Source organism: Serratia sp. Sp408 (genome assembly GCF_057180665.1).
Genome location: NZ_JBXUFT010000001.1, coordinates 1,541,899 through 2,255,793 on the forward strand (window position 1 = coordinate 1,541,899; position 713,895 = coordinate 2,255,793).

At 56.0% G+C, this 713,895-nt stretch carries 689 protein-coding genes, 9 tRNA genes, 4 other RNA genes, 6 pseudogenes, 1 riboswitch and 1 other annotated feature (1 of these 710 only partly in view); of the genes and pseudogenes, 336 read left to right on the forward strand and 372 right to left on the reverse strand.

Annotated features, from left to right (window positions below):
* From AC2AXP_RS07235 to pspA, 6 genes are all read right to left on the reverse strand, one after another.
* A protein-coding gene (locus AC2AXP_RS07235; protein WP_484381527.1) for a TIGR01620 family protein crosses the window boundary here: on the reverse strand, positions 1-1,047 show its 5' portion. It extends 15 nt beyond the left edge of the window; only the first 1,047 of its 1,062 coding nucleotides appear in the window; the start codon lies at positions 1,045-1,047; its stop codon lies beyond the left edge, outside the window.
* Complete coding sequence (locus tag AC2AXP_RS07240; protein WP_004962618.1) at positions 1,044-2,441, reverse strand: YcjX family GTP-binding protein; 1,398 nt, start codon at positions 2,439-2,441, stop codon at positions 1,044-1,046. The genes AC2AXP_RS07235 and AC2AXP_RS07240 overlap by 4 nt, the downstream gene beginning before the upstream one ends.
* Positions 2,442-2,520: 79 nt before the next feature.
* Positions 2,521-2,763 (reverse strand): phage shock protein PspD, encoded by a 243-nt coding sequence (pspD, locus tag AC2AXP_RS07245; RefSeq protein ID WP_004962616.1) that lies wholly within the window; start codon positions 2,761-2,763, stop codon positions 2,521-2,523.
* Between the two features lie 90 nt (positions 2,764-2,853).
* A complete protein-coding gene (pspC, locus tag AC2AXP_RS07250; protein ID WP_004962613.1) occupies positions 2,854-3,213 on the reverse strand; it encodes an envelope stress response membrane protein PspC in 360 nt (119 codons plus the stop codon).
* Complete coding sequence (pspB, locus tag AC2AXP_RS07255; RefSeq protein WP_039992081.1) at positions 3,213-3,440, reverse strand: envelope stress response membrane protein PspB; 228 nt, start codon at positions 3,438-3,440, stop codon at positions 3,213-3,215. The genes pspC and pspB overlap by 1 nt, the downstream gene beginning before the upstream one ends.
* Before the next feature lie 60 nt (positions 3,441-3,500).
* Positions 3,501-4,166 carry a phage shock protein PspA gene (pspA, locus tag AC2AXP_RS07260; RefSeq protein ID WP_004962608.1) on the reverse strand — a complete coding sequence of 222 codons (666 nt, stop codon included), beginning with the start codon at positions 4,164-4,166 and terminating at the stop codon, positions 3,501-3,503.
* Positions 4,167-4,350: 184 nt separating this feature from the next.
* Between pspA and pspF the strand changes: the two genes are divergently transcribed.
* A complete protein-coding gene (pspF, locus tag AC2AXP_RS07265) occupies positions 4,351-5,385 on the forward strand; it encodes a phage shock protein operon transcriptional activator (protein WP_198773042.1) in 1,035 nt (344 codons plus the stop codon).
* 105 nt (positions 5,386-5,490) lie between these two features.
* On the opposite strand, the gene wbaP is transcribed toward pspF, so the two are convergent.
* The 3 genes from wbaP to folE2 all read right to left on the reverse strand — a co-directional run bounded on the left by wbaP (position 5,491) and on the right by folE2 (position 8,889).
* Complete coding sequence (gene wbaP / locus AC2AXP_RS07270; RefSeq protein ID WP_371901635.1) at positions 5,491-6,924, reverse strand: undecaprenyl-phosphate galactose phosphotransferase WbaP; 1,434 nt, start codon at positions 6,922-6,924, stop codon at positions 5,491-5,493.
* Between the two features lie 485 nt (positions 6,925-7,409).
* Entirely contained in the window at positions 7,410-7,970 is a 561-nt protein-coding gene (locus AC2AXP_RS07275; RefSeq protein ID WP_039992079.1) for an LbetaH domain-containing protein, read from the reverse strand.
* Positions 7,960-8,889 (reverse strand): GTP cyclohydrolase FolE2, encoded by a 930-nt coding sequence (gene folE2, locus AC2AXP_RS07280; protein ID WP_004962604.1) that lies wholly within the window; start codon positions 8,887-8,889, stop codon positions 7,960-7,962. Before folE2 ends, AC2AXP_RS07275 begins: the two co-directional genes overlap by 11 nt.
* A gap of 217 nt (positions 8,890-9,106) precedes the next feature.
* Between folE2 and sapA the strand changes: the two genes are divergently transcribed.
* The 7 genes from sapA (at position 9,107) to AC2AXP_RS07315 (ending at position 16,667) form a co-directional block, all read left to right on the forward strand.
* Entirely contained in the window at positions 9,107-10,762 is a 1,656-nt protein-coding gene (sapA, locus tag AC2AXP_RS07285) for an ABC transporter substrate-binding protein SapA (protein ID WP_004962599.1), read from the forward strand.
* Positions 10,759-11,724 carry a putrescine export ABC transporter permease SapB gene (sapB, locus tag AC2AXP_RS07290; protein ID WP_004962597.1) on the forward strand — a complete coding sequence of 322 codons (966 nt, stop codon included), beginning with the start codon at positions 10,759-10,761 and terminating at the stop codon, positions 11,722-11,724. Before sapA ends, sapB begins: the two co-directional genes overlap by 4 nt.
* Positions 11,711-12,601 (forward strand): putrescine export ABC transporter permease SapC, encoded by an 891-nt coding sequence (sapC, locus tag AC2AXP_RS07295; RefSeq protein WP_004962594.1) that lies wholly within the window; start codon positions 11,711-11,713, stop codon positions 12,599-12,601. Before sapB ends, sapC begins: the two co-directional genes overlap by 14 nt.
* Positions 12,601-13,593 carry a putrescine export ABC transporter ATP-binding protein SapD gene (gene sapD / locus AC2AXP_RS07300; protein WP_004962587.1) on the forward strand — a complete coding sequence of 331 codons (993 nt, stop codon included), beginning with the start codon at positions 12,601-12,603 and terminating at the stop codon, positions 13,591-13,593. Before sapC ends, sapD begins: the two co-directional genes overlap by 1 nt.
* Before the next feature lies 1 nt (position 13,594).
* Positions 13,595-14,407, forward strand: coding sequence for a putrescine export ABC transporter ATP-binding protein SapF (gene sapF, locus AC2AXP_RS07305; protein ID WP_004962583.1), 813 nt, complete (start codon positions 13,595-13,597; stop codon positions 14,405-14,407).
* A gap of 42 nt (positions 14,408-14,449) precedes the next feature.
* On the forward strand, positions 14,450-15,238 hold the full coding sequence (gene fabI, locus AC2AXP_RS07310; RefSeq protein ID WP_004962579.1) for an enoyl-ACP reductase FabI: 789 nt from the start codon (positions 14,450-14,452) through the stop codon (positions 15,236-15,238).
* A 226-nt stretch (positions 15,239-15,464) separates the two neighbouring features.
* The gene (locus tag AC2AXP_RS07315) at positions 15,465-16,667 is read left to right on the forward strand and encodes a CMD domain-containing protein (protein ID WP_004962577.1); all 1,203 of its coding nucleotides are present in this window, start codon (positions 15,465-15,467) and stop codon (positions 16,665-16,667) included.
* Here the strand turns inward: AC2AXP_RS07315 and AC2AXP_RS07320 are convergent.
* Positions 16,659-17,555, reverse strand: coding sequence for a LysR family transcriptional regulator (locus AC2AXP_RS07320; protein WP_004962576.1), 897 nt, complete (start codon positions 17,553-17,555; stop codon positions 16,659-16,661). The genes AC2AXP_RS07315 and AC2AXP_RS07320 overlap by 9 nt on opposite strands.
* A gap of 63 nt (positions 17,556-17,618) precedes the next feature.
* Positions 17,619-18,788: a serine-type D-Ala-D-Ala carboxypeptidase DacD gene (gene dacD / locus AC2AXP_RS07325; RefSeq protein WP_039992078.1), complete on the reverse strand. Its 1,170-nt coding sequence runs from the start codon at positions 18,786-18,788 to the stop codon at positions 17,619-17,621.
* A 261-nt stretch (positions 18,789-19,049) separates the two neighbouring features.
* On the opposite strand from dacD, the gene AC2AXP_RS07330 reads away from it, so the two are divergent.
* From AC2AXP_RS07330 to AC2AXP_RS07340, 3 genes are all read left to right on the forward strand, one after another.
* Positions 19,050-21,356 (forward strand): FdhF/YdeP family oxidoreductase, encoded by a 2,307-nt coding sequence (locus AC2AXP_RS07330; protein WP_039992077.1) that lies wholly within the window; start codon positions 19,050-19,052, stop codon positions 21,354-21,356.
* A gap of 135 nt (positions 21,357-21,491) precedes the next feature.
* On the forward strand, positions 21,492-23,426 hold the full coding sequence (locus tag AC2AXP_RS07335) for an exoribonuclease II (RefSeq protein ID WP_004962570.1): 1,935 nt from the start codon (positions 21,492-21,494) through the stop codon (positions 23,424-23,426).
* Positions 23,427-23,676: 250 nt separating this feature from the next.
* Positions 23,677-25,743, forward strand: a complete 2,067-nt coding sequence (locus AC2AXP_RS07340) for a carbon starvation CstA family protein (protein WP_039992075.1) — start codon at positions 23,677-23,679, stop codon at positions 25,741-25,743.
* Positions 25,744-25,781: 38 nt separating this feature from the next.
* Here the strand turns inward: AC2AXP_RS07340 and kdgT are convergent, their stop codons facing one another.
* Positions 25,782-26,765 carry a 2-keto-3-deoxygluconate transporter gene (kdgT, locus tag AC2AXP_RS07345; RefSeq protein ID WP_004962557.1) on the reverse strand — a complete coding sequence of 328 codons (984 nt, stop codon included), beginning with the start codon at positions 26,763-26,765 and terminating at the stop codon, positions 25,782-25,784.
* Positions 26,766-26,998: 233 nt separating this feature from the next.
* Positions 26,999-27,664 carry a fructose-6-phosphate aldolase gene (fsa, locus tag AC2AXP_RS07350; protein WP_004962555.1) on the reverse strand — a complete coding sequence of 222 codons (666 nt, stop codon included), beginning with the start codon at positions 27,662-27,664 and terminating at the stop codon, positions 26,999-27,001.
* 335 nt (positions 27,665-27,999) lie between these two features.
* Here fsa and AC2AXP_RS07355 point away from each other — a divergent pair, with 335 nt between their 5' ends.
* On the forward strand, positions 28,000-28,746 hold the full coding sequence (locus tag AC2AXP_RS07355; RefSeq protein ID WP_004962546.1) for a DeoR/GlpR family DNA-binding transcription regulator: 747 nt from the start codon (positions 28,000-28,002) through the stop codon (positions 28,744-28,746).
* A gap of 41 nt (positions 28,747-28,787) precedes the next feature.
* Here the strand turns inward: AC2AXP_RS07355 and araD are convergent, their stop codons facing one another.
* On the reverse strand, positions 28,788-29,483 hold the full coding sequence (gene araD / locus AC2AXP_RS07360; RefSeq protein WP_039992074.1) for an L-ribulose-5-phosphate 4-epimerase: 696 nt from the start codon (positions 29,481-29,483) through the stop codon (positions 28,788-28,790).
* Positions 29,484-29,882: 399 nt separating this feature from the next.
* Here araD and osmB point away from each other — a divergent pair, with 399 nt between their 5' ends.
* Positions 29,883-30,101: an osmotically-inducible lipoprotein OsmB gene (gene osmB, locus AC2AXP_RS07365; protein WP_004962538.1), complete on the forward strand. Its 219-nt coding sequence runs from the start codon at positions 29,883-29,885 to the stop codon at positions 30,099-30,101.
* Positions 30,102-30,289: 188 nt separating this feature from the next.
* On the opposite strand, the gene yciH is transcribed toward osmB, so the two are convergent.
* Both yciH and pyrF read right to left on the reverse strand, forming a co-directional pair.
* Positions 30,290-30,616, reverse strand: a complete 327-nt coding sequence (gene yciH / locus AC2AXP_RS07370; RefSeq protein WP_484381528.1) for a stress response translation initiation inhibitor YciH — start codon at positions 30,614-30,616, stop codon at positions 30,290-30,292.
* An 11-nt stretch (positions 30,617-30,627) separates the two neighbouring features.
* Positions 30,628-31,356: an orotidine-5'-phosphate decarboxylase gene (gene pyrF, locus AC2AXP_RS07375; protein WP_182646443.1), complete on the reverse strand. Its 729-nt coding sequence runs from the start codon at positions 31,354-31,356 to the stop codon at positions 30,628-30,630.
* A gap of 326 nt (positions 31,357-31,682) precedes the next feature.
* On the opposite strand from pyrF, the gene bhsA reads away from it, so the two are divergent.
* Together bhsA and AC2AXP_RS07385 are read left to right on the forward strand one after the other, a co-directional pair.
* Complete coding sequence (gene bhsA, locus AC2AXP_RS07380; RefSeq protein ID WP_004962530.1) at positions 31,683-31,943, forward strand: multiple stress resistance protein BhsA; 261 nt, start codon at positions 31,683-31,685, stop codon at positions 31,941-31,943.
* A gap of 162 nt (positions 31,944-32,105) precedes the next feature.
* The gene (locus AC2AXP_RS07385) at positions 32,106-32,402 is read left to right on the forward strand and encodes an Arc family DNA-binding protein (protein ID WP_088499702.1); all 297 of its coding nucleotides are present in this window, start codon (positions 32,106-32,108) and stop codon (positions 32,400-32,402) included.
* 39 nt (positions 32,403-32,441) lie between these two features.
* Here the strand turns inward: AC2AXP_RS07385 and lapB are convergent, their stop codons facing one another.
* From lapB to AC2AXP_RS07440, 11 genes are all read right to left on the reverse strand, one after another.
* Positions 32,442-33,614 (reverse strand): lipopolysaccharide assembly protein LapB, encoded by a 1,173-nt coding sequence (gene lapB / locus AC2AXP_RS07390; RefSeq protein ID WP_004962525.1) that lies wholly within the window; start codon positions 33,612-33,614, stop codon positions 32,442-32,444.
* Between the two features lie 6 nt (positions 33,615-33,620).
* Complete coding sequence (locus tag AC2AXP_RS07395) at positions 33,621-33,923, reverse strand: LapA family protein (RefSeq protein WP_004962523.1); 303 nt, start codon at positions 33,921-33,923, stop codon at positions 33,621-33,623.
* A gap of 280 nt (positions 33,924-34,203) precedes the next feature.
* Positions 34,204-35,001: a glucose 1-dehydrogenase gene (locus tag AC2AXP_RS07400; protein ID WP_198773035.1), complete on the reverse strand. Its 798-nt coding sequence runs from the start codon at positions 34,999-35,001 to the stop codon at positions 34,204-34,206.
* On the reverse strand, positions 34,998-36,515 hold the full coding sequence (locus AC2AXP_RS07405) for an FGGY family carbohydrate kinase (protein WP_004962519.1): 1,518 nt from the start codon (positions 36,513-36,515) through the stop codon (positions 34,998-35,000). Before AC2AXP_RS07405 ends, AC2AXP_RS07400 begins: the two co-directional genes overlap by 4 nt.
* Positions 36,508-37,572, reverse strand: coding sequence for an ABC transporter permease (locus AC2AXP_RS07410; RefSeq protein ID WP_004962517.1), 1,065 nt, complete (start codon positions 37,570-37,572; stop codon positions 36,508-36,510). The genes AC2AXP_RS07405 and AC2AXP_RS07410 overlap by 8 nt, the downstream gene beginning before the upstream one ends.
* 10 nt (positions 37,573-37,582) lie before the next feature.
* A complete protein-coding gene (locus AC2AXP_RS07415; RefSeq protein ID WP_430299104.1) occupies positions 37,583-39,082 on the reverse strand; it encodes a sugar ABC transporter ATP-binding protein in 1,500 nt (499 codons plus the stop codon).
* Positions 39,079-39,708 carry a DUF2291 family protein gene (locus AC2AXP_RS07420; RefSeq protein ID WP_004962513.1) on the reverse strand — a complete coding sequence of 210 codons (630 nt, stop codon included), beginning with the start codon at positions 39,706-39,708 and terminating at the stop codon, positions 39,079-39,081. The genes AC2AXP_RS07415 and AC2AXP_RS07420 overlap by 4 nt, the downstream gene beginning before the upstream one ends.
* A 62-nt stretch (positions 39,709-39,770) precedes the next feature.
* Positions 39,771-40,703, reverse strand: coding sequence for a D-ribose ABC transporter substrate-binding protein (locus AC2AXP_RS07425; protein WP_004962510.1), 933 nt, complete (start codon positions 40,701-40,703; stop codon positions 39,771-39,773).
* A gap of 62 nt (positions 40,704-40,765) precedes the next feature.
* Positions 40,766-41,566, reverse strand: coding sequence for a GolD/DthD family dehydrogenase (locus AC2AXP_RS07430; RefSeq protein WP_430299105.1), 801 nt, complete (start codon positions 41,564-41,566; stop codon positions 40,766-40,768).
* A 10-nt stretch (positions 41,567-41,576) separates the two neighbouring features.
* Positions 41,577-42,485 carry a transketolase family protein gene (locus tag AC2AXP_RS07435; protein WP_198773031.1) on the reverse strand — a complete coding sequence of 303 codons (909 nt, stop codon included), beginning with the start codon at positions 42,483-42,485 and terminating at the stop codon, positions 41,577-41,579.
* A gap of 2 nt (positions 42,486-42,487) precedes the next feature.
* Entirely contained in the window at positions 42,488-43,291 is an 804-nt protein-coding gene (locus AC2AXP_RS07440) for a transketolase (RefSeq protein WP_039992715.1), read from the reverse strand.
* Between the two features lie 408 nt (positions 43,292-43,699).
* On the opposite strand from AC2AXP_RS07440, the gene AC2AXP_RS07445 reads away from it, so the two are divergent.
* Positions 43,700-44,494 (forward strand): DeoR/GlpR family DNA-binding transcription regulator, encoded by a 795-nt coding sequence (locus tag AC2AXP_RS07445; RefSeq protein ID WP_039992071.1) that lies wholly within the window; start codon positions 43,700-43,702, stop codon positions 44,492-44,494.
* A gap of 18 nt (positions 44,495-44,512) precedes the next feature.
* On the opposite strand, the gene pgpB is transcribed toward AC2AXP_RS07445, so the two are convergent.
* Complete coding sequence (gene pgpB, locus AC2AXP_RS07450; RefSeq protein ID WP_004962491.1) at positions 44,513-45,277, reverse strand: phosphatidylglycerophosphatase B; 765 nt, start codon at positions 45,275-45,277, stop codon at positions 44,513-44,515.
* A gap of 266 nt (positions 45,278-45,543) precedes the next feature.
* On the opposite strand from pgpB, the gene ribA reads away from it, so the two are divergent.
* On the forward strand, positions 45,544-46,137 hold the full coding sequence (ribA, locus tag AC2AXP_RS07455) for a GTP cyclohydrolase II (protein ID WP_004962489.1): 594 nt from the start codon (positions 45,544-45,546) through the stop codon (positions 46,135-46,137).
* Positions 46,138-46,185: 48 nt separating this feature from the next.
* On the opposite strand, the gene acnA is transcribed toward ribA, so the two are convergent.
* Positions 46,186-48,858 (reverse strand): aconitate hydratase AcnA, encoded by a 2,673-nt coding sequence (acnA, locus tag AC2AXP_RS07460; protein WP_039992070.1) that lies wholly within the window; start codon positions 48,856-48,858, stop codon positions 46,186-46,188.
* 232 nt (positions 48,859-49,090) lie between these two features.
* Complete coding sequence (locus AC2AXP_RS07465; RefSeq protein WP_004962481.1) at positions 49,091-49,435, reverse strand: winged helix-turn-helix transcriptional regulator; 345 nt, start codon at positions 49,433-49,435, stop codon at positions 49,091-49,093.
* Positions 49,436-49,544: 109 nt separating this feature from the next.
* On the opposite strand from AC2AXP_RS07465, the gene gstA reads away from it, so the two are divergent.
* Positions 49,545-50,177 carry a glutathione transferase GstA gene (gene gstA / locus AC2AXP_RS07470; protein WP_371901643.1) on the forward strand — a complete coding sequence of 211 codons (633 nt, stop codon included), beginning with the start codon at positions 49,545-49,547 and terminating at the stop codon, positions 50,175-50,177.
* A 253-nt stretch (positions 50,178-50,430) separates the two neighbouring features.
* Here gstA and cysB read toward each other — a convergent pair whose 3' ends face one another.
* Together cysB and topA are read right to left on the reverse strand one after the other, a co-directional pair.
* Positions 50,431-51,405 carry an HTH-type transcriptional regulator CysB gene (cysB, locus tag AC2AXP_RS07475; RefSeq protein WP_004962477.1) on the reverse strand — a complete coding sequence of 325 codons (975 nt, stop codon included), beginning with the start codon at positions 51,403-51,405 and terminating at the stop codon, positions 50,431-50,433.
* A gap of 365 nt (positions 51,406-51,770) precedes the next feature.
* Entirely contained in the window at positions 51,771-54,368 is a 2,598-nt protein-coding gene (topA, locus tag AC2AXP_RS07480; RefSeq protein ID WP_088499704.1) for a type I DNA topoisomerase, read from the reverse strand.
* A gap of 425 nt (positions 54,369-54,793) precedes the next feature.
* On the opposite strand from topA, the gene AC2AXP_RS07485 reads away from it, so the two are divergent.
* Positions 54,794-55,045, forward strand: coding sequence for a YciN family protein (locus AC2AXP_RS07485; protein ID WP_198773985.1), 252 nt, complete (start codon positions 54,794-54,796; stop codon positions 55,043-55,045).
* A gap of 34 nt (positions 55,046-55,079) precedes the next feature.
* On the opposite strand, the gene sohB is transcribed toward AC2AXP_RS07485, so the two are convergent.
* Positions 55,080-56,126 carry a protease SohB gene (sohB, locus tag AC2AXP_RS07490; protein ID WP_004962466.1) on the reverse strand — a complete coding sequence of 349 codons (1,047 nt, stop codon included), beginning with the start codon at positions 56,124-56,126 and terminating at the stop codon, positions 55,080-55,082.
* A 392-nt stretch (positions 56,127-56,518) separates the two neighbouring features.
* On the opposite strand from sohB, the gene AC2AXP_RS07495 reads away from it, so the two are divergent.
* Entirely contained in the window at positions 56,519-57,280 is a 762-nt protein-coding gene (locus tag AC2AXP_RS07495) for a YciK family oxidoreductase (protein ID WP_039992065.1), read from the forward strand.
* 12 nt (positions 57,281-57,292) lie between these two features.
* Complete coding sequence (gene cobO / locus AC2AXP_RS07500; protein ID WP_004962459.1) at positions 57,293-57,883, forward strand: cob(I)yrinic acid a,c-diamide adenosyltransferase; 591 nt, start codon at positions 57,293-57,295, stop codon at positions 57,881-57,883.
* Positions 57,884-57,920: 37 nt separating this feature from the next.
* Here the strand turns inward: cobO and rluB are convergent, their stop codons facing one another.
* The 4 genes from rluB to rnm all read right to left on the reverse strand — a co-directional run bounded on the left by rluB (position 57,921) and on the right by rnm (position 61,253).
* Positions 57,921-58,814, reverse strand: coding sequence for a 23S rRNA pseudouridine(2605) synthase RluB (gene rluB, locus AC2AXP_RS07505; RefSeq protein ID WP_004962458.1), 894 nt, complete (start codon positions 58,812-58,814; stop codon positions 57,921-57,923).
* 401 nt (positions 58,815-59,215) lie between these two features.
* Positions 59,216-59,575 carry a Rap1a/Tai family immunity protein gene (locus tag AC2AXP_RS07510; protein WP_039992063.1) on the reverse strand — a complete coding sequence of 120 codons (360 nt, stop codon included), beginning with the start codon at positions 59,573-59,575 and terminating at the stop codon, positions 59,216-59,218.
* A 112-nt stretch (positions 59,576-59,687) separates the two neighbouring features.
* On the reverse strand, positions 59,688-60,308 hold the full coding sequence (locus tag AC2AXP_RS07515) for an L-threonylcarbamoyladenylate synthase (RefSeq protein ID WP_004962449.1): 621 nt from the start codon (positions 60,306-60,308) through the stop codon (positions 59,688-59,690).
* A 72-nt stretch (positions 60,309-60,380) separates the two neighbouring features.
* Positions 60,381-61,253 carry an RNase RNM gene (gene rnm / locus AC2AXP_RS07520; protein WP_273868382.1) on the reverse strand — a complete coding sequence of 291 codons (873 nt, stop codon included), beginning with the start codon at positions 61,251-61,253 and terminating at the stop codon, positions 60,381-60,383.
* Between the two features lie 264 nt (positions 61,254-61,517).
* Positions 61,518-61,618: a sequence feature (Trp leader region), on the forward strand.
* A gap of 28 nt (positions 61,619-61,646) precedes the next feature.
* Between rnm and AC2AXP_RS07525 the strand changes: the two genes are divergently transcribed.
* From AC2AXP_RS07525 to AC2AXP_RS07550, 6 genes and pseudogenes are all read left to right on the forward strand, one after another.
* The gene (locus tag AC2AXP_RS07525; protein WP_004962428.1) at positions 61,647-63,203 is read left to right on the forward strand and encodes an anthranilate synthase component 1; all 1,557 of its coding nucleotides are present in this window, start codon (positions 61,647-61,649) and stop codon (positions 63,201-63,203) included.
* Positions 63,203-64,798 (forward strand): annotated as a pseudogene (gene trpD, locus AC2AXP_RS07530) (bifunctional anthranilate synthase glutamate amidotransferase component TrpG/anthranilate phosphoribosyltransferase TrpD). Before AC2AXP_RS07525 ends, trpD begins: the two are co-directional and overlap by 1 nt.
* A gap of 3 nt (positions 64,799-64,801) precedes the next feature.
* A complete protein-coding gene (gene trpCF, locus AC2AXP_RS07535; RefSeq protein ID WP_198773986.1) occupies positions 64,802-66,163 on the forward strand; it encodes a bifunctional indole-3-glycerol-phosphate synthase TrpC/phosphoribosylanthranilate isomerase TrpF in 1,362 nt (453 codons plus the stop codon).
* A gap of 34 nt (positions 66,164-66,197) precedes the next feature.
* Positions 66,198-67,391, forward strand: a complete 1,194-nt coding sequence (trpB, locus tag AC2AXP_RS07540; protein ID WP_088499925.1) for a tryptophan synthase subunit beta — start codon at positions 66,198-66,200, stop codon at positions 67,389-67,391.
* A complete protein-coding gene (gene trpA / locus AC2AXP_RS07545) occupies positions 67,391-68,197 on the forward strand; it encodes a tryptophan synthase subunit alpha (RefSeq protein ID WP_004962419.1) in 807 nt (268 codons plus the stop codon). The genes trpB and trpA overlap by 1 nt, the downstream gene beginning before the upstream one ends.
* Before the next feature lie 101 nt (positions 68,198-68,298).
* On the forward strand, positions 68,299-68,613 hold the full coding sequence (locus AC2AXP_RS07550) for a BON domain-containing protein (RefSeq protein ID WP_004962417.1): 315 nt from the start codon (positions 68,299-68,301) through the stop codon (positions 68,611-68,613).
* A 51-nt stretch (positions 68,614-68,664) separates the two neighbouring features.
* On the opposite strand, the gene ompW is transcribed toward AC2AXP_RS07550, so the two are convergent.
* Entirely contained in the window at positions 68,665-69,309 is a 645-nt protein-coding gene (gene ompW / locus AC2AXP_RS07555) for an outer membrane protein OmpW (protein WP_088499705.1), read from the reverse strand.
* 285 nt (positions 69,310-69,594) lie between these two features.
* Between ompW and AC2AXP_RS07560 the strand changes: the two genes are divergently transcribed.
* The 4 genes from AC2AXP_RS07560 (at position 69,595) to yciA (ending at position 72,256) form a co-directional block, all read left to right on the forward strand.
* Complete coding sequence (locus AC2AXP_RS07560; protein ID WP_004962412.1) at positions 69,595-70,035, forward strand: YkgJ family cysteine cluster protein; 441 nt, start codon at positions 69,595-69,597, stop codon at positions 70,033-70,035.
* Positions 70,036-70,067: 32 nt separating this feature from the next.
* Positions 70,068-70,820, forward strand: coding sequence for a YciC family protein (locus AC2AXP_RS07565; RefSeq protein WP_004962411.1), 753 nt, complete (start codon positions 70,068-70,070; stop codon positions 70,818-70,820).
* 392 nt (positions 70,821-71,212) lie between these two features.
* Positions 71,213-71,752 carry a septation protein A gene (locus AC2AXP_RS07570; RefSeq protein WP_102991013.1) on the forward strand — a complete coding sequence of 180 codons (540 nt, stop codon included), beginning with the start codon at positions 71,213-71,215 and terminating at the stop codon, positions 71,750-71,752.
* Between the two features lie 75 nt (positions 71,753-71,827).
* Entirely contained in the window at positions 71,828-72,256 is a 429-nt protein-coding gene (gene yciA, locus AC2AXP_RS07575; protein WP_039992056.1) for an acyl-CoA thioester hydrolase YciA, read from the forward strand.
* Positions 72,257-72,322: 66 nt separating this feature from the next.
* Here yciA and tonB read toward each other — a convergent pair whose 3' ends face one another.
* Together tonB and AC2AXP_RS07585 are read right to left on the reverse strand one after the other, a co-directional pair.
* Positions 72,323-73,075: a TonB system transport protein TonB gene (gene tonB, locus AC2AXP_RS07580; protein WP_004962407.1), complete on the reverse strand. Its 753-nt coding sequence runs from the start codon at positions 73,073-73,075 to the stop codon at positions 72,323-72,325.
* Positions 73,076-73,315: 240 nt separating this feature from the next.
* Positions 73,316-73,969, reverse strand: coding sequence for an epoxyqueuosine reductase QueH (locus AC2AXP_RS07585; protein WP_039992054.1), 654 nt, complete (start codon positions 73,967-73,969; stop codon positions 73,316-73,318).
* A 167-nt stretch (positions 73,970-74,136) separates the two neighbouring features.
* On the opposite strand from AC2AXP_RS07585, the gene AC2AXP_RS07590 reads away from it, so the two are divergent.
* The gene (locus AC2AXP_RS07590; protein ID WP_004962405.1) at positions 74,137-74,433 is read left to right on the forward strand and encodes a YciI family protein; all 297 of its coding nucleotides are present in this window, start codon (positions 74,137-74,139) and stop codon (positions 74,431-74,433) included.
* A 125-nt stretch (positions 74,434-74,558) separates the two neighbouring features.
* Here AC2AXP_RS07590 and AC2AXP_RS07595 read toward each other — a convergent pair whose 3' ends face one another.
* On the reverse strand, positions 74,559-75,110 hold the full coding sequence (locus tag AC2AXP_RS07595) for a TetR/AcrR family transcriptional regulator (protein WP_004962404.1): 552 nt from the start codon (positions 75,108-75,110) through the stop codon (positions 74,559-74,561).
* A gap of 126 nt (positions 75,111-75,236) precedes the next feature.
* On the opposite strand from AC2AXP_RS07595, the gene AC2AXP_RS07600 reads away from it, so the two are divergent.
* Complete coding sequence (locus AC2AXP_RS07600) at positions 75,237-76,709, forward strand: MFS transporter (protein ID WP_004962396.1); 1,473 nt, start codon at positions 75,237-75,239, stop codon at positions 76,707-76,709.
* Between the two features lie 35 nt (positions 76,710-76,744).
* On the opposite strand, the gene AC2AXP_RS07605 is transcribed toward AC2AXP_RS07600, so the two are convergent.
* Complete coding sequence (locus tag AC2AXP_RS07605) at positions 76,745-76,921, reverse strand: YciY family protein (protein WP_071586710.1); 177 nt, start codon at positions 76,919-76,921, stop codon at positions 76,745-76,747.
* Between the two features lie 245 nt (positions 76,922-77,166).
* Here AC2AXP_RS07605 and cls point away from each other — a divergent pair, with 245 nt between their 5' ends.
* Positions 77,167-78,627, forward strand: coding sequence for a cardiolipin synthase (gene cls, locus AC2AXP_RS07610; protein ID WP_004962391.1), 1,461 nt, complete (start codon positions 77,167-77,169; stop codon positions 78,625-78,627).
* Positions 78,628-78,683: 56 nt separating this feature from the next.
* Positions 78,684-79,007, forward strand: a complete 324-nt coding sequence (locus tag AC2AXP_RS07615; RefSeq protein WP_004962388.1) for an HI1450 family dsDNA-mimic protein — start codon at positions 78,684-78,686, stop codon at positions 79,005-79,007.
* Positions 79,008-79,066: 59 nt separating this feature from the next.
* Here the strand turns inward: AC2AXP_RS07615 and oppF are convergent, their stop codons facing one another.
* The 7 genes from oppF to AC2AXP_RS07650 form a co-directional block, all read right to left on the reverse strand.
* Entirely contained in the window at positions 79,067-80,068 is a 1,002-nt protein-coding gene (gene oppF, locus AC2AXP_RS07620; RefSeq protein ID WP_004962386.1) for a murein tripeptide/oligopeptide ABC transporter ATP binding protein OppF, read from the reverse strand.
* Entirely contained in the window at positions 80,065-81,081 is a 1,017-nt protein-coding gene (gene oppD, locus AC2AXP_RS07625) for an ABC transporter ATP-binding protein (RefSeq protein WP_004962382.1), read from the reverse strand. The genes oppF and oppD overlap by 4 nt, the downstream gene beginning before the upstream one ends.
* 11 nt (positions 81,082-81,092) lie before the next feature.
* Positions 81,093-82,001 carry an oligopeptide ABC transporter permease OppC gene (oppC, locus tag AC2AXP_RS07630; protein WP_004962380.1) on the reverse strand — a complete coding sequence of 303 codons (909 nt, stop codon included), beginning with the start codon at positions 81,999-82,001 and terminating at the stop codon, positions 81,093-81,095.
* Positions 82,002-82,015: 14 nt separating this feature from the next.
* On the reverse strand, positions 82,016-82,936 hold the full coding sequence (gene oppB / locus AC2AXP_RS07635; protein WP_004962376.1) for an oligopeptide ABC transporter permease OppB: 921 nt from the start codon (positions 82,934-82,936) through the stop codon (positions 82,016-82,018).
* An 81-nt stretch (positions 82,937-83,017) separates the two neighbouring features.
* Entirely contained in the window at positions 83,018-84,655 is a 1,638-nt protein-coding gene (oppA, locus tag AC2AXP_RS07640; RefSeq protein WP_198773981.1) for an oligopeptide ABC transporter substrate-binding protein OppA, read from the reverse strand.
* A gap of 146 nt (positions 84,656-84,801) precedes the next feature.
* Positions 84,802-86,436 carry an ABC transporter substrate-binding protein gene (locus tag AC2AXP_RS07645; protein ID WP_004962370.1) on the reverse strand — a complete coding sequence of 545 codons (1,635 nt, stop codon included), beginning with the start codon at positions 86,434-86,436 and terminating at the stop codon, positions 84,802-84,804.
* 785 nt (positions 86,437-87,221) lie between these two features.
* Positions 87,222-87,866, reverse strand: a complete 645-nt coding sequence (locus AC2AXP_RS07650) for a YchE family NAAT transporter (protein ID WP_004962365.1) — start codon at positions 87,864-87,866, stop codon at positions 87,222-87,224.
* A 502-nt stretch (positions 87,867-88,368) separates the two neighbouring features.
* Between AC2AXP_RS07650 and adhE the strand changes: the two genes are divergently transcribed.
* On the forward strand, positions 88,369-91,041 hold the full coding sequence (gene adhE / locus AC2AXP_RS07655; RefSeq protein ID WP_004962358.1) for a bifunctional acetaldehyde-CoA/alcohol dehydrogenase: 2,673 nt from the start codon (positions 88,369-88,371) through the stop codon (positions 91,039-91,041).
* Positions 91,042-91,291: 250 nt separating this feature from the next.
* On the opposite strand, the gene AC2AXP_RS07660 is transcribed toward adhE, so the two are convergent.
* Positions 91,292-91,876 (reverse strand): thymidine kinase, encoded by a 585-nt coding sequence (locus tag AC2AXP_RS07660; RefSeq protein ID WP_039992053.1) that lies wholly within the window; start codon positions 91,874-91,876, stop codon positions 91,292-91,294.
* Positions 91,877-92,575: 699 nt separating this feature from the next.
* On the opposite strand from AC2AXP_RS07660, the gene hns reads away from it, so the two are divergent.
* Positions 92,576-92,983 (forward strand): histone-like nucleoid-structuring protein H-NS, encoded by a 408-nt coding sequence (hns, locus tag AC2AXP_RS07665; RefSeq protein WP_004962351.1) that lies wholly within the window; start codon positions 92,576-92,578, stop codon positions 92,981-92,983.
* A 120-nt stretch (positions 92,984-93,103) separates the two neighbouring features.
* On the opposite strand, the gene AC2AXP_RS07670 is transcribed toward hns, so the two are convergent.
* From AC2AXP_RS07670 to rssA, 5 genes are all read right to left on the reverse strand, one after another.
* Positions 93,104-94,114: an NAD-dependent epimerase gene (locus AC2AXP_RS07670; protein ID WP_004962349.1), complete on the reverse strand. Its 1,011-nt coding sequence runs from the start codon at positions 94,112-94,114 to the stop codon at positions 93,104-93,106.
* A gap of 9 nt (positions 94,115-94,123) precedes the next feature.
* A complete protein-coding gene (locus tag AC2AXP_RS07675; protein ID WP_430299107.1) occupies positions 94,124-95,467 on the reverse strand; it encodes a UDP-glucose dehydrogenase family protein in 1,344 nt (447 codons plus the stop codon).
* A gap of 40 nt (positions 95,468-95,507) precedes the next feature.
* Positions 95,508-96,425 carry a UTP--glucose-1-phosphate uridylyltransferase GalU gene (gene galU, locus AC2AXP_RS07680; protein WP_430299108.1) on the reverse strand — a complete coding sequence of 306 codons (918 nt, stop codon included), beginning with the start codon at positions 96,423-96,425 and terminating at the stop codon, positions 95,508-95,510.
* 201 nt (positions 96,426-96,626) lie between these two features.
* Complete coding sequence (rssB, locus tag AC2AXP_RS07685) at positions 96,627-97,640, reverse strand: two-component system response regulator RssB (protein WP_198773979.1); 1,014 nt, start codon at positions 97,638-97,640, stop codon at positions 96,627-96,629.
* A gap of 105 nt (positions 97,641-97,745) precedes the next feature.
* Positions 97,746-98,642 carry a patatin-like phospholipase RssA gene (gene rssA / locus AC2AXP_RS07690; RefSeq protein WP_484381529.1) on the reverse strand — a complete coding sequence of 299 codons (897 nt, stop codon included), beginning with the start codon at positions 98,640-98,642 and terminating at the stop codon, positions 97,746-97,748.
* 146 nt (positions 98,643-98,788) lie between these two features.
* On the opposite strand from rssA, the gene AC2AXP_RS07695 reads away from it, so the two are divergent.
* The 9 genes from AC2AXP_RS07695 (at position 98,789) to AC2AXP_RS07735 (ending at position 103,128) form a co-directional block, all read left to right on the forward strand.
* Complete coding sequence (locus AC2AXP_RS07695) at positions 98,789-99,253, forward strand: YchJ family protein (protein WP_039992049.1); 465 nt, start codon at positions 98,789-98,791, stop codon at positions 99,251-99,253.
* A gap of 69 nt (positions 99,254-99,322) precedes the next feature.
* Complete coding sequence (gene purU / locus AC2AXP_RS07700; RefSeq protein ID WP_004962336.1) at positions 99,323-100,171, forward strand: formyltetrahydrofolate deformylase; 849 nt, start codon at positions 99,323-99,325, stop codon at positions 100,169-100,171.
* A 213-nt stretch (positions 100,172-100,384) separates the two neighbouring features.
* A tRNA-Tyr gene (locus AC2AXP_RS07705) sits at positions 100,385-100,469 on the forward strand.
* 104 nt (positions 100,470-100,573) lie between these two features.
* Positions 100,574-100,658, forward strand: a tRNA-Tyr gene (locus AC2AXP_RS07710).
* Positions 100,659-100,704: 46 nt separating this feature from the next.
* Positions 100,705-100,830: non-coding RNA, RtT sRNA (locus tag AC2AXP_RS07715), on the forward strand.
* A gap of 46 nt (positions 100,831-100,876) precedes the next feature.
* Positions 100,877-101,002, forward strand: a non-coding RNA gene (locus AC2AXP_RS07720) — RtT sRNA.
* 196 nt (positions 101,003-101,198) lie between these two features.
* The gene (locus AC2AXP_RS07725; protein WP_102991014.1) at positions 101,199-101,771 is read left to right on the forward strand and encodes an LOG family protein; all 573 of its coding nucleotides are present in this window, start codon (positions 101,199-101,201) and stop codon (positions 101,769-101,771) included.
* Positions 101,772-101,873: 102 nt separating this feature from the next.
* Positions 101,874-102,680 (forward strand): exodeoxyribonuclease III, encoded by an 807-nt coding sequence (gene xthA, locus AC2AXP_RS07730; protein WP_004962330.1) that lies wholly within the window; start codon positions 101,874-101,876, stop codon positions 102,678-102,680.
* 43 nt (positions 102,681-102,723) lie between these two features.
* The gene (locus AC2AXP_RS07735; protein ID WP_004962327.1) at positions 102,724-103,128 is read left to right on the forward strand and encodes a pyrimidine (deoxy)nucleoside triphosphate diphosphatase; all 405 of its coding nucleotides are present in this window, start codon (positions 102,724-102,726) and stop codon (positions 103,126-103,128) included.
* A 39-nt stretch (positions 103,129-103,167) separates the two neighbouring features.
* Here AC2AXP_RS07735 and AC2AXP_RS07740 read toward each other — a convergent pair whose 3' ends face one another.
* The 5 genes from AC2AXP_RS07740 to AC2AXP_RS07760 form a co-directional block, all read right to left on the reverse strand.
* Positions 103,168-103,452, reverse strand: coding sequence for a DUF1496 domain-containing protein (locus AC2AXP_RS07740; protein WP_198773978.1), 285 nt, complete (start codon positions 103,450-103,452; stop codon positions 103,168-103,170).
* Positions 103,449-105,371, reverse strand: a complete 1,923-nt coding sequence (locus tag AC2AXP_RS07745; RefSeq protein ID WP_164844310.1) for a DNA topoisomerase III — start codon at positions 105,369-105,371, stop codon at positions 103,449-103,451. The genes AC2AXP_RS07740 and AC2AXP_RS07745 overlap by 4 nt, the downstream gene beginning before the upstream one ends.
* Positions 105,371-106,489, reverse strand: a complete 1,119-nt coding sequence (mnmH, locus tag AC2AXP_RS07750; RefSeq protein ID WP_004962318.1) for a tRNA 2-selenouridine(34) synthase MnmH — start codon at positions 106,487-106,489, stop codon at positions 105,371-105,373. Before mnmH ends, AC2AXP_RS07745 begins: the two co-directional genes overlap by 1 nt.
* A complete protein-coding gene (gene selD / locus AC2AXP_RS07755; RefSeq protein WP_004962315.1) occupies positions 106,489-107,532 on the reverse strand; it encodes a selenide, water dikinase SelD in 1,044 nt (347 codons plus the stop codon). Before selD ends, mnmH begins: the two co-directional genes overlap by 1 nt.
* Before the next feature lie 279 nt (positions 107,533-107,811).
* The gene (locus tag AC2AXP_RS07760; RefSeq protein WP_004962312.1) at positions 107,812-108,363 is read right to left on the reverse strand and encodes an NAD(P)H nitroreductase; all 552 of its coding nucleotides are present in this window, start codon (positions 108,361-108,363) and stop codon (positions 107,812-107,814) included.
* 161 nt (positions 108,364-108,524) lie between these two features.
* Here AC2AXP_RS07760 and sppA point away from each other — a divergent pair, with 161 nt between their 5' ends.
* The 3 genes from sppA (at position 108,525) to pncA (ending at position 112,134) form a co-directional block, all read left to right on the forward strand.
* Entirely contained in the window at positions 108,525-110,378 is a 1,854-nt protein-coding gene (gene sppA, locus AC2AXP_RS07765; protein ID WP_430299120.1) for a signal peptide peptidase SppA, read from the forward strand.
* Between the two features lie 93 nt (positions 110,379-110,471).
* A complete protein-coding gene (ansA, locus tag AC2AXP_RS07770) occupies positions 110,472-111,488 on the forward strand; it encodes an asparaginase (protein WP_004962307.1) in 1,017 nt (338 codons plus the stop codon).
* Positions 111,489-111,504: 16 nt separating this feature from the next.
* The gene (gene pncA / locus AC2AXP_RS07775; protein ID WP_004962304.1) at positions 111,505-112,134 is read left to right on the forward strand and encodes a bifunctional nicotinamidase/pyrazinamidase; all 630 of its coding nucleotides are present in this window, start codon (positions 111,505-111,507) and stop codon (positions 112,132-112,134) included.
* Between the two features lie 35 nt (positions 112,135-112,169).
* Here pncA and AC2AXP_RS07780 read toward each other — a convergent pair whose 3' ends face one another.
* Entirely contained in the window at positions 112,170-112,442 is a 273-nt protein-coding gene (locus AC2AXP_RS07780; protein WP_004962302.1) for a YeaC family protein, read from the reverse strand.
* Positions 112,443-112,502: 60 nt separating this feature from the next.
* Positions 112,503-112,916: a peptide-methionine (R)-S-oxide reductase MsrB gene (msrB, locus tag AC2AXP_RS07785; protein ID WP_004962300.1), complete on the reverse strand. Its 414-nt coding sequence runs from the start codon at positions 112,914-112,916 to the stop codon at positions 112,503-112,505.
* A 347-nt stretch (positions 112,917-113,263) separates the two neighbouring features.
* Here msrB and gapA point away from each other — a divergent pair, with 347 nt between their 5' ends.
* Positions 113,264-114,259: a glyceraldehyde-3-phosphate dehydrogenase gene (gene gapA / locus AC2AXP_RS07790; RefSeq protein WP_004962296.1), complete on the forward strand. Its 996-nt coding sequence runs from the start codon at positions 113,264-113,266 to the stop codon at positions 114,257-114,259.
* A gap of 103 nt (positions 114,260-114,362) precedes the next feature.
* Entirely contained in the window at positions 114,363-115,241 is an 879-nt protein-coding gene (locus AC2AXP_RS07795) for a D-hexose-6-phosphate mutarotase (protein ID WP_004962295.1), read from the forward strand.
* A 102-nt stretch (positions 115,242-115,343) separates the two neighbouring features.
* Here AC2AXP_RS07795 and AC2AXP_RS07800 read toward each other — a convergent pair whose 3' ends face one another.
* Positions 115,344-116,048 carry a MipA/OmpV family protein gene (locus AC2AXP_RS07800; RefSeq protein ID WP_039992713.1) on the reverse strand — a complete coding sequence of 235 codons (705 nt, stop codon included), beginning with the start codon at positions 116,046-116,048 and terminating at the stop codon, positions 115,344-115,346.
* Positions 116,049-116,537: 489 nt separating this feature from the next.
* Between AC2AXP_RS07800 and yeaG the strand changes: the two genes are divergently transcribed.
* Together yeaG and AC2AXP_RS07810 are read left to right on the forward strand one after the other, a co-directional pair.
* Positions 116,538-118,472, forward strand: a complete 1,935-nt coding sequence (gene yeaG / locus AC2AXP_RS07805; protein WP_039992045.1) for a protein kinase YeaG — start codon at positions 116,538-116,540, stop codon at positions 118,470-118,472.
* A 107-nt stretch (positions 118,473-118,579) separates the two neighbouring features.
* Positions 118,580-119,848 carry a YeaH/YhbH family protein gene (locus tag AC2AXP_RS07810; RefSeq protein ID WP_004962288.1) on the forward strand — a complete coding sequence of 423 codons (1,269 nt, stop codon included), beginning with the start codon at positions 118,580-118,582 and terminating at the stop codon, positions 119,846-119,848.
* Between the two features lie 310 nt (positions 119,849-120,158).
* On the opposite strand, the gene AC2AXP_RS07815 is transcribed toward AC2AXP_RS07810, so the two are convergent.
* Positions 120,159-120,320, reverse strand: coding sequence for a YqaE/Pmp3 family membrane protein (locus AC2AXP_RS07815; RefSeq protein ID WP_004962285.1), 162 nt, complete (start codon positions 120,318-120,320; stop codon positions 120,159-120,161).
* A 528-nt stretch (positions 120,321-120,848) separates the two neighbouring features.
* Here AC2AXP_RS07815 and AC2AXP_RS07820 point away from each other — a divergent pair.
* A complete protein-coding gene (locus tag AC2AXP_RS07820) occupies positions 120,849-121,025 on the forward strand; it encodes a GhoT/OrtT family toxin (protein WP_004962283.1) in 177 nt (58 codons plus the stop codon).
* A gap of 59 nt (positions 121,026-121,084) precedes the next feature.
* Here AC2AXP_RS07820 and AC2AXP_RS07825 read toward each other — a convergent pair whose 3' ends face one another.
* Positions 121,085-123,202, reverse strand: coding sequence for a TonB-dependent siderophore receptor (locus AC2AXP_RS07825; protein ID WP_430299121.1), 2,118 nt, complete (start codon positions 123,200-123,202; stop codon positions 121,085-121,087).
* A 273-nt stretch (positions 123,203-123,475) separates the two neighbouring features.
* Positions 123,476-123,763 carry a hypothetical protein gene (locus tag AC2AXP_RS07830; protein ID WP_004962280.1) on the reverse strand — a complete coding sequence of 96 codons (288 nt, stop codon included), beginning with the start codon at positions 123,761-123,763 and terminating at the stop codon, positions 123,476-123,478.
* 343 nt (positions 123,764-124,106) lie between these two features.
* Here AC2AXP_RS07830 and AC2AXP_RS07835 point away from each other — a divergent pair, with 343 nt between their 5' ends.
* From AC2AXP_RS07835 to AC2AXP_RS07865, 7 genes are all read left to right on the forward strand, one after another.
* Positions 124,107-124,418, forward strand: coding sequence for a hypothetical protein (locus tag AC2AXP_RS07835; protein ID WP_233092447.1), 312 nt, complete (start codon positions 124,107-124,109; stop codon positions 124,416-124,418).
* Between the two features lie 319 nt (positions 124,419-124,737).
* On the forward strand, positions 124,738-125,553 hold the full coding sequence (locus AC2AXP_RS07840) for an ATP-binding cassette domain-containing protein (RefSeq protein WP_004962270.1): 816 nt from the start codon (positions 124,738-124,740) through the stop codon (positions 125,551-125,553).
* Between the two features lie 2 nt (positions 125,554-125,555).
* Positions 125,556-126,341: an ABC transporter ATP-binding protein gene (locus AC2AXP_RS07845; RefSeq protein WP_198773976.1), complete on the forward strand. Its 786-nt coding sequence runs from the start codon at positions 125,556-125,558 to the stop codon at positions 126,339-126,341.
* The gene (locus tag AC2AXP_RS07850) at positions 126,341-127,849 is read left to right on the forward strand and encodes an ABC transporter substrate-binding protein (RefSeq protein WP_430299122.1); all 1,509 of its coding nucleotides are present in this window, start codon (positions 126,341-126,343) and stop codon (positions 127,847-127,849) included. Before AC2AXP_RS07845 ends, AC2AXP_RS07850 begins: the two co-directional genes overlap by 1 nt.
* Positions 127,846-129,600 (forward strand): ABC transporter permease subunit, encoded by a 1,755-nt coding sequence (locus tag AC2AXP_RS07855; RefSeq protein ID WP_430299123.1) that lies wholly within the window; start codon positions 127,846-127,848, stop codon positions 129,598-129,600. Before AC2AXP_RS07850 ends, AC2AXP_RS07855 begins: the two co-directional genes overlap by 4 nt.
* A 29-nt stretch (positions 129,601-129,629) precedes the next feature.
* A complete protein-coding gene (locus AC2AXP_RS07860; protein WP_004962256.1) occupies positions 129,630-130,199 on the forward strand; it encodes a 3'-5' exonuclease in 570 nt (189 codons plus the stop codon).
* A gap of 120 nt (positions 130,200-130,319) precedes the next feature.
* The gene (locus AC2AXP_RS07865; protein WP_273869754.1) at positions 130,320-131,513 is read left to right on the forward strand and encodes a Bcr/CflA family efflux MFS transporter; all 1,194 of its coding nucleotides are present in this window, start codon (positions 130,320-130,322) and stop codon (positions 131,511-131,513) included.
* Here AC2AXP_RS07865 and dadX read toward each other — a convergent pair.
* Positions 131,510-132,580, reverse strand: coding sequence for a catabolic alanine racemase DadX (gene dadX, locus AC2AXP_RS07870; protein WP_430299124.1), 1,071 nt, complete (start codon positions 132,578-132,580; stop codon positions 131,510-131,512). The two genes, AC2AXP_RS07865 and dadX, sit on opposite strands and share 4 nt — an antisense overlap.
* Before the next feature lie 62 nt (positions 132,581-132,642).
* On the reverse strand, positions 132,643-133,947 hold the full coding sequence (locus AC2AXP_RS07875) for a D-amino acid dehydrogenase (protein WP_004962245.1): 1,305 nt from the start codon (positions 133,945-133,947) through the stop codon (positions 132,643-132,645).
* Positions 133,948-134,473: 526 nt separating this feature from the next.
* Between AC2AXP_RS07875 and AC2AXP_RS07880 the strand changes: the two genes are divergently transcribed.
* Positions 134,474-136,009, forward strand: coding sequence for a SpoVR family protein (locus tag AC2AXP_RS07880; protein ID WP_004962236.1), 1,536 nt, complete (start codon positions 134,474-134,476; stop codon positions 136,007-136,009).
* A gap of 59 nt (positions 136,010-136,068) precedes the next feature.
* Here the strand turns inward: AC2AXP_RS07880 and fadR are convergent, their stop codons facing one another.
* A complete protein-coding gene (gene fadR / locus AC2AXP_RS07885) occupies positions 136,069-136,788 on the reverse strand; it encodes a fatty acid metabolism transcriptional regulator FadR (protein ID WP_004962234.1) in 720 nt (239 codons plus the stop codon).
* Between the two features lie 241 nt (positions 136,789-137,029).
* Here fadR and nhaB point away from each other — a divergent pair, with 241 nt between their 5' ends.
* The gene (nhaB, locus tag AC2AXP_RS07890; RefSeq protein WP_004962231.1) at positions 137,030-138,592 is read left to right on the forward strand and encodes a sodium/proton antiporter NhaB; all 1,563 of its coding nucleotides are present in this window, start codon (positions 137,030-137,032) and stop codon (positions 138,590-138,592) included.
* Between the two features lie 101 nt (positions 138,593-138,693).
* On the opposite strand, the gene AC2AXP_RS07895 is transcribed toward nhaB, so the two are convergent.
* Together AC2AXP_RS07895 and AC2AXP_RS07900 are read right to left on the reverse strand one after the other, a co-directional pair.
* Positions 138,694-139,623 carry a DMT family transporter gene (locus tag AC2AXP_RS07895; RefSeq protein WP_004962226.1) on the reverse strand — a complete coding sequence of 310 codons (930 nt, stop codon included), beginning with the start codon at positions 139,621-139,623 and terminating at the stop codon, positions 138,694-138,696.
* 329 nt (positions 139,624-139,952) lie between these two features.
* Complete coding sequence (locus AC2AXP_RS07900) at positions 139,953-140,090, reverse strand: hypothetical protein (RefSeq protein WP_004962223.1); 138 nt, start codon at positions 140,088-140,090, stop codon at positions 139,953-139,955.
* An 84-nt stretch (positions 140,091-140,174) separates the two neighbouring features.
* Between AC2AXP_RS07900 and dsbB the strand changes: the two genes are divergently transcribed.
* A complete protein-coding gene (gene dsbB, locus AC2AXP_RS07905) occupies positions 140,175-140,705 on the forward strand; it encodes a disulfide bond formation protein DsbB (RefSeq protein ID WP_039992705.1) in 531 nt (176 codons plus the stop codon).
* 275 nt (positions 140,706-140,980) lie between these two features.
* Here the strand turns inward: dsbB and AC2AXP_RS07910 are convergent, their stop codons facing one another.
* The 4 genes from AC2AXP_RS07910 to AC2AXP_RS07925 form a co-directional block, all read right to left on the reverse strand.
* Positions 140,981-141,427 carry a YcgN family cysteine cluster protein gene (locus AC2AXP_RS07910; RefSeq protein WP_004962217.1) on the reverse strand — a complete coding sequence of 149 codons (447 nt, stop codon included), beginning with the start codon at positions 141,425-141,427 and terminating at the stop codon, positions 140,981-140,983.
* Between the two features lie 199 nt (positions 141,428-141,626).
* Positions 141,627-142,283, reverse strand: a complete 657-nt coding sequence (locus tag AC2AXP_RS07915) for a fumarylacetoacetate hydrolase family protein (protein WP_004962215.1) — start codon at positions 142,281-142,283, stop codon at positions 141,627-141,629.
* Positions 142,284-142,341: 58 nt separating this feature from the next.
* On the reverse strand, positions 142,342-143,466 hold the full coding sequence (locus tag AC2AXP_RS07920) for a lytic murein transglycosylase (RefSeq protein WP_430299197.1): 1,125 nt from the start codon (positions 143,464-143,466) through the stop codon (positions 142,342-142,344).
* Between the two features lie 82 nt (positions 143,467-143,548).
* On the reverse strand, positions 143,549-143,818 hold the full coding sequence (locus tag AC2AXP_RS07925) for a YcgL domain-containing protein (protein WP_039992039.1): 270 nt from the start codon (positions 143,816-143,818) through the stop codon (positions 143,549-143,551).
* A 136-nt stretch (positions 143,819-143,954) separates the two neighbouring features.
* On the opposite strand from AC2AXP_RS07925, the gene minC reads away from it, so the two are divergent.
* Genes minC through minE form a run of 3 tightly spaced genes read left to right on the forward strand, consistent with a single transcriptional unit; the run spans position 143,955 to position 145,761 of the window.
* Positions 143,955-144,650: a septum site-determining protein MinC gene (gene minC / locus AC2AXP_RS07930; protein ID WP_004962202.1), complete on the forward strand. Its 696-nt coding sequence runs from the start codon at positions 143,955-143,957 to the stop codon at positions 144,648-144,650.
* A 25-nt stretch (positions 144,651-144,675) separates the two neighbouring features.
* A complete protein-coding gene (gene minD / locus AC2AXP_RS07935) occupies positions 144,676-145,488 on the forward strand; it encodes a septum site-determining protein MinD (RefSeq protein WP_004962198.1) in 813 nt (270 codons plus the stop codon).
* 3 nt (positions 145,489-145,491) lie between these two features.
* A complete protein-coding gene (gene minE, locus AC2AXP_RS07940; RefSeq protein ID WP_088499709.1) occupies positions 145,492-145,761 on the forward strand; it encodes a cell division topological specificity factor MinE in 270 nt (89 codons plus the stop codon).
* 238 nt (positions 145,762-145,999) lie between these two features.
* Here the strand turns inward: minE and rnd are convergent, their stop codons facing one another.
* From rnd to yoaA, 5 genes are all read right to left on the reverse strand, one after another.
* On the reverse strand, positions 146,000-147,121 hold the full coding sequence (gene rnd, locus AC2AXP_RS07945) for a ribonuclease D (protein WP_004962192.1): 1,122 nt from the start codon (positions 147,119-147,121) through the stop codon (positions 146,000-146,002).
* Positions 147,122-147,202: 81 nt separating this feature from the next.
* A complete protein-coding gene (gene fadD, locus AC2AXP_RS07950; RefSeq protein WP_039992038.1) occupies positions 147,203-148,891 on the reverse strand; it encodes a long-chain-fatty-acid--CoA ligase FadD in 1,689 nt (562 codons plus the stop codon).
* 208 nt (positions 148,892-149,099) lie between these two features.
* Positions 149,100-149,690, reverse strand: coding sequence for a Slp family lipoprotein (locus AC2AXP_RS07955; RefSeq protein WP_004962186.1), 591 nt, complete (start codon positions 149,688-149,690; stop codon positions 149,100-149,102).
* A gap of 99 nt (positions 149,691-149,789) precedes the next feature.
* Positions 149,790-150,491 carry a tRNA (adenosine(37)-N6)-threonylcarbamoyltransferase complex dimerization subunit type 1 TsaB gene (gene tsaB, locus AC2AXP_RS07960; RefSeq protein ID WP_430299198.1) on the reverse strand — a complete coding sequence of 234 codons (702 nt, stop codon included), beginning with the start codon at positions 150,489-150,491 and terminating at the stop codon, positions 149,790-149,792.
* A 58-nt stretch (positions 150,492-150,549) separates the two neighbouring features.
* The gene (gene yoaA / locus AC2AXP_RS07965) at positions 150,550-152,451 is read right to left on the reverse strand and encodes a DNA repair helicase YoaA (RefSeq protein WP_430299199.1); all 1,902 of its coding nucleotides are present in this window, start codon (positions 152,449-152,451) and stop codon (positions 150,550-150,552) included.
* A 123-nt stretch (positions 152,452-152,574) separates the two neighbouring features.
* On the opposite strand from yoaA, the gene AC2AXP_RS07970 reads away from it, so the two are divergent.
* Positions 152,575-152,919 carry a RidA family protein gene (locus AC2AXP_RS07970; RefSeq protein WP_004962179.1) on the forward strand — a complete coding sequence of 115 codons (345 nt, stop codon included), beginning with the start codon at positions 152,575-152,577 and terminating at the stop codon, positions 152,917-152,919.
* A gap of 61 nt (positions 152,920-152,980) precedes the next feature.
* Here AC2AXP_RS07970 and mdtI read toward each other — a convergent pair whose 3' ends face one another.
* The 11 genes from mdtI to zwf form a co-directional block, all read right to left on the reverse strand.
* On the reverse strand, positions 152,981-153,310 hold the full coding sequence (mdtI, locus tag AC2AXP_RS07975) for a multidrug/spermidine efflux SMR transporter subunit MdtI (RefSeq protein WP_004962177.1): 330 nt from the start codon (positions 153,308-153,310) through the stop codon (positions 152,981-152,983).
* Positions 153,297-153,665, reverse strand: coding sequence for a multidrug/spermidine efflux SMR transporter subunit MdtJ (gene mdtJ, locus AC2AXP_RS07980; RefSeq protein ID WP_004962175.1), 369 nt, complete (start codon positions 153,663-153,665; stop codon positions 153,297-153,299). Before mdtJ ends, mdtI begins: the two co-directional genes overlap by 14 nt.
* 562 nt (positions 153,666-154,227) lie before the next feature.
* Positions 154,228-154,974, reverse strand: coding sequence for a 2-dehydro-3-deoxy-phosphogluconate aldolase (gene dagF / locus AC2AXP_RS07985; protein WP_004962172.1), 747 nt, complete (start codon positions 154,972-154,974; stop codon positions 154,228-154,230).
* Complete coding sequence (gene dgaE / locus AC2AXP_RS07990) at positions 154,961-156,088, reverse strand: D-glucosaminate-6-phosphate ammonia lyase (RefSeq protein WP_198772861.1); 1,128 nt, start codon at positions 156,086-156,088, stop codon at positions 154,961-154,963. The genes dagF and dgaE overlap by 14 nt, the downstream gene beginning before the upstream one ends.
* Positions 156,089-156,095: 7 nt before the next feature.
* On the reverse strand, positions 156,096-156,956 hold the full coding sequence (locus AC2AXP_RS07995) for a PTS system mannose/fructose/sorbose family transporter subunit IID (RefSeq protein ID WP_164844336.1): 861 nt from the start codon (positions 156,954-156,956) through the stop codon (positions 156,096-156,098).
* The gene (locus AC2AXP_RS08000) at positions 156,956-157,702 is read right to left on the reverse strand and encodes a PTS mannose/fructose/sorbose/N-acetylgalactosamine transporter subunit IIC (RefSeq protein ID WP_004962165.1); all 747 of its coding nucleotides are present in this window, start codon (positions 157,700-157,702) and stop codon (positions 156,956-156,958) included. Before AC2AXP_RS08000 ends, AC2AXP_RS07995 begins: the two co-directional genes overlap by 1 nt.
* A gap of 32 nt (positions 157,703-157,734) precedes the next feature.
* On the reverse strand, positions 157,735-158,220 hold the full coding sequence (locus AC2AXP_RS08005; RefSeq protein ID WP_004962163.1) for a PTS sugar transporter subunit IIB: 486 nt from the start codon (positions 158,218-158,220) through the stop codon (positions 157,735-157,737).
* A gap of 2 nt (positions 158,221-158,222) precedes the next feature.
* Positions 158,223-158,642, reverse strand: a complete 420-nt coding sequence (locus tag AC2AXP_RS08010; protein ID WP_233092240.1) for a PTS sugar transporter subunit IIA — start codon at positions 158,640-158,642, stop codon at positions 158,223-158,225.
* Positions 158,643-158,791: 149 nt separating this feature from the next.
* A complete protein-coding gene (dagR, locus tag AC2AXP_RS08015) occupies positions 158,792-161,602 on the reverse strand; it encodes a transcriptional regulator DagR (RefSeq protein WP_484381530.1) in 2,811 nt (936 codons plus the stop codon).
* A gap of 292 nt (positions 161,603-161,894) precedes the next feature.
* A complete protein-coding gene (locus tag AC2AXP_RS08020; RefSeq protein ID WP_039992704.1) occupies positions 161,895-162,536 on the reverse strand; it encodes a bifunctional 4-hydroxy-2-oxoglutarate aldolase/2-dehydro-3-deoxy-phosphogluconate aldolase in 642 nt (213 codons plus the stop codon).
* A gap of 145 nt (positions 162,537-162,681) precedes the next feature.
* The gene (zwf, locus tag AC2AXP_RS08025; RefSeq protein ID WP_039992033.1) at positions 162,682-164,157 is read right to left on the reverse strand and encodes a glucose-6-phosphate dehydrogenase; all 1,476 of its coding nucleotides are present in this window, start codon (positions 164,155-164,157) and stop codon (positions 162,682-162,684) included.
* Positions 164,158-164,537: 380 nt separating this feature from the next.
* Here zwf and AC2AXP_RS08030 point away from each other — a divergent pair, with 380 nt between their 5' ends.
* The 3 genes from AC2AXP_RS08030 to AC2AXP_RS08040 all read left to right on the forward strand — a co-directional run bounded on the left by AC2AXP_RS08030 (position 164,538) and on the right by AC2AXP_RS08040 (position 168,019).
* Positions 164,538-165,410: a MurR/RpiR family transcriptional regulator gene (locus AC2AXP_RS08030; RefSeq protein WP_004962143.1), complete on the forward strand. Its 873-nt coding sequence runs from the start codon at positions 164,538-164,540 to the stop codon at positions 165,408-165,410.
* 186 nt (positions 165,411-165,596) lie between these two features.
* A complete protein-coding gene (pyk, locus tag AC2AXP_RS08035; RefSeq protein WP_004962140.1) occupies positions 165,597-167,039 on the forward strand; it encodes a pyruvate kinase in 1,443 nt (480 codons plus the stop codon).
* A gap of 89 nt (positions 167,040-167,128) precedes the next feature.
* Positions 167,129-168,019, forward strand: a complete 891-nt coding sequence (locus AC2AXP_RS08040) for a leucine-rich repeat domain-containing protein (RefSeq protein WP_004962137.1) — start codon at positions 167,129-167,131, stop codon at positions 168,017-168,019.
* A 55-nt stretch (positions 168,020-168,074) separates the two neighbouring features.
* Here AC2AXP_RS08040 and lpxM read toward each other — a convergent pair whose 3' ends face one another.
* From lpxM to znuA, 3 genes are all read right to left on the reverse strand, one after another.
* Complete coding sequence (gene lpxM, locus AC2AXP_RS08045) at positions 168,075-169,043, reverse strand: lauroyl-Kdo(2)-lipid IV(A) myristoyltransferase (protein WP_004962135.1); 969 nt, start codon at positions 169,041-169,043, stop codon at positions 168,075-168,077.
* A 159-nt stretch (positions 169,044-169,202) separates the two neighbouring features.
* Positions 169,203-170,525: a murein DD-endopeptidase MepM gene (gene mepM / locus AC2AXP_RS08050; protein WP_039992031.1), complete on the reverse strand. Its 1,323-nt coding sequence runs from the start codon at positions 170,523-170,525 to the stop codon at positions 169,203-169,205.
* A 21-nt stretch (positions 170,526-170,546) separates the two neighbouring features.
* Entirely contained in the window at positions 170,547-171,503 is a 957-nt protein-coding gene (gene znuA / locus AC2AXP_RS08055; RefSeq protein WP_004962127.1) for a zinc ABC transporter substrate-binding protein ZnuA, read from the reverse strand.
* A 78-nt stretch (positions 171,504-171,581) separates the two neighbouring features.
* On the opposite strand from znuA, the gene znuC reads away from it, so the two are divergent.
* A complete protein-coding gene (znuC, locus tag AC2AXP_RS08060) occupies positions 171,582-172,340 on the forward strand; it encodes a zinc ABC transporter ATP-binding protein ZnuC (RefSeq protein ID WP_004962124.1) in 759 nt (252 codons plus the stop codon).
* Positions 172,337-173,122, forward strand: a complete 786-nt coding sequence (gene znuB, locus AC2AXP_RS08065; RefSeq protein ID WP_004962121.1) for a zinc ABC transporter permease subunit ZnuB — start codon at positions 172,337-172,339, stop codon at positions 173,120-173,122. The genes znuC and znuB overlap by 4 nt, the downstream gene beginning before the upstream one ends.
* 54 nt (positions 173,123-173,176) lie before the next feature.
* Here znuB and ruvB read toward each other — a convergent pair whose 3' ends face one another.
* The 6 genes from ruvB to aspS all read right to left on the reverse strand — a co-directional run bounded on the left by ruvB (position 173,177) and on the right by aspS (position 178,508).
* Positions 173,177-174,181 (reverse strand): Holliday junction branch migration DNA helicase RuvB, encoded by a 1,005-nt coding sequence (ruvB, locus tag AC2AXP_RS08070; protein WP_484381531.1) that lies wholly within the window; start codon positions 174,179-174,181, stop codon positions 173,177-173,179.
* Positions 174,182-174,201: 20 nt separating this feature from the next.
* Positions 174,202-174,816: a Holliday junction branch migration protein RuvA gene (gene ruvA, locus AC2AXP_RS08075; protein ID WP_088499710.1), complete on the reverse strand. Its 615-nt coding sequence runs from the start codon at positions 174,814-174,816 to the stop codon at positions 174,202-174,204.
* A gap of 112 nt (positions 174,817-174,928) precedes the next feature.
* Positions 174,929-175,450: a crossover junction endodeoxyribonuclease RuvC gene (ruvC, locus tag AC2AXP_RS08080; RefSeq protein WP_004962113.1), complete on the reverse strand. Its 522-nt coding sequence runs from the start codon at positions 175,448-175,450 to the stop codon at positions 174,929-174,931.
* A 61-nt stretch (positions 175,451-175,511) separates the two neighbouring features.
* On the reverse strand, positions 175,512-176,255 hold the full coding sequence (locus AC2AXP_RS08085; RefSeq protein ID WP_004962110.1) for a YebC/PmpR family DNA-binding transcriptional regulator: 744 nt from the start codon (positions 176,253-176,255) through the stop codon (positions 175,512-175,514).
* A 22-nt stretch (positions 176,256-176,277) separates the two neighbouring features.
* Positions 176,278-176,724 carry a dihydroneopterin triphosphate diphosphatase gene (gene nudB / locus AC2AXP_RS08090; RefSeq protein ID WP_004962103.1) on the reverse strand — a complete coding sequence of 149 codons (447 nt, stop codon included), beginning with the start codon at positions 176,722-176,724 and terminating at the stop codon, positions 176,278-176,280.
* Complete coding sequence (aspS, locus tag AC2AXP_RS08095) at positions 176,724-178,508, reverse strand: aspartate--tRNA ligase (protein ID WP_004962101.1); 1,785 nt, start codon at positions 178,506-178,508, stop codon at positions 176,724-176,726. Before aspS ends, nudB begins: the two co-directional genes overlap by 1 nt.
* A 397-nt stretch (positions 178,509-178,905) precedes the next feature.
* Here aspS and AC2AXP_RS08100 point away from each other — a divergent pair, with 397 nt between their 5' ends.
* The 5 genes from AC2AXP_RS08100 to cmoB all read left to right on the forward strand — a co-directional run bounded on the left by AC2AXP_RS08100 (position 178,906) and on the right by cmoB (position 182,780).
* Positions 178,906-179,490, forward strand: a complete 585-nt coding sequence (locus AC2AXP_RS08100; RefSeq protein ID WP_198772862.1) for a hydrolase — start codon at positions 178,906-178,908, stop codon at positions 179,488-179,490.
* Between the two features lie 59 nt (positions 179,491-179,549).
* Entirely contained in the window at positions 179,550-180,365 is an 816-nt protein-coding gene (locus AC2AXP_RS08105) for a DUF72 domain-containing protein (protein ID WP_164844309.1), read from the forward strand.
* Between the two features lie 102 nt (positions 180,366-180,467).
* Positions 180,468-180,863: an MAPEG family protein gene (locus AC2AXP_RS08110; protein ID WP_004962088.1), complete on the forward strand. Its 396-nt coding sequence runs from the start codon at positions 180,468-180,470 to the stop codon at positions 180,861-180,863.
* A gap of 205 nt (positions 180,864-181,068) precedes the next feature.
* Entirely contained in the window at positions 181,069-181,812 is a 744-nt protein-coding gene (cmoA, locus tag AC2AXP_RS08115; protein WP_004962084.1) for a carboxy-S-adenosyl-L-methionine synthase CmoA, read from the forward strand.
* On the forward strand, positions 181,809-182,780 hold the full coding sequence (gene cmoB / locus AC2AXP_RS08120; RefSeq protein ID WP_004962081.1) for a tRNA 5-methoxyuridine(34)/uridine 5-oxyacetic acid(34) synthase CmoB: 972 nt from the start codon (positions 181,809-181,811) through the stop codon (positions 182,778-182,780). The genes cmoA and cmoB overlap by 4 nt, the downstream gene beginning before the upstream one ends.
* A gap of 52 nt (positions 182,781-182,832) precedes the next feature.
* On the opposite strand, the gene AC2AXP_RS08125 is transcribed toward cmoB, so the two are convergent.
* Together AC2AXP_RS08125 and cutC are read right to left on the reverse strand one after the other, a co-directional pair.
* The gene (locus AC2AXP_RS08125; protein WP_004962079.1) at positions 182,833-183,546 is read right to left on the reverse strand and encodes an HPP family protein; all 714 of its coding nucleotides are present in this window, start codon (positions 183,544-183,546) and stop codon (positions 182,833-182,835) included.
* Positions 183,547-183,733: 187 nt separating this feature from the next.
* Positions 183,734-184,492, reverse strand: a complete 759-nt coding sequence (gene cutC / locus AC2AXP_RS08130) for a copper homeostasis protein CutC (protein ID WP_004962076.1) — start codon at positions 184,490-184,492, stop codon at positions 183,734-183,736.
* A gap of 101 nt (positions 184,493-184,593) precedes the next feature.
* Between cutC and AC2AXP_RS08135 the strand changes: the two genes are divergently transcribed.
* On the forward strand, positions 184,594-185,742 hold the full coding sequence (locus AC2AXP_RS08135) for a MalY/PatB family protein (RefSeq protein ID WP_004962074.1): 1,149 nt from the start codon (positions 184,594-184,596) through the stop codon (positions 185,740-185,742).
* Here AC2AXP_RS08135 and AC2AXP_RS08140 read toward each other — a convergent pair.
* Positions 185,739-186,302: a VOC family protein gene (locus AC2AXP_RS08140; protein WP_004962071.1), complete on the reverse strand. Its 564-nt coding sequence runs from the start codon at positions 186,300-186,302 to the stop codon at positions 185,739-185,741. The two genes, AC2AXP_RS08135 and AC2AXP_RS08140, sit on opposite strands and share 4 nt — an antisense overlap.
* Before the next feature lie 828 nt (positions 186,303-187,130).
* Here AC2AXP_RS08140 and argS point away from each other — a divergent pair.
* The gene (gene argS, locus AC2AXP_RS08145; RefSeq protein WP_004962068.1) at positions 187,131-188,861 is read left to right on the forward strand and encodes an arginine--tRNA ligase; all 1,731 of its coding nucleotides are present in this window, start codon (positions 187,131-187,133) and stop codon (positions 188,859-188,861) included.
* 61 nt (positions 188,862-188,922) lie between these two features.
* Here argS and murJ read toward each other — a convergent pair whose 3' ends face one another.
* From murJ to rimJ, 4 genes are all read right to left on the reverse strand, one after another.
* On the reverse strand, positions 188,923-190,458 hold the full coding sequence (gene murJ / locus AC2AXP_RS08150) for a murein biosynthesis integral membrane protein MurJ (protein WP_484381532.1): 1,536 nt from the start codon (positions 190,456-190,458) through the stop codon (positions 188,923-188,925).
* A gap of 123 nt (positions 190,459-190,581) precedes the next feature.
* Positions 190,582-191,502, reverse strand: a complete 921-nt coding sequence (locus tag AC2AXP_RS08155; RefSeq protein WP_004962062.1) for a Gfo/Idh/MocA family protein — start codon at positions 191,500-191,502, stop codon at positions 190,582-190,584.
* Positions 191,495-192,139, reverse strand: coding sequence for a DUF480 domain-containing protein (locus tag AC2AXP_RS08160; protein WP_198772863.1), 645 nt, complete (start codon positions 192,137-192,139; stop codon positions 191,495-191,497). Before AC2AXP_RS08160 ends, AC2AXP_RS08155 begins: the two co-directional genes overlap by 8 nt.
* A gap of 9 nt (positions 192,140-192,148) precedes the next feature.
* On the reverse strand, positions 192,149-192,733 hold the full coding sequence (gene rimJ, locus AC2AXP_RS08165) for a ribosomal protein S5-alanine N-acetyltransferase (RefSeq protein WP_039992030.1): 585 nt from the start codon (positions 192,731-192,733) through the stop codon (positions 192,149-192,151).
* 393 nt (positions 192,734-193,126) lie between these two features.
* Between rimJ and AC2AXP_RS08170 the strand changes: the two genes are divergently transcribed.
* From AC2AXP_RS08170 to AC2AXP_RS08185, 4 genes are all read left to right on the forward strand, one after another.
* Positions 193,127-193,372, forward strand: coding sequence for a hypothetical protein (locus tag AC2AXP_RS08170; RefSeq protein WP_004962051.1), 246 nt, complete (start codon positions 193,127-193,129; stop codon positions 193,370-193,372).
* Between the two features lie 126 nt (positions 193,373-193,498).
* Entirely contained in the window at positions 193,499-194,146 is a 648-nt protein-coding gene (grxB, locus tag AC2AXP_RS08175) for a glutaredoxin 2 (RefSeq protein ID WP_484381533.1), read from the forward strand.
* 31 nt (positions 194,147-194,177) lie between these two features.
* The gene (locus tag AC2AXP_RS08180) at positions 194,178-195,821 is read left to right on the forward strand and encodes an ABC1 kinase family protein (RefSeq protein ID WP_430299203.1); all 1,644 of its coding nucleotides are present in this window, start codon (positions 194,178-194,180) and stop codon (positions 195,819-195,821) included.
* Positions 195,822-195,975: 154 nt separating this feature from the next.
* Positions 195,976-196,539, forward strand: a complete 564-nt coding sequence (locus AC2AXP_RS08185) for a lipoprotein (protein WP_004962044.1) — start codon at positions 195,976-195,978, stop codon at positions 196,537-196,539.
* Positions 196,540-196,577: 38 nt separating this feature from the next.
* On the opposite strand, the gene AC2AXP_RS08190 is transcribed toward AC2AXP_RS08185, so the two are convergent.
* From AC2AXP_RS08190 to AC2AXP_RS08205, 4 genes are all read right to left on the reverse strand, one after another.
* Positions 196,578-197,156: a TorD/DmsD family molecular chaperone gene (locus tag AC2AXP_RS08190; protein ID WP_004962041.1), complete on the reverse strand. Its 579-nt coding sequence runs from the start codon at positions 197,154-197,156 to the stop codon at positions 196,578-196,580.
* 42 nt (positions 197,157-197,198) lie between these two features.
* A complete protein-coding gene (locus AC2AXP_RS08195; RefSeq protein WP_039992029.1) occupies positions 197,199-197,936 on the reverse strand; it encodes a phosphatase in 738 nt (245 codons plus the stop codon).
* Positions 197,937-198,026: 90 nt separating this feature from the next.
* Positions 198,027-198,968, reverse strand: a complete 942-nt coding sequence (gene ghrA / locus AC2AXP_RS08200) for a glyoxylate/hydroxypyruvate reductase GhrA (protein ID WP_004962035.1) — start codon at positions 198,966-198,968, stop codon at positions 198,027-198,029.
* Positions 198,969-199,102: 134 nt separating this feature from the next.
* On the reverse strand, positions 199,103-200,566 hold the full coding sequence (locus AC2AXP_RS08205) for a peptide MFS transporter (protein WP_182646444.1): 1,464 nt from the start codon (positions 200,564-200,566) through the stop codon (positions 199,103-199,105).
* Between the two features lie 449 nt (positions 200,567-201,015).
* Here AC2AXP_RS08205 and AC2AXP_RS08210 point away from each other — a divergent pair.
* The 5 genes from AC2AXP_RS08210 to dauA all read left to right on the forward strand — a co-directional run bounded on the left by AC2AXP_RS08210 (position 201,016) and on the right by dauA (position 204,171).
* Positions 201,016-201,105 (forward strand) — tRNA-Ser (locus AC2AXP_RS08210).
* 46 nt (positions 201,106-201,151) lie between these two features.
* Positions 201,152-201,273, forward strand: a non-coding RNA gene (locus AC2AXP_RS08215) — RtT sRNA.
* 426 nt (positions 201,274-201,699) lie between these two features.
* A tRNA-Ser gene (locus AC2AXP_RS08220) sits at positions 201,700-201,789 on the forward strand.
* 46 nt (positions 201,790-201,835) lie between these two features.
* A non-coding RNA gene (locus tag AC2AXP_RS08225) (RtT sRNA) lies at positions 201,836-201,957 on the forward strand.
* 522 nt (positions 201,958-202,479) lie between these two features.
* Complete coding sequence (gene dauA, locus AC2AXP_RS08230) at positions 202,480-204,171, forward strand: C4-dicarboxylic acid transporter DauA (protein ID WP_004962030.1); 1,692 nt, start codon at positions 202,480-202,482, stop codon at positions 204,169-204,171.
* 54 nt (positions 204,172-204,225) lie between these two features.
* Here the strand turns inward: dauA and kdsA are convergent, their stop codons facing one another.
* Genes kdsA through hemA form a run of 6 tightly spaced genes read right to left on the reverse strand, consistent with a single transcriptional unit; the run spans position 204,226 to position 209,567 of the window.
* The gene (gene kdsA / locus AC2AXP_RS08235) at positions 204,226-205,080 is read right to left on the reverse strand and encodes a 3-deoxy-8-phosphooctulonate synthase (RefSeq protein ID WP_004962026.1); all 855 of its coding nucleotides are present in this window, start codon (positions 205,078-205,080) and stop codon (positions 204,226-204,228) included.
* Between the two features lie 33 nt (positions 205,081-205,113).
* Entirely contained in the window at positions 205,114-205,923 is an 810-nt protein-coding gene (gene sirB1 / locus AC2AXP_RS08240; protein ID WP_004962025.1) for an invasion regulator SirB1, read from the reverse strand.
* On the reverse strand, positions 205,920-206,318 hold the full coding sequence (locus AC2AXP_RS08245; protein WP_004962022.1) for a SirB2 family protein: 399 nt from the start codon (positions 206,316-206,318) through the stop codon (positions 205,920-205,922). The genes sirB1 and AC2AXP_RS08245 overlap by 4 nt, the downstream gene beginning before the upstream one ends.
* Before the next feature lie 38 nt (positions 206,319-206,356).
* Positions 206,357-207,187, reverse strand: a complete 831-nt coding sequence (gene prmC, locus AC2AXP_RS08250) for a peptide chain release factor N(5)-glutamine methyltransferase (RefSeq protein WP_004962020.1) — start codon at positions 207,185-207,187, stop codon at positions 206,357-206,359.
* A complete protein-coding gene (prfA, locus tag AC2AXP_RS08255) occupies positions 207,187-208,272 on the reverse strand; it encodes a peptide chain release factor 1 (protein ID WP_004962017.1) in 1,086 nt (361 codons plus the stop codon). The genes prmC and prfA overlap by 1 nt, the downstream gene beginning before the upstream one ends.
* Positions 208,273-208,304: 32 nt before the next feature.
* Positions 208,305-209,567, reverse strand: a complete 1,263-nt coding sequence (hemA, locus tag AC2AXP_RS08260; RefSeq protein WP_004962014.1) for a glutamyl-tRNA reductase — start codon at positions 209,565-209,567, stop codon at positions 208,305-208,307.
* A gap of 418 nt (positions 209,568-209,985) precedes the next feature.
* On the opposite strand from hemA, the gene lolB reads away from it, so the two are divergent.
* From lolB to prs, 3 genes are all read left to right on the forward strand, one after another.
* A complete protein-coding gene (lolB, locus tag AC2AXP_RS08265) occupies positions 209,986-210,609 on the forward strand; it encodes a lipoprotein insertase outer membrane protein LolB (RefSeq protein WP_039992028.1) in 624 nt (207 codons plus the stop codon).
* Complete coding sequence (gene ispE / locus AC2AXP_RS08270) at positions 210,606-211,472, forward strand: 4-(cytidine 5'-diphospho)-2-C-methyl-D-erythritol kinase (RefSeq protein WP_004962008.1); 867 nt, start codon at positions 210,606-210,608, stop codon at positions 211,470-211,472. The genes lolB and ispE overlap by 4 nt, the downstream gene beginning before the upstream one ends.
* Positions 211,473-211,644: 172 nt before the next feature.
* Positions 211,645-212,592: a ribose-phosphate diphosphokinase gene (gene prs / locus AC2AXP_RS08275; protein WP_039992027.1), complete on the forward strand. Its 948-nt coding sequence runs from the start codon at positions 211,645-211,647 to the stop codon at positions 212,590-212,592.
* A 172-nt stretch (positions 212,593-212,764) separates the two neighbouring features.
* Here the strand turns inward: prs and ychH are convergent, their stop codons facing one another.
* Positions 212,765-213,043, reverse strand: a complete 279-nt coding sequence (gene ychH, locus AC2AXP_RS08280) for a stress-induced protein YchH (protein WP_004962002.1) — start codon at positions 213,041-213,043, stop codon at positions 212,765-212,767.
* A 312-nt stretch (positions 213,044-213,355) separates the two neighbouring features.
* Between ychH and pth the strand changes: the two genes are divergently transcribed.
* Positions 213,356-213,946, forward strand: coding sequence for an aminoacyl-tRNA hydrolase (pth, locus tag AC2AXP_RS08285; RefSeq protein WP_198772868.1), 591 nt, complete (start codon positions 213,356-213,358; stop codon positions 213,944-213,946).
* Positions 213,947-214,073: 127 nt separating this feature from the next.
* Here the strand turns inward: pth and AC2AXP_RS08290 are convergent, their stop codons facing one another.
* Positions 214,074-215,549, reverse strand: a complete 1,476-nt coding sequence (locus tag AC2AXP_RS08290; protein WP_273869863.1) for a SulP family inorganic anion transporter — start codon at positions 215,547-215,549, stop codon at positions 214,074-214,076.
* 372 nt (positions 215,550-215,921) lie between these two features.
* Between AC2AXP_RS08290 and ychF the strand changes: the two genes are divergently transcribed.
* Both ychF and AC2AXP_RS08300 read left to right on the forward strand, forming a co-directional pair.
* The gene (gene ychF, locus AC2AXP_RS08295; protein ID WP_004961991.1) at positions 215,922-217,013 is read left to right on the forward strand and encodes a redox-regulated ATPase YchF; all 1,092 of its coding nucleotides are present in this window, start codon (positions 215,922-215,924) and stop codon (positions 217,011-217,013) included.
* Positions 217,014-217,377: 364 nt separating this feature from the next.
* Complete coding sequence (locus tag AC2AXP_RS08300; protein ID WP_484381534.1) at positions 217,378-218,976, forward strand: mechanosensitive ion channel family protein; 1,599 nt, start codon at positions 217,378-217,380, stop codon at positions 218,974-218,976.
* A 26-nt stretch (positions 218,977-219,002) separates the two neighbouring features.
* Here AC2AXP_RS08300 and AC2AXP_RS08305 read toward each other — a convergent pair whose 3' ends face one another.
* Positions 219,003-220,139 carry a GGDEF domain-containing protein gene (locus AC2AXP_RS08305; protein ID WP_273869866.1) on the reverse strand — a complete coding sequence of 379 codons (1,137 nt, stop codon included), beginning with the start codon at positions 220,137-220,139 and terminating at the stop codon, positions 219,003-219,005.
* A gap of 242 nt (positions 220,140-220,381) precedes the next feature.
* Between AC2AXP_RS08305 and AC2AXP_RS08310 the strand changes: the two genes are divergently transcribed.
* Complete coding sequence (locus tag AC2AXP_RS08310; RefSeq protein ID WP_039992026.1) at positions 220,382-220,795, forward strand: hypothetical protein; 414 nt, start codon at positions 220,382-220,384, stop codon at positions 220,793-220,795.
* Positions 220,796-220,896: 101 nt separating this feature from the next.
* Here AC2AXP_RS08310 and AC2AXP_RS08315 read toward each other — a convergent pair whose 3' ends face one another.
* The 6 genes from AC2AXP_RS08315 to AC2AXP_RS08340 all read right to left on the reverse strand — a co-directional run bounded on the left by AC2AXP_RS08315 (position 220,897) and on the right by AC2AXP_RS08340 (position 226,998).
* Positions 220,897-221,439 carry a YfaZ family outer membrane protein gene (locus AC2AXP_RS08315; RefSeq protein WP_004961977.1) on the reverse strand — a complete coding sequence of 181 codons (543 nt, stop codon included), beginning with the start codon at positions 221,437-221,439 and terminating at the stop codon, positions 220,897-220,899.
* Positions 221,440-221,535: 96 nt separating this feature from the next.
* Positions 221,536-222,594: a porin OmpA gene (gene ompA / locus AC2AXP_RS08320; RefSeq protein WP_484381535.1), complete on the reverse strand. Its 1,059-nt coding sequence runs from the start codon at positions 222,592-222,594 to the stop codon at positions 221,536-221,538.
* Between the two features lie 175 nt (positions 222,595-222,769).
* Complete coding sequence (locus AC2AXP_RS08325) at positions 222,770-223,396, reverse strand: helix-turn-helix domain-containing protein (RefSeq protein ID WP_004961971.1); 627 nt, start codon at positions 223,394-223,396, stop codon at positions 222,770-222,772.
* A 268-nt stretch (positions 223,397-223,664) separates the two neighbouring features.
* A complete protein-coding gene (locus AC2AXP_RS08330; RefSeq protein ID WP_004961966.1) occupies positions 223,665-224,435 on the reverse strand; it encodes an Lnb N-terminal periplasmic domain-containing protein in 771 nt (256 codons plus the stop codon).
* Positions 224,435-225,829 (reverse strand): HdeD family acid-resistance protein, encoded by a 1,395-nt coding sequence (locus AC2AXP_RS08335; protein WP_004961963.1) that lies wholly within the window; start codon positions 225,827-225,829, stop codon positions 224,435-224,437. Before AC2AXP_RS08335 ends, AC2AXP_RS08330 begins: the two co-directional genes overlap by 1 nt.
* Before the next feature lie 41 nt (positions 225,830-225,870).
* Positions 225,871-226,998, reverse strand: coding sequence for an MFS transporter (locus AC2AXP_RS08340; protein ID WP_371901796.1), 1,128 nt, complete (start codon positions 226,996-226,998; stop codon positions 225,871-225,873).
* A 384-nt stretch (positions 226,999-227,382) separates the two neighbouring features.
* Between AC2AXP_RS08340 and AC2AXP_RS08345 the strand changes: the two genes are divergently transcribed.
* The 5 genes from AC2AXP_RS08345 to lhgO all read left to right on the forward strand — a co-directional run bounded on the left by AC2AXP_RS08345 (position 227,383) and on the right by lhgO (position 232,844).
* Positions 227,383-227,706 (forward strand): cupin domain-containing protein, encoded by a 324-nt coding sequence (locus tag AC2AXP_RS08345; protein WP_004961957.1) that lies wholly within the window; start codon positions 227,383-227,385, stop codon positions 227,704-227,706.
* 214 nt (positions 227,707-227,920) lie between these two features.
* Complete coding sequence (locus AC2AXP_RS08350) at positions 227,921-228,973, forward strand: TAXI family TRAP transporter solute-binding subunit (protein ID WP_371901795.1); 1,053 nt, start codon at positions 227,921-227,923, stop codon at positions 228,971-228,973.
* Positions 228,970-230,937 (forward strand): TRAP transporter permease, encoded by a 1,968-nt coding sequence (locus tag AC2AXP_RS08355; RefSeq protein ID WP_004961951.1) that lies wholly within the window; start codon positions 228,970-228,972, stop codon positions 230,935-230,937. The genes AC2AXP_RS08350 and AC2AXP_RS08355 overlap by 4 nt, the downstream gene beginning before the upstream one ends.
* Positions 230,934-231,650 (forward strand): FadR/GntR family transcriptional regulator, encoded by a 717-nt coding sequence (locus tag AC2AXP_RS08360; RefSeq protein WP_371901793.1) that lies wholly within the window; start codon positions 230,934-230,936, stop codon positions 231,648-231,650. The genes AC2AXP_RS08355 and AC2AXP_RS08360 overlap by 4 nt, the downstream gene beginning before the upstream one ends.
* 3 nt (positions 231,651-231,653) lie before the next feature.
* Positions 231,654-232,844, forward strand: coding sequence for an L-2-hydroxyglutarate oxidase (gene lhgO / locus AC2AXP_RS08365; RefSeq protein WP_004961947.1), 1,191 nt, complete (start codon positions 231,654-231,656; stop codon positions 232,842-232,844).
* A 92-nt stretch (positions 232,845-232,936) separates the two neighbouring features.
* On the opposite strand, the gene AC2AXP_RS08370 is transcribed toward lhgO, so the two are convergent.
* The 4 genes from AC2AXP_RS08370 to AC2AXP_RS08385 form a co-directional block, all read right to left on the reverse strand.
* Positions 232,937-233,854 (reverse strand): sugar ABC transporter substrate-binding protein, encoded by a 918-nt coding sequence (locus AC2AXP_RS08370; protein WP_004961945.1) that lies wholly within the window; start codon positions 233,852-233,854, stop codon positions 232,937-232,939.
* A 64-nt stretch (positions 233,855-233,918) separates the two neighbouring features.
* Positions 233,919-234,959, reverse strand: coding sequence for an ABC transporter permease (locus AC2AXP_RS08375; protein ID WP_004961942.1), 1,041 nt, complete (start codon positions 234,957-234,959; stop codon positions 233,919-233,921).
* A gap of 16 nt (positions 234,960-234,975) precedes the next feature.
* Complete coding sequence (locus AC2AXP_RS08380) at positions 234,976-236,460, reverse strand: sugar ABC transporter ATP-binding protein (RefSeq protein WP_004961938.1); 1,485 nt, start codon at positions 236,458-236,460, stop codon at positions 234,976-234,978.
* Positions 236,461-236,535: 75 nt separating this feature from the next.
* Complete coding sequence (locus AC2AXP_RS08385) at positions 236,536-237,465, reverse strand: sugar ABC transporter substrate-binding protein (RefSeq protein ID WP_004961936.1); 930 nt, start codon at positions 237,463-237,465, stop codon at positions 236,536-236,538.
* A 453-nt stretch (positions 237,466-237,918) separates the two neighbouring features.
* Here AC2AXP_RS08385 and AC2AXP_RS08390 point away from each other — a divergent pair, with 453 nt between their 5' ends.
* The 6 genes from AC2AXP_RS08390 (at position 237,919) to AC2AXP_RS08415 (ending at position 243,913) form a co-directional block, all read left to right on the forward strand.
* The gene (locus AC2AXP_RS08390) at positions 237,919-238,761 is read left to right on the forward strand and encodes a class I fructose-bisphosphate aldolase (RefSeq protein ID WP_004961929.1); all 843 of its coding nucleotides are present in this window, start codon (positions 237,919-237,921) and stop codon (positions 238,759-238,761) included.
* Positions 238,762-238,888: 127 nt separating this feature from the next.
* A complete protein-coding gene (locus AC2AXP_RS08395; protein WP_004961927.1) occupies positions 238,889-240,490 on the forward strand; it encodes a sensor histidine kinase in 1,602 nt (533 codons plus the stop codon).
* 4 nt (positions 240,491-240,494) lie between these two features.
* Entirely contained in the window at positions 240,495-241,211 is a 717-nt protein-coding gene (dcuR, locus tag AC2AXP_RS08400; protein ID WP_004961924.1) for a two-component system response regulator DcuR, read from the forward strand.
* Between the two features lie 425 nt (positions 241,212-241,636).
* Entirely contained in the window at positions 241,637-242,104 is a 468-nt protein-coding gene (locus AC2AXP_RS08405) for a hypothetical protein (protein WP_004961921.1), read from the forward strand.
* Between the two features lie 140 nt (positions 242,105-242,244).
* Positions 242,245-243,084, forward strand: coding sequence for an alpha/beta fold hydrolase (locus tag AC2AXP_RS08410; protein WP_004961918.1), 840 nt, complete (start codon positions 242,245-242,247; stop codon positions 243,082-243,084).
* A 145-nt stretch (positions 243,085-243,229) separates the two neighbouring features.
* The gene (locus AC2AXP_RS08415) at positions 243,230-243,913 is read left to right on the forward strand and encodes an alpha/beta hydrolase (protein WP_102991016.1); all 684 of its coding nucleotides are present in this window, start codon (positions 243,230-243,232) and stop codon (positions 243,911-243,913) included.
* A gap of 40 nt (positions 243,914-243,953) precedes the next feature.
* Here the strand turns inward: AC2AXP_RS08415 and AC2AXP_RS08420 are convergent, their stop codons facing one another.
* Positions 243,954-244,826 carry a LysR family transcriptional regulator gene (locus tag AC2AXP_RS08420; protein ID WP_004961910.1) on the reverse strand — a complete coding sequence of 291 codons (873 nt, stop codon included), beginning with the start codon at positions 244,824-244,826 and terminating at the stop codon, positions 243,954-243,956.
* Between the two features lie 226 nt (positions 244,827-245,052).
* Between AC2AXP_RS08420 and ampC the strand changes: the two genes are divergently transcribed.
* Complete coding sequence (gene ampC / locus AC2AXP_RS08425) at positions 245,053-246,186, forward strand: class C beta-lactamase (protein WP_198772878.1); 1,134 nt, start codon at positions 245,053-245,055, stop codon at positions 246,184-246,186.
* Between the two features lie 47 nt (positions 246,187-246,233).
* Here ampC and AC2AXP_RS08430 read toward each other — a convergent pair whose 3' ends face one another.
* The 4 genes from AC2AXP_RS08430 to AC2AXP_RS08445 all read right to left on the reverse strand — a co-directional run bounded on the left by AC2AXP_RS08430 (position 246,234) and on the right by AC2AXP_RS08445 (position 248,260).
* Positions 246,234-246,434, reverse strand: coding sequence for a hypothetical protein (locus tag AC2AXP_RS08430; RefSeq protein WP_198772879.1), 201 nt, complete (start codon positions 246,432-246,434; stop codon positions 246,234-246,236).
* Between the two features lie 346 nt (positions 246,435-246,780).
* The gene (locus AC2AXP_RS08435; RefSeq protein WP_484381645.1) at positions 246,781-246,945 is read right to left on the reverse strand and encodes a YdcA family protein; all 165 of its coding nucleotides are present in this window, start codon (positions 246,943-246,945) and stop codon (positions 246,781-246,783) included.
* A 67-nt stretch (positions 246,946-247,012) separates the two neighbouring features.
* Positions 247,013-247,387, reverse strand: coding sequence for a hypothetical protein (locus tag AC2AXP_RS08440; protein ID WP_484381536.1), 375 nt, complete (start codon positions 247,385-247,387; stop codon positions 247,013-247,015).
* 27 nt (positions 247,388-247,414) lie between these two features.
* The gene (locus AC2AXP_RS08445) at positions 247,415-248,260 is read right to left on the reverse strand and encodes a phage repressor protein CI (protein ID WP_484381537.1); all 846 of its coding nucleotides are present in this window, start codon (positions 248,258-248,260) and stop codon (positions 247,415-247,417) included.
* Between the two features lie 113 nt (positions 248,261-248,373).
* Between AC2AXP_RS08445 and AC2AXP_RS08450 the strand changes: the two genes are divergently transcribed.
* The 14 genes from AC2AXP_RS08450 to AC2AXP_RS08515 all read left to right on the forward strand — a co-directional run bounded on the left by AC2AXP_RS08450 (position 248,374) and on the right by AC2AXP_RS08515 (position 259,252).
* Positions 248,374-248,766 (forward strand): hypothetical protein, encoded by a 393-nt coding sequence (locus AC2AXP_RS08450; RefSeq protein WP_484381538.1) that lies wholly within the window; start codon positions 248,374-248,376, stop codon positions 248,764-248,766.
* Between the two features lie 31 nt (positions 248,767-248,797).
* Positions 248,798-249,307 carry a phage regulatory CII family protein gene (locus AC2AXP_RS08455; RefSeq protein ID WP_060430006.1) on the forward strand — a complete coding sequence of 170 codons (510 nt, stop codon included), beginning with the start codon at positions 248,798-248,800 and terminating at the stop codon, positions 249,305-249,307.
* Positions 249,308-249,317: 10 nt separating this feature from the next.
* Positions 249,318-249,527 carry a phage filamentation protein Fil family protein gene (locus AC2AXP_RS08460; protein WP_174353470.1) on the forward strand — a complete coding sequence of 70 codons (210 nt, stop codon included), beginning with the start codon at positions 249,318-249,320 and terminating at the stop codon, positions 249,525-249,527.
* Positions 249,491-249,844 carry a DUF5347 family protein gene (locus AC2AXP_RS08465; RefSeq protein ID WP_484381539.1) on the forward strand — a complete coding sequence of 118 codons (354 nt, stop codon included), beginning with the start codon at positions 249,491-249,493 and terminating at the stop codon, positions 249,842-249,844. Before AC2AXP_RS08460 ends, AC2AXP_RS08465 begins: the two co-directional genes overlap by 37 nt.
* 66 nt (positions 249,845-249,910) lie before the next feature.
* Positions 249,911-250,183 (forward strand): DUF2732 family protein, encoded by a 273-nt coding sequence (locus tag AC2AXP_RS08470; RefSeq protein WP_484381540.1) that lies wholly within the window; start codon positions 249,911-249,913, stop codon positions 250,181-250,183.
* The gene (locus AC2AXP_RS08475; RefSeq protein ID WP_484381541.1) at positions 250,183-250,401 is read left to right on the forward strand and encodes a TraR/DksA family transcriptional regulator; all 219 of its coding nucleotides are present in this window, start codon (positions 250,183-250,185) and stop codon (positions 250,399-250,401) included. The genes AC2AXP_RS08470 and AC2AXP_RS08475 overlap by 1 nt, the downstream gene beginning before the upstream one ends.
* 2 nt (positions 250,402-250,403) lie before the next feature.
* Positions 250,404-251,228 (forward strand): DNA adenine methylase, encoded by an 825-nt coding sequence (locus AC2AXP_RS08480; RefSeq protein ID WP_484381542.1) that lies wholly within the window; start codon positions 250,404-250,406, stop codon positions 251,226-251,228.
* The gene (locus AC2AXP_RS08485; protein ID WP_484381543.1) at positions 251,222-251,440 is read left to right on the forward strand and encodes a hypothetical protein; all 219 of its coding nucleotides are present in this window, start codon (positions 251,222-251,224) and stop codon (positions 251,438-251,440) included. Before AC2AXP_RS08480 ends, AC2AXP_RS08485 begins: the two co-directional genes overlap by 7 nt.
* Positions 251,437-251,577 carry a hypothetical protein gene (locus AC2AXP_RS08490; RefSeq protein WP_484381544.1) on the forward strand — a complete coding sequence of 47 codons (141 nt, stop codon included), beginning with the start codon at positions 251,437-251,439 and terminating at the stop codon, positions 251,575-251,577. Before AC2AXP_RS08485 ends, AC2AXP_RS08490 begins: the two co-directional genes overlap by 4 nt.
* A gap of 2 nt (positions 251,578-251,579) precedes the next feature.
* Entirely contained in the window at positions 251,580-254,054 is a 2,475-nt protein-coding gene (locus AC2AXP_RS08495; RefSeq protein WP_484381545.1) for a replication endonuclease, read from the forward strand.
* A 382-nt stretch (positions 254,055-254,436) separates the two neighbouring features.
* A complete protein-coding gene (locus AC2AXP_RS08500) occupies positions 254,437-254,622 on the forward strand; it encodes a hypothetical protein (RefSeq protein WP_484381546.1) in 186 nt (61 codons plus the stop codon).
* 348 nt (positions 254,623-254,970) lie between these two features.
* Complete coding sequence (locus AC2AXP_RS08505; RefSeq protein WP_319877004.1) at positions 254,971-256,053, forward strand: AAA family ATPase; 1,083 nt, start codon at positions 254,971-254,973, stop codon at positions 256,051-256,053.
* Positions 256,046-258,238 carry a S8 family peptidase gene (locus AC2AXP_RS08510; protein ID WP_484381547.1) on the forward strand — a complete coding sequence of 731 codons (2,193 nt, stop codon included), beginning with the start codon at positions 256,046-256,048 and terminating at the stop codon, positions 258,236-258,238. The genes AC2AXP_RS08505 and AC2AXP_RS08510 overlap by 8 nt, the downstream gene beginning before the upstream one ends.
* 111 nt (positions 258,239-258,349) lie before the next feature.
* Complete coding sequence (locus AC2AXP_RS08515) at positions 258,350-259,252, forward strand: hypothetical protein (RefSeq protein ID WP_484381548.1); 903 nt, start codon at positions 258,350-258,352, stop codon at positions 259,250-259,252.
* Positions 259,253-259,306: 54 nt separating this feature from the next.
* Here the strand turns inward: AC2AXP_RS08515 and AC2AXP_RS08520 are convergent, their stop codons facing one another.
* Both AC2AXP_RS08520 and AC2AXP_RS08525 read right to left on the reverse strand, forming a co-directional pair.
* Positions 259,307-260,347: a phage portal protein gene (locus AC2AXP_RS08520; RefSeq protein ID WP_484381549.1), complete on the reverse strand. Its 1,041-nt coding sequence runs from the start codon at positions 260,345-260,347 to the stop codon at positions 259,307-259,309.
* Positions 260,348-262,114, reverse strand: coding sequence for a terminase ATPase subunit family protein (locus AC2AXP_RS08525; RefSeq protein ID WP_484381550.1), 1,767 nt, complete (start codon positions 262,112-262,114; stop codon positions 260,348-260,350).
* Between the two features lie 157 nt (positions 262,115-262,271).
* On the opposite strand from AC2AXP_RS08525, the gene AC2AXP_RS08530 reads away from it, so the two are divergent.
* From AC2AXP_RS08530 to AC2AXP_RS08585, 12 genes are all read left to right on the forward strand, one after another.
* Complete coding sequence (locus tag AC2AXP_RS08530) at positions 262,272-263,105, forward strand: GPO family capsid scaffolding protein (protein WP_484381551.1); 834 nt, start codon at positions 262,272-262,274, stop codon at positions 263,103-263,105.
* A 60-nt stretch (positions 263,106-263,165) separates the two neighbouring features.
* The gene (locus AC2AXP_RS08535; RefSeq protein ID WP_484381552.1) at positions 263,166-264,230 is read left to right on the forward strand and encodes a phage major capsid protein, P2 family; all 1,065 of its coding nucleotides are present in this window, start codon (positions 263,166-263,168) and stop codon (positions 264,228-264,230) included.
* A gap of 11 nt (positions 264,231-264,241) precedes the next feature.
* Complete coding sequence (locus tag AC2AXP_RS08540; protein ID WP_241686401.1) at positions 264,242-264,904, forward strand: phage terminase small subunit; 663 nt, start codon at positions 264,242-264,244, stop codon at positions 264,902-264,904.
* A 98-nt stretch (positions 264,905-265,002) separates the two neighbouring features.
* On the forward strand, positions 265,003-265,467 hold the full coding sequence (locus AC2AXP_RS08545; protein WP_368460526.1) for a head completion/stabilization protein: 465 nt from the start codon (positions 265,003-265,005) through the stop codon (positions 265,465-265,467).
* The gene (locus AC2AXP_RS08550) at positions 265,467-265,670 is read left to right on the forward strand and encodes a tail protein X (protein ID WP_046373880.1); all 204 of its coding nucleotides are present in this window, start codon (positions 265,467-265,469) and stop codon (positions 265,668-265,670) included. Before AC2AXP_RS08545 ends, AC2AXP_RS08550 begins: the two co-directional genes overlap by 1 nt.
* Before the next feature lie 4 nt (positions 265,671-265,674).
* Positions 265,675-266,043: a putative holin gene (locus AC2AXP_RS08555; RefSeq protein WP_329906153.1), complete on the forward strand. Its 369-nt coding sequence runs from the start codon at positions 265,675-265,677 to the stop codon at positions 266,041-266,043.
* Between the two features lie 2 nt (positions 266,044-266,045).
* Positions 266,046-266,375, forward strand: a complete 330-nt coding sequence (locus AC2AXP_RS08560) for a phage holin family protein (RefSeq protein ID WP_484381553.1) — start codon at positions 266,046-266,048, stop codon at positions 266,373-266,375.
* Entirely contained in the window at positions 266,350-266,847 is a 498-nt protein-coding gene (locus AC2AXP_RS08565; RefSeq protein WP_484381554.1) for a glycoside hydrolase family 24 protein, read from the forward strand. The genes AC2AXP_RS08560 and AC2AXP_RS08565 overlap by 26 nt, the downstream gene beginning before the upstream one ends.
* Positions 266,844-267,302 (forward strand): Rz-like lysis system protein LysB, encoded by a 459-nt coding sequence (lysB, locus tag AC2AXP_RS08570; RefSeq protein WP_061323328.1) that lies wholly within the window; start codon positions 266,844-266,846, stop codon positions 267,300-267,302. The genes AC2AXP_RS08565 and lysB overlap by 4 nt, the downstream gene beginning before the upstream one ends.
* Positions 267,205-267,447, forward strand: a complete 243-nt coding sequence (lysC, locus tag AC2AXP_RS08575; RefSeq protein ID WP_099050031.1) for an Rz1-like lysis system protein LysC — start codon at positions 267,205-267,207, stop codon at positions 267,445-267,447. The genes lysB and lysC overlap by 98 nt, the downstream gene beginning before the upstream one ends.
* The gene (locus AC2AXP_RS08580) at positions 267,407-267,841 is read left to right on the forward strand and encodes a phage tail protein (RefSeq protein ID WP_484381555.1); all 435 of its coding nucleotides are present in this window, start codon (positions 267,407-267,409) and stop codon (positions 267,839-267,841) included. The genes lysC and AC2AXP_RS08580 overlap by 41 nt, the downstream gene beginning before the upstream one ends.
* Positions 267,834-268,280 carry a phage virion morphogenesis protein gene (locus tag AC2AXP_RS08585; protein WP_484381556.1) on the forward strand — a complete coding sequence of 149 codons (447 nt, stop codon included), beginning with the start codon at positions 267,834-267,836 and terminating at the stop codon, positions 268,278-268,280. The genes AC2AXP_RS08580 and AC2AXP_RS08585 overlap by 8 nt, the downstream gene beginning before the upstream one ends.
* Positions 268,281-268,308: 28 nt before the next feature.
* Here AC2AXP_RS08585 and AC2AXP_RS08590 read toward each other — a convergent pair whose 3' ends face one another.
* Entirely contained in the window at positions 268,309-269,241 is a 933-nt protein-coding gene (locus AC2AXP_RS08590) for a hypothetical protein (protein ID WP_484381557.1), read from the reverse strand.
* 146 nt (positions 269,242-269,387) lie between these two features.
* Here AC2AXP_RS08590 and AC2AXP_RS08595 point away from each other — a divergent pair, with 146 nt between their 5' ends.
* The 16 genes and pseudogenes from AC2AXP_RS08595 to AC2AXP_RS08670 all read left to right on the forward strand — a co-directional run bounded on the left by AC2AXP_RS08595 (position 269,388) and on the right by AC2AXP_RS08670 (position 284,150).
* Positions 269,388-269,981, forward strand: a complete 594-nt coding sequence (locus AC2AXP_RS08595; RefSeq protein WP_484381558.1) for a phage baseplate assembly protein V — start codon at positions 269,388-269,390, stop codon at positions 269,979-269,981.
* Positions 269,978-270,328, forward strand: a complete 351-nt coding sequence (locus AC2AXP_RS08600; RefSeq protein WP_484381559.1) for a GPW/gp25 family protein — start codon at positions 269,978-269,980, stop codon at positions 270,326-270,328. Before AC2AXP_RS08595 ends, AC2AXP_RS08600 begins: the two co-directional genes overlap by 4 nt.
* On the forward strand, positions 270,325-271,233 hold the full coding sequence (locus AC2AXP_RS08605; RefSeq protein WP_484381560.1) for a baseplate assembly protein: 909 nt from the start codon (positions 270,325-270,327) through the stop codon (positions 271,231-271,233). Before AC2AXP_RS08600 ends, AC2AXP_RS08605 begins: the two co-directional genes overlap by 4 nt.
* On the forward strand, positions 271,226-271,837 hold the full coding sequence (locus tag AC2AXP_RS08610; RefSeq protein ID WP_484381561.1) for a phage tail protein I: 612 nt from the start codon (positions 271,226-271,228) through the stop codon (positions 271,835-271,837). The genes AC2AXP_RS08605 and AC2AXP_RS08610 overlap by 8 nt, the downstream gene beginning before the upstream one ends.
* The gene (locus AC2AXP_RS08615; RefSeq protein ID WP_484381562.1) at positions 271,830-274,160 is read left to right on the forward strand and encodes a hypothetical protein; all 2,331 of its coding nucleotides are present in this window, start codon (positions 271,830-271,832) and stop codon (positions 274,158-274,160) included. The genes AC2AXP_RS08610 and AC2AXP_RS08615 overlap by 8 nt, the downstream gene beginning before the upstream one ends.
* A gap of 2 nt (positions 274,161-274,162) precedes the next feature.
* A complete protein-coding gene (locus AC2AXP_RS08620; protein ID WP_484381563.1) occupies positions 274,163-275,074 on the forward strand; it encodes a hypothetical protein in 912 nt (303 codons plus the stop codon).
* A gap of 9 nt (positions 275,075-275,083) precedes the next feature.
* The gene (locus AC2AXP_RS08625; RefSeq protein ID WP_484381564.1) at positions 275,084-276,175 is read left to right on the forward strand and encodes a phage tail protein; all 1,092 of its coding nucleotides are present in this window, start codon (positions 275,084-275,086) and stop codon (positions 276,173-276,175) included.
* 197 nt (positions 276,176-276,372) lie between these two features.
* Complete coding sequence (locus AC2AXP_RS08630; protein WP_484381565.1) at positions 276,373-277,548, forward strand: phage tail sheath protein; 1,176 nt, start codon at positions 276,373-276,375, stop codon at positions 277,546-277,548.
* Positions 277,549-277,558: 10 nt separating this feature from the next.
* Positions 277,559-278,074, forward strand: coding sequence for a phage major tail tube protein (locus AC2AXP_RS08635; RefSeq protein ID WP_484381566.1), 516 nt, complete (start codon positions 277,559-277,561; stop codon positions 278,072-278,074).
* A gap of 60 nt (positions 278,075-278,134) precedes the next feature.
* Entirely contained in the window at positions 278,135-278,425 is a 291-nt protein-coding gene (locus AC2AXP_RS08640) for a phage tail assembly protein (protein ID WP_484381567.1), read from the forward strand.
* A 14-nt stretch (positions 278,426-278,439) separates the two neighbouring features.
* A complete protein-coding gene (locus tag AC2AXP_RS08645) occupies positions 278,440-278,559 on the forward strand; it encodes a GpE family phage tail protein (protein WP_071844561.1) in 120 nt (39 codons plus the stop codon).
* Positions 278,552-280,405, forward strand: a pseudogene (locus tag AC2AXP_RS08650) (phage tail tape measure protein); the annotation flags it as partial. The gene AC2AXP_RS08645 and the pseudogene AC2AXP_RS08650, both read left to right, overlap by 8 nt.
* Positions 280,406-281,091: 686 nt before the next feature.
* On the forward strand, positions 281,092-281,556 hold the full coding sequence (locus AC2AXP_RS08655; RefSeq protein WP_046373895.1) for a phage tail protein: 465 nt from the start codon (positions 281,092-281,094) through the stop codon (positions 281,554-281,556).
* Positions 281,553-282,650: a phage late control D family protein gene (locus tag AC2AXP_RS08660; RefSeq protein WP_484381568.1), complete on the forward strand. Its 1,098-nt coding sequence runs from the start codon at positions 281,553-281,555 to the stop codon at positions 282,648-282,650. Before AC2AXP_RS08655 ends, AC2AXP_RS08660 begins: the two co-directional genes overlap by 4 nt.
* Before the next feature lie 73 nt (positions 282,651-282,723).
* Positions 282,724-282,942 carry an ogr/Delta-like zinc finger family protein gene (locus tag AC2AXP_RS08665; RefSeq protein ID WP_071844562.1) on the forward strand — a complete coding sequence of 73 codons (219 nt, stop codon included), beginning with the start codon at positions 282,724-282,726 and terminating at the stop codon, positions 282,940-282,942.
* Between the two features lie 119 nt (positions 282,943-283,061).
* Positions 283,062-284,150, forward strand: a complete 1,089-nt coding sequence (locus AC2AXP_RS08670; RefSeq protein WP_427671025.1) for a phage integrase — start codon at positions 283,062-283,064, stop codon at positions 284,148-284,150.
* 283 nt (positions 284,151-284,433) lie between these two features.
* On the opposite strand, the gene AC2AXP_RS08675 is transcribed toward AC2AXP_RS08670, so the two are convergent.
* The 4 genes from AC2AXP_RS08675 to ftnA all read right to left on the reverse strand — a co-directional run bounded on the left by AC2AXP_RS08675 (position 284,434) and on the right by ftnA (position 286,853).
* The gene (locus tag AC2AXP_RS08675; protein ID WP_004961891.1) at positions 284,434-284,775 is read right to left on the reverse strand and encodes a YebY family protein; all 342 of its coding nucleotides are present in this window, start codon (positions 284,773-284,775) and stop codon (positions 284,434-284,436) included.
* 69 nt (positions 284,776-284,844) lie between these two features.
* Positions 284,845-285,726: a copper homeostasis membrane protein CopD gene (gene copD / locus AC2AXP_RS08680; protein ID WP_004961888.1), complete on the reverse strand. Its 882-nt coding sequence runs from the start codon at positions 285,724-285,726 to the stop codon at positions 284,845-284,847.
* 3 nt (positions 285,727-285,729) lie between these two features.
* Positions 285,730-286,113, reverse strand: coding sequence for a CopC domain-containing protein YobA (gene yobA, locus AC2AXP_RS08685; protein ID WP_004961886.1), 384 nt, complete (start codon positions 286,111-286,113; stop codon positions 285,730-285,732).
* 221 nt (positions 286,114-286,334) lie between these two features.
* Entirely contained in the window at positions 286,335-286,853 is a 519-nt protein-coding gene (ftnA, locus tag AC2AXP_RS08690; protein ID WP_004961883.1) for a non-heme ferritin, read from the reverse strand.
* A gap of 365 nt (positions 286,854-287,218) precedes the next feature.
* Between ftnA and AC2AXP_RS08695 the strand changes: the two genes are divergently transcribed.
* Entirely contained in the window at positions 287,219-287,449 is a 231-nt protein-coding gene (locus AC2AXP_RS08695) for a DNA polymerase III subunit theta (RefSeq protein WP_039992023.1), read from the forward strand.
* Between the two features lie 57 nt (positions 287,450-287,506).
* Here AC2AXP_RS08695 and pip read toward each other — a convergent pair whose 3' ends face one another.
* On the reverse strand, positions 287,507-288,460 hold the full coding sequence (gene pip, locus AC2AXP_RS08700; RefSeq protein ID WP_198772884.1) for a prolyl aminopeptidase: 954 nt from the start codon (positions 288,458-288,460) through the stop codon (positions 287,507-287,509).
* 232 nt (positions 288,461-288,692) lie between these two features.
* Between pip and exoX the strand changes: the two genes are divergently transcribed.
* Positions 288,693-289,361: an exodeoxyribonuclease X gene (gene exoX / locus AC2AXP_RS08705; protein ID WP_004961874.1), complete on the forward strand. Its 669-nt coding sequence runs from the start codon at positions 288,693-288,695 to the stop codon at positions 289,359-289,361.
* Between the two features lie 33 nt (positions 289,362-289,394).
* Here the strand turns inward: exoX and AC2AXP_RS08710 are convergent, their stop codons facing one another.
* From AC2AXP_RS08710 to cspE (AC2AXP_RS08740), 7 genes are all read right to left on the reverse strand, one after another.
* Complete coding sequence (locus AC2AXP_RS08710; RefSeq protein WP_004961871.1) at positions 289,395-291,428, reverse strand: S9 family peptidase; 2,034 nt, start codon at positions 291,426-291,428, stop codon at positions 289,395-289,397.
* Between the two features lie 70 nt (positions 291,429-291,498).
* On the reverse strand, positions 291,499-292,152 hold the full coding sequence (locus AC2AXP_RS08715; protein WP_004961868.1) for a tellurite resistance TerB family protein: 654 nt from the start codon (positions 292,150-292,152) through the stop codon (positions 291,499-291,501).
* Between the two features lie 214 nt (positions 292,153-292,366).
* The gene (yebF, locus tag AC2AXP_RS08720) at positions 292,367-292,726 is read right to left on the reverse strand and encodes a protein YebF (RefSeq protein WP_004961866.1); all 360 of its coding nucleotides are present in this window, start codon (positions 292,724-292,726) and stop codon (positions 292,367-292,369) included.
* 69 nt (positions 292,727-292,795) lie between these two features.
* Positions 292,796-293,104: a N(4)-acetylcytidine aminohydrolase gene (gene yqfB, locus AC2AXP_RS08725; protein WP_004961863.1), complete on the reverse strand. Its 309-nt coding sequence runs from the start codon at positions 293,102-293,104 to the stop codon at positions 292,796-292,798.
* 39 nt (positions 293,105-293,143) lie between these two features.
* Positions 293,144-293,467, reverse strand: a complete 324-nt coding sequence (locus tag AC2AXP_RS08730) for a YebG family protein (protein ID WP_004961861.1) — start codon at positions 293,465-293,467, stop codon at positions 293,144-293,146.
* Positions 293,468-293,553: 86 nt separating this feature from the next.
* Entirely contained in the window at positions 293,554-294,936 is a 1,383-nt protein-coding gene (gene dbpA / locus AC2AXP_RS08735) for an ATP-dependent RNA helicase DbpA (RefSeq protein WP_039992022.1), read from the reverse strand.
* Positions 294,937-295,086: 150 nt separating this feature from the next.
* Entirely contained in the window at positions 295,087-295,296 is a 210-nt protein-coding gene (gene cspE, locus AC2AXP_RS08740; RefSeq protein ID WP_004961856.1) for a transcription antiterminator/RNA stability regulator CspE, read from the reverse strand.
* Between the two features lie 269 nt (positions 295,297-295,565).
* On the opposite strand from cspE (AC2AXP_RS08740), the gene purT reads away from it, so the two are divergent.
* Complete coding sequence (gene purT / locus AC2AXP_RS08745) at positions 295,566-296,744, forward strand: formate-dependent phosphoribosylglycinamide formyltransferase (RefSeq protein WP_484381569.1); 1,179 nt, start codon at positions 295,566-295,568, stop codon at positions 296,742-296,744.
* A 73-nt stretch (positions 296,745-296,817) separates the two neighbouring features.
* Here the strand turns inward: purT and AC2AXP_RS08750 are convergent, their stop codons facing one another.
* Positions 296,818-297,057: a YoaH family protein gene (locus tag AC2AXP_RS08750; RefSeq protein ID WP_004961849.1), complete on the reverse strand. Its 240-nt coding sequence runs from the start codon at positions 297,055-297,057 to the stop codon at positions 296,818-296,820.
* A gap of 72 nt (positions 297,058-297,129) precedes the next feature.
* Complete coding sequence (locus tag AC2AXP_RS08755) at positions 297,130-298,137, reverse strand: glycosyltransferase (protein WP_039992020.1); 1,008 nt, start codon at positions 298,135-298,137, stop codon at positions 297,130-297,132.
* Positions 298,138-298,434: 297 nt separating this feature from the next.
* Between AC2AXP_RS08755 and pabB the strand changes: the two genes are divergently transcribed.
* The 4 genes from pabB (at position 298,435) to AC2AXP_RS08775 (ending at position 304,006) form a co-directional block, all read left to right on the forward strand.
* A complete protein-coding gene (pabB, locus tag AC2AXP_RS08760; protein WP_273869929.1) occupies positions 298,435-299,808 on the forward strand; it encodes an aminodeoxychorismate synthase component 1 in 1,374 nt (457 codons plus the stop codon).
* Positions 299,805-300,383: a CoA pyrophosphatase gene (locus AC2AXP_RS08765; protein WP_004961842.1), complete on the forward strand. Its 579-nt coding sequence runs from the start codon at positions 299,805-299,807 to the stop codon at positions 300,381-300,383. Before pabB ends, AC2AXP_RS08765 begins: the two co-directional genes overlap by 4 nt.
* 371 nt (positions 300,384-300,754) lie before the next feature.
* Complete coding sequence (gene sdaA / locus AC2AXP_RS08770; RefSeq protein ID WP_039992017.1) at positions 300,755-302,119, forward strand: L-serine ammonia-lyase; 1,365 nt, start codon at positions 300,755-300,757, stop codon at positions 302,117-302,119.
* A 273-nt stretch (positions 302,120-302,392) separates the two neighbouring features.
* Positions 302,393-304,006, forward strand: a complete 1,614-nt coding sequence (locus AC2AXP_RS08775) for an EAL domain-containing protein (RefSeq protein WP_484381570.1) — start codon at positions 302,393-302,395, stop codon at positions 304,004-304,006.
* 16 nt (positions 304,007-304,022) lie between these two features.
* Here AC2AXP_RS08775 and AC2AXP_RS08780 read toward each other — a convergent pair whose 3' ends face one another.
* Positions 304,023-305,570 (reverse strand): TerC family protein, encoded by a 1,548-nt coding sequence (locus tag AC2AXP_RS08780; RefSeq protein WP_004961831.1) that lies wholly within the window; start codon positions 305,568-305,570, stop codon positions 304,023-304,025.
* Between the two features lie 571 nt (positions 305,571-306,141).
* Between AC2AXP_RS08780 and manX the strand changes: the two genes are divergently transcribed.
* The 5 genes from manX to mntP all read left to right on the forward strand — a co-directional run bounded on the left by manX (position 306,142) and on the right by mntP (position 310,324).
* Positions 306,142-307,110 (forward strand): PTS mannose transporter subunit IIAB, encoded by a 969-nt coding sequence (manX, locus tag AC2AXP_RS08785; protein WP_198772888.1) that lies wholly within the window; start codon positions 306,142-306,144, stop codon positions 307,108-307,110.
* Between the two features lie 55 nt (positions 307,111-307,165).
* Positions 307,166-307,966, forward strand: a complete 801-nt coding sequence (locus AC2AXP_RS08790; protein WP_004961823.1) for a PTS mannose/fructose/sorbose transporter subunit IIC — start codon at positions 307,166-307,168, stop codon at positions 307,964-307,966.
* A gap of 15 nt (positions 307,967-307,981) precedes the next feature.
* Positions 307,982-308,827, forward strand: coding sequence for a PTS mannose transporter subunit IID (locus tag AC2AXP_RS08795; protein ID WP_004961819.1), 846 nt, complete (start codon positions 307,982-307,984; stop codon positions 308,825-308,827).
* 54 nt (positions 308,828-308,881) lie between these two features.
* Positions 308,882-309,352, forward strand: a complete 471-nt coding sequence (locus AC2AXP_RS08800) for a DUF986 family protein (protein WP_004961817.1) — start codon at positions 308,882-308,884, stop codon at positions 309,350-309,352.
* 208 nt (positions 309,353-309,560) lie between these two features.
* Positions 309,561-309,743: riboswitch (yybP-ykoY riboswitch) on the forward strand.
* Between the two features lie 11 nt (positions 309,744-309,754).
* Entirely contained in the window at positions 309,755-310,324 is a 570-nt protein-coding gene (gene mntP, locus AC2AXP_RS08805) for a manganese efflux pump MntP (RefSeq protein WP_004961814.1), read from the forward strand.
* A 47-nt stretch (positions 310,325-310,371) separates the two neighbouring features.
* Here mntP and rlmA read toward each other — a convergent pair whose 3' ends face one another.
* Entirely contained in the window at positions 310,372-311,190 is an 819-nt protein-coding gene (rlmA, locus tag AC2AXP_RS08810) for a 23S rRNA (guanine(745)-N(1))-methyltransferase (RefSeq protein ID WP_004961812.1), read from the reverse strand.
* A gap of 218 nt (positions 311,191-311,408) precedes the next feature.
* Here rlmA and AC2AXP_RS08815 point away from each other — a divergent pair, with 218 nt between their 5' ends.
* On the forward strand, positions 311,409-312,122 hold the full coding sequence (locus AC2AXP_RS08815) for a purine nucleoside phosphorylase YfiH/LACC1 family protein (protein ID WP_198772890.1): 714 nt from the start codon (positions 311,409-311,411) through the stop codon (positions 312,120-312,122).
* Between the two features lie 53 nt (positions 312,123-312,175).
* On the opposite strand, the gene cspE (AC2AXP_RS08820) is transcribed toward AC2AXP_RS08815, so the two are convergent.
* From cspE (AC2AXP_RS08820) to AC2AXP_RS08830, 3 genes are all read right to left on the reverse strand, one after another.
* Entirely contained in the window at positions 312,176-312,385 is a 210-nt protein-coding gene (gene cspE / locus AC2AXP_RS08820; protein ID WP_002221949.1) for a transcription antiterminator/RNA stability regulator CspE, read from the reverse strand.
* 41 nt (positions 312,386-312,426) lie between these two features.
* Entirely contained in the window at positions 312,427-312,543 is a 117-nt protein-coding gene (locus tag AC2AXP_RS08825; protein ID WP_002211058.1) for a DUF2627 domain-containing protein, read from the reverse strand.
* Positions 312,544-313,315: 772 nt separating this feature from the next.
* A complete protein-coding gene (locus tag AC2AXP_RS08830; protein WP_273869944.1) occupies positions 313,316-314,311 on the reverse strand; it encodes an MBL fold metallo-hydrolase in 996 nt (331 codons plus the stop codon).
* Between the two features lie 208 nt (positions 314,312-314,519).
* Here AC2AXP_RS08830 and AC2AXP_RS08835 point away from each other — a divergent pair, with 208 nt between their 5' ends.
* The gene (locus tag AC2AXP_RS08835; RefSeq protein WP_039991997.1) at positions 314,520-314,810 is read left to right on the forward strand and encodes a hypothetical protein; all 291 of its coding nucleotides are present in this window, start codon (positions 314,520-314,522) and stop codon (positions 314,808-314,810) included.
* Between the two features lie 38 nt (positions 314,811-314,848).
* On the opposite strand, the gene AC2AXP_RS08840 is transcribed toward AC2AXP_RS08835, so the two are convergent.
* The 3 genes from AC2AXP_RS08840 to AC2AXP_RS08850 form a co-directional block, all read right to left on the reverse strand.
* Entirely contained in the window at positions 314,849-316,225 is a 1,377-nt protein-coding gene (locus AC2AXP_RS08840; protein ID WP_004961799.1) for an amino acid permease, read from the reverse strand.
* Between the two features lie 172 nt (positions 316,226-316,397).
* Positions 316,398-316,637: a DUF4060 family protein gene (locus AC2AXP_RS08845; RefSeq protein ID WP_004961798.1), complete on the reverse strand. Its 240-nt coding sequence runs from the start codon at positions 316,635-316,637 to the stop codon at positions 316,398-316,400.
* Between the two features lie 72 nt (positions 316,638-316,709).
* Positions 316,710-317,024: a phage protein NinX family protein gene (locus tag AC2AXP_RS08850; protein ID WP_004961794.1), complete on the reverse strand. Its 315-nt coding sequence runs from the start codon at positions 317,022-317,024 to the stop codon at positions 316,710-316,712.
* A 167-nt stretch (positions 317,025-317,191) separates the two neighbouring features.
* Between AC2AXP_RS08850 and fos the strand changes: the two genes are divergently transcribed.
* The gene (fos, locus tag AC2AXP_RS08855) at positions 317,192-317,611 is read left to right on the forward strand and encodes a fosfomycin resistance glutathione transferase (RefSeq protein WP_273869952.1); all 420 of its coding nucleotides are present in this window, start codon (positions 317,192-317,194) and stop codon (positions 317,609-317,611) included.
* Between the two features lie 58 nt (positions 317,612-317,669).
* Here fos and AC2AXP_RS08860 read toward each other — a convergent pair whose 3' ends face one another.
* On the reverse strand, positions 317,670-317,948 hold the full coding sequence (locus tag AC2AXP_RS08860; RefSeq protein WP_004961789.1) for a YebO family protein: 279 nt from the start codon (positions 317,946-317,948) through the stop codon (positions 317,670-317,672).
* Positions 317,949-318,041: 93 nt separating this feature from the next.
* A complete protein-coding gene (gene mgrB / locus AC2AXP_RS08865) occupies positions 318,042-318,185 on the reverse strand; it encodes a PhoP/PhoQ regulatory lipoprotein MgrB (protein WP_039991996.1) in 144 nt (47 codons plus the stop codon).
* 177 nt (positions 318,186-318,362) lie between these two features.
* Between mgrB and AC2AXP_RS08870 the strand changes: the two genes are divergently transcribed.
* Entirely contained in the window at positions 318,363-318,596 is a 234-nt protein-coding gene (locus tag AC2AXP_RS08870; protein WP_004961775.1) for a YobH family protein, read from the forward strand.
* 38 nt (positions 318,597-318,634) lie between these two features.
* Here the strand turns inward: AC2AXP_RS08870 and AC2AXP_RS08875 are convergent, their stop codons facing one another.
* On the reverse strand, positions 318,635-318,874 hold the full coding sequence (locus AC2AXP_RS08875) for a DUF2766 family protein (protein ID WP_039991995.1): 240 nt from the start codon (positions 318,872-318,874) through the stop codon (positions 318,635-318,637).
* A gap of 177 nt (positions 318,875-319,051) precedes the next feature.
* On the opposite strand from AC2AXP_RS08875, the gene AC2AXP_RS08880 reads away from it, so the two are divergent.
* Positions 319,052-319,264 (forward strand): YccJ family protein, encoded by a 213-nt coding sequence (locus AC2AXP_RS08880; protein ID WP_004961770.1) that lies wholly within the window; start codon positions 319,052-319,054, stop codon positions 319,262-319,264.
* Between the two features lie 413 nt (positions 319,265-319,677).
* A complete protein-coding gene (locus AC2AXP_RS08885) occupies positions 319,678-320,064 on the forward strand; it encodes a helix-turn-helix domain-containing protein (protein WP_004961768.1) in 387 nt (128 codons plus the stop codon).
* Positions 320,065-320,088: 24 nt separating this feature from the next.
* On the opposite strand, the gene AC2AXP_RS08890 is transcribed toward AC2AXP_RS08885, so the two are convergent.
* The 5 genes from AC2AXP_RS08890 to lysM all read right to left on the reverse strand — a co-directional run bounded on the left by AC2AXP_RS08890 (position 320,089) and on the right by lysM (position 322,949).
* Complete coding sequence (locus AC2AXP_RS08890; RefSeq protein WP_227745728.1) at positions 320,089-320,436, reverse strand: DUF1304 domain-containing protein; 348 nt, start codon at positions 320,434-320,436, stop codon at positions 320,089-320,091.
* A gap of 435 nt (positions 320,437-320,871) precedes the next feature.
* Positions 320,872-321,801 carry a pirin family protein gene (locus tag AC2AXP_RS08895; RefSeq protein WP_484381571.1) on the reverse strand — a complete coding sequence of 310 codons (930 nt, stop codon included), beginning with the start codon at positions 321,799-321,801 and terminating at the stop codon, positions 320,872-320,874.
* 94 nt (positions 321,802-321,895) lie between these two features.
* Positions 321,896-322,060, reverse strand: a complete 165-nt coding sequence (locus AC2AXP_RS08900; RefSeq protein ID WP_004961762.1) for a hypothetical protein — start codon at positions 322,058-322,060, stop codon at positions 321,896-321,898.
* Between the two features lie 22 nt (positions 322,061-322,082).
* Positions 322,083-322,223, reverse strand: coding sequence for a hypothetical protein (locus AC2AXP_RS08905; RefSeq protein WP_004961758.1), 141 nt, complete (start codon positions 322,221-322,223; stop codon positions 322,083-322,085).
* Between the two features lie 279 nt (positions 322,224-322,502).
* Entirely contained in the window at positions 322,503-322,949 is a 447-nt protein-coding gene (gene lysM / locus AC2AXP_RS08910) for a peptidoglycan-binding protein LysM (RefSeq protein WP_004961750.1), read from the reverse strand.
* 235 nt (positions 322,950-323,184) lie between these two features.
* On the opposite strand from lysM, the gene AC2AXP_RS08915 reads away from it, so the two are divergent.
* Positions 323,185-323,376 carry a YdfD/YebW family protein gene (locus tag AC2AXP_RS08915; RefSeq protein WP_039992698.1) on the forward strand — a complete coding sequence of 64 codons (192 nt, stop codon included), beginning with the start codon at positions 323,185-323,187 and terminating at the stop codon, positions 323,374-323,376.
* Between the two features lie 115 nt (positions 323,377-323,491).
* On the opposite strand, the gene AC2AXP_RS08920 is transcribed toward AC2AXP_RS08915, so the two are convergent.
* The 7 genes from AC2AXP_RS08920 to AC2AXP_RS08950 all read right to left on the reverse strand — a co-directional run bounded on the left by AC2AXP_RS08920 (position 323,492) and on the right by AC2AXP_RS08950 (position 333,590).
* Positions 323,492-324,571 carry a porin OmpC gene (locus AC2AXP_RS08920; RefSeq protein WP_004961740.1) on the reverse strand — a complete coding sequence of 360 codons (1,080 nt, stop codon included), beginning with the start codon at positions 324,569-324,571 and terminating at the stop codon, positions 323,492-323,494.
* Positions 324,572-325,162: 591 nt separating this feature from the next.
* Positions 325,163-326,143, reverse strand: a complete 981-nt coding sequence (astE, locus tag AC2AXP_RS08925; protein ID WP_004961739.1) for a succinylglutamate desuccinylase — start codon at positions 326,141-326,143, stop codon at positions 325,163-325,165.
* A gap of 14 nt (positions 326,144-326,157) precedes the next feature.
* Positions 326,158-327,498, reverse strand: coding sequence for an N-succinylarginine dihydrolase (gene astB / locus AC2AXP_RS08930; protein ID WP_449145181.1), 1,341 nt, complete (start codon positions 327,496-327,498; stop codon positions 326,158-326,160).
* Positions 327,499-327,535: 37 nt separating this feature from the next.
* Positions 327,536-329,008, reverse strand: coding sequence for a succinylglutamate-semialdehyde dehydrogenase (gene astD, locus AC2AXP_RS08935; RefSeq protein WP_004961732.1), 1,473 nt, complete (start codon positions 329,006-329,008; stop codon positions 327,536-327,538).
* On the reverse strand, positions 329,008-330,042 hold the full coding sequence (astA, locus tag AC2AXP_RS08940) for an arginine N-succinyltransferase (protein WP_039991991.1): 1,035 nt from the start codon (positions 330,040-330,042) through the stop codon (positions 329,008-329,010). Before astA ends, astD begins: the two co-directional genes overlap by 1 nt.
* 52 nt (positions 330,043-330,094) lie before the next feature.
* Complete coding sequence (locus AC2AXP_RS08945) at positions 330,095-331,309, reverse strand: aspartate aminotransferase family protein (RefSeq protein WP_004961727.1); 1,215 nt, start codon at positions 331,307-331,309, stop codon at positions 330,095-330,097.
* Between the two features lie 850 nt (positions 331,310-332,159).
* Positions 332,160-333,590, reverse strand: a complete 1,431-nt coding sequence (locus tag AC2AXP_RS08950) for an aminotransferase-like domain-containing protein (RefSeq protein ID WP_004961720.1) — start codon at positions 333,588-333,590, stop codon at positions 332,160-332,162.
* A 152-nt stretch (positions 333,591-333,742) separates the two neighbouring features.
* On the opposite strand from AC2AXP_RS08950, the gene AC2AXP_RS08955 reads away from it, so the two are divergent.
* From AC2AXP_RS08955 to AC2AXP_RS08965, 3 genes are read left to right on the forward strand one after another with little or no spacing between them, the layout of a single operon-like run.
* Entirely contained in the window at positions 333,743-335,146 is a 1,404-nt protein-coding gene (locus AC2AXP_RS08955; protein ID WP_088499714.1) for a cytochrome ubiquinol oxidase subunit I, read from the forward strand.
* A 2-nt stretch (positions 335,147-335,148) separates the two neighbouring features.
* Positions 335,149-336,156 carry a cytochrome d ubiquinol oxidase subunit II gene (cydB, locus tag AC2AXP_RS08960; RefSeq protein WP_004961716.1) on the forward strand — a complete coding sequence of 336 codons (1,008 nt, stop codon included), beginning with the start codon at positions 335,149-335,151 and terminating at the stop codon, positions 336,154-336,156.
* Positions 336,156-336,314: a DUF2474 domain-containing protein gene (locus AC2AXP_RS08965; RefSeq protein ID WP_004961713.1), complete on the forward strand. Its 159-nt coding sequence runs from the start codon at positions 336,156-336,158 to the stop codon at positions 336,312-336,314. Before cydB ends, AC2AXP_RS08965 begins: the two co-directional genes overlap by 1 nt.
* Positions 336,315-336,339: 25 nt before the next feature.
* Here the strand turns inward: AC2AXP_RS08965 and AC2AXP_RS08970 are convergent, their stop codons facing one another.
* The 18 genes from AC2AXP_RS08970 to AC2AXP_RS09055 all read right to left on the reverse strand — a co-directional run bounded on the left by AC2AXP_RS08970 (position 336,340) and on the right by AC2AXP_RS09055 (position 359,400).
* Positions 336,340-336,609 (reverse strand): hypothetical protein, encoded by a 270-nt coding sequence (locus AC2AXP_RS08970; protein WP_198772898.1) that lies wholly within the window; start codon positions 336,607-336,609, stop codon positions 336,340-336,342.
* Positions 336,609-336,833, reverse strand: a complete 225-nt coding sequence (locus AC2AXP_RS08975) for a hypothetical protein (RefSeq protein ID WP_198772899.1) — start codon at positions 336,831-336,833, stop codon at positions 336,609-336,611. Before AC2AXP_RS08975 ends, AC2AXP_RS08970 begins: the two co-directional genes overlap by 1 nt.
* A 187-nt stretch (positions 336,834-337,020) precedes the next feature.
* A complete protein-coding gene (gene narI, locus AC2AXP_RS08980) occupies positions 337,021-337,698 on the reverse strand; it encodes a respiratory nitrate reductase subunit gamma (RefSeq protein ID WP_004961707.1) in 678 nt (225 codons plus the stop codon).
* A 2-nt stretch (positions 337,699-337,700) separates the two neighbouring features.
* Positions 337,701-338,420, reverse strand: a complete 720-nt coding sequence (gene narJ / locus AC2AXP_RS08985; RefSeq protein ID WP_004961704.1) for a nitrate reductase molybdenum cofactor assembly chaperone — start codon at positions 338,418-338,420, stop codon at positions 337,701-337,703.
* Complete coding sequence (gene narH / locus AC2AXP_RS08990; RefSeq protein WP_004961700.1) at positions 338,420-339,961, reverse strand: nitrate reductase subunit beta; 1,542 nt, start codon at positions 339,959-339,961, stop codon at positions 338,420-338,422. Before narH ends, narJ begins: the two co-directional genes overlap by 1 nt.
* Entirely contained in the window at positions 339,958-343,719 is a 3,762-nt protein-coding gene (locus AC2AXP_RS08995) for a nitrate reductase subunit alpha (RefSeq protein WP_484381572.1), read from the reverse strand. Before AC2AXP_RS08995 ends, narH begins: the two co-directional genes overlap by 4 nt.
* A 338-nt stretch (positions 343,720-344,057) precedes the next feature.
* Positions 344,058-345,923, reverse strand: coding sequence for a carbohydrate-binding protein CenC (locus AC2AXP_RS09000; protein WP_484381573.1), 1,866 nt, complete (start codon positions 345,921-345,923; stop codon positions 344,058-344,060).
* Positions 345,920-346,663 (reverse strand): glycosyltransferase family 2 protein, encoded by a 744-nt coding sequence (locus AC2AXP_RS09005; protein WP_004961681.1) that lies wholly within the window; start codon positions 346,661-346,663, stop codon positions 345,920-345,922. The genes AC2AXP_RS09000 and AC2AXP_RS09005 overlap by 4 nt, the downstream gene beginning before the upstream one ends.
* A gap of 7 nt (positions 346,664-346,670) precedes the next feature.
* A complete protein-coding gene (locus AC2AXP_RS09010) occupies positions 346,671-347,726 on the reverse strand; it encodes a glycosyltransferase family 4 protein (protein ID WP_004961679.1) in 1,056 nt (351 codons plus the stop codon).
* 1 nt (position 347,727) lies between these two features.
* Positions 347,728-348,633 carry a glycosyltransferase family 2 protein gene (locus tag AC2AXP_RS09015; protein ID WP_004961675.1) on the reverse strand — a complete coding sequence of 302 codons (906 nt, stop codon included), beginning with the start codon at positions 348,631-348,633 and terminating at the stop codon, positions 347,728-347,730.
* 3 nt (positions 348,634-348,636) lie between these two features.
* Positions 348,637-349,788, reverse strand: coding sequence for a hypothetical protein (locus AC2AXP_RS09020; RefSeq protein ID WP_088499718.1), 1,152 nt, complete (start codon positions 349,786-349,788; stop codon positions 348,637-348,639).
* A 5-nt stretch (positions 349,789-349,793) separates the two neighbouring features.
* The gene (locus AC2AXP_RS09025) at positions 349,794-350,642 is read right to left on the reverse strand and encodes an ATP-grasp fold amidoligase family protein (RefSeq protein WP_273869997.1); all 849 of its coding nucleotides are present in this window, start codon (positions 350,640-350,642) and stop codon (positions 349,794-349,796) included.
* A complete protein-coding gene (locus tag AC2AXP_RS09030) occupies positions 350,623-351,921 on the reverse strand; it encodes a flippase (protein WP_004961666.1) in 1,299 nt (432 codons plus the stop codon). Before AC2AXP_RS09030 ends, AC2AXP_RS09025 begins: the two co-directional genes overlap by 20 nt.
* A gap of 4 nt (positions 351,922-351,925) precedes the next feature.
* Positions 351,926-354,109, reverse strand: coding sequence for a polysaccharide biosynthesis tyrosine autokinase (locus AC2AXP_RS09035; protein WP_198772903.1), 2,184 nt, complete (start codon positions 354,107-354,109; stop codon positions 351,926-351,928).
* A 51-nt stretch (positions 354,110-354,160) separates the two neighbouring features.
* The gene (wecA, locus tag AC2AXP_RS09040) at positions 354,161-355,210 is read right to left on the reverse strand and encodes a UDP-N-acetylglucosamine--undecaprenyl-phosphate N-acetylglucosaminephosphotransferase (protein ID WP_484381574.1); all 1,050 of its coding nucleotides are present in this window, start codon (positions 355,208-355,210) and stop codon (positions 354,161-354,163) included.
* 172 nt (positions 355,211-355,382) lie between these two features.
* Complete coding sequence (locus AC2AXP_RS09045) at positions 355,383-356,345, reverse strand: NAD-dependent epimerase/dehydratase family protein (RefSeq protein ID WP_484381575.1); 963 nt, start codon at positions 356,343-356,345, stop codon at positions 355,383-355,385.
* Between the two features lie 177 nt (positions 356,346-356,522).
* Positions 356,523-357,428 (reverse strand): winged helix-turn-helix domain-containing protein, encoded by a 906-nt coding sequence (locus AC2AXP_RS09050; RefSeq protein WP_273870006.1) that lies wholly within the window; start codon positions 357,426-357,428, stop codon positions 356,523-356,525.
* Between the two features lie 577 nt (positions 357,429-358,005).
* Entirely contained in the window at positions 358,006-359,400 is a 1,395-nt protein-coding gene (locus AC2AXP_RS09055; RefSeq protein WP_088499720.1) for a NarK family nitrate/nitrite MFS transporter, read from the reverse strand.
* Between the two features lie 352 nt (positions 359,401-359,752).
* Here AC2AXP_RS09055 and narX point away from each other — a divergent pair, with 352 nt between their 5' ends.
* The gene (narX, locus tag AC2AXP_RS09060) at positions 359,753-361,531 is read left to right on the forward strand and encodes a nitrate/nitrite two-component system sensor histidine kinase NarX (protein ID WP_484381576.1); all 1,779 of its coding nucleotides are present in this window, start codon (positions 359,753-359,755) and stop codon (positions 361,529-361,531) included.
* Between the two features lie 11 nt (positions 361,532-361,542).
* On the forward strand, positions 361,543-362,193 hold the full coding sequence (gene narL, locus AC2AXP_RS09065) for a two-component system response regulator NarL (protein WP_004961638.1): 651 nt from the start codon (positions 361,543-361,545) through the stop codon (positions 362,191-362,193).
* Here narL and AC2AXP_RS09070 read toward each other — a convergent pair.
* Positions 362,190-363,686 (reverse strand): YchO/YchP family invasin, encoded by a 1,497-nt coding sequence (locus tag AC2AXP_RS09070; protein WP_484381646.1) that lies wholly within the window; start codon positions 363,684-363,686, stop codon positions 362,190-362,192. The two genes, narL and AC2AXP_RS09070, sit on opposite strands and share 4 nt — an antisense overlap.
* Positions 363,687-364,072: 386 nt before the next feature.
* Between AC2AXP_RS09070 and AC2AXP_RS09075 the strand changes: the two genes are divergently transcribed.
* Entirely contained in the window at positions 364,073-364,732 is a 660-nt protein-coding gene (locus AC2AXP_RS09075) for a prepilin peptidase (protein WP_233092242.1), read from the forward strand.
* Between the two features lie 45 nt (positions 364,733-364,777).
* On the opposite strand, the gene AC2AXP_RS09080 is transcribed toward AC2AXP_RS09075, so the two are convergent.
* Positions 364,778-365,221 carry a hypothetical protein gene (locus AC2AXP_RS09080; protein ID WP_039991988.1) on the reverse strand — a complete coding sequence of 148 codons (444 nt, stop codon included), beginning with the start codon at positions 365,219-365,221 and terminating at the stop codon, positions 364,778-364,780.
* Between the two features lie 42 nt (positions 365,222-365,263).
* Positions 365,264-365,539, reverse strand: coding sequence for a hypothetical protein (locus AC2AXP_RS09085; protein ID WP_004961628.1), 276 nt, complete (start codon positions 365,537-365,539; stop codon positions 365,264-365,266).
* A gap of 180 nt (positions 365,540-365,719) precedes the next feature.
* Between AC2AXP_RS09085 and AC2AXP_RS09090 the strand changes: the two genes are divergently transcribed.
* From AC2AXP_RS09090 to AC2AXP_RS09100, 3 genes are read left to right on the forward strand one after another with little or no spacing between them, the layout of a single operon-like run.
* The gene (locus AC2AXP_RS09090; protein WP_004961625.1) at positions 365,720-366,970 is read left to right on the forward strand and encodes an MASE1 domain-containing protein; all 1,251 of its coding nucleotides are present in this window, start codon (positions 365,720-365,722) and stop codon (positions 366,968-366,970) included.
* A gap of 36 nt (positions 366,971-367,006) precedes the next feature.
* Positions 367,007-367,615 carry a response regulator gene (locus AC2AXP_RS09095; RefSeq protein WP_371901769.1) on the forward strand — a complete coding sequence of 203 codons (609 nt, stop codon included), beginning with the start codon at positions 367,007-367,009 and terminating at the stop codon, positions 367,613-367,615.
* Positions 367,612-370,326 carry an ATP-binding protein gene (locus AC2AXP_RS09100; protein WP_484381577.1) on the forward strand — a complete coding sequence of 905 codons (2,715 nt, stop codon included), beginning with the start codon at positions 367,612-367,614 and terminating at the stop codon, positions 370,324-370,326. The genes AC2AXP_RS09095 and AC2AXP_RS09100 overlap by 4 nt, the downstream gene beginning before the upstream one ends.
* Here AC2AXP_RS09100 and cobA read toward each other — a convergent pair.
* The 10 genes from cobA to efeU all read right to left on the reverse strand — a co-directional run bounded on the left by cobA (position 370,323) and on the right by efeU (position 386,003).
* Positions 370,323-371,138 carry a uroporphyrinogen-III C-methyltransferase gene (cobA, locus tag AC2AXP_RS09105; protein ID WP_004961615.1) on the reverse strand — a complete coding sequence of 272 codons (816 nt, stop codon included), beginning with the start codon at positions 371,136-371,138 and terminating at the stop codon, positions 370,323-370,325. The genes AC2AXP_RS09100 and cobA overlap by 4 nt on opposite strands.
* A gap of 14 nt (positions 371,139-371,152) precedes the next feature.
* Positions 371,153-373,801 carry a nitrate reductase gene (locus AC2AXP_RS09110; protein ID WP_198772914.1) on the reverse strand — a complete coding sequence of 883 codons (2,649 nt, stop codon included), beginning with the start codon at positions 373,799-373,801 and terminating at the stop codon, positions 371,153-371,155.
* Positions 373,798-377,943, reverse strand: a complete 4,146-nt coding sequence (gene nirB / locus AC2AXP_RS09115) for a nitrite reductase large subunit NirB (protein WP_449145186.1) — start codon at positions 377,941-377,943, stop codon at positions 373,798-373,800. Before nirB ends, AC2AXP_RS09110 begins: the two co-directional genes overlap by 4 nt.
* 34 nt (positions 377,944-377,977) lie before the next feature.
* Complete coding sequence (locus AC2AXP_RS09120; protein WP_004961607.1) at positions 377,978-378,766, reverse strand: ABC transporter ATP-binding protein; 789 nt, start codon at positions 378,764-378,766, stop codon at positions 377,978-377,980.
* 10 nt (positions 378,767-378,776) lie between these two features.
* Positions 378,777-379,676: a nitrate ABC transporter permease gene (gene ntrB, locus AC2AXP_RS09125; RefSeq protein ID WP_004961604.1), complete on the reverse strand. Its 900-nt coding sequence runs from the start codon at positions 379,674-379,676 to the stop codon at positions 378,777-378,779.
* Between the two features lie 10 nt (positions 379,677-379,686).
* On the reverse strand, positions 379,687-380,946 hold the full coding sequence (locus AC2AXP_RS09130) for a CmpA/NrtA family ABC transporter substrate-binding protein (RefSeq protein ID WP_039991985.1): 1,260 nt from the start codon (positions 380,944-380,946) through the stop codon (positions 379,687-379,689).
* A 314-nt stretch (positions 380,947-381,260) separates the two neighbouring features.
* Positions 381,261-382,529, reverse strand: coding sequence for a nitrate- and nitrite sensing domain-containing protein (locus AC2AXP_RS09135; protein ID WP_484381578.1), 1,269 nt, complete (start codon positions 382,527-382,529; stop codon positions 381,261-381,263).
* A 162-nt stretch (positions 382,530-382,691) separates the two neighbouring features.
* Positions 382,692-383,996: an iron uptake transporter deferrochelatase/peroxidase subunit gene (efeB, locus tag AC2AXP_RS09140; protein WP_484381579.1), complete on the reverse strand. Its 1,305-nt coding sequence runs from the start codon at positions 383,994-383,996 to the stop codon at positions 382,692-382,694.
* A gap of 11 nt (positions 383,997-384,007) precedes the next feature.
* Entirely contained in the window at positions 384,008-385,138 is a 1,131-nt protein-coding gene (gene efeO / locus AC2AXP_RS09145) for an iron uptake system protein EfeO (RefSeq protein WP_004961587.1), read from the reverse strand.
* A gap of 19 nt (positions 385,139-385,157) precedes the next feature.
* Positions 385,158-386,003 carry an iron uptake transporter permease EfeU gene (gene efeU, locus AC2AXP_RS09150; protein WP_004961582.1) on the reverse strand — a complete coding sequence of 282 codons (846 nt, stop codon included), beginning with the start codon at positions 386,001-386,003 and terminating at the stop codon, positions 385,158-385,160.
* 174 nt (positions 386,004-386,177) lie between these two features.
* Between efeU and AC2AXP_RS09155 the strand changes: the two genes are divergently transcribed.
* Complete coding sequence (locus tag AC2AXP_RS09155) at positions 386,178-386,375, forward strand: hypothetical protein (protein WP_420542993.1); 198 nt, start codon at positions 386,178-386,180, stop codon at positions 386,373-386,375.
* A gap of 86 nt (positions 386,376-386,461) precedes the next feature.
* Here the strand turns inward: AC2AXP_RS09155 and putP are convergent, their stop codons facing one another.
* Positions 386,462-387,946: a sodium/proline symporter PutP gene (gene putP / locus AC2AXP_RS09160; RefSeq protein ID WP_198772917.1), complete on the reverse strand. Its 1,485-nt coding sequence runs from the start codon at positions 387,944-387,946 to the stop codon at positions 386,462-386,464.
* Between the two features lie 550 nt (positions 387,947-388,496).
* Here putP and putA point away from each other — a divergent pair.
* Complete coding sequence (putA, locus tag AC2AXP_RS09165) at positions 388,497-392,468, forward strand: trifunctional transcriptional regulator/proline dehydrogenase/L-glutamate gamma-semialdehyde dehydrogenase (protein WP_198772918.1); 3,972 nt, start codon at positions 388,497-388,499, stop codon at positions 392,466-392,468.
* Between the two features lie 231 nt (positions 392,469-392,699).
* Here the strand turns inward: putA and tcyN are convergent, their stop codons facing one another.
* The 7 genes from tcyN to AC2AXP_RS09200 all read right to left on the reverse strand — a co-directional run bounded on the left by tcyN (position 392,700) and on the right by AC2AXP_RS09200 (position 398,870).
* Positions 392,700-393,452, reverse strand: coding sequence for an L-cystine ABC transporter ATP-binding protein TcyN (gene tcyN / locus AC2AXP_RS09170; RefSeq protein WP_004961572.1), 753 nt, complete (start codon positions 393,450-393,452; stop codon positions 392,700-392,702).
* A gap of 3 nt (positions 393,453-393,455) precedes the next feature.
* Complete coding sequence (gene tcyL / locus AC2AXP_RS09175) at positions 393,456-394,118, reverse strand: cystine ABC transporter permease (RefSeq protein WP_004961568.1); 663 nt, start codon at positions 394,116-394,118, stop codon at positions 393,456-393,458.
* Positions 394,118-394,918 carry a cystine ABC transporter substrate-binding protein gene (gene tcyJ, locus AC2AXP_RS09180; RefSeq protein ID WP_088499723.1) on the reverse strand — a complete coding sequence of 267 codons (801 nt, stop codon included), beginning with the start codon at positions 394,916-394,918 and terminating at the stop codon, positions 394,118-394,120. Before tcyJ ends, tcyL begins: the two co-directional genes overlap by 1 nt.
* Before the next feature lie 112 nt (positions 394,919-395,030).
* Complete coding sequence (locus tag AC2AXP_RS09185) at positions 395,031-396,017, reverse strand: D-cysteine desulfhydrase (RefSeq protein ID WP_004961560.1); 987 nt, start codon at positions 396,015-396,017, stop codon at positions 395,031-395,033.
* A gap of 122 nt (positions 396,018-396,139) precedes the next feature.
* Positions 396,140-396,649: a flagella biosynthesis regulatory protein FliZ gene (gene fliZ / locus AC2AXP_RS09190; RefSeq protein WP_039991982.1), complete on the reverse strand. Its 510-nt coding sequence runs from the start codon at positions 396,647-396,649 to the stop codon at positions 396,140-396,142.
* A 34-nt stretch (positions 396,650-396,683) separates the two neighbouring features.
* Entirely contained in the window at positions 396,684-397,406 is a 723-nt protein-coding gene (locus tag AC2AXP_RS09195; RefSeq protein WP_004961554.1) for an RNA polymerase sigma factor FliA, read from the reverse strand.
* Between the two features lie 195 nt (positions 397,407-397,601).
* Positions 397,602-398,870: a FliC/FljB family flagellin gene (locus AC2AXP_RS09200; RefSeq protein ID WP_004961551.1), complete on the reverse strand. Its 1,269-nt coding sequence runs from the start codon at positions 398,868-398,870 to the stop codon at positions 397,602-397,604.
* A 288-nt stretch (positions 398,871-399,158) separates the two neighbouring features.
* On the opposite strand from AC2AXP_RS09200, the gene fliD reads away from it, so the two are divergent.
* From fliD to AC2AXP_RS09235, 7 genes are all read left to right on the forward strand, one after another.
* On the forward strand, positions 399,159-400,559 hold the full coding sequence (fliD, locus tag AC2AXP_RS09205; RefSeq protein WP_004961547.1) for a flagellar filament capping protein FliD: 1,401 nt from the start codon (positions 399,159-399,161) through the stop codon (positions 400,557-400,559).
* A 28-nt stretch (positions 400,560-400,587) separates the two neighbouring features.
* Positions 400,588-400,998, forward strand: a complete 411-nt coding sequence (gene fliS, locus AC2AXP_RS09210; protein ID WP_004961544.1) for a flagellar export chaperone FliS — start codon at positions 400,588-400,590, stop codon at positions 400,996-400,998.
* On the forward strand, positions 400,998-401,366 hold the full coding sequence (gene fliT, locus AC2AXP_RS09215) for a flagella biosynthesis regulatory protein FliT (RefSeq protein ID WP_004961541.1): 369 nt from the start codon (positions 400,998-401,000) through the stop codon (positions 401,364-401,366). The genes fliS and fliT overlap by 1 nt, the downstream gene beginning before the upstream one ends.
* Positions 401,367-401,654: 288 nt before the next feature.
* Positions 401,655-402,470 (forward strand): helix-turn-helix transcriptional regulator, encoded by an 816-nt coding sequence (locus AC2AXP_RS09220; RefSeq protein ID WP_004961538.1) that lies wholly within the window; start codon positions 401,655-401,657, stop codon positions 402,468-402,470.
* Between the two features lie 174 nt (positions 402,471-402,644).
* On the forward strand, positions 402,645-403,007 hold the full coding sequence (locus tag AC2AXP_RS09225) for a GtrA family protein (protein ID WP_004961535.1): 363 nt from the start codon (positions 402,645-402,647) through the stop codon (positions 403,005-403,007).
* A complete protein-coding gene (locus AC2AXP_RS09230; protein ID WP_004961533.1) occupies positions 403,004-403,933 on the forward strand; it encodes a glycosyltransferase family 2 protein in 930 nt (309 codons plus the stop codon). The genes AC2AXP_RS09225 and AC2AXP_RS09230 overlap by 4 nt, the downstream gene beginning before the upstream one ends.
* The gene (locus AC2AXP_RS09235) at positions 403,933-405,387 is read left to right on the forward strand and encodes a hypothetical protein (RefSeq protein WP_484381580.1); all 1,455 of its coding nucleotides are present in this window, start codon (positions 403,933-403,935) and stop codon (positions 405,385-405,387) included. Before AC2AXP_RS09230 ends, AC2AXP_RS09235 begins: the two co-directional genes overlap by 1 nt.
* Before the next feature lie 37 nt (positions 405,388-405,424).
* Here AC2AXP_RS09235 and fliE read toward each other — a convergent pair whose 3' ends face one another.
* Positions 405,425-405,739, reverse strand: a complete 315-nt coding sequence (gene fliE, locus AC2AXP_RS09240; RefSeq protein WP_004961527.1) for a flagellar hook-basal body complex protein FliE — start codon at positions 405,737-405,739, stop codon at positions 405,425-405,427.
* Positions 405,740-406,079: 340 nt separating this feature from the next.
* Between fliE and fliF the strand changes: the two genes are divergently transcribed.
* The 13 genes from fliF (at position 406,080) to fliR (ending at position 416,853) form a co-directional block, all read left to right on the forward strand.
* Positions 406,080-407,801: a flagellar basal-body MS-ring/collar protein FliF gene (fliF, locus tag AC2AXP_RS09245; protein WP_484381581.1), complete on the forward strand. Its 1,722-nt coding sequence runs from the start codon at positions 406,080-406,082 to the stop codon at positions 407,799-407,801.
* On the forward strand, positions 407,798-408,790 hold the full coding sequence (gene fliG, locus AC2AXP_RS09250; protein ID WP_004961521.1) for a flagellar motor switch protein FliG: 993 nt from the start codon (positions 407,798-407,800) through the stop codon (positions 408,788-408,790). The genes fliF and fliG overlap by 4 nt, the downstream gene beginning before the upstream one ends.
* On the forward strand, positions 408,783-409,487 hold the full coding sequence (gene fliH, locus AC2AXP_RS09255; protein ID WP_198772925.1) for a flagellar assembly protein FliH: 705 nt from the start codon (positions 408,783-408,785) through the stop codon (positions 409,485-409,487). Before fliG ends, fliH begins: the two co-directional genes overlap by 8 nt.
* Positions 409,487-410,848 carry a flagellar protein export ATPase FliI gene (gene fliI / locus AC2AXP_RS09260; protein ID WP_004961517.1) on the forward strand — a complete coding sequence of 454 codons (1,362 nt, stop codon included), beginning with the start codon at positions 409,487-409,489 and terminating at the stop codon, positions 410,846-410,848. The genes fliH and fliI overlap by 1 nt, the downstream gene beginning before the upstream one ends.
* 16 nt (positions 410,849-410,864) lie before the next feature.
* Positions 410,865-411,311: a flagellar export protein FliJ gene (gene fliJ / locus AC2AXP_RS09265; protein ID WP_004961513.1), complete on the forward strand. Its 447-nt coding sequence runs from the start codon at positions 410,865-410,867 to the stop codon at positions 411,309-411,311.
* Entirely contained in the window at positions 411,308-412,501 is a 1,194-nt protein-coding gene (locus AC2AXP_RS09270) for a flagellar hook-length control protein FliK (protein WP_484381582.1), read from the forward strand. The genes fliJ and AC2AXP_RS09270 overlap by 4 nt, the downstream gene beginning before the upstream one ends.
* Before the next feature lie 191 nt (positions 412,502-412,692).
* The gene (gene fliL / locus AC2AXP_RS09275) at positions 412,693-413,178 is read left to right on the forward strand and encodes a flagellar basal body-associated protein FliL (RefSeq protein WP_004961507.1); all 486 of its coding nucleotides are present in this window, start codon (positions 412,693-412,695) and stop codon (positions 413,176-413,178) included.
* 6 nt (positions 413,179-413,184) lie between these two features.
* A complete protein-coding gene (gene fliM / locus AC2AXP_RS09280; protein WP_004961504.1) occupies positions 413,185-414,189 on the forward strand; it encodes a flagellar motor switch protein FliM in 1,005 nt (334 codons plus the stop codon).
* Positions 414,182-414,598, forward strand: a complete 417-nt coding sequence (gene fliN / locus AC2AXP_RS09285) for a flagellar motor switch protein FliN (RefSeq protein WP_004961501.1) — start codon at positions 414,182-414,184, stop codon at positions 414,596-414,598. Before fliM ends, fliN begins: the two co-directional genes overlap by 8 nt.
* On the forward strand, positions 414,598-415,011 hold the full coding sequence (gene fliO / locus AC2AXP_RS09290; RefSeq protein ID WP_371901759.1) for a flagellar biosynthetic protein FliO: 414 nt from the start codon (positions 414,598-414,600) through the stop codon (positions 415,009-415,011). Before fliN ends, fliO begins: the two co-directional genes overlap by 1 nt.
* The gene (gene fliP, locus AC2AXP_RS09295; RefSeq protein ID WP_484381583.1) at positions 415,008-415,787 is read left to right on the forward strand and encodes a flagellar type III secretion system pore protein FliP; all 780 of its coding nucleotides are present in this window, start codon (positions 415,008-415,010) and stop codon (positions 415,785-415,787) included. Before fliO ends, fliP begins: the two co-directional genes overlap by 4 nt.
* Positions 415,788-415,798: 11 nt before the next feature.
* Entirely contained in the window at positions 415,799-416,068 is a 270-nt protein-coding gene (gene fliQ, locus AC2AXP_RS09300) for a flagellar biosynthesis protein FliQ (RefSeq protein WP_039991980.1), read from the forward strand.
* 2 nt (positions 416,069-416,070) lie between these two features.
* Positions 416,071-416,853 (forward strand): flagellar biosynthetic protein FliR, encoded by a 783-nt coding sequence (gene fliR, locus AC2AXP_RS09305; RefSeq protein WP_004961492.1) that lies wholly within the window; start codon positions 416,071-416,073, stop codon positions 416,851-416,853.
* Between the two features lie 471 nt (positions 416,854-417,324).
* On the opposite strand, the gene flgL is transcribed toward fliR, so the two are convergent.
* From flgL to flgB, 11 genes are all read right to left on the reverse strand, one after another.
* Positions 417,325-418,290 carry a flagellar hook-associated protein FlgL gene (gene flgL / locus AC2AXP_RS09310; protein WP_004961487.1) on the reverse strand — a complete coding sequence of 322 codons (966 nt, stop codon included), beginning with the start codon at positions 418,288-418,290 and terminating at the stop codon, positions 417,325-417,327.
* Between the two features lie 20 nt (positions 418,291-418,310).
* On the reverse strand, positions 418,311-419,960 hold the full coding sequence (gene flgK, locus AC2AXP_RS09315) for a flagellar hook-associated protein FlgK (protein ID WP_004961485.1): 1,650 nt from the start codon (positions 419,958-419,960) through the stop codon (positions 418,311-418,313).
* A gap of 109 nt (positions 419,961-420,069) precedes the next feature.
* Positions 420,070-421,038: a flagellar assembly peptidoglycan hydrolase FlgJ gene (gene flgJ, locus AC2AXP_RS09320; protein WP_449145196.1), complete on the reverse strand. Its 969-nt coding sequence runs from the start codon at positions 421,036-421,038 to the stop codon at positions 420,070-420,072.
* The gene (locus tag AC2AXP_RS09325) at positions 421,038-422,138 is read right to left on the reverse strand and encodes a flagellar basal body P-ring protein FlgI (RefSeq protein WP_004961481.1); all 1,101 of its coding nucleotides are present in this window, start codon (positions 422,136-422,138) and stop codon (positions 421,038-421,040) included. Before AC2AXP_RS09325 ends, flgJ begins: the two co-directional genes overlap by 1 nt.
* 10 nt (positions 422,139-422,148) lie before the next feature.
* Positions 422,149-422,808, reverse strand: coding sequence for a flagellar basal body L-ring protein FlgH (flgH, locus tag AC2AXP_RS09330; RefSeq protein WP_004961477.1), 660 nt, complete (start codon positions 422,806-422,808; stop codon positions 422,149-422,151).
* 138 nt (positions 422,809-422,946) lie between these two features.
* Complete coding sequence (flgG, locus tag AC2AXP_RS09335; protein WP_004961475.1) at positions 422,947-423,729, reverse strand: flagellar basal-body rod protein FlgG; 783 nt, start codon at positions 423,727-423,729, stop codon at positions 422,947-422,949.
* 32 nt (positions 423,730-423,761) lie between these two features.
* Positions 423,762-424,517, reverse strand: coding sequence for a flagellar basal body rod protein FlgF (locus tag AC2AXP_RS09340; RefSeq protein WP_004961472.1), 756 nt, complete (start codon positions 424,515-424,517; stop codon positions 423,762-423,764).
* 19 nt (positions 424,518-424,536) lie between these two features.
* Positions 424,537-425,772, reverse strand: a complete 1,236-nt coding sequence (gene flgE / locus AC2AXP_RS09345) for a flagellar hook protein FlgE (RefSeq protein WP_004961468.1) — start codon at positions 425,770-425,772, stop codon at positions 424,537-424,539.
* 76 nt (positions 425,773-425,848) lie between these two features.
* Complete coding sequence (gene flgD / locus AC2AXP_RS09350) at positions 425,849-426,538, reverse strand: flagellar hook assembly protein FlgD (protein WP_484381584.1); 690 nt, start codon at positions 426,536-426,538, stop codon at positions 425,849-425,851.
* Positions 426,539-426,550: 12 nt separating this feature from the next.
* Positions 426,551-426,955, reverse strand: a complete 405-nt coding sequence (gene flgC, locus AC2AXP_RS09355) for a flagellar basal body rod protein FlgC (RefSeq protein ID WP_004961463.1) — start codon at positions 426,953-426,955, stop codon at positions 426,551-426,553.
* Positions 426,956-426,960: 5 nt separating this feature from the next.
* Positions 426,961-427,374 carry a flagellar basal body rod protein FlgB gene (gene flgB, locus AC2AXP_RS09360; protein WP_004961462.1) on the reverse strand — a complete coding sequence of 138 codons (414 nt, stop codon included), beginning with the start codon at positions 427,372-427,374 and terminating at the stop codon, positions 426,961-426,963.
* A gap of 195 nt (positions 427,375-427,569) precedes the next feature.
* Between flgB and flgA the strand changes: the two genes are divergently transcribed.
* The 3 genes from flgA (at position 427,570) to AC2AXP_RS09375 (ending at position 429,127) form a co-directional block, all read left to right on the forward strand.
* On the forward strand, positions 427,570-428,223 hold the full coding sequence (flgA, locus tag AC2AXP_RS09365) for a flagellar basal body P-ring formation chaperone FlgA (RefSeq protein WP_004961458.1): 654 nt from the start codon (positions 427,570-427,572) through the stop codon (positions 428,221-428,223).
* A 116-nt stretch (positions 428,224-428,339) separates the two neighbouring features.
* Complete coding sequence (gene flgM, locus AC2AXP_RS09370; RefSeq protein ID WP_004961452.1) at positions 428,340-428,651, forward strand: flagellar biosynthesis anti-sigma factor FlgM; 312 nt, start codon at positions 428,340-428,342, stop codon at positions 428,649-428,651.
* Positions 428,652-428,692: 41 nt separating this feature from the next.
* Positions 428,693-429,127: a flagella synthesis protein FlgN gene (locus AC2AXP_RS09375; protein ID WP_198772929.1), complete on the forward strand. Its 435-nt coding sequence runs from the start codon at positions 428,693-428,695 to the stop codon at positions 429,125-429,127.
* Between the two features lie 82 nt (positions 429,128-429,209).
* Here AC2AXP_RS09375 and AC2AXP_RS09380 read toward each other — a convergent pair whose 3' ends face one another.
* The 15 genes from AC2AXP_RS09380 to flhD form a co-directional block, all read right to left on the reverse strand.
* Positions 429,210-429,614: a flagellar protein FlhE gene (locus tag AC2AXP_RS09380; protein WP_102991017.1), complete on the reverse strand. Its 405-nt coding sequence runs from the start codon at positions 429,612-429,614 to the stop codon at positions 429,210-429,212.
* Positions 429,614-431,692, reverse strand: a complete 2,079-nt coding sequence (flhA, locus tag AC2AXP_RS09385; RefSeq protein ID WP_484381585.1) for a flagellar biosynthesis protein FlhA — start codon at positions 431,690-431,692, stop codon at positions 429,614-429,616. Before flhA ends, AC2AXP_RS09380 begins: the two co-directional genes overlap by 1 nt.
* Positions 431,685-432,836, reverse strand: coding sequence for a flagellar biosynthesis protein FlhB (flhB, locus tag AC2AXP_RS09390; protein WP_484381586.1), 1,152 nt, complete (start codon positions 432,834-432,836; stop codon positions 431,685-431,687). The genes flhA and flhB overlap by 8 nt, the downstream gene beginning before the upstream one ends.
* A 231-nt stretch (positions 432,837-433,067) precedes the next feature.
* Entirely contained in the window at positions 433,068-433,712 is a 645-nt protein-coding gene (gene cheZ, locus AC2AXP_RS09395) for a protein phosphatase CheZ (RefSeq protein ID WP_004961441.1), read from the reverse strand.
* Between the two features lie 12 nt (positions 433,713-433,724).
* Positions 433,725-434,114, reverse strand: a complete 390-nt coding sequence (cheY, locus tag AC2AXP_RS09400) for a chemotaxis response regulator CheY (RefSeq protein WP_004961437.1) — start codon at positions 434,112-434,114, stop codon at positions 433,725-433,727.
* A 58-nt stretch (positions 434,115-434,172) separates the two neighbouring features.
* A complete protein-coding gene (locus AC2AXP_RS09405) occupies positions 434,173-435,222 on the reverse strand; it encodes a protein-glutamate methylesterase/protein-glutamine glutaminase (protein ID WP_484381587.1) in 1,050 nt (349 codons plus the stop codon).
* Complete coding sequence (cheR, locus tag AC2AXP_RS09410; RefSeq protein ID WP_273871402.1) at positions 435,222-436,079, reverse strand: protein-glutamate O-methyltransferase CheR; 858 nt, start codon at positions 436,077-436,079, stop codon at positions 435,222-435,224. The genes AC2AXP_RS09405 and cheR overlap by 1 nt, the downstream gene beginning before the upstream one ends.
* A 25-nt stretch (positions 436,080-436,104) precedes the next feature.
* On the reverse strand, positions 436,105-437,730 hold the full coding sequence (locus AC2AXP_RS09415) for a methyl-accepting chemotaxis protein (RefSeq protein WP_039991973.1): 1,626 nt from the start codon (positions 437,728-437,730) through the stop codon (positions 436,105-436,107).
* A gap of 109 nt (positions 437,731-437,839) precedes the next feature.
* The gene (tsr, locus tag AC2AXP_RS09420) at positions 437,840-439,507 is read right to left on the reverse strand and encodes a methyl-accepting chemotaxis protein (RefSeq protein ID WP_039991971.1); all 1,668 of its coding nucleotides are present in this window, start codon (positions 439,505-439,507) and stop codon (positions 437,840-437,842) included.
* 157 nt (positions 439,508-439,664) lie between these two features.
* Positions 439,665-440,165, reverse strand: a complete 501-nt coding sequence (cheW, locus tag AC2AXP_RS09425) for a chemotaxis protein CheW (protein WP_004961423.1) — start codon at positions 440,163-440,165, stop codon at positions 439,665-439,667.
* A 31-nt stretch (positions 440,166-440,196) separates the two neighbouring features.
* Complete coding sequence (gene cheA, locus AC2AXP_RS09430) at positions 440,197-442,158, reverse strand: chemotaxis protein CheA (protein WP_371901756.1); 1,962 nt, start codon at positions 442,156-442,158, stop codon at positions 440,197-440,199.
* A 5-nt stretch (positions 442,159-442,163) separates the two neighbouring features.
* Positions 442,164-443,156, reverse strand: a complete 993-nt coding sequence (gene motB / locus AC2AXP_RS09435) for a flagellar motor protein MotB (RefSeq protein ID WP_004961416.1) — start codon at positions 443,154-443,156, stop codon at positions 442,164-442,166.
* A complete protein-coding gene (motA, locus tag AC2AXP_RS09440; protein ID WP_484381588.1) occupies positions 443,153-444,043 on the reverse strand; it encodes a flagellar motor stator protein MotA in 891 nt (296 codons plus the stop codon). Before motA ends, motB begins: the two co-directional genes overlap by 4 nt.
* A 152-nt stretch (positions 444,044-444,195) precedes the next feature.
* Positions 444,196-444,777 (reverse strand): flagellar transcriptional regulator FlhC, encoded by a 582-nt coding sequence (flhC, locus tag AC2AXP_RS09445; protein ID WP_004961410.1) that lies wholly within the window; start codon positions 444,775-444,777, stop codon positions 444,196-444,198.
* Positions 444,778-444,779: 2 nt separating this feature from the next.
* Positions 444,780-445,130, reverse strand: a complete 351-nt coding sequence (flhD, locus tag AC2AXP_RS09450) for a flagellar transcriptional regulator FlhD (RefSeq protein WP_039991968.1) — start codon at positions 445,128-445,130, stop codon at positions 444,780-444,782.
* Between the two features lie 1,346 nt (positions 445,131-446,476).
* Here flhD and ydgT point away from each other — a divergent pair.
* The 29 genes from ydgT (at position 446,477) to AC2AXP_RS09595 (ending at position 480,713) form a co-directional block, all read left to right on the forward strand.
* Complete coding sequence (gene ydgT / locus AC2AXP_RS09455; protein ID WP_004961406.1) at positions 446,477-446,692, forward strand: transcription modulator YdgT; 216 nt, start codon at positions 446,477-446,479, stop codon at positions 446,690-446,692.
* A 149-nt stretch (positions 446,693-446,841) separates the two neighbouring features.
* On the forward strand, positions 446,842-447,261 hold the full coding sequence (uspC, locus tag AC2AXP_RS09460) for a universal stress protein UspC (protein WP_004961402.1): 420 nt from the start codon (positions 446,842-446,844) through the stop codon (positions 447,259-447,261).
* A gap of 93 nt (positions 447,262-447,354) precedes the next feature.
* The gene (locus tag AC2AXP_RS09465) at positions 447,355-448,389 is read left to right on the forward strand and encodes an NADP-dependent oxidoreductase (protein ID WP_484381589.1); all 1,035 of its coding nucleotides are present in this window, start codon (positions 447,355-447,357) and stop codon (positions 448,387-448,389) included.
* Positions 448,390-450,052: 1,663 nt separating this feature from the next.
* On the forward strand, positions 450,053-450,553 hold the full coding sequence (tagV, locus tag AC2AXP_RS09470; RefSeq protein ID WP_081445078.1) for a type VI secretion system accessory protein TagV: 501 nt from the start codon (positions 450,053-450,055) through the stop codon (positions 450,551-450,553).
* Positions 450,554-450,579: 26 nt separating this feature from the next.
* Positions 450,580-451,110, forward strand: a complete 531-nt coding sequence (gene tssJ, locus AC2AXP_RS09475; protein WP_004961392.1) for a type VI secretion system lipoprotein TssJ — start codon at positions 450,580-450,582, stop codon at positions 451,108-451,110.
* Between the two features lie 40 nt (positions 451,111-451,150).
* On the forward strand, positions 451,151-452,497 hold the full coding sequence (gene tssK / locus AC2AXP_RS09480; protein WP_039992681.1) for a type VI secretion system baseplate subunit TssK: 1,347 nt from the start codon (positions 451,151-451,153) through the stop codon (positions 452,495-452,497).
* Between the two features lie 3 nt (positions 452,498-452,500).
* A complete protein-coding gene (locus AC2AXP_RS09485) occupies positions 452,501-453,721 on the forward strand; it encodes a DotU family type VI secretion system protein (protein ID WP_004961388.1) in 1,221 nt (406 codons plus the stop codon).
* Complete coding sequence (gene tssM / locus AC2AXP_RS09490) at positions 453,721-457,356, forward strand: type VI secretion system membrane subunit TssM (protein ID WP_004961386.1); 3,636 nt, start codon at positions 453,721-453,723, stop codon at positions 457,354-457,356. Before AC2AXP_RS09485 ends, tssM begins: the two co-directional genes overlap by 1 nt.
* A 22-nt stretch (positions 457,357-457,378) precedes the next feature.
* On the forward strand, positions 457,379-458,098 hold the full coding sequence (gene tagF / locus AC2AXP_RS09495; protein WP_004961384.1) for a type VI secretion system-associated protein TagF: 720 nt from the start codon (positions 457,379-457,381) through the stop codon (positions 458,096-458,098).
* 25 nt (positions 458,099-458,123) lie between these two features.
* Positions 458,124-459,149: a type VI secretion system protein TssA gene (gene tssA, locus AC2AXP_RS09500; protein ID WP_004961382.1), complete on the forward strand. Its 1,026-nt coding sequence runs from the start codon at positions 458,124-458,126 to the stop codon at positions 459,147-459,149.
* Positions 459,150-459,270: 121 nt separating this feature from the next.
* A complete protein-coding gene (gene tssB, locus AC2AXP_RS09505; protein WP_004961380.1) occupies positions 459,271-459,807 on the forward strand; it encodes a type VI secretion system contractile sheath small subunit in 537 nt (178 codons plus the stop codon).
* 3 nt (positions 459,808-459,810) lie between these two features.
* Positions 459,811-461,316 (forward strand): type VI secretion system contractile sheath large subunit, encoded by a 1,506-nt coding sequence (gene tssC / locus AC2AXP_RS09510; protein ID WP_004961378.1) that lies wholly within the window; start codon positions 459,811-459,813, stop codon positions 461,314-461,316.
* Between the two features lie 59 nt (positions 461,317-461,375).
* Positions 461,376-461,882: a type VI secretion system amidase effector protein Tae4 gene (locus tag AC2AXP_RS09515; RefSeq protein WP_004961376.1), complete on the forward strand. Its 507-nt coding sequence runs from the start codon at positions 461,376-461,378 to the stop codon at positions 461,880-461,882.
* Positions 461,879-462,319 (forward strand): T6SS amidase immunity protein Tai4 family protein, encoded by a 441-nt coding sequence (locus AC2AXP_RS09520; protein ID WP_004961374.1) that lies wholly within the window; start codon positions 461,879-461,881, stop codon positions 462,317-462,319. The genes AC2AXP_RS09515 and AC2AXP_RS09520 overlap by 4 nt, the downstream gene beginning before the upstream one ends.
* A 196-nt stretch (positions 462,320-462,515) precedes the next feature.
* On the forward strand, positions 462,516-462,998 hold the full coding sequence (locus AC2AXP_RS09525; RefSeq protein WP_004961372.1) for an Hcp family type VI secretion system effector: 483 nt from the start codon (positions 462,516-462,518) through the stop codon (positions 462,996-462,998).
* Between the two features lie 241 nt (positions 462,999-463,239).
* Positions 463,240-465,054 carry a type VI secretion system-associated FHA domain protein TagH gene (gene tagH, locus AC2AXP_RS09530; protein ID WP_484381590.1) on the forward strand — a complete coding sequence of 605 codons (1,815 nt, stop codon included), beginning with the start codon at positions 463,240-463,242 and terminating at the stop codon, positions 465,052-465,054.
* A gap of 32 nt (positions 465,055-465,086) precedes the next feature.
* Positions 465,087-465,860, forward strand: coding sequence for a PP2C family protein-serine/threonine phosphatase (locus tag AC2AXP_RS09535; protein ID WP_004961366.1), 774 nt, complete (start codon positions 465,087-465,089; stop codon positions 465,858-465,860).
* A gap of 35 nt (positions 465,861-465,895) precedes the next feature.
* Positions 465,896-466,870 (forward strand): type VI secretion system-associated protein, encoded by a 975-nt coding sequence (locus AC2AXP_RS09540; protein WP_484381591.1) that lies wholly within the window; start codon positions 465,896-465,898, stop codon positions 466,868-466,870.
* A gap of 16 nt (positions 466,871-466,886) precedes the next feature.
* On the forward strand, positions 466,887-467,708 hold the full coding sequence (locus AC2AXP_RS09545; protein ID WP_265332330.1) for a type VI secretion system accessory protein TagJ: 822 nt from the start codon (positions 466,887-466,889) through the stop codon (positions 467,706-467,708).
* Positions 467,709-467,710: 2 nt separating this feature from the next.
* Entirely contained in the window at positions 467,711-468,289 is a 579-nt protein-coding gene (locus AC2AXP_RS09550; RefSeq protein WP_039992680.1) for a type VI secretion system baseplate subunit TssE, read from the forward strand.
* 4 nt (positions 468,290-468,293) lie between these two features.
* Positions 468,294-470,180: a type VI secretion system baseplate subunit TssF gene (tssF, locus tag AC2AXP_RS09555; RefSeq protein ID WP_004961358.1), complete on the forward strand. Its 1,887-nt coding sequence runs from the start codon at positions 468,294-468,296 to the stop codon at positions 470,178-470,180.
* Positions 470,177-471,250 (forward strand): type VI secretion system baseplate subunit TssG, encoded by a 1,074-nt coding sequence (gene tssG, locus AC2AXP_RS09560; RefSeq protein WP_198772940.1) that lies wholly within the window; start codon positions 470,177-470,179, stop codon positions 471,248-471,250. Before tssF ends, tssG begins: the two co-directional genes overlap by 4 nt.
* 18 nt (positions 471,251-471,268) lie before the next feature.
* On the forward strand, positions 471,269-473,977 hold the full coding sequence (tssH, locus tag AC2AXP_RS09565; protein ID WP_273871455.1) for a type VI secretion system ATPase TssH: 2,709 nt from the start codon (positions 471,269-471,271) through the stop codon (positions 473,975-473,977).
* A 49-nt stretch (positions 473,978-474,026) separates the two neighbouring features.
* Positions 474,027-475,466, forward strand: coding sequence for a serine/threonine protein kinase (locus AC2AXP_RS09570; RefSeq protein WP_371901745.1), 1,440 nt, complete (start codon positions 474,027-474,029; stop codon positions 475,464-475,466).
* A 210-nt stretch (positions 475,467-475,676) separates the two neighbouring features.
* Positions 475,677-477,620 carry a type VI secretion system Vgr family protein gene (locus AC2AXP_RS09575; protein WP_039991961.1) on the forward strand — a complete coding sequence of 648 codons (1,944 nt, stop codon included), beginning with the start codon at positions 475,677-475,679 and terminating at the stop codon, positions 477,618-477,620.
* A 3-nt stretch (positions 477,621-477,623) separates the two neighbouring features.
* A complete protein-coding gene (locus tag AC2AXP_RS09580; RefSeq protein ID WP_273871460.1) occupies positions 477,624-478,424 on the forward strand; it encodes a DcrB-related protein in 801 nt (266 codons plus the stop codon).
* A gap of 3 nt (positions 478,425-478,427) precedes the next feature.
* Positions 478,428-479,663, forward strand: coding sequence for a polymorphic toxin type 46 domain-containing protein (locus AC2AXP_RS09585; protein WP_484381592.1), 1,236 nt, complete (start codon positions 478,428-478,430; stop codon positions 479,661-479,663).
* Entirely contained in the window at positions 479,663-480,001 is a 339-nt protein-coding gene (locus AC2AXP_RS09590) for an immunity protein Tsi6 family protein (protein ID WP_004961346.1), read from the forward strand. The genes AC2AXP_RS09585 and AC2AXP_RS09590 overlap by 1 nt, the downstream gene beginning before the upstream one ends.
* 445 nt (positions 480,002-480,446) lie before the next feature.
* Positions 480,447-480,713 (forward strand): hypothetical protein, encoded by a 267-nt coding sequence (locus AC2AXP_RS09595; protein WP_484381593.1) that lies wholly within the window; start codon positions 480,447-480,449, stop codon positions 480,711-480,713.
* Between the two features lie 341 nt (positions 480,714-481,054).
* On the opposite strand, the gene umuC is transcribed toward AC2AXP_RS09595, so the two are convergent.
* The 5 genes from umuC to AC2AXP_RS09620 all read right to left on the reverse strand — a co-directional run bounded on the left by umuC (position 481,055) and on the right by AC2AXP_RS09620 (position 485,228).
* Positions 481,055-482,317, reverse strand: a complete 1,263-nt coding sequence (umuC, locus tag AC2AXP_RS09600; RefSeq protein ID WP_198772945.1) for a translesion error-prone DNA polymerase V subunit UmuC — start codon at positions 482,315-482,317, stop codon at positions 481,055-481,057.
* A 169-nt stretch (positions 482,318-482,486) separates the two neighbouring features.
* A complete protein-coding gene (gene umuD, locus AC2AXP_RS09605) occupies positions 482,487-482,906 on the reverse strand; it encodes a translesion error-prone DNA polymerase V autoproteolytic subunit (RefSeq protein ID WP_004961337.1) in 420 nt (139 codons plus the stop codon).
* Between the two features lie 162 nt (positions 482,907-483,068).
* Entirely contained in the window at positions 483,069-483,494 is a 426-nt protein-coding gene (gene arsC, locus AC2AXP_RS09610) for a glutaredoxin-dependent arsenate reductase (RefSeq protein ID WP_004961335.1), read from the reverse strand.
* Between the two features lie 24 nt (positions 483,495-483,518).
* The gene (locus AC2AXP_RS09615; protein WP_004961333.1) at positions 483,519-484,808 is read right to left on the reverse strand and encodes an arsenic transporter; all 1,290 of its coding nucleotides are present in this window, start codon (positions 484,806-484,808) and stop codon (positions 483,519-483,521) included.
* 66 nt (positions 484,809-484,874) lie between these two features.
* Entirely contained in the window at positions 484,875-485,228 is a 354-nt protein-coding gene (locus AC2AXP_RS09620; RefSeq protein WP_484381594.1) for a metalloregulator ArsR/SmtB family transcription factor, read from the reverse strand.
* A gap of 164 nt (positions 485,229-485,392) precedes the next feature.
* On the opposite strand from AC2AXP_RS09620, the gene AC2AXP_RS09625 reads away from it, so the two are divergent.
* The 3 genes from AC2AXP_RS09625 (at position 485,393) to AC2AXP_RS09635 (ending at position 487,046) form a co-directional block, all read left to right on the forward strand.
* The gene (locus tag AC2AXP_RS09625; RefSeq protein WP_004961330.1) at positions 485,393-485,911 is read left to right on the forward strand and encodes a hypothetical protein; all 519 of its coding nucleotides are present in this window, start codon (positions 485,393-485,395) and stop codon (positions 485,909-485,911) included.
* A gap of 9 nt (positions 485,912-485,920) precedes the next feature.
* Positions 485,921-486,370 (forward strand): DUF421 domain-containing protein, encoded by a 450-nt coding sequence (locus AC2AXP_RS09630; protein WP_004961329.1) that lies wholly within the window; start codon positions 485,921-485,923, stop codon positions 486,368-486,370.
* A 184-nt stretch (positions 486,371-486,554) separates the two neighbouring features.
* Positions 486,555-487,046 carry a YciE/YciF ferroxidase family protein gene (locus AC2AXP_RS09635; RefSeq protein WP_004961327.1) on the forward strand — a complete coding sequence of 164 codons (492 nt, stop codon included), beginning with the start codon at positions 486,555-486,557 and terminating at the stop codon, positions 487,044-487,046.
* A gap of 242 nt (positions 487,047-487,288) precedes the next feature.
* Here AC2AXP_RS09635 and AC2AXP_RS09640 read toward each other — a convergent pair whose 3' ends face one another.
* The 4 genes from AC2AXP_RS09640 to AC2AXP_RS09655 form a co-directional block, all read right to left on the reverse strand.
* Entirely contained in the window at positions 487,289-487,981 is a 693-nt protein-coding gene (locus AC2AXP_RS09640) for a DUF421 domain-containing protein (RefSeq protein WP_004961325.1), read from the reverse strand.
* Positions 487,982-488,078: 97 nt separating this feature from the next.
* Positions 488,079-488,933 carry an SDR family oxidoreductase gene (locus AC2AXP_RS09645; protein ID WP_004961323.1) on the reverse strand — a complete coding sequence of 285 codons (855 nt, stop codon included), beginning with the start codon at positions 488,931-488,933 and terminating at the stop codon, positions 488,079-488,081.
* A 36-nt stretch (positions 488,934-488,969) separates the two neighbouring features.
* Positions 488,970-489,263, reverse strand: coding sequence for a hypothetical protein (locus AC2AXP_RS09650; RefSeq protein WP_004961321.1), 294 nt, complete (start codon positions 489,261-489,263; stop codon positions 488,970-488,972).
* Between the two features lie 82 nt (positions 489,264-489,345).
* Positions 489,346-489,828: a ferritin-like domain-containing protein gene (locus AC2AXP_RS09655; RefSeq protein WP_039991960.1), complete on the reverse strand. Its 483-nt coding sequence runs from the start codon at positions 489,826-489,828 to the stop codon at positions 489,346-489,348.
* A 234-nt stretch (positions 489,829-490,062) separates the two neighbouring features.
* On the opposite strand from AC2AXP_RS09655, the gene AC2AXP_RS09660 reads away from it, so the two are divergent.
* Positions 490,063-490,575 carry a host-nuclease inhibitor Gam family protein gene (locus AC2AXP_RS09660; protein ID WP_004961316.1) on the forward strand — a complete coding sequence of 171 codons (513 nt, stop codon included), beginning with the start codon at positions 490,063-490,065 and terminating at the stop codon, positions 490,573-490,575.
* A gap of 47 nt (positions 490,576-490,622) precedes the next feature.
* Here the strand turns inward: AC2AXP_RS09660 and katE are convergent, their stop codons facing one another.
* Positions 490,623-492,896, reverse strand: a complete 2,274-nt coding sequence (gene katE, locus AC2AXP_RS09665; RefSeq protein ID WP_198772948.1) for a catalase HPII — start codon at positions 492,894-492,896, stop codon at positions 490,623-490,625.
* Between the two features lie 254 nt (positions 492,897-493,150).
* Here katE and AC2AXP_RS09670 point away from each other — a divergent pair, with 254 nt between their 5' ends.
* A complete protein-coding gene (locus AC2AXP_RS09670; protein ID WP_004961312.1) occupies positions 493,151-494,260 on the forward strand; it encodes a YbdK family carboxylate-amine ligase in 1,110 nt (369 codons plus the stop codon).
* Positions 494,261-494,367: 107 nt separating this feature from the next.
* On the forward strand, positions 494,368-494,544 hold the full coding sequence (locus tag AC2AXP_RS09675) for a hypothetical protein (RefSeq protein ID WP_004961310.1): 177 nt from the start codon (positions 494,368-494,370) through the stop codon (positions 494,542-494,544).
* Between the two features lie 11 nt (positions 494,545-494,555).
* Here the strand turns inward: AC2AXP_RS09675 and AC2AXP_RS09680 are convergent, their stop codons facing one another.
* On the reverse strand, positions 494,556-495,443 hold the full coding sequence (locus AC2AXP_RS09680; protein WP_004961308.1) for an AraC family transcriptional regulator: 888 nt from the start codon (positions 495,441-495,443) through the stop codon (positions 494,556-494,558).
* Positions 495,444-495,556: 113 nt separating this feature from the next.
* Between AC2AXP_RS09680 and AC2AXP_RS09685 the strand changes: the two genes are divergently transcribed.
* The 3 genes from AC2AXP_RS09685 (at position 495,557) to AC2AXP_RS09695 (ending at position 497,942) form a co-directional block, all read left to right on the forward strand.
* Complete coding sequence (locus AC2AXP_RS09685) at positions 495,557-496,381, forward strand: oxidoreductase (RefSeq protein ID WP_004961306.1); 825 nt, start codon at positions 495,557-495,559, stop codon at positions 496,379-496,381.
* A gap of 191 nt (positions 496,382-496,572) precedes the next feature.
* Positions 496,573-497,166, forward strand: a complete 594-nt coding sequence (locus AC2AXP_RS09690; protein WP_004961304.1) for a hypothetical protein — start codon at positions 496,573-496,575, stop codon at positions 497,164-497,166.
* Positions 497,167-497,168: 2 nt separating this feature from the next.
* Positions 497,169-497,942 (forward strand): DUF3307 domain-containing protein, encoded by a 774-nt coding sequence (locus AC2AXP_RS09695; RefSeq protein ID WP_088499728.1) that lies wholly within the window; start codon positions 497,169-497,171, stop codon positions 497,940-497,942.
* Between the two features lie 29 nt (positions 497,943-497,971).
* Here the strand turns inward: AC2AXP_RS09695 and mgtA are convergent, their stop codons facing one another.
* On the reverse strand, positions 497,972-500,671 hold the full coding sequence (gene mgtA / locus AC2AXP_RS09700; RefSeq protein WP_484381595.1) for a magnesium-translocating P-type ATPase: 2,700 nt from the start codon (positions 500,669-500,671) through the stop codon (positions 497,972-497,974).
* 678 nt (positions 500,672-501,349) lie between these two features.
* On the opposite strand from mgtA, the gene AC2AXP_RS09705 reads away from it, so the two are divergent.
* Complete coding sequence (locus tag AC2AXP_RS09705) at positions 501,350-502,735, forward strand: CoA transferase (protein WP_198772949.1); 1,386 nt, start codon at positions 501,350-501,352, stop codon at positions 502,733-502,735.
* Position 502,736: 1 nt separating this feature from the next.
* Here the strand turns inward: AC2AXP_RS09705 and AC2AXP_RS09710 are convergent, their stop codons facing one another.
* Positions 502,737-503,708 (reverse strand): LysR substrate-binding domain-containing protein, encoded by a 972-nt coding sequence (locus tag AC2AXP_RS09710; protein WP_004961296.1) that lies wholly within the window; start codon positions 503,706-503,708, stop codon positions 502,737-502,739.
* On the opposite strand from AC2AXP_RS09710, the gene AC2AXP_RS09715 reads away from it, so the two are divergent.
* Positions 503,707-505,122 carry a pyridoxal phosphate-dependent decarboxylase family protein gene (locus AC2AXP_RS09715; protein ID WP_449145209.1) on the forward strand — a complete coding sequence of 472 codons (1,416 nt, stop codon included), beginning with the start codon at positions 503,707-503,709 and terminating at the stop codon, positions 505,120-505,122. The two genes, AC2AXP_RS09710 and AC2AXP_RS09715, sit on opposite strands and share 2 nt — an antisense overlap.
* On the opposite strand, the gene AC2AXP_RS09720 is transcribed toward AC2AXP_RS09715, so the two are convergent.
* Together AC2AXP_RS09720 and AC2AXP_RS09725 are read right to left on the reverse strand one after the other, a co-directional pair.
* Positions 505,119-505,970 carry an AraC family transcriptional regulator gene (locus AC2AXP_RS09720; RefSeq protein WP_198772951.1) on the reverse strand — a complete coding sequence of 284 codons (852 nt, stop codon included), beginning with the start codon at positions 505,968-505,970 and terminating at the stop codon, positions 505,119-505,121. The two genes, AC2AXP_RS09715 and AC2AXP_RS09720, sit on opposite strands and share 4 nt — an antisense overlap.
* A complete protein-coding gene (locus AC2AXP_RS09725; RefSeq protein ID WP_484381596.1) occupies positions 505,934-506,197 on the reverse strand; it encodes a hypothetical protein in 264 nt (87 codons plus the stop codon). The genes AC2AXP_RS09720 and AC2AXP_RS09725 overlap by 37 nt, the downstream gene beginning before the upstream one ends.
* Between AC2AXP_RS09725 and AC2AXP_RS09730 the strand changes: the two genes are divergently transcribed.
* The 4 genes from AC2AXP_RS09730 to rcsA all read left to right on the forward strand — a co-directional run bounded on the left by AC2AXP_RS09730 (position 506,192) and on the right by rcsA (position 511,889).
* Entirely contained in the window at positions 506,192-508,021 is a 1,830-nt protein-coding gene (locus AC2AXP_RS09730) for a DUF2264 domain-containing protein (RefSeq protein WP_484381597.1), read from the forward strand. The two genes, AC2AXP_RS09725 and AC2AXP_RS09730, sit on opposite strands and share 6 nt — an antisense overlap.
* Before the next feature lie 35 nt (positions 508,022-508,056).
* Complete coding sequence (locus AC2AXP_RS09735) at positions 508,057-509,337, forward strand: oligosaccharide MFS transporter (protein WP_004961286.1); 1,281 nt, start codon at positions 508,057-508,059, stop codon at positions 509,335-509,337.
* Positions 509,338-509,360: 23 nt separating this feature from the next.
* The gene (locus AC2AXP_RS09740; protein ID WP_484381598.1) at positions 509,361-510,551 is read left to right on the forward strand and encodes a glycoside hydrolase family 88 protein; all 1,191 of its coding nucleotides are present in this window, start codon (positions 509,361-509,363) and stop codon (positions 510,549-510,551) included.
* A gap of 708 nt (positions 510,552-511,259) precedes the next feature.
* Entirely contained in the window at positions 511,260-511,889 is a 630-nt protein-coding gene (gene rcsA / locus AC2AXP_RS09745; RefSeq protein ID WP_004961281.1) for a transcriptional regulator RcsA, read from the forward strand.
* Between the two features lie 262 nt (positions 511,890-512,151).
* On the opposite strand, the gene dsrB is transcribed toward rcsA, so the two are convergent.
* Both dsrB and cspE (AC2AXP_RS09755) read right to left on the reverse strand, forming a co-directional pair.
* Positions 512,152-512,352, reverse strand: coding sequence for a protein DsrB (dsrB, locus tag AC2AXP_RS09750; protein WP_039991956.1), 201 nt, complete (start codon positions 512,350-512,352; stop codon positions 512,152-512,154).
* Between the two features lie 320 nt (positions 512,353-512,672).
* Positions 512,673-512,885, reverse strand: coding sequence for a transcription antiterminator/RNA stability regulator CspE (gene cspE / locus AC2AXP_RS09755; protein ID WP_004946278.1), 213 nt, complete (start codon positions 512,883-512,885; stop codon positions 512,673-512,675).
* Between the two features lie 869 nt (positions 512,886-513,754).
* Here cspE (AC2AXP_RS09755) and AC2AXP_RS09760 point away from each other — a divergent pair.
* A complete protein-coding gene (locus AC2AXP_RS09760) occupies positions 513,755-513,964 on the forward strand; it encodes a hypothetical protein (protein WP_004961277.1) in 210 nt (69 codons plus the stop codon).
* Positions 513,965-514,285: 321 nt separating this feature from the next.
* Positions 514,286-515,290, forward strand: coding sequence for an NAD(P)H-quinone oxidoreductase (locus tag AC2AXP_RS09765; protein ID WP_198772953.1), 1,005 nt, complete (start codon positions 514,286-514,288; stop codon positions 515,288-515,290).
* 37 nt (positions 515,291-515,327) lie between these two features.
* Here AC2AXP_RS09765 and AC2AXP_RS09770 read toward each other — a convergent pair whose 3' ends face one another.
* Both AC2AXP_RS09770 and AC2AXP_RS09775 read right to left on the reverse strand, forming a co-directional pair.
* On the reverse strand, positions 515,328-516,410 hold the full coding sequence (locus AC2AXP_RS09770) for an endonuclease/exonuclease/phosphatase family protein (protein WP_039992676.1): 1,083 nt from the start codon (positions 516,408-516,410) through the stop codon (positions 515,328-515,330).
* Between the two features lie 114 nt (positions 516,411-516,524).
* Entirely contained in the window at positions 516,525-517,577 is a 1,053-nt protein-coding gene (locus AC2AXP_RS09775) for an SDR family oxidoreductase (RefSeq protein WP_484381599.1), read from the reverse strand.
* 110 nt (positions 517,578-517,687) lie between these two features.
* On the opposite strand from AC2AXP_RS09775, the gene AC2AXP_RS09780 reads away from it, so the two are divergent.
* Entirely contained in the window at positions 517,688-518,620 is a 933-nt protein-coding gene (locus AC2AXP_RS09780; RefSeq protein WP_484381600.1) for a LysR family transcriptional regulator, read from the forward strand.
* Positions 518,621-518,623: 3 nt separating this feature from the next.
* On the opposite strand, the gene AC2AXP_RS09785 is transcribed toward AC2AXP_RS09780, so the two are convergent.
* The 5 genes from AC2AXP_RS09785 to AC2AXP_RS09805 all read right to left on the reverse strand — a co-directional run bounded on the left by AC2AXP_RS09785 (position 518,624) and on the right by AC2AXP_RS09805 (position 521,843).
* The gene (locus AC2AXP_RS09785) at positions 518,624-519,028 is read right to left on the reverse strand and encodes a YidB family protein (protein WP_004961265.1); all 405 of its coding nucleotides are present in this window, start codon (positions 519,026-519,028) and stop codon (positions 518,624-518,626) included.
* A gap of 100 nt (positions 519,029-519,128) precedes the next feature.
* The gene (locus tag AC2AXP_RS09790; RefSeq protein ID WP_004961263.1) at positions 519,129-519,377 is read right to left on the reverse strand and encodes a GlsB/YeaQ/YmgE family stress response membrane protein; all 249 of its coding nucleotides are present in this window, start codon (positions 519,375-519,377) and stop codon (positions 519,129-519,131) included.
* 15 nt (positions 519,378-519,392) lie between these two features.
* Entirely contained in the window at positions 519,393-519,590 is a 198-nt protein-coding gene (locus AC2AXP_RS09795; RefSeq protein ID WP_004961261.1) for a glycine zipper domain-containing protein, read from the reverse strand.
* A 521-nt stretch (positions 519,591-520,111) separates the two neighbouring features.
* Entirely contained in the window at positions 520,112-521,014 is a 903-nt protein-coding gene (locus AC2AXP_RS09800; protein ID WP_198773027.1) for a LysR family transcriptional regulator, read from the reverse strand.
* Positions 521,015-521,069: 55 nt separating this feature from the next.
* The gene (locus AC2AXP_RS09805) at positions 521,070-521,843 is read right to left on the reverse strand and encodes an SDR family oxidoreductase (RefSeq protein ID WP_004961256.1); all 774 of its coding nucleotides are present in this window, start codon (positions 521,841-521,843) and stop codon (positions 521,070-521,072) included.
* A 252-nt stretch (positions 521,844-522,095) separates the two neighbouring features.
* Here AC2AXP_RS09805 and AC2AXP_RS09810 point away from each other — a divergent pair, with 252 nt between their 5' ends.
* Together AC2AXP_RS09810 and AC2AXP_RS09815 are read left to right on the forward strand one after the other, a co-directional pair.
* Entirely contained in the window at positions 522,096-522,515 is a 420-nt protein-coding gene (locus tag AC2AXP_RS09810; RefSeq protein WP_039991942.1) for a VOC family protein, read from the forward strand.
* A gap of 155 nt (positions 522,516-522,670) precedes the next feature.
* Positions 522,671-524,215: a sensor domain-containing diguanylate cyclase gene (locus AC2AXP_RS09815; RefSeq protein ID WP_050763118.1), complete on the forward strand. Its 1,545-nt coding sequence runs from the start codon at positions 522,671-522,673 to the stop codon at positions 524,213-524,215.
* 18 nt (positions 524,216-524,233) lie between these two features.
* On the opposite strand, the gene AC2AXP_RS09820 is transcribed toward AC2AXP_RS09815, so the two are convergent.
* Entirely contained in the window at positions 524,234-525,331 is a 1,098-nt protein-coding gene (locus AC2AXP_RS09820; RefSeq protein WP_039992673.1) for an AAA family ATPase, read from the reverse strand.
* A gap of 143 nt (positions 525,332-525,474) precedes the next feature.
* On the reverse strand, positions 525,475-527,547 hold the full coding sequence (paaZ, locus tag AC2AXP_RS09825) for a phenylacetic acid degradation bifunctional protein PaaZ (protein ID WP_430299236.1): 2,073 nt from the start codon (positions 527,545-527,547) through the stop codon (positions 525,475-525,477).
* Between the two features lie 317 nt (positions 527,548-527,864).
* Here paaZ and paaA point away from each other — a divergent pair, with 317 nt between their 5' ends.
* The 13 genes from paaA (at position 527,865) to paaY (ending at position 539,247) form a co-directional block, all read left to right on the forward strand.
* The gene (gene paaA, locus AC2AXP_RS09830) at positions 527,865-528,800 is read left to right on the forward strand and encodes a 1,2-phenylacetyl-CoA epoxidase subunit PaaA (protein WP_198772958.1); all 936 of its coding nucleotides are present in this window, start codon (positions 527,865-527,867) and stop codon (positions 528,798-528,800) included.
* Between the two features lie 23 nt (positions 528,801-528,823).
* Positions 528,824-529,111 carry a 1,2-phenylacetyl-CoA epoxidase subunit PaaB gene (paaB, locus tag AC2AXP_RS09835; RefSeq protein WP_039991941.1) on the forward strand — a complete coding sequence of 96 codons (288 nt, stop codon included), beginning with the start codon at positions 528,824-528,826 and terminating at the stop codon, positions 529,109-529,111.
* 8 nt (positions 529,112-529,119) lie between these two features.
* Positions 529,120-529,878, forward strand: a complete 759-nt coding sequence (gene paaC / locus AC2AXP_RS09840) for a 1,2-phenylacetyl-CoA epoxidase subunit PaaC (protein WP_039991939.1) — start codon at positions 529,120-529,122, stop codon at positions 529,876-529,878.
* An 8-nt stretch (positions 529,879-529,886) separates the two neighbouring features.
* A complete protein-coding gene (paaD, locus tag AC2AXP_RS09845; RefSeq protein ID WP_004961238.1) occupies positions 529,887-530,384 on the forward strand; it encodes a 1,2-phenylacetyl-CoA epoxidase subunit PaaD in 498 nt (165 codons plus the stop codon).
* 70 nt (positions 530,385-530,454) lie between these two features.
* Entirely contained in the window at positions 530,455-531,513 is a 1,059-nt protein-coding gene (gene paaE, locus AC2AXP_RS09850) for a 1,2-phenylacetyl-CoA epoxidase subunit PaaE (protein WP_430299237.1), read from the forward strand.
* A gap of 9 nt (positions 531,514-531,522) precedes the next feature.
* Complete coding sequence (gene paaF / locus AC2AXP_RS09855) at positions 531,523-532,296, forward strand: 2,3-dehydroadipyl-CoA hydratase PaaF (protein ID WP_004961234.1); 774 nt, start codon at positions 531,523-531,525, stop codon at positions 532,294-532,296.
* 3 nt (positions 532,297-532,299) lie between these two features.
* The gene (gene paaG / locus AC2AXP_RS09860; RefSeq protein WP_004961232.1) at positions 532,300-533,091 is read left to right on the forward strand and encodes a 2-(1,2-epoxy-1,2-dihydrophenyl)acetyl-CoA isomerase PaaG; all 792 of its coding nucleotides are present in this window, start codon (positions 532,300-532,302) and stop codon (positions 533,089-533,091) included.
* A gap of 2 nt (positions 533,092-533,093) precedes the next feature.
* Entirely contained in the window at positions 533,094-534,629 is a 1,536-nt protein-coding gene (locus tag AC2AXP_RS09865) for a 3-hydroxyacyl-CoA dehydrogenase (protein ID WP_484381601.1), read from the forward strand.
* Entirely contained in the window at positions 534,626-535,066 is a 441-nt protein-coding gene (paaI, locus tag AC2AXP_RS09870) for a hydroxyphenylacetyl-CoA thioesterase PaaI (RefSeq protein WP_004961228.1), read from the forward strand. Before AC2AXP_RS09865 ends, paaI begins: the two co-directional genes overlap by 4 nt.
* On the forward strand, positions 535,063-536,268 hold the full coding sequence (gene pcaF, locus AC2AXP_RS09875; RefSeq protein ID WP_004961225.1) for a 3-oxoadipyl-CoA thiolase: 1,206 nt from the start codon (positions 535,063-535,065) through the stop codon (positions 536,266-536,268). The genes paaI and pcaF overlap by 4 nt, the downstream gene beginning before the upstream one ends.
* 17 nt (positions 536,269-536,285) lie before the next feature.
* A complete protein-coding gene (paaK, locus tag AC2AXP_RS09880) occupies positions 536,286-537,593 on the forward strand; it encodes a phenylacetate--CoA ligase PaaK (RefSeq protein WP_004961223.1) in 1,308 nt (435 codons plus the stop codon).
* 103 nt (positions 537,594-537,696) lie between these two features.
* Complete coding sequence (gene paaX / locus AC2AXP_RS09885) at positions 537,697-538,638, forward strand: phenylacetic acid degradation operon negative regulatory protein PaaX (RefSeq protein ID WP_198772963.1); 942 nt, start codon at positions 537,697-537,699, stop codon at positions 538,636-538,638.
* A gap of 12 nt (positions 538,639-538,650) precedes the next feature.
* A complete protein-coding gene (paaY, locus tag AC2AXP_RS09890) occupies positions 538,651-539,247 on the forward strand; it encodes a phenylacetic acid degradation protein PaaY (protein ID WP_004961218.1) in 597 nt (198 codons plus the stop codon).
* Between the two features lie 57 nt (positions 539,248-539,304).
* On the opposite strand, the gene AC2AXP_RS09895 is transcribed toward paaY, so the two are convergent.
* Positions 539,305-540,201: a LysR family transcriptional regulator gene (locus AC2AXP_RS09895; protein WP_273872294.1), complete on the reverse strand. Its 897-nt coding sequence runs from the start codon at positions 540,199-540,201 to the stop codon at positions 539,305-539,307.
* A gap of 99 nt (positions 540,202-540,300) precedes the next feature.
* Here AC2AXP_RS09895 and AC2AXP_RS09900 point away from each other — a divergent pair, with 99 nt between their 5' ends.
* The 3 genes from AC2AXP_RS09900 to AC2AXP_RS09910 all read left to right on the forward strand — a co-directional run bounded on the left by AC2AXP_RS09900 (position 540,301) and on the right by AC2AXP_RS09910 (position 542,650).
* Positions 540,301-540,918, forward strand: a complete 618-nt coding sequence (locus AC2AXP_RS09900; protein WP_198772965.1) for a glutathione S-transferase — start codon at positions 540,301-540,303, stop codon at positions 540,916-540,918.
* 5 nt (positions 540,919-540,923) lie between these two features.
* Positions 540,924-541,835 (forward strand): PNPOx family protein, encoded by a 912-nt coding sequence (locus tag AC2AXP_RS09905; RefSeq protein ID WP_198772966.1) that lies wholly within the window; start codon positions 540,924-540,926, stop codon positions 541,833-541,835.
* Between the two features lie 119 nt (positions 541,836-541,954).
* Complete coding sequence (locus AC2AXP_RS09910; RefSeq protein WP_484381602.1) at positions 541,955-542,650, forward strand: class I SAM-dependent methyltransferase; 696 nt, start codon at positions 541,955-541,957, stop codon at positions 542,648-542,650.
* 131 nt (positions 542,651-542,781) lie between these two features.
* On the opposite strand, the gene AC2AXP_RS09915 is transcribed toward AC2AXP_RS09910, so the two are convergent.
* Positions 542,782-543,651 (reverse strand): hypothetical protein, encoded by an 870-nt coding sequence (locus AC2AXP_RS09915; RefSeq protein WP_227745692.1) that lies wholly within the window; start codon positions 543,649-543,651, stop codon positions 542,782-542,784.
* Between the two features lie 651 nt (positions 543,652-544,302).
* Positions 544,303-544,392: transfer RNA gene (locus AC2AXP_RS09920), tRNA-Ser, on the reverse strand.
* A 92-nt stretch (positions 544,393-544,484) separates the two neighbouring features.
* Here AC2AXP_RS09920 and mtfA point away from each other — a divergent pair.
* The 3 genes from mtfA (at position 544,485) to AC2AXP_RS09935 (ending at position 546,872) form a co-directional block, all read left to right on the forward strand.
* Positions 544,485-545,273 (forward strand): DgsA anti-repressor MtfA, encoded by a 789-nt coding sequence (gene mtfA / locus AC2AXP_RS09925; protein ID WP_004961206.1) that lies wholly within the window; start codon positions 544,485-544,487, stop codon positions 545,271-545,273.
* Positions 545,274-545,375: 102 nt separating this feature from the next.
* Positions 545,376-545,451 (forward strand) — tRNA-Asn (locus AC2AXP_RS09930).
* 161 nt (positions 545,452-545,612) lie between these two features.
* On the forward strand, positions 545,613-546,872 hold the full coding sequence (locus AC2AXP_RS09935) for a tyrosine-type recombinase/integrase (RefSeq protein WP_484381603.1): 1,260 nt from the start codon (positions 545,613-545,615) through the stop codon (positions 546,870-546,872).
* A 517-nt stretch (positions 546,873-547,389) separates the two neighbouring features.
* Here AC2AXP_RS09935 and AC2AXP_RS09940 read toward each other — a convergent pair.
* Together AC2AXP_RS09940 and AC2AXP_RS09945 are read right to left on the reverse strand one after the other, a co-directional pair.
* Positions 547,390-548,649 carry a cation:dicarboxylate symporter family transporter gene (locus AC2AXP_RS09940; RefSeq protein ID WP_261429529.1) on the reverse strand — a complete coding sequence of 420 codons (1,260 nt, stop codon included), beginning with the start codon at positions 548,647-548,649 and terminating at the stop codon, positions 547,390-547,392.
* Between the two features lie 111 nt (positions 548,650-548,760).
* Complete coding sequence (locus tag AC2AXP_RS09945) at positions 548,761-549,186, reverse strand: VOC family protein (RefSeq protein WP_197665072.1); 426 nt, start codon at positions 549,184-549,186, stop codon at positions 548,761-548,763.
* Positions 549,187-549,388: 202 nt separating this feature from the next.
* Here AC2AXP_RS09945 and AC2AXP_RS09950 point away from each other — a divergent pair, with 202 nt between their 5' ends.
* Complete coding sequence (locus tag AC2AXP_RS09950; RefSeq protein WP_198774009.1) at positions 549,389-550,279, forward strand: LysR family transcriptional regulator; 891 nt, start codon at positions 549,389-549,391, stop codon at positions 550,277-550,279.
* Positions 550,280-550,309: 30 nt separating this feature from the next.
* Here AC2AXP_RS09950 and AC2AXP_RS09955 read toward each other — a convergent pair whose 3' ends face one another.
* From AC2AXP_RS09955 to AC2AXP_RS09985, 7 genes are all read right to left on the reverse strand, one after another.
* A complete protein-coding gene (locus AC2AXP_RS09955; protein WP_198774008.1) occupies positions 550,310-550,918 on the reverse strand; it encodes a flavin reductase family protein in 609 nt (202 codons plus the stop codon).
* A gap of 20 nt (positions 550,919-550,938) precedes the next feature.
* Positions 550,939-551,379, reverse strand: a complete 441-nt coding sequence (locus AC2AXP_RS09960; RefSeq protein ID WP_050158508.1) for an SRPBCC family protein — start codon at positions 551,377-551,379, stop codon at positions 550,939-550,941.
* A gap of 11 nt (positions 551,380-551,390) precedes the next feature.
* On the reverse strand, positions 551,391-552,053 hold the full coding sequence (locus AC2AXP_RS09965) for a Rossmann-fold NAD(P)-binding domain-containing protein (RefSeq protein WP_484381604.1): 663 nt from the start codon (positions 552,051-552,053) through the stop codon (positions 551,391-551,393).
* 1 nt (position 552,054) lies between these two features.
* Positions 552,055-552,714 (reverse strand): SDR family oxidoreductase, encoded by a 660-nt coding sequence (locus AC2AXP_RS09970; protein ID WP_458968725.1) that lies wholly within the window; start codon positions 552,712-552,714, stop codon positions 552,055-552,057.
* Between the two features lie 46 nt (positions 552,715-552,760).
* On the reverse strand, positions 552,761-553,147 hold the full coding sequence (locus tag AC2AXP_RS09975) for a nuclear transport factor 2 family protein (RefSeq protein ID WP_266061905.1): 387 nt from the start codon (positions 553,145-553,147) through the stop codon (positions 552,761-552,763).
* 67 nt (positions 553,148-553,214) lie between these two features.
* Positions 553,215-553,598 (reverse strand): nuclear transport factor 2 family protein, encoded by a 384-nt coding sequence (locus AC2AXP_RS09980; RefSeq protein ID WP_050158515.1) that lies wholly within the window; start codon positions 553,596-553,598, stop codon positions 553,215-553,217.
* Positions 553,599-553,633: 35 nt separating this feature from the next.
* Complete coding sequence (locus AC2AXP_RS09985) at positions 553,634-554,248, reverse strand: TVP38/TMEM64 family protein (protein WP_484381605.1); 615 nt, start codon at positions 554,246-554,248, stop codon at positions 553,634-553,636.
* Between the two features lie 95 nt (positions 554,249-554,343).
* Here AC2AXP_RS09985 and AC2AXP_RS09990 point away from each other — a divergent pair, with 95 nt between their 5' ends.
* The 4 genes from AC2AXP_RS09990 (at position 554,344) to AC2AXP_RS10005 (ending at position 557,582) form a co-directional block, all read left to right on the forward strand.
* Complete coding sequence (locus AC2AXP_RS09990) at positions 554,344-554,976, forward strand: TetR/AcrR family transcriptional regulator (RefSeq protein WP_484381606.1); 633 nt, start codon at positions 554,344-554,346, stop codon at positions 554,974-554,976.
* A 64-nt stretch (positions 554,977-555,040) separates the two neighbouring features.
* A complete protein-coding gene (locus AC2AXP_RS09995; protein WP_484381607.1) occupies positions 555,041-555,622 on the forward strand; it encodes a TetR/AcrR family transcriptional regulator in 582 nt (193 codons plus the stop codon).
* Positions 555,623-555,676: 54 nt separating this feature from the next.
* Positions 555,677-556,780 carry an alkene reductase gene (locus tag AC2AXP_RS10000; protein WP_484381608.1) on the forward strand — a complete coding sequence of 368 codons (1,104 nt, stop codon included), beginning with the start codon at positions 555,677-555,679 and terminating at the stop codon, positions 556,778-556,780.
* 58 nt (positions 556,781-556,838) lie between these two features.
* A complete protein-coding gene (locus tag AC2AXP_RS10005) occupies positions 556,839-557,582 on the forward strand; it encodes an SDR family oxidoreductase (protein ID WP_484381609.1) in 744 nt (247 codons plus the stop codon).
* Between the two features lie 96 nt (positions 557,583-557,678).
* Here the strand turns inward: AC2AXP_RS10005 and AC2AXP_RS10010 are convergent, their stop codons facing one another.
* The gene (locus AC2AXP_RS10010; protein WP_197665083.1) at positions 557,679-558,626 is read right to left on the reverse strand and encodes a quinone oxidoreductase family protein; all 948 of its coding nucleotides are present in this window, start codon (positions 558,624-558,626) and stop codon (positions 557,679-557,681) included.
* Positions 558,627-559,003: 377 nt separating this feature from the next.
* Here AC2AXP_RS10010 and AC2AXP_RS10015 point away from each other — a divergent pair, with 377 nt between their 5' ends.
* Together AC2AXP_RS10015 and AC2AXP_RS10020 are read left to right on the forward strand one after the other, a co-directional pair.
* On the forward strand, positions 559,004-559,762 hold the full coding sequence (locus tag AC2AXP_RS10015) for a hypothetical protein (RefSeq protein WP_076943457.1): 759 nt from the start codon (positions 559,004-559,006) through the stop codon (positions 559,760-559,762).
* Positions 559,763-560,030: 268 nt separating this feature from the next.
* Positions 560,031-561,152: a hypothetical protein gene (locus AC2AXP_RS10020; protein ID WP_484381610.1), complete on the forward strand. Its 1,122-nt coding sequence runs from the start codon at positions 560,031-560,033 to the stop codon at positions 561,150-561,152.
* A 212-nt stretch (positions 561,153-561,364) separates the two neighbouring features.
* Here AC2AXP_RS10020 and AC2AXP_RS10025 read toward each other — a convergent pair whose 3' ends face one another.
* Positions 561,365-562,252 (reverse strand): LysR substrate-binding domain-containing protein, encoded by an 888-nt coding sequence (locus AC2AXP_RS10025; protein ID WP_371901659.1) that lies wholly within the window; start codon positions 562,250-562,252, stop codon positions 561,365-561,367.
* Positions 562,253-562,335: 83 nt separating this feature from the next.
* Here AC2AXP_RS10025 and AC2AXP_RS10030 point away from each other — a divergent pair, with 83 nt between their 5' ends.
* On the forward strand, positions 562,336-563,229 hold the full coding sequence (locus AC2AXP_RS10030; protein ID WP_371901521.1) for a DMT family transporter: 894 nt from the start codon (positions 562,336-562,338) through the stop codon (positions 563,227-563,229).
* A gap of 151 nt (positions 563,230-563,380) precedes the next feature.
* Here AC2AXP_RS10030 and AC2AXP_RS10035 read toward each other — a convergent pair whose 3' ends face one another.
* Positions 563,381-564,340, reverse strand: a complete 960-nt coding sequence (locus tag AC2AXP_RS10035) for a quinone oxidoreductase family protein (RefSeq protein WP_336369437.1) — start codon at positions 564,338-564,340, stop codon at positions 563,381-563,383.
* A gap of 150 nt (positions 564,341-564,490) precedes the next feature.
* Entirely contained in the window at positions 564,491-564,880 is a 390-nt protein-coding gene (locus AC2AXP_RS10040; RefSeq protein ID WP_336369438.1) for a RidA family protein, read from the reverse strand.
* A 141-nt stretch (positions 564,881-565,021) separates the two neighbouring features.
* On the opposite strand from AC2AXP_RS10040, the gene AC2AXP_RS10045 reads away from it, so the two are divergent.
* Positions 565,022-565,942, forward strand: coding sequence for a LysR family transcriptional regulator (locus tag AC2AXP_RS10045; RefSeq protein WP_484381611.1), 921 nt, complete (start codon positions 565,022-565,024; stop codon positions 565,940-565,942).
* A gap of 298 nt (positions 565,943-566,240) precedes the next feature.
* On the opposite strand, the gene AC2AXP_RS10050 is transcribed toward AC2AXP_RS10045, so the two are convergent.
* From AC2AXP_RS10050 to AC2AXP_RS10060, 3 genes are read right to left on the reverse strand one after another with little or no spacing between them, the layout of a single operon-like run.
* Positions 566,241-567,197: an ABC transporter substrate-binding protein gene (locus AC2AXP_RS10050; protein ID WP_198772968.1), complete on the reverse strand. Its 957-nt coding sequence runs from the start codon at positions 567,195-567,197 to the stop codon at positions 566,241-566,243.
* Positions 567,198-567,242: 45 nt separating this feature from the next.
* The gene (locus AC2AXP_RS10055) at positions 567,243-568,823 is read right to left on the reverse strand and encodes a rhodanese homology domain-containing protein (RefSeq protein WP_198772969.1); all 1,581 of its coding nucleotides are present in this window, start codon (positions 568,821-568,823) and stop codon (positions 567,243-567,245) included.
* Positions 568,824-568,825: 2 nt separating this feature from the next.
* Positions 568,826-569,425, reverse strand: a complete 600-nt coding sequence (locus AC2AXP_RS10060; protein WP_198772970.1) for a cysteine dioxygenase family protein — start codon at positions 569,423-569,425, stop codon at positions 568,826-568,828.
* 110 nt (positions 569,426-569,535) lie between these two features.
* Between AC2AXP_RS10060 and AC2AXP_RS10065 the strand changes: the two genes are divergently transcribed.
* The 8 genes from AC2AXP_RS10065 (at position 569,536) to AC2AXP_RS10100 (ending at position 577,516) form a co-directional block, all read left to right on the forward strand.
* A complete protein-coding gene (locus tag AC2AXP_RS10065; RefSeq protein WP_004961184.1) occupies positions 569,536-570,435 on the forward strand; it encodes a LysR family transcriptional regulator in 900 nt (299 codons plus the stop codon).
* Positions 570,436-570,595: 160 nt separating this feature from the next.
* Positions 570,596-571,678: an LLM class flavin-dependent oxidoreductase gene (locus tag AC2AXP_RS10070; RefSeq protein ID WP_004961181.1), complete on the forward strand. Its 1,083-nt coding sequence runs from the start codon at positions 570,596-570,598 to the stop codon at positions 571,676-571,678.
* A 24-nt stretch (positions 571,679-571,702) separates the two neighbouring features.
* The gene (locus AC2AXP_RS10075) at positions 571,703-572,869 is read left to right on the forward strand and encodes an acyl-CoA dehydrogenase family protein (RefSeq protein WP_484381612.1); all 1,167 of its coding nucleotides are present in this window, start codon (positions 571,703-571,705) and stop codon (positions 572,867-572,869) included.
* A 13-nt stretch (positions 572,870-572,882) separates the two neighbouring features.
* Positions 572,883-573,857: an ABC transporter substrate-binding protein gene (locus AC2AXP_RS10080; protein WP_004961177.1), complete on the forward strand. Its 975-nt coding sequence runs from the start codon at positions 572,883-572,885 to the stop codon at positions 573,855-573,857.
* Positions 573,854-574,903 (forward strand): ABC transporter substrate-binding protein, encoded by a 1,050-nt coding sequence (locus AC2AXP_RS10085; protein ID WP_484381613.1) that lies wholly within the window; start codon positions 573,854-573,856, stop codon positions 574,901-574,903. The genes AC2AXP_RS10080 and AC2AXP_RS10085 overlap by 4 nt, the downstream gene beginning before the upstream one ends.
* Entirely contained in the window at positions 574,884-575,882 is a 999-nt protein-coding gene (locus tag AC2AXP_RS10090; RefSeq protein ID WP_004961174.1) for an ABC transporter permease, read from the forward strand. Before AC2AXP_RS10085 ends, AC2AXP_RS10090 begins: the two co-directional genes overlap by 20 nt.
* Entirely contained in the window at positions 575,876-576,664 is a 789-nt protein-coding gene (locus tag AC2AXP_RS10095) for an ABC transporter ATP-binding protein (RefSeq protein WP_198772972.1), read from the forward strand. Before AC2AXP_RS10090 ends, AC2AXP_RS10095 begins: the two co-directional genes overlap by 7 nt.
* Before the next feature lie 54 nt (positions 576,665-576,718).
* Positions 576,719-577,516, forward strand: a complete 798-nt coding sequence (locus AC2AXP_RS10100; protein ID WP_484381614.1) for a class II aldolase/adducin family protein — start codon at positions 576,719-576,721, stop codon at positions 577,514-577,516.
* 460 nt (positions 577,517-577,976) lie between these two features.
* On the opposite strand, the gene AC2AXP_RS10105 is transcribed toward AC2AXP_RS10100, so the two are convergent.
* A complete protein-coding gene (locus AC2AXP_RS10105; RefSeq protein ID WP_198772973.1) occupies positions 577,977-579,191 on the reverse strand; it encodes a mechanosensitive ion channel family protein in 1,215 nt (404 codons plus the stop codon).
* 226 nt (positions 579,192-579,417) lie between these two features.
* On the opposite strand from AC2AXP_RS10105, the gene AC2AXP_RS10110 reads away from it, so the two are divergent.
* Positions 579,418-580,116 carry an RluA family pseudouridine synthase gene (locus tag AC2AXP_RS10110; RefSeq protein ID WP_039991933.1) on the forward strand — a complete coding sequence of 233 codons (699 nt, stop codon included), beginning with the start codon at positions 579,418-579,420 and terminating at the stop codon, positions 580,114-580,116.
* A gap of 85 nt (positions 580,117-580,201) precedes the next feature.
* Here the strand turns inward: AC2AXP_RS10110 and AC2AXP_RS10115 are convergent, their stop codons facing one another.
* From AC2AXP_RS10115 to gcvA, 4 genes are all read right to left on the reverse strand, one after another.
* Positions 580,202-580,741: a DUF2058 domain-containing protein gene (locus AC2AXP_RS10115; protein WP_039992668.1), complete on the reverse strand. Its 540-nt coding sequence runs from the start codon at positions 580,739-580,741 to the stop codon at positions 580,202-580,204.
* 142 nt (positions 580,742-580,883) lie between these two features.
* Positions 580,884-581,774: an oxidoreductase gene (locus AC2AXP_RS10120; RefSeq protein WP_004961162.1), complete on the reverse strand. Its 891-nt coding sequence runs from the start codon at positions 581,772-581,774 to the stop codon at positions 580,884-580,886.
* Between the two features lie 20 nt (positions 581,775-581,794).
* Entirely contained in the window at positions 581,795-582,622 is an 828-nt protein-coding gene (locus tag AC2AXP_RS10125) for a DMT family transporter (RefSeq protein ID WP_004961160.1), read from the reverse strand.
* 75 nt (positions 582,623-582,697) lie between these two features.
* A complete protein-coding gene (gene gcvA, locus AC2AXP_RS10130; RefSeq protein ID WP_484381615.1) occupies positions 582,698-583,603 on the reverse strand; it encodes a transcriptional regulator GcvA in 906 nt (301 codons plus the stop codon).
* Positions 583,604-583,910: 307 nt separating this feature from the next.
* On the opposite strand from gcvA, the gene AC2AXP_RS10135 reads away from it, so the two are divergent.
* Positions 583,911-584,702: an MBL fold metallo-hydrolase gene (locus tag AC2AXP_RS10135; RefSeq protein ID WP_198772974.1), complete on the forward strand. Its 792-nt coding sequence runs from the start codon at positions 583,911-583,913 to the stop codon at positions 584,700-584,702.
* Between the two features lie 123 nt (positions 584,703-584,825).
* Here the strand turns inward: AC2AXP_RS10135 and AC2AXP_RS10140 are convergent, their stop codons facing one another.
* Positions 584,826-585,749 carry a LysR family transcriptional regulator gene (locus AC2AXP_RS10140; protein ID WP_449145221.1) on the reverse strand — a complete coding sequence of 308 codons (924 nt, stop codon included), beginning with the start codon at positions 585,747-585,749 and terminating at the stop codon, positions 584,826-584,828.
* Between the two features lie 92 nt (positions 585,750-585,841).
* On the opposite strand from AC2AXP_RS10140, the gene AC2AXP_RS10145 reads away from it, so the two are divergent.
* Positions 585,842-586,318: a GNAT family N-acetyltransferase gene (locus AC2AXP_RS10145; RefSeq protein ID WP_004961152.1), complete on the forward strand. Its 477-nt coding sequence runs from the start codon at positions 585,842-585,844 to the stop codon at positions 586,316-586,318.
* 175 nt (positions 586,319-586,493) lie between these two features.
* On the opposite strand, the gene AC2AXP_RS10150 is transcribed toward AC2AXP_RS10145, so the two are convergent.
* The 5 genes from AC2AXP_RS10150 to AC2AXP_RS10170 all read right to left on the reverse strand — a co-directional run bounded on the left by AC2AXP_RS10150 (position 586,494) and on the right by AC2AXP_RS10170 (position 592,448).
* Positions 586,494-587,729, reverse strand: a complete 1,236-nt coding sequence (locus AC2AXP_RS10150; protein WP_004961150.1) for a hypothetical protein — start codon at positions 587,727-587,729, stop codon at positions 586,494-586,496.
* 55 nt (positions 587,730-587,784) lie between these two features.
* Positions 587,785-590,259: a CS1-pili formation C-terminal domain-containing protein gene (locus AC2AXP_RS10155; RefSeq protein WP_484381616.1), complete on the reverse strand. Its 2,475-nt coding sequence runs from the start codon at positions 590,257-590,259 to the stop codon at positions 587,785-587,787.
* An 81-nt stretch (positions 590,260-590,340) separates the two neighbouring features.
* The gene (locus tag AC2AXP_RS10160; RefSeq protein WP_233092248.1) at positions 590,341-590,850 is read right to left on the reverse strand and encodes a CS1 type fimbrial major subunit; all 510 of its coding nucleotides are present in this window, start codon (positions 590,848-590,850) and stop codon (positions 590,341-590,343) included.
* A gap of 41 nt (positions 590,851-590,891) precedes the next feature.
* A complete protein-coding gene (locus tag AC2AXP_RS10165) occupies positions 590,892-591,632 on the reverse strand; it encodes a hypothetical protein (protein WP_484381617.1) in 741 nt (246 codons plus the stop codon).
* 114 nt (positions 591,633-591,746) lie between these two features.
* Entirely contained in the window at positions 591,747-592,448 is a 702-nt protein-coding gene (locus AC2AXP_RS10170; protein ID WP_484381618.1) for a LuxR C-terminal-related transcriptional regulator, read from the reverse strand.
* A 387-nt stretch (positions 592,449-592,835) separates the two neighbouring features.
* On the opposite strand from AC2AXP_RS10170, the gene AC2AXP_RS10175 reads away from it, so the two are divergent.
* The 4 genes from AC2AXP_RS10175 (at position 592,836) to AC2AXP_RS10190 (ending at position 596,687) form a co-directional block, all read left to right on the forward strand.
* A complete protein-coding gene (locus AC2AXP_RS10175) occupies positions 592,836-593,615 on the forward strand; it encodes a winged helix-turn-helix domain-containing protein (protein WP_484381619.1) in 780 nt (259 codons plus the stop codon).
* Positions 593,612-594,079, forward strand: coding sequence for a hypothetical protein (locus tag AC2AXP_RS10180; RefSeq protein ID WP_004961136.1), 468 nt, complete (start codon positions 593,612-593,614; stop codon positions 594,077-594,079). The genes AC2AXP_RS10175 and AC2AXP_RS10180 overlap by 4 nt, the downstream gene beginning before the upstream one ends.
* 490 nt (positions 594,080-594,569) lie before the next feature.
* On the forward strand, positions 594,570-595,865 hold the full coding sequence (gene tcuC, locus AC2AXP_RS10185) for an MFS transporter (protein WP_039991929.1): 1,296 nt from the start codon (positions 594,570-594,572) through the stop codon (positions 595,863-595,865).
* 15 nt (positions 595,866-595,880) lie between these two features.
* Positions 595,881-596,687 carry a substrate-binding domain-containing protein gene (locus AC2AXP_RS10190; protein WP_449145224.1) on the forward strand — a complete coding sequence of 269 codons (807 nt, stop codon included), beginning with the start codon at positions 595,881-595,883 and terminating at the stop codon, positions 596,685-596,687.
* Here AC2AXP_RS10190 and psrA read toward each other — a convergent pair.
* The 3 genes from psrA to AC2AXP_RS10205 form a co-directional block, all read right to left on the reverse strand.
* Positions 596,662-597,561, reverse strand: a complete 900-nt coding sequence (gene psrA, locus AC2AXP_RS10195) for an L-proline-binding transcription factor PsrA (protein ID WP_004961125.1) — start codon at positions 597,559-597,561, stop codon at positions 596,662-596,664. The genes AC2AXP_RS10190 and psrA overlap by 26 nt on opposite strands.
* 79 nt (positions 597,562-597,640) lie before the next feature.
* A complete protein-coding gene (locus AC2AXP_RS10200; protein WP_004961124.1) occupies positions 597,641-598,045 on the reverse strand; it encodes a YybH family protein in 405 nt (134 codons plus the stop codon).
* Between the two features lie 131 nt (positions 598,046-598,176).
* The gene (locus AC2AXP_RS10205) at positions 598,177-599,064 is read right to left on the reverse strand and encodes a LysR family transcriptional regulator (protein WP_004961122.1); all 888 of its coding nucleotides are present in this window, start codon (positions 599,062-599,064) and stop codon (positions 598,177-598,179) included.
* A 95-nt stretch (positions 599,065-599,159) separates the two neighbouring features.
* Between AC2AXP_RS10205 and AC2AXP_RS10210 the strand changes: the two genes are divergently transcribed.
* Positions 599,160-600,218, forward strand: coding sequence for an NAD(P)H-dependent flavin oxidoreductase (locus AC2AXP_RS10210; protein ID WP_484381620.1), 1,059 nt, complete (start codon positions 599,160-599,162; stop codon positions 600,216-600,218).
* 54 nt (positions 600,219-600,272) lie between these two features.
* Here the strand turns inward: AC2AXP_RS10210 and nac are convergent, their stop codons facing one another.
* Complete coding sequence (nac, locus tag AC2AXP_RS10215) at positions 600,273-601,196, reverse strand: nitrogen assimilation transcriptional regulator NAC (protein WP_039991928.1); 924 nt, start codon at positions 601,194-601,196, stop codon at positions 600,273-600,275.
* Positions 601,197-601,534: 338 nt separating this feature from the next.
* On the opposite strand from nac, the gene AC2AXP_RS10220 reads away from it, so the two are divergent.
* A tRNA-Asn gene (locus AC2AXP_RS10220) sits at positions 601,535-601,610 on the forward strand.
* 169 nt (positions 601,611-601,779) lie between these two features.
* Here the strand turns inward: AC2AXP_RS10220 and AC2AXP_RS10225 are convergent.
* From AC2AXP_RS10225 to AC2AXP_RS10250, 6 genes are all read right to left on the reverse strand, one after another.
* Entirely contained in the window at positions 601,780-602,367 is a 588-nt protein-coding gene (locus AC2AXP_RS10225) for a flavin reductase family protein (protein WP_039991927.1), read from the reverse strand.
* A gap of 139 nt (positions 602,368-602,506) precedes the next feature.
* Positions 602,507-603,163, reverse strand: a complete 657-nt coding sequence (locus AC2AXP_RS10230; protein ID WP_273872200.1) for an NAD(P)H-binding protein — start codon at positions 603,161-603,163, stop codon at positions 602,507-602,509.
* 154 nt (positions 603,164-603,317) lie between these two features.
* Positions 603,318-603,608 (reverse strand): nuclear transport factor 2 family protein, encoded by a 291-nt coding sequence (locus AC2AXP_RS10235; RefSeq protein ID WP_273872197.1) that lies wholly within the window; start codon positions 603,606-603,608, stop codon positions 603,318-603,320.
* Positions 603,562-603,690: a hypothetical protein gene (locus tag AC2AXP_RS10240; protein WP_277872502.1), complete on the reverse strand. Its 129-nt coding sequence runs from the start codon at positions 603,688-603,690 to the stop codon at positions 603,562-603,564. The genes AC2AXP_RS10235 and AC2AXP_RS10240 overlap by 47 nt, the downstream gene beginning before the upstream one ends.
* A gap of 53 nt (positions 603,691-603,743) precedes the next feature.
* Positions 603,744-604,847, reverse strand: coding sequence for an alkene reductase (locus AC2AXP_RS10245; protein WP_371901728.1), 1,104 nt, complete (start codon positions 604,845-604,847; stop codon positions 603,744-603,746).
* Positions 604,848-604,939: 92 nt separating this feature from the next.
* Positions 604,940-605,518 (reverse strand): TetR/AcrR family transcriptional regulator, encoded by a 579-nt coding sequence (locus tag AC2AXP_RS10250; RefSeq protein WP_039991926.1) that lies wholly within the window; start codon positions 605,516-605,518, stop codon positions 604,940-604,942.
* Positions 605,519-605,691: 173 nt separating this feature from the next.
* Here AC2AXP_RS10250 and AC2AXP_RS10255 point away from each other — a divergent pair, with 173 nt between their 5' ends.
* On the forward strand, positions 605,692-606,558 hold the full coding sequence (locus tag AC2AXP_RS10255; protein ID WP_004961111.1) for a MurR/RpiR family transcriptional regulator: 867 nt from the start codon (positions 605,692-605,694) through the stop codon (positions 606,556-606,558).
* On the opposite strand, the gene AC2AXP_RS10260 is transcribed toward AC2AXP_RS10255, so the two are convergent.
* The 5 genes from AC2AXP_RS10260 to AC2AXP_RS10280 form a co-directional block, all read right to left on the reverse strand.
* Positions 606,555-607,151, reverse strand: a complete 597-nt coding sequence (locus tag AC2AXP_RS10260; RefSeq protein WP_004961110.1) for a 2-dehydro-3-deoxy-6-phosphogalactonate aldolase — start codon at positions 607,149-607,151, stop codon at positions 606,555-606,557. The genes AC2AXP_RS10255 and AC2AXP_RS10260 overlap by 4 nt on opposite strands.
* Positions 607,138-608,010, reverse strand: a complete 873-nt coding sequence (locus AC2AXP_RS10265) for a 2-dehydro-3-deoxygalactonokinase (protein WP_332874796.1) — start codon at positions 608,008-608,010, stop codon at positions 607,138-607,140. The genes AC2AXP_RS10260 and AC2AXP_RS10265 overlap by 14 nt, the downstream gene beginning before the upstream one ends.
* A 7-nt stretch (positions 608,011-608,017) precedes the next feature.
* On the reverse strand, positions 608,018-609,499 hold the full coding sequence (locus AC2AXP_RS10270; RefSeq protein ID WP_198772987.1) for a sodium:solute symporter family protein: 1,482 nt from the start codon (positions 609,497-609,499) through the stop codon (positions 608,018-608,020).
* A 100-nt stretch (positions 609,500-609,599) separates the two neighbouring features.
* On the reverse strand, positions 609,600-609,992 hold the full coding sequence (locus AC2AXP_RS10275) for a RidA family protein (protein ID WP_039991925.1): 393 nt from the start codon (positions 609,990-609,992) through the stop codon (positions 609,600-609,602).
* Between the two features lie 2 nt (positions 609,993-609,994).
* Positions 609,995-611,446, reverse strand: a complete 1,452-nt coding sequence (locus tag AC2AXP_RS10280; protein ID WP_484381621.1) for an N-acyl-D-amino-acid deacylase family protein — start codon at positions 611,444-611,446, stop codon at positions 609,995-609,997.
* A 201-nt stretch (positions 611,447-611,647) separates the two neighbouring features.
* Here AC2AXP_RS10280 and AC2AXP_RS10285 point away from each other — a divergent pair, with 201 nt between their 5' ends.
* The gene (locus AC2AXP_RS10285) at positions 611,648-612,868 is read left to right on the forward strand and encodes an amino acid deaminase (protein WP_004961102.1); all 1,221 of its coding nucleotides are present in this window, start codon (positions 611,648-611,650) and stop codon (positions 612,866-612,868) included.
* 173 nt (positions 612,869-613,041) lie between these two features.
* Here AC2AXP_RS10285 and AC2AXP_RS10290 read toward each other — a convergent pair whose 3' ends face one another.
* Together AC2AXP_RS10290 and AC2AXP_RS10295 are read right to left on the reverse strand one after the other, a co-directional pair.
* On the reverse strand, positions 613,042-614,307 hold the full coding sequence (locus tag AC2AXP_RS10290; protein WP_088499733.1) for an MFS transporter: 1,266 nt from the start codon (positions 614,305-614,307) through the stop codon (positions 613,042-613,044).
* Positions 614,308-614,359: 52 nt separating this feature from the next.
* Complete coding sequence (locus AC2AXP_RS10295) at positions 614,360-617,482, reverse strand: beta-galactosidase (RefSeq protein WP_004961098.1); 3,123 nt, start codon at positions 617,480-617,482, stop codon at positions 614,360-614,362.
* 236 nt (positions 617,483-617,718) lie between these two features.
* On the opposite strand from AC2AXP_RS10295, the gene AC2AXP_RS10300 reads away from it, so the two are divergent.
* Entirely contained in the window at positions 617,719-618,783 is a 1,065-nt protein-coding gene (locus AC2AXP_RS10300) for a LacI family DNA-binding transcriptional regulator (protein ID WP_004961092.1), read from the forward strand.
* A 52-nt stretch (positions 618,784-618,835) separates the two neighbouring features.
* Here AC2AXP_RS10300 and AC2AXP_RS10305 read toward each other — a convergent pair whose 3' ends face one another.
* The 13 genes from AC2AXP_RS10305 to AC2AXP_RS10365 all read right to left on the reverse strand — a co-directional run bounded on the left by AC2AXP_RS10305 (position 618,836) and on the right by AC2AXP_RS10365 (position 633,855).
* Positions 618,836-619,786: a hypothetical protein gene (locus AC2AXP_RS10305; RefSeq protein WP_484381622.1), complete on the reverse strand. Its 951-nt coding sequence runs from the start codon at positions 619,784-619,786 to the stop codon at positions 618,836-618,838.
* 237 nt (positions 619,787-620,023) lie between these two features.
* Positions 620,024-621,616 carry a PTS transporter subunit EIIC gene (locus tag AC2AXP_RS10310; protein ID WP_004961088.1) on the reverse strand — a complete coding sequence of 531 codons (1,593 nt, stop codon included), beginning with the start codon at positions 621,614-621,616 and terminating at the stop codon, positions 620,024-620,026.
* Positions 621,617-621,767: 151 nt separating this feature from the next.
* Positions 621,768-622,688, reverse strand: coding sequence for a LacI family DNA-binding transcriptional regulator (locus AC2AXP_RS10315; RefSeq protein WP_004961085.1), 921 nt, complete (start codon positions 622,686-622,688; stop codon positions 621,768-621,770).
* A gap of 180 nt (positions 622,689-622,868) precedes the next feature.
* Positions 622,869-623,186 (reverse strand): PTS lactose/cellobiose transporter subunit IIA, encoded by a 318-nt coding sequence (locus AC2AXP_RS10320; protein ID WP_039992661.1) that lies wholly within the window; start codon positions 623,184-623,186, stop codon positions 622,869-622,871.
* A complete protein-coding gene (locus tag AC2AXP_RS10325) occupies positions 623,186-624,577 on the reverse strand; it encodes a glycoside hydrolase family 1 protein (RefSeq protein ID WP_484381623.1) in 1,392 nt (463 codons plus the stop codon). Before AC2AXP_RS10325 ends, AC2AXP_RS10320 begins: the two co-directional genes overlap by 1 nt.
* A 13-nt stretch (positions 624,578-624,590) precedes the next feature.
* Positions 624,591-625,916 (reverse strand): PTS cellobiose transporter subunit IIC, encoded by a 1,326-nt coding sequence (locus tag AC2AXP_RS10330; protein WP_004961079.1) that lies wholly within the window; start codon positions 625,914-625,916, stop codon positions 624,591-624,593.
* Positions 625,913-626,236: a PTS sugar transporter subunit IIB gene (locus tag AC2AXP_RS10335; RefSeq protein WP_004961078.1), complete on the reverse strand. Its 324-nt coding sequence runs from the start codon at positions 626,234-626,236 to the stop codon at positions 625,913-625,915. Before AC2AXP_RS10335 ends, AC2AXP_RS10330 begins: the two co-directional genes overlap by 4 nt.
* A gap of 383 nt (positions 626,237-626,619) precedes the next feature.
* Positions 626,620-627,732 (reverse strand): alkylhydroperoxidase domain protein, encoded by a 1,113-nt coding sequence (locus AC2AXP_RS10340; protein WP_273872174.1) that lies wholly within the window; start codon positions 627,730-627,732, stop codon positions 626,620-626,622.
* Positions 627,729-628,772, reverse strand: coding sequence for a putative FMN-dependent luciferase-like monooxygenase (locus tag AC2AXP_RS10345; protein WP_088499734.1), 1,044 nt, complete (start codon positions 628,770-628,772; stop codon positions 627,729-627,731). The genes AC2AXP_RS10340 and AC2AXP_RS10345 overlap by 4 nt, the downstream gene beginning before the upstream one ends.
* Positions 628,769-630,427, reverse strand: a complete 1,659-nt coding sequence (locus tag AC2AXP_RS10350) for a dipeptide ABC transporter ATP-binding protein (RefSeq protein WP_484381624.1) — start codon at positions 630,425-630,427, stop codon at positions 628,769-628,771. Before AC2AXP_RS10350 ends, AC2AXP_RS10345 begins: the two co-directional genes overlap by 4 nt.
* A complete protein-coding gene (locus AC2AXP_RS10355) occupies positions 630,424-631,314 on the reverse strand; it encodes an ABC transporter permease (protein ID WP_198772993.1) in 891 nt (296 codons plus the stop codon). Before AC2AXP_RS10355 ends, AC2AXP_RS10350 begins: the two co-directional genes overlap by 4 nt.
* Positions 631,311-632,255 carry an ABC transporter permease gene (locus AC2AXP_RS10360; protein WP_004961069.1) on the reverse strand — a complete coding sequence of 315 codons (945 nt, stop codon included), beginning with the start codon at positions 632,253-632,255 and terminating at the stop codon, positions 631,311-631,313. The genes AC2AXP_RS10355 and AC2AXP_RS10360 overlap by 4 nt, the downstream gene beginning before the upstream one ends.
* Before the next feature lie 10 nt (positions 632,256-632,265).
* The gene (locus AC2AXP_RS10365; protein ID WP_004961068.1) at positions 632,266-633,855 is read right to left on the reverse strand and encodes a TIGR04028 family ABC transporter substrate-binding protein; all 1,590 of its coding nucleotides are present in this window, start codon (positions 633,853-633,855) and stop codon (positions 632,266-632,268) included.
* Positions 633,856-634,208: 353 nt separating this feature from the next.
* Between AC2AXP_RS10365 and AC2AXP_RS10370 the strand changes: the two genes are divergently transcribed.
* The 3 genes from AC2AXP_RS10370 (at position 634,209) to AC2AXP_RS10380 (ending at position 637,909) form a co-directional block, all read left to right on the forward strand.
* On the forward strand, positions 634,209-635,108 hold the full coding sequence (locus AC2AXP_RS10370; RefSeq protein ID WP_484381625.1) for a glycyl-radical enzyme activating protein: 900 nt from the start codon (positions 634,209-634,211) through the stop codon (positions 635,106-635,108).
* 4 nt (positions 635,109-635,112) lie between these two features.
* Positions 635,113-637,545 (forward strand): formate C-acetyltransferase/glycerol dehydratase family glycyl radical enzyme, encoded by a 2,433-nt coding sequence (locus tag AC2AXP_RS10375; RefSeq protein ID WP_004961066.1) that lies wholly within the window; start codon positions 635,113-635,115, stop codon positions 637,543-637,545.
* Positions 637,546-637,660: 115 nt separating this feature from the next.
* Positions 637,661-637,909, forward strand: coding sequence for a hypothetical protein (locus tag AC2AXP_RS10380; RefSeq protein WP_198772997.1), 249 nt, complete (start codon positions 637,661-637,663; stop codon positions 637,907-637,909).
* A gap of 15 nt (positions 637,910-637,924) precedes the next feature.
* Here the strand turns inward: AC2AXP_RS10380 and AC2AXP_RS10385 are convergent, their stop codons facing one another.
* The gene (locus tag AC2AXP_RS10385) at positions 637,925-638,554 is read right to left on the reverse strand and encodes an alanyl-tRNA editing protein (protein ID WP_004961064.1); all 630 of its coding nucleotides are present in this window, start codon (positions 638,552-638,554) and stop codon (positions 637,925-637,927) included.
* Positions 638,555-638,625: 71 nt separating this feature from the next.
* On the opposite strand from AC2AXP_RS10385, the gene AC2AXP_RS10390 reads away from it, so the two are divergent.
* Positions 638,626-639,582, forward strand: a complete 957-nt coding sequence (locus tag AC2AXP_RS10390; RefSeq protein ID WP_449145233.1) for a LysR family transcriptional regulator — start codon at positions 638,626-638,628, stop codon at positions 639,580-639,582.
* Here AC2AXP_RS10390 and alkB read toward each other — a convergent pair.
* The 3 genes from alkB to agp all read right to left on the reverse strand — a co-directional run bounded on the left by alkB (position 639,560) and on the right by agp (position 642,306).
* Complete coding sequence (alkB, locus tag AC2AXP_RS10395; RefSeq protein ID WP_004961060.1) at positions 639,560-640,207, reverse strand: DNA oxidative demethylase AlkB; 648 nt, start codon at positions 640,205-640,207, stop codon at positions 639,560-639,562. The genes AC2AXP_RS10390 and alkB overlap by 23 nt on opposite strands.
* 101 nt (positions 640,208-640,308) lie before the next feature.
* Positions 640,309-641,004, reverse strand: a complete 696-nt coding sequence (locus tag AC2AXP_RS10400) for a 4'-phosphopantetheinyl transferase family protein (protein WP_004961058.1) — start codon at positions 641,002-641,004, stop codon at positions 640,309-640,311.
* A 72-nt stretch (positions 641,005-641,076) separates the two neighbouring features.
* Positions 641,077-642,306, reverse strand: coding sequence for a bifunctional glucose-1-phosphatase/inositol phosphatase (agp, locus tag AC2AXP_RS10405; protein WP_004961056.1), 1,230 nt, complete (start codon positions 642,304-642,306; stop codon positions 641,077-641,079).
* A gap of 328 nt (positions 642,307-642,634) precedes the next feature.
* On the opposite strand from agp, the gene AC2AXP_RS10410 reads away from it, so the two are divergent.
* The 5 genes and pseudogenes from AC2AXP_RS10410 to AC2AXP_RS10430 all read left to right on the forward strand — a co-directional run bounded on the left by AC2AXP_RS10410 (position 642,635) and on the right by AC2AXP_RS10430 (position 647,680).
* A tRNA-Asn gene (locus tag AC2AXP_RS10410) sits at positions 642,635-642,710 on the forward strand.
* Positions 642,711-642,871: 161 nt separating this feature from the next.
* Positions 642,872-642,964 (forward strand): annotated as a pseudogene (locus tag AC2AXP_RS10415) (Arm DNA-binding domain-containing protein); the annotation flags it as partial.
* 531 nt (positions 642,965-643,495) lie between these two features.
* Positions 643,496-644,980 carry an efflux transporter outer membrane subunit gene (locus AC2AXP_RS10420; RefSeq protein WP_198772999.1) on the forward strand — a complete coding sequence of 495 codons (1,485 nt, stop codon included), beginning with the start codon at positions 643,496-643,498 and terminating at the stop codon, positions 644,978-644,980.
* A gap of 2 nt (positions 644,981-644,982) precedes the next feature.
* Positions 644,983-646,101, forward strand: coding sequence for an HlyD family secretion protein (locus tag AC2AXP_RS10425; RefSeq protein ID WP_004961052.1), 1,119 nt, complete (start codon positions 644,983-644,985; stop codon positions 646,099-646,101).
* On the forward strand, positions 646,094-647,680 hold the full coding sequence (locus AC2AXP_RS10430) for a DHA2 family efflux MFS transporter permease subunit (RefSeq protein ID WP_198773000.1): 1,587 nt from the start codon (positions 646,094-646,096) through the stop codon (positions 647,678-647,680). The genes AC2AXP_RS10425 and AC2AXP_RS10430 overlap by 8 nt, the downstream gene beginning before the upstream one ends.
* Before the next feature lie 3 nt (positions 647,681-647,683).
* Here AC2AXP_RS10430 and AC2AXP_RS10435 read toward each other — a convergent pair whose 3' ends face one another.
* Together AC2AXP_RS10435 and AC2AXP_RS10440 are read right to left on the reverse strand one after the other, a co-directional pair.
* Positions 647,684-648,451 (reverse strand): AraC family transcriptional regulator, encoded by a 768-nt coding sequence (locus AC2AXP_RS10435; protein WP_039991922.1) that lies wholly within the window; start codon positions 648,449-648,451, stop codon positions 647,684-647,686.
* A gap of 115 nt (positions 648,452-648,566) precedes the next feature.
* Entirely contained in the window at positions 648,567-649,472 is a 906-nt protein-coding gene (locus tag AC2AXP_RS10440; protein ID WP_198773028.1) for a LysR family transcriptional regulator, read from the reverse strand.
* 124 nt (positions 649,473-649,596) lie between these two features.
* Here AC2AXP_RS10440 and AC2AXP_RS10445 point away from each other — a divergent pair, with 124 nt between their 5' ends.
* Both AC2AXP_RS10445 and AC2AXP_RS10450 read left to right on the forward strand, forming a co-directional pair.
* On the forward strand, positions 649,597-650,007 hold the full coding sequence (locus AC2AXP_RS10445; protein WP_198773001.1) for a DoxX family protein: 411 nt from the start codon (positions 649,597-649,599) through the stop codon (positions 650,005-650,007).
* A 45-nt stretch (positions 650,008-650,052) separates the two neighbouring features.
* Positions 650,053-650,925 (forward strand): NmrA family NAD(P)-binding protein, encoded by an 873-nt coding sequence (locus AC2AXP_RS10450; protein WP_484381626.1) that lies wholly within the window; start codon positions 650,053-650,055, stop codon positions 650,923-650,925.
* 192 nt (positions 650,926-651,117) lie between these two features.
* On the opposite strand, the pseudogene AC2AXP_RS10455 reads toward AC2AXP_RS10450, so the two are convergent.
* A pseudogene (locus tag AC2AXP_RS10455) lies at positions 651,118-651,189 on the reverse strand (hypothetical protein); the annotation flags it as partial.
* A gap of 21 nt (positions 651,190-651,210) precedes the next feature.
* On the opposite strand from AC2AXP_RS10455, the pseudogene AC2AXP_RS10460 reads away from it, so the two are divergent.
* From AC2AXP_RS10460 to AC2AXP_RS10480, 5 genes and pseudogenes are all read left to right on the forward strand, one after another.
* Positions 651,211-651,464, forward strand: a pseudogene (locus tag AC2AXP_RS10460) (Arm DNA-binding domain-containing protein); the annotation flags it as partial.
* Positions 651,465-651,797: 333 nt separating this feature from the next.
* Positions 651,798-653,003: a ribokinase gene (gene rbsK, locus AC2AXP_RS10465; RefSeq protein WP_004961041.1), complete on the forward strand. Its 1,206-nt coding sequence runs from the start codon at positions 651,798-651,800 to the stop codon at positions 653,001-653,003.
* Positions 653,004-653,040: 37 nt separating this feature from the next.
* Positions 653,041-653,961, forward strand: a complete 921-nt coding sequence (locus AC2AXP_RS10470) for a dihydrodipicolinate synthase family protein (protein ID WP_004961040.1) — start codon at positions 653,041-653,043, stop codon at positions 653,959-653,961.
* Between the two features lie 68 nt (positions 653,962-654,029).
* The gene (locus tag AC2AXP_RS10475) at positions 654,030-655,361 is read left to right on the forward strand and encodes an MFS transporter (RefSeq protein ID WP_198773003.1); all 1,332 of its coding nucleotides are present in this window, start codon (positions 654,030-654,032) and stop codon (positions 655,359-655,361) included.
* Entirely contained in the window at positions 655,342-656,337 is a 996-nt protein-coding gene (locus AC2AXP_RS10480) for a phosphoglycerate dehydrogenase (RefSeq protein WP_198773004.1), read from the forward strand. Before AC2AXP_RS10475 ends, AC2AXP_RS10480 begins: the two co-directional genes overlap by 20 nt.
* A gap of 358 nt (positions 656,338-656,695) precedes the next feature.
* On the opposite strand, the gene AC2AXP_RS10485 is transcribed toward AC2AXP_RS10480, so the two are convergent.
* Positions 656,696-657,745, reverse strand: coding sequence for an NAD(P)-dependent alcohol dehydrogenase (locus AC2AXP_RS10485; RefSeq protein WP_198773005.1), 1,050 nt, complete (start codon positions 657,743-657,745; stop codon positions 656,696-656,698).
* 112 nt (positions 657,746-657,857) lie between these two features.
* Between AC2AXP_RS10485 and AC2AXP_RS10490 the strand changes: the two genes are divergently transcribed.
* Positions 657,858-658,244: a winged helix-turn-helix transcriptional regulator gene (locus AC2AXP_RS10490; RefSeq protein ID WP_039991921.1), complete on the forward strand. Its 387-nt coding sequence runs from the start codon at positions 657,858-657,860 to the stop codon at positions 658,242-658,244.
* A 164-nt stretch (positions 658,245-658,408) separates the two neighbouring features.
* On the opposite strand, the gene AC2AXP_RS10495 is transcribed toward AC2AXP_RS10490, so the two are convergent.
* The 11 genes from AC2AXP_RS10495 to AC2AXP_RS10545 all read right to left on the reverse strand — a co-directional run bounded on the left by AC2AXP_RS10495 (position 658,409) and on the right by AC2AXP_RS10545 (position 670,014).
* Entirely contained in the window at positions 658,409-660,517 is a 2,109-nt protein-coding gene (locus AC2AXP_RS10495; protein WP_484381627.1) for a PTS sugar transporter subunit IIA, read from the reverse strand.
* A gap of 52 nt (positions 660,518-660,569) precedes the next feature.
* Positions 660,570-661,637: an L-ascorbate 6-phosphate lactonase gene (gene ulaG / locus AC2AXP_RS10500; RefSeq protein ID WP_198773008.1), complete on the reverse strand. Its 1,068-nt coding sequence runs from the start codon at positions 661,635-661,637 to the stop codon at positions 660,570-660,572.
* 15 nt (positions 661,638-661,652) lie between these two features.
* The gene (locus tag AC2AXP_RS10505) at positions 661,653-662,285 is read right to left on the reverse strand and encodes an orotidine 5'-phosphate decarboxylase / HUMPS family protein (protein WP_484381628.1); all 633 of its coding nucleotides are present in this window, start codon (positions 662,283-662,285) and stop codon (positions 661,653-661,655) included.
* Between the two features lie 17 nt (positions 662,286-662,302).
* Positions 662,303-663,604, reverse strand: coding sequence for a PTS ascorbate transporter subunit IIC (locus AC2AXP_RS10510; RefSeq protein ID WP_484381629.1), 1,302 nt, complete (start codon positions 663,602-663,604; stop codon positions 662,303-662,305).
* A 23-nt stretch (positions 663,605-663,627) separates the two neighbouring features.
* Positions 663,628-663,906: a PTS sugar transporter subunit IIB gene (locus tag AC2AXP_RS10515; protein WP_198773011.1), complete on the reverse strand. Its 279-nt coding sequence runs from the start codon at positions 663,904-663,906 to the stop codon at positions 663,628-663,630.
* A gap of 2 nt (positions 663,907-663,908) precedes the next feature.
* Positions 663,909-664,364, reverse strand: a complete 456-nt coding sequence (locus AC2AXP_RS10520; protein ID WP_198773012.1) for a PTS sugar transporter subunit IIA — start codon at positions 664,362-664,364, stop codon at positions 663,909-663,911.
* Between the two features lie 525 nt (positions 664,365-664,889).
* Complete coding sequence (locus AC2AXP_RS10525) at positions 664,890-665,882, reverse strand: zinc-dependent alcohol dehydrogenase family protein (protein ID WP_198773013.1); 993 nt, start codon at positions 665,880-665,882, stop codon at positions 664,890-664,892.
* 121 nt (positions 665,883-666,003) lie between these two features.
* Entirely contained in the window at positions 666,004-666,933 is a 930-nt protein-coding gene (locus tag AC2AXP_RS10530; protein ID WP_004961030.1) for a LysR family transcriptional regulator, read from the reverse strand.
* A gap of 419 nt (positions 666,934-667,352) precedes the next feature.
* The gene (locus AC2AXP_RS10535; RefSeq protein WP_484381630.1) at positions 667,353-668,093 is read right to left on the reverse strand and encodes a GIY-YIG nuclease family protein; all 741 of its coding nucleotides are present in this window, start codon (positions 668,091-668,093) and stop codon (positions 667,353-667,355) included.
* Positions 668,094-668,349: 256 nt separating this feature from the next.
* A complete protein-coding gene (locus tag AC2AXP_RS10540) occupies positions 668,350-669,090 on the reverse strand; it encodes an SDR family NAD(P)-dependent oxidoreductase (RefSeq protein ID WP_004961022.1) in 741 nt (246 codons plus the stop codon).
* Between the two features lie 3 nt (positions 669,091-669,093).
* Positions 669,094-670,014, reverse strand: coding sequence for an NAD-dependent epimerase/dehydratase family protein (locus tag AC2AXP_RS10545; RefSeq protein ID WP_004961020.1), 921 nt, complete (start codon positions 670,012-670,014; stop codon positions 669,094-669,096).
* An 89-nt stretch (positions 670,015-670,103) separates the two neighbouring features.
* Here AC2AXP_RS10545 and AC2AXP_RS10550 point away from each other — a divergent pair, with 89 nt between their 5' ends.
* Positions 670,104-670,988: a LysR family transcriptional regulator gene (locus tag AC2AXP_RS10550; RefSeq protein ID WP_430299260.1), complete on the forward strand. Its 885-nt coding sequence runs from the start codon at positions 670,104-670,106 to the stop codon at positions 670,986-670,988.
* A 503-nt stretch (positions 670,989-671,491) separates the two neighbouring features.
* On the opposite strand, the gene AC2AXP_RS10555 is transcribed toward AC2AXP_RS10550, so the two are convergent.
* From AC2AXP_RS10555 to AC2AXP_RS10575, 5 genes are all read right to left on the reverse strand, one after another.
* Entirely contained in the window at positions 671,492-671,845 is a 354-nt protein-coding gene (locus AC2AXP_RS10555; protein WP_198773018.1) for a nuclear transport factor 2 family protein, read from the reverse strand.
* Positions 671,846-672,167: 322 nt separating this feature from the next.
* Positions 672,168-672,680, reverse strand: coding sequence for a GrpB family protein (locus tag AC2AXP_RS10560; RefSeq protein ID WP_039991919.1), 513 nt, complete (start codon positions 672,678-672,680; stop codon positions 672,168-672,170).
* Between the two features lie 233 nt (positions 672,681-672,913).
* Positions 672,914-673,138 (reverse strand): LysR substrate-binding domain-containing protein, encoded by a 225-nt coding sequence (locus tag AC2AXP_RS10565; protein ID WP_449145577.1) that lies wholly within the window; start codon positions 673,136-673,138, stop codon positions 672,914-672,916.
* 165 nt (positions 673,139-673,303) lie between these two features.
* A complete protein-coding gene (locus AC2AXP_RS10570) occupies positions 673,304-673,810 on the reverse strand; it encodes an SRPBCC domain-containing protein (RefSeq protein ID WP_004961006.1) in 507 nt (168 codons plus the stop codon).
* A gap of 2 nt (positions 673,811-673,812) precedes the next feature.
* Complete coding sequence (locus tag AC2AXP_RS10575) at positions 673,813-673,959, reverse strand: hypothetical protein (protein WP_004961004.1); 147 nt, start codon at positions 673,957-673,959, stop codon at positions 673,813-673,815.
* A gap of 128 nt (positions 673,960-674,087) precedes the next feature.
* On the opposite strand from AC2AXP_RS10575, the gene AC2AXP_RS10580 reads away from it, so the two are divergent.
* On the forward strand, positions 674,088-674,999 hold the full coding sequence (locus tag AC2AXP_RS10580) for a LysR family transcriptional regulator (protein ID WP_004961003.1): 912 nt from the start codon (positions 674,088-674,090) through the stop codon (positions 674,997-674,999).
* Between the two features lie 15 nt (positions 675,000-675,014).
* Here the strand turns inward: AC2AXP_RS10580 and AC2AXP_RS10585 are convergent, their stop codons facing one another.
* Positions 675,015-675,818 (reverse strand): DeoR family transcriptional regulator, encoded by an 804-nt coding sequence (locus AC2AXP_RS10585; protein WP_004960999.1) that lies wholly within the window; start codon positions 675,816-675,818, stop codon positions 675,015-675,017.
* A gap of 367 nt (positions 675,819-676,185) precedes the next feature.
* Between AC2AXP_RS10585 and AC2AXP_RS10590 the strand changes: the two genes are divergently transcribed.
* The 7 genes from AC2AXP_RS10590 (at position 676,186) to AC2AXP_RS10620 (ending at position 683,973) form a co-directional block, all read left to right on the forward strand.
* Positions 676,186-677,460, forward strand: coding sequence for a D-tagatose-bisphosphate aldolase, class II, non-catalytic subunit (locus AC2AXP_RS10590; protein WP_004960997.1), 1,275 nt, complete (start codon positions 676,186-676,188; stop codon positions 677,458-677,460).
* 22 nt (positions 677,461-677,482) lie between these two features.
* Positions 677,483-678,628 carry an SIS domain-containing protein gene (locus tag AC2AXP_RS10595; RefSeq protein WP_039991917.1) on the forward strand — a complete coding sequence of 382 codons (1,146 nt, stop codon included), beginning with the start codon at positions 677,483-677,485 and terminating at the stop codon, positions 678,626-678,628.
* Positions 678,629-678,648: 20 nt separating this feature from the next.
* Positions 678,649-679,521: a tagatose bisphosphate family class II aldolase gene (locus AC2AXP_RS10600; RefSeq protein ID WP_004960993.1), complete on the forward strand. Its 873-nt coding sequence runs from the start codon at positions 678,649-678,651 to the stop codon at positions 679,519-679,521.
* A complete protein-coding gene (locus AC2AXP_RS10605; RefSeq protein WP_484381631.1) occupies positions 679,518-680,498 on the forward strand; it encodes an N-acetylglucosamine kinase in 981 nt (326 codons plus the stop codon). The genes AC2AXP_RS10600 and AC2AXP_RS10605 overlap by 4 nt, the downstream gene beginning before the upstream one ends.
* Positions 680,488-681,396, forward strand: coding sequence for a DMT family transporter (locus AC2AXP_RS10610; RefSeq protein ID WP_004960989.1), 909 nt, complete (start codon positions 680,488-680,490; stop codon positions 681,394-681,396). The genes AC2AXP_RS10605 and AC2AXP_RS10610 overlap by 11 nt, the downstream gene beginning before the upstream one ends.
* Positions 681,397-681,575: 179 nt before the next feature.
* Positions 681,576-682,838, forward strand: a complete 1,263-nt coding sequence (locus AC2AXP_RS10615; RefSeq protein WP_484381632.1) for a glycoside hydrolase family 27 protein — start codon at positions 681,576-681,578, stop codon at positions 682,836-682,838.
* A 130-nt stretch (positions 682,839-682,968) separates the two neighbouring features.
* The gene (locus tag AC2AXP_RS10620; protein ID WP_004960985.1) at positions 682,969-683,973 is read left to right on the forward strand and encodes an OmpG family monomeric porin; all 1,005 of its coding nucleotides are present in this window, start codon (positions 682,969-682,971) and stop codon (positions 683,971-683,973) included.
* 20 nt (positions 683,974-683,993) lie between these two features.
* Here AC2AXP_RS10620 and AC2AXP_RS10625 read toward each other — a convergent pair whose 3' ends face one another.
* The 8 genes from AC2AXP_RS10625 to AC2AXP_RS10660 all read right to left on the reverse strand — a co-directional run bounded on the left by AC2AXP_RS10625 (position 683,994) and on the right by AC2AXP_RS10660 (position 691,685).
* Positions 683,994-684,479, reverse strand: a complete 486-nt coding sequence (locus AC2AXP_RS10625; RefSeq protein ID WP_004960983.1) for a hypothetical protein — start codon at positions 684,477-684,479, stop codon at positions 683,994-683,996.
* 114 nt (positions 684,480-684,593) lie between these two features.
* A complete protein-coding gene (locus tag AC2AXP_RS10630) occupies positions 684,594-685,373 on the reverse strand; it encodes an AraC family transcriptional regulator (RefSeq protein WP_004960981.1) in 780 nt (259 codons plus the stop codon).
* Positions 685,374-685,389: 16 nt separating this feature from the next.
* Complete coding sequence (locus tag AC2AXP_RS10635; RefSeq protein ID WP_484381633.1) at positions 685,390-686,757, reverse strand: MFS transporter; 1,368 nt, start codon at positions 686,755-686,757, stop codon at positions 685,390-685,392.
* Between the two features lie 14 nt (positions 686,758-686,771).
* On the reverse strand, positions 686,772-687,668 hold the full coding sequence (locus AC2AXP_RS10640; RefSeq protein ID WP_004960978.1) for a diiron oxygenase: 897 nt from the start codon (positions 687,666-687,668) through the stop codon (positions 686,772-686,774).
* Positions 687,669-687,681: 13 nt separating this feature from the next.
* Positions 687,682-688,590 carry a TauD/TfdA family dioxygenase gene (locus AC2AXP_RS10645; RefSeq protein ID WP_484381634.1) on the reverse strand — a complete coding sequence of 303 codons (909 nt, stop codon included), beginning with the start codon at positions 688,588-688,590 and terminating at the stop codon, positions 687,682-687,684.
* Positions 688,587-690,152, reverse strand: a complete 1,566-nt coding sequence (locus AC2AXP_RS10650; RefSeq protein WP_484381635.1) for an AMP-binding protein — start codon at positions 690,150-690,152, stop codon at positions 688,587-688,589. Before AC2AXP_RS10650 ends, AC2AXP_RS10645 begins: the two co-directional genes overlap by 4 nt.
* Positions 690,149-690,832, reverse strand: coding sequence for a thermostable hemolysin (locus tag AC2AXP_RS10655; RefSeq protein ID WP_484381636.1), 684 nt, complete (start codon positions 690,830-690,832; stop codon positions 690,149-690,151). The genes AC2AXP_RS10650 and AC2AXP_RS10655 overlap by 4 nt, the downstream gene beginning before the upstream one ends.
* A gap of 265 nt (positions 690,833-691,097) precedes the next feature.
* A complete protein-coding gene (locus AC2AXP_RS10660; protein ID WP_050763116.1) occupies positions 691,098-691,685 on the reverse strand; it encodes a hypothetical protein in 588 nt (195 codons plus the stop codon).
* A 132-nt stretch (positions 691,686-691,817) separates the two neighbouring features.
* Between AC2AXP_RS10660 and AC2AXP_RS10665 the strand changes: the two genes are divergently transcribed.
* Positions 691,818-692,708: a LysR substrate-binding domain-containing protein gene (locus AC2AXP_RS10665; RefSeq protein WP_004960966.1), complete on the forward strand. Its 891-nt coding sequence runs from the start codon at positions 691,818-691,820 to the stop codon at positions 692,706-692,708.
* 113 nt (positions 692,709-692,821) lie between these two features.
* On the opposite strand, the gene AC2AXP_RS10670 is transcribed toward AC2AXP_RS10665, so the two are convergent.
* The 5 genes from AC2AXP_RS10670 to AC2AXP_RS10690 form a co-directional block, all read right to left on the reverse strand.
* Positions 692,822-693,466 (reverse strand): RpiB/LacA/LacB family sugar-phosphate isomerase, encoded by a 645-nt coding sequence (locus tag AC2AXP_RS10670; protein WP_198774016.1) that lies wholly within the window; start codon positions 693,464-693,466, stop codon positions 692,822-692,824.
* Positions 693,467-693,504: 38 nt separating this feature from the next.
* Positions 693,505-694,266 carry a 2-dehydro-3-deoxy-D-gluconate 5-dehydrogenase KduD gene (gene kduD / locus AC2AXP_RS10675; protein ID WP_004960959.1) on the reverse strand — a complete coding sequence of 254 codons (762 nt, stop codon included), beginning with the start codon at positions 694,264-694,266 and terminating at the stop codon, positions 693,505-693,507.
* Positions 694,267-694,485: 219 nt separating this feature from the next.
* Entirely contained in the window at positions 694,486-695,166 is a 681-nt protein-coding gene (locus tag AC2AXP_RS10680) for an oligogalacturonate-specific porin KdgM family protein (RefSeq protein ID WP_004960953.1), read from the reverse strand.
* 73 nt (positions 695,167-695,239) lie between these two features.
* Entirely contained in the window at positions 695,240-697,300 is a 2,061-nt protein-coding gene (locus tag AC2AXP_RS10685; protein ID WP_039991915.1) for a right-handed parallel beta-helix repeat-containing protein, read from the reverse strand.
* Positions 697,301-697,373: 73 nt separating this feature from the next.
* Positions 697,374-698,942, reverse strand: coding sequence for an MFS transporter (locus AC2AXP_RS10690; protein ID WP_004960949.1), 1,569 nt, complete (start codon positions 698,940-698,942; stop codon positions 697,374-697,376).
* 306 nt (positions 698,943-699,248) lie between these two features.
* Here AC2AXP_RS10690 and AC2AXP_RS10695 point away from each other — a divergent pair, with 306 nt between their 5' ends.
* Positions 699,249-700,415, forward strand: coding sequence for an oligogalacturonate lyase family protein (locus tag AC2AXP_RS10695; protein WP_088499742.1), 1,167 nt, complete (start codon positions 699,249-699,251; stop codon positions 700,413-700,415).
* Positions 700,416-700,448: 33 nt separating this feature from the next.
* On the opposite strand, the gene AC2AXP_RS10700 is transcribed toward AC2AXP_RS10695, so the two are convergent.
* From AC2AXP_RS10700 to AC2AXP_RS10710, 3 genes are all read right to left on the reverse strand, one after another.
* Complete coding sequence (locus tag AC2AXP_RS10700; RefSeq protein ID WP_004960942.1) at positions 700,449-701,864, reverse strand: EmmdR/YeeO family multidrug/toxin efflux MATE transporter; 1,416 nt, start codon at positions 701,862-701,864, stop codon at positions 700,449-700,451.
* 117 nt (positions 701,865-701,981) lie between these two features.
* Complete coding sequence (locus tag AC2AXP_RS10705; protein ID WP_484381637.1) at positions 701,982-703,391, reverse strand: heavy metal sensor histidine kinase; 1,410 nt, start codon at positions 703,389-703,391, stop codon at positions 701,982-701,984.
* Positions 703,388-704,059: a heavy metal response regulator transcription factor gene (locus AC2AXP_RS10710; protein WP_039991912.1), complete on the reverse strand. Its 672-nt coding sequence runs from the start codon at positions 704,057-704,059 to the stop codon at positions 703,388-703,390. Before AC2AXP_RS10710 ends, AC2AXP_RS10705 begins: the two co-directional genes overlap by 4 nt.
* Before the next feature lie 139 nt (positions 704,060-704,198).
* Between AC2AXP_RS10710 and AC2AXP_RS10715 the strand changes: the two genes are divergently transcribed.
* Genes AC2AXP_RS10715 through AC2AXP_RS10725 form a run of 3 tightly spaced genes read left to right on the forward strand, consistent with a single transcriptional unit; the run spans position 704,199 to position 706,196 of the window.
* The gene (locus tag AC2AXP_RS10715) at positions 704,199-704,822 is read left to right on the forward strand and encodes a hypothetical protein (protein WP_198774013.1); all 624 of its coding nucleotides are present in this window, start codon (positions 704,199-704,201) and stop codon (positions 704,820-704,822) included.
* A gap of 14 nt (positions 704,823-704,836) precedes the next feature.
* Entirely contained in the window at positions 704,837-705,445 is a 609-nt protein-coding gene (locus AC2AXP_RS10720) for a cytochrome b/b6 domain-containing protein (RefSeq protein WP_004960934.1), read from the forward strand.
* Entirely contained in the window at positions 705,435-706,196 is a 762-nt protein-coding gene (locus tag AC2AXP_RS10725) for a molybdopterin-dependent oxidoreductase (protein ID WP_004960933.1), read from the forward strand. Before AC2AXP_RS10720 ends, AC2AXP_RS10725 begins: the two co-directional genes overlap by 11 nt.
* A gap of 13 nt (positions 706,197-706,209) precedes the next feature.
* On the opposite strand, the gene AC2AXP_RS10730 is transcribed toward AC2AXP_RS10725, so the two are convergent.
* Positions 706,210-707,076 (reverse strand): aldo/keto reductase family oxidoreductase, encoded by an 867-nt coding sequence (locus tag AC2AXP_RS10730; RefSeq protein WP_004960931.1) that lies wholly within the window; start codon positions 707,074-707,076, stop codon positions 706,210-706,212.
* Positions 707,077-707,181: 105 nt separating this feature from the next.
* On the opposite strand from AC2AXP_RS10730, the gene AC2AXP_RS10735 reads away from it, so the two are divergent.
* Entirely contained in the window at positions 707,182-708,114 is a 933-nt protein-coding gene (locus AC2AXP_RS10735; RefSeq protein WP_484381638.1) for a LysR family transcriptional regulator, read from the forward strand.
* Positions 708,115-708,218: 104 nt separating this feature from the next.
* Entirely contained in the window at positions 708,219-709,679 is a 1,461-nt protein-coding gene (locus tag AC2AXP_RS10740) for an AMP nucleosidase (RefSeq protein ID WP_004960927.1), read from the forward strand.
* Between the two features lie 46 nt (positions 709,680-709,725).
* On the opposite strand, the gene AC2AXP_RS10745 is transcribed toward AC2AXP_RS10740, so the two are convergent.
* Complete coding sequence (locus AC2AXP_RS10745) at positions 709,726-710,913, reverse strand: sugar transporter (protein WP_004960924.1); 1,188 nt, start codon at positions 710,911-710,913, stop codon at positions 709,726-709,728.
* Between the two features lie 322 nt (positions 710,914-711,235).
* Here AC2AXP_RS10745 and AC2AXP_RS10750 point away from each other — a divergent pair.
* The 3 genes from AC2AXP_RS10750 (at position 711,236) to AC2AXP_RS10760 (ending at position 713,417) form a co-directional block, all read left to right on the forward strand.
* Positions 711,236-711,311, forward strand: a tRNA-Asn gene (locus AC2AXP_RS10750).
* 287 nt (positions 711,312-711,598) lie between these two features.
* Complete coding sequence (locus AC2AXP_RS10755; RefSeq protein ID WP_484381647.1) at positions 711,599-712,222, forward strand: DsbA family protein; 624 nt, start codon at positions 711,599-711,601, stop codon at positions 712,220-712,222.
* A gap of 214 nt (positions 712,223-712,436) precedes the next feature.
* Positions 712,437-713,417 (forward strand): NAD(P)H-dependent flavin oxidoreductase, encoded by a 981-nt coding sequence (locus AC2AXP_RS10760; protein ID WP_484381639.1) that lies wholly within the window; start codon positions 712,437-712,439, stop codon positions 713,415-713,417.
* A 196-nt stretch (positions 713,418-713,613) separates the two neighbouring features.
* Here the strand turns inward: AC2AXP_RS10760 and AC2AXP_RS10765 are convergent.
* Both AC2AXP_RS10765 and AC2AXP_RS10770 read right to left on the reverse strand, forming a co-directional pair.
* Positions 713,614-713,763 (reverse strand): annotated as a pseudogene (locus tag AC2AXP_RS10765) (DinB family protein); the annotation flags it as partial.
* Positions 713,764-713,798: 35 nt separating this feature from the next.
* Positions 713,799-713,895, reverse strand: a 97-nt coding sequence (locus AC2AXP_RS10770) for an IS3 family transposase (protein WP_071890408.1), incomplete at its 5' end; no start/stop codon positions are given.

Genomic DNA, 713,895 nt, shown 5'->3' on the forward strand with positions numbered 1-713,895 from the left:
GCTGTTGTTCTTCATGGTGTCCTTCAACTGATTGATCAGTTGTCCGCGAAAATCCCCAAGTTTTGGCTTATCCCCCTCCAGCCAGGGAAGCGGTCGACACAGTTCCATAGCCTTGATGCCGAGACGTGCGGTCAACAAACCAGCGCCAATGCCCTGCGCCGCTCGCGCTGAAAGCCGCGCCGCCAAATCTTGCGACATCCAGTCCATACCCACTTCGCGCACCAGTTCCGACGCGCCGGCAAAGGCGATGTTCAACAATACCAGTCTGAACAGACGTAAACGGCTAAAGTAGCCCAGTTCGATGCCATACAGCGCCGCAATGCGGTTGATCAGCCGGATATTACGCCAGGCGATAAACGCCATGTCCACCAGCGCCAGCGGACTGACGGCAATCATCAGCGTTGATTCCGCCGCCGAACGGCTGATTTCCCTGCGCGCCTGATTATCCAGTACCGGCTGCACCAGTTTGGCATATAACGCCACCACTTCCCGGTCGTTCTGCGTTTCATGCAGCGACGCCTGCCAGCGCTGCAACGCCGGGTGCCCCTGATCCAGCCCCGCCTGACGTGCCAGCTTTTCGCAAAATTCGCGCCCTTTGCCCAGACCATGGCTGTGTAGCAGATCGCGCGCGACGTCGCGTTCTTCCGCACGCTGGCGCAAGCGGTATAACCGGCGCCACTCGGTCAATACCGAGCCAACGCCGGCGCAGACAATCAACCCACCCGCTACGCCGCCACCGAGGGCAATCCAGTCTTGCTGCAGCCAGGCGTCGTGCAGCCACTGCACGCCCTGCGCCACCACGCTGACGCCAAACAACGCCAGTCCGGCGCTCACCATTTTGCGCCACAGGCTGCGCTTTGGTTTCAACGCTGCATTGACGATGCCTTCCGCTCGCCCTTCTTCTTCGCTCGCATCCAACTGCTCCGCGATCGGCAGGAAGTTTTCCGCCTGGCGTTGATCAAAGGCCATCCCGGCACGCAGCACCGGCTCTTGCGGTGCTTGCAACGGTTGTTCAAAATTGATACGCGGTTTTAACGGTTCGCTCATCGCAATTTATCTCCCAGCAAAAACTCCATCACCGCATCCAGACGAATATGCGGTAACGGGCTGTCCACGCTCATCGCCTGTGGACGAAACTCATCAAAGTGGAACCCCTGGTTATGCCAAAAGGCCGGGCCGGGTAAACGCGCTGGCACTTCGCCGGGGAACACCGTCAGCGGCGCACCGTCTGCCAGGCGACTGCCCTTCAGCGCCGGGATGCGCTGCCCCTGGTGATCGACGATACCGCTTTCGGTTGCCTGCACCGAGGCCAGCCCGACGCAGTCCATGCTGATGCCTTCAAACGCAGCGTTCTGCCACGCCTCCTGCACCAACTGCTGCAACAGCGATACCAGATTGGCGTGCTGATCGGCAGTGATATGGTCGGCCTTGGTGGCTGCGAACATCAGTTTATCGATGGTAGGGGAAAACAGCCGACGGTACAGCGTACGCTTGCCATAGTGGAAACTTTGCATCAGTTGCGTCAGCGCCAGCCGCATATCGTTGAAGGCCTGTGGCCCGCTGTTCAGCGGTTGCAGACAGTCCACCAATACGATCTGGCGATCGAAGCGGGAAAAATGCTCTTTATAAAAGTTTTTGACGATCGACTGGCAGTAATAGTTAAAGCGCGTACGCAGCATGCCAATATTGGTGTGTTTGTCAGCCTGCGCCAGCCGGGATTCGCCGCTGGCATCGACTTTCGGCCACGGGAAAAATTGCAACGCCGGCGCGCCGGCCATATCGCCCGGCAGCACAAAGCGGCCCGGCTGAATAAAATGCAGCCCTTCGGTCTTGCAACGCAGCAGATAATCAGTGTAGGCCTGCGCAATCGCCGCCAGCCGGTTTTCATCCGCCGGTGCCAAAGGATCGAGGGTGTCACACAGCGCCAGCCACGGCTTGGCCCATTCGGCGCGGTCGCCTTGCAACAGGCCGGTCATTTGCCGCGACCAGGCCAGATAATCCTGTTCCAGCATCGGTAAATCGAGTAACCATTCACCCGGATAATCCACGATTTCCAGATACAGGGTCGAGGTCTCTTTAAAATGGCGCAGCAGCGAATCGTTGGAGCGGTAGCGTAATGCCAGACGAATTTCGCTGACGCCACGCGTCGGCGTCGGCCAGCTCGGTGGTGTGCCATACAGCTGTGCCAGTCCTTCGTCATAGGTAAAGCGCTGAATACCCAGATCGCGCTGAGGAATGCGTTTCACCCCCAGCAGCCGTTCTTCACGCACCGGCGAAAACAGCGGCATGCGGGCGCCGCTGTGCACATGAAGCAATTGATTGACGAAAGCCGTGATGAACGCCGTTTTGCCGCTGCGGCTCAAGCCGGTCACCGCCAGACGCAGATGACGATCGATACCGCGATTGACCAGCGAGGTTAACTCATTTTGCAAACGTTTCATTCTTCTCCTTGGCAGATACCTTTTACCTTGCAAAGCGCAGCATTACCGGTTGGCCGGCGCACCGGGTTAGCGCTTGCCGTTAGCGGGTATAACGCCCGAACAGCGTGTTTAGCCCTTTGCGCAACAACGGTTCCAATACCACCGCCAATAGCAGGCGCAGCGGTTTGCGGCTGACGGTCTTCAGCAACCATGAGGTTGCCCCCGCCGGCCCGTAACTCATTAACCCTATGATGATGACTTTAGACAATGTCTTCAACATTGCAGCTGCTCCTTGCTTGAACGTGGAGGTTTTAGCGCCATTAATAGCTGAAGTTTTGTTCATGGAATGCCCTCCGGCAAGAGAATCAAGGGGAACAGACGATATGCCCGACCTGCGCTACGCAGATCGGTGCGGAAAGGAACGCGTAACAGGTTACAGCTTGCGAAAACGGCTTTGCACGCCGAAGGTGTCTGAAGTGACGTAGCGCTCAACCTGACGCAAGCGTTGTTCACCGCTGCCCAGTTCATATTCCAGCCGGTCAAGCAACTGGCGCGGCGTGCGTTGATGTTCGCCATCGAAGCGGCTGGCCGGCGCGTCTTCCAGCAGAAAGGCCAGCGTAAAATAGGCGATAAGCGTCAGGAAGAACAGACCGAAAATCATCGACAGCACCACGATAACGCGGATCAGGCGTACCGGCACGTCGAAATAATGCGCCAGGCCGGCGCAGACGCCCTTCACCATGCCTTCTTCCGGCACGCGATACAGCTTTTTACTGCCCAGCGTATTGTTCATCAAGACTGTCTCCAGTTCGGGTGTTCGGCATCAAGGATCTCTTCCAGCGCTTGAATACGTTCGCGCATGCGTTTGGCATCGTCGGTCAACTGCGCCAGACGCTGCATTTCCTGATGGCTGAGCTGAATGCCGCTTTGCTGCCGATTGCTGTAATGCAGCCAAAGCCAAATCGGTGCGACAAACAGCACAAAAATCGTCAACGGAATGGCAAGGAGTAAAGCACTCATTTTTTTTCCTTCTTATGTCGTCTTTCATCGGCGGCCGCCATACCGGCGGCCGCTGGAGCATTACTCTGAACGGTTCATTTTCGCTTTCAGCGCCGCCAGCTGCTCGCTGATGGCATCATCCGCCTTCAGTTCGGCGAACTCCTGATCAAGCGATTTCTTTTTACCGATGCTGATGCTTTCGGCTTCCGCTTCCATGTGGTCAATACGGCGTTCGAACTGCTCGAAACGCGCCATCGCCTCATCCAGTTTACCGCTGTCCAACTGGCGACGCACTTCACGCGAGGATGATGCCGCCTGATGACGCAATGTCAGCGCCTGCTGACGTGCACGTGTTTCGGTCAGTTTGTTTTCCAATTCGCCGATTTCGCTTTTCATACGCGTCAGCGTTTCTTCAACGGTGGCAACTTCCTGCGTCAAGGTGGCGATCAAATCGGCAACCTTCTGTTTTTCGATCAGTGCCGCACGAGCCAGATCTTCTTTGTCCTTACGCAGCGCCAGTTCGGCTTTTTCCTGCCAGTCGCTCAGTTGGGTTTCGCCCTGCTCGATGCGACGCAGCAACTGCTTTTTCTCCGCCAGCGCACGCGCCGAGGTGGAACGCACTTCTACCAGAGTGTCTTCCATCTCCTGAATCATCAGTCGCACCAGTTTTTGCGGATCTTCTGCCTTATCCAGCAGCGTATTGATGTTGGCGTTCACGATGTCGGCAAAACGAGAAAAAATGCCCATAATTTACTTCCTCTTGGTGTCGATGGCGTCTCAAGCGCCACGTTAGGGGTAACGGCTTACACAGAGATATAATCAAAACCCGTGCCAACTTTTATATCATTGAAAAACAATAATTATTTATTTTTGACTCAACGCCAGCATCCTGTAAAGTGATTATCCTCACCAACTATTGGCGAATTTCATCATGAGCGAGCAGATCGAAAACCTGTTAGGCGAAGCGAATGCCTTTATTGAAGTATTGGAACAAGTTTCACAACTGGCAAAGTTGAACAAACCGGTATTGGTGATAGGTGAACGCGGCACGGGCAAGGAGCTGATCGCCCATCGTCTGCATTATCTTTCCAACCGCTGGCAAGGGCCGTTCATTTCGCTCAATTGCGCGGCGTTAAACGAAAACCTGCTGGATTCTGAATTGTTTGGTCATGAGGCAGGCGCCTTTACCGGCGCGCAAAAACGTCATCTCGGGCGTTTTGAACGCGCCGACGGCGGTACGCTGTTTCTGGACGAATTAGCCACGGCGCCGATGCTGGTGCAGGAAAAGCTGCTGCGGGTGATTGAGTACGGTCACCTGGAGCGCGTCGGCGGCAGCCAGCCGCTGCAGGTTGACGTACGGCTGGTGTGCGCCACCAACGACGATTTGCCGGCGTTGGCGGCGGCGGGCAAATTCCGCGCCGATCTGCTCGATCGGCTGGCGTTCGATGTGGTGCAACTGCCACCGCTGCGCCAGCGTCAGCAGGACATCATGCTGCTGGCTGAGCATTTTGCCATTCAGATGTGCAGAGAGTTGTCGTTGCCGCTGTTCCCCGGCTTTACCGAGCGCGCCCGTGACACGTTGCTGAGTTACGCCTGGCCGGGTAACGTGCGCGAACTCAAAAACGTGGTTGAACGTTCAGTGTATCGCCATGGCACCAGCAGCAGCGCGCTGGATGAGATCATCATCAATCCCTTTGCCCGCCACGTCGCCAGCGCAGCAACCGCGCACCAACCGCACGGCGACGCGCTGCCCGCACTGCCACTGGATATGAAGAGCTGGCAGAATCAGCAGGAGAAAAAGCTGCTGGAGTCAGCCTTGCAGCAAGGTCGTTTCAATCAGCGCAAGGCTGCGCAACTGCTGGGACTGAGCTACCATCAACTGCGCGGCATGCTAAAAAAGCACGCGCTGCTGCAAAACGATCGGCCCGAAGAAGCACATTCCACCTCGGCGGCAGAGGGCGAATAGCCGCCTGAATGCGGCAGCACGCCGATTATAGGCCGCTATAATCAGCGCTGGCTTTTCATATCGCGGCCTTTCCCGGCGAGGCCTGTGGCAACATCAGGCATTCGATTAATATGCACCGTCCCTTTTTAACACCACATTGATGGTTTTAAACAGAATCGCGATGTCGTTCCACAGCGACCAGTTTTTTACATACCAGGCATCAAAATATACGCGGGTGTCATAATCAACGTCATTGCGACCACTGACCTGCCACAGTCCGGTCATCCCTGGTTTTGCCATAAAGTAATAATCGACGTCACCCGCATAACGCTCCAGCTCTTTTTCGATTACCGGGCGGGGCCCCACCAGGCTCATCTCCCCTTTTAATACGTTAAACAGTTGCGGTAATTCATCCAGACTGGTTTTACGAATAAAACGGCCAATGCGAGTAATACGTGGATCGTTTTTAAGTTTGAAATCCTTTTCCCATTCTGCACGCGCGTCGGCATCCCGTTCGAGCAACTCCTGCAACACCTGTTGCGAATTCACCACCATTGAGCGGAATTTCAGACAATTAAATTTTTTACCGTCTCGGCCGACCCGTTGGTGCCCATAAATTGCGCTACCGCCATCTTTCGATACCAAATAGCACAGTAGGAGCAATGCCGGCGCCAGTAATAGAATAATGATCGCCGAGCCAATAATATCAAAAGTCCTTTTTAGACATCGCGAGGATCTTTTTGCCAAATTATTGCTCACCCGCAGGATCATCACTTCGTGGCTAAAAATGAATGACATGTCTGTGCCATAAAGCGGCACGCCGCGCAACGTCGGGATCACCGAAACCGAACGACAATGATGTTTTGCCAGCGTTTTAAGCCATCGATCACGCAACGCATGCTGGTCAAACTCCAGCGCCACCACAAACTGAGTCAATTGTGGATCGCACTGCGACCACAGTTGCTGTTCATCATCAATGATTGGAATGCCCATTAATTGTCTGGCACCGGTTTGGTCGCTTGAAAAAAACGCGCAGATAGCAAAACCCAGAATTTCTTCACTTTGCAATGCGGCATAGGCATCACAGGCATTTTTCCCGCTGCCGATAATCACCGTATGTTTTTTCCACAGACCAAACGCATCCAGTATCCGTTTGACTATTGCGCGCGCCAGAGGCACCAGCACCAGCGCCGACAACCAGGTAAGCCCCCAGACATAGCGTGAAAAATGCCACATCGAAAACGCCACCATGGCGAGATCGAAGACGGCAAAGATCAGCAAAGTACGCACCACTTCCTTGAGCTCAAACCAAAACGGTTTGCGATAGCTGTAATGACGCAATCTCACCCAGAACCATCCCACGCATAATACTGCCAACATGACATGCGTCATAAAACGCGCGCTCATTTCCGATTCGGGAATAAAATCACGGATATTACCACCAAACAGATCGACCAGATAAACGGCGATTAACAGCGATAATACAAAAAAGAGAAAATCAGAGAGTGCGAGAGATAACTTAACCAGAGTGGTCTTGCTTGAATAATTAAGCACGTTCATGTCGTTTCATCCCTTTGCTACCAGGTTGCCAACACGCAATGCTAGCCAAAGAGCTTCGCTCACCGTGTAATTAATCTTTACCGCCACGGGCGCGACTATAAATATAAACATGTAATGACCTGACACGCGATGGGATTGCTTTTACATGTTGTGAGTATCCGTGGAAATTTTCAACTCGACAAGCAAGTGGCCCGATTTTGCGCAGAATAGGAATAATCCGGCGTCAGCGGCGTTCGGGGGGAATTGGGGGGGCGGTCAGCAGACCTTGGCGATAGGCAAAAAAAAAGCCAGCACCCGAGCTGGCTTAAGAAACACTGGAAGCAATGTGAGCAATGTCGTGCCTTCCACATCGGGCCACAAGGCGAGGCCTTCCGTGAACTGCCAATCGATGATAATGGTTCTCAGTATCATCTGTAAAGTACTTTGTTGAGAAATTTTCTCATTACCACAGCAATATTGTGCAATTAGCCATCAGTCCGTGCAGGTCAAAATTCATTACGTAATGCCTGATAGCCCCGTACCAGCGCAATATTGGTGGCCGCCACCTCTTCGGAAAATTGCAACGCATCACGATCCACCGCCGCATAACGCGATAAATCACTGTCGACACCGACGCGCTCAGTTGAGGGGATATAGCGGTTTTCCGGCAGCGTCACCCCGTCTACCACCGCGTTGTAACGCACCACGCAGCCGCTGCGCACATGGCAATTGAACAACACGCTGTTGAAACCGATAAATACCCGATCGTCTATACGGCAGGGACCATGCACAATGGCGCGATGGGCGATCGAGCTATAGCTACCGATGGTAACCGCCGCCCCGCCCTTGGAATGAATCACCACCCCGTCCTGAATGTTGGAATGGGCACCAATGACGATCGGTTCCAACTCGCCGTCGGGGTTAAGCTCATCGGCACGGATCACCGCGTAAGGGCCAACATAAACATAATCACCTATCATCACCCGTCCGCAAATAATGGCGGTCGGATCGATATAAGCCTTTGGTGACACCTGCGGCAAATGGCCGCTGGGATTTTTACGCAACATCGTCATCCTCCTGCCAGCTCAGTTGCGCCACCGCATTGTGAGCATGCAGACTCTCCTGATGTTCAACCACCACCTGGCCTGCACGATAACGGCAGGATGCTTGCAGCGCGTTATACAACCGGCGCGCAGCATCTTCACAAAACATCAGGTTTTGGCCATTGACCAGGGCGAAAGCCTGCTCGTCCAGCCGCTTGACCAGCGTTTGTACCGGCGTGCCCAACGCGTGTTCAATGCGCTCAATCAGCGTCATCACCGGTACGGTCTGCTCATCGGGCGACAGCTCGACCGTTACCCAGGCCCAGCTGCGTTGGCTGTGCGGCGTTGCCGGCATACCGTGCAAACCCAACCATTCAGCCACTCGCTGGCGGCTAAGGCTGGTTGACTCCGCGTCAAAATCAACCAGAAATTGTTGTTGTGCAGCCTGACGACTGAGCGCGGCAGAACTGGGACAGGTTGATGAATATGCCACTCCGACTTTCAGCGTTAACCTGGGCACCGTGGCCAGCTGTGCCTCAATACACAGCGGGTAACTTTTCCAGCCGCGTTGCGCGCTGACCAACGCCGGGCGTGACAATAGCAAATCGCCACTGATGGTTAACTGCGCGCGATCGCTATGCGCTGGCTGCGAGTGTAAAAAATCGTTCAGGGTGGTAATGATACGCCGAGGCGTTAGCTCCCCCTGGGTCAAGCCATCCAGCGCGGCGTAAAGGCGCGACATATGAATACCGCGCGCGCCGTCTCGGCTGCCACGCAGGTTGATGCTGGCATTGATCTGCGCCGCCAGCGGTCGCCCGGCCAGTTCCAACGGCAATGCTATGCCCTGCATCCCGACCCAATCCAGGTCAATCACGCCTCTCTCTGTGCGCCAGGCCTGCGCATCCGGCAATGGCGGCAGGTTGGACGATACTGTTTTTTCCATGTTTCCTCTGACTCATTAATGTGGATTTAACGAAAATGCAATACGATATTGTTATGTTATAACATAACTATCATTGCTGTTTAGGTCAACGCCACCTTTGCAAAGCAGCGAAGCGCTTAATCCATCAGCAAAAAATACGGTCATTGCATGCAAGGAATTGGGCAGATCGCCAGAGTACGGTACACTAACGCTATTGCTTATTAACCCATGAGCTTCTATGCGTGGTTTACCCCTTTGGATATTGACGTTATGCCTTGGCGGCTCGGCCATTGCGGCCGTTCCACCGGCACCAACGACCGCCGCCGCCGCGGCACTGCCGGACATTCGGCAACATGGTTTTGTCTATTGCGTCAGCGGCATACTGAACACCTTCAACCCGCAGATGGCCAGCAGCGGCCTGACGGTCGATACCCTGGCCGCCCAGCTGTACGATCGCTTGCTGGACGTTGATCCATACACTTATCGTCTGATCCCCGAACTGGCGCAAAGCTGGGAGGTGCTGGATAACGGCGCAACCTACCGTTTTCACCTGCGCAAGGATGTGCCGTTCCAGACCACCGACTGGTTTACCCCGACGCGCCGACTGAATGCCGACGACGTGGTGTTCAGCTTCCAACGGGTCTTCAACCAGAAGCACCCTTATCATGATGTCAACGGTGGCGAATACCCTTACTTTGACAGCCTGCAATTTGGCGATTCGGTGCAGAGCGTAAAAAAACTCGATAACTACACCGTCGAAATACGCCTGCAGGCGCCGGATGCCTCCTTCCTGTGGCACCTGGCAACCCACTATGCCCCGGTGCTGTCGGCAGAATATGCCGATAAGCTGTCGCAGGCCGGCAAACAGGAAATGATCGACCGCGAGCCGGTCGGCACTGGCCCCTTCCTGCTCAATGAATACCGCTCCGGCCAGTACATCCGGCTGGCACGCAATGACGCCTACTGGAAGGGCAAGCCACGCATGGCGCAGGTGGTGATCGACATGAGCGCCGGCGGTACCGGTCGGTTGTCGAAACTGCTGACCGGCGAGTGCGACGTGCTGGCCTATCCGGCGGCCAGCCAGTTGTCTATCCTGCGTGACGATCCACGCCTGCGCCTGACGCTGCGCCCGGGCATGAACATCGCCTATCTGGCGTTCAACACCCGCAAGCCGCCGTTCGACGATCTGAAGGTACGGCAGGCGATTTCACTGGCGATCAACAACCAGCGACTGATGCAGTCGATTTACTACGGTACCGCCGAAACCGCCGCCTCGATTTTGCCGCGTGCGTCATGGGCCTACGATAACGAAGCGCACATCACCGAATACAACCCGGCCAAATCGCGACAAATGCTCAAGCAGGCAGGCATTGAGAACCTGAACCTCAAACTGTGGGTGCCGACCGCATCGCAGTCTTACAACCCAAGCCCGCTGAAAACTGCCGAACTGATCCAGGCCGATCTGGCGCAGGTGGGGGTTAACGTCACCATCGTGCCGGTAGAGGGCCGTTTCCAGGAAGCGCGGCTAATGGAAATGAACCACGACCTTACCCTGACGGGCTGGGCTACCGACAGTAACGATCCGGACAGTTTCTTCCGGCCACTGCTGAGCTGCGCGGCAATCCGCTCGCAAACCAACTATGCTCACTGGTGTGATCCGGGCTTCGACGAGGTGTTGCAAAATGCCCTGCTTTCCCAGCAGTTGGCACAACGCATCGAAAACTATCAAAAGGCGCAAAAAATTCTGGAACAACAGTTGCCGGTGCTGCCGTTGGCATCCTCACTCCGCCTGCAGGCCTACCGTTATGATATCAAGGGGTTGGTATTGAGCCCGTTCGGTAATGCGTCGTTTGCCGGCGTGTACCGCGAAGCCGCAGAGGGAGCGAAAAAGTGATTATTTTTACCCTACGCCGCTTTTTACTGCTGATCATCACGCTGTTCCTGCTGACGCTGGTCAGCTTCAGCCTGAGCTATTTTACCCCGCGTGCGCCGCTCAACGGCGCCGGCCTGTGGGACGCCTATCAATTCTACTTCGTCAGCCTGCTGCACTGGGATTTCGGCGTATCCAGCATTAACGGTCAGGCGATCAGTGAACAGCTCAGCGAAGTCTTCCCCGCCACCATGGAACTGTGCATTCTGGCGTTTACCCTGGCATTGTTGGTGGGCATTCCGCTGGGCATCATCGCTGGCGTGCTGCGTGGTAAATGGCAAGACACCGCCATCAGCACTTTTGCGCTGCTGGGCTTTTCCATGCCGGTGTTCTGGCTGGCGCTGCTGATGATGCTGTTCTTCTCACTGCACCTGGGCTGGCTGCCGGTATCCGGCCGTTTTGATCTGCTGTACCCGGTGAAACACGTCACCGGCTTTGCGCTGATCGACGCCTGGTTGTCTGATTCTCCCTATCGTGCGGAGATGATCGCCAGCGCCCTGCGCCATATGGTATTGCCCATCGCGGCACTGGCGGTTGCGCCAACCACCGAAGTGGTGCGCCTGATGCGCATCAGCACCGACGATGTCTTCAGCCAGAACTACATCAAGGCGGCGGCGACGCGCGGCCTGTCGCGCTTTACCATCATTCGTCGCCACGTGCTGCACAATGCGCTGCCGCCAATCATACCCAAGCTCGGGTTGCAGTTCTCCACCATGCTGACGCTGGCGATGATCACCGAAATGGTGTTCAGCTGGCCCGGACTGGGGCGCTGGTTGATCAACGCCATCCGCCAGCAGGACTACGCGGCGATTTCTGCCGGGGTGATGGTGGTCGGTACGCTGGTCATCACCATCAACGTCCTGGCCGATATCCTCGGTGCGGCAACCAACCCACTGAAACATAAGGAATGGTATGCCCTTCGATAACGTATACCGTGAAAAGAAAATGCCCAGCCCGCTGCGTTACACCTGGCGGATTTTTTATGGCGATGCGCTGGCGATGATCGGGTTCTACGGTGTGATTGCGCTGATCCTGCTGTCGCTGTTCGGTAGCCTGCTGGCGCCTTATGCGCTTGACCAGCAATTCCTTGGTTACCAGCTATTGCCGCCCTCATGGTCTCGCTACGGCAACGTATCGTTTTTCCTTGGTACCGACGACCTGGGCCGCGACATTCTCAGTCGTCTGCTCACCGGCACCGCCGCCACCTATGGCTCGGCGCTGCTGGTAACCCTCGCCGCTGCCGTTATCGGTGTGATCCTCGGCGTGTTCGCCGGCGTGACACACGGCCTGCGCTCGGCGGTGCTGAATCATATTCTCGACACCCTGCTGTCAATCCCGTCGCTGCTGCTGGCTATCGTGGTGGTGGCATTTATCGGGCCGAAGCTCGAGCACGCGATGCTGGCGGTGTGGCTGGCGTTGTTGCCACGTATGGTGCGCACCATTTACAGCGCGGTGCACGACGAGTTGGAAAAAGAATACGTTGTGGCAGCGCGCCTTGATGGCGCCACGACGCTGCAGATTTTATGGTTCGCGGTGATGCCGAATATCGCTGCGGTGCTAGTAACCGAATTTACCCGTGCGCTGTCGATGGCGATCCTGGATATCGCCGCGCTGGGTTTCCTCGATCTTGGTGCGCAGTTGCCCTCGCCTGAATGGGGCGCGATGCTCGGCGATTCCTTGGAACTGGTGTATGTCGCGCCCTGGACGGTAATGTTGCCGGGGGCGGCGATCATGCTGAGCGTGTTGCTGACCAATCTATTGGGCGACGGCATGCGCCGCGCAATCAATGCGGGAGTGGAATAATGCCGTTACTCGATATCCGCAATCTGACGATTGAATTTATGACCGCCGACGGGCCGGTCAAGGCGGTGGATCGCGTTAGCATGACGCTGAGCGAAGGTGAAATCCGTGGCCTGGTGGGTGAGTCAGGATCAGGTAAGAGCCTGATAGCCAAGGCGATTTGTGGCGTCACCAAAGATAACTGGCGCGTCACCGCCGATCGTTTCCGCTTTGACGATATCGACCTGTTGCAATTAACGCCACGTGAGCGACGCCGACTGGTCGGCCACAACGTATCGATTATTTTTCAGGAGCCGCAGTCCTGTCTTGATCCGTCCGAAAGCATCGGACGTCAGCTGGCGCAGGCGATCCCCGGCTGGACCTTCAAGGGGCGTTGGTGGCAACGCGTCAACTGGCGCAAGCGCCGCGCCATCGAGCTGCTGCACCGCGTCGGCATCAAGGATCATGATGATATCATGGGCAGTTTCCCCTACGAGTTGACCGAAGGTGAATGCCAGAAAGTGATGATTGCCATCGCGCTGGCCAACCAGCCACGGTTATTGATAGCCGACGAACCCACCAACGCCATGGAGCCCACCACCCAGGCACAGATTTTCCGCCTGTTGTCGCGGCTTAATCAAAACAACAACACCACCATTTTGCTGATCAGCCATGACTTGCAGATGATGAGCAAATGGGCCGACCGGGTAAATGTACTGTACTGCGGTCAAACGGTGGAAAGTGCGCAATGCGAAGATTTGCTGGCGACGCCGCACCACCCTTATACCCAGGCGCTGATCCGCGCGATGCCTGACTTTGGCCGTTCGCTGCCGCACAAAAGCAGATTGAACACGCTGCCGGGAGCGATTCCCTCACTGGAGCACCTGCCAATCGGCTGCCGTTTGGGGCCGCGCTGCCCTTATGCACAAAAGAAATGCATCGAAACCCCACGCCTGCGTCCGGTGAAAAACCATCTGTTTGCCTGCCACTTCCCGCTGAACATGGAGGAGCAATAACATGGAAACGTTGCTGGAAGTGCGTAACCTGAGCAAGACCTACCGCTATCGCACCGGGCTGTTCCGTCGTCAGCACGTCGAGGCGGTTAAATCGGTCAGCTTTACCCTGCGTGAAGGCCAGACGTTGGCCATCATCGGCGAAAACGGTTCCGGCAAGTCAACGCTGGCGAAAATGCTGTCTGGCATGGTGGAGCCGAGCGCCGGAGAATTGCTGATCGACGATCATCCGCTGGCTTTTGGCGATTACCGCTATCGCAGTCAGCGCATCCGCATGATTTTCCAGGATCCCAGCACCTCGCTCAATCCGCGTCAGCGCATCGGCCAGCTGCTCGACGCCCCGCTGCGCCTGAATACCGATCTGGAAGCCTCGGAGCGTGAGCAACGCATTAACCAGACGCTGCGCCAAGTGGGCATGCTGCCGGATCACGCCTATTATTATCCGCATATGCTGGCCTCTGGCCAGAAGCAGCGAGTCGCGCTGGCGCGTGCACTGATCCTGCAACCGAAAGTGATCGTCGCCGACGAAGCGCTGGCGTCACTGGATATGTCGATGCGTTCGCAAATCATCAACCTGATGCTCGAACTGCAGGAAAAACACGGTATCGCCTACATTTATGTGACCCAGCATCTGGGCATGATGAAACACATCAGCGATCAGGTGATGGTGATGCACGAAGGTGAAATCGTTGAGCGCGGCAGTACTGCCGAAGTGCTGGCTGCCCCGCTGCACGACCTCACCCGCCGCCTGATCGCCAGCCATTTTGGCGAAGCGCTGACCGCCGATGCCTGGCGGCGTGACGGCGGTAAATTCTAGCCGCGTACGCTGCCTGTCTCTACCACCAGGAGGATCATTGTTATGGGATTTCTCAACGGCAAACGCATACTGATTACCGGCGTGGCCAGCAAACTGTCGATCGCCTATGGCATTGCGCAAGCGATGCAGCGTGAAGGCGCGCAACTGGCCTTCACCTATCAGAATGACAAACTGAAGCCGCGCGTGGTGGAGTTCGCTGCCGCATTGGGCTCGACGCGGGTGCTGGAATGCGATGTCGGGCAGGATGCCAGCATTGACGCACTGTTCACCACGCTGGCGGCCGATTGGCCGACCTTTGACGGATTGGTGCATTCCATCGGCTTTGCTCCCGCCGAACAGCTGGACGGCGACTACCTCAACGCCGTCAACCGCGAGGGCTTCCGCATTGCCCACGATATCAGCAGTTACAGTTTTGTCGCGTTGGCCAAAGCCTGCCGCGGCATGCTCAACCCCGGCTCGGCGCTGCTGACGCTGTCTTATCTCGGCGCTGAGCGCGCCATCCCCAATTATAACGTCATGGGCCTGGCCAAGGCTTCGCTGGAGGCCAACGTGCGGTATATGGCCAACGCCATGGGGCCGGACGGCGTACGGGTCAATGGTATCTCCGCTGGGCCAATCCGTACGCTGGCGGCATCGGGCATCAAGGATTTCCGCAAGATGCTGGCGCATTGCGAAGCGGTTACGCCGATCCGCCGCACCGTCACCATTGAAGACGTCGGCAACACCGCCGCCTTTTTATGCTCGGACCTGGCCGCCGGCATCTGTGGTGAAATTGTTCATGTCGACGGCGGTTTCAATATTGCGGCGATGAATGAACTCGAATTGAAATGACCGTCCGCCACGGGCGGCGGGCCGGGACCACGGCCCGCCGGCGCTGCGTTAGTCAATAATCGCAAATACTAATTACATTTTTGCGCAGTAAAATTATATTTTATTCTTTTCAGTTATGGATTAGCACGTAACATTATTTTATCTCGCCAATCGAATCGGTGAGGATATCCCCTACGTTGAGCAGATCAAACGACAGGATATCGCACTGATGAGCAACCCCAGCCCAATGGAAGCGCTGCGCCGCCCTCACCACAACCAGTGGTATCACGAAACCCAGAGCAGCGTACGCGGCGATTCGCCGCTGCAACCGCAAGCAGCCGGTGTGCGCGATCGCTTTTTACTTGGCCTTGGCGAGTTTGCCGACGCCGCACTCAATAACGCCCTGATTGCCCGCGCACCGGTATTTAGCGCCTCGCTCGACAGTTGCCGAGTATTGTTTCCGGAGCGGGTGACGCTGTCGCGCTACGTGACGCTGTCACCTTACGATCGCCTGTGTACCGCCTTGACCGTCGCTCAGGTGACCGGCGTTCAGGCATTGTGTAGCCACTATGCCGCCCGCCTTGCCCCGCTCGACAGCCCCGACGCCTCCCGTGAAAGCAATATTCGTTTAGCGCAGATTACCCAGTACGCCCGCCAACTCGCCACCCATCCCACGCTGATCTGCCATAAAGCTGTGCAGCAACTGTCCGAGGTTGGCCTCAGCACCGCCGATATAATCTCATTCACACAGATTATTGGGTTTGTCAGCTATCAGGCGCGGGTCGTGGCCGGCGTGGCGGCGCTGGCCGGCAGACCGACGGCGTTGGTGCCTGGTTTCCCAAGCATCAACGATGCCTCGGCTGCGGAGTTCAGCCTCGAGTCGTTAAGCTGGCAGCCCCGCTTACCGCTGGTCGATGTCGCCGTAGCCAATGCCGAGCAACTGGACGTGCTGGACCAAAGCCACCCGAATGCACGTGGCGAGCCCTATTACCGACTGCTGGCACACGACGCCGCCGCGCTGCGCGAGCGCAACGGGGTGTTCAATACCATCAGCCAATCTGGTTATGGACTTTCGCCACGGTTGAAGGCACTCAGCGCGCTGGTCACCTCGCGCATCAACGGTAGCCGCTATTGCGCCGCCAAGGCGGCAGCAGAGGTGGCGCAACCGCAGCTGGTCCGGGCGTTGTTTGACGATATCGCCCAGGCGCAGCAACAGCTGGACGATCGGTTGAGTGCAGCACTGATACAGGTCAGCGCCGATCTGACGCGCTCACCGGAAAAATTTACTCCGCAAAACGTGCAACCGTTATTCAACCTGGGTTTGAGTCAGGCGCAGGCGCTGGAAGCGATCCTGACCAGCGCGCTGTATGCCTGGGAAAACCGCCTGCGCTACAGCCTCGGCGACACGCTGACGGCACAGCAGTGTCCGACACCCGTGCCGCTAGTCTAACAGCCAGCCCTGCGCCGCGTCGAAGAAGTGCTGCGCCAGCGGCGTGGCACGCCCCGGCTCGGCAATCACCACTGCCGCGTGACGTGACATCGGCGTAATGTCGATGGGTCGACGCAGCAGCTGCGGCGTCATTTCCGGCAGCAGATTGCCATGTGGGAACAGTCCGCAACCCAGGCCGACAAAAATGCACTGCAACAGTTGAAAGATTGAGGTGGTTTCCACCCGCGCTTGCAGCGACAGCCCCGCCTCACGGAAGTTCTGATCGAGATAGCGGCGGAAATAGCGGGTCGGTTCTGCCAGACACAGCGGTAACGCAGCCACGTCTGCCAGCGTCAGCGGTGCATCGTCGACCAACTGCGGAAAATGCTGCGGATGGAACACCAGTTCCACCCCGCTGTCGGCCAACGGTTGTGATTGAAAATGCAACTCTTTTAGCGTCGGTAACTCAAAGAAACCGATGCCGATATCCACCGTATGGGCGGTGAGCGCCTCCAGCAGCTGATCGGCGCTGAGCACTGCCACCCGGTAATCCAGCTGCGGGTACTTTTCACTCACCGCCTTGAGCATTTGCGCCAGGGTAATGCTGCATTGCGGCACCACGCCAATACGCAAGGTGCCGTTCAGACCATGCTTAAGTGCCTCCACCTCCAGCTTCAGCCCCTGATAGACCGAGACAATCTCGCGCGCCCAGGCCAGTACCCGCTCGCCTTCGGCGGTAAATCCCTCAAAGTTGTTGCCGCGGTTGATCAACGCCACGCCAAGCTCTTTCTCAAGATTTTTCAAGCGCATCGACAGCGTCGGCTGACTGACGAAACTGGCCTCCGCTGCCCGACCGAAATGCCTTTCGCGCTCAAGATTACACAGGTAGATCAGCTGCTTAATATCCATGTATTGGCTCAAATAATGATTACTACGCGGAGTATATCATTACCAACGCATCGGATGCCGCTATCAGACTTTCAGCCGCAGATAATCCATCAGGCGTGAAAATACGCTGCCAGCCGCCGTCGGCTGCAGGGTGACCAGCGGCAGCGTTGCCAACAGTTTGCCATTGTCGCTGACGCGCACTTCCCCCACGGTTTGCCCCTGTGGCAACGGCGCCTCAAGGCGTGGGACGTTGAGCACATATTGCGCCTTCAGCTTGCTCGCTTCGCCTTTTGGCAGCGTCAGGTAACGATCCTGCGCTACGCCGACCGCGATCCGCGACCGGTCGCCGTACCACACCGCCTCGTTGCCCAATGGCTGACCGGCCTTGAATACACGCACGCTGTCAAAATCACGCAGCCCCCAGCTCAACAGCTTACGCGCCTGTTCTTCGCGCCCTTTAGGGCTTTTCCCCCCCATCACTACCGCGATCAGCCGACGATCGCCCTCGGTGGCGGAAGCAATGATATTGAAACCGGCCGATTCGGTGTGGCCCGTCTTCAAGCCGTCGACGTGCAGCGTTTTGTCCCACAGCAGCCCATTGCGGTTCTGCTGGGTAATACCATTCCAGGTCAGCGACCTTTCGCTGTACATATGGTATTCCGCCGGTTCGCTCATGATGATGGCGCGTGAAATCACCGCCAGATCGCCGGCCGTGGTGTATTGCCCCGGAGCATCGAGGCCATGAACGGTTTCAAAATGGGTATTTTTCAATCCCAGCTGCGCTGCTTTGTTGTTCATCAGGTCGACAAACGCCGTCTGGCTGCCGGCGACGTAGTCAGCCATTGCCACGCAGGCATCGTTGCCGGAATCAATAATGATACCGCGGCTCAGGTCGCGAACCGTGACCCTGTCACCTGGCTTTAAAAACATCAGCGACGATCCCTTGAACACCGGATTGCCTGCTGCCCAGGCATCCTTGCCCACCGTCACCACATCGTCCAGGCTGATTTTGTGCTGATCCAGCGCATGGTCAATCACCAACCCGGTCATCAATTTGGTCAGGCTGGCCGGGTTACGCCGCTGGTCGGCGTGGTTTTGCGCCATAATCTGGCCACTGGCGTAATCCATTAATACATACGATGCCGCATCAATTGGCGGCGGCGTTAGCGAGGGAAAATCGCCTGCCGTGTCTGCCGCCTGCGCTGCCAGCGGCAACAAAATCCCGATTACCACAGCCGATACTGAACGCTTCACTCACTCTTCCTCAAATATTGCAATATAAATCCGTGACATAGACTGCACTAAAGCATCGTCTGGCGGAATCGTTAGACTTTTGCAGCGGATAACATAATGCAACCATTTGTATGTCAGCTGGGTGCGATAAACCCGCTCTATGCCATCATTGCCCTATTCGATTAGACGCTTGCGTCGCGCGCCCCTAGACTTGTGACATAAAGACTCAAAACGCTTAATAAAGCGTTCACTTTCTGACAACAATCACCTGCGAAGACCACAATGAAATTTAAACCGTCTATCAAACCGTATACCGGTGCGGCGGGCGGCTGGGGCTCATTGGAAGCCACCACCCGCTACGTGCTGGACAGCAAGCAAGCATTGAAAAACCTGCGCAATCTGATGCGCGTTAATAAAGTACGCGGCTTCGACTGTCCCGGCTGCGCCTGGGGCGATGACAATCACAGTACCTTCAGCTTTTGCGAAAACGGCGCCAAGGCCGTCAGTTGGGAAGCCACCCGCCATGCGGTTACAGCAGAGTTTTTTGCCGCCCACAGCGTGAGTACGCTGCTGCAACAGAGCGATTATTTCCTTGAGTATCAGGGCCGCCTTACTCAACCAATGCGCTACCATGCCGACAGCGATCGTTATCAGCCCATCAGCTGGCCGGATGCGCTGGCGCTGATTGCCCAGCACGTCAAGCGGATGGACAATCCCAATCAAATCGAACTCTATACCTCCGGCCGCGCCAGTAACGAAGCCTCCTATCTGTATCAGCTGTTCGGGCGCATGCTCGGCACCAGCAACTTCCCCGACTGTTCCAATATGTGTCATGAAGCCAGCGGCATCGGCCTGAAACAGAGCATTGGCGTCGGCAAAGGCACCATCCGCATGGATGATTTCGAGCGGGCCGACGCGATTTTCGTGTTTGGTCAAAACCCCGGCACCAACCATCCGCGCATGTTGCACAGCCTGAAACATGCCGCCCGCCGCGGCGCGCGCATCGTCAGCTTCAACACCCTGCGCGAACGCGGACTTGAGCGCTTTGCCGATCCGCAAAACCCGATTCAGATGCTGACACCCAGCTCATCGCCGATCAGTTCCGCCTATTATCAGCCCAACCTCGGCGGTGATATGGCGGCGGTACGCGGGATGGTCAAGGCATTGCTGGAAAGCCACCGACAGCAGCAGGCTGCCGGCCAGGTCGGCCTGTTCGATTTGCCGTTTATCGAGCAGCACTGCGTCGGAGTCGACGCCTATCTGGCGCAGGTTGACGCCACCAGTTGGGCGAAGATCACCCAGCAGTCGGGACTGAGCGAAACGCAGCTGCGCGAAGCGGCCGAGATTTACCGCTCGGCACCGCGGGTGATTTGCACCTGGGCAATGGGCGTCACCCAGCATAAGCACTCGGTGGCCACGGTGCGTGAAATCACCAATCTGCAACTGCTGTTCGGCCAATTGGGCAAGCCGGGCGCCGGTCTGTGTCCGGTGCGTGGCCATAGTAACGTGCAGGGCAACCGCACCATGGGCATTGATGAAAAAGCGCCGACGGCGCTGCTTGACAGTCTGGCCAGGCACTTCAATTTTTCGCCACGTCGTGAGCCGGGCCACAATACGGTAGAAGCGATCGAAGCGATGCTGCGCGGCGAGGTCAAGGTGTTGATTGCGCTTGGCGGCAATCTGGCGGCAGCAGCGCCGGACAGCGAACGCACCGCACAGGCGCTGCGTAACTGCGGGTTGACGGTACACATCAGCACCAAATTGAATCGCAGCCATCTGATCACCGGTAAAGACGCGCTGATCCTGCCAACGCTCGGCCGCACCGAACAGGATATGCAGGCCAGCGGAGCGCAGTTTATTACCGTCGAGGACTCATTCAGCATGGTGCACGCCTCGGAAGGCATCGGCAAACCGCTATCGGACAGTCAGCGCTCGGAAACAGCGATCGTCTGCGGCATCGCCGATGCGGTGCTGGGTAATCAGTCGCTCGACTGGCTGGCGCTGGCGGACGACTATTCGCTGATCCGCGATCACATCGCCGCCACCATAGCCGGTTTCGACGATTTTAACCCGCGTTGCGAATTGCCGGGCGGCTTTTATCTCGGCAACGCTGCCGCCGAACTGCGCTTCGCCACGCCAAGCGGCAAGGCGGAATTTGGTGCCGCAGCGCTACCCGACAGCCTGTTCCCACAGTTGGCCGGGCAGACGGCGCCGTTCACTCTGCAAACCCTGCGTTCCCACGATCAGTACAACACCACGATTTATGGGCTCGACGATCGCTATCGCGGCGTTTACGGCCAACGCGAGGTGTTGTTTATCAATCCAGACGATCTTGCCGCACTGGGGATGCAGGACGGCGAGCGGGTCGAGATTGAAACCCTGTGGAATGACGGCGTAACGCGCAAGGTCAGTGGCTTCAAACTGGTGAGCTATGCTATTCCACGCGGCAACCTGGCGGCCTACTACCCGGAAACCAACCCGCTGGTGCCGCTGGCCAGCTTTGGCGACGGTACCGGCACGCCAACCTCCAAATCGATCCCGGTGGCGATACGTCGTGAGCCTGCGTCAGTCACGCTGCGCATTGCCTGAGTAAGCAGGCCTGATATCGCTAAAAAACGCGCTGCGGGTGTGGAAAAGCGTGATATCAGGCTTGCCCGCAGCGGGTGATTCGCGTAAAACTGTCAGCCGCAAATCTTGCCACTCACAACCCATTCACTGGACGATATGTTTCAAGATAACCCGCTGCTGGCGCAGCTTAAACAGCAACTTCACTCTCAAACCCCGCGTGTTGAAGGCGTAGTAAAAGGGACTGAGAAAGGCTTTGGCTTTTTAGAGGTCGATGGCCAAAAGAGCTATTTTATCCCGCCGCCGTACATGAAAAAAGTCATGCATGGCGACCGCATCGTCGCCACCGTCCACACCGAGAAAGAACGTGAAATCGCCGAGCCGGAAACCCTGGTCGAGCCATTCTTGTCACGCTTTGTCGGTCGGGTACAGAAGAAAGACGATCGCCTGTCAATCGTGCCGGATCACCCGTTGCTGAAAGATGCGATTCAATGTCGTCCAGGGCGTGAACTGACACATGACTTCCAGGCCGGCGATTGGGCGGTGGCGGAAATGCGTCGACACCCGCTGAAAGGTGACCGTAGCTTCCATGCCGAGCTGACTGATTTCATTACCAACGCCGACGATCACTTTGCGCCATGGTGGGTCACGCTGGCACGACATAATCTCGAAAAGGAAGCGCCAGAAATGGCGGCTACCCATCAGCCGACCGCCACTCTGGCGCGTGAAGATCTGACCGGTCTGGATTTTGTCACCATCGACAGCGCCAGCACCGAAGATATGGATGATGCGCTGTTTGTTCAGGAGAACGCCGACGGTACCCTGCAACTGACCATCGCTATCGCCGACCCGACCGCCTTCGTCGATCAGGGCAGCGCGCTGGATGACATTGCCCGCAAACGCGCCTTTACCAACTACCTGCCGGGTTTCAACATCCCGATGTTGCCGCGCGACCTGTCCGACAATCTGTGCTCGCTGCGCGCCAATGAGCGTCGCCCGGTACTGGCTTGCCGCGTGACCATCGCCGCTGACGGCGCGTTGGGCAGCGATATCCATTTCTTCGCCGCCGAAATCGAATCGAAAGCCAAACTGGTGTATGACGAAGTCTCCGACTGGCTGGACGGCATTGCCGGCTGGCAACCGCCAAGCGAGGCTATCGCCCAGCAGATTACCCTGCTCAAGCGGGTCTGTGATGCGCGCAACGGCTGGCGTCACCAGCATGCGCTGGTGTTCAAGGATCGGCCGGACTATCGCTTTGTCCTCGGCGAGAAAGGCGACGTGCTGGACATCATCACCGAGCAACGTCGTACCGCCAACCGCATCGTTGAAGAGTGCATGATTGCCGCCAACGTCTGCGCCGCCGTGGTGCTGCGCGATCGTCTGGGGTTCGGCATCTACAACGTGCACACCGGCTTCGACCCGGCGCTGGTGGAACAGGCAGTCAGCGTACTGCAGGCCAACGGGGTACAAGCCGAGGCCGAAAAACTGCTGACGCTGGAAGGCTTTTGCGAGCTGCGCCGTCACCTTGACGCACAGCCGACGCAATTCCTCGACAGCCGTATTCGCCGTTTCCAGACCTTCGCCGAAATCAGCACCGAGCCGGGCCCGCACTTTGGCCTCGGGCTGGAAGCTTACGCCACCTGGACGTCACCCATCCGTAAATACGGCGATATGGTCAACCACCGCCTGCTGAAAGCCATTATCAGCGAACAGGCCGCGCAGAAACCGCAGGAAGCGATCACCGTCCAATTGGCGGAGCGTCGCCGTCTGAACCGGATGGCGGAACGCGACGTCGGCGATTGGCTGTATGCCCGTTTTCTGCAAGACAAGGCCGGCACCAATACCCGCTTCAAGGCGGAAATCATCGACGTCACCCGCGGTGGACTGCGTGTCCGTTTGCTGGAAAATGGCGCCGTGGCGTTCATCCCTGCTCCATTCATCCACGCGGTGCGCGACGAGCTGGTGTGTAGCCAGGATACCGGCACCGTGCAGGTGAAAGGCGACGTGGTTTATCGCCAGAGCGACAGCCTGCAAGTCACCATCGCCGAAGTGCGGATGGAAACCCGCAGCGTGATCGCCCGCCCGGCACCATAACCGCCCACCCACTACGCTGCTTGTCGGGCGCCTTTATGGCGCCCGATTTTTTCCGTGGCATCCGTCACGCGCCCCGCCGGCCAAGGTGACCTCATCATCTTGTTTTTTCACTAATACTCGCCTGAGCTCACATTTCTTATCCGTGCGGTTTCTCTTCGTGCGTAAACCTCCTATTTTTAACTTGGTGTTTACCTTCATAACAACATTGATGACCTCTCTCACTACTCTGCACACCAAGGAGTTGTTAACCATGAAGAACGTCAAGTCCGGAATAATCTGGCTAGCGGTGGCGTTGGTCGGGGCGTTTGCCTTCGCGATGCTGGCACTCAGCCGCGGCGAGCATGTCAACGCGGTCTGGCTGGTGGTGGCGTCCGTTGCCTGTTACAGCATTGCCTATCGGTTTTATAGCCTGTTTATCGCCAAAAACGTCTTCGAACTGGACGATCGACGGCTGACGCCGGCAGAGCGCCGCAACGACGGGCTGGATTACGTCCCGACCAATAAATGGGTACTGTTCGGCCACCACTTCGCCGCCATTGCCGGTGCCGGTCCGCTGGTAGGCCCCATTCTGGCGGCGCAGATGGGTTTTCTGCCAGGCACCATCTGGATCCTGGTTGGCGTGATGATGGCCGGTGCGGTGCAGGACTTCCTGATCCTGTTCATTTCCACTCGGCGTGATGGCCGCTCGCTGGGCGAAATGGCCAAGCAGGAACTTGGCGCCTTCGCCGGCGTGATCACCATGCTCGGCGCGCTTGGCGTGATGATCATCATCCTGTCGGCACTGGCACTGGTAGTGGTCAAAGCACTGGCCGACAGCCCATGGGGCCTGTTCACCATCGCCGCTACTATCCCGATCGCACTGTTTATGGGCATCTACATGCGCTTTATCCGCCCGGGGAAAATCGCGGAAATTTCGGTGATTGGCTTCGTGCTGATGTTGCTGGCGATTATTTACGGCGGCAACGTGGCGCAGCACCCCTACTGGGGACCGTTCTTTACCCTGCACGGCACTACGCTGACCTGGGTTCTGGTGATTTACGGTTTTGTCGCGTCGGTACTGCCGGTGTGGTTGCTGCTGGCGCCGCGCGATTACCTGTCCACCTTTATGAAAATCGGCGTGATCATCGGTCTGGCGCTGGGGATCGTGTTTGCCATGCCGGAGCTGAAGATGCCGGCGGTATCACGCTTTATTGACGGTACCGGACCGGTATTCGCCGGTGCCCTGTTCCCGTTCCTGTTCATTACCATCGCCTGCGGCGCGATTTCCGGCTTCCATGCGCTGGTCTCCAGCGGCACCACGCCGAAACTGGTTGAACGCGAAAGTCACATCCGCTTTATCGGTTACGGCGCCATGCTGATGGAGTCCTTCGTGGCCATCATGGCGCTGATTTGCGCCTCGGTGCTCGATCCTGGCGTGTATTTTGCCATGAACTCACCGGCGGCGCTGATCGGCACCACGGTGGAAAACGCCTCGCAGGTGATTAACGGCTGGGGCTTTATCGTGACCCCGGAAACACTGGCGCTGATCGCCAAAGACGTCGGCGAAAATTCGGTGCTGTCACGCGCCGGTGGCGCGCCGACGTTTGCCGTCGGCATGGCGCATATCATCAGCGAGGTATTCAACAGCCGTGGGATGATGGCGTTCTGGTATCACTTCGCCATTCTGTTCGAAGCGCTGTTTATCCTGACTGCCGTCGACGCCGGGACCCGCGCCTGCCGTTTTATGGTGCAGGATCTGGTCGGCGTGGCGGTGCCGCGCCTGGCCAACAACCGTTCCTGGTTCGGCAACCTGGCTGGCACCACGGTGGCGGTCGCCGGCTGGGGGTTCTTCGTCTATCAGGGAGTGGTCGATCCGCTGGGCGGGATTAATACCCTGTGGCCGCTGTTCGGCATCGGTAACCAGATGCTGGCGTCAATGGCACTGATCCTCGGTACCGTGGTGTTGTTCAAAATGAAGAAGCAGCGCTACGCCTGGGTGACCATTGTGCCGACGGTGTGGTTGTTCATCACCTCGATGACCGCCGGCTGGCAGAAGATTTTCCATGAGAAACCGAGCATCGGTTTCCTGGCACAGGCGAACAAGTTCTCGGCCGGCATTGAGCAAGGCACCCTTATCGCACCGGCCAAAACGCTGAAAGATATGGAAACCATTGTGTTCAGCAATCAGATTAATGCCGCGCTGTGCGCTTTCTTTATGCTGGTGGCGGTAACGATGCTGGTTTCTGCCTTCTTCGTGATACGCAGAGCATTGAACTCCAGTATCCCGACGGTGAAGGAATCGGAGGTGACGCTGCGCGAACAAACCGGACGCCTTTGAGCTGCGGCATTAACAAGGGCGCCTTCGGCGCCCTTGCTTTATTTAACCATTGCCATCTGTTCGCGCATCGCCGCCCTGGCCTTGACCCGCCGAGACCACATGGCGGTGATGATTGGCACCAGCACCGAGGTGACGATCACCGAGGTGGCCACCAAGGCGGTGGCTGCCGGCGCAACCGCCTTGAACTGCGGCACCATTTCAGCAATCAATACCGGCGTTGCCACCGCCGCGCCGGCCGAGCTGGATGCCGCCACCCCGGCGGTACCGTCCCCACCGCCGATCAGTTTGTCAGCAATAATCAACGGGATACCGGTAATGATAATCACCGATACCCCCAGCAACACCCCCAATAGGCCGGTTTGCGCGATGACGCTCAGATCGATGGTGTTACCCAGCGCGAAAGCGAAGAACGGTATCAGGGCTTGCACCGCCTTGCCGAAAAATTCGCGCAGTTCCGGATCGAGATTGCCCAAGGCAAAGCCCACCAGGAACGGCAACACGGCGCCAACGAACACCTGTGGTTCGAACGAGGCGATGCCGGCAGTGCCCAGTATGATCATGGTCATCAGCGGGCCGGATTCCAGCGACATCAGCACAAAGGCGCCGGCTTCCTCTTTGCTGCCGTATTGCTGCATGATCGAGGCGTACAGGCCACCGTTGGTCATATCCATCGCCGCGACCAGGGCCAGCGTTGACAGTCCGGCAAAGAAGCCGATCTCTACGCCGTTCTCTGGCAACAAACGCGACGCTACCGCTGCCACCAGCCAGGCTACGGCGATTTTGGTGACCACCAGCGTGCCCGACTTGCGCAATACGGTGCCGGTGGCGCTCAACTTGATCGAGGCGCCCATGCAGAAGAACCATACCGCCAGAATCGGCACGGTGCCGGAAATCAATCCGTTGGTGAACGAGCCGAAATACTTGCCCGCCCCCGGCGCGAAGGTGTGACACACCGCGCCAATGAACAGCGGCACCAGCATCATGCCGCCTGGGATCTTGTCTATCGCACGTTTGATCTGCATTACCTACTCCACTTTAATTTGAACGGGTTACAGCAACGCATCGCCGACAGCCACCGACTTGGGCAGACTTCGTTGATGATTTCGTTGCGCAGATTAACTGTTCAATTGCTGAATTAAAGTGATCGGACGCATAATATCAAAACGCAGTTTCAATATTTAAGGTTAATCGTTTTAAAATAAAGACCAGCGACAATAAAGGCGGCAAGAGCCGCCTGTAGCTATCCTCTCACCCCTTAGCCAAGCAGATGGGTACCAAACGCGTTCTGCCAATCCTGTTCAAAGGTCGCAACCGCGGCGTCCACCGCCGGCGTGGCAAGCAACTGCTCCGCCACCCCGACAGGCAACGTCAGCGACTGGCAGCCGGCCAGCATGCATTCCAGTGCCTGACGTGGCGTTTTGAAACTGGCGGCCAGCACCTTGGCATGCGGAGCATGCAACGTCAGCAACTGCTGCAGTTCGCGTACCATGACGATACCGTCTCCCCCCTGGGCGTCGACGCGGTTAACGTAAGGTGCTACATATTCGGCGCCGGCCAACGCCGACAACAGCCCCTGTGCCGCGCCGTAAACGGCGGTCCCCAACGTCGGGATCGACATGCTCTTCAGCTTCTTGATTGCCGCAAGCCCCTCGGCGGTGGCCGGAACCTTGACGATCAAACCCGGTACGCGCTGGTGCAACAGCACCGCATCCGCCACCATGCGTTCGGCATCGCCGGCCATCACCTGGGCGAACAATTTGCCGGTTCCGCCCAGCGCGTCGCGCAACGCCGGCAACACCTCCCAAATCGGTTTTCCTGCTTGTGCCACAATGCTTGGATTGGTGGTCACACCGTGCAGTGGCAGCACGCGCGCCAGACGTTTCACCGCGCTAACATCGGCGGTATCAAGGTAAAGCTCCATTTAAGCCTCCTGAATCGTAATGGGTTTATCCGTGTTCACACCATCATAAGCGATAGTGGCGCGCACGCGCTGATTAATGCGCTGGCACTCGCTGCCGCCAACGCCGAACGGCGCGGCATCGACGGGCTATACCGGCGTGCGGCCAGTCGACCCTAAACCGGCTATGGGCAACTTCTTGACCCATATCATAATTTAGTGATACGCATGGCTGGAAATTCGCTTATCTTTACCGCATTATCCCTTAATGCGTCGATACCGTTATCGCGTGAACAAAACTGATTATTTATACTTTTATCTTTGCGGCCGCCCGTTGGCAATCGCACCATCAGGTCATTATGAATTCAAGACAACAAACCATTTTACAGTTGGTCAACGATCGTCGGCGGATTAGCGTCGGCGAGTTGGCTCGCGCGGCTGGCGTCTCCGAGGTCACCATCCGCCAGGATCTGACCCTGCTGGAAAAGCGCAGCTATCTGAAACGCGTACACGGTTCGGCACTGGCGCTCGAAAGCGACGATGTCGATGCGCGCATGATGTCCAACTTCATCCTCAAGCAAAAGCTGGCGCAATATGCCGCCACGCAGATCAATGACGGCGAGACGGTTTTTATCGAAAGCGGCAGCGCCAACGCCCTGCTGGCACGCTATCTGGCCGAGCGCAAGCACGTCACGCTGATCACCGTCAGCCATTACATTGCCAATCTGCTCAAGGAGACCGAGTGCGAGGTGATCGTACTCGGCGGTATCTACCAGAAAAAAAGCGAAACCGTGGTTGGTCCGCTAACCCGCATGTGTATTCAGCAGGTGCATTTCAACAAGGCGTTTATTGGCATTGACGGCTACCATGCAGAAACCGGCTTCACCGGTCGCGATATGATGCGTGCTGACGTGGTAAATGCAGTGCTGGAGAAAGGGGTGGAAAACATCATCCTGACCGATTCGTCCAAATTTGGTCAGATTCAAGCCAATCCTTTAAGGCCGTTGGCCAAAATCGGACGCGTGATCACCGACTCACGCCTGTCGCTGGATTATCAGCATCAGTTAAAGCGCAGCGGTATTGCCTTCGATCTGGTCAACGAATAACGACTTCGGGCATAGCCTATGCCCGAGGTCACTGAGGCTGTTTACTGGCCATAGTAGGCGTTTTTACCGTGCTTGCGCAGGTAATGTTTATCCAGCAGGATTTGCTGCATCTGTGGCAAACCGGGCACCAGCTGGCGCGAAAAAATCCCCATATAGGCTATTTCTTCCAGCACCACCGCATTATGCACCGCTGTGTCAGCGTCTTTTCCCCAGGCAAACGGGCCGTGAGAATGCACCAGCACCGCCGGTACCGCTGCCGCATCCAACTGACGCTGGTTGAAGGTTTCAATAATCACCCGGCCGGTTTCCCATTCGTAACGACCGTCGATTTCGTCGTCGTACATCAGACGGGTACAGGGAATGTCGCCATAGAAATAATCGGCATGGGTGGTGCCCCAGGCGGGAATGTCCAGTCCGGCCTGCGCCCAGATGGTGGCATGACGAGAATGGGTATGCACAATGCCGCCAATCGATGCGAAGTCGAGATACAGTGCGCGATGGGTGTCAGTATCGGAAGAGGGTTTTTTACTGCCCTCCACCACCTTGCCGCTTTCCAGTTCAACCACCACCATGTCATTGAGCGTCATTGCCGGGTATTCAACGCCGGAGGGTTTTATCACCATCAGGCCCGACTGGCGGTCGACGCCGCTGACGTTGCCCCAGGTAAAGGTGACCAGATTATGGCGCGGCAATGCCAGGTTGGCCTCCAGCACCTGTTGTTTTAGTTCGTTAAGCATCGGCTGTTCCTCAATCGCGTATTCTTGACCTATTGTCAAAGGCGACGGCGGTGGCAGGTATGGCAAAATTAGCTAAAGACCGCGCAGATTTCTGCTGGAAAAGCGTTTCTGCGCACTCGATGCCCCTAGCCTGCTTCCTCCGGTGACGGATTGCCGATAAAAAGCACAAATCACGCGCAGTTAATAAGGAATTTAAGACTTTTTACCTGTGAATATTTGTGTAGGTATTTATACTAATTAACGGCGGCAACACTGCCGTCAGGTTTTATTTATTTGGCTTTTAGCAAAAAATGCCAAGTTTTATTTCGATACTGTATGGGTGTTAGTAGCAGGCTTATTTGATGGATCACGCCTATACTTATTAAGGCACTTCCATATAGCCAATGCTAAGGAGAAGTCATGATGATTATCACTAAACGTTTTGCCACAGCCGCTCTGGCTATTACCCTGGCGTTTTCATTGAGCGCCTGTTCCAACATGTCCAAACGCGACCGTAACACCGCAATCGGTGCCGGTGCCGGTGCAGTCGGCGGTGCAGTGCTGACCGATGGTAGCGCATTGGGGACGTTGGGGGGTGCCGCAGTCGGTGGGATCATCGGTCATCAGGTCGGCAAATAAGCCGCTGATGGATGAGACCACTGCCGCAAAGGCGGGCAAAAGCGATAACGCTTTGACGCATTAACGAGCAATAACAATTTCAGGTCTGTCTACATTTTGTCTGCGGTGTCTTGCTGCAGACTCGGGTTAACGCCCAAGCAACACCCAATGCCATGCCGCAGTGATGTACTGCGGCATGGCCACAGCGCTTAACCGCCTGCCAGTTTGACTTTCATGCCCTTGGCTTCAAGCAGCTGTTTGAGCAGATCGCGTTTATCACCCTGGATTTCGATCACACCGTCTTTAAGCGAACCGCCGCAACCACACTTTTTCTTCAGCTCCGCCGCCAATTTTTCCAATCCGCCGTCATCCAGATCGACGCCGGAAATCAGACAAACGCCCTTGCCCTTACGGCCGCTGGTTTGACGCTGGATGCGTACCACACCGTCACCTTTGGCGCGCTGCGGCTGCGGTTCCGCTTCCTTGATGCATCCGCCGTCGGTGGAGTATACCAGTCGGCTATTGTTATCATTCATCGCACGCTCCTTTACGCCAATGAGGCGCGAATGGCGGCCAGCGTCGCGGCCGGATCGGCTGATTGGGTGATTGGCCGGCCAATCACCATGTAATCGACACCGGCAGCCAACGCCTGTTGCGGCGTCATCACCCGGCGTTGATCGCCGGCGGCACTGCCTGCCGGGCGGATGCCCGGCGTCACCAGCTGAAATTCGCGACCACAGGCGGCCTTCAGTCGTTCAGCCTCCTGCGCGGAACAGACTACGCCATCCAGACCGCAATCGCGCGTCAGGCGAGCCAGACGCTCCGCCTGCGCCGCCGGCTCGAGATCGATACCGACGCCGCGCAGATCGTCGGCCTCCATGCTGGTCAGCACGGTGACCGCAATCAGCAACGGCGCGTCGGCGCCATAAGCTTGCAACGCCTCTTTGGCGGCGGTCATCATGCGCGCACCGCCGCTGGCATGCACGTTGACCATCCACACACCCAGTTCGGCGGCGGCAGCCACCGCGCGCGCGGTGGTATTGGGAATGTCATGGAATTTCAAATCCAGAAAGACGTCAAAGCCACGCTGATGCAGGTCGTTGACCAACTGTGGCCCGAACAGCGTAAACATCTCTTTGCCCACTTTTAACCGACAGTGTTGCGGGTCAATGCGATCGGCAAAGGCCAGCGCCGCATTTTTATCGGCGTAATCCAGCGCAACGATAATCGGCGACGATTTTAAGCCCTTGTTATTGGTTTTATTTTCCGACTTCATTTGTTCACCCTTCTGTAAAATGGACATGGATGGTCATCACCCGTAAAAACCGACCGCCGCATTCTACATGCCAGCCCGTCGAAATCCCAGCCGCAACCGTGCTGACGATAAAGGTAATCTTACGCCACTTTCCGTCATTGCCGGTCAGGAAGCGTTTTTAGCTAGCTCACCCGCTGTAAAGCAGCGTCAAGATGGGTAAATTTTCAATCAAATTATTTGATAAAGATGCTCAGCAATATCCGGTTTTATTCTTTATTGGCTGCTATATCATTTAACTCATCGGAAGAAAGTCGCTTCCCAACTGAAAAATACATCTGGAGCCAATTATGAAAAACATCAAATATTTTGCAGCAGCTGCCGTTATCGCCATGACTTCGTTTGCTTCCGTTGCCGCCGAGCCGGTTGATATGACTCAGGCAGAAAACCTGACCGCCGCAGGCGTCGTCTCTGCTGGCCACGCGTCGACCCTCAGCGGTCTGGAGGCCAAGCTGGCCGCCAAGGCGCAAGCCCAGGGAGCCAGCGGCTACCGCATTACCTCAACCACCGGTAACAACCTGATGCACGGTACCGCAGTTATCTATAAATAATATCTGTTGGTATAGGGCCCGAGTCGCTGGGCCCTACCTGATTCGCCCTCGCCGTTCCCCGCCCCGCCAAATGTTACATATATATTAAATTTTTATTACACACTAGACAGTGAAAGGTTACTGGCTTAGCTTGAGATCTTCTAATCGCAGAAAGGCTTCAAAATGAGCGAGATATCGACACTGACTATTAAAATTCCTCTGGAATTAAAAGAAAAAATCAAAGCTGCGGCTCTGGAGAGTCAACTCTCGTTAAGTGCCGAAGTATGTCAACGCCTGGAAGACAGCTTTGCAGTAGCAGTCACTGCCGATGCGGCCAGCAAAAAAGCAGGCGCGCTGCACCACGGCGAAATTGATAATCAAGAAACCGAAGAAGCCATCGAACAGCCGTTAAGCCAGAAAGAACTCAAGAAGTTGCGCCAACTGTTAAAAACCGGCGTGAAGAACAGCAAGAAGAAATAAGCAAAGAAGATAAAACGGGGCGAAGATTCGCCCCGTTTTTTATTGACCATCCAGACCGCGGATCGGTTTCACCGACGCCCAGGCGCGGCACGATGGACAATGCCAATATAGCGAGTGGGCGGTAAAGCCGCATTTGTGGCAGCGATAACGTGGTTTGGTGCGGATCTGTTCGCCAACCATATCGCGCAGCAGCAACAGACTCTCTTTGGCGCGCCCGTCCTCGGCATCCGCCAGGTGGTAATCCATCAGGTGATAGAACACCCGCATGGTGGGGTGACGTTGCAGCTGTCGATTGATATAGACCTGCACCACCTCGCGCCCTTCATGCTGTTCGATGATTTCGGCCAGCATCAGTTCGGCAGTGGCACCGGTGTTCTCTTCCACGCAACGTTTGAGGAATTCAGCCCATGCGCCCTGCAACTGCGGCAACTGCTCATAGCATTCGTGCAGCATCGGCAGCGTTTCGCTGACCAGTTCCTTGTCCTGATCCAGCACGCGCTTGAGTGATTCTACCGCTTTACCGAACTCTCCCTGCGCCATATAGATACGGCCGAACATGATCGAAACGCGTGCGCACTGCTTGTCCGCCGACGCGGCGCGCTTCAACAGGCTCATCGCCTTGTCGAGATCGTCGCTGCCCATCGCCTGCAACGCCAGTTCGCAGTAGAAGTGCGCAATTTCAATGCGTTGTTTGTCTTTACCCAGTTTGACCAGCCTTTCCGCCACGTCAATCGCCTTCTGCCAGTCGCTGGTCGCCTGATGGATGACCAGCAGCTGTTGCAGTGCGGAAATACGGAAGTCGGTTTCGTCGGTCAGTTGGCTGAACATATCCTCAGCGCGATCGTACAGCCCGGCGGCCATATAATCGCGACCGAGCTGCTGCACCGCCAGCAAACGCTGTTCGAAGGTCAATGAGGCGCTTTCCATCAAAGCCTGATGGATACGAATGGCGCGATCGACTTCGCCGCGCGAACGGAACAGGTTACCCAACGTCAGGTGAGCCTCGACGGTGTTACTGTCCTCTTTCAACATATCGAGAAACAGATCGACCGCTTTGTCCTGCTGGTTGGAAAGCAAGAAGTTGACCCCGGCGACGTATTCGCGCGACAGTCGGTTGGCCTCTTGCTGTTTATCCTGCTGAGCGCTTCTGCGGCCCATATACCAGCCATAGGCGGCGGCGACGGGCAGCAACAGAAACAGCAGCTCTGACATAGAAGATTATTCCTTGCTGACAACGGGCTGAGCCGCTGGGTCAGCAGGCGATTCAAGCTGCAGTTCCAGCCTTTTGATCTTGCGTTCGGCGCGGCCCAGCGCAATGCGCGTACGCAGATAAAACAGGCCGCAAATAATCCAGCCGAGCACAAACCCGGTACCGAACAACGCAGCCAGCAGCGTAGAGACGCGATAATCGCCCTGCGCAACCAAATAGTTAAACGTCACGACCTGGTCGTTATGCGCACCCAATGTGACGGAAATCACGAAGATCACCAGAACTAGCAAAAAAATAAGCAAATATTTCACATTCTTTCCCGCGATGCCGAGTTAATCGGATGAATTATGCCCATACGTGGCGTCCCTAACCATTAAGTTAGCATTTCCCATCGCGGCAGGGAAACCCTGGCGTGCGATAAATCCTTGGCGATGGTGGCATATTCAGCAATAAATAACCCTCCCGTATAAATTAATGAGAAAGCTTCTCAAAAGGCGGGGTTTATCAATAATAGATGGGGGCGAAAAGACAGATTGCAACCGAGGGATACCGCAACGCCGATGACGTCGCGGTTTTTGTGACGTGGTCACGTCATGACATGATTAATCCGCCGTCAACGTTGATGGTCTGACCGGTGATATAGGCCGCGTCATCGGAGGCCAGGAAGGCCACCAGCCCGGCAACGTCCTGTGGCTGTCCGGCGCGCTTGAGCGGGATATTCTTGACCCATTCGGCCATCAGCTCTCCTTTACCGTAGCGCTTTTCCGCCGTGCCGAGAATTTCGCCCCACACGCGATCGTTATAGTCCCACATTTCACTCTCGATGATGCCCGGACAAAAGGCATTTACCGTGATGTGATGAGCCGCCAGTTCCAGCGCCAGGCTTTGCGTAATGCCAATCACCCCCATTTTGCTGGCCGCGTAGTGTGGCGTATAGATAAATCCTTGCCGCCCCTGGCCGGACGAGGTGTTGATCAGCCTGCCCCCCTGCTGTTTCACCATATATTTCGCCGCTTCACGACAACACAACCATACGGCGGTGGTGTTCACCGCCAGCACTTTTTCAAAGTCGCTTTTCGGCATTTGATCAAAACGATCGATGGTAATCACTCCGGCATTCTGTATCGAGACATCGATGCTGCCAAAGGTCTCCCACGCCTGTCGATAAAGATCGCCAACCTGTGCTTCGTCGGTCACATCGGCGTTGAGCGCCAGAATGTTCGCCGCATACTGCTGGCGTAACCGCTCGGCGGTAGCGTGCACCCGATCGGCATTAGACGTCATCACCAGATTGGCGCCCTGCTCGGCAAATCGTTGCGCAATGCCGGCGCCAATCCCGCGACAGGCGCCGGTGATCACCACGGTTTTCCCACTAAAATCACGTTTCATCTCGCTTGTTCTCCAGAAGATAACGCCGTTTCGGGCTGCCATAACGTGCGCAGCACCGCCTGCTGCCACCCCAGATAGCTGTGTTGCAGTTGCCGATGGCGCTGCATATCCGGGGTGAATTCATCGTGTTGCGGCAACATGGCCTGCAATCGCTGTCGATCCCAGCCCCATAACTGTCGCATCGCCAACAGCGCCGCCCCCAATGCGGACAGTTCCGCCGTGTTGCTGCGCACCACCGGGCAACCGAGCAGATCGGCTTGAAACTGCATCAGCCAGTCGTTGCGGCTAGGCCCGCCGTCGGCCATCAACTGCCGCAGGTTAAAGCCCGGCTGACTGCGCAGTACCGCGATCACATCGGCTATCTGGTAGGCCACCGACTCCAGCGCGGCGCGAATCAGATGCGCCCGTTGACTGCTGCGACTCAGTCCGCAAATCACGCCACGCGCCCGGTCATCCCACCATGGGGCGCCGGTTCCGGTGAGCGCCGGCACAAAATAAACGCCGTCGGTATCCGCTACGCTGTCCGGCAACTGGTTCAGCAACTGTGCTTCAACATCGCCGGTAATCGACAGCATCCACGCCAGCGCATCGCCGGTATGGGGAATGTTGCCTTCCAGCGCATACTGCAAACGCTTGCCGTCATGCCAGGCGATGGTGGTTGCCAGCGCGGTCATCCCCTGAACGACATCTTCAACGGGGGCCATTACCGACGATCCGGTACCGTAGGTGGCCTTGACCCGCCCGGTCTGCCCCAGCGCATGGCCATACAATGCCGCATGGGAATCGCCAATCATCGCGCAGATCGGAATGCCGTCGGCGATGCCGTCAATGCCTTGAGTAATCCCAAACCGGTGGCTCGACGGACAAACCTGTGGCAGTGCCGTGCGCGGGATGCCGAATAACGCCAGCATTTCGTCATCCCAGTCGCCGCTCGCCAAATTCAGCAATTGCGTTCGCGCCGCGTTGGATTGATCGCAGCAGAAGGACTGGCCACCGGTGAGTTGCCATAGCAACCAGGCATCGATGGTACCCAGACAGAGTTCGCCATTGGCAGCCAGTTGCTGCCCATCAGGCGTGTTATCCAGCAGCCAGCGCATTTTGCTCGCGGAAAACAGCGGCGCCAGCGGCAAGCCGGTGATCTGGCGGATCGGCTGTTCCTGCCGATCGCGCCGCAGCTGTTGGCAAAACGCTGCCGTACGTGAGCATTGCCAGCTCAGCGCCGGTCCAATCGGCTGGCCGCTGGCGCGCAACCAGCCAATCACGGTTTCCCGCTGGTTGCTGATGGCGATGGCGGCGATACGCTGATCGCCTACCGCCGCCATCGCTTCGCGTAATACCGCCAGCGACGCCGCCAGCAGATCCTCGCCACGCTGTTCTACCCATCCGGCCTGTGGCGTCTGCAACTGCAGCGCGCGGCTGGCCTTGGCAATCGCCTGACCCTGTGCATTCACCACCACCGCTTTGGCATTGCTGGTACCTTCATCCAGCGCGATAATGCAATCCCTGCTAGCCATGGCTCACCTCGGTTAATGGTTGTGCTGTCTTTTTTTCGTGACGTTGCATCAGCGTGACTTTGCTCTGCAAACGCTGCTGGAATTGGTCAATCACCACCGCCGTGACGATCACCAGCCCTTTGATTACCATCTGCCAGAACTCGCTGACGCCCATCATCACCAGACCATCGGCCAGAAAAACGATGACAAACGCGCCGATGATCGAGCCAAATACCCGTCCACGACCGCCACTCAAGGCGGTGCCTCCCAGCACCGTGGCGCCGATGGCATCCATCTCGAACATGTTGCCGGTCATCGGGTGGGCGGTTTGCAACTGTGAGGCAATCACCAGCCCGACCAGCGCGGCGCACATGCCAGAGAAGGCATAAACGAACAGCTTTACCTTGACGATCGGCACGCCGGACAGCCGTGCCGCCGGCTCATTGCCGCCGATGGCATAGATATAACGACCAAGCGGCGTTTTCTTGGTGATATAGATGCCCAGCACGACCACCGCCATCATCAGCCAGATCGGATTGTAAATACCGAACAGCGAGCCCGATCCCAGCGTGGCAAAGCCGGTGTTGCCGAGCGCCTCCATGCCCACCAGATTGGGGTAGGTTTTACCGTCGGCGGTCAGCAGCGCCGCGCCGCGCGCCACGTACATGGCGCCCAGGGTACAGATAAACGGCGCAACCCCCAGTTTGGTAATCAGCGTGCCGTTTATCAGACCGAACAGCAGTCCCAGTAATACCACCACGCCGCACACTTCAAACACGTTAAGAAACAGCAGATTGTCGCCCCATAGCGGCACGCCGACCGTCAGCAGCGCGCCTGCGATCATGCCACATACGCCAGCCACCGCCCCGACCGACAGATCGATGCCGCCGGTGAGGATCACCAGTGTCATACCCACCGCCAGCAGACCGGTAATCGCGACATGCTGCGTCATGATCAACAGGTTGGATACCGTCAGGAAGTTAGGCACCATACTGCTGAAGAACAGCACCACCAGCAGCAATGCAATAAAGGTGCGCGCCTGTAGCAAATACATATACAGTCGATATTTGGTTTGCATCTCGTGATCCTTATGCGTGCGGAGTTGAGGCGCGAATCAGCGTTTCTCGATCGGCCTGTTCACGCGGCAAATCGGCGGTCAATCGGCCGTCAGCCATTACCATTACCCGATCCGCCAGCGACACCACCTCATCCAGTTCCGAAGAGGAAAACATCACCGCCAGTCCTTGCCGTGCCATGGCGCCAATCAGGTGGTAGACATCGGTCTTGGCGCCAACGTCGATACCGCGCGTCGGCTCATCCAGAAACACCACCTGCGGCCCGGTCAACAGTGCCTTGCCAAGCACCACTTTCTGCTGGTTACCGCCGCTGAGCGAGGTGACGGGCAGGTCTGCATCGCTGACTTTTATCGCCAGTTTTTCGATCATGCCGTTCAGCGCCGCCGCTTCGGCAGTGCGGCGAATCGGCGCAATGGCATTCCAGCCGTGGCTGGCCAGCGTCATGTTGGCGCCAATCGACATCATCTGCACCAACCCTTCCGCCTGACGATCTTCGGGCACCATCACCATGCCGTCGGCCATTCTCTGGCGGAAGCTCAGGCGCTCGACCGTTTTGCCATTGAGAAAAATACGCCCGTCACTGTGGCTCATCACGCCGTTGATCACCTTGAACAGTTCAGTGCGCCCTGCGCCCAACAGGCCATAAATGCCGATCACTTCCCCTTTACGCAGCGAAAAGCTGACGTCATTAAGCCGGTAGCCGCCGTTTTCATGCGGCAGGGTCAGATGTTCGACCCGCAAAACTTCCTCGCCCTGGGGTGCAGGCTGGTAATCGAACTGCTTTTTCTTTTCGCCGACCATTTTTTCAATGATCCAGGGAATGCTGACGTTGGCCACCGGTTCGCTAGCGACAAAGCGGCCATCGCGAAACACCGTAATGTGATCGCCGATCTCCATCAGTTCCTCCAGTCGGTGGGAGATATAAATCAACGTCACGCCGCGTTTCTTCAAGTCCGCAATCACGCTGAACAAGGTGCGGACTTCCGCCTGGCTGAGCGCCGAGGTCGGTTCATCCATGATCAACACCCGGGTGTCCTTGGCCAACGCGCGGGCGATCTCCACCAACTGCTGATGGCCAATCGCCAGATTGCCAAGCGGCATATGCGGATCGATGTCCAGTTCCAGCCTCGCCAGTAGCGCCTTCGCCAGCTGATATTGGTACTCGACGTTGATACGCCCGCGTTGAAAGAACTCGTTGGCCATAAAGATGTTGTCCATCACCGACAGGTTGGGAAACAGGTTCAACTCCTGAAAAATGATGCTGATGCCGTGTTTTTCCGCCTGCTGGGTAGACGACAGTTCGAGGCGCTGCCCGTCCAGTTCGATGATGCCGGACGACGGCCGTTCAACGCCGGCCAACAGTTTCATCATGGTGGACTTACCGGCGCCGTTTTCACCAATCAGTACGTTGACCTGATTACGCAACACCCGATAATTGACGTTATCCAGCGCGGTAACGCCAGGATAGAGCCGCGAGACGTTATGGGTTTCAATGATGACCGGACTGTTCATAGTCCCCCCTGCGGTTGGATGCGCACCGGCGTCAGCAGCAAGGGTTCGGCAGGCATCTGCCAACTGCTGAACACGCCATACACGGTAATTTTTTCACCGACCGTTGGCTTGAAGCCGCCCAGTCCCTCAATCGACGCCTGATTGATCGCCTTGCCAAATTCGCCAAACAACGTTTGATCGTTGAAATCGCCGTAGTTCAAGCCGCGATAGCCGTCACGCAATACGGTGCCGCGATACACCGGGCCAATCTGCACCTCCACGGCACCCAACGGCGCACCGTCCGGCTTGATGGTTACCCGCCCGCTGCGCGAACGGCTATTAATGGCGACGATCTCACCGCTGACCACGGTAGTGAAGTGGCAAGGAAATTCCGGCTGGGCGCGATAGCCCAACTGCTGGCAGGCGCCGTCGAAATCTTTCGCCTGTTCAATCCGCTTCATCAGCTCGGCCAATGGCAACGCGCTGTTGACCACCTGCGGCGCAATCTGCTGGCGATAGATCTCGCCCGCCTGCGCCAGATGGGGATTGACCGGCGCTTGCAACTCCGCCAACTTTTGTTGTGAAACGATACGGCAGCCGCTGAGCGTCAGCATGACCGCGGCCGCCAGCGCAATGCGCATGGACATAACAACCCCTCCCGTCGCACCCCGCCGCCTGGGCGGGGCGTTGAAACAGACATCGCTGTGGTTTATGGCGTGAAGTTGAAGTCTTTCACCTTCTGCGCATTGCTTTTGTCGATCGGAATGCCACGGAACATAATGCGTTCCTTGCCGCTGTAGCTGCCGGAAGTGAAGTAAGCGTCAAGGATTTCCACCCCCTGGCTGGCAATCGCCTGCGCCTGCAACATCACGCTGGCGTAGAGATCGCCGTTAACTATCGCATCACGCTCATCATTGCTGCCGTCAATACCAACCACCGTGACATCCTGACGTCCAGCGGCCTTTAACGACGCCACTACCCCCAGAGCCACCGGCCCGTTGCCGCAGATCACGCCCTTGACGTCCGGGTGCGCCTGCAAGATGCTATCCATGATGCGCTTACCTTCCAACAGGTTGCCCTTGGCATCCTGACGCGCCACGCTGACCATCTGCGGATATTGGTCAATCACATTGTGGAACGATTTGGATCGCGTAACGCAATTGTTGTCCGCCAGGTTGCAGGTCAGTTCGGCATATTTTCCGCTCTCCCCCATTTTTTCGACGAACTGGTTAGCCACGTCAGAGCCAGCCTGGAAGTTGTTGTGAGTGATTTGTGCCAACGCCACGCCATCAACCGGGATCTCGCGGTTGATCAGCACCACGGGAATACCGGCATTTTTAGCCTGTTGCACTGCGGCGACGCTAGCCTGTGAATCGGCGTTGTCCAACAGAATGCCCTGCACTTTACGGCCAATAACCAGGCTTATCAGTTCCCCCTGGCGCTTGACGTCCTCGCCGTGCGACAGCACCAGGGTCTGATAGCCAAGCGCCTTGGCTTTGTTTGCCGCCCCTTTGGCTTCGGCGGAGTAATACGGGTTATCGAGCGAATTGACCAGAATGGCGATGGTGCCCTTTTCCGCCGCTTGCGCGGACAACGCGGCAACACCGGCGAATAACGTCAGGATCGTTGCTATCTTTCTCATGATGTCGTTCTCTTATCGTTGTGTTGAACATCTTCTGGTGTTTGCAATCTGCGGGGTGCCGCTTACCAAATGGTAAATCCGCCGTCGATCATCAGGTCTGCGCCGGTGATCATGTCGCTGCCGTTGCTGGCAAAGAACAGGATCGCCGCCGCGATTTCATCGGTATAGGCGAAGCGCCCCAGAGGGATCAGTTTCTTCATCGCTTCACCTTTTTCGCCGCGCCAGGCCTTTTCGCCCATCGGGGTCAACACCACCGTCGGCGACAGGGTATTGACGGTAATGCCGAACGGCGCCCACTCCTTGGCCATCACTTTGGTCATGCCCAGCAACCCGGCTTTGGCCGAGGTGTAGGCGCAGTGATGGTCAATGGCGATCGATGCCGCCTGCGAGGCGATATTAACGATCTTGCCGCCGTGTCCGCCGGCGATCGCTCGACGCGCCATTTCCTGCGCGCACAGAAACGGCCCGGTCAGATTGACGGCAATATGCTGCTGCCACTCCACCAGCGTAATTTCCGTCGCCGGTTGCAGATTGACGTAGCCGGCGCAGTTGACCAGAATATCAATCTGACCAAAGCGCAACTGCGCGGCGGAAAAGGCACTATGCACCGACGTCGGATCGGTAACGTCGCACGACTGGTACGCCACCTGTGCGTCCCCCAGTTGCTGCCGAGCTTCTGCCAGCCGGTGCTGTTCGAATTCCGGGTACATCAGCACCAGTTGAGCGCCCTTTTCCAGCAGCATGTGGTTGGTCGCCATCGCAATGCCGCCCAGGCCACCGGTAATCACCGCCGTTTTGCCGACCAGTGACATCTGACTGTCGACACCGTAGCGTAAATTTACGTCGTATTCGTTGTGGCTCATCCGATTCCCCTTAGTGGTTCAAATGCTGGTGCAGTCCTGCTGCGTCGATGTCATATTGCCGACGCAACGCGGCGCGGCTGCTGCTGTGGGTGAATTGATACGCTGGAACGCCAAGCGTGGTCAGCGATTGCGCCAACTGATACTTCAGCATGATCTCGCCGATAATGGTGCCCAACCCGCCGCTCAGCACATGCTCTTCCATGGTGATCACCCGCTGATGCTCGCGGATCAGCGCCATTACCGACAGTTCGTCCAACGGCCACAGCGACGGCAGCGATACCACGGTCGGGTTATCGCCCTGTGCCACCGCGTGCAACGCCTCGTGTGCCAGGGTGCCCAGACAGAACACCAGGGCACCGCTGCCCTGATGCAGTACCTCCGGCTGGCCGGGGCGGAAACGGTAATCCTGGTCATGCAGCAACGGCAGCTTGTCGCTGTCCATGCGAATATACGCCGGCCCTCGGTGGGCAATGACATGGCGTACAATCGCCGCGGCCTGGCGTGCGTCGGCAGGTGCATAAATCGCCAGATTGCCCAGGGTACGGGCAATGGCAATATCATTCATGCAATGGTGCGTCGCCCCCAGCGCACCGTAGCCAAACCCGGCGTTCAGGCCAAGCATCTTCACGTTGGTTTCCGAATAGCAGACGTCATTTTTCATCTGCTCATTGGAACGGGCGAACAGAAACGGCGCCGCGTTGGCGGTAAATACCGTGCGACCGCTCAATGCCATACCGGCGGCCATGCCGACCATATTTTGCTCGGCAATCCCCACGTTGATCACCCGTTCGGGGAACGCGCTTTCGAACGGCGCGATTTTGGAGGTTGACGTCGAATCGGCGACCATCACACTGAGCTCCGCGCCGGCCTGCTGTTGTTCGATCAGCGTCGCGACCACTGCGTCACGTAAATCTTGCATGTTCAGTTCTCCAGTTCCGCCAGCGCCTGCGCCAGCTGTTGATCGTCAGGTACCGCGTGATGCCAGGCGGCAACGTTCGCCATAAACGACACGCCATGCCCCTTTTCGGTGTTCGCCAGAATCACCCGCGGCTGGTCTTGGCCAGCACGGGTCATCGCCTCAACCAGCGACGCCGGGTCATGGCCGTCGCATTCAATCACTTCAAAACCGAATGCTCGCCATTTTTCTGCCAATGGCTCCAGCGGCATGATGGCTTCGGTTTTGCCGGCCAGTTGCAGCCGATTGCGATCGACGATGGCGATCAGGTTGTCCAACTTGAACTTGCTGGCAGCCATCGCGGCTTCCCAGTTGGAGCCTTCCGCCAGCTCACCATCCCCCAACAGCACGAAGGCGCGCCGGTGCGCGCGGCCAGCCAGCTTGTTGCCCAACGCCAACCCAACGGCGATCGGCAAACCGTGCCCCAGCCCGCCGGAGTTGATTTCGATAAGCTCCGGTAGCTTCTGATGCACCGGATGCCCGGCCAGCAATGTGTCATCGCCCATAAACTGATCCAGTACTGCCGGATCGAGTAGCCCCATCGCTGCGCAGCTGCAATAGAAGCCGCCCGCCCCGTGTCCCTTGGACAAAATGAAGCGGTCCTGATCCGGGCGTGCCTGGCTGCGATCCATCACCGCCATATACAGGGTGCAGATGATATCGATTTCTGACAGATCGGCGCCGGTGTGGCCCTTGCCCGCTTTATGGTTCATGGTCACGACGTAGCGGCGCGCCTGCCGCGCCGTGTTTTTAATCGCCTGAAAGTCCATCATCACCTCGTCTTGGCTGGGTATGATTGCCGTTTTAACTGCTAGACGGCGTAAAAAATCATCATTTGGTTTTCGAATGAAATCATATATGGCAATATCGATAATTATTGAGCGCCAGATCAAAGTTTAAACAAAAATGAATCGATAATTAACTTGTGTTAAACGTATAGCCAACTGGCGATAGCCGGTCGATAATGGGTAAATCAACTGAATAACGGTCTAAAAACCGCCAGGCGGCGATCGCTCACTCAACAATGGCTTTCATATGAAAACCAAAGATGACCCGCGGTTTATCAATGGCTTTATCACTATTGGCAAGCTAGAATTCAGCGGTATTGCTCGGGATTGACGTGTCAGAAGCCGTGACGGGAGGCAGAAAGTGCCTTAACGGCAAAAGGAGTATTTCGATTGAAAAGCAAAAGTGAACAGTTGGTGGAAATGCAACAACGGCGCGAGAAGATCCTCGACATGATCCGTGAAGACGGCTCGGCGACGGTCAAAATGCTTACCGACGCCTTTAACCTGACCGAGGCGACCATCCGTACCGATTTGCGTGTGTTACAGCAGCAAGGCTACGTGCAGCGTTTTCACGGCGGCGCCACGCTGGTCGACGGCAAGCAGAATACCCATGCACTGATGCTCGAGCGGCAAACCCAACTGGCGGAAAAAGACAGCATCGGCAAACTGGCCGCCAGTTTTATCGAACCGGGCGATACCATCATTCTCGATTCCGGCACCACCACCACTGCCATTGCCAATCATCTCAGCCATATCAAGAAACTGTCGGTTACCACCACCGCCGTCAACATCGCATTGCAACTCGGTGGCGAGCCCGGGGTGAACATTCTATTGACCGGCGGCACCTTTAAATTCCCCACCTTGTCGACCTCCGGTGACAAGGCGGCCAGCTTCTTCGAAAACGTACTGGCGCAAAAGCTGTTTCTGGCAACCGCCTGTATCTCGCCGCGGCTGGGGTTGAGCTACCCGAGCGAAACCGATATCAAGGTAAAAATGGCGATGATCAACGCGGCCAATACCGTGTATGTGGTGGCCGACTCCAGCAAGATTGATAAAGTGTCAATGTTTGCGCTGCCGTGCGATTGGCAGCATATCCACTATCTGATCACCGATAAGGGCATCAGCAAGGCAGCGATTGAGGCGTTCGAAAAACTTGGCGTGAAAGTACTGATCGCGGACGCCTGAGAGGCGCCCGCAAGGTTATCAATGGCGGGGGGTTCGCTGGGTTATTTCCCGTTGCTCTTCTGGCGGCGGCGTCAATGGTCCGAACCAGCGCTGTGCCAACCAACAGGCGATGGTCACCAATAGCCAGGCGATGGCGGTTGCCATCACCAGATCGCGTGGCCAATGCATGCCCAGCAACAACCTGCTACCCATGACGCCGGTAGCCCACAGCATCAGCACCGCTACGGTTTTATAGTGACGACGAGGCCACAGCAAACCAACGCCGAGCAGCGCCCAACTGGCGGCAAACATGGTATGGCCGGACGGGAAGGCAAAACCGGTTTCAAATTGCCAATGCTTGCGCAGCCATGCCGGCACCAGCGTCTGTTCTGCCAGTTGCTCCTTTACCAAGGCCCCACGCGCGTTACGGTGCAGCGAGTAAAAATACTTTTCATCAATGCCGTGCGCCTGTTCCAGCCACACCACAAAGGGCCGCGGTTCCTGCACTCGCTCCTTGATCAGCGACTTAACGCCCTGGCCGACCAGAATCGCCGCGCTGAGCAGCACAAACAGCCCGATCGCCGGCTTGAGGCGAAAGCGCAGGCACCACAGGAACCAGGCGGAAAGTAGCACGCTGGTAATGAGGCCCCAGGGGGAAGTTACCGTTTCTGTCAGCCAGAACATCGCTTTTAGCAGCGTATCATTACCGCCCGGCTGCCAGAGCCAGCCGGAAAACCACACCGCCAGCGGCATCAACAGCAGCACGATTGCCCCACCCGCCGTGCGTTTTGCTATCTCAAACATGCATTGTCCCTCTTATCAGCCCAACTGGCAGTGTAACAATCTTGTAATCTCAATAATACGCGAAAAATTAAGTGCATAAGATCGACGATGGCAATGATAGCCACGGATGCTGCTTTGCTGAGCACCACCGGGCAAGAAGTTATGGCAAAATAGCCGATAATAACGACATGTGAATCGCGAGCGCGGATTTTAGTGCTGGTCAGGCGGTCACGCCGGACGTACCATGCGGCGCAGCGATTTAATCGAACAGGTTTGTGGAGAGTAACATGCAGCTTAAACGGGTGGCAGAGGCTAAACTGCCGACACCTTGGGGCGATTTCCTGATGGTGGGATTCGAAGAATTGGCCACCGGGCACGATCATCTGGCGCTGGTTTTCGGTGATATTACCGGCGACACGCCGGTACTGTCGCGCGTGCATTCAGAATGCCTGACCGGCGATGCGCTGTTCAGTCTGCGCTGTGACTGCGGTTTCCAACTGGAAGCGGCGCTGGAACACATCGCCGAAGAAGGCCGCGGCATTCTGCTGTATCACCGCCAGGAAGGCCGCAACATCGGCCTGCTGAACAAAATCCGTGCCTATGCCCTGCAAGACAAGGGCGCGGATACCGTTGAGGCCAACCATCAGCTCGGTTTCGCCGCCGACGAGCGCGACTTTACCCTGTGCGCCGACATGTTCAAACTGTTGGGCGTCGATGCGGTACGCTTGCTGACCAATAACCCGAAGAAGGTCGAAATCCTGACCGAGGCGGGTATCAATATTATCGAACGGGTACCGCTGATCGTCGGCCGCAACCCAAAGAACGAGCGTTACCTGGCGACCAAGGCCGCCAAAATGGGTCACCTGCTGGACCAGAAATAGTCAGCCGGAGGCCAAAACAATCAGGGCACCTTGCGGTGCCCTGTTGCTTTACAGCATTTTCCTGATGACGTAATGCAAAATGCCATCATTCTTGTAGTAGGTTAATTCGGTATTGGTATCAATGCGGCAGCGGGTATTCACCACCTCTTCCCGACCATCGGCATAGGTGATGTGCACCGGTACCGTCTGGCCCGGCTGCAAGTCTTGCAAACCGCTGACGCTGATCAGCTCATCCCCGGTCAATCCCAGCGTTTTGCGTGTCACACCCTGCGGAAACTCCAGCGGTAAGATCCCCATACCAATCAGGTTCGAACGGTGAATTCGCTCGAACGACTCGGTGATCACCACCCGAACGCCCAACAATCGCGGCCCCTTCGCCGCCCAGTCACGGCTGGATCCCGAGCCGTATTCCTTGCCAGCGATCACCGCCAACGGCACCTGTTCCTGCTGATACTGCATTGCGGCATCGTAAATCGACATCTGATTCTGCGACGGCAGATGACGGGTATAGCCGCCTTCAACCCCCGGTACCATTTCGTTGCGGATACGAATATTGGCAAAAGTACCGCGCATCATCACCTCGTAGTTACCGCGGCGTGAACCGTAGGAGTTGAAATCGATGGCTTCCACCCCACGATCGCTGAGGTAATGTCCCGCTGGACTGTCGCGCTTGATATTACCGGCCGGCGAAATATGGTCGGTGGTCACCGAGTCGGCCAGGATCGCCAGGATACGCGCCGATTTGATGTCCTGTACCGCATCCGGCAACGCCTGCATGGTGCTGAAGAACGGCGAATGGCGTATATAAGTGGAATCCTCCTGCCAAGGATAGGTTGCCGAGCCAGCGACCTGAATCGACTGCCAGATCTCGTCGCCGTCAAACACTTCGCCATACTCTTTATGGAACATATCGGTGCGAACTTCCTCCACCGCATGGGCGATGTCGGTATTACTTGGCCAGATATCCTTCAGATAGACCGGCTTGCCGTCGCGGCCGATACCCAGCGGATCGCTGGCAAGATTCACCTTCATGCTGCCGGCCAGCGCATAGGCCACCACCAGCGGCGGCGACGCCAGCCAGTTGGTTTTCACCAACGGATGGATGCGCCCTTCAAAGTTGCGGTTGCCGGAAAGCACCGCGCCGACCGTCAAATCCCCGGTGCGAATTGCCTGTTCGATCGGATCCGGTAGCGGGCCGGAGTTACCAATACAGGTAGTACACCCGTAGCCCACCAGGTTGTAGCCCAGTTCTTCCAGGTAAGGGGTCAGTTTTGCGCTATCAAAATAGTCGGTAACCACTTTGGAGCCGGGTGCCAGCGAGGTCTTCACCCAGGGTTTGACCCGCAGGCCCTTCTTCACCGCGTTTTTCGCCAGCAAACCCGCCGCCATCATGACGCTGGGGTTCGAGGTGTTGGTACAAGAGGTGATCGCCGCAATCACCACCGCGCCGTTATGCAGTTCGTGCGTCTGCCCATCGAGGGTAAAAGGCACCGACTCGGCCTTTTTCTTCTGCGTGCTGATTTCCAGTTCGGTGGCGGCGGCAAACGCCTGCGGCACGCCGGACAGCACCACCCGATCCTGTGGCCGTTTCGGCCCGGCCAGGCTGGCTTCTACCGTTGCCATATCCAACGCCAGCGAGCTGGTAAACACTGGCTCATCGCCCGGGTAACGCCACATGCCCTGCGCCTTGGCGTAGGCTTCCACCAGCGCGATTTGCTCTTCGCTACGGCCGCTCAACTTCAGGTAGCCCAGCGTCACTTCATCCACCGGGAAGAAACCGCAGGTCGCACCATATTCTGGCGCCATATTGGCGATAGTGGCGCGATCCGCCAACGGTAATTGCGCCAGACCGTCACCGTAAAATTCCACAAACTTGCCCACTACGCCGTGCTTGCGCAGCATTTGCGTAACGGTCAATACCAGGTCGGTGGCGGTGATGCCTTCACTCAGCTTGCCGGTAAGCTTGAAACCGACCACGTCGGGGATCAGCATCGATACCGGCTGACCCAGCATGGCCGCTTCGGCCTCGATACCGCCGACGCCCCAGCCAAGGATACCCAGGCCGTTAATCATGGTGGTATGGGAGTCGGTACCGACCAACGTGTCCGGATAAGCGATTTGTTTACCCTGCTCTTCGGTATGCCACACCGTTTGCCCCAGATATTCGAGGTTTACCTGATGGCAGATACCGGTACCAGGCGGCACCACGCGAAAGCGATTGAAGGCTTTTTGCCCCCAGCGCAGGAAAGTGTAACGCTCGTTGTTGCGCTCCATTTCGATACGGACGTTCTCATCAAACGCCTGGTCGTCGCCGAATTCGTCGACGGTAACCGAGTGGTCAATCACCAGATCGACCGGCGACAGCGGGTTCACCTGTTCGACATCGCCCCCCAGACGCTGTACCGCTTCACGCATCGCCGCCAGATCGACCACCGCCGGTACGCCGGTAAAGTCCTGCATCAGCACGCGTGCGGGTCGGTAGGCAATTTCACGATCGGCATGACCGGTTTGCAGCCAGTCGACCAGCGCTTGCAGATCCTGTTCCAGTACCGTTTCACCATCAATATGACGCAGCAGGTTTTCCAACAGCACCTTCATCGACTTTGGCAGCCGATCAATGTCACCTAAGGTTCTTGCCGCCAGCGGCAAGCTGTAATAGTGATACTTACTATTCAGCGCAACCAGCGTATCCATACTCGTTTCACGAAGATCGGACGACATAGCTCCTCCATTTTTATTATGTCTAAAACAGGGTAATCACTGAGGTCTTGTTTAAAGATAACACATACAGACCGTAACGTTTTGATAACAACACGATTTGATCACAGTGATAGGCAACAGCAATTAACGGCGTAGATCTTCAGGAAAGATAATGGCTTAGACGCTCAAGTCGCCGCAGCTAATACCAGCGGCAATGGTGCTGCAACAGCGGGCGAGTCAATATAACCCTAATCTAATCATGGTGTTCTGAGTGGGTCGCTGCCGGCCTTGCTTTCAGCCACAATCCCAGTTCCTTCACCGCGTCAACCACTTTTTCCAACCGTCGTCCCTCGAGCGTCAGACTGTAGACCACCCGCACCGGCACTTCAGGATATACCGTACGCAGCACGATACCGGCAGACTCCAGCGCCCGCAGATCCATCGTCAACATACGCTGGGAAATTGACGGGATATCACGTCGTAGTTCGCTAAAGCGCTTTGGCCGTTCGAACAGGTAGGAAACGATCAGCAAACGCCAGCGTCCGCCAATCAGATTCATCGCCTCTTCGATTGAACAACCGGAAATTACCTGTTTCATGTTTTTCACCAAGTATACTTTTTGTACTTACACTACAATAATGTGCCTTCTTCCCAATAACAACCGGCATTGCTAAGCTGGCGTCACGCTATACGGATAAGGAAGATACATGAAGCTCTACATTGCCCCTGGAAGTTGCTCGCTGTCCCCACACATTGCACTACGCGAAGCCGGTCTGGCATTTACTCTGGTACCGGTAGATACCAAAACCCATACCTATGATGGTGGCAAGGATTATTATCAAATCAATCCGCTGGGCTACGTGCCGGCATTGGAATTGGCAAACGGCGAGGTGTTCAGAGAAGGCGTGACGCTGATTCAATATATTGCCGATCTGGCGCCAGCGTCTGGCCTGGCTCCGGCCAATGGCACCATCGAACGCTATCGGTTACTTGAATGGCTGAATTTTCTTACCAGCGAGATCCATAAGGGGTTTGTGCCCATTTTCCATGGTGCCAACGCGGGCGGCTATTTTTCCATCGCACAACAGAAACTGTTCAACCATTTCAAGTGGCTAGACGGTCAACTGGCGCAGCAGGAATTTCTGGCCACCGACCGTTTCAGCATTGCCGATGGTTACCTGTTTGCCCTGACCAACTGGGCGAAGGCCGATTGGATGGTATCGGTATATGGGCTGGAGGTGGACTTGTCCTCCCTTGGGCATCTGGCAGCCTGGCACAGCAGAATCATGTGCCGACCGACGGTACAAGCGGCAATCAAGGCGGAAGGATTGACGTTGTGAGAGGTCGGTCGCGGCCGACGTGGCGATGACTTTCTGGTAGCAAGCCGCTTTAGCGTCGCCGTGCTACAGGGGTCAGCCGAAGGGATTCTTAACAGGGATCGCGGCGTCAACAAGGGGGTTAGGTAATGCTAAAGCAGGTGACAACGGGAGAGTGAACGCCTCTCCCGTTGAATCCAGCTCGATCTGTGTCCAAATCAAGCGGCTGAGCGCACGCCAGATGATTGAAACAGCATGCGGCTGCTAATTTGGCGGTTTATTTTTCCGGCAGCAAAATATCCTTGAACATCGCCTCGATGTCTTCGTTCGAACGTAATGCTACGGCGGTATCAACCACGTCGCGGGTCAAATGCGGGGCAAAACGCTGAATGAAGTCATACATGTAGCTACGCAGGAAAGTGCTGCGGCGGAAGCCGATTTTGGTGGTGCTATAGGTAAAGATATCACGGGCATCAACGGTGACCAGGTCCGGATCCTGAACCGGATCCACCGCCATGCTGGCGATCACCCCAACTCCCAGTCCCAGGCGCACGTAAGTCTTGATAACATCGGCATCGGTGGCGGTAAAAACGATACGCGGCGTGAGGCCGGCGCGGTTAAAGGCGGTATCCAGCTCAGAACGACCGGTAAAACCGAAGGTGTAGGTGACAATCGGATATTCAGCCAGCTCTTCGATGGTAATCTGGCTTTTGCCGGCCAGTGGATGATCGGGTTTCACTACCACTGCGCGGTTCCAGTGGTAGCACGGCAGCATGATCAGATCGTCATACAGGTGCAGCGCTTCGGTGGCGATGGCAAAATCCGCGGTGCCCTTGGACACCGCTTCGGCGATCTGCGTCGGTGAGCCCTGATGCATGTGCAGCGATACCCGTGGGTAGCGTTCGATAAAGCCTTTGATGACGTTCGGCAACGCATAACGTGCCTGCGTATGGGTGGTAGCAACGTACAACGAACCTTTGTCCGGGTAGGTATGCTCGCCGGCCACGGCTTTAATCGCTTCTACCTTGGACAGCACTTCACGCGCGATGCGTATGATTTCCTGGCCGGCAGGCGTCACCTGGGTCAGATGCTTGCCGCTACGGGCAAAAATCTGAATGCCCAGCTCGTCCTCCAACATCCGCACCTGCTTACTGATACCGGGTTGCGAGGTATAAAGCCCTTCTGCTGTCGAAGACACATTCAGGTTGTGATTAACCACTTCCACAATGTAACGAAGCTGCTGCAATTTCATATCTTATACCATCCTAGGTTAAACACTGCGGCCTGGCCGCAATCAGATATATCGGTGTTTCCCGGTATGCTGAAGGCTGATGAGTTTACGCGCTATAAACACAGTGTTTACCCAGATGCTGAAGAAAACGCCGTTGTTAATAAGCTTTAATCATAAGAAATCTTTTTATATAACCACTATATCATGCTACAGCTTCAAGTATAGATCCCCGTCACACAATGATAACGATTATTCCGCATGGTTATCAACGCGCAATCTGCCGACCAGGCACCAAAACCAACCGGGCTATACCCTGGCCGTTCTTTTCAGGGCAAAAAAAACCAGCCACTCGGGCTGGTTTTTAAGATTGTTGCCATCAACAACGCTTACTTCTTGGTTTCAACCCACTTGCCGTCGATGAAGAACGCGGTCCAGCCGGTAGCCTTACCGTCTTTCTCGGCAGACACATACTGCTGCTTGGTCTTACGGCTAAAGCGCACCAGCGTCTTGTTACCTTCCGGATCGGCAACCGGCGCATCCGCCAGGTAGCGCAGTTTTTCAGGCAGGCGATCCTTGAAGCGCTGCAACTCTTCCACCAGCGGCGCACGGGTTTCGCGCGATTTTGGGAAGGTATTGGCAGCCAGGAACACACCGGCCGCGCCATCACGCAACACGAAATAGGCGTCAGACTTTTCGCACGGCAACTCCGGCAACGGAACCGGATCTTCCTTCGGCGGCGCGACATCACCGTTGCGCAGGATCTTGCGGGTGTTTTTACACTCGTCGTTGGTGCAGCCCATGTACTTGCCGAAACGCCCCATTTTCAGGTGCATCTCAGAGCCACACTTTTCGCATTCCACAACCGGGCCATCGTAGCCTTTGATGCGGAACTCACCCTCTTCAATCTCATAACCGTCACACGCCGGATTATTACCACAGACGTGCAGCTTGCGCTGGTTATCAATCAGATAGCTATCCATTGCCGTACCGCATTTCTGGCAGCGGCGACGGGCACGCAAGGCATTGGTTTCCGCATCGTCCCCTTCGAGAACGTTGAGCACTTCCGTTTCGGGAACCAGATTGATGGTGGTCTTGCAGCGCTCCTTCGGCGATAGCGCGTAGCCAGAGCAACCGAGGAACACACCGGTGCTGGCGGTACGAATCCCCATCTGACGACCACAGGTCGGGCAGGCGATGCTGGTCAGCACCATCTGGTTTGGCCGCATGCCGCCTTCTTCCGGATCTTTTTCTGCCCTTTCCAGCTGTTCGCTGAATTCGGCAAAGAACTCATCCAGTACCGCTTTCCATTCGGCGTGATTGTTCGCCACCTGATCCAGGCCGTCTTCCATGCGCGCGGTGAAGTCGTAATTCATCAGTTCGCGGAAGTTTTCCTCCAGCCGATCGGTGACGATTTCGCCCATTTTCTCGGCGTAAAAACGGCGGTTTTCCACCCGCACGTAACCACGATCCTGAATGGTCGAAATGATCGACGCGTAGGTCGACGGACGGCCGATACCTCGTTTTTCCAACTCTTTGACCAGCGACGCTTCGCTGTAACGCGCCGGCGGCTTGGTGAAGTGCTGGCTTGGGAGCAGCTGTTGCAGATCCAGCTCGCTACCGATTTCAACGTACGGCAAGGTGCGATCTTCATCGCCTTTGCGCAGAGCCGGCATCACTTTGGTCCAACCGTCGAAACGCAGCGTACGGCCCTTGGCGCGCAGCTGATAGTCGCCGGCCTGTACCGTCAGAGTGGTGGAATCGTATTGCGCCGGCGTCATCTGACAGGCCACGAACTGCCGCCAGATCAGCTGATACAGCTTCTGCGCGTCCGCTTCCATGTCTTTGAGCTGCTCCGCCACCACGCTGACGTCGGAAGGACGAATCGCTTCGTGCGCTTCCTGCGAGTTTTCTTTGCTGCTGTAGTGGTTAGGCGCTTTCGGCAGGTATTTATCGCCGAAGTTATCGCCAATGTAACCACGCACCATGTTCAGCGCATCCTGGCTCAGGTTGGTAGAGTCGGTACGCATGTAGGTGATGTGGCCAGCTTCATAAAGCCGTTGCGCCATCATCATGGTTTTCTTCACGCCGAAGCTCAGACGCGTACTGGCGGCCTGCTGTAGCGTCGAGGTAATGAACGGCGCGCCCGGTTTGCTGCTGGTCGGCTTGTCTTCACGATCGAGCACCGTATAACGGGCTTTTTCCAGCAGGTTGAGCGCCGCATGGGTCTGATCGCGATTGACCGGTTTGAACGGCTTACCGCCGGCATGGGTCACTTCCATCCGCAGCGCGGTATCATCCTTCGCCAGCAGGTCGGCGTGCAGTTCCCAGAACTCTTCCGGCACGAAGGCCTTGATATCGCGCTCGCGCTCTACCACCAACCGCACCGCAACGGATTGCACACGTCCGGCGGACAGGCCGCGGGCGATTTTCTTCCACAGCAGCGGCGAAACCATATAGCCCACCACGCGGTCCATAAAGCGACGCGCCTGCTGCGCATTGACACGATCGATATTCAACTCACCCGGCGCTTTAAAGGCCTGCTGGATGGCGTTTTTGGTAATTTCGTTAAATACCACGCGGCTAAAACGCGTATCGTCTCCGCCGATCACTTCCCGCAGGTGCCAGGCAATGGCTTCCCCTTCGCGGTCCAAGTCAGTTGCGAGGTAGATGTGGTCGGCGTTTTCCGCCAGATTTTTTAACTCGGCAACAACTTTCTCTTTACCCGGCAGAATTTCATAATGTGCTTTCCAGCCATGATACGGGTCAACGCCCATTCGATTAACCAGCGCCGCCGTTGCGTCTTTTTTAACTTTTTTCTTGGCTTTGTTTTCTGTTGAGTCAGCGCTCTTTTTGCTGGCTGAGCCACTGGTCGGCAAATCACGGATATGACCCACGCTGGACTTCACCACGTAGTCATTTCCTAAATATTTATTAATAGTTTTGGCTTTTGCCGGGGACTCAACTATTACGAGAGCTTTACCCATATTTACCTTTACCTAATTTATTTCTTCTAAAAAGAAGCCTTTTAACTTGCCGTATCGCAGCAATTCACATCTCTTTTTTATATTGCGGCAGTCTGGCTGGAGATCAACATATTTTTTCCCGTTGGCTGCTTAACTGCTCAACCTAAAGGCAAGTTGCTGAAAGTCCTTGCATTCCGCCCACGCCCCAGAGGTATGAACGACGCTGGCTCATTGGCAGCGTAAACAAAATCTTCCACCCGATACCACAAAATCCCACACTGTACCTGATAAAAAACGCCACGCAACCTAATTAGCACGGAAAGGATGATTTCGCCAATCGGCAACAACAACTGGCCATCCAGATGGCAAATAAACCCGACTCGGTTTGCGGCCAAACGTCAACCGGCGTTAGAATATGTGCAGAGTATATGTCTGGAGTGTAATAAATGCGCACTAATACATCCCCAATCACCCGTCAATGTCTGCTGTCAGAAGCAAATAACATCATTCGCCAACATGAAGATTATCTTCACGGTATGGTAGCCACCGAGGTGGAACAAAAAAGCGGAGTTTTAGTTTTTCGCGGCGAATTCTTTTTAGATCCGGACGGCTTGCCAACCGCAAAAACGACGGCGGTGTTTAATATGTTTAAACATCTGGCGCACCTGCTCTCAGATAAATATCATCTGGTCGATTAGAAAAAAACAGGGGGCCGAAAGCCCCCCGTTTGCCTTACAATAACGGTTTTTCCCCACGCTGCCACCAGCGCAGCAACAGGCGGTCGGCGCTTTCCGCCGCGCTGCCGGTGAACCGATCCACCCACCGCTTGCGTCGGCTATAACGTACCCCGACCACTTCATGATTTTCCATCTCGGCGATCAGCAAATCATCGCTGGTGCCCACCGCATCAATCAGCCCCTTTTCCTTCGCCTGGGTACCAAACCAATGCTCGCCGGTCGCCACGCTGTCAATATCCAGCGACGGGCGTTGCTGATGGACAAACTGCTTGAACAGCTCATGGGTTTCGTTCAGGTCTTCGCGAAACTTGTCGCGCCCCTGCTCGGTGTTTTCACCAAACAGCGTCAGCGTACGCTTGAATTGGCCGGCGGTATGCAGTTCAACATCGATATCGTTCTTTTTCAGCAGGCGATGGAAGTTGGGGATTTGCGCCACCACGCCGATCGAGCCGATGATGGCGAAAGGCGCCGCCACGATACGGTCGGCCACGCAGGCCATCATGTAACCACCACTGGCAGCCACCTTGTCCACCGCGACCGTCAGACGGATGCCGCCCTTGCGCAAGCGTTCCAACTGCGACGCGGCTAAACCATAACCGTGTACCACGCCTCCCGGACTTTCCAGCCGTAGCAGCACTTCGTCTTCCGCCGTGGCCACCGCCAGCACTGCCGAAATCTCTTCCCGCAACGACGTCACTTCATGCGCATCCATGCTGCCTTTGAAATCCAGCACATACAGGCAAGGTTTGCTCGCTTGCGCCGCCCCCGATTTCGCACGCTGCTTTTTGAGCTTATCGTCGGCCTTGGTCTGCTTCTTGAACTGTTTACTCCACATCTTTTGTTCTGCCGCGCCCATCCGCGCCAGACGCATTTCACGCTGCATTTCTCGATATTGCTCACCGAGATCGGTGAGTTGCAGCTCCCCTTTTTGCTGGCTTTTACGTTGCCCCAGGCTCACCGCTAACAGCGCCAGCGCGGCGATGGCAATCACCACCGTGGCAACCTTGGCCAAAAACAGGCCGTAAACAGATATAAACTCCACAGATTCCGCCTTTTTTACAGGTTGTTAGTATACTCCGCTCATTCTAGCCAACCGACGTTGCGGCTGTCGCGGCCAAATGAAAATTACATGCATCAGGATGCCACGCGCCAACAACGTCAAACGGGCGAGCATCTGAGGTTATGGGGGCGTTTTATGCACAACCAAGCTGAGATTGTTCCGTTTTTGTTACAAAAGAATGCCGTTTCTGCCGGCTAATCATTGAAAATGCGATCCATTTCAGGCATATAACACGCATTATTCATCAAATTGATGAGACAAATTCGCTGCGGGGCCAGCCTGGCGGTCGAGCCTTTGCTCCCCTTGCCTGGCCTCCTCACCCACTGCTTTTCCCCAGGCAACGCGGGAAAGCGATCTCGGCGCGAGGAATTATTGTGCACTACAACCCCAAACATGACCTGCTCGATCAACGCATCATTCTCGTCACCGGCGCCGGAGACGGCATCGGCCGCGAGGCCGCTCTGACCTACGCCCGTTTCGGCGCGCAACTGGTGCTGCTGGGACGCACCGAAAGCAAACTGCAGGCGGTGCAACACGAAATAGCCGCCCTCGGCGGCCGGCCGGCGTCTACCATCACGCTGGATCTGCTTCATGCCACACCAGAGCAGTGCCAACAGCTTGCTGACGATCTGGCAGCCCAGGTGCCACGCCTCGACGGCGTGCTGCATAACGCCGGTCTGCTGGGCGACATTGTGCCGATGGCCGACATAACCATGGAGATGTGGAATGAGGTGATGCAGGTCAACGTCAACGCCACCTTTATGCTGACCCAGGCATTGCTGCCGCTGTTGCTGAAATCCAGCGCCGGTTCTCTGGTGTTCACCAGCTCAAGCGTCGGTCGAACGGGCCGCGCCAACTGGGGCGCCTACGCAGTTTCCAAATTCGCCACCGAGGGCATGATGCAGGTGTTGGCGGAAGAATATAAAAGTCGTAATTTGCGGGTAAACTGCATCAATCCGGGGGGAACGCGCACCAATATGCGGGCAAATGCCTTCCCGGACGAGGACCGCAACAAGCTCAAGACCCCGGCTGATATCATGCCGCTTTACCTGTATTTGATGGGCGATGACAGCCGCCGTAAAACCGGCATGAGCTTTGATGCCCAACCCAATCGCAAACCCGGCGCTGCCGAATAGGAGAAAGCCTGCATGACCGAAGATCGTCACCAGCAACGGCAACAACGTCTGAAGGAACAGGTCGATGCCCGTATCGCCAGCGCGCAGGACGAACGCGGTTTAGTGCTGGTATTCACCGGCAACGGTAAAGGCAAGACCACCGCCGCGTTTGGCACGGTTACGCGCGCGGTCGGCCACGGCATGCGTGCCGGGGTGATCCAGTTTATCAAGGGCGAATGGCCAAACGGCGAGAAAAATCTGCTCCAGCAACACGGCGTGGAATTTCAGGTCATGGCCACCGGCTTTACCTGGGAGACACAGAACAAAGACACCGACAGCGCCGCCTGCCAGGCGGTATGGCAACATGGCAAGCGAATGCTGGCCGACAGCGCACTGGATCTGGTGCTGTTGGATGAGGTGACCTATATGGTCAGCTACGGCTATCTGGCACTGGAAGAACTGTTGACGGCGTTGGCGCAACGCCCTGCCCATCAAACGGTGATGATTACCGGACGAGGTTGTCATCGGGATGTGCTGGAACTGGCGGATACCGTGACCGAAATGCGGCCGGTAAAGCATGCGTTTGATGCCGGCATCAAAGCGCAACAGGGAATTGATTGGTGATAAAGCGTAGCCGCGCGTGGCGGCTACGTAGCAACGCTTAGTTACGCTTGCTTGGCTTGCCTGGTTTGCCGCCCGCGGCGCTACGACGGCCGGTTGACACCTGGCTATGGCGCTTGACCGCGCGGCGGATCTGGTTCGCCTTGACACGGCGACGCTCGCGTTCCACCGGCAGTTTGCTGACGGTTTCCGGTTGCAGATCGACCAGTTCACGCAGGTAGTTGATGGCCGGCAGATCCAGTTCGGTCCAACCACCACGTGGAATACCCTTCGGCAAGTTGATGTCGCCATAGCGCACGCGGATCAGACGACTGACCTGCACGCCTACCGCTTCCCACAGGCGACGGACTTCGCGGTTGCGCCCTTCGGTCAGGGTCACGTTATACCACTGATTGAGGCCTTCGCCGCCCTGGAAGCTGATGGTACGAAACGCCGCCGGGCCATCTTCCAGCTGTACGCCACGGCTAAGCTGCTTCACTTTGTCGTCGTCAATCTGGCCAAACACGCGCACCGCATATTCCCGCTCGACTTCGCGACTCGGGTGCATCAAGCGGTTGGCCAGCTCACCGTCGGTGGTGAACAGCAACAGACCCGAGGTGTTTACGTCCAGGCGGCCAACGGCCACCCAACGTGACCCACGCAGTTTAGGCAGACGATCGAATACCGTTGGTCGGCCTTCCGGATCGCTACGGGTGCAGAGTTCGCCTTCTGGTTTGTAGTAGGCCAATACGCGACAAACCGCTTCTTCGGATTCCTTGATCGAAACAACGTGCCCGTCCAAGCGGATCTTCATTCCTTGAACGACTTCGACACGATCGCCCAGCTTGGCGATTTTACCGTCAACGCTGACGCGCCCGGCTTCAATCATGGTTTCGATTTCGCGGCGCGAACCGTGACCGGCACGCGCTAAAACTTTCTGTAACTTTTCGCTCATTGAGCAACCTCTAGTGTCGCCTTCACAGGCGTCGTATATAATAGCGTCATCAACAAGTTAGCTTTAAAAAAACGCTAACCTGCCGGATTGTAAGATTTTTTAAAGAAAAGCACGCCAAAGGGCGTCACGGCAGATGCCACGCCCGATGCTCAGGGGTCAGACATACTACACGAATTTTAAGCTAAAGGGTTCTAATAAATCGAAATGGATGCCCTGACAATTAGCCAGGTTCGTCGGGTATTGTCAGTGAACAAACGCTGTCATATTCCCCCACTATCTCGAACGGTTCAAGATGATTGTCGGCGGTAACATGACAGCGTTAGGACAGTTAACCTATTGAATAACGAGCGGGAACCGGTAAAGCGCATCGAATGGAACAATCAGCACAAAACGCACCGGTATCAGTGCCGTTCACACGGGAAAGCGGATGACAGCGCCAGCATGATCACCGAAGGCGCCGAATAATGAAGTTGCTCTGGGTGTTCGTTCAGGTATTGCATCACCGCATCCGACGCCATACCAACGCTCATGCCGGTATCGGGGCAAATGTTGCGGTTACCCTGCATCGAGTAAGTATCAAATACGCCAGCGACATAGCCCATGAACATGCCGCCATCCAGCGCTTGTGCAACGGTTGCCGTGCCGTTTTTGTTTTTTACGTAACCTTCGCTTTCGGAGAGCAACGCGCTACCGGAGTAAAAACCGGCGTTTGCCGCAAACGAAACCAGTAATACCACCGCCATAAAAGCCTGTTTAATCATCGCCACGCATCCTGCCATTATCAGTTTTGTCCTTGTAGAATAGCGCTTTTCACGGCGCTTGCCGCCGTGAGGCGCTATTTTTCAGAATTTGTTGATGGCACCGCGGGGGTTTTCAGCGAAATGGCGTCGGATCGCCTGCCCCTTCACGCACCACTTCCGGCGAAGATTCAGTCAGATCAATTACCGTGGTCGGCTGTTGCCCGAGAAATCCGCCGTGAATCACCAGTTCGACCTGTTTACCCAAATGATCGCTGATTTCTTCTGGATCGGATTCGGCAAAATCATTGCCCGGCAGCATCAGGGTGGTCGACATCATCGGCTCGTTGAGCTCTTCCAGCAACGCCAGAGCGATCGGATTGGACGGCACACGCAACCCGATGGTCTTGCGCTTGTCGTTCATCAGTCGACGTGGCACTTCCTTGGTCGCCTTGAGAATAAACGTGTAATGACCTGGCGTGTTGTTTTTGATCAGGCGAAACGCGCTGTTATCCACATAGGCATAGGTGGACAGCTCGGAAAGATCGCGACACATCAGGGTAAAATTATGATTGCCGTCCAACTGACGGATGCGGCAGATTCGTTCCATTGCGGCTTTTTCTTCCAGCTTGCAGCCTAACGCATAGCCTGAATCGGTCGGGTAGACGATGACTCCGCCTTTGCGCAGTACTTCCACGGCCTGGTTAATCAAACGTGGCTGAGGATTGTCTGGATGAATATAAAAAAGCTGGCTCATGTATTGCTCCTAAAATGGTACACGCGGACGGCCCCGCCCACGTTGTTCGCCTGAGGTGTTACGTCAGGATCGCTACTGCGCCTGCGGCCAATCACGCCAGACTGGCTCCACGCCACCTGGCAACCACAGCTTGCGACCAAGTTCAATCCACGAACAGGGCTGATGGAAATCCGACCCTTGTGATGCCAGCAGTTGGAAATCCTGCGCATACGCGGCCAATTGGCTGCGTTCGTTCGGCGCCTGCTGGCATTGGGCGACCTCCATCGCATCACCGTGCTGTTCGGCAAAGTGTGCCAACAGACGTTTCAGCCACTTGGCGGTCAAATCGTAACGCCCAGGGTGAGCCATCACCGCCTGTCCACCGGATTGATGAATCACATCAATAGCTTGTTCTATTGTACACCACTGCGGTGGAACGTAGCCGGTTTTCCCTTTCGCCAGGTATTTCTTGAATACCTGCGCCATGTTGTCCGCTACGCCTTTCTGCACCAGATAGCGGGCAAAATGGCCACGGGTCACCGCACCGCCGTCAGCCAGACGCTGAGCGCCTTCATAGGCGCCTTCGATGCGCGCCTTGGCCAGCCGCAGGCCAATTTCCTGCGCGCGCAGCGTGCGTCGTTCACTTTGTTCGGCCAGCAGTTGCACCATCGCCGGGTGCGTGACGTCAATGTTCAGGCCGACGATGTGAATTTCATGGTTTTCCCACAGCGTGGAGATTTCAACGCCGTTGACCAATTGCAGCGGCAGCGCCAGCTGTGCGATAGCCGCAGCAGCTTCGGCCAGGCCGGCAGTGGTGTCATGGTCAGTGATGGCCAATACGCCTACCCGCATCTCCACCGCCCTTTGCACCAGTTGCGTTGGCGTCAGGTAGCCATCGGAGGCGGTGGTATGGCTATGAAGGTCGTACAGCGTAAATGCGGAGGGCAGAGGGTTACTGTCAGTCAAAAGAAATATCCGGCTATGGCTTGGGCCGTCATCATAGCCTCTATTGCCGGTTGGACGGAAATCTATTCTGTACCCACGCCGGCAGGCTACACCGGCGGTGGAAGGGAAAAAACCCGATGGCGCTAACACATTGTGCAAAAAGAGGGTTGACATCGCCACCTCGAACCAGTTAACTAGTACACAAGTTCACGGCAATGGCCGTGTTGAATATCCCGTTGGATGATAACCAGAGAGAGCATAAAAATGAGCAAACAGACTTCTCTTCTTCGTTGGTGGCGTACCTCCCTTTCGCGGGCGGTGTAATCGCATACCTGTCATCTGACACTGCAGATTCTCCAAGCCCGCCGTTACGCGGGCTTTTTTATGGACAGAATTTAACTGGAACTACCGATAATGACCAAACCACAACTGACATTGCTGAAGGCCGAAGCCAGTTATCGCGGCGATCCGACCACCATTTTCCACCAGCTGTGCGGCGCACGTCCGGCCACCCTGCTGTTGGAATCCGCGGAAATCAACAGCAAGCAAAACCTGCAGAGCCTGCTGGTGATCGACAGTGCGTTGCGCATCACCGCGCTGGGTCGTCAGGTCAGCGTGCAAGCCCTGACCGCCAACGGCGCGGCCCTGCTGCCGTTGCTGGACGAGGCGTTACCGGCAGAAGTGCATAATGAAGCGCGGCCAAATGGCCGTGAGCTGTCCTTCCCGCGCATTGACGCGGTGCAGGACGAAGATGCGCGTCTGCGTTCCTTGTCGGTGTTCGACGCATTGCGTACGCTGCTGAAGGTGGTCGACTCGCCGGCCGACGAGCGTGAAGCCATGATGCTTGGCGGCCTGTTTGCCTACGATCTGGTCGCCGGCTTCGAAGACTTGCCTGAGCTGCGCCATGACCAGCGTTGCCCGGATTTCTGTTTCTATCTGGCGGAAACCCTGTTGGTACTCGACCACCAGCATGGCGTTGCCCGCCTGCAAGCCAGCGTGTTCACCGGTGACAATACCGAGCGGCAACGCCTGCAACAACGGCTACAACAGGTTCAGCAACAGCTGAAGAAGACACCGCAGCCCATCCCGCATCAAACGCTGGCAGACATGCAGTTGAGCTGCAACCAGAGCGATGAAGAATACAGCGCAGTGGTCAGCCACATGCAACAGGCCATCCGTCAGGGTGAGATTTTCCAGGTAGTGCCGTCCCGCCGCTTTTCGCTGCCGTGCCCGGCACCGTTGGCAGCCTACCAAACGTTGAAGGACAGCAATCCAAGCCCTTACATGTTCTTCATGCAGGACAACGACTTCACGCTGTTCGGCGCCTCGCCGGAAAGCGCGCTGAAATATGACGCCAGCAACCGTCAGATCGAGATCTACCCGATCGCCGGCACCCGTCCGCGCGGCCGGCGTCAGGACGGCGCGCTCGATCTGGATCTCGACAGCCGCATTGAACTGGAAATGCGCACCGACCATAAAGAACTGGCGGAGCACCTGATGCTGGTTGACCTGGCGCGCAACGATCTGGCGCGTATTTGTACCGCCGGCAGCCGTTACGTCGCCGACCTGACCAAAGTCGACCGCTATTCTTTCGTCATGCATCTGGTGTCTCGAGTGGTCGGCAGCCTGCGTAGCGATCTTGACGTGCTGCATGCCTATCAGGCCTGCATGAATATGGGCACCCTGAGCGGCGCTCCCAAAGTTCGCGCCATGCAACTGATTGCCGCCTCCGAAGGCAGCCGTCGTGGTAGCTACGGCGGCGCTGTAGGCTACTTCACCGCCACCGGCGATCTCGATACCTGTATCGTTATTCGTTCGGCCTATGTCGAAGACGGCATTGCCACCGTACAGGCCGGCGCCGGCGTGGTGCTGGACTCGGTCCCCCAGGCGGAAGCCGATGAAACCCGTAATAAAGCCCGTGCCGTGCTGCGTGCCATCGCCACCGCGCATCATGCCAAGGAGGTATTCTGATGGCCGATATCCTGCTGCTCGACAACGTCGATTCCTTTACCTACAACCTGGTCGATCAACTGCGCTCCAGCGGCCATCAGGTGGTGATTTACCGTAATCAGGTGGCTGCCGAAGCGATCATTGACCGTTTACAGCAGATGACACAGCCGGTGCTGATGCTGTCGCCCGGCCCCGGAACCCCAGCCGACGCCGGCTGTATGCCGACACTGCTGCAACGCCTGCGGGGCCGGTTGCCGATAATCGGTATCTGCCTCGGTCACCAGGCGATTGTCGAAGCCTACGGCGGCCATGTCGGCCAGGCCGGCGAGATCCTGCACGGCAAGGCGTCCGCCATTAGCCACGACGGCGAAGCGATGTTCAGCGACATGGCCAACCCGCTGCCGGTCGCACGCTACCACTCGCTGGTCGGCAGCAATATCCCGGCCGAACTGACGGTCAACGCACAGTTCGGGGAAATGGTGATGGCGGTACGGCACGATGCCGATCGCGTATGTGGTTTCCAGTTCCATCCTGAATCTATTCTGACCACCCAGGGTGCACGTTTGCTGGAGCAAACTCTGGCCTGGGCGCTGGCGAAGTAAGCAGAGGACACATTGATGCAATCTATTCTTGAGAAACTGTACCGTTCAGAATCAATGGACCAGCAGGAAAGCCAGCAGTTGTTCAGCGCCATCGTGCGCGGTGAGCTGGAACCAAGCCAGTTAGCCGCCGCTCTGATCAGTATGAAGATCCGCGGCGAACGCCCGGCAGAAATCGCTGGCGCAGCGCAGGCCTTATTGGCGGATGCCCAACCGTTCCCTCGGCCGGACTATGCGTTTGCCGATATCGTCGGCACCGGCGGCGACGGCACCAACAGCATTAATATTTCCACCGCCAGCGCATTTGTGGCGGCGGCCTGCGGCGCCAAGATTGCCAAACACGGCAATCGCAGCGTTTCCAGCCGTTCGGGCTCCTCCGACCTGCTGGCGGCATTTGGCATTCGCCTGGATCTGCCGGCAGAGCAAGCGCGCAAGGCACTGGATGAACTCGGCGTATGTTTTCTGTTTGCACCGCAGTATCACACCGGATTCCGCCACGCGATGCCGGTGCGCCAGCAGTTGAAAACCCGGACGGTGTTCAACGTGCTAGGCCCGTTGATTAATCCGGCACGCCCACCGCTGGCGCTGATTGGCGTTTACAGCCCGGAACTGGTGCTGCCGATTGCCGAAACTCTGCGCGTGCTGGGCTATCAGCGCGCTGCGGTGGTGCACGGCGGCGGTATGGACGAGGTGGCCATCCACACCACCACCCAGGTGGCCGAACTGAACAACGGTGAAATTGACAGCTACAGTCTGACGCCGGCCTCCTTTGGTCTGGACAGCTATCCGCTGGCATCGCTGCTGGGCGGTTCGCCGGAAGAAAACCGTGACATTCTGGCACGGTTGTTACAAGGTAAAGGTGACCCGGCACACGCCGCAGCGGTCGCGGCTAACGTCGCGTTGCTGCTGAAGTTATTCGGACAGGAAGACCTGCGCCACAATGCGCAGCAGGCATTGGACATGATTCATAGCGGACAGGCCTATGAGCGAGTGACCGCTCTGGCAGCAAGAGGATAAATGATGCAGGAAACCGTGCTCAACAAGATTGTTCGTGACAAGGCGCAATGGGTCGCAGCACGACAGCAACAACAGCCGCTGGCCAGCTTCCAACAGGATATCGCCCCCAGCACACGCAGCTTCTACCATGCGCTGCAAGGCACCAGAACGGCGTTTATTCTTGAATGCAAGAAAGCGTCGCCCTCCAAGGGGCTGATTCGCGAAAACTTCGATCCGCTGGAGATTGCCGGGGTGTACCGGGATTATGCATCGGCAATTTCGGTGCTGACCGATGAAAAATACTTCCAGGGCAGCTTCGACTTCCTGCCACTGGTCAGCAAAACCGTGACCCAACCGGTGCTGTGCAAAGACTTTATTATCGATCCGTACCAAATCTACCTGGCGCGCTACTATCAGGCCGACGCCATACTGCTGATGCTGTCGGTTCTCGACGATCAACAGTACCGCCAGTTGGCGGCGGTGGCGCACAGCCTCGACATGGGCGTGCTGACCGAAGTGATCAGCGAAGAGGAATTACAGCGTGCGATTGCGCTGGAGGCCAAAGTGGTCGGCATCAATAATCGTGACCTGCGCGATCTGAGCATCGATCTCGATCGCACTCGCAGGCTGGCGCCGCGCGTGCCGCACGGCGTGACGGTGATCAGCGAATCCGGCATCAACAATTACGGTCAGATCCGCGAGCTTAGCCGCTTCGCCAACGGTTTTCTGATCGGCAGTGCGTTGATGTCGGAAAGCAATCTGCGCTGCGCAGTGCGTCGCGTGCTGCTGGGCGACAACAAGGTCTGCGGGCTGACGCGTGCGCAAGACGCTGCGGCGGCCTATCAGGCCGGTGCCAACTATGGCGGATTGATCTTCGTCGGCCGTTCACCGCGTTATGTGGACATCAGCCGCGCGCGGGAAGTGATTTCCGGCGCACCGCTCAACTATGTCGGCGTGTTCTGTGATGCGCAGGTGGATACCGTGGCGCAAACCGTTGAGCGCCTGGGTCTGAAGGCCGTGCAGTTGCACGGCGCGGAGGATCAGGCCTACATCACCACGCTGCGCGCCAAACTGCCATCCTCATGCCAAATCTGGAAAGCGCTAAGCGTGAAAGACCGTGTACCGGCTCGTGAGCTGCAACAGGTTGACCGCTATCTGCTGGACAACGGCGCCGGCGGCACCGGCCAACGCTTCGACTGGAGTGTGCTGCACGGAGAGGATCTCGACAACGTGATGCTGGCCGGCGGCCTGAGCGCCGACAACTGCGTCGAAGCCGCGCAACTCGGCTGTGCCGGCCTGGATTTCAATTCCGGCGTTGAAAGCACGCCTGGCATCAAGGATGCCGATCGTATCGCCGCGGTGTTCCAGACGCTGCGTGCCTACTGATGACGATATTTAACCAAGATAATTGACGGGAAACATAATGACGCTGCTTAACCCCTACTTCGGTGAATTTGGTGGTATGTACGTACCGCAAATTCTGATGCCGGCCCTGAATCAATTGGAAGAAGCCTTCGTCAGCGCCCAGCGCGACCCTGAATTCCAGGCTGAATTTATCGATCTGCTGAAAAACTACGCTGGGCGCCCAACGGCGCTGACGCTGTGCAAAAACCTGACCGCTGGCACCAACACCAAGTTGTATCTAAAGCGCGAAGACTTGCTGCACGGCGGCGCGCATAAAACCAACCAGGTGCTGGGACAGGCGCTGCTGGCCAAACGGATGGGCAAAACGGAAATCATCGCCGAAACCGGCGCCGGTCAGCACGGTGTAGCCTCGGCGCTGGCCAGCGCCCTGCTCGGTTTGAAGTGCCGCGTATACATGGGCGCCAAGGACGTCGAACGCCAATCGCCAAACGTGTTCCGCATGCGGCTGATGGGCGCCGAGGTCATCCCGGTACACAGCGGTTCTTCTACGCTGAAAGACGCCTGCAACGAAGCGTTGCGCGACTGGTCCGGCAGCTACGACACCGCGCACTACATGCTCGGCACCGCCGCCGGTCCGCACCCGTATCCCACCATCGTGCGTGAATTCCAGCGGATGATCGGCGAAGAGACCAAAGCACAGGTGTTAGAACGCGAAGGACGTCTGCCCGATGCGGTTCTGGCCTGCGTCGGCGGCGGTTCCAATGCCATCGGCATGTTCGCCGACTTTATCGACGAAACCAGCGTCGGCCTGATCGGCGTAGAACCGGCGGGTCTCGGGATCGAAACCGGTCAGCATGGCGCGCCACTGAAGCATGGCCACGTTGGCATCTATTTCGGCATGAAGGCACCGATGATGCAAACCGCCGAAGGACAGATCGAAGAGTCGTACTCGATTTCCGCCGGGCTGGATTTCCCTTCCGTCGGGCCGCAACATGCCTATCTTAATAGCATCGGCCGTGCGGAGTACGTTTCAATCACCGACGACGAAGCGCTTGATGCGTTCAAGGCGCTCTCCCGTCATGAAGGCATCATTCCGGCCCTGGAATCTTCCCACGCGCTGGCCCACGCGCTGAAAATGATCCGTGAAACGCCGCAAAAAGAGCAGATTCTGGTGGTTAACCTGTCTGGCCGCGGCGACAAGGACATATTTACCGTTCACGATATTTTGAAAGCACGGGGAGAAATCTGATGGAACGTTACCAGCAACTGTTCAAGCGCCTGGAAAGCCAACGTGAAGGTGCTTTCGTGCCCTTCGTCACGCTGGGCGATCCCAATCCGACGCTGTCGCTGCAAATTATCGATACCCTGATCGAAAACGGCGCGGATGCGCTGGAACTGGGCATCCCGTTTTCCGATCCGCTGGCCGATGGCCCGACGATTCAAAGCGCCGCGCTGCGGGCATTTGCCGCCGGCGTAACGCCAACCCAGTGCTTTGAAATGCTGGCGACCATTCGCCAAAAACACCCGGAGATACCGATTGGTTTGCTGATGTACGCCAATCTGGTGTTCCATAAAGGGATTGATGCGTTTTATCAGCGCTGCGCGCAAGTCGGCGTCGATTCGGTGCTGATCGCCGATGTACCGTTTGAAGAGTCTGCGCCATTCCGCGCTGCGGCGTTGCGACATGATATCGCGCCAATCTTTATCTGCCCGCCGAACGCCAATGACGATCTGCTGCGGGAAATTTCCTCGCACGGCCGTGGCTATACCTACCTGCTGTCGCGTGCCGGGGTGACCGGTACCGAAAGCCGCGCCCAGTTGCCGCTACACCATTTGGTCAACACGCTGCGTGAATACCGCGCTGCACCACCGCTGCAGGGGTTCGGCATTTCCGAACCGTCACAGGTGCGTGATGCATTACAGGCCGGTGCCGCCGGCGCGATTTCCGGGTCTGCAATAGTTAAAATCATTGAACAGCACCAGCAACAACCGGCCGAGATGCTCGCCAGACTGGGCGCGTTCGTCAGTGAAATGAAGGCAGCTACCCGCAGCTAAGTGCAAAAAACACGGCGCGCATTTGAACTCATTCGCGTCTTGTCACACAATAGATTGTGTCCGTAGTTTCAACAAAAATAACATTGCATGGAGAGTAATTTATGAAGCTATTCAAAACCCTTTCAGCCCTGTGTGCGGCGGCGGTGATGGCGATGGCGGTAAGCGCCTGTGCGCCGACGGCAACCTCTGAAGGGACTGGCGGGTATATTGATGACACGGTTGTGACGACAAAAGTAAAATCAGCGCTGCTGGCAGACAAATCGATCAAGTCGACTGAAATCAGCGTAGAAACCTTCAAGGGGCGAGTGCAGTTGAGCGGCTTCGTAAGCTCTAGCGCCGATGCCAACCGCGCTGTGCAGGTAACGCGCGGCGTGGCCGGTGTGAAATCGGTTGAAAACGTTATGCAGGTCAAGTAACGATGCCGACAGGGGAGCCGGACGGCTCCCCTGTTTCAGGCATCACGGTTATCAGAAGCGATAACCGGCACCGAACATGAACACCCACGGATCAAGACGCGTATCAATGCTGTGATGCTCACCGGCGGCATCATCAAAGCGAACTTTTGTTTCGATATTCATCCACCATACCGACATGTTCAACATCCAGTGCTCGTCCAGGTTGTAATCCAGACCGGCCTGAGCCGCCACGCCCCACGAGTCTTTCAGGCTCAGATTGCTCAACCCGGCGCCCTTGCCATTGTCATTGAACTTTTCGTCAAAGAAAGTGGTGTAGTTGACACCTACCCCGAGATACGGACGCAGTTTATCCTGCCGATCGCCAAAATAGTATTGCGCCATCAAGGTTGGCGGCAGTTGATGCACCGTGGCGATGTCACCGTTGACGGCTTTGCCGTTCAGCGACACCTTATGGCGAAACGGCGTGGCTGCCAGCAGCTCGATACCGATATTGTCGGTGGCCATATAGCCGAAGGTCAGGCCTAACTGGGTATTATTATCCGCCTTGAACGATCCCTGCCCCAGCACGTCATCCGAACCGGTTGTCGGACGCACCGTTGCGGTACCCGCACGGAACAGGAAATCACCCGCTTGATGCGCACTTGCCACCATCGGGGCCATCATAGCCGCCAATACCACCAGAGTTGTCTTTTTCATTATCCATTCCATTAGTGTGGTTTACAGACTCGACGAATATACCTACTACAGGGTATTTATGATCCAATCGAGATCACATCTTATGTGTAAATAAATTAATTCCTACCAAAAACAAGGTTACTTAACTGGTTAATAAATCAAGAATTGATCTGAATCAAAAAACGCAGAGAGCCGCCAACAGAGTGAAACGCAAAATTTCAGTTGCCAAAAATCAGGCGACTGGGTAGTTTCTTCGCTTCATGTTGGTTTTGGTTGGTGGCCGTAAGGAGTCGGTGGGCAATCAAGATGAGCGAAATACTCAATCCCTGTGTCAGTTGTGGCGCCTGCTGCGCCTATTTTCGAGTGTCATTCTACTGGGCTGAAGCCGATGACGGCGGCGGCATCGTCCCTTCACCACTTACCGAGCCGTTAACCCCGTTCCTGCGTTGCATGCAGGGGACCAATAGCAAGTCCCCACGATGTACCGCGCTGGATGGCGAGATCGGCACCGCAGTGTCCTGTTCCATCTATCTTAATCGGCCTTCGCCCTGTCGGGAGTTTGATCAATCCGGAGAAAACGGTATCCGCAACGAAGCCTGCGATCGGGCTCGCGCACGTTATGGCCTGCCGCCGCTGCCGGTTGCCATGCCGTTATCGCTGCCGCAAACCACAATCGTCGAAGAAATCAGCGTCATGTCACTTGCGGGGTGCCACAGTGAGCCGGAACAAGGTACAATCGCCCACTGATTTGTCTCTGTTCTCGACGCCAAGGAGTCTGCATGCCTATCACGGCTAACACATTGTACCGTGACAGTTTTAACTTTTTCCGTAATCAGCTGGCCAGCATCTTGCTGATGGCACTGCTGACCGCGTTCATTTCGGTATTGCTTAATCAGGTTTTCAGCCCTGATGCCGAGCAGTTGAAGATTTTGACCGCAACGGAAAGCGATTTTGCCACATCCGCAGGGATGGGTATTCAGGACATCATTCAGCAAATGACGCCTGAACAACAAATGGTGTTGCTGAAAGTATCGGCTGCCGCCACCATCTCGGCATTGGTCGGCAATGTGCTGTTGGTTGGCGGTATGCTGACGCTGATTCGCCTGGTGTCACAAGGCCAGCCGGTCAGTGCTCTACGTGCCATCGGCGCGGCAGCACCGGAATTACCGCGACTGTTGCTGCTGCTGTTCATCTGTACCCTGGTGATCCAGCTTGGCCTGACGCTGTTCGTGGTGCCGGGAGTGATTCTGGCCATCGCATTTTCTTTGGCGCCGGTGATAAGCTCTGCCGACAAGAAAGGCGTGTTCGCTTCGTTGAAACTGAGCGCCAAGCTGGCCTTCGCCAATGCACGGGTGATCGTGCCGGCGATGATGCTGTGGCTGGCGGCCAAATTGCTGGTGCTGTTCCTGGTCAGTCATCTGTCGGTGCTGACCCCGAACGTCGCCAGCGTAGTGCTGACCGCACTGAGCAACCTGGTTTCTGCACTGTTGCTGATTTACCTGTTCCGTTTGTATATGCTGCTGCGCGGCTGATAAACAACAGAGTTGTACCAGGGCACGCCACGGCGTGCCCTTTTTATTTATTGCGCCAGATTGCACCCCATAGCACAACAACGGCGCTCGCCCTGCCCGCTCTCCGGCCAGGTTGCCTGCACATACACCATTGGTAACGACGGACGCCGGCATTGAAGCAGTGTCGGAAAATGCCATTGCGTAACCGATGCTGTCACGCCGCACGCTCCGACTATGATTACGCGTATCATGCGGCCGGTATCATCGGCGGCGACGCTAGGTAAATTCATGCAAATTCTTGCCAAACCGGCAGAAATTCTGCCGCCAAACGCCGATAATCGACAGTTTGCCGTGGTACACAGATCTGACCGAATCCGGTATAGTCGACCGATGAATAGATGATGGATTGATTTATGAAGCAGTTTCTTGATTTCCTCCCGCTGATTGTTTTTTTTGCTTTTTACAAGCTCTACGATATTTATGTCGCCTCCGGGGCGCTGATCGTCGCCACCGCGCTGGCGCTGGTCTTCACCTGGGTTAAATACCGCAAGGTCGAGAAGATGACGCTGATCACCTTCGTGATGGTGGCGGTGTTCGGCACCCTGACGCTGGTATTCCATAACGATTTGTTTATTAAATGGAAGGTCACGGTCATTTATGCACTGTTCGCACTGGCATTGCTGGTAAGCCAACTGGTGCTGAAGAAGCCGCTGATCCAGCGCATGCTGGGTAAAGAGCTGACGCTGCCACAAGGGGTGTGGAACAGCCTCAATCTGGCTTGGGCGCTGTTCTTCCTGGCCTGCGGTCTGGCCAATATTTACGTCGCCTTTTGGCTGCCGCAAAGCGTCTGGGTCAATTTCAAAGTGTTTGGCCTGACCGCATTGACGCTGGTGTTCACCTTGCTGAGCGGCGTCTATATTTATAAGCACATGCCAGAAGAACAGAAAAAATAGTTACAAATTTGTTAATGCCCGTCGCCGTTGCTGCGGGCAGTATAATGTGATCCATTTCTCAAAAAGCAGACAGCTATGACACAACAACGACCTTTACCCAGTGGAGAACTGGTACTGCGCACGCTGGCGATGCCGGCGGATACCAACGCCAACGGCGATATTTTTGGTGGCTGGCTGATGTCGCAGATGGATATCGGTGGTGCCATTCAGGCGAAAGAGATTGCCGAGGGCCGGGTGGTTACGGTTCGCGTTGATGGTATGACCTTCCTCAAGCCCGTCGCCGTCGGGGACGTGGTGTGCTGTTACGCGCAATGCATCCGCACCGGTCGCAGTTCCATTACCATTAACGTCGAAGTCTGGGTAAAGAAGGTTTCTTCCGCGCCGATCGGTCAACGCTATCGCGCTACCGAAGCGGTATTTACCTATGTTGCGGTCGATGACGAAGGTAACTCGCGCGCATTGCCGGATGGGAAGCGCAACTTCCGCGTCGGTTTTGCCGAATAACCTGACTGCCGTCAGCAAAAAGGGTCGCGATAATCGCGACCCTTTTTTATTGCGGCTGAGCAAGAATCAGTCGAGTGAAGCGCTGCCATCCAGTTTAAACTGAATGTTGACGATAAGATCCTTGCCCTCTTTGGCTTCATAGCGCCATCTGCGCATCGCCTGCTTCACTTCCCGCTCAAACATGTTGCGCGGTTGCGCTGACAAAATGCGCACGTTGCTGAGACGGCCATCGCTGTCTACGTCAAACTGCACTCTGACCCGCCCTTCTATCTGCAACGCTTGCGCGCGCGCTGGGTATAACGGTGCAACACGGTTCAACGGTTTCGGCCCCAGATTGCGCGAGTTGCCGGTCACCGGTGCGGTTGGAGCCTGTTTCACCGGCGCTTTGGCAACAGGTTTGGCCGGCGCATCGTTTTCAAACGGCGATGGTTCACGCGGTTCTGCCTTCTTCGGTTCGCGCTTTAGCGGTTTTTCGACCTTTGGCTTGGGTTTTGGTTTCGGCTTGGGCTTCACCGGCTCCGGTTTTGGAATCGCCTTGGGTAGCGGTGGCGGTTCGGGAATCGGCTCTGGTTCTGGCTCAGGTTCTGGCTGTACCTCCGGCTCCGGTTCCGGCTGTGCGGGAGCCGGCGGCGGCGGTTCGGCCAACGCGGCGGTGTTGACCATCATGACGCTGATAGGCGCGTCCTCCGGTTTCGGCAAATCCATCACTTCCTTGACCGACGCATAGAGCAACGCGGCAACCAAGGCACTGTGCAAGCCAACGGAAAGGACAATCGGCACTGACAAACGGCGAATAAGGAACATCTTTTTTAGCGGCATAATGATTCTGTTTCCTCTGGTTCGCCAAGTTTAAATGCAAATAGCAATCATATTCAATAACGAAAGACAAACTATCGCTTCAATCGGCATGTTTCGGCGTTTTGCGTCGCATCGGCCCCAAAAACATTAACTTTTCATTCGCTTTTTTTGCTAGCAATACACCTGTTTTTAACCTTGATGACGCGGATTCAACACGATAAAAAACCCGCCGCAGCGGGTTGTTCTACCAGTTCGTTCGGCTTATTCATCATCGCCGTAATACAACACGCCAAGCTTGATCAATGGCCGTCCCTGCGCCTTGCGATGCAGGTTGGTATCACGCAGGGAATAAACGCAGCCGCAGTATTCCTGCTGGTAGAACCGCTCGCGTTTGCTGATCTCGATCATCCGTGAGGCGCCGCCCTTTTTACGCCAGTTATAGTCCCAATACACCAGTTCGGGATACGGCGCAGCCGCGCGAATACCGCAGTCGGTGATTTGCTGCATGTTCTTCCAGCGGGATATGCCGAGCGAACTGGAAATGGTGTCATAACCGTGTTCATGGGCATACAGCGCCGTGCGCTCAAAGCGCATGTCAAAACACATGGTGCAGCGGATACCGCGTTCCGGTTCGTTTTCCATGCCCTTGGCACGGGCAAACCAATTGTCGGTATCATAGTCAGCATCAATAATCGGCACCCCATGCTGCTGAGCGAAACGAATGTTTTCCTCTTTACGCAGCAGATACTCTTTCTGCGGATGAATATTCGGGTTATAGAAGAAAATGGCGTAATCGATGCCGGATGCCTGTATCGCTTCCATCACTTCACCCGAGCACGGCGCGCAGCAGGAATGCAGCAGCAGTTTACGCTTGCCTGCTGGCAGGTGAAGTTGTTCTCTGACCCGTTCCGTCATTTCTCTACCTTTTGGTTAATGGTATCTATCATGCGCTCGGCACTATACGAATAAAGGTTAGTCGCTTCAAGGCATCAGCACCGACTGCGGCAAAAACGGTTTCCTTGACGGCCGTTTTGCGCTACTTTGTTTTTACCGTTGTATGGCAATGATTTTAAAGGTGAAAAATGCTTTATCTGATCTACGCACAAGACGTACCGGACTCGCTGAAAAACCGCCTGTCGGTTCGCCCGGCCCATCTTGCCCGACTGCAGGCACTGCGTGACGAAGGCCGTTTGCTGGTGGCGGGCCCCCATCCGGCGATCGACAGCAACGATCCCGGCGCTGCGGGCTTCACCGGTTCAACGGTGATTGCCGAATTCGCCTCGCTGGCAGCCGCCCAGGCCTGGGCTGAGCAAGATCCCTACGTCGCCGCAGGCGTGTATGGCGAGGTGGTGGTCAAACCGTTCAAACAGGTATTTTAAGCAAAAAAAAGCCAGCGCGGAGGTCGCTGGCCAAGGTCTTCGAGGGAATATTTTGTCCGATTACCTTAGCCGACAGCCATTTCCTTCGCCAGCTATCAGTGCGATAGGCAGGCGCTGGCGTTGAGTTATTCTTCCGTGGCCGCAAGGAGATAGCGCTGTATATCGGCAAACATCGCCTCCCACTGTTGCTGGTCGATCTCCATCAGGCCAAAAAATCTCAGCATAAACGCCCCTTCGGTGGCCAGGAAAGCCAGACGGGCGCGTTTGCCCTGCTCGCTGGTGACATCCAACGACTCAATCCGCCCACGGTACCATTCGCGGGTGCTATCAAGATGTTGCGGTGTTTGTATCAGCGTAGCCATCAGCCCGGCGGCTTTGGCGCTCGAGGTCTGATCTGAACTGCGCGTCGCCTGCATATGCGCCTGCACCCGGGTCAGCGGCGAGGGGTCGCTGCCGGCTATCTGGGTGAAAACCTCATCATACGCCTTGCCCCAACGTTCAAACATGGCATCAATCAGGGCGTCCTTATTGCCAAAACAGTACTGTACCCCGCCCTTGGAAATCCCCATTGCTTTGGCAACCGAGTCAATGGTTAACCCGGCAGCCCCCTGGCTGGCCACGATCTCTTCAGCAGCATCCAGCACCCGGTCGCGATCGATGCTTCGTTGACGTCCCATTGAGGAATACCTCTTTTCAATACATACGTATGGATTTATATTATAGCCATTACCCGTGGTCGATGGCCATCGGTCAGCTCCCAGCGACGAGAGGGTTCTCGCTGTTTCTGTCAGTAGGACGTTATTATGCATGCAAATAATCGCTGGTTGATCCTGGCGATGGTCTCCACCGCACTTTTTTTGATCATTATCGACATGACGGTACTGTATACCGCCTTGCCGCGCTTAACGCAGGCGCTCGATGCCAGCGCCTCTGAAAAATTATGGATCGTCAACGCTTATCCGCTGGTGGTTGCCGGTCTGTTGCCGGGCGCCGGTATGCTCAGCGACCGCATTGGCCATAAAAAAATGTTTATCGCCGGCTTGCCCGTGTTTGCCCTGGCTTCGCTGTGCGCCGCCTTTTCTGGTCGCGCCGAGGGGTTGATCGCCGCCCGCGCCTTTTTGGCCGTTGGTGCGGCAATGATGATGCCTGCCACCTTATCTATCGTCCGTCACGTGTTTAGCGAACCACGCGAGCGCGCCCTGGCAATCGGCATCTGGGCTGCGGTGGCATCCGGCGGTGCGGCGGTCGGTCCGGTAGTTGGCGGCATGTTGCTGGAGTATTTCTGGTGGGGGTCTGTGTTCCTGATCAATGTACCGGTGGTGTTAACGGTATTGCCCTTCGCCTGGTGGCTGATCCCGCACTGCGGCGGTGGCAATAAACGCCCCTATGACATCATTGGCTCACTGCAAATCATGCTCGGTCTGGTTGGCGCCATTTACGCGCTGAAAGAGCTCAGTAAAAGCCAACCGTCCCTGTTCGCCCTGGCCTGTGCCGGCGCGCTGGGCATACTGTTCCTGACGCTGTTCGTGCGACGTCAACGGCGAGCCGAATATCCAATGATCGACTTCACGCTGTTTCATAACCGGTTGTTCGCCGGTGGCGTGTCGGTGGCTATTCTGTCGATGGTGGCCCTGGTCGGCGTCGAACTGGTGTTAAGCCAACGTTTACAGCTGGTCAACGGCCTGACGCCGTTGCAGGCCGGGCTGTTTATTTTGCCGATCCCACTGGCATCGGCGTTGGCCGGACCGCTGGCGGGTCTGCTGCTGCCGCGCTACGGTGAGCCACACCTGATTCTGAGCGGGTGTGTCATGACCACCGTCGCCTTTGTCGGCCTGGTGTTGTGCTATCAGTCATCGCCGCTGTGGCAACTGGCTTGGCTGTTTGTTGCCGGTTTTGGTCTGGGGGGCGCGATTACCGCCGCGTCAACCGCCATCATGCTCAACGCCCCGGAAGATAAATCCGGCATGGCGGCGTCGATTGAAGACGTTGCCTACGAATTGGGCGGCGTATTGGGTGTGACGTTACTGGGGGGAATGATGACGGCAATCTATAGTCACAGTCTGCAGTTGCCGAACGACATGCCGGTATCCAGTCTGGCGTATGACAGTCTGGATGAAGCACTGCGTCTGGCATCGGCGTTGAGCTCGCAACAGGCCACTCAACTGGTCGACCTGGCGCGTGCCGCCTTCGATCGGGCCTTTGTTGCCGTGTTGACGGCAGCCGCGCTGTTGATGGCGCTGGGAAGCGCAGCACTCAGCTACATGATGCGCAAATAAATTGGCAAACAGTCCCCGCAGGGACTGTTTTAGTCTTACCATTCGCAGGATACGGTAAACAGTAACGCCCGGCGGTGCTGATCGTCCAATCGCCGCCGCACGCGAATAATATGCCGGTAATGACATGACTGACGCTCCAGCCAGCGGTGCCTACGGCGTTGACTCTGTCGCAACATGCGCCAACGACCTACTTCATTTCTACTGCGTCTCATAATTACTTCGCCACTTCTGCTTTCGATACCAACCGCCGGCATTATAGACCTTTCTGTCGACGATCCAAGTCGGACGTCGCTCAGTCTCGCCGTTGCCAATAGAAACAAAAGTAACGTTTTTGCTTTCGCCAAGTGCCTTAAGGCAATCACATTTATGTCACTTAACCGTTGGGAAAAGGTTTCCCCTTTTCCGTTCTGTGCGTACACTCATCGTTGGTGGTTTGCGAACGGGATTTTTCGCCTTTATGACAACATTTTATACCGTAATCAGTTGGCTCATGGTATTCGGCTACTGGCTGCTCATTGCCGGTGTCACGCTGCGTATTTTGATGAAGCGTCGCGCGGTGCCTTCTGCCATGGCGTGGTTGCTGATTATCTACATTCTGCCGTTGGTCGGCATCGTCGCTTATTTATCGTTTGGTGAATTACACCTGGGTAAACGGCGGGCCGAGCGCGCCAAGGCCATGTGGCCATCGACCGCCCGCTGGCTTAATGAATTAAAAGAAAGTCGGCGAATTTTCGCCACCGAATACAGCGAAGTGGCACGTCCACTGTTTCAACTCTGCGATCGCCGCCAGGGCATCGACGGCGTCAAGGGCAATCAGTTGCAGTTACTGACCACCACCGACTCCACGTTGAAGGCGCTGATCCGTGATATCGAACTGGCTCGTCACAACATCGAAATGGTGTTCTACATCTGGCAACCGGGCGGTCTGGTCGATCAGGTCGCCGAATCCTTGATGGCCGCTGCGCGCCGTGGGGTTCATTGTCGTGTGTTGCTGGACTCCGCCGGCAGCGTGCAGTTCTTCCGTAGCCCCTATCCCGGCATGATGCGCAACGCCGGCATTGAGGTGGTCGAAGCGCTGAAGGTCAACCTGCTGCGCGTTTTCCTGCGTCGTATGGATTTACGCCAGCACCGTAAAGTGGTGCTGATTGACAACTATATTGCCTATACCGGCAGTATGAATATGGTCGATCCGCGTTACTTCAAACAGGATGCCGGCGTTGGCCAATGGATTGATCTGATGGCGCGTATGGAAGGCCCGGTAGCCACCACCATGGGAATTGTCTACGCCTGCGATTGGGAGATTGAAACCGGCCGGCGCATTCTACCGCCGCCGCCGGACATGAACATCATGCCGTTTGAGCAGGAAAGCGGCCACACCATTCAGGTGATCGCCTCCGGACCAGGTTTCCCGGAGGAAATGATCCATCAGGCGTTGCTGACCGCGGTGTACTCCGCCCGTGAGCAGTTGATCATGACCACCCCCTATTTCGTCCCGAGCGATGACTTGCTGCACGCCATATGCACCGCCGCGCTGCGCGGCGTCGAGGTCAGCATTATCGTGCCGCGCGACAATGATTCGATGATGGTACGCTGGGCCAGCCGCGCGTTCTTTTCCGAGTTGCTCGAAGCCGGGGTAAAGATTTACCAATTCGAAGGCGGCCTGCTGCATACCAAAAGCGTGCTGGTCGACGGCCAACTGAGCCTGGTCGGCACGGTGAACCTCGATATGCGCAGCCTGTGGCTGAATTTTGAAATCACCCTGGTGATTGACGATGACGGTTTCGGCAGCGATCTGGCTTGCGTACAGGATGATTACATCGCCCGCTCCAGGCTGCTGGAAGCCCGGCAGTGGCTCAAGCGGCCGTTTTGGCATCGTATTGTCGAACGACTGTTTTACTTTTTCAGTCCGCTGCTGTAAATGGCATGGCGGGCGTGGTTTAATAACGCCAAATCATTTGTTATCGGGATTTTTTTATGGATTTGAATAACCGCCTTACTGAAGACGAAACGCTGGAACAGGCATATGACATATTCCTGGAGCTGGCCGGCGACAATCTGGATCCGGCGGATATTCTGCTGTTCAATCTACAGTTTGAAGAACGCGGCGGTGCAGAACTGTACGACCCGGCTGAAGACTGGCAGGAACACGTCGATTACGATCTGAATCCGGATTTCTTTGCCGAAGTGGTTATCGGCCTGGCTGACGCCGACGGCGAACCGATCAACGATGTGTACGCCCGCGTATTGATCTGCCGTGAAAAAGATCACAAGCTGTGTCACATTCTGTGGAAAGAATGATCGCCGCTGGCGCATAAAAAAACCTGCCGATGGGCAGGTTTTTTGTTTTTAGCTGCGGGTTACAGCGGATCGACCTTCAGGCACGACACCGCATGCCGGAAGCTACCCTCCAGCAGCGGCCGCGTTTTGGCGCACTCCGGCCCGGCAATCGGACAACGGGTGCGGAATACACAGCCGGACGGCGGATTGATCGGTGACGGCAACTCCCCCTCCAGCAGTTGGATCTGCTTGACCTGCTCCTTGTCCGGATCGGGGATCGGCACCGCCGACATCAGCGCCTTGGTGTAAGGATGTTGCGGGTTCTGATATACCTCATCGTAGGTGCCCAGTTCCACCGCGTGGCCAAGATACATCACCAGCACCCGGTCGGAAATATGCTTCACCACCGCCAGGTCATGAGCGATAAAGATCAATGACAGACCCATTTCACGCTGCAGCTGCTGCAACAGATTCACCACCTGCGCCTGGATCGATACATCGAGGGCAGAAACCGGCTCATCGCAAATCACCAGTTTCGGTTCCAGTATCAAGGCTCGCGCGATGCCAATACGCTGGCACTGGCCACCGGAGAACTCATGCGGATAACGGTTGATCAGGTTCGGCAACAGCCCGACCTTTAACATCATCGCCTTGACCTTGTCCTTTACTTCCTGGCGCGGCATCTTCGGATAGTAGGTACGCAACGGCTCGGCGATGATTTCGCCAATGGTCATCCGCGGATTGAGCGATGCCAGCGGATCCTGAAAAATCATCTGAATATCGCTGCGGGTTTTACGCCAGTCAGCGTCGTTCATCCCGAGCAGATCCTTGCCCAGCCATGCCACCTTGCCGCTGGTGGCTTTTACCAGGCCGATCAGCGCACGGGCGAACGTTGACTTGCCGCAACCGGATTCCCCCACCACGCCCAGCGTTTCCCCTTCGAACAGGCGCAGCGTCACGCCGTCAACTGCCTTTAGCGTTTTCGGCGGCTGCCAGAACCACTGTTTGTCATCATGAATGTCGAAGTGCACCTTCAGATCGGCGACCTCAAGCAGAACTTTCTTGTCGGTTGCAGTATTCATACCAACGCCTCCCGCGGTTTGAAGCAGGCGCGCAAGCGCCCTTCGCCAAATTGCTCCAACGGCGGAGCACTGGCGCACTGTTCCATGGCATACGGACAACGCGGCTGGAACGGGCAACCTTTCGGCAAGCGCAGCAGATTGGGCGGATTACCGGGAATGGTCATCAAGGATTCGCCTTCCGCATCCAGGCGCGGCACCGCATTAAGCAGCCCAATCGAGTACGGATGGCTCGGGTGATAAAACACATCGCGCGCGCTGCCGTACTCCATGGTACGACCGGCATACATCACCAGAACCTTGTTACAGATACCGGCCACCACGCCCAGATCGTGGGTGATCATGATAATGGCGGTGTTGAATTCACGTTTCAGATCGTTTAGCAACGTCATGATCTGCGCCTGCACCGTAACGTCCAATGCGGTGGTCGGTTCATCGGCAATCAGCAGTTTTGGCCGGCACAGCAACGCCATGGCAATCATTACACGCTGACGCATACCACCGGAAAACTCGTGTGGATACATACGCATGCGCTTACGCGCCTCCGGCATTTTCACCGCATCAAGCATTCGTACCGACTCTTCGAACGCTGCGCTTTTGCTCATGTTCTTATGCAACATCAGCACTTCCATCAGCTGTTCGCCGACGCGCATGTACGGATTGAGCGAAGTCATCGGATCCTGAAAGATCATCGAGATTTCTTCTGCCCGCAGCTTGTTGAGCTGGTTTTCCGGCAGATTGAGTATTTCACGGCCGTTGAACCTGGCGGAGCCGTCGATGCGGCCATTGCTGGCCAACAATCCCATCAGCGCGAATGCCGTCTGTGATTTGCCGGAGCCGGATTCACCGACGATACCCAGCGTTTCGCCGGCGCGCAGATCAAAGTTCAGGTCGTTGACCGCCGTCACATCGCCGTCCGGTGTGGCGAAGGTGACGCGCAGATCCTGCACATCCAGCAGCAGCGGAGTTGCCGCCGTGTCCCGGGTTTGCAGTTGCGGGTTTTCAATGGTGCTCATGGTGGCACTCCTTAACGATCTTTCGGGTCGAGGGCATCACGCAGACCATCGCCGATAAAGTTGAAACAAAACAGAGTGACAACCAGGAAGCCGGCCGGGAACATCAGCAACCACGGTGAAACTTCCATCGAGTTGGCGCCGTCGCTCAATAACGCCCCCCAGCTGCTCAGCGGTTCCTGCGTGCCCAGCCCCAGGAAGCTGAGAAACGATTCGAACAGGATCATGCTTGGCACCAGCAGCGACGCATACACCACCACTACCCCCAGTACGTTCGGCACGATATGGCGCAGCACGATATTACGGGTTGATACCCCGCCCACCAGCGCCGCTTCAATAAATTCCTTACGCTTGAGGCTCAGCGTTTGTCCGCGCACGATACGCGCCATGTCCAGCCACGACACCATACCGATCGCCACGAAGATCAACAGGATATTCTGGCCAAAAAAGGTCACCAGCAGGATGACGAAGAACATGAACGGGAAGGAGTTGAGGATCTCGAGCAAACGCATCATCACCGAGTCGGTCTTGCCGCCCAGGTAGCCGGAAAGCGAGCCGTACAGCGTGCCGACGATCACGGCCACCATCGCCGCGGCTACCCCGACCATCAACGAAATGCGCCCGCCGATTGCCACTCGCACCAACAGGTCACGGCCAGAGGAGTCGGTACCGAAATAGTGGCCAGACTCGATGCTCGGCGCAGCCGACATCATCGCCCAATCGGTATCGTCATAGGTAAATTGTGACAGCCAGGGCGCCACGATCACGAATAGCGTGATCAGTGCCAGCACGAACAGGCTGCCGACCGCCGCCCGGTTGTGTATGAAACGACGACGTGCGTCTTGCCATAGGCTACGCCCTTCCACTTCCAGCTTTTCGCTGAAATGCTCCAGAGCTTCGCTGTTCTTTTTAGTCAACATCATTGGCGTGCTCCAGCTTAATAACGAATTTTCGGATCGATAACGGCATATAGCACGTCAACGATCGCATTGAACAAAATGGTCAGGCCGCCGACCAGAATGGTCAGGCTCAGCACCAGCGAGTAATCGCGGTTCAATGCGCCATTAACGAACAGCTGGCCGATGCCCGGCAGACCATATATGGTTTCAATCACCATCGAACCAGTGATAATGCCGACAAACGCCGGCCCCATATAAGACAGCACCGGCAGCAGCGCCGGTTTCAGCGCGTGGCGGAAGATAATGCGGTGCATTGGCAGGCCTTTGGCGCGCGCGGTACGGATAAAGTTCGAATGCAGCACTTCAATCATCGAGCCGCGGGTGATACGCGCGATGCTGGCGATATACGCCAACGACAGCGCCACCATTGGCAGGATCATGAATTTCAGCGCCCCACCGTTCCAACCACCGCCCGGCAACCATTTCAAGGTGATGGCGAACACCAGCACCAATAGCGGCGCCACCACAAAGCTGGGTATTACCACCCCGGTCATGGCAAACCCCATCACCGTATAATCCCATTTGGTATTCTGCTTGAGCGCGGCAATAACCCCGGCGCTCACGCCAAACAACACTGCCAAAATAAACGCCGCTGCCCCCAGTTTGGCCGAGACCGGGAATGAACTGGCAACCAGATCGTTGACCGAATAATCTTTGTATTTAAATGACGGGCCAAAGTCACCCTGCGAAAGCTGCAATAAATAATGGCCGTACTGTTTCCAGATCGGGTCATTCAAGTGATATTTCGCTTCAATGTTTGCCAACACTTCCGGCGGTAATGCGCGCTCACCGGTGAACGGGCTGCCGGGAGCCAGACGCATCATGAAGAATGAAATGGTAATAAGGATAAATAACGTCGGGATCGCCTCTAACAGGCGTCGAAGTATAAATTTCAGCATTGCCCTAACCCTGTGCTCCAGCCTGATGACGGCTTATTATTTTGACTGGACCGCAGACAATCGCCCGCGGCCCTCACCGTATCAATGCTTAATGATGTACAGATTTTTGTCGTACACGTTGTCCAACGGATCCTTACCGGTATAGCCGCCCACGTAAGGCTTCACCAGACGGGCGTTGACGTAGTAGTAGACCGGTACGATAGCCGAATCCTTGTCCAGTTGAACTTCGGCCTTCTGGTACAGCGCGGCGCGTTCTTCTTTGGTTTTCGCCGTCAGCACGTCGGTCATCAAGCGGTCAAAGGTTTCGCTCTTGTAATGTGGGGTATTACTGCTGCTGTCCGACAGCATCATGTTCAGGAAGGTGCTCGGCTCATTGTAATCGGCACACCAGCCGGCACGCGAAACGTCGTAATTACCCTGATGTCGGGTATCCAGGAAGGTTTTCCACTCCTGATTGACCAGTTTGACGTTGACGCCCAGGTTCTTCTTCCAGATTGACGCTGCGGCAATCGCCAGCTTCTTGTGCAGATCGGAGGTGTTATACAGCAGATTGAAGGTCAGCGGCTTGTCCGGGCCATAGCCGGCTTCCGCCAGCAGTTTCTTCGCTTCTTCGTTACGTTTTTCCTGCGTCCAGCCGAACCATTCCGGCGGCGTCAGCTTGGCGCCATCGGTGTACGGCGGGGTAAAGCTGTAGGCTGGCAGATCGCCCTGATTTTTCACCTTGTGGACGATAATGTCGCGATCCAGCCCCAGTTTCAGCGCTTCGCGCACTCGCGCATCGGTAAATGGCGCTTTCTGGTTGTTAATCTCGTAGTAGTAAGTGCACAGGTACGGATCCACATGCACTTCCTGCGGAATGTCTTTTTTCAGCTTCTGGAACAGTTCAATCGGCATGTTGTTATAGGTCATGTCGATTTCGCCAGTGCGGTAGCGGTTAACATCGGTAACTTCCGATGAAATAGGCAGGAACGTGACTTTATTAATGATGGTTTTCGCGTTATCCCAATATTCCGGGTTACGTTCCAGGACGATGCGTTCGTTGACGACCCAATCTTTTAATTTATACGCGCCATTGCTGACGTAGTTCTGCGGCAGAGTCCATTTTTCGCCAAATTTTTCTACCGCGTCTTTGTTCACCGGTTTCATCGCGTAGTGCGGCGTCATTTCAACCAGATACGGCACCGGCTCGGTCAGCGTAACCTGGAAGGTGTGATCGTCAATCGCCTTGACGCCCAGCGTCGATTTGTCTTTTTTGCCGGCGATAATGTCATCAACGTTTTCTACATGGGCATATTGCAGGTAACTGGCGTATGGCGATGCGGTTTTCGGATCAACCACGCGCTGCCAGCTGTAGACGAAGTCTTGCGCCGTCACCGGTTGGCCATTTGACCATTTGGCATCTTTGCGCAGGTGGAAGGTCCACACTTTGTAATCTTTATTATCCCAGCTTTCCGCCACGCCAGGTTCGACTTCACCGTTTACGCCGTTGTTGGCCAAACCTTCAATCAAATCGCGGGTGACGTTATTTTCCGGTACCCCTTCGATTTTGTGCGGATCCAGCGATTGCACTTCCGAGCCGTTATTCTTGACGATCTCTTGCTTCTCTGCCAGTTGTACCCCTGCCGGCACCACCGCGGCAAACGCACTGCCGGCGGTGGTGATGCCCAGCGCGGCCATAATGCCGGCAGCCAGTAGTGTTTTTCTCGTGATGTTGGTCATTGATCTACTCCAGTTTATTATTATCACAGGCCAATCGGTGCACCCGCGTTGCCCATTTGTCAGGCCTGTTGATCCGTCGCCGCGGAACGAATGCGGCATCCGGCCTTCCCCGTATTACTCACGTTGTTGTCGTGGCGTAATACCCCTTACTGCTTGATGATGTACAGATTCTTCACATCGGTGTAGTCCAGCGGATCCTTACCGGTAAAGCCGCCGACCGAGGGCTTAATCAAACGCGCGCTGACGCGGTAATACACCGGAATCAACGCCGAATCCTTATCCAGCTGGTTTTCCGCCTGTTGATAAATCAGCGCCCGCGCCGCCGCATCCGGTGCCTGCAAACTGGCAGCCATCAGCGCATCGAAATGGGCATTTTTATAAAACAGCGTGTTATTGCTGCTATCGGATAGCGCCAGATTCAGGAAAGCGCTGGGCTCGTTATAATCACCGCACCAGGTGGCGCGTGCCACGTCGAATTGCCCCTGATGGCGGCTTTCCAGCGAGGTTTTCCATTCCTGATTTTGCAGTGTGACATCGGCGCCAAGGTTTTTTTGCCACATCGAGGCGGCGGCAATCGCCTGCTGCTTGTTTTGATCGGAGGTGTTGTACAGCAACCTGAACTTGAGCGGCTTATCGGCGCCGAACCCGGCTTCAGCCAGCAGCTGTTTCGCGCGCTGGTTACGTTGCTGCTGTGTCCAGCCCGCCCACTCGGGCGGCGTGAAGCGCCCCCCGTCGGTGAAACTCGGGGTAAAGGCGTAGGCCGGGATTTGCCCTTGTCCCATTATCTTGTTGGCGATAATGTCGCGATCGAGCGTCAATTTTACCGCTTCCCGCACCCGAGCGTCGGTAAACGGCGCACGCTGGTTGTTGATTTCGTAATAGAAGGTGCATAGGTAGGGATTAACGTGCAGTTGATCGGGAACCTCGCGTTTCATCTTGCCGAACAGCGTTGGTGGAATGGCGCTGTTGGTAATATCGATCTCGCCGCTGCGATAGCGGTTTACATCACTGACTTCCGAGGCAATCGGCAAGAAGGTCGCCTGTGAAATCACCGTCGCCTTGTTGTTCCAATAGTTTGCGTTGCGCTCCAGCACGATGCGTTCGTTTACCACCCACTGTTTCAGGCGGTAGGCGCCATTGCCGACATAATGTTGCGGCAGGGTCCATTTTTCGCCATATTTCTCGACCACCGACTGTTTGACCGGTTTCATTGAGGTATGGGTCAACATGCTGAGCAGGTACGGCACCGGTTCGCTCAATGTCAGTTGCAAGGTATGCTCATCAATCGCCTTGACGCCCAGCGTTTTCGGCGCTTGCTTGCCATTCAGAATGGCATCCGCATTTTCAATCTTGGCGTACTGCAAATAACTGGCGTAAGGCGAGCCGGTTTTGGGATCGGCCAAACGACGCCAGCTGTAAACGAAATCCTGCGCGGTCACCGGCGAACCATCACTCCACACCGCCGCCGGGCGCAAATGGAAGGTCCATACCTTGAAATCGCGCTGTTCCCAACGCTCGGCAACCGCCGCCGTCACGTGACCGTTGGCGTCGGTGCTGACCAGACCCTCCAGCAGATTAAGAATGATATTGCTTTCCGGATTGCCTTCGACTTTATGCGGATCCAATGAAGCAACTTCCAAACCGTTATTGATCACGATGTTCTGCTGCGCGGCCAGTTCAACGCCGGCCGGAACTTCCGCCGCCTGCACGGTATGCAGCGCCGCCATGCTCAATAGTGTAATGACACAAGACAACGGCGTGCGCTTCAAGATTTGCTGCATAGTCGAGGCTCCTTTTCGCCCAACACCGGGGCTTAACGATTTGTACGAAATATTTATAGGAATTCGAGATTAACCAACCCCAGCAAAATTCGTTCCTACTTTGCTCGCTGCGCCACAAATTATCGTCAGGAAAGTTGCTCGGAAATTAGCAGATGCAAAAATCCTTAGCCAATAATTTTTACGAAAATGTTAAGCAATTCTCTTTTATTAGCCGAAGCGCGGATTGGGACATGGGAGTAAAACCCCAAGAAACAATCCTCAATCCATTGATATAAAACAATAAATAAAATAAAAACCGGTGCGACTCATCGGTAAAACCGGCGCGCCGACAAGAAACAAACATTCAGTTAACAAACATGCTGTTCAAAGAACAAACACCTGCCGATAGGGAATTAATCACTAATAACACCTGGATAGCAGTCAGACAAGCCCTACAGAATGATGTGACTAAATTAACAGCAAAATGGCACTAAAGCCGCGGATAAAGGGCAAATATGCGGCTATTAAAGGCGCTAAAATAACGCTCATGGCTTTTGATTGGCTGCAAAGTGGAATTTATGCCACAAAATAGTGCATTTGCTGAATAAATACTCACAATTTGCACCTATTTAATGCGCGAAGATAAATAAGTTTAAACGTTAAAAATAATTTTAGGAATGAGCGGCATTTCACCGTCGATTTGCGGTTCGCCGAGCAGGCATGACAAGGCGATCCCCGGACGCTGCTCGCTCGAACGGCCGGGGTTGTCAAACAGGAAATAACCGGGAGGATGACGAATAAGATGCTTACAGCAGACCGGGGAAAATGGCCTTGATGCCGGTGACGATAAATTCGATACCTAACGCCATCAATAACAGTCCCATAATGCGCGTGATAACGTTAATACCCGTTTGCCCCAGCAAACGGACCAACAAAGGTGCCGCTCGAAACAACAGCCAACAACAGAAGGCAAACAGTGCGATCGCCAGCGTAAAACCAAGCAGGTTTTGCCAACTGTGGTAACGCGAACTCCAGACGATGGTGGAACTGATCGCCCCCGGCCCGGCCATCAATGGTAATGCCAGCGGCACCACGCCGATGCTCTCGCGGATGGCGCTCTCTGATTTTTCCTGTTTGTTCTGTTTGTCCTCGCCCAGTTTACCGCTGATCATCGACATGGCGATGGTGACCACCAGGATTCCGCCGGCAATGCGGAATGAATCAATCGAGATACCAAACAGGTGCAAGATCCCCTCACCGAGGAACAGCGAGGTCCACAAGATGATCGCCACCGACAGGTTGGCCGTCAGGTTGGTTTTATTGCGCCCCGCTTCCGCCTGATAGCTGGTCATACTGATGAACACCGGCAGGATCCCCACCGGGTTGACCAACGCAAACAGACCGACAAAGAATTTTATATAGCCGGAAAAATCCAGCAAAGATTGGCCCACAAACCACTCCGCATTAATAGCTGTAAAAAGAGACGTCGCCCACGCGCGCTAATGTAATAGAAATACCCAGGGTAATCCATCCGCCGCGACAGCATTTTTCTGCAGATGCAGCAATGATAATTAAATGTTTAATCAAGGTTAAATTAACGAAGCATCAAGGTGATTTATTGTTGCATAAAACACCTCTTGGCACATAAATGAGAAACACTCTCAACAAAGCCATGCTGAATGGTGTCAGCCAACACTTTTTATGATTTAAATCACAAAATGACTACTCAGGAATAGTTAAGCTCTTAGTCGTAGCCAGGGAGTAGGACAGTTTTAGCGAACAGGTCATTATCGCCGGCTCCGGCCCTGGAAAAGCTCTTTAAGCAAATCAGCAGCAAGTGAGGCTAACCAACGGAAATACTTTGCTTTTGGCAAACGTCTTCCGAACATTGACTATACTGGTTGCTCGCACGGCTTATTTACTGAAAGAGTTTAACATTATCAGGAGAGCACTATGGCTGTAACAAACGTTGCTGAATTGAACGAGCTTGTAGCGCGTGTCAAAAAAGCCCAGCGCGAATATGCCAACTTTACCCAAGAGCAAGTTGACAAGATCTTCCGCGCTGCTGCCCTCGCCGCCGCCGATGCACGTATCCCTCTGGCTAAAATGGCCGTCGAAGAATCCGGTATGGGTATCGTTGAAGACAAGGTCATCAAAAACCACTTCGCTTCCGAATATATTTATAACGCCTATAAAGATGAAAAAACCTGCGGCGTGCTGTCCGAGGACGACACGTTCGGTACCATTACCATCGCCGAACCGATTGGCTTGATCTGCGGCATCGTCCCGACAACCAACCCGACTTCCACCGCAATCTTCAAGGCACTCATCAGCCTGAAGACCCGTAACGGCATCATCTTCTCCCCGCATCCACGTGCCAAAAACGCCACTAACAAAGCGGCAGATATCGTGTTGCAAGCGGCTATCGCTGCGGGCGCGCCAAAAGATATCATCGGCTGGATCGATCAACCTTCCGTCGAGCTGTCCAATCAGCTGATGCACCACCCGGATTTGAACCTGATTCTGGCTACCGGCGGCCCTGGTATGGTGAAAGCCGCCTACAGTTCCGGCAAACCGGCCATCGGCGTGGGCGCCGGTAATACTCCGGTAGTGGTTGACGAAACCGCCGACATCAAACGCGTCGTGGCGTCGATTCTGATGTCGAAGACCTTCGACAGCGGCGTTATCTGCGCCTCAGAGCAGTCGGTTATCGTGGTGGACTCGGTTTACGATGCGGTACGCGAGCGCTTCGCTACCCACGGCGGTTACCTGCTGCAAGGCAAGGAGCTGAAGGCCGTACAGGACATCATTTTGAAAAATGGCGGGCTTAACGCCGCTATCGTCGGTCAATCGGCGGTAAAAATTGCGGAAATGGCCGGTATTACCGTTCCAGCCAGCACCAAGGTGCTGATTGGCGAAGTGAAACTGGTTGATGAATCCGAGCCGTTCGCACACGAAAAACTGTCACCTACGCTGGCCATGTACCGTGCCAAGAACTTTGAAGACGCCGTCGACAAAGCAGAAAAACTGGTGGCAATGGGCGGTATCGGCCACACCTCCTGCCTGTATACCGACCAGGACAACCAGCAGGAACGCATCGCCTACTTCGGCGACAAGATGAAAACCGCACGTATTCTGATCAACACCCCGGCATCACAAGGCGGGATCGGCGATCTGTACAACTTCAAACTGGCGCCATCGCTGACGCTGGGCTGCGGCTCGTGGGGGGGTAACTCCATTTCCGAGAACGTCGGTCCAAAACACTTGATCAACAAGAAAACTGTAGCGAAGCGAGCAGAAAACATGTTGTGGCATAAACTTCCGAAATCTATCTACTTCCGTCGTGGCTCCCTGCCAATCGCACTGGAAGAAGTGGCTACCGACGGTGCCAAACGCGCATTCATCGTGACCGACCGTTTCTTGTTCAACAACGGTTATGCCGACCAGATCACCAACGTGCTGAAGTCGCATGGCATCGAAACCGAAGTGTTCTTTGAAGTTGAAGCGGATCCAACCCTGAGCATCGTGCGCAAAGGCGCCGAGCAGATGCACTCCTTCAAGCCAGACGTGATTATCGCGTTGGGCGGCGGTTCGCCGATGGATGCCGCCAAAATCATGTGGGTGTTGTACGAGCATCCTGAAACCCATTTCGAAGATCTGGCGCTGCGCTTTATGGATATCCGTAAACGCATCTACAAATTCCCGAAAATGGGCGTGAAGGCAAAAATGATTGCTATCACCACAACCTCCGGTACCGGTTCTGAAGTCACGCCGTTTGCCGTGGTCACCGACGATGAAACCGGTCAGAAGTATCCACTGGCAGACTATGCCCTGACGCCGGATATGGCGATTGTCGATGCCAACCTGGTGATGAACATGCCGAAATCGCTGTGCGCCTTTGGCGGCCTGGATGCAGTAACACACGCCCTCGAAGCCTATGTTTCGGTACTGGCCAATGAATACTCCGACGGCCAGGCACTGCAAGCGTTGAAACTGCTGAAGGAATATCTCCCAGCCAGCTACAAAGAAGGCGCGAAGAACCCGGTAGCACGTGAGCGCGTTCACAATGCCGCCACCATTGCCGGTATCGCCTTTGCCAACGCCTTCCTGGGGGTTTGTCACTCGATGGCCCACAAACTGGGCTCCGAGTTCCACATTCCGCACGGTTTGGCCAATGCGATGCTGATTTCCAACGTTATTCGCTATAACGCCAACGATAACCCGACCAAACAGACGGCATTTAGCCAGTACGATCGTCCGCAGGCACGCCGCCGCTACGCTGAAATCGCCGATCACCTCGGCCTGAGCGCACCAGGCGACCGTACCGCCCAGAAAATCGAGAAACTGCTCGGCTGGTTGGACGAAATCAAAACCGAACTCGGTATCCCAGCCTCTATTCGCGAAGCTGGCGTGCAGGAAGCCGATTTCCTGGCAAAAGTCGACAAGCTGTCTGAGGATGCGTTTGACGACCAATGTACCGGCGCCAACCCACGTTATCCGCTGATTGCCGAATTGAAACAAATCATGCTGGATACCTTCTACGGCCGCAAATTCAGCGAGTTCGAAGACGTTGAGGAAGCGGCTGCACCGGTCGCTAGCAAAGCAGCAAAGAAGCTCAAAAAGTAACGCTATGCTGATATGAACAAACCCGCCGAAAGGCGGGTTTTTTTATGTCTGACACACGCCGACAGCCAGCAGAACCGACGGTAGCGGCGTCAAGCGCCTGGACCGCCTGCTACCATTGTCCTGACGCCTGATGCCCACCCTGGCCCTCAGCAACGCCAGGCTCGGCTACCCCACACGAGTGCCAAGCTTGCTATCAACAGAAAACCCGCCATCAGGCGGGTTTGTGGGGAGAGTCGATAACCTGGTTTACCTAATCGAGCGCATGCATCGCTTCTTTATAGTGGCGGCGGCAGACCGAAACGTAACTCTCGTTACCGCCAATAACCACCTGTTCCCCTGCCTGCATTGCCTGGCCGTTTTCGTCAAGACGCAGCACCCGGTTCGCTTTGCGACCGCAATGACAGATGGTCTTCAACTCCACCAGCTTGTCCGCCCAGGCCAGCAGATATTGGCTGCCAATAAACAGTTCGCCAAGAAAGTCAGTACGTAATCCATAACACAACACCGGGATATCCAACTGGTCGACAACATCACACAATTGCTCAATCTGCGCCTTGGTCAGGAACTGGCTTTCGTCCAGTAACACGCAGTGTACCGGCTGTTGTTGGTGTTCCTGGTTAATCATGGCGAACAGCGCTGTCTCATTATTATAAAGCTGCGCCTGGGACGACAGACCGATTCGTGAACTGACCTTGCCCACGCCAAAACGGTGGTCGATCTCGGCGGTGAACACCAGCGTACGCATACCACGTTCTTGATAATTATATGAAGATTGCAACAAGGCGGTGGATTTTCCTGCATTCATTGCAGAGTAATAAAAATAGAGTTGAGCCATAGCCAGTAATTCCAATGGGATAAGAAACATCCAGGTGGGCGATTCAGCGAGTAAGTGTACCATAGGCTTACTCGACGCTCAGCATCCCGACGGCAATAATCTTAGTGCAGATTGACAACCGTCGGATGAAACATATAGCGCCATAATCAGGGTCCCAACGCTATTTCCACTCTCCCCGCGCGCAGTATCATTAATTAACGCTAATGATTTAGCCTGATGATTAAAGATATCCTTTATCCTCCCCCGCGGCTAAAGCGCAGCGCTGAATAGCCTGTGGGTCGATAACCGCTGTTTAAATCAATTATCATCGGCAAAGGTGATTTTTATCGACACGCTGCCGCCATGCCGCTTTTGCGGTTATCTTTACCAATATACCCCTATTGTTTACAATGTTTGCATGTTGATATACGTGATTAACCCCACAGATTTCAGTCGAACAAACCATATAAAACACAATTATATCTTTGCGATGAAAGCCTTTTAAGCAAAAAAAATGCCGAGCCGTGCTGTTGAAAATTTGACTTAACAGCCCAACGGTAAAAACTCGGCGGAGTAGATGTTATTACCCGGACAGTTCTGATTAAGGCATTTTTAAATGGTAAATTTGAGTATCCATCTCAATTTGGCTATTGCAGAAAGGAAAAGAGCACTCTATTATTATCGAGACGCCCCCCACCAATATAATTTGAGAGTAGGACAATGAGCGAAGCATTAAAGATTTTGAACAACATCCGTACTCTGCGCGCACAGGCAAGAGAATGCAGCCTGGAGACGCTGGAAGAGATGCTTGAAAAACTGGAAGTTGTAGTGAACGAACGTCGCGAAGAAGATAGCCAGGCTCAAGCGGAAATCGAAGAGCGTACGCGTAAACTGCAACAATATCGCGAAATGCTGATTGCAGACGGTATTGATCCTAACGAACTGCTGCAAACCATGGCAGCAAATAAAGCCGCGGGTAAAGCCAAGCGTGCAGCGCGCCCGGCTAAATACCAATATAAAGATGAAAACGGCGAGATGAAAACCTGGACTGGCCAAGGCCGTACGCCAGCGGTAATTAAGAAAGCTATCGAAGAGCAAGGTAAATCGCTGGACGATTTCCTGCTGTAATAGCGTTTCTGCCGTGCATCTTAAAGGCTCCCATTGGGAGCCTTTTTGTTTGCAGCCACGGAAGGTGATGTGAATAAAAAAGGGGCATAAGCCCCTTTATATTGCCATCAGATTGTACATTTACTGCACTTTATAAAATGCCTTATACCAGTCGACGAAGTGTTTGACCCCTTGCTCAACGCTGGTCGCCGGCTTAAAGCCAATGTCGCGGTACAGCTCGGCAGTATCCGCACTGGTATCCAACACGTCGCCTGGTTGCATCGGCAGCATATTTTTACGTGCCGTGACGCCTAAAGCATTTTCCAGCGCCTGGATATATTCCATCAGTTTTACCGGGCTACTGTTGCCGATATTATAAACATGATACGGCGCGGAACTGGTCGCTGGCGACCCCTGCTCCACGTTCCAATCGGCATTCGCTTGCGGGATCACGTCCTGTAAGCGAACAATCGCCTCGGCAATATCATCAATGTAAGTAAAATCACGTTGCATCTCGCCGTGGTTATATACATCGATGCTGTCGCCGGCCAAAATGGCCTTGGTGAATTTAAACAGCGCCATATCCGGGCGCCCCCACGGACCATAGACGGTAAAGAAACGCAGCCCGGTGGTTGGCAAACCATATAAATGCGAATAACTGTGCGACATCAGTTCATTGGCCTTTTTGGTCGCCGCATACAGCGACACCGGATGGTCAACAGAATCTTCCGTCGAAAAAGGCAGCTTGCGATTTAAGCCATAAACCGAACTGGACGAGGCATACAGCAGATGTTCAACCTTATTATGCCGGCAGCCTTCCAACACGTTCAAATGACCAATCAGGTTGGAATCGGCATACGCCATCGGGTTTTCCAACGAGTAACGCACCCCGGCCTGCGCGGCGAGATGAATGACCCGTTGGAATTGTTGCTCGGCAAATAATGTGGCCATGCCATCGCGGTCAGCCAGATCCAGCGCGATAAATTGAAAGGCCGGTTTCCCGGCCAATAAATCAAGACGCGCAGTTTTCAGGCTGACATCATAATAGTCATTCATGTTGTCGATACCGACAACATGATGCCCGGCCGCCAACAAACGCTCGGCAACGTGATACCCAATAAACCCTGCGACGCCGGTAACCAGGAATTTCATGCTCACCTCTTAGATAACCGGCTGCACCGAAGCGCCGCGGCCAATTGCATAATAGGTGAAACCGCGGCTTTCCAGACGCTCCGGATCGTACAGGTTACGACCATCGAAGATCACCGGCTGCTTCAGGGTGGATTTGATGACATCAAAGTCCGGCGCGCGGAAGTTTTGCCATTCGGTACAGATAACCAACGCATCGGCACCCTGCAACGCGGCTTCTTTGGTGCCCATCAGCTTCAGATCGTCACGATGGCCATAAATGCGCTGCGCTTCGTTCATCGCTTCCGGATCGTAGGCCTGCACCTTGGCACCGGCTTCCCACAGCGTTTCCATCAATACCCGTGCTGATGCTTCACGCATGTCATCGGTATTCGGTTTGAATGCCAGGCCCCACAGAGCAAAGGTTTTGCCCGCCAGATCCTCACCGAAATAGTGTTTGATAAAGGTGGTCAACTTGTATTTCTGCTGATAGTTCACCTGCTCGACCGCCTGCAGCAGCTTCGGCTGATAACCGATGTGCTCGGAGGTACGGATCAGCGCTTGAACGTCTTTCGGGAAGCATGAGCCGCCGTAACCGCAGCCTGGATAAATAAAGTGATAACCGATGCGCGAATCGGAGCCGATACCCTGACGCACCTTTTCGATGTCTGCCCCCAGCATTTCGGCCAGGTTGGAAATCTCGTTCATAAAGCTGATTTTTGTCGCCAGCATGCAGTTGGCGGCGTATTTGGTCAGCTCTGCACTGCGAATATCCATCAGGATCATGCGATCGTGATTACGGTTGAACGGTTCATACAGTTCACGAATCGGTTCAATCACCTCTTTGTTATCGGTACCGATAACAATACGCTCAGGACGCATACAGTCGGCAACTGCTGCGCCTTCTTTCAGGAACTCCGGGTTGGAAACCACGTCAAACGGTACCTTGCTGCCGCGTTTCTCCAGGGTCTCGGTCATCACCTGACGCACCTTGTCAGCGGTGCCGACCGGTACGGTAGACTTGTCGATCACCACTTTATGGTCGGTCATGTGCTCAGCAATGGTGCGCGCCACGGCGGTAACGTACTTCAGATCGGCGGAGCCGTCTTCATCCGGCGGCGTACCGACCGCAATGAACTGAATGGTGCCGTGTGCCACGCCAGCCTGAGCATCGGTAGTAAAATGCAGACGACCGGCTTCAAAATTCTGCTGCACCAGCGGCGTCAGACCCGGTTCAAAAATAGGGATATTCCCTTTTTTCAGGTTTTCGACTTTACGCTCGTCAACGTCAATACACATAACGTCATGGCCAACCTCAGCCAACACCGCAGCCTGCACCAGGCCAACGTAGCCAATACCAAAAACTGTTACTTTCATGGGAAAATCCTAGTTTTTCAAATTAATACGGAAAAGAAACTTATTTTTGTTCAGTGGCTGTCAACTGTTGCAGCCACTGAGAAAAATCCTTGCCCAGGCTGGCATGGCGCATGCCATACTCGACGAAGGCCTGCATATAGCCGAGCTTGTTACCACAGTCATGGCTGACACCCTTCAGGTGATAAGCCTCGACCGGTTCCTTTTGCATCAGCATATCAATCGCATCGGTCAGCTGGATCTCGTCACCGGCCCCGGGCGGCGTCTTCGCCAGCAACGCCCAGATATCGGCCGACAACACATAACGGCCGACAATAGCCAGATTGGACGGCGCCTGGTCCGGCGAGGGTTTTTCGACCACGCTCACCATCGGCGCGCTTTCACCCGGCTGTAACTGATGGCCCTGACAGTCTGCTACACCATAGTTGCCGACGTCTTTTTGCGGCACCGGCTCCACCATAATCTGACTGACGCCGGTTTGTTCAAAACGCGCCAACATCTCATGCAGGTTGTCTTTGCTCAGATCGGCGCTGTACTCGTCGATGATAACGTCCGGCAGTACTACCGCCACAGGCTCATCGCCCACCATTGGATAGGCGCACATGATCGCATGACCGAGGCCTTTTGCCATGCCTTGGCGAACCTGCATCACCGTTACGCCTTTCGGGCAAATGGATTGGACTTCATCCAGCAACTGGCGCTTTACGCGTTTTTCCAGCATCGCTTCCAGCTCAAAACTGGTGTCAAAATGGTTTTCGATGGAATTCTTAGAGGAGTGCGTCACTAAAACGATTTCACTGATTCCAGCCGCAATGCATTCATTGACCACGTACTGAATCAGGGGCTTGTCAACCAGCGGCAGCATTTCTTTGGGAATGGCTTTCGTCGCTGGCAGCATCCGTGTGCCCAAGCCCGCAACCGGGATGACCGCTTTCCTGACTTTACGATTTAACGCTGACATTATTTCCTCTCTTGATGCGCGCTCAAATTATGAACGTCACTCGCTATACAAACTCCCGGAGTATACCAGCTAAATACCGCGGAGCATTACACTGCGATCAAATAGAACCACTTTAAGACAATTACCTAATCGAGGGTTTTCGGACAGGAATAATATTTTCAACCGGCTCAATTGCCGTTAATAGTTGCTTACAATAAGCCGCTATTCTGCGCTGAGCATCAGGCGCAATCGCCCGCCAGTGCCCCAGACCTGGCATTGCCACGCCGAGCAGCGCTGGCTGATTTGATTCATATAGGTGGCGCCCAGCGTCCCCAACGGCACTCCGTTGCTAAGCTGAATTTGATTGTCGCCGGTATTCACATTGGCATGTAAGCCAGCGGAAACCAGGATCAGGTTTTTATATTCGGCGTGATAATAGCCAACCAACAACGGGAATTGCCCTTCCAACTTGCCTTGGCGTAATAATTGATTAACTTGTTTTAACAATGTGGACATTTGCGGCAGACGATGCTGTTGATTAGCTAAATGGTCCTGTAGCAAACCATTAAATAACGCCCGTAATAATAAGGCCGCCAATACGCCATTATCGCCGGCGCGAGTGACATCCAGACAATAGAAGGCCAGATCTTTTTCTGATAATGCAGCAATATCCAGCACCAGCCCTGGGTTTTCGTCGGTAGTCAATTGGCGGTAGTTAATCCGGCAATGGGCAATCGACTGCTGTACCGGCGGCTGCAACTGCTTGAGCAACCTGGCAGCTTCCGACGGATTTTTGCTTAGCGCGTCCCAATCCTGCAGCAATTCAACCTCTTCGATTGCCGGTGAGGTGAACATGTTCGGGTACAGGCAGGCCAATGCCGCCTCGCGCAGACGATTGAGATCGCTTAACGGTTTGAGCAGCACATCCTGCACGCCCAATCGCAACACCTTGGCGATATCCGCCATCTTATCGGTAGCCGAGATAACCAATACCGGGATTTTTACTCCCTGCAGGCGCAGATGCTCAACAAACTCAATGCCGCCCATTTCAGGCATTGCCAGATCGCACAGGATCAAATCCGGGCCGATATCATCAACAGCACTCAACGCCTGCAAGCCATTGGTCGCTTCATGGGTAACTGCGCCTAATGATTGCAGGTAGCCAACAAGCACCGAACGAAATACCTGTTCGTCCTCAACAATCAGAATGCGCTTGTCTGTCAGTGGTAATGCCATTGGCCGGACCTCTTCCCTTGTCATGATGTAATAGTGGCTCAAAATGGCCAGTTATGCCTGCCGGAAATTGACATGAAAATGCTCCCTGCCATTGGCGACGCGTAACTAGCTGTTTTTTACCAGCGGCAGCAGCATGTCGCGCTGTTTCTCTACCGCCAGCCGCCCCGCCTCGATAGCTTCTTCCGCACGATGAAAATCCAGCGTGGAGATCTGCGGGCAATAGGGTTGAATCAACACGTCAGGGGGATCCCCCGCCATGCGGTTACGCTTTAGCCGGTTTTCCAACACCTGGATCGAGGTGCTCATGATTTCCATTGCCGTGGGGGTAATGTTCGGTTTTTTTACCGTCATCTTGCCGATCCGCTCACGCAGTCGCCCCCGCCAGTTACGCGCCACTGGCGCTTCGTCCGGTTCGCTACGCACTGAAAACAGATCCTGTTGCATCAGATGTGCGTCATGCTGCAAATCCACTGCAATAACGATATCGGCACCCATGGCGCGGGTTAACGAAATCGGCACCGGATTGACCACCGCACCGTCCACCAGCCAATAGCCGTCAAACCAGACCGGCGCCAGTAATCCGGGCATACTGCACGACGCGCGTATCGCCTGGTGTATATCGCCCTTGGTCAGCCACAGTTCACGGCCGGTGCTCAAATTGGTCGCAACCGCACCAAACTTCAGCGAACATTGCGCAATATCGTTAATGTTTAATAGTTGGTCGACCGCATTGAATACCCGCTCACCGCGCAGCAAACCACCGCGTTGCCAGGACAGATCCATCAGGCGGATCACATCCCAATAGCTGAACGAGCGCACCCACTTTTCCATCGCCGGCAACCGATGGCTGGCATATGCGGCACCCACCAGCGAGCCGACAGAGCAACCGGCAACTATATCGGCCTCAATGCCCATTTTCTTGAGCGCGTTGATGACGCCAATATGCGCCCAGCCTTTGGCCGAACCTGCCCCCAGCGCCAGCCCAACTTTTATTTGTCGCATTATAGCTTGCCTCTATCATCGGTGAATTGTGTCAAGTGTAACCTCAGGGTACATTGTCACCATCGAACCGGGTTAGGTAACCTATGCGCTACATTTCCCCTGGCCTCGAACAGTATTCATATCGTTCGCTCTTTTGAGGAGTTAATTTGTCTGAATTATGCCCTTGCGGCAGCGGGCTGGAGTATAACGCATGCTGCGAACCGTATATCAACGGTGTCCAAACGCCCGCCACGCCAGGCCTGCTGATGCGTTCCCGCTTCAGCGCCTATGTTAAACAGCATGTGGATTATCTGATCGCCAGCTGGCATCCGGATTGCCACGCCAACGAGTGGCGCAAAGCGATTGTCGACAGCTTTCAAGATACCCAATGGCTGGGTTTAACGGTCATTGAAGAAAAAGCCGGCATCGGGCCTGACGAAGGCTTCGTTGAGTTTATCGCCCGCTTTGTCGATGGCGCCAGTGGCGACGTCAAGGCGATGCATGAACGTTCACGCTTTCTTCGCCTTGACCAACGCTGGTATTATATTGACGGAGTCAAGCCACAGCCGGGCAGAAACGCGGTTTGCCCCTGCGGCTCAGGCAAAAAATATAAAAAATGCTGCGGGCAATAAGCCCTCGGCCTGAAGCACGTTATCGCCTGCGGTGTCAGGCGTTCAGTATCTGACAGGATTAGCATTGCCATGCCACATCAAAATGTACAACGAAAAGTATTACGCACTATCTGCCCTGACGCCAAAGGGCTGATCGCCAAAATCACCAACATTTGCTACAAACATCAACTTAATATTGTGCAGAACAATGAATTTGTCGATCACCGTACCGGGCGCTTCTTTATGCGCACCGAACTGGAAGGCATTTTCAACGATACCACCCTGTTGGCCGATCTGGATGGCGCACTGCCAGAGGGTTCAGTGCGCGAACTGCACAGCGCCGGGCGACGCCGCATTGTGGTTCTGGTGACCAAAGAAGCCCATTGCCTGGGTGACTTATTGATGAAAAGCGCCTACGGCGGCCTGGATGTAGAAATTGCCGCGGTAATTGGCAACCACGACACGTTGAAAACGCTGGTTGAACGCTTCGATATTCCATTCCACCTGGTGAGTCATGAAGGCCTGACGCGCGAACAGCACGATCAGCAGTTGATTGCGCAAATCGATCAGTATCAACCGGACTACGTCGTGCTGGCCAAATATATGCGGGTACTGACGCCGGCGTTTGTTCAGCACTATCCGAACCAGGTGATTAATATTCACCATTCATTCCTGCCGGCCTTTATTGGTGCGCGGCCCTATCATCAGGCCTACGAGCGCGGGGTGAAGATCATCGGCGCGACCGCGCACTACGTTAATGACAGCCTGGATGAAGGGCCAATCATCATGCAGGACGTGATCCACGTTGATCATACCTATTCCGCTGACGATATGATGCGCGCCGGCCGTGACGTCGAGAAGAATGTGCTCAGCCGCGCGTTGTATCGCGTACTGGCGCAGCGGGTATTTGTCTACGGCAACCGCACCGTGATCCTGTAATCACCCTTGCTGGCGGTGCATTCTGCTTACAGATGCACCGCCGCGCATAAAAAAACGGCAAACGATTCATTTTCTGCATTTCAATGCTTTACACTCCCGCTTCATTTGATATGATGCGCCCCGCTTACCGAGACAGCGCTTACGCAGTCACGCTAGCCAGAAAGCCGGTCAGCTTTCTGCGTGTTAAAATTCGTTAAATCCACGAATTATCGTGGTGGGGTTCCCGAGCGGCCAAAGGGAGCAGACTGTAAATCTGCCGTCACAGACTTCGAAGGTTCGAATCCTTCCCCCACCACCATCTTAATCTTGGCAACAAGGTTAAACCGCAAGACGAGTCAACATGAGCGCCGCGCGGGGAAGGTAACAATCTTCAATCACAATCAGAAAATCCATGAATACCATGGTGGGGTTCCCGAGCGGCCAAAGGGAGCAGACTGTAAATCTGCCGTCACAGACTTCGAAGGTTCGAATCCTTCCCCCACCACCATCCTTGCAAAGCACTCCCAATCGTCAAACAACATCCAAAACCCATGGCTACTGCACGCTGGGGAAGGATGAGAAGCTTCGACAGGTTCGAGTTGAGCGTAGCGAAACAACGCGCTTTAGCGCGGCCCGCAGGGCGAGTCGCCACGCGACGAGTTATCCTTCCCCCACCACCATCCTTGCAAAGCACTCCCAACCGTAACACAACATCCAAAACCCAAGGCTACTGCACGCTGGGGAAGGATGAGAAGCTTCGACAGGTTCGAGTTGAGCGTAGCGAAACAACGCGCTTTAGCGCGGCCCGCAGGGCGAGTCGCCACGCGACGAGTTATCCTTCCCCCACCACCATCCTTGCAAAGCACGCCCAATCGTCACACAACATCCAGGCTTGCTACACGCCATGCCTCGGGAAAGACGCTGAAGCCCCAACGGCGCCGAGTTTTGCCATCGCGCACAGGTTTAGCTTTTCATCGCTCACCAAACTTGAACTACAATGCACAATTCGCTATACCACTGGCTTCTTTGATGCAGTAAGGAAAAGTGCATGCGTAATAATATTTGCGTTTTTTGCGGCGCCAGCGAAGGCGTGACGCCCGATTATGCCGAAAATGCCCGTAAACTGGGGCACGCATTGGCCACTCAAGGGCGTCGTTTAATCTACGGCGGTGGTAAAAAGGGCCTGATGGGTATTGTGGCAGATGCAGTGCTGGAGGCCGGAGGCGAAGCGGTCGGCATTATTCCGCAACGTTTGGTGGAAGCAGAAACCGCACACCGTGGTCTGACCCAACTGGAAGTGGTGCCGGACATGCACACCCGCAAAGCACGTATGGCGGCACTGGCCGACGGATTTATTGCGCTGCCCGGCGGCATAGGCACGCTGGAAGAACTGTTTGAAATCTGGACCTGGGGTCAGATCGGTTATCACAATAAACCGGTCGGCCTGTTGGACGTCAATGGTTACTACCGGCCATTGAACACCTTCTTGCAACACGTCGCCGATCAGGGGTTTATGCGTCACGACTATCTTGGCACCCTGCACCTGAGCGATTCGCCACTCACGTTGCTGCAACAGTTCGACGACTACCAACCAAAAAACTACGATCGCTGGGCAAAATAATCCGCCATCTGCCGGCGGCCTGAGGCCGCTGGTCTGCGTTACATTTCCGGCCAAACTCTGCTACTATCTCAACACATTTTTCTCGTAAAAACGGCACCGCTCATGAAGTTTGTCTCTTTTAATATCAATGGACTGCGCGCGCGACCGCATCAGTTGGCCGCCATCATCGAACAGCACCAGCCTGACGTTATCGGCCTGCAAGAAACCAAAGTTCATGATGACATGTTCCCACTGGAAGAGGTCAGCAAGCACGGCTACCACGTGTTCTATCACGGGCAAAAAGGCCATTATGGCGTTGCCCTGCTGACCAAAGAGGCACCCATTGCCGTGCGCCGTGGGTTCCCAACCGACGATGACGACGCACAGCGCCGCATCATCATGGCCGATCTGGAAACGCCGCAGGGCATGCTGACGGTGATTAACGGCTATTTTCCGCAGGGAGAAAGCCGTGACCACCCGGTCAAGTTCCCGGCAAAAACCCGTTTCTATCAGGACTTGCAAGATTACCTGGAACAGCAGCTATCGGTAGAAAACCCGGTGCTGATCATGGGCGATATGAATATCAGCCCATCGGATTACGATATCGGTATCGGTGAAGAAAATCGCAAGCGCTGGCTGCGCACCGGCAAATGTTCGTTCCTGCCGGAAGAACGTGAATGGATGGGGCGGCTGCTCAACTGGGGGCTGGTAGACACCTACCGTCAAGCCAATCCGGAGCGTAACGACCAGTTTTCGTGGTTCGACTATCGTTCTAAAGGATTCGATGACAACCGCGGCTTACGTATCGATCTGTTACTGGCCAGCACGCCGCTGGCGGCACGCTGTGTGGCTACCGGCATTGACTACCAAACCCGCAGTATGGAAAAACCCTCCGACCACGCCCCGGTATGGGCCGAGTTCGATATCTGATTGCCCACCCCGGCCTGGCCGGGGTTTTCAATAAGTGCACGGTATGAAAATTATCGATGTAGTCGCCGCGATCATTGAACGCGACGGGAAAATTCTGTTGGCTCAACGGGATGCCGACAGCGATCAGGCCGGGCTTTGGGAATTTCCAGGCGGCAAAGTCGAAGCAGGCGAAAGCCAGCCCCAGGCACTGGCGCGAGAACTGGCCGAAGAGTTGGCTATCAAGGCGCAAATCGACGATTATGTTGCCAGTAATCAATGGCAACTGGGCGAAAAAATCATTCGCCTGCATGCCTGGCGAGTAACGCATTTCAGTGGCGAGTTACACCTGCGCTGCCACGCACAACTTGTCTGGGTAACGCCAGCGCAGGCCAGCGAGTATCCACTGGCACCCGCCGACGTTCCCTTGCTGTCATGCTATCTCAAGCAGCAATCAATCATGACAAAATAGCTGATTATTAAAGGGGTTATCAACGATAGCGTTACGCGGTCACTTTTTCAGCCGTACCCAGATCGGTGAAGCGCTACCGACCACCGTAGGGTCGCGAGTGCATTGCAACAACTCCCCCTCTACCTTCAGCAGCGCGCCTTGTGAATAATTCTGATCTTGGTATACACAGCATTGCGCGCACGGTTGCGGCGCTGGCGCGCTTTTTGCGGTGCCCCAGATTTCCGGCGAAACCGGTAACAGTACATCCACATCACCACGATGCGCGTGGACCGAGGCGGAACACAGCAATACCCCCGCCGCCAACGCCAGCATCAGCTGTTTCATTCACTCTTCTCCCGCGCCTTGCCGGCGCTTTTTTTGCGCTTTTTTGCCCCGGCGTTCGGTGCAGGTAAACCGCGGAACGCCATACTCGCCCGACTCTGCTTGGCCTGATAAATCAGCTGTTGCAAGGTGCCTACCAGTGGCTGCATAAAATCCTGATAACGACAGGACTTTTCACTGATTTGCGTCAACGTGGCTTCCCAGTGAGCGGTCATATCAGGACGTGCCGCGATATCAGGCAGCGAATGAATCAGCGCCCGACCGGTTTCGCTGGAATGGATATAGCGCCCTTTTTTGTACAGGAACGACCGTTTGAACAACAATTCAATGATTCCCGCTCGCGTAGCCTCGGTACCTAAACCATCGGTCGCTCGCAGGATTTTCTTTAATGATTTATCTTGCACGAAGCGCGCAATCCCGGTCATGGCGGAAAGCAGGCTGGCATCGGTGAAGGGGCGCGGCGGCTGAGTCTGACGTGCCACCACTTCGCCACGCTCACACAACAGCCGATCGTCCTTGGCAACTACCGGCAGTGGCGCGCCTTCATTCTCCTCGTCGCGCTCTTTACTGCCAAGCAGCGTGCGCCAACCGGCTTCCGCCAGAAAACGCGCCTTGGCGACGAATTTACCACCGGCGATATCCAGTTCGATCACGCATTTGCGGAACACCGCATCCGGACAGAACTGCATCAGATACTGCCGCGCCACCAAGCCATACACCTTCAATTCATCGGCGGTCAAATTGACTTTGCTGGCACGAGCGGTAGGAATAATGGCATGGTGGGCATCGACTTTTTTATCATCCCAGCAACGGTTACGGCGATCGCTGTCGATCACCGGTTGAGGGTACAGATCCGGCTGATGTGCACTGATGGCATTCAGTACCGCATGGCGGCCGGCAAAGTGTTCTTCCGGCAGGTAGCGGCAATCGGAACGCGGATAGGTGATCAGCTTGTGTGTTTCATACAACCGCTGACAGATGTCGAGCACCTGTTGCGCGCTGAGATTAAACCGTTTGGCGGCCTCAATCTGCAAGGTCGATAACGAAAACGGCAGCGGTGCGGTATCTGATTCCCGTTTATCATTATAGGAGGTGACGAGGGCCGGTTGACCCTCAATGCGCGCCACCACATGCTCGGCCAGCGGCCGATGCAGCAGCCGCCCCTCTTCGTCCTGATACGGCTCACACGAATCGCTCGGTTGCCACAGCGCCACGAAGCGCTCGTCTTTCGGCGTAACGATATGCGCCTTGACCTCAAAAAAATCCTTCGGCACGAAGTTTTCAATCTCTTCGTCACGGCGCACCACCAGGCCCAGCACGGGCGTTTGCACCCGGCCAACCGACAGCACGCCATCGTAACCGGCATTACGGCCTAACAGCGTATAGGCACGGGTCATATTAATGCCATACAGCCAGTCGGCACGAGAACGCGCCAGGGCAGAAACGCACAGTGGTATAAACTCCCGGTTATCACGCAAGCGGCCAACCGCCCGCTCTACCGCCTGGGGGTTGAGATCGTTGATCAGACAACGCCGTACCGCCTGCCGCTTTTCCGGCGTCAACGACAAATAATCCAGCACCTCGTCCACCAGCAGTTGCCCTTCGCGATCCGGGTCACCGGCGTGTACCACCTCATCGGCTTCCAACAGCAATTTTTTAATCGCATTCAATTGCTTGCTGACGGAAGGACGTGGCTGTAGCTGCCATTTTTCGGGAATGATCGGCAAGTCCGCCAGCGACCAGCGCGCATAGCGGTTGTCGTAGGCGTCAGGCTGAGCCTGCTCCAACAGGTGACCTACGCACCAGGTCACCACATCGTTGTTGCCGCAGGCGATGAACCCATCGCCACGACGATGCGGTTTGGGTAAAACATCAGCAATGGCGCGTGCCAAACTCGGTTTTTCGGCTATAAACAGTCGCATTATTCACCGTTATTATGGCTATACGTCATCAGGAATTCTCTTACTTCTGCATAGTTCCCGCGGTATACGATCCGCTGGGCTTTCTTCGTTAATTGATAGTGATACATCGGGTCGTAATAATGCTGCAACAGCGGCACCAGCCACTCCTGATGCGCATCGCTGTTGCCGCTGGCGCGCTGGTATTGCAACGCCCACTCCAGCCGCTGTGTCAGCTGTTGGAAACGCTCCATACCCAAACGACGCCGAATGGCGAACAGCCCGTGATGCAGATATTCGTCATAGCGTTGCCAACCGGCGTCTTCACCGTATGCCTCGGCAAACGCCAGCCGCATATGATCGATATACTCAGCCTGCAGGCGCGCCACGCGCACCTCAAACGGATCGTCAATCACCACCACCGGCGCCTGCTGCATGCGGTTGAAAATCGGCAACGGCAGGTTATTGGAACCAATGATCCGCCCTTCGTCTTCCAGGATCCAATGGCGGCAGCCACCATGCTGTTTTTTAAGCAATAACACAGCCAGACGATTCTCAAAATCGATCTGCGCGCTCTGGCCGGCCAAGGTTTGGCCAAACGACGAACCGCGATGGCGTGCCACGCCTTCCAGATCGACGCCGGCAGGCAGTTGATTGATCAAAATGGTTTTGCCGCAGCCGGTATTGCCACCGACCACCACCATCGGCATTTCCGCACTGTACTCCAGCACGTTCAATAAATAATGTCGCAACGCCTTGTAGCCGCCCGCCACACGCGGGTAATCTACGCCGGCCTCGCGCAGCCATTGCTGCACCAGTTGGGAACGCAAGCCGCCGCGGAAGCAATAGATATAACCTTCAGGCTGACGGGCGCAGGCGGCCAGCCAGGCTTCGGTACGCTGCTGACGCAGCTTGCCGCCAACCAGTTTGTGTCCCAAGGCAATCGCCGCCTGCTGCCCCTGCTGTTTATAGCAGGTACCCACCGCCTGGCGTTCGCTGTCGTTCATCAGCGGCAAATTGATGGCATGCGGAAAAGCACCGGTTTTAAATTCAACGGGTGCGCGCACGTCAATCAACGGCACATCATGCAGAAAAATATGTCGGTAGTCGTTGGTGTCTACCCGCTGTCGCGACGTTGTCACTACACAACCTCGATCATCGGTTTCCCGGCTATCGGCGATCGAAGTTCACCAATAGCGTCCAGTTCAATGCCATGCCGCGCGGCAATGGCCTGCAGCTCAGCCTCGCCTTCCGGCAACACGGCCAACAGCAAGCCGCCAGAGGTTTGCGGATCGCACAATAATTGACGCTGTACATCACTCATTGCGCCGATCAGCGTGCCGTAACTGTCAAAGTTACGCCCAGTGCCGCCGGGAACGCAACCGTCGGCGATATAACGTTCGACGTCCGGCAATTTTGGCACCTTGTCGAACCACACCGTCGCCTGCAGCCCGGCCCCCTGACACATTTCGCTCAGATGGCCCAGCAGGCCAAATCCGGTCACGTCGGTCATCGCCGTTACGCCGGCAAGATCGGCAAATTCCGCACCCGGCGTATTCAACCGGCACATCACTTCGGTAGCCAGGCCCGCGTGCTCCGGCCGTAACAGGCTCTTCTTCTCGGCGGTGGTCAGCACGCCGATACCGAGCGGTTTGGTGAGAAACAGTCGGGTTCCCGGCTGTGCCGCGCTGTTTTTCTTGACGCGATCGGTGCTGACCATGCCAGTTACCGCCAGACCGAAGATCGGCTCCGGCGCATCGATCGAATGGCCGCCCGCCAAGGCAATACCGGCCTGTTGACAGGCGTAACGCCCACCGTCGATCACCTGCTGCGCCACTTCCGGTGCCAGTTTGGCTATCGGCCAGCCCAAAATGGCAATCGCCATGATTGGTTTGCCGCCCATGGCGTACACATCACTAATGGCATTGGCAGCGGCAATACGGCCGAAGTCGAAGGGATCGTCAACAATCGGCATGAAGAAATCGGTGGTACTGATGATGCCAATGCCGTTGCCGATGTCATACACCGCTGCATCGTCACGGGTTTCATTACCGACCAGCAACCGCGGGTCGACAAACTTCGCCTGTTCGCTGTGCAGGATGGTTTCGAGAACGTGCGGTGAGATTTTGCAACCGCAGCCAGCGCCATGGCTGTACTGGGTCAAACGGATTGTTGGCGATGTCATGATCCACTTCCTTCGGTTAACGGCCTTCAAGATAACATATCCCGGTGATAGCCGGGGTTGTCTGCACATTGGCGGCGTTGGGTGCCGAGCCGCCGGCAATCAGCCGGCGATGCGGGATGCGTTAGCCTGCCGTGACAACGCACCACCCGCTATGTGGGCTATAGGGTAGCGCTTAGTGGAGGGATTGATAAGAGCGAGCCGACTTTCTGCGAACGGCCTGCTCATAAACAGTACAGATCTGCGGGTTATCGCGCATTTTTTGACGAAAACCCGCGGGGATCAGAAGTGACTGACGAACGGGTCACTGTCGGGGGCAATAACTTTGGTGGCCGCTTTTAACTGTGGGGTCCCCAGATAGAGGAAACCGACAATTTCGTCCTGCTCGCGGCAGCCGAAGGCGCTGCGCACCATTGGATGTTCGGTCCACGCGCCAGTACGCCAGATGCCGTTAAAACCTTGCGCCAGCGCCGCCATCTGCATCGCCTGTACCGCACAACCGGCGGAAACCACCTGCTCCCAACGCGGAACCTTGGGGTTTTCGCTGCAATGCGCCACGACGGTAATGATCAGCGGTGCACGAAACGGCGCCTGTCTGGCTTTGTCAATCGCCGCGTCGTCGAGGTTATCCTGTTTAGCCGCAGTTTGTAACAGTTGACTGAAGCGCTCCAACCCCTGCTCTTCAATCATCACAAAACGCCATGGTTGCAACGCGCCGTGATCCGGCGCGCGTAAGCCGGCATTGATGATATTCTGCCGGACTTCGCCCGTTGGCGCCGGAGCCGTCAAACGTGAGGCCGAACGGCGATTCAATAATAGTTCCAGTGCATCCATAGTAAACTCCTGATAACAATTTTCATTACGATCACGGTAACATAGCTAAACAACGAGTTACAGCCTGGACAATTACGGCTGTGACCGGTGATTTAAAGCTGACATTTCGTTGGCTGCTCATTAGGATAGCGTGACATCCTCGGCTCATGTTTGGAGAGAACATGCATATATTGTGGCGTACCATTGCCGGTATTTTCAGGTGGACATGGCGTCTGCTGAATTTCATCAGGGAACTGATTCTTAACCTGTTTCTGATCCTGCTGATTTTGGTTGGTGTCGGCATTTATTTTTCCTTCCAGGGCAGCGCGCCTGCTGAGACGCCACGTGGCGCCTTGCTGGTCAACTTGAGCGGCGTGGTGGTTGATCAACCTAGCATGAAGAACCGTCTGCTCCAACGCAGCCGCGAGTTCCTTGGCGCCTCCGCCAGTGAACTGCAGGAAAACTCGCTGTTTGACGTCGTCGACAGCATCCGTAGCGCCAAAGATGATAAAAACATTACCGGCATGGTATTGCAGTTGAACGATTTCGCCGGTGCCGACCAGCCTTCTCTGCAATATATCGGCAAGGCTCTGCGTGAATTCCGCGACAGCGGCAAACCGATCTATGCCATTGGCGATAGCTATAACCAAACGCAATACTATTTAGCCAGCTTCGCGAACAAGATTTATCTGTCACCGCAGGGCAACGTCGATCTGCACGGCTTCGCCACCAACAATTTGTACTATAAGTCGCTGCTCGACAAGCTGAAGGTCTCCACCAATATCTTCCGCGTTGGCACTTACAAGTCGGCGGTTGAGCCAATGATCCGCGACGATATGTCACCGGCGGCACGTGAAGCGGACAGCCGCTGGATCGGCAACCTGTGGCAAAACTACCTCACCACGGTGGCGGCCAACCGCCAAATCACCACCGCGCAATTGTTCCCGGGAGCCGCCGGCGTGCTGAGCGGCCTGCAAGCGGCCGGCGGCGATACGGCGAAATACGCACTTGACGGCAAGCTGGTGGATGAGCTGGCTTCGCGTACCGTGATGGAAAACCAGTTGATCAAGACCTTTGGCTGGGATAAGCAAAACAACGATTTCAACGCCGTCAGTATTTATGACTACCAGCCGGCACCGGCAGCGGATCAGGGCGGCCAAATTGCCGTGGTGTTCGCTAATGGCGCAATCATGGACGGTCCGCAAACGCCGGGAACGGTTGGCGGTGACACCACCGCGGCACAGCTGCGTCAGGCCCGTCTGGATCCTAAAATCAAAGCGGTGGTACTGCGAGTTAACAGCCCGGGCGGCAGCGTTAGCGCGTCTGAGGTGATCCGCTCCGAACTGGCTGCGGTGCGTGCTGCCGGCAAACCGGTGGTGGTTTCCATGGGGGGTATGGCGGCTTCCGGTGGCTACTGGATTTCTACTCCTGCCAACTATATCGTTGCCAGCCCAAGCACCCTTACCGGTTCTATCGGCATTTTCGGCGTGATCAACACCTATCAGGATACGCTTGACAGCGTTGGCGTTCACACCGACGGCGTCGCGACCTCGCCGCTGGCCGATTTGGCGGTGACCAAAGCGCTGCCGCCCGAGTTTGCCCAGATGATGCAGTTGAACATCGAGAATGGCTACAAGAACTTTATCGATCTGGTGGCTGGCGCGCGCAAGATGTCGCCAGAACAGGTTGATAAAATTGCTCAGGGTCACGTCTGGACCGGCGGTGACGCCAAGAACAACGGGTTGGTCGACCAACTGGGTGACTTTGATGACGCGGTGCAGAAAGCCGCCGAATTGGCGAAGCTGAAACAGTGGCATTTGAACTGGTTCGTCGATTCACCGAGCCTGGCAGACATGGTGCTCAGCCAGTTTGGCGTGTCGATCCACGCCATGCTGCCGGCAGCCCTGCAATCGATGTTGCCTGCGCCGCTGGCCTCGGTAGCCATGGCGATGAAAGAGCAACCGGGTTTATTCAATAATCTGAACGATCCGCAAAACCGCTACGCCATCTGTCTGAACTGCGGTGACGTACGCTAACAAATTAATCTTCAGCCCGGCACTCGCTGGGCTTTTTTTCTGCGCTAATCACCCTATAATTCAGCCCATCTTATCATTAGCAGAAACCCTACAATGCAAAAGAAATCTATCTACGTCGCTTACACCGGCGGTACCATCGGCATGCAACGCTCCGAACACGGTTACATTCCGGTGTCCGGCCACCTGCAACGGCAACTGGCGCTGATGCCGGAGTTCCACCGCCCGGAAATGCCCAACTTCACCATTCATGAATACGCCCCGCTGATCGACTCCTCCGATATGACGCCGGAAGATTGGCAACACATTGCCGATGACATCAAGAAAAACTACGATCAATATGATGGCTTCGTCATCCTGCACGGCACTGATACCATGGCATTCACCGCTTCTGCGCTGTCGTTCATGCTGGAAAATCTCGCCAAGCCAGTCATCGTGACGGGGTCACAAATCCCGCTGGCGGAGTTGCGCTCCGACGGCCAGACCAACCTGCTGAACGCGCTATATCTGGCGGCCAACCATCCGGTCAACGAAGTCAGCCTGTTCTTCAACAATAAACTGTTCCGCGGTAACCGCACCACCAAAGCGCACGCCGACGGTTTTGACGCCTTTGCCTCGCCCAACCTGCCGCCGCTGCTGGAAGCCGGCATTCATATTCGCCGTCAAAACGGCATTGCCTCGCCGGCATGTCATGGTGAATTGCAGGTACACAACATAACGCCGCAACCGATCGGCGTGGTGACCATCTACCCGGGAATTTCCGGCGCGGTGGTGCGCAACTTCCTGCTGCAACCGGTCAAGGCGTTGATCTTGCGCTCTTATGGCGTCGGCAACGCGCCGCAAAAAGCCGAACTGGTTGACGAACTGCGCGATGCATCCGAGCGTGGCATTGTGGTGGTCAACCTGACCCAGTGCATTTCCGGGCGAGTCAATATGGAAGGTTACGCCACCGGCAATGCGCTGGCGCATGCCGGCGTGATCAGCGGTTTCGACATGACGGTGGAAGCCGCATTGACCAAACTGCACTACTTGCTGAGCCAGCCACTGTCGCCGGCGCAAATCCGCCAACAGATGCAGCTGGATCTGCGCGGCGAATTAAGCACCGTCGGTTAATTCATCAGGAGGTTCCATGCGCGTTGCCCTGTTATTGATCGATTTGCAAAATGACTTCTGTCCCGGCGGCGCGCTGGCGGTTGTCGATGGTGACGCCACCATCGCGGTGGCCAATCAGGCCATCGCCGCCTGTCTGGCGCGTGGCGTGCCGGTGATCGCCAGTCAAGACTGGCATCCGGCCGATCACCGAAGCTTTGCGGTTAACTCTGCTGCCAAGGTCGGTGAACTGGGCGAACTTGATGGTTTGCCGCAGGTGTGGTGGCCGGTACACTGTGTGCAAGGCAGCGATGGGGCCGAACTGCACCGCCAATTGCATCGTCAGGGAATAGCCGCAATTTTCCGCAAGGGGCAGGATCCGTCCATCGACAGCTACAGCGCGTTCTTCGACAATGGACACCGGGCAAAAACCGATCTTGACGACTGGCTGCGCGATCGGGGTGTGACTGAATTGACGGTAATGGGATTAGCCACTGATTATTGTGTGAAATTTACCGTGCTTGACGCCCTGGCCCTGGGATATCGGACCACGGTCATCACCGACGGCTGTCGCGGGGTCAACCTGCAAGCCAATGACAGCATACAGGCATTACAGGCCATGCAGCAGGCCGGTGCCAAGCTAGTGACGCTGTCACAATACCTCAGCTAGGCCAAAGCGGGCGCCTCGGCGCCCTTTCCTATCGCTTACTGCGGCTTCAACTTGATCAGCGGTTCGGCAGCGAACTGTTGCTTCAGCTCCTGCTTGCTCTTCATAACGATCTGACCATCCTTGCCGATACTCATATGCTGCGGATCGTCATTATGCAGCGCCTGCCAGAGCATGACCGCCTGCAAGCTGTTTTCCTTCTGTTCCGGCGTCAGCGCAACACCGTCCGGCCACTTACCCAACTCCACGGCTTGCACCAGGCGCTGATAAATTTCGGGCGTCATCGCCGCAATCAAATCCTTCACGTCCATCCGCTCGTTCCTCGCTCATATGAATAATAGCTGAATCGATTTTGTTATTTTTCTTACCGCTTAACCGGCGGTATTTTCGCCGCTTTCGCTATCGGTAAAACTGAGCGATGCCGAGTTAACGCAAAAACGTTCGCCTGTGGGCTGTGGACCATCAGGGAAAACGTGACCAAGATGGGCATCACACTGGCCACAACGTATCTCAACGCGGTGCATATTGTGTGAGTTATCATCCAGATAGCGGATAGCATCGTCCGAAACCGGTTGATAGAAGCTAGGCCAGCCGCAGCCGGCGTCAAACTTGGTATCCGAATAGAACAGTGGCGCATTGCAACACAGGCAATGATAAACACCGTCGCGAGTATTATGCAGCAATTTGCCGGTGTACGGTGCTTCTGTGCCGCGCTGTTGAGTCACATAGCGTTGTATTTCATTCAGTTCCGTGACCGGCTGGTTGGGGGTGTGCTCTTTAGCCATTTGTGCGATTCCCAAATTATGGATAATGTCAACGAAAACAATGATTAATGATAACAAAAAATTAACAGCGTTGCAGGCATTTTTGACCTAAACTGTACGCCATAAAGTTCAGGTCACGACTATATGTGATGCCGATCACATATATTGTTGCGACGCTCTTTAAACTTAGCGGTTTGACCCCATATCTTAATGAGGCCGAACGCAAACGGAACGTGCAATAAGCGTGCAAACCCAGGCCTCTGCTTTGACTTGCCGCAATAATTGACACGATTCCGCTTGACGCTTGGTAAGGTTTTTGTAATTTTACAACCAACCTTTTATTCACTAACAAATAGCTGGTGGAATATATGACTATCAAAGTAGGTATCAACGGTTTTGGCCGTATCGGTCGCATTGTTTTCCGTGCTGCTCAGGAACGTTCCGACATTGAAATCGTTGCAATCAACGATCTGTTGGACGCTGAATACATGGCTTACATGCTGAAATATGACTCTACGCACGGCCGTTTCAACGGTAGCGTAGAAGTTAAAGACGGCCATCTGGTTGTTAACGGCAAAACCATCCGTGTTACCGCAGAGAAAGACCCGGCTAACCTGAAGTGGAACGAAGTGGGCGTTGACGTGGTTGCTGAAGCAACCGGTATCTTCCTGACCGACGAAACCGCACGTAAACACATCGCAGCTGGCGCCAAGAAAGTTGTTCTGACTGGCCCATCCAAAGATGACACCCCAATGTTCGTTATGGGTGTGAACCACAAGTCCTACGCGGGTCAGGAAATCGTTTCCAACGCTTCTTGCACCACTAACTGCCTGGCTCCACTGGCTAAAGTCATCAACGACAAATTCGGTATCGTTGAAGCGCTGATGACCACCGTTCACGCGACTACCGCTACCCAGAAAACCGTTGACGGCCCGTCTCACAAAGACTGGCGCGGCGGCCGCGGCGCATCTCAGAACATCATCCCTTCTTCTACCGGTGCTGCCAAGGCAGTAGGTAAAGTTATTCCTGAGCTGAACGGCAAACTGACTGGTATGGCGTTCCGCGTTCCAACGCCAAACGTGTCTGTGGTTGACCTGACCGCGCGTCTGGAAAAACCTGCGTCTTACAAAGAAGTCTGTGCGGCGATCAAGGAAGCGGCTGAAGGCGAGCTGAAAGGCGTGCTGGGCTACACCGAAGACGACGTTGTTTCTACCGATTTCAACGGTGAGAAACTGACTTCCGTGTTCGATGCCAAAGCAGGTATCGCACTGAACGACAACTTTGTGAAACTGGTTTCCTGGTACGACAACGAAACCGGCTACTCTAACAAGGTTCTGGATCTGATCGCTCACATCTCCAAGTAATGGAATGATGTACTGCTGATCATGAGGGCGACATTTTTGTCGCCCTTTTTTGCTTTCTGTATAGCCGATAACCTGACGGGTATGGCAAATATAAGGCAACGCGATGAACGATAAACTGTTTACCCTCCCAATAGCGGAACAAATTTCCCCTTACATCAGCCAACGTCAGCTGGATGCGCTGCCGGTGATCGTCGTTTCGCACCCAAAAGTGCGCGCTGCGGTTACACTGCAAGGCGCCCATCTGGTGGCCTGGCAACCCAGCGGTGAACAACCGGTGGTATGGCTTAGCAAAAATACGCCTTTCACGCCGGGCAATGCCATTCGCGGCGGCGTGCCGATCTGCTGGCCATGGTTTGGCCCGGCGGGTAAACCTTCGCATGGTTTTGCACGTAATATGCCGTGGTCGCTGACAGCGCACGACGAAGACCAGGACGGCGTGATCCTGACCTTTACCCTGCAAGACAATGAACAGACCCGCAAGCTGTGGCCGCATCCGTTCACGCTGATCGCCCGCTTCAAACTGGGGGAAGAGTGTGAAATCGAGCTGGAATCGCACGGGGATTACCAGGCGACTGCCGCACTGCATACCTATTTCCAGGTCGGCGATATCGAAACGATTAAAGTGGCCGGGCTGGGTGAGCATTATCTGGATAAAGTGGCCAATGGCGCCGCAGCGCGTCAGGTTGGCGACGTGGTGTTTGTCGGGCAAACCGATCGTGTCTACACCCAGCCAGAGCCTTATAGCGTGATAAAAGACCCCACCCTGCAACGCAGTATTGAAGTGCATCATCACCATATGAGCGATGTGATTGCCTGGAATCCGGGCGTTGAACTGTCTTGCAGCATGGCCGATATGGCTAACGACGGTTATAAAACCATGGTTTGTGTGGAAACCGGTCGTATCAGCAAGCCGTTGATTGCCAGTGGCGAACAGCCGGCACGGCTCGGTGTGACCTTGCGTTGCCGCAAAAACGGCGTATAAACGCCGCAGCGGCACACCGCCGCTTTCTCGGTGACAGATAGGCAAAAGGGGCGCCAGCGCCCCTTTTTAATGCCTGTAACGCACGAAAATCGTGCGAAAAGCTTAGAAACTGTAACTGACGCCGGTCCACAGCATGCCGGTGTAGGATTTATCTACCATCGGGCTGTCTTTGACCTCATCAGACAATTGCACATAGCGGCCCATAAAGAAGGCGTTCCATGCTTCATTAATCTGGTAGTTGGCGCTCAGCTCAACATACGGCGTCCAGCTGTCGTTCGGCGTGTAGCTGTTCAAACCGCTGCGACGCGATTCACCCTCGCTGACGCCATAATAGTATTTGTTCTGATTCTTGCTGTTCCAGGTCACGCCAACGCCCGGCGTCAGCGTCCAGGCATCCAGTTGGAACTTGTACAGGTAGGCCAGATCGCCGATCATGCCGTTACTGTAATCCAGGGTATCGCCGGCAAAGGTGGTGCGAATGGTGCCCCACTCTGCGTTATGCGAATACGCAACCCCCGCCATCAACGTCGCCCGGCGCTTGTTCAGCTGTTTCATGCGATCGTCATCGCTGTCGCCTGGCTTATAGTGCAATGGCGAATAGAACGCCATTACGCTCAACTGGTTTTCCTGATCTTTCCACAGGTAGTAACCAGCCGTCAGCGTACGGAAGTAGAAGTCATCGGCTTCATAGTTGATAACCGGTACCGGATAAACGCGAGTCTGATTACCGCGATAAGGATCCGGGCTCACCAACGCAGATGCACCGAGCGACCAGGTTCCCGCCTGAGCACTCTGTGCACACACCATAGCAGACGCGATAACCGCTAGCGTTTTGAATTGAAATATCTTCACTGGTTCTCTTCCATAAATGACAGATTAATAGCGGCGATAGTGTATGTGAAATTTCGGTTACGCGCTTTAAATTTACATTTGAAAATTAGCAAGATCCGTTAAGTTAATTCTGAAATATGTATAAAGAATGTCAGAAGCATGACGTTTTAGCGCGCAGCCCACGCCCGACAAGGCCCCCCGCAAACCCTGCAATAACTGAGTCATTGATATGACTTAAAAAAAGCTTTTTCGTTGACAGGAAATTTTCCGCTATGCCAACTAAGCTTAAATCAGAAGGTGAAATTACCCTGAGCCCAGTGGCAATACAGCGCAACTCGCGATAATAAGCGCAACAAGTTGGCATACGGGTTGCTGTACTCAGGTATTAACTTCTTCTTTCGGGGGCCAGAAGACTATGAAACGCTCCCTTTAACCTGTGCTAATAACGAAAGGACGGGCATCGCCATGAACATATTTGACCACTATCGCCAGCGCTACGAAGCTGCCAAGGACGAAGAGTTCACACTGCAGGAATTTCTTACCATTTGCCGGCAAGATCGCAGTGCCTACGCCAATGCCGCGGAACGTCTGCTCATGGCTATCGGTGAACCGGTCATGGTCGACACCGCGCTTGAGTCACGCATGTCTCGCCTGTTCTCCAACCGCGTGATCGCACGCTATCCGGCCTTCGAGGAATTCTACGGCATGGAAGAAGCTATCGAGCAGATAGTCTCTTACCTGAAACACGCCGCACAGGGTCTCGAAGAGAAAAAACAAATCCTTTACCTGCTGGGCCCGGTGGGCGGCGGTAAGTCCTCATTGGCAGAACGCCTGAAGGCGTTGATGCAACTGGTGCCGATTTATACCCTCAGCGCCAACGGCGAACGCAGCCCGGTCAACGACCATCCGCTGTGCCTGTTCAACCCGCAGGAAGACGCCAATATTCTGGAAAAAGAGTACAACATTCCGCGTCGCTACCTCGGCACCATCATGTCACCATGGGCAGCGAAGCGTTTGCACGAGTTTGGTGGCGATATCACCAAGTTCAAGGTGGTAAAAGTGCGCCCTTCCATTCTGGAGCAGATCGCGATTGCCAAGACCGAGCCGGGTGATGAGAACAACCAGGATATTTCAGCACTGGTCGGCAAGGTCGACATCCGTAAATTGGAAAACCATGCGCAGAACGATCCGGACGCCTATGGCTACTCCGGTGCGCTGTGCCGGGCCAACCAGGGGATTATGGAATTCGTCGAGATGTTCAAGGCGCCGATCAAAGTGTTGCACCCGCTGCTGACCGCCACTCAGGAAGGTAACTATAACGGTACCGAGGGTATTTCCGCCCTGCCGTTCAACGGCATTATCCTGGCGCACTCCAACGAATCGGAGTGGGTCACCTTCCGCAACAACAAAAACAACGAAGCCTTCCTCGACCGCGTCTATATCGTCAAGGTGCCCTACTGCCTGCGAGTGTCAGAGGAGATCAAGATTTATGACAAGCTGCTGGATCACAGCGAACTGTCCCATGCGCCATGCGCGCCGGGCACGCTGGAAACCCTGGCGCGCTTCACCGTCCTGTCGCGATTGAAGGAGCCGGAAAACTCCAGCACCTATTCAAAAATGCGGGTCTACGATGGTGAAAGCCTGAAAGATACCGATCCGAAGGCAAAATCGTATCAGGAGTATCGTGATTACGCCGGGGTGGACGAAGGCATGAACGGTCTTTCAACCCGTTTTGCCTTCAAGATACTGTCACGGGTGTTCAACTTCGACCACACCGAAGTGGCAGCCAACCCGGTTCATCTGTTCTACGTACTGGAACAGCAGATCGAGCGTGAACAATTCCCGCAGGATCTGGCGGAAAAATATCTTGAGCATCTGAAAGGCTATCTGATCCCGAAATACGCTGAATTCATTGGCAAAGAGATCCAGACCGCCTATCTGGAATCCTATTCTGAATACGGTCAGAACATTTTTGACCGCTACGTGACCTACGCCGACTTCTGGATCCAGGATCAAGAGTACCGTGACCCTGATACCGGTCAACTGTTTGACCGGGAATCACTTAACGCCGAACTGGAGAAAATTGAAAAACCGGCCGGCATCAGCAACCCGAAGGATTTCCGCAATGAAATCGTCAACTTCGTGCTGCGCGCCCGTGCCAACAACAATGGCCGTAACCCGAACTGGACCAGTTATGAGAAGCTGCGTACGGTGATCGAGAAGAAAATGTTCTCGAACACCGAAGAGTTGCTGCCGGTAATTTCGTTTAACGCCAAGACCTCAACGGACGAGCAGAAAAAACACGACGATTTTGTCGATCGCATGATGGAAAAAGGCTATACCCGCAAGCAGGTTCGCCTGCTGTGTGAATGGTATTTACGGGTAAGGAAATCATCATAACGTCTGTGTCGATATAACTATTCTCAGCCTGTTTCAGACTGCCGCGCGTTAACCGGCGGCAGTTTGCAAGCGTGAGGAAAAAGTTGGCAACGTCGTCTGGGGGAACTATGGCTTACTTTATTGACCGACGGCTTAACGGCAAAAACAAGAGCATGGTTAACCGCCAACGTTTCTTGCGCCGTTACAAGTCACAAATAAAACAGTCGATTGCCGAAGCCATCAACAAGCGTTCGGTCACCGACGTAGACAGTGGCGAATCGGTATCGATTCCGACTGACGATATAAACGAACCGATGTTCCATCAGGGTCGCGGTGGCACACGCCATCGCGTTCACCCCGGCAATGACCACTTTGTGCAGAACGATCGCGTCGAACGTCCGCAAGGCGGCGGCGGCGGCGGTAGCGGCCAAGGCAATGCCAGTCAGGACGGCGAAGGTCAGGACGAGTTCATCTTCCAGATATCCAAGGACGAATATCTCGATCTGCTGTTTGAGGATCTGGCACTGCCGAACCTGAAGAAAAATCAGTACAAGCAGTTGACCGAATTCAAAACGCATCGTGCGGGCTATACCGCCAACGGGGTGCCAGCCAACATCAGCGTGGTGCGTTCGCTGCAAAATTCGTTGGCCCGTCGCACCGCCATGACCGCCGGTAAACGACGAGAACTGCAGCAACTGGAACAGCAACTGACCGATCTGGAAAATACCGAACCGGTTCAACTGCTGGAGGAGGAGCGGCTGCGCAAGGAGATTGCCGAGCTGCGCCAGAAGATCAAAAAGGTGCCGTTTATCGACACCTTTGACTTACGCTACAAAAACTACGAACGTCGCCCTGAACCCTCCAGCCAGGCGGTGATGTTCTGCCTGATGGACGTTTCCGGCTCAATGGATCAGGCCACCAAAGACATGGCCAAGCGCTTCTACATCCTGCTCTACCTGTTCCTCAGCCGAACCTATAAAAACGTCGAGGTGGTTTATATTCGCCACCACACCCAGGCGAAGGAAGTCGACGAACAGGAATTCTTCTATTCGCAGGAAACCGGCGGCACCATTGTATCCAGTGCGCTGAAACTGATGCATGAAGTGGTGGAGGAACGCTACAACCCGGCTCAATGGAACATCTATGCGGCGCAGGCCTCGGATGGCGATAACTGGGCTGACGACTCACCGCTGTGCCATGAGCTGCTGACCAAGAAACTGCTGCCAATGGTACGTTACTACAGCTATATCGAAATCACCCGCCGCGCCCATCAGACGCTATGGCGGGAATATGAAGATTTGCAGGCCAGATTTGATAACTTCGCCATGCAACATATCCGCGAGCCGGATGACATTTATCCGGTATTCCGCGAACTGTTCCGCACGCAAACCGCGTAAAACCATGCCGCGGTCATCAACCGGCCCCCGTGGCCGGTTTTTTTATGCCGCTAACGACACGGCTCACGCGCATTTTTAACTAGGAATTTTACCCATACAGATCTAGAATCTGCCGTAAAAACAACAACAAATGTTTTAGCGGCCCAGAGAAAGGATTTCGTCTGTGAAGGAAATGCTGTGCATTCTTGTTACGACCGGCGCGTTGGCGGTTGTTTTGGCGTGGTTATTTGTTCAAATGCTGCATATTTAACGCTGTATGGCGGCTATGAAGCCCGGCGCGGCGCGGCCGGGACTCAATGGCTCGCAAGGATCAGGATTGCTTGGTTTGCACCCAGAAAGCGTGAATCAGACCCGGGAAGTACCCCAGCAGCGTCAGGATGATATTAAGGATAAACGCGCCACCGATGCCTTTATCCAGCAGCACACCCAGCGGGGGTAAAATAATGGTAAAAACAATACGCCAAAAACCCATGATAACTCCTTAACTTGCTGATGAGTTACCAACATATTATATCCATTTAACAATTTCAATCAGTGATCAATACTGTCGGTGACGACACTGACGCGATCATTGTCGGCTAGGTGTATTTTTTGCATAAAAGCCTTGAGCAACGCCGGCGCTTTTATCATTGACTGCCACCAGCAGCGGGTAACCTTTCACTGACCACGGCGGCTGTGGTGGCCCTTCCCCGGCCAACCCAACGGCAAAGACATCCGCCAGGCTTGCAATAACCGAAGATGCCATCACCTGGTGTTAAACATACTTATAACCAATAAATAAACGTTCTTTGCCATCATGTGGGCATTGTAATAACAACGTTGCGATAATGTTATTATATGGAGGTGTTTTATTAATGCAGATTGGTACGTTATTGCGGCTCGCCAAGGTGATATTACCTCAGGAAATAAAGATACGGCGTCTTAGCATGCAGCAACCGTTGATTCGACGAGGGGAAACTCCTAGAATGCGCGGCTAAATTAAGTCATTGGAATCGGTTTCATGTCGTCGCTGTGGGTTGCTACACAATATTTTTATTTGTTTGGCCTGTTATTTTCTATGGTATTTACCTATCTGGTTAGCCGGGACACGGTTAAAATTCGCTGTATCAGCGCACTCACCATCGGCCTGACCTGGCCATTAAGTCTGCCGGTAGTATTGTTGTTTTCGCTGTTTTAAGCCGGAATCACCCCGCCTGCACTGCGACGGGGTGTTAATGGTTTACCCTGGCATGGCGATCAGAAATCGTAACCCACGGTAGCAACGACGCTACGCTCCTGCCCCCAATAGCAATAACCGGTGCCATAACAGGCAGCGACGTATTTCCTGTCGGTCAGGTTATTGACGTTCAACTGCACATAGGCTCCTTTCAACGACGGCGCCAACTGATCCATCTTCATTCTCACCGATGCATCCAGTAAGGTCACCGAAGGAATACGCAAAGTATTTTCGTTATCAGCCCATTGTTTTCCGATGTAACGCACCCCTGCCCCCAGGTTAACGCCATAGCCTGCGTCATATTGCCCCCACAGGGATGCCGTTTGATCCGGTGCCAAATAAGGCGTATTGCCGTCATTGCCATCAACCGCATCTTTGAACTTCACTTTATTGTAACTATAGCCGGCGATCAGGCTCAGACGGTCGGACAGCCTGGTACGCGCCTCCAATTCAATCCCCTGCGAATGAACCTTGCCCGCCGGGACGTAATAGCTTTGCTGCACCACCCGATTTGCCACGTTTTTCTGCGTCAGGTCGTACAACGCCACACTGTACAGCGAGCTGCTGCCGGGCGGTTGGTACTTGAGGCCGACCTCATACTGCTCGCTGGTACTCGGCTTGAGCATATGCCCGTCCTGATCCGCCAACGCTTCCGGCGTTACCGCAGAGCTGTAACTGGCGTAAGGGGACAGCCCATTGTCGAAGTTGTACAGCAGCGAGGCACGGCCGCTGAAGTGGTGATCGTTGCGCGCATCGGAAGTACCAGCCGTCAGGTTGTCGTTCTTGCTTTCCAGGCGATCGTAGCGGCCCGACAAATTGAGATACCAGTTATACAGGCTGATTTCATCCTGCAAATACACGCCGGTCTGTTCATAGTGGCGTCGTGAATCGGTGCGTGCCAGGTTACTGAGCACCGGCTGCTGCGCGGCGCCGGTATAGGGGTTCAAATCGGTTGCCTGCGCAGTTTCATCCCACAGGTTGTTGCGAAAACGCTGATAATCGAGCCCCAGCATCACCTTATGCTCCACCGGACCGGTAGCAAAATCGGCTTCCAGTTGGTTATCCACCGCATAGGCATCCAGGGAGGTATTGGAGCCGCTGTAGTAGCGGTGCAACATACTGTGATCGTCATTCCAGCCAATCTGATACACCTGTTCCAACGCTACGTTGGAATGGGTGTAGCTGCCGTTTTGCCGGAAAGTCCACACGTCGTTAAAGCTGTGGGAAAATGCGTAGCTGTAGATTTGCTCCCAGCGCTTGAAGACGTTATGACCGCTGTCGCCGTCGAAGAAACCGCGACCCAGCTTATCGCCCTGGCTGGAATACAGGCTGCCGTCGGCAGGCACTGCGCTGTGGTAGCCGCCGGAAGGATCTTTTTGCAGGTACGCCTTCAGCAGCAGCGAGGTATTGGCCGTCGGTTGCCACAGCAACGAAGGAGCGATTGCGTAGCGTTCTTCACGCTGGTGATCGTACATGGTTTCACTGCTACGGGTCATGCCGGTCAAACGATAGGCCCACTGCTCGGATAACGGCCCGGTAACGTCAAAAGCGCCGCCTTTGGTGGCGTTGTTACCCCCCATCACGTTGACATGCCCTTCGCTGGCGAAACGCGGCTGTTTACTGGTCAACGCCACCAGCCCGCCGGGAATACTCTGACCATACATTACCGAGGATGGCCCTTTGATCACGTCAATGCGTTCGAGGAACCAGGGATCGACCTGCAACGCGTTGTAGCTGCCGCTGTCACTCAGCAGACGGAGTCCGTCCAGAAAGGTATTGTTGACATCACCGCCGTGAAATCCGCGCAGTGCAATGGTGTCGTAGCGCGTGGCGCCACCGGCAAAGTTAGTGAAGACGCCAGGTGTATACTTCAGCGCATCATTAACGGTGAGCGCATTCTGATCGGTCATTTGTTGACGCGTGATAACCGAAACCGACTGTGCGGTTAAAATCAACGGCGTATCGGTTTTTGTCGCCCCACGGCTGGTGGCGGCGGTGTAGCCGTGGGTTGCTGAATCCGCCGTATCGGCCGGCGCTGCGCTGACCACCAGCGTATCTTCGGCCCACGAGGCCAGTGGCATAAACAACGCGATGGAGCAAAACACCGCACTGCGTTTGGTGAGTAAATTCCCAGACATAGTTAATTCCTGTAGAAGCGATAAAAAATCACCGCATGCTCCTGCCGGCAGCAACGCTGGCTGCCGCATCCGCAAAAAGGTTCCCCAAGCATCGGTGCAAAAAACAAACGATAAAACGAATGGCAATGATAATTATTATCTTTATGATGGTTTAAGTTCAAGCAGCGTTGCATTTTTTGTCGAGGCTATCAGATTTTCCTGTCAAGCTGGGCTTGACAGTAAGCTTGAAAATACTGTGGGTATTACCTGTCGGCATCAGACAAAACTGCCCGCTTAACGAGGGTTAAAAAATGAAATCAGGCGGGAAATAAGCAACATGCAGCCAAAAATTACCACGTTCAACGCCAACCATAGCGCCAGTAGATATAAAAAAGGCTGATAGGCTGGAATACCGCGAGCAGCGGAGAACGGGTTGTAATGCCAGAATTTAATAATGGCAAAAGGATTAAGATTAAGCTGAAGGAAGTAATAGGTGGTTAATGCCGGCGGCAGAATCAAATACACCAGCAGCATCATCGCCATGGCCAGCTGGGTAAAAATACTGTTACTAAAATCTTTCATATCAAAAAGTTACCATATTTTTACTGGTTAACCAACGCAATAAAGACACCGTTATCAACAGACAAAATGAACGTTGTAGAGTTCCTTGCCGACTAAAAAATAAATCCGCCGGGATGTTTAGTTTCCATTTAGTTATGCGATGTTAAAAACGGAGCAACTCAAGGAGGGCACCATGCAATCAGACGATGATTCAAACATCGCCAACGCAAGAAAAAGAAAAATAATTTACGGTTGGTATATTTATACAATCTACGTGCTGTTGATATTTAATATTTATATGGCAGTTTATAACACCTGCGTGCGACATCCGATCGAAATGCCCCTGGTTTCTGTAGCACATAGTTTGTTCATTGCCTGCCTATTGCATCAGATCCTGAAGAAACGGACGCGCTTCACCTGGGTGATGCTGGTTTACTTTATCATTATGCGCCTGTATTACGCCAATGTGCTGCACGTCGAGTTCGGCCTGTTCGGCTGTGCTTTGGTATTGCTGATCATCACCCTGTTGCTGACCGGCACCGTGGTGATCGGACAAATGGCGACGCCGCCGGTAAAACAGGACTGGCTGGCGGCCTTGGGGTGGAAACAGGCCGTAGCGCTGATCGCCATTGCAGCGCTGGTGACCAGATTGATTACCATTGATTATTTGTCGTGAGACGGCCGCAGTTCGCTGGGGATATGTGGCTCAGATACATCAACCATACGACAAACTTTGCTGTAACTGCTGGATTGCTCACAGATCTTGTCGGTGACGTACGCACCGAGGTATCCCAATAGCAGCAGATAGATCAACATACATAAAATAAAGATCAGCGTTCTCACCAATAACAACCACTGTGGTAGCAAAACAGCGCCTATCATAGCGTGATTTTGTAGCGACCGCATGCCGCTCCGCTGATGAATAACGGTGGTCATCGCCAGATTAATAATGTTATGTTATCACATATCATAAACTTCTCTGCGTAGACGGTGACATGGAACAACCCCACCCGCCGGTTTTGGCCGTACAACAATTAAACATCACGCTCGATGGCGAACGCAAAATACAGGATTTGAACTTCGTGCTGCATGCCGGCGAGCGCGTCTGTTTGCTCGGCGCTTCCGGCGCCGGTAAATCGCTGACCGCTGCAGCGCTGCTTGGTACGCTGGCGTCCAATGCGGAGGTTGATGGCAGCATCAGCCTGCATGGCATCCCCTTGGCAGGCGTGCGTCTGCAACAACGTGGCCGTCTGCCGATAGCGGCGATTTTCCAGGATCCGTTCACCGCACTGAACCCATTGGTCACGGTTGGCCAGCAATTGACGATGGCGCTACGCTATCAACGCTCACTTTCCCGCCGCCAGGCCAACCACTGCGCCAGCGATATGCTGCAGGCGCTCGGTTTGTCACCGCAGCAGACGCTGGCACGCTATCCCGGCCAACTGTCTGGTGGACAATGCCAGCGCATCTGTACCGCTCTGGCGCTGGCAGGCCAGCCGTCGCTGCTGATTGCCGATGAACCCACCAGCGCATTGGATATGGTCAGCCAGCACCAATTGCTCGAGGTATTGCGCAGCCATCATCGGCCGCACGCCGCCCCCGCACTGCTGTTTATTACTCACGATATCGCGCTTGCCGCAGGGCTGTGCCAGCGCGCGCTGGTGCTGTCGCATGGCCGTCTGGTTGAGCAAGGCCCGTTGGACCAGTTACTGCAACAACCAAAACATCCCTATAGCCAACGGTTGGTGGCGGCGATGCAGATGCAGACGCCGCCACCAGGTGACAGTCCGCATTTGCGTCAGGCAGGTTAACCATGTTTGAGTCATTTATCAGTTTGCAAAACGTCAGCCGACTTTATGATGGACACAAAACCGGCCTTTGGCCCTGCAATATTAATCTGCGCGCTGATGAATGCGTCGGATTGGTCGGCTGCTCCGGTGCCGGTAAAACAACCCTGCTGAAGCTGCTGCTGGCACTCGATGCCTGCGATGGTGGACGCATCGTCTGCCAGGGGCAGCCGATCGCTGCGGCAACGGGCAGTAAGCTGCGCTGGTATCGGCGATTGGTACAATACGTACCGCAGGACGCTGTGGCATCGCTTAACCCACGCCATAACGTCGCACAGCTGATTGCCGAACCGCTGCGTCAACTGACCGATGCTGGCAATGTGGCATCACGCGTTGCCCAGGCGTTGCGCCAGGTGGAGCTTGATGATCGACTGATGCAAGCCCGGCCAGGCGAACTGTCTGGCGGCCAGGCCCAGCGGGTGGCGCTGGCACGCGCCATGGTCGTGCAGCCACGATTTTTATTGGCCGATGAACCAGTGAGCGGGCTTGATCTGCCCCTGCGGCGGCAGATTATTACCCTGCTGGCGAGCCTCGCCCAACGGCAAAAAATGGGTATGCTGATTGTTTCGCATGATATTTCGCTGGTCAGCGCCTTGTGCCAACGCACACTGGTCATGGATCAGGGTCGGATCGTCGAAGACCGCCCGACCGCCGAGCTGTTGCAGGCACCACGTCACACCGCCACCCAGGCGCTGATCGCCGCGATCCCGCCGGTTCCTTGTCCCCCTGCTGAAATACCATGGAGCTGTTGATGCCATACCTGCGCTTACCAAACCCGATCGGCTGTGTGCTGACCGGCAGCTTATTGCTAAGCGGCTGTTTCGATCCACCGCAACAACCCAAAAACCACGACGGCGAGCAACGCCTGCGGGTAGCCATGCTGCAACCACCGCGATCCGGCCTGACCCCGTTGAGCGATGACGCCTTTAAACTGTCACGCTGGAGCAATGCCGAAACGCTGGTAACGTTAAATGCTAACGGTGATGCCACGCCGGCACTGGCGGAAAAATGGCAGCAGATTGACGCACACCGCTGGCGTTTTCAGTTGCGTCAGGGCGTCAGATTTCACGATGGCACGCTGTTTAACGCCCTCAGCGTAGTGCGTTCTCTGACTGCCGCCATGCAGGCTGCGCCCAAACCGCGCATCCTTGACGGCGTACAGCTCAACGTCAAGGCTGACGATGAGTATACGGTCATGGTCAGCACCGCGACGCCCGATCCGTTGCTGCCCCAGCGGCTGTCGAGTCCGCAATTGGCGATACTGGCCGAGCGCGCCTATGGCGCCAACGGCGTGGTCAATCCGCTGCGTGCCGGCACCGGGGCGTTTGTACTGACCGCAGTCAACGGCACCAGCAGCGCCAAGCTGGATCGCTTTGACGGCTATTGGGGGCAGCGCGCCGCCGCACCGGGAATTGACGTCAGTTTCGTGCCTGACGGCAGCGCTCGCGCCGCCGCGCTGCGCACCGGCGAAGCCGATGTGGTCGAAGCCGTGCCGGTGGCACAGGTGGCGCTGATCGATCCGCCCCGGGTACATCAAGTTCCGATGCCGCGCACCAATACGCTGTATCTCAATACGCAGTACGGCACGTTTAGCGACCCGGCGCTGCGTGCGCTGGCGGCGACGGCGATTCAACGCCAGCCGCTGGTGGAAAACGTGTACGAAGGACGGGCAGACATCGCCGCTGGCCTGCTTGGCCCGGCGTTGCCCTGGGCGGCTGCGCTGCGACAGCCGCAACCGCCCATCACGCCTCCAGCGTCGGCCAACGGAGCCGTTATCACTCTGGCAACCTTCAGCGATCGTGCAGAACTGCCTGAAGTAGCAGTATATCTGGCACAGCAACTCGCCGCCGCCGGCTTTGTGGTCAAACAGGAAGTCCGCGAATACGCGCATATTGAAGCCGATGCGCTGGCGGGCAAGTTCGACGCATTCATCCTGTCACGCGCCACCGTGCTGGACTCCGGCGATCCGGTCGCTTATCTGTACAGCGACTTTGCCTGTCAGGGTTCGTTTAACCTCGCGCAACTGTGCGACAGTCAGGTAGATGCCGCACTAGGCCACGCTGCCGCCCTGCCTGCCGGCGTCGAACGGCGGCAGGCCATCATCGCGGCAGAAAGCCGCATACTGGCAACCCATGCGGCCATTCCACTGCTGCATGAACGGGTGATTCAAGGCGAGGCCGCCGGCGTGCAACAGGTGGCGCGCGATCCGCGTGAGCGCCTGCTGATCACGCCGGCATCGCGAGTGGTGCAGCCGCAATGAGGCATATAGTGCAATCGGCGTTGCCCTGGGGTTCACGTTTACTGGCATTGGCGAGTACGGTGATGCTAATCGGATTACTGCCGTGGCTGTCGGGACGCGATCCGGCACTGAGCCTGCTGCGCGCGCGCTCCGGGGATCAGATCGCCACGCCTGAAGCATTGGACGCCATACGCCAGCGTTACGGGCTGGAAGACGGCCCCTTGGCTCTGTTGGGGCATTGGTTGTCAGGATTGCTGCACGGCGATGCCGGCAACTCGTGGATTTCCGGCCAACCGGTACTGCCTGGCATGCTACGCGCCACCGGCGTTTCATTAAGCTTGATGGCCTACGCGCTAGCGGTTGCGCTGGCCATCGCCCTGTTGCTGGCAGTACCAACCCTATGGCGCGGCTTGCGCGGCGTTAACCGCCCCTCCGTCGGCATTATCGCCACCAGCCTGACCGCTCTGCCAGAGTTTCTGTTGGCGACGCTGTTATTGATCGTCGGCGCGGTCTGGTTAGGCTGGCTGCCGCCGTTTGGCTGGCAAGGTTGGCAACACGCGGTTTTACCTGCATTGGCGCTGGGCTTGCCCGCCGGCGGACTGCTCGGCCTGTTGCTCAACGACGGACTGGCGCTAACCTTCAGCGAGCGCTGGTTATTAAACTGGTGCCTGGCCGGCATTCCCTGGCATCAGCGCCTGCTGGCGGTGTTTCGGCGCACCCTGCCGGCGTTATTGCCGCAGTTGGGGCTGGTACTGGTCGGCCTCACCGGCGGAGCGGTGGCGGTAGAAAAGATCTTTGCCATTCCGGGCCTCGGGCGTGCCACGCTGGGCGCTGCCGTCGCGCAGGATTTACCGGCGTTGCAGTGTGGCGTGTTATTGCTGTTGGCCATCGCATTTGCCGCCGGCCTGTTGGCACACACGTTACACTACCTGCTACTGAGACGTAGCGGCATCACGCTGCCCAATACCCGCCCGGCGGAAGCCGTGCACCACGGCGGTTATCTGGTTGTTGGCATTACCGCGGTCATTCTGTGCCTGCTGATATTGAGCGGTTTGTTACGCGATCCGCTGGCATCGCTGCATTTACGCCTGCAACCGCCCAGTCTGGCGTTGCCGCTCGGTGCCGACGCCACCGGCCGCGATATCCTGGCGCGGGTGGCTTACGGCGCGTGGCATACCAGCCTGCTGGCACTGGCGGTCAGCGTCTGTGCGCTGTTGTTGGGATTATTGCTTGGCCTGATGCCACGGCTGCTGTGCGGCATCATCGAAACCGCCAACGCTACGCCGCCGATTATCGCCGGATTGATGGTTGTCGCCGTCACCGGTCCCTCATCCTACGGCGCAGCCTGCGCGGTGTTGCTGGTCAGTTGGGCGCCACTGGCCGCGCACTGTGCCGCGTTGCTGCACGAAACCCGCCGACAGCCCTATATTCGCATGTTGCCGATACTGGGCGTCGGTCCGCTGCGTAGACTGACGCATTATCTGCTGCCGGCGGTGATCGGCCCGCTATCGCGTCATGCCATGTTACGGCTGCCGGGTATTGCGCTGGCGCTGGCCGCCTTGAGTTTTCTTGGCCTGGGGCCGCAACCGCCCAGCGCCGAATGGGGATTGGTGCTGGCCGAAGGCATGCCGTATCTCGAGCGCGCGCCGTGGACGGTATTGGCACCGGCCTGCGCGCTGTTGCTATTGTCGTTACTGGCGGTGTCATTGGCCGGAGCGCTGGGGAGCAATCATGGTCGAGCACGCAGTCATCCCGCGCTTGTAGTACCATAGTGGCAAGTTATTAATCTTGGGATCTGCCAATGCATCATTTGATGTTGGATATTGAAACGCTGGATATCAAACCGAGTGCCGTTATTCTGGTCGTCGCCGGGGTATTCTTTGATCCACGTACCGGTCAGTTGGGCGCCGAGTTCGAAACCGCCGTCAGCAGCCAGAAGGCACAGCCGGGGCGCACCATCAGCCTGGATACCGTCGCCTGGTGGGCCAGACAGTCGGATGAAGCACGCAAACTGGCGTTTGCCGGCAGCGACAGCCTCAAGCGGGTGCTGACCAGCTTCAGCCGGTTTATCCACATCAACAGCAGCGACAGCGTCAAAGTCTGGGGCAATGGCAAAGAGTTTGATTGTGCCATCCTCGAACATGCCTACCAGCAGTTGGACATGCCCTGTCCGTGGAAATTCTGGGATACCCAGGATGTCCGCACGGTAATTACGCTGGCTGAACTGCACGGTTTCAACCCGAAAAAAGACCGGCCGTTTGAAGGCACGCCACACCGGGCACTGGACGATGCCAAGCATCAGGCACGTTACATCGCCGATGCGGTTTCAGCATTGTATTACCGCAAAGGTCCATCGCTTCCGACAGCGTAACCCCCTTTGCTCGATGCTCTCCGGCCTGACTGGCCGCACGCCAGCCATGGCGGCTCTTTCCATTTGCCGCCAGACCCACTACTCTAGCCCTCTTTGTCACTTGGATGTGCTGTTTTTGTTATGCAAAAATTTCTGTTACTGCTTCTCAGTCTGGTGTTGCTTGGCCCATTGGGCATCGATCTTTATCTGCCGACCATTCCGGCGATTGCCGTCGGCCTGAACAGCAGCGAGGCGCTGATCCAATCGACGATTTCGCTGTTTATCCTGGTGCTCGGACTCGGCCAGATCATCGCCGGACCGCTGGTGGATAACTATGGCCGCAAGCCGGTCGCGTTGGCCGGGGTGGTTATCTATATGATCGGCGCGGCGATGGCGGCGTTGGCAACCACTCCTGGCTGGTTTATCGCTTCGCGGCTGTTGCAGGGCGTTGCCGTGTGCTGTACCGCCGTAGTGGCATTTAGCGGCGTGCGGGATCGCATGAACGGCGACGATGCCGCCCGCGCCTTTGGTTTTCTGAATGGCACGCTCAATATTATTCCGGCGCTCGCCCCATTGCTCGGCGGCCTGCTGGCGGAAGCCCTTGGCTGGCGCGCGCCGTTCTGGTTCCTGGTCGGCTATGCGCTGCTGGTATTGATACTGATCGCCCTGCGCCTGCCGGAAACCCGCCCGGCCGATACGCTGCCGGTTAAAAGCTTGCCGCTGCGCCAGTATGCCGGTATTTTGCGCCAACGGCGTTTTCTGTCGTTTTCGCTGGTGAACGCCGGCGCAATGGGTATGGCGCTGACCTACGTTTCGTTGGCGCCCAATGTGCTGATGGGCACTGCCGGGCTAACGCCGTTGCAGTTTTCGCTGGTATTCGGCGCCAACGGCTTCTGGATCATGCTGGTGAGTTTTTTCGCCAACCGGTTGATTCGCAAGGTCGGGCGGCCGTTCTGTCTGGCCACCGGCGGTCTGTTGATGGGGCTTGGCTGTCTCGGCCTGCTGCTCGGCGTGGCGGTATTGCCGCCGGCGGCACAAACCCACTGGCTGGTATATATGCTGCCGGTCGCCAGCGCCTGCGCCGGTTTGGCATTTATGATGGGGCCGGCGACCAGCTATGCGCTGGAGCCGTATTCCAACGAGGCCGGTGTCGCATCGGCGCTGGTCGGTTTTGTGCAGATGGCCGGCGGCGCCGCGCTGGGCTTGTTGGCCATGGCGCTGCCGTTGCAGCCCAAGCTGGCGCTGGCGCTGGTGATGCTGGCAGGATGTGCTCTGGCGCTGCACGCGCGCCAGCGCAGCAAGCAGATCAAAGGTCAGTTGAACAAGATCGGTTAACCGCTTACCACCGGCACCCGCTGAGCCAACGCCGTCAGCAGCTCGTACCCCAGCGTACCGGCTGCGGCGGCCACCTCATCCACCGGCAGATGACGTCCCCATAGTTCCACCGGCGTACCGATGCTGGCCTGCGGGCAGGAGGTTAAATCAACCGCCAGCATATCCATCGAAACCGTCCCTACGGTGCGCGTCAACACCCCATCCACCCATACCGGCGTACCGCTGGGGGCATGGCGCGGATAGCCATCGGCATAACCGCAGGCCACGATGCCGATGCGCTGTACGGCAGATGCGGCGTAGCGCCAGCCGTAGCCGACGCGATCGCCGGGCTGAAGCGTTTGCAGCGCGATGATTTCACTGCGCAGCGACATCGTCGGCTGAAGACCGGTCTCGGCGATATCACGCCACTGGCCGCTCGGCGATGCGCCATAGAGTACAATACCTGGCCGCACCCAACTACCGTGCGTCGCCGGGTGCCACAGCGTCGCGGCGGAATTGGCCAGACAACGCGGCAAAGGTAGCGCTGCTGCCGCGGCATCGATGGTCGCCATCTGCTGCGTCACGCCCTGCGGGCCATCGGCGGTGGCAAAATGGCTCATCAACGTGATCGCCGCAATATTGCGGATCTGTTGCGCCTGCTGCCAGACCTGCGGCAGTCGTGCCGGCGCAAACCCCAGACGGTTCATGCCGCTGTTGATTTTTAGGTAAACCGCCAGCGGGGCCGACAGTTGCGCCTCGGCAATGGCCGCCAACTGCCAGTCACTGTGCACGGCGGTTGTCAGACGATAACGGTCAATCAGCGCCAGGTCTTGCGCCTGGAAAAACCCCTCCAGCAGCAGTATCGGCCCTTGCCAGCCGGCCTCACGCAGCATCACCGCTTCGGCGAGATCCAGCAGGGCGAAACCGTCGGTGTTCGCCAGGCTTTGCCATACCCGGTCAATCCCATGGCCATAGGCATTGGCCTTGACCACCGACCAGATTTTGGCGGTTGGCGCAAAGCGGCGGATCACCTGCAGGTTATTGTCAAACGCGGCAAGATGCAGCGTAGCGCTAATCGGGCGGGGCATGGGCTCTCCTTCGGGCCGGATTTATGGGCCGCTGGCGGGAACCAGCGGCAATAATGCGAGGATTAACGTACTGGGTGCACGCCTTTCAACGGAACGCTACGTGAGTTGCGAAACCCCGCACTGTAACGCGCCACCGATAAATCATCGGAGGGTATTGCCGGGGTGGTCCCTGAGATCAGATCGGCAAGCAACTGGCCGGAACCGCAGGCCATGGTCCATCCCAGCGTGCCATGACCGGTGTTCAGGTAGAGGTTTTTCACCGAGGTGCGACCGACTATCGGCGTGCCGTCCGGCGTCATCGGGCGTAGCCCGGTCCAGAAGGTCGCCTGTTCGACGTTGCCGCCGTTCGGATACAGATCGCGCACCACCATCTCCAGCGTTGCGCGGCGCTTTTGCTCCAACTCGGTATTGAACCCGACGATCTCGGCCATGCCGCCAACGCGGATACGCTGGTCGAAGCGGGTAATGGCGATTTTGTAGGTTTCATCCAGCACGGTCGAAAACGGTGCCGCCGAGGCGTCGGTAATCGGAATAGTCAGCGAATAGCCTTTCAACGGATATACCGGTATCGACACCAGCCCACGCAGCAGCGCGGTGGAATAGGAACCGAAGGCAACCACATAGCTGTCGGCGGTCAATAGCTGGTCGCCACATTGCACACCGCTAATTTTGTCCCCCTCCACCAGCAGGCGATCCACGCTGTGGTTGTACAGAAAGGTTACGCCCGCCTGTTGCGCCATCGCCGCCAATTGCTGGGTAAACAGCTGACAATCACCGGTTTCGTCATTCGGCAACTGCAAGCCACCGGTCAGTTTATGCGCAACCTGAGCCAGCGCCGGTTCAGCGCTTGCCAGTTGGCCTGCATCGAGCAATTTATACGGGACACCGGCATCTTCCAATACTGCGATGTCCTTCGCGGCGTTTTCATACTGCTGCTGGGTACGGAACAGTTGCAAGGTACCGCCCTGGCGACCTTCGTATTGAATGCCGGTTTCCTGGCGCAGTGCTTTGATGCAGTCACGGCTGTATTCGGCCAACCGCACCATGCGCCCTTTGTTGGTCATGTAATGGGAGACATTGCAGTTTTTCAGCATCTGCCACATCCAGTTGAGCTGGAAGCTGCTGCCGTCCAGGCGAATCGCTAATGGCGCATGGCGTTGGAACATCCATTTAATTGCTTTCAACGGCACGCCGGGAGCGGCCCAGGGCGCGGCGTAACCGGGGGAGATCTGGCCGGCATTGGCGGCGCTGGTTTCCATCGCCGGGCCCGATTGACGGTCGATCACCGTAACCTCATGACCGGCCTTCGCCAAATACCAGGCACTGGCTACGCCGACTACCCCACTACCTAAAATTAACACTCGCATCGTTGACTCCGGCCCCAGGCATGATAAAGCATAATATTCTGCTCACAGGAAATTAACTCAGAGGAAAAAACCATCCAACAAATTAATCATCAAACGTGACTGATTTCACAATTAATTTATCGTTCAACTGAGATTGTTTTGCAATAGACGGCAACAAATAGCGATAACCTGTGGCAAAAGCCGCTATAACCGGCCAATTACCGTCTTTTTTGCTAGCATTGACAGCATTGTCATCATCGTAAATTGGCCTAGCGTGCAACATGCCATTAACAGAATATAAAAATATCGCCACCATTAACCGCAGAATAATAATCCATAAAACAGCCTATTTATCGCAATATCATTTGCCAGGGAGCGCACTCGGCGTCAGCATAAAAATTCGCTCATAAATCGGACGACCTTGACCGATGAGCCAGTGCGTTGAATTTTTAGGTTTTATAACCCATCCCCCCTGCCCGGTTTTGAGCTACGATTGTTACAGGGCCGCCGCTATGAGCCGGGCCCGTTAATAACGAGGGGTGCGCTGATGTCTACTTCAACACATGATCACATTACGGATGAAAAACGTCTGAGCGATGGACCGGACTGGACGTTCGAGCTGCTGCAAGTGTATCTGGATCATATCGATCGCGTAGCCAAGCATTACCGACTGGACACCTATCCGCATCAAATCGAAGTGATTACCTCCGAACAGATGATGGATGCCTATTCCAGCGTCGGTATGCCGATCAACTATACCCATTGGTCATTCGGCAAAAAATTCATCGAGACCGAGCAGCGCTACAAGCATGGACAGCAAGGGTTGGCCTATGAAATCGTTATCAACTCCAATCCCTGCATTGCCTATCTGATGGAAGAAAATACCATCACCATGCAAGCGCTGGTGATGGCGCATGCCTGTTATGGACATAATTCATTTTTCAAGAACAACTATCTGTTCCGCAGTTGGACCGATGCCAGTTCGATCGTCGATTATCTGCTGTTCGCCCGCCACTACATCAGCGAATGCGAAGAGCGCTACGGGGTGGTCGAAGTGGAAAAACTGCTCGACTCCTGCCATGCATTGATGAGTTACGGCGTCGATCGCTATAAACGCCCACAGAAAATTTCATTGCAGGAGGAAAAGGCTCGGCAAAAAAGCCGGGAAGAATACCTGCAAAGCCAGGTCAATTCGCTGTGGAAAACCCTGCCGCGCGTCGAGCGGGAAGAAGCGCCGGAACAGGCTCACCGCTATCCCGCCGAGCCGCAGGAAAATATTCTCTATTTTATGGAGAAGAACGCACCGCTGCTGGAACCGTGGCAGCGCGAAGTGCTGCGCATCGTACGCAAGGTGAGTCAGTATTTCTATCCGCAGAAGCAGACGCAGGTGATGAACGAAGGCTGGGCGACCTTCTGGCATTACACCATTCTCAATCACCTGTACGACGAAGGCCGGGTGAGCGATCGCTTTATGCTCGAGTTCCTGCACAGCCATACCAACGTGGTATACCAACCGCCGTACAACAGCCCTTATTACAATGGCATCAACCCGTATGCCCTCGGGTTCGCCATGTTCCAGGATATCAAACGTATCTGCCAGTCGCCGACGGAAGAAGATCGCTACTGGTTCCCGGATATCGCCGGCAAAGACTGGCTGGACACCCTGCATTTCGCCATGCGGGACTTCAAGGACGAAAGTTTTATCAGCCAGTTTCTGTCGCCGAAGGTGATGCGTGACTTCCGGTTGTTTACCGTGCTGGATGACGATCGCAACAATTATCTGGAGATCGCGGCAATCCATGACGAAGCCGGCTATCGGGCGATTCGCCAGGAATTGTCAGCCCAGTACAACCTGAGCAATCACGAACCGAACATCCAAATCTGGAACGTTGACCTGCGCGGCGACCGTTCACTGACCATGCGCTATGTACCGCAAGAGCGTGCGCCGCTGGACAAAAGCCGCCGCGAGGTCATGAAGCACCTGCACCGCCTGTGGGGGTTCGACGTGATTTTGGAACAGCAAAACGAAGATGGCAGCATTGAACTGCTGGAGCGTTGCCCGCCGCGCCCCAACACGCTGTAATTGAACGCAACAAAAAAGGGGCGCCAGTCAGTGCGCCCCTTTCGATTGCCAATCCTGCCCTAGCGACGAGCTTCCGTCAGATCGCTTGGCATGGTGCCCTGCATACTGTGCCAGATGGCGCCGCTTTCCTTGCCATAATTACGCACCGTATCCATCACCTGATCGTACATTTTCTCGTGGCACAGCATCGACAGCTTGCTGTAGAAGTTCAACGCCAGCTTGCGCGCTTCCGGATTGGAGAAATAGTAGCGACCCACGCGGGTGTACAGGCCTTTGAGACCGTTGAAGATCAAACCGTAAATGGGATTGCCGGAAACAAACGCCAGCCCACGGAAGATTTCGTAATCCAGCTTGTTGAACGCTTCAGCCTGGTCTTCCACCTCGGTGGCTTTTGCCAGCACTTCCTGCGCCTGTTCCGGATGGTTGCGTACCGCCGCCCGGATAAAGATCGATGCAATATTGGTGCGCACCGACAACAGATTGTCGATCAGCTGCGGCACGCTGTTATGATCGAGGCGCGCCAGCGTTTCCAGAATATTAAGACCGGACGTTTCCCAAAAGTTGTTCACTTTGGTCGGTTTGCCATGCTGAATGGTAAGCCAGCCGTCACGGGCCAAACGTTGCAAAACCTCTCGTAACGTGGTGCGCGTGACCCCAATCAGTTCAGAAAGCTCACGCTCCGCGGGCAAAATAGAGCCAGGGGGGAAGCGATTATTCCAAATACTTTCGATAATGTATTCTTCCGCGAAACCGGCAGGACTCTGCGCCTTAATGACCATGTTTTTGACGTTCCGTAGCGACGATAATCAGAATTAGTAGTCTGCTGATCATACCAGATCGCTCCGGCATGACATAGCATGAGCGAAAAACAATAAACGAAAGTGTGCATAACCTGGCAAAAAATAGGCAAAAAAAGCAAAGCGTGCCAATTTTCGTCGGTATTTTCCGTCTCGGTTGCATCACGGCAAGTGGCATTGGTAGGGTAGCAGTTACTATTTGGTAAAGGGTTGTAGAAGCAGCATGGACATGACAACGCGCAGTGCGCTAGTAAAAAATTTTCTTGGCCAGTCGCCCGACTGGTACAAACTGACCATTATTGCCTTTTTATTGATCAATCCATTGGTCTTTTTCCTGGTCAGCCCGTTCGCTGCCGGCTGGCTGCTGGTGGTGGAGTTTATCTTTACCCTGGCGATGGCACTCAAGTGTTACCCGTTGCAGCCCGGCGGTTTGCTGGCCATTGAAGCCGTAGCTATCGGCATGACCAGCCCAGCTCACGTTGGCGAGGAGATCGCCAATAATCTGGACGTCCTGCTGCTGCTGATCTTTATGGTCGCCGGCATTTATTTCATGAAGCAGTTGCTGCTGTACGTCTTCACTAAACTGCTGCTGAATATTCGTTCAAAAATGCGCCTGTCGCTGGCCTTCTGTCTGGCGGCGGCCGTACTTTCCGCGTTTCTGGATGCGCTGACGGTGGTTGCGGTAGTGATCAGTGTCGCCACCGGGTTTTACTCGATTTATCACAATGTGGCCTCCAATCAACCCGACGGTAAGCATGACGTTGGTGACGACAGTAATATTGACGGTGAAGACCGCAAGCAAACGCTGGAGCAGTTCCGCGCCTTCCTGCGCAGCCTGTTGATGCATGCCGGCGTCGGTACCGCACTGGGCGGCGTCATGACCATGGTGGGCGAGCCGCAAAACCTGATCATCGCCAAGAGCGCCGGTTGGGCCTTCGGCGATTTCTTTTTGCGCATGGCACCGGTTACGCTACCGGTTTTCGTCTGCGGTTTACTGGTGTGCCTGCTGGTTGAGCGCTTTGGCGTCTTTGGCTACGGCGCAACGTTGCCGGAACGCGTGCGTGAGGTGCTGAAAGACTATGACATCAAAGCGACCGAAAAACGCAGTCGCCAGGACAAGGTCAAACTGGTGATCCAGGCGTTGATCGGCGTTTGGCTGGTTCTGGCGCTGGCGCTGCACCTGGCCGAAGTTGGTCTGATCGGCCTGTCGGTGATTATCCTCGCCACCTCGTTATGCGGCGTGACCGACGAACACGCCATCGGCAAGGCATTCCAGGAAGCGTTGCCGTTTACCGCCCTGCTGACGGTGTTCTTCACCGTGGTGGCGGTCATTATTGAACAACATCTGTTTACGCCGGTCATCACCTTCGTGCTGCAGGCCGAACCGTCGGCGCAGCTGGTGTTGTTCTACCTGTTCAACGGTCTGCTTTCTTCGGTATCCGACAATGTTTTTGTCGGCACCGTGTACATCAACGAAGCCCATGCCGCCCTGACCAACGGCGCCATTTCCCTCAAACAGTTCGAAATGCTGGCGGTGGCGATCAACACAGGTACCAACCTGCCCTCGGTTGCCACGCCCAATGGCCAGGCGGCGTTCCTGTTCCTGTTGACCTCGGCTCTCGCCCCGCTGGTGCGCCTGTCTTATGGCCGCATGGTATGGATGGCATTGCCGTACACGCTGGTGCTGACCATTACCGGCCTGCTGTGCGTTGAATATACCCTGGCACCGATGACCGACCTGTTAACCCAATGGCACTGGATCAGCCAGCCGGTACACCTGGGCTAACGGGCTCTGACTGCCGCCTGAGATAGCGACAGCGGTCTTGCACCGGCTTATATCGCCGGTGCGGCCGCTATCGGCATCAAGGTCACGCGATCTGACAAACATTAATCTGCCGAGTGCGCGGACTGCGCCGATGGGTCAGCCGCCCTTTTTTGGGTCCCAGAACATAACGCAATGCCCAAGGTAATCAGCAGCGCGCTGACCAGATGAAATGCATGCAACGGCACCTGCAGGAATAAAATGCTCAATACGCCACCGCTTAATGGAATCAGGTGGGAATAGATTTCTCCGCGGGTAGCACCGATAGCCAGAATACCTTTGTTCCACAGCAAATAGGCCAGCCATGAAGGGAAAACGATCAGGTAGGCCAGGCCTGCCAGGAATCCTGGTTGCAGGTAAACCGCCAAATTCAGCTGACCCGGCTGCCAAACTCTGAACGCCAGTATCGGTAATAGCATCACCGCGCCAATCAACGCACTGACGGCAACAAAGGCATTGCCGGTAATTTCCCGTGGTTTTATGCGCAAGAATGCACAGTAAAGCGCCCAACTGATGGCAGAGCCCATGGTCCAGACGTCACCACGATTTAAATTCTTCAAGCTATCAACGTGCAGCAAATCGCCCTGCAACACCAGGTACACCACGCCAAGTGAACTGAGCAGAACGCCATAAATATTGCGCGATGAAATACGTTCCTTGAAAATCAACTTGTTGATTAGCAATACTAACGCCGGCGTGGTCGACAGGTAGATCGCCGCATTCAATGAGGAGGTGTACTGTAAACCGATATAAAGTGTCAGAGGGAATAGCACCTGTCCGCACAGGGCTAAAAACAGGATGGTGCCCTTGGCTTTTCTCATCACTGCCCATTGTTGCCTGACCTGATTACAGTAAAGCGTCATCAGTAGTAGCGCCGTGAGTAACCAACGCGCGGTGGACAAGATGATCGGATCGGCTTGTGCAACCAGTAGATGGCCCACCACGTAATTGCCTCCCCAAAAACAGGCGGCGAAAGTTAACAGGAAATAAGGCATGGCTCCTCCAGGCGATAGCAACGGTCAATACCGATTGATATCCCTCATACGGCTGGTGGTAAAAGTTGCTGGTCACGTTATCACAGCGCCACGATGGGAGTTATTGCGTTAAATCATTTTTTAATTTTTATAAAAATATTTTACTTCAGAGCAAAAAACAGCCATCCCGACTTATCGCCCCATAGGTCGATATCCCATGGGCAAGGTCACCGCAGCGGTTGCCTTATCCTGCCGATGAAACCCGCGCTGAGGGGATTGCCGCCCCTCGACGTATAGCCAGGAGACCGGTGCCAGCGCCCTGCCGATTGATGGCCGATGCCCGTAAGGCATCAGGTGCCGATCTCCTGTCGGCGGCCGGATATCATCGGCACCTGCAGGATTAAATCCAGTTCTTTCACCATGGTATAGCGCGACAGTGCAGGCGCCTCCAGAGCGACGGACGCTTGCTGCGGCGATTTATTTTGCATCGATTTAGCTATGAGATGCTGGCAGCCGGTTTGAATTGGTTTACACTGCCGGTTCAACTGCTTACTGCATGGAAGAACAAAGATATGTTGCAATTTTTTAACCGTTGCTCGCAGGGGCGCGGTGCTTGGCTACTGATGGCGCTGACGGCGCTGGTGCTTGAGCTGGTTGCGCTCTATTTTCAGCATGTGATGCTGCTGCAACCCTGCGTCATGTGCATCTATGAACGTTGCGCGCTGTTTGGCATCCTTGGCGCTTCACTGGTTGGCGCGATCGCGCCGAAAACGCCGCTGCGCTACGCCGCCATCCTGCTGTGGATTTACAGTGCCTGGGAAGGCGTGCAACTGGCCTGGAAACACACCATGATCCAGCTACACCCGTCGCCGTTCAATACCTGTGATTTCTTCGTCAGCTTCCCTTCATGGCTGCCGCTGGACAAATGGCTGCCGGCAGTATTCCACGCGTCGGGTGACTGTTCTGTGCGTCAGTGGCAATTTCTGAGCCTGGAGATGCCGCAGTGGCTGGTTGGCATTTTCGCCGCTTATCTGGTCATAGCCGTCATTGTGCTGATCGCCCAGTTTGTGCGCCCGCGTCGCCGTGACCTGTTCGGCCGCTAAGCCCATCGCAATAAAAAAGGCGCCGCCATGGCGCCTTTTTTGTTGGCAAAACCCGCTGTTTTATACATAACAACGCGTCAGAAGTGGGTAAGGTAGTAAACGAGCACAATCAGCGCTCCAGCAATGGCAAACAGCCGCACCATCTTCATATTTTTTACTCTGAACCGAGCTTAGGGTGCCGCCAAACTACCGGACATTGCTGAAAATATGAAGCCTACGGCGCATCGCAGAGGCTTAATTTACATAACCTTAAGCAAGGCTGTCGTTGGTGTCGCTCAACGCGCCCAACTGGGCTTGTTCAATATGTGATCCTGCCAGTCCACCACTTCACTTTCGCGCACCGCAATATGGCGTACCGTAATGCGTTCGCCGTGCATCGCCGCCTTGGAACCGCTGATCAGCGGATGCCACGGGAACAACGGTTTGCCTTCTCCGATCAGGCGATAGGCGCAGGTCGGCGGCAGCCAGTCAAAGGTGACCAGATTTTCCCGCGTCAGTTTGATGCAGTCTTCTTCCAGCTCGAAACGGCGTTCATAGTTACGACACTGGCAAGATTTGATGTTCAGTTGGTTGCAGGCGACATTGGTAAAATAAATTTCGTCGGTATCTTCGTCGATCAGCTTATTCAAACAGCATTGCCCACAACCGTCGCACAGCGATTCCCATTCTTTTTCCGACATTTCAGCCAGCGTTTTGGTTTGCCAAAAAGGGAGTTGTGACATGTTGACGTCCGGTATAGGTAATTGAACTTCTGCCTGAGAACAGGCGGCGAGTGTATATCTTATTATACGTGCAAATCACGATGGCATCATCCCTTGATTAGCGCTGGGTGATGACGCTGATGGACTGGCGCGTCAATGCCGCCAGAAACGGCGCGTGACGCGCGCTGAACGCATAATGCCGCCGCGGCGGCATCGGCGATTAAATGACGCGGGTGTTGAGCGTTTTACCGTTCAGCGACACGTTGAGCATGTCGCCGGATGTCATCGGACCCACGCCTTGCGGGGTGCCGGTCAGAATAATATCGCCGGCTCGCAGGGTAAAGAAACGGCTCATATAGGCGATCAACGGCAAGATCGGCGTAATCATATCGCGGGTGTTACCCTGCTGACGTACGTCATCGTTCACCGTCAGTTTCAGTTCGGCATTCTGCGGATCGCCAAACTCGGCTACCGGGATAAACCCCGAAATCGGACAGGAACCGTCAAAACCCTTGGCCTTTTCCCACGGCTGCCCGGCTTTTTTGAAGCCGGCCTGCAAATCGCGCAGCGTCAGATCCAGCGCCACGCCGTAGCCGGCAATTGCCCGGGCCACGCGGTCTTCATTGGCCTGTTTGAGCGGCGTGCCGATCAATACCGCCAGTTCAACTTCATGATGTACGGCACCTAATTCCTTCGGGATGGCTACCGGTTGGCGCATATCGCACAGCGCGGTTTCCGGCTTGATGAAAATTACCGGTTCTGCCGATTTGGCGCTGCCCATCTCCTTGATGTGATCGGCATAGTTGCTGCCCACGCAGACCACTTTGTTAACCGGAAAATCGAGTAACGCGCCCTGCCAGTCTCTATGTTGGTACATACCTGACTCCTGACAAAAATGCCCCGGCAATCTGGTGGCCAAGGCCTGATAAGCTGAATTATTGTCCGACAGCGTCGGCCATCATACCCACGCTGATGGCAAAATAATATGAACGATTCCAATGCATAATAGTACGGAAATTATCATAAACCATGAATGCGCGCCCCTGCGCATCATCCGGCGTAATTATCCAGCTGCGCAGAGTAGCGCTCGGCAGCGCTGAACCGTCCGCCTGCCTGATGCCCATCGCCGCCCACTGGTTGACGCTGCGCGCCTGGCCGTTTTTCAGCCCCAGATGGCCACTGCCGAAGCCCGACGGCAGTGTCACTTCACGCCCCCAGCCAATCCCCGGCTTCCAGCCTTCGGTTGCCAGGTAGTTGGCGGTTGAAGCAAAGACATCATCAAGGTTATGCCAGATATCGATACGCCCATCGCCATCGCCGTCGGCACCGTAGCTCAGGAACGAGCTGGGCATAAATTGGCACTGGCCCATGGCACCGGCCCAGGATCCGGTTAACTGCTCAGCCGGAACATGCCCCTGCTGAATAATCTGCAATGCCGCCATCAGCTGTTTACTAAAGAAGGCTTCTCGTCGCCCTTCAAAGGCCAGCGTCGACAGTGCCGACACCACGTCTTCCTTGCCCTGTATTTTGCCGTAATGGCTTTCCATTGCCCACAACGCCACGATATAGCGCTCCGGTACCCCATAACGTGCAGTCGCTCGCGCCAGCTGCGGTTGGTACTGTCGCAGCATCTGCCGCCCCTGCTGAATTTTCGTCGGCGACAGAACGCGTTGCAGATAAACATCCAGCGTTATTTTTTTCTCGAGCTGGTTGCGGTCGGCCTTGATCACCCGATCAACGAAATGCACATTGGCAAACGCGCTGTCGACGGTTTGCCGATCGATGCCCTGAGCCACGGCCTGGCGCTTGAGCGCTTCGACATACGCGGGAAACTCCGCCGGATCGCGCCCCGTCTGCGCCAGCGTAGTGTCCGCCGGTGCGGTCGGTGGCTTCAGCATGCCGTTCGATGAGACTGACGGCTTCAGCATCCCGCCGGTTGAGGCCGGGGCCACATCAGCCGTTGACGCCGTTGCTGGCGCAGACGCCGCGATATTGTCTTTGCTGGCGCAGCCTGCCAGCACCAGGGTGGTGATCATCAGAGCGGGAGCCGACAATTTCATCGCAATATTCCTTCTCGAAGCAAACCGGGCCCGTCACCTGTTGGCAACCGTCGCCCGGCCGGGGGCAGACAACCGGCGAATATTACTCCCCGCCGGTCAGATGCTGATTTAATAAATTTTCTACCGGCGGCGGGAATTGCAGATAAAACCCTTCTTCCTGCAAGGCCTCTTTCACTTTTTCAATATCCGCATTGGCTAATCTTTTACGCCCTTCAAGATTAAGCAGCATGGCAAACTGCGGCGTACCGAAACTTTTCAGCAAATCTTCCGGTACGCGAGAAAAATCGTCTTTTTTTTCGACATAAAGATAAGTTTGGTCACGTTTTGGGCTTCTATAGATCACACAAAGCATTTTTTTAACTCTATTTAATTGGGGCAGTATCTTGCCTGGATATAACTCTGACTATAACATGCTTCTAGTACATCGGAATATCGCACCCCGAGTGGTATTCCGGGGATTTAAAGTTGCTGAGACTGAGTCAGGATAGATGTCACAATCGCCAATTGAGCTAAAAGGCAGCAGTTTTACCCTATCGGTTGTTCATTTGCATAATTCGCAACCCGAGGTAATTCGCCAGGCGTTACAGGAAAAAGTCGAGCAAGCGCCCGCTTTTCTCAAAAACGCCCCTGTTGTTATCAACGTTGCTACGCTTAACGGCGATGCGAACTGGAAAGAACTCCAACAGGCCGTTACGGCTGCAGGCTTGCGCGTGGTGGGCATCAGCGGTTGTAAAGATGAGCGGCAAAAACGGGCTATTGCCCGTGCCGGCTTGCCGTTGATGAGCGAGGGCAAAGGCCAGAAAGTGGCCGTTGACGCACCGCCGGCCGTAGCGCCGGTAGCGGAAAATGCCCCGGCCAAAACGCGCACCATCAGCACGCCTGTCCGTTCCGGCCAACAAATTTATGCCCGCAACTGCGATTTAATCGTGACCAGCAGCGTCAGTGCCGGTGCCGAATTGATTGCCGACGGCAACATTCATATCTACGGTTCGATGCGCGGTCGTGCGCTGGCGGGCGCTTCAGGTGATACGCAATGTCAGATTTTTTGCACGCACCTGGGCGCTGAGCTAGTCTCTATCGCAGGGCAGTACTGGTTGAGCGACCAAATCCCGTCCGAATATTCCGGGCAGGCAGTGCGACTCAGCCTGTTGGATAACGCTTTAACCATACAACCTTTAAATTAAGCCCTTTTGACAAGGAATCCATTTCATGGCACGCATTATTGTTGTTACATCGGGTAAAGGGGGCGTTGGCAAGACCACTTCGAGCGCGGCCATTGCGACCGGCTTGGCCCAAAAAGGCAAGAAAACCGTGGTTATCGATTTCGACATCGGCCTGCGTAACCTTGACCTTATCATGGGCTGCGAACGCCGCGTGGTTTACGATTTCGTTAACGTGATCCAGGGTGACGCCACGCTCAACCAGGCGCTCATCAAGGATAAACGCACCGAAAACCTGTTCATTCTGCCCGCATCACAAACGCGCGACAAAGACGCGCTGACCCGTGAAGGCGTTGAAAAAGTGCTCAACGAACTGGGCGAGATGGATTTCGATTTTGTGGTCTGTGACTCACCGGCAGGTATCGAAACCGGCGCGCTGATGGCGCTGTACTTCGCCGATGAAGCCATTATTACCACCAACCCGGAAGTGTCGTCAGTACGCGACTCGGACCGCATTCTGGGTATCCTGTCGTCCAAATCGCGCCGTGCGGAACAGGGGAAGGAAGCCATCAAGGAACACCTGCTGCTCACCCGTTACAATCCGGGCCGCGTTAGCCGTGGCGACATGCTGAGCATGGAAGACGTGCTGGAAATCCTGCGTATTCCACTGGTCGGCGTGATACCGGAAGATCAATCGGTGCTGCGCGCCTCCAACCAGGGTGAACCCGTCATCCTGGACCACGAGTCTGACGCCGGCAAGGCCTACGACGACACCGTTAACCGCTTGTTAGGAGAAGAACGCCCATTCCGCTTCATCGAAGAAGAGAAGAAGGGCTTCCTGAAACGCCTTTTTGGGGGATAAACCATGGCTTTGTTAGACTTTTTTCTGTCCCGCAAAAAATCGACAGCCAGTGTAGCCAAGGAACGGCTGCAGATTATCGTTGCAGAACGTCGTCGCGGGGACAGTGAGCCCCCGTATCTGCCTGATTTGAAACGCGACATTCTGGCGGTAATCTGCAAATACATTCAGATCGACCCTGAAATGCTCCACGTTCAGTTTGAGCAGAAAGGGGACGATATTTCGGTACTTGAACTTAACGTGACGTTGCCGGAATCGGAAGAAGCAGCTAAATGATTGCGACGCATTAATTACCCCCTGTATATTTTTTGCAGGGGGTAACTGTATATGCATCCAGATAAATCGTATTTTGACAGTAATTTCCACGCGTTTATTGTTTGAGATTAATCCCAATTAATTTCGCGTCAACTTTCTTTAAAGTTGAGAATGGTCCAAAAATATCCGGTCAGATTATCCAGCAACAAATGTACGGAGCAAAGACTGTTTCCCCTGCCCCGTTACTTTTATCGTTTAATTAATAATTCTTCAGAATAGCCTGCAAAGGTTCGGCTAATAATTCCGCACGCCAACCACTGATTAATTCCGGCAGACCGTCGCCGTTTTTCAATTTCCAGTGCCAATTGAGCAACTGGTTGATCTGACGTCGCGATGCCAACAGCTCGCTGCTGAGACCGCTTTGTTCGCTGACGGTAACGATCGCCGCCTTGATATCCTTGAACACTTTCTTGTAACCAGGCTGGTCGATCAGGCTCGCGACCGGTGGCGGCAACGCGCTCTCGTCCATCTGGTTGGCTTCCTCGACCAGCGCCAGCAGGGTTTTACCGTGATAGCGAATTTCCGGACCACTCAGGCCAAGGGCATCCAGCTCCCCCAACGACCCCGGCATATGACGCGCTACCGCCCACAGATTTTCTTCACGCACCACAAAATTAACCGCCAGATCGCGTTCACGCGCCTGACGCAACCGCCACTCCGCCAGCTTTTGCAGACAGCCCAACTGACGCGCGCGCAGCTGCCAGGCGTTGGTGATTTCACGGTAGGCCAGTTCCGGCGCCAGCGTTTCGCTGCGGCGTTGGCACAACAGCAGGCACTCGCTGCTGGCGGCAGCGGTCCAGCCGGCCTGTTCGGTTTCCTGCACCAACTGCCTGGCCATCGGCAACAGATAAAACACGTCGGCGGCGGCATACACGCACTGGCGTTCGGTCAATGGACGCGCCAGCCAGTCGGTACGCGATTCGCTTTTATCCAGTTCGACCTGCATGTATTGCGCCACCAGAGTGGCAAAACCGCACGACAGCGGCTTGCCGGTAAAGGCGGCCAGGATCTGCGTATCGACCAGCGGAGTGGGCAACGTATTGAAGGCGTTCAAAAACACCTCCAGATCTTCGCTACCGGCGTGCAAGAACTTGACCACTGCACTGTCGGCCAGCAGATCGACAAACGGCTGCCATTGTTTGATTGGCAGTGGATCAATCAGGGAGAGTTGTTCACCATCGTATAACTGGATCAGGCCTAACTGCGGATAGTAGGTACGCGTTCTGACAAATTCGGTGTCGAGCGCAATCTGCGCATGTTTTCTTGCCTGTTCGCAGACCTGCTGCAATCCGGCGTCGGTAGTGATCAACGTATAATTCAAAACATCATTCTCTTATTTCGGTTCAAACACAACAACGCCGGCATTCACCGGCGTTGTTGATGCAAAGGGACAAGCAAGGCGTCAGGCGGCATCAGCGGCCTTTGGCTTGTTCTGCTCGTCACGCAGTTCTCGCCGCAAGATCTTGCCAACGTTGGACTTTGGCAATTCGTCGCGGAACTCAACAATTTTAGGCACTTTATACCCGGTCAGATGCCGACGGCAATGCGTCAGCAGCTCATCAGCGGTCAGTGAGGCATCCTTCTTCACTACGCACACCTTCACCGCCTCACCGGAAACGTCGCTCGGCACGCCAATCGCCGCGCACTCCAGCACTTTGGCATGCTGACTGACCACCTCTTCGATTTCGTTCGGATATACGTTGAAGCCTGACACCAGGATCATGTCCTTCTTGCGATCGACAATGCGGATAAACCCGTCATTATCGACCGTAACGATATCGCCGGTCGCCAGCCAACCGTCCTTCAACACTTCATCCGTTGCTTCCGGGCGCTGCCAATAGCCTAACATAACTTGCGGCCCTTTGACCCACAGTTCACCCGGTTCGCCCGGCGCAACATCATTGCCGTGCTCATCCACCAGGCGCACGTCGGTCGACGGCACTGGCAAACCGATGCTGCCGCTGTAATGTTTCAGATCGTAGGGGTTGCCAGCCACCAGCGGCGCGCACTCGGTCAGGCCATAGCCTTCCAGCAAATGTTTGCCGGTGGTTTTTTCCCATTTGTCCGCCACCGATTTCTGCACCGACATGCCGCCGCCGACCGAGAAACGCAGGGTCGAGAAATCGAGTTTGTGGAAGTCGTCGTTATTCAGCAGCGCATTAAACAAGGTATTTACCCCACTCATGGCGGTGAACGGGTATTTGGCCAGTTCTTTTACCAGACCGGGAATATCACGCGGGTTGGTGATCAGCAGGTTGCGACCACCCAGATCGATGAATAACAGGCAGTTCACCGTTAGTGCAAAAATGTGATACAGCGGTAACGCCGTCACCACCAGCTCCTGACCGTCACGGAACAGCGGCGCATAGGCCGCCTTGGCCTGCTCCAGATTGGCCTGCATGTTGCGGTGGGTCAGCATCGCGCCCTTGGCAACCCCGGTGGTGCCACCGGTGTATTGCAAGAACGCCAGATCGGAATTAATGATGTCCGGTTTTACATATTGCAGCCGGCGACCGCGTTGCAGCGCGGCGCGAAACGAGATGGCATCCGGCAGGTGATACTTGGGCACCAACCGTTTGATGTACTTCACCACAAAATTGACCAGCGTGCCTTTGGCGGCGGAAAGCTGATCGCCCATCCGCGTCAGGATTACGTGCTTGATCTGGGTTTTGAATACCACTTTTTCCAGCGTATGGGCAAAGTTGGATACGATGACGATCGCCGCCGCCCCGCTGTCGTTCAACTGGTGTTCCAACTCGCGCGGCGTATAAAGCGGATTGACGTTGACCACCACCATGCCGGCGCGCAAGACGCCAAACAGCGCAATCGGGTATTGCAACAGGTTGGGCATCATCAACGCCACACGGTCGCCCTTCTGCAAACCGAGTTCATTTTGCAAATAGGCGGCGAAAGCCCGGCTGCGCTCTTCCAGCTTGCGGAAAGTCATGACCTCGCCCATGTTGATAAAGGCTGGCTGATCTGCGTAGCGCAGCGCCGCGCTTTCGAACATTTCAACCAAAGACGAATGGCGATCGGCGTCGATTTCTGCCGGAACATCTGCCGGGTAACGTTTTAACCAGACCTTGTCCAAGGTATTACTCCTGAAATCATTACTAATAATCATCGCAGCCCCCAAACACGCAGCCGAACTTTAACAATATTTTAACTCAGCGTACCAGTTTGCGTTTTAAACAATATTCAGGTTGCGATGTAGGTCACTAATTGCCGGCGGATCCTGGTGCCAAAAGAAAAGGGCGGCATCTAAGCCGCCCTCATCACAATAAAAATCTTCGCGTAACTTACTCGGTAACGATAGTCTGCACCTGTGCTGGCCCTGGATTGTACCAGCCATAGCCTGCGCCCCAACCCGGTCCCCACGGCCCGCTACGCCATCCCCATGGCCCCATCGGCGCCGGCGGCATGACGATCTGCTGCGTCAGGTGCCAGCGTTTGTAACCGCTGGCATTCATGGTAATGAATTTATACGGCGTGGCGCCAATTTTTCCGGGGCGCACACCGGTAATCGGCCCAACCACGGTGACCAGTTGCCCTTTGAAATCCGTCGGCTCCAGGAAACCGTTCACCGTTGCCAGCAGCCGCCCCTGAGAAGGTTCGCCCAACGTCGGTCGAGCGCCGTTGTCCAGAGGTACCGCCGCAATCTCCAGCACCGTTTTGCCCTGCTCGTTGTGCACGCTGATGACGTTACCGCCAAAACGCGCTTCAGCACCGGTAAACAGGCTTGGTGCGTTTTGCACCGATGCCAAATCCGTCACCGGCGTCGGCGAGCTCCCCTTGATCGCATCCGGAACCGTTACACAGCCGGATAACAGCAGCGCGCCGCAGGCCATGGCCAGCAGCGACAGTTTATTGGTAGCAGTACGGATTATCATGTCGCAATCTCCTGAAATTTCTGTAACTTCGACTGCGCTTTTGGCAGCAAGTTGCAGACAATTTCATCCTTGATTCAAGGTTGGCGCAATAACAGGCAATTATTCACGGCCCGGTAGTTTTTTCCATGTCACTTCATTACGCAAATAGGTCGGCTCGGCGTTTTCCACGCTGCACGCCAGCCCCTGCTGCCAGGCAAGCAGCGCCAGCGGTAACATGTCTTCGGCCTGCGGCAATAGCATTTGCCCGTCGCGCAGCGTAACTGGCGTGCCGGCCAGCAGATCGGGATAGGTTTGCCAGCCGGTGCCGACCTGCGCCCACTCCCCTTGCAGCCGTTGTGCACGTTCCAGCACCTGCTGCGGCGACAGCACCGCTTCGGGCTGGCTGTCATGCCAGCTGCCATCGAGTTGGCGTTCAAAACCGCCCCAATACACCTCGCCCATCCGAGCGTCGATCGCCGCCAGCACGCGCTCGGCGCCGGTCATGCGCCAGGCACCCTGCGCCATGGTTTGCAAGGTCGAAATGCCGAGCATCGGCAGATCGGCGCCCAATGCCAGCCCTTGCGCGATGCCAATGCCGATACGCACGCCGGTGAAGCTACCAGGGCCACGGCCAAAGGCCAGCGCATCAAGCTGGGACAGCGCCAAACCGGATTGCGCCAATATCTGTTGTACCAGCGGTAATATGCGTTGCGTATGCTCGCGTGGGCAGAGTTCGAACAAGGCGTGGGTTTCACCTTGATTCCACAGGGCGACGGAACAGGCTTCCGTCGCCGTATCAATCGCTAAAATTCGCGGGGACATACCAACCTCAGGCGGGAGAAAACAGGGCGCGCATTGTAGCACAGCACAAAAGTCACGACTATTGCGCCTTGAGGAAGGCGATAGCCTGCGCCAGATCGCGGGTGCGCGGCGTTGGCGGCAAACTGTTGAGAAATACCTCGCCGTACGGGCGCATCACCAGACGGTTGTCGCAAATCACCAACACACCACGATCGTCGGTGTCGCGGATCAAACGGCCAACGCCCTGCTTGAGGGTAATCACCGCATCCGGCAACTGTACGTCATTGAATGGATCGCCGCCGCGCAGGCGACAATCCTCGATACGCGCCTTGAGCAATGGATCGTCCGGCGAGGTAAACGGCAGTTTATCGATAATCACGCACGACAGCGCATCACCGCGCACGTCAACCCCTTCCCAGAAACTGCTGGTCGCCACCAATATCGCATTGCCGGCCTCGACAAACTGCGCCAGTAATTGGCCCTTGCTGGTTTCACCCTGCAGCAATACCGGCAGCGTCATCGTGGCGCGAAACTCTTCGGCCAGTTCGCGCATCATCTGGTGCGAGGTGCATAAAAAGAAGCATCGCCCCTGGTTGGCTTCAATCATCGGCCGCAGCATACGCGCCAACTGACGCGCCCCGCCGGGCTGATTGGGCGAAGGCAGATTGCGCGGCACACACAGCAACGCCTGATTGGCATAATCAAACGGGCTGGGCAACAGCAGCGTTTTGGCCTTGTTCAAGCCAAGCCGGTCGGTAAAGTGGCTCATCTGTTCGTTTACCGACAGCGTGGCCGAGGTAAAAATCCAGGTCCCCGGCTTGTCGTCCAGCAATTCGCGAAAGCGTTCGGCGACCGTCAGCGGCGTCAACGCCAAAACAAAATGACGCGAATTACATTCATACCAATAACTGAAGCCCGGTTCGTCGACATTTTTCAAGCGCTTGAGGCGAGCCCGGTATTGGGTGGCACGTTCGAACGCCGCGTCCAACAGCGCCGAGCGGCCAAGGGACAGTTTGACCACGTCATAGCACAGCTCCAGCGCATCATCGAGCAGTACCAAGGCGCGCTGCACGTTGGGCTGGTTCAATACCTCACGCAGATTGCCGCGAAAACCCGGTTCCCCCAGCGCCAAGCGGAAATCCTGGGTACTCTGGTTCAGGCGGTCGGCGCTTTTTTGCAATTGGGCCGAATCGCGTACCTCAGTGCGATAAGCGATAGTAATGTCTTTGGCTAAATCCATTAACTGACGACTGGTGAGCTGCTTGCCGAAATATTGGCTGGCAATGTCCGGGATCTGATGGGCCTCATCGAAAATCATCACTTCCGCTTCGGGGATCAGTTCCGCAAAGCCGCTTTCCTTTACCACCATGTCGGCCAGAAAAAGATGATGATTGACCACCACCACGTCGGCATCCATCGCCCGGCGGCGTGCCTTGACCACGAAGCAGTCTTTGTACAGCGGGCAGTCGCTGCCCAGGCAGTTGTCGTTGGTGCTGGTCACCAGCGGCCAGACAAAACTGTCTTCCGCCACGTCGCTGCAGGTGCTGATATCGCCTTCTACCGTTTGCGAAGACCAGCCGCGCAACCGCACCAGGTCAATCAACGTCTGACCGGCCAGCTCTCCGCCGGCCATCGACTGCTGCTCCAGCCGCTCCAGGCACAAATAGTTGGAGCGCCCTTTCAACAGCGCCAGCTTGCCTTTGAATTTCAGCGCTTTGGCCATGGTGGGTAAATCACGTGTATACAGCTGATCCTGTAACGCTTTGGAACCGGTAGAAATGATCACTTTGCGCTTGGCGCGCAGCGCCGGTGCCAGATACGCGAAGGTTTTACCGGTGCCGGTGCCCGCCTCCACCACCAGTTCCTGCTTGAATGTAATCGCTTCGGTAACCGCTTCGGCCATCAGCCGCTGCGCTTCACGCGGTTTAAAGCCGCTGATTGCCTGCGCCAGGGCGCCGTCTGTTGCGAAATCGTCTGCCACACTATCTCTCTGCCGGGAAAATTCAACTGTGATTATATACACATTCGGCGCCGCCGTGCAGGGTGCAGCAACCCGCGCCGTGCTGTGTTACCCTAGGCGCGATGATGATATGGAGATAACCGAATGAATATTGAACGAATTGATCCTGAACAGCGCTGGTCGGAAGCGGTCATCCACAACGGCACCGTCTATTACACCAGCGTACCGGAGAATCTGGACGACGACGCCACGGCGCAGACCGCCAATGCGCTGGCGGCAATAGACGTGCTGCTGGCCCGCGTCGGTTCCGACAAAAGCCGCATTCTCGACGCCACCATTTTCCTGGCTGACGGCGCCGACTTTGCCGCCATGAACGCGGCGTGGGATGCCTGGGTGGTTCCCGGCAGCGCCCCGGTTCGCTGCACGGTGCAAGCCAAATTAATGAACCCGAAGTACAGGGTTGAAATCAAAATCATTGCGGCCCAATAAAAAAACCGCGGACAGCATCCCCCGTCCGCGGCCATATTACAGCGCCCTGGTGGCGCTTTTATCATGCCAGTTTGATAATCACCATGCCGGCCAGCAACAGCGCCAGGCCAAACCAGCCCTTGGCATTCAGCCGTTGACCAAACAGGATCCAGCCGGCGGCGATCGTCGCGGCGATACCAAAGCCACCCCACAGCGCATAGGCCACCGACAGATCGATACCTTTCACCGCCTGCGCCAGCGCGCTAAACGCCCCTAACACCGACAGCAATGACAGCAGTCCCAGCCAGATTTTACGAAAACCGTCAGACATTTTCAGGAAGATATTGGCGACAATTTCCAGCACGATGGCCAACGCCAGGAATCCAATGTGATACCACTCAAGCTGTTGCATGATGGTCACCTCGCGCGTTCGCCGAGTCAGTCGCCTTGCGGGTACCTGACTTTACCAGCAGAATGCCGACAATCAGTATCGCCAGCCCTGCCACCTTCAGTGCAGAGATCGGCTCATCGAACCACATAACGCTGAACAGGGTAATAAACAGGATGCCAATGCCTTCCCACAGCGCATAGGCCACGCCCAGCGCCACCCGCTTGATGGCTAATGACAGCAGCACATATGAGGTGGTGATCATCACATACATCACCAGGTGACCAGTGATACTGTCGGTTACACTGGCATATTTCATCGACAGCGTACCAATGATTTCAGCCACAATGGCCATGCCTAAAAAAATCCAATAAATCATAAAAAATCTCCCAAACGGCGAATAACGCACGCAAAGGCGTATTTATCCCGATTTATCTCGTACAAGCGGCACAAGGCACGCAGAGATCCCTGGGGATAAACTGACCCAAACGTAATAAAATGGTTTGCCCGGCCATGCCCATTGACGTGTGACAGGTTGCCACGTCAGCGGTACCGGTTAAGGGAGAAAGGCGCTATAGCTCGCTACACCAGTGATGTTCACTGGCAAGAATGGCAGACAGGAAAAGCTGACAAGGAGAAGTTTTTAGGGTGGTTCGATTAAGTATCATCATAATGTTGTTCTCTATCTTCAGCCGCACACTAACGGGTAACACCACGTGCGATTTGCCCAATATCCTCATCAAGGTAAATTATTTAACCTGAATAGTTGTACCATAGCAAAATTAATAAATCAAACCGACATTTTGACATTTAGATAAAAAAAACAGTTTATAAATAAGAAAGTTAATGTTTTCAAAAATAAAAAAAGACTCAGATTTACATCTGAGCCTTGCAATACATTCGGCAATCGCCAACTGCAGCGACAGCCTGCACCCCGAGCCTTAGCGCAGCATCTGCTTGATGCTGTCCAGCAACCACGCCACCTCTTCGGTTCGGGTTTCTCCGCTGTGCGGATCGATGATCGAACTGTAAACGTGAGGCATCACCTTTTCGACTCCGGCATCAAGACAGGTTGCCAATATCGGCCGGAAGTTTTGCGTATCAATCCCGCCTGTCGGTTCGATCATGGTCATGCCATGGCGTACGCAACTTTCAGCCAAGGCGCGTAGTTCTGCCAAAGACGATAACCCTGCCATGGGGAAGAACTTGGCCGCATGCCCTCCCAGGTCTAGGATCATCGCCACCGCGCTGTCGCAGCTCACCACGGCAGGCTCGCCCTGGCTGCTGTGAACGCCGGTGGAAATGATCACCTTGCCTGGCGTACCGGTTGGCGAGATCAGAGCATTAATGCAGGTATTGCTGATGCCTCGCGCCGCCAGTGCTCCAGCGGCAAAACCACAGCCGGTGAAGGTTTGGTTGACGTGTGCCGGCGCCGTGGCTGCGGCAATCATGGCCGCCTTATAAAACTGTGCCGCCGATCCGGCCCCCAGACCAACGGAAATCGCCGGGATATGCGCCATCCAGCGCTTCACCTCCGCCACGCCCTGTTCAACGTCAGTGAACTGCGCCGAGATTACCCCCACTGCCGCATGCCCTTCGGCGGCATGGTGTACCTGTAGCGCATTGGGAATGTCCTTCGCCAGCACGTTGATAGCCACCCGCCCCCGGTAAAAATCAAGCTGTTGCATATTGCCCCCTGGCCTGTTGCACTATTTCCTGCAGACGCGCCACGATCAACGGCCAGTCATCATCCCGCACCCCTCGAGGATCGAGGCTGAAGATACCTTGATTCAGCCAGTAATGGCGGGTATAGATAGCCACTTCACCAGTACGCAGTTGCTGTTCTACCTGATAGGCAGTTAAACCCAGGGTGGAAGCGTCCACACTCACCCGCAGGCGATAAATCGCCCGCCCGGCCTCATCTTGTTCGATCTCCGCCTGCAGGCCCGACAACGCTGAAATCTGTTGTGCCAATTCATTCAGCGCGGGTAATTGGCGGCTCCAGTCCGGCTGATGTTGCTGATAATGATCCAGCGCCATCACCAGTCCTACCATGTTCTCTTTACCAATCTTCATCGCACGGGCAATACCGTTATGCTGGGCCTTGCAGCAGGCGATCCACTGCCGGTCGCCGGTAACAAAACCCGAGGTAGGCGCATCCAGCGCTTTCGCTCCGCTATACACCACCATGTCGGCGCCAGCAGCCACGTAAGCTCGCAGATCCTCTTCGGCTGCCGCATCGACAATCAGCGGCACTCCGGCCTCACGGGCCAGCGCGACAAAATCGCTCAGCGCAACCATACCTTTTTGTACACAGTGATGTGACTTGACGTAAAACAGCGCCGCCGTCTGCGCCGTAATCGCCTTTGCCAGTTGCCAGCGGGCCGCCAGATTGCTTTGCCCCACCTCAACCACCCTGCCGCCCCCTAACCGGATAGCGGTGGTGATCGGCGCACCGTAGTCAATATTGTGACCACGCAGCATAACGATTTCATTGGCCAAACCTTCACTGCACGGCATCTGCGCCACCCGATCCGGCTCTCCCCGGGTAATGGCTGCCGCGACGGCAATAGCCACTCCGGCAGAGGCGCAGGACGTCACATAGCTATCTTGCGCGCCGGTATGCCGAGAAATGAGTTCGCCAACCCGATCCACCAGCGCATCAATTTCCACAAAGGCTGATGCCGCTTCGGCCGTCGCCGCCATTACCTCGCTTGGCACCGAAGAAACCCCAAGGATGGTCATCTTGCCGCTGGCATTGATCACCCGTTTCAGCCCGAGCCGTTGATAAATGTTCATCATTGCTCCGTTACAAAATGCCCAGCAAGGAACACACCACGCTCAGTACCACCACCGAAAGCAGGATAGTGGTATAGCGGGGACCTTTTTTGACCAGATAAAAGTAGATAGAAAACACCGCGGCCAGCGGTAACAGGCCGGGGGCGATGGAATCCAGGATCTGCTGCACCACCACCTCGGAGCCTTCCAGCGCGCTGATTTTCAGCGGCGAGGTGATCTTGACGTAGCTGGCAGACAGTGCCCCCATCATGATCAACCCGAGTACGTTGGCCCCGTAGATCAACTCTTTTATCTTGCCCCCTTGCAGCAGACCAATGATCGACTCCCTGCCCAGCGTGTAGCCTTTGTGGGCCAGGCCATAGCTGATCGCCAGAGTAATGGCGGTATACAGCACCACCGGCATAATGCCGCCCATAGCGCTGCCGTTGGCCGCAAAGGGAATGAAAATGGCGATCAGCAACGGCATAATCGCCGCCCAGACCACCGAGTCGCCAATCCCGGCCAGCGGCCCCATCAGACCGGTTTTGATGCCGGTGATAGACGAATCTGAAATCGGCTCACCGTGGGTCTTCTGCTCCTCCATGGCGATGGCCACCCCCTGGATCACCGCACCGAAAGTCTGTTCGCTGTTAAAAAAGTTCAGGTGGCGTTTCAGCGCTTCAACCTGCTCTTCCTTCTGTGGATAGAGCTTTTTAATAATTGGCGTCATGGAGGCGCAGAAAATCAGGCTCTGTAAACGCTCGTAAGAATTGGAAACTTCGGCGCCCAGCCAGTATATAAACCAGGCTTTGGTGATGTCCCGCTTGGTCAGGACGTTGGTTTGCCGCGCCCTTTCCACCAGTTCGTGTTGCATGATGTCGCTGCTCATGATCAGGCCTCCTCACCTTTAGCCATGTTTTTAACCAGGAATGCCGCGCAGGTACCGAAGATGGCCATCGCCATGATGTCGACCTTGAGGTACAGCACCGCGAAGAACCCGGCAATGAAGTAAGGCAGCAGGCTCTTCTTGCCAATAACCATGATGGTGATCGCAAAGCCCAGCGCAGGCAGGATACCGCCCATGATTTCGAACGAGTGGGTCAGCCAATGTGGCATCAGTGCCAGGAATTTCTCGACCACGCCCTGGCCAAAATAGTTGGCGGCGAACACTACCGGGAAGCGGATCACCAGGCCAAGCAGGGCCGGATAAAGGAAGGCGCAACGCATGATCCCGCCGATATTGGCCTCTTCCGCATGCTTATCGGCCATATGCACCCAGACGGCGTTCACGGTACGGCGTAACTGGTCAACAAACACGCCAATCACCCCAAATGGAATTGCCAACGCGATCGCCAGATTGGGATCCATCCCCGCTTTCACGGCGATCGGCAGGGCGATACACGCCGCCAACGCCGGATCTGAAGGGACGTTGCCCCCCGGTGTCGAGGTGACGCCCAGATACACCAACTGCATCCCGGCGCCGATAATCATCGCCGTTTTCATATCCCCCAGCAGGAAGCCGACGAATACCGCAATGGCGATGGGCTGCACCAGCATCCCCGAGAGGGTGTAGCCCAGACGCAGGCGGGCAAACCAGTAATACAGCCCCATACAGATGGCAACGGTCAAGTTATCCATGTTATTGCTCCTAATCGATCAGATGCCGAATATCAGAACTTCTTCAAAATATCTGCCAGTGCCTGTGGCTTGTCTTCCGGGATGGTCTGGAAGAACACCGTCACGCCGCGTTGCTGTAAATCACGCAGGATCGCCACATCCGCCTCATCCAGGGTAATGTTCTGGAACACCGCTTTACGATTCGGCCCACCGCCCAGACCACCTACCTGAATATTTTTCACCTCAAACCCGTCGACCACCGCCTGTTGCACCGTCGCCAGGTTAGGGAACAGCACCAATACGTTGCCCTCTCCCAGTTGGTTCTCCTGCCACGCCGCTGCAAAGCTCCGGTTGCCATAGCAATCCACTTTCACATTCGGCGGCGCAGCCATCAGGTAAATACTTTTCATAAACGGATCGGCTTCCAGCTCATCGCTGACTACCGCGATACGGTTAGCCTGTGATTGCCCAACCCACTTGGTGACGACCTGACCGTGGATCAGACGGCTGTCAATACGGCATAAAACGATGTTGGCCATAATTATTTTTCCCCTGATGTTATTGATTTAATTTGTTTAACTACGTCGAGGCAGCTGTTGCGCCCCAGTTCAACCAGCTCATCGAGATGGTTGAGAAGATTGCCCTGTTCGCGTAAATCGATGGCGGCCAGCAGCAAGGTGGCGTTCAGACCGGAAATCACGCCGATGGCGTAGTCCCGGCTCAGGCGAGCCGCCACGTTTGAGGTAGTGCCACCGATAAAGTCGGTGAGGATCAATGAGCCCTCCGGCATGGTTTTCACCTGCTGTTCAACGCGCTGTTGGAACTCTGCCAGTGTGTCGACCGGCATCAGCGCGATAGCGAATACCCCGTGGGTTTCGCCAATCACCATGCGGACGCTTTCACTCAGTTGTTGGCCCCAGCCGCCGTGGGTCAGTAGTAAAATCTGTGGTAATGCAGCCAAAATGGCCTCCTGGCAATCGATTGAAAGTCATTGAGAATTTCTGTTCGCTACGCGATTCATTAAAGACATAGCAATGCCTGTGCCAATTTTGTGGCACATCGGAGGGCGGTCAGAGGAAAGCGGGCCATCAAGGCCCGTCATCGGGGGATTTAGCGGTAGAGGAGCTCGTAGATATAAAAATATTCTGCATCGGACAGGCGGATAAAATAGGCGCGCTCAATCGGCGAAAACGCGTCTTTAATGACAGAAAACGCCTGTTGGTCGATATCCTGCTGGGCATCCAGGGCAATCTGTAACGGTTTGTGGCTTAAAACGATACGCTCCACCATGCAACAGCAGTGGATCAGAAAGCGAAGTGTCACCTGCCTAGAAGGCTGCAGATCCAGCGAGCGGCAAATCTGGTGCAACACCGCTTCAATCTCTTGCAGAATACGTTGCGGATTGAGCACGGAAATATGGTTGATGATGCTCTCCAGCGTCAGCGCGCTGATAAAGCGCATTGAACAACGCTCAACCTGCAACTGGCGTTCTGCACTGCCAAGTTCCGGGTTCAATAGACTGAGCACCAGCTCCGGCCCCTGCTCGGAGAACAGCTCTTCCAGCGCGATAAACGGGATATCCGGCAAGCCGGGCTGGAAGGTGCCCACGATGCCCACCAGGCGTTCGTTACCGCCTATCGCCTGGCGCAAGCGCTCAAGGCTGCGCACTTCGTTGTAATCCACCAGCACCATGCGGGTGTCTTCCGCCATCAGTTCACCAAAACTTTCCTCCAGCACTTTCTTGATCTTCACCGCCGTGCCCATCCCGGTAATACAGGAGATTGCCAACACCTTGCCGGTGTCATCTTCACGCTGATCGTATAGCTGATGGTCAATCCCTTTGCTGGCCATCAGTTCCATCAAGGGGGCAAAATCACTGGTTTCATAGGTCAGGTCCAGGCCAATCTCCAGCAACGCCCCCATGGTGATGTTCTGGATCAGCAGCACGTCGATGTGGAACAGTTTGCTGACGGTGCTGGCAAAGTGCACCAAAGAGCCGATATCCACAATCAGAATCAGGCGTTGATAGCGCTTTTCCCGCAGCGTGGCGATCAGTAATTCCAATGTGTCATGCACCGACTGTTCAAACGGCATATCGATGGCGGTAAACAGCTCGCATTCCAGAACTCGATTGACATAGTGCGCCATACTGCTGGCCGTGGTGGTGCCGTGGCCGATCAGCATGGCGCCACAGTCTGGGCTAACCTGTTTGCGCTGGCGGAAACTGCGACACTCTTTCAAAAACAGGCACAGGTAGACGATTTCCGTTGATGGGCATTGGATATGGAAGATTTCATTGATTTTGCGGCATAGCTGATTGGCGTTGTCGTATTCATCCTTGCAGTAATCCAGTATCAGGCTCGAGGAATACAGATTGGGGATCAGGCCTTTCTGTACATAGGAAAGCAGCGCCAGCAGATGTTTACGCAGATGGCCTGCCATATTCTGCGGCAGCGGGAAACCCAACACCTGTTCGATGCAACTGCTCAACAAGATGATGCGTTGCTCGACCTGGCCGCCATAATACCGCTCTTCGCTTTCCCCGCCGGTGCGGCTATACAACCCATATTCAAAAATGGTGCGTAACTTGTTCTTCAGGATCGACAGGGTTTCCTGCGGCGGCACGTTGCTGTTGCGCAGGTTGACGTATTCACGTGTCAGATAGGTATAAAACAGATCGCTGTCCTGCTCGTTGCTTAGCGCACTCAGATGCTGCTTGAGCTGCTCCAGCGGCTGCGAACTGATATCCAGATATTCCTGCTGACCAAATAGCGCATCGACCAACAGGCGGCTACTGGCGCTGGCGGAGTGCGGCACATCCATCAGTCGCTTATCCAGCAACAATCTTGGGCTGTTGTGGCCCATGCCGCTAGCCCAGGCCTGGGCGCAGAGAAACTGGATATCACTCTTGAGTTGGCCGATATTGCCGCTCAGTGGTTTCTTCAGCAGATACAGCAATAACCCTTTATCCAGGCGAATAATGCGGCCAATCTTGCGGCTCTCAAGCTGTAAGAAACCGGTAATGATTTCTACCTGCTCCTCCAGTGAACGTTCGCGCAGCGCCGGTATGGCAATCGACACCTGAATACGTCGCAGAAAAGTGCGTAGCAGCGTTGAGTCCGGACTTTCGGTGGTGGCACAAATCAGCCGTACGCTGATAGGCCGGGCCTTGTCGCTGGAACCCAGCGGCCGGTATTCGCCTTTATCAAGGATCGAAAACAGTTTCTCCTGTCCTTCGTAGGGCAGACGGTGCACTTCATCGAGTAACAGAAAGCCACCGTCAGCCTGTTCGATCAGGCCACGTTTACTTTCGATCGCGCCGGTAAACGCGCCCTGCTTGTGGCCAAAAAGATGGGATGAAAGCAGCTCCGGGTTATGGGCATACTCGGCACAGTTGAAATACACCAGCGGGATCTGGCGCTGCGGCTGTTGCGCCATGGCGAACTGGTGCATCACCTCGGCAAAAAAGGTTTTCCCCACCCCGGAAGGCCCGGTGAGCAGCACATGCAATCCACCAGGATACAGCACCGCCGCCTTCCCCTTTTCTACCGACAGCCGCAGGCTGCGATCGTAACCAATCACCGTATCAAAAGGGTCATCACTGGCTGACTGCGACAGGGTTTTGGCGGGTAATAGCGCCAGCAAATCCCTGGCCTCCAAGCGGTCATCCGACAGTGGTTGCTCAATCAACTGCTCGCAGACAGCCCGGTGCAAAAACAGTACCGGACGGGATTTAATCTTGATAACCAACCGCTCTGCGTGCAGCTGGTTGAGATCTTTACTGACGGAGTTACGCGCTAACCCCAGGTTGAAAGCAATAGTCTCGGCGGCGAAACCGCCGGCGCTGAGTTCAAGGTTTTCCCGGTTAAGCGTAAGGGTAAGACGTTCCAGCTCCTGGCGAACCGCATCTTTACGTTTCATTTTAACCCGTTGTTATTATTAATTATAAACAAGAAAGAGCAGGCAACTGACAAGCTGACAATCGACCTGAGAAAAAGTCATCCTAATACAGGAAGATGGAAAACAACCACCGCTAAGTGTCAGGTTGTAGCAGAGACAGGTAAAAAAAGCCGAGCTCTGCCGATAGCCGGCAACGCCCTGTATGGTGGGATTTGCTCGTTTCCAACCGACTCACAGAGCACAAATCGGCGGAATGACAGACATAAAAAATGCCAATCACAGAGGATTGGCATCGGTTGCAGCAACGGCAGATTTAGGCGGACGCGCCGCTGACCGCTTCGCGCGCCAGTTCGGTGATACGTGCGTAGTCGCCTTTTTCCAGCGCCTCCGCCGGCACCAGCCACGAACCGCCAATGCACAGTACGCTTTTCAGCGCCAGGTAATCACGGTAATTGCTCGGCGAAATACCGCCCGTCGGGCAGAAACGCACCTGCGGGAACGGACCGCCGATCGCCTGCAGCGCCTTCACGCCGCCGTTGGCTTCCGCCGGGAAAAACTTGAACTCACGCAGACCATGATCCATACCCAACATCAGTTCCGACACGGTGCTGATACCTGGAATCAGCGGTATCGAACCGGCGGTTGCCGCCTGCAGCAGGTCAGCGGTCAGGCCCGGACTGATGGCGAACTGTGCACCAGCCTCGGTCACCTCTTGCAACTGCCGGGCGTTCAGCACCGTGCCGGCACCGATAATCGCTTCCGGCACCTGTTTGGCGATCGCCCGTATGGCATCCATCGCGCAGTCGGTGCGCAACGTCACTTCCAGTACGCGTACGCCGCCGGCAACCAGTGCTTGGGCCATCGGCACCGCCTGTTCCAGTTTGTTGATCACAATCACGGGTACCACCGGGCCGGCGGTCAGGATCTGTTCTGCACTGGTTTTCCAATTGGTCATCATCGTTATCTCCACTCTGTGAGGTGTAATGTATGGCACGTCCCTGCCACGGGATGTTGCGACATCGGTCGCAAGCCTCCGGCCGTACCCTCAAGCCACATACTGCAGGCAAAAAAAACCGGCAGACCAGCTGCCGGCGGATGGTTTATTCGAACTCGTTCCAGGAACGGCCGTCGCGGGTAATCATCGCTACCGAAGCAACCGGCCCCCAGGTACCTGACTGATATGGCTTCGGCGCTTCGTTGTCGGCTTTCCACGCGTCCATGATGGAGTCGACCCACTTCCAGGCTTCCTCAACCTCGTCACGGCGCACGAACAGTGCCTGAATACCGCGCATGGTTTCCAGCAGCAGGCGCTCGTAGGCGTCCGCCACGTGCTCCTGGTTGAAGGTCTCAGAGAAGCTCAGATCCAGTTTGGTAGTTTGCAGACGGTGTTTGTGATCCAGACCCGGCACCTTGTTCAATACCTGGATTTCGATCCCTTCGTCCGGCTGCAGGCGAATGGTCAACTTGTTCTGCGGCAGTTGCTGATAGGAGTCGCTGAACAGGTTGAGCGGTGGGTTCTTGAAGTATACTACCACTTCGGAACATTTGGTCGGCAGGCGCTTGCCAGTACGCAGATAGAACGGTACGCCAGCCCACTGCCAGTTATCGATATCAACCCGAATGGAAACGAAGGTTTCAGTATTGCTGCTTTTGTTGGCTCCCTCTTCTTCCAGGTAGCCCGGCACTTTTTTGCCTTGCACAAAGCCCGCAGTGTACTGACCACGCACCGTGGTTTCACGCACGTTGGTCTGATCGATGCGGCGCAACGAACGCAGCACCTTGACCTTTTCGTCGCGAATACGGTCGGTGGTCAGATCCGCCGGCGGCGACATGGCGATCATGGTCAATACCTGCAGCAGGTGGTTCTGGATCATGTCGCGCATCTGTCCGGCCTGGTCGAAATAGCCCCAGCGCCCCTCAATGCCCACTTCTTCCGCCACGGTGATCTGCACGTGATCGATAGTGCGATTATCCCAGTTAGAGGCAAATAGCGAGTTGGCGAAACGCAGCGCCAACAGGTTCAGCACCGTCTCTTTACCGAGATAATGGTCGATGCGGTACACCTGGCATTCGTTGAAGTACTCCGCCACCTGATCGTTAATCACCCGTGATGAAGCCAGATCGGTACCCAGCGGTTTTTCCATCACCACTCGCGCCGGCTCGGCGTTCAACTTGGCTTCACCCAACCCTTTGCAGATTGCGCCAAAGGTGCTGGGCGGCATGGCAAAATAGTTGATGGTGGCACGATTTTTCTGGTCCAGCATTTTGCCGAGCTTGGAGAAATTCTTGCTGTCGTTAACGTCAAGATTGCAGAAATCCAGACGTGCGCTCAGCGTGGCCCAGAGTTCTTCGTTCAATTCTTCTTTCATAAAGGTGGCGAGCGCTTCTTTAACCACCTTGACGTAGGTATCTTTATCCCACTCGGCGCGGCCCACCCCGATAATGCGGGTATCCGGGTGGATATGGCCGGCTTTTTCTAATTGGTACAGGGAAGGCAGCAGCTTACGACGCGCCAGATCGCCTTTCGCGCCGAAAATAACCAGGTCACACGCCTGGGCTGTAGAGGTTACCGCCATGTTCATCTCCTCGTTGCAGGATATTTGTAATTTTCTTACATTACTAATGTACTCTCTTTGCCTACGGCCAGTAAACCCGGATCAAAAGCAGAAAAAAAGACGGATAAACCCGAGGGTTAAGCATTAGGCGGCGCGGTGGCCGCGCATGATGACACAAACTGTAATTTTCTGTCTTTTTTGACACTCTTTTACCATTATGAAAGTTAGACACAGCTCATATTCTGGTGAAAAATTCCAGCAAACGCTCTGTCGCTACTGCCAACGGTTACCAGCACGTAGTATATTTTCATTAAACCGGCATTGATGTCTCCTTTGATTGAAATCGTTACCACCAATCGATCTCATCTCTGGGGCAAAAAACCATGAGTGACTCCCGTTATATGAATACGCTGGAAAAAATCCAGAGCCATCTGGACATCCTGAGCAAGTCTGAAAGGAAAGTCGCCGAGGTCATCCTCGCATCGCCACAAACGGCAATACATTCCAGCATCGCCACCTTGGCACGCATGGCCGATGTCAGTGAACCTACCGTCAATCGCTTTTGTCGCCGGCTGGATACCAAAGGGTTTCCCGATTTCAAACTGCATTTGGCGCAAAGCCTGGCGAACGGTACGCCATATGTAAACCGCAACGTTGAAGAAGACGACAGCGTCGACGCTTACACCAACAAAATCTTTGAATCAGTGATGGCCAGTCTGGATACTGTAAAGGCAAGTCTGGATGTTGCCGCCATCAATCGTGCGGTCGACCTGCTTACCCAGGCTAAAAAGATCTCTTTCTTTGGCCTTGGCGCCTCTGCCGCGGTGGCGCATGACGCCATGAACAAGTTTTTTCGTTTCAATATCCCAGTGGTCTACTTTGACGACATCGTGATGCAACGCATGAGTTGCATGAATTCCAGCGAAGGCGACGTCGTGGTGCTGATCTCCCATACCGGCCGTACCAAAAACCTGGTGGAAATGGCGCAACTGGCGCGAGATAATGACGCCACCGTCATCGCCATCACCTCACACGATACGCCATTGGCGCACGCAGCCACGCTCGCCCTGCTGCTCGACGTACCGGAAGACACCGACGTTTATATGCCCATGGTATCGCGGATCGCGCAATTAACGCTCATTGACGTGCTGGCAACCGGATTTACCTTGCGTCGAGGGGATAAATTCAGAGATAACTTGAAGCGGGTCAAGGAAGCGCTGAAAGAATCGCGCTTTGATAAGGGCGCGGTTATCCCAAACAATTTCGATGCGTAATCGAAACCAAAACCTGTTGAAAGCAGGACCAATGCCGACTATTTGATCGGCAGCATTATAGTCTGTAACGTACCAATACGCTCATGCGGGTAACATCAGTGTAGTTAAATTAGCGTTCACACCTGGCTTTGTTATCCGATGTTTATCGCAACACCTTATTTGCTTCACCAGTCAACGGAGTAAGACATGTCCAGACGGCTCAGAAGAACCAAAATTGTTACCACACTGGGTCCGGCTACTGACCGCGACAATAATCTGGAAAAGATCATTGCTGCCGGCGCCAACGTAGTTCGGCTCAACTTTTCCCACGGCACTGCGGAAGATCACCAGGCTCGTGCGGACAAGGTGCGTGAAATTGCCGCCAAACTTGGGCGTCACGTGGCTATCCTCGGCGATCTTCAAGGGCCAAAAATCCGTGTCTCCACCTTCAAGGAAGGCAAGATCTTCCTGAACATCGGCGATAAATTCCTGCTCGATGCCAACATGGCGAAAGGCGAAGGCGATAAAGAAAAAGTCGGTATCGACTATAAAGGCCTGCCTGCCGACGTGGTGCCGGGCGACGTGCTGCTGCTGGATGACGGCCGCGTTCAGCTAAAAGTGCTGGAAGTGCAAGGCATGAAAGTATTCACCGAAGTGACCGTCGGTGGCCCGTTGTCAAACAACAAGGGCATCAACAAGCTGGGCGGCGGTCTGTCTGCCGAAGCGTTGACGGACAAAGACAAGGCCGACATCGTCACCGCCGCCAAAATCGGCGTCGACTACCTGGCAGTATCCTTCCCGCGTACCGGCGAAGATCTGAACTATGCTCGCCGTCTGGCGCGTGATGCCGGCTGCAACGCCAAAATCGTCTCCAAAGTCGAACGCGCAGAAGCCGTCTGCACCGACGAAGCGATGGACGATATCATTCTGGCATCCGATGTGGTGATGGTAGCCCGCGGCGATCTGGGCGTAGAAATCGGCGATCCCGAACTGGTCGGCATCCAAAAGAAACTGATCCGTCGTGCCCGTACGCTGAACCGCGTCGTGATCACCGCCACCCAGATGATGGAGTCGATGATCACCAACCCGATGCCAACCCGCGCCGAAGTGATGGACGTGGCGAACGCGGTGCTGGATGGCACCGACGCCGTAATGCTGTCTGCGGAAACCGCCGCCGGCCAATACCCGGCAGAAACGGTAGCGGCAATGGCGCGAGTCTGCCTGGGCGCAGAGAAAATCCCAAGCATTAACGTCTCCAAACACCGTCTCGAGGTGCAGTTCGACAATATCGAAGAAGCGATTGCCATGTCTTCGATGTATGCCGCCAACCACCTGAAAGGCGTCACCGCCATCATTGCCATGACCGAGTCTGGCCGCACCGCGCTGATGATGTCACGTATCAGCTCCGGGCTGCCCATCTTCGCCATGTCTCGCCATGAGCACACCCTGAACCTGACCGCCTTGTATCGCGGCGTGACGCCGGTGTACTTCGACAGTCACACCGATGGCGTAGCGGCGGCCAATGACGCCATCAATCGTCTGCGTGACAAAGGCTATCTGTTGTCCGGCGATCTGGTGATCGTCACCCAGGGTGACGTGATGAGTACCGTCGGTACCACCAATACCAGCCGCATCCTGCGCGTTGAGTAGTTCGCTGTTTAATGCCGGTCACTGACCGGCATTTTCCTCACTGTTGTTCCACACTATCATTGCCTCACTCCATACAGAGAGCAGCGCGTATGCTTCATCAACATACCCCAAGCACCGAGAACGCCTCGTCAGCGCATCTTGACCGTGACGGACAGGCACTGACGCATATCGATCCACTGGCACTGCAGGGATCGCAGCTGCGTAAAATCAGCCTGTATGACAACCGCCTCACGATATTCCCGCAGCAAATATTCGATCACACAAATTTGCAGGTGCTGAATATTTCATGCAATCAACTGACGCAGTTGCCGCAGCAGATCGGGCTATTACGCCAGTTGGAAATGCTGGATTTCGGCCACAACCAGGCGACACAGATCCCCGATGAGATCGGTCAGTTAACCCAGCTACGGTATCTCTACCTGAGCGATAACCATTTTAGTGATTTACCCCACACCCTCGGCCAGCTAGGCGAGTTGCGCTACCTGAACGTCACCGATAACCGTTTGGCCGCAGTGCCGACGGCGGTGTGGCAATTGGGCAATCTGCAGGAGCTGCGGCTGTACAACAATGCCATCACCAGCCTGCCCGCTGCGATCGGCCGGTTAACCAGGCTGCGCGAACTGCACCTGATGAAAAACCGCCTGAGTGAGCTGCCGGCAACCATTGCCGAGTTAACCGCGCTAAACGTGCTTGATGTTGCAAACAATGCCATTGAGCGACTGCCCGATTCGTTTGGCCAGTTAAGCCAACTGCGTGAGCTGAATTTACGCTTTAATGCGCTAACGCATTTACCCGAAGCGTTTTGCCAACTTGGCGCGTTGCAATCGCTGGACTTGCGCGCCAATCGCCTCAGCACGCTGCCTGCCGGTATGGCAGAGATGAAAAATCTGCGCAGGCTGGATTTACGCTGGAACGACTTCACACAGTATCCCGCGGTGCTCGACAGCCTGATTGCACAAGGCTGTCTGGTACACGTTTGAAATCACCCGGCAAAAAAAAGGCGCCACTGGCGCCCTTTATCACGCTTCTCAGCGATCAACGGTATAAATCGTCACGGGAATAGGGCTCGATCTCCCCTTCTTTGCGCGTCTTCAGCAGTTTGAGGATCCAGGTGTATTGCTCTGGATTCGGCCCCACCAGATTCTCTACTTCCTCGTTCATGCGGCGGGCAATCTGATGGTCGTCGGCCTGTGCCAAATCATCCATCGGTGGACGGATATAAATATCCAGCATGCTGGTCTTGCCGTTGTAGACCGGGAACAGCGGCACAATGGCTGCACGGCAGACTTTCATCAGTCGCCCGACCGCCGGCAGGGTTGCCTTGTAGGTGGCGAAGAAATCGACGAATTCGCTGTGCTCGGCGCCGTGGTCCTGATCGGGCAAATAATAACCCCAGTAACCCTGACGCACCGAGCTGATAAACGGTTTGATACCGTCATTACGCGCGTGCATGCGGCCGCCAAATTTGCGACGTACCGCATTCCACAGGTAATCCACCAGTTGGTTGCGCTGGTTGTGGAACATCGCAGCCATCGGTTGGCCACGTGCCGCCATCAGCATCGCCGGAACGTCCACTGCCCAGCCATGGGGCACCAGAAAGATCACATTGCGCCCTTCGGCACGGATGTTATCCAGCACCTCTTCACCATGCCAACGCACGCGTTTCAGCACCCGTTGCGGATCGGTACACGCCAGTTCCGCCATCAGCACCATCGACTGCGGCGCGGTAGCGAACATTTCGTCAATGATATGCTCGCGATCGCTTTCCGAGACTTCCGGCAAACAGTACAGCAAATTTATCCGTGCACGGCGACGCGCGCCCTTGGCCACCTTGCCGGCCAGTTTACCCACGGCGCCCAGCACCGGGTCGCGCATGCGCGCCGGGATCAGCGATACGCCGGCCATCAGACCGGTTCCCAACCAAACGCCCCAGTAGCGTGGATGGAAGAAGGCTTTCTGAAATTGCGGGATGAACTCTACGTTCGATTTTTTATCGTTTTGCATGCACCAACTCTTAATTTAGCGGTTCGGCTAATAATAATTGCAGATGATGAATTTGCAATTAACCGTGGCGAAGCGCCAAAGAAAAACATCGGCCTGACAAGCAACTCAGGCCGATGAATGAAGATTTAGACCTCTGTCCTTACGGCGGGCACCTGCGGATTAATCCAGTTGCAACTGCGGTACCACTTCGCGCACCTGCGCCAGATAATCACTGCGATCCTTACCGCTCAGCCCTTCGGAGCGTGGCAGTTTGGCTGTCAACGGGTTCACCGCCTGCTTGCCAACCCAGAACTCGAAGTGCAGATGTGGCCCGGTTGAACGGCCGGTATTGCCAGACAGCGCGATGCGATCGCCACGTTTGACCTTCTGGCCCGGCTTGACCAGCAGTTTTTTCAGGTGCATATAACGCGTGGTGTATTGGCGACCATGGCGGATTGCCACGTAATTGCCCGCCGCACCGCTGCGCTTGGCGATAACCACTTCACCGTCACCGATGGCCAGCACCGGCGTACCGACCGGCATGGCGAAGTCAACGCCCTTGTGCGGCGCAACGCGACCGGTGACCGGGTTAATACGGCGCGGATTGAAATTGGAGGAAATACGGAACTGTTTCATGGTCGGGAAACGCATGAAGCCACGCGCCAGGCCGGAACCCTGACGGTCATAGAACTTGCCGTCTTCAGCGCGAATGGCATAGTAATCCTTGCCGCCGGAACGCAGGCGTACGCCAAGCAATTGGCTCTGTTCGCTCTTGCCTTCAAACTGCTCGCGCGACATCAACACCGAGAACTGATCGCCCTTGCGCAGCTTGCGGAAATCCAGCTGCCATTGCAGCGCCTTGATCACCGCGTTGATTTCGCTGCGGCTGAGGCCCGCTGCCGACGCGCTGCTGACGAAACTGCCCTTCAGGCTGCCGGCCAATACCTGGTTGCGCCATTCGCCCTTCTGGGTTTCTCTGCTTTCCTTGAAGTTGTTGCCAACACGATCGTACGTGCGGGTTTCACGGCGGGAGACTTCCCAGGTCAGTCGCTGCAGATCGCCGGCCTCGTTCACCGTCCACGACAGTTGCTGACCGATTTTCAGATTGCGCAGCTCGCGGTTTTGCGACGCCAACTGGGCGACGTCCGACATGTCGATGCCGTACTGAGTCAGGATGCTGCTGAGGGTATCACCGGTAGAAACCACATATTCATGCACGCCTTCCTCGCCGGCGACCTTTTGGTCCAGCTCATCCTGGGGGATGTCATCATCGGGAGTGGGTTGGTCGGCATCAATCGGCTCACTGGCCTCTGGCAATAGCGATCGTACCTGGCTTGCTTCCAGGACGACGTTCTTTACGATGGGATCCTGTTCTGGGTGATAAACAAAAGGCCGCCAAACGGCAACGGCCAAGGTAACCACTGTCAACGACCCCAGCATGACGCGGTGGGGTCGAGGCAGGTTGTTATACGCCAGAGCGATAGTTCGGACTATCTGCTGCACTCGATATTATCCTCATAATCTTTACTTCAGGCAGCTCACGTATTGGTTAGACAGCGCTGTCAGGAAGTTCCCGTAGCTGCCCTTCCCCAATGCGATGCCGCTGCCCAGCGGGTCCAGCGTTCCAGAACGCACCTTGGTACCCTTGGCAACGGCAGTGATTACGGCCGGCCTGAATTGTGGCTCAGCAAAAACGCATTCCGCTTTTTGCTCAACCAACTGTGTTCGAATTTGGTGTAAGCGCTGTGCTCCCGGCTGGATTTCCGGGTTAACGGTGAAATGGCCCAACGGGCTCAAACCGAAATGTTTCTCAAAGTAGCCGTAAGCATCATGAAAAACAAAATAACCCTTACCTTGCACAGGCGTAAGCATCTTAACAACATTTTTGTCAGTTTGCGCTAGCTGATCCTCGAACCGGCGCAGGTTTGCGTCTAATTTGTCCTTATTTTGCGGCATAAGTTCCAATAATCTGTCGTGAATCGCGATCGCAGTCACTTTTGCGATTTCTGGCGACAGCCAGACGTGCATATTGTATTCGCCATGATCGTGATGGTGCTGGTCATCACCGTGCTCATCGGCATGGTCATGCGCTGCATGATTATGCGTCTCTTGCGCATGGTCATGATGGTCCTCGCCTTTCAGCAGCAGCGGTTTTACCGCCGGCAATTCGGCAATGGCGATCTGCTTGTTGGCTGCAACCGGCTGCAACGCCTTGGAGAGAAAGGCTTCCATATCCGGCCCTACCCATACCACCAAATCGGCAGCGCGCAGGCGTTGCAAATCGGAAGGACGCAGCGCGAAATCATGCGGTGAGGCACCATCCGGCAGCAAAATTTCGGTGTCGGTCACGCCGTCGGCTATTTCCGACGCAATAAAGCCCAACGGGCGCACTGTGGTTACCACTGCCGCATAGGCGCTGCCCGCCATCATCAACGCACTGGCCAACAGCGTGCGCTGCAGCCATTTATTTTTCTGTGTCATAGTCGATTATCCCCATCGTGTTAATCCGCGAGGCGTGATATTATAACATCCGGTAAGTTCTGCAAAATGTAATCAGACATGTCTACACTGACAACGCTTAAAAATATCTCCGTTTCTTTTGGCAGCCGTAATGTGCTGTCGAATATTTCACTCAGCCTGCAACCAGGTCGAATTCTGACGCTGCTCGGTCCGAACGGCGCGGGTAAATCAACGCTGGTGCGCGTGGTACTGGGGCTGATCGCGCCGACCAAAGGCGAGGTTGAACGTCAGCCGAATCTGCGTATCGGTTATGTCCCGCAAAAGTTGCACCTCGATGCTACCCTGCCGCTGACCGTCAGCCGCTTTATGCGCCTGAAGCCCGGCGTCAAGAAGGTCGATATCCTGCCAGCCTTGAAGCGCGTGCATGCCGCTCATCTGCTTGATCAACCGATGCAAAAGCTGTCCGGCGGTGAAAACCAGCGCGTCCTGCTGGCACGCGCGCTGCTCAACAGGCCGCAATTGCTGGTGCTTGACGAGCCGACGCAGGGGGTCGACGTCAATGGCCAGTTGGCGCTGTACGACCTGATCGATCAGTTGCGTAAAGAGCTCGGCTGCGCAGTGTTGATGGTGTCTCACGATCTGCACCTGGTGATGGCCAAAACGGACGAAGTGCTGTGCCTCAATCAGCATATTTGCTGTTCCGGTACGCCGGAGGTGGTGTCGATGCACCCGGAATTCATCGCCATGTTTGGCAACCGCGGCGCAGAGCAGTTGGCGATTTACCGCCATCACCATAATCATCGCCACGATCTGCAAGGACGAATTGTGTTAAAGAAAACCGGGGGCCGTGAGGCATGATCGAATTGTTGTTGCCCGGCTGGCTGGCCGGGATTTTGCTGGCCGCCGCCGCCGGCCCATTGGGATCTTTTGTGGTCTGGCGCCGCATGTCCTATTTTGGCGATACGCTGGCACATGCGTCGTTGCTCGGGGTCGCGTTCGGCCTGTTGCTCGATATCAATCCGTTTTATGCGGTGATTGCCGTTACGCTGCTGCTGGCGCTGGTACTGGTGTGGCTGGAGCGTCGCCCGCAGCTTTCCGTCGATACCCTGCTTGGCATCATGGCGCACAGCGCTCTGTCTTTGGGTCTGGTGGTGGTGGCACTGATGTCCAACGTGCGGGTCGATCTGATGGCCTACCTGTTTGGCGATCTGCTGTCAGTCACCATCAGCGATATCGGTATGATTGCCATTGGCGTGGCGATTGTACTGCTGGTGCTATGGTGGCAATGGCGCGATTTGCTGTCAATGACCATCAGCCCGGAAATGGCGCACGTTGACGGCGTCAATCTGGCTCGGGCGCGTACCGTGTTAATGCTGGTGACGGCGTTGACTATCGGCCTGGCGATGAAGTTTGTTGGCGCGTTAATCATTACTTCGCTGCTGATTATCCCAGCGGCCACCGCGCGGCGGTTTGCCCGTACGCCGGAGCAGATGGCGGGATATGCGGTAATCATCGGTATGCTGGCGGTGAGCGGCGGGTTGACCTTCTCGGCGTTTTACGACACCCCGGCCGGTCCGTCGGTGGTGCTGAGTGCGGCAATACTGTTCGTGCTCAGCCTGGCGAAAAAGCAGCAGGCGTAAACGCCGTCATCAGGATGACAAAATAATCGGGCGCAATCTGTTGCGCCCTTTTTATTACTCTTCGCGTTCGATACCGAAATGCTTATAGGCATGCAGCGTGGCCATCCGCCCGCGCGGCGTGCGTTGGATAAAGCCTTGCTGGATCAGGAACGGTTCAATCACATCTTCGATGGTTTCCCGCTCTTCGCCAATCGCCGCCGCCAGGTTATCCAGCCCCACCGGCCCGCCGGTGAACTTATCGATAATTGCCAGCAACAGTTTGCGGTCCATATAGTCAAAGCCTTCGGCGTCGACGTTGAGCATGTTCAACGCCTGTGCGGCCACTTCGCCGCTGATCTGGCCGTTGGCTCGCACTTCGGCAAAGTCACGCACCCGTCGCAGCAGGCGGTTGGCAATACGCGGCGTGCCGCGCGCGCGTCGGGCGATTTCATGCGAACCTTCCGTCGACAGGCTCAGACCAAGGCAATGGGCACTACGTAACACAATGTGCTCCAGATCCGCTACCTGATAAAACTCCAGCCGCTGAACGATGCCAAAACGGTCGCGCAGCGGTGAGGTCAGCGAGCCGGCGCGCGTGGTGGCGCCAATCAGGGTAAACGGCGGCAGGTCGAGCTTGATCGAGCGTGCCGCCGGCCCTTCGCCGATCATGATGTCCAGCTGATAGTCTTCCATCGCCGGATACAACACCTCTTCGACCACCGGCGACAGACGGTGGATTTCATCGATAAACAGCACATCGTGGGGTTCGAGGTTGGTCAGCATCGCCGCCAGATCGCCGGCTTTCTCCAGTACCGGGCCAGACGTAGTACGTAAATTGACGCCCATTTCGTTGGCAACGATGTTCGCCAGGGTGGTTTTACCCAATCCAGGCGGGCCGAATATCAGCAGATGATCCAATGCGTCACTGCGCTGCTTCGCCGCCTGTATGAAGATTTCCATCTGTTCACGAACGTGCGGCTGACCGACGTATTCCGTCAACAGCTTGGGACGAATCGCGCGGTCGATAACCTCTTCTTCGGTAATCGGCTCGGCAGAGATCAGGCGGTCAGCTTCAATCATGTTTTATCCCTTCGCAACGGTTACAGTGCGGCGCGCAACGCGTCGCGGATCAGGGTTTCGCAATCCGCACCCGGCTTGGCGATCTTGCTGACCATGCGGCTGGCTTCCTGTGGCTTGTAACCCAGGGCCACCAGGGCGGAAGCGGCTTCAGCCTCGGCGTCGGCTTCCGGTGTCTGAGTCGCGCTGGCCGGCAGGCTGATTTCGCTGCTGTTGTTGAACAGATCGCCGTTCAGCCCCTTGAAGCGGTCCTTCATTTCCACCACCAGGCGTTCGGCGGTTTTTTTACCAACCCCCGGCAGTTTCACCAGGGCGGTGATTTCTTCGCGTTCTACCGCGCTGACAAATTGCTGCGCCGACATGCCAGACAGGATAGCCAGCGCCAGTTTTGGCCCAACGCCGTTCACCTTGATCAACTCACGGAACAGTGCGCGTTCCTGCTTGTCATTGAAGCCGTATAATAATTGCGCATCTTCACGCACCACAAAATGGGTAAATACGATCGCTTCCTGCCCCAGTTCCGGCAGTTCATAGAAGCAGGTCATCGGCATATGCACTTCGTAACCGACGCCATTCGCTTCCAGCAACACCAGCGGCGGCTGCTTTTCCAGGATATTACCTCTGAGACGACCTATCATTTACCCTCCTGCTTGGATTCCGATCACGGCCTGCGGCCATGCAATGCTGCTAAGCTTATACCATAAAAAAGGCTGGATGAATATCCAGCCCGTGTTGTTGCAGCGCGCGTTTTCAGCGTAGCCGACCTCGCGCCAGATTCAATCGCCCTTCACTCATACGCAGCACGTTTTGGCTAAGGTGGCAATGGGTGATGGCAATCGCCAGGGCGTCGGCGGCATCCGCCTGCGGATTGGCAGAGAGCTTGAGCAACGAGCGCACCATATGCTGCACCTGGCTCTTTTCCGCCGCGCCGGTGCCAACCACCGTCTGCTTGACCTGACGTGCCGCATACTCGAACACCTCAAGGTTCTGGTTGACGGCAGCGACGATCGCCACACCGCGCGCCTGCCCAAGCTTCAGCGCCGAGTCCGGGTTTTTCGCCATAAACACCTGTTCGATGGCAAAAAAATCCGGCTGGAACTGGGTGATGATTTCGCTGACACCGGCATAGATCAGTTTCAAACGCGTCGGCATATCATCTACTACCGTGCGAATGCAGCCGCTGGCGATGTAGCTCAACTGACGGCCCTGCTGACGGATCAGGCCATAACCGGTGATGCGTGAACCTGGATCGATACCAAGAATGATCGCCATTGTCAGAGCCGCTCCGTGTGAACAACCAACATTGCCCTGCGCTGTCGCGCATTCGCACGCATTACAGCGTCGCCGCCACCTCGTCGGAGATTTCACCGTTATGGTAAACCTCCTGCACGTCGTCACAGTCTTCCAGCATATCGATCAGACGCAGCAGCTTCGGCGCGGTTTCTTCGTCCATATCGGCTTTGGTCGACGGGATCATCGACACTTCGGCCGCCTCGGCGGTGAAACCGGCGGCGGTCAGTGCGTCTTTCACTTCGCCCAGATTTTCCCATGCGGTGTAGACGTCGATCGCGCCGTCGTCATAGGTCACGATATCTTCAGCGCCGGCTTCCAGCGCCGCTTCCATCAGCGTGTCTTCGTCCAGACCTGGTGCATAGGTGATAACGCCTTTCTTGGTGAACAGGTAAGCCACCGAGCCGTCGGTCCCCAGGTTGCCGCCACACTTGGTGAAAGCATGGCGCACTTCCGCCACGGTACGGTTACGGTTGTCGCTCAGGCATTCGATCATGATGGCGGTGCCGCCCGGGCCGTAGCCTTCGTAAATGATGGTTTCCATGTTGCTGTCGTCGTCGCCGCCGACGCCGCGCGCAATGGCACGGTTCATGGTATCGCGCGTCATGTTGTTGGACAGCGCCTTGTCCATCGCCGCGCGCAGGCGCGGGTTGGAATCCGGATCGCCGCCGCCCAGTTTGGCCGCCGTCACCAGCTCACGGATAATTTTGGTGAAAATCTTACCGCGTTTGGCATCTTGTGCCGCTTTGCGGTGCTTTGTGTTGGCCCACTTACTGTGACCTGCCATAAAATATCTCCAAAAATAAAGACTACTGGACTGAATTAATCACAAACTCTTCAATCGCCTGCTGGTTGCTCCATGACTTGGTCAATTTGACGGCGTCGGCCGCCTCAAGCCATTGGTAGGCGTGATGCTCGGTAATCACCGGCTCGCGCTCTTCGGGCAACGCCAGGCAGAACCAATGCTCTTTATTACGCGTGGTTCCCGGCGCATAGCGATGTCGCAAATGGACAAAGAGTTCAAACTCCACACAGCGCTGACAATCGAATAACGGCAGTTTCTCTGCGTCGATATCGATGCCGATTTCTTCCATGACCTCACGCCGTGCGGCACACGGCGGCGACTCATCCAACTCCAGGCTGCCGGTGACCGACTGCCAGAACTCGGTATCATCGCGCCGCTGTAACATCAGCACCCGACCACTGGATCGCGCGTAAATCACTACCAGAATAGACTCGGGACGCTTGTAGTTCATCACTCGCTCTCTTGCTCGGTAGCAGCTTTCTTCACCACGCTGATGGCGAGTTCCTGCAACGCCGCCGGATTGGCAAAGCTTGGCGCATCGGTCATCAGACAGGCCGCAGCGGTGGTTTTCGGGAAGGCGATCACGTCACGGATATTGTCGGTACCGGTCAACAGCATCACCAGGCGGTCCAGACCGAAGGCCAGGCCGGCATGCGGCGGCGTACCGTACTTCAGCGCATCCAGCAGGAAGCCGAACTTTTCGCGTTGCTCATGTTCATTAATGCCAAGAATGCCAAATACCGTCTGTTGCATCTCGCTACGGTGAATACGCACTGAACCGCCACCGACTTCATAGCCGTTCACCACCATGTCATAGGCGTTGGCGATGGCACTGGTAGGATCGTTTGCCAGCGCTTCCGGTGCCATATCACGCGGCGCGGTGAACGGGTGGTGCATCGCCGCCAGACCGCCTTCACCGTCGTCTTCAAACATTGGGAAGTCGACAACCCACAGCGGCGCCCATGCGTCCAGTCTGGTCAGTTGCAAATCGCGGCCCAGCTTCAAACGCAGCGCGCCCATGGCGTCGGTCACGATCTTGTGGCTGTCGGCGCCGAAGAACAGAATGTCGCCGGTTTGCGCTTCGCTGCGCGCCAGCACCGCTTCCAGCACCTCGGCGTTGAGGAATTTGGCGATCGGGCTCTGTACCCCCTCAAGACCGGCGGCGCGGTCGTTGACCTTCAGCCATGCCAGGCCTTTGGCGCCATAGATATTGACGAACGCACCGTACTCGTCGATCTGCTTGCGGGTCAGCTGGGCGCCGCCCGGTACGCGGATCGCCGCTACGCGGCCCTTGGCATCGTTAGCCGGACCGGAGAACACTTTGAACTCGACGTCCTTCACCAGATCGGCCACGTCCACCAGCTCCAGCGGGTTACGCAGGTCCGGTTTGTCAGAACCGTAACGGCGCATTGCTTCGGCGAAGGTCATGATCGGGAAATCGCCGAGATCGACGCCCTTCACTTCTTGCCACAGCTCGCGCACCAGTTGCTCCATGACTTCACGCACCTGATCGGCGGTCATAAAGGAGGTTTCCACGTCGATCTGGGTAAATTCAGGCTGACGGTCGGCACGCAGATCTTCGTCGCGGAAGCACTTGACGATCTGGTAGTAACGGTCGAAGCCGGACATCATCAGCAGCTGCTTGAACAGCTGCGGCGACTGCGGCAATGCGTAAAACTTGCCCTTGTGCACCCGGCTTGGCACCAGATAGTCGCGTGCGCCTTCCGGCGTGGCTTTGGTCAGCATTGGGGTTTCGATGTCGAGGAAGCCGTGCTGATCCATAAAGCGGCGCACGAAGCTGGTGATTTTGGCTCGGGCTTTCAGACGGTCGGCCATTTCCGGGCGACGCAGATCCAGATAGCGGTATTTCAGGCGCGCTTCTTCACTGTTAGTCTGGTTGGAGTCCAGCGGCAGCGGCTCCGAGCGGTTAATGATCTCCAATCCGTGGGCGAATACTTCTACTTCGCCGGTGGCCATGTCTTTGTTGATCTGGCTGTCTGGACGGGCGCGTACGGTGCCGACGATCTGAATACAGAACTCGTTGCGCAACTCGAACGCCTTATCGAACGCCGTTTTCTGGTCCGGATCGAAGAACACCTGTACGATGCCTTCGCGGTCACGCATATCAATAAAGATCAGGCCGCCCAAATCGCGACGACGATTGACCCAACCGCACAAAGTCACTTCCTGGCCCACGTGGGACAGATTCAACTGCCCGCAATATTCAGTACGCATACGCTATCCTTTTACTCAGCCGATGCCGCGCCAGAGAAATTGCTGCTCTGCACGCTGCGGTTATCCGATGAACGCTTATTACCTGTTTTGAATCGCCTCGCGCGACGCCGGTCGGCGGCGCAGACACATTCGTAAATCGGCATAGGTCGTGGGATTAAAGAGTGTTGAAAAAAGGCGGTCATTATAAAGGAAATTCATCCGTCCGATAAGTGCGAACACAGCATTGTTCAACGGCTAAATGGCGCGTTTTTACCCGAATCAACACATTGATTAACAAAATTCCCGTTAACCCGGCGCAGAATTTTCACGTAGCCTGAAACAAGCCGCTGTAACGCACCGGGTTACGCGTGCCGGTTACAGCGGTGATTTAATCCATTTACACCATGAGAAAATCGCCATGTTAAACATTGACGCCCAAACCACCGCGCTAGTGGTTATCGATTTGCAAAACGGTATTCTGCCCTACGCCGGCGGCCCGCACAGTGCGGAACAGGTGGTAACGCACGCCGCCCACCTCGCTGGACGTTTCCGCGCGCTTGGCGCACCGGTGATGATGGTACGCGTCGGCTGGTCCGATACCTTTGCCGAAGCGTTGAAACAGCCGGTCGATCGGCCAACGCCGGCACCGGTTGGCGGCTTGCCCGCTGATTGGTGGACCTTCCCGGAGGCACTGGCGGTCGACGACAGCGATATTTTGATCGTCAAACGCCAATGGGGAGCGTTCTACGGCACCGATCTGGAAATGCAGCTGCGCCGTCGCGGCATAACAACCCTGGTGCTGGGCGGCATTGCCACCAACATCGGCGTTGAGTCCACCGCCCGCGCCGCATGGGAACGAGGCTTTGAACTGATTATCGCCGAAGACATGTGCAGCGCGCCGAACGCCGAGATGCACCGTTTTGCCTTTGAGAACATTTTTCCACGCCTGGCGCGAGTGCGCAGCACCGGTGAAATTCTTGCCGCGCTTCAGGTTGCACGCTAACGTAGGCATTATTTTTTGCGCTGCCCTGCCGGGGCAGCCGATGCATGACGAAGGCGCTGATGTATATCGGATTACCACAATGGCAACACCCGGCCTGGCAGCGTATCGGGCTGCGCGACCTGGCTGACTACAGCCGCTACTTTAACTGTGTGGAAGGCAATACCACCTTTTATGCGCTGCCGAAGCTGGAGATCGTTCAGCGCTGGCACGCCATGACCGATGACAACTTTCGCTTCTGCTTCAAGTTCCCCTCCGCTATCAGCCATAAGGCAGCATTGCGCAATTGCAGCTCGGATATTCAGGCTTTCTATCAGTGTCTGACGCCGATACAGCCACGCATCGGCCAACTGTGGCTGCAATTGCCGGCAGCCTTCGGCCCGGCCGAGCTGCCGACAATGTGGGCGTTTTTCGACACGCTGCCCAAGGCGTTTACCTACGGGGTGGAGGTGCGTCACCCGGCGTTTTTCGCCAAGGGCGAAGAAGAACGCCTGCTGAATCAGGGATTACATCAGCGCGGTATCAACCGGGTGATCCTCGACAGTCGACCGGTGCATCACGCCGCCGCCAACAGTGCCGCCGTACGCGACGCCCAGCAAAAAAAACCGATGCTGCCGGTGCACGCGCTGATTACCGCCAATAATCCGCTGGTGCGCTTCATCGGCGGCGATGTGCTGGAAGATAATCTGCGCTGGTTTGCCCCCTGGCAACAGAAACTGCCCGATTGGCAACGGCGGCACAATCCTTACCTTTTTATTCACACCCCGGATAACGGAGATTCACCACAACAGGCGCAAAAAATCTGGCAACAGCTGCGGCGGGTTATCCCCTCATTGCCCGCGCCACCGGACTGGCCAGAACAGAACTCACTGTTTTAACCAATTAATCGGACGTATTACATCAGATTTTTCTCCGCGACAGCCGGACTAATGGCAGTTATCATGCTGCTGCCAGTTTTGGTTAGGGAATGGAGTTAAATAATGGTAAGCGCGCTTTATGTAGTGCTCGGCGCATTGTTGTTGATCAAACTCTCTTACGACGTAGTCAAACTCAGAACACAGTATCGCGTCGCCTATGGCGACGGTGGCTTTTATGAACTGCAAACCGCCATTCGTGTCCACGGCAACGCCGTTGAATACATCCCGATTGCCGCCGTGCTGCTGGTAATGATGGAGATGAACGGTGCTGGAGTATGGATGATTCACGTGTGCGGCCTGATGCTGATGGCCGGTCGGCTGGTGCATTATTACGGTCTGCGCAACCGTGAAGTCAGCTGGCGTCGTTCTGGCATGTCCGCCACCTACATTGCCCTGGTGCTGATGGTGTTGGCAAATATCATCTACCTGCCATGGGATCTGATCTTCAGTCTGTACTGATGTTGCCGGTTCAAGGCGGCTTTGCCGCCTGTTCCCGAATCAGAGACTTGAATCCACGCGCCCGCCATTCTCCGCGCGCTGCCAACGGCCAACGCCAGCGAGTGCAAATCGCTGTCGCACGGTCGCACCGCGATGCAACTCGAATTATTTAGGCTAAATCTGCTAGAATACGCCCCTCCGAATTCTGAGCTGATTTTTTGCCGCTATGCCAAACCGCGATACTCTATTTTCCGCCCCGATAGCCAAACTGGGCGACTGGACCTTCGACGAACGCGTCGCTGAAGTGTTTCCCGACATGATCCAGCGCTCCGTTCCCGGCTATTCCAATATCATTTCCATGATTGGCATGCTGGCCGAGCGTTTCGTACAGCCGAACAGTCAGGTGTACGATCTGGGCTGTTCGCTGGGCGCGGCGACGCTGTCGATGCGGCGAAACATCAAGGTTGACGGCTGCAAAATCCTGGCCATCGACAATTCCCCGGCGATGGTCGAACGTTGCCGTCGCCATATTGATGCCTTCCGCGCCGATACGCCGGTTGAGGTGATCGAGGCCGACATTCTCGATATCAACATCGAGAATGCATCAATGGTGGTACTGAATTTTACGCTGCAATTCCTCGAGCCCGCCGATCGTTTGCGCCTGTTGCAGCATGTATATCGTGGTCTACGCCCGGGCGGCGCACTGGTGTTGTCCGAAAAATTCAGCTTTGAAGACGGCGACATCGGCGAACTGCTGTTCAATATGCATCACGATTTCAAACGCGCCAACGGCTACAGCGAACTGGAGATCAGCCAGAAACGCAGCATGCTGGAAAACGTCATGCTGACCGACTCGGTAGAGGCCCATAAGGCACGGTTGAAGCAGGCCGGCTTTGAGCATGCTGAAGTGTGGTTCCAATGCTTCAACTTCGGCTCACTGATCGCCTTGAAGTCAGGAGAAACGGCATGATTGAGTTCGGTGATTTTTATCGGCATATTGCCAAAAGCCCACTCAGCCACTGGCTGGATACCCTGCCGGCGCAAATCTCCGCCTGGCAGCGCGAATCGCTGCACGGTAAATTCAAACAATGGTTCAATTCGGTAGAACACCTGCCGTCGTTGACCCCTACCCGACTTGACCTGCTCCACGGCGTACACGCCGAGCTGGATCAGCCGCTGTCGGCCGGCCAGCGTGAAGGCATCGAAAAAATGCTGCGCACCCTGATGCCATGGCGTAAAGGGCCGTTCTCGCTGTACGGTATCGATATCGAAACCGAATGGCATTCCGACTGGAAGTGGGAGCGGGTATTACCGCATATTTCTCCCTTGGCCGGCCGAACGGTGCTGGATGTCGGCTGCGGCAGCGGTTATCACATGTGGCGCATGATCGGCGCCGGGGCGCAGTTTGTGGTTGGCATCGACCCGATGCAGCTGTTCCTGTGCCAGTTCGAAGCGGTACGCAAACTGCTGGGCGGCGATCAGCGTGCCCATCTGTTGCCGTTGGGGATTGAGCAACTGCCGGAACTGGCGGCGTTCGACAGCGTATTTTCCATGGGCGTGCTGTATCACCGTCGTTCGCCGCTGGATCACCTGTATCAGCTGAAGAATCAGCTGGTGCGTGAAGGTGAACTGGTGCTGGAAACGTTGGTAGTAGAAGGCGATCGCCATCAGGTCCTGGTGCCGGGTGACCGCTACGCGCAAATGCGCAACGTCTATTTTATCCCGTCGACCGAAGCGCTGAAATGCTGGCTGGAAAAATGTGGTTTCGTTGATGTAACCGTGGCAGATATCAGCGTCACCAGCACTGAAGAACAGCGTCGCACCGACTGGATGACCAGCGAGTCGCTGGCGGATTTCCTTGACCCGAACGATCGCAGCAAAACCATTGAAGGCTATCCCGCACCACGTCGCGCGGTGCTGATCGCCAGAAAACCTTAAAAAAGCTCGCCAGGTTGCCAAACGGCCGCCGACGCGGCCGTTTGGTTAGCGTTTAAGGTCGCATGGCCAATCGCTGTTGGGCAGCGCGTTCCGCCCGCTGCAATATTTCCTGCAGGTCGTCTTCGTCAATATCGAGAAACTCGCCGTCCATCAGCGCGACATGCAGATCTGCGCGGGTGATCGGTACGTCAATCGGTAGCGGTTCCGGTTTGGCCTCCGTGTCGGCCAACGCATGCGGATAGCGTCGACCCGCCAGATTGTTGAACACCAGTGCCAGCAGCGCCAGCAACACGGAATTGAGCAACACCGGGGTCAACACAAAGCCGTAGCCCAACTGATGCACCGTCGGCCCGCCGAGGATCGCCGTCAACGCCACTGCCCCGCTCGGCGGATGCAAACAGCGCAGTTTGAACATCAGCACAATGGCGATGCCCACTGCAACGCCGCAGGCGATACCGGGATCGGCGATCGGCACGCCGACGCTGACCCCCACCGTCGCCGCCACCAGGTTGCCACCAACGATTGACCACGGCTGAGCCAATGGACTACCCGGCACGCCAAACAGCAATACCGCAGAGGCGCCCATCGGCGCGATAAACCATAAGTTGGCCTCCCCCAGCATCCAATGGCTGATCCAGCCGGTAATCATTAATCCTAAACCGGCGCCGCAACCGGAGATCAGCATCTCCTTTTTTCCTACGCCCAACGGGTGCGGCCATAGGCGCGCGCATCCAATCTTCAACTGCTTAACTAACGGGTTAATCATGCTACCTGACAATAATAAAATTAACGTTTCGGCAGCAAATATATCACACGACCGTGGCGGGTTGCTCTCTTGCCTGCCATGCCAGGGCTGAATGCGCAAAAAAGCCCCGACCAGAAGGTCGGGGCTGATGTATGGAGACACGGACGAAAGGAGATTTTAACGAGCCAGAAGAGCAACCACCGACGCACTAGGCGCTTTGCGCCATCGGATCAACCAGCGCCAGCGCATTCTTCATCGCCTCGACCATCTCGCCATCCACGCAATAATGGCTGAATTCGTCAAATTCATTATCGGCGCACATGGTCACCCCCGCCTTGCGGTAGCGCATGGTCGACGGCACGGTATGGCCAGACGAACTGTGCAGTTCCCGAATGCCGATATCGACAAACTTGTGCAGATTGCTCAATCGCACCCCGGCACCGGCCATAATCACCGGCCCCTGACTGGCCTGCTGCAAATCACGCAGCAGCGGCAACCCCAGTTCGGCATTTTGTTGCTGGCCAGAGGTCAGAATACGCGCAATACCAAGATCGGTAAGTTGCGCCAGTGCGGTCATCGGGTTCTGGCACATGTCGAAGGCACGGTGGAAGGTCACCGCCATATCACCGCTCAGCGACACGATCTCCTGCATCCGCCGCAGATCGATATGCCCTTCTTCGTCGAGCATCCCCACCACCACGCCGGCGAATCCCATGTCACGCATCAATGAGATATCGCTTTTCATCACGGCAAAGTCTACCGCGCCGTAGCAGAAATCGCCTGCGCGCGGACGAACGATCGGATGTACCGGAATACTCAGCCGTTCACGCGCCAACAACAGGGAACCGTAGCTTGGCGTCAGACCGCCCTCGCTCTGACTGGCACAGAGTTCAATACGATCGGCGCCTGCCCGTTCAGCCGTCAGTGCGCAATCTACGCTATAGCAACAAACTTCCAGTTTAATCATTGTCACCCCCAGATGACGGCCAAATAACACAACGGTTGTTAAGCACCAGACTTCTCGCCTAGGCTCAAAGCATCAATATTGAAACGGTTCAGGAGATAACTATGGCATTCAATTTTGATCAATGGGTAGACCGCAGTCACAGTGAAAGCGTTAAGTGGGACAGATATCACGATCGCGACATTATTCCGCTGTGGGTTGCCGACAGTGATTTTCGCTCCCCGCCGGCGGTGATCGACGCGCTGCAACAGCGGGTCGCCCACGGCGTATTCGGCTACAGCCATCCTTCCCCTGTTCTTATTGAGGTTTTTATCCGGCGCATGGTAGAGCGCTATAGCTGGCACATCAAGCCCGAATGGCTGATTTTTTTGCCCGGTCTGGTGTGTGGGCTGAACCTGTGCGTACGTGCCTTTACCGATGCAGACGCCGGCACGCTGGCTCCGGCGCCAATTTATCCACCGTTTCGCAAAGCGGCGGCATTTGCCGGCTGCCGCCAACTCTCCATCCCCATGCAACTGCGCGCGCAGCGCTGGCTACCGGATTTGTCCTCCGCAGCCAGTCAATTGAACGGGCGGGAAAAGCTCTTGTTGCTGTGTAATCCGCACAACCCCGGCGGCACGGTTTATCGCCGCAATGAGCTACTGGCGCAGCAGCAATTTGCACAAGCGCACCAGTTGATCGTCTGCTCCGACGAAATCCATTGCGATCTGTTGCTCGAGCCCGGCTTGCAGCACATCCCCTTTGCCACGCTGAATGAGGATGCGGCGCAGCGCAGCATAACCCTGATGTCACCGTCTAAAACCTTCAATATCGCCGGGCTGGGGGCGTCAATGGCCATCGTGCCCAATAGCGAGTTACGGCGCGCGCTGTGTCGTGAACGTCGCGGCATTGTGCCGGAGGTCGACGTGCTGGCACTGGTGGCGGCCCAGGCGGCCTATTGCCACGGCCAGCCATGGCTAGACGCCCAGCTAGACTATCTGCGTGGTAACCGTGATTTGGTGATGGCGTGCATCACTGCCCTGCCCGGTTTGCAGTTGCAGCCGGTGGAAGCGACCTATCTGGCCTGGATCGATTGCAGCGGGCTGCCGGTCGACAACCCGCATGCATTTTTTGAACAGGCCGGCGTCGGCTTGAGCCCCGGCCTGGAGTTTGGCGATCGACGATTTGTGCGGCTCAATTTCGCCTGCCAGCGTGCCTTGCTGCAACGCGCGTTGCAGCGTATGTCCAACGCCGTGCAAGCGCTGATGGGCTAGGCACCTTCGCTGGCGACAATCTCACGCAACGTATAAGGATGGAATTTGATGGTTACGCTGCCATCGGTGATCGCCAACGTTGGATTTGGCAAGCGTTCGCCTTGGCCTTTTGGCGAACTCTGCTTGAGTTTGATGCCCGGTGCCAACAGCGCCTGATCCGGCAACAGCGCCAGCGCGCGCGCGTACAGCGTCTGCGGATCGCCGCCAAGCGCCAGTTCCACATGTTCCCAGCCTTCATGCGGGTAACGCTTCTCACCGGGATACGGCAACTCGATGCAGTCAATGCGCCACGGCCCCACCGACAGCGGTTCTGCCAGACTGAACAGGCAGATCGGTCGGCCATTAATCATCGCCTCGGAGATCAGAGTGCCGCATTGCAGCAATCCCCGCCGCCAGCGTTCGGCGGTGGCCTGCTGGTGGCAACGTAGCGAAATATGATCGGCAGTAAACTGCGACAGATCGAGATGCAGTTTTTCGGCAAATTGCGCCAGCGCCTGCTCAAAACGCGGCAGATCCAGCACCAGGTCGCCCAGCTCGGCGATAGCGGATAAATTGGTCATAAAGCTCCTGCGACAACACAACCACATTGCAAACGGCATAATTTACACTGGCAGCGCGCCGACCGCCACGTTCGGCCATATTAAATTCATCATTGTATGATGAGATAAAAGAACAGACTCGATATGCTATATGGCTAATCAATTTCAGTAACGTTAAACTTTTGTGCGTTAATTTGTTTTTTAGGATTTTTCGCATGCCAATAATTTCCCCAAACCAAAAATTAAGATCATAAGTTAATAACCAAATGACGTGTAATTCTGCCATTAGCGAGTGACTGCAACACAAAAAAACAATGATGCATTAACAATGCGCATTACCAACAACGCAACAGATGGAATAATAAGCAAATCATTATCCATGTCATTGTTTTAAATCAGCCTTCAAGGCCAGTCACCTGAGACTTATCTTAAATAAATTGTCACGAATTGCTTCATGCAAATAATTAAGCTATTTTGGGAAAATGTTATAACAGAGATAAATTATCATGTTCCTTTTAACGTTATCCGCAATATTGATTGTTATTGCCGCTTACGCCATTTATCGCCATTTTAAAACACGTCGCACCAGCAGCCTGGATGCGAATCGTCGCAATAAAAAGCATTAACCCCTCCATTCGTTTTTTGTTTTACCCTCCCCTACTTTGCTTACTTAATCTCCGTTCGCCCACTCGCCAAAGCCGTGGGTAACGCCTTGCGGCTGTGCATCAGGTTTTCCTCGGCTTCAATCCGCGCCAACTGCTGACGCGGCGCCTGCAATCGGGTACAATTACAGGCTGTTTTCCGGAGGGGCGCAGTGCGCGACCCTCGTTCGTCATTTAAGGTATCCCGGTGAATATTCAGGCTCTTCTCTCAGAAAAAGTCAGCCAGGCGCTGATTGCCGCAGGCGCACCCGCCGATTGCGAAGCTCAGGTTCGTCAGTCCGCCAAGGCGCAGTTTGGTGATTATCAGGCTAACGGCGTCATGTCCGTGGCGAAAAAACTCGGCATGCCCCCGCGACAACTGGCAGAAAAAGTGGTGCAACTGCTGGATCTTGGCGATATCGCCACTAAAGTAGAAATCGCCGGCCCGGGCTTTATCAATATCTTCCTGACCCCAGCCTGGGTGGCACAACATGCCGACGCCGCATTGCGTGCGCCGAAACTGGGCATTGCGCCGGTCGAGCCACAAACCATCGTCATCGACTACTCGGCGCCAAACGTCGCCAAAGAGATGCATGTCGGCCACGTGCGCTCCACTATCATTGGTGACGCGGCTGCTCGTACCCAGGAGTTCCTCGGACACAAGGTGATCCGGGCAAATCACGTCGGCGACTGGGGCACCCAGTTCGGCATGCTGATTGCCTACCTGGAAAAAATGCAGAACGAAAACGCCAGCGAAATGGGCCTGTCCGATCTGGAACAGTTTTATCGTGAAGCAAAGAAACACTACGACGAAGATGCACAGTTCGCCGAACGCGCCCGTGGCTACGTGGTCAAGCTGCAAGGCGGCGATCAATACTGCCTCGGCATGTGGCGCAAGCTGGTCAACATCACCATGGCGCAGAACCAACTGGTCTACAACCGTCTTAACGTTACCCTGACCGAAGACGACGTAATGGGCGAAAGCCTGTACAACGCCATGCTGCCTGGCATCGTTGAGGATTTGAAAGCCAAAGGGCTGGCGGTGGAAAGCGAAGGCGCGACCGTGGTGTTCCTGGACGAATACAAAAACAAGGATGGCGAGCCGATGGGCGTCATCATCCAGAAGAAAGACGGCGGTTACCTGTATACCACCACCGATATCGCCTGCGCCAAATACCGTTATGAGACACTGGGTGCCGATCGGGTGCTCTACTACATCGACTCCCGCCAGCATCAGCATCTGATGCAGGCCTGGACCATCGTACGCAAGGCCGGATACGTGCCGGACTCCGTCTCGCTGGAACACCATATGTTCGGCATGATGCTGGGCAAGGACGGCAAGCCGTTCAAGACCCGCTCAGGCGGCACCATCAAGCTGTCCGACCTGCTGGATGAAGCCATTGAGCGCGCGGCGAAGCTGATCGCCGAAAAGAACCCGGACATGCCTGCCGACGAACTGAACAAGGTCGTCAATGCCGTCGGCATCGGCGCGGTGAAATATGCCGACCTGTCAAAAAGTCGCACCACCGACTATATCTTTGACTGGGATAACATGCTGTCGTTCGAAGGTAACACCGCCCCTTACATGCAGTACGCCTATACCCGCGTGGCTTCGGTGTTCAAACGTGCCGGCGTCGATGAAAACGCGCTGACGCTGCCACTGGTGATGACCGAAGAGCGTGAAATTGCGCTGGCAACCCGTCTGCTGCAGTTTGAGGAAACCCTCACCGTGGTGGCGCGCGAAGGCACACCTCACGTGATGTGTAGCTATCTGTACGATGTTGCCGGCCTGTTCTCCAGCTTCTATGAACATTGCCAGATTTTGAACGCCGACAGCGAAGCAGCGCGTCAGAGCCGTTTGAAGCTGGCGTTGCTCACTGCCAAGACGCTGAAAACCGGCCTGGATACGCTGGGTATCGACACCGTCGAACGCATGTAACGCCGCCCATCGGCAATAAAAAAGGGTCGCCAAGGCGACCCTTTTTGCATCTGCTGCCCCGTTACGCCGCTTTGCGGGCAAAGTCACCTGGACGGAAGCCCAACCCAGCCAGTACGCCGAAGTAAGCCACCACGCCGGCCACTACCACCACCGCCAGCCGTAATAGGCGTTCCAGCATATTGCCGTGATCCCAGGCCGGCATGAACCACATCACGCCCACCAGCACCGCCGACATGACCAGGACCGCCACCAGCAGCTTGGCAAGGAACACCGCCCAGCCTGGCTGCGGCTGGAAGATATCCTGTTTGCGCAGCTGCCAGTACAGCAAAGAGGCATTCAGGCAGGCAGCCAGACCGATGGACAAGGACAGGCCGGCATGTTTCAACGGCCCGATAAACGCCAGGTTCATCACCTGCGTCATGATCAGCGTAATAATGGCGATTTTCACCGGCGTTTTGATGTTTTGCCGCGAATAGAAGCCCGGTGCCAGCACTTTCACCACGATCAACCCCATCAGACCGACCGAATAGGCAACCAGCGCACGCTGCGTCATCGCCGCGTCGAACGCGGTAAATTTACCATACTGGAACAAGGAGACCGTCAGCGGTTTGGCCAGAATGCCCAGCGCCACCGCGCTAGGCAACGCCAGCAGGAAGCACAGGCGCAGTCCCCAGTCCATCAGACGTGAATATTCATCATGGTTGCCGCTGGAGAAGCTTTTAGCCAGTGACGGCAACAGAATGGTACCCAACGCCACACCCAGCACGCCGGAAGGGAACTCCATCAGGCGGTCGGCATAATACATCCATGACACCGAACCGGACACCAGAAACGAGGCAAAGATGGTGTTAATAATCAGCGAAATCTGACTCACCGACACCCCAAGGATCGCCGGCCCCATCTGACGCATAACGCGCCAAACGCCAGCATCACGCCACTTGATACGCGGCAAGACCAACATGCCGATTTTCTTCAGATGTGGCAGTTGGTAACCCAGTTGCAGCACACCGCCAACCACCACCGCCCACGCCAGCGCCAGCACCGGCGGGTTAAAATACGGGGCGGCAAACAGGGCGAACCCGATCATGCTGACGTTAAGCAACGTCGGCGCAAACGCCGGTATCGAGAAGCGGTTCCAGGTATTCAGGATGGCCCCAACCAGCGACGCCAGTGAGATCAGCAGAATGTAGGGGAAGGTAATACGCAGCAACGCCGAGGTCAGCGCGAACTTGTCCGGCGTGTCGGTAAAGCCCGGCGCGGTGACAAAAATGACCCAGGGCGCGGCCAGCATCCCCGCCAGCGTCACGATGGCCAACACCAGCGTCAACAGACCGGAAACGTAGGCAATAAAGGTGCGCGTCGCTTCTTCGCCCTGTTGACTCTTGTATTCTGCCAAAATCGGCACGAAAGCCTGCGAAAAAGCCCCCTCGGCAAAGATGCGCCGCAGCAGGTTGGGCAACTTGAACGCCACGAAAAAGGCGTCCGTTGCCATGCCTGCCCCAAAAACGCGTGCCACGATGGCATCACGCGCGAAGCCCAGCACCCGAGAGAACATCGTCATCGAGCTGACGGCTGCCAGTGATTTTAGTAGGTTCATGTGGTTTTGAATAATACCGTAAAATATCAACGCCTGCGGCAGCAGGCGTTGGTGTCAATAAAGTGGCTTCAGTTTACGCATCCATCAAAGAATAGCTACCGCCAACTGTTACATGGGATTACCTTACGCCGCCGCGTCGCGCAGCAGGCGCTCGATAACGCGTTGGGCACGGATCCCCTGCTCGCCGGCAGTTTCCGGCACGCTCTGGTTGCCTACCGCCTCGATAAAGTGACGCACCGCACCGTCAAAGCCGCGTTGCGCCAGGGTGGACTGCCAGCCCGGCACCGGCTGCTCGACGATGCCACGGGCGTCTTCTCGCAGCCACTGACGCATATCATGCAACTGATAGCACGCACCGTCGGTTACCGCCTGTACGCTTTCGCGCTGGCTGCCCGCCCGGCGGTGCATACTGGTGGTGATCAACATCTCACCACACTGGAAGTGGTGCTCGGCGTACAGCATTTCGCCGGCGGCGGTGGCCTGCAAATGGCCGCTTTGCAATACCGCCTGTTCGCCGCCCAGCCAGAGCGCGGTGTCAACCACGTGCAAATAGTCGTCCAGCAGGGTAAAGCGCATATCCTGCGGCCCAACGCTGTCGCTGCGGTGTTTATCCATGCGCAGCGAGGTCGGCTGCTGCATTTGTTGTTTCAACTGGCGATACAACGGGGCGAAACGGCGGTTAAAACCCACCATCAGCGTCTTGCCACGCGCCTGGGCAAGTTCGATCAGCTGTTCACCTTGCGCCACCGTTTCTGCCAACGGCTTATCAACATAAACGTGTACCCCCTGCTGCAACAGCTGTTGCACCACGGCAAAATGGCTGGCGGTGCTGCTATGAACAAACACCGCATCACACTGTTCGGCCAGCGCATCCAGGCGTGAAAAACAACGCATGCGATAGCTGTCGCATACCGTCTGCGCTTTCTGCTGATTGGGTGAAAAACCGCCCACCAGCTGCCATTCCGCCGCCTGGCTCAGGATCGGCAAATAGGCCTTTTGCGCGATCCCACCCAGCCCGACCATGCCAATACGCAATTTACTCATTTTCGCTCCGCGCCATCAGTTGTTGCAGTTGCTGTTTCAACAGCGCCACCTGTTCTTCCAGTGCCGCGACCCGTTCGCCCAGCATGCTGTCATCCACGCTTTCCTGCACCTCCTCGACCGGTGTAATCTCGCCGCTGAACAGGTGCATAAAACGGCTTTCGCGCTTGCCCGGCTCACGTGCCAACCGCACCACCAACGGCCCGTCTTCACGGCTCGTCAACTGCTGTAACAGCTGTTCAACCTCGCCGACGTCGCTGAAATCGTGCATGCGCGCGGTTCGGGTCCGCAATTCGCCCGGCGTTTGCGCTCCGCGCAATAGCAGTGTGGCCACCACCGCCACCTCGGCCGGGGACAGTTTAAGCTGGCCGAACTCCGAATTGCAGAAACGCTGCTCGTATTTGACGACCCGATTGCCAAAGCCATTTTGCGTACGTAAAAAATGCCGTTTTACCAGCAGATCGAGCAGTTGCTGGACTTCGCTTTCAGTCAGATCCATCACCGGATCGCGATTGGTTTTTTGATTGCAGGCCAGCGTGATGGCATTGAGAGACAGTGGATATTGATCCGGGGTGGTGACCTGCTTTTCCAGCAGACAACCAATAACCCGGGCTTCTTTGGCGCTTAATTGATATTTCATTTTCTGGCCTCAGCGTGGCGGTAGCCATTCTTTGTTGGTCAATGCGGTCAACACGTGATCCTGCCACTGCCCATCGATCAGCAGATAATCCTTGGCATAGCCTTCACGTTCGAAACCGAGCCGGGTGAGCAATGCGCCGCTGCGGTGGTTGTGCGGCATATAGTTGGCCATGATGCGATGCATGCGTTGCTGGCGCAGCATATAGCGGATCGCCGTCTGCAATGCTTCATGCATCAGCCCTTGCCCCTGCCATTTTTCCCCGAGCGAATAGCCGAGGAAACAGGCGTGAAACGAGCCGCGCAGCACATTGCTGAAATTCGCCACGCCGCGCACCTCGGTTTCATCCGGATCGAGCAGGATGAAATAGTAGGCGCTGCCCTGCTTTTGCATTTCGGTGATCATGCCAAGACGCGCCTGCCAGCCGGAAGGATAGCAATGGCTGTCGTCCCGTACCGGTTCCCACGGTTTTAGAAACGCGCGGTTTTCGGCGTAATACTCCGCCAACCGGTAGGCATCGCGTTCATGAACCAGGCGGACAACCAGCCGGTCGGTGGTAAGACGTACTTTTGGTGATGCAGAGCGATAGCCGAACATCATTTCCCCCGCGGTCAGGACGGTTCTGATAAGAGTGTTGATGGGCGCGCATGCGAATGCCAATATCCAGAATTGTTGCTCGCGCTATTTTCATTGGCCGGCGCAGAACCGCACTTGCCCTTGATTAATATAACCTTAGCCTGCCCCATAGGTAAAATCTCGCCCGCTCAGTAAATAACCGTTCACGCGGTTTTTTGGCGCTTTACGCCGATTTCCGCCGTTTTTGTCGGTCAGCGCAGGTTATTCTGCCGCTGCCGCCGGCAGAAAATGCCATTATCAGAGCGGCACTTTTAATCATTTCATGCCCTGCCGGGTGCTAAGTCACCAGAAAATCTGCCGAATTTACCATAGCTGCTATTCTGATAGTAAAAATATGACCCAGGAGTCGTTGGCATGTCCGAAACTAACTTACCGCAATTGTTAGAACACATGGTTCTGAACCTACGCATGATTTATGCGCGATCTACGCTGATAGAAAAAACGCTGGCACACATCCTCGCCGCGGATCCGCCGTTGAAAAGCGAGGTGATCAAGCAGCTACAGCTGGTCAGCGCCAGCAGCGAACGCGACAAGATCGATTTGGAGCAGGCCCGCCTGCACTTGATTGAAGTGCTGAATGCCGTTCCAGCCAAAAAATAATCGCTGACGGCCCGGGTTTTCTACGCGGGCCAGGTCACATTACGCACCTTGCAACAAGAATCTCGTGCGACAGTCTCAGTATGCTGTGATAACTATTGCAGTAAAACCAGAGAACCGGGAGCAAGCATGAAACTGTTTATTTATGACCATTGCCCATTCTGCGTAAAGGCGCGCATGATATTCGGCCTGAAAAACCTGCCGGTACGCTTGATCACGCTACTCAACGACGACGAGCTGACACCCACCAATATGATTGGCAAAAAGATGGCGCCGATTCTGCAAAAAGATGATGGCAGTTATCTACCGGAGAGCATGGATATCGTGCACTACGTCGATCAATTTGACGGGCAGCCGTTGCTGAGCGGAAAAACCAACCCGGCGATTGGCGAATGGTTGCAACAGGTTGCCGACTATAGCGCCGAGCTGCTGTTGCCACGCTTTGCCCAGGCGGATTTTGAAGAGTTTGCCACCGACAGCGCCCGCGAATACTTCACGCATAAGAAACAGGCGGCGATCGGCGACTTTAGCGCCCACCTGGCCAACAGCGCCGACCTGATCCGCCGCCTGGAACGCGATCTGCAAACCCTGTCGCCGCTGATCGTTGCGCCTAATGCGGTAAATGGCCAACTGTCGGAAGACGATATTCACCTGTTCCCGCTGTTGCGCTCGCTGTCGATCGTCGCTGGCGTATCGCTGCCAGACAACGTCGAAGCGTACCGTAACCGCATGGCCGCCCGCAGCGACGTTCCGCTGTTGCTGGACATGGAAAACTGACCGCCATTCGCGATAATGGAGTAGCGCGCAAATGTTGAAAATGGTGTTGGTTACCGCGCGCGATCGCGCTCGACTGGCAGAGATTTCGGCGGTACTTATCCGCTACGGCTTGCAGGATGTGGTAAGTCTGCTGGGGCTCAATAGCCTGTTGGGCGCGGCAGTCGGCAACCGTCGCGATGACGGTAGCCAGCAGTCGCTGCCCGAGCGCCTGCGTGCCGCACTGGAAGCGCTGGGGCCTACCTTCGTCAAATTCGGTCAGATCCTGGCGACCCGCTCCGACCTGCTTGAGCAAAACTGGACCGATGAACTTGACCGGCTGCACAGCCAGGCGGCGGTGCTGCCCTGGGAGGCGTTGGAAGGCCAGATACGCGCCGATCTGGGCGCCGACCCGCAGCAGGTGTTTGCCGAATTTGACACCCAGCCGCTGGCCGCCGCGTCGATGGCGCAGATTTACCGCGCCCGGCTGCACAGCGGCGAAGCGGTGGTGGTCAAGGTGTTACGCCCAGGGCTGGCGAAGACTATTCAAGCCGATTTGCGCTTGCTGGCCTACCTGGCTGAGGTGGTGGAACAGCAAAGCCCGGCGCTGGCTCGCTATCGGCCACGCCAGATGATACGCGCACTGGCAACCGCCCTGAGTCATGAACTGGATCTGACGCACGAAGGCAATAATTGCGATCGGGTCGCGCAACAGTTTGCCGCACACCCCGAGGTGGTGGTACCCCGAATTTACTGGCAGTGGTCGTCTAAACGGCTATTGGTTCAGGAATTTTTACCCGGCGTCGCGCCGGAAAGCCCGCAGCAACTGGCCCATGCCGGTTTCGACGGCCCGCTGTTGGCACAGCGTGGCGCGCAGGCATTTATGCGTATGGTGCTGGAACACCGCGTCTATCACGCCGATCCCCATCCCGGCAACGTGATGGCGCTCAGCGATAACCGCGTTGGTTTTATCGATTTCGGCATGGTCGGGCAACTTTCCCAGCGGCGGCGTAATCAGCTACTGCGGGTATTACAGGCCATTGCCGAGCGGCAAAGCGACGGCATCGTTAATACGCTGATCGCCTGGTCAGACGGGCATCAGCTTGATGTGCTGGATCTGGAGCTGGCTGCACAGAACTTTCTCGACAAGCAGGCCTCTGCCACGCTAACGCTGGGAAAGGCGTTAACCGATTTACTGGTTATGGCGCGTGAGCATCAGTTGGCGTTACCGCCGGATCTGGTGTTGCTGTTCAAGGCATTGATCACCGCCGATGGCGTATTGCATCGACTGGATCCGCAATTCGATATCATCGCCACGCTAAAACCGATGCTGCAGCAGGTGATGCTGCAACGCCATACGCCGGAGGCGTTGCGCGAACGTATGCTGGCGCTGGGTGCGGAGGCGCTGGATGCCGGCGACGAACTGCCGCAAACCGTTCGGCTGTTGCTGAAACGGTTAAAACACGGGCGAATCGGCGCTGATATCAGCGTTAATAATATTGGCGATCTCAGCAAGTCATTAGAACGCGCGGCGGTCACTCTGGCGATTGCCATTGTCACCGCCGCGTTCGCGCTTGGGCTGGCGCCGTATCTGATGCAGTCGACCTTACGCCTGTGGGGACTGCCGCTGTTCCCCACGCTCGGCGGGCTACTGTGTCTCGCCGGGGTGGTGTTACTGCTACTGCGTCTGCGCCGCTGAACAGTTTCAGCGTTATCCGATAGGCGGTTTCGCGTTTCACACGCACTATCGTTGCGCATCGCGTTTAAACCTTGGGTTCAATGCAGCTGAATGTTTATAATGAAAATCAATCGATTGACTGCCGTTGTTCCGTTGGCGGTATTATGAGGCATGTATGAAAAAAATTTTTATGGGCGTCGCCGCCCTGGTGTTCGCCGGCGTGATTGCCGGCTGCAATCAACTGACGCAATACACGCTCAGCGAGCAGGAAGTGAACGATTACCTGCAAAAACATAATGATTACCAGAAGCAGCTTGGCGTACCAGGACTGGTGGATGCGCATATCGTACTCACCCAGCTACAGAGCCAGATTGGCCGCAGCGAGCCGGGCAAGGTGACGCTGACCGGTAATGCCAAAGTCGATATCACCTCCATCCTCGGTCCGCAAAAAGCCGACATGCAGCTGACGCTAAAGGCGCAGCCGGTATATGACCGCGAGAAAGGCGCGATTTTCCTCAAGGATATGGAGCTGACGGATTATAAAATTCAGCCCGAGAAAATGGACACGGTAATGAAGGCGTTAACGCCTTACCTGAATCAGTCGCTGAAGAGCTATTTCGATCAGAAACCGGCCTACGTGTTGAACCCGGAAAACAGCAAAACGGAAGCCATGGCGCGCAAACTGGCGAAAGGGCTGGAAGTTAAACCAGGGCAATTGGTCATTCCCTTTACCGACTAATCCACCGTTGGCGCAGCACAGGCTGCGCCTTTTACCCTTTACTGTTCGTCTTGCGCGTCATCATCGCTGTCTTCATATTCCGCCAATTCGTCACGCATAGCCTGTAAGGCATCACGTGTAATCAGCGCCAGGGTACGATAAAAACCGCTGGTAGCATGTGCCTCCACCTTGCCAAGAAAACGACCACACCACGGCAACAGATACTCATCAAACAACGTAATCTGCGCCTGCGCTTCATCTTCCTGCGACTGGTCTTCCAGCCATGAGGCCGCCAACAATAAAGAACCGAAGTGATCGGCCGGTGCGTCACTCAGCGGCATGCCACGCTGTTGCAGAAACGCCCGAACGTCACTTTCTGTCGCACCTTCGACATAGGTCGAGCGGAACGGCGATACGCTGCATTCGTTACCCACGAACAGCGCATTAAAATCGGCGGCCAGCAAATGCGGCTCGCAGCCCTGCTGCAAACGCGTCAGCAGCTCATCTTGTTCAAGCGGCCAATGCTGTTGCAGCTTCCCCTCCTGAATCAGCGCAAACAGCGGCACCAGCAACGGATCTTGTGGTTGGCGGTAAAACAGCGTACCCAACACGCGACAGACGATGGAAAACTCATTCATGATTAAACCTTATGCAAAACGGTAAATTTTGCCGTGACGATGTCACAAATCCGCCAATTCCGCAATCGCCGGCTTGCCACGCTGCTCAAGAAAATTCAACAGACGTCGTGGACTGACGTTAAGAATGCGCTCCTGTGGGAATTCCACCTCGGCAAGGATGCGCTCACAATGCTCGAAGTTGCCCAGCGACATGGCAATGTGCGAATCGGAGCCCAACGCCAGCCAGCCGCCGGCGTCACGTACCGCAGCGGCGATACGCCGACAATTGGCTTCGCTACCTTTTCGAGAGTGGGTAAACGAGGAGTTATTCAACTCCAATGCGACGTTATAGCGTGCCGCCGCGGCAGCCACCTCGGCAATGTCAATCGGATAACGCGGGTTTCCCGGATGGCTGATGATATGCACATCCCCCTGCGCCATGGCGGCAATCATCGCCTGGGTGTGCGTTGCCTGATCCTGCGGCGCGAATACCGGTTCGTGGAAGCCGGCAATGATTACGTCAATGGCCGTGAGCATCGGACCGGTACAATCAATGTCGCCATCGCGGTTTTTGATATTGGCCTCAATACCGCGCAGGATACCGACACCGTCAACCAGGCGCGGCCATACGTGCATATTCATAAAGTGCCAATAATGTGGCGCATCGGCCATATCCGGTCCGTGATCGGTAATGGCGAACAGTTTGATGCCTTTCTGCCTGGCTTCGGCAATATAATCATGCAACGTGCTGTAGGCGTGGGTACTGGCGACGGTATGCATATGTAGATCAACGGGATACATTGGTTCTCCTTCTTGATTGCCTGTGCTTGCCACCAGCCACAGGCTCAGTCTCTGTTTAGCATAGCAGCTTACGCCGGCCATCTGCTGGCATTAATAGCCGCGGGCCAGGTCCACCACTCCGCTCGGCGTCCGCCCGGCCTCTATCGCCTGAATATTGGTTGCGATCATGTCCATCGCCTGCTGCGGCAAGGTAATCGCAGCAATATGCGGGGTTATGGTGACACGCGGATGACACCAGAACGGATGTTCAGCCGGCAACGGTTCGCGGGCAAAAACGTCCAGCGTCGCTGCGGCAATCTGCCCCTGCTCCAGCGCCGCCAGCAGATCGTCCTCCACCAAATGCGCGCCACGCGCCAGGTTGATCAGATAGGCGCCCGGAAGGAGATGGGCGAACAGTTCGCGGTTAAGCACGCCGGCGGTTTCCGGCGTATTGGGCAACAGATTGATAATCAGTCGGCTGCCGTCAAGAAACGCCGCGCGCTGGCCTTCGCCGGCAAAACTGGTGACGCCTGGGATCTGCTTGGCGCTGCGGCTCCAGCAACGTACCTCGAAGCCAAACTCCACCAGTTTTTGCGCCACGCTTTTTCCCAACACCCCGGCACCGAGAATGCCGATGGTGAAGTTTTCCTGCTGGTGCGGTGCCAACGGTTGCCACTGTTTTTGCTGCTGCAACAGTTGATACTCATCGAAACGCCGGAAATAGCGCAATACATAGCTTAACGCGTACTCCTGCATCTGTTGTGCCATGCCGGTATCTTCCAAACGCACCAATGGCACGCCAGCCGGTAGCGTTCCGGGTCGTAACCGCTCCTGCTGCAAGATGGCGTCGACGCCGGCGCCGAGGGCAAAAATCCCCTTCAGACGCTGCCGGTTGGCCAGCATTTCGAATGGCGGTTGCCACGCCAGCGCATAGTCCGCCGGCTGGTCGTCCCCCGGTAGCCATTGACGTATGCTGGCCTGCGGCAGGCGTTGCCGCAGGCCGTCGAGCCATGGCTGCACGTCAAAAAAAGGATGATAGAAAATGATGTTCATCGACGTTGCTCCGTTGTTTTCGTTTTGCTCCAGACTTCCGTGATTCGGCGGCAGATGCAAGGATTAAACGCACAAAAGAAAACAGCCCCGACCAGTGGGGCTGTAGAACGCAATCAGTCCCCTTTACTGCGACACTAGGCGGCGTTGGCTTCGCGGCGAATCAGGCGGCGCAGCAAAGGGATCAATACCAGCAGTACTACCGCTATCGCTACCGCCCCCCAGCCCAGCAAACCAAAGATGTGGCTGTAACCGGGGTTGGTCTGTAATGGCGTACTGCCACTGTTTTCCGGCATCAGACCCGAGACATATCCCGCCAACACCGACGCTACGCCGGTCACCATCATCCAGCATCCCATCATTATCCCTTGATAACGTGGCGGCGCCAGTTTGCCAATCATCGCGTAACCAATCGGCGAAATCAGCAACTCACCGATACTTTGCAATAGATAGCTGATGACAATCCATTTGAACGCCACCATGCCATCGCCGCCGGCCATGCTGATGCCCAAAGGCAAAACCAGCATGCCAAGGCCGATACAGAATAGTGAGGCGGCAAACTGCAAGGGTATGTCAATGCTGCAGCCGCGTGCGCGCAGACGATTGAACCACCAGGCCAGCAGCGGCCCGCCAACGACAATCACCAGCGTATTGATATTCTGAATCCACTGCGGTGCCACCCGCATGCCATAGACGTTCAGATCGATATTGTGTTCGGAAAAAAGCATCAGCCCCATCGGCGCCAACTGATACAGCATCCAGAATACCAGCGAACCCAGCGCCAGAATCAGGTAGGCAAGCATACGGCGACGCTCATCGCGTGGAGAATGGCGCAATGTTATCAGGCACAGCAGCAGAAAAATCAGCAGGCCGAGCACAATGACAAAGTGCCCGCTAAACTCGGCGTGCGTCAGCATCAGCCGAATGATCGGCACCAGGGCAACCAGTACCACCAGACCGATCAGCATACGTTGGCGATATTGCCCAGGCGTAGCCTCATGCAACGGAGTATTGATATCGGCCAGAATGCGCCAGCGGGTAGCGGCCACCACAATGGCGGCCGCATTGCCCAGCGTGGCGAACAGGAACAGCGCGCGATAATTTTCGGTCAACTGAAAATAGCCGGCAACCGAGAACCCGACGAAAAACCCAAGATTCATGCCGGCATAATTCCACAGGAATGCCGATTCACGGCGATCGTCTTCTGGGTGGAATCTTTGCGTCAGCATCATATTGATGCAGGTAACATTCAGCCCACTACCGGTGAGGAACATCGCCAGCCCCCAGTACAGCCCCGCAACGCCAGCAACGGCAATCAGCGCGCAGCCAATCACCTGCAACACCATTCCCAGCACGAACAGATTGCGATTGCTGAGGAAGCGCCCGCCGAGGTAGCCGCCGAACATGTGGAGACCGTAATTGAAGGCACCAAACACCCCCATCATGGTATTGGCGCTGCTTTCACTGAATCCCAATCGTTTGGTGGCGTACAGCACCAGGGTCGAATACAGCACGGCAAATCCGAGCGTGGCGAAAATCTGGATAAAAAACAGCGCGCCCGCGCCGGGAGGGATGGCATGACGCTGCTGCGCTGCCGGAATGGAGTCTGATAAAGTCAAAGCAACCTCTACTGCATTATTATTTAATCGATCGGTTCCTGCCTGCTGGTCGTTACGACCGGCACGGCCGCCTGAGCGACGTTATAAATTCCTTGCCAAAGTCGCCGCACCAGCCCGAGCATTTAGCGACACATCTGACTAATAATCCAGTATTAATGCATACAACAGCAAAACAATCGCATTAAATGCTGGCGAATTACTCCACCGAACCTCAGATTGCTCAAATATCGGCCTACCCACAATCCTGCGCAAAACACGGTAAAACAAGCTCCGGCAAGCGAGGAAATACAGCGCGTATCGTTCGTGAAATCAGCAAATTGCTGCAAGTTTGGCTAAACGATCGCAGAGTGCTCACAAGGGTATTGACGCTGGAATCAGTTTCTCCTACATTAGCGCCCGTCGACAGCGCAAAGCGTTGCCGACGACAATATGGTGAGGTGTCTGAGTGGCTGAAGGAGCACGCCTGGAAAGTGTGTATACGCGAAAGTGTATCGAGGGTTCGAACCCCTCCCTCACCGCCATATTCCAAGAGAAAGCCTGGACTCACGTTCAGGCTTTTTTGCTTTATGCCCCACCGCACAGAGAGGGGTGAGAACCCTCGACCGGGTTCGACAAAACGCATTGCGTTTTGGACAGCCGCAGGCTGCCCGTAGGGTGAGCGCAGCGAATCAACCCCTCCCTCACCGCCATATTTCAAGAGAAAGCCTGGACTCACGTTCAGGCTTTTTTGCTTTATATTCCGTAACAGGGAGCGGTGAGAACCCTCGACCGGGTTCGACAAAACGCATTGCGTTTTGGACAGCCGCAGGCTGCCCGTAGGGTGAGCGCAGCGAATCAACCCCTCCCTCACCGCCATATCTCAAGAGAAAGCCTGGACTCGCGTTCAGGCTTTTTTGCATTCCCGCCCTGCCACCGCGCGTCCAGCCTCTGCGCGGGTATTTCCTCCGCCAACGGCGCGTGGATTGACGCACAACCGCTTATTTCGCTTGAGTTTCCACCAATGCGAACAGGAGTTAGCCAGCCGTGATAAAAGTAATAAAATAAGCTTGACCCAATGGCCGCCACTCCCTATAGTAGCGCCCCGTTGCACCGACGAGTTCGGCGTAACAAAAAACGGTGAGGTGTCTGAGTGGCTGAAGGAGCACGCCTGGAAAGTGTGTATACGCGAAAGTGTATCGAGGGTTCGAACCCCTCTCTCACCGCCATATTCCAAGAGAAAGCCTGAACTTATGTTCAGGCTTTTTTGCTATATGCCCTACCGCACAGAGAGGGGTGAGAACCCTCGACTGGGTTCGACAAAACGCATTGCGTTTTGGACAGCCGCAGGCTGCCCGTAGGGTGAGCGCAGCGAATCAACCCCTCTCTCACCGCCATATTCCAAGAGAAAGCCTGAACTTATGTTCAGGCTTTTTTGCTATATGCCCCACCGCACAGAGAGGGGTGAGAACCCTCGACTGGGTTCGACAAAACGCATTGCGTTTTGGACAGCCGCAGGCTGCCCGTAGGGTGAGCGCAGCGAATCCCCCCCTCTCTCACCGCCATATTTCAAGAGAAAGCCTGGACTCACGTTCAGGCTTTTTTGCTTTATAGTCCGGCGTTAATGCCACGACGCCCAGACAGTCGCCACGGCTTTTTAGCGCTTAACCGCAACCACATCCTCATAACCGGCAAAAATCCACCTTCTGCCTGCAGTCAATCCTGTCCATACCGCAACAGTACTGTTCTGGTGAATAAAAACGCCCCGACAAAACCACACGCTGCGCCTTTGCAGCTTACCATTGACCCATATCTAGGAAACGCTGCAGCGGAAGGCGTATGCTGTGTTACAGCTTTTCGAGACGGACCTCATCTGGCCCGCCATTCCTTTCTTTTCTCAAAGTTGGTTTGCACCTTAGATGAAAACGCACGAAATTAACGGCATTCGGCCGTTCAGCGCACTGATTGACGCCTGTTGGCGAGAACCTTATAGCTTGCAACGCCTGCTGAAAGACGCCATTGCCGGCGTCACCGTCGGCATTATCGCCATCCCGCTGGCGATGGCGCTGGCCATTGCCAGCGGCGTACCACCGCAATACGGCCTGTATACCTCTGCCATCGCCGGGATCGTCATCGCCATCAGCGGTGGTTCGCGTTACAGCGTCTCCGGCCCCACCGCCGCCTTCGTGGTCATTCTGTACCCGGTTTCGCAACAATTTGGTTTGTCTGGCCTGCTGATCGCCACGCTGCTGTCCGGGATTTTTCTGGTCATGATGGGCTTGGCACGTTTTGGCCGCTTGATTGAATATATTCCGCTGTCGGTCACGCTCGGTTTTACCTCCGGCATCGCCATCACCATCGCGACGCTACAAATCAACGATTTCTTCGGTCTGCATATCGCCGATATGCCAGCGCATTACCTCGGTAAAATTTATGCTTTGCTACAGGCAATGCCAACGCTGAATATCGGCGACACGCTGATTGGCGCACTCACGCTGCTCACGCTGATTTACTGGCCGAAGCTTGGCCTGCGCGTTCCTGGCCATCTGCCGGCGCTGCTGGTCGGCACCGCGGTGATGGCATTGCTGAATGCGTTTGATCATCCGGTCGCCACCATCGGCTCACGCTTTGGCTATCTGCTGGCGGACGGTAGCCAAGGCCATGGCATACCGCCGATTCTGCCGCAGTGGGTATTGCCATGGCAGCTACCGGCAATCGACGGCAAACGGATGGTATTAAATTGGCAGACGCTGACCGCCCTGCTGCCGGCGGCGTTTTCCATGGCCATGCTGGGGGCCATTGAGTCCCTGCTTTGCGCTGTGGTACTGGATGGCATGACGGGCAAAAAGCACAATGCCAATAGCGAACTGATCGGCCAGGGAGCGGGTAATATCATCGCCCCCTTCTTTGGCGGCATCACCGCTACCGCCGCCATTGCGCGCTCGGCGGCTAACGTGCGGGCCGGTGCCACATCGCCGGTTTCCGCCATCATCCACGCCCTGCTGGTGCTATTGGCATTACTGGTGCTGGCGCCCTGGCTGTCCTATCTGCCGCTGGCGGCGATGGCATCGCTGTTATTGCTGGTGGCCTGGAATATGAGCGAAGCACATAAGGTGGTGTATCTGCTGCGCCGTGCGCCCAAAGACGACGTGGTGGTCATGCTACTGTGCATGTCGCTGACGGTACTGTTTGACATGGTAATCGCCATTACCGTCGGCATCGTATTGGCATCGCTGCTGTTTATGCGCCGTATCGCACGCATGACCAGACTGACTGAACTGAGCCGCGATAACGGGCGTCTGGTACTGCGGGTCAATGGACCGCTGTTTTTCGCCGCCGCCGAGCGCATCTTTAGCGACTTATTGACCGACAGCGAACCTTATCAGGACATCGTGCTGCAATGGGATGCCGTACCGGTGCTGGATGCCGGCGGCTTAAACGCCCTGCAACGTTTCATCGATGCCTTGCCGCAGGGAAAACGACTGATCGTCAGCGATATTCCCTTCCAACCGTTAAAAACGCTGGCCCGAGCGCGCGTGCAACCGATCGCCGGCCGGCTGCTGTTCTATTCGACACTGCCTGAAGCTCTGGCAGCGCTGGATGCGCAATAAAAAAAGCCCGACATGATGTCGGGCTAGCTTTGACCTGCCGGTGGGCTGGCAGGCTCAGTTGCTGGTATCCAGCTCCGGGAAGCTCTTGACCAGATCGTCAATCGCTTTCATTTGCACCAGGAACGGCTCCAGCTTATCCAGCGGCAACGCCGACGGGCCGTCGCATTTGGCGCTGTTTGGCTCCGGGTGCGCTTCGATAAACAGACCGGCCAGACCAACCGCCATGCCGGCACGCGCCAACTCGGCGACCTGTGCGCGACGGCCGCCGGAAGCAGCACCGAACGGATCGCGGGTTTGCAGGGCATGCGTGACGTCGAAAATCACCGGATGACCGCCGGTAACATTTTTCATCACGTTGATGCCCAGCATGTCGACCACCAGATTGTCATAGCCAAAGTTGCTGCCGCGATCGCACAAAATAACCTGATCGTTGCCGCCTTCCTTGAACTTATCGACAATGTTACCCATCTGGCCCGGGCTGACGAACTGCGGCTTCTTGACGTTGATCACCGCGCCGGTTTTGGCCATCGCTTCGACCAGATCGGTCTGACGCGCCAGGAAGGCTGGCAACTGAATGACATCAACCACTTCAGAAACCGGCTGCGCCTGAGCTGATTCATGCACATCGGTGATGATTTTTACGCCGAAGGTTTTTTTGATCTCTTCGAAAATGCGCATCCCTTCTTCCAAACCCGGCCCGCGGTACGAATGAATTGAAGAGCGATTGGCTTTATCAAAAGAAGCTTTGAAAACGTAGGGAATGCCCAGTTTTTGCGTCACGGTGACGTAGTGTTCGCAAATGCTCATCGCCAAATCGCGTGATTCCAGCACGTTCATGCCGCCGAACAGCACAAACGGCAGATCGTTCGCTACCTTGATGTCGCCAATGCTAACCACTTTCTGTTTCATGCTTACGCCTTTGTTAGTGATAAATCGAAGAAATTAATGCAGCGTAACCTGCTTCGGTTCAATCGCGTGGATCTGTACCTTGATCACTTCGCTGACCGGATCTTCAGGACACTGCTCGACAAAATAGTTCAGATCGGAAATGGCAATATGATTACATTCCAACTGTGCATAAATCAGCCCGCGATCGCGGATCTCGTACGGATCGTCGGGATCAAAGCACAGTACGGTCTCGCTGGCCCGCAGCGCCAGTTCCATCTGATTTTCCTCCATCAGCGAAGCCTTCAGCGTATCGAGCATTTTGCGTACCACCATGACATTTTCCGACTCTTCCAGATCGTCATCTTCCAATTCTGCGCCCAGGCCGAGATTGCCTTTGATCCACACTTCCAGCGTGTGTTCGTTCAACGTTTCACCATTGAGCGGATTAATCAGCCACATCTCTTCATCCATCCAGTCGGCCCGCAGAATCAACTGGGTCGGGAAAATCACCGGCATCAGCGGCAAATTCAACTGATGGGCGATATGCAAGAAAATGGTGCCAAGAGACACTGGCGTACCCTGACGGCCTTCCAGCACTTTATCCAGCCAGATAGCGTCGGACAGTCGGTAAATGCCGCTGGCGCCGCCGAATCCCCAGGTTTTATAGAACAGCTCAATCAGCGCCTCCAATTGCTGTTCCTGGCTGATATCACTCGGCACCGCCGCACGCGCTTCTTCGGTCAGTTGCTGCAACTGACGCGCCACGTCGGCGGCGGGATAATCACGGCGTACCGCCTGTGATACCAGCATCACGCCTTCGCTCAATGGCGAGGTGTTAAATTCAAACTCGGCAATACTACTCATAAATATCCCATCAAAAACGGTATTTTCGTCGTGGCAAGTTTAATTATCAGGTAGAGACAACCGAGCGCCAGAACAAATGCCAACGTGCGCAGGTTCCGGCTGCGGGTTTTCTTGCCCAATGCGACGTAGCCCAGCAGGATATAGATAATAACGCCAAACAGCTTCTCGGTCAGCCAAGAGTCCATACCCAGCAGTGGATAAAACTTGAACATCACCACCAGGGCAATCCCACTGAGAAACAGCACCGTATCATTAATGTGCGGCGCGATCTTCACCCAACGCCTGTGCATCATCGGCGAATGGCGCCAATGCCAGAAAAAACGCAGGATGAACAACGTAATACTGATAGCGACCGTCAGTAGATGCAAATGCTTTAATGCGGCGTAGGCTGCCATACCGGTTCCCTTGTCCTGTCTGTGTCGTTATTTTTATGTCAAAGATATTGGCCGAGCGTCACGCGTAGATTGCCGCCATAATCGCGGCAACTCTCTATCGCGCTGAAGCCGGCCGCCGCCAGCATGGCGCGCACGCTTTCAGCCTGTTGCCAGCCGTGTTCCAGCAATAACCAGCCTTGCGGTTGCAAATAGCGCGGCGCCTGCTGCACGATGGCGCGTAAATCCGCCAGCCCATGCTCCTGTGCCACCAGCGCACTGCCGGGTTCAAAACGTACATCGCCCTGTGATAAATGCACATCGTCGCCGTCAATGTACGGCGGGTTGCTGGCGATCAGATCAAAACGACGACCGGCAACCGGCGTAAACCAGTCGCCCTGATGAAATTGCACATTGCCAATTGCCAGCTTTTGCGCATTATGCTGCGCCAGGGCGACCGCTTGCGGCTGTAAATCCACGCCGGTCACCATACAATCCGCGCGCTCGCTGGCCAATGCCAAGGCAATCGCCCCGGTGCCGGTACCCAAATCGAGGATCTCGCAGCGGTGTGCCGGCAGACGCGCCAACGCCTGTTCCACCAGGCATTCGGTGTCAGGACGCGGGATCAGCGTAGCGGGAGATACCGACAGCGGCAATGACCAGAACTCGCGTTCGCCAATCAGATAGGCCACCGGCTCGCCGCGTTCACGGCGCATCAGCAGTTGTTCCAGTTGTGCGCTTTCCTGCGTCGTCAGCAGGGTTTCGCCAAACGCCAGCAAAAAGGTTCTTGCACGGCCGGTGACAAACCCCAGCAGGATTTCCGCATCCCGCTTGGCGCTGTCACTGTGCGTCAAGCGCGCGGTCGCGGCCGCCAGCCAGCTGCAATAATCCATTACTCTTGCTCGGCAGACAGCGCGGCCAGCTGATCGGCCTGGTATTCCTGCACTATCGGCTGGATCAGCATATCCAGTTTACCTTCCATCACTTCGTCCAGACGGTACAGCGTCAGGTTGATGCGGTGATCGGTCACGCGCCCCTGTGGGAAGTTATAGGTACGGTTACGGTCAGAACGATCGCCGCTGCCCAACAGATTGCGACGGGTGGAGGCTTCCGCCTGCTGACGCTTGGCCATTTCTGCAGCGCGAATGCGCGCGCCAAGCACCGACATCGCCTTGGCCTTGTTTTTGTGCTGCGAACGTTCGTCCTGGCATTCCACCACGATGCCGGTCGGCAAGTGGGTAATACGAATCGCCGAGTCGGTGGTGTTGACGTGCTGGCCACCGGCGCCTGAGGAACGGAAGGTGTCGATCTTCAAATCCCCTGCATTAATCTCGGGGAGTTCGGCCTCCGGCACTTCCGGCATCACCGCCACGGTACAGGCTGAGGTGTGAATACGTCCTTGCGATTCGGTCTCCGGCACCCGCTGTACGCGATGCCCGCCGGATTCGAATTTGAGCTGGCCATACACCCCGTCGCCGGAAACCTTGGCGATCACTTCCTTGTAGCCGCCGTGCTCGCCTTCATTGGCGCTCATGACTTCTACCCGCCAGCGTCGCGCTTCGGCGTAGCGGCTGTACATACGGAACAGATCGCCGGCAAAAATCGCAGCCTCATCGCCGCCGGTGCCGGCACGCACTTCAAGGAAGCAGCTACGCTCGTCGTCCGGGTCTTTCGGCAACAGCAGCAACTGTAACTGCTGCTCCAGCGTTTCGGTGGTTTCTCTGGCCTGCTTTAGCTCTTCCTGCGCCATTTCGCGCATTTCCGGGTCGTCCAGCATCATCTCGGCGGTGGCAACATCATCTTGCACCTGGCGCCATTCCAGGAAACAACGGCTAACGTCGGTCAGCTGCGCATATTCGCGCGACAACGCGCGGAACCGATCCTGATCGGCAATAACGCCGGCATCGCCGAGCAGCGCCTGAACTTCTTCATGGCGCTCTTGTAACGCTTCCAGTTTGGCAACAATAGAAGGCTTCATGCGTGGTTATAAACCCTGTTAATAAGAGAAAACTAGTGCTGATCCAGCCCGAGGCTGTCGCGTAATATTTGCAACCGCTCCACGTCGCCGTCGCCGGCTGCCTGCTGGAGGGATTTGGTAGGGGCATGAATAAGGCGGTTGGTCAATTTGTGGGCCAGGTCGTGAATAACCTGCTCCACGTTGGCGCCCTGGGCTATGGCCGCCAAGGCTTTGGCTTCCATATCGGCACGGATTTGATCGGCCTGCGAACGGTAGTCGCGAATGGTTTCCACCGCCCCCTGCGAACGCAGCCAGGCCATAAAGTTGGTGCTTTCCTGCTGAACGATGGTTTCAGCCTGTACCGCTGCCGCCTTACGCTGCGCCAGATTGTGCTGGATAATCGCCTGCAGGTCGTCAACGCTGTACAGATAGGCGTTGGCCAACTTGCCGACTTCCGGTTCGATATCGCGCGGAACGGCGATATCCACCAGCAGCATAGGCTGATTGCGGCGCGCTTTCAGCGCCCGCTCCACCATCCCTTTACCGATGATCGGCAAGGGGCTGGCGGTAGAACTGATAATGATATCGGCATCTGCCAGACGCGCGTCGATCTCCGGCAGGGTGATCACCTCGGCACCGACTTCCTCCGCCAACAGCTGCGCGCGCTCGCGGGTGCGGTTGGCGATGATCATGTGTTTGACATTGTGTTCGCGCAGATGGCGTGCCACCAGCTCGATGGTTTCACCGGCGCCCACCAGCAGAACGTTCAGATCCGCCAGCGACTCAAAGATCTGGCGTGCCAGCGTACAGGCGGCGAAGGCCACCGAAACCGCGCTGGCGCCGATGTCGGTTTCGGTACGCACGCGTTTGGCGACGGAGAAGGATTTTTGGAACAGACGCTCAAGCTCGCCCGACAACGATTGGCCGCGTTGCGATTCGGCAAAGGCTTTCTTCACCTGGCCAAGGATCTGCGGTTCACCCAGCACCAGCGAATCCAGACCGCTGGCCACACGCATCAGATGGCTGACGGCGTCGTTGTCATGGTGCCAGTACAGGCTTTTGCTGACGTCTTCCGGGCGCAGCTTGTGGTATTCGCACAGCCAGGCGACCAGCTGTTCGTGAATATGTTCCTGTTGTTCAACGCTGAGATACAGCTCGGTGCGGTTACAGGTGGACAACACGACACCGCCCTGCACCAGCGGTTGCTGGAGCAAGCTGTTCAGCGCCTGATCGATTGACTCAGGGGAAAAAGTGACTTTTTCCCGCAAGGAAACCGGAGCGGTTTTGTGATTGATACCTAACGCCAGCAGGGTCATTGCTTCGAGTAATACTTATATTGGTACGGGTTCTCGTTGAACGGCATTCTACTTGATGCGCGGGATCAATAAAAGTAACAACCGCATCTTCCGTCCAATCGCTGTTATAGACGTTATAAATTGAGCAAAAAGTTCAATAAATGGCTAATATCATGATTAGACGACAAAAATACCGCAATAGCTCAACAATCACGCCGCCCATCTCTAACAGTCTAGTGGGTTTATCCGCCAATTGGGCACCGCGTGGCGATTATTGCGCATTTGCCTGGGGAAAGCGCCCGCGGTCTGGCCGCGTCTCCCGCATCGTCGGCCAACCGAACACCTACCCTCGCCTATTGACGCTACGCCATTCGCCCGCTAGCGTGGTGGCAGAATGGGTTGCATCACGTTAGCCCGCAAGGACAAAAGGACAAAAGTTATGCCAATCCGCAAAGTCAGTCTGCTCCGTCTGATTCCCCTGGCCAGCCTGGTATTGGCGGCCTGTACCACCACCCGACCTACCGGCCCGGCGACCAGTCCTACCTCGCCGCAGTGGCGCGCCCATGAACAGGCGGTCCAGCAGTTGAGTCAGTATCAGACCCGTGGCGCCTTTGCCTATATTTCCGATCGCAAGAAAGTCTACGCCCGCTTCTTCTGGCAACAGTATTCACCCGAACGTTACCGTCTGCTGCTGACCAATCCGCTGGGCAGTACCGAACTGGAACTGAACGTGCAGCAAAATGTGGTGCAACTGACGGATAACCAGGGTAAACGCTACGTCAGCGATAACGCCGAAGAGATGATCCGCAAATTGACCGGCATGTCGATCCCGCTGGATAACCTGCGTCAATGGATGCTTGGCCTGCCGGGTGAAGCCAGCGATTTTACGCTTGATGACCAGTATCGCCTGAGCAAGCTCAGCTATCAGCAAGGCGGCCAGAGTTGGAACGTCGACTATCAGGATTACAATAGCGACCTGAAACCTCAGTTGCCAAGCCGTCTGGAACTGCAACAGGGTGAGCAGCGCATCAAGTTGAAAATGGATAACTGGACGCTCAAATGATTCACCCGTGGCCCTCCCCGGCAAAACTCAACCTGTTTTTATATATCACCGGCCGTCGCCCCGACGGCTATCATCAATTACAGACGCTGTTCCAGTTTCTCGATTACGGCGACAGCCTGACCATCGTGCCGCGTCAGGATCAGCAGATCCGCTTGCTAACGCCGGTCGACGGCGTGCCGGATGAACAGAATCTGATCGTGCGTGCAGCACGTCTGCTGCAAGATTATTGCACCGAACAGGCGATTGACAGCGCACCGCGCGGCGCTGACATCAGCATCGATAAGGTATTGCCGATGGGGGGTGGGCTCGGCGGCGGCTCCTCCAACGCCGCCACGGTGCTGGTGGCGCTCAACAGCCTGTGGCAATGCGGCCTCAGCGATGAGCGTCTGGCGACGCTGGGTCTGACCCTGGGGGCCGATGTGCCGGTGTTCGTGCGGGGTCACGCCGCCTTCGCCGAGGGCATCGGCGAACGTTTGCAGCCGGCTGAACCGCAGGAAAAATGGTATCTGGTGGCGCATCCGGGGGTCAGTATTGCTACGCCGCTGATTTTTGGCGATGCCGAATTAAAAAGAGATACCCCGGTTCGCCCACTGGACGTACTATTACGGGCGCCGTACGCAAATGATTGCGAACCGATCGCAAGAAAACGTTTTCGCGAGGTTGAACAGCTTCTTTCATGGCTGTTACAATACGCGCCGTCACGCCTGACTGGCACCGGAGCTTGTGTGTTTGCCGAATTCGACACAGAGATCGCCGCCCGTCAGGTGTTAAGTCAAGCCCCGGAGTGGTTGCGTGGTTTTGTAGCGCGTGGCGTTAACGTCTCTCCACTACATCGTCGCCGTTCCGGGCAGTTTGAGTCGTAGCTCAACGTTTTGCTGTGCAGGGTCAGCCACACCTGACCCTGTCATCCCAGCGCTACCTACGCCTCATTGAGTTTTACACACCCGTATGTATATTGCGTCGGCGTCGCCAATTGCCCCTTGGCGAAGGCCGAATGACAATATCTTCTCTGGACGCAAGCCTGAGGTTCTTCTCGTGCCTGATATGAAGCTTTTTGCTGGTAACGCCACCCCGGAACTAGCACAACGTATTGCCAACCGTTTGTACACCAGCCTTGGTGACGCCGCTGTAGGTCGTTTTAGCGACGGCGAAGTGAGCGTGCAAATCAACGAAAATGTACGCGGTGGTGATATTTTCATCATCCAGTCCACCTGTGCTCCCACCAACGACAACCTGATGGAACTGGTTGTTATGGTCGATGCCCTGCGTCGCGCCTCCGCAGGTCGTATCACTGCCGTTATCCCCTATTTCGGTTACGCTCGTCAGGATCGCCGCGTGCGTTCTGCACGTGTTCCGATCACTGCCAAAGTTGTTGCCGATTTCCTCTCCAGCGTAGGGGTTGACCGCGTATTGACAGTGGATCTGCATGCTGAACAGATTCAAGGCTTCTTTGATGTCCCGGTAGATAACGTGTTCGGTAGCCCGATCCTGCTGGAAGACATGTTGCAACAGAACCTGGTAAACCCAATCGTGGTTTCACCGGATATCGGTGGTGTAGTACGCGCCCGTGCTATCGCCAAACTGCTCAACGATACCGACATGGCTATCATCGACAAACGTCGCCCACGCGCCAACGTTTCTCAGGTGATGCATATTATTGGTGACGTCGCAGGCCGTGACTGTGTGCTGGTTGACGATATGATTGATACCGGTGGTACCTTGTGTAAAGCGGCTGAAGCGTTGAAAGAACGCGGTGCCAAGCGCGTATTTGCCTACGCGACGCACCCGATCTTCTCCGGTAATGCCGTGGACAACATCAAGAACTCGGTCATCGATGAAGTGATCGTCTGCGACACCATCCCGCTGTCGCCGGAAATCAAGGCACTGAAAAACGTCCGCACGCTTACGCTGTCCGGCATGTTGGCAGAAGCCATCCGCCGCATCAGCAACGAAGAATCAATTTCGGCCATGTTCGAACATTGATTCCTGGCTGGCACGCAACCCCCCGCGTGCCAGTATTGGCGTTGACGCATAGCAGTAAAAGAAAAACCCGTTGAAGCGCAAGCGACAACGGGTTTTCTATTTAATGACGGACATGGCTCACAACCTGATTACACGGCATGATTCCCTTGCCGAACAAGCGCTTCCCTTTAAATTAATGTGAAGAACGGTGCTGATTACCGCGGCAGCGTTTATCAAAGTGCTTTACCCACCAGTAGCGATCCGCTACCTGTTCACGCCCGCCGACGCGTGCGCCAACCAGCCACAGCAGTGCGCCGACAAAGATGCTGAAGATTGCGCCGTGGGCAAAAAACTGCGGCAGATTCCAGCTCGATACTTCAGCCACAATGGAGTATCCAACCCCGCCGATCATCACTACCAGCCCCAGGCCCATCAGAACGTTGCTCATCAGCTGTGCATTTTTACGTTTCATATGTCACCTCCTCCATGCCAGAAAACCAAACGGGAGTAACAGATAAATTGTTAACCCTCTTTGATAAGTCAAGTATAGACACTACGCCAGCAAGGGTATTGAGTTGACGATCACAAATGAGCAATTAAGTCTGACAATTCTTTACTTTAAGGTAACTATTAGCGCTCAAATTGAATGATTACTCTAATGTATTATTCACTATTATAGGTAAATCAACCTGACGGGGCCGCTGGCAGCGCGCATTTTGTCATTCGGCGCGGCGGAAGGTAGACTAATGCCCTTTCCACTATTCTGAGCATAGCGAATCACTCCGTGAGCAGTATCAAATTGATTGTTGGCCTGGCGAACCCAGGCGCCGAGTACGCCCAAACGCGCCACAACGCCGGGGCGTGGTATGTAGACCTGCTGGCGCAGCGCCATAACCAGCCGTTGAAGGAAGAAAGCAAATTCTTTGGTTATACCGCGCGTCTGAATCTGGCTGGCCATGACGTCCGCCTGCTGGTACCCACCACCTTTATGAATCTCAGCGGCAAAGCGGTAGCGGCGATGGCGACCTTTTATCGTATCCAGGCCGATGAAATTCTGGTAGCGCATGACGAGCTGGATCTGCCGCCGGGCGTGGCCAAGCTGAAGCTGGGGGGCAGCAACGGCGGGCATAACGGCCTGAAAGACATTCAAAGCAAAATGGCCAACAACCCCAATTTTTACCGCCTGCGCATCGGCATTGGCCACCCGGGCGATCGTAATAAAGTGGTGGGCTTCGTGCTCGGTAAGCCGCCTGCCAGCGAGCAGACGCTGATCGATGACGCCATTGACGAATCGCTGCGCTGTACCGAACTGTTGTTAAAAGAAGGCATGACCAAAGCCATGAACCGCCTGCACGCCTTCAAGGCCGGCAGCTGATTGCTGCCCTTACCTGTCCGCCAGTCGGCAGGCCATGATATGGCGTGGCGAAGACTGCCCCATCACCGCCGCACGGCTGAAATTAAGTAACCGTTGCCCCGCCGACGCGGGGCATTGTTCAGGCCACTTAATCCGCAGCGACGCGGTAGGTCGGATCGTCCAGCTCGTGCACGCAGAACGGCCCGGCCTGGCGCAGCAGGCTGACGCAATCCTCGCTCAAATGGCGTAACCGCACCGTTTTGCCAGCGGCCAGATAGCGCGCCGTCAACTTGTCAATGGCTTCAACGCCGCTGGAATCCATAACCCGCGTCTGGGCAAAATCCAGTACGATCGATTGCGGGTCGCTGTTCGGCTGGAACAATTCGCCGAAGGCTGCCGCCGAACCAAAGAACAGTGGCCCTTCCAGAGAGTAGATAACCGTGTCGGATTCCGTTTTTTTATCACGGATGGTGATACGAGCATGCTGCCAGGCAAACACCAGCGCCGATATGATCACACCGCTGATTACCGCCACCGCCAAATCGGCGAAAACGGTAATCAAGGTAACGGTCAGCAAGACAAAGGCGTCTTCTTTCGGCATACGCTTCAAACGACGCAATGAGCTCCATTCAAAGGTATTGTAACAAACCACCAACATGATACCCGCCAGCGCGGCGACCGGAATAACGCCAATATATGACGACAGGCTAACCACGAACAGAATCAGCAGCAACGCCCCCACCACGCCGGAAATGCGGCCACGGCCGCCTGAGGTGAAGTTGATGATCGACTGGCCAATCATCGCGCAGCCGGCGAAGCAGCCAAACAGACCACAGATGGCGTTGCCCGCGCCCTGCGCCAGGCTTTCACGGTTGCCGTTGCCTTTTTTACCGCCCATTTCATCCAGCACCGTCATGGTCAGCAGCGATTCAATCAGGCCTACCAGGGCAATAATCAGCGCATACGGCAGCACCACTTTGAGCATCTCCAGGGTAAACGGCGCCATCGGCAGGCTGAAATGCGGCAGGCTGCCGGAGATGTCTGCCAGATCGCCTACGCGCAGCGTGTCGAGATTCAAGCCGACGGCCAGCGCCGATACCACCAGCAATGCCGCCAGCGATGCCGGAATGGCTCGGGTCAAACGCGGGAAAAACACCACCACCAGAATCGCCAGCAACACCAGCCCATACATCAATACCCCATGGCCGGCGATCATGTGCAACTGCGCCAGCATGATGACAATCGCCAGCCCGTTGACAAAACCGTGGATTGCCGGCAGCGGCACCAGCCGGATGAATTTGCCCAATCGGAACAGGCCGATCAGGATTTGAATAATCCCGGCGAATATCGTTGCCCAGAGTACATAGTCCATGCCGTGCTGAGCGGCAAGGCTCATCAATACCACAACAATCGATCCCGCCGCGCCGGAGACCATGCCCGGCTTGCCGCCGAACAGCGCGGTGGTCAAACCGATGATAAAGGCGGTATGCAGGCCGACAATCGGCGACAGGCCGCCCACCAGCGAAAAGCCGACCGCTTCCGGGATCATCGATACCGCCACAACAAAACCGGCCAGAACCTCATTCTTGACGTCCGCCAGCCTGAAATTGCTCAGGTTGAACATAAATTTTCCAGATAGTCTGATTTTGATAACTAACACGAATGCCCGATATGGGCAGCAGAAAACACCAACGCTGACGAGACGTCAGTGATGTAATAGGCAATTTAGTTGGCGGGAACACTCAGGGTGGACTAGGCAAGAAATACATCCGACACGTTTCCTGTTGGTTAACTATAACCACAAGTATGTTGAAATGTGAGCAGGATCTCAACACAAACCTTTGTCAGCCGCGTGCGCGTCGCGCAGTCAGCCCCGACAACACGGCGGGATCGAGATAAATGTGCATTACGTGTATAATGGCGGCATTATTTTGCCCTTTATGCGGCCAGTTAAAGTTAACTGGCTGATAGTTAAGATATTTAAGGTGATAACAACATGGGATTCAAATGCGGTATCGTCGGTCTGCCAAACGTCGGCAAATCCACCCTGTTCAACGCGTTGACCAAAGCGGGCATCGAAGCAGCCAACTTCCCGTTCTGCACCATTGAACCGAACACCGGTGTGGTGCCGATGCCCGATCCGCGTCTGGATCAACTGGCCGAGATCGTGAAACCACAGCGCATCTTGCCGACCACCATGGAATTCGTTGATATCGCGGGCCTGGTAAAGGGTGCATCCAAAGGGGAAGGCCTGGGTAACCAGTTCCTGACCAACATCCGCGAAACCGAAGCCATTGGTCACGTGGTACGCTGCTTTGAAAACGACAACATCATTCACGTCAACAACAAGGTCGATCCTGCCGAAGACATTGATGTTATCAATACTGAGCTGGCGCTGTCGGATCTCGATACCTGTGAGCGCGCCATTCACCGCGTGCAGAAGAAAGCCAAAGGCGGTGACAAAGACGCCAAAGCCGAACTGGCTGCGCTGGAAAAATGCCTGCCGCATCTGGAAAACGCCGGTATGCTGCGCGCGCTGGATCTGAGCGACGAAGACAAGGCGGCCATCCGTTACCTGAGCTTCCTGACGCTGAAACCGACCATGTACATCGCCAACGTCAACGAAGACGGCTTTGAAAACAACCCGTACCTCGACACCGTGCGCGCAATCGCCGCGGGCGAAGGTTCGGTAGTGGTGGCAGTATGCGCAGCGGTTGAATCCGACATTGCCGAACTGGAAGACGAAGACCGCGACGAATTCATGGCCGAACTGGGTCTGGAAGAGCCAGGTCTGAACCGCGTGATCCGTGCCGGTTACCAGTTGCTGAATCTGCAAACCTACTTCACCGCTGGCGTGAAGGAAGTTCGTGCCTGGACTATCCCGGTTGGCGCAACCGCACCGCAGGCAGCCGGTAAAATCCATACCGATTTCGAAAAAGGCTTTATCCGTGCCCAGACCATCGCCTTTGACGACTTCATCACCTATAAAGGTGAGCAAGGCGCCAAGGAAGCCGGCAAGATGCGTTCAGAAGGCAAAGACTACGTGGTCAAAGACGGCGACGTGATGAACTTCCTGTTCAACGTCTAACGCAGCATGCCACAGCGCTAATGGCGCAACATTGGCGCACCACCATTATCAGCCCACGTTCCCACGTGGGTTTTTTATTGCCCGCAGATCGCTCGTTGATGCCCGACCATCGCTCGGCGCGGGTCAACATAACGGCATTGATCGCCGATTGCAGCTGCACACTCGTGCCGCAATAACCTCGTCGCTTGCAGGCAACTAAAATTTTCACTCGCCGCATATCGCAACTGCCAACTCTCGCTACACTGTAAAAGGCGCGTGGTGCAAAAGCCGTCTCCCGATGCCGCTGAACCACGCGAATTATCACAACGCTCGTGGGTTGTGATGACAAAGTATCAATCGTTCCATACGGATGGTGCGGATAGCGATGAACAAACCACTTTCATGCCTGCTGTGTTATCTCCTGTTGTGTTATTCAAGCCTGTTGTGGAGCGCTGAACCACGCCAGACGCCCAGCGCGGCGGAGCAGGCGCGTACCCTGACGCTGCTCAACCAGCCGGTAGTGATGCTGCAGGCCAGGTTTGGCCTGACAACGCCGGAAGAACGGGTGCAACGCATCGTGCGCAACCTGCGCGCGCTCAACCAACAGGATCTGCAACAGCCGGTTGAGATCGTTACCATCACCCGCTACCAGCAGCAGGCAGTGGTATTTTCGGTCAATAAGAAACCGTTTATGCTATTGGCGCAAGGCGATCTGGATGAGGGTGACGATCTCAACCTGGCGCAGGCCAGCCAGTTGGTACTGCAACGGCTGGAAAACCTTCGCCACGCATTAATCGAACAGTATTCCCCGCACTATCTCCTGCTGTCCGCGCTGAAAAGCGTGGCGGGAGCCGCCGTGTTAGGGGCGGTGTGCTGGTTCGCCTACCGCTCTCTGGGGTATGTAAGACGGTATTACGCCGCCAGAAAACAACAAAACAAACCCGGTCTATTCCCACAGCTGCGCAGTTTCCTCGGCCAGTTTGAGGTACGACTCTACGCCTGGCTGATGGGTATCCTGTGCGTGCTGGGGTTTTATCTATGGATTAGCTGGGTATTGCGGCTGTTTCCATATACGCGGATATGGGGGATGGAGTTGGGTGAATACACCCTGCAACTGTTCCAGCGCATTGGCCTGGTGATCCTGTCTGCCCTGCCCGGCCTATGCGTGGTGATCGCCATTTTTGTTATCACCGGTTTTATTGTCAAACTGATTAAAGTGGTATTGCTGCGGGTGGAACGCGGCACGCTGCATATTCCCGGCCTGCATCCACAAACCGTCGGCGTCACGCGGAAATTGATCAGCGTAGCGGTGTGGCTGTTTGCACTGTCCGCGGCCTATCCGTTTTTACCCGGCGCCAATTCGCTGGCCTTCAAAGGCATCAGCGTGTTTTTTGGCCTGATGTTGACACTCGGTTCAGCCGGCGTCATGAATCACGCCATGAGTGGCCTGGTACTGACCTATTCACGCGCGTTGCGTAAAGGCGACATTATTCGCGTTGCCGATAATGAAGGGGTGGTCAGCGAGGTCGGCATGCTGGCCACCAAGATCGTCACACGGGAAAACTACGAGGTCACCGTCCCCAATGCGGTGGTAGTCAGCGGCAGAATCATCAATCTCAGCACCCACGACGGTAACCCCGGCGTCAACATGACCACCAGCGTCACCATCGGTTACGATACGCCGTGGCGCCAGGTACATGCGATGCTGGAACTGGCCGCCAGTCGTACCCACGGACTGAATAACAGCCAGCCGCCGATCGTGCGCCAGCTCAGCCTGATGGACTGGTATATTGCCTATGAGCTTCAGGTCAGACTGCAGGCCGGACAATCGCTGGCCGGAGTACGCAGCGAACTGCACGCGCATATTCAGGATGTGTTCAACGAGTTTGACGTACAGATTATGTCACCAAACTTTGTCAACCAGCCTGAACTGCCGGTACTGGTGAAAAAGGAACGCTGGTACAGCCCGCCGGCACAGCCCTGACGGGTCGGCATGCTCCTGCTGTCGGGTTAGACTTGCCAACGGTCACGGCCGCCCTGTTTGGCGCGGTACAGCGCTGCATCGGCTTCTGCCAGCAGTTGCGCGTCGCTTTTATTCCCGCTCGAGGCGGCAAGCCCCATGCTGACGCTCACCACTTCGCCCACCTCCGACGCAGCGTGCGGCACGCCCTGACGGCGGATATTCTGCTGAATGCGCTCGGCCACCACCTTTGCACCGGCCAGCGACGCATCGAACAGCAACAGCAAGAACTCTTCACCGCCGTAACGCGCAACCACGTCCTCCGGTGAACGCACCGACGATTTCAAGATCGCGGCAATGTCACGCAAGCAGCGGTCACCTGCGGGGTGGCCGTAATGATCGTTGTAACGCTTGAAAAAGTCGACGTCGATCATGATCAGCGCAAAGGGGCGCTGGCGCTCGGCGGCAACGGCAAGATGGTGTTCCATTGCACGTCGATTGGCGGTTTCAGTCAACGCATCCTGATTGGCCATGGTTTCCAGACGGGAAATCAACAGTCGGTTATCCTGATATCGCTGCCAGTTTTCATTAAACCAATGCAGTAGAATGTAACGTCCGTACAGCAAAATGAACGCCAGCAACAGCCAGATAATCACAAAGCGCATATTCAGCCCGGCGTTGAGCTTTACGCTGGCCATCAGGCAGGTCAGCCAGATCGGCAGCAAAAACAGCAACAATCCCTTGGGGTAAAAATACAGCGCGCCGAGCGCCGTCAGCATTAAAATAATGGTCAATGGATAAGAAAACGGCAGTCGCCACACGGTGACGAAGTAAAAACAGCAAAAAGACCACAGACAGCTCAACGCAAACAGCAACAGCGCCAGTAACGTTTGCCAGGCGGGCGATAAGCGGGCTTCGGCGCGCATCAGGCTGCTCAGCATGCCCAGCGACATCACCACGATCGCCAGCATCAACGCATCGATCTCGTGCAGCATGTCGCTGCGCGTCGCCAGCGTTTGGTCAAAATGATCGAACAGCACATTACGAAACACGATAATCAGCGCAAAACTGATATTGACGAAGGCAAACCACGGTATGCTGCGCGCAAGCGCCTGGCTGACCATTTCTGCCCTGCTGCCCCAGACGGGCAGTGTTGAAGCGCTCGCTTTGCGTTGTTCGCGGGACATGGCTGACGGTTCCTTTTGCTACTGATAAGATATACAGCCGTATTATCAATCGGCTACGGCCATCGCAGCATGTACCAGAGGCGTAGTGGTTGCAAGCGTTCAACCGGGCAAACGTCGCCGCGACGGCAGCGATGTGTATGCCAGAGATGGCGTAAAATTTATAAATAAACAGTTTTATGCTGGCAGCGCGGCTGACTGTAAGGGTAAGTTTCCCGCAGTTTTACTTTACGGATACTTTCCTCATGTTCGCAGTCGTTAATACCCATCATGTCAAAAAAGTGCTGATTGCCACGCTGTTGCTGGCAGGATGCGCCAGCAACGCTAATCCGGTGGTCAGTGAAGTCAATGCCATCGCCTTTCCGGTGAACCTTGCGGCTAGCGGCAACAACGGCGACGCTGCCAGCTTGCAACCGCTGTACCGCGACAACAAACGCATCATTGACCAATTCAGCACTCAAATAAGAAAAACCTGTATCGACCCGATTAGCCAGGCGGAAGTATTGAATATACGCAGCCAGGCACGCCCGGCCTTCGACGCGCTGACCAAACTTGAACAGTTCGGCGAGTTGAACGAGATGTACCTTAAACAGCAGAATAAAGACGGTCTGATGCAAATCAATACGGCATTAAAACCGCTGATCCTCCCCCTTTCGTGATCTGCAAGGATCCCCGGGCACCCAGCGTTGGGGCCGGGGGATCGTCGTGATGCATAATCCGAGCGCCTGCCTGTCGGTATGCGCCGGAATAAAATCCCGGTTTAGAACACCAGACTCACCGAGGTGTAAATGCCATCCGCCACGGTATTATTGCGATGACCGTCTTTACCTTTCATGTCGATATAACGATACCCAGCCTCTACCGCCATCAATGGGATCACCTGCCAACGCACGCCGGCATTGCCTTCGACATACTCCTCCACGCCGCTGGACAATGAATCCGGGGAATAGTAGGCATCGCCGAAGACGGTAACGTGCTCACCCAGCGGCAGTTGTGCACCGCCGCCCACCGCCAGCGCATAGCCTTCATCGCCATCGTCGGGGTTAAGGTACAATGCTTTACCACCCATGGTGAACAACACCGGCCCCAAGGGTAAATTCAGCCCCATTGCCAGCCCGGCGACGTCGCCGTCATCATCGCTGTGCGCCCAATTCGCACTGAAGGCCAGCCCGGGATCGCGAGTACCGAAATCAACGCCAACGTCAGTCCAGTTTTCACCGGCCCCGCCGTGCACGCCAACCGCCAAGGCCGACGCCGACATTAACATGCCCCCCAGTAAACACCCGGTTTTTATCCATTTCATAATTATTCTCACCGTTGGCAAAATGCCTGTTACGAACGCAAAAAAAGCCCGACGGACAGCTCGGGCAATAATCAATAGTTTTATCTGACGTGTGGCTTAGGCCTGAGGTGCGTGCTGCCCGGCGATTTCAACCACTACCCGGCGGTCTGGCGCCAGGCAGTCGATGCGTTGGCTGCGCGCGCTGATACCATCACACTGGGTGCCCGTTACCGATTCGCTGGCACCACGCCCCTGAGCTTGCACATTGGCCGCCGGCATGCCCAAATCAATCAGTTCATCGGCCACCGCCTGAGCCCGACGGGACGACAGTTGCTGGTTATAGTCGGCGGACCCGATGCGATCGCTGTAGCCAATCACCATGGTGGTCTGGTTTTTGGCAGACTGGATTTCCGGACGGTTATAGAGATCTCGTACCGCGGCCTGCCCCTGCGGCGACAGTTCGGCAGAGTTATAGCCGAACATCACGTCCGACTTCAGATTGAAACGCTGTGGTTCAGCCGGGCCGGCCACCGGCGCGGCGACAACCGCGGCGACCGGTGTCGCATGTTGACCGAAGCGATACACCACGCCCGCGGTCAGAGAACTGACGTCGGCGCTGACGCCAATCTGATTGACGTTGCCAACGTTGCTTACCCATTGATATTCGACGCGGCCTGCCCAGTTATCGTTAAAGGCATATTCCGTGCCCACCGCAGCCAACGGCCGAACGCCGGTTTCGAACGCGCTGTGGCCGGCATGCTCGGTTTCTGCCCGGTAGGCCATGGCCCCGGCACGACCATAAAGATCCCAGTTATCGGTCAGGCCGTAACTGGCTTTCATTGACAATTGCAGCCCCTGGCTGGCCAGTTTTGCGCCGGCAACGCCGTTATTGCCGTTGATCTGCATGTTACCGAGATAATCATAGCCACCTTCAACAGCCAACCATGAATTAATCTGGTAACCGGCAAATACGCCGCCGGTGGTGTTGTCTTTGTTAAAATCAAAGTCGGTGGCATGATCCAGATTATCGCTAAAGTCTTTATCCGCGCTGGCATCAAAATAATGTGACCAGCCAAGTTTCGCGCCACCGTACCAGGTGCCGGTATCCGCGGCGGCAAAAGCTGGAGTCACGGCGCAAGCATTTAATACAATGAGCGCGACAAGTGTTTTTTTCATAATATTTCCTGACTATAATTACGCTCGCCATCGATGAAATATTTACGGCGAGGTGGATTGTTAGCGGAAATAATAAAACACGCCCTGGAATGCCTCTATTATTTTATTGTTTAATTTTAAATTATCGGGAAAGAATAAACAGAAAATCACCTGAGCCCTGTGCAATAATGACCGCTCAACACCGGTCTGGCAACGTGTTCATATTCAACAGGTAGCCACCGCGCTTTATCTCGATGTGATGGTTGTTTTTCAGCTCTGTAATTACGTTCAATATACTGCTGCGCGAAAGCAACGTTCTGTCCTGCATATATTCTAATATCGAAATTCTCAAGCGCGTATCCAACGGCAACGTGATCAGTTCAAGCAGATGATCGCGAATGATCGAATAGGTACGCTGCTGCACCAGCAACGCATCGCGGTAAAACAGGTAGCTGGTGTAATAGGAAAGCAACACCGTGGCGTCCTGCCAGAGACCTTGCTCGGCAAATAATGCCTTGGCGTCATTGGCATTCAAGCGCAACAGGGTTGACGGCGTTTCCACCCGCAGAATGTGGCAGCGCAACGGCTGAATACTTTCCGCCAGGCCAAACAGCGTTTGTTCATAGGCCGTGGCGATCAGCAAACCGTCTGACGCCCGCAGTATCGACAGCTCACCACTCTTGAAGATGTAAAACTGTGACTCGCCCTTGTATTCCCAGTTCAGGCGCTTACGCGGCATCACGTTCATTGGCTTGGCCAGGGGTTCCAACGCGTCAAGCAAACGCTGGATCGACGCTTCGGGCCGAACAGGTTGCGTAATCATCACGGCTCCTCAGAAATATTGGGTTTAGTCTGCTTATCATGATTAAATTTATTGCTCACCGTTGTCCAGCGCTTTCGTTTGATCTTTAATCAGCTGGAATTTAATTTTAAACAATTTAACGCTGGCGCTGCGGGTTAATTGTATTTTGCTCTTGGTTATTACCGTCCTGGAGTTGGCGCTATGGCGGTCGGCAAAAATGCAGACCGAACGCCCCCCAAGAATGCCTGCAGGTAATTTCGGCGATAACCTGTGCGTACTGCCAGCCTCCTCAGGCCGTAACGCGGCGGATCTGGCGTGAAAAGTCTGCGTCAATCACCGCCTCAGGCGGGCGCACGATCAGGCTACGCTGCTTGAGTTGCTCAAACGGCAGCTCATTGTCCAACAGGCCAAGATCGTAGACGTAGCGATCGGCATAGCCGCTGACCAACACCCGCCAGTGGTAACGAATGGCCGGGGAAACGGCAGCGGCATGCCGCAGGATATTGCTGGTGCAATTGTTGGACAGCGTGTGATAAAACTCCGGCCGCTGGCTGAGTTGATCGATACGCCGCAGATACTCCAGCAACAGCTGACGCACGGTTGGCGCCGCGATCTGCACCGGGTAGAGATACACCTGTTCACGGCGCACGTCGGTTCTCACGCCGATCAGGTCGCGTTCATCGGCGACCACATATGTCAGCATGTAATAGTTGAAAAAGCCGCGCCAGGTGGAAAAATACTGGCCACGGCTACGGCGGGTTTCGATGGAGATCGCCAGATGGCGACCATCCTGAAAGCCAAAGCTCAAAAAAAGGTGGGCAATTGATTTTCCCGACCAATAGGATGCGATGACATCCACGGTGGCCGCCTGATTGAGATCGTATTCAGCGTCATACCAATCCGGCGAATAATCATCACGGGTGCGATAGGTGAAGTTACGCACGTTACGCAACGTCACCTTGCCCTGCTCCCCCCACTCCACCGTCGGCAATCTGGCATATTCCGTCAGCCAGTCGCGCGCGTTGCTTGGCTCTGCCGCCGGCCAGCGCCACAACGCCATTATTCCGCTCCCCCTTTACCGTCAGTCACCGGCTGCGCAGCAGTGGCATCGGGCTTCTCATCCCGCCATTGCTTGCGCAGCGAGAAGATTTTTCGCACCGCACGCTGCGCCGTGGTCAACCAGCCGGTAGGCCGCGGATCCGCCAGCATGCTGAGTGCGCGGGCATAATCCAGCGTCAGTCCTGGCGTCCAGGCCATGGTTTTTGCCCGCTTGCGGATCTGCACTGCTACCCAGAGTTCGGGGGTTGTCAGGATTTTGGTCAATGCGCGCCAATGCCTCTGCTGCCCCCAGATCTTGCCGACAACCCCTTCAAGTGCGGCCTCCAACCCGTTCGCCACGCTGCTAGAGCAGTTGCGGTGCGTCAGGTTATAGGTCTTGTCCTGGCGGTACACTTCCCAGAAGCGTTGCAGGCGGGCGGCGTCGTAATTGCGAATACGCACTCGCACCGTTGACGGACACCAGGCGCTGGACTCGGTCGGGTAATCCGGTTGGAACACCCCGGCGACGTTATTTTCCTCGGTGGCGCGCAACAGGCGGGTAAACTGCTCTGGAGAACGGTCAATGTCCTCGGCCGGGTACAGGCTGATATACACCCCTTCAGGCGCTTCCAGCGCGGCGTGTCCGGTGGAGATCACCCCGTCTTTATCTACTGCGGCAATATATCGGTCGATCACCGGGTGCGGGACCGTGGCGTTCTTTGACGAACCCACCGGCGTCCAGACGTGTACCGTCAGCGCCGGTTCATCATCGGCTGGCGGCCCATCCCAGGTGGTCAACTGCGGCCGGGTATTCGCACTGCTGGACTGTTCCGCCGCGTCATTGCCCTGTACCGCCGGGTTGATGTCCATGCGCCTGACGCGCATCGCCAACATCAGCATGTTCCAGCCGCCAAAAATCAGCCCCAGTCCGAGGCAATAGGGCACGGTGCCGACGTAATGCGTCGGATACGGCTGGTAGAAAAAGATTGCCAGCGCAATCTCTATCAAACCGCCCACTACCGCCAACTTCCAGTTTTTGTAACGCACCACCGTGGCGCTGATGGTCTGTAACAGGCCGTCGGCCAAAAACAGCGTGCCAAAGATCATCGACAGCACAAAATGGCCATGATGATGACCGGCCAGAATCAACACCGCCGCCAGCACAAAGGCTCCCCCCTTGACGTAGCGCAGCGTGCGCTGCCCGCCAATGCCGGTATGTGCCACCATCAGCGTGGCAATCCCCTCCAGCAGCAGCAGCCAGGCGAACGGGTTGAGCGGAAAATAGAGCGCATCGTCCAGCGCGTCGATGAAGATCACCATACCGGCCAGTATTCCCAGCCAGCCGATCACCATCAGACCGCGCCAGCGCGCACGTAGATAATCAACCCCCAACAGAATCATCACCAACTGAACCATCGCCCAGCATCCTCCACGTTAAAATGATCGTTAGCGCTGCGTTAAACGCCGCGACGCATATTTTTGAGGGCAAACAGCGTGAACACTGCACACATCAAGGCCGCCATCAACGGCAGGCCGTGGGTATTGAAGGCCATCGCTACGCCACCCAGCGTCGGACCAAGCAGCGCGCCCAGCCCCCAGGCCACCGACAGCAGCGAATAAATCCCCACCAGCTCGCCGCCGCTGAAACGTTCGCCAACCAGGGTAATCATCACGGTGTAAATCCCCACAAACACCCCGCCCCAGACGAACAGCAGCGTATAAGCCAGCCACGGATAGTTGAGCGACATCGGCCACAGCAACGCGCCCAGCGTTGACAACGCCGCCATTACCACGATCAACCGCTGGCGGTTGAAGCGGTCGGCCAACCAGCCAATCGGCAATTGCAGCAGGATGGCACCAATCATCAACACCGAAATCAGCGAGGTGGCGGATTGTTCATTCCAGCCCAAATTCATCGCATAAACAGAAAGCAGGTTCATGCCGGCCGACTCCAGGCCGGCATTCAATACCGTCGCCGCAACGGCAAGCGGCGCCAGGCGCAGATACATCATCGCCGGCTTGGACTGATGGGATTCTGCCGGTAAGGGTTTGATCGCCGAACAGGCCACCACGCTCGCCGCCAGCAGCGCAATCACCGCGCCAATAAAGAAGGCGATGGCACCATTGCTGCCCACGCTGGCCAAAATCAACGGCCCCAGCGCAAAACCACAGGATAGACTGGCGGTATAGGCGGCAAGCACCCGTGCACGTACCGCCTCTTCTGCCATAAAGTTCAGCCAGGTTTCGGTCACCACCAGCATGATTTCGCTCATTGCCCCCAGCAATAGCCGCAGCAAAAACCAGACGGCAATCGGCGTATAGGGAAACAGACACAGCACCAGCGCTGATATCAGCAACGCGCTCAGCATTAACGCCTTGGCGGAGTAGCGCCGACACAGCCGGGGCAGCAGTGGCGCGACAATAAACACCCCTACCGCATGCAGTGCCGCATTGATGCCGATAAAGGCTTCGCTGTAATTCATGTTCGCCAGTTTGATGGCGATCAGCGGCGCGCTCAGGCCATAGGTCAAACCAAAAATCATCGCCGCGAGCAGCACGCCGATTTTATTGCGAAGAAATGACACGGTGATTAACCCCTTGGCGTTTTTATGGTCGGAAACCCGCTGGCAGACGACGGATAACACGCGGGGTGAACGGCATTGGCCCCGCAGTAACGCACGGTGAGTCGCAGCAAATATCTTGCCCGGCGAAATCAGGTGAATTCAGCTAAAAATTAGCAGCTAATCCGTAATTTACCAGAAATCCGAGGCACGTTTTTGCGGGCACGCGTTCGGCAAGAACGCCGCCTGGCGAACCGTCGGCAAAATTGGCGCAATACATTACAACGGCTGCAGGGCTTGCTGGCGGGTTTATAGCGCTCGACAAATGCGGCCAACGACATTATATTCCCATATAAATAAAACAATGTTTCATTTTATCATTCAGCTCGAACACTACGAGGATTCAGCATGTTCACGTTCAAACAAGATACCCGGCTGGAGGATCTCGGCGGCGGCGTGTCACGGCGCATTCTGGCCCACGGCGGCACCATGATGGCGGTTGAGGTCAACTTCAGCGCCGGGGCGATCGGACCACTGCATAGCCACCCGCACGAACAGCTCACCTATGTGCTGTCCGGCCGTTTTGAATTCACCATCGGTGACCAAACCCATCAGGTAGCGGCAGGCGACACCCTGTATAAAAAACCCGACGTGGTACACGGTTGCGTCTGCCTGGAACCCGGTACCCTGCTGGATACTTTCACCCCACAGCGCGAAGACTTTCTGCCTTAGTTTGACCTCGGCGCCCTCCGCTATTTTCTCCGCGGCAGCAACGCCGCGGCTGATGCATTTGTTTTAACCTTCGTCACATTCCACAACAATTTTCGACCATTTTTTGCCCAACCCGATCACAAATCCCGTTGCCGCCAGTAGGCCAAAGAATCTGCCATGTTGTATACAAGTTGCAGCAAATGTTATCCATTTGTTTCAACCTCTGGTACTTACTATGAAAAATAGAAAAATCAAATTGTTAGCAGGTATCACTGCGGCCATCGCCGTAGTGGCGCTGGCTATCGCCGGCAAGGCGGAGAATGTCGACAAGACCTTTTTGTCAGTGGCTACCGCCTCTACCGGCGGCACCTACTACCCAATGGGCGTCGGACTGGCTAACGTCTGGAGCAACCGGCTGAAGCAGGACGGTATCCAGGTCACCGGACAGTCCTCGGCCGGCTCAATCGAAAACATCGATTTGTTGCAGAAAGATGAGGCGCAGTTGGCGATTCTGCAAAGCCTGATTGCCACCGAAGCCTATGAAGGCGTGCGTAATTTTGACCAGCGAGCCTACAAAGATCTGCGTTCCATTTCGATGCTGTGGCCCAACGTGGAACACTTCGTGATGCTGGAAAGCAAGGTGAAAGACGGCACCCTAAACGACATTGCCGGCAGCCGTTTTTCGGTGGGCCCACAGGCCAGCGGCACCGAGCAGTCCACGGTGGTGATCCTGCAAGGCATCAAGCTGAGCAAAAAATCCATTTCGCCTGAATACCTCGGCTATGGCGATACCGTTTCGGCGATGCGTGATGGCCGACTCGACGGCGGTGCATTGCCTGCCGGCGTACCGGCCGCCGCGGTCACCGACATGTACGCCAGCGGCGTTCCGTCGCGCATTCTGGACGTCACCGACCAGCAGTTGGCCAGTATCAATGCCATTGCCAATGCCTGGTTCCGCTTTGAAATAAAGCCGGACACCTATCCGCGGCAAAACAAGGCGGTCGCCACCATCGCCCAGCCGAACATTCTGGTTTCTATCCGGCAGATTGATGAAAAGATCGTTTATGACCTGACCAAAACCATGTTCGAAAACCTGCCTGAAGTGCATCAGGTGCACAGTTCTGCCAAATACATCTCGCTGGAAAATGCGCTAAAAGGCGTTTCCGTGCCGCTGCATCTGGGCGCCTATCGCTATTTCCGCGAAGTCGGCGTCAACATACCTGATTATCTGGTGCCGCCTGAAGCGGCAACCGCAGGCGATGCGTCTAAAAATACGGAGGCGTTATGAACGCTGAAAAACTGACACCCCCACCGGTGGTCGATCTGGATAAAGAAGCCGGCGCGGGCAGCCGACCGCTGGCTGGTATCGCCCTGCGACTGGCTACGCTGCTGGCGATAGCCATTTCGCTGTATGCCATTTATTCCAACGCGTTGGCCAATACCCAGGAATTCTATCGTAACACCACCTTTCTGAGTGGGATCCTGATCCTTGGCTTCATCCTGTTCCCGTTCTCCAAAAATCACGCCACCAGCGCGTTCAACCGCTGGGATTATCTGTTCATCACGCTAACGTTGGTGAGTTACGGCTATTTCTACTTTAACTATTTCGACCTGCACGTCGTGCGCAAAAGCATACCCAATACCACCGATTACCTGATGGCGGCACTGGGCATTGCGGTCTTATTCGAAGCCGCGCGGCGGACGACCGGCTATTTCATCCCCGGTCTGGCGACCTTTGCCATCGTCTATGCGCTGTTCGGGCAATATTTCATGGGCATATTCGGCCACGGCGGTTTTTCGGTGGAACGTTTGCTGTACCGGCTGTTTATGACCAGCGAAGGAATATTCGGCATTACCCTGTCCACCGCCTCAACCGCCATCGTGGTATTTATCCTGTTCGGCGCATTTCTCAGCGTCAGCGGCGCCACCCAGCTGTTTAACGATCTGGCACTGGCGATGGCCGGACGTCGCCGCGGCGGCCCGGCGCAGGTGGCGGTGATCTCATCGGCGCTGACCGGTTCGCTGAGCGGTAGCGCAGTGGCCAACGTCGCCACTACCGGCACTTTCACCATCCCCCTGATGAAAAGCATCGGTCTGTCACCGCGTTTCGCCGGCGCGGTTGAAGCCACCGCGTCGACCGGTGGCATGATCATGCCGCCGATTATGGGCGCAGCCGCGTTCATCATGGCCGGTTTCCTTGGCATCTCTTATACCACCATCGTGATTGCAGCCATCGTGCCGGCGTTGCTGTACTACGCGGCGCTGATCATGGCCATCGATCTGGAAGCGAAAAAACAGGGCCTGAAAGGTCTCAGCAAAGAGCATATTCCGCAGGTCAAAGCGGTGCTGAAGGCGCGCGGATTGTTGCTGCTGCCGCTGGTGATCGTCATCGGCACCCTGCTGATGGGTAAAACGCCGATTTATGCCGGCTTCCTGGGCATTGTTTCCATTATTGTCGCCAGTTGGATCACGCCGGACAGCACGGTGCGCATGACGCCGAAGAAAATCGCCGAAGCGCTGAACGAAGCGGCACGCGGTTCGATTCAGGTGACCATCGCCTGCGCCGCCATTGGCGTTATCATCTGCGTGGTGACCATGACCGGTATCGGTTCTACGCTGGCGTTCAATATCGTTTCAATGACCAATAACACCTTGTGGATGATACTGCTGGTGGTCATGCTGGTATGCATCGTGCTGAGCATGGGGCTGCCCTCAACCGCGCTGTATATCGTGGTGGCGGTTACCGTGTCGCCGATCCTGATCAAGGCCGGAGTGATGCCGCTGGCGGCACACTTCTTCGTGTTCTGGTTTGGCGCGCTGTCGAACATTACCCCGCCGGTGGCGCTGGCAAGCTATACCGCAGCCAGCATCGCCCGCGCCGATCCGATGCAAACCTCGTGGGATGCGGTGCGGCTGGCGCTGCCGGGCTTTATCATTCCGTTCATTCTGGTTTACAACCCGGCGCTGCTGATGCAGGGCGAGGATGTGGGCGTCTTTTCCATCATTCACATGATCGTCACCGCGCTGGTTGGCATTTATGCGCTGTCAATTGCCAGCGCCAACTTCTGGCTGATGAAAACCCATTGGCTGGAACGGCTGCTGTTTATCATTGCCGCCATCATGCTGATCAAGCCCGGCCTGTTGACCGACCTGGCCGGTGCAGCACTGATCGTCAGCGCTGGCGTGATGCACCTGCTGCGTTATAAACAACGTGCCCCGCTGGCCGCCAATTTACCGGAGAGCAATGAATGATTCACAAGGTTACCCGCCAGAAAGCATCGCATCAGGTTTTGGCTCAGTTAAAAGCCGGTATTAGTGACGGTACTTTTCCGGTGGGCGAAAAATTGCCCTCGGAAAATATCCTGGCCGACGCCTTTGGCGTCAGTCGGGTGCCGGTACGCGAAGCCCTCGGCGTGCTGGAAGTCAGCGGCATTATCTCCTCACGCCAGGGCGGTGGGCATCGGGTTGAGCAGCATTCGCTGCTGAGCAAGTACGAACCGTTAATGATGGAGATAGCCAACCGCGACGAAGTCGAAGCGCTGCTGGAAATGCGGGAAGTCATCGAGCAACAGGCGGCCGGCATGGCCGCCGAGCGTCGCAGCGCAGAGGAATTGCAGGCCATCGAACAGGCATTTACCGCGTTTCGTGACGCCACGCTGCACGAAGAGCAGATCGGTTACCAGCAGGACTATCTGTTTCACCGCGCCATCATGCAGGCGTCACATAATCCGTTTTTCGTGCAGATACTCGACAACATGCATGAACTGTATCTGGGCGTGCTGGTTTATTCACTCAGCAAAAACCGTGGTCGCCTGGCGGAACGGCAACGGGTCATCGAGGAGCATCACCAGGTGTTGTTGGCGATCAAGGCCAGCGATCCGGCTGCGGCCATTCGCTGCATGCAACGTCACCTGAGCAACGTACGCGGCAAACTGCGCCGACTTGAAAATGAGAATATGGAATAAATCATGTATGACGTTATCGTGATTGGCGCCGGTCTGGTTGGGCTCGGCGTGGCCAATGCGCTGCAGGAAAGCAACCCGCAGCGGCGCATTCTGATTATTGACAAAGAAGCCGGCCCGGCAGCGCATCAAAGCGGCCACAACAGTAATGTAGTGCACTCCGGTATTTACTATACCCCAGGCAGCCTGAAGGCTCGGTTGGCTAAACAGGGCAATAAAACCCTGTTCGACTTCTGTCGCCAACACGACCTGTATCACGACCAGTGTGGCAAAGTGATTGTCGCCACCCAGTTGAACGAACTGGATGCACTGGAAAACATTTATCGGCGCGGACTGGAAAACGGCCTGGCGGTATCACGCCTGAGTCAGGCGGAACTCAAGCAGCGCGAGCCATACGTTAACGGCTTGGAAGCGCTGCTGGTGCCGGACGCTGGCATCGTCAACTATGCACAGGTGGCCGCCAAACTGGCGGAAATCATTCAGCAGCGCGGCGCAGAGATCGTCTACCGCCAGCGGGTCGAGGCCATCGAGGAATACAGCGACAGGGTCGAGGTGCGCACACCGAACGCCAGCTACCAAGGGAAATGGCTGGTAAACTGCGCCGGTTTGTTCAGCGACCGCATCGCCAAACTGGCGGGCTACCACACCGGTATGAAAATCGTGCCGTTTCGCGGCGAGTATTACGTGTTGAACAGCGACAAAAACCACCTGGTCAACCATCTGGTGTATCCGGTGCCCAACCCGGACTTTCCGTTCCTCGGAGTGCACTTTACCCGCATGTATAACGGCAAACGTGATGTTGGCCCCAATGCGGTACTGGCGTTCAAACGCGAAGGTTATCGCAAACGTGACATCAATCTGAAAGACCTGGCTGAGGTGTTGAGCTACCGCGGCTTTTGGAAGATTGCCGGCAATTATCTCGGCGAGGGGGTGGCGGAGATCCGCCGCTCGCTGTCGCGCCGGCTGTTTACCGAAAACGCGCAGCGCCTGATCCCGGCGTTGCAGGCAAGTGACCTGCGCCCCGGGCCGGCCGGCGTACGCGCCCAGGCGCTGACCGTCGACGGCAAGTTGGTGGATGACTTCCATTTTGTCAAAGGCAGTCGTTCGCTGCATGTGTGCAACGCCCCCTCCCCGGCGGCAACCGCGTCGCTGGAGATCGGCCGCGAAATCGTGCGCCAGCACCTGTCGGCACTGTAACGGCGAACGGCATCGCCGAAGCCACCGCCATGCAATGCCATTCGCTGCTGCCGAATGGCATTTTCATCGTCAACGTTTATCCGCGGCCGTCATTACTTCACCACGTACTGCTGCCGATTGGCCGGGGTCACCAGTTCAAACGGGATCCAGTAATAAGGCTCCGGTTTCTCGCCCTTGATCATACGCTGCGCTACCGCCACCGCCGCCTTACCCTGGCCGATGGCGTCCTGGAACACCGTCACCTGCATTTTGCCGGACGCCATGGCTTGCAGACCGTCCGGGGTGGCATCGATGCCGCCAATCAACAGCTTGGCGTCCTTTTTACCGGCCTGCTGCAGCGCCATAATGGCGCCAATGGCCATTTCATCATTATTGGCCGCCACGATGTCGATCGACTCGCCGTTGGTTAGCCAGTTCATCATCAGATCCATACCTTCGCTGCGTGAATAGTTGGCGCTCTGTTTCTGCACGATTTTCATCTTTGGATACTTGGCCACCACCCGCTCGACGTCGCGAGTGCGTTGTAGCGCGCCGGCATCCGTCAGGTTGCCGATCATCACCGCCACATTGCCCTGGTAATTGGCCAATCGCGCCAGTTCCTCCATCTGCAAGGTGCCGGACTCTTTTTCATCCGAGCCGACAAACACCACACCGGGCGGTAACTGGCTGTCACCGGGAGTACGGTTGACATACACCAAGGGTATTGCCGCACGCGTCACCATTTTGCTGATCGCCGGGGTGCTGGCAGAATTGACCGGATCGACGATAATCGCATCAACGCCGGCGCTGATGAAGTTCTGCACCTGATCGGTCTGACGCCCGACGTCACCGCGCGCGTCTTCGAATTGCACGGTGATGCCGCGCGCCTTGGCCTCTTTATCAATCGAATGGCGAATAATGGTCAGGAAATTCTGGTCAAAATAGGCCATCGAAACGCCGATGGTTTCCGCCAGCAGCGGCGTAGAACAGCCCAATGCGGCAACCAGCAACAGGGTTTGCAATGATTTCATGATGGTTTCCCCACGCTAAAAAAAACCGCCGGCCAGACGGCATCGGCGGAAATTCACGGCAAAATCAGCTTTTCTTGCGATTACGGCGCATATCGATCGCCACTGCGGCAACGATAATGATGCCCTTGATAATGTCCTGGATGTAGGAGTCGACGCCGATAAAGGTGAAACCGCTCTTGATCAGCCCCAGGATCACCGCGCCAATCAGCGTGCCGGTGATCCGGCCGACGCCGCCCATCAGGCTGCTGCCACCGATAACCGCCGCGGCGATGGCGTCCAGTTCGTAAGACATCCCCATGCTCGACTGGCCGCTGCTGACACGCGCCGCCAATACCACGCCCGCCAATCCCGCCAGGCCACCGGCAATGGTATAGACGATCACCAGGTATTTATTGACGTTGATGCCGGACACTTTTGCCGACACCATGTTGCCGCCAATGGCATAGACATATTTACCGTAGCGGGTGTGCTTGAGCGCAATGTGGAACACCGCCGCAATCACCAGAAAGATAATCACCGGCATCGCGCCCTGACCGATGGCGGTAAAATCATCCGACAGGAAACTGATCGGATTGCCTTTGGTGTAATACTGTGCCAGGCCGCGTGCCGATACCATCATGCCCAGGGTGGCAATAAACGGCGGGATACCGGTGCGCGTAATCAAGAAGCCGTTGATAAACCCGCACAGTATGCCAATGCCGATCCCGGCACCGATCGGCACCGCCGCCGGCAAGTCCAGCAGCCCGGGATACATTGGCGAAATACTGTCGGCAGTTTGCGCCAGGCTGGCGGCCACCACCGCGCTCAGTGCGATCAGCGAACCGGAAGACAGATCGATGCCGGTAGTAATAATTACCTGAGTGACGCCAACGGCGATAATGCCGATGATAGCCACCTGCAACACGATCAGCAGCAGGCGGCTCGGGTTCATCAGAAACGACTGATCGCGGATATACCAGCCAAGCAGTTCAAAGATCAATGCAATGCCCAGCATGACGATGAAAATTCCCACGTCTTTGGGCATCTTGCCACTCAGGCTGGAAAACAGCGAGCCTTTGCGCGCCTGCTCGCCACTGAGCGTCTTTTCAATTTTTACGTTACTCATTGGGTTCACCTTTGCGTTATTCAGAGGCCAGCGCCATGATTTTTTCCTGATCGGCGTCGTCTTTATCCAGAATGCCGGTGATGCGCCCACCGTGCATCACCATTACCCGGTCGCTCATTCCGAGAATTTCCGGTAATTCCGAGGACACTAAAATGATGGCCACACCACGGTTGGCCAGTTCGCTAATCAAACGGTAGATCTCCGCCTTGGCGCCGACATCTATGCCGCGCGTTGGCTCATCGAGGATCAATATTTTTGGCTGTGCCAGCAGCCAGCGGGCAATTAATACTTTTTGCTGATTGCCGCCGCTAAGATTATTAATAATCTGATCCATGGTTGGCGTTTTGATGTTCAGCTTTTTGATTTGCTCCATACAGTCCTTGGCCATTTGCACATGACTGACGAAACCGTTTTTGCCGATGTAATTGGTGAGATTGACAATGCTCATGTTCTCCACCACCGACAACACCAGGAACAAACCGGATTTCTTGCGATCTTCGGTTAAAAAAGCCAGACCATGCTCAATCGCTCTGGAGGGGGAGTCGACCCGCACCGGCAGACCTTCGACATAGATTTCACCGCCATCAGCCGGGTGCATGCCGAACAGGCTTTCCATCACCTCACTGCGTCCGGCGCCCACCAGCCCGGCGACCCCGAGAATTTCACCGCGTTTTACGCTGAATGAAATGTCATCAAACCAGCCCTCGCGACGCAACCCGGCGACGCGCAGCACTTCCTCGCCGATATTGTTATTGAACTTGGGAAACATCTGCGTCAGTTCACGCCCGACCATCATGGTGATCAACGACTGTTTGGTCAGGTTGCTGGTGTTGTCGCTGGCGATAAACTTGCCGTCGCGGAAAATACTCACCTCATCGGTAATGGAAAATATTTCATCCATTTTATGGCTGATATAAATAATACCTTTACCCTGGTCACGCAGTTCACGAATAATGGCGAACAGGTGGCCCACCTCGCCTTCGGTCAATGCCGATGTGGGTTCGTCCATAATCAGCACGTCGGCGTTGTAAGACACCGCCTTGGCAATTTCTACCATTTGCTGGCTGGCGATACTTAATTCCCCGACCATCATGCCCGGTTGCAATTTGATATTGAGTCGCGTTAACAAGGCCTGGGTTTGTTTATTCAGTTCATCGTGATTAACGAACCCCAGCCGGGCCGGTTCACGCCCCAACCAGATATTTTCCGCGACCGTCATATGCGGTACCAGATTCAACTCCTGGTGTATCATCGAAATACCGGCATGCAACGCTTCGAGCGTATCGCCGAAGCTCACCGGCTGGCCTTTGATTTTTATCGAGCCCTGATCCGGGTGGTAGATGCCTATCAGGCATTTCATCAGGGTTGACTTGCCGGCGCCGTTTTCCCCCATCAAGGCGTGTACGCTGCCCGGCCTGATTTTAATCGACACGTTATCCAGCGCTTTGACGCCGGGGAACTGCTTGCTGATGCCTTCGGCCTCAAGAACATAGGGATACATACTGATAACCTCCGCTGCCGTCCTGCGGCCTGACGCCGGCGTATGCACGACGTCAGGCGAGCGATGACGCTGTGTTTACTTTTTGTTCTTATCGGCAAACTGCTGATAGTTATCCTTGGTAATCAACTGGTAAGGGATCAGCACGCTGCTGTCGACCTTTTCCCCCTTCACCAACTGAATCGCCGTCTGTACCGCACCTTCTCCTTGCCCCTTGGCATCCTGGAACACGCTGACGCTCAAATCGCCCTTTTTGATGAACTCCAGCGCGTCCGGCGTACCGTCAATGCCCGCCACCAGCACCCCGCTTTTCTTCGATTGTTTCAGCGCCAGGATCGCGCCAATCGCCATTTCATCGTTATTGGAGGCGATGGCATCGATTTGCTGGCCGGACAGGATCCAGTCGGTGGTGACGTCAACCGCTTCCTTGCGGAAGAACTTGGCGGTTTGCTTGTCGATAATCTTGATATCCGGATATTTGGCTGCAACCTCTTCCACTCCACGGGTACGGTCACGCGTCGCCTCGCTGGACAACTCGCCCATCAGGATCATCACGTTGCCTTTGCCGTTCATCAGCTTGGCCAGCTCTTCCATTTGCAGTTTGCCAGCCAGCTTGGAATCTGAACCGACGTAAGCCATGCCGGCCGGCAACGTCACTTCCGGTCGACGGTTAACAAACACCAGCGGGATCTTGGCGTTTTCCGCCAGCTTGATCATCGGCTTGACACCCTGGGTATCGACCGGGTTAAGGATGATGGCATCCACGCCCTGGCTGACGAAGTTTTCAACCTGTTGTACCTGTTGCGCGATATCCCCTTTGGCGTCTTCGAACTGGCCGCTGACGTTGCCGTCCTGTTTCATTTTGTTCTGCATCGACTGGCGGAGGATAGTGAGGAAGTTGTCATCAAAGTAAGCCATGGAAACGCCGATTTTTATGTCCTTGGCCAGCGCACTGGCCGGCAACATGCACACTAACAGCGACGAGACGATCAGTTTCTTCAGCTTCATGTTCTGTACCCTTTAATCGTTAGAATGAAGAGGCCTGTTGATTTGACAGCTAATGAAAAATATTTTTTACATTCAAACAACAATCCGTCCGGTGTTATTCCTTTGAAACCACTGAATTACTGTTTTTCGGACAGTATTTCTGGGTGTTAAAAAGATTGATCAAAGTCTCAAAATAGAGATAAAACAACGCATTGAAATAAACCCTCGCTTTGCGGTCCAAATGAGCATGGCAATTATTAAATGTTTATTTCAAAATTTAGATTATTGAAACTTTTACATCCAAACAAGCGGAACATGCATTTTGGAATGACGGATTAACAGAAACATGACACGGATCTAACAAATGGCGAAAAATACGCCAAAACACCAGCACGTTTCGTGCGGCGTTTCGCCTTGTTGCCCCGCCCATCGTCGCTAATACTGTTAGGGTAACTTTCTGACGGGAGCGACGGCATGCACAACAGCGCCAAAGTACGGATGAACCGATTGTTTAACCACGGCAAATGCCTGGACGTGGCCATCGATCACGGCATCGCCAATGAGCCGGATTTTCTGCACGGGCTGGAAGATATCGAACGGGTGATGCACAACCTTATCGATGCGCACCCGGACGCCATCCAGGTCAATTATGGTCAGGCCGACCTGCTGCAACGAAGCACGCAACGCGACAAACCTGCGCTGGTGATGCGCACCGACGTCGGCAATGCCTACAATGCCGAGCGTCATCGCGAAATGTGGGCGCTGCTGCATAATCCGCAGGCGCCGATCCTCGGAGCATTGCAGATGGACGCCGCCGCGGTGGTGGTGAATCTGTATATGATCCCGAACGAACCCGGTATTTTTCGTCAGTGCGTGGATAACATCGGTCGCTTGCGCCACGCCTGCGATAAATACGCCATGCCGTTGATGATTGAGCCGCTGGTGATGGCACCAGCCGGACAAGGCGTGGCCTACGGTTCGTTGGGAGACGTGGAAAAAATGGTGCCGCTGGTGCGGCTGGCGCGTGAGCTGGGTGCGGATATCATCAAGGCCGATCCCACCGAACATATTGACGATTTCCACCGTATCGTAGAAGCCGCACGTTGCCCGACCCTGGTACGCGGCGGCGGCAAAGGTGAACTTGGCGCCGTGCTGGAAAAATCAGCCGCGCTGATGGCGCAAGGTGCCAGCGGTATGGTGTATGGGCGTAACGTTTATCAGCATGCCAATCCGTCACGGGTGGTCAGCGCATTGATGGCAATTATTCATGCTGGCGCCAGCGGCGAACAGGCGCTGGCGATTTATCAGCAGGAGTAAACCGGGCTTTTGTAACTAAAGTAAGCCGCAAAACCGGCGGCGGCCTGTGGTAATCTGCTGCCGGTGCCCCACCCCCGAGTTCCTCGTTCGACTAGCGCGTCACCCTAACACCATCCGGAGAACCCTCATGCCCAGACAACGGCTGCCGCTGAAGCTCAGCACTTCGCTTATCCTGATGGTTTCCGCCATCATCGCCTCGGTGTTGCTGGTGGTTTACGCGCTATTTTTCGTGCAGATGAACCACGAGGGGCAGGATCAGCTGCGGCAAAAAGCCATGGCGATTGCCGAGACGCTGGCACTGTCAAACACGGTGATCGACGGTTTGCAGCAGCAGGATCGCAGCGGGGTGATCCAGCACTTTGCCGAACGGGTACGCAGTAAAAACGAACTGCTGTTCGTGGTGGTGCTGGATATGAAAGGTATTCGTTATTCCCATCCCAAGCCGTGGCTGATCGGTAAACATTTTATCGGCACCGATCTGGCGCCGGCATTGCTGGGCAAAACGAACAGCGCGATTAATCGCGGCGCGCTGGCACCTGCGCTGCGAGTGTTTGTGCCAGTGTACGATGCGCAACGGCAACAGATCGGCGTCGTCGCGCTGGGTATAGCACTGGATACCGTGCAACGGGTAATTGGCGAAAGCCGCTGGATTATTTACTGGACGCTGGCCTTTGCCGCGCTGGTCGGCACGCTGGGAACCTTCTTCCTGGTGAAGGCGCTCAAACGTATCATGCTCGGCTTTGAGCCTTATGAAATTTCCAACCTGTTTGAACAGCGCAACGCCATGCTGCAATCGATCAAGGAAGGAGTGATCGCCGTTGACCACCAATCACGCATTACCATCGTCAATGACGAAGCGAAGCGCCTGCTGCGGCAAAGCGGGCCATTTGAAAATCTGTTGCAGGATGCCGCCAGCAAGCATTGGCCGGCACAGCTGCATCTGGCCGACGTGCTGGCCAGCGGCAAACCGCTGCGCGACCGGCAAATTACCTTCAACGGCAGTGAACTGCTGACCAACACCGTACCGGTGATCGTCAACGGCCAGGTGATTGGCGCGATCGCTACTTTTCGTGACAAGACCGAAGTCAGCCGCCTGCTGCAGCGCTTGAGCGGAATGGCGCAATATGCCGACGCGCTACGGGTACAGTCGCATGAGTTTATGAACAAACTGCACGTGATCCTGGGCATGCTGCACATGAAGGCTTACCAACAGTTGGAAAACTACGTCATCAATACCGCCAGCAACTATCAGGAAGAAATCGGCACGCTGCTGCGAATGATTAAATCCCCCGAAGTGGCCGGTTTTTTCATTGCCAAAATTAACCGCGCACACGAGGCTGGCATTGAATTGACGCTCGACGAAACCAGCATGCTGCCAGAAACCGACGATGCCGAAGCCATCCACGTGTTGATCAGCGTACTGGGCAATTTGATAGAAAATGCCTTCGATGCCATCGACGGCGCCGAAGGACATGAAATTACCCTAAGCTTTCATCATCATGATAATCACTTACACTGTATCGTCAGCGATGACGGCCCCGGTATCGATCCTGCGATCGGTACGCGGATATTCGAACAGGGATTTTCAACCAAAGGGCCAGGCCGTGGTATTGGGCTGGCGCTGATCCGCAGTCGCCTGGAAAAACTCGGCGGCAGCATTGATTTTGACTCTGAACCGGGTGAAATGACCCAGTTTTATGTACGCATTCCCTATCAGGCCAAGAGCTGAACACATGATTAACGTATTGATTGTCGATGACGACCCGATGGTGGCAGAACTCAATAAATATTACCTGAGCCAGGTAAGCGGGTTTCATTGCCAGGCCACGGTGGCCACGCTGGCGCAGGCGCGCGCGTTGCTGACTGACGCCAGCACCAGCATTGATCTGGTGCTGCTGGACATCTATATGCAGCAGGAAAACGGACTTGATTTACTGCCGGCCCTGCGTGAATTGGGCGAAAAAACCGACGTCATCATCATCTCCTCCGCCAGCGACGTCGATACGGTGCAAAAAGCGCTGCATTACGGCGTGGTGGATTACCTGATTAAACCTTTTCAATTTACCCGTTTCAAACAGGCACTGAGCAATTATCAGCAGCAATCGCAGATTTTGGCGCAGCGTGAATTCTGTGCCCAGGCGGATGTCGATAATCTGCTGCGCCGCCAACCAGGCAGCGTTGAAAGCAAGAAATTGCCGAAGGGGTTGACCAACATCACCCTCAGCACGGTATGTGAATGGATCGATCAACAGCACGACGGCGAGTTTTCCACCGACAACCTGGCCAATGCCATTGGCATCTCACGAGTTTCATGCCGCAAGTATCTGATTTATCTAGCAGAAAGTGGCATCCTTGCTACACGTATTCTCTACGGTACCACCGGACGTCCGGTGTATTTATATCAGCTTAAAGCGGATGCCCGCGCGCTGCTGCAAGCCTATTGTCGTTAGTTGCTTTCCCGGTCGGCAAAGCGTCTTCTTTGCCGACACCTGCCTCCCACCATCACGGGTAACCCTGCCCAAAGGCGATATTCCCAGCCATAAGTAGCGTCATGGCAACAAATTCCAGAACTTATGACCATTTAATTTTTTTGTCATAATTAATTAGTTTTTTAACACTAATAACTGCATGTATATAGAAGTAATCCTAAAAAAATCACTCATCGGACAAGTCTCAAATCAATATATTTTGTTGATTTAAATAAACTAAATTTAAAAATGCTTTATTACCCTCTATGTGTGCGTGGTTTTGATACTTAATTAAACTTTGATTATAACCGTGATCAGGTTCTAACTTTATTGGCGAAGGATGAACCTCTTGGGCTGGGAAGCACACTCTGTAACTTCAACAATCTGGCAAGATTTCAGGAGTAAATATGGCTAATAATATCGTGAAAGACGTAGTGGGCAGCGTGAGCGATTTTGTCGATTCCACCGTAGACAGCGGCACTGAAGCAATCGGCGGCGTCGTTGACGCAGTGACTTCCGGTACCGGCGGCTTTTGGGGTGTATTGACCGGCATTGCGGGCAGCGTCGGCGATCTGGCTGGCGATCTGGCCAAGTCGGTACTGGGCCTGGTCAGTGATATTAGCGGCACCGTTGGCGATCTGGCCGGTAACGTCACCGATTTTGTCACCGGCGTACTGGACAAAATCGGCGACGTAACCGATGTCGTTGACCATGTCACCGATAGCGCAACCGACACCGTGACCGACGCCACCGATGCGTTGATCGCAGCCCTGCAACATACCGGCGGCGACACTCAGGCAGCCGCAGCACCCGTGGCGGTGGAAGTCAACGGCGTTGCCGGCGCTGCCGATGCTGCAGTACACCACGTTGCTTAATGCCAATTAAATAATACCTCCCTGCTAGCCTGGCTAGCAGTAATAAAACTATTGGATAGCAACAGAATATCTTCGCCAGGGATTCGCTTTGCCATGTTTGTTAGTCAGCGTTATTTACTGTGTTTTTATGGGGGTGGGAAATGAAACCGGAAACAGAAATTGTTCGCGTCGGTGAATGGCAGGTTTACGTAGAACGTTATATTTACCCTGGCGTAACCGAGTCGGTAATCTGCGTCAACGGCGCATTATCGACAACGCTAGCCTTTCGTAACTGCGTAAAGAACTTTAAGAACCGCGTCAACGTTATCTTGTTTGACTTGCCGTTCATCGGTAAATCAAGACCGCATAACCGACTGAGCCGTCCTTTGCCAAAAAGCGAAGAGGTGGTGATCTTGCACACCCTGATCGAACAATATCAGCCATCGTATATTCTTTCGGTCTCCTGGGGTGGCCTGGCCGCGCTGATGGCGCTGTCAGCACGCCCTTCGTCAATCCGCAAAGCGGTCGTCGCTTCTTTCTCAACCCGCATTACGCCAGCAATGCAGAATTATATCGAGCGAGCCAAAATGCTCCTTGATGAAGGACGCAATCACGACGTCGCCACCTTGCTCAATGACGAAGTCGGCAAATATTTGCCTGGTTTGCTCAAGCAAGCCAACCATGAACATATCAAAAACCTCGATCATGAAACCTATCGTCAGGCCAGTTTCCATATAGGGCAAATTTCCTCATTGCGTCATGAAGATTACGTTGAAATTTTCCGTAAGATAGAAACACCGATCATGTTTGTTAATGGCGAACGCGATGAATACACCACCGCGCAGGATATTCGCGAAATCGGCAATTATATTCGCGATTGCGACTTTATTACCGTGCCAGAAGCCGGCCACTTCCTTGATATGGAAAGCCGCCCGGCGGCACAATGCGTCAGCAACGTGCTGAACGACTATTTCTTTGTAGAAAAAGCGCTGGCCTCCTGACGTCAGTCCCCCATAGCACTCGCCGGTCGCCCCCGCGGCCGGCTGTTTGCCCCACTCACCGGCTCCATACGTCATTCCCGCTATACTTGGCATGTCCGTGCGCGTTACAGCATGGATTTCACGCCTATTCACTATGGAGAGCAAAATGAACAAGCCAAATATCGTATTGGTTCATGGGGCCTGGGGCGACGGCTCGCATTGGCGTCAGGTGATTGCCAAACTGCAGGCCAAAGGCTATCCGGTGATTGCAGTGCAAAATCCGCTGACGTCATTGGAAGACGATATCCGGCGCACCGTGCAAGTGGCCGGCGATCTGAAAGGCCCAACACTGCTGGTCGGACATTCCTACGGCGGCATGGTGATCACCGGGGCCGGCAATGTGGAGAACGTGATTGGGCTGGTATACATCGCCGCCTTTGCGCCAGACGAAGGCGAAGACCCGGCCGGATTGTTCGCTCTGCGTGAGCCGCCATCGGGCGCGGCGGCAATTCACCCCGATGGTCATGGTTTCCTGTGGCTGGATAACGCGCTGTACCATGAAGCCTTTTGCCAGGATCTGGACAAACAGGAATCCGCAATTTTGGCCGCAACGCAAAAACCAATCGCCGCACGCTGCTTTACCGATCAATCCGGCCCCGCCGCGTGGAAAAACAAACCCAGCTGGTATCAGATTTCTACCCAGGATCGCATGATCCCGCCGGAGACCCAGCGCTGGTTTGCCGAACGCATGCAACCGAAGAAAACCCTGGTGCTGGACGCCAGCCATGCCTCATTGGCCAGCCACGCCGATGACATCGTGACGCTGATTGACGAAGCCGCCAATTATTGATCGCCATGCTGCAAGAAGGCTGCGCGACGGGCAAGCAACGCTAAGCTCTGCCACCGCTTTCTTGCAGCAGCCAGTGTTCAAACGCTTTCATCGCCGGCGTTATCGCGCGCGACTTCAGGCTGGTGAGCCAATAAGCGCCAAGATTTACTTCAATGTCAAACGGACGCACCAGCCGTGCCTCCCGCAACGCCTGGCTAAACATCGCCGCCGGTGCCAACGCCACGCCGCCGCCGTTTATCGCGGCTTCCACCATTAACTGCGACGAATCAAACACCGGGCCATTGATGCGCCAAGGTGTCACTCCTGCCACCGCCAGCCAACGGTCCCATTCATCGCGGCGGTAAGAACGTAGCAAGCGCTGATGACGCAACGATGCCGGCGTGGTGAGCCGTGCTGCCAACTGCGGTGGGCACAACGCCGTTAGCGGCGCGTCCAGCAGTTTGACGCTGCGCGTGGCAGGCCAGGCGCCGTCGCCGAAACAGATGGCGAAATCCAGCCCTTCTGCTGCCAGATTGATCACATTGTTGTGGGTCATCACCCGTAAATCGATAAACGGATACTTGCGCTGGAATTCGCCCAGACGCGGCATCAGCCAACCGACAGCAAAGGTTCCCACCGCCGCCACCGTCAATACTTCGTGAAAATGCCCGCCGTCAAACTGCTGCAACACCGATTCAATACGATCAAACGACTCGGTCAGCACCGGCAGTAAGGCCAGCCCTTCGTCGGTGAGATCCAGCCCGCGTGGTAGTCGCTTGAACAGCTGAATATTTAACCGCTCCTCCAGCATGCGTACCTGCTGACTGACCGCCGCCTGCGTGACGTTCAGTTCGCGCGCTGCACGGGTAAAATTAAGGTGGCGAGCGGAAGATTCAAACGCCCGCAGCGCGTTGAGGGGTAACCAGTCACGCATTGATTTCAGCCATTAGTTTTTCTTTATGCTCGATGAAAAATTTATCGATTGTCAGTACAAGTATAATAACGATAAATTGCGCATCTGAATTGTATGAAAGCAAAAAAACCGCCGCATGAGGTTAAGTTCAGGGATGATGATATTTTCGCTCGTGCCCTCATCCCCTAATAAAACTGTTGTCAAATTCCATAATTACCCCTAACGATGCTAACCGGATGAGATATGTATGTTAATTAAACGCCTGGCTTTACTTTCGCTGTGCCTGACTACGCTACCCGCTTTTGCTGATGCCAGCGACACTCAGGCAGTCGACCAAATCGTGCAGCCCTTGATGCAAAAATATGCCGTGCCGGGAATGGCGATCGCCGTATCGGTTGACGGCAAAACGCATTTTTATAACTATGGCGTAGCCTCAAAACAGAACAAGCAGCCCATTACCAACCAGACGCTATTCGAGATCGGCTCATTGAGCAAGACGTTCACCGCCACGCTGGCGGCCTATGCGCAAAACGCCGGCAAATTCACGCTGGCCGATCCCGCCAGCCGCTATTTGCCACAGCTACGCGGCAGCGCATTTGATCGGGTGACATTGCAAAATTTGGCGACCCACACCTCCGGCCTGCCGCTGTTTGTTCCGGACAACGTCACCAATACTGCACAGCTGATGGATTATTACAAAAACTGGACGCCGACGCAGACGGTAGGCAGTTACCGCATCTATTCCAACCTGGGTATCGGCATGCTGGGTATGATCGCCGCCAACAGCCTCAACCAGCCGTTTGCCGATGCGATGGAGCAACGCCTGCTGGCCGGATTGGGCATGAAGCACAGCTTTGTCAACGTGCCACCGCGCGCGATGGCGGATTACGCCCAGGGTTATAACAAAGAAGACCAGCCGGTGCGCGTGACCCCCGGCCCGCTTGACGCCGAGTCATACGGCTTGAAGTCCAGCTCTGGCGATCTGATCCGCTATCTGAATGCCAACATGGGGTTGGGTAAGGTCGACCCGAGCTGGCAGCAGGCGCTTAACGACAGCCACAAAGGCTATTACCACGCCAGCGAGTTCACACAGAACATGATGTGGGAAAGTTACCCCTACCCGGTCACGCTGGAAAAACTGCTGGCTGGCAATGATGGCAAGGTGATCCTGAACGGCGTGCCGGCAAAGGCGATTACCCCACCGCAGCCGCCGGTACAGCAGGCCTGGTATAACAAAACCGGTTCCACCAACGGCTTCTCGACCTATGCGGTATTTATTCCCGCGCAGAAGATTGCGGTGGTGATGCTGGCCAACAAATCATTCCCCAACGACCAACGCGTGACCGCGGTATATAACATTGTACAAACGCTGAAAAAATAATTGCTTGGCAGCATCAGTAACAAGCCCACTGCGCTGGGCTTGTTCGCCTAGCGCTGCCTTTCGGCACGCTTAATCATGCGGTCATTCGGCGATTGCGTTTTGACCGACAAAGGGGCAACGAACTCTTTCCACTGTTTATCGGCCGACGTGTCGGCAGCAGACGCGTCATCCAGCGTATAGTTATCGTCATGGCTACCACAGCCGGCAAGCGCAATCACGCTAAGGGCAATCAATAGTGTCTTTGGCATCGCTATATCCTTATAGGCAGTAATTGGCCAAATGATAACAAATCTCGCTTACTACGCCAAAGGCCGTAGCCGGCATTATAGGATACGTTGAGCCGGGGCGGAGCAACGGACAGCTTTCGCCTGGAGAACGGCACCTAAACCACAAAAGTCAGGCCAGTGCGGCTGGAAGAAATTGAGGGCTAACATTGGTAACGCGGATAAGGAATTCACTTATAAATCAACAAGACAAAAAAAGACCGAATACTATTCAATTGAAAAATAACCATTTAAAATCATGCACATAATTTAGTGTTGAACGTAAATTGGCGACAAAATGACTACGGATTTTATCGCCTAGAATTCGCGGCTACTTCTTGCGAGTGGATCCTGTGCACATGCTTTTTGATTTGCTGGTAGATCCATCGTTACACACAAATTTTCCGTCGGTAGTGCAATGAGAAACACCGCCTTTACTTTTGGAGCAAGGGTAATTTTTTGCCTGCGCCGGGGAAGTGGCAAAAGAGAGGGCCATAGCTGTAAAAACTGCAATACCGATTATCTTTTTCATAAATCATCCTTAACGTAGTGAAATTTAATCTCTATGGGTACTGGCTCATGTGTTCGGTCAAAAACTTTTCATTTTCACCGTCGTTTAGATCACCATATTTGTCACAATCACTTCCATTCATTTTGAATGTATAACTTTGCACCTCCCACTGGTTCATAACGTCCACCTTCTGAATGGCATCAGATGGCCATTTCTCTCCATCATTCCAGCGCGTCGCACACACACTCCAAATTGTGCTACGGGCAAGTGGTTCCGTTACCCTATCAAAATTAAAAATGACTTTTAGATTAGGATATTCATAGCGGTATTCTTTAATGTTAAGGCCGCGCATCGCCTTGTCTATGAACGCAGGTACTTTCCCCTCGCTGGCCAAGGTGGGCAATGTGGTTAACAGTAAATAAGCCACGGTTAATGCTCTTATCACGTTAAGTCCTCAGCTGTTAATTATGGTTTTTCTAATTTCACCGACACATTCTACATCATCAACTGAACACTCGAAGTTTGTGGTTAAAGTTGAGACTTTTATTTTGTTTCCGGGAATACGTGTCACCGAATAAATGTTATGCACTCCATCAATATTCAAAAGCCAAGACCCATTACCGATAAGCTTTTTATCAAAGTCTATCAGCCATGAGTCATTGCCCCGCTCAACCAATCGGATAGATTTGGCGTCCGCAGGTATGAATGATGGATCACATATCCAAGAGCCGGAATCTATCAGCGCACCGGAAGAAATAGACATCCGTGGAATGGTTGTAAAAATCGGTTCGTGGGAGGCCGCATCTGGATTTCCTGGGGAGCCTTGGCCGGTAGCCAGCCACAAAAGAGAAACACCAGTATCTAACGTACACGCAACAACCGCATCGCCTGGGAAATATTCACGCCTAACCCATGTGCTGATAGTTGCCGTTGATATGTCTAGGAAATCTCCAAGTTCCTTCTGCGTGCGGAATCCATATGCATCCAGCATGCGCCGCAAAACTGGCTTGCCCCCTGATGCTTGGATTTGCTCATAAAGGGCTCTACCAGACATTTTGGATTTGCCTGCTTCAAAATTCGAATTTTCAAATTTCCCAGTCATTAACCAACGCAAATCAGCGCCAGTATCGAGCGCACACTTAATAACAGCGCTTCCGGGAACGCTGTTGCGTTGAACCCACGAACTCACGTTGTTTGGCGGCACATCAAGGCTGCTGGCCAGCGCTCGTTGTGATGTGACCCCATAGGACGAAGTAAGGCGCTCAATAATAGCGGCTGAATCTTCAAATTTATCAGTCATATGCAAAACAACCCACGCAAATGCATTTACATTGAACACAATTGCGATCTATAGTGAATACACACCACATGTAACACCGTAGAACACAAACCACTAACCGGAGATATTGCGTTATGTCTCATGATATTGCAAACCCCCAGGCCGCCCATGCTGCACCATTCTCACCTGCGCAGATTGCAAACATGCTTCTGCCAGGCCTGAGTGGCGCCATTCTGGAAGCAGTGCAGCGCGCAGTTGCTATGCACACCTCCCCGACCATGTCCAAAGAGGACTTCATTGCCGTTAACGGTATCAGCGCATCCGTGCTGGAGAAGTGGATCGCTAACGGCGTTGTGCTGCTGGCGCCAACCCCTACAACTACCGTGAAGCAAAACCGAAAGAACCGGAAGACCGGCGAGATCGAAGAGGTCACGATGACCAAGCACGGTAACGCCCTGATCAACCTTGAAGCGTGGCGTGAGAAAAACCGCCAGGTTGCGATCAAATGCCGCTACATCCGCGGTTAATTCGATTATTCGAATTTTGAAGGGCTAAACCATGTTTGATTATCAAGTCTCTAAACAGGCGCACTACGAAGAAGCCTGTCGCCGCTTCGCAACAAAACACAACATCAAGCAGTTGAGCGCTGATGCTGGCATGTCGGCGCAGGTACTGCGTAACAAGTTAAATCCAGACCAGCCGCACCGTCTGACGGTTGAGGAATTGCTGACACTGACCGACCTCACCGAAGACCCGACGCTGATCGATGGGATGCTGGCGCAGCTGCACTGCCAGCCGTGCGTACCAATCAATGAGCTCTCCAGCGGCAAGGTCGCGGCGTATGTGCTCAATGCCACCTCAGAAATCGGTAAGGTCGCGGCCGAGGCCGTTGCAGATGGCGCAATGACCGCCGCGCGTCGCGGTGCAATACGCGAAAGCGTTAATGCCGGCATTCGTTACATGACGCTGGCAGGCCTCGCGATTCAGTCCCGCATCCATGCCAACCCGACAATGGCCTCCACCGTTGATGCCATCACCGCCGTTGGCGCATCACTGGGAATGAGCTGAGGTGAACATGATGCCAATTTCTATTGCTCCCCTACTCAAGCAGCAAAGCCAATCTCGCCACTTTGGCCACGGTTGGATCCAACTGCAGAACGGCCGGCGTTGGTGCCCGGCACAAGACCAGAAAGAACTGCTGGCTCAACTGACCACCGCCCCGCGGCTGTCAATCGCCAGTAAGGCGGCAAAATGGCTTTTACTGAAACTACGCGTACTGTGCCGCTGACACCGGGCCAGCGTGCTGACGGTTTACAGCACATCGCCGAATTGCGCCGGGATGTTTTCAAGTGCGACAGCACCGCGGAAATAAACCGCTTTTTGGCAGACGTGCGCAATGGGAGCGATCCACAACACAAGGAAAACATCCGGGCTCTGAGCGCCATTTTCTTTTTGGCAGGTATCAAGAAAGAGCGCCACGGGCTGGATTTCAATGAACTGACGAGTGAGGAGAAAAAAGCATTGGTCGATGCAATGAATAAATTCCGCGCAGTCGTGAGTTTATTCCCGAAGCATTTAAGCATGCCGGTAGAAATAACTTTTTAACCTGACCAGAAATTAATTGGCGTAAACCCGCCGGGCTTTTTATTACCTGAAGAAAGGAAAAACACCATGAGAAATATGCAAAAACTGCCAATCACCATCGGGATCGATTTAGCCGCTGGCAACGATGTTTCCGTTGTGCACCAGACCGCCTACCAGTTGGAAGAAATGCTGAAACGCGCCCGTATGGATGAACGTAAGAACCAGGCCGCGGTGATGTCCACCAAGCTGGAAAATCTGGCCAATTCCATCATCGCCAAAGATCTCAGTCTGCGCGATGCCGTGGAGCTCCTGCGTCACGAGGCTGAATACATCCAGAACCAGGCTATGGAGCTGCACTAATGGCCGACGCAATGGACATTGAGCAGGAGCGCCAGCAGCTGATATTGGCCGCTCAAATCGAACAGGCGCGCCGGAAACCGGCCGCCCCTTCCGCCTTTCTTTGTGAAGAGTGCGACACGCAGATCCCAGAAGCACGCCGCCTTGCCGTTCCAGGTGCAGCCCGCTGCGCCAGTTGCCAGGAACTTCACGAAGCAAAATCACGCCACTACCGGGGGTAACTATGCTGAATTCCGCGTTGAAATGGGTGGGCGGCAAGCGCCGCATAATGGACACCCTGCGCCAACACCTACCAACCGCACCAGGCCGCCGCCTGGTGGAGCCGTTTGTGGGCTCCGCTACCGTTTTCCTGAACACCGACTTCGATTCCTATCTGCTGGCCGACATCAATGGCGACCTGATCAACTTCCACAACGTGGCCAAAGAGCACCCGGAAGAATTGATCGGGCTTGGCCAATTGATGTTTGCCAATCACAAGGGCCAGGAAGGCTATTTAGCAGTCCGTGCCAGTTTCAATCTCCGCATCGAAGTCAGCAATATCATGCGCGCGGCGAAGTTCCTCTATCTGAATCGCCATGGCTACAACGGCATGTGCCGTTACAACCGCCGCGGGGAATTCAATATTCCATTCGGCAAGGTGGACGCACCTTACTTCCCAGAGAAAGAGATCCGCGCCTTCGCCGAGAAAGCGAAAAGCGCTGTTTTCCTGTGCTGTGACTTCACCGAAAGCATTGAGATGGCGGTGCCAGGCGATGTCATTTACTGCGATCCGCCATACATGCCTAAGACGAAGACCACCGGCTTTACCGATTACCACACGGAAGGCTTTAGCGAATTGCATCAGTACAACCTGATGTACTCGCTGCGTGCCGCCGCCGCGCGAGGTTGTCACGTTGTGGCCTCAAATAGCGATGTCGCCGCAGCGCTGCAGTGTTATGGCGAGTTTGAGATCCACCACATCACCGCCCCGCGTTCTGTGAGCTGCAAAGGTGATGGGCGTGGGCGTGTCGGCGAAATCATCGCAACAATGGGGGCCGCCGCATGCTGATCGATTTTCTCTGCTGGCTTGTCGGCTCCTGTATCACTTTCTGCCTGCTTTGCCTCGGCATTAAAAACGGGCGCATCTACCGCGTCACCACGGCCGCCGGCGTCCTAATCCTGTCAGTCATTTGGCCTATCACCGCCACGCTGGTTCTCGGCGGGTTCATCTACGGGCTGGCAATTCTCGTCTATAGCCACATCACCGGGAGGAAATCATGAGAGCAGCAGAGCAGCGTGCAGAACGCCTTGACGCAATGCTGAGTAAATCAGTCCAAGCGCTGAAATCGGCAGAGCGAAGAATCGCCGAGTTGGGTGAAGTAACTTTTCCAGCAAACATTGAATCAACGGCAGCATAAGGATGACGCAAGCCGCCAGAGGCCGCCAAGCCCCCACACCACCGCAGCCCTATCCTGGCAGCGGCGAGCCTGCTTTCGAGTGGGCTTATTCATGGAACGCGCCGCGAGAAGCTGTAGGCTCTCCCTTTGTCAGTGCGGAAGAGCAGAAAAAGCGGGATCGCATTAATGCCGATCTCGCGTCTGCCTTTGAACATTTGAATAAGCAACCTGAGCAGGTAAAGCGCCAAGTTAACTCCCACTTCTTCAAGCTTGAGCAATCGCAAGGGATCCAGCGAGCACATGCGTACTTGACACTGAATTTTGTTAAGCGCGCATTACCGCGCCTGGAACTGGTCAATAAGCAGTACCGGATATCAAAAATGACGGCAGACAACGCCAGATATATGTCGCGCTTTAACCACCTTGCTGATATGTCCCGCAGTGATGTTGAAGCGCTAGCCGAGGATATCGCCGCTTTTATCGCGCAGGAGCTGAGTCTTGTCGCCGAGGAGCGTGTCGACTGCAGTGATTTGAAGGCAATCTGGTTTCTGTATCGCCGAGCCGGGAGAATCACGCGCGATTTTTGCCAATCACCGCCGCTGTGGGAAAAGCTGAATAAACGCTTTTTTAGCGAAGAGGATGCTGGCCCTGCCGTATCCCGGATGTTGTCGCCGAAATGGTGGCTAAACCGTTTGCGCCGCACCTCTGCAGAATGGCGCGAGCACTTAAACATTGCGCTAGCTAACGTCAGTAAAAAAACCACCCCATACGCTAGCAAAACGGCGATCGCAGAATGGCGCGAGCAGAAACGACGCACCCGCGAGTTTTTAAAAGGGATGGAGCTCGAAGACGAAGCCGGAAACCGTATCAGCCTGATCGATAAATATGATGGCAGCGTTGCGAATCCTGCGATCCGCCGTAGTGAATTGATGGTGCGCATCCGCGGCTTCGAAAATATCTGTAACGATCTGGGCTACGTCGGCGAGTTCTACACAATCACTGCCCCTTCAAAATTTCATGCCACCAACAAACACGGCCACCGCAACCGGAAGTGGAACGGCGCCAGCCCGGCCGAGACGCAGGGTTATCTGAGATCGGTTTGGTCAAAGATTCGCGCGAAACTTCACCGCGAAAATTTACGCGTTTTCGGGATCAGAGTTGCCGAGCCTCACCACGACGGCACGCCACACTGGCACATGCTGATGTTTATGCAGCCTGAAGATGTTGACCAGGTGCGTGAAATCATGCGCGATTACGCAACGCAGGAAGATGCGCGGGAATTGAGCTCTGCTAAGGCCCGCAAGGCACGCTTCCACGCTGAAGAAATCGATCCTGACCAAGGTAGCGCCACCGGCTATGTTGCGAAGTACATCAGCAAAAATATCGACGGCTATCAGTTGGATGGTGAGCTGGATGACGAAAGCGGAAAGCCACTCAAGGAAACCGCCGCCGCCGTGTCTGCCTGGGCCGCTCGCTGGCGTGTTCGTCAGTTCCAATTCATTGGTGGCGCTCCGGTTACCGTATACCGCGAACTGCGCCGGATGGCAGACCATGAGGCCGCGATTGGCCTTAGCGTAGAGTTTGCAGCAGTCCACGACGCCGCCGACGTCGGCAATTGGGCGGAATATATCAACGCCCAAGGCGGGCCGTTTGTTAAGCGCGATGATCTGGTTGTCCGTACCTATTACGAGGCTGCGGAGGAAACCAACGGATACGGAGAAGACGTGATCCGCGTGCGTGGTGTTTTCTCCCCGCCAGTTGGCCAGGATGTGCCAATTATCACCCGCGTAACCCAGTGGAAAATTGTGCCGAAGAAAGCGCCGGTTTTGGGTGTTGACCTTCAGGGCGCGCCTGCGCCCTCTCGGAGTTCTGTCAATAACTGTACGGGGGATCCTGGTGGGAGTATGGCCCCGCCGGATATAGGCGAAGCCGACTATGCCAGCTGTGATGTCGATTTTGGCGAGTTATCTGCCAAGGAACGGCGGAAGGTACTGGCAAGAATCAGGGACGAAACCCCAAAAACAAGAATAAGCAGACCACAGGCCGCAAATGCTCCAGCCGGCGCAGCTGGCGCTATGGAGAAAATCCGGGGCCGAGTAGAGGAAATTGCCGGAATTCTCCTCAGTGATTCTGAGTGCCAACTTTTGGCCAAAGGCGTGACGATGAAAATTGCCGGCAATCACTACTACGGCAACAGCCGCGGTGATGTCTTCACGGCACGCGCGCCGGTACGGGCGGGTGCACTGATGCAGCGCTTCAATCAGTTACGGAAAAAAGTGACCGGGCAATCCGGAGAGCGCGATCAACTGCTTAAAAAAATTGAAAAAGAAAACAATAAGCAGCGAGAAAAAATAGCGCAGGAGCTGAGAGCCGTCGGCAGGCAGGCGCCAGCCATTGAAGAGATTGACCACTTGCTTCTTGGCGGAACGATGAAGATCGGTGCGTTCTACTTCAAAGCGGGGGCAGACGGTCGGCTTTATGTGCGCCGCGGGAAATGACATCGATCATAGATGCCTGCATCTGTGTGGTACCGGCATGGGAACGGCATACAGTGGCGCCATTGCTGGTAAAAATTATACTGACCGACAGCGCATAAAGCGGAAAGTTGAAAGGTGGCTAAATAATTACCGGCAATTACCGCCACAAGAGCAAACAGCCATCTTGGCTGAGCTCATAGCCTCACATGCCAAATAGTCCAGCACCAGCCTCTGCCAAAAATGCCGGGGCTTTTTATTAGAGCCTGGCACAACGGGTACAAAATAGCTAAGTGATGGAAATGCATGCGAATGAAATAAATTCATTAATAATGAGTCTTGACGAGGTTCCGGAAAGCGTTCACCATAATACTGTATATGCATACAGCACCATCTGGAGGCAGTGATGGAATCACTTGAAAAACAAAAACAAACTTTGACGCGCGTTCGGTTTATCGCAGAGCTTTCCCTTATCGCCCCGCGACATGCTTCTGATTTAAAACTCGCCTTGGGCATGATCATCGATCTGTCTAGCGAGGTTCTACCTGAAAAAGACTACGACGGGATTTTTTACAACGCTGACGGGGGCTAAATTATGGCGCGGCGTGGCGACGAGGCTTGTGCATGTCTATGCTGCATGAATCCGCAGGATCAAAAAAGGATCTAAAACAACCGGGCGCACCAGTAATGGCGCGCCCTTCTGCTATTCGGGCGCCTGCATGAAAACCCATACAAAAAGCGGGCAGGCGTGGCGGGGCTACGATTGCGCGCGGAAGGTGGAGCCAAGTGTTGTATCGACAAGCCTCAATGCAATTAAGTGGTACAAAACACAACCAAAATGGCTCAAAAAAGATAAAAAAATGGATAATTAAAGTGAGAAAGCCTGAATTATGGTGTACGATATTCTCAGTTTGGTTCAATTGGTTTGCAAGGTGGTAAAATGGTTAACCTGTCTAATGATGTGTTCATCGATGTCATTAATGACGCGCTTTCAGGGAGAAAAGATAGCCTTGTAATGCGTTTGCGTATAATGTCTAAAAAATTAAAAAAAGAGTCTCCAGACTTAGCAAGCAAACTAGAGAACATGCTTATACAATCTGAGGCTGGAATTTCTGCAGCAAGAGCTCAGCCTGTAGCGCCAAGGGTAACTCCTGTTGATGCAGATACAAGACAAAAGCTACTAGTAGAAACCTACCCAGTTGTCATGGATGTGGAGCCGGTTTGGCCATCTAAAACAGCTATATCTCTTAATAGATTTGTATCTGAATGGGAGATGAAAGAACGCCTGCATAAGGAAGGATTGAATCCATCACGCTCCCTTTTGATGGGAGGCCCTCCAGGAGTGGGGAAAACCTTAGCAGCAAAATGGTTAGCTTCAAAACTTGAAATGCCATTATTAACACTTGACCTCGCAAGTGTGATGAGCAGTTATTTAGGCAAAACAGGTAATAATATTAGAGCTGTTCTCAATTATGCATCTTCATTTCCATGCGTATTATTACTTGATGAATTTGATGCTATAGCTAAGAAAAGAGATGATGCCACCGATGTTGGTGAACTTAAGAGGCTTGTCACTGTACTTTTGCAAGCCATAGATGAATGGCCAAGCACGTCGATTCTTATAGCAGCCACTAATCATGCGGACCTCTTAGACCCTGCTGCATGGCGACGCTTTGACAGAGTCGTAAGTTTTGAATACCCTACTACGGAGCTGCTCAAAACTTTTCTTCTTTCTAAAGACATACCAGAAAGCCTAGCTTCATATATAGCTGAAAAGTTAGATAAAGTATCATATGCAGTGATAGAAAGAGCAATTCACCAAGCTAAGAGAAACTCTATCATTGAGCAAATACCTTTGAGCATTTCATTGATTGAAGAAATGATTCCAGATGAAACAATTGAAAATGTAATTATATCATTAATAGATAGTGGTGTTTCACAAAGAAAAATCTCATCTGATTTGGAATTACCTAGATCACAGATTAGGAAGTTTAACAAAGTAGAAGGTGAAGACAATGAATGATAAAAACATGCTTCTGGGGTATGGAGAGACACTAACTGCAGCTGTTGAACTTAAAAAGGGTGGAGGCGGAAAAAATAAGCCTTACACATATAATGAAAATAAACCTGTCATCATGCAGGAACTTGCAACTCTTATAGCTCAAGTTGACACAATACCTCCAGCAGCTTTGGCTGATGGAAAAGCTGTTGCCAAATTCGTGCTACATCCAAGTTTCTTAGCAAAAAGTTACTTCCCTGTCGGTCTATTGAATAAATTCTCACTATCAAGTATTGGTAGTAAAGCAGTTAAGATAAAACCAAGAAAAGACATTAAAAAAAGAGGAAGAAAAGAAGAATATACAACGGCTTGTATTTATGTTTCTGGTGAAAAGAAGAACTTCAAGTCTTTCTTAACAGCATTAGAAACTGATACTTTAAATAAAGGCCAAAAAGATGATTTTATTACATTGGAAAGTATAACTCTATTTAACACTGCTGATAAAATCAAAAAATTAGATGGCGACAAAACAAGAAGTATTGAAGTTGCACTACATACACCTGATGATGACTTAAATGTTATCGAATCTTTTGTTCGCTTTGCGACATCGCAAGGCGCTCATGTTGAGAAAGAAAGAAGCATCAAAGTTAAAGGGTTAACCTTTCTTCCAATTATTGCAACAAAAAAAGTAGCTGAAGAGGTTGCGCAGTTTTCATTTTTAAGAACGTTAAGAGATCTACCGCAGCTTAGAGTCAGCGAACCTGTACTGCGACAAATATTAAAAACTAATTTTCCCCTAGCATTACCTCCAGAAAATGCCATTAATCAGAATTTGAAAGTGGCTATATTTGATGGTGGCCTTGGGATTGATGACTTCAACAAATGGGTAACCGAATTTACATTTAATGAAAAGGGAACGACTAGCGCTCAATTATTATCCCATGGACAGGATGTAACATCGACAATATTATTTGGCGCACTAACTTCTGACAATAAGAATTTGAATATACCTTATTGTAATGTAGATCATTACAGAGTATTAGATTCAACGATAAGCAATGCAGACGTTGATCTTTTTGATGTTCTAATTAGAATAAAAAGTGTACTTGACAGCCAACATTATGACTATATTAACTTAAGTCTTGGGCCAAGGTTGCCTGTTGATGACGACGACGTTCATGTATGGACATCTACTCTTGAAGAAATTCTTTCCAATGGAAAAACATTATGCACTATAGCAGTAGGGAATGATGGTGAATTACCGGAAGGTCTTAATCGAATCCAACCCCCAGCTGACTTAGTCAATGGATTATCCATAGGGGCCGCTACTTCTACTTCAGATGATTGGGAAAAGTGCCACTATAGCTGTATAGGGCCTGGAAGAAGTCCCGGGTTTGTTAAACCAGATGGGGTAGCTTTTGGTGGTAGCGAAGACGAACCGTTTAAGGTGTTTAGCCCAGTAAATGGTGGGTTAGCTGCTACTGCTGGCACGAGCTTTTCTGCGCCTCTAGTTTTGAGACAGGCCATAGCTTTAAGCTCAACGTTGCAATACGATATAACTCCACTAACAGCAAAAGCACTTCTTATTCATCATGCCGAAAGTAGTGATTATGATAGGGCTCATGTAGGCTGGGGGCGCTTCCCAAATGAAATATCAGATGTCATCTACTGCAGTGATAGCGAAGTAAAAGTAATTTATCAGGGGACCCTTAAACCATCGCAATATATGCGAGCACCTATCCCATTCCCTGATATAGAAATACCTGGAGAAGTAAAACTCCGTGCAACTTTTTGCTTTTCAACTCCGGTTGACGCTGAGCATCCGTTAAATTATACACGGAGTGGATTAGAAGTAATCATGCGTAAAGGGACAGCGGATGGAACCGGTATGACCTTCCCTCTTTTTAATTTAAAAAATGTATATGCGGATGAGGGAGAACAGCGCAGTGACGCTCACAAATGGGAGACAACATTGCGGAGTGAACATACGTTCAAAAAAGATGAGCTGACGTCTCCATGCTTCGATGTAATATATTATGGTCGTGATTGCGGTATGCCTGTCGAAACTGACGACCTTGAAGACTTGCCTTATGTATTAATAGTTTCCCTTTCTGCTGAAGAAATGCCTGACTTATATAATGAAATTAGGCAAAAGTATCAAACATTGCAGCCAATCCAGGTTCAGCAACAAATTATTCTTCGTACTTGATAAAATTACAGGTGGTTTAAATACTACCTGTAAAAAATAGCAAGAATGCTTTACTGATTTTATCGATAATTTTGAGAACAAGAATAAGTATTTATCATAGAGAGATTAATTATGTTCGATGAAAAAAAATTCATGTCGGATTTTGACGATTTGGAAGATGATGAAATTGACTACATAAATGCTAAAATGGAAGAAGAGTCCAATAGACAATACACTCTTTTCAAAGAATCATACTTACGCGATGAATGCTACTTATGTGGTAAAGATTTTAAAACAATAAGCAAAGAAAACCCTTGCTTGCACTGGTTATTACGCAGGTGTAAGTTTAAGACAAAAGATTTTCATTTCATTTACAAAAAATATGGGTACACAAACATAGCTGCTTTTTTAAGATGGTGTGCAAATATGGAGAAACCAATAGTCAATATAAATGATATGACTATTGAAGAAAAGAAAGAAAAAATCATATCGAATACTATTAAGTGGAAAAATGTAGAGTGGACATTTGACTGTTCGGAGTCAGATTTTAAAGGTCATTCTGGTAAAGAAGCGGACTTCCCTCATTATCATTTTCAAATGCGTATTGATGGGTTTCAATTCATAAACTTCAACAGTTATCACTTGCCTCTACATAATGACGATATCTTTGCCATAACTATGTCGAGAGCTCATCCAGAAAAATTCCACTATAATTTTGGTGATCAGGGTAGTGGAATGAATTTTGCCATGGAATTAATAAGCGATGATCCAGAGGTTGCTTTCGAACACATGACTAGAGCAGATAATGAAGAGGAAGCAGTTTATCACATGTCTACCACTGTCATGGCGAATGAAGGTGAAACAATTTCAGGTGATCTAATTGCTGACTTAATAGATATATCAAAGAAGACTGGTGAGCCACTCGGTAGCTTATTATATAAAAACATGTCACCATCTATAAAAGTTCAAACAATTGTGTCACCTAGTGATCAAACTCCGGAAATTGCAGTCAGAACTGAACACAAGAAGAGATAGCTGGCTTTATAAAGAACAACCATCTCATAAAACGTGAGATGGTTGTTCTGTTTATCAAAAATTTCCCAGTGAGTATTTTTCAAAGGTAATTACATCTTGCCCTAACCACTCATTTATTTCTTTCATTCGCTCCTGAAGCGGTATCAACTCATTGCGAACAAACACCTCGCTCGCTTCCTTCACGTTGCCAAATCCGCCAGCGTTCTCTGGCACGATACACATTAGTTGCGGCGGTACACGGTGCGCGTGCAGCTGGTCATCACGAGTGACGTTTTTAATATTCCAGAACTCATCCTTCGCTGCCACCTCGCTCAGCGGGATGATCTGAATGCCGTCCTTCTTACCGTTCGGCGAATACATGAACAGATTGCGGAAGTTGCCAGGCCCGCGCGCACCTTTCATAGCGTTGCGGATATTATCCACGTCAGTCTGGCTGGCGGCGGCGTCGCTCATGTACATGATGAAGCCAGCGTGACTGCCGTTCTGGTAATACTTGCGGCGGAACAGAGTGGCAGATTCATTGAGCCATGCCGAGTTAAGCGCCGACAGATATTCTGGCAAGCCGTAGATCTCCTGGTTGATATCAGGCTCCAGAAGATGAAACACGCTATCGGTGTCGAATTGGTAAGGGTCAACGCCCAGGCCATACTGCACAAACCAGTAGGTATCCAGATCCACGCCCCGGCGCGTATATTTCGCCAGGGAGGGTCTAAGTTCCATCGGGCCGCCGAGGCGGTTGGTCCGCAACTCCAGGTAGGCATTGCCGAACACCAGATAATCCTGCACGAAACGGCTGAAGGCCTGCTGACTCAGCAGGCGATGTGGCTTAAATGTGCTGGTCAAGATATTACGCTTCACATATAGCGGCGAGCTATGGTGCACCGTGGCCCGGAACGTCCTGGCCAAGCCATCGAAACTGATCGGCGGCTCATACCATTTATCCATGCGCACGCACTCGACGTAATCAAGCAGTTCCCGACGGTCGAGCACCGGGACGGGATCGCCAAAGGTGAATGCTTCAACCCCTGCCGCGCCGGCAGCTTGTTTATGGGCGTGAACTGGCGGTAATGCGCGTTTTTTATGACGCTTGCTCATTTAAAAAATCTCCACAATGTTGCTGTTGCCCGCCGTGACGCCTTCGAGCGGTTCATTGAACAGTGCATGCATAGTTGCCCATGCCAGATCGGCATGGCTGGCTTCTTCGCTGCGGCTGGCTTCATACGTTGGTCGGCTACCGCTGGCGGTCAGCGCCTTGCGGATGGCCATAAAGGATTGGGTGATGTCGGTGTGTCCGGCGTCATACTCCAGGCGCCGGTGAGTGATGATGTCTTTGGCTTTCAGCACCAGGGCGTTTTTCACCTCTGGGCGATAGACAAACTCCCGCACCGCTGGGAAGAACTGCTTTACAAGCTGATAGACGCCGTGACCAACGCCAGTGGAGTCGATGCCGATGTATTGGACGTTGTAGCACTCGGTCAAAAGCTTGATGCTTTTCGCCTGGGCGGCAAAGTCCATGCCGCGCCACTGGTGGCGCTCCAAAATGCGGAATTTCCCGCCCGGCACCATTGGCGGCGCCACAACCACGCAACCGGCGCTATCGCCGGACGCAGAGCCTTTGGCCGGGTCATAACCGATCCACACCGGCCGATACCCGAAAGGCCTGATGGCCAGCGCTTCGAAATCGTCCCACTGTTCCCAGCTATCGACCATGCACCCCTGCATTTCAGTGAGTGGGAACACCGACGCCATATCGTCGATAAACTCACACATCAGCAGGTTCTGATAATCCTCCGGGCCGTATTCAAGCCGCAGCTGATCCAGGTCAAACAGGTTGCACCCGCCGTTAACTGCATCTTCAACGGTGATGATTTGGCGATACTGGCCATCCGGGCAGAGAACGCCGCGCGCCAGGTTGGCATGGGTGAGATCGATATCAACCCGATCAGCCTTGGCGCGGCCTTTGTTGTACAGGGCACCGGACCAGAATGGGTAGGCGCTATGGGTAAGGCTCGACGGCGTTGAAAAGTACGTCTGGCGCCATTTCTTGTGCAGCGCCATGCCGGAGGCAACTTTGCGCAGCTCCTGGAAGCGAGGGATCCAAAAATATTCATCCAGGTACAGGTTGCCGTGATAACTCTGCGCTGTGCGAGCATTTGTGCCGAGGAAGTAGAGACACGCGCCGTTGCCGAGGGTCATCGGGTCGCCCTTCAACTCAACATCCACTTCGCGGGCAAACTCGATGATGTACTGCTTGAAAACGTGCGCCTGCGCCTTACTCGCTGACAGGAAGATTTGGTTTCGGCCTGTAGTGATGGCATCGATCAGGGCTTCGCGCGCAAAGTAGAAAGTCGCGCCGATCTGGCGGGACTTCAGCAGGTTGCGAATGCGGTGTTTGGCGCCGGCTTCAAACCAGTTGCGTTGATATTTGAACAGAGAATCATGGAAAATTTCGGTCAGTTTTTCCGTCTGTTCATCGCTGAAAACATTCTTCTCGGGCGCCTTGCGCGGGCCGCTGTTGCGGTTGGCCACGTTCGGGTTTAAGTCGGCTTCATTGCCGCCGCTATTGAATTTCCCGATCCTGGCAAGCCGCTCCCCCTGGCGGGCGATCAGGTCGATTTCCTTGAAGTCTTTCCCTTCTTTGTGCTCCTTCATCACCAGCTGGCAATAGCGCGCTGTTGTGGTAAGTTGCATTTGCTCAAGCGGGCCAATGCTCCCCCACTTGTCGCGTTTCTTCCAGCTGTGTACTGTTGCAGCCTTCTCTCCCAGCATTTCAGCAATGCGGGATATGCGTAACCCCTGAAAGTACAGGAACATCGCCTGTCTGCGGGGATCAAGATCGGTGTTGAGCGTCGTCGTTGTCATGGCGCCAGACTACCGACCGGCCGCGCCGCCATCCTTTCCCGGCCATTGTGCCAAACACCACACAATGCCCTTTCGTTGTCTCCCCTCCCTATTCGCCGCAACCATAAGCCTGACCGATTACCGATTACCGATTACCGACACTGACCGGAACAGACTAATGACACTTAAATCAAAGCGTTTTCGTATTGCCGTAGAGGGTGCGACAACCGACGGCCGCAACATTAGCCGCGAATGGCTGACGCAGATGGCCAAGAACTACAACCCATCCGTTTATGGCGCGCGGGTAAATCTGGAACACATCAAGGGATATCATCCCGATAGCTCCTTCCGTCGTTTCGGTGATGTAACCGGCCTGACAGCGGAGGAAATTACCGAGGGTCCACTGGCCGGGAAGATGGCGCTTTATGGCGACATCGCACCAACCGCGGACCTGGTCGAAATGGTTAAGCAGGCGCAGAAGGTTTACACCTCGATCGAGGTAAACCCGAAATTTGCCGATACCGGCGAAGCCTACCTGATCGGCCTGGCCGTAACCGACGACCCGGCCAGCCTGGGTACCGAATACCTCGCGTTCAGTGCGTCCGCATCAGCAAACCCATTGGCTAACCGCAAGCAGCATAAAGACAACCTCTTTACCGCAGCAGAAGAAGCCCTGATCGAATTTGTGGAGCAGGAAGACCAAAAACCCGGCCTGCTGTCCCGCATCACGGCGATGTTCGCCAAGCGAAACGCCAATGACGACGCGCGCTTTTCTGACGTGAATCAGGCTGTGGAACTGGTCGCCGGCGAAGTACAGAGCCTCGGCGATAGCGTCTCCAAGCTCAACACCACTGCTGAAAAAGTGCCGGCGCTGGAAACCCAGATCACCGCACTGAGCAAGCAACTTAACGACCTGCAGACCAACCTGAGCAAGCAGGAGCGCAATCCGAAGTTTCGCCCGTTAACACCTGGCGGCGGCGGTGAAAGCAACGGAGAAAAAACCGACTGCTAAACGCAGTGCCACGGCATACCCCATAGGGCATAGAAAACTGATTACGGAGAGTTACCGATTATGCGCAATGAAACGCGATTTAAATTTAACGCCTACCTGACCACCCTGGGTGAGTTGAACGGTGTAGCCGTCGAATTCAGCACTAAATTTGCGGTAGAGCCTTCTATCGCACAAAAGCTGGAAAATAAAATCCAGGAAAGCGCCGCATTCCTGCAGTTGATCAATATTGTCCAGGTGACAGAGCAATCAGGTCAACGTTTGGGGCTGGGTGTGGGCACAACGATTGCCAGCACCACTGACACCTCAACCAAAGAGCGTGAAACCACGGATCCAAGCGGCCTGGACTCCATCGAGTACAAGTGCGAACAAACCAACTTCGACACTTCGATCAATTACGGGAAATTGGACCTGTGGGCCAAGTTCCAGGATTTCCAGAAACGCATCCGTGACGCCATCGTGTTACGCCAGGCACTGGACCGCATCATGATCGGCTTTAACGGCGTGAAGCGTGAAAAGACGTCGAACCGCACCGCCAACCCATTGCTGCAGGACATTAATATTGGCTGGCTGCAGAAATACCGCACCGACGCCCCGGTACGCGTGATGGATAAAATCGTGGATGACGAAGGCGCTGTAGTTTCGCCTGTGATCCGCGTGGGTGAGAACGGCGACTTCGCCAACCTGGATGCCGTTGTGATGGACGCCGTGAACAACCTGATCGATCCGTGGTTCCAGGATGATACGGATCTGGTGGTGATTTGCGGCCGCGGCCTGCTGGCGGATAAATACTTCCCGTTGGTGAACCAGTCGCAGCCAAACACCGAAGCGCTGGCCGCTGATCTGATTATCAGCCAGAAACGCATGGGCGGCCTGCAGGCTGTTCGCGCACCCTTCTTCCCGGCCAACGCCATGCTGATTACCCGCCTGGATAACCTGTCCATCTACTGGCAGGAAGACACCCGCCGCCGGCTGATTATCGACAACCCAAGACGCGACCGCATCGAAAACTTCGAGTCGGTTAACGAGGCCTATGTGGTTGAAGATTACGGCTGTGGTTGCCTGATCGAAAACATCAAACTCGGCAAGTTTGCGGCGCCAGCGCCGGAAGCACCGGCGGGCGAATAAGGGGCTAACTGATGGCCCTGAGCCCAGCGCAGCGCCATATGGTCTATGTGCAAGCAAAAGAGGCCGCCCGCCAGGGCGGCGCTCTAAGCCGCCATGCCAATGGCTATGAAATGATGCTCCTGAAAATTGAAGAGGACAGCCGCCGACTGAAGCGGGTGCAATCTCAGGAGAAAAAAGCCGAAGTTAAGCGCGAAATTCTCCCTCATTACTCCCCGTGGGTAGCAGGAGTGCTGCAGACCGGTATGGGCGCGCAAGATGACGTAATCATGCATGTGATGGTCTGGCGCATCGACGCCGGCGACTACAACGGCGCCATCGACATCGCGGAGTACGCGCTCAAGCATGGGCTGGTCATGCCAAGCCGATATGCACGCCAAACCGCCTGCGCAGTAGCCGAAGAGATCGCGGATAGCGCCCTGAAAGCCTACGACGCCAAGCAGCCGGTAAATCTCTCCATCCTGACGCGCCTCATGGATCTTATCGAAGACCACGACATGCCGGACGAAGTGCGCGCCAAGCTGCACAAAGTCATGGGCTACGGGTTACGGGATAACGAACAGCCTGAGTTAGCGCTCAACCAGTTAAACCGCGCCTTCCAGTTGCATGAGCGGGTTGGTGTGAAAAAAGACATTGAACGACTCGAACGCGAGTTGAAGAAAGCCGAGAACGGCTAAACCGAACGTGCCCACGCGCGGGGCGGCACGGGCGTTGCGACAGGTTTTATACCGCATCAATACGCCCGTCCACCGCCCACCCATTGAGAGCCTTGATCATGAAATTTGTGGCACCAGGCCAGACCGGCGAGGAAAAGCAGGTAATCAAGAACACGCAATTTTGGCCGGATGTAGATCTGTCCGATTTGCAGGAGTCCATCAAGACTGATGGCACATTCACCCCGCAGCGCCTGCGCCATGCAGCGCTGAATGCCATTGCGGAAGTGAATGGGGAATTGACCGAGTGGAGGCAGAAACAGCAGGCCGCTGGCTTTACCGCTCTGGAAAATGTGCCGGCAGAAGAGTTGGACGACGAAAGCGTTTTGCTTCAGCACTATAGCCGCGCGGTGTACTGCGTCACCAAGGCCAATTTAAACGAACGGTATCGCGATTTTGATGCCACCGGGGCCGGAGGGAAGCGAGCCGACGAAATGGACGAATCCATTGATGAGCTCTGGCGGGATGCTCGCTGGGCCATGCGGCTGATCCAAGGCGAAAAACACATGACTGTAGAGCTGATCTGATGAAAGTGATAGCCCACCAAAACGACACTGTTGATGAGCTGTGCTGGCGCCACTATGGCCGCACCGCCGGGCTATCCGAAGTCGTCTTATTGGCTAACCCTGGCCTGGCAGAAATCGGGCCATTTATTCCGCACGGCACGCCGGTAGAAATGCCGGATATTGCGCCGACACCCACACAGCAAATTATTCAACTTTGGGATTGATGTCATGGGCGAACCAGTAACAAGCGGCACAACTTTATTCGCGTTTGGCGGGATTACGCTTCTCTCCGTCTTGTCTGGCGACGCCGCGCCGATTGTACTCGGCGCCTTTGGTGGCGCCTCATTGTTCGTGCTGGCATCGCAGGAGCTGACACTGAGGCGCCGCGGCGCACTCTGGATCAGTAGCTTTATTGCCGGCTGTCTATTCGCGCCGATGGCCGCCGCACTACTGAAGAGGGCCACCGGGCTGGATGTTGAGGTGAAGCTGGGTGCCGGCGCGTTCGTTGCTGCAGGCGTGGCCATCAAAATCCTGCTGGTTGCGCTTCAGAAACTGGACGGGGATAGCCCGATTTTCCGCATATTCAGGGGGAAATAACCATGCACTGGATAACGTCGATCATCTGTTTGCTCATTGCCGGCCGCCTGCTGGCTTTCCAGCGCAGAGGGGCAACGCATAAACCGTGGGCCAGCGGCGTCGCATACGTCGTGATCATGATTTGCGCCACCGTGCCAATTTTTTCCGCGTTCGGTCGCTTCCCGCAGTCGGGGCCGCTGACTGCCCTTTTCAGTTTCATGATCCTGATGGCAGTCACCCGTTCCCGCGGGAACATCATGGCGATCATCCCATCACCGCCCGCGGCGAAAGAACGGGCGCCAGCCAAGCAAAAAGCCAGGGGGAAAAATGGCCCGCATCGTCACCACTCCTAACATTAACGCCTATCTGGACACGCTGCGATTCAGCGAAATTGGCGCCACGCTTTTGGCCAGGTCAGACGACGGATACAACGTGATCGTGACCGGTGTCGACGGCAAAGCAGAAACCTTTTCCAGCTACCGAGATCACCCGTTCGCCAGCGGCCGCCCCGGCAAGGTGTTTAACAGTCGCGGGCAGCGCAGCACGGCATCAGGCGGCTACCAGTTTTTGATCAGGGATTGGGACCATTACCGCATCGCACTGAAATTGCCAGACTTTGGGCCGGAATCACAGGACAGGTGGGCCATTCAACTAATCCGCGAGCGTGGCGCCCTCGCTGACATCAATGCCGGCCGGATAGAGTTGGCGTTGAAAAAGTGCCGCAATATATGGGCGAGCCTGCCGGGCGCCGGATATGGCCAGCCCGAGCACAAGCTTGAAACCCTGCTGAAAAAATACGTCAGTTATGGCGGGGCGCTGGCATGACCGCCGTCATTCCACGCAGTTGGTTGATCGTGGCCGCCATCGTCCTGGCGCTCGCCGCGGCGTTAGGGTGGAAAAGTTGGAGGTTGGGCGCCTATGAAAAAGCCGTCAGTGATCAGCAAGTAACCATCAAAGCCCAGGGAAAAACCATCGAAGGAATGGAGGCGCAGCTATCAGCTAAAAATGCCGAGCTGATAACCCTGGGCTTGATCGCCAGCAATAACAACCGGGCGCAAGCCGAGTTGCGTCAGCAGATGACCAACACGGCCGCCCTTCTTTCACAACGTGAAAATCTGATTGCGAGGTTATACCGTGAAAATGCAGAGCTTAAGGCCTGGGCTGACGGCCGCTTGCCTCCTGATGTTGTGCGCCTGCACGCCCGCCCGGCAGTTACCGGAGGTGCAGCTTATCGCGCCTGGTTGTCCGAGGTTGATCGCCTGCCAGCTGCCGGCCAGTAACCCGCTCACCAACGGGGACCTGGAGCGGGAAAAGAGCCGCGTAGAGGCTGCTTGGGCGATGTGTGCCGATCAGGTCGATACCATTATTCAATGCCAGGAAAAAAATGATGAACAAGCCGGAATCATTGAGAAAGGCCCTCTCTGACGGGATAGAATATCTGGGGAAAAACCCAGACAAACTGCACATTTTTGTTGATGAGGGTGCAGTTGTTTCCAGCCTGGCGCCAACCATTTCATTCGAATACCAGTACACACTCAACCTGGTGATAACCGACTTTTCAGCAGACCAAAACCTGCTGAACGCAGTGATCTTGTATTGGCTTCGCCGCAACCAGCCAGACATCATGGCTAACCCAGACAGCAGAGATAAGGGATTCACATTTGAGGTGGATATTCTGAATAACACCACCTGCGACATCAGCATAAACCTGAAGCTAACAGAGCGCGTGATCGTGAAAGAGACAGGCGGCCAAATGGTTGTAGAGGCCGTCCCTGAGCCGGAACCACCTTACGCCGATCAGTGGGCACCCAATGAGTGATTTTATTCAGATTGAAGACTGGCTAGCCGCCCTCGCCTCACAGCTAACCCCAGCAGCGAGGAAAAAGCTAACTCGCCAGTGGGCTAATGAATTGCGCCGTCGCCAGCGCCTGCAGATCAGCCAGCAACGCAACCCGGACGGCACCCCCTACGCCGGGCGGAAACCGCAAGGCCGCAGCAAAAAGGGGCGGATACGCAGGAAAATGTTCAGCAAGCTGCAGACCACTCGCTTTATGAAAACAGCAACTACGGCAGACGAGGCCGCCGTTTACTTTGCCGGCAGTGTGATGCGCATTGCGCGCGTGCACCATTACGGCCTGCGCGACAAAGTGAGCAAGCGGGGCCCAACCGTGAAATACGACGCCCGCCAATTATTTGGACTGAATGCCCCTGCCATCACCGCCGTCGGCGATATTCTGATAAATTATCTAAGTAAATAGCTTTGCATCCAAACCACTGCTTATTATTTTAATTTTTATTTAATAATTTACCAAACAAATACTCATGTCGTATATGACTCCCAGAAGACACCATCTTTCTTAATCTTTCCTGATATGCTAAACTAGAACGACGTCCATCCTTCACAAACCCAGTTAACTTTATAATCTCAAATATATTCTCAAGAGAAAACCCTTGTTCGGAAGATATGGTTTTTGCGAACTCATCGGAAAGATACCAAAACTCAGAAATAGCATTAAGAACAACTTCTTCTATACTCAAGCCATTATCCAAACCTAATATCATGCCATTATCCAGCTTAAGTGTAACTCTGTGACGCAACGCTCCTGAGCTATGGGCTGGCATCATTAAATATGTCCAAACCAATACAAATCTAAAATCACCTCTAACAAAACTGCGTATATTTAATATATTATCATCATGCGAGGCATTTAATGACGCAGATCCAACAAAAACAGAAACTAAAAGAGTCGAGTTATTTACATCCCAATGACCTAAGCTTTCCTCTACACTTGCTTTGGATAAATTCTTGGTATTATAACGTTCGGGTGTCAGAATGGGGACTCGCCGACTGTATACCTGAACGAATCCTGATTTATTTTTTATAACTGGTGTTACCACTCTACTATCTATCAATTCACCGTTATTCATCTCATACGTGTGTTTAATTACATTGATTTTTTTTGGGCTTTTCAAACTTCGATGAAACGAGTATCGCTGCTGTTTAATACCTTTCCCATGATATTCAGCTGTCCCTTTCTCCCTATAAAATCCAGCATGTTTCAAAATCATAATCACATCACCATTAGGTTTTAATTCGAACCTCATGATAGTTTTCTTTATACCATCAACATCAATGGTTACTTCGGTTTTTTTTACATTACAATCAAGACTATTTTCTTTAGTAATTACATAAGGATTTTTTTTTAAAATTTCAGTCATAAATTATTCCTCACAATGTTATCTACCTATAATGGAAAATAAACGATTAGTTTTTCATTCTAAAATAGTTATGAGTGACATTGTGCCAGACACCACACAATGCCCGCAACATGCAGCCCGCACCGCGCGCATGGCAGGCTGTGCCAATGAATACACAACTTTCTGAACTCCTGCGCCTGCTGACAAATCTGATCCGAATCGGAACCATCTCCGAGGTCGATACAGAGAACGGCCTATGCCGTGTGCAAACGGGCGGACTTGAAACCACTCCGCTCAAATGGCTGACCATGCGCGCAGGCAGCGCACGCACATGGTGGGCACCGTCAATCGGGGAGCAGGTGCTGATCTTGAGCATGGCCGGTGAACTGACAACCGCCTTTGTCCTGCCGGCCATTTTTTCGGACGCCCACCCAGCCCCCTCGGATTCAAAGGGCGCCTTGGTTACGGAGTTCCCCGACGGTGCCAGGTTCAGTTATGACCCCGAAGTAGGCGCCATGACCGTGGAAGGCGTGAAAACGGCAATATTCAGGGCGGTGACAGGGATCAGGCTGGAAACACCAAAAGTTACCTGCACTCAACTGCTGGAAACGGCACAGCTATCAGTCACTGATGGCGGGACGATGACGGGCAACATCACCCACAGCGGCGGACGCTTCACATCTAATGATGTCGTCGTTGATGTGCATAAGCACAGTGGCGTAGAGACAGGCGGCGGAACATCGGGAGGACCGGTCAAATGATGTATCAAGGCATGAACACCAACAGCGGCCACGCCGTCGAAGATATTGATCATATTCGTCAGTCAATCAGCAAGATTTTGCTGACCCCAATCGGCAGCAGGATCACCCGGCGCCCATTCGGCTCGCTGATGTCCGAGCTGATCGACCAGCCTCAAAACGATACAACCAGATTGCAGTTGATGGCCGCGGCATACAGCGCCATCAACCGCTGGGAGCCGCGCGTATCACTAACAGCAGTCACTGTAACCACACAGATCGGCGGCCAAATGATAGTGGACGTCTCCGGCAGCAGGAACGACACCACGGCGAGCATCAATATTTCAATTCCTTACGGGGGCTCATCATGAGTGTGATCGACCTTTCGCAACTGCCGCCACCCCAGGTGGTTGAAACCCTGAGCTTTGAAGACCTGCTTGAGGACAGAAAGGCGCGCTTGCTTGAGCTATATCCTGACGATCAGCGCGAGGCCATAGCGCGCACTCTGGAGCTGGAATCCGAGCCGATCGTGATGCTGCTGCAGGAAAATGCCTATAGGGAAATGCTGTTGCGCCAGCGCATCAACGAGGCTGCACAGGCCGTCATGGTGGCGTATGCCATCGGTAGCGACCTCGACCAGCTTGGCGCCAACAACAACACACCGCGACTGGTGATCACCCAAGCCGACAGCGAAGCCATCCCGCCTGTTGAGGCGGTGATGGAATCAGATGCAGATTTTCGCCAGCGTATCCCGGCAGCGTTTGAGGGAATGAGCGTCGCCGGACCAACCGGCGCCTATGAGTTCCACGCACTAAGCGCCGATGGCAAAGTTGCCGACGCATCAGCAATTAGCCCAGCGCCAGCACTGGTCACTGTCACCATTCTTTCACGCGACGGGGACGGAACGGCATCCGCTGAACTGCTGGCGAAAGTTGACGCCGCACTTAACGATCGAGAGGTGCGGCCCGTAGCTGATCGCCTTACGGTGCAGTCTGCCAGCATCATCAACTATGAGATTGACGCCGTGCTTTATGTCTATCCAGGGCCAGCACAAGAGCCAATCCTTGCCGACGCACAAAAACGACTGAGCGCCTACATCAACGAGCAGCGGCGCCTTGGTCGCGACATTCGCTTAACGGCAATCTATGCAGCACTGCACACCCAGGGCGTGCAGCGCGTCGAGCTGCGCAACCCGCTCGCTGATGTTGTGCTGGATAAAAGCCAGGCTGCCAACTGCACAAATGCCAGCGTTGTGATCGGTGGTTCAGATGAATAGCTTGCTACCGCCAGGTTCCTCGCCGCTTGAGCGGCACGCAGCGGAGGCCTGCGCTGCAGTTGGCGATCTAAATGTGCCACTCCGTGACCTGTGGAACCCGGATAAATGTCCGATTGTTTTTCTGCCCTACCTGGCCTGGGCGTTTTCGGTCGATCGGTGGGATGAAAAATGGCCGGCAACAGAGAAGCGCAAAGCCGTTAAGGACGCATTTTACATACACCGCCGAAAAGGAACTGTAGCCGCTATCCGCCGTGTTATCGAGAACATGGGGTACTGGATGAGCATTGAGGAATGGTGGCAAGTAGCCGATCCAGCAGGAACGTTCCGCCTTGTGATCGACGTGAACGACGTGGGGATCACAGACGAAACCGTTAATGAACTGGAACGCTTGGTGGGTGATGCCAAGCCTGTGAGTCGGCACATTTCACAATTGAATATTAGGACGGTAACCCGCGGGGAAATTTATGGTGCTGTCGCCAGTTATTGCGGGGAGATCTTGACGGTATACCCGAGAGGGGCCCCCCCAGAAATGCATATTTATTACGACGGAAAGATTAAACATAGCGGCCATTATTTCTACACCGGAAACGCGAATAATGAATAAATTGAACGAGCAGTCTAAATGGGAAGAATTAATCAATCAGATTGAAGATGGAGATGCGGTAAAGGGGGGTGAAAGTGGTGCAGTTAATATTCAGGCAACGCAAATTGCCGCCCGCACCCGATATTTGCGCAATCTGCTTGATTCATTGATGGCCGTGATTAACCTCGGAGAGGGAATGTATAAAACCCTACCTGAGGCCCAGCGTGACATCGATAACGGTAAATTACCTGCCGATACCCTGTTTAACGTTCGTTCGACAGATGATAAACGCTGGATGGATGAATATCAGAATATCAATGGACTCGCCACGCCAACCGGGCGCTTTTTGGCATCTGGGAATTATCTAGCGGACATTCTCACGCAGTTGGTTTCCACCATGCTCACAGTGGGAACGCTGGAAAACCGGATTAAATCCCTTCGCACCTACCAGTCAGACGCTTACCCGATCGTATTTCACGCAGAAGGTGGCCCGAATGAAAGCTACGGTGCATTTGATAATCAATCGGGTCTGTGGCTGGGCGGCTTAGAGGCTGCTGTTCAGGATTATTTATTGGGTATTTTGCCTAAAAATAAAACTAATCGTTACCCAGGGCTTGCTTATTTCTTTGCTGCCGAGAATGGGGACGACGCCTACGGCATTATCGAGAAAAGTGGAGCCTGGCGTATCCCCTGGATGGACGATATTTTGCAAGAGCGCCTGGATGCTCTGCTGTCGACAAAAATCACGCGTCGCATCCACGGATGGCACTCTTTGCTTGTATCGAAAGACGCCGATCCCAGCATTATTTATGGCCTGCGCGCCGCCGACGCTGGGTTAATACTGGCCGGCCTCGGCACCACTGCTGTGCAGGATTATATTTCGGCCAACATCCGCCCAGCCGCTGGAAAATTAGCGCTGCATATTGGTGAACAGTTGCTGTGGAACGATCACCCCGTCCTGTCGGCAAATAACCTTGGTGCTGACGCTGTGCTATTCAGCTATTTGCCCGCCGGAGAAACCACGCCACGTTATGCGGTGATGTTTATCAAATCAAAGCGTGAAATGGTGCCAGGCGGCGAGATGCACAGCACCGCAGAAGATGGCCAGTCTTTGGCGGGATCATTTGATGACCCGAATGGGGCGAACATTAACCTGATGAATTATGACCCGCGATACCGTGGCTACGCATTGGCGCTAGCGAACGGCAGGCCGGAAGGTGGCGGTTTGCGTGCTGTGAGCGATGAAGATCGGGACAACGCTAACGACTTGCAGTATCCCGCCGCCGGATGGAGACAGGGGCAATCTCTGCCGCGCACCTACTTCCTGCTGGACAAATTGGCGGAAGCCGGCCAGCAATGGCCGGTGTTCTTCCACGCCCCCGCAGCGGCGGGAGGTCGCTCATTCGCGCAAATCTGGCCCGGTACGGTACCGTATCAAAACGGCCTCGACATGATAACCAGAGCAAAACAGATTGCCGATGCTGTAGGGAAAAAACACCTCGTTGTTGCCCTGCTCTTTGAGCACGGCGAAACAGACAACGACAACGGCGACAATCTGTTACCTGGCGATTACCTGGCGAAAGAAGAAGCCTATTTCCCGCGCCGCGTCGCGGACTACAAAGCGATCACCGGGCAAACCGAAGATATCGTGATCGTGATCGGTCAAGTGGGTAGCCGCATCAACAGCAAAAACCAGACTGTTGACGAGCAAGGGAATCCGATCGGCGAGGCTATCATCACTCAGCCTTACTCGATTTCTGCCGTCGACCAGCGCGAATACGTTCGCCGGCATAAAAATGCTATCTGCTACGGTCCGAAATACCCGCTTAACTGGCTATTTAGTGATGGCTCGCTCAGTCACCTGAATGCCGCCGGCAAAGTGCTACAGGGCGAGTATCAAGCCCAGGCGATCTACTGGCATCTGTACGATGAAGAGAAAAAAGGCACCTGGACAGACACCACTATCGAATCCATTACAGTGCTCGATAACATCATCAATGCGCGCTGCAAAATGCCCTACCCGCCATTGGTTATCGATAACACATTCATTGGCGATGTAAAAAACCTTGGTCTTTCTCTTGAACTGAAATCAGCCGACATCCAGAGCGTTGACATTATCGACGGGACGACGCTGCGCATTACCTGCGATAAAGCGCCATCTGCCGCAGATCACCTCCTTTTTGGTTTCAACAACACCAAAAAACACGCCAATGGAAAAATTTACCCACTGACGTGCCTGCGTGATTCCTCCCCCGTCGTCAGCAAGAAAATTGTGCACAACGGCGAACCCTTCCCAATGTATAACTGGCTGACGCTCGATCGTCTGCCTTTGACCGGAGCATAATTATGACCCTCGGATTTAACAGCGGCATCCCTTACCCAGTCGGCGGCCGTCCGTCACTCAAACTGGCAGCATACGTATTTGATGATCAGACCCTTTTCAACACGCACAAGGCGCGAGTGCTGGCCGATGGCGGGATTATTCCGGACGAAGCGGGTTGCCTGGCCCGCATTACCTGGCTACTCGATAACGGGATTTACAGCAAGGTTGAAAGCGCCATCAATCCGGCATTTGGCGTCAAAATGAATGCCAATAAAGAAGTCAGCAAATTGTATTCCCTGTTTCCAAATGACGATTATGTCAGCGTGTTGCAGGGCGTAGGTGAGCCGGTACGGTATGATGACAGCGGCGATGCACCCGGCGTGACAATCAAGATCACCTCCAATGGCGGCGGTTATTTGAAATCGGAGAAAAATCGGCGTGTACAGCGCGGGCGACAATACGCTATCGGCGGCCGGATGGCGGACAAAGACCGCGCGGACTCGCTGGGGATCATGGCGGGCATCAGCATCAGCGGTCTGCCAATGGCTTACCTGCGCACCCAAATCACCAATCAACAGAAAGATATTGAGGCCTGGCGATACGGCACCCGTGACAGTACCTGGACAGGTTCAGGCGTGAACGGTCAAGCCGTCGGTGCAGCAAGAACGCCTTATGCCGACTATGTGCCGTCTGCTGCCTTGTTTGACGTTGATGGCGGCGTTATTCGTGGTTACGAGTCAGGGGGGCTTAAAGTTACAGAGTATTCCACTACGGGAAAACTCGCCGATCTGACCTCGTTCCCAGCTATCATCTACATCGGGCAGACCTTCGCAAATGGCAATGTAAATCCGTGCTATGGCTCGTTACAGGACATCTTTTTCCTGCACACCGCCGACGATAGCGACGCGCTGGCGCTATCGCGCCTGGGCATGTAAGGGGGAACCATGCCGGAATTCTTCAGTATCCTGACAAATATCGGCGCTGAAAAGCTGGCACTGGCTGCACAAACCGGGCAGCCAATGGCTATCAGCACCATGGCTGTGGGTGACGGTGCCGGGGCTACGCCGACACCCTCGCCAGAGCAAACTGCGCTGGCTGGCGAGCAGTACCGCGCCGATCTCAACTCGTTAACCATCACCAGCGAAACGGCCAACGTAATCAGCGCGGAAATGATTATCCCTCCAGAGTTCGGCGGATTCTGGATCAGGGAGGTCGGTCTTTACTCTGACGATGGTGCGTTGATCGCCGTTGGTAACCTGCCAGATACCTACAAACCACACCTGGTTGAAGGTTCGAGCCGTAACTCAGTGATCCGCGTAGAGTTAGCGGTCAGTAACACACGAGATGTGCAATTGCTGGTCGATCCTAACGTTGTGATCGCTACCACGGGTTTTGTTGAGGAGCTATTTCGCAGCGCCTTGAACCGAGCTAATGACGCTTATGCATTGGCCGAGAGCAAATTAACGTTTGATGATGCTTACCCCATTGGAGAAACGAAGTTCTTCGCGACGGCATTTAATCCCAACGAAAAGTGGCCGGGTACACATTGGATCCAATTAGCAGAAAACAAAACAATCCGCACGGCAAATGCCGAAGGCACGAATGTGATGGAAACGGGCGGGAATGACAGCATAAGTATTGCCCGCGCCAACTTACCCGCAGAAGAAATTGTTGTTACGGGTGGCACTAGTGAACATGACACCGGCCCGTTAACTACAGAGTCTTATCATTTTGGCCGTAAGGAAACATCAGCAAAAGGAAGGCATAAGCATCAAGGCGGAATGGGTGCGCCGGGGGAGGCCTGGGATCCTGACTATATTGTCGGCTCTGACAATGATAGCCACCGCACCAGAAATTATACAAGTGAGGCTGACGATCATGTTCATGAAGTGGAATTGGAAGACCACGAACATACAATTAAGGCGATCAAACACAAGCACACCATAACCGCAAAAACGGATGCTCTGGGCGAAGGGGACGAAATCAATATTGTTAATAGTTATCTCGTTCTGGCAGGTTGGTATCGCGCAGCATAATTAACGCCCTGCATTGCGGGGCTTTATTTCTTCCTGCAGCACAGCCATCATTAACTGTGTTGGCCATACCGGCAGACATAGACACCCACAGCAAGACATCTGGCCATTGTGCCAGCTGCCACACAATGCCCAGCGCATGCACTCTACGTCATCAGAGAACACCATAGCGGAGAAACCTTAACCCGGAGATCCGCCCGATGGCTGACGATTATCATCATGGCGCTCGTGTCCTCGAAATTAACGAGGGCACCCGCACAATCACAACAGTAAGCACCGCAATTGTGGGGATGGTCTGCACCGCCGACGATGCCGATGCTGCGGCCTTCCCACTCAACACCCCCGTATTGTTGACCGACGTCCTGGCCGCCAGCGGCAAGGCTGGCGAAACCGGCACTCTCGCTCGCTCCCTGGACGCCATCGCCGACCAGGCAAAACCAGTTACCGTTGTTGTCCGCGTTGAACAAGGCGACACGGAGGCGGAAACCACAACCAACATCATCGGTGGCGTCGACGCAACCACCGGCAAGAAAACGGGCATGAAAGCCCTGCTGGCAGCGCAAAGCCTGTTAGGCGTGAAGCCGCGCATTCTGGGTGTTCCTGGTCACGACAGTAAGGCCGTCGCCACTGAATTGCTGTCAGTGGCACAAAGCCTGCGCGCATTCGCCTACCTGAGCGCCTATGGCTGCAAGACAGTTTCCGAAGCTATCGCGTATCGCGAGAACTTCAGCCAGCGCGAGGCCATGCTGATCTGGCCAGATTTCCTGAGCTGGGACTCTGTGTCCAATACAGACGCGACGGCGTTCGCTACCGCCCGCGCATTGGGGTTGCGCGCCAAAATTGACCAGCAGACCGGTTGGCATAAAACGCTATCAAACGTCGGCGTTAATGGCGTAACCGGCATCAGTGCAGATGTGTTTTGGGACCTGCAGGACAGCGCCACCGATGCCAATCTGCTGAACAAGAACGACGTCACCACGCTGATCCGCAAGGATGGCTATAAGTTCTGGGGCTCCCGCACCTGCTCCGATGATCCATTGTTCCAGTTTGAAAACTACACCCGCACTGCGCAGGTGTTGGCGGACACAATGGCAGAGGCGCACATGTGGGCCGTTGACATGCCACTGCACCCGTCACTGGCCAAAGATATCCTGGAAGGCATCAAGGCCAAATTCCGTGAACTGAAATCTGCCGGCTACATCATTGACGGCAATGCGTGGATCGATGATGCAGCGAACGACAAAGACACGCTGAAAGCCGGGAAGTTGGTCATTGACTACGACTATACGCCGGTCCCGCCGCTGGAAAACCTGTTGTTACGCCAGCGCATCACTGATCAGTACCTGGTCAACTTCACCCAGAACGTGAACAGCTAAGGGGCACGCAATGGCATTACCACGCAAATTGAAATATCTGAACCTCTTCAATGAGGGGAACAACTGGCAAGGGATCGTTGAGTCCCTGACGCTGCCAAAGCTGACTCGCAAGCTTGAGAACTACCGCGGCGGCGGCATGAGCGGTAGCGCCAAAGTCGATCTGGGGCTGGATGACGACGCGCTTGATGTTGAATGGACAATTGGCGGCATCGAAGCCTTGCCGATTAAGCAGATGGGCGCCGCCAAACTGGACGGCGTCATGTTGCGCTATACAGGCTCAATTCAGCGCGACGACACCGGCGAAGTGCAAGCGGTTGAAGCGGTGATCCGCGGGCGCCATAAAGAGTTGGATTTTGGCGAGCACAAACAGGGTGAAAACTCGACCACCAAAATTTCTACCGCGGTGACCTACTTCAAATTGACCATCGCCGGCGAAGAAATTTGCGAGATCGACACGGTGAACATGATCGAAAGCTTTGGCGGCGTCGACCGCCTGGCTGAGCACCGCCAGGCCATCGGCCTGTAATACCTTCGGCGCCGGAACACAGGCGCCCTCTTCTTTCTGAAAATCGTGGAGCACAACCAAATGACCGAACCGACCAAAGTGCCGCTGGACACACCAATCCAGCGCGGCCAGACCGAAATCACCGAGATCACTCTAACAAAGCCGCAGTCCGGCGCGTTGCGCGGTGTGAAGCTGGCCGATTTGCTGGAAATGGATTATTCCGCAGTGGCAACCGTTTTGCCCCGCGTTTCGTCGCCGTCACTGACGCCGCAGGAAATCAGTGAAATGGATCCGGCTGACTTTACACAATTGGCCGGCGGCATCGTCAGTTTTTTGTTGCCGAAATCGGCGCTGGAATCCCGGCCGGTTTAACCGTTGAAGACCTGATGGCGGATATTGCCGCCATCTTCCACTGGCCGCCGTCGGAAATGTACCCGTTCACCTTAACCGAACTTTGGGACTGGCGGCACCGGGCACTGATTCGAAGCGGAGAAAGTGATGAGTGACCGCAATCTAAGACTGCAGGTTATCCTGAACGCGGTGGACAAAATCACCCGCCCCTTTAAGACCATGCAGGCCAGCAATAAAGCGCTGGCCGCTGCCGTCAAAAATTCCCGTGATGAACTGAAGCGACTGGGCGCCGCCGGCGACCAGGTGAACACCTTCAATTCGTTGCAGGCGTCCATTAAGAAAACAGCCGACGAGCTGGCCGGTGCCAAGCTGAAAGCCCAGATGATGACGCGTGAAATGGGTGCGCTTGAGAACCCCACCAAAAAGCAGACAAAAGCCCTAGAGGATCAGTGGCGCGCGGTAGACCGACTGGAGCAAAGGCAAAAAAGCGAAGTCGCTCAAATGGGCCGGGTGCGCTCCGAGCTTTACCGCATGGGGATATCTGCCACCGATGGCGCCGGTGCTACAAACAGAATCGCCAACGAAACAGCCCGCTATAACCGGCTGCTGCAGGAGCAGGAGCGCCAACTAAAACGCGCTGGCGAGCAACAGCGCAGAATGAACGACGCAAAAGCGCAATATGAAAAAACCAGAGAGCTGAGAAACAACATCGCGGGAACGGGGGCGGCAACTATTGCATCAGGGGTGGCTATGGGTGCCCCTGTTTTAGCGGCAGTGAAAAGCTATAGCTCTATTGAAGACGCGATGAAAGGCGTGGCTAAACAGGTTAACCCATTATTGGACGATAACGGTAAACGCACAGCCAAATACCACGAAATGCAGCAAGCAATAAAGGCGGCATCAGAGCAACTCCCAATGGAAAACGGTGCTGCAGATTTCGCTGCATTAGTGGAGGGCGGTGCTCGAATGGGGGTATCGAGCGATAAGGATCCATGGCAAAAACAGAAAGCTGATTTACTTTCTTTCGCCGCAACGTCTGCCAAGGCTGCAAAGGCTTTCGAATTACCCGCCGATCAACTTGCCGATGATTTGGGGAAAATAGCATTCCTCTATCATGTGCCAACTCAAAGGATCGAAGAACTCGGCGACGCCCTGAACTACTTAGACGACAACGCACAATCAAAAGGCGCTGATATTATTAACGTTCTTCAGCGCATGGGCGATGTTGCCGATAAGTTGAATTATAAACAAGCCGCTGCACTGGCTTCGACGTTCCTCTCCCTAGGGACACAACCAGAAGTGGCGGCATCAGCCAGTAAGGCAATGGTGCGTGAGTTGGGCATTGCTTCAATGCAAGGCAAGCGTTTCATTCAGGGAATGAGCCTATTAGGGCTAAATGCCAAGGACTTGGAAAAAGGCATAGCGACGAATGCAATAGGCACAATTAGAGATGTCCTATCACGCATCAAGAAACTGCCGGCCTCGCAACACTTAAGCGCAATGACAATGCTTTTTGGCAAAGAGTTTGGCGACGACGCTGCCAAGTTAGCAAATAACATTGGCGAATTAGATCGCCAGTTGGCGTTGGTCGAGGGTGGCCAGGCCAAGGGGTCTATGCAGAGGGAATCGAATATCGATAAAGATTCTTTGTCCTCCCAATTTCTTCTGCTCAAGACCACCGCAAAAAACATGTTTAGTGATCTGGGCGAGCCTTTGCGTAAGCCACTGATGGACGTGAACGACTGGTTTAAACGTGGAATTGGATGGGCTCGGAAATTTATTGAAGCCCACCCAAAGCTGGCTGCAGCGTTTGTTAAGACGGCGGCGGTTGTTACGCTGGTTACGGTTGCACTTGGTGGGATGATGATTGGAGTTGCAGCAATCCTTGGGCCATTCGCCCTGCTGCGGTTTTCTCTGACAATGTTGGGGATTAAGGGGCCATCGGTGATGGGCATGTTGGCCAGGTCCATAAAAGGCGTGGGTACTGCCATTATCTGGGTAGGCCGAATGATGTTAGCAAACCCCATCCTTGCTGTGGCTGCAGCCATCGCAGCAGCAGCACTCTACATCTGGATGAATTGGGACACATTGGGCCCGAAAATCAAAAAGCTATGGGACAACATCAGTGCATATACCAGCGAGAAATGGCAGGCCATCAAGGATTACATTTCGGGTGTTTGGACCAGCATAAGCGCCAAAGCCAGCGAAACTTGGGAAGAAATAAAACGGGCGGCCAGTAGCGCAGCTGAGAAAATTGGTATTGGCCTGAAGCGAGGATTGGACGTCATTACCGCCCCGCTGCGCGCCGTCATGGATGGCTTTAAATGGCTGCTTGAAAAGCTGGACCTGTTGCCGCAAAAAAACGAGGCATTAGCCCAAACGAATGAGCTACTGAAAAATAACCCCATAGCCAAGAAATATGGCTCGGTCGGAGAGCCGGCGCCAACAGGTTACACGGCCAATGATATGGCTATTCGTTTTACTGGCTCCAGTATGAAGCCAGTTAAGGCACCAAGCGGCAGCAACTTTTACTACCAGCCGAAGATCGATCTCAGTGTTGACGCCAGGAACAGCCAGAACGGCAAAGCCGTTGCAACAGATGCAGTGAAAGCGCTCCGGGAGCACATGCAAAAAGACGCGGCCAAGGCGCGCAGTAATTTTTCTGATCGAGAGCTGGGGTGGGAATTATGATGATGGCACTCGGGTTATACGTCTTTATGCTTGAAACGGTCCCCTATCAGGAGCTGCAGCATCAAATGGCCTGGCGCTATCCGACCAACAACCGCGTTGGGAAACGGCCGTCAGCGCAATATGTGGGCCCAGAAAACGACACCATTACACTAAGTGGTGTGCTGCTGCCGGAGATCACCGGCGGCCGCCTGTCATTGTTGGCCCTGCAAACAATCGCCGATCTCGGCAAGGCGTGGTCTTTGCTGGATGGCAGTGGGACCATTTACGGGATGTTTGTCATTGAAGGGCTAGATCTTAACAAGTCCGTATTCTTCAAGGATGGCGGCGCCAGGCGCATTGAGTTCACTCTTAAGTTGAAGCGCGTAGATGATGACCTGGGCACCATGCTCGGCGACCTGCAGGAGCAACTGAGCATCATGAAAGATCAGGCGGCAACAGCTATTGGAGGGCTTCTTTCATGAACACTCCAGACTGGTTAAGCGGCCGGGATAGCACGCCCGCGTTCAAGATCACTCTTAATGGCAAGGATATAACCACAAGACTTGAAAGCCGGCTGATATCCCTCACGTTGACAGACAACCGCGGATTCGAGGCGGATCAGCTTGATATCGAACTTGACGATGCCGATGGCGCTGTTGATCTGCCTTCGCGCGGTGTCCAATTGGAGCTGCAATTGGGCTGGAAAGGCGAACCAATGATCAATAAAGGCGCCTTCACCATTGACGAGATTGGCCATTCCGGCGCGCCTGACAAGGTGACACTGCGCGGCAGAAGCGCCGACTTCAGGAACACGCTTAATATCAAGCGTGAAAAGTCATATTCAAAAACCACCATCGGCGAGATCGTTAAACAATTTGCAGCCCGCCATAAACTGGAGCAGGCCATCAGTCCGCAAATGGCCGCCATGACTATCGACCACATCGACCAAACGAATGAATCAGATGGCAGCTTCCTGATGCGCCTGGCGCGCCGCGTAGGTGCGATTGCTGCAGTAAAATATGGAAGGCTGCTATTCATCAAGCAGGGCCAAGGCGTGAACGCCAGCGGCAAGCCGTTGCCGGCAATGACAATCGTGCGCGCTGACGGCGATGAGCACCAATTCACCCTGGCCGACAGAGATGCCTATACCGGCGTTTCAGCCAGTTGGCTCGACACAAAAACGGCAAAACCACAAACGGTAAAGGTAAAGAGGAAGCGCAAGCGTAAGACGACCACCGCAAAAGTGCCAGCCCAAGATAAACAGGGAGAATACCTGGTAGGCACCGACGATAACGTTTATGTATTGAGTCGGACCTACGCAAATGCGTCCAACGCTCGCCGGGCAGCCAAGGCAAACTGGGAACGAATCCAACGCGGCGCCGCGCAATTCTCAATTACGTTGGCCAAGGGCCGGGCAGAGCTTTACCCGGAAGTACCGGTATCAGTAAAGGGCTTCAAGCCCCAGATCGACGCTGCAAACTGGACGATTACAACGGTAACGCACACAGTGGCAGATGGCGGATTTACCACGGCACTGGAGCTTGAAGTGAAGATAACCGATCTCGATATGGAGTGATTTGCAAGTTTAATATTCGCTTTTTCAAACATCGTGCTATTGTATGTATATCGATACAGTAGAGGCTAATATCATGATGCGATGCCCTTTGTGTGGCCATGCAGCGCACACCCGCAGTAGTAACGAAGTGACAGCAACAACAAAAGAGCGTTACAACCAATGCACAAACGTGAATTGCAGTCATGTCTTTATCACGATGGAAACTTTTGTGCGCTCCATTGTTAAGCCCGGTCAGGTTGACCCGGCGCCACCGCACCCATCCAAGTCTGGCCAAACCGCCCTGCACTTCTAACCATAAGCCCGCCGCCGGCGGGTTTTTTGATCCATGTTTGAACCAGCCGCACACAAACATTGAATACTGTTATTATATACAGTATTCAATATGTAATTTGGTTCACTGGATCTACGAGTATGACCGTAAGAAAATTGAGCACCGGCAAGTGGCTGTGCGAGTTCTATCACAACGGGAGAGGCGGCAAGCGTACCCGTAAGCAATTCGCCACCAAGGGGGAGGCGCTCGCCTTCGAGAGCTATCAGCTAGACCAGGCGAAGGCCAAGCCTTGGCTGGGCGATAAGGAAGACAAGCGAAAACTTAGCGAGTTGATCGATCTGTGGTACAGGCTGCATGGCTGCTCGCTAAATGACAAAAAAGGCCGACTTGGCAAATTGGTCATTATCTGTAACGGCATGGGTGATCCGGTAGCGTCGGAGATTACCCCACGGGATTGGGCCCATTATCGCGATCAGCGGTTGCGCGGAGAAATCGATAACGGCTATAGCACCAGTCTTGAAACAAGGAAGGTCAGCACGGGAACGGTTAACTGTGAACAAGCTTTTTTGCGGGCTGTATTCAACGAATTAAAAAGATTGGGGGAATGGTCTTTGCCGAACCCCCTGGAAAATATCAGGGAGTTCGATCAACCAGAAAAGGAAATGGCATGGCTGAACAATGAGAAAATAAAAGCACTGATAAACGCCTGCCATACTCATGGCAACCCAGAGCTAACACTCATCGTAAAGATATGCCTCTCAACTGGCGCCAGATGGAATGAGGCCGCAAAACTAAGGCCATCGCAGATATCAAAATATAAAATCACGTATACCAACACCAAAGGGAAGAAAAACAGAACGGTCCCCATCTCGAAAGAATTATATGACGAGCTCACAATACTGGATGAAAAGGAGTTTGACCCTTGCTACAAGCAATTTTATCGAGTTCTGCGACTGGCGAATATAACCTTGCCAGAAGGACAAATGACGCATGTGCTCCGCCATACCTTTGCTAGCCACTTCATGATGGGTGGGGGGAATATCATAGTCTTGCAGCGCATCCTTGGGCATTCAGATATCAGGGTAACGATGCGCTACGCCCATTTCGCGCCAGACCATTTAGAGGAGGCAATAGCGCTCAACCCACTGACACAGACGTACAAGGACAGTGGCGGCAAAGTGGCGACAGAGGAAGAAAAAGGGTGTAATACGGTAGAACAGGAGGCGTGATAAGTGGTTGTTTTGTTTGTAAGTTACTGTTTTAAAATGATAAACAAAAAAAGACCGAATACGATTCCTATATTCGGTCTAGGGAAATGGCTCTTGGGAGAGAGCCGTGCGCTAAAAGTTGGCATTTAATGCAGGGCTTATTCAGCCATGCACTTTAAGAGTAGCTTACAGCGCTATTTTTGCCAGCCATGCACACGGCAAGTGATAGTTCACCGCAGAAACCATTTCTGTGCCTGCTGCCCCCCGGGGTTAACCTATTGATAAGATGGCAGCCGCAGGCGAATCAACGGGCGCAAAGCGTTTCAGCGCGAGCACGAAAAGGCGCGACGCTCATCTTGTGACCAGGGTTGGCGGCGTCATCCAGCAATATCACCTCCAGCGGCTGTGCGCGTTGCTGGCCTGATTTCACCTGCGCCTCTGCCACATCGTTGAGTGGATACTGCATCAACGTGCTGTTGTTGAGTACAAACAGCGCCCCGCCCTTGCGGCACTGCAATGTCACCTCTTCTTTGGTAAACGCCCACTGTTTGCCGAACTCCAGCTTGGTGACGTTTTCCAGCCCTTCCGACGCCAGCGCGCCAGTAACGCTGCTCAGCAGCATGATGCCAAGTAATGCACGTTTCATAATATGACCCTAAGGTGATGCTTTGAGGCAATTTTCCCGCAATTCGGGGGCCTGCCGCAAGCGACAATCTCAACTCGGCGCATAGGTTGCAAACAAACTGACCAGCCACAGCACCATGCCACCCAAGACAATCTCGCTCCAGCAGGCCAGTAGCAAACCGCGTTGCGCCAGCTTCGGCACGCGACTCATCGCCGGCACCACCGCATAGCGGTTGGCCAGCGCGACCACCACCATCAGCGCCACCAGCGCAATTTTAAACAGCAGCAGGCGCTGATACGGCGATGCCAGATCCAGCGGCCAACCGCCAAGAATAATCAGGCTGTTGATCACGCCGGTGACGATCACCACAATCACCGCGAGGTGCCCCCAGCGGGAGAAGCGAATCAGGGTGACAATGGCGTCCACCCGCCATTGTGGTTGTTGCAGATAACGCAGGCACAGCAAGAGCGGCAGCAGGCTGCCGAACCAATAGCCGGCTGCCAATAAATGCAGTACGTGATTGAAACGATGCAATAGCCCTAGCGCACCGTCGTGCATCGCGGCGTGGCCAATCAACGCCATGCTGGCCAGCAGCAACACACTGAGAACGCTACAGGCCGTATTGCGCCGCCTGACCGGCAGCCACAGCGCCGCCAGCGCCAGCAATGCCAAACCGATATGCCAGCGCCATACATCGCCGAAGGTGGTGCCAAGCACCGCTAACCAGACATCGGGCCGGTAGGTATCTGCCCAACCGTCGCCCATCTGCCCGGCCTGCACCGCCACCATCGCCAGCGCCGAAAGCGCGGCAGTGAGCGTCGAGACGATCAACAGTGGGCGTACATCGCGGGAAAGTAATGGAGCAAGGCGCTGCGGCGACAACAAGGCGGTGAATAGGCTGATACCAAACATCAGCATCACCGCCACAAAGTGCACCAAGCGACACAGGACAAACAGAGTCGCTAATGTCATCGGTTATTTTACGGTGAAGCTGTATTGACCTTTGGTTTTGTGACCATCAACCGACACCACGTGCCAGCTGACCTGATATTTCCCGGCCGACAGCTGGCCTTCGATTGGCACGTTGAGCTGGGTGTTATTGTTGGGGTCAAGACTCAGCTTACCGGTTTTCACTTCACCGTTATCTGGCCCGGTGATTTTCACACCGCTAAAGTTGGGTTCAATGCCCTCAGAGAAACTGAGGGTCAGCGCCTGTGGCGCCGGGCTGACGGCGGCGTCTGCGGCCGGCGTTTGCACTTTCAGATGCGCATGAGCCAATGCCTGCTGCGATGACAAACCGACAAACAGCACCAACAATGTGGAAAGCAGGCGATAAGAGGAGCGAATTTTACCGATCATAACGGCGTCCTTAATGTAAATGATAAGGTAATCAGGGTCAGAACCGAGGCCATCCCTGTAACATAGCGGGACAAATGATAACCATGCCCCCGCGGCAAGTCGAGCGCATCACTGCCATTTTGCGATCGCGTAGCACGTATCGCTGGGTAACCCGGCTAAATGCAGGGTATAAAAAAACCGCGTTCTGCAAACAGAAACGCGGTTTTTGACGGGCTGACCAATCAGCCCTGGCCGTGATTGCCTTCAGCCGCCGCGCCCATTTTCTTCAGGTCTTTATCGATGAAGAACAGCGCCTTGCCACTGTTACCCACCAGAGCCAGTTTATCCAGCACCGATTTGAACAGTTTCTCTTCTTCGTGCTGTTCGGCGACATACCATTGCAGGAAGTTGAAGGTAGAGTAATCGCGGGTGGTCATTGCCACGTGCGCCAGTTCATTGATCTGACGGGTGATCAGCTGTTCGTGCTCATAGGTTTGCTGGAATACATCGGCCAGCGATGCAAACTCAATCGGTGGCGCCGCAATGGTGCCCAGCAATGGCAGCGAACCGGTATCGCTCAGGTAATCAAACAGACGCTGCATATGCTGCATCTCTTCCTGAGAATGCTCCTTCAAAAAGGCCGCTGCACCTTCGAAGCCTTTGTCGCTGCACCATGCGCTCATTTGCAAATACAGGTTGGCAGAATAAAACTCCAGATTGAGTTGTTCATTTAACTGTTTTGCCATCTCTTGCGTCAGCATAAGTTTTCCTTTTAATTTTTGCAGGCCATTATTTAAATTTTCCGCATTATGCCCCGGGAAGAACAAAATAAAAACAGTTGATTTACATCTCAGGACAATTAATTTTTAAATACTTAAATATCAATAACATAAAATAAAAATTCTGACAGCCATGAAAATAAATATGATAAGCATTTACATCTCTAGAAATAATTAAAAGCGAATCATTCTTATTTAAATTAATAAATACATTCCGGTAATCCGATGACAAGAATAACGGCAGTGTATGAATGCCGTGACTCTCCATGGTTTTCGAGGCTTGCCAAGCGCCCTGGAGTGGATTACCTTCTGCGCTGTTTGCATGCGGTAACGGTAAGGAGAACAGCGTGGGATACAATCTGGCAGAGCTTTCCAAAGATGAAATGGATAAGGTGAACGTGGATTTGGCCGCCTCTGGCGTGGCATTTAAAGAACGCTACAATATGCCGGTGATCCCTGAGGTGGTGGAACGCGAGCAGCCGGCACATTTGCGTGATTACTTCCGCGAGCGCGTGGCGCACTACCGTATGGAGTCACACAAGTTTTCTCGTCTGCCCTATGAACCGAAAATGAAATAGCGGCAAATGACGGGCGCGTTATACGCCGCCCGTTGCTTCACCGCCGGTGGCCAGGCATTACGTGCCGGCAAAGTTGTCGGTTGCCAGCATCAACTGATGCAATATGCCTGGCTCATCAAATGAGTGACCCGCTCCTTCGACAATATGCAGTTGCGCCTCTGGCCAGGCTTTGGCCAGGTCCCAGGCGTTTTGTACCTGACAGGCCATATCATAGCGCCCGTGGACAATCACCGCCGGAATATGGCGAATCAATGACACGTCGCGCAATAGCTGATCGTCACTGTCGAGGAAACCAAGATGGGTGAAATAGTGATTTTCGATGCGTGCAAATGCCAACGCGAAATCGTCCTCGCCAAACGACGCGGATTCTTTGCTTGGCAGCAGAGTAACGGTTTCCCCTTCCCATACGCTCCACAGCTTGGCGGCTTCCAGCTGCACCTCAGGATCCGATGAGGTCAACCGTTGACGGTAGGCGGCGATCACGTCCTTGCGCTCTTCCTCGGACAAGATCGACAGCACTCGCTCCCATTTTTCCGGGAAGAAACGTGACGCCCCGTCCTGGTAGTACCACAGCAGCTCTTGGCGACGCAGCGTGAAGATGCCGCGCAGCACCATTTCGCTGACGCGCTGCGGATGCCGTTGGGCATAGGCCAGCGCCAGGGTTGAGCCCCATGAACCGCCGAACACCAGCCACTGCTCCACGCCGGCCATTTCACGCAGACGCTCGATATCTGCCACCAGGTGCCAGGTGGTGTTGTTGTCCAGGCTAGCATGAGGACGGGAACGGCCGCAGCCACGCTGATCGAACAACAGCACTTTATAACGTTGCGGATCGAACAGCTGACGATGATGGGGAGAAATGCCACCGCCCGGGCCGCCGTGGATAAACACTGCCGGCTTGCCGTTGGGATTACCGCTTAATTCCCAGTAGATCCGGTGGCCATCCCCAGTATCCAGCCAACCGCTGTCATACGCTGCCAACGGTGGGTACAAACCTCGTAATTGTTCCATGGCGCTTCCGTCTCTTGGTGAGTTATGACTCCATCAAAGCCCAAGCGCTGCATCAGGTCAACGGCAAAACCCGAAAACTCCCACCGTTACCGGGTCCGGCGCGTTCGATTGCTTAAAATCAATACGACTTGCTTTACTTTACGCCACTGAGTGACGCTCCGACGCGGTAAAAGGTGATTGGCAGCGCTGCTGGCTGCCGTTAAGCTAGTGGGGATAATTTCGCGAGGACAGCATGACGTTACGAGTAATAGATACCGAAACCTGCGGGTTGGACGGCGGTATTGTCGAGGTGGCCTCGATAGATATCATCGATGGCCAGCTCGCCAATCCGATGAGCGATCTGGTGTGCCCAGACCGGCCAATCGGCATCGAAGCGATGGCGATTCACCATATCACCGAAGCGATGGTGGAAGGCAAGCCACGTATCGCCGTCGCTATCGGCCGTTATATGGGGAGCGAATATTACGTGGCGCATAATGCCGCCTTCGATCGCGGCGTTTTGCCGGAAATGAACGGCCGCTGGATCTGTACCGTCAAGCTGGCGCGTGCGCTCTACCCCGGTATCAAATACGGTAATCAATATTTGCGTTATGCACTGAATCTCGAGGTACAGCTGCCGCAGGACACCACGCTGTATCCGCATCGCGCACTGTATGACTGCTACGTCACCGCCGCACTGTTGCAGCGCATCATCAAGGATTCAGGCTGGTCAGCGGAAGAAATGGCCAATATTACCGAACAGCCGGTGCTGTTAAAAACCTTCAAGTTCGGTAAGTATCGCGGCCAGCCGATCGATCGCATCGCCCAGGAAGATCCTGGCTATCTGCGCTGGATGCTGAAGTCGATTACCGACCTCAGCCCAGACATGAAGCACACGCTGAAGTACTATCTGGTAGGATAACTATGCGGGCAACCCTTGCTGCCCGCATTGACGTTACTCCGCCAGCGACAGGATAAAAGCATACTCCAGCGCAATGTCTTCGTAGGCTTTGAAACGGCCGGATTTCCCACCATGCCCGGAATCCATATCGGTGTGCAGCAATAGCTGGCGGTCATCGGTTTTCAGATCGCGCAGTTTTGCCACCCACTTGGCCGGCTCCCAATACTGCACCTGTGAATCATGCAAACCGGTGGTGACCAGCATATGCGGGTAATCCTGCGCGCTGACGCGATCGTAGGGGCTGTACTGTTTAATGTAATCGTAATACGGCTTTTGGTTGGGGTTGCCCCATTCGTCGTATTCACCGGTGGTCAGTGGAATGGATTCATCAAGCATGGTGGTCACCACGTCGACGAAGGGAACCTGCGCCACGATACCATGGTATAGCGTCGGTGCCTGATTGATCACCGCGCCCATCAGCAGACCACCGGCGCTGCCGCCCATGGCAAATACCCGCTTGGCATCACCATAACCCTGCTCTATCAGGCTGTGGGTGACGTCAATAAAATCATTGAAGGTGTTCTGCTTGTTGAACAGCTTGCCATCTTCATACCACAGTTGCCCCAATTCACCGCCGCCGCGAATGTGCGCCAGCGCAAAGACAAAACCGCGATCCAGCAGGCTCAGGCGACTGCCGCTGAACGCCGGATCCATGCTGCTGCCGTACGAGCCGTAGCCGTAAACCAGCAGCGGATTGCCAGCACGGGCAAATTTGTCAGCGCGATACACCAGCGATACCGGCACCTCAACCCCGTCACGCGCCGTTACCCACACCCGCTCGCTGCGGTAATTTTCCGGCGTGAAGTTCTTCACTTCCTGCTGTTTGAGCATCACCCGTTCGCCGCTGTCGAGATCCAGTTGATACAAGGTCGTCGGCGTGGTCATCGACGAATAGCCATAACGCAGCAGCGCGGTTTCCGGCTCCGGATTATAAGCCAGCCAGGTGACATAAGTGGGATCGTCGAACGCAATGCGTTTTTCTTCGCCGCTGTTCCAATGAATCTGTCGCAGTTGGGTCAAGCCAGCCGCTCGCTCCTCCACCACCAGCCAGTCGCGGAACAGGTTAAAGCCCTCCAGCATCACCTCGCTGCGCGGCGCGATCAGCGTTTGCCACTGCGCTTCGTCGGGCTGGATGCTTTGATACAGGCCGAAGTTCTTGCCGTCCTTATTGGAACGAATATAGAAATGCTGGTGATAGTGATCGAGACCGTATTCATGATCCTTGCGACGCGGTACAAACAGCTGCGGCATCGTTTCGGCGCTGTCGGCGTCCAGCAGCAGAATCTCTGATGTGGTAGTACTGCTGAGGTGGATCAGGATATAGCGTTCGGAAGTGGTCTTTTCCAGGCTGACGTAGAAAGTGTCGTCGGTTTCTTCGTAAACCAGCACGTCCAGCAACGGGTCGCTGCCGATCACATGGCGGTAAACCTGATATGGCAGCAGCGTCTTGGCATGCTTGCGTACATAATAGACGCTGGCAGAATCGTTGGCCCATTCAAAGCTGCCAGAGGTGTTTTCCAACACCTCTTCGGCCCAACGCTGCTCTTGCAGGTATTTGAATCGAATATCATATTGCCGGCGTGACAAAAAGTCCTCCGCCAACGCCATGACTTGATTGTTCGGGCTGACTTCCAGCCCACCCAGGGTATAAAACTCGCGCCCTTCTGCTCGCTGGTTGCAATCCAACAGCGTCTCCCACTGCTCGGTTTCAGCCGCCGGCTGGCGCATGTACAGCGCATATTCGTTACCCGGCTCGTAACGGGTCTGGTAACGATAGCCATGGCGTACGTGCGGCACCGAATGCTCCTGCTGCGGGATCCGTGCCACCATTTCTTCGTATAGCGCTTCACGCAACGCCTGCTGCGGTTGTAACGTGGCCTCGGTGAATGCATTCTCCGCCTGCAGGTAGTCCAGCACCTGCGGATCGGTGCGTTCGTCGTCGCGTAGCCAATAGTAGTCGTCAACACGGGTATCGCCGTGCGTGGTGATAGGATACGGCCGTTTCTCGGCTTTTGGAGGTGTCATCATTACTAAATCATCCGCTTACAAACATTACTGTAAGGGTGGCACGTTTTCTTCAGGATAAAAAGCGGTACGGTTAGGCCAATTCGCGCTTTTTCTGGTTCACGTCGCTTTCGATGCCCTGCTTGACGTCCGCCGGGATTTTCAGCGACTGCGCCAGCGCATCCAGATAGCCGCGCTCCATAAAATGATCGACGTCGATAACCATGCAACTCAGGTAGTACACTTCCAACGCTTCATCTTCGTTTTTGACGCTTTGAGCGATCAGATCCGGATTCAGCGGTTGGTCGATCGCCTGTTGCACCCAGGTCTGCGCTTCTTCCCCTACCTGCAGCTGTTCCAGGCTATGGTCGATGGCGCGGCGTTCTTCAGCATCAATATGGCCATCGCTCTTGGCGGCGAACACCAATGCCTGCACCAGGCGCTTGGCACGTTGGTCAACCGGAGTAATCTGGTTGCCGAACTGCGGCTCATCCTGGTGGGTTTCCTTGACTCGCGCCTTGTATTTGTTCCAAATCACCGCGCCCACCGCGGCGCTCCCCCCGATAATCAGCGCGTTTTTGCCAAACTTGCCCACCAGTTTGCGTGACGACTTGTTAGCCAGCAGTACGCCAACCAAACCGCCCAGCGCGGTAGGTGCCAGCAGCTTGCCGATGCCTTCACTTCCGCCAGCGGCCCCGGCTTTCTGCCCCAACATCGATTGAATCTGCTGCATCCAGTTGTTTTTCATTGTCGCTCCTCACCAGTATGTCGACGCGCAACGGCATTGCCAGGCCGCGCGCAGTTAGCCACCAGATTAGGGGATCTTTTGTCAACTTACGTATGGGGATGAAAACTTGTGTTGAGCAGCCGGAGATTGGCTCGGTTAACTCGAGGGTAAAGTGCGGTCATCATTAGGGCGCACATGGCGCCCTTGGCAGAGCGGTTACGATAACCGGAGGAAGTTACTCCGCGACGCTGTAAGCGATTTCGCCCTGGTTGCAGTTGAGCGTTACGTTGTAGATTTTGTCCGTCTTGCTGCCACGCACCGTCAGCGGCACCTGCCAGACATTATCTTTGCCGACGATGGCGTCCGGACTGACCCAGACAATCGGCGTTGCGGTGCCCAGTTGCTTCTTGTCAGCATCCCAGCGCGTAATGCGGTTTTGCAAGAAATCGCGTTTTACCTGCGCCGCTACGTCCGCCGCCTGCAGGCCGCTGCATTGCGCAACCTTGGCGCTACGCAGTTGTTGCGCCTGTGCCGTACCGGTCAATCCAGCTACCGCCACCAGTGCGACCACCCATGACCATCCCGTTTTGTTCATATGTCCTCCCGTTGTGGTTATCACTATCCGGGGGGCAGCCCCGCTGCGAACAACGGGTCGGGCCGTGGGCTAGCGTTTGATAAAGGCAATCACAAACAGTTCGTCCAACCCCGGATAGATTTCCTTGATAACCTGCTTCAGCTCGCCAAGCGGCATGTTTTCCTGTTTGGCGTGTTGTTCGGTCAACGCCTCCAGACGGATTGGCGTCACCGACAGCACTTCAATCAGGCAGAAAAACACGCCGTCCTCATGACGGCTGACGCGCAAGACATCCCCGGGCTGGAAGTGTGACTCACTGGCGTCCCGTAGAGTAATGGTTTTGCGCCCAGCCAGGATATCCGGCTCAAAGCGGCTGAAGAAAGTTATTCCGCGGCTCATTCTAGACCCTTTTTCATTACAATGCTGCAACATAAACCGCTACGCCGCCTGCTTTTCTGCCTGCGACTGGGGATTTTTGCTCGCGGCCGGCTTGTCGCCCTTGGCCTTGGCCGGTTTTTGGCTCACCGCCTGCGGCGCTGCACCACGCAGAATTTGCGTCAGCGCCTCTTTATGTTCTGCCAGATAGAAGCTCAGGGCTTCGCGTTGCTCTTCCTCCAGCGTTAGTGGCGCCTGTTGTAGCCACTCGCCAAGACTGTCGGCCAGATCGAGCATTTTGTCGTAGGCATCGGCTTCTTTCTTGCTTGCGAACGTCATTTTTTCCTCACCGTTTCTGACCACCAGGTATTTTACTTCAACTGCCATCTGTGTATTCCTCAAAGGTTGAAACACTGTACTTATATACAGTATAAGGCGTTATAGTGCGGGGGTTCAAGCGCCCCCGCCTGTTATTATTTCAGCAGCCGCGCCTTGCAGCTTTTGCCTTTGATCTTGCCCTGCTGCAATTGTTGCAACGCCTTGCGCGCGCTGGCCTTGCGGATAGCCACGTAGGCGTGCACCGGGAACATATCGATTTTACCGACCTCGGCCGCGGTCAGACCCGCCTCTCCGGTCAACGCCCCGAGAATATCGCCGGGGCGAATCTTCGCCTTGCGGCCGCCGTCAATGCACAGCGTGGCCATTTCCGCTTCCAGCGGTGCCGTTGACGCACCGCTCAATTCACTGACTGACGCCCATTGCAACTTGCAGTCCAGATACTCTTCCAGCGCGTGGGCGCGTGTCATTTCCTGCGGCGCACACAGGCTAATGGCCAGCCCGCTCATGCCGGCACGGCCGGTACGGCCAATGCGGTGCACATGCACTTCCGGGTCGAACGACAGTTCGTAATTGACCACCAGTTCAAGATCCTTGATATCCAGACCGCGTGCGGCGACGTCGGTCGCTACCAGCACGCGACAGCTGCGGTTGGCAAAACGCACCAGCACCTGATCGCGATCGCGCTGCTCCAGATCGCCATGCAGTGCCAGCACGCTGATGCCGCGTGCCTCCAATGCTTCAAACACGCTCTGACAATCGCGTTTGGTATTGCAGAACACCACGCAAGACGTTGGCTGAAAATGGCGAATGGCGGCCACCAACAACGCCGGACGCTGATCGCGGGTGGTTTCGTAAAAGCGCTGAGCGATGGTGGTTGGCGCGTCGCCGTCGTCGACTTCCACGCTCAACGGCGCGCGTTGCACCCGGTCGCTGATGCGCTCGATGCCCGCGGGATAGGTCGCGGAAAACAGCAGCGTTTGGCGCTGCGGCGGCGTGTAGCTGATTACCTGGTCAATGTCGTCGGCAAAGCCCATGTCGAGCATGCGGTCGGCTTCGTCCAGCACCAGCACTTTCACCTCATCCAGCACCAGAGTCTTCTTACGCAGGTGTTCCTGGATACGGCCCGGCGTTCCCACCACGATATGCGGCGCATGCACCAGCGAATCCAGCTGAGCGCCCATCGGCTGACCGCCACACAGGGTAAGGATTTTGATGTTTTGCGTGAAACGCGCCAAGCGGCGCAGCTCTTTGCTGACCTGATCGGCCAGCTCACGCGTTGGACACAAAATCAGCGCCTGGGTCGCCACCTGGCTGACGTTGATTTTGTCCAGCAGGCCAATACCGAACGCCGCCGTCTTGCCGCTGCCGGTTTTTGCCTTGGCGCGCACGTCTTGCCCGTTGAGGATGGCAGGCAGCGCGGCAGCCTGTACCGGTGTCATTTCGGCATACCCCAGTTCATTGAGGTTGGCCAACTGTTCGGCTGGCAGCGGCAGGGAAGAAAAGGAAACTGTGCTCACGGCGATAACTCTTATATGGCAGATGGAAAGGCGGCGCGACCGGCTGGCCAGCACCGTAATAAGGTGTGATGATAACAGAGATAGCGAACTTTCTGGATTGCAGCCATAAAAAAACCCGCCGGAAGCGGGTTTTTTGGCAGCGACGTTGCGTTAGATGGCAACAACGTTGGCTGCGGCTGGGCCACGTTGGCTGTCCTGGATGGAGAATTCAACCTGCTGACCTTCTGCCAGAGTTTTGAAACCATCGCTGACGATAGCGGAAAAATGCACGAAAACATCTTTCGAGCCATCGGCTGGAGTGATAAAGCCGAAGCCTTTGCTTTCGTTGAACCATTTTACGTGACCGGTAATCTTAGTCATTTGACTTTCCTTTACTTGATAAACCTGCCTTGACGGCACTTACGGCGCGAAGGCCCTGCGTTCTGTAGGTCTTCTTTCGCCGCCAGTTATTAACGCATAATCGTCGTGACAGGGCAAATTTTTTCGTTCCTTATTAAAACAGCAGGTTACAGGACTAATTTTGCAAAATGGCCTGCGCGCTTCCGCCGGAAGGATGTCGGCGCAATCGTTTTCGTATATACTGCGCGCCTGTTTTTAGCCCCGTCAATTTTCACATCAGGGACCAGACTATGTTTACTATTGGAACCGCACTGTGCCCCTCCGCCACCCGTGTCATGCTGCTCGGCTCCGGCGAACTGGGTAAAGAGGTGGCAATCGAATGCCAGCGTCTTGGGTTGGAAGTGATTGCCGTCGATCGCTATGCCAATGCCCCGGCAATGCACGTCGCGCATCGCAGCCACGTGATTAACATGCTGGACGGCCAGGCGTTGAAGACGCTGATCGAGCAGGAACGTCCTGACTACATCGTACCGGAAATTGAAGCCATCGCCACCGACATGCTGGTGCAACTGGAGCAACAGGGCCACCGTGTCGTGCCCTGCGCCGAAGCGACTCGCCTGACCATGAACCGCGAAGGCATTCGCCGTCTGGCGGCAGAGAATCTTGCCCTGCCGACCTCCAGCTACCGCTTTGCCGATAGCCAGGACGCCTTTTATCAGGCGGTCGACGACATAGGCTACCCCTGTATTATCAAACCGGTGATGAGCTCATCCGGCAAAGGCCAGAGCCTGATCCGTGACGCCTCGCAGTTGGCGGCAGCCTGGGAATATGCGCAACAGGGCGGTCGCGCCGGCGGTGGACGGGTGATTGTCGAAGGACTGGTCAAGTTTGATGTTGAAATTACCTTGCTGACCATCAGCGCGGTGGACGGCGTACATTTTTGCGCGCCGATCGGTCACCGTCAGGAAGATGGCGATTACCGTGAATCCTGGCAGCCGCAATGCATATCGCCGCTAGCGTTGCAACGCGCCCAGGCGATAGCCGAGCGGGTGGTCACTGCGCTGGGTGGTTACGGGTTGTTTGGCGTTGAGCTATTCGTTTGCGGCGATGAGGTCATTTTCAGCGAAGTCTCCCCTCGCCCGCACGATACTGGCATGGTGACGCTGATTTCACAGGATCTGTCGGAGTTTGCCCTGCACGTTCGCGCTTTCCTGGGTCTGCCGATCGGCGCTATTCGCCAGTTCGGTCCGGCGGCATCGGCGGTTATCCTGCCGGAGCTGACCAGCAGCGACCTGCGCTTTGGCGGATTGGATCAGGCATTGCAGGGGCACAACCAGCTGCGGCTGTTCGCCAAGCCTGACATCAGCGGCAAACGCCGTCTGGGCGTGGCGCTGGCCTGTGCACCGACCACCGAGCAGGCGGTTGAAATCGCCACTCAGGCTGCCGCGGCGGTAATGGTGCAAGGGTGATGGACAGGTAAAATAGCCAAAGCCCGGGTTACCCGGGCTTTGGTTTGATGAACAGGCGGAACCTGTTCAACGCTTAATAATCGTCTTCGTCTTCGTCATCTTGCGGCTCGGCATCCGGTTGCATACCCGGCGCATCCTCGTCTTCCTCGTCAAACATGACGGCAACCCGGGCACCCTGATGCTGTTCGCGGATCTGCTGCGCAACCACGGCAATCGCTTCACCGCTGCTCATGCCCTGCTCCATCAATTGACGGATGCGATCCGCAGCTTCCTGCTGCTCCAGATGATTCAGTGACGGCATACCTGCAAGCATGTGTTTATCTCCAGCTGATTGGAGGGGGATTATACCCTGCCTACGTTACGCCGCAACCGCGTCACCCGGTTATTATTGTGCGGCCGGTTTGGTACTGTGCCCATCAAAGCGCCACTGTTTCAGCCGCGAGCGCCATAACAAGACGTGCCAGGCCTGTTTCAGGCCGCGCGCGTTGGCGGTCATCAATCGGTCGATGCCGCGACGGTAGAACTCGCGGGTAATCTGCTGTTGCGCCACCGACTCCGGCTCACGGCGAATACTGTGGCAAATACCCAGCGCTTCACGGGCGATCTGCCAATGAAACGCCGGTCGCAGCCTAATCTTGTCGGCATAGCGGCGGTTAAGCGCCACCAGCATCTCGACGATCTTCATATAATGACGCTGATATTCGACGTTGGCCGCGCCGGTGCGACGCCGATTGCTGATCGAGCGGTCATGCACCCGCTGCCGATACAACGGCGTACTGAGATATTGTACCCGTTGGGCATTAAACATCACTTCGGTGGTCCAGGGAATATCCTGATGGTGCAGACCGGGTTCAAAATAGAGCCGATGCTGCTTAATAAAATCAAGCCGATATATTGCCAGCCACACCACATGAATAAATTTTCGCGTTTTCAAGGCACGCTCAAACCATTGCACGCCGCTAATTACCCCGGTCGATGACAGACGCGCAGCAGGAATAATTTCTTTTAATTCATTCTGCTGGGTGAAATAACGTTCACCGTTGCACTGCATGACATCCAACTGATTATTTTCAGCCATTTCGATCAACGTGGAATACATTTCCGGCGCCAGCAGATCGTCGGCGTCGGGAAAGGCGACATATTTGCCGCTCGCCACCGCCAGACCGGCGTTGCGGGCGACCGAAACGCCGGCATTAATCTGGTCGATAATCGTAATATGCGAATAACGCTCAGCGTAACGGCGAGCTATCTCAGCTGACCCATCGGTCGAACCGTCATTAATAATAATCACTTCCAACCGGCGTTCATCTTGTGCCAGCAGCGATTGTAAAAACGGTTCCAATAATTCGCCCGCATTGTGCATTGGGACGATCACGCTCAACATTAAAGACATAATCTACGTTTTCCTTACCTGTCGCCAGGAAAAGAATGTTTAAAAAAATGGCGCATGTTGCTAACCAGCGAAACGCCGGAATAATGACGGCCGAAAGCCCACGACGATCGCGTTTAACAAGGTTGCGCAAAAGAAAACTAATTTTTGCATGTTTGTATGCAACGAACGTCGCAAAAAATGCTTAGCTCGCTTATTATTGACTTGCCACATGAAGCGAGTTCGCATGCGCCGCCGCACGGAATATGGCAGAATATCCCTCAGGAACAGCCGCCCCGTAAGCCAGGTTTATTGCAATCCATGACTCAATCCGTACCAAACCTCAAATCGTTGCCGTACCATCGCCACGCCGTGCTGGAGCAGTTTGCTCCGCTGGCGTCTCAACCCTGGGCCATGCTGCTGCATTCGGGGTTCGCCGAGCATTCGCACAATCGATTCGATATTTTGGTCGCCGATCCACGCGTCACGCTGACCACCCGCGGCGAACGTACGCAGATTATCGCAGCTTCCAGCGTCGTTGAGTCGCCGGACGATCCCTTTACCTTACTGCAACGGCAGCTGGCCGCGCTGACGTTTGCCCCCACGGCGCGAGCCGATCTGCCGTTTCAAGGCGGCGCGCTGGGCCTGTTTGGCTACGATCTGGGTCGTCGGGTGGAGACCCTGCCGCAGGTGGCGCAGGCCGATATCGCCCTGCCGGACATGGCGGTAGGAATTTATGACTGGGCGCTGATTGCCGACCACCATCTGCAAACCTTGACCTTGCTGAGCCATGATGATGTAGAGCAGCGCTGGCAGTGGCTAACGCAGCAATCATCGCCGGCAGCCAGACCGTTTACCCTGACCAGTCACTGGCAAGCCAACATGACCCGGGCGCAGTACGGTGAAAAGTTTCGCCAGATCCAGCATTACCTGCGCAGCGGGGATTGCTATCAAATCAATTTGGCTCAGCGCTTTTCGGCTTCGTATCAAGGTGATGAATGGCAAGCGTTCCTGCAACTGAGCGCCAGCAATCGCGCGCCATTTTCCGCCTTCCTGCGGCTGCCGGACAACGCGGTATTGAGCGTTTCACCCGAGCGTTTCCTCTGGTTGGAAAATCAACAGATTCAAACCCGGCCGATCAAAGGCACGCTGCCGCGACTGGCCGATGCCGAACAGGACGCCGCTCAGGCACAACGGCTGTCAACCTCGGCGAAAGATCGAGCCGAAAACCTGATGATCGTCGATTTGCTGCGTAACGATATCGGCCGCGTGGCTCACCCCGGCAGCGTACGGGTGCCGGAACTGTTCGTGGTCGAACCCTTTCCGGCAGTGCATCATCTGGTCAGTACCGTGACCGCAACGCTGCCCAGCACGACGCCGGCCAGCGCGCTGCTGCGTGCCTGTTTCCCCGGCGGTTCGATCACCGGCGCTCCCAAGGTGCGGGCGATGCAGATTATTGAAGAACTTGAACCGCAGCGACGTAATGCCTACTGCGGCAGCATCGGCTATCTCAGCGCCTGCGGCACCATGGATACCAACATCACCATCCGCACACTGATCGCCGAACAGGGTCGCCTGTATTGTTCGGCCGGCGGCGGCATCGTCGCCGACAGCCAGGAACAGGCGGAATATCAGGAAACCTTTGATAAGCTGGGGCGCATCTTGCCACAACTGGGGGAGTTTACCGTTTCGTGAGCCAACCGACCTACCCGGCCTCGCTGGCTGACTTTATCAGCCGCTTCCAATTGCAGTTGCCACAGGCATCGCGGATCTCACATAACGTGCGGCCAGCGGCGGTATTAGTTCCGATTATCTGTCGGCCAGAACCGACGCTGCTGTTGACGCGCCGTGCCGATACGTTGCGCAAACATGCCGGCCAGGTGGCCTTTCCCGGTGGTAAAACCGATGCCAGCGACGCTTCAGCCACCTTCACCGCGCTGCGCGAGGCGCAAGAAGAAGTTGCCATCCCGCCGGCGGCGGTCACCGTACTTGGCCAGATGGCTCCGCTCGACAGCAGCACCGGCTTCCAGGTCACGCCGATCGTTGGCCTGATCGCGCCGGATGTGCAGTTCCATGCCAATGAAGACGAAGTGGCAGACGTGTTCGAAATGCCGTTACATGAAGCATTGACGCTGTCGCGCTACTACCCGCTGGATATTCACCGCGCCGGACATGCGCATCGGGTCTATCTGTCCTGGTATCAGAGCCAGTTTGTCTGGGGCCTCACCGCCGCCATCATCCGCCGTCTGGCGCAACAGGTGAGCCTCTGACGCCACCAACCAGTGACCGCGGTCACATCCTGTCGGGGTTATTTTGCGACTTTCGACGGTAAAGCGATCGCCATCACTTCATCAGTTTGCTTTTTCGACTACCTTCCACGCTATCGGGCTTTTAAAAAAACTGTAAACCCGCTCTTCAACCTTACGAAATAACTGTAAAATACGCTTGCCTGGTATAAACCACTGTAAAAGCAGGGTCAGCGCCAACGGCAATTGGTAGCAAAAAAAGTAACACCAAGGATTATTTTATTTCATGCGAAAAAGGCAACCGAACCCGTACGGCCCTTTTACAATATCGCTGTTCCCTGCGTGGTTTTTAACCGCCGCAGCCATAACAATATGCCTCTTTAAGGAGTTTTAGCGTGATTAGCGTTTTCGACATGTTTAAGATCGGCATCGGCCCGTCCAGCTCTCATACGGTTGGACCGATGAAAGCCGGCAAACAGTTTGTCGACGATCTGGTAAATAAAGGCCTGATGCCTTCTATCACGCGTGTTGCCGTAGACGTTTACGGCTCACTCTCATTAACCGGTAAGGGCCACCATACCGATATCGCCATTATCCTCGGCCTGGCCGGCAATATGCCGGATACCGTGGATATCGACAGCATTCCCGGATTTATTCGCGATGTAGAACAACGTCAACGCCTGATGCTGGCCAGCGGCATGCATGAGGTCGATTTCCCGCGTGACGGCGGCATGGTGTTTCGCAGCGACAACCTGCCACTGCATGAAAACGGCATGCAAATTCACGCCTATGCCGGTGAAAAGCCGGTGTACAGCAAAACCTATTACTCGATCGGCGGCGGCTTTATCGTCGACGAAGAACACTTCGGCAAGGCTGACGCCAACGAAGTCACCGTACCGTATCCATTCCATTCCGCCCGCGAAATGCTCGATCACTGCCGTGACACCGGCATGTCATTGTCCGGTATGGTGATGCAAAATGAACTGGCATTGCATAGCAAACAAGAGATCGATACCTATTTTGGCGATATCTGGCAGACCATGCGCGCCTGTATCGATCGGGGTCTGAATACCGAAGGCGTACTGCCGGGTCCGTTGCGCGTACCACGCCGTGCTTCCGCGCTGCGACGCATGCTGGTGTCTTCCGACAAGCTGTCCAGCGATCCGATGAACGTGATTGACTGGGTGAACATGTTCGCGCTGGCGGTCAACGAAGAAAACGCCGCCGGTGGCCGCGTGGTCACCGCACCAACCAATGGCGCCTGCGGCATCGTGCCGGCAGTGCTGGCCTATTACGATCACTTTATCGAATCGGTCAGCCCGGATATCTACATTCGTTACTTCCTGGCGTCAGGTGCCATCGGCACACTGTACAAGATGAACGCGTCGATTTCCGGCGCGGAAGTCGGCTGTCAGGGCGAAGTCGGCGTGGCCTGTTCAATGGCGGCAGCCGGTCTGGCGGAGCTGCTGGGTGGCAGCCCGGAACAGGTATGCGTGGCGGCGGAAATCGGCATGGAACACAATCTGGGTCTGACCTGCGATCCGGTCGCTGGCCAGGTTCAGGTGCCGTGCATCGAACGCAACGCCATTGCTTCGGTCAAGGCGATCAACTCCGCTCGTATGGCGCTGCGCCGCACCAGTGAACCACGCGTATCGCTGGATAAGGTCATTGAGACCATGTACGAAACCGGCAAGGACATGAATGCCAAATACCGCGAAACCTCGCGCGGCGGACTGGCCATCAAGGTACAGTGCGACTGATCCTCAACCCCGCCACACGGCGGGGTTTTTTATTTCAAAATCAATAAAATAACCCACGCATTAGTGACACCGTCACTTATCACCTAACCGTTTTGGCCGCGCTTTATCCGTCATTAAACCGCAGAAATACCCTTCTGTTCCGGTAAACTGAAATATATTATTGCGTTATCATCAATTGTTGACCCGTGACAGGCTAGAATTAGCCAAGAATCATTAAGGGGAATAGAGTCTGATGGTGGCATCGGGCTGGCTTAGCGAACAAGGATTTAGCCGATGTTGATGTCCCAACTTGCCGTCACGAAATATCGCCATTACCGCTGGCTGCTCGCCGGTGCGGTTGGGTTGGCGGTGCTGATGGTGTCGCTGTGCATTCGCTATTATCAACAGGTTAAAAGCATCGAGCGTGATCAACAGGTCTTTGCCGCCCGCATTGTCAACAAACTGGATAACCTGCTGAACCCCGCAACGCAACAGGCGCTGCGTATTATGCCGCTGATTGGCCAGACCTGTGAAAAATCGATCCCCACGCTACGTTATCGCATGGCGCAAAACCAGGCGTTGCGCTCATTGCTGCTGGTGCAAAACGGCAATATCTACTGTTCCAGCCTGTTTGGCCAACGCAATTACCAGTTCAGCGCCATTTTCCCGCATATTGATGCCCATGCCGGCCCGCAACTGGCTTTACGCCCTTCGATCGCCGTTTCGCGCGGACTGCCGTCGCTGGTACTGTGGTTGCCGCAGCCTGACAGCCAGGTCAGCGGCGTATTGTACGTCTACAATATCGAAATGCTGGCCAGTTTCCTGCTGGAGCCACAGACGCCTTATGCCCAACGGGTGGTGCTGAACGTCAATGGCAACAGTCTGGGCTACGGCGACCGCGAAATCTTGCGTAGCGAAACGCTGACCCAGGACCTGCGCTATACCGCCACCTCAGGCCGCTATCCGTACTCCATTTCGCTGTATAGCCCTGACAGCGCTTCGCTGGCATTAGCCGCCCTACCGGGCCACGTGCCGTTGGCATTGCTGATAAGCCTGTTGGCCGCCTATGTCGTGTATCTGATGACCGCCAACCGCATGAGCCTGGCGTATCACATCAGCCATGCCATCACCCATCGCGAATTCCGCGTGTATTGCCAGCCGATCATCAACGGGGAAACCGGGCGCTGCGTGGGTGTTGAAACCCTGCTGCGCTGGAAGAACAAACGGCAAGGCTGGGTATCGCCGGACGTGTTTATTCCGCTGGCGGAACAGCATGGTCTGATCGTTACGCTGACCCGATTTTTAATGACCACGGTGGTCGATAACCTGCGGCTGTTCCCGCCGCGTCCCTCGTTTTACATCAGCATTAACGTCGCTGCCGAGCATTTCAATTCGCAATGCATTATTGATGATATCCGGCGCATATGGCTACCGGCCAATCCAATGCCTTCCCTGATGCTCGAACTCACGGAGCGCTCGGCGCTGTCTGACATTCAAGACGATCAGATCAAGGCGTTGAAAGCCTTGGGCATCATGCTGGCGATCGATGATTTCGGCACCGGGCACAGCTCGTTGAGTTATCTGAAAACCCTTAGTCCCGATGTGCTGAAAATCGATCGCGGTTTCACCGCCGCCATTGGTACCGATGCGATTAACGCCACCGTGACTGATACGATAATTACGCTGGCGCATCGTCTGAAGCTGAAACTGGTGGCCGAAGGGGTAGAAAGCGCCGAACAGGCGGCCTATCTGTGCTCGCGCCAGGTGAACGCCATGCAGGGGTATTACTTTGCCAAACCAATGCCGATAAACGTTTTTCCGCTATGGTTAGCGCGTTATGAGACACGTCAGCGAGTATTGCATCAGCGGGAGGAACGACAGAAAAGGAGTAATAAGCCGGAGGCATGAGCCCCCGGCTGTGGCGTTACTGTTGTTGTTCGAAGGAGGTGGGGACTTTACTGATGCGCACCAGCTCGATGCGATAATCCGTCGCTTCGAGAATTTCAAAACGCAGATGATTGAGTTCCACCACGGCACCCACCGGTGGCATCTGGCCGTAATGGGCCAGCAGGAATCCCGCCAGCGAGGCGTAGTCCGCCGTTGGGCTCACCAGATCGTCACAGTTCAGCGCCTGCTCCAGCGAGTGTACGTCGGCGCCGCCCTGCACTAACCAGCTGTCGCCCTCCGCCACGATATCTGGCGTTTCATCTTCGTCGGGGAATTCACCGGCAATCGCTTCCAGCACATCCAGTGGCGTAACCAGCCCCTGGACCACGCCGAACTCGTTGGACACCACCACCAGACGACCTTTGGCCCGGCGCAGCACCGACAGCAGATTGATCACGTCCATGGTGTCCGGCACCACGATCGGCGGCGTGCGCGCAGCAAACTCGGCGATGTCCTCGCCCTGCTCCAGCGCGATCAACAGGTCTTTGGCACGCACTACGCCAACGATTTCATCCAACTCGTCACGGCAAACCGGGAACAGGCTGTGCGGCGTGTCCAGCAACTGGGCGCGCACCTCCTCTAACGAGCGATCGCAATCGACCCACGAGATCTCGGTACGCGGCGTCATCACGCTGCGAATCGAACGCGATGCCAGCGTCAATACGCCGCTGATCATATAGCGCTCTTCCTCGGCAAAGGTTTCATCCACCGGTTGCGGCGCATCTTCCGCCGTCTGTTGCTGCGCACGCTGCTGGCCCATCAGGCGCATGATCGCCTCTGCAGTACGTTCACGCATCGGACGTCGCGCCTGGTGCTTGATAAAATTGCGTCGTGCAATCTGGTTAAACAGCTCGATCAGGATCGAGAAGCCAATCGCCGCATACAGGTAACCTTTAGGAATGTGCAGACCAAATCCTTCGGCAATCAGGCTCAGGCCGATCATCAGCAGGAAGCTCAGGCACAGCACCACAATGGTCGGGTGGGCATTGACGAAGTTGGTTAGCGGCTTGGATGCCAGCAGCATTACCAGCATGGCAATCACGACCGCTGTCATCATTACCGGCAGATCGTTCACCATGCCAACGGCGGTAATCACCGCGTCAAGCGAGAACACCGCATCAAGGATGACAATCTGCACCACTACCGCCCAGAACTTGGCATAGCCGCGGTTGCCGCCATCCTGGTGGGTTTGCCCTTCCAGGCGTTCATGCAGCTCCATGGTGGCCTTGAACAGCAGGAACACGCCACCAAACAGCAAGATCAGGTCGCGTCCCGAAAAACTGAATTCCCCCACGCTGAACAGCGGCGTGGTCAGCGTCACCATCCACGAGATCACTGACAACAGGCCCAGGCGCATGATCAGCGCCAGCGACAGACCGAGAATGCGCGCTTTGTCACGCTGCTTCGGCGGCAGTTTATCGGCCAGGATGGCGATAAACACCAGGTTGTCGATGCCCAACACGATTTCCAAAACGACTAACGTCAGTAACCCAGCCCAGATTGAGGGGTCCATTAAAAATTCCATTATCAGACTCCGGAAAAAAGACAGGTTCGCTGAGCCGCACGCAGGCGCAACGCATCGCACGCAGGGCGTGAGATAACAAACACAGCAAGAGATCGGGATGGTACTACCGGGAGATGGCCGAGCGGCCGCGAGAAAGCATTAACGCCAACCGGTGGCGGGTAAAGCCGTGGAAAACAGTAACTTCGGTGACAGTCCATAGGGTGGGCTGAGGCCCTTCACTCCTTGGTTATAAAAGAAGAAATTACTTTATCAGGAATTTTATTACCGTCAACGCGCTTTTTTTACCAGCACGTCGCGCTGTCATACGGTTGCTGTTTAATTCCTCAAACGCGTATTGAGTGAACGTTTAACGCGTAATAGCTGAGCGACGTCACATAATTTATTTTTTCACTCACTAAAATAAATGGCGAAAACGTGCATTGCCGCATCCAGGCTTTTGATACTGCGTGACAAAGGTTCCGGGTGCGTTGGTTAATTTCTACCATAATGGATCTGAACATCGAGGGTGACTGCCAGGAAGGTAGCAAACAATGACACATTCCGTGTCAGAGGTTTAATGAGGAGGTAGCGAGTGGCAATAGCTATTATCATCGGCACACACGGGAGCGCGGCGGAGCAGCTGCTGAAAACCGCGGAAATGCTATTGGGCGAACAGGATAACGTCGCCTTTATCGATTTCGTTCCCGGAGAAAACGCCGAAACATTAATTGAGAAATATAAATTAAAAATCAGTGAATTAGACACCAGCGGCGGCGTCCTGTTCCTGGTCGATACCTGGGGTGGCAGCCCGTTCAATGCGGCAAGTCGCCTGGCGCTCGACAAGGCGGATTATGAAGTGATCACCGGCGTCAACATTCCAATGCTGGTTGAGACTTTCATGGCACGTGATGATGACCCCGGTTTTGCCGAGCTGGTCGCACTGGCGCTGGAAACCGGCCGCGAAGGCGTCAGAGCGCTGAACAAACCCGACGAAGAACCCGTCAAGCCCGCGGCCAAAAGTGCCCCAGCGCCGGCTGCCGCAGCGCCACAGGCGCCCCTTGGCCCAGACGATCACATGAAGATCGGCCTGGCGCGTATCGATGACCGCCTGATTCATGGCCAGGTCGCCACTCGCTGGACCAAGGAAACCAACGTCAGCCGCATCATCGTCATCAGTGACGAAGTTGCAGCCGATAACCTGCGTAAGACTCTGTTGACACAGGTTGCGCCACCGGGTGTTACAGCCCACGTGGTTGACGTCGCCAAGGCGATTCGCGTGTGGAACAACCCCAAGTATGCCAATGACCGCGTCATGCTGCTGTTTACCAATCCAACCGATGTCTGGCGTCTGGTGGAAGCCGGCGTGGATATCACCTCGGTGAATATCGGCGGCATGGCGTTCCGACAGGGTAAAACCCAGGTCAATAACGCGGTTTCCGTTGATGAAAAAGACATCGAAGCGTTTAAGAAATTAAACGATCGCGGTATCGAATTGGAAGTTCGCAAAGTCTCATCCGACAGCCGTTTAAAAATGATGGACCTGATAAACAAACTTAATTAATGGCGATTGCCAATAATTATTCTTACTCAGAGCTCTTGGTCATAGGAGAAGTACAATGGAGATTACCACTCTTCAGATTGTGCTGATATTTATCGTCGCATGTATTGCCGGGATGGGTTCCGTTCTGGACGAGTTCCAGTTCCACCGCCCGTTGGTCGCCTGTACGCTGATCGGCTTTATCCTCGGTGATATCAAGACCGGCATCATTATCGGCGGTACGCTGGAAATGATCGCCCTCGGCTGGATGAATATCGGTGCTGCCGTTGCGCCAGACGCCGCGCTGGCGTCGATAATTTCCACCATTCTGGTGGTGGCCGGCGGCCAAAGCGTCGGTGCCGGGATCGCACTGGCCATACCGTTGGCCGCAGCCGGTCAGGTACTGACCATTATCGTTCGTACCCTGACCGTGGCCTTCCAGCACGCGGCAGACAGCGCGGCCGAACGTGGCAGCCTGCGCGCCATCACCTGGCTGCACGTTTCCGCCCTGCTGTTGCAGGCGATGCGTATTGCCATTCCAGCGGTTATCGTTGCCGTTTCGGTGGGTACCGCCGGCGTACACGCGTTGTTGAATTCCATTCCTGAAGTGGTCACCACCGGTCTGAACATCGCCGGCGGCATGATCGTGGTGGTCGGTTACGCGATGGTCATCAACATGATGCGTGCCGGTTACCTGATGCCGTTCTTCTATGCCGGTTTCGTTACCGCCGCCTTCACCAACTTCAACCTGGTGGCATTGGGGGTGATTGGCGTCGTCATGGCCGTGCTGTACATCCAGCTCAGCCCGAAATACAACAAGCCGCAGGTTGTTCAGGGTGGCCCTGCTCAGCCGAACGATCTTGATAACGAACTGGACTAGGAATAGGTGAGAGAAATGGTTGATACAACTGCTGCTCAAAAGAAACTGACGCCGGCGGATATCCGCGGTGTGTTCCTGCGATCGAACCTGTTCCAGGGTTCCTGGAACTTCGAACGTATGCAGGCGCTGGGTTTCTGTTTTTCGATGGTACCGGCGATCCGTCGCCTGTATCCGGAAAACAACGACGATCGCAAACAGGCGATCAAGCGCCATCTGGAATTCTTCAATACCCACCCTTATGTCGCCGCGCCAATCCTTGGCGTCACCCTGGCGATGGAAGAACAACGTGCCAACGGCGCGCCGATTGACGATGCGGCGATCAACGGCATCAAGGTCGGCCTGATGGGGCCACTGGCCGGCGTGGGCGACCCGATCTTCTGGGGCACCATGCGCCCGGTATTTGCCGCGCTGGGTGCCGGCATCGCCTTGACCGGCAGCCTGCTCGGGCCGATTCTGTTCTTTGTGCTGTTTAACCTGGTGCGTCTGCTGGTGCGCTACTATGGCGTGGCCTATGGCTATCGCAAAGGGGCCGATATCGTCAACGATATGGGCGGTGGCTTCCTGCAAAAACTGACGGAAGGGGCGTCGATTCTCGGCCTGTTTGTCATGGGGGCGCTGGTTAACAAGTGGACCCACGTCAACATCCCGTTGGTGGTGTCGAAAATTACCGACCAGACCGGCCATACCACGGTTACGACGGTGCAAACCATCCTTGACCAGTTGATGCCGGGGCTGATCCCGCTGTTGCTGACCTTCGGCTGTATGTGGCTGTTGCGGCGTAAGGTCAACGCGCTGTGGATCATTCTGGGCTTCTTCGTGATCGGTATTTTTGGTTACTGGATTGGCCTGCTGGGCGTGTAACGCCGTTTGACCGCCGGGGGCTCCCCCGGCTTTTTTTATCTGTGGAGCTGTAAGATGTCGCTGACGGACCTTGCCATCATGGTATTTATCGTACTGTTGCTGCTGTATGCGCTGTATGACGAGTTCGGCATGGATAAAATGCGCGGCGCGACGCTGCTCAAGGTGCAACTCAAGCGTAGCAACCGCATCGACTGTCTGATTTTTGTGGTCCTGCTGGGCATTCTGGTGTACCGAAATATTGCTGACCACGGTGCACCACTGACAACATGGTTATTAATATCTCTGGCGTTAGTCGCGGTTTATATTTCTTATATTCGCTGGCCAAAATTGTTATTCAAAGCGCAGGGTTTTTATTATGCCAACGCCTTTATTGAATACCGGCGAATTAACGCCATGAATTTGTCCGAGGATGGCGTTTTAGCCATCGATTTGGAGAAGCGACGCTTATTGATACAGGTTACCCAGTTAGATGACCTGGAGCGTATTTACCATTTTTTTGTTGAAAATCAGTCAATAAAAACCTGACCCATTGCAACGCAACCTTCCTGACGGTAGCATGGTGGTTTAATCCATCAGTAACGCTGCCGTTTTTTTGTTTATTATTTCCACAATAACATTGTCACTACCGCTTATATTTCTGGCGCAACAACACTAATGAAAACAATTCTCAATTTCATTAAACCAGTGCATTGCAATTAATGGTTGTATCCGGGAAAAATAATATGCTAAGGTTGCGCCCGTCATTGGGGAGTAGCCGGTTTCTGGATAATATTGACCAGAAACGCCCGTATCAACATACTCGTTTTGCAGTCTGAAACGTGGTGCGGGCAGCCAGGTAAGGTTGGCGAGACCATAGACACGTAACTCCGTCGTTTGGTTGGGGGTGGGTTACGTGTATATGGAGCCGCCCGGCCGAGGCTATTTCACATGAATCTTTCCGCAACACTCATTCTGGCTTTTGGCATGTCCATGGACGCGTTTGCTGCGTCAATCGGCAAAGGTGCCAGCCTGCATCAACCGCGTTTTCGCGAAGCACTCCGCACCGGACTCATTTTTGGCGTTATCGAAGCCATTACCCCGCTTATCGGCTGGTCGCTGGGTCTGTTTGCCAGTCAGTACATCATGGAATGGGATCACTGGGTTGCCTTCAGCCTGCTGTTTATTCTCGGCATGCGCATGATTATTGAGGGAGTGCGTAACCGTCAACAGGAAACCGTCAAGGTGAAGCAGCACGGTTTCTGGCTACTGGTTGCCACCGCCATTGCCACCAGCCTGGACGCGATGGCCATCGGCGTAGGCCTGGCCTTCCTGCAGGTGAATATCGTTCATACCGCCATGGCGATTGGCTGTGCAACGATGATCATGGCCACCCTCGGCATGATGCTTGGTCGCTTTATCGGTCCACTGCTCGGCAAACGCGCGGAGATTATCGGCGGCGTGGTGCTGATTGGCATCGGCGGCAATATTCTGCTGGAGCACCTTGGTTACCTCGCCTAGTCGGCGTTGGGGACAAAAAAACCTGCCGCTGGCAGGTTTTTTTTGTCTCAACCATGACGGCGATACACGCGGATGGCAAAGTCGGTCTCACAGGCGAAACTGGCGCTGGCCGTCAGTTGCCGTTGCGTCTCTGCCGAGGCTCGCCAGGCAAAAGGCGTCATTTGCAGCAGATTTGCCGCCTGTTCCCCCGATAACTGCAGCGGATAGGCCAGTGATTCACTCCGCGCCGTCTCAAAACCAGGCAATTGCTCATCCTGTTCAGCATGTAACTGAACTTCTTGATAAATAAGTTCTTTTAGCTGATATAAATGACGCGGCCCTGGTGACACTGTCACAACAACCCCACCTGGCCTCACTACCCTGGCCAATTCCTGCCCCTTGCAAGGCGCATAGATGCGCAATACCGCGTCCAGCGACGCGTCGGCGAAAGGTAGCCGATGGCTGGATGCCACGCAGAACGATACCGCCGGATAGCGTTTGGCAGCATAACGGACCGCCACCTTGGCCACGTCCAGACCATAGATACGCATTTCTCGCGCCTGATTGAGCCTCTGCGCCACCGCAGCGGTGTAATAGCCCTCACCACAGCCGATATCCAGCAAGGCCTGTGCATCACTGTCGAGCGCGTTATCCAGCAGTTCGGCGACCCGCTGCTGCAATGGCTGATAAAAACCACCGTCGAGAAACGCACGGCGCGCCTGCATCATTTCAACGCTGTCGCCGGGCTGTTTCGAGCGTTTATGCTGCACCGGCAGTAGATTGACGTAACCTTCCCTTGCACAATCGAACTGATGGTTATTCTCACAGCGCCACTGCGGGGCGGTGAAGTGGAGATGCTGATGGCATAAGGGGCAAACATAAGACATGTGTTGAATTCCAGAGAGATGCGGCGCGGCTAGTCTAAATAAGCCGGCGGGCCGATGCAAGGCGCATCCCCAGCGCCTACCTGCGCGACGACGGCGATGCTGGCAGTATGGCATCGACCAAGACGAATTCATCATCCAATTACCGGCAAGAGCCGTGTCAGCGGCAATGGCAGGGTATACACTGTCAGCTTCGCCCCAACACAGGTTAATCATCGGTTATGACTGACTATTCTGCCTTACTCAGCACCATTCCTGCCATTCGGCACGGTTTTGGCAATAAAAGCGCCTTGCTACCGACGGACTTACAACACTACCGGGACACTCAGCCGGAAAAAAAACAGGTGCATGGCACACGCATCGTTGATGTTAGCCACCCTGCCCAGCCCTGCGGCGACGCCGACGGCGTGTATACCACTCAACCTGGCATTCTGCTCAGCGTACTTACCGCCGATTGCCTGCCGGTGATCTTCAGCCGGCGCGACGGTAGCGCCATTGCTGCCGTACATGCCGGTTGGCGAGGATTGCTGGACGGTATGCTCGAACGCATGGCGGCGCGTATCGAGCAGGACGATTCGACCGCCAACTGGGTGGCGGCGATTGGCCCGGCGGCAGGCGCCTGTTGTTATCAAGTCAATCAAGAGCTGGTTGAGCTATTTCAGCAGCGCTTGTCGTTGCCGGCAGAGTTGATCAGCCCACATACGCGCCACCTTGATTTAACGGCAATAGCCAAAGGTCAACTGCACAACCTTGGGTTTGCCGCGGTCGACGACGCCGGCAGTTGCACCATCTGTACGTTAAATCGCGATCCTCAGCAGCCTCAGCGCTTCAAATACACCAGTTTTCGCCGCAATAGCCAACGTAGAGCGCAGGATCCGGCGCATCCTGGTATCAAAGGGCGCAATCAATACGCCGGGATTATCATTACCGGCTGAGCGGAAACGAAAAAGCCCGCACGAAGGCGGGCTTTTTGTACAGCTGACGCTGATTAGATAGCAGTAACGTTTACTGCTGATGGGCCTTTCTGGCCATCTTGGATTTCGAACTCAACGTTCTGGCCTTCAGCCAGGGTTTTGAAGCCGTTACCCTGGATTGCAGAGAAGTGTACGAACACGTCTTTGCTGCCGTCAGCCGGGGTGATGAAACCGAAACCTTTAGACTCGTTGAACCACTTAACTTGACCTTTGATCTTTGCCATCTTGAGTATTTCCTTTGGATTGTTTAAACCGCCCGTAGGCGTTACATAGACAAACTAGAGTCGTTACTGCTTGAGGCACTAAGATAAGGATCGGCAGAGAAGCGGTATTCAACGCTAACGTCTTTACTCAGAACTTCTTTACTGAAAATGCCACACATATACAGAACTGTACCTCGTTTTACCCAGATGCGTTATCACATACTCTGTATTCGATGGCAAGCCATTTTTAATCACCGGTGGACGTGTCGCACATAATTGAAACGGTCGAGAGCAACAAGCGCATAAATAGACTAAAATCTGTTGAAGCTCTCTCTATTTTCTGCTTTGTAAAGACGCCGCGCTACACTCCGCGCCCTGCCTGAAATTTAACAAAACTTTCAACCGCTCGACGCCGATCCGCAGTGACATATAGCGTCTTTCTGCGCGTGAACCGTTAAAATTTTTGAATCTTTATGAAATTTGATATGCATCATTTGTATAACGATGAACGGGTAAAGAAAATCATCGCCGCACAGCCGACTGACTATCACATTGATGCTACATGCGTGTTGCATCGCCATGACGGCCGGTGAGCCTGCGCCTTGTTCGCTGCATTGTAGTGCAGGCGACGGCCGCTCGATGAAAAATTGCACCATCAACGCGCAGGCAAGCTCGAATTAAGGCAACGCAGCGCAACGGCTAATTTAATTAGCCCCTTTGGTGAGTGATAATATATTTCCGCTTATCCTTTAATAAAAATAATATTATTAATACGCGGCGCATCCAATGGTCGCGCTATATTATCCAGGCCGGGTCCCAATCAACGCGGCTGCCCACTGCATGCGTCGATACAGACGATTGATGCGCCACACCACCTGTCGCGCACTGACAGTGAAAGCCCCGGTTACCGGGGGTGCCTGTTGACAAGCGCCCGGTTTCACCGCGAGCTGATTAATCGCCCAATTCGATACGTTGGCCAATCTTGAGCGGCTCAAATTGGTGCTGCCGTATTCCGGCCTGGCTCAAGGCCAATGCCAGCTGCTGTGGAGGATCATCCAGCGATTCATCGGCTAATTCAAATACGCCCCAATGAATGGGAATAACCCGAGGCTGTTTTAATTGTTGATACAGTTTTACCGATTGTTGTGGATCCATATGTTGCTCTTGCATGAACCAACGTGGTGCATAGGCGCCAATCGGCAGCGCGGCGACATCGAACGGCCCTAACCGGTCACCGATCTCTGCCAACCGCTCTGAATAGCCGCTGTCGCCAGAGAAATAAAACCGCAGTGACGGATGATGGATCACCCAGCCGCACCACAATGAGCGGTTACGATCCCACAGCGAACGCATGCTCCAATGGCGGGCTGGCGTCGCATGAAATGTCATTTCGCCCACCGACAGGCTATCCCACCAATCCAGCTCCTCTACCCGCGCAAAACGATAGCGGCGAAACCAGTTTTTCAGCCCCAACGGCACAATGAAGGTTGCCTGTGGAAAACGTCGTGCCAGCTGACGCACCGTGCGGCGGTCCAGGTGGTCATAGTGGTTATGCGATATCAGCACCACATCCACCGCGGGCAATTGTCTCACCGTCAACGGCGGCGGGGTACGGCGTTTGGGTCCATAGAAGCTCAGCGGTGAAGCACGCGGTGACAGCACCGGATCGATCAGCACATAGCGCCCGTCCAGACGCAACAATATGCTGGCATGCCCCAACCACCAGATACAATCCTGTTCGCCACCGAGATCGGCTTGCTGCCACCAGTTGGCAGTGAACTGCTGATAGCCGTCGCTCGGTGGCTTTGGCAGACCCTGTTTTTTGCGCTCATCCTGCCAGCGGCGCAGATCGCCCTCCTGACGCTGCGACGGCTCCGGATTGCGAAACCCCTGCGGCGTATGGTGCGCCTTGCTAGCATCATAATAACGATTGGTGTTTTTGTTCATGCTGTTTGAGCAACCTCACACGGAAACCATTCTCACCCTATCAAGTTAGACGTTTTGACGCGTGGAAAACAGTGCTCAGCCGAGCTGACCTTTTCGATTATCGCGTTGTCTGAGTCTCTGTGGGAAAGCAACGGCCGCTAAGAGCCCGTTAAGCATCTCTTAAGAACTTTATGTTTTACTTGTCAGGACAATCAATAAAGGAGGAGTTATGGGCCGTTCTACATCACGCAAATCGCGCGTCCGTTTGGGTCGTATTCGCAGCGCGATGCTGGCGCAAGTCCAGTATTGGAAAATGTACGCGACGATGAAGCTGCGTCGTCTGCGCGTACCGGCGCCATTGGCGGTACTGTTCGCAGCGATGGTGAGTTTTTTTGTTCTGGGGTTGCTGATGCTCAGCGTGGTGGCCATTGACATCGTCACCACCCTGTTCCTGCTGTGCAGGAAGATGCTGGGCCGCGATCGAGCGGACAGCGGCAACGCCTTTATGCCGCGCGGCTAGACCAACAAGGAGGCGCAAGCGCGCCTCCCCATACCGATTTAACGCCTACGCTGCAGCCGATTGCCGGTTTTGCGCCGCGTCAGCGTGAACCCGAGCCACAACAGCCCGATCCATACCGGGATCAGCAACACCGAAATACGGATACCGTCGGTGAGATACATGATGACCAGTATCATCGCCAGAAACGCCAGGCACAGGTAGTTGCCGAAGGGGTACCAAAAAGCCTTGAAATGCGGGATAACGCCCTGCCGATTCTTTGCCGCACGGAACTTCAGGTGCGCCAGACAGATCATCACCCAATTGATCACCAGCGTTGAAACCACCAGCGCCATCAGCAATTCAAACGCCTTGCCGGGCATCACATAGTTGATCAGCACGCCAATCGAGGTCACCAGCGCCGATAACGCGATTGACAATACCGGTACGCCGCGTGGGTTGACGCGCGTCAGCACCTTTGGCGCATTGCCTTGCGTCGCCAGGCCAAACAGCATACGGCTATTGGCATACACCCCGCTGTTATAGACCGACAGGGCCGCCGTCAGCACGACCACATTAAGCAGGGTAGCCACCAGGTTGCTGTTCAGCGCGTGGAAAATCATCACGAACGGGCTGCCGCCCTCCACCACTTTGCCCCAGGGATACAACGACAGCAGCACGGTCAGCGAGCCAATATAGAAAATCAGTATGCGATACACCACCTGATTGGTGGCCTTGGGAATGCTATGGCGCGGATCGGCAGCTTCAGCAGCGGTAATGCCCACCATTTCCAACCCGCCGAACGAAAACATGATCACGGCCATCGCCATGACCAATCCCATGACCCCATGCGGGAAAAACCCACCCTGCGCCCACAGATTGCTGATATCGGCTTCCGGACCACCGCTGCCGCTGGCCAGCAGATAGGCGCCGAACACAATCATGCCCATGATGGCCGCCACCTTGATTATGGCAAACCAGAATTCGGTTTCACCATAGATGCGCACGTTGACCAGATTGATCAGATTGATCAGCACGAAGAACGCTGCGGCCGACGCCCAGGTTGGAATTTCCGGCCACCAGTACTGAATATAGATGCCTACCGCCGTCAGCTCCGCCATACCGACCAGGATAAACATCGCCCAGTAGTTCCAGCCGGACAGGAACCCGGCGAAGTCACCCCAGTATTTATAGGCAAAGTGGCTGAATGAACCGGCAACCGGCTCTTCCACCACCATCTCCCCCAACTGACGCATGATCAAAAAGGCAATAAAGCCGCCAATAGCATAACCCAGCAATACCGAAGGTCCCGCCATTTTAATGGTCTGGGCAATGCCGAGAAATAGCCCGGTGCCAATGGCGCCTCCCAGGGCGATAAGTTGTATATGTCTGTTTTTCAAGCCGCGTTTTAGCGGGGTATCCTGCTGCTGGTCGCCCATCTTGTCCTCGTATGGCAAAAGGCCTTGCCATTACTGCACAAGATTTCGCCAATCAAAAAATGTATCTGCGGGCGGCTTTTTAACACTTAACCCCGCGAGCATCAAGGATTAGCACCGGGCAGGCTATGCTCCCGGCGCAGGCATGGGCAGGAATTGCTGAAACGTTGGGCGGCTATCGACCAGGCAGGTCGCACAGTTTACTCAGATTACGGGCACCGATCATCAGGGTTGCCACATAAGACTGGCGGCGGGTCACCACTTCAACCGCCACTCGGTCATTTTGATATTTGACCAGATAGGTCGAGGGCCAGCCCTGACGGCGCTGACCGAAACTTTCGGCGTGACGGTCAATTGCCGCATGGGCAACCACCAGATGAGACAGGTTTTTATCACCTTTGATAATGCGCTTCATAAACAGGCTCCGCCAAAGACAGTTCCGTTGTCAGATTATGGAAAACATTAATCGATCATCAGTAATGGAGACTTAACGCGAGGTTTCCTGATTTTGCTGACTGAGCAGAAAACAGATCATCGCCGCACGCAACGGACTGCTGCTGTCGGCCAGCCATTCACCACGCGGAGAGGAGATCCGCGCTTGCCATTGCGGGCTGTCGCCGTGGCTATCGGGGTTCAGACTGATTTTATTGGCGCAGATAATCGGCCAGGCATCGGAGGGATTCTTGCAATAATCTTTACCCTTAACGCCGCCGTACGGGTACCATTTGTCCGGATTTTCTCCGGTAATCAGGGCAATACTGCGGTTCACTTCGGCGTCGCTTTCTTCATACCATTTAATCATCAGCTCTATCCATCTTTCGTTATGTTCGCGCTACATTACGATGCCAATACGACAGTTTTATGACGGCCAGAGCGGTTTTTGTATTATCTTCACTAATGTTTTATCGCGTTACCTTTACCCATCGTTCGATTACACTGCGTCTTTATGGTTGCCATTCTGGAGTCCCCATGCTTAGCGGTCTTAATCATCTGACGCTCGCGGTGCGCGACGTGGAACGCAGTCTCGAATTTTACCGGCAAACGTTGGGCTTTCACCTGCATGCGCGCTGGCAGCAAGGTGCCTATCTCACGCTGGGGGAGCTATGGTTGTGCCTGTCGCTAGATGATACGCGTGCAGCCTGCGCGCCGCGCGACTACACCCATTATGCGTTCAGCATTACTTCGGCAGACTTTCCTGCGATGGTCGAACGCCTGCAACAGGCCGGCGTTCGCCAGTGGAAAAGCAACCGTAGCGAAGGTGAATCACTGTATTTTCTCGATCCGGACGGACACCAACTGGAAATTCATAGCGGCGATTTGGCCAGCCGCCTGGCGGCCTGCCGAGCCGCGCCGTATCAGGGAATGGCGTTTTCTGAAGACCTGAAGTGAGAAGCCGCACGCGCGATAACCTGCCAATCCGTGGCTCTCTCACGGTAGCGGAACCTGATTAGCGTTCGGGAATAAATCCTTTGAAATCCAACGCCGGGTTGAGATCGTCATCATCGTCCAACGGCGTCTGGTCACCGCGAGCGTTGCCAACCAGGCGTTGCAGCAATGCGGTTTGCTGGCGCTGCTGATCGGCGATTTCCTGCAACAGGCGCACCTGTTCGTTGGCACGCACGCTGGCGCGATTGATCAAAAACCATACCCACAGCCCCACCAGCAGCGCAATCGGCACCATCACCAGTGCCAGCAGCCCCGACGAGCCAAAAACTGAATCTAACATGAACTATCCTACTCACTGCCAAAACGGGTATCCATCTTAACACTGCAAAGATGGGCGCGAACATCCTTGTCTCTGATTGCGCCATCTTCTACGTCACCACGGAACAAAGCGCGTGATCGAACAGATCCCCAACGCAAAGCTCTCGCCCTGATCGCAATAACTGTCGAGAGCAAGCAGATAAAAAATCAGGCATGCCACCACGGTCGCAACGATCACCAGGATTTTGTTTCGCAACAAACTTAGCAGCCTCATTGTTACCTTGTTAACCGAACCACAGATTATCACACGAAACTTAAACAAACTTTAACCGGTCGTTTAGATTTCTGTCCGCGACGTCGTTTTCAGAATAATGGCGTTGCTCAGGGTGACGCATCATGGCTAGAGTGCAGCAACAGGATGCTACGAGGGAATAGAATGGGTAAGTTAATCAAATTGGTAGTGGCGGTCGCCGTGGCGTATGGCGTGCTGCTTTTTTCAGGTTACGGCGTATTGATTGGCAGTAATCAAAACGTTGGCGGGTTGGGATTGCAGTGCCAATATCTGACGGCACGCAACGTGGTGACGGCGCAGTATATTCATGGTGACAATGGCGTTATCGGTGTTTCTGACTGCCCGCTGTTCAAAAAGATTGAAACGGTGGTGGATTAACCGCACCACCGTCTGGCCGCCGGCGACGGCGGCCTCGCTTAATCGCGGCTGAACTTCAGCTCGATCAGCGCTATCGCTTTTTCAATTGCCCGCTTGGTGATCGGATCGGCACCCGCAGGATGCGTTGAAAAATCAATATTCTTCAGTTGGCTGGCCATTTTGTCTCGCACCTCGGTCGGCGCAATTACATCAATAACATCCAGAATCTGTTTTATCACCAGTTGGCAGGCCACCAGATCGGAAACCAGTTCCTGATCGTTGCTTAATGCATTGGACATAATCATTTCCTCTTTATTCAAACGCCGCACAGAATATCACGCCGTCAGACGCTTTGCCGCTTGCTAACGGCGATCGCGCTGAATTTACGGCGCTATTGGGCATGGGAGGTTAAAACCAGCAGCACATTTGGCCTATACTGGTGTTAACCCCAGCCAAAACCGCACAGGAGATGAGTTATGGCCAATCACAACGTTAAATCTTGGGCGACGGTACGTGAAACCTCCGTCGAGATAGCCGAGGCGATTTTTGAACTTGCCGGGAACGATGAAGCGCTGGCGCAGAAAATCTGGGAGGAAGGCAGTGACGAAGCGCTGCAAATGGCCTTTGCCAAAACCGAGGCCGACCGGCTGTATTGGGGCGAAGAAATGGTAGAACGCAAAAACGTCTAAGCAGCAGGACAACAAAAAGCCCGGGTACCAAACCCTGGCTTTTTCGCCGATGCTTCAATGCGCAATGGATACCGCTCTCACTGGTCTTCACCTCCCGCACTTTCCGCGTTATTCACCCTCATCGCCGGGACGGCCATAAACACGGCAACCCCCACGACGACAACCAGAGTAATAATCACTGTCATTAACATGCGATCACCTCATCAACGTCAAGTTGCTACGGCGGATTCTCGGTCGTTTGTGTGTTGTACGGCTTGAATGCCCTGATGTTAGCGGCAGTATGCAGATTAGCCGTTTTGACCTGCGGCTGACAAGCTGCCTGATAGATTAAAATTCACAGCCGCGCGGTGGTTTTTGTCGAAGACGGCAAGTTGTGTATACTTCGCTTATGTCGTTCTCACACAGATGCACTGATGATACAACAACATCACCTCTCATTGGTCTGCGCCCTCAGCAAATGGGTTGAAACTCATCTCGGACGCGTGATCCATCTGGAAGAGCTGGCCGAGTATTCCGGTTACTCCCTCTGGCACATGCAGAAGTTATTCAAGGAAGCGACAGGGATCTCGCTCGGCAAATACATTCGCGAACGCCGGCTGGCGGGCGCGGTTTACCAATTGCGCAGTAGCGATGCCACGATTTTTGACATCGCACTGGATTTTGGCTTTGGCTCGCAGTCCCACTTTACTTATATGTTCCGCAAGCGTTTCAACATAACGCCTTATGATTTCCGCCAGGATCTAAGCGTAGATTTGCATATCGACCCGCCGCTGCACGTCATCCATCAAAAGCTGGCCTAGTCACTCCCTATAGCCGTGGACGGCTCAATGCGCGGCCAGCACCGCCAGCATGGCAATCAACGCCGGCAGGCCCTGCACCCACAGGATTTTGCGGTTGGCGGTCAGCCCACCATACAGCCCGGCGATCAGCACACACCCCAGGAAAAACAGCTGCCATACCGGCTGCGACAGCCACCAACTCCAGGTCAGCCCGGCGGCGAGAAAGCCGTTATACAGCCCCTGGTTGGCCGCCAGCGTACGCGTTGCGCTGGCAAATTCCCGCGTAGTACCAAACGCGCGCATACCGACAGGATGCTGCCAGAGGAACATTTCCAGCAGCAGAATATAAATATGCAGCGCAGCGACGGCGAGCAGCAAGATATCAGCGATAATTACCATTATTTTTTATGTGGCTAATAGCAATGAAAGGTAATTAAGTATATACCGTAACCGACATTGGCCAATTACGCGGTATAAAAAAACCCGCGATGCGGGTTTTTAGAGTGGCCTAGGTTTAAGGTTAGATGAAAGCAACGAACAACAGGGCTGCTATTGAGACCCAAAACGCCGCCGTTGCAATAACAACATGGGATAATCTTGCACGATAGAGTATTTGGCTCATGATGACCTCTCTTGCTTCTTACTAACGGGAGTTGCAGTATTCCTATAGGAAAGATATTAACTTTTACCTGCCATTAATAATTTGCTTTGGATCACTTTTTTTTATTGAAGCTATATTCGATCAAAAACATGGAATTTTGATCACATTAATTAAACCTTGATAGAGCAATTTTTATAAAAAAGGACAAATGATATAGCCTTCAGGTATCAATCTACCCGCCAGGGCAGGTCTGGCGCGGTCATCCGCGGCCCGGCATAGCCTTTGACCTGCGGAAAACGCGCGTTTCCTTGTTGCCAATCTCGCTGTGCCGCCGCGATCTCCTGCTTGCTATGAGCAACAAAATTCCACCAGATGGTTATCGGTTGTTTAATCGGCTCGCCGCCAATCAATAACGCCTTACTGCCCTTTTCCGCCGTTAAGCGCAGCTTGTTAAGATTCATTCCCAAATAGGCAAATTCACCCGATGAAATTTTTTCATCATTAACCTCAAATGCACCAATAAGGGGCAAAAGACCTGTTTCAAAATCGCTGCGTAATGGTAATTCCAAATGACCGTCGGCGTCCCATTGTAAGTCCAGTGCGATAAGCGGTGAGACGGTAAATACCGGCGAACGATATTGCTCAAATTGGCCAATGAGTAATGTCTGGGTTACCGCGCCCTTTTTCCAACGCGGCAGATCGGGGTAATGGTCAAAACGCGGAGCCATTTGCGCATGTTCTGCCGGTAAAGCAATCCATAACTGCGCAGCGTGCAATTGGCGAGGGTGACCGGTGGTCTGTTCGGTATGGGCAATGCCATGGCCGGCGGTCATCAGATTAACCTGGCCAGGGCGGATAATCTGCTCGCTGCCGAGGCTATCGCGATGCAGCACTTCGCCTTCGATCATCCAGGTGAACGTTTGCAGGCCAATATGCGGGTGTGGCCCGACATCCATACCTTCAGAGGAGCCATTGAACACCGCCGGCCCGGCATGATCGAGAAAACACCAGGCACCGACCGTACGACGTTCGCGGGTCGGCAAGGCGCGTTGAATGGCAATGCCGCCAACGTCGGCATGACGCACCGCAATGCGTTGCATCGAATGGCGACCGGAACACGCAGAGGAAGAGCTATCGAACGAATCAGGATCATGCATACAAACGCCTCCAGACGATGAATTTAACCCACCTGTGCCCAGCTTAGCACAGCAGCGGCAAGGGGGTTCATCGCCACGAAGGCGGAGCGTCGCGCTAAGGCGTCTTGAAGTAGCAGTTTTTGGTATCGACGGGATCGTTGGCGTGTTTGAGATCGGAAAGATAGGTTACGCCAAACAGTACCGATACCACCAGCAACGCCGAAACCAGCAGGCCGATGATGGCAATCAGTTTGGTTTCATGGTGGAGATTATGCTCCATTGTCTCTCCTGTTGTTAAAGGGTCACATCAGCCACAACGTGACCGCAAGCGTAAAGAATAGCAACGAACCTGACGCGATCGCCAACACCAAAATGGCGAACTGTGCATCACCGAGGGTTTCACGGTATTTTTTATCGTGCGAGGTATTACGCTGTTCTTTCACAAAATCTGTCTTAGTTCATCAGGTCTGAAAGTTGCCGTACTGGATGATTACCGCCGTGGCGCAACGGACTGAAGATTCTGCAGAAACAACCATTCAAACCTCGAATGTCGCTGACGCTATCAACTTTCACACATAGGGTCAACATCAGGCTGGCCGGAGAACCGGTGCCAGTATAAAACATTCATAAGTATTATGAAAAACAAACTGAAATTAGCATGACTTATATTCGACAATAAAAAAGGCCCGGTAACACACCGGGCCTCCGTCAGAAAGGGGACATTACTGCGGTATACGCAATACCTGCCCTGGGTAGATTTTATCCGGGCTGGACAGCATCGGCTTGTTAGCCTCGAAAATCTTGTTGTACTGATTGGCGTCGCCATACACTTGTTTGGAAATGGCGCTCAGCGTATCGCCCTTTTTCACGGTATGGAATTTGCTCTCGGTACCGCCCTGTGCGACGGTGACTTTATCTTCAACGCCGCTGATGCCGGCAACGTTGCCGACCGCGACCAGAATCTTCTCTTTCAGCTCCTGGCTGATGCCGTCGCCAGTGACGACCGCTTTGCCGTCAACCACCTGCACATCCACTTTATCGGTGTCTGGCAAACCGCTGTTGTTGAGGTGCTCTTTCAATTTGGCGCTTTGCTCGGCAGCATTCGCATTGCCAGCCACTGCGTCCCACAGTTTTTCGCCCGCTTCTTTGACGAAGTTAAACAATCCCATATTCACTCCCGTTTGATGCTTGTCTATGAAAGGTAACCACTTGTGTTGATAAGTCCTGTTAAGCTTAGCAGCGTCAGACAGATATTCAATTGGTCAGCACAATTGAGTCGTTACCGTCTGGCAAAACTGTCACGCTCGCTTGCCGCTGCGCAGCCAAAAGAAGATTAACGCGGAAAATCGTGCCAGAATGGTTACACTGAGCGGGCAAGCAATGGCCGTGGAGGATGCTGATTTTATGTATGCACTGGTGATGTTTGTTTGTTATCTGGACGGAGGCTGCGTCGATATCATGGTGGACATCCTGCGCGATGAACAACAATGTCTGGTGGCGATGAAGGAACAGAATCTCCGTCACGCCGGTTGCTATCCGGTAGAAGATTTTATCGATGGTTTCTGGCTCCCTGCCAGTGAATATGCGCCGTTCTGATACCGTCAGGGCGCTAATACGCTGCTGTTCGCCGGTGATAACAAACAGGCAGGGCTCGCGCCCTGCCTGGTGCTCCCTCTTCCCGACACAGGACAGAGAGTAATCGACCCGTCGATTAGAAACGGTAGGTCAGGCTGACGGCCACGATGTCGTCATTGCTCAGTTTCAGCTTGTTATCGTCGCTCAACTGGTTGATCTGATAATCAACATAGGTGTACATGTTTTTATTGAAGTAATAGGTGGCGCCGATATCAACGTATTTCACCAGATCGGCATCGCCGATACCTTCGATATCTTTACCCTTCGACTGTACATACCCCAATGACGGACGCAGACCGTTTTCGAACTGATACTGCGCAACCAGCTCAAAGTTCTGCGTTTTATTGGCAAAACCTTTCACGCTGTCGACGGTGATTGGCGTCATGTTGCGCGTTTCGGCGTACATGGCGGCCAGATAAACCTGGTTCGCATCGTATTTAACCGCGGTGGTCCAGGCGCTGGCACTGTCGCCTTTGCCATAGGTAGCCTGCTTTTGAGCGCTGGTACGGTTGGAATCAGAATACGCCGCAGCGAAGCCAATGCCGCTACCGCCGATGTCCTGATAGTCCAGTGACAGACCGTAACCGTCGCCGTTCTGACGCGTCAGCTCGCGGCCTTCGTTTTTGCCCTGATACTGAATTGCAATATTCAGCCCCTCAACCAGACCAAAGAAGTCACGGTTGCGGTAAGTCGCCAAACCGGTGGAACGGCCGGTCATAAAGTTGTCGGTGTTGCTGTAAGAGTCACCGCCGAATTCCGGCAGCATATCGGTATAGGCTTCCGCGTCGTAGACCACACCGTAGTTGCGGCCATAGTCAAAGGAGCCGTAATCGCCAAATTTCAGGCCGGCAAAGCCCAGGCGCGTTTTGGTGTTCGCCGTTGCATCTGCGCCTTCCGAGTTGTTTGCCTGAATGTTGTACTCCCACTGGCCAAACCCGGTCAGGCTATCGTTGATCTGGGTTTCCCCTTTGAAGCCTAAACGCACGTAGGATTTGTCGCCGTCGGACGTGCTGTTGTGGACAAAGTAATGTTTGGCATTCACTCGGCCATAAAGATCGAGTTTATTGCCATCCTTATTATAAATTTCTGCCGCGTTGGCAAAAGAGGAGATTGCGCCAAGCGCTACCGCCAAAGCTAATACACTGCGTTTCATCATTTATTTTCCTAGATATTTTAATTAAAGCCTGCCCATCACGCCCAATTTATCTTTTGGGCTGTGACCTTTATCATTTAATGTTTATGAGCGCCCCTAATAAAGGGCCATGTGACATTAGCATCATGAATCCAAAGTGCAAATAAAAAAGTTCAGAAAACAACGTGGAGAATCCATGCTTAATTGTAACAAAATGATTCAGAAAAACACCCACACAACCCATTGATTTGGTTTATCTTATAAGGAAATTCTTATCACCAATAAGGTGCATTGCACCAAACAAGTGCAATGGAATTCTTTATCGTCGATTTATTGAGCAGTTGAAAGTTAACATGAAAATTAGCATGGTTATTAATAACGTTATTTATTTCACATTTTTAACTTACTAAAGTGATTTACCTGCTTTGGTGGGCCAAAGATGAATTGTTACGCTTATTAGCGGCAGATCCACACTGGAAGTATTGATAAAATAAAATATAAGGCGTCGTTTTATCGATAATAAAAATGCTTTAACGATAAACAGCGCTATTGGTTTTACCCTGGAGTCAGGCAGGCTGAACCGCCGCGGCAATATCGGCGGTTACAGAGAACAGATTAAAATAAACAATCGCGGGGAACTTCGCTCAGCAGCATACCGGCACGCAGGCCAACGGCTACCTGGGGGTTGGGGAATAATATCCATTGCTGCGCATGTTGCACACGGTATTGCTCCCCCGCCTGTTCACACACCAGCGTTCCCTGCGGCAAAACGGTAAAATTGGCGGTATCGTCAGCCAAATGCAGCCGGAAATCTTCGCTGCGTTTGATCAGCGATTTTTCAACCTGGAAAATACGCATTGCCGCACCGCTGCGCGCAGGCAACGCTTCACCGCTGACCAGACTCTGCAAGGCGCGGTTAATGGCGGAAAACTGCTGTAAATCGTTGTCGCCAAACGGCCGTGCCTTGCCCAGCTCCAGCGTGCAACTGGCCGCCGTCGCCTGTTCGCTGGAAAAGTGGCTGAAGGTGCCGCCCGGCGCCCGGTGTATCACCAGTGCATCCAGTTCGGCGGCGTCCAGCAGCGCCAACTGCGACGGGTCGTATGGCCGCTGCTGAAACGGCAGAATGCCAAAGCGCGGCAAGCATGACTCGCGTATGGCGGTATGCAGATCGTAATGAGCGCGCGCTGCCGATTCCTGCTCGAAGAACTCGACCACCCGTTGCTCCAGTTGCAAGGCGCGTGCCGTTTCGCCACTGGCCGGGAAGTCACGATGACGGCCGCCGAACATGCGGTTCATATCGCTGTGCAGATAACGTTTGCCGGCGCGCATCGCCGCCGGATTCCCCAGGATCACCAAAAGTCGGACTGCCAGACGGCGGCTGCCGGCCAGCAGATCGACAACCAGCTGATTGAGCAGCTCAATCGGTGCCGTTTCATTACCATGAATACCGGCTGACAGCACCACCGCGCGTTGGTAGCCCTGCTGCGGCGTTATTTCCAGCAATCCTTCTCCCAGCCAGCGCCAGCGCAACTGCGCGTTTTCACCCTGCTGGTTGGCGGGCACCTGTCCCGCCAGCGTCAGTGCCAATAGATCCACCCTGCCATCCTCTATTATTGCTGGAACGGGTAAATAGACCCCAGCCCCATGATTGACGTCAATGCATCCAGCGCTTCGCGCCCTTCGCGCAGCAGTTGCGGATCGGCCAAATCGTCGGCGGTCAACCGATCGCGATAGAAGCGATCGACCCAGGCGTTTAACGAGGTGAACAGCGTATCGTTCATCATCACCCGTGGGTTGACTGCCCGCAGCTCATCGCCGTTCAGCGCCACTCGCAGCCGCAAACAGGCCGGGCCACCGCCGTTGCGCATGCTTTCACGCAGATCGAACACCTTGATTTCGTCGATCGGCCCGCCGCCAGCGACCATTTCGTTCAGATATCCCCATACTCCGGGGTGCTGGCGCGACTCTTCCGGCACTACAATCATCATTTTGCCATCGGGTTTAGTCAGTATCTGACTGTTGAATAAATAGGTCGCGACAGCATCCGCCACCGAAACACGTGCCGAGGGCACTTCTATCGCCACCAGCTCCGCGTCCAGCCTGGCCATTTTGCGCCGCAGCTCATCCAATGCCTGCTGCTGATGCAAAAAGGCTTGTTGATGATGGAACAACACCTGCTGATTGCTTACCGCAATCACGTCATTATGGAACACCCCCTGATCGATCACCGCCGGGTGCTGCTGGATGAACACCGTGTGGCGCTCATCCAGTTGATGCAGCCGGGCGATGGCTTCGCTGGCTTCGCGCGTCTGGCGTGCTGGATAGCGCGACGGGCCGACCTCACCGCCGAACTCCTGACGCCCGTATACGAACACCTGCACGCTGCGCTTGCCATAATCGCCCCCCAGTCGGTTATGGTTGGCCGCGCCTTCATCGCCAAACAGCGCCACCTGCGGCAAGGCCGGGTGGTGCATAAAATGGCGATCGTCGTTGAAGATCGCCTGCAGTGCGGCGCGAGTGGTCGGCGCCTCAATGGCGCGGTGGAATTTATTGTTCAGATTGGCGGCGGTGAAATGCACCTTGCCGTCAGCGCTGTCTGCCGACGGTGAAACGGTCGCCGCATTGGCAGTCCACATTGACGAAGCAGAACCCAATGCAGACAGCAGCCGCGGTGAAGTACGCCGTACCTGAGCCAGTACCGCTTCGTCGCTGCCGCTAAACCCCAACCGCCGCAGCGTTGGCAAATGCGGCCGCTCTTGCGGTGGCAACACGCCCTGCTGGAAGCCAAGATCCGCCAGCGCCTTCATTTTCAACAACCCCTGTTTGGCCGCCAGTTTCGGGTTGGATACACGATTCTGATACAGCGTAGAGGCTTCATTACCAAACGATAAACCGGCGTAATGGTGGGTTAACCCCACCAGTCCGTCAAAATTGACTTCATATCCCGCCATGCGGTTCTCCCGGCCGGCAGCAAGCCGGCCCTGACGATTAATTGAACGACAATCCCGGCGACAGACTGGCCGGCAGCGTCAGGCTTTCGCTTTCCAGCGACGCCATCGGCCAGGCGCAGTAATCCGCTGCGTAATAGGCGCTTGGACGATGGTTACCCGAGGCACCGACGCCGCCAAACGGTGCCGCGCTCGACGCCCCGGTCAGCGGCTTGTTCCAGTTGACAATACCGGCACGCGCTTCCAGCAACAGTCGCTCGAACTGCGCCCGCTGCGGTGACACCAGCCCTACCGACAGGCCGTAGCGCGTCTGGTTGGCGATCTGCAATGCCTGATCGAAATCGTCATAGCGAATAAGGGTGGTCAAAGGACCAAAGTACTCTTCGTCGGGTACTCCCGCCACGCCGGTGACATCGATAATGCCGGGGCTAAGCAGCGCACTGCCGCTTTCCAGCTGCCGCATGGTCAGCAGGGCCTTGCCACCCAGTGCGAGCAGCTTCTGCTGCGCCGCCAGCATGTTTTGCGCCGCCGCCGACGAGATCACCCCTCCCATAAACGGCTGGGGTTCGGCATCCCAGCGGCCAATGCGCAATGCGCCAGCCACCTGTACCAACCGTTCGATAAACGCATCGCCCTGCTGACCGCGCTTGACCAGAATACGGCGCGCGCAGGTACAGCGCTGGCCAGCGGAGATAAATGCCGACTGGATCGCCAGATTGACCGCCGCGTCGCGATCGTCGATCTGTTCGACGATCAGCGCGTTATTACCGCCCATCTCCAGCGCCAGTATTTTCTCTGGCTGGCCGGCCAATTGGCGATGCAACTGTTCACCGGTAGCGGCGCTGCCGGTGAACAGCAGACCATCAATGCCCTGACTGGCTGCCAGCGCCTCGCCGGTGGCCCGTCCGCCCTGAACCAGATTGATCACGCCGTTCGGCAGTCCGGCATCGAGCCACAGCCGCAGCGTGACCTCCGCCGTCAATGGCGTCAGTTCGCTCGGTTTGAAGACCACGCTATTGCCCGCCAACAGCGCCGGCACGATATGGCCGTTTGGCAAATGGCCGGGGAAGTTATACGGTCCGAACACCGCCAGTACGCCATGCGGGCGGTGACGCAACGCTGAAGCGCCGTCGGCCATGACGCTTCGACTCTCGCCGGTACGTGCCTGATAGGCCTGTAGCGAAATGGCCACTTTACCGATCATCGCCTGCACCTCGGTCAGCGTTTCCCAACGAGGTTTGCCGGTTTCGCGACTGATGGTTTCTGCCAGACGTGCTTTATTTTCTTCCAACAACGCGGCAAAACGCCGCACCAGCTGTTCACGCTCGGCGAACGGCGTGCGCGCCCAGTCAGGGAAAGCGCTGCGCGCGGCGTCACAGGCATCGGCCACATCCTGGCGGTCAGCGGCGTTGGCCTGCCACAGCGGCTGGCTGTCAATCGGATCGTATTTGCTGAATGCAGCGCCGCGGCCCGGCCGCCATGCGCCATTAATAAGCAGTGCAGGATGTGACATCAGGCGTTCTCCTGTCCAATAAGAGGGGTAACTCGCACCGGGCTGCCTTGTTCGACGCCAAGCGCCGCCGCGGTATCGGCATCAAGATGCAAGCGGCCGTCATACAGATCGGCGGGCATCAGTAGTGCACGGTAATGTTGATAGTTATCGTTGGCCACCAGATACAGCGGCGCATCGGCGCGCATCGGCGTGGTATCAAGCACCACTTTGACCAGTTGGCTGCGTTTGATGGCGCGGATCTCGTCGATCTCCGCCTCCAGCGTCGGCCCGCCGTCGAAAATGTCGACGTAACCCTGATAGCGCAATCCTTCTGCTTCCAGCAGACGCCGCGCCGGCGCGGTCTGCGGATGCACTTCACCAATCACTTTCTGCGCGTCTTCCGCCAGAAAGTCGACGTACAGCGGGTGTTTGGGCATCAGTTCGGCGATAAATGCTTTCTGGCCCGTGCCGCTCAGGTAGTCGGCCTTGGCGAACTCAATCGAAAAGAAGTGCCGGCCAACGCTTTCCCAAAACGGCGAACGGCCGTTTTCATCCGAAAAACCGCGCATTTCGGCGATCACCTTGCGGGAAAAATGCTCACGGAAAGCGGCGATGAACAAAAAGCGCACCTTGGAGAGCAGCTTGCCGTTTTCACCATGCCGGTAATCCGGGTCGAGAAACAGCGTACACAGTTCGGAATGGCCGGTGTGATCGTTACTGAGGAACAGCGTCGGCACAGACTTGTACACCCCAAGCTGCTTCGAGGCATGCACCTGCGTGCCAACGCGAAAGCTGTACCATGGCTCTGTCAGGCCAACCGCCACTTCAATGGCGCTGACGCCGACCACCTGCTGGCGCTCGCTGTCCTCCAGCACAAACAGATAACACTGGTCGCTCGGTGGAAGTTCGCCTTGCCAGGTTTTCAGCGCCCGCTCAATGCGTGCCGACAAGGTGTCTTCATTTTGCGGCAAGGAGGTGAGGCCTATGCCGGATTTACCGGCAAGCGTCAGTAAATCGGCCAGATCGCGACGCTCTATCGGGCGAATAATCATCATAATGCGAACCTCTATGTCATCCGGCGGCGCCCTTGCGAGCGCCACCGTGGTATCAGCTGCAAATACGCGCCACCGCTCGCGCGAAACGCGCCAGCCCCTCGTTGATATCCGCTTCAGGAATGATCAGGGAAGGCGTGAAGCGCACCACATTTGGCCCGGCGATCAACGCGATAACCCCTTCTTCGTTGGCATATTGAGTGATTTGTTTGGCCTTGCCGGCGAAATCCTGGTTGAGTACGCAACCAATCAACAGGCCGCCACCGCGGATCTCCGAGAAAATCGGATAGCGCTGGTTGATGGCATTCAATTGCTCGATAAACCATAAATGGCGCTGCTTGACACCGTTGAGCACCTCGGGCGTATTGATCAGCGACAATACCGCCCCCGCCACCGCAGTTGCCAACGGGTTGCCGCCGTAAGTGGTGCCATGGGTACCGACGCCCAGCGTGCTGGCCAGCGCATCGGTGGTCAGCATTGCGCCAATCGGGAAACCGCCGCCCAGCGCTTTGGCGGTGGTCAGCACGTCGGGCACCACGCCGTATTGCATGTAGGCATACAGATCGCCAGTGCGCCCGACGCCGGTCTGCACTTCGTCGAAGATCAGCAACGCGTTATGGCGGTCACACAGATCTCGCAGCCCCTGCAGGAATGCGCCATCCGCCGGCAGCACGCCGCCCTCCCCTTGAATCGGCTCTACAATCACCGCACAGGTTTGGTCATTGATCGCCTCTGCGGCAGCCGCAAGGTCGTTGTAGGCGGTATGCATAATGCCGCCTGGCAACGGCGCAAAATCCTGAGAATACTTTGGCTGCCCGCCGGCAGAAACGGTGAACAGCGTGCGGCCGTGGAAGGCATTGTTGAACGCCACGATGCGATTTTTTTCGCTACCGTAGTTATCCATCGCATGTTTGCGTGCCAGCTTCAGCGCCGCTTCGTTGGCTTCGGCACCGGAATTACAGAAAAACACCTTTTCTGCAAAGGTGGCGTCGATCAGCTGTTTTGCCAAACGCAGCACCGGTTCGTTGGTATAGCCGTTACCGAGATGCCACAATTTGCCGGCCTGCTCGACCAGCGCTGCCTTCACCACCGGGTGAGCATGCCCCAGCGCATTCACCGCGATACCGCCGGCAAAATCGATATACTGTTTCCCCTGCTGATCCCAGACGTGTGAGCCTTCACCGCGCACCAAAATAAAATCAGCGGGAGCATAAACCGGGATCATCCAGTCATCAAAAGACTGGCGGGTAACTGCGATTGGCTGTTCCATAGTGACCTCATCACTTCAGCAAAGGCTGAATTTTGACTGTAAGGACCGCTCCTGCGCCGTAACGGCGACAATCAGACAAAAAACCGCGTTGCGATCCGCATCGATACACCGATGATAATTCTCCTTACCCACCGGCATTTAGACACAAATCTGTTACATAAATGCGCTTTTCCGCTATATCTGCCGCCTGACAGCCCCAGAGACGGGGAATAAATGTTAACGGGTAGTTAAAATACATGCCGTTTGATAAAGAGTGTAGAGCAGCTATCGTGCCAACGCGGGATTTGGGAGCCATTTCTCATTTTTTTTCGTTAAAACAACAAGTTATATTGCATAAGTATTCATTTTTTATGCATTCATAATGAATAAACGCAAAAATAGCGCCTAAAATCATCATTGGCGGCGAAATACTATTCATTGACAGAAAGATTCGTTTTTTCTGATCGCGCTCGCAAAAAATAATTCGCTTCGCCCGGTAAAAATCATACTTTTGCTCCACCTCGGTGCAGCCGCGCGCTATTGCAGTGCGCAACGACGTTTGTCCGACGCGCGCATCCTTCGTCTATATGTGCACAGCGTGCCGATACCCGGCTGTTGGCGCCTGCCAGCGACCCTTGAGGGAGGAAACGATGTCCAAACAAGCGCTGCCAGTACAGGCTCACGTCGACCGCGAGGTGGCGGCCTTTTTACAAACCCTGCATGACGGCAGCGTCAGGCCCATTGACCCTCTCAAGCCAAAAGAGGCAAGTAACTCGCTGGAGGAACTGCAAAAAGCGTCGAGGCTCCGCAACGCCTGGAGGAAATCAGTGAAAAAACGCAGCAGGCCACCGGAGAGGCATGGGAATTTTATCTACGCTGAGCTGGCTGACTGCGGTTTCAATGCGCGGATCAGCGAGGCCAGCGTAGCGATCGCCGCATCCAGCCTGTCGTTCCATTCGAACGAGGCGTTAAGACGAAAACAGTGGTTAAAGTGGTTGCCGGTAGTAAACATTCGCCCAGGCGCGATGCTGACGCCCAACGCCAACGCCCGCTGATACAGTTCCATCGCCGACAGCGAAGGCTCCAGCTCCAACCAGAGAAAATAGCCGCCGTCCGGCTGGCTGACTTTGACCGTCGGCGGAAAATGCTGGGCGATGGCCTGCCGCATGGCGCTTTGACGCTGCGCCAGCAGCCGACGCAGGCGCCGCAGATGGGTATCGTAGCCCCCATGCAGCAGATAGTCGGCGATGGCCAACTGGGTCGGCACGCTGGCCGACACGGTGCTCATCAGTTGCAAGCGCTGAATCTGCGGCGCGTGCTGCCCCGCAGCAACCCAGCCCACGCGGAACCCTGGCGCCAGGCATTTGGAAAACGACGAACAGTGTAAAATGTGCCCGTCGCTATCCAGCGCCTTGGCCGGCAATGGCCGTTCGGCGCTGAAATACAGTTCGCCGTAGACGTCGTCCTCAATCAGTGCAATCTGCCGCTGGCGCAGCATGGTCACCAGTCGCTGTTTGTTGACTTCCGGCATACTGGCGCCCTGCGGATTCTGGAAATGGGTCATCAACCAACAAGCCTTGATCGGGTATTGCGTCAACGCCTGCTCAAGCGAGGCCAAATCAATGCCGTACTGCGGATGCGTGGCAATCGCCACCGCCTTCAGCCGCAGCCGTTCCAGCGCCTGCAGCGCGCCGTAGAACGCCGGCGACTCGATCGCCACATAATCGCCCGGCTGCGTCACCGCCTGCAAACTGAGGCTCAGCGACTCCATGGCACCGGCGGTAATCACGATTTCGTCCGGCGCTACCTGCATACCGCTCAAGGCATAGCGCTGAGCGATATTGCGCCGCAGCGCATCATTGCCCGGCGGCAGGTTGGCCAGCGAGCTGTGCGGGGTAAACTTGCGCGCAACGCTGCTCAACGCGCGCGCCAGTTTGGGTTGTACAAACAGCGTGGCGTCGGGGAAAGCCGAACCGAATGGCACGATATCAGGATCCTTGCACGCCTGCAGCACGTCGAAAATAAAGGCGTTGATATCAACCTGTTCACTCAACAGCAGTTTTTCGCCACGTTCGGCCTGCGGCAACGGCTGTGGTCGCGCTGCCACATAATAGCCCGACTGCGGTCGCGCCACGATCCATCCCTGACTTTCCAGTAGTTGATAAGACTGTACTACCGTCATCAAACTCAGACCGGCACGTTTACCACTCTCACGCAACGACGGCAATTTGTCACCGGCGCGCCATACCCGATTCTGGATCTGCTCGCGGATCTGCTGCGCCAGTTGTTCATATCTTGTCATATCGCGCCACTCACTAACTGTTATAGGGAAAAGTGAAATAACTGTCACTATTATAGTTACTGTACTCCATGCTTAACTTGGCGCCAAGCTTTCCCCATTAGAATTAACGCTATACTGAAGAGGTCAAATTATGTCCAAACCAAGGGGGCGCCATGCTGGGTCTTGATGCACTAGAGCTTGCCAGAATACAGTTCGCCTTTACCGTGTCGTTCCATATTCTGTTCCCGGCCATCACCATTGGATTAGCCAGTTATCTGGCGGTGCTGGAAGGGTTATGGCTGAAGACGCATAACGAAGCCTATCGCGATCTGTATCATTTCTGGTCGAAAATCTTCGCCGTCAACTTTGGCATGGGCGTTGTTTCAGGACTGGTCATGGCCTATCAGTTCGGCACCAACTGGAGCTTTTTCTCCGAATTTGCCGGCAGTATCACCGGGCCGCTTCTGACCTATGAAGTCCTGACCGCCTTTTTCCTCGAAGCCGGCTTCCTTGGCGTTATGCTGTTTGGCTGGAACCGCGTCGGCCCTGGCCTGCACTTTTTCGCTACCTGTATGGTGGCGCTCGGCACGCTGATTTCCACCTTCTGGATCCTGGCCTCCAATAGCTGGATGCAAACGCCACAAGGGCACGAAATCATTAATGGTCAGGTGGTACCGGTTGACTGGCTGAAAGTGATATTTAACCCTTCGTTTCCTTACCGTTTGCTGCATATGTCTACCGCCGCGTTCCTGTCATCGGCGTTCTTTGTCGGTGCCTCCGCCGCCTGGCACCTGTTGCGTGGCCGCGATACGCCGGCAATGCGCACCATGCTGTCAATGGCGATGTGGATGGCGCTGATTGTCGCCCCGATCCAGGCGTTTATCGGCGACGCCCACGGTCTGAACACCCTCAAACACCAACCGGCAAAAATCGCGGCGATCGAGGGGCACTGGGAGAATCCTCCGGGAGAAGCTACGCCGCTGATCCTGGTGGGCTGGCCGGATATGCAGCGGGAAGAAACCCGTTACAAACTGGAAATACCGGTACTCGGCAGCCTGATCCTGACGCATAGCCTGACCGAGCAAATTCCGGCGCTGAAGTCCTTCCCGCCGGAAGACCGGCCCAACTCCACCATCGTGTTCTGGACCTTCCGCATCATGGTCGGCATGGGCATGCTGATGATCCTGGCCGGCGTCTGGAGCCTGTGGCTACGCTGGCGCGGCGGGTTGTATCATTCCAGACCCTTCCTGCACTTCATCTTGTGGATGGGGCCATCAGGTCTGATCGCCCTGCTTGCGGGTTGGTTCACCACTGAAATAGGCCGCCAACCCTGGGTGGTTTACGGATTGTTGCGGACCAAGGATGCGGTCTCCGCCCACGGCGAACTGCATATGAGCATCAGCCTGTTGGCATTTATCGTGGTGTATTGCTCGGTGTTCGGCGTCGGTTACGTTTATATGATGAGGCTGATCCGCAAGGGGCCACAAACCCACGAGGGGCATCAGCCCGACGACACCGACGGTCGACCGGCGCGCCCGCTGTCCGCCGTAAAAGAAAATCTGGACGACAGGAGCTGAACATGGGTATCGATCTTCCGCTTATCTGGTTTTTGATCATCGTGTTCAGCATCATGATGTACGTGGTGATGGACGGTTTCGATTTGGGTATCGGCATCCTGTTCCCCTGGGTAAAGGCCAGCCGCGATCGCGATGTAATGATGAACACCGTCGCACCGGTATGGGATGGCAACGAAACCTGGCTGGTGCTGGGCGGTGCCGGACTGTTTGGCGCTTTCCCGCTGGCCTACGCGGTGATCCTCGACGCCTTGGCAATCCCGCTGACCCTGATGCTGATCGGCCTGATTTTCCGCGGCGTGGCGTTCGAGTTTCGCTTCAAGGCCAGCGAAAATCGCCGGCATATCTGGGACAAGGCGTTTATCGGCGGTTCGTTGCTGGCGACGTTCTGTCAGGGGATCGTCGTTGGCGCGATACTTAACGGTTTCCCGGTGGAAAACCGGGGCTACGCCGGCGGTGCGCTCGACTGGCTGACGCCGTTCGCCTTGTTTTGCGGTCTGGGGCTGGTGGTGGCTTACGCCCTGCTCGGCTGCACCTGGCTGGTGATGAAGACCGCCGGCGAACTGCAGGCGCGCATGTATCAGCTGGCAGTCCCGCTGCTGCTGACCCTATTGGCGATCCTGGCTGGCGTCAGCATCTGGACGCCCATCGCCCATGAGGAAATTGCCCAGCGCTGGTTCAGTCTGCCAAACCTGTTCTGGCTGCTGCCGGTGCCGCTGCTGGTATTGCTCAGCGCCTGGGGGATCCGCCGCGGCGTACAGCGTAACGCCCACTATTCGCCGTTTATGCTGACGCTACTGTTGGTGTTCCTCGGTTTGAGCGGGTTGGGCATCAGCATCTGGCCGCTGCTGATCCCGCCGTCAATCAGCCTGTGGGAAGCGGCTTCACCGCCGCAAAGCCTGGGCTTTATGCTGATTGGCGCGCTGTTTATCATCCCGATTATTCTGGTTTACACCTTCTGGAGCTACTACGTGTTCCGCGGCAAGGTCAGCCATGAACACGGCTATCACTGATGAAGGAGGCCACCATGAAGGATAATAACAACGCCACCCCGTGGTGGAAACGACTCGGCTGGCTGGTAATTATCTGGAGCGCCAGCGTCTTGGGTCTGTTCGTTGTCGCCTCGCTGTTCCGCCTGCTGATGGGCGCTGCGGGCATGAAATCGCACTGATCGCCTGCCTGTTGCGCCGCCGGCATTATCTGTCGGCGGCGCCGTTCGGGAAATAGAACGACACTACCAGCGTCACCAAAGGCAAAGCACCAATGCGCAGCAGTTCGAACACCTGCCGCAGCGGCTGATTGTCGTCCCAATAGGCATGAGCGGCGAACACGCCGACGCAAATGACAAACAGACCGCCCAGTACCTGTCTGGCCAGACGTAACCGTTCCATTTCGTCAAACGTGGCACTGGTGTCGCAGTATAACTCGCTAACGTTCACCAGTTTTTCCTGGCGTTTCACGCGCATTAAAACAATCCCTGTACCTTGCCGATCACCTCAAGCTCACCGCCCTCGGTGTCGCGCACCACGGCAAGCGTCGTGCCATCCTGTCTCAGCCAATGGTGATCGGCCAACGCCAGTAACGAAAACGCCTTCACGATCACCTCCGTTTTAGCGATGCCATGACGTGCGGCCATGGCATTTAAACTGTCATCAATCTCGTTGGAAATCAGTAAGGGCAAACGACGCATGATCCACCTCCTGTGGCCTTGACTAAGCTGGCTAGACTGTAGCGCCATCGCCGCAGCGGTTCAATTAGCGAACTGCGTAACGCTTCGCAAATTCAGCAGGTTTTTAGCGTGAAATCAAATACAAGAGAAAAGAAGAAAAGAAAATCCGCGCTGCCTGGCAGCCTTGCAGCCAGCGCGGAGAGCAGGACTAACGGCGATTGCGCACCAGTTGATAGCGACGCGTCAGGTACTCCACCGGCGCGCTCCAGATATGCACCAGGCGGCAGAACGGAAACAGCACAAACAGCGTCATGCCTAACACCATGTGCAGTTTGAAGATCGGCGCCACCCCGACCAGGTGCTGCGATGCCCCTGCGTGGAAGGTCACCACCGCCTGCGCCCAAGCCACCAGCTTCATCATCTCGCTGCCGTCCATATGCTGAGCCGAGAACGGAATCGTCAGCAAACCCAGACAGACTTGTATCACCAGCAGCGTCAGGATCAGAATATCGCCGGTACTGCTGGTGGCACGCACCCGCGGATTGGTCAGCCGACGTTTCAGCAACAGTCCGCCACCGATCAGCGTCATCACGCCGCAGGCTCCGCCGGCGATCATCGCCAGTTTCTGTTTCACATCAATTGGCAAGAAAGACGCGTACATCCAGTGCGGCGTCAGCATGCCCAACAGGTGTCCGGCAAAGATGCCGATAATGCCAATGTGAAACAGGTTGGACGCCAGCCGCATCCCCTTCTTGTCCAGCATCTGGCTGGAGCCGGCACGCCAGCTGTATTGACCATAATCGTAACGCAACCAACTGCCGATCAGGAAAACCGCCCCTGCCAGATACGGGTAAATATCAAAGAAAAACTGATTCAAATATTGCATGGTTATCTTCCTTTGCTTGCCGTTGCCGCCAGATCGAGATATTGCGGCGCTACCGCACCGGCGAAACGCCGCTGGTGCGCGCTCTGCTGTTCGGAGCCACAGCCTGGCTGTTCGCCAAGGAAGCGGATTTGCTCCTCTTCCCATACCGCATCCAACGCCTGCGGCGTGTCGTCGCGCGCTTCTTGCGCCACCTGCGTTGTCAGCGCCTGGGTTTGCACGTCGCTGCCGGACAGTGCCAGCAGCACATCGAACAACACGCCATAAGGGCTTTGCCGCTGGTGCAAACGGGCACCAAGCAGTGCCAGAATCGGCGCAATATCCAACAGGCCATCGCGCGCCGGACTGTTATCCCGGCCGGACAGGTATTCAAGGTACAGCGGCAGGAAATCCGGCAGTTCGCGGCTGTCGATTTCCAGCCCCTCGGCGCGGTATTGCGCCATCAGGTCAACCATCGCCTGGCCACGATCGCGCGACTCGCCGTGCACGTGCTCAAACAGCAGCAGCGAGGTGGCGCGACCGCGATCGAACAACTCACAATATTCCGCCTGCACATCAAGCAATGGCCGCGAACAGAAAGCGTGGATAAAGCCAATCAGCTGGGCGCTATGGTGCAAATCCAGTTCGTTGGCCGACTCCAGCGCCGCCAGCAGTTCCGGATGATGATCCCAGAGTTGACGGTCCGGATAATCCAGCAGGCGCGCAATTATGCGTAGAGCAATCATCACACCTCCTCCCTGCGGATCGTTTTCTGGCTGATATCGATAGCGTCAATACGACGGCTGTTGAACAGGTTGAACTTGCCGTCGCTGCCGTGGCAGCCGTCACCGAAACTGAAACCGCAGCCCTTGCTTTCCGGGAAGGCTTCGCGTGCCAACTCACGGTGACTGGAGGGCACCACGAAGCGGTCTTCGTAGTTGGCAATCGCCAGATAGCGGTACATTTCCTGCGCCTGCGCTTCGCTCAGACCGACCTGTTCCAGTGCACGGGTATCCACCACGCCGTCGACGGTTTCAGCACGTTTGTAGTGGCGCATGGCCAGCATGCGCTTGAGCGCCAGCAGCACCGGCGCGGTGTCGCCGGCGGTCAGCAGATTGGCCAGATACTGCACCGGAATACGCAGACTTTCGACCTCTGGCAGCACGCCGCTGTGCGCCAGCTCGCCGGCATCCGCCGCCGACTGAATCGGCGACAATGGCGGCACATACCACACCATTGGCAAGGTACGGTATTCCGGGTGCAGCGGCAGCGCCAGCTTCCAGTCCATTGCCATCTTGTAGACCGGCGATTGCTGCGCCGCGTCGATGACGCTTTGCGGTATACCGTCCGCCAACGCCTGGGCAATCACCGCCGGATCGTTTGGATCGAGGAAGATATCCAACTGTCGCTGGTACAGATCCTGCTCGTTTTCCGCTGCCGCCGCCTGTTCAATGCGGTCGGCGTCATACAGCAGCACGCCGAGATAGCGAATGCGGCCAACGCAGGTTTCAGAACAGACGGTCGGCTGCCCCGCTTCAATGCGCGGATAGCAGAAAATGCATTTTTCAGACTTGCCGCTCTTCCAGTTGAAATAGATTTTCTTGTACGGACAGCCGGTCAGACACATGCGCCACCCCCGGCATTTGTCTTGATCGATCAGCACAATGCCGTCCTCGCCGCGCTTATAGATAGCGCCGCTTGGACAGGTCGCCACGCACGCCGGATTGAGGCAGTGTTCGCACAGACGCGGTAAATACATCATGAAGGTGTTTTCGAACTGGCCGTACATCGCCTTTTGCATATTGTCGAAGTTTTTATCCTTCGAACGTTTGTCGAACTCACCGCCGAGGATCTCTTCCCAGTTCGGGCCGTTTTCGATCTTTTTCATCCGCTGACCGGTAATCAGCGAACGCGGGCGGGCGATCGGCTGATGCTTGCCCTGCGGCGCGCTATGCAGATTCTGATAGTCGTAGTCAAACGGCTCATAGTAGTCGTCCAGCGCCGGTACGTCCGGGTTGGCGAAGATCTTCGACAACAGTCCCACCCGGCCGCCCATGCGCGGCTCCAGTTTGCCGTTGATTTTTCGGATCCAGCCGCCACGCCATTTTTCCTGATCTTCCCAGGCATGCGGATAACCGACGCCCGGCTTGCTTTCGACGTTGTTGAACCAGGCATACTCCACGCCTTCCCGGCTGGTCCAGACATTTTTACAAGTCACCGAACAGGTGTGGCAGCCGATGCATTTGTCGAGGTTCAGCACCATGCCGACTTGCGAACGTATTTTCATTGGTTTTTCTCCTGCTGGCTGCCCTGCATATCGTCGTTACCTTCCCCGTCCAGCCAATCGATGCGGTTCATTTTACGCACTACCACAAACTCATCGCGGTTGGAGCCGACGGTGCCGTAATAGTTGAAGCCGTAGCTCAGCTGCGCGTAGCCACCGATCATATGGGTCGGTTTCGGGCAAACGCGGGTCACCGAGTTGTGAATGCCGCCGCGCTGACTGGTGATTTCCGAGCCCGGAATATTCACGATGCGTTCCTGCGCGTGATACATCATGGTCATGCCGGCCGGAATACGTTGACTGACCACCGCACGCGCGGTCAGCGCGCCGTTGGCGTTGAACGCTTCGATCCAGTCGTTGTCGGCAATGCCCAGATCTTTGGCGTCATCCTCGCTCAGCCAGACAATCGGCCCACCGCGCGACAGCGTCAGCATCAACAGGTTGTCGCTGTAGGTGGAGTGAATACCCCACTTCTGGTGCGGCGTCAGGAAGTTGAGCGCCTTCTCTTTATTGCCGTTCGGCTTGCGGTTCAGCAGCGGCTGCGCAGCCCGGGTGTTGATCGGCGGGCGGTAAACCAACAGGCTCTCGCCGAAGGCGCGCATCCATTCGTGATCCTGATAAATCTGCTGGCGACCGCTCAGCGTGCGCCAGGGGATCAGCTCGTGTACGTTGGTGTAGCAGGCGTTGTACGACACGTGTTCATCTTCCAGCCCAGACCAGGTCGGGCTGGAAATAATCTTGCGCGGCTGGGCCTGAATATCGCGAAAGCGAATCTTTTCGTCTTCCTTGTTCAGCGCCAGGTGGCTATGGTCACGGCCGGTAACCTTGCTCAGCGCCTGCCAGGCCTTGACCGCAACCTGACCATTGGTTTCCGGCGCCAGCGACAGGATCACCTCGGCGGCGTCAATGGCGCTTTCGATCTTCGGCCGACCGATAGCCGGGCCGTCGGTCTTGACGTAATTGAGTTTTTTCAGGAAATCGACTTCGGTCTGGGTATTCCAGCCGATGCCTTTACCGCCGTTGCCGAGCCGATCCAGCAACGGGCCAAGCGAGGTAAAACGCTGGTAGGTGGCCGGATAGTCACGCTCCACCAGCATGATGTGCGGCGCGGTTTTCCCCGGGATCAGATCGCATTCACCGCGTTTCCAGTCCTGTACGCCAAATGGCTGTGCCAATTCGGCGGCGGAATCGTGCTGGATAGGCAAGGTCACCACGTCGGTTTCCTGTCCCAGATGGCCGACGCACACCTCGGAGAAGGTTTTGGCGATGCCTTTGTAAATCTCCCAGTCGCTTTTCGATTCCCAGGCTGGATCGACCGCCGCCGACAGCGGGTGAATAAACGGATGCATATCCGAAGTATTCATGTCGTCCTTTTCATACCAGGTGGCGGTTGGCAAGACGATATCGGAATACAGGCAGGTGCTGGACATGCGGAAGTCGAGCGTCACCACCAGATCCAGTTTGCCTTCGCCGCCGTTATCCTGCCATTCCACCTCTTGCGGCTTCACCCCGCCCTGTTGGCCCAGATCCTGGCCCTGAATGCCATTCTCGGTTCCCAGCAGGTACTTCAGCATGTATTCGTGGCCCTTGCCGGAAGAGCCCAGCAGGTTAGAACGCCAGACAAACAGGTTACGCGGGAAGTTCTGCGGATTGTCCGGCTGTTCGGCGGCAAAGCGCAACGTCCCCTGTTTAAGGCTGTCAACGGTGTAATCCAGCGGCGACTGGCCGGCGGCCTTGGCCTGCGCGGCGATATGCAGCGGGTTGACGTCCAGCTGCGGTGCCGACGGTAGCCACCCCATGCGCTCGGCGCGCACGTTAAGGTCAATCAGACTGCCACCGAAGCGTGATTTATCCGCCAGCGGCGACAGCAGTTCTTCGGTACCGACGGTTTCGTAGCGCCACTGACTGGAGTGGTTATAGAAGAACGAGGTACCGTTCATCTGGCGCGGCGGTCGCTGCCAGTCCAGGCCGAACGCCAGCGGTAACCAGCCGGTCTGTGGCCGCAGTTTTTCCTGACCGACGTAGTGCGCCCAGCCGCCACCGCTCTGGCCGACACAGCCGCAGAAGATCAGCATATTGATCAGCCCACGGTAGTTCATGTCCATGTGATACCAGTGGTTCATACCGGCACCGACGATGATCATCGAACGACCGTGGGTTTTTTCGGCGTTCTCGGCAAACTCGCGCGCAATGCGGATGATGTTCTGGCGCGAAACGCCGGTGATTTGCTCCGCCCAGGCGGGAGAATAGGCCTTGATATCGTCGTAGTTCGCCGCACAGTTGTCGTCGTTCAGCCCACGTTCAAGACCGTAGTTGGCCAGCGTCAGATCGTATACGCTGGTAACCAGCGCCTCGCTGCCGTCCGCCAGTTGCAGACGCTTGACCGGCAGCTTATGCAGCAGGATCTGTTGCAGCGCCACGCTGTTGAAATGTTCGCTTTCCACGCCGCCGAAATACGGGAAACCGACCTCGACTACCTCATCATGCGCATCCAGCAGGCTCAGTTGCAGCTCAACCTCCTGCTGATGCTGACCTTCGCGCTGTTCAAGATTCCATTTGCCCTGCTCGCCCCAACGGAAACCGATAGAGCCTTGCGGCGCTACCAGTTGGCCGGTGTGCCGATCGAGCGCAATGGTTTTCCATTCAGGGTTGTTGTCCTGCCCCAGGGCGTCGACCAGGTCGCTGGCACGCAGCATACGGCCGGCGGCATAGTGGCCGGCTTCGCGCGGCTCCAGCAGCACCAGCATCGGCATATCGGTATAGCGGCGCAGGTAATCGCGGAAATAACCGACCTGACGATCGAGGTGGAACTCCTTGAGCATCACGTGGCCCATCGCCAGTGCCATGGCGCTGTCCGTGCCCTGCTTCGGATTCAGCCAGTGGTCGCACAGCTTGGCAACCTCCGCATAATCTGGCGTGACCGCCACGGTTTTGGTGCCTTTGTAACGCACTTCGGTAAAGAAGTGCGCATCCGGGGTACGCGTCTGTGGCACGTTGGAACCCCAGGCAATGATGTATGACGAATTGTACCAGTCAGCGGATTCCGGGACGTCGGTCTGTTCACCCCAGGTCATCGGCGAGGCCGGTGGCAAATCGCAGTACCAATCGTAGAAACTCAGACAGGTACCGCCAATCAGCGACAGATAACGCGCCCCGGCGGCATATGACACCATCGACATTGCCGGAATCGGCGAAAAACCGATAATCCGGTCCGGGCCAAAAGTTTTGGCGGTGTACACGTTAGACGCGGCGATCAGTTCGTTAACCTCTTGCCAGCTGGAGCGCACAAAACCACCGCGACCGCGCGCCACTTTGTAGCTTTTGGCTTTTTCCGGGTCGGCAACGATCGAGCCCCAGGCATCGACCGGATCGCTGTGCTGCGCTTTGGCCTCGCGCCACAGTTTCATCAGGCGTTTGCGCATCAGCGGATATTTCAGGCGGTTGGCACTGTACAGATACCACGAATAACTGGCGCCACGCGGGCAGCCACGCGGTTCGTGGTTGGGCAGATCGGGACGGGTACGCGGATAATCGGTCTGCTGGGTTTCCCAGGTGACCAGGCCATTCTTCACGTAAATTTTCCAGCTGCACGAGCCGGTACAGTTTACCCCGTGGGTGGAACGCACCACTTTATCGTGTTGCCAGCGGCTGCGATAGCCGTCTTCCCAGTCGCGGTTGGCGTTCAGCGTCTGACCATGCTCGCCGGAAAACGGCTCGGCCAACTGCTTGAAATAGCGGAACCGGTCTAAAAACTTGCTCATCCGGAGTTCTCCTGAAGGCTCTCTCGTTGTAGGTATACCCGGGCGCTCAACCAATGTCTGACAGGGTGCAAACGACGGGTATCGACATTGCTCACTCTGCGGCCAGCCTACTTTTGCCTCAGCGCCAACAATTTGATTGTGATCAAGGGAATACCGGGGAAACGGCGACGGAAAACAGAAAATACCACCAAAGGATTAACGCCAAAAAACAGCATTACTCATTGATTAATAACATAATTATAAAAACATCCTTGCCAGGCGACGGGTATCCTGAGGGGGAGGGATATTTGGAGGTAGACGCGCGATGCGCCGGCGGCATCGCGCATCGGAATGCTTGCTTAGCGGTTCAGCCACAGGCTACGGGAACCGACCGCCGGCAGCGACAGGGTCAGCGTCGTCGCCCCCTGATGATGCCAGCCTGCCGGTAATTGCAGCCGCAGCGTCACCGGGCGATAAAACGGGTTGGTCACCAACAGCAAGGCGCGCCGCTGGTCGGCAAAGATGCGCGCCGGGATCGCCGGGTTGCTGCCGATCGGCGTTAAACGCCGGCCGCTAAGCAGATACGGGGTAAAGCTCTTGATCTGCAACGCCACCGCCGCCACGCCGCGCCAGCTGTCGGCCTGCGCCTGCGGATAGAGACGCCCCTGCTGGCGCCGATAGAACAGATCGGTATAGGAGTAAAACAGCAGGCCATTGGCACCGCCGATCAGCGCCTGCCAGGCCTGACTGCGGATCTCGTCTTCATTCGGTTGGTGTGGCCGACGGCGGGGATCATAGGCGGCGTGATCCATGATTTGAATCACCACCCAGGCCCCCTTGACCCGCCTGGCAGCCTGCACCGTCAACGCGGTATAACGCGTGGTGCGGGTCAGATCGTCATCCACGCCCACCGGGTACGGATCGGTCGCCAGAATATCTGCGCCATGGTAATAGGCGTCCAGATCCGCGGTCTTGTTCAACACCTGGAAGGTCGGATGGTCGCGGTCCAGACGACGGATTTGCCGCTGCCTGGCGACAATCTGCCCAAGGTATTCCGGCCCCAGCTCATCGTTGATATACCAGGCCAGCAGATTGGGCTGGCCTTTCAGCCGCATCACCTGCCAGGCGGCCAATGCCGGATAGCCCGAGCGCGTCGGCGGTGCGAAACGGCTACCGGGATACAGGTCTTTCAGCGAATAGATCACCTGCAATCCCTGGCGCTGTGCACGACGGAAAAAACCATAGGGATCTTTGCCGTTGCCATAGTTGTAATTCAGCACGCTGTTGAACCCGGCGGCGGCGATACGCGCCAGATGCCGCTCGCTGGTTATGTCGGCATAAATGCCCAACGGGAAAATGCGCTGCCCGGCCTTGCGGGTAAACCCGTCGGCGTCGATGCTCACCGCCGCCGCTGGCAGGCCCAGTTCAAGCGGTACTTCGCTGCTTGGCCCCTGCGGCGCCATCGTCGCCGTGACTTGCTGACGCAGACGATATTCCCCGGCCGGCAGCGCCGGCGGCAGGTCAAACTGCAACCGATGGCGTTTGTCTATCTGCAACCGCTGCGAGCTGCTTTTGATGGTACGCCCCTGGCGGTCAAGCAGGCGACTGTCCACCTGTACGCGCTGTGCAGACGCGACCTCGATCAGCGTCTGCGCGTTGCCGTTTTGCCCGACACCCAGCGGATACAACGCCGGCTGTGGCGGCCGCACGCAGGCGTACAGATCGTCAAACCACGCCTCGCCGCTGCTATAACGGCGCAGGTAGACCCCCAGCGTAACCCGGGCCGCCTGCGCCGGCACGGTATATCGGGCGCGGATAGACTGCCAGTCGGCGCTACCGCTAACGCCCCGCGGGTAGCTGCCCTCCAGAAACCGCCCTTGTGCATCGAAGCTTTGCAGGTAGACGCTGGCACCGTTGTCGCCCGTGGCTCCGCGCACATTATGCACGCGGATCCAGGCGCCAAAGTCGATCGTCTGCCCCGGTTGCACCGACAGCCGCTGACTGAAGGTGTGGTAACCCTCGGCAGGCGAAGGCCGATAATACAGCGCCGCGCCACCACCGCGCCCCGCGGCCACAACCCGCGCCCCTGCGCTGCGCCAGGCTTGCGCCCCCTGTTCAAAGCCGGGATTGATCAGCAGGTTCGGCGCACAGACGTTTGCCTGCGCCCCCGCGGCCAGCCAGCAGCTGGCCAGCAGCAGCGCACGATACGGATTGCCGGTGCTCATTGTCTTTTCATCGCCGCGTTGAACAGATAGGCAAAGAACAGCAGGCAGGATTTTTGATACGACAGGCCCAGATGATTGCGATAGATTTTCCACTGCCAGTCCGCCGCCTTGATTTTATTGCCTGACAGCGACTGACCGGAAAGCCGATAAAATGCCAGCGGTTCGGGAATGCAGTAAGCCAGGCTGTTGCGCGCCTTACGCAGGATCGCCAGCCACATCAGATAATCTTCGTGCCCCAGATTTTGCTGATACACCTTACCGGTACGGCGCTGGTTATAGATGCCGGTCAGGTTGCCGATCCAGTTGCTCTTCAACATATCCTGATAGCCGATGATCTCTTCTGCGCCACGGTAATTCTTGACGCACTGCGGATCGTTTTCAAAGGTGTAGTAATGCGAACACACCACGTCATAACGCTCGGATTGCAGTATTTCAACCTGACGCGCCAGTTTGCTGTGGTGCCAGACATCGTCACTGTCGCAAAAGGCCAGATAGTCGCCGCGTGCCGCTTCTATGCCGATATTACGCGTCTCCGCTACCCCGTAGTTCTGCCGATTGCGAATATAGGTCAGCCGATCGTGAATGTACGGTTTGACCATCTCGGCGGTGTTGTCGCTAGAGGCATCATCAATCACGTACAGGTGATAGTCGCTGAAACGCTGGTTGAGCACGCCGAGTATCGACGCATTGATCGAGGCCGCGGCATTGTAGGCCGGCATGATGATTGACACTTTTTCCATGTTTTCCTCACGTAATGATGTGCTGCCATTGGGGATAAATGCGTTCTGGCGCAAAACGCTGCGCCTTGGCCAGCGACGCGGCGGAAAAACGCCGGCGCAGTGGTTCATCGTCGATCAGCGTCAGCACGCATTGGCAAAACTGCTGCCGATCGCCCTCCGGCACCAGATAGCCGTTAACGTCGGGCTCGATCAGCTGCGCCGGCCCGGTCAGACAGTCATAGGCCACCAGCGGCAAGCCGAAGCTCATCGATTCAATCAGTACCATCGGCAGCCCTTCATAGCGGGAGGTCATCAGCGTCAGGCTGGCACGGCGGTAATACGCCGTTACATCCCGGGTTGCCGGCAGCAGGCGCACCTGCCGTTGCAGGCCGCATTCGATAATCTGCCGTTGCAGCGCGGCGCGATCCGGCCCGTCGCCGACAATCAGCAACTGCCAGTCCGGTGCCTGCTGCGCCACGCTGCGCCAGATGTCGATCAGCCGATCGAAGCCCTTCTGCGGGCTGAGCCGGCCCATCGCCAACGCCACCTTGCCTCGTTGCCCGAGATCTGGCGGCTGCGCCGCAAACGGCGACACATTCTCGATCACCTGGCATTTGTTGCCGCCGATGCGCCGGGCGATAACGTCGCGGTCTTGCCGGGTCAGCAAAACCACCTGGTCGCTCAGGCGGTAAACCAACAGCTTCAGCCACTTCATCGGCCAGGGGTACTGGTGGAAACTGACGTGCTCACTCAGCACCAACCGACTATGCGGGCACAGCAGGCGCAGGTACGGCACGCTAATCGCCGACAGTCGGCCCATGGAAACGATGATGATGGCGTCAAAACGCCCGCGCCGCAGCGTCCAGGCAAGCCGCCACGGCCAGAGCGGCGTGCGGCCGGCCAAAAAGCGCAGCAAGACCGCATCCTCCAACGGAAAAAAGGTGCGATCGCCGCTGATGGAAAACAGCGTTACTCGCTGTCCGGCCTGGCGCGCCAACGCATTGGCCAGCCCGCTGGCAACCCGTTCGGTGCCGCCCTTGCCCGCCATGTTTTCAATCACTATGGCAATGTTTCGTTGCGGCATATCACCTCCTGAAACCGTTGCGCGCATTGCGCAGCAGTCGACCGCCGATCGGGAACAGCCCCAGCCGCGCCAGCCAGTCGCCATACAGTTTTATCACCTTGAATTTGCCGCTCAGGGTGTGGCGCACGATACGCGATGAGTAATAGGTGAAGGCCTGCTGATTTTCGCTGTACAGTGACGCCAACAGGTGCTTGCAGGCAAAGCCGCTGATGTGGCGATCGCTGGGGCGTAAAAAGGTGTCGATAAAACGGTCGCTGGCGTCCAGGTTCAACGTGCCGGTCATGCGTCCACTGCGTCCGACGTCGAGAAAGACACCGCTGCCGGCATCGTGCACCACGTTGGCGCCAAGGTTGGTGGCGTTGACCAGAAATCCCCAGTCCTGATGCTTATAAAGGAACTCCGGGAACAGGAAACGCCGGTCGCCGTGTTTGCGCATGCTGATGGTCGAAGAACGGATATCGCCCATTTCCAGAAACAGAAAATCTTCTCCGGCCGAGCCGCTTTTATACTGGTAGGCGTAGTCGCGTACCGACTCGCCGCGCACTTCGGCATAGTTGCCAAAAATGATGTCGATGCTGACATCCTCATGACGCTTGAGGCGGCGAATAATATAGTTGGTGGTGAAATAATCATCCGAGTCGAGGAAAAACACCACCTCGGCCTGCGCCAGCTGCGCCCCCAGATTGCGCGAAACCGCGGCATTACTTTTTTGCGTCTTTTCGTGCAGCATCACCTGACTGTTGGCCGCCGCCAGTTGCCGCACCTGTGCAATATCTTCGGCATCCGAGCAGTCATCCACCAATACAATCTGGTAATCGAACCCCTGGCAGGCGTTAAAAATCCGCGTCAGCGTGGTCGGTAAATAACCTGCGCTGTTATAGATGGGAATAACAATTGAGAAGTCCATTTCTTACCTCAACGTTAAGGGGGAAAAGTCTTTTTTCGCCCGGTACAGCAGTAACAGGGAAATATTGAATACCGGGACCAAAAAATAGGTTTCAGTAAAGGTGGTCAATAAAAACACCGCGACCACCCAGCGCATAAAACGGCTCAGAAAAGCCAAATTAGCCAACAGACGGCAGTAAACCCACAGCAGCCACAGCGACGCGAGAGCGCCGGCGGAATAAAACAGCGCAAAATAGAAAAAGTCGACCGGCTTGTAGGCGTCAATATTCTGACCAAATAGCGGATTGGGCAGCCCCAGCGCCTGGAACATCTGCCAGGAAAACCAGATGCGCCCGGTCAATGCCTGATTCAGCAGCGCATCCAGCGCCGGGTTGGCTCCCCAGCGCAGCACGCTGACAAACTGGATCAGCAACAGCGTCAACAGCAATACGCTGCAGAACTTGCGGCCAGGCGCCAGGCGCCACAGCGGCGCCAGCCAGAACAGCGCCACCAGCAACAGCGCCAGCAGCAAATAGGTGCGCGAATAGGAGTACATCAGGATCGGCAACAGCATCACCGCCAGCAACAAGGCGGCCAGGTTCTTGATGCCACGGCTGAGCGCGGCGCGATCCAGCAGGCATAACAGCATCGCCAACAACGCGAACAGGTAATACGCCAGCGTATTGGGATTATCAAACCCCAGCGTCAGGCGATTGCCGTAGCGTTCGTCCAGATAAACGAAGCTGTCGGTGTATAGCAGGTACGGCAACGCCACCAGCGCCGCGCTGCTGACGTAGGCGATGACAAAAATGGCCCCGGCGCGTGGCAGATCGACCCGCGACAGAATCAGAAAGGCAATGCTGAACACCACGCCAAACAGATAATCCCCGTGCCCGGTTGCCATATTCAACATGAACAGCAGTATAAAACCGCCCAGCAGGCCCTTTTCCCGGCGCGTGGCGACGGTAAACGCATAGCCGACGTACAGCAGCATGATGCCGTTCAGCACCTTCACCGCCTGCGCGATCGGCGCATTATCAAACGCGCCGGAGGTTAAAAAGGTTTTAAAAAAGAAGATCAGCAAAAAGGTCAACATCACCGTCTGGTCGATAACCCGTTGCGATCCCCCTGCCTGGTCGGCGCATTGCCGTGGTACGGCGGAAATTGGTTTGTGCATCGGCTTCACTCGGTGAAATAACTGCCCCATTCCTGTTCGATATTTTTTGGCATCAGCCGACTGAGTCCAGCCCCCGGGGTAAACGTCAACTCACCGAAGTACACCCGCTGGCCAACCTGATACATATCCACCCGCAGATAGGAAAACTGCTGCACGGTCAGCCGGGCCAGGCGTAGCATGTCGTCGAGCTGGCTCGGCCGTGCCGCCGGCTGCTCGGCATTGGGCAGACAAATGCGGATTTCGGTGCGATTCCAGCGTTCATCAAACAGATCACGCCGGTGCTGGCCAAAGCGCTGATAATCCACCTGAATGAATATGCGTATTTCGCCGTCGCGATTAAAACAGTGAAACTTGAGATCGTTCGGTACCGCACCGTTATCCAACAACAGCCGCTCCGCCATGATGCGCGGTTCGATGTCCTGATAGTGCCTTTCGCGGCTTTGTTGATAAAAGTTGCTGCGCAGCCAACGGCGGGACAAATCGTACAGTTCGGCGTAGCTGACCCGTTGCTTGTCAAACACCAGTCGGTTATAGCCGCTGCCGTGATTGGCCTTGAGGACAAACGCCTGCGGCAGCCGTTGGAACATGTCATAGCTCAGCTCACGCCCTTCGGCATACAGTTCGATCAGGTAATCCTCGCCCCACAGCCCGGCAATGAACTCGCGCACCCTGTATTTATCCGACAGCGTGCTGTAGATGCTGCGTGGGTATACCTTGCGCCGCATGATCTTTTCGCTGAACCCGCGCGGCTGAGCCAAATGAGGCAACCTTTTGAAATACATGGCATATTTTATTTGATGATGCCAGGCATCCGGCAAACGACGGGAAATTCCCTTAATCAGAGCGTTTAACATGCTGTCTCCTTAGCGTGCTGATAAACCGTGGCGCCGCCTGGAAGCAACTGAGCTGCAAACGGGTGATTTTTCCGCCACGGAAAAAACGGTTCAAGACAAAGAATGAGAAGAATTCGGCCAACAGCGTCGATAGCGCGGCACCGACCAGCCCGAAGCGAGGTATCAGCAGCAGGTTCATCGCCACGTTGGCCAACGCCACCAACGGCATTTTTATTGCGATAAAGCGATAGCCGGCCAACAGCACGATGCTGCGGTACGACACCGTGCCCAGCACCGAAAACAGCGAGGTCAGGCCACACAGGCCAAGCACGGTGGCCGCGGGGTGAAACGCCGCGCCATACAGCCAGTCGATCAGCGGTGTCGAAAACAGGTACAGCACCAGCAGCACCGGCAGCGCCATCGTCAACACCGCCAGGTACAGCAGGCGAATGCGGTACTCCTGTTCCACCAGCGTGCGGCAGCCGGCGATGCCCGGCATCAGCGAAGTGATCAGCGCCAACGGCACAAATAGCCATCCCTGGCTCAACGTTGTTGCGGCGCTGTACCAGCCCACCGCCTGCTCGCCAATCAGCGCAGCCAGCATGATCTGATCGATGCGGGTATAGATAACAATCGACAGGCTGGCGAACGCCAACGGCATGCCGACCCGCAACAGATAACGGTCATAGCGACGTGATGGCCGCAATGCCACCTGCGACAACCGATGCAACTCACGGTGAAACAGCAGCCGACGCACGCCATACGGCAAAGCGCTGCTGACGATATACGGCAAGGCAAACCACGCCAGTGGCAGCGCTGCACTCACCAACGCCAACCGCATACCGATCGACAGCAGCAGCGCCAGGTTGTTGATCAGCGTGTTGCGCTTCGATCGCAGCCGCGCGTCGTAGTAAATCTTGTAGACGTCCTGCACCGAAAAATAGGCGCTCACCAGCAATAACAGCGTCATCAGCCGTTGTGCCGGCGGCTGGCCGAACTGACTCCAGACCAGCAGTGGCAACGCCACCAGCAGAAACAGCCGCCGCCGTAATCGTCGCGATGCCATCATCAGCCGTATGCCACTGACCTGCCGGCGCGCGAGACGATTGAAGATCACGCTGTCTGCGCCAAGCTGCGCCAGCGGCACCACGATGGCGATGGTTGCCAACAGGTAATTCAGCGTGCCGAACTGCGCCGGCCCCAGATAGCGCGCCACGTATATCGAGACAAAAATCCCTGACAGGCTCAGCGACACGCGTTCCAACATCAACCATAGCGCGTTGGCCACAATGGCTTTCATCAGCTCAGTTACCCGCCGCCGTTGCCGTATCGTCCCGATGACTCGGGTAGGCAAACGCGTAATAGCCGGCGGCGTCGGCGGTTTTCTTCACCACGCCGTTGAGTATCACGCCTTTGATCGCCACGCCGTTCTGTTCAAAGCGACGCAGGCTGGTTTCAATCTGCTTGACGGTGTTGACCTCAAAACGCACCACCATCAGCGCCGTTCCCGCATGATGACCGACGATCGCCGCATCGGTTACCGCCAGTATCGGCGGGGTATCGATCAATATCAGGTCGTAGCGCGGCGCGGCCCAGTGCAGGAAATCGGCCAACCGCGGGTGCATCAATAATTCGGAGGGGTTGGGTGGCACCTGTCCGCGCGGAACGAAGTCCAGCTTGGCAATGGCGGTCGATTTCACCGCCTGCGCCGGCGCTATCTTGCCGGCCAGCATATCCGACAACCCCTGATACGGACTGTCGCTCAGCCAGCGGTGCAAAAAGCCCTTGCGCATATCGGCGTCGATCAACAGTACGCGCTGGCCGGCCTGCGCAATCACTACCGCCAGGTTGGAACTGGTGAAGCTCTTGCCACTGGCCGGGCTGGCGCCGGAAACCATCAGGATGTTGTTTTTCGCCGCCATCATGGCGAAATGCAGGCTGGTGCGCAGACTGCGGATCGCTTCAATCGACAGATCTTCCGGCTGCGCCTGCGCCAGGATCGGCAGCCGTGCCGCAGCTGTTTTCGCCAATTGCTGCCGCTGCCCACGGTTATGCTTGAGCTGCCATGGCGACAGCGGCACCGTGGCGTAAACGCTGATGCCGCGTTTTTCCAGCACATCGGTATTGCTGACGCCACGATGAAAGGCAGCGCGCAACAGCACCACCGAGCAAGACAGCACCCCGCCCATCAGCACCGCCAGGATAACGATCAGCATTTTTTGCGGTTTTACCGGTTTTAACCCGGTTTCCGCTGCGTCGATAATACGAATATTGCCCACCGTGCCGGCCTTGCTGATGCTCAGTTCCTGCTGTTTGTTCATCAGTTGGATATAAACCTGCTGATCCACCTGCACGTCACGGGTCAGACGCAAGATTTCCTGCTGGGTTTTCGGCAACGCCTGTACCTGTTTACCCAGGCGCGCCTTCTCCTCCTCCAACGTGGCGCGTTTTTCCAGCAGTGCGCGGTAGGCCGGATGGGCGCGAGTGTAGAGCTTGGAAATTTCCGACTCTTTAAACGTCAGCTCGTTGAGCTGCGCCTCCAGTTGCACCTGCGTATCCAACACCGATTTGGCCTCCAGCGACAGATCCACCGAGTCGTTTTGCTGACGAAACTGATTGAGCTGGTTTTCGGCGTTGGTCAACGCGGCCTGGGTCTGTGGCAATTGCTCAGCGAGAAACGCCAGCATCCGCTGCGCCTCTTCGGTTTTGCGATCGACGTTCTGTTGCAGGTAGTTTTCGCTGATGCTGCGTAATACGCGCTGGGCACGCAGGGGATCCTCGCTTTCCAGTCGGAAGGTCATGATGCCGCTGTCCTTGCCGGCCAGCGCAACGTTCAGGCTGTCGCGCAAATCGTCGACCGCCTGCTGCCGCGCCAGCTTGCTGACGGTGAAACGGGTGCCTACCGGGGCGTCCAGCGCGCCGATCCGCAGGCTCCACACGCCGTTGCGCAGCGGTTGGTCGATCGCCCCCGTCAACACGGTCTGCTGGCCATCGTGCAAGCTGACGCGCCGGTTCTCCAGCACGCTGAGGGTCAGCGACTCCCCCAACATCACCTCTGGTACCGTCAGCTCGGTAACGGTTACGCTGGGAACGCTTGCGCCACGCAAACGGGCGAGCCCTTTGCCCAGCAACGGAAAATAGTCGGCGCTGACGCGCACCGTCAGCTGCTGGTCATCGACCGTTTTCCCCAGCACCTGACGCGAATTGACCAACGCAACCTCATCTTGGCTGGCGGAGTTCTGGCCAATGGAACTTTCCAGCGTTTCCTGCAGCAACGACGCCCCGGAGCTTGGCTGTTCTACCTGGATCAGGGTCGAAGCCTGATACACCGGCGTCGCCAGCAGCGCATAGCCGATGCCCAACGCCGCGGCCAGGCCGGTGACCAGCAGGATACGCCAACGGTTGTCCCACAGCGGGCCGATCAGCCGCTCCCAGTCGAGGTTTTCATCCCGATCGGCCAGCACGGCTGGCAATGCATGATTGTTCATTGTCTGTCCTTGATTCCCTGCGGGCGATGGCCGGTTACGGCCTGTTGAAGGTTAACGATCGGCAGAGGGCGAGTCGGCCAGCGCCGCGGGCTCACACGGTTGACGCAGCAGCAGCAGGTAACCGCCAAAACACAGGGCAAAAGCCAGCAGCATCAGGTTTTCCGGTAGCCACAGCACCTCGCCGAACACGCCAATGCAGGCCAGCGTCACCGCCAGCAGGCTGCTCATGCCCAGCGCCTGACGCGCATTCAAACCGCGACGCATCAGAATGTGATGCAGATGGTCACGCCCGGCGCGAAACGGATTTTGGCCGCGTACCACCCGACTCGCCATCACCGACACCATGTCCATCAACGGAATGGCGATCAGCCACAACGCGGTCACCGGCCGCATAACCGGCGCGACGCCCTGGGACGCGCTCAGCAGCAGCCATAGCACGCTGAAGCCAATTACCATGCTGCCGGCATCGCCCATAAAGATTTTGTTGCGCCATCCGAAGGCGCCAAGATTGAATAGCAGATAGGCGGCCAGCGTCGCGATCAGACTCAGGCACCACAGCGCGGTGCTAACGCGGCCACCAAGGGTAAACAGCAGCGCCAGCGCGGCAAAGGTGACGCAGGAAAGCACCCCCAGTTGGCCGTCGATACCGTCGATCATGTTGTAGGCATTGATTGCCGCCCATACCGCCAGTGGCGTCAACCACAGCGCACCGCCGCCCAGCAGCAGCGCATCCTGTCCCCATAGCTGGCCCAGTGAGGCAAGCTGCAGGTCCGCCGCCAACATCATTGCCAGTGCAACCGCGCCCTGCACCACCACCCGCGGCGTCACCGGCAAGTCGAAGCGATCGTCCATCACCCCCAACAACAGTAACGCCGTCACGCAGGCCAAATAGATGTCACCCTGCGGCAGCAAATCCGGACGCCAGTAAAACAACAGCGCCAGGGTCAGATAAATGGCAATACCGCCGACCAGCGGAATATGCCCGTGGTGACGTTTACGCGAGCTGGGTTTATCCACCAGCCCGATAGTCAACGCCAAACGCCGGCTAACCCCCAGTAACACCAGCGCTAAAATAAATATCACGCTCAGTTGATATAACATGATTCCTCCAGCGATTAAGCGCGCTACCGCCCTTGAGTTACAGCTGCCAATGCGCGATTGACAAAAATAAAATCTATGCTTCCGGGATATAAATCAGCATGGGTTATTCCTGCTTATTGTCGATTCGGCGGTCTGGCCGACAGCAGGCAAAGCGTATTACCGCCGGCGCTGGTCAACGGCCGGTAAATTCATGCCGAATGGTTTTCTCGATTGCCGAGTTAAGGTCAACCGGCGCAATGAAATCGCCTTGCTGGTTGGATTTAAATTGTGTTCTGGCACAAAACTTTTGTATCCGTATTCGGCTGATGGGGAATTTACGGCGGGTTATTTTAGCCAGCAGGTCCAATACGCTCGCGGCGCACACCCCAACGACATAGGGGATGCGCACGGTCATATTATTGTGTCCCAACGAAGAGGAAATAACGTCGACCAGTTGGTTCATGGTAAAATCCGGTTTATCGACGTAGTTGCTGACCTGGTAATGTAATTGCTGATCCAGCGCGTGCTCGAGCCTGGCGGCAATATTTTCGACATAGGCCATCGACTTCATGTTATTGCCGCTGCCGATCATCACGAAACGGCCGCTGGCAATTTGCCGAAACAGATTATAGACGTTGCCGCGGTTGCCTTCGCCGAATACCACCGTCGGGCGGATAATGGTCAGCCGGTTGGCCTGGTCTGCCTTGTGCCAGGCTTCATAAACATATTCCGCTTCCAGCTTGGATTTTCCGTAATGATTGAACGGCGCAAAGGCCCCGTCTTCGCCGGTTTCCTGTTTGACGAAGCCATAGACCGCCACCGAAGAGGTAAACACCAGTTGGCGGATATCGAGCATCGACGCGAGCTTGCACAGGTTGCGCGCCCCCTCGACGTTAACCTGGTAATACCGCGCAATCGGCTCAACATTATCCTGATGCTCGGCCGCCAGATTAATCACCGCATCGCAGCCGGCCAAGGCCGACTGTAAGCTCTGCGGCTCGGTGACGTCGCCGTACTGATAAAGTTCGGCAAACGCCTCGCTCGGCCGCTTGTCGATAATGGTCAACGCCAGATCGCTGCGGGAACACAGACGTTTAACCAATCGCGTGCCAATAAAACCCGAGCCGCCAATAATCGCTACTTTACGCTTGTCCATAATTTGTCACTCAGCCTGTTTCCATTATTCCTGCCGCATCAGCGAACGGTCGCAAAATACGCGTTAGGTGATGGTTAACAGACTGGACAAATGATTGTGACTATTCAAATAACAAATAATGAAATAGTAATATTCGCAGCATGTGAAATTATGAACGATATGAAATTTCAGATGACGCTAATTTTTAACATCATACGCCACCCGATATTCCAGATTACTATCCGGCAAGATAAGTTTGAGTGAACCGCCATCAAATGCATTTTCGGCGTCATAGTTCACCGGCTGGCGAAACTGCCCGCGCTTGGGGTCGATGCATTCCAGCGTTGCCTGCGTCTGTGCCTGATGCTCTCCCTGATACAGGCACAACAAGGTCTGTGGCACTTTGGCGCGCGGATCGTTTAGCGTCAGGGCCAGCATCACACGGGTGTTGTTTTGTATGTCATTGACGATCGGCGGCCGCACCTGGTTTCCCAGCAAAAACGAAAGATGTGAAATAACCAGCAATGATGCCAGCACCGACAGATAGGTCACCACTCTCGCCGTCGGCAGAGAAAAAAAACCACGGCTGCCCCTGTTTTTTTCCGCTGAATCGCTATTCCCCCGCAATGGCCTGGCCGTTATTGTTGCGGTCTGTTCCATGCTATCAGCTGCGGCGCTGATTTTATCCTGGCTGACTGGCGGCAAGGAGGTTTCTTTTTCAGATATTTCCGCTTGAATATTATCATTGTTCGTCAATTCTTCATGGGAAATATCATCTCCACCGTTATCGACTTCTTCACTGATAAAATGGAACACCTCACTATTTTCCACTTTATAACCCAGGCGAGGAATGGTTCTGATAAGCATATGCTCCCCATCGCCGATTTTCTGCCTAATGGATTTAATGGTTTGATTTATCGTTGAATCCGAGCAATAGGTGCCTTTCCAAATATTTTCTATAATTTCCGTACGGGTAACCAATTCTGGCGAACGGGCAACCAGCAGTGAAAGTATCTGATACTCTTTCCAGCGCAGGCGAGATTTTTTCCTGGAAGGGATTAAAACATCCAGATTCCTAATCTTTATTCTTTTATCAAGATTCACTTTTAATTTCCTTAACGTGCCTGTCCTGCACACTTTGTATAGAAATATGAAAAAATGTTCAAGAAATTAAATGTAAACTCAATAGACTGTTATATTTGCGAAAGATAAATATAAAAAAATCCCGATTTCATTTTTTAAAATACGACATATTTTACCCCATCAGGGCGCCAATCACCGATTAACCCTTGAGCAGCAAGGGTTTTATCAATTGTTAAAGATGACGAAAAAACACCAGCAACCAACTGAAATATAAGTACAAAATCAATTTGTTAGCGGGTTGTTATATTTATAAACTTGTGAAATTTCCCCTTCATCGGCGCATGGCAAACGACTTTCCGTTTAATCCTATTGCAAAAAAACATAAAGAGCGCGGCGACCAATAATGAGATTTTTCTTATTCGATTGTTTTGCAGATATAAGCGCCATTAACGCTTCAGTTATCACTATCGGCGTTGGCAATAGCAAGCGTAATGGGATAATCGCCGGCAACGGCGGGAAGTGAAATGATGAAAATAATGCCAGGCAGTAAATATAAATGGCGGGTATCTCTGATTGGAAAGATACCCGCAAATAACGATCAGCGAGCCTTACGGCCGTACACCAGCCAGGTAATGGCAACGCAAACAATATAAAACACCAGGAACAGCTTCATCGCGCCAGCCGGCGATCCGGTCATCGCCAGTGAGGTACCGAACGCTTTTGGGATAAAGAAGCCACCAATGGCACCAATGGCAGAAATAAAGCCCAACGCCGCAGCAGAGTCGGTCACCGCTTCGCGTTGCGCCAACCGATCCGAACCGCCCTGCGCCATGACCCGTTCGATGGTGATTTTACGGAAAATCACCGCAATCATCTGGAAGGTCGAGCCGCTGCCCAGCCCGGCAGTCAGGAACAGCAGCATAAAGACGCTGTAAAAGGCGATGAATGACCCTTGCGAGCCTTCTCCCGGCAAGGTCAGGAACAGCAGACCGGCAAACACCGCCATCAGCACGAAGTTGATCAGCGTGACACGGATGCCGCCAAAGCGGTCGGACAATGCCCCGCCGGCTGGGCGCGCCAACGCACCAAGGAACGGACCAAAGAAGGCATAGTGCAGAATCACCACGTCCGGGAATTGGGTTTTGGACAGCATGGCGAAGCCGGCGGAAAAGCCGATAAACGAACCGAAGGTCGCCAGATACAGCAGGCTGAGGATCCATAAATGGCCGCGTTTCAACACCGGCAGTTGCTGGCTGAGCGACGCCTTGGATGCCGCCAGATCGTTCATGCCGAACCAGGCCGCCAGCGTACCGATGATCAAAAACGGCACCCAGATCCAGGCGGCATTTTCCAACCACAGTTGGCTGCCGTCCGGCTGTGGGTGTCCGTTGCCGCCAAAGATACCAAACATGCCGATGGCAATCGCCAGCGGCGCAATCAGCTGCATCACGCTCACGCCCAGATTGCCGAGCCCGCCGTTAATGCCCAGCGCCCCGCCCTGTTTGGCCTTGGGGAAGAAAAAACTGATATTGGCCATGCTGGAAGCAAAGTTGGCGCCGGCAAAACCGCACAGCAGCGAGATGATGATGAAGGTATTGAAGGTGGTGCTGGTATCCTGTACCGCATATCCCAACCACAGGCAGGGAACGATCAGCAAGCCGGTGCTGATCGCCGTCCAGCGCCGGCCACCGAATATCGGGATCACGAACGAATACGGCACGCGTAAAATCGCACCGGAAACCGAAGGTAATGCGGTGAGCAGGAACAGTTGGTCGGTTGAAAAATCAAAACCGACTTTATTGAGATTCACGGCAACGGCGCTGAACAGCATCCAGACGCAGAAAGCCAATAAAAGGCAGGGAACGGAGATCCACAGATTGCGACTGGCGATACGGTGGCCCCGGCGTTGCCAGAATTCAGTATTCTCGGGTTGCCAATCCTGAATAACCGCGCCCGTTTTTTTCTTTAATGATGGCGTTACAGTTTGCGACATAAAAACCTCTGACACACGGTGATAACTTCGCCCACCCTAGTGATCCCACCGCACGCCAAAGTTGATGCAAATCAACGCAGCCGCAGGTAGCAATACGGCCAAAACAACCTTACATCCCCTAAGGAGTAAGCCAACGCATTAAATAAAAAACTTATAAATCAAAAGGCTGACAGCGAGGTTATCCGCAGTCACGACGGCATGCCGGCATGCTGGAAACTAATGGGTACTTCGTTAGGGGTATGGGGTTATGCCTGGGGATAATGAAAAATAAGGCTGAATCGTTATTGGAACCACCTGCTCACGCCCCGTGTTTCTTGCTGCCAACGTGTTATACCTTCAGGGATTTGCCTTTATGAAACGGTTACTGGCCCCGCTGTCGATCGTTAATCAGGTTGCCGTGCTGATGCTGCTGCTGGGCCTGTTGGGGATTGCCGGCATGAGTACCTCGGCCTGGATGTCGCAAAGCATTCAGGGTAATGCGCATGCCATTAACAAAGCCGGTTCGCTGCGCATGCAAAGTTACCGCCTGTTGGCGCAGGTGCCGCTCAGTGAGCAAAGCGAGGCGCTGATCGACGAACTGGCCGCCGATGAAAACAGCCGCGATTTACAGCGCGCGGTCGAACAGGAAGGATTGACGCCACAGTTTCAGGCGCTGCGCGCCTACTGGCAGCAGACGCTGCAACCCCAGTTGCGACAGGCGCAACGGCCGGCCGACGCCGCGCCGCAGGTGGCGCATTTCGTCAATCTGCTGGACAAACTGGTCTCCGACATCGATCGCCATACCGAACGACGCCTGTTGATGGTGATGCTGGTGCAATGGGTGTTCATTGCGCTGACGCTATTGCTGCTGATCGGCACCATTTGCTACCTGCGCCGCCGTTTGCTGCACCCATGGCGCCAGTTGGTGGCAATGGCGCAGGCGGTCGGGCACGGTGATTTCAGTCGGCGTTTCGCCCAGCGTGGACATCAGGATGAAATGGCCTCGCTCGGTGGCGCGCTGAACACCATGTCGGACGAACTGTCCGCCACGTACCACGGACTGGAACAGCGGGTAGCGGAAAAAACCGCCGATCTGCAACAAAAAAACCAGGTATTGGGTTTTCTGTACCACACCAGCCGCCAATTGCACACCAGCGAACCGTTGTGCAGCCGCCTGACGCCGGTGCTGAGCCAGTTACAGGCTCTCACCCCACTGCGGGCGATCCAGCTGCGGCTGTATGAAAACAACAGCCAGGAACAGTTTTTGCTGTTGAGCAACAATCAGCCGTTACGGCCGGAATATTGCAATAACGCGGCGTGCAGCGCCTGTCTGAACGAAGAACCGTACCCGGCGCATCAGCACCCGTCGCTAAGCTGGAGTCTGAGCGATAAACTGGGCAACTACGGCGTACTGGTGGCGCAGTATCACCAGCCGCTGAACGACGATCATCATCAACTGATCGCTACCCTGGTCGAACAGCTGACCAGCGTGCTGGCCATCGAGCGCCAGGTAGACCATCAGCAGCAGTTGATGCTGATGGAAGAGCGCGCGGCCATTGCCCGTGAACTGCATGACTCCATCGCCCAATCGCTGTCATGTCTGAAGATGCAGGCCAGTTGCCTGCAAATGCAGGGCGATGCGCTGCCGGCCGCCAGCCTGGCGCTGGTACGGCAAATGCGCGAAGAACTTAACACCGCCTATCGACAGCTCCGCGAACTGCTGACCACCTTCCGGCTGCGATTAAGCGAGCCGGGGCTGTTGGCGGCATTGCAGTCGACGGTGCAGGAATTCAATGCCCGACTGGGGATCGCCATTGAGCTGGATTATCAATTGGGGCCACGCACCGTCCCGGCCTATCAGGCCATCCATCTGTTGCAGATTAGCCGCGAGGCCTTGAGCAATATCCATAAACACGCTCAGGCCAGCCAGGTACGGATTCAGGTGACCAATCAGCAGGGCGAAATCACCCTGTCGGTCAGCGATAACGGCCGTGGCCTGCCTGAACACGGTGAGCGGCCAGATCATTACGGCCTGATTATCATGCGCGACCGCGCAAACAGTCTGCATGGCCGCTGCGATATCACCCCACGCAGCGGCGGCGGCACCGAAGTCCGGGTGGTCTTCCGCCCGGATAACCACGCCATCGATTAATAGGAGACAGTATGACTACCGAAGAGGCCGCCACTATTTTGCTGATTGACGATCATCCGATGCTGCGCAACGGCGTGAAACAGTTGATTAGCATGGATTCACGGCTGCAGGTGATTGCCGAAGCCAGCAATGGCGAGCGTGGTGTTGAACTGGCGGAACAGCTCGATCCCGACTTGATCCTGCTCGATCTCAATATGCCGGGCATGAACGGTCTGGAAACGCTCGACCGCCTGCGTTTGACCGCGCTGTCGGGGCGAGTGGTGGTCTTCAGCGTTTCCAATCACGAAGACGATGTGGTGAGCGCGCTCAAACGCGGCGCCGACGGCTATTTACTGAAGGATATGGAACCGGAAGAACTGCTGAAGGCCCTGCATCAGGCCGCCGCAGGACAAATGGTGCTCAGCGAGACGCTGACGCCAATACTGGCGGCCAGCCTGCGGGAAAATCGCCCGGCCACCGAGCGCGACATCCAGCAGTTGACGCCGCGCGAACGCGATATCCTCAAACTGATTGCCCAGGGACTGCCGAATAAACTGATCGCCCGCAAGCTGACGATCACCGAAAGTACGGTAAAAGTGCACGTCAAGCATCTGTTGAAGAAGCTGAAACTGAAATCACGTGTCGAAGCCGCCGTCTGGGTGCTGCAAGGCAAGAACGGCTAACCGCCAAACGGTCCGGTAGCGGCCGGTACCGTCGGGGTTTGCAGCGTCTGGGCTGCCGGCATCGAGGGTTGCTCGCCGCCCGACAACGACAGCGGCGGCGTCACCTGCAGCGTGATCCAGTTCGAGGTCACCCGCTGCTGCTGGTCATCTTCCAGCGTTACCGACAGTCGGTAGCGATTTTCCGCCCCGGGGTTGCTATCCCATGCCGGCATGATCACGCTCCAACCATGCGGATCGTTGTTATTGTGCGGCGGCGTCAGACTCAGCGCCTGGGTATCGCCTTGCCAACTGACGCGAGTGATTTTATTGCCGGTTTTGATTTCCAGCACCAGCGGCAGGGTTTCGCCGGCGTGCAGACTCCACGGCGGCGTCGCCAGGAACACCTGCAATGTCTTGCGTTGCTGGAATTCCAGCACCGGTACGTTCCTGCGCTCAATGTTATCGTAGCGGCTGCCGCGCAGCGACTTGGCCTGCGCGACGTACTCCGGCGAAATCTGCTTCACCAACGGTACGCCCAGACGGTAGCTCAACCCCAGTTCTACCGTATCTTGCGTTTCGCCGCCCTCGCCCAGTTTATGCTGCGCCTTCAGCGTTACCAGCGGCACCGGGGTATAGCTCAACCCCAGTTGCATGGCACGCGGATCGTCCTGCTTGTTGCCACTGCCGAACAGATCCACATCGTTGCCACGGTATTGTTCAAAGCTCAATGAAGCGCCCAACTGGCGGTAAAACGGCAAATAGCCTTGCGTGCTGATGTCATAGCCGCGCGCCGGACGGCTGCGGAACACCGCACCGTCTTGCCGCGCCGACATGGCCGACAGTGGATGGTAGTAGTTGGCAGAAAAGCGCAGATAATCGCCCCAGGCTTCCGCGCCAATACTGCCACGGTTACGCTGATTGCCGATGTCGCTGTCGAACACCGTGTTGTAGCCCAACAGCCAGTCGCCCGCGATCCAGCGCTGCCCCAGCCCCAGATTGGCCAACGAACTGTCGGTCTGTTGCAGCACGCTGACCTGGCTATAGGTCAGCAGGCCGTCGACATCATACAGCGGGCTGAATAACTGGCCGCGGCTGCCGGAAAAGTCGCCTTCCGGCGATACCGCCAACGACAGCGTGGCGGTGCCCAGCGGCGACAGCAGATCTTGCGCCTGCTGTTGCAACAGATGGGTTGCCTGACCGATAACGTAGCTCTCGGCGCGGGTACGCACCTGTTGGCCAGAGACCTCATTCAGGTTACGTTCGCCAAGTTGCTTGGCCATGGTGGCCCACTCTTTTTCGCGCTGTTGATCGTTCACCGCACTGCTGCCGAGGTCGGGCAATGCGTTGGCACCGTCTGGCGCCGAGCTGACCAGCGACTCCGGCGCCGGCGGAGATTCCGCCTGGGCCGCAAATGCCAGGGCTAACGGCCACAGCAGCAACGGCCAGCGCTGCCAAGCTGTTTTAGCCGTTTGAACGGTTAGTCTACTGCGGATAATTCGACTCACTTCTGTCATCAGACTGGCGCCCTGACCCCATCCGCGGGACACGACCTACCACCTTTTTCTGCTGCAGCCACTCCCGACGACAGACAACCTCACTTGCGCTCACTATAGCACAGCGCTGCTGTCCATCATTCCCCACCGCGATCCCGCGCACACTCAGCGCAGCCGCGTTAACCAGGCATCCTAGATTATTTATCAGACTAAACAATCAGATAAACCTCAAAAAACGAAGTGACGACGTCACAATATGTCGTATCAGGCGATTTCCAGCGTACGTGGAGCGCCAGTATCTGTCCTGCGCAGCCGGTCGCAAGTTTGCCAACGTAGGCTAAAAACCGCTCGGCGAACCTGATATGAGGCGTTATCTTCGGCGCAGGCAGGGCGTGGGAGAAAAGCGGATGGATGACGCAGGTTTACTGCTGTTATGGCTGTCGGTATTACCGGCATCGTGGCTGGTGCAACAGCTGGTGTGGCGGTCGCCGGCACTGCTGCGTTGGCGTTGGCATGATGCACGCACCGCAAAGGCACCGCCGGTAAAGTGGGCGGTCATGGTAAGCTGTTGTAGCTGCGCCGCCCTGCTGATTGCGCTGGGTCCGGCGGCCGATGCTCGGCGGCTGGTATTGATGGCAATGGCAACCGTGCTGATCGCACTCGCTTTTATTGACTGCCGCACCCTCTGGCTACCAGACAGTTTAACCCTGCCGCTGCTGTGGGCCGGTTTACTGGTCAATTTGCACGGGGCGCTAGTCCCCCTGGCCGACAGCGTGTTGGGCGCGGTGGCGGGCTATCTGCTGTTGTGGGGTACCAATCGACTATATGTGATTTACCGCCAACGTCAGGGGATCGGTCAGGGTGACTTCAAACTGCTGGCAGCGCTGGGGGCCTGGGGCGGCTGGCCGTTGCTACCCGCTATGCTGTTACTGGCCTCGCTGTGCGCTCTGGCGGTCTGGTTGCCCCGCTCTGGCGCACAACGCTCAAGCCGGCAAACGCCGATGCCGTTCGGCTGCTTTCTGGCGCTGGCGGGCGGACTGACGCTGGCGCTGTCAGCGGGGGGATAGCCCCCATGACCACGCCAGCAGGCGGCGAAAAATCACTCACTTCAGTTAACCGCCGAGGTTGGGGTTCAAATCCGGATTATCCTCCGGACCGACCAGCGCACCGACGCCATGCGGCCCTTGATAGTTGCCCTCGGCATCAAAGTTCGGGTTGCCCTGGCGGTCGAAGGCCGGTGTTTTATCCAGAATTTCTTCGGCGGCACGGTGGATCACCACCACGGTATTGCTGCTATTGTGCCTGTCGTTTTGCCGCGCGTTTTTCCGCTCTTCCAGCGCCATGCGCTGCTGCCACTGTGCATTTTCAGCCGCGACCATTTCATCACGATGAATATCGATTTTTTGCATGCATTGGGCAAATTCGACGCTATCGGCTTTAAAACCGTAACCGCTGCACTGCGCCCGATCCATCGCCGCCTGTTGTTCAGGAGAGACACAGCCGCTCAACAGGCAGACCAGGCCTAATACCGCACTGGAAAGTATCACTAATTTCATTTTTATATCCTCGCGTTTAATCAACTGGAAGGTCGCCTGACATCAGGCAAAATAGCCGCTGTCGATCAGATGTTGCATACCGCCGTGCAATTTGCCGCCCGCCTGCTGAAACAGGCCGCGCGCATGTTGGTATTGGCCGTCAAGCTGACGGTTTTGTTGCATCGATGCATTCAGCGCGAACAATACCGTTCCTTCTTTCATCACCATTACCGGCCCACTGAGACGTGCGCTATGGCCGACCGAGTCCAGGGAGCAGAACAGCAGCAACGCCGTTGCGAAAACCACACCAATGCCGCCAAGCAATTTACCGTTTTTCATTTTGTACCGACCTCGCTAATCAAGTAATAATCCGTTGGGATTCGGCGGTTGCCGTAATGTGGGAAGGAGTATAAGAAACGCACACGCGGACAGATATTTGACTAGTCAGAAAAGCAACCCTCTGCTAATCGCAGAAGATTGCTATCATTATTCATCACGGTAGCGGCAAGGGAGAAACACATGGATGCCGGGCGTACATCTCTTCGTTACGGCCTATTACATTGGCTGATCTTTATCGCGCTTTACTTTCTGCTCGCGACCATCAGCCTCGAAACGCGCGACCCCTGGAGCCTGTCCAGCACCGTCTGGCTGCCGGCCGGCCTGCTGCTGGGCATCTTGTGCACCCGGCAACCGGCCCAATGGCCGATGTGGGTGATCAGCGCCGGCGTGATGCATTTCTCGGTCAGTGTGCTGCACGATCGGCCGGTGGATATCGCGCTGGCGTTCGCGCTGGTCGATCCACTGATACTGTGCCCGCTCGCCCTGATCTGGAACAGCGTGCATCGCTATGCAACCGACCTGTCCTACCGTGGAGAAACCCTGCTGCTGCTGGGCGGGGTCTATCTTGGCAGCGCCGTCGGCGGGTTAATCAGCGACCTGCTGCTCAAGGCCCTTGGTTACCCGACGGTGGTCTCGCATTTCGTTAGCTGGAGCATCTCCAACGCTACCGGCTGCCTGGCGATCGCCCCGCTGTTTATCATCCACCGGCTGAATCGCGGCCGCTGGCTAAACCGACAACAGGGCTATACCGCCGTCTGGGTATTACCGCTGGTGGCGGCGATATTTTGCCTGCCGGCCCCCCTGTTGCAGCACCCGTTGCTGAATCATGCCTTGCTGTATATGGCGCTGGCATTGTCCTTGCTGTTGGCGGCGCTGTGGCCGCTGCTGCCGCTGGCGCTGTACTTTATCCTGTTGACGCTGCTGGTCAGCCTGGCGACGCTTTACGGTTACGGCCCTTTTTCCGCCGCACTGGCAGGCACCCAGGCCGTCGAAGCGTCGCAGCTGTACTTGTTGGCGGTTATTTCACTCGGGCTACTGGTCGCCACGCGTGAACAGCAGCACCGCGCCCGCAACCAGCAGCACCAGCAGCGCTTGCAGCTGTTGGGCTACCTGTTACAGGCGCGCCAACCGGCCTTTTTTTGCCTGACGCCCGGGGCGGAAAGTCTCGACTGGCAGCCGCATGAAGCGATTTTCGGCATGCCGCCGCGTCAGTTGGCCAACCTGACGCTGCTGCTGGCGCATGTACATCCCGACGATCGCGAGCCGTTGGCCAGCCTGTTGCGTCATCCGGCCGCCTCAGCGCAGCAGCCCTCCTGCTGCGCCTTGCGGTTGCTGTTGCCCGATGCGGTTTATCATCAGGTTGAATGCCGGTTATTACCGCATCCACACCACGGGGTAAACGGCGTACTGGCATTGGTCACGGCCCATTAATCCTGCCGTATTTATTGTTGTTTCAAGGAGCGTTGAGTGCAAAAAACCGTGGTAATAGCCGACGATCATCCGGTGTTCCTGATTGGGTTACGCACCGTGGTCACTACCAGCTTCGGCGATGATTTTGTCATCAGCGGCGAAGCGCAAACGGTAGATCAATTGCTGGCGCTGCTGGCGGAAAAACAGCCGGATGTACTGCTTACCGACTTCAACATGCCCGGCGATCGGCAAAGCGATGGCTTGAGACTGATTGAAACGCTGCGGCGTAAATACCCGCAGTTGCCGATCGTCGTGATCACCATGATGACCAACCCCGGATTGGTGAAGACCATTCTGGCCGCCGGCGCGCGGGCGGTGATCAACAAGCAGAGCCTGACCAGCGAACTGACCACCTGCCTGAAAGCATTACAGCAAGGGCGACGTCCCGCTAACGTCAGCGCGATGCCGGTCACCGTGGCAGCCATGAGTCCGCGAGAACTGGAGGTGGTGCGCCTGCTGGCGCAGGGACATAGCGTTAATCACATCGCCGCCATGCTTAGCCGTACCAAGCAGACCATCAGCGCACAGAAAAAAAGCGCCATGATGAAAATCGGCGTCGGCTCCGACGCTGAACTGTTTGAATATCTGCGCGAAGCCGGACTATGAACCTTATGCGCTGGCTGCTGCCATTGCTGCTGTTGCCGGCCTGGGGTTGGTCGGCAGAACCGCTACAGATCGGCCTGTTGCGCGATCGCCTGCCCTATAGCGATCTGGATGCGCAGCGCCAACCACAGGGCGCCGCCAGCGATCTGCTGAGCGCGCTGTCGACCCAAAGCGGGTTGCACTTCAGCGCCCAGGCGGCCTCCAACCGCGACCAACTGGCGCAAATGCTCAGCCAGCAGCGTATCCAGCTGGCCCTGCCGCCGCCGCAGAGTTCACCGCCACCGACCGGCATCCTGCTTTCCAAACCGCTGTGGCAGCAGCGTTGGGCGTTGGTTGTGCGGCGGGATAGCCTACCGTTGCAGCATCAACTGATGCCGGATTTGCGTCATCAGCGCTTGCTGTCCTTGCGACACAGCCCGGTACAGGCCGCCTTGCTGACGACCTACCCCGGCGTGGCGCTCGGTGAAGCGGCAACCCTGCATGAAGCGCTCAGACTGTTGAATGCCGGCGCTGCTCAGGGCATCGTTTGCGACGCCACCCAGGCGGCGCTGCTGGCCAGCAATCTGTATCCGGGCAGATTGCTGGTGCGCCCATTGCCGGCCATCGTCAGCACCCAGCGCCTATGGCTGGCCGCCGATCAGCACGCGTTGCTCGACCGCATCAATCAGGCGATCGATGCCCTGCCTGACGGCATGGCGCAGTCGATCAACCAGCGCTGGCTACTCAACGCGGCGCTCAACGGCATGCTGCCCGCGCCTTCCACTGCCCGCCATTGGCTGACGCCGCTGGCGGGGATCAGCGCTGCGCTGTCGCTGTTTCTGATAGGCTTTCTGCTTAGCGAGATCTTCCGCCGGCGCCGCGCCGAGCGTGGACTGCGCGATGCGCTCAAATATTGGCAAACCTTGCTGAACAGCATTCCCACCCCGCTGCTGGTGTGCGACCCGCTCGGCAAGATTACCCATTGCAATCAGGCATTGTTAACGTCGCTGGCGCTGTCCCACCAGCAGGTCATTGGCAGTACGCTGGAACACTTCACCGCGCACCATCCCATCGCCCCACCGATCGGCCACCAGGAACGCATTGCCGCCATCGGCAGCATGCAGCCGCAGTTTTCCGACCGCACCATGGTAATACGCGGCGAGCAGCGGGAAATCGCCCAGTGGCTGGCGGCCTACAGCGACAGCCGCATGACGCCGCAGGGCCTGCTGCTAGGCTGGTATGACATCAGCCAACGCAAGCGGCTGGAGCGCGATCTGGCCGACGCGTTGCAGCAAGCCACCGACGCCAGCCGCGAAAAAAGTGATTTTCTGGCGCGCATGAGCCATGAGATCCGCTCACCGATGAACGCCATCCTCGGCATTCTGGAACTGGAAAGCCAGCGTCCAGACGCGGCAGACTCGTCGCTGCCGATTGCCTATGCCGCCTCACGCCAGCTGTTGCAAATCGTCGGCGACGTGTTGGACATCTCGAAAATCGAAGCCGGAGAACTGCATCTGCAACCGCAGCCCACCGCGCTGTACCCCTTGCTGACGCAGCTGCTGGAAACCTACGCCACGCTGGCGGCGCAAAAAGCGCTGCGACTGGACAGCGACATCGAAGCCGCCTGGCAGTGTGACTATCTGTTGGATGGCACAAAGCTGACGCAGGTGCTCAATAACCTGCTGAGCAACGCCATCAAATATACCGAACGCGGTTTTGTAGCGCTGCAGGTCAGCGTTCAGTCGCAGGATACGCAATACGACCGCGTCACGTTCAGCATCACCGACAGCGGCATCGGTATTGCTCCGCAAATGCAGCAAAAAATATTGCAGCCGTATGTCCAGGCCGATCCCAATACGCCGGCCAGCACCGGGCTTGGCCTGGCAATCTGTACCCAGTTGGTACAATTGCTGGGGGGAGAGTTACAGATTGATTCAGCGCCGCAGCACGGCTCGCGTTTTTCCTTTACGCTGAGCCTGCCACGCAGCACCGTCCATAGCGAATCCCAGACCTCATCGGCACCCAGCGCGCTGGACCCCGCGCTGCATATCCTGGTAGTAGACGATCTGCCAGCCAATCTGACGGTGATGAAGCTGCAACTGGAAAAGCTCGGCCATCACGTTACCACCTGTGATAACGGCATGCAGGCGTTACAGTGGCTGGAACGGCAACACGCCGATCTGGTGTTGACCGATTGTCAGATGCCGACCCTCAGCGGCTATCAGTTGGCACAGACCCAGCGCGAACGCGAGCGCGGTCAGCGACGCTACCAGCCGATCGTCGGCTGCACCGCCAATGCCTTTAACGATGAGCAACGCCGTTGTCTGGCCGCCGGTATGGATGCGGTATTGATCAAACCGCTAACGCAAAAAGACTTGCGCAACCTGCTGCAGGAACAGCGGGCAATTGGTTTGAACATGCAGGAAATACGGGCGATGAGCGACGGGCAGCCTCAGGTGCTGTCAACGCTAATCGATGAACTGCAACGCAGCAGTGAAGCCGACCGACAGCAACTGCTTGCCAACGCCGGGCAACCGGAGGCGTTCGCCGCGGTGCTGCACCGGCAGAAAGGCAGTTTTGCGCTGGCAGGCTACCAAAGCGCGGTCACCGTTTGCCAGCAGTTGGAACAAGAGCCACCGACCAGCGCAGAACCGACGGTGGCACTGCTGCGGCTGAACGCGCTGACGCTGCGATTTATCGCCCTGTTGGAACTGCAGCGCCCGTCGGCAACTTAAACCGCCACCGCCGGCGTAACCTGCTGCGCCTGCCAATGGCCGGCGCGGTACAGACCGACCACGCTGCCAATCACCAATAAACCGGGTGACTGTGGGCGTTCGCGAGTCAGCAGCGCGGGCAATTCGACCAGCGTGGCGGTGAGCACCCGCTGCTGCGGCTGAGTGCCTCGTTCGATAATCGCCAACGGCGTCTCGGCGCTCATGCCGTGGCGCATCAACTGCTCGGCAATGCTCGCACCGAGCGCCAGGCCCATATAAAACACCAGCGTCTGCCCGTCGCTGACCAGCGCGCGCCAATCCAGCTTCAGTCCGCCATCACGGCAATGACCGGTAACAAAGCGCACCGACTGCGCATGGTCACGGTGGGTCAACGGAATGCCGGTCGCGGCGGCACAGCCGCTGGCGGCAGTGATGCCCGGCACGATATGACAGGGGATGCCATGGCGCTGCAACGCCACCATTTCCTCACCGCCGCGGCCAAAGATAAACGGATCGCCGCCCTTCAGCCGCACGACGCGATTACCGGCCTGCGCCAGTTCCACCAGCAACTGGTTGATCTCCGGCTGCGACAGCGTGTGGCAACGGGGGGATTTGCCCACGTCGATGCGCAGCGCCTGCTTCGGCACCAGCGCCATCACCGCTGGCGACACCAGACGATCGAACACCAGCACCTCGGCCTGACTGATGGCCCGCAACGCCTTGATGGTCAACAGTTCGGCATCGCCCGGCCCGGCACCGACCAGCCACACCTCGCCGCCGACCACCGGCTGGCGTTGCTGCGCACACGCGATCAACATATCAATCGCTTTCATCGACCTACCCTCCGCTATGCCACCCGCTGGGTCGCATGCTGTTGAATCAGTTTTTTCAGTTCCGGCAGGCAGGAACCGCAGTTGGTACCGCATTGCAGTTGCTCCCCCAGCGTCGCCGCGCTGTGGCAGCCTTGGCGTATCGCCGCAATGATGCGATTTTCACCCACGCCGAAGCAACTGCACACCGTGGCTCCGGGCGCCGTCTGCCCTGGGGCGCTGCGGCCGCCTAGCAACGCCAGACGCTGCGGACCGGTGTGCGGCGCATGGTCAAACGCCGCAAGGATCGCGCTGCGATCCAGCGTCGGCGCGTAGCGTCGGCTGTAAAAGGCCAGTTGCACTTCGCCCTGACGCCAACCGATCGCATGGAAGCCACGCTGTGCAAGTTCGGCGATTTGCAGCGTCAGGCCATCCAGCCCAAAGTGCTGTTGCAACCAGGCTGGCCAGTCGTCGATCTGCTGTTGGCCAGCCATGATGAAATGGTTGACCGACTGCTGCGTCACGCGGCTCCAATACACTCCACGCGGCGGCGCGGCGGTGTGGCGCAAGAAAATCTCCGCCTGCCAGCGGCTGTGCCAGCGACTGACACGCACCGGCGCATGCTTGCTTTCCGGCTGGCCGGAATCGGCGTCGACCACCGGCGGGATCAGGCTGTCCACCCGCCCCTGCGCGGTGAACTGCGCGTTCCAGTGCATCGGCACAAACAGGCTGCCGCGCCGTTGGCCTGCGCTGAGCTGCGCGCGCGCGATCATCCAGCCGTGTGGCGAGCTCAGGCGCACCAGATGGCCGTCATCAATACCCAACGGCACAGCATCCTGCGGATGGATCTCGCAAAACGGTTCGCTGATGTGACGCATCAACCGCGCGGCCTTGCCGGTGCGGGTCATGGTGTGCCACTGGTCGCGAATGCGCCCGGTGTTGAGCACCAGTGGATACTGTGCTGACGGCGCAGAATGCGGCAACCGCGGGGTAATCGGCAATAAGCGCGCCTTGCCGTCCGCATGCAAAAAGCGGCCATCGGCAAACAACCGTCGACAGCCCTGCGGGTGCTGCCTGTTGATCGGCCACTGCATGGGAGGCATCTGATACCACTGCTGGCGGCTGTACGCGGCCAATCCGCTGATATCAAAAGCGCGGCTACCGTGGTTTTCAAAGCCGGACAGCGCCGCATGCTCGCGGAAAATATCGGCCGGATGCTGGTAGGCAAACGCGTCGGCAAACCCCATGCGCGCCGCAACCTGACTGATGATCCACCAGTCTGCTTTTGCTTCGCCAGGCGCAGGTAAAAAAGCGCGCTGGCGTGAAATGCAGCGCTCTGAATTACTGACGCTGCCTTCTTTTTCCCCCCAGGCCAACGCCGGCAGGCGAATATGCGCCAGCGCGGCGGTATCGGTGGCGGCCATAACGTCAGAAACCACCACCAGCGGGCAGTCTTTTAACGCCTGCCGCACTACGTCGGCGTCCGGCAGCGATACCACCGGATTGGTGCCCATGATCCACACCGCCTTCACCTGTCCGGCGGCCACCGCGCGGAACAACGCTACCGCGTTCAAGCCGGGCTGGCGCGCCATCTGCGGCGAGCGCCAAAAACGCTGTAGCCGGTCAGTGTCTGCTGCGCTGAATCCCATATGCGCCGCCAACTGGTTGGCCAGCCCGCCCACCTCGCGGCCTCCCATCGCATTCGGCTGACCGGTAATCGAAAACGGCCCACAGCCCGGCTTGCCGATGCGCCCACCCGCCAGATGCAGGTTGATAATGGCGTTGCATTTATCCGCCCCGCTAGAGGACTGATTAATGCCCATCGAATACAGCGTCAGCCAGTTTTCCGTTCCGGCCAGCAGGCGGTAAAATGCCATCACCGCGTTGAGCGGCAAACCGCAGAACTCGGCCACCCGTGCTGGCGTCCATGATGCAGCGGCAGCCAGCGTAGCGGATGCACCGAGGGTATGACGCTGCAGGAAATCCTGATCCAGCCGCTGCTGCTGCGCCAGCCAGTGCAGCGCCCCGTTGAACAATGCGGCGTCGCTGCCGGGGCGCAGCGGCAGATGCAAATCGGCACCGTCGCAGGTCGCGGTTTCACGCGGGTCGATCACCACCACTTTCATCTGCGGCCGCCGACGGCGCGCCGCGCTCAGCCGCTGGTAGGCCACCGGGTGCGCCCAGGCGGTATTCGATCCGCACAGGATCACCAGATCCGCCAATTCGATATCCTGATAGCTGCACGGCACCGCGTCGCCGCCAAACGCCCGCTTATAACCCACCACCGCCGACGCCATGCACAGGCGGGAATTGGTGTCGATGTTGGCCGCGCCGATATAGCCTTTCATCAGCTTGTTGGCGACGTAGTAATCCTCGGTCAGCAACTGGCCGGAGGCATAAAACGCCACCGCCTGCGGGCCATGCTGCGCGATGATGCGGCTAAATCGCTCGGCTACCGCGTCCAGCGCCTGTGACCAACCGACGTTCTGGCCGTCTAGCTGCGGGTGCAGCAGGCGGCCATCAAGATCGAGCGTTTCCGCCAGCGCGCTGCCCTTGACGCACAGCCGCCCCTGATTGGCCGGATGGTTGGGGTCGCCGGCGACGCTGAACGTGCCGTTCTGCTCGGCAATCGCCACGCCGCAACCCACGCCACAGTACGGGCAGGTGGTACAGTGCGCCGCGTTCACGATGTCGCTCCCGCCGTTTCCGGCTCGACAATAGCCGCCTGCATCGGCTGGCTGTATACCCGCACCCGCCCTTGTTCCACCCGCACCGGCCAGGCGGTAAGCCGCAATGAGGCATCATCGACGCTCACTCCGTCACGCAGGCGGAAACGCTGCTTGTACAACGGTGAAATCACCACCGGCTCGCCCGCCACGTCCCCCAACAGGCCGCGCGCCAGCACGTTGGCGTCGCTGCCCGGCTCACGGTTGGCCAGCGCATAGACGCCGCTGCCCGGCAGATGGAACAGGGCAATCTGCTGGCCGTCGATCCGCGCGGCCATACCGCTGTGCGGCGGAATGTCGTCCAGCGAACAAATGTCTTCCCACCGCCCCTCGCGCGGCCGTGCCGGCTGCACCTCGAACGCCTGGCCGCGTTCTTCTGCGCCGGCCGGGCGGCGTTGCCCACGTTCCGCTTGCCAGACCACCGCCTCGTCCGGCTGCTCGCTGTTAACAAAGGCGCGGAACAGCTGCAAACGTTCCGGACTTGCCAGGGTGGTTTGCCATTCACACTGGTAACTGGTTACCACCGCCTGCATCTCGCTTTCCAGTTCGGCGGCGATGCCGAGACTGTCTGCCAATACCACCTCACGCAGGTAATCCAACCCGCCTTCAAGGTTATCCATCCAGGTGCTGGTACGTTGCAGCCGATCGGCGGTGCGAATATAAAACATCAGGAAACGATCGACGGTGCGGATCAGCGTTTCCGTATCCAGATCGCTGGCGAACAGATCGGCGTGACGCGGCTTCATACCGCCGTTGCCGCACAGATACAGGTTCCAGCCTTTGTCGGTGGCGATCACGCCGACGTCCTTGCTTTGCGCTTCGGCGCATTCACGCGTGCAGCCGGAAACCGCCATTTTGATTTTGTGCGGCGAACGCAGGCCTTTGTAGCGATTCTCCAGCGCAATGGCCAAAGCGGTGGAGTCCTGAACGCCGTAGCGGCACCAGTTGGAGCCGACGCAGGATTTCACCGTGCGCAGCGATTTGCCGTAGGCATGGCCGGTTTCAAACCCGGCGTCCACCAGCTGTTGCCAGATTTCCGGCAGCTGTTCCAGGCGGGCGCCGAACATGTCCACCCGCTGACCGCCGGTTATTTTGGTGTACAGCTGATAACGTTGCGCAATCTGGCCGATGGCGATCAGCCCCTGCGGCGTGATTTCTCCTGCCGGCACCCGCGGCACCACCGAATAGGTACCGTCTTTTTGAATATTGGCGAAGAATCGGTCGTTGGTGTCCTGCAGGGGCAAATGCTGCGGTTTGAGCAGATATTCGTTCCAGCACGATGCCAGAATCGAGCCAATCAGCGGCTTGCACACTTCGCAGCCGTGACCGTGGCCGTGTCTGGCCAACAGCTGTTCGAACGTGCGAATATCGCCGACCCGCACCAGGTGATACAGCTCCTGACGCGAATAGGCAAAGTGCTCGCAAAGGTCTTTTTTCACCGTCGCGCCACGCGCGACCAGTTCATGCTCCATCACCTGCTTCACCAACGCCGCGCAGCCGCCGCAGCCGGTTGCCGCCCGGGTGCAGGACTTCACTGCCGCCAGATCGGCGCAGCCTTGCTCTACCGCCGTACTGATGTCGCCCTTGCTGACGTTATGGCAGGAGCAAATCTGTGCGCTGGCCGGCAAGGCGGCCACGCCAAGCGCTTTCGGCGCTGCGCCGCCGGTGGCCGGCAGGATCAGGCTTTCCGGTGCGGACGGCAGCGGCAGCGCGTTCAGCATCAGTTGCAACAGCGTACTGTATTCGGCGCTGTCGCCCACCAGCACCGCCCCCAGCAGACGTTTGCCGTCGCCGGACACCACCAGCTTTTTATACACCTCGGCCGGGCCGTCGACCCAGCTGTAGCTTTGGCTGTCGGCGGTGCGGCCATGCGCGTCACCGATCGAAGCCACCTCCACGCCCAGCAGTTTCAGTTTGGTGCTCATATCCGCACCGCAGAACGCGCTATCGCGTCCGGCCAGCGTATCCGCCAGCGTGCGTGCCATCTGGTAGCCCGGCGCCACCAGGCCAAAAATCTGTCCGTTCCACAAGGCGCATTCGCCGATGGCAAAAATGGCGTCGTCGCTGGTACGGCACCGATCGTCGATCACGATACCGCCACGAGGCCCCAGCGTCAGCTCGGCGTCGCGCGCCAGGTTATCGCGCGGCCGAATGCCGGCGGAAAACAGGACCAAATCGGCCTCCAACCGCTCACCGTCAGCAAAATCAAGACTGTGACGGTGTAACAAACCGTCATTTATCGCCCGCGTTTCCTTGCCGGTGTGCACGCTGACGCCCAACGCTTCGATCTTTTTACGCAGCATGGCGGCACCGCCGTCATCCAGTTGCACCCCCATCAGCCGCGGTGCAAACTCCACCACGTGGGTCTTCAGCCCCAGCTGCTGCAAGGCATTGGCGGCTTCCAACCCCAGTAAACCCCCGCCGATCACCACGCCCACCTGCGCGTTTTTGGCGCTGTCGGCGATGGCCGCCAGGTCGTCCAGCGTACGGTAAACCAGACAGCCTGATCGTTGATTGCCAGCGATCGGCGGTACAAACGGGTAAGAACCGGTAGCCAGCACCAACTGGTCATAGGCGGTTTCGCGGCCAGCGGCGTCAATTACGCACTTGCGTTGCCGATCGATGGCGCACAGCTGCTGGCCAAGCCGCAGTTCAATACCACTACGCTCGAAGAAACCCTCCTCCACCATCGACAAGGACTGCGCGCTTCGCCCGGAGAAAAATTCAGACAGGTGGACGCGGTCATACGCCGCCACCGATTCTTCGCCAAACACCACAATGTGGTAGCGCAGGTGCAGTTGGCGTGCCACCAGCTGTTCCAGAAAATGATGGCCAACCATGCCGTGACCGGCAACCAGCAAAACGGGCTTGTGCATTTCGGATGTCCTCTCGCTCACCGCCTGTGCGGCTTCGGGTTCGGTATTGCCAAACAGCAGCGCCGCCGGGTCGTTGACCGGCTGGCCCAACTGCCGCAAATAAAATTGACTGTCGCTGACGTCGCCATACAGCAGCACACCGTCAAGGATGCCGTCGCGCACCAGCAGACGGCGGTAATGTTGTGCCTGCGGATCCTCGGCATAATGAATCTCGGCCCCGTTGTTCGGTTCAATCTCGCCAGCGCACAGCATGTCGATGCCGCTGACCTTGAGACGGGTGTGCAACGGTGCGGGCCGGTACGGCGCCACCGTCTGCCCGGCCAGCCGCTGAGCCAGTAACGCCGCCTGTTGCCAGCATGGCGCCACCAGGCCAAAGGTGGTGTCACCCAGTTGACTGCATTCGCCGACGGCGTAAATCGCCGCATCGCTGGTGCGCATGGCCGGGTCGACAATAATGCCGCGCTGGCAGGTCAGCCCGGCCTCGCGCGCCAGCCGCACCGCTGGCTGTACCCCGGCGGCCACCACCACCAGATCGCAGGCCAATTGCTCACCGGTGCTCAGCGTGGCGGCCTGGACCTGCGCCGCGCCATGGAAGGCGCTGACCTGGCAATCGACCTGACAATCGATGCCGCGCGTCGCCAGATTGCGCTGCAACATCAGCGCCGCCCTGGCGTCCAGCTGACGCTCCATCAGGTAATGACCACGGTGCACCACCGTGCAGCGCATACCGCGCACCGCCAGCGCTGCCGCCGCCTCAATGCCCAGCACCCCGCCGCCGACCACCAGCGCCCGGCCGTCGGGACGGCAGTGGCCAAGCATCGCCTGTACGTCGTCCAGGTTACGAAAACCGTATATGCCGGGCAGCGCGATCCCCGGCGTCGGCGGCAGCCAGGGGTGCGAACCGGTGGCCAGCACCAGCAGGTCATAGGCTACGCAGCGCCGCGCGGTGGTCACCCGTTTCGCCTGCCGGTCAATCGCCAACGCCGCTTCCCCGGCCAGCAGCCGTACCCCCTGCTCGGCATACCAGGACAGGGGGTGCAGCACGGTATCGTCAAACGCCTTCTCGCCCGACAGCACCGGCGAAAGCAGGATGCGGTTATAGTTGCCGCGCGGCTCTGCGCCGATCACCGTGATGGCGTAACGCTGCGGCGCCAGTTGGCAGAGGGTTTCCACCAGCCGCATGCCTGCCATACCATTGCCTATCACCACTAATCGTTGTTGCCTCATCGTGCCGCTCCTCTGTACGCCAACGCAGCGTGGCTTATGCCGCCTTGGCGTGTTTTTCGTACAGGAACGTCAACACCTGCTGGCGGTAATGGTGATAGGCCGCATCGTCCGCCAATGCCACGCGCGAACGAGGACGCGGCAGTTCCACCGACAGGATTTCACCGACGGTGGCCGCCGGACCGTTGGTCATCATCATCACCCGGTCGGACAACAGCACCGCTTCGTCAACGTCATGGGTAATCAGCACGATGGTGGTATGCAGTCGCTGTTGAATTTCCATCACCGCGTCCTGCAAATGCGCGCGGGTCAAGGCGTCCAGCGCGCCAAACGGTTCGTCCATCAGCAGCACTTTCGGCTTCATCGCCAGCGCGCGGGCAATACCGACACGCTGTTTCATGCCGCCGGAAATTTCGTTCGGCCGTTTATGCAACGCATGCCCCATGTGCACCAGTTCGAGGTTATGTTCGATCCAGTCACGCATTTCGCTTTTGTTCATCTGCTGGCGGAACACCTGATGCACCGCCAGCGCCACGTTTTCATAGGTAGTCAGCCACGGCAGCAGCGAATGGTTCTGAAACACCACGCCGCGCTCGGGACCGGGGCCGACGATCTGCTGGTTGTCGCACAGCAACACGCCGTCGCTCGGCAGCGTCAGGCCAGCGATCAGGTTGAGCAACGTCGATTTGCCGCAGCCGGAATGGCCAATCAGGCTGACGGTTTCCCCCGGCTGAATATCAAAACTCACCTGCTGCAACGCGATAAATTCACCCTGCGGGGTATTGAACCGCTGGCTGACGTTCTGCACCTGGATAATCGGTTTCATGGCGCACTCCTTAATGGTTTTGATAGCTAAAACGTTTGGCCAGCAGCATCAGTCCCTGCTCGAGCAATAGCCCGACCACGCCAATCACTACAATGGCGATGATGATGTTTTCCACGTTGAGGTTGTTCCACTCGTTCCAGATCCAAAAGCCGATGCCAACGCCGCCGGTCAGCATTTCTGCCGCCACAATCACCAGCCAGGCAATGCCGATCGACAGACGCACGCCGGTTAACACAAACGGCAGCACCGCCGGGAACAGGATCTTGCGCATCACCGTCCACTCCGACAGCTTCAGCACCCGCGCCACGTTAAGGTAATCTTGCGGAATGCGCGTCACACCTTCGGCGGTGTTGAGGATCATCGGCCAGATCGAACAGATGAAGATGGTCCAGGTCGACGCCGGTTCGGCACGCTGAAACAGCAGCAGGCCGATAGGCAGCCAGGCCAGCGGGCTAACCGGACGTAACAGGGAAATGATCGGATTCAGCATCTGCGCCAGAAACGCGAAGCGCCCCAGCAGAAAACCGGCGGGAATGCCAACCAATGCCGCCAGGCCAAAGCCGGTCGCCACCCGCTGCAACGAGGCCAGCACGTTCCAGCCGATACCCTGATCGTTTGGCCCGGCCGAATAAAACGGATCGGCAAACAGCGTCAGCGCCGCCTGCCAGGTGGCCAGCGGCGTTGGAAAGCCCTGGCTGTTGAGCGCGGCTATCTGCCACACCGCCAGCACCAGCACCATGCCCAACGCCGCTGGCACCACACGGCGAAACGCCTGCTGCCAGCGCAGGCTGCTGCGCGGTTTGCCGACCGGGGCCGAGGCAGGCAGCGCCACGGGCCTGGCCTCCTTCAGCGGGACAATCTGTGCGCTTACCGGCTGCGCGGGTTCAATTCGTTGTGCCAGATTCTTCATTGCCTACCTCTCAACGTTTAACAGCAAAACTGTTGGCATAGGCCGCCGGGTTGCTGCCGTCCCAGCGCTTGCCGTCGATCAGGGTGCTGGCGCGCATTTCGCTGGCCGGCAGATTGACGCCGCCAACGGCGGTTGCCGCCTGGCGATACACGTCGATACGGTTGATCTGCTTCGCCACCGCCAGATAGTCCGGTTCGGCGCTCAACAGCCCCCAGCGTTGCTGCTGGGTCAGGAACCACATGCCATCGGACAGATACGGGAAGCTGACTTCGCCATCGTGGAAAAAGCGCATGCCATGCGCGTCCTGCCAGCTGTTGCCCAGGCCGTTGTCATACTTGCCGAGCATGCGGCCGGTGATGATCTCGGGTCGGGTGTTGATATAGGCGCGCCCCGCCACCACCTGCGCGGTTTGCTGGCGGTTGGCGTCGGAACTGTCGATCCAGCGGGCGGCATCCAGCACCGCCGCGGTCAACGCCCTGGCGCTGTTCGGGTTGTCGCTGACCCAGGCAGCGCGGGTGCCCAGCACTTTTTCCGGATGATCCGGCCAAATCTGCTGTGTGGTGACCGCGGTGAAACCGATGTCTTCGGCAATCGCCCGCTGGTTCCACGGTTCGCCAACGCAGAAGCCGCTCATGTTGCCGATCTTCATGTTCATCACCATTTGCGGCGGCGGCACCACCACGTTGCGCACATCGTTGAACGGGTGAATGCCGGCGTTGGCCAGCCAGTAATACAGCCACATGGCGTGAGTGCCGGTCGGGAAGGTTTGCGCGAAGGTATAGGTGCCCTTGGCGCTGGCATCGAGGTGTTTTTTCAGCGTGGCCGCATCGGTAACGCCGGCCTGCTTGAACTGATTGGATAAGGTGATCGCCTGGCCGTTATTGTTGAGCGTCATCAGCACCGCCATATCATGCTGCGGCCCGGCAGCCCCCAGTTGCAGCCCATAAATCATGCCGTACAGCGCGTGCGCGGCGTCCAGCTCGCCGGACAGCAGCTTGTCGCGCACCGCTGCCCAACTGGCCTCTTTGCTCGGGATGATTTTGATGCCGTATTTTTCATCAAACTTGTTCACCGCCGCCATAACCACCGAGGCGCAATCGGTGAGCGGGATGAAGCCGACGCGGATCTCTTTTTTCTCCGGCGCGTCGGAACCCGCCGCCCAGGCTGTATTCATCAGGCCCGGCAGCAACATGCCGCCGCCCAGCGCTGCGCTGCCGACCAGAAAACGGCGGCGCGACAGTTTCATCCCGGAGTGTTTGGTGTGCGTCATCAGCAAATCCTTCACGCGTTGCGATAAAAAACAAAAAGGCGTCCCATCAGCACATTCCACCGTTGGGGTGAACGTACTGAAAGGACGCCTTTATCCAATCTACCTGCGGCCCGTTGGCCGTTGGGTATCGTTGTTGCTCACTGAACCGCCATTGGCCCAGAGACAATCTGAGTAATGCAGCTTGCGTGCCAGATTTGCAACTGGCGGACTGGTGCGGGTTTTCTCTGCCTCGGCGCGGCTCTGCGGCCAGCGCGTGCACAATCCGGAGGCATTAGCTGCACTGGCGGTGTGCATATACTCCCTAGGGAGTAAGGCTATTTTCCCGGCAGGATATCCGCTACCGCCAGCATGGCGCGGGCTATATCGATCAGCCGTTTGTTCTGATCCATCGCCATTTTGCGCAGCAGCTGGTGCGCGCCGTCTTCCGTCATGCCGCGATGCTGAATCAGCAGCCCCTTGGCGCGTTCGATTTCGCCACGCTCCTGCAAGGTGGCGCGGGTTGCCGCCAATTCTTGCGACAGCGCCTGCAGTCGCTGGGATTGCTGGCGGATCATCTCGACCATCGAGCGTCCCAGGCGCGGATTGATGCCGTCGCTGAGCATCGGTTCGCCCTGCGAGGCGGCGATAAACACCGTGTAGCCGTCAGCCTGCGGTTGCAACCGGCTTTGCAGCCCGCCAGCGTCTTGCGTCAGCGCGTCGCTGGCAGCGCTCAGCGCGGCGCGACAACCGGTCATCAGCGCCTCTTCCAGCCGATCCTCAATCTGCTTCATCAGATCGATACGCGCGGTGGTGATGTCGAACCAGCGCAGGCTGGTGTCGTTGCCATCGCCTGGCCGCGTCTGGGTGCAGGCAATGCGCCGCAGCCGTTCAAACTCCCGATCGTCCTGTTGCTGCATGCGCTGCCACTGGGCCAGCGACAACGGATCGGCAAATTCGCTAAAACTCTGAAAACAGCGTTCCTGACCGTCGATCAGCTGCAATAACTGCCGGTGTGCCTCGACGCTGAATTGCTGCGCGGCAAACCCGGCGGCGCCGATGGCGCGCTCCTGCCCCGCCAGCTCTTTGCCCTGCATAAAACTGAACATGGCGATCAACCGGCGCGCAATCGCCGGATCGACGCAGGCGTCGGCGGCTTCAAACACCAGCGCCAACAGGCTGCGGATAATCTCGTTGAAGGTATGCATGGCATCCGGCTGGGCCAACTGCTGCAACTGGATCTGACGGCGCAGCGTCGGCAGCGTGGTGAGGTTATGCAGCGCGCAGGCGATGCTGCTGAACAGCCGGCTGGCACCGGCCAAAGATGCGGCGTTGGCGTCCAGTTGCGCCAGTTGGCGCTGCACCGCCAATTCGGCCTGTTCGACGTCGCGGGTGCGTGCCGGCAACCGTTCGCCAAACAGCCCGCCGTGGGAACACAGATAGATATTTACCGTACCGCGCTCGCGTTGCAGCACGTGGATCAGTTGACTTATCCGTCCGACCAGTTGCCCCATTTGCAACAACTGTCGCAGCACGGTGATTTCACAGCGTTTCGAAGCCAGCAGAAAATCGCTGGCGCTGGGCGGAAAAGCAGGATTACGGCTCATGATGCAATTTCCGATTGGGGATAATACAGCGGATCCTGCAAAACCCGTGCCGTCGCAGCGCAGGCAACGCCAAAGGCCACCGTCGGGGGCAGTGGCAGCGTGCTACGGCTGCCGGTCGGCATCAGCGACCGGCAGCCCATCACTCACCGCACATTGCCGCCATCAACTTGACAGCAGAGCGCTGCCGAGGGAGTCCTGACGGTCCTTGACGCCTGGCAAAACAAAGAAATAGCCGCCGCCAATCGGCTTGACGTACTCTTCCAGCGCCTCGCCGTTGAGGCGTTTTTGCACCGTCAAAAAACCCTTTTCCAAATCCGCCTGATAGCACACAAACAGCAGCCCCATTTCCAACTGCCCGGCATTGGACACCCCGAGCGAATAGCTATAGCCACGACGCAACATCAGGTTGCTCTGGCTTGCCGGCGTGCGCGGGTTGGCCAGTCGAATATGCGCATCCATCGGGATGATCTCGCCGTGCGGGTCGTTGGCGTAATCGGGTTCGTCATGCTCGTGTTGCATGCCCAGCGGCGCACCGCTGTGCTTGTCGCGGCCAAAGATGGTCTGTTGTTCCTGCAACGGCGTACGGTCCCAAAACTCGACGTGGAAGCGGATAATACGCGCCGCCTGGTAACTGCCACCCACTGCCCAGGCGGGTTCTCCAGCGTCGTCGCCCACCCACACCACTTTGTCCATCAATGGCGTGTCGCTGGTTTTGGGATTGGCGGTGCCGTCCTTGAAGCCCAGCAGATTGATCGGCGTTTCCTTGCCTTTGCTGCACGCCGCATGGGTGGAAATAAAGCCCTCGCGCTTCCAGCGTACGCTGAGCAGATCCGGCGCATGCTTGATAATATCGCGCAACGCGTGGATCACCGTTTCATGGGTATTGGCGCAAATCTGCAACAGCAGATCGCCATGACACAGACTGGCATCGAGCGAATCGTTGGGGAAACGCGTCATGCGCTGCAAACGCAGCGGTTTTTGCGCCGCCAGCCCGAAACGCGCATCAAACAGCGAGGCGCCGACCGATACCGTAATGGTCAGGTTATCCGGGTAAATCTCCGGCCCCATGATGCCGGAATCCAGCGGCGGCAGCTTGGCGTCCACCTCCGGCGCCTTGCCGCCATGGGTCAGAAACGCAATGCGGTCGGTCAGCAACCGGAATAACCGCGCCAGATCCTGGCGGTTGGTGGCCAGCACGTCGAACGCCACCAGCATCATTGCCGCCTGCTGCGGCGTCACTACTCCGGCCTGATGCTGGCCGTAAAACGGCTGCGTTTGCCAGCGTTCATCCCGGGGTTCGACGCTGGCGGCAGCACGATCGGCGGCACGCGCCAGCGGGTTGCCCCCCAGCGCCAAGGCGCCGCTCACCATGCCCATCCCCAGCAGCAAACGGCGACGCGATGGCGACGCGGCCTCCTGCGGTTGCGAATGCGGCCCGTCCTGCGGGCCGACGATTTGCTTGCTCATCGCCCGTTGCCTCAATCCAGTCCCAACACGCCGCGCAACTGCGACAAATCTTCCGCCAGCGCGGTGATTGGTCCCTTCAACGCGTTGCGATCGGCATCGGTCAGTTTTTCATAAGAGGCGTAGCCGTCCCCGATTTTGTATTTCGCCAGCACGCCGTCGACGGTTTTGAAGTTGGCGTCAATTTTGGCCAGCAGCGCTCCATTGGCCTTGATCAGCAATGGGCGCAACAGGTTGACTATCTTCTGCGCGCCATCGACATTGGCCTGGAAATCCCACAGATCGGTGCGGCTGTAACGGTCCTCTTCGCCACTGATTTTACTGGCGGCCACTTCCTCGATCAGACCCGCTGCGCCGCCCACCACCTTGCTCGGTGGGAACGTCAGACCGGTAATGCGTTTTTGCAGTTCGACGGTGTCTCGGTACAGGCGATCGGCGTAATCGTTCATGCCGTTGGTGGTGTTATCGGCGAACAGCGCCTTTTCCAAACGGTGGAAGCCGGTGAAGTTGGGATCTTCGGCCTTTTTCTCGTAATCGTCTTCACGGGCGTCGATACTGCCGTCCAGATCGGAGAACAGTTCGGCGATCGGTTCGATACGCTCATAATGCTGCCGCGTCGGCGCATACAGCGTGCGCGCTTCTGCCAGATTGCCGGCCTTGACCGCATCGGTAAACCGTTTGGTCTGTTTGACCAGGCCATCGACCTCTTGGCTGACGTAGACCTTGTATTCGGCAATCGGCCCCACCAGATCCAGCACGCTCGGCTTGCCGTCACCGGCGGTGGCGGCCGCAGTCACCGTCAGTTTGCCCTTCGGATTGCTGAGCAGACCACAGGTCATGTCATACTCGCCGGGCTCGAGGTTGGCGGTCATTTTTTGCGTGAACCCCGGCGCAATATTTTCGCGCTCTTCCACCACCATCACGCCTTTGAGAATTTCCCATTCCAGGTTTTTCTGGCTGGCATTATGCACCACGAACTGGGTTTTGCCGGCCGACACGCTCAGTTGCATCGGCTCGCACTGCTTGTCGTTAACGCTAATCTTCACCTGCGGCACATCGGCCGCCGAGGCACCGACGCTGAACGCCAACGCCGGTGCGGCCAGTAATGCGGCATGTAATGCCTTACGGCGGAATTGAGTCGTCATGCAAGATTCCCTGTTAAAGTTAATGGTTGATTTTACGTTGTGCCGCCACCGTGGCCGCGGCCGCACGCGGCGGCAGCAAAAAGCACACCAGTGCCGGGATCAGGTAGAGGAAATACACCGCCACTTCGCTGACCGACGGCGCTTCCTGATAGCCGAACATGCCCTCAAGCAGCGTGCCAAACAGCGAATGGGTGGAAAGCGTGGCGCTGAGATCGAATGCCACGGCCTGAAAGTGGTTCCACAGTCCCGCTTCGTGGAAGGCGCGGATCGCACCGGCCGCCAGACCGGCGGCGACAAACAGAATCAACAGGCTGGTCCATTTGAAGAATTTCGCCAGGTGCAGCTTGACCCCGCCCCAGTAAATCATCATGCCCAGCGCCATGGCGCAGACCAGGCCGAGTACCGCGCCGATCGGCGCGCCGATGCCCACATCCTGCTGGAACGCCGCCAGCAGGAAGAACACCGACTCCAGCCCTTCGCGCGCCACCGCAAAGAACACCATGGCAATCAATGCCCAACTCTGTCCCCTGCCAGACGCCAGCGCGTTGTCGATAGCCCCTTCCAGATGCACTTTCACCGAGCGGGATACCTTGCGCATCCAAAACACCATATAGGTCAGGATCAGCACCGCCACCACTGCCACCAGCCCCTCAAACAGCTCCTGCTGTTTCTGCGGGAATTCGCCGGTGGTTTCATTGATGAAGATCCCCAGCGCCAGGCACAGCGCGGCAGCGGCGATCACCCCAACCCACATGGCACCAAGCCATTGCCCGCGCTGGGTGCGCTTGAGGTAGCTGGCGATCAGACTGACGATCAGCGCGGCCTCAAGGCCCTCACGGAACATGATAAGAAAGGGTACAAACATAGGTTAACAACCTCTGAGATGACGACGATCGTCGATTGGCCGGCGAGAAATTCGGCGGTCGTTAATGTAAAGAAAAGTAAACCAGAACGATAGTGATTATCATTCTCTCAAGCAGAAATACAAGTGTGCGAAGGGTGATTTTTTCTTATCAAATTGTCGCCAGTTGTAACCATCGTGGATGAACCACCTTGCGCCAGGCTGACGCAGTCCATGCGGGTCACCGCCTGGAACCTGGCGATCGCCGGCGGCGGCATCATTGGCGATGTACTGTTGGATCGCCTTGGCGTCGGCGCGTTTTCGCCCGCATTGCTGGTGCTGCTGACGCGGGTATGGACCCGTGGTCAACACGCCTTTCCTGCCGTTCGCCGCTGAGCGCAACGGCGTTGCATCCCTAACCGTGGGCCAAAACGAAAAACGGCTCCATCAAGGAGCCGTTTCAATTTCGAGTAGAGCGCAGCTTAAACGGTTTTGAACTCCGCTTCCGCCTGGTCGAAACGTTCGGTGATGGTGGCGGACGGCTTACGCCCCATCAGGCTAACCAGCACGATAGCGATGCTGGCGAACAGGAAGCCAGGAATGATTTCGTACAGATCCAGCCAGGCATACTGCTTCCAGACCAGCACCGTCACCGCGCCCACCAGCATACCGGCCAACGCGCCGTTGCGCGTCATGCGCGACCACATCACCGAAATCAGCACCACTGGACCGAATGCCGCGCCAAAACCGGCCCAGGCGTAGCTCACCAGACCCAGTACACGGTTGTCCGGGTTGGCCGCCAGCGCGATGGCGATCAACGCCACCACCAGCACCATCAGACGCCCGACCCACACCAGCTCACGCTGGCTGGCCCCCTTGCGCAGGAAAGCCTTGTACAGGTCTTCGGTAATCGCGCTGGAACACACCAGCAGCTGGCAGCTCAGGGTACTCATTACCGCAGCCAGAATGGCCGACAGTAGAATACCGGCCACCCACGGGTTGAACAGCAGTCTCGCCAGTTCAATGAACACCCGCTCACCGTTCTGCGACACGTTGCCGGCCTGATCCGGGTTGTTGGCAAAATAGGCAATGCCGAAGAAACCGACCGCCACGGTACCAACCAGACACAGGATCATCCAGGCCATACTGATGCGACGGGCGCTGCGAATGGTACGGTGCGAATCCGCCGCCATAAAGCGCGCCAGAATGTGCGGCTGACCGAAATAGCCCAGCCCCCAGCCCAGCAGCGACAGGATGGCTACCAGATTCAGCCCCTTGAACATGTCGATATTGGCCGGGTTCTTGGCCTCGATCACCATCATGGAGGTGTCAATGCCGCCCACCGCCAGGATCACAAACACCGGCGTCAGGATCAGCGCAAAGATCATCAGGCTGGCCTGTACGGTATCGGTCCAGCTAACCGCCAGGAAACCACCGATAAAGGTATACAGAATGGTGGCTGCGGCGCCGGCCCACAGCGCCGTTTCATAACTCATGCCGAAGGTGCTTTCAAACAGGCGCGCGCCGGCCACAATGCCGGAAGCACAGTAGATGGTGAAGAACACCAGAATAACGATGGCGGAAATCACCCGCAGCAGTTTGCTGTTGTCTTCAAAACGGCTGGTGAAGTAATCCGGTAGCGTCAAGGCATTGTTGTTGGCTTCGGTGTGTACCCGCAGGCGCCCCGCCACCAGTTTCCAGTTCAGATAGGCGCCTATGGTCAGACCGATGGCGATCCAGCTTTCGGAAATGCCAGACAGGAAAATCGCCCCGGGCAGTCCCATCAGCAACCAGCCGCTCATGTCGGAGGCGCCGGCAGACAACGCGGTCACCACGCTGCCCAGACTGCGGCCACCGAGGATATAGTCGTCAAAGTTATTGGTTGCCCGGTAGGCAAGCAGGCCGATCAGTACCATCCCGAATATGTACACCAGGAAGGTCACCAGCATAGGTGTGCTCATTGTCATAAACTCTCCACTCATTATTATTCGCTCTACGCTTTTTGCGCAGAATCGCGATGTATCATCATTTGCCCAACCGCCGGAACGAGGCGGAATGCGCATGTGCTGCGGGTAAAATAGTTTCAGCCCGGGAATATGAAACCGTTGGCTATCCTAGTTGACCCTTTCCAAAATCAACAACACTTTTAACAACAAAGTTACACAAAGTTTACCCTGCGTCACATTTAACCGCCTTATGGGTTGCACTCGCATCCTGCCAAAACGGTAGCACCTCTGCTGTTAGCAGCTATATCACTACCGCTGACGGTTGTACTGGCTGGCGCCTGATTTATGCAGCAAGAATCGTGCCGTGCTGCGATGTTAAAAAATCGAGTTGACTCACATTTCCCTCACTGGCCTGATTTAACAAGGTTGCACAAAGTTGCAACATGCAGGATATTGTCAGCATTCAAGACACACACAACACATCTCACGAACCTATCCCAACAGGCTAAGCTGGCCCGGTAATTGAATAGCCTGATGGGATAGGTTCTAAACACACAGGAGTTGGATTGGCATGGGCACTACCACAATGGGCGTGAAACTTGACGAGGCAACACGCGATCGCATTAAAAGCGCGGCACAGCGTATCGATCGCACGCCTCACTGGCTGATCAAGCAAGCCATTTTTAATTATCTTGAACGCCTTGAGAGCGGCTCCGATATTCCCGAAATTCCAGCACTGACTGTCGCCAACCAAAGTGACGCGGACGACATTATGCCGCAACCGCAGGAAGAGTCACACCAGCCGTTCCTTGATTTTGCAGAACAAATTCTGCCGCAGTCGGTCAACCGCGCGGCGATTACCGCCGCCTATCGACGCCCGGAGAGCGAAGTGGTGCCGATGTTACTCGAACAGGCGCGTTTACCCGCCGATCTTGCACAGGCCACGCATAAGATGGCCTATGGCATCGCCGAGAAGCTGCGCAACCAAAAGAGTGCACACGGGCGCGCCGGTATGGTGCAAGGCCTGCTGCAAGAGTTCTCGCTGTCGTCGCAGGAAGGCGTGGCGTTGATGTGTCTGGCGGAAGCGTTGTTGCGTATTCCCGACAAGCCGACCCGCGACGCGCTGATCCGTGACAAAATCAGCAACGGTAACTGGCATTCGCACCTGGGTCGCAGCCCTTCGCTGTTCGTTAACGCTGCCACCTGGGGCCTGCTGTTCACCGGCAAGCTGGTTTCCACGCATAACGAAGCCAATCTGTCACGCTCGCTGAATCGCATTATCGGCAAGAGCGGCGAACCGCTGATCCGCAAAGGCGTGGATATGGCGATGCGCCTGATGGGCGAGCAGTTCGTTACCGGCGAAACCATCGCCGAAGCGCTGGCCAACGCGCGCAAGCTGGAAGACAAGGGTTTCCGCTACTCTTACGACATGCTGGGAGAGGCCGCGCTGACCGAAGCCGACGCGCAGGCCTACCTGGTGTCCTATCAGCAGGCCATTCACGCTATCGGCAAAGCCTCCAACGGCCGTGGCATCTATGAAGGCCCCGGCATTTCCATCAAGCTGTCCGCGCTGCACCCACGTTACAGCCGCGCGCAGTACGATCGGGTGATGGAAGAGCTTTATCCTCGCCTGCTGTCACTGACGCTGCAAGCGCGCCAATATGACATCGGCATCAATATTGACGCCGAAGAAGCGGATCGTCTGGAAATCTCGCTCGATCTGCTGGAAAAACTGTGCTTCGAACCGCAGCTGGCCGGCTGGAACGGCATCGGTTTCGTGATCCAGGCCTATCAGAAGCGTTGTCCGTTCGCCATTGACGCGGTCATCGATATGGCGCAGCGCAGCCGTCGCCGCCTGATGATCCGTCTGGTGAAAGGCGCCTACTGGGACAGCGAAATCAAACGTGCGCAGGTTGACGGGCTGGAAGGCTATCCGGTGTACACCCGCAAAGTGTACACCGACGTCTCGTATCTGGCCTGCGCGCGCAAACTGCTGTCGGTGCCAAACCTGATTTACCCGCAGTTCGCCACTCACAACGCCCACACCCTGAGCGCCATCTACCATATGGCGGGCAATAACTATTACCCGGGACAATACGAGTTCCAGTGCCTGCACGGCATGGGCGAGCCGCTGTACGAACAGGTGGTGGGTAAAGTGGCAGACGGTAAACTGAACCGCCCATGCCGCATTTACGCTCCGGTCGGCACCCACGAAACGCTGCTGGCCTATCTGGTGCGCCGCCTGCTGGAAAACGGCGCCAATACCTCGTTCGTCAACCGCATCGCCGACGCCACGCTGCCGCTGGATGAACTGGTGGCCGACCCGGTGCTGGCGGTCGAAGCGCTGGCGGCAACCGAAGGCCAGCTTGGCCTGCCGCATCCGCGTATTCCGCTGCCGCGCGAGCTGTACGGTGACAAGCGCGTCAACTCCAGCGGTTTGGATCTGTCAAACGAGCAGCGTCTGGCGTCGCTTTCCAGCGCCCTGCTCACCAGCGCGGTGCAACAGTGGCGCGCCGAACCGATCATTGATGCCGAGCTGGATCAGGGCGTCGAACAGCCGGTGATCAACCCGGCCGAGCCGAGCGACATCGTCGGTTATGTGCGCGAAACCACCGAAGACGAAGTCAGCCGTGCCCTGGACGCCGCCGCTGCCGCCGGGCCTATCTGGTTCGCGACCCCGCCGGAACAGCGCGCTGCGGTGCTGGAACGCGCAGCCGAACTGATGGAAAGTCAGTTGCAAAGCCTGCTGGGCATACTGGTGCGCGAAGCCGGCAAAACCTTTAATAACGCCATTGCCGAAGTGCGCGAAGCGGTTGACTTCCTGCATTACTATGCCGGCCAGGTGCGCGACGACTTTGCCAACGACAGCCATCGCCCGCTCGGCCCGGTAGTGTGCATCAGCCCATGGAACTTCCCACTGGCGATTTTCACCGGTCAGATTGCCGCTGCGCTGGCAGCCGGTAACAGCGTGCTGGCGAAACCGGCGGAACAGACTCCGCTGGTCGCCGCTCAGGCGGTGCGTATTCTGCTGGAAGCCGGCATTCCGCAAGGGGTGCTGCAATTGCTGCCCGGTCAGGGCGAATCGGTTGGCGCACGGCTGGTCAACGATGCGCGGGTGCGTGGCGTAATGTTCACCGGCTCGACCGACGTGGCAGGCATTCTGCAACGCAGTATCGCCGGTCGCCTGGATCCGCAGGGTCGCCCAACGCCGCTGATCGCCGAAACCGGTGGTCTGAACGCCATGATCGTCGACTCGTCGGCGCTGACCGAGCAGGTAGTGACCGACGTGGTGGCGTCGGCCTTTGACAGCGCCGGCCAGCGCTGCTCCGCGCTGCGTATCCTGTGCATTCAGGAAGACGTGGCGGAACACACCCTGCAAATGCTGCGTGGCGCAATGGCCGAATGCCGCATGGGCAACCCGGAGCGTCTGTCGACCGACATTGGCCCGGTGATCGATGCCGATGCCAAAACCGGCATTGAACGTCATATTCAGGCAATGCGTGCCAAGGGTCGCAAGGTGTATCAGGCTGCACAAAGCAACGCGCAGGACGAAAAGGAGTGGCCACGCGGCACCTTTATCAAACCAACGCTGATCGAACTGGAGAGCTTCGACGAGCTGCAAAAAGAGATCTTTGGCCCGGTGCTGCACGTGGTGCGCTTCCAGCGCGCCAACCTGGAAGCGCTGGTCGATCAGATCAACGCCGCCGGCTATGGCCTGACGTTGGGTATCCACACCCGTATCGACGAAACCATTGCGCGGGTTACCGAACGGGCCAAAGTGGGTAACCTGTACGTGAACCGCAATATGGTCGGTGCGGTGGTCGGCGTGCAGCCGTTCGGTGGCGAAGGCCTGTCCGGCACCGGACCCAAGGCCGGCGGTCCGCTGTATCTCTACCGCCTGCTGGCACACCGTCCAGAGGATGCGGTTCAGCGTACGCTGAACCGTCAGGACGCCGAACGCCCGCTGGAGGCCACCGCGCGCCCGGCGTTGCTGATGCCGCATCAGGCGCTGGAAAAATGGGCCACGGCGGAAAACCTGCGCGATCTGGCAACGCTGGCGCAACGCTATGCCGAGCTTGGCCAGGGCGGTACGGTACGTCCGCTGCCAGGCCCGACCGGCGAGCGCAATACCTACGCCCTGCTGCCGCGTGAACGCGTGCTGTGCCTGGCCGACAATGAAGCCGATGCGCTGACGCAGTTGGCAGCAGTGCTGGCGGTAGGCAGCCAGGCGCTGTGGGTCGATACCGAACTGCAACGCACGCTGTATCGCCGCCTGCCGGCCGACGTCCAGGCATGTATCCGCTTTAGCAAGGACTGGCAGAACGACAAGCTGGAGTTTGACGCGGCCATCTATCACGGAGACGCCGATCAGTTGCGCACCCTGTGTGAACAAATTGCCCAGCGCGGCGGTGCCATTGTCTCGGTGCAGGGCTTCGCGCACGGCGAAACCAATATCCTGCTGGAACGTCTGCTGGTCGAACGCTCGTTGAGCGTCAATACCGCCGCTGCCGGTGGCAACGCCAGCCTGATGTCAATCGGCTAACCTGCGTTTGCAGCCCAGGCTGCGATGATGGCGCATTAAACCCCATGCCGCCCGGTTAATCCCGGGCGGCATTTTTATTGGCAACGCTGGTAATGTTCGGTGTGACGCCATGGCGCGGCAGCGCGAGCGATGGTCTGACAACCTCACGGGCCGTTAACGTCGATAGGCGCGTGTGGTGTTCAGCGTCGGGGGCAAGCCAGGCGGCATCCCCCCTTGTCGGCTAAGCCGTCATCACTGGTTGAGGAACTTGTCGAGGAACTGCTGGGTGCGTTGATGCTGCGGATGGGTAAACAGCTCTTTGGCCGGTCCCTGCTCGACGATACGACCGTGATCCATAAAAATCGCCCGATCGGCGACGTCGCGGGCAAAGCTCATTTCATGGGTGACAATCACCATGGTGCGCTTCTCTTCCGCCAGCGCCCGGATGGTATTCAGCACCTCACCAACCAGTTCCGGGTCGAGAGCCGAGGTCGGTTCATCAAACAGAATCACTTCCGGCTGCATCGCCAGCGCGCGCGCGATCGCCACCCGCTGCTGCTGCCCGCCGGACAGACGCTTCGGATAGGCCGCCTCCTTGCCGTTCAACCCGACCTTCGCCAACAATGCGCGGGCACGTTGTTCCGCCGCGCCACGCGCTTCACCCTTGACGATCACCGGCCCCTCAATGATGTTTTCCAGTACCGAACGGTGCGGGAACAGGTTAAAGCTCTGGAAGACAAAGCCCACCTGCTGACGCAGCTCGCGCACCTGGTTTTTTTGCTTGCCCAGCGAGCGCGAACCGTCAATCTGGATATTGCCGACGCGAATGGTACCGGCATCCGGTACCTCCAACAGGTTGATGCTGCGCAATAGCGTGGTTTTGCCCGAACCGCTCGGCCCGATAATCGCCACCACTTCGCCAGAATTCACTTCAAGGTCAATACCGTGCAGTACCGTCTGGCCGTTAAACTGTTTGACCAGGCCTTTCACTTCGATGGCACTCATGCGTTATTCCTTATCCTGACGGTTTACATGCGCTTCCAGGCGGTTTTGCAGCGCGGACAGCAGCGTCGCCATCACCCAGTAAATCAGCGAAGCCGCCAGATACATGGTGAAAACCTCCAACGTACGCGAAGTGATCAGCTGTGCCTGACGGAACAGCTCCGGCACCTGAATGGTGGCCGCCAGCGAGGTGTCCTTCACCAGGCCGATAAAACTGTTACCCAACGGTGGCAATGCGGTGCGCGCCGCCTGCGGCAGGATCACCCGGCGCAGGGTTTGCCACGGCGTCATGCCGATGCTGGCGGCAGCTTCCCACTGCCCTTTGTCGATCGAGGCAATTGCCGCACGCAGCGTTTCAGAGGTGTAGGCCGCAGTGTTGAGCGACAGGCCGATCAGCGCCGCCGGAAACGGATCCAGTTCGATGCCGAACTGTGGCAGACCGTAGTAGATCATGAACAGTTGGGCTATCAGCGGCGTACCGCGAAACAGCGACACGTAGATACGTGACAGCCATGACAGCGGCCAAAAACGCGAAAGGCGCATCAGCGCCAATACGAAGCCCAACACCAGCCCCAACGCCATCCCCCCCAGACTGAGCTGGAGGGTAAGGATGGCGCCTTTCAATAAAAATGGCGCTGAATCCAGCGCCAGTTGAATACTTTCTTGCATTATTTAGTTACGTCCGCACCAAACCACTTATCAGAAATTTTTGCCAAAGTACCATCCTGTTGCATGTTGGCAATCGCCTGATCGATAGCCTTCAGCAACTCAGGGTTGTTTTTACGCAGCGCGACGCCCGACTCCTGCCGCGAGAACGCCGGGCCGGCTACCGCCAGCGTATCACCGGTTTTCTTCACCAGATCCAGCGCCGCCAGTCGATCGACCAGAATGGCATTGATACGGCCAACGCGCAGATCCTGATATTTGGTCGGATCGTCATCGTAGGTGCGCACGTCAACGCCCTGCACGTTTTCGCGCAGCCATTGCTCGTAGTTGGTCCCCAGACCGACGCCGACCTTTTTACCTTTCAGGTCTTCCGGCTTGGTGATACTGGCTTCGTTGCCTTTTTTCACCAGCGCCTGAATGCCGGAAACGGTATAGGGTGTAGAGAAATCGTATTTTTTCTTACGCTCATCGGAAATGGTCACCTGGTTGATCACCACGTCGATGCGCTTGGATTCCAACGAGGCCAGCATGCCGTCCCATTTGGTCGGGTTCAGCTTGGCTTTCACGCCCAGATGCTGCGCCAGAGCGTTGGCGAAGTCGACTTCGAAACCGGTCAGTTTGCCGTCTTCACCCTGGAAACTGAACGGCGGATAGGTTCCTTCCAAACCGACAATCAGCGTACCGCGCTGTTTGACCTGATCCAGCAGGTTTTCTGCGGCGAAGGTTTGCGCATTGATACCGGCGGTGAGCGTTACCGCCATTACACCCAGAAGCAATTGGCGTCGAACTTTGGAAAACATCATAAATACCCCGTATTTGGTGTTATCTTTTTTGATATCAGCACACTAACAACTCGGCTGACTTCTTGAAGGAATATTACCTAATAAATATAGTTCAAAAAGTTATATAACATAACTAGACGCACGGGTGATACGCAAACAGCGCCGGCGCCCCACCGGTATGCACGAACAGAATCGGACCTGCATGACGGTAGCGTTGCTGCGCAATGCCGTCGATCAGTCCGGCCATCGCCTTGCCGGTATACACCGGATCAAGCAAAATCCCCTCCTGCTGCGCCAGCAGTTGCACCGCCGCCGTGCCTTCATCGTTCGGCATACCGTACTGCGGGGCAAAATAGTCATCCCATAGCACGATCGACGCGGGTTCCCCCACGTGCAATAGCGCGCTCAATTCCTGCTGGATCTGCTCAACCTTGGGCAATTGCTGTTGCGCCGTGCGTGATACGGTGACCCCGATCAGCTCACATTCAGGCAGCAGCTGTTGCAGGCCCACGGCCAGACCGGCATGGGTACCGGCGCTGCCAGAGGCCACCACCACCGAACCGAACGCTACCTCGCGAGCCTGCTCGGCAATTTCCAGTGCGCATTGTACATAACCCAGCGCCCCGAGGGCATTGGAGCCGCCGACCGGCACCACATAAGGGCGAAACCCCTGCGCTTCCAGCCGCGTCGCGACATCGGCCAATTGTCGTTGCGGATCGTCCAACGCGTCGCACATCTGCACCTCGACATTGAACAGATTCAGCAATAAGCGGTTACCGTTAGTCAGGTAGTTTTCCGCCTGGGTGGCGATCGGGTTTTCCAGCAGGGCAACGCAATGCAAACCGAGTTTTGCCGCCACGGCGGCAGTTTGCCGGACGTGATTGGACTGAATGGCGCCGGCGGTAACCAGCGTATCCGCCCCCTGACGCAAGGCATCTGCGGCTAAAAATTCGAGTTTTCTCAGTTTGTTACCGCCCATCGCCATCGGTGTGACGTCGTCACGTTTAATGTAGATTTCGCGGCCAAGGTAGTCAGAAAGGCGAGACAGCTTTTCAAGCGGGGTGGCGGGGCCAACAAAGTCGAGGCGCGGAAACTGCGCCAATTGCTGTTGTAGATTCACAGCGTCTCCCTGGGAGTGAATAGCAACGTATAAACGTTAGATTTAGCAGATGTGGCTGCAATATTCACCTTTATTAACGATAGGGAAAAGCGTTTTGCCCCGGCCGAGACCGGGGCCACAGGCTAGTAGCGGTTTTGCCAGGCGAGGTACTGATCGTATTTGCGCAGCGCGATACGATAATTGTTATGCGCCGCACTGGGCAAATCGTCAATGATACGCTGGGGACTGACGCCGTTGGCGAACTGCTCAGCCGGGTAGTTGCGCGCCACCAGCATTTCATCCAACCGCCGCAGACGCACCACGTATTCGCGCACCGTGCTGTGGCTCATTTCGGTCTGCTCGAACAGATATTGCTTGAACGACATGATGTCGAAATAGCTCGGCTGGCTGTTACAGGAGATCTCGCTGCAAAAACGGCACAGCGCCGTCAGTTCGGTTTGCACGGTTTGCCATACCTGATCGTCGATCGGCTGGTCCATGCGCGCTATCGCTTCTTTATTGATTATCTTGCCGCGAAATACCAGCGCCATGCGATCCAACTGCTTGCCGCATTGCGAGCAATGGCTCTGGCTGTGTTTGAAATCTTTCAGATAACGGCTTAACGGCCGCTTTTTAATCATGGTTGCTGACATAGTACGGGTCCGGTTCTCAACATCGGGTTAAACATCAGGCATTGTTCGCCAGACGGGCGCGCAAACGCTTGATGGCCTGGCTGTGTAATTGGCTGACGCGCGACTCGCCTACCTCCAGAACCGCGCCAATCTCCTTCAGATTCAACTCTTCCTGGTAATACAACGTCAGTACCAACTTTTCTCGTTCCGGCAGGGCTTCGATAGCGTCGATCACCCGCTGGCGCAGACTTCCCTCCAGCAACTGATGCAGCGGATTGGCCTCTGCGTGCCCTTCCAGCAGCGGCTCGGCGCTTTCCCCCTGCTCTTCGCGCCATTCGTCATAGGAAAACAGCTGGCTGTTGTTGGTATCCATCAGGATCTGGCGATAGTCTGCGAGTGACATGTTCATCGCCTGCGCCACTTCCAGTTCGCCGGCCGGACGCCCCAACTGCTGCTCAAGCCGTTGCATGGCCTGCGCCACGTCACGGGCGTGACGCCGTACGCTGCGCGGTACCCAGTCACGGCTGCGCAGTTCGTCCAGCATCGCGCCGCGAATGCGCTGCACGGCATAGGTGGTGAAGGCGGTTCCCTGCAGGGCGTCGTAGCGTTCAACCGCGTTCAGCAACCCGATACCCCCGGCTTGCAGCAGATCGTCAAGCTCCACGCTGGCGGGTAACCTGACCTGCAGGCGCAACGCTTCATGGCGCACCAGCGGCACATAACGCAACCAGAGAGAATGTTTGTCCATCACGCCGTCGGCGGTATACAAATCGCTCACTATGTCTAAAACCTGCGGATAAGGGAGTCAGCGCTATTATCCGTAGGGGGACAAATGCCAATCGACAGAACAGCCGTACAAAACGGGTCTTATTTGCGTCATGTCGCCGTTTGGCGCGGAGCGCCTGACGGCACGCATAAAAAACCCCGCCAATGGCGGGGTTCTTTATGCAACAGATTAATCGGAGAGAGTCGATTAACGCAGCAGTGACAGCACGTTCTGGGTCGACTGGTTAGCCTGTGCCAGCACGGAAGTACCAGCCTGTTGCAGGATGTTGGCACGGCTCATGTTGGACACTTCGGTCGCGTAGTCGGCATCCTGAATGCGTGACTGAGAAGCAGACAGGTTGTTCACGGTGCTGTTCAGGTTGTTGATGACAGAGTCGAAACGGTTCTGCACCGCACCCAGGGAAGAACGCAGGGAATCAACCTGTGACAGCGCCTTGTCGAGCGTTGCCAGCGGATCGGCCGTTTTTGGTTCGGTAGATTGCTGTGCGCCCTTGGTCACTTTACCGGTCGCATCAACGGAAGCCTTGAAGAAAGCGTCGTTGCCATCAGCATCTTTGCCTTTGACCACATAACCGGCTTTGCCGGCTGGATCGGTGTAAGAACGCAGTTCTTCGCCGGTGCCCAGACCGCTAACGGTGGTGGAACCAACCTTAACCTGGCTAGTTTCGGTCAGGCCGGCAGGCTTGGTCGCTACCACGTTGGCTGCGGTGCCGGAGTCGAAGGTGAACTCGCCGGTGCCGCTTACGCTACCTTTAACCCACTCGCTGGCGCCAGTCTGGATGTAAGAATTGGTACCGTCGGAATAAACTTTACCGTCGGTGGAGGTTTTCGGTGCGGCGGTGTTGGTATCGGCAGCAATGGTCGGTGCAGCCATTTTGTCAATGGCGGTCAGCGCGGTGGTACCTACTTTGGTGGTGTCCAGCGCGTCGGCAACGCTGAATTTCTCCAGGCCCAGCGTTTTGGCGTTGATATCTTTCAGTTCGATATCGATGGTTTCGTTGTCGTTGGCACCAACCTGAATGGTCAGTTTCTGATCGCTGCTCAGCACTTTAACGCCGTTGAAATCAGTCTGCTCGGAGATGCGGTTGATTTCAGACAGACGCTGGGAGATCTCGTCCTGGATGGATTGCAGATCGCTGGAGGAGTTGGAGCCGTTTTGCGACTGAACGGTCAGACGACGAATATTTTGCAGGTTGTCGTTCACTTCGTTCAGCGCGCCTTCGGTGGTCTGCGCCAGAGAGATGCCGTCGTTGGCATTACGAGAAGCCTGAGTCAGGCCCTTGATGTTGGCGGTGAAGCGGTTGGAGATCGCCTGACCCGCAGCGTCATCCTTGGCGCTGTTGATACGCAGACCGGAAGACAGACGCTCAATCGCGGTACCCAAAGAAGACTGAGATTTGTTCAGGTTGTTCTGCGCCATCAGCGACAGGCTGTTGGTATTAATTACTTGTGCCATAGTGTGCTTTCCTTACGAATCAGTACGAAGTTGCGACATTCGCATTCACAATTAAAGGTTCGGGCATTTGCCCACGGCGTCAACCACCGTCCCCTCAGGTATCGGCTCTGCCCCAGCAACCTTTAGCAATTTTTTATTTATTTTTCTGCTGGTCGCCAATGCGCTAAACAACGCATGATTTCCCTCTTCTATTACGCCATCGTTTTTTTGTTTTTCTCGTAAACTTTTTCCTCACCTGGCCGATAACGCGTAAAGCGAATAAAGTCATTGACCTTAGGAGAATTACGAATGGCATCGATCAGTTCATTAGGCATCGGCTCAGGACTTGACCTCAACGCCTTGCTGGACAAGTTGAGCAAAGCGGAACAGCAGCGCCTGACGCCGTATACCAGCCAGCAGACCAGCTACAACGCCAAACTGACGGCCTACGGTACGTTAAAGGGCGCACTGGAGAAGTTTGACAATCTGAGCAAGGATCTGGCCAAACCGGCGTTTTTCAACAACACCACGGCAAGCACGCACGACCAGTTCGCCGTCACCACCAACGCCAAAACGGTGCCCGGCAACTACACCATTACCGTCGATAAACTGGCACAGCCGCAAACGCTGACCACCCAGGCCAGCATTGCCGATCAGACTAGCCAGCTCGGTACCCGCGGCGCCACCGATCGCTCAATGTCGATCACCGCCGGCAACCCGCCGAAACAGGTGAACATACCGCTCGGTGACGATCAAACCTCGCTGGTGGAAATGCGTGATGCGATCAACGGCGCCAAAGCCGGCGTCAACGCCAGCATCATGCGCGTTGGCGACAACGAGTACAAACTGGCCATCAGCTCCACCACCACCGGTGAAAACAATAAGGTGAGCGTGACGGTCAACAATGACGCCAAGCTCGCGGGCATCCTCAATTACGATTCCACCAGCAACACCGGCGCGATGAAAGAGACGGTAGCCGGCCAGGACGCTGAAATCACCGTCAACGGCACCAAAATCAAACGCAGCACCAACTCGATCGCCGACGCGTTACAGGGCGTCACGCTGGATCTGAAAACCACCACCAAACCCGGCGAACCACAAAACCTGGTGATCAGCACCGATAAAAGCGGCTCCACCGAAAAAATCAAAGCCTGGGTCGACAGCTATAACTCGCTGCTGGATACCTTTACATCGCTAAGCAAATACACCCCGGTAAAAAGCGGTGAAGAACAATCGGCGAAAAACGGTGCGCTGCTGGGCGACAATACCCTGCGCGGCGTACAGTCTTCGATTAAAAGCGCGTTAAGCGCGGCGCAGGATAACCCGGAATTAAAAGGCCTTGGCAACCTGGGCATTACCACCAATGTCAAAACCGGCAAGCTGGAAATCGATGATGAAAAGCTGAAAAAAGCGGTGGATGAAAAGCCGGAACAGGTGGCGAACTTCTTTGCCGGCAACGGTAAAGATACCGGTATGGCCACCGAGATCCATAATGAAATCCAGACCTATATCAAGGCCGGTGGCGTAATAGAAAATTCCACCAAAAGCATTAATACCAATCTCGATCGCCTGAACACGCAAATTACCCGGGTGACGGAAAGTATTCAGGACACTATCGATCGATATAAACAACAGTTCGTCCAGCTCGACACCATGATGTCGAAACTGAACGGCACCAGTACATATTTAACCCAACAGTTCTCATCCTAATAAATAGGTTTTCACCAGGTAAAACAGCATGTACAACCGTAGCGGAACGCAGGCCTACGCACAGGTCAGTTTGGAAAGTGGCGTAATGAGTGCCAGCCCGCATCAGTTAATCGTAATGCTATTCGACGGGGCGCAAAGCGCCCTGTCTCGCGCACGAATTCTGATGGACCAGGGCGATATTGCCGGCAAGGGTCAGGCTATCTCCAAGGCAATCAATATTATCGACAATGGTCTGAAAAACAGTCTCGATCACCAGCGGGGCGGCGAGGTAGCGGACAATCTTGCCGCGCTGTATGACTATATGAAACGTCGCTTGTTGCAGGCTAATCTGCATAACGATCAACAGGCTATCGAAGAGGTAGTCAAGCTGCTGGATAATATTGCCGACGCCTGGCGCCAGATTGGCCCCAACTATCAACCTTCTCAGGACGCCGTTTAATGGAACGCCAACAGCAACTGCTATCCGCCTATCAGCAAATATATACCCTGAGCAGCCAAATGATCGCACTGGCTAAAACCGGCCATTGGGATCAGTTGGTGGAACTGGAATTGACCTATGTGACCTCGGTGGAAAAAACCGCCGACTTCGCCGGCGTGATGGAATCGTCACTAGCCTTGCAAGAATTGTTGCGCAATAAATTGCAGCAGATCCTGGATAACGAAACGCAATTGCGCGCCTTGCTGCAGGCGCGCATGGATGAACTACGCGAATTGATCGGCCAGTCGACGCGGCAAAATGTGGTTAACAGCACCTACGGGCAATTTCACGATCGCGCATTGCTGCTGGGCGAGCCGCAGATCCGCTGATGCCTACTCCGTAGACTCATTGGCTTGATGGCGACATCATCATCCGCGAGAGGTTTATATCATTAGCATTTGAATTATTCCCACACGGCGTAATTAATCGAGATGCGCGTATTGACGTATATTTTAGGGATATTTATTCCTTCGACACGGACGTTTTCTGTTCAGCAGGAAATTGATTTTTGACCATTGACACACCGCGTTGTTCTGCCCAACGCATGGAAAATAGTTGCTCCAACGCACCGCAACGCGTAAAGATATTCTTAGAGACTGGCAGCGAAACGAATATCGATGGAACGCACAATTAATCTTTGCCCTGGAATCGGCGCTTCAGCGCACCTTATTCAGCATACTGAATTATTATTTTCTTCGGTATATTTCGAACAACCACATCTATATCTGATACAACAAGGCCATAAACGCATCCGCTGGCAACAGCAGGAGCTGGTGGCATACCCTGGGGAGCTGATGATGATAGACGGAGGGCAAACCGTTGATATCATTAATGGTCTTTCGGATGACGGCGTGTTCAGCTGCCAGTTGCTGACCTGCGATCCGCTGCTGTTCGCTGCCGCCAGACCGCTCAGTCCGACGGTGTCGGACCCTGCCTTCGCCGGCGTGCAAACTCTGCGCAACCTCCCCTGTGGTTTTATCCACAGTTTTGAAACCACTCACCTGGCGCTGGCGCTGAACAACAGTTTTCCGACGGCGATCACCCGACATAAAGTGCTGGAGATCCTGTTATGGCTGACGCAGTTTGGCATCAAGTTCGTGCACAATGAGGTGAAGGATCTGACCCAGCGCGTACGCCGTTGCCTGGCAACCGATCCCCACAGCATATGGACCGCCGCCAAAGTCGCCGAAAGTCTGTCGATGAGTGAAGTGATGCTGCGGCGCAAACTGTCGGCGGAAAATACCGCGTTGCGCAATCTGATGATTGACGTGCGTATGAACAGCGCACTGGCATTGCTGCAATCCACCGACTGGCCGATTTCGATCATCGCGCAACACGTCGGCTATGAAAGTTCCTCACGTTTTGCCGAGCGTTTTCGCAAGCGCTTTGGCTTTGTCCCCACCGCCATTCGCGGCCATCAGCGCCCCGAATAAACCGCCAGCGCCAGCGCGCAAGGTAATCAAGCGAGATAATGACCAGCGTATACCGGTGTTCACTGGCGTAACGCGAACACCGGTATGCAGGTTCGACCACAAAAGTGTTGGCCCTGGTTGCCATAATGCGGGCAGGTGGTAGGATCTGCCCCTGGAGTTTTTGGGGTTAATCTTATGGACAAGTCCTTTTTCAAATACGTCGCTATCGGCGTGGTTAACACAGCAATACATTGGGCAATATTTTTCGCCATGCTCTGGGTGGTCAAGGCCGATCAGGCACTGAGTAATTTTGTGGCTTTTTGCGTGGCTGTGAGCTTTTCGTTTTTCGCCAATAGCGCGCTGACGTTTAAAGCGACGGCGACCACGACCAGATATGTCATGTACGTCGCCTTTATGGGATTTTTGAGCATTGCTACCGGGGCCGTCGCCGATAGGCTCACCATTATCCCCTGGGTAACGCTGATTGCGTTTTCTGGCATCAGTCTGTTTTGCGGCTATATCTACGCCAAACATATCGTTTTCAAGGAAAGAAAATGAAAATATCTCTGGTAGTTCCAGTATTCAATGAGCAGGAAGCGGTACCGATTTTCTATCGTTCGGTACGGGCCCATACAGCATTAAGCCAGCAACAGGTAGAAATTATTTTCATTAATGATGGCAGCAAAGATGCTACCGAAACCACCATTGTCAATCTTGCCGCCGACGATCCCCAGGTTAAAGTCATCTCGTTTACCAGAAACTTCGGCAAAGAGGCGGCGCTGTTCGCCGGACTGGAGGCGGCTTCCGGCGAGGTAATCATCCCTATTGACGTCGATCTGCAAGACCCGATCGACGTCATTCCCTTAATGGTGGAAAAATGGCAGCGCGGCGCTGACGTGGTGTTGGCAAAGCGCAGCGATCGATCCTGCGATGGCCGGATGAAACGGAAAACGGCGGAATGGTTTTATCGACTGCACAATAAAATCAGCACCCCAAAAATAGAAGAAAACGTCGGTGATTTCCGACTGATGTCGCGCGAAACGGTGGAAAATATAAAGCTGTTGCCGGAACGCAACTTATTTATGAAAGGCGTATTATCCTGGGTAGGCGGCAAGGTTGCCATTGTTGAATACACCCGGGCCGATCGCATTGCCGGCACCACTAAATTCAACGGTTGGAAACTGTGGAATCTGGCATTGGAAGGCATAACCTCTTTTTCGACCTTTCCGTTGCGCATCTGGTCTTATATCGGCTTTGTCATCGCCGGTATCTCATTTTTTTACGGCGCATGGATGATGCTCGATACCCTGGCATTTGGTAATCCGGTGCGAGGCTACCCCTCATTATTGATATCGATCCTGTTCCTCGGCGGCGTTCAGCTGATTGGCATCGGCATACTGGGCGAATATATCGGCAGGATTTACACCGAAGCAAAACAAAGACCGCGATATATAAAGAAAACGTTTAAGGAAGAAAAACCGTAATGATTAAAAAGCCCGCATTATATCTCGCTTTATTTCTACTGCTTTGCTTTATATATCTGCAGATTACCGCCGGGATTATTGCCAGCTCCGATGGCGCATCGGGTCTGTTAGAGGGGCGGGATCTGGCCGCCGGCAACATTCTGCTCAGCGGCTGGAGCCTGTCTACCGTTTCGTTTTATTTCACCGATCTCATCTGGTATGCGGCAGCCACGTTGCTGGCAGGTTATGGTGCCTGGCAATCCGCGCTGCTGCCATCAATGATGCTGGCGTTGTTGAGCGTATTTTCACTTTATCTGTCAGTAAAAGACGGCAAAAAAAATCTGTGGCCGATCGTTATCGGCTTCGCCGCCCCTGGCGCATTTGCCGCATTAAACACCCTGATGCCGGTGATACATATCGGAACCTATATCTACATACTCGGTTGCTTTATGCTTGCCGACAGATATGCCAATCGCGGTGGCGTCAGTTGCCTGATTGCGTTGGGCCTGCTGCTTGCCATTACTTTGTTCAGCGATAATATCAGCAGCTATCTGGCGGTCGTGCCACTGTGTCTATCCTACGGCTATGCGGCGTACCAGCAAAAATCAGCAAAGCATGCCGGCGTCGTCGTCATGGTTATTCTGTCCTCTCTGTTGGCCAAACTGATTGCTGCCGGGTTTGATGCGCTGGGAGGATTTTATCTTCCCGGTATTCCCTCTCCCACCTTCGTCAACTTTGATGATATCGGCAACAACCTGTACCTGTTCACCAAGGGGCTAATTCTTTATTTCAATGCGGATATCTTTGGCAAGGCGCCGACCAGCAGGCAAACCCTGTTTTACCTGATCAATCTGTTTGGCATGCTGATGTTCTTCTTGTACCTTGCGCGGGCTGCAAAGAAAATCAAGAGCCTTTCCCCGTTGGATATCACCCTGGGATTGGCGGCACTGATCATGATCCCGGCCTACCTGATCAGCAACAGGCCCATCGACGTATATGCCGTGCGCTATCTGGTACCGGTATTTATCTTTGGCGCCATCTTTATTGCCAGAAACATAGAGATGAACGCGAAGGTGTCATATTTGCTGACGGCGGTGTTTATTATTGCCGCCGCCGGGAGCTGGCGTGCTGAGCCGCTGCGCAACAATCCGGACGAAATTATCAATCAGTTGAAAGACGCGATCAGAAATAACCACCTGCAACGGGGCTATGCCAGCTTTTGGTATGCTTCCTCAGTGTCTATAGACGGTGATATTTCCATTGCGCCAATCGAGATAGACCAGAATACGCATAAAATCTCTGCCAGCAGATGGTTGTCTGACGCTCGGTGGTATACACGCGGCGGCGACTTTTTTATCGCGGATACCCCGGCGATGGCCGAGTTGATCAAGCGCCATTATGGCGATCCCGTCAGGGTGATTGCCGTTAATGAAAAAAGCCTGTTGGTTTACACGCGGAATATTGTGATTGATTAACCGCGGCGGGGATCGCTCCCATCCCCGCCCTGGCGTACTACACCTGCATATTCATTACGTCTTGATAGGCCGCAACCAGCTTGTTGCGGACCTGAATCCCCATTTGCAGCGATACCGACGATTTTTGCAGATCCACCATAACGTCGTTGAGGCTGATGCCCGGCACGCCCATTTCAAAATTCTGCGCCTGCTGGCGCGCGGTTTGCTGGATGTTGCTAATTTTGCCGATCGCCGCCTTCAGTTCGCTGGCGAAACTGGCTCCCTGCGCCGGAGGGGCATTGGTGATGCCACCGGCCTGGAGAGCCGTTGCCTGTAATTGTTGTAATACCCCTTCGATGCCTTGAATCGCCACGCGTCCCCCGGTTGGTTTTTTGTCGGGCAGCGTTGTACCCGAGACAATTCCGATGGTGCACACCCTAACACACCCCAATAGCGCTAAAGCGGCTAATTAACTGCAAAAAACACGGCTTATCGAGCCATCAAACTTGGCGTTAAATGCAAATATGGCATCCGAAAATGGGGACGCTATCTACCCAATGGATTTCGAGTTGTATCTCTGCGGCAACGCGCAACCAACAACCAAACAGCTGAAAGACAAAGGGCGTAGTCCGTTAAGTTATGTGCATCAGGGAGCCAGTTTTGTCACCACACAACGCTAACCATATCGTTCATCTGCCAGGCAAGGGGCAAGCATGAGCGCGTCACTCTCCGCCGGCGAAAACCGTGAAAATGGCCTTCAGGCCCAGTGGAATCGCCTGCGCGCCAACCCCAAAATCCCGTTGCTGGTGGCGGCCTCGGCGGCGATAGCCATCGTTGTCGCATTGTTGTTATGGGCAAAAAGCCCGGATTATCGCGTGCTGTACAGCAATCTTAACGACCGCGACGGCGGCGCCATCGTCACCCAACTGACGCAGATGAATATCCCCTACCGTTTTGCCGAAAACGGCGCAGCGCTGATGATCCCGGCAGAAAAAGTGCACGAAACCCGCTTGCGTCTGGCGCAACAAGGCTTGCCGAAAGGCGGCGCAGTCGGATTTGAACTGCTGGATCAGGAAAAGTTCGGTATCAGCCAGTTCAGTGAGCAGATCAATTATCAGCGCGCCCTGGAAGGCGAACTGTCGCGCACCATCGAATCACTCGGCCCGGTGCAGAACGCCCGCGTGCATCTGGCGCTGCCAAAGCCGTCGCTGTTCGTGCGTGAACAAAAATCCCCTTCCGCTTCGGTGACCCTGAACCTGCAGCCAGGGCGCGCGCTCGATGACGGCCAAATCAACGCTATCGTGTATATGGTTGCCAGCAGCGTCGCCGGTTTGCCGCCCGGCAACGTTACGGTGGTCGATCAGGCCGGTCGTTTACTGACCCAGTCCGACGGCAGCGGACGCGATCTCAACGCCAGTCAGTTGAAATACACCAGTGAAGTCGAAAATCGCTATCAACGCCGTATTGAAGCAATACTGGCGCCAATCGTCGGCAGCGCCAACGTGCGGGCGCAGGTCACCGCGCAGATAGATTTTTCCATCCGTGAACAGACCGACGAACAGTACCAACCGAACCCAACGCCGGAAAAGGCCGCGATTCGTTCACGACAGCTGAGCCAGAGCGATCAACTTGGCGGCCAGCCGGTCGGCGGCGTGCCGGGGGCTTTGTCCAACCAGCCGAGCGCAGCGCCCACCGCGCCGATTGAAACGCCCGCGGCCGACGCCACGGCGAATACCAATACCACCGCCAACAACGCCCCCCCTGCCGCGCGGCAAACCAGCAACACAGCCACCGGCAACGGCAACGGCAACGGCCAGCCGCAAAACAGTCGCCGCGATGAAACCACCAACTATGAAGTGGATCGCACCATTCGCCATACCCAGCATAAATCCGGGGCGGTGCAACGCCTGTCGGTTGCGGTAGTGCTGAACACGCTCGGCAGCGACAAGGACGGCAAGCCGCTACCGATGAGCAAACAGCAGCTGGCGCAGATTGAATCGCTGGTGCGCGAAGCGATGGGCTATTCCGGCACCCGCGGTGACACGCTGAACGTGGTCAATTCACCGTTTACCGAAACTGAAATGACCGCTGGCGAACTGCCGTTCTGGCAAACGCAGTCGTTTATCGACTCGTTGCTGAACGCTGGCCGTTATCTGCTGATCCTGCTGGTGGCCTGGCTGCTGTGGCGCAAACTGGTTCGCCCTCAGCTGCAACAGCGCCAGGCGCAGCAACAGGCCGCCATTGCCGCCGCCAACGCCCCTGCCGCCCGCCCTGCCGACGCCGGTAAGCCGAGCAATGACGAACTGGTACAGCACAAGCGTTCGCAGCAGCGCGTCAGCGCCGAAGTCCAGAGCCAGCGGATCCGCGATCTGGCGGACAAGGATCCCCGCGTGGTCGCCCTGGTAATCCGCCAATGGATGAGTAACGAGATATGAGTCTGACAGGTACAGAAAAGAGCGCCATTCTGCTGATGACGCTGGGAGAGGACCGCGCCGCCGAGGTGTTCAAACACCTTTCTTCACGTGAGGTTCAGCAACTGAGTGGCACCATGGCCAGCATGCGCCAGGTGTCGCACAAGCAACTGAGTGAGATACTGCGCGAGTTCGAAGACGACGCCGAGCAGTACGCGGCGCTCAGCGTCAATGCCAGCGACTACTTGCGATCGGTACTGGTCAAGGCGCTGGGAGAAGAACGCGCCGCCAGCCTGCTGGAGGATATTCTCGAGTCGCGCGAAACCACTACCGGTATGGAAACGCTCAACTTTATGGAGCCACAGAGCGCCGCCGATCTGATCCGCGACGAACACCCGCAGATCATCGCCACCATTCTGGTTCACCTGAAACGTGGGCAGGCGGCGGATATTCTGGCGCAGTTCGACGAACGGCTGCGCAACGATGTGATGTTGCGTATTGCCACCTTCGGCGGCGTACAGCCGGCTGCACTGGCCGAGTTGACCGAGGTGCTCAATAACCTGCTTGACGGCCAAAACCTCAAGCGCAGCAAAATGGGTGGCGTACGCACCGCCGCCGAGATCATCAATCTGATGAAAACCCAGCAGGAAGAAGCGGTCATTGACGCAATGCGTGAATACGACGGCGAACTGGCGCAGAAGATCATCGACGAGATGTTCCTGTTCGAAAATCTGGTCGAGGTCGACGATCGCAGCATCCAGCGCCTGTTGCAGGAAGTGGAAGGCGAGTCGCTGCTGATCGCGCTGAAAGGAGCCGAACAGCCGCTGCGCGAGAAGTTCCTGCGCAATATGTCGCAACGCGCCGCCGATATTCTGCGCGACGATTTGGCCAATCGCGGCCCGGTGCGCATGTCGCAGGTGGAAAACGAACAGAAGGCCATTTTGCTGATCGTGCGCCGTTTGGCGGAAAGCGGCGAAATGATCATCGGCGGTGGTGAGGACACCTATGTCTGATCGCATCAACAGCCTGGCCTGGCAACCGTGGTCGCTCAATGACCTGGCGGAACAGCCCCCGGTGGCACCATCACCGCTGCTGGCGACGCCGGACCAGGAACCGTTGCCGCTTGACGCGCCTATTGACCCGCAACAACAGTTGGAAACGCTGCGTTTGCAGGCGCAACAGCAGGGACAGCAATTGGGCTATGCCGACGGTCAGCAAAAAGGTTACCAGGCCGGTTTCCAGACCGGACTGGAAGAAGGCCGCCAGCAGGGTATCTTGCAAGGACAGCAGCAGCAACAGCCGCTGACCGAGCACTGGCAAAATCTGGTGAACGAGTTCCAGCATACGTTGGACGCGCTGGACAGCGTGATCGCTTCACGCCTGATGCAGCTGGCGCTGACCGCTGCCAGGCAGGTGCTTGGCCAACCGCCGGTGTGCGACGGCACCGCTCTGCTGGCGCAAATTCAGCAATTGATCCAACAAGAGCCGATGTTCAGCGGCAAGCCGCAGTTGCGCGTGCATCCGGACGACTATGAGCGTGTCGAACAGCAGCTTGGCGTCACGTTGAGCCTGCACGGTTGGCGATTGCTGGCTGACGGACAGCTGCACCCGGGCGGTTGCAAGGTCAGCGCACAAGACGGCGACCTCGATGCCACGCTGGCTACCCGCTGGCATGAACTGTGCCGTTTGGCCGCGCCGGGAGAGCTGTAATGACTCAGCGCCTCAACCGCTGGCTAACCAGCCTGGATACGCTGGAACAGCGTATCGCGCAGGCACCGACGGTGCGCCGTTACGGTCGCCTGACCCGCGCCACCGGCCTGGTGCTGGAAGCTACCGGGTTGCAACTGCCGCTCGGCGCCACCTGCCTGATCGAACGGCACCACGCCGGCGAGGTGCAGGAGGTGGAAAGCGAAGTGGTCGGTTTTAACGGCCAGCATCTGTTTTTGATGCCGCTGGAAGATGTCGAAGGCATTGTGCCCGGCGCGCGCGTCTACGCCCGCGTTGCCCCCGAAGGCCAACATGCCGGCAAACAGCTGCCACTGGGGCCGGCGCTGCTCGGGCGCGTATTGGACGGCAGCGCCAAGCCGCTCGACGGCCTGCCTGCCCCCGATACCGGCTACCGCGCACCGCTTTTCACCGCGCCGTTCAACCCGTTGCAGCGTACCCCGATCGCGCAGGTGCTGGACGTTGGCGTACGCACCATCAACGGCTTGCTCACCGTCGGCCGCGGCCAGCGGATGGGGCTGTTCGCCGGTTCCGGCGTTGGCAAAAGCGTACTGCTCGGCATGATGGCCCGTTATACCCAGGCCGACGTGATCGTGGTCGGTCTAATCGGCGAACGCGGTCGCGAAGTCAAAGACTTTATTGAAAACATTCTCGGTGCCGCGGGTCGCGCGCGTTCGGTGGTGATCGCCGCGCCGGCCGACGTGTCGCCGCTGTTGCGCATGCAGGGCGCCGCCTATGCCACACGCATCGCCGAAGACTTCCGCGATCGCGGCCAGCACGTGCTGCTGATTATGGACTCCCTCACCCGCTATGCCATGGCGCAGCGCGAAATCGCTCTGGCGATCGGCGAACCGCCGGCCACCAAAGGCTACCCGCCGTCGGTATTCGCCAAACTGCCGGCGCTGGTGGAGCGCGCCGGCAACGGCATCAGCGGCGGCGGCTCGATCACCGCATTTTATACCGTATTGACCGAAGGCGACGATCAGCAGGATCCGATCGCCGATTCGGCACGCGCCATTCTGGACGGCCACGTGGTGCTGTCACGCCGCCTGGCCGAGGCCGGCCACTATCCGGCGATAGATATCGAAGCGTCGATCAGCCGTGCGATGACCGCCCTGATCGATGATGAGCATTATCGGCGCGTGCGCAATTTCAAGCAGATGCTGGCCAGCTATCAGCGCAACCGCGATCTGATCAGCGTTGGCGCCTATGCCGCTGGCAGCGACCCGTTGCTCGACAAGGCGATGACGCTCTACCCGCAGATGGAGGCCTATCTGCAACAGGGCATTTTTGAACGCAGCGGCTATGACGACGCGTGCGATCAATTGCGGCAGTTGATGGTTTAACCCGGCGGAGAACACCATGAAAACATCATCACCGCTGATTACGTTGCGCAATTTGGCGCAAGATGCCGTGGAACAGGCGGCTCGGCAGCTCGGTCAGCTACGCCAGGCGCAGCAGGCTGCGGAGCAGCAGCTGTCGATGCTGCTCAATTATCAGGACGAATATCGCCACACCTTGAACAGCACGCTGAGCGATGGCATGGGTGCCGCCAGTTGGCAAAATTATCAGCAATTTATCGGCACCCTGGAACAGGCGATTAGCCAACATCGACAACAATTGCTGCAATGGAGTCAAAAAGTGGACCAGGCCGTCAAGCAGTGGCAGGACAAACAGCAGCGATTAAACGCCTTCGAAACGCTGCACACCCGCGCGCTTGATGCCGAACGGCTGCTGGATAACAAACGTGACCAAAAATTGATGGATGAGTTCGCTCAACGTTGCTCACATAGGAATACCACCCCATGAATCTGACCCTGTTGGCCGGCCTGTCACCGGCCGTTGATAGCGCCACGCCCGATCGGGCGGCGCTGCCGCTGGACGCCGCGCAATGGTCTGCGGGTTTCGCTCAACTGCTCGGCGCACGGGTGCTGCCGACGGCGAACCGCGGCGGCCTCTTGACCACCGAGCATCTGTCCGCCGAACAGCAACCCGTGTCGCCTCTGACCCGTCAGTCGCTTGAGGCGCTGTTGTCGGCGCTGACGCAGCCGGACGCTGACCCAAGCCTGACTGGCGTCTCCCGCTTGCCCGATGACGTATTGCCGGCATCGCACCACGGCGACAGCACGCCGCTGAAGGGGCTAACAGAACTGGATGACGCCACCCTGCAAGCGCTGTTCGCCATGCTGCCGGCCAGTCCATCGTCGCCGTTGACCAGCCCAACGCCGCCCGACCACGCCAGCGCTACGCTTGCGCCGGTGACCACCGCCGAGCGCGCATTGCCTTCCCTGCGCCCCGCCGTGACGCCGCACCCGTCCGGCCAGGCCAACGCACCGACCGGTCGCCAGCCTGAGCCGCCATTGAGCGCTGCGGTGACGCAGACGGATACGGCGTTAGTCGCCGATAGCGAGGCGGCCAACGTCGCTGGACATCGCATGCCGACCGACGGCGCCTCCCCATCCCACAGCCCGTCGTCGCCGGCCATGATGCCGCCCGTGTCCAGCCCGATCGCAACCAACGCCCACTCCAGCGCACAGCTCACCGCTGCGACGCCGCCGCAGTTGAACGCACAGCTCGGCAGTCCGGAATGGCAGCAGGCGCTGAGTCAGCAGGTACTGATGTTCCACCGCAACGGCCAGCAAAGTGCGGAACTGCGTTTGCATCCACAAGAGCTGGGCGCATTGCAGATTACCCTGAAGCTTGACGATAACCAGGCGCAGTTGCATATCGCCTCGGCACACGGCCAGGTACGCGCAGCGGTGGAAGCGTCGATGCCGCAACTGCGTCATGCGCTGGCGGAAAGCGGTATCAACCTGGGTCAGAGCAGCGTCGGTAGCGAATCAATGCCGCAACCGCAGCAGCAGGCGTCCAATGGCAGCGGTCAGTCGTCTTATCAGCCGCAGCACGGCGACAGCGATGCGCCGCTTGACGCCGTGGTGGCACCGGCCGGTCTGCAGGCCATGGCTCGGGCGGTGGACGGCGTCGATATTTTCGCCTGAGTCACGGCTAACGCTGAAGCTGGGAGGCTTTTCCCCGTCTATTCAGGCCATTGCACGCCCGAATTGACGGGATAATAAGGCCATCGTTTCCCCTTACGGTTTGGGGGTCATACCCACCATGATGCGCGTTAACCATGGCGGGTATTCACGGGTGACGTTCCCCGTGTCAATAACAGGAATTTGATTAGCTAATGTCCCAAAATACTCTACCAACCGCAGCGAAAAAGCGCTCGCTACTGGTTATATTGCTGCTGTTGATCACCGTCGCTGCCTGTGGCGCCGCGGGTTACAGCTGGTGGCTATTGCAGCAGAAGAACGACGGCGCTCCGGTCGCCGCCAAGCCGCAGCCGCCTACGGCGCCGGTATTCATGCCGCTCGATACCTTTACCGTCAATCTGCTGACGCCGGACAACAATCCGGATCGGGTGCTGTACATCGGTTTGACGCTGCGCCTGCCGGACGAGGCGACCCGCCGTCAGTTGAACGATTTCCTGCCGGAGGTCCGCAGTCGTCTGCTGATGCTGCTGTCCCGCCAGGAAGCCGCGCAACTGGCGAACGAGCAAGGAAAACAGCAACTGGTGGCGCAGATCAAGGACGTACTCAGTCCACCGCTGGTTAAAGGCCAACCGAAGCAGGTGGTCAGCGATGTGCTGTTCACCGCGTTCATACTGCGGTAATTACCCATGGGCGACAGTATTCTTTCACAGGCAGAGATCGATGCCTTGCTCAACGGCGAAGCCGAAGGCGATGAGCCTGCGGCAACTGTCGGCAACGACAGCGACGTCAAGCCTTACGATCCCACCACCCAGCGCCGCGTGGTGCGCGAGCGTCTGCACGCGCTGGAAATCATCAACGAACGTTTTGCCCGGCAGTTCCGCATGGGGCTGTTCAACCTGCTGCGCCGCAGTCCGGATATCACCGTCGGGCCGATCAGGATCCAGCCATACCATGAGTTTGCCCGCAATCTGCCGGTGCCAACCAACCTGAACCTGGTGCATCTCAACCCATTGCGCGGCACCGCACTGTTCGTATTTGCGCCCAGCCTGGTATTTATTGCGGTCGACAACCTGTTCGGCGGCGACGGCCGGTTCCCGACCAAAGTGGAAGGCCGTGAGTTCACCCCGACCGAACAGCGCGTGATCAAGCGCATGCTACGTTTGGCGCTGGATGCTTACGGCGATGCCTGGAGCGCCATTTACCAGATTGACGTGGAATACGTGCGCGCCGAAATGCAGGTGAAATTCACCAATATCACCACCTCACCGAACGATATCGTGGTCACCACGCCATTCCAGGTGGAAATCGGCGCGCTGAGTGGCGAATTCAATATCTGCATCCCGTTCGCCATGATCGAACCGCTGCGCGAACTGCTGACCAACCCACCGCTGGAAAACTCCCGCCAGGAAGACAGCCGTTGGCGGGAAACGCTGGTGAAACAGGTTCAGCACTCCGAGCTGGAGCTGATAGCCAATTTTGTCGATATCCCGATGCGGCTGTCGAAAGTGCTGAAACTGCAACCGGGCGACGTGTTACCGATCGATAAGCCGGAACGCCTGATCGCCCACGTCGACGGCGTGCCGGTGCTGACCAGCCAATACGGCACCCTGAACGGGCAATATGCCCTGCGTGTTGAACATTTGATTAACCCTATCTTGAATGCTCTGAGTGAGGAACAGCCCAATGAGTGATCCTAAGCAACCGTCTGGCGAAGGAAAGGAATCCGTAGACGATCTGTGGGCTGACGCGTTTAACGAACAGCAGTCGTCCGAGAAGACCAGCGCCGCCACCGAGGGCGTGTTTAAAACGCTGGAAGCACAGGACGCCATCGGCAGCCTGCAAGATATCGATCTGATCCTGGATATTCCGGTCAAGCTGACGGTAGAACTTGGCCGCACCAAAATGACCATCAAAGAGCTGTTGCGTCTATCGCAAGGTTCGGTGGTCGCGCTCGACGGGCTGGCCGGCGAACCGCTGGATATCCTGATTAACGGTTACCTGATCGCACAGGGTGAAGTGGTGGTGGTCGCCGACAAGTTCGGCGTACGCATCACCGACATCATCACGCCGTCCGAACGTATGCGCCGCCTGAGCCGCTAATGAACGCCAATGCCAATGCCAATGCCAACGTGCAGGCGCACACCGTTCAACCGGCAGCCAGCCCGGCGCTGCCGGCCGGTTCGGTATTGACCCAGGTGGGCAGCGCGCTCGGCGCGATCCTGCTGCTGATCCTGCTGGCCGGCTGGCTGTTTCGCCGGCTGGGGTTCGCCCCGCAGGCGCGCAACGCCGCGCTGCTTAACCTGCGCGCCAGCTGTCAGGTCGGCCAGCGCGAGCGGGTGGTGGTGGTCGAAGTGGATAACACCTGGCTGGTGCTGGGTGTTACCGCGCAAAGTATCACGCCGTTGCATACGCTAAGCACGCCGCCGTCCGCCCCCGCTGCGACCAAAGCCGCGCCGGCGGACTTTCGCCAATTGATGCACAAAATTCTGCAACGCCCGGAAAAATCGGCATGAACCACACTCGGTCTCTCTCAGCGGCTGCGCTGCTGCGTTGCCGCGCTCTCGCCCCGCTGCTAACTCTGGCTTTGTTGGCGTTAAGCCCGTCGGCCATAGCGCAGTTGCCGGGGCTGATCAGCCAGCCGCTGGCCGGCGGTGGCCAAAGCTGGACGTTGCCGGTGCAAACGCTGGTGCTGCTGACCTCCCTCAGTTTCCTGCCAGCGATGCTGCTGATGATGACCAGCTTCACGCGTATCATCATCGTGCTCGGCCTGCTGCGCAACGCGCTGGGCACGCCAACTGCGCCCCCCAATCAGGTGATGCTGGGACTGGCGCTGTTTCTAACCTTCTTCATTATGGCGCCGGTGTTCGACAAGGTGTATCAGGACGCGTATCTGCCGTTTAGCCAGGACAAAATCAGCATGGAGACGGCAATCGACCAGGGCGCGCAGCCGCTGCGCGAGTTCATGCTGCGTCAGACACGTGAAGCCGACCTGGCGCTCTACGCTCGCCTGGCCAACCTGCCGCCGCTGGCCGGGCCGGAGGCGGTGCCGATGCGCATTTTACTGCCCGCCTACGTCACCAGCGAACTGAAGACCGCCTTCCAGATTGGTTTCACGGTTTTTATCCCGTTCTTGATTATCGACCTGGTGGTTGCCAGCGTACTGATGGCGCTGGGGATGATGATGGTACCGCCGGCCACCATTTCCTTGCCGTTCAAACTGATGCTGTTCGTGCTGGTGGATGGCTGGCAACTGCTGCTCGGCTCACTGGCACAGAGTTTTTATGCGTAACGGAGAGCGCAATGACACCTGAATCCGTAATGGCGCTCGGCACCGAAGCAATGAAAGTTGCGCTGGCGCTGGCCGCACCGCTGCTGTTGGCGGCGTTGATCAGCGGTTTGGTGGTCAGCCTGTTGCAGGCCGCCACCCAGATCAACGAAATGACGCTGTCTTTCATTCCCAAAATTCTGGCGGTAGTCGCCACTATCATCATCGCCGGGCCATGGATGCTTAATTTGCTGCTGGATTACATGCGCATGCTGTTCAGCAACCTGCCCAACCTGATTGGCTGAGTATGCTGACCTTCGACAGCGGGCAAATCGGCGTCTGGCTCAGCCAGTATTTCTGGCCGTTGCTGCGCGTGTTGGCGCTGATCGCCAGCGCGCCGGTGTTCAGCGAAAAACAAATCAGCAAAAAAGTGAAGATCGGCCTCGGCGGCCTGATCGTGCTGCTGGTGGCGCCGAGCCTACCCGCCAATAACATAGCGATTTTTTCCGCCAGCGGCCTGTGGCTGGCCATGCAGCAGATACTGATTGGTGTCGCGCTCGGGCTGACCATGCAATTCGCCTTCGCCGCGGTCCGGACCGCCGGTGAGGTAATCGGCATGCAGATGGGGCTGTCGTTCGCCACCTTCTTCGACCCGTCCGGCGGACCGAATATGCCGGTGCTGGCGCGCTTGCTCAACCTGTTGGCGCTGCTGCTGTTTCTGGCCTTTGACGGCCATTTATGGCTGATTTCGCTGCTGGCGGACAGCTTCCATACGTTGCCGATCCAGGCACAACCGTTGAACGGTAACGGTTTTCTGGCGCTGACCCAGGCCGGCTCGCTGATTTTCATCAATGGCCTGATGCTGGCGTTGCCGCTGATCTGTCTGCTGCTGACGCTCAACCTGTCACTGGGCCTGCTTAACCGCGTAACGCCGCAGCTGTCGGTGTTTGTCATTGGCTTCCCGGTAACCATGACCATCGGCATTCTCACCCTGGGCCTGATGATGCCGATGCTGGCGCCGTTCTGCGAACACCTGTTCGGTGACGTGTTTGATCGGTTGGCAACGGTGATTAGCGGCATGGCCAACTGATCCGACAGCAACGCCCCCTTTCGTCTAAAACAAAATGGCAGTTAAAACGTTTTATTGACACAAGAGCCTGATAAACGTCATTTATCCGGATTAAGATTCAAATGTCTCCACTGGCTTGAATAAATGCTGCCGGCTGACGGGCGCAATATCCGCCTTTGTTAACCACAGGAGCAACATCATGATTAAAGCGAAAAGCAACCGCTAGGCACGTCGTTTAAGTGATGAAGCGAATGGCCTATGGATACCGGGATAACGCTGACTTCTTTCTGAACATCAAAGCTGCGCTCCTCGGTAAAACGCGATGAACCCCAAAAAAAAGCCCGTCACTCAAACCTTAGTGGGAGAAAGAACGACGGGCCAAACAGCGCGCCCGGTTTAAGAATCCCCCGCACGGCGCGTTGGCCGGCAACGTCTTCTCAGCGCGCCAAAAGGGGCCTGCCGCGACGCGAAGTCACGGCAAGATAGAACGGGTTAACGATTCATCTGGAACAGCGACATACCCTGCATATCGCTGAAGGTTTTATAGGAGGCTTGCAGCGCGGCCTGCTGCATAAAGTAGGACGAGATCGCCTCGACCATATCCACATCCACCAGCGCGCTTAATTGCGCCTGATTGGTCATATCACGATCTTTGCCAATGCTGTCCAGCGTATCCATTTCCTGCAGTTGCGTGCCCAGTTCGGCGCGCACGCTCAACACGTTGTTGTAAGAGTTGTCCAGACCGCGGTTGGCCTTGTCCAACGCTACGCTGACTTTTTCGCGGGTGGCGTCATCCGCACCCTGCAACGGCGTTTTCAACGCCTCCAGCGCCGTGTCGATACTGTCAAATACGTTGGCGACCGGCGCACTGCCGTCTGGCTCCGGCTTCGGATTGCTGGTCAGCGTCATGAAAATGGCATCTCCGGTATGGCCAACGGTCATGGTGCGATTGGCATCCACCTTTTGTTCGATCGGCGTCGAACCGCCCTGGTAACGGATCGAGCCATCGGCCTGCTGCACAAACGGCGGCTGGTCGTTTTTAAATCCGGCAAACATGTAGCGGCCATTGCCGTCGGTGCTGTTGGCCTGGCTCAGCAACTGATCTTTCATCCCCTGCAACTGGGTCGCCAGCGAAGCGCGGTCGTTATCGCTCAGCGTGCCGTCGCCGGCGTTGACGATCAGCGCCTTCATGTCCTTGATGCCGCTGGTGACGTTCGACAGTACGGTTTCTTCCATCGACACGCTCTGCCGTGCGAAGGTACGCGCCAGGGCGTACTGGCCGTTTTCCGCTTGCGCCTGCGACACCATAATCGCCTGCGAGGCCGCCAGAGGATCGTCCGACGGCGTCAGCACTTTTTTACCGCTGGATAATTGCTGCGCCGATTTCATCCACAGCGATTGGTTATCGGTAAGGCCGCTCATGTTTTGTTGATACATCATGCTGGTGCTCATGCGCATGGTGTGGATTCCTTCTGCTATCAGCGAATGGACAGGATGGCGTCGAACAGCGAACTGGCGGTTTGGATCACCTGGGCGTTAGCCATGTAATACTGCTGGAAACGCAGCAGTTCGCCGTATTCTTCGTCCAGGTTGACGCCGGACACCGACTGTTGCTGAACCGTCAACTGCTTGACGATGTTGCCCTGCGCCGCACTGTTGCTTTTGGCGGTGGCGGTCTGGTTGCCGACGTTGCTCACCAGACTGGCGTAAGCACCGGTCAGCGTCGCCTTGCCATCCACCAGTTTCCGGGTTTGCAGGTCGAGCAGTTTTTTGGCGTTGTCGTTATCGCCACGCCCGCCATCATCGGCACCGGCGGCGGCAATTTTGCCGGCATCGCTGATGGCCACCTTCAGGCTGCCCGCCACGTCGCTGACCGGCTTCACGGTAAAGCTGTCATTCTTTTGCGCGTTACCGTCAATGCTGACCTGCAACCCTTCAAATGCCAGCGTCGGCGTGCCGCTGGCGTCGGTACCGGCGCTGGCGGTAATCGGGGTGTTGTCGGACAGGCGCGTGACCTGCCAGTTATTGCCGTCGAACTCCACGCGGTAATCGCTGGCCTGTACTTTGCCGGTGTCGGTATAGGACACGCCGAGGGTGGCGTCGCCAACGTTGCGGGTGTTTTCCACCACCCGGCCGCCGCTAAAGCTGAAGAAATCGCCGCCGGCGTCGCCATTGATGTCAAAACCAGCCCGGTGTTGCTGGTTAAAATTGTCCGCCATCGCCAGAGCAATCTGCCCAAGCTGGTTACGCGCGCTGTCCAGCGCTTCGCTGCGGAACTTCAACACGCCGCTGACGCTGCCGCTGACGATCTGCCCTTGTGGAATTTCGCTGGCGCCCGAGCCGCGGTTATAGCCCAGCGTCAAACGCGACGGATCCTGGCTGGATGGCATCGCCTCTACCTGATAGGCGTTGTTGCCCTGCACCAGCGTCAGGCCATTGGCAAAAGAGACGCTATACGCATCGCCGTCCTGCTGGGTCACCTGCACGCCGACTATCTGATTCAGTTCGCTCACCAACTGGTCGCGCTGATCGAGCAATGCGTTCGGCTCACCGCCGCCGCTGCCGCGCAAGCGCGTGATGTCCTGGTTCAGTTTGGCAATCTGCTGGCTGTAGTTGTTGATTTGTACCGCGCTGTCGCTCAGTTGCTGATTGACGCCGCTTTCCATATCGCGCAGATATTTATCGGTGTTGTTAAACTGGTTCACCAAGCCGTTGGCCTTGCCCAGCACGGTATTGCGCGACGCGTCGTCGCCGGCGTTGCTGACCAGGTTTTGCAGATTGCTGAAGAAGTCCTGCATGCTGCTGGACAAGGTATTGGTTTTATCCGCCAGCAGATTATCGATTTGCGACACTTTCTCGAAATACGCATCGTGCGCGCCTGCCTGGCTTTGCGCGCCACGCAGCTGATTGGTGATGAACTGATTGTATTCACGGTTGACGCTGGTCACGGTGACGCCGTTGCCGATAAAGCCGGACATGGTGCCCATTCCGCCGTTCTGCGCCAGAATCGCCGTCTGCCGGTTGTAGCCGGCAACGTTGTAATTGGAAATATTGTTGCTGACGGTGCTGAGCGCCACCTGCGCCGCATTCAGACCACTCATCGCGGTGTTGATTAAGCTATTAGACATTGGGGTTCCTTGTCACTGGCCCACAGGGTTTAATCGTGCTGCTGAACCTCTGCGCTCAGCCTGCCTGGGTTATCGGCCGCCAAGCGCAGAACTTGAGAGCAAAATGCGCCTAAAACAGTTCTTGCAGATCGTGGCTATAGGCCTTTGCCACCTGTTCCCCGGCGTTCTTCATTTGCTGGATCACGCTGACCAGCTTTTTGGCGTACTGCGGGTCGGTGGCGTAACCGGCCTGTTGCAGCGCATAGGCCGCCTGTTCCGGACTGCGCGCGGCGGCAACGTTGGCGTAACGCGGGTTGCCGGTCAACAGTTTGACGTAATCGGCAATCGCTTCGACGTAAGAGCCGTACACCCGGAAACGCGCCTTGATCGTCTTCGCCGTACCCTGCTCGAATTCAGTGGTAGCGATCTCCGTTACCGGCCCGTTCCAGCTGCTGCCGGCCTTGATACCAAACAGGTTGTAGCTTGGAGAACCGTCGGCGGTCGGGATCTCGCGCTGGCCCCAGCCGGATTCCAACGCTGCCTGCGCGACGATCAGCTGATGCGGGATACCGCTTTGCTGACTGGCCAGCCGTGCCGGAATCGACAGTCGAGCCACAAAGTTGCCGTTGGTCAACGACGGCAGCGGCGGCGGCGTTTGCGGCATGGCGCGCCGCACCAGTTGCTCCAGCGTCTGGTTCGGCAAACTTTGCAGCCTCTGCCTGTCAAACGTCAGCTGCGCCGGCGTGAGGTTGTCCAGCGCCATCGGCCGCGTACCGGCGGTTTCGCTCGGTCGCGCGCCGGCACTGCCCAGCTGTTTCACCATCATTTCCGCCAGCCCCAACCCTTTTTGCGACATCTGCTGAGCAATTTGCTGATCGTACAGCGAGGTGTACAGCCGGGTCTGATCGCTGCTCAGCGCGCCGTCCTGCGGCAGCGCGGCACGCATGCTCTTCAGCATCATCTGCACGAACATTCCTTCCACCTGCTGGGCAACCTGCTTCAGATTGCCGTGCGGATCGGCAGCGGCGGCGGTTTTTAGCCCGTTCAGCGCCTGAGCGTCGTACGCCGCTCCGGACAGGCTCATCAGATCGCGACTCATCAGATAATGTCCAATTTGGCGCGCAGACAGCCGGCGCTCTGCATCGCCTGCAAAATCGACATCAGATCGATCGGCGTTGCCCCGAGCGCGTTCAGCGCGCGGATCACATTGTTGAGATTGGCGCTGGCGTTGATTTTTTGCAGCGAACCGCCCTGCTGCTGCATGGAAATCTGGGTATTGGGCGTCACCACCGTTTGCCCACCGCCAAACGGCGTATTCGGCTGGCTGACCGTATTCTGCCGATCGACCACCACCGACAGATTGCCCTGTGCCACCGCACAGGAGTCCAGTATCACTTCACGGTTCATCACCACCGAGCCGGTACGTGAATTGATGATTACCTTGGCGTCCATTGCGCTGACGTTAACGTTGATATTCTGAATATCCGCCAGGAAACGCACCTGCGAACTATTACCCTGTGGCACCAGCACCTTGACGGTTCGCGCATCCAGCGGCGTGGCAGTGCCATAGCCGCGCTGACGGTTGATGGCGTCGCTGATCTGCTGGGCCAGCGTAAAGTCTTCATCATTCAACTGCAGATTGATTTCACCCCCCTGGCCAAAGGTGCTTGGCAATTCACGCTCGATCACCGCCCCGTTGCTGATGCGCCCGCCGTTGAGCTGATTCACCTGCACGCTGCTGCCGCCGGCCGCCGCGCCAGCGCCGCCCACCAGCACGTTACCCTGCGCCAGCGCATAGACCTGGTTATCTGCGCCCTTTAGCGGCGTCATCAGCAGCGTGCCGCCGCGCAGGCTTTTGGCGTTGCCCATTGAGGACACCACCACGTCAATGTTCTGTCCGCTGCGGGCAAACGGCGGCAGCTTGGCGGTCACCATCACTGCGGCAACGTTTTTCAGTTGCATATTGGTACCCGGCGGCACGGTGATCCCCAACTGCGACAGCATGTTGCTCAGGCTCTGGGTGGTGAACGGCGTCTGCATGGTCTGGTCGCCGGAACCGTCCAGCCCCACTACCAGCCCATAGCCGATTAATGCGTTGTCGCGAACGCCCTGCACCGTGACCAGATCGCGAATGCGTTCCGCCGCCACCGGCAGGCTGATTGTCGCCGCCAGCAGCGCCATGAGTAAATTTTTCAGCATCGTGCGATCCTTAATACGGTGACAGGTTCAGGAAGAAGCGTTGTAACCACCCCATGGTCTGCGCTTCATTGATATAGCCGTTGCCGACGTATTCAATGCGAGCGTCCGCCACCTGGGTCGAGGTCACCGAGTTGTTGCCGCTGATGGTGCGCGGGTTGACCACGCCGGAGAAGCGGATAAATTCCGTGCCCTGATTGATGGCGATCTGTTTTTCCCCCACCACGTGCAGGTTGCCGTTGGCCAATACCTGATTGACGGTGACGGTAATGGTGCCATTGAAGGTATTGTTGGCATTGGCGCCGCCCTTGCCACCAAAGGTGTTGTCGCCGGACATTTCCATGTCGGCGCGCGCGTTGCCAAACAGGCCGTCGAGGTAGCGCGGGGCGGTGGCAACGCCGAACTTGCTGCTGCCGTTGCGGCTGGCATTGGCCGAAGAACTTTTGCTGGCGCTGACATTTTCTTGCAGCACGATAGTCAGGGTATCGCCGATGTTACGTGGCCGGCGATCCTCGAACAGCGGCTGATAGCCGTAGTTCATCGGCTGCACGGACTGGAAAATCGAACCGTTGGGCATCGGTGCGCTGGCCGGCGCCGGCTGTGCGCTGGTTGAACCGTCGACCAGCGGTTTATGCGGAATATAGGCGCAGCCGCCGATAGTCAACATCAGCATCGCTGCCAAAACGCGTGTTGTCTGCGGCGGCAGTTTAGCCGTCAAAAGTGTGGTGCCCACAAATATCGCCTTTGTTTACCAGGGGTGTGACATCGGGCACAGCATGCTGCGCCCCCAGGCCGCAAGTGCCTGCGCCGCTTACAGCTGCGTCAGTTTCTGCAGCATCTGATCGGAGGTGGAAACCGCCTTGCTGTTGATTTCATACGCACGCTGCACCTGGATCATATTGACCAACTCTTCCGCCACGTTGACGTTGGAGGTTTCAACATACCCCTGATACAGCAGTCCGGCGCCGTTGAGACCCGGGGTGCTTTCATTCGGCGCGCCGGAGCTCTCGGTTTCCTGATACAGATTCTCGCCAACGCTTTCCAGGCCGCTGTCGTTGATAAAGGTGGTCAGCGTCAGTTGACCCACCTGCTGTGCCGCCGTCTGGCCCTGCTGGGTGACGCTGACGATACCGTCACGCCCAACGGTAATGCTCAGGGCATTGGCGGGAATGGTGATCGCCGGTTGCACCTGAAAACCGCTGGCGGTGACCAACTGGCCGTTCTGATCGATCTGGAACGACCCGTCGCGGGTATAGGCCTGACTGCCGTCCGGCAACATCACCTGAAAATAGCCCTGCCCTTTGATCGCCACGTCTTTGCTGTTATTGGTCTGCGACAGGTTGCCCTGGCTGTGCAACCGCTCGGTGGCCACCGGACGCACGCCGGTGCCGATCTGCAAGCCGGACGGCAAGGTGGTTTGCTCGGAGGACTGTGCCCCTGGCTGGCGCATGGTTTGATACAGCAAATCTTCAAATACCGCGCGCTGACGCTTGAAGCCGTTGGTGCTGACGTTCGCCAGATTATTGGCAATCACGTCCATATTGGTCTGCTGCGCATCCAGACCGGTTTTGGCAATCCATAATGATGGGATCATTCTGCTCTCCTGGAGCGGGTCATTCAGCTGGCTCAGCTCATTGACAACAATGAGTTGGCGCGTTGTTCATTCTCATCCACGCTGTGGATGACCTTCATCTGCATTTCGAAACGTCGGGCGTTGGCGATCATGTCGACCATGGTTTCCATCGGCTTGACGTTGCTGCCCTCAATCACCCCCGGCATCACCTGCACCAGCGGATCGTTTTGCAACTGATTGCCGCGTTGCTCGCGGGTGGCCGGCGTCAGATGGAATAGACCGTCATCGCCGCGCATCACTTCCCTGGCGTCGGCCTTGACCAGCTTCAGCCGGCCGATTTGCGCGATGGTGTTAGGTGGATCACCGGGGTTGAGCGCCGAAATGGTGCCGTCGGCGGCGATGGTGATTTCAGCCTGCGGTGGCACCTCAATCGGGCCGCCGTCCCCCATCAACGGCAGTCCCTGCACCGTCAGTTGCCCGGTGGACGAGATCTGGATATTGCCGTTGCGGGTATAGGCTTCGCTGCCGTCCGCCTGCTGCAAGGCCAGGAAACCATCCTGTTGCAGCGCCACGTCCAGCGGGCGTCCGGTGTAGTTCAGCGCCCCCTGACTCATGTCGGCGCCCGGCGTCGAGGCGGTAACCAGCGTGCGCGTTTGCAGACTCGGGCCGTCCACCGGCACCGCACGCAGCGCCGCCAGCTGCGCGCGGAAACCCGGCGTCGAGGCGTTGGCCAGGTTATTGGCGGTAATCGCCTGCTGGTCTAACGTCTGCCGCGCCGCGCCCATGGCGGTATAAATCGCGTGGTCCATTGCTTACCCCTTAACGCGATTAACGCAGGCTGACCAGCGTTTGCAGGATCGAATCCTGGGTTTTGATGGTTTGCGCGTTCGACTGATAGTTACGCTGCGCGACGATCATGTTGACCAGTTCCTGACTCAGATCGACGTTGGAGGCTTCCAGCGCACCGCTGGTGAGGTTACCGAACCCGCCGCCGCCTGCAGTGCCGACCCGTGGCTGCCCGGACGCCCCGGTTTCCTGCCACACGTTATCGCCCTTCGACGCCAGGCCTTCCGGGTTGGAGAAGTTGGCCAGCACGATTTGACCCAGTACCTGTTTCTGTTGGTTAGAGTAAATGCCAACCACGGTACCGTCTTTTTCGATCTGGAAGTTGTTGTATTCTCCGGCGGTATAGCCGTTCTGCGCCACTTTGCTCACCGAGTCGCTGCCAACGTTCTGCTGCATGCTGCCGGCAAAGCTGAGCGTGAAGTTCTGCGCTGGCGCACCGTCCTTGGCAGACATCGGGATGGTCAGATTGAAATCGGCGGTAGCCACGCCGCTGGCGTCCAGCGTTTCGGTCAGCGCGCCACTTGCATTGAAGTTCAGGCTACCGGCCTTGGCCGCCGGGGCACCGGTGACGCTGCCGTCCTGGGTATAGACATCCCATTTGTTATCGGCGGTTTTGACAAAGTAGGCGTTCACGTTGTGCGCGTTGCCCAGTGAGTCGTAGGTGGTAATGGTATTTACATAGTTGTAAGAATCCGATTTGTTCGGATCGAAGGTGCCGTTGGCGGGCACGCTATGGGTAGATTTCAGGTTGGCGACCATGCTGCCGGAGGTGGTCGACTTGGCATTCATCATGCCTTCCGGAATGCTCAGCGGCACCGGATCCGCGCCCTGCTGAATGGTCGGCGGCGTGCCGGCCGCCGGATAGCCGGTCAGGTTCAGTCCCTGCATGTTGACCAGGTTACGGTTTTCATCCAGTTTGAACTGGCCGTTGCGGCTGTAGAAAATGCCGCCGTCGCTGTCCTGCATGCGGAAGAAGCCGTTTTCGGTGATGGCAACGTCCAGTGCGCGATTGGTGCTGGTGGTGGTGCCACCGTTGAAGTTCTGGGTGATGCCAGCCACTTTGACGCCCAACCCGACCTGTGAACCGGCAAACATGTCGGCGAAGGACACGCTGCCCGACTTAAAACCGGCGGTCGCCGAGTTGGCAATATTGTTACCGATCACGTCCAGATTAGTGGCCGCCGCATTTAAGCCGCTGACCGCCTGAGAAAAGGCCATGTGTAGTCTCCAAAACGAATATCAATTGAAATAGCCGAAGCTGAAATACTGCGTGTCGAGGCTGAGTGCCGCCCCTTTACAAGATTTGTCGCACGTCTTCGAGCGACGCGCTGCCCGCCAGACCAAGATCCAGCAAGGCGCCGTCGCCGTTGCGGGTAACGCCGTTCACCATCGCAAAGCGCAACGGGTTTGCCACCAGCTGTTCGCCGTTGCTCTTGGCATTCAGCGCTACGGTATAGGCGCCGTCCGGCGCGTTGCTGCCGTCTTCCAGCGTGCCGTCCCAGGTAAAAGCATGCACGCCGGCGGTCAGTCCGCCGATGTCGATGGTGCGCACCACCTTGCCGCTGGCGTCACTGAGGGTGGCCGTGACGCTATCCGCCGCCCGCTCCAGTTCGACGCCAAACGGCGTGGTGCTGACGTTGCCCTCTTTGCTGCCGACCAGAATGTCTTTCCCCGGCACCATCACCCCGTGGCCGATCAGCGCGCTGGCCTGCAGCGACTGGTTGCTGTTGATCTGGCCGGAAATGGCGCCGAGCGTGGTATTGAGTTTTTCGATGCCGCTGACGGTATTGATCTGCGCCAATTGCGAGGTCAGCTCATTGTTCTGCATCGGGTTGGTGGGATCCTGGTTTTTCAACTGCGCCACCAGCAGCGTCAGGAAGCTGTTGTGCAGATCCTGGCTGGTGTTGCCGCCGACGCTGCGATTGGCGTTAACGCCGGCGACGGTGTTATCCAGTGGTTCATTGGTGGTTGCGGCAATGCCCATGGGGAGCTCCGGTTATTGACCCAGCGTCAGGGTTTTCATCATCATCGATTTGGTGGTGTTGAGGACTTCAACGTTGGCCTGATAGCTGCGCGAGGCGGAAATGGTGTTGACCATTTCGCCCACCACGTCGACGTTTGGCATGCGCACGTAACCTTTGGCATCCGCCAGCGGGTTGCCCGGCTGAAACACCAGGCGTTCCGGCGCGGGATCGTCGACGATGCTTGCCACGCGCACGCCGCCGGTTGGCTGGCCGGGCGCGGCGGCCACCTCAAACACCACCTGCTTGGCGCGGTAGGGTTGACCATCCGGCCCGCTGACGCTGTCGGCGTTGGCCATGTTGCTGGCGCTGACGTTCAGACGCTGCGATTGCGCAGACAGCGCCGAGCCGGAAATATCAAAAATATTGAGTAACGACATAGGTCTTATCCTGATTGCAACACTGACATCATTCCCTTGATCTGGCCGTTGAGCAGCGTCAGATCGGTTTGGTATTTCAGGCTGTTATCGGCGAAATTGGTCCGTTCGCGATCCATATCCACCGTATTGCCGTCGATCGATGGCTGATCCGGCACGCGGAACAGCAAATCCAGCTGCGGCGGCTGCAGGTTTTGCGCCGGAATGTGCCGCGCCGAGGTCAGGCTAAGCGCCACGCCGCTACCGCTGGCGCGCCCTTGCGCCATCACCTTGTTCAACTGGCTGGCAAAATCGATATCCCGCGCCTGATAGCCGGGGGTGTCTGCGTTGGCAATATTGCCCGCCAGAATTTCCTGCCGCTGGGCGCGCAGGTTCAGCGCCTCTTGACCAAAACGCAGAGCAGCGTCCAGTTTGTCGAGCATGCTCCCTCACGAGGTTGGAATTTGGAGTCGACAGCATAAACGCCCCCCTTGCCACGCTATCGCAGGAATAAGGGCAAAATGCGTCGCTATTTGTCTGCTTAGCCGGCCAACACTCAGGGTACACTTGGCGCGGAGACCATCGACCGGGCTTGGGGCATCGCCACACGCCACGGTCATCAACGCCGAGGAGCCGGGATGAAGAGAGGATATCTGTTGCTGATGACGCTGCTGTTTAGCCTTAACGCACGCGCCGACGATCTGGCAGCGCAGATCGACCGCTTTATCAAGGCGCAGTTCAGCGCGAGTCCGGTCGCGGTGACGGTACGGGTTCGCACCCCAGCCGCGCAATGGCCGCCCTGCCAACGTCCGCAGTTGGCTTTGGCCAGCAACGCGCGCCGCTGGGGTAATATCAGCATTTCAGCCCGTTGCGGGCAGCAGCGCAGCTTTATACAAACCCAGGTGCAGGTGGTCGGCCGTTATCTGGTGTCGGCGCGCAGTATCAGCGCCGGCAGCATCCTGACCGCTGCCGACGTGACGCTGAAAACCGGCCGCCTGGATACGCTGCCGCCGCGCATGCTGGTTGACAGCCGCCGTGCGCTAGGTGCGGTCAGCCTGCGCAATCTCGGCCCCGGCCAGCCGTTGACGCTGTCGATGCTGCGGCGCGCCTGGGTAATCAAGGCCGGTCAACCGGTCCAGGTGACCGCACAGGGCGAAGGCTTTAGCATCAGCGGCGCAGGCAAGGCGATGAACAATGCCGCCGCCGACGATCGCGTACGCGTGCGCATGTCCTCGGGGCAAATCGTCAGCGGTATCGCCGGCGACGATGGCGCCATCCGCGTGACGTTATAAAAAGGTAAAGGTTTGCCAAACCGTGCCGATACTAAAACCATAACACCCAGTTAACGCCTACTCGGGCAACAAACGCCATAACCGCCGACCTGGGGTCATGGTGATGGAGATTGAACATGAGTATCGATCGCACTCAACGGTTACAACCCGTTCCGGCGGTACAGCCACGCGACACCGCGGCGGAAAACGGCCTTAAACCGCAAAAAAATGCGCGCTCGGAAACTGGCGTCAGCGCTACCCAAGTCAAACTGAGCGATGCGCAAGCGCGTCTGATGCAACCGGGCAGCCAGGATATCGATATGGGCCGGGTGGAAGCCATCAAACAGGCCATCCGCAACGGCGAGTTGAAAATGGATGCCGGCAAAATTGCCGACGCGCTGCTGCAAGAAATGCAAAACGACAACCAGGGTGCTTCCGGCCGCGGCTGAGCGGTCTGAACCCGGTGAGTAACAGAAGGTAATCAATCAATATGGAAAGCCTGGCGCAGCACCTGGATACACTGCTGGAAACCCTCGGTGCGCTGGACAGCGTGCTGGCGGAAGAACATAACCTGCTTTGCGCCGGGCCGTTGCCGGGCGTGGCGTTGCAACGTATCACCGACGGTAAGAGCCAACTGCTGGCCACGGTGAATTACCTGGAACAACAGCGACTGGAGCTGGAGCGCGTTAACCGCCTGCAGGCGCCCTATACCGGCATAGCGACGCTGGCAGCGCGTTGGCAGCAGATCCAGCAGATTGGCCAGCGCCTGCGCGACAGCAATCAGCATAATGGTCTACTGCTCAGCCGCCATATCGAGCACAACGCCGCCGCGCTGACGGTGCTGAACAAACACAATAAAACCCTGTACGGCCCCGACGGCCAATCGCGTTCCGGCAGCGTGCTGGGGCGCAAAATCGGCGTATAGTCACGGCACATCTGCGGCATTCAGCCGTCGGACGTCGTTGCCTATTTGGCGATACGTCGCGTTGGCGATCCTCGGCTGAACGCTATTGGTAATTGACAATCAGCTGATTACTCAGCACCCGCAGCGGTGGGAACACCGCACCGCGCGTTTGAATCGAGTAAACAAAGTAAAATTCGCCGTTGGCAAGCTCCCCCCGCAACGCCTCGCTACGCCCGCTGCCCCCCTCTAGCGCCATGCAGCGCGCCGGCATGCATAATTCAACCTGCAGCCCGGCTGGCGCGCTCGATGCCAACCGATAACGCCAGCTGATGCTGGTAATGCGCGCGTTGGCATCGGGCAATGCATTCGGCGGGCGTAGCGACGGCGATGTCAAACGCACCCCGCCGTGGCCGAGCGAAACGCCCACGCTGTCGGCCACCCAGGAACCGGAAACCGCCTGCGCCGCCCCGGCGGCCAAGCCCCAGAACACCATCAGGACACGCCACATCATGCTGCACCGATAGTGGCGGTCATGCGAATTTGCCGCTCGTCGTTGATTTCCAGATTCGACAGCACCACGATTTGCGGCAGACTGCGGCGCAAAAAGCGCGCCAGTAATGCGCGCAAGGCGTGGTTAACCAGCAGCACCGGCGGCGCGCTGAGCATCTCTTGCCGTTGCAGTGCCTGTCGCGCCTGATCCAGCAACCGATCCGCCAGCCCCGGCTCCAGACCACCGCCGCCCTGCAGCGCCTGCAACAGCAAGCGCTCAAGCTGGGTATCCAACCCGATAACCTGTATTTCGCCCTGCCCCGGGAACCACTGCTGGGTAATGGCACGTCCGAGCGCCACCCGCACCACGGTAGTCAATTCGTACGGGTCGCTCTGCGTCGGCGCATGCTCCGCCAGCGTTTCAATGATGGTGCGCATATCACGAATCGATACCCGCTCCGCCAGCAGATTCTGCAGCACTTTATGCAGCGTGGTCAGCGACACGACTGCGGGGATAAAGTCTTCGGTCAGCTTTGGCATCTCTTGCGCGACGCGATCGAGCAACTGCTGCGCCTCCTGACGGCCAAACAGTTCACTGGCAAACTGGCCAATCAGGTGATTCAAATGCGTCGCCACCACCGTACTGGCTTCCACCACGGTAAAGCCCTGGATCTGCGCCTGTTCGCGCAGCGCGCTGTCAATCCACACCGCCTCCAGACCAAAGGCCGGATCGACGGTTTTCTCTCCCGCCAGCGTACCGGCGGCATTGCCCGGGTTAATCGCCAGCCAACGCCCCGGATGCGCTTCGCCGCGGCCGATCTCTACCCCTTTCATCAGAATACGGTAGCTGGCCGGCGGCAGTTCCAGGTTATCGCGAATGTGCACCACCGGCGGCAAATAGCCCATTTCCTGGGCAAACTTCTTGCGTATGCTGCGAATGCGACCGAGCAGTTCGCCATCCTGCTGAAAGTCGACCATCGGGATCAGCCGATAGCCGACCTCCATGCCGAGCGGGTCTTCCAGCTGTACGTCAGACCAACTGGCCTCCACCGCCTGTGGGTTGTCTTGCGCTATCGTCGGTTCAGGCGTCTGCACCGGCTGCCGTTCACGGCCGCGCAGCCACCAGGCCAGACCGAGCAAAGCGGCGGTAAACAGCAGAAACACCAGGTTGGGCATGCCCGGCACCATGCCAAGCAACCCCAGCACCCCGGCGCTGAGCAGCATGACACGCGGATTGTTGAACAATTGGCCGACCATCTGTTCGCCGACGTCCTGATCGGTCGCCACGCGGGTGACGATCACCCCGGCCGCCGTCGAGATCACCAGCGCCGGGATCTGCGCCACCAGGCCGTCACCGATGGTCAGCAAGGTGTAGCTTTCAGCGGCGCTGCCGAGCGACATGCCATGCTGAATAACGCCGACCAGTAGACCACCAACCACGTTAATCACCATGATCATCAGACCGGCAACCGCGTCGCCGCGCACAAACTTGCTGGCACCGTCCATCGAGCCGTAAAAGTCCGCTTCCTGTGTGACTTCGGCACGACGCTTTTTCGCTTCGTCTTCGCCAATCAGGCCAGCGTTGAGATCGGCATCGATCGCCATCTGCTTGCCCGGCATACCGTCCAGCACAAAACGCGCGCCAACTTCGGCAATGCGCCCGGCGCCCTTGGTGATCACCATAAAGTTGATCAGCACCAGAATGATAAACACCACGATGCCGATGGCGAAGTTACCGCCCACCAGAAAATGGCCGAAGGCTTCGACGACCCGTCCTGCGGCGGCGGAGCCGGTATGTCCTTCCATCAGGATGATGCGCGTCGACGCCACGTTCAGCGACAGACGCAGCAAGGTGGAAAACAGCAATATGGTCGGGAACGCGGCGAACTCCAGCGTCCGCTGGGTGAACATCGCCACCAGCAGTACCATGATCGACAGGGCAATATTGAAGGTAAACAGCAGATCGAGGATAAAGGCCGGCAATGGCAACACCATCATCGACAATATCAGCAGGATCAGGATCGGGCCGGCCAAAACCTGCCACTGCGTATCTTTAAAATTACCCGGCAAACGAAGCAGGGAGGCCAAATTAGCCATCAGCGTTACTTTCTCCAGCAAAATCCAGTGCTTCCGGCACCGGTAAACGTTCAGGTTTTTTCGGGATCAACCCCCCTTCGTGCTGCCAACGGCGCAGTTGATAGACCCAGGCCAGAACTTCGGCTACGGCAGCGTACAGGGTGGTGGGAATATGTTGTCCGATCTCGCTATGGCGATACAGCGCACGTGCCAACGGCGGCGCCTCGAGCGTCGGTATACGGTGCTGCGCCGCCATTTCGCGTATGCGCAACGCGATCTCGCCGGCCCCCTTGGCCAGCACCCTTGGCGCACTCATCTGCTTGTCGTTGTATTGCAATGCCACCGCGTAATGAGTCGGGTTGGTGACGATCACATCAGCCTTTGGCACGTCGGACATCATGCGGCGGCGGGCAATCGCCTGCTGTTGCTGTCGAATACGGCCCTTAACGTGCGGATCGCCCTCCTGTTCCTTGAATTCATCACGAATGTCCTGCTTGGTCATCTTCAGCTTTTTAATGTGGCTCCACAGCTGATAAAACACATCGAACGCCACCATCGGCACCAGCCCGAGGACCACCAGCAAACCGCAGAAAACCACCATTTGCAGCGCATTGGCTAACGCGTCCAGCGGCTGTTGCGTCACCAGGTGCAACATCGCCGCCCAGTTGTGCCACAGAAACAACCCGGTCACCCAGCCGACCAGCAAGGCTTTCAGAACGCCCTTCAGCAATTCCGCTAACACCTGACTGGAAAATATGCGCTTCAGACCGGAAAGCGGATTCAGACGTTTCAGATCGAACTTGAGGGATTTGCCGCTAAACAGAATGCCGCCCAGCAACATCGGCGCGGTCAAGGCCACCAGCACCAGACCGGCCATCACCGGCAGCAGCGCCCATACCGCCTGGCGCAATAGCATGCCAAGCTGATGCAGCATTTGCCGGTCGTTGTTGACCATGCCGTGATCAAAGTGCAGCCCGTCGGTCAGCATCTGCGCCAGCTGTCGCGCCAGGTTGCTGCCGCCGACCCACAGGATGGCCAGTCCGGCTATCAGCATCAGGATCGAGGTCAGTTCGCGTGAACGCGGGATCTGGCCTTCTTCGCGCGCTTTTTCCACCCGGTGAGGGGTGGGCGCTTCGCTTTTTTCCAGATCGCTGTCTTCAGCCACGGTGGCACCCTGTATGGGGAACAAATAAAATTGCCGCCAGCATGCCAAAAAACGCCCGAATTCATTGATGGAACAGCGGGGAAAAAGGTGGGTTATTTAAAGGATGACCAAACAGGCATCAGCGTACGCCAGGCGTTGCCGTGCGGCGGCGACGGTCACTGTCTACCGGCAGTACGTGACGCGGCGTGGCAAGACGCTGCGGGCGCGGCGCGATGTCGCGCCCGCAGTCGTTTAGAATCCGAGGCTGTCGAGCAGGTCATCCACCTGATCCTGACTGGCCACCACGCCGGCGGCAGAGGCGTCCAGTTGAGGTCCGTTTAGCAATGCTTCATTGGCGCGTTTGGCGCGCGCTTCCGGTTCAGGGATATTTTCCATCAACACCATCAGCAGCTGCTTTTCAATTTCCTGCACCACATCCATCATGCGTTTGATCACCTGACCGGTCAGATCCTGAAAGTCCTGCGCCATCATGATTTCCAGCAGTTGTGCGTTGGTAAACGCGGTATGCTCCGGCACCCGCTCCAGATACTGGCGGGTATCGGTTACCAACGAACGCGCGTCCGACAGTTCTATCGGGTTGGCAAACCAGTCATCCCAGCGCCCTTTCAGCGTTTTGGCCTGTGACTCCAGCTCTGCCTGGCGCGGCTGAGCCGCCTCTACGCAGTTCAGCGCACGTTCCGCTGCCTGCGCCGTCATGGTAACCACATAATCCAGACGGTCGCGCGCATCCGGGATCGCTTCTGCCGCCTGGGCAATCGCCTGATCGAGTCCCAGTTCGCGCATGCTGTCGCGCAACATACGCGTCAACTGGCCGATGCGCGAGATGATCTCTCCGGCGGTCGCTGCATCGCTGGCAGGCATTGGAATATCTCTCATTGCCCGTTCTCCTTACATGCCCAGTTTTTCAAAGATCTTATTCAGCTTCTCTTCCAGCGTTGCCGCCGTAAAAGGTTTCACCACATAACCACTGGCACCGGCCTGCGCGGCGGCAATGATATTTTCCTTTTTGGCTTCCGCCGTTACCATCAGCACCGGTAACGCCGCCAACTGAGCGTCGGCGCGGATGGTTTGCAACAGCGCCAACCCGTCCATGTTCGGCATGTTCCAGTCGGATACCACAAAATCAAAACCGCCGGCGCGCAGTTTGTTCAACGCATCGGCGCCGTCTTCGGCTTCTTCCACGTTGTTGAAGCCCAGCTCTTTTAATAGATTTCTGACGATGCGACGCATGGTTGAGAAATCGTCCACCACCAAAAATCTGAGATTTGTATCCGCCATTGTGACTCCTAAGGTTGTTACTTTTACATGACGGCAGCCGAACCCCGGCCGCCTAAAATTAAATCCGCAGCGCCTGGCCGCCGGCGATTTGCGCCAGCATGCGCTGGCTGATGCGCTCCAGCTCCACCACCTCATTGACGCCGCCGCTGGCTATCGCCTCACGCGGCATGCCGAACACCACGCAGCTGGCTTCGCTCTGCGCCAGGGTATAGGCCCCGGCACGGTGCATTTCCAACATCCCCGCGGCGCCGTCGTTGCCCATGCCGGTAAGGATCACCCCCAACGCATTGCGGCCGGCAAACTGTGCGACCGAACGGAACAGCACGTCCACCGACGGACGGTGGCGATTGACCGGCGGGCCGTCTTGCAGCTTCACCTGATAGTTGGCGCCGCTGCGCGCCAGTTCCAGGTGCCGGTCACCCGGCGCAATGTAGGCGTGGCCCGGCAGTACCCGTTCGCCGTCTTCGGCTTCCTTTACCGTGATCTGGCACAGCTTGTTCAGCCGTTCGGCAAACGAACGGGTAAAGCCCGGCGGCATATGTTGGGTAATCAGCAGCGCCGGGCTGGTGGCCGGCAGCGGTTGCAGCACCTGACGGATCGCTTCCGTGCCGCCGGTCGATGCGCCGATGGCGATCAGTTTTTCACTGCTCAACAGCAGCGTATGGCTGAGAATGGCCGGCGTCGGTGCAGTGGAGCGTTGCGGCAACCGCGCTTTGGCGGCGGTGCGGATCTTCTCGGCGATCAGTTCGCTGTAGGCCAGCATTCCTTCGCGAATACCCAACTGCGGTTTGGTGACGAAGTCCACCGCCCCCAGCTCCAGCGCGCGCAAGGTAATTTCCGAGCCCTTACCGGTCAGCGAGGACACCATCACCACCGGCATCGGCCGCAAGCGCATCAGTTTCTCGAGGAAATCCAGCCCGTCCATGCGCGGCATTTCAACGTCCAGCGTCAATACCTGCGGGTTGAATTTTTTGATCAGGTCGCGCGCCACCAAGGGGTCAGGCGCGGTCGCCACCATCTCCATATCGGGGTGGCTGTTGACAATTTCGGTCATCAGTTGTCGCATCAATGCCGAATCATCTACGCTTAATACGCTGATTTTATTCATTACCTCTCCCTGGTCAGGCCATATACGGTCTGGCCACGCAAGTAGAAATCGCGGCTGATCTGGCTGAAGTTTTCGGAATGACCGGCAAACATCAACCCTCCCGGCTTCAGCAGGGGTACAAACCGCCGCAGGATGCGTTCCTGGGTTGCCTTATCGAAATAGATCATCACGTTGCGACAGAAAATGGCGTCAAACTGCCCCGGCAGCGTCCATTCCGGCGCCAGCAGATTCAGCGGTTGAAAGCTCACCCGCGCCGCCAGTTCCGGTCGTACCCTTACCAGTCCCTGGTGCGGTCCGGTGCCGCGCAGGAAATAGCGCTGCATCTGACCTGGCGTCAGGGTTCGCAAATCTTCCTGCCGGTAGACGCCCGCTTCGGCTTTCTCCAGCACCTGGGTATCAATGTCGCTGGCCCATACCTGGCAACTGGCGGCGCGCTGCCCCAGTGCTTCGCTCAACGTAATGGCGATCGAATAGGGTTCTTCGCCGGTCGATGCGGCAGTGCTCCAGACGCGGTAGCCGTTTGGCCGTGCGCGTGCATGTTCCGCCAAAATCGGGAAGTGATGCGCCTCGCGGAAAAAGGCCGTCAGGTTGGTGGTCAGCGCATTGATGAACGCCTGCCATTCGGCGCTGTTCGGATCGCTTTCCAACAGCGCCAGATAGTCGCCAAAGTCATGCAGCCCCAACAGACGCAGGCGGCGTACCAGGCGGTTGTAGACCATCTCGCGCTTGTGGGCCGCCAGCACGATGCCGGCACGCTGATAGATCAGCTGGCTGATACGGCGAAAATGAACGTCCGACAGCGGCAGTCGCTGCGCCATCTGGAGCAATAATGGGCTTTGCGGAGACGATGATGTCATATCGCCCCACCCGATCGTTTCAGTCTCATGCTTGTTGACAATCTGCGTGTTCCTTTACCTCAACGGCAACGCTTTGCTGATGGCTGTCTGCTACGCTGAAGTTGTCGTCCGCCAGGCGGAAAACCGCAACCGCATCCGCCAGCGTGATCGCCTGCTCCTCCAGCGCGGCGGCGGCTGAAGCGGCCTCCTCCACCAGAGCGGCGTTCTGCTGCGTTACCTGATCCATCTGGGTTACCGCCTGCGTAACCTGCTCAATACCACGGCTTTGCTCATCCGACGCGGAGGCGATTTCGCCCATGATATCGGTCACCCGTGTTACCGAATGCACGATGTCCTGCATCGTCGAGCCGGAGTTTTCAACCAGCGTCGATCCCTGCTTGACCCGACTGACCGATTCATCGATCAGGCTTTTTATTTCTTTTGCCGCCTGTGCGCTACGCTGCGCCAGATTGCGCACCTCGCCGGCCACCACCGCAAAGCCACGCCCCTGCTCGCCGGCGCGCGCCGCCTCCACCGCCGCATTGAGCGCCAGAATATTGGTCTGGAAGGCAATACCGTCGATTACGCTGGTAATGGCGCCAATCTTCTGCGAACTGCTGGCGATATCATGCATGGTGGTCACCACGTCGCTGGCCAGTTCACCGCCCTTGGCGGCGGTGGCGGACGCCTCGCGCGCCAGCTGTGAAGCCTGGCGGGCATTGTCGGCATTCTGTTTTACCGTGGCGGTCAGCTGTTCCATGCTGGCGGCGGTTTGTTCCAGCGAGGCGGCCTGCTGTTCGGTGCGCGACGACAGATCGTTGTTACCCTCCGAAATTTCCTGCAAGCCAATCAGGATCGACTCCGCGCCTTCACGCACCGCCCCCACCGTACCGATAAGCGACTGCTGCATCGTTTGCAGACTGCCAAACAGCAGGCTGATTTCATTGCGTCCATAAACCTGGATCGGCGCGGCCAGATCGCCGCTGGCGATGCGTTCAAAGTGGGCACGCATGATCTCCAGCGGCTGCACCAGCATGCGGCGCAGCCACCACATTGCGCTGCCGGTGACCGCGATCAGCATCAGCACCGCGCCCACCACCAGCCAGATCGCATAGGCGTACGAGCGCTGGTTGGCCTCTCTGGCCTGCTCGATGCTGTCATTAACCCCTTGCAGATATTGCACGAACTCGGCTTCGAACAGGTCCTGGGTCTTTTGCGTCGGCTGATCCATAAAGGCTTGCAGGTTGTTATTCTCAAGGAAACCGATCAGCTCACGCAGCGCGCTGCGTAATTGGTCATAGCTGGCTTGGGTATGTTCAGTCAGTTGCCGCTCCCGATCGCTGACGCGCGGCACCGCCAGAAACTGATTGAAATAGAGATCGGCCTTTTGCAACGAGCTGCGCGCATTGCCCATCAACAGGTTGACCTGCTCTTGCGGCACCTTCAGCGCCGCGCGGGTTCCGGCGCGGTTCAGGGTATTGCGCGCCTGCAACAGGGCAACCCAGCTCAGGCTGAGCGCATCGCGCTGCTGGCTGCCCAGGGTAATGATAGTGAGATTCTGGTTATCGGAACGGAAAGCGCTATACGACAGGCCGGTGCTGATCAACTGCATCACGCAAAAAGTCAGCAGCAACAGGAACAGACTGGTAGAGATACGGATTCGGTTGAACACAGTAAACCTCCTTGCAGCCGGCCGCAGCCAGCACGGAAAAAGGGGCGACCCCGGCTCCACGTCCTTCGTTTGATCAACGAAGCGCAGACAGGGTCACCCAATACCGGTTTTAGAACGTTTCCCAGTTATCTTGCAGATCGCTGGCGTTCGCTTTCTTATGGTTAGTGCCTGGGGGAACGATTTTGCCGGCGACAGGGGTTTTGAACTCCTCCTGTCCGGTTGGCTGTAGACGGAACACCGCCACCGACTGCGTCAACAGGCTGGCCTGTTCTTCCAGTGCCGCAGCGGCGGAGGCGGATTCCTCAACCAGCGAGGCGTTCTGCTGGGTTACGCGGTCCATTTCGGCCACCGCCTGACCGACCTGATCGATGCCACGGCTCTGTTCATCGGACGCCGAGGCGATTTCCCCCATGATATCGGTGACACGCGTTACCGCATTGACAATGTCACCCATGGTTTCACCGGCGCTTTCCACCAGAACCGACCCCATGTCAACGCGGCTGACGGAGTCTTCGATCAGGCCTTTGATTTCTTTCGCCGCCTGCGCGCTGCGCTGCGCCAGGTTACGCACTTCACCGGCCACCACCGCGAAGCCGCGACCCTGTTCACCGGCGCGCGCCGCTTCTACCGCCGCGTTGAGCGCCAGAATATTGGTTTGGAAGGCAATACCGTCAATTACACCGGTAATGTCGGCGATTTTCTGCGAACTTCCGGCAATGTCATGCATGGTTTGCACCACGTTTGCCACCACCTTGCCACCTTTCTGCGCGGTTTCCGACGCGCTCAGCGCCAGTTGGCTGGCCTGACGGGCATTTTCGGCGTTCTGTTTTACCGTGGCGGTCAGCTGTTCCATGCTGGCGGCGGTTTCTTCCAGCGACGCAGCCTGCTGTTCGGTGCGTGACGACAGATCGTTGTTACCGGCGGCAATTTCCGACGCGCCGCTATAGATGGCATCTGCCCCCTGACGCACGCCGCTGACGGTGTCCGCCAATTCGCTCTGCATGTGTTTCAGACTGGCGGCCAGCACGCCCATTTCATTACGGCTGGTGACGTCGATGCTGTGCGTCAAATCACCGGCGGCAATAAACCTGATGTGCTCGATAATGCGATTCAGCGGACGCACCAGAATGTGATGGATGCCGCTCCACACCAGAACGATCGCCGCCAGCACCACCAGCAACACCACCGCCAGGGTCCAACTGGCCGAGGTAAAGGAACGGTTGCTGTCTTCTACCGCGCTTTGATACAGCGTGTCGTTCTGCGTGAGGTAGGTTTTATAGACCTGCTCGAAACCGTCCTGATAGCGCTGCGTCGGCTGGTCAAAGAAGGCGTTGATTTTGCCCTGCTCCAACAGTTGGATCAGTTCCGCCAACGCGCCGTGCAGGATCGCGTACTGCTGTTTGAGCTGCTCGGCGGATTGCGCATCCTGTCGCGCGTCGCGCGGGATTTTTTCATACGCGGCGTAGCGCTGCTCCGCCACCGCCAGAGCACCTTTGGCGAAGGTCAGCAGTTCTGTTACCGTCGAGCCGCTGCCGATCTTGTTGGCATCCATCATGTAGCGAATACCCGCGCGGTTCAGGGTATTACGGGTCTGCAGCAGCGAAACCCAGCTACCATTCAGCTCCGACTGCTGCTGACGAATGGTCTGCAGCACGGTAAAGTTTTCCTTGTCACTCTTGAGCGAGGAAAAAAAGAGCCCGCCTGAAATCAGTTGCAAGGCGCCAAATAACACCAACACCAGCAGCAGGCTGGTGACCACCTTCATACGATTAAACATGTTTTCCCTTCTTGTAAGCCCGCACGGACAGGCTCTGAGTTCGTTGACTGTCAACGTTATCGGCGCAACGGAAGAGAACTTTATGGTTGGCGGCAACTATTTTGGCGGCAGCGGGCCGGAAATGACGGGCGCACAGCACTGCGCCCGTGAGGGAGAGTCAGAGGTTTTTCGCCACGCTGTCCACCAGAGACATCTCTTCGCTGCTGAGCAGTTTTTCGATGTCGACCAGGATCAGCATGCGTTCACCCAACGACCCCAGACCGGTGAGATATTCGGTCGCCAGCGTAACGGCGAATTCCGGTGCCGGGCGAATCTGGTCTGCGGTCAGCGACAGCACGTCAGACACGCCATCCACTACAATGCCCACCACCCGCTGACCAAAGTTGAGCACGATGACCACGGTGTTTTCGTCGTAGCTGACGCCCTGCTGCGCGAACTTTACCCGCAGATCGATAATCGGCACGATCACGCCGCGCAGATTGGTTACGCCCTTGATAAACGCCGGTGTGTTGGCGATGCGCGTCACCTGATCGTAACCACGGATTTCCTGCACTTTGAGAATATCGATGCCATATTCTTCATTGCCGAGCGTAAAGATCAGAAATTCCTGTCCTACCGTTTCGCCAGCCAGTTTGCTGACGGTTGCCAATCCTGCCATGTTGTATGCCTCTAATTCAGTCAATCAATCGTTAAGCAGCGGTGTCCGCCAACAGCTTTTCGCGGTTAAGGGTCTGCAGCGCCGATACGTCGACAATCAGCGCCACGCTGCCGTCGCCCAAAATGGTGGCGGCGGAAATGCCCGGCACTTTGCGGTAATTGCTTTCCAGGTTTTTCACCACCACCTGATGTTGGCCGATCAACTGATCCACCAATAGCGCATAACGGCGTCCCGCGCTTTGCAAGATCACCACGATGCCCTGAGTGGCTTCGGTTTTCGCCCCGGCCACGTCAAACACCCGATACAGTTCCACCAGCGGCAGGTACTCGCCGCGCACCTGCAATACCCGCTCGCCGCCGGCCATCGGGTGCAGATCCTCGGCCTGCGGCTGCAACGATTCCATCACCGCGTTCAGCGGCAAAATAAACACTTCGTCGTTCACCTTGACCGACATGCCGTCAAGGATCGCCAGCGTCAGCGGCAACAGAATGCGGATCGCCGTGCCCTTGCCCGCTTGTGAATGAATTTCAACGTGGCCACCCATTTCCTGAATGTTTCGCTTCACCACGTCCATACCGACGCCGCGACCTGAGACGTCGGTAACCTGTTCGGCAGTAGAAAAACCGGGCGCGAAGATCAGCATGCCGACCTCTTCGTCGCTCATGTTGTCGTTGACCAGCAGCCCCTGTGATGCGGCCTTGGCCAGAATCTTCTGCCGATTGAGGCCGGCACCGTCATCGGTCACTTCGATACAGATGTTGCCGCCCTGATGTTCCGCCGACAGCACCAGATTACCGACCGCCGACTTGCCCGCCGCCTCGCGCGTTGCCGGATCCTCAATGCCATGGTCCAGACTGTTACGCACCAGGTGAGTCAACGGATCGATAATCCGCTCGATCAGGCTTTTATCCAGTTCGGTAGAGCTGCCCTGCAGGGTCAGTTCCACCTGTTTATCCAGCTTGCCGGCCAGATCGCGCACCAGGCGCGGGAAACGGCTGAACACATATTCCATCGGCATCATGCGGATCGACATCACCGACTCCTGCAAGTCACGCGCATTGCGTTCCAACTGGCTCATGCTGTTTAGCAGATCGCCATGGGCAACCGGATCCAGAGTGTCGGAGCGTTGCGCCAGCATTGACTGGGTGATCACCAGCTCACCGACCAGGTTGATCAGTTGATCGACCTTTTCGACCGCCACGCGGATACTGGTGGACTCACTGGCTTTGGCCCGCGCTTTTGGCGCTTCGACGACGGCCGGGGCGCTCGGTTTTATCAGCGGCGCCGGTTCTGGCGCGGCATTCGGCGCCGGTGGTCGCTCGGTAGCTGCCGGGTTAAAGGCAATCTGCTCCGGTTCCAGCACGAAGCACAGCACGGCGCTGATGTCATCTGCGCTGGCGGAAGTCAACAGCGTGACCGCCAGGCTGTTCTCACCCGGCTGCGAGTGTTTCACCTCCCCCAGATTGCCAAGCTCTTCCAGCATTAGCGGTATTTCGTTTGGCTTCAGGCCGCTCAAGACGATGCGCAGGCCGCCCTCAACGGCCGCAGGCGCCGCTGCCGCCAGCGCTTCGCCAACCGATGCCGTGGTGGGCGCCTGTTGCTGCGCGTCTAACGCCAGCTGCCGCAGCGCCTGGCAAATGTATTCAAAGCTGTCGGTGTCAGGTTGTTGCGACGTTTTATAGGCGTCCAGTTGCTCCTGCATAATGTCTTTGGTTTCCAGAAACAGGTTGATAATGTCGGTGCTCAGGTCCATTTCCTGACGCCGCGCGCTGTCCAGCAGGTTCTCCAGCAGATGCGTGGTTTCCTGCAATACCGCAAAGCCGAAGGTCGCCGCCCCGCCCTTGATCGAATGCGCAGCGCGGAAAATGGCGTTCAACGGTTCGATGTCCGGCGCAAGCGGATCCAGCTCCAGCAGATGTTGCTCCATATCGGCCAGCAGCTCGTCTGCCTCATCAAAAAAAGTCTGATAAAACGCGCTAATATCCATGCTCACGGGGGTTACCTCTGCGGTGAGTCGCTGTTAGTCGAAGGCATCGCTGCCGGCGCGGCAGGAATGGCGGCGGTTGGCGCAACCGTTGCGGCCGGGGCGACGCTGGCCGGCGCGATGACAGCCGGTTTCAGCTGTTTCAGCGCTTCCGGGGCGCCAATGTCGGTGGCGTTGCTTTCCGCATTTTCATGTTCAATGCCCTGCTGGGTTTGCTTGTTCAAGACCAGGATGGTAATGCGACGATTAATCGCGTCATCCGCGCCGTGCTGTTTCAAACTCATGGTCGCAGCCATGCCTACCACGCGCAGCACCTTGCCCTCCGACAGCCCGCCGGCAATCAGCTCACGCCGTGACGCATTGGCGCGGTCCGCCGACAGTTCCCAGTTGCTGTAATAGCGTTCGCCGGTGGCATAGGGCAGATCGTCGGTATGACCGGACAGGCTGATTTTGTTCGGCAAGTCGTTGAGGATCGGCGCTATCGCCCGCAGAATGTCACGCATGTAACTTTCCACCTGCGCACTGCCGGTGGTAAACATTGGCCGATTCTGGCTATCTATAATCTGAATGCGCAGCCCTTCATCCATCATGTTGATCAGTAAATGCGGGCGCAGCGCCTTGAGACGCGGATCCGATTCAATCAGCTCATCGAGACGTTCGCGCAGCTTGTTGAGACGCAGTTCTTCGGCCTGTTTTTCCGGCGAGTCGAGCTGTTTTCTCACCAACCCCTCCAACTGCGTCGGGTCGTCGCCGCCGCCGGGGATCGGGCTACTTTCAGAGCTGCTTTTATTGCCGGTGGTCAATGCAACCTTGAGCGGGGTGCGAAAATATTCGGCGATCTGCGTCAACTCCTGCGGGCTGGCTATCGCCAGCAACCACATCACCAGAAAAAAGGCCATCATCGCCGTCATAAAATCGGCATAGGCGATTTTCCACGATCCGCCGTGATGAGCCACCTGATGCGCCTTGCGTTTACGCACCAAAATGACCGGGTGATTCTGCTTCATGCCTGCTCTTCTTCCGCGGCCGTTTGCGCCGGCGCTTTCACCCGGCGAACATGCTCTTCCAGTTCGACAAAGGAAGGCCGCTCGGTGGTATAAAGCGTTTTACGGCCAAATTCGACGGCGATTTGCGGCGCATAACCGTTCAGGCTGGACAGCAGAGTAACCTTGATGCACTGCATCATCTTGACGTTTTCCGCGCTCTTTTGCCGCAGCAGCGTCGCCAACGGCGAAATAAACCCGTAGGCCAGCAGAATCCCCAGGAACGTGCCCACCATCGCATTGGCGATCAGCGCGCCCAGTTCCGCCGCCGGTCGGTCGGCGGAAGCCAGCGCATGCACCACGCCCATCACCGCCGCCACAATGCCAAACGCCGGCAATGAATCGCCGACCATCGCCAGACTGCCTGCCGGCACCTCACTTTCCTGTTCGAAAGTTTCGATCTCTTCATCCATCAGCGCTTCGATTTCGAATGCGTTCATGTTGCCGCTCACCATCAGCCGTAAGTAGTCGGTAATAAATTCCACCAGATGGTTATCGGCAAGAATGCGCGGATAATTAGAAAAAATTTCACTTTCCTGCGGGTTATCGATATCGAACTCCAACGACAGCATGCCCTGCTGACGCGATTTGGCCAGCAAACGGAACAGCAAGGCCATCAGATCCATATACAATTCTTTGCTGTATTTGGAGCGACGCATCAGTTTTGGCAAGGCACGCAGCGTGGACTTGATGGCTTTGCCGTTATTGCCGACGATGAACGCCCCAACGCCGGCACCGCCGATAATCAGAAATTCAGCCGGCTGATAAAGCGCCCCAAGGTGGCCGCCGACGATCATATAGCCGCCAAATACCGCACCCAATACCACCAGATAACCCAAAATAACTAACACACGCATTCCTTAAATTGACAATGTGGATGGAAGGTGGGGTAAACGCACGACGCAAGCGTAACGGCGCAGCAGGCTGCGCCTCGGTGGATCGGTTGGCCGATCCCTACGATTGAAGAGCGTTGTTGTTGCTGTCAGCCAGGACTGCGCCTGGCCTAGATCGCGCGTTTAACCTGTTCGTCCAGCTGTTGTGGAGTACTATCGGCCGGTTGCGGCAAAAGTTTACGTCTTTTTACTGCGCGGGATGGGGGCTGGCACAAACTGCAGACAAAACTGTTCAGCGGTTGATGCGCATGGGTGATAAACGTACCGCCGCAGCAACTGCAGGCAGACAGTTGCAGCATGCCGCTGTCGACAAAGCGAACCAGCGTCCAGGCACGGGTCAGCGCCAGCAGCGGCGCTTCGCCCGGCTGTTCCGGGCACTGTTCCAGATACAGCCGATACGCCTTGATCACCGCCTCGACGCCGGTGCACTGGCCGCTTTTCAGCAAAAACAGATAGGCGTTGTAAAACATGGAGGAATGAATGTTTTGTTCCCACGTCATAAACCAGTCGGTGGAAAACGGCAGCATGCCTTTTGGTGGCGGACTGCCACGCAACTCCTTGTAAAGTTTGATCAAACGCCCGCGACTGAGCTGCGTTTCGCTTTCCAGCATTTGCAAACGCGCACCCAGGGTGATCAGCTCCATGGCAAGCTGTATGTCTTTGGCTTCCTGAACAATACTTTTCTCTACCATTATCAGGCTCTTTTCTTCGTCGCGCTTGCGTCTTTGCCGGACAGCTCTTGCAGTAAATGGCTTGATAACAAAATCCCGGTGTGGATTTGTTGCAGGTCGTCCACGCGCGACTCTTTGGTGAGGTGCGCGATGGTATTGTGATCGTTGAAACGGAAGTGGCAAACCAGTTGATTGGTTTCCGCCAGTTTGACCATTTGCGGTAAGGTCAGCTGCGACAGAGCATCCGCCATGGTCTCGTCGATCCCCAGGCGGAACATTGCCGATGCTTTTTCGTCATTAATCAAACGCTGTGCTAAAAGTAAATATGACAGGTTGATGTCATAAATATGCTTAAGTAATTCAGACGTACCCATATTCCCCATCCCGACAGACTATGTTTAAAAACATACGCTGGGTGATAAATTTATCGCCCGTGACCTGGGAGTGTTCCCAAAGTTGGCAAATGAATCCCTGATTGCCGGCCAAGAAACTCTTTGCCGTTTTAACTTATTCGGACCGTCATTCAGTAATTGATACGTACATAAGCAACGTGTACGGATGTACAGCATTGTGCTTCGATAGTGTTTATTCACCATGAAACTATTTTTACAAAATTAATAAGATTATTCCTAAAGCAGCGCAACTCTACCCCCGAACCATTAGCACATACAATGTAACTAGCAGGCAATTTTAAATACAATGTGACACTGATCACAAAAATAAAAAATATTTAAGCCAAATATCGGCAATATTGCGTGATTTTTACGCTGAATTACGTCTAAAAATTGGCCACAGGTAAAAAAACGTCTTAAAAACAACGTTTATAAGCCCAAAAATTATCGTTTTTAGATCAATTCGAACAAAAGCATTACCAAACCAAAATCACAGAACAAAAATCTGCGAATATCGCACAATGACAGGATAAATAACCAGTTAGCTAACAATAATATCGCAATTAAGAAAAATAACACACAGAAACTATAAGCATTTGAAATATTCGGACAGCGGCAGAAATGGCTGGAAGCTGTGTTTTAAATTTCATCGCAGGGCGTTATCCGGTTAACCAGGTAGCGATTAGGTCACCAACAAGAAAACAGAGGTAACGAGTTGTGTCAGCGCAAAAAAACGCAAGTTGGTTATTTGCGGATAAAAAGTCGGCTAAAACGGATTATCGGCAAATTTATTTAGAACTTTAATTTTTGTCAGCACTTTTTGTTTACCGGCGGCAGTGAGAATATTTATGGGTAAAATTCCGATACCGTTGCTCATTTGTTCGTCAAATAAAACACAGTTTCGCTTTGCTTATACTTTGGCGTAAATCAGCCCGCTCTCACCCTGGCTAATTGCGGTTAATCGCCAACGACCGGCGGTGACAGCGAACGGCGTAACATTCACCTAATGTCAGCACCATCGGTGATAATCTCCGCATCAACTGCCTCAACGTCGCTATTGCACCGAGTACCATTGCCGCGATGAGCGGCTCGCTTTCGACATCGGACTTTCCCGAATTTGGTGGCAGACGGCGGGAGTAGCATTGCTGATAACGCACTTGCAGATTATTATTTTCAGGTTAGTCGCAGGGGCAGAGCCTATTTTCACTCCAGCGCGGCACTTTTTTAAATACCGTTCTTACGTCGTCATCACCTGGCGAACAGCGCGACGGCTGCGCCAGAGGTGATGTTTTTATTTGGCCCTTCCCTTAATAGGCTATATTTCACTCATGACCAATACCGCTGATTATCTCATGACCTTCCGCAAGTGCTCGACGCTGGACAGCCTGGAAAAAGTCTATGATAAACTTAACTATTCTATTAATAACGATCTGGAAATGAGCAACATGTACCGCGCTGCCGACCACCGTCGCGCTGAATTGGTTGCTGGCAAATTGTTCGATTTGGGGAAAGTGCCAAAAACGCTGTGGGCACAAGTGCTCTAATAGAGACGATTACGCGCGAAAATAACGTTAACCTTACTGGCTATATCTGCCTTGTTGCGGGAAATTATTGCCGCGCGTGATGCAACACACATTTATTCGTACCGCCACGTTCTACCCTTTTGACAGGATAAACGGAATGGAGGTGATACATGACCTATCACAACGTCCTGGTCGCGGTCGCCGTTGCCGCCGACAGTCATCGTTTGGTGGAAAAAGCCGTTGCTATCGTTCGCCCCTACCACGGAAAAATCACGCTGCTGAGCATGATCGCCAACCCGGAAATCTACAACAGTTTTGCCGGCCCGATGCTGGGCGATTTGCGCAGCCTGATGGAAGAGGAAACGCAGCTGTTTATGGAAACGCTGCGCAATCAAGCCGATTACCCGATTGCCGACACCTTGATTTTACAAGGCGAGCTCGGCGATAGCCTGCAGTACGCCAGCCAACGGCACCCTTTTGACCTGGTGATTTGCGGTAACCACAGCGACAGCATAATGAACAAAATCGCCTGTTCTGCGGCGCGCTTTGTCGATACCAGCCAGATAGACGTCCTGATCGTTCCGCTGTAACCGACGCCATGACGTTTGAGCATCTTACGCGCCCTATTGAACGGCGGTATTGACTAGACTGAGAGTTACACATCCTCAGTCCAGGAGCATCAGATGTCTCAACAGTCCCAGTATAACCGCCGTATCGTTTTGGCTTCTCGTCCCCACGGCGAACCCACCCCCGAGAACCTGCGGCTGGAAACGGTAGAGATACCGCAACCGGCAGAGGGACAGGTTTTGCTGCGCACGGTATACCTGTCGCTCGATCCCTATATGCGCGGCCGCATGAGCGACGCCCCATCCTATGCATCGCCTGTCGAGGTTGGCGAAGTGATGGTAGCCGGCGCAGTGTCGCGCGTGGTGAGTTCCAAACATGCCGACTTTGCCGTCGGCGACTGGGTACTGGGCGCTACCGGTTGGCAAGATTATGCCCTGACCGACGGCAAGGACGTGCGCAACCTTGGCGCTCGGTTATCCCACCCTTCGCGCATGCTGGGCGTATTGGGCATGCCGGGTTTTACCGCCTATATGGGGCTGCTGGATATCGGTCAGCCTCAAACGGGGGAAACCGTGGTCGTTGCCGCAGCCAGCGGCGCGGTAGGCTCGGTTGTCGGTCAGGTGGCGAAGCTGAAAGGCTGCCGCGTGGTTGGCATTGCCGGCGGAGCAGAAAAGTGCCGCTACGTACGTGAAGAATTAGGATTTGATGACTGTATCGACCACCGTGCCGACGACTTCGCCGATCGGTTGGCGAAAGCTTGCCACCAGGGCATTGACGTTTATTACGAAAACGTCGGCGGCGCGGTTTTTGACGCCGTGATGCCGCTACTGAACGCCAAGGCGCGCATTCCGGTCTGCGGGATTATCGCGCAGTACAACGCTACCGGCCTGCCGGATGGACCGGACCGGCTCCCCATGCTGCAAGCGCTGATCCTGCGTAAACGGATCCGCATGCAGGGTTTTATCATCTTCGACGACTACGCCCCGCGCTATGGTGAATTCCTGCAACAGATGGCTCCCTGGGTCGAACAGGGCAAAATCAAATTCCGTGAAGATATCGTCGACGGGCTGGAAAATGCGCCGCAAGCCTTTATTGGCTTATTAAAAGGTAAAAACTTCGGCAAGTTGGTGATCCGCGTAGCGCAAGAGTAATCGCCCCTCCTTACCCTCACAGGGCGCAGCCTGCTGCGTCCTGTCCCTGCCTCTCGCCGCTTTGCGTGCCCCGGCCCCGGTTGATAAAAGATACCGCTCGGATTTCGCCTCAAATCCATTAACAATAATGATCGTTACATTCAGCTTCGAGCCGGCATGCGGCGTACGCAATTTCCGCCATCCCCGTCCGGTCAGTGTCACAAAAAATCAGCACTCCAATAAGAATCCTCCTAATTCATATTCATATAATTCATCTATATGTTTTCATTCACACAATGAATGGTAAGGACAAAAAAAAGCCAGCCACTTAATTTTCGTTAAAAAATAGTTTTTATTTAAGTAGCTTAGCCGATGTTCATCATTCATATGAATTGGTATTACCATTTTCATTTACCATACACGTAGTTATTAAGTGGATATTTAACTCACTGTTTATATTGCTTAAAAAAATAAAATTACTTACCTTAGCCATAACATAACGAAAAAGTGACGCAGGTTTTGCAATTGCGGACGGCTATTGTAGACTGCTGCCAAACCTCTACATGTGTAAACTTTGTTAAATATTTAGTCAGCCACTGTCTGTTTTTATGTCAGATACGCCCTCGGGATCGTGCGTCAATCTCGTGCGGTAGCCATGGCTAAAACCAAGAGATAGTATGAAATTCCTTAACATTGTTGCCTGCGGAGGGTGTGATCATAGCGCGACAGCCATTGCCTCTGATGTCACGGAATATCACGACAGCCTACCGGTAATCGTCACCAAACAGTTAAGCTGGCGTAATGACACTGACACACAACTTTGCTGAGACAACAACGCATCCCCACCAGCGTCACTGCTGAGCGGATTGATCCCGGGTTCGGCGGGAGGCCGCAGGCGTGATAATGCGGTTCCCCACTATTCGGTAGTGGTTTTTTGCAATTTTTCGCCGTTTTGGTTTCATTTCGGGAAGGTGCCCTCACCGCCCTTTACCGGCAGCCTCGCCGCCGGTCGTATTCATCTGCTGTGACGTAGCCTGATATCTATTAAAGCGAAAAACGGGATTGTTTTTGAGCGGTACAGCGTGTCTGTTCGCGGGTATCCACAGGAAGCCTTACACACACAATGAAAGTCGTAAAACCGTTGCGCCTGAACGTGCGCCCACGTCCTGCCGGTCGGCAAGGACCTTACCCTCTGAGATTCTCTGTTTTGGCTCCGACCACTACGGAGGTTGCCCCGCGCCTGCACTCCGCGCTCGCGCAGTGTCATTACGCCGCCGATGGCATACACACCCCCACCTTTGCCACTCTATGCACGGAACGCGTCGTTCAGCATCACCCGTTACCCCAGCGTCAACACGCCAATCCCCCCCACACGACGAAAACCCACCGCAATATGCCAGCAAATGTCGTTGGCGACCGCCGTTGGCGGCGTGTGCTGCCAGCACCTGCGGTTTGCCCAGCCCTGATGTCTTTGCACTGGTGTCCTACCGGCGGCTGTTTACGCGCCAACGACACCAGTCCAAAGGCATTGACTCACGGCAACGCCGATCGCCAGCCAGATAAACAACCACTGCGCTTTCGTCCGCCAGGCGCGCCGCACTGATGTGCCTACAAGCGTCAGCGGCAAGCCCTCGACACACAGCGATTTTTGTCAAAAACAAAACAGATAGAGGATAAGGACATTGTGAAAACCCGGATTACGATGACACTGCTTTCCGCCCTGGTATTGGCCGGCTGTTCCACCCCACCGCCACCACCACCGGTGATCAACAATGACACTCTGGTCACCAGCGAAGTCAACGGCGTGCAGCTGCAACACCGTGTAGCCGTCAGCGCGCCAAAACAGTTCACGCCAATCAATGAGGAATACCGCAGCCTGTACGGTGCCAGCGTCATGAGCCAACCGGGTTATAACGGTGAAATCGTCAGCCAGCTCGATAACGCAGCGCCGTTTTATGTGCTGGGCGCGGTGGAAGGTGACTGGCTGGCCATTTCCGCCATCCGCGGCGGCAATCTGATCGGCTACATCCAGCGCAATGCCGGCGTGCCCGAGAAAAAGTACAAATCTACGTTGCGTAAGGATTTGCCGCGCCGCGCTCGCGCCGCCAAACAGGATTGCGTCAAGGTCGGCGGCGATAGCAAGGCCTGCAAGGATGCCAACTCGGCCACCTGGATTATCCAGTAACCCGCCGCCGAGCCTAGAGAACCCGAATGATGAAACCACTCAACGCCCCACACCGCTGGGGCCTGGCGCTGTTGATGCTGTGTACCCTGGCACTTGGCGGTTGCATGTCATCCGCCAAAAGCGTGCCTTCACGCTACAACCTGGCATTTGATGCGGATCGGCAGGTCAATACCGCCGCAGGGCAGCGCCCGGCGCCGATCAAGGTACGGGTGCTGCTGCTACGCTCCAGCGCAGAATTTATGGATGCCGACTTCTTCAGCCTGCAAAACGATGCCAAAGGCGTGCTCGGCAACAGCCTGCTGGACAGCGATCAGTTCTTCCTGACGCCGGGCCAGATCGGCAAAAAGCTCGCGGGCCAGGCAACGCTGGACGCACGTTACATCGGCATCATCGCCGAATATCAAAGTCTGGATGGCAAGGCGTGGCGCATTACCCTGCCGCTGCCGGAGCCGACCGAAACCAATTTCTACAAAGTATGGCAATTCTCGCCGGATGAGCTGGAAGCGCACATCGTCGCCGGAATCAACGGCCTGCGCACCGTCAACGACGAAGACTGACAATTCGCTTTGCTGAGGCGAAGCTCCATTAGGTGTGATGATGAAAAATGCTCATAAAGTGGTCTGGACCGAGGGAATGTTTTTGCGTCCCCATCATTTCCAGCAGGCGGAAAATTACCTTGAAAGTTACATGCGTAACTGGGGACAGGCGCTTAACGGCTGTTTCTGGGGTTTTCTGACGCTGGAACTGGATCAGTCATTGCTGCGTCAGGGCAAGATCGCGCTGACCGCCGCCAGCGGCATCATGCCGGACGGCACCCCGTTCCGCTTCAACGGCGCCGACCAGGCGCCAGCACCGCTGGCGATTGCCGAAAACAACACCGGCGAAAACGTGGTGCTGGCCTTGCCAACCTACCGCGCCGGGCGCGAGGACGTCATCTTCCAGGAAAAATCGGACGCGCTGGCGCGTTATCTGGCGTATGAAACCGACGTCGACGATCTGAACGCGGTATCGGTCGGCAGCGCAGCATTGCAGTTTGGCAAATTACGTCTGCGGCTGATGCTGGAAAGCGAACTCAATGCCGAATGGACCGCCATGACGATCGGCAACGTGGTGGAAAAACGTGGCGACAACAGTCTGCGTCTGGCGTCTGAGCTGATCCCGCCAATGTTGAACTGCCAGGGCAGTCCGGTACTGAAAACCTTTATCAATGACGTGCAGGGGCTGTTACAGCAGCGTAGCCAGCAGATGAGTCAGCGACTGTTACAGCCGGGCCGCGGCGGCAGTTCGGAAATGGTCGATTTTATGCTGTTGCAGCTGATCAACCGCCATCTTGGCCAGGTGAGCCACGCCTGGCACCTGGATCACCTGCATCCTGAACGCCTGTTCGCCGAATGGCTGCAGTTCGCCACCGAGCTGGCCAGTTTTTCTGCGCAGCGCACGCCGGAGTCGCGTCTGCCGGTGTACGACCACGACAATCTGGCGCTGTGCTTCGGCAAGTTACTGCTGTTGCTGCGTCAGGGTCTGTCGGTGGTACTGGAGGACAACGCCATTCAATTGACGCTGGTGGAGCGCTCGCACGGGCTGAACGTCGCCACGGTGCAGGACGCAAAAATGATGCGCGACTTCGGCTTTGTGCTGGCAGTGCGTGCCGATGTGGCCGCAGAAGTGCTGCTGACCCACTTCCCGGCGCAGATGAAAATCGCGCCGGTGACGCGCATCCGCGATCTGGTGCAACTGCAACTGCCGGGCATTGGTCTGCGCACCATGCCGTCCGCGCCGCGCCAAATCCCCTATCACGCCGGTTATACCTATTTCGAACTGGAGAAAGGCGGCGAGCTGTGGAAGCAGATGGAGAAATCCAGCGCCTTTGCTCTGCACCTGGCCGGGGAGTTCCCCGGTCTGGATATGGAATTCTGGGCCATTCGCAGCCATACGGATCGGTAACTTATGACAGACAACATCCAGGCCGCGCAGTGGGACAACCCGTTGGTGGCCGCCGCCAACCCGCTGCTCAACGCGATTTCGCAGATCCGCCAGTCGGCCACCCACGCCAATCCGGCCCAGCTGCGCCAGCAGTTGATCGACGAGGTGCGCCGTTTCGAAGTGCGCGGGCAACGCGCCAATCTGCCGTATGAAGTGATCATTGGCGCGCGTTACTGCCTGTGCACCGCGCTGGATGAGGCGGCAGCTCTGACGCCTTGGGGCAGCAACAGCGTCTGGTCCGGCAGCGGACTACTGGTGACATTCCATAACGAAACCTGGGGCGGCGAGAAATTCTTCCAACTGCTGGCCAAACTGTCGCAAAGCCCGCGTGAGCATATCAACCTGCTGGAGCTGGTCAATTATTGCCTGCTGCTCGGCTTTGAAGGCCGCTACCGGGTAATGGAAAACGGCCGTTCGCAGTTGGAAACCATGAAGCAGCGCCTGCTGCAACTGATCCGCTCGGTACGCGGCGGCTATGCCCCGCCGCTGTCGCCCAACGCGGTGGATCTGCCGGTACAGCAAAAACGGTGGCGACCGTTGGTGCCGCTGTGGGCCTGCGCCGCATTGACCGGTTTTCTGGCTTCGCTGTTGTTCATTATCCTCAACTGGCGGCTGGGTGATGGCACCGCCCCGGTGCTGGCATCGATTTATCAGACCAATCTGCCGCAGGTGACGATCGGCAATCCGGCGCCGGCCGCGCCGGCGATGCTGAATCTGAAAACCTTCCTGCGTAAGGAAATTGCCGAAGGGCTGGTGGTGGTGCGGGACGAAGCGCAGCAAAGCGTGGTGATCCTCAAGGGCGACGGACTGTTCGACTCCGCCGCGACCACGGTTCGCCCGGCTTATATCCCGGTGATCGACCGCATCGCCAAGGCGATGAACGGCGTCAGCGGTAAAATCCTGGTTACCGGCTACAGCGACAACCTGCCGATCCGCAGCGCCCGCTTCCCATCCAACTGGGAACTGTCGCTGGCGCGGGCCGAAGCGGTCAGCGAACGCCTGCAAAAACAGCTTGATAACCCGCAGCGGGTAAAAGCGGAAGGCCGTGGCGACAGCAACCCGGTGGCACCGAACGATAGCAAAGAGAACCGTGCATTGAACCGCCGGGTTGAAATTACGCTGTTGGTTGCGCCTGAAAATACCCAGGCGGAAATCAACGGATTGCAGCAAGGAAACGGAAAGTAATGCTTAGCACGTTATTCTCCATCATCACCAGCCGCCTGCTTTGGGGCTTCTTCGGCATCACCGCGCTGGCTTTCGTCATCTGGACCATCGGTCCGTTGGTGGCCATCGGTGATTACCGGCCGCTGGAACCGGAACTGAATCGCCTGATCGCCATCGGCGTCATCTATGGAATTTGGCTACTGTGCCGCATCATCCCGCGCCTCTACAGCGCCTGGCTTAACCGTAAACTGCTGAGCAATCTGCGGGCGGCAGAGGAAACGCCGGCCGCCGACGCCAAGTCCGAGCCGCAGCAGGATCAGGTGCTGGCGCAGCGGTTTGACGAAGCCACCCAATTGCTGAAAAAAGCGCGCTTTGCGCCGGGCCAGGGCGACAAACACCGCTGGATGACCCGCTTTAGCCGCCAATATCTCTACCAGTTGCCGTGGTACGTCATTATCGGCGCGCCAGGCGCGGGTAAAACCACCGCCCTGGTCAATTCCGGGCTGCACTTCCCGCTGGCCGATCGCTTCGGCAAGTCGGCGCTGCGCGGCGTCGGCGGCACGCGCAATTGCGACTGGTGGTTTACCAACGACGCGGTGCTGCTGGATACCGCCGGCCGCTACACCACGCAGGAAAGCCAGCGTGAAGAAGACGCCGGCGAATGGAAAAGCTTTGTCGGCCTGCTGAAGAAATACCGCACCCGTCAGCCAATCAACGGCGTGGTGGTGACGGTCAGCGTTGCCGACCTGCTGAGCGAAAGCGCCGACGCACGCGCCGCACAGGCCAGCGCGCTGCGCAAGCGCCTGATCGAGCTGCACGAGCAGTTGGGCATCCATTTCCCGGTTTACGTGATGGTCACCAAAACCGACCTGCTGAACGGCTTTATGGCCTATTTCAGCGGTTTCGACAAAGCGCAGCGTGACCAGATCTGGGGCTTTACCTTCCCGTACGAAAAATCGCGCCAGCCGGACTTTTCGCTTGGCGATGCTTTTGAACAGCAATATGACCTGTTGCAGCAGCGGCTGGATGCCGGGTTGCCGGATACCCTGCTGGTGGAACACGATGCCCGCCAGCGCGCCGAAAGTTACCTGTTCCCTCAGGAGTTCGCGGCGCTGCGCCCGCTATTGGCCCAGTACCTCGACGCGGTGTTTGCCACCTCCAGCTTTGAAACCCGCTTTACGCCACGCGGAATCTATTTCACCAGCGGTACCCAGGAGGGCCTGCCGTTCGACCGCGTGATGGGCGAACTGAACCGCTACCTGCAACTGCCTGCGGCCAACGGCGGCAACAATGCCAGTTCCAGCTGGGATGGCGTCAGCAACGAAACCCCCATTCCGGCGGGCAAAGGCCAGAGCTTCTTCCTGAAGGAGGTGCTGGAAACGGTGATCTTCCAGGAGTCCGGGCTGGCCGGCAGCAACCGCTGGTGGGAATACCGCAACCGCGCCCTGCACTGGGCCGGTTACATCGCGCTGGCGCTGATTTTGCTGGTATTGGGCATTTTCTGGTTCACCAGCTACGGCAACAACAAGGCGTATCTGCAAGAGGTCGCCGCCAAGGTACCGTCGGTGGAACGACAGGGACAGGGACTAACCCAGCTGGACTCCGGCGATATGCTGGCGCTGCTGCCGTTTCTCAATAGCGTGCTGCATCTGCCGGAAAGCCGCAGTTTCTCGCTGGAGGATCCGCCGTTTACCTATCGCATGGGGCTGTACCGCGGCGATCAGGTCAGCGACGCCAGCAACGCGCTGTACCAGAAAACGCTGAAGGAGCTGCTGCTGCCGCAGGTTGCCCAGCAGATTGCCACCACGCTGCGCAACGACAATCACGGCGATGCCGATTTCAGCTACGAGGCGTTGAAAGCTTATCAAATGCTGTATCTCCCCAAGCAGTACGACGGCAAGTTCCTGCGCGCCTGGGTGATGCTCAATCTGCAACGTAACCTGCCACAAGGCAGTACGCAAAAGCAGCTACAGCAAATTGAATGGCATCTGAGCCAGTTGCTGGATACGCAGATTCAGTCTTCGCCGTATGCCAAAGACGACGCGCTGATCGAACAGGCGCAGGCGGCGATTAACCGCGCACCGCTGTCGCAACGGGTTTACGGTCGACTCAAGCGCCTGCTGTTGAAGCAGACCGAGATCAAGCCGGTCGGGCTGGTGGATCTGGCCGGGCCGCAAACCGAACTGGCCTTTTCGCGCAAGAGCGGCAAGCCGGTTACCGACGGCGTGCCGGGTCTGTTTACGCCGAAGGGGTATTGGCAGGCATTCGACAGCAATATCGATCGCGTCACCGATACCCTGCGTCAGGAGGACGTTTGGGTGTTGAACACCAAAACCCCCGAGCAGAAAAGCGCCGACCTGACCAAAACCGTTCGCCAGCTGTATATGCAGGATTTTATTGCCGTATGGGATGAACTGCTCGGCGATATCCAATTGGCCAATATCAGCAACCTTGGCCAACGCATCAGTAGCGCGCGTCTGCTCTCCGGCACCCCGTCGCCGATGCGCAATCTGCTGGTCAACGTCAGTAAAAACGTCACGCTGCGCGAGGAAAAAAGCGCAGCAGAACAGCGTTCGCTGGCGGACAAAGCCGGCGAGTCGCTCAACCAGAGCGCCAACCGCACGCTAGAGGCGCTGTTCACCAACCGCCCCGCCAATGCCGACGGCGACGTATCAGCCCAGCCAGAACAGGTAGTAATGGCGCACTTTGCGCCGCTGCTGGAACTGGCGCAAAGCCAGGGCGAAGGCAATAAGGCGATCCCGTTCGACAGCGTGCTGAAACAGGTGGACGAGCTGTACAGCTATCTGACGGCGGTGCAGGGTGCGGCCAACAGTGGCATGTCCGCGCCGCCAAGCGACGTGATCCCGCGGCTGCAGGCTGAATCCGGCCGACTGCCGGTACCGTTCAAGCAGATGCTGTTATCGCTGGCGATTGGTGCCAGCAGCGATACCCAGCGCAAGGAAATGGAAAACGTCAAAAAGCGCATCAGCTTTGAAGTCGGCAGCTTCTGCCGCCAGGCGATCGCCGGACGCTATCCCCTCTCCTCGCGCGCGCAAAGAGAGGTTACACCGGACGATCTGGCGCGCATGTTTGCGCCAAACAGCGGACTGATGGACAGCTTCTTTCGCGAAAACCTGCAAGGCAAAGTGGATACCACGCGCGCCAACTGGCGCTTTACGCCGGGCGTAGACGGCAAGACCCTGCCAGGCGGCGAAGGCATTCTGCGATCGTTCCAGCAGGCACAGCGTATCCGCGATGCGTTTTTTGCCAACGGCACGGCAACCCCCTCATACCGCGTGACGGTACGTCCGGTGCGCATGGATAACGATATTCTGAACATGACGCTGGATATCGACGGGCAATTGTTCAAATACAGCCATGGCCCGCAGGTTCCACTGGTAGTCAGTTGGCCGGGCACCCGCAACACCAATCAGGTGCACCTGCAACTGGCGCTGGCCAACGGCACCACCGCCAGCCTGGTCACCAGCGGCCCCTGGGCGCTGAACCGCCTGGTGGATATGGCGCAGAGCGCAGCCGGCAGCAGCAGCCTGGGCCGTCAGGCCACGTTTAATCTCGACGGCCACCGCGTCACGCTGGAGTTCACGCCGAACAGTATCCGCAATCCGTTCCAGCTACCGGCATTCTCGTGCCCGTAGCCCCGAAAGGACATTCATTACCATGAACAATGACCAGAGCCCGACAGCGAGCATCGGCTGGTATGGCAAGATCCCTACCGCCGGTGATTTTTTACAGCGCCGCCTGCCCGACTTAGTGGTCAATAACTGGGCCCATTGGTTCCATAATGGCTTGGTCAATTTGCAGCGTAATCTGCCGGGCGATGCCGGGCATCCGTTCAGCAATGCGCCGGTATGGAACTTCGTCATTCCTGCTACGCTCGGCAGCCAACATGTGCAGATGGGATGTTTGCTGCCGGCGCGCGACCGCGTCGGTCGCCACTATCCGATTTGCGCCATTCGGCTGTTTACCCCGGAAGAGTGGCGCAGCCAGCAGTTAAACATGGCGGCGGAATGGTATCGCCAACTGGGGCATACGCTGCTCAACGGCGTGCGCAACGGGTTTTCGGCCGAACAGATTGACCGTTCCCTGCTGTCGATCCCGGCGCTGGCGATCCCGCCGGAAGAGAGTGAGTCCGAGATTCTGTCGATTATCGGCTTTCGCCATCCGGACGTGCCGGGGCTGGGCTGGCAGCAGGCCGCCGATTGTTTCGATCCGGCACAGTACACCAGCTTCTGGTGGACCAATCAGGCTGACGGCCACCCACTTTATACCCACGTCCACAGCGGCAACCTGACGGTGCAGCTGTTTTCGCTGCTGTTTGAACCCAACGGTTGGGCCAGGCCCGGCCGCGGCGGCCAGTATCCGCAAATGTTTGATTAAACGTAGTTTACTATAGAGAAACTGTATGGTTATCGAAACCCTGCTGGCACCGGTTGACGCCGAGCGTCCTTGTGGCGACAACCTGGAATACGACGCCGATTTTCTGGCGATGGAACAGGCCTCGGCAGGCAAGGCCGAGCAACAGTTTGGCAGCACTATTATCCCGGCTGAAGCGCCGGACTGGATGCAGGTTGAACGTTTGGCCACCGCCCTGTTGTCGCGGACCAAGGATTTACGCGTGATGTTGCGTCTGACTCACGCCTGGGCGCAGTTGCGCGGCCTGCAAGGTTATGCCGACGGCCTGGCGCTGACTCATCAGGCGCTGGAACGCTACTGGGAGCCGCTGCTGCCGCCATTGGAGTTTGACGGCGAAGCCGATCCGCTGTTTCGCATCAACGTGCTGGCCGACCTTGGCGACAAGGCAGCGCTGACCAGTTGCGTGCGCAACGCAACCTTGCTGAAGGGGGCCGCCGGCGAGATTTCCCTGCGTGATGCCTGCGCCCTGCTCGATGGCAGCAAGCTGGAATGTGCCACTTTCCCCGGCGGCCGCGCGCGCTTGCAGGATGAGCTGGCGCAGCCGGAGCAGCCGGCAGCGGAATGGGTGCAAAACATCATTCATCAACTCAACGCCATCCGCGAGGTGGTTACCCGGCATCTGGGCGAAAGCGCTCTGCCGGAAATGAACGCCCTGATGAAGATGTTCAACACCCTGGCGCAGGCGTGCCATAGCGCAGCGCCGGCGGCAGAAGAACCGCAAGACAACCACCACGATGACGCCAGCGTCAGCCCGGCAGCCGCGCCTGGCGCTGCGCTAACGCTCAACTGGCGCAGCGCACAAATCCAGTCGCGCGATGACGCTCAGTTGATGCTGGACAAGGTGAAAAACTATTTTCAGCGGCATGAGCCAAGCCACCCGGCTCCGCTGATGATCGATCGGGTACAGCGGCTGATTGCCCTGGACTTCCTGCAAATCGTCCGCGATCTGGCGCCTGATGGTCTCAATCAACTGGAGACCATCCTTGGTCGCCCGGATAACGAGGAGAACAACTGACCTTAAAATGCGTTGTTTTCTTCACACATTTTCGTCGCCTGTGCAATGCGCGTCAGGCCAGAATTTGAACGCGCTTATGCCCACGTAAGTCGTTCTTAATCATCATCAGATGGAGTAACTCATGGCAAACTCGAAATCCCGCAGCGGACAGAAGTTCATCGCCCGCAACCGCGCACCGCGCGTACAGATTGAATACGATGTCGAAATCTATGGTGCAGAACGCAAAATCCAGCTGCCGTTCGTGATGGGGGTGATGGCGGATCTGGTCGGTAAACCGGTCGACCCGTTGCCAAGCGTTGATGAGCGTAAATTCCTCGACATCGATATCGACAACTTCGACGAACGCATGAAATCGCTGAAGCCGCGCGTCGCCTACCAGGTCGACAACACGCTGACCGGCGAAGGCAAGCTGAATATCGATCTGTCGTTTGAAAGCATGGAAGACTTCTCCCCTGCCGCCATCGCACGCAAGGTGGATTCGCTGGATAACCTGCTGGAAGCCCGCACCCAGCTGTCCAACCTGCTGTCCTATATGGACGGCAAGAACGGTGCCGAAGAGCTGATCTCCAAGATCCTGCAAAACCCCGAGCTGCTGAAGTCCCTGACCAACGCGCCAAAGCCGGCGTCTACCGACGACAACACCGAGAAGGAGGACTGATTGATGAGCAACCTGCCTCAGCAACAGAATGCGTTGCAGACCACCGAAACCTTCTCCAGCGACGAATTCAGCGCGCTGCTGAACAAAGAGTTCCGTCCAAAGACCGATCAGGCCAAAGAAGCGGTTGAAAATGCGGTGAAAACCCTGGCGCAGCAGGCACTGGAAAACACCGTTACCGTGTCTTCCGACGCCTACCGCACCATTCAGGCACTGATCGCCGAAATCGACGAAAAAATGTCGCAGCAGATCAACCAGATCATTCACCACGAAGACTTCCAGAAGCTGGAAGGCGCCTGGCACGGCCTGCATTATCTGGTGAACAATTCCGAAACCGACGAAATGCTGAAGATCCGCTTTATGAGCATTTCCAAGCAGGAACTCGGCCGCACGCTGAAGCGCCACAAGGGCGTGGGCTGGGACCAGAGCCCGATCTTCAAGAAAGTGTACGAAGAAGAGTATGGCCAGTTCGGCGGCGAACCGTTCGGTTGCCTGGTGGGCGACTATTACTTTGACCACAGCCCGCAGGACGTTGAGCTGCTGGGTGAAATGGCGAAAATCGGTGCCGCGTCGCACTGTCCATTCATCGCTGGCACCGCGCCGAGCGTGATGCAGATGGAGTCCTGGCAGGAACTGGCCAACCCGCGCGATCTGACCAAAATCTTCCAGAATACCGAGTACGCCGCCTGGCGCAGCCTGCGTGAATCCGAGGACGCACGCTATCTTGGCCTGGTAATGCCACGTTTCCTGGCGCGTTTGCCTTACGGTATCCGCACCAACCCGGTTGACGAGTTCGACTTCGAAGAAGAAACCGACGGCGCAACTCACGGCAACTACACCTGGACCAATGCCGCTTACGCGATGGCCGCCAACATCAACCGGTCGTTCAAAGAGTTTGGCTGGTGTACGGCAATCCGCGGTGTAGAATCCGGCGGCGCGGTGGAAAACCTGCCATGCCATACCTTCCCGAGTGACGACGGCGGCGTGGACATGAAGTGCCCAACCGAAATCGCCATCAGCGACCGCCGCGAAGCGGAGTTGGCCAAAAACGGCTTTATGCCGCTGGTACACCGTAAAAATTCCGACTTCGCTGCCTTTATCGGCGCGCAATCGCTGCAGAAACCGGCGGAATACTACGATGCCGACGCCTCGGCCAACGCCCAGCTGTCCGCGCGTCTGCCGTATCTGTTTGCCTGCTGCCGCTTCGCCCACTACCTGAAGTGCATCGTCCGTGACAAGATCGGTTCCTTCCGTGAGCGTGACGATATGGAACGCTGGCTGAACGACTGGATCATGAACTATGTCGATGGCGATCCCGCCAACTCGTCACAGGAAACCAAATCGCGTAAGCCGTTGGCAGCCGCAGAGGTTCAGGTCGAAGAGATCGAGGACAACCCGGGTTACTACAGCGCCAAGTTCTTCCTGCGTCCGCATTACCAGCTGGAAGGTTTGACCGTTTCGCTGCGTCTGGTTTCCAAACTGCCGTCGCTGAAACAGAACGACGCCTCTTGATAACCCCGTTATCAGGCTGCGGCAACGCAGCCTGAGCAAGCAGAAAATGGAGACGCTGTATGGGAGCAAGACCCCGCTTTCTGGCCGCCTGGACGGCGGCCAGAAATATTTACGACCCGAACGATGCTTTGGTAAAAGTTAAAAACACCATTGGTGGGGCGGTAAAACGTAATTTCGAGATACCCGCCAGCGCAGGGGGTTGGGAGAACAGTTGTGCGGTAAGAATGAGCTATGTGCTCAATTACACCGGGCACCCGGTTCCCCGTATAAGCCAACTGACGGTCTCCGGTGCCGACAAGAAATGGTACTTTTTCCGCGTGCGCGACCTGGTGGTCTATTTGACCAAAACCTGGGGCAAACCTGATTTGGTGGTTAATTATCCTCAATTGCCGGTGTCCCAGTTGGCGAATAAAAAGGGATTGATCTTGTTTGAGGTTTCGGGTTGGGATAACGCCGGTGGACACGCCACGTTCTGGAACGGCAGCCAGTGTTCCGATCACTGTTATTTTAATCAACCAGGAACCAATTACTCGACGCCTCGAGCCAATTTTTGGGAGTTGCCATGAAGACGTTGTTCACGGTCGGTCTGGTGTCAACCTTGTTGGCGATGTCGCAACAAACGCTGGCCAAAGATGCTTTGGATCCGGTGGCATTTATCAAACAGATGCCTTACAGCCAGGTGGTTAAAGAACTGGCATTGGCACGTTGTCTGGCGCAGGTTTCCGAAGCGGACAATACATTTTCTGTTGATGCTGCCAGAACGGCAAACGCCATGAGGGAGTGGATGCCCTTTGATATCGAATCAGGCGATGCGAAGATCAATGCGCTGATCGATAAATTCAAATCCAACCACAATGCGTCCCACAGCGAAGCAAAAACCCAGAGTCAAGGCGTTACGTTAAACTGCCTGCGGCTGTATCACAGCGCCGAGCTGGACGCCCTGTCACGCGAAGTTATCGTCGGCGATGCGAATCATTCCTGGAACCAGGATAACCCGCAATAATTAAAACTTGAGCCATTGGCACGATTAATAATGGCTCGGTAATCAATACCGTTAAACCCGGTATTTCACAAGGTGCATGGCACAAGGATATTGATTGGTAGTGCATTACCGCATTTTGACTTCCTGCTGCTATAACCTGAATTTTTCAACGCAACGTTAATACTACTGTTAACCCTTAATAAAGAGTGAATGAGCTATGGCTATTGATATGTTCCTGAAAGTCGAAGGTGCCAGCGGCGAATCTAAAGATTCAAACCACAAAGGCTGGACCGACATTACTTCTTTCTCCTGGGGCGCTTCCCAACCCGGTAACATGGGCGTGGGCGGCGGCGGCGGTGCCGGTAAAGTCTGCTTTAACGATCTGCATGTCAATGCGCTGGTCGATAAATCAACCCCTGCGCTGCTGAAGCACTGTTCCAGCGGTAAACACCTGACCAAGGTAGAGCTGTCCGTCTGCAAGGCCGGCGGTACCCAGGTTGAATATGTGAAGATCACCCTCGACGACGTGCTGGTTACCGCGGTGCAATACACCGGTGCCGGTGGCGAAGATACCGTTGGCGTGACTTATTCCTTCCAGGCGGCGAAAGTCAAACAGCAATACTGGGAGCAGAGTGACAAAGGCGGTAAAGGTGCAGAAAGCAGCGCCGGTTGGAATATCAAGGAAAACCGCGAAGCGTAATCTGTGTCTATTATGCCCCTCAATAAGAGGGGCATTCATATATCGATGACAATAATAAAGATGCCCTTCACTGCCATATGCGTAACCACATATGGTTTATGTCCGCGTAATCATTTTCATTGCTTGTCAGCATCAGGCCTACGCGTTAACCACGTTAATTCCCCTCACCCCAGCCCTTTCCTGCCCAAGGGCTGGGGTGAGGGTATTGTAATATTTAAAACCTAATCAGCAGGAATGCCTTATGCGATTTACCATTGTACAAAACAAAAATGGCCAGTTGCCGCCACAAAGCAGCTGCGATTTTCTGCCGCCGGGCGGCACTATTGGCCGTAGCGTGGATAACAATCTGGTATTACCGGATGAAGAGCGCGCCATTTCCCGCTTGCAGGCCATTGTGCATATTTCTGCTGATGGCGAATGCCGCATCACCAACCGTGGCAACGTGACCCGCGTACTGCTGAACGATATCCCGTTGGAGCGTGGTCGTCAGGTGGAACTGCAAGACGGCGATATCCTCGGTATCGACGATTATCAGATTCAGGTCAGTGCCCTGCACCAGCAGGCAGCGCCGGTTCAGCAGGCACAGCCGGTGGTCGCCAACGCGGTCGATGCCGCACCGGCCGCCAAAACGCAGCCTGGCGCCGCTCCAATCCCCAACGAAATCTGGGACAGCCTGGTGGAAGAGTTCACGCCGGTCGGCGGCACGGCACAACCCGCGCCGGCCCCCCCCGCTCACGGCGGTCATAACCCGCTGTTGGAAAAACCGCGCACCGAGCTGAACCCGGCGGATCCACTGAGCCAATTGGACGGCAACGTCGATCTGCATCAGTTACAGCAAAAACAGACCGATCCCAGCGCGCTGTTCAACACCGATAGCACCTTCGAACGTGACAATATTCTGACCGACACCACGCCGAGCGCGCTGCTGGCGGAAAATCGCCCACAGGCGCCGCAGCAACCGGCGGTCAAGGTCACCAGTGCGGCACCAACCGCAACAAACGCCAAACAGCCGAGCGAAGAACTCGACCCACTGGCACTGTTTGGCGCATCGTCGGCGCCCGCCGCGCCGGACGCACTGAACGGCAATGACCCGTTGGGCTTGCTGATGGGCGGAGCCGTACCGCTGACCCAGATGGACGCCGAGCCGTCCACGGCGCCACGGCAAGCGCAACCGTCACCGCAAGCGCAGCAGCTGAAGCCTGCGCCGATCGAACCGACGCCGCCGCCGTCCGTTGCGCAGCCAGTGCCGCCGGTGGCAGCAAAAGAAGAACCACGCATGCCGCCTGCGCCAGAGCCGCAATTTGCCCAACCTGCCGCAGCAGAACCTGAATTCAGCCAGCCACCGCAGCACCGGCCTCGCACTGGCAACCGTCTGGGAATCGATCCGGTGGCCTATCAGTCACCCCGCACGCAAAACGCCGGCACGGCGAACGGCGATCTGCTGGAAGGGCCTTTGCTGAACGCGCTGCTGCAGGGCATCGGGCTGGACGATCTGCAGCCGCAGCCGCATTTCGACGAGCAACAGGTACGCCAGGTTGGCCGTTTGCTGAGCCTGTTTTCACAAGGTACCGTTGCCCTGCTCTCCTCGCGCTCAATTCTCAAACGCGGTGTGAAGGCGGAAATGACCATGATCCTCGACGAGGCCAATAACCCGTTCAAGCTGCTGCCATCCGGGAAAACCGTGCTGATGCAGATGTTCGGCAGCCAGATGCCGGGCTTTATGCCACCGGAACAGGCGGTGCGCGACGCGTTGATCGATTTGCAGGCTCACCAGTTGGGGATGATTGCCGGTATCCGCGCCATCATCGCCGCGATGTTGCAGTCGTTTAATCCGGACCGTCTGGAAGAAGAAGCGCGCAAGGAAGGTTCGGCGCCGCGCCTGGCGCTGCCGTCCAACCGCAAGGCCGCGCTGTGGGACTACTTTGTCAAAAATTATCAGCAAACCGCAGGCGAAATCGAAGATGACTTCCATACGCTGTTTGGCGAAGCCTTCCTGCACGCCTATGACGTTGAAGTGAATCAATATAAAGACTCACAAACCCAGGGCCTGTCTTGATAGGCGCAATTTTGGCTCAACCCGGACGCGTAATGAATATCACTATAGCCTCTACCTCTAATCAAGGTGGCCGCGATTCCAATCAGGATCAAACCGGTGAAGTGGTTGGCAACCGCGCCGCCTGCTTCGTGGTGTGCGACGGCATCGCCGGCTTTCCCGGTGGCGATATCGCCGCAAAGCTGGCGCGCGACACCATTCTGCATAATTTCGACGGTGAAAAGCACCTGAATGCACAGAGCATTCGCCAGCACATCTCGCAGGCCAACGCCGCCATCCACCAGCAACAGAACCAGTCGGACGAGCTCAGCAAGATGGGCACCACGCTGGTCAGCCTGTTTATCGATCGCGATTATCAGTTGGCCTACTGGGCGCATGCCGGCGACAGCCGCCTGTACCTGTTCCGCCGCGGTTATCTGCATGCCGTGACCACCGATCACAGCCTGATCCAGCAAATGCAGGACGCCGGCTATCAAACTAGCGGCATCAACAGCAACCTGCTGTACTTTGCGCTCGGCCTTAGCGAAGAGCGTGACGCCACCTACAGCGATGTGCTGCAACTGGAAGACGGCGACGTTTTCCTGCTGTGCACCGACGGCTTCTGGCACAGCTTTACCCAGTCGGAACTGGAGCAGTCGCTGCACATGGTCAATTCGCCAAGTGAGTGGATCGCTCTGATGCAACAGGCATGGAAGAAAAATAATAACAGCGATAACTACAGCGCTATCGCCGTATGGATTGGCTCGCCGCAAGAAACCACGCTGCTGCATTCGCTGGCGGATGCCGAACGTTTCCTTTCGCGCGATTGAGTCGCTTAACACAGCCCACGTTAGCAAGGTTAACGATGAAATATTGGATGCCCGGTGTTATCGCCCTGATGGCGATGCCTGCCGTTCACGCGGCAAATTATCGGTTGGTGTATTCCCCCAGCCAAAAACTCGAAGTATTCATCGACGACGTCAAGAACAACAAGCCTGCCAGCTGGTGTGCGAAAAGCATTCCGCTGCGCATTGTGTCTGCCAAAAGTCGCGACGCCGCGGTGCTGAATGACTTTCTGCCACGCGTTGGCAATTTGCTGGAAAAGCAATGCGCCAAAGCCACGCAACTGCCCTGGACGCTGACCGATAAAAGCGGCGCGACCCTGGCTAGCGGCAACGCCAGCAAAAACCGCAAATGGCAGCCGGAAATAGCGGCAAACGCGGCGGCACAGTCGACAGAACCGGCGCCAGCACCGGCGGTGGCGGTCAACTCCGCGCCGGCCGACGCGTCCCCGGCACAGGTATTCACCCTGCCCCAAGGCTGCAAGTTCCGCACCTATTGGGGCCAGGGCAATGCCGGCAGCGCGCTGTTCATCCCCAGCGGCGATGCCTTGCAGTGCGTCGACGGCTGGCTGAACGGCAGCAGCGCCGTCACGCTGCAACAAGGCGGGAAAACGCTGACGCCGTCCGTCAGTTTTTACCAGGGCTATCCGCTGATGAACATTGACGTGGCCACCCGGCCACTGAAGGTGGTCAGCGCCAACGCGCAACGGCTGGTGCTCGCCAATCCGCAGGCGGCCGGCAGTTATCTGCTGCTGCCGTTTGATGCCAAACAGCACGCCTGGATCTTTAACGGCGCGCTTATCGCCGAATTGCCGCGTCTGGAGGCCGCCGACGCCGAACGCGTCAAGCAACGCGTCGCCGAGGTGCAGGCCGCCTGGCAACCGTTGCTGAGCGAGCGCAACGCGACGCTCACGGTACGTCTGGTGGATAAACTGGTTGCCGACCGCGCCGATCCCGCCAGCGGCAGTTATCTGTCCGTCAACAACGTTGCCCACTGAATCAAGAGGAAGTGCTGTGAAATCATTAACTGAAATGTTGCAAGGTGGCTCCATCGGTGACGCAACGCTGGCGGTAGAATCTGAAATCAAGGCTCGACCGGCGGACGCCGATCTGCGTGCCGCCCTGGTGCAACTGCTGTGCCTGAGCGGCAACTGGCAGCGAGCCAAGGCGCAATTAAAATCATGGCAAGCGCTGAAACCCATCGCGCAACCCACCACCTTGCTGCTGATGCAGTCGGTTGACGCCGAGCTGCAACGCCAGGCGGTGTTCGCCGGTCAGGCCGCACCTGCGTTACTGAAACAGGACCCGCAGTGGCTGGCGCTGATGATCCAGGCACTGCAACAGGACATCAACGGCGAGCATCAGGCAGCGCAAGCCTCGCGCGATAGTGCATTGGAACAGGCACCGGCGGTGAGCGGGCAATTGACGCAGGCCGACGCCAACGGCGATAACACCCTCAGCTTCGACTGGCTGATGGACGGCGATGGCCGTCTCGGCCCGATCTGCGAACTGGCGCTGAACGGCGTGTATTACTGGCTGCCGTTCTGCGACATCGCCGACATTCAGTTTCAGGCGCCGCAAAGCGCCATCGATCTGGTGTGGAGCCACGCGCTGGTGCGCCTGACCGACGGCCGCGAGCAGGTGTGTCAATTGCCGGCGCGCTATCCGTTGGCGGCAGGCAGCGACGATGCGCTGCTGCTCGGCAAACGTACCGAATGGCAGCCGCTGGGCGACAGCCCGCATTATGCCGGTTTCGGTCTGAAAACCTGGCTGAGCGACAGCGACGAGCTGCCGTTGCACGGTCTGCGCCAGCTGAGTTTTAACCAGGACGCCTGATGATGAACGCCAAACGCCCGGCCGCGCCCCCCAGCGACGGCGATCTGCGTCGTCAGGGTTATCGCCAGCGTCAGGACAGCGATCGCCTGACCTCGCGCGACAAAATGCAACCGGTACTGCTGGATCTGCTGACCGATGACGAACCGCAGAAAAAACAGGAAGCGCAAACGCGCAACCTGGTGTCACACAGTGAACTGCGCCGCCGGGTGTTGCGCGATCTGCAATGGCTGTTCAACTGCGTCAACAGCGAATCGAATCTCGACCTCGCCGATCTGCCGCAGGTACGTCGCTCAACCCTCAATTACGGCATTGCCTCGCTGGCCGGCAAACGCATGTCGGATATCGAATGGCTGGATATTCAACGCGCGCTCACCGAATCGATCCTCAATTTCGAGCCGCGCATCCTGCCCGACGGCCTGCAGGTGCGCTGTATTTCCGATACCGGTTCGCTGGAGTTACACAACGTGCTGTCGATTGAGATCAAGGGCCGCCTATGGTGCGTACCCTACCCGCTGGAGTTTCTGTTCCGTACCGACGTAGACCTGGAAAACGGCCATTTCGATCTGAAAGACATAGGGTAAGGCGATGGACAGTAAACTTTTAGAGTATTACAACCGCGAACTGGCCTATCTGCGCGAGATGGGCGCCGAGTTTGCCGAACAGTATCCCAAGGTCGCCGGGCGTCTTGGCATGCGTGGCATTGACGTGGCAGACCCGTACATTGAGCGCCTGATGGAGGGCTTCGCCTTCCTCACCTCACGCGTACAGCTGAAGATGGACGCAGAGTTCCCGCGATTTTCCCAGCGGCTGCTGGAAATCATTTATCCGAATTATTTATCACCCACCCCGTCGATGGCGATTGCCGAGCTACAGCCGGACAGCCATAAGGGCGATATCAGCAACGGCTTCGTGGTACCGCGCGGCACCATGATGGACAGCCAGACGCTGAAGAAAAACGGCATTACCTGCAGTTACACCACCGCGCATGACGTCACGCTGCAACCGGTACGGCTGAAAAACGTCGAACTGGGCGGCATTCCGGCCGATATTCCACTGGCATCGCTCGGCTTGCAGCACAGTGGCTGCGTCAGCGCGCTGCGCATCACGCTGGAATGCTACGACACCGTCACGCTGAACAACCTGAATCTCGATCGGCTGATGTTCTACCTGGCCGGCCCGGATCTGCAAGCACAGCAACTGCTGGAACTGCTGATGCAGCATACCGTCGGCCTGCTGTGCCAAACCGTCGATGCACAGCCGCAGCGCCGGGTACTGGCAGAGGACGCGCTGCGCCAGGAGGGATTCGACGCCGAGCAGGCGTTATTACCCAACGATCTGCGCAACTTTGACGGCTATCGCCTGTTGCAGGAATACTTCGCTTTCCCGGCGCGCTTTCAGTTCTTCAGCATCGGTGGCTTACAGCCGCTGCTGCACGGGGTTCGCGAAGGCAAAAAACCGCTGCGTCAGTTCGACATCGTGGTGTTGCTCGACAAGCAGGATGCCGCGCTGGAGCGCGTAATCGACGTCAGCCATCTGGCGCTGCACTGCACGCCGGTGATCAACCTGTTCCCGAAAGTCGCCGAACGCATCACGGTCAACGAGAAAAACCATGAATATCACCTGGTGGTCGACAACATACGCCCGCTGGATTATGAGGTGTTTTCGGTGCAACGGCTGGGAGGCAGCGCCAGCGAAAAACGCTACGAGCAGGAGTTTCGTCCGTTTTACAGCACCCTGAGCGAGGATGACGGCAATTACGGTGCCTATTTCTCACTACGCCGCGAACAGCGCACGCTGTCTGAACATGCACGTCGCTACGGCACACGCACCGGCTATCTCGGTTCCGAGGTGTTCGTGTCGCTGGTGGACGAACGCCAGTCACCGTGGCACAGCGATCTGAAATACCTGACCGCCGACGTACTGTGCACCAGCCGCGATTTGCCGTTGATGCTGCTGCAACAGGATCAGGGCAACTTCGTGATGCCGGATTCCATTCCGATCAAACAGGTCACGCTGAGAAAAGGGCCTACGCCCCCGCGCCCGGCGCTGGCGGACGGCATGATCACCTGGCGACTGATCAGCCAGTTGCAACTCAACTACCTGAGCATGATGGACGGCGATCCGGAACAAGGCGCAGCCAGCCTGCGACAACTGCTCGGCCTGTACGGCAACCTGAGCGAACCGGCGGTCGCCAAGCAGATCCAGGGGGTGCGTCACTGTCATCTGCGACCGGTCTACCGCCGGGTGCCGGAGCCAGGGCCGATCGTGTTCGCGCGCGGCATTGCCATTGATCTTACCGTTGACGATCAGGCGTTTTCCGGCAGCAGCCCCTACCTGCTGGGCAGCGTGCTGGAGCGGCTGTTCGCCCGACTGGTGGCGATGAACACCTTTACCGAAATGACGCTGTCCAGCCAGCAACGCGGTGAGATCGCCCACTGGCAGGCACGCATGGGCAAAAGGACGTTGATATGAGCGACAGCGTCACCGAACGGCCGGTCAGCGACAGGCCGCAGATCAACGCGCTTTACCGCCTGCCGGAGGATTTCTGGCAACGGCTGCGCGCCGCGCCGTATCAATACGATCTGTTCCAGCTGTTGCGCCGCCTCGACGCACAAGGCGGACAGCCTTATCTGCTGGGCCGTGCGCCGCTGCCGCGCCATGAAATGCTGCGACTTGGCCAGGAGCCGTCGCTGTCGTTCGCGCCATCAACGCTGGCGCGAGTCAGCCCGCGTGACGGCAGTCCGCTGCATGACGTGTCGATCTTCAGCTTCGGCCTGTTCGGACCCAATGGGCCGCTGCCGCTGCATTTGACCGAATACGTGCGCGAACGGATCCATCACCATCAGGACACCACCCTGATGGCCTTTGCCAATCTGTTCCATCACCGCCTGACGCTGCTGTTCTACCGCGCCTGGGCCGATGCGCAACCGACGGTGTCGCTCGATCGCGCCGATAACGGCCGTTTCGATGACTATCTGGCCAGCCTGATTGGCAACGGCCAGCCGGCGCAGCGCCGGCGTGACGCGATCAATGCCCACGCCAAGCATTTTATGGCCGGTCATCTGATTCGCCACAGTCGCGATCCGGAGGGCCTGAGCAAGATTCTGCGACAATATTTTCAGGTACCGGTGCGCATCGTGGAAAACGTCCCGCACTGGCTACGGGTGGAGCCGCGTGAACAGGCGCGGCTGAAGGCTGGCCGCAATGCGCCACGCCTCGGGGAGTCCGCCTTTCTTGGCGTGGCGGTGCGTGATGTACAGCATAAGTTTCGTATCGAGCTGGGGCCGATGTCTCAACGCGATTACGACCGATTTCTGCCCGGCGCAGCGCTGTGCGTACAGCTCCGCGACTGGGTACGACAGTATCTTGGTATTGAATTCGTCTGGGAAGTGCGGCTGATTCTGGCAAAAGAACAGCTGGTCGGCACTCAACTTGGCGGTGTTCAGCGTCTCGGGCTCAGCAGTTGGATGGCCGCGGCGCAACGACGCCACGACGTCGGCGATCTGATCTTCAGCCCGGAACCGCTGGAAAATCCATTTTAACGAGACTTGAGGAACACCATGTCTGAAATCAGCCGCTCGGTATTATTTGGCAAACTGGACAGTTTATTATTCACCTCGCTGGAAAGCGCAACCGCCTTCTGCAAGCTGCGCGGCAACCCCTACGTCGAACTGGCGCACTGGCTGCACCAGTTAATGCAGGCTCAAGACGGCGATCTGCAACAGATTTTCCGCCACTTTGCCGTTGACGAAGCGCAGTTGGCGCGCGATATCGTCGAGGCGCTGGATCGCCTGCCGCGCGGCGCCAGCGCTATTTCCGATCTCTCGGAACACATCGACAACGCGGTGGAGCGCGCCTGGGTATATGGCTCGCTGAAGTTCGGTGCCCAGACCATTCGCGGCGGTCATTTGCTGCTCGGCATTCAGAAAACCTACAGTCTGCGCCACCAGTTGAAGGCCATTTCCGGCCAGTTCGAGCGCATCAACAGCGATATTTTAATGGCGCAGTTTGCCGACATCACCGCCCATTCTGCCGAAAATGCACTGGCACAGTCCGCAGCGCCGGTTGTCGACGGTAACGCCGCCACTGCCAGCCAAAGCGGCGGTAGCGTGCTGGCACAATATGCGCAGGACATGACCGCCCGTGCGCGCAACGGCGAGATCGACCCTGTCACCGGCCGTGACGAAGAAATTCGCCAGATTATTGATATCCTGATGCGCCGCCGCCAGAACAACCCGCTGCTGACCGGCGAGGCCGGCGTCGGTAAAACCGCCGTGGTCGAAGGCCTGGCACTGCGCATTGTCGCCGACGATGTACCGCCACAGCTGCGTGGCGTACAGCTGATGCTGCTGGATATCGGCATGCTGCAAGCCGGCGCCGGGGTGAAAGGCGAGTTCGAAAAACGCCTGCAGGCGGTGATCGATGAAGTCCAGTCCAGCCCGACGCCGATCGTTTTGTTCATTGATGAAATTCACACGCTGATCGGCGCTGGCGGCGCCCAGGGCACCGGCGATGCCGCCAACCTGCTGAAACCGGCGCTGGCACGCGGTCAACTGCGTACCGTCGGCGCCACCACCTGGTCCGAGTACAAAAAATACATCGAAAAGGATCCGGCGCTGACCCGCCGCTTCCAGGTGGTGCAGGTGCATGAACCCAGCGAGGACAAAGCGCTGCTGATGCTGCGCAGTACCGTCAGTCCACTGGAACAGCACCACCGCGTGCTGCTGCTGGATGAGGCGGTCGATGCGGCGGTGCGCCTGTCGCACCGTTATATTCCGGCGCGCCAGTTACCGGACAAGGCGGTGGCGCTGCTGGATACCGCCTGCGCGCGCGTGGCGGTCAGCCAGCATGCCGAACCGGCGCAGGTGGAAGATTGCCGTCACCGTATCGAGGCACTGCAAATCGAGTTGGAGATTGCCCGCCGCGAGAGCAAAGTCGGCATTGGCAACCTGCAACGTCCTGAAGAAATCGAAGCTCAACTGGCCACGCTGCAACAACAGTTGGCGCAGTTGACCCAGCGTTGGCAACAAGAACTGGTGCTGATTCAGCAGATTATCGATCTGCGCAGCCAGCTGCATCAGCAGGAAACGCCGCACGACAACGATGGCCACAGCGCCAGCGAACCCGCGCCGCCCCACCACGCCGAGGATCCCTCGCCGACTGAAGCGCCGCTCAGCGCCGATGCGCTGCGCGAGCAACTGAGCGATCTGCAACAGCAACTCAATGCGTTGCAGGGCGAGGCGCCGCTGATCTTCGCCGCGGTGGACGCCAACGTCGTCGCGGCGGTCGTAGCCGACTGGACCGGCATCCCGTTGGGCCGCATGGTCAAAAACGAAATCGACGCGGTATTGCAGCTGTCCGATACCCTGAACCAGCGGGTGATCGGCCAGCGTCACGCGCTGGATCTGATCGCCCGTCGCGTACGCACCTCTCGCGCCCGGCTGGACGATCCGAACAAACCGGTGGGGGTATTCCTGCTGGCCGGTCCGTCCGGCGTCGGTAAAACCGAAACGGCATTGGCACTGGCGGAAACGCTGTATGGCGGAGAACAGAACGTCATCACCATCAACATGAGCGAATTCCAGGAGTCGCACACCGTCTCCACGCTGAAAGGTGCACCGCCGGGTTACGTTGGTTACGGCGAAGGCGGCGTATTGACCGAAGCGGTACGACGCCGCCCTTACAGCGTGGTACTGCTGGACGAGATCGAAAAAGCGCACCCGGACGTGCATGAGATTTTCTTCCAGGTCTTTGACAAGGGCTGGATGGAAGATGGCGAAGGTCGTCACATCGACTTCCGCAATACCATCATTATCCTGACCTCCAACGTCGGCACCGATCTGATCGCCGGTCTGTGCAGCGATCCGGAGTTAATGCCGGAACCTGAGGCGCTTAGCGCGGCGCTACGCCAGCCGCTGCTGTCGGTGTTCCCGGCGGCGCTGCTGGGCCGTCTGCTGGTGGCGCCGTACTACCCGCTGACCGACGCCACGCTCGGCAATATCGTACGTTTGCAGCTTGGCCGCATACAGCGCCGTATGGCAGAAAACCATGCCATCACCACCACCTTCGACGATGCGGTGATCTCGCTTATCGTCAGCCGCTGTACCGAAGTGGAGTCCGGCGGTCGCATGGTCGACGCGATCCTGACCAATACCCTGCTGCCGCAGATCAGCCATACCCTGCTGTCGGCCAGCGCCAACGATCAACGTTACCGTCAGCTGCATATCACGCTGCAAGACCACGAGTTTGTTTGTCAATTTCAGGCTTAATGCCAAGGTCGCCCCGGCGGCGACCGTTTGAACACAGAGAGTAGCCATTATGTCGGGAACCGGGATAAAAAAACCGAACTCAAACAGCCTGCCGATCGGCCATCGGTTCAATGAGTTCGAAATCAGGGAAGTGATTGGCGAAGGCGGCTTCGGCATCGTTTATCGCGCTTATGACCACCAGCTCGAACGCACTATTGCCATCAAGGAATACATGCCAACCCAGCTGGCGCGGCGCAATGACGATCTGACGCTCAGCCTGCGCGGTGAACGCTTCAGCAAGACGTTCCAGGCCGGATTGAACAGTTTCATTCAGGAAGCACGGCTGCTGGCCCGTTTTTCTCATCCCGGCTTGCTGCACGTGCTGCGTTTCTGGGAAGAGAACGGCACCGCCTATATGGGCACCCAGTTCTACAGCGGCACCACGCTGAAAAATCTCAAGGCACAGCAGCCGGAGATCGTTGACGAAGCGTGGATCCGCAGGCTGTTGCCACCGCTGTTCAGCGCCATCAACACCATTCATCAGGAAGGTTACCTGCACCGCGATATTTCGCTGGATAATATCCAGATTCAGGAAAACCAGTTGCCGGTGCTGCTGGACTTCGGTTCGGCACGCAAAGAGATCGGCAACCTGTCCGACGAAACGGAAATCATGCTCAAGCCGGGCTTTGCGCCGATCGAACAATACACCGAAAACAGCGACGGCGAGCAAGGTCCCTGGACCGATATCTACGCGCTCGGTGCGGTACTGCATACGCTGATTGTCGGCAGCCCGCCGCCGGTGAGCGTGGTGCGCAGCATTGAAGACAGTTATCAACCGCTGACCGCGCGTCGCCCAGAGGGCTATTCACAGGAACTGCTGCGGGTGATCGACCAGTCGCTGGCGCTGCGACCGGAAGATCGCCCACAAACCATTGACGAGATGGCCGAGCTGCTGCACCTGACGGTCGCTGACGAAGCGGAGATCGTCAGTACCCCGGCCGCGACGCCAGAGCCGCCGTTGATCGCCACCAATCCGGCGGCCAGCGCAGCCGCAGCCGGCACCGCCACCGCTGGCAGTCTCAAGCTATCCCGCCCGATGATGATTGGCGCCGGCGTCGCCGCCCTGCTGGTTATCGGCGCCATCAGCTGGATCACCAGCAGCCCGGAAGAGAGCCAACCCGCCACCGCCGTCGTTGAGAACGCCAATACGCCGCCGGCGGAGAAAACGCTGAGCGCGCAGCAGAGCGCACCACAGCAGGCAGCGCCGGCTGAAGCGGCTCCGGTACCGGCTCCGGTAGCGTTGGTGTATTTCAAATTGCAGCCGGGTGAAAACGTGACCCTGGATGGCAAGGCGCAGCAGCTGCACCCCGATAGCAACGGCAACGCCCGCCTGAATCTGGCACCGGGCAGCTATCGGTTAGAGATCCGCCACAATGACAGCCTGCGACGTCAGCAATTGACCATCGACAGCGCCGGCACCTGGCTGGTCAACCCGGCAAGCGCCGGCTAAACCCTCCCCCACCGCGCGTCGGGCTTCCGGCGCCGTTGTTATCTTATTTCATGGGATTGGCATCATTACCCCAACGGTTGGCATTGACTCAGGACGGCAAGCGGGCAGACTCCGCGGCGCTTACGCGGTAAGTGACGCGGCTGACAGCCCGCAGCCCATGCAGGGACAGCGTCAAATTGACCGGGGATGTCATTTACCGAGGATGTTCTCATGTTCGACCGCATTATCGCGCATACCCCGCTGGGCCAGGAGCAGTTGCTGTTCCGCTCATTGGAAGGGAGCGAAGCCCTTTCCACCCCGTTTGATTTCACCGTTGAATTGCTGAGCAAAGACGCGCGACTGGATCGCAAGGCGCTACTCGGCCAACCGCTGACGCTGGAAATCCCGACCTCGGGCCTGATCGGCCCAACGCGTTACCTGAATGGCAAAATCACCGCCATTGCCGTCAGCAGCGAAGAAATCAGCGGCACCCGATATTCGGTGTATTCGCTGCGTATGCAGCCCGATCTGTGGCCGATGACCAAAGACCGCAACTTCCGTATTTTCCAGGAACAGACCGTTCCGCAGATCGTCAAAACGCTGCTCGGCGAGCACAATGTCCAACTGGAGGATCAGCTGACCGGCAGCTATCGCCAGTGGGGTTACTGCGTGCAGTACAGCGAATCGACCTTTAACTTCATCAGCCGTCTGATGGAGCTGGAAGGGATTTACTATTACTTCAAGCACGAAAAAGACAAGCACACGCTGGTGCTGGCCGACGCACCACATCATCATCAGCCGTTCCCCGGCTATGAAATGATCCCCTATCACCTGACGCCGTCCGGTGGCAGCACCAGCGAAGAAGGCATCAGCCAGTGGACGCTGGCGGATCGGGTAACGCCGGGCATTTACAGCGTCGATGATTACGACTTCCGCAAACCTAACGCCTGGCTATTCCAGGCACGGCAAAACCCGGTTTCGCCGTCACCGGGCCAGATCGACGTTTATGACTGGCCGGGCCGCTACACCGAACACCAGCAGGGTGAGTTTTACGCTCGCGTACGTCAGGAAGCGTGGCAGGCCGAGCACCAACAGATCAGCGCTACCGCTACCGCGCTGGGCATCGCCCCCGGTTGTACGTTCACGCTGTATAACGCGCCCTACCTTGCCGACAACGGTGAATACCTGACGCTGGCCGCCACCTATAGGCTGCAAGAGAACCGCTACGCCAGCGGCGACGACCAATCCAGCGAACATCGTATCGACTTTACCGTTATCCCGGCGGACGTGCCATGGCGGCCGGCGCAGCGTGCCGAATGGCCCAAAACCCACGGGCCGCAGACCGCCCGGGTGGTCGGCCCGAAAGGTGAATCCATCTGGACCGACAAATATGGCCGCATCAAGGTGAAGTTCCACTGGGATCGATTGGCCAAAGGCGATGACACCAGTTCGTGCTGGGTGCGCGTTTCCAGCGCCTGGGCCGGTCAGGGTTACGGCGGCGTACAGATCCCGCGGGTCAATGACGAAGTGGTGGTGGACTTTATCAACGGCGATCCGGACCGGCCGATCGTTACCGGCCGCGTCTACAACGAAGCCAGCATGCCGCCGTGGGCGCTGCCGGCCGCCGCGACCCAGATGGGCTTTATGAGCCGCTCGAAAGACGGTACGCCGGACAATGCCAACGCCCTGCGCTTTGAGGACAAGGCGGGCTCCGAGCAGGTGTGGTTACATGCCGAGCGCAATATGGACATCGACGTGGAGAACGACGAAACCCATACCATTGATAAAAACCATACCCACTTTGTCGGCGGCAAAGAAGAACAACGCGTGGTCGAAACCCAGACCATTTGCGTCAAGGGCGACTCCACCATGTTGACCGCACAAAAGCGTACCGATAACGCGCTTGGCGCCTTCATTATCGGCTCTGGTGAGTCAATTCGCCTGGAGTGTGGGGAAAGCGTTTTGGAACTGACCAAAGAAGGCAATATCAATATCAAAGGGGTGAACTTCAATATCACCGTGGATAAGGCCGGTGAGATCAACACCTCCGGTGGCAAGCTCAACCTCAACCCATCCAGCGGCAGTAAAAAGACCGATGCGCCAGGCGCCGGCCATAAAGATGCGATCAATTCCCAAATTCAAAGCTTCTTTCCCGAAGGAAACGGTAAAGGATAAGCCATGACGCACTATGTAACGCAAGAGGCAAAATTTGAATTGCCCGATGCATTTAAAGACAGAACGATGAATCTCTTCACGTTAAGTGAAAATAATGCCAGCGAGTTTACTTTTGTCGTCTCGCGCGCCACGGCTACGCCTGACGATACGTTGCACAAAGTCGCGGCTCGTCTGGCCAAAGAGCTGGAAAACACCGTGCAGGGATTCCAACTGGCGTCATCGACGCCGGGAAGTATTGACGGACAACCGTCCATTGAACTGTCTTATCAGTTCATCTCCGGTGACGCACGCATCTGGCAAAAACAGCAGATAGTTATTTTAGACGAGCGGCCGCAGGGGCGGAAAATCGTCTGTTATATCGGTACATGCCAAAACGGCTTTGATGAATACTACCAACGCCAATATGAACAGATTATTGCCAGTATCGCCTTCACCCGGCAGGAAACCTTTGCCGCTGAAATGCTGCCGGCAGACTCCAGCGGCAAATTTTTTGTCTTCGACAACGATAATAAGCAACTTTCCGTCTTCACCAGCATTACCGCGCTTTATCAGCATATCGATTTGCAGCGGGCGCTGAGCGGCAGTTACCTGTTCTACCACACGCAGGGGGAACCGTTGCAGATCGCGCCGGTGGTGGGCAGCAATCCACAGGAGCCCACGCGCTATGCGCTGTGGACCTCCTCAGCCAGCAGCACGCAAAATTTAGCCTCGATCCTGTTACTCTGCCGTTCGGTGAATGGCCCGGAGGAGCTCAACGATCCTGAACGCATTGCGGAGTATCTGCGGCTGAGTAAGGAGTCGTAGCCCATGGCGGATCTCGCTGCTGCACGCGAACTGGATGAAATTGCCCATACCGCCTCGCAGGGATGGATGATAGCCGGCCTGGTTGGCGGCGCGATCATCGGTGCCGCCATCATCGCCGTGACGGGCGGAACCGCTGCCGTCGCCGTGGCCGCCGTTGCGGCCGGTGCCTCTGCCGGTGGTGGGCTGGGCGAGGTATTGGGTAGTATGTCCTGGGCCCCACGCCACGTAACCGGCGTGCTGGTGGACGGTTCGCCAAACGTTTATATCAATGGCCGCGCGGCCATTCGTGCACACCTTTCCTTTGGTGAATGCGCCGAGGATGGGCCAGCCAAAAAGGTGGTGGCTCAAGGCTCTGCCAAGGTGTATATCAACGACCTGCCGGCGGCACGCATTAATGATTTGCTGGCCTGTAGCGCAGAAATTCACAGCGGCTCGCCCAACGTGATTATCGGCGGCGATACCGAACAGACCGATGAGATTGAACCCGAAATTCCGGCCTGGGTTAACTGGACGCTGCTGGCCGTTGGCGCCGGCGCTGCGGCAGTATTGGCCTCGCCTGCGATAGCCATTCTGGGGACGCTGGGTGGCCTGGGTGGCGGATTTGTCGGCAGCCTGCTCGGGGGCGCACGGTTCGGCGAAGGCAGCGATGGCCAAAAATGGTCCATGCTGGCCGGCGGCTTTGCCGGTGGGTTTCTCGGGGGTAAAGGCGGCGCCAAGTTTGATGCGTTTAATCGTACTAAAGCAATCAGTGCGCGACGTGCCTATTTGAATGAAAAATTTGGGCGTACCGGTGATTTAAACAAAGATATAACAATCCGAGGAAATAAAGAAAGTGCAAGGGACTTCCTTGAATCCAAAGGGTTTACATCGCAGCAAATAAAAGACTTTGACAATGGGATTGATTATACACAAAGAGTATCGGTTGAGACCTTGAACAGAAACAAAGTGCTCTATCAAAATCAGGTACCTAATGGTAGGCAAGGTAATTGGTATGCTCTGAGTGAAAAAGTAGAACCAACAGAGCTGGGGATTAATCCTAAAGGTACTATTTACGGCACAGATAAAATTGTCGATAAAGTAGCCATGCCTTATGTAACTCAAGAAAAAGTGCAAGTATTAAGAAGCACTTCCCTTCCTGCACTTGATACATGGTCCGTAAAAGATGTACCCTTCCAGACTAAAGGTGGAGCAATACAGTTGCTCTCAAGTGAAAAAGATTTATTTAAGGTAAAACCGTAATGTCTATGACAGCCATTGATTATGTGAATGCAGCCTTAGCTGTGGTAAAAGAAAGACAAAACACGTTGCCTAGCTTCCCATTATACCAATCTGCCCTTAATCAAATTCAATATATCAAAGACATATTGGAGGGCAACAACAATGACAAAAGCAAACTGCATACCATTACTTTAGGCGCATATGCCTCCAAAGAGTTCGCTACCACAGATCCAGAGCTTGCTCAACATTTATCCAATGTGAATTATATTGCATCTCAAATGGCATCAGGACTTAAAGTAATACTTCCCCATGAAGAAGATCCTGAATATATAAAGCGTCAAAAAAGATATAAAAAATGACCTGTCAAATGGTAACTTGCATCTGAAATTAGCAAGTATAAAAATAACCGAGTTGCCATTGTAATAAATTAATGCGATGGACTTTGCGCACTTCCGCACAGTATTTTTGCATTAGGGAACCGTAGACAATAACGGTATTACAATGGTCAATTTCCAGGACACACCATGATCAACCTACATGAAGAAAAAGACGTTCTTACTCGAAGCATCCGTTCCTGTCTTTGCAGACAGGATATTCAGTGCATAATTCATTGATTATCAAATGAGAAAAGGATTAAAAATAAAACCACCGCATAAACTAGATATTGATTATTCCGAAAAGAAACGAGAGTTACGATTAAGCTTTCCAAATCATTTTTATTTTCAACCCAATGACTGCTTGGAAACAAGTTATCTGCAGGCGAACGCGAAATAACCACAAGTGAATTCATAACCGGGAAATTTTATGGATAACGCCATTTTAATGTACACAAGCAAAGGTGATTATGCAATAATCAAGGTTAATAATACTTATGTGATTAACGTATTATTCCCTAACTTCTATCCTAATTCTCATTTCGATGTAAGCAAGAGTTTCCTTTTGGATATATCAAGACTTGTTGAAAACAAAGAATTAACAAAAACAAAAGAACTAGCCGAATCAATCAGGAAAGACTATGAAAAATATAAAGCCTATGAGATTAGGCCAGTAATAACAACCAAAAAAACGTGACGCATTTAACTAAAAAACCATACTATATTAATTTAACTCCTCGTCCTTTTCAAAACCACTTGCAAATGCCACATCCCAGACAGAAATTACCACCATATTTCTGTAGGTTAAGCAAATTCCTGTAATAAGCGTAGTTTGAATAGGCAAAGCTGCTCCTTATTTCATCATAACTCATCATATTCATTGCTATTTACCTCTTCCCGGAATCAAACGCACACCGTTATTATCTAAAACGCCAACTTTCACCCCAGGGTACCTACACTCGAATTGTTTAACAACGCCCAGGCAACTGTCGCAGGCAGCTTTTTCGGTGAAGTTAGGTCAAAACATCCCTAAGCGCGCTATTTAACACGCAGCAAATCTGAATAGCGCGTGGTATACGCCGGCGATAGCATGTCGCGCTTCATCTGCCACGGTTTGACAATCCCCTGCCCGGCAAACCATACTCGCCCTCGCCCTTCCTGGTTCAATTTATCCAGCGTCGCCATCAATTGGCCGCTATTGCGGCGTGGCGGGTGCTCGTCAAACAGGTCGATTTGCGCCATCGCCGATTCGCTGAAATCCCCCAGCATCACCCCGCCCTTCAGATAGCGACATCCCTCCCGCCAGATTTCATCCAACGCCCGTACCGCCATCGCGATGATATCGCGGCTGTCATTGCTCGGCATCGTCAGTCGTGTGGTCGCCAGGTTACTGTAATAACCTTCGCCGGCGGCATGCGGGCTGGTTTTGATAAATACCGACACGTTGCGGCAAAAGCGCTTTTCGCCACGCAGCTTTTCCGCAGCGCGTTCTGCATAGCTGCAAATCGCCTCACGCATATGCTGATAGTTCGTCAGGCGATGGCCAAACGAACGGGAACAGACAATCTGCTGTTTGGTCGGTGCGACATCCTCCCAATGCAAACAGGATTCGCCGCGCAGTTCACGCACCGTACGTTCCAATACCACGCTAAACGTTTTGCGGATCAGTTGTGTATCGCAGTCCGCCAATTGCAGCGCATTTTCAATACCCATGGTCTGCAACTGCCGCGTCAGGCGACGGCCAACGCCCCACACTTCGCTCACCGGTAATAACGCCAGCAGCTTACGCTGGCGCAACGGATCGGAAAGATCCACCACCCCTTTGGTTTGCTCCCATGTTTTAGCCGCATGATTAGCCAGTTTGGCCAGCGTTTTCGATGGCGCAATGCCCACGCCCACCGTCAGGTGAGTTTCTCGCTTGATCCTATCGCGCACCGCCCGGCCAAAATCTGCCAGCGATACGCCGTTGCTCATGCCGTCCAGCTTTAGGAAAGCCTCGTCCAGTGAATAGATTTCTACCGCCGGCGCCATCGCCTCCAGGGTATCCATCACTCGCGCCGACATATCGGCATACAATGCATAGTTGGAAGAAAATACCGCCACATTCAGCCGCTGCGTTTCCTGCCTGATTTTGAAATACGGCGCGCCCATCGGGATACCCAACGCTTTGGCTTCGGCGCTGCGGGCGATCACACAGCCGTCGTTATTGGAAAGCACGATCACCGGCCGCCCTCGTAAATCCGGGCGGAAGATGGTTTCACAAGATGCATAAAACGAATTCACATCCACCAAAGCAAACATGATGATACTCACAATAAAAACTGTATATAAATACAGTATAAAAATATCACAAGCGCGATCAACTCATCTGTTCAAAATGACGAGAAATGCCGATGCTCAAGACCTGCTCCGCCCAAGCAGTAAGCGGCAATAGGATGTTTGCGCCATCAATCACGCCCATGGTCACGGATCACCGCGCGGCATAGACGATAAACGTCACCACGCCAAAGATTTCCAGCGTTGCATCTTCGGCCAGAATAATCGGCGCATAGGCCGGGTTCATGGCTACCAATTGCCGCGTGGGATGTAACTGTAATCGCTTGACGGTGAATTCGCCGTCGATAGCGGCAATCACGATGTTGCCATGCTCAGCATTGAGTGCGCTGTCGACCACCAACAGGTCGCCGTCATGAATATTGGCATCAATCATCGAATTGCCGCTGGCGCGTACAAAATAAGTGGCGTTAGGATGCCGCACCAGCAGCTTGCCGATATCCAACCGCGACTCGACATAGTCCTGCGCCGGAGAAGGAAACCCACAGGGGACACGCTCGGCAAACAGAGGGAAAGCAGGTTCTGCTGCTTTTTCATCTGGTTGGAAAAATATCATCTGGCACCTCTTTTACTGTTTTTATATACAGTATTTGAGGTGCCAGTCAGGATCAAGCGGCAGATGGGGAAAAGCCACTATCAGGCTGATGGCGCAGGGAATTTAATTTCAACACGGGTTTGCCTCTGTGCAAACCCTTGCCTTGCCATACCGCAGCGCGGTTTACTTCACCCGTCGCCCTTGTGCGTCAATCACTTCTTCGCCGTCTTCTTTGCTGAACGGTCCTAACTGTGCATCCGGTAAAATATCCAGTACCGCCTCTGACGGACGGCATAAGCGGGTACCCAGCGGAGTGACCACAATCGGGCGATTAATCAGGATCGGGTGTTGCAACATACAGTCGATCAGCCGTTGGTCGCTCCAGCTATCCTGCGCCAAATCCAGTTGCTGATAAGGCTCGACGTTTTTACGCAGCAAATCGCGCACCGATATGCCCATTTCGCTAATCAACCCGATCAGTTCATCACGGCTCGGCGGCGTTTCCAGGTACAATATGACCGTCGGCTCTACGCCGCTGTTGCGGATCAGCGCCAGCGTATTGCGTGACGTACCGCAGTCCGGATTATGATAAATCGTTATATTGCTCATAAAACGCTCCCACCTCTTCCTCTGTTATAGCGCAACGGACAGGCGCAGCGCCAATGCGGCCAGCGTGACGAACAGCACCGGCAATGTCATCACTACCCCCACGCGGAAATAGTATCCCCAGGTGATGTTGATATTTTTACGAGACAGCACGTGCAGCCACAGTAACGTCGCCAGGCTGCCTATCGGCGTGATTTTCGGCCCCAGATCGCTGCCAATCACGTTAGCGTAAATCATGGCTTGCTTAACTACGCCGCCGGCGGTACTGCCGTCGATCGACAGCGCACCAATCAACACCGTAGGTAGGTTATTCATCACCGACGACAGGAAGGCGGTAATAAATCCGGTACCGAGCGTCGCAGCCCACAGGCCACTTTCTGCCAGACGATTGAGCACCATAGAAAGCAGGTCGGTCAGCCCCGCATTACGCAGACCGTAGACCACCAGATACATCCCCAACGAGAAAATGACGATTTGCCATGGAGCGCCGCGCAGCACTTTGCCGGTATTGATCGCCTGGCCTTTTTTCGCGACCAACAATAAAATCAATGCGCCCACCGCGGCAACCAGGCTAACCGGAACGCCATGCGGCTCCAGAGCGAAGAAACCGACCAGTAGCAACAGCAACACGCCCCAACCGGCGCGGAACGTCGGCAGACAGCGGATCGCCTGCGCTGGTGCCTTCAGTCGCGCGACGTCATAACGGGCCGGAATGTCCTTGCGGAAAAACCAGTGCAGCATAATCAGCGTCGCTGCAATGGCCACCATATTCACCGGTACCATCACCGAGGCATAGTCATTAAAACCCAGCTTGAAGAAGTCGGCCGAGACGATGTTAACCAGGTTGGAGACGATAAGCGGCAGACTGGCGGTGTCGGCAATAAAACCGGCCGCCATCACAAAGGCTAACGTCGCCGCCGGGCTAAAGCCCAGCGCCAGCAACATGGCGATAACGATCGGCGTCAGGATCAGCGCTGCGCCGTCATTGGCAAACAGCGCAGCAACCGCCGCCCCCAACAGAATAATATACGTAAACAGCCAGCGCCCTTTACCGCCCCCCCAGCGTGCGACATGCAGCGCCGCCCATTCAAAAAAGCCGGACTCATCCAGCAACAGGCTGATGATAATCACCGCAATAAACGTGGCAGTGGCATTCCAGACGACGTGCCACACCACCGGTATGTCACCCACCTGCACCACACCGCTCAGCAGGGCCAGGGCCGCTCCCAATAAAGCACTCCAACCAATGCCCAGTCCTTTGGGCTGCCAAATCACCAACACAATGGTCAGAATAAAAATTGCGCCTGCCAGCCACATGGGGCCTCCTCGTGACATGCTGAAAATATATGGGATACCATATGTTATTATTTAAAATCCGGATCGTTACAGACAGACTGCGCGGCTATCAGCTAACGCACAACTGGCGGCCAGTTGCCCGGCAAGCTGCGTCACCCTCTCCTGTTGGCTAAGGTAAGCCTGCTCGATAATATGTGCCGCCCACGCTGGCATATGCGGCGAAACTCGATAGTAGATCCACTTGCCTTCCCGCCGATCCTTCAGTAGCCCACTGGCGCGCAACATCGCCAAATGGCGGGAGATCTTCGGTTGGGATTCGCTCAATGCGGCGGAAAGCTCACATACGCACAGCTCCCCGGCATGTCGTAACAGCAGCACCATGCTCAGTCGCGTATCGTCTGAAAGATTTTTGAACAGCTGTAAAGGTATCAGCGTTGTCATAATGGCCTCAGGTTGTTGCCCGCGCTAATCATAGGCCGGCAGTGCAACAAGTCAAATAATATATGAAAAAACGAATGTGTATTCTCAGCTGGCGGCGAGGACGAGGTTACCGCTGCGTAATTACGCTAAACTTGTTATTCCATGCAGTCGCGCCTGGAGGTTGAATGACGCTCCCGATACAAAGCGAAAAGCAAAGCCGACAAACGCCGGTAACAGAAGATATACCGCTGTTGCGTTTGTCATGGCTACTGGAAAAGCTGGGTTATGTGCTGATGTTTTCGGTGGTAATTGCCGCTCTGGCCGGGGTGTTTGCCGACGGCATCTTGAGCGACACCCGGCAGCAAAACGTTAACGGTACTCTCACCGTGGATTATCAGCGTTTCGCACGCCAGGGCGCGCAAAGCCAGTGGCGGGTAAAAATCAAGGATGACGGCGACGGTCCGCTCACCTTGATGGTATCGGACAGCCTGACAGCAAGCTATCTGATCGAAAATATCCAACCGCAATCGGTACAGGTCACGCAGCGCGGCAATGAAATCTTGTTCAGCGTGCCGGATGACGACCGACAGCAGTGGCACACCTTCAATCTCACCTTACGCGCCCAGGATTGGGGACGGTTCAGCGCCAGCCTCGCCGATGGCGAGACTCCCCCTATCGTTATTCACCAATGGATCTATCCGTGAGGAATCGCCATGGACATTGTCTTCCGCGCTACGGCTATCTATCTGATACTGTTTATCGTATTGAAAATCGCCGGTAGCCGCACCTTGTTGCAAATGACTTCTTTTGATTTCATTTTATTGCTCATTATCAGTGAGGCCACGCAACAGGCCATGTTGCCGGACGATTTTTCGGTGACGGCAGCTTTTATTACCATTGTCACCTTATTTACCATCGATATTGTTTTCTCATTAATAAAAACCTATATCCCTTTAGCTGATAAATTTCTGGATGGCTCACCGGTAATTCTGGTAGAGAACGGCAAGATATTGCGCTGGCGGCTGACCAAACTGCATTTAACCACCGACGACATCCTGGAAGTGGCGCGTAACAAACAGGGAATAGAAGACATTGGGCAGATTAAATTTGCCATTATGGAAAAAAACGGTGATATATCTATCATCCCGCAACAACAAAAATAAAATTGCCAATAAAACAATTAACAAAAAAATAACATCAAGATTAATCCCAAAACCACAGGAACACGAAAACACACGACATCCATTGCAGCGAGAATGCCGCTTATCGGCTAAACTTTATTATTGAGCATGTGATTAATATTCACAACGTAGCATCACACCGAAATAACCAAATAGGAGTGTCACTATGTCAATCAAAACGTTGAACGATTTATTCATTCATGCACTCTCGGATGTATACAGCGCCGAAAAACAAATCACAAAAGCCCTACCTAAATTAGCGCGTGCTGCAACGACGGAAGAATTGGCCAATGCGTTTAAAACACACCTGGAAGAAACGCAGGGGCAAATTGAGCGGCTGGACAAACTGGTGGAAAGCACGCCAGAAGTACGCATAAAGCGCATCAAATGCCTGGCAATGGAAGGGTTGATCGAAGAGGGCCAGGAAGTGATTGATAGCGTTGAGGCAGGCCCGGTACGCGATGCCGGCCTGATTGCTGCGGCACAGAAAGTTGAACATTATGAGATTGCCACCTATGGCACTCTGTGTGCGCTGGCAGAAAAACTGGGCTATACCACGGCGAAAAAACTGTTAGGCGAAACGCTGGAAGAAGAGAAATCAACCGACAGCAAGCTGACCCTGCTGGCAGAAAAGAAAGTAAATCAGAAAGCCGCCTGAACAGGCGTCCTTTCCGGTGGGAAACAGGCCGGTATTTGCCGGCCTTTTTGCATTTTCGACGGTGACACTCTTATTGGAGGTAAACCATGCGAAACCAACAATCTGAAACAGCCAGGGAAAAATCCTCAAAAACCGGTATGAAAGGGCCTCGCCCATACTATGCTTATATTATTGGCGCTATTGTGGTCATCCTGGCTATTATATATAGCATAATGTATTGGTAATCCTCCCTGACAGGGACGTCAGGTAATACGTTTTTCTTGACTGGCAACGGTCCATTTTTCGGATTGGCAGCGTGGGCAGTTAAAATCATCGCCCTTCTGCAAAAAACAGGTGTAACTACAGCAGGTACATGAATAATAGCCCTCAGATTCGATAGTATTGCAACATTCCACCATGGAAAATGGCAATACCGACAAACCTGGTTTAACATCTTCATCCTTATAAAAATAGACGCTAAGGTTGCCATCTATCTCCAAGATCGCCAGTCTGACCTGTCCAAGATGGTCAATGCCTTTTTCCCTCAACTCCATAATAAACTCTTCATAGGCAAAACTTTGCTTCTTGGTATTTTCCCAGTGCAACACCCCTTCTTTAACCAATAAAATCGGCTTGCCCTCCAATTTAATCTGCAAGCGCGTGCTTTTATTAATCAAGGTGGTGAAAAACCGATACAGGCCGGTAATGGTAATAAAGGTGATTATCACTGGCAGTAGCGGTGAGTCCTGGTTAAGCGCAACATCGCCGGCCGCCGACCCCAGGGTCAGAATGATGATCAATTCGAACAGGGTCATTTGCTTGACGCCACGTCGCCCCACCCAGCGCAGGAAAATATAGGCCAGGAAAAAGGTAAACACCGAACGAAACGCCACTTCAAGCAGGTAGGTATACGGATAATCATTGATTGCAATTCTATTGAAATCAAAAACTTTCATACGCTAGCCCCTTGCTACATAACGGTTATGGTGGAAAGCGTCGTTTTCGAGCACAAAAAAGCCCGGTTTCGGGCGAAGACCGGGCCGATAGAGGCAATTAGCCGTTAAGGATCATCCCGCCGTTGATGTGCAGCGTTTGTCCCGTCATGTACGACGAATCGCTGCTTGCCAGATACACATAGGCCGCAGCCAGCTCCGAAGGCTGTCCAGGGCGTTTCATCGGCGTATCTTTACCGAACTGGGCTACTTTATCCGCCCCGAATGAAGCTGGAATAAGCGGTGTCCAGATTGGCCCCGGGGCAACTGAATTAACGCGGATACCCCGCTGGCACAGCTTCAGCGCCAGCGAGCGGGTAAAGGCGGTGATCGCGCCCTTGGTTGCCGAATAGTCAATCAGATCGGGATTGCCGTGATAGGCCGTCACCGACGAGGTGTTGATGATCACCCCGTCCTTGGGCAGATATTCCAATGCCGTCTGGGTAAGTTTCACCATGCTGAAGAAATTGGTGGCAAAGGTTTTTTCCAATTGTTCTTCGGTGATCATCTCCGGTTGATCGACCGGGTGCTGTTCACCGGCGTTATTAACCAGAATATCCAGCTTGCCGAAATTGGCGATGGTTTTCGCCACGATTTGCTTCACGAAGCCGTTATCTCGCAGGTCGCCCTTCAGCAGCAGGATTTCCCCGCCGTACTTCGCCGCGCAACGCTTGGTTTCCTTAGCGTCTTCATCTTCATCCAGATAAACCACCGTGACCTTTGCCCCTTCTTTCACATAGGCAATGGTTGCAGCCCGCCCAATCCCGCTATCACCACCGGTAATGATCGCCACCTTCCCTTCCAGTTTACCGCCGGCGCGGTATGCCGGGTCGTCATAGACCGGTTCAGGCAGCATTTCATTCTCGAAGCCCGGCTGTTCATCTTGATGCTGTGCAGGTTGGTTTCTCTGTTCCATGTCGCCTCCGTTGTATCGTTAGCCAATGACATTGGGTTACTTTTCCTGTTGATAGGGGATCTCAGCGTCGCTTTGCCTTTTGTCAGATTTCAGGGCAATGATATTTCTTTCCCGGTCAAATTTTTCAACCTGACACAGCGTTTTCTCGCCGTTAATCTCCAATTCTATTTCGTCCCATTCACCTAATGAGCTCAACATTTTGGCAATTTCCGGCGACTGCTCGCAGTGGATAAGAATACTGCCCTTGCAACTGCCGTCCATGGGATGCGGCGGTGGTAATATCTCAGCACCTAAGATGATCTTATTTTGATATCTCACAACATCAGCCATGATATTTCCTCGCTATTTGTCGATTAAATATCTAAGGACGCATTAAGCATTCCTTTGCTGCCGTTCTGGATAGGGGAAAGGTTTATTTCTGATTTAAATAAGCCTTTGTGATAGATGGCATATTCTCCAGCAACCAGTCGGCCATCGCCTGTTCCTGCTTGAGGATCTTTTCCAGTACCATTTGGGTTTCATAGTCACCCACCAGTTCGGCAGCGGCGATCAGCGTGGTATAGGAGGCGATCTCCATATGTTCGAAGACATAAGAGCTCATTGAACCCTTGACGATCTCATCCTCGACAAAGAAGCCGCTCAGCGTCTGGCCAAGCGCTACCGCCTTACCCGCCAGATCCTTCATGCTGGAGGTGGAAGTATCCAGACGTTCGATACAGCTCTTCAGCTGTTGCTGCTGCTGTTTGGTTTCTTCCAGATGCTGAATCACGCGGTTATGTAGCTGTGGGTAATCCTTTACGCGATCCTTCATGCCGTTGAGCATGGTTTCCGCCTGTTCCTCCATGGCGTGCGCATCGCGCAGCCAGTCGATGAAGTGGTCTTTTAAATCGCTCATTATATTCTCCCGTGCATTTAGGATGAAAAGCAGAATTATTTTCACCTCACCCAAATAACTTTAGTAAAACGTGCTAAATATGCCAGCAAGGTTAATAAAAATTACAATTTACACATCTTTAAACAACTCAGATAAATAACAAATATCGATTTAGGATTATTCTTATAAAAATAAACCAACGCATGTTCACAGTGATTATCATGGTCACTTTTTTGTCACAAGGGAAATACCGCCATGCGTAACCACAGTGAAACATTCAATTTGCAAGACAAACCGAGAAACCGCGATGATATCGCCGAGGCGATTAAACGACTTGGCGAACTCGATCGAGAAATGAGCGCCCTGGAAAACGAGCTCAATGAAAAAATAAGCCAGTTGACCGACCGCTATATGACCAGCATTAAACAGAGCAAATCCCAGTATCAGAAGCTCTATCAGGATATCGCCATCTGGTGTGAGGCCAATAAGGAACGGCTGTTGACAGACGATGGCAAAAAGTCCGTCAATCTCATCACCGGTGAAGTGAAGTGGCGTATCCGCCCCCCGGCGGTGATTGTCAACGATCCACAGCAGGCGTTGGCCGCTTTGAAACGCTTTGGCCTCAATCAATTCATCCGTACTCGGGAAACGATTAACAAGGAGGCGATTTTGCATCAGCCGGAACAGATTAAAGGCATTGCGGGTATTGCCATACTCGAAGGTCAGGAAGATGTCATTGTCACCCCTTATGAAAAGGCGCTCGATTAACCCTCGGGCAGCATAGCGTCACGCGCCGTGCTGCCCGCCAGGAAACGCTACGCGGGGATCGCCGCCGCTTTGGCACTGCGGCTCCATACCCGGTGTGCGGCCAGCGCCTGAATAAAGCGCTCCATCATCTCGCCTTTCACCGCCCTGGCCTCGATGACGCCCTCTTCTGCCTGCTCATTCCCATGCCACAGCGACTTCAATTGCAGCGCATCACCGCTCAGACCAATGACCTTGAGGTGCTTGTAAGCCTCCAGCAGATAATGCTGGGCATCACCGCTGCCTAGCAATGCAGCGGCCGCACCGTCAGGCACCAGTACCGCATCAACGGTAATGGAAGGTGCACCGGCGAAGGTGGCATCGATATGAATCTGCGAACCGTCGCTGCCCTGCAACACGCCCTGCGTAGCCGCCAGCAATTTAGCGTGCACGCCGCGTTTTTTCAGCTCTTTGAGCATGCTCAGCAGGTCATTGGATACCACACCCGCCCCCAACAACACGGCGACAACACGGCCTTTAACGCTACCGCCCGGCATGGCATACAGACTCAACGCCGGATCTTTTTGCAGGCCGTTGACCGGTTTCGGCGCTGGCGTTTTCAATACGCTGGCCGACAGGGTAATGCCCAGATTGAACGCCACCTTTTTCGCCAATGTGGTATCGATATGCGCCAGTTTTTCCACCACGCGCTGACGGATATAGGCGCGTGCCACTTTGCCCAGTTCAAACGAGAACGCATCAATGATGTGCTGCTGTTCTACCGGCGTCTGACTCAGCCAGAACAGCCGCGGCTGCGCATAATATTCCTGGAACGACTCGCTCCTTTCACGAATTTTATGCGCATCAATCCGCTCGGCGTAACTGGCAAAACCGCCGCCGCTAGCCGAGGGCGGCGTTTCTCGTGGCCAGTTATTGTTGATTGAATTCGGGCTGTAGTTGGCCGGATTGGTGTCGATATCCATCCGGTGCATGCCGTCGCGTTGCAAATTGTGATACGGGCAGGTCGGTCGGTTAATCGGTATTTCGTGGAAGTTCGGCCCACCCAGACGGCTAATCTGCGTATCGGTGTAGGAAAACAGGCGCCCTTGCAACAGCGGATCGTTAGTGAAATCAATCCCCGGCACAATATGCCCTGGGTGGAATGCCACCTGTTCGGTTTCGGCGAAGAAATTGTCAGGGTTGCGATCCAGCACCATTTTGCCGACCAGCTCTACCGGTACCAGTTCCTCCGGGATCAGCTTGGTGGCGTCCAGCAGATCAAAATCGAACTTGAACTCGTCTTCTTCCGGGATCAACTGTACTCCCAGCTGATATTCCGGGTAATCGCCGGCTTCGATAGCCTCCCACAGATCGCGGCGATGAAAATCGGCGTCCTTGCCCGCCAGTTTTTGCGCTTCGTCCCACAGTAGCGACGCTTTACCCGCCACTGGCTTCCAGTGGAAACGCACAAACGTGGCTTTGCCCTGAGCGTTAACCAAGCGGAAGGTATGAATACCAAAACCTTCCATCGTCCGATAGCTGCGCGGAATACCGCGATCCGACATCGCCCAGATCACGTTATGCAGCGTTTCCGGCTGGAGCGAAACAAAATCCCAAAAACTGTCGTGGGCGCTGGCGCCCTGCGGGATTTCATTATGCGGTTCCGGTTTCACCGCATGCACGAAATCAGGAAACTTGATTGCGTCCTGAATGAAGAACACCGGCGTATTGTTGCCAACCAGATCGAATATGCCTTCCTGAGTATAAAACTTGGTGGCGAAACCGCGGATATCGCGCACCGTATCCGCCGAGCCGCGAGAGCCCTGCACCGTTGAGAAACGTACGTAAACCGGCGTTTTTTGCCCTTCATGTTGCAGGAAATCCGCTTTGCTCAGGTGCGCCAGGCTTTTATATAACTCAAAATAGCCATGCGCCGCCGAACCACGCGCATGCACAATGCGTTCTGGAATACGTTCATGGTCAAAATGCGTGATCTTCTCGCGCATGATGAAGTCTTCCAGCAGCGTCGGCCCACGCGCGCCAGCCTTCAGCGAGTTTTGATCGTCACCGATACGCGTCCCCTGGTTAGTGGTCAGCGGCTGTCGATCGTCATATTTGCGATTGATCTCTAACGCCTTGATTTTGGCACTGGCCGGCCCGGTTTTTTTCTTGCTGCCGGGCGCAGTCGGCTCTTTGCCTGGCGCGGTCGGTTTTGGGCTAGGTAAATGTGAATTATCTACCGGCGCGGTATCCCCCAAATGAATCTCATCTGCAGGATTGCCTGCCGATACTTTTTTCATTTTGGTGGTTTTATCCTGCGGTTTTGCAATAGGTTTTTTCGACATTGTTTCACCTTATCCAAACGTTGAGAAATAAAAGCCAACGCGGTTATATTCAGCCTTAAAGGGTAGACCAATATCCGTATGCACTCCAATCGGATAACGTAACGGAAAATAACGCTAACAGCACCATCACCTGACGAATAAAAAACATAAAACACCGCCACTTAGCGGCTAGGCTTCGCTATTTACCCAACTAACTGGTAATAGGCTGAAAGCACATTATAATTATTAAAAGCGCATTCATTGCGGAGGTGAAAATGCCTCGTAAATTCAAGCCATCCACGCCTCTCAGCATTGGCACGGAAATAGAACTCCAACTGATTGATATTAAAACCCTCAACCTGTCTGACAAGGCGGCGTTGATTGTCGCGGATATCAATGATAAAAAACACATTAAGCACGAATTAACGCGTTCAATGCTGGAAATCAACAGTTCGGTACATCTTCAGCTGACTGAGTTAAAACAGGAACTGGCAGCCCAGGTGCAACGTGTACGCGCCACCGCCCAGCGGCATCAGTGCGACGTCACCGGCGGCGGGCGCCACCTGTGCAATGACTGGAAAGATCAGCTGATTACCAATGCACAACGCTATAAAAAATTGGCGACGCGCTTCGGTTATATCAGCAAAATGGCCTGTGTGTTCGGCCAGCATATCCATATCGGCGTGAGCAACGGTGATGAATCGATATATTTATGCCACGCGCTAACGCCCTATTTCCCGCAACTTCTGGCACTTAGTGCATCTTCACCTTATTATCAGGGCGAAGATACGCTATTCGCCAGCTCTCGCTTCAGCGCGCAAAATTCCTTTCCCAACTATGGATGTATTGAAAAAATATATTCATGGCAGGAGTTTACTGAATATTACGACACGCTAACCTCTGCCGGCGTTATCGAAAGTATCAAGGACATCTATTGGGATGCGCGACCAAAACCGGAGCTTGGTACGGTAGAAATAAGAGTCTGTGACACGCCATTACATATTAGCCACGCGGCAAACCTGGTGGGATATTGTCGTTTAATTGCCCGTTATCTATTGAAAAATCGGCATGAAATCATCCCGGAATATAACGCGTTCTCCATGTACAACAAATTGAATGCCTGCCGTCATGGATTGCAGGCCGATTACGTCGATGCCCAAACGTTACAACGTTGCAGCCTGGCCGAACATATCCTGACGACGCTGACCCGACTCCACCCAGAGGCCGTTGATGATGAGGAGCGCCAGTTGCTGCAAACGCTTGAACGTTTTGTCCGGCGTGGGGCCAATGATGCCGATAACATTCGCCGCTTGCTGGACAGTGGTTTAACACAGCCGGAGACCATCAAACGCATGTGCGACGCCCTGCTGGTGCCAATGAGTTAACTTTCGGCTATCGATTCCATACGCCAAAGCGTCTGTTCATTATGTGCGCTTTCCCTACAATATAGCTGAATGAAAAAACCGCACTTAACCATTACCGGGGGCACTTTATGTACAACTTTTCGCGCTATCAGGCCAAAGAACTGGCTTTGGCTTATATGAGCGGTAAACGGCATGATCTATCGCCGCAAGAATTCCTGCAACAGCTGAAAAACACCGAAAAATCATTTGACCATCTGCTCAAACACGGCTGTGAACCACGCGAGGTGCTGGTAAAAAGTTTTTAACCCGGCCAGCGCTACGCTGAATAACGGCCTGCTTTTCGCAACTCGCTAGCGTCTTTCGCCGGCGGCATGCCAAACAGCCGTGCGTATTCCCGGCTGAACTGCGACGGACTTTCATAACCCACGCTGAACGCTATGCTACCAACATCCCGCTGTTGCGCCACCAGCATATGGCGCGCCTGTTGCAGACGAATGCGCTTTTGATATTGCAATGGGCTGACACCGGTTACCGCTTTGAAGTGCCGGTGCAATGAGGATGGACTCATACCACAATCAGCCGCTAACTCAGCAATTTCAAACGGTTGTGCATAATGTTGATTGATCCATTGCGCCGCTCGATGCACCTGCCCCAATCGGCTGTCAGGTACGGCAATTTGTCGCAACATCGCGCTCTGCTCGCCTTGCAACAGGCGGTAGAGGATTTCGCGTTCAATCAGCGGTGCCAGGGTCGAAACATCCTGTGGATGATCCAGTAACCGTAGCAGGCGTACGATCGGATCCAGCAAATCGGTGTTCAGGCTATGTACGGCGATTGCCGCGTTGGGACTTACGCCGACCGGGGCCGGCATGCCAATCGCCAGTGACGCTAATTGTGCACAATCCAATTCCAGTCCAAGGGCCAGATAGGGTTCGGTTTTGGTGGCGCAACACACCGCACCGCTCAGCGGCAGCGCCACAGAGGTAATCAGGTAATTTGCCGGATTATACTCAAACACCTTTTCCCCCAGCGAAGCGCGTTTCGCCCCTTGCGCCACAATGCAGACCATCGGCTGGTAAACCGCCGGGATTGCTGCGGTCAGACAATCGGATCGGGACAACATCACGCGAGGGATCGCCGTAATGTCGATCATCCCACGACAGTGCCTGTCGATTAAATCACCCAATTCATCAAGCTGCTGCATCTTTCTCTCCACTACGATTTGCCAGTTTTAGGCAAGAATCAGCCAGTAATTGGCACTGCCAGCCAGACGATGCCGCGCATACTGGACTCTGACTTTACAGAGAGGAACAACGTATGAGCAAGACATGGTTTATTACCGGCGCTTCCCGCGGGATCGGTGCCGAAATTGTCAAAGCGGCCCTGACGGCAGGCGATAACGTGGTGGCAGCAATGCGTAACCCCTCGCCGTCGCCCCCTGATGGCGAGCAACTGCTGACGGTCAGACTGGACGTCAGTCAGCCCGAGCAGATTACCCAGGCGCTGGCCGCCGCTAGCGCACGTTTTGGCAGGATTGATATATTAGTCAACAACGCCGGCTACGGTGAACTGGGGTTGTTCGAAGAAATTCCACCGCAGATGGCCGAGCAGCAGTTTGCCACCAATGTGTTCGGCCTGTTTAACGTCACGCGTGCCGTATTGCCACTGATGCGCGCCCAACGTGGCGGGATGATTTTTAATCTCTCGTCCATTGGCGGCATGGTCGGCGGTGCTGGCGCATCGCTGTACTGCAGCAGTAAATTTGCCGTGGAGGGATTTTCCGAATCGCTGGCGGCCGAAGTGGCGCAGTTCAACATTGCCGTTACGCTGATCGAGCCGGGCTATTTTCGCACCGACTTTCTTGATGATCGGTCGGTGCGCTTTGCCGCAGCCAGCATTGATGATTACCGTGCCCTGTCACAACAGTTCACCGACGGCATGCAACAGCGCAGCCATCGGCAAGCCGGCGACCCGAAGAAACTCGCTGATGCCATACTGCAACTCGCGGCAAGCGAACGCCCCCCGATACGCTTTCTCGCCGGCAGTGACGCGGTCGAGGTCGCGGAAAACAAAATCGCCACGCTGAGCCAGGAGCTGGCCGCCTACCGCCAGCTTTCCATCAGCACCGATGGCGAATTCTAAACGCCCCCTGCCCACCGCCTTGCGGGGCGGTGCGGCGGTTCCCCGCACAGGCTCCTGCGCGGCCAGCATCCATCGGGAAATGTTCGCCTCTGGATACGAATGTGCTTTAAATTCGCCTCTAGATACGAATTATTGACAAATTCGCCTCCAGGTGCGAATTTATTGTTCTCTGTCCCCTTGGTTCAACGCCTATGAAAGCACAACTTAGCGTTATTACCGGTGACCTGGTCAACTCGCGCCACGTCGATACCGCGCATTACATTGCGCAGTTACGCCATCTGCTCAACAAACTCCAGCAGGAAAACTGGCTACAGCATTTTGATATTTTCCGCGGTGATGCCTTCCAGGCGGAGTGTAAACCGGAACATGGCTTGCTGTTGGCGGTCTATCTGCGTGTCTCGCTAAAGGCCGGCAATGCCGAATGGGATGCGCGCATCGCCGTCGGACTCGGCAGCCGCAACGCAAGGCGCGCGGGTTATGGCAGTGCCTTCCTTAATTCTGGTAACGCCATGGACCAGATGACAAAAAGTTGCAAGCTGGCTCTGAAAATTGACAACCAGCGCGCCAACGCCATTGTCAACGATCTGCTGCCGATGCTAGATCATACCCTCAGCCGTTTGTCGCAGGCCGAAGCGCACGTCATGCAGGCACGCATGTTTGCCGACAGCAATGCGCAGGTAGCAAAAAAACTGCAAAAAGCAGCGTCCACCGTTTCTGCTACGCTAAAACGCGCGGCTTATGAAGAAACCATACGGTTCGTCGAGGCGATTAACAGGATCATTTAAGTATGGAAATCACCTACGCTCCTTTGTTGCTGTGGTTGTTGGTGGGCCATGTGATAGCCGACTTTCCGCTGCAACCGCTCAGTTGGGTGCAAGACAAGGCCAGGCATCGTGCCCGTTCGCGCTTATTGGTGTTACATGCGCTGATCCATGGCGCCGTGGCAGCATGGGTGGTCGCCGCCTTTGGCGGGATCTACGGCGGCATAACGGCCGTCGGGGTGCTGGCGGCACTGATTTTTATCAGTATTAGCCACTATTTGATTGATTTAATAAAGGTCACGCTATTGAGGCAGCTTCAGCACGTCGGCGGTTTTCTGCTCGATCAGGGCCTGCACCTGTTGATGCTGCTATTGCTATGGCTGTTTGTCACGCCAAATGCCTACATGCTTACCGCCATTGCGGCGCTGCCAGTGACCGGTTGGCATATTGGGCTGTTGGCATTGGCCTATTTGCTGATTTATATGCCGATGGGGATTCTGATTGGCCAGTTTCTGGCACGCTGGACTCCACAGATGCCACCGTCGGCCAAGGCAGACGACGACTCACTGTTACGCGCCGGCAAGCAGATCGGTTATTTGGAAAGGACGCTGATCCTGACTTTTGTGCTGATCGGCCAACTACCGGCCATCGGTTTTTTACTGGCGGCCAAATCAATCTTTCGCTTTGGTGATTTACGCCAAAGTGATGACAAAATGCGTACCGAGTACGTAATGCTCGGTACGCTGTTCTCATTTACCCTGACCATCATGCTCGGGCTGTTGATCAAGGCATTATGGTAGCCGTCGGGTAACGTTCGCGGCCCTCACCGTTAGAGCCATTCGCCGAAGCGGCGAATATAAAAACGCTTCATCAACTGCGCAACAACGCAGTAGCTGACCAGCGTGGCGACCAGCCATGGGAAGTATTCCCACGGCAGCGGCTGCAGGCCAACCCAGGCGCCCAATGGCGAAAAGGGAATATAAATACCGATCGCCATCACCAATCCGGTCATCAGCAGCACCGGCAATGCTGCGGTGCTCTGGATGAACGGAATTTTCTGAGTGCGCAGCATATGCACCACCAGCGTTTGCGACAACAGCCCTTCAATGAACCAGCCGGACTGGAACAGCGCCTGATGCTCAACGCTGTTGGCAGCAAACACGAACCACATCAAGGCGTAGGTGGTGATATCGAAAATCGACGAGGTCGGCCCAATCCATAGCATAAAACGACCAATGTTCTTGGCGTCCCACTTGCGTGGCTTGCGCAGAAATTCTTTATCCATCTTGTCCCATGGCAAAGACAGCTGCGAGATGTCGTACATCAGATTTTGAATCAGCAAATGAATCGCCAGCATCGGTAAAAATGGAATAAACGCGCTGGCAACCAACACCGAGAACACATTGCCAAAATTGGAACTGGCGGTCATGTTGAGATACTTGATGATATTGCCGAAGGTTTCGCGGCCCTTGATAACGCCCTGTTCCAGTACCATCAGGTTTTTTTCCAGCAGGATGATATCCGCCGACTCTTTGGCGATATCGGTAGCGGTATCCACCGAAATACCCACATCGGCATCACGCAGCGCCGGGGCGTCGTTAATACCATCGCCCAGAAAACCGACGGTGTGGCCATTTTCCTGCAACATTTTCAATACGCGTGATTTTTGCAACGGTGTCAGCTTGGTGAACAGGGTGCGCAACTCGACTTCATGCGCCAACTGACGATCGTCCATTTGCTCGATTTCCGCCCCGGAAAGCGGCGTCCCCGGCTCCAGCCCCACATCGCGACAGATTTTGCTGGTAATCACCGGGTTGTCGCCGGTTAATACTTTCACCGCCACGCCGTTTTCCTGCAACGCCGCTATCGCCTGCTGAGCACTCTCCTTTGGCGGGTCGAGGAACGTCAGCAGTCCTTCGATCACCATATCGCACTCATCGGCTACGCTAAGCGGCAATTTACCGCCTGTTTCTCCCAGTTCGCGCGTCGCCAGCATCAAAACGCGAAAGCCGTCTTCATTATACCGAGTGGCCAGCGCCATCAGCGCCGCACGCCGCTCGTCGTCCAACGGCAAAGTCTGCTCACCGTCCCTCACCCAGGTGGCGATCTGCAACATTTCTTCTACCGCGCCTTTGCAGATCAACAGCGGCTGCCGGTTTTCCTCGCTGACCACGATCGACAGACGACGACGAATGAAATCAAACGGCAGTTCATCCAGCTTCCGGTAACGCCCTAATGCCTCAATGCCGGGTTTGTCGCGGCCAAAACGGATCACCGCCTGATCCATCAAATTTTTCATGCCACTCTGATGGACGCTGTTCAACCAGGCCAGTTGCAGCACCTGGCCATTGCTCGCTCCCGTCGTATCCAGGTGGTGTTCCAGAATGATGCGATCTTGCGTTAGCGTACCGGTTTTGTCGGTGCATAATACGTCCATCGCACCGAAGTTCTGAATGGCGTTCAGCCGCTTGACCACTACTTTGCGCCGCGACATGGCTATGGCGCCTTTCGCCAGGTTGGAACTGACAATCATCGGTAACATTTCCGGCGTCAGGCCAACCGCAACCGCCAAGGCAAACAGTGCCGCTTCGCCCCAGTCACCTTTGGTAAACCCGTTGATCAACAGCACTACCGGCACCATCACCAGCATAAAGCGGATCAGCAGCATGCTGACGCTGTTCACCCCACGGTCAAACGCGGTTTGCGAGCGGCTGCCGACGATCGACTTCGCCAGGGAGCCAAAATAGGTTTTGCCCCCGGTTGCCACGACCACCGCCGTGGCCGTGCCGCTGGCGACGTTGGTGCCCATCAGGCAGACGTTGGCCAGTTCCAGCAATTGACTTTCGTTGGTAACGTCGGTATCGCAGGACTTTTGGCTGACGCAGCCGAGAACGTCGTACTTTTCAATCGGGATCGCTTCGCCGGTCAGGATCGCCTGGCTGATAAACAGATCGCGAGACGTCAGCAAACGTACGTCTGCGGGTACCATATCGCCGGCTGACAGCTGAATGATATCGCCCGGCACCAGTTCACGGATCGGAACCTCCATGGTCAGCGGCTGACTGCTGAAGCTGCTGCGACGCAGCACCGTCGCAGTGGTGCGCACCAGGGATTTCAGCGTCTCGGCGGCCTTGTTGGTACGGTATTCCTGCCAGAAGCGCAGCAGGCCACTGAGGGTTACCATGATCAGAATGATGATTACGCCAGTGAGATCGGTTTCTTCACCGTGCCGGGCGGGCAACCAGTAGTCGGTAAAGAAACCGATCGCCGCCAACGCCATCAGTACAAAAATAAACGGATTGTTGAATGCGCTGACCAGTTGCACCAAGGCGTGCGGCGCTTTTTCATGCGCGACCTGGTTGGCACCAAAATACCCCAACCGTTCTTGCGCATCCTCTTGCGTCAGACCGATGCGATTGCAATTTAAATTGGCCAGGGTTTGATCAAGGCTGTTTGACGCCTCTTGAGCGATGACGTAGGGCTCGCGGCCTTTATTATTACGACGAGTCTTGTGATTAATATAGGACATAACGCTATTCTCTTTATTTATTACGCGCGCAGGCTCACCCCGCCCGAATAATAGGTGTCTTACACAGAAATTGATTTTTCTTTCGCGTTATTAGCAGCGAAATTACACGCTAAAAAAACGAATTAATAACGGTTCTGGGATGATCGTCCATGACGCCTCCTTATCACCGGCTACGGTGAATAAAGCAAGATCGGCTACTCGGCAGCCTCTGCCTGGCGCTGCCGCCATTACGCCGAGCAAAACTCAGCGTCGAGGCGCAGGCTGGCCTGGAGGGAAAAGACTAAAGCGGAACAGTGCCATAATAACGTCCGAATTGGATCTCCCAATACCGCGAGGCACTGGGCAGAATGAAAATACTCGGGGATGCACGACTCAGAAAACAGGGAGGGTGCCGCCCGCCGGTTAGGCAAGCAGCAAAATCAGAAGAGATTGGTCAGCTTGCCTTATTGATGTTATCGCAACTAAAACTGTCCAATTGATTTCTCCTGTGAAATTTTGAGCGAATTATAATGACGTAAGCCAATACTGTAAAGCGTAAATTATTAAACGAAATATAAACCCGAAAAATAATTTAGCGAACTATTCCGACCACCGTAAATAATAGCGCAAAGCATAGCAGCCACTGTCGTCGTGGACTACGCTATGCGCATACCTTTTTTTCACCCTTGGGAGCATCCGATGAATACCCTGACGCATACGCTGCTTAGTGATATCTGGCAGAGCCTAGGCCATACAGAAACGCCGTTCGGGCAAGTGACCGTTACGGGCGTTGGCGAGCTAAGCTCGGAGTTTCCGGTGACCGAACTCGCCACCGCCAGTTGGGCCGCTGCTGGGCTGAGTTGCGCTCGTCTGCTGCAACAGCGTTACGCCAACGTGCCACAGGTATCTGTCGATCGGCGTTTGGCGTCATTGTGGTTTGGCTGGACCCTGCGCCCCGTCGGCTGGACGCTACCGGCTGCCTGGGATCCGTTGGCCGGCGACTATGCGACCTGCGATGGCTGGATCCGCCTACATACCAATGCCCCACGGCATCGTAAGGCAGTGGAGCAGGTTTTGGGCGAGCATCCCGACAAAGGATCACTGGCAGCAAGCGTGCAAAGTTGGCAGAAGTCCTCGCTGGAGCAGGCGATCGTTGAAGCCGGCGGCTGCGCGGCGGAAATGCGCACCACCGAACAATGGCGGCAACACATACAGGGCAAAAGCGTGGCCATGGAACCACTGATCCATCAGTCGCTGCAAGCGGAAGTCGGCGCAGCGGATTGGCCGCTACCGACCGCACGGCCGTTGCAGGGGGTGCGCGTGCTGGATCTGACGCGCATTATCGCCGGCCCGGTCGCGACCCGCTTTCTCGCCGGCCTCGGAGCCGACGTTTTACGCATCGATCCCTACGGCTGGGACGAACCCGGCGCGGAGCACGAAGTGACGCTCGGCAAGCGCTGCGCCCGCTTGAATCTGCACAATACGCACGATCGAACGACCTTCGAGCAGTTGTTAAGCCAGGCCGACGTGCTGGTACACGGCTATCGCGCCGGCGCGTTGGAAAAGCTGGGCTACGACACGGAACAACGGCGCACACTGTCTCCCGGGCTGATAGATGTCTGCCTGAATGCCTATGGCTGGAGCGGCCCCTGGCGCAGCCGTCGCGGCTTCGACAGCCTGGTGCAAATGAGTTGCGGACTGGCGGCGGAAGGCATGGTCTGGAGTACCTGCGATATGCCACTGCCACTGCCGGTACAGGCATTGGATCACGCCACCGGTTATATGATGGCCGCCGCGGTGCTGGAGGGAATGTGCCAGCGGCTGGCGCGGGGCACCGGCTACAGCGCCCGGCTGTCACTGGCGAGAACCGCGCAACTGCTGTTTGACAATCCGCATCCGCAGCATCACGTGCTTTCCCCGCTGCAACCGGCACGGCTGGAGGATGAAAATCCCGAGATCGAACTGACGACGTGGGGGGCAGCGCAGCGCTTGCAGGCTCCGCTACGGTTGGATGGCACCGCGCTACAGTGGGCGCGGCCGGCGAATGCACTGGGCAGCGCAAAGGCCGAATGGCTGCGCCGCTGAATCAGCGCACCTGCTGCTGTAACCACAGCAACAGGGTCTGTACCGCCGGATTGTCGGCGGCTGATTGCGACCAGACAAAATAGAAGTCGCTGTCCTGCGGTTGCCACGCGGCGCCCAGCGCCACCAGTCGCCCCGCCGCCAGCGCGTCTTGTACCAACAGGCTTTTCACCAGCGCGATGCCAAATCCCTGCTCGGCGGCACGGATCAACAGACCGGCGTCGTTGAACGACGCCAGCGCGGGGCCTGGCTCGGCCAACCCCTGCGCCTGAAACCAGCCGCGCCACGGCGTGACATCGTGTTCCAACAGCGGCAGCGTTTCCGCCCCCTGCTGCAAAGCCGATTGCCATTGTTGCGCCAGTAGCGGGGTCGCCACCGGCAGCACTTCACCGGCGGCAATCCACTGCGCGTGGACTCCCGGCCACTGCCCTTTGCCGATGCGGATCGCACCGTCAAAACCCTGCTGCGCCAGATCCTGTACCACCAGCGACGCATCGATATCCAGCACAATATCCGCATGCGTCTGGCGGAAAACATGCAGGCGCGGCAACAGCCAGTAATGCGCAAACGACGGCAGCACGCTGATACGTAACGTTTGGCTGGCGGCAATGCGCCGCACCCGCGTGACGCCGTGTTGCAGAGCCTGCAACGCCGGTTCCGCAATCGCCAGCAGCTCTCGGCCGGCGGCGTTCAGCCGTATGCCGCGCCCAAGGCGGTCAAACAGCGGACAGCCCAACGCGTGCTCAAGTTGCTGGATCTGCTGGCTGACCGCGCCGTGCGTCAAATGAATCTGTTGCGCCGTAGCGCGCAGGTTTTCCAGCCGAGCGGCAATAACGAACGTCGGCAGCAGGTGCAACGGTAATCGCTCATTCACATTGGTTAGCCTTTCTATCCAAAACAGGTATTTTTTATCGATTATCGACGGCTGGCAATAGCGATAAGCTCTTTCTATCATTTTTATCAGGAGAAACGCCATGCACCCGGTTTTGCAACAGGATTTAACCCAGTTACCGCTGATACTTGAACGTACCCGCCAGTGGTCGGAAGATTTTCTGTCCAGTCTGAGCGAACGCTCAGTCTGCCCGCCAATGGCGAGCCAGCAGGTAAACAATGACGATCGGCTTCTGGCAGAAGATGGCGACGGCGCGCTCGCCGCTCTGGAGCACTTTTGGCACCATTATGCCGACGGCATTTCCGCCAGCGCCGGGCCGCGCTATTTCGGTTTTGTCACCGGCGGCGGGACGCCGGCCGCATTGGCCGCCGACTGGTTGGTTAGCGTTATCGACCAGAATAGCCTGCTCAGCCATGACACCGTTGCGGCAGCGATAGAACTGGCAACGGTGGAACAATTAAAATCACTGCTCGGCCTGCCGGCAGCATTCAATGGCAGTTTTGTCAGCGGCGCCACCATGGCCAATTTTACCGGCCTGGCCATCGGCCGCCAATGGCTCGGTTTACAACGCGGCATCGACGTCGCCGAACAGGGCGTAGCAGCTCTGGGACCGATCCGCGTGCTGTCAGCCAACCCGCATTCCAGCAGCGTGAAAGCACTCAGCATGCTGGGCATCGGCCGAGAAGCGCTGAAAATCGTCGGCACGTTGCCGAACGCCGAAGCCATCGACGTTGATGCGCTGGCCCGCTGCCTGGCCGAACAGCCTGATATGCCGACGCTGGTGTTGGCCAGTGCCGGCACGGTGAACACCGTCGCCTACGATAACCTGCCGCAGTTGCTGGCGCTGCGTGAACGTTATCCGTTCTGGCTGCACGTGGATGCGGCCTTCGGCGGCGTGGCGGCCTGTTCTCCCGAATTTGCCCCGTTGCTGGAGGGCTGGCAGCAGGCAGACTCCATTACCGTAGATGCCCATAAGTGGCTTAACGTGCCGTATGACAGCGCCATTCAATTTACCCGCCATCTGGCATTGCAGATGCAGGTGTTTCAAAACCATTCATCGTATCTGGAAGCGCCAACCTTGCGCCCGGACAATTACCTGCATCTAACGCCAGAAAACTCACGCCGCTTTCGCGCCCTGCCGCTGTGGATGGCGTTGAAGGCCTACGGCCGCAGCGGCATGCGCGATATGGTGGAACGCAACGTGAAGCTGGCACGGCAGTTGGGTGCCGAACTGGCGGCCAGCGAAGGGTTCCGCCTGCTGGCGCCGGTAAATCTTAACGTGGTGTGTTTTGCACTCGAGGGCGTCAACGGCGACGCGCTAGCGGCCCGAGATGGTTTTCTTGAACGTCTGGATCAGCAGGGCGTGGTGCGCTGTACCCCGACCCTGTTTGACGGTCAGGCCGGGATACGCGCCGCGCTGGTCAACTGGATGACGCAAGAACAGGATATTACGCTCGCGCTGAACTCGCTGCGTGCCTGTCGACAGGAAGCCGGTTAATCACCCAGGCCAGTCGCCCCCTTGCGATACTGCAACGGCGTCTGGCCAAGCATTTTCTTAAAACAGCTGATGAAGTACGGTGCATCGGCAAACCCCACCGCAGCGGCGATTTGACCGATGGCAAGATCGCTGCTGCGCAACAGTTCGCAGGCCCGCTTGACGCGACGCGTCAACAGATATTCCTGAATGGTGCTGCCGGTTTCACGGCTGAACAACCGCGACAGGTAGCTTTTTGAGCGCCCCAGATCTGCCGCCAGACGCGCCAGAGAAAACTTATGCTGATAGTTTTCTTCCACCCACTGCATGATACGCGCCGGACTTCCCTGAGAGATTTTCAGCGCTTCGCCTTCTTTTTCCGGCAGAAACGCCATCATTTCCAGCGCCAGGAATGCCACATCCTCCAACTGATGGCTGCCCGTCAGGTAGCGCTGATTAAAGCGATCCAGAACGGTTTCCACCTGCAGCTGGCAATCAGCCAGATCGCAGATAAATGCATTACTCTGGCTGTAGCACAACCGCTGGAACTGCGCGCGCCGCTGGGGAAAAGGCTGCAAGAAGTGTTCGATCACCGTGTGCTCGAGATGTAGCGTGGTACGGTGATAGTGATTAGCGTCGTTTTGCTCGACAAACACCTTATGCAGTTTGAACGGCGGGAAGATAAACAGCCGCCCAGGCCGCAGCGTGTACTGCTGGTTATCGACGATCGCAATGCCGTATCCCCGGCTGACAAACAGCATTTCCAGACACTGATGCCAATGAAAATAGTTGGCGCTACCGCTGTTCATGCGGTTAAAGCTGATAAAGCGTTCGTTCAGCGCAATGCGCTCCAGATAGTTTTGCCCAGCCATATGCCCCACCACAACCGTTTAATATTTTCCCCGCGTTTTTTGCAATTTAAGGCCTTTTTCGCCGTTTTTTTCAACGTTGGTTTTAAATAAAAGGCAATTTTGTGACCGCCATAACAATTGAAACGCAGTTTTAATTTATATTTCTTCCGCAAGTCAGTTCGCAAAAAAATGCGGTCATCGCCGATTAACCCACTGATACACCAATGGATTTGGAGAATATCATGCATCACAGATCCGATCATTGTCCTAACCCGCTGGCAACGCGTAGCGATATGCAACGCGCGGCGAAGCAACTGCTGGCTGCGGTAATGCCCTACTGTTCAGCGGGGCAAAGCGGCATTGCACTGGGTAACTTTACCGCGCATTACGGTGCCAAAGTGGCGGAAATGGAGGGACTGTCACGCATGCTGTGGGGCATTTTCCCTCTGTTGGCCGGTGGCGATGAACTGGATGATTGGGAATTTTATCGCAGCGCGATGATTAACGGCAGTGACCCACAGCACGCGGCTTATTGGGGCGATATCGCCGAGTTCGACCAGCGGGTGGTGGAAATGGCGGCGTTTGGCGTCGGGTTGGCGTTGATGAAAGGCCGGCTGTTGTCTCAGTTCAACAGCCCCCAGCAACAGAACCTGATCGCCTGGTTGCAGCAAAGCGCGACGGCGATAATTCCGAACAACAACTGGAACTACTTCCCCATTATGGTGCAAATGGGCTTTAAGCAAGCCGGTTTGCCCTACGATGCCACGCTGATCGCTGCCCAGTTCGACAAAATGGAAGCGTATTATCTTGGCGGTGGCTGGTATGCCGACGGACCGGGACGCCCGCGCGATTATTATATTTCGATGGCATTCCATTACTACGGCTTGCTGTATGCCGCGCTGATGGCCGATGTCGATCCACAGCGCGCCCAGTGTCTGCGTGAGCGCGCGCGTTGCTTTGCCGAGGACTTTATTTACCTGTTTGCCGCCGACGGCTCTGCGGTGCCGTTCGGCCGCAGCCTGACCTACCGTTTTGCCGAGGCGGCCTTCTGGAGTGCGGTGGCATTTGCCGAACTTGACGTTTTCGACATGGGAACGGTGAAGGGGCTGATTCTACGCCATCTGCGCTGGTGGCTGGCACAGCCTATTTTTGATCGCGACGGCGTACTGAGCGTCGGTTATGCCTATCCCAATCTGGCCATGGCCGAGGACTACAACGCGCCGGGATCGCCATACTGGGCCTGCAAACTGTTTCTGGTGCTGGCACTGCCAGCACAGCACGCCTTTTGGCAAGCCACAGAGCGGCCATTGCCCCGGCTGGCACGCCAGCGCAGCATTCCACAGGCCGCCCAGATCCTGGTACACGACGCCGAGGCAGAACACGTTTACATGCTGACCTCCGGCCAGCTGGAGCTGAACAATTACGTCAATACCGAAGCCAAGTACACCAAGTTTGCCTATTCCAACCTGTTTGGCTTCACCATTGAACGCGGCCGTTACGCGCTCAACCACGCGGCCGGCGATTCCATGTTGCTGCTGGCAGAACAGGACGGCTACTACCGTGGTCGACGAGAGTGCAGCGCGGTAGCAACCCATGCGGATTACATCGTCAGCCACTGGAGGCCGTGGCACGACGTCGCCATTACCACCTGGCTGGTTGCCTGTGGTGACTGGCACCTGCGGGTTCACCACATCAACAGCGCGCGCACGCTGCACAGCGCAGAAGGCGGCTTTGCCGTGCCCTATCGCCGCACGACGCCGTGCCACTGCGCCGACGGCATCAGCAGCATCGACGACGTTGATGGGTTCAGTACGCTGCACGATCTCGGCCCGCTGGGGCATCGAACCGCCACCACCGTCATCACACCGCCCAACAGTAATATTCTGTTCGCCGAAACCGCAGCCATTCCGACGCTGGTTCATACGCTGATGCCGGGCGAACACTGGCTGGTTTGCGCCGCCGCCGCCCATCGCCACGCCGCCCGGCTGCGCGATGCGCAACCGGGTTGCCATATTGATGAAACCCAGATCGTCGTAACCACGCCACAACGCACGCTGACCATAGCGCGTTAACCATAACAATACACATCTGCTCTACAGGAGTTGATATGAATGCCCTCACCACGCCGACCAAATCGGCTTATTACAAGATGAGCAGTTTTATTTTCCTGTATTTTTTCACCTGGTCGGCCAGCTTCGGACTGTATGCGCTGTGGCTGGCTCAAAAAGCCGGACTGGACAGCGTTACCATCGGCAGCGTGTTTGCCGTCAACGGCATTTTTGCGGTGATCATGAAGCCGGTTTACGGCTACATCATGGATAAAATCGGCATGAGTAAAAATCTGCTGTATTTCGTGGTGTTGACCTCGGTCTTGATGGCGCCGTTTTTCATTTATGTCTATCAACCGCTGCTCGCCAGCCACACGCCGATCGGTATCATCATCGGTGCGTTGTATCTCAGCCTCGGCTGGTACGCCGGGGTGGCGGCATCGGAATCCTACGCCGATCGCTTCAGCCGGCTGTATGGGCTGGAGTTCGGCCAGATACGCATGTGGGGATCGCTGGGCTGGGCATTGGCCGCATCGTTTTCCGGTCTGCTGTTCAATATCTCGCCGGCGATGAATTTCATGCTCAGCAGCGCGACCTCGCTGCTGATGCTGGCGGTGCTGCTCAGTTTGCGTATCGGCGAAGCGCAATTGCGCAATAACGATGTCATCGCGCAAGAAAAAATCGTCTTTGCCGACGTCATCATGCTGCTGAAGAACCGCAAGTTCTGGATGTTCAGTCTGTACGTCGCCGGCGTCGCCTGGATGATGTTTATCGCCGAACAACAGTTTCCGCGCTATTTCGTTTCTTTCTTTGACAGCCAGGCGCAGGGCAATGCCATGTACGGCTATCTGAGCACCGTACAGTCCGGCCTCGAATTCCTGATGATGATGGCAATCCCGTTTCTGGTTAACCATTTCGGCGCCAAAAAAGGATTGCTGTTTACCGGTGTGCTGGTCGGCGCACGCCTGATCGCCTCCGGCCTGACCAGCGATCCGATCGTGATTTCGATTATCAAACCGTTTTACGGCATGGAAATTTCGATGCTGCTGATTTCGGTATTCAAATACATTGCCGAACACTTCAGCAAGCGCGTCAATGCCACCATGTACCTGCTGGGCTATCAGGCGATGATCTACGTCGGTTCGATCGTCATCGCACCGCCAGCCGGCTATCTGTATGACCGCATCGGTTTTGAGCACACCTATCTGATCATGGGCTGTATCGCCCTGCTGTTCACCGGCGTTTCAGCGTTTACGCTGTCCAGTTGCCAAAGCAAACGGCCGGTACGTGCAGCGCCGTCGCTGGCGAAGAACGCCGATCTCACCACATTGAAACGATAATCTGCCGTAAAAGGAAAACCAGCATGTCCGTATCCGTCACTCACGAAAAGTTGCGTCCCATTGAACTGCATCAACTTGACCGCGCCGCGCTAACACAGCGCTTAAATGCGGCTCGGCACCGCGTGCTGAACAAAATCGATCGCAATATGGCGCGTTTTGGCGAACGTTTTCCCGGAGAAACCTGTATCGATGGCCGTTATCCGCTGACGGAAAACGTCGAATGGACCACCAGCTTCTGGACTGGTCAGCTATGGCTGGCGTTCGAACTGACCGGCGATGACAAATATCGCCGTGCCGCCGAGGTTAACGTGCTGTCGTTTGGCGAACGCATCACCCGCCGTCAGGATACCGCTACTCACGATCTGGGATTTCTGTATACGTTGTCGTGCGTCAGCGCCTGGCGGCTGACCGGTAACCGCCCGGCCCGCGGCTTTTCGCTACTGGCCGCAGAAGCCTTGCTGGAACGCTACAATCCTCAGGCCGGCATTATCCAGGCCTGGGGCGACCTGCACGATCCCGAACAGGCCGGACGCATGATCATCGACTGCAATATGAACCTGCCGCTGCTGTACTGGGCGAGCGAGCAGACCGGCGATCCACGCTTTGCCGATGCCGCCCGTCGCCATGCAGCCCAGGCGGCGCGTTACATCGTGCGGCCGGATGCCTCCACCTATCACACCTACTATATGGATACCGTCACCGGGGAGCCGCGTTACGGTAATACCCACCAGGGCTACGCCGATAATTCCTGTTGGTCACGCGGCCAGGCCTGGGGGATTTACGGTTTCCTGCTGAGCTTCGCCTACAGCGGTGAACGCCAGATGGTCGATCTGGCCAAGCGGCTGGCAAATTACTTCATCAACCGCTTACCGCAAGATGAGGTGTGTCATTGGGATCTGGCACTGCTGGGCACCGATCAGCCGCGCGACAGTTCGGCGGCGGCCATTGCAGTGTGCGGCCTGCTGGAACTGGTCAGTCAGTTACCGCTGCTGGACGCCGAGCGCGCCAGCTATGAAGAAATGGCGTTGCGCATCATGGCATCACTGACCGAGAACTATCTGGCACAGGACGACGAACCCATCGACGGGCTGCTGAAGCATTCGGTATACCATATGGCCAGCGGCAAAGGCGTTGATGAGTGCTGCAGCTGGGGGGACTACTTCTATCTGGAAGCCCTGACGCGGCTGACGCAGAGCTGGAAACGCTATTGGTAGCCGAGCCTGCCCCTGAACGCATCATGCACGCTAGCCGGCCGGTATCCTTCTTGCTGAGGGATACCGGCAACCCGCTACGACAACAGTTCAGAAAAACCAATTAATCCACAGGTTCCGCGCGGCTGACACCGCACGCTGACGGCGAAAAAAGGCTATCCGCCCGTTACACTTTAATGATATGTAACGTCACCAAGGCGAAATGTTACGCAGGTGTGTTACGAAAGAAACATTAATGATAACAAAGGAAAAGGTTATCATTATCATGCACAAATCATATCGTCATTAATTTAATGATATATAAGACTTTTCTGGTAGCACCTGGATAAACCCCACCCTAAATCGCTGGAAAAACCACCAAAAAAGCGATAAAAAAACAACACATGAATTTTTTTTAAGAATTTTCTTAGCAATCTGAAATTTAATTTCGTGACATGATAAACAGAATCAATGAGAGAGCGAGTGCGTGTCGATCGCTCAAGCCTGGATTGTCGGTCTTTATGCCAGGCCAAGGCCGCAGCAGGTTTGACTGACTTAAGCCAAACTTATGGATCATGCTGATTGATAAGCTAAGTCAGAAAATGTCATTGAGCCGTTTCGCTTTTGTTGATAGAACATTCTTAATTAGTACATTTTGTTTTTTTTGCCTTTTGGCTTTTAGGCTTTTACTCATTATTACCGCGGTAAAACGGATTTAAGTGGGGGTGCGATATGCCAACGATCATCATGGACTCATGCAGCTATACGCGGCTGGGTCTTACCGACTACCTGACGACGCATGGAGTCAAGAAACGTCATATAAACGCTATTACGGACATAGCCAGCCTGCATGAAAAATGCAGCCGGCTGAAACCCAGCCTGGTGTTTATTAACGAAGACTGTTTCATCCATGAAGCCAACGCCACAGAACGAATAAAGCGGGTGATTTCTCTTAACCCCGATACGTTATTCTTCATCTTTATGGCCATTACCAACGTACATTTTGACGATTATTTATATGTTCGTAAAAATGTCATCATTTCGTCAAAATCGATCAAGCCAGAGACCATGAATCAGCTGCTGGGTCACTATCTTGAACGCAAGGCACCACGGGCAGAGAAGGTCAACCTCGACCAGACGCCGGTTACCCTTAGCCAAACGGAATCAAATATGTTGCGTATGTGGATGTCCGGACAGGGGACCATCCAGATATCCGACCAGATGCAAATTAAAGCAAAAACGGTGTCATCCCATAAAGGAAATATCAAAAGGAAGATAAAAACGCACAACAAGCAGATTATTTATCACGTTGTTCGTTTAACTGACACGCTGACCAGTGGAATATTTGTAAATAGCCGCTAACATGCGGATAAATATCATGGTCATCCACATCCGGCGGAGTTATTAGCCGCCTCTAGCGCGACGGGCCCTATTTATCCCGTGCCAATCAGTTTATCCGCTGCAACATAAATGATGCAGCGGATAAACGGTGCCTGACGTTAAACCACCGTTATCGGATAAACCAGCGGGAATATGCGGTTAAGCGCAGTGATGGTCACGGGTTAACATTATTACCCGGAAAAATCATTTACCCCCCCTGCAACTGGCTACGCCTGCCGAGAGATTATTGATTCGCTGCGCTACGCGGTTCAACAAAGGTACCGTCACGGCTGTCAATCTCGTTAAAGAACCAGACGCCGGTCGGATACTCCTCCAGCGCCACCAGATACATGGTGCCTTCATTAAACGCTTCTACCGCCAGGATAACCCCTTCACGCCGTGGCCCGCCGTCGGTTTTAACCGTCACCAAATCGTTTACTTTCATCGTTGACCTCATCATGTGTTTCTCTAGTCAGTGTATTACACAACGTGACAACAAACACGGTGCGACGCCTCTCCCACTGCGGCCAACGGCCACAGCCCCCAATCGCCGGCACTTTTTCGCTTCCTTAACGTTTTGCCCGCAGAATCCTGCACACCTAACGGTTAGTCTATTCACAGATGGTCCCCCCCCAGAGGAACATCTGCAAATGAAGTAACAAGGAACTTTCGCCCGCAGACATGCGGGCTTTTTTTTGCTTTTGCCAAATTACAGGCACAAAAAAACCCGCCTTAGCGGGTTTTTATCAATCAGCAAAAAGCCGATTAGATAGCGGTAACGTTAGCCGCTGATGGACCTTTAGCGCCGTTCTCGATAGAGAACTGAACGTTCTGGCCTTCAGCCAGGGTCTTGAAGCCTTGATCCTGGATAGCAGAGAAGTGTACGAACACGTCTTTGCTGCCGTCAGCAGGAGTGATGAAACCAAAACCTTTAGACTCGTTGAACCACTTCACTTGACCTTTGATCATGTTAGACATGTCTATTTCCTTCAATATTAAATGTAAGCCACCATGGGCATGTTATAGCCGGTCATCAGTTACTTATGGAGGCACTAGAAAGGAAATTCGTCATAGAAGGGTTATCAGGGATAACGCTTTAAATTTGAACTACTTTACTCAAAATGTCGTGCATAAATAGGTCTGTACCACAGGCCGGGAATCATTAACTCATGACGGGCGATCAATAGCAACTGTTTTCGTCGCTAAAAACGCTAAATGGGGATAAACGCTCACGTTTCAGCCCTGCGCGCCGCTTTTATCACCGATGTGCCGATATTTCACTCTCCGCCCGCACCGCCATTTGCCAGCGTGTATCATCTCAGACAGGAGAGCCGACAGCGGCTTTAGGAGTTCGCCTATATTCCCTGCCGCTCGGCGTTCTTACAATTACTGCCAGTTCACCACTCCTCCTGGTGCTGGACTCTACAAGCTGTGTTGCATATTTAGGCGCCTTTATCGGCGCTTTTTTTATCGCTGCAGATCGCACCATAGCCAACGCAACGGCAGTTACAGAATGCTCTCATTGCGATGGGATGTGATAACTGTCACAACTATGCCGCTCAAACCCGTCCTAACGGAGGTACTCCCATGGCGAGCACTTATTTATTGGTTTTGGCCATACTGGCTGCCGTTTCTGGATATGCGCTGTATAAGCACTTCAAATCCGTCAAAAAAAGCAAGCTGATTCGTCCGGACGTCTGATCGCGTCCACCGGTGCCGGGGGCTTCCCCGGCTATCTGCGTTGCCCTTTTCGCCCGCACTGTCACTTTTCTATCACAAAAATGTCACAATATGGCCATATGATGGTCGGCGGTTATCCTCACTGGCTTACACCAAGGATTTCGCCCATGACAACCATTAAAGCGGTAAATCACCAGGAAGCGGAAAGGCTAATCCGCGCAGGGACAGCAAAAAAAATAGAATTAGCCTATGACATCGGTAGCGACGACTTTTTTAAACTCGCCAGCTTATGGTGTGATAAAGGGGCAAAAATCTCCAAAGGCAAAGAACACTTTATCGTCTCTCTGAAAGGTTTTCGCATTCCCCCGAACGACTAATCCCCGTGCCGCCCTTTGCGGCGGCTCCTCTTTACGCCCTTTGTCCGCTGGCGTCTTATTCTGTCTGTCTCACCAAACCTGCACCGATCGCCCTGGCATGCGTATGTAACCGTTCCGCTCTCTGTTGCATCACCAAACCTGCACCGATCGCCCTGGCATGCGTATGTGACCGTTCCACTCTCTGTTGCATCACCAAACCTACACCGATCGCCCTTTCAGTCATATGCGCGCTTTGCAATTTCTGTAGCATAACCAATGGGATTTATACGGTCGCTTACCTACACTGGTAGAGATGATCGAGCATTTGATGAGGAGAAGCGCATGCCCGCAATGACACTACCGAAGCACATGAAAGCAATTGAAATTGCCCAGCCCGGCGAGCCGGAGGTGCTGGTGGTAACGCAACGACCGCTGCCGGAACTGGCGCAGGGCGAAATTCTGGTCAAGGTCGCGGCAGCCGGGGTAAATCGCCCGGACGTATTGCAGCGTCGAGGTCAATACGCACCGCCTCCGGGTGCATCGGATATTCCGGGGCTGGAAATTGCCGGCGAAGTGGTCGCCGTCGGTGCCGGGGTGCAGCATTACGCCATTGGTGACCGCGTTTGCGCGCTGATCGCCGGCGGTGGTTATGCCGAATACTGCAAGGTACACGAAAGCAATGCCCTGCCGGTCCCCAAGGGTTTCAGCCTGGTAGAGGCCGCCGCCATACCGGAAACGTTCTTCACCGTGTGGGTTAACGTATTCCAGCGCGGCCATCTGAAAGCCGGCGAAACGGTGCTGATCCACGGCGGCACCTCCGGTATCGGCACCGTTGCCACCCTGCTGGCCAAGGCATTCTGCGCACGGGTCATCACCACCGTCGGTTCCGAGGAAAAACGTCAAGCCAGCCTGGCGCTCGGTGCAGACGTTGCAATCAACTACCGTACGGAAGATTTTGTCGAACAAACCCTGCAGGCCACTAATGGCAAAGGCGCCGAGGTGATTGTCGACCTGATTGCCGGTGATTACCTGGCCAAAAACTATCAGGCCGCCGCCATGGATGGGCGCATCGTGCAGATCGGCACGCAGAACGGCGTGGTGAAGGAATTGAATTTGATGCCGATGTTGATCAAGCGCCTGACGCATACCGGCTCGACGCTACGCGCGCGCAGCGTCGAAGATAAAGCGCAGATCGCCGCCGATTTGCAGCAGAAGGTCTGGCCGTTGCTGGAGCGCGGAGCGCTCAAGCCACAAATATTCAAAACCTTCCCGCTGGAACAGGCGGCCGCTGCGCACGCGCTGATGGAGTCCAGCGCGCACATCGGCAAAATCATGCTGACGCAATAAATCTGCCTTGCCCCGCCGCAACGGCGGGGCTTAGCCGCTAGGCGGCCGGCGCATGCACGTCGTCCGGATCGCTGTCGGTGCTGGCCAGCTTTTCTTGCGCCAGCGCCTCATCCTGACCGTCTTTTTCCAGACTTTCCTGCTGCGCGCCCTGCTTCGGCGCATACACCAGTTCCGCCATGATCGGGAAGTGGTCAGAGCCGATATCCGGCAAACGCCGCAGGCTGCCCAAAATAAAGTCATCGCTGTGAAACACGTGATCCAGCGGCCAGCGCAGGAACGGATAGCCTGAATGGAAGGTACTGAACATCCCGCGACCGCGGCGCGGATCCAGCAGGCCGCTGACCTTCAGAAACAGCCGGGTGGTGGTCGACCATGCCACGTCATTCAAGTCACCGGTCACGATCACCGGCAGCTTGGCATCTACCACGCTTTTACCGACCAACACCAGTTCAGCGTCACGATCTTCCGATTCGTCATTTTCCGTCGGGCTCGGCGGCATCGGGTGCACGCAATGCAAGCGCACTGCCGGGCCATCAGGCAGTTGTACCAGCATGTGCATCGATGGGATCTCTTTGTCCACCAGATACTGGATTTCGGCATCGCTGAGCGGCAGACGAGAATAAACGTGCATGCCGTACAGATTGTCCTGCGGGCAGGCCAGTCGGTACGGGTAATCCCGTTCCAGCGGTGCCAGCTGCGTTTCCCACCAGGCGTCAGTTTCCACTGCCACCAGCACGTCGGGACGCTCCGCTGCCACCAATGCCAGCAGTTTGTCCGCATGGCGGTTTGGCGTCAGCACGTTGGACACCAGGATCCGCAGACGCGGCTTGGACTGATAGCCGGTATAATCCAGCACTTGCGGCTTACTCAGCGCGGTGTAGGGGTAAATCCACACGGCCTGGTAAATCACGCAGGCGAGGTTAACCGCCATCAGCGTCCACACCAACGGTGACGACAAGGGCAAGAACAGCAGATTGGCCAGCAGCACCAGTAACGACAGCGCCAGTATCTGCAAGCGCGGAAAATCCCATACCCGAATCCACCAGGCAGGGTGCTTTGACATCGGCGCAACGGTTACCAGCGCCAATAATAGCGTCAGTGTGGCGGTAATCCCTATCACATAACGGTCCTCATGGATGGTTCGGCGCAGAGCCAGTCCCCCCTGCTCTGGCCGCCGCATAACGTAGCGGCAGCCAAAGATTGCCATAAAACCCGCCCTGGCTGCCAGCAACCGTTATGGAATTATCTTACGGCGCCGAAATTCATCGAACAACGCAAAGAACATGCTGTCGGTTGCAACAAATTGATGAAACCCCAAACGCCGTGCCTTGCTGCCATCGGCGAACATGTCGTAGTCCCAGGAAAACACGAAATCGACAAACGGCCAACTCGCCACCTGCCGATAATCCGTCTCGGCCAACTGATGCTGAAGCGCCATATCGCCCCACAACGTTGCCTTGTCCGCCATCATCTGCGTTAACGGCATCGGCAGTGGCGGCGCGACCGGCAGCGCAAAATAGTCGGCAATTTTCGGCCACATTTCGCTCCAGCGGAACAGATCGCCGTTATTGATATTGAACGCCTGGTTCGCCGCCTGCGGTTCGGTGGCCGCCCACCGCGTCGCGTTGGCCAGCAATCCGGCGTCGGTCATTTCCAACAGGCTATGATAGGCGCCCGGCTTGCCGGGAAAACGTAGCGGCAGGTTCAGCGCTTTGCTGATCGAGGCATACACCGCAATCGACAGCGCCAGATTCATCGGATTACCCAGGGAAAAACCGCCCACAACGCTCGGGCGAATCGCCGACCACTGCCAACGTTTGCCCTGCTGTCGCTGCTGCAGATAATACTGTTGATCGAGATTAAACTCCGGCGGCATGTGGCCGGCATCGCTTTCCCGCGCCGGGGTTTTAAACGGCCCCAGATGCGCGCCGTATACCTTGTAGCCCTGCATCAGGCTGATGTGCTGCAAGCCTGTGGCGCCAGGCTCTACTGCCTCCACCACGTTCTGCAACATGGCCAGATTCGGCGCCACCAGGCTGGCCCAATCCGGCGCGTCCTGGTAAGCGGCATAAAAGATATGCGTCACCTGCGTCAACGGCTGCAAGGCCTGGCGCGTCGCCTGCGCATCCAGTAAATCCACCGCCAGATAGCGCACGCCGGGACGCGCCTGTCCACCGCGACGCGAAACGCCGATCACCTGCCAGCGCTGCTGTGCCAGGTGTTCAATCAATTTGGCGCCGATAACGCCATTGGCGCCTATTACTAATGCCAGCCGTTGGTTTTGCATATTGCTTCTCCGCCATCAAAGTGAAGCCTCAGCATGATTGATGCAGAAATATTGCGGTAGAGGGGGAAAGGCACTAACACTTATAAGAAAATACTATTAATGGAAATCAGATGGACAAACTGAACGCCATGTACACCTTTGTGCGGGTGGTAGAACTCGGCAGCCTGTCAGCGGCGGCACGCAGCCTGCAACTGTCGCAACCGGCGGTCAGCCAGCAGATCGTCAGCCTGGAGCAGCAGCTCGGCACGCTACTGCTGTTTCGGACCACCCGCAGCGTCACTGCGACCGAGGCCGGCCAGCGTTATTATCAACAGATAAAGCCGATTCTGGCTGCGGTAGTTGAGGTCGAAGACGCGCTGCACGGCCTGAACCAACGGCTGCAGGGCAATCTGCGCGTGCATGCGCCAAGCGGTTTTGGTCAGGCGCATATCGCACCATTGGCGGTGGCGTTTCAACAGCTGCATCCCGAATTGCGCATTGAACTGCTGCTGGATGACCGGCTGGCAGACGTCAGCGCTGAGGGCATCGACGTTGCAATCCGCTTTGGCGAGCTGCATGCACCGGGTACGGTGGCGCGCCGTTTGGGCTCCATGCAGCGTATGCTGGTTGCCACGCCGCGTTATCTCGCCACGCAGGGTACGCCGCAATCGCCACAGGAACTCAGCCAGCATCCGCACGTTCGATTCAGTGGGGCGGCCATTGACGACACGCTGACGTTGATCGGTCCGCAGGGTGCGACGCTGATCCCGCTGCGCCCGGTATTCCGCGCCAATAACTCGTTTGCCTTGTTGGCCGCCCTCGAAGGTGGACTGGGCATCGGCGGCGCGCAACGGCCGCTGATTGGTCGGCAACTGGCGCAGGGTAGCCTGGTGCGAGTTCTGGAGGAGTATCATTATCCGCCGATGGCGCTGCACGCGGTCTACCCGGCGGCACGTTTTATTCCGGCCAAAGTGCGTGCCTGGGTGGATTATCTGGCACGATCGCTGGAGAGTGTCGACGGGATTGAGGTCGGTAATGCCTCCGGCGATAAACCGGAGGCATAAGGCTTAGCTGAACAGTTTGCCTACGTAATTGGCCAGTTCGTCCTGCTTGACTTCACCGTTTGGCGAAGCTTTGTCGGTCAGCGCCGGCAGCAGTTGCGCAAGGGTATCGGAAGCCTGGGTCTGATCAACCCCCAGCTTCTCCGCCAGTTGCGCGATCGCATCGCTGCCCAACGCCTGCTGCACGTGATCGCCACTGATCGACTGGTTGTCACCGTTGCCGAGCCACGAACCGACAATGTCGCCCAACTGTCCCTGTTGCAGTTTAGTCACGATCGCCTGCAGACCGCCCTGTTGCTCGACCCATTGCAGAATGGCGGCGATATCGATGCCGCCCTTACCGCCATTACCCAGCGCGCCGCCAAGAACATTGCCCAGCACGCCGCCTAATGCGCCATCTAATAACCCCATGGTATTCCCCTTTTCCGATCGTCGATGCTCAGCGCACGATCGTCACCTGTGTTTAAACGAAAAAGGGCCGCCGCGGCGACCCTCGTTGATCAGCCCCTGATTAGCTTCTGATCTTTCTGTAGACAAAAAGCACCACCAAGGCACCGATTACAGCCACAACGAAGCTGCCCAGGTTAAAGCCATCGACGCGTCCCATACCGAACAGGGTACTGATCCAACCGCCGACAACCGCACCAATAACCCCGAGGATGACGGTCATGATAAAGCCGCCACCGTCCTTGCCCGGCATGATCCACTTAGCCAGGATACCGGCGATTAAACCAAAAATGATCCAGGAAATGATGCCCATTTGTACTCTCCCTATTTACTTTTTGCCTAAAAGAAAACCTATCACCAAGCCGACAACGGCTCCGGCGCCAACCCCAGCCCACGGGTTGTCCTTAATATAACTACAGGACTGATCGGCAGCATCCTTCAGGCTGGCGCGCACTTCACACGCGCTACCCCTGGCGCTGTCGCGTACAGAGTCTACCCGATCTTTTACGTCATTTTTAGCAAACATTTCAGTTCCTTATATTACGCAGTCTGAAAAGTTCAGGTTAAGCCTTACCGGTTTATCTGCGCTAAAACGCATTTGCACTCTATTACTATAGTCAAAAATCAGCGGTTTACCCATGCCAACCGGCTGATTTTCACCGCATTGAACCCCGGGGAAGATCGCGGCGACCAGCGTGGGCATAACAGGAAAGAATCGCGAGCAAAGGGTGGATTATAGTATGAGTCAACAAATCCCCTATGGAGATAATTTTACCTAACGTCAGGAAAATAAACATAAATGCGCTTAAGCCCTACTTTTGAGCGCCCGCTGTTGCACCCACGTTCCCGGCTGCTTTGGATCGGACCCGGCATGCTTTACCTGCTGGCATGACGCCCTTCCCCCTATTTATCGCCTTGATCCTGGGATGGGCTGGATTGCCCTGCACTTTCATGCGCCGCCGGGTAAACATCGCGCGACGCAATGTCTCGCGATGCTTGCGCGAGATGTCCGCAGCCGAGCGCGAAACGCCGCTATATTGACGGCCATCAGCCTTCACAAAACGGTGTGATCAAACCGCTGAACCAGTCGGCAAAGGCGCTAAAACGCGCCGTACGCTGGCGGCGATGCGGGTACAACAACGAAATGCGCATCGCCGGCGCGCGCGCCTGCGGCAGCACTTCCACCAGGCTACCGTCATCCAGGAAATGCTGAATATCAAAACGCGGGATCTGGATCAGCCCCATGCCGACCAGACAACTGCCAATGTAATTTTCCACATTGTTGACCGTGACCTTGCTGCGCAGAGTATGTTCAACGGTTTCACCATTGTGCCGCCACTGCCAGCAATTGGCCGACAGCAGGCTCGGTTGCGCATACCCCACCACCCAATGATCTGCCAGTTGGCGGTTATCCTGCGGCGTGCCGTGCCGTTGCAAATACGTCGGGCTGGCGCAGTTGACCATGCTCAACTGCCCTAGCGTGTGGCTTATCAGGCTGCTGTCGCTCAGACTGCCGACGCGCACCACGCAATCCATGCCTTCCTGCACCAGATCGATCGTCCGATCGCTGGAGCTGAGAAACAGTTCAATATCAGGATACTGCAAGAAGAAATCCGGCAGCGCCGGCACGATGATACGCCGCGCAATGCGGCTGGGTACGTCCACCGCCAGCCGCCCACCGATCGGCGAGCCCGCCGGCTGGAACAGATTGTCCAGCGCCGCCACGTCGTCAAGCAAACTGCGGGCGTGTTCCAATAAGCGCTCTCCGTCGCCGGTCAGTTGCACCCGACGCGTCGTGCGGTGGAACAGCCGCGCCCCCATTTCGTTTTCCAACTGTTGAATGGCGGCGGAAACCGTGGTTTTCGGCATCAACAACAGCTCCGATGCGCGAACAAAACTGCCAACATCGGCCACTTGAATAAATACCCGCAATCTCCCTATCTTATCCACCGCTGCCTCATGCTGATAAAAGCGCTGCGGTCGAACGCCGCAGCGGGTAGAACGATTACCGGGTAGTATAGCCGCCATTGGCAAACAGCGTCTGGCCGGTGATCCACCAACCATCGGTGACCAGGAACTTGACGATCGGCGCAATGTCTTCGATATCGGTCAGGCCGGTTTTCGAGAATTTGCTCAGCGCGGCGGCGCTGCTGTGATAAGCCACCGCCTCTTTACTTTCCTGCCCATAGAAGAACGGCGTATCCATCGGCCCTGGCCCGATGGCGTTCACGCTGATGCCACGTTCGCCAAACTCTTTCGACGCCGCACGGGTAAAGTGCTCTACCGGCGCCTTACTGCCTGGGTACACCGCATAGAACGGCGTGTAGGCGGCCAACAGGGAACTGACGATGGTCACAATGCGGCCATTGTCCGCCAAATGCTTGCCCGCCTGCTGGATAAAGAAGAACGCCGCCTTGGCATTGACGTCAAAGCTGCTGTCATAATCCGCTTCGGTCACCTCGGCAATCGGCTTTTTAATCACCAAACCTGCAGTATTGATGGCAATATCCACTTTGCCAAACGCCTGTACCGCTTCGCTAAACAGGCGTGCCACGTTGTCCGGTTTGGACAAATCGCCCTGCACGGTAATCGCCTTGGCTCCCGCAGCCTGTACCGCCGCCAGCGTCTCTTCTGCCGCTGCCCGGCTGGTGTCGCTGTTATAGTGCACCACCACCGCCGCGGCGCCGTTTTGCGCCAGATCTCGTGCCACCAGGCCGCCGAGGTTCTTCGCACCACCAGCGATTAATACCACTTTTCCGCTTAAAGATTGATTACCCATTGCAATAACTCCTTTTGTGAAGGTGTTGTCAGTATAGGAACAGTTATCGAACAGATAATCTGCGCGAAACGGGATGCACTATCCCATTTTTTCGTTCAATGAGAATAAATAGCGCTAGCGTGAGCGCTCGCCCGGTAATCACGCTGAACCGGACTACACTGATAGGTTACCTGCGGTGACTATCGCCGCCGGAAACTATTGTGCCAGTCCCTGATACAGCGGGGGTGGCAAGCCACTAGCGAGGTCAACGTCATGCAGATTCAACCTTATCTTTTTTTTGATGGCTGTTGCCAACAGGCGGTTGATTTTTATGTCCAGCAGTTGGGTGCGGAAGTGGAAATGACAATGCGTTACAAAGATATGCCCGAAGAGGCCAAACAACAGGGCGGAGCGGAAATGGATCCGGAATCCATCATGCATACCTGCCTGCGTATCGGCGACAGCCGACTGATGGCCTCGGACGGCTGCCCGCAAGAAGGCGACGCTGCGGTGACGCACAAGGGCTATTCCCTGTCGCTGAACCCGGACGATGTCGAGCAGGGCCGCGAACTGTTCCACAAGCTGGCGCAGGACGGTAATATTACCATGCCATACCAACCCACGTTCTGGGCCAAGGGATTCGGCATGTTGACCGACAAGTTTGGCGTAAACTGGATGGTCAACGTCGAATAACGGCAAACAGTGCCGCGTAGCGCCGTGGCACTGCTTCCAATAGCCCTGGGGCGATAATATTTCCCGGCTGGCGGCGCTCGGCACGGCAAAATCGTTTAACTGCGTTTAAGATTGTTGTTATCCGCCAGCTATTTTGCGCTATGCACAAGGATGACATGATACCAACGCCGCAATCACCGACGCCGGAGCGGAACAAAAACTCACCGCTATTATTGCAAGCCGCCGTTTTCGTTATTATCGTCGCCGTTACGCTGATCGTGCTTAACACCTGGCAAATATGGCATGCGCGGCAGATAGATCTGAAAACGGCAGAAAATACCTCTTCCAACCTGGCGCGTTCCCTGGCACAACATGCCGATGACACCTTCAAGCAGGTGGATAACAATCTGCTTGAGTTGACCGAACGTCTCGACCATGACGGGCGCGGTCCAGCCCAGCGGTCACGGCTGCACAAGGTGATGCAGGCACAGGTGGAAAACGCCCCGCAGTTGCACGGCAGCTTTATCTATGATGCGCAGGGACGCTGGATCGCCACTTCGTTTGGCAATGTCCCGACCCTGGCCAATAACAGCGATCGCGCCTACTTCCAATACCATCAAACCCATGATGACGACCAACCCTATATTGGCCAGGTGATTCGTAGCCGTACCACCGGTGATTTGGTGATCCCGATTTCGCGCCGACTGAAAAACCCCGACGGCAGTTTTGGCGGCGTGGTATTGGCAACCTTGTACGTCGACTACTTCCGCCAGTTTTATGACGACTTCGCGCTGGATAACGACGCATCGCTCAGTCTGCTGCTGGCGGACGGCACCATTCTGTATCGCCGCCCTTATTCCCCGAGCTCGATCGGCAAGAATATTTCCCATGGCATTTTGTTCAGCAGGATCCTGCCGCATTCGACCTTTGGCAACGCCACCCTGACCTCGCGTTACGACAAGGTGGAACGCATTTACGGTTATTCCCGCGTCGAGCGTTATCCGCTGGTGATCGCCGCCGGGCTGTCGCGAAACGATGCGTTGGCAGGCTGGCGCAGCGATACCACGCTGTTTGTGTTGGGCGGCCTGGTGCTGTTAGGAATTCTACTGGTGCTGGGCCTGGTGTTGATTCGCCAGATCAATCATAGCGTGCAAACCGAAGCCGAACTGGTGCGTACCCGTGACCAGCTCACCCTGATGAATCAGACGCTGGAAGAGATGGCGCTATTGGACAGTCTGACCGGGCTGGCCAACCGACGGCAGTTTGATATGGCATTGAAAAGCGAAATTACCCGTTCGGCGCGTAATGCGCGCAGCGTGGCGCTATTGATGCTGGATATTGATTACTTCAAGCAGTACAACGACATCTATGGCCACGTGGCCGGCGACCGTTGCCTGCAGCAGTTGGGGCAACTGCTGCAAAACCTGTCCACGCGCACCGGCGATGTCATAGCGCGTTATGGTGGGGAAGAGCTGGCGATTATCCTGCCAGATACCGACAACGCTGGCGCGTTGGCCGTTGCCGAACGCCTGCTGACGCAGGTGCGGCAATTACACATCCCCCACTCGGGCAGCCCATTGGGGATGATCACCGTCAGCATCGGCCTGTGCGCCAAAGTGCCGCAAAGATACGGCGACACGCCCATCAGTCTGGTCAATCAGGCCGATGGCGCGTTGTACGAAGCAAAAGAGAACGGCAAAAACCGGGTATGCAGCGGCTGAAAAGAGACGGCATCGCCACTAGCTGGCATCGGTTAACACCGTTTCCCCCTGCCGTTGCGCCAAACGGTAGTGCGTCACCTCACTGTGCCGGGCAATCATCGCCGCCAGCGCCGGCGAATGGCTGGTAACCCAAAGCTGACTGTAGCGGCTGGCTTCGGCAATCAACTGCGCCAGCGCGGGCAGTAAATCCGGATGCAGACTGTTTTCCGGCTCATTCAGGGCAATGAAAGCCGGCGGACGCGGGCTCAACAGTGCAACCGCCAGGCACAGAAAGCGCAGCGTGCCGTCGGACAACTCCGCCACATCCAGCGCGCGCAAGATGCCCTCTCGATAGGTCAGCAGATGGAACAGCCCCTGCGGTGCCTCGACGTCGAACACCGTGTCCGGGAACGCCTGCATCAGAATCTCTTTCAGCAGCGCCCCATTACCGATTTCACGGATGGTCTGGAAGGCCGCCACCATATTGCTGCCGTCGTGCGCCAATACCGGTGAGCGGATGCCGACCTGCGGTGCGCGCAGAGGCGAACCTGGCCAGACGGCGAATTCATGATAAAAACGCCATTGCAGCAGGTTTTCACGCACCTGCGAGACTTCCGGATAAAGATGCGGCTCCGCCAATTGCCCAAACACCGATTCTTCGGCATGCAGACTGACGGGATAACTGATGCGCTCACCGTCGATATTGGTCAGGAACGCGGTCTGGTTGCGGCGTTCCAAAATGCGCGTCGAGGCGCGCCGCCCGTGGCCGCTCAGCCATAACGATTCCTGCTTGACCAACGGATCGAGGGTAAACAGACTGCTGCTCGGTTCCGGGAAGCCCAGTTGCAGTTCATAGTCGAAGTCATCCATCGTCGCCGACAGCACCATGCGTCGGGCGTCGCCGCGCCGCTCGCCCGGCCGCAGCCCACCGGCCCACATCGCCTTGGGAATGCCTCCCTCCTCGGCCAGCGCCGTCGACAACCTGCCGGCGGCAGCCTGATGGATCAAGCGCACCGCCTTGTACAGGTTGGACTTGCCGCAGCCGTTCGGGCCGCTGATCACGTTCAGCCTGCCAAGATCGAGCTGCATATCGCGAATCGAGCGAAAGCCCTTGAGATTTAACCGTTGGATAGTCATAGACAGATTAGCAATGAGGACCATGGCGCAGTGTAACATGGCACGGCGTCAGGCAATGCCGCGGGCTTGCGCCAGGCGGCAAAAGCCGACAGCCTGGCGCTCGACGCAGCAATAGGCGTGGCGCCCTCAGTGCGCGCACGGCCTTACTGCCCGGCAGCAATATCTCCCTGCTGGCGAACCACCAGCGTCAGAATACTGTACAGCGCCACCGCCTGCTGGTGCTGGTTCAGCACCTGAACATCCCATACCACCACGCCGTGCGGGCGATCTTCGGCGCTTTTTTGCGGTTTGCGGATCTTCTTCTTGCAGGTCAGCCGAACCTGCAAGGTATCCCCGATTTTCACCGGCTCGATAAAACGCAGGTTTTCCATGCCGTAGTTGGCGATCACCGGCCCGACGCCCGCATCAACAAACAGCCCGGCGGCGGCAGACACCACAAAGTAACCGTGCGCCACCCGCTCGCCGAACAGCGATTCCGCGGCGCCAATCTTGTCCATATGCGCATAGAAATGATCGCCGCTCAGGCAGGCGAAATTGACGATATCGGCTTCGGTCACCGTACGCCGCGCGGTCAGCAGGCTCTCGCCAATCTGCAGCTGTTCAAAGTATTTACGGAACGGGTGGATCGGTTGCTCAACCACCTCGGCGCCGCGCACCCACTCATTGCCAATCGCAGCCAGCATCGTCGGGCTGCCCTGGATCGCGCTGCGTTGCATGTAGTGCTTGACCGCCCGCAGGCCACCCAGCTCCTCCCCGCCGCCGGCACGCCCCGGCCCGCCATGCAGCAACATTGGCAACGGCGAGCCGTGGCCGGTGGATTCCGTCGCCGACGCGCTGTCGAGCACCAATAGGCGACCATGCGCGCAGGCCGCCGCCCGGACGAATCGCCTGGCCAGTGACGGATCGGCGGTGACCAGCGAACCGGCCAAACTGCCGCGCCCCAGCAGCGCCAAATCAATCGCCTGTTCGCTGGTCTGATACGGCATCAAGGTGGCCACCGGGCCGAACGCCTCGGTTTCATGCACCGCCGTATGGCTGAACGGTTCGGCGCAGTACAGCAGGGTCGGCGGATAAAACGCCCCTTTGCCACCGCCATTGCCCAACGCTTCAACGCCCTGGAAGGTGCCGCCGCACAGCGGTTCGCAGCCGTTATGCAGCAGCAGATCCACTTTTTGCTGGACGTCATCGCGCTGTGCCAGATCGATCAACGCCCCCATGCGCACCTGCTCCAGCCGCGGATCGCCCACCGTCACGCGCGTCAGACGCTGCAACAAAGCCTGCTGCACCGCCGCAACCTGCCAGGCCGGCACCATAATGCGCCGAATTGCAGTACATTTTTGCCCCGCCTTGCTGGTGATTTCACGGCACACTTCTTTAATGAACAAGCCGAACTCCGGCATCTCCGGCGTGACGTCCTCCCCCAGCACACAACAGTTGAGCGAGTCCGCCTCCATGGTGAAGGCAATGGATTTCTCCAGCAAACGCGGATGCGAACGCAGCCGTTGGCCGGTTTGCGCCGAGCCGGTAAAGGTAACCACGTCCTGATAGTCCAGATGGGCAAACATGTCACCAATGCCACCGCAAATCAGCTGTAAGGCGCCTTCCGGCAACAGGCCGCTGTCAATCATCAGCTTGACCATCGCCTGCGTCACCTGCGCGCTGGCGGTCGCGGGTTTGATAATGGCCGGCATACCGGCCAGCCAGGTTGGCGCCAATTTTTCCAGCATCCCCCAACAGGGGAAATTGAACGCGTTAATGTGCAGTGCAACGCCAGGACGCGACGTGAGCACATGGCGCGCGGCAAACTGCCCCTGTTTCGACAGCGGGATCGGTTCATCCTCCGGCCACAAGGTATCGTCAGGCAGTTCGCGGCCAGCCAGCCCGGCGTATGAAAACAGCGTGGCGATGCCGCCTTCGATGTCGACCCAGCTGTCGTTGCGCGTCGCTCCGGTCTGATAAGCGATGTCATACAGCGTTTCTTTATGGGCCAACAGATGCTTTGCCAGCGCTTTCATCATTTGCGCGCGCTGCTGGAAGGTCATGCGCGCCAGCGCCGTCCCGCCTTTTTGGCGCGCATAGTCCAGACTGTCAGCCAGCGGTAAGCCGTCCGAGCACACCTGATACAAGGGTTCGCCGGTCACGGCATCAGCGATCTGGCGCGTTTTCCCCTGACCGAACAGCCACTGGCCGGTAAGGTAACTGGTTAACTGCTGCATCTGCCTCTCCTGAGTTCATAAAATCACAACAACAATGATAATTACGTATCATATATTTGCCAATCAACGCCAAGATTATATTTAACAAAAAACAAACAAAGCCAGCGTAACGCTTCAATTACAGCGGTCGCGCTTTTAAATTACCTTATTTAATTTGATTAAAAACAATAAGATAACAATTAACCTTGTGATGGGTATCGCAAAACCATAATAATCCCGTTTGATCTTTTTGTTATCGGATTGTAGCTTTACGGTTACTTTAAATGATTCATATTTTTATCATCATATAAAATTAACGAACCATATTGAGGTTTGGCATGGCAACAAAAGCCCAACATGAAGCGCTGTTCGACGACAAGATCGCGGCAGATATTTCCATCGAAGCGAAAGACTGGATGCCAGATGCCTACCGCCAGAACCTGATCCGCCAGATAGGCCAACACGCCCACTCGGAAGTTATCGGCATGCTGCCGGAAGCCAACTGGCTGACGCGCGCCCCCACCCTGCGCCGTAAAGCGGTGCTGCTGGCAAAGGTGCAAGATGAGGCCGGTCATGGACTGTACCTGTACAGCGCGGCTGAAACCCTCGGCTGTTCACGCCAGGATATTTACCAGAAGATGCTGGATGGCAAGATGAAATATTCGTCGATTTTCAATTACCCCACCCTCAACTGGGCTGACGTCGGCGTTATCGGCTGGCTGGTGGATGGCGCAGCCATCGTCAACCAGGTGGCGCTGTGCCGCGCCTCCTATGGCCCCTACGCCCGCGCAATGGTGAAGATTTGCAAAGAGGAAAGTTTTCACCAGCGGCAGGGTTACGAAGCGGTGATGGCGCTGGCCAACGGCAGCAGCGCGCAAAGGGCCATGCTGCAGGACGCCATCAACCGTTTCTGGTGGCCGGTACTGATGATGTTTGGCCCGAGCGATAGCGACTCGCCGCACAGTGCGCAAAGCATGGCCTGGAAGATTAAGCGCCACAGCAACGACGAGCTGCGCCAAAAATTTGTCGACAACACCGTGCCGCAACTGGAGGCATTGGGCATGAGCGCGCCGGATACCGATCTGCGCTGGGATGAAGCCACCGGCCATTATCGCTTTGGCGACATCGACTGGAACGAACTGTTTCAGGTGATCAAGGGTCAGGGCCAATGCAACCACGAACGCCTTGCAGCCAAACGTCACGCCTGGCAGCAAGGCGACTGGGTGCGCGAAGGCGCCATGGCCCACGCGGCAAAAGGCAATCAGGCAGCATGACGCCCCTGGATGAGGAGATCCCGATGACCCACGCTGAATGGCCGTTATACGAAGTGTTTATTCGCAGCAAACAAGGTCTGGCGCACCGCCACGTCGGCAGCCTGCACGCCGCTGATGACCAGATGGCGTTGGAAAACGCCCGCGACGCCTATACCCGCCGCAACGAAGGCTGTTCGATCTGGGTGGTGCAATCTTGCCATCTGATCGCCTCACAGCCGGAAGATCGCGCGGCGTTTTTCGATCCGTCAGATGACAAGATCTATCGACACCCGACGTTCTATACCATTCCCGACGGCATCAAAAACATGTGAGGCTCTTCATGACGCAACGCGATCCACGCATTACCTACATTTTGCGCCAGGGCGATACGCCGCTGATTCTGGCACAGCGTCTGTGCGCCTGGTGCGGTCATGCGCCAGAGCTGGAGATCGATCTGGCATTGGCCAATGTGGGGCTCGACCTGCTGGGGCAGGCGCGCAACTTCCTCGGTTATGCCGCCGAATTACTGGGGCCGCCGCACAGTGAAGACACGCTGGCGTTTGGCCGCGACGAACGTGAATTTCATAATCTGCTGCTGGCGGAACAGCCGAACGGCGGTTTTAACGACACGCTGGTGCGCCAGTTCCTGCTAGATGCCTATCACCTGCTGCTGCATCGCGAGCTGAGCCGCAGTCGCGACCCACGGTTGGCGGCAATCGGCGCAAAATCGTTGAAAGAAGCGGAATACCACCTGCGCTTTAGTCGTGGCTGGATGGTTCGCCTGGGTGATGGCAGCGAAACCAGTCATCAGAAGATCCAGCAGTCGCTGGACGCGCTGTGGCGCTTCACCGCCGAACTGTTTCACGCCGATGACAACGAAATCGAACTGGCCGAACGGGGCATTGCCGTCGATCCGCGCCAGTTGCAGCAGCCGTGGCAGGCGTTGGTCAGCGAAACGCTGCAACAGGCTACGCTAACCCTGCCACAGCAACCGGCCTTTCGTTTCGGCGGCAAACAGGGACAGCACACCGAGCACCTCGGGTTCATGCTGGCGGAAATGCAGTTTCTGCAACGCGCCTATCCAGATAGCCGCTGGTAGACACGCCGATGACCATGAATCGTTTGCAACCGGCTGAAATTCCAAAAATCTGGCATTGCCTGCAACAGATCAGCGATCCGGAGTTGCCGGTGCTGTCGATCACCGATCTGGGCATGGTGCGCAGCGTGGAAGCCGAGGGTACCGGCTGGCGCGTCACCTTTACGCCAACCTATTCCGGCTGCCCGGCGACTGAATTTCTGCTCGAGGCGATCGAACGCCAGCTGTTCGAGGCCGGTTTCAGCCCGGTAAGGGTTGAGGTACGCCTCGATCCCGCCTGGACCACCGACTGGATGAACGCCGAAGCGCGCGCCCGGCTGCGGCAATACGGCGTGGCGCCGCCGCAGGGTCACAGCTGCGACCGACCGCTCAGCCACGGCCCGGTACCCTGCCCGCGCTGCGGCAGTGAACACACCGAGAAAATCAGCGAGTTCGGTTCCACCGCCTGCAAAGCGCTGTATCGCTGCCGCGCCTGTCGCGAACCGTTCGATTATTTCAAATGCATCTAAAGACCTCCCGCAATGCGCCATCAGCCAGACTGGCGGCGGCAAATATCGAAGGACAGGAGCGCAGAACACCATGACGACCTTTTATCGCCTGAGCGTCGCGGCCATTGAGCGCGAAACCGCGGATGCCGTAGCCATCACCCTGCGCGTGCCCGAGGAACTCAAAGGCCACTACCGTTATACCCCCGGTCAGCACCTGACGTTAAAGGCTCAGGTGAATGGCGAAGAGTTACGCCGTTGCTATTCGATCTGCAGCGCGCCGCAGGAGGGGCTGCTGCAAATCGGCGTCAAGGCCGTGGAACAGGGGCGTTTTTCCTCGTTCGTCAATCAGGCGTTGCAGGTCGGCGATGCGTTGGAGGTGATGCTGCCGCAGGGGCGCTTCGGCTACCAGCCGCAGCCAGAGCGACACGGTAATTACCTGGCTATCGCCGCCGGCTCGGGCATTACCCCGATGCTGTCGATCATCAAGGCCACGTTACAGGCGGAAGCGCACAGCCGCTTTACCCTGCTGTACGGCAACCGCAGCAGCCGTTCGGTGATGTTCAAGGAAGCGCTGTCCGACCTGAAAAACCGCTATCCGCAACGCTTTCAGCCGCTGTACCTGTTCAGCCAGGAAAGCCAGGACAGTCCGCTGCTCAACGGGCGCATCGACGGTGAACGTCTGCTGGCGCTGGGCCGCACGCTGCTCGATTACCGCGATTACCACCACGCCTTTATCTGCGGACCGCAGGCGATGATGGACCAGGCCCATAGCGTACTGGAACAGGCCGGCATGCCAGCCGAACATATCCACAGCGAACGTTTCAACACCGGTGGCCGCAGCGTGCGGCCGCAACGCGACGCCGGGCGCGACGCCACGCGGGTAGAGATCCTGCTCGATGGCCGCCGGTTGAACATCGACGTCACCGCCCAGGATGACAGCATCCTCGACGCCGCGCTGCGCCAGGGCGCGGATCTGCCGTACGCCTGCAAAGGAGGCGTGTGCGCCACCTGTAAATGCAGGCTGACGTCCGGCGAAGTGGAAATGGGTGTCAACTACAGCCTGGAAGCGGATCAGCTCGCCGCCGGCTATGTACTCAGTTGCCAGTCGTGGCCAAAGGGCGACGGCGTGGTGCTGGATTTCGACGTATAGGAGTCTTGGATGGAAACCCCCTGGATACAGCGCCAACAACGCCAGCGCGTGGTCACCCTGACCTTGCAGCGTCCGCAAGCCCGTAACGCGCTCAGCACCCCGTGCCTGGAACAGCTGGTCTACCTGCTGGGACAGGCCGATGCCGACGCCGAGGTTGGCGCGGTGGTGATTGCTGGTTCGGCGCGTTACTTCGCCGCCGGTGCCGATTTACACGAGTTGCAACAGCAAGACCTACCGGCGGCACTGGCCGACCACCGACCGCAGCTATGGCAACGTCTCGCCCAGTTCAGCAAGCCGCTGCTAGCGGCGGTCAACGGTTACGCACTCGGCGCAGGCTGCGAACTGGCACTGGCGTGCGACATCATTATCTGCGGTGAAAGCGCGCGCTTCGGCCTGCCGGAAATCACCCTCGGCCTGATGCCGGGCGCTGGCGGCACCCAGCGCTTGATGCGCTGCGTCGGCAAATCTCGTGCCAGCCAGATGGTGCTGAGCGGCGAAGCCATCGATGCCCGCCTGGCGCTGCAAAGCGGGCTGGTAAGCGAAGTCTGCCTCGACGCATTGACGCTGGAACGTGCTGAACAGATCGCCTCCCGCATCAGCCAACAGGCGCCGCTGGCGTTACGCGCCGCCAAGCAGGCGTTGAAACAGGCGGAAGAAACCGGCCTGAGCGCCGGGTTGGCCATTGAACGCCAGCAGTTCGTTACGCTGGCGGCCACTGAAGATCGTCACGAAGGCATCGCCGCCTTCTTCGAAAAACGTACTCCGCACTACAAGGGGCGCTGATTTATGGATAACGCACTGATTTTAAGCCAGCTCGACGCCGGGGTGTTGACCATTACCCTGAACCGCGCGGATCGGCTGAACAGCTTCAATGATGAAATGCACCACCAACTGGCGGAAGCACTGACCGTCGCCGAGCGCGATGATACGGTGCGCTGCGTGGTGATTACCGGCGCCGGCCGCGGTTTCTGCGCCGGGCAGGATCTGAACGATCGCACGGTGAGCGCCGATCGGCAGGCACCGGATCTCGGCCTGTCGGTCGAGCGCTTTTACAACCCGTTGATCCGCCGGCTGACCAGCTTGCCCAAGCCGGTGATCTGTGGTGTCAACGGCGTGGCGGCCGGTGCCGGTGCTGCACTGGCGATGGCCTGCGACATCGTGATCGCCGCCGACAATGCCAGTTTTATCCAGTCATTCTGCAAACTGGGGCTGGTGCCGGATTCCGGCGCTAGCTGGTTCCTGCCACGGCTGGCCGGCCATGCGCGCGCCATGGGCATGGCGCTGCTGGGCGACAGGATTGACGCGCGCCAGGCGCTGGAATGGGGCTTGATCTGGCAGGTGGTGGACGGCGCAGAATTGGCCGAACGCACGCAAACGCTGGCACGACACCTGGCGAGCCAGCCGACCTATGGGCTGGGCCTGATCAAAAAGGCCATTTACAGCGCAGCGACCAATACGCTCGATCAGCAGCTCGATCTGGAGCGCGATCTGCAACGCCTCGGCGGTCGTAGCGACGACTATCGTGAAGGCGTCAGCGCCTTTTTCGCCAAACGCCCACCTTCGTTCAGCGGGAAATAAATATGAACGCTCCCCTGTTTCACGGCTCGCTGGCGGTGATTGGCGCCGGTACCATGGGCATCGGTATCGCCCAACTGGCCGCTGCCGCCGGGCACCCGGTCAAACTGTTTGATATTTCCCAACCCGCGGCGGTGCGGGCGCTGGAGACCTTAGGGCAACGCCTGCGTCGTCGAGTGGAGGCCGGCAAGGCGCAACGCGGCGACGCTGAACGGCTGCTGGCGAATATCAGCATTGCCGCGTCGCTGGAGCAACTGGCCGACTGCGGATTGGTGATCGAAGCAGTGGCGGAAAAGCGGGAGATCAAGCAGAGCCTGTTCCGCGATCTGGAGGCGATCTGCGCCCACGACACGCTATTTGCCAGTAATACCTCGTCGTTGTCCATCACCGCCATCGCCAGCGTATTACGCCATCCACAACGCATGGCCGGCATGCATTTCTTCAACCCGGCGCCGCTGATGAAACTGGTGGAAATCGTCGCCGGTCTGGACACCGATGCCACTACCCTGCGCCGGCTCGACGCGCTGGCGCGGCTCTGGGGCAAACAGCCGGTACAGTGCCGCTCGACGCCGGGGTTTATCGTCAATCGCGTCGCCCGGCCATTTTATGCCGAAACGCTGCGGGCGCTGGAGGAACAGATCGCCGACGTAGCGACGCTGGACGCGGCCATGCGTGACGCCGGCGGCTTTGCCATGGGGCCGTTGCAACTCACCGATCTGATTGGCCAGGACGTCAACTTTGCCGTCACCCAGTCGGTGTTTCAGGCCTTTTTTCATGACGACCGTTTCCGCCCTTCGCTGCTGCAGCAGGAGCGGGTCAGCGCCGGACATCTGGGGCGTAAAAGCGGGCGCGGTTTTTACCGTTACGATGATGAAAGCCTCAATCCGGCAGCACGCTACGCCGAGCCGGTAGGCGCCGCGTCGCTGCCCAGGGTTACGCTGCACGGTGACTGGACATCGCTGCCGGAGCTGGCCGCCCTGCTGCAGGAAAATGCGGGCGCGGTCAAACAACCTGGCCAGACCAGCCCGTTTGCCACGGTTGATGAAGTTACATTTATGTTAACAAATGGTAAAACTGCGAGCCAGATGGCGCAGCAGCTCGGCACGCCAGTGGTGTTGTTCGATCTGTCCGCCAATTACCAGCGCGCGCCGACCCTCGTCCTGGCCTGCGCATCCCAGAACCGTCCGCAGGACAGCGCCAAAGTGATTCATCTGCTGCAAACGCTCGGCAAGCGCGTTATTGAACTGCCGGATTACCCCGGATTACTGGTGATGCGCACCGTCGCCATGCTGGTCAACGAAGCACTCGACGTGGTGAACAAAGGCGTGGCCAGCGCCGCCGATACCGACAACGCCATGCTGTTCGGCGTCAATTATCCACGCGGCCCGCTAGCCTGGGGTGCGGCGCTCGGCTGGTCGCAGATACTGACGACGCTGGAAAATCTGCACCGTTGCTATCGTGAACCGCGCTACCGGCCGATGCCGTTGCTGCGCCACCGTGCCACTCAATACGCCGCCCTGCCGTCAGGAGAACACCGATGAACGCCATGACTCCCCGCGACCTGGCACAACGCTGTGCCGAACAGCTGTACCAACAGGATACCTGTGCGCAAGCGATGGGCATGACGCTAGACGCCGTTGATTGCGGTTTTGCGCAGGTCAGTATGGTGGTCGGCCCGCAGATGCTCAACGGCCATCAGACCTGTCACGGCGGACAGCTGTTCAGCCTGGCCGATACCGCATTTGCCTACGCCTGCAACAGCCAGGGACTGGCGGCGGTCGCCGCCGGTTGCAGCATTGACTTTATCCGCCCGGCGCTGGCCGGCGACCGGCTGACCGCCAGCGCCGAAGTGCGTCATCAAGGCCAAACCGGCGGCCTGTACGACGTGCAGATCGTCAACCAGCGCGGGAAAACCGTCGCCTGGTTCCGCGGCCGCGCACATCGTCTTGGTCATCGCATTCTGGAGGAGCAACCATGAGTCAGGCGTTTATCTGTGACGGCGTGCGCACGCCGATTGGCCGCTATGGTGGCGCGTTGGCGACGGTGCGCACCGACGATCTGGCCGCGTTGCCGCTGCGTGCCTTGATGGAACGCCACCCCCAACTGGACTGGGCGCGGGTTGACGACGTGATCCTCGGCTGCGCCAATCAGGCTGGCGAAGACAACCGCAATCTGGCGCGCATGGCGGCACTGCTGGCCGGGTTGCCGCAAAGCGTTTCCGGCACCACCGTCAACCGCCTGTGCGGCTCCGGGCTGGATGCGCTGGCGATGGCGGCACGCAGTATCAAAGCCGGCGAAGCCGGACTGGTAGTGGCCGGCGGCGCAGAATCGATGACCCGTGCACCGCTGGTGATGGGCAAGGCCGACAGCGCCTTCAGCCGCCAGGCACAGCTGTATGACACCACGCTCGGCTGGCGTTTCGTCAACCCGCTGATGCAGCAGCGGTTCGGCACCGACTCGATGCCGGAAACCGCCGAAAACGTCGCGGCGCAGTTCTCCATCAGCCGTGCCGATCAGGATGCCTTTGCGTTGCGCAGCCAGCAGCGCACCGCGCACGCACAGGCCGCCGGCATACTGGCACAGCAAATCGTTCCGGTGAGCATCAGTGACAAAAAAGGCGCGCTGCGCGTCTTTGACCAGGATCAGCACCCACGCGCAGATACGACTCTGGCGCAGCTACAGGCGCTGAAAACACCGTTCCGCCAGCCTGGCAGCGTGACCGCCGGCAACGCCTCTGGCCTTAATGACGGCGCGGCGGCACTGCTGGTGGCCTCCGAGACCATCGCCATGCAGCAGGGGCTGACGCCGCGGGCGCGCATTGTCGCCACCGCCACCTGCGGCGTCGAACCACGCTTGATGGGCATCGGCCCGCTGCCGGCGACGCGCAGGGTATTGGAAATCGCCGGGCTGAGCCTGGCGCAAATGGACGTCATTGAACTCAACGAAGCGTTCGCCGCTCAGGCCTTGGCGGTACTGCGCCAGCTCGGCCTGCCGGACGACGCCGAGCAGGTAAACCCCAACGGCGGCGCCATCGCCCTCGGCCATCCGTTGGGCATGAGCGGCGCGCGTCTGGCGCTGGCTGCGATGTTTGAACTGGAACGGCGAGCCGGTCGCTACGCGTTGTGCACCATGTGCATCGGCGTAGGCCAGGGCATCGCCATGATTATTGAGCGTGTCTAAAGATTGAGGCAACAACAATGACAATCAATCCACAGCCCCTGGACGCCATCGAGTTCGCCTCGCGCGATGAGATCGAAGCGCTACAGCTGCAACGTCTGAAGTGGACCTTGCATCACGCCTATGAAAACGTGCCGATGTATCGACGCAAGTTCGATCAGGCCGGCGTCCACCCGAACGATCTGCAACAGCTTGGCGATATTGCGCTGTTCCCTTACACCACCAAGCAGGATCTGCGCGACAACTATCCGTTCGATACCTTTGCGGTGCCGATGGAACAAATAGTACGCATTCACGCATCCTCGGGCACCACCGGCCGACCAACGGTGGTTGGCTATACCCAGCGCGATATCGACAACTGGGCCGATATTGTCGCTCGCAGCCTGCGGGCGGCGGGCGCCACGGCGAAGGACAAAGTGCACGTCGCCTACGGCTACGGGCTGTTCACCGGCGGCCTGGGGGCGCATTACGGCGCCGAACGCCTGGGTGCCACGGTGATCCCGATGTCCGGCGGCCAGACTGAAAAACAGGCGCAGCTGATCCTGGATTTCAAACCCGACGTGATCATGGTAACGCCATCCTATTGCCTGACGCTGATTGACGAACTGGAGCGCAAGCTGGGCGGCGATGCTCGGGGTTGTTCGCTGCGCATCGGCATATTCGGCGCCGAACCCTGGACCGAATCACTGCGCCATGAAATTGAAAGCCGGCTGGGGATCAAAGCGCTGGATATCTACGGCCTGTCCGAAGTGATGGGGCCGGGTGTGGCAATGGAATGTGCCGAAAGCGGCGGCGGCCCAACCATTTGGGAAGATCACTTTCTGCCGGAAATCATCGATCCGGATAATGGCAACTGCCTGACAGACGGCCAGCACGGCGAACTGGTGTTCACCACCCTGAGCAAAGAGGCGTTACCGGTGATCCGCTATCGCACCCGCGATCTTACCCGCCTGATGCCGGGTGATGCCCGCCAGATGCGGCGCATGGGCAAGATTACCGGCCGCTCGGACGACATGCTGATTATTCGTGGCGTAAACGTGTTTCCGTCACAGGTGGAAGAACAGATTATGCAGTTCGAACAGCTGTCACCGCATTACCAGTTGCAGGTGAGCCGCGCCGGGCACCTTGATACGCTGGCGGTGCGGGTCGAGCTGAAAGAAGCGGCGCTCAGCCTGAACCATCAGCAACGCTGCGATATCTGCCACCAGCTGCGCCACCACATCAAGTCGATTATCGGCGTCAGCACCGATGTCAGCATCGCCAACTGCGGGGATATTCCGCGTTCGGAAGGCAAAGCCCAGCGGGTGGTCGACCTGCGACCACGCTAATAGGCCGCGTCCCTTTGCCGCCGTTGTGGCAAGGGGACACGGTTGCCGCGACTCGGCTTTATGCTAATGTTGTGCTTCACCGTTGGTTAACCTATGGGAAAATATGGAACATAAACTGGATGAATTCATCCATCAGGCGCTCGACGCCCAACCCATCAGCGGCACCTCACTGATTATTTCATTATATGGCGATGCGCTCAGCCACCGCGGCGGCGAACTGTGGCTGGGCAGCCTGAGTGCGCTGCTGGAATCGCTGGGTTTCGGCGATCGCTTTGTGCGCACCTCGGTGTTTCGCCTGCAAAAAGAGGGCTGGCTGGATGTGGAAAAGATTGGCCGGCGCAGCTATTACCGCGTTACCGATCAGGGTATGCGCCAGTTTCGTCACGCCGAATCAAAAATATACCTGAGCGAACAACCCGAGTGGGACGGGAAATGGGAGCTGCTGTTATTGGAAACGGTAGATAAAAACGAACGCGCACGGCTGCGCAAGGCGCTGAGCTGGTTGGGTTTTGGCCAGATTGCCAACAACCTGATGGCCGCCCCTACCCACGCACAAACCGATGTCCCGGCGCTGCTTGGCGAACTGAACGCCAGCGAACGGGTGATTTACTTCCGCGCCGATTACCCCTATGACCGTTCAGCGCACCAGCTGCGCCAACTGGTGGCCGACTGCTGGTCGCTGGACGCGGTGGCGGGCCATTATCATGAGTTTATCGTCTCTTTCCGACCGCTGATGGCGCTGTTGCGCGACGCCGACGATAGCGTACTGACGCCGCAGCGATGCTTTCAGATTAAGCTATTATTGATTCATTTCTTCCGCCGCGTGGTGCTGAAAGATCCGCTGCTGCCCGATGCGTTACTGCCAACCCAGTGGGAAGGCCAAATCGCCCGCAATCTGTGCATCAATATTTATCAGCGTGTCGACCGCGCCGCCACCGACTATGTCAGCGCACTGGCGGAAACCACCATCGGCGCCCTGCCGGCCCCCGGCGCAGGCTATTACCGTCGCTTTGGCGGCTTGGCGCGCGATCACGCTACGTTTTAAGGAGCTTTAGCCATGCCTGTGTATCAAATTGACGGTTTGACGCCGGTAGTCGATCCCAGCAGTTATGTTCACCCTACGGCGGTGCTGATTGGCGACGTGATGGTCGGCAAAAACGTCTACATTGGCCCCAATGCCAGCCTGCGCGGCGATTTTGGCCGTATCGTGGTGCACGACGGTGCCAATATTCAGGACAACTGCGTAATGCACGGTTTTCCGCAACAGGATACGGTGGTGGAACAGGACGGTCATATCGGTCATGGCGCCATCCTGCATGGCTGTCGCGTCGGGCGCAACGCGATGGTCGGCATGAATGCGGTGGTGATGGACGGCGCGATAGTGGGTGAAAACACCATCGTCGGCGCCTGTTCCTTTATCAAGGCGGCTGCGGACATCGCCGCCAATAAACTGGTGCTGGGCAGCCCGGCGCGCGTTGTGCGCGAGTTGACCGAGCAAGAACTGAGCTGGAAACGCACCGGTACGCTGGAATATCAGGATCTGGTCGTCCGCTGCAAGCAGTCGCTGAGAGAAGTCGCCCCGCTCAGTGCCGCAGAACCGGACCGTCAGCGCCTGACCTTTGGCGATCGCCTGGTGCCAAAGAGCCAGCTGTAATCCCGTCGGCTGGCAGAGCCAATTCGCGCAGCGCCAGCTATAAACGTTCTGACGCCGCTATGACGCGAGTTGCCTGAGCTGGCTAAGCTGCGCAAAAGCGAAATCCCAGAATGTGCGCACTTTTAACGGCATTTGCTGTACCTGATTCGCCACCAGTTGAACCGGCAGCGCCTGCGGTTCAAAAGATGTCAATACGCGCACCAGGCTGCCGGCGGCCAGATCGTCCGCCACCTGATACGACAATAGTCGGGCAATGCCCTGGCCGGCACGCGCCGCCAGCAACTGGCTTTCGACGTCGTTAAGCATCAAACGCGGCGTCAGGCGTACACGTTCATGGTTTTCCTGCGGGCCAAACCGCCATTCTCGCAGCGCCCCGTGCTGGGTACCGATAATGGTGTGGTGATCGGTCAACTGCGCCGGGTTCAGCGGCTCGCCACAGCGCGCCAGATAGGCCGGGCTGGCGACCGTCACGCGCCGCACCCAGCCCAGACGACGCGCTACCCGGCTGGAATCGTGCTGATGGCCAATCCGCACCGCGATGTCCAACCCTTCGTCTATCAGATCCAGATTGCGATCGTTGAGCTGCATCTCAATGTCGATTTGCGGATACTGTTCCAGAAATGCCATCACGATCGGTGCAACGAACTTACGGCCAAACTGTACCGGCGCGGTAATGCGCAACAGACCGCTCACCTGGGTTGGCGCGGTATCCAGCACCGCCTGCTGATAATCACCAAGCACGGCACGCGCCCGTTCAGCCAGACGCAAACCGGCTTCGGTCGGCGCCAGTCGCCGCGTGGTTCGCTCCACCAGCCGTGCGCCAACCCGCTGCTCCAGCGATGCAACGGCGCGGGTAACCGCAGGCGCGGAACGTCGCAGCTTGCGCGCCGCGGCCGCCAGACTGCCCTGTTGCACCACCGCCACAAAGATCGCCAATTCATCCAAACGGTCCATTGATTATTCCAGCTATTGAAATTATCAATTTCTACATTGCCGTATTTCCTTCACACAGCGCAAGAGTATTCTGAAGGCTCTCTATCTGGGAGTCTGCATATGCCAACGCTAAAACTGTACGGTACGCCGCTTTCCGGCCACGTTCACCGCGTCGCACTGCTGTTGAAGATGCTTGACGTAAACTATGAATTTATCGAAGCGCCCGCCGCGCTACGCCAGAGCGAAACCTACCGCCGGCTAAACCCCTTTGGCCAGATCCCATTGCTGGTCGACGGCGATTTTGCACTGCCGGACAGCAATGCCATCATGACATACCTGGTCAAACGCTATGCGCCGGACAGCCATTGGCTACCGGAACAGCCGCAGGCGGCGGCGCAGGTGCAGGTATGGCTGTCGCACGCCGCTGGCGAAGTACGTTACGGGCCGGCCTCCTGCCGGTTGATCAGCCAGTTTTCCGCGCCGGAAGACTATGACTCGGCGCGGTCCATCAGTCTGCGTTTTCTACCGCAGGTCGAGCAACACCTTGAACAACGCGATTTTTTAGCCACCGACCAGCCTACCATCGCCGATCTGGCCTGTTACAGCTATCTGGCGGTGGCGCCAGAAGGTGGCGTTTCGCTGGCCGACTACCCGGCCATACGCCGCTGGATCGCGCGCATTCAGGCTCTGCCCGGCTTTTTTGCCATGCCGGCGCTGCCGATACCGGCGGCGAGGTAACTAGCATGACGGCTCCGTTGTTCCACCCCGGCGAACTGCGCGCGCAGCGGTTGGCGCATGTTGACGGCGTGCGCGCCGGCATCTACCCGGCGATGCCGGCTCAGCACCGCGAATTCTACGCCGCGCTGCGCTATCTGTTTGTGGCAACGGTGGATGCGCACGGCTGGCCGCTGGCGACGCTGTTCAGCGGCCCGGCAGGATTTTTGCGCACCCCGGACGACCGCCATCTGCGCATCAGTGCGCCACGTCGCGATGACGATCCGGCGCAGGCAGCGTTGCACCCCGGTCAACCGGTCGGTGCGCTGGGGCTGGACTTCAGTAACCGGCGGCGTAACCGTGTCAACGGCACGCTCAGCCGCATGGATAAAAACCGGCTGGAAATCGAGGTGCATCAGTGTTTCGGCAACTGCCCGCAGTATATCCAGCGGCGTCAGCTGATTGCCCAGCAAAACGCCCCCCAGGCGATTGAATATCTGCCTGAACTGGACGATGCAGCGCGGCGTCTGATCCGCCAGGCGGACACCTGCTTTGTCGCCAGTTACGCCCATCTGGATCTGGCACAGGGTGGCGTTGATATTTCGCACCGCGGCGGCCTGCCTGGTTTTATCCATCTTGAGCAACAAAGCCTGTGGATACCCGACTTTCGCGGCAATCGTTATATGAATACCCTCGGCAACCTGCTGGCGGAGCCGCGTGCGGCGCTGCTGCTGCCGGATTTCGCCAACGGCGATCTGCTGCATTTACAGGGCGTGACGCAGATCGTCTGGCAGTCGCAACCGTTACCGAACATCCCCGCGGCAGAACGCTACTGGCGTTTTGAGCTACAGCGAGCCTGGCGCTTTGCCGACGCGTTGCCGTGGCGCGGCGGCGAGGTGGAATATGCGCCAACCACGCTGCAAACCCGCGCGGGGCGATAATCAACGCGACGACCGAACGTCGCCGAGCCGGCGCCATTGAGGCAATACCCGTGTCGCTGCGGGTCTGGTAGGATAGCTGCAAATATAACCGGAGTGAAACTATCAAAAGGGATTTATTGATGAGCGCGGATAGTGCAAAAAGCGCGGTGGTATATACGCCGCTAACGCTAAAACTTTATGATTGGTGGGTGCTGAGCATCTCCAACCGTTATGCCTGGCGCTGCCCGACCGACACGGTATTGTTGCCGCATTTCCAGCGTCACATGGGAATAAGGCATTTGGATATCGGCGTCGGCACCGGTTATTACCTCGCCAATACGCCGCAAGGCTCGCGGCAGATCACGCTGCTCGATCTGAATGACAATAGCCTGCACGCCGCCAGCGCACGCGTCGGCGCACAGCGTATTACCGAACGCCTGCGGCACGATATTTTCCAGCCGCTGCCCGAACGACTGCATGGCCATTTCGACTCACTGTCGCTGTTTTATCTTTTGCACTGTCTGCCGGGGAGCATGGCCGAAAAACAACGCGTTATCCACCATGCCGCCAGCGCACTGACGCCCGACGGAGTACTGTGTGGCGCCACCATCCTTGGTCATGGCGTCGAACATAATGCCTTTGGTCGCAAACTGATGGCGGTTTATAACAAAAAAGGCATCTTCGGCAATCAGGCAGATTCACGGCAACAGCTGCATGACGCCCTCGCCAGGCAATTTATGCAGGTTGAGGTGCAATTGCATGGCACCGTCGCGGTGTTCACGGCCAGACAGAAAAAGCCCTCTGACGACGGTTTGGCAAACGCGATAACCGATTAACAATGCCCGCGTTGGGACGGCAGCCATGACAATGCGCCGTAAATCCACGCCAGGATAACGGGGATTTACGGCGCGGTTTCCACCGGGCGCTATGGCCATTTACCGCATATCAGCAGCGAGAGCCGATGGTGTTATTTTTCGACCAGCTGATCTTTTGGTTCATAGCTAAAGAGCGCATCTGTCGCATGTTGCACGCTGATGCCTTGAGGGAGTTCAACTTTAACGATAGGTAAAAATTTCCCTGTTGCCTTTTTGTAGCTACGCTGGTCCTGCTGCGCGTTTATCAACCCCGCGCCATTCAGGTAAAACAGGGCTTCAACCGGGATGGCTTGCGGATTATTTTCGTCCCAGGGCTTAACGATAATTTCGTTATAATATAATCCATTTCCATGATATGGCATCGCGAGTAATGTCTGGTAAAACGCATCAGCCGGTTTTTTTGCCGTAGGTCTGACGTCAAAGGCACATACGCCCCAGGCGGTTCTTCTGACAATCGCTTTATTTAACTGATGAGCGGTAAATACGCCAAAATCCTGACATGACTGCCCTTTCTCCGGAGTCGGCGGTGAACCGCAGTAGTTTCCCTGCCTTCCCCAGGTATTGGCATCCAGGGCATAAGAGCATAATACCGAAACCTGTTCACTTTCTGCCGGCGTCATTTTTCCCGGATAAAGAATAAACCCGTTGGCACTGGCAAATGTATTGTTGAATTTGGCATCCTTACGCAAATAAGAAAATGACACCCCCTTGTTTTTTATTGATGATGGATTGAGCTTCCAGAAATCAACGCCCGGTCTGGTCCCTCGCATTAACACACCGGAACAAAGAAATGCTGGGGACTGCTCATCGCCACAGTCCTTGACCGTGCTATGGTATTGTTCAGTCAGTATATCAGCGATATCCTTTTTTACCGCTGAACTGACTTCCGATTCTGCCGCAGCAAATACATTGGCCGAAAAAACCGCCACGCCAACAAATGAAATAACGGTAGCTCGTTTCATAAAGCCTCTCTTGAGATCAAATTCGGATTGAAATTTCACCCTCATATTTCATTGTCATGAGTGTGATTTGGCCTGAACTTCAATATGAATTCTCCACCGATATTATCATGACGCAACTGTCAAAAAGGATAGTTGTCAGCCTCTGGTTATACACTAGACTGCTAAATAACGATCGTTCACCGATTAAATAATAGGTATAGATTAAGTTGAGTGATATTACTTTCACTCGCATTCTTCTTTCACCATTATTGATAACACCCACAGGCTTGTTCAGTCGCTAAAATAATCTGCAGAGGTTGAGTGGCCTTATTTATTCGCCACGAAGAAGTGGGCGCCAGGCAATTAAAAAATACCCGGCCAGGATCAACGCCGTACTTTTACGGGTAAAACAGCTTACGGGAACTTCAGGCGCCAAAAGCCAAAGGCATGACTGATGATGACGGCAACAGCACAGTTAAACAGATACTCGACGGGCATAGAAGCGAAGCACGGGTTGTTTGATACGATTGAAAAAGCAGAATTGCTCCGACGATGGCCAACCCAATGATGAAGAAATCATCAAAAAACCGTGGGTTTGTTAGTGGCCAATGCGACCTCTGTGCTAGGTGAGGAGTTGATCACAGACAGCAAGCGCTCTAAGTGATTGAATAATGGCGGAGAGAGGGGGATTTGAACCCCCGGTAGAGTTGCCCCTACTCCGGTTTTCGAGACCGGTCCGTTCAGCCGCTCCGGCATCTCTCCGTGAAGTGCTTGCTATCATGCCCCTTTTTGCGGCATTTTTACAGTGTTAGCCTCCAGCCGAATGTTCAAGTGACGAGTTTACGAGCAACCTGATGATTAAATGGCCGTGGAAAGCGAATCCCCCTCAGGCAGACACGCAGGATCGGTGGCAAGATGCGCTGGCGATCCCGCTGTTATCCCCGCTGGACCAACATGAGCAACGGCGCCTGGTGGCCGTTGCGACACAGTTAATGCAGCAAAAGCGCATCGTACCGCTGCAAGGTCTGGTGCTAACCTCACAAATGCAGGCACGCATTGCACTGCTATTTGCCTTGCCGGTATTGGAGCTGGGGGCAGAATGTCTGGACGGGTTCAATGAAATCCTGCTTTATCCTTCACCTTTCGTGGTGGAAGACGAATGGCAGGACGATATTGGCCTGGTGCATTCCGGGCCGGTGGTGCAATCCGGCCAAAGTTGGGAACAGGGGCCGATCGTCCTCAACTGGCAAGACGTGCAAGACTCGTTCGATATGTCCGGTTTCAACCTGATCGTGCATGAAGCGGTACATAAGCTGGATATGCGCAATGGCGGTATTGCAACCGGCGTGCCGCCGATCCCGCTGCGCGAGGTGGCCACCTGGGAGCACGACCTGCATGCCGCGATGGACAGCATTCAGGATGAAATCGATATGGTAGGCGAAGACGCCGCCAGCATTGATGCCTACGCTGCCAGCGATCCGGCCGAATGTTTTGCCGTGTTGTCGGAATATTTCTTCAGCGCCCCCGAACTGCTCGCCAACCGCTTCCCTGCGCTCTACCAGCATTTCTGCACGTTTTACCGCCAGGATCCGCTGGCGCGATTGCAGCGCTGGCAGGCGGCCAACGACGGCGGCAGCGACTAAAACCAGCGCTTTTGCTCAGTTGGTGAGCAGTCACGCCAAAAGCGTCATTTTAGCGTTGACACACCCTGAGCCGCTGGATATGATGCGCCCCGTTCACACGATTCCTCTGTAGTTCAGTCGGTAGAACGGCGGACTGTTAATCCGTATGTCACTGGTTCGAGTCCAGTCAGAGGAGCCAAATTTATGTTTTCATGCATCTTCACGAATCTTTATACGATTTAGATTCAACAAGTTAGTGTGAAAAGTCTTCCCGATGAATTTTCATTTCCCCCTCCGCATCGGGCAAGATTGGTGGTCTGATTTGGGGTCATTTCAGTTCGATTATGGAGTGACCACCCTATGTCTCTGAACGACACTAAAATCCGCAGCTTAAAACCATCCGCTAAACCTTTCAAAGTTTCCGATTCTCATGGCCTGTACCTTTTAGTCAATCCAGGCGGTTCACGTCTCTGGTATCTCAAATATCGTTTCAATGGTAAAGAATCCCGCCTCGGCTTAGGTGCCTATCCCGATGTTTCTCTGGCTTACGCCCGACAGCAACGTGATGGCATACGCAAGCTGCTGACGCAGAATATCAATCCATCACAGCAACGTATCGCAGAGAAAGCTGCCCGCTCACCGGAAAAAACATTTAAGCACGTTGCATTGAGCTGGCATAAAAACAACAGAACATGGTCAGAGAACCACGCCTCCCGTCTGCTTGCCAGCATGAACAATCATATATTTCCTGTGATTGGACACTTGCCAGTAGCTGAACTGAAACCTCGTCACTTTATCGACCTGCTGAAAGGCATTGAGCAAAAAGGTCTGCTGGAAGTCGCAGCACGTACCCGGCAGCATATGTGCAACATCATGCGTCATGCCGTACATCAGGGAATGATTGAGAGCAATCCGGCGTCGAATCTCGAAGGTATCATCGTAGCACCAGTTAAACGACACTACCCGGCCCTTGCCCTTGAACGACTACCCGAACTATTGAGTCGAATTGATGGCTATCGTCAGGGACGCGAATTAACCCGGCTGGCAGTATCACTCACCCTGCACCTTTTTATCCGCTCTAGCGAACTGCGTTTCGCACGTTGGTCTGAGATCGATATCAGAAACAAAATCTGGACCATTCCAGCCACACGCGAAGCTATCCCTGGTGTCCGCTATTCTGGGCGTGGTGCAAAAATGCGCACTCCACATATCGTTCCACTCTCCCGTCAGTCCATCACTATTCTTAAACAAATACGGGAAATATCCGGGCATCAGGAGCTGATTTTTCCAAGTGACCATAATCCGTATAAACCAATGTGTGAAAATACCGTCAACAAGGCGTTGCGTCTGATGGGTTATGACACGAAAAATGAAATCTGCGGCCACGGATTTCGAGCGATTGCCTGTAGTGCTCTGATGGAATCAGGACTGTGGGTGCAGGATGCCGTGGAACGTCAGATGAGCCATCAGGAACACAATAGCGTTCGAGCAGCTTACATCCATAAAGCGGAATATCTTGATGCCCGTAAAGCGATGATGCAGTGGTGGTCGGATTATCTGGATGCATGCCGGGATGCTTTTCTGCCTCCTTATGTATGGAGCGGATTGCAGAAAAGATAAATATCCTAATTAGGAATATCAGTAATTGACCAATACAATAAAAGCAGAGCTGGTCATTTAGTGTTCTGCTTTTTATATTAACATAATGTTTTAAACAGGCCTTCTCACATTGCTCAAAACAAATTAGATCGTAACGTTGACTTAGTGTTGGTGGATTCTTTGTCTTTGAGTCTGCGGATGGAAAAGATTGATGTGGTTTGTCCCCGCTGTTCAGAAACGAATAGTGGAACCTGAAACGGTCATTCCAGTACCGGTTTATCTATCAGGTGAAACTCGACCAGTACATTTCCATTTGCTCCGCCATCGGGAACGCGCTTCCCTGCGCCATGGCACTCACTGCCAGCGTCCCTTTCATTTCTCGATTCAGCCGACTTTTGCCGCGATCCAGTGAACCAAGCTCATGCAGGCCGGCGGCGCTGATATTAACAGCATCGGCAAAAAGATAACGGTCCAGTAAACACCTATATAAGCCTTCTAAATGCTGAAGGGAACAGACAACGTTCCCTTTACTGACATATCAGTGCTTGTTTAATTCGGCGTGTGCGCCGGTAACCGGCTCGGTTGCTTTTTCCCACCGGTTAATGACCAGCGGGGCCACAATATTTCCCAGCACGTTTAGCGTTGTGGTTCCGCTGTCGATAATGCGGAAAATACCAGCTATCAGAGCAACAGCATCAAGCGGAAGCCCTGCAGAGGCTAGTGTGGCAGAAAGAATGAGGATGGCAAAACCCGGTACGCCTGCGGCCCCCTTTGAGGTCAGCACCATGGTGACAACCAGGATAATCTGCTGCATCAGCGTCAGATCGATACCGTAAAGCTGCGCGACAAATATGGTTGCTACACCGAGAAATATCGATGCCCCGTCCAGATTAAAGGCATAACCAACCGGCACGACAAAACTGACGATGCGGCCCGGCACGCCGTAGCGCTCCAGCTTATACATCAGCTGAGGCATAACGGCTGCTGAAGCGGCGCTTGAAAAGGCCAGTACCAGCTCCTGACGGAAATGTTTCGCCAGTTTAAAGACGTTCTCACCGATGAGAGCACAGATACCACCCAGCACGATCAGGGCAAATAATATCAGGCCCAGATACACCGTGCCGACAAGCTTGAGGAGCGGCAGAAGCGAGGCAAAGCCGAAAGTCGAAACGGTAGCGCCAATCATGCCGAATACGCCAACCGGGGCGTAGGCCATGACGATAGCAACCACCCGAAACATGCCGTCTGACACACTCTGCAGGACGCTGAGGATCGGGGCCGTTTTCTCGCGTGGAAGGCCATTGAGCGCAAGACCAAACAGAACAGCAAAAAACAGCACCGACAGCAGTTTGCCCTCTGAGAGCGCCACGAACAGATTATCCGGAACAATGTTCTGCAGGATCACCAGCGCACCGCGTGCCGGCTCCATCTTCATGTGCCCTTCACCGTGTGCCATTCCCTGTATACTGGTTCCTTCTCCCGGTGCAATCAGGTTGGCCAGCACCAGTCCGAAAACGATTGCTATCCCGGTGACCGTAAAGAAATATCCCAGCGATTTCACACCCATCCTGCCAAAGGATTTATTATCGCCACTTCCGGTAATACCCAGGATCATGCAACAGAAGACAATTGGCACCACGACCATTTTCATCATCTTGATAAAAATATCGCCGAGCGGCTTGAGAATTTCGTGACTGACCCACTGCTGATATTCGGGATGCGTGTTGAAATACCATCCCACCACGATCCCCAGTAAAAGGCCGATAACTATCTGCCAAACCAGTGTTATTTTTTTCATGTCCAGCCCTCAGATTAAACTGGGCAACCTCTGCCAGAAAGCGGCAGAAGTCACGCGAGATACATTCGGGTGAAAAAAGAGGTGGCACGACCTGAAGCCGTGCTCAGAGTATTATTTTGCGAAAAGCTGACTGATATCTTTGAACGCCTTAAATTCCAGCGCGTTACCGCAGGGATCAAACAGGAACATCGTGGCCTGTTCCCCGACCTGCCCCTTAAAGCGGATGTAGGGCTCAATAACAAATTGGGTGCCGAACGATTTTAGCCGTTCAGCCAGCGCCTCCCATTCGTCCCACTTCAGCACAATGCCAAAATGCGGCACCGGCACGTCATGGCCGTCAACGGGATTTGAATGCACGCTTTCCTGAGACGCCGTTTTAGGATGCTCATGGATCACCAACTGGTGACCATAGAAATCAAAATCTACCCACTGCTCGCTCGAACGCCCTTCGTTCAGTCCGAACACCTCACCGTAAAAATGGCGTGTTGCCTTCAGGTCATACACAGGAATTGCCAGATGAAAGGGAGAAAGGCTCATTAATACATCCTCATAAGAAAGTCGCGGCCTTCTGGCTGCGGAAAATCTGATTGATATTGAGTAATGCAACGCGCTGAGCCAGAACGGCGTCTGGTGTGACATTAACATTACCGTCACAAAGGAGATTATAAATAATTTTCTTTGATTAAAATCAATATTTATCATTGTATAATACAAATTATATTTGTGTATTAGGTGGCTTATGATCCGTGAACTGAAGACGTTTTTGGTGGTGGCAAAAGAGGGAACCTTCGCGGCGGCGGGGAATAAAATCGGTCTCACGCAGGCTGCTGTCAGCGCCCAGATGCAGCGTCTTGAAGCGGACTTAAACTTTCCGCTGTTTGACCGCTCAGGGAGAAATGCACGCCTCAACCAGAAAGGACTGCAGCTCATCACCCAGGCGCAGGAACTGCTGACGCTGTATGACGGTCTGGGCGAGAGGCTGACCCGGGCTATTCCCGGCAAAATCGTGACGATTGGCGCCATTGCTTCCGTACAGCGCACCCTGCTTCCGGACGCGCTGACGTTGTTCAGTAAGCAGAGTTCCGGGTGTCGCACCCGCGTGATACCGGGGCTGTCGATGGATCTCATCAATCTCGTTGACGCCGGCGAAATAGACATGGCCGCCGTCCTGAAACCGCCTTTCGCCCTGCCGCAAGGCCTGCAGTGGAGCGCGCTGGCTCATGAGCCTTTTCATCTCATCGTGCCGAAAGGTGTCGCGGGCGATGATATCGCGGGGCTAATCAGAGAACAGCCATTTATTCGCTACGATCGTTCTTCCTTCGGCGGACGCCTGGTGGATCGTTTTCTGAGAGAGATGGACATAACGGTCACTGAAATCTGTGAAGTCGACGAACTGGAGGCCATCCTTAAGCTGGTCAGTAACGGTGTGGGTGTCGCCCTTTTGCCCCAGATTGCCGCCTGGCACCGCTGGCCATCATCGGTCAGGGCGCTCAGTCTGGGGCAGAAGATTTTTTATCGGGATGTGGGGCTGATTCACCGGCCGCTTGAGCGCCTTGATGATGACGTCAGGCGCATTTCTGAGCTGATTATCATGCAGGCAAGGCGGGACAGCCTGCGCAAGCCCCGTTAAATCATGTCACGGACGTTCATGCTTTTAACATCAGCCCTGCGGAGCCCCGGGGGTTGTCGCCGGCGCGCCGGCGATGTTGACCGCATCTCCGGTCGTGTAGAAGTGACCGCCAGCAATATAGTGCAGGCTGCGCCAGTCTGCCGGCAGTTGCTCAAACTGCCAGTGGCCGTCGCGGAAGACGCGGCTGTCAGCCCATGCCGCCTTTATCTCGCCAATAAACAGATCGTAGGTTTGCTGATTATGCGCCTCGGGGATAAGCTCGCAGTATAGCCACGCGGCGCATCCTGATACCAACGGCACGTCAGTGCCGGGCAGGTTAAACAGAGAAGCGCCTGACCGCGGGATCTTATCCGCTTCGCTGTGCAGGGATTGTGAGCCAAGGTGATAAACCAACTCCGCCTGAGACGCGAGCGGTACCTGGATCACAAATGACCGGCTCTGCTCGATAAGGCTGCGGGTAAAGGCCGTCTTATCCAGTACGACGGTAAGACGGGCGGGTTGGTAATCCAGCGCACACACCCAGGATGCCGCCATGACGTCTTCGATACCGTCATGACGGGCAGACACAAGGGTGACCGGGCCGTGATTTATCAGGCGGTATGCCTTTGCCAGCTCTACCGCTTTTATAAACTCATTCATCTTGCTGCTCCGCTGAAGTTTTAACGGCCTTCAATAAAGTCAGCCAGGCTCCGGTGCCCTGACATAATCAGTTCCTGGACGATGGCCGTCATCTCCGGCGCTTTCTCGCGTGCGCGCGCCTCAAAGCTGGCCTGCCAGACAATGACCGTTTCGTCCCGTCCGGTCAGGGGAATAAGGCTGACGGTCGCCACATAGTCATCAACAGGCAGCGGCGATTCGATAAAGCGGTAAGAAAAAGCCTGACGCGTTTCATCAACCATCAGCAGTTGCTCACGAAGAATGTCCCCGTTCTCCAGCACCAGCCTGCGCTTGCAGCCCGGCAGCCCGTCCGGCTGATGGTCCTCAATTTCACTGCTGCGGATCGCCGGGTGCCATTCACTGATGCGGCCAAACTGGCGGAGCGTTTGCCATACCCGGTTCGCATCAGCGGCGACGGTGGCGTTAAATTTTACGACTGACATAGCGGTGCCTTTTATTGTGTTGCGCGTTTTCCGGCCATGTCGGCCGCGCGAATGATGGAAATGCCCGGCTGCGGATTCAGCGCGGACTGTATAAGGCGGGCGGCGATTTCTGCTGCCGGGTTGAGACGCCAGCGGGGCGGTAGAAACGGTGCGAAAACCCTAAGGGCGAGTTTCAGGGCCATTTCCCCCGGGCGCACCTCTTTCCTGGCCCCCCCGATAACGCCGGGCCGGACGAAGGTCAGCGAACGGAAATTCGCCTGCAAGAGCGCCTGCTCAAGCTCTCCTTTTACGCGGTTATAAAAAAAGCGTGAATCCGGATCTGCCCCGGCAGCCGAGGTCAGGGCAAAGGTTGAGGCGCCCAGGCTCTGCGCCAGGCGGGCAAATGCCAGCGGATAGTCGTAATCAACCTGCCGGAAGGCGTCCCGGCTTCCGGCTTTGTGCATCGTGGTGCCAAGTGCGCAGATCGCCGCGTCCACCGTTCCTTCCTGCACGCAGGTGCGCAGATCCTCAAAACTGATTTGGGGATTGATAAGCGTCTTTCCGCCGGCAGCGTACGGAGGAAGTGGCTTTCGCGTGGGGGCGATAATGACACTGACGGCGGGATTGGCCAGCGCCTGGCGAAGGACATGGCCGCCCACCAGCCCGGTTGCACCCAGCAGCAACAGGCGGCTCACTTTACCGGCCCGCCATTTTCTGCAGGGCTTCCCGAACCGGAACCTCGCCGGCAGTCAGCTCGATAATGATGCGACTGACGCCAGGCTGTTCAATGATTTCAGCCAGAGTGGCCGCCACATCATCACGGGGAACATCCCCATAAGGAATAGCGAGGCCCGCATGGACAAGGCCCGTGCCGGGCTCGTCCCGCAGCGTGCCAGGTCGTAATATCACCCAGTCGAGAGCGCTTTGCGCCAGCGCCACGTCGGCCATTTTTTTGACGCGCATATAGTTCTCGAACGTGTCAGACACCGACTGACCCCGTGCGGCCTCCGGGAATGCGGAAACCAGCAGAAAGCGCGACACCCGGGCCTTCAGGGCAGCGGCAACGGCGGTTTTCAGCCCCTCGCCATCTACCGCATTGGTCATTTCCTGGCCGCCCTTGCCGCCGGCGCCGGCCGTAAATACCACCACCTCACTGCCTGTCAGGTATGCAGCCAGCGCATCCTCATCCAGCTCGGTCAGGCTTCCTCTGACCGGCTCAGCCCCCTGCTGACGTAATAACGTTTCCTGCTCTGGTTTGCGGCACAGCGCCCGGACATCATGTCCGTTATCCGAAAGGATTCTGCTCAGGCGCCTGCCTATCTGGCCTGCGCCACCAATAATGAAAACACGGGTCATTAGGTTCTCCTTGCCCTGTCATGAGGCGGCGGTAATCGCCGCGTTATCAACCTTCAAACTGATGGTACACTTTGGCGATCACCTGCCAGCGTCCGTCAATCTTAATCAGTGTCAGATAATCGTTATAGTCCGCACCTATAGCGTCATTTTCCATATCAACCCGCACTACTGCGGTCGTCGGCGTGATAGCCAGCACATCGAGGCGGGTTACGATATCCGGCGCGCTGCCGTTCTCGCGAACAAAGGCGTACAGGTTCTCCACCGGCCCGCCCAGCAGCCTGCCGTTGGTAAAGCCGTACATCACCGCATCGTTATGAAAGGCTTGCGCCACCGTTTCAGCTTCACCGGTGCGCAGTCCATCAACGTATCTCTCAGCCGTTTCCGTGACAGCCCGGTAATCGGCAGTGGGTACCGCTTTGATATTTTTACTCATCTTACTTTTCTCTTTTTGGCAGCATGCAGGAACTGCACGCTGCATCAGTCAACGGGCCGGGCCGTTATCAGGGTGCGACGTGGGTGTGGTAAATCTTGCTGACCACGGTCCAGCGACCGTTCACCTTCAGAAGATTGAAAAAGTCGGTGAAGCGAAAGCCCGAAATGTCGTCAGTGTCGATGCGGGCACTGGCCGCCGTACCCACGATATCTACACGCACAATGGCCGCTTTGGCTTCGGGTGAAGGACGGAAGGCGGTATCGATGGTGTCAAACAGCCCCTGAATCGGACCTCCGCTGAGATGGCCGTTCCCGTCAACGCCGAAAATAGTCGCCTTATCGCTAAAGGCGGGCTTCATCAGTTCGCTCTTCGCCTGCTTACCGCCTTCATTGTACTGATTAAGCACGTCCACGATGGCGTTATAGTCCTGCACGTAGGTTGTGTCGCTCATGTTTATGTCTCCGTTTTAATAAACCGGGTATCCGTTCAGATACCCATTTTTCGTCTGATGCACCGTTGCAGCAGATAAAGCAATACCAGGCCCAGCGCGGCGACCGCCGCACCGGTTAACACACCGGTGTTCTGCATCATTTCCAGGGGTGAAAAATCCCCCCGCGCAAGCCCCCCCACGTCTGATACGGTGGCACCCGCACTGGCGTAGATAAAGGTTCCCGGAATAAGGCCGGGCATCGTGGCAGCCAGATATTTTTTAAAATGCATGCCGCTCGCCCCCAGCCCGTAGTTCAGGGGCGCAAACGGCACCACTGAGCTCAGACGGAGCAGCAGAACAAGCACAATGCCATTGTGCTGCGCCAGAGAAAGCACCCTGCTCAGGTTGGTGCTCCTGACGGCCACCTTCGCAACATGCGGAAAGAGGCGGCTCCTGGCCAGCCCGAAAGCCAGCAATGAAGAGGTGATACCGGCCAGCAGGGCTATCAGCGTTCCGCCCGTGGCACCAAACAGCCATCCCGACAGTGCAGTCAGTAATGAGGCCGGGAAAAACAGTAGCGTGGCCGCGACAAAAACGGCGAAAAACAGCACCGTCCCCACCCCGCCGACAGCCTGAAGATAGAGACTCAGAGATGAGATAAGGTTCGCCATCAATTTCCTGCATTTTGTAGTGATCGCTATGTAATGTTATTATTGTATAGTGATCACTACGTAAACTGTCAAGCGAATCATTGAGACCTCCCTGCATGAAAAATCGTGATTTACCCGAAGCCGTGGAAAAACCTAAAGGCAGGCCGCGCAGCTTTGACCGTGACAAGGCGCTGCTCAAGGCTCTGGATCTGTTCTGGCGTAAAGGCTTTGAGCCGGCGTCGGTTGCCGAACTCTGTGCCGCGATGGAAATCAATCCGCCCAGCCTGTATGCAGCCTTCGGCAATAAGGCAAAACTGTTCCTTGAGGCGGTAAATTACTACGAGCGGGTATACTGGAAAGCGACCTGGGAGCGGCTCGAACAGACGCCGGACATCACTCAGGCCATTGATCAGTTCTTCAGCGAAGCGGCAGAGATACTGCTCTCACCCTCAGCACCCTGTGGCTGCATGGTGGTACTTGCGGCGATTAATGTCTCAGCGGACTCGACCGATGTCATCAGGGCGGTCAGCGTTCTCCGGCAGGAGGGGAAAGACCTGTTTGAAAAACGGCTGGGCAGAGCGGTGCGGGAAAATCAGCTGCCTGCGGGAACAAATACCGCTGCCCTGGCTACCGTTCTGAATACGTTGCTTGAAGGGATGTCAATTGAAGCGAAAGACGGCGCCACGCCCGAAAGCCTGAAGCTGACCGGACAGCACGCCATCAGGCTGCTGCCGCCGCTGAATGCCTGAACGCACGAAATGCCACACAACATGACTAGACGACCGGTCAGTTTTTTACTAGAGTACCCGGACTATGAAAAAACACGCGACAGACATACGCCAGCACATCATTGATGTGGCGAGGGCAATTATTACGCACAAAGGTTACAGCGCCGTCGGAATTGCTGAGATTGTCCAGGCCGCCGGCATCCCTAAAGGCTCGTTTTATTATTACTTTAAGTCTAAAGAAGATTTTGCCGAAGCGCTGCTGGAGCACTATTTCAGCCACTATCTGGGTGAGGTAGACATTCAGCTTAATGGCCGCGGGCCAGCCCGTGAGCGTTTGCTGCGCTACTTCACTTTCTGGAAAACGACCCAGGGCGCAGACCTGCCCGAAAGTAAATGCCTCGTGGTCAAGCTGGGCGCAGAAGTCTGCGATCAGTACGACAGCATGCGACACGTTCTGGCAAAAGGGACGCACGATATCGTGCAGAAAATTGCTCAGTGTATCCGTGAGGGCCAGGAAGACCGCTCTCTTCCGGCGGTTGCGGATGCCGGGGAACTCGCCGAAGAACTCTATCAGCTCTGGCTTGGTGCTTCCCTGATGGCAAAAATTCATGATCCTGATAAAGCGTTTGATAAAGCGTTGAACGCCACTCTGCGGCTGCTCGGGTAGCCGTATTTTTTTTACCTTAAAACTAGACGACCGGTCAACTATTATGGAGTTTATATGACTGACAACAGTACCCGTACCGATTTATTTTCACCCGTTACGATGGGGACGCTTCAGCTGGCTAACCGCATCGTGATGGCCCCGGTGACCCGCAGCCGTTACGGTGAGGACGGCGTGCCTGATGAACTGCATGCGACCTATTACGCACAGCGCGCCGGCGCGGGCCTGATTATTTCAGAAGCCACCAACATCTCAGCGCAGGGCCGCGGCTATGCGGCCACCCCGGGGATCTGGAGCGAAGAGCAGGTGACTGGCTGGAAAAAGGTGACTGACGCCGTCCACGCTGAGGGCGGGAAAATCGTCTGCCAGCTCTGGCACGTGGGCCGTTTTTCAAGCGTTGAGCTGCAGCCCAACGGAGAACGCCCGGTGGCACCTTCCGCAATCAAAGCAGAGGGGCAGACCTATACCGTCAACGGTTTCGTGCCGGTTTCCACCCCGCGTGCGCTCGAAACAGAGGAAATCCCCGGCATCATTGAGCAGTACAAACGTGCGGCAGAAAACGCCCTGCGTGCCGGCTTTGATGGCGTAGAAGTGCACTCAGCCAACAGCTACCTGCTCGATCAGTTCCTGCGTGACTCCACCAATCACCGCACTGACGCCTATGGCGGCTCAATTGAAAACCGGGCTCGCCTCACGCTTGAAGTGACAGAAGCCATCGTCGGCATCTGGGGCAATGACAGAGTGGGCATTCGCCTCTCGCCGGTGACCCCTGATGCGGGTAATACCCCGCCGGACAGCAACGTCATGGCGATGTACGGTTACCTCATTCAGCAACTGAACCGGTTTAACCTGGCGTACCTGCACTTTGTTGAGGGGGCGACAGCCACTTCCCGCGACGTGCCTGCCGACGTGGATATGGATGCGCTGAGCGCGCAGTTCGACGGGCCGTTTATCGGCAACAACAACTATGACCTTGAGATGGCCATCAGCCGCCGGAACGCAGGAATTATTGATGCCGTTGCCTTTGGTCGCCTGTTTATTTCCAACCCGGACCTGGTGAAACGTCTGCGTTACGGTGCCGAACTGACGATTGCGCCGAAAGAGGCGTATTACGGCGGCGGGGCTAAAGGCTACACCGACTGGCCGGAAGGCCATTACTGATATACCAAACCGGCGGGGATCCCCCCGCCTCCTGTACCTGATAAAGAAGGACAATAAAATGAATCACCTGCAGAAAAAAACGGCTGTCATTACCGGCGCGTCATCGGGCATTGGCGCAGCAACCGCGCTGGAACTTGCACGGCACGGCGTGAATATCGTGGCGGCCGCGCTGGATCAGGACGGCCTCGACAGGTTAGTGAAGAGCATCAAAGCAGAAGGCGGTGAGGCAGTTGGCCTGGTGACCGACGTGACTCGTCTGGAAGACACACAAGCGCTGGCAAAATACGCCACTGAGACCTTCGGTTCGGTCGATATCCTGATCAACAATGCCGGCCTGATGCTCTTCTCCAGCTGGAGCGATGTGGTGTGGGAAGACTGGAACAAAATGGTGGACGTCAACATTAAGGGTTACCTGAACGCCATTGCGGCCGTGCTTCCGGGAATGCTGGAGAAAAAAGACGGACAAATCCTGAACATGGCGTCCGTGGCGGGCCATCAGGTTGATGCAGGCGCGGGCGTTTACAGCGCGACCAAGTTTTTTGTGCATGCGATGACCGAGTCGATGCGCAAAGATTTAGGCGTGAATAAAGGTATTCGCGTGAACACCATCAGCCCGGGTGTCATTAATACAGGCTGGGCGGATAAGGTAAGCGATCCTGAAGGCCGCAAGATCGCTCAGGAACTGACTAAAATTGCTATCAGCCCGCAGGATGTGGCCAGTGCTGTGGTGTATGCGCTTAATCAGCCGCAAAACGTGACGGTCAATGACCTGATTATTTCGCCAACCCGACAGAACTGGTAATAAGGCGATGGCAGCCTGGGAGGCTGCCATCGGGTTTTAACGATTTTTCACCTGCACGTTAACAGGAAAAACATGTCTCTTTCCTGCCCTGAAACGTCAGGGGATCAGCACTACCCTCTCCTCCCCCGTATCCTCATTCCAAATCTGGCTGACATCTGAGAGTGCGCAGGTTCTTACCGGCGTATCGAATCCCCCTTCCGGGATCGCAGCCAGCAGCTGACCTGCCCCGGCTATCAGCTCATGAACGGAAAGGCTGCCGATGCCGCTTCCCAAAATTTCAAGACCTGAGCTGCGAAGCGAGGCGGCAGAGACGTTGATAGTTTCCCCGGCCACAGAACCCAGCTGCACGAACCGCTGGCGTGGCTCTCCAAGCCGTGAACCGCGATCCGCCGTGGCCTGTCTGATAATCCGGCCTGCCGACTCTCCCCAGAGATAATCCAGAACAACGTCAACCGGCCCTGAAAAAGCCTGCTTCAGCGCCTCGTCTGCAGAATCATCCAGCACGATTTTTTCAACATCCGACGGCAACTGTGCCAGCTTCTCCCGGTTGCGTCCGGTGGCGATGATCCTGCCCGCACCAAGCCAGGCTGCTATCTGCACGGCCAGTCCGCCTGCAGATCCGGTAGCGCCGTTGATGAGTACCGATTCACCGCGTGTAAATTTCGCCCTCTGCATCAGCGCGACCCAGGAGGAAAGCCCCGCCGTCACGACCGCCGCTGCCCGTGCATCACCGACACTCTCCGGTACAGGCACGGTTAAATCAGCCGACACCAGAACCTGTGCGGCCATTGAGCCAAACGGGGGTTTGGGAAACAGGAAGTAGACCCGTTTGCCGTCCGGAGTCATCCCCACACCGTCAATACCCGGCACGAAATTTACGTCACGGGTGCCCGAATAATGTCTCCCGGCGGCGAGGCTTTTCACAATAGGACTCAGCGGGGCTGCCAGCACGCGCAGCACCCGTTCGCCTTCACCGGCTACCGGTTCAGGAAAGTCGCCATACGAGGGGGGAACATCAAAAAGTGAAACAACGGCAGCACGCATAGGGACTCCTTAGGTGATCGATTTACGCTGAGGAAGCGTTTGACCCGTGTGGCGAAGGCGGCTGAGCTTAAAGCCGTCGCGTATGTTTAATCCGATCAACGTCAGATTTACTGCGCCGGCGACGAGCCGCTTTCAGTAAAACCTTGGGCAGTTATGAGCGAGGAGCGGACTGTGATTGAACGTCTTCTAGACTAGTACGCCGTTAAAAATCAGATCCGCGGCTTCGAACCATTACATTTCACGGATCCATCTCGCCATAAAGAGTCTATCCATATGATTTCAATAGATATATATTGATTGTTGATTTTTTATTTTAATCATGCAAGTCTAGTCTATTGATTGACAGTGTATGGTTTTTTAGTATTTAGGAATGGTCAATGCTTACAGAAAAGCAATTATTTGAACTTATTAAGGCATTGCAGTCGTCCAATTTCTCGACAGCAGAAATTATTTGTTTAAGTCTCGCCGTCATTGTCGCAGCATTAATTATGAGTTTTCTGGTTTCTATTGTTACTGAAAAGGCTAAAATCTCAGCAACTAATTCCAACTATGAAACACTGCGGGAACAGTTATCTATAAACACCACTACTATTAAAGACATAGAGAAAAAGATAACTTCCGAATTATGGATTTCTCAGCAGGTCTGGCAAAAAAAATATGATATGTATGAATTTGTCTATGCACAATTACTCGCGATTAAAAAATGGGCAGATAATGAGTTTAATATAATTGAGCTTCATATGACTCCTGGGTGGATAGAAAATAGTTACCAGCCATATTTTAATGAGGCGCAAGAAAAGCAATTTTATAAAGAAATCCAACAGGCTCAAGATGATATTGATAAGGCATTGAATGATAAGGATATTCAGAGTAAAAACAGAGAGCTACAACAAAAACTAAGCATGGCAATGACATCGCTAACTGAAATTTTAATAACTAAAGCAATTCTTTTGAATGATGATGTAACTGTAATCTTAGAGAGATTAATTGAAAATATTGGTTTTGATCCTTCCCCATTGGATTATGAAGAGCCAGATGATTATGGCATTAGAATAAAATTAGCTATTGATACGGCCTTGAAAGAAATAAGAGCGACAGCAATCTCTGATCTAGAAATTAAGCATCAGGACTGTTAGCAGCCCGTCAGGGTCAGGTAATGGAGGTTTAAATCCTCTCGTACAGGAATAAATTCATATAAGTAATAGTATTATAGATTATATATATGCCAGGATGTTGCACAGGGAGAGCATGAGGAATAACAGCCCCATTTATCGTGTTTTCTCTTGGTAAAGCTCATTTGTAACTGCTAATATGGAGTTTATAGAACTACAGGCTTTGACCGTTACATGGTGCTGCTGAAAGGTAAGAAAAATAATAAGCTTTGTTAAATCACCGAGAAAATATATGAGCGAAATTAACATTCCAATTTTGATCGCGAATTTCAAACCATTCAGGCTAATATCTCGTGATGATTCTGATGTATGGAGTCCTAGCTTAGAGGAGATAAATAACTCCACATATGACTATGTGAAACTTCACAGAACAAGTAGGTTCTTTAATGCACATTTACCTAAACCAATGCCAGCATGTTTTGGATTCGATGGGAGCTTAATATTTCCATTTATTAAAGAATTTAAAAATGATAATTTAGTTGTTGAAGAGGTTAATAGAATTCTAGCCTCTATATTTATCGGTGGGGTTTATGTCGAATCAATCGTGCCTTTAGATGTGTCAAGGGGAATAATGAATATTACAGGTTACTACCGTCATTCTTCCACTCACAGCAGTAATTCTAATTTCCATCGTGCAATTGGAGAGTGTGATGCAGGCTCATTGGCTTCTATCAGATTGCTCGAACCTGAGATTATAAATGCTGATAAGATCATATCAGCATATAACTATGGACATAAGGTTTTGTCTAAACTACCAACGTTATCTCCCTCGCTATTTATAGGTGCATTTACATATTATAAACAACATCAATTGTGCGAGGCATTAGCGCACGCTTGGATTAGCATAGAGCAAATATTAGAGTTTATTTGGAAAGAAACAATAGTCGAGGATGCAAAGTCTGTTAATATTCATAAGAGACGAAAATTTATTGAGTCACAACAATGGAATTCAGCCCATAAAATTGAAATGCTTTTTCAAAACAAATTTTTATGTGAGGAGAGTTATTCATTTTTAAGTAAGGCGCGGTTTGCCAGGAATGACTTTATCCATAAGGGATTAACGCCCTCATATGAAGAATCTCACTCGGCGTTAATGTCGCTAATTTTACTTGTGGAAGTTGCTTCAAAAATAAATGAAGTTGATTTTGATCGGGCTAACTTAGATAAGAATCTGTCAGATAATACAAAACATTGCATTCCTCAAACTTTTACTCCTAAAAAAAATGAAAAAAATACTCTTAATGTAAAATATTGGCGAGAAATGAAAAAGATTCCAGGCGATAAAGGCTGGGAAGGAGAGTTTGAATCATACCCAGATATTACTTTATCAGCGATTGGTGCAAGTGAAGATTAAAGAGTTATATATTCCGACAGAAACGTCCGCTTCTGGCACAAACCAGACCTACTGACGGACAGGTGATTATTTCCCTGAACCAGCTGTCAGCAGGTAATCTCTTTTACCCCCGGGGAGAGGGCTTTACGGGGCCTTATCTTGCTGCTGACACTTAGGGGGATATTCTTCAGTTATTTCAGCGAAACCAGGGAACTTAACAACCGTAGCTTGTATCAACGGCAGTCCGTTAAGGAACGATAGAGAAAGTTGTACAGACAATCTGTTGCAGAACCACTTTCTCCTGACTTCCGTAAGATACTCACTTCCAGATCGTTCAGTGGAGGCAGACCTTCATTGACGCCAATAATGCACAGGGATGGCGGTACACTGCACTTAGCCAGACCGGCCACTGCAAGCCCCGCCTGAACAACAGCTACAAGACCAAGCAAGCTGGCACTCGAATAAGCATTCCGGTATGTATAGCCGTTTTCAGATAGAGCACGAATGACATTGGTACGTGCAGCACTCCCGGGAGCAAATAGTGCTACCGGGACAGGATCACTTTTCCAGGCGACATGTGTTGGTGATGCAACCCAGACAAAAGGCTCTTTTCGTATCACTTCAACCGGTTGCTCCTCCACCCGGGTAACAATGGCCAGGTCAATTTTTCCATCCGCAATAGCTTTTGTAAGGGAAAGAGAGGGCTCACATATCAGTTCTACTGTCACCAGGGGATGTTCCGCCGAGAATTGTTCAAGCGCCGGAGGTAATAAAAAAGCGGCATAGTCATCAGGTACCCCCAGGCGAACACAGCCAGTTTCTTCTGGGCGTGTCACACTTGTCCAGGCCTCATCTGACAGTTTTAAAATTTGCCTGGCATGAACCAAGAAATCAGCACCAACGGAGTTGAGGGCAACAGCCTTTGTCCCTCGATGTAAAAGGCGCTTACCGATGGACTGCTCAAGACGTTTGATCTGCATACTCACAGCAGACTGGCTTCTCCCGATACGTTCGCCCGCACGGGAAAAACTGCCCGTTTCGACAACAGCAACAAAGGCACGCAGCAAATCAATATCTAAAAGGTTAGCCATAGTGCTATTAACATAACAAATAGAAGCCATCAAATCTATTCACTGGCTTAATTTAACCACAAAAAATATAGTTGCTTCATTGTTCATTTTAGAGCCTGGGAAGGGATAGAAAAATGTCTGACAAACAGCTACCTGCGGTTAAACTTGCTGTCGGAATGGCGATGTTAGGAACGGTTGGTGCTTTTGCCGTGGAGTCCGGACTTTCGCCAGTATCGGTAGTGTTCTGGCGCTGCGTTTTTGGCACTCTCTTTCTTGGTTTATGGTGCATCATCAGGGGTTACCTGCCGGACAGGTCTCTTTCCCTTAAACGTCTTACTTATGCCTCACTCGCAGGGCTCTGTATGGTGCTTAGCTGGATAGCTTTTTTTGCCGGATTCACACTTACCTCAATAGCCACAACAACTATTGTCTACCACATACAACCTTTCTTTGTTGTACTGATTAGCGCGGTGTTTCTTAGGGAGCAGATCTCACTTAACCAGGTCCTATGGATAGCAGGAGCATTTACAGGTGTCATTTTGGCTAGTGGGCTTATCGCTCCCTTCAGTGTCATTAATATTCGCTGGGTTCTGGGAGTCGCGCTTACTCTGGTTGCCGCCTTGCTGTACGCGATATCAACAGTAGTGGGGAAAGGACTGGGACAGCAACGGCCCGAAATTACCACATTATGCCAGACGATAGTTGGAATTATTCTGCTAGCCCCTTTTACCGATTCGTTTCGTTCAGTTCCTCCTGAGTCGTGGGGGTGGTTAATTGGCATAGGTATACTGCACACCGGTGTCGCCTACGTCCTGATGTACTCGGCTTATCCAAAGTTAACCACCCCGGTAATTGGAGTGCTGACTTTTATCTACCCACTGGTTGCTATCATTGTAGACTGGGTGTTTTATGGCCATCAACCTGGGGTCATTCAGATGACAGGAATGATACTGATCGCACTATGCACACTTGGTGTAAAACTGGGCTGGTCTTTCCCAGTAGGGCTAAAACGGAAGATAAGTTTATAAGGCCATAGCGACAGATAATCTTCACAGGTTCAGCGTCCGCTCTTGGCACAGAGCGGACATTTCAGCTTTGCCCTACCCCTGACATCTGAACTTAGCCTTGATACCAGAACCCAGTAATTAGCCCAGCGCACTCATACTGGTCAAACGCGCCTCATGGCTTCATAACGATGCGGCCAAGCGGTTTCGCTGTCTCGGCGAATTCGTGGGCCGCGGTAGCGTTGGCCAGGGGGAATATGCGGTCAATGACAACCCTGATGCGCCCTGCGGCTACAGCCTGCAACATGTCGTCCACACTTGCCCAAACTCCGGGCTTTTCAAAAAGGGGTCCCATGAATACCCCCATGAGTGTCTGGTTAGACTGCATTGGCGGCCACAAGTCGACAGTCAGGCTGCCACCGCCCGCATTACCGACGAAGACGAGACGACCTTGCGGAGCGAGTGCAGAAAGCGAAGCAGGCAACGTCGTCCCCACCGGATCGATGACGAGGTCAACACCGGTGCCATGGGTGTACTGTCGGACACTGTCCACGACGTTATTCTCTGCACGATCCACGACATGATCGGCACCAAGTTCAAGCAACCGGCTTCTTCGCTGCGTTCCGCTTGCCACGGCGATGACCGTCGCGCCTGCTTGTGATGCAAGCTGAACGGCAGCGAGCCCCACGCCACCCGCTGCTGCCTGAATAAGGACGGTTTCCCCGTGCCGGAGCATGCCTCGTGTGAAAAGACAATGATGCGCGGTTCCAAAAGAAATCGGTAACACCGCCGCTTCTACCGTATCCACCCCATCGGGTATAAGCCAGGTTCGTTCCGCGGGCACAGCCCAACGTTCCGCATGTGATCCCTGCATGTTAAAAGCGGCGACTCTGTCCCCAACCCTACGGCTACTGACTTTCGATCCGACGGCAATAACTGTGCCCGCGGCCGCGTAGCCGACGATCCATGAAGGATGAGGCGGCGGAGTTGAACGGCGGTTGATCAGATCCCCACCTTCAATCGAGATAGCCTCGACGGAAATCAGGATGTCGTCAGGCCCTGTTACCGGATCTGGGATATCGACATATTTCAGGACGCCGGGAGCGCCTTCCACGTCATAAACCGCTGCTTTCATAAATTTTCCTCTGCCTCATCAGTAAATCCAGACCCGGTCCGGAAAACCATCTCGATCCGGCCTATAGCACGACAGAAATCTCTCTGTTCCCTCTGCAGGCAGTGCGGGCTGCCCTGTAGAATTTTCGACGGGCGGAAAGACCCGTAACGTTTAGGGCAGCCTGGCAATCACCTTAATCTCAAACTTGAATCCGTAAAGCCACGTCACGCCGATCCCGGTCAATGTAGGGTAAGGCGCTTCCCCCCAATATTCTGGCAGGATACTCCAGATAGCGTCGAGGTTTGACTCGGGATCGACGACAAAGAGGGTAACGTCAACCACGTCACCGAACGTGCAGCCCGCAGCCGTGAGAACAGCATTAAGGTTATCGAATGCCAGCCTGATCTGCTCTTTAAGATCCTGTTCAGGCGAACCATCCTCCCGGCTACCCACCTGCCCCGAAACAAACAAGAAGCCGTTAGATTTGATGGCCGCTGAATACCGATTGTGCTCATAGAGCGCCTGTCGCCCGAAGGGAAAAACTGCTTCGCGTGTTGTCATGTTTGTACCTTTGCAATGGGGCGAAATCTGCCCAATGAATATAAAGACACTTTACAGGTGCCAGTTCGGGTGGATAAACAAGCGACTTTGTTCATCATTGTTTGTAAAATCCAAACAATCGGTGAAAAGAAAGGGTAAGGAATGGATCGTTTCGATGCGATGCGCGCCTTTGCTCGTGTGGTGGAGGCAGGTAGCTTCACAAAGGCTGCCCAAACACTTCATATGAGCAAAACCACGGTGACACAACTCATTCAGCAGTTGGAAGCGCGGCTGCGCGTCAAGTTACTCCATCGCACCACCCGCAAGCTTGGTGTCACTCCTGATGGAGCGGCTTACTACGAGCGCGTCATCCGCCTGCTGGCGGACATGGATGATGCTGAAAACAGCCTTTCAAGTAGGGCGATTACGCCCAGAGGACGGCTACGGGTGGATGTGCCCAGTCCGCTGGCCCGCCTTGTGCTGGTGCCGGCGCTACCGGCTTTCCACGCGCGCTACCCTGATATCCAATTCGACATGGGTGTGAGTGACCGGGTGGTGGATCTGATCGGCGACAATATGGATTGCGTCCTGCGCGGTGGCGAAATCAACGACCAGTCCCTGATCGCACGCCATGTCGGCGATTTGCAATTCGGCGTCTACGTCGCCCCCAGTTATGTGGAACGCCTTGGCGCCCCTGCGCACCCGCGAGAGCTGGAAAACACTGACCATCGCATAGTGGGATTCTTGTCCTCACGCACCGGCAGGATTGATTCTCTGGTACTGCACTGTGAGAGTGAACATATCGAAATCAAGAGCAGCTATGTGCTTGCAGTGGATGATGGCAATGCTTACCTCGAAGCTGGGCTGGCTGGGTTAGGCGTGATTGCAATGCCAGTCTATATGGCGGCAGCACATCAGGCTTGTGGCGCCTTGATTCCGCTATTTGAACATTGGCGTATTAATCCAATGCCCTTGTACCTGGCATTTCCGCCGAACCGCCATGTCAACGCCAAACTGCGAGTTTTTAGTGATTGGGTCGTTGAATTGATGCAGCAGCATGTCCCCAATTCCAACAATAAGTAACAACATCCCGGCCCCCTGATTCGCTCATCAGCGTCGATTGGTGGTCATTCTGGTGGTCTTGACAGAAAGGGAATTCAGGTTTAGCTTATTTATTAGCCACTTGTTGGCAAAGGCGATCCCAGTCAGAGGAGCCATATTTAGAGAAGCCCGCTTAAGGAAACTTAAGCGGGCTTTTTGCTTTTGATGCGAACCGTCACTCAAACCCGAGCCGCGAACGCTTGCCTGAGACTCCGGTCAACTTTCCAATAGCGCCACGATGGCGGGTAAGGACATGCCAGCCTCGGCATCCGTGCAGTATTTATTCCTTTAAGTCAAAACTCTTATCAATCAAATTGTTAACATCAACCTGCCTGGGCAATATCTTTAACTGATAAAACAAATCAGCTACCGGTTGCAGCACTTTGACGTCCTGTTGATTGACGCTATGCGCGCCCTTTGAGGTCCGACCCGCAATCTGTCGAGCGGTTTCCAGTGGCAAACGCGTCAGTTGAGCGTAAACCCTGGCGTATTCCTGCGGATGATCGATCGCCCACTGCCGCGCTCTGGCGACGCGTTCGGCAAAGTCTTTGATGGCAGCTCGCTTGTCCGGATCGGCCAATGAGCGCGTAGTGGCGGTCAAGAAACCGAGCGACGGGGTTAATCCCTGACCATCGCGCAGCAGGCGCGCGCCGCTTTGCTCCGCAACCCCCAAATAGGGATCAAAAACCGCCCAGGCCGCCACTCTGCCAGTGCTAAACGCCGCGCTGGCATCGGTAGGCATGACGAACTGAATCTTCACATCTTCCCGTTTCAGCCCCGCCTCCTGCAACGCCGCATACAGCAGGTTTTGCGAGATGCTGCCACGCGCCGAGGAAACTACCACCGTTTGCCCTTGCAACTGCCGAACGCTGTGCAACGGTGAATCCTGCGGCACGACAATCCCATTAGACTGACCATAGCCGACGTTGGTCTGAATCAGCTTAAAATCCACCCCGCCTGCCGCCGCCATTAACACCGGCAGATCCCCGGCATAGGACGTATCAACCGCTGCTGCGCGCTGCGCCTCAAACAACGGCGCCGCCCCCTGGAAATTGGCCCACCGATACTGATAAGGCGCATCCTTCATCACGCCAGCGGCTTCCACCAGGCTACGCAACCCGCGGGCTTGATCGCCCAGCACCAACTGGGCATCGCCTATCGCCCCCTGTGCCAACGATGCCGTTAATAACGAGGCGCTCAGCCCCACGGCCCTAAGTAAAACAGAAAACTGCGTCATACTTTTCCTCTTTGCCGCTGATGGTTATGCGTATTGTCTGGTGATTCAAAGCACGGTAAAGCCATGGGTTGCATCACGCGCCAGTTGTTCCACCAATCCGAACTCCCAGTCCAGATACGCTTGCATCGCTTCGCGCGGATTGTCCGTGCCTTCGTACGGGCGGCGATAACGGTCTATGCGCGGCACCGCCAACCGCCCTTCGCCCTTTTCCAACGGCCGGTTTTCAGCGATCCATGCCTGGGTACCGCCGGCGAGCAGTTGTACCGGCTTGCCGGTCAGCGCGGCTACTTCCGGCACCGCATAGCGCGCCAGTTGGCTGCTGCCGCAGGTCAGCACATAGCGCTTGGCCGGCGGCAGGTTTTCCAGCGCCAACGGCAACTGCGAACGGATGACCCAATGGGCGCCGGGAATATGGCGCGCCACATAGTTGGCGCTGGTGGTGAAATCCAGCAACACCGTGCCTTCCTGCGCCAGCAGTGCGACCAACTGCTCAGGCGTGATTTCATCCACCGCGGGCGGTGGCGGCACCTGCGCCGCCGGATCGCCCTGCTCGGTAAAGTCGGCGGCGGTCAGACCGTCCACTACCGCCACCTCCCAGCCCATCTGCGCCAGCCAGGAGGCGCTCATGTTGGCACGCACGCCGTTATCATCCACCAGCGCCACGCGGGCGCCGCGCACGCTGGCATGGTGATCCGTTTCCTGTACCAGTTGGCCACCTGGCACCCCATAGCTGCCCGGCAGATGCCCGGCGTAATACTCCTCGGGGCTGCGCACGTCAAACAGATAGGTGGTGCGTGCCGTATCCTGCCACCACAACCCCAGCGTCTCACGATCGATGCGCCGTACCCCGGCCTCGTCCGCCACCCGCCGTGCCTGCTGCTGCGCCTGCGGCAGATTATCCACGCCGTCCGGGTAGCGACGTTGCCGTTGACTTTCCAGCTCAAACCCCGCCAGCCCCCAGCCGATCGTCCCATTGCGCAGCGCTGCCACCGGATTGCTGATGCCGGCGTTGATTAGCGATTGGGTACCGATAATGCTGCGTGTGCGCCCGGCGCAGTTGACTATCACCTGCGTGTTGGCATCCGGTGCCAGCGCGTTGATCCGCAGCACCAGCTCCGCCCCAGGCACGCTGGTGCTGGTGGGGATACTCATGGTTTGGTATTCATCAAAACGGCGCGCATCGACGATCACCACATCGGCCTGCCTATCGATCAGCGCCTTCACCTGCTGCGCAGTCAGCGATGGCGTATGCCTGCGGCTTTCCACCAGTTCGCCAAAGGCCTTGCTCGGGGTATTTACGTCCTGGAAAAGCTCGCCACCGGCGGCTTGCCAACCTGCCAGGCCGCCGGTCAGCAGAGCGACATCCCCATAGCCCAACTGCTGTAGCCGCCTTGCCGCCTGTTCAGCACGCCCATCGCCGTTGTCATACACGGTGATGGGCGTGCTACGGCGCGGAATGCGTCGGTAGGTTTCCAGCTCCAATTTGCTCAGCGGAATGTTCACGGCAAACAGCGGGTGGCTTTGCGCAAATTCGGCTTCTTCACGCACATCGATCAGCGCCAATTCCTGGCGAGCCAGTAACGCGGCACGCAGGGTGGAAAAATCACGGTAAACAAAGGCAGGCATAGTTATACGTCCTTAGAAAGATCCCAAATATTAGGCAGTTGAGTGTTGGAATAACCGGAGATAAAGGGCTTCACCGCGCCACTTTCGCCGTATACCGCACGCTTGACGGCGCCGATGTTGCCGCCATACACATGAATGCTGATTGACACACGATCGTTAAACGCATTGCTAACCTGGTGAATGTCGCCGTCCTGTTCCGACAGTTTCGCTACCTGCCCGGCTGTTAACCGCTCGGTGCCGCCTGCAGGCTGGGGCACGCCCTGACCGTCAAGCAGGTAACGCTGATTGATTTCAGCGCCGCGCAGCATGCCAATCAGCCCCCATACGCGGTGATCGTGGATCGGCGTGACCTGCCCTGGCCCCCAAACGAAGCTGACGATGGAAAAGCGCTGGGCGGAATCAACATGCAGCAGATACTGCTGGTAATGTTCAGGATGTGGGCGGGCGTATTCTTCGGCCAGCCAGTCATCCTGCTTGACCAGCTCGGACAGCGATTGCGCCGCCTGTTCCAGCCGCGCCGTATCGTCCAGCGGCTGTTGATGCAGTTGGGCCAATTGTTGGATGAAGCCGCGTAAACGGTCTAAGCGTAATGGCATTGTCATAGAGCCTTCCTGTCTGAAGCGGTGCCTATCACGCTAACAAAGAACTTTTTATTATTTAAATGCATTTTTGTAATAAACTAAAATGCAGAATACACATAAAGAGAGTCTCCATGCGTACAGACGACATTGACGCACTGCTGGCGGTGGTGCAATTTGCTTCGCTTAACCAGGCCGCGGAATACCTTGGCATTAGCCAATCTGCCATAACCCGCCGCCTGCAAAGCTTTGAACAGAGCCTAGGCGCCACGCTACTGGATCGCCAAACCAAACCACTTAAACTGACGGCCGTCGGCCATCGCGTCTACGAACAGTGTCTGACGATCAAACGCGAAACCAAGCGGCTGGAAAGTTTGCTTAATCAGGATGCGGAACCGAGCGGCCCGCTGCGCCTGGGGATCCCGCAAAGCCTGAGTGAAATCGCCTTGCGGCCAGCGCTGGTTGCCCTCGGTGAGCATTACCCGCAACTGCGCCCGCAGGTGGTCTGCGGTTGGGGCGGGCAGTTGATAAAACGGCTGGAAAACGTTGAGCTGGACAGCCTGCTTGCCATGGGGCCGACGCAGCAAACCTTCGATGACAGCCTGGTGACAAAAGCGTTGTGCCCATTGGAAGTTGTCGTGATCGCCAGCAAAAATCTTCGCCTCGACACCGCCCGCCTCAGCGGTTGCGCCCATTATGGCTGGGTATTAAACCCTGATGGCTGCGGCCTGCGCGCCGGATTAAACCGCGATCTGCTGGCACACGGGCTGCGGCTGAAAGTCAATGTTGAAACCGCCGGCGCCCAGTTGCAAATCAGTCTGGTGGCTCAGGGGCTCGGGCTCGGACTGGTGCCGAAGGCGGCGTTAACCCACAGTCCGCATCAAAACGATATCACGATTGTCGAGCTGAACGACTTCCGACCGAAAGTCCAACTGTGGCAGGTCAGCAGCCCGGGATTGGGCAATTTGCAACGACCCACCACCTTTTTTGCCGAAAAGATCGTTCAGGAACTTCGCGGCCAATTGCATGAATAATAAGCGATTAGTTATATAATTAACTTTATGCATATTAACATATGATAAAAATGCATTTAAATCATTAGAACATCACGTATAGGGTATAAACACCGTGCTGCTGATTGCCAAACCTTGGCCAGCAGCCAGACCCTATCACGATTCCTGACAAGGAGTTCTAATGAGCGTTCAATTTTTAGGCATGATCGGCCACCGTCTGTCTTCGGAAATCATCCCTCCGGCTGGCCCGATATTTGATCGAGATTACATTGTGCGCTTTGCGCAAACTCACGAAGCCGCCGGTTTTGACCGCCTGCTGGTCGGCCATTGGTCCGATCAACCCGACGGATTTCTAGTCACGGCGCTGGCCGGGCTATCCACGCAAAAAATCAACTTTTTACTGGCTCACCGGCCGGGCTTCGTCTCACCGACCTTGGCGGCGCGCAAATTCGCCACGCTGGAACATCTGCTGAACGGCCGCCTGGCGGTGCATATCATCAGCGGCGGCAACGACGCCGAGCAGCGCCGCGACGGCGACTATCTCGATCACGATCGGCGCTATGCCCGCACCGAGGCGTTTTTGGAGATCGTACGCCAGGTCTGGACCCAGGAGCGGCCGTTCGACGCCCATAATGATTTCTATCAGGTCGACCAGGCCTTTTCGGCAATTAAGCCGTTGCAACAGCCCCATATTCCGATTTTCTTCGGCGGCTCATCCGACGCGGCCATCGCCGTGGCCGGTAAGCACGCCAATGTGTTTGCCCTGTGGGGCGAATCGCTGGCGCAAACCAGGGAAACCATCCAGCGCGTGCGGGCCGAAGCGGCCAAACACCAGCGCCAAATCGACTTTAGCGTCTCCTTCCGGCCGATTATTGCCGCCACCGAAACGCAGGCCTGGGAAAAAGCCAGACAGATCCTGCATGTCGCCACTGAACATGCCGCACAAGCCGGCGCGAGCCATAAGAACAAGCCCAACAGCGTCGGCGCTCAACGTCTGCTGCAAACCGTGGCGCAAGGCGATGTGGTGGATAAACGCCTGTGGACCGGCATCGCCAGATTGGTCGGTGGCGGGCACAACTCCACGGCGCTGGTGGGTACGCCGGAACAAGTGGCCGATGCCCTGCTTGATTACTACGATCTGGGCGTGCGCAACTTCCTGATCCGCGGCTTTGATCCCCTCAACGACGCTCAGGAATACGGTAAAGAACTGTTGCCGATCGCCCGTGAAAAAATTGCCCAGCGCGACGCCAAACAAAGCGCCTGATGGTCAACGGGAGAGGCACTACGTATGAGTTCTGTCCAGTCTACCCGCCTGTTTACGCGGCGACAGCATATCCAGCCGCCGCTTGAGCAGATCACCGAACAACTGGCGCAGCAGGCCGCGGTGCTGGATCGCAGCGGCGAGTTTCCACACACCAATCTGACCTTGCTGCATGAATATGGGCTATTGGGCCTGGCCTGTGAGCAGCGTTACGGCGGCGCCGAAGCCAATCTGTCTACTTTGCAGCAGGTGGTCAGCGCCATCGCACAGGGCGAACCGTCAACGGCGCTGATCGTCTGCATGCAGTATCTGCACCACCTGCGCCTGGCCGCCAACCCCAGTTGGCCAGAAGCGTTGCGCGGTACAGTCAGCCTCAGCGCCGTGCAACGCGGGGCGCTAATCAACAGCCTGCGGGTAGAGCCGGAACTGGGTTCCCCGGCGCGCGGCGGTCTGCCCCACACCGTAGCGGCTCGCACCTCTGCCGGCTGGCGGCTCAACGGTCATAAGCTTTATACCACCGGGATTGAAGGGCTGAGCTGGCTGGCAATCTGGGCTCGCAGTGATGATGCCAACCCACAGGTGGGCACCTGGCTGGTTCCGCGCGACAGCCCGGGCATCACCCTTAAACGCAGTTGGGATCATCTGGGGATGCGCGCCACCGGCAGCCATGAGGTGATACTGCGCGATGTCATAGTACCGCTGACCCACGCGGTGGATGTTTACCCGGCCGATCGGCCGCCGCCGCCGGATACCGCGCAGCTTCAGGCTGCCGCCAATGCGCACACCGCTCTGCTGCCAGCCATCTATGACGGCATTGCGCAGGCGGCACGCCGCTGGCTGATCGCCTGGTTGCAGCAACGGGTGCCGGCCAGTCTGGGTGCCCCATTAGCCAGCCTGGCCCGCGTGCAGGAAGCCGTCGGACAAATCGATGGCTTGCTGTTGGTCAATCAGAGCCTGCTGCGCCAGGCGGCAGCGCAGGCATTCAGCACCGAACAGGCCAACCTGGCAAAAGTGACCATCACCGAAAATGCGATAGCGGCAGTGGAAAAGGCGCTAACGCAGAGCGGTAACCACGGTTTGACGCGCCATAACCCGCTGGAGCGCCACTACCGTAACGTACTCTGCGGCCGGATACATACCCCACAAAACGACAGCGCATGGATCAACGCCGGCAAAGCTTCGTTAACACCATAGGACGAAAATCACCATGTTACGTATTAAACACACCTTGGGCGCCCTATTGCTGCTCGGTCTGGCAGGCCTGCCACCGTTCGCCGATGCACGTATCACCCTGCATATTGCCGACCAAAAAGGCGGTATGCGTTCACAAATGGAAGCGGCCAATGCGCTTGACAAGCTGCCTTACGACATCAAATGGGCCGAGTTCCCCGCCGCCGCCCCGCTTGCCGAAGCATTGAACGCCGGCGCAGTTGATGTCGGCATTATTGGCGATGCCCCGTTATTGTTTGCCCTTGCGCAGGGTGCACCGGTGAAAGCGGTAGCGGTGGATAAAAGCAACCCGGCGGGCACCGCACTACTGGTGAGTGAAAACTCACCGCTGAAAAGCGGTCAGGATCTGAAAGGTAAGCGCATCGCCACCGGCAAAGGTTCGATCGGCCATTTTGTGGCGTTAAAGGCGCTGGAACAAGCCGGTCTGAGCGCGACGGACGTACAGTGGGTCTTTTTGGGGCCGGTGGATGCCAAGGTTGCGCTGCTTAGCGGCTCGGTCGACGCCTGGGGCGCCTGGGAGCCTTATACCACTCAACTGGTTAAAACCGGACAAGGCCATGTGCTGGTCAGCGGCAGCGGCCTACTGCCGGGAAATACCTTCCTGGCGGCCACGGATGCAACGCTCGCCGATAGCGCTAAACGCCAGGCACTGCAGGATTACCTGAACCGCCTGGCAAAAGCGGAACGCTGGGCCTATGCCAATCTCGACAGCTACGGGAACACGCTGGGGAAAATCATTAAATTCCCGCCCGAAATCGCGCGCGAACAGTTCGCCAGCCGCCAGCTGCGTTGGCAGCAGATTGACGAGACAACCGTGCGTCAACAGCAGGCCACGGCGGATTTTTATCAGGCTAACGGTCTGATCCGGCAGCCCCTCGACGTTACCCACACTTTTGATAAAGGTTTTAGCGTGCCGCCGTTGGCGCAGACACAACAGGAAGGTCAGCCATGAATCCCCTAGCCCAGTATTCACGCCGTAGATTCCTCCGACTGGGTGGCAGCCTGCTGGCAGCCCCGGCGTTGGCCGGCATATCACCAAAGCTGTTCGCCCATGATATGGCAACCATGCATCAGGATGGCAGTAACGCCCTGCGCCTGCCTGAACCCTACAAGTTGAAACTCGCTATCAACCAGAGCGCGGTGTGTATTGCTCCCGTCACCGTAGCGGAACAGCAGCGCTTCTTCAGCAAATACAATTTGGACGTTGAATTTGTCAACTTCGGCAACTCGACCGATCTGCTGTTGGAGGCGATCGCCACCGGCAAAGCCGATGCCGGCATCGGCATGGCCCTGCGCTGGTTGAAGGCGCTGGAGCAAGGCTTTGACGTAAAGCTCACCGCCGGTACCCACGGCGGCTGCCTGAATTTGCTGACCGCCAAAAATGCCCCCTTTACCAGCCTGGACAAACTGAAAGGGCAAACCATCGGTGTGACCGATATGGCAGGCCCTGACAAGAACTTTTTTGCCATTCTGCTCAAACGCCATGGCGTAGATCCGATCGCCGATGTGCAATGGAAGGTTTATCCCGCCGATTTATTAAGCGTGGCGTTGGATAAACAGGAAATTGCCGCCATCAGCGGCAGTGAACCCTTTAGCTACCGCTTATTGGAAAGCGGCAAATACCAACTGCTGGCCAGCAATATGACCGGCGAATACGCCAACCTCAGTTGCTGCGTGGTTGGCGTCAGTGGGTCGCTGGCCCGTGAACACAGAGCCGCAGCGGCGGCGTTGACCCAGGCTCTGCTTGATGCACACAGCTACGCGGCAGAGCACCCGGAAAGCGTTGCCGAAGCCTTTATGGCCCACGCGTTAAACACCAACGTCAAGGAAGTGGCCGGCATTATCCATGGTCAGGCTCATGGACATCATGCCGTTGGGCAAGCTTTCGTCAAAGAACTTACCCAATACGTCAGCGATTTACAGCTGGTACAGGTGATTAAACCCACGACCGACGCCCACCAATTTGCGGAGAGCATTTATGCCGACGTATTTGCTTGATAGCACCATAAAAGGCGAAAAAACCGCCAGAGGAAGGATCTGGCTCACCGGCCTGCTTGCCGCAGCTGCGTGGCTGGCGGCCGGGCTTATCACTCTCTATTGGCCTAACGCCATCCGCCAGTGGCCCTATAGCCAGGCCTGGGCTTATCTGCAACTGGCACTGGCGGTGGCGTTGCTGGCTCTGACGCTGAGCTATCGGCGCTGGAACGGGAGTTTGCTGCGTTTGCAACGCGCCGGGCAATGGCTGATCGCGCTGCCGCTGTTTTTCAGCCTGTGGCAACTGCTCACGGCGAAAACCGGGGTGCTGCCGGTACCGTTTTTCGCTCCGCCGCAGGCGCTGATTGAGGTTTACCTTACCGACTGGCCGCGCCTGCTGACCAGCCTGTATCACTCGCTGTCGTTATTGTTGCTGGGGGTAGCGATTGGAACCCTGAGCGGCTTTGTCAGCGGCGTGGCGATCGGCTGGTCGCAGCGCATTGGCTATTGGGTGCACCCGATACTGCGCATTCTCGGGCCGGTGCCGTCGACCGCCTTGCTACCGCTGTGCCTGTTCATCTTCCCGAGCAGCTTTGGCGCCAGCGTGTTTCTGATCGCTCTGGCGACCTGGTTCCCGGTTACCGTTCTCACCTGGTCGGGCGTCGCCAACATCGATAAAGCCTATTACGACGTAGCGCGCACCCTGGGCGCCAGTCAGCGCTTTTTGATTTTCCACGTGGCGATCCCCGCCGCCCTGCCCAGCGTGTTTGTCGGCCTGTTTATGGGATTGGGAGCGTCTTTCTCCGTACTGATCGTCGCGGAGATGGTTGGGGTTAAAGCCGGTATCGGCTTTTATCTGCAATGGGCGCAGGGCTGGGCTGCCTATCCCAATATGTACGCGGCGCTGATTGTAATGGCCTGTCTGTGTTCCGGGCTGATCAGCCTGCTGTTTTTGCTGCGCGATCGACTGCTCGGTTGGCAAAAAGGAGTGATGAAATGGTAGCGCAAGCCGCACAGGCTCAGAGTAAAGCCACAGGCACAGCGATTGACGTACGCAACGTCAGCCACCGTTTCGCCCTGGGTAAACGGGAAATCGCCGTGCTGGATAACATCAGCCTGAGCATTGCCCCCGGTGAAAGCGTCGCACTACTCGGACCTTCCGGCTGTGGGAAATCCACGCTGCTGCGCCTGCTGGCCGGACTGGAGCCGTTACAGACCGGTCAGTTGCTTGCCGACGGCCGGCCGCTCGGCGCCCCCAGCCCCGAACGCATTCTGGTTTTCCAGGATCCCACGCTCTACCCATGGCGGACGGTGCGGCAAAACGTGCTGCTCGGGCCGCAGGCGCAGGGGCTAAGTGGCCAGGAACATCAGGCCGACAGCCTGATTGACCGTATCGGCCTCAACGAGTTCGCCAACGCCTACCCGAAGCAGCTATCCGGCGGCATGGCCCAGCGCGCCGCATTGGCGCGCGCGCTACTCAACGAGCCGCGCCTGCTGTTGCTCGATGAGCCACTGGGAAAACTGGACTCGCTGACGCGTATCAGTATGCAGCGCGAATTGATTAACCTCTGGCAAAGCCAGGGCTACACCAGCCTGCTGGTGACGCACGACATTGAAGAAGCGCTGCTATTGTGCGATCGGGTAATGGTGCTGTCGCCGCGTCCGAGCCGAATTCTGGCGCAATTTGCCGTGCCGCTCGCCTACCCGCGTCACCGCGACGCCCCGCTGCTGATTCAACACCGACAGGACATTTTGAAAATTCTGGGTCAAGAGAGCGATTGGTAACTTCACTGCCCATCGCTGCCAATATTTGTCAAACCACCATTAACGGGAGTTGTTATGTCTTTGGTGTCTATCCCTACCGCCAACAGCGGCGCAGTAAAAAACGACGTCAGCCAGGAGGAGTGGCAAGAACGCGTCAAACTGGCTGCCGCTTATCAATTGGCGGCCCTGTATAACTGGACCGATCATATTTATACCCATTTCTCGGCGCGCGTGCCGGGCGCGGAAGAACATTTCCTGATTAACGCCTACGGCCTGCTATTCAGTGAAATCACCGCCTCCAACCTGGTGAAAATCGATTTGGACGGCAATATTATTGCCGATCCCAGCGGGCTTGGCATTAATCAGGCCGGCTTTGTGATCCACAGCGCCATACACCGCGCCCGACCCGATCTGAAAGCCGTGCTGCATACCCACACCAAAGACGGTGCGGCAGTATCGGCGCAAAAAGACGGTTTGTTGCCGCTGTCACAACATGCGCTGGCTTACTATTCGCGCATTACCTATCACGAATATGAAGGCGTAGCGCTCGATCTGGATGAGCAGGAACGGTTGGTTAACGATCTGGGCCACGGCAACGTGATGATTTTGCGCAACCACGGGCTGCTGGCCGGCGGCGTGAGTATCGAGCACGCGTTCCGGGAACTGCACGGTTTGGAGCGCGCCTGTAACATTCAGGTGGCGGCGCTCGCCGGCGGGCGAGACAATCTGCACTATGCGCCGCCGGCCGCGATCGAAAAGGTCAAGGCGCAGTCCATGCGGTTTCGCAGCGGCACGGATGAGATCACGCAAAAGCACTGGGCGGCAGCCATCCGCCAGTTGGAGGCCAGTGGTTTATCCAGCTTTAATCGATAATCTGTTAAGCGATGTGCCTGCTGCCATGAGACATCGCGGTGGCTGGTACCATTTCGTCACATTCCCGCATGGCATGCCGGTGATGATATGAGACTCTCCCAGGTGAGATGATGAAGAGCGTCATGATTCAGCGCAACGCTGACGAAACCAGACAAAACAGCTGATTTCGGCAAAAAATGTGCCGACTGAAGGCGACTATATCTCCTTTAGCGAAAATAAAATCTGCGCGTTAACCGGCGTGGCTCGCACGGCGTTATCAGGTTTATTTTGGCGTCGATTCACTCGACGAAATAGCCGAACATCTGACACCGTATCGTCTTATGTTCTGGGGCGCAATTTTAGCGCTGCATCACAATGACAAAGAAGGTTACAGCTTAAAATCGGTAACTGACTTTATTCATTCACACCGTTCTCGCCCCTGCATTATGCGGGGGATGTCTGCTTGTGCATCGCTGAACGATTATTTCGGCAACATGTTGCTGACATCGGTTCCCGAGGGTTTTTGATAAATCCCCAAAGAAAAGTAACGAGCCGTCGCATACATATACTCGAAAATTTCCGACTGTGTTTCTTCATAGTTTTCCCAGAAGACATTTGAGCTGAAACAGTATATTTCAATCGGCAATCCTTCTGATGTCGGACTAAGTTGCCGCACCACCAGATACATATCCTTTCTAATATCTTCCCGCCCCTTCAAATACTCCAGTAAGTATTTTCTAAACAATCCAAGATTGGTAATCCCATGGTGGCTCAGCTGTTCATCCGACAGCGTTGCCATTTTTTTACTGAGATATTCTTTCAGTCCAACATATTTTTCTGGCGATAACGCTGTTAACCTCTCAAGTAACGCGGTATCGGCAAAGGTGACGCTAGATTGATCAACAAAGAAACTGCGCTTAATGCGACGTCCGCCCGAGGAGAACATCGGTTGCCAGTTGGTATAGGTTTCTGTGATCAGGTTCTTGGTCGGTACCCGCGACAGGGTATTGTCCCAGTTACGAATAGTGATGGTATGTAGCGCAATATCAACAACTTCGCCGCTGATCTCTCCATGAGCAATCTCTATCCAGTCGCCGGTTTGAATAACGTTAGAGGACGATACCTGGATATTTGCCACCAGTGATGTCAGCGTATGTTGAAATACCAGCATGAGCACGGCTGCCACCGCCCCCAGACTAGAGATAATGATTACCGGTGACTTATTGGACAATGTGGCAATCACTAAAATAGTCGCAATGGATGACACAATAATCTTGCCGATCTGCACATATCCTTTAATCGAATGCGCTTTTTCACCGTGTCTGCGAATATAGGTGGTATTGGTGATATCCAGAAGTTCGTTGATCAGCATGGTGGCATTAATAATAAATAACACCCCGCAAATGGTACTGATGGCTTCCAGTAGCCCCGGAGGCAATCCCGGAATAAGACGTGACAGAAAGTAGAACGTGACGACGGGAATAATGTTCGTCAAACGCCGAGCGACCCGCATGTCCTTGTCCAGAGGATCGTGCTTATGCGAGTGGAGGATGAACCGCCTCACCAGACCCAGCAGGAAAAGCTTACAGATAATCGCTGTCACAAAAGCGGTAAATAGCATAAAAACAACCGCTAGCAGGGAAAAGGCGAATGGGCTCGACTTAAGCCAGTCCCAGATAAACAACAGCGTTTGCATCAACTCAACCCCTCAACAAAGAAAAACTAATCCATAGTAGCCAACTTTAAACTATTTTCTTTGCTAAATATGGGATTGCTGGATTCATTCATCGGTAATCCGGCTCAACGCCTAAATCTGAGCGGGCTTTTTGCTTATCGGGGTTTTAGCCAATGATGATGCGCGGGATCGCCAGACGGCTGAAAATTGGTTATCATCCGCCCCCACTCTCCGTTCAGGCAAGCTGATGTCTACCATTGTCGATAGCTTTATTGCCCCGCCGTGTCTTGACAGGATAGAGATCCTCTATCAGGACGAGCAGTTGGTACTGATCGATAAACCCGCCGGGCTGCTCAGCCTGTCGGGGAAAAATGCGCAAAATATCGATTCGGTGCACCATCGGCTGGTGCAGATTTTTCCTGGCTGCACGCTGGTTCACCGCCTGGATTTCGGCACCTCCGGGCTGATGCTGATTGCCCGCAATAAGGCGATTAATGCCGCCCTCTGCCAGCAGTTCAGTCAACGTACGGTCAGCAAGGAGTACCACGCGCTACTGTGTGGGCATCTGGAGCACAACGAAGGGGTGATAGACGCGGCGATAGCCAAAGACCCGGCACTGTTCCCGCTGATGTCGATTTGCTCAATCCACGGCAAGCCCGCCCGCTCCCGCTATCAGGTCGTTGAGCGCGGTTATCACGCCGTGGCAGAGCAGCGGCCAGTGCCGGTGACGCGGGTACGGTTAACGCCGGAGACCGGGCGCACCCACCAGTTACGTATCCACTGCCAGCAGTTGGGTCACCCTATTTTGGGTTGCGATCTGTACGGCGGCCGCCTGTTGCCAGGCACCGAGCAGACGCCGCGGCTGATGCTGCACGCCAGCGAGTTACAGTTTGTTCATCCCGTCAGTCAACGGCGAATCACCGCCCGCCAAGCAAGCCCGTTCTAAGCGCAAAAATGGTGTTGCCGCTCGCTATGGCTGCAAAGCAGCGGCGCCAGGGTTGAGGATCCAACCCATGGCCTGTAACCGCTGATTACCACATCAAATCATCAGGCACTTTAAAGTCGGCATACGGATCTTCTTCATCCTGCTCTTCCTGACTCAGCGCACTGTTCAAGACAATACTGCTGGCATCTCGCTGGGCAATTTTGTCGGCAACGCTGGCGGGGATAATGGCGTATTCTTTCTCGGCGCCGTTATCAACCACCAACGCCGCGATGGCAAGCCGACCGCTAATCAGCTGGGCCTGGGTGGTCTTGTCGACATAGATTTTTTTAATCACATTGCTATCGGTGAAGTTAAAGCCGATATCACCTTTTGCAATGACGATTTTGTTCATTTCAATCAGCTGCTTGACCTGCGCTTTATACTCTTTGGATAACGCCGCCTGTTTTTGTTGTTCGCTCAGCTGTTTGTCGCGCTCAAGTTGCGCTTTTTTGTTTTCTTCTACCGCTTCTCTGGCCTCACGCGCCTGCACGCGTGATTTTTTAGCCGTTCTCTGGACTTTGGCCATTTTTTTGCTGGTTACCAAGCCCGCTTTGAGCATCTGCTCTTGTAAGGTGAGTTTTGTCATCGTCATTTCTAAACCGGTTGAATAATGACGGCGATTATACCCATTATTTTTGTGGCTGCACCAGGTTGCATCCACCACTGACCGGGTGGCAAACGCTAGCCGGCTGTCAGCGTTGAACAACAGCCACCCACCATTAGCTGCGTTAACCTGGCCCCTCACTGCCCGCCGCCAACAGCGGAACCAGCACGTCGCCGATCGGCGTGGGGATCCCCTGCAAGCGCCCGTAACGCTGTATTACGCCGTTGCGAATATCCCACTCCAGTGGCCGATTGGCCTGGCGATCGGCTAGTATCGAGGTGCCTAAATCCGCCGGGGCGCGATGGAAACCGTCGACGATCTCCTGCGGCACGTTGTCGTCAAGTTTAGCCCCCTGCGTACGCGCCACCGCCAGACACTCATGCAGATAAGCCAGAGCCAGTGCGGTAATGTCCGGCCGGGCAAACATCCCGGTACGGCGATTGGCCAACACCATCAGCCCCGCCACCGCATTCTGCAACAGCTTGCGCCAGGCGATAGTCAGAAAGTCGGCTGACAGCTCCACCGTACAGCCGCTGCCGCCGAGCGCATCGGTGACCCGTGTTGCCGACGGCACCGCCGGCAGCGTCAGGCGTGGTTTGGCACGCAGCCAGACAGACGCGTCTGGTTCACGCTGAGCCGGGAACCACACTACCGAAGGCAGCACCGTTGCGCCATTGACGTAGGGTGCCAACTGGGTTTGCTGTTCGACGCCGTTCTGCAAGGCGCAAACCACGGTGTTTTCGTTACACAGCGCGGCCAGCCAGTCGGCGCTGTCGGTTATCTGGGTGGTTTTCACCGCCACAAACACCAGATCGAACGGCTGGCGGATCGCCGCCGGATTGCTCAATACCGGGCCAGGTACCACAACTTCACCGCCATCATGACGCAGAATCAGCTGCGGATAGGCGGTGCGCCCGCAGAGCACTGGCGTACGGCCAACTTGATGCAATACTGCCGCAATGGTGGTGCCGATGGCCCCCGGACCAATAAGCGCTATCGAAGGATGCTTTGACATAGTGTGTTGTCCTGTGTTGATTAACCCATGATCACAATACCGCTGACAATCACCGTGCATGCCAGCATTTTTCCCAGCGTCAGTGTTTCGCCAAGAAACAGATAGCCCAGCAGCGCGGCAAACAGTACGCTGGTTTCACGCAGCGCCGAGACTGCGCCCATCGGGGCTGCCGCCATGGCATAGATAATGATGCCGTAAGCCAGTAGCGAAACCACGCCACCGGTGGCCGCGCGCCCTACGCCGGCGCGCCAACGCAGCAGACTTTTACCGTCACGCAGCGCGATATACAGCGCTGGCATCAAGATTCCCCATAAAGCGCTCATCCAGACGGTATAGGACAGCGCATTGCCGGACAGGCGCACGCCGATACCATCCACCACGCTATACGCGGCGATAAACACGCCGGTCGCCAGTGCGTATTGCACCGTCGGCCTCGTCAGCTTGCGCCCCCGGAAGGCGAGCAACAGGATCCCCACGCATACCAGCGCAATACCGCCCAGGGTGTTGAGCTCGATCTGTTCCCCGGCCAGGAGGGCCGCCGCGCAGGTGACCAGCAGTGGCGCAGAGCCGCGTGCAATCGGGTAGGTTTGCCCGAGTTCCCCGCTGTGATAACTGCGTATCAGGCACAGGTTATAACCAACGTGCAGCAGGGCCGACAGCAGCGCGTACCTCCAGCTGGCGCTGGCCGGCAGTGGCAAAAACGGCATCGCCAGCGCGCAGCTCACGGCGATGGCGAGGCACATGATGGTCATCGACCATAGCCGGTCGGTGCCGCCACGCAATAAGGTATTCCAACTGGCATGCAGCAGCGCGGCGAATAGCGTAAGCAGAATAATATGATTGGGCATCTGCTGATGCTAAACAGCCGGTGCGCCAATGAACAGTGAAGTGTCGTCATCATGTCATGAGTAAATACTCATGACTTAACGGTAGCTGCACTGCGCCTGCTGCGACTCTGCCTGTAGCCAGCTGCGGAATTTGACAATATGCGGCCGTGTTTCGATGCCCTGCGGGCAGACAAAATAATAGGCGGCCGGTGACGGAAAAGGCACCGCAAACAGCCGCACCAGCGTGCCTTCGCCGAGCTCTTTTTCCACGTGCCCACTGCGCGCCAGCGCAATGCCTTGCCCCAGCAGCGCCGCTTCAATCGTCATATTGGTATCGGCGAAGCGCACGCTTTCGTGCAACACTTCGGTATTTATGCCAACCAGCTTGAACCAGACGTCCCATTTCGGCACCAGATCGGCGCCGTCACGCGTCAGTAGCGGGTAGCGCAACAGTTCGGCAGGTTCACGCAGGGTACCAAAGCGCTGTAACAGTGCCGGACTTGCCACCGGGAACAGCTGCTCGCGGAACATAAACTCGGTGTGTAGCGCGGGGTAATTGCCGTGGCCGAAGCGGATCGCCACGTCGGCATCGGTGCTGGCGAAGTTGATCGCCTGATCGGTGCTTTCCAGAGTCACCAGAATTTCCGGATGCAAACGCGCCAACTCCGGCAGGCGTGGCAGCAACCACTTTAATGCAAAAGAATAGGTGGTATTGACGCGCAGTCGCACCCGGCCCTTTTGCTCTCGCAGATCGGCCAGCGTGGTTTCCAACTTGCTGAAAAATTCACGCACCAGCGGGGCCAGTGCCGCGCCGGCCGGCGTCAGACTGAGATTTTTACCGCGCTGAAAAAGCTGCAGACCCCAGATTTCTTCCAGCTTTTTCAATTGATGGCTAACCGCACTTTGGGTGATAAACAGCTCTGCGGCCGCCGAGGTGAAGGTGGTGTGACGGGTGGCAACTTCAAACGCGCGTAGCGTAGCGGTAGGAGGAAGGTCACGCATGATTCTGTTCCTGTGAATGAGCTAATGCTCATAACACCATACGCCGGGTGCCCGGCAAAATATACGCGCATCGGGCAAAGCGACCGCAGCACCAGCGTTACCGGTATACGCCCTGCGAGCGGCTGTTCTACGGGGGCATACTCCGCTTGATAGCGGTGTCTTTTGTCGCGCCATGGCGCATCCGGCCAGCGTTCTTGTAAAAAGAACTCTCGTTGTCTACCGCCTATTCGCCTCTCTGGCGGAGGGTAAGCTAGTGTTACTGGAGAGATATCAGCCAATCAGCCTGACGAGAAGCATGGAGGACGTGATGATAACGCTATGTAAAGCCTGCGGAACATCCTATGAGACGGCCGACGCTCATCCGCAACGGTGCCAAATCTGCCTGGATGAACGCCAGTACGTACCGGTAACGGGACAACAATGGATTGACTTCGATACCCTGGTTGCCTCACACACCAACAAGTGGAAACAGCATCAGGAAAACCTGTTTAGCATCCGCACCGTGCCTGATTTTGCCATTAACCAGCGTGCTTTTATTCTGCGAACCGCGCAGGGCAATATTCTGTGGGACTGCATCGCCACGCTCGATGACGCCACCAAAACGCTGGTTAATTCTCTGGGCGGACTGAAGGCTATTGCCATCTCGCACCCGCATTACTACACCACCATGCAGCAATGGGCCGACCAATTTGATGCCGAAATTTACCTGCATGCCCGCGATCGCCAGTGGATCATGCGCGATAGCCCGCGGATCACCCTTTGGCAAGGTGACAGCCTGGCGCTAACCACAGATGTCAACCTGCTACGTCTCGGGGGACACTTCGCCGGCGGTAGCGTGCTTCACTGGGCGACGGGTGATGGCATATTGCTGTGCGGGGACATCCTGCAGGTGACGCCAGGCGCCAACGGCGTATCGTTCATGTGGAGTTATCCCAACATGCTGCCGCTGCCGGCGGCGACGGTTAGCGATATGGTGCACCGCCTGAACGGCGTGAGTTTCAACACCCTTTACGGCGCGTTTGAAGGCAAGGATATAATGGCGAATGCCGATCGGCTGGTGCAGCGTAGTGGGGAAAAATACATTGCCTGTCTTGATTAAACAGCGTGAGCGGAATGTATCGACAGGAAAATCCGCCCTGCGCTGGCAGACGGTGGCTGCGCTGACGGTTTGCCGTGACATCAAGCGGCTCGGCGCCTAAAGGCGGTTATCTACGCGCAGCGGCTAATTCATCTCTTTTGCCAGCATTTGCAGTTGGCTCTTCAGCCAGTTGGTCGCGCCCCGCTGGCCACTGCGTTTATGTGAATAAATCTTCACCTCAAACCGGCGGATGGCGAACGGTAAGGCAAATAGCTTGATATCGGCTGCCGGCATCAGCTTTTCGGCGGCAAAACGGGGGATCGCCATCAGCAGATCGCTTTGTGCAACAATAAACGGCGCACTGAGCATCGACGGTGTTTTGATTGCTATCTGCCGCGTATACCCCATCTGTTCCAGCTGTAAATCCACAACGCCCTGCTTTTCATTCCACGGTGTTACAACCAGGTGCCGGGCGGCGAGATAATCCTCCAGCGTCAGCCGCGTACGCTGGGGGTTGCTGATAACGACATACTCATCTTCAAACCAGCTGATTTCATCCAGTTCCGGATAGCGGATATCTTCCGGCGTGCTGAATCCCAGCGCCAGATCCACTTCGCCTGCCAGCAGTTCCGTCAGCGCCGGGCTGTGCGGCAAATAGAGTAACTCAAAGCGCAGGCCGGGGGCATGATGCTGCAGTGTGTGCATCAGGGAAGGGAAAATGCAGAAGGCGGTAAAATCGGTAATCGCAATCTGTAACCGCTCGCTACTGGTAGCAGCATCAAACTCCGGCTGTGGCGTCAGCTGCCGATTGAGGAAAGCCAGTGACGATGCAATGGCCGGCGCCAACTGGCTGGCATACACGCTGGGGCACATACGGTGGCCTTGCCGGTAAAATAGCGGATCGTTCAGGCTGTCACGCAGTCGCGACAGCGCATGGCTCAGCGCCGATGTACTCATCGCCAGTTCATCCGCCGCCAGACGAACCGAGCGGTGACGATAAATTGCGTCAAAAACCGGCAGCAGATTTAAGTCAAGGCGCCTCAGCGCCGGATGCATAATATTCATCATTTAGTGATTTCATTGCACTTAATTCTTCTGACAATACCCCTTATGCTGGTTATCAACAATATCGACAACATGCAGCAACCATAGGAAAACCGATGAGCATCACGATTCGCCAGGCACGCCCGGAAGACGCAACGGCAATATACGCCATGATCTATGAACTGGCGGTGTACGAAAAAGCCCCGCAGCAGGTGGTCACCACGCCGGAGGAGATCCGCGCAACGTTGTTTGGTGCAGGCAGCAACACCGAAGCGTTGATCGCTGAAAGTGAGGGTAAAACCATAGGCTATGCCGTTTTCTTTACCAGTTATTCCACATGGCTCGGACGTAACGGTATTTATATGGAGGATTTGTACGTTTCCCCTGATTATCGCGCTAAAGGCGCGGGAAGAGCCTTGCTGAAAAAGATTGCGCAATGTGCAGTGCAACGGCAGTGCGGCCGCCTGGAATGGAGCGTGCTGGACTGGAACCAGCCCGCCATTGATTTTTACCTGAGCATTGGCGCGTTGCCGCAGTCTGAATGGGTACGCTATCGCCTTGATGGCGACGCGTTGCTGAAATTTGCCGAATAACCACGCCGTCATAGTAATAAAACCCCGACAACCGGGGTTTTGCATTGCCACCGTTATCCCGCCGCTGCGTTATTGCCGCGCTCACTTCAAACCGCCATTTTAACTGTCCCCTGACATTCGTCCTCTCGGTGGTTATCAGGATACCGCCCCTGCAAAACAGCGCGTTGCCGGCGCATCACTCCACCTCGGAGTCAAATATCAGGGTAACCACGCCCCGCCATGCCGACCCCGGCGTTTGTACCATCTGCTCCACCCCCGCTCTCTTCACCTGAAAATCCAGCGTCGAGCGGCGGTTAAAGATTGGCACCTGCGGCGGATTGATTTTTTGTCCGTTACGGTTAGTCGTAAGCAACTGCCTGGATACCGGGCCGCCGTCGCTGCTAAAGCCCGGCAGGCTTATCAACACCTCCACCGGTACGGTGTCGTCAGTCAGGGTACTCTTCAGCCCGCAGGTTGGCCCCTGCTGATGTTCACACAGCATCGTTACCTTAAAGCCGGTGGATGAAGATAGTATAAACGGCACCTGTTTCTGCAGCTGATCGGGGATGCGCCCGCCATTAATCCACTGACTCCAGCCCCCTTTTGCCGCCAGTTTGACCCGCTCGCTACCTGGCGGGAAACGAAGTTCAAATACGTGTTCCACCGTCGCCTTGATAACAATGCGGATCACTTCCTCGCCGTTGTAATCATCCGCTCCCAAGCCGATGTAGCCGGGGGCATTCATCACGTCGCCGACGCGGTATTCAATCACCCCTTCATACTCGCCGGCCCTGATGCCCATCGGTGACGGCGTGGTCAAGGTATAACCGATGCTCAGATTGTCAATCTTGACCGTACCCTGATAGCTATGGTTGCTGTTCAGCATCTTGTAGCAAACGATCAGGCGCTCAGGCACCCCCCAACCGTGATTATATATGCTGGCATGTCCTGACCCTATCCGGCCTGAACAGCCGCCCTCAGGATAAACGCCGGTACCCGACATTGCAGCAGACAAGTCTCCATCCTGGGCGTTGATTCTGCTATGCCTGACGCCAAAGAATGCCCAGCGGAAGTCCGCCGTCATCTGGTTGGCCGGATTATTGACGTCGGTCAGGGTTACCGGCTTGGTCGTCCCATCCAGGGAGATAAAGGTATGTCTGTTGAGATCCCCGGAGCTGCTGTCGAACTGCTTATAGGCGGTAAAGCCGGGCACCAGAACGCTGAACTCACCGTCACGACAATATGCCGAGAACGAACCACAAAATCCCGACACCGGCGTGGTGTTCTCAAACTGATTGTGGGTCGGCCGCGTGGCGTCGGCTTTAAACAGGGTGGTGATCACCACCTCCGCCGCCAGGGCGGACTGTGCCAGTAGTAATGCCGCCGGCAGCGCCAGGGCGCTCAGCGAACGCGTTAAGTTAAACTTCTTCATGAATAGTGACTCCGGAATCTCGGTGGTTGCTTTTTGCTGCGCAAAAGTTGTGTCATCAGCCGTCCTGCAGAGTGGAACGGGTGTTGCTGTCTGCCAGCGGCAGCCCGTCGCAGGTCAGGTTGCCGGCAAAAATCATGTCTTCCTGCTTCTGGCTGCCGGGGTTCAGGCGGATTTCGCACTGCGCGCCGGAAGGGTGTTCCACGGTGACCACCGGATTTTTCTCATGCAGTTCCAGCGTAAACACTCCGTCGGACTCGGTGACCGTGCGTCCGGCGTGGTTGATCACCTGCGCGCCCCCCAGCGCCAGCCCCTCTCGGTTCACCAGCCGGCCCATCACCGTGACGGTCTTCATCACCCGGACCTGATGGGTGCTGACGCCGCCGCGGATGTGGTGATAGTCGAGGTATTCAGGCTGAATTTTCAGCGCCGGTGCCTCGGTGCCCGGGAAGTCGAGCTGCACCGTGCCGGGTTTCCAGGCTTCCACTGGGATGAAGTTGCGTCCCGGCTTCAGCGTGATGCCCCCCGACTGATGCAGGGCCACCAGTTCGGCGCTGTCGTCATCGGAAACTACATCGACAATCATGCCGCCGCCCTGATGATGAGCCACCTGCTGCGTCATCACCGCCTTGCCCTTCCCGAAGGCCAGCGTGCTACCGGTGTTGAGGCCGCCCGAAAGCCCGCCGTCAACGCTGGATCGTTGCCCCCAGAAGCTCCCTTCGGCTACCGACGTATTGAAGCTGTTATAGGTGCTGAGGCTGGCGCCGTGGCGGTCGGCGGTCAGGGTGCCGCTGGTTTCTCGGATAATGCTGTTGTCTCCCCACTGCTGGCTGACCGACGCCGAAGCGTACAGGTCACGGGTGCCGGTGGTATCCGTCCGGCTACCGACGCTGACGCTACCGCTGCGCCCTTCGCCGCCGAGCGGGAAGCTCAGGCTGAGGCTAACGCCACGATTACGCAGGGCGCTGCTGTCCTGATAGGGGCGATCAAACCCCGACAGCCGCCAGTTCACCGAAGTGCCCGCCACGCGGGTCCGCGAACTGTAGCCCACATCTACGCCCGGCCCGCGCCCCCGGCTATGGTGGGTGATCCGGGCGTTGACGTTGTTCTCGCTGTTAAAGCGCCAGGTTGCCGACAGCACGCTGTTGTGCTCGGCCTGCGGCGAGGAGGTACGCTGCGCACCAAACCCTTCCGCAGGACGGAACCAGCTGCGGCTGTGTCCGAACGCCACGTTGCCGCGGCGGTGGCTAAGCACCGCCTGGGAATCGAAACCGTAGCCGGTGGCCGAACTGTTCCACAGGTTGCCGTAAAACTGCAGCGCGTCCGCCGGTTGAAAATCCAGCGAGCTGCCAATCTGCGTCTCCTTGCCGATTTTCTGCCACGCCAAACCGAGGGTAGCGCGGGGATGCAGTAAATAATTGAGGCTGGCACCGGCTGCCGGCTCGCCGGTGCCTAGGGTGCTGTCGCTGTTGAACAGCGTGCGCTGCTGGCCGGCAAACAGGTTGTAGCGCAAACGCTGCCCGGTATTACGCCAACGCATCGGCTTGTTGATGGTTTCCGTCACCCGGCTACTTTCACGACCATCTTCAAGTACGCGGATTTCAACGTCGTAAATGCCCGCCGGTAAAACCGTGGTATCCAGCATCTGCATGCCAGGTGCGACCGGTTGCGCGTTAATCAGGGAACCATCGCGATAAACTTCGGCCACCCCCTCGCGGTTGGCGGTGACGTAAACCGGATACAGGCTGGCGAATCCCGCGTCTTTCAACAGCGTCTCGCTGCTCCCCGCCATGGCACCCACCAGGGTACTGACGCCACCGCCGCGTGAGTAAGGCTGATGCAGCAGCCCTTGGCTGTCAGGGGTAAACAGACCGGCGCGGACAAAATGCTGCTGAAACTCACGTTGGGAGTACAGCGACGTCACCGCGTGGCGGGTCTCGTTAGCTGACCCGCTGCTGCGGTCCAGTTGATACTGGCTGACGGTGGTCCAGCTCCCGGTCGCGGCTTCGGCACCGCCGGTCCAGCCCAGCGCCGTCTGCTCGCGGCTGCCGCTGATGCTCAACTGGTTGTTCAGCAACAGCCCCGAACTGCCCGATTCAGGCAGGCTGAACCAGCGATCCGCCGCGCCGCTTTCCGACGCCGGCGTGATAAGGACCAGCCTGGCATCGCTGAGGTTATAATCAACGGCCATCAGGCCATGCGGGCAACGGCCATCACACTGGCCAAGCGGCAGCGCTGACGAGAAGGCTTGCAACCAGCGCTGGCGCTCTGACTCGGGGTACGAGCTCTCTGCCGGATCGGTAAACTGTATAATCTGCGCCCGATCATCTTCCGTCAGCACTATCATTGCATCACCCAATACCTTGCCATCGAGGACTACCCGGGCGGATATCGGGGCATTAAAAAAGTGCTCACGGAATTCTGCTGGCATATCTGCCGCCTGACTGGCAAGAGACTGGGACGCCTGAGCTACAGCGGAAAGGCTCAGGGTAATGGCGAATGCAATTGCGGTGACAAGTTGGAGAAATGGCATGATTAACTCATTACTCTCTGAATTGGGGCAAAAAAAGGGAGAGGTTGCCCTCTCCCGAAGCAGTGAAACGGCAATAACGGCTTATGGGGTTACTACCGGGACCGTATCGAAGATCATGGTGACCGGGCCCATGTAAGTGCCTGCCGCCGGACGTGCACTGAGGGTGCTGCTCTGGCTGATCGCCATGGTAGCGGTCTGCTCGGTTGCCGCCGCCGTGGAGTTATACAGCTCAACTGCGGTTGCCGAAGTCACCGGCAGCGTCTTACCCGCCAGGCTGACCGTAAGAGGAATCGCGTCGGTGCCTGCGCCCGAGGTCAGGGTCGGAGCACCGTCGAGGTATGCCTTGATGCCGCCGGCGGTATTTTTCATCTTCAGCTGCTTGCCCGGATCGGCTTCAACTACCGACATGCTCGGCTCATCCCAGCGCATTTTCTGCGACTGTGCATCCCAACCGTTGACCGGGGTAACGTAGAAACTGTTGTCAGGGATCACCGCTTCCACGGTAAAGTCCACCTGCGGCGTAGCCGCATTGGCAGCAAAGCCGCAGGCCAACAGGGAAGCCGCCAGGCCGATTTTTTTCAGGTTCATCATTTTGAATTTCTCCAGGTTATTTAATTGTCCGGGCAGTAACATTACTTACCGGTATTCAGGTTTTTTTTCTGACCGCCTTCGATCAGGGTGTATTGCCAGACTCGGTCTGGCGCGGCAGTACGTTTGAGCGTTTTGCCGGGTCTTAACTGGACAATCACGCCGCTGTCGCAGTTTTTTAACGCTTTGTCGCAGGACTTCAGTCCGTCAATCACCACGGAGGCATTACCGTGGTTAACAATGTTCAACTGGTTCCCCCCACCGCTGATGCGCGAGTCAAAGCGCGCGTTGTCCGGATGGACGGTGACGATGGTGCCGAATCCAGACATCACCGTGACGCCTGCATTGATTTCGTCCTGGTATTGCTTTGCATCCGCGCTGCTGATGCCGAACTCTTTGCTGCTGTCGGGCACCACCGGGATGTAGCGCACGCGGTAATAACGCTCTTTCTCCCGCGAACCGGTAAACACCAGACGGTTGGTCTGCATACCGCCAGCGGGAATAATCAACCGGGGCGGCGTGGAGAGCAGGCCGGTGCCTTTTCCGCTAACCATGGCGTCGGCGTCCAGGTTTTTCTCTACCGTCTCACCTTTGTTATCGAACAAAATTTCATAAATATTGATGCGTACGAAGGCCGTGGCGTCGCCAGTGTTATGAATACGCTTGGCCAGCGTGCTTTTACCGCTTTGCATATATTCATTCAGGGAACCAACGTTAATAACCGGGCCAGCCAGCGTCGGCAGCGCCACCATTAATGCGGCAGCGGTGAAAATACCTTTAAACATATAACTCTCTTAATCAAACTATTAAGCAATATCGGCGTACACCTGATTTAAAAACCCCATACACCCAAGTGCAATGGCTTTTTAAATAGGGTTCGCGGAGTGCGACCTGAAATATCATTGTTTGGGCAGATGCCCGTAGCGTTTTAAAAGCTCCATCTGATTGCTGACACCCAGTTTTTTCATTGCTGCCTGTTTGTGACTGCTAATCGTTTTGATGCTGCGCTTCTTTTGCACTGCAATTTCTGACACCGTCAGACCATTCATGTAATTAAAAATGACCGCGTGCTCGGCCTGGGTTAATAGCAAAATTGCTTTTTCCTCAACCGTAAGGCGCCGCTGTGTATCCAGCGAGACGATTTTTTGGTAATACTGATCAATATGTGATTCCAGCCAGTATCCTCCCCGCCTGACTTTACCCACGGCTTCAATAAAGCAGGACAGAGGAGCGCAGCGCCATATATAAGCCTTCGCGCCTGACAGCATATATTCCACGACTTCGGCAGCATCGTTACCAGAAGAGGTAATAATAACCGACACGCCTGCATACTGCGAAATACGGGCGACCGAGAAACACACCATTTGCTGACACGAGAAAAAGTCGGCATCGATAACCACTACGCTGATATTTTCACGTTCAACAAAACCCTTATCAACCGCGCTCTCATTTTTAAACAAGTGCACCTGATTAAACCTGCGAGTCTCCAACAAGGTCGAATAGAAACCCTTGCTCATTATCTCGCATGACGAGACAACGGCGACACCGCTACTTTGTGTCAGGCGGCGCATAAAGCGCTGAGCCAGAGAATGTGCACTCACAATGCCTTCCTGTTATTTAATAATTTTCACCACGTTCTATAACCTGAACCGTAGTCAACCTGCTATTTATTCAGGTGGTGAAGCACGCTTGATTACATCCACTTTTATTATCGCCGCCATGGTAATCAAAGGGTATCCGTGACTTGCGATGGGTGCATTTGAACACCGGAACACTCTTAGCTCAACACCCTAAGCCAAAATGGAACGCAAATGTAACCGTTACAAAATATTCACATAAAAAACAACAAGTTAAATCGTTATTTTTGCGTTACTTTAAGGAAGATCCGCTTTTGATAGCCGCAATACCAGCGCCGAACCTGCGGTTAAAGGATGTATTTCGGATTAGACACGGATTATAATGATGACTTTCGCATGTAAGGAAAACGCATGGACATTCTTTTTTATTACCAGGTTGGGGTACTGAAAAACGGTACACGCTCGCTTGAGCTGAGTAAGCAAAACAAGCTCGGGCTGGCGCTCTTTTGCAAAAAAGAAGGGCTACTGGTGACAAAGGAGGAGTTCGTGCAGGAGTGCTGGGAAAGCAAGGGCGTTATTGTCTCCGATAACACCGTAAGACAGACCTTATTCCGACTGCGTTCCGCACTGGCTGACATTGGCGCACCGGAAGATACGCTTATTACCCAGGGGCGAAATGGCTATGTGCTTAAGCCAGGGGTTATTAAGGTTATTGACAGTGATAATGTTTATGATGCGGCGATTAATACCAACGCCGAGCCACATCATGTTTCCGTCAAACCATCCGCAACGGCAGACGAGGCGACAACGGCGCCAGAAAAAAGCCAACGATGGCCAGTGTCCGGTCAATATGCATTATTAGCACTGGCAGTAATGCTATTGTTTTGTGGCGGAGTTTTTTTGCGATATCTCTTTTTTACCCACGAGCTTTCCTTTACCCACTATAAAGATGAAGGTGGCCGATCATTTTTCTTCTCTGACAATATACGCAAAGATAAAAATAAAGAGGATTCGGTGCGCAGGATTATCTACTGGTTAGACAAGAACAATCGCAAGCCCGCCGACGGGCCGCTGATCTATGTGAGTGCAGACTGGCGAGACACGCTTTCATTCCTTTCCTGTAAAAAAGACATTACTTTGCCATCGGGTGATTGCCTGACCATCAATGTGATTGGAGGTAATAAAAAATGAAATGGCTGCTTCTTGCCTGCCCAATTTCTCTGTTTGCAGGATGGTTGGCATTTCCGCTGGTGGCCCAATTTTATGTCGGTGAATGTACCACGCGGTCGTTATTAATTTATGATGAGCCCCATAAGACCGTCATCAGCGACGCCATATGGGATACGCTGCGTGGTGGCAAGCAACATTATTACACCAGCAAATTACGCCTGATACCGGATAACGGCCCGGAGGAAAACTATTATATTGAGAGAACGCTCAAGACGTCGGTTAACTATCATATGGATTCAGCGGAGATAACCAGCGTGGCGGCGTTCAGGATAGCAGGACCTGATACCTCGGATCCGCACGTTGGGCGTTATATTGATCCCCTCTCAGAACAGGGTTTCACCGCAAGGGTGTATTTCTTCCGCGTGGGAGAACGTATTCTGTCTGGATTTCGCGACCGGCCCTTGGTGTCTTGTCAGAAAAGGTAAAGCAATGACGTTGGTTCGCCTCCTTGAACCGCTGTTATCGCGGAGCTGAGCATTATCTCTACCTCTGGGGCGTGGGAAACGCCCTCTGTCCGGCCTTGCTGCAGATGTTCTGCTCCCCCTCTTTCACAAGCTGCGCCAGCCCGCCCCGTCAAGGCCCATTTTTATATACAGTCCCGTCGGGTTGACGGCCGCAGCGCCGCTGACCGGAAGCGCGATGGTCTCCCTGCCCTTGACGAAGCACATCTCCCCCCTGCGCCCGATATGAACCCTGTCACAAAACGCGCATTACTTTTTTTGCTGCCGATGCCACAGGTTGTAGCGAACAAGTTGGTTAATAGCCCGTTACAACCTATCGCATCTAATTGTTAAATTTTATTCATGCGTGATACGCATCAATCCATGAGTTTATTGCGCTTATCTGGTTTATTTTCCTGATCCAGTCTGCAGCAACGGGCGCGGTAAAAACGCCAATGACCAACTGGAGATAACGATGCATTCCTCTAAGCTACCCATGACAACTCGGGCAAAAACCAGCGCGATACTGCGTGTAACCTCGGGCAATTTCCTCGAGCAATTTGATTTTTTCCTGTTCGGATTTTATGCCACCTACATCGCCCATACCTTCTTCCCTGCCAGCAGTGAGTTTGCCTCGCTGATGATGACCTTCGCGGTGTTTGGCGCGGGCTTTCTGATGCGACCGTTCGGCGCTATCGTACTGGGTGCATACATTGATAAAGTCGGCAGACGTAAAGGGCTGATTGTCACCCTGTCGATCATGGCCGCCGGGACCTTCCTGATTGTCCTTATTCCCTCCTATCAAACCATTGGCCTCTGGGCGCCGTTGCTGGTGCTGGCGGGGCGTTTATTACAAGGTTTCTCGGCGGGCGCAGAGCTGGGCGGCGTGTCCGTTTATCTGGCCGAAATTGCTACCCCGGGCCGTAAGGGTTTTTATACCAGCTGGCAGTCTGGTAGCCAGCAAGTGGCCATTATGGTGGCGGCAGCCATGGGCTTCGCCCTGAACGCCGCGTTGGAAGAAAGCGCCATTCGCGACTGGGGCTGGCGGCTGCCTTTCCTGTTCGGCTGTCTGATTGTGCCCTTCATCTTTTTCCTGCGCCGCAAACTGCAAGAAACCGAGGCGTTCACCGCCCGCCGCAACCATCTGGCAATGCGCGAGGTGTTTAAAACCCTGTTAGCGAACTGGCAGGTGGTTATCGCCGGCATGTTGATGGTCGCCATGACCACCACCGCGTTTTATCTGATCACCGTCTATGCCCCGACCTTCGGCAAGAAAGTGCTGATGCTCAGCGCCTCGGACAGTCTGCTGGTCACCTTGCTGGTGGCGATATCCAATTTTCTCTGGCTGCCGGTAGGCGGCGCCCTGTCAGACCGTTTTGGCCGCAAACCGGTGTTGGTTACCATGGCGCTGCTGGCGCTGGTCACCGCCTATCCGGCGCTGAGCCTGCTTGCTGAAGCCCCCAGCTTTTCCATGATGCTGACGGTGCTACTGTGGCTATCCTTCCTTTACGGCCTCTACAATGGCGCCATGATCCCGGCGTTAACCGAGATCATGCCGATGGAGGTGCGGGTCGCCGGCTTCTCGTTGGCCTACAGTCTGGCAACCGCTGTTTTTGGCGGCTTTACGCCGGTTATTTCTACCGCCCTGATCGAGTACACCGGCGACAAAGCCTCGCCCGGCTACTGGATGAGCTTTGCCGCGGTATGTGCATTATTGGCAACGCTTTATTTATACCGTCGCAACAGCTTATCGCTGCAAACCGCCGCTTGAATCAGGGATTACACCATGCAAAACATTTATCGTTCACTGCTCGCCATACTGCTATTTTCGGCTGTCAGCACCCCGGTGCTGGCCAAAGAAGTGACCGTCATGATTTCAGGTGGCTTTAAAGCCGCACTGGAAAAACTGGCACCGCAATTTACCGCCAATAGCGGCGACACTGTCGTTTTGGTGTCTGGTCCCTCCATGGGTAACACCCCTCAGGCGATCCCGGCACGCCTGGCGCGCGGAGAACAGGCCGACGTGGTGATTATGGTCGGTGATGCGCTGAACAACCTGGATCAGGGTAACTGGCTGCAGCCGGGTTCGCGTGTCGAAATAGCCGACTCGCCGATTGGTATGGTGGTCAGGCAAGGTGAGCCCAAGCCCGATATCAAACGGGCGGCAGATCTGCGCAGCACCCTGTTGCATGCCACATCCGTGGCTTATTCGGACAGCGCCAGCGGCCGCTATATCAGCGGCCAGCTGTTCAAAAAACTGTCTATCGAAGCGCAGATGAAAGAGAAGGCGCATAAGGTTGAACGCATTCCGGTGGCATCCGAAGTGGCAAAAGGGAAATATGCGCTAGGTTTCCAGCAGGTGAGCGAACTGCTTCCGGTGCCGGGCGTCACCTTTATTGGCGAACTGCCGGAAGAACTGCAGCACATTACCCGCTTTGCCGGCGCGGTCACCGCCAACGCACAGCACCGTCAGGCAGGCAAAGCGCTGCTGGATTTCCTCTCTTCCGCCGAAGTGCAAAACACCATTCGCGCCACCGGCATGAGATCGGTGCAGGCCGAACGACCGGTTAAACCGCGTGATACTGTTCAGTGATCAAGGTTTCCAACTCACCAGCCAGGTAAGACTGCATGCGTCCGCTGCGCCTGATCAGGCCCACCGTGCGCTTCACCACCGGATCGGTCAGCGGCAGGTGAGTCAATACCGAATGTGCTGAGCTCGGCATCGACATAGCAGGCACGGCGGCAATGCCGACGCCCGCTTCAACCATGCCCAGCAGGGTCGTCACATGGCGGGTTTCGCAGAGGCTGGGACGCTCGGGAATAATGTGTCCCAGCATCTGATCGAGCAGATGGCGGTTACCGGAGGTCTGATCCAGCCCCACGTAATCCTGCTGATAAAACTCGCGCCAACTGAGGCTTTTTTTACGGGCGAGAGGATGATCGCGCCGGCAGGCAGCCACGTAGACATCCCCCACCAACGGTACAAATTCGATATTGGGTTGCAGGTTTCTCGCAAAACAGATGCCGAAGTCAGCCTGACCACTGGCAACCGCTTCAATGACATTCCCTGCACTGCTATCAATAAGCTTGACCCGCACCCGCGGATAGCGGGCCTGGAAACGGCGGATCACGTCAGGCATAAAATAGTAGGCTGCCGAGGGCACCGTGGCGACGGTGACCAGCCCCATGCGGTCCTGACTCACCTTATTGATATCCGCCAACACCGACTCAACGTTGGCCAATAGCTGGTCCGAACGTTCGGCAAAGGTCTGGCCATACAGCGTCAGCGTGACGCGCCGGGTGGTTCTGTCGAACAGCTTGATACCCAGCGCGGATTCAAGCTTTTCTATTCTGCGGCTCAATGCTGACTGTGACAGGCAGATGGACTCCGCGGCAAGCCGAAAATTGCCGTATTCAACCAGCGCACGGAAGGCATAGAGATCGTTAAGATCAAAATTCACGGGCATAGCAACAGACGATCCTTTTTCAGTAGCAGCAAGGGGTTAAGGGAAAGATGATAGCCGCATCTTGCTCAACCGCCATCTTTTAGGCGCTGTCCCGATCCAAAAGCGCCGTGCCGTAAGAATTATCAACGGTGCAAAGCCAGCGGCCGTCGTCTTCCTGCCGAAAAACATAGGTTGCCCGCCGGGTTATCTCAACCATCACGCCCTGTTGATCGGGAAAGCGCAGCAGGGTTTCCATGATAACCAGCGCATTTCCGCCGCCTTCAACGATCTGCATTTCCCCCTGCTCCACCACCAGCCGATGCTGAAAGTAATCGGAAATGGCGATAAAGGCGTTGCGGATATTGTCTTTTCCCATGGCGATGGTGCCTGGCTTCACCACCAGAGCGGCATCGGGTGCATAGTGCTCCATCAGCGCGTCAAAATTCCTGGCTGAAATAGCGCTGTCGCAGAACGCAATGATCTGCCGAATCGGATGCGAATTCATCTAGCTGCTCCTGTAAGGGTGTTCAGTTATATGTACCATAACCTCGCTTGGCGTCCGCTATTTATCAAGGCAAGACGTCATTTTCATCAGAGTGAAGCCGTATGCCGCAGACCCGCGGCGCTGCCTGGCGATCATCGCTCAACGTTCGACGTCGCGGCCAGCGCCCGACGCAGGCTGTCCAGCGCTGGCGAACGCGCATCGGCGCGCCAGATAAAATGCGTGGTTGCCGATCCGGCGGCAACCAGAGTGACCCCAGCGGGCAGTTGCAGCAACTCGAGCACGCTTGCGGGTAACAGGCACAGGTAGTTGCCGGCGGCGACGCAGGCGAGCATCGCATGGTAAGAGCCGACCTCCTGCACCGCCGGTTGCTGGTTCGCAGGCAGTCGACGCGCCATCAGGCCAATGGCAAGCTCGCGGTAGCGACACCCCTGCCTGAATGCGGCAAGTTTGAGCGCACCGGCGTCATTGCCGCTTTTTGCCTGGTCAAACCCCACCGGCAGCACCAGGGTCATTTGCTCGACAAATAAGGGTTGAGAGGATAAACCGTCGGGACATATAACGTTACCGTCACGGCCTTCAGGCAGCGCGACCAGCGCACAATCCAGTTGCGCGTTATACACTTTTTCCGTCAGTTGTCGCGTCGGCAAGGTGGCCAAGGTCAACCGCACCTGCGGGCAAGCCTGGCGAAAATGACTCAACGGCATGGACAGCCGGCTGGCGGCGGCACATTCCATCGCGCCCAGCGCCAGCGTGCCGCTTGGCTGTTGAGGGTGCAAAGACTGGCGCGCCTCCTGCGCCAGGCTGAGAATGCGCTGCGCATAGCCGAGGAACTTGCGCCCCTGCGACGTCAGAGCCAAACGTCTGTTTTCGCGAGAAAACAGCTGAACACCCAGTTCCTGTTCAAGCTGTTGGATGCGCGTCGTAATGTTGGATTGCACCCGTCCCAGGCGCGTAGCCGCTTTGATGATGCTGAGCTCCTCGGCGACCACCGTGAAGATTTCCAGTGAAGTATGGTTCATCTTTCATTCTCATTTTGAAAACGACATTGATTTTTACGTCTCTGCACGAGATTTTATAGTTGACCTTACATGACGCTCAAGCAGGTATAAACACCATGAAAACCGCTTTGTGTACCGCTGTTAACCTACAGTACCCGCTGGTACAGGCGCCGATGGCCGGCGTGTCTACCCCTGAACTCGCTGCTGCCGTCAGCAACGCCGGGGCGCTTGGTTCGATCAGCGTCGGGGCTTCAACGCCAGAACAGGCGGAGGCAATGATAGCCAAGACCCAGTCGCTGACCTCTCGCCCGATCAATGTCAATGTGTTCTGCCACCCGCCGGTGCAACGCGATCAACGGCTTGAACTGGCCTGGATACGGCGATTCGAGACGCTGTTCGACCAGTACGCGGCAACGCCTCCCGCACAACTGAGCGAAATCTACCAAACGTTTCATGACAACCCGCCGATGCTGGAGGTCTTGTTGGCACGCCGGCCCAGCGTGGTGAGTTTTCATTTCGGCATTCCGTCGGCCGCCGTTATCGACCAGCTAAAAGCGCACGGCATCGTCACCTTTGCCACCGCAACCAGCCCGGACGAAGCACGTCAGATAGCCGCGAGCGACATTGATTTTATTGTGGCGCAGGGCATCGAGGCCGGCGGCCATCGCGGCCAGCTTGACCCACGGCAGGATGACGGTCAGCTAAGTACCTTTACGCTATTGCAGGCCATCAAGGCGGTCACGCCGGTGCCGGTTATTGCCGCCGGCGGCGTGATGGATGGCGCGGGCATTGCCGCGATGCGCCGTCTGGGCGCGACCGGCGTGCAAATGGGGACGGCGTTTATTCTGTGTCCGGAATCTGCCGCCAATCAGGCCTATCGCCACGCATTGAAGAGCCCGCAGGCGGCCACCACGGTGATGACGTCGGCGATTTCCGGCCGACCGGCCAGGTGTATCGACAATGCCTTTTGTCAGTTTACCCGCCGTATCGCCGAGGACGCCATTCCCCCCTATCCGCTGACCTATGCGCTCGGTAAAGCGCTCGCCGTTGCGGCAGCGGCGAAAGGCGAACACGGTTTTGGCGCCCAGTGGGCCGGACAGGGAGTGTCGCTGATTCGGGAAATGCCCGCCGATAGACTGGTGCAGACGCTGGTGGAGGAATGGCAGGCGGTATAACGCCGTTTTCCGGCGGGGTTGGCGAGACCGGGGGCGCTGCTGCCCCCCGTAACCTTATTGCACCAATACCAGCGCGCGTTTTTCCTGACTGCGCTCGGCAACGATCGACAACAGCAGCTCCTTAACCGCCAGCGCCGGGGCAGACAGCGGTTGCTGGCTGGAGACGCACAGCGTCATCGGCACCGCCAGTGCAGGGCTGATGATGCGCGCCATCCAGGCCTTGGCTGGGCCGATCATCGCTCGCGCGGCCGATTCAGGCAAAATGGTGGCACCCAGACCGCCGGCAATCGCCGCACTGAGGGTGGATGGCGACTCAATCTCGCCAATCACGTTCGCCGCCAGTCGGCGCACCGCCATCGCTTCATCTACCTGATTACGCACCACGTCACCCTCGCGCGGCAAAAACAGGTTCAATCGTGATACGTCCATCAGGTCGACGCTGTTGCCGGGGCTTGGTACCGCCCGCGTTGCCACCAGATATAACTCTTCTTTCGCCAGCAGGGTGGCGGTCAGTCCCGGCGGCGTTTTGGCACCGTACAGCACCGCCATGTCCAGACGGTAATTCTCGATTTGGCCAGGCAGTTCGGCCCCTGCGTGTTCATGCAAACTCAGCAGAATGCCGGGATGCCGCTCGCGCACCGCCTGCAATAGCGGCAAGGCCAGCTGCGCCGCCGCGCTGCCGGACGCCAGTCCGACTGCAACCTGTCCGCTCATCGCCTGCCCTGCGCTGCACACCGCGCTTTGTGCCTGTTCGCACTGGCGTAAAATGGTCTGCGCATGGGCATAGAGAATATTGCCGGCTTCGGTCGGCATCACGCCGCGCTTGGAGCGAATCAGCAGCTGTTGATTGAGTTCGCCCTCCAGCGTCGCCAACTGCTGGCTGAGCGCTGGTTGAGCGATATGCAACACTTCTGCTGCCTGGGTCAGACTGCCGATATCGACAATTTTTACGAAATACTTGAGTCGTCTGAGATTCATGGTGCCCCCGTGATGCCGGTTAACAGCGAAATAAAAACCAAACATCAGGCAGCAAGATCCAGGCCATAATGTCACGAGAGCGCATTTGCCATGCTAAGGTGTGGATTAACAGGCTAAAAAACGCAGGTTCGCCCCGTTCGGTTAACCACTGCCCCCGCAAGGCGGCGCGATTTTGCACCACAATGGGGCGGTTGCCGTGCGCATTGCCCGCCACCATGCCACCAATTCATTCAATAATGCAGCAGTTTGCATACTCTTACAGCAAACGCACCAAAACGCGTTTTTTGATGCTTTACAAGCCCCTGGCACCCCGCTATGATTCGCCTCGTTCAAACGATTCCTCTGTAGTTCAGTCGGTAGAACGGCGGACTGTTAATCCGTATGTCACTGGTTCGAGTCCAGTCAGAGGAGCCACATTTAGAGAAGCCCGCTTAAGGAAACTTAAGCGGGCTTTTTGCTTGCCGACGCCGGTATTAATCAGCCAGGTAAATAACACGCGCCGTGTATCAACAGCGAGGGGCCCCCCTCGCTGTCTCGTCGCTAAGCGGCCATTGTGCCCGTGGTATTGACCGGCGGATTGGCGTTACTCAGCGCCAGGTTGAGCCACGGTCAGCGCATCGCCGATGGTGTAATAGTGGCCGCCGGCGATGTAATGCAGGCTGCGCAGCGCGGGATCGGCGGTTTCGAAATGCCAGTGCCCGTCGCTGAATATACGGGTATCCGACCAGGCGCCGACGATCTCGCCAATAAACAGATCGTGCGCCGCCTGATTGTGAGGTTCGGCTATCAGCCGACACGCCAGCCAGGCACTGCACCCCGCAACAAACGGCATATCATGGCCATCAATGTCTAACAGTTGCACCCCGCTGTTGGTCAGTTTTTGACTATCCGTCAACAGGCTGTGCGTGCCCAGATAGTGGGTTAATGGCAGCTGTGCCGCGGTGGGCACCTGGACCACAAAAGTGCCGCTGCGTTCGATTAGCTGGCGCGTTTTGGCTACCTTGTCCAACACCACGTTGAGCTTGGGCGGCGAAAAATCCATCGCACAGGCCCAGGCAACGGTCATGATATCGTCACAGTCGCCATCACGCGCCGAGACCAGAACCGTAGGGCCATGGTTAATCAAGCGGTAGGCTTTTTCCAGCGCCACCGGGGCGATATGGCTTTCCATAGGCATCTCAATTTCTCTCTTTAACTTGCTGACATGCGCCGTCCGGCTAACCGGTCAGCCCACTTTTCTTGCCACCGCCACATCTGCCACGGCCCGTTGACTGCACGCCGAGGCAAGAGCCGTTGCAATGATACGCAGATCAATGTGCCAGGCGACGCACCGCCTGTTCTACCGGGAGATCGCCCTGCGTCAACTCGATGATCACCCGGTTGACTTCGGGCTGTTCAATCAATGCGACCAGCGTCGCCGCTACGTCGTCCCGCGACACATCACCATAAGGGATGGCGACGTCGGCTCGAACCTTGCCGGTGCCCACGTCATCGCGCAACGTTCCCGGACGCAGAATGATCCAATCCAGCTCGCTTTCAACCAGTTGCACGTCTGCGCGTTTTTTTACTGCCATATAATGTTCGAACTGCTCGGAAGCCTTGCCACCGCGCAGCGCGTCGGGGAAAGCGGAAACCAGCAGGAAGCGGCGGATCCCGGCCAGTTTGGCGGCCGCAATCGCGGTGGTCAGTCCGTCACCGTCAATCGCCTGGGTCATTGCCGGGCCGCCCTTGCCGCCAGCGCCGGCAGTAAAAATGACCACCTCGCTGCCGGTCATTAACCTGGCTAGCGCGGGCGCATCCAGCGCCAACAGATTACCGGCAACGGGAATGGCGCCCAAGGCGCTGAGTTCACCGGCCTGTTCTGCATGGCGATGCAGCGCGTACGGCTGCAGGCCACGGCTGGCCAGACGCGGGATCAAACGGCGGCCGATCTTGCCGGCGGCCCCAATAATAAACACATGACTCATTTTCACTCCTTATATCGACTGCATAGCAGCATGGTGTCGCGGCGCGCCCCTCAACGGCAGACGTTACTGCCCTCAAACCGGCAAAGTGCGGGCATCAGGGCTGGTATGGCGATGATGCGGTGCCGGGGCACGCGGCGTTGAACAGGCCGAACGGTCAGGCGGCGGTATGGGTATGATAAATTTTGCTGACCACCCGCCACTGGCCTTCAACCTTCAGCAGGTTAAAGAAATCGGTAAAGCGGAAACCGGAAATGTCATCCGTATCGATCCGCGCGCTGGCGGCGGTTCCGACGATATCAATGTGCACGATGGCCGCTTTGGCTTCCGGCAAGGGGCGAAAGGCGCTATCAATGATGTCGAACAGGCCTTGAATCGGGCCGCCGGTCAATTTGCAGTCGTCATCCACGCCAAAGATAGTGGCACGCTCGCTGAATGCCGGTTTCATCAGCGTACTGGCCACCGGCATTGTATTGGTTTAGCACATCAACGATGGCGTTGTATTCCTGTACATAGGTGATATTGCTCATCTTGCCGTTCCTTATTTAACTGAGTGATGGTTCTAGGCAAATCGACGCCAGATTCAATAATTGCCGTTTGGCCAGTCGGTATACCCCTTGGCACCGCCGCCGTAATAGGCTTCGCGCGCAGCGATGGTCAGCTCTGCCCCCTTGCGCAGGCGTTCAACCAGATCAGGGTTGGAGATAAACAGCCGGCCAAAAGCCACCGCATCGATGATCCCTTCGGCCCGCCGGGCAATTGCCATTTCCAGGTCATAGTTATTGTTACCAATAAATGGCCCGTTGAACTGGCCGCTCAAGGCGTCCAGGTCGACGCCTGGCGGCACCGAGCGTGATGTCGCCGTCGCGCCCTCGACAAAGTGCAGATAGGCCAGATTGAGGGAGTTCAACTGCCCGATCAGATACCCGTAGGTCGCCATCACGTTGCTGTCTGGCGGCGTATTTCCGGCATCCGGCGTCACCGGCGAAAGTCGGATACCCACGCGATCGCTCCCCCAAACCCCGATCACCGCTTTCGTGACTTCCAGCGTCAGACGGCTACGGTTTTCAATCGAACCGCCATAACCATCGCTGCGCTGATTGGTCGAATCACGCAGGAACTGATCGAGTAAGTAACTGTTTGCCGAGTGAACTTCCACACCGTCAAAACCGGCACGTTTGGCGTTTTCTGCTGCGCGCCGGTACTGTTCAATAATCCCGGGTATTTCATCCGTTTCGAGTGCGCGGGGCATCGAGACCGGCACAAACCCCTCAACGGTATAGGTATTGCCTTCGGCAATGATGACAGAAGGTGCTACCGGCGATGCTCCGCCGGGCTGCAACGCGGTGCTGGAAAAGCGCCCCACGTGCCACAGCTGGCTGACGATTTTGCCACCGGCGGCGTGTACCGCGTCGGTGACTTTTTTCCATCCGGCAACCTGCTCGTCATTCCAGATCCCCGGGGTAGCGGCATAGCCTCGCCCCTGCGGCGAAATATTGGTGGCTTCCGCCACAATCAGGCCGGCACCGGCACGCTGCGCGTAATAGGTGGCATGCAGTTGATGCGGAATACCGTCTTCGCCGTAACGGCTGCGGGTCACCGGTGCCATCACGATACGATTGGCAAGTTCAAGTGCGCCAAATGTGGTTGGAAAGAACAGATCGGTGCGAGTGCTGTTATCAGTCATGGTAAATCTCTTTTATAGTTGACCAGTCGTCTAGTAAGTAAGTAAAAAAATGCAGCTACCGTAGCAGCTGCCTATTGATGCCATCAGCGACGCTAGATCAGCCGTACCGTCATTGACATGGCGCTGGCAAAAGCATCGTCGGTTTTGTGCAACTTGCCCAGTAATGAAGCCCCCAGCCACAGTTGGTAAAGCGATTCCGCCAAGGTGCGCGGCGCCATGTCCGTGACGATCGATTTATCGCCCTGTCCGGCTTCGATAGCGGCGGCGATGCGATCGATAATGGCGACGGTGCCAGTTTGCAGCACTTGCCGCATCCCCTCGGACAGATCGCAAACTTCAGGGCCGAGTTTCACCACCAGGCATTTACCTTCCGGCAAATCTGTCCCCTGAGTATCAGACCAATATCGAAAATAGCCCAATAGCCGGTCACGCCCGGTGCCGGTTGCCGACAACAGACGATCGATGGTGGCTAAATATTCCCTGAAATATTCTTCGAGTAATGCCTGCCCGAAATCTTCCTTGGATTTGAAATAGTAGTAAAATGATCCTTTCGGCACGCCGGCCGAGGCCACCAGTTCGGCCAACCCTACGGCAGTGTAGCCTTTGGTCGTCATCAGGGTTCTGGCCACGTCCAGAATGTGTTGGCGTATTTCGCAAGCTGGTTTTTTCATAGTGCGCATAGCATAGTCAAAAAACTGACCGGTCGTCTAGTAATTTTGTCAGGCTATTCGTCCATCGGCTGGATGCGCAGAACCCAGCCTGGCTGTTGACCCGATGCTTAGTTGCATTAAATACCCCACATGATAAAAAGGATCGTAGCTTCCCACTACGTTGATACCGTCTAATGACCTACAGCATCGACATAATCTCCTGCATCACCGAGCGTTTCATGGCACTGACAGCAACAGAAAAACGCATTGCGCGCTTTATTCTGGACGATGTTGCCACTGCCGCCGAGCTGCCTATCGCCAGCCTGGCGCACCACACCGACACCAGTCAGGCCTCAATCACCCGTTTCGCCAGAACCCTGGGCTGCAAGGATTTTCGCGAACTCAAGATGCGCCTGGCCCAGTCGCTGGCGGTGGGACAGCGCTTTATTCTGGATGTACCGGATCTTGAGGGCGTACAGGGCATTTACGAATCTATCATCAGCGTGCTGGAAACCAACCGACGCGCCCTGGATACCGAAGCGTTGCAGCTGGCGGTGAACTGGCTGAGCCAGGCTCGGCAAATCCTGGCAATTGGCATGGGCGGCGGCTCCACCATTTGTGCTCAAGAGTTACAGCACCGTCTCTTTCGCCTCGGACTGCCGGTCGTCCATCAGAATGATGGCCTGCTGGTGCGGATGATGTGTGCGGCGGTGGCGCCGAAGGACGTGGTGATTGCCCTTTCGCTCGGCGGCCATGCCAGTGAACTGACTAACAGCGCGGCCATTGCCCGGCAATATGGGGCCAAGGTGATCGCCATCACCCCGCCGGATACGCCGCTGGCCGAGCAGGCCGATCTGGTGTTGCCGCTGGTGGTGCGTGAAAACGACTATATCTTTAAACCCAGCACGTCACGCTATGCGATGCTGGCGATGGTGGATGTGCTGGCAACCGAACTGGCGATGGCAAACAAGGCGCAGGCAAAAGACCGCTTGCGCCGCATCAAGCTGGCGCTGGACAGTCACCGTGAAAACCACGATGACCGCCAGCCGCTAGGAGATTAACCGCAGGCGGCAATAAATCGTCGGGCCTGTGCTGCGGTTTGCTGTACGCTTTGCCCGGCACGATACAGATCGCTACCCAACCCGGCGCCACAGCAGCCCGCCTGCAGGTAATCGACAATATTGTCCGGCGTTACACCGCCGACAGCCAACACCGATACCTCAGGCGGCAGTACCGCTTTCAGTGCGCTAATGTACGCCGGCCCAAAAGCGGCTGAGGGAAAGATTTTCAGGCACTGCGCGCCGGCCTCAAGCGCAGTAAACGCTTCGCTGGCGGTGGCACAGCCGGCACACACCAGCATGTCATGCTCCAGCGCCCGGCGAATGACAGCGGGTTGCGTATTGGGCGTGACAATCAGTCTTGCTCCAACCTTGGCCAGCCAGTCCACCTGCTCGATATTCAGCACCGTTCCGGCGCCGATCGTCGCCTGCTGACCATACTGGCGTATCATCTGCGGTATGCTTTGTTGCCAACCGGGGGAGTTGAGCGGAATTTCGATGTAGCGTAAACCCGCGTCAATCAAGGCCGCAACATGGTCGGCAGCCTCTTCTGGCCTGACACCGCGCAAGATGGCAATCAGCTTAATATCCATCATTGATTATCCTCTTTATACCCTGCAAAAATGCGCTGTCGCCCGAACATTGGCTTACCGTTATTCCCAGCAGATCGAAGGCTGCCTGGTAGCGCATCAGTAATGGTTCTGCACCAACCAGCGTGACCGATGACGGTTGCCGCTGCCCCGTCTGCGTTGCCAGCTCGGCACCGATCAGCAAGCCCGACAGATAGTCGCTGACCGATTCCTTTTTCAGCGCCCCCAACAGCCAGCGGGCGCGGGTTTCAAACAGCTTTGGCAGCAAGGCGGGAGAATCCACACCGGTTGCCAGCCCCTGGCGGAACGCCGCGGCATCCTCCTGCTGTTCCGGCAGCGCGTGGCCGATCAATGAATGGCTCAATAATAAATGGTGCAGTTCCCCCGTCATCACCGTGGTGAAATCCTCAATGCTGGCCTGCGGTGACCACACCCATTTGCAGTGCGTACCCGGCAGTACGTAACAGCTGGCAGGCGACAGCTGTGCTGCGCCAAGCAGCTGCGTTTCCTCACCGCGCATCACGTTGCAGGCGCCATCGCGCACGGTTTTCAGCCCCGGCACAATCCAGACATTCTCATCAACACGCTGGCATTGTGAGCCGATATCCTCAAGTCGTACGGGACAATCGAGATAGGGCACTGTCTGCCAGCCCGCCTCACTGCCGATCATCCCCGCCATCATGACCGGTATGTTCCGATTGCCGCGCCAGGGGGCGATGTAGCGCTGGAAGATGTCGCGCGGTGCCTGCCCTTTCAGACGGCTTACCCCCGCCGGGAGGTTGAGTGAATGGATACAGTCGCCGTGCTGCACGTGCCAGGCGCGCAGTTGGGTCGACCCCCAGTCAATGGCAATATAATCGTCGATCATGCCCTTACCCCGCATTGCCTGATGCCTTGTCGGTAACGACCACCACGCTCTGGTCTTCACGTTCCCGGGTGATCATCGCCAGAGCGTCTTCCCGACTCAAGGTGCTGGCAGGCGTCATCAGCGTAACAAACAGCGAGCTGACAAAGCTCACCACCACCGACGGAATGCACGGATTCCCCCAGAAGGCCAGCCAGTCGGCCTTCGCCAGAATGACGATCGAGGTCAGCATGCCGGCGATCAGCGCGGTAAGCGCGCCCTGCCAGTTAAAGCGCAGCCAGAAGTGACCGAGCAGCGAGCAGACAAACAGCCCGGACATCAGCATCGAAATCATTTTGGTGATATAGCTGATGATGTCGTTGGAGGTCAGCGCGCAGATCAACGCCAGGCCGATCACCCCGGCCAGCATGATGCGCGACAGCAGAATGGCCTTGTTTTCCGGCGGCATTCTGCCGGTCACCATGGTGTAAACATCGCGCATCATAATGGCGACGGCGGCGATGGCATCGGAACTGGCGGAAGACATGGTGGCCGACAAACCGGCAATCAGCACCACCATGCCGAGAATGGCGGGCAGGAAACCGGTGGCGAACAGGAAAGCATAGTTACTGTTGGTCAGGTGCGGGTTCATGGTGAAGGCCGCCATGCCGATAATCGCCGGCAGAATGGAGAAAAACAGATACAACACGCCGGTATAGACAAACGAGCGGCGCACCGAGGACACGTTTTTACCCGAGTAGATGCGCTGGCGATACGATGGGGTAGCCAGCACGCCGACACCGATCACCGTCGCCAGCGACAACGCCGGCACCAGGCCCAGTTTGTCAATCGCAAACAGGCTCAGAGCTTGCGGATCCATCGCCTGCTCAATCGCCTGCCAGCCGCCGACGTGAATCACCGCCAGAATCGCCATCAGAATAAAACCAAAGAACAGGATCAGCGCCTGAATCGTATCGGTCCAGACCACCGCCGAATAGCCGCCGATAATCACATAAATTGCAAAAGCCAGCGCGATAATCAATTTGGCTACGGTCAGGTCAATACCGGTAGCCCACGACAAATAGAGACTGCCGCCGAGAATATGCGCCCCCAGCCAACCAATTGAGGCAATAAATATCATCAGCCCGACGATATTTTTAATCAGATGACTGCCGCCGGTATAATAAGACAATTCTTCACTCATGGTCATAAAACGTAATTTACGCAACGGAGCAAATAGCCAGGCGACCAGCAAAATCCCGATAGCGCCGCCGACACCGTAGAGCATGCCCGCCCAGCCGTTGCTGTAGCCGAAGCCGACGGCCCCCATGCTGGAACCGGTGCCAACCATGGTGGCGACCGTCGATCCGAGGGTTAAAAACAGCGGTAGCGAGCGCCCGCCGAGCAGAAAGTCTTCTCCACTTTTCTGGTTCCGGGATACGTACCAGCCAAGCCAGATCATGGCGATGGCATAAACAATAAATCCGACTAAAAAGACATGACTATTCATTATTCACATCCTGCCAGTTAATGAGTGTAAGGTAGAGAGAAGCCTGAGCGCTGAATAATTTCAGCACTCAATGAGCAAATGAGATTGTATTTTTATTTAATTACGCGCGTGACGCGTTATAACAGGTAATATCAACTTCAACTTTACAATCAACCACCAAATCCGCCACACAGCAAATACGTGCCGGAGGATTGGCGCCAAAGATTTCGCTGAATACTTTATTGAACGACTGGAAATAGCGTGCATCCGTCAGGATCACCTTGACATGTACCACATCTGCCAGGGTATAACCCGCCTCATCCATGATATCCAGGCAGTTCTGAATCGCCAGACGGGATTGATCGACAATACCGCCTTCGACCACTTCGCCATTTTTCATCGGTGTCTGGCCGGACACGTACAGCCAGCCCCCCGCTGCCACCGCACGGGCAAACGGCAGATGCTGCCCGCCGGTTCCCGTTGCGCCGTCGATCCCGTAACGTGTAATACTCATTATCATGCCCCTTCTTGCTGACGTTGACGACGCAGGAAACGCCCTGCTCGCCCGATAACCTGCTGTTGTGGCCCATAGCTCATCACGCCGTTCACCATCACCCGCTCAATGCCGACGGCCGGCTGTCTGGGGTCAGAAAAACTGGCGATATCGCGTACCGTTTGCGGATCGAATAACACCAAATCGGCATAGTAGCCCACTTTTACCAGCCCCCGCTGCGGCAGACGGAAACGCGCGGCGGACAGGCCGGTCATTTTGTGGATCGCCACGGTGAGCGGGAACAGTTTTTCATCACGGCAGTAATGCCCCAGCACGCGGGGGAACGCGCCCCACAGGCGCGGATGCGGCATCGGATCATTAGGCAGTCCGTCTGAACCCACCATCGTCACCGGGTAGCTCAGCACCCGGCGTACATCCCGCTCATCCATGTTGTAATAAATCGCACCGGCCGGCATCAGGCGCTTCGCCGCGTCATGCAGGCTCAGCTGCCAGTCAGTGGCAATCTGTTGCAGCGTTTTCCCTGCCTGTTCCGCGTGGGGGTGCGACCAGGTAATCACGATGTCAAACTCGTCGGTCACCTGCTTGAGATCGAGGGTAGAAGAGCTGGCGGAATACGGATAACAGTCGCAGCCAATCTCCTGTCGTTGACGCATGCGGTCAAACAAGGCCAGCGTCTCGACGGTGCGCCCCCAGTTGTTGGCCCCGGCGCATTTGTGGTGCGACACAACCACCGGCACCTTGGCGTGACGACCGATACGGAAAGCCTCATCCAGCGCCTCGAGGATCGGCTCGAACTCGGAACGCAGGTGCGTGGTGTAAATCCCCTGCTCGCCGGCCAGCTCCTCCGCCAGCGCCATCACTTCCTCGGTGCTGGCGTTAAAGGCGCTGGCATAGGCAAGCCCGGTACTTAACCCCAATGCCCCCTGTTGCAACCCTTCACGTAACTGGAGGCGCATCGCGGCAATTTCTGCGGCCGTCGCCGAGCGAAAAAGATCGTCCATATGATTGTTGCGCAAGGTGGTGTGGCCAATCAGCGTTGCCACATTCACCGCCGGCCTGGCGGCCTCGACCCCGTGCGCATAGGCCTCCACGCTAGGGTAGATAAAATGCGCCTTCTCACCCAGCAGGTTCATCGGATCCGGCACCTCGCCCTTGATGGTCGCCAGCGCGGCACCGATCCCGCAGTTGCCAACGATCACCGTCGTCACCCCCTGGCTTATCTTTGGCAGATAGGCCGGCATGCGGATGACGTTGGTATCATCGTGGGTATGAACATCAATAAAACCCGGAGCAAGCACCCGTCCCTCACCCTCAATGGTCTGCAGCGCTGTGACCGCGAGCGACGGTGCAATATCCACAATGCGATCGCCCGCCACTGCCACATCAGCGCGGTATTGCTCACCCCCGCTGCCATCAACCACCGTGACATTCCTGAATAACCAGTCAACTTTCATTGTCTTCAGCTCCCTATGCATTCTGTGCAGCAGTAAACCATTTACACACGCTGAAAACAGTGAAAAACCACACAAAATCGCCATGAAATTGTGGTACTTTAATTCAATAAAAATAAATAAAAACTAAATAATCAAATAAATTCAATAGATTAAGTTTAGTTACCCAATCCGATCGCCATAAAAAATCAAAGGAGTCATGTTATGAAATACCAATCCGAGATGCTGGTACCCCACAAATCTGCGCTGATGAACCCATGCGCCAACGTGCTCAACGAAGACGTGTGTCTGCCTGCGGCGGTGATTAAAAAAGCCGCCTTGATGAACAACATCGACTGGATGCAGCGTTATGCCAATGCGCGCGGAGTTTCGTTGATACCGCACGGTAAAACCACCATGACGCCCGCGATTTTTCAGTGGCAGCAACGGGCTGGCGCCTGGGCTATCGGCGTTGGCAGCGCCTGGCAGGCAAATGCAGCCATGGCGAGCGGTATCCAGCGCGTGCTGATGGCTAACCAATTGGTGGGTAAAGCCAACATGCAGCTGATCTCGCGCCTGAAGTCGCATTATGCCGAGGTTGATTTCATTTGCTGTATCGACAGTCTGGCGAATGCACGGACGCTTTCCGCCTTCTTCCGTCAGCAAAATCAGGTATTGGATGTACTGGTGGAACTGGGGGTGGTCGGCGGGCGCTGTGGCTGTCGCAGCACTGACAGCGCGCTGGCACTGGCTGCGGAAATCGCCAACTTACCGGGGTTACGTCTACGCGGGCTGGAATTATATGAAGGCGTCTTGCATGGCGATAACCCGCAACCTCAGGTGGAGGCGCTGCTGCGTGACGCCGCCACCCTTGCCTGCCAGATGGCGGCTTACGTGGACGGCGAGTTTATCCTCACCGGAGCCGGTTCCGTGTGGTATGACGTGGTGTGCAATAGCTGGCTTGCGGCCGAAAAACCGGCGCAGTGCCGCATTGCGATCCGCCCCGGCTGTTATATCACCCACGACCAGGGGATTTATCACCAGGCTCAGCAACGGCTAATCGAGCGTGACCCCATCGCCTGCGAGTTGGCAGGCGACCTGGTCTCCGCCCTGGAACTGGTGGCGATGGTGCAATCGGTGCCGGAAAACCATCGTGCGGTGGTGAACTTCGGCAAACGTGACTGCGCGTTTGATGCCGGCTTGCCGCAGCCTGTCGCCCATTATCGCCATGGAACGGCACTCCCGCTGCCAGCGGGGGCGATAAGCAGCATCGGCATCATGGATCAACACTGCATGCTCAGCCTGACTCCCGGCTACGACTTACAGCCCGGCGATATTCTGGTATTTGGCACCTCCCACCCGTGTCTGACATTCGATAAGTGGAAAACGCTGCTGTTGGTTGATGATGGCTACCAGGTCGAACAACAGCTGGAAACCTTATTCTGATGGCACGGCTCACCGCAGCGGCTCAATCGGCACCGTAAAAGCCTGCCACCATAGCGAGGCATTGACGGTCATTGACTGGCAATGTTAACCCCGTTCACCGGCGTTATGATAAGAAAAGCCCGCTCAGGGAAACCCGAGCGGGCCTGTCGCTTCGCCGTGGGCCAGCGCGAAGGTTAGCGCGGGGCGGGATTCGCTTCTACCGCTGACGACAGGCTGCGCCCCGTCAGGGTGAAATAGGAGATAATGGTAAACACGCTGGTGATCAGGCCCAGGATCAGATAGGCCTGATGGAACCCTACCGAGTCATACATTCTTCCCACCCAGGCAGACAGCACCACGCCTGAAAGCTGTTTCGACAGGTTAAATCCTATCAGGAACAGCGTCGCCGACACCCGTGGATCGAACACCGAAGAAATGTATTTGAAGGTGCCGACCAGCAGGAATGGCAGCTCGAACATATGCAGCGTTTTCAGCACAATGACCTCAATGCCGCTGCTGGCAAATGACGAGCCGATGATCCTCAGCGACATGATGGCACCGGCCACCAGTAATGCGTTTTTGGCACCGATACGGTTAATGATAAACGGGGCACAGAACATAATGCAGGCATTCAACAACTCCCCGCCGGTGGTCACAAAACCAAAAATCTCGGTGCCGCGCTGGGGCGATGAAAAGAAGCCTTTGAAGAAGTTGGCGAATTGCTGGTCAAACACGTCATAAATACTGGCAACGCCAACCACGTATAATAAAAAGGCCCAGAAACGCGGCATTTTTAACAGTTCCAGCGCCATCGTCAGCGAAAACTCGCGCTGATTGGCGCCCAGCTTATCCAGCACCTGCGCGGTCTGGTGTGGCTGCGGGCGGGAAACAATCAGCAGAATGGCCAATACTATGCCAAAGCCCGAGGCGATCCAGAAGGTGATATTGGGATTGATGCTGAACAATAACCCGGTAATCGACGCGCAAATCGCCCAGCCCACGCAGCCCGAAACCCGCACCTTGCCGTATTCAAAGCGATTGGTGCGGCTGACGCGTTCGATATAGGCCTCTACCGCGCCGGCACCGCCGGAGAACACAAACCCCAGGTATAATCCTCCGGCCAACGCGCCGGCATAAATATTGTATTGCAACAACGGGGCAAGCACGTAAATAAAGAAAGGGGCAAACAGAATCAAAAGAATAACGATGGCCCATAGCAGATGTTTACGCAGGCCCAATTTGTCGGAGATCAACCCGAAAGCCACCTGAAATATAATGGCAAACAGGGCAATAAATGAAAAAACCAACCCGGTTTCAGTCTTGGTCAGATGATTGACATCCGCCAGCCATATCGGGAAAAAAGGAAAGTACGCCGACATGATGAAATAGTAAAAAAAGAAAAACAGCATAAAATAAATAAAATTATGCCGTTCTTGCGCCGAGAGTTGAGTCAGTTTCATAGTGTCACCTGGATTATTATTTTGTAATGGGGGGGCTCGCCCCCCTCCACGCTTACCGATGTTTGATAGTGACCTGATAACGCCATTGCGAGTCCTGCAACAACCACGCGTCATGCACGCTCGGCGTCCAGGAATCGTCGCCGCCGACGCCCATGTGCTGGGCATCCAGCGTGATCCAGATACCCGCTTCGGCACGCAGCAGATGCCAATGGTCGACCTCCATTAACTGTTTGCTGCCGTAAGGCATGATGGAAAAATGGAATAATCCGTCGATGTGCCAACCGGCCCAGTTGAGCTCGCGGGTGTCGCAGCGCAGGCCATTTTCCGTCGGGAAGACATACGGGGTGACCATTTCACTCAGCGGCAGACGCCAGCGTGAAAAACAGGCGCTCTGCCGGCGATCGGGATAGTTCTCATGCGGCCCCAGTCCTAGCCACTCGACCTCGGCGGCATCCGGTGTGGCCTGGAAAACCATACCGATACGCGCCAGCGCGGGCAGATGTTCGGCGCGCTGCCCTTCGACGCTGATGGTTAACGCGCCCTGGCCGTCAATCACCATCTGCCAGCGGCTGACGATCAGGATTTCCTCACCATAGCGGTAATGGAAGGTACTGCAGATCTCCACCCGATCCGCGTAAGCCTGCGCCGTGCAGTGAGCGCAAACCCGCTGCAAATCATAAAGTCCGGCCTTTTTCCAACGTTCAACCCAGGCGTTGGGATCGCAGCGCTCCACCTCGCTGACGCCAATGTCATTATCCAGCGGTGCGCGCACGAACTGGTCGGTAAACGGCGAAATCAGTTTATCCACGCCCGCCACCGTCCATTGGCTTAACAGACCGCTGGCGCGGTCGACCCGCCACTGCTGCTCGCCGTGCGAAACCCGATACCCGTCCTCATGCTGTTGCAGTTGCGGGCAACCGGCCGCTTTGACAACGTCTGGCAATACCAGCGCCGTCGGCAAGCGGAACTGCTGCCATGCGACACGGTGCCCTGCCGGCGACCAGGCGGTGGCCTGCGGTTGGATAACCTCGACGATCAGGTAGAGATCGCGGGCGTTCGCTGGCAAATCGCCCGCTTCAGCCAGGACAATCACGCTACTCCCCTGTGGCGCAATGGCCAGCGGCAGCTCACCGGACCGCCATTCGCGCCCGTCCTGTTCAATGCGCCAATGCAACCGCTCGTTGTCACTAGGGCGGAAAAGGTATTCGCTGCTGACGGCCAGTTCGAGCGGCGCCGTGCTCAGCAACGAAAACTGAAAGAACTGCTGCGCCTGTTTGGCTTCGTGCAGCGACGGGTGCGGCGTGCGGTCGGCAAACACCAGGCCGTTCATGCAGAACTGGCGATCGTTCGGCGTATCGTTGAAGTCACCGCCATAGGCCGGCGCCGGTACGCCATTCAGGTCGTTCTTGAGCAGCGATTGGTCGGCCCAGTCCCAGACAAACCCGCCCTGCAAGCGGGGATACTGACGAAATGCGCGCCAGTACTCGTCAAAATTGCCGAGGCTGTTACCCATCGCGTGGGCGTATTCGCACAGGATCAGCGGACGCTGTTCGCCCGGCATGCCGATCCATTTCTTTATCGACCATTTGGGTACCGCCGGGATCTGCTGATCCTCGTCCACCCGAGCATACATCGGGCAAATGATATCCGTCGCCGCGCTGTTGGCGCCGCCGCCTTCATACTGCACCGGACGGCTAGGATCGCTACTTTTGAGCCAGCGATACAGCGCGTCATGCAGACTGCCATGCCCCGATTCATTGCCCAGCGACCAGATGATGATTGAGGGATGATTGCGGTTACACTGCACCATTCTGGTGACTCGGGCGCTGTAGGCCGGGAACCAGGCCGGATCGTCGCTGAGCCGTCCCATCGGCACCATGCCGTGCGTCTCGATATTGGCCTCGTCCACCACATACAGCCCATAACGATCGCAAAGCTCATACCAACGGGGATTATTGGGATAATGTGAACAACGCACCGCATTAAAGTTGTTCTGCTTTATCAGCAGAATATCCTGCAGCATATCCTCTTCGCTGATGGCCTGACCGCGTTGCGGATGATGCTCGTGTCGGTTGACGCCACGGATCAGCAGCGGCTGGCCGTTGAGTTTCAGCAGTCCGTCGACGATCTCGACGCGGCGAAAACCGGTGTCCGCCGCCTCGGCTTCAATCAGTTGTCCATCGGCGTCATACAGGGCAATAACGGCGCGATAGCAATGCGGCAATTCCGCGCTCCATAAATCCGGTGCCGCCACCGGCAGCCCAAACGTCACCCGTTCGGCATAACCACCGCGCTCATCAACCGCCGCGCTGCCGAGCGGCTGGCGTTGACCGGCAATCTTTTCATCACCGCGCCATAGCGACAGGTCAACCTGTAACCCGCTCAACGTCGCCTTACCCACCGCCACCTGGACAGAAGCCTGCAGCGTGCCGTGGCGATATTCGCTATCCAGCCCGGCAGTCAGCTGAAAATCCGCCAGATGAGCGTCCGGTTTATGCAGCAGCGAGACCGAACGGTAGATGCCGCTCATGCGCCACATATCCTGATCTTCCAGCCAGGTTCCCGCGCTCCATCGCATCACCATCACGCAGAGGCGATTGCCGCCACCGGCATGCAGCGCGTCGGTTAAATCAAACTCGGCCGGCAGACGACTGTCCTGCGAATAGCCAATCCAGCGGCCATTGCAAAAAAGGTGAAACGCCGAATTAACGCCGTTGAAGATGATGCGGGTGCTGCCGCTGCTCAACCAGTCAGCGGGAATGTCGATCTCGCGCGAATAGCAGCCGGTGGGATTATCCTCCGGCACCAACGGCGGTCTGGTGGCTATCGGATAACGGACGTTGGTGTAGATCGGCGCATCATAGCCGTCCATTTGCCAGTTGGAAGGTACGCTGACGGGCCGACTTTCCGGGCTATCCTCAACCAGCCAGCGAGGATCGGCCGCTTCTGGCCGCGCCAGGTAGGCAAAACGCCATTCGCCATCCAGCGACGCCCGCTGTTCGGAGCGCCGGTTATCCCTGGCCGGTTCAAGTGCACGCCAACTGCGAAACTGCGGATGGGCCGGCAAGCGGTTGAGATGGCAGATCGCCGGATTTTGCCAGTCCTGTCGGGCAATGACCTGCTGGAGGACACTGTCCGGTGACACCGCGTTTACCGCATAAATATGATGCTTCATAACCGTCCTTTCCTGCTGTCTGTGGAATGTATAGCGCTATACATTTTTAAACGAGTAAATACGATTATTATCCTTACCAGCAATCAAATAAGTGATTATCTTTGAGTTAAATCACGCTATTTATCGGTTGTTTCACATAATGTATTACGCACGACATAAAATGTTTTTTTTAGACATTTTCCGACAGTACGGCTTATCACAGACGCCAAGCGTGCCGTTAAGAAGAGAGCGAATCGATGACCAGACGTCAGGCAACCCTGGAAGATGTGGCAATAGAAGCGGGCGTATCGCAGCAAACCGTGTCACGAGTATTGAACAACCCGGCTATCGTCGCTGAACGCACGCGCAAAAAAGTACTGGCCGCGATGAATACGCTCAATTATGTGCCCAACCGCTCGGCGCAGATCCTGGCTGGCAAGGCGTTGCCGACCTTTGGCTTGATCACCACCTCGCTGGCGCTGCATGCCCCGTCGCAAATCGCCTCATCATTCAAGCATCATGCGGAACTGGCCGGCTACCAGGTGGCGATCTCGATGTTGAAAACCGGCCAGTTGCCGAGCCTGCAATCGGCGTTGAACGAATTCCGCGCGCAAAAGATCAACAGCGTGGTCATGAGCCTGCCGCTGGAAAAAGCCGATGCCGAAACCCTGACCAGAGATAATCCCGACATCCGGCTGCTGTTTCTCGACGTTCCCCCCGCCGCACAGGTGTGCCACCTCGGTTTTCTGCACAGCGACGGCACCGCCAGCAGCGTCAATCTGCTGCTCGACCTGGGACACAGAAAATTCGGTTTGCTGGCCGGTCCGGAAAGCTCCATTTCGGCCCGCCTGCGTCTCGCCTGTTGGCGCGACACGCTGTATCAGGCGGGCATCACCGAAGTCGATACCGAATACGGCGACTGGAGCGCCAACAGCGGCTGGATAAAAACCGTGGAACTGTTCAGCCGGCACCCGGATATCACCGCGATGCTGGTGGCCAGCGATCAGATGGCGCTGGGGGTGATGAGCGCCTTACGGCAAATCAATAAGCGCATACCGCAGGATGTTTCGGTGATTGGCTATGACGATACCCCCGACAGTCAGTATTTCCATCCGGCGCTGACCACGGTGAGGCAGGATTTTGATCTGATCGGCAAGCGTGCGGTCGATCATCTGGTGGGGATGAAGGATCGACCGCACCAGGCGTTTAACGATCTGTTGCCGACGACCCTGGTGGTCAGGCAGTCCACCGCGGCCCCTTACGCGTCAAACGCGGAAAATCCGCTGATCCGGCAACTGCAGGCGCTGGTACAGCAACTGTAGGCCGACTGCCAACGCGGGCCGCCCCGGCCTGCGCCAACAGACTGACACGGCGTTAGAACTCCGCTGCCAGCCCGATGCTCCAGCCTGTTACGCCGTCGCCAAGGATGCCAGAGCCCCGCAGGCTGACGCCGCCAATACCAGGGATCACGTCGCTGTCGACCAGCTCGATGCCGGCGCCAAGTTCCACGAAAGAGTTGAAACCGATGTCACCCTTGATCTGTGGCATATAGGTACCGCTGGCAAAGCCAATCCAGCGCAACGGCTGACCGAACAGCGTCTGATCGGTCGGGCCATTCAGTTCAGCCCCGGCGGTCATCACGCTGTAATCGTCACGCCCTTCCAGCGCCGGATCGCTGGCACTGTAACTGTCATCTACCAGGTAGTTGTAACGCAGGTTGGCGGTCAGATTCACATCGTTTTGCCAGCGGTGATTCTGTTCGATTTCGAGCGCGCCACCGTACAGCAGGCTGTTGATTTTAAAATCAAACAGCAGGCCGCGCCCGGCGCTGTGGAACTGGTCGCCAAAATTGCCGGAAGACGTGGTGTCATTGGAGGAACGCGAATAGCCGAATAACGCCATCGGCCGCAGAATGGTGCCGCTGGCAATGTCAAATTCAGCCCCGGCGCCACCGAGCACCGACAGGGTTTTGGTCTTCAGTTTCAGGTGATTGGCGGTGGAATCAAAATCGCCTAAATCCAGAGACTGATCGCTTTTGACATAACCGAAAGTGCCTTCAATATACGGTCTGAAGCCGTCGATGCCGACGTCAAACGCATGCGACGGCGAGAGTTTGTAGGAGTCGATCTCCAACGGATCGGTGTCATCGTGGGTCAGACGAAAATTCGCCGCGCTGATACCCGGCGTGGTGCCGATAATGGACAATACCTGATAGAGATCCCTTAATCCCCCGCCATCCTCGTGTACGATGGCGTGCAATTCTTGCGGGCTGATTGGCAATGGATCGGCCAGCGCGTCGCCGGCCGAGAACAACATGGTCGTCAATATAACACAGCGATTTCTCATCATATTTATCAGCCATATTTTGATAATCGGTAATCAACTGCACTATATCCGTCATTATCAAGCCACACCCTGGCAGTAATTGCCGACCAAGCTGCTTTAATTATTTAGGATATAAATAAATACCAAAGGAAAATTAAGCATAAGCCATCCTCGATCGTCCGCAATTTTTTAAGATATTACGTAGCCAGGCCGACACGGGCAATCGCGCTGCCGCCTTTACGCCAGCGCCTGCTTGACCTGATTGGCGATCTTCTCGACCTGCAAACCGTAAATAACCTGAATATCCTCGTCGCTGGCGCGTTTGATACCGCTGGCACCGCTGGCCATCAGCGCCTCGTCGTCGATGTCATCCATGTTCACCACCTTGACCCGCAGGCGGGTAAAGCAGCAATCCACCAGTTGAATGTTCTCTTTACCGCCCAGGCCGACGATAATGCGCGCCACCTGCTCGTTGGGTGCCACCACCACCTCGGGCGGCGATGCGCTGTCGTCGTCCTCGCGACCAGGGGTTTTGACCTGCATACGCGTAATGACCAAGCGGAAGGTGAAGTAATACAGCGGGAAATAGATCGCGCCCAGCAACAGCGGATACCACCATGCGGTCTGGCTGCCCCCCAACACGCCGAAGACCAGAAAATCGATCGCACCGCCCTGTACGTTGCCAATCATCACGCCAAACAGCTGCATCAGCGCAAAGGAAAGGCCGCTCATTATCGCATGGAAGACGAACAACAGCGGTGACACGAAGATAAAGGTGAATTCCAGCGGTTCGGTAATGCCAGTGGTAAAGGACGCCAACGCGCCGGCCATCATCAGCGCCTTAACGCGTTTTTTATGTTCTGGCCGCGCACAGTGATAAATCGCCAACGCCGCTGCCGGCATACCGAACATCATCACCGGGATTTTGCCCTGCGCCAGAAAACGGGTGGCGCCACGCACCACCTGATCGGTAAAGGCGCCGGGATTGGCCAGTGCGGTATTGAAAATGTTCAGCGCGCCGACGATGCTTTCACCATGAAACGGCGGCGAAACCCCGCCAATCGGCGTGAAACGCACGGTTTCATTGAGGATGTGATGCAGACCGGTGGGGATCAGAATTCGTTCGGTGAAGGCATAGACAAAGGTGCCATAAATGCCGGAATGGCCAATCAACCGACCAATCCAGGCAATGCCGGCACCGATGGTTGGCCAAATCAGCGACAGCGCAATCCCCACCAGCGGCATCACCAGTACGGTAACGATCGGCACAAAGCGCCGCCCACCGAAGAAGTTAATCGCCGTCGGCAGCACGATGGTGTAATAGCGGTTATGCAAAAACGCGGTGATCAGACCGGCAATCACCCCGCCCAGCACGCTCATCTGGTAAGAAAATATGCCCAGCGTTGCACTAAATTCGGCGGAGTACATCAACGCCTCGGTGCGCCCCATGCCGTGCGCGGTCAGGTAGGCCGGCGTGGTGGTTTGCGCGGTAATCCCCTGGCTCAACAGACTGTAGCTGATGCCCATATGCATGGTCAGGAAGCCAATCACCGCGGCGAACGCAGCGGTGGGCTTTTCGTCTTTGGCCAGGGCAATGGCGGCGGCAACGGCAAAGAACAGCGGCAGGTTGGCAAACAACGCGCCAGCAATGTTGCGGATAAACCCAATCACCAGCTGCGGCAGCGCCATCTGGCTAAACGACTCGCCGACCACCGCCGGGTTTTGCATCGCCGCGGCCACGCCAAGAAAAATGCCCGCGGCGGCAATCACCGAAATGGGCATCATCAATCCTTTGCCAAAATCATGAAGCCTGGCACCAAACTTAGCCATAAGTTGCACCTCACTGTCGCGTTCTGGTGATGATAGTGTGGAAAAATGGCGATAAAAGCGGGCAACCGCAGCACTTTTTCACCATTCGCGTAAAAAGTGTAATGCGGTTGATTATAGACAATGCGCGTGCGAGCGCTGGGGGGGAGGCAAGTCAGCGCGCCATCAGGCTGCCGCGAATCAGGCTGTGGTCTTCGTCGCTGGTCAGCAACGCCAGCGCACGCTGCGCCAACGCCTCCAGCGAATATTCAATCGACGGCACCGCCGGTGCGCCGGGCCACTGCAATGACCCGTCCAGGCTGAACACCGTCACCTGTCCCGGCACCTGCCGTTGATACTGCCGCAGAACGTCGATCGCTTCCTGCGCCTGACAGTCATCGGTGACCAGCAGCGCATTAAACGGCATATGGCGATTGAACAGGCTTTGCAACGCGATACGCACCGACGCCTCGCCCTCCACCACCAGTTGCCGGTTATAGGGGATCAGGTGCGTCTCCAGCGCGCTGCAATACCCCTGCAAGACCTGCTGCGCGGCGTCGCCACCGGCAAAGTTGACCAGCGCAATCTGCCGCCGCTGCTGGCTGGCGAGATAATGCACCGCGGTTTCGGTTGCAAACTGATGATCGAAGCCGATGCTTTTACTGGTGGTGGCCGACAGGCAATCGAGACACATTACGCTGTCTGGCAGCGGCGGCAGGCTAAAGCGCGCACCGACCACAATCAGCGCGTCACACCAGCCATTGCTCAGCTCCGCCACCGCGGCCGCCAGCGTCGGTGCATCGTTGGCGAAGCGCAACAGCAAATGCTTGCGCTGTTGACTCAGCTGTTTTTCCAGCGCCTGCAAATAGCCGGTGGACTGCTGGATATGTTCGGTAGCGCACACCACGCCGATGCAGCCGGTCGATTGACTGGTCAGCGACTGCGCCACGGCATTCGGCCGATAATTGAGCGTTTCCACCGCCCGCAACACCGCCAGGCGGCTTTCTTCCTTTACCCCGCGACTGCCGCTCAGCACCCGGGATACCGTGGCTTTCGACACCTGCGCCAGACGGGAAACATCGTTGATATTGGCCATAACTGCGGGTCTTCCTGCTGATGTTGAAAAACGGGCCAAAGGCCCGTCAGACTGCTGACAAAGTCAGATATTAGGGAGAGCGTTGGGGCGTAGCGGCGTGAGCCGCCGAAGCGCCTCGAGGTGCGCCAGGCCCGAGTCTCTCACCGAGAACTTTGTCATCTATCTCGTTACTGATTATCCTTAACTCGCCGCCTGCTGTCGTTGATAAAGTTCGACCATTTCAGCGATCAGCTCGCGAGCGAGAATAGCATTCATCAGATGATCCTGTGCATGCACCATGATCAACGTCATCGGCGTCTTGCCCTCACCGGCGTCATGTTCAATCAACTGGGTCTGCACCCGATGCGCCGCGCGCGAATACTCGTCCGCCTCGCGCAAACGCGCCTGTGCCTGAGTGAAATCACCGTCGCGCGCCGCCTGCAACGCTTCAAAACACAGGCTGCGCGTCTGCCCGGCATTGACGATGATTTCCATCACCGTGCTTTCCAAATCGTCCATCATTCTGCTCCCTCAAACCCCTTGGCTTCGGCGACGGCAGCAAACCACTCGCCACTTTTTTTGATGCTGCGTTTCTGCGTAGCCAAATCCAGCTGCACAAAACCATAGCGATTTTTATAGGCGTTGCACCATGACCAGTTATCGATAAAGGTCCACATATGGTAACCCAGGCAGTTGCTACCCTCCTGAATACCGCGATGTACCCAGCGCAAATGGTCGCGAACAAACGCAATGCGATAGTCGTCCTGGATCTGGCCATTCTGGTCAAAGCGCTGCTCGTTTTCCACCCCCATGCCGTTTTCGGAAATAAAGCAGCGCGGGTTGCCGTAGTTGGTGCGCAGATTGGTCAGAATATCGTAAACGCCCTTTTCGTAGATTTCCCAGCCGCGATACGGGTTCATTTTACGCCCCGGCATCTCATAGCTGCTGAAGAACCATTCCGGCATAAAGAGGCTGTCGGGGTTAACCAGGCTGTCGCGACACTGAATGCGGCGCGGCTGGTAATAATTGATCCCCAGCAGATCGACCACGCCCTGTTGTAGCAGTTGCGCGTCTCCCGGCTGGCAATGCGGCAGTTGACCGTGCTGTTGCAGCAACGCCACCAGCTCCTGCGGATATTCACCGCGCAGCGCTGGATCGAGGAAACTGCGGTTGAACATCAGATCGGCAATATGGGCCGCCTTGACGTCTGCCGGGTTGTCGGAACGCGGATAGGACGGCGTCAGGTTAAGAATGATGCCAATCTCCCCACCCTGTTGCCGCGCGCGGTACTTTTTCACCGCCTGGGCATGGGCCAGCATGGTGTGGTACGCCACGGTGGCGGCGCGTTTGAAGTCCACCACGTTCGGGTAATGGAAATCATACAGATAGCCGCCCTCCACCGGCACGATCGGCTCGTTGAAGGTAAACCAGTGCTTCACCCGATCGCCAAACAGACGGAAGCAGTTATCGGCAAACTCGGCATAGGCATCGATCACCTCGCGGCTTTCCCAGCCGCCGAGCTGTTGCATCGCCATCGGCATGTCAAAATGAAACAGGTTGATAAATGGTGTAATGCCCTGCGCCAGCATTTCATCGATCACCTGATTATAAAACGCCACCGCCTGCTGATTGACGCTGCCGCGCCCCATCGGCATCAGCCGCGCCCAGGAGATCGAGGTGCGGAAGCTGTTGTGATTCAACTGCTTGAGTAGCGCAATGTCTTCGCGCCAGTGGCGATAAAAACCGGAGGTGTCCTGCGGCCCGACCTGCTGGTGAAAACGCCCCGGCTGCTGCGAAAACCATTCATCCCAGACGGTAGCGCTCTTGCCAAAATTCAGGCTTTCCCCTTCGGTTTGCGGTGCCGAGCTGGCGCTGCCCCACCAAAAATCTTGCGGGAACGAATATTTCATTATGGCTCCTTGTTCAGGAATTCACGGCGGTTGCGGCACCGCCTTGTGGTTGATTATTTTCCTGCTCTTGCTTGAGCAGGGTGCGTTCGTAGGCCTTCAGGAACGGGTAATACATCAGTGCCGACAACACCATGCAGAACAGGCACATCAACAGCGGACTGATCGCCCAGTTGGCGGCCCAGGAAGCCCCGATCGGTGCCGGTGTGGTCCATGGCGTCAGCGACACCACCTGCGCGACCCAACCCAGCTTGGTGGCGATATAGGCGAAGGTGGCATTGATCATCGGCACCAGAATGAACGGCAGGAAGAACACCGGGTTCATGATGATCGGCGCACCGAACAGAATCGGCTCGTTGATATTGAACATGCTCGGCACCACGCCCATCTTGCCGATGGTACGCAGATGCACGGCCCGACTGCGCAGCAGCAGGAACGCCAGCGGCAACGTGGAACCGACGCCGCCGATCAGCAGATAGTGGTCCCAGAACCCTTGCAGATAGATATGCGGTAATGGCGCACCGGCGGCGAGCGCGGTCTGGTTCAGCGCCAGGTTGGTCATCCAGAACGGGTTCATGATGCCGGTGACGATCAGCGCGCCGTGAATACCGGCAAACCACAGGATCTGACAGATAAACACCGAAATCAGGATCGCCGGCAGCGAATCCGACGCCGAAACCAGCGGCTCCAGCAGGTGCATGATGGCCTGCGGAATGATCATGCCGGTGTAACTCTGCACCAGCAGGTTAAGCGGGTGCAGCGTTGCCACGATCACCACCACCGGGATCAGGATTTCGAACGATCGCGCCACGCCGGTCGGCACCTCTTTCGGCAAGCGGATGGTGATATTGTGGCGTTTGAGCCAGGCATACAGCTCACCGGCGTACAGCGCGGTAATGATGGCGGTGAAAATACCCTGTCCGGAGAAATACTGGGTGTCGATCACTCCGTCGCGGTACGGCGCCGCCACCAGCAGGAAGGCCATAAACGCCAGCAGACCGGTCATGATCGGATCCAGCTTGTAGTGCCGCCCAAGGCTGGCGCCGATCCCGACCGAAATAAAGAAGGTCATTACCCCCATGCTGAGATGAAACGGCAGCATCAGTTGCTCACGGTATTTGAGTGAAAAATTCAGCCAGCCGCGCGCAAAGCCCCAACTGCTGTCGGCGGCAAACGGCGGGAAGATGAACACCAGCATGAACGAACCGATAATCATAAACGGCAGCGCCGACACGAAGCCGTCGCGAATGGCGATCACGTGCCGCTGCTGGCCGACGCTACCGGCCAACGGCGTGACCTTTTGTTCAATAACGTTGACCATCGCCTGATAGAGGGAACTCATGCGCGCGCTCCCTGTTGTTCAATCAGCGCCAGCGCGAAGTCCAGCACTTTGTCGCCACGCTGCATGCCGTAATCCATCATGTCGATGGCGGCCACCGGCACGCCCTTTTCCGCCGCGCGGGCCGACAGCGCCGGCAGCATATATTTGACCTGCGGCCCCAGCAGCACCACCTGGTAGTTCGGGAACTGCTGATCGAACTCGCTGGCGCTGAACGCTGCAATCTCCACCGGCAGCTGACGACTGGCGGCTTCGGCATTCATTTTATTGACTAACAGACTGGTCGACATCCCCGCAGAACAACAAAGCATTATTTTCTTCATTATGATTACCCCAGTGATGATTGGTGGTCTTTGAGGCCCCCATTGGAAACAAAATGGAAACCGGTTTCCAATGGAGAAATGACGAAATGAGAGGGCTCTCATGCATTAAAATCAAAATACTGGCAACCTCGTGATTCCGGTCACAATTTCAACAACCACCGAGTCTGGTTGGCAGGTAAATTTCCGGGGAACTGCTATGGCGGAAGAGGCGTACCGCTCAAGCGCCAGTCGCGCGGTTAACCGCGACATGGCGCTTGCCAGCACATAAGTGACGACGTCACATAACTATAAATAGACATATTTCAAGTAATTAAGAACAATTTCCGCAATGAGTGCAACGGGTGGCTAATGCCAAAAAACGCCGCACCGGCAGGCGCTACCCTCTATGGCTCAAACGGTTCTCCCAGCGTCAGCATCAGCCGGTTGGCCCAGGCGAAAAACGCCGTCGACTGCACCAAATCCAGTAGTTCAAGTGGGGTTAGACCCTGACTGCGCAATAGCGCCAATTGATCGGGATTGGCCCGCGGCGGCGTGGCGGACAGTGCGGCAGCAAAATCGATCTGCGCGCGCCAGGCGTCCTGCTGCCCTTCACTCAGCGCCCCACCCGGCGGTACCTCTAACAGTTGCTGCACCGCATCCCCCTGTTTGGACAACTGCGCGGCCTTGCGCGCGTGTACCGACGCGCAATAGATGCAGCCGTTCACTTTGCTGGCGACGGTGGCTGCCAGTTCGCGCTCCGCCCGCGCCAGCCCGCCGGAGGTATAGAAAATCGCCCGATCGGCCAGGGTGCGTTGTTCCAGCAGCGGGTGGTTGCGCGCCAGCAGGCGGAAATAGTCCGAATCCGTATGGCCAAAACGCGCCAGCAGCGCCAGCCCTGCGGCATCAAATTCGGCCAGCGGTTTGGCGGCAATCCAGGGTTCCCACTCCAACTCCTGGCGGGTAAAGGCCAGCGGCGCCTGACGGCCGCCATGGGTACGGCGCTCGGTGCGCCATGCTGCGGCACGCACCGGCGCCCCGCCGACGGCGTTCACCGCCTTTCCCGCCAACAACCGGTAGCCGTACAGCAAACGACTTTGGAAACTGACGAAGGCGATCAACTGCGACAGCGTGACGATCGCCGCCAGCGACCAGCCAGCCTGTTGCAACCCCTGCAGGTGCTGAGGTTCGGCCTGCGCCGGCGTGAATGCCAGCCGCTCGGCGTGATCCAGCGCGGCACGCAGCCGTTCGGCATTTTCCTGCGGGCGTTGCGCCGTCTGCCGCAATGCATCGCCATAGTGCGCCGCCAGCGCGTGGACGCCGTGCCATTCGCTGACGCGCTGTGCCAGCAATAATCGCTCGGCGCGTGGGAATTCGTCATCCGCTGCGGCATGGAACAGCGCGTGATAACTGGATTGAATCGCCTCGCCGGCGGCCTGACGCGTCGCACGTGCCTGCGCCAGTGCCGAGTCGCTGTCGATATCAGCCAGCGTAGCCAGCAGATCATGGGTGTCGGTCATACATTTTCCTCTGCGTGATGGTGAGCGGCCGCGGCCGGGTGACGCGGTTGCCAGCCGAGTGCCGGTGCGACATGGCGCGCGATCAACTCGATCGAACGCAAAATATACGGGTGTGGCGGATCGATGGAGTGCACCTGAAACGCCAAATCGGTGACGCGGGCCAGCGCGCTGTCCTGTTGCAACGAGTCAATCACCTGCTGCGGCGTGCCCAGATGCACGTCAAACGCGCGGATCAACCCGTCCAGCGTTTCATCGGCCGGTTGATGGCCGGCGGCGCGCAGGCGTTCCAGCCCGCGGCTCAGCCCCTGGGCGGCAAAATCGCGCGCCCGGGCGCTGTCGTCACAGACAAATACGCTGCGCGACCCCATGATGCGCGGCGTCACCCCCGCGGGCAACGCCGCCAGATAGGCGTCGATAATCGGGTTTTGCAGCGCATCCAGCGGCAGATCCAGCGCATCGGCCGGCCGTGGCTGGGTGCGCGACAGCATCAACCCATGGCCGGCCTTGCCAGCACGCTCGCCGCCGGCCACCGAAAAGGTGGCCTGCCACACGCGCTGCGCCAACTGCGGCGCTGCCGGGTAAAGGCGATTGTCGTCGCTGCCCAATGGGGCGCCGCGCCACGCCTGCAACAGGCTGTGCAAATTGGCGGCAAACGCCGCGTTGCGCTGTTCGGCCTCCAGGCCAAACGCCGCAAACGAGGTCGGCGTGCCCCCCGCCGCAACGCCAACCTCCAGCCGGCCGTCGGACAACAGATCCAGCACGGCGGTGTCTTCCGCCACGCGGATCGCCGACTCCATCGGCAGAGTGATTACGCCAGTACCAAGCCGGATGTGGCGCGTTTTTGCCGCCAGCTGCGCCAGAAACACCAGCGGCGACGGCAGTCCGCCCTCATCCTGGTGAAAATGGTGTTGCGCCACCCAGGCGCTGTCGAATCCGGCACGCTCGGCATGCACGATCTGTTCGGTTGCCAGACGGTAACGCTGCTGCGCGCTGCCCTGATCGAGCAAACGGGTGAAGAATCCCAGTCTTTTACTGCTCATGACACATCCTTAATCTGCTGCGGTAGCTGAAAACGTTGACCGGGAATGGCGTCGATCAACCGGCGGGTATAGTCGCTGCCCGGCATGGCGAACAGCTCGGCGGTAGCGCCGCAATCCACCTGTCGGCCACGGTGCAACACCGAAACGCCGTGTGATATCTGGCGTACCGCCGCCAAATCGTGGGAAATAAACAGATAGGTCAGGCCAAGCTCCTGCTGCAACTGCTGTAACAGACGCAGGATTTGCGCCTGCACCGTCACGTCCAGCGCCGACGTGGCCTCATCCAGCACCAGCACGCGCGGCTGCAATACCAGCGCACGGGCAATGGCCACCCGCTGGCGCTGGCCGCCGGACAGTTCATGCGGCCGGCGGCTCAGCAGATCGTCCGGCAACGCTACCCTGGCAAACAGATCGCGCACCCGGCGATAACGCTCGGCTTTGGCCATCGGTTGGAAATTCAGCAACGGCTCTTCGACCACCTGATACAGCGTCTGGGCAGGATCGAGCGAACCGAACGGATTCTGATACACCAGTTGAATGCGTTGGCGAAACTGGCGCAGCGCCTCCCCCTTCAACTGCGTCATGTCCACCCCGTCGATAACGATCTGCCCGGCATCGGGCCGTTGGAAGCCCAGCAGACAGCGCGCCAGGGTGGTTTTTCCCGAACCGGATTCGCCCACCAGCGCGTGGGTGGCTCCTTGGGCAACGCGAAACGACACGTTATCCAGCGCGCGAAACACCTCGCCGCCGCGCCCGGCGAAACGGAAGTCTTTTACCAGGCCCTTAACCTCGATTGCCGTTGCCGCCTGGCCAATCACGCTCGGCGCAGCGGCGCCCCCCAGCGACGGCAAATCGGCAAACAACTGACGGGTATAGTCGCTGCGCGGATTAGCCAACACCTCGGCGGTCGCTCCCTGCTCCTGCACCCGCCCGTCACGGAACACCAGCAATCGGTCGGCACGCTCGGCGGCCACGCCCAGATCGTGGGTAACCAGCAGTACCGCCGTGCCGAACTCCTGACGCAGCTGGTCAATCAAATCGAGGATGCGTTTTTGCACCGTAACGTCGAGCGCGCTGGTCGGCTCGTCGGCCACAATCAGCGCCGGTTGCAACGCGATGGCGATCGCAATCAACACCCGCTGCTTCATGCCGCCGGACAACTCATGCGGATACTGATGCAGCCGTTGCGCCGGATGCGACAGACCGACGCGGGTCAGCAACTCCACTACCCGCTGTTGCAGCTGTCGTCGCGGTAGGCGGCGATGAATATTGATGATCTCCGCCACCTGGGCACCGATGGTTTTCACCGGATTGAGCGAGCTGGACGGATCCTGTGGGATCAGACTGATTTGCGCGCCACGCAGCGCATCAAGGCGCGACGAGGGCCAGCGGCTGATATCCACGCCGTTCAGGCGGATGGCACCCTGTTCAAGCTGCCCGTTGTCGGCCAGCAGGCCGATAATCGCCTGCGCGGTGGTGGTTTTGCCGGAGCCTGACTCCCCCACCAGCGCCACCACCTCCCCCGGCCGAATGGCGAACGAGACGTTATGCACCACCCGCCGGCTGTCGCCGTGCCGCTGATAGGCAATCGAGACGTTATCCAGTTCCAGCACCGGCGGTACCGCCGTACGCTGTAATGCTCCTTGCAGACTCATAGGCGTCTTCTCCCCAATGCGTGACTGATACGGTTGGCGGCCAGTACTACCGCTATCACCACCAGTCCCGGGAACGTGGTCAGCCACCAGGCGGTGGCGAGATAGTTGCGTCCTTCGGCGATCAGCAGTCCCCATTCCGGCGTTGGCGGCGGCGTGCCATACCCCAGAAAGCTCAGCGTGGCGATCGCCAGAATGGCGCTGCCGAACTGCAACGCCGACAGCGCAATCACCGGTCCCAGCGAGTTCGGCAAGATATGCCGCCACAGCACCGCCCAGAAGCCGCCACCGCTGCCATACGCCGCTTCGACATAATCGCTGTGACGCACCCGCATCACTTCCGCCCGCGCCAGCCGGGCAAAGTTCGCCACCGAGGTAATGCCCACCGCGATCGCCGCGTTTACCGTGCCAAACCCCAGCAGCATAATCACACTGAGCGCCAGCAACAGGCCGGGGATCGACAGCAGTACGTCTACCAGCCGCATCAGCGCAGTATCAACCACCCCGCCCAGCGTCCCGGAGCATACGCCGAGCGCGGTACCGGCCACGCCGCCCAGCGCCACCGCCACCAGCGCACCGGTCAGGGTTTGCGAGGCGCCGTAGACGATGCGCGCGTACAGATCGCGGCCCAGCGGATCGGTTCCCAGCCAGTGTTCGGCGCTCGGTGCCAGCCGCTGTGCCCCGGCAATGCCGTCGGTCCCGCTGTAGGCGGTAAACAGGCCCGGCGCCAACGCCCACAGCGCCACCAGCGCCAGTACCGCCCAGGCCAGCACCAGCGTCAGCGGAAGGCGTCGCGAACGTGAACGGCGCATCGGCAACGTGCCTTCGCTTTCAACCACCGTCAGATCGCGTTCCGGCACCACCTCTTTTTCAAATGAAATACTGCTCATGCGGTCACTCCTGCGTGAGATTTCAAGCGTGGATCCAGCAGCGGGAACAACAGATCCACCAACAGGTTGATGGTGACGAACGCCGCGGCCGAAAGCAGTACCATCGCCTGCAATACCGCAACGTCCTGATTTTCCACCGCCTGTTGCGTCAACTGCCCAAGGCCGCTGCGACCAAATACCGTTTCAGTGATGAGCGCGCCGGCGATCAGCTCGCCAAACAACATGCCGGCGATGGTCAGCGCCGGCAGCATGGCGTTGCGCGCCACATGGTGCAGCAATACCCGCTGCCGACTGGCCCCTTTGGCGCGGGCCACGGCGATGAACGGCTGCGTTTGTACACTGTCGATGCTGCGGATCAGGATCTGCGCCAGCGGCGCGCTAATCGGTATCGCCAGCGTTACCACCGGCAGGATCAGTCCCTGCCATTGCGTGGGATTGATCACTGGTATCAGTTTGAAATGGAAAGAAAACAATTGAATCAGCGCGATACCGAGCCAGAAGGTCGGCACCGAGACAAACAGCGCCGGCAGCGAACGCAGCAGTGCCGCCAGCCGGGACGCGCCGGGCAGATGGGAAACAAAGGCCAGCATCAGCGCCACCAGCAGCGCCAAGGCAAAGCCGATTACCGCCAGTTGCAGCGTGGCTGGCAAGTTGGCGGCCAGCAGCGCGGTGACCGGCACCCCGGCCTGCATCGAATAACCCAGATCGCCATGCAGCACGTTACCGAGGGTATGCAGGTACTGCTGCCACAGCGGTACGTCGGCGCCATACGCCGCCCGCATGTCGGCGATCTGCGCCGGGCTAAGGCCCATATCCGGATTCTGGAACTTGATCAGCACAGCGTCGCCCGGCAACACCTGCAGCAACAGAAAAGACAGGGTAAATGCCGCCCACAGCACCAACAGCGCCTGTCCAACCCGACTACCGAGATATCTGATCATCGTCGCCTCCCTAGTGCTTTTCCAGCCATGCGCCGTAGAAGCTTGGCCGGCCTACCGCCTCGAAACTGACGCCCTTCAGGTACGGTGCACCGGCAAACACCTGCGGCTCTTCAAAAATCGGAATGACGTACGCCTGATCCAGCAGGTAACGCTGGGCATCGCCGGCGATTTGCAGGCGTTTTGCCGCATCGACTTCGGCAGCAATGCCAAGTAGCAATGCGTTCAGCCGATCGTCGCTGAAACGGCTGTGCTTGCCGCTGCCGCCCTGTTGCAGCAGGCCGTCGCGGTTGCTGGGATAAAACTGGCTCTTGATCACGTCCGGATCGGCGCGGCCCACCTCAATCACCGCCAGCGGCGTTTTTTGCGGGTCAAGGTTGTCCGCCACTTTGCTACCGGCGTCGCCGGCCAGAATATTCAGACTGGCGCCAACGTTGCGCCACTGCTGCGAAACCAGCTGCAGCACCGCTTTGTTCTGCGGCTGCGGCAAGGATTCGTACACCGTCAGTCGCAGCTTTTTGCCGTCTTTTTCGCGCAGGCCATCGGCGCCCTTTTGCCAGCCGGCCTGATCCAGCAGCCGGTTGGCCAGCGCCGGATCGAAATTAAGCCGATCGGACAGATCGACAAAACCGGCAGCGGACGAGGCTACCACCGAGCGGGCCTGCGGGTAGTTGGGCGAAAATAGCGTCTCGACGATCTGTTTGGCGTCAGTGGCATGCAGCAGCGCCTGGCGTACCCGCAGGTCGCTGACCAACGGGTTATCCGGACGGAAGGCCAGACTGTCGTTGACGCCGCGCGTTGGGGCGGCGTAAATGATAAAACCGCGATCGCGGGTGGGCTTTTCGTCGTAGGCCTGGATCTGGCGAATAAAATCCGCCTGTCCGGCCTGTAGCGCGCCGATACGAACGCTGTCCTCAGCGGTGACAATCACTTTGATGCCATCCAGATTGGCGCGCCCCTGCTGCGCCAGTGTGACCGGTCCCCAGCGATAATCCTTGCGCACGCTAAGGTTCACTTCCCGCCCCAGCTTCTCATCGCTGACCACAAAGGGGCCGGAACCGATAATATTGCGGGCGTCGCCCAGTTGGTCATAGCTGCGCGCCAGCGTGCTGAGCGCCACCAGGCCGGAGCCGATGGTGGCGGTGCCCTGCAGAAAGCCCGGCGACGGCCGTTTGAAATAGAACTTCACCGTCAGTGGGTCGATCACTTCGCTGTGGTCATAGTTGTTGATCACTTCCGACACCGGCAGCTTTTGCCGTTTGTTACCCAAGCCATAGGTGTCGAAATTTCTGGCGACCGCGTTAGCGTCCAGCGGCGTACCGTCGGAAAAACTGACGCCGGGACGCAATTTGAAGGTGTATTCGGTTTTATCGGCGTTACTGCTCCAGGATTGCGCGATCCAGGGTTCGATCTCCAGCGTTTGCGGGTTCTGATAGGTCAGTTTGTCGGTGATTTGATTGAGGATACCGCCGTTAGGATAAAAACCGCCGGAAGGCGGATAAAGCGTGGTATGCGCCTGCTGTTCCAGGTAAATCAGGGTGCCGCCCTGCACTGCCGCCCAGGCTGGGCTGGCGCTGAGCGTCACCCCCAAAGCCACCGCCATTCCACTGGTTAAGCTGTTGAAAGAAAAATTAAACATGCTCGCCACGCCCTTATATATTTCTGGAAGTTATGGGTTAGATAACAAACCAAATCGACAGGGAATTGAACGAACAAATCCGGCAATGCTTTGTTAGAAAATGCACAAGGTGACCAGCCAAAACAGCCTCGGTGACAATCAAGCCTCAGAGGGGTGGCCGGCAGGGATTAAAAGACGAGAGTGACGGGTCCTCAAAGTGTGAGATTCAGCATGGTTTAAAACTCGCACGCAGCAACCTGTCACCAAGTTGATAAAAGTCAAACTAGATTTCAATAGAAAGTTATTTAATCTTCATATGAAACTCGTGGGAGTGAATTATGATTTTTAATATTCAGCGTTATTCCACCCATGACGGCCCTGGCATCCGCACGGTGGTGTTTATGAAAGGCTGCTCGCTGGGCTGCCGCTGGTGTCAAAACCCGGAAAGCCGCGCCCACGAAGCGGAGCTGCTGTATGACGCCCGTCTGTGTCTTGCTGGCTGCGATCTCTGCCAACAGGCGGCGCCGGAGGTTATCGTGCGGACGCTGGAGGGGCTGGTGATCCAGCGTAAAAAACTCGCCCCCGCGCAGCTGAACGCGCTGACCGACTGCTGCCCCACTCAGGCTCTGACCGTCTGCGGCGAAATGAAAAGCGCCGATGAAATCATGGCTACCGTCCTGCGCGATAAACCCTTTTATGACCGCAGTGGCGGCGGTATGACACTCTCCGGTGGCGAACCGTTTATGACCCCGGATCTGACACTGCGCTTGCTAAAAGCCAGCCGCCAACATGCTATTCACACTGCCGTAGAAACCTGTCTGCACGTGCCGTGGAAATACATCGAACCGGCACTGCCGTGGATCGATCTGTTCCTTGCCGATCTGAAGCACGTTGATGCGGCGAAATTCCTGCACTGGACCGAGGGCTCCGCCAAGCGCGTACTGGATAATCTGCGGCGCGTTGCCGACGCAGGAAAACAGATCACCCTGCGCGTCCCGCTGATCCCCGGTTTTAACGCCGACCGGGAATCAATTGAAGCGATCGTCGATTTTGCAGCCAATGTGCTGCACGTTCGCGACATTCATTTTTTGCCCTACCACACGCTCGGTATGAACAAGTACACCCTGCTTAGCCTGCCCTATCTCGCTCCTGATAAACCGCTTGCCGATCCGGCTCTGCTGGCGCTCGCCCAACGCATCGCGGGTGATAAAGGGCTGATCGCGACCCTACGAGGATAATACAATGACAACTTTACAGCTCGACACCCTGACGGACCGCATCAAGGCGCATAAAAACGCGCTGGTACATATCGTTAAACCGCCGGTCTGCACCGAGCGAGCGCAGCATTACACCAGCGCTTATCAGCAGAATATGGACAAGCCGATGCCACTTCGTCGCGCGCTGGCGCTGGCGCATCACCTGGCGCAGCGCACTATCTGGATCAAGCACGACGAGTTGATTGTCGGCAACCAGGCCAGTGAAGTCCGCGCCGCCCCCATTTTCCCGGAATACACCGTCAGTTGGATTGAAAAGGAAATAGACGATCTGGCCGACAGGCCCGGTGCCGGCTTTGCCGTCAGCGAAGAGAACAAGCGCGTGCTGCACCAGATTTGCCCATGGTGGCGGGGGCAGACGGTACAGGACAAATGCTATGGCATGTTCACCGACGAACAAAAGGCGCTGCTGGCCACCGGCATTATTAAAGCCGAAGGCAATATGACCTCCGGCGACGCGCATCTGGCGGTTAACTTCGCGCTGCTGCTGGAACAAGGCCTCGACGGCCTGCGTGAAAAAGTGACCGAACGTCGCACGCGCATCAATCTGACGGTGTTGGACGATCTGCATGGCGACCAATTTCTCAAAGGGATTGATATCGTTCTGCAAGCGGTCAGCCAGCATATCCAGCGTTTTGCCACGCTGGCCCGCAGCATGGCGACGCAAGAAAGCCGTGCCAAGCGCCGCGACGAACTGCTGGCGATCGCCGAAAACTGCGACATTATCGCGCACCAGCCGCCGAACACCTTCTGGCAGGCGCTGCAGCTGTGCTACTTCATCCAGTTGATACTGCAAATTGAGTCCAACGGGCATTCGGTCTCCTTTGGCCGCATGGATCAGTATCTCTACCCGTACTATCGCCGCGACGTGGAACTTGAGCATGCCCTTGAGCGTGAGCAGGCCATCGAGCTGCTGCACAGCTGCTGGCTGAAGCTGCTAGAGGTCAATAAAATTCGCTCTGGCTCCCACTCAAAGGCCTCGGCCGGCAGCCCGTTGTATCAGAACGTCACCATCGGCGGCCAGAAGCTGGTCAACGACCAGGCTATCGATGCGGTCAACCCGCTTTCTTACGCTATTCTCGAGTCCTGCGGTCGGCTGCGCTCCACTCAACCCAATCTGAGCGTGCGCTATCACGCCGGCATCAGTAACGACTTCCTCGACGCCTGCGTGCAGGTGATCCGCTGCGGTTTTGGCATGCCGGCGTTCAATAACGACGAAATCGTTATCCCGGAATTTATCAAACTGGGCATCGAGAAGCAGGATGCTTACGACTATGCCGCTATTGGCTGCATCGAAACCGCGGTCGGTGGTAAATGGGGCTACCGCTGTACCGGTATGAGCTTTATCAACTTCGCCCGGGTGATGCTGGCTGCGATGGAGGGGGGGCGCGACGCCACCAGTGGCGAGGTATTCCTGCCGCAGGAGAAGGCGCTTTCCAGAGGCAACTTCGTTAATTTTGACCAGGTTCTCACGGCCTGGGATAACCAGATCCGCTACTACACCCGCAAATCAATCGAAATTGAGTATGTGGTCGACACCATGCTCGAAGAAAACGTGCATGACATCCTCTGTTCCGCGCTGGTGGACGACTGCATTGAGCGTGCGAAGAGCATCAAACAGGGCGGCGCCAAGTACGACTGGGTATCGGGCTTGCAGGTCGGCATCGCCAACCTCGGCAACAGCCTGGCAGCGGTGAAAAAACTGGTCTTCGAGCAGGGCGCGATTGGACAGCAGCAGTTGGCAACCGCACTGGCGCAAGATTTCGACGGACTGAGCCACGAGCAGCTGCGCCAGCGTCTGATTAACGGCGCGCCAAAATACGGCAATGACGAAGACAGCGTTGACGCCCTGCTGGTTCGCGCCTACCAGACGTATATCGATGAGTTAAAGCAGTACCACAATCCGCGTTATGGGCGCGGCCCGATCGGCGGCAATTATTACGCAGGCACCTCTTCCATTTCCGCCAACGTGCCGTTTGGCGCCGCCACCATGGCCACGCCGGATGGACGCAAGGCGCATACGCCGCTGGCGGAAGGTGCAAGCCCGGCGTCAGGCACCGACCATCTCGGCCCCACCGCCGTGATTGGCTCGGTGGGCAAACTGCAAACGGGATCTATTCTTGGCGGGGTATTGCTGAATCAGAAGCTGAATCCGGCGACGCTGGATAACCACAGCGATCGCCAGAAGTTGATGGCGCTGCTGCGCACCTTCTTTGAGGTACATAAAGGCTGGCATATTCAATATAACATCGTCTCGCGTGATACTCTGCTGGACGCAAAGCAGCACCCGGACCAGTATCGTGACCTGGTGGTGCGCGTGGCAGGCTACTCGGCGTTCTTTACCGCGCTGTCACCAGACGCCCAGGACGATATCATCGCCCGTACCGAACATATGCTGTAAGCGTTTTCTCTCTCGCCCGGCCCCCTGCCGACATGCAAGCGGGGCTGGAACCGCGGGATGGCTTGGCAGGCGGATTATTTTGTTATAATGTATCAAAAAAACCGAGGGACAGACGATGAAACCACAGCTAAGCGCATTGCTGTTAACCCTGCTGGCCGGTAAGGCGATGGCCTTTCAGGCGCAGGTTGCCGCGCCGCAGCCGGCGCAAACCAACTCGGCTGAAAACGCCTTTGAAGGCCGGTTTTACGGTTTTCACGCCATGGATATGCAAGCGGTCAGCATGGGCAGCTGTAGCACACAGCCGGTTGCCGGCTGTCAATGCGGCTTCTGCACCCTGCTACGCCATGCCGGGTCGGCTAAATAACCCCATCGCGGCTGTTCAGACAAGATGATACTGCACCACCAGTTGGCCTTTCTTCATTTTTACCGCCGTAATCTGCACCTGCCCCAGCTCCGCCAACGAAGCCACATGGGTGCCGCCGCAGCCATAGGCCGGCAATTCGCCAAACCCCACCTTACGCATGCCATTTTCCGCCTGCTGCACGCGCGGCAGATCCCGCGCAATCAACTGCGCCAGTTCGGCTTGCAGCCACGCCGGTTCCACGGTTTTTGCACCGCTACCGGGTGCAAAGGTGATACGCCCCTCTCCCGGCCAATGGTGAGCCTTGACCGGTTGCCACCCCTGCCGCTCCCCCAGCCCGCCAATCAGATGACCGGCGGAATGCCAGCGCGCATGCAACGCGCGCTGCGCTGGGTCGATAGTCAGCGTGACCGGCCCCAACGGTAGCGGCCGGTCGATCACATGCAGCACCTGCTCATCCTGTTGCTGCAATCGCAACAGCGGCACGCCGTTCAGCCAGCCGCTGTCCGACGGTTGCCCTCCGCCCTGCGGGTGGAACAGGGTCGCATCCAGCACCACGGCGTAATTGCCGTCATCCAGCGCGTTACAGGCCAGCAGTTGCGCGGTCAACTGCAGATCATCACTGTAGTAATAGCGTCGTTCGGTCATTGGTTTCTCCTTCTTCACGATACCGCTATTATATTCATGTCATAATTAACTGATAATCCGTCGTCAACTGAATGGACTTTTGCGCTGTGATCACAAATCAAACCTCACCGCTGCTGGCCGAAATGGCAGTGTTTGCTCAGGTGGTGGAAAGCGGCAGTTTTTCCGCCGCCGCCCGCCGACTGGGCGCCACGCCGTCGGCCATCAGCCGCAGCGTCAGCAAACTGGAACAGGCGTTGAACCTGCGTTTGCTGCATCGCACCACCCGCAAACTGCGCCTCAGCGAACAGGGCGAGGCGGTTTTTCAACATTGCCAGCAGATGCTGGCGGCCGCCAATGCCGCCATGACGGTCTGCGGGCAAGGCAGCGCAGAACCGGAAGGTCTGGTCAGCGTCAGCGTGCCGAAGGCGGTTGGCCACTTTGTGCTGCACCCACACATGCCGGAATTTCTGCGACGTTATCCGCAGGTCGACGTGCGTCTGCGACTGGAAGACCGCTATATGGATTTGATTGACGACCGGGTCGACCTGGCACTGCGCATTACCGATCGACCCTCGCCGGGCCTGATTGGCCGCCAGTTGATGACCGTCGATCACCTGCTGTGCGCCACGCCGCATTATCTGGCACAGCACGGCACGCCGCAGCAACCACAGGATCTGGCGCAGCACAGCTGTATTTACCTGGGAGAAACGCCGAACGACGCCCGCTGGAAGTTCCGCCGCGCCGGTAAAACGGTAACGGTCAAGGTGGGCGGCCGCTATGCCGCCAATCACACCGGGGTGCGACTGGACGCAGTGCGCCAGCATATCGGCATTGGCAGCCTGCCGTACTTTACCGCACGACAGGCGCTGGCCAAGGGCGAGGTGGTTCAGGTGCTGGCGGATTGGGATTTTCTTAGCAGTTATCAGGGGGGCTTGTGGCTACTGTACGCGCCGACCCAACACCTGCCGGCAAAATTGCGGGTGTTTATCGATTATATCGTCAGCTGCCTGGCAGCGGAGCCGCAGCTTAAAGCGCCTTGCGCAAAGTGATGTTGATGCGGTGCGGCCCCACCAGCGAGTGGTAGCCCTCTTTTACCGGCATAATGCCATGAAAACACAGCCGCGACGGACCGCCCCACACCACCACGTCGCCATGCGCCAACGGAATACGCCGGGTTTTATCGCTGCGCTGCAAGCCGCCGAACTGGAATACCGCCGGTAGCCCCAACGACACCGAGACGATGGGCGAACCAAAATCATGCTCGTCCTTATCCTGGTGCAATGACAGTTTGCTGCCGGGATCGTAACGGTTCATCAGACAGGAATCCGGCACGTAATGGCCAAAACCGGCCTGCAACGCGGCTTCGTCGGCCAGCGCCATCAGGATGTCGGGGATCGGCGGCCAGCGTTTGCCGCTGCGCGAGTCGCGCGCGGAATAACGATAGCCACGGCTGTCACTGGTCCAGCCGTTGCCGCACCAGCTCATGGCCACCGACATGGTATAGCCGCCGGGGGTGGTCATGTGCCGCCATGGTACCTGTGCCACCACGCTCTGCACCGCCGCCAGCAGTTCGGGGCCGTGGTCACGGACAAACCCATGCAGCACTACCGCGCCGGGCGCAATCTCTTCACGCCACGGTGGCGGCAGCGCATCTTCAAAAAGATCGAGCGTCATTGCCAAACACCTGTTTATATATCCAGTGCTTATTTTAGCGCTAAAAATACCGTTGTCCAGTCTCGAACACACCAGGTAAAAAAATCACATATCAATTTGAATTATAAGTGAATAAACGTAGTTACAGTGTCACCATCAAGCAAGAATTGTCCGCTAAATCGTCGCCCCGCCGGACAATGCGCCGTCAGCGTCGTCAGCAATTCCAGCTCCAGCGTTTGCGCCTGCCAGTCAACCGCCACCGTACGCGCATCAAGAAAATCAAAGTAACGCTGCACCTGCGGATACAGCGCCTTAAACAGGCTTTCCTTGGCGGAGAACACCAGCGTCAGCAAATGAGGAAAGGCTACCGGCTGGCGTTGTAGCCAGGCATGCTCTTGCGTCGAGACTATCGCTTGCCACAGTTGCGCTGCGCGCTGTTGCGACATCAGCGTTTCGACATCTAGCCCGACGCCGCCAAGACCATGTTCCCGCTGTACCGCACACAGCACCGTGTCAACATTGTGGCTTAGCGCACCGGCGATACCCGACGGCCAGACCGGGGCACGATGGTCACCGGTAGTGACGATAACGCCGTGATGATCCAACTGCGCCAATGCCTGCCGTGCCAGACAGCGTCCGGCCAGATACTCCGCCCGCCGCTTGGCCACTGCCGCAGACAGATGTGCCGGAAACGGCACCGCAAAGTGGGAAAACAGGGAGTCGTGGTACTCGGCCACGCTGAAACGGCCGCGGATCGCGTGGCCGGGGTAATCGCTGAAGTTCAGCCATTGAATATCGTTAAGGAAACAGGCAGACACGTAGAAACCAGATGAACGGGCAATGCCCCCAGTGTAATGCCCCCGTCCCGCTGGGGAAAGGGGCAGGCAGCGTTACAACATCTCTTGCATGGTTTTCTTGAAGTCGCTCCAGGCGCAATAACCCTGTTTATCGATAGGGCAGCCTTCCAGTGCCAGCGTCACGCGCTGCGGCGGGTGCTCCAGCGTCAGTTTGTCGGCGTTACGCAGCTGTTCGGTGGATTGATAGACGTACTCGATTTTCAGCAAATCCCGATCCTGTTTGGCATCATGCCAACGCTGGAACACCAGTTTACCGCCGATTGGCGTTTTCTCATATTGGTTCGGTAACTGATACGGCTTGAACTTCATCGCCGACAGCAGTGAAGCAATGTTGGAATCGTGGCCGACCAATACGGTCAATTTCGGCGAATGGGCTTTATCGGTGCCATTCAGCGCCGAATCAATGTAAGTCAGCAGCGGTTTGGCGACGTTCTGTGCCACTACCGATGAGGTGAACAGCGAATCCTGATAACCGTCTTTCAGCTGTGCCAGTTGGCGCCACTGCTCAGGCGTGGTCACTTTACCCCACGCCACCTGCGTCAGCGGGAAACCTTCGTAATATTGCAGCATAAAGGCATCAACCAGCGAATTGCCCACCTTTAACGGCCCCGCTACCCCCGGCTCCTTGCCCGGCACCGCGCTCATCTTGCTCGCTTCGGCGGTCAAATCGCACTGGCGGTCGGTTTTGCAGGCATTAGAATCCTGATAATCGATAATGCTCGCCAACTGACGATAGGCGGCGTCCAACTGCAATGAGTCCAGTTTGGCGTTCATCGCTTTTAGCGCCTGCTGGTTAAACTTTTCACTGTTATCGGTGATGATCGGGTTAAAGGTCGGGTCCATTTCGCCCATTTTCGCCTGATGATGCACCGCCACGTCACAGCCGGGGAACGCACCGTTGGTAAAGAACTGCGCGGTCGCTACCGTGCGTTGCAGGCTGTTGGCATAAACGTATACGCTGTCTTGCGCCGGGCAGCCCTCCGCTGGCAGCAGGCCGGTTTGCTTGAGCCAGGCGTTAAAATAATGGCCCATATACACTTCCAGCACCCCGCCCTTGGTGGTCAGCAGGCCTCCGGGCGTATCCCACGCTGGCCAGGCCTGCGGCGTGGCGTTCGCCAGTACGCTGCCGTTGTTGGCCAACGGTGCGCGCAGGTTGTGGCGGCTCATCACCAATACCTGTTCCAGTTGATAGCCTTCTGTCTCGGCCAGCGCCGAGGCGCTGAACAGCATAGGCAAGCACAGCAGTAACGTTTTTCTTTTCATCCCGCCTGTCCCTATTATGTGTATTTTTAGTGAGTTAGCTTGAACTGGCTATCATGGCGGGGTTGCGCGAGCAAATGTGTGATGCAACTCACGGGCAGACAAACCCGCCCACGCCGAGAGAAGCGCGACGGGCGCTGCGCGACTGCAACTGACCGGCGATCATTGCGGCAGCCGCACGCCGATCGCTGCCGCCCTATCCGCCAAAGAGCCAATAAATCTGCAAAAAACTCAAGCAATTGCGCATTCTGTAAGCAAACAGTCACAGAATGCGTAATCGCCCTTTGACATGCTCCCGGCAGGTCGTTATGATTCCGGCCGTTCACACGATTCCTCTGTAGTTCAGTCGGTAGAACGGCGGACTGTTAATCCGTATGTCACTGGTTCGAGTCCAGTCAGAGGAGCCATATTTATGTTTTCATGCATCTTCACGAATCTTTATACGATTTAGATTCAACAAGTTAGCGTGAAAAGTCTCCCCAATGCATTTTCTTTCTCCCCTCCGCATCGGGCAAGATTGATAGTCTGATTTGGGGTCATTTCAGTTCGATTATGGAGTGGCCACCCTATGTCTCTGAACGACACTAAAATCCGCAGCTTAAAACCATCCGCTAAACCTTCCAAAGTTTCCGATTCTCATGGCCTGTACCTGTTGGTCAATCTATCTAACGTTTTCATGTCAAGGTCCCTCAGCGCCCTTGGTGTTTACCTTAAATAAAAAACTCATCATCAAGTCTTGTTAAAGAGTAAGCTCTCTTTTTAAATCTCAACTACATTCAATAATTAAGCTATCACGACCTCACCAAGACGATTTACTTTTTTATGGTCACTGAGAATAATCGTAATCAATCGTCTTATTGAGGCTAGCACTTATTCTGCCTGCAATTACCATGATGTTAGTGCCAAAAATCACTACGCCTTTAAGCTCTCTTTTGTTGCCACCGGCTCCAGTCCGCCTAAAGCGAAATGACTACCCGTGCTTCGGTCGCTGTACATGGCAGCCTGGCAGGCTTGTCAGCTCTGAAGCAGTACTTATGCCAGGGACGGGCGACGACCAAAAATCATCGTTAAATATATCGCTGATTTGTTTACGCTGAAAATGACCATTTTGCGATAACAAAAGTCAATTCCTCGACATAAAGACAAATTAACAATGGGTAATCTAGTCGCATTCTCATTAAGAGTGTGACACATGTTAATAATCAGAAGGCTAACCATTGTCTTAATTCCGTTGTTATCTGCCGGTTGCGCTGTGGGACCAGATCGGCCTCCCCTCACGACTTTACCCATAACATCAACTCTGTCTGACAATTCCCCCACACCTGATCAGTGGTGGGCTTTGTATCAGGATCCTGCGTTAAATCATGCCGTCGGGGAAGCATTGCGCAATAATCGCGATCTTCGTGTCGCAGCAGCCAACCTTCTCGCAGTCCGTGCGCTTCAACGCGAAACCGATGCGCAAAAACTGCCCGACACAAGCTTAACTGCCGACGGGGGATATGGCAGTTCGCTGGACGATCAGATTGAAGCGGCGTTAGGCCAGAGCGACAATATCCGTACCGGCAGCCGCTATAGCGCAGGCATGAGCCTGCAGTGGGAGCTCGACCTGTTTGGCCGCCTGCGCTCACAGTCCAGCGCGGCACAGGCACACGCCGAATCTGTTCAGGCCGAAGAAGACGGCGTCCGGGTGTGGGTTGCCGCCGAAACAACCCGGGCCTGGCTCAGCGCTTGTAGCTATGGTCAACGGATCGGTATTGCTCAACAGACTTTGGCGCTGGTTGTGCAAGAGCAGCAGATTACCGAAGCGCTGCATAAATCCGGGGCCGGTGCCATGCCGGGTGTGGTTCGAGCTCAGGGTTTGGTCTACCAGACCCGCACCGAACTGCCAGTGTTGAAAGCCAAACGACAGCGTGTACTTGCTGAACTCGCGGTTTTAATGGGCCGTCTACCTTCCAGTCCTCCCGAACAAGCGCTTGTCTGCCAAAAACCGCCAACGCTGGCGTACCGCGGGTTGCCGGACAGCGAAGGTTTAGCCCTGTTACGCCGTCGCCCCGATGTGCGCGAGGCACAACAACAGCTTACCGCCGCAACGGCCAACATCCGCGTGGCGACCGCCGATCTCTATCCGCAGATTTCACTGGGGGCCAGCATGCTCAGCTCCGCTCACCAGCCTGAAGATTGGGGAAAGGAAGGTGCCACGGTCTGGAGCATCGGACCGCTGATCTCATGGTCCTTCCCTAACATCACTGCGGCCCGGGCGCGTATCGCTCAGGCCGGAGCCAAAGAGAGTGCGGCACTCGCGCATTTTGACGGCACGATTTTGACGGCGCTGAAAGAGGTACAGGTGAGCCTGACAGGCTATGACTCTGCCCTGCAGCAACAAAAACTCCTTCAACAGGCTGCCGAAAACAGTCGACACGCGCTGAGGCTATCGACGCTTGCCTATCAGGACGGTGCGACAACCGCTCTCGACTATCTCGACAGTCAACGTAACGACGTCGCCGTTCAGAGTGAGTTGGCGCGCGCAAATACGCGGCTTATTGATGCTCAGGTGACTTTATTTAAAGCCCTGGGTGGCGGGTGGCAGCAGGCTCCCTCGGTGGTGATCCCGGCACCTCAGCGGTCAAAAATCGTTTCCAGCATTTTATTTCCTCCTGTTTTTAAAAGAGAATCATAGTAATGACCGAAAATACTTCGTCTGCTAAACAGCCAGTTTTTGCTGTCCGACGTGCAAAACCCCGGCCCCGCACGCTGGCCGGCATCCTGTTGTTCACCCTGTTGATACTGGCCTGGGGAATTTACTGGTGGACCACCGGCCGCTGGATGATCGAGACCGATGATGCCTATGCACGCGCCGACATTGTCACGCTGGCGCCCCGCATTAACGGCTATTTAGTTGCGGTGGCGGTTCAGGACAATCAACCGGTGAAAGCCGGTCAGCTACTGGCCCGAATCGATCCCCGTGATTTTCAGGCCAAAGTTGAACTTGCCGAAGCCGCCGTCGCGGCGGCGGTTGCCGAAAATGACGTGAAACAGGCCCGTATCGCCAATCTGGCCGCCCGCCAACAACAGCAGATAAGTCTGATTGCAGAAGCGCAAGCCGCCGTCCGCGCCGCCGCTGCAGAATCAAATCGCGCGGCACTGGAGGACCGGCGCCAGCATCGCCTGGCCCGGCAAAACATCAGTAGCGCCCAGCAGGTAGAATCGTCTGACGCGGATGCCCGTAAAACCGTCGCACAACTGGCGCAGGCCCAGGCGCGGCTCGCCAGTCAGCAGCAGGCGCTGTCCGTACTCGCTAGCAGCCAACAGGCTACCGAGGCCGAGCGGGACAAGGCGAAAGCCATGCTGACGCAAGCGCAGGCCATACTGACGATCGCACGCATTAATCTGGCGAGCACCCGGATTGTCAGTCCGATCAACGGCACTGTGGGCGAGCATGCGTTGCGGGCTGGTCAATATGCCGAAACGGGTTCCCCGCTGCTTTCCGTGGTTCCCGGTAATACTTACGTGGTTGCCAACTTTAAGGAAACGCAAATTGACCATATGCAGGTTGACCAACCTGCCGAGGTACAGGTAGATGCGTTTGGTGGACAGGTTTTCAAGGGTAAGGTCGAAAGCTTTTCCCCTGCGTCCGGAGCTCAATTTGCGCTGCTTCCCCCGGATAACGCCACCGGAAACTTTACCAAAATAGTCCAGCGGATGCCGGTGCGGATCCGCCTTGATGCCGGTCAGACAAGAGTGGAGCAGGTTCGCCCCGGAATGTCGGTGATGGTCACGGTGGACACTCGTCATGAGTAGCCATATATCAAGCGAGGCGACTGTTCTGCCCGGCACAGACAAAATCTCGTTACGCACTTGGGTGGCCGTATTGGGCAGCGTCGTCGGCTGTTTTATGGCAGGCATGAATGTACATGTCACCAACGCCTCATTACCCGATGTACGGGGTTCGCTGGGTGCCACCTTTGAAGAGGGCTCCTGGATCACCACCGCCTATCTGGTGGCCGAAATCATCATCATCCCGATAACCGGTTGGTTAGTCTCGATATTTTCCATGCGCCGCGTCCTGATGGCAGGGACATCCGGATTCATACTCTTTTCCATGGCCTGCTCGCTGGCCCCCAATATTCAGACCATGATCCTCGCACGTGCATTGCAGGGCGCGTTTGGCGGCGTGCTGATCCCCTTGTCATTTCAGCTTATCGTCGGCGAATTGCCCTCCCACAAGCATTCTCTCGGCATGGCGCTGTTTGCGGTGGCTAACAATGTCGCCCAGGCGGCAGGCCCTTCACTGGGCGGCTGGTTAACCGATGCCTATTCATGGCGCTGGATATTTTATCTGCAAGTGCCCCCTGGGATATTGCTGCTGGCCGCCATTGGCTGGTCGGTCAAACCGCAGCCGATGAGGCTTGAGAAACTCAAACAGGGAGACTGGTGGGGAATTATCACCATGGCGGTTGGCCTTTCCTCGTTGCAAATCATGCTGGAGGAAGGCGGGCGCGCGGACTGGTTTGCTTCGTCTTTTATCGTCAATTGCACCTTGCTGGCCGTAACAGGTATTGCTGGTTTTATTTACGCGGAGCTTAAGAGCAAGACGCCGTTTATTAATTTGCGCTTACTGGGCCGTTATAATTTCGGTCTCGCCAGCCTGATGCAGTTTTGCTTCGGCGCAGTGGTGTTTGGCGTGGTGTTTCTGGTGCCTAACTATTTCGCCGAAGTTCACGGTTACAACGCCAGCCAGATCGGGGCAATGATGATCCCTTATGGCATCATTCAATTTATCATGTCGTTCGCTACGCCCCGGCTGATGCGCTGGACCAGCGCCCGCACCGCGATCGTGGCCGGATTCCTGATTACCGGCCTCGGCTGTCTGATGAACATTCACCTCAATCCCGATGCGGCTTATAACGTCATTGTTCCTTCGTTGATCGTGCGCGGCATCGGGCAATCGTTAGTGGTGGTGGCATTGGGAGTGATGGCAATTCAGGGCCTGGAAAAGGATCAGGTGGGCTCGGCATCGGGGCTTTTTTCGATGGTGCGCAACATAGGCGGAGCCATCGGTATCGCCCTTTCCAGCCAGATCGTGGTTGAGCGTGAAAAACTGCATGCGCAGCGCATTGGCGAATCGGTTACCTCTTTTGCTCAGGCAACGCAGGAACGGCTGGTCGAGACAGTCAACATGCTCTCACACGTTCATCTCGATCACGCCACCGCTCTGTATAGCGCGGGGGCGGCAAGATTGCGCCAGCAGGCTTTGGGGTTGATTGATCAGATCGTGCGTCGTGACGCCCTGCTGCTGGCCTACAGTGATGCTTTTTACATTGCCGGCCTGGCAATGCTGATCTGCGTGCTGGCTGGGTTCTTTTTGCGCAAAACCTGATTGTTAGCGATAAAACTCAGAAGGCCGCAATCCAAACTGGCGTTTAAAGGCAGCGGCAAAAGCGCTTTGGCTTTCGTAACCGTGCTGCAGAGCCACCTGTACAATCGGCATGCCTTGAGCCAGGCTTTCGAGTGACAAAAGCAGGCGTGCCTGCTGCCGCCAGCGCCCGAACGTGATGCCGGTTTGCCGCTGAAACTGACGATGAAATGTCTTGGCGCTCATCGCTAAATCTGCGGCCCAGTCATCGGCGGCGCGGCTATTGGCGGGATCGTCGGACAATGTCTGGCAGACACGCAATATGCGCGCATCCGTTGGCCAGGGAAGATTGAAAGGCAACACCGGCAAAGAACATAACTCATCGAGGATAAAACGCATCAAACGCCCGTCCCGGCTTTCCAAATCGTAATGGCCTATGACCTGAGTTGCAGCAAGGATCAATTCACGTAACAGAGGTGAAATCTCGATAACGCAGTCAACGTCAGGTAATCCGGGAATAGCATCTTGATCGACGAAAATACTGCGCATTCGTGCCACACCGCGCATCCGCACGGTGTGACTGACGCCCGCTATCAGCCACACGCCCCGGCTCGGAGGGACAACCCAACGGCCAACATCCGTTTCAATAACGAGCACCCCTTCAACCGCATAGACCAGTTGCGAACGCTGATGACTATGCGCAGGGATCATATGACCGCTGGGATAATCGACAGCAACGCCAGTAACAGGTGTTGCCGTGGGGGTGTTTTCGTGTTCTGACACTAATTCAACCATTGCACACCTTATTCGAGCCCCTGGAATCGTGCTTATATTTAAACATTGTCTGTCCTTGAGGGCAGCGAGTGATTCAACATTTTTATGTCCGGATCCGGACAAAGTGTTCGTTTTCCTATTCCAGGTAAGGCTTCAGTATCTCTTCCATCCACTTCATGAATACGCGCACCCGGCGCGACAGGTTGCCCCGATGTGCAACGATGAGAGACACCGGAAGCGCCCGGCGACGAAAATCAGGCATGATCTCCACAAGCGCACCACTCGTAAAGTATTGTCCAATCCCCAGGAGTGGTGCCTGAATCAAACCAAGACCGGCAAGGGCAGCGGCATCATATGTCTGCGCGCTGTTGACGTGTAGCGCACCTGGCAACTGTAATGTCGCGAAACTGTCACCGTCCGGATATTCCCATCCGTAAGGCCTTGAGCCCAGCATTGTCGAAAAATGAACTGTCCGATGTTCCTGACGCCGCAGGTCTTCCAGCGATCGCGGGATGCCATAGCGCGCCAGATAAGCAGGACTCGCAGCATTGACCATCCGTAACAGGCCCAGGGGGCGTGCAACCAGCGTTTCGTCCCTGACAGGTCCAAGCCGCAAGACACAGTCGAACCCCTCTTGAACCAAATCGACTTGTCGATCCGTACTTGACATTTCCAGCTCCAGATAAGGATGAGCTGCCATGAAGTCAGGCAAGGCCGGCACGATCGTTGTGCGCGCTACCTCGGTGGGAAGGTCGACCCGTAAACGCCCGCGGAGTGCCACGCGGTCACCAGCAAACATTGAGTGCAGGTCATCGACTTCAGCAAGCAGATCACGGGCACGGGAATGAAATACGCGCCCGTCCTCCGTCAACTGCACGCTGCGCGTAGTCCGATGAAGAAGCCTGACACCGACCTCTTCTTCCAGCTTCCGGACTACCGTGGAGGCCCTTCCCTTTTGAATACCCAAACTATCGGCCGCGCGGGTGAAGCTCCCCATCTCAGCTACCGTTATGAATATGAGGACAGGCTCGAGGTTTTGCATTTTCACGCCTTTTATTGTTTCACCATGAAATAACAGTGTGTTCATTTTGGCAGTATTTATTGTGCCTGACAGACACAGTAACCTCCAGCACATGAGATTTTCCGGCAGAGAAAGTGAAGAAACCATGAAACTAAAACAGGTGTTTAAAGCGATGACTTTGCATCCCGCCCTGTGGGCTGGCCGGATAATGAGCGGGTTTGTTGTTATCGCTCTTGCGGCAGACGGCACCATTCAGCTTTTTGCGCCCGCGCAGATCGCAAACATGTTGCAGGAAACCGGGTTCACGATGGATATAACTCATGCCGTGGGACCCATCACCCTTGCCTGCGCCTTCCTTTACGCCGTCCCGGCGACGGCTGTCCTCGGCGCGATCTTTGTGACGGGTTTTTTGGGTGGCGCGATCTGCGCCCATATCCGCATCGGTGAGCTGGGGTCACCGCCGGAAATTATTTCGCTGCTTCTGGGCGCGTTAACCTGGGGCGGCCTTTGTCTGCGAGTCCCCCAGGTCCGAACCCTTTTACCACTCATCCATTGAACCAAATGGGGCAATGCTCTGCCTCTCAACATCAGGAGAAGACGTATGTTTTTAGTCATGGGAATCACGGGAAATGTAGGCGGCGCGACAGCAAGGCATTTGCTGGCTCAAGGTAAGAAGGTACGTGCGCTGGTCCGCGATCGCGAGAAGGCGGTTAACTGGGAGAACCAAGGCGTGGAACTGGTTGACGGCGACTGGAATGATTCGGGATCTATCGAACAAGCGCTCAAAGGTGTCGAAGGCACGTTTGTTATGTTGCCTCCGGTTTGGGCGCCGTCGCCCGATTACAAAGAAGCAAAGCGCGTGATTGCAAATTATGTCGAGGCACTCTCCAGAGTAGCGCCACCAAGAGTAGTGGCACTTTCATCAATGGGGGCGAACAAAAACACCGGGCACGGGGTGATCATGGCTTTGTCGCTGTTAGAGCAAGGTTTTCGCGAACTCCTATCCCCCGTCACGTTTGTACGTGCAGGCGGATTCTTCGAAAACTTTCTTTTCGGTTTACAAGCCGCTCAGGGCGGAAAGTTACCGGTCTTTTACAATCCGACAAACCGAAAATCAACCATGGTCGCAACGAACGACATTGGTGCAGAGTTCGCAACCCTTTTGACCGGCCCGGCGTGGTCAGGGCAGCGCATCGTCGAGATTGGCTCGATGGTCAGTGCGGATGAAGTCGCAGAGCAGTTGGGCGAAGTCCTGAATCTCGACGTGAAAGCCTTTGCAATCCCGCGGACAGGGTGGGCTGAAGCGTTAGAGCAATTCGGTATCCCGGCGGGTCACAGCGGACCAGCGGAAGACATGTACGATGCCGTGAATGCGGGATGGATGGACCTCGGCGTCGAAGGAACGGAGCACATAGCCGGAACCACGCCGGCACGCGACGTCTTCGCCGCGGCTCAAAAAGCGATGAAGGTATAATCCATGATAATAAACGAGGGTCACGTTCGACTCCCGTGCTCCGTATATGCAACAGCTATCCCTTCTGGTTTACACCCGTAAGCCAGATATCAACTGCTTCTGGCAAGCCTGAGGACACTCCGGAGCTTAAGTCGGGTGATAATTCGAAGGTGGTTGACCGGTAACGCGGCGGCACATGGTAGAGAAGGATTAACCATTGTCATATCCCAGTAACAACGCCACTTCTTTAACGGACGTTCCTGTTATCAGCAATGCCAGCGCGCTTGATCTCTTCCCTTTGTTCAGTACCTTTTGGTCAATCCAGGCGGTTCACGTCTCAGGCATCTCAAATATCGTATCAATGGTTAAGAATCTTGCCTCGGCTTAGGTGCCTGTCCCGAGGTATCTTTAGCCGACGCTCATCAGCCGCGTGACAATATCCATAAATTGCTGACGCAGAATATCAACCTAGCACAACATCAATCGACTGAACGAACCACGTCCTCACCAGAAAAAACCTTCACGTCTGGGCACTGAGTTGGCATAAAAGCAACAGAACATAGTCACAGACCACTCCGTCCGTCTACCTGCTATTTATTCTGATTTTTGCGTTATTCTTAAGTATTTATATCTTTGTTTTATTTATTACTTAACCTTTAATTTTAATTTATGTTGTTTTTATCAAATAATTAACTGAACATATTAATATTTTCCCCTCGCGTGCCATTTCTTTTTTGGTTTTACTGATAATCTTATAACTAACAAATGGTTACATGATTTCTTTGTTGTTTTATTTTTGTTTATTTTTGTTTTTTTGATTGTTACACGATATTCATCACTTTTTAGCCAGTGCCGCTCCCCTATTCTTCAGTAAGCAACGGGGGGAGGTGAATATGTTTATGGACGAGAGAAGGAGTAATGTTCTCAATTTTCTGGATAAACATAATAGTGCAACGGTCAAACATCTGGCTCAGTATTTCAGCGTAACGAAAGAAACAATACGCAGCGATCTGCGAATACTGGCTCAGCAGGGGTATATTCAGCGCTGTCATGGCGGAGCCATGATTATACGTAAAAGCCTGCAATCAAAACTAATTTCCGAAACCGACAATGACTTTGAAGTTTTGTTGAAACATATCCGGAAGGGGAAGTATGAGAAAGGTTCAGTGGGCAATATGAAAAATAAAGTCTGTATTCTCGGTTCTTTTAACGTTGATATCGTGGCTAAAGTGGCGCGGTTCCCGAAAGGGGGCGAGTCGCTGATGGCGCTGGGCAGCTCCCTCGGGCCGGGCGGTAAGGGCGCAAACCAGGCACAGGCAGCAAGCCGTGCCGGGGCGAAAGTGCATTTTGTTTCTAAAGTAGGGAAAGATCAGTTCAGTCAGTTTGCCCTGGACCATCTCTCTTCCTCTGATATTTATTCCTTTAAACTTTATCAGTCTGAAGAAGAACCAACGGGCAGCGCAATTATTTATGTTTCACAGGAAAATGGCGAAAATATGATCGCCATCTACTCCGGTGCAAATAAAAACATTAGTGAAAAAGAAATTGCTGAACTGAAAGAAGAGTTGGAAGACGCTAGCGTGCTGCTGCTGCAACTTGAGAATAACTTCTCCGCCACGCTGAATGCCATGAAACTGGCAAAAGCGCTGGGGGTAAAGGTCATTATGAACCCCGCTCCTTATTCCGCCGATATTATCCCAGCGCTGGAATATATGGATGTTATTACCCCGAATGAAACGGAAGCCTCACTGCTTTCCGGCATTGAGGTGACTAATCTGGAGAGCGCCCGTCGTGCCGCCACCGCCATCGCTGAACTGGGGGCGCGCTGCATCATCATCACGATGGGATCCCGTGGCGCGCTGCTGTATGAGAACCAGCAGTTCCAACATATTCCCGCTTTCCCTGCCATCAGCATTGATACCACTGGCGCGGGTGATGCCTTTAACGGGGCGTTGGCTGCTTCCATTGCTGACGGTCAGTCGCTGGTACAGGCAGCAACCTTTGCCTCTGCCTTTGCTTCGCTGGCCGTTGAACGTGAAGGCGCATCGAACATGCCGGAGCGCAAGCAGGCGCTTAACCGACTGAAAAGCAAAATTTAATCGTTTTCTGGCCGCCCTGTGGCCGCAAGGAGAAAAAATGAAAGAGATTAACGGTGTTGTACCGGTCATGCTGACCCCATTCAACGAACAGAACGAGATTGACTGGCCGGGGCTGGAACGCCTGATTGAGTGGTACGTTCAGAAGGGCGTTGATGCGCTGTTTGCAGTGTGCCAGTCCAGTGAAATGCAGTTTTTATCGCTGCAAGAGCGCGTACAGTTGGGGCGCTTTGTGGTGGAGAAAACCGCAGGCCGCGTGCCGGTGATTGTTTCCGGGCATATTAGCGACGATATCGACGGTCAGCGCGAAGAATTGCTGGCGATGGCCGATACCGGGGCCGATGCATTGGTGCTGGTCACCAATCACCTCGATCCGAAAAACCAGGGCAGCGAGGTGTTCTACGCCACGCTGCAAAACCTGCTGGATGCGCTGCCGCAAAGCCTGCCGCTGGGGCTGTACGAGTGCCCGGCACCCTATCGCCGCCTGTTGACGGATGATGAGTTCTCCTGGTGCGCCCGCAGCGGACGTTTCGTGGTACTGAAGGACGTAAGCTGCGATCTGGACACGGTAAAACGCCGCGTGGCGCTGGCCGAAGGTACGCCGCTCAACATAATCAATGCCAACGCCGCTATCGCCTGGCCCGCCATGCAGGCCGGTTCAAAAGGCTTCAGCGGGGTGTTTACCAATTTCCATCCTGAGCTGTATGTCTGGCTTTATCACCACCATACGAAAGATCCGGCTCTGGCCAGTGAGCTGGCGACGTTCCTTTCCCTCGCCGCCGTATCGGAAACGCTGGGTTATCCGAAGAACGCAAAAATCTATCACCAACGCCTGGGCACCTTTGAGAGCGAAGCCTGCCGGGTAAATAAAGACAACGTGCTGGAGAAATTCTGGGGGCTGGGGGTAATCCTCGACCAGATCCGCAGCGGAACAGAATTCTATAACAATAAAATCGGCTGATTTATCTACCCTGTACCGGCACCAGAGACTATGCATCTCTCTGGTGCCCAAAAATGAAGGTGCATTCAATGAGTGAGCAAGCCATAAACGATAGCGTATTAGTTCGTGCGGTAAATAAAGCAAAATGGCGGATTATTCCCTGCCTGATCGTTATGTATCTGATGTCCTACCTTGACCGGGTAAACGTCAGCTTTGCCAAATCGGCTTATCAGGCGTCTACCGGTATCTCCGATGCGGCCTTTGCCTTCGGTGCCGGGATCTTCTTTCTCTCCTACGCGCTGTTTGAATTACCCAGCAACCTGCTGATGCACCGGGTCGGCCCGCGTGCGTGGCTGGTGCGTATTATGGTCACCTGGGGTCTCGTTTCCGCTGCAATGAGCTTTGCCTGGAACGAGCAGACCTTTTATTTCCTGCGCGTGCTACTGGGTATTGTTGAAGCCGGATTCTTCCCGACGGCAATCTACTTTATTGCACAGTGGTTCCCCTCCCGTTTTCGCGCACACATTATGGGGATCTTCTATTTTGGTTCCCCGATTGCGCTGATCATCGGCGGCCCGCTTTCTGGCCTGCTGCTGGATCTGCACGGCTTTGGCGGCTGGGAAGGCTGGCAGATTATGTTTGCAGTAGAAGGCCTGGCGGCTTCGGTGCTGGGTGTGGTGCTGTGGTTCTTCCTGCATAACTCGCCGAAGGACGTGAAGTGGCTGACGGTGGAGGAAAAACAGGCGCTGACCGCTGCACTGGATGAAGAGAAAGCCGACAAGGCCCGCGCCGGGCATACCCGCTTTATCGACGCGATTAAAAGCCCGGTACTGCTGCACTTCGCTGCTATCTACTTCCTGATTCAAATCACCGGTCTGGGCGTGGCATTTTATCTGCCAACTCAGGTTGCTGCACTGCTGGGCGTAAACATTGGCCTGATGGTCGGTTTGGTTACCGCTATTCCGTGGCTGTGCGCGCTGGTTGCCGGAGCTACCTGGCCGGGGCTGGCCGCTCGTCTGGGGCGCGCCCGTCTGTTTGGTACTATTTCGCTGTGCTGCATTGCGCTCGGTCTGGTCTCCTCTGCTCATGGTTCACCGCTGTTCGCCATTGCGGCACTCAGCTTCGTCACTATGGGCATTATGACCGCCCAGCCAATCTTCTGGACCTGGCCTACCCGCTATTACGGTGGCGCGGCGGCGGCGGCTAGCTTCGCTCTGATCAACAGCTGCGGCGCAGTAGGTGGCTTTGTTGCCCCGAACCTGCGTACCTGGGCTGAAATCTACTTCCACACCCCGACTGCCGGCCTCTATGCACTGGCGATTGCCGCAGTAATTGCCGTCGTTCTGTTTATTTTACTGCCTTCAGAAGATAAAAAAATCATTTATATCAAAGGAAAGAGTTATGAACGCAACAACGCCTGAAAAAATCCTGGTGTTAACTGAACAGTTTAAAAACAGTGATTCGATCTTCGATCCGCTACGTCAGGCTGGCTACGAGGTTGAGGTAAATGAAACCTTCAGGCTGCCCAACGAGCAGGAACTGATTAGCAAGCTTCAGCAGAACGTGGTGGCGACCATTGCCGGGGGCGAGCCTTACACCGAAAACGTGTTTGCTCAGGCGGCAAACCTGAAAATCGTTGCCCGCTGGGGCGTTGGCTACGACAAGGTAAACGTTCCGGCGGCTACCGCAGCCGGGGTACCGATTGCTATGGCGTTTGGTGCCAACCATGAAAGCGTCGCTGAGTTTGCCTATGCAATGGCGCTGACCCTGGCCTGCCGCCTGCCGCAGCGTGATGCAATGGTAAAACGCGGCGAGTGGCACTTTGACGGCTTCCACCCTGGTCTGTGGGGCCGCACCGCGGGTGTTATTGGCTTAGGCCGCATTGGCTATGCCATGGCACGCCGCTGCCATGCAGCAGAGATGCGCATTCTGGTGTGCGATCCGTGGGCCAGCGACGAGCTGCTGGCCAGCCTGAATGCTGAACGGGTCGATCTGGAAACTCTGCTGCGTAATGCCGATCTGGTATCGGTGCATGCACCGTCCACCCCGGAAAGTCGCCATACCATTAACGCCGATACCCTGGCAATGATGAAACCCGGCGCAATCCTGGTGAATACCTCTCGCGGCCCGCTGATTAATGAAGAAGCGCTGGTTGAGGCGCTGAAAAGTGGCCACCTCAGCGGTGTGGGGCTGGACGTCTACGAAGTGGAGCCGCTACCGGCCAGCTCACCGCTGCGCCAGTTTGACAATGTTCTGCTTTCGCCGCACGTTTCCGGTATGGACCGCATGGCCGAAAGACTGGTCACCGAGCGTTGTATCAACAACATCCTTAACTATCTGAAAGGAGAAAAAGACGCCCTGAAACCCTACGTTATCAATCCCGATACCCTGAAGTAACGGCCATGCCGCACCGGTGAAAGCCGGTGCGGCATGCGCCAGCACCAGTGAACGCGTACCCTACATAACATTATAAAACGGTCATCCTATGAACCGTAAAACTCGTTATATCGCAGCGTTATCACTATTCTCTACCCTCTCCGCCTCTGCCTTTGCGACTACTCGTCGGCGGCAACCAGAAGCACGAATAAACGTCCCCATAAGGCTCAGCGATATCGCCTCATTTTGAACACGATTCTGCCACGAAAAAGCAGCTCCGCCGAGCTTCAGCCCAGAGCCTCTGCCAGCTGCGTAGTACGAGGCGGCCTGAAACGGCCGCCCAGAACGACATAAGCATGACGCTCCGCTGCACGCTTCGTTACCAGCGCGTAGCCTGCATATCGATCACAAAGCGGTACTTAACGTCGCCCTTAAGCATACGGGCAAAAGCAGCCTCGATATCTTCGCCACCGATCATTTCAATTTCGGCGGTAATATTGTGCTCGCCGCAGAAGTTCAGCATCTCCTGGGTTTCCCGCATGCTGCCAATCGACGAACCGCTGATGCTTAAACGTCGAAACACCATCGGCGTAATATTCGGCGAATGGTGTGGCTGGTCCGGAATGCCTACCAACACCAGGCGGCCATTGGTTTTCAGCGCGGCCAGATAAGGATCCAGATCGTGCGGTGCTGCTACACAGTCAATAATAAAATCCAGCGAGGTTTGGCAGGCGGCCATTTGCGCGGCATCGCGCGACACCACCACCTGTTTAGCCCCCAAACGACGGGCATCTTCGCCCTTCTCTGGGGAGGTCGTAAACAGCGTCACCTCCGCCCCCATCGCACTGGCCAGCTTCACGGCCATATGGCCTAACCCCCCCAGCCCGACAACACCGACACGATCGCCGGCCTTGACGTTGAAATGGCGCAGCGGCGACCATACGGTCACGCCCGCACACAGCAACGGTGCAACCCCGGCGAGCGACAGGTTTCGTGGTACAGAAACCACAAAATGCTGATCAACAATCACGCTTTGCGCATAGCCGCCCCAGGTACTGTCGCCGGTGTATTTATCAATGCCGTTGTAGGTAGCAGTAAACCCTGCTTCACAGTACTGTTCTTCCTGTTGTTTGCAGAAATGGCACTCGCGGCAGGAGTCGACCATCACGCCCACACCGACGATATCACCGGGTTTAAAATGGCTGGCCTGGTCGCCAACCTCTACCACTCGCCCGACAATCTCATGCCCAGGCACCAGTGGATATCGGCTAACCGCCCATTCGTTACGCGCCATATGCAGATCGGAGTGGCACACGCCGCAATAGAGGATCTCGATTTTGACATCCTGCTTTTGTAACGGACGCAGCGAAACCTGGCCTGATGTTAAAGGTTGTGCCGCGTCATGTGCGACTAATGCATTGATTTTCATAGTGCCTCAAGAATGTGCTGGTTTTGGCTAATTCAAGGGGGCAGACTATAGGTAATAAGGTTCTATATTGATAGTAGTCACCATTTGGTGACCATAAACAGAGGACAGCACAGTGCCAGCCTGGGTTGAAGGTAAACTCTTTTTCTATGCGGACTCACCGCCGCGCCGCCTGATGGAACTTTTTTCAGTTAAATGGAGCACTATGGTGCTGCATGCGCTGTATCACTGGCCGGATGAACGCGCACGTACCGGCGAACTACAACGTAGCTTGCAGGGAATTTCCAAGAAAATGCTGTTCCAGACGCTGAAAGAGTTGGAGTCGCGAGGATTGATTGCTCGCCATGTGTATGACGTGATCCCACCTAAAGTCGATTACCGCCTGACGCCGCTTGGCAGAACCTTTGCCGAACCCATTGAGCAAATGTACCAATGGGGGCTGGAAAATCAGTCCGCACTGGATGAAATGGAAGCCTGTTATCAGGCGGCGGCGCCCAACTAACTGCGTTTGCAATACCAGCATGCGGTCACCAGCAACAAGCCGATCTCGGTTTTCCATCTGACTCAGGTAAGGTTTTTCTTTTTATAGAAGGAGTAGTATTAAGAAAACGCGCACGGAACCCGGCACTCCTTGAGTTCGACACAACCTTGCTGCAAATTTCACCCTCAGAAAACAGCGCTGTCATTAATACAACGCTCTAACTCATAAAGTGAATTTGCATTCAACAGGTGCTGCATAACTTTATCGTTACTGATTAAAGAATTAAGCGCTTCCAGTAAAGGAATATGCGAAAGACTGTTGGTCGGAACCAGGATCACGATAATCGTCGGCGTAAGGGTAACGCCTCGCAAATCAAAATGCAGTGGATGTTTTAGTTTCAGCAATGAGAGCGCCCCCTCGGTAACCCCGGCAGGAGGCGCGTCATGCAACAACAAAATATCCGGGGTCAGATAGGTAGTAATACCCTGACGCTCAATCTGCCTGACGATATTGCGAACATAGTGCGCATCAATAATACCTCGCTCTCTGAGCGGTTGCGCAGCCTTGCGAATAAGCTGATGCCAGGGTGCCTGGCTGGATGTAAAGCTTACAAAGCTGAGTCGTTCGTTTGATCGTGGAGAAGAGATCAATGCACGATGCTGCTGTTTCTTAATGAACTGGTTAATGATATTGCTGAATTCCTGATGCAGCTGCTCTTTTTGTGGTGGAGAAAATCGGCTCGCGCAGGCGACTAAAGCCTCAACCAGTGCATCGATCCCCGTCGCGTCGATATTGTGCCCCAGCATCAGGCGTAACTGCTGTTTCTCACCTTCGCTCAGCATGTGCTGAGTCTGAATAAAACCCACGTTCGCAGGGATCGGACAGCTCAGCGCAACGGTACTGACGACCAACCGGATATGTCTTCCAATCCCTTGTTGCACTAGCTGGCTGACTGACACGCGTTCAATTTGCACAGGTAACACGGTCAGGTTACGAAGCTGATTTTCAAGTATCGCCGTTGAAGAGAGCCCGCCCTCGGTGACCATTAAAATGTGCTGTTCTGCAGTCTCTGGTCGCCTGTCCATCCAGGCGGCAAAACTTATCACAATATAGCTCAGCTCATCGTCACCAAAAGCGACCTGATACTCCTGTTCAAAGCAGACAATAATCTGCCGACATAGCCTGAAAAGCAGCGGGTAGCGCAGGAAAATTTCGTCTCTTAAGGCATTTTCGCTGCCCATGCCAAATAGACAGCGATAAATCGCCGGCCCCAGATGCGAAAAAAGACGAGACTCCAGCAGCGCCACGTCCTGAAAGTAAACACCCGATAAGGCCTGAAATTGCTGAATCAGCTGCTTTACGACAGCCATCAGACGGATGTCTTCCTCAACGGAGATTTGATGAGGTGTTACTTTTTTACTGGCAGCAAACAGAAGCGAGAAAAAAAGCGTATTGTTTAATATCTGAGGTACTTCCAGCGTGCGAACCAATACGGCATTCAGGCTCGCAGCGACTTCACAGCTCACCTGCCCCCGCAGAAAACGTGTTTGTTCAAAGGTAAAATGCGGGATATGCCCTTTAAGGGTATCCACCAGGCTGAACATGATCATGTAGCGCAATAAACGTTTATCTTTGTCAGAGAACGCTTCACCAATATGCCTTTCCGCCTGCGACAGCTGTTCCTCGATGGTTTTATCAACACCAGCAGCCTCCACCCCCGCCGCCTGCAAATGACTGAACAACGTCTTTGTTATCCGGTTTTCAGCCTGCTGGTCAGCGTATTTTAAGGTGTGCTGGAACATCTGCTGCACGGTCAAACGTAGGGCCAGATCGCAACCTGCGATGCAATACCCCCGCTTCTTGTCGATCAACAAATTCAATTTTTGCTGCCACAGATACCCTTTTAATCGCTTTAGATCGCCAAGCGTGGTGTTGCGGCTAACACCATTGAGTTTGCTGAGGTGCTGAGTGAAGGTTGGATGCATCCGACAAGCAAGATGAAGCAGGAGATTGTCGCGTCGCTCCTCTGCGCTGAGCCTGTAATGTCGGGTATGGATTACCCCGAGTTTCGCTAATACGTCTTCCGCATCAGCGTCACTTAAGCGCACGCCGCGATGAGAATCGCACTGTAAGGGTGAAAACCCTTCGGCAACCAGCCAGTCATTAAGCCGCGCACGCCGATAATAAAAATTACGCTGAGGCAAACCAATACGCTGACAGAGCATCTTCAGCGGGATGCCGGGTTGCGTCGCAACTTTTTTCAGTATCTCCACGGCCAGGTGATCGAGTTGCATATCCTCTCCTGGAATACTGGCACCGACGGTGCCAGCTATCTTTGTCAGCAACTTACAGGAATGACGGGAAAGGCAGGTCCGTTTCCGCTGCGAAAATATCCGCGAAGCCGCGCGGGTGTTGGTAAACGCGACGATTGCGATCCTGTGGATAGATAAACTTACCGCCAGGCTGCCAGATGAAGGGTACAAACTGGTATTGCAGGCGGTGACGGCGCATTTCAAACAGCGTCAGGATTTCGTTGGTGTCCGCCATCATATTGCACCAGATATCATGGTGGAATGGGATTATCACATTTGTGCGCAACGCCTCACCCATGCGCAAAATGTCCACGGAGGTCATTTTATCGGTAATGCCGATGGGATTCTCACCAAACGACCCCAGCGCTACGTCGATATTATGCTGCTTGCCATGCTGAGCATACAGATTGGAATAGTGAGAGTCGCCTGAATGGTAAATGTTGCCACCTGGCGTTTTCAGCAGATAGTTCACTGAGCGCAAATCCATATCCGGCAAAGCCGCACCTTCATCAGCCAGCGGCTTTGGCGGTTCGGTGATAAGAATGGTACGGTCTGACGACTCCAGCACCACGATCTGCATATCCTTGATTTTTATAGTATCGCCCGGTTTCACTACCCGGCAACGCCGCGCGGGGACGCCCCATTGCATCCACAAATCGACGCACGCCTGCGGACCAATAAACGGTACCTCTGGAGAGCCGTTTTCCAGCACTGCCGCAGCGACGTTAATATCGATATGATCGGCATGGTAATGCGTTGCCAATACCGCGTCGATCTGTTTGATTGCAAACGGATCGAGAACAAACACGGTGTTACGCAGGTTCGGCTGCGCGATACGCGCACCACTCATACGAGCCATCTGGTGGCTCGGCTTCATGTTCGGCAGATTCTTTTTACGCTTGCCCGTGCCACACCAAAAATCAATACAGATATTCGCACTATCAGGGGTTTTCACCCACAGACCCACGCAGCCGAGCCACCACATTGCCACTGAATTCGGCGCGACGCTTTCAGCGCTGATTTCATCATTCAGCCAGGTGCCCCATTCCGGAAAAGTATTCTGCAGCCAGGATTCGCGGGTAATCTTGTTTATATGACTCATATTTTCTCCTTGCACTTAGCTGGAATGAGCAATGTTCCGGCAGGCAATAGCCGCTTCGCGACGGTCAGCCGCATTAAGAATGGCGCCACCAATAATGGCGACCGCCGGATTAAGTCGTTTTTTAATTATCGGCAGGGTGTGAAGATCGATGCCCCCAGCTAAAGAGAGGGGCAGCTCAGTCACTTTCCGCACGTCGAGAAACTCGCGGAATGCGTCTTCCAGCTTGTCACCGCAATCGGCATTCTTATGCACACAGAGATGCGTCGCCCCCAGTGCTTTGAGCTGTTGCGCACGCTGAACCGGATTAGGTACAGACTGCAAATCAAAGACGACAATGGCGTTATTTTCTTTGGCGATTGCCAGCACCTTTTTCACCGCCGTGTCGCTGGCAACAGCCAGCATGGAGTAATTTTCCGGCGTGCATTGTGCCATCAGTGTCGCTTCACGTTCCGGGCCATCAATGATTTTCATATCGAGAAATAGCGGCTTATCCGGACAGATTGCACGAATATCTTGCGCGATCTGAATGCCGCACAGTTTCAGCAATGAGGTCCCCACTTCGATAATATCGACATACCGCCCTGCCGCACGCACCACATCAAGTGCCTGATGACGATCGAGTAAATCGAGCGCCAATTGAATTTTCATTGCTACCTCCATGTCAGTTATGGCACCAGGCCAAACGCGGTGCCAACAAGTTTCAGCAGATACAACAACGGCAGCCAGACGAGGGTGAAGTCGATATTGGAGAACATCAGTCCGGAACCAAACAAAGACCCCATCATTGGGTAGAGCAGAATAATACCGGCATGAGCGATGATGCTGGTGACCAAGCCTGCCGCCAGCGCACCTTTGCAACCCCCGTACTTATTGCCAAATACCCCCATGGTGCAGCCATCAAAAAACATGATGATCGGACTGGGAAAAACAATAATCGAACACTTGAAAAGAATGGTGGCTGCCATCACCAGCAGCGCGCCAGCAACCGATGCGATAAAACCAAGCATTGCGCCTGTCGGTGAATAAGGAAACATCGCAGGACAATCCAGGGCAGGTACCGCATCCGGCAGCAGTCGGTCAGAAATCCCCTTGAACGCCGGAACGATAGAGCCAATAAACATCCGCACACCGACCAGCAGGATCACCACGCCAGCGGTAAAAGTCAGCCCTTCCATTATCAACCAGACAACCCAGTTGGTTTTGCCGCTCAGTTGAGCAATGCCATCGGCACCGACGGCCAGACCAATACCGAGAAAAATCAGCGGCATCAAGAAAGAGAGAGAAATGGTGTTATCACGGAACACCGCCAGGAATCCGGGCAGCTTCATCTCTTCTGCATTCTGCTGTGGATCGCCACAGACCTTTGCGATACGGCTTGCCAGCCATGCCCCCACCTGCTGGTGATGACCCAGTGTCAGATCATCGCCAACGAAGTGCTGGGCGAGCACACGGGTAATCGCCGGGGTAATCGTCCAGTACAGCGCACAGAGCACCGCGCCAGTGATAATCAGAGGAAAGCCTGACAATCCCAATACCCCGGGCAGAGATACCACCATAAAGGTTGCCAGAAAGAGCTGGATATGAACCGTCAGATAAACGTTTTTGCAGAGTTTGAACGGGATTATCCAGACGAAGAATAGATGGATCAGAAAGCCAAGAATGAACGTCATGGTAACGTCATTGGCCAAGTGCAACATCGCCACGCCAAATGCCGCCTCGTTAGCGGGTAACACGCCCTGAATACCGAGCGTACTGTTCAGCTTTCCCATAATGGGGCTCAGCGTTTTCAACAACGTGCCTGACCCGATGGTGAGCACCAACAGGCCAATGATGGTTTTTATCGTGCCATCAACGACTTCGTTGGTTTTTTTTCCCTGAAGTATCAGCCCGACCAGCGCAATAATACCGAGAAATAACGGTGCTTTATCGAGCAACTGAAAAATAATAAAATCGATAATATCTTTCATCGTGGTTCCCCTCTATGCGGTCTTTACGCCAGATTTTTGAGGTAATCGCCGATGCTGCTTTCAATTTCAACTTTGCGCACAAAGTTAGTCAGCACAATGGTTTTGCTCTGTACCTCGGCAGGCATGCTGGCCGCCAACTCACAGGTTGTGACATACAGATCGGCAGGCACACTGCGCACACTTCCCAAATCGCAGGTATCTACGGTGGCGGAAAGCGCCATTTTCTTCAGCACTTGTTCGATGTTCATTTTGGCAATCACACTTGACCCAAGCCCCATGCCGCATACGCAGACAATTTTCATCTTCAGATTCCTTCTTCAAGGCGATTAATGGCGAGCCAGACGTCGCCGCTGTCCGTACAACGCTTTAAGAATTCGATGTTTTCGTCGTTATCCAGAAATTGCACCAACCGCGAAATAATCTGGATGTGACTGTTGCTGTCGGTCGCACAGAGGCCGAACACCAGTTCAACCGGATCGTTCTCCTCGCTACCGAAGTTGATAGGCCCCACCAGTGTCACAAGACTTAGGCCGGTTTTAATCACACTGGGAGCGGGTCGAGAATGTGCCAGCGCGATCCCCGGCGCCACCACGATATACGGACCGAGAGTCTCTACCGCATGGATCATCTCGTTGGTGTAATCTTCGGTTGTGTAACCATTTTCAGTCAGCAAACCACCGACAAGCTGAATGGCGTGACGCCAGTTTTGTGCCCTGGCTTTCAACTCAATATTTGCCTTGGAAATAATGTCGTTCGTCATCGCTGGTGTCCTATGCATTCGTCTGAGCACAGGCTATTACGGTTAAACGACGATAAAAAAACCATTTTGCGGTACGGGGAATGTCAAAAAATTGGACCCACCCAGGCTGAAGAAAGGTTTTTTGGCAGGACGAGTCACAACTTTTCAGGTCAAACACCCCGAAACCTGCCGTTTTACGGGCAAAAAAGGCCTTAAATAATGAATAGAAGTTTGAAGGGAATCAGAAAATTGAAGGTTATATAAGGTTCATCACCTATTGGCCTTAAGTCAAAAAACCGCCACGTGGTTCAGAAACGCTCAGGCTTTTTGCTGTTCGGCATCTTTCCCCTAAATGCTTAAGACGTGGCTAACATGGCCGAATTTAAATTAACGGGGAGCAGAGCATAACCAAACCGTGGAATACCCAATATTTAAAAAAACGGCGCATAAAAATCATGTGCCGTTGTCACCCAACGCCATGTGCTCAAGCAACCGCATACTAAAGCGAGCTACCCATCCTCATGTCAATGGAGCATGGCGAGTGTTTTATCCAACAGTCACAATTATTTTACCGACCTGGCCATTGGCCTCCATATAGCGATGCGCATCTGCGATATCTTCGAGCCTGAAGGTTTTATCGATTACCGGCTTCAGATTGCCGGAACGCAAACCTTGTGAGACGAAGGATTTCGCTCGCGCCATTTTTTCCGCGTCGGTGGTGATTTCGAACAGCTCATAGCCTCGTAGCGTAAGATGTTTACCGAGAATGTCGAATACAGGCACAAGCAGGTCGCGACTGTCGAGCGCGCCATACTGGAAGAACATACCTTGCGGTGCCATCACCTGAGTCAGTTTTGCCACGTCCGGACCGCCGACGGGATCAAAAACAATGTGGGCACCCACGCCATCTGTTGCACGCGTGATTTCAGCCACCATATCCTGCTCGGCAGTGGCAATAACAGCGGCGGCACCGGCTTTCAGCAGCATATCGCTTTTTTCGGCGGTGCGCGTAAGCGCGATGGGTTTTGCACCCAGCATATTAGCTATCTGGATGGCAGCCAGGCCCACGCTGCTTGATGCTGCGCGGATCACCACATTCTGACCAGCCTGAAGATTGCCATATTCAACCAGCGCGCCATAAGCGGTGACATACATCATCCAGCTTGCCGCAGCTTCCTCGAAAGAAAGATTTTCAGGATGTTTCACAACAGCGTGCACCGGCGCATTCACCAGTTCGCCGTACATGCCGTATTCATTAAACATAAATGAAGGGATCACGCTGACCAAATCCCCTGTGGCAAACCCTTCAACATTTTCACCGACAGCCTGAACGACGCCAGCGGCTTCATAACCAAGACGTGCCGGAAATTCCGGCTCAATAACATACTGGCCGTTGCGGTACATGATTTCTGCACGGTTAAGGCCAATCGCATGTACGCGGATTTGGATTTCCCCGGCCGCAGGCTCCGGCACCGCCACATCAACAACCTCAAGAACCTCCGGGCCACCGGTGCGGTTAAACGTAACAACTTTCGACATATACAGACCTCGTCAGTTAGCGATATACCTAATAGATAGCGTGAAAGGCATATCCGATGAATCTGCGAACAATCTACGTGGTTGTCACCTGGGTAAAAATAGCTGCGGAGGAACTTCAGTGTTATTCATTCGGTAACAATCCGTCGGTTTCAGCCGTTCTGCTGGCAAAAATTTCGCTAAACCAGTCGATAAAGACACGTACCTGAGGGGAAAGATAGCGCCTGTCCGGATACATCACTGACACAGGCTTGGAAACTGAAGGATACTGCGTCAGGATTTCTTCAAGCTCACCGGAAGCAATATGCGCGGCAAGGGCGTCACTGGAAGCCTGGATAATCCCCAGACCGGCCAAGGCACAGGACAACAGAATATCAGAGTTATCTACCAGCATGCTGCTGGCAGGGCGCAGTGAAACAACCACCCCATGTTCAATAAACTTCCACTCCATCACCTCACGACTGTGATCGCTGAAGAAGTTAACTGCCTGGTGCTGTTCCAGTTCTGTCAGCGTTGCCGGCTTCCCATACCGTTGCAAATAGGCGGGGGCAGCGCAGGTGACCATCCTGATTTCCCCAAGACGTCTGGAAATAAAGCTTGAATCTTGCAGCTCCCCCAGGCGGACCACACAGTCCACGCCTTCGGCGATCAGATCGGTTTTTTTATCCGATGAAACCAACACCACGTCAATATCGGGATATAGCGACTTGAACTGCGCCAGATGGGGAATAAGGAGGGTATGAGCCAGCGCCAGCGGAACATCAAGCTTGAGCCGTCCACGCGGTGGCAAGGTTGATGAGTAATTGGCCATCATGCCATCAACTTCAGCCAGAAGGTGTTTGGCACGCTGGTAAAACTCGTCGCCTTTCGTCGTAACACTCAGCTTGCGGGTGGTACGATGGATGAGTTTTACTCCAAGTTCGTCCTCTAGCTGCTGTATCGCTTTACTCACTGCGGGCCGGTGCAGCTGCAGAATATCAGCAGCTTTGGTGAAGCTGCCCTGCTCAACCACCTGTATAAAAATGCTAATATATTCAATTATGTTAGAACGCATATCACTACCGTAGCCCCCTCCTCTACGAACCAAGCCAGGCCGTTTTATCATTCAGATTCACTTGCCTCGGCATCTGAAAGCTTATGTCGGCAGGAAATTAATCATTGTTCTCACTTTGTGAATTCTAACCCATATCCTTCAGAACTGATCCAAAGAACACTCAAGGGCAAAGTGAGCCAAGCATACCTGTGTTCACAAGTCTGCTTCCGACCTGTTGTGCTGCGCTTCCAAGTCCGCTTCTGGCACGGAGCAAACTTGAAAGCAAAGCCATAAGGTCTGCTGCGAGCGAGGAGCGGAAGTTCGCTGTTTACTACTACCGGATGTGCTTTGATAATATCTGCGTATTTAATTAACGGCGAGCAGGTCACCCAGCGGAACGTTTCAGGTTGATACGACCGTAAGAAGGAAGAAACACTCTTTCATTTTAGCTTCATCATGTTTTGTGTGATCACCTCGAAAGGTGCAACGTCACCAATTGTGTAATTGAGTTGAAAATACTGTCTAAGCTCAACGCCCCCCATAATGCGAGGTGAACCAGACTGATTGGCAGTTCGGTTAATCATTGCAGTGATGGAAGACATGCCATCACGAAGAACAATCTTGATGTTCTCACCGTCTTTACCAAACTTTTGAGAACTTACTACCGGCACATTGAAGAATCCTCTACGCCAGTACGTATCTGTCATGTTGAAAGTGAATTGTTTAATACTACTGTGTGTGATGATTTCAGCTTCAGTTGATATTACTTCTTCACTCCTCAGTTCTGGCCTCTGAATTCCATTCCATTCAGGACTAATGGCACTAATGATTGAATCCTCAAGACCAGCAGCAAGATTCAAGTGAAATTGCCCGTAGTGCATCAGTCCTGAATCTGGAAGCACTAAGATATCAACGGCAACTTTATTAGATAGCATCTCAATGATGTTAACGTTATTTTTTATATTCGTAGATTGGGAAGGGCCTGGACGTGTATAATGGTACATCCTGTTACGTAGTCGACGAGTGGTTTTACCAACGTATTTTACTTCACCATCACAAACAAATGCATAGAGGTTGTTCTTAACATCTGTGAATCGGTCATCAAGATGGTACTTCAGGCTGCCGTCTATAATCTGCCAGAATCCTACCTTGATAAAACCAATCTCAGTCAAACGATTCATGTTAGGGTTCCATATGGGGAGAGTAAAAGCATTATACATGCTGAACTCCTCACCGTAGCTTAAGTTTGATGTCAGTAACGTCCGTTCCTGGCACAAAGCGGACGTGCTTGAAAGGCCATGGGGTCCGCTGTGAGCGAGAAGCGGACATTAGCGCTTTCAGCTAATAGCCACAACATTGGCTTTTTAGATATCTGGCGTTGCCAATTAAACCTCATGACGCTGGCATGGGCCGAGCTAGATTACAGGCGCTACCTTTTCACAGCCGCATCAGGCCACCGTCAACCACCAGAGTTTGTCCCGTAACAAAACGCGCATCTTCACTGGTGAGGAAAGCGACCGGCCCGGCGATATCGGCTGGCGTGCCGAGCCGCTTAATCGCCTGCATCATGTAGACCTGTGCCTTCTGCTCGTTCGGCATGCTACTCGCACCTTCCGTGTCGGTAATCCCCGGATGGACTGCGTTGACGATGATGTTATCAGCCGCAAGCTCATTGGCGAGAGCGCGGACCAAACCGACCCCACCCATCTTAGACGTAATGTAATGGGAAAAGCCCATTCCGGGCGGTGTCACCATGCCGACTGCGTTAGAACCAACGGCGACGATCGCCCCACCACCAGCCTTGCGCATCAGCGGTACAATCGCTCGGGCGCCGATCACGTGTGCATCGAGGTTCACTGCCATGACACGATGCCATTCATCCTGCGTCATCTGGTCAAGCCCGGCGATCGGGTAAATGCCAGCCGCATGCACCAAGATGTCGGCACGGCCGAATTTCTGCTCTACCTCGGTGGCAACCCGCCGCCAATCTGCCTCATTCGTCACGTCAGCGGCGATGGCAATCGCGCCGTTGCCAATCTGGGCTGCTTCCTCCCTAGCATCCTGGCGATTGACGAGGATGATTTGCGCGCCGCGCTGCGCCAAAAGATTGGCAATGCCGCGCCCGATGCCCTGCTTACCGCCGGTGATAATAGCGACCTTGTTTGCATGTGTCTTCATGGGTTATTTCCTCGGTTGTAGATTTGCAAGCGCACGCAGTCGTGGCTCGCCCACCTGTGACAGAAAATCGAATTGGTTTGGCCGCCAGCCCAGTTCGGCTCGTGTCCGCGGATCGCGCGAGCGGCTGCATGCTGACAGCAGTAGAGCTCCAAATGGGCCAAATACCTCGGTCGCCTCCCCCATCGTCAGGCTGCGCGTGTTAACCCCCAGGTCACGTGCCACGGCCTCGGCAATCCAGCGGTATGGAATTTCCCCGGCTGCGGCGTGGTACAGCGCGCCAGCCTGTCCGCGTTCGACGCCAAGGGAAAATAGCTGGGCCAGATCGGCGCTGTACACATGGGTATAAGTGGCAAGTCCGGAGCCGATGTAACAGGCAGCGCCGGTGGCGGCAACGGAGCGGTACACGCTCGCTACAGGGCCATTGTCGTCTGGCCCCCAAATCACCGGGGGACGGATTACCATGCTTCGCAGACCCTGCTCGACAGCAGCGCGGACGATGCCCTCTGCCTCTACCCGGGGAAGTGCCAGTGGCTCCGGCAAAAAAGGATCGTCTTCGGCAAAGCTATCGGGGCTCCACGCCCCGCCCGTGCGTTGCATGAAAACGCCGCTACCCGACAAGAAAATAAACGTCTTGCCACTTCCCGCAAGTGCACCGCACAGCGTCCGAATAATGGCCGGCTCGTGCTCGAAGGCAACCTGGGCGGCGTAGATTGTGACTTCCGCCGAGCGTGCCGCAGCGAGCACGGGAGCGACATTGACCTCAAGATCACCGCGAACCACAGCGATACCCATAGTTTTGAGAGTGGCCGCAGTGCGATCGGTTCGCGCCAAACCGACCACTCGTTGCCCATCCGCCAGGAAATGTTTTGCTAATGTGCCGCCGACAAATCCGGATGCGCCAATGATGAATATATTTTGTGACATGAATGGCTCCTTTGCTTGTAGCCTAGGACCTATCGATATCTCTGAAAAGCCTATATTATTAGATACGAACCATATAAGGAGTAGATACTTTGCTGAACGGCATTTCCCTGGACTACTTGCGGACTTTCGTCGCTGCCGCAGACCACGGCAGCTTTTCAGCGGCTGGCCGAGTGATCGGGCGGGCGCAGTCGGTGGTAAGTCAAACCATCGCCAGTCTAGAGGGGCAGCTCGGCGTAACATTATTTGAGAGGGTTGGCCGTTACCCCAAGTTGACGGTTCAGGGAACAAACCTGTTGGCTGATGCGCGCCGCGTTGTCATGGGAGCTGACGCACTGACAGCCAAAGCACGTAGCTTCTCCGCTGGCCTGGAGTCCGAACTGTCAATCGTCGTCGATGTCATGTTTCCGCACCGCTGCCTTACCGATGCTCTCGGCAGCTTCAAGGCGCATTTCCCTTCTACTCCGCTTAGACTCCATGTCGAGGCTTTGGGCCGCGTTGCGGAGCTGGTGATCAAGGGACAGTGCAGCCTCGGCATTACAGGAACACTGCCGTTCCTACCACCGGGGCTTGCGGCCGAACGACTATTCAACGAAGAAATGATAACGGTTGCGGCACCGGGATCACCCTTGGCCGGTAGAAATGGCCCTATTGCATTTCGGGAACTGTTGGATGAAACACAGCTCGTGTTGACCGACCGTTCTTCGCTGACCAACGGGGTGGACTACGGCGTACAAGGCAAGAACATCTGGCGACTAGCTGACCTTGGTTCAAAACATGCTTTCTTGCGCGCTGGTCTTGGGTGGGGGCATATGCCGCGCTGGCTGATCGGTGAAGATTTAAAGGAAGGCCGTCTTGTACGCATCGAGTTGGAAGGACCATCGGCAGGCCTATTACCTTTTCAAGCTATCTATCCAAGCGATCGGTTACCTGGCCCCGCAGGTAGGTGGTTATTAGAGCGATTTCAACCGGCTTAGCCGTGTAAGGGACCTCGATTGGCTCACTGACCTGCCCCCTATTTATTAACGTTCCAGGCTGTAAGTTACGTCTGACTCGAAGCAGCGGTCTGAGGAAGCATCAGAGCTGCTATGAGCGAAAAACGGACACATTTATCAGACATTCCAGAAATCACATTAAACGATGGTGTAAAGATTCCACAGATTGGTTTCGGTACCAGGGATCTTGCTCCTCGCGACAATACCCTACAAAGCATGAGGTTATCAGCGTTAAAGATATCCGTATTAATTGCCTTAACATTAGAACTAATAAAAATGGTGCGAATACTAACTCAGTGCTTAATTTATATAAAAATCATTCAGAACAATATTTTGAAAGTATTTAACACATTAATTTTTAATTGAATAGGCTATGTTTTAATACAGTATTGATATTATAAATTTTTTTAAGGGAAGTTATTGCGCTTCCCTTAATGCACGCTTTAATAAATTTGAAAAATATTCATGCAAGGTATATATGCATTTTATTCAATAGGCAAATTGTGCTGTTTTAAGAAAGATAGCTTATCCCAATAGCCTCTTTGAAATATAATTTTATCATTTACTATTTGAAAAAAACCGCAACCTCTCAAACCTAATGGGGCACGCCACTCTAAAATTGCCCATTGTCCATCTTCGAAAATGTTTTCAACGATACAAACCATTTCTGGAATAGAAAAGTCTTGTTCAAACATTTTCTTTATAGCCTCTTTCCCAATAACTGGCTCATTGGCTACCTGATGGTTTATTGCATTATCATCATATAATTGTGAAATAGTTTCTACATCTGCATTATTAAATGCGTCAACCCATTGGCAAATTATTTCTTTTGGCTTCATATAAATTACCTCCAGACCTGTAAAATATTTCCTTCCAATAGCATAACATCAAAATCTTATCAAGCTCAAAATTTATTTAAAGCACAGGGAAACTCTTAAAGTGCAATAATAACTCTGACCTGCTCCCCACAAATTGATGCAGATAGATGTTAGCAACGTCCGCTCCTGGCGCGAAGCGGAAGTGCTTGAAAGGCCATTGGGTCCGCTGTGAGCGAGGAGCGGGCGTTTCATAGCGCATATAGGCAGAGTTGGCGGGCAAGTTACTCCCTAAAATAGGGCATTTGCATTATGTTAAACAAAACATCAGTGACAAACTCAATATCTATCGTTCCAGATCAATCAGCGCAAGTTGCAGATGACGCTCTATAAAGTTCGTTTTTAATGCGCTATAACGATGCGCATCGTTCTTACATAGCAATGCTGCTGTACGCTTTATCTCAGCGTAATCACTGGCAATATCACTGTTTTTCCTCAGATAATCGCGGAAAGAAAGATGTTTTAGTATCTGAATGTCCCCTACTGAAAACGCATGCACTTGATGGCTACGCTGATCTCCCCCCTTAATGAAGTACCGGCGTCCTGCAATGCCGTTTTCACCGCGAGCAACGTATCCGGCGTCGACCATTGCAGAGTTGCATTTATCCAGTTGGTTGATATCGACAACTTCCAGAAGTATATCAATCACTGGCTTTGCTGAGAGGCCTGGCACTGACGTACTGCCAATATGATGAACCTTCCTAGCCACGTCACCAAGCAATGCTTGTAGCAGAAAATTTTCAGCGTTAAACATAGCAGGCCATTTTTCATCGTATGGCTCCACAACGATTTCCCGCATGAATGCCTCCTTCTTTTCCGTCAAATTATTAGCATAAGAGTAGCTAAAGTATATTGAGGCGACAACGTCCGCTCCTGGCACAACGCCGCCAGCGACACGGAGCACCAGAGATCGACAGAGTGCTATGAGCGAGGAGCGGAAGCCCGCAGTTTGCACGACATTAAACAGGGTATGACTTGAATCCACTCGGGACTGTAGTGGCTTACTGAGTAGGGTTACCTTATCAGGGATATTTATAAATTCTTTACTCTGAGAAAAGCGATCAATTCTGTCATTGCCGGACTCAGTGAATCCGGTGTTTTATAGCAAATGCAGATTCGTCGCCGTGCCCATTGGTCGGTTAGCGGCAATACAGGGTAATGAAATTTTTTACTGAAGCGTTCAGCTACGGATACAGGAAGAACTGCTACGCCAATACCGCTACTGACCATCTCGCAAATCCCTTCAAAACTGCTCATTCTGATGCGGCACGCGCCAGCCCTTCAGCGATGGCTCGGCCAATGCCTGCGGTGGAGCCACTAACGATAGCCTTTTTGCCATTCAATTCGATTTTCATCTCCGTTTCTCCAACGTCGGTACCGGGGCAATCTGCCTGACCAACCGGCCAGGCAGCGTGAGCCTCGCTATGCGCGTTGCTGCTCGGCAACCCGCGCTTCTGCCGCCTGGGCCAAGCGTTCAACCCATTCCTGGTGATAACGGTACAGCGCACCAGGGTGTTTGCGACCGAGCGTTTCCAGGAAGAACTCCCCTTGCTGCGTCTCTTCGGTCAGCAGATGACAGCCGTCCGGCGTTGGCGTGATAACCCAGCCGTGATAGGCACTGGAGTGCGTGCTGTCACCGTCGACGGTTGCCGACCAGGCGATCCTGCGGCCCGGCACATACTCCGTTACCACCAGGCTCATCGGAAAGCCCACCGTCACGCGGTGGAATGTCGTGCCGGCCTGGAGCTCGCTGTCGCCGGAGAGGATTTTTACCCGATCTTCCGGCGGGAAATAGCTGGCCCAGTTTTCAGCGTTGACCAACAGCGCCCACACCACCTCTGGCGGGGCTTTGATATCAATATCATTGAGCGCATAGATAGGCGAGATTCTTGGATCGAACTGCTCTGGCCAAATTACATGGTCGTACATGGTTAGCTTTCCTTTTTGAAAAGGTCTTGAAAAATAAGCGGTGCCCACCGTTGTTCTCTTGCCTGCACCAGCACTCCGCCTTCGGCAATCTTGCCAAGACTGACCGGCGCGTAGCCGAGCCGTTGCACCAGCGCGGCCACGGTCTCCACTGCGGCATCATCATCCCCTGCCAGGGGGATCGCGCGCCGCCAAAGAAAATCCTAATGATTGCCAATACATCTGAGAAGACGGTAAATTGAGATACCAACCATCGTTATTTGAGATGTAGGAACGGCTAATGCTTGATGGCGTCTCTCTCGATCAGCTCAGAACTTTCATTACCGCCGCGGATGAAGGCAGTTTTTCGGCGGCGGCGCGGAAACTCAACCGGGTGCAGTCGGCGGTCAGCGGCTGGGTCAGCAGTCTGGAAGATCAGATCGGCGTGATGCTGTTTGATCGCTCGGCCAAGTTTCCCAAGCTGACGCCGGCAGGCGTGCTGTTACTGGCGGATGCGCGCAATATCGTCGCCGGCGTCGACACGCTCAAGGCGCGGGCCAGGCAGATGACCTCCGGGGTTGAGGCCGAACTGTCGGTGGTGGTTGACGTGTGTTTTCCAACTTCGGTGGTCAGCGCGGTGGCCAAAGCGTTTGCCGTTCGCTTCCCGTTGACGCCGCTGCGCCTGTTCGTCGAAGCCCTGGGCGCGGCCTATCAACCGGTGCTGGATGGCCGTTGCAGCCTGGGTATCCTACCGCCGTTGCCGCAAACCTTCCCTTCGCTGCTCAGCGAACGGCTGGGAGAGGTGCCGTTGGTCGCGGTGGCGTCGGCCAGTCATCCGCTGGCCCGTTTCGCGCGCCGCATCCCGCGCAGCGAACTCAGCAAGCACCGGCAACTGGTGCTCTCGGACCGTTCGGAACTGACCACTGGTCGAGATTTCGCCGTCGCATCGCCCACGACCTGGCGTCTGGCCGATCTGTCAACCAAACATGCCTTTCTTAAAGACAACGTCGGCTGGGGAGGCATGCCCTTGCATATGGTGGAAAAAGACATCGCCGAAGGTACGTTGGTGGTGCTGGATGTGGATGATATGCCGCGCACCGGATTCGTATTGACCATGTCGGCATTTCACCGCCCGTCGCAGCCGCCCGGTCCGGCCGGGGTCTGGTTTATCAATCAGTTAAAGGCCGAATGGCGACAGCCCTATCTGGTTTAGCCTGCCCGCTGCCGGTTAGTCGTGTTCAACCAGCAGCAGCTCCACGCCCAGGGCCTCCAGCCCTCTGCGCATCTCGTCGGAGATGGCGGTGTCGGTGATCAGCACGTCGATACGCGCGGTGTCGATAATACGATGCAGCCCGACGCGATTGAACTTGCTGGAATCGGCTACCGCGATGATGCGTTTGGACACCTCGCACATCCGGCGATTGAGGCGCGCTTCATTCTCTTGATGAGTGGTAACGCCCTGACTCAGGCTCAGGCCGTCAACCCCGAGAAAAAGCATGTCAAAATGGTAATTGTCCAGTGACAGTTCGGCCTGTGAACCATAGAACGACTGGGAACTGCGGCGCAGATGCCCACCGGTGACCAGCAGTTCGACTTCCGTGGCATCCAGCAGCGCATTGGCAACGTTCATACCGTTGGTCATGACGATAATTTCTTTTTTGTCCCGTAGCTGCTGCGCAATTTCGTAGGTCGTGGTGCCGGAATCAAGAATGATGCTGCTACCGGTAACCACCATTTCGGCGGCCTTGCGGGCAATGCGCTGCTTTACCGCCAGGTGTTCGGTTTGCTTGGCCTCAATGCTGCGTTCGCTGGCCATCACCGGCGGTTCACAAATCAGCGCGCCGCCGTAGGCCCGGGTGGCAATCCCCCGCTTTTCCAGAAACGCCAGATCGCCACGGATGGTGACGGTTGACACGTTAAACTGCGCCGCCAGCTCGCTCACCTGCACCGCTCCCTGCTGTTTCAGCAAGGAAATTATTTTTTCCCGCCGCTCACTGGTACCACGAACGCTTTTTTTATCACTCATGCTCATCGTCTGAAATGACCCATTACACCGTCAGGGTGGTTGAAGATAAATCACTGGGTAAAAACGGCCGTCGCGCAATGCTATGCCAACCGTACGGCCCCCCTTCCCTTACGAACCCTACCATATTCGCCGCCAAACGACGATATTGCTCAATGCTTTTGCTTTGTTTTCTTTTCCTTTCCGGGTAATAACCGGCATAAACCCTTCGTTACCTTTTCACTACCGTCTCATCAAAAACAAAACCGCGATCACAATACTTACACTTTCTTTTCATTGCGACACTGACCCTATTGATCTTTCTTTTCGTTTTTACTAACGTCGCTTTTAGTTTACTAAACGCCAAAAAGAAACAAAACGAAAGAAATGAGGATATATGACACGCTTAACCGAGCTGATTGCAAGGCATAAACAAGGCGAACATATCGGGATTACCTCGGTCTGTTCCGCTCACCCCTGGGTGCTGGAGGCAGCAATGCTGCATGCACGTCAGCAGCAGATGCCGTTGCTGATTGAAGCCACCTCGAATCAGGTTGATCAGCATGGCGGCTACACCGGCATGACACCGCAGATGTTTCAACAGCAGTTACGATCGCTGGCGGAAAAACTGGATCTCGATCCGGCCCAACTGGTGCTGGGTGGCGATCATCTTGGCCCCAACCGCTGGCAACATCTGCCAGCCAGTCAGGCGATGGCGCAGGCGGCGGTGCTGGTTGAGCACTACGTTGCCGCCGGCTTTCAGAAAATTCACCTCGATTGCAGCATGTCCTGCGCCGACGATCCGCAGCCGCTCAGCGATCGGACGGTTGCCGAGCGCGCGGCACAGCTGGCTTACGTTTGCGAACAAACCAGCCTGAAGCTGTTTGGCAAAAGCGAGGTGGTATATGTGATCGGCACCGAAGTTCCGGTGCCCGGCGGTGCGCAAGAGGCCTTGGATACGCTCGCCGTCACCCAGGTTGCCGCGGTGGAGCATACGCTGGCGGCACACCGGCAGGCCTTTGCACGCCAAGGGCTGGCGGATATCTGGCCACGGGTTATCGGGCTGGTGGTGCAACCGGGCGTCGAGTTTTCGCACCATGGCGTGGTGGATTTCCAACCCGAACCAGCGGCGGCGCTGAGTCGCTACGTCGCTGAGCAACCTCACCTGGTATTTGAAGCCCACTCCACCGATTACCAGTTGCCACAGGCCTACCGCAGTCTGGTACAGGGGCACTTCGCCATCCTCAAGGTCGGCCCGGCGCTGACCTTCGCGCTGCGCGAAGCCTTGTACGCGTTGGAGAACATGGAACGCGAACTGCTACCGGCGGCGCAATGCAGCGATCTGCGCGCCCAGCTTGAGCGGGTGATGTGCCAGCGGCCGGACGCCTGGGAAAAATATTATCACGGCAACGAACGGCAACGGTATTTCGCGCGGCATTTCAGCTATTCGGATCGTCTGCGTTACTACTGGCCCGATAGCACGGTGCAAGCGGCGGTTGAACGCCTGCTGGACAACCTTGCTCACCAGCCCTTGCCGCTGCCGCTGCTGAGCCAATACCTGCCGCTGCAGTATCACCGCGTGCGCGCCGGACAACTGCCGGCCGATGCCCGCAGTCTGGCGCTGGATTGCATTACCGATGTTCTGCGCGCTTACGCCGCAGCCTGCCAGTGAGATGGCTATTCAGGAGAATTATATGTATCAACAACCCACCGCTGCCTGCTGGACCGAGCGGGAAATTCGTCAGCAACCCGAGGTGTGGCTGGCCACCGTCGACGCCATCGAGCGGCAACGCCAGGCGCTGGAGAGCTTTCTGACTCCATTGCTGGCGCGCCCCGGCCTGCGGGTGATACTGACCGGCGCGGGATCGTCCGCATTTATCGGCGATACGCTGGCGCCGATGCTGGCTCGCACCCTCAACGCGCCGGTGCAGTCGGTCTCTACTACCGACATTGTCAGCGATCCGGCCGGTTTTTTGCCCGCCGATAGGCCGCTGCTGCTGGTGTCGTTTGCCCGTTCGGGATCCAGCCCCGAGAGCCTGGCTGCGGTGGCGCTGGCCAACCAGCATAACGCCGACAGCCACCACCTGCTGATCACCTGCAACGCCGAAGGCGATTTATACCGCCGTCATCATGACCAGCCACGGGTATTGGCGTTAGCACTGCCCGCCAATACCTGCGATCGCGGCTTCGCCATGACCAGCAGCATGAGCAGCATGATTCTGGCCTGCCTGTGTGCCTTTAACGTTGCTGGCATCGACCCGGTCGCAGTACAGGCGCTGGCGCAAAGCGTGGCCGCCTTGCTGGAAGCAACGCGTGACGTGACGCGCTCGCCGTTACAGACCGCCGATGCGCAACGGGTTATCTGGCTGGGCAGCGGCGCACTGCGTGGTATCGCCCACGAAAGCGCGTTGAAACTGCTGGAACTGACCGCCGGGCAGACGGCGGCGTTCTATGAGTCACCGCTGGGCTTCCGCCACGGTCCCAAGTCTCTGATTAATCGGCAAACGCAGGTTATCGTCCTGATGTCCAACGACCCTTACACCCGCCGTTATGACGAAGACCTGCTCAATGAGCTGCGTAACGACGGCGTGGCCTGTCGGATTGTGGCGCTGGCCGGCAGGCCGTCGGCGGAGATCGAACGGGGTGAGCATATCTACCTGCCCAATGCGCAAGGCTTCAACGATGGCCAACTGGCATTGGGGTTGCTGGTATTCGCCCAGCTTTATGCCTTGGCGCAATCGGTGCATTTCGGCATGACGCCGGACAACCCTTCACCGGAAGGGCGAGTCAACCGGGTGGTACAAGGGGTCACTATCTACCCTTGGCACGCGCAACCATAGCCTCAGGAGTGAACAACACCATGGCGATTATCTCAACCAAATACTTATTGGCACAGGCGCGTAAACAGGGCTGGGCGGTCCCGGCGTTCAACATTCACAACGCAGAAACCATTCAGGCGGTACTGGAAGCCTGCCGGGAACGGCAATCGCCGGCGATCCTGGCCGGGACGCCGGGCACCTTCCGCCATATCGGCTGTCAGGAAATGCTGGCGCTGGCCGCAACCTACGCAACCCGTTATCAACTGCCGGTGATTTTGCACCTCGATCATCATGAGACCTTTGAGGATATCGCTGGCAAGGTCGACGTCGGGGTGAGAAGCGCCATGATTGACGGCAGCCATCTCCCTTTTGAACAAAATATCCAACTCGCCGCTCGGGTAGTGGCATATTGCCACCAGCGGGACTGCAGCGTGGAAGCGGAGCTCGGACGGCTGGGCGGGATCGAAGACGATCAGGACGTTGACGAAGCGCAGGCATTTTTGACCGATCCGGCGCAGGCGCTCAGTTTTGTCGAGCGCACCGGCATCGACAGTCTGGCGGTGGCGATCGGTACCGCGCACGGCATGTATGCCCAGCGGCCGAACATCGACTTTGCCCGTTTGCAGGAGATCGGCGCACGGGTGGCGATCCCGCTGGTGCTGCACGGTGGCAGTGGCGTGCCGGACAACGACGTCAGGCAGGCGATTGGTCTGGGCATTGCCAAGGTCAACGTCGGCACCGAATTGAAGATTGCCTTCGCCGACGCGGTGAAACGCTACTTTGCGGCGCACCCCGATGCCAGCGATCCCCGTTACTACATGCGTGAAGGGATGGATGCCATGAAACGCGTTATCCATGAAAAAATCACCCTGTGCGGTGCTGAGGGGCGACTGAATGCGGGAGGTGAACGGTGATTTACCTGGGGGTTGACGGTGGCGGCACCAAAACCGCCTTCGTGTTGATCAATGACGCCGGCGATGTGCTGGCCCGCCATGAGGCGGCAACCAGCTACTACCTGAGCGTCGGCATGGATGCCGCGCGCAGCGTGGTGCTCAACGGCATTGGCGAAATCTGTCATCGTGCGGGCATCGCCCCCGCCGATATCAGCTTTACCTTTCTTGGCCTGCCGGCCTACGGCGAAGTGTCGGCCGACGTGGAGCGGCTGGATGCGATAGCGCAGTCGCTGCTGAACCGCGAACGCTATCGCTGCGATAACGACATGATCTGCGGCTGGGCCGCCAGCCTGGGCTGTCGCGACGGCATCAACGTGGTGTCCGGCACCGGTTCAATCGCCTATGGCGAATACCAGGGGCGTAGCGCGCGCTGCGGCGGCTGGGGCGAGCTGTTCAGCGACGAAGGCAGCGCCTACTGGATCGGCTGTCAGGCGTTGAACCTGTTTTCGCGCATGGCCGACGGACGATTGCAGAAAGATCTGTTCTACGATCTGATGCGCGAAAAATACCCCTGCCGCAACGATCTGGACATCTGCGATCTGGTGTTCAACCAGTGGAAAGGCGACCGCGGCAAGATTGCCTCGCTGGCGCCGATCGCCTGTGAAGCGGCGGTCGCCGGCGACAAGCAAAGTCGCGCCATATTCTTTCTGGCGGCCAAAGAGCTGGCGCTGATGGTGGATACGCTGCGTGAAACCCTGCGTTGGCACGCCGATGAAAGCGTACGCGTGTCCTATTCCGGCGGCGTATTCAAATGCGGCGACGTGATTCTGGAGGCCTTTGCCTATGAACTCGCGAAATTGAACGGCAATTATCATATCTGTCTGCCTGAATATCACCCCACACTCGGCGCGGCGATCTATGCCGCGAAACTAAACGGTACGCCGCTCTCTGGGCAGGCGTTGGGCAAACTGTCACTCGGTGAATACAATGGTCAATAACACATCCTGGATCGTTTATACCTTTCTGGTGGTCATTACCTGGGGAGTCTGGGGGGCGTTCAGCGCCTGGCCAACCACCCACTATGGCTATCCCGACCAGTGGATCTACATCATCTGGTCATTAACCATGCTAATTCCCTGCTATTTCGCGCTACGCGGTCAGCGCTTCGATACCTCCGGCACCGCGATTCTGTATGGCTGTCTGATCGGCTTTACCGGCGCCGGCGGGCAACTGCTGCTGTTCAAAACACTGGCGATGGGCGCCCCCGCCTATCTGGTATTCCCAATCATTTCCATCTCTCCTGCCATCACGGTGCTGATGTCGCTGGCGCTGCTGAAGGAACGGGTAAACCGGCTGGGCGGCCTGGGGGTACTGCTGGCGCTGTTGTCGATCGTCATGTTCAGTATCAGCAGCGGTGACGGCGATCGCGACGGCGGCCTGCTGTGGCTGTTGTATTCGGTGGTGATTTGCGTCGCATGGGGAGTACAGGCGTTCTTTATGAAACGCGCCTCCAACCTGGGCGTTGCCGACAGTTCGCTGTTTGGTTATATGACGCTGACCGGGATCCTGCTGGCGCCGGTTGCCTGGCTGATGCTGGCGGACAAGGGCGCCAGTTATCCGTTGATGGCCACGCTGGCTACCGCGTGCATTCAAGTATTGAACGCCGTTGGCGCACTTTGCCTGGTCATGGCGCTGTCGCGCGGTAAGGCCACCATCATCGCCCCCTGCACCAATGCGCTGGCGCCGGTATTGACCGCGGTGATTTCCCTGATCATTTACCAGTCTATGCCGAGCAGCTGGGCAATCGTCGGTATTGTGCTGGCGATTTCAGGTTCGACGATGATGGTCTATTCCGAAGAAAAGCAAAATGCCGCCAAGCTGAGCACCGCCCTATAACACAGCTGGCATGATTAATACCGATCGCGCCATTATTACCGCAGCCGGTTATTTTATTAATGCAGCAAGCGTAAGTTCAGACGTCATTTTTAGATAAAAGGTATTTCAGGATAAACATCGATTCCCTGCGCTGGCGCAGCGAACCGCTACGCCCGTTATCTTACCGGAGCCTTTAATTAATGAAACGCTTACTTTCCGTCCTCTGTTCCATATTACTCAGCGGCGCCGTGCATGCCGCAACCGCAGACCCCACCAGCGCCGAGGCGACCGCCGAACGGGTAACCACGCTGGCGCAAACGCCGCCGATGGGTTGGTCAAGCTGGAACTATTATGGCGACAGAATCAATGAAAAAATTATTATAGACACTATCGATAAAATGGTTGCCAGTGGTTTGCGCGACGCCGGTTATATTTATGTCAATATTGATGACGGCTGGCAAAAATATAAAGGCTCGCGCGCCGACCATCCATTAACCTATGACGAAAAAAAGTTTCCCCGTGGTATTAAATACCTCGCCGACTACGCTCACCAAAAGGGCATGAAACTGGGCATTTACAGCGGGCCGGGGAATTCCACCTGTGCAGGCTACGTCGGTTCCGAAGGGCATGAAAAGCAGGATGCCGCCATGTTCGCCTCATGGGGGGTCGACCATTTGAAATACGACTCCTGCTGCAGCCACCAACAGGCGAGTCAGGCGGTGCTAAAAACGGTGTTTGGCGATATGTCCAAGGCGCTGCAGGCTACCGGCCGGCCGATTGTCTATCATGCCTGCCACTGCGGCTGGCAGAACATTTGGCAATGGGGTAACAGCGTTGGCGCAAACCAGTGGCGCATCGGTCAAGACATCAGCGACGACTTCAATTATCCGGGCAACCGCGAAGGTTACTACTTTGACGTGCTGGATATGATCGACCGTGGCGTTGGCCTGGAAGCCTACAGCGGCAAAGGGCATTGGAACGACTACGACATGCTGGTCATCGGGCTGCATGGCCATTCAAAAGAGCTGGTCGGCACCGGCGCGTCAGACACCGAATACCGCACCCACTTCAGCATGTGGGCGATCCTCAGTTCACCGCTGCTGATTGGCGCCAGCCTCGACGATCTGAACGCCGCGGATATGGTTACCTTGAAAAACAAGGAAATCATTGCGCTGAACCAGGATCCGCTGGGGTTGCAAGCCAAACGTTATGTCAATAACGGCGATCAGCAGATCTTTGCCAAACCGCTCGCCGACGGCTCCTGGGCGGTAGCGTTACTCAACCGTTCGGGACAGACCGCCACCATGACCCTCAATCTCCACCAGGATTTGGATCTGCCCTGGAAAAAAACGCTGGTGCGCGATCTGTGGGCACACCGCGACGTGGCAACCGTGACCGACAGTTACAGCAGCGAAGTGCAATCGCACGAAGCCAAAATGCTGGTTATCCGCAGCGGCTGGTAAACCGCGCACATCGTGGGCCCCCCATTGCGGGTCCACGATGTGCGCCGCTAGATAGACACAGCCCAGGCGCAGGCACGCAGCTGCCTGCAACCTCGACAATAATAAACCGCCTCGCTAGCTGACGAGAATAATGATGAACCAGATAAAGGTCCTCGCCTCGAGCCTGCTCGTATGGGCCGGCACCACCTGCGCCCAGCAGGCTGACGCTGAACACGCCGACAGCAAACACGATCGGCCGCCGCGGCTTGCCGCCCCGGCAACGTCGCCAGCCGCAGAAAAAACCTGGCATATAACCACCGGCCTGTTGATTGAAACGGAAAACGTCGAAGGCCAATCGGATAATAAAGGCTTTTGGGAACCCACCCTGTATCTGGAGGCGGCGCGCGGCAACTGGAGTATCTACGGTTCCTTTTATCAAGAGAACCATAATGGCGCGCACTATTACGGTACTCAGGGACGCAGCGACTGGTTTAATCAGTACGAGATCAATTTACGCTATCTGATCGCCAGCCATGCCGTCTACGACCTCGGCCTGATGGCCGGCGTACGCCATTACCAGTGGCAATATAAACAGCAAGACGGCATAACCCGCTACCAGACGCAGCGCTATACCGTGCAACCCGACTGGGAAATCCGGCTTGGCGACCAGAGCCGTTTTAGCGGCTGGCTGGCGCTGTATCAATATATCAATCATGTAAGGCAGAACGCGCTGACCGACAAGGAACTGGAGGGCGAAACCGGCTTTGGCTACCAGGTCAACGACCTGCTCAGCTTCAAACTCAATTATTATATCGATCGCGGCTGGAATAGCGGCAGCGATCGGCTGGCGGAATTTTCTCAGCAGGAGCTGCGCCTGTATATGCCGTTGACGCTAGCGCTGTGGCACACGCCGCTGACCGTGACCCCTTATCTGCGCCATTCGCTGGACACCGATTACTATAACGTTGAACAACAGCGCAACGACGGCGAAACCGACACCCGCATCGGCCTGTTGCTGGAACAGACGTTGCCGCAGGGCATTGCGCTGAGCCTGGAGTATGCCTATGAACTGCAGCGCCATCACGGCACCGCTGACGATGCGGGCAGCAACGGCAAATATCACTATACCGGCGTAGGTCTTTCCTACGCATTTTAAGCCGATTGGCAGTTGACGGGTTAGCTAACCCACGGCCATAGCGACAGCGTCAACAGGTTGATGCGTAACTGGCTGTGCAACAGCATCACCAGCAGTATCAGCGCTGTGCATGCCATCTGCGCGATCACCGCCTTGTGCAGCCGGGCAGCGTTTTCCGCCCACCCCTCCTGCCCTGGCTGCAACTGCGCCAATGCCGTGGTGGCAGGATCGCGCCAACGCTTTTCCGCCAGCGAATCAATCACGAAAATCGCCACGCTAAGCACAAACCACAGCTGGAACGCCCGGTGCCAGTCTTGCAGCCAGAACAGCGCGATGCCGCTGAGCATTAAGCCCCAGCCGGCAATATTGTAAAACCGATCGGTGGCAGCCAGGCCGTTAAGCAACACGGTTTTATTCTCCGCCGGACTAACGGCCAGACGGGCAGACAACCAGGGGGCAAACAGCAGCGGTCCGGTTGCCGCTACCGCGGCCAAGGCGTGGACTAGTTTGATGATGTCGTAATTCAATGCCGGTTCCTCAATTCATTCAGTAATGAAAGCTAGGGTACGCAACGGCATCGATGGTGAGAATGTTCAATAAGCACAGATTATCGAACGAAACGGACAAACCGGCAGAGCGCTTTAGGCGCTATTATTCAGCCGATAGTCTTGCAGATAGCGACGGATTTCCCCCGGGCATTTACCGGCGACCCGGCGAAACCAGTGGCCGAACGAATCGCCGGAAGATAATCCCAGCATCACCGAAAGCTGCTCATTGGATGCACCCTCCGCCAGCCCTTGCCAGGCGACGGCCAGCAGCAGCCGGTTGTGCCATTCGGTGTAGCGTAACCCGGTATCCTTGCGAAACAGCCGCGCCAGCGTGCGCTCGGTGGCGCCCACCTGCCGGCCCCATTCGGCCAGGCTGCGATGCTGGGCGGGATCGTCGATCAGGCTGTCGGTTACCTTCTTCAACCGGCTGTCGTGCGGCAAAGGCAAGGTAAAGTTACTGGCGGGTTTTTCTTCGATTTCTTCAAACAGCAGCTGCAACATGCTATTGCGGCGCGTTTCCGTCAGCGGCAACGTGGCATCGGCCAGCCGTTCGCACAGCGCCGAGATCAGCATAGAGGCGTCAATCAACTTGATATGCGGGGTGACGGTGCGGCAAAGTTCGGGAGAGATATACAGCACGGTGAGATCGACACGGTTATAGGCCTGCCCCCAATGCAGGGTATCAGGCGGTATCCATACCGCCATGCCCGGCTTCATCAACCAGTGCTGTTCCGAGGTATGCCCGTACAGCACCCCCTGCTTGACCAGCACGAACTGCCCCAACGGATGGCGATGGGGCTCGTTTTCCCCTGCCGCCACCCGATCGAGCACCCGCTCGATAATCAGCGCATCATCCAATGTTGTCGATACCATGCATTCCACATTACCGTTAACTGACCGGGTAAGCGCGAGGCATCAGCAGCGTAAAGCATAGCCCCACCAGCATACTCAGCCCAAGAAGAATAAAACAGCTCTGAAACGCGTCGCTGCCGGCCTGGCGAAGCTGTACCGTCGCCAGCGTATTTACCCCCAGCGCCGCCCCCAGATTACGCAAAAACTGCACGGTTGCCGTCCAGCTAGCCAGGCGATCGGCCGGTGCGCTGTTCTGGGCAAACACCAGCGTGGTGGTGGCGGTAAAACCCATGCCCAGACCGATCAGCAGCAGAGCGCCGGCAATCATCGGCAACTGATGCTGTCCAACCGTCAACGCCATCAGGAATGCCCCACCGGCCAGCATCAACATGCCGAACAGCGCCATGCGCCGATAACCGACCGAGGCCAGTTTGTTACCGCAAAATGCCGCGCCAACTACCCAGCCGAGCGCCGCCAGCATAATCAGCATACCGCTCGACATCAGGCTGCCGGCCTGCTGGCTGAGCGCCAACGGCAACAGCGTCACCGATGAATACAGGCCGGCGCTGGAAAGCAGCACCAAAATGATAACGGAAAACAACGCCCCTCGCCGGAAGAATTGTAACGGTATCGGACTGCTGGTCGGCCGCTGGCGCACACGCAGCATCAACAGTGCCAACGCCGCCAGCGTCACCGCCCACAGGGCGTATTCGGCGCCTCTCAGCGCAGCGGGACTGTCAATCAGCAACAGCAGGCCGCAGGCCAGTACCATCAGCAAAAGCTGCGCCGGCAGATCAAGAGCTGCCTTGCCGTTGCCTTTGCCTACCGGCGGTGTCACAAACAGCAACAACAACGCCAGTGCCCCCACCGGCAGATTGAACCAGAAAATGGCGCGCCAGCCGAAGCTGCTGGCCAGCACGCTGCCCAGTAGCGGTCCCAAAATGGCCGACAACCCCCACACGCCGCTCAACATGCCCTGCATTTTTCCGCGTTTCTCCGTGTCGAACAGCGACGCCAACAGGGAATAAGAGAGCACGATAATGCCACCGGCACCGATGCCTTGCAGCGCTCGCGCCGCAATCAGCAGCCCCATGCCGGGGCTGACGGCGGCCAGCGCCGACGCCGCCAGAAACAGCAGCAGACAGGCCTTGAGCGTAGCGGATACGCCCAGCCGGTCACCGCAAGCGCCGGCCAGCGGCGCCACCAGCGCCACCGGTAACAGAAAGGCGGACATCACCCAGGGATAGAGCGCCGGGTGACCGAGCCGACCGCCGATCACCGGCAATACGGTACTGACGATGGTACTGTCAACCGCCGCCAGGAAAAGCGCGCTGACCACCGCCACTAGCCCCAGGCCCGTTTTTTTTTGCGGCATTGCCGACGCCGCTAATGCATCTTGTTTCATGATTTTCCTGCTGATTAAGCGGCGTGAACCCGCGAGGCCTGAGAAAACTGCTGTACGATCGCCGCCGTTTCATCATCCAGATGCTCATCCACCTTACGGATCATATCGCCAGACTGGACGATCTCGCGGAAACGCAGGGTCATGTCCAACTGGGTTTTCGCCGCCTGGTTGCCCTCGGTGTAGTCGATATCGAACGCCGCCTTTACCGTTTCCGCGCTGGCCAGCGCCAACTGCGTATTCAACGCTTCGGTGTCCTGAATCAGCTGATGCATTCGCTGACGTTCAGCGGCGTTGAAGGTCGGGATCAGTCGGTCAAAAATGGCGTGATCGCACTGGATATGCCGCGCCTCATCCAGGCCGTGAAAATGCAGCAATTGGGTCAGGAAACCGCGTTGCATCGGATCCAAGACCTTGAGGCGACGCTCGAACACCGTAATGATCGACTCGCCCACATAGGCCGTCGAACACAGCGCAGCCAGTTTGATCAACGGAGCATCGCCGTCGTCGTACAGATCCACCCGCTGTTTGAACAGGTTGTTTTCCAGTTTGATATCGCGTCCCGACAGCAAGCGAACATATTGATAGAAGCTGTTGGCATGATTGATCTCTTCCGCCGCAAAACAGGAGAGCGCGTGATACAGGCCATCACCGGCCATCAGCGCCGTGTTGTCGGCCTGTAGTTCACACAGAATGCGCGTCATCACCGTCGCGACGTGCATTTCAATCTCCGCCAGCTGCGCCAGCTCCTTGTACAGATAGGCAACGGCTTTTTGTTCCTGCCCTGCTTCCCCGACCAGCGCACGTGACAGGAAATCCAGCTCGCGATCCGTGGCCGCCTGCTCCCACGGCATGCGGTTGGGGTGCAGATAGTTGAGGTGAGCGTATTGATTGATTTGTTTAAAATGCGTCATGGCAGCGGTTCCGTTAGGCAAGGTAAGAGAGCGCGTTGTAAATGGTGCGGGCTTTATCTTCGATCCGCCGGCGACCGTGCATCACCCGGCTGTTGTCGATCAGCACGATGTCGCCGTGCTGCCAGCCGACATCGTCGGTAAAGCGATCGCAAACCGTGTCCGCTTCCGCCAACAGATCCCGCGGGATCTCGCTGCCGTCGGCGAAGGTGATCTGCGGCTTTTCATAGTTATTGGACGGCCCGAAGATGCTGTTGGCGAAGTTGTTCACTTCGCGCAGATTGATGCGGCTGGCGCGGATTGCCGGCGTCTGGAAGCGATAGCGGATCGCCCCATCGGCATCCAGAGTAATCTGGGTGCCCGCAGCCCCCTCGGTCAGCGCCAGCAGATGGGCCAGAGTGGTTTCCTCGAGGCTGGCCGGGGCATTGGCCTGCGTCGCCAAGGCATGAAAGGCATAGGTTTTCCATTTGCTTTCCTCCACCCGCCGCGAATAGGCGATGTCCTGTGCGGCGAACGCCGCCCGCGCGTCGGCGCTCAGATGCTGATACACCAGCTTGCCGTCACACACCGTGGTCTGAGAACCTTGCGCCGGTGCCAGCTGGCAATAGAACCAGCAAAGATCCGGCCAGAACGGGCTGTTGCCGTTTTCACAGTGCAACCCCACCTTGTCGTAACCGGCGTCAACCTTTTGCGCGGTATCGCCGTCAAAGCTGCGGGCCGGATCGAGACTGATGCGCCCGCTAGTTTGACGAACCAGACGGGAAAACTCGCCGATGCCATGCTGGAATCCTCGCAGCACGGCATAGCCATGGTCATGCAGCGTAGACAGCAGGTATGCCGGCGTCAGATCGGTGACCTTCCCCTCGTTCAGCGAGGTGACAATCAGACCGCTATGGTCGGTATGGGTAGTTTCACGAATAGTCATGCGGTGGCAGCCTCATATTGAGCCAGGAAGGTGGCGACGGCGTTGCGACGCGGACGCCCGGTAACGGTAAACAGCTGCGCCATAACCTCGGCGCCGTGGGGGATCAACAGCGGTTCGGCAATGCGCTCAATGTCATTGAGATGTTCATGGGCGAATGCCGCGATGGCCTGGCGGATCGCCGGTGCCTGCGCCAAACTCGCCACCACGAAAATACCGCCAAGGAACTGCTGCCGGTCGCCATACACGATGACCTGCAATACGCCCGGCACCCGGCGGTAGGCGGATTCCAGCCATTCGGGCGAAATGTTGCGGCCGTTGGCGGTAATGATGATGGTTTTTTTGCGACCGATGATGGTGACGTACCCGTCGGCATCCTGCTGCGCCAGATCGCCGGTGTGTAACCAACCCTGCTCATCTACCGCGCAGCTGCTGGGATCTTCGTTTGAATAGCCGGCAAACAGCGAGCTACTGCGCAAACAGAGTTCGCCGTCGTCGGCAATCCTCACCTCCACGTGCGCCAGCGGTTTCCCTACCGTACCAATACGGTTGGCATCGCGAGAATTCCAGGTGGCCACCGAGCTGTTTTCACTCAGGCCATAGCCCTGATAGACCGGGATGCCCAGCGTATCCAGCGTCAGCAGCACTTCGCGGGTTACCGGCGCACCGCCGGCGGCCAGCAGCGGTACCGTGTCACGGCCAAACAGCGCCGTCGGCAAACTGGCAACCTCAGCATGCGCCAATGCGCGCTCGGCCAGAGCTTCCACCAGCGCCGGGGTCAGCGTCAGCGCCGACGGACAAGCCTGACGGACGATCTCCAGCCGTTCCGCCGCGGTAACGCCGGGGCTGCCCAGCGGTGGCATATCGCCTGGCGGCATCACCACCGCGCCGCCGGAGGTCAGCGGCATATACAGCGCCGTCACCTGTTCAATCAGCAAACTGAGCGGCACCAGATTCAGATAGCGCCGGTAGTCGTCACCACGGGCACGCTGCCACAATGCCGACACCAGCGCATCCAGGCCGTGCCGGCGGATCTGCACGCCCTTTGGCTGCGAGGTGGTGCCCGAGGTGTGGATCACTTTGATGATGGCGTCACTATCGGCGCAGACCACGGTCGGCGGCAGCGGCAAGTCCGGCGACGCACCGAGCTGCTGCGCAACCGCCACGATGTCACCGGCCAGCTGCAAACCGCCCTCCTGCCACTGGGCAAGGCGTTGCGCACCGATAGCATCCGTCAGCACCAGTTCACAATTGCCGAGCAGCCATCTGGCCTGCTCGGCAGAGAATGCCAACGGCACCGGCACTTCAATCCGTTCGGCCAGCAACAACGCCATATCGGCCAGTACCCACTCTGGGGTGTTGCCCATTACCATGCCGATCTGCGCGCCCTGCCCGCTACGTTGCCGTAGGCTGGCCGCCAGACGGTGCGCCTGGTGCATCAACGAGCCGTAGCTATACAGCGTTTGCTCCCGGTAGCCGCCGTCATCGGCGTTGTGCAACTGGATCACCGCAGGCGCGTGAGGGGTGTTTTCCGCCTGAGCGAGAATGGCAGCAAGGATATTCATGCCGCCACCTGTGCCGTCGTCAGCGCAAAGCGCGCCAGATTTTCAAACTCGGAAAACACCAGTCGGCCGCAGAAATGATTGAACAGATGGCCGCACTGTTCCAGCAGGATAATGCCGGTTTGCGGCGCCTGATCGTAGTAACTCCCCCAGGCGCTACGCTCCTGCACCGAGAGACGGTCGGCAGAGGCGTCTGCCAGCCTGGCAAACGGAATCTGGTGGTAGGCCAGCAACTTGCGCAGGCGGCGCGTCGAGGTGCACAAAATCGCCTTACTGCCCATAAACCAGGCAATGATCGGCATCAGGCGAATCAGATCGGCGGCGGCGGCGGGATTATCCGAAGCCAGCGCGCCGATCTCCAGCACCTGATGCTGCGCCAGCACGTGGCCGGTCTGCTGCCATACCGCCTGCTCCAGCGGTAAATCAAGATAACGTTCAGAAAACAGACGTTGGCCGGGCGTGGCGAAGGATATGCCGGTGCAGGCAACCAATTGTTCGCTGACCTTGTCCTTGCTGGCGATGATGATGTCGGGATTGGGTTGGATGGTGGCTTGATAGTTGTTGTGATAAATATTGGCAATATATTGCCGGGCCTGTTCCGCCGTATCATCACAGCGACGGATGATATCTAACTGCGTCGAAAATACATCAATATGCTGTTGTTTGTGCAGAAAGCTACTCATTTCACGGTTGCCTCGGAGTCGGGTGTTATCCGCGTGAAATGTTAAATGATGGTTATGTGTCGAGGAATGTTTTGTAAAGACAAGCAACCGAACGAAACGGACAAATTCCGCTTTTTATGTGAATCAGCCCGCATTGTTTGGATAGAAATCCAGAAATAATTTGACAGCATACCAACCTGTAACTTTTCCCCGATACGGCTGAAGGCGCTGCTCCGCCACAGCCGCGTCGACATCCGGGTTGGGGAACCACAGCCGACGCTACAGGTTACTTTCCCACCACCAACTCACTTTCCACATCGCGTTGGGTAATGCGCACCAGCAATGCGCCGAACAACGCCAGATCGATCAATAGCGCGAAAGAGAAACAGCGCCCTTCCAGACCGCCGACGGCCTGTTTGATCGCCAACACCAGCACGCAGGACAGCAGTGCGAGCAGGCCATATACCAGCAACCGTACCTGCCCAGACCGAGAGCGCACGCTGCCCTGGTGCAGCGCCGCGCCGACCATGCCTTGCCCCACGCCGCTGATCGCCACTGCCGGCAGTAGCGCCAGCCAATCACGCTGGGCATGCAGCGCCAGCACAACGAGCAACAGGCCGGCGGCGGCGATCAGGAAACCGTGCATAATACCCGCCAATTGTCCGGCATGGCGCCAGCGGGCGGTGCCGATACCGACGGCAGCGGCCAGCATCAAGGTTAACAACGACGCCAGGCCGTACAGCAGCCCACGGCTGCCATACAGCGTCACCAGCAACAGCGCTTCGGCCGCCAAACCGCTATAAAAGATGCCGCCGGCAATCAACCGGGGTTGCTGCGTTGCCTGGCAACGTGCGGATTGAGAAGATAAACGCATAATGACTCCTGCGATGCAATCGAGATAAGATGAAATAAACTAACTTGCTCTGTTCGGATGTCTTTAGGGTATCTTTGGTACAATCAGTAAATCAAAGTCATTGATTTCATCCATAGATGAGAAAAACTCAGCATGAGAAAACCACGTTTACCGCCGCTGGGGGCGCTACGCGCGTTTCACGCCGTTGCCGACTGTCTGAGCTTCAAACGGGCAGCCGACCAGCTCGGCGTGAGCGCCACCGCCGTTAGCCATCAGATACGGCTGTTGGAAACCTCGCTGGCGTGCCGGGTGTGCGAGCGCAGCGCCCAGGGCGTCAGCCTGACCGCAGCGGGTAAGACCTTGTACACCGGCACACAGCGCGCCTTTGCCGCGCTGGAAGAAGCCACCGCACAAATTGCCCATGCCAATCAGCCGCCGGCGCTCACCGTTACCACCACCTCAAATTTCCTCACCCACTGGCTGGTACCGCGTCTGGCTGATTTCAAGGCGCAGTTTCCGCAGATTGATCTGCGCCTGCACACCAGCGTTGAACGTGTAGATTTGACCCAGCACACGGTGGACGCCGCCATTCGCTACCGTGAAACGCCAGAGGCCGACTTGCCCTGCACGCTGCTGCATGAAGACCGCTTTATTCTGGTCGCCAGCCCGACGCTGGGTATCAGGCAGCTCGACGATCTGCGCTCGGTGACGCTGTTTCACGTCGAGCAGCGCCATGTTCCCGCCGATGCGCCAGACTGGTCACATTGGCAACGGCTCTACGGGCCGCCGGATCTGAATATTAACGCCGGGCTGCGCTTTAGCGATGAAACCCACGCGCTACAGGCGGCGGTGGCCGGGCAAGGGGTGGTGATCGCCAGCCAGCTGTTGGCACAGGATCAGCTGCAACGCGGCGTACTGGTCGCGCCGTTTGCATGCTCGCTACCCGGCGCGCGCTATTACTGGGTCACCGGCGAGGATCGCGCCGAACGGGAGGATGTGGTTGCGTTGCGGGAGTGGCTGTTGCGACAAATGGCGTCAGCATAACCGGCCTGGCAGCATCCGCTAACCGCCACCGGAGGTAAAACCGGCGGCCGGTTCAACTCTTAGCCAAAAAAAACCGCCCAGTAGCAACTGAGCGGGCTTTTGCAGGTGGTTCATCAGGCTATTTGCAGCAAATCCTTGACGAAAGCCACGATCTCGGGCTTTTTGCCGTGCTCGAACAGGCAACGCTGGAAGCGCTCGCCACCCACCGCCGTCTTGACCAGTTCAGGATCGATGGCGCGCAGCGTAGCAAGATAGTCGTCTTTCATCACCGCGCGTTTTACCTGATTCAGAATACCGGCGTTACGCACCTGTGGCTCTTTACGCTCGACCGGATACCCTTCGCCCTTGCGGCCGGTGAAGGCTTTTTCAAAGATATAACGCACGTTGAGCTCCGCGCCCCAGCCAAAGCCTTTGGCAAACGGCAGCGACAGCGCATTGCCGTTGTTGATCTGGGCAAACAGAAAGGCGTCAGCCGGATCGATGCAGTAACCGCACACCACGCCGGGGTGGATATTCAACGACATCAAGGCCCCCTGCCCGGTGCCACAGCCGGTGACGACAAAGTCCACCGCTTCGGCATTCAACAGAATGCTGGCCATAATGCCCAGATGAATGTAGGTCAAATGGTGATCCTGTTCGTCACTCATGCCCACGTTGAACACCGCATCCTGATTGTCAGCGGCAACGGCCTGCAGTTGTTCCAGCACCAGCGCATTTTTGCCGGCCTGGCTGTTTTCCATCATCAGCGCAATATTCATGGTTTCCTCTCTCTAAAATCGATGGGTGTCATGCAGGGTTAACGGGCTAACCAGCCGCCATCCACTGCCAGGGTAAAACCGTTGATGTAATCGGAAGCGGGTGATGCCAAGAACACCACCGGCCCCATCAAATCTTGCGGCAGCCCCCAGCGCCCCGCTGGAATACGCTCCAGGATCGCTGCGCTGCGCGCTTCGTCGTCACGCAGCTGTTGCGTGTTGTTGGTGGCCATATAGCCCGGCGCCAGCGCGTTGACGTTGATGCCGTGGCTGGCCCATTCGTTGGCCAGCAGACGCGTTACCCCCATCACCGCACTTTTTGACGCGGTATAGGAAGGCACGCGAATGCCGCCCTGATAAGACAGCATAGACGCAATATTGATGATTTTGCCGCCGCGCCCCTGAGCAATAAACTGGCGTGCTACCGCCTGCGACAGGAAGAACACCGTTTTGATGTTCAGGTTCATCACCTCATCCCAGTCTTTTTCGCTGAATTCCAGCGCATCCTGACGGCGGATGATGCCGGCATTGTTGACCAGAATATCGATATGGCCGAACTCGGCCAGCGCACGCTCCAACAACGCAGGCAGCACCTCCAGTGAACCAAGATCGGCCTGCAGGCTGAGAAAACGGCGGCCCAGCTCGGTCACTTTGGCGATGGTTTCCTGCGGCTCAACCAGGTTGATACCGACGATATCGCAGCCCGCCTGCGCCAGCCCGATCGCCATGCCCTGTCCCAGACCGGTATCACACCCGGTCACGATCGCCACCTTACCCTGCAATGCAAAATTATCGAGAATCATACTGTTTCCTTTGTGCTCAAGGCGCCTGCGCCTGTGTCGAAGAGGGATGCGCGGCTCACCACCCGTACTGCCGCCGTTGCTACCCACGGCGACGCGCTCAACGCCGCCGAACCGTGATGATGAAGAAAGTCTATCGTTTATGCTGACGCTGATCAACAAAATCAAAACATAGTTTTATTTTAAATAAAACCAAAGACCATATAACGATGACCATCGTGATTAAAAACTGTATTGCACTCCGACCCGCAGTCGGGTTTGCCGCTCATCGCTGGTCTTGCTGACGCTGACGTTGCCCACCTCGGCATACGGCGCCCAATGTGCGTCATAGCTCCACTGCGTTTTAAAATTGTATTCATAATCCCATTTCTTATTGTCAAAGCGGATCTGGTCGCTGTGTTTGTAAATATAGTTATATTCAAAACGCCAGTTCTGATAACGGTAACCAAGCCAAAACTCGCCGCGATTGGTTTTAACATCGTTTTTGTCCGCTTCATTCTCGCGGGTATATTCATAGCGATAGCGTCCATTGAGATAAATACCGTTATCAAAGGTATAACCGCTGGTGAAATACGGTTTGTAAATACTCTTGTCGTCAGTTGATTCCAAGGTAAAACCGGGTTGAATAAACCATTGCGGATTCAGCTTGTATTGGTAACTGATGGTGCTTTCCGTGCCGTTGCTGACCATATTGTTGAATGCTTTGTTGCTGTTGTCGCCGCCGGATTTCCATTTTGCCTCCAGCGAAAACCCGACGCCGTTGGCGAAGCGATGGGACACCAGCGCGCGGTCTTTGTGCGCCTTACTGTCGTCAAACCATTCATGCCGCACATCGAGGGTAACTGCCGAAGCCTGAACTGAAGCCAGCAGCAGGCCGCAGATCAATAAAGTCTGTTTTTTCATTACTGGATCCCCAAAGATATTGAAATAATATTTTTTAAATAAACAGCGCCAATCAACTTACTGAAGCTGACAATTATTTAATCTCTGCCAGCATAAAGCGATTGTCATCGGCAATATTACCGTTCAGCACATCCGGGTATTTCCCCGGTTTACTGCGTAACGAAACGTTACCCTTGAATATGCCCTGCCTGTCTGGCGTACTATAGGGGCCGGGGCGGAAAATATAGTTAAAACGCCGATTATCGATGGCGACATTATTATTGAGCCGTAACTGGCCTGGATTAAAGTTATCGCTAAAGCCGTCCATGCCATTTTCCATCGCCAGACTGTTGCTGACCTGATGAGCCACTGGTAAACCTTCGCCGCCCAGCTTGAAGCCGTTATTGGTATTGCGCAGCGCAATGCTGTTTTCGATGGTTACCCGGCCATTGGGGCCATCCTCGATCTTGTTAAACAGATCGAAACCATCGTCGATGTTATCGTGAGCAAAGCAGGCCACCAGGCGATTCCCTTCGCCAACCCGCATTTTTACCGCAAAACCATCGGCGTTGATCATGCCGGGATCCTGGTTGGCATAGGACTGTGAATTCGAAATCAGATTATGGCTGGCCCATAAGGCGCGGCCAATGCCTTCAGGCGAGGCGATCCAGATGCCGCTATCGTCGGCGTGATGCACCACCACCCGATCAATGTGGTTATGGCTGCCGGCAATATTGAAACTCTTGCCGGTCACGCTAATCCCCTGTATGTCCCAGTAGCTGGCCTGCAAATTGATGCCGTGGAAGACCGCATGGTGCCCCAGCGGCCGCAATTTCTTGGCCTGTTGAGGCGTACCGCTGGCGGTCGCCGGTATGGTGATCTGCGGATAATCGCCATCTGCCAGCCATAAAACACCGCCGGGAGCCAGCGCCAGCGCCGCGCTGGCGAAGTCCAGCGGCTTTTGCCGACTGCCGTCGTTGCTGGCGCTGCCATGCGGTGAAACATACAGGTTGACCGCATCGGCATAAGTCTTTTTATCCACCACCAGGCTATCGCTGACGTTGTGACCGCTGCGCGTGACAAAATGGTAGTTCAACCGCGTGGACATCGACGTTAACGCCAGGCGCAGAGACAGCATCTCCCCGGCTTGCAATCCGTGTTGGGTCGCTACCAGTTTGCCGTCCTGACTGAGTGTTAGTACCCCGTCTTCATTACTGCGCATCTGGAACAGGTAGTCGTCACCGGCGCTCACCGGCGCGGAGGCAATTTCGATACGCGTCGGTATGCGTGCCGCCACCCACGGTTTGGCCGGTGCCGGCCGTGCGTCGCTGAGCGTCAATCGGGCCTGATGCACCGTAATACGCGCATTGCGAGCGGCAAAAAAGCCCACGTAGTAGCCTTGTGCATCCTGCACCGTAACACGTTGTGCATCGTCGACCGTCTGGCTAACCCAATTGTCGCTACCATATGGCGCATAGGCGGCGACAAAGCCGTCATTGGTGCGCTGCAACCGTAGCCGCAGCCGCGGCGTTTTGGCCAGGTCGATCGCCGGTTGGTAACCCTGACGGCGGATTTTCACACCGGCGTTGCCCCAGGACTGGGTGACGCCATGACGATCAATCAGCATCATTTGCACCCGCTTATTATCGGTTTTGTCCTGCGTGATGATGGCGTTCATCACCATGTTGGAGGCCGCCGGGAACTCTTCATAACCCGGTTGCACTCGCGTCAGTCGCGGCTTACCGATAATATCGCGCATCAATAGGCCTGCCCCCTCCTGTCCGGCCGGCAATGCGCCCGTTTCCGGACCGAACTGATCGACGGTAATGTCCGCCTCGAGCAATGCGTTACTCTGAGCCGGCACATAGGTGTAGTAATAGGTCAACCCATCGTGGCTGTTACCTATCTTGCCACCACGACTTTCGATGCTGAACGGCATTCGCAGCACACCGGCGGCGAATGGATGCCCGTGAGCATCGGTTACCTGATTAGTGCCGACTTTTTTCGGCAGTACGTTAGTGGCGAAATTGACGTCGCTAGACTGACCAAAGGTGATTGCCTGCCAGACCACCTCCTTTGCCGCCGCTGACGTGACAACGGCGCTCTGGCCGAGCAGGACCGCCGTCAGGCAGAACCTGCGAAACACGCTATTCATCGTACTTTCCTTTAGGCGATAGCCGTCCTCCCCCAAAGGGGCGAGGACGTTTCAGATCGGGTTTAACGAAGGATCAGCTCTGGGAGGCCGCTGCCGGATTGGCCACGCTGGCTTCAGGAATGATGTTCATTTTCTGACAGATTTTGCTGTTACCCCAGCATTGTTCATACGGCAGACCAACCAGCTTTTCGATCACCGCCCGCGCTTCTGGAGTAATATCAGCCAATTGACCGCCGGCTTTGATGCGTGCGACTTCGTCCAGCACCACGCGGTGGGTTTGGCGGTTAAGCGTCATTTGGCTGCTGAATAGAATCGCCACCAGCGCCAGGATCACCACGCCGGCAAAGAATACCCAGGAGATCGCCACGATCGCCGTCTCCGGCTGAGTATGCGATTTGGACTGGAAGCCGTAATAACTGAGGATCGCCCCCATGGTAAACACGATGATAGAACGCACAATCTTGCCGGAAAAGGTCATCGCGCCGGCGTAAATCCCCTCGCGACGGCGACCGGTAAACACTTCGTCCACGTCGGCCAGGAAGGTATACACCGTCCACGGGATGTAATACACCCCGCCGGTGCCGAGACCGAACAGCACGGTAATCCCTATAATCGCTATAGTGGCGATATGCGTTGGCAGATCGAAGAAATGCAGCAATGAATAGCAGCCTACGGAAAATATCACGATACCGAGCGCCCAGCTGTAGGGTTTGCTGAAGCCTTTTTTCACGCATAGGCCAATAAATACCGCAGTGGAAAACAGCTGCAGCATGGCGTTCAGGCTGTTCAACCCCGCCAGAATAGCCGGATCGTACTGCAGGACGAAAATCACGTAATAGGTGAAGACCGAGGCGAATAGCCATTCGGCGCCAAAGCCGAACAGATACATGCCCAGATGCTTGCGGAATACGCGCAGGTAAAAGGTCGACTGCATGTCACGCGCCAGCGAAACCAGCGTTTTCATCAGCGAACGTTTGGCCGGTGCCACGGCGAGGCCGTCGTCCTTACGCTCCCAGGAATAGCGATACAACATGCCAACGGCAATAAATAGAATCAGGCCATAGGTGATGCCGGTATACAGAAACGGTTGAGCCGACTCTTTGCCATACAACAGAATGAATTGCCCCGGAATAAAGGCCGCCAGGAAGTTGGCCATCTTGCCGAAAATCGCCTTGTAACCGGTCAGTTTGGAGCGTACGGCAAAATCGTCGGTCATTTCGGTGGCCAGGGTTTCGTAAGGCACCATCACCGAGGTGTAGATCAATTCAAAAATGACGTAGGTCGACAGGTAATACCAAAAGCCGAAGCCCTCCACCCATAGCAGCGGGTAGAACAGCATCAGCGGCGCGCCGATCAACACAAAGAATCGCCGCCGGCCGAAGCGCTTGCCAAGCCAGGTATGGCCGAAGTTATCGGTCAGATACCCCATGACCGGGTTGCTTATCGCGTCGATGACGCTGGCCACGGAAAAGATGAACGACGCCTCAAGCAGCGTCAAGCCACAGAAGGTAGTATAAAAATACAATAACCAGGCACCGCTGATCGCCAGCGCCCCGCTGCCAAGCAAATTTCCGCCGCCGTAAGCCAACTGATGCCCCAACGTCACCGACCTGCCCAGAGGTTGCACACCTTTCGTTATCATCAGACTGTTCTCTTTGTATAATTGAACCGGTGTTTCATTTTTATAGGTAGACCGTTTTATACTGACAAGCAACAGGGATTGATGTGATGAATATCACGTAAGGGAATCTGAACAATTTTTTAAATTAATTTTGCGACCTAGGTAACGGTAAACGGTAATTATGAGAACCACATCGCATAAATTAGCCGGCCCGATTGGCGCATTGATTAATTTGGGTATGATTCCAAATCAAAATGAAACATTGTTTCAATTTTATAGATTTCACCCAATGCCGGGCGCGACGCCGGCAGCACCAAGGAGGCCATTGTGGCGAAAGGTTCTGTCATCAATCTAGATTTTCACTCGTTTACCGATCCTGGCACCGGCGCGCGCGTTACGCGCCTCACCCCGCCGGAGGTGCTATGCCATCGCAATTACTTCTATCAAAAGTGCTTTACCCAGGATGGCCGCCAACTGCTGTTCGCGGCTGAATTTGACGGCCATCGCAACTATTACCTGCTGGACCGGCAGCAACGGCAGGCGGTGCAGCTGACAGAAGGCGCCGGTGACAATACCTTTGGCGGCTTTTTATCGCCGGATGACCGCTTTTTGTATTACGTTAAAAACGAACGGGAGCTGCGGCGGGTGACGCTGAGCACGCAGGAGGAAAGCACCGTGTACCGCGTACCGGAGGAATGGGTCGGTTACGGCACCTGGGTGGCTAACAGCGAATGCACCAGCCTGGTGGGCATAGAAATCGATCGCCGCGACTGGATGCCGCTGACCGACTGGCAGGTGTTCCATACCTTCTTTACTAAAAAACCACGTTGTCGCCTGCTGCGCGTCGATCTTCACAGCGGCAAAGCCACGGTTATCCACCAAGCCGCCACCTGGCTCGGGCATCCAATTTACCGTCCCAATGACGATAGCTGCGTGGCGTTCTGCCATGAAGGGCCGCACGATCGGGTCGACGCCCGCATGTGGTTGATTAATGAAGACGGCAGCCAACTGCGCAAAGTGAAAACCCATGCCGAAGGTGAAAGCTGCACGCACGAATTCTGGGTACCGGACGGCTCGGCGCTGATGTACGTTTCCTATATGAAAGGCCGCCAGCAGCGTCATATTTGCCGCTTTGACCCGCAAAGCGGCAGCGATGAAGTGCTGATGGAAATGCCGGCCTGCTCACACCTGATGAGCAACCATGACGGCAGTCTGCTGGTCGGTGATGGTTCTGGTACCCCGGTCGATGTACAGGATGCGCAGGGCTATAGCATTCAAAACGATCCGTGGCTGTACGTGTTCGATGCCAAACGTCGCCGTCAGGCGCGGCTGGCGGCGCATAACAGTTCGTGGCGCGTGCTGGACGGCGATCGTCAGGTTACCCATCCGCATCCGTCCTTTACACCCGATGACCGCCAGGTGCTGTTTACCTCGGACGTAGAAGGAAAGCCGGCACTGTACCTGGCCGAGCTGCCGGAACAGCTGTTCGACTGAGCAGGCCGGCACCGCCCGCCGGCGGTTGCAGCATCAACCGCCCTGGCGGGCTTTATGACGCGGATATTTTTGCAACCAGCGCCCGCTGATCATCCGCCAGTAGAAGAAAGCGCCACGCACCGCCCAATCCAGGAACATCCCCAGCCAGACGCCGACTACGCCCATTCCCAGCACGATACCGAGGGTGTAGCCGGCCACCACGCGACAACCCCACATGCCGAGCATGGAAACCCACATGGCAAAACGGGCATCGCGCGCTCCTTTCAGGCCGGCCGGTAACACCCACGAAGCGGACCAGATCGGCATAAACAGCGCGTTCAGCCACACCAGCGTCTTGACCACCTCTTTTACATCGTCCTGCTGGGTATAAAACGAGGCAAACAGCCCGGCAAACGGCGCGCTGCCCCAGGCGACCAGCGTCATGAAAATGGTCGATAGCCAGAAAATAAAGCGCAGCTGCCGCTCCGCCTGCCCCACCTGCCCCCTGCCCAGGCGCTTGCCGACGATAATGGTCGACGCCGAGCCCAGCGCGTTGCCCGGCAGGTTAATCAGCGAGGCGATAGAGAAGGCGATAAAGTTACCGGCGATCACGTTGGTGCCCATACCGGCAACAAACATTTGCGTCAGCAGTTTCCCGCCGTTAAACAGCACCGACTCGATGCTGGCAGGAATGCCAATCCCCAGCACTTCCCAAAGGATATTCAGCTTCAGCGGCGTCAGGTAACTGCGCAGCGTAATATGCAGCGCCGGCGTAAAGCCGATCATCAACACGTACAGAATCGCCAGCGCGCCGATGTAACGGGTAATGGTCAGCCCCAATCCGGCGCCAATGAACCCCAGCCCATCCCAGCCCGGAATGCCGTAAATCAGCGCGCTGCTGATAATGATGTTGAGAATGTTCATGCCACCGTTAATCAACAGCGGCAGCTTGGTATTACCCGCGCCGCGCAACGCGCCGCTGCCGATCAGCGCAATCGCCGCCGCCGGGTAACTCCACACCGTGGTTTGCAGGTAGGACAGCGCCAGCGCTTTCACCTCCGGCGTGGCCGCACCGGCGATCACGTCAATGATCTGTTCTCCGGCCAAATGGATGCCAATAGCCAGCACAAACGCCACCAGGGTCATCAGCACCAATGACTGCCGTGCAGCGGCGCGCGCCCGTTGGTGATCCAGTTTGCCCAGGCTGAAGGCCACCACCACCGTGGTACCCAGATCGACCGCGGCGAAGAAAGCGATAATCACCATGTTGAAGCTGTCCGCCAGCCCCACCCCGGCCATCGCTTCCTTGCCGAGCCAACTTACCAGGAAGGTGCTCAGCACCCCCATCAGCAATACGCAAGCATTTTCCAGCAAAATCGGCACCGCCAATGGCGTAATCTCACGCCAAAACAGCACTCGATAGCTGGTTCTTTTGCCATACCAACGCGTACCGGTTACGCGCTGCCGCATGTCATCAAGTAAGTTCAAAATTAGCCCACAGCAAAAAACGAAACCTTGTTTTAAAGGATGTTTGATAAGTGCAGATCATGCAAAGTTTTTTATGCCGCCGGGGCAGGTCGACGGCGTTTAGCGCGGGAAGATCAGGCTGAAGACAATCTGCGCGGCAGGGGGGGCGGGGTAACACGCCGCCTGAGCTTCACCGCCGTGCAGCGTCATGATGGCGCGCACGATCGACAGCCCCAATCCGCTGGCCTGGCTGCTGCGCGCGGCATCGGCGCGATAAAAGCGATCGAACAGCTTTTCCAGATGCTCGGCGGCAATCGGCGGCCCCTGGTTGATCACCCGCACCGCCAACGCCCCAGCTTGCATTTCGGCGCGCAGCACGATTTGACTATGTCGATCGCCGTAACGCACCGCATTGGCCACCAGATTGCTCAGCGCCCGCTGGAACAGCATCGCGTCGGCCTGCACCTGCCCCGTGCCGTCACACACCAGCGTCATGCCGCGCTCCTCCGCCAGCCCTTCGAAATAATCGGCGACCCGGTGCAGTTCCCGCGCCACGTCCAGTTGGCGGTAGTTGAGCACCGATTGCGCTTCGCTGGCACGCGCCAGAAACAGGATGTTTTCCACCATCCGCGAGATGCGCTCCAGCTCTTCCATATTGGTCGACAGCAGGGTTTCGTACTCGTCGCTACTGCGCGGCTGGTACAACGCCACCTGACACTGGCCCATCAACGCGCCGATTGGGGTGCGGATTTCATGCGCCAGATCGGCAGAAAACTGTGTCAGACGCTGATAACCCGCGTTCAGCCGGTCAAGCATGGCATTGAAAGAGCGGATCAGCTGTTGCAGTTCCTGTGGCGCGCCCTGCTCACTGAGCCGGGTCGACAACGTCTGTGGCGAAATCGCCGCCGCCTGGGTTGCCATACGCCACAACGGCCGCAGTTCGCGACGCATCACCCAGTAACCCAACAGGGCAATCGACAGAAATGCGGCGACCACCGCCGCGACAATACGCCACAGGTAACGTGCCAGCATCTTCTGTTCATTGGCCATAACGTGGGCGGCGGTTATTTGCAACAGCGCGCCGTCTTCCAGCTTCACCAGCGCTGAAACCACCCGCAGCGGCACTCGCTGCGGGGTTTCGCCGGCCTGTACCGCGCTGCGCGACTGCGGCTGTCCGGGCGGCGTGGGGGTTAACGCCGGCAAATTCAGCCTGGCCGGATTGACGTTGATTAACGCTTTTTGCCCCTGTAGCCGGAAGATCAGCACGTCCTGTTCGTTGCCCAGCATGTTCTCGAACAGTCCGGTATTGGCGGTCAGCCGTTCAAGCGGAAAACGTTGGCTGAGCAAATGCCGGAAATATTCGACCCGACCGATGATCTGCACGTCGCTGCGGTACACCATTTCCTGACGCATCGCGCCGTACAGATAACTGCCCGCAGCGCTGACCACCAACGCCGCCGCCAGGGCAAACAGCATCGCGCTGCGCAACGTCAGCGACAGTGAGCGCCAGCGCGCCGCCAGCCGGCTCATGCGCGTGGCTCGCACACGTAGCCGATACCGCGCACGGTATGGATAAGTTTGACCGCAAACGGCCGATCGATTTTGGCGCGCAGCCGTTTGATTGCCACGTCCACCACGTTGGTATCGCTGTCAAAGTTCATGTCCCACACCTGCGAGGCAATCATGGTGCGAGACAGCACCTCGCCCTCGCGCCGCACCAGCAGGTGCAGCAGCATAAATTCCTTGTTGGTCAGCGTAATGGTTTGTTCCTGCCGCACCACTTTACGGCGCAGCACATCAATGTGCAGATCGGCAATCGCATAATGATCGGCTTCGCGCACCGTACCGCGACGTAGCAAGGTGCGCAGGCGCAGCACCAGTTCGGTAAAGGAAAACGGTTTGATCAGATAGTCATCGGCCCCCAGCTCCAGGCCGTGAATGCGGTCTTGCACCCCGTCGCGCGCGGTGAGAAACAGGATCGGCACGTCGCTTTTCTTGCGCAGCACCTCGATAATCTGCCAGCCGTCCAGCCCTGGCAGCATCACGTCGAGCACGATGGCATCATAGCCGTGCTCCAGCGCCCGGAACAGCCCATCGGTGCCGTTACGCGCCAGATCGACGCGGTAGCCAGCCTCTTCCAGCCCTTTTTTCAGATAATCTCCGGTGCTGGTATCGTCTTCAACCACCAGTATTCGCATGCTCATTACCTCATTACACCCACGGGAATACTAGCAGCTTCGGCTGACAAACTTGATGACATTAATGTCATCAAATCGACATGGTGCTGTCCCTATTGCTCGACCATGCTTAACCGGCAACCTACTACAGGAGAAATTTATGCTTACTCGTCACCGTATTGCCGGTTTACTGCTGTCCAGCCTGATGATGTGCAGCGGCATCGCCGCCGCGTCAACGCCAGGCAAAGCCATCGCGCCACTGCGCGGCACCATCGATCAGGTGAGTGACACCCAGTTGCAGCTCACCGATCGTAAAGGCAGCAAGATCGAGGTCAAACTCAACGATAAAACCCAGGTATTCAGCGTTGCGAAAGGCACCGCAGAGGATATCAAGCCCGACAGCTTTATCGGCACCGCCGCGGTACCCCAGGCCGACGGCACGCTGAAGGCGCTGGAAGTGCATGTCTTCGCCGCCAGCCTGCGCGGCACCGGTGAAGGCCATTCGCCGTGGGAATCGGCCGACGGCAAGGTAGATACCATGACCAACGGTACGGTGGGCAAACTGGTTAATGCCAATGGCCGCACCCTGACGGTGAATTACGGCAACCAGCAAAAAACCGTGATCGTACCGGACGACGTGCCGATTGTGACGCTCGATCCGGGCGATCGCAGTCTGCTGAAGCCAGGGGCGCACATCGTGCTGTTTTCCGCTACCGACGCCAAGGGTGAACGCGTGGCAACGCGCATTTCCGCCGGTAAAGACGGCACCGTGCCGCCAATGTAACTCGGGAGCCGACGATGAAAACCAACGCGCCGCGGCCGGCGCACCGCTGGCCGATCAGGATAACCCACTGGGTCAATCTGTTCGCCATGGTGTGCATGTTCATGAGCGGCTGGGAAATCTACAACGCCTCGCCGCTGTTCGACTTCCGCTTTCCGCCGCAGATCACGTTGGGTGGCTGGCTGGGCGGCGCGATTGGCTGGCATCTGGCCGTGATGTGGCTGCTGGCGCTCAACGGGCTGTGCTATCTGCTGTGGAGCCTGTTCAGCGGCCATTTTCGCCACGATCTGCTGCCGCTGCGCATTGCCACGCTGCGGCAGGATCTCTGGCAGGCGCTGACGCTACGTTTGCAACACCGACACGGCCATTACAACAGCATTCAGAAGCTGATGTATCTGGGCGTGCTGCTGCTCGGCCTGCTGCTGGTGCTTTCCGGTCTGGCCATCTGGAAACCGGTGCAGTTGTCCTGGCTGGTGGCGCTGTTCGGTGGATTCGATATTGCGCGCTACCTGCACTTTTTCGCCATGGCGGCGATTGGGCTATTTGTGGTGATTCACCTGCTGATGGTGATCCTGGTGCCGCGCACGCTGTGGGCAATGCTAACTGGAGGTCAACGTGAAGAATAAAACCCCGCGCGCGCCAACGCTGGAGCCGGATCAGAAAAAACGCCTGGTGGATCTGCAACGTCGCCTGCTGCTGCGTTCCGGTCTGACGCTGGGCGGAGTGGCGATGTTGACCGGTTGCAATATGCAGGACGGCGATCGGGTGGATAAAGTGCTGTGGGCAATGTCGCGCTGGAACGATCGGGTGCAGAGCTGGCTGTTCAGCCGGCAGCGGTTGGCGCAAACCTATCGCCCGGATCAGATAACCCAGCCGTTCCCGTTCAACGCCTATTATCCGCAATACAACGTGCCAGAGGTGGATCTCGACAGCTTTCAACTGGAGGTGTCCGGCAAGGTGGCGAAAAAGGCGCCGTGGACCCTGGCGCAGCTACAGCGTTTGCCGCAGCACAGCCAGATCACCCGTCTGATCTGCATCGAAGGCTGGAGCGCCATCGGCCAATGGAGCGGCGTGCCGCTGAGCAGTTTTCTGCAACAGGTGGGGGCCGATCTCAACGCGCGCTACGTTGGTTTCAAGTGCGCCGACCGCTACTATTCCAGCATCGACATGGCCACCGCGCTGCATCCACAGACCATTCTGGCGCTGGATTTCGCCGGCAAGGCGCTGCCGGCGGAATACGGTTACCCGCTGCGGCTGCGGGTGCCGACCAAGCTGGGCTTCAAGAACGCCAAACACATTGCCGCCATTGTGGTCAGCGACACCAACCCCGGCGGCTACTGGGAGGATCAGGGCTATAACTGGTTCAGCGGCATCTAGCCTGCCCGGCCCGTCAGGCGCCGATAGCGTTCAGCATGCTCATTGTCTCATCCGACAGAGACAGCTGCGCGACCGCCAGGTTTTCGTGCAAATGGCCGAGCGAAGATGTCCCCGGGATCAACAGGATATTCGGCGCACGCTGTAGCAGCCAGGCCAGCGCCAGCTGCATCGGCGTCACTGCCAACTGCTGCGCCAGCTCAGACAGCGTCGAGGATTGCAGCGGGCTGAAGCCGCCCAGCGGAAAGAACGGTACATAGGCGATGCCGTCGCGGGCCAAATCATCGATCAGCGCATCATCACCGCGGCAGGCCAGATTATACTGATTCTGCACGCAGACGATCGGGCAAATCCGCCGCCCTTCTGCCACCTGACGGGGTGTCACATTGCTTAAACCGATATGGCGTACCAGCCCCTGCTGCTGCAACTGCGCCAGTACGCTGAGCGGCTGTTCGATCGATCCTTCCGCCGGGCCGTGCGCGTCAAACATGATACGCAGATTGACCACCTCAAGCTGTTCCAGCCCCAGATTACGCAGGTTATCGTGCACCGCCTGTGTCAACGCCTCGGCAGAAAAAGCCGGCAACCAGGCGGCATCGTCGCCACGGCGCGCACCGATTTTGCTGACAATGGTCAGATCGTCGGGGTAAGGCGCCAACGCTTCGCGGATCAGCTGGTTGGTAATATGCGGGCCGTAAAAATCACTGGTATCAATATGATTAACCCCCTGCTCAACGGCGCTGCGCAACACCGCCAGCGCCGCAGCACGATCGCGCGGTGGGCCAAATACTCCCGGACCGGCCAGCTGCATCGCGCCGTATCCCAGGCGGTGCACGCGGCGATCCCCCAGGGTGTAACTGCCTGACTTTTCGATCTGAGACATGTTGTCGCTCCTTTTTGTATTCGCTGCTGACAAGATAGTCCCTTTTCGACCGCACGATAATCCGGCACAATCCGCATGGGCTGTGCAAAATGGCGAACAATCATCATGAAGAGCGATCTGAACGATTTAAGGGCGTTTGTCGCGGTAGCGCGCGCCGGTGGATTCCGTGAAGGTGCCAAGAGCAGCGGCACCAGCGCCTCCGGGCTGAGCGAAGCGGTACGCCGGCTGGAAGCGCAGCTTGGTGTCCGGCTGCTGAACCGCACCACGCGCAGCGTAATGCCCACCGAAGCCGGCCGTGACTTGCTTGAGCGGCTGACGCCCGCCTTGAACGAGGTCGCCGCGGCACTCGATTCGGTCAACCACTTTCGCGACAAGCCGGCCGGCACCCTCAAACTGAACGTGCCGGTCAGCGTCGCCCGTCTGGTGCTACCCGCGCTGGTGTCACCGTTTCTTGCGGCCTATCCCGATATTCAGTTGGAAATCGTCACCGAAGAGAGCTTCGTTGACATTCTGGCGGCAGGCTGTGATGCCGGGATCCGGTATGATGAACGGCTGGAGCAGGACATGATCGCGGTGCCGATCGGCCCGCGCAGCCAACGTTTTGCCGCCGCCGCCTCCAGCGCCTACCTCAATCGGCACGGCCGGCCGCAACACCCGGATGAATTACTCAACCATGCCTGCATACGCGGGCGTTTCCCCAGCGGCACGCTGGCCACCTGGGAGTTCGCCCAGGCCGAGCAGCGGGTGCGAGTAGATGTCGACGGACCGCTGATCGTGCGTCTCGGCGGGGCAGCGGATCTGGCTATCGATGCCGCGCTGGCCGGCACCGGGGTAGTCATGCTGTTTGAAGAGTGGCTGCGACCGTATTTGTCACGCGGCGAGCTTGAACCGGTGCTGGAGCCCTGGTGGCCAGCGTTTTCCGGCCCGTATCTCTATTATCCCGGCCACCGCCTGGTTCCCGCGCCGCTCAAGGCCTTTATCAGCTATGTCAAAACCGTTGCCGCTCACCCAGCGACGCCACAGGCGCCTGCCGGCTGAACGCAAAGAAGCGCCTGACCCTCGGCATACAGTTGTAACATATTGAGAATATGCTACTTTTCTAACAGAGTCTCAGCCAGAAACTACCAGCGACAAGGGGCATTATGACGAACAGCGAAACAGGCACCAGACTGACGGCCTCCGAGGCACTGGATCAACTGGAAACCATGTACGACGACGCGGTAAATGCGCTACGCACGGCGATTGGCGCCTATATTGAACACGGCAGGTTGCCTGACGTCAAAGCGCGCGCGGAAGGGTTGTTTGTCTATCCGCAACTGCGGGTCAGTTGGGATGGCACTGCCCCCAGCGAGAAAAAAACCCGCGCCTATGGGCGCTTTACCCATCCGGGCTGCTACACCACCTCCGTAACCCGACCGCAGCTGTTCCGCCATTATCTGGCCGATCAGCTGTCTCTGCTGCAGGGCGAATACGGCGCCAATATCGAGGTGGTGCCGTCAACGCTCGAGATCCCCTACCCGTATGTGATTGACGGCTCCAGCCTGTCGCTGGATCGTTCCATGAGCGCCGGGTTGGCGCAGCATTTTCCCACCACCGAACTGTCGCAAATTGGCGATGAAACCGCCGATGGTTTATTCCACGCCACCGATACCTTCCCGTTGTCGCACTTTGATGCGCTGCGCGTCGACTTTTCGCTGGCGCGTCTGCGCCATTACACCGGCACGCCGGTAGAAGACTTCCAGCCGTTTGTGCTGTTTACCAATTATACCCGCTACGTTGACGAGTTCGTCAGCTGGGCCTGCCGACAAATCGCCGATCCCGACAGCCCGTATCAGGCGCTGTCCTGTGCCGGTGGCACCTATATCACCGCAGAAACCTCGGCGCCCGAGCAGGCCGTATCCGACCTGGCGTGGAAAAACCACCAGATGCCGGCCTACCATTTGATCGGCGCCAACGGTCAGGGCATTACGCTGGTCAACATCGGCGTCGGGCCGTCGAACGCCAAAACCATCTGCGACCATCTGGCGGTGCTGCGACCGAATGCCTGGCTGATGATCGGCCACTGCGGCGGCCTGCGCGAGAGCCAGTCAATTGGTGATTACGTGCTGGCGCACGCCTACCTGCGTGACGATCACGTGCTGGATGCGGTGTTGCCGCCGGATATCCCAATCCCGAGCATCGCCGAAGTGCAGCGTGCGCTGTACGACGCGACCAAAATGGTCAGTGGTATGCCGGGGGAAGAGGTCAAACAGCGGTTGCGTACCGGCACCGTGGTCACCACCGACGATCGCAACTGGGAGCTGCGCTATTCGGCGTCGGCGCTGCGATTTAACCTCAGCCGGGCGGTGGCGGTGGATATGGAAAGCGCCACCATCGCCGCACAGGGTTACCGCTTCCGCGTGCCGTACGGGACGTTGTTGTGCGTATCGGACAAACCGCTGCACGGTGAGATCAAGCTGCCAGGACAGGCGAACCGTTTTTATGAGGGGGCGATTTCAGAGCATCTGCAAATCGGTATTCGCGCGATTGACCTGCTGCGCGCCGAAGGCGAGCGCCTGCATTCACGCAAACTGCGTACCTTCAACGAACCACCGTTCCGTTAAGTCACAACGCGGCCGGGGGCCAGACGCCCTCGGCCGCAGCGCCCGATTACGCGCGGTGATGTTGCAGCCGTTCGCTGCGGTAGAAGTTCAGCACGCACCAACCCAGGGCGATCAGCGCCAGCGGTGCACCAACCAGACCGATATTCGGCATGCCGAGGTGCAAACTGACCTGATTGCCCAGCAGCGCCCCGCCGCCGATCCCCAGATTGTACAATCCCGAGAAGATCGCCATCGCCACATCGGTCGCATCCGGCGCCAGGCTGAGCACTTTGGCCTGCATCGACAGGCCAATCGCCATGATCGCCATGCCCCAGAAGGCGCAAAGCAGCGTGAGGTTGAGCTGACTGCCCGCCGCCGGCAACAGCAACAGCAGGCACAGCGTCAACAGGCCAATCGCGCCGATAAACAGAGCCGACGGGTAACGCTCGCTATAACGGCTGAACAGCATGCTGCCGATAATACCGCTCGCACCGAACAGCAGCAGCATCAAGGTGGTGAAGTTGCCGCTCAGGCCGGCCACGTTCTGAATGAAAGGCTCGATGTAGCTGTAAGCGGTGAAATGCGCCGTCACCACGATAATGGTCAGCATATACAGGCTGACCAGCGCCGGGCGCTTGAACAGCATCGGTACGCTGGCCAGTGAGCCGGAATGCTCACTTTTCAGCTCCGGCAGCAGCCGCCACAGCATCACCAGCGCCAAGGTGGCCGCCACCGCGATGCCAATAAAGGTCATACGCCAACCGAGCAACTGCCCGACCACCCGGCCCAGCGGCAGCCCCAGCACCATCGCCAGGGCGGTGCCGCCAGCCAGCATGCTTAATGCCTGGGCTTTTTTACCCGCCGGCGCCACGCGAATCGCCAGAGAGGCGGTAATTGCCCAAAACACCGAGTGCGCCAAGGCTACGCCGGCACGTGAAATCACCAGCGTGGTGAAATCCCAGGCCACGGCGGTCAACACGTGGCTGGCGATAAACAGAATAAATACGCCAATCAGTAACTTGCGACGCTCAATCTTGCTGGTCAGCAGCATGCAGATCAACGACGCCGTGGCCACTATCCAGGCGTAAATGGTAATAATCAGTCCCACCTGTTCGGTTTGCATGGCGAAGCTTTGGGCAATGTCACTGAGCAAACCGACCGGAATAAATTCGGTGGTATTAAAGATAAATGCGGAAACGGCAAGCACGACGACGCGCAGCCAGGCTGTGCGGCGGGAAGCAGCAATCTCTTCCATGGTAAATGGGTCCAGAACAGGTGGGAAGCAATGGAGATATTTTATCCAACTGCGTTATGAAATGCGATATGCGTCACACTTTTTATTATGATTATTTTTTCTTGCTGGTGAGCTAAACATACCTGCCACCAGCGCTATGCCGTAGGTCACGCCGACGCGCCCCCCGATACGACGCCTCCTACGCCATTTTGCCTGCCAATCACACCAGCAATGGCGAAAAACCCGTCATACTGTACATTGCATCAGCAAACGCACTTTTTTGCCTAATCTCGGCTTTGACAAACCCCCTCACCCTCGCTAACATGCGCCCCGTTCAAACGATTCCTCTGTAGTTCAGTCGGTAGAACGGCGGACTGTTAATCCGTATGTCACTGGTTCGAGTCCAGTCAGAGGAGCCATATTTAGAGAAGCCCGCTTAAGGAAACTTAAGCGGGCTTTTTGCTTTTGATGCTCCGATGCCTTTGGCGCTTATCCCGATGTTTCTCTGGCTGACGCCCGGCAGCAACGTGATGACTTCCGTAAGCTATTGGTGCAGAACGTACTACCCACTCTCAGGGAAAATCCTTTGGCACGCGTTCCGGGTGGGTATGATTTCGTCGTTCCTGAAGACCTGAAGGTGAGCAAGCAATATGCCCTTGAAAAATAAAGGCTGAAGCTGGCAGAGATATACAAAAGCGAAGAAAGCATTACCGGCATGCCTGTAAACATGACGGATTTGCAGCTCTTTACGACGGAATACACCTCGTCTATCCCGCTCAATCTGGCCTATAAGGCGGCTCAGTTAGCGGATCGCAATAAAGCCGATCACTTTTTATATAACCTGCGCTTTGCCACCCTGGTTGAATGCAGGCCGACAACGCGTCTGAAAGAAATACTGGCGGTAGTGGCTGACACCGGCATCAGCGTCAACGAATTCCTTAAGCACTATGAAGGCGGCAGCGCGCAGGCGTCACTGACTGATGACTTCAGCCTGCGGCAGTCGCTGGGTGTGAGAGGGCTGCCTGCTTATCTTTTGGAATATGAAGATATACGAGCGCTGGTTAACGGCGTGATTGGGTACGAACAATGTCGTTCCACGATCATAAAGTTGACCGACGGGGAAGTCTCTGAAATGCAGCCGGAAATATCAACAGATAGCGTCCGGAGATTAATTAACCTGTATCCGTTAATCTCGCCGGTTGAGATTAAAGAAGCGTTTTCCCTGCGGGGCATCTCTGCGGTTAAGGCGTTGATCCAACCCTTACTGGATGCAGACAAAATTTTTATCAAAGAGGTTTACCACGGGGGGGTTATTCGGAAGCATCAATAAGCCACCAGGGCATTCAGCCTCTTTACTATTTTCAGTGATGCGAACAATGCGCGCGATCATTAAAATCCTCATTATTACTAACTTAGTAATTCTGTTTTAAAGATCAGGTTCTTTTTCGTAACAATAATGAAGCTAGGATCTTCTCCAGAGCAATTTACCTATCACAGCCGCCGAAACCGGCAGGCTGAACAACGTTTCTGAAGGAGATCGCGTCATGAAAAACAACCGTATCTGCCAAATTCTGGGCATCGAAAAGCCCGTTATTCAGGGGCCATTATCGTGGCTCACCGATGCACGACTGGTTGCCGCCGTAAGTAACGCTGGTGGCCTGGGCGTACTCGGTCCAAACGCGGGCTTAACGGCGGAAACCGCTGTATCAACACCGGAAGAAACAGCCGAAAAGATGCGTGAAGAAATCCGTAAAACTAAACGGCTGACGGAAAAACCATTCGGGGTAAACCTTATCCCAACTCCGGGGAATGATATCTGGACGCCGCCTATCCTGCAGGTAATCAAGGAAGAAGGCGTCAGGGCCGTAGTTTATACCGGTTACGGCGAGGGTGCCGTCATTCCTGACCTCTTCAGAGACTTAAAAGAGGCAGGCATTTCAATCATCTACCGCGATATTAATCCGACGCCTGAAAACACCCGTCTCGCGGAAGAAGCCGGTGCAGATATTGTCGTTGCAACCGGTTTTGACGAGGGTGGCACGTTACCCGGAACCGCGCTAGGAACCTTTTCGATCGTGCCATTGATTGCTGATGCCGTGAAGAACATTCCTGTGATGGCCGCAGGCGGTATTACCGACAACCGCACCGCCCGTGCAGCCCATGCGCTGGGCGCAGAAGGTGTATTTGCCGGATCGGTGTTTATTGGCACGGAAGAAAGCCGCGTGCCACAGTCGGTGAAAGATAAAATCATTGAGGCCAACGGCCTGGATTTGCTGCTTTTCCGTACCCTGCCTGATTACTACCGCTCACTCCCAGGTAAACTGGCCGAAAAGCTCGTGTCGATGGATAAAGCTGGCGCAAGCAATGAAGAGCTGGGTAATGCAATGGGCGGTTTACGGGGTCTGCGTATCAGCATGCTCGAAGGCAATACAGATGAAGGCTATATCGCGCTTGGCACGGGGATCGGAAACATCCGCCGCGTCAAAAGCGTCGCTGAGGTCGTGAACGAGCTGACTATTGCCTGAGGACAGTATCAGCCGCCAAAGATAACGTTCCGGTAACCAGGTTAACAATGTCCGCTTCTCGCACTAAGCCGATCACAAAATGTCAAACAAGGTCCGCTGTGAGCAAAAAACGGACATTACTGAACAATCATTTACGTACTGATGTTTTGTTAAAAGGGTCAATAGCTTTTTAAATTTGCATAGCCCTGTCAGCCATCTACTTGTGGTTATGGTCTCTTAGAAAAACGGTCAGTACGTCTTTGGGCGGGGTTACACCACTTTCTGAAAGTAGCCAACCTACAGCACCGCGATGATATGTCCCGTGAAACAGCACATGATTGAGCATATCGGCCGCCTTCATCTCACCATGTCTGATCCTACCCACGTAATGTGGACACGGCCCTAAGCGAGGTTTTGGTTTTCAAACTGTTCCGGGCTAAGACCGCCACAGGCACTGTGACGACGCCAGCGATTGTAATCGCACTCGATATAATTAAAC

Coding starts and splice junctions, on each gene's coding strand:
- AC2AXP_RS09595 (WP_484381593.1), top strand. CDS start 480,447: ATGGATAACGCCATTTTAATGTACACAAGCAAAGGTGATTATGCAATA.
- putP (WP_198772917.1), bottom strand. CDS start 387,946: ATGACAATGAGCACACCTATGCTGGTGACCTTCCTGGTGTACATATTC.
- AC2AXP_RS10135 (WP_198772974.1), top strand. CDS start 583,911: ATGATAACGCTATGTAAAGCCTGCGGAACATCCTATGAGACGGCCGAC.
- AC2AXP_RS10610 (WP_004960989.1), top strand. CDS start 680,488: ATGGTCAATAACACATCCTGGATCGTTTATACCTTTCTGGTGGTCATT.
- narL (WP_004961638.1), top strand. CDS start 361,543: ATGACTACCGAAGAGGCCGCCACTATTTTGCTGATTGACGATCATCCG.
- AC2AXP_RS08185 (WP_004962044.1), top strand. CDS start 195,976: ATGAAAAAAATTTTTATGGGCGTCGCCGCCCTGGTGTTCGCCGGCGTG.
- AC2AXP_RS10110 (WP_039991933.1), top strand. CDS start 579,418: ATGTCTACCATTGTCGATAGCTTTATTGCCCCGCCGTGTCTTGACAGG.
- AC2AXP_RS08710 (WP_004961871.1), bottom strand. CDS start 291,428: ATGATGACACCTCCAAAAGCCGAGAAACGGCCGTATCCTATCACCACG.
- minC (WP_004962202.1), top strand. CDS start 143,955: ATGTCACAATCGCCAATTGAGCTAAAAGGCAGCAGTTTTACCCTATCG.
- AC2AXP_RS08550 (WP_046373880.1), top strand. CDS start 265,467: ATGAAAGTGATAGCCCACCAAAACGACACTGTTGATGAGCTGTGCTGG.
- AC2AXP_RS07860 (WP_004962256.1), top strand. CDS start 129,630: ATGCATCATTTGATGTTGGATATTGAAACGCTGGATATCAAACCGAGT.
- fliL (WP_004961507.1), top strand. CDS start 412,693: ATGTCCCAAAATACTCTACCAACCGCAGCGAAAAAGCGCTCGCTACTG.
- AC2AXP_RS09070 (WP_484381646.1), bottom strand. CDS start 363,686: ATGACAGAAGTGAGTCGAATTATCCGCAGTAGACTAACCGTTCAAACG.
- AC2AXP_RS10300 (WP_004961092.1), top strand. CDS start 617,719: ATGACCAGACGTCAGGCAACCCTGGAAGATGTGGCAATAGAAGCGGGC.
- AC2AXP_RS10210 (WP_484381620.1), top strand. CDS start 599,160: ATGAAAACCGCTTTGTGTACCGCTGTTAACCTACAGTACCCGCTGGTA.
- dauA (WP_004962030.1), top strand. CDS start 202,480: ATGAAAACGCACGAAATTAACGGCATTCGGCCGTTCAGCGCACTGATT.
- AC2AXP_RS10510 (WP_484381629.1), bottom strand. CDS start 663,604: ATGAAAGATATTATCGATTTTATTATTTTTCAGTTGCTCGATAAAGCA.
- oppA (WP_198773981.1), bottom strand. CDS start 84,655: ATGACCAACATCACGAGAAAAACACTACTGGCTGCCGGCATTATGGCC.
- AC2AXP_RS09640 (WP_004961325.1), bottom strand. CDS start 487,981: ATGAAAGTTTTTGATTTCAATAGAATTGCAATCAATGATTATCCGTAT.
- AC2AXP_RS07560 (WP_004962412.1), top strand. CDS start 69,595: ATGAGCGAAATACTCAATCCCTGTGTCAGTTGTGGCGCCTGCTGCGCC.
- tcuC (WP_039991929.1), top strand. CDS start 594,570: ATGCATTCCTCTAAGCTACCCATGACAACTCGGGCAAAAACCAGCGCG.
- lhgO (WP_004961947.1), top strand. CDS start 231,654: ATGTATGACGTTATCGTGATTGGCGCCGGTCTGGTTGGGCTCGGCGTG.
- AC2AXP_RS10095 (WP_198772972.1), top strand. CDS start 575,876: ATGGTAGCGCAAGCCGCACAGGCTCAGAGTAAAGCCACAGGCACAGCG.
- AC2AXP_RS08800 (WP_004961817.1), top strand. CDS start 308,882: ATGTCGCTGACGGACCTTGCCATCATGGTATTTATCGTACTGTTGCTG.
- AC2AXP_RS09620 (WP_484381594.1), bottom strand. CDS start 485,228: ATGACAACGCTGATACCTTTACAGCTGTTCAAAAATCTTTCAGACGAT.
- AC2AXP_RS07240 (WP_004962618.1), bottom strand. CDS start 2,441: ATGAAACGTTTGCAAAATGAGTTAACCTCGCTGGTCAATCGCGGTATC.
- kdgT (WP_004962557.1), bottom strand. CDS start 26,765: ATGCAGATCAAACGTGCGATAGACAAGATCCCAGGCGGCATGATGCTG.
- ompW (WP_088499705.1), bottom strand. CDS start 69,309: ATGAAAAAGACAACTCTGGTGGTATTGGCGGCTATGATGGCCCCGATG.
- AC2AXP_RS09485 (WP_004961388.1), top strand. CDS start 452,501: ATGACAGACAACATCCAGGCCGCGCAGTGGGACAACCCGTTGGTGGCC.
- pip (WP_198772884.1), bottom strand. CDS start 288,460: ATGGAACAATTACGAGGTTTGTACCCACCGTTGGCAGCGTATGACAGC.
- AC2AXP_RS08380 (WP_004961938.1), bottom strand. CDS start 236,460: ATGTATCCCTATGTTCTTGAGGCCGAAGGCATCAGCAAGCAGTTCCCC.
- fliQ (WP_039991980.1), top strand. CDS start 415,799: ATGACACCTGAATCCGTAATGGCGCTCGGCACCGAAGCAATGAAAGTT.
- gapA (WP_004962296.1), top strand. CDS start 113,264: ATGACTATCAAAGTAGGTATCAACGGTTTTGGCCGTATCGGTCGCATT.
- dadX (WP_430299124.1), bottom strand. CDS start 132,580: ATGCCCCGCCCGATTAGCGCTACGCTGCATCTTGCCGCGTTTGACAAT.
- AC2AXP_RS08335 (WP_004961963.1), bottom strand. CDS start 225,829: ATGGTTCAGTTGGTGATGATTCTGTTGGGGGTTGATTATCTACGTGCG.
- dagR (WP_484381530.1), bottom strand. CDS start 161,602: ATGAAACGTAAAGATGCGGTTCGCCAGGAGCTGGAACGTCTTACCCTT.
- umuC (WP_198772945.1), bottom strand. CDS start 482,317: ATGTTTGCTTTGGTGGATGTGAATTCGTTTTATGCATCTTGTGAAACC.
- nhaB (WP_004962231.1), top strand. CDS start 137,030: ATGGACATGACAACGCGCAGTGCGCTAGTAAAAAATTTTCTTGGCCAG.
- putA (WP_198772918.1), top strand. CDS start 388,497: ATGGGCACTACCACAATGGGCGTGAAACTTGACGAGGCAACACGCGAT.
- AC2AXP_RS07585 (WP_039992054.1), bottom strand. CDS start 73,969: ATGACGGAACGGGTCAGAGAACAACTTCACCTGCCAGCAGGCAAGCGT.
- AC2AXP_RS08835 (WP_039991997.1), top strand. CDS start 314,520: ATGGGCCGTTCTACATCACGCAAATCGCGCGTCCGTTTGGGTCGTATT.
- AC2AXP_RS07330 (WP_039992077.1), top strand. CDS start 19,050: ATGAAATTTAAACCGTCTATCAAACCGTATACCGGTGCGGCGGGCGGC.
- AC2AXP_RS09005 (WP_004961681.1), bottom strand. CDS start 346,663: ATGGAAAAAGTGTCAATCATCATGCCGGCCTACAATGCCGCGGCCTCG.
- AC2AXP_RS08460 (WP_174353470.1), top strand. CDS start 249,318: ATGCCAATTTCTATTGCTCCCCTACTCAAGCAGCAAAGCCAATCTCGC.
- AC2AXP_RS10685 (WP_039991915.1), bottom strand. CDS start 697,300: ATGAATAGCGTGTTTCGCAGGTTCTGCCTGACGGCGGTCCTGCTCGGC.
- AC2AXP_RS08875 (WP_039991995.1), bottom strand. CDS start 318,874: ATGTCCAATGCATTAAGCAACGATCAGGAACTGGTTTCCGATCTGGTG.
- AC2AXP_RS07315 (WP_004962577.1), top strand. CDS start 15,465: ATGGAAGCGCTGCGCCGCCCTCACCACAACCAGTGGTATCACGAAACC.
- bhsA (WP_004962530.1), top strand. CDS start 31,683: ATGAAAAACATCAAATATTTTGCAGCAGCTGCCGTTATCGCCATGACT.
- AC2AXP_RS10350 (WP_484381624.1), bottom strand. CDS start 630,427: ATGAGTCTGCAAGGAGCATTACAGCGTACGGCGGTACCGCCGGTGCTG.
- AC2AXP_RS08545 (WP_368460526.1), top strand. CDS start 265,003: ATGAAATTTGTGGCACCAGGCCAGACCGGCGAGGAAAAGCAGGTAATC.
- AC2AXP_RS10240 (WP_277872502.1), bottom strand. CDS start 603,690: ATGAGCAATATCACCTATGTACAGGAATACAACGCCATCGTTGATGTG.
- AC2AXP_RS10640 (WP_004960978.1), bottom strand. CDS start 687,668: ATGACGCATTTTAAACAAATCAATCAATACGCTCACCTCAACTATCTG.
- AC2AXP_RS08300 (WP_484381534.1), top strand. CDS start 217,378: ATGAACAAACCACTTTCATGCCTGCTGTGTTATCTCCTGTTGTGTTAT.
- AC2AXP_RS10180 (WP_004961136.1), top strand. CDS start 593,612: ATGAAATGGCTGCTTCTTGCCTGCCCAATTTCTCTGTTTGCAGGATGG.
- cspE (WP_004961856.1), bottom strand. CDS start 295,296: ATGACTAAGATTACCGGTCACGTAAAATGGTTCAACGAAAGCAAAGGC.
- AC2AXP_RS10190 (WP_449145224.1), top strand. CDS start 595,881: ATGCAAAACATTTATCGTTCACTGCTCGCCATACTGCTATTTTCGGCT.
- AC2AXP_RS10635 (WP_484381633.1), bottom strand. CDS start 686,757: ATGAAACAAGATGCATTAGCGGCGTCGGCAATGCCGCAAAAAAAAACG.
- AC2AXP_RS08850 (WP_004961794.1), bottom strand. CDS start 317,024: ATGATTAAATGGTATGAAGAAAGCGACGCCGAAGTGAACCGCAGTATT.
- AC2AXP_RS10315 (WP_004961085.1), bottom strand. CDS start 622,688: ATGGCCAATATCAACGATGTTTCCCGTCTGGCGCAGGTGTCGAAAGCC.
- ruvA (WP_088499710.1), bottom strand. CDS start 174,816: ATGATAGGTCGTCTCAGAGGTAATATCCTGGAAAAGCAGCCGCCGCTG.
- pyk (WP_004962140.1), top strand. CDS start 165,597: ATGTCCAGACGGCTCAGAAGAACCAAAATTGTTACCACACTGGGTCCG.
- AC2AXP_RS08505 (WP_319877004.1), top strand. CDS start 254,971: ATGGTTAACCTGTCTAATGATGTGTTCATCGATGTCATTAATGACGCG.
- AC2AXP_RS07880 (WP_004962236.1), top strand. CDS start 134,474: ATGTCTACTTCAACACATGATCACATTACGGATGAAAAACGTCTGAGC.
- znuC (WP_004962124.1), top strand. CDS start 171,582: ATGTCTACACTGACAACGCTTAAAAATATCTCCGTTTCTTTTGGCAGC.
- fliO (WP_371901759.1), top strand. CDS start 414,598: ATGAACGCCAATGCCAATGCCAATGCCAACGTGCAGGCGCACACCGTT.
- AC2AXP_RS08870 (WP_004961775.1), top strand. CDS start 318,363: ATGGGTAAGTTAATCAAATTGGTAGTGGCGGTCGCCGTGGCGTATGGC.
- AC2AXP_RS10050 (WP_198772968.1), bottom strand. CDS start 567,197: ATGACGCAGTTTTCTGTTTTACTTAGGGCCGTGGGGCTGAGCGCCTCG.
- AC2AXP_RS09775 (WP_484381599.1), bottom strand. CDS start 517,577: ATGCAAAACCAACGGCTGGCATTAGTAATAGGCGCCAATGGCGTTATC.
- AC2AXP_RS08535 (WP_484381552.1), top strand. CDS start 263,166: ATGCGCAATGAAACGCGATTTAAATTTAACGCCTACCTGACCACCCTG.
- lolB (WP_039992028.1), top strand. CDS start 209,986: ATGCCAATCCGCAAAGTCAGTCTGCTCCGTCTGATTCCCCTGGCCAGC.
- AC2AXP_RS10245 (WP_371901728.1), bottom strand. CDS start 604,847: ATGACTGATAACAGCACTCGCACCGATCTGTTCTTTCCAACCACATTT.
- AC2AXP_RS10150 (WP_004961150.1), bottom strand. CDS start 587,729: ATGAAGAAGTTTAACTTAACGCGTTCGCTGAGCGCCCTGGCGCTGCCG.
- AC2AXP_RS09405 (WP_484381587.1), bottom strand. CDS start 435,222: ATGAATAAAATCAGCGTATTAAGCGTAGATGATTCGGCATTGATGCGA.
- nirB (WP_449145186.1), bottom strand. CDS start 377,943: ATGAGGCAACAACGATTAGTGGTGATAGGCAATGGTATGGCAGGCATG.
- flhA (WP_484381585.1), bottom strand. CDS start 431,692: ATGGCTAATTTGGCCTCCCTGCTTCGTTTGCCGGGTAATTTTAAAGAT.
- paaB (WP_039991941.1), top strand. CDS start 528,824: ATGACCCACGCTGAATGGCCGTTATACGAAGTGTTTATTCGCAGCAAA.
- AC2AXP_RS08755 (WP_039992020.1), bottom strand. CDS start 298,137: ATGTCTTTAATGTTGAGCGTGATCGTCCCAATGCACAATGCGGGCGAA.
- mdtJ (WP_004962175.1), bottom strand. CDS start 153,665: ATGATTTATTGGATTTTTTTAGGCATGGCCATTGTGGCTGAAATCATT.
- AC2AXP_RS08100 (WP_198772862.1), top strand. CDS start 178,906: ATGTTAAACATTGACGCCCAAACCACCGCGCTAGTGGTTATCGATTTG.
- AC2AXP_RS10660 (WP_050763116.1), bottom strand. CDS start 691,685: ATGCGTTTATCTTCTCAATCCGCACGTTGCCAGGCAACGCAGCAACCC.
- AC2AXP_RS08915 (WP_039992698.1), top strand. CDS start 323,185: ATGTATGCACTGGTGATGTTTGTTTGTTATCTGGACGGAGGCTGCGTC.
- tonB (WP_004962407.1), bottom strand. CDS start 73,075: ATGCCGCTAAAAAAGATGTTCCTTATTCGCCGTTTGTCAGTGCCGATT.
- AC2AXP_RS08325 (WP_004961971.1), bottom strand. CDS start 223,396: ATGATTACGCAACCTGTTCGGCCCGAAGCGTCGATCCAGCGTTTGCTT.
- AC2AXP_RS10040 (WP_336369438.1), bottom strand. CDS start 564,880: ATGACAACACGCGAAGCAGTTTTTCCCTTCGGGCGACAGGCGCTCTAT.
- AC2AXP_RS08430 (WP_198772879.1), bottom strand. CDS start 246,434: ATGCCAAAGACACTATTGATTGCCCTTAGCGTGATTGCGCTTGCCGGC.
- AC2AXP_RS07920 (WP_430299197.1), bottom strand. CDS start 143,466: ATGAAATTGTCGGCTCCCGCTCTGATGATCACCACCCTGGTGCTGGCA.
- pspA (WP_004962608.1), bottom strand. CDS start 4,166: ATGGGCATTTTTTCTCGTTTTGCCGACATCGTGAACGCCAACATCAAT.
- AC2AXP_RS08190 (WP_004962041.1), bottom strand. CDS start 197,156: ATGAATGAGTTTTCCATCGTCTGTCGCGTGTTGGGTACGCTGTTTTAC.
- AC2AXP_RS09375 (WP_198772929.1), top strand. CDS start 428,693: ATGGAAAGCCTGGCGCAGCACCTGGATACACTGCTGGAAACCCTCGGT.
- AC2AXP_RS10630 (WP_004960981.1), bottom strand. CDS start 685,373: ATGGTATCGACAACATTGGATGATGCGCTGATTATCGAGCGGGTGCTC.
- AC2AXP_RS07400 (WP_198773035.1), bottom strand. CDS start 35,001: ATGAAACGTGATTTTAGTGGGAAAACCGTGGTGATCACCGGCGCCTGT.
- AC2AXP_RS10445 (WP_198773001.1), top strand. CDS start 649,597: ATGAAACTAAAACAGGTGTTTAAAGCGATGACTTTGCATCCCGCCCTG.
- AC2AXP_RS10165 (WP_484381617.1), bottom strand. CDS start 591,632: ATGTTTAAAGGTATTTTCACCGCTGCCGCATTAATGGTGGCGCTGCCG.
- AC2AXP_RS10680 (WP_004960953.1), bottom strand. CDS start 695,166: ATGAAAAAACAGACTTTATTGATCTGCGGCCTGCTGCTGGCTTCAGTT.
- yebF (WP_004961866.1), bottom strand. CDS start 292,726: ATGAACAAAACGGGATGGTCATGGGTGGTCGCACTGGTGGCGGTAGCT.
- purU (WP_004962336.1), top strand. CDS start 99,323: ATGCCACATCAAAATGTACAACGAAAAGTATTACGCACTATCTGCCCT.
- AC2AXP_RS10270 (WP_198772987.1), bottom strand. CDS start 609,499: ATGAATAGTCATGTCTTTTTAGTCGGATTTATTGTTTATGCCATCGCC.
- AC2AXP_RS10595 (WP_039991917.1), top strand. CDS start 677,483: ATGTATCAACAACCCACCGCTGCCTGCTGGACCGAGCGGGAAATTCGT.
- AC2AXP_RS09915 (WP_227745692.1), bottom strand. CDS start 543,651: ATGAAACGAGCTACCGTTATTTCATTTGTTGGCGTGGCGGTTTTTTCG.
- AC2AXP_RS09575 (WP_039991961.1), top strand. CDS start 475,677: ATGTTCGACCGCATTATCGCGCATACCCCGCTGGGCCAGGAGCAGTTG.
- AC2AXP_RS09655 (WP_039991960.1), bottom strand. CDS start 489,828: ATGAGCGATTTAAAAGACCACTTCATCGACTGGCTGCGCGATGCGCAC.
- AC2AXP_RS09035 (WP_198772903.1), bottom strand. CDS start 354,109: ATGAACAATCATGCATTGCCAGCCGTGCTGGCCGATCGGGATGAAAAC.
- AC2AXP_RS10155 (WP_484381616.1), bottom strand. CDS start 590,259: ATGCCATTTCTCCAACTTGTCACCGCAATTGCATTCGCCATTACCCTG.
- AC2AXP_RS08615 (WP_484381562.1), top strand. CDS start 271,830: ATGAATAAATTGAACGAGCAGTCTAAATGGGAAGAATTAATCAATCAG.
- AC2AXP_RS09055 (WP_088499720.1), bottom strand. CDS start 359,400: ATGTCGCAAACTGTAACGCCATCATTAAAGAAAAAAACGGGCGCGGTT.
- AC2AXP_RS10665 (WP_004960966.1), top strand. CDS start 691,818: ATGAGAAAACCACGTTTACCGCCGCTGGGGGCGCTACGCGCGTTTCAC.
- hemA (WP_004962014.1), bottom strand. CDS start 209,567: ATGACCCTGCTGGCGTTAGGTATCAATCACAAAACCGCTCCGGTTTCC.
- cspE (WP_002221949.1), bottom strand. CDS start 312,385: ATGGCAAAGATCAAAGGTCAAGTTAAGTGGTTCAACGAGTCTAAAGGT.
- AC2AXP_RS07820 (WP_004962283.1), top strand. CDS start 120,849: ATGTCGTCGCTGTGGGTTGCTACACAATATTTTTATTTGTTTGGCCTG.
- rbsK (WP_004961041.1), top strand. CDS start 651,798: ATGTTTATGGACGAGAGAAGGAGTAATGTTCTCAATTTTCTGGATAAA.
- dgaE (WP_198772861.1), bottom strand. CDS start 156,088: ATGATGAACATTTATCAACGGCTCGGGCTGAAACGGGTGATCAATGCC.
- AC2AXP_RS08370 (WP_004961945.1), bottom strand. CDS start 233,854: ATGAAATCATTGCAAACCCTGTTGCTGGTTGCCGCATTGGGCTGTTCT.
- AC2AXP_RS09580 (WP_273871460.1), top strand. CDS start 477,624: ATGACGCACTATGTAACGCAAGAGGCAAAATTTGAATTGCCCGATGCA.
- AC2AXP_RS07970 (WP_004962179.1), top strand. CDS start 152,575: ATGAATATTGAACGAATTGATCCTGAACAGCGCTGGTCGGAAGCGGTC.
- AC2AXP_RS10650 (WP_484381635.1), bottom strand. CDS start 690,152: ATGAATATCCTTGCTGCCATTCTCGCTCAGGCGGAAAACACCCCTCAC.
- AC2AXP_RS07670 (WP_004962349.1), bottom strand. CDS start 94,114: ATGAAATTCCTGGTTACCGGCGTCGCAGGGTTTATTGGGTATCACGTT.
- nudB (WP_004962103.1), bottom strand. CDS start 176,724: ATGAACTACAAGCGTCCCGAGTCTATTCTGGTAGTGATTTACGCGCGA.
- fsa (WP_004962555.1), bottom strand. CDS start 27,664: ATGGAGCTTTACCTTGATACCGCCGATGTTAGCGCGGTGAAACGTCTG.
- AC2AXP_RS08495 (WP_484381545.1), top strand. CDS start 251,580: ATGACGCAAGCCGCCAGAGGCCGCCAAGCCCCCACACCACCGCAGCCC.
- pspD (WP_004962616.1), bottom strand. CDS start 2,763: ATGAACAAAACTTCAGCTATTAATGGCGCTAAAACCTCCACGTTCAAG.
- AC2AXP_RS10250 (WP_039991926.1), bottom strand. CDS start 605,518: ATGAAAAAACCAGCTTGCGAAATACGCCAACACATTCTGGACGTGGCC.
- AC2AXP_RS08775 (WP_484381570.1), top strand. CDS start 302,393: ATGTTGATGTCCCAACTTGCCGTCACGAAATATCGCCATTACCGCTGG.
- AC2AXP_RS08180 (WP_430299203.1), top strand. CDS start 194,178: ATGTTGAAAATGGTGTTGGTTACCGCGCGCGATCGCGCTCGACTGGCA.
- AC2AXP_RS10310 (WP_004961088.1), bottom strand. CDS start 621,616: ATGGCTAAGTTTGGTGCCAGGCTTCATGATTTTGGCAAAGGATTGATG.
- AC2AXP_RS10365 (WP_004961068.1), bottom strand. CDS start 633,855: ATGGCGGTGGCTTTGGGGGTGACGCTCAGCGCCAGCCCAGCCTGGGCG.
- yqfB (WP_004961863.1), bottom strand. CDS start 293,104: ATGAGCCGCGGAATAACTTTCTTCAGCCGCTTTGAGCCGGATATCCTG.
- ychH (WP_004962002.1), bottom strand. CDS start 213,043: ATGAAACGTAAAAATGCACAGCTGATGAGCAACGTTCTGATGGGCCTG.
- tagF (WP_004961384.1), top strand. CDS start 457,379: ATGAACAATGACCAGAGCCCGACAGCGAGCATCGGCTGGTATGGCAAG.
- AC2AXP_RS09985 (WP_484381605.1), bottom strand. CDS start 554,248: ATGGCGAACCTTATCTCATCTCTGAGTCTCTATCTTCAGGCTGTCGGC.
- AC2AXP_RS09935 (WP_484381603.1), top strand. CDS start 545,613: ATGTCTCTGAACGACACTAAAATCCGCAGCTTAAAACCATCCGCTAAA.
- AC2AXP_RS08315 (WP_004961977.1), bottom strand. CDS start 221,439: ATGAAATGGATAAAAACCGGGTGTTTACTGGGGGGCATGTTAATGTCG.
- AC2AXP_RS07800 (WP_039992713.1), bottom strand. CDS start 116,048: ATGGTGTGTGCACAGAGTGCTCAGGCGGGAACCTGGTCGCTCGGTGCA.
- AC2AXP_RS08525 (WP_484381550.1), bottom strand. CDS start 262,114: ATGACAACGACGACGCTCAACACCGATCTTGATCCCCGCAGACAGGCG.
- AC2AXP_RS07795 (WP_004962295.1), top strand. CDS start 114,363: ATGAACGATAAACTGTTTACCCTCCCAATAGCGGAACAAATTTCCCCT.
- AC2AXP_RS10730 (WP_004960931.1), bottom strand. CDS start 707,076: ATGTCTCAGATCGAAAAGTCAGGCAGTTACACCCTGGGGGATCGCCGC.
- AC2AXP_RS08620 (WP_484381563.1), top strand. CDS start 274,163: ATGACCCTCGGATTTAACAGCGGCATCCCTTACCCAGTCGGCGGCCGT.
- efeU (WP_004961582.1), bottom strand. CDS start 386,003: ATGTTTGTACCCTTTCTTATCATGTTCCGTGAGGGCCTTGAGGCCGCG.
- fliF (WP_484381581.1), top strand. CDS start 406,080: ATGAGCGCGTCACTCTCCGCCGGCGAAAACCGTGAAAATGGCCTTCAG.
- AC2AXP_RS10230 (WP_273872200.1), bottom strand. CDS start 603,163: ATGAGTCATGTGTTTATTATTGGGGCCGCCGGCAAGATCGGCCGCCGT.
- AC2AXP_RS07515 (WP_004962449.1), bottom strand. CDS start 60,308: ATGAGCCAGCTTTTTTATATTCATCCAGACAATCCTCAGCCACGTTTG.
- AC2AXP_RS10700 (WP_004960942.1), bottom strand. CDS start 701,864: ATGCGGCAGCGCGTAACCGGTACGCGTTGGTATGGCAAAAGAACCAGC.
- flhD (WP_039991968.1), bottom strand. CDS start 445,130: ATGGGTACGTCTGAATTACTTAAGCATATTTATGACATCAACCTGTCA.
- AC2AXP_RS08435 (WP_484381645.1), bottom strand. CDS start 246,945: ATGGCCCTCTCTTTTGCCACTTCCCCGGCGCAGGCAAAAAATTACCCT.
- AC2AXP_RS10760 (WP_484381639.1), top strand. CDS start 712,437: ATGAAAAACAACCGTATCTGCCAAATTCTGGGCATCGAAAAGCCCGTT.
- dsrB (WP_039991956.1), bottom strand. CDS start 512,352: ATGAAAGTAAACGATTTGGTGACGGTTAAAACCGACGGCGGGCCACGG.
- AC2AXP_RS08330 (WP_004961966.1), bottom strand. CDS start 224,435: ATGGCGTTGTGGCGCTGGCCGGCGGCAGAGCCAAGCAACGCGCGCGAC.
- AC2AXP_RS08520 (WP_484381549.1), bottom strand. CDS start 260,347: ATGAGCAAGCGTCATAAAAAACGCGCATTACCGCCAGTTCACGCCCAT.
- umuD (WP_004961337.1), bottom strand. CDS start 482,906: ATGATATTTTTCCAACCAGATGAAAAAGCAGCAGAACCTGCTTTCCCT.
- yciH (WP_484381528.1), bottom strand. CDS start 30,616: ATGAATGATAACAATAGCCGACTGGTATACTCCACCGACGGCGGATGC.
- tssH (WP_273871455.1), top strand. CDS start 471,269: ATGTCTGAAATCAGCCGCTCGGTATTATTTGGCAAACTGGACAGTTTA.
- grxB (WP_484381533.1), top strand. CDS start 193,499: ATGAAACTGTTTATTTATGACCATTGCCCATTCTGCGTAAAGGCGCGC.
- AC2AXP_RS07385 (WP_088499702.1), top strand. CDS start 32,106: ATGAGCGAGATATCGACACTGACTATTAAAATTCCTCTGGAATTAAAA.
- AC2AXP_RS09540 (WP_484381591.1), top strand. CDS start 465,896: ATGAAATATTGGATGCCCGGTGTTATCGCCCTGATGGCGATGCCTGCC.
- AC2AXP_RS08350 (WP_371901795.1), top strand. CDS start 227,921: ATGAAAAATAGAAAAATCAAATTGTTAGCAGGTATCACTGCGGCCATC.
- AC2AXP_RS10390 (WP_449145233.1), top strand. CDS start 638,626: ATGGACTTTTGCGCTGTGATCACAAATCAAACCTCACCGCTGCTGGCC.
- kduD (WP_004960959.1), bottom strand. CDS start 694,266: ATGATTCTCGATAATTTTGCATTGCAGGGTAAGGTGGCGATCGTGACC.
- AC2AXP_RS09525 (WP_004961372.1), top strand. CDS start 462,516: ATGGCTATTGATATGTTCCTGAAAGTCGAAGGTGCCAGCGGCGAATCT.
- AC2AXP_RS07275 (WP_039992079.1), bottom strand. CDS start 7,970: ATGTTGCGTAAAAATCCCAGCGGCCATTTGCCGCAGGTGTCACCAAAG.
- AC2AXP_RS10370 (WP_484381625.1), top strand. CDS start 634,209: ATGATTTTTAATATTCAGCGTTATTCCACCCATGACGGCCCTGGCATC.
- AC2AXP_RS08860 (WP_004961789.1), bottom strand. CDS start 317,948: ATGTTAGATTCAGTTTTTGGCTCGTCGGGGCTGCTGGCACTGGTGATG.
- wbaP (WP_371901635.1), bottom strand. CDS start 6,924: ATGAACGTGCTTAATTATTCAAGCAAGACCACTCTGGTTAAGTTATCT.
- AC2AXP_RS10255 (WP_004961111.1), top strand. CDS start 605,692: ATGACCTACAGCATCGACATAATCTCCTGCATCACCGAGCGTTTCATG.
- AC2AXP_RS08590 (WP_484381557.1), bottom strand. CDS start 269,241: ATGACTGAAATTTTAAAAAAAAATCCTTATGTAATTACTAAAGAAAAT.
- yciA (WP_039992056.1), top strand. CDS start 71,828: ATGACACAACAACGACCTTTACCCAGTGGAGAACTGGTACTGCGCACG.
- flgJ (WP_449145196.1), bottom strand. CDS start 421,038: ATGAGTCGCGATCTGATGAGCCTGTCCGGAGCGGCGTACGACGCTCAG.
- AC2AXP_RS09720 (WP_198772951.1), bottom strand. CDS start 505,970: ATGGCTGGGCAAAACTATCTGGAGCGCATTGCGCTGAACGAACGCTTT.
- AC2AXP_RS08845 (WP_004961798.1), bottom strand. CDS start 316,637: ATGAAGCGCATTATCAAAGGTGATAAAAACCTGTCTCATCTGGTGGTT.
- AC2AXP_RS07895 (WP_004962226.1), bottom strand. CDS start 139,623: ATGCCTTATTTCCTGTTAACTTTCGCCGCCTGTTTTTGGGGAGGCAAT.
- AC2AXP_RS10535 (WP_484381630.1), bottom strand. CDS start 668,093: ATGAATCGTTTGACTGAGATTGGTTTTATCAAGGTAGGATTCTGGCAG.
- pspC (WP_004962613.1), bottom strand. CDS start 3,213: ATGAACAATACGCTGGGCAGTAAAAAGCTGTATCGCGTGCCGGAAGAA.
- sapC (WP_004962594.1), top strand. CDS start 11,711: ATGCCCTTCGATAACGTATACCGTGAAAAGAAAATGCCCAGCCCGCTG.
- ruvC (WP_004962113.1), bottom strand. CDS start 175,450: ATGGCGATCATTCTTGGTATCGATCCAGGTTCACGCATCACCGGTTAT.
- astB (WP_449145181.1), bottom strand. CDS start 327,498: ATGGCGGGATATGAAGTCAATTTTGACGGACTGGTGGGGTTAACCCAC.
- AC2AXP_RS10505 (WP_484381628.1), bottom strand. CDS start 662,285: ATGAAAATTCAATTGGCGCTCGATTTACTCGATCGTCATCAGGCACTT.
- flhC (WP_004961410.1), bottom strand. CDS start 444,777: ATGGTAGAGAAAAGTATTGTTCAGGAAGCCAAAGACATACAGCTTGCC.
- gstA (WP_371901643.1), top strand. CDS start 49,545: ATGAAGCTCTACATTGCCCCTGGAAGTTGCTCGCTGTCCCCACACATT.
- AC2AXP_RS08510 (WP_484381547.1), top strand. CDS start 256,046: ATGAATGATAAAAACATGCTTCTGGGGTATGGAGAGACACTAACTGCA.
- AC2AXP_RS09685 (WP_004961306.1), top strand. CDS start 495,557: ATGAGCAAGACATGGTTTATTACCGGCGCTTCCCGCGGGATCGGTGCC.
- galU (WP_430299108.1), bottom strand. CDS start 96,425: ATGTCAGCGTTAAATCGTAAAGTCAGGAAAGCGGTCATCCCGGTTGCG.
- AC2AXP_RS09325 (WP_004961481.1), bottom strand. CDS start 422,138: ATGCTGAAAAATTTACTCATGGCGCTGCTGGCGGCGACAATCAGCCTG.
- AC2AXP_RS09045 (WP_484381575.1), bottom strand. CDS start 356,345: ATGGACAAGCGTAAAGTAGCGATTATTGGCGGCTCGGGTTTTATTGGC.
- AC2AXP_RS09950 (WP_198774009.1), top strand. CDS start 549,389: ATGATCCGTGAACTGAAGACGTTTTTGGTGGTGGCAAAAGAGGGAACC.
- AC2AXP_RS07605 (WP_071586710.1), bottom strand. CDS start 76,921: ATGAGACGCAGTAGAAATGAAGTAGGTCGTTGGCGCATGTTGCGACAG.
- AC2AXP_RS07855 (WP_430299123.1), top strand. CDS start 127,846: ATGAGGCATATAGTGCAATCGGCGTTGCCCTGGGGTTCACGTTTACTG.
- AC2AXP_RS09025 (WP_273869997.1), bottom strand. CDS start 350,642: ATGTTAAACGCTCTGATTAAGGGAATTTCCCGTCGTTTGCCGGATGCC.
- AC2AXP_RS10525 (WP_198773013.1), bottom strand. CDS start 665,882: ATGTCGAAAGTTGTTACGTTTAACCGCACCGGTGGCCCGGAGGTTCTT.
- AC2AXP_RS08125 (WP_004962079.1), bottom strand. CDS start 183,546: ATGATTAACCCGTTAGTTAAGCAGTTGAAGATTGGATGCGCGCGCCTA.
- AC2AXP_RS07415 (WP_430299104.1), bottom strand. CDS start 39,082: ATGAACAGTCCGGTCATCATTGAAACCCATAACGTCTCGCGGCTCTAT.
- lysM (WP_004961750.1), bottom strand. CDS start 322,949: ATGGGATTGTTTAACTTCGTCAAAGAAGCGGGCGAAAAACTGTGGGAC.
- AC2AXP_RS09645 (WP_004961323.1), bottom strand. CDS start 488,933: ATGGAACAGAGAAACCAACCTGCACAGCATCAAGATGAACAGCCGGGC.
- rluB (WP_004962458.1), bottom strand. CDS start 58,814: ATGAGCGAAAAGTTACAGAAAGTTTTAGCGCGTGCCGGTCACGGTTCG.
- AC2AXP_RS08750 (WP_004961849.1), bottom strand. CDS start 297,057: ATGCTTGCAGGTATGCCGTCACTGAATCATCTGGAGCAGCAGGAAGCT.
- AC2AXP_RS08020 (WP_039992704.1), bottom strand. CDS start 162,536: ATGACCAATTGGAAAACCAGTGCAGAACAGATCCTGACCGCCGGCCCG.
- AC2AXP_RS07510 (WP_039992063.1), bottom strand. CDS start 59,575: ATGATTAAACAGGCTTTTATGGCGGTGGTATTACTGGTTTCGTTTGCG.
- AC2AXP_RS08160 (WP_198772863.1), bottom strand. CDS start 192,139: ATGAAATATCAATTAAGCGCCAAAGAAGCCCGGGTTATTGGTTGTCTG.
- AC2AXP_RS09270 (WP_484381582.1), top strand. CDS start 411,308: ATGAATCTGACCCTGTTGGCCGGCCTGTCACCGGCCGTTGATAGCGCC.
- mdtI (WP_004962177.1), bottom strand. CDS start 153,310: ATGCAACAGCTTGAGTGGTATCACATTGGATTCCTGGCGTTGGCCATC.
- ntrB (WP_004961604.1), bottom strand. CDS start 379,676: ATGAAGAATCTGGCACAACGAATTGAACCCGCGCAGCCGGTAAGCGCA.
- AC2AXP_RS07355 (WP_004962546.1), top strand. CDS start 28,000: ATGAATTCAAGACAACAAACCATTTTACAGTTGGTCAACGATCGTCGG.
- mgtA (WP_484381595.1), bottom strand. CDS start 500,671: ATGTCCTATATTAATCACAAGACTCGTCGTAATAATAAAGGCCGCGAG.
- AC2AXP_RS07595 (WP_004962404.1), bottom strand. CDS start 75,110: ATGGGACGTCAACGAAGCATCGATCGCGACCGGGTGCTGGATGCTGCT.
- AC2AXP_RS08360 (WP_371901793.1), top strand. CDS start 230,934: ATGATTCACAAGGTTACCCGCCAGAAAGCATCGCATCAGGTTTTGGCT.
- AC2AXP_RS09780 (WP_484381600.1), top strand. CDS start 517,688: ATGGACAAACTGAACGCCATGTACACCTTTGTGCGGGTGGTAGAACTC.
- dsbB (WP_039992705.1), top strand. CDS start 140,175: ATGTTGCAATTTTTTAACCGTTGCTCGCAGGGGCGCGGTGCTTGGCTA.
- AC2AXP_RS09100 (WP_484381577.1), top strand. CDS start 367,612: ATGAACCTTATGCGCTGGCTGCTGCCATTGCTGCTGTTGCCGGCCTGG.
- AC2AXP_RS07865 (WP_273869754.1), top strand. CDS start 130,320: ATGCAAAAATTTCTGTTACTGCTTCTCAGTCTGGTGTTGCTTGGCCCA.
- sirB1 (WP_004962025.1), bottom strand. CDS start 205,923: ATGAGTAGTATTGCCGAGTTTGAATTTAACACCTCGCCATTGAGCGAA.
- AC2AXP_RS10345 (WP_088499734.1), bottom strand. CDS start 628,772: ATGAGCAGTAAAAGACTGGGATTCTTCACCCGTTTGCTCGATCAGGGC.
- AC2AXP_RS09695 (WP_088499728.1), top strand. CDS start 497,169: ATGGAAATCACCTACGCTCCTTTGTTGCTGTGGTTGTTGGTGGGCCAT.
- AC2AXP_RS09990 (WP_484381606.1), top strand. CDS start 554,344: ATGAAAAATCGTGATTTACCCGAAGCCGTGGAAAAACCTAAAGGCAGG.
- AC2AXP_RS10555 (WP_198773018.1), bottom strand. CDS start 671,845: ATGAAGCCAAAAGAAATAATTTGCCAATGGGTTGACGCATTTAATAAT.
- AC2AXP_RS10545 (WP_004961020.1), bottom strand. CDS start 670,014: ATGTCACAAAATATATTCATCATTGGCGCATCCGGATTTGTCGGCGGC.
- AC2AXP_RS07910 (WP_004962217.1), bottom strand. CDS start 141,427: ATGTCACAACTCCCTTTTTGGCAAACCAAAACGCTGGCTGAAATGTCG.
- AC2AXP_RS10495 (WP_484381627.1), bottom strand. CDS start 660,517: ATGCAACTCGATCACCTGGCCGTGGAGATACTGAAAAAAGTTGCGACG.
- AC2AXP_RS10285 (WP_004961102.1), top strand. CDS start 611,648: ATGAAATACCAATCCGAGATGCTGGTACCCCACAAATCTGCGCTGATG.
- lapB (WP_004962525.1), bottom strand. CDS start 33,614: ATGTCAGAGCTGCTGTTTCTGTTGCTGCCCGTCGCCGCCGCCTATGGC.
- cheY (WP_004961437.1), bottom strand. CDS start 434,114: ATGGCGGATACAAATCTCAGATTTTTGGTGGTGGACGATTTCTCAACC.
- rcsA (WP_004961281.1), top strand. CDS start 511,260: ATGCCAACGATCATCATGGACTCATGCAGCTATACGCGGCTGGGTCTT.
- zwf (WP_039992033.1), bottom strand. CDS start 164,157: ATGGCGGTAACCTCTACAGCCCAGGCGTGTGACCTGGTTATTTTCGGC.
- rlmA (WP_004961812.1), bottom strand. CDS start 311,190: ATGTCTTATGTTTGCCCCTTATGCCATCAGCATCTCCACTTCACCGCC.
- AC2AXP_RS08445 (WP_484381537.1), bottom strand. CDS start 248,260: ATGACTGATAAATTTGAAGATTCAGCCGCTATTATTGAGCGCCTTACT.
- AC2AXP_RS09090 (WP_004961625.1), top strand. CDS start 365,720: ATGGATGCCGGGCGTACATCTCTTCGTTACGGCCTATTACATTGGCTG.
- znuB (WP_004962121.1), top strand. CDS start 172,337: ATGATCGAATTGTTGTTGCCCGGCTGGCTGGCCGGGATTTTGCTGGCC.
- AC2AXP_RS09340 (WP_004961472.1), bottom strand. CDS start 424,517: ATGGACCACGCGATTTATACCGCCATGGGCGCGGCGCGGCAGACGTTA.
- AC2AXP_RS09000 (WP_484381573.1), bottom strand. CDS start 345,923: ATGAGCACCGGCAATCCGTATCGTGCGCTGCTGCTGGCCAGCTGCTGG.
- AC2AXP_RS10430 (WP_198773000.1), top strand. CDS start 646,094: ATGAGTAGCCATATATCAAGCGAGGCGACTGTTCTGCCCGGCACAGAC.
- AC2AXP_RS10000 (WP_484381608.1), top strand. CDS start 555,677: ATGACTGACAACAGTACCCGTACCGATTTATTTTCACCCGTTACGATG.
- AC2AXP_RS07645 (WP_004962370.1), bottom strand. CDS start 86,436: ATGCAGCAAATCTTGAAGCGCACGCCGTTGTCTTGTGTCATTACACTA.
- AC2AXP_RS09955 (WP_198774008.1), bottom strand. CDS start 550,918: ATGAATGAGTTTATAAAAGCGGTAGAGCTGGCAAAGGCATACCGCCTG.
- narI (WP_004961707.1), bottom strand. CDS start 337,698: ATGCAATATTTGAATCAGTTTTTCTTTGATATTTACCCGTATCTGGCA.
- AC2AXP_RS10205 (WP_004961122.1), bottom strand. CDS start 599,064: ATGAACCATACTTCACTGGAAATCTTCACGGTGGTCGCCGAGGAGCTC.
- AC2AXP_RS09940 (WP_261429529.1), bottom strand. CDS start 548,649: ATGAAAAAAATAACACTGGTTTGGCAGATAGTTATCGGCCTTTTACTG.
- AC2AXP_RS08415 (WP_102991016.1), top strand. CDS start 243,230: ATGAACAAGCCAAATATCGTATTGGTTCATGGGGCCTGGGGCGACGGC.
- AC2AXP_RS10160 (WP_233092248.1), bottom strand. CDS start 590,850: ATGATGAACCTGAAAAAAATCGGCCTGGCGGCTTCCCTGTTGGCCTGC.
- AC2AXP_RS09200 (WP_004961551.1), bottom strand. CDS start 398,870: ATGGCACAAGTAATTAATACCAACAGCCTGTCGCTGATGGCGCAGAAC.
- AC2AXP_RS09980 (WP_050158515.1), bottom strand. CDS start 553,598: ATGAGCGACACAACCTACGTGCAGGACTATAACGCCATCGTGGACGTG.
- AC2AXP_RS10580 (WP_004961003.1), top strand. CDS start 674,088: ATGCTTGATGGCGTCTCTCTCGATCAGCTCAGAACTTTCATTACCGCC.
- AC2AXP_RS08170 (WP_004962051.1), top strand. CDS start 193,127: ATGTCCGAAACTAACTTACCGCAATTGTTAGAACACATGGTTCTGAAC.
- AC2AXP_RS08475 (WP_484381541.1), top strand. CDS start 250,183: ATGGCCGACGCAATGGACATTGAGCAGGAGCGCCAGCAGCTGATATTG.
- araD (WP_039992074.1), bottom strand. CDS start 29,483: ATGCTTAACGAACTAAAACAACAGGTGCTGGAGGCCAACCTGGCATTG.
- AC2AXP_RS09625 (WP_004961330.1), top strand. CDS start 485,393: ATGACGCTCCCGATACAAAGCGAAAAGCAAAGCCGACAAACGCCGGTA.
- tssJ (WP_004961392.1), top strand. CDS start 450,580: ATGATGAAACCACTCAACGCCCCACACCGCTGGGGCCTGGCGCTGTTG.
- oppF (WP_004962386.1), bottom strand. CDS start 80,068: ATGAATACTGCAACCGACAAGAAAGTTCTGCTTGAGGTCGCCGATCTG.
- AC2AXP_RS10645 (WP_484381634.1), bottom strand. CDS start 688,590: ATGACTATTCGTGAAACTACCCATACCGACCATAGCGGTCTGATTGTC.
- AC2AXP_RS09230 (WP_004961533.1), top strand. CDS start 403,004: ATGAAAATATCTCTGGTAGTTCCAGTATTCAATGAGCAGGAAGCGGTA.
- AC2AXP_RS08305 (WP_273869866.1), bottom strand. CDS start 220,139: ATGTCCCGCGAACAACGCAAAGCGAGCGCTTCAACACTGCCCGTCTGG.
- paaY (WP_004961218.1), top strand. CDS start 538,651: ATGCCTGTGTATCAAATTGACGGTTTGACGCCGGTAGTCGATCCCAGC.
- AC2AXP_RS10560 (WP_039991919.1), bottom strand. CDS start 672,680: ATGCGGGAAATCGTTGTGGAGCCATACGATGAAAAATGGCCTGCTATG.
- AC2AXP_RS08600 (WP_484381559.1), top strand. CDS start 269,978: ATGATGTATCAAGGCATGAACACCAACAGCGGCCACGCCGTCGAAGAT.
- fos (WP_273869952.1), top strand. CDS start 317,192: ATGCTTAGCGGTCTTAATCATCTGACGCTCGCGGTGCGCGACGTGGAA.
- AC2AXP_RS07485 (WP_198773985.1), top strand. CDS start 54,794: ATGCGCACTAATACATCCCCAATCACCCGTCAATGTCTGCTGTCAGAA.
- AC2AXP_RS09730 (WP_484381597.1), top strand. CDS start 506,192: ATGCATCACAGATCCGATCATTGTCCTAACCCGCTGGCAACGCGTAGC.
- AC2AXP_RS10235 (WP_273872197.1), bottom strand. CDS start 603,608: ATGAAACCGGCATTCAGCGAGCGTGCCACTATCTTTGGCGTGGATGAC.
- AC2AXP_RS07425 (WP_004962510.1), bottom strand. CDS start 40,703: ATGAGAAAGATAGCAACGATCCTGACGTTATTCGCCGGTGTTGCCGCG.
- ghrA (WP_004962035.1), bottom strand. CDS start 198,968: ATGAACATCATTTTCTATCATCCTTTTTTTGACGTGCAGCCATGGCTC.
- AC2AXP_RS07825 (WP_430299121.1), bottom strand. CDS start 123,202: ATGTCTGGGAATTTACTCACCAAACGCAGTGCGGTGTTTTGCTCCATC.
- oppD (WP_004962382.1), bottom strand. CDS start 81,081: ATGAGCACCATTGAAAACCCGCAACTGCAAACCCGGGACACGGCGGCA.
- AC2AXP_RS08000 (WP_004962165.1), bottom strand. CDS start 157,702: ATGGATAACTTGACCGTTGCCATCTGTATGGGGCTGTATTACTGGTTT.
- uspC (WP_004961402.1), top strand. CDS start 446,842: ATGACCTATCACAACGTCCTGGTCGCGGTCGCCGTTGCCGCCGACAGT.
- AC2AXP_RS10200 (WP_004961124.1), bottom strand. CDS start 598,045: ATGAATTCGCATCCGATTCGGCAGATCATTGCGTTCTGCGACAGCGCT.
- AC2AXP_RS10060 (WP_198772970.1), bottom strand. CDS start 569,425: ATGACAATGCCATTACGCTTAGACCGTTTACGCGGCTTCATCCAACAA.
- AC2AXP_RS10330 (WP_004961079.1), bottom strand. CDS start 625,916: ATGAGTTCCCTCTATCAGGCGATGGTCAACGTTATTGAACAAAAGGTC.
- AC2AXP_RS07525 (WP_004962428.1), top strand. CDS start 61,647: ATGACCAAACCACAACTGACATTGCTGAAGGCCGAAGCCAGTTATCGC.
- paaF (WP_004961234.1), top strand. CDS start 531,523: ATGGAAACCCCCTGGATACAGCGCCAACAACGCCAGCGCGTGGTCACC.
- ispE (WP_004962008.1), top strand. CDS start 210,606: ATGATTCACCCGTGGCCCTCCCCGGCAAAACTCAACCTGTTTTTATAT.
- AC2AXP_RS08195 (WP_039992029.1), bottom strand. CDS start 197,936: ATGTATCCCGTTGATCTACATATGCATACCGTCGCCAGTACCCACGCC.
- AC2AXP_RS07405 (WP_004962519.1), bottom strand. CDS start 36,515: ATGGCTAGCAGGGATTGCATTATCGCGCTGGATGAAGGTACCAGCAAT.
- AC2AXP_RS07915 (WP_004962215.1), bottom strand. CDS start 142,283: ATGTACCAACATAGAGACTGGCAGGGCGCGTTACTCGATTTTCCGGTT.
- AC2AXP_RS08465 (WP_484381539.1), top strand. CDS start 249,491: ATGGCTTTTACTGAAACTACGCGTACTGTGCCGCTGACACCGGGCCAG.
- AC2AXP_RS09910 (WP_484381602.1), top strand. CDS start 541,955: ATGAGCGCGGATAGTGCAAAAAGCGCGGTGGTATATACGCCGCTAACG.
- AC2AXP_RS08605 (WP_484381560.1), top strand. CDS start 270,325: ATGAGTGTGATCGACCTTTCGCAACTGCCGCCACCCCAGGTGGTTGAA.
- AC2AXP_RS07435 (WP_198773031.1), bottom strand. CDS start 42,485: ATGCAAGATTTACGTGACGCAGTGGTCGCGACGCTGATCGAACAACAG.
- fadR (WP_004962234.1), bottom strand. CDS start 136,788: ATGGTCATTAAGGCGCAGAGTCCTGCCGGTTTCGCGGAAGAATACATT.
- AC2AXP_RS10360 (WP_004961069.1), bottom strand. CDS start 632,255: ATGATCAGATATCTCGGTAGTCGGGTTGGACAGGCGCTGTTGGTGCTG.
- hns (WP_004962351.1), top strand. CDS start 92,576: ATGAGCGAAGCATTAAAGATTTTGAACAACATCCGTACTCTGCGCGCA.
- dagF (WP_004962172.1), bottom strand. CDS start 154,974: ATGCAACAGCTTGATTTTTACCGGGGGCGGGTGGCTATCAACGTGCTG.
- rssB (WP_198773979.1), bottom strand. CDS start 97,640: ATGGCATTACCACTGACAGACAAGCGCATTCTGATTGTTGAGGACGAA.
- ychF (WP_004961991.1), top strand. CDS start 215,922: ATGGGATTCAAATGCGGTATCGTCGGTCTGCCAAACGTCGGCAAATCC.
- AC2AXP_RS10520 (WP_198773012.1), bottom strand. CDS start 664,364: ATGACGAACGACATTATTTCCAAGGCAAATATTGAGTTGAAAGCCAGG.
- AC2AXP_RS09670 (WP_004961312.1), top strand. CDS start 493,151: ATGCCTCGTAAATTCAAGCCATCCACGCCTCTCAGCATTGGCACGGAA.
- AC2AXP_RS10375 (WP_004961066.1), top strand. CDS start 635,113: ATGACAACTTTACAGCTCGACACCCTGACGGACCGCATCAAGGCGCAT.
- fliD (WP_004961547.1), top strand. CDS start 399,159: ATGGCATCGATCAGTTCATTAGGCATCGGCTCAGGACTTGACCTCAAC.
- oppC (WP_004962380.1), bottom strand. CDS start 82,001: ATGATGTTGACTAAAAAGAACAGCGAAGCTCTGGAGCATTTCAGCGAA.
- AC2AXP_RS07900 (WP_004962223.1), bottom strand. CDS start 140,090: ATGCAAAATAAATCGCCGCAGCAAGCGTCCGTCGCTCTGGAGGCGCCT.
- tagH (WP_484381590.1), top strand. CDS start 463,240: ATGCGATTTACCATTGTACAAAACAAAAATGGCCAGTTGCCGCCACAA.
- tssG (WP_198772940.1), top strand. CDS start 470,177: ATGAGCGACAGCGTCACCGAACGGCCGGTCAGCGACAGGCCGCAGATC.
- efeO (WP_004961587.1), bottom strand. CDS start 385,138: ATGACGACTCAATTCCGCCGTAAGGCATTACATGCCGCATTACTGGCC.
- AC2AXP_RS08630 (WP_484381565.1), top strand. CDS start 276,373: ATGGCTGACGATTATCATCATGGCGCTCGTGTCCTCGAAATTAACGAG.
- tsr (WP_039991971.1), bottom strand. CDS start 439,507: ATGTTTAATCGTATGAAGGTGGTCACCAGCCTGCTGCTGGTGTTGGTG.
- AC2AXP_RS10425 (WP_004961052.1), top strand. CDS start 644,983: ATGACCGAAAATACTTCGTCTGCTAAACAGCCAGTTTTTGCTGTCCGA.
- AC2AXP_RS08950 (WP_004961720.1), bottom strand. CDS start 333,590: ATGACAAGATATGAACAACTGGCGCAGCAGATCCGCGAGCAGATCCAG.
- AC2AXP_RS10470 (WP_004961040.1), top strand. CDS start 653,041: ATGAAAGAGATTAACGGTGTTGTACCGGTCATGCTGACCCCATTCAAC.
- AC2AXP_RS09760 (WP_004961277.1), top strand. CDS start 513,755: ATGACAACCATTAAAGCGGTAAATCACCAGGAAGCGGAAAGGCTAATC.
- AC2AXP_RS08640 (WP_484381567.1), top strand. CDS start 278,135: ATGACCGAACCGACCAAAGTGCCGCTGGACACACCAATCCAGCGCGGC.
- AC2AXP_RS10105 (WP_198772973.1), bottom strand. CDS start 579,191: ATGCAAACGCTGTTGTTTATCTGGGACTGGCTTAAGTCGAGCCCATTC.
- AC2AXP_RS09900 (WP_198772965.1), top strand. CDS start 540,301: ATGCCAACGCTAAAACTGTACGGTACGCCGCTTTCCGGCCACGTTCAC.
- AC2AXP_RS08885 (WP_004961768.1), top strand. CDS start 319,678: ATGATACAACAACATCACCTCTCATTGGTCTGCGCCCTCAGCAAATGG.
- cysB (WP_004962477.1), bottom strand. CDS start 51,405: ATGAAATTGCAGCAGCTTCGTTACATTGTGGAAGTGGTTAATCACAAC.
- ruvB (WP_484381531.1), bottom strand. CDS start 174,181: ATGATTGAAGCTGACCGCCTGATCTCTGCCGAGCCGATTACCGAAGAA.
- murJ (WP_484381532.1), bottom strand. CDS start 190,458: ATGAACCTACTAAAATCACTGGCAGCCGTCAGCTCGATGACGATGTTC.
- AC2AXP_RS10020 (WP_484381610.1), top strand. CDS start 560,031: ATGAGCGAAATTAACATTCCAATTTTGATCGCGAATTTCAAACCATTC.
- AC2AXP_RS08245 (WP_004962022.1), bottom strand. CDS start 206,318: ATGGCAGCCTACGCCGCATTAAAGCATTTGCATCTACTGACGGTCGCT.
- AC2AXP_RS07745 (WP_164844310.1), bottom strand. CDS start 105,371: ATGCGACTGTTTATAGCCGAAAAACCGAGTTTGGCACGCGCCATTGCT.
- AC2AXP_RS10325 (WP_484381623.1), bottom strand. CDS start 624,577: ATGAAATATTCGTTCCCGCAAGATTTTTGGTGGGGCAGCGCCAGCTCG.
- AC2AXP_RS09715 (WP_449145209.1), top strand. CDS start 503,707: ATGCACCCGGTTTTGCAACAGGATTTAACCCAGTTACCGCTGATACTT.
- AC2AXP_RS09820 (WP_039992673.1), bottom strand. CDS start 525,331: ATGACTATCCAACGGTTAAATCTCAAGGGCTTTCGCTCGATTCGCGAT.
- AC2AXP_RS09710 (WP_004961296.1), bottom strand. CDS start 503,708: ATGGCGTTTCTCCTGATAAAAATGATAGAAAGAGCTTATCGCTATTGC.
- fabI (WP_004962579.1), top strand. CDS start 14,450: ATGGGATTTCTCAACGGCAAACGCATACTGATTACCGGCGTGGCCAGC.
- AC2AXP_RS07615 (WP_004962388.1), top strand. CDS start 78,684: ATGGATTTGAATAACCGCCTTACTGAAGACGAAACGCTGGAACAGGCA.
- flgA (WP_004961458.1), top strand. CDS start 427,570: ATGAAGAGAGGATATCTGTTGCTGATGACGCTGCTGTTTAGCCTTAAC.
- pcaF (WP_004961225.1), top strand. CDS start 535,063: ATGAGTCAGGCGTTTATCTGTGACGGCGTGCGCACGCCGATTGGCCGC.
- AC2AXP_RS10335 (WP_004961078.1), bottom strand. CDS start 626,236: ATGAAGAAAATAATGCTTTGTTGTTCTGCGGGGATGTCGACCAGTCTG.
- AC2AXP_RS10010 (WP_197665083.1), bottom strand. CDS start 558,626: ATGCGTGCTGCCGTTGTTTCACTTTTTGATGTTCCCCCCTCGTATGGC.
- AC2AXP_RS10740 (WP_004960927.1), top strand. CDS start 708,219: ATGACGAACAGCGAAACAGGCACCAGACTGACGGCCTCCGAGGCACTG.
- motB (WP_004961416.1), bottom strand. CDS start 443,156: ATGAAGCAGAATCACCCGGTCATTTTGGTGCGTAAACGCAAGGCGCAT.
- AC2AXP_RS07845 (WP_198773976.1), top strand. CDS start 125,556: ATGTTTGAGTCATTTATCAGTTTGCAAAACGTCAGCCGACTTTATGAT.
- AC2AXP_RS08970 (WP_198772898.1), bottom strand. CDS start 336,609: ATGCGCGTGAAACGCCAGGAAAAACTGGTGAACGTTAGCGAGTTATAC.
- ompA (WP_484381535.1), bottom strand. CDS start 222,594: ATGAAAAAAACACTTGTCGCGCTCATTGTATTAAATGCTTGCGCCGTG.
- xthA (WP_004962330.1), top strand. CDS start 101,874: ATGAAGTTTGTCTCTTTTAATATCAATGGACTGCGCGCGCGACCGCAT.
- exoX (WP_004961874.1), top strand. CDS start 288,693: ATGACGTTACGAGTAATAGATACCGAAACCTGCGGGTTGGACGGCGGT.
- fliJ (WP_004961513.1), top strand. CDS start 410,865: ATGAAAACATCATCACCGCTGATTACGTTGCGCAATTTGGCGCAAGAT.
- AC2AXP_RS09515 (WP_004961376.1), top strand. CDS start 461,376: ATGGGAGCAAGACCCCGCTTTCTGGCCGCCTGGACGGCGGCCAGAAAT.
- AC2AXP_RS09135 (WP_484381578.1), bottom strand. CDS start 382,529: ATGAGCCGTAATCCTGCTTTTCCGCCCAGCGCCAGCGATTTTCTGCTG.
- AC2AXP_RS10620 (WP_004960985.1), top strand. CDS start 682,969: ATGATGAACCAGATAAAGGTCCTCGCCTCGAGCCTGCTCGTATGGGCC.
- AC2AXP_RS10115 (WP_039992668.1), bottom strand. CDS start 580,741: ATGACAAAACTCACCTTACAAGAGCAGATGCTCAAAGCGGGCTTGGTA.
- AC2AXP_RS10450 (WP_484381626.1), top strand. CDS start 650,053: ATGTTTTTAGTCATGGGAATCACGGGAAATGTAGGCGGCGCGACAGCA.
- AC2AXP_RS08390 (WP_004961929.1), top strand. CDS start 237,919: ATGCACAACAGCGCCAAAGTACGGATGAACCGATTGTTTAACCACGGC.
- AC2AXP_RS09660 (WP_004961316.1), top strand. CDS start 490,063: ATGCGTAACCACAGTGAAACATTCAATTTGCAAGACAAACCGAGAAAC.
- ribA (WP_004962489.1), top strand. CDS start 45,544: ATGCAGCTTAAACGGGTGGCAGAGGCTAAACTGCCGACACCTTGGGGC.
- prfA (WP_004962017.1), bottom strand. CDS start 208,272: ATGAAGCCTTCTATTGTTGCCAAACTGGAAGCGTTACAAGAGCGCCAT.
- paaI (WP_004961228.1), top strand. CDS start 534,626: ATGAACGCCATGACTCCCCGCGACCTGGCACAACGCTGTGCCGAACAG.
- AC2AXP_RS10690 (WP_004960949.1), bottom strand. CDS start 698,942: ATGATAACGAAAGGTGTGCAACCTCTGGGCAGGTCGGTGACGTTGGGG.
- AC2AXP_RS07570 (WP_102991013.1), top strand. CDS start 71,213: ATGAAGCAGTTTCTTGATTTCCTCCCGCTGATTGTTTTTTTTGCTTTT.
- AC2AXP_RS08565 (WP_484381554.1), top strand. CDS start 266,350: ATGGCCCGCATCGTCACCACTCCTAACATTAACGCCTATCTGGACACG.
- flgB (WP_004961462.1), bottom strand. CDS start 427,374: ATGCTCGACAAACTGGACGCTGCTCTGCGTTTTGGTCAAGAGGCGCTG.
- AC2AXP_RS07440 (WP_039992715.1), bottom strand. CDS start 43,291: ATGGACTTTCAGGCGATTAAAAACACGGCGCGGCAGGCGCGCCGCTAC.
- AC2AXP_RS10355 (WP_198772993.1), bottom strand. CDS start 631,314: ATGAGCAGTATTTCATTTGAAAAAGAGGTGGTGCCGGAACGCGATCTG.
- AC2AXP_RS08625 (WP_484381564.1), top strand. CDS start 275,084: ATGCCGGAATTCTTCAGTATCCTGACAAATATCGGCGCTGAAAAGCTG.
- fliG (WP_004961521.1), top strand. CDS start 407,798: ATGAGTCTGACAGGTACAGAAAAGAGCGCCATTCTGCTGATGACGCTG.
- AC2AXP_RS09805 (WP_004961256.1), bottom strand. CDS start 521,843: ATGGGTAATCAATCTTTAAGCGGAAAAGTGGTATTAATCGCTGGTGGT.
- cheZ (WP_004961441.1), bottom strand. CDS start 433,712: ATGAGAGATATTCCAATGCCTGCCAGCGATGCAGCGACCGCCGGAGAG.
- sapF (WP_004962583.1), top strand. CDS start 13,595: ATGGAAACGTTGCTGGAAGTGCGTAACCTGAGCAAGACCTACCGCTAT.
- paaC (WP_039991939.1), top strand. CDS start 529,120: ATGACGCAACGCGATCCACGCATTACCTACATTTTGCGCCAGGGCGAT.
- AC2AXP_RS10145 (WP_004961152.1), top strand. CDS start 585,842: ATGAGCATCACGATTCGCCAGGCACGCCCGGAAGACGCAACGGCAATA.
- paaD (WP_004961238.1), top strand. CDS start 529,887: ATGACCATGAATCGTTTGCAACCGGCTGAAATTCCAAAAATCTGGCAT.
- AC2AXP_RS09235 (WP_484381580.1), top strand. CDS start 403,933: ATGATTAAAAAGCCCGCATTATATCTCGCTTTATTTCTACTGCTTTGC.
- tssB (WP_004961380.1), top strand. CDS start 459,271: ATGGCAAACTCGAAATCCCGCAGCGGACAGAAGTTCATCGCCCGCAAC.
- fliT (WP_004961541.1), top strand. CDS start 400,998: ATGGAACGCCAACAGCAACTGCTATCCGCCTATCAGCAAATATATACC.
- AC2AXP_RS10380 (WP_198772997.1), top strand. CDS start 637,661: ATGAAACCACAGCTAAGCGCATTGCTGTTAACCCTGCTGGCCGGTAAG.
- AC2AXP_RS08480 (WP_484381542.1), top strand. CDS start 250,404: ATGCTGAATTCCGCGTTGAAATGGGTGGGCGGCAAGCGCCGCATAATG.
- AC2AXP_RS08995 (WP_484381572.1), bottom strand. CDS start 343,719: ATGAGCAAGTTTTTAGACCGGTTCCGCTATTTCAAGCAGTTGGCCGAG.
- cmoB (WP_004962081.1), top strand. CDS start 181,809: ATGATTGAGTTCGGTGATTTTTATCGGCATATTGCCAAAAGCCCACTC.
- AC2AXP_RS08955 (WP_088499714.1), top strand. CDS start 333,743: ATGCTGGGTCTTGATGCACTAGAGCTTGCCAGAATACAGTTCGCCTTT.
- AC2AXP_RS10420 (WP_198772999.1), top strand. CDS start 643,496: ATGTTAATAATCAGAAGGCTAACCATTGTCTTAATTCCGTTGTTATCT.
- AC2AXP_RS07830 (WP_004962280.1), bottom strand. CDS start 123,763: ATGAAAGATTTTAGTAACAGTATTTTTACCCAGCTGGCCATGGCGATG.
- AC2AXP_RS09795 (WP_004961261.1), bottom strand. CDS start 519,590: ATGTTTGCTAAAAATGACGTAAAAGATCGGGTAGACTCTGTACGCGAC.
- AC2AXP_RS08665 (WP_071844562.1), top strand. CDS start 282,724: ATGATGCGATGCCCTTTGTGTGGCCATGCAGCGCACACCCGCAGTAGT.
- AC2AXP_RS08500 (WP_484381546.1), top strand. CDS start 254,437: ATGGAATCACTTGAAAAACAAAAACAAACTTTGACGCGCGTTCGGTTT.
- cheR (WP_273871402.1), bottom strand. CDS start 436,079: ATGACATCATCGTCTCCGCAAAGCCCATTATTGCTCCAGATGGCGCAG.
- AC2AXP_RS10015 (WP_076943457.1), top strand. CDS start 559,004: ATGCTTACAGAAAAGCAATTATTTGAACTTATTAAGGCATTGCAGTCG.
- AC2AXP_RS09030 (WP_004961666.1), bottom strand. CDS start 351,921: ATGAAAGCCATTGTGGCCAACGCGCTATGGTTGATGTTGGAACGCGTG.
- AC2AXP_RS08945 (WP_004961727.1), bottom strand. CDS start 331,309: ATGGAACAGCCAATCGCAGTTACCCGCCAGTCTTTTGATGACTGGATG.
- AC2AXP_RS08790 (WP_004961823.1), top strand. CDS start 307,166: ATGGAGATTACCACTCTTCAGATTGTGCTGATATTTATCGTCGCATGT.
- AC2AXP_RS07550 (WP_004962417.1), top strand. CDS start 68,299: ATGAAGCTATTCAAAACCCTTTCAGCCCTGTGTGCGGCGGCGGTGATG.
- lysB (WP_061323328.1), top strand. CDS start 266,844: ATGACCGCCGTCATTCCACGCAGTTGGTTGATCGTGGCCGCCATCGTC.
- AC2AXP_RS08975 (WP_198772899.1), bottom strand. CDS start 336,833: ATGCGTCGTTTGCCCTTACTGATTTCCAACGAGATTGATGACAGTTTA.
- paaG (WP_004961232.1), top strand. CDS start 532,300: ATGGATAACGCACTGATTTTAAGCCAGCTCGACGCCGGGGTGTTGACC.
- AC2AXP_RS10655 (WP_484381636.1), bottom strand. CDS start 690,832: ATGAGTAGCTTTCTGCACAAACAACAGCATATTGATGTATTTTCGACG.
- paaX (WP_198772963.1), top strand. CDS start 537,697: ATGGAACATAAACTGGATGAATTCATCCATCAGGCGCTCGACGCCCAA.
- fliZ (WP_039991982.1), bottom strand. CDS start 396,649: ATGTCAGCAACCATGATTAAAAAGCGGCCGTTAAGCCGTTATCTGAAA.
- AC2AXP_RS08560 (WP_484381553.1), top strand. CDS start 266,046: ATGCACTGGATAACGTCGATCATCTGTTTGCTCATTGCCGGCCGCCTG.
- AC2AXP_RS09815 (WP_050763118.1), top strand. CDS start 522,671: ATGATACCAACGCCGCAATCACCGACGCCGGAGCGGAACAAAAACTCA.
- katE (WP_198772948.1), bottom strand. CDS start 492,896: ATGTCGAAAAAACCTATTGCAAAACCGCAGGATAAAACCACCAAAATG.
- astA (WP_039991991.1), bottom strand. CDS start 330,042: ATGATGATTATTCGCCCGATAGAGCGTCGCGATCTGGCCGATTTACTG.
- AC2AXP_RS07740 (WP_198773978.1), bottom strand. CDS start 103,452: ATGAAACAGCTGATGCTGGCGTTGGCGGCGGGGGTATTGCTGTGTTCC.
- AC2AXP_RS10540 (WP_004961022.1), bottom strand. CDS start 669,090: ATGAAGACACATGCAAACAAGGTCGCTATTATCACCGGCGGTAAGCAG.
- cobA (WP_004961615.1), bottom strand. CDS start 371,138: ATGAAAGCGATTGATATGTTGATCGCGTGTGCGCAGCAACGCCAGCCG.
- AC2AXP_RS09680 (WP_004961308.1), bottom strand. CDS start 495,443: ATGCAGCAGCTTGATGAATTGGGTGATTTAATCGACAGGCACTGTCGT.
- AC2AXP_RS07675 (WP_430299107.1), bottom strand. CDS start 95,467: ATGAAAGTAACAGTTTTTGGTATTGGCTACGTTGGCCTGGTGCAGGCT.
- pspF (WP_198773042.1), top strand. CDS start 4,351: ATGAGCGAGCAGATCGAAAACCTGTTAGGCGAAGCGAATGCCTTTATT.
- AC2AXP_RS08355 (WP_004961951.1), top strand. CDS start 228,970: ATGAACGCTGAAAAACTGACACCCCCACCGGTGGTCGATCTGGATAAA.
- mtfA (WP_004961206.1), top strand. CDS start 544,485: ATGATTAAATGGCCGTGGAAAGCGAATCCCCCTCAGGCAGACACGCAG.
- trpCF (WP_198773986.1), top strand. CDS start 64,802: ATGCAGGAAACCGTGCTCAACAAGATTGTTCGTGACAAGGCGCAATGG.
- AC2AXP_RS07875 (WP_004962245.1), bottom strand. CDS start 133,947: ATGCGAGTGTTAATTTTAGGTAGTGGGGTAGTCGGCGTAGCCAGTGCC.
- aspS (WP_004962101.1), bottom strand. CDS start 178,508: ATGCGTACTGAATATTGCGGGCAGTTGAATCTGTCCCACGTGGGCCAG.
- AC2AXP_RS08815 (WP_198772890.1), top strand. CDS start 311,409: ATGACTGACTATTCTGCCTTACTCAGCACCATTCCTGCCATTCGGCAC.
- prmC (WP_004962020.1), bottom strand. CDS start 207,187: ATGGATTATTGCAGCTGGCTGGCGGCCGCGACCGCGCGCTTGACGCAC.
- AC2AXP_RS08895 (WP_484381571.1), bottom strand. CDS start 321,801: ATGCATGATCCTGATTCGTTCGATAGCTCTTCCTCTGCGTGTTCCGGT.
- AC2AXP_RS08490 (WP_484381544.1), top strand. CDS start 251,437: ATGAGAGCAGCAGAGCAGCGTGCAGAACGCCTTGACGCAATGCTGAGT.
- lysC (WP_099050031.1), top strand. CDS start 267,205: ATGTTGTGCGCCTGCACGCCCGCCCGGCAGTTACCGGAGGTGCAGCTT.
- AC2AXP_RS10065 (WP_004961184.1), top strand. CDS start 569,536: ATGCGTACAGACGACATTGACGCACTGCTGGCGGTGGTGCAATTTGCT.
- AC2AXP_RS09905 (WP_198772966.1), top strand. CDS start 540,924: ATGACGGCTCCGTTGTTCCACCCCGGCGAACTGCGCGCGCAGCGGTTG.
- AC2AXP_RS08420 (WP_004961910.1), bottom strand. CDS start 244,826: ATGCGTGACTGGTTACCCCTCAACGCGCTGCGGGCGTTTGAATCTTCC.
- AC2AXP_RS08780 (WP_004961831.1), bottom strand. CDS start 305,570: ATGGAATTTTTAATGGACCCCTCAATCTGGGCTGGGTTACTGACGTTA.
- AC2AXP_RS10260 (WP_004961110.1), bottom strand. CDS start 607,151: ATGATGGATATTAAGCTGATTGCCATCTTGCGCGGTGTCAGGCCAGAA.
- AC2AXP_RS08515 (WP_484381548.1), top strand. CDS start 258,350: ATGTTCGATGAAAAAAAATTCATGTCGGATTTTGACGATTTGGAAGAT.
- AC2AXP_RS10125 (WP_004961160.1), bottom strand. CDS start 582,622: ATGCCCAATCATATTATTCTGCTTACGCTATTCGCCGCGCTGCTGCAT.
- agp (WP_004961056.1), bottom strand. CDS start 642,306: ATGAAAAGAAAAACGTTACTGCTGTGCTTGCCTATGCTGTTCAGCGCC.
- flgM (WP_004961452.1), top strand. CDS start 428,340: ATGAGTATCGATCGCACTCAACGGTTACAACCCGTTCCGGCGGTACAG.
- AC2AXP_RS08730 (WP_004961861.1), bottom strand. CDS start 293,467: ATGGCAGTTGAAGTAAAATACCTGGTGGTCAGAAACGGTGAGGAAAAA.
- topA (WP_088499704.1), bottom strand. CDS start 54,368: ATGGGTAAAGCTCTCGTAATAGTTGAGTCCCCGGCAAAAGCCAAAACT.
- AC2AXP_RS08830 (WP_273869944.1), bottom strand. CDS start 314,311: ATGAACAAAAACACCAATCGTTATTATGATGCTAGCAAGGCGCACCAT.
- AC2AXP_RS10475 (WP_198773003.1), top strand. CDS start 654,030: ATGAGTGAGCAAGCCATAAACGATAGCGTATTAGTTCGTGCGGTAAAT.
- AC2AXP_RS10710 (WP_039991912.1), bottom strand. CDS start 704,059: ATGCGAATACTGGTGGTTGAAGACGATACCAGCACCGGAGATTATCTG.
- narH (WP_004961700.1), bottom strand. CDS start 339,961: ATGAAAATACGTTCGCAAGTCGGCATGGTGCTGAACCTCGACAAATGC.
- AC2AXP_RS08825 (WP_002211058.1), bottom strand. CDS start 312,543: ATGTGTGGCATTTTCAGTAAAGAAGTTCTGAGTAAAGACGTTAGCGTT.
- sapA (WP_004962599.1), top strand. CDS start 9,107: ATGCGTGGTTTACCCCTTTGGATATTGACGTTATGCCTTGGCGGCTCG.
- AC2AXP_RS10055 (WP_198772969.1), bottom strand. CDS start 568,823: ATGCCTGCCTTTGTTTACCGTGATTTTTCCACCCTGCGTGCCGCGTTA.
- ftnA (WP_004961883.1), bottom strand. CDS start 286,853: ATGCTGACGCAAGAGATGGCAAAACAGTTAAATGAACAACTCAATCTG.
- AC2AXP_RS09380 (WP_102991017.1), bottom strand. CDS start 429,614: ATGTGGCGTGTCCTGATGGTGTTCTGGGGCTTGGCCGCCGGGGCGGCG.
- AC2AXP_RS08395 (WP_004961927.1), top strand. CDS start 238,889: ATGCCCAGACAACGGCTGCCGCTGAAGCTCAGCACTTCGCTTATCCTG.
- narX (WP_484381576.1), top strand. CDS start 359,753: ATGAAACGGTTACTGGCCCCGCTGTCGATCGTTAATCAGGTTGCCGTG.
- flgL (WP_004961487.1), bottom strand. CDS start 418,290: ATGCGCATGAGCACCAGCATGATGTATCAACAAAACATGAGCGGCCTT.
- znuA (WP_004962127.1), bottom strand. CDS start 171,503: ATGACACAGAAAAATAAATGGCTGCAGCGCACGCTGTTGGCCAGTGCG.
- AC2AXP_RS08715 (WP_004961868.1), bottom strand. CDS start 292,152: ATGAAAAACAACTGGATGCAGCAGATTCAATCGATGTTGGGGCAGAAA.
- oppB (WP_004962376.1), bottom strand. CDS start 82,936: ATGCTGAAATTTATACTTCGACGCCTGTTAGAGGCGATCCCGACGTTA.
- AC2AXP_RS08795 (WP_004961819.1), top strand. CDS start 307,982: ATGGTTGATACAACTGCTGCTCAAAAGAAACTGACGCCGGCGGATATC.
- trpA (WP_004962419.1), top strand. CDS start 67,391: ATGGAACGTTACCAGCAACTGTTCAAGCGCCTGGAAAGCCAACGTGAA.
- AC2AXP_RS07810 (WP_004962288.1), top strand. CDS start 118,580: ATGGCTTACTTTATTGACCGACGGCTTAACGGCAAAAACAAGAGCATG.
- AC2AXP_RS08555 (WP_329906153.1), top strand. CDS start 265,675: ATGGGCGAACCAGTAACAAGCGGCACAACTTTATTCGCGTTTGGCGGG.
- AC2AXP_RS09970 (WP_458968725.1), bottom strand. CDS start 552,714: ATGACCCGTGTTTTCATTATTGGTGGCGCAGGCCAGATAGGCAGGCGC.
- cutC (WP_004962076.1), bottom strand. CDS start 184,492: ATGATTAAACTGGAAGTTTGTTGCTATAGCGTAGATTGCGCACTGACG.
- AC2AXP_RS07465 (WP_004962481.1), bottom strand. CDS start 49,435: ATGAAACAGGTAATTTCCGGTTGTTCAATCGAAGAGGCGATGAATCTG.
- AC2AXP_RS09960 (WP_050158508.1), bottom strand. CDS start 551,379: ATGTCAGTCGTAAAATTTAACGCCACCGTCGCCGCTGATGCGAACCGG.
- AC2AXP_RS08920 (WP_004961740.1), bottom strand. CDS start 324,571: ATGATGAAACGCAGTGTATTAGCTTTGGCGGTAGCGCTTGGCGCAATC.
- tcyL (WP_004961568.1), bottom strand. CDS start 394,118: ATGCAAGAAAGTATTCAACTGGCGCTGGATTCAGCGCCATTTTTATTG.
- AC2AXP_RS08310 (WP_039992026.1), top strand. CDS start 220,382: ATGTTCGCAGTCGTTAATACCCATCATGTCAAAAAAGTGCTGATTGCC.
- AC2AXP_RS08530 (WP_484381551.1), top strand. CDS start 262,272: ATGACACTTAAATCAAAGCGTTTTCGTATTGCCGTAGAGGGTGCGACA.
- AC2AXP_RS09785 (WP_004961265.1), bottom strand. CDS start 519,028: ATGGGGTTATTAGATGGCGCATTAGGCGGCGTGCTGGGCAATGTTCTT.
- sapD (WP_004962587.1), top strand. CDS start 12,601: ATGCCGTTACTCGATATCCGCAATCTGACGATTGAATTTATGACCGCC.
- AC2AXP_RS10225 (WP_039991927.1), bottom strand. CDS start 602,367: ATGGAAAGCCATATCGCCCCGGTGGCGCTGGAAAAAGCCTACCGCTTG.
- osmB (WP_004962538.1), top strand. CDS start 29,883: ATGATGATTATCACTAAACGTTTTGCCACAGCCGCTCTGGCTATTACC.
- AC2AXP_RS10340 (WP_273872174.1), bottom strand. CDS start 627,732: ATGACCGACACCCATGATCTGCTGGCTACGCTGGCTGATATCGACAGC.
- AC2AXP_RS10480 (WP_198773004.1), top strand. CDS start 655,342: ATGAACGCAACAACGCCTGAAAAAATCCTGGTGTTAACTGAACAGTTT.
- AC2AXP_RS09790 (WP_004961263.1), bottom strand. CDS start 519,377: ATGGGCATCATTTCCTGGATCATTTTTGGTTTAATCGCCGGTATCCTG.
- lpxM (WP_004962135.1), bottom strand. CDS start 169,043: ATGCAAAACGATAAAAAATCGAACGTAGAGTTCATCCCGCAATTTCAG.
- AC2AXP_RS10025 (WP_371901659.1), bottom strand. CDS start 562,252: ATGGCTTCTATTTGTTATGTTAATAGCACTATGGCTAACCTTTTAGAT.
- AC2AXP_RS10440 (WP_198773028.1), bottom strand. CDS start 649,472: ATGCAAAACCTCGAGCCTGTCCTCATATTCATAACGGTAGCTGAGATG.
- AC2AXP_RS09220 (WP_004961538.1), top strand. CDS start 401,655: ATGGAACGCACAATTAATCTTTGCCCTGGAATCGGCGCTTCAGCGCAC.
- yeaG (WP_039992045.1), top strand. CDS start 116,538: ATGAACATATTTGACCACTATCGCCAGCGCTACGAAGCTGCCAAGGAC.
- AC2AXP_RS10485 (WP_198773005.1), bottom strand. CDS start 657,745: ATGAAAATCAATGCATTAGTCGCACATGACGCGGCACAACCTTTAACA.
- cmoA (WP_004962084.1), top strand. CDS start 181,069: ATGCCAAACCGCGATACTCTATTTTCCGCCCCGATAGCCAAACTGGGC.
- AC2AXP_RS10515 (WP_198773011.1), bottom strand. CDS start 663,906: ATGAAAATTGTCTGCGTATGCGGCATGGGGCTTGGGTCAAGTGTGATT.
- AC2AXP_RS09130 (WP_039991985.1), bottom strand. CDS start 380,946: ATGACGCACACCAAACACTCCGGGATGAAACTGTCGCGCCGCCGTTTT.
- tcyN (WP_004961572.1), bottom strand. CDS start 393,452: ATGAGTGCCATCGAAGTGAAAGGCCTGGTCAAACAGTTTAACGGCCAG.
- AC2AXP_RS08595 (WP_484381558.1), top strand. CDS start 269,388: ATGAATACACAACTTTCTGAACTCCTGCGCCTGCTGACAAATCTGATC.
- AC2AXP_RS07590 (WP_004962405.1), top strand. CDS start 74,137: ATGCTTTATCTGATCTACGCACAAGACGTACCGGACTCGCTGAAAAAC.
- nac (WP_039991928.1), bottom strand. CDS start 601,196: ATGAATCTCAGACGACTCAAGTATTTCGTAAAAATTGTCGATATCGGC.
- AC2AXP_RS08155 (WP_004962062.1), bottom strand. CDS start 191,502: ATGAGTAAATTGCGTATTGGCATGGTCGGGCTGGGTGGGATCGCGCAA.
- AC2AXP_RS10175 (WP_484381619.1), top strand. CDS start 592,836: ATGGACATTCTTTTTTATTACCAGGTTGGGGTACTGAAAAACGGTACA.
- AC2AXP_RS10030 (WP_371901521.1), top strand. CDS start 562,336: ATGTCTGACAAACAGCTACCTGCGGTTAAACTTGCTGTCGGAATGGCG.
- AC2AXP_RS08840 (WP_004961799.1), bottom strand. CDS start 316,225: ATGGGCGACCAGCAGCAGGATACCCCGCTAAAACGCGGCTTGAAAAAC.
- AC2AXP_RS08345 (WP_004961957.1), top strand. CDS start 227,383: ATGTTCACGTTCAAACAAGATACCCGGCTGGAGGATCTCGGCGGCGGC.
- AC2AXP_RS10045 (WP_484381611.1), top strand. CDS start 565,022: ATGGATCGTTTCGATGCGATGCGCGCCTTTGCTCGTGTGGTGGAGGCA.
- AC2AXP_RS08485 (WP_484381543.1), top strand. CDS start 251,222: ATGCTGATCGATTTTCTCTGCTGGCTTGTCGGCTCCTGTATCACTTTC.
- fliI (WP_004961517.1), top strand. CDS start 409,487: ATGACTCAGCGCCTCAACCGCTGGCTAACCAGCCTGGATACGCTGGAA.
- AC2AXP_RS10435 (WP_039991922.1), bottom strand. CDS start 648,451: ATGGTTGAATTAGTGTCAGAACACGAAAACACCCCCACGGCAACACCT.
- AC2AXP_RS09615 (WP_004961333.1), bottom strand. CDS start 484,808: ATGTGGCTGGCAGGCGCAATTTTTATTCTGACCATTGTGTTGGTGATT.
- AC2AXP_RS08135 (WP_004962074.1), top strand. CDS start 184,594: ATGGCATTCAATTTTGATCAATGGGTAGACCGCAGTCACAGTGAAAGC.
- tcyJ (WP_088499723.1), bottom strand. CDS start 394,918: ATGATGTTTTCCAAAGTTCGACGCCAATTGCTTCTGGGTGTAATGGCG.
- AC2AXP_RS07725 (WP_102991014.1), top strand. CDS start 101,199: ATGCGTAATAATATTTGCGTTTTTTGCGGCGCCAGCGAAGGCGTGACG.
- AC2AXP_RS10140 (WP_449145221.1), bottom strand. CDS start 585,749: ATGATGAATATTATGCATCCGGCGCTGAGGCGCCTTGACTTAAATCTG.
- flgD (WP_484381584.1), bottom strand. CDS start 426,538: ATGGGCATTGCCGCAACCACCAATGAACCACTGGATAACACCGTCGCC.
- AC2AXP_RS09520 (WP_004961374.1), top strand. CDS start 461,879: ATGAAGACGTTGTTCACGGTCGGTCTGGTGTCAACCTTGTTGGCGATG.
- cydB (WP_004961716.1), top strand. CDS start 335,149: ATGGGTATCGATCTTCCGCTTATCTGGTTTTTGATCATCGTGTTCAGC.
- AC2AXP_RS09735 (WP_004961286.1), top strand. CDS start 508,057: ATGAATGCCCTCACCACGCCGACCAAATCGGCTTATTACAAGATGAGC.
- AC2AXP_RS09810 (WP_039991942.1), top strand. CDS start 522,096: ATGCAGATTCAACCTTATCTTTTTTTTGATGGCTGTTGCCAACAGGCG.
- acnA (WP_039992070.1), bottom strand. CDS start 48,858: ATGTCGTCCGATCTTCGTGAAACGAGTATGGATACGCTGGTTGCGCTG.
- paaA (WP_198772958.1), top strand. CDS start 527,865: ATGGCAACAAAAGCCCAACATGAAGCGCTGTTCGACGACAAGATCGCG.
- sppA (WP_430299120.1), top strand. CDS start 108,525: ATGCATATATTGTGGCGTACCATTGCCGGTATTTTCAGGTGGACATGG.
- AC2AXP_RS08585 (WP_484381556.1), top strand. CDS start 267,834: ATGAGTGATTTTATTCAGATTGAAGACTGGCTAGCCGCCCTCGCCTCA.
- tsaB (WP_430299198.1), bottom strand. CDS start 150,491: ATGTCCCCGCGAATTTTAGCGATTGATACGGCGACGGAAGCCTGTTCC.
- AC2AXP_RS09535 (WP_004961366.1), top strand. CDS start 465,087: ATGAATATCACTATAGCCTCTACCTCTAATCAAGGTGGCCGCGATTCC.
- fliR (WP_004961492.1), top strand. CDS start 416,071: ATGCTGACCTTCGACAGCGGGCAAATCGGCGTCTGGCTCAGCCAGTAT.
- AC2AXP_RS10735 (WP_484381638.1), top strand. CDS start 707,182: ATGAAGAGCGATCTGAACGATTTAAGGGCGTTTGTCGCGGTAGCGCGC.
- AC2AXP_RS09080 (WP_039991988.1), bottom strand. CDS start 365,221: ATGAAATTAGTGATACTTTCCAGTGCGGTATTAGGCCTGGTCTGCCTG.
- AC2AXP_RS08405 (WP_004961921.1), top strand. CDS start 241,637: ATGGCTAATAATATCGTGAAAGACGTAGTGGGCAGCGTGAGCGATTTT.
- AC2AXP_RS08085 (WP_004962110.1), bottom strand. CDS start 176,255: ATGGCAGGTCACAGTAAGTGGGCCAACACAAAGCACCGCAAAGCGGCA.
- cls (WP_004962391.1), top strand. CDS start 77,167: ATGACAACATTTTATACCGTAATCAGTTGGCTCATGGTATTCGGCTAC.
- AC2AXP_RS07735 (WP_004962327.1), top strand. CDS start 102,724: ATGAAAATTATCGATGTAGTCGCCGCGATCATTGAACGCGACGGGAAA.
- AC2AXP_RS07320 (WP_004962576.1), bottom strand. CDS start 17,555: ATGGATATTAAGCAGCTGATCTACCTGTGTAATCTTGAGCGCGAAAGG.
- AC2AXP_RS10570 (WP_004961006.1), bottom strand. CDS start 673,810: ATGTACGACCATGTAATTTGGCCAGAGCAGTTCGATCCAAGAATCTCG.
- tssF (WP_004961358.1), top strand. CDS start 468,294: ATGGACAGTAAACTTTTAGAGTATTACAACCGCGAACTGGCCTATCTG.
- AC2AXP_RS10005 (WP_484381609.1), top strand. CDS start 556,839: ATGAATCACCTGCAGAAAAAAACGGCTGTCATTACCGGCGCGTCATCG.
- ampC (WP_198772878.1), top strand. CDS start 245,053: ATGTTAATTAAACGCCTGGCTTTACTTTCGCTGTGCCTGACTACGCTA.
- AC2AXP_RS08660 (WP_484381568.1), top strand. CDS start 281,553: ATGAACACTCCAGACTGGTTAAGCGGCCGGGATAGCACGCCCGCGTTC.
- selD (WP_004962315.1), bottom strand. CDS start 107,532: ATGACATCGCCAACAATCCGTTTGACCCAGTACAGCCATGGCGCTGGC.
- AC2AXP_RS08455 (WP_060430006.1), top strand. CDS start 248,798: ATGTTTGATTATCAAGTCTCTAAACAGGCGCACTACGAAGAAGCCTGT.
- fliH (WP_198772925.1), top strand. CDS start 408,783: ATGTCTGATCGCATCAACAGCCTGGCCTGGCAACCGTGGTCGCTCAAT.
- AC2AXP_RS07660 (WP_039992053.1), bottom strand. CDS start 91,876: ATGGCTCAACTCTATTTTTATTACTCTGCAATGAATGCAGGAAAATCC.
- AC2AXP_RS08540 (WP_241686401.1), top strand. CDS start 264,242: ATGGCCCTGAGCCCAGCGCAGCGCCATATGGTCTATGTGCAAGCAAAA.
- AC2AXP_RS08645 (WP_071844561.1), top strand. CDS start 278,440: ATGGCGGATATTGCCGCCATCTTCCACTGGCCGCCGTCGGAAATGTAC.
- AC2AXP_RS09895 (WP_273872294.1), bottom strand. CDS start 540,201: ATGGACCGTTTGGATGAATTGGCGATCTTTGTGGCGGTGGTGCAACAG.
- AC2AXP_RS09725 (WP_484381596.1), bottom strand. CDS start 506,197: ATGCATGATATTCTCCAAATCCATTGGTGTATCAGTGGGTTAATCGGC.
- alkB (WP_004961060.1), bottom strand. CDS start 640,207: ATGACGCTCGATCTTTTTGAAGATGCGCTGCCGCCACCGTGGCGTGAA.
- AC2AXP_RS07760 (WP_004962312.1), bottom strand. CDS start 108,363: ATGGATGCACTGGAACTATTATTGAATCGCCGTTCGGCCTCACGTTTG.
- AC2AXP_RS10275 (WP_039991925.1), bottom strand. CDS start 609,992: ATGAGTATTACACGTTACGGGATCGACGGCGCAACGGGAACCGGCGGG.
- AC2AXP_RS09630 (WP_004961329.1), top strand. CDS start 485,921: ATGGACATTGTCTTCCGCGCTACGGCTATCTATCTGATACTGTTTATC.
- yobA (WP_004961886.1), bottom strand. CDS start 286,113: ATGATCGGTAAAATTCGCTCCTCTTATCGCCTGCTTTCCACATTGTTG.
- mntP (WP_004961814.1), top strand. CDS start 309,755: ATGAATCTTTCCGCAACACTCATTCTGGCTTTTGGCATGTCCATGGAC.
- AC2AXP_RS10385 (WP_004961064.1), bottom strand. CDS start 638,554: ATGACCGAACGACGCTATTACTACAGTGATGATCTGCAGTTGACCGCG.
- AC2AXP_RS07420 (WP_004962513.1), bottom strand. CDS start 39,708: ATGTCCATGCGCATTGCGCTGGCGGCCGCGGTCATGCTGACGCTCAGC.
- AC2AXP_RS09010 (WP_004961679.1), bottom strand. CDS start 347,726: ATGCCGCAACGAAACATTGCCATAGTGATTGAAAACATGGCGGGCAAG.
- AC2AXP_RS10720 (WP_004960934.1), top strand. CDS start 704,837: ATGAAAACCAACGCGCCGCGGCCGGCGCACCGCTGGCCGATCAGGATA.
- AC2AXP_RS08470 (WP_484381540.1), top strand. CDS start 249,911: ATGAGAAATATGCAAAAACTGCCAATCACCATCGGGATCGATTTAGCC.
- minD (WP_004962198.1), top strand. CDS start 144,676: ATGGCACGCATTATTGTTGTTACATCGGGTAAAGGGGGCGTTGGCAAG.
- AC2AXP_RS10565 (WP_449145577.1), bottom strand. CDS start 673,138: ATGAGCAGTTTTGAAGGGATTTGCGAGATGGTCAGTAGCGGTATTGGC.
- AC2AXP_RS09740 (WP_484381598.1), top strand. CDS start 509,361: ATGTCCGTATCCGTCACTCACGAAAAGTTGCGTCCCATTGAACTGCAT.
- AC2AXP_RS08635 (WP_484381566.1), top strand. CDS start 277,559: ATGGCATTACCACGCAAATTGAAATATCTGAACCTCTTCAATGAGGGG.
- paaZ (WP_430299236.1), bottom strand. CDS start 527,547: ATGCAGCAGTTAACCAGTTACCTTACCGGCCAGTGGCTGTTCGGTCAG.
- AC2AXP_RS08030 (WP_004962143.1), top strand. CDS start 164,538: ATGAATACGCTGGAAAAAATCCAGAGCCATCTGGACATCCTGAGCAAG.
- pgpB (WP_004962491.1), bottom strand. CDS start 45,277: ATGTTTGAGATAGCAAAACGCACGGCGGGTGGGGCAATCGTGCTGCTG.
- AC2AXP_RS07430 (WP_430299105.1), bottom strand. CDS start 41,566: ATGAGCCACAACGAATACGACGTAAATTTACGCTACGGTGTCGACAGT.
- AC2AXP_RS07410 (WP_004962517.1), bottom strand. CDS start 37,572: ATGCAAACCAAATATCGACTGTATATGTATTTGCTACAGGCGCGCACC.
- AC2AXP_RS09075 (WP_233092242.1), top strand. CDS start 364,073: ATGGATGACGCAGGTTTACTGCTGTTATGGCTGTCGGTATTACCGGCA.
- AC2AXP_RS08880 (WP_004961770.1), top strand. CDS start 319,052: ATGGCCAATCACAACGTTAAATCTTGGGCGACGGTACGTGAAACCTCC.
- fliP (WP_484381583.1), top strand. CDS start 415,008: ATGAACCACACTCGGTCTCTCTCAGCGGCTGCGCTGCTGCGTTGCCGC.
- AC2AXP_RS10670 (WP_198774016.1), bottom strand. CDS start 693,466: ATGAATATTGCGCTGATGATGGAAAACAGCCAGGCCGGCAAAAATGCG.
- fliN (WP_004961501.1), top strand. CDS start 414,182: ATGAGTGATCCTAAGCAACCGTCTGGCGAAGGAAAGGAATCCGTAGAC.
- AC2AXP_RS08040 (WP_004962137.1), top strand. CDS start 167,129: ATGCTTCATCAACATACCCCAAGCACCGAGAACGCCTCGTCAGCGCAT.
- AC2AXP_RS07850 (WP_430299122.1), top strand. CDS start 126,341: ATGCCATACCTGCGCTTACCAAACCCGATCGGCTGTGTGCTGACCGGC.
- AC2AXP_RS09690 (WP_004961304.1), top strand. CDS start 496,573: ATGAAAGCACAACTTAGCGTTATTACCGGTGACCTGGTCAACTCGCGC.
- pyrF (WP_182646443.1), bottom strand. CDS start 31,356: ATGAAGTCGGAAAATAAAACCAATAACAAGGGCTTAAAATCGTCGCCG.
- AC2AXP_RS09945 (WP_197665072.1), bottom strand. CDS start 549,186: ATGAGCCTTTCTCCCTTTCATCTGGCAATTCCTGTGTATGACCTGAAG.
- adhE (WP_004962358.1), top strand. CDS start 88,369: ATGGCTGTAACAAACGTTGCTGAATTGAACGAGCTTGTAGCGCGTGTC.
- AC2AXP_RS07335 (WP_004962570.1), top strand. CDS start 21,492: ATGTTTCAAGATAACCCGCTGCTGGCGCAGCTTAAACAGCAACTTCAC.
- AC2AXP_RS10705 (WP_484381637.1), bottom strand. CDS start 703,391: ATGAGCCGGCTGGCGGCGCGCTGGCGCTCACTGTCGCTGACGTTGCGC.
- AC2AXP_RS08005 (WP_004962163.1), bottom strand. CDS start 158,220: ATGGCCAACATCGTTTTATGCCGTATTGACAGCCGTCTGATCCACGGT.
- AC2AXP_RS08655 (WP_046373895.1), top strand. CDS start 281,092: ATGATGATGGCACTCGGGTTATACGTCTTTATGCTTGAAACGGTCCCC.
- tssK (WP_039992681.1), top strand. CDS start 451,151: ATGAAAAATGCTCATAAAGTGGTCTGGACCGAGGGAATGTTTTTGCGT.
- AC2AXP_RS09120 (WP_004961607.1), bottom strand. CDS start 378,766: ATGAAACCGATTATCCAGGTGCAGAACGTCAGCCAGCGGTTCAATACC.
- AC2AXP_RS10715 (WP_198774013.1), top strand. CDS start 704,199: ATGCTTACTCGTCACCGTATTGCCGGTTTACTGCTGTCCAGCCTGATG.
- tssM (WP_004961386.1), top strand. CDS start 453,721: ATGCTTAGCACGTTATTCTCCATCATCACCAGCCGCCTGCTTTGGGGC.
- cheW (WP_004961423.1), bottom strand. CDS start 440,165: ATGGCAGGATTGGCAACCGTCAGCAAACTGGCTGGCGAAACGGTAGGA.
- msrB (WP_004962300.1), bottom strand. CDS start 112,916: ATGGCTAAAGAGCACACCCCCAACCAGCCGGTCACGGAACTGAATGAA.
- AC2AXP_RS10080 (WP_004961177.1), top strand. CDS start 572,883: ATGTTACGTATTAAACACACCTTGGGCGCCCTATTGCTGCTCGGTCTG.
- AC2AXP_RS08580 (WP_484381555.1), top strand. CDS start 267,407: ATGATGAACAAGCCGGAATCATTGAGAAAGGCCCTCTCTGACGGGATA.
- pspB (WP_039992081.1), bottom strand. CDS start 3,440: ATGAGTGCTTTACTCCTTGCCATTCCGTTGACGATTTTTGTGCTGTTT.
- AC2AXP_RS08450 (WP_484381538.1), top strand. CDS start 248,374: ATGTCTCATGATATTGCAAACCCCCAGGCCGCCCATGCTGCACCATTC.
- cspE (WP_004946278.1), bottom strand. CDS start 512,885: ATGTCTAACATGATCAAAGGTCAAGTGAAGTGGTTCAACGAGTCTAAA.
- pabB (WP_273869929.1), top strand. CDS start 298,435: ATGACTCAATCCGTACCAAACCTCAAATCGTTGCCGTACCATCGCCAC.
- AC2AXP_RS09765 (WP_198772953.1), top strand. CDS start 514,286: ATGCCCGCAATGACACTACCGAAGCACATGAAAGCAATTGAAATTGCC.
- narJ (WP_004961704.1), bottom strand. CDS start 338,420: ATGATTGCTCTACGCATAATTGCGCGCCTGCTGGATTATCCGGACCGT.
- folE2 (WP_004962604.1), bottom strand. CDS start 8,889: ATGGAAAAAACAGTATCGTCCAACCTGCCGCCATTGCCGGATGCGCAG.
- flgC (WP_004961463.1), bottom strand. CDS start 426,955: ATGTCGTTACTCAATATTTTTGATATTTCCGGCTCGGCGCTGTCTGCG.
- AC2AXP_RS10295 (WP_004961098.1), bottom strand. CDS start 617,482: ATGAAGCATCATATTTATGCGGTAAACGCGGTGTCACCGGACAGTGTC.
- AC2AXP_RS07925 (WP_039992039.1), bottom strand. CDS start 143,818: ATGCTTTGTGTGATCTATAGAAGCCCAAAACGTGACCAAACTTATCTT.
- paaK (WP_004961223.1), top strand. CDS start 536,286: ATGACAATCAATCCACAGCCCCTGGACGCCATCGAGTTCGCCTCGCGC.
- flgH (WP_004961477.1), bottom strand. CDS start 422,808: ATGCTGATGTTGACTATCGGCGGCTGCGCCTATATTCCGCATAAACCG.
- AC2AXP_RS09865 (WP_484381601.1), top strand. CDS start 533,094: ATGAACGCTCCCCTGTTTCACGGCTCGCTGGCGGTGATTGGCGCCGGT.
- AC2AXP_RS10530 (WP_004961030.1), bottom strand. CDS start 666,933: ATGCGTTCTAACATAATTGAATATATTAGCATTTTTATACAGGTGGTT.
- AC2AXP_RS08900 (WP_004961762.1), bottom strand. CDS start 322,060: ATGGAGCATAATCTCCACCATGAAACCAAACTGATTGCCATCATCGGC.
- cobO (WP_004962459.1), top strand. CDS start 57,293: ATGACCGAAGATCGTCACCAGCAACGGCAACAACGTCTGAAGGAACAG.
- tssA (WP_004961382.1), top strand. CDS start 458,124: ATGGTTATCGAAACCCTGCTGGCACCGGTTGACGCCGAGCGTCCTTGT.
- AC2AXP_RS10615 (WP_484381632.1), top strand. CDS start 681,576: ATGAAACGCTTACTTTCCGTCCTCTGTTCCATATTACTCAGCGGCGCC.
- AC2AXP_RS09085 (WP_004961628.1), bottom strand. CDS start 365,539: ATGAAAAACGGTAAATTGCTTGGCGGCATTGGTGTGGTTTTCGCAACG.
- AC2AXP_RS10120 (WP_004961162.1), bottom strand. CDS start 581,774: ATGTCAAAGCATCCTTCGATAGCGCTTATTGGTCCGGGGGCCATCGGC.
- flgK (WP_004961485.1), bottom strand. CDS start 419,960: ATGTCTAATAGCTTAATCAACACCGCGATGAGTGGTCTGAATGCGGCG.
- AC2AXP_RS10745 (WP_004960924.1), bottom strand. CDS start 710,913: ATGGAAGAGATTGCTGCTTCCCGCCGCACAGCCTGGCTGCGCGTCGTC.
- paaE (WP_430299237.1), top strand. CDS start 530,455: ATGACGACCTTTTATCGCCTGAGCGTCGCGGCCATTGAGCGCGAAACC.
- AC2AXP_RS09635 (WP_004961327.1), top strand. CDS start 486,555: ATGTCAATCAAAACGTTGAACGATTTATTCATTCATGCACTCTCGGAT.
- AC2AXP_RS10320 (WP_039992661.1), bottom strand. CDS start 623,186: ATGGACGATTTGGAAAGCACGGTGATGGAAATCATCGTCAATGCCGGG.
- astD (WP_004961732.1), bottom strand. CDS start 329,008: ATGTCACATCCTGCACTGCTTATTAATGGCGCATGGCGGCCGGGCCGC.
- AC2AXP_RS09705 (WP_198772949.1), top strand. CDS start 501,350: ATGAATACCCTGACGCATACGCTGCTTAGTGATATCTGGCAGAGCCTA.
- tssC (WP_004961378.1), top strand. CDS start 459,811: ATGAGCAACCTGCCTCAGCAACAGAATGCGTTGCAGACCACCGAAACC.
- AC2AXP_RS09015 (WP_004961675.1), bottom strand. CDS start 348,633: ATGGACTTCTCAATTGTTATTCCCATCTATAACAGCGCAGGTTATTTA.
- AC2AXP_RS08385 (WP_004961936.1), bottom strand. CDS start 237,465: ATGAAGCTGAAGAAACTGATCGTCTCGTCGCTGTTAGTGTGCATGTTG.
- rimJ (WP_039992030.1), bottom strand. CDS start 192,733: ATGTTCGGCTATCGCTCTGCATCACCAAAAGTACGTCTTACCACCGAC.
- AC2AXP_RS09590 (WP_004961346.1), top strand. CDS start 479,663: ATGTCTATGACAGCCATTGATTATGTGAATGCAGCCTTAGCTGTGGTA.
- flgG (WP_004961475.1), bottom strand. CDS start 423,729: ATGATCCCATCATTATGGATTGCCAAAACCGGTCTGGATGCGCAGCAG.
- AC2AXP_RS10290 (WP_088499733.1), bottom strand. CDS start 614,307: ATGAAACTGACTCAACTCTCGGCGCAAGAACGGCATAATTTTATTTAT.
- ansA (WP_004962307.1), top strand. CDS start 110,472: ATGCAAAAGAAATCTATCTACGTCGCTTACACCGGCGGTACCATCGGC.
- arsC (WP_004961335.1), bottom strand. CDS start 483,494: ATGAGCAATATAACGATTTATCATAATCCGGACTGCGGTACGTCACGC.
- fliM (WP_004961504.1), top strand. CDS start 413,185: ATGGGCGACAGTATTCTTTCACAGGCAGAGATCGATGCCTTGCTCAAC.
- AC2AXP_RS08410 (WP_004961918.1), top strand. CDS start 242,245: ATGAAACCGGAAACAGAAATTGTTCGCGTCGGTGAATGGCAGGTTTAC.
- AC2AXP_RS08675 (WP_004961891.1), bottom strand. CDS start 284,775: ATGAAACGTGCATTACTTGGCATCATGCTGCTGAGCAGCGTTACTGGC.
- AC2AXP_RS09465 (WP_484381589.1), top strand. CDS start 447,355: ATGTCTCAACAGTCCCAGTATAACCGCCGTATCGTTTTGGCTTCTCGT.
- pncA (WP_004962304.1), top strand. CDS start 111,505: ATGCGCGTTGCCCTGTTATTGATCGATTTGCAAAATGACTTCTGTCCC.
- purT (WP_484381569.1), top strand. CDS start 295,566: ATGTTTACTATTGGAACCGCACTGTGCCCCTCCGCCACCCGTGTCATG.
- fliS (WP_004961544.1), top strand. CDS start 400,588: ATGTACAACCGTAGCGGAACGCAGGCCTACGCACAGGTCAGTTTGGAA.
- AC2AXP_RS08140 (WP_004962071.1), bottom strand. CDS start 186,302: ATGACCAATTTATCCGCTATCGCCGAGCTGGGCGACCTGGTGCTGGAT.
- flgE (WP_004961468.1), bottom strand. CDS start 425,772: ATGGCCTTTTCTCAGGCGGTCAGCGGCTTAAATGCGGCGGCCACTAAT.
- AC2AXP_RS07780 (WP_004962302.1), bottom strand. CDS start 112,442: ATGGACGTGAAGGATTTGATTGCGGCGATGACGCCCGAAATTTATCAG.
- minE (WP_088499709.1), top strand. CDS start 145,492: ATGGCTTTGTTAGACTTTTTTCTGTCCCGCAAAAAATCGACAGCCAGT.
- AC2AXP_RS10070 (WP_004961181.1), top strand. CDS start 570,596: ATGAGCGTTCAATTTTTAGGCATGATCGGCCACCGTCTGTCTTCGGAA.
- AC2AXP_RS10090 (WP_004961174.1), top strand. CDS start 574,884: ATGCCGACGTATTTGCTTGATAGCACCATAAAAGGCGAAAAAACCGCC.
- AC2AXP_RS10035 (WP_336369437.1), bottom strand. CDS start 564,340: ATGAAAGCAGCGGTTTATGACGTGGAAGGCGCTCCCGGCGTCCTGAAA.
- AC2AXP_RS07565 (WP_004962411.1), top strand. CDS start 70,068: ATGCCTATCACGGCTAACACATTGTACCGTGACAGTTTTAACTTTTTC.
- AC2AXP_RS10085 (WP_484381613.1), top strand. CDS start 573,854: ATGAATCCCCTAGCCCAGTATTCACGCCGTAGATTCCTCCGACTGGGT.
- AC2AXP_RS08290 (WP_273869863.1), bottom strand. CDS start 215,549: ATGTTCAACCTGAGCAATTTCAGGCTGGCGGACGTCAAGAATGAGGTT.
- kdsA (WP_004962026.1), bottom strand. CDS start 205,080: ATGAAACAGAAAGTGGTTAGCATTGGCGACATCAAGGTAGCGAACGAT.
- AC2AXP_RS10590 (WP_004960997.1), top strand. CDS start 676,186: ATGACACGCTTAACCGAGCTGATTGCAAGGCATAAACAAGGCGAACAT.
- dcuR (WP_004961924.1), top strand. CDS start 240,495: ATGATTAACGTATTGATTGTCGATGACGACCCGATGGTGGCAGAACTC.
- AC2AXP_RS09650 (WP_004961321.1), bottom strand. CDS start 489,263: ATGGCTGATGTTGTGAGATATCAAAATAAGATCATCTTAGGTGCTGAG.
- AC2AXP_RS09550 (WP_039992680.1), top strand. CDS start 467,711: ATGAACGCCAAACGCCCGGCCGCGCCCCCCAGCGACGGCGATCTGCGT.
- AC2AXP_RS07340 (WP_039992075.1), top strand. CDS start 23,677: ATGAAGAACGTCAAGTCCGGAATAATCTGGCTAGCGGTGGCGTTGGTC.
- AC2AXP_RS09585 (WP_484381592.1), top strand. CDS start 478,428: ATGGCGGATCTCGCTGCTGCACGCGAACTGGATGAAATTGCCCATACC.
- ydgT (WP_004961406.1), top strand. CDS start 446,477: ATGACCAATACCGCTGATTATCTCATGACCTTCCGCAAGTGCTCGACG.
- AC2AXP_RS07600 (WP_004962396.1), top strand. CDS start 75,237: ATGCATGCAAATAATCGCTGGTTGATCCTGGCGATGGTCTCCACCGCA.
- ulaG (WP_198773008.1), bottom strand. CDS start 661,637: ATGAGTCATATAAACAAGATTACCCGCGAATCCTGGCTGCAGAATACT.
- AC2AXP_RS07815 (WP_004962285.1), bottom strand. CDS start 120,320: ATGGGTTTTTGGCGTATTGTTTTTACCATTATTTTACCCCCGCTGGGT.
- wecA (WP_484381574.1), bottom strand. CDS start 355,210: ATGTTATATCAACTGAGCGTGATATTTATTTTAGCGCTGGTGTTACTG.
- AC2AXP_RS10600 (WP_004960993.1), top strand. CDS start 678,649: ATGGCGATTATCTCAACCAAATACTTATTGGCACAGGCGCGTAAACAG.
- AC2AXP_RS10280 (WP_484381621.1), bottom strand. CDS start 611,446: ATGAAAGTTGACTGGTTATTCAGGAATGTCACGGTGGTTGATGGCAGC.
- AC2AXP_RS10075 (WP_484381612.1), top strand. CDS start 571,703: ATGAGTTCTGTCCAGTCTACCCGCCTGTTTACGCGGCGACAGCATATC.
- AC2AXP_RS08610 (WP_484381561.1), top strand. CDS start 271,226: ATGAATAGCTTGCTACCGCCAGGTTCCTCGCCGCTTGAGCGGCACGCA.
- AC2AXP_RS07840 (WP_004962270.1), top strand. CDS start 124,738: ATGGAACAACCCCACCCGCCGGTTTTGGCCGTACAACAATTAAACATC.
- AC2AXP_RS07955 (WP_004962186.1), bottom strand. CDS start 149,690: ATGATAATCCGTACTGCTACCAATAAACTGTCGCTGCTGGCCATGGCC.
- AC2AXP_RS10585 (WP_004960999.1), bottom strand. CDS start 675,818: ATGAGCATGAGTGATAAAAAAAGCGTTCGTGGTACCAGTGAGCGGCGG.
- AC2AXP_RS08965 (WP_004961713.1), top strand. CDS start 336,156: ATGAAGGAGGCCACCATGAAGGATAATAACAACGCCACCCCGTGGTGG.
- AC2AXP_RS09995 (WP_484381607.1), top strand. CDS start 555,041: ATGAAAAAACACGCGACAGACATACGCCAGCACATCATTGATGTGGCG.
- AC2AXP_RS08375 (WP_004961942.1), bottom strand. CDS start 234,959: ATGAGTAACGTAAAAATTGAAAAGACGCTCAGTGGCGAGCAGGCGCGC.
- efeB (WP_484381579.1), bottom strand. CDS start 383,996: ATGAGCAAGCAAATCGTCGGCCCGCAGGACGGGCCGCATTCGCAACCG.
- AC2AXP_RS09975 (WP_266061905.1), bottom strand. CDS start 553,147: ATGAGTAAAAATATCAAAGCGGTACCCACTGCCGATTACCGGGCTGTC.
- AC2AXP_RS09570 (WP_371901745.1), top strand. CDS start 474,027: ATGTCGGGAACCGGGATAAAAAAACCGAACTCAAACAGCCTGCCGATC.
- rssA (WP_484381529.1), bottom strand. CDS start 98,642: ATGCGACAAATAAAAGTTGGGCTGGCGCTGGGGGCAGGTTCGGCCAAA.
- copD (WP_004961888.1), bottom strand. CDS start 285,726: ATGACATTAGCGACTCTGTTTGTCCTGTGTCGCTTGGTGCACTTTGTG.
- AC2AXP_RS09020 (WP_088499718.1), bottom strand. CDS start 349,788: ATGCACAAACCAATTTCCGCCGTACCACGGCAATGCGCCGACCAGGCA.
- AC2AXP_RS09675 (WP_004961310.1), top strand. CDS start 494,368: ATGTACAACTTTTCGCGCTATCAGGCCAAAGAACTGGCTTTGGCTTAT.
- AC2AXP_RS09225 (WP_004961535.1), top strand. CDS start 402,645: ATGGACAAGTCCTTTTTCAAATACGTCGCTATCGGCGTGGTTAACACA.
- AC2AXP_RS10100 (WP_484381614.1), top strand. CDS start 576,719: ATGTCTTTGGTGTCTATCCCTACCGCCAACAGCGGCGCAGTAAAAAAC.
- psrA (WP_004961125.1), bottom strand. CDS start 597,561: ATGCCCGTGAATTTTGATCTTAACGATCTCTATGCCTTCCGTGCGCTG.
- AC2AXP_RS08110 (WP_004962088.1), top strand. CDS start 180,468: ATGGTAAGCGCGCTTTATGTAGTGCTCGGCGCATTGTTGTTGATCAAA.
- AC2AXP_RS08670 (WP_427671025.1), top strand. CDS start 283,062: ATGACCGTAAGAAAATTGAGCACCGGCAAGTGGCTGTGCGAGTTCTAT.
- AC2AXP_RS08105 (WP_164844309.1), top strand. CDS start 179,550: ATGTATATCGGATTACCACAATGGCAACACCCGGCCTGGCAGCGTATC.
- gcvA (WP_484381615.1), bottom strand. CDS start 583,603: ATGCGTGACCTTCCTCCTACCGCTACGCTACGCGCGTTTGAAGTTGCC.